A 922,746-nucleotide genomic window follows, 5' to 3' on the forward strand; every position below is an offset into this window, starting at 1 on the left:
AGCGAAGCGTTTGTAAAAGATGAACCAGAATCTCAAGGAGAAGATACTGGGCAGGAGACAGTTGACGGCGTAAATGGGGTTGGTATAGTGGCAATATCATTGTCAATAAGGTGAGCTGGAGATACATCATTTTCAGCCCATCTTTTTTCTTGTCTACCTGATTATTAGCCAAAGAAGCAAGGTGTCCACAGGGCATGTCGCCCCTCCAGGTCAGGTAATAATGTTGTTGCTGATGAATCTGTGCTCGGGTCGCTTTAGCACCCATCTTACAATCGCCTACCCACAGTAACCCTACCCGAGGAAAGCTTTTGCGGACTTGCTCAAAAATCGGGAGGTACAGTCCGTCATCCGCTTGCTCCCCCGAAACAATGTGAGTTGCCAATGGCATACCGAGTGGGTCTAAGCTCGCCAGCATGGCTTTGAGATGAGGAAGGCTCGGATCATCTTTGCTATGGCCAAACTGGAAGAGTCCGTCCTCATGGACCAGGTGGACACCCGAAACAGTGGTCGCATCTAGACGAATGCAATGACGGTCTAACTCATAAACACGCAGAGTTTGACTGTTTAGGTCGCCCTCGATTTGCTGCCAGTAATCTGGCTGGCTCAACTTACTCAAGACGATGCCTAAACGGTCGTCTGTAAAGTCTGTCTCTCTTAACGTCAGACCACAGACTTGGGCAATCATCGTGCTGCGTTGCTTGACCCAGTCTCGAACGACTACTTTGCGGTGGTCGCCTTCGGAAAGGATGTAGGAAAGCCAGATCACAATCACCCAACCCCAATCCAAGCCTTCCTGTTTCCAGTGGCGGGGAAGATGTTTGTTGAGCACTTCTGGTAAACCCATTTGCATCATCATGTGCAGCAGGAGCACTACATCATCAATACGCTCAGTCGTAACAGTAAGTTGATCCGCCATGCCGCTGTCCTAGCTTGATTGCTAGACGAGCATACGCTGAATATCTTTATGCGATCCGATTACGCGAACGTCAAGGTTTAGAGTTGGCTAATGAGGTTGGGGATTGAACCGAGTTGCATCCAACTACAATTCAACGTGTCTATCTATCAACATATGGGGAGTAACGGTACGGCTCATCTACACCTAAGAAATAAAAAATAGCCGCTGTTCCAATTCTGAATTGCTTTTATTCTTATCAGGTTATTTGCACAAGCAGGGAGACTAACGAATTCTTTGACGGAGCCTTATGCAAGCAGGATTTAAGCGATTTTGGAGTGACCAACCTGTCTGCTTTGAGTGGATCGAACGAGTTGGTGGATAAATCGTAACTTGTTGATAATAAACGGGGTAAAAACCTCAGGAATAAAGTCAATTAATCCTAGGGTTCGATTCAGTTCGTTGAGCAAAATCCCAAGCTGTCTGTACGCTGCAATCATGTCATCAAATTCAGCTGTTTGCACATAACGGGTGGCTGCGCCCCTCTGATGATGCCGGGTGGTGTGAAGAACACTCACCATATCCAAGTATGTGGCAAAGGTTTCGGCAAAGTCCTCCCACGGATGCATAGTGGCATAGGCACTAACATACTGTTGCTGCCAATCCTTGGAGGGGCCGTTCGCATAATACTGATCCATCGCCTCTGAATAGGAAGGGGAACTTGGGTCTCCGAACAGATCTTTGAAGTGGTTAAGCCAAATATTTTTAACCAAGAGCTGCCAGTAATAATGTCCGATTTCGTGGTGGAAATGTCCGATTAAGGTGCGTTGAGCCTCATTCAAATCGACCCGAAGCTGTTCTCGGACCTCATCGTCTGCTTCCCGAATATTGATGGTGATTTTACCATCTGCATGGCCGGTAAAGACCCGTTTGCCTTTGCCTAGGGTCCGCCATAGGGCATCCTTGAGAATCACATCTCCTTTGAAGTCAAAGGATAGGGGTACATCAAAGTCAGCATGACCAAAGGGCAGATTTAAAACGTCTAAGGTATAGAGTAATCGCCGCTTCGCTACTTCTAGGTCGTACCACCGTTGCTTATTCCCTGAGATAGAAAGATCGGGAATGGTGTCAGTATATTGGCAATAATCGCAGAGAGACTGAGCCGACTCCACTTCACTGGTTGGAATGCAGCGGTTGCAGACTTGATGCACTCGATAGTTATGGCATTGAGTCAACAGGGTTTGGCAATCAGTATAGCCACACTGATAGTGGTGATTGCCGAGATCTAATAGAGTGGTGATGCGATCGCACCCTGGGCACCAGCCCACAGGCCGTTGACATTGCATACAACGACTGTTCTCAAAAAACAGTGTGTTCCCACAAATACAGGTATAGGTTTTCATCTAGTTCCAAACAAACACTTGTGCTTCATACTCCGGCAGATCGATCAAAATCTGATCATCTCCCGCCTCTAGGTCGTAATTCCCCGTCCATTCATGCCAGGTGCCGTTAGCAGGGAAATGGGGAACTCGGTATCCTGCCAAAAACTGATCTGAGAAATTGGCGACGACGGCCACCCTCGATCCTTCATCATTCCAGCGGGTATAGGCTAGGACTTGAGAATCTGGATCCTCGTGGAAAAAATCAATATTTTCAGTTTTGACTGCAGGATTGTTTTTGCGCAGGGCAATCAGTCCTTTGCAGTACTCAAACAAACTTCGATTAAGATCATTGTCCAGCAGGGTCCAGTCAATTTTGGCCGACTCTATGGTTTTGGGTTTATATTCTCCAAACTCTTCCCCCATCCACAGCATCGGTACCCCAACCGCCGTCATCAGTAGGACCATCCCTAACTTGACCCGCTTAAAGGCCGCTTCATTGAGAATATTACGATCTCCCAATTCCGCCATCAAATGATTGTGGTCATGGTTCGTGCAGTAGTTAACCACATCCGTCGCACCCAAGAAACCTTGGCGTTTTCCGTCTAGGGCATCTTTGAGTTCTTCTAAATTAAAGCGATCACCACAGATATGGGCTAGGACAGTGTGATAAAAACTATCGTGCCAACAGCCATCCATGGGTCCTTCCAAACCAACTATTTCAGGCGTTTCTGGGATATGTTCTGCAATGTTGTAAAACGGCTTTGGCCCCGCAGTTTGCTTTGTTTCCTGAACAATCCAGTGCAAAAAGTCGTGATTATCAATCTGGCGGGCAGCATCATACCGCACCCCATCAATGTGGTATTCGCTAATCCAAAAGCGAACGTTATCTCCTACGAATCGCCGGGCGGGATAGGTTTCTAGATTATCGTCGAAATGCTCGTAGTCAAACTCTGGTCCCCAATTGTTATCAGGGTCCTTGGGCTCGTGGTAATACCAGTAATCATGATCGATCTGAGTCAGGGGACTAGAAGATTCTGAGTGGTTATAGATACCGTCAATAATGACCCGGATACCTCGACCGTGGCATTCATCAATGAGTCGCTTGAGATCAGCCGTGGAGCCGTAGCTGGATTCTGTGGCGAAGAAGTAGCGGGGATTGTAGCCCCAACTATGGTCACCGGGATATTCTTTTACTGGCATCAACTCAATGGCATTGATGCCCAACTCCGTTAGATAATCGAGCTTTTCAATCACATGTTGGTAAGTTCCCCGTGCATAGGGGTCATCTTCTCCTCCAGAGAAATCCCCCACATGAAGTTCGTAAATCACCAGTTCGTGATCAGCAGGTAGGGGATGAGCATCATGCTGCCAAACATAGGTATCAATAATGGGCTCCCCGTCTTTAATCCGAATAATGCCGTTCTGCGTCGAATCTTCTATATCCGTGGCGTAGGGATCGACGACCTCCACCGACTCGTCGGGTTCAAAAAACCAGCTTTTGGACTGAACTCGGAATTTATAGGTATAAGAACCATCTTCTAAGTCAATATAGGTGCGGAAAAATCCATCCTCTCCTTTTTCCATGGGGGTAGCTTGCCAGTTATTAAAGGAGCCGATTAAGGCCACTCCTTGGTTGTAGGGGGCAAATAACTTGAACTCAATCGAACTCTTCATCATAACGACCTCAGAGAATAAAAATTAAAGATAGATTGGACTGGAATAACTGCCAACAGAGCCTTGCACGTATCAGGGCTGGACTGGAATCGCCTGAGCCTCACTGGCAGGGAAAGGGGAATTTCGGAAAACGAGGGTATAAATATCCGTGGGCATTTCGACTTGTGCTTGTTGCAAAGCTTCCTTGATGGTTTGAGCTACCTTAGAGGTCATGGTCAAAAACTCGCCCCGCTGGGAGTTCACCCAAAACCGCACTTCCAAATTGACCGTGCTAGCGGCTAATTCCCGAACGAGTACCTCAGGCGGTGGGCTAGGTTCCACCAGATCGAGATGAGTTACAGCCGTTTGAATCACTTGCGTCGCTTGATTGATATCTGCGTCATAGTCAATCCCGACCATCACGGAACTGCGACGCTGGGGTGAAGCGGTATTGTTGGTGATACTGGCAGAGAACACTTCCTGGTTTGGAATATAGACAATCCGACCGTCGTAGGTTCTTAAGGTCGTCCCCCGCAATTGGACTTGGGTAATGGTGCCTTCGAAATCTTCGATGACCACCTGGTCCCCCAGGCGAAAGGGCCGTGCAGCCAACAGAATAACCCCAGAAATATAGTTACTGAGAACGTCTTTGAGGCTAAAGCCAATGGCAACGCTAGTTAAACCTAATGCCCCTAACAATGCGCCGAAGTCTAGTCCCAAGACCCCAAGGGCAATAACGGCACCAATCACCCATACCCCGCCATACCCCAACCGACCAATTAAGATCTCTGTACTGCGATCGCCCTCGGTTTGTTGGGCCCAGCGAAAGGCAATGTAGCGAACGCCAACGGCCACCAGCCAAGTCGTGACAACGACAATTAGCGCACCCACTAGGGCTGGCAGCATATCTATGGTATTCCGCCCTGCATCCCGGATCGTTGTGCTTAAACGTTGAGCAACATCAATCGCTAATGGTGGCTTATCCAAGGCTTGGTTGAGCCGATTAGCCCAGTCTGTAGCCAAGCTCTGTACGGTTTGGCCATAATCTTCGCTATCTTGCTGGGTAACGGTCATCAACACACGCTGGTTGAGCCGCAAAGTGGCGACCTGCTGGTTGATGTCTTGAACCGAAACCTCTCCTAGAGCCTCAGAGCGCGATAGTAAACTGGCAATCCGCCGGTTGATAATTTCGGCTCTGTTAGTCGCATCCATATCAGACAAGCTACCCACCTGAAAGACTGGACGTCCCCTGACGAGAATATCGGCAAAATAAACCGATTGACTCGCAGAGGTGGGAGTTGTGGATGTTGGCGGGGGGGTAAGGACGTCGCTTTCTTGAGCCAAGGTTGGTGCAACACTGCCGATCAAGAGCCCTACCAATAGCACAGCATCAATCAGCCCAGCACTCAGTTGTTTTCTACTGGCCATCTGCCGTGGGCTTGGCAAGCTAAAATCCTTCTTTTGGCTGGTAGGCCAATGAATTGGCTGCGGTATCGGAAACGCTCTGTTCATCTAGAAAAATATCTCAGGGATTTTAAATTGGATAGAAAAAGGTCCAGAAACCAACTTGGGTAAACCGGACCTTTATACCAGAAACTAAATGACTCAATAACTGATTCAGGCAACTGTTAGTCGATTGCCTTTTTGACCTTGTCTTTAGCATCCTCAGCGGTATGACGGGCTTCTGCTTCAGCTTGCTTGGCTTTACCAGCGGCTTGATCTTCAGGATCGCCCGTCACGTTTCCAAGGGCTTCTTGAGCCTTACCTTCAATATTTTTAGCTGTGGCTTTTGCTCTATTTTCGGTACTCATAAAAGTTGCGCCTCCTAGGGCTACGTCGATTTTTTGTGTATAGGCTTATCCTAGGGAAGGCTATCTTAAAACTCGTCTGTCTAAAGGAGGGTTAGTGAGTTAGGAGCGATCTCCCTTTAGATGGACTTGACATATGCTGACTGCCCAGGCACTACTCCTGTAAGAGAAGTGTTTGGAGACATACGGTCTTAACATTATTCATGCCGAAAGAATAGTTCCCATCGTGGGCTAACTCATTCTGGTAGCCATAAACTACCAATTGGCCAGAGCTTGTAGCCGCTGACAGGAAATCTGGTCCGCCTTGATTGATGTCGCATTCATTGGACTACGGATTTCCAAGACTGCACTGGGAGCAGCCTCGAAATGCAGCCTTTGTTGAGGCAAAACCGTGCGCTCAAAGCAGCGATGGGCCATGTTCTCAATCCGGATAACGAGAGGATACGTTTTGTCATTGTAAAAACTGCAAGAAATAGATTTAGGTAAAGAAAGTTTCATAGATTAATTGGAAATAAATGTCAAGGCAGTTTTAGTTGGCTGTTGACCAACGGCTACTAATCAAACAGCGTAAGTTCAGTGAGGAAACTGACATCTCCACAACTAGGTATTGGGTAAAACATTATTGAGTGCCGTTGTTTGTTTAGCCCGAGCATAAAAAATTTCCCATCTGTGGATACCACTCTGATTCAGCACTTTCTCTGCTGCTTGAATTTCAGATCTGGTGCCTTCGACAATGAGCAAATAGTATCCTTTGGCAACGTAATTGTTGTAAATAATCGCTTGCTTTTCAGGAATGCCCAAACTGGCTAAGCCACCTATCAGCACACCCGTTGTTGCGCCAATGGCCCCTCCAGTTAATGTGGTTGTCAGGGTAGATGCTGTAGTACCTGCGAGTACAATAGGACCCATTCCAGGAATGGTGAGGGTACCTAGACCAACTAGTAATCCAGCAAGTGTCCCCAGTGCCCCTCCAGTGACAGCTCCAGTGGTTGCAGCTTCTCCCGTAGGGTCTCCAGCTTGCGTTTTGACTTCCACTCCCTCCATTTCATCAGATAGTTGACTATCCTTAGCAATGATTGACAGCTTTTCCAGGGGGAAGTGATTAGCTTTTAGACTGACAACTGCTGACTCAGCGTCAGTCCGCCGGGCAAACACGCCTAATGCTCTTTGGTATTCGAGTGGTGTTTGATCGTATTCAGTAGGGGTCATTAATCCTCCTTTGGATCGAGTTGTTCGTAGAAGGCGTAAGTTTCGCCTTTAGATTGGGATAGTTTGCAGAAAAACCTCCAATCCCATGTGCAAAAAACGTTCTTGATGGTTGACCAAGAACGTTGGTTATTGCATCTAGCAGTAGCTGAATTAACGATTGCCTAACAGCTTATCTAGGCCTTTCTGCATATTGTCTACCGTCGTAGTTGCCCCCTCAGCATCTTCGGGGCGTAGCATTTTGTCTTTGTCAGCACTGCCTTGTACTGAATTAAGACCGCCAGCAGATCGCTCCTGGGTTTCCTTCATACCGGGCATTCGGTTATAGCCCGTCATAAATTCCTCGGTATTTTCTTGAATGTTTTCAAGATTGGGAAGCCCTTTATCAGGAGAACTTGGACCACTACCGCTGATAGCCGCAGCAGGCAAAGCATTAGAGAGCAACAGTAGACCACAGGCAAAAGCAACTGCTATTCCTTTAGCTGTTTGAGTAAAGAATGTTCGAATCATTTTCAAATTAACCTCTCAGAAATTGAATCTGTTGTAGTCTGTTTGATTTTGGGTAACAGAGAGACCCAGTCGGCATGGTGGGTGAATTAGTTGAATAGACCTTTTACTGTGTCTTTGGCATCTTCAGCCGCGGATTCGGCACTGTTCTCAAGGTCTCCTACAGCACTTTGGGTGCGACCAATGTCCTGTTTGGCTTTCCCTTGAGCTTCTTTCAGGGAGCTTCCAGTCTTTTGGATATCCCTCTGAGCTTTGCCTTGGGCTTGTTTCACCACCCCTTCTGCTTGTTTGCTGGTGCCACTACCGAAAGTCTTATCAATATCAGTTTTGGCCATATCATCTAATTGCTCTGCTCGGTTAGAGCCAAATAAAGCCATGAGTTGAGGCTGATTCGGAGCTGCGATCGCATCAATAGGCATCGCCCCTAGACTGCTGATCAGAATTGAGAACGAAAGTGCCAAGGTATAAAAAACTTGGCGACCCTTTATAAAAAAGCTCGGACGCATAGTCCCCTCCTTTTAAGGTTCGGGTGCAACAACACCCTAAAGTGAATTTCTACTCATATGTACCCCAGGAGAGAAGGGAGACGAATCTCCCTAGAGACCGAAAAGAAACTGATTGTTTTATCGGTAAATCTTTCTATTGGCAGAGTAATCTTGGATGAGCTTGTGCCTTCACTTTGTACCTTCTGTGTCATCTAAAAAATGTTGAGGATGTAAGCGTTTTTACGAAAAGCCACGTATGAGATTTCTGGCTTTTCTTGCTGATGCTATGACTTAGGAACGGGTGCTTTATAAAAGTTTACGTCTTTAGGATGATGTCGAGCCAGACATACTTCCTGGATACTGAAGACATTAAACGCAAACAAAATTACGGAGTTTTATTTATGAGTACCGAGAATTTGTCTTCTGTATTAAATGATGAGCTGACACCTGAAGAACGCGAGCAAGGCTACATCCAAGATGACGCTGGTTTGACCAATACTTTTGCGGTTGAACCTGAGCCCTATGCTGCTGAACCGAAATGGGGATTCAATCAATTTGCGGAAACCTTCAGTGGCCGAGTCGCCATGATCGGCTTTGATTTATTAGTGCTTACGGAACTTGTAACCGGCAAAGGGATTATCCACACCATTTGGGGATAATTTGAGCCTCGGTTTTTAGGCATTAGATACATTATATAGTCACTCACCATTTCATACAGAATGTGATGAAGTGACTCTGCCCCAAATAAGCTCTGCTTGATCCTGTCATTGTTAGATAAGCCAGTTTAAGGAACTTTTTCAGTGGAAGATTCGAAGTTCTGTTTTGATTGAGAATTGGTATTCACTGATTTTATATTCAGGCTTTGTTCACTCAGATATTGCATAGGATAGCGGAGCAACTCACCACTATTCACTGTGGAAGTCTCCATGAATTGGGCACTAGTCCATCAGATTTTCACAACCCTGTCACATACTTTAATTAGGAGCATCGTAATTATGGAACGCCAAGAAATAAAATTTGGTTTCACTCAGTTTGCTGAAACTTGGAGTGGCCGTCTCGCCATGCTAGGATTTACCTTCTCAATTATTGCCGAGTTAGTCACTGGGCACGGCCTTTATAACTATTTGCTAGCCCTATAGGCTTCCTTTGTATTCTGCTGGCCTTCATTACTAGCAAAATGAGAAAGCAATTCCATTCAGCGACTTAAGGCTACAGTTTGTAGCATATAGACCAAGTATTAGAACTTTTCCAAATACTTGGTCTATATGCATTAAGGTTTACGACGGAAATCAGTATAGCAACTGGCATCTTCCTCTCTACCTTTCGGTAGATCGGTAGATAGAAAATCTCACTCCCTTAGAGGAAGATAATTGACAGCTTAACTGGTTAACTGGTTGGTAGAAACAAAGAATGGAACAATAAATATGCAACCCTACAATATTGGTTTAACAACTGAGCAGCGCCAAGGTGTTATTCAAATTTTAAATCAAGATTTAGCCGATTTATATCTACTCGTCATCAAAACAAAGAAATATCACTGGGACGTAGTGGGTCCGCAATTTATGACCTTACATCAGCTTTGGGAAGAACATTATGAGACCCTCACTACTAACGTGGATGCCTGTGCAGAGCGGATCCGGGCTTTAGGGGGATATCCTTTAGGCACTGCCAAGGGATTTTTGGATAACTCGACCCTTAAGGAACATCCCGGTGACCTACCGACCGCAACCGATATGGTGGCTCGTTTAGTACGCGACCATGAGCAGGTGATCCGTAACTTGAGAGGACACGTTGATCAATGTACTGAGCAATTCCACGATGAGGGAACGGCAGATTTCTTAACAGGATTGATGGAAGAGCATGAAGAGATGGCTTGGATGCTGCGGTCCTTTATTGAAGGCGAGCAAGTTGATTCGAGTGGATCGCGATCTGGCCTGGATCTGCAAGCCAGTGTTCAATAGGTTTTTGCGCCGATGCTGGTTTGGGTACTCAAGCCAGCATCGGCATGAATCTGAAGATTTAAGTTGGAGTTTTAATATCAATGGATACAACTTTTTTTGACACCCTATTTCGGGATAAAAATGGTGAAATTGTCATTGCTCAGCCCCCAAATTTGACTCTGTCAGTTTGGATGGGGGCGAGTCTTTTACAATTCGTCTTTACCAGTGAGCCTATCCATCAAGGATTAGAAACAATCGCTTTTATCTCTCTATTGACGTGGGCTCTTCAAGAATTGTTTGAGGGCGTCAATTATTTCCGCAGACTATTAGGTCTGATTGTATTTCTGTTTGCGATCGCAAACCAAATCAACGCTGTCTAAGTGAGATTCAGAACGTCCTTTGTTTCGAATTAAATCGTTTGGCTGGCCTTCCGTCACATTGGTTAGACCCGATTTATTCAATTCAGGCTGTTCTGCCTGATATAGAAGCTATTACAACCATCATCTATGCAGTTTGTTTCTGATCCATCTATCTCTCTCAAAATTAGTGAAATGAAGAAAAGGGTGTGCTGGCAACACCCTTTAGTTTCGGGACAAAATATTAATCAAACCAGGTTGGTCTTGGACACTGAAGAATCAGATGCTCAAGATTTTTCTTTCCTCGTCATCGGAGACAGCGGCACTGGACAATATCGAGGAGACAGCCCCCAGCGACGGGTCATGGAATTCCTCCTAGAACAAGGAGACGGCAGCAGCTTTGCCCTGCATACGGGAGACGTTGTGTATCTCGTCGGTTCCAATGAACAGTATTCCGAAAACTTTATCGATCCCTATCGCGAGTGGCTCGTGGGGGGACATCAGCCTGACAACATTGCCTATGACCAAATGGTGTTTCAATTCCCGTTTTTCCCAGTCCCAGGGAATCACGACTATTATGACTTGCCCTGGTTCTGGGGATTATTGTCGCAAGTCACTTTACCCCTGCGCAAGCTCTTTCAACGCCAATTTGATTTGGATGTAGGCTGGCACGGTTCCCATAAAGGAGAGGTCTATGCCAAAGCTTTTTTGGATTACCTACAGGGGTTAAGTGATTCAGAGCTAGAGCGACATCTGGACACCCACTACGCCTCCTGCTCACAGTCCGAAAGATGTCTGCGATATCGTCCTGGCCAATTCACTCGGCTCCCTAATCGATACTATCAATTTCGCCAAGGCGGGATTGATTTTTTTGCCTTGGATTCCAATACGTTTAATGCGCCTCAGGCTCTGCCGGATACAGAGGCGGGGCAGTTCCTGAGACAACAACTGCTTAGAAGCCGTCGAGATCTGATGCAGCAGAAAACGGAGGCATTGAGGGCAGCGGTAGAAACCACCGACTTGGACCTTGAGGATGCCTATAGCAAGGTCGAACAAATTGAAGAACAAATTCTAGATATTGATAAGCAGTTAACCAACGATTCTGAATCGATTGTTGATATTGAACAGTTAACTTGGCTGAAGCGACAGCTTATCGCATCATGGCGAGATCCCAATGCTAGGGGCCGGATTTTGTTTTTTCACCATCCCCCCTACGTGACGGAAGCAACGAAATGGTATCAAGGACAAACCTTAGCCGTCCGGCAGAATCTACGTTGGGTCCTGAATGAAGTTCAGCATGAGGTGGGTAACCTGATCCAAGGTGGATCAATCGTCGATTTAGTGATTAATGGACATGCCCATTGCTTGGAGTACCTCAAGACTGGGGATACAGGGCATGCCGACGCACATCTCAATTGGGTAGTTTGTGGGGGCAGTGGTTTTAGTCTGCGGCGTCAGCGATCTGAAGGGCCTGAGTTAAGGGAAAAACAGGACGGAGAATCTGAGCGAACGGTGGCGCGATCGCACCTTTATATTGGGCGATACGGACATGGCTCTCAGAAACACCGACCTTATTCGGGCTTGAGAATTGATGTCAAAGCTGGATCCCCCCCCAAGATCATCCTCCGCCCCTTAGTGGTTGAACGATTCCAGCATCAGTGGCAGAACCATGTACTTGATGCAATTGAAATTTGATGCACCAGAGAACAACCCTTCCCTTAGACCAAGACTAACTGGGACTAAGGCTCACTATGGAGGGGAGATTTTATACTCTCAGGCTAATCTTCGAGGCCAGGTAAAGAAAAAAGCACTCCCACGATCGTCAGACTCAACCCAAACAGTTCCTCCCTGCTGCTCGACAATCTTTTTGATAATGGTTAATCCTAGGCCGGTTCCTTTAGCATGATCGGCAGGAGCAAGAGTTTGAAAGATACCAAAGATGCGCTGGTGATTCTCTGGAGCAATGCCAGGACCATCATCAGCAACGGTGAACTGCAACTGCTCCCCCAAGTCCTGACATCGGATTTGGATACAACCATCGGGACGATCATGGTACTTGATGGCATTACTAATCAGGTTGGCAAAGACTTGCTTTAACAAGAGGGGTTGGGTTTCAATCTGAGGAACTGCGTCAGGAAGCACAACCTGAAACTCCGCTGGAGGGGTGAGGGAGTCGACCACCTCATGCAGTAACTGCAGAATATCTACCTGGAGGATTTCGACCGTTTGCTTGCCCGCCCGTGAGTACTGGAGAACACCATTGATGAGCTCTTCCATCCGTAGAACACGGTGTTGGATCAGCCTTAACTGCTCTTGGTTTTCCTGGGGGAGCTGCTCTTGCAGATCTTCGACCAACCACTGCGATAGGTTAGAAATACCTCGTAGCGGTGCTTTAAGGTCGTGGGAGACAATGTAAGCAAACTCATCCAGCTCTTGGTTCCGTTGATTCAGCCGATGCAACGCTTGAGCCAGTTTTCGATTCGCTCGCCCCAATTCAGTGGCGCGCTCTTGTAATTGGCGATCAATCGCCTGTTGCTTTTTTAATCCAGCTCTTAGACTCGTAACCAGTTCAGCTTGCTGGATAGCAATTGCCCCCTGCACCGCCAGCTCATCCATCAAAGTCAACTCTTCTGGCTGCCAGTCATGGGCCGTCTGACAATGGTGTGCAATCAGCAGTCCCCATAATTTGGGTTCATCCGTGGTGACGCTGTGGCTAATGATCGGGACCACCAAGTTGGCCTTCACCTGAAACTGCTGCAACATCCGTAGATGGCAGTCAGATAGTCCAGCCGTGGTAATGTCAGCAACCACCATTCTATGTCCCTGAATATACTTGTGGGCCTGATAACTTTGCTCCCCCTGAAAGCAGTTGTCTTCTAAGGTGAGTCCCATCACTGAGGTCCATGTTGGTAGAACCGATTCAGCAACGACTATGCCACTCATGTTGATTTCAAACTGATAAATCAGGGTGCGATCGCACCCTAGCAACTGCCGTGTTCCTGCTGTAATCACCTGTAAAATCTGGTCCAGTTCTGATGCTCGATTGATTTGTAGAGCCACTTCTGTGAGGAGAGACCGCTGCTGCTGGTACTGCTCAAGCGCTGTCCTAAGCCGATGCTCGGTCAACACATTGCCTACGGTCTGGAGCAAGTTAGCGGGTGTCAACTGTCCTTTGATTAAATAATCCTTTGCGCCTGCCTTCATGGCTGCAACCGCAACTTCCTCGCTGCCTTGGCCCGTCAACATAATCACTGGAGGACAGATTTTTAATTGTGCCGTTAGCTCTGCCATCAACTCCAACCCATTCATATCGGGAAGGTTATAATCCAGCAGAATGAGATCAGGAACCTGGCTATGGCAAGCCACTAATGCCGCTTCTCCACAGTCATATTCTTCGATTTTTCCGACCGATCCCAAAGACCGACAATAGGTGAATCGATCGGTCTCCGAGTCGTCCACAATCAAAATTAACTGTGCTGGCAGACCAGTCGCGACAGAGTGGGCATTAGGATCTGGAACAATATTCATTACTGAGAAGTGGGTTGACATCTTATTCAAGGGATCGCTAAACTCTTGTCAAGATGAGAGATCGCCGTGTTGCTGTATAGGAACGCTGACAATCTGCCACGTATGTATTGATATGTGTTGATTAGTTAGACGAGGGAAGCACCGTCGCCTGAAACCAAAATTCTAAAAACTGGTGCATTGTGGCTCTAAACTGATTTGGGTTAAATGATTTCAGTAGGTAGCCGCTGACGCCAGCATAATAACAAGTATAGACATCCTCTGGATTGGAGGAGGTGGTGAGAACCACAACGGGAATGACCTTTAACCGATCATCTTGCTTAAGTTCTGCAAGCACTTCCCGCCCATCGGTACCAGGCAGGTTGAGATCCAGTAGCACCAAGTCTGGCAAAGGATGATCCTCGGGTGACATTAGATAGTCAAGAGCATCCTCCCCATCCACGCAGCGAGCAATCGATAGATCAAAGCGGTCAACTTCGCGAATAATGCGGCTGAAGATTTCATAGTCCTCATCACTATCTTCGACCACCAAGAGAGTGTGAGATAAAGTGGGGTCATCCATACCCTATTGCCCCAAGTAGAAGTAGAACGTGCTGCCTTCCCGGGGGACAGACTGAATCGCAATACGGCCCCCATGGCGCTCCACAATTTTCTTGACGATGGTGAGACCGGCTCCTGTGCCGCCACCATAGCGATTGGGAGCATGAAGGCGCTTGAAAATCTTAAACACGTTCTCTAATTGTCGTTCACGAATACCAATTCCATTATCCCTTACATACAGAACCATTTGATCGGTATCGAGCGTCTCAGGCAAAATTGAGCGATCTTCGTCGGGGGTAATGTAGCCAATTTCAATCCATTTATGGGGCTTGTTGTTGTACTTAATGGCATTGCTAATTAAATTGGTGAACACCTCTGTAACCCGGATGCGATCGCAGGCCAAGGTCGGCAACGATCGGGGAATCCTAAATTCCACAGATTCCGGCTGACTCATTTGAATCACGCCGAGGACCTCCGCCAGGACTGCGCTCAGATCCGTATCGTAAATCGCGAGGTCTGCGCGTCCCAACCGAGAATAGTGCAACAGCGAACTAATCAAATCCTCCATGCGCTGGGTAAGGCGCATCAGGGTTTCCAGTTTGTGCTGACCCTCTGCATCTAGTTGCTCCCCATAATCTTCAATCAAAAAGCTCGAATAGTTGTGAATGCCCCGCAGCGGTTCTTTAAGATCATGGGAAGCAATATAGGCAAAGGCGTCGAGTTCGCTGTTGCTGCGCTGCAAATCAGCATTGAGCATCGCCAGCTCATCCACCTTCTTCAGCACAATACCAATAATGGCACCACGAAGCTCTAGGACGGCTTCTTTGGCCAGATCGCTCCAGGGAAGCGATTTCCTCCGAACCGTCTCTTGCCAGCGTTCAAAGGACTGTCTCGGTGTCAAATAAGGTAAACCCTCGGCATCAACCCCTTGCTGCTGCTTGGGTTCGCCTCCCCAATTTACCGTCTGTACCACCTCCGGTTTAAACCACAGCAGATGGATATTCTGGGCAGGAGAGATTTGCAGGGCTAACAATCCACTAGCAACAACTTGATGGTCGGCCAGAGCAGGATACACTTTCCCCAGTTGATCGGTACTGTAGAGTAGAGCGGGGGGAGTAAGCTGTTGGCTCACCCAGTGGATTAAAGGGGCAATTGTCGGTTCCGGGGGAGTCTGTCCAAAAGCAATCAACTGTTCGCCTTCGCAGAACACTAAACCTGAGGCATCGGCCAGCACCATCAAGTCGATAGGATGATGACTGATGGCGGCCAACAGCGACTGGTAGCGACTACTGGATTGCACAAAATTGGCCTGAATCGACTGTAGTCTCACCCGCTCCACCAAACGTTGCTTGTCCAATTTTGTGAGCAGCTCCATGGAGACGGCCTGTCCAACAAATTCACAAACTGTGCGCAGTGGGTAGGATAGGGGCTTTGGGACATAGTGATGGCAAGCAATTAGGCCCCAAAGCTGCTGATTGCACAGCAGCGAAATCGACAGAGACGCCCGCACCCCCATATTGTTCAGATATTCTGTATGCATTGGCGAAACACTTCGCAGAACAGACAGGCTCATATCTAACGGGGCTTGGGTGACGGGGCTATGCAGCGGCTCCAGGGGAATCGGTTCATAGGTGGCATCGGGAATCAGGCGCAGGCGATTGAGCCGATATAGCTGTTTGGCCTGTTTGGGAATATCAGTAGCTGGATAGTGCAGTCCGAGAAAAGGCTCTAGATCAGATCGCCGATCCTCGGCAATCACATCGCCAGCACCGTCTGAATCAAACCGATAGACCATCACGCGGTCAAACCCCGTAATCTGACGAACTTCAGCCGCAGCCGTTTGACACAATTCCGTCAGAGTCTGAGCTTGCTGTAGGTGATTAATGGGGGCCTTGACCCATCGATAAAAATCAAAAAAATCGATGGGTTGGGGATTGTCTAGGGGTTCTAATTCCAGGACAATGACGGTCTCAGTCCGATGGGCCACTCCACCCATATCCCTGCCATTAACCCTCAGTTGGAGTGGATTAACCTGTTCAAAATCAGCTGCCAAGCATCCCCGAATCTGATCCAATTGATTGGGGGGGAGTAGCTTAGATAAAGGTTGACCCAATAGCGCCGCAGGAGGTTGTCCCAGTAGCTGAAGGGCATTCTGACTGATCTGCTGAATTACGAAATCGTCTTCAGTGCAGGTGATAAGAACCCCATGAGGCTGAATGGCGCTGGGGATATGGATGGGTTCGCGATCGCAGTTCGTCAACGACACATCCGATGGCACAAGATCAGGATCAGTGAGGATTGCGATTTCTGCTCTAACCTGCGTGTTTGGATCGGAAGATTCAGGTGAAACCGATGATGTCATTGAAAACAAATATACTTGTGAGTAATGGTAATCCTTATTATGGAACGAAAACAGGTCACCCTTTGCAACCTAAGGAGTTGTTGCAGTGCGAGGTTGGCAATCGCAGATAAAACTACTCAAAACATCCTTAGCAGCTGCTAGAGGGCCTGTCCTTGCCGCTACGTCCTCGGCACTACCCATCAAACTATCAATGGTTCCAGCCACATCCGCTAAACGGGCACCATCAACGTATAGCTGTTGAGTTGGATACCTTTGCAGAAATTCTAAAAACGAAATCTGGTTATCATCACTGAGGGAAAGCAGAATGGCTGATCGGAGTGCTTGCAGATTGGCCTTTTTTTCGGGGGTGTGAATGACCTGACCTGCTTGGAACAGAGCATATTCTCCAGGCAATAGATGGAGGATTTTATCTGCTGTCCGCAAATCTACCTTAAGATCTTTGGTCATAAACTGGCGAGCGGTTTCGGGGTCTTGACCCGATACCCTTAGAAAGAATTTAAGATTAGAAGACGCTTGACCAGTCTGAGCAAACGTTTCGAGTTCATCAACGGTCAGAGATTGTCCAAATTGATTGTAAGTAAAGACAACTTTCTCTGCAGCTCGAACGGGGGTAGGCATCAAACCTGCCACTGAGATTGAGGCAATGGCGCTGAAGGTGAGGCCGATCTGCCAACGCCTAATTTGTTGAAATAACGAATACCAAGTGGCCATTAGTGGACTCCAAAAAACACAGTAAATTTATGTCAGCAAAAGACCAGAGAAGAAAACAATCGTTTTCCTGTAAGTAGGGATAAACTCAAAAATTTCCTAACGTTCTATGGAGTCGGCGTTGGATTAGAGGGTAATGGAGTGGGGAAGACGGGGGTTAATGCACGGGTAGTGTTTTGGGGTGCCTTGTTATTTCTGGACATCGTGGTAGCCGGAGCTTTGTCCTTGCAATTCTCTGCCACATTTTGAGGTTGATAGGAGGGATTGGCCGCTACATCGGCAGAGGATTGAGCTGTATTGCAATCGCAAATAAAATCCGACAGTACATCTTTGGCGACTTCCAGAGCGGGCAAAGTTTTTTCAACAAAGCTGCTGACCTGGTTGTAGGTCCCTTCTAAACTCGTTAGGTTCACCCGAATTGTATTTTGGGGATATTTGTCGATAATTTCCATAAAGGAGATTTGATCATCCTCAATGGACTTGAGAACTGCTGTTCTCAGAGATTCCAGGCCATCTTCCGTTCTGCCAGATGCGCTAGCAATTGCCTGGTCAAGCTTGAAAAGCAAAAATTCTCCGTTGGACCCTTCAATAAAATTTTGTAAGAAGGTGGGGACTGTAATTTGCTCAGAAAGAGCAGTGCGGACTACTTCTGGTAGTTCTGCGTCTGTCTCTAGTAACTTCTGCAAAGAAGTAGGTAACTCTCCGGTGCTCGTAAAGTTGTTTAATTCGCTACGGGTCACCGTGACTTCGGTGTCTTTGTAGCGAACAAAAATACTCTCAGCTGCTTGAACTCGGCTAGATAATAGGGAAGTGAAAATTGCTGTAATGCTAAAAAATCCAAAACTAAGGAGCGATTGGAGAGCTTTATTCATGGAATACTCCTCAAATACGATACACAACTAGTAGAGAGCAGTTGCATCACTGTTAACTGCTAAACATGCCCTTCATTAGGAAATATTGTGATTTATGTTCGAAAAATTGCCATCTTCTCTAGGAGTAGGATATGGCATCCATCATTCTGTCTTTAGGAAGATGCCAGGCTAGGCATTCTATGTGTGACTAGCCATCAACAGATATATATCTTGGGGATGATGTGAATTCCGACTAAGCTTTTTACGCTAAGAACCATCCATTATTGACCTATTTGGTTTCTAGAAAACGAGTTAGAATCATGGCTTACAAAACTAGAGGAAGTGTTGCCTTAATCTCTGTTCATGGAGATCCTGCTGTTAGCATTGGCTGTGAAGAAGCAGGGGGCCAAAATGTTTATGTCCGCCAGATGGGTGAGGCACTTGCTGAGCGGGGTTGGACAGTGGACATGTTCACCCGCAAGTCTCATCCGGATCAACTAAACGTCGTTAAACATCAGCCAGGTTGTCGAACAATTCGATTGGAAGCAGGCCCTCAGACATTCGTGAGTCGAGATCGCTTATTTGAATATTTACCTAAGTTTCTATCAGCTTTTCAAACGTTTCAACATCAAAATGGCACTATTTATCCCTTGATTCATACCAACTACTGGTTGTCTGCTTGGGTTGGATTGGAGTTGAAGCAATCCCAGGCTATTAGACTTTTACACAACAACCATTCTTTGGGAGCTGTGAAATATCGAACTGTGACAACTGTTCCCATGATTGCCAAAACTCGCTTGCAAATTGAGAAGCAATGTTTGGAACAAGCCGATTGTGTAATTGCGACGAGTCCACAGGAAAGAGACTATCTGAGATCGCATGTTTCAACCAAGGGAAATATTGAAGTGATTCCTTGTGGTACAGATACTCAAAGATTCCAGCACCAAAATTCCACGGCGTTACGACAAAAATTAGGCATTCGTGATGAAACAAAGCTAATTTTGTATGTGGGTCGCTTTGATCCGAGAAAAGGGATTGAAACCTTGGTTCGTGCGGTCGGCAATCCTGAGGTGCAGCATCACCAAAATGTGAAATTAATAATTGTGGGTGGTAGCCGATCAGGCGAAAAAGATAGCCAAGAACAAAACCGTATCCGTGCCATTGTCAATGAGCTGGGTTTGCAAGATCAGGTTATCTTTGCAGGCCGAATTGACCATGAGCATCTCTCGGCTTACTACACAGCTGCCGACCTATGCGTTGTACCGAGTCTATATGAACCTTTTGGTTTAGTGCCCATTGAAGCGATGGCTTGTGGCACCCCGGTGATTGCCAGTGCGGTTGGGGGACTCAAGTTTACGGTTGTACATGGCCAGACTGGGCTGCTAGTCCCACCCAAAGCAGTAGATGAATTGGCCCATGCGATTGATTATCTTTTCAGTCATCCGAGGGAGTTACACATCATGGGAGAGGCAGGACGTCATCGGGTGACGACTCAATTCAGCTGGCCGGGGGTCGCCGATCAAATGGATCAACTCTACCTCACTCAGTTGCATCAGCTTTGCAACAAGTTTTTCCCAGGACAATTTGTAAGTTAAGCAACCTCTGGACTTTTTCCCGCGCTACCTATCTTGAGAGGATTAGTAGATTACCTGCTAATCCTTTTCCTCCGTGAAGGGTCTCCTGAAAAACTTTATGGAGGAACTGTTACGAACTTTTGCCTAGAATTAGTACGATTAAATTGATGAGCAAATATGACCAATGGTGGCAAGATAGCGTCATCTACCAAATCTATCCCTTCACCTTTGCCGATGTCAATGGCGATGGAATCGGTGATCTCCAAGGCATTATTCAACGGTTAGATTATATCAATGACGGACATCCAGAGCGTCAATCATCTTTAGGAATCGATGCGATATGGCTCTGTCCTATCTATCCTTCACCAATGGTGGATAACGGCTATGATGTCAGCCACTACACGGATATCCATCCTTCCTTAGGGACGTTGGCCGACTTTAATCGGTTACTACATGAAGCCCACCAACGGGATATAAAAGTCATCCTAGATTTGGTGATCAACCATACCTCTGATCAGCATGACTGGTTTGCTCAATCTCGCACTAGCCAGGATAACCCTAAAGCCGACTGGTATATATGGCACGATCCAACCCAAGAGGGGCAGGTTCCCAATAACTGGATGTCTTACTTGGGAGGCAGTGGCTGGACCTTTGACTCCCAGCGTCAGCAATACTACTTCCATACGTTTTCCCCACATCAGCCCGATCTAAACTGGCGTCATCCACCCATGAGGGAAGCCATCTTTGAAGTGATTCGGTTTTGGCTGGATCGAGGTGTCGATGGATTTAGACTGGATGCATCTAGTGTCTATAGCAAAGATCCAGAGTTTCGGAATAATCCCCTGAAGTTTGGAATTACAGATGCTGATGGGTATAGCAGTTATCATCATCTCTATGACAAGAATCTGCCAGATAATCACCAGATTATTGCGGATATTCGCAAGGTTTTGGATGAGTATGGCCATAAGGTTCTGATTGGAGAAACCTTTATTGATAATCAAATTTATGATTCCGTGGCCTTTTATGGGGCTGACCAGGATGAACTCGATTTAGCCTTCTCCTTTGAATTGCCGTTTAGCCCCTGGTATCCGGGGTACTTGCATCGGGCAATCGTCAAACAGGAACGATTAGTCCCTGATCCTGACTGGCCAACTTATTTTCTGGACAATCACGATTTGCCGCGTCATCTATCTCGTTGGGTTGACTGCAGCCTGTGCACGGATACAACCGCTTTAGCGAAAGCAGCCGCTACTTTATTACTCACTCTACGGGGTACTCCCGTGCTCTACTACGGACAAGAGCTCGGGATGGAAGATAACCTAGAGATTCCTCCAGAACAGCAAAAAGACAAGGCGTCTTCTCCAGACCAAAAGGATGGACAATCCTCTAGAGATGGAGCCCGCACCCCCATGCAGTGGGACTGTTCCGTACATGCTGGATTTAGTTTTGGCAAAGCGGTTGAACCCTGGCTACCCGTTCACCCGAATGCTGCTGAGGTAAATGTTGAGAGGGAGAGTGAAGATCCAAACTCGATTCTGAATTTCTATCGTCAGTTATTGCGGATTCGCAAACAGAGCAAGGCCCTACGCCGAGGGGCTTGGAAAAGCCTAATTGCCTATCCCCATGAACATTTAGCCTATACCCGAACCACAGATAGAGAAACGATTTTGATCTTGATTAACTTCTCAGGTGCAAAAGAGATCGATTTGGGTCTCTCCTGCAAGGGCGATCGCTGGCGAGTATTGCTATCAACAGAGCTTTCCATCGATGAAGTTGATGAGGTTCCAACAACCCTCAAGCCCTTTGAGGTGTCAATTCTCCGACAAGAATAGCCCCTAAGGGTGGTAGTCTCTTGAGCATAGGTTGGGTAGGGGTCACAAATCGGATGGACGTCGTCCAACAGTTACAGGACAGCTTGGAAATTGTTGTTTCTTTTCTGGAGGTGGTTTTAGAGGCGGCAGCAGCCTTTTGTATCGTGTTGGGTCTATTGGTGAGCATCAAGCTAGCGGTTGTGCTCCGCCGTCGTCGTTCCAGTATTCAATTTCCCTTGGGACGATTGCGATTAACCTTTGGACGATGGTTGGCGTTGGCCCTTGAGTTTCAACTAGGGGCAGATGTGTTAGCAACGACTGTGGCTCCCACCTTTGAATCGTTGGGAAAACTAGGAGCCATTGCGATTATTCGTACGTTTCTAAACTACTTCCTAAATAAAGAGCTGATTGAAGTCTTTGAGATGCAAAAACGATTCGATGAAGATGAGACGGATTTATCTAACTCTGATTAAGACGATACTTCAACTCTTTCTTGAGGAAGAGGTAGAGAAGTAGGGAGTTGGTTACTCTCATGATGGAAGTTTTGTGACACCCTTTTAGGATATTGGTATGCAACCCTTACAAGATCAAGTCGCTCTAGTCACTGGAGGCAGCTCAGGAATCGGTGCTGGTGTAGCCAAATGCTTGGCTCAGGCGGGGGCAAAGGTTGTGGTTAACTACTCCAGTAGTGCAGAAGGAGCTCAACAAGTCGTCAGAGAAATTGAATCAGAAGGGGGGACTGCGATCTCAGTTCAAGCTGATGTGAGTCAAGCTGATCGGGTTCAACATCTGTTTCAACAATTATTCGATGTGTTTGGCACAATCGATATTCTCGTTAATAATGCTGGCTTGCAAAAGGACGCAGCTTTTGTGGATATGACCCTTGATGACTGGAATAAGGTGATTAGCGTTAATCTCACGGGCCAGTTTCTTTGCTCCCAGCAGGCTGTAAAGGAGTTTTTGCGTCGAGGTATTGTCCCTGAACGCTCCTGTGCTGCTGGTAAAATCATCTGTATGAGTTCCGTTCATGAGGTCATCCCTTGGGCTGGCCGCTGTAACTATGCAGCTTCCAAAGGAGGCGTTATGTTGCTGATGCAAAGCATGGCTCAGGAACTTGCTCCCCAAAAAATCCGCATCAATAGCATTGGTCCGGGTGCCATTCAAACCCCAATCAATCGATCCGCTTGGGAAACACCATACGCAAAGGCCAAGTTATTGAATTTGATTCCCTATAATCGTATCGGTGTTGTCGAAGATATTGGTAAGGCAGCGGTATGGTTGGCCTCAGATGAATCGGATTATGTGACGGGCACCACCTTATATGTTGATGGGGGAATGACCCTCTATCCAGGCTTTGCTACAGGCGGATAGAAATACTATAGACATCAATTTCCTTCGCATTAGCACGCTTTTCTGATTTTTAGGAATACCTTTTTAAGTCTTGTCGAGTCCGTTGGACGCTTCCACACTTATCTGTTGCTCTACGACTCTCATGTTTAATCATCTCAGTTTTGTGATTGAAACGCTAACTGTTGGTAGTCTTGCTTACATTGGTATTATCATTTTGCTGCGAGTGTCCGGCAAGCGCACCTTATCCAAATGGAATTCCTTTGATTTCGTAGTTACAATTGCCTTCGGCTCGATTTTAGGGGGCGTATTGTTATCTAGCAAGACTTCTTTAGTCCAAGGTCTTACAGGATTTGCACTGCTTGTATTTCTTCAGGCTGGACTAACTTGGATCGCTGCTCGCGCTTCTATGATTTAAAAGTTGATTAAAGCAGAGCCTGCTTTATTGGTTTACCAAGGTAAGCTGCAAACCAAAACTCTGAAGCAAGAGCGAGTTGCTGAAGGAGAAGTTTTAGCGGCGCTGCGTTCCAAGGGGATTGCTGCATTAGAGGACGCAGGAGCAGTTATTTTAGAAACTGATGGTAGCTTTAGCGTGATCAAGGATTTGGGCAGTGGTTCTGCTTCTGCCCTCCGAGATGTGAAAGAGTATGGCCGAGTTTCAGCTATAGCAAAGTATTCAAACTAGAAAGTTTGTTCGGTTGCCAACCTAAGTTGTGTCTGATATTAGAGATGTTGTGTGTGCTGCTCAAACCTTCACTTCGCTCTATTTACTAGATATCCTGCTGAGACCCCCATTCCCGCGCCAAAAGAGTAGCCAAGAGATAGCTATCACCCAACTGATCATGAGTAGAGCTAGGAAGCGCTCATAAGCTCCGTCCCAGGCTGTTGGAACAAAGAAAAAGATGGGAGAAAGAATGGCCCAAGCGATTCCTATTCCTAAACTGAAGGTAAACCACCGAGGATGGACGTTGCGCAGCCCAAAGGCTAACAGAATCGGTATCAGCGTGAAGAGAATACCAAGGGCATATACGCAGTAAATGTGAATGGCCGCTCCACTGATATCCGCTCGACCTGCGTATTTATTGTGTTCAGAGATTAAGAGAACATCAATACCTAGGAGCATCAGCATTGCCGTTCCTACTTTCCATTTGGCTTTACCCAACCGCTAAGCGTAGAGTGCGATCGCACAAGCAATCAGACCAGCAGCAAATAGATCTAACCCTGAATCCTGGATCCAGGCTGCTTTGCCAATGGCAAGACTGCTGATCGTTTCACTAATTGGGTTATGTTTTTGAACAACAATCGTGCCAATAATGTCCGTTAGTAGTGCAGCAAAGCAGCCTACTAATCCAACAAAACCGCAAATCAGCGATAGCTTAGAGCTTTGCCGCTGACGGTACTTCAAGGTCATTTTGATACCTCACGGCTAGTCGTTGTAAAAAAAATTCAGGAGGACTTTAGCGTGAAAATGGTAACTTCTGGGGGGCAAAAGATTCGAATGGGGATATTGCTCATACCAATACCCGTATTGACATACAGATTATTGCCCAGGTTGCCATAGCCCTTGGCCCAACCGTCAGCATACACTTTGTCCTTTTGCACGAACCTAAGCCATGACCACTGAGGCAAGCCTGGAATGCGCATCTGTCCACCGTGAGTGTGGCCAGCAACGGCTAACGGCGCTGAGTTTGCAGGAAAAAACTCAAAGGTGTCTGGATTATGCATCAGAGCCACAGTTGGGCGATTAGTCGGTATTCCCTTTAGGGCTGCGTCAACATCAGCTTGGTTGGCCCACAGCGAGTTTACCGCCGCTAAAATAAGGGTATCGTTGCTATCGGGTAGCTGCATCTCGATGGACTCGTTTTCGAGGACAACAATTCCGGCAGTTTCCAACTCTGTTGCCAAACGGCTAGCCAGCTTTATTCGAGGTTCAGCCGTCTTGCTACTCATACCATAGTCGTGATTTCCCAAAACAGCGTAGGTGGGAATGCCTGCTTCGACCAGTGGTCGCACAATGCCGACAACCTCTTCAATCTCGGCAGCAGGGTCGGGGTTCGCATGATAGATAAAGTCGCCGCTTATGAGAACAGCGGCGGGTTGAATTTCAACTAACGTCTTAACGCCGCGACGGGCCGTTCCAGGATTATCGGCCCACATTCCGATCTGAAAATCAGAAAGCTGTCCAATTTTTTGTCCTTCCCATGCCTTCGGCAAATTAGGGATAATCGCTGTCTCTTCTTCGAGATTAAGGACATGGGGTTCGACCAACCCCCACGCCACCAATAACCCTAAGAGTCCCAGTCCCCCCAGCAAGAACCACTTCAATCTTTTCATGATGTTCGTCCCAAATCAGATGGGAGCCTACTCTATCACTCAGCACAACAATCTCAGCGAGTGAGGCTCCCGCATAATCGCTGAGAATATTCATGATATGCCGCCAATGCGTTTCTGACGCTTACTGAGCAGTGGGGTAGAGGGAATCAGCCACAAAAACAGGCTTATCAGAGTACTCTGCTTCTAGTTTCTGTTTGACGTCTAAATCCCAAGTTAAGTCATAGTCCCGTTCAAATTCAGTCAGGATAAACTTGCGGAGCTTGCCAGTTACCGTGACCCTTTCACCATCAAGTGCCTCAGTGACTGGCGTATTGATCACCAGCAGATCCGTTGCCCCAAAGAGCTGCTCTTCATCTAGCGTGAAAGAAGTACTGTCGATGATATCTTCAACTTCACCTTCAACTGCGATCGCAAGATCATAAAACTTTTCTGGATTTTGGGTAATCTCGCCTGGGTCAGGCGCCAGTGCCAGAGAATTTGCTAAGAGAGCAGGCTGAGTTTCGTACTCAGCATAGATTTCTGGGTCGAGATCAAGATCATAATCTCGTTCAACATCAACTAGCACAAAATTTTGGACCTTTCCAGTGGCTTGGATGCCGATATCCTCATCTGCGGGCAATACAAAGGGCTTACCTGAGGTATTAATCACTAAAATTTCTTCATCACTGTTGTCCAGCGTAAAGGAACTCTCCCCCACCTTCTTTTTGACTTCACTTCTCACCGTGACGGATTGACCTTCCACCTTTTCTGTTTGCTCAGCCACCTCTTCAGTGGTCACATTGCTGTCAGCATTAGGATTGGCTTGTTCTGATTCAGATGTACAGGCGGTCATTACGGTTGTCAACAGAAGTAGAGACATCACAATACCGCGTTTGCCTATCAGTCGCCTCCAAGCGATGTGGTGATCAGAATTATGGATAGCCATATAAGACTCCTTCTTAGTAACTAGCACATCGACCCCCTACGCCCAATCTGGAAGCAGTAATGTACAGTTTTGCTACTGAAACAGTAGGGGACAATGCAAAAACCTTAGTCAATGGGTGACCAGGGACATGCAGGTTACTCTAACGAATGAATTGCGCCATTCACCTCTACCTAAGGTCTTAAAAAAGAGTCCTAGAGTGACCTCATTAGTTATCTGTAGCGTTGGTGTCGTCGCAAAAAGATAACACTTGCTGTAGCTCAAACCGCGATCAATGCAAACTGCTTGCTGAGTGCTGAGGTTTGTGGCAACACAGCAGAATGGAACTTGTGTGTCTTCTATCTGGTGTTCTAGAAGATGGTCTGCTAGTAAGCCGTAGACTTTATCACCATCTAAGAGTCCCTGCCTGGGAAAGACAAAGTCTAGAAATGAGACAATCTTTTTCCAGTCAAGATGGTAGATATATTCTTCTAGCGCATCAAGTTCACCAACGGCATAGAAAGCACCCACTACTGCGCCAATACTGGTACCAGCTACGTAGTGAATTTCAATACTTGCTTCTTCCAAGGCTCTGAGGGCGCCAATATGTGCCCAACCTCTCGCGCCGCCACTACCCAGGGCAAGGCCAACTGTTTGTGGCATATTTAGAATCCTTTGTGTTAAAGAATGTACTTGACCTCAAATGATCAAGATAGAACGTCCCTCTAGCATAAGCAATAACGCTAAAGCCTTAGGGGACCACAGCTTCTGTGGACAAAATTGTATGCCTGAGGTTAGATGTAAAACGTCGAGTCTTTGTCTTAAGCTGCTGGCTAAGAAAATCATCTACTACTACCTTTTACCTCAAAAGCTATGACGCAAGCGACTCAGCCCGTTGCCAATCGAATTGCGATCGCCTTCGACTTTGACGAAACCCTAGTCCCCAACAGTTACGATGCCTTTCTAGAATACCTGGGCTATGATGTGAGTCAATTTCGGCAAGCGCGATACGAACCCTTAAAAGAGCAAGGCTGGGACGGTATTCCAGCTCGATTTCACACCCTAGTTCAAGCGTCGCAAGAACGTCCAGACGGTCAAAAAATCACCAGAGAGACGCTAAAAGCATTTGGTCAGCAGTTACAGCCTTTTCCGGGCGTCACCGACATGTTTGGAAGGCTGCGTCAGCAGGCCCAGGCCATTGTGCCAGACATTGACGTTGAATTTTATCTCATTACCAGTGGCTTCGTTGAAATTGCGCGTCATAGTGCGATCGCTCCCTATTTCAAGGCCATGTGGGGCTGTGAATTCCACTATTCAGATATAGGAGAGGTTCAATGTCTGAAGTGCTCGGTCACCCATGCAGAAAAGACACGCTATCTCAACTATCTTTCCAAAGGCATCGAAAATCACACCCAAGATGACCTGCTCTTTGTTTACCAAGATGTTCCTGAAGAAAAACTCCATGTCCCCTTTAGCCAAGTGATCTACGTAGGAGATGGCACCTCTGATTTGCCCTGTTTTGAACTACTGAATCGAACGGGTGGCATTGCGATCGGGGTTTTTGCGAAAGGAACTGCTGCTGACTGGAGCCAAGAGTATCAGGTCAGTCGCAGCCAACGAGTCACCAATCTCGCTCTGGCTGACTATAGCGAAGGGGCTGAGCTAATGCAGTCTCTGACGCTAGCCGTTGAGAGCATTAGCAAGAAAGTGGCGTTGTTGCAGTTCGGCCATGGCGAGTAGCTTGCAATGATGGCTTGCGGTATTCATCTTTTAGGACCGCCAGGATTGATGATTTTGATCCACTCCCACGGCTGTTAGCGAAGCTCCTCCTTTAGAGGCAGCTCGTGGGATTCGGGACTCAAGCAGCAATTGCCGTCTGAGACGGTCTAACATCGCCTACTCCCAGAGACAGAGATCCTGCCTCTTTAATATTGTTTGCTGCATTGCCATCGCGGTCATTGACCGCCTGACAACTCGGCCAGCGCCAACGCCGCACATCTAATGGCAACGACCGCAGCACATGCTTGCTCCTGTGCTGACTAGAGTTTGATTGAGGTGTGAGGGTTCGATGCTGTCTTAATTGTTCATACTCTGCGAATGTAGTTCAGTGGTAGAACGGCTAGTTTCCCAAGCTGAATGCGTCGGTTTGAGTCCAATCATCTGCTTCTAGGGACATCCAGTCAGGGTTGTTTTACGTTCCTCCTAGAAAAAATAGGATGGTTCTACTGACCAACAGTAGAGAGACCGATGAGCCATCTAATTGATACTTTGAAGCAAGTCCCGGATTTCCGCAGTGCCCATGGCCGTACTCATCCGTTATGGCTTCTGTTGCTGTTGATGGTGATGGGTATGCTTGCTGGATACCAGGGATATCGCCCCTTAGAAACCTTTACGAGCGATTATCGCCAGCCTTTAAGTGAGCTATTGGGACTTGAGAGCCTTGAAGTTCCGTCTCACTGTACCTTTCGTCGAGTGATGAAGGGGCTTGACTTCCAAGCGTTGAGCCACCAATTTGAAGCATGGATGCTCTCGAAAGCCCAGACTCACTCTCCCGATAATTATGCAGCCTCCATTGATGGCAAACGGATTCGTCAGGGGCTTACAGATGCCAAGGGGAAGCAGCGTTTTGTGGGCTTGGTGAGTTTATTTGCGGTGGAAGCAGGCATCACCCTCAAGCTCGAAGCCCTCACTCAGGAGGATAATAGCGAAATCAAAGTCGTGCAGGCACTGTTGGAAACCCTTCAACTCGATGGCTTACTGATTACCATGGATGCCTTACACGCCCAAAAAAACACTTGAGAAGATTGTGGCCTCGGGTAATGACTATCTCGTGGCGGTCAAATCCAACCAGGGAAGACTTTACGACCACCTCCAGACTTACTTTGAGTGTCTTAAACCCATGGCTGAGCACATCCACTCCGCCCAAAGTAGAGGACGAGATGAACATCGGTGTATACAGGTTTATGAGCCTGTCGGCATAGCCCTACAAGAATGGACAGCAATTCGCTCTGTGCTTTGTGTCCAACGATGGGGCACAAAGCAAAGGAAAGGAGTATCACAACACGGCCTATTACATCAGTTCAGCTGCCACCTCACCCCAGCATTGGCAATCTCTGGTCCGAGAACATTGGGGCATTGAAAATCGGTTGCATTGGCCGAAGGATGTTGTTTTTGGGGAAGATGATTATCGACTCGAAGATGAACAAGCACTACTCAATCGGTCAGTGCTTAGAACTATTGGGATTAATATCCTGCGGCTAAACGACTATCAATCCCTCAAAACCGCGATGACTAAGCTTGCTAATCGGGTCGATATTATTTTTTCGCTGCTAACTTAAAACAGCCCTGGACATCCAGTTACCCGTCAGCGGAGGACGATTCAGTGAGCGCTCTCCAAAGTTCAAGGAGCAATCGCTGATCTCGTTGTTCTCTTTTGGCTATCGCTGTTCCCAACTGGGCTAGCTTATCCTCAAAATGTTGCCAACGTTTTCTACTTTTTCAGTGAAAAAGGCAGGTTCATTTTTTGCCCGCTGATACCAGGCTTTGGCATCTTCTAGGTACTCTGTCACCTCTTGCTCATAGCGATCGCCATAGCGATCCACTAAATAGGCTTGCACCACCGCTAACTGAGACTTTAACTGAGCATATCGCTTGCGCATCAAGGTCATCTCCTCTGTATCTTGGAGCTTGTCAAGAGCGGATTGAATTGCCGATTTGATCGAAGATGACTGATCTGGCTGGGATTCTTGAATTTGGTTGAGAGAGGACCTAATTTCTGTCTGTAATTGAGCTTCTTCGGCATCAATTTGAGCCTCCAGGCGTCTAATTTTATCCTGAGACTGAGAAATATTTAATCGTTTGGACATTTCAATTGCCTCTACAGCCCCTGCGATCGCATCCTCGACTTCTGTCTGAGCAGCCTCTTTTTGCTCTGCAAACGCCGCGATAACAGCAGATAGGACTTCTCTGACCACGGGGGCAATTTCACTTGCGCCAGCTTGTAATTCGGCCTGCGATTGAGAGAGTGCAGATTGCACAATAACTTTTATACGCTCCGCTCTCAGTTCTCCTTGCGAACGAGCGTGGCTGAGATCAGCCTGAATTTGATCTTTGAGGGATTGAGACATGAGTTAGCCTCCAGATTCGATAGGGGAACGAGAGACCATCAGCTCAACCCGAAGGTGAAGGGAAGTTGTGAACCTTGAATTATCCATTCAGCGGTTTGCCTATTTGCAGGTCTTTTTGTTGATCTAGGGGGCCAGTACCTGAAAATACTGATGGCGTCTTGAATAATCCTAAACAGAGAAATGATCGTTTAACCTCTGCCATAGGGAATAACTCTTTGCTAGTGCTGTTTCAAAGGATGGTTTACGGCCAGCCTAGCAGTGGAGCCTGAATTGCACCTGGGGCCGTCGGCAGCAGCAAAATCGTGGACAACAAAATGGTACGTCCCCGATATACTTCTTCTAGTGATTGGTGCCACCTAAAAGATGCATGAATAGAGGGATTTTGGGTCTTCAGCACCAGCCTGACCGCCCGAACAATGATCGCTTTCTAAGCTTATTAAGATTGTTGAGCTAAATACAGCTTGCTCATCAACACCGTTATATTATTGCGATTAAGATACATATAGCTTTATTCACTTGCACATTTTCTCAGCATTTGCCCAGGAAGTAAGTCAACTGAGTAATACGAAGGTGAACCAAACTGTTTCAGGTGCAATTGAGTACCTCCCCTGTAAGCATATTTCGTTTCCCTCTCCATAGAGAAACCTCTACTCTTACTGGTCTGAAACTCATGATTGTCAATTCCTTAAAGCTCGCTAATTGCCAGAGTAGTAATAGGAGCAAGGGCAATTCTTCTTTCTATCCTCCCTCTATTTTGGTCATTGAAGATGATCGGGATAATCTTATTCTTCTATACCATTTCCTGAGATCCAGTCATTTCGACGTGTTTTTAGCCTCAGATGCTTTAACGGGCCTTAAGCTTGCTACCGCACATCCGCCCGATCTTATTCTCTTAGATATTATGATGCCGAAAATGAGTGGGTATGAGTTGCTCCGCCACCTTCGCCAGAATTTTAAGTTGATGTCTATTCCTGTGATTGCTGTGACTGGCATGAGCACGGAAGCAGAACACAGAGACATCCTGCAGGCGGGTTGTGCTGACTATATCTGCAAACCTTTTTTGCTGGATCAATTACAAGCTGCCATTCAGAACCAGTTGACTGGGATTGCCCCCAGAGTTGCGATTAACTGAACAGTAGGACCTGGTGGTTTTCTAGAGTCAGCGTTTCATGTACCCATCAATTGCCCCTCAACAACAGATCATTGTCCTGTATCTGTAGGCTGGCTGTGGTAACGTTTACCAGCAAACCGTGAGTTGGGAGGGCTGGCAACGTTTGATAGTGACGGTCATTTTCTTGGGCTTTTCGGCTTCTAGATCTTCAACATATCCAGGTAAAGCAGCCTGGGCCTCTTGACAGGTTAAGAATGGACCAAAGAAATAGATACAATCTGGCGTCAGAGTCTTAACTTCAATCCACCAGGCTAAGCCTGTGAGATTAACCAGTTCAGTTATATAAATCCAAAGATTCATTGGCATCATTTTTGGACCCAGGATACTGTCAAATTTGCAATGCGACGATTTCGGACACCACTAATGGAGAGGGTTCTCCACATATTTAAAGTCAGGTTCAGAATTCCAAGGTCCCCGTTGATCGCCTTCTCCTTGAGATAGGTTGTAGTAGAGATCCACCGTTTCGTCCGGTTGAATATCACCGAAGAATGGATCGGTGAGTTTGCCTAGGGAGTCGAGGGCATTCATAAACATCTTCGTGTGAGAAATTTCACGAGTTAGTAGATGGACTAGGGTTTCTTTGGTGCCTGCATCAGGAGCCATCCGAATAAGGCTTTCGTAGGTTTGCCGAGCACCTGCTTCCGCAGCAATATTGGCCCGCAAATCTCGCACGACATCTCCTCCCTCGTTGAGATAGGTCGCGGTCCAAGCTGAACCTTGAGAGTCTAGAAAGTGAGGTCCCTGTCCTCGCACGGCAAAGAGGGTGCTTTTGTAGGCTTCGGTCTGATCGACTTTTTTCGTATGGATTTCAATCAGTTTGCCGATCATTTCTAGATGGCTAAACTCTTCTACTGCGATATCTTGAAGCATATCTTTAATGCCTTGGTCTTCAACGTGAAAAGATTGTACCCAGTACTGCAAGGCAGCCGATAGCTCTCCAGTGGCCCCACCAAATTGCTCAAGTAAGAGTTGTGCAAATCGAGGATCGGGTTCATCCACTTCAACGGTTTTGTTGATTAGCTCTTTTGTGTGAAAAAACATCGTTCGTTTAAGATCTCCTGAAAGTAGATTTGTTTTACCAAAGCAACAGTTTTGCTGATGGTTAGTGGAATGCTGATGGTTAGAAATCCCTAGGAAGAAGGACAGCGCTGCGGAGTTAGGCATTCACCACGACGCCGCCGTTGGGATGCAAAACCTGGCCCGCCATAATGGCCACATCCGCCCCTTCTTTGGCGTAGTAAACAGCAACAGAGCGGCCAATCCCACTATCTCCACCCGTGATCAGCGCTACCTTATCTTTCAGCTTGTTGCCGCCTTGATAATCTGGGTCATCGTATTTAGGTCTGGGCGTCATTTCTGATTCAAGGGCCGGTTGCCTGTCTTGGGTCTGTGGTGGAATTTGATCCAGTGCAATTGCCATTGCCTAATCTCCAATGGGGCTCAAAGTGTTGCTAACATTTAGGGCCAGTTTGGGTAGAGCGACCAAACAGTCTTGTCCTACCTCAACCAACAAAGCTATGTTCTCCTTCCCCGTCAGAACGGGGCCAGGATTGGAAAGGAGCTGCGCCTGTCTCAAAAGCCTAGGGTTGGCAGGGATGCACCAGTGAGTCGCATTAATCTGGACTTGACTCAATCCAAGGAGACCACGGGTTTCAATCCAGGCGGGGCTCAGTATCGCTGCCTCACACTCAATTCCTGCCTCACAACGTTCTACTCGGTAGATTGGGTGGACTTACCCCATCCTTTATCCTGAACATTGCATTGAGCAGCGAGAAGTGAAATATCTGGTTATTGGCATCAATATCTGATAATTATTAGACCAGGCTTGCCAGGGTTGAGGCATCAACCCTTTGACTGATCCAAGAAACGCACTTTTTCTTCCCTAAGGTGCAGTTTTTGAAAACACTCGCCCGTCCTAAGTGAGAAGACGAGTAGGGACCAAATACAGTATTAATCTTTCAAGCAACTGCAAATTCGAAGACCTTGGCGTTTGAATGAAACATGGCAGTATGCAACACTACTGTCCCTGCGACTGTATGAGTTTTCTTCTCAGCCAAGTCTGCCAAGATTGCTGCAGTTCAGCGCTAGAGAAAGAGTGAAACCTGCCAACCTTCTTGAAATTCTACTGACAGGCTTTTGCTCACATCTGAGTGATTCCTAATCCTTTTTATGAGGTATATCTAATGAGTCAAAAAATCTTCAGTCCTGGAGAAATCGTTGAAGACAGCGGGCTGTATCCCGTTGTCGGCCCTGAAGGTGGAGACAAGGGATACGAGGTGACTGTTGTTAAGGGTGAACCTTTTCCGCCGTTGCCTGAAAAAGGATGGGGCTTTGGTAAGCCTCGATTGACTAAGACAACTGCCAGTAGCTCAAGTAAAGAGGTGATTGTGTATTCGCCATCCGAAGATCCAAAACATCCGTCCGTTCATGAAGGAAAGCCAGCATTAGTTCCGTCTAGCGCTCTACCTGGCGAGCGTCCTATTCTTATTGGAACTCGGCAAATCAGCAGTTTTAATCGTTTACCTCAGCATCGCCCTGTCTTTCAAAGCAACCTGAATATTGTCGCCATGTACGGTAACCGACCAGTAATTCGTTTGCCATCGACCCTCACCCCTTCCTCGTCATTGCCAGGAAACCGTCCTATTTCAGGGAAAAAAACTACATCAGACGGGAACTTGATGGGCTACCTAGATTAGAAGTTTGCGTCACAAACTTACATTGAATGAAAATTCAGGTTATGCAAGCTGCCTTATGTACTCATAGTATCTTCCTTTTTCTATAGCCAATTAATTACTAAGCCCCGCGAAGCAATTCTTGAACCAATATGGAAAGACCGCTGTCTCTGGTAACACGCAGTTAGGTGAAATCGTCTCACCTGACTACGGGTTACAAGCCATTGCAAGAGAGAACAAACGATTGGATGTCACCACTTCACTCCGACAATCGTCTCCATCATTTTGTTGTTTTGGTAAACTTCGTAGTTGTGACCTATCACGGATTACTCGTAGGCTGCGGGGATTCAGAAGACTGCTGATTCGAGGGTGGGGGCGCTTGAGTCGAAGTCTTGGGTTGGGGCTGGACATTATTGAATGACGCTTCCAGTGCTTTGATCTGAGTCGTTGTTTGTTGGAGTTGGGCCTGAAGTTGTGTCAATGTTTTTTGATTGGATTGCAAGGTATCTGTTAAGTTACCGGGAATATTCTGACTAAGATCGTTTACTTGTTTTTCGAGTTGCTCAACCTGGCTGAAAATAGCCGAATCAACACTATCGGTCTTCCGCTGCTCTTCTTTTTCTAAAGTTTGCAAACTAATTGCTAGCCAGACAAATCCGCCAGTCATTAGTAAAATAAGTCCTACTACCAACCCCACAAGGGTGGTAGTACGACCTCGCAGTTGCTGAATGTCAGAATTGAGCCTAGTATTATCAACTCTAATGTCCTGAATCGTCCGACTCAATTCCGCGTTAGTAGCAGGATTTGATGATTCTAGGGACGGCTCGTTAAAACTAGGATCAGAACTAGAAGGATACGGCAAATTGCTCATTGCTAGGACCTCTTCACTTATTTCTTAATTGAATGTAAGATGCATCACCAGCGGCATCGGAAAAAATCAATTGATCATTAATCTTCGATGGAATCATAGATAGTCATCCCATCGCTATAGTGCTGGGTAAGGGAGGTTTCACTGCATTTCCCTTGATAGCTCGATAAAGTTCGCCTACTCGCTCGACATGGTACAGGAGATTATTGCTGATTTGCTTGAATAGCTCAGTGGTCTGTGGATCGGTCAATCGAAGGTCGAGTCCGTGGGCATCCACAGCTCCTGTTTGCAGATCCCCTAGGGTCCTTCGTATCAGTGATTCATTGTCACTAGATTGAAGCCAGCTTTGCAGAGAGGCAAGCGGCTCACCACCCATTGTCTGCCAGGTAATGGCTTCACCAAAATTCCTTAATCGATTTTCCAGTAACTCGATGTGGCGGTGCTTCGTAGCGATTGCTTCTTGCAAAAGTGTTCTAAATTCAGCATTCGTTGCTTGTTCTTTGTACTTCTGGAATGCAGCTAAGGTATAGCGTTCTCCTACAATAGCTGTGTTCAGCGCATTCAAAATGTCTTGCTTGCTAGAGCCTTGCCACAACGCACCTAGTTCTCACCAGGGATAAGTGCGATCTGTGATAACTGGCAATGGCTTGTCTGGAATGGCTAGTCCCATCGCCTGCAATAACATCGTAGTAAACATCGGCAGGTCGCTTGGACAACGTGCTGTGATCAAATTGCCGTCTATCACTACTGGTTCGTCGAAATAGTGTCCCCCCGCGTTGATGAGATCTTTGCGAATGGCTTGGTAGCCCGTGAGCCGCCTATTCTGAATCAAGTCTGCTTCTATTAGAATTTGAGGACCATGGCAGACTGCAGCTACTATTTTTCCTGAATTTACTGCATCAGCAACGAAGCGAATGGTTTGGGGATTGGTGCGAATCTTGTCTGGAGCGCCGCCACCTGGAATAACAATAGCCTCAAAATCACCTGCCCTCATTTCTGCAGTTGTAGCATCTGGCTTTTTCGAGATGTCACCTTTCGCGCCTCGGTACTCGTCATTCATCCGTGTTCCTAGAACAGTCACATCGGCTCTAGCTTGCAGCAAAGCAGTGTAGGGGACTTGGAACTCTAAATCTTCGAATTGGTCTTCTAGTAAAAAGGCGACCCGAGTGATAGTAGGATCCTGCATTTGAACCATGGCGTTCCCTCCTTCAGATTTCTAGGAAATTGACTCTGTTAGACAAACCTTCTGGGAGCTGAAAATCTCAAAAGATCCTAAGCAGTTACCTGATAGATGGTTGATGGCGTTGTGAAAATCGACTTAGGGTAGGTGATGGCTGATGTTGTAAAGTCTTGATTCGCCAAATCAAGTGTAAATTTATCGGCCATAGCCTTGACGAATTAAATTTGAAGCTTCGCTGTAGTTGCACTCTGACATGTGAAGGGGGTTGATAACCCTCACTTATTTAGCGATCGCAACAGCAATACCAGACCCTCGAGAGGCTATTTGAAAAGTCCTTAAAAAATCTGACCAGGGCTGGTTTTCAATGGCTTTAGCTAAAAGACTAAAACCTATTCCAGGTCAATCTTCCTATATGACTTTCCAAGCAGCCCCTGACTACAGGCCGTACAGTCAAGTTTTTTCGGCTGAAAATACTATATCCTCTTCAACTTGTACTAAGTTCTTGACACTAGACGGTACGACGGGTCAGTAGTCCCCACAGAAATATGGCGATAATTGAACCAATTACAGCGACGATCACGCCTGGGATACTGAGAGAGGCCCCTACCAAACTCAAACTTCCCGTCTGAATGAGGCTGAAGAGACTCCCGCCAATAAAGGCACCTACGATCCCAAGAAGCATGGTGGCAAGGATGCCGCCACCTTGATGACCTGGATAAATCGCTTTACCAATTGCACCTGCAATTAAACCCAATACGATCCAAGCGATAATGTTCATAACGTAGCTTCTCCTTTTTTATTTTGAAACATCTATTTCGGCGTCCCAATAAAATCAAGTTTCAAAAGACATTAGATATTGACTATATCGGGAGTTTCTAATACCCCCTTTTGTTTAGAATAGGCGTCTAGCTAGCCGTTCTACATCGGGAGCATGTCACCTTTGCAGATTGTTTTGAAATCGTTCAGGATACAAGTGTTGCCCAGAAGTCTTCATCAATGAACTCCGAAAAAGCAGCTCAACTCAAAGTCCATCTTGATGCGATAGCCCAATTACTGTACGAAGAAAGCGATCCAGAGAACCTGAAGACGCTAGAAGGTATTGAGATGACGGTGCGTCAGCAAATTCAGACCCATGTCAGTCCCGAACTCGGTCATTTTTTATCCGCACAGCTACTGGCACAGCAGCAGGCCGCAACCGACGCCTGAAAAGCACCTTGGGCGTTCTAAGCATTACAACTCAACAGGCACAGCATCTAGCCGTTTCCCCTATCGTCAAATCAGTCCTCATTTAGAGAATTGTTGCTTGCGCATCAGTGCCAATGTCTCCTATGCTCAAACTGCTAAAGATGTGGCTTATTTAACTGGGATTCAGGTACCAGCCAAAACCCAGCAGCGATTGGTGCATCAACAACGGTTTCCTACCCCCCAGGCTCATGAAGCTTTAACCGAAGTGAGTGTAGATGGTGGCAAAGTGCGCATCCGCACCCCTTTAGGACACCCTTGTCAGTGGAAAGACTATAAAACCCTGGCAACGCATGTGGGACTCATCGCGGATTATCACAATAATGCCCGGCTCATTGACTGGACTCACCAGCAACCGTTAGCCTCTCCACTGACTTGTTTAGGGGATGGTCATGATGGCATTTGGAATATCATTCGTCAGCTGAGCATACCTGAGCAACGGCGAGAGATTCTGGACTGGTACCATCTGGTGGAAAATCTTCATAAGGTCGGTGGGTCCCTCAAACGTCTGCACCAGGCTGAGCAGCTCTTATGGCAGGGGAAGGTTGATGAAACCTTGGCTCTATTTGAGTCATTGAAGAAAAGCAGGCCCAAGTCTTTTGCAACTATGTTCGCAAACATCGGCATCGGATCGTCAATTATGACTATTACCAGAGTGAGCAAATCTGCTCTATTGGGTCTGGGGCTGTTGAATCTGCTATCAAGCAGATTAGTCGCAGAGTCAAAATTTCAGGGGCGCAGTGGAATGAAAGTAATGTCCCGCAAGTGCTGGCACATCGGTGTGCTTACCTCAATGGCTTAATTGGAATGCAAAGGTGACATGCTCCCTTCTACATCCGCTAAAAGGTATAGATTTCTAGCCAAAACCAACCTTTTTTTGGGGCTTTCCTTTACCTTTAGACTTAGAGGATTGTGAGCGGTTGACCTCAAGTAATGCCTCTTGGAACAAATTATGAAGGTGGACTGGAACGCTAGCCGTTTCAGGAAGATCAGGCTTCTCGGGATGTCCGAAATTGATGAGAATGGTTGCCAGGTCTTCCTTCAGGCTCAAGCGGGGAAGGTCCAGAGTGTTTTGGAGCATTTTTTCCAATGGCGATGGATATTTCTGAGCCAGTTGATGCCAAACGAATGGCTTGATCTCAAGATTTTTTAGACATTGCTGCACCAGTGCATCTGAATCAGGTATTGAAGTCTGATTGCCTGCCTCTAAAGCGTCAATAAGCGGTTGATAGGTCGCAACCATCACCTGTCCCCACCGAGGATGGGTCAGCACAGTCACTTGGGCTGCACTTTTAAGATGCTTTGGCAGTTCTGTGGTGGGTTGCATCATTTTTGAGACACTTTGTTTTGCTAACAGGCGAGAGGTGGTTTTCTCATCCACTCCCATCGCAGCAGCCGTCTCTACCATTTCTTCTCTCGTTACTCCGGCTTCATCTGCTAGCTCGCCGATTGATTTCTCACCATCTAAATCTAAAGCTGCAAGCTTCTGTTGAGTCATATGGGCTTGAAAGTCAGCAAGTTCTTTTTCTAGCTGATGCCCAGTCAGGGTAATTTCATGGCTACCAAAGTAATCGACGAATGCTTGATGGTAGCTTTCTACAGATTGCCAAGCTTCTTCTAAGAGATCGGGAGCATCACCATACAAATAATTCTTATGGTATTTCTTGAAATTGCCAATCGCGACAGCTAATTTGGGCTTTCCTAACTTCCCTAAGAAAATGGAGGGGCCTGAGAGCATCCAATTCTTGCCCAAGGGCAAAAGGCGAGTCAGAACAATCTCTCCTGTTTTCAGACGAGCAATGTTGCGATCCTGAGGTTCTTTAGGGATCAAAACCTTGTATTGCTTCTCCGTCAACCAGTTCATCAATACCAGATGCTCCAGTGCTCTCTCCCGAACAGCGAAAAGGCCGACAAACCCTTGAGACCATCTCGATACCAAAGCTTGATCTTCCAAAGACAAATTAGGTCGATTCTCTAGGAAATAGTCAAGGATTGATTGATCGCCAACAGTGCCCTCTGTAGCAAATGAATCAATCACCAATTCAGTTTTCTGATTGCCTTGGTAGGATGAATCAACAAGTTGAGCAAGTTGGGCAGCACTATATTCTTCCAAGGCTACAGCAATCTCGCCTTCAGCATCGAAGGTAAAGTCCAACAGATCTTGCTTTAGACGTTGTGCTTTTTCTAAAGTTAGGGTCACGATAACACGTTCTACCAGCTACCTCATCCTGGCGTTGCCTGAACCGACGTTTGCCGCATCTCCAAGTCTTCGCCATTCTGCCAGGCTGAGAATAAAATCGATCCCTAAATTAGATGAGCAAGGATGTAACTTGCATCTGCCCTAAGGATAGTTATCCAGTCGAATGACATCGGCCAAAAGGAATAGCTGCACCGCAGGGAACCCATTAAAGGATTACTCCAAGTTGGGAAAGTCAGTCTCCAGATAGATGGACCATTCAGAAGAGTTAAGCACAATGGATTTAGGAAGAAATCAGTCCTTAACCCTCAACCTACGCAAAATCATGAGTCCCATACAGCTAGCCTTGGCAATTATTTTGCCCCCTGTCAGTATCTTTTTCGACGAAGGGTTCAGCGTCACGCTAATTATCAATACCCTACTAACGCTTATAGCCTGGATCCCAGGTTCGATCCATGCAGTTTGGGTTTTATCCAAACGGGCACAGCAAGCTAGTACCTGACCCCATGTAGTAGTCCCATCAAATGATCAGACCAGTCTCTAAAAATGGATGCTTGGCCTTAAACAAGTTCTAAAAGCTCAAAATGGAATTTTGGTTGCACTAAAGAGACCTCAGATTTTTGAAAAAAGCCTAGGCTTCAGTGGTTTCTATATACTTTGTAATTCTTCAGTTCACTCGGTTAATTATCTTACTCCAGTTCTCTGTATACACAAGCCATTGAGTTTGCAAATTCTCAGAGTTAAAAACTAGTAATGGATGTAGAGAGATGCCTATCCCTACTGACTGTCCGAGATGTGGCAATCCCCGTTTAACAGAAAAGAAGCTTTTGTACTACATCAATCTTTTCTGTCAAAAATGTGGCTGGTCAGAAGATTATTCTTACCCAAATGAGTTAACAGAACAATCGACTATTGAGCATCAATTTGCGAAAACGGCCAATAGACGTTTTTAGTTCTTTCTTTCGGAAGATGTGATGTCTTTCCAAAGTGATTAAGGTATGTGGAAGGACATCTACCGTTTCAAAGATATCAGAGGTGAGTGGCACGATGAGTGAATCAACTAAGGCAAATGCTACAGACTTAAACGGTGCTTCCGCAGGTCATATAGAACCTGTGCCGGAACAGAATAGTATTGATGAAATTGCAGCTAAAGCAGGCGTTGAGGTGCCCGAGGAAGAACCTCTACATATCAAGGAGACTTTGGAACAGCGCGACCAGCAGCGCTAGCAACATGGAGTCAATCTTCGGACAAGGCAGTCAGAGCAACCAAAAAGTTGATTGTCCCCACTCCCAATTGAAATTAACTACACAGAAATTCTAGGGTCCTGATGAAGAATAGTGTTGCATCGTGGATTGTCCTCCTGGCTCGTCTGGGCTACGCAGCAAAAGGAATCGTTTACGTCACGGTCGGTCTTTTGGCCACGCTAACCGTGTTTAACATGGGTGGTGAAACAACTAGCTCGAGCGGCGCACTGCAAGCGATTGCTCAACAGCCCTTCGGGCAGATATTACTGGGTATCGTAGTGGTAGGACTGACCGGTTACGTGCTCTGGCGCTTTATCCAAGCCATTAAGGATCCCGAACATAGAAGGAGCGATGATGCGAAAGGGGTTTTTAGACGGTTAGGCTACGCCATCAATGGCCTGGTCTACGGGGGGATTGCGCTTACAGCCCTACAACTCCTGATGGGCACGGGCGGTGATCAAGGCAGCAACGATTCCACACAAGTCTGGACTGCAAAGGTCATGTCTCAACCCTTTGGACCCTGGATGGTAGGCACAGGGGGAGCGTTTATGATTGGTCTGGGTTTTTATTATTGCTATCGAGCCTTTGCCACGAAATTTCGTGAAAAGCTGAAGTTATACGAGATGAGTCGCACCGAAGAGCTATGGGCGACGCGCGTGGGCGTCCTAGGAATTTTAGCTCGGGCGGTCGTTTTTATCATCATTGGCAGCTTCCTGATTCAAGCAGCACACCAGGCGGATCCGAGTAAGGCCCGCTCTTCTGAAGGGGTGCTCCAGGTGTTGCAACAGAACCAACCCTTTGGCTCTGTCTTGTTAGCGTTCATCGCGATTGGTTTATTCGCTTATGGGCTTCATATGTTGGTTCAGGCTCGATATCGCCGTATTGAACCTACATAGATCTTGGTTCGATGGGCATGGTTCAACCAGTTACAAATATTTCAGAAGGTAGATACCCACCTATCCTCCTTATACCTACAATGAACCTGGTGTCACGCTTAGATGGTGGAGATGTCCAAACTAGCAACAAATTCAGAGCATTTCTTTATTGTTGGTATTGGTGCCTCTGCTGGAGGAGTGCAAGCTCTCGAAGAGTTCTTCGGCCATCTGCCGGACGATCCTAATGCAGCTTTTATCGTCGTTCAGCACCTTTCTCCCCATCATCGGAGCATGATGACTGAGATTTTGCAGCGGCAAACAGCGATGCCAGTTCAAGAGGCTGAAAACGGCATGATGGTAAGCCCCAGCCATGTCTACGTGCTGCCGCCACGGAAGAAACTGAGTTTAGATGGGCAGAAACTTTGTCTGCGAGATCAACCGGAGTCCATTAGTTACCCTATCAATGAGTTTTTGCGATCGCTAGCCCAAAACTGGGGTGAACGCACCATTGCCATCTTGCTTTCTGGCACAGGAAGCGACGGTACAGAAGGGATTCAGGCCATTAGCCGAGCAGGCGGTGTGGCTTTGGTTCAGTCCCCGGAAACCGCCCAATTCACAAGTATGCCCACCAGCGCGATTCCGTCAGGATTGGTGGACGAAATTTTGTCCCCCCAGGATCTGGCACAAACAGTATTTGAATTGATTCGGTTTTCGGATAACTTTCCATCCACCTCACCCGAAGAAGCCAGCCTAATTGACCCCGATCAACTCCAGCAGATACTTGACATCCTGGCAGAGCGGGAGGAAATCGACTTTTCTCACTACAAAATCAGTACCCTCAGCCGACGCATCCACCATCGCTGTGCGCTGATTCGGTGCAGTAACCTAGAAAGCTACATTCGGCTCCTTAGTAGTTCGGAAGAGGAGCAAAAACTGCTGCGGCAAGATTTGTTGATTGGTGCAACTCGATTCTTTCGTGATCCAGATGCCTGGTCTTTCCTAGAAACAGAGGTACTACCCCAGTTAATTGAGGGACTACAGCCCCAACAGCAGTTACGGGTTTGGGTTTCAGCCTGCGCTACGGGTGAAGAGGCCTACTCCATGGCCATCCTAATTGACGAAGCGATTAGCCGTGCTAATAAGCCTGTACAGGTTAAAATTTTTGCCACTGACTTAGATGCTAATGCCCTGGAGGTTGCTGCACGAGGAGCCTATCCCTATAGCATCGCTAGCGATATCTCCCCGGAACGACTGGAGCGTTATTTTTTTCGTGAGGGAGAGGCCTACCAGGTACGGCGGTCGCTTCGGGAGATGTTGATTATTGCCCCCCATGATCTCACTAAAAATGCTGGATTCTCCAAGATGAATTTGGTGAGTTGCCGAAATGTTTTGATCTATATGCAGCCCCAACTCCAGCAACAGGTACTGCATCTTCTTCATTTTGCCCTAGCACCTCAAGGCGTCTTATTTTTGGGTAGCTCAGAAAATTTGAGCGATCTGACAGAGGAGTTTGTCCCCCTCCAACCTAAGTGGAAGCTGTTTCGCAAACGGCGAGACGTACAGCTCTCGTTGATGCCGATGACCCGGCAAGTCGTTGTCTCCCCTTTATCATCTACGGGCCGAGCTAAAGCGCGCCAGCAACAGCTGGACCTCATTTTAGAAGATGCCTTCGAGTGCTGCTTGCCCGACCGTCAGCTCACCTGTTTGCTGGTCAATCGCAGCAACCAACTTCTGCGGATATTCTACAACACAGCTCATTTACTGGACTTCCCTGTGGGCGAAACGTTATTGGATGTAACCAATATTGTCCCTCCAGGGCTAAAACTACCCCTGAGTACAGCACTGCATCGAGCCAGAAGTGATCGTCAGGCTGTTCTCTACACGGGGATTAAGCTTGAGCGAGAAGGCCAAGAACAAAATGTCACTTTGCGGGTCAGGCACAATCATAATAATCCTGTGATGGAGGACTATCTCGTGGTCGTTCTAGAGGTAGAGACTCTAACAGCCGCTACCCCTGTAGCCTTGCGATTTGATGTAGATACTGAAGCCGCTCAGCAAATCACGGAACTGGAATATGAGCTCCAGCAGACCCGTGAAAATCTCCAGGTGACAATTGAGGAGCTGGAAACCACGAACGAAGAGCAGCAGGCTACGAACGAAGAACTGCTGGCCTCCAACGAAGAACTTCAGAGTACCAATGAGGAACTACAATCCGTCAACGAAGAGCTGTACACCGTCAATGCCGAGTATCAATCCAAAATCCAAGAACTGACCCAGCTCAATAGTGACATCAATAATCTGCTCCGCAGCACCAATATTGGCGTGGTTTTTCTGGACAGTCGGCTTAATATTCGCAAGTTTACCCCTGCAGCCACAGCGGCCATCAATATCAGACCCGCTGATGTAGGACGCCCCCTCGCTGATATCACAAATAACTTAAATTGTGAGGATCTCCTCACCCTATTACGGCAAGTGATGCAGGAAAGCCAAGACCTGGAGCGTGAAGTTACGCTTAAAACAACTGGCGATCACCTACTGATGCGTGTTAACCCCTACCTCCAAGATGATGGTAGCAACGATGGGGTGGTCCTTACCTTTGTCAGAATTAGTGAACTCAAGCGGTTCCAAGAGCAACTTCGGCAGACCAACAATATTCTGGAAAAGCTGTATGCCAATAGTCCAGCTGGTCTTGGCCTCCTCGATCATGAATTTCGGTATTTGCGTCTTAATCAAGCGCTAGCAGACATCAATGGCATTGCGATCGCAGATCATCTGGGTAAAACTGTCCAAGAAATCTTGCCGAACATGGCCCAACAGATTGAGCCGATCCTGCATCAAGTCCTAGAGACAGGTGAACCCGCCTGTGATGTCGAGATTAGGGGGCGGACAGCCACAGAGCCTGATCTGGAGCGATGTTGGTGTACCAACTTCTATGCCGTTGATCTAGCCAACGGAACTCAAGGAATCGGAGTCGTGATTACCGAAATTACTGAGCGCATTCAGGCGGAGGAGGCACTGCGGCAGAGCGAGGCCAAATTGATGGCTGCGCAACAACTAACCCAAGTGGGCAGTTGGGAGCTAACAGTGACCAATGACCTGGATTTGGAGGCAGCGCGAGCGGAATGGTCGCCAGAGCTCTTTCATCTATGTGGGTTTGCTCCCGACCAGGAGGTGCCCAGCTTTGCCAAAATTTTGGATTGCTGTGCTTCAGCAGACCAAGCTCAGCTTCGGCAAGCTCTAGAGATCTTAATTACTAGAGGAACAGACTATAGTCTTGATCTCCAATTTCAACGTCCAGATGGAGAGCAACGCTTTCTGCACATGCTAGGACGCGCTGTACAGGATTCAGAGGGACAGGTGACTCAAATGTACGGAGCCATGATGGACGTTACCGACCACAAACAGTATGAAGCCGACCTTATCCGTAAAAATCAAGCCCTAGAGGACGCCATTGCCGTGGCCCAAGCTGCGGATTCAGCCAACCAAGCCAAAAATCTGTTTTTGGCAAATATGAGTCACGAGATTCGGACCCCACTCAATTCCGTTTTGGGATTCGGAGAGCTTTTGCTTCAGACCCCGTTGAACCCTAAGCAGAAAACACTTCTGCAAACGCTCCGCCGCAACAGTGAAAGACTTCTCATAATTGTCAACGATATTTTGGATCTATCTAAACTAGAGGCTAGTGAACTCCGTTTAGAGAGCCGTTTATTTCACCTCCCTGAAACGATAACAGAGTTGACCCATACCTTTACTCCCCTGGCAGAAGCAAAAGGATTATCCCTGAAGGTTGAGATGGCTCCCGAGGTTCCCCAACATCTGATGGGAGATGACTTCCGACTCCAGCAAATTCTGAGCAATCTGATTAGCAATGCCATTAAGTTTACGGTAGAAGGACAGGTAACCCTGACCATTACTCAGATTTCCGCTGAGCCAACGACACCAGAACAGAGGACAACTACTCTTCACTTTGTGGTGCAAGATACCGGGATTGGCATTGCTGAGCAGGTGCAGGATCAGCTGTTTCAACCCTTTACCCAAGGAGATCTGTCCACTGTGCGACAATATGGCGGCACAGGACTAGGATTAACGATTTGCCGCCGCATTGTGCAGTTGATGGGAGGAGAGATCGGGTTCGAAAGTGCGCTAGGTCAAGGATCGACGTTCTGGGTAAGGGTTAGTTTTGAGCAGGCAGAGGCAGCGCCGACGCTTGAGCTGAGCCAAGCGAGTCCTCCTAAATCCAGGTCTAGTTCGGTATCCAATCGATCCGTAAAGCTACTCGTTGTAGAAGACAATATCGACAACCGCGACCTGCTGATTATGATGCTAGAGGGATTAGGCTATTCCTCACCCGATTGGGCAGCCAACGGTCAGCAGGCCCTCGAACGGCTGGCTGAACAGGATTACGATCTGGTTTTTATGGATTGTCAAATGCCAGTGATGGATGGTTATCAAGCCACTCAACAAATTCGCCAGCAGGAAGCCAACACGTCGAGGCAAACGCTAATAGTAGGGTTGACAGCCAGCGCTATGATGAGCGATCGCAACCAATGTTTATCCGTCGGTATGGATGACTACCTCAGTAAGCCTCTACTCCTCAACGACTTGGCCCAAATGTTGGAGCAATGGTTGCCAAAGGCTGGTTCTCCAGAACCGTAACTTTGGCAGCATCGAATTCTCTCTCAAGAGGCTCATATGGTTGCAATCATGATGGCTACCATGAACCGCTAAAAAGTTGGTTATTGTTCCTAATCCTTTGTCTAAATGGCCACCCAGTAAGGTCTTCGGAGACTTAATCAAACCATGCTATTCTTTGACTGATTAGTGGCCTGGTTCAATTGCGGAAGTACAATGCCTACAAGAATTTCGACGTGTGTTAGAGGCTTAGATGATATCCTGCAAAATGGGTTCATCTCCGGGCAAGCCTATCTACTGAGGGGTGGGACAGGGACGGGCAAGACTACACTAGGGATGCATTATCTGAGGGCAGGTGTTGCCCAACATGAGCCAACGCTACTGATTACTCTGGGAGAGCCAGAACAACGGCTGCGCCGCAATGCAGCCAACATAGGCATCGACCTAGAAGGTATCTCGGTCCTTGATCTCACTCCTTCGAAGGAATACTTTGCCGAGAACCTTACCTACGACATCTTTTCGCCAGCAGACGTGGAACGTGAACCGACAACTCAGCGAATTATGGAAGAGGTCCATCGCATCCAACCTCAGCGCGTCTTTATTGACTCGATGACTCAGTTTCGCTATCTAGCGACTGATAAATTTCAGTTTCATAAGCAAGTGCTTTCATTTATTCGCTTCTTGACCGACCAAGGTTGTACCGTCCTACTAACGTCAGAGAGTACTGCCAGCGATGCAGATGATGATCTTCAGTTCCTCTGCGATGGCGTGATTGACTTGGCATACAACCGGTCGGATGATACGCGAGCGCTTGAGATCGCTAAGTTTCGTGGCTCAGATTTTCGGGGTGGGACCCATGCTTTCCGTCTGACGAACAAAGGGATGTCCGTCTTCCCCAGATTGCGACCAGAAAGCTTTGCAAATGAGTTTGTATCCGAATCGATTTCCTCTGGAGTCCCAGAAATCGATGAGCTGCTGCACGGCGGCATTGAGCGCGGCACCATCACTGTAGTGAGTGGTTCTTCAGGCGTCGGCAAGACCACCTTTGGTCTCCAGTTTATGAAAGAAGCAGCCGGTCGTGGAGAACGTTCTGTAGTCTATTCTTTTGAAGAGAATATAGAAACAATGCTGCATCGGTGTGAGGGGGTCAATATCCCAGTAGCAGCGATGCTAAAGCAAGGTACCCTATCAGCAGTTCAAGTAGAGGCGCTGTTACTCAGTCCTGATGAATTTGCCCAACAGGTGCGCCAGGAAGTCGAACAGCACCAAGCTCGAATTGTCATGCTTGACAGTATCTCTGGCTATCAGCTTTCGATTCGAGGGGGCGAGCTGATTAAACGAATACATGCGCTGTGCCGCTATTTGCAGAATATGGGTGTGACGGTCATCCTCATCAATGAAACAGAATCGATTACGGGCGAATTTAAAGCGACTGGCATGGGAATCAGCTACCTAGCTGATAATATAATCTTTCTGAGACATCTAGAAGTGCGCGGTGAATTACATAAAGCGATTGGCGTTCTGAAAAAGCGCTTATCAGGGTATGAAAACACGCTGCGAGAATTTGAAATCACTCGCTACGGATTAAAGGTCGGCCCACCTCTAACCAAATTGCGTCGGATTCTCAGCGGTATACCGGACTGGGTTAATGAGCCACCGCAGGAATGCTAGAGATGGCTGATACTCTCTTGCTCTTAAATCATAATGCTTGTAATCAAATATTATTGACTCAATTCTTAGAAGGGCACGGATATCATACCGTGGGTGCGACCTCCTATGAAGGGTTAGAGGACGCACTTGCAAGTCCCCACTTCCTCCGCCTGGCGCTGATTGATATTTCTGGATTTGACCCTCAGATTTGGACCCACTGCCGACGCCTTCGACAGCGCCAAATCCCATTTATCATTCTTTCGGCTCGACGAAGTACCGGCTTGGAGAATGAAAGTTTTGCCCATGGTGCCCATGGCGTCCTGATTAAACCCCTGGTCCAAGAGGTTCTACTCAACCTACTACATAGCTTTTTAGAAGAGCCATGAGCCAAATTCTTCTGCTCTTTGACCAACAAGAGAACGGTCGCCTCTTAGCCCAATGGCTGAGTCAATTTTATTTAGTATTGTCTCCCCCCTGCGAACAACAGGTTCAGGCCCTAGCAGAGGAACCGTTTGACCTAGCTGTTTTCGACGGCACAGCCCTGCTGCGCCTCTTAGAACCATTACAAGTGCGACGTCAGGTGGCTGAGCCCATTTTTTTGCCCTGCCTTTTAGTGACGCCGCAACCTGATCCTGAGCGAGAAAATTTATCTCCTAGTCTTTGGAAAAATATGGATGAGGAAATAACGATCCCCTGCTCTCAGGCTATTCTGCAGCGACGTATTGAGATGCTGCTGCGAGCAAGACGACTCTCAGTGGAACTCAATGAGGCCAATATTCAGCTCCAAAAGGCCAATAAGCTTCAATCCCAATTTGTTAACCTCGTCTCTCACGAATTTCGTAACTCGCTTCACGCTATCTCTGGGTTCGTTCAGATGCTTGAACTGCAATATACTCAATCTTCTGAAACAGTTCAAAAGATTTTTAAGCGTCTGTATAATGCCATTCAAAAATCAGATAAATTGACTGCTGACTTATTAATTTTGGGACGAACCGGAGCGAATCGCTTAGAATTCAAGCCTGAACAACTTAATCTGGAACTCCTATGTCGGTCAATTACTGAGACCGCTCAAGCTAACGATTCATTCCAGCGCCAGGTTGACCTTGCCATCAACGGTGACTGCTCAGCCGTTGTCATGGACGGCGCATTAATAGAGCATGCGTTGACCAATCTGGTTTCCAATGCTCTCAAGTACTCCCTCCCTGACGGAGTCGTTCGGGTTACCTTAAAGATTCAAAATCAGAGGGTTGTCATTAATGTTCAAGATACGGGGATTGGAATTCCTGCCGAAGACCAGGCACAACTGTTTCAATCATTCCATCGCGCCAGCAATGTAGGGCAGATTCCAGGGACAGGATTGGGTTTAGCGATTGTTCAGCAATGTGTCAGCTTGCACCGAGGTCAGATATTTGTTGATAGCCAAGTTGGTAGAGGAACGACTTTTACAGTTCAACTACCGCTTACATAAGCTATAGAAAATTTGAACACCATGTTTATTGGCATGGACGACCTGAGAACCACTGTTATAGGCTTTTTAGCTTTCAATCTCGCGATGATACCATCGCATTAACGGTGTCGTACTTACCCCATGCAAGACAATGGAGACAACCACGACGGTATTGACCATCCAGGTTAGGCGTTCAGCTAGTGGTCCTTCTATCCCCTGGTTGAGGGCATAGGTGAGGTAATATAGCGAGCCCACCCCTCGAATGCCGAACCAGCCAAAGAGCCAACGGGTTGGGATGGGCAAGCGGCTCCCTATCAAGCTAATCCAAGCTCCGAGGGGACGAATCACGATCAACAAGAATCCAGCTAAAATTCCTATCTGGCCCATGTATTGCACCATTGGCTCGATTCTCAGGAGTGAGCCCAAGAGCAAAATGGTGATAATTTCAAGCAGCTTCTCGATCTGCTCGACCAGCGTCATTTGTGCCAGACGTTTTTCCGGTTCATGGTGGTAGTGACTGCGCAGTGTCAGCCCTGCGACAAAGACGGCCAAGAAGCCATAGCCATTTACAATTTCGGTGAGGGTATAAGTCAACAGAATGGTACTTAAGGCCACCAAATCTTCCATCAGGTCATCTGCAGGCTGGTGACGTTGTAGTCGTCGATCGACCCAATGAATCCCTTGAGCCACTACGATCCCCATAAGAGTACCAGCAGCGATGGCCCATAACAGATCGACGACCACCCACTGCTGGAACCAGCTCTCCAAATCGCCTTTTTGCAACCAGTGGAGTCCGAAATAGACAAAGGGGAAAGCCAGGGAATCGTTCAGGCCGCCCTCTGAAGTCAGACCAAACCGCAGTTCATCGTGATCATCAAGGTGGCCCATTTGTACCTCTGAAGCCAGAACAGGATCCGTCGGAGCTAATATGGCCCCGAGCAGGATGGCCGGCCCCCATTCCAGATCAAGTAACCCATGGCTGACAAATGCGATCGCACCAATAGACACAGGCATCAAAATACCAATCAGCCTACCCGTAATTTGCCAACTGGCCAGATTCAGAGGCCGATTCATTTTCAGCCCGCAGCCAAAGACCGACACAATCACCACAAATTCGGTGAGTCGCTCGATTAGGACTGAACTGGGTTCCCCTTGCACAATACCGATACCATAGGGTCCGAGCAATATCCCTACTATCAGATAAATCAGAGCGTAGGAGACTGGTAAGCGCGAGATCCAGCCCGACCCCAGCGTTACCGCTAAGATCAATAAACCAATAATCAGGAGAAAAGACAGGTAGGTATCAATCAAAAAGCTTTACTCTTTAGCGGTTGGTATTACAACGTTCTAAATTTAAATTCCATCGACAAGTGTCTTCTGGAGCGACATGGGATGGTCCTACATCTACTCCCATTCCACGAAAGAGCCAGGGTCAATCGTGCTACTGCACTCTTTAAACCTGGCTCCATAGATAACTCCGCCTAAACTAGGGAAATGGATCACTCTTCCGAGTATTGCTCCTCGCCTTGTGTGGGTCCGTCATTGGCTACAACGAAACCAGAACCAGGCTGAGATTCAGGCTTGGCAGTTGATCTACCATCCCCAGACATTTTGTCCATGTTTTTACGAGCAGCCGGCTCTATCGGCGTGTCTGCTCCTCCAGTATTTGGAGTGTCGGGGGCTTGTTTTTTTGTATAGGATTCGTCTGGCATGCTAGTACCTCTTTGATCTTTAAAAACTACAGAAAAAGGGAGTAGAAGACCGGGCTTTAATAAAGAAATTTATGGATTGATTTTCAAAAATCTATAAATTCAGCCTCAAGCTTATTTCTGATTCAAAAAAACAAATTTACAGTCATTGTTTTTGCTTGAAAACAAGCAAGTCTCCTACAATGCAAATCTTAGAATTTGCTCTCTTTAATAAAGATAAAATATTAGCAATTGTTCGAAATCTACCTAAAGATGCAATCTCATCTTCCTGAAGGCTAAACCTTTTTTATGGGATCAAGATCTTTAAAAAGCAACCCTTAATTAACTATAGGGTTGGTCGATTTCTTTACAGAAAGCCCCTTTGAATTGATGATATTACCATCAGCTCAAAGGGTGTAAACAAGATGATGTAGCTGGACGCTACAGCGGTTGGCTATGGTTCAGATGGTGGCGACGGACCCACCATCTACTCTGTAATTTGCCCCCACGACAAAGCTAGAAAGTTCAGAACAAAGAAAGGCAATAACAGCAGCAACTTCCTGGGGCTTTCCACGCCGTTTCAGCTCTAAATGAGGGCGTTTCTCCTTCAGAAATGAAGCAATGGCTTCGTCAAAGTTGACGTCTAGTTTTTCGGCTCGTTGCTCCATCATGGCATCGGTCATGGGGGTAGCTATAAATGCGGGAGAAACCGAATTGACCAAAATACCGTCCTGGGCATAGGCTTTCGACAGATTTTTGGCAAAGTTGAGTACTGCTGCCTTGCAAGCACAGTAGGGCATTTCATCCGTATAGGGCTGAATGGCATCTTCAGAGGTAACCAAAACAATGCGTCCCCATTGCTCTGCCTGCATCACAGGAATAAAGGCTCGACAAACACGCACTGTGGCCATCAAATCCACTGCAATCGTTTTTTCCCAATCCTCATCGCAAATGTCTAGAAAATCACCTGTAGCTCCTGTAATACCAGCCGCATGCATCAAGATGTGAACCTTGCCATAGTGCTGAAGAACTTGCTGCTTAGCTGACTCAACTTCCGCCAGGTGAGTTAAATCGGCCTGGGTTCCAAAGACATCCCCCAGGGATTTGAGGTGTTTTACAGTCTTCTCTAGCTCCTCCTGGGTTTTGTCAATCAAGGCCACCTTGGCTCCTTCTTTAAGCAAGCGTTCGGCTGTGGCCTTGCCCATGCCGGAATCTCCACCTGTGATGACAGCGACTTTATTCTTGAGACCTAAATCCACTCGTTCTATCTCCTAAAATGACTAAAATATGAATCTAAAAATGGGGTTTACCGCTGCCAACCTTTGTCTTCCCGATACAAGAACAGTGGGCTAGTCCGGGATAGACAGACAACGGCTGGAAAACCAGCTTTTCTCAAAGGCTGTGCTCCTTATTGGTCAGCTGTGCTCCTTATTGGTCAGCTGTGCTCCTTATTGGTCAGCTGTGCTCCTTATTGGTCAATTGATAGGGCCATTCAGCAAAGGGTCCCTGTGTTCCAAGAAAAAGGCATTTCTCAACTTGCCCAGCGGATCTCTTGCTGGGGATGACGGTCTTGAAATATTTTCCCCATACCTAACGCGACGCTCTTTAGAGGAGTCTTAGCCACGTGAACTGGCAAACTGGCACGGTCACGAATCAAAGTATCCAACCCTGGCAGTAAAGCGCCTCCCCCTGTGAGCATCATTCCCCGTTCCGCAATATCAGTCATGAGTTCGGTGGGGATTGTCTCTAAGAAATGGGATAAGGCGTCCGTAATTTTATCCATTGATATAGACAACGCCTCGCGCAACTCTCCATAAGCAATAGAGATTCGTTGAGGCAGGCCCGATCCGGCGTTGACCCCTACAATTTCGACGAGGGTATGATCGCGATCGTCGTTAGAGGCCATTGAGCCATACCGTATCTTGAGGTTTTCAGCCGTCAACTCCCCCAGATGTAACTGATGGATTTGTCTAAAATAGTCACAAATATTTCGATCAAACCGATTCCCAGCTACTGCGATCGCATGGCTAAATACCGCTTCTGAGGCGCAAACGACTGCCATTTCAGTCGTACCACCGCCAATATCAACAATAAGATTCCCGTGGGGTTTTTCAGCCGGAAGACCCGCTCCCAGGGCTGCGGCAACAGGTTCATCGATCAAGGCTACCTCCCGCGCCCCTGCTTCAAAGGCAGCCTCAATTAAAGCGGATCGTTCTACCTCCGTAGCCCCACAAGAGCAGCCAACGAGTAGGCGCGGACGCAAAAGACGAGTTCCCCATTGGGCTTTCCGAATGAAGTATTGAAGCATAAGCTGAGTCAAGTCGAGATCGGCAACTACCCCATTTCGCACTGGGCGGCACACCCTTATATTGGGAGATGTTCGTCCTAAGAGTTGGCCCGCCACTGCCCCCACAGCAATTGGCGATTGGGTGGAGGTGTTGATGGCAATCGTAGAAGATTCTTGGAGAAGAATGCCTTGATAGGGGCTATAAATTAACGTGTTGGAAGTTCCTAGATCAATCCCTAGGTCAAAAGGGAGATGACTGAACCGTCTAATGGATTTCCACCAGGAAAATTGGGGCTTTTTAGGACTGGATGAGGATCGACGGCCTAAGGGAGGGAGTGAATAAGTCATGGGTCATACTTGAAGTTAAGTCGTAAAGGGCTAGCAACGACGCTTTTGCAGCCAACAAACGCAAAGGATAAATAAAGGAAAAAGTAGGAAAATCGAAGTGGTACAAAACGCTATTTAGTCGCGCTTGCTTTATGCTACCCACCCTAAGAATGGGGCTGCAGCGCTACCTACGCTATTTAGAGAAGGTTCTGGAAACCTGACGATTAGAACAGATGGGAAAAACCTACGATTGACTAACATGTTTCTCTATTGAAACAAGTTAATTGGAATCTGCTCTCTACATTGAGGAGGACAGAAAGCATCTGCTTCTCTTCCTTAAGGATGAACTTTGCCTCGTCCTCGATTAGATCTTCCAGGCTTCTCTAAGATGAAAGCAGGAGACCTGCAGATCAATCCCTAGTAGAGATTGATAACGATAGTTCCAAATCGACTTGCGTTAATTCTTTATCGGAGCATTTTCTTTATGGCCCCCCTCACCCTTCAGCAAGAACAAACCCTCACTGCTTTTATAACTGCCCTAAGTCAGCAGACTGAATCCTTACCTACTGCCCTGCAAGCCCAGCTCCAATCCATTGGTCATAATTTAGAAAATCGGGTAATGGAGCTGAGGGTCATCGCCGCTAGCCTACCCAGCCTTGATCAAGCCTATAGAAAGGCTCTGGCTGAGCAACCCCAAACCGGAGATGAACCAAGGGCTACTCTTGTGTCTTCTCTGGCCCAAGACGACAGCGCTGAATACCTCGATTACGCTGTCCACATCCTCACTGGCTCAGATCCAGTCCAGGCAGCCCAGCAAGACTCGTCTAATCTGTCTGGTCAAATTGCCTCAAACCCCCTGAAACGCTTCTTTCGCAGGGGCTAAGTATCTTTACCCCCCGCTGTTCGATGAGATAGCGTGCAGGACTCTGATTTGTCATTGCCCTGCCGCTACCGCAGTTGAGAAGACTGCTTTACCAAAGGCCGCGTACAGGTTCGACTTCGGCTTGTGTTTCAACTTCGCTAGTTTCTACTTCCCCTGAAGTGGAAGCAGAAGGGGAGCTGGAAACGTCTGGATTCGAGGAGGTTGAAGTGGACGAAGCAGTAGTCTGGGCATCCAAAACAGTAATGTCTGCGACCGAGAGTTGCCATTCCGATGCTTTACCCAAAACGCGGTTAGGGGTGACCACCACTTTATCGCCTAAATCGTAGTCGCGGCCAGTCTCTGAAACAGGATAGGTAATCCGCTTCTGGTCTTCAAAGTCAACGTCAATGTTGGTCTGAGTGACGGAGGCAACGGTCCCTACCATAACGTTGTCATGATTCAGCTCAATAACTGAACCGGGCTAAAGACTCAGAGATTGAACAGTTTCTGGCAGAATAGTGAAGGTTTGCATCGCATCGCCTCCCTTCATCTTGACGGTCAGCTGTCCATCTGTAATAGACTGTACTTCCCAATCGGGTCTAGTGTCTGTCGTAGATTCTGCCATGACGACTACGCATCGGGTGATAGGAAAAGGATTCGCTTTGAGAACGTGAGCAATCCTGTTTTTGAATAGTCATATCAGACTCCATTAAGTGCAAAGTACGTCCTCCCCCAGCATTCAAACTGGATACGTCCATTCAGGCTCTTCAAAAGAATTTAAGTCCAAAGGGTCAGCCATCAAGGATTTGGTATCAGCTAGAGGGTAGAATTCTTCTCTCCACTCCTAAAGCTTAAGAAGGATGCATGAGTCCGCAGTTTTCTCTGCTCAACTGCAGACTTAAAAACCAATTTAGTCAGTTTAGTGACCCACAACCTCTATCTAAGGGACTAGTGGCAGAAATTTCATTCTGAAAATAAAATTCATTTTCTCGGCAGCATTGTGGTCAAGTCTATCTCTGGGTAGGGGACTTTCCTCAACTAAGTTTTTTACGGTGGAGCTATACATTTCAGACAAGGATTACAGATTAACCATGAGTAACAAAGACAGAGCGAAAGCTACAGCCAAGAATATTGAAGGCAAGGCGCAAGAAGCACTAGGAAACGTAACGGGTGACTCTGAAGATCAGGCTGCTGGTAAAGCGAAGCAGGCCGAAGCAGAAGCTCGCCATACCGCTGAAGATGCCAAAGACAAGGTCAAAGATGCCATCGACTAATCGTTCTTTGAGTTAGTCCTTGAGTCTCAAATATTGAGGTCCGGTCTACCCTAATTAGTTTCTGGACCTCAAGAGAATTGGCGATTATTTTCCAAGTATTTTTTGAAGGTTTTAAATCATCATGGCTATATTTGAACGAATGCGGCGGTTGATCTTGCCCTGCCTCTTGGCCTTAGTTTTGCTGGTAACCCCCGCCTGCAGTAGCGCACCACCAACAGCACAAGCTCCAGCGTTGACGGGGCGCTATTCCCAAATTGAGCAAGGCAATACCCCTGCGGGTCAAGACTTTGGCGCCTGGGTAACCCAGACAGGTCAAGGGTTGATTAAGGATGCCTATGTTCGTGATAACGACAAGCTAGGGGTAGTGATTACGTCAGAAGTGCGCCCGGAAGAGGTTCGCTCACTAACTAAGTCTTTGGTTCAGGGGTTTCATAAGAATTTCCCCAATAAAGACCTAACCGTTTTGATGTATGCACCAGATAAGCAGCTGATTTTAACGGCCCAGTTTGACAATCAAAGTCAGCAAATTAAGTACCAATCTTAGGAGAACGCTCATGTCTAGTAGTGATAAGTACAAACGCCAAGTGATGAATGATTTGGCGGGAGGGGATACAGAATCTTTGAATGATGAAAGGGCTGATATTTCTCAAAAGTATCGAAGTTTTGATGATTTCGCCCAGCGGTCTTCTCGGGAGGAGCGACGGGGATTATTTGGACGCTCATTGCACCATGACAAGATCCCACCCACTCAGATGGAACCCGAACTGAAAAAGGCGATCGCACAAATTAAACCGAATGAGCGCGATGATGTGGCTCGTGAATTTTTCAAGCATCTTAAAGAACGAGGACTGAGCGATCGCAATCTCGAATCCCAACTAGGGCTATCCACTCACAATCCCAATCGCATGAAAGCCGACGATGTTGGGAAATTAGCAAGCTTTGCCTATCATAACCACCCAGATATTTTCCAAGAGGTTATGGCAGATCAACCGGCACTGCTCAAGTTTATGAGCAATCCCCTGATTGGAGCAATTATGGGAGTGGTTGCATCCAAATGGTTGGGCAATAAGTAGGAAAGCTATAACTGACGCTTTCTGACTGATCTGGCGGCAATTAGCACTTTGTTGTTGGTGATTCTCCAGTAATTATTCAACACCTCGATCATGTCGATTCCGCCTGCCTTTCCCGTATCAAAATCTGATAATCAAGGACTGAAAATATTTTAGAGGCCAATGATGAACTTGTTATCTGCTTTATTTGATGGCTGGGAAGGGATTATCAAAATCTGCATGGCTGCCCCCATCATGTATTTGTTTGTCGTCTTAGCCATACGCGTTACCGGCAAAAGATCAACGTCGCAAATGAATAACTTTGATTGGATCGTTACTGTTGCGATCGGTTCACTCACTGCTTCCGGTATTGTTCTCGATAGCGTGACTGTTTCCGAGGCCCTGACAGCCATTACCCTGCTGTTGGGTGCCCAGTATCTACTAACGAAGGGAGTTCTTTGTTCCAACAAACTTGCAAAGCTCGTTAAGGCGAGCCCCACTTTACTGGTTCACGATGGTCAGCTTCTTCGTGGAGCAATGCGGAAGGAGCGCGTGATGAAATCTGAAATAATGGCGGCTCTCAGAGAAAATGGCCTACTTTGTCTTGAGGATGCCCAGTGGGTAATCCTCGAAACGGACGCTACTTTTAGCGTTATTCCCAAAGGAGACCATGATCTTTCTAAGGCACAATTTGAGAATGTCTCTGGCTTTCCGACTTAAGCGCAAGATTAGTCTTCAGCAAAAATTAGACCAGCTTTATCTCCATTTTAAAGGCCCCCATGGGTTGCGATTTAGGAACCCTGCTTCTCTCTATGCGTAAAGTTCGACAAGCCCTACAACAGGTTGTAAAGCAGCCTTGGATGAAGACGTTTATGCGTTTAGGGTATGCTGCCAAAGGGATTCTATACTTATTCATTGGTCTACTAGCGGGTCGTGCTGCCTTGCTTCCCCATGCAGAGGCAGGTGGGTCCGAATCAGTATTGCTGGCGTTGGTTGATCAACCCTTTGGTTGGCTCTTCTTAAGCTTCTTTGCTGCCAGCTTACTGGGATATGTTGTGCGTCGATTGTTACAGACAATCTTGAGTTCTGGACATCGTCTTACCGTTCAGACGGCGTTGAAGCGGTTTGGCTATTTCTTAAGCGGTAGTAGCTACCTGGGAATATCCTACTCAGCCTTTCTAGTGGCGGTGGGAGCGGGCAAATCTGACGATACCTTAGAAGACCTAACGGCAGAACTATTCGACCAACCATTGGGGAATTGGCTAGTTGGGGTGATTGGTTTGGGGGTGATAGGACTGGGCTTGTCCTATATTTACGGAGCGATCACAAGCTCGTATGTCACTGAACTTAGATCGTCAAAGCTAGATGATCGCGTTGGTCAATGGATCATGCGTCTAGGCCAGGTGGGGACTGCTGCCCGGGGCACCGCCTTTGTACTAATCGGTTTTTTCTTTACGGAAGCCGCTGTGCTATTTCGTGCTGAACCAGCTGGAGGATTAAGAAATGCCCTACAGCGGCTGGCAGCCCAGCCATATGGTCCACTATGGCTAGGTGTCATCGGGTTGGGGCTGATCGCCTACGCATTGTATATGGTTATGTCCGCCTGGTACCGTCCTTTGGTCTTTGCTAGGGCAAACGACTTTAAAAATCTCTAACCTTTTCTTCTAGGGTCTTTGCGGTCAGGCCCTTCCCCCTGACTTGTTCCCATCTCTGTCCGTTCATATTCTTATGAGTAAGCTACCTGCCCTCGACTTTTGGAACAGACTGCAAACCTCTCAACTCGTGCGTTGGCTGCTGCTTATCGCCCTGGGGTGGGCAATTACCCAAGTTTTAGCCTACTTTGAAGCAGTGCTCGTCATTTTTATCTTTGCTGCTATTTTTGCCTTCCTGCTGAACTATCCGGTTCAATGGGTTGCTCGATTTGTCCCCAGGGGACTAGCAGTGATTGTGGTATTTTTGCTCAGCCTGCTGTTATTAGGGGGACTGGTGGTTACTTTGGGATCCGTTATTGTTTATCAGGTCCAGCAACTTTTGACTAACTCGCCTCAGCTAATTGAGACCTTGATTGGTCTTTTTGAGCGTTTGCAAATACTCCTAGCGCGCTGGAATCTGGAGGTCGATTTTAGCGGTTGGGAGGAGCAGATTCGCGGCTGGGGACTAGAGATCTTGGAGATAAATTTTACGTTCCTCCAAGACCTGCTGTTCAACCTTATTGATGGGATTCTAATTGCCGTTATCACCTTTTTTATGCTCTTGGATGGACGCCGACTTTGGCGGTTGATACTTCGGGTATTTCCTCCCTCTAAACGCACGAAGATTACAGCAGCGATCCAAAGTAATTTCCTGGGTTTTTTCTGGGGACGGCTGTTGCTTTCTGTATTTTTCGGAATTTCGACATTTATTGTTTTCGTTATTTTAGGAGTGCCGTTTGCAATCACGTTGGCCGCTATTGCGGCTATGTTTGATCTTATTCCAGGTATTGGGGCCACCATAGGGGTCAGCCTCGTCTCCATTGTCCTTTTACCCCAAGGACTGTGGTTGAGTTTGAAAGCATTGATCATCTGTATTATTCTCCAGCAAATCGAGGAGAACCTTCTAATGCCTCGAATTATGCAGGGATCCATTGATATGAATCCGGTGGTGATGTTTTTGGCATTACTCATCGGCGCAAGGGTCGCTGGACTGGCGGGTATTTTTTTATCTATCCCAATTGCAGGGGTTCTGATTAATCTATTTGAACTTCAGGAATGTAAGGGGGAGCGGACTCAGCCGAGGTCAGCCTGAATGAGTGAGCTGATCAATCGCGGCAAACAATGCAACAACGATGAATCCAACTCCCCCCTCGGGTAGACGACAGAGTTTTGAAGATTTGCCATCCTTAATAGATAAGTCGTAAAAGAAGTATTGCCCATGTCCGACGTTTATCGCTCCCTTCCCCAATCTCCACAACAGTTGGTGGAAACAGTTGCCGAGCTTAGTGACACAATTGGGCAACTGGGTCAACGGTGGATTGAGACAACAACGCACCAAACGGGTAAAACGCTAGATGCTTTAGCACATAATTCTTTCATTCAATGGATCTCTCGCCTCCCAGGGGCAAACCAACTCCTCGCTTTTTTAGGACAGGTAGATGTCGCCCAAATGCAGAGAGAGGTTATGGTGCTGCAACAGGCACATCCGTTGGAGTCGCCTAGACAAATTGCTGATCGCGTGATTCAGCAAGGGGCAATTCAGGCGGGCACGGTCGGCTTTGTCACCAATCTGGTGCCACCGCTAGCCTTATCTTTATTAGCAGTCGATTTGGCTGCCATGACGCGATTGCAGGCCGAGATGGTATATCGCATTGCGGCAGCCTATGGCTTTCCTTTGGCCGATCCAGCCCGTCGGGGCGAAGTCTTGGGGATCTTCGCTCTATCCATGGTAGGGGGAGGTGTTTTAAAGGCGGGGGCCAGTCTTGCTGAGATCCTTCCCCTCATCGGAACGGTATCGGGTGCTGCTGTGAATGCAACACTAATGTTTGCTTTGGGGCAAACAGCCTGTGAGTTCTATGAAACGAAGCAGCCCGTTGCGGGAACCGTCGTTACCCATGAGCTTCCTTAAGGGGAAGTCGTTGAACTATCAACCCTCTTTGATTCGTTTTGAATTCCGTGTCGGACACCCTTGTTGATCCTGTTCAATCTGCTAAAGCTGCGGGTCTACGGTATACCAACGATAACCAACCTGGCATTAGACGTCAGCGAGTTGGTAAAGGGTTTAGCTATTTCGATGTAGAGGGAAGCCGCATACCATCGTCGCCAGAGCGCGATCGCATCAAAGCTCTGGCAATTCCCCCAGCATGGACTGACGTATGGATTTGCCCATACCCCCAAGGTCATCTGCAGGCGACAGGACGGGATGCGAAAGGACGGAAGCAATACCGCTACCATCCGGAATGGCGGCGGCTGCGTAACCAAGTTAAATTTGATCGGCTGTTACCTTTTGGCCATGCGTTACCGACTTTAAGGCAACAAACTGCCGCCCATTTGCAGTTATCAGGCATGCCACGGGAAAAAGTGCTGGCAACCGTTGTCCAATTATTAGAAAAAACGCTTATTCGAGTGGGCAATGATGAATATGCCCGCCGCAATCAGTCTTTTGGGCTGACAACGCTGCGGGATCGCCATGTTGACGTGGACCATTCCCAAATCACTTTTGAGTTTCGGGGTAAAAGCGGCGTTGAACATGCTATTTCCATAGAAGATCAGCGATTAGCCAATATCATTCGGAAATGCCAGGATATTCCAGGGTACGAGTTATTCCAATATATTGACGCAGATCAACAGCGACAGACCATTGACTCAGGGGATGTCAATGACTACCTCCAATGGATGACAGGGGCCGATTTTACAGCCAAGGATTTTCGGACCTGGAAAGGCACCGTCTTGGCAGCCAGCAACCTCATTGAGGTTCACGACTTTACCAGTCAAAAGCAAGCTGAACAATATGTGAGAGAGATGATCAAGGCTGTGGCTCAGCAACTTGGCAATCGTCCTGCCACCTGCCGAAAGTATTACATCCACCCTGGCATTATTGACACCTATATCGAAGAAAAACTGGCGACATTGATGCAACAGAAGTTATCTGACTTATCTCACCTTTCAGCAGCAGAGAAAGGTGTTTTGTCTGTACTTCAGCACATTGCATCGGTTTAAAAGGCCATTGCTTGCATTGATCTCAAAGGATGTTTGGAAGGAAACAGCGGTGCAGGTCTCAAACCATTGCACCGCTGCGGTAGTGTCCTATGGAGTTAATAAACTCAGTTCACATTTATTTTCGACTGAGCTCTTCCTTAGCCTGCTGTTTGGCTTTAATGGTAGAGCGGTCAGAAAGGTTGCGAGTATCGCCGACAGTTCTTTGAACGTTGTTGACTGCGGCAGCGCTCATGTTTTTTGACTCTTCTTCATCAAGTTGGGTTGATCTTTTGTTAGTTGCCCCAGAAGAGCGTTGATTGCTTGCTCCTCCTCCATAGGAACCTTTAGCATTGTCTTGCGTATCTTTAAGACTTAGCAGCCTAGCTTCTTCTTCAAAACCAAATTCGATGCCGTCGGGATTGTTTTGGGAATCTAAGGCCCGATTCTGTTTGGACTCCATCCGATCCTGGGTCTGGACAGCAGCGAGGGTTGTCTGGGGAGCTGCGATCGCATTATCCATTAATGGTATTCCCAGAGACGCTAACGTGAACATTGCCACTACCAACACTTTTGTCACAAGACGAGGTAGGACAAACTTTATGCCACGGTTATCTATTTTCATTATGTTCACCAAAATAATTTGAGACTTGCATTAACAATTCATCTCAATCATTGGTAGAAACTAGCAACTAAAGTACGTCACTGAACCTTGAGATAAATTGTTAAATTGCACTTTCTAGTACATACCTTAAATTCTTGTGCAATCTAATCTTCCTACTGGAATAACTCTATTTTTATCGATGTAGCTGTAATCCAACTTTTGGTGGATGTAAAAGCTAGGAATTTCAACATGTCTAGTGCTCTAACTTGAATTCTAGATATTCCAGCGTCCTGATTGATTTATATGCCGTTTAAGTTAAGTCTCGCGGTTTAAGATTGCCGCTAATGTAGTCTGAATAAATTGACAAGAAAATCTGAAAGCGTCCTGATTCTTTACGCTTCACCACTGCTTGAGAAATAACGTTTGACAACGCTATCGATCGATTCAAGTAGCAACCTGGATGCTAACATCAAGTTCTAGCGCTCTAGCTAATACACCACAATCCTCCTGAGCAGCCCAAAGTTCTAACTCCAAGCTGCCAGTTCCGGAGATCATAATTTCGAGAGTTTGGTCAAAAACCTGGCATGATAACGTTTCTACCAGTTGATTCTTAGTTCGATCGAGACCAACGGCAACTCTGAGCAAACCCGCTAAAATCCAGATGACTTGCTGATCAGCTTCAGAAAGTCGCTTGAATTTCTTATGTTTGGTTTGGGGATAAGCTTTGCGATGATAGCGAATGACATGACCAATTAACAGTATTTCTTCGTCGGTAAATCCGCGAGGATCAGCATGTCCCAGAATATAGCGTGAGTTTTTGTGATAGCCCCGGAAGGATAGATATTGACCAATATCATGGAGTAGAGCGGCGTATTCCAATACGTCTCGTTCTAAGTCACCGTAGTGATGGAGCTGCTGAGTCTGTTCAAATAACGTCAGGGCCAGATGTGCAATATGGCAATTACTGTCCCAATTGGCGTCATATTTGTGGACCAGTTGAGCTGCATTTCGATGCCGAAGATCAACCTGAATCGGGAAATCAGCCACATCTTGGGACCGTTGTTCCAGGTAATCTAATATCATTCCTTCTCTCAGTGATGCATCACTGAGAGTGAGTTCTTTGACCTCAGCCATCTGCAGTAATTGCACTAGCAAAATCCCGCCAAGATGAATCGCATCAGTGCGCTTGTCGCTAATGCCGCTGATTTCTGCCCGTTTGCCTGGCTTAAGATCGACTAAACGATCAGTTAAGACTTGTAGATCCTTAACCTGGACCACTTCTGCATTCACCGATCGCAGTGACTGTTGATGCTTAAGAGTGTATGCCGCTTCCCCCAGGGTGCGAATGGTGCCTGAAGTGCCAATGACTTGGCTGAAACCAATCTGCTTAGCCCGTTGCAGGGGTTGTTTGGCGAGGAAGCGAATATGAGCCTCTAGAACCCCTCGGGCTTCCTCCCCGATGGAGCCTTGATCTTCGAACATATCGAGTAATCGCTGCACGCCTAACTTCATGCTGGTGCCAAACAAGATTGCTTCACGATGACCAACCACAGCTTCAGTGCTACCCCCGCCAATATCGAAAACAAGGGCATTCCGGTCTTCTAATGCGATCGCATTTCGTACAGCCAGAAAAATCAGACGGGCTTCCTCTTTCCCCGAAATCATTCGAGGTGTGATCCTGGTTCGGCGGACAACTTCATTAAGAAAGGCTTCTCCATTTTGGGCTTCTCGAATAGCACTGGTGGCAGCGGTGATAATATCATCCACTCCGAGCTTGTCCGCCAATTGGACACAACGATGAATGGTTTCTAGGCCCGTATTAAAGGCGCGATCACTCAAGCGATTGCTAGAAAATACCCCGGCCCCCAATTTAACCATCTCTTTCTCGCGATCAATAATTTCAAAGGTACGCCTTTGCAACACTTTGACCACAATCATATGGATAGAGTTGGTGCCAATATCAATCGCAGCGAGTTTCATATTGCTCTCTTATTGAGTCAATCTTTCATATCTGTGAATAGTAGTAGCCACTTTGAGAATATCAGGATGTTGGGGTACAGACCGACGTGCCCACTCAGGTCAACGTAAAATACATCTACTCTCTTTTAGATAAAAGAAATATATCTTTGTCCAAAGTCGCCATTTTGAGGAATGGATTTGCAGATTCCAAGAATCTCGATTCAATCAGCCTCAGTCATCCTACTCACAAATGGACAAAGGCATATGCCTATTACAACACCATTGAGCTTTATTGTTGGCTATGGTTTCACCCTATATGCAATAAATGAAAATTTTAGCTGGGCTGATTATTTGGTAAACCCTATACTGGGAGAACTGTCAATCGCTATTTCAAGTTTGATGATTATTATTTTGATTGGGTATTTAATTGACTAGCTTGTCGGTAATCAGGCGTTCAGATTCTGCAGAAGGCATCTCAAAGATGAGAAGTGTTTGATCTGACTGCCTGACAGATCTTTGTATTCCATAGCTCATAAAGCTTTGCACTGTAGAGAGCGGATACGAGAGAACCAGATTTTGTTGTAGTGTTTCTTTTGAGCTTTTTTAGAGGCAAAACACGGTTGCGGATCCTTGGTGAATAAGGGGACTGGCATCAACAACTCCCGTCCTTTATGGACCACCCCCTTGAGCCACCGCAATCCAATCTTGAGATAGCTAATGCCTCTGTGCCAATGGGGATCAACCTGTTGGCGTAGCCCTTTAATATGAACAGCCATCCCCTGAGCCGTGCTGTATAGCAGTGCCACAGCAGCAATCAGGTACAGCCTCTCCAGAGCATCAGCACAGCGAATTTTCGACTCTTCAAGCTCAAACACACCAGATTTACTATCGAGGAATAATTCTTCCACCCGAAACCTCAAGGCGTATTGCCACAAGGTTTGTAACGAGGGTGATTCATCTGTAATCACTGCCCATGGTTCTTTTACGCCTCGGATATTCGCCAGTACCAAATTGCACCGATAGAGGCCATCATCCCAAAGCCCGACATTACGGTAGAGGAGAGCTTCTCCTTTGGATGGCCATAACCTACGGACTTCTCTTGGACATTGACGGGGGCCATGGAGAAGGACATCACATGGGATACGCAGACAGTAATGCCAACGGCTCTGCTGTAACCAGCTCATCAGTTGATGGTTCGCGAACCCACGATCTGCTAACAACATGACATCTGGATGCTGCCGTAATAACCAACGGGCCTGACGCAATAGCGGTTGATATTCCTCAAAAGCAACCGCCGCACTCTTGTGCTCTAATACTTTCCATAACAACGGTACTGCTCTGCCACAGCAGACAACGGATACATGAATCATGCAGTATTCATTCCATAAAACCGTGGTATCCATCGCTAGGTAAAGGCGATGGGTTCGCCAGTTCTTAAGCGCTAGAAGGACCAAAGGGACATACAGTTTGTGGACATCAATGAGCGGATTGCACAGAAAGCGTTGCCAGCGACGCTCGACACTTTGGGCTTTTTTTGCTCGGCAGGGGACATAGGATTCCCAAGCAGATAAGCATAATCGTTCACTGCAGATTAAGGCGCTCACCATCCATCCCAGGGTCATGAGATGACGCAAATCTCGATAATGGCTGTGTTGACGTAAAAAGGAGAACAGTTGACGATAAATTTGGGTGGAGCCTGACATTTGAGTAACGCTGATTTGTGCTTAAATCTAGCTTCACATGTCGCTCCACTCTTTTCTCAAAGACTATGAAAATAAAGGCTTTGAGATACTTCTGTCAGGCAGTCAGGTGTTTGATTGTTGCTTGAGGATCAAAATCGATGTTGAACGATATCGATAGGGGAGAGGAATGATGAATAACAGTATTTCATCCCTTATTCAAAGTCTTATTCATTTTGTCCCAAAGGCAGTCTCTAGCCTGCTTATCTTATTGGGGTTTTGGCTGATCAGTCTAGTCATCCAAAAGATTATCCGTCGTCTAGGAAAGCGAAGCCATCTTGATCAAGACATTGTGAATCTGATTCGTCAGGTTGCCACGGCGGTCATCATCATATTTGGTATTACCGTTGCACTCGGTACGATGGGAGTCGATGTATCGGCAATTGTCGCAGGTCTTGGCTTGACAGGCTTTGCCCTGGGCTTTGCGCTCAAAGATGTTCTCTCTAACTTGTTATCCGGCATTTTGGTTTTAACGTACCGCCCTTTTGTTCGTGGGGATTGGATATCAGTATCTGGCTTAGAAGGAACAGTTCACGAGATCGATTTGCGTTACACGACCTTAGAAACACCAGACGAAAGGATTTTGATCCCAAACTCAACACTTTTCACAAATCCAATTACTGTGAAGAAAGCATGACCATTTACTTTGAGTCAAACTTATTTCTTATAGTTTTTATTTTGCGGCTTTGGATGATCTTTTACTTATCCATAACTGGTGAATCAAAGTGTCGAAGAGTCTTATTGAGTAAAGTCGTGACTATGGCATGTTGCTCTATATGTCAGCTCAATCCATAAAAAAGGCCCCCAACTTATAAGTTGGGGGCCTTTTGCTAGTCACAGAAATCTATCTAACAAATTTCTGATCTTGATAATCCAGTTTAACTGTAACTAAACTCGGATACGTATCGATTGTTGTTTTCTTGAGGATCTTCGTAACGCCGCTCCCCTCGAATGACAACAACATCGCGAGTTGAGCTAATGTCCAAATCTTCCCGGTCGATGCCAGGAACTTCAACTTTTAGCATGAATTTATCACTGTGGTCTGACAATTCATCTAAAGGTTGAAAATGTGAGCTTGGCGATGGATTTAAGTCTGACAGTTCCCAAATAACCTATCGATTTGACGACGCATTCTTTCTATTTCTGAGAGCACTTGCCAATGAACAATTGCTATATATTGCAATTTCTCAATTTACAAATTTATTACATTCTTATACCAGCAAATTCAGTACAAGAAATCAAGATTTTTTTGAAATTTATCACTTTTTTAATAGGTCAAAAGCATGAGTTTCATGGAGATGCGAACTAAATGCAATCGCCTATATTTAAAGAGATATTGCACAGAAGCTATTTAACAAAACTAACGTTGTTTTTTATCCAAAAGAATTGGTGAGTCATATAACAACACCTAGAAAAAATAAGATTAACTTTAGCCAAGAAGATTGACTATTGGGATACCTCACTCAAACTAAATGAAATATATCTCTTAGATCTATGAGACAGAAAATCTTTATGACTTGAACTATAAGAACAATCAATTTTTTCATCTTAATTCAATTTGGCTGCATCCTAAGTACCAAGCCGCTGTTGCAACACCTCAGACATATAGGAACGGTCTCCAAGACACTGTAATAGAGGACCATGTTCGTCAAATTTGACGATGCTGATTGAGCCTGCCAAACAGTCAATGCGATCGCGGTAGCGTCCCAAATCAATCCCCAATAGCTGGCAAAGGATGATCCGAATCGTAGTTTTGTGAGATACCACCAGTACAGGTCCTTCTATACAGGTGTCTTCAATCTCCGCAATTACCGGCATGGCGCGATTGGCTACCTCAACCGCTGTTTCACCTCCGCCGGTTGGAGCATTCCAGGCGGGTTCCGTCATCCAACGGATGTAGTCTTCTAAATATTGTGATTTTACGTCATCTCTGGCCTGTTCTTCCCAGTCACCGAAACTCATCTCCCTTAAACCTTCTCGAAAGTGCGGCTTCATCCCTGACTTCTCACAAAGGGGGGTGACTGTGGCGACGGTGCGTTTCATGGGGCTGGTAAAAATAGCCTGCCAGGGTACGTGAGCATAAGCTTGGGCAAACTCAGAAGCCATGACTTTGCCTTGCTCAGTTAACTCTAAATCTAGTTCACCACAGAAACCACCACTTAAACTGAACGAGGTCTCTCCATGTCGTAAAAAATAAACTTGTAGCCCCATCTTTAAAATCACTCTCTACAATACATTGAGTTTTCTCAGGCGTAATTGATCAAAAGGGCTACTGATTTATAGCCCATTATCAGGCAAGCTGTTGTGAATTTAATTCTCCATAGATTCTTGCAGTTGATTCACCTCTTGCAGGGTAGCGACAGAATCTCGTTGGCTGGAGCGTTGAATATAATTGAGTTTGAGTTCCTCTAGTAAATCTGAGAGGAGATGCTGTAATTCTTGTTGGGTTGCAGATTGACTCAGTTCTTGCCGCAGCACTTGTTTGAAAGACTGGGCTAACTGTTCAAACAGTTGACGATTGGTGGGATCTTGATAAGAGGTGGTTAAGACTTCATAGGTGGATTGAGCTAATATGTCCGCTAACTGATCGGTGAGATCCATGGGCAATACTGAAATCCCTGGGACTTGCTCAATGGTTTTGTAGATATCGGAGCGCTTGATCGTACCTGCAAGACTTTGATGGAGCAGCATCTCCAGCTCCGGTTGCAGTTGGGGCATGACCTGCCCAAAGGTCAGTTGAATGAGACGATCCGCGATCGCATCCAAGGTATCACTGCCCCCCACATGAATGTAGTTATCGCTTTGCAGCAAGAGTCGAGCAGCTTCCCCTTGCTTGACGGCGTCCTGGGTTTGGTTCACCAGTCGCACCAGCATAAACATGGACACCCGATCCGCCAGATAGGCAATGGGTTCATGGGTAATATGGGTAATGGCCGCTTCAACATTGGCTAAGCCTGAACGATGAATATAGACCGCCGCAGGGATCATACGAAGCCATCGCCAGAAGGGGAACAGCAGTAACAGATTGTACCAGCGGCGCAGCATCGCTTGGGGCCAAGTGAGGGTCGATCGCTGGCGACTCAACAGCCAAGTTTCGCGCAGGTATTCTAGACCAAAAAATGCAGTGAAATATCGGTCGATAGGCCACAATCCCCCTTGGTATATGGGGTCGTATCGATACACCATTTTGGGAAACCATTGGACAAGCTGCAATCGCACTGATCCATAGGAGAGGTGAAACAGCACCAATCCCAAATTGACTAAGACCACTACAGTCACAACGAGCCGCCACCAGCCTGTGAACTGGTGGCGAGATTGCTGTTGATTCGAGGCGTGTGTTATGCCCATTCCTAGCTAGCTTGAGGCTGTTGAGGACCTGGACCAAATAGATCCGTACCTGCTAAGCCGGATATAACCATTGGCCATCCGTCAGAGATTAGGTTTAAGCCTACCAATAGACCTAATATCCAGGCAGAGTCAGCAGGCCAGCCTAACATAATGGAAAGACCGAACACAACGGCAAACACACCGCTCCCTAGGGTCCAATACCAGCCAGATTCTTCCTCTCGCATCCATATCGCCATAATGGCTTGCAGAATTCCTTCCATAAGAACGAACGCGCCGACTGCGAGGGTTAGGCTCAGAACACCCTGTAAGGGATAAAACAGTAGCAACAGACTGGCACCAATATAGCCTGACCCTAACAAGAGCTTAAAGGCTAAGCTTTTGATGCTAGCGCGAGGCCGATACGCATAAATCAGTTGAATAATCCCGCTGCTAAAAAAGACGCCTGCAATCACCAGTTCGGTGGCCAAAGTGCTAACAAAGGGCATAGCAATAGCCACGAATCCTAAGACGACGAGGAGTGCTCCGAGAGCGATAGACCATTTCTCCAAAAAGGGGTCATTATTTTGTATATCTTGATTACTCATGTAATAAATCCTTTTGTATTGCGAGACTTTAGACTCTTAAGTTCGCTTAACAAGCTATCTTTATCCTCGCTGAAAGGGCTGGGTTACGGATCTACCCCAAGAGGGAAAGGTAATGGGCCCAGAGTCTAACCTGGGATGTACCCTAAGCTTTAGCAAATAACTGCCGAGGTTGCTTAGCCATCGCCTGTAAGCGTTGAATCCGTTCTTCGGTGGATGGATGGGTTCGAAAGAGATTTTGCAATCCTTCTCGACTCAGGGGATTAATAATCAGCAAGGGAGACATGGCCGGGTTGCCATTGATGGGAATTTGACGACCTACGGTTTCTAGTTTGTTAAGGGCATTCGCCAAGGCAGTTGGGTTCCCCGTAATTTGGGCTGCCCCTTCATCAGCAGCAAATTCGCGGGTACGTGAAATTGCTAATTGAATAAGGGTGGCAGAGAGGGGAGCCAACACCAAGAGAAACAGCAACACAATTGGATTATTGCCACGGCGATCATCCCGATTGGCAGGGTAATAGAGGCCGCCAAAGCTAAGCATGCGCCCCACAAAAGTGACTGCACCCCCTAAGGTGCCAGCCACAGCCTGAGTAAGGGTATCGCGGTTGCGAATATGAGTGAGTTCGTGGGCAATCACCCCTTCCAGTTCTTTAGTCGAGAGTAGGTCGATAATGCCTTCGGTGACAGCGACAGCAGCATGTTGTGGGTCGCGGCCCGTGGCAAAAGCATTTGGAGATTTTGTGGGAATGATAAACAGTTTGGGCATAGGTAGCTGAGCGCGATCACACAAGCGAGCCACTGTATCGTAAAGTTTGGGGGCATCAGATCGCTGCAGGGGTTGGGCCTGATAAGCAGCCAATGCCGCCTGATCAGAGAAGTACCAGGACCCCAAGGTTGTGACCGCAGAAATCCCCAGGCCTAGATAGAGGCCCTGTTCATTGCCCACGAGGATATAGCTGACTAGAACAATTAGGCCACTCATCAAACCCAGAAGAGCAGCCGTTTTTAGTTGATTAAATGGAAACATGGAGTTTGGATCGAATCAGTTTAAAAGTATTCTTATTTTTTCAAACTCTTGGATGGCAGCACTCTATCCTGGGAGAGAATTTAGCATTTTGAGGCTTGAGGCGATTGGGGGCTGGTCAGTTGGGAGATCAGGCGAGACTGGGATGATTTGAGCGATCGCAGACTCAATGCTTTACAAGGAATTCGATCTGCAATCAGGGTAGTCACAGGTCCAGAAATGACTTCTAATTCTGCGGTAGATAAGGTTTGAAAGGTGGCACATTGGCCTGGAAGAACGACTTTCTCCCAATGCAGATTGGGGAGATTGCTAATCCTAATGATTTGGGGATGCAAGGTGTCATTCCGATACAAACATTCAATGGGATGACTTTTGGGTTTAGTATTTAGTCGAATCGGTTGGCGAGGAGAGTGATGATACCGCGGGGGTTGGGACGGTTGCATAGAGGGAGAGCTAAAACGATGGATGAATGTAGGGGGAAAGAATTCACGGCAGCGATCGCAATACCAATACGGATGATTCCCACAAATATGCAATAAAAGATCGCTTGAGCATAAAAGACAGGACGCCATGATTAGGAAGAGAACATCAATAAGCCGATTTTTTAGCCTAGAAAATCATTGCAAGATACATGATGAGTTTCCAACCATGCAAACATTTCATTTAACTGGTTGAGTGAAACAAGTCCGTACTGCCATAGAGCAATAGATAATCTACAAGGGAAAGCCCCAACCTTTTTGAGCGCGAGTTGAACTGACTCTGGCGGGATATCTAACTCATTTTGTAAATAAGCAATAAACTGATCGATCTTGAGTGATTTCATAATCTAGAAAAAACAAATAGGCTATAAAATCTACCTATTATTCAATAAGAGTTTATTTGGGAAATCATCTATCGCTAGGCAGAGAATTTAATTATTGCTTAATATCTCTTCAATAGATATTTTATTGCTTGCCAATATTAAATTTATCTATTTGAGATAAGCAGAATTTTCATTACATAACTACCTAAAACTGGCTACCTATCTAAAGAAGGATTATCAGATTTCTTGCCTCATCCTTTTGATAGTTTATAATTCGCTAATTTAAGCTTAGATTTGAGTTTAATCGTTCAGTATTTATTAGTTGCAAGTATATTAAGGAGGAAACCTTATGGACGTAATTGCCTATGTATTTATTCTGGCTTGCCTGATTGGTTTATTTTTCTTTGCCGTCTTCTTTAGAGAAAAGCCTACTGTGGATAAAATCCAAAGCCGAAGCTTTCGAGAGTCTTCTCAGGCAACTAGAAAATAGAATCGTAAAAACCAATGCACCGATATATTGTCGGTGCATTGGTTTTATTAATATGTGTTTATAATGACTTCTCAAATACCCTTGGGTACTAAGGCGCCAATTCGGTCAGGGAAGTCGTTTTTTTCGATAACTGAGCATTAATTAAGAATGTCCAGTCTCACCTGGACATTCTTAATTATTTAGGAAGCTCTCCTGGATGCCTCCATATTGGGACTGTGACTTAATACAGCAACTACAGCGGTACTACCTGTCTTTTCCATCTTAATGCTCCCAATATCCAATACATTAACATCAAGGCACTCTTGAATAATGGTCTTTAACTCAGGCAAGAATGCCTCTTCAAGATCCGAGCGGACATGGGCAGCTACAAGATTTTCATTGTTTCTTAGCAAAAATCTCTCTAGTTTAGTTGCCGATTCTTCTATGATGATTGTGAGTTGAGTATCCGTAATCTTGCATGATATTTTCTTGGGATTATGCCCTAGGGTTGCGCGATAGTGCTTGCGAATACGCTGACCTAGAAAACGTTCGAATTGGCCGATTGTGAGTGAATGATCTGACATGGTTCTCCGTTGGGTAAGACCGCTACCAACAAGCCGAACCAATCTATGAATTCGAGTTGAATCTAGTTGTGACGTATGCTAATTCGCACCGAGACAACCAAAACAGCTCAAAGACAGTACGAATTTGCGAGTTGCTGGTAACGGTGCTTAAATTGATTCCCATAAAAAGATAATAGGCAAAAAAGAACTATTTTAGCAGTTAGGAATTTTCCGTAGCTTAGTGGGGAGCGGTAAACCCCAGTATCCGTTCTAACGGGAAAGGTTGAACGTTTGCTGCGGATTTCTCCGTCAAGGAAATCAATCAAGCTTTTTATAACTACACCATTTAGAATAATATTTAGCCTCTTTCAGGCGTAACTACCTATCGAATGAGTCAAACCAACAGAATACTCCTCCTGTAGATAGAGTAGTAAAATCTTCAAAAGAAAATCGACCGCGTGATGGTGCATTATATCTCGTGACGACAGTCCCATCTTTCCGAAAGCATGGTGCGCTCAAATTAAAGAATATTTTGTAGCACTTGTGTGCGTGCAAGCGAACTTTGCCACAATCTATATCTGGAGAATGAGGTGAAATCAGTGTGTGGTTCTTAAAGTGGAAGACCAGCAGCAAATAAGTAACTCTTCCTATATTCGATAGATTGAATCTTTAATGCTGCTTTGTGATCTTTAAGTGTTGGAAGCATTTTGCCATAATGACCCCTCAATTTTTCGCACCAAAACCTTTAAGCGAGCTGATACATAAATTACCTAAAACTGATCAAGATGATCTAGAGCAGGGACAGGTGGTTATCTCGGGTTCTGCGGGAGAGTATGTTGCCAGAACCGTGCTACAAGCTTCACCACAGGCGGCCTGGGAAGTACTGACGGACTACGACAACTTTTCCAGCTTTTTACCTAATGTGACTGACACCCAGGTGTTGGACCAAACAGGACCCAAGACAGTCGTGGAGCAAACCAACACTTGTCAGATTTTGCTAGCTAACATTGAATCAACGGTTCTGACCGAAAATGTGGCAACAGATGCTGGCAGGATAAAATTTCGCTTATTAGATGGCGATTTGGATCAGTTAGACGGATATTGGCAGATCTTTCCCTTGTCGAATCCCGCCGATCATATTCTGCTTGTACAAGTTGTCACTGCTGAAGCGAACATTGGCATCCTAAACGGAGGATTCTATGACATTTTTGAAGGAACCCTGCGAAACAATCTGGAGGCCATTCATTCCGAAATTAATCGAAGAGTATCGACCGATCAGATTGCCTAGGAATTAGATTGCTCGAAGCGATAGTCAGCATTAAGCCAGCACTGGGGCAAGGATTCTCCAGAGGGAAAACTCAGTTTAGCTTTGTCAAAATTAGTGGGAGGCTGTTCTTCCTCTCCTGCCTGAAGTCGCCCCTTGACTTGGCTGCGAACAGGGTTTGCCAAATCCTCCACCTGAGTAATTTTAACCAATGCCCCTGTTTGCAAATCCTTCAAAAACATAAATTTCCTCTCCATAAACTGCATAAATACATCCTACGGAGAGACCGACTCACTCAGGATCTAACTTTGGGATGAACGTTGATCTCACCCCTTCGATAGATTTAATTTGGGTTCTGCTGGTTACTGTCTAGCGTTTCAATCGCCCAGAATAGGCTTACGCTTGGATGTGGATTTGGGAATAGACTCTGGGTTGCGGACTGCTGGTGACTGCGCTAAGACAGCAACTACCCCCGTACATTTTTCCGCCAACGTCGTATCGCAAAACAACACCAGAACCTTCGTTCCTAGAATTTTTTCTAGAAGTACAGATAATTGGGGCCGTAAAAACTTGTGAATTGCTTGCCGAGCCATCTGTGCGGTCGCTGCTTTGTCCCTTGTGACTAAGAACTGCTCTGGTAAAGTCACTGAGTCCTCAATGACGATAGCCACACTGTTGCTGAACAGCTGGCACGTGATGCGTTGCGGTCGATGGGACAGGTGCCGAAACCAGAAGGACTGGATCCCTTGGACGATAGCCCGCTCCTGTTCTCCACAGGTTAGCAAATGGGAATCAGCAGAGTTATTGGACTGACGAGTTTCCTCTATCAAAGGGGATGCAGGCTTAGCCATACTATTTTTTAAGTTTGGGATGTTATTAAAGGTTGGTAACGATGAGAGGCAATTATTCGTAGATGGTTAATAGTTAATTCTGCTAACTAAATTTTATCTTTTCGTTAAATAACGTGACAATTATTCAGACGCCATGTTCCTACATAGAAAAATCCCTCAAACTTATGACAAGAAGGGATTTCGTGTCCTTAATAAGAATAATCTGCTCGTAAATTCTTCAGCTTTTTTTTAATTTTTTAGCGCATCAATGCATCATGAGCATCGCTCCCCTGATCTCTGATCCAGACCATCAAGGGAGCTTACTTAGAATCTGCCCACTAGAGATCGTCTAAAACATTTTCGGCTTTTTCCTGCAAAGTCTCACCCAATTCCTCGGCGGAATCTTGGACTTGGCCGATATCTTTCTGGGCGCGCTTTTTGGTTCTCAAGGCAGCCTCTTCAAACTTTTGGGTATCGGTACTTGCTTTGCGCTTGGCAGTCTTAACCACCCCTGACGTGGCATCCTGGATGTCCGTCGTTACATTAGTCACGGTACGGGTGAGCTGCTTATCTAGTTGTCCTTTAGTTTTGGCAAAATCTCCAGCTTTATTCTGAGTGGCTGCCATACTCTGGCGGCTCACTGTAGCCAAGGAAGGGCGTAGGGCAGGAGCAGTTTGGAGCTGGAAGTCTGCTAGAACAGGTGCGCTCAGCATTCCTAGCTCGGCTATGATGAGGGTCAAAACTAACAGTAGATTGGCGAGTAGTTTGGCCAGTTTGATTTGAATACGAGAGCGATTCATAATGTTCTTCTCCATGTTAGGGGTGGAATTGATGGGATTGGTAGCGGGGAAAGGCGAGCTAAACGTTACTCTGCCTCGAGATGCACCGTTGCATCACCAATCACGCGTCTTTTCAGACGACGATACGCTTGAATTAATTCTTGGCGAGTTTCGGCATATCTTAGGTATCGCCAGGCAAACCATCCAGCGTATCCCAAGCCAGTTATTTCCAGTAAAGGTTTAACGAGAGGGATAGCATTAAGGACATTGAGGATACCGTTTGCGATCGCAAGTCCCAGCAACCCCGCCAAAGCCATTCCTAGCGCTATTAAAGGTTTTTGGTAAATCTCAAACACCTCCTGGGCTTGCCTCGACACCTGATCTATGTAGTAGTGAAGCTTAACGCCAAAGCCTTGCACTCCTTCAGTTACTGAGGGATCTGCTGAGGGCAGTCGCCGGGACAAGGAATCCGTGGTCACTTCTTCAGCAGATTCTACTTCTGCAACGGTGGCAGTGGTTTCTAGTTCGGTACTCATTGCACTGTTCCTCCTAATAAAAACTCGATCATTGCTGTGGTAAAGCTGGAATAGGGATACCCTGCCCCTAGAGACAGGGAAACTCACTTAAGATATAGGAGCCCCAGAGGGCTAATTAGAGCGTTAGCGATTATTCAATTCCTTCGAATCATTGATGTCTAGCTCTTCCCGTCGAACCGTTTCTTTCGCATCAACGGTGCTTCGATCGACTTCTTTCCGCACACTGACTTTTTCACGCACAAAGGCTTGCTTCTCAATGTCTGCCGTTTCCTCATGGACTGCAATTCGAGCCACTTCTCCTTCTTGAAACGTTGCTTCGCCAGGTGCGACCGCTTGAGGGTTAGTGGCGGGTGTTCGTTCAATCACGACCCGTTCTTTCTCAACAGGAACAGAGACCTCTGCCGTATCAGTGGTGACCCGCTTGCCCACGGTAACCTCGTCCGTTTGATGTCGTTCTTTGCGAGCAATCAACCTTTCCTCATAGAGTTTAATCTGCTGGTGGTCAGACTCTGAGGGGTTGTAAAGGTCGGGATCATGTTCTCCATAGCGATAGGAATGCTGATCGTATGTCTTAGCTGGCCCTATGATGCCTGCAGGCCGATAAGCTTTACGAACTCGTTCTTCGTAGTCGAAGTCGACGGTCATATCATCTTCATAGTCAGGCATATTTTCCAACTGCTCTTTGCTAGTCAAGCCAATGGCATGGATGCGTTCCAGGCTTGGACCAAATCGACATCGCCCAAACGGGACCAACACTTTTTTGCCAAAAATCCAAAAACCAGTATCAACGACGAGGTAGCGCATGCGGCCAGTTTCGTCAATTAAAACATCATGGACAGACCCTACTTTGTCCTCTGTCGCTCCTGCATAGACATCTAAACCTTTAATATCTTTTCCTCCAAAAGCACTATTTCGATAGTCTGGATCAAAATCGTAAAGTTTATAAAGTGCCATAAATTTAATCCTCCAAGCTCTGAAAAATACGTCACTTTAAAACATATTTTTTTTTAATATTTTTATCGTCCTTCTTAGGGAAGATCTTTCTTCTAGGAAGGATAGAAATTGAATCAATAAAGATGGTGTTGCATTCAATAAGAGGAATCAATTGATGCGACCCACCCATGCGAGTCATCACCAAAGAAACCGCACCCAGGCACTGATATCGATTTTTGCAGATATGGCTATCTTTCTTGCCCAAGGGAAGAGGAACTAAGCGCTTGAGTTTTTATGGGTTTGAATATCAAGCGTTTCGCGACGGACCGTATCTTGAAAATGAACGACACTCTGTTCAACTTCCTTTCTGATATTGATGTCCTGATGCACTGATGCTTGCGTATCTCCAACGGCTACTTCCTGATAAATATCCAGCCGAGCAACTTCTCCATCTTGAAGTGGTGTTTCACTGACGATGAGACGAGTGGATGCATTGCTTAAAGTGGTGATTTCAATGACGATTTTCTCCTTTGCCACCGGAACGGATACATCATCAATATCTGAAATGATTTTCTTTTGAATTGATATTTCGCCTGATTTTATCCGATGTTTTTCCCCAACTAACTTTTCTGTATAAAGTTGTAGCGAAACATAGTCATCAGAAGATTGCTCAGACAAAACATCTACATCTGTAAATTCAGATGAACATCTGGCTGTAGAAGGGGGAAGTTTGGGTAGCACAGAGGAGTCAGAGGAATTATCTTCTGACTCCTCTACTGTTGCAATGGACTCTCGCAGCAAAGCTCTGTAGGCGGCAATCACTTTCTTCTCGTAGTAGGGATCGACTATAGCACTGTTGTCATAAGTCGGGATGGAGTTTATTTGCTCTTTTTCTTCAAAGATCGAGGTGCTCACATAATGCTCGTCGAAATTGATTCGACAATAAGCAATGGGGAGCAATATTCTTTTTTTAGGAAACCAAAAGCCACTATCAATCACTAGATAGTGGATGGTTCTCGTTTCATCTAAGAGGAGAGAATGAACCCAACCAATTTTTTCGCCAGTTTGCCCAATACAAACATCGATTCCTTTTATATCTCTACCACCAAACAGTGCCTCTCGATAGTGAGGCACTAATACTTCTAGCTTATACAGAGCCACCGCCCTAATCTCCAATTTCTAACTCAGAACGTGTTTCACTGAAGTTCTTCGCTGAGGGTTGAACTTAAACAATATAATCCTGAGCTATTTTAGGTAGACTCATTGGGCAGTTCGACACAACGGTCGAGACTGACAACTGGGTTCAAACCAGCAACATTGAGATCTTATTGTTTGGGCACAACTGCATTGAGACACAACCCACAACCCCTACCCTTACTTTATGAAGGCCTGGCCCTGACGAATATAGGTTTGAACGTTGCGAATCGCTTGTGATGCATAGGAATCTCCAGGACGCTCATTGAGGGCCTTCTGGAATCGGCGCAACGCCTGCTGGTAAGCCCCTCTCTCCGTCGCATCATAACCAAGGCGCATATAGCGGTCGTAGGCTGATTCAGCAGCAGCGGTTTCCTGTTCTCGCTTCCCTCCCTTAAGAACATCTACTGCATTCCAGTAAGCGAGGGTGGCTTGTCTGTCGTTGGGGCGAAAGTTGAGCGCACTCCTAAAGTGATCGGCGGCAGTTCGGTGGTCTTGGCGCTGAGCTGCTGCGTAACCAAGGCGCATATATCGATCGTAGGGAAGTTCTCCCGGATAAAAATTTGGAATTGTGACTTGTGCTGCTGGCGCTTTCCCTTGACCTCGCTGAATATAGGTTTTAACGTTGCGGGCTGCTTGGGTGGCAAAGTAGTCATTGGGACGCTCAGCTAAAGCCCGTTCAAAATTAATCAGTGCCGTTTGGTAGTCTCCTGACTCCGTGGCATCGTAGCCAATTTCCATATAGCGATCGTAGGCACTTTCGGGTTGAGCGGTATTGTTTCCCTCTGCCCGCTTAGTAATGGCATCGCGACTGTTCCAATAGGCAATGGTGGCATCGCGATCGCGCGGCTTCTCAAACAGGGCATTGCGAAAATAGAACGCGGCTGTTTGGTAATCATCTCGTTGGGCAGCCGCGTACCCTATGCGCATGTAGTAGTCATAGGTTGATTCACCGGAGCGCAGCGTTTCGGTGGTGGATAGGGGAACAGGGGTCGGAGCCTGGGCTTGAGCAGGGGATGCGATGGGCATCAAGGTCAGGGCAAATAGGGTAGGAATAGCAGAGATAAGGGTCGTTACTTTCATAAACACCTCACTAATGTTGGGCCAGTGAAGATTTTTCTTCACCCCCAATATCTCAGAGGTTTAGGCTTGAAACCTCTATCCTACGTTTGGTCTTGGGTGGTGCTCTGGTCTGTCTGAAGGAAGATTCTCTCTCAAGAGAGAGGTTATATCCGCGTTGTTATGACTAAGTTGAATGGATATCGCTCTCAACTCAACCGTTGCAATAAGCCGTTTATGAATACAAATCTGTCGATTGCTTGGTCGAAGGTTCAGGTGATGCTGAACCGCTTTATTGCCCTGCTCCCTAACATTGCTTTGGCTTTGTTTGTATTTGCTGGCTTTCTGGTGGTCAGTCGGATCGTGAAGGATTTGCTGCAGTATGTGGTTCGCGATCGCATCCATACCCAAAACCTCAAGGTCGTCCTGGGACGCTTGGTTCAGGGTGCGGTTATTCTGGTTGGGGCATTTATAGCCTTGTCCATTGTCATGCCGTCCCTCAAGGCAGATGATCTCGTGCAGCTCTTTGGAGTAAGCGGAGTTGCCATTGGCTTTGCCTTCCGGGATATTTTGCAAAACTTTTTGTCAGGGGTGCTGATTCTGCTGACGCAGCCGTTTCAAATTGATGACCAAATCGTATATCAGGACTACGAAGGGACGGTTGAAGAGATTCAAACGCGAGCGACAACGATTCGGACCTATGACAATCGCCGTATTGTGATTCCCAACTCAGAACTTTTTACAAATTCCGTCCTGGTGAATACCGCCTTTGAAAAGCGCCGCCTCCAGTACGATATCGGGATTCACTATGATGCAGATATCGACCAAGCCAGTCAACTGATTTTGGCGGCAATGCAGGAAACAGAAGGAGTGCTTGCAGATCCAGCCCCGGAAGTACTGGTGGTGGACTTAGCCCCTAGCACTGTTAATCTACGGGCACGGTGGTGGATGGACCCGCCCCGTCGTGCAGACGTTCTAGAGATGACGAGTCAAATCCTCAAAGCGATCAAGAATAAACTGATGGCCCAGGGGATTGATTTACCTTATCCCACCCAGCAAATTCTAATGCAGGATCAGGCTAACCTCACCCATGACGGTCATGACATGACCAGCAGCCCTAGCAACTCCAAAATTATTCAAACCCCTACCTAAGACCGGACGCTCTGGCTCTCTAGGAACGCCATCGTCTCCATTCATGTTCAGCAGCCATTGCATTCGACCGACGCCTGGAGTTAAGACCCGTCGCTGAGCACCGATCTTCGAACCATCCCTTAGACTGGCAGTGAGACCCTGAAGCGCGCTGGGATCTTAGCGCTGAACGTAGTACGAACTGAATTGGACTGGGAGTAACTCGATTGATGGCACAGTGGCTAAGGGTAATGGGAGGTGAGATTGCACAGACGGCTCCCCGTAAGTTTGTCCGCGTTATTGGCGTCCCACAAACCCTAGAGGCAGGGCCGATGGTGTTTCTCAGTATTCTCACGGCAGTTACAATCCTATTGATCATTGGCATGTCCTATCTGAAGTTGCCGCAAGTGACTCGCTTGATCGTCCAGCGGTTCTCTTCGACGGAAGCCCAAAGTGTCTATCAAAACGTAATTGCCCCCCAGAAAAATTGGCTGCTGTGGACGGTTCTGTTAACCTTCGCCGATGGAATTATTCTAGTAATGACCCGGGCTTATGGACTTCAGGTTCTTGAATTTCCCCTGGGATTGCTAGTCGCCCTTAACATTATTTTTCTCGGTTTTACGCTATTTAATGAATTGTTTGACCGATATCTTCTAGAAATTGCCCTAAAGGACCAGGCCAAAATTAATACCGAGCTACTCACTTTGGCCAAGTTTGTCTCCAATGCAGCCATTGTTCTGGTGATTGTTTTTATCTTCGCTACGGCGCATCAAATAAACATCTTTGGATTAACAGCCAGTTTGGGGGTGGGTAGTATTGCGATCGCATTTGCCTCCCAAAAAGTGTTGGAGCAAATTCTATGGAGTATTGCCCTCTATATCGATCGGCCTTTTGTGGTGGATGACTATGTTCACTTGCCCGATCGGACCCTGGGACGGGTAGAATCCATCGGCTGGCGCTCCACCAAAATCAGGCTGTCCGGTAAAAATACCTTGGTGATTATTCCCAACAGCAATCTTGCCCAAACCAGTATTGAAAATTTAACCCGAGCGAGGCGCGTGATTTCTATCGTAGAACTCACCTTCTTCCGCAACATCCCGGATGAAGAACAAGCGTTGGTGGAACAGCTAGTCCTTGACAGCACCCGAGATATCCTGGGCATCGATCATCGTCTCACCCAGGTCACCTTTGAAGATATCACCCAAACCCTGAGGGAAGGGGTCGTCCAGGCCCAAATCATCTTTTTTATCTTGGGGGCGGCAGAGAACTCCATGGAGCTGCGGCGGAATCTACTAGAGATTGCTCAGGATAACATTGTGGATCGTCTCCAAGAGTACGGGATTGCCTTCAACTTAGAAGAAAAAACCCTCGATATTTCTCAACCCATGAATCTTTAACCTATGGCAGACCTTACCCGCATCCTCCTAGAAGCCTTTGAAGTGGACGGTAGCCTACGGGAATTTTTAATAGAACTGGGGCTTAGAGTAGGGTTATTTGCCGTTGGTGTTGTCCTTTCCCCCCTTGTAGGTCGCATATTGCCCTTCTTGATTTGGTGGCTACTGAGACTGATCAATCGCTTTATTCCCTTAGGCATTTCGAAAACCTATGGAGAATTTATTCGGCCCGTTCGCAACTCTCTGATTACCACGGGAACCTTTGGTTTTATTGCTTTATGCGCTAACTTGCTACGGCGGTATGAAGGGTTTTATAAGTTTTTGGGATTGTTTATTTATCTGGCTTTAGCCATCAGTATGGCCTGGTTAGCCTCTCGATTGGCCCAGCGAGTGATTCGCTTGTACGTGGTGAATTTGGTACAGCGCCTGGGAGTTGAAGTGAATGAGCTGGTGTTGATTATTGAAACCTTAGTCAATATCCTGATTGTGTTGTTCTCAGTGGTGATTTTTGCTCAGGGATTGGAGCTAAACTTGTTGGCTCTATCCGCCAGCATTGGACTAGGAGGGGTAGGGGTGGCGTTTGCTGCCAAGGAAGCCCTAGAACAACTGGTCGGTACGATTGAGCTGTACTTGGACCGCCCTTATCTGCCGGGGGAGTATATCCGCGTTAACTTCAATCCCCACAATGAAGATGTCTATGGTCGGATTGAATCCATTGGCCTCCGTTCCACCAAAATTCGCACAGTTGCTCGGAATACGGTCTATGTTGTACCAAACGCGATTATGGCCAATAAAGAAATTGAAAATATTACTCGGGGTAAAAAGGTGATGGCCATGCTGTTTCTCAACTTTCCTCAGGTTTTGAAAACCAGTGAGGAGGCTTTGGTCAAGCGCATTGTTGTGGAAAGTATCGATAATTTTGGTGGTGTGGACAAGTCCAGTACGAGAGTTCGGTTCTCCCAGACTGAGGAAAAGAATACTCGGGCGCGAGTGAATTTTTTTATTATGGGGTCTAGCGAAGATTCTCTACGACTCAGAAAGCTGTTAATCGAGTTGGCCAACGAAACGATCAGCACAGAACTGCTAGCGTATGGACTGCGCTTTACGATGCCGGAACCAATGGTTTATATTGATTCACCGATGACTATCTAACGCTTCAATCTAACTCAATGCGAGCTTGAAATCGAGGGATTTTGGAGACGGCGGGTGACCAGGGTGTAGGAGTAGCGCTGCTTGTTATCCCGGCGTGTTTTCACCAATCGAAAATCATTATCGATGTAAAGATGCTCAAATTTAGGTTGGGCTTGAAAAGCTGTTTGCAGCTTTTTTGTAGTGCTTTTGTCGATGGACCGATCAATAGTTTGCGTTTCTGGTTGATGGGATAACCTCGCCACAACCTCTGTAAACCAGTCATCGGCACGTTGAGGGGTCAGCATCTGGGTCCGACATCGCAGGGTTTGCTTGATGGCAATATTTTGGATATCCCATTGATGGTTGCGTACAGCGAACTTCTGGATAACCATCAAGTCAAGGGCAACTAGCAGGTTGGAAATCCGCTGCCAAAGCTTGGAGTGGCCGGGGGCATAGCGGGCAATGTTGGCATAGAATCCGTCGTCATGAAAGATTTGGTAAGACTGATTTTTAATTCGACCAGGCAAAGTATCTTGGTAGGGAATGGTGGTCCAGATCGGCGTCCAAGTGCCCAGCATGACGGGCACTTGATCTTCAGGTTGAAGGAGAGGATTCCGTAATCTGAGTTCTTGAAAGATGGTCGTTAACGCATGATCTGTCGAGTCGACCCTTTGCTTGAGGGAGTAACCCGCTTGAGCGGTAAGGATCTCTTGCAGGTGACACTTGAGTGCTTCGGTACTATGTTGTTTGAGATTGGTACTCAAGATAGTTGGGGATGACATGGTTAGGAAAGCCCCTGTGGGCCTTATGCGGAACCACAGGGAAAGATCAATTATTGGATGGGACCGTTGTAGTTGACGGTGACAGTGTTATTCCGAGTCACAGTAATGATGGATTGCACCGCAGGGGTTGAAGCATCAGGAGGGCTGCCAGTAAAGGTAAAGGTGACACTACCATCGGCATTCTTTGCATAGGGGGTGTTCTCAGTCCGACCAAACATAGAAGACTCGGGACGGTAGTCCTCTAAGCCCCCATTGAGTTCGACCGCAGTCTGACGTGCAAGATTCTGAGCCCGGATCAAAAACGTGTCTCCACCAATCCCAGATTCAGGAGATTTTTGCGGAACTGGCTCACCGATGTTGGCTGCTCGAATGGGACCGTTATAGTCCACTACTACGGAATTATTGGGAGCAACTGTGACCACCGTTTCTTGGGTGGGAACCGCATACCCCACAGCGCCACCCTGAATAATAAAAGTGATAGTGCCATTGTCATTTTGAATATGGGGTGACTCAATGGCAGGACCAAATGCAGCAGAGGCTGGACGATAGTTGGATAACCCACCATTCACTTTGATGGCTGCTTGGCGTGCTAAATTTTGCGCCCGCCCTAGAAAGAGTGGATCTATAATTTCATAGTTGGGTTTGATGGTCGCTGCCACTGGGGGTTGGGCACGGGCAACTACTGGAAGCAGGGGGAGGGTCGCTAAAGTTGTTACCGTTAGAAGTTTGGAAAGTTTTTTCATCAATAACCTCCGATTTGTATCAGTAAAAATTTGCATGGCAAACTGAGCCAGTCTCAGTGGGGTGAGGCTGCAGTTTGATGTTTAGATTTTGGGTTAAAACTCTTGATCTAGACTGCGTTCGATTTGGAGTTTAAGTTTTTGTCTACGCCACCGCTTTAGTCGGAAGGCTAAAACGATTAGCAGTATGCCTAATGCGATCGCATAGGCACCCACCAACCACAACATCGCAGTTGCGCCGGCCACAGGACGAAGCGCCAATAACAAGCCAAATAGGGCCGATGCAATTCCTACTGACAGAAGTAACCACTCATTATCAATGTCTCGGCGCAGTCGCAGGGCAACTCCGATTTGAAAAATTCCAGTTAAAATGGCCCAAACTGCCACCAGTAGTAGCAGAAAGAGCCCTGTTGTCTCAGGACGAAAGAGGGTTAATAGCCCTAAACCAACTCCTAGAAAGCCTTCCAAAATAATCATCCAGTTACCTTCCACCATTCGCCCCTGGAGGGCAATCAGTAAGAGTAGGCAACCGCTAAACAGAGAAAAAATACCAAATAGGGTTAGGAGAATTGCCAAGGAAATACCGGGCCAAATCATGATGGCTAGACCAAAGAGAATGGCAAGCAAGCCCCGCAGAGCCGTCATCCACCATCTGTCGGCGAGAAATAGGCTAATCGTGATAGTTTTATTGCTGTAAAACGGGGCCATTACCTTAAATTCCTATTCAGAGCTGTTCTTGAAATGAGATGAGGGAGCAATCTAGCCCGCTTGTTCCCCATACAGAACACGGCCTGAATCGAGCTGAGACGCAATTTGAGTACGGTCACTGATGAACGTATATTGCTCGTTAAAAACCTTGGTCGGACGTTCCCCCACGATGTAATGGCGAACAGGCATGTCCGGGGCATTGAGCACCACTCGGTCCGAGACACGAACAGATTTTTTTGGCGCATTGGGGTCTGTCTCATTTAACTCAGACACAACCCAGAGCTGATCATTGACAACTGCAACATTGCGAATATCTAAGGTATATCCCCCAGATGGAACTTCAACTTCCGTCGTGATCGTTCGCTCTTCTCGATCGGTACCAGGGACATCAACATCAATATAGGGAACTTTTACAGTCTCTTCTTCTTGAATGACGACTACTTTAGGAACGGTAACCGTCCGCTCTGTGACCCCAATATTAACGTCTGGACCTTTGATATCATATTCAGGAAGTTGGCCTGGATCGACATCGACATCGACATCTGGAAGCTGTGCGGCTTGCTCTTTCTCAATTTGGCAAGAAGAGAGTGGAATGAGCAGTAGTAAAAGTGCCAGCGGCATCAATTTTTTTCGGTTTTTTTGTGGGAATTTCATTGTGGAAGATCTCCAATATCGAATTAGCTTTTCTATAGAAACTTAGTTACTGGAATCTGTTATTGGGTTTGATGACCAGTCGCAGTAATTATCTGCTGGAAGGTTTCTTTAGAAGCCTCAGAGTGAATGACGACCAATTGTTGATCGACATCAATATTGATCGTGGCTGCAGGCTCTGCAGCTAATAATGTTTGTTTGAGGGCTTGGGCCTCAACAGACCGTTTGAGGGTGGGAACGTAAAATTCCATAGGAATTTTGCCTCCTTTATTTGGAAGTCAATGGGAAATAGAACTGTAAATCAGCAGGGGGAGTGGAACTTAACCCCTCAGCCCGTAAGCATCCGTCAGTAGTGAAACTCCTTACTGTTGGGCCTTGAACAAACTATCCTTGAGAGGATAAATAGCTTGGGGCGTTGGCAACCTGGAACTCGTAAAAATCTCGCTAGCACTGATGGGGCGGCCATACAATTCGCGATTGAGGCCATCGTTAAATCCGAGTTCTGCCCCTTCAAATGCAGCGCCACCAAACAGTCCCCGACTACGGGAATAGACGTAAATAGGGTCACTGCCATCTTCATCCTGGAGTACTTCAGCCGCAGTACCTTCTTCTTCAATCGCTGTTCCAGTTACGTTGCCGCCAAGTTCAATTGAGCCGTCACTTAAGACATCATCTACTGATTCTTGATTAGGGAAAACCAGCACTAAATCACTGGATTTGGCACCAAATTGCAAGCCGAAGCTCCCACCTGTGACGTTAATAAAGGCGGGATTACCCCATGTTCCATTTGCGTTGCGGGTCAGCATCACACCAGTTCCTCGGCGGGCACCGACGATAAAACCGGCTTGAGTAATATCAGGGATAATCGCGACAGCTCGGCTACGGCGCAGAACCTCTGGAGCAATCTGCGTTTCTGAACTAATCATCATCTCCTGAAAAATCTTGGTGGATTCTTGGATGATTTCAGTCGTTTCAGAGGCTGCGATAGCTGGGTGTTGCACTGAGACGACTGCTGCTGCCGCAATGGGTAAGGCGATTAAGGGTTTCCAATTCATAAGTTACCTCCAATTTAGTAATGCAAGAATAAAATTGCAATGTGTTTAAGTACGGGTTAGTCAAAGATTTTGAAAGTGTTGACTTATAGCTTCTGAAGAATTGAGAGCCCCTTATTGTGGAGTTAGGGCACTTCTTACTCCCCTTGGCTATCACATTCTCAAACTATCAGAAACCCCTAATTTCGTTCCTCTATCAAAGGGTCAGTCGTGAATATGTCTAAAGACTGAAAAATTAGATGTACATGTGAACATGTTTATTTAGTTATGGTCGAAATTCTTATGACCCAACGTTGTTAGGTATTTAGAAATAGCTATCATCTGCCATTCTGTGTCAGAAAGTCTGCATGCAAATCTATCTTTTGGTAGTTGCGAACAAGGGTAGAAATCTAAAGGATTAGAACAAGTCAAACTACTTAAAACAACTGTTTTTATACAATCAATCTTTCTTGCTGCTTCGTAGGCGTTATGAATCTAATTCTTTGGACCTTAGTACTTCTAGCCTCTGTCTGGGCTGCCCATTGGGGCGCTGATCAACTGGCTAACCCTTTACAAAAACTGAGAAAACAGTGGGGGCTGAATGAAGCAGCAGGTGCAGCCTTAGTTGCATTGGCCACGGCCAGTCCTGAAATTGGTACTAATACAGCTAGCGCCCTACAGGGTTTATCAGACATTGGCTTAGGCAATCTACTAGGTAGCAATATTATCTCGGTGCCTGTCATTGTCGGGGTGGCTTACATCGCTTCTCAAGGAAAGACCTCGTCCTTCATGAAAAACTGGTCCAATCGAAAAGTTTTACAACTTAAATCCGAGGCCTTATCTGTCCAGGCAATCCCCTACGTTGTTATCTGTCTCCTGGCAGCAATACTGCTGTTACCGGAACCTTGGCAAGGTCTACAGCCGATCGATGGCTGGATTATGCTGCTGGTGTATGGAATTTATGTAGGACAAGCCATTCTCAGAAAACGGCAAAAACGCCAGTCGGTGCGTTGGCAACGCCAAGAATTAATAGTTTCTATTTTGGGAGTCGTCGTTTTAGCAGGGGGAGCCTATCTAACCGTGACAGCTACAGAGAAGATCGTTGAGATTTTGCAGATTTCTCAAATCCTTGGGGGGCTTTTTATCACTTCGACCTTGAGTATTGCTCCGGAGGTATTTGCCACCTGGAGTGTTGCTAAGAGTGGGCAGGTAACAGCAGCAACAACTAGCGTGATAGCTGATAATACGGTAACCATGACTCTGGCACTGTTTCCCCTAGCTATGGTGTCCTTACCTATCAAAGATATCCAGTTATTTTCAGTCAACTTAGCCTTCGTTATCATTCTAGGATGCTTCTATGCAGGCTTTGTACAATGGGGGACCCCCAACTACAGCTTTAGCCTGCGAGAAGTTGCCGTCTTGATTTTGATTTATGGTATCTATCTGGCGGTGATGCTGTTTGGCGTTTTCCGAGTTCTTGGCTAGCTTTTGCCCAAAATAGTTATCAGCTAATGTTTAATGATGCTTTGTAAATCGTAGAGACTGATGCATTGGCTATCAGTGGTGTCAATATGTCGACGCTAATTTTGGTTTTGCGATCGCTGTTATGGGTCCTCCTCGGATGTACCGGGGTGATATTCGTTAGCCTGTATATTCGAGGGGCCTTTCGCGCACCTGTTAAGTATCGAGTCAAAGATGGCCCTAGCCCAGCAGAACCGAGATTTTCGACGGTGCTTGCCAGTCTTTCTACCTCCTTGATGACCTCTGGAACCATCACCCAGTTCTGGTCCCAACCCGATCAGATCCAAGCTGCTCGGTTAGCAGCCATCAGTGCTGCTCAGCGCACCATTCACTTTGAAACCTTTTTTATGACACCGGGACGCCGGGCCAATGATTTTGCAGCCGCCCTGGCCGAACGCGCCAGCGCGGGGGTTAAAGTGCAACTTGTGATTGATGCCTACGGTGCCAACACGTTACCCAAACGTTACTGGCAGCGACTACGAGCGGCAGGGGTTGGGGTCGTGTTCTTTAATCGGTTTGACTGGCGAGCCCCTTCTAATTTTGCAGGTCGCACCCACCGTAAACTGCTCCTTATTGACGGTCAGGTTGCCCTGATCGGTGGCGCTGGCATTTCTGATCATTGGGATGGGGATGATCAAACGTCCCCCTGGCTAGATATTGAGGTGCGCATAGAAGGTGAAATCGTTCCCGTTTTAGAAGGGATGTTTATTCAGCATTGGACATACAGTGGGGGAGAAGCCAATCTTAGGGCCGAGACGTTTCGGGCGGACCCCGTTCAGGATAAAGGATTGATGTTAGTGACGCCTGGCAACAATCCTACCTATCGTTTTTCTCCTATTCGGGCCTTGAAAGAAAATACCATTGTGGCTGCCAGACAGCGAATTTGGTTAGCGAGCCCATATCTAATTCCAGATCGTAATTCCCGAGAACTCTTGATTGAGGCCAAACAATCGGGCGTGGATGTACGCATCCTGACCTCGACCCTGGGCAATATAGATAAAAAATACGTTTATTATGCCGCGTATGAGCTATACGGCGATTTGCTAAAAAATGGCATTGAAATATATGAGTATCTTCCCAACATGACCCATGCCAAGATGCTGCTCGTGGACGACCAATGGGTGAATATTGGCAGTGCAAACTTTGACCCCCGCAGCTTTTTCCACAATGAAGAGCTGGATCTTTCTACGGCGGACCCCATGCTGCAACAATCCGTTGAGCAAGTATTTGAAACGGCGTTCGCCCAAAGTCAAGGCATGAGCTTGAAAGATTGGCAGCACCGTTCTTGGTGGCGGCATCGATTATTCGGGGGGTTAGTTCGGTTTATTCAGTGGCAGCTGTAGGCAAGGCGAGTTCAAGACTGAGCGTTGCAATTATTGGAACGGATGCTGTTCTAGGTCGTGAACTGCAGGGCCACAAATGATTTTGCCTGCGGTTGTAAAGCGAGCGCCATGACAGGGGCAATCCCAGCTTTTTTCAGCACTGTTCCAGTTAACAATGCACCCTAGATGGGAACAGGTGGCCGAGACAATCTCTAATTTACCTTCATGATCTCGATAGACTGCAATTTGCTTGCCATCCACCGTCAGAAGTGCGCCTTCACCTTTTTGTACGTCTGCTAGGGAGGATTTTTGCAATGCCTTCATGCGATCGCCCAGCCAATGCCGACCCACATCCAAGTTTTCTTCCATAGAGGTCCGGGTCAGAAACGGCGTCGCTCGGGTAGCGTCGTAAAGTTTAGCCCAGGGATTGGGACGCCCCAAAATCTTATCTGTTAGGACCATCGCGGCCACCATGCTATTGGTCATTCCCCACAAACTGAATCCTGTCGCCACGTAGATATGGTTACTGAGGGGAGTCAGTTTGCCCACATAGGGCAACTTATCAAAGGACACCACATCCTGACTCGACCAACGATAGTCAAAGGTATCAATGTTGAACCGCTCGCGACCATAAGCTTCGAGGGCCTGGTAGGCCGACTCCGTATCTGAGCGACTGCCAACTTTATGGCCTTCACCCCCAATGAGGAGGAGTTGACCGTCTTCGTAAGGAGTTGTGCGAATAGAGCGGTAATCATCCCCCACTCCGATAAACATACCTGCGGGAGCCCGTTCAGAACTGATCCAAGCCCCGACGATATAGGATCGTTTGGGAAAAGTTTTAGCAAAAAAGAGCCCTTGATCCAAGATGGGAAGATTTGTGGTGATCACGACATCTTGGGCCTGAATCTTTCCTCTTTCAGTTTTGACGGTGCAGAGCATCCCTTCAGATGCCGTGTGAACTCGGGTTTGCTCAAAGATATAGCTACCCTCGCCCGCAACCTGTTGAGCAAGGTGGAGTAAATACTTGCGAACGTGGAATTGGGCTTGACGCTCCAACTTGATCGCCCCGGCGATGGGAAAAGGAAGATGAGTTTGTTGGACAAAGGTAGCGGCAAGTCCCAGTTTAAGCGCTGCATCCACTTCGTCTTTAATCGCATCCAACTGATCTGCAGATTCAGCAAACGTGTAAGCATCTTGGAAACTAAAATCACAGTCAATCGACTCAGATTGGATCAGGTGGATGATTTTATCCAGGGCCGCTTGGTTGGATTCTGCATACAGCCGAGCTTTATCCTCGCCTAATTCTTGAATCAGATCCGCATAAATAAGCTGATGCAACGCCGTCACCTTAGCCGTAGTATGTCCGCTGGCCCCTTGAGCAATCCGCCCAGCTTCCAGAACGGCCACGCTTTTGCCCGCTTGTTTTAATAGCCAGGCAGTAGTGAGGCCCGCTATCCCACCCCCCACGACCACAACGTCTACCAGAGCAGCTTCGTTTAGAACAGGGAAAGTGGTCGTGTTTGATGAGTCAAGCCAGTAGGATATGGGTTTGCCGGAGAGATTCATAGCGCTATAGAAACGAACAGATTGATAAAACTATAGGCAGCGGATAAAAGGGCTGCATCTACCCTGAGGTACAGATGTATAGGGTTCAGAACCCGGAGTTTGTCTTGCTTTTTTATCAAAAAAAAGAACCCCTTGCGGAGTTCTTTGCTCTCTATCTGTTGGTGATTATCGATAGGGATAATCTGGCTGGTCTGTCTTTGGGCGCCGGTGGGAGTTTCCCATACCTTGCTTTGCCCTGACCTGATCTGAAACGGGAACAGCATGCTGATCAGGGACAATTTGCGACCCATACTTTCGGGCATAGACCTGAGTAAATTCGGCCCCAAAGAAGAGGATCTGAGCTGAGTAGTAGACCCACACCAGCAGTACAACCACAGAACCAGCTGCCCCGTAGGTTGACCCTACACTGCCATTGCCGATGTAAACCCCTAGGGCGAACTTTCCAACTGCAAACAGTAAGGCCGTAATCCCAGCACCCACCCAAACATCTTTCCATGTGATTTTGACGTCGGGTAAAACCTTATAAATCAGGGCAAATAGGAGCGTGAAAACCCCGAAGGAAATCGCCAGGTTTAGAATTTGACCGATTATGCCTAAACCCGGCACTAGGCGATTGATATAGGCACTAAAGCCAGCTAGTCCAGCACTCACCACTAGCGAGACCATCAGGATAAAACAAATTCCTAGGATCATGCCAAAGGATAAGAAGCGCTGGCGGAGAAATCCCCAGATACCTTTGCCAGGTTTAGCTTCCACTTCCCATACGGTATTCAAAGCGCCCTGAAGTTGGGTAAACACCCCGGAGGCACCGAACATTAAAGCTACAAGACTAAAAATCGATGCCACCGTACTCCCACCTTGGGACTGACTGGTATTTTCAATGGCAGTTTGAATCGTTTCAGCCCCCTGGCGGCCGACCAAAGATTGGAATTGGTCAATCACCACAGTCTTGGATTCATCACCAAAAATAAAACTGGCCACCAAAATCACAATCATCAATAGTGGTGCCAGGGCAAACACAGTGTAGTAGGCTAGGGCTGCTGCCAGGCGAGAGGATTTATCTTCTTTCCATTCTGTAAAAGTGGCCTTGAGAAGTCGCCAAGTTTGCTTCAAACTAATCATGAGAAAAATGTGATACTGAGTCGGTTGGATCAGACGATTTATTGATCTTCAGTCACATAACTCGGAAATTTTTCACTGAAATATTTGCTGAGTAATGTGTTGACGAAGGAGAGCAGGACCGGAGCCAGAAGGAAGGATAGGAGCCCACTGACCTTAAATCCAGGCACAAATAAAGCGGCTAACCATAGACAAAAGCCATTGACGATTAGCGAAAAGGCCCCCAAGCTCAAGAATGTTAGGGGTAAAGACAAGAGTGAGATGACGGGCTTAACAACAGCATTCACTACGCCGATAGCGCCTCCACCAATCAAGGCAGCGGGAAAGGATGAGAGATTAATGCCTGGGAAAATGATGTCCACCACTAATAGGCTGAGGGCGGTGGCTAGGAGCGTTAATGCGGACCCTATCAGCACATTTTTTGAATCATATCGAGCTAACATAAGCTGTTTCCTCAATGGGTAGTTGATACTGCTGGAATCAGCAGCAATCGCTATATTTAGTTATGAGCTTACGAGCATATAAATCTCATAGGAATCTACCTTAAGGACAAAGATAGTCAAGGTTGATCATCCTCAAGGCAGAGTGAATACGGTAGCCAACCAGTGAGTCAACGCCCTACATCTTGACTTCTAGTTTGCGAGGTTGATTAGAAGTCAGTCTACAGATAGATGATGTCTGCCAAGCATTGGTAGATGATAAAAATAAATAAACTATTTGTAGGATAAAAACGATGAGTTTACTCAATGTCGCTCTTGCAATTTTGTTACCCCCTGTAAGTGTTTTCCTAAATGAAGGAATAGGCATCACCTTAGTCATCAATATTGCCTTGACTATAGTGGGTTGGATTCCGGGCTCCATCCATGCGGTATGGATATTATCGAAGCGATCTGAAAAAGCCCGTATTTAGAGTAGTGCCTTGTAGATAATATGACCTCCGACTCTCCACTCATCACCCCTCCTCCCTTATCATCATCTGACTCCGTTAATAATATTCAGAAAGACTTGGAGGTCATATCTCCAGTGGTTTGGCAAGCAGGTTATCAAGGTAAAGTCAATTGGCTCGGTACTCAATGGCAAGTCCTAACAGGGCGTTTACCTGCTGATAGTTTAGGGGATGCTTTTTGGGAATCAGTAGCGGAGAGGGAGCGGGAATATAGTCGTCAACAATGGCAAAATGCTTGTGATAAGCAGCAAGCATTTTCGATGTCTACCAGTCTATGCTTGAGCAGTGGTAATCTTGGCTCTGCAATAGTTCAGGGTGAGCCTCTTTGGGATGATCAAAAACAATTGGTTGGATGGGTTGGAACGGTACAGGTTACTGACACTGCCACTCCATTACAATCTAGACTGGATTATAGTCAGCAATTTTTACAGGCCGTTCTGGATAATCTGTCTGATGGCATCGTTGCCTGTGATGCTCAAGGAGTATTGACACTCTTCAACCAAGCAACCCAAGCGCTACATGGACTCCCCCTTTGTACAATCCCCGCTGAGCAGTGGGCAGACTACTACGATCTGTATGAAGCAGATGGTAAATCTCCCCTGGCTCAGCATGATATTCCCCTTTTCAGGGCGCTGAAAGGAGAATCCGTCCTAGATGCCGAGATAATGATTAAGCCGAAACAAGGCATTCCCCGGACGATTCTGGCCAATGGTGATCCAATTTACGCCAAAGATGGTCAAAAACTCGGCGCTGTCGTGGCTATGCAGGATATCACCCAACGTAAACGCGCTGAGTTGGAGTTGCGTAAAAGCGAAGACCGGTGGCAGCTTGCCATCCAAGGTACAGGAGATGGTCTATTTGATTGGGATGTTGTCACTAACGAAGCCTTTATGTCGCCTCAGTTGAAGCAGACGCTGGGTTATGAAGATCATGAGGTAGAAAATAGCTTTGAGGGCTGGCGACAGTTGGTTCACCCCCATGACCTTGAAGACGTTGCTGCTGCCCTTGAAGCCCACCTACAGAACAATGGCTCTCTCTACCGAGCTGAGTATCGGATGCGATGTAGAGATGGTAACATCAAGTGGATTTTGGCCCGGGGCCAGACTCAATGGAATGATGATGGGAAGCCCATACGAATGATTGGGTCCCATCAAGATATTACGCGACAAAAGCAAGCGGAGCAGCAACTGGCTCAGCTTAACCAAGATTTAGAGTCACGGGTCAAGGCCCGAACTGCTCAGCTAGCAGCAGCTAATCGTCAAAAAGAACTGTTACTGACTCAAGAGCAAGCTGCTCGTCAGCAAGCTGAAGATACCAAAGCTGCCATTGAGCTCTACGAACAAATCATTCACAATATCCAACTTGGTTTTTTGGTTTGGAAGGCCCCCGATTTGATGACAATTGAAGCATTAGAACTGGTGGCAGCTAACCCAGCTGCAGAAAATCTGTTGGAAACAGAGCTACAGAGTAAAATTGGCCATCGGATGGAAGTAGTTTTTCCTGATTTCGTTGAGCATAATCCCAATGTTCTTGTATCTCTGTTAGAAGTAATTGAGGCTCAGCAATCCCAAACTTTCGACCATGTGACCTTGACACAACCTAGTGGCGAAATCAGAATTTTTTCGCTAAAAGCTTTTCCTCTCCCGGATCACTGTATTGGAGTAGCTTTTGAAAATATTACGGAAAGAAAGCGAACTGAAGCTGCTCTAAGCCAGAGTGAACAGCGATATCGTACTGTGATAGACAGTGTCGAAGAAGTGATCTTTCAAACAGATACCCATGGCTGTTGGACGTTTCTTAACTCAGCTTGGACAGAGATCACGGAATATGAGATCAGCGAAAGCTTAGGAAAGTCCCTTAAAAAGCTAATCCCTGCTCCAACGGATCAGCTAAAGTGGCAAGCCCTATTCGATGATTTAGTCCATGAAGCAGAAGGCCTTATCAACTTTAAAATTGAAATTTTGACCAAAGCCCAGGAACGACGATGGTTAGAAATTAGGGCAGTCCCTTTTCTTGATATGGATGGTTGTATTATTGGTACCAAAGGTACCATTCACGATATTACAGAACTGGAGAAATCAGCGGCGAATCTCAAAGTCCAAGCGAATCAGTTGATCCAATTAAATGCTGACTTGACGGCAACTACTGAGCAACTGGAAAAACGCAACCAAGAATTAGACCAGTTTGCCTACGTGACTTCCCATGATCTGAAAGCCCCCCTGAGAGCGATCGCTAATCTTTCTGAGTGGATCGAAGAAGATCTTGAAGATCATTTCACTGATGAAGCCCGTAACCAAATGACTTTATTGCGCAGTCGTGTGATGCGGATGGAAAATTTGATCAACGGACTATTATCTTATTCTAGAGCAGGTCGTTTACATCAACCCAGTCAAAAGGTTGACGTGAAACAGTTAGTAAACGAAATCATCAATTCTCTCAATATACCTAACAGTATGGAAGTGCAGATTGATCCAGAATTGCCATGCTTGATGACTCAGGAATTACCGTTGCTACAAGTCTTTTCTAACTTAATCAGCAATGCAGTTAAACATCATAATCAAGATCGTGGCAAGATCAAAATTATGTTTCAAGATCAAGGAAACCATTATCAATTTTCAGTAAAAGATGATGGTCCGGGGATTGATCCTCAATATCATCAGAAAGTGTTCAATATTTTCCAAACGCTAAAAGCACGGGATAGCTTTGAAAGCACTGGTATTGGCCTGGCTATCGTCAAAAAAATCGTTGAATCACAAGGGGGAACGATTACGTTGGTGTCGCAGCTAGGGGCTGGATCGACCTTTCACTTCACATGGCTAAAGTGAGTATTTCCCAAGAAACCAATGCCCAATATCAGAAGGCGTTATGCAAAACGAGATTTGGAATCTCTTCCTTTTAATAGATGTGAGTAAAAGAAATCATTGTGTAATCTAGAAGAGCCTTAGAAAAATATCTTCTTGAGCACTTAACTCATGTTGCAAGTTGGATAAAAGGGAGATGAATGATAAAACGCTCAATATTTTATTGGTAGAAGACGATGAAGTAGATGTGATGAACGTCCAGCGAGCTTTCAAAAAGGCGAGAATTACAAATCCCTTGTATGTTGCTGGTAATGGCTTGGAAGCACTGTCCATGCTTCGGGGACAAGATGGAGAATCCGCCCAAGTACCCAAATCTCGACGTTTAATCATGCTTGATCTCAACATGCCCAAAATGAATGGGTTGGAATTTTTAGAAGCGATACGCAACGATCCAGAACTTAAATCGACGCCTGTGATAGTGTTGACCACCTCAGACGAGGATCGCGATCGCATCGAAGCTTACAACCATAATGTGGCCGGTTATATTCTCAAACCCGTTACTTTCTCCAAATTTGCGGATGTGATGGCCACACTCAATAAGTACTGGACCCTTTGTGAAATGCTTTGATTTGACTGATGGACGAGACTCTAAAAATACTAGTCGTTGATGATGATGCAGTTGATCGGATGGCAGTCCGTCGGGCTTTGCTGAAAACCGATTTAGTGGTTGATCTTTCAGAAGCTGAAGATAGTGAATCTGCGCAAGCCACTTTAAAGACTAGTCAGTTTGACTGTATCCTAGTTGATTATTTTTTACCTGATCAGAACGGTTTGGAACTGGTAAAACATATACGTCACCTTGAAATTGATACACCATTAGTAGTGCTCACGGGGCAAGGAGATGAGCAGGTTGCTGTAGACGTCATGAAAGCTGGCGCAGCAGACTATTTGTCAAAAGCCCGGATTGCACCATCTACTCTAGCTAGAAGTGTTCAGGGGGCTATCCGCCTTCACCGAGCAGAACAGGCTGCTCGTATTGCCAGTGAAAGACTATGGAGGACGAATAATCAACTACGCCAGCAAAATGAAGAACTTGCTATGCAGCGGGCCCAGATTGAATCTAAGAACCAAGAACTCATTGAAGCCTATCGCCTCAAATCTGAGTTTATTGCGACCATCTCCCACGAGCTACGAACCCCTATGAATGCAATTATGGGTTTCTCTCAGTTACTCATACGTCAGTACCCCGACCCGCTAAGTGAACAACAGTTAGACATGGTTAAGCGGATTTTTGACAATAGCCGTAACCTCTTGAGCATGGTCAATGAAGTGTTGGATTTTTCTAAAATTGAGGCCAACCGTTTAGAGATTCATCCCAATGACTTCCAGCTTTCTGTGCTTGTTCTGTCTACCATTCAAGAACTTCAACCCCTTGCTTTAGATAAAGACCTTACTTTGGAAGCTAATCTTCCAGAATCTCTGCACACCTTACAGATAAACAATGATCCTGAATGTCTGCGTCGAATATTGGTTAATTTAATTTCCAATGCTATAAAATTCACCAAGACTGGCGGAATCACCATATCTGTCAGACAACCCAACACAAACCAAGTCGAACTTTCAGTTCAAGATACTGGAATGGGGATTCCTCAAGAGCATTTGGAAGCTATCTTTGAACCGTTTCGCCAAGTTGATCAATCCTTGACCCGTGGTCATCCTGGTACAGGATTGGGGCTTGCGATTACAGACTCTCTGGTCAAAGCCATGCAAGGAAAAATCTCAGTTACAAGCCAACTGGGTGAAGGGACAACATTTGTTGTTCAATTGCCGATTCACGCCAAAGAAGCTCCCAATGGGAGGGTAAAACCCCTATGATTTGAGCTGAGCCATCTTGCTGGTATCAACATGACTGACCGATCTTTTTGCAAACGTACCATTAGTCAAGCTCATGCCACCTGCTGCCTCATCTATACAATTATTGAACCGCTATATTCTGGCCGTTGACGATCTGCCAGATAATTTGATGCTGCTCAAAATGATGTTGGAGAGTGCGGGCTACCGAATAGAATTGGCGGATAGTGGTCCGGTGGCGCTGGCGCAAATCCAAAAAGCCCAGCCTGATTTAGTGATTTTGGATGTGATGATGCCGGGAATGAGTGGCTATGAAGTCACCCAAAAGATCCGCAATGACCCTCAGCTACCCTATATTCCTATTCTGCTGATTTCAGCCCATGAGCGCTCAAGCGTGGTCAAGGGACTGGATGCCGGGGCGGATGATTTTATTCGTAAACCTGTGGAGTTAGAGGAACTGCAGGCGCGGGTGCGATCGCTTCTGCGTCTCAAGCAGTCCATCGATCAGCGAGAGAACTTTATCTCTTGCCTCACCCATGATTTACGGACGCCGTTAATTGCTTGCGATCGCATGGTGGATTTGGTTCGCCAAGGGGTATTTGGAGACATCGCCCCAGCAGTAGAGGAAGCCCTAGCGGGCGTTAGCAGCAGCAACCAAAATTTGCTGCAGATGCTCAACACTTTGCTAGAGGTCTACTGCTACGAACTGGGGGAAAAGAAACTCAGTTTTATTGCCGTTGATATGCAGGAACTGATCACTGAGGTGGTCACAGAACTCAATCCCCTGGCCTTAGAAAAACAACTGAAGTTAACCTGCGACTGGCAGACCGAGGTGCGGGAACTGAGGTGCGATCGCATGGAGCTACGCCGGGTGATCACCAACCTCATCAACAATGCCATCAAGTTTACGGACACGGGTTCTATAACCGTATCCAGTACCTCCGATCCGAAACACCTTCTCATTGAAATTCAAGACACCGGCGTGGGGATTGCCGAAGCGGACCAAGCTCAGATTTTTGAGCGGTTTAAACAGACCCAGCATAATCGCGCTGGTCACGGCCTAGGACTGCATTTATGCCAGCAAGTGGTCCAGGCCCATGGCGGGGAATTGTCGGTGCGATCTCAACCCGGTCAAGGAAGTACCTTCACCCTTCAGCTCCCTCTTACGGTCATTTAGCGACCGGCGAACCAATAAGGCTCCTGCAACACAGATCTATACCGCTAGGCGTAGATCTATATATGCCTGAAGGTAGAACCCTTTCCCAGCTTGGGTTGATAGGGTAAGGATGAGCCTTCACACTTGCAACATTCATTCTGTACTCGACATTGCATCAAGATTATCTGGAGAATGGCCAAAGTGCAGAGGAGAAGGATTTGAAGATTTTGCTATAAGGAGCGTTTCCCATGCCCATGACAACCGACAGCAGACAAGCCTATATCGAAAAAGTCAAAGCACAACTGGATCAATACGATGCTCAACTCGCAGAGATGAAAGCCAGAGCCGATCAAGTAGCTGCGAGTGCTCAAGTTGAATACCATTCCATGATGGAAGAGGCTTTAGTGAAGCGAGATGCCATGCAGGCTCAACTCACCAAACTTCACCGGTCCAGCGAGAGCGCTTGGGAAGAGATCCAAAACGGTTTAGAGAAAGCTGGGCAAGAATTACAAAAATCTTTTGAAGCCGCTTTAGGGAAATTTCAGTAAAGAACTTGAGTGATCCATCCTCCGTTGCTTCTGAGAAAGTCAGCAGTGTCCCAGAATTTTGTAGGTAGAAGTCAATCACGATAATGTCCGATATTCTTAAGACGATTGAGTCAAGCTTAAATGAGCTGCTAGCAAGTGCAGTCAAAATTTTCCCAGCACTGTTAACGGCTGTCATTGTTTTATTCCTAACCCGATATATGGCGCAATTGGCGCAGCGTATTGCGGGCAAAGCGGGCAAGACAGCCTTTCGGAGTCATTCAATTCAAATCCTCCTAGAGAAAACGGCCTATGTTATGACCTGGGTGATTGGTGTTGTTTTTGCAGGGTACTGGCGTTTCCTGGCTTAGATTTAGGGGATATTATTGCCACTCTGGGTTTAGGTTCCGTCGCGATTGGTTTTGCGTTTCAAGACATTATCAAAAACCTTTTCGCAGGTATTTTATTGCTGCTACAAGAACCCTTCAGTATCAATGACCAAATCATCATCGATAGCTTTGAAGGAACCGTCGAGAAAATCAATTTCCGCACCACTCAGATTCGTACATATCAGGGAGAACGGATTCTGATTCCCAATGCCAATGTGTTTACCAGTGCAGTCCAGGTGCAAACGGCTTATCCCAGTCGGCGAACGGATCTAGGGGTTGGGGTTGACTACAATACGCCTCTAGAAGATGCTGCCAGTCTTTTGCAAGGCACGATTGAGCAGTTGGATGGGGTGCTTTCTAACCCTGCACCGGAAATTGACTTGGTTGGCTTTGGGGATAGTTCGATTGACTTTATCGTTCGCTATTGGACGGAACCCCAACAAGCGAAGGTAAGACGAGTCCAGACAAAGGCGATAATCGCCATCAAGAAAGCCTTTGATAAAGCAGATATCACTATTCCTTATCCTATTCGGACGCTGTATTACTACAACCAAGATAACTACAACGATTACATGCCCACTAGCAATAATCACCAAGATAGTCGCATGTTATCCAAAATGGCTCAATAGCTGTTTCAGGGAGGTTGCTTGATTCAAGTTGAGGAGGGTAATGTCAGGTAAATATGCCCCTTCCTTAAGGAGAACGATGCTGACGCTTTCTAAGTTAATCGATGAAGTCAAATGTTACGAGACCGTTCGTATGATGCGTTGGCCTGAGGGCGTTTGCTGCATTGAGTGTGGAGCCAAAAGCGTCACACAACGAGGCAAACATGGGCACTGGTCTGTTAGCAGGATCTAGCTATAATGCTTCCGACGCAACCTAATGTAGATCAATGGAATGCCCATATTGTCTAAGCGAGAAGATCCTAAAGCGCGGCTTTGATAGCCTGCAAGATGGGACATTAGTCCAGCGATATCAGTGTAAGGATTGCAATCGGCGTTTCAACGAACGCACGGGTACCCCAATGGCTCGCTTACGCACCGCTAGTTCAGTAGTGAGCTATGCCATCAAAGCTCGCACCGAAGGGATGGGTATTCGTGCTGCAGGTCGAACTTTCGGTAAATCTCATACCACCATTATGCGTTGGGAAAAACGCCTAGCAGACCAAGCACAGAACTGGTCACCTCCCGCACCAGCAGCCTCTGATGTGACGGTAGAAGGGGATGAAGTTTACACGCGTGTAGGCAAAAATCTTCCCCCCAGCCAATCCCAGGGCTGGACCATCCATTTCCTTGAACGCGAAAGCCGCTATTGGTTGACAGCACAAGCTGGCCTCAAGGATGCACAACTTTTTGCAAATGGCGTTTACTCAGCTTGGGAGTGGGTCAAAGCCTGTGATGGGATTCGATGGTTTACCGATGGTGAGAGGCGTTATGGACAAGAACTTTGGAAGCTCGCCAATGTCTATCTCAATGGTGAGGAGTGTCATCCTGACTATGGGCATCGCAAGGTTTGGCGAGAGGGGTTAGAAGTCGCGATGAAAGTTAAAGGGTCTCAGGGGAATCGGCGAGTAGAGTGGGTGAAAGCAGAGCATCCCTTTACCGCTATCAGTCTAGGGTCTGAGGTCCATGCCAATCATAATGAGGCTCACAATGCTGCCTTGAGGAGACGATGTAGTGCTTATCGAAGACGGCAGAATCTCTACGCTAAGAAGCGGTCGGGGTTACAGCGAGTGCTAGATGTACAACGCCTGATTCATAACTGGGTTAGACCCCATTGGGGGCTCAGTAAGCAGACCACACCAGCAATGGAGATGGGATTTTGTTCTCGTCCGTTGAGCACACTAGAACTCCTCACCAATAAAGGGTTTAGGTATGTGCCCTGTTAGTAGACCAGTGCCGAGCGTTCGCTCAGAAGTTGCCCCTTTACGACTTCATCACCAACCTTGACCTTTAAATCTTCTGGCCGATCTAAGGTCAACCGCAACTTTAATCGTCGAGGAGTGTTCTTTTGGGGAGATGCTGGTCGAGGTGTACTGGTGGGCGACACAGCTGCAATCGTCTCAGTAGTTTCATTTGAAATCTGGGGCTGAGCACACCCCACCAATAGCAACGCTATCGCAAGCCCCGTTCTCGCTTCCATTTGGCAATCAACTTTCTTGAACATCCCGTCCCCGTCACCCGTCGTACATGCTGAATCAAGGTGGAATAAGTCGCCCCTGCTTCAGCCTGATCCAAGGCTGAAATCCTGAGCCAATGGGGACCCTTAGGTTGAGAGAGTAAAGGCGTGGATAGTGCTTCCCGCAAATTCTGAAAATTTCTTCTTTAAGCCAACTGCTGAAATACCCTTGCAAGCTGGGGTGTAGCTTTAACTTGTTGCCAATGGTATTTACGAGATAAAAAAGGGACTCCTGAAACCTAGGAATCCCTGAAAGGGTATATATTTCGAGGTTTTTTCAAAAACGAGCATGGAGGGATTCGAACCCCCGACCCTCAGAACCAGAATCTGGAGAAAAGCCTTATTCTATAAAGATTTTAGCGTTTTAACGAAATGATTACCCCAATTTTACCCCAATAATAACGGATTCATGTTTCAGATCCCTCACTCTACTGCTTTAGAGCAAGTATCATTCATATCTGCACGAGAACGTTAGTGCTATCGCTTTCACTCTCCCACTAAAGCTAATGCTTGATCGATGACCCGATCGCTCAAATACATTCCGGCTTGTTTGAGGTCTGCAATCACGGGACGAGCTGCAGGAAGATGCCCCCGCTGTTTTGCTGCCAGCACTAAGCCCAAAGTGCCCCGGACAGGAATTCCCAGTCTCTTGGCACAGCGCCGACCGGCCAAGTCATCCAAAATGGCTTCGGTTCCTGGATGCTGTTTGGCCCAAGTAAGAACGGCAGATTCACCGGGGTCGAGGTTACAGTCTTGCACGGCTTTAGAAATGCTGGATATTTCAGTTTCAATTAGCCAATCCACAGCCTGTACAGCCTGGAAGGTTGGGTCTGCTTCACCGTATTGCTCAATCTCTGTGGCAACCATCTGGGGTACAAGCACTTTAGGGTAAAGCGTTTGCAAGAGATGAAGATAATTAGCGGTGGTCAAGAAAATTAGAGGCGAGGTATCTATGACAGGTGGCGGTGTCGATAACTCAGCCACGGGCTAGCTCCTGAGCCAAATCGTCAAAATCAACCTGAAACACATCCATATTTTCATGGGCCAATCTCTTGAGAAATTCTTTACGGTTCATTCCAGCTAGTTGCGCAGCTTTGCCTTGGGAGATCTCACCACGGGCATACCAGTAAATGGCAGCTGCCAGTTGTAAACGATGGGCAAAGCTTTCACCATTGTCTGCCTGATTAACCACAAGGTCATCAGGGATATTAAGGGTGACTTGGGTCATTGGGAATCCTCCGTTGGTTTAGAATCCTAGTCTTTACCTCTACAACCGCATTCCATAGTGCTAGGGCTAGGGCTTAGCATTGAAAGTCCTTATCGAGGAAAAGATGGCTTTGACTCACTTATTGGGCTGCTGCTGCCACAATGAGACGATCATACTCAGCCTGCTCATCTGCGATATCAGCCTCATTTTCTAGTATAGGCTTCGGCTTCCGCGCTGTGGAATTACGGTTCATTGGAACTCCCCCTCTCGGGTATCGCGCTTATCTTCCGAGTCAGAGAGAACGGTATTGGGGATAGCTTAACCTGAACGATCTGAGGAGGCTCGGGGGATAACCATAAGCACTCCACCCGCTTCACGCCAGAAGTTGTAAATGCCTTTTGTTCAACTCGTTTCCAGTCGGAGTAAAGCTCCTCGTAGAGTAGACAGGCATAACCGCTGACGATCGCACGTCCCTGAATGCCATGCAATATTTCCGCAAGTTGGCGATGATCCTCATCGGTCATCTCATGTCGGTACTGACGTCGGGGTGTTACTGGATTCTGGTGCCGTTTATCTTTACTGCCCCTTGCACTATGGGGATAGGGTGGGTCGCAGTAGAACAAAGTACTGGGGGAGTCATAGATTTGGATGCAGTTGAAAGCATCTAGATTGAGGAATTGGACGGTTTGGATACGGTCAGCGATCGCAACCAAGTGACTCACATCCCAAGAACTCGACGCTTGCAGTCTAGAGGAACTCAGGCCATGGCTCCAGCGACTACCGCCTCCAATGTAGGCCAGCTGACAATAGAGATAATGCCGTCTAGCCCATTCCAATGGCTGATCACAAGCTTGCAGACAGCACTGGAATTCTGCAGCTGTGCGAGAGGATTGAGCAATGGCCTCTAGGAGGGAATCAGGCTGCTGTTGAAGGACTTGAAAGAAGTTAACGCCTGCTTGATGGAGATCGTTATAGATTTCAGTGGCGACGGGTGGTTTTTGCAATCCCACACTAAAGGTTCCGCCAAAGGGCTCGACATAACAATCATGATCCGGGAAGTAAGACCGAATCCAGGGACCGAGCAACCATTTACCGCCAAAATACCGGAAAGCTGGGCGGTTAATCTGGGGAAGCGATCGCGTAGACAGAGCAGACGACATGGTTTTAGAAAACACTCTTATAGTTCTTATGCACTATTCTATGGATACAAAAAATCTTCTAACCCGAGGCAGCAAGGGCTGCCTCGGGCAGTGCAGTTAAGTCCAGCTCTGCTGCCGGAGTTGGGACAAGGGAGTAGGCTGAAAGTGCAGATCTCGCTCGATGGGTAAACCCGATGGTCCCCGTGCTTGCTGCAATTCTGCCAAGCTGAAGTAGCCCAGCTCTTCCTCCAGCCCCTGAACCAAACCAAATAAGGTATCTTGGCCATCGAACTCAGTCGCATACCAGGTCCAAGATGAATCGGGAGTAAAATACTTGACCCAGGCAACGGGATCTGAGGCGTTTTCAGTGGTATACAACGGCGGCAGCTGTCGCCTGATTTCATCAGTGATTAATTGCATTTTGATTTTTCTAATTGGTTGAATGTGGCGTTAGGCAGCCGTTTGGGCTTCCAGATGGGCAATAGTGGATCGCATTTCCAGCTTGGCGATGCTGAATTGATTGCGAAGTAGACCGAGTTCTATGGCTAGCTGTTCTCGTTTCTGTTTGGCTTCCTTGAGGGCTGTGGCTGCCTGGTAGTAATCAGGGTCATTCTGCTGACGCTCCAGCTTGACGGCTTTGCGCTGGGCCTCGTTTTTAAGGGTGGTATCAAAAGCGATCGCTTTATCAATCAGCGAGGCAAACAGCGCCACACTTTCGCTCAAGGTGATGATCTGCTGATCAAGTTCTAGGATTTGGTGCTGCAAGGAAGCGATCGCAGCAGGATAGGCTGATAGTTTCATATTTCAAATTCCTCAACAGGGGCAAGGGGAGAAGGCTCCCCAGAGCAGATTTAGGCAGCGCGTTCGACAGCTAAAGCTGTCTGGTCTTTGGCCTCCTGAGCCATTGCCGCCGCTTGCTCCCAGATATTGATGGAAGGACGTTGTTTTAACTGCGCGTCAAAGACATCCCGGTTAAAGCTGCTATGGGTGCGATCGCCCGTGACGCAGAATTCACAGGCATCTTCACAGAGGGATTCGATGGAACGCTCTAACCAGTGGGCTAGAACCTCGTTGAGATCTTGAATCTCGTACTGCTCGCCTGAATGGTCTAGCAGTGCAGATTGAATCTGACTGGCTGCTTGAGTCAGGGCGTTAAGCGCCGTATCCGTAATGGTTGGTAACATAGCGTTGATTCCTTTGCGTATTGGAGTCATCCCCTGCTGGGTCCGTCCAAAGAAACAGCAGGGGCTTGTCTATACACCTATTATAACTGGTGTACATGCAAATAAAGCCGAAAAACACCTAAAGCTTGATAGGTATTACTTATCTTTCAATACCTAGTAGCCACGCTATATTGGAGCTGTTAGTAGAGGTAGGATTATGCCCCGTCCTGGTGGTAACCCCGATTTAGTTGCCCATCAATTCAAAACAGACCGCCCTGAGCCCCTTTCGGCACGTATACAGATCCGGGTAACTGAACGAATGAAAGAGCAGGTGACAGCGGTCCCTAACTGGCAGGAATTTGTCAGAGAGGCGATCGCAGAAAAGCTATTAGAACGCAATTCCTAAAGCATGTATGCGCTCCGTAACAGAGATGCATGAATACATAGATATCGGTGCAAAACCGCAAGAGACTCCCTTGCCTGAGCCGAGCGGAGCTGCTGCCCCTTCTCGGCTATGAGCGGTTGTCAAGCCGCAAACTGGGGCAGGTCATACAATGCCCAACAACTTAAATGTGCGGGAGGCTCTTAGCGATACCTTTCGCTGTGGAGCGATGAAGTCGAGGGGCCGGACGCACCCTAAAACAAAAGGGCAAACCACCAATGGCCCCTGTTTGGCAATCGCCCCCGGCTTGACAATCAAAATGCACCCCCACCCTGGAATCTTTGCGGCGGTGTTATCTCAGTTGCCCCCCTTGCCCTCACCTCGCTTCGCCGCCGCCACACCTGCAGTCTATTGGGGTGCATTTTGAAGCGATAGCCCAACATAATCTAAGCGCCACGGGCGGGACTGTTGAAGAAAGAATGGTATCCTACCGACGGCACGGGAACAGCGGCGGTATGTCTTGCGATAAGCAAGATTGGTTTGGCTCCGCTGGGTCGGTGCCTCTTCTCGGTGCGGCAGCACGGAAACTACCGACGAACTCAGCAACTGTAGATCAAGCAAAACACCGTCATTCCAGGGAAGTAGGAGGTATAGAGGATTGGCATCACAAGGGTCCATTGATCATGACGGCTTATTCAAAGAACTGATTGAAACCTTCTTTTGGGAATTTCTGGAATTATTTTTACCTCAGGTTGTGGACTATGTGGACCCTACCTCTGTTACCTTTTTGTCCCAAGAGGTCTACAGCAGCATTGGAGCTGAAGAGAAACGACTGATCGACTTGCTGGCTCGCGTTAAGTTTCGAGAGCAGGAGAGCTATTTTCTCTTCCAAATTGAGCCGCAATCTTCTCAACAAAAAGAATTTGAGAAACGAATGTTTTTCTATTTCGGGCGATTGCATGAGAAATATGACTTGCCCATTTATCCTGTAGTGATCTTTTCCTATGACAATCCTCGACAGGCTGCAGAAAATTCTTATCAGATTGGATTTCCCGATTTTCAAGTTTTACAGTTTAATTTCCAAGCGATTCAGCTGAATCGACTAAACTGGCGAGATTACTTAAGGCAACAAAATCCCGTTGCTGCCGCATTAATGACCAAGATGCAAATTGCGGTGGAAGATCGGCCCCAGGTGAAACTGGAATGCCTACGGATGCTAGCTACACTGCAGCTTGATCCAGCAAGAACGATGTTTCTCTCACAATTTATTGATACCTACCTGAAGTTGGCAGCGGATGAGGAGCAACGCTTTCAAGCAGAAGTTGATAGATTGGAAACAGCAGAACGGGACGCCATTATGCAAACAGTAACGAGTTGGGAAGAGAGGGGCCTGATACGAGGCAGGCTGGAAGGACAAGTCCAGTTGGTACTCCGTCTACTTCACCGTAAGGTTGGAACAATTCCGGCTGAAGTAGAGACTGATATTCAAGCGCTAGAAACTAACCAGATAGAAGCTTTAGGGGAAGCGCTACTTGAATTTGACGATATCAGTGATTTAATAGCCTGGCTGCAACTGGTGGAAAGACCTAAAGATTGAGCGATTAAGAAGCAAAACCTTTACTACCCGATTTCACAGCAAGAACGGCACGGAATCGTTTGAAGTTAGGTAATTTGCTATGTCTAAGGGAGCGATAGATTGCAGAGTGTTCGATTCACAAAGCTCAGATAATCATCAATCTCTTCATATCTATCGAGTTCTTGTTCTTCCGCTGCGCTTAAAGTTGTGGTTTGTTGTTTGGCGAGTAATGACTCAATATGAGCTTGAACCGAACTAGAGGCTCGGAATACCGGAATGCCTTCTTCTAACTCAATGCAAACTGCCCCTTCTGGAAGGGTTTCGGGGAGATGGTCGAGTTTGGGGGGCAGTGCAATACTCATAACTCGCAAGAACATGCTTTGGAATCTAGCTTGATTGTAACTGAGGGATGCCAACCTCCCGGCAATGTAGGTTGTCTATCGTGTTCTAGCCTGGATTGCTTCAAACGCTGATGGCAAGGGAACTCCTCAAAACAGACTGTAGTTCAAACAAATGCTGGATTTAACCTGTGGAGAGGTGCTTGAGGCACTCCAAAAATCGTCATGAATAATGCAGGCTAGACTGCATTGGTTTCAAAGATATTGCTGCTGTTGGCTTGGAAGAAGATTGGCCTGAGAGGAGATAAGCTGGCTGAAAGCATCCTGTCTTCAAGATGATGCGCTCTACATTTCTTGTGTTCGTTACTCTTTGGATGCCAGCCAATAAAAAAGGGCCGAGGCCCAGCAGGACCCCGACCCAAGCAAACTAAGCAACCCGGCAAGCACTGGGAAATGCATTGGACAACTCCAACAACACCGACCGCTGAGCCTGGAACCGAATGACGCACAACTGAGCACCAGAAGACACCACAGAGACCCGAGACGCCCCCATGGCCTGGAGCTTGGCCACCGCCGGATCGACGGAAGCCACAGGCACACCCGCTAACTCGGCCCAGCCCGACCCGGACAACCGCAAGAAGCAGCAAGACCAAGCCCCAGAAGGCATGGCTGAAGGCAACTGGACGGAAGGCGCGGGAGAACGAAGCAAAGTCAGCATGGTAACCCCTATAAAAACGAATAGAAACAACTGAAGAAGCATGGCGAATAACCAGCAACAACGCTCTTTGGAAACCACATGTTGCCCGGCGTTGCCACCCCGGTTGGGTCGGGGGGATGGGGTGCCCCCCAAGGAAAAAGTGCGATCGCACATCGATATCAACCCCCAACCGCTTGCGAGGACACGGACTAAACGCAGCGGAGCCAGTTACCATTTTTGAGCTAAGAGATAAAAATTTAACTAAATAAATATCGATAAAGTACCAACACTAAAACTCTAATGGATGCTGAATAAATTCTCTTGAAAATAAGTTTAAAGAGTTGAATGAGTTTTTCCTGAGAGAACCATTAGAGCCCCGTTATTAGATGGTTAAGATAATTTTTTATTTATAGAATATTTAACTTTTTAATATTCAAAATTTAACCTGGCAGACATAGACTTTGAATGCTTGAAACATAGCCTCAGTCTGCTTTTTAGTACGACTTTACTTGAGTCTATATTCTTTAATTTCTTGTTTCATAGGGAGAAGTTTCTTTACATTAATGCCCTCTTTTTTTCTTTGGCTTTTGTTCGTCGTATCTAAATTTCAAGAGTTCCAGCTTTTTCCATTTAGTCCAATTAATGTTTATTGACTTAGGAATTGTTTTATGAGTTTTACGACTGCATTTCCCTCTCAGGTCATTGGGCAGAACGGTTATTCTGTCGTTCCCTTAGTCACTATCGGCGAGATTATCCCTGACACGACGGGTGCATTGAATAGCTCCACCGCGGGTGATTATCAACCCGTGGGTATCTTGGATGGTGCAGGGGCAATCCGCTTCGATGATGATACGGTTCGCGCTTTCGTCAACCATGAGTTGGTGGATCAAAGTGGCGTGCCCTACTCCCTAACAGCAGAGGATGGCAGCACCTTTGATGTCACCGGTGGACGCATTTCTTACTTTGATATCAACATCAACACGTTTGAAATTGAAGATGCCGGAATTGCTTACAACCGTGTATTTGATGCCAATGGTGATATCGCTTCCGATACCTCTATCTTTGGCCAAGTTCGTGTAGGCTCTGATGATCCGACCTTGCGACCCATCGAGGGATTTTCCCGTTTTTGTTCCGGTGGCTTGACTGAAGCTGAACAATTTGGCCTAGGTATGGGGTTGGTAGATGACATCTACTTTGCCGGAGAAGAGGTCGGTGGTAGCCGGAACCGAGTAGGGGGTGCCAATTGGGCGTTGGATATTGCTACCGGTGATATCTATCAATTACCTGCCTTTGGTAGAGGATCTTGGGAGAACACCACTGAAATTGATACGGGTACAACCAGTCATGTTGCCTTTGTCTTAGCCGATGACCAATCTCCCTTTGATTTTGATGACGATGGCGAAGTTGAAGGCGCGCCGTTCTACCTTTATGTGGGTGAAAAGAATGCCAATTCCGATAACTTCCTAGAGCGAAATGGCTTAGCTGGCGGGAACCTTTACGTTTGGGTGCCTGACGCCAACCAGGATGACGCCACGGATAATGACGTCTTAAATGCCCTCCAGTTTAATGGTGCAGGCACCACGGAAGCGGGCACCTGGGTACAGATTGATAACGCTGCGCAACCAGACCAAGCTTCATTAGACGGGGCCACCGGCTTTGATCAATTTGGGTATCCCACCCAAGGCAACCTCATTACTCAAGCTGAAGCAGCGGGTGCCTTTGTCGTCTCCCGACCCGAAGACGTTGCCACTAACCCCAATAATCCCAGTGAAATTGTCCAAGCGGTGACGGGGGTAGATACATTTGCGATTGGCCCTGATGGCAACGGGGCGGATTCCTTTGGTGCCCTCTATACCCTGGATACAGATTTTTCTAACTTCACGAATGGGGGGCCGCTCACGGCAACGGCCAAGGTTATTTACGATGGGGATGAAGATCCCAACCGGAGTCTTCGCAGCCCTGACAATTTAGACTGGAGCCCAGATGGCTTTATCTATGTGCAAGAGGATGAAGCAGAAGAGGATACCCTGGCCACGGGTGAGTTTCTATTTGGTCAGGGTGCAGCCAATCCCAATGAAGCCAGTATTGTCAGAGTTGACCCCAATACCACCCCTGAGGAAGCCGCAGTCGGTGCGAATGTGACGACCATCGGAGTTGTCGATCGCAGTCAGATTTTTGATCCGACCATTCCAGATCCCTCAACCGCTGTAGATGAAGATTTTGAGCGGACTGAAGATGGAATCTTCGGCCCAGGAGAAATACAGCTAGCGGATGGAACCATCTTGGATGCGGGTGAGTGGGAAACCTCTGGCATCGTCGATGTGTCTGATTTATTTGGAGAAGAAGCAGGCACTATTTTCCTCTTTGATGTGCAAGCTCATGGTTTAGCGGACCAAGACGATGAAAACCCTGTATTTGGAGATGTGACAGCTCTTACGGACGACAACTTATCTGAAGGGGGACAGCTTGCCCTGCTCATCCGATCCGACTCCATCGAGGTGGACAACGATGCTATCAAGCTCGGTACAGAGGGGGATGATGATTTAACGGGGAACGCGGAAGATAACTCTATTCGCGGTCTGGCTGGAGATGATGATATCACTGGCCAGGGTGGAGATGATGACCTGTTTGGCGGACTCGGCGATGATGACGTCAAAGGGGGGCGCGGTGATGATGGCGTTTGGGGAGGTGCTGGCGATGACGACCTTTCCGGAGGCCGAGGAGATGACACCGTGATTGGTGCCGATGGCGAAGATGAACTCCGAGGCGGTCGCGGCGATGATTCCCTTAATGGGGGTGCTGATAACGATACCCTTCGAGGCGGTCGAGGGGATGACACCCTCATCGGGGGGGCTGGTGATGATGAGCTGCGAGGCGGTCGCGGCGATGATTCCCTTGTCGGTGGTGGAGGTTCGGATGACCTCGATGGCGGTAGAGGAATAGATACCGCAGACTTCAGCGATTTGGAGTTTGCTGTCACTGCAAGTTTAGAGGATGGTACAGCCACCTATGAACCTGCCCCGGACGTCACGGTCACAGACACCCTAGAGAATATTGAAAATCTGACGGGAACCGCATTCGATGATTCTCTGACTGGCGACGCTGGCGCTAATGTTCTCAATGGCATCGGGGGAACTGATGAGTTAACCGGTGGCGGAGACAGTGATACGTTCATCTTGGGTGATGAAACAGGTACCTTTTACACCGAGGCAGGGACAACGGATGTCGCTAACATTACTGATTTCGTTTCGGGTGAGGATGTCCTCCAGCTTGCAGGCAGTATCAACGACTATTCCTTCTTTGGAATTGGAGAAAGCTCATCCTTTGCAATTGCCCTTGATGATGGCAATGGAACATTCGATTTTCTCAATGATGATCTGATTGCCTTTGTCGATGATGGATTTGCTGAGTCTGATTTAGTGTTTGTCTAACATGACTAAGCGGTTCATCAGCCCATAAATATGGAGAAATATCTGAAGGGTGGTTACTTTAATTCAGATATTTCTCCTTTACTCTTTCAATGTAAGGAATTTGGAAATAGATATGAAATCACTTCAAAGACTTTAAAGCATAACGATTAAGGCGATATAGCAGACGGATGACAGGGAATTTTCCCCTTCAATCAATTAAAAAACTGAATTGAACACTAGGCTGATTTTTTGATTATGACTAGACCTGAACAGCAAAATAAGTTGATCCATCCAGCTATTCCGGGACATTCTCTTTTAAACCGATGGAATAAAGGTGAACGATCTGCTTGTGAAAGACTGAATAAAGGTGTGGTGATTCCTGAATGGAATCCCTCCTTTCAAATTGCGCCAGATGCAAAAGTCTTTGCCATCGGGTCTTGCTTTGCTCGCAATATTGAAATAGAACTCCAAAAATTGGGGGTTCATGTCACCAGTGCCAATCCGTTTAGCGATGTTATGGAAGTTCGCACGAATTTGCAGCTGGGGCTACTCAATAAATACAATCCCATCTCCATTCACCAAGAATTGGCTTGGGCCGCAGGGGAGAGTTCATTCCCCAATAATGGATTTATAGACTGCAACGGGAAGTTATCTGATCCCTTTCTTCGAGAGCAAACCCCTGGCGGCGACTTAGAAAAAATGAAGGCCCGCAGGACTGCCCTGGAGGACTATTTTGCTCAAATCTATCAAGCGGATCTGGTGATCATTACCCTTGGATTGACAGAAACTTGGTTTGATCGATTAACGAAACTAGCGATTACAGAAGCGCCTTCTCCCCGATTAATGAAGCTTTATCCTCAACGGTTTGGTTTTAAACAGCTGTACCATCCTGATTGCATCAAGGTGCTCCAATCGATTTGCGCGCTTTTAAAAAAATATGGAAAACCCAATCATAAAATTATCTTGACCGTGTCACCCGTCGCTCTCAAGCGTACATTTTCTGGGCAAGATGTGGTCGTAGCCAATATGATGTCAAAATCGACATTACGCTCAGCAGCAGGAGAGATTGCTGCCCATATTGAGGAAGTAGACTATTTCCCCAGCTATGAAGCAGTAATGATGTCAGACCCGTTGCTGGTATGGCAGGAAGATCTTCGTAATGTCACAGAATTTATCGTAAATCAAATCATGAATGAATTTGTTCAAAGGTATGGATTAAAAGCTCCACAAACTAAAGAACAGATCCAGTCAAATTATCATTTTTTGCTGCAAAGAAGACTAGCACTCTCGAAAAAAAATGCAAATTTGCTAGGTAATATCTTGAGTGAACATAGTCAACAGAATCCAAACTTGGATTTCCACAAATTTGGAACTTAGTAGGCATACCATATTAAAGGAATAACTTTTCTTCAAGAAATTTGCATTTCAGTCTTCTCATATCACAATCTTGGGCTCAATAATCTCTAGTGGGTACAGAATGAAGAGAGAAATATAGTGAGTTGATCTGGTTGGAATAATTTTAATCAGCAGGTTTACTAGAATCATTCGTCCAAGAGACGGTCTGTGCCAGTGTCGCAGAAGCCTGCTTCTGTAGCTGCTTGCGCTTGTCATCATAGAACTTGAGTGTATTGAGATTGACATGCCGGAAATACGCCTGGGCATTCTCTTGGCTGTTGGGTGTACGTTTGTCAATGGAGAGTTGGTCTTAAGAGATGAAGAGATCAACGTCACTCCGAAAGGGTTAAAGCGGTTTTACACAATTTGGCAAGCACCGACGAGGACCTCAAATGATACTCGGGATAACTCTAGCTTTTCGACTCACCAGTGAGCCAGGATAGTTCTCTAGTAAGAGGTTAGCCTATCTGACCTTGACTCGAAAAAGTGGACGTTCCCATGATGTGCTTTTGGGTGATTGGCTTTGACCTGATACTTAGACCGTACAGTCACAGTCATCTCAATCTGCAACTCTCGATTGGTTTGTCCCACCCATTTGATTGATTTAATCCAGCCGTTGATGGGGGAATGTACCAGACCCATAGTGTTTAACTTCTCCTCAATCTCCTGCAATTGGGCCGTAAGCTCACCTGTTTGAGTCGAAGAATGCTGTAGAACTTTATTCCTCTGCTGAGAGTCCTGTAGCTTGGCAATTGCGATTGCAAGCTCTCCCTTGGCTTGCAGATACTGGTTCTGCAATTGCCCCAATGGAATATTCTCAGAAATTGGCAGCACGGAGCGGGCATAGTCTGTCCAGGGAGAATCGGCATAGAAAGCTGAGATTGCACTTCTCGCCTGTTCCACATTGAAGCGGGCTTGCTCCACCTCAGCTTCCTCCACTGCAGAGAGGGAAGATATGGCTGGCCTTTGAATTTGCTTAAGTTTGCGGCGCACAATATTACGCTTCCACATGAGCCTGGTTCGGATTGCAGAGCGTTCGCTCAGAAGTTGCCCCTTTACGACTTCATCACCAACCTTGACCTTTAAATCTTCTGGCCGATCTAAGGTCAACCGCAACTTTAATCGTCGAGGAGTATTCTTTTTGGGAGGTGCTGGTCGAAGTGTACTGGTGGGCGACACAGCAGCAATCGTCTCAGTAGTTTCATTTGAAATCTGGGGCTGAGCACACCCCACCAATAGCAACGCTATCGCGATCCCCGTTCTCGCTTCCATTTTGCAATCAACTTTCTTGAACATCCCGTCCCCGTCACCTGTTGAACATGCTGAATCAACGTAGAATATGTAGCCCCTGCTTCTGCCTGATCCAACGCTTTATAGACCTGAGCAATTCGTCGCCAATGGGGACCATTTGGTTTAGAGGGTGGAGGCGGAGTCAGTGCTTCCCGCAAATTCTGAACAAAGTCCCGGTTCACCTCCACATTTAGCCAAGCTGGAACATTATTTCTGATGATAGCTCTAGCTTTGGTAATCAAATTAGCCCCCCTTCTGAATCCTTTGAAAATAAGGGGTGATCTCCACCTTTTGAGCTTGAGTTCCAAATCGACATAATGCCGTCAATGGCTTTAGCTGAGCGACTTTCTGTTCCGCAAATCGAAACTTCCGAGCTACTTTCTTTGCTTCCGTCTGATCAACGGGTAAAACGATTTTGGTGGCAGAGTTGCCAATGACGTCTAAGCTCAAATGTCTTTCTGATTGAGAGGCCAGAACTAAAGCCAAACCGTATTTACGACCGTCAGCGATGATACGATCGCAAGCTGACCCAGTGACCTTGGGCATCTCTTTCGCTTCATCGATGAATAAATAGGTGTGAGGTAGCTTACCCTCAATCTCACCTCGCAACCGATGATTGTTCATCAGTTGGCGGGCCAGGGATTCAGCAGCGATGGCTGCTAACGCAGGGGGCAACTTTGATAAATCCACGCGAATCAGCTTCTCGCTCAACTCCGGTTGAGCCCGATTAAAAATGCCGTAGGTAAAGGTCGCTGCTAACTTGAGCTGTAACTTCTGGCTATCCTTGCAACCATCCTCAATTCGGTCTTCAATGACCCTTTGCACATCCGTAAAGTTGGGAGGCTCTAACGTCCAGGTCGAACTATCAGATTGGAGAATCCCCCGACGGTGATAGCACTCTCCCAAAACCTCCAACGCAAGACCCTCCTGATTAGGGCCTAACCGCAAAGTCTTCTTCAGCAGTGCTGCCACCTGGATTGCTTGTAAGTTGGGACCCCCACCCTCTGGATCCAAATTCAACACCAGCAGATTGATGCCCCAATCACTACTCATATGAAGAGGGAAGCAAGTCTCCCCCTTAATGTCTTGATCACCATGAAAGTCGATCAAGATGACTTGGATTTGAGGATAGGTCTGGCGCAGTGCATAGGCGATCGCTTTCAGGGTCTGCGTCTTGCCCGACCCACTCGCACCAATCGCCACGATATGGCCATTGGGCAACATTTCAGGATTCCAATAGGCACTACCCAACAGGATCCCATCTTCCTCGATCAAATCATTAGTCTGTGGGGTATTGGGGCTGAGTACAGCTTGGGGTAGCGGTTTCTCACGAGCGAACATTGATGGTCCTCACAATAAGTGATCCAGAGGCAAAGTAGGAGCCAAGCTGCTGAGCAACTTCCTGTGGACTGGCTGATACGAGATGTGCGATCGCATATCCCTGAGCAGGCTGTAACGTAATTGTGTTGAATTGCTGAGGGTTGGTCCGCAGTTGAAGATCTTCCGAATCCTCAATGGTCAAAGTCCCGGTAATGTAGGTGCGTTCTGGGGGTAAATTGGCAACAGCAGCGTAAACATCATCACTATCCAAATTGATGGATTGAAGCTGAACTGAAATAGGTGAACTCCGCTGCACCTGAATCTGACTCGCTAGAATTTGAGACTCTTGGCTAACCCCTGCCCGGTAGACGATTCCCTGTGAATCCCTGACCAGTAAGTCATTCTGAGTCAGGGGTTTAATCACCTCAAAGCTGGCATCAATGCGCTGCTGGGTAATGGCATTTCGGCCACGGATTTGGGCAATCATCAGATACTTGCTGCCCTCTTCACCGACAATTTCCACAGCCCCACTGGGAACACCCAGGACTTTGTTGAAAGCAGTGAGGACGCCACCGTTGCTGTTGATGTTTATGGTTGCGATCGCCACCGCCAATAGAGCTACAAACACAAAAACTTCAGCACCACTGCCAGTGGACAACCTCATTCGAGGATTGCCAGGAATTACCAACCGAGCAGAGCTGGGATAAAACGCACAGACCCCAGACTTGGTAAACACATCCCCAAACCAGCCAAAAAAATAACCTAAGATAACCGCTTGCCAAATGCTCTGTCTAAAGGACATCAGGGGCATAGAAATGAAAGCAATCAGCCCAGTGGCAATCAAGCTATGGGTAACTGACCGATGGGGAAAGCGCTTTTCTAGCCATCGGCTTACAGGGAAGAGAATTCTGCCTGGAAGAGATTTACTCGTATCCATATCTGGGAGCTGGGCTGCTAGGGCAGCCGCTCCCAGCACAACTGGATCTGCCGTTCCCATCGTTAAAGCAGTCCCCGCAATACTCAAAGCAGTATGGGTGACAATCATCATCGGCCTAACTTCCCTGACTTGCGCGGCATGGCATAGACCAAAAGACGAATTACACCGACTGCCACGGTAAGAATGCCACCGATTAAATAGAGGCTGGTGCTGTTAAGCCCCAGGCCAATAAAGCGGGTAATAACCAGAATCATCAGGCCAGCAATCAGAAACGGAGTGCCATCAATCCATTGCGTGTGGTCCGGGTTGGTCGCATCGAGACCCAGATATTCTTCACGCACAACCCGTTGAGCCAGCATTGGATTGCCACCACAGCGCTGCTGCAGCTTGGATAGTTGAGACGGCATCATATCGATACCCAGACTTTGAGCTGTGGACCGCATAATCTGACGAATCGGTTTATCAGGTAATGGCTTCAATTCGATTCGAGGAAGCCGCAAAAAGATATCTCGGGCTGGTGGGAAAGTTGCTAGCAGCAATAGAGACTGACCTTGGTCATGGAGCTGAGCCAGCCAGGTGCGAAACTGAACCGTATACCGATGGGCATCATCACAGATGACAAAGGCGGTATTGTCTTTGAGCCATTCTGAGATCGCAGTCGATAACTGGTTCGAGGTAAGAGATTTCCCTTCTATGGTTACTGTTTCAACACCTAACTGCTGAGCTATATCCAAATAGGCTTGTTTCGCTGTTAATGGATGTTCGATCGCAACCATAAAACCCAATTCCTGCAGTTCTTCAGCCACGGCTTCCCCCAGGACACTTTTGCCGATGCCCGCCTCACCGACGACTAGCAAGCTGGAGTTGGCTTGAAGGGCAGCAACAATTCGATTTTTTTCTGCCCTTCTATAGAGGGGAAGGGAAACGGAACTGGCGGGAATACTGGAAAGCGATCGCCGCTGGGAGCCATCTTTAGACACAGCATAGAGATAGACCCGCTCTTCACCGTTGGCGAGTCGCCGTTTGTGGCGTTTAATCGGCATGGTGTTGAGTTCCGATTTGGGGTTCCGGTTTTGGAGACTCCGATCTATGAGTAAGGATGACGGTGATACCGATTGCGATCGCAGCAATCAATACCGTTAACAGACGACTTCGACGACGTTCAGCTCGGAGTCGCTTGGCTTGCCATTGAGCGATTTCGGAGATTGTGTCGAACCATTCCCCCCAGCCGTGATCTGGGCTAGCGGGGTGGGGGATAAAAAATGGTCGGGGTCATAGTAAACGGCGACCCCCGCCAGCATTTGTTTGAGCTGGGTTTGGGAGTCATTGACGGCCTGCTGGAGTTTAGGATCCGTAAATTGGCGAGAAGCGCAATGCATCATGGTCAAGGCATCGAGGGAAATGAGAAGTCCTGCTGCTCGGTGCTCTGCGGCCTGTTGCACATAGCGAAGATCCTGCTGCGCTTCGGCTTCCGTCTCAGAATCGGCTGCAGTATGGGCTTTGGAGCTGACGGACTGTTTTTTACTGGCTCTGCGTTGGACCTCTTCTAGGACTTCTTCAGGGTATTCGTCCGCTTTAGGGTAGCCGAGTTCGGCTGCGATCGCTTCAATCTTGCGACGACTGCCATATTTCATCAGTTCAGTGATTGGTACCATTCGGGATTCCTCATTTTTTCAAGAAGCTCTGTTCTACTGCCGCCACACGCATAATGCTGGTTCATAGCCCTCAGTTGTGCCATCTGTTCTTCATCAAATTCCTGCAAACCCACCTCAAAGCTCAAATCAGCACACCACTTACTGATGAGGCTAGGGTCGAGAGGATGGGCAGGTGATCTTCCCCGCTCCTCCGACAGAATTTGCAAGGCATCTTTACGAGACAACAACAGAGATGAACGATTCACAAATAGCTGAATGAATTATTCACATTGATAGGTAAGTCTTTTAGAAAGGCATACAAATAACCATATTAGTTTATTTGTACTATATTGAGTGATTTTTCTACTGAGCTGTAGCAAAATAATTAGAATCGCTTCCCACCCCAAATCACTCGGCCAATAATCTGAAACTCCTCCGTCAACTGAGATAAATCCACCTCAATTGGCTGATAGATGGGATTATCACTAATAATCTTCAAAACCTTTCCCGATAACCAATGCAGACGTTTAATCTGCAAATGTCCATCCCGGCGCAACACATAAACTCCATCCGTTCCCCCTTCCGCTTGATGCTGATCCACCAGCACCACATCTCCAGGTCGCAGAGTTGGCTCCATAGAATCTCCACTGACATGAATCAAACTCAAATGAGCTGGGCTAGTACGTAATTCACTACGAATCCAGGATCGACTAAACGCGATCAGTTCCTCGATCTGCTCCTTGTCCCCAGCAATCATGCCTTCCCCAGCTCCCGCTTGAACATCGTAGAGAGGGATTTGGACATAAGTGCCATCACCAATCCCCCCATCCGACCGCCGAATAGGTCCCCGACCCAACACTAGCCATTCAATATTGACCTCAAGCTTTTCAGCCAGTAGCTCCAAATAGTTTCGAGCGGGTTCCGTGCCCGCCATCCATTTTCGGATCGTTCGGTCATTCACCCCGACCACTTTAGCGAGATGAGTTGCATTTTTGTACTCATCCACCAAGATAGCCATTCGACCTGTAAAACTCTCTGCATTAAAGACCTTACGCATGGGGTTGTCCACCACTGACTCATGCCAAGAATTATATGACTATTCTGCATCAATATCCTTTTTTGAGATAGTACATATATACTGTTTAAAGAAATCGCCTTTCTGCAGGTGTCCTATCCATGGGTCTGACCAGCAGATAGGTTTTGCGTTGGGCATTTATATGTTTGAGATTCAAGACTTTATCAACTTCAACGCTAGCGGACGAGCGTACTGTCCTAGCTGCTGTCGTAAAAAGGGGCGTCGTCCATCCCAGAAAAGCTTGGCTCTGTTAGACAGTGGAGCGTACAAATGTCATGCAGGCTGTACTCCTGAAGAAATCCGCGACAGCCTAAGTACAGAAAGGTCTGTCGCTAAGAATCAGGTGAATTCAGATCCCCCGTTAGTCTATTTTGCGAATCAACTACAGGCGACTACCGATTGGTTGCTCAATGGCAATGATGGAAAACGAGGACAGGCACAACAGTGGCTGAAAGAACGAGGGATAACCACTGAGCTAATTCAACACTATCGTTTAGGTTTGGTGACCCATCATAGTCGAGCTGGAATTGTCATTCCTGTTTCTGCAGATGATCAAGATACTCGTTACTACCGAAAGATCAGAATTGAACCTTGGGGCAATCGACCCACCTGGTCTCAGAAGGGGGTGCCTGCGATGGTCTACTTCACCCATAAGCCCAAGGCAGCTACGCAGACCTATCTATGTGAGGGGGAATGGGATGCGATCTTGTTGGGGTGGGCGATGCGAGACGATACGGAGATTGCGATCGCAACCTTCACTTGTGGCTGTAATGTCATTCCTCCCACTGAGCAACTTCAGCGTCTGCCTGGCCCAGTCACGATTTTCTATGACCTAGATCTTCCGGGGCAAAAGGGTGCAGAAAAGCTGGCTCACCAATTGGGAAATAGAGCCAGGATCGCTCAAGTGCCTTTTAATCAGACCCCCATTCCTAAGGGATGGGATATCAGCGATGCTCTGAATGCAGGTTGTAGCATCAGCCAAATCAAGGCCGCTGCACGACAGGCCACTCGGCCCAATCATAAGACTCATGATATCTGCCTCAACTATGAGCAGTGTCTGGAGAAGATTGACGAAATCCTTCAGATTGAAGATACTGCTCGCCAACTGTGGGAGCTAAACCAACTGGCAAAACGGGCCGAACTCTCGACCGCTCAGCTTCGCAAAATCCACCAGACGCGCTTGGAATGTGCTCGTCCTTTTGCCCCAATGGATGTGGTTGATTTCCTCGCCCGGGCTCCAGAAAGTCGAGAGTGGATTATTGCGGGCAAGATTCCCAAGGCCAGCACGATTGCGTTGATTGCAGATGGGGGTACGGGTAAAAGTCGGCTGAGCTATGATTTGGCCTATGCTGTGGCTTCTGGCCAATCTTGGAATGGCTTTCGGACGACTCAGGGTAAAGTTCTGATTATCCAAACTGATGAGCCGGATGTGGATTTCTCTGATTCCCTGCGGGATGCCAACTATGAGCAGTTCCAGCCGGGGATGGTGCAGGTGGAGACGGAATGGCAGTTTTCCCAACTGCCCCAGCTCACCCGCTGGATTGAGCAAGAGCGACCAACGTTAGTGATTATCGATTCCTTTACAGCTGCTAATCGGGCAAGTGAGCTAGCAGAGAAGGATACCAATTATGGGGCTTGTATCTATGACTTACGGAATATTGCGAATACCTATGGCTGCACATTTTTGATTCTCCACCATACGAACAAGCTAGGGGAGAGTCGGGGGACAACTGCGATTCCTGATAATGTCAGCGAAGTTTGGTATCTCCGTCACCCGAAGTCAGAAGACAACTTGCCTGAAGACCAGCGCATCTGGAGTATCAATAAATCTCGTAGTCGCTGTTCTGGCAAGTTTGTGATTAGCTATGACCCAGATGACTGTGTGATTGTTTACCACGGTGCCTTCAAATGCACACCACAAGGGCAAGGTGGTCTTGAAGGGAGATTATTAGACCATTTCCAACACGCTCCAGGGATTGTGTTTGAGATTGCTGAATTGGCCCTTCAGTTTAGCTGTAGTGAATCTCATATGCGCAGACTGGTGAAGCGCCTGTGGCGACAGGGCCATATTACGGAAGGGATCCGAGAGGTTGATGCCAATAATGGTCGCGGTGGCAAATCCCGCAAAAAAATATTCACGTATCCCGAATCAGATGATCAAGTGACTGAAACCCAATCTAGGCAAGGGCTAGTATCAGGTGATCGTAATTCACCCTCTTCGGATCAGGTGACTCCAACAACGGTATATCAAGGATCTTTGTCGTCTGATCACCCCATTGCTCAGACACGCGATTTAAATAGGGCTTGCTTCGAAAGTCTAAGGTTGAATATTTGCAGTGTATCCAAGTGTTGAGCGCCCTTGAGAAGTGCAAGGAAAATCGTTCAAAATACTCAAAACCTTTGCACATGCACCCCAATGTATCGTCGCCCATCCCCCGGTCAACTGTCCTTTAAGAACTTCTACTTGCCCTTCGGAGGCAAACTATCAGAAGAGAATCGCTGGGTCAAACTCGCCGAGCTGATTCCTTGGGAGAGCTTTGAGTCAGAGTATGCAGAGGAATTCAGTCAGACCATGGGGGCACCTGCCAAACCCTTTCGTGTGGCCTTAGGGACCTTAATCATCAAAGAGAAACTGGGTGTATCCGATGCAGAGACCGTAGAACAGATTCGAGAGAACCCCTACTTGCAGTACTTTCTGGGTTTTAGTGAATATCGAGAGAGTGCTCCGTTTGATGCCTCCATGCTGGTTCACTTTCGCCAACGGTTGAATCTAGAGCTGCTGACTCAAGTCAACGACGCAGTCGTGGAATCAGTGCTCGCATCTGAGGGTTCTCCTGTTGTGATGTCCCCTGAGTCATCTCCTTCTCCTGAAGATGACGAAGATGAGCCTCCTGCCCCTCCCAACCAGGGCCAATTGTTGATAGACGCGACCTGTGCGCCAGCCGATATTCGCTATCCGACAGACTTAGATCTGCTCAATGATGCCCGCAAAGCGAGTGAAGCCATCCTTGATGCTTTATATGCTCAAGTCATGCTGTCTCTCAAGGGCAAACCTCGCACCTACCGCCAAAAGGCCCGCAAAGCTTATCTGGCCATTGCCAAGAAACGTCAACCGAGTCGCAAGCTGATTCGTAAAGGGATTCGTCAGCAGTTGGGCTATGTGCGTCGGAATCTAGCCCACATTGATGGATTGATAGCTTTAGGAGCGTCTCTGTCCCGACTGTCCCGGCGACAGTACCGTCTGTTGCTGGTGATTCATGAAGTCTTTCGACAGCAAGAGTGGATGTATCAACAGCACGTGCGTCGAGTAGATGACCGTATTGTCAGCCTCACTCAGCCTCATGTCCGACCGATGGTCCGAGGCAAAGCTGGAGTACCTGTTGAGTTTGGGGCCAAGCTATCCCTCAGTTGTGTCAACGGATGTGTGTTTCTGGAACGTTTAAGCTGGGATGCGTTCAATGAATCCCAGCATCTTCAATATCAAGTGGAAGCTTTTCATCGTCGCTTTGGCCATTATCCTCTCTCAGTCCATGCCGACCAAATCTATCGAACCCGAGCTAATCGACGATGGTGTAAAGCTCGAGGTATCCGATTGAGTGGACCACCGTTAGGAAGACCTCAACAAGACCCCCAGGTGCAGGGCCAACTCAAGCAACAAGCACGGGAGGACGAAAAGGTGAGAGTCCAAATTGAGGGCAAGTTTGGGCAGGCCAAGCGAAGATTTGGCTTGAATCGAGTGATGGCGAAGTTAGCGGATACGGCTGCTAGTGCGATTGCTATCACGTTCTTGGTGATGAATCTAGAGCGGTGGCTCCGCCACCTTTTATCATTCATTTTTGGGTGGGATTGCTGGTGTTGGAAAGCGTTATGGAGCTGCCAGGGCTGCCTTGGGGCTTTTCTAGGGCCAGTGAAGGAATATGGCCCTGGCCGTCACAACTGGGTTGATTGTACGATTTGATGCCAGGAATTAGCTCAATTTACTTTTTCAGCAAACCCTAAATAATGGGCGTGAACTCGCTGTTCAAAATGATCAAGTCCTGAAAAGTCCGTCAGAGCAAGGGTCGGTGTCTCTTGATCATCACCATCAGCAAACTGGTGTGAGTCCACCTACACCAGAGCTAAAGGAAGGCGATTGGGTGGAATTATTAACGGGGTATTTTACGGGTCGCCAGGTGCAGGTAGTGGGGTTTCCTCGTAAAAAGCCTGGATGGGTGGAAGTTAAGGGTAAGGCTTGGCTGATCACCAAAGAATATGAGCGCCAGGATGTACGACTAATTCGGAGGGCAACGCCATGACAACTCCCGCCAATTCACAACCCGCTGTTTGGTGCAACAAACATGAGGCCGCTAAGATTGTCGGTCTTTCTGAATCCAGCTTGAAAAAGCTGCGGCTTTCCAATCAACTGATTGAGGGGATTCACTGGGTTCGCTATTCCAGCCGCTGTGTCCGCTATAACGTCGAGCTGATGAAAGACTGGGCCGCAACGCGGATGGATAAAGGCACCCATAACCAGGCGATTGAGAACTTTTTGGGGGCATTGCCCTCCAATCAGCCACCCCCTCGAAGGCGAAGAAAGAAAAAGCGCTCCCCTTAAAATTCAGGCACCACAAGTTCTCGCTTCGTTCCGGCATAGTGCTTGTAAATGATTTCGGGAGAGTTACCCACTAATCCAGCGACATCCTTGGCATCCAAACCATTCTCTAGGGCCAAGGTAATAAAGGTATGACGGGTTTGATAAGGCTTACGGTAGCGAATCTCCTTCAGGTTTCCCAGAATAGTTTTCCAGGCCCGATTCCGAAAATTATGGAAGTCAATTAGCTTGCCACCTGGGCTAGGAAAAACTAGAAGTTCGGGTTCACAGTCCGAGGGTTGGTGAGTGATCAGAAGGTCTCGTAAGGAAGTGTTGCAAGGGAATTGACGACGCTCTTGCGTTTTTAACCCCTTGCGCATTTTTAGGCCATATTCCGTATCTATGGCTGACTGCTCAAAAATAATCAGCTGGAAGTCAGGTGCGATATGTTTCCACTGCAAGGCGATGGCTTCGGACGGTCGGCAGCCCGTTTTAAATAGGAAGCTGACAAAGGGGCCGTAGTGGCCATAATACTGATTCGCTGTAAAAGCCTGAATGATTTGATTACGCTCCTGCTGGGTAAAGGGATCGATCTGTTGCTTTTTTCCATTTTTGGGAAGCTTGAGTTCCTTCGCCATACCGCTAAAGGGATTGACCTCAATTAGATTGCTGTTGGTGGCCCAGTCACAACAGGACGACAGCTGAGTGATCAAGCGCTTGGCTGCATTGGCAGGTTTATGGGCCACAACCCAATCTCGAATTTGGACGGAATCCTCTAGCGATCTCGTTGGTAGTTGTCTTGTGATGACCCGTTCAGCAGTCACTAGCTCTTTTGCTAGATAGTTTGGCGATACGCTAGGGCGTTTGAACTCAACATACTGTTCCCACAGCTGATCAAGGCTGGGCAGGGTGGGTGGTGTTGGGGTAATTGGGGTAATGGAGCTGCGGGTAAATTGAGGCTTGTACTTCTCAAGGGTTTCATCAAAGTTGTCCGAGACGATGTCCAACTCAATTGCTCTGGCCTTCATTTCCGCCAGTTTGCGATGGGTCTGGGAGTCCGATAAGCCCAAACTGAGGTAATGTCGCTTGCCACCGCAAGAAAAGACAAGCTGCAGTCGATCATTCGAGACCTTGATTTTAACGGAACCTTTGCTGGCTTTAGCTTTAGGCGTTTGAGTGTCCATCAAATCTTACTTGGGGTAAAAGCTCTTGTGCCCGGCTTATTTTTACCCCAATTTTACCCCAATTTTTACCCCAATCATGCCCAACGAGGCCCAATTTTAGTACATATGTTCTGTATTTTCGCGATCAAAAAGGGACTCCTGAAACTTAGGAATCCCTGAAAGGGTATATATTTCGAGGTTTTTTCAAAAACGAGCATGGAGGGATTCGAACCCCCGACCCTCAGAACCGGAATCTGATGCTCTATCCACTGAGCTACATGCCCTTATTGGTGTAGATGATTAATCTACCTCGCAAGTATAGCGTTTATGGCTTCAACCCATAAACGCCAGAATCATTTCTTAGCCAAATCCTTTGCTGCTATTGGTGGAATCGGTGGTTAAGCAGTTTTCGATTTGCGATCGCAACTTGTCATGATCCAAATCTTGCCCAATTAACACCAGTTGATTTTTGGGCTCGCCCCGCCAGTCCTCATCATCTAGAGAAAAACGCTTGCCACTTAAGTGAAACACATGACGCTTCTCACTTTCATCAAACCACAGAATCCCCTTTGCTCGGAAAACGTTGAGGGGAAGTTGTTCATCCAAGAAATGCTGGAACTTTCGCACTGAGAAGGGGCGATCGCTCTGGAACGAGAGGGATGTAAACCCATCGTTATCTAAATGATGGGAGTGATGGTCATGATCATGTTCACAATGACCATGGTCGTGATCACAATTGCTGTGGTCGTGATGATCGTGGTCGTGTCCATGATTGTGGTGGTCGTGGTGTCCATGATCGTGGTGGTCGTGATCGTGCCCATGGTCATGGCTGTGGCCATGATCGTTGTGATCATCTTCAAAGTACTTATCGGATTCAAATAGCCCGACACTCAAAATCAGCGGCAGGGAAACCTGACTTTTGGTGGTCCTGATGATCCGAGCACCTTCTCGCATTTCCCGGACGCGCACTTCTAACAGATCCAGATCTGCTTCATCCACCAGATCGGCTTTATTGAGCAAAATAATATCGCCATAGGCAATCTGGCTTTGGGCGGCTTCGCTATTAAACAAGTCCAAACTAAAGTTTTCAGAATCGACCACCGTCACGATTGAATCTAAGCGCGTCACATCCCGCAAATCGGTGCCTAGGAAGGTTAAAGCAACGGGGAGAGGATCCGCTAACCCTGTTGTTTCCACCACCAGATAATCAATCTTGTCGGACCGCTCCAGAACCTTGTAGACCGCTTCGACTAAATCATTATTAATGGTGCAGCAGATACAGCCATTGCTTAGCTCCACCATATCTTCACCAGTGGTGATCAGGAGGTCATTATCAATACCAATTTCACCGAATTCATTGACCAGAACAGCCGTTTTTAAACCTTCTTGATTAGAGAGAATGTGGTTTAACAGGGTTGTCTTTCCACTACCCAAAAAGCCCGTGATAATGGTGACGGGTAACCCGCGCTTATCAGCCGTCATGGTCTGAGTGGGTTCGGAAGTTGTTGTGGTCATAGTCTTGCTCAGAGATACCGCCGCTGAAGAACAGATAAAAGAGTGTAGTCCCTTCCTCTCATACTAAAGGATGGCCCTTTGGGAAAGTCCTAAACTTTAACTAAATCTAAGGTCGTTTGGTGACTCGGTCTGGAATCGCAGCGACTGCCTGCCAAACCGGTAGCAAGTCGTTTTGCAACACCTCTAGCCAAGTGGGCCAATGCTGATCAATATGGGCGAGAGTGGCTTGTTTCATCTGGGCGAGCTGATCCGGGTCGTGATACAGGGATGCGATCGCACCCGCCCAAGTCTCAGGCAAATCGTCTTCAATCACAATGCCATCTTCCCCAGATGCCTGTACCGACTGGTACGCTCCTCCGTGACTAGAAATAATGACCGGCAAGCCGGATGCTTTCGCTTCCACAATCACATTGCCGATGGTCTCTGTTTGGGAAGGAAACACAAACAGATCGGCACTGGCAAAGATGGGGCCCAGCTGATCATGGTCAATGGTGCCTGTTAAGGTCACATGGTTCCCAAGGATAGCCTGCACTTCTTGATCGCTACTGCCTTGACCGACAACGAGGGCATGAACGGGCAGCCCCTGATCCAACAGAATCTTCACGGCTTGGGCAAAGGTAAGGATATTTTTGCAGGCGTCTAGTCGCCCCACAAATAGCAGCAGAAATTTTCCCGGGGGTAGGTTATAGATTTGTTCCAGCCAGGGGCGATCGCGGTGGTGAGGATGAAACAAATCCTTATCAATACCTCGTCGAAGGTGGGAAATTTGGGACTTGGGCAACACGGTATTCACCACCCCAAAGTCTGAAGGCTGAGCGGTGAACACATGGGCACAGGATTGCCAATACCGTTTCTGCCGAGTCACCATCCACTGCTTATACCGTCGGGGGATTTGCAGTTGTTGGGAGAACAGTTGATTCAACCACCCCTGGCCAAAGAGTTTCCCCAGGGCTTGCTCCGTATAGATTCGGGAATATTCCGGGGTATCGGTATGGATGGAGGCGACTAGAGGTTTGCCCTGCTTATGGCAATAGCGCAGGGCTGTTTTACCAAACGTAAATTGGGGATGGGTGATATGGATGATATCAAGTTGGTCTAAATAGGGAACGAGAGCTGGATTAGAGGGGGCAATATCTGTATGGCCGGGTACATCTTTCAGGAAGGTCAGTCGTTCTGTACTAAATCGAGGCGGATGCAAGACATAGCGAACATTAGGGGCAAGTTTGATTTCCTGTGCTTGGTCGCCTAAAAAATGCAGGCTTAATTCAAGCTCTTCTGGCAATGTGGCTGCGGCTTTGGCAAAGGATTCCCAACATTTAACATGCCCACCTGCGGCTTGGTGCCATCTTAAATCTATAAACACCCCAACCGAAACCATATCTCATCCCTTAACTGATCATGATCACAGAATATCGAGCGGTGGCCCCCAACAATAGCGATTTGAAGAAATTAACTGTTTCGCTGGTTGAATCAGGCGGTTGGAAACCCATCCAGAATGCAATTTAAAACTAACGTTTGGTGCTTCAAGGAGCAGAACTGCCATAATATCTATCCCGACTGGATAAATCAACTGCAACCGATACAGAACCTGCGGCCATGCAAGGCCAGTTTTTGATACGCTATGGTTGCTTCAGTGTTCTGGACGTTTGAGGGATGGTCCTCAATTGATGTTTCTAACCTTAGAAACTTCCCTGTGACTGCATCTTTAAAAGTGAGGAGTGAAACTGTGCAGAAAACCTTATTTTTGAGTCCCCCCTCTTTTGATGGATTTGACGGGGGTGCTGGCGCTCGGTATCAAGCCAAACGCGAAATTACTTCCTTTTGGTATCCCACCTGGCTAGCCCAGCCTGCAGCCTTAGTGCCGGGGAGTAAGCTGATTGATGCCCCACCCCATGAACAAACCGTCGAGGATGTGCTTAAGGTCGCCAAAGATTATGACTTGGTGATTATGCACACCAGCACGCCTTCCCTCGCCAATGATGTCAAATGTGCGGAAGCGATTAAGGCCCAGAAGCCGGGTACTCAGGTGGGTTTTATTGGTGCCCACGTTGCCGTTTTACCCGAAGAAACCCTGCGGGATAACCCCATTATTGATTTTGTTTGTCGCAACGAATTTGACTATACCTGCAAAGATGTGGCCGAAGGCCTACCTCTATCAGAGATCAAGGGGCTTAGCTATCGCGACGCAGAGAATCAAATTCAACACAATCCCGAGCGGGACCTGATCCACGACTGGGACGCCATGCCCAGCGTCTTGCCCGTTTATGCTCGCGATTTGGATATCAAAAAGTATTTTATTGGCTATCTTCTCCATCCCTATATTTCCTTTTATACCGGGCGGGGCTGTCCCGCTAAGTGCTCCTTTTGTTTGTGGCCCCAAACCATTGGTGGTCATAATTACCGCGCTAAAAGCCCCGAGGCCGTGGGCAAAGAAATGGAGCAGGCCAAGTACCTGTTTGGGGATACGGTGCGGGAATATATGTTTGATGACGATACGTTCACGATTGATAAACCTCGTGCGATCGCAATTAGTGAACATCTCAAACGTCTCAAACTCACCTGGAGCTGCAATGCTCGGGCCAACCTGGATTACGACACCCTCAAACAGTTACGGGATAACGGACTCCGCCTATTGTTAGTGGGGTTTGAATCGGGCAACCAGCAAATTCTAGACGGCATCAATAAGGGCATCAAACTGGAAGTGGCCCGGAAGTTTATGGCTAACTGTCGCAAACTCGGTATCACCGTCCACGGCACCTTTATTATTGGCCTTCCTAACGAAAGCCAGGAAACCATTGAGGAAACGATTCGGTTTGCCTGTGAGGTGAATCCCCATACCATTCAGGTTTCGATTGCGGCCCCCTATCCCGGCACGGCCCTTTACGCCCAGGCCAAAGAGAACAACTGGTTTAGCGATACCTCTCTACTTGCAGATTCAGGGATTCAAACTTCCACCTTGGCCTATCCCAATCTTTCTAGTGCCGCCATTGAGGATGCCGTCGAGCGCATGTATCGCCGCTTCTACTTCCGGCCCCAAGCGATTATTCCGATTGTGGGTGAGATGCTGGGAGACCCACAAATGTTGGTTCGCCGTCTGCGGGAAGGTCGTGAGTTTTTTGCCTATTTGAAGGAGCGGCAAACTGAGGCGGCTGCTAAAGCTTGAGGCCATAAAGGATCGCCTAACGGTTTGAGTGGCCGATGTAAACCCACCTTACCCCTCCCAGGAGGGGATAGTCGGTGGATAGGGAGAGAGGAAATTCACTATTTTTTAGGAAATCGTTCAATAAATCTTGAGTAAATTTGGGGGGATATGCAAGTGATGATCAAACTGGGCAGCAGGGACCATAAACAACTGTTCTGTCGTAGCTTTTTAGACACCTATTTGGACTACGAGCCAGAAAACTTACCCTGGCCGGATCTCGATCCCGTTTCCTTGGAGCGCTTACGCGGGATTCCCTTTTGGCGGGAAGCCCTCCTAACGGAAAGTGAAGCCGGGGTGATGGTCAGTGCCTTTGCCGAAACCATTACGGACCCCCTGATTAAAGAAGCCGTTGCGCTTCAGGGCCGAGAAGAGCATCGCCATGCCCGCTTATTGCGGCATCTGATTAAGAGGTATGACATTGAAATGTCCCCTCTCCCCGAGATTACCGTTCCCGATCAGATTGAAACGGCCTTTACGGATTTTGGTTTTGGCGAATGCCTGGATTCTTACTTTGCCTTTGGCATGTTTGATTTAGCTCGCCAAGCCCAGTACATGCCAGAGAGCATCTTTAAGATTTTCGATCCGATTTTGGATGAAGAAGCTCGCCATATTGTCTTCTTCGTCAACTGGGTAACCTACCTACATATTCAGCAGGGCTGGAACTTGGAAGGATTGCGCAGTTTTAGAGCCTTCTGGCATTACGGCAAGGCATTAAAGACTTTAATTCAAGCCTTTGGCGGCAGTGCCGCAGACCAGGAAGGCAAGCCCTTTACGGCTTCTGAGGCAGGGCATTTTATGGATGATTTGACGGCCAATCAGTTCTTTAGGACTTGCTTGGATGCCAACCACCAACGGATGCAACGGTTTGATAAGCAGCTTTTACAGCCCCTATTAATGCCTCGGTTATCCAAATTGGCCTTGACCTGCCTGCGATTATGGCCCAGCCGTGATCCGGTTCCGTCGGTCCAGAGAGGCTAGGATGCCCAGGTGGATAAGGGGCAGACAACCATGACTGGCCGACGGTATGTAATCGTCAATGGTGATGATTTTGGGTTTTCCCACGGGGTGAATGAAGGGATTATTCAAGCCCATACCCACGGCATTCTCACCAGTACCAGTCTGATGGTGACGGGGGACGCAGTTGACGAAGCGGTTGACTTGGCTAAACACCATCCAAGTCTGGGGGTGGGTCTGCATGTGGTGTTGGGCTGCGGCAAAGCAGCACTGCCTCCTGAGCAAATTCCCCATTTGGTGGATGAGCAGGGTCGGTTCCCGGATAATCCGGCCCAGGCGGGCTGGCGATACTACTTCAATCAGGCGGCTCGCCGAGAACTGCACCAGGAAATTGAAGCCCAACTCCAGCGCTTTTTAGCAACGGGTCTGCCCCTTTCCCATGTGGATGGACATTTACACCACCATGCGAATCCTGCTGTCCTGGAGGTCTTGTTGGCTTTAGCTCCGAAATACAATATCCCCGTTATCCGGCTTCCCCATGAGGAGTTGACCTATACCTTAAAGGCAGATTTCCAGGGCTGGCTAGCGAAGGGATTGGGTTGGTCCGTGTTTAGCCTGCTGCGTCGCCATGGAGAGAAGGTGTTATCGGGTCAGGGGATACGGTATGCTGAGCGGGTCTACGGGCTTTTGCAATCTGGCGCTGTCACGGAGTCCTATTTGCTGGGATTAATTCCCCAAATTCAGGCCAATGTTGTGGAGCTGTATGCCCATCCTGCGATCGCATATCCCCATGAACCGATCAATGGCCCTGAGGGAGCGGGAGAGCGGGAATTGTCAGCCTTGCTCAGCCAGTCGGTCAAAGACCAGTTGCAAGCCAGTGGATTTCAACTCACTAATTTTCCTGAACTGATTGCTTCAGCCGCATTTTGATCAATTTTCTGCTTATCTTCCTGCTGATCTCTACTCAAGTACTCGGTGATATTTGGCTGAGTCGGGGGATGAAAGTCTTCGGTGAGATCACGTCATTTCATCCGGATGCCCTAGGGCAGTTAGTCGGCTATTTATTCACAAGCCCTTGGATTGGCTTGGGAGTCGTCACTCTTACGGTCTCCATGCTGATTTATCTCGTATCCCTGACCCGACTGGATATGAGCTTTGTGCTACCGATGCATGCCTTTAGCTATGTGCTCAATGCCTTGATGGCTTGGCTCATTTTGAAGGAGCCAGTCTCTTTAGCCCGTTGGTTGGCGGCAATTTTTATCTCCTTGGGCGTGTTTATTGTGGGTTGGAGTAAGCGAATAGACGATCGCAAGGCTCAGCTGCAGAAAGACACTGATCCGAATATGAAGTCCTCTTGGATGCTGCTGCTGCCCTTAAGTTTTTACTTGCCTAAGATGTGGTTAGGGGTATTGGTGCTAGTCTTGGCAGACTGTACGGCGGATATCTTAGTGGCCCGTGGCGTCAAGAAAATTGGCAAATTTTCAGCTCGCTCTTTGACTTCCATTTTGCAGTGGCTAAAAAGTGTATTTGTGAATCCAGGGGTACTGATCGGGGTGGCAAGCTATACGGTTTCGTTTTTGATGTTTATTTCCCTCTTGAGCTGGGCTGATATTAGCTTGGTTCGCCCGGCTACCGGCTTGGGTTACATTATCAATCTCTGTGGTGCCCACTTTATTCTGAAGGAGCATATTTCTCCGGGACGGTTAGCTGGCATTATTGTCATTGGTTGGGGTGTGGGCATTATTTCTTTAACGGGTTAGGCCCCTGTTTCCATGTTGGGTGTATGACTGCTTATCTTCCTTGGCTGATCTTTCCGTTTTGCTGCACGGCGGTACTGTACTACTGCTATGCCATTTATGCGACGGTCGATTTTTTCCATCAAGACCATCGGGTTGATCCTGACTTTCATCCTCCGGTGACCATCCTCAAACCCCTATGTGGTGTGGATGTGAATACCTATGAGAATTTGGCCTCCTTTTGCCATCAGGATTATGCCCAGTATCAAGTCATCTTTAGTGTGCGCGAGGCGACGGACCCCTGTCTCCAGGTTGTAGAGCAGCTCATCCAAGCATTTCCTGAAGTGGATATTGAATTGGTGGTGTGCGATCTCACCATTGGTACCAACCTGAAAGTCAGCAACCTAGCCAATGGGGTAAAGAAGGCCAAACATGACGTAATTGTGCTGGCCGACTGCGACATTTTGGTCCAACCTGATTATTTACAGCAAATTGTTCAGCCCCTAGCAAACCCTGAAGTGGGCGTGGTAACTTGCCTCTATAATTCTTGGGCCAAGGGGTGGTTGGCGGGGTTTGAAGCCTTGGGGATTGCCACCCGCAACCATGCCAATGTTTTAGCAGCCCATAAGCTAGAAGGGATGCATTTTGCCTTTGGCTCCACTATTGTGATTCGGCAAGCGGCCTTAGCCAAGATTGGAGGTTTTGCGGCCTTAGCCGATCACTTGGCTGATGATTTCCATATGGGCAATTTGCCCACTCAAGTGGGCTATCAGGTTGTTTTGTCCCCCTATATTGTGGAACATCAACTGGCGACCACAAATTTATCTGAGTTCTTTCATCGACAAGCTCGGTGGGCTCGGTGTGTCCGCGTAGAGCGTTTTTGGGGCTACGTGGGGTTGCTGTTCACCTTCGGCACCACAAGCGGAATCTTTTTTTTGCTGGCAACTCAAGGGTCCATGTTGGGGTGGTCTGTACTGGTCGTTATGCTAGCCAGCCGCTGGATAATGGCTTGGGTGATTGCGATTTACTATCTTCATGATCGGGTGGCTCAGAGACTATGGTGGTTGGTCCCCCTTCGGGACTTGATCAACTTTGCCATTTGGGGCTATGGAATGGTGGGAACGACGGTGGAATGGCGTGGATATCGGTATAAGCTGCGCAAAAATGGCAAGCTTACCCAAATTATCTCCACTGGGTAGTGTTTTCTGGCTTTTTTATTGCCTGGCAATTCAACGATAAAACAAACCCCTGCTAGCTATCAAAACTAGCAGGGTACTTTAATCTACGGGTGATCAATAAGCGCTTTTACGCGTACTGAGAAGCATTAATTCGGTCGAGTGACTTGAATATTTGATTGCACAGGATATTGGGCATTTTGGTTGGAATTAAAGACGTTAAAGACCAAAACAAGACAATAAGCAAAAATTAGCGTTAATTCAATGGTTACCAGTTTCCAGATTTGCATTTTCCCCCCTAAAAAAGACAAGGTTTAGACAAGATTTATCTAGGATAACGCATATAAAAAAAACAATGATTATTAAAATCTTAAAAAAGGAATAGTGTATCAGTTAATACAATTTTTATTATTCCAGAAGCAATATCTAGTAATGCTTTTATGCGTTTATCCCTGATAATAGAAAATTGCAATATTAGTCTTTTTTGGTAGAATAAAAACAATATCAACTGCTTATTTCACCTAGAAGAAAGGCGCAAATAAAAAAGATGGCTTGACCAAGTAGCGATAGTATTAGATCTTTTCTGAAATTCGTGTGTAATTGTTTTAATTTTGTTAAATATATTAATGTTTGGCCCTAATTAAGTAAAAAGAGTATTCCCATTTTTAGCTGATCTTGATCAAACACCTCCCTTGATCCAGAAGATGCACGATGAGAATTACCTAGGGATCCTCTCAGGCATTACCTTTGAGGCTTGTTAGTTCAGGAACACAAGATATTAATGGCCAAGCCAGGAGCATTTGGATTACGGAAAGGCAGATGTTTGCAGAGAAATCCAAGGTCGGAGAGGTACTCAGATATTCCTGATTGTGGTTGTTAATCACTCAAAATAGTGCGGTTATGAGCCCTCTTCTCAAGAAGACCAACCACCATAAACAATATTTGGTGCTTTTACAGGGAAAAGAGCTGAGACTAAGCAGCTATAGAATTGAAAATGTTTAGAACCGAAGATTTAAGCTAATTTGCAGCAGTCAAGGAGCCTAGTTGATGTTTCGTTAACCTAAATCTTGAAACTTGGATGATGAACTGAGATGATTTTAAAAGATTGAAGAGAAATGGGAGACAACCATAAGGGGCAGGTTAGAGACCTGAGCAGAAACGGATTCTCCACCCGTTATATATCCCATGCAACCATCCATTAGCATATAAACTGCTACGAGGCCGATTGCAGACACAGCGACGAGTACCCCCGCAAAGATGAGAGACTTCTCACTGGAGTGGTGAGCCGTCTTCATTAATTGCAAGGACCACATCACAAGTCCAATAGCACCGACAAGCAGAATAATCATAACTTTACTAATTTTAATAAAATTAAAGACTAATCCACCACAAATCTGTGATTTTACAGTTTGATTTAAGAATTAAGACAGGCGGATCGGAACTCTGTGATCCTGCAAATGAGTTTTTATTTCAGCAATAGAGAGCTGCCCGTAGTGCAGTAGGGATGCTAGCAAAGCCGCTTCAGCCTTACCGTCTGTCAAGGCTTCCCGAATATGATCACAGGTGCCCGCGCCACCAGACGCGATTACGGGGATCTCGACTTGTTCGGCAATGGTGCGAGTCAGTTCCAGGTCATACCCGGCTTGGGTGCCATCACCATCCATACTGGTGACTAAGAGTTCTCCTGCACCGCGCTCTTCCATTTCCTTCGCCCATGCAATCGCATCTAAACCTGTGTTATCGCGACCGCCACGCACAAAGACATCCCAGCCGGAATTGCCGTCCCCACGCCTACGGGCATCTATGGCCACGACAATGCATTGCCGACCAAATCGTTCGCTAGCCTGGTTTACAAAGTCGGGATTACGGACGGCGAAAGAGTTTAAGCTGACTTTATCGGCTCCAGCTCGTAACAGCTTTTTAATCGTGTCTAAGGATTGGATCCCACCGCCTACGGTCAGGGGAATAAAGACGGCTTCGGCAGTCCGGTACACCACATCAAAGATAATGTTGCGATCTTCATGGGTGGCGGTGATGTCTAGGAACACTAACTCATCGGCTCCAGCCTCGTTATATATTTGGGCGAGTTCAACCGGATCTCCAGCATCCTTTAGGTTGACGAAATTCACCCCTTTAACGACTCGTCCAGCTTTAACGTCTAAACAAGGCAAAATTCGCTTGGCTAGCATGGCTCATACTCTTGCAACGGGATAGGGCAGGAGTGTTCGGTGGACATCCTGGCCAAGTATTATCCTAAGCTACTCAGCCCTATTTTTTGATTCGGATGATTCTATCGGCCAGAGAGGCCAGTGCACTGTACCTGCTTGGGGCCAGTTTTGGAATGGACCTGGAAAACGAGGGGCATTACTGATCGGCGTCCCCCAGAAGTCTTGACTGGGAAGGGGCAAGGAGGGAATGGCTAGTTGAGGAACGACGGTTGGATCGGCGACCTCTAAATTGGGCGTATTGACCCCTAATGTAATCGCTCCCTGGACAATGGCACCATTCACAACCTCCCCCCCCTGAATTAAAGGCGCAACGCTATTCGTGTCATTCCCGGTTAGCTGCTGCCACCAAGGTAACGGTAAAGCGAGGGTCTGGCTCCACTGCTCGAAATTAGGTTGTTCTGCCTTGGGAAGTTGCCCTGTTGAAAAAGCTTTCTCTAGGGTGGCAACAATGGATTCTCGTTCCACAAATTTAGACCGGTGGTTCCAGACAAATCGGTGAGGGGCTTGGCCTTCCCACTGCCATAGGGTGCCATTAATCAGCAGATTGTAGTCAGATTTGTTATCTATTTCGGGTTCAGAAGGGAACGGCAAGCTCATATGACCGCGATAGTTATCGACAAAAACATTGCCGTAAACCCGCTGTCCTCTTGTAGCCGCTTGCTCAGAAGTCCCATCTGCTTTGGCATACCGGCGATTGGTAACCGTTCGCATATACACGCCAAAGTGAGTGTTGGCCTGTAACCAGTTGTGGGCGATGGTGACCCCGCTGGCATCGTGAGTATAGATGCCTTCTCCTAGGACTGTAAAAGCAACCACATTGTTATCCACTAAAATGGGGCCGCCTCCCAATTCGATGAAAATGCCAGCCCCTTGATTCCCCAATACAAGATTGCGGCTGACACGCGCATCTCGGTAGACGTTATCGACCCAAATGCCAAAGCACTCATTGTCGCGGAGGACATTGCCAATAATCTGGCCATCTACAAACCCATGAACTTTGATCCCCCCTGTTTCTGGCGCTTTAAAGCCTAAACGGTTATTGCGTTCAATCACGTTGTAGGCAATCAAGGATGCAGTTTGATTCCAACCCGCAATTCCCCCTGCACCGTTGTCCGTCACCCGATTATGCCGAATCACGTGATAGCCCACGCCCTCCGGGATCGGTTGCTCTAAGCCATCAATGTCATAGCGTCCTTCACTACCACTATCAATTCCCAGGCTTTTAGCAAAGCGAACGGTGTTGTTTTCAATCAGCCAATGATGTCCTGAGCGGGTACTCAAAATGCCTGCTTGAGGAGATTGACTGCGCCAAAATCCGCTGGGAAAGGGGTTGGCCCCATGCTCCATCACAAATCCACGAACATGGATATAGCCTAATCCGCGAATTTTGGGGGCAAAGACGGCTCGACGGGTGCTGACTTCTAGCAAAGGAGGCTTTGAGACGGGATAAGCCTGGTCTAGGTGAACTTTCAGCCAACGTTGTTGGGGATCGAAATACCAAGTTCCGGGTTGGGAAGTCAGGGTTTCTTGATCGAGCACTTGGCGTAGGGGCAAACTTTGGCAAAAAACTTGACCGCGTAAATACCCTTTTGGCATTCGCTCCAGCTGCTTGGTGAATGGATCTGTATCTGGAAACAGGTTCTTGGGCAAGGGTCCTTCCCAATCAGCGGATAAGGTGGATGACCCGTGTGCGGAAACGGGCGTTGCTGACCAAACCTCTGACCCTCGGAGGACGACAGTTTCTCCGGGGGCAGCTTCATAGACAATTGGCTGATCCGGGTTTCCACTCCTAGGAGGAATGACTCGCTCTCGGTAAATACCGGCATGTACCAGGATGGTCTCCCCGGGCCGAGCCTGCTGAGCAGCGGCATTAATGGTCCGAAGCGGCTTATTCTCGGTGCCAGGGTTGCGGTCTGATGCAGCGGGATGTTGCTGGGCAACAACTAGCTGATGATTGGGTTCTGCTCGAAGATTCCATGAGTTTAAGCCCCAAAGACAGACTGTCAGAAGGAGGGACAGCAAAATGAAGGGAATTTTTTTGCAGCGCATTGTTCAAGGATGATTAACAAAACCGATATGCCTAGTTAAATCCTATGCAACAAAGGATGGTGTGATTGGAGTCGCAAGGTGGCTGATGTCAGCAGTGCAACCCAGCTTTCAACAGCGGTTGGAGTCGCAAAATAATAAGATGTCAGAGATATAGAATTTTGCGATCGCCCATGCAAATCCACCGACTACCGGCCTTTTCCGATAACTACATTTTTATCCTCCATGATCCTGGGCAGAATATTGCCGCCGTGGTTGATCCAGCCGATCCTCAGCCCGTACTGAAGAAATTGGCAGAGTTGGGGGCTGAGCTGGTCGCCATCTTCAATACTCATCACCATTCGGATCATGTGGGGGGCAATCGAACCCTCCTCCAGGCTTTTCCCAACACCGTTGTTTATGGAGGAGAGCAGGATCGAGGTCGGATTCCCGGCCAGCAACACTTTCTAAAAGAAGGCGATCAAGTCTCTTTTGCCCATCGTAGGGCTGATGTTTACTTTGTCCCCGGTCATACCCGAGCCCATATTGCCTATTACTTCCCCCCTGCTGCAGGCGAAGAATGGGGGGAACTGTTTTGCGGTGATACCTTGTTCGCAGGAGGCTGTGGACGTTTGTTTGAAGGCACCCCAGCCCAAATGGTGAACTCTTTAAGTAAGCTGCGCAATTTACCGGAGACCACCCGAGTTTGGTGCGCCCACGAATATACCCTCAAAAATTTACAGTTTGCCCTGACAGTAGATTCAGACAATTCACACCTAAAAAATCGCTTTAAACAGGTGCAAGACGCTCGGAATCTATCCCAACCGACTGTTCCCTCTGACATCGGCTTGGAGAAACAGACCAATCCCTTCCTGCGGTGGGATCAGCCCCATTTAATCATCCATACCAAAAGCAATACCCCGGTCCAGTGCTTTGCACGGCTACGGGGCATGAAAGATCAGTTTTAATAGGTGTAATAAAAGAGCTAGCTCAGGGCATTAAGGCCGCAGGCTGCCACCGCTAAAACGGCAACACAGGCGTAGAACGTAGACACAACTCGGACTTCCGGCCAGCCAGATTGCTCGAAATGATGGTGAATGGGGGACATTTTGAACAGGCGTTTACCCACCCCATCTGGCCCCTTGGTGGCTTTATAGTAGGTGACTTGGGCAATCACGGATAAAGATTCCACCAAAAATAGGCCACTCAGAATCAGCAAGGCCCAGAGGGTATTCGTAATTAACCCGACTGCCGCCAAGGCGCCGCCTAACGCCAAAGATCCGGTATCCCCCATAAAGACTTGGGCCGGATTATGGTTGTGGGCCAAAAATCCTAAACAGCTTCCCGAAAAGCAGGAGCAAAAGATCATTAGTCCCGGCCAACTCGGTGCAACCACAAGGGCAAGTCCGAGGAATGCGATCGCACTGGTGCCCGCCGCTAATCCATCCATACCATCCGTTAAGTTAACGGCGTTACTTTCAGCAGCTACGACAAAGGTGGAGATAGCCAAAAACAGCACGCCGATTGGAAGGCTGAGCCCAAAGGGTAAAGCCAACCCAGTAATGTCTGAGCGGGTTAAAAAGAGCCACAATCCAAAGATCAGACCACTGCCTAATTCGATGCCCAATCTCAACTTTGCCGAGATACCCTTGTTGGATTTTTTGCGCAGGATTTGCCAGTCATCAAACCAGCCCACCAAACCTAAACAGAGGGTGAGCAGGACTGCTGCGGATACTTCGAGTAAGTTAACGCTAGTGGCGGCGACCCAAGCCCAACTCAATACCAAAGCCACCGGCATAAAGAAAATGCCGCCCATGGTGGGGGTGCCTGCTTTTTTTAGGTGACTCTGGGGACCGTCTTCTTGGATGACTTGGGATGCTTTGAGGGATCGCAACATTGGAACAGCCCAAAAGCCCAATAGCGTAACCACAAGGGTGCTAGTCCACAGAGGGGCCACAATCGTTAAAGCAGGAGTGTCAATACGGCCGGAGTAAATATCGGTGGCTAAAGCGACTCCACTGAGACACAGGAGTAATAACCAATACAAATTACGGCCAGCCCCAGATCGGGTTGACGCAGTGGTCTTATTTGCAAGGACCATGTTTTTTTACTTATTCCTCATCGTCATCCGCATCGTCATCGCCCCCCATCAGGGCATTGATTTCTTCGCTTTCATCTTCTTCTAAGACCGTTTTGGCCCGTTCCTGGGTATCTCGATCCATTAACCGCCCCGATCCTTCCAGCCATCCCAGGATGGATGCATCTTGTCGGGACTCCATGATCGGAGCTTTCTGTTCGCGAGGTTGTTCACGGAGAGATGGATTTTCCATTGTTTTTGATGACGAAAATGATTATGCTTGCGCGGATGCCGCTTCTTATCTTACTCAGATAATGGGGATTTGGCACTCTTCAAGCATAGAGCGCTATCAAGCCGAGGAAAAATTTCCTGATCGTTAAATAAAAATCCCTTAACCCTACGATTCCAATTCGGCTAACTCCATCCAGCGCTCTGTGGCAGTCTCAATCTCTGCTTCCAAGGTGGCGAGTTGATCAGAAAGCTGTTGCACCTCGGAAAAATCACTGGGAGGTGAACCGTATAGGGTTTTCTCTAGTTTGGCTTTCTTCGCTTCCAATTCCGGGATTTTATCTTCCAGACTGGCAAACTCCCGGCGCTCGTAATTAGACAGGCGACGTGACCGAGAAGATGATTGGGGCTTCCCCTTTGCTTTTTCGGGGACAGATTCAGGTGGATTTTCTTTTTCCTTGGGTTGGCTCAGCTCTGCTTCTACTTCAGACTGCTTGATATCCAAATAAATAGAATAGTTGCCGGGATAGCGACGAACTTGAGAATCCTCTAGAGCAAAGATATAGTCTACGGTCCGATCCAGAAAATAGCGGTCGTGAGATACAACAATGACGCAACCATTAAAGTCTTCGAGATACTCTTCCAAAACTGCTAATGTCTGGACATCTAAATCATTAGTAGGCTCATCCAAAATCAGCACATTGGGGGCACTCATTAGTATCCGTAGTAAAAACAGCCGCCGTTTTTCTCCCCCAGATAGCTTGTGAATAGGGGCATACTGCTGATTACCTGGGAACAAGAATCGCTCCAGCATCTGGGAGGCCGAAATCTGACTGCCATCCGCCGTTTTGACAAACTCCCCGACCTCTTTGATGTAATCAATCACTCGCTGCTCCTGATTGGCTGCAGCCACCAGTTCATCAGAATGTTGGTCAAAATAGCCGATATGAATCGTGGTGCCTATCTCGACTTGCCCGGAATCTGGCTCCACCCGCCCCGTCATAATATTCATTAAGGTGGATTTGCCAGTGCCATTGCCACCAATAATGCCAATGCGATCTTCAGGGCTAAATTCGTAGGAAAAGTCCTGAATCAACGTTCGATCACCATAGCCCTTGGAAATCTGGGCAAGCTCAATCACCTTTTTGCCAATCCGACGCCCCGGCGTGTCGATATCGACTTTGCCCTGGGCTTCCTTAAAGGTTTGATCCTGCATGGCATGGATCCGGTCAATCCGAGCCTGCTGTTTAGTGCTGCGGGCCTTTGGCCCCCGTTTCAGCCATTCCAGCTCCCGCCGCAGGACGCCCTGATGTTTCCGCTGGCTCTTAGCGGCTGCCGTCTCAGCCAAAGCCTTCTTCTCTAGGTAATAGGAATAGTTGCCCGAGTAGGTATACAAGTCCCCCCGATCAATCTCCAGAATCCGATTGGTGACCTGATCCAAAAAGTAGCGATCGTGGGTAATCAGCAGCAGTGCCCCTCGATAGCGCTTCAGGTAGCTCTGCAACCATTCCACCGATTCCGCATCTAGATGGTTGGTGGGCTCATCCATCAGCAGCAAGTCTGGTTCAGAAAGTAGGGCCGTTGCCAGGGCAATGCGCTTGCGATAGCCACCCGACAAACCCCCGACTTTGGCCTCAAAGTCCGTAATCCCCAACTTGCTCAAAATAATTTTGGCGTTGGTCTCCAGCTCCCAAGCCCCCGTCGTCTCCATCTGAGCAGATATTCCGGCCAGCTTCGCCATCAGGTTTTCGAGTTCGGCTCCCTCCACCTGAGACATTTGGTGGGACAAGTCCTCGTAGGTGCGGACGAGCTGCATCTGCTCACTACTGTCGTTAAACACCTGATCAAGCACAGTGCGTTCGTCGTCCAGATCGGGTTGTTGGGGCAGATAGACAATGGTTGCTCCAGAGTTGACCTGGCGTTTGCCCCCATCAATGGATTCCATCCCAGAAATCATTTTTAGGACCGTGGACTTGCCCGATCCATTCACACCGATCAGACCAATTTTGTCATCGGGTTCAATGCTAAAGCTGGCCTCTCGCAGAATTTCCTTGATGCCAAAATCCTTGCGAATTCCCTGCAGCGTTACAATGCTCATCTGATTTGTGGTGAGATAATAAGGAGATTTCCCTCTTGAGAAATGGGTCTCAAGGAAGCAAACACTCCAATTGTAGGGGGAAACCATGACTGCATCATTATCTGAACACCAGGGTGATTTCTATTTAGGCTGCGCTATCTGGGCCTATAAGGGTTGGCTAGGGGATTTTTACCCCCAGGGCAGTTCTGCTAGTCGGTTGTTACCGCTTTATGCTGAACGGCTAACGACGGTTGAAGTTAACGCTACGTTTTATTCCACCCCATCTCCTGAAACGGTCCATCGCTGGGCGGAGCAAACCTCAGATTCCTTCCGATTCTGCCCCAAGTTTCCCCGCACCGTTTCCCATGCTGGCCTTTTACAACCCCATCTTGATGAAGCGGTTGATTTTATCCAGCTTATGCAAGGCTTAGGCCCTCGCTTGGGGCCGCTGTTTGTTCAGCTTCCTCCCAGTTATGGTCCACAACAATTGTCGGATTTAGAAACGTTCCTGACAGAGATAAAGCCATCTGATGTGCCCCTAGCTGTGGAAGTGCGGCATCCGCAATGGTTTCAGCCGCCTTATGCAGATCAGCTCAATGATTTGTTGAGTTCACTCCAAATCGGCAGAGTATTGCTGGACTCGCGTCCCATTTATCAAGGACCGGATGATCCACAAGTGCATTCTCAACGGCGTAAACCGAAGCTACCCCTGCAGCCTGCGACCACAGCTCCCTTTACGGTGGTGCGCTATATCAGCCATCCGCAAAGGGAATTAAATGATCTGTTTCTGGACAATTGGGTCAATATTCTGCAGATGTGGCTGCGACAAGGGATTGATACTTATTTCTTTGTCCATTGTCCTTTGGAAGAACAGTCGCCTAGAACCGCTCAGTTGTTTCAACAGCTGTTGCAAGAACAGATCACGATTCCACCGTTACCGTGGGATCAACTCACACCTCCTTCCACCCAGCTCAGTTTGTTTTGAAATAATCTCACTGGCAGAACGGAAATCTATTCCCCAGTAAACGCTTGAAAATGGCGATTATTTTTTCGCGAGCTAAAATAGAAATATCATCAATTTCTGTAAAAAATGGAATTATTACTTCACCAATCTGGTGAACAAGCTGCCCAACGCTACGAGATTTTAGACGTTTTGGGACAGGGTGGAAGTGGTATTACCTATCGAGCCAAAGATCGGCTTACGGATCAACAGGTAGCCTTAAAAGTTTTACAGTTACGCCAAGCAGAAAACTGGAAAAAAATAGAACTTTTTGAGCGAGAAGCCCAAGTCTTATCCCAACTAGACCACCCAGCTATTCCCCAGTACTTCGACTATTTCCAAGTTGACCTGCTTGAAGATCGGCAGTTTTATATCGTCCAAAACCTAGCTGAAGGAACCTCCCTTGCTGATTTGGTCCACGAAGGTTGGCGAGCTAGCGAAGACGAAGCTAAACAGGTTGCCGAACAGGTTTTGGAGATTTTGACTTATCTCCATACCCTGCCCTCGCCTGTGATTCATCGAGATATCAAGCCTCGAAATTTAATTCAGCAGGATAATCAACAGATTGTCCTCGTCGATTTTGGGGCCGTTCAGGTTAGAGAGCATGGCTCAGAAACCTATGGCAGCACTGTGGTTGGCACCTATGGCTACATGGCCCCAGAACAATTTCGGGGCAAAGCAACTCCGGTGACGGATTTATATGGGTTGGCAGGGACACTGTTATTTTTGCTGACAGGACGACCTCCCACAGCCTTACCGGAGCATCACTTTAAAATCGATTTTCGCGATGAAATTGAGGTATCTACGGCCTTTGCTAATTGGATAGAGATGATGCTGGCTCCCATGCCAGAGGATCGATTTGAGTCTGCCGCAGAGGCGCTGGCCGTTCTCAAAGGTGAAAAAAGCATTGAAGACTGTAAAAGCGGTATCGCTCCTCAACCTGCAGGAAGCAAAGTCAAGCTGGAACGCAGTCGAGATCGCATGATCATCAATATCCCTACGATTAAATTGGGTCCCAATAGCCTGTTTACAGCGTTACTCAGTATCGGCATGATGGGCCTTGGTGTCAGTATTATGTGGTTGCCATTCTCTCCAGACGTGATTTCTAATGTTCCGGCAATGGTCTTCTGTTCTGGTTGTGGATTGCCTTTGATTGCCGCAGGCGCGATATTTTTGGCTGAAGTGATTACCCGGCTCACACAGTTTCAATTAGAAATCAATCGAACTCAATTTAGGCTGTGTTGGTCCTTGTTGGGGATAAAACATCAAACTTCGGGAAATACGGCTGATGTCGATCAAATTACTTTGATTACTAAACGATTACCCTGGGAAGAAAATAACACGACCAAACTCTGCCAGATACGAGCTGGCTTAGATATTTATCAGTTTGGTAGGGAGCTTGAAGACTCAGAAAATAAGTGGTTAATGACTGAGCTGCGAGACTTCTTCCAACTGAGTGATTAACAGCTCATAATTGTTCAGATCGGTTTTAGGACGAGCTTATGACATTGTTAACTGCCTTCCCAGTTCAAGTTCCTGAAGCTTTAAATGTAAAGCCGAGATGAATGATTTAAATTGCGGTAAACCTTGATATACCGCATTTAGAATGCACTAAAGTAGGCATCGATTTCGTCTGTTGTCCTAAATCTCTCAACTATATGAAGTTGATACTTAACCTGATTTACCCCTGTGGTGAGGAGTCATAAAGTCAATTTCTGGGCCATTGGGAACGATCTGGGTAGGATTAATCGTTCCATGGCTTTGATAATAATGCCGTTTAATGTGCATGAAATTGACCGTCTCCGCAACCCTCGGTGTTTGATACAGATCTCGAACATAAGGCCAAAGATGAGGATAGTCCACAAGACGACGGATATTGCATTTGAAATGACCGACATAGACAGGGTCAAAACGAACCATCGTTGTGAAAAGCCGCCAGTCGGCTTCTGTAATCTGATTACCCGTGAGATACCGCTGATTTGCGAGCCGTTCATCCAGCCAATCGAGGGTGGTAAATAATGGTTCTAAGGCTTCTTCGTATGCGTCTTGAGTGGTGGCAAATCCACATTTGTAAACACCATTGTTAACCGTATGATAGATACGATGATTGAGGCTATCAATTTCCGTTCGAAGATTGACTGGATAATAGTCTCCTGATTTTGCACCAACTTGATCAAAGGCACTATTGAGCATGCGGATGATCTCAGAAGATTCATTATTGACAATAGTTTGGGTCTGTTTGTCCCACAAGATAGGCACCGTCACTCGCCCAGTGTAGTTAGGATCGGCGTGGGTATAGATTTCATAAGCAAATTTGGCATCGAAGATTGGGTCAGCAACAACGCCCTCGCCCTCATTAAACGTCCAGCCATGATCACCCATGAACCAGTGGACGACGGAAACAGAAATGTGGGCTTCTAATCCCTTCAGTAGTCGAAAAATTAGGGTGCGATGTGCCCAAGGGCAAGCATAGGAAACATAAAGGTGGTAACGTCCTGATTCGGCTTTGAAGCCGCTGCTACCGGTGGGTCCAGGACCGCCATCAAGGGTGACCCAGTTACGGAACTGGGCGTCTTTGCGTACAAAATGTCCCCCTGTCTTAGCGGTGTCGTACCACTGGTCTTTCCAAAAACCATTGACTAAAAGTCCCATGATTATCCTCCAAAAACTAACAATGTGATCGACTCAACTATTTCTATCTGTTTGTGTTCGGTTCAAGCGAAGGGTTACTGACCTCAATGAACAAAGTTCAGAGCAACGCTTAGCAAATTATCTCCTCGAAATGCTTCGGAGTTGCCAGCCAGTCTTGCAGTGTGCTCTTATTCACAACTTCAGTCATCTTTCAACTGAGTACTTAGCCTGGATTATTCACAAGGACTTCAAACACCGATAGCATGGAAACTCCTCAAAACAGCCTGTAGTTGAAACAATTGCTGAGCTTGATTTCTGGAAAGGTGTTCGAGGCACTGCCAAAATTGTCATGAATAATGCAGGTTAGAAGCTCATGATTGTTCAGGTCGGCTTGAGAACAGTAATAATCGGTTTGTGATCAGAACCTCCTGTCTGCCCAGCCCAAGTTTTGAGAACGGTATAACCTCGCGTTTCGATGTGATCCAAGGGGATTTTGATATATCGGGTGGTCAGGGTTTGATTGAAATACCATGTTGCCCAAATCCACTGACGATGACCTGCATTTTGAAGTTGGCTGATTCGTTCAAAACGCTGAAAATACGGGGACCAAGGGGTTGCATTAAAATCCCCTAAAACGATCAGCTTTCCCTCTATCGTTTGACTGGCCTTGGCAAAGGTATCCAGTTGCCGATTCCGGATATGAAAAAATCCCGGAATGATGGGCACAGGTGGGTGAATCCCAATAATCGTTACTGGGCTACCCTCCACTTGCAGCTTCGCCATCAGGCTAAAAGTTCGGCCTTGGGTCGTAACCCCAAAATCTGTTGTTGTCGCCTCGAGGATTGGATATCGACTGAACAGGGCATTATTGCCGCCCTCCGTTCGATAGTCATGGGGATAACTCAGCCGAGCTTGCAGTTCGGTCATCATGGGTTTGCTGACTTCTGACAAAAACAAAATATCTGGATCTTCACCCTGGATTGATTGTGCGATCGCATCGGTATTGGGATTGTCAATCCAGATGTTGTAAGCCATTACCCGCATCCCGTCAGGAGCTGACCCCAGTTGGGGAGGACCGACCCAATTCAACACAGGCGCCACAATCAAAATTAGGATGAGTGTGGCAATACTCACGCGAGCTGATTGCTGGCGCAGCTTCGGGATGACGACGACCAGGATAAAACTCAAGCAAGGGATGACACACCAATAGGGCCACAGCTCAACCAAGAGGGCCAGGGGCCAACGGAATTTCAAAGGACTGTAATAAACCAGTGCTTGCACCCCGCTGATGAGCAGTATTGCACTGGATATCAACCGAAAATACATAGGGGTTTAAAGCTGGGTTTAGGTTGGATTGTAGGAAGATTTCTATTTGTGTTAGCCGTGAGTCGTGGGTTGCGATCGCATCCTTATCCCCCTTAAGTCCCCCAGAGGCTGCAAGCTACCCCAATTCCTCAAAAGCGGACATTCAATCTAACTCCCCCGTTTTTCTTAGATGGTCACAGTAGCGATTAAAGAGATTTTTGGCCGCTGGCCAGCAGGAATTGGGACTCATAAAATGGGAAAATTCAAAGGTAATTAACTTCTCCACCCCAGATTGTTCTGCCGCCTGCATTTTCCACCACAGCTTCCGCCAATCTAGAGGCGGAAAGTCAAAGGGAACGTCTCGATCAAAACTTTCCACATTGGACCAAGCCTGCATCCCGTGCTTAGAAATTAGCTCCCGGTTTGCCCGCAGGAAATCGGGCAAGTCATCATAATCCACCTGCCCATCCTGGAAAGCGACAATATCAACGGCTCCTGCCAGCACCCCTAGAATTTCATTCCAGTCTTCACAATGCTGATCCAAGGAAATCGGATCATCGACTAATTTACGGCCATGTAAATAGGGCGAAATCATATTCGGCAGATGCGGAGAGAGCCCTTTGCAGTGGGCACCCAATTGTCGCAGACATTCCACTCGATGTTTCTCCATCTTGCCCAGCTCAAAGGTGAGATACCAGCCCTTAAAGGCGGACCGATGTCCATACTTCTGCCAGACTTCATCGATAAAGTCTTTGCCCAACTGTACTTCTTGATCTAAGGTGCGCTCCCTCGACGGTCGAGTTGCCGAATCATAGGTGCCAAAGAAAAAGGCCATCTCATTCTCTTCGGCTAGGTTTAGAAACAACTCCACTAGATCTTCATAGACCGGAAAAATATCAGCCTGCTCTGACAGCACCTGGGAGGGACAAACCGCTATTCGACCGACCCCAGCTCGGATCATAATCACCGTATCAATACCGATAGATTTCATAATTCGGAAATCTTCGGCCCATTCAGCTCTTCCCCAGTTATTGGATGGAATATCGTGGGTAATCTCATCCAAAAAAGTACCGGAAATTTTCATAATATCCTGTTCGGCTGTTTGACTTCATTACTATACGCTCAATCTCTTGAGATGTAGCAAAATCAACTTCCTACCCTATCTAATTAGCTTTGATAGAATGCAGCCATAACACACCAGTTGCAAGTGAACAGTCCTTATGCAAACCTTGCCTTCTCCCAAAACACCGATGCCCGTTCAATCGACTCAGTGGATCTTTGATCCGGTGGGTTACATGAAGACCAATTTCAAACGGTACGGTGACATATTTAAGGCCTGTGTTCTTTGGGGCAACTCCGATCCTTTAATTATGGTGAATGATCCCAAAGCTGTTCAGTATATCCTTACTCACGATATGAGGAAGGAGTTGACATCCCCTGGCGATGTCAACAAACTGCTGGAACCCATGGTTGGCAAAACGAACATGATGTTGCTGAGTGGCACTCAACATCAAAACCGAAGACAATTGGTCTTGCCCCCTTTCCATGGAGATCGACTCACCGTATATGGGGCTATTATTCAGCAAATTAGTAATGACTTAATCACGCAATGGCCCTTGCATGAGTCCCGTAATACCCGTGAAATCATGCAAAAAATCACGATGCAGGTCATTCTTCAGGCTGTTTTTGGGCTACATCAAGGCGAGCGCTATCAACAGCTGGAACAATTGCTGCGGATTCGATTGGATATGACGGGGTCTCCTTTAGCGTCTGCCATCGTTTTCCTACCTTGGTTGCAAAAAGATTACGGTTCCTGGAGTCCTGGGGGCCGACTACTTAAAATTGCAGCCCAAACGGATGAACTACTGTTTGCTGAAATAGCGGAAAGAAGGGCCAATCCTGACCCGGATCGGGTCGATATTCTGTCTTTACTGTTAGCGGCTCGGGACGAAGACGGTAACGGTTTGACTGATCAAGAGCTGCGGGATGAAATGATGGGGCTACTCGTTGCCGGTCATGAAACGACGGCGACAGCCTTGACCTGGGCAATGTACTGGATCCATTCTTTGCCAGAGGTGAAGGATAAGCTGATGGCTGAACTGGATGCTGTTGCGAATCCCAATGATCCGTCTGAATTTCTCAAGCTCCCTTTTCTCACGGCAGTCTGTAACGAAACCCTCCGAATTCATCCTGTGGCCATGCTGACATTCCCTCGTCGAGTGGAGACGCCAATGGAGCTATGTGGATATCAGCTCGATCCCGGCATGCTGATCATGGGGTGTATTTATCTCATCCATCAACGAGAAGATTTATACCCCAACCCCCAACAGTTCCGCCCTGAGCGGTTTCTGGAGAAGAAGTTTTCTCCCTATGAGTTTTTGCCGTTTGGAGGAGGGGTTCGACGCTGTGTTGGGTCGGCCTTGGCTCAGTATGAGATGAAGATTGTGTTGGGAACACTGCTAACCCAGTGTGATTTTGCCCTCCTAAATAAACAGCCCGTTCGGCCTGGACGTCGAGGGGTTACTTTAGGGCAAAAACAATCTGTTCAGATTCAGAAAAAGGGACTGCGATCGCAGCAATTACTCCAAACGGCCTGATTCCCGAAGGGATTAGTGGAGAAAATGACGGGTGCCCGTAAAGGCCATCACAATTCCCAGTTCATCGGCGGCTTGAATAGAGTCCTTGTCCCGAATACTGCCTCCCGGTTGAATAATGGCTGTAATTCCGGCGGCGGCTGCCGTCCGTACCGAATCATCAAAGGGGAAGAACCCATCGCTGGCTAAGGTTCCGCCTTGGGCCTGGTCCCCAGCTTGTTGGAGGGCAATATTAACAGACCCCACCCGATTCATTTGGCCTGCGCCGACCCCTAGGGTGGTGTGATCTTTGGTCACCACAATGGCATTGGATTTGACATGCTTGACCACTTTCCAGGCAAACAGAAGTTCCGCTAACTGAGCTTCAGTAGGCTTTGCCTGGGTAACAATCTGCCAATCCGTGGTGGGTGTTAAGGTTTCATCGGCAGCTTGAGCGAGCCAACCTCCTGCGATCGCTTTCACCGTAACCGCAGGGCCACTGACTAAATCCGGCAGCACCAACACCCGTAAGTTAGACTTGGCCTGGAGGACAGCCGCTGCCTCAGGCTGGCAATCAGGGGCTACAATACACTCCAAAAAGGTTTTGGTAAGCACCTGGGCCGTATCGTTATCAATGGCACGATTCATGGCAACGATACCGCCAAAAGCAGAAACTGAATCGGCGGCGAGCGCTTTTTCATATGCCTGGAGCAGGGTTTCCCCTTGGGCGACGCCGCAAGGATTGTTGTGCTTGAGAATCGCGACCGTGGGCTGGGTTTCAGCCTGGGCAAACTCGGCAATCACCCGTCGAGCGGCTTCTAAATCGACCAGATTGTTGTAGCTAAGTTCCTTTCCTTGGAGCTGTTGAGCAGCGGCCCATCCCGAAGGCGTATTGCTTTCTTGATACCAAACGGCATTTTGGTGGGGATTTTCGCCGTAGCGAAGGGTTTGTTTGGCTGTACCCAAGATGGAGAGCTGGGTTTGGGAATCGGTAGTAGTTAGGGATTGGCGGAGGTGGGTTGCGATCGCACGGTCATAACTCGCCATTCGCTCAAACACCTTAAGGGCACAGACCTGTCGAAATGGCAGGGACGTCTCTCCTTCCCCTTGCTTCAGTTCCTGTAAATAAGACTCATACTGCTGAGGGTCACATAACACCGTCACATGGGCATGGTTTTTAGCAGCAGCCCGAATCATGGTGGGGCCACCGATATCAATCTGTTCGACTGCATCTGCCAATGCTTGGTCTGGATCTGTGATTCCCTGAGCTTTCTGGTTGGCAATGGTCTCTTCAAAGGGATAGAGGTTCACCACTACTAAATCAATCCCCTGAATATTGTTCTCCGATAAATCCTGAATATCGGACTGCAAACTTCGACGGGCTAGAATCCCACCATGAATGCGAGGATGAAGGGTCTTGACTCGTCCGCCTAAAATTTCCGGGGACCCAGTGTAGTCTGACACCTTGGTGACGGGAAATCCTGCTTGCTCCAGTGTTGCCGCAGTCCCTCCACTACTAACCAGAGTAAAACCATAACTATCAATTAGCTGCTGCGCTAATTCAATTAAACCAGTCTTATCCGAAGTACTTAAGAGGGCTAATCGTGTCATTGCTAAGAATCTAAGAAAATTACAACGCTTACAGCCAGTCAATATGACAGCTGTTAGGGCTTACGGATTGTTGCAGGCAAAAGGCTATTTCCCTGCATTCGCTTGCTGGCGATACTCTTCTACTTCTGGTGGGTACCCAATGGGTAGTACACGTTCTACATTAGGATGAGGACGAGGGATAATCACCCATGTATGTAAGACCGCCCCATAGGTGTTCTCCACCACAGCAATCCCAGCGTCCATCGCCCGCTTGACTTCGGAGACATCGCCTCGAAAACAAATCGCGAATCGAGCACTACCACCCTTGATATAGCTCACCAAAGTGACCCGACCAGCCTTGATCATTGCATCGGCGATTGAGAGATTTCCTGGCAAGCCAGATGTTTCTAATGCCCCGACGGCTTGCTGAGAGACAACCCCATTCGTCATTTGCCATTCTCCAAAACACACAAAAAAACTTCTTCACCACCTATAAACATAGAAGATGGAATTACCTTTAACTCATTGCTGCAATATCAAATCCAATCAGCCCTGCAATTGTAGTCTATCCGGGCTTAGATCAAAACAAGATAACTGTGACATCGCCTATGGGGTTGACATCCAATATTGGCTGAGGTGACAGGAGATTTGGCGACATTATGATGAGGCGTTTGCCGATCTACCGATTGAGTTGCCAGCGCCATCTGAATCGGATACACATCATAGCTACCATTTGTATACAGTTTTGATCAATGAGAAATGGGCTGGAGTTAACCGTGATGCTTTTTTAGATGGGATAACGGCGAAAAATATTAGTGTTGGGGTACATTAATTGAGTATTCCTGTACATCCTTATAATCAGCACACTTTAGGCTGAGACTTGAAAGACTATCCAAACGTTGTATGTCTGGGGTGGCAGACGGTTAGATTGCCATTATCAGCAAGATTGACTGATTAAGATGTTCAAGATGTGGTTACGGCAGTAAAAAAGATTTCATGTTGACGAGGCAAACCAAAAAAATATTAGCTATTGGCAAGAATCAGACGAGAAATCTGCAGAAGTTTCTAACTGGGCAGTCATTAACCGCTCCTTCACTTAGCTCTATGACTTTAGATGAAGATGATGTTGTACTAGCCAAAGCATTAATATCCAATCCTTCTAGCTGGGATGAAAAGAAAATCATTTCACAGTATGAGATGGAATTTTCACGTTGGAATAATTCCAAATTTGCTTTTGCTTTTATGAGCGGACGAGTATCACTCAGCGCTTGTATTTATGCATTAAATTTGCAGCCAGGTGATGAAGTGATTTTACCTGCTTACACTTGCGTTGTTGTACCTAATGCTTTTTACTTTGCTGGAATTAAACCAGTTTATTGCGATATTGAACTTGAAACTTATGGACTTGATGTGAATGAGGTAAAAGCGCACATTACACCTAGAGTGCGTGCTATTTTACTGCATCATCTTTATGGTTTAGTTTGCCGAGATTATCACGCTATACTCGATTTAGCGAAATGCTATAGCTTAAGTGTAATTGAAGACTGCTGTCATGCAACAGGAGCAAAATATAGAGGAGAAAAAGTAGGTAATTTAGGAGATGTAGCTTTTTACAGTAGTGAGCAGTCTAAGATTTTCAATACAATTCAAGGAGGATTTTCTACGACAAACAATTTAGAATTGGCTAATAAGATGAAAGAATACTATAATTGCGCAGCTTATCCAGATTCAGTTTGGATTCAAAAGCAATTGTATAACGTATTACTAAATTTCTATGAATGCAAACATCCTAAAAAATGGATTTTGAGAGATATTATTCAGCTAAGGTACGGACATAAACGTTTACTCTCAACTACCGCCGAAGAAGAAAAAGGAATTCGACCTAAACACTATGGCTGTAAGATGCCTGCTCCAATCGCAGCTATTGGCTCTAATCAAATTAAAAAATTAGATTACTACAATAGTCGCAGAAGAGAAACTGCTAAATACTGGGATATTTGGTGCGAAAACAACAACTATACTAAACCTGTTGTTATTGATAATTCAGTTCCAGTTTATCTAAGATATCCAGTTTTGGTAGAGCCGTTCAAAAAGCAAAATCGCTCCTGGGCGAATAAACAACTTGGTGTTGATTTAGGTATTTGGTTTGCTAGTAATATTCATCCTTCAAAAAATATTAAAGGTTTTCCAAAGGCAGACAAAGCAGTTGAATGCTGCATAAATTTACCATGCTTAATGCAATAAAACAGAGTGAAAAGATTTTTATCTACTTTTTGGATTTTTTCTGTAGCTACTTTGAAAATATAATGAGAGGGAATCGATCTATTTTAGCTGCTCTCCTAAGAAAAAAAATATATAGAACTGAATGCTTTATAGATACAGACGTTATCATTACAAACAAATATAACTTCAATGCAGGTAGTCAGAGTAGCATTTATCACTCTTGCTATATTTTAAACGAAAAAGGTTTTTTTAGTATTGGTAACAATTCTCATTTAGCTGCATTTTGTTATGTTAATGTCCTTCAAGGAAGTGTCTCATTAGGGGATGATGTTGCTATTGGTCCAGGGACAAAAATTATCGCTTACTCAAACCATTATAACTTTGGAAAAAAAGTAACTGCAGAAAAGAAGACTAAAGATATAGTAATTAAAAATAATGTATTTATTGGTGCAAACTGCACTATTCTTCCAGGCACTATTATTAACGAGAATGTGATTATTGGTGCAGGTGCGGTTGTGAAGGGTGAACTTGAAGAAAATTCTATATATGTAGGTATACCCTGCAAAAAGATTAGAAGCGGTTGGTATGAGTAGACATAATTTCTTGATTCACAACATTAATGAAAAGATTGCTAGATCCTTACCATACGAAGGAATAGTTGTTGATCTTGGTTGTGGTGGATCACCCTACAAACAACATATTCTTGATTCTGCAGAGCAGTATATTGGAGTCGACTGGGAAAATAGTCAGCATGATCAAAGCAATGTAGATATTTTTGCTAACCTTTGCGAGAGACTACCTTTTTCTTCTGATTATGCTGATACTGTTACTTCTTTTCAGGTTTTAGAACACTTACCAGAACCTGACTTTTTTATATCTGAATGCTTTAGAATCCTCAAGAATAGGGGGAGTATATTCATAACCGTACCTTTTATGTGGCATATCCATGAAGAACCTCACGATTACTTTCGTTATACAAAATATGGTTTAGAATATCTCTTTAGGAAAAATGGGTTTGTTGATATAGAAATCAGAGAAAATATGGGTTTCTGGCAAATGTGGATTCTAAAATTCAATTACCACACAATGCGTTTTTCATTTGGCTTTCTGAAGTTTCTTTGGATTCCGATTTGGTGGATTGGGCAAACTGCCGCACCAATCATGGATAAATATGATAGACATCCACAAGAGACAGGAAGCTATACTGTTTTAGGTAAAAAGCCTTGATATAAAATGTCTTTAAAGGACCAAGCGACATCTAGTATTAAGTGGTCTACTATTTCACAAGTAGGAAGGCAAGTCATACAGCTTTTCACAACAGCTATCCTTGCTCGATTGCTTTCACCTAATGACTTTGGATCCCTAGGTATGGCCACTATCGTTGTCGGTTTTGTAGGGGTTTTTAAGGATCTAGGGACATCAGCTGCAGTGATTCAGAGAAAGGGATTTTCTGAGGCTCTTTTACACAGCCTTTTTTGGGTTAATGTAGCTTTTGGTCTCTTGAGCACAATGCTTTTTTTTCTAATTGCTCCCCTGATTGCTGGCTTTTACAGAGAGCCAATAATTGCTCCATTGTTGAGAGTTCTATCACTTACTTTTTTTATTTCTGGTATTAGCATTTTACAGCAAGCCCTTTTAGAGAAAGAGCTTGCTTTCAATACCTTGGCCAAGATAGAAGTTAGTTCAGTTGCATTTGGCTCATTTATTGGTATTGGATCGGCAATGGGAGGATTGGGGGTATGGAGCTTAATCTATCAAACTATAGCAGTAACAACGTTAACTACCTTTCTGCTATGGAAAACCACTAACTGGCAACCAAAACTTATTTTCTCATTTCAAGAGTTAAAAGCTATTAGTAGCTATAGTTCAAATTTAACTGGATTTAATGTTTTTAATTACCTTATTCGTAATTTTGATTATTTATTAATTGGGAAATTTATAGGCGCCGAAGCTTTAGGTTTTTATACGTTAGCCTACCGAACAATTTTATATCCATTGCAAAGCATATCTGGAGTAATTAGTCGAGTTGGTTTTCCAGTATTTTCCCAACTTCAAGATGATAATGTTCGGCTGCGTTCTGCTTATTTACGAGTAGTTGCGATGATAGCCATAGTCACTTTTCCTTTGATGCTTGGAATATGGGTACTCGCAGAACCTTTCATCCTGATTGTTCTTGGGGAAAAATGGAAAGCTTCAATACCAATTATTTTAGTATTGGCTCCAGTAGGCTTAGTCCAGTCTGTTGTTACAACTGTCGGGACAATTTATCAGAGTAAGGGCCGCACTGATTGGATGTTTTGTTGGAGCCTCTTTGCTGGTGTATTGGTTATTTGTGGGTTTGTACTGGGCTTACGCTGGAATATTATTGGCGTAGCTGCTGGGTATGCTATTGCGAGCTTAATTTTAGTCTATCCTAGCTTTGCTATCCCTTTTAGATTGATCAATCTCAGTATGGCGCGTTTTGCTGCTGTTCTATGGCGTCCACTTATGTGCAGTGCAATAATGTCTTGCCTTATCTTGGGAATACAGGCAGTTTTGCCTATGAGTTTTTCTCCAGCATTAAACTTAGGCATTTCAATATTGCTAGGGGGTGCCACATATGTAGTTGTTAGCCAATGGATTAATCATGACCAGATGCGACAACTGTTCAACCTACTAGGTTTAATAGAATGACGCTAGATCAAGCAACTAAGCCTTATTCTATCGTTGTTATTCAGGATTCATTAGGTTGGCTACCTATCACACAAACTTGGCTTTACAACCAAATTTCTTTTCTCCCAACCTATATTGATAACCATATAGTTTGTGAAAATACAAAAAATCTAGAACAGTTTTATATTCCTAATATCCATAGCCTTTCAGACACATCGTGTTGGCAATATAACTGGCAAAAAGGAATTCGCAAACTTGGATTGTGCAATCATTTGCCTTTCCTGTTAGAACAAGCTAAGAGCACAAAAGCTAATCTACTCCATTCCCATTTTGGTCATCGAGGATGGAGCAATTACAAGGTTGCAAAAGTACTTTTGCTAAAACACATTGTGACCTTTTATGGGCTTGACGTTAATCAACTTCCTCAGCAAGATCAACGGTGGAAACTCAGATATAACGAGCTATTTGAACATGTAGACTGTGTTCTATGTGAAGGTCTACATATGGCCCAATCTTTAATTGCACTGGGCTGTCCCACTCACAAAGCAAAGATACATCACCTTGGTATCAGGTTAGATCAGTTTACCTATCAGCCCAGGAAGTGGCATCCTAGTGAACCTTTAAAGGTATTAATTGCAGCTGCATTTCGCGAGAAAAAGGGAATACCAGATGCGATCGCAGCCTTAGGTTATCTTCAGCAGAGTACGCCTCTAGAAATCACCATCATTGGTGATGCGGGGGATGATAAAGCCAGCCAAAGAGAGAAACGTCGTATTTTAGATGCCGTCCACCAATATGGGCTAACTCCCACTTTCATGGGGTATCAACCCCATTCTGTATTCTTAGAGCAAGCCTACCGCCATCATCTATTTATTTCACCCAGTGTCAAAGCTAGTGATGGGGATACGGAAGGCGGTGCTCCAGTCTCTATTATTGAAGCCGCAGCGACAGGGATGCCTGTCATTGCCACCCGACATTGCGATATTCCTGAAGTGTTGAACCGATATCCTGCTGATTTGCTAGCACCAGAACATGATGTAGAGCAACTTGTACGCATTCTCAATTGGTGGGTTGGGTATCCTCAAGAATGGGCAGGTATTTTACTTCCTCAACGTGCATATATCGAAGCAGAATATGACGCGAAGGTTCAGGGTCTTCGCTTAGCTGCAATTTATACCGAAGTCATGGCCGAACATCAGTAACAGAGGTCTCTTAATGTTGAGAAATGCAGGACGCACAGTTGTGAAAACAGCTAGGGCTTATGTATTACGGGGTGATGGCTATTACTGTCCGGTGTGCAATCGTCACTTTCGTAGATTTCTCTCAGGGGGAACGGAACGCCGACCTCATGTTCGTTGTCCAAACTGCGACTCTCTTGAGCGACATCGTTTACTGTGGCTAGCTTTACAACCCATGATTGTTAAATCTAGATCCCTAAACCATAAACTCTTACATGTTGCACCAGAACCATGCATAGCTTCTGCCCTCAAGCAGCAATACGATTACTTATCTGTTGATATGGATCCTGCAAAAGCTATGCAACAAATGGATATTTGCCAAATTCCATTCCCTGATGCCACTTTTGATGCCATAGTTTGTAATCATGTTTTGGAACATATCCCCACGGATATGAAAGCATTGCAAGAACTATACCGAGTCCTTAAGTCCTCAGGATGGGCTAGCATTCAAGTGCCGATGGTTGGTGAACATACTCAAGAAGACTTGTCTATTACCGATCCGCAACTACGGACAAAGTTATATGGTCAGCCTGATCATGTCCGTCAGTATGGTCGTGATTTCCAACAACGGCTGGAATCTACGGGGTTTCAAGTCACGATTATTGCCAAAAGTGAATTGACTGCCCCCAAAACTTTGCACACATTATCTTTAGATTGTGAGTCCGAGGTCTGGCTTTGCCGTAAGTGACAAGCATCTCAAAATATTTGCCTGATCAATAAAAAGTAAGACAGTGCCATAAAGAAATGATTTGAAATTATGTTTAATAACTGGATTAATCCACAAGAAATAATATATTTATTCAATAGAATTCGTAATAATCCAGGAAAAATTCTGAAATATGCTGCCAAGATGCATGCAAGTGACTCTGAAAAGGTAAAAAATACTTGGTCAAATACAGACACTTCTCCAACTAACTGGTGGGATATTCCTACGGTGCAATCTAGATGGAATTATCTTATCTCTGGTAATAAGGATATTGATTACAACGAGTATATCGCAGAGAAATACTTCAAAGAAAAACATGCTTTGCAAGCCTTATCTCTTGGTTGTGGTGGCGGTGAAAGAGAATTGAGATGGGCAAAAACAAATTGTTTCAGCCAGATTGAAGCCTATGATTTGTCGCCAGTACGTATTGAGCATGCGATAAAAGCAGCCAAACAAAGCATGTATGGAGAATGTTTAGATTATAGAGTTGGTAATATTTACGAAATTGAGACAAAAAAGAATCTCTATGATGTGGTATTTGCAGAGCAATCTCTACATCACTTCTCTCCGCTTAAAGAGCTATTGCTGAAAATTGAGGACATGCTCAAGCCAGAGGGTTGTTTCATTCTCAATGAATTTGTGGGGCCTACACGTTTCCAATGGACAAATAGGCAACTTGAACTTGTGAATTCCATTTTAAGTATTTTCCCTGAAAGATTTAAAACGCTTTGGCATAGTAACTTGCTTAAACCAAAAGTCATTAAGCATAGTCAATTAAGCATGGTTTTAAGAGATCCTTCAGAAGCTATTGAGTCAGCAAATATCTTGCCACTTCTTAAAGAGATATTTGAAGTGGTAGAACTGAAAGGTTATGGTGGCTCTATCTTACATCTACTTTTGGGGGGGATCGCTCATCATTTTCTCAATCCAGATGATGAAGCGAAAGAACTACTAAGGCTTTGCTTTGAATTGGAAGATTTTTTGATCAGAACTGGAGAAATTGATCATGACTTTATGGTTGCTGTTTGTTACAAGCGAGTCTAAATGAATGAGAGATTGTAAGTTTGTGAAGCACACTCTTTAAAAGCTATGGTGTCTGTCAGTGTCATTATTCCCACTCGCAACCGCGCGTCCCTCGTCAGCGTTGCAGTGGAAAGTGTTTTGCAACAGACTTGGACCAGCCTAGAAGTGATTGTTGTCATTGATGGTCCAGATTCAGATACCGAAGCAGTTCTAGAGCTCATCTCTGACTCAAGACTACAGGTGATCACCTTGCCCTCCAGTGGTGGCGCGTCTAGGGCCAGAAACAGGGGTGTTCAAGCCGCCCGGGGGGAGTGGGTCGCATTCTTAGATGATGATGATGAGTGGTATCCACGTAAGTTAGAAACCCAACTTCTATTAGTTCAAACACTAACTTGCCGATACCCTATTGCAGCCTGTCGGATGACCATAAAAACCCCCCGTGGCGAGTTTGTCGTGCCAAGACGCTTCCCTAAGCTAGGAGAACCGATTAGCAACTATCTTTTCTTGCGACCGGACTTTATTCAGGGAGATGGTTTTTTTCTGACTTCTATGTTGCTTACCCGTCGGCAACTGATGCTAGATGTGCCTTTCCAAGAAGGACTAAAAATGTGTCAGGACCTGGATTGGTTGCTTAGAGCAACGCAGGTGCAAGGTGCTGAATTACATTTTGCCGAAGCCGCTTTGGGCACCTGGAACTTGGATGAGCATCGCTCCCGAATTGGTACAAGTGGTTGCTGGACAACACTCTTTGAGTGGATTCAGTCTTGTCGGCAGCGTAATCTAGTAACACCGGAAGCCTATGGTGCTTTTCTGATGACTCAGGTCAATTCATTAGCCTCAGCTAGTAAGGATTGGCAGGGACTCAAGACTATCCTGATGTCTGCCTGGACTTACGGAAATGCCTCTTTCAAAAGCTATGCACTGCTGATTAGCATGTGGGTAATTCCGCCCACTCCCCGTCGCATTCTCCGTGATGCAATCCTACAGAATCCCTTTAGCCGCTTAAGGATTCGCCATGAGCGTTGATATTGTCTTGGCGACCTATAATGGTGATCGATTCCTAGACGCTCAATTGCAGTCAATTCTCGCGCAAGATTACCCTCATTGGCATCTGTTGATTCGAGATGATGAATCTTGCGATCTCACCCCCAAAATCATTCAAACCTATCTACAAAAAGAACCCCAGCGACTACAATGGATTAAATCAGGGGAGTCCACAAACCTAGGTATTCTCCGCAACTTTAATCACTTGCTTGAGCACTCCTCAGCCAGCTATACCTTTTTCTGTGATCAAGATGATATTTGGTTACCCCATAAAGTCACGGCTAGCTTGGCCGAGATCGGGCAACTCGAAGCTCAATGGGGTAAAGACCTGCCAATGCTGGTACATAGCGATCTGAGGGTGGTCAGCGAACAGCTTGAACTCATCCATCCATCTTTTTGGCGATCGCATCATCTTGACCCTACTCGTGACGCTTTACGTCACTTACTGATTCGCAATCACATCACAGGCTGCACCATCGTCATCAATAAAGCCTTGAAAGAGCTAGCCCTACCGCTTCCAGATTCAGCCTTTATGCATGATTGGTGGCTAGGCTTAGTTGCATCGGCCTTTGGCAAAATTGCTCACTTAAAGCAACCCACTATCCTCTACAGACAGCACCAACACAATCAAGTTGGAGCGCAAAGTCAAAAACTGCGATACCTTGTCACAAGACTGCAACAACCCCAGAAAATTCGGGAATACTACCGCAAAACCCCAAAACAGGCTCAGGAATTTCTCAATCGCTATGGTGCTCAGCTCTCAGAGCATGATAGAGAGATGGTCTCTGCTTACTGTGGGTGTGAGAAATTAGCTTTTTGCGCTAAAAGAAAACTACTTATTCGATACGAACTCTTTGATGTGGGTTTAGCTCGAAATTTAGCACTGCTGAGTTTGATTTAATATTTTGTCCCAAATTCCACTATCCGTAATTTCCGTAACACACAATCACTCCACCTATATTGGCAGATGTCTGGATGCTCTTGTCCCGGAAGTAAGTCGAATCGGTGGAGAAGTCATTGTTGTTGATAACTGCTCAGATGATAAAAGTGCCAAGATAGCCAAAAAATACCCTAACATAGCTGTCTATATTAATTCTGAACGACGGGGATTTTCAGCTAACAATAATTTTGGTATGGCCAAGGCTAATGGTCGTTACTTGTTACTCCTCAATCCTGATACAGAAGTACAGCCTGGTGCTCTCGACCAAATGATTGACTTTATGGAAAGTCATCCTCAAGTGGGCATGTGTGGCGCACAACTTCGATTCCCTGATGGACAAATTCAGCCCTCTCCTCGCCGTTTCCCAACCCTTGGTTCGACCATTGCCCGGCGTTCACCACTGCGAGTATTCTTGCGCAATTCTCACCTCAACCAGAATCATTTAATGCAAGACTTAGATCACTCTCAAGTGCAACCAGTTGATTGGTTGTTGGGAGCCTGCATGTTTATCCGCAGAGAAATCCTAGAGACCGTTGGCCCCCTTGACGAAGGCTATTTTTTATACGTGGAGGATATAGATTGGGCGCGCCGAATGCATGCAGCAAATTGGGATGTTTACTATGTCCCTACAGCCCAAATAATCCACCATCACATTGCAGTAAGTGATAAAAAACTCCTGAGCCGCTACATGTGGATGCACTTCATCAGTATGTGGCGCTATACGCGAAAATACTTCCTACCTCCAGTCCCTTTCTTGTCCATTCAGTCTAACTGCGATCAGGTTTGGCAATCTACCCTAAGAACCATCAATTAATCTGGCTGCCTTATGTATTGCGCTGCTTGGCAACCCCTTGAGAAGAATTGAGATTAAAAAGCATATTAAGGGATTGCATGGCCTTGCGACGAACTTCAATATCTTGCTGAGCCCGCAGTTGAACCATTGGGTCATGCAAAATCTTGTTAACGATGCCTCGGGTTAACGCTTCAATCACTTCTTGATGTTTTTCGGCAAACTCAGTCCCTAGACGAGAAAGCGCTTTTTCTAATTCCTGTTCTCGAATGGATTCGACCTTCGTTCTTAAGCTACTGATGGTGGGGACCGTCTCTAGGGATCGCCACCAGACATCAAAACTGGCAACTTCTTCTTCTAACAGGGACTCAGCTTCTAGTGCCATTTGTCGTCGGCTCTCTTGGTTCTGAGCCACCACTGCCTTCAAGTCATCCACATTAAAGGCGTGCACCTGGGATAACTCATTCACATTGCTGTGAACATTTCGAGGTACAGAGATATCAAAGATCATGCAAGATTGGCGATCGCAGACGATGGGTTCTAGAATGTCGCGATCCAACAGAGGCTCCGTTGAAGCCGTACTCGTAAAAATTAAATCAGATTCGGTTAGGACTGCCTGCATATCGGCTAAAGTATGCAGTTTCAGATCAGCCCCTTGGAATTGGTCGGCCAATTGCTCAGCTCGCTTCAACGACCGATTTAAAATGGCAATTTGATTAGCGCCTTTACTAAGCAGATGTTTGACCAACAAGCGAGACATTTTGCCCGCTCCAATAATGGCGACCCGATGGACTGATAAATCTTCAGTCTTCATCTGGGCAAGTTCGACGGCTGCTGAACTGATCGATACTGCACCTGTACCAATACTGGTCTCCGTTCGAACTCGCTTACCCGCAGAGATGGCCTGCTTAAATAAGCGATTGAGAATGGGGCCAGCGCCGCTGTATTTTTGGCTCAACTTGTGAGTCTGTTTGACTTGGGCCAGGATTTGTCCCTCTCCCAACACCAAGCTGTCTAATCCAGCAGACACCCGCATCAAATGCATGACAGCATCTTGATGCAGAAGGATGAACAAATGCTGACGGAGTTCTAACAGAGGGATTTGACTCCACTCGGATAGGAACTGCGTCAGCTCACGAATACCGTCATCGGTTTCTTGCGCAACCACATAGACTTCCATGCGGTTACAGGTACTCAAAATAGCCACTTCTTCTAAATGAGGATAACTCCTTAATTGAGAGGTAGCCTTTTCTTTCACATCATCGGGAATGCTGAGTTTTTCTCGCACATCCACTGGCGCTGTTTTATGACTTAAACCGACAACCGCAATATTCATGTGTCCTCCTTCTCTGTTTATCTAGCCGCGTCGTTTGAGGGATTCAAACTTCAGAATTAAGAGGCTATCGCCTAATGTAACTGAAGTGCCTTAGGACGTTTAGGCGTTTCAAACATGTGAACGGTATCGACAAATCGGGCGGTTTTGGACTGGGTGGAAATAACCAGGGACTGAGTTCTAGCACCCCCACCAAAGAAGCGAACGCCTTTCATTAGGGTGCCTGGAGTAATTCCACAAGCAGCAAACAGAACAGTTTCACCACAGGCCAATTCTTCAGCGGTATAAACCTTATCAGGATCGCTAATGCCCATTTCCTTGAGTCGAGCTAGGTTGCTTTCCTTGCTCTCGCCAATTAGTCCAGTTTTGACGATATCGGGATCATAGATGAGTTGCCCCTGGAAATGACCCCCTAGTGCGCGCATGGCAGCCGCAGAAATCACGCCTTCCGGTGCTGCACCAATCCCCATCAGGGCATGAATGTTTGTTCCTGAGAAGGCACAGGAGAGGGCTGCAGAGACGTCTCCATCTGTAATTAGAGCAACTCTTGCTCCAGCGTCGCGGATTTCTTTAATGAGATCATTATGGCGTTCCCGCTTCATGACCACGACCACTAATTCTTCGATGGAGCGATCCAAACATTGAGCCAAAATTTGTAGGTTTTCGGTAGCGGACTTATTAATATCCACTTTGCCTTTGGCTGCAGGAGGAGCAGCCAATTTCTTCATGTAAAAATCGGGAGCTGCGAACAATCCACCCTTCTCAGAGATGGCGAGGACAGCCATAGATCCGTTCTGGCCGTAAGCAACCAGGTTGGTTCCTTCGCAGGGGTCCACTGCAATATCGATCTCTAGCAACTCATCGGGGTTGCAAACTTGAGCAGCATCGGGCTGAGTGCAAATGCCCAGTTCCTCGCCGATATAAAGCATAGGGGCATCATCTCTTTCCCCTTCTCCAATAACGATGCGGCCCCGCATATGGATTTTGTTCATGCGATCGCGCATGGCTTCTACTGCAACATGATCTGCAGTATCTTTTTCACCTTTTCCCATCCATCGAGCTGAGGCAATGGCTGCTTGTTCAACCACCTCAATGATCTCTAGGCCGATAACGTTATCCACGCAAAGATTCCTCCTAAATGCCTGACTGTGTCTTGCGTCTGTATCTTAAAGTAACTGCGACTGTATTTGTTTTGTATCTTTAAGTACTAGTTTACAAGTCTATCAGACCGCTGTTACACGCTTATAGAGGTTTTCTAAAGGAATTTGCATTTAATTTTTCCTTACTCTGTTTTAAGGCAATTTAACAGGGCTACGCCCAGCCGATTCAAACTAGGATAAATTCTGCCAAACTCGCTTTGAATGATTCGTTAAGGCCTTCTCTATGGGGCAAGAGAAACGGCAAAGTCTTGAATCAACCCTAATGCCTCGGGGTTGATTTCATGGGCCATGGGTAGTTCATGGTATTGAACGGCAACTCCTGCTTGGCGCAGTGTTTGTTCTGAGGTCTGGGCGGCACTCAGAGGAACCACGGGATCCTGCTGACCATGAATTAAGAGGACGGGCGCTGTATTCTGACCAAATAAAGGCTTAATCGAAGGGTGTAGATAACCACTGAGACAAATTAATCCGGCCAGGGGTAATCGAGCACCAATGTCTAGGGTCATGGCTCCCCCTTGGGAGAATCCAGCGAGAATCATTCGTTCCAAAGGAACCTGGGTTTCTACGGCTAGTGCTTGTAGCCAATCCAAGAGAAGTTGACGACTTTCGGGCAAGCCAGCTTGAGTATTGAGGTCGTACCACATAAATCCACCAGGGGCATGAGGGTGGGGTAGTGGGGCGTTGGGAAAACAAAATTGGTAGGTTGGAAAACTGAGATAGGGGGCGAGTGATGCTAAATCTTCAGCGTTAGATCCCCATCCATGTAAAGCCACGAAAAGACCAGCGGGCGGTTGGCCTGTGGTTGGTGCTAGAGTGATTACCGAGAGTGACACAGTTCGTGTTCTGTAAAGAAACACCCTTCATTGTTTCACATCGTTGTTAGACGCTGAGATCCATCCTATGTTAGGACGCAAACTGGCAGGACGCTATTCCGTTGTTAAACCATTAGCAGAAGGTGGCTTTGGCGAAACGTTCTTAGCTGAAGATACCCATTTACCTGACTCTCCTCAGTGTGTGGTCAAAAAGCTTAAAACAGGTTCCCATGAGCCGGCTTTGCTGCATACTGTGCGACGATTGTTTGATTCGGAAGCGAAGGTACTGCACCAGCTCGGAGACCATCCTCAAATTCCTCGGTTGCTGGCTCACTTTGAAGATGGAGAAGAGTTCTACCTAGCGGAAGAATATGTAGAAGGGGAAAGTCTGGCGGATGAGCTGGTTCCAGGCCAGCAGCTAGATGAAGAGACGGTGATTGAACTGCTCCATGACATCCTAGAGGTGTTGTCCTTTGTGCACGATAAGCAGGTTATTCATCGGGATATTAAGCCCTCTAATTTAATTCGGCGTCAGAGCGATCGCAAACTGGTATTGATTGATTTTGGGGCGGTAAAACAAGTCACCACCCAAATTGCAGAATCGGCAACCCAAATGCCTCGTACTGTCCTCATCGGTACATCGGGATATATGCCGAGTGAACAATTCCGGGGACAACCCCGCCTGTGTAGTGATGTCTATGCGGTGGGAATCATTGCCTTGCAGGCGTTGACGGGGTTGCGTCCTTCTTTTGGTGAGTTGCCCGAAGATGAGAATACAGGGGAAATTGCTTGGCGCGATCGCGTTTCCGTATCGCCTGCCTTTGCCACCTTATTAGAAAAGATGGTGCTTTACGATTACCGGCAGCGGTATCGGTCTGCAAATGATGCGTTATTGGCCGTTCAAAGTTTAATAGCAGCGCGAGAAGCAGAAGCATCGCCACCCCCTCCCATAGATAATTTACCGGAAACAGTCGTCAATCTTCGTCAGAGTACGGACAGTCCTGCACAACCCTTACCTGTTGTTGAAAATACGGTTCAACAGTTAGAAACGACAGCTCAAACAGACAATACGGTTCAGCAGTTAGAAACAACGGCTCAACAATCTACCAATGTTCCTAATTTAGATACTTCTAACGGGTTGTCACAAATAGGAGACACCGCTCAACAAGCTGATCCCATCCACACGACTCCACAGGCATCTGCGGCAAATCTTCCTGGGGCTATGCCTCCAGAAACGGTTGCAGTCTCTCCCAGATCTCCCCAAAAAACGAATGGATTGAGTCGAACTAAAGTGTTGACTGGAGGATTGGTAGCCCTGTTAATGGGTGGGACGGCGTTGGCCTTTACCTCCCCCCACCTTCAATCTGTTTGCACTGTCCTAAATAACTGTTCTCAAGACATTCAATTTCAAGCGACCTTCGACGAAGCCGTTGAGGATGCCAAGTCTGCAGAAACTCGCGAGCAACAGGCTAAAACCATCGATGATCTCCAATCGGCTCAAAAAGAAATGGATGATGCTATTGCAGAGCTTAAAAAAATTCCTAAAAATGTCAAGGTTTACGATGATGCCAAAAAGGCCATAGCCGAGTACCAAGCTGAGAGCAAAGCCATCGCGACTCGAATTCAGACAGAGAACAAAGCAGACGAGACCTTCAAGCAGGCAACGACCATTGCCCAAGCGGTGCAAAAAAAGGCTAAAAGTGATGACTCTGTTGCAACCCTCGATCAACACAAAGCGGAATGGGAGAAAGCTATCAAGCTGCTTAAAGAGGTTCCGAAAGACACCTTGGTTGCCTCTCAAGTTGAAGCGAAGCAAAAAGATTTTGATAAGCAACTTAAGGCTTTAAATGGACAGAGGCAAAAGAAAATAGCGGCTGCAGCAGAGGCCCAGCGAAAATTAGAGGCCGCCCAAGCTGCTCAAGCTGCATCAGTACCGGCTCGATCTACCCCAGCTTATGTGCCTCCCCAACGGTCGACTTATGTGCCCCCGCGCCCAGCGCCCGCTCCTGCACCGGTAAGACAGGCACCTAGACCTGCACCGCGCCCCGCTCCAGCTCCCGCGCCGCGACGGCAAGAGCCTCTTTGGGGACCCGGCTCAGGGCAATCCAATAACAATGAACCGTTATGGTAATTTAGGTTGCCAAAAACTGGCAAAGGTATATAAAGGTTGTAATCTTAACTCACTGCGCAGAATACAAGATTCTGACACAGTGAGTTTGGGAGCAGTAGGTCTGGGATAAACTGTTAGGCTTATCCCAGAACCTTCCGGTTCTAGAATGCCCATCAAAAGCTGTGTAACGACAATAAAATTTAAAGGTCTCCTTAAAACCAGGACTTAGTTCAAGGGGAAAGTGGGTGAGCGATAAAAATCTCCTATCCTGTGCTGTTCTTAAGGTGTGAGGCCAAAATCCGATTCAAGGTTTGACTTGGACGCATGGCTTGGCAAGTTTTTTCCGTATCTGGCAAGTAATACCCACCAATCTCTGTTGGATGACCCTGGAGAGCATTAAGTTCGGCCAAAATAGTCTCTTTGTGCTCGCTGAGCTGTTGGAATAAGTCCGTAAACAGAGTTTTGAAGGCAGGATTTTGATCTTGCTCTGCCAAAGCTTGAGCCCAGTAGAGGGCTAAATAGAAATGGCTCCCCCGGTTGTCTAACTCGTGGACAGCACGGGAAGGGGATTTAGCTTGTTCTAGATATTGGCTATTCGCCTGATTGAGTGCTGTCGCTAAGGCTAGAGCATTTTTATTACTGGTCTTATGTCCTACATCTTCCAGAGTTGCAGCCAAAGCCAGAAATTCTCCTAAAGAATCCCATCGTAAATGCCCTTCTTTCAGAAACTGTTGAACATGCTTGGGAGCAGAGCCCCCTGCGCCAGTTTCAAATAATCCGCCTCCAGCGAGTAGAGGAACAATGGATAACATTTTGGCGCTTGTTCCTAATTCTAGAATGGGAAATAAATCCGTAAGGTAGTCCCGTAAGACATTCCCGGTAGCCGAAATGACGTCTTGGCCACCTTTAATCTGTTCACAGGTAAAGCACATGGCATCAACGGGAGACATGATTCGAATATCTAGATCCGTCATGTCATATTGAGCCAGATATTGCTGCACCTTCTGGATAAGGTTTGCATCATGAGCCCGATCCGGATCTAACCAGAAAATAGTTGGAGAACCTGTAGCTTTGGCTCGATTAACCGCCAATTTTACCCAGTCTTGGATGGGAATATCTTTAGTTTGGCACAGGCGCCAAATGTCCCCTTTCTGGACCGAGTGCTCCATTAAAATTTGCCCCGTCTGATCTATGACCTGGACAGTCCCGTCAGCAGGAATTTCAAAGGTCTTATCATGGGAACCATATTCTTCAGCCTTCTGAGCCATTAACCCTACATTGGCAACATTTCCCATGGTTTGGACATCAAAAGCGCCATGTTCTTGGCAGAATTTGATGCACTCTTGATACATGGTTGCGTAACTGCGATCGGGGATCATCGCTTTCGTATCATAGAGCTGACCATCGGGTCCCCACATTTTGCCAGAGTTCCTGATGGCAGCCGCCATAGAGGCATCAATGATGACATCACTAGGGACATGGAAATTTGATATGCCCTGAGCAGAATTGACCATGGCTAGGGGAGGACCAGATTGTTCTGCCGCTTTAAAGGCTGTTGTGATGGCTGAGCGCTCTGAATCTGGCAAGGTTTGAATCTTGGAAAAAAGATCGCCTAATCCATTATTGGCGTTAACTCCAAGCGCCTGAAACGTATCAGCATATTCAGTAAAGACACCCTGGTAGTAAGTAGTTAAAGCATGGCCAAATAAGATCGGGTCAGAGACTTTCATCATGGTGGCCTTGACATGTAAAGACAAGAGGATGCCTTCAGCCTTTGCTGTATTGATCTCCTGTTCATAAAAGGCTCTTAACGCCTGTACCTGCATCACTGCTGCGTCAATGACTTCGCCTTCAAGAACAGGGATATTCTCTTTCAAAACTTGCAGAGAATGGTCTTCTTTTACTAACTGAATTTTGACCTGTCCTGATTGGCTGATCACAACAGATTGCTCAGTGCCATAAAAGTCACCAGTATCCATGTGAGCCACATGAGATTTCGAATCGGATGTCCAAGAACCGACAGGGTGAGGGTTTTTCTGGGCATATTGTTTGACGGCTGCAGCCACTCGCCGATCTGAATTCCCCTCTCTTAAAACTGGATTAACTGCGCTTCCCAGAACCTTGGCATACCGGTTTTTGATCGTGATTTCCTGCTCATTTTGAGGACTGGCTGGGTAATCAGGAATGTTATACCCTTTGGCCTGTAACTCCTGGATCGCGGCAGTTAATTGGGGGATAGAGGCACTGATATTGGGGAGTTTGATGATAATCGCTTCAGGCGTTTTTGCCAGATCTCCTAAGTAAGCCAGATTATCGAGTTGCTGTTGGTCAGCAGTTAGCTTCTCGGGGAAACTCGCAATAATGCGTCCAGCTAGGGAGATGTCCCTCGTTTCCACCTCAATACCGGCTACTTGGGTAAAAACTTCGACAATAGGCAGGAAAGAATAGGTGGCTAAGGCGGGGGCTTCGTCCGTATGGGTATAGATGATTTTTGTGGCTTTTTTTGGGGACATGTATCTTCTCTAAAGGTTGCAGCACCTTGACCAGCTGTATGGGTAACCTAATAGTAAGGTGACCAAGCGTTTCCTGGTGGAGTATATCAGTGTATCCCCCTCAAAGAAGTATTTTGGGGTGAGGTTACGAGGACAGGAATAGGGTGCCTGTGCAAGTGTTAACTAGATTCGGATGATGAACGATCGCGGCTAAAGTCCTAAATTGAGGGGGATAAGTAAATGGGATATCCGGTGGTCTTGATTCAGGAGGGGGAACTAGGGGCGCGGGTAACGAATGCCTTGCAGATGGCTATTGCTGCAACAGGGGTCGACATTAATTGGCAGATTGTCGATATCGGTGGAGAGGATCAGCAGAGTCTATTACCGAACTATATCTTTGATATTATCCGAACGACTAAAACTGCTGTCATTGGGCCATTGATGACGCCGGATAATTATCGTCAGATGGAAGCAGACATCCGGGAAAAGCTAGATCTTTATGTCAACTTGCGACCCGCAAAAACGATGGTGGGGATTCCCAGCAATTATCAGAATGTTGACATAATGATTGTGCGAGAAACGACAGAGGGGATCTATGCTGGCATCGAATTTGAGCGCACTTCAGTAGAAGCTGCAGATGCTCGTTCTTTTCTGTCAAAACTGTCTGGCAAACGGATACGAGAAGATGCTGCGGTAGGCATTAAACCGATTTCCGTTAAAGGCTGTGGTCAAATCATTGAATTTGCCTTTAATTATGCTCGAAAGACCAAACGGCACCAAGTGATTGCGGTTCATCAAGCGCATGTTATGGCCCATACAGACGGTCTTTTTCTTGAGATTGCCCGTGATATTGCCCAAGAGTTTCCAGACATAGCGTTTGCGGATCGCTCCATAGAGGTGATATGCCAGGAATTAATGCAGAAACCCGAAAGATTTGATGTGCTGGTGATGCCAAATTTATATGGTGATTTGCTTGCCCATCTCTGTGCTGGCATGGTGGGTGGATCGAGTGTACCGATTGCAAATGTCGGCGATAAATATGCAGTGTTTGGTGCCCAATCAACGGGCACAGACGTGGGGGATGATCCGACCTCACTTATCCTAGCCGGTGCGCTAATGTTGCGCCATTTAGGAGAACAGGAGGCGGCCCACAGATTACAGACCGCAGTGGAGGCTGTGGTTGCAAACCAAGTTGATACGACTGCTGATTTAAATCCCGTTGGTTTTGAAGGGGTTGATTCCCAAGCGATGGCTCAAGCTATTACTCAAGCCATAGCTGCTTGAGACCCTAAGCTCCCATTCCTGAGTAATGTTTGATGCCTCGACGCCACAGCCAACGATTCATTACTAGGCCCAACACACACCAGGCCAGCATGATACCAAAGCCCTTGGCAATAGGCGTTGGCAGGCCGATTAAGAGGCTGACAGGGAAATAGATGAGATAAGGGAAGGGGGTCCACACCACAACCACCTGAACCGCTGGCGGGAATAAATCGAGGGGAGCAATCATTCCCGATAGGAACAAATAAAATAAAAACCATAGTTGTTCAATCGCTGTGGCCCGTTCAACCCAAAATGCAAATATGGCAAAGGTGTATTGGATAATAAACCGCAGAATAAAAGCCAAGGCCGTAGCCAAGCACCCCCAAACCAAGCCCAGGGGGCTAGGCCACCAGAAGGCTTGAGGATAAAGAGCAAAAAATAGGATGACTAATCCGGCGGAAAAGGGAAGGCGGGCCAATCGCTCAGATACATGGCCAGCGACATGATGCCAGACGGGATCAATGGGTTGGAGGAGTCGGGGAGAGAGTTTGCCTTCGACGATTTCTCGCTCAAAGTCCCAAATCACCCAGACAATAGTGAATTGTCGAACGATAAAAACAGAGATAAAGTAGCGAGCAAAGTCTAGGGCAGTAAGGGAAAATTGCCCCTCTGTGGCGGCTTGAGACCAAATTCCCATCATAATCAGCGGGAGTGAGTTGGCTAATACCCATAGCAGCAATTCTGCCCGGTATTCCAACATATAAGCGTAATAGACGGTCAAGAAGGTCGTGATTTTTCGAAAGATAGAACTCATGTGACCTTTCCCGATTGAAAAACTCGTCGAATAATTTCTTCGATGGGTGGGTCTGTGATGGTTAAGTCCAGTACCTGGAGATTGGCCAAAATTTGGGAGACGGTGTGGGTTAGAGTTTCCCGACGAACGAGTAAGCGAATTTCTCGTCCAGTGATCTCTTCAATTTCGCCATACTGCTCCAAGGTTATGGGGTCAGGCGTTTGCATGAGTTCTAGCTTGACTTCCCGATAGGGAGCAAAGCGATTCATTAACTGATTGAGGCCCCCATCATAAATGAGTTGACCTTGATGGATTAAGAGAACGCGATCGCAGAGGGCTGTAATATCTGCCATATAATGACTGGTCAGCAAAATCGTCGCATCGTAACGGTGGTTGTACTCCCGGAGAAACTCACGAACGCTGACTTGAGCATTGACATCTAGACCCAGGGTCGGCTCATCGAGAAAGAGCACCTGAGGACGATGCAAGAGGGCAGCCAGTAGCTCTGCCTTCATCCGCTCTCCCAAGGAAAGCTTGCGCACGGGTTGAGTGAGCTTGCCGCCTAAAGACAGCATCTCAGATAGTTCATCGACTCGATACTGAAATTCACGGGGGCTGATTTTATAAACAGCTGCATTGATCCGCAAGGAATCTAACGCCGGCAAGTCCCATAGCAGCTGTTGCTTTTGCCCCATGACCAAGGTGATCTTTTCCAGGAAGGCTGAGCTGCGTCGGAAGGGAATTTGGCCAGCGACGTTTACCTGTCCTCCCGATGGATGGATCAAACCGGTCAACATTTTTAAGGTTGTGGTTTTGCCTGCGCCATTCGGACCTAAAAAACCAACCACCTCTCCGGGTTCGATCTTAAAGGTAACGGATTGTACTGCTTTGACAAGGCGATGTTGTCGTTGAAAAAAATGAGATAGAGTGCCTTTAAATCCGGGTTCCTTAATAGCAACTGGATAGACTTTTTCAAGGTGGTCGCAAGTGATGATGGTCATACCCTTACTGTAGACAAGAAATGCCAGGGTAGCTTGCGGTTATGTAGGGTGAGCCTCCAGTTTTGATGCAGGATCAGCAAGAATTTGTAAGATCGTTTGCTGCACTAGGGGATTATTCAACATTTGGATATGGTTGACGGGAAGTATGATGGAGCGACTGCAATCCTCTAACTGCATTTCCTTTAAGGTGAGGATGCCATCATTCACCTCATTGCCAAAAAAGCTCCAAGTCCCCCGAGGACCATTCGTCCCAGCGATAATAATATGAGGAATGGCTAGATTAGGGAGCTGTTGATAAAAACTGGGGTCCGCCAAGTTCTGCAAACATTCTCCTGTAAATGGCGATAAGGGACTCAATCGCTGAGCCAACTGAGCGATACGGGGAGACTGGTTAGGCGGTCCCAGTAAAATCACTGGGTTGGGCTTGAAGGAAGAATGAGGTGTAATGGCAGATCGTACTAACACGGCCCCCAAGGAATGGGCAATGATGCCATAACGGCCCGGTTCTAGCTCTCCTAAACGGCTCTGTAAACGCTCAATAATTTGAGCGTAGGATTCGATTTGGGATGAATAGCCAAATAACTCAGTACGATATCCGGCTTGCTGTAAGTATTGAGACAATCCAAATACGGATAGGGGTGAGCGTCCCAGGCCATGTATTAGCAGTACTTTCATTACCAAATAATGTTCACTGGGAATCACCCCTATCCATAGGCTTAGAATTTAGCCTAAAACGCAAATTTATTCATGGACAAGGGGAACAGGATAGCCGTGATCCTCAATAATCTTATCCCGCTTAGCGGCTTTCAAATCTTCTGCCATCATTTCCTGGACTAGCTCTGGAAAGCTAACTTTGGGAACCCATTTGAGTTTTTCCTTCGCTTTGTCGGGACTCCCTAATAAGGTGTCTACTTCTGTGGGGCGATAGTAACGGGGATCGACTGCGACGATACAATTCCCCTCCTGGTCATAGCCTTTTTCGTCGAGACCTTCCCCTTCCCAGCGAATGTCAATGCCGACTTCTTTACAGGCAATCGTGACAAAATGGCGGACGCTATATTGTTGTCCCGTGGCAATCACAAAATCTTCAGGCTGGTCTTGCTGAAGCATTAACCACTGCATTTCCACATAGTCCCGAGCATGGCCCCAATCCCTTAAGGAGTCCATATTTCCTAAAAATAGGCACTTTTGCTTTTTCAGGTAAATTCGTGCGATCGCACGGGTGATCTTCCGGGTAACAAAGGTTTCACCTCGGAGGGGAGATTCATGGTTAAACAAAATGCCATTACAGGCATACATGCCATAGGCTTCTCGGTAATTCACCGTAATCCAGTAGGCATAGAGTTTAGCAACAGCGTAAGGAGAGCGAGGGTAAAAGGGGGTTTTCTCCGTTTGAGGCACTTCTTGCACTAAACCATACAATTCAGAGGTAGAGGCCTGATAAAACTTCGTTTTTTTCTCCAAGCCTAGGATGCGAATGGCTTCCAAGAATCTTAAGGTACCAAGGCCGTCAACATTGGCGGTATATTCTGGCGTCTCAAAGGAAACCGCCACATGGCTTTGAGCCGCTAAGTTATAAATTTCGTCAGGCTGGACTTGCTGCACAATCCGAATGAGATTAGTTGAATCGGTCAAGTCACCGTAGTGAAGGAAAAAGCGTCGATCCTTCTCATGGGGATCTTGGTATAAGTGATCAATCCGATCCGTATTGAAGAGTGAAGCGCGTCGTTTAATCCCATGAACGTGATAGCCTTTGGCCAATAATAGCTCTGCCAGATAGGCTCCATCTTGACCCGTAATGCCAGTAATGAGAGCGACTTTTGCCATGAAATTTATCCTATGTGTGATTCAACGGTGCTGCTAATACAAATGAATGGCGCGGATCCTATTGCCAAATGGATTCAAGGATTGAGTTCCTACTGTCAATAGGAGGTTTGGAGAACAGTGTTTTTGTAATAATGCTGCAAAATCTGCTGGTAGGTATTTCCTCGCTGGGCAAGGGCTAAAGCGCCCCACTGGCTCATCCCTAACCCATGGCCATGGCCACGACCGTTAATGGTGAAGCCGGAGGGCTTACTGGGCACAGCTTGAGCTTGACTCGCCACTAAATCAGATTGGGGAACAACTTGAAATAAGGTACTTTTTAACTTCAGGGCTCGGCGAAATTCACGCCCCTTCATTATTTTTGTCCCTTGCTCTCCGACAACTTTGATGCTTTTGACACGACCATGGGCTGTAGTCCCTTGAGGAGTCATTGCAAGAATATTACCCAGTCCCGATAGTTTTTGCTGCAGTTGTGCTTGAGAAAAGTTCACAGACCATTGAAAATTAGGCGCTTCTTGGTCAAAATCGGGAACGCCTCTCAAGTAGGGAATAACGCCACTAAATACTTGCTCAGAATTTTCCGTATGGCCACCAGAATTCGCATGAAACAAGGCTTCCACGATATTGCCTTGATAGGTCAACACTTGACCCGCTGTAGCTCGGACTGCAGCTCGTGTACTCTCGGCTTCGCCATCAATGCCCCCATAAACCTGATCTTTGGTGGTATTAACTAAATCGTAGAGGGGGTTTTTCTGTTTACCTTTTCGGTATAGAGCAAAGGATCGGGCTGCTACAGATTGAGCCTTTAAGGCTTCTTGGGGCCACGTTCTCGGCATCTCTTTGCCAATAACACCTGCCAGATAGTCCTCTAAATCCACTTCATTAATCACTGATATACCTTGGGCTGTTGTGATTAATCGGACCTGACCTCGATACCATCGATCTTTGATGTAAACAAAACCACCTTCAGAAGGCTCAATGGAAAGTTGCCATCCCTTTTTGCCAAAAAAAGTGACAGCCCCGGGAGTGGATTTGGCAAAGAAACCTTCCAAGGGGGGTAATGCTCCTACCGTTGTCCCTTGACCATTGACGATGTTGGCAGAGGTGGAACTCCCGATCACGACATCCCCTTGCCCTTGTAATAGGGCGATGCGTAACTCTAATGCGATCGCAGGACTTGCAACCAAAGACAGCAGCAGGGATAAGCATCCCGTACAGAACGGCAGATAGCGATGAAGTTTGAATTGAGATGCCGATAACATAAGCCAATGATGAACTGAGAAATTGAGCAACATAACCAGGAATGGCACTGAAAACCGAGGGTCTAGTCCCCCTTGCCCTAAAAGGAGTTTGACATCATACGGGCCATAACCTGCATGATTTTATGACAGGCTGACGGGTAGGTAAAGTCAAAATATTTAGCTGCGAGGAGGAAAATACCTTCATTCATGACTGCCTACAGCAGGGAAAGTTGCCCATTCAGCCACAATCCTCAAATTTTCGTTCGAATTATAGTTGCTAATGGATAATACCTAAATTCTTTGTCTTGGGCGTTGACTGCTCATAAAGGTTTAGCTTTTCCCCCTAGGTGACTTCCTGATCTGTCTCGTCGCTCTCAACAGTGGGAAAGGCATAGATGGCCAAGCCGCCTTTGGGTTATTAGATACCGTGGGTAGCATGGAAATCATTTTGTACCTTTTTCGTCAGCCGTTGGGAGATTTGTCGAACAATTTGCTGTAGCAACTTATCACCTGCTCCTTGAATCATTTTGCGAGGGAGACGAAGAATAAATTGAGGAAACACAATCGCAACGTCTAAAGCTAAGTCCCATTCCACCGAAGTTTGGGGGGGAGATGAATGATCGTCCGGATCAGAAGTCTCGTTCAAATACATAGCAGCTTGAAAGTCGACTTGATAGCAGTGATCAAACTTATTCTGGACAGGAATGGTCGTAATCCGGTAAACCCCTTCCTCTTGAGGGAGCAGCTCTAGGCCAATTTGGGGTTCCACTTCAAACCCAAAGGAGCCATACCGCCCCAAGGAGAGAATATATCCATTACTCCCCACTGGCTCTACCTTCATGGGATGCGCACATCGACAGAACCAGCCTTGATGAGCATCCAAATAGGCCATTACCGTGTCCTTATCAGCCTTAAGGTCCATTTGGCCTTTGAACTGATGTTTGAAATGGAGGGCTTGGGGCAAACTAGCTTCAAGTTCGGGATGGGTGACAGAGATAAACTGAACAAACCTAGATGAAGAATCTGATTGACTTATACATCCTGCTTCAGGACATGGAACGAGCTGCTTCTCTATATCTTGCTGCGTCTTGGATGAATGCATCTGCCTACCTATGACTCCGTCTTTAAAACCCTCATTCCTTAGGATCGACCAATTCCACTTAAATTTCGACAGTCGTCGAAAAATTAATATTTTGGAACCTTAGTGCAGTTTCTGAAGAAGAAACATTCGAACCGAAAAGAGAGTCTAAATGCTTACTGGTTATCTTTTATTCTAAGAATCATTAAAGATTATGGTTCATACTCTAATCAGTGAGTTTGATCACCTTTCAGCCCTGGGTTTCCAAAAAGTTGCAAGTCAGAATATCCGTGACAGGTATGACCTTAATTTTGCATAGGGGTAGATATGGGTAATATCGTATATAGCTTATGTTCATCAATTAATCGTTTATTTTGCTTCTGAGCTGAGGAAAACCATGAATATCCGTCTGATTCGTTCCCAAGTCTCGACTTTAACAGTCCTGGGTGTTCTCACCTGTGTTACTCCACTTCCTGCTTTGGCTCAGTCTTCACCCACCAATGATCCTTTACAGGATTTCCAGCTAGAAGATTCAAATAGTGCAGAGGAGGTCTTTACGGATCGGGGAGGCCCAGGATCCTTACTGAACCTTTTGAATCGCTTGCAGCAGGTGAATAGTCGCTCTGGTAGTGAGTTCGCAGAAGATCAATCTGCTAATTTCGACTCAGCCGTTGATGCATTTCGCAAGAAACAGCAGGAACAGTTAGGTTCTCCGACTCCGTCTACTCCTGATTCCAGCGGTACTGGCATCGAAACACCTTAAGGACTATTTCGAATCGAAATCTTTGTTCTGTTTGCTGGGTATCTTGGGTAAATAGTTTTTAATTTTTGTCCTTTATCCCCCCTTTCTAGCTTTTGGCTTACCTATCCTCTTTCTTGATGCTGGGCCCAGGTGTGCTGGCTGTAACTCCTGCTGCCCAGGTTGCGGTTAATCAACCGATTGTCCAGGTCGCTAATGCCAGTACTCATCAGGGCAATCAGATCCAACTCAATGGCCGTACCTATCCAGTGGCTTGGACACAATGGCAAGATCCGGGCCAATCCATGCCGTCCATAGGGATTAGCGATAGTGGTTTAAATCGCCGATTTGGAGTAGATTTAACCAGTTCAAATGATTTTCGGCAGCAGCCCGTTCAATGGTTCACCCCTAAACCCATCGCCTTAACAACTCGGTTTAGTGAAAACGGCGCGTCTCGGTATCTCGATGTTTCCCCTTTGGCGCGATCCGTTAACTGGCAGATTCATCCCCAGGGCAATGTGCTCAAGATCCAGTCTCCTGCCGCCAAGATTGGCAAGATTAGGTCTGGTCGACAACAATGGGGGCATCGTTTGGTCATTGATTTAGATCAGGCTACCCCGTGGCAAATGGAGCGGTTGACTAATAGCCGAAGTGGGGAAAAAGACCGCGAGTTTGTCTTGGCTATTGATGCAACTGCTGATGCTGGACTAGGTAAAGCTTGGAAATTCCCTCCAAAATCTGCTTTAAAATCCCTAAAAATCACCCGAGAACAGGGAAGAACTCTCTTAAGTGGTGTGATTAGAGGAACAATGCGTCCTCGAGTGTGGATGCTGACGAATCCTAATCGACTGGTCATAGATATCAAAGGTGGTGTCCCTGAACAACGCAGCATCTTGTGGGCTCCGGGCATTCTTCGACAAGAGCGAGTCATCAGCTTAGGCAACAAACAATACCCCGTCACCTGGTTAGCATTGAACCCTCAGACACCAGGGCTAAAGCTTCAGCCCATCTGGGGGAATCGGAATGCTCTTCTGGGTATTCATCCCCTCTTATCAATGGCTCAAGGAAATCAAGTGGCAGCAGCGATTAACGCTGGCTACTTTAATCGCAATAATAAAACGCCCCTGGGAGCCATTCGTCAAAATGGTCAGTGGATTTCCAGCCCTATTTTAAATCGAGGCGTGGTGGCTTGGAATCCCCAAGGTCAGTTCCAAATGGGACGACTCAACCTGCAGCAAGTTCTGAGTACATCGGGGGGCAAGCGGTTATCCATTGTGTCCCTGGATAGTGGCTATCCCCAAAAAGGGATTGCTCGATATACACCAACCTGGGGGCCAGCATATACCCCCATTTTGAAAACCGAAAAAATTATTACGGTCATTAACAATCAGGTCGTTTCTGAGAAGGTCAGTACGAGTGCTAAGTCTTTTGCGATTCCTAAGAATGGCTATTTGCTGGTGCTTAGATCCTTTGATGTCGGTGGGGCCTTGGCTTCTGGTACTCAACTCCAAATCCAGACTGCGACAACACCTGCCAGCTTCAATGGGTTTCCCAATATTGTGGGGGCTGGACCTTTGTTAGTGAGCAATGGTCAAGTGGTATTGAACGCTAAAGCTGAAGAATTCCGCCCTCCGTTCGATACTCAATCTGCACCTCGGAGTGGGATTGGGCAAACGGCAGATGGCACGATTTTGTTGGCGGCAGTTCATAACCGAGTGGGTGGTCCAGGCCCAACATTGAAAGAATGGGCACTCATCATGCAGCGGTTGGGATCTGTCAATGCCTTAAATCTAGATGGAGGAAGTTCGACGAGTTTGTATCTAGGCGGTCAACTACTGGATCGGCATCCGGTGACGGCAGCACGGGTTCAAAATGGCATTGGGGTGTTTTGGCAGCCCAATGCTAGATAATTTGTCTCCGCAGGAAATTTGCTGAGCCCAATTTCTTAGGTTAAATTGTTCAAGGTTGACAATTTGTCAATTCGAATGTTCTTAATCTAGATTGCATTAAAGACAAAACCTTAAGCAAATTTATTTATCGCTTAATCTTTTTTGCGTTAATTGTGAATAAATATTTGCTTTTATAAATTGACCTTTGCGAGTGACAAAGATCACCTAAAAAAAATCCTCTGGTTGCTTAAATCATAATGTTATGCATTGAACGCTCCAGTGCATTCAAACAACTTAATCCGAATCAGCCCTAGACGATTGGGGATTATGGCATGGCCCTGTCGTGATTAAGCAATTGTCAACTCATGCCAATGCAAAACCCTATTGAGGTAAGTCGGAACCGTGGTCCAAACTCAACCATCCAACCTTTTAGCAGCACCAGTACCTGCTCACCAAGGTGTCGCTGCAACGGAGCTGCGTCCTTGGGGATCCTTTACGATTTTGGAAGAAGGCCAAGGCTATAAGATCAAGCGGATTGAGGTGAAGCCTGGACACCGCTTGAGCTTGCAAATGCATCATCATCGGAGTGAGCATTGGATTGTGATTGCCGGTATCGCTAAAGTGGTGCGAGGCGAGGAAGACTTGATGCTGAGTGCAAATGAGTCTACCTATGTGCCTCGGTTTACCCAACATCGGCTGGAGAATCCTGGTATGGTGCCTTTGGTTTTGATTGAGGTTCAAAACGGTGAGTATTTAGGCGAAGATGATATTGTGCGCTTTGATGACGATTACGCACGCTAGTCTTTTGCGATTGGAATACTCAACCCAATATGATTCAACTCAGCCCGACTGCAATAGGTGAATTAAAACGCCTCCAAAAGAAGCATTTACCAGGTGGCCAGCTCCGTATTGTGGTTGATGCCAGCGGCTGCAAAGGGTTGGCCTATCAAATGCAATTTGCTGAATCCCCCCAACCCGACGATCAAGTTTTTGATTGTGAGGACATTCAGGTGGTTGTCGAAAAAGCAAGCATGAAATACCTCTCTGGTTTAACCCTGGACTATACCGAAGATCTGATGGGGGGAGGATTCCGCTTCTACAACCCAAATGCGATTGAGACCTGTAGCTGCGGACATTCCTTTGCTATTACGGGGTAAATACAGCTGAATATTAATATTGCATTTTCCCTAGTAACGCTCTGTTGCTAGGGAAATTTTTAGGTCTATTCAGGGGTCCCTGGTGTTGAACTGGGAGAGGGTTGGGGACTGGCGCTAGGAGACTGGGAACTGGAAGAAGTTTCAGGTGTTGCATTCGGCTTTTGGGCCGCAGCTTTTATTTGATCTTTATATTGGCCAGGGGCTAATTTTTCGGCTGAGTTAAAGAGGATATCAGCTTCTTTGGTTTTCCCTTGTTCCCTTAAAAGGATTGCTTTGGCAAAAACTGGGCGAAAATCGTTAGGATCTTTAGCAATAAGTTTGTCGTAGACGCCAACGGCTTGATCGAATTGCCTTTGGGTGGCATAGACTTGCCCGAGTAGGAGTTGGACTGCACTTTCATTAATACTGTTGGGCTTTACCTGATTGGCTTGAGGAGCATTTTTAAGGGTTGTCTGTAGGAGTTCGGTGGCAGCGGAGGGTCTTTGCTGTTCGACCAATAGATTGACAAATCCTTGGAGGGCATCCATATTGCCAGGTTCAGTGGCTAGAATACTTCGATAGGTTTGAGCCGCGCTTTCCCGTTTACCCGTTTTTTGCAGGGTTTGGGCGAGAAGAACTTGGTATTGAGTCTGTTCTGGATTCAGCTCAACCAGTTTTTCTAAAGGGTCCAGCAGATCTTTTTCGGTTTTTAAACCGATTTTAATCATTTGACTCCGGGCTTCGGCTAGACCGCGCAAAGCATCTGGATTGTCTGGTTCTTTCTCTAAGATTTGCAAATAACCGTTTTCAAGGTCTTGCAGGTTTTTCTTCTCAATATCTGATACTACCGGTGGAGTTGGAGTCGTACCTGGGGTTGGAACAGTGGGAGAAGGAGAAGGGCGGGAGCTAAGGAGGCTATCGAAGATCGAGCCGAAGGAAAATCCAACTAAGGCGACAACGGCAACAACAACAAAAACCCAAATGAACCAGCGGTTAGATTTTTTTTGCACGGGAAGGGGTTGAACTCTCTAGTTATTATCAGGGATAGTGCCCGTAATGCAGCTTATCTCAAAGTACGAAGTTTCGGAGCAGAAAGGCCGACTCTAAAGATTTTGCGTAGATTTTTGAGAATGTGTTGATGTGTTATGTAAACAAATGCTGGAAAGGCTATGGATAATCGGCATTTAGTTTTAGTGACAGGACCAGCCCGCTCCGGTAAGAGCGAATGGGCGGAAAACTTGGCCGATCAGTCTAATAGGTCGGTGATATATGTGGCCACGGCAGCAGACTATCCTGAAGATGAGGAATGGCAAACGCGGATCCAATCCCATCAGCAGCGCCGTCCTACAAATTGGCAAACCATACATGCCCCGATGGATTTGGCCAAGACGATTCAAGCCCAGCCAAAATCGGTTTGTTTGCTGATTGACTCCTTAGGGACTTGGCTGACTAATATTTTGGACCAGGATGCTGCTCTGTGGGCAGATACTTTAAAGACGTTGTTGAAAGCCCTGACCCAGGCGGAGTGCCAAATTATTGTTGTGGGTGAAGAGACGGGCTGGGGGGTGGTGCCAGGGTATCCCTTGGGGAGACGATTTCGCGATCGCATGGGGGAATTGCTGCGTCAGATTGGGGCGATCTCGGATCAAGTTTACTTAGTGTCAGCGGGTTATGCCCTAAATCTTAAAGCTTTAGGGACTTATGTTACTCCGATGGTCTCCTCTGACGGTCCCGAAAGAGTCTGATTATAAGGTGTTGAAGTGTTTTAAACAGCGCCTGGAGATTGATGTCATTATCCTAAAATTTAGGTTAGAGTCACCCTATCAGCGTGTGACCCTAAGGGTGTTTAAGCATTATGGCTTCCCAACAGCAAGTTAAAGACTATCTAGCCTCTTGGTTACAACTGGGTAAATCAATCCAGGTAGGTCTGCAACAAAAACCCTACTCTGTTCCGCGCGTCATTCAGGGCGAGCACTATAGTCCTGAGTTTGAATCTTTGTGGCAATATATCCAAAGTTCGGAATCTGGAGAATGCTGTTTGGAGGGTGTCGTCCCCACGATAGAAGAGCTATTGACAGATCAATGGGAAATTACGGATTGTTCTCGCTGTCAGATGCCGGTAAGTTTGCCAGTGGCAGGAATCGCCTCCCCTGAATGTCCTTGCCATGACTTATCGAACTGGCCGAATAATGAACTGCCCCAGCCTCGGACCCCCGTTGATAGTACTGGGCATTTACGATCTATTTACCATCGATTAACCCATACCTCTTCGAATTAGGGCTGCCAACTCAGGCTTGGGCCTGTCGGGTTTCGATAACATCTCTTGGCGTTATGGAACGTCAATAGGAATTATCTTCAGTAAATTCAGAGTCTTCAAACTCGGCATATCGCCGTCGGCGAGATTGTCGCTTGGTCCAGAGTGGGGTTGCGATCGCACCGCCCAATACGCCCAACCCCGTTGCGAACCCCAACACAATCCCCACGGGAATGGGAACAGAGCGCCAGACTAAAAAATGAACCGAAACCGCTGTAGCATTTTGAACAGACAAAATCGCTGCAATAGCGATACCAAAACTAAAGAGCAAAGACAACAGCAGATGCATAATGGTGTGGTTAGAAAGGGCTAATGGGTTCAGGGGACGGGATAACCCAGACAGATTAAGAAATTGCGTTTTATGGACAGAGTTGAGAAAAATGGGGTTTCCATAGTACAAGTGCATTGTAGCCTGATGCCTTTTCGCGAGGGTTGGGCAGAATTGGATTGTCCCCTTCCAGTACCCCATTGATTTCGCCAGATCTGAAGGAATCTCACTCATGTCCAAGCAACTTAATCTTCTCTCATCCGGCAAAGTCATCGCCACCGCTTTGCATACCGAGATGGAGCAGTCCTACTTGGAATATGCCATGAGCGTGATCGTCGGGCGCGCATTACCCGATGTCCGGGATGGATTAAAGCCGGTGCATCGGCGCATTCTCTATGCCATGCATGAGTTAGGACTAACGCCAGATCGTCCCTACCGTAAATGCGCCAGAGTGGTGGGGGATGTGCTGGGTAAATATCATCCCCACGGCGATCAGGCGGTTTATGATGCCTTGGTCAGGCTGGTTCAAGATTTTTCGAGTCGATATCCCCTATTGGCGGGACATGGCAACTTTGGCTCCGTGGATAACGATCCACCAGCTGCCATGCGATACACGGAAACCCGCTTGTCTCCCATTGGCAATCAGTCCCTTTTAGAAGAAATTGGCGAATCCACTGTTGAATTTGCCGCCAACTTTGATAATTCCCAGCAAGAACCCACCGTTTTACCGGCCCAACTTCCCACCCTTCTCCTCAACGGCTGTTCAGGCATTGCAGTGGGCATGGCCACCAATATCCCTCCCCATAATTTGGGAGAGATTGTTGATGCACTGGTAGCACTAATCGATTCCCCAGACATGACCTTAGAAAAATTAATGGCCTTGGTCCCTGGGCCGGACTTTCCCACTGGGGGGGAAATTGTAGGTAAGCAGGGAATTATCGACGCCTATACCAATGGTCGAGGCAGCATCACCGTTCGAGCTGTGACCTCCATTGAGGAAATCCAGCCGGGCCGAGGCCGACATCGCCGTCCCGTGATTATCGTGACGGAACTGCCCTATCAGGTAAATAAGGCAGGCTGTATTGAAAAAATCGCTAGCTTAATTAATCAGGGCCGGATTGAAGGCATTGCAGACCTGCGCGATGAAAGCGATCGCGAAGGAATGAGAATTGTGATTGAGCTGAAGCGGGAAGCGCAACCCCCAGCTGTGCTAGAGCAGCTTTATCGGCTTACTCCTCTGCAATCAAACTTTGGGGTAATTATGTTGGCCCTGGTCAATGGCGTGCCCTTGCAGCTGTCTTTGAAGGAGGTTTTGCAAGAATTCCTCGATTTCCGAGAACAGACCTTAACCCGCCGATATCAAAATCAGTTGGAGCAAGCTCAAAGCCGCCAACATTTAGTTGAAGGACTCATTAAAGCCCTCGACCATTTAGATGACCTAATCGAAATTCTTCGCCATGCCCCCGATGGGACGACGGCAAAAGTTCAGCTCCAATCTCATTTCCAATTGAGTGACAGTCAGGCCGATGCCATCTTAGCGATGCCGATGCGGCGATTGACGGGGTTAGAGCAACAAAATCTCCGACAAGAATTTGATGATTTGGCCCAGGAAATTGGCGAGTTGGAGCGATTATTGGGAAATCGCCATGAACTTTTGAAGGCATTAAAGAAAGATCTGCGAGCCCTGAAAAAGCAATATAGCGATCCGCGACGAACCGTTATCCTGGGGGCCGCAGCTAAAACCGAGATATTAGCAGCTCCGATCAGTGACGAACCCATCGTTGTGGAGCTGAACCAGCGGGGGTATGCTCGCTGCATGCGCGTGTCTAAGCGTAAAAATAGTGCACCTGACTTGTCTGGGGATCTAGCAGAAACTTCAACAGATTTAACCATTTTTCGGCAAACTGCAGAGTTGACAACCGATCTACTGTTGTTTACAGGCAGTGGTAAGGCCTATGGCGTCGGGTTGCAGTCTATCCCGTTTACCTCCAGCAAAGGCAAGGGGAAACCCTTAGTCACCCTGCTGCCCGATTCGGGACGCGATGACGAAATTATTGCCCGCTTTCTCAGCACTGAAATTTCGGATACGAGTCAGCTTATTCTTTTGTCTCAACAGGGCAAAATTAAGCGCCTGCCCATGAGCGAGTTTGCCGAGATGACGAGTCGGGGATTGGGGGCTGCCAAGATTAAATCGGGGGACCAGTTGGGCTGGGTGGTTAAAGCTGAGCAGGAAACCAATGTTGCGATCGCAACCTCTTCTGGACGCCTGTTAAATATTCCCATAACCGAGATTCCTGAAATGGGCCGCACTGCCCAGGGCAATCAAGTGTTTCGGTTAAGAAAGCAAGAATCGATTGTCGGATTAGCAGCAGTTCGAGACGATGCAGATTTGCTGCTGATATCTAGTAAGGGCTATTGCAAACGATTACCCATTGATTTGTTGCGGTTAGGGAAAGTGGGGGATCTAGGCACTCAAGCAATGCAGTTTATGATCAAATCGGATGGATTGATCGCGTTGTTACCAGCCAGTCCCAACCAAGATGTGATTGTCCTTAGTAATCAGGAGCGAGCCGCTCGGTTAAATATTGAAACTTTGCCCATGTGGGGGCAGGATGGCCCTGGAACTCAATTACTCAAAACCAAGCGGGGAGAGGTTTTAGAAAGCACAGTAGTCATACCGAAGGCTGATCCTGAGAAGGAGACTTAAATCTTTTTGCCGACCCAGGGTGATGTACAAAGCAGTATCTTCCCTTCGTCCAAGCTCTATGAGGGTATAGACGACCCAGAAGCCAATTAGATCTTTATTAATTTCAAATGAGGTAAAACTCAAGCATCTTTGAACTTAAGCTCTGACTAGGAGATTTTTTATGGTGTATAGCTCTCTGAATTCTTTGATTTTTCTTTCTGCTAATACCGTTGAGTTTTGGCAATTTAGTCCGTTTAGTTTATTTGCGTTAATGTCTCTACTGGTATTACTTGCTTTTTTAGTCGTGCTTGGGCGTTAGTGGAATCGATGCCCACTTTCAAGGCATCACATCTTTGTCCTCTAGGGAGGTTGCGGTGTCGATGCTTGGGTTTGGCTCAGCCTGGATGCTATCGTCAGACTTTGAGACCTCAATCCCCCTAGTTGAGTGGGTATACCAGCGTGAATCAAACCAACCCATCTCTGAAAACCCAGACTATTCTTGACCAAGCCGACCGCATTAAATTTCTCGTCTTTGATTTAGATGGGGTGATAACCAGCGAACAAAAATATTGGAACACCGCGCGGTTAACCGTCTGGGAATTAATCACCCAGCCCGAATACTTGGGGTTAACCGATTATTTTGGCCCTACCCAACCCCAACAGGTTCTCACCAACGGTCAACAGACCATCAACAACGACTTTATCTATGAACTTAAACGAAGGGCCATCAATTCCAACTGGGATTTGACCTACTTTGTGTTCTGCCTCCATTTGGCTGGAATTCTGCAACAACTTCAGCACCAAGCCCCTGAAAAATGGTCTAGCCTCAATGCTCAACTTGATCTGGCTAATTCTGAACAGTGGCAGCTATTAAGCCAATGCTTGCAGGATTTCAAGTTTGATCCAAACGTCAGTGAGTCTACCATTGCCCAGTTTTGGCAGGAGACTACTGATCTAAAAGGTTCAGCCGTGACTGATTTTGTTCGACCTTTTTATCAAAAACATTTGGGCATTTCTTTGCCTGAGACCCACAGCGACTTGTGGAATCTCTGTTATCAGAACTTCCAAGCCTGGTATGAAGGTCGTAAAGGGTTTACCCTGCCCGATGATGAAACCGTTTTGGATGTAGACCAGATTAAGACTATTCTGCAAACCCTTAAGGACGCTGATCGATTTACCCTTGCGATCGCAACCGGTCGCCCCCGCAACGAAGTGATTGAACCCTTGACAGCTCTGGGGTTACTCCCCTTTTTCGACCCAAAGCGTATCGTTACCTACGATGAAGTCTTGGCTGCCGAAGAACAGTTGAAAGCCACCTCAGGCCCCGTCAAGTTAGGCAAACCCCATCCTTTTGTCATCCTCAAAGCGCTCCATGTAGACGAAGACCCTCAACGCTTTTGTACCGAAGCCTTTCAGAAACAAGAGCGCACCTATGCGGTCTATATTGGCGATGCTGCTAGCGATGTGGTGGCAGCCCAGCGATCTGGCTGTATTTCCGTTGGCGTCCTCACGGGATTTACGGCAAGTCGGGCCAAGGCAGAACAGGTGCAGATGTTCACGAATCTTGGCTGTGACCGAGTGATTGAGAGTATCCAAGCTTTGCCTCAAGTATTAGGAATTAAGCCGACATGCCCCTAAATCTAGATACCCTCGAACAGTGGGTAAGCCCCTCTATTCGCAGCCTCGCCTCCAAAACGGTAGGTCCCTATAAAGATGACCAAGCGATTCGTCTGGACAAAGGCGAGCTACCCTATCCCCCTTCCCCCAAAGTGGTGGAGGCCATTGCCCAAGCGGCCACCACTTGTAATCGGTATCCCGCTGTCCTAGGCGGGGTTTTACGAGAGAAACTCGCTGCCTACACCGGGGCCTCCCCTGAGCAGCTCATTATCAGCAATGGATCCGATGATTTGATTGAGCTGATTATCAAGGTCTTTGTTCAACCTGGGCAACAAGTGCTTTTACCCGTGCCCACCTTTTTTGTCTATTGGCATGCAACCCAAGTGATGGGAGGTGTACCGGTCTTTGTCCAACGGACCCCTGATTTTGGCCTGGATGTAAATGCTTTGGTGGCCAAGGTCACCCCGGATACCAAAGTGTTGTATATTGCCAATCCCAATAACCCCACTGCGAATTTAGTGGCCCGTGAAACCTTGGTGGAGGTGCTGAATCGAGTCAACTGCATGGTCGTGGTGGATGAATGTTACTTTGAGCTGTGCAAAACCACGATTGCGGATCTCGTGGATACCTATCCCCATCTGATTGTGCTGCGTAGCCTTTCTAAGAGTTTTGGGCTGGCAGGATTGCGCATTGGCTATGGGATTGCAAACCCTCAAGTCGTCGATTATCTGTACCGAGCCGCCCAGTTGTTTCCTGTGAATAAAGTTGCGATCGCAGCTGGTATTGCCGCCCTCGAAGATCAGGCGTATGTTGAGGCTAATATCCAGAAGATTCTGGCAGAGACACCTCGATTACAGCAGGCATTAACGGATCTAGGATTGCAGGTCCATCCCAGCGAAACCAATTTCCTCTTGGTGGATACCCAGCCATTAAACCTACAGTCAAAAGTTTTAGTTAAAGCGCTCCAAGACCAAAATATCTGGGTAGCAGATTTTGGTTCTAAGCCTGGATTAGGAAATCATTATTTCCGCACAGCCGTGGGGACACCTGCTGAGAATCAAGCCTTGCTCAAGGGATTAGAAGTCGCGATCTCTCAATCCATCTCTGTGTAATGCTTTCTGTGATCAAGATCACTGGGAACTTCCGTCATCATCACCGCGACAATTGAATAAACCGGGCATACTCGGAAGTGTGATGGGTGATGAGGTCAGTAATCGCTATGAATACCGTACAAAAACAATTCATTTTGATTTCCCATGCAGCAGCAATTACTTTGGCGTTGCCCTTCTTTGGCTATTCGATCCAATGGCTCAATAACGCTAATACAATGCCTGCATCAGTGATTCATCCCAGCCATCAAATTGAAGCTCAAACAACAGCCTGGATAAGCTAAGTCGGCCTAATAATTCAAAGGGTTTTAATGCCCAACCCCTTCAAGAAGGGCCAGCCGCTTCAGCTTGTTGCTCAGCTCGCAAAACGTCTTTGGCAGAATACCCTTCGCCAGCAACTCCAATAAACCACAGTGTAGCGGCAGCTTCAGCTCGCGTCACAGATTTTTTGGGTTGCAGCAGTAGGGCTGACCCCAACAGCCGACGAATATTGGCCAGTTCACCATTATTATGGTCAGTAAAAATGGCTGAGAGAGTGGGGGTAGAAATCTGCTTAGTATCTTTGAATCCCCACACCTCTTGCACTTTTGCGGTTGTCGCCGAAGGCAAGATTTTGCGAAAATCAATCGGCACTTTCCAGCTCAAAAGCACCTCGCGGGTGAGGGGTTGATTGGGCTGAAACGTAGCTTGGTCGGCATCCCCTGAGAGAGGACTCGGAATAAAGCCTGCTTCCGCTAAACCTTGAATATAAGGAAAATTGGGATTGGAACTAGGAACATCCTTAAATATAGGGGTTTGATTCGTAGCGGCCAAGCGAATTTGTTGAGTAGGGCGATCCTGGTACAGCCGATTATTGGTTTTGACTAACCAGCGGGCAAAAGTCCCTCGCTGGATAGGTTGGTTGGGGTTGCCTAGATCAATCACTTCTAGCCTTTGGACATCGCTGACATAGGCTTGCAGTGTTGCGGGTACCTCAGCTGAACTTTGGCTAGCGTCGGTGTTCGATGACTCAGGGGTCTGATTTGCGACTGGCCCAATAAAATCTAAGTCCCCAGGTTTAGGCAAAGACTGGGTCGGTGATTCAACCTTCGACAACGCCTTCTCCTGGGAATAATCGATGAAGAAGACCGTCATAGGGATTCGACGTCCACTATTATTTCCCGTTCGTACTGGAACTAAGGTCCCAGTAGCAGGGATAGTCACTCTAACCTGAAGCTGATCTCGCTTTGCCAGCAAAATAAGCTGCTGCTGACTTAATTTTCGCCCTGAAAGCTGCCAGCTCCTTTTTTGCAATAACTGACTATAGTATTGCTGCACCTTCTGGCTATTATCTGGTGTCGCCCATCGTGTTTGTTGGGGCGGGCGTTGGCTATTTGGGCTGGAAGGCAAGTTGGTCTGGCTTTGTTGCACCCCTTGTAAGTTGGCATTGGGATAGCTTAAGTCCGCAGGAAACCCCTTGGGCAACGTTGACAAATTACTCCACTGACTGGCCTGTGGATCTGCAGAAAAAGCTTGCTGAACCGCATCTCCACTACAACCTGCGATGGGTAAGAAGAGTGCGAAGGCCAATCCTACTCCGAATCCGATTTTAGGAGATTCCATGAATTCATCTATATGCCTAAACGCCCAACTTTACTCTAGCGTTCTTGGTCACGAGCTATATCAGTCTCCGACTGACCTTTAGGATGAAGGTTTAGGGCAAGTCGTATTTTTTTTCCCATTAGGCATGGTTGCTTGGCAGAAATTTACATTATTGAGTCCTGCCTTGGGTAATGTCGCCCCTCTTAAGTCTGCACCGCTGAAGTTCGCACCATCAATGCGAGTGTCAGATAAGTTTGCATTGATGAGTTTGGCTTGACTGAAGTTCGCATCCCGGAGTTTAGCTTGTGTTAACACTGCTTGAGTTAGATTAGCTCTGGTAAAATCAGTTTCTCTTAAATCTGCTTTTGTTAGATCTGCCCCTACCAAATTTGCCCGGGCAAAGTTTGCTGATTTGACAAAGGCCTGCTGTAAATTCACCCGCCTTAAATCCGCATCTTGGAAACGGGCATTTTCTAGCAGCGCTGATTCAAGATTTGCCGACCGAAGATTGGCTTGTCTCAGGATAGCTTGAGTCAATATGGCCTCTTTCAATACAGCTTCTTCTAAGACAGCACTATGCAAAAAAGCTCTAGAAAGGTTGGCTTTACTAAGTTGAGCATTGCTGAAATTAACTTTTTCCAAGTTTACGCCGATCGCAGAAGCTTGTTCCGCTTGGAATAGCTCCTCTTTTTGAGGCTGTAGAAATAAGACGAGCTCGGCCCCTTCCAAATTAATGCCCCGTAAATTGCAGTTAGCACAACTCCCTGTCCATCGAATTCGTTCAATAATTTCATCAGAATTGGGCGCAATAATCGATAGGCCCGCTGATTCGTCAACGGGAACAGTCGGTAGATTCGTAGAAGACTCAGGCAGGGGAGGAGAAATTGTTGTGGGTGAAAGGCTTTGTGGAGATGGTTTAGAGCTATTGCCTAGCCAAGTTAATAGTCCAACAAAGACCACTGCTGCAATAATTCCCGTTCTCATGGTGTCAGAATAATTTGGCGCTGCCTCTCACTCTAGCTTTTTGGAGGGGCATTGGCGTCAGGAAATGGACGTCAAATGCGACTCAAATTTCAACATCGTGATTTACCAATACTAGGAGGATATCAAAATCCAAGGTAGTAAAGCATAGCTAGATTAAGGATTTATAAGGTAAATGACCTATTAGAAGGGTAAATATCATGACTTGATCTTATTTTAATCCTATGATGACAGCAAAAAAAAGATTATTTTACTGCCACTAAATATCGGTTCTGAATACACATCCTAATTTAGGAACGTTATTTTTTATTTTTATAATGTAACCTAGGTTACCCGCAAGATGAAAGACTATGTGTAATATGACAACGTCAGGACAAAATATTACTAAGAAAGCTAAAAGTGTAAGTGTGTAGTGTGTTTTACAAAAACGGATTTTCTCTAGGAAACTAGATTTATTGGTATGTCATTACACAGTTTTTATTGAACTATTGAATTAGTTTACTGATGTAAATTCAGATGCTTCTTAGTAATCCACTAAAAACCTTGTTGGTTGAGGATTGCTCGGAATTTCATAGATAGAATAATTGCTTATCTCAGACGTTCTTTTTTCTATCTAAGGCTGTGCGAAGTCGTTAGCAATCTGCTGAATGTTAAATCCATCTTTGACTATTTTTTATCAAATTGATCCACTGGATGTCAGTATTGGTGGCATTCAGACAACCGTTCTGAACTTTATTAAATATGCACCTCAGGATTTTGATATTCGACTGGTAGGGATCACATCTAGAAAGGAGTGCAGTATTGGTAGCTGGCAAACTATTTTAGTTCTTAACAAGCAGATACAGTATCTCCCTATACTTTATATTGAAGATGACAACATCAGAGGACTAATACCCACTACCTTAAAATTCCTTCTAGCATTGTTTGGAAAGGATTTAAATTCTGACTTTCTCCATTTTCATAGAATTGAGCCTTCTTTAGCTTCATTTAGTTGGCATGGCGAAAAAACGCTATTTATTCATGCAGATATAAAAAAGCAAGTCAATGGTCAAGGCGGCAATAAAACCTTTTTATGGAGATATTTACCTTCTGCATATTTCCTGCTTGAAAATATGTTGATTAAGCAATTCTCCTATGTGTTGTCCTGCAATTCCGAATCCCTGAAGTATTTACAGAAAACTTACTTCTCCACTAAGGGCTGTTATCAGCTGATCCGAAATACCGTGGATGATGAAATCTTTTTCCCACTATCTGCTCAACTAAAGGACCAAAAGCGTCTCCAACTGATCTCAGAAATGGAGCTGTCTCTGAAGACACGCTTCATTACCTATGTGGGGCGATTGCACCCTCAAAAAGATCCTTTGTTATTGGTTAGATCAGTAGCAGAACTTGATGATGCCAATATCCATCTACTTATGATTGGAGTAGGCGAACTAAAAGAAGATATTCAATTAGAAATCAAGAATTTAGGGTTAAACAGCCAGGTAACTTTGTTGGGCTCCATGAATTCGCGAGAAATTGCAGATATTCTCAGAGTGAGTGACCTTTTAGCCTTAACAAGCGTTTATGAAGGGCTTCCGATGGTTGTATTGGAGGCCCTAACTTGCGGGATTCCAATCGTTTCGACTGATTCGGGTGAAACCTCTAAATTGCTTACGAAAAAAACAGGAGTCATCATTCCTACGAGAACCCCTAAATCCACCGCTGATTCTCTCAGGACTGTATTGGAAAACCCTCAATGTTATCCCAGTCAAGCCTGCACTCAATTATCCAGTCCCTATTGGGCAAGGTTGGTTGTTTCAGAAATTTATAACGATATGCGAGAACGATGGAAAGACAGACAGCAATTGTCAGAGAAAACTTTCTCGACAGCATAATTGATGATGACTTTATCCCAAATGAGTCTATGGGACATCATTACTTCGAAGCTGCAAGAGCAGCCCCCGACGCCAATCTGAGACTGCTCTCTTAACTCCCAAGTACTGATGTAGGAGCCTAATCCCATGCTAGCAGCAATTTTTAGAGATATTAACCAAACAAATCCAACCCGTTAGAGTATTTGAGTTAAAAACTATGTTGAATTAGAGATTAATCCCATGAAAAACGATCTTCCTAAGTTTGCAATGTTGCTTAAACTTGCACATTGTTTAACGTTATCAAACTAACTATTTTAATCTGCGGTTCCCGACGCCAATCTGAGACCGCTAAACCCAAGTACTTGATGTCAAAAATAAGGTTGCCAAATGAAAGTTGCCGTTATTGGACCAAAGGGTCTACCAGCAAAACAAGGTGGAATCGAGCATCACTGTTCAGAGGTTTATCCTCGAATGGTTGCCCAAGGAAATTCTGTGGTCTTGTTTGCCCGTTCCTCTTATACTAATTTATCGTGGTTTAAGAGAACCTCCTATGAGGGGGTAGAGGTTGTCAATCTTCCTAGTATTTGGCTACGTGGGATTGATGCTTTTCTATCTTCTTTGATTGCAGCTATATCGGCCTCTTTAGGACAATATAATATTGTTCATTTTCATGCATTAGGACCTTCTTTATTCTGTTGGTTACCTAAGTTAAATCCTTTCCAGAAGCCTCCTAAGATTGTAGTCACTTGCCAAGGGTTAGACTGGCAAAGAGCAAAATGGGGCACTTTCTCTAGCACTATCATCCGGTTAGGTGAACGAGCAGCTGCTCTGTTCGCTGATGAAATAACCGTTGTTTCAAGGGAACTTGAAGCCTATTTTTGGCATACCTATCAGCGAAAGACAGTATATATTCCCAATGCACCTGCCACATATAAAAATTCAGATCCAGACTTTAAATTCGGAAAATCTCTCGGTTTAGAATCTGGTAAATATTTTATTTTTTTGGGCAGGCTTGTTCCTGAAAAAAGACCTGAGCTATTAATTGAAGCTTTTAAGAGGATAGAAACCTGTGGCTGGAAATTAGTGCTCGTGGGTGGAGTTAGCGATACAACAGTCTATCAGAGAGAACTCTTGAAGAGAGCTGAGGATAGAGATGATGTAGTGTTTGCAGGTGAGCTGAAAGGTGAACAATTGGCAGAGCTGGTTAGAGGTGCAGGGTTATTTACCCTACCTTCAGATTTAGAGGGTTTGCCATTGGCCATGTTGGAGGCAATGCGTGAAGGTATTCCTATTCTGGCTAGTGATATCTTGGCACATCGCCAATTACTAGGTACTGACCGAGGCATTATGTTCCAAGCAGGAAATCTACAATCTTGTATTGATAGCATTGATGCTGCTTTGAGGGATTTAGAAAAGCTATCCCAAATGGCTAAGAGGGCTAAAAAGCACGTTTCTGAGAACTATACTTGGCAAAAAATAACTGCCGATAATTTGGACCTTTATTCAGCACTTTTGAGTTCGGATTTTCCTCTTAATCCTGAGAAAAGTGAACCGTTAGATGTGAAGTAATTGGGAGGCTAGTGTCTTCGAAATTACCACACTTTTTTGACTTCATCTTTTTTAGATGGGTGGAGTTGAATGGTATGGGTATTGGCTTGGACTAATTAAGTAAAAAAGCTACTTAGTTTAGCTAAGCGTTCTAAATAAGCAAAGTAAGTCATTAGCTTTTTTACCTGTTATGAACGAATCTGTTTCAAAAGTAATCAAAATAATTTATAGGAATCGTTGGACTACCGTAGGAACTTTTCTATCTGTTTTTACTGGGATAGTCGTGTATCTGCTGATTACTCCTCGTCTATATTCCGCAAAAGTCCGGTTAATTTTAGATCAAAGGCCAGCCACAAGTATTTCCCCCCTGGGTCGTGATATAGCTCAAACGCCAGGAGATAACAACAAGGGGCTAGCAACCCAAGAAGAGCTTGTTCGTTCTAAAAGTGTTCTCACAAAAGCTATTGTGTTGTTTAACCAAAGCAATCAAGATAGTGCCATTGAGAAAGTTACCCTAGGCGAAGTTAAGCCAGAAGTCGCCACAGCGGTTATTCCCGGTACTCAGATCATTGAAATTACATTTCGCCATACAGACCCAGGAGTAACTTCATCGCTATTGAATTTGATCGCCTCAAGCGTCATTCAAGAGAATGCTGAGACTATTCGCTCTGAAGCAAGGGCAACACGACAATTTCTAGAGAATCAAATCCCTCGCAGGCAACAGGAACTCATTAAAATTGAATCTTCCATCAGTCAGTTTAAGCAGCAATACGACATTGTTTCACTAGAGGAAACAGATAATAAGCGCTTAACTCAGAGTATTTCTGAAGCTGAAAAAGTGGCTGAGGAGATATCAGCTAATTTAAGACAAGTACAAGCCCGAGGCTTGGCACTTAGTAAAGTCATCGACCAAAGTTCTGATAAAGAATCATACTTATCAGCGAAGGCTGGACAGAATCCTGAGCTAATTAGCTTGAGAGATCAACTGTCTAATCTTGAGTCGCAGCTAAAAATCAAGCAAGAAACCTTGACAGATGATCATCCAGAAATTCAAAAACTCATCACTGAGAAGGATGCTGCCCAAGCTCTGTATCAACAGAAGCTTGCAACAATATCCCCAGGGAGTCGCTTAAACTCGGATGGTACGGTTAAGGTTGCGAATGAAAAAGTTACCCAAGAACTATCAGAAAAATTAGTCCTTAGTGTTGTTGAGAGGGATGAACTGAGGGACAAATTAGCCAATACAAGGGCCTACATATCTAAGCTAGATGCTAGGCGTAAGCAATACCCTGTCTTGGAAAAGACATTAGCCTCATTACAAAGAAAAAAGGAAGGGGCAACAAAATCAGTTAATCTTCTTCGTCAGAAGCTTGATGAGGCCCGTATTGCAGAAGCTCAACTGGTTAGTAATCTCAGAATCATTGAGGAAGCGAATAAACCAACTTTACCCTCATATCCGAATATTCCTAGTTTTCTTGTGCTAGGAATGATGGCTGCAGTTGCACTGTCAGCAGGGGTCACTTTAAGCGTGGAAGGGATGGATGGACGACTCAGAGACTTAGAGAGCATAGCGGAAAACACAAACGTTCCTGTGTTAGGCATAATTCCCAAACAAAAGAATAGCCGTTTGTTCCCTTCATTACCTTTTGCTGAACTTTATAATAACTTGCCATTATTGGAATCAGTAAGAGCATTATCTAAAAATATTGAATATAAAAATTCAACTGAAAGCAAGGTTTTAGTCATAACCAGTGCAATTTCTGGTGAGGGTAAATCATTTGTCGCCACGAACTTGGCTGTTTTATCGGCAATGTTGTCAAAAAGAACTTTACTGATTGATGCTGATATGCGGCGTCCTTCTATCCATAAGATTTTTCAGTTGCCTCAGGATCCAGGATTGCAAGATTACCTCAGAGATTCAGTAAAGGAAGATTTACCCGCTGCTATCCACAGAACATCCGTAAAAAACTTATCGGTGATGACTTCAGGGAAGTTTTCATATGATAATGTCTTCTCTTTTGAAACCCAAAGAGCAAAGGAACTATTTACTGAGGTGCAACAACATTACGATGTGATTGTGATTGATACTCCACCAGTAATGGCTTGCTCTGACGCTTTAGTATTGAGCCAAGAAGGGCGTCAAACAATTGTGGTTGCAAGGCTTGACGTTACTCCTAAGCAAGTTCTAAATAGGTCCATAGACATCTTAAATTCTAATAATGTCAATGTTGTCGGTCTGGCAATAAATGGAGTAACGGCCTCAACGGATAAATATTATCGCTACTTAAAAGAAGATTATGCCTTGGCTGCATGAACTCGGATGGATAAATCTTTTTCTTAAGCATATATGACTATATTTGAACTTAATAAGAAAAGTATTAGTTTTGGCTTGCTCTCTTTGTCAGTTGCTTTGGGTACTGCCATGTTGGGAGAAGTCATCCTTAAAGCAAGCATACTATTAGCAATAACAGCTATTATATTGTCTTTTTTTCTAAAGGAGTTTGAAGTCAGCATCCTTTTTTTACTTGTGCTTAGAAGCTCACTTGATTTCTTTTCTCAAGTTAAAATTCCTGCTGCTTATGGAATCGGAATTGAGATGTTAGCCGTATTTTATATGGTGTTTTGTTTTATTAGTAATAAATCAATTCAAACAGACTCATTTTGGTGGTTATTATTCGGCTGGACAATCTCCCAAGGATTATGGTTGTTGTTAATGCCTCTCGATGCATTAGGCTCTGATGCTTCTTACTTAACTGAAAGTGTTAGAGAGTGGCTAAGAATACTGATATGGCCAACAGCATATTTTTTAGTTCTGCAGTTAAAAGGGAAGGTCTCACCTCAAAAGATTCTCTCTGTCCTATTGCTGGCTTTACCTATCCCAATTTTGATGGCCTTATTTCAGTTACAAAATGGAATAGAACGAATTAACTCGACTTTTGCTCATTCAAATGCATTTGCTTCATTTCTCCTATTATTTATGGGAATAGTGTGGTGGCAATATAAGAATGCATTTAGATTCAAGGGACTATGGATAACGCTGTTAGGTGGACTATCCTTTTTGTTGATTAGTACTAAAGCATTGTTTGTTCTAGTGATGTTGTTAGTATCTTTACTGGTAATCATTCTTCCTAAATTAAGTTTGAAGACCTTGATTTTTGGAATATTAAGTTTTTCCCTGGTAATTAGTTTATTTGCTAGTACGGACTATGGTCGGTCAAGACTTGAGTCAACGATTAATACGCCTTTATTAAACCCAGAGATTAGTATTAATCGAGGGATTCTTTTGTCTGAGTCAGATCATAATAGCTTTAATTGGCGCTTATCTCATTGGCATACTGTTTTAAAGGCATGGGAAAAACATCCCTTTCTTGGTTATGGTTTGGGGCTAAGCAAGCAATCCATTGATAGTAAATATTTACCTCATAATGACTATTTAAGGGCATTGATTGAGGGGGGAATATTAGGGCTCTTCTCTTATTTAGTATTGTGGGGGATATATCTTACTCAGTCGATTAAATTAGTACGATCTTCTACTTTAGACTCTCACAAAGATTTAAGCCTGATTATTACTGCTTTAATTATTGCAGTTTTAGTGGGAATGCTCACAGAAAATATATGGAGCCATACGGTATTCTTCTTCTATTTTTCTATTTTATTAGCAATATCAAGCTGGGATTGGAATTCCCCAGAAATAGTGAGTCTTACAAACTAGATATCTAATTACAGTTTCTAGATTATCTCGGGAAAATACTTATGTATAGAATAAAAAAACGATTAAATATCGAGCATGTCACCTTTGACCTATATCTTATTTATGCCTTGAAATTTCTATATCAAAAACTATTTCATCTAACATGTCCTCAACAACAAATTCTGATGATAGTTGGCTGCCAACGCTCAGGTACAAGCTTAATTAACCGAATCTTCGCTAGGGATTTCAATATTAATGTATATAGAGAATCTAGCTGTCTGTCCTCGAATGATCCAACTCAAACTGGGCACTTTAAGCTTCGGCTCAACTCATTTCAGGATTTGGAATCAGATTTATTAAAGGATAAGTCTCCTACTATTGTTTTGAAGCCATTAGTAGAAACGCAAAATATTTTGCATTTACTCGATCATTTTCCTCAATCTAAAGCCTTATGGATGTATAGGGGGTATAAAGACGTTGTAAATTCATTTCTAAATAAATTCAGTCTAAATGTAGGAATACGAAACATCAAAGCCATTATTGATGGAAATACAGATTTTTGGTATTCGGAATCCATCCCATCTTCTGTCCGATCAACCTTAGTTGAATTTTATAGGGATGATATCCAGCCTGCTGATGCAGTTGTTTTGTTTTGGTATGTCAGAAATTCATTCTTTTTTGAGTTAGAGCTTAATCTGAACTCAAGAGTAATGATGTGTAAATATGAGCATATGGTGTGCTATCCGAATCAATTTATAAACGATATCTATTCTTTTTTGGGAAAAAGATTTAGAGCTATAAATACGTGGGAGATTAATTCATATTCTGTAGACAAAGGGAGGTCTTTAGATCTTTCAGCGGATATCCAGGAACTCTGTGATGGCTTACTCAGTAGGCTTGATCAAGCATTCGATAAACAAATGACAGCTGGTCAAGCTAGGCCTGCACTTAGAGTTGCTAATCAACGAGTTTGATCCGGGTTATTCAGGTGAGATTTATGATAAAAAACCAGCTGCTCGAATATATTTTTCAAGACTGGGAAGTCAATAAGCAGACCAGTTTAAAATCGCGAGTTGTGCTTTCTTCTTTTAGGACTTCTCAATTACTATTAAATCTCCCCTATCCATTTAGATTAATAACTTATCTATATCAAATATTTACGGAGATACTGTTTTCAATAGAATTACCTGCCAACACTAAAATAGGCAAAAACTTGCAGCTTCAGCATGGCTTTTCACTAGTTATCAATCGCCATGTAACTATCGGCAAGGATTGTATCATTCGTCACTCCACTACGATTGGAAATAAGATTCTATCGGATGGGTCTGTTTCCTCATCACCAATCATTGGAGACCATGTGGAAATTGGTTGTAATGTTGTTATTCTTGGGCCAATCGAGATTGGAGACAATGCTGTAATTGGAGCTGGAGCTGTCGTGGTATCTGATGTTCCTGCCCATGCTGTAGTTGCTGGTAATCCTGCTAAAGTTATTCGCTTAAATCGTTTTCAATCCAGCTTATCCTGCGTTGGTAGATAGTTATTTTCAAGAAATAATTGATTCCCATTTCATTGAATCCATAAATAGTATGAGTACAGAACTTATCTTATGGCTAAAGTTTCAGTTATTATTACAACTTTTAATTCGATGCATTTCTTTCCCGAAACCTTAGAAAGTGTTTTGAAACAGACTTTTTCTGATATTGAAGTCATCGTTGTTGATGACGGTAGTTCTGATGGTATTTCTGATTGGATTACTTCTGTTGTAGATTCGCGGGTCGTTTTCCACTCCCAATCCAATCAAGGTGTGTCCTCAGCCCGAAATACTGGCATCAGCTTGGCACGAGGAGAGTATATCGCTTTTTTAGATGGTGATGATTTTTGGACTCCTTCTAAGTTAGAGCGGCAAGTTGAGGTGTTAGACCTTGAAGATGAGGTGGGGTTGGTTCATACCTGGCTGGCCTTAATGGATGAAGAAAGTCGGCTCACGGGTAGAGTCATGAAACCCAAGAGTGAAGGTGAAATTTGGGAGGAAATTGTCGAATCTAATATGATTGCCTGTTCTTCTGTGATGGTAAGGCGGTCTTGTTTAGATGTTGCAGGTATTTTCGATTCAGCCTTGATAGTTGCTGAAGATTGGGATCTATGGATTCGAGTTGCAGCAGTTTACCGGATTTCTGTGATTAAAGATCCGTTGGTTCAATACAGAATCCACCCTACGAGTAAATCGAAGCGGTATCCAGAAATGGTGGAGGATTTTAGAACGATTATTGAGCGGGCTTTTCAATCTGTCCCTTATGATTATTTACCGATTAGAAACCGGAGTTATGGACGCGTAAATTTGTGTATTGCTTGGAAATGTATTCAGGCTAAAGAACCAGATTTTGAGAAAGCAGCCTTTTTCTGTCAGCAGGCAATAAGCCACTATCCAAACTTACGATTTTCTAAAGAGTTTATTTCATTCTCTATTGCAAATACCCTGATGCAAATGGTGGGTATGAAGAGTTACGTTTGGTGTCTGAGCCTATTCAATACTGTTCGGAAAATTTTCTCTCGAAATCATACGCTTAGCCCCGTCGGTCATTCTAGTTAATTGTTTGATATGTTTTCAGATTTACGTATTGCTATTCGGAATCTCTTAAAAGCAACGGCATTTTGGCAGGACAATCGATTGATCCTGAGAGAATTTAAATTTTTCCCTGGCGTTACTGTAGCTGCGATCTCATTCTCGTTAGTCGCTGCTTTTATGTCCGGCTCTTCAATTGCTCTAATTGGAGTTTTTCTACAGGGACTTACAAATCCTCATGAATCGCCTATTCACACTGGCATTAATTGGCTAGATTCTTGGGTTCTCGGAACATATTCTCCATCTTCTGAAAGAATTGTGCGTTTGTCTGGACTCATCCTTATCGTCATTTGGCTACAGGCTACTTTTATTTATCTGGGTCAACTATATTCGAGATTAGTCGCTATTAACCTAACTGAACGTTTACGTAGAAGCCTATTCGAACAACTGCAAAGGTTGAGCTTAAAGTTTTATTCATCAACTAAAGCAGGTGAATTAATTAATAGTATTCGAGGAGAGACAAATCAACTTCAACAAGCTTTTGGAGTTATATCAGTATTTATAACCCAAGGAGCAACACTTCTAATTTATGTTGGGTTAATGTTTATACTGTCTTGGAAGCTTTTACTAGCAGCCTTCTTAGTTTTTTGTTTACTTTCTGTTGTAATTTCTAATATTTCTGCAAGAGTTAGAGAGGCCAGCTTTGATGTCCCAAAAGCAAATGGACAGTTTTCAACAAATACACTTGAGTTTATTCATGGAATTCGGACAGTCCATGCTTCAGCAACTCACGATTTTGAACGAAAACGCTTCTACAAGTCGACACGGCAGGTTGCTAAGTCAATGGTTAAAGTTGCCAAGCTCTCTGCAATAGTAGGACCATTGACTCAAGCTATATCTGGTACTTTGCTAATTCTTATAGTTGCATTTGCCTATAATTCATTGGTAGAAAGTGGTCAGATGAGAACAGTTACATTACTGACTTTTCTGCTTACCTTATCTCGAACAATGCCAGTAGTAACTAAATTAAATGGAGCTTGGACTAATTTAAATGCTTTTCAAGGCGCTTTTCATAATATTAAAGAGCTTTTAAGATGTGATAATAAACCATACTTAAAAAATGGTAAAACAAAATTTTCACACTTAAAATGTTCTATTGACTTTATATCTGTTAATTTTGGCTATACCATTGATGAGCCCATACTTCAGGACATCACACTTTCGATATTTAAAGGACAAACAACTGCATTAGTAGGAGCATCAGGGGCAGGCAAATCAACATTAGCAGATCTTATTCCTAGATTTTATGATCCTTTGCAAGGGAAAATTCTAATTGATGGAATTGAACTAAGCGACTATGATGTCCATACTTTTCGCCATAAGCTTGCAATAGTTAGCCAAGATACTTTTATTTTTAATGCATCTGTTCTGTACAACATTACATATGGCTTGGATGGGGTATCTGAAGAGGCTGTTTGGGAATCTACACGTCAAGCTAATGCGATTGATTTTATTCAAGAACTACCTGAAGGATTACATACTCAATTAGGCGATCGTGGCATTCGCTTATCCGGCGGGCAGCGACAACGAATTGCGATTGCACGAGCATTACTCAGAAATCCAGAGATCCTTATCTTGGATGAAGCCACTAGTGCTTTAGATTCTGTAACTGAACGGCTGATCCAAGAATCCTTAGAAAAACTATCTAAAGGCCGAACAGTGATTTCGATTGCTCATCGATTATCTACAGTGGTTCGTGCGGACAAGGTAGTAGTCCTAGAGCAAGGTCGGGTTGTTGAGCAAGGTGGGTATCAGGAGTTATTAAAACGACGAGGAAAGCTATGGAAGTATCACCAGATACAACATGAACTTGGTCAAGTAAGTTAAATCTAATTCTCAGTTTTTTTAATTAATTAGATTTTTCTTAGCATAAAATCTTAAGCTACAAGAATTTGAAAATAATATTTTATATGAAAGAATGTGACACAAAAAACCAGGATGTCCAACACTTAGATACTCATAAAGTCGCTTCATATTTCTGTAGCCTTTGGGATAGTAGAACAGGTGGTTTCCGATTTACACCTGATCAGCCAGTAACATTAATGGCAACATCTTATGCCATCCTTGGTTTAGAGATTACTAAAAGTTTGGAGAGGTTGAGTTGGTCCCAAAAAGAGGCAGTCATCGACTATTTGAAAGAAAACGTCAAACAGGATGGTTCTTTTGTTGATCCTCTGTTCAATCTCAAAGACTCATTAAGTGAATATCATGATTTAAACTATTTTCAAGAAGAAACTACAACCCTTTGTCAGCAAGCCCTTGATGCGTTGTCAGCTAAACCTCCTCCTCCTCGCAATTGGGAGTCTGATCACCGTGTCAAGAGAGGTATAAGCCACTATTTTGAGGAACTCGATTGGCATGATGCATGGATGGATTCAAACCCCGTTATGTTTGTTCTCAGTCAACTTTGCCATGATGCTGAACGTCATCAACAACCAGAGTTGTTGAACTATGTTGATAATGCTTTGGATTGGCTTGATAATCACCAAAGTCCGAACACAGGTTTATGGAGAGGGCCGCATGAAGTTTCGTTAGTCAATGCAATGGCTGCAACATTTCATTTCACATTTTTCTACCTCTATCGTGGTCGACCCATCAAATATTTGGAGAAAATAATTGATTCATGCCTTAGTTTACAGCGACCCCATGGATTATTCAGTGGAGGAAGTGTGGTTGGTCAAACTTGTTTAGACTTTGATGCGATTGATCTATTAGCTAAAGCGTCGACTATGACTGATTATCGTGAAAAAGATGTTAAGCATTCAATGAATCTTGCGTACAAGTCTCTCTTACGGCTACATAACAGTTTAGATGGTGGTTTTGCAGACAGTAAAGAGAAACTACAACACCGACAAAGTTATAAATACAAGCTGATAAAAAAATTAGGCGCATCGCGATGGATATCTCCCACTATAAGAGTACCTGTAAAAGGAACTTATCATGTCTGCTGGAAATTACTTTCTTGTAATAAGTCAGACAGCAATGCTTTTTCGACATGGCTACGTTTTATGAGCCTAAATTTGATAAATCATAAAAATACGACAGAGTATCCCAAAAAAAGTTTTGTTTTTAGGCGGCTACCATTTCTCGGATATCATATATAACGCCAATTTACGATAATCAATCCTGGGTAAGGTAAAAGCAATGAACTCTCTGATCCAAAATCTCTCATTACTAAGTCAATCAAAGAAAAATATTACAAATAAAAATACTGGAGAAAAAATCATTGATATAGCTCCCTTAAAAGCACTCTATATCCCAATACCTAAAGTTGCTTGTTCTAGCATCAAGAGAGCAATAGCAAATTTTCTAGAAATCGAGATACCTAACAATGGGATGAACATTCATAAAGCACATTTTTCATTTGTAAACAAAGAAAAACTTGATCAGTATGAAAGCTATTGGAAGTTTTGCTTTGTCAGAAACCCCTGGGATAGATTAGTGTCTTGCTATTCAGAGAAGATAAAATCTGACAAAAACTTTTTTGGCGAAACAGGTAGTTTTGTGAACGGTGTTCATAAAGGGTTTTTAAAATATAAAATCTTTGAAGCAAATATGCCCTTTAGCGAATTCCTGAAGGCGGTTGCAAGCATACCTGATCAGGAGGCGGAGCAACATTTTCGTTCTCAATATACATTTTTAACTGATAGCTCTGAGAATATTATTGCTGACTTTATAGGGAGATTTGAGAGATTAGAAAAGGATTTTATTTATATCCTTGATACTTTGAATGCTTCTTCGGCGTTAGAGCTACCTCAGTCAAATAAAACATATCACAAGCATTATAGAAAATATTATACAGATGAATCGCTCGCCTTATTTCAGGCAAGATACTCAAAAGATATATCGTTATTTGGTTATGAATTCTAAATCAATAAGAGAATGCTGGCTATGCTTGATTTTATGAACTATGTTTCGAACTTATGAGTGAACGAACCCCTAAAATTAGTGTTTTGATGTCAGCTTACAATGGCTCTCCTAAGTATTTGCGGGAATCCGTTGATAGTATATTAAGTCAAAGTTTCACCGACTTTGAATTTATTATCATTGATGATTGCTCATCGGACGATAGCTGGTCTATCTTATGTGACTATGCAACTCGCGATTGCAGAATTCGATTGCTCCGTAATCCACAAAATATGGGCCTCACAAAATCTTTAAATAAAGGTTTAAATCTTGCTCAAGGTCAGTATATTGCTCGTCAAGATGCTGATGATATTTCAATGCTAAACCGTTTTGAGAAACAATTCACCTGGCTAACTCAACATACCGAGACAACCTTAGTCTCTTCTGAAATTCAAAGAATTAAACCCGATGGCACCTTTGGTAATGTAAGCAACAGAGCCTGTTTGTCCGAATTGTTACCCTGGAATTTGCTTTTTCACAATCATCTAGGTGGCCATAGTCAAGTAATGTTTAGGCGTCAGCCTGTACTTGACCTGGGTGGTTACAACGAAGCTTATCGGTATAGCCAAGATTATGAACTTTGGTGTCGATTAGCTAAAACTGGTGAGATTGTCATACTGCCAGAAGTCTTACTCCATCAGCGATTTCACAGTACTAGCATTTCTAGTATTAAACGAGCTGAGCAGAATAAGTTGGTATTTAGCCAGGTAACACGAAATATCGAGCAGTTGACTGGGAAAGTACTTTTACAAAAAGAAGCTGAAAATCTGCATCGTCTGTGGTCGACTAATCAAAAGACCCAGATCAATCGATTCCCTCCAACTGAAATGGCTAAGCTTCTTAATCAACAACTCAGTTTTATCTATCTCGCCTATGTGACTAATCAGGCTGACTCCATTAGGCAGCCTCTGCGTACTTTGATCGGACAAAAATTTTTAGATTGGGCCAATAGGCTAAGTTTACGCAAACAGCTATTAGTCAAATTCAAAATTTATGGGTTTGCGCTTTTCTGGTCTCCCAACTTAGTGGTTACACAATGGATAGAAAAGCTTAGAAATAAGGCAGAACTACTGACAAATCGGATACCAATTTACACTATTCGAAATAATATTGCGGAGATTTGTAAGAGTGCAAAAGTTCTCTAATGTATGACTTCAGAAAGATTAAACAACTTATTACCTGAGATGCCCCCAATGGTTAGTTCTACCCCTGTCATTTCTGTAATCATGCCTGTTTATAACTCTATAAAATATCTAGATAAAGCGGTCAACAGTATCCTATCCCAGAGCTTCAGGGACTTTGAGTTTTTAATTTTTGATGATGGATCTACTGATGGTTCCTTGAAGAAACTACAGCAATATGCAAACCAAGATAAGAGAATTCAATTGTTTACCCAGGAGCATAGGGGTTTAACGATATTACTTAACGAAGGGCTGAAAAAGGCCACAGGCAAGTATATTGCCCGAATGGATTCAGACGATATTGCCTTGTTAAATCGATTTGAAACCCAACTCACTTTTTTAGCTGAGAATCCAGAGTGTGTGGCAGTAGGTTCAGAAATCCTGAGAATTGATCCAGAGGGTTTACCCATCGGTATTAAAGGACAACCAACCAAGCATGAAGAAATCCTCCAAGCTTTATTGAATGGTAGAGGAGGAATAATTAACCACCCTAGTGCGATGTTCCCTCGTTCTGCGCTTGAAGCAATTGGTGGATACCGTTGCGACTTAGAACCGGCAGAAGACTTTGACTTATTTGTTCGTCTTTCTGAGATTGGAACACTGGCGAATCTTCCTCAAGTGTTGATTAAGTATCGCCTGCATTCTCAGAGAACAACTTCTCTTAGGAGAAAAATTCAGCTGGAAAAGGTTCGTGAGATTGTGTGTCAAGCGTGGTGTAAACGGGGAATGGGTGAACCTCCCAGAGATTTACTAAAAAGCCAGCCGGTTTTATCTCCCAGGGAAAGTAGAAAACAATGGGCTCAAACAGCCATATCTCAAGGATATTTTATTACTGGTTTAAAGCATTTCATTATTCTCTTAATCAATAGGCCTTATTCCCTAACCACTTGGAAGATGGTGTTAAGGAGCTTAAAAAGCTCAATTAAGCAAAGAAACTTAGTCAATTTTGTTAATTCTGCTTCGAGGTAAATATGAGATGAACCTAGGCGTCAGTATTATTATTTGCTGTTTTAACAGTGCTCAGGAGCTGCCCCAGACACTTCAGAAGCTAGCATTGCAGCAATTCTCCTCAGTTGTGCCCTGGGAAGTGATAGTTATTGATAATGCTTCAACGGATGCAACAGCAGAAGTTGCCCAATCCCTCTGGCCGAAATCTACTTCAGCACCGTTAAGGATTATCTATGAGCCAAATTTAGGTCTAATCAATGCCAGATATAGAGCGTTAGCAGAAGCTAAATATGAAATTCTTAGTTTTGTCGATGACGATAACTGGGTTTGTTCAAATTGGGTACAGACCGTTTCAGAGGTAATGTCTCAACATCCTGAGATTGGTGCCTGTGGTAGCCATAATATTCCGGTATTTGATGGAGAAAAACCTTGGTGGTTTGACCTAAGTTCGAGGAGTTATGCAGTGGGCAAACAAGGACCTGAACAAGGAGGCGATATTACTGAGTCAAGAGGGAGGTTAATTGGAGCAGGACTAACGATTCGAAAGTGCGCATGGCAACAACTTGTTGATAAAGGATTCAACTCTTTACTAGTTGGTTGCCAGGGAAAAGCTTTGAATCGAGGAGAAGATACAGAACTAACATTTGCACTTACGCTAGCTGGTTGGCGGTTATGGTATGAGCCCCGACTAACTCTTCAGCATCACCTACAAGCAGAACGTCTGCAGTGGTCATACTTACGCCGTTTGCGTAGAAATGGAGGAAAAGCAACTATTGGCTTTGATCCTTACCGATTTGCGTTTGAAGAACGGGGGAGTGAACATCATATTTCTTTCTGGTGGAATGTCACTCAGAAATCTGAACACAAGGTTGAGCGGCAAATCTGGTATTTTCAGGCCGTTTCAGTCCTGAAAGAGTTACTTCGGACACCAATAAAATTGTTTACCTCTTTTTTATGTCCAATGGAAGGAAACTTAGATGCCTTAAAAATTGAGACAAAGATTGGCCGATTAATAGAGCTATTAAATAGTCGAACGGCATACGATATGAATATTCAATCTGTCAAAAATGCTTCATGGAGGAGGAAGCAGCCGGAGCAACATATGCTATTAAAGCAATGATTTCATGCAGTAAAAAAATGTCTTGCAATAAATAGTTGATCTAACTTTTTTAAGTAAGAAAAGATGAATTTATCAGATTTTTTAATAAAAAATACAATAATTAGAAAAGATAAAGGAGCATTTGTTTTTGTAATTCCAGTTCGAAATCCTCGGGATCAAAAGGTTGTCGATTACAGCTGTATTGAAGCAGTATTACATGAGACAGTAAAATCACTTGTTCAACAAACTTATCTTCACACCCATATTGTTATTGTCTGCCATAAGATCCCTCCATGGTCGAAGTCAATAGGAAGTAAAGTGACTTTTTTAAACGTCTCAAATATCCCAACATTTCCTCCAGATGAAAATCCTGTGAGAGTAGATAAGGGATTGAAATATATTATTGGTATTTTGTATGCAAAACATAATCTAAATCCATTTTTGATTATGCCAATCGATGCAGATGACTATGTAAATATAAGGCTTGCTAGAAAGTTGGTGAATAAAGGTCAATTCAATAAAAATTTAGATGGATATATTCTAAAAAAGGGATTACATGTAAACCTCGAAATTGCCCCTGACTACTCAGTTGATTATGAAGCGGCTTATGTGGTTAGAGAATTTGATCGAACCTGTGGATCCTGTAGAGTTTTTAAGACAGATGCTCTAATCAAATCAATAGAAACAATTGATAGTGACATAGCTAGTAAATTTAGCTGTTGGCCATTGCGATCGCAAAACGCATCTGTAACAGTTCCTGCAGAGCCGGTAGTGTGGCTTAGTAATATTTCTCAACCCCATTATTTAAGTGAAAATAACATTGTCAATATTTTAGGTCGGCATATCAATCAAAGCGCTTACTTTAAATTGGTACCTCTTAACTTCATAGGTGCAGCCAAAGGATGTGGTCACGGTAATCATGATGGTCCCAAGCAAGGTAAGATTCATATGGATAAAAGTATTGGCACTATTTCTGTTCAAAAATTTTGTAGTGACTTTGGAATACTCAATCAAAAGGATAGTCAACCAGTCCACAAAAAAGTAAATTTGAGATTTTTCACTAATGGATTCCCATAGTTATAGCTTTGTGTATACAAACTAGTTTAATTTTTAACCTCAGAGCATGAGAGTATTTCCGGCTTTTTCTAGTCTACATTTTATTTTTGCAGATTATATATTCTTTCGGAATCATAAAAAGTTTCAGAAAATTCACCTATTGAAAATTTGGTGAGTAGAGCAGTAGTTATGAATGAAAATATCTTAAGTTCTCAAAGAAACACAACTGTCAAACCGATCCAATGGTCTAACGTCTTGAGCTGGGCGACTGAAACTGCGAAACAAGATCGGCACTCGTATAAAGCTCACCCAAGATCCCTCTCTATCCAACGATTAAAGGCGATGTGGACGCCTAACTTGCACCAACCCCTATTTATTATTGGTTCTCCTCGTTCAGGCACAACGTTTTTGGGAGCTTGTATTGCTGAACTACCAGAGATTTCATATCATTTCGAGCCGGTAGCATCCAAAGCTGCAGCTCGGTATGTCCATGCCGGAGAGTGGGAATTAAGCAAAGCTAAGAGCTTTTATCGAGCGGTGTATGCCTGGTTGATGCGACTTCATTTTGATGCAGATTTACGTTTCGCGGAGAAAACCCCCCGCAATTGCTTTCTAATCAACTTCTTATATCAGATTTTCCCTGATGCTCAATTTATCCATATTATTCGAGATGGGAGAGATGCGGCCCTCTCCCATAGTCAGAAACCCTGGTTACAGGCCGCTTCTGCCCAGTCCGGCAAGAGAGAGTCAAGCGGCTATCGCCACGGACCCTATGCCCGTTTCTGGGTTGAACCTGAAAGAAAAGATGAATTTGAATCTACCAGTGACATACACCGCTGCATTTGGGCCTGGAGACGCCATACTGAAAGCATTTTGGCACAAGCCCAGCACTTACCCAAAAGTCAATATTATGAACTTCGTTATGAAGCTTTCGTCACTCGTCCCCATGAAGAGGCTGATCGTTTGCTGAACTATCTGAATATTGTTCAGCTTAGCTCCCGAGAACGTCTACAAAAGGCTTTTGCTCGTGTTAATTCTCAGTCAGTGGGGAGATGGAAAGATGCATTGACTCCCGAACAGGTTAAACAGATAGAACAGGAGGCAGGTCAAATGCTTCAAACATTGGGGTATCTGTAGGGATCATGAAAGACATACAAAAAGTATCTGAAACCATTCAGGATCCAATTTTCTTAGTGGGCTGTCCCCGATCAGGTACAACCCTCCTTCAGCAAATGTTGGATGCCCATCCCGATGTTGCGATCGCACCCGAAACATTTTTTATCCGAAACTTTTGGCTGCAGCAAGAAAAATACGGCGACTTAGCAGAAGACCATCATTACCATCAGCTCGTAGAAGACATTGTTTCGTTGCCAGAATTTCAGGAAATGGCATTAGATCCAGAGGTATACCGAGCAGCTGCCTGGTATTCTTCGCGAAGTTACCCTTTGCTTTTACGCCTCCTCTTGGAGCAATTTGCCCAGAAAAGGGACGTAACTATCGTTGGGGAAAAGACCCCCAACCATTTGCTGTATATATCCATACTCCAGCAATTTTTCCCTAGTGCCCGCTTTGTCCATATTGTTCGGGACCCCCGAGCTGTTGTTGCATCCTGGCAAACTGTTCCATGGACAACAGGAACCCTAGCAGGTGATGCAGCAGTATGGCGACGTTATATGTCAGCGGCAAGAGAATACCCGGCTGCGTTAAAGCCCTCATTATATTCACTGCATTACGAAGCCCTCATTGAGAATCCGGAAACTACCTTAAAAGCCCTTTGTCAATTTCTCCAGATTCAGTTCGAACCTGCCATGCTGGCATTTCACCTACGACCGACTCATACGGTTAATGCGAAGCGTGAACCTTGGAAAATCAATGCGAAAAAGCAACTCTGCCAAACCTCCTTGAGACGCTGGCAATCTACATTATCCAACTCGATGATTGCTGAAATTGAGGCGGTGGTTTGGCCAGAAATGATGCATTTTGGTTATAGCCCGATCACAAACCGTGTAGTCCTCGCCACTACAAAAGTTTCTCAGATCGTGCAAAGTAAGTTTCAAAGGGCGATATCACGCTTAAAATCTCCAACCCTTGGGCTATTGAGATGAAACTTGGATATTTGCATATTGGTTCTCCGGAACATGGGGTATGTCGCTATGGACGTTTACTAGCGGCAGAGGCGCGTAGATGGCCGACTCTTTCTGTTATAGAAGCTGAAATAGAGCTAACGTTAGACCCTCAGCAAAACCGAGCAGCAATTATCAAAGCTGCAAGTCGTCTCTTATCAGTGGATATTGTTCATCTGCAGTACAGCATAAAAAACAACAAAGGCTTGTGGGGACGAGGTTGGAGCCAGCTGACTCATCTTCGACTTTTTAGACAGTACTGTACTCAACCCCTCGTCGTCACGCTTCATGATGTGTATGACATCCCCCCTAGCCCAAGCAAAATGCTTGCTTATGTCTCCCGTGTTCTGCGCCGGTGCTCACCCAAGCTTATGGCTAAGAGCACTCCCCATCAATCTCACCCTCAGGCAAAGGGACTTTCCTTCGGGAGTTTGATTGACTTCATTCGACAATACCGCTGGCTTGTACAGGGAGAGATACTTAGAATCCCCGATGACATCTCTTTGTATTGGCTATTGCGCCAGGTCAGATTAGTCTTTGTCTCCTCTGAGGAAGAGAGAAGGCGATTGAGCCACGATGAGATAGGTTCAATTACAGTGATTCCCCACTTTGTTGAACAACGATCGCCGACTCATTCCAAGACAGAAACTCAGCAGGCATTAAACCTACATGGCTTTCAGGTGATTACCCTTCTCGGGTTTATTCATGAACGTAAAGGGCATCAGTTATTGGTTAAAGCACTTTCCCATCTCCCAGAACAAGTCATCGTGGTTTTTGCTGGAGGCGCGAGTCCTGGTAATGAACATTTTGTCCAAAACCTCCTAGCCCTAGCAGAAGCAGATGGCGTTGCCCATCGCTTACGCATCACAGGTTTTTTATCTGAAGTTAATTTAGAACGCTATCTGGTGGCTACAGATTTAGCTGTTTGCCCCTTTCAATCCTTTGCTGCTTCCGGATCACTCTCAACTTGGATCTCTGTTGCTCGACCGCTATTAGCGTTTGATCTTCCACAAATTGCGGAATATAACCGAATTGCACCAGACGCGTTTAAAACATTTCAACCCTACACCCCAGAAGCGTTAGCTAGCGAGATTAAGCACTTATTATCCACAGGGATAACAGCAACAGATGTAGCTGTCGATCGCCTCAGGCAAAGACTGTTATTGCCAGTCACGTTTAATCAACATTTCGTTCATTATCAACAAGCTGTAGCTGCCCCTAACAAGACGATGATTCGTCCTGCCCAGGGCATTACAGCTAGTTATTAAGTTTGGAAGAGACAAATCATACATGCATTTCCCTACATCTATAGAGAACGAATCGAAGCAGTGTCAGGTTGCCAATGGAGCCATTGGCGAGAGATCTGATCTGAAAATGACTATTTACTTTGCCCCCCAGTATCTATCCATTAATCCCTATCAAAAACAGTTGGCTAGCTCCCTAGAAGATCTGGGGGCTCGAGTTGAGGGGGTAAATGGGATGACGGTATTTTTGCCCAAGGCAATCAAATCTAAGAACCTTAACGTTGTCCATTTGCATTGGTTACATCAATACTATCGAGCCCCAGAGTTCAAGAAATTTCCTATCTTCAAGGTTTTAAGATTCCCGTTTGCAGTATTGACCCTTATAAAATTTCTGTCAGGCTTAATTTTTTTGAAGGCTGTGGGCATCAAAATTGTCTGGACTGCCCATAATCTTAAGAGCCATGAGGCTTTATTTCCTCTTCTAGACTACGTTTGCAGACTGATTGTTGTGTATTTATCGGATGCTGTAATTGCTCACGGCCCTGCTGCTAAGGCTGCGATTGCCAGACGATATCAACTCAAGAAATTAGAGAAAATACGAATAGTCCCCCATGGAAATTACATTCAGTCCTACGACAACTCAGTCGCTCAGCCTGAAGCCCGTCAAGTTTTAGGCATCGAAAATACAAGCCTTGTCTTTCTCTTTTTGGGCTTAGTCAGACCCTACAAAGGAGTAGGGGAATTAATTGAAGTTTTTAATCAGATAGAGCACCCTGATAAAACCCTCATCATTGCTGGAAAAACCTTAAACGATTCTTTCTCTCAAGAGATCAAAGCCAAAGCAGAAACCCAAACTAACATCAAGTTTATTCCTGGCTTTGTCCCAGATGAGGAAATTCAAACGTATATGAATGCCAGTGATGCGGTCGTTTTTCCTTATCGTGATGTCTTAACATCAGGGGCAATGATCTTGGCGATGTCTTTTGGTAAGCCTTGTATTGCTCCAAGCATTGGTTGTGTCCAAGAGATCTTAGATCCTGCTGGCGCTTTCTTATACGATCCTGGTCAAACGAATGGTTTGTTGAAGGCAATGGAGCAAACCACTTGCAAAAAAAACGACTTGCGATCTATGGGAGCGCATAATCGCTGCTTGGCAAAACACTGGGACTGGACGGCTATTGCGCAACAAACCCTGGAAATATATTTACAGATATCAGGTGCTTAAAAGGCTACAGGCTGAATATTTGATGTTTATGAATATGCATCGCCATGTCTAACACTGTTACCCGTCCAGCTATCAATATCGCAACACCAGAAACCCTTCCATTTGTTTCAGTCATTATCCCTGTGTTCAATGATTCAGAGCGGCTGTTTCACTGTTTGCAAGCATTAGAAAATCAGACTTATTCTGGCAATACCTATGAAGTAATCGTGGTTGACAATGCTTCCGATGATGAAGTCAGTGGAGTGGTAGACCCGTTTCCCCATGCTTCAATGATCTTGGAGCCCCAGCGGGGATCCTATGCCGCCCGCAATACGGGGATTGCGATCGCAAAAGGAAACATCCTAGCATTCACAGATGCAGACTGTATCCCTGCCCCTGACTGGATTGAAAAAGGGGTTCAGAGCTTACACAATACTCCCAACTGTGGTCTAGTGGCTGGCAGAATTGAATTCAGCTATCAAAATCCACAACAGCCAAACGCCATTGAACTCTGTGATAGCGTGCTGTATTTACAGCAAGATTTGTATTTAAAGCATGCCAAGTTTGGTGCTACTGCCAATGTTTTTACTTATAAAGCCGTTTTTGACAACGTCGGTTTGTTTGATCAAACCCTGAAATCGGGTGGGGACTATGAATGGGGACAACGGGTTTTTAAGGCAGGGTATCCCCAAGTTTATTCAGCAGAGGCTTATGTCCATCACCCAGCTCGACATTCCTTTGCACAGCTTTACAAGAAAATCCTCCGAACAACCCGAGGTCCCTATGACTTGAGCCAGTCTAGTACCTACACCTTAAAAAAATTCATCAAAGATATTGCCAGAGATGTCTTCCCCCCTTTCAAGACCTTTGCTCGGGCGCGGGTAGATACCGTCCACCAGAAACTGCAGTTATGGTTTGTTTTGACCTTTATCAAGCATTTAACGGCGTTAGAAAGGGTGAAGGCACAACTCAAATTTGGCTAGTGGTTTCTGAGAAAGGTGCCAGTCCGGGTGAACAAAAACGTGAAGCTACAGATAGCCCATGTTGAATAGAAATCGCTATAAACGGTATTTCATTTTATTGTGCATTCTGATAGGCATATTCGGACTCTTAGCCTGTCAGCAGGTTAGCAACGGCTCTTCTTCGACGCCCGAGCCACGCATCTTGTCTTATCCAGTGGACTATAGCCACAATGCCCCCACCTCTCGAAATAAATTCCTCTGGCCGTTTTCCGCCGACTCCATCTGGAATATGCCCATTGGCTCCAATGCTCAATATCAGCCTGCCCACATTAAATCAGCTCCCCGATTGCGATCTGATGAAGAGTATTTCTTTGAATTAAAGGGCGATGATCCTCGCCAACCGGTCTATGCACCTGGTTCTTGGAAAAAGCGCTGTCAAGGCAAAAAGAAGTCCATGAAGATTTCCCTGCCTGTGCCGGATGATCTGATCGTTCCCGATGCAGGGAAAGGAAAGACCCCCAATAATGCCTCTGCATTTCTAATGCCAGACGGCAGGACATTGGTTCAGCTGGAACCTTTAGCACGTTGTGAGCCCGGAGGTCCCATCTACGGCTGGCGATATTTTCCCAATGTCGATATCTACGATGCCGGTATTGGCGGTGCTCACTTTGGCTCAGGATTGTCTTCTATCGGTGGCTCCATCCGAGAAGGGGAATTGGTGGGGGACAGCCCTATTCGGCATGTGTTAAAGATTAACTTGTGGGGTAAAAAATATCTTTATTATTCTAAGGGCATTCCTGGATATCGTTGGCCAGCAGATCGCGCGGATAAGTATGCAGCTCAGCAATATGGTGGTAAGAATCCCGAGCTGGTTCAAGGTTCACTATTGGCCATTCCCCCTGATATCACCGCGTCCAGCCTAGGACTCAAAACACAACCTGCTATAAAGCTATTCCATGCATTGCAAGATTATGGCGCTTACGTGGTGGATGATACGGCCTGGAATGCCCATGCCATCCCCTTGGAGCATAGTGTCCTAAAAGAGTTTCGACAGACCTATGGCTATGGGTTTAATCGCTCAGACGGTCCTTTTTTCGAGGATGTGATGAAGCTGTTTACCAGACTTTCAGTCGTATCTAACAATACCCCTGAGTCAGTGGGCGGAGGGGGCGACCCTAGAGCACCCTGGGCACCGCCCATTCGCGATTAACGGCTCAATCAACGTATTTAACAAACGACCTGTCTAGGTTAAATGAATTTGCACCCTTGATGATCGCGACGATTTCATCCGCTTGATTGGTGATGCCATCACCATTGGTATCCAAGTATATTTCTGCCCCTTGATTACTGATACCTACAACATACTGTTGGGCAGATCCTAGAAGGACAAGGGTGTCTTTATCTTTGCTGAAATCATTAATAAGGGCAAATTCACCTGTCTTCAAAGGGGTACTGCGATTACTTTGGAGAAACTCAACCCGACCTACAACATCAAATGTATCGGCACCTGCCCCTCCAGTCAGGCTGTCATTCCCAGAACTGCTGACCAAGATATCGCCCTGTTGCCCACCGATTAACTGATCATGGCCCTCACCACCATTTAAATGGACCGTGCCTTGAAATTGGGATGCATCTAGTTTGTTATTGCTATCCCCACCACTGAGAATGACGTGCTCTATACTGTCGAGGGTATCGGTCCAGGTGCCAATCAGTTTGTTCTTAGTCAGCTCAAAGTCAATATCATCAGACTCGATCACAGTGTCAAATCCAGCTCCACCCATAAAGCGATCTTTACCAGTTCCCCCCGTCAGATGATCGTCTCCATCTCCTCCTTCCAGGGTGTCACCATAGGCTCCTCCATCTAAATAGTCATTCCCATCTCCCCCTAGCAAATGATCAGAGCTGTTATCACCAATGAGGTGATCATTGCCCTTACCCCCATCGAGGGTATCTCTACCCGACCCACCGGTGATGAAATCATGTCCACCACGACCTAGGATCAGATCGTTTCCTGCTTTGCCATCCATTCGGTTGGCTTGGTCATCTCCCTCTAGGTTGTTCGAGTCGGCGTTACCGATAAAAGCTGGCGGAGGAGCAACGTCATAATCTGGGGCTAGGGGAGCACGGGGTGTTCCACCCCCGCCAATATTATCTAGGGCATTGTTATCGACGACATGAAGAGCCGAAAATAACTGCATATAGTCTTCATAAAAAGGACCGCTGTTGTCCGTAAAACTAAAGCCATAGTAGTTAGAGAATTCTTGGGTGACCCCTTTCTCAACCGCAATAGCATGGGCATCCCATCCAGTATCATCAGCAAGATAGGCCCCGTAGTTCTGAAGGGCATAGAAAAGTTTTTTACCAACTTCTGTCTGTATCCCTAATTTATCCGGTGTCATATCCGGTGGGATAGCCAGCAAGCTGCCGTTGAGCAGTTCAGGTACCGAACCCGCGTAGGTTCCTGGGCTAGCATGGGTATCCGCTTTGACCGCGGGCCACCGATATCCCAATCCCCCGCCTGGACCTTTCGTATAGGAAAAATACTTTTGAGTCCAAAGATTCACTTTCAGGGCATGGCGGATGGGATCAGAGCCAATCAATTCGCCCTTTCGAATGGTGCCGCCGATGGAGGATAACCCAGACCCCGCATGGGCTCCCTCTATACCTGTTCCATAAATATCCTCATACCGAGCAACATTCAGGGTAAAGGGTAATCGTTGGCCATAGACGAAATCGTTGTTGCGATCGCGGGTCAATGCATTTACCTGAACCAAGGTCCGACCATCAGGCATCAAGAAAGCCGCTGAATTATTGGGTGTCTGGCTATTGGTCGAATCCGCGATCCGTAAATCATTCGGTAGGGGCAGGGAAATTCCTTGATAGGCACTGCCCGTCGTTCGACCAGGTCCCCAGGTCCCATGTTTATAAAGTGGTTGTAGCGGATCATCACCCTTGAGGATATAAAAATGATCGACATCCACTGTTGCATTTTTAGCCCATTCAATCTTGGCATCGACATATTCAGCGTTAGATCCAATGGGGGTATTCCAGATCGAGTTGGCAGCAAAAGGCCGCTGGGTTACATCCCGTGTCGCCACAGTTCCTCCAGTATCGGTTGTAGAGTTCGTAGTTTTAGAACCTTGAAGTAACCCACTGCCCTGAATGGCTAAAAAACTAACAACTTCGCTCGTATGGGAAGTCTCCGCATCCGCAGTGGTGTCTTCTTCTACCTTGACTTCTACAGAAGTATTGTGAAGATTACGATAACGAACCCCAGCCGAATCGGATCCGTCATAAGAAGCAAGAGACGCTAAAAAATTGGGGGTGGATGTAAAGCCGGACAGATCAATGGAAGCCCAATCATGGGTCACCGTATCTCCGGTTTGCCCAACTTGATAAGCTAGCCCTCCCCAAGTTCCCGATCCAGGCTCAATGGCTAACCACCCTACCGACTCTGATACACGACCCGAGTATTTTTTCTTCTCCTCCTCTTCCATGCCGACCTGAAAGCCAATAGCTGATGTCTTTTGTTGTCGTGTACGGACAAAATCCGAACCGTCAGCGGTTTGAACCTGGCTAAAAACGATGGGAGAATCTGAAAATTTTTGGCTAAAATCAACGGTTTCAAATCCGCTGGTGACCAGACGATTGGTTTCCAAAGTACCAACTTCTAACTGGGTTCCATCTTCTAGAACCCAGGAACCAGCCTCCAAGACGATGAAACTAATGTTTTCGGGTACATGTTGACCATCATGATTACTGGGCTCCTGGATATAGAGTTCAAACCGATTACTTTGAATGTTGTCAATGCGAACCGTTGCCGGTTGTCCTCCATTAAAACTCAGGGTTTGGGCAAAGATAACGGGATTAACATAGTTATGCTGAAGTTCAATCGTCTGTTTGAGATGGGTCAGTCCTGAAATTTGCCCAACTTCACCAATTGTGGCCATCGATGTGGCTGGCATCGACGCTGGAAGCTGGGATGCAAATGTAGGCGTCCCAGAAGCACTCTGCGTCGACAAGGGAGCTTGTTCAAACACCCTCACATTTCGAAAAAAGCTATTGGCATTGGGTTGAGGGGTATCTTGATCGTTACCAAAGGTTAAATAGGTGAACTGCCCCGTAAAAAATTCTCCGACTGGAATACGATATGAGAGCCAATCTCCAGTAGCCGGATAATCATTGAACTGAGATATTCCCCAAGGTTGGCTACCATAGAGTTGAAAACTTTGGTTTGAACTCAGAACATTGTCGTTATCAAAACCAATACTGTGAATCTCTCCTTGGATATTGCTTTTGAAGTCGAATTCTAGAACTGTATTTTTAGTAATCTGATAAGGTAGTTTGACTTTTCTCCAGCCATTGCCAGACAACTGTAATATATTGCCATTCGACAGTGTGGAAAAGCTTAGGCCCTGACCTTGAGAGCTACCATAAGATTCAATCAGATAATTATCAAAATTCAGCATTTTATTTTTTATTCCCAATAAGTGATCTATTTTTAACCAGCAAATATTCCATCCTTTTTTCAGAAAAAGGATGCCTTTCTAATTAGTAGAAAACAACTTTATATATCAGTGGAAATTTTTAATTCAACCCACTAAATTTGTTTTTATTTAGTGGTGACCAAGTGAAATTAGAGTAGTGACACCACAGGTCATAGACGACCACAACCTAAATGGTTTTGGATTCGTAATAGCTACTCAGCCTGATTTCTGTGATAGTAGTAGCAAAGATATTTGTTGTAGAGATACTATCTTGTATGACCTAACGCTCTCGACATCGGGCATGAGTCCAGTCGGCTACATTTTATTGATGCTGATCTGACTAAGATTATTGACATTTCGAATTCCCCCAACATTTATCACTCGCACTCACAAATATTCTCAGCTAATAAACACTCTCTTCTTATAACTTGCTAGAGAGCATTATAGAATCCGTTTAGAGCTTGCAAATATTTTGCACCCTTTGAACTAAAACAACACAATTTTTATCCAATAAAAATTTATTGCATTTAGTAAATAGATTCTGATATTTTAGCTTTAGAACAATCGCTAATTCTTATTTATATGATTCCCAGCCTAATTGCCGTACTGACAGAGATATCTGAAATGTCAGCATTTGATAAAAATCTAATAAAGAGATATAAAATCAATCATTCAACATCTCACTTAATGTTTTTTTCATTGATGTAGCCCAAATTTGATAGCCTTGCCTGGATAAATGCAAATAGTCTGGCATAACGTCTTTAGAAATTGAACCATCAGGTTCCAGGAAGTTTGAACCCATATCTAAAAATCGGATAGCCGAGCCATTATCAAGCTGTTTAATTTTGCTATTAATGGCCTGAATTTTTTCTCTTTTTGGAGATTTTAATTGCTTACCTGTCGGTAAAATGCCAAGCAGCAGAATTTTCGTTGTCGGGCTTTTAGTGTGGATAGCAGCAACAATCTTCTCAATTCCTGCAGCAATCTGTTCTGAACCATAACCATCTTGCCAGAGATTATTGACACCAATATTGAGAACAACCAACTGGGGCTGGATCTGATCAAATAAGCCATGGTCTATTCGCCAGAGAACTTGTTGGGTACGATCGCCACCAATACCAAAATTGACCGCATCAAGTTTGCCATAGTGTTTCTGCCAGAGCTTTTTATGTTTTAGCCATCCCCGAGTAATCGAATCACCCAGAAAGACAACATTGATTTCGCGTTTCTGTGTTTGTTGAAGATGTTGTTGGTGAAGCTTTTGCCAGGCTTGGGGAAACTTTGGGTAGTGACCCGGCGTCGGAACCGTAGGATTTGGCTGTTTCTTAGCAACAGTGGAATCTTGCTGGTTTGGAGCAGACGATTTTTCAAGCTTCCCGGCAATATTTTTCACATTAGTGCCAGTCAACTTAACTTCATCCAACCAAGCTTCTCCTTGGCCCTCTAATAGGAGCACAATGCCAAACTTATGGGTCTTGGGCGGTAAGGTCACCTCCTGAGAGAAGGAACTCCAGTCTTGGGTATTGTGGAGATACTGGACTTGCCGGAATTGGAGGGGACGCGATTTTTTAGAAAAGGACTGAATCGCAACATTGACCTTGACCCTTCCAGTTGATTTGGCAAAACCACTGATAGTGAAAGATTGATTGGGTGAACCTTGGATGAGTTGAAAGGCTTGTCCTTTTGCCGGGCCAGAAGTACTGGCTACTTTTAAGGCCGCAGGCCCCTGTTTAAAGATTTGAGTATCCCGTGTAACAGATATCTTGCCTTTGCCCACCCACTGCTGATGCCAATAGTTTGGGACAGTCGTTCCCTGGGTCATGGCACCATTCCGTAGTGTGATGGATTGCCTGTCCTTATTTTTTTGAGAGGGAGACTTTTGTGCCTGAGAAGATTGCAGCGATATGCAGCCTGCTAGGGAAATAAATGCAAGGATCAGCGTGGCTCCGATTGCTCTTTGTCGATCCATGATGGGCTGCCCATTGTTTTGCTGTTAGATTTTCACATCTCTGAGGGTTGAATTGGCGTAACCCAGATTACTCAAGCATCCGTAAGCTAGGTTAGGCTCGGTAGTGGGAATGCGATCGCAACTCCAAAAAACAGCGCACACAATTCTCGTAGTTCAGGCAATGAACTTGCCCTGGATACAATGCAATTATTCTAAACGTGCTTATTATTCAGGTCCTGCATTTTTTTCGTTAAAGTCCACCTAAATAAGAGACCTGCTTTCGTATTCGGGATGTGGGCAGCGAGGGCTGCAATGAGTTGCTCAGAACTCAGTTCAGCCGAATTATTTAATGTTTGTTCCGTAATATAGTCGGCCATGGGGCCAATATGGATCGCTAGCTCTGCTTTACACTGTTTGATCAACACATCATCAATTCCAGCACCACCTAATTTTGGAGTTTTGATTCTTCCTATATCTCGATCTGATTGAGAAAACTGTTTATTTGGGAAAGTGGGCTTTGTAAAAGCGGGTGGCCATTGATAGGTTGTAGGTCTCACTTGTTGTGGATTTACCGTGAATTTCAAAGACTTGCTCGATTGGGCTTGAGTCTCTTGATTGGGACGAAAACGACGCCAAGCCATAAAGTACAAGGGAAATTCAATCAGTATGTATTGTCGTCCCTGAGAAAGTGACTCTTCACAAAACTCAATTGCTATTTGACGCAATGATTGGGCAAATGCAGGGCCAGGTCTAAACCATCTCCCTCGAATCATCAGTGAAGCAGATTGATCCGTCAATATGCCCCGCGCCATTAAATTCGCTGACTGGATAATATACATCTTATCCCCCCTGAATTATCCCTAGCCCTACAAATACGGGGTCTGTAGTTCTTTTGACAATTTAGCCCTTAGCGCTCATTGAATAAAAAAACCTAAGAACCTTATCTTAAGCATCCCATAATTTCCCAATAGATATTGAGAATTTACTAATCTTGAGTTCAAGTGAAGCTGTCTTAAAAAGCCTTCTTCAAGAGATTTTAAAGACAGGGAGGTATTGAGCTATATCAATATAAGCAGCAAGGGCGAGATTCCTAACTAGTTGCTAGACCTAGTAATCAGAATGAAGCTTAAACTATTAAATGGTCTATTCGAGAGAAAAATAGATCAATAATTTCCCATTCTCTAAACCGTAAAAATATTGTGGTGGACTGTTTTTAAACTGGGATAATCTTTAGCTATCTTCTAACTAGATATCACGAAAAGCTAAGACAAAAAAACAGGGTTTCAATCTTATCTTTAGATATAGATCTTTAAACTTATACTAAAAAAACGATGTTGATGCTATCGAAAAGACGAGTGTTACTGCTGATACCGTGAGAAGATCTGTGGCAAAGAAAATACTAGAGCCCCAAACACAGCGCTTAGGCACTGGCCTGTTACCAGGATCTAGCTATAATACCTTCGACGCAACTTAATGTAGAACAATGGTATACGCATACTGTCAGAGTCAGAAGAACCATAAGTGAGGCTTTGATAGCCTGCAAGATGGGACATGAGTCCAACGAAATCAGTGTAAGGATTGCAATCGGCGTTTCAATGAACGCACAGGTACCCCAATGGCTCGCACCGAAGGAGTGGGAATTCGTGCTGCAGGTCGTACTTTTGGTAAATCTCATACCACCACTATGCGTTGGGGAAAACGCCTAGCAGACTAGACACAGAACGGGGCACCACCAGCACCAGCAGGCTCTGATGTGACGGTAGAAGGAGATGAAGCATACACTCATGTAGACAAAAATCTTCCCCCCAGCCAGTCCCAGAGTTGGACCATCCATTTCCTTGAACGCGAGAGCAGTTATTGGTTGACAGCCCAGGCTGACTTCAAGGATCAGCATCTCTTTGCGAATGGTGTTCAATCAGCTTGGGAGTGGGTGAAAGCCCATGATGGGATTCGATGGTTTACTGTTCGTGTAGCGTGCCGAAGGCTTAGGAGAAAGACGCTATGGAAATGATACGCACTATTAATAGGCAAGTGCTGAGAAGAGCCAAAATTATTTTTAATTATTATGCGATGAAATTAGCTTTGCTTCTGAAAGCGATTGGTGCCAGCAAAAGCACCAGAAAGCCACATCATGAAGAACATTATTAGGGTGATGGCTGAAGCGTGGCCCAAAATTTTGAGAGTGTCGAGAAGAACCATAACATTGTCCTCTGCTGGGTTGATAGGGTTTAGTATGCTGGGTCAGCCCATCGACAGCAGTGATCGATTTCTGGGGTGAGAGTGATAGTCATCACCCAGGCAAAAGGTGTCCTTGATCCAGCGTTTTAGGAAGAAGAGATGCACCGATTAAGGGCTGGATTAAGAGGATTCTCGGTATAGCTCAGTAAGGGTGACAACTCGATATCCTTTCTGTTCAAGCTGGGGCAAAACCTGGTTGAGGGTTTGGACAGTTCGGGTTCCCCAGGCTCCATCGGGGCCATGATCATGGAGGACAATAATGCTGCCGGGTTGGACATTGGCCAAAATTTGCTGAGCAGCAAACCCCGAAGAAGGCAGGGACGTGTCATAGGGCCAGGGTGCTCCCAGGGCAATTTTGTAGCCTTGTTGCTGGGCTATCTGAGCCATATCTGAATTACATCGACCACTACCTGGACGCATCCATGCCAGAGATGTTTGATTCTCTGAGGCGGTGAGGATCTCCTGTTCGGCCAATTGCAAAGCTGCTTTAAAGTCTGTCAGGGAAAGGTTAATGCTGGGCTCATCCACGGTGAGATGATTTCCCAACTCGTGGCCCTCGCTAACCATGTGGGAAATTAAGGCTCGGTTTTGCGGGGTAATCCGACTACTAATCAGGAAAAAGGTGGCTTTGGCGTCGTGCTCGGCCAAAGTTCGCAAGATGTTTTGGGTGGTATTGACATCTCCATTTTCCTGGTCATCCGGGCCGTCGTCAATAGTGAGGGCAACGAGCGGTTGATCCGTAGGCAGATAGAATTTAGCCCCTGGACAAATAAAGGGTGTCAAACGATCCAGCGCCCAGCGGGGCTGTACCCAAAGGATAAGCAGAACGGCAACGAATAGACCTGTGGTTAGGGCTGCGATTTGTAGTCGGTATCGAACAAAGAAGCGAAAGTTAGCCATTTAAAACAACGGATGAAGGCGGGATGAATCCTATGGTTCAGAACGAGTTCCAGCGGAATCTAACGCAAGAATCGTGACAGGAATTCCAAAAGCTGGAAAGATAAAGATTACGGAAAGTAAACATATCATTAACAAAATATTCATTCTATGAAGATGAAACAACAATATGTGATGGCAGGCATCTGTTTAGGTGCTTTAGCGTTTGCTGCTCCCGCTCAAGCGGCTGGTCGAGTGGCTGGCTATCAATATGCTGTATTTAAAGATAGTGAAGCCCCCCTCGAAGATAATATCATTCACTATATTCCTTGCTATCCCCAGAACGATTGCAATGCGTTAGCAACCAAGTTAACGACTGAACTCCGGCAAGCGCAGGTGAATCTGACTCGGGCACGGTTAACCCTAGAAAAGCCAGTTGAAGCATGGACTTTATTTACTCAACTCGATCAGCAGTTCTTGCCTCAGATTACGGATAAGAAGGGTTATAAAACGACCACTACGCAAAAGAGAGGCGTTTTCTCCTTTTATTGTCCAACCAAAACCTGCTTGGTCTATTCCTTTGGGACGGTTCGCGATCGCTTTAATTATTGGGTCACCGTAGCCAAGAGTCGCAAGCGTTGGGACTTAGGGCCTGGAAGAGGCTTTATCGAAGACAAACCTGAAAAGCTAGAGAATTAAGGTAGCGGAACTATGAACTATAAATCTTTAGCCCTGGCGTTGGGTTTGGCTGCGATCGCACTTCCAGTACAGGCAGAATTACCCGAGCATATTCAAGAATTGCTCAATACCCGTCGCTGTATCCGTTGTGATTTGTCCCGCGCCAATTTTGGCGGCATGGATCTGAGCGTCACCAACCTCCAAGGGGCAAACTTGATTTTCTCCAACTTGGAGAATGTCAACCTCAATGCCTCCAACCTGACGGGAGCCAAGCTGATTCAGGCTCGGATGTCCGATGCGAATTTGCAAACCACCAACTTAAGCGTTACGGACTTAAGTAAAGCGGATTTGCGAGGCGCTAACTTGGTGGGGGCAGATTTGCGCAGTAGTCGCATGACCTCTGCCAACCTGAAAGGGGCAAAACTGCAGCAAGCCAAGCTTCAAGGGGTTAACCTAGGGGCCGCCAATCTGAAAGGGGCGAAGCTAAATGGAGCCAATTTGTTCTCGGCTGATTTGCGCGGGGCCAACCTCCAAAATGCGGACCTATCAGGAGCCAATCTCAAGGAAGCCGATTTAAGTGGTGCAAATGTGAAGGGAATAAAACTCACGGACGCCGACCTAACGGGGGCCACCCTTCCGGATGGCATCCCCCAGTAGGTCTTACTTACAGGTTGCCAAGGCTTGAAGGGAAGCGGGGATATCCATCTGACAGAGTTTAGCCCCGCTTAAGTCTGCATTGCTAAGGTTGGCACCTCGGAGGTTGACATCTTTCATGGCAATCTTGCCCAGGTGAGCGCTGCTGAGGTCGGCTTCACTAAGATTGACGCTTTCTAAAGACGCTTTTCGTAGATCTGCGTTATTCAGCTTGGCCCCATTGAGGTTGGTGTACTTCAGTTGGGCCTGCTTGAGTTTTGCCCCTTTTAAGTTGGCTTCGCTCAGGTTGGCATTGGCTAAATAGACTTGATTAAGGGTGGCATTCTTAAGATTGCTTTTATTGAAATTAGCCTCTCTCAAATCGCTGAAATAGACACGACGAATGCCTTGGGTCGTTTCCACTACCGCGACACTAAAGTCCGCATCTTCGAGGGTTGCTTCAAATAAGTTGGCACGACGCAAATCGGCACCTTTGAGCTTGGTTTTGACTAAGGTTGCCTGGGTAAGATTGGCGTCTTGCAAGTTGGTGGCTTGCTTGAGGGTTGTGGTTAAGCTGGCTCGTCGGAGAGTGGCTTTGCTGAGATTGGCAGACTTTAAATTAGCGCTTTCTAAATTGGCATCGTCCAAATTAACGCCCTGCAAATTGGCGCCTTGCAGGTTTGCCCCTTGCAAGCTGGCACCTTTTAGATTTTGATCTTGCAAATTGGCTCCCCTAAGGTCACATCCATCACAACGGTTGGTGGCCTGTAGCTGCTGGAGATGCTCCGGGTTGGGAGTCTGAGCGCTATTGCTGGCAGCACTCAGGGGCAAAAATGCGATAGAGAAGGAAGCCAGGGCTGTTCCTATGACAAGACTGCCTTTATTCAACTGTTTCATGTAATCCACCCAAATTAAAACGGTCTGCAATAGGTATTTATTCTCTAATCACTGTACTGTGATCAGGGCAAGGTTACAAAATGCTAAGGAACCAGAAAACTGCTAAACACCTGCCTGAAAGGATTCTCATTACAGCACGCGCCAAATTAAGGTCCAAAGGGTCAAAAGACTGGTGGTTAAAACCGCTTTTTGCGGGGCCAGGGACTTAACGCCCCAGTACAGTAACCATAAGGACCAAAGGCTACCGACCAAGACCAACCAAAATAGCACCTGTATAAAGGGTCGTGCATAAAAAAAGTGTGGGTTTGCTAAACCTATAAGGAGTTGAGTTTTTCTATTCCCTGATGCAATGTCCTCTATGTGGTCATCCCAAGACCCACAAACACGGTACAACTAGTAAAGGCAGCCAACGTTACCGTTGCCCCCACTGCCACCAAACCTTCAGTGAAACCTTTGATACCCTCTATTATCGCCGTCAGATTTCTCCTCAAACGATTCAGACCATCCTTCAATCTCATGCTGAAGGCATTAGCCTGAGGGGCCTATCCCGCATCACAGGTGTGGCCTATAACACTTGTGTAAGTGTGATTCGTTCAGCGAGCCATAAAGCCCAACTGATTCACAATCAAGACGTTCAAGCTGTTTCGACTAACGTCATCAATGCAGATGAGTTGTGGTCCTTTGTCAAAAAAAGCAAAAGCACTGTGAACCAGAAGAATTGAACGTAGGGAACTGCTGGGTGGCATTAAGCCTAGCCAAAGACAGTGGCTTGGTGCTCAGTAGCCGTATTGGCAAACATACCGACGAACTCGCTCAAGAATTAATTGAGAATACTGAAGGCAAAACTGCCTGTCACCATTGGCAAACCGATGGCTGGGAAGGGTATTCACGACAATTACCCGATGAGGTGAGCCATCAAGTGAGTAAAGCCCTGACCCAACGGTTAGAGCGGACCAATGGAATAGTACGTCAACAGACTGGGCGATGGCATCGACGACAGAACAAATTTGGCAAAGTCTGGCAACAGAGTGCAGTGACCTTAAGACTGGTGCTGACCTATTTCAACTGGATCTGGTGCCACTCTCGATTCAAGAATACGGCTGCCCAACGAGCTGGACTGACGGAGCATTCCTGGGAATGGCAAGACTTAGTCACCTATCCCACACTTTGTTGAGGCACAATCGTATAAAGACTTGACTGCTCAGGGTTTGACTGTATAGGCTCAGCCAAGCCAGGCATAGCCCTACGAAACCATGTTAGTACTATTGATATAGAAGATATCCCTAAATTAATATGCCAGCACCCTAGAGTTATGACCTTCGTCGTAAAGCCGTTGATGCCTTCAAGAATGGTGAACGGAAAGTCGATATCTGTCGAATGTTGAACATCAGCGGTAATACCTTGCATCTATGGATAGTCCGCGAAGAAGCTACGGGTGACTGCCAGGCGATTACCAACTACCAACAAGGGGCTCGCCACAAGATCACAGATTGGGACCGCTTTCGTGAATTTGCTCAAGAACATGGGGGGAAAACCCAGGCCCAAATGGCCAAGCTATGGGGCGATAATGTCACCCAGCAAAATATCAGTGATGCCCTGAGGAAGCTGAGATTGAGTCGCAAAAAAAAACTTATGGCTATCGAGAACGGGATGAAACCCAACGTCAAGCCTTTATAGAGCGGTTGCAGACCAAACATCCCCATCAGATCGTCTATGTGGATGAAGCGGGCATTGATAATCGGGCAGACTATCCTTATGGATACTGTCCTGTGGGCCAACGATTTTATGACCTTAAATCCGGCAAGCGGACAGAGCGAGTCAGTTTCATTGCTGCGCTCAAAGAAAGCAAGTTATTTTCTCCTATGACCTTTGAAGGATCATGCAATCGTTTGCTATTCGAAGCATGGTTGCAGCAGAGTCTCTTACCCCAGTTACAACCTGGCGATATCATCGTGATTGATAATGCCAGTTTTCATCATGGTCAGGGTATCGAAGAAATTGTAGCTGAGGCAGGCTGTGAGATTTGGTATCTACCGAGTTATTCTCCAGATCTCAACAAAATTGAGCGATGGTGGTTTGTGCTCAAAAACTGGATGAAGCAGCGGTGGGATGAATTTGACACCTTTCGTGGTTGTGTGGACGCTGCTTTCAAAGAGTGTACTAACGTATATGCGTATTGCTATACACCAGGAAAAGTGTTATCGCATGGGAGTGGTTTTGACTTAAACCAACATGGATCACAGGTGTAGGACATATCTCACCCGATGGAAACATGATGCTTTGGGTTGGATGCTGTTCGATCTACTGTGCTGATGAGCCACCTGGAAGGGCTGCCACAATCGCGTCGGCAACTCGGGCGACGGGAATCACCTCTATATCCAAACTGGGAAAGGATTGGCCTTTGGGGATAATGGCCCGTTTAAATCCCAATTTAAGGGCTTCTTTGAGACGTAGTTCGGTTTGCGATACGGAGCGAACTTGACCCCCCAATCCCACTTCACCAATCACAACGGTGGTCGGGTCCACTAGGCGATCACGGAAGCTGGCTGCGAGTGCGATCGCAACCCCCAAATCTGCTGCAGGTTCAGCCACACTCAATCCCCCGGAAGAGGCCACATAGGCATCTAGTTTCGAGAGGGGAATGCCAAGCCGTTTCTCCAACACAGCCAGAATTTGCAGCAACCGATTATATTCAATGCCCGTGGTTGAGCGGCGAGGTGAACTGTAGCTGGTGGGGCTAACCAGGGCCTGCAGTTCCACCACAATGGGGCGGGTGCCTTCACAAGCTACAATGGTGGCCGTTCCGGGCGATACCTCTTCGCGATCGCCCAAAAATAACTCCGATGGATTCAAGACTTCCCGCAAGCCTCGATCAATCATTTCAAATACCCCGACTTCGTGAGTCGCGCCAAACCGATTTTTCACTGACCGGAGTAATCGGTGATTGGCAAACCGATCCCCTTCAAAATAGAGCACCGTATCAACTAAATGTTCTAAAACCTTGGGACCGGCGATGGCACCTTCCTTCGTCACATGGCCAACGATAAACAGCGTAATGTGGTTCCGTTTCGCCAAGCGCATCAGAGCGGACGTACATTCCCTCACCTGGGCAACGGAACCAGGGGCCGACGTTAAAGTGGAGAAAAATAGGGCTTGAATACTATCAATAATGGCCACTTGGGGTTGCAGGGAATCTAGTTCTTGCAACACCATTTCTAAATCTGTTTCCGGCAACAGGTATAAATCGGCATTCGTTGATTTGTCTTTTGATTTGGGAGGCGGATCCGTGATTTCTTTATTTAAATTTAAGGTTCCAATTCCCAATCGCTGGGCACGCAATTTAACCTGCTGGCCAGATTCTTCTGCACAAACATAGAGAACCGTTTGTCGGGCACTTAAAAAATTGACAATTTGCAACAAAAGAGTCGATTTACCAATTCCTGGATCACCGCCCACCAACACCAAGGAACCAGGGACAATACCGCCCCCCAACACCCGATCAAGTTCACTATAACCGGAGCTAAACCGCTGAATTGGCTGCTCAGAGATCTGGGTCAAAGTCAGGGAAGAAAGGGCCTTGGGTGAAGTGTTTTGACGTTGGCGATGTCGTTGTGCCAAGCGGGTTCCGTCGGTTGCTGCCGGAGTATTTGGCACCACTTGTTCGACCAAAGAATTCCAAGTGTGACAGGAGGGACATTTACCAAAAAACTGAGGAGAAGCTGCACCACATTCTTGGCAAATGTAATGAGTTCGTATTTTTGCCATATAATTCTTAAATAAAATTGAACTGTAAATATTCTTAAAGTCTTTAGTCTGAAAGCATTTCAGCGTTTTTTCCTGTTACTAACTTCATGCTAACTTAATAACAGAGGACTAAAATTTAACTTTTAGAAATGACTCGCAATTAAGGAGCATTACGGAAATTGGAAAATCATAAAGAGAAAATTCTGGTGGTCGACGATGAAGCGAGTATTCGTCGCATTCTAGAAACACGCCTCTCCATGATTGGCTACGATGTCGTCACCGCCGCAGATGGAGAAGAAGCCATCGACACATTCCATCACGCCATTCCTGACTTAGTTGTCCTTGATGTCATGATGCCAAAACTAGACGGCTATGGTGTCTGCCAAGAACTCCGCAAAGAATCCGACGTTCCCATTATTATGTTGACCGCACTAGGGGATGTCGCTGATCGAATTACCGGTTTGGAACTCGGTGCGGATGACTATGTGGTTAAACCGTTTTCACCGAAAGAATTAGAAGCTCGCATCCGCTCCGTGCTAAGGCGCGTAAGCAAAAATGGTAACTCTGGTATTCCCAGCTCCGGGGTGATCAGTGTCCATACCTTGAAGATTGATACCAATAAGCGCCAAGTCTATAAGGGAGATGAGCGCATTCGGCTCACCGGCATGGAGTTTAGCTTGCTGGAACTGTTGGTGAGTCGGTCTGGCGAAGCCTTCTCTCGTTCCGATATTTTGCAAGAAGTTTGGGGCTATACCCCAGAACGCCATGTGGATACTCGGGTGGTTGATGTTCATATTTCCCGATTGAGAGCCAAACTGGAAGAGGATCCCAGTAATCCTGAGCTGATTTTGACCGCTAGAGGCACAGGATATCTGTTTCAGCGAATTGTTGAGCCTGGGGAAATGCCTTAAGGGTTAGCTGCGCCACATTCAATTTAGTAAAGCGATGCCCTATAGATTGATATCTATAGGCGTTTTGCTATGGGAACTTATCTCTCATTTTTCAACATCACTGACTCCACAAACTGTTTCCGACAATCCTTGCAGACATAGCATTGTTGGTTTCGGCGTTTCCCATTTTTCGATAGTCGATCCGATTGGCAATGGGGGCATGTCATTACTTTCATTACATTTTGACTACGAGGAACCCCAACATGGGGTTCTAAATATGACGTGAGTAGGCTCTCGATTTGCTCCGTTAGGCGTTGACGATGGGCGACGTCGCTTGTTCGCAAGGCGGATAAGATGACGGCATTACTGCTATGGACACTGACTTCAGCTAGCAGATGACATTGGTCCGCTGGTAGAGATGGATTTCGCTCTCGCAGGATATTTGCTAAAAAGTTGATGGCCTCTTGGGTCATGCTTTCATCAATGGATTGGAACATGTCCTGTGAGGTATAAAACTGAATAAAGATGATCCGCGATACGGGATGCTCAAACAGTTCAACGGCTGCAGTGATCAGCTGATGCATCATCTGCTGTAAGGGTAACTGCACCACCTCTGGGGTATTGAGTTTACTCCAAAAAGTTTTGACCCGCTCAATGTGGCGCAGCTCCATGGCGTTAAAGATGGCGGCTTTATTGGGGAAAAACTGGTAGAGGGAGCCGACAGCAGTTCCGGCTTGGGCGGCAATTTGATGGGTAGTAGCCGCTTCATAACCGACTTGGTCAAAGACTTCTGCTGCCGCATTTAAAATTTTATCGACCCGGTCTTTGCCTCGTTGTTGTTTAGGCTGTCGACGAAGATGACTTGACGAATATGAATTATCTGTCATATTTTTAAAACACGACGAATCTTTCACAATTTTATAGCGAGCAAAGAAGATGATGCGATCTATGCTTCCGGGTGCGCCTTGGCTATTGGCGCACAAGTCGATGCTGCCCGTCAATCAACCCCTGAAGGTAACCCTGTACGGAGAAGACTATGTGCTTTGGCAAGATGGCTCAGGGACAGTGCAAGCCTTACCCAATCGCTGTCCGCATATGGGAGCGATGCTGTCGGAAGGTTGGTGTGAACCCTTGATAGACGATGGCCAATCGGGAATTGTTTGTCCCTTTCATGCGCTGCAGTTTGATGGGGCGGGCTGTACGGTTTTACCAGGATCAAACCAGAAAACATTACCTCAATTACAGCCTCCGGAGCTAATCATTCAAGGCGATTTTATCTGGTCCTATGGAGGCCATGAGCCGAAGCTTCCGATTCCCAAGATTATGAATGAAATTGCTCAAACCTATGACTTTATCGGACCTGCCGCTGACTATAGTGTGCAGACCGATTTACTGAGCATGCTGCTGGTCATGCATGACTACAATCATCAAAATGGCACTCACCGAGATTTATTTCAGATCACCGAGGTTGAATTTCATCAGTTTATCGACAATGGGCATCAATCCCATGCCTTTTACGATATGCCCACAGAAACCTATTCTTGGACGGAAAAACTGCGAAAGCCCGACTTAATGCTATTGCCCAAAACCATCAAGGCGCATTTAGAGAACTACTTTCCCAGCCTAGTGATTTTGCATGCCCAAACCCCCATGGGCAAAATTGCTCAGTGTCATTTTTTTGTGCCTGAAACGGAAAACCAGACTCGCACCTATATTTTGCTGTTTGGTCGAGTGAAGCATCCTATTTTAAAAGGGGCAGGAGGGACGTTTTTGAAATTTGGACAAGTTGCTGTTGAGCAGGATGTAGATATTTTGGGCAAGCTGTATTCGGATTCTCCCCAACAAATTAAGCTCAACAACGAAGTGGGAATGGATTGGGTGCGACGAAATTTTGAGAATTTTCCAGAAGTTGTGGCGCCAAATCTATCCAAGTGAATTGGGCAGTAGGATGGTTCTATCCCTAATCTTGAGCGGCGGTTTGAGATTAGAACCACTGGTTTGAAGGGAATGAAAATACAGCCTTTCTGACCACACCTACATTGAGGAGAAAAATTCCCATGGCATCCTCAGAGGACAAAAAGGCTTGGTTACAGGAGCATACTGATTTAAATATCTTTCCTGAAAAGATCCTGGATCGGCTGGCGAGAAAGGTAAAAGTACAGACCTTGGAAGCCAATCGGCGGTTAATTTTAGAGGATACGTTGCCGGATGCTGTATATATTTTGCGTCAAGGCCATCTTGAAAGTTATCACACCAGTTTGGTGGATACGGCCCAGGTCTGTAGCTTGTTACCGGGGGCGGTGCTACATCTATTCGATATCTTGCTTGAACAGCCGACGCTTCAAACCATCATTACTTTAACGGATTGCGAATTTTGGGTCATTTCTAAACAAGACCTGCTCAAGATCGCGGGTGAATATCAAGACGTGACCCGAATTGTGTCGCAAAAGCTATCTAAGGATTTAGCCCATGTTTCACGGGAATTGGTGGCTGAACAGGAACGACAAGCCATCCTCAGACCCTATTTGGTCCCTAGAGTAAATAGGGGAATCGTCGGTTCTAGCCGCTATGCAAAGCGGTTGCGAGAACAGCTAAAAGAGGCAGCACGCACCCGCCATTCAGCGATTATCTTTGGTGAACCCGGTCTAGAGAAGGATAATGCTGCTGCTTTGATTCACTTTGGCTCAAACCAACGACGGGAGCCGATGGTGAAGATCAACTGTAATACGCTTCAAATCAGTGGGGCCGATTTGTTCGGTCGCGTGGGGGGTAAGCCTGGGCTGCTAGAAGCGGTAGGTGAGGGTACTGTTCTTCTCAATAATATTCAAGATCTGCCGCCTTCATTATGTCCAAAGCTACGACAGCTGTTAGAAACCCAAACTTACTTACCGGTTCAAAGAGACGGGGCTGCTGTTAAGCCCCGAACCAGCAACGCTCGTTTAATCTTTACGGCTGAGAAAATTCAGCCGGAACTGGATGGGGAGATTTTTCATCGAATTAAGATACCGCCGTTGCGAGTCAGTAAGGCGGATGTGGGTGCCCAAGTTCAGTACTATATCAGTCTGCTTTCTAAAGAACAGGGTTTTGCTAAGCGCCAGCTGACCCCTGAAGCTTTACGACGACTCCAAAGCTACAATTATCCGGGCAATATTGTCGAGTTACATAGCTTGGTGGAGCGTGCGATCGCACAATCGTCTCCCAACGAAGATCTCACCGCAGAAATCTTTTGGGCGGCCCAAGATCGCCAGCAGCGCTTCCGCCTTAACCTGCTGAATGCTAACCCTTGGTTGCGCCGCTTTCTCCGTAGTCCCTGGTGGCCCACCCGCATTAACTATGGATTAGTCTTACCCCTGTTTATTTTTGTGGTGATCATTTTATTTGTGGGGCCTCAGCAGCGAAGCCAGAACTTTGCCTTGAACTTATTTTGGGCTTGGTGGTGGCCGTTGATATTAATCGGTTTTCCCTTTGTGGGCCGCCTCTGGTGCTCTGTTTGTCCCTTTATGATTTGTGGTGAACTGCTGCAAAAACTGTCTTTGTGGCTGGTGCCTAGGCAGCTGCAGCGCTGGCCCCGGCAGCAGGCCGAGCAGTGGGGGGGCTGGTTCTTGTTTAGTCTGTTTGCTTTGATTTTTCTCTGGGAAGAGCTGTGGAATTTAGAAGATACGGCCTATCTGTCGAGTTGTCTGCTGCTGTTGATTACGGCGGGGGCAGTGATTTGTTCTCAGATTTTTGAACGGCGGTTTTGGTGTCGATATCTCTGTCCCATCGGGGGAATGAACGGGCTATTTGCCAAACTGTCCATGACTGAGCTGAGGGCGCAACAAGGCACCTGTTCTGCTGAGTGCAGTACCTATCAATGCTATAAAGGTGGACCTGAAAAAGGAGAAGGACAGGAAACTGACGGTTGCCCTCTCTATTCCCATCCCGCCCAGTTGGAAGACAACCGAGACTGTGTGCTCTGTATGACCTGTTTACAGGCTTGCCCTCACCGCTCCGTTGAGTTCAATTTGCGTCCACCAGGCATTGAACTGTGGACGACCCATACCCCTCGGATCTATGAGGCCGCTCTGCTCCTACTGTTGCTAGGGGGGATATTCCTGCATCGATTACCCGAGCTGCAGACCTGGCTGGGGTTAGATTTGCAATTACAGCAATTCTCAGCTCATTTACTGGTGTCGGTGTTGGTGTTGGGAATCGCTGCTTTAATTCCTTTGCTCACCCATACAGTTCTATGTCGCATCAGTACTAAATTGAAACCTCGACCCTTTATCGAATTGGTCTATGGATATTTGCCTTTAGTTCTGGGTGGTACCTTAGCCCACTATTTAAGGTTGGGACTCACAGAAGCAGGCCAAATCCTTCCGGTCACCTGGGCCACGTTTGGTTTTTCTGGTGTCGGTCTACCCGTGTGGGTAGCTCATCCTGCGGTGGTTAGTTTTCTTCAGGGTTCTACGATATTGACGGCAGTTTTTTTGACATGGGTGCTAACTCAAAAAATTGCCCGGCAACCCATTACTGTTCTGCTGCCCCAGCATATGACCAGCCTAGGACTAGGATTCTGTTTATGGTCTGTGATTGTGGGGATTTGATTGTTGCTGGAAGAGACAAATGGATTTTATGTAGCGCTTAAGATTATCTCTAACAATTTCCCATGTCATCAACTGAAACTCACTTTTTGAACTGCCCAAATTAGATTGACGAATTAGAGATGTGGAATCAACGTTACGCTAACGACGACTATATTTACGGAACGGAACCGAATTCCTTCCTGGCTGAACATGTAGACATGCTCAGTAACCCAGTCTTATCCTTAGCGGAAGGAGAAGGACGGAATGCTGTATTTCTAGCCTCATTAGGATTTTCGGTCCTTGGCATTGATGGCTCAGAAGTGGGCCTTGCCAAAGCCCTCAAGCTGGCGCATGCCAAAGGCGTAGACATCCAAACAGAAGTGGCTGATCTTAGCCTGTTTGAACCACCAGCACATCATTACGGATCGGTTATTTCAATCTCAGCCCATCTTCCCAGCACAGTTCGCAACAGGCTTTACCCATTAGTGGAGCAATGCCTAAAACCCAACGGTATCATCCTGTTAGAGGCCTACTCAGAAAACCAAATTACTCGCGACACAGGCGGTCCAAAAGACCTTGATATGTTGATGACCTGTGCCAAAGTTGAACGTGAATTCCCCAACTGCGACCCCATACTCATGAGGGAACTGGAACGCGAAGTCCTTGAAGGGGAATATCACACTGGTATGGCCTCCGTCGTTCAGTTCATTGCCAGGAAGAGCGCTTAAATTGCCAATACCAACTTCAGACTTGATAACTGAGTTAGCTCTCTCAGGCTTTTTGTAGAACAATTCGGGTCCAAGTCACATTTCTCTTGCCTTTGACCAAGCTGGGCTGGTTTTCCAATACCTGTAGCGGCTCCAAATTCACTCTTTCTGCATCTCGCACTGTTTCCTGTCCATCTGTAGGAAATATATGTGTGCCCACTCCAGCAGGACCATGACGCAGAGAAAGAGCAAAAATCCCTGTGGGTCTCAGCAAATCAGCAATGCGCGATAAGGCAATCCTGCGTTCATGCTGATCGAGATGATGCCACACGGCTGAGGCTAGAACAAAGTCAAACCCTTCATTTCGATCTCCAAGGCTGGGCAAGAACGGGAACGAGTCATTGATCCACTCAATGCTTGTGCCATAGAGTCTTTGTGCAACCGACAGAAATTCACTAGTGGGTTCTACTGCAACTACGGTATGTCCCATATCGGCAAGCGCAGCAGCATCCCGGCCAATCCCTGAACCAACATCCAGTACATCGGATGAATCTGTGGGGATGAACTTAAGGATAGATTGATGCAGCTCTTGAAATGCGATTTTATGAGTCGCTGTCATAAATCCTTCGGTCGCTGCCGAATATCCCTTAGTTCCTTTGACCTGCAACATACTCGTTACGATCGCATTTCTACTCACTTCAATACCAAAGAGCTTTCACTGCAGATTCCGTTCCTTTCAAGCTGCTTGGTTCTGAGACGTCTTCTGGGGAATAGCCTGAATGGCTCTGACTAGCTGTTCGACTTGAATGGGTTTACTAATATAAGCATTCATTCCAGCATCAAAGCATCTTTGTCGGTCCCCTTGCATTGCATTAGCTGTCAACGCAATAATATAGGGTCTTTCAGCCTCCGAATACTCCTCACAAATCTGACGAGCAGCGGTCAACCCATCCATTTCGGGCATCTGCATATCCATCAGAATTAAATCATAAGGTTGTCGATGTAGGGCATCTAAAGCTTCCAATCCATTTTGGACAACATCAGCCCGGTATCCCATTTTCTGTAACAGCAGCAGTACTAATTTTTGGTTCACAACCACATCTTCAGCCACTAATATCTTTAAGGGGAATTGCTGAGCTAACTCTTCATCAATCTTAGGGGCAGTGGATTGAGGCACTTTTGTAGAGAGTTCTGGTGCTGCAAATACGTCCAGTAATGATTGTCGTAATAGTTTTGGCTTAATTGGTTTATGGCATCGAGCTTGAAAGAGCAATTTATCTTCAGCTTTCAGTTTTGAATCAATCACCGTGGACAATACAATCAAAGGCATTGTGGCTAAGGCCGATCGATTCCGAATTTCTTGGGCTAAAACGCCTCCATCCTTTTGAGGCATCTGCCAATCAATAATGGCAACATCAAAAGGCTCCGGCACATTCTGCAACATTTTAAGGGCATCTTCAACCGAGTTTGCCGATTTTGGTTTCATTCCCCAGTCAATGGTTTGTTGGGCCAGCAGTCTTCGACTAGTCGCATTGTCATCAACAATTAAGACTCGTTTGTTGGCGAGTGCCGGAGTCCAGGTTTCGGCTGCCAATCCTGCTGACTCTGGTTTGACCTGTAGTTGCACCGTAAAGGCAAAGCTAGAGCCCTTGCCGACCTCACTTCTAACCCACATTCGTCCCCCCATCAGTTCACATAAGTGTTTACTGATCGTGAGCCCCAAGCCTGTCCCCCCGTACTGCCGAGTAATGGATGAGTCAACTTGGCTAAAAGAGTCAAACAAACGACTCATTTTGTCCGGTGGTATCCCAATCCCCGTATCATTCACCGCAATTTCTACTTCAAAGTGCTGAACATCTTCGGTAATTTTTTGAGGATCTAAAGCACAAACATGTTGTATTTCACGGGCACCAACAGCTACCGTCACCTCCCCCACATTGGTAAACTTAATGGCATTCCCTATCAAGTTGACCAGAATTTGACGTAACCGAGTTGGGTCCCCCTCTACCTGTTCTGTGATGTCGGCATGCCAAAGGTAATTGAGTTCCAACTGCTTTTGCGCTGCCTTCACTGCCAATAAATCTAAGGCTTCTTCAATGCAGGTTCGTAAGTTGAAGGAACATTCCTCTAAATCAAGCTTTCCTGCTTCAATTTTGGAGAAATCGAGAATATCGTTGATAATCACCATCAACGAATCCCCACAGTTCTGGATCGTTTCCACAAAGTTGCGTTGCTCAGACTGTAGTTCTGTATCTAATAACAACCCCGCCATCCCCAAAACCCCATTCATAGGGGTTCTAATTTCGTGGCTCATATTGGCGAGGAACTCACTCTTGGCTTGTACAGCCTCTTCTGCAGCTTTCCGAGCGTCTTTCAAAAGTCGGTTATTTTCTCGTTCTTGCTTCAATAAATAGGCCTGATTAATGGCAATTTCTTCTCCCTGCATTAGCAGAGACTGGGTTGTCTCTAACTCTTGCAATGCCTGCTGTAAATCGGCAGCCTGTTGTTGAGTCTGCTTTAAGAGTTCTGCTTGTTGGAGAGCCACTCCCAATTGATTTCCAACTTGGGCCAATAAGGATGCTTCATCCTCCTGCCAGTAACGGGGTCTTGCGCTTTGGTAGGCAATTAATAATCCCCAAAACTTATCTCCCAACACAATGGGGACAAAGGTTTCATGACGGGGATAAGTCCCTTCTTTGTCTAACTTTGCCAATACGGTTTCTACAGGAGCTTGAGGATTCAGGTTAGGCGCCCATCCATCCACAATGGAATCCGCCACAAAGGAGCCACTCCAATCTGAGTTGAACCGATAAATAGCCACCCGGTCCACTCCTAGCAATTGACGAACTTCAACCGTTGTCGTCTGAAAAATATCATCAATATTCAGAGATTGCCTGATTTTATCAATCGTTTTAGCTAAAGACTTTTGCCGTTCAGCTGCTTGATTAAGTTGAGCTGTTTTTTCTTTGAGTTCTTGGAGGTAATTTCCCTGTTGTAAGGCCACGCCAAGTTGGGCTGCGACCTGCGTCAATAAACTAATCTCATCCTGGGACCAATGTCGAGACTTAGAATTTTGAAATGCACCAAACAACCCCCATAGCTGTTCGCCTAAAAAGATGGGGGCCAAAGCACAAGCTTTGACATCTAAGGTTTCCCATAGTTTGAGTTGATACTTTGCCAGGTCAGCTGCATAAATATCATCAATAATATCAATTTCATTATTGACGAAATTCCCCCCCTGGGAGGCTTGCAAATATGCATCCTCGACGGGCGGGATATTCCCAACTAAAGGAGAACAACCATACTTAAAGGATTCGGCAATAAACGAATAGCCCCAACTAGAATTGAACTGGGCAATGGCAATTCGATCCACGTCTATCAGCTTTAAGACTTCTTCTGTAGCCGTCTGAAAAACAACATCCGTATCTAGAGATTGGCGCACCTTATCAATGGTGTCTACTAATACTTTTTGATGCTCTGTCGTTTTTTTAAGTTCAATACTCTGTTGGTAGACTTGATCAACTGAGGCAGCCTGGGTAAGAGCAGCACTCAGTTGTTCACTAATTTGCTGGCTATATCTCAGATCATCCTCTAACCATTCTCGAATATTTGAACATTGATGAATAACTAGACATCCCCAGAGAGAATTCTCTTGGAACAATGGTAATAACAAGAGAGTTTTGACGTCGAAATGTTGTAGGTGAGCTTTGAGGCTTCCTTCTGCTAGGGTGGCATCGATATTTGAAATGACTTGCGGGGTCTGTTTTCGAATGAGGTTTGTGAGTTGCTGGCAATAGTTGCGATCGCAAGTGGGTTCTGTCAATATTGACGTCCTGCCTTCCCTGACTTGTTCAGCAATATATTCCCCTTGCTTCAATTGATTTGATTTAAATTGAAAGACTGCCACCCGATCCACATCCAGTAGATGCTGTAATTCCACCGTTGCCGAGCGAATCAGGGCATCAATTCCCAAGGATTGATGGATCTTACCAAAGGTTTCCGTTAAACGTTTCTCTCGCTCTAATGCAGCAGAAAGTTGATGAGTTCTAACTTTTTCTTCTTGAATCAACTCTGCTTGAGAAACGGCAACTCCAAAATGCTCTGCTAAATTCTGAACAAACTGAATGTCCTCTTGCTGCCATTCACGGGGGGTATGACATTGATGGACACATAACAACCCCCAAAGATATTTTTCTTGCAAGACAGGAACCACTAAATTGGCCCTAATCTGCAATTTTCTTAAAACATCAGCATGACACTCGCTAATTTCACCTGACTCAACATCCGCTAGAGCTTGGTATCTTCCTTGTCGATAGGCAGCCACAAAACGATCACCAAAACAGTGGTCACAAGCTGGTTGCCCCAGTATGGATGAACAATTACTTGCAACAGATTGAGCCACAAATGCCCCGCGAGATTGATTGTCTCGCTCCAACTGAAACACTGCTACGCGATCTGCATTTAGAACGGTTCGTGCCTCTTCAGCCGTCGCCTCCAAAATAGCCGTTAAGTCTAGTAATTTCCGAATCCGGCTGATACTGCTCGAAAGGGTTTGCAAGCGTCGAGCATAATGAACAGCATCCTGACCATCATCCAATTTTGAGGAGGCAGAAATATTATGCAATGCCGGTCCAAATACCTGCTCATTACTCTCTGGTGCCAGATCTAGGGAAATCCCTTTAGGGTCTTTCATGTGCAGTGTCTATCCAAGGATGCCGGAATGGAGAAAACTTCAATTCCTACCTATTAAAAATAGTAGAAAAAGCAAATAAAATCTCGTTTAATACACCTTAGTTTTCCCAGCAGCAAAAGAGTTCGATCAATAATAATTGGATCACCCAAAACTCCCAGTTTTTCGTCAAAAAAAACACTGCCCATAGATCAATCTATCAGTAGAAATATTTATCCTATACAAGCAGACTATCACCACATCAATAAAGCAGATAGAATTCATTAAGATCGCAATTAAATTTCCCAATAACCTACTAAAATACCAAGATCAATAATCCTATTTAATTATCAGAATTCCAGCTTTATCTACTATTTGAAAATCGGCATTTAGTTGCACCAGCGCAGCATAAAAGTCCTCAGCCAGATACTGTTATTCACCGAACAAACTAGAAGATATCAATTGATATATAAAGACCAGACTAAAAACATTTAAACTGAGGTCTAATTGCCAAAGGATTTGCCTGTTCCATGGCCACTATTCACTGCCTAGACCATTCATTTACCAATATTGAAGCCATCGTTTTTGACAAAGACGGTACTTTAGCTAACGTAGAATCCTATTTAATGAGCTTGGGACAGATCCGGTCTCGCTTGATAGAGGCAAAAGTTCCAGCCGTTCAGGCACCGATATTACTCGCTTTTGGCCTAGAAGAGACCTATATCAACCCTGCTGGCTTACTCGCCGTGGGGAGTCGTTATGAGAATCAAATTGCTGCTGCAGCTTCTGTCGCATCAACTGGATACAACTGGTTAGAGGCACTAGAAGTGGTTGAATCCGCTTTTGACGAGGCCGATACCTATTTAATACCGAAAGCAGAGCATACTCCTTTACTCGCCCACACCTTAGAAACCTTAACGACCTTATCTAAGGCAGGGGTGAAGCAGGGAATTTTATCTGCGGACAGCAGCAAAAATGTCCAAGCGTTCCTAGATACCTATCACCTGCAGGAGCTATTTCAAGCCGCCCAAGGGGTTGACGGGTCAATTTCAAAACCCGATCCTTCCCTCTTCATTAACATTTGTGCTCAAATGCAGACCTCCCCCAACCGAACCCTGATGATTGGGGATGCTCCTGTGGATATGAAAATGGCAAAATCTGCCCATGCGGCAGGTTGCATATACGTCAATTGGGGATGGCATCATCCAGTCCCCACGGATCTCGCTGATGTTTCTTTAGACAGCTGGCAACAACTCACCTGCAGTTTATAAAAACTCCCTCTCATCGTGAATGTAGGGTTCTAGCAATCCCCTCAAAGTCTTTTCAGGAGAGAATGCTATAATTCTCTGGACTCACAGGAATTTTTGCTCATTATTGTTCTCTCGCTTTGCTCCACAGGAGGATCAAGATCTTGCCTAAGCGTTATCTCTTCACTTCAGAATCTGTGACTGAAGGCCATCCCGATAAGGTTTGTGATCAAATTTCTGACACGATTCTTGATGCTCTACTTTCTCAAGACCCCGCTAGCCGGGTTGCGGCTGAAGTAGTGGTTAACACTGGCCTCGTTCTTTTAACTGGAGAAATCACCACGAAAGCCCAAGTCAACTTTGTTGATTTGGTTCGTCAGAAAATTACTGAAATTGGCTATACCGATTCCGATAATGGCTTTGCCGCCAATAGCTGTTCTGTCCTGGTCGCCCTCGATGAGCAATCTCCAGATATTGCCCAAGGGGTTGACTCCGCCCAAGAGACCCGCGAAGAAAAAAGCGATCAAGAATTAGATGCCATTGGGGCCGGTGACCAAGGCTTAATGTTTGGGTTTGCCTGCAACGAGACCCCTGAACTGATGCCGTTGCCGATTAGCCTCGCCCATCGAGTCACTCGCCGCTTGGCTGCCGTGCGTAAAACTCAACTAGGCTATTTAAGACCCGATGGCAAATCTCAGGTTACAGTCATCTACGAAGAAGGACGTCCCGTCGGTATCGATACGATTCTGGTTTCGACCCAGCATGACGCCACCATTGGTGACATTACTGACCCTACCGCAGTACAGGCCAAGATTAAGGAAGATCTGTGGAATGCGGTTGTACTCCCTGTCTTTGCTGATATTGACATCAAACCCGACGAGAATACTCGGTTTCTTGTCAATCCCACTGGCCAATTTGTTGTAGGGGGTCCCCAAGGCGATGCCGGACTCACGGGACGGAAGATTATTGTAGATACCTACGGAGGGTATTCCCGTCATGGCGGTGGTGCCTTCTCCGGTAAAGATCCCACAAAAGTAGACCGTAGCGCTGCCTATGCCTGCCGATATGTGGCTAAGAATATTGTCGCTGCCGGGCTGGCCGAGAAGTGTGAAGTCCAACTCAGCTACGCCATTGGTGTTGCTCGCCCCGTTAGCATTTTGCTCGAGACATTCGGCACTGGCAAGGTGGATGAAGATCGTCTGCTGCAGGTTGTTCAAGAAAATTTCGAACTTCGTCCAGCAGGATTGATTCAAACCTTCGGCTTAACCAAACTCCCAGGTGAGCGAGGCGGTCGGTTCTATCAAGATGTGGCGGCCTATGGCCATTTTGGTCGTACCGATTTAGATCTGCCTTGGGAAGCCACCGATAAAGCAGATCTGCTTAAGCAGGCCCTCAGCCCTGCATTATCTGGTAACGCCTAACGAATCTCTTCGTAAAAGCGCTTTAAAAATTCGGCGGGTAAACCCATAAACCACAGCCAACCTATCGAGTGATAGATGAACGTGGCTTTCCAAGCCCCCCATTGCTGCAATCTGCGATCGGAGGTTTGGACAATGCGGTTGACCAGCCGAATTTTGCCATATTGGACAATTCTGGTACAGAAGTCTGCATCTTCCATAATGGGCAGGTCCGGATCAAAGCCGCCACAGTCCCAAAAGGCTTGTTTGCCACAGAAGATAACCTGATCACCAAATAAAACCCTAAATCCTTTGCATAGATAGAGATAGGGATGAGTAATCGCAGCAGCAAGATAGGTTTTTAGATAGTTCTGCAACGTGATACCCCAGCAGGTACTTTGATCGCCACACATCAAAGCGATAAAGCCCCCACAGACGGTATTGGGATGGGCTAGCGTTTGGGTCATTAAGCCTACGAGATCATCAGGAACAAGGGTATCCGCATGGAGAAAACACAGAATGTCTCCGGTTGCGATCGCAGCACCGTAATTCATCTGCGAGGCCCGACCTCGCTCCGTTGCAGTCACCACCGCAAGGTTCGTTTCTCCCCAGGTCTCAGCATACTGTTGGGCAATGGCAATCGTCCTATCAGTACTGCCCCCATCCACCAAGATAATTTCATGGGCGGGAGGCTCCAAGGCCATCAAATGCTTGAGGGTCCGACTGAGCACCGTTGCTTCATTGAGCAGGGGCAGGATGATAGACACTTGAGACATGAAAACTCAGTTCAGCAGCAGAATATAAACAAAGCCCCATTGATGATACGTGACCACCACTCCCATCACGCAGGAACTGAGATCATTGTGTGCCAGAATCAGGAGTGTTGCACAGGGGACCTTTATGCTGGGTACTTTGCTCGATCAGCGCTATAGGGTAACGGCAGTCTTAGGGGCCGGTGGATTTGGCCAAACCTATATTGCCGAAGATACTCGCCGACCGGGTAATCCCCAATGCGTGGTGAAGCATCTGAAGCCAGCCAGCTCTGATACCCAATTTATTGATGTGGCCCGGCGCTTGTTTCGAACCGAAGCGGAAATGCTGGAGAAGCTAGGACGCCATGATCAGATTCCCCAGCTACTCGCCTACTTTGAAGATCAAAAGGAATTTTATCTCGTTCAAGAATTCATTCAAGGTCAGCCTCTGAGCGATGAAATGCCCCTGGGCAACCCTCTACCCGAAGCCCAAGTGTTGGGCATTGTTCAAGAAATTCTCAACGTCTTGCATTTCGTTCACTATCACCAAGTAATTCACCGAGATATCAAGCCGGACAACCTGATTCGCCGCCGAGCCGATGGTCATTTGGTTTTAATTGATTTCGGAGCCGTCAAAGAAATCCGCACTCAAATTGCCCCCGCAGGCCAATCCGTCGGCTATACCGTGGGCATCGGCACCCAGGGCTATATGCCAGGGGAACAGCTATCGGGCCGCCCTCGCCTCAACAGCGACATTTATGCCGTTGGCATGATTGGCATTAAAGCCCTGACGGGGGTAGAACCCCTACAGCTCCCCTTTAATGAGCAAACGGCAGAGATTCAGTGGCGTTCCCTAGCCCCCCAGGTATCTCCCCGATTTGCCGAAATTTTGGAACGGATGGTGCGATCGCAATTTAATACTCGCTACCCATCGGTTGCAGACGTTCTTCAAGATTTGCAGCTCCTTTCCCAACCCACCCCTGCCGCCATTCCTCCCACGGAACCCGTTATTCACAGTGGATCCATCCCCCCTACCACCCCCATTCCCAACCCAGCCCCAACCGACTTACCTGCTACCAATGTTGTGAGTCCAAAACCCGTTTCTCCCCAACCGTCTCGGGGATCTTGGTGGATTGCTGCTGGAATCGTTGGTTTATCGGGTTTAGGAGGCGCTTACGCCCTCGGTTTGATGCCTAATTTTTCAGGACTCAATGGACGATCCTCAGATCCGACCGTCAGTCCTTCTGCTTCTGTTGAACCCTCTGCTGAGCCCTTCCCCACCCCTTCATTCAGTCCTCCCCCCACCAGAAACGTTACGCCGCTTCCCTCCAACTGCAAGGTCACGGTCAATGACCCAAACCCTCCCCTAAATATTCGGTCCAGTCCAGAAGTCACCCCCGGCAATATCGTTGCCACCGTTGACAATGGCACCTCCTTGTCAGTGCTCGGTTCCCAAGGGAAATGGCTGCAAATTCAATCTCCTGACGGTTGGGTTTCCAAAAATCTTACCCGGCAAGTATGCTCATTAGGCGCGAATCGGGTTCGGTTTGTGCCAGGAGCAACAGAAGCGGTATTGGCTCAAACCTTGAATCAGCATGAACGGCAACCGTTCCTCCTCCAAGCTCAAGCCCAACAAACCATGACAGTGCGCTTAACCAACGGCGATGTGGAAGTCCAAGTCCTCGATCCTCAAGGTCGTATGATTGCCCAAGCTGATCGCCAAAACCCTGTGGATGAAACAAACTTACCCACCAATGGCGACTACACTATCGCGGTAGAAAATCAGCAGCCTGGGGCTGAACGATTTTCCGTAGACGTTGAAGTGGTCACTCCCAGACCAATATCTCCAAAAGACACCACCTCAAGGGTGCAGTTCGCCCCTGGTTCAACGGGGACTCAACTCAACAACACGATTCAACCCGGCCAACAACAGCGATATTTACTCAATGCCGGAGCACAGCAGTTTATGGGAGTCAAGATCAGCCAAGGGGATATTCAGTTAACAATCTTCAGTCCCAGTGGCCAACTCATCGGTCAACTCGACTCTCAGGCAGCCAATTGGCAAGGACAACTGCCTCAATCTGGAGATTATCGCTTCGAAGTATCGACCAATCAAACCAGCCCCTACAGCATCAATATTGAGATTGAATAAAACGGGACAATTGAGGTGATCTTTATCATTCAAACAGGACCTAAACTGAGCTAGGTTATGATGTGAACGCAGGAAGTCTCAGACATCCTATTAATCCTCATACTGAAATTTTCAATGGCTACACGCCAGTATGGGAAAGGGATAAACCATTTCTGCGTTTCGTTTGGTTTGGACAATGCTGCATTAATTGAAATGCTAATTCTATGACTCAGATTACGTGTAGTTCCTGTGGGCGAGAAAATTCATCAGATTCTCGATTCTGCCAATATTGTGGGACTTCATTGTTGAAACCGCCGACAACAGGCTCAAACAGCCCTGCAGTCGTTCCTCAAACCAGCAATCAATCTGACACTTCCCCTACCCAAGCGACTGCAAACATAGACCCCACAGAAAATATCCATACCTCGCTACCTCCTGGAACGCGACTCCGCGATCGCTATGTGATTCAACAACAGTTGGGACAAGGTGGATTTGGCAGAACCTACCGAGCAGAGGATACCGGGCGCTTTAACGAAATTATTGTTCTCAAGGAATTGACCCCATCCGTTCAAGGCACCTACGCCCTAAAGAAAGCAGAAGAACTCTTCCAAAGAGAAGCGGCCACCCTCCATCGCCTTGAGCATCCTCAAATCCCCAGATTCTGGGAGCTTTTTACCGCCCAAAAACGGCTATTCCTGGTCCAAGATTTTGCCGAAGGCTCCACATACCAGCAATTATTAGAAGGACGCCAACAGCAAGGGCAAACCTTTAGCGAAACCGAAGTCACGCAACTGTTCCGAGATCTGCTGCCTGTCCTCAGTTATCTCCATGGCCAGGGAGTGATTCATCGAGATATTTCCCCCGATAACATTATCCGGCGGAACAAAGATGGTTTACCTATCCTGATTGACATGGGTGGGGTAAAGCAAGTGGCTCTGGACGTTGCAACAGAAGTGGCCACTCAAGGGAGTTCTCCTGGAGCATCCACAGGCGGGACTCGGTTAGGGAAAATTGGCTATGCGCCCGATGAGCAGATGCGCCTTGGCTTAGTCGCCCCCCATAGTGACTTATATGCCCTAGCAGTGACGGCTTTAGTGCTGATGACGGGACATCCACCCCAACAGCTCCAAGATCCCCAATCTCTAGAGTGGCTATGGCAAAAACAACTCAGCTTAAGCCCTAACTTGGCTGATATCCTCAACAAAATGTTAGCGCCCCGTCCGGTGGATCGTTACCAGTCCGCGGCAGAAATCATTCAAGCCCTCAATACTCAGATAGAGCCGCCCCCCACCAAAATCATGCAGCCGCCCCCTGCTGCTGGGGTACCACCAACGATGCCGCCCACCATGCCCGCGGCCCCGCCTCCGACACAGCCTTCCCCTCAACCCACCCAGTCATCCAATCCTTTTGCTGCTAACTATTCTGCTCCTGTACAACAAGTTGCGGCAGTGGATGAGCCCAGCAATAATAACGTTAAGTTATGGGGCATTGCCGGTGGATTGACCTTTCTCATCCTGGGTGGCCTTGTCTACGCTGGCTTTAATAACAGCGGCAATCGAGTCGATCCGGTTGTAACGACGGAAGAATCCAGTTCACCGATTGCGTCTAGCTCTCCTTCTCCTCGGGTAAGACCATCACCTAGCCCATCCCCGTCCAGTCGGCGGCGATTTAAGTCCGTTGAAATTGATAAGTTATCCACCTACACCCATAAAACGAATGCCTTTTCCTTGCTGGTTCCTGATGGATGGAAAAGCAAAGATAATAGCAAGCCGGGTGAAGTGATTGTGTTATGGACCGATCCGACCCGTAACGGTGGACTCGTCGCCGATATTTTCGATGTTGACTACAATCCCACCCAGGATGACTTAACCAAATTACTCCAAGATTTCCTCAAGAACTCTTTTGAGAAGGAACCGGACTTCTTCCTCCGGGATGCAAAGCCCCAAAAAGATGGCAGTGTTTTGCTTATCTGGGGGTATACCGCCAAAGCAACTGGCAATATTAAAGTTAAACTGCTGGGCAATAGCTTTATTGAGCGAAAGGGCAAACGAGTAGCCATTCTCAGCTTTATCGTCCCCAATGATCAATTCAAGGAACTGGAAAAACCCCTCAATCGAATTATCAATAACTACAAGATCAATACAGAAGCCAAAATACCTTAATCCAGGCATAGTCTGCCGTAACTTTCCACAACATATGAATCCAAGAAATGCTGCTTAATGGCTTTTAATATGTTTCTGATTAAGCTCTTGGTAGGTTAAATCCTCAAAGGTAAGGTCACGACGAATCACTCTTCCATTAGGCCCAACCAGTTGTCTCGGAACTTGCGCCAGAGCGATCGTTTCCCTGGCCCCTAGATCATAAGTCGTATACTGAGTTGTCTGAGAGGCAAGATTGACATCCACAATCGTAAGGGTATTAATGGGAGCCTTTGCAGATTCCAACCAAGATCTTGGACCACTTCCCAATGCTCCACAATGAAGCATCTCAAGTTTCCCAACTTTACCCGGGTAATAAACATGATGGTGTCCACAAATATAGGTATGGACAGAATTCTGCTCTAACAAACTTCTGAGTTCATCAGCCTTGGATAAAATTTCACCGGGGCGATCTCTTCCTTGAGAAACAGCATATAAAGGAAGGTGCCCCATTACTATTCTCATCTTGGCTGATTGGGCCTCTGCACTGGCTAAGTTTCGAGCAGCCCAAATCCAATCATCACTGGAGACCTTAGCAGAAGACGCATCCCAAATTAAATAGTAGATTTCTTTATGGGTAAAGCTGTATGAGAAGGGGAATTTATATCGATCTACAAAATCTAGTCCCGGATTCTTGTCTGACCAATACTTATTTGTTTCACGTCGATCTGTTTCATACACATATTTCCCATCCAACCCTTTGAAGCTAGAAGCGTCATGGTTCCCTATGGTGAAAGCGTAGGGTAGTCCAAAGTTACGGATAGGATTAAATATCTTTTGATCAAATCCTTTCCACATTGCAGCGACTTGAGAGGAGGAAAGTTTTAAGCTTTGTCCAGCAACCATATCCCCAGCACAAAGGACGATATCTGGATTCCAGTCAGGAATTAGCTGGATGGCCTGTTCAACCCCTGAACGATACGTTACAGAACCATATTGACTATTTAGATCGCTAATTACAAAAAGGCGAACATCACCTTTTTTGGGTGCATAAAATCCAGGTGGAGCAGTTGAAGTATTTAACTCTAAACTATCGCTAGAGGCACTATGCGTTTTTTCGACACGAGTCTTATCTACTATTGCCTGCGGATTAACAGCTTTGTTGGAGCAGCTAAGCCCCAGTCCAACTGAAAGCCCTCCAAGATATAGAAACCTTCTTCGCTTCATACAGCAATCTCTATTGAGTATTAGGAGCTAACCCAGGTTCAACCGATGGGAGTAATTCTTCATTAATCAAGGATTGAACCAGAATTATTCTAGACTGAACTCACCAGAAGAGGTTCCGGCATTAGGGGCGATATTAGCAATACATTTCTTCAGTTCACCATTTACGGCCAAAAAATCCAGAGAACCAAGGATAATACTGGTCTCTCAGTAGGATCAGTTCTATACACTTCAAAGTCCATGGAGACAGAAAGTCCTATATGCATATTAAAAACGAGGAAATCTAGATTCTCACAGGAGACCAATTCCCAATTACAACCCATCAAACTCCATAACTTTCAAACAGACAGTCTCTGTATCATGGGAAGCTGTTGCCACCCTGGAAAAAAGACTCATGGAGTCAACTCTGATTTATCCTCATCAGTTGTATGAAAGACATCCCGCTGTCACGCCCAATCGAATCCTCTTTTTAATCGAAGAACCCCTCTTCTTTCTTCAATATCTATTTCACCAGAAAAAGATTATCCTGCATCGAGCATCGATGAAAAGCTATGCCGAACGCTTGAAAGATCAAGGGTTCACAGTCCAATACATAGCAAGCCATAAGCTTGAGTCATCATCCACCGTTTTCGCCATTCTCAAGAGCCAGGGCATCCGCTATGCCCATATCTGCGAAGTAACGGATGACTGGTTAGAGCAACGGATTACTAAAGCAGCACAAACCTTCGACATTCAGCTGTATTGGTATCCAACCCCTAACTTCCTCACCCAAACTTCAGAATTAGAATCCCTATTGCCTGCCCACAAATCCTTACGGATGAATTCCTTCTATATCAAACAGCGCCAGCGATTAGGGATTCTCCTAGACGGGGAAGGACCAGTCGGGGGCAAATGGAGCTTCGATGCGGACAATCGTAAGCGCTTACCTAAAAAAATTGAGCTTCCTCGTATTCAGTGGCCTGCAGCTAACACCTTTGTCAAAGAAGCGGTTACCTATACCCAGCAACACTTTGCCAGTAATCCAGGCAGTAGCCACGGTTTTGTCTATCCCATTGACCACGACAGTGCTCGGCAATTCCTGTATCAATTTCTAGAAACCCGCATTGACCAATATGGTGCCTACCAAGATGCCATCGATGCAGACCAATCCTACTTATTCCACTCCGTGTTGACGCCTGCCCTGAACATTGGTTTATTGCATCCAGAAGAAATCGTCCAAGCCACCTTAGACCGGCATGCAGATCGCCCCATTCCTCTCAACTCCTTGGAGGGGTTTATTCGTCAGGTGATTGGTTGGCGGGAATATGTCCGAGGCGTCTACCTACTAAAAGGACGAACCCAAAGAACCACTAATTTTTTCCAGCACCATCGGCCTATCCCTGAACAATTTTGGAGCGCCAATACAGGTATTCTTCCTTTTGATACGGCCATGGCACGGGCGCTGGACAGTAGCTACGCCAACCATATTGAACGACTCATGGTGTTTAGTAACCTATTCTTGCTCTGCGAATTCGATCCAGATCAGGTTTATCGGTGGTTTTCATCGTTGTTTATCGATGCCTTTGACTGGGTGATGGTCCCTAATGTGTATGGCATGGGCCAGTATGCCGACGGGGGCCTAATGATTACTAAACCCTATGTCAGTTCTTCCAATTACCTGCGCAAGATGAGTTATTTCAAGTCCGGGGACTGGAGTGCCCTTTGGGATGGTCTATATTGGCGGTTTATGCACAAGCATCGATCGTTATTTGAACGTAATCCTCGCACGCGGATGACCGTCAGCCATCTTGATCGCATGGGTGACAAGCTCGACCAGCATTTGCAGGTATCCGCAGCCTTTCTTGATAGCTTTTAGGTCCCATGAGCCAACAGCAGCTTAGCAGTGGGCTGCAATTTGGTTGGCTTCGCGAGGTGGATAGGTCAAGGCGGCGAATATCAGCACGATGAGGTCAAACGCCAGTTTCAAGCTCTGGACTACCACGTTTTTCACCACTACTAAGCAGCCCATCAGCAAGAGTTTCAACAGCGTTCGGCCAGACTGAGCGACTGCAGGGGTGGTCGAGGTGACGAGGTGACCAGGTAAATACAAAAAGCAGGACAAAGCCAACAAGTTGACGATCAGAATGCCGATTAGCAGATAGCTACCAATACCTGCCAAAAATGACCCTTTTTGCATGGAAGGGAGAAGCTTATCTAAAGCGGACAATACCCCCACCATGCCGAAGGGAGCTAACCACCGAGGTAAGCATATTCCCTGGGTAAATTGCTTCAGTAGGTGAAATCCATTATTGACGACCACCGATAACCATTCGCCACTCTGATCAGCCATGAACTAGCCCTACCCATAGACGTTGAAGATATCTTACACATAATCCAGGGATTGTCAACCTTTTTCCTCCAAATAAAGGGATTTAGCAAAATCTTTTGCTCTTATTCACAGAAATGCGGCGAAAAAATTTTTTCAGAGTTATTTTAGTGGAGATGTTAGGGGATTTTGGAGTCGAGCATGGCGAGTCGAGAGCATCTAAACATACTGAATCAGGGCGTTAAAGCCTGGAATCAGTGGAGAGATGCCAACCCTAATATTCGTCCTAATCTGCAATTGGCAAACCTGAATGGCAAAAACCTCAGCAAGATCAATTTCAGTCGAGCGGATCTGAGCGGTGCGGATCTGAGTGGAACAGAACTCAGGCATGCTCACCTAATTGGCGCTAATCTCAGCCGGGCCTTTATGCGTTGGTCGGATTTGAGTCGAGCCACCTTGAGAGGGGCCTATTTATGGGGAGCCGATTTAAGTGGCACCACCCTGGAACAGGTGGACCTAAGCTATGCCAAACTGCGTGGGGCAACCATGCGTTGGGCTGACCTTAGCTTTGCCAGACTCACCCAGGCTAACCTCCGAGGGGCCACCCTGAGTGGGGCCACCCTTTGCCGTTCGATTCTGAGAAAGGCAGATTGCAGTTGGACAGAACTTCGCTGGGCCGATATGCGGGGAGCCAACCTATATGAAACGGATTTACGATGGACGGATCTGCGCGGGGCCGATTTGCGGTATTCGTCGTTAGATTATGCGATCGCACTTTCGTCTGACTTTACTGGAGCCACCTTTACTGGGGCCAGTATCGAAAACTGGAAAATCAGTAACGACACTAAATTTGATGAAGTGGACTGTGCTTATATTTACCTCAAATCTTCCCAACGCGATCGCCATCCCCTAGCAGGTGACTTTATCTCCGGTGAGTTTATCAACCTGGTGCAAAAACCCGTTGGAACCATTGACTTACTCTTCTTGCACGGTATCGATTGGTTGGCCTTTGTCGCCGCTTATCAAGCACTTACCAATGAATTTGTCCAGTGTGATATCGATATTCAGGCCATTGAGAAGAAAAGTGGAGGCGCTTTTACCGTCCGATTAGAAGTTCCTGTTGATGCCAATTATGAGGCGATTGAAGCTCAGGCAAAACAGCATTACACTGCTCAGCTTAAAGCGATTGAGAGACGATATAAATCTCAGCTCAATGCCACTGACGTGGAATTAAAAATTTACCGCCAGAAAAATGCTGATATCAAGGAGATTACCAAACTGCTAGCAGTTAGACCGTTAAAAGCGAGGAATAAAGCGGCTCTTCAACATCAGCCTAATTTGCGAGTGCCCTCTTAAAAGCTGCTTCCAAAATACCTGCCGATCCAGGTCGTTCACTTAAATCGGTAAATTTGCTCGCGGTTTATAGGTTTCAATTTGGCGGATTTGTTCGTATAGTTCCCGCTCTCTTGGGCTAATATTTTTAGGCGATTCGATGCGAATCTCAACTAATTGATCGCCTCGTTTCCCATTAGACGTGGGATATCCTTTTCCCCCCAGCCGCAGCCGCTGACCGGAACGAACCCCGCTAGGAATAGTCACCTTCACCCATCCATCTAAGGTGGGGGCTTCGATTTGTCCCCCCAGGATGGCTTCTGCACAGGTAATTGGTAGTTCGCAAATAATATCGTTCCCTTCTAAGCGATAGAAGGCATGAGGAGAAACATCAATTTTGAGATAAAGGTCACCGCCAGAAGTTCCCTGTCCTTTCAGACGAATACGCTGGCCTGACACCATCCCCATGGGCATCGACACTTCTAAAGACCGTCCATCTTCCAAGCGAATGCGCTCTCTGCCCCCGGCATAAGCCTTTTCCAAGGGCAGAGTCAGGCGAGCTTCGGCATCTCTCTGGCCCGCAGCAGACGATTTCGGCTTGCTTCTCGTTTGCTTACGAGCATTGCTTTTCTTGCCATAGGGCCGTTCTAAGAGCTGATCTAAAAATTCTTGAAAATCTGCAAATTCACTAAAATCCACCTTGTCCGAGACAAAGGGATTGGTCTGTCGTCCCCATTTCTTCGTCGATTGGGGACTGCTCGATTTTTGAAATCCCTGCTGTTGCCAATATTGGCCGAACTGATCATACTTAGAACGCTTTTCGACATCCGACAAGACATCGTAGGCTTCACTGATGGTTTTGAACTGCTCTTCCGCCGCCTTATCGCCCGGGTTCAAATCAGGATGATATTGTCGGGCTAATTTTCGATAGGAACGCTTAATCTCTTCCGTGGATGCCTCTTTAGACACCTTAAGAATGTCGTAGTAATTGCGGAAGTTCTGCATCTACCTCTTGTTAGCCTAGTTCGCCAATTTTGCAACGATACCGTTGAGTTTACCAATCATCATCATCCCAGTCTTCCCAGAAGTCACCATCCATTCGACTCGAAGATCGACGAGGGGGTGGATCATCTGACGACGGTCGCCCGGTCACCAATTCCACACCTTTATTCACCCCTTTGGAGACCGCCTCACTAATCGAAGACATGGAAGGCAAGGGGAACAGCTCTTCTTCGTCATCGTAGTACTCTTGATTGACACGAGCTACCTCTTGATTCAGTTCGTATAGGGCATCCTGGAGGTTAGCATAGTCCAAATCAATTTGGCGATCCTGATCCTGGTTAATGCTGTCTTGTAAATCTCGGGAGAGGGTTTCGACTCGTCTTCTCAAGTTGCTGGCAAATTGGGGACCAAAATCGAGGGTGATTTCTCGTAACTTGCGATCGCATTGGCTAATCAGATCTTGCCCCCGGTTTCGCTTATCAATTCGCTCCCGACGCAGGCGATCCTTGTCGGCAAACTGCTCCGCTTCCTGGAGCATGCGGTTGACTTCAGAATCCGACAGATTGGCCGCCCCTTGGACCGTAATGGTTTGTTCTCGGCCCGTATATTTATCCATCGCCGTCACTTGCAGAATGCCATTGGCATCGATATCAAAAGACACCTGCACCTGGGGCACCCCTCGGGGGGCCGGGGGGATACCCCGCAGCTGAAATCGTCCCAAGGATTTATTGTTATTGGCTAGCTGTCGTTCCCCTTGAAGCACATGGACTTCCACCTGATTCTGATTGTCCTGGGCCGTCGAGAAGACATCAGATCGCCGCACCGGAATCGTCGTATTGCGCGGAATTAGGGTCTTCATCACCCCACCAATGGTTTCTAAACCAAAAGACAGGGGGGTCACATCCAGCAAGAAAATATCTTGCAAATCCCCTGCCGTAATCCCAGCCTGGATCGCCGCGCCCACGGCCACCACTTCATCCGGGTTGACATTCTGATTGGGACGCTTGTTGATCATCTGACCGATCAGGGTCTGGACCATGGGGATGCGGGTGGAGCCGCCCACTAACACCACTTCATCAATATCGATGGAGCGCAGATTACTATCCCGCAAAGCCCGCTCCACCGGAGCCTGTAGTCGCTCTGCTAGATCGGCACATAAATTTTCAAACTGGCCCCGACTCAACACCATATCCATATGTTTGGGGCCTTCTTCCGTCGCCGTGATAAAGGGCAGACTCACATTGGTCTCCGGTAAGCCCGATAGCTCGATTTTGGCCTTTTCTGCTGCTTCCGTTAGGCGCTGTAGAGACTGGGGTTCCCGGCGCAGATCAATATTTTCTTTCTCTAGAAACTGTTCCGCCAGCCAATCGACAATAACCCGGTCGAAGTCCGTGCCGCCTAACTGCGTGTCTCCAGCCGTCGCTCGCACTTCAAAGACCGAATCTCCCACATCTAGGATCGAGACATCAAAGGTACCACCGCCTAGGTCAACCACCATCACCGTTTGGTTATACTGATTGTCCAATCCATAGGCTAGGGCTGCCGCCGTCGGCTCATTAATAATCCGCTTGACCTCTAACCCGGCAATTCGCCCCGCATCTCGCGTGGCCTGTCGCTGAGCATCATTAAAGTAGGCAGGCACGGTAATCACTGCCCCAGTAATGGGTTCTCCCAGAAAGCGACTCGCCTCATCCGCAAGCTTCCGCAGAATCATGGCCGATACTTCTTCCGGGGCGAATTCTCGTTCCAAGGCTGGGCATTTTATTTTGACATTGTCCGCCTGATCCCGCCGGATGGTGTAGGGTACTCGTTTGGAAAAAGCGGATAATTCACTATACCGACGCCCCACATATCGCTTAAAGGCATAGAAGGTATTTTGAGGATTGAGGACAGATTGTCTGCGGGCCAATTGACCAATCAGCCGTTCTCCCTCTTTACCAAACGCCACCACAGAAGGAGTTGTACGGCTGCCTTCGGTATTGGCAATCACAACTGGCTTGCCCCCCTCCATCACTGCCACCACTGAATTAGTAGTACCTAGGTCAATGCCGACAATTCTGCCCATGAACTCTATTTCTCCTATCGCCAGCCTGGTGCGATCTGTATCGTGAACCGTTGAATTTAATATTTTATCCTGCTAAACGGATTCTGTTCTGTGCTTAAGATCTGTTCCGTGCTCAAGAAGGGTCTCTCCCAAAGAACGAATGCTTCTGCTGACCATAAACATCTTTAAGAGTCACCCCGATTGGGGAGAAACCTCCCTGTTGTTAACCCCCCATCGGTTCTATGCCTCTCTTTAAGTCTACAGAATACCTCAGCCGTCTTCTCTCCGGGGCAGCCATCAACCCTCCTGGGCCACCTGAGCCTTCTCCTGACATTGGCAAAGCACCAGTCCAAACCATTGGTTGGCATCCGTCCAAGTTCGCAAAGGGGTTAATTCCTTTGATGTAGGGGTTTCCCTGCCCCCCGAAGACTGCACCCAGGTCTGAGAGACGGAGCGCAACTGTTGCTTTAAAGTCTCTAAATCAAATTTACGGGAGATTTCCGTACGGATGGTTTCTGCCGGTTCAAACTCAACCGTCAAATCCAGAGCAGCTAGGTTCACCTGCTGAGCTTTTTGGCTCACGAGATGCATTTCGATCTGATGCTCCTCTCGATTGTAAAAAGATTGGTGGTGGAAATGTTCCACCTGAAAATCCCCTTGAAATCGCTGATTGAGATGATGCAGCATATTCAAATTAAACGCAGCCGTGACCCCTTGGCTATCGTTATAGGCGGCTTCCAATTGCTGTACTGATTTCTGCAAATCTACCCCCAACAGTAGATACTCGCCGGGCTGCAGGGCTTGGGTTAACTCAGCAAAGAAGCGTTCACATTCTTGAGGGTTGAGATTTCCTAGAGTACTGCCCAGGAAGCAAATCATACGGGTCGGCAGTTGAGAGGGGGATAAGGCAGCAAGCGCTGCTTCATAGGTGCCCACATAGCCATGAATATTGAGGGTGGGATAGTCCTTTAGCAAATGGATGGCGCTCTGTTTGAGGATGCCGCCGCTGACATCAATCGGGCAGTACCAGGAGGCCAACCCCATACCCACATAGGCATCTAACAACAATCGTGTCTTGGTAGAGCTGCCACTGCCCAGTTCCACTAACTCACTCGGGCCAGTGATGGTGGCGATTTCGGCTGCATAGGCCTGCAGAATAGCGGTCTCAGTTCGGGTTGGGTAATATTCCGGCAGCTCACAGATTTGTTCAAACAGCTGGGAGCCTTGATCATCGTAAAAATACTTGGCCGGGAGCGTTTTGGGGGTTTTCGATAGCCCTTGAATCACATCTAATCCGGGCTGGGTAGTGGTCGAAGACGAATCCGAGGTTAATTGGGTAATCTGTAAACGAGATTGAAGGTCAGTGGGGGATGGTGCCGACAGGGGTTGAGTTTCTGTATGCACAGACTCAAGCATGGGTGAGGGGTCTCCAACAGGGAGGCAACACAACGGTCACCTTAGGTTCCCAACCACTGTAAACCATCCCCAACAAACCCGCACAATCACCCATAGGCACAGCGAAACCCTGCAAAATGAATTCGAATCCGAGGCTCATACCAATTACGGAAGGCCCCCCGAAGGACAGGGGCCTGGGTAGCCCAACTCCCCCCTTTTAAGATGCGATGCTGGTGATCAAAATAAGCCATGGAATAGCCTTTATAGGGATAGGGGTCAAAATCAGGAAAGGGATGAAACCAAGTATTCGTCCATTCCCAAACATTGCCTAGTAAATCAAAACAACCATAGGCACTTTGCCCTTTTGCATACTGATGGACGGGGGTCGTCCCCCAATGCAAGCCCCCATGATTACAGTGGTGGTTTTCCGGGGTCTGGTTGCCCCAAGGATAGATTCGCTTGGTGGGTAGATCCTGGGGGTTAGGCTGCCAACAGGCTGCCTTCTCCCATTCCGCCTCAGTTGGCAGGCGTTTGCCCACAAACCGAGCATAGGCATCTGCTTCATACCAGCTCACCCCACAGACGGGATGATCGGCTCCCCCCTCGGCAATCCAATGGGTGGGATGGTTAACGGGATTCTCTTGTAACCATTGCCATCCCTCATCCGACCAAAATTGGGACTGACGATATCCCCCCGCTTCGATGAACTGTTGATACTGGCCTTGGGTCACGGGAAATCGATCGATCCAAAATGCATCCACCTGAACCCAATGGGCTTTTCTTTCGTTATCGAGGGCTTCCACACCGTCATTGCCTAAGAGAAACGGTCCCCCTTCAATGGGAACCATGTCTTGATCTGGCAGGGTGGGCTTCTCTTCAGAGGTACTGGCAGCAGGCCATGGCTTATTCTTGGGTACAAACGAAACGGGCTGTAATTGTCGGTGATGCAGTTGGAGCACCCAAGTGATCGTCTCGCAATGCTGGCTTTCGTGCTGGACTAACCAATGCCATAGCCAAGCCCGAGTGTCTAGAGGGGCTTCTAGCAAATAGTCCCAAACTTGACTCCGGATTTGCTCTAGATAGGCACATATTTCCGCAAAGGAGGGCAGGTTTTGGCGCTCAGCCTTCGGTAAGCCATCCGCCGCAAATAACCGCCGATACTCAGGAAACAGGGGGGCATATCCAGCTTCATGTTCTAAAAGCCACAGTCCTTCCGTAAAGCCAATATGTCCCAAATGCCACCCCACCGGGCTAAAGTCAGGATTGGCTTGTAGGCGAAACGTCTCTTCGCTGATGCCTTCAAAAAGCTGAAGGGTGCGGGTGCGGGATTGGGTCAGGGTTTCCTTAATCGCTAATTGCAGTGGTTCGGTTCCAGAAAATAGTTTCTTAGAGGGCATGGGTGGCGATTTCTCCCCTGGGATTGATGGTTAATAAGCGATTGGCTGGAATGGATTGCCAACGCTCCCCAAACTGCGATCGCATCTCTACATCGGCATCCAAAGGCTCCGATGCCACCAGCACTCCTTTCACTGGGTGGGTCACCTCTAACCAGTACAAAGATGGAGGCGGATCGGGATAGGCATAGCGAGACACGGTCATAGATTCACCATCACTGAGCACAATATTCAGGCTCACCCGCACCTCATAGGATTTTGCCCAAGCTTGGATCTGGTGCAAGGATTGGGTCAAAGCCTGGGCCAGGGTCTGGGTCGGATTTTGGGCCAGGGTTTCATAAATTAAAGCCAGAATATGTTCTGAGTCCGTCGTTCCTTCAATACTTTGGTAGCGTTCGTCACTGAGGCATTCTCGCATCGGTCGATAGAGGGTTTGACGGAACTGATCAATAAAGCCATTGTGAATCCCCAGCAATTGGCGATCGCCGAAGGGCTGGCAATTACTGAGCTGCAGGCTTTGTCCCAGGGTGGCGCTGCGAATATAGGCGAGAAAACTCCCGGACAAAATATAGCGACAGAGTTCCTCAAAATTGGGATCATTCCAAATGGGTAAACTATTGCGATACCGATAGGGGGGGTGTTGGGAGGCTGGCTTATACCAGCCCATACCAAATCCATCGGCATTAATTAAACCCGCCGTCATTTCTTTGGGCTGGTAGCTCTGGGCCACGAGGGAATGGCGGGGGGCAATGAGAAAGGTATCTAACGAAACCGGTTCACCTAAATAGCCCAACAAACGGCACATAGAGAGGAACGTCCTTATCCATCAGTGAACACTGTAACAAGGTCAATGCAGGTCTTTGAAGGAGCATGCCATAATTACGTCAGCCTTATCCCTCTTTGTTTGATCAGTTGAGGGAATCAACGGTTATGCCCATGTCCCACCAGCCCGCTGATCCATTCGACATTGCGTCCCCTTTGTCCTTGGCCAATCCCTTCGCGGCCTTTATCGACCAAACGGTTGATATTTTTGTGGCCTACGACCAGGATCTGCGAATTATCACCATCAACCGCATCGGGGCACAGCGGTTGCAGCGACCCTATGAACAAATCCTGGGACAAACCAATCAGCAACTCTTTGGACCTCAGGCAGAACTGATCGATCCGTTTCTGATATCGGCCTTAGAATCTGGGGAACGAGTGTTTGCTGAACAAGAACTTGTGTTTAATCAGCAGCGCTACTATTACGACACGATTTATACTCCAACCACAGATGCCCGAACAGGCGAACGGCAGGTGTGGGGAATTTGCCGAGATATCACCATCAAAAAGGATCTACAAAAGAAACGGGAAGCTCTCCTCAAACAGCAAACCATCCAGATCGAGGAGCGATTTCGGACATCGTTTAATAATGCGGCCATCGCCAAGGCATTAATTGCCCTGGATGGGTCATGGCTTCAAGTCAATCCAGCCCTCAGCCAACTCCTCGGCTATGACCCAGCTGAATTGCTGAAGTTACGCATTGAAGACCTCACTCACCCGGAGGATCAAGACATTGATCGGCATCAAGTCCGCCAGCTACTAATCGGCCAAACGTCTAGCTACCAAATTGAAAAACGGTTCCTCCATCGTTTAGGCCACACTCTGTCCGTCCTTTTAAGCGTCGCCCTCATCCGCAATTCCCAAGGCAACCCCTCCTATTTCATTGCTGAAATGCAGGATGTTACCCAACGCAAACAAGCCGAAGCCGCCCTGTATCTTCAGCTCCAGAAAACCCTGCAATTGCAGACTGCCCTCCAAACCAAAAACCAAGCGCTACAAGAAAGTAGCCAAGCAGCCCAAGCGGCGAACCTAGCTAAAAGTGAGTTTCTAGCCATGATTAGTCATGAAATCCGCACGCCCATGAATGCTGTCATTGGCATGACGGATCTACTGAAAGATACTCACCTCGATCCCCATCAGCAAGATTTTGTGGAAACGATTCGAACCAGCGGTGAGTCACTCCTCAATATCATTAATGACATTCTCGATTTCTCCAAGATCGAGTCGGGGAAACTAGAACTAGAGCTTCACCCTTTCCCTCTTTCCACTTGTATTGAAGAAGCCTTAGATATCGTTAATTCCAAAGCGACGGCCAAAGGGCTGGAACTGGCATATTTGATTGAACCTGGAACCCCCAATCATATCCAGGGAGATGCCAATCGTCTCCGGCAAATCCTCGTTAACTTGCTGGGGAATGCGGTGAAGTTCACGGCTGATGGCGAAGTGATTGTGACCATCTCTGCCCGAGATGTTGCCACTGCTGAAATGACCCCGGAAGTTCCTTTATTCCTCCATGAACTCCTCTTTGAAGTCAAAGATACCGGTATTGGTATTGCGCCAGAACATCAGCAGAAGTTGTTTCAGTCCTTTTGCCAACTGGACTCTTCCATTACCCGGGAGTATGGTGGAACGGGCTTAGGATTGGCCATTAGCAAGCAACTCTGCGAGCTGATGGGTGGAACCATTTGGGTGGAAAGTCAGGTGGGAATAGGCTCAAGATTTTTCTTTACCATTGCCGCTTCTGCCTTACCCGGCCTGGAGGATCACCGAGCCACGGAGTCCCAATTTCAAAACAAGCGGGTTTTAATCGTCGAGGACAACGCCAGTACGGGGCAGATTCTTTGCCAACAAGTCCAGGCATGGGGTTTAGTTCCTACCCTGGCTTCTTCTGGCTTGGAGGCGTTGGCATGGGTCAAGAAGGAACGTTTTGATGTTGCGATCGCAGATCTGCAACTCCCCACCATGACCTGGTCCCGACTCCTATCTGAACTAACCCAAAATCATATCCAAGCCCCGCTTCCAATTATTGGCTTATGTGCCATCGGGGAAAGTGCTGCCGTCTGGCAATATCAGCCCCTGCTATCCGCCTCCCTCAGCAAACCGGTTAAGCAATTTAGGCTCTACCAAACCCTTCTTAAGGCGCTCTCCACCCACCAATCTGATCTTACCCAGCCTTCCATATCCCAACCCCCTCCCAAACCAGCGCCCTCCTCCGTCAGAATTTTGGTAGCAGAAGATAATGTTATTAACCAAAAGGTCATTCTTAAACTGTTAGACCGCTTAGGTTACCAGGCGGATTTAGTCACCAATGGCTTGGAGGTACTCACTGCCCTGCAAGAGCAATCCTATGACGTGGTGCTAATGGATGTACAAATGCCGGAGATGGACGGCATCACCACGGCCCAGAGCATTTGTGAACAGTGGGATAAAACGACTCGGCCTCACATTGTGGCCATGACAGCCAATACAATGCAAGGCGATCGCGAGTCCTATTTAGCTGCAGGCATGGATGACTACATTGCCAAACCCATTCGTCTTAAAGGACTCGAACAAATATTGTCAGAATTCACAGAGGCAAAGTGCACCTAAACAAACCAGATTTCATACCAAAATTTAGAAATTTATCTTATCAGTTGAGGGGATTGTAGCGAATCTCAATACCTCGGAATACCTCCAAAGAAATAACCGCAAGGTTTCTCTATATACAAGCTAAATTCTCTAGTGCTCTGTGGCGCTCTATCGCAACTTTGACTAGATCGGTGGCTTTAGCAACTAAATCAATATCTCTCGAACCAGGTGCTCTAGGTTCTCGATAATACATAGCAAAGGTGGCTACAACTTCATCATTGATGATGATTGGAGTAGACCAACATGCTCTGAGTCCATACTGTAAAACTACATCCTTGACTGATTGACAACGAGGATCAGTAGCAATATCCGTGATTGTAACGGTTTGTTTTGAATAGGCAGCCGTCCCACAGGAACCAACCATGGGTCCAATTTTTAAACCATCAATGGCTTGATTGTAAGCTTCAGGTAGGCTTGGAGCAGCCCCATGATGTAGCTTGCCAGTAAAATTATCTAACAAGAGAATAGAACATAAAGATTGATCTGAAAGATCCTCAATCATCTTAGCCAGAAGATTTAAGGTTTCCAAAAGAGCTGCTCCCTTGGCAATCAAGTTTAATACCTTATTCTGTCCATCCACGAAGTCTTGAATCCATTTACGTTCAGAGATTTCCTGATGGAGTTGATGATTCTGTCGATCCAATTGGAGCATTTGCTCCTTTCCTTTTTCAATGAGCTTAGCTTGTGCAAGAGCAATTCCTACTCTCAATGCTACAGATTCAGACAATTCAATTTCTTCTTGAGTCCAATGCCTAAATCGATCACATTGTTGGATCAGGATCAATCCATTGGGTTCGCCGTGACAGGACGTTCGAATGGCAATCATTGACTTCAAGCCAGTAATATTAACCCCATCTGGCAGAGGTTCCATCAGAGAATTTGTATGTACATCTGGAAGAGAAATGGCTTTATCGTTCGCTAAACTCTCTCGTACAAAAGGGATATCAATGATGGAACGACTCCAATCCAGCGAAGAAGTGAAACCTGTTTCACAGTATTCCGCAGCCCATGGTAGTTGAGCAGTTGGATTGGGTAAGTAAGTATAAATTAAACAGCGATTGGCTTGGAAGACTTTGCCAATTTGATTTGCCGTGGTTTGCAATATCTGTGTTGTGTCAAGACTCTGTCGGATTTTCTGAGTAATATGCTCCAAGAGCAATACTTGCTCTAAATGCTTTGCTAACGCTGCCTCAGTTTTCTTCCTCGTTAGTTCTGCTCCCGCACGAGCAGCAAAAATTTTTAGAATAACAATCTCATCTGAAATATTTTCTTTAGACGGCTTTGTATCCATCACAGCCAAATGGCCTAAATAGTCTCCCTGGCTATCTAAGATAGGTATGCCGAGATAGCTATGAGCATTTAAAGGGATTAAATAGGGATCGTTAGGGAATAGGGTTTGGAGAGAGTGAGGATAATGGCAGATTTCAAGCCTTTGAATAACCTGCTCACAGGGAGTTCCAGCAATCTCATACTCCCAGCAATTGCCCAACTCATCATCACCACTGTAAGCCAAAGTCATGGCATGGGTGTGGTTTTTATCATCCAAGACAGCAATGAGAGCGTACTCAACATCTAAAATTTCAGCAAGGCAGCGCACACAGGAGTAGAAGAATTCATCTCCAATTTTGGCAGCGGTACCTTCCATAATTAAACGCAAGGCGTCTTCTCGTCGTTTTTGCTCTATGTTCTTAGCGCTTTCTAAGGCTAAACGTTCTTCAACAAGTTGCTTATCTAAGGCTTGGCTCGCGGCAAGGAATTGATAGTCTTGATTGGTTAAACTTCTTCCTAAAGACCAAGCTTGAGCATCAGCTAATGCCTGACCTCGAAGCAACCGAGATTCATCCTGAGCACCAGAATTCATCCAAGCAGTCAATGCCTCAGAGTACGGCCTTAATTCTTCCAGTTGGTCTTGAACCCACATCTGATCAAAAACGAACTTGTAAATGCGGTTTGAAACTTTCAATAAACCATTTCGCTTAACAACTAAGCCTGAAAGTAATAATTCCACTTGAGTATCGCTATTCGTTTCAGCTAAAACTCCATCCTGGAGAATATGCTGATACATTCCTAATAGTCGGGTGGCTTTATGTTCGTTTCTTAGCAGTCGAGTATGAATAGTACGAAGATGTTCGGGGTTATCTTGAGATTTCCAATTTTGAATGATATGGGACTGAACAATATGCTCAATAAAATCCTTAATAGAATATTGAGAGTCAGATAAAAGAGCAGGTGGACAGTTGCATTTTTCTTCAACTTCAACATGCTGGACAACAATTTGACAGAGCTTTTGAGTTAAGAAAGGCTGTCCATTTGTCCAAGATAAAATTTCTTCCAAAAATCTATCGGGGTGATCGTACTTATCTACCATTCCTTGTACAAGAGAATGGCATTCTTCTAAATGGAACCCATTTAATTCAATGGCTTGGCCAGTGTTAAAGGGGGTGCGATTTCGATCTTGGATTAAGTCTGAGGGTGTGGAAACCCCAAACAGGGCAAAGGCCAGGCGATTATATTGAGGATTATCTGCTCGTTGGTTATAACATGACCGGATGAGTGCAAAAAAATCATCCATGGGGAAATCGAGACTGAGGATACTATCAATTTCATCGATGAAGATGAAGATCTTCTCACCTGCAATATGGGTCAACAGTACATTTTCAATAAAAAGACTCAGCTTTTGAACAGGAGTCAACCCATATTGTTGTTTCCACCAATGATTGAAGTGAAGTGTTTCCTGTAAATTGAATCCGTAAAATATTTCATTGGCAACTCCTTTATACCACTGTTCAGGTGAAGTCCTTTCGCTGCCAATGCTCGTGATATCGATCGATACCGAATTATAACCAGCTTCTCGAAGTCTGTGTCTAACACGAACTCGTAAACTAGATTTACCCATTTGACGTGAATTAAAAACGTAGCAGAAATCACCTCTCACAAGGGCGTCAAATAATAAAGAATCGGCTTCACGTTCAACATAACTTGGAGAATCAATGCTGAGGCTACCCCCGACTTGGTACTCATAGTTCTTGTGGTTGTTGGATAGCATAAACCTAAACCAAATTTCCTAAAATTGACTTGTGCAATTGCGAAAATATCGTCTATATAACTCGCACATTGGTACCACTTGATCTTTTTCAAATCGAATCAAGCCCAGGCTTTCGAGCTTATAAGCTGAAACATATGGTATTGATATGGGCTGTTCCACAGACACAATCTCTTTAAAGTGACGAGCTAATTCAGGATGCTGTTGAAGCGTAAACAACTGGTTACTTAGATGGCTGCTAAAGAGTCCAGTCGGTATCGGGGCATCATCAATAAGCTCCTGAAGAGAGAGATCTTTATGAAAAAGGTGATAAAAAGCCAGGTTCAATAAATAGGGGTGACCTCCACATAAGTCACATAGGCAGGATATTTTTGTTCGACCAGATTTACCTTTTGTCCAAGTACAACCATATCTATCTGCTAATTCTTGGACCTGATCGACAGTTAACGCTTGTAACTGAATGGGAAGGCCTACATTAAAAGGGGACTGATTGAGATTGAGGGGGATATAGGCTTCCGTACTATGGGCAACAATGAGTCGGAGTTTTTTCCATACCTCAAAATTATTCGCTTCTTCATGCCAATACCTCAGCATGGGCAGAAAGTCTTGAGCTGTTTGAGAATACTCAAACAATCGATCTAAATCATCCAATGCAATCACGAGGGGATCACTCAGTTGGTTTAGGATGTATCTTCTAAAATAATTCGTGCAACTTACTTTGCTGCCTAGGTCTCTATCCCAAAATTCATCAACTTTCGATTGTATTTGGAGTTGATTAGTCAAGTTCAAACATATCCACCTCAACAGCTTGTCTAAACTCATGAGAATAGATTGATCTGCCTGATTAAAATTTAATCTAACTGTATTAAAATTTTGTGACTCGGCATAAACTAATATCCTGAGCAGTAAAGAGGTTTTTCCCCACTTTTTTGGTGCTTTTATCCGAATGAGGGATCCAGGTCGGACAACCGTTTCATAGGACCGTTTCTCGGCTAGGTTCCTCTTGATGTAAAAAGGTGATTCCAAGGGAACTGAACCGCTGGGGAAATCAGGTATAGGATGAGATTTCTGGCAATATTCTGTATCAGGGGTATTCTGGGTGTCAGAATTATGGCTTTGTTGCCTGAGGACGGAACGAAAGTTACTTTTTGTGACTTTTTCTAAAAATAAATCCGTTAATTCAAGCCAAAGCTGCGATCCGACTCGCCGAATATAGTCATTGTCATATCCAGCTAACGCCGCAATATCTTGATACGTAAGTCCCTTCCAGCATTGCTTAAAGATTAACTCCTGGAGAGCATTAAGACGTTGGGGTGCAAGCGCAACATCAATAATTTCTAGTGCTTCATCAACTGTCATTAGATGTGATTCACAGGTCTATATCCATCAAAGAAGTCGTCACACCAATCCTAATGTACAGAACCGATTGGTGTGAATAGTATCTCTTAAAATCAAAAGTAATGACTATAACCATGAAATCCTCAACATCAAGCACACAATTAGATAGCTTCTCATAAGAAAAATAGTAACAATATCACACAGACTTTTTTAATATTCAGGTACAAGCTAGTAACGAGGAGCAATCTTGCAATTCACTAAGTAAATAAAATCACTTGGCTCAATATCATAAATTCATCTACCTTATTGGGACTCTCACTGAAATAATCTATATTGAATCAATCCCAAATCAAGGTTGGACTATTTTATGAGCAGCCTTTTCATTTCGATTACTTTTCCTGGTTAATTTAGTAGGTGATACTGCCTTCCATGAAGAACATAGAGTATATAAAACAACTCACCATATTGCCAACATAAATACTGATTAGTTTTTGAGAGATTGAAAGTGATAGCAGACGATATCATAGAATACTATTTACAGAATTATCAATCTAAAATAAGCAAGATTTCATTGTCTTCGCTATGCTCTTCTATCATAGAATCTTGGCTTTGTGTTGACGTTGATAAAAAGGTAATCATCTTTGGTCAAATTCACAATCACCCAAATCATCCATCATGTAAAAGGCTAAAAACCTCACCGATCCAGGGTTATTTTTCGAAAAATGGTCGTATTTATGTGAATACCAAGAATTCCATGTACGAGCTTGGTTTACCACATCAAGATTTTGCTGGAGATTCAAAGTTGTTTTTAGAGGATGATCAGGAGCTGAAATGGGAAAAACTAACCTATTGGACAGAATAAATTATTCTCTTGAATAGCTAAGTAACTTTGTGCTTAATTAGTATGTATTTCGTATAAATTATTTAAGCTTACTTCCCATAAAGTCAGTTGAACTGGTAAATAGTCTTGAACATTTTTGCTCAATTATCAAAGGTTGATTATATTGAATTTCCAGGATATCTTTAGTTACTTCCAAAGCCCACCCCCCATTTATTTAAATAGAGAAGTTGCTGTTTGCTGTATTCTCACAATTTTAATTAAAAATGGTGAATCCTATGGCTCTGCTCTCATGCAATATGTAGAAACCGAGTATCCACCCTACCGTTTATCCGATACGGTTCTATATAACTCATTGAATTTTCTTACCCATGAAGGTATTGTTACTTCTTATTGGAAGAATTTTCCCGGAAGAGGTCGGCCTAGGCGTATGCTGATCATCCCATCAAGTCGACAGAATGAAGCCAATCAGTTGTCAAAGCTTTGGCTCGACTTTCTGGAACTGAATAGCCGAAAATATGCATTGGCAACCATCTAATTTACTGATGCTAATTTCGTTGATTTTTAATGCCTAAAAATTATTGAGAATGCTTAGCTCATTGAAGGCTCTTTATTTTGAGATCGGCCCTAGTAGGGATAGGCAATGGTGTTTTAGCGGAGGAATTTGTCTTTAAGGTTTTCAAAGATACTGCATTCTCAATCAGCTTATTTCAAAGACTTCCAATCTTTTCCTTCATATCTCTAAGCTTCAAAAACGAAGAATATTTTTATTTGATTTTGGACAGTTCTCATGGGTATATAGGCGCAAAGATCCCATAAAAAAATGGAGAATGTCTCTAATGAGTGTTGTTATTGAACCATGAATAATCTGATACCCATTCATGACCTTGCTTGTGAAATAGTTTTGTCTTATCCAAATACCTTTGCTGAAGCGGCGATCGATGCACAAGCCTTAAAAAAGGGACAGCTATTGCTCGTCAGCTTAGGCAATTTACCCTATGAATCTGCTCAACGGATTACTGACTTTCTAGCAGGTAGTACCCACTCCCTTATGGGTCAGGTTAGAGAGATTGGCAATGGTGTTTATCTGTTCGCCCCGCCTAGCATCTCTATTCTGACCTTTACTCGAAAAAGTGGACATTCCCGAAGAGTCGATAACCTAGGAGAATGTTTACATGACACAAAGACCCCGTCGAACCTTTACTACAGAACAGAAGGCTGAGGCCGTCAAAATTGTTCAACAGTCTGGTAAATCTGTTAATCAAATGGCGAGAGAACTGGACTTAACCCCGAGTGCCTTACGCAAATGGATCAAACAAGCCCAAATTGACCAACACCCTATCCCCGGTGGCCCCTTGACATCTGCTGAGCGTCAAGAACTCAACCAATTGCGTCGAGACCTCAAACGCGTTCAGATGGAACGAGATTTCCTAAAAAAAGCAGCAACCTTCTTTGCTCAGGAAAGCTCAACCCCTATGAGTTAATCAAAGCAGAGAAGGTGAACTTCCCCATTGTCTTGATGTGTAAAGTCCTCAAGTTATCGAGAAGTGGCTACTATGCCTGGGTAAAGCGAAAGCCCTCCCCTAGACACCAGGAGAATGAAATCTTGTCAGAGCAGATTCAACAGATTCATGATGAGAGTCGTCAAACTTACGGCTCACCCCGAATTCATGCATCGTTGGTTGAAAAAGGATTTCCAGTCAGTCGCCAACGGGTGGTCCGACTCATGGCAAAGCTAGGGATTTGTGCTCAAGCGAAGCGTCCATTCAAAGTCACTACTCATTCTGAGCATGATGGGCCGATGGCCCCGAATATCCTAGACAGGACGTTTACGAGCGAGAAACCTGACCAAGCTTGGGTTGCAGATATCACCTATATCTCGACCCATGAAGGATGGTTATATTTGGCCGTCATTATTGACTTGTTCTCTCGACGAGTCGTAGGTTGGTCCATGGCTGAGCATATGCGGACACAATTAGTTCTCAATGCCCTAAAGGCTGCCTTAGGACAACGGATACCAGCACAGACTGGATTAATCTTTCATTCTGACCGAGGCAGTCAATATGCCAGTGGGGACTATCAACAGGCTTTAGGGATCTACAAATAAATAAGGTACCCATCAATTGGGCACAATCTTGATATCCCATTTGGGTAACGCTTCAGAACATAGCCATTGTTGTTTGTAGGCTTCTAGTGCTTCACCACAGTGATTATGACAGGGTAGTTTGGGGATAGAGTCGGCTGAGTTTAGTTCGTGCATCATCCACTGTAAATAACCAATTAACCGTCGTTTTATCTCGGTTACGCCTTTGTTCCCATGCGGTGACCTCATGCCGGAGTTTTTCAATATCAGGAATTCGTCGATTTAAGCACTGCCTAGAAAGAGCCGAAAACTCAAACTCAACCATATTGAGCCAACTGCCATGTTTTGGAGTGTAGTGAAACTGGATGCGACTGAGAATCCTCAAAGCTTCATCAGGTTTGAAGGTTTTGTAGAGTGCAGCGGGAGTATGGGTGTTGAGATTGTCTAAGACAACGTGCACTTGTTGAGCATCAGGAAACAGACCATCTACTAGATACTGCATGCACACCCCAAAGTCCTCACTTTTTCGATGCTCAGTCACCTTCAAATGTCGCCAACTTTTAAGCGGTTGAAAAAAGCCAAATATATTACAAGTTATTGGATGTCAACCCCATAGGCGATGTCGCGACAACCAAAAGTCGGATCAGCCCCTAAAATTGAACCGTATTATTTGGCGCACACCTCCTTTGCGCTAGCTCTTTTTCAGACCTAACACGACACTTTCAGATCAAAACGACAACCCGTGATCGAAATGACAACCTGTGATCGCTCGATTATTTGGACTGAGATTTTTGAGGTTGAGACTGAGTTTGAGTAGTCCTCTGAGTCGCTGATTTACGTCGATAACTATCGGCTTGAATTTCGATAATCAAACCGTGATGAATTAAGCGATCAATGGCAGCCACCGCCATCATCGAATCAGTAAAGATGTCGTCCCACTGGCTAAAGGGTTGGTTGGCTGTAATCAACAAACTCTTACGTTCATAGCGATGCGCAATTAATTCAAACAGAACGGATGTTTCCGCTTCCGACTTTTTGCAATAGCCCAAGTCATCCAAGACCAATAGATCATAGCGGTCCAGTTTTTTGAGCACCGGATGCAGCTGCAGTTGGAGCTTAGCCTGTTGCAATTGTTGGACCAATGCATTGGCTGCAAAGAACTTCACCCGTTTACCAAACTCCAGCATCTTTTGGGAGACCCCAGTAGCCAAATGTGTTTTTCCAACGCCCGAAGGCCCCAGAAGGAGGCAGTTCTCGGCCCGCTCCAACCACCCTGGATCTGCGGCTAATTGCATTAAGGGAGCTGGATTGAGCTGGGGGCAATGGCTAAAGTCAAAGTTGGTAAAACTTTTTGCGTTTGGGAGTCTGGCTTCGGTGAGAGCTCGCTTTAGACGAGCTTGTTCTCTTCGTTGAGTTTCCGTTTCGCACAAGGCCAGTAAGAATTCCGCATAGGACCAGCTTTCCTGCATAGCTTGGGATTCGATAGATTCCCAATGGGTCAGCATGTGGGAGAGCCTGAGCTTTTTTAAATAGAGGCTCAGGTGTTGGTAGGGGCTTAGCGGGGACTGAGTAGGAGGGGAGGAGTTTGTCATAAAGGTCGAGGGAATGTTGTTCAATGCTGAGGTCAGGAACCTGCTTCATCTGAGGAGGCTCAAACTGCTTTTTCAGGCGATTGAGGGTGAGACTGGACGCCTGGAGTTGCTGCTGTAAGTATGCTGCTACGGCCTGCTCTTTATCTTGAACTGCAGCAATATAGAGACCTTCAACGATGATTTTGGCAGCCTGCTCCAGGTCAAATTGAGCTTTGAGCTGTTTCCAAATTTGGCGGTATTCAGGATTGGGAAGTAGGTCTGATTGCCAGGTGCAATAGATAAAAGCACGAGGCTTCAATCGCATTGAACCAATCACATGGCGATAGTTGATGCAACGGTCTCGACGTTTGCCTTTGCCACTGACGCGTTTTCTTGGCAGTTCCACAACCGGGTGTCGTTCCAGATAGCCGACAATCCGGTCGTGGTATAGATGCAGTTCCAATTGACGGCCAATTAGCCGAGAAGGAACGGTGTATAGAATGCAGCGGACATCAATGGTGCTGCGTTTGCTGACTTTGGCCGTGAGCACTTCATAGTCAGGGGTTCGATATTTAGGTAAGGGTTGCAGATGCTCTTTTTCCTGCTCATACTTGGTTTGGCACTGCTGATTTAACTTGGCGACCTGTGCATCAATCAAGGCTTGATATTCAGCAACGCTCGTAAAATCTGCACTGCCGCGCAGATAGATCGCCTGCTTAATTCGGTTCTTCAAATGACCATGGGGAGACTCGATTGAACCGTTTTCATGGGCTATACCTTTGTTGTTACGAGTGGGTTCTAGCCGATAGTGGTCACACAGTTCGTCGTACAAACGCGTGAGATTTTGGACCGACGGCCGCCCATGTTGCGATAGGCTGCACTCAAACTATCGGTACGATGCTGTTTAGGAACACCTCCACAGGCTTCAAAGGCATTTTGTAATCCTTCTGAAAGGGCGACAAAGCTTTCGCCTCCTTGGATAATCTGGGCATATCGCCAGCCGCTATATCCCAGACGGTAATGGTATATCAGATGCTCAAACGGTTTACCGGCAATGGTAATCGTGATGCCCTTGAGTTCTGTAAAATCGGAGAACCCTTGTACCCCTGGTTCATGACGTAGTTCAAACATCACTTCAGGGCTCGGACCATGCAAGGCTTTCCACGTTCTTACCCGACGTTGCAGGGTCCGCAGGACTTGGGGATACTGGCCTGGATATTTATCCTGCAGATACTCGTACAGGGTCATGGGTTTGAGGCGCGGATCTCGACGCAGCATTGGCTCTAGCTCGTCTTCCCACACATCCGCCAAGGGGTCAGGGACGGTGCGTTGGTCCTGCATGCGGCCGCGATTAGGTTGATGGGTACCGGCCTCAATTCGTTGGCCGGTTCGGGGGGATATTTCGGCAATGTAAGCTGCATCAGCTTGTTTCAAGCCGAGGTCTCTTCCGTTCATATAAACACGAGTATGATAGGAATCAATTGTTTGTTAGGCACTTGTACAGCCCTCTATCGAATGGGGATGTTAAAAGTGTCTTTTTTCTTGAGATTAAATTCTAGAAACGCGATCTCACACATCGTTTCTAGAGAATTGAGATTTTGTTTTATCCCTCTCAGGGGATGGCTGGTTTCTTCATAGCTATAGCCGACACGACATCGTCATTAATCCGTCAGCTCGATTGTCGTCTAATAACAAGTGCCCTTGCGCTCATATTCATGGTCGTAGCGTTGGGGACGACCGGGCTTTGGTGGACGGGGCACCCGGGTTTCGCCAATCAGTTGGCAAGGCCGTTCATCAAAACAAACAACAGGCTCCTCAGGATGGTAGGGTTGGGCATACAAATCTAGAACGTTCTCCATCCGCCAAACAAAGTCTGCGCCTACAGTAGAAAAACACCACTGCTCTTTAGCCACGGCTTAAGCTGTTTTTTTCGAGCGTGCGTCGCACCGTTTCATCCGATAGGCTTTCGACGACGTTGAGTTCAACTAGCCGTTCTGCCAATAGCTGCATGGTCCACCGGCAACAACCGGTAGGTGGGTCGCTACAAGCTGTCGCAATGAGCAAGGCCTCTGCTTTGCTATCGAGCTTCTTTTGCCCCCCTGGTCTGGGCCGCTCATTGAGGGCGAACTCCACACCACCTTCCACAAATTTCTGGCGAGTACGATGCACGGTAGAGATGCCTGCATTGAGCATTTGAGTAATGGTGTCGTCTTTGTGTCCCTTATCTGCCAACATCGTTACTGCCCAGGCTGAAGCACTGGTCTAACAGGATTGTCAGCAAAAATACTTTTGAGTGCATCCAGTACAGGGATATCTTGCTTTCTCAAAGTTGAAATATAACCGCGAATGCGGCAGAACTGCTGGGCACCTGCCAAGGAGCGAAAACATCCCGATATCTTCTGCTTCAACTTCATCATGCGGATATCGCGCTCAGCCTGATTGTTATCAAAAGGCACCTGAAAATCATACCTAAACGCCAAGACAGCAGCTTGGTGCTTTCGAAGTCGGTCGAGCAAGTTTTGGGTGTACTCTGCTTCTGCTTGCCTCGTTTCTTGGGTGCATTTTCATCGACGGTTGGCATTGGATTATGCTTGAATCCATCGGCTAACACTTGGCGATACCGCTGCTCAAACGCCTCGACTTGTCTCGCATCGAGAACGCTTAAGTGTTCAGCTTTTGCCCGCTCTACCTCAGCTTTGATATCTAGCAGCAGTGAGATCATCTCCTCAGCCCAAGGTTGTTTGTAGCGTTCAACAATAAATCGGAGTTCGCGCAAATGATGGGCATTGCATAAGCTATGCGTACAACCATAGCGGGCATAGCTCTTCCAACCATCATGAATACTCGTGCCCGTAAAGTTTGGCAGAATATCCATTTCGTCCATCGCTGCTGTGCCGCGTTTGGCATGGACAAAGTAGTAGGTTAATCCACTCGTACAAGCGACATGCAGCCACCACAACTTGCTGTTGACTCGCAACCCCGTCTCGTCAAAATGTCCCACAGCTGCTTGCTCAATAGCGTCTTTGATCTGGGCTTCAATCGGTTCTAATTGCTGGGCACAGGTTGTACGGGTGTTGCACAGGGTTCCTTCAGAAACCTGACAACCCAAGAGGTCTTTAAGCAGTTCACGGGTGCGCTCAAACGGCAACAGTTGAGCCTCCATCAAATACACCATCAAGCCTTTGAGATTACTGCCATACTGAACCACATTGGTGACATCGCTGGGGAATTTACCCCGGTTCAAGGTTTGACAGTGCTCACAATATTTGACTTCTGCTTGATGCTCGATGACCTGTAATGACAAGGAGGGCAGCTCATGAACCTGGCGCAGTTCATACTCAAGGACGGCGACCTCTGTTAACGAGGCACCACAGCCTTGACATTGAGTGACTGGATGTAACACTACGGCATCGACGGTTTCACGCCATTCCAAGGTACTACCGGGATGGCCTTTTGACCCCCACTTTTACGCTTACTCTTACCCCGTAGACTTTTGGTCCGCTTCCCAAAGCCATCGCTTGAGGGTGGTTTACTACTGTTCCGACTATCTTTGCCAAGATGCTCTTCTAGTCGCTCTATCCGTTTAATAAGAAGGGTGACCAGCTCAACAACTGCATCCTCTCCTTGATGGTAGATTGCTCGAATATCAGATTCACTAATTTTCTGGTCAGAGACTTTCTTGTTCAACGAATGAGTACGGATTGACTGCTGGTGTGCTTAAAACATAGTCTCAGATAGAGTTATACCTTCATTCTCAACACAATGATTTAAGCCTGGGCAGTAACCCAACATCAAAATCTGGGCTCGTTTCATTTTTCGCGCTGACAAGGTTCCACGTCGGGTGAGTTGCATCAGCTCACTGCGTTCTTCAGGCGTTAGCGTCACAATATATTTATCAGGCATGATTGGTTGGCTAAAAACAGCTAGATTGTTTCTAGCTTACCTATCTAATTCAGTGTGGTCGAGCACTAGCTCATCTGAGGGCACAGTAATGTTCTTTTCATAGGTGCCCTCAATCAAATGAACCAAAGGCTTCAATCCATTCCAGGTCATATTCGATGCCCACTGGACAGCCGTATCAATGGAGTTGAGGATAGTGCCATTCCAATATTGTTCCAAGGCTGCCCAACATCGCTCAATCGGATTGTATTTGCTGTGATAGGGCGGATAGTAAATCAGATGAACCGATAATCGTGTCATTTGGACAAACTCAACCATACGCTTGATAAATTGTGTGCGGTTACTGCGCACTGCAGAGCCGCCATCAAGGTTAATTTCTAATCCCTCTATCTGAGGATAGTTATCGTGATGTTCGCGCCACCAAGCCTCTAAACAATCAACAATAAAATCAGTAGTTTCAGCAGACTGACCAAAGTAAATTGACAGTTGCCCTGCGAGCACATCGAGAATCCCGAAGGGTACCAAAATAGCGTCCCAATGGTCATCATGGTCATTGGCTTTTGTCGCGTCTAGGGTACGAGCTTTGCCGCCACGAGAGAGGTTGCCAATTTTAACTTTGGCTTTGCTATCAATCGAGATGCGCAATAGGTTGGGGGCCGCATCGGCAGCATAATTGGCTTGAGCGACATTTGCGAAAATCGCATCGGTTTGCGGCAGTTTTTTCAGGGGTTTAACTTTTGGGTTTTTAAGCGATAACCCATTCGATTCAATAGATTGCCGATGGTTTGACGGGTTGGTAATGCCTCATCGCTGTAGCCTTTCTCCTCAATCAATGCCTCACGCACGGCCCTGGCACTGATACGGGTGTAGTACAACGTTGATTTGAACTTCAGATCAGCTTGGGCTTCACCATCAACTAAATCCGAATGTCAGTTGCTAAATGGGGTAGTTTCGTTTCGCTAAGCTGACGACCTCGGGCTTGATAGTTGTCAACGCATCTAATGCCAGTCCGTCGTTCATCAAGGCCCAGTTGAACACTGGTACGTCTCCAACCTAAATGACGCTCAGCTTTGCGGGCAGAGCCGTCCAGGTAGTCTTCAGCCACTTTTGCCATGAATGCTCGCTTGTGTGGGCCTGTCAGTTTCTTGGCGGCATCTCGAAACGTCTCTTTTATAGGGGCATCTAGCATCAGATATCCTCAAAACAATCGGTCAATCATGTATTGACTTGTTTCTTAGATTCGCAGGTACTTTATTTCTTAGCAAGTCCCTTAATCAAGAAGGGAATCACTTGTAGTATGAGTCGTCGAGCCAATTGCTGGGATAATGCGGTGGCTGAAAGCTTTTTGGGGACCCTCAAAACTGAGTTAATTTATCCCACAACGTTCCCTAATCGAGCGATGGCTAAGACGGCTATTGCAGAATGGATTGAGGTTTTCTACAACCGACAACGACTTCATTCAACCCTTGGATATTGCGCCCCTGTCCAATTTGAAGAAAATTACTGGAGGACACGAAATCAAACACTCGCAGCTTAAATGAACTGTCCACTTTTTCGAGTAAAGGTCAAGCAACGTTTCAGCGTGAAGGACGCAAACGAGCTTACGGTGGCGGCAGAACCGCTCATTTGAGAAGCCTTGAGGATAAGTTGCTATTCATCTTGGTCTATTTCCGCCTATATCCGACCCAAGAAGTCCAAGGATATCTATTTGGGGTTTGCTGAAAAAGTAAATTGAGCTAATTCCTGGCATCAAATCGTACAATCAACCCAGTTGTGACGGCCAGGGCCATATTCCTTCACTGGCCCTAGAAAAGCCCCAAGGCAGCCCTGGCAGCTCCATAACGCTTTCCAACACCAGCAATCCCACCCAAAATGAATGATAAAAGGTGGCGGAGCCACCGCTCTAGATTCATCACCAAGAACGTGATAGCAATCGCACTAGCAGCCGTATCCGCTAACTTCGCCATCACTCGATTCAAGCCAATCTTCGCTTGGCCTGCCCAAACTTGCCCTCAATTTGGACTCTCACCTTTTCGTCCTCCCGTGCTTGTTGCTTGAGTTGGCCCTGCACCTGGGGGTCTTGTTGAGGTCTTCCTAACGGTGGTCCACTCAATCGGATACCTCGAGCTTTACACCATCGTCGATTAGCTCGGGTTCGATAGATTTGGTCGGCATGGACTGAGAGAGGATAATGGCCAAAGCGACGATGAAAAGCTTCCACTTGATATTGAAGATGCTGGGATTCATTGAACGCATCCCAGCTTAAACGTTCCAGAAACACACATCCGTTGACACAACTGAGGGATAGCTTGGCCCCAAACTCAACAGGTACTCCAGCTTTGCCTCGGACCATCGGTCGGACATGAGGCTGAGTGAGGCTGACAATACGGTCATCTACTCGACGCACGTGCTGTTGATACATCCACTCTTGCTGTCGAAAGACTTCATGAATCACCAGCAACAGACGGTACTGTCGCCGGGACAGTCGGGACAGAGACGCTCCTAAAGCTATCAATCCATCAATGTGGGCTAGATTCCGACGCACATAGCCCAACTGCTGACGAATCCCTTTACGAATCAGCTTGCGACTCGGTTGACGTTTCTTGGCAATGGCCAGATAAGCTTTGCGGGCCTTTGGCGGTAGGTGCGAGGTTTGCCCTTGAGAGACAGCATGACTTGAGCATATAAAGCATCAAGGATGGCTTCACTCGCTTTGCGGGCATCATTGAGCAGATCTAAGTCTGTCGGATAGCGAATATCGGCTGGCGCACAGGTCGCGTCTATCAACAATTGGCCCTGGTTGGGAGGGCAGGAGGCTCATCTTCGTCATCTTCAGGAGAAGGAGATGACTCAGGGGACATCACAACAGGAGAACCCTCAGATGCGAGCACTGATTCCACGACTGCGTCGTTGACTTGAGTCAGTAGCTCTAGATTCAACCGTTGGCGAAAGTGAACCAGCATGGAGGCATCAAACGGAGCACTCTCTCGATATTCACTAAACCCCAGAAAGTACTGCAAGTAGGGGTTCTCTCGAATCTGTTCTACGGTCTCTGCATCGGATACACCCAGTTTCTCTTTGATGATTAAGGTCCCTAAGGCCACACGAAAGGGTTTGGCAGGTGCCCCATGGTCTGACTGAATTGCTCTGCATACTCTGACTCAAAGCTCTCCCAAGGAATCAGCTCGGCGAGTTTGACCCAGCGATTCTCTTCTGATAGTTTGCCTCCGAAGGGCAAGTAGAAGTTCTTAAAGGACAGTTGACCGGGGGATGGACGACGATACATTGGGGTGCATGTGCAAAGGTTTTGAGTATTTTGAACGATTTTCCTTGCACTTCTCAAGGGCGCTCAACACTTGGATACACTGCAAATATTCAACCTTAGACTTTCGAAGCAAGCCCTATTTGGGATGAGTCAAGCTCAAGCGAATGAATGGATCCATCGACTCAGTGGTGTGCTCAATCAAGCCTTAGGTTATGAGAAGCAACTGCCAGAGTGGGAACCAGCGAACCTAGAAGCAGTGCTTGACGGCTGCCCAAGCTTAGAATTCATGATTGATGGAACAGAACGTCCCATCAATCGACCGAAGGATAAGAAGGACCGCAAGACCTATTACAGTGGCAAGAAAAAAGCCCACACGGTCAAAAACAATATCATCAGCGAACGAGGAGGCAAGGTATTGTTTTTGAGTGATACCTATGAAGGCAAAAAGCATGATAAGAAGATTGCTGATGAAGAAGGGTATCGGTTCCCAGAAGGGAGTAAGCTTTGGCAAGATACTGGGTTCCAAGGATTTGCCCCAGGTGGGGTGAGCATCAAGCAACCGAAGAAGAAACCTCAAAAAGCAGAATTGACAGATCCACAGAAAGAGGAAAATCGACAAATTTCAAAGGTCCGAGTTGAGGTGGAGCATCAAATTGGGGGGATTAAACGCTGTCAGATAGTGGTTCAGAAATTTAGAAATTGGGTTGACCATTATGTTGATGATGTGATGGAAACGGCTTGTGGGCTTCATAATTTCCGGTTGACTCACCGGCGCGGGAAAATTACCGGGCAATTTGGAACTGCCTAATCACAAACGTGAAAGTAAAAAGCGCTTCTGCAAGGTGTCTATGCTATTTCCGATAAGGTCTAATGGCCGAGCACTTACAAGTTGAGTTCATCCAAGCCACACCATCTCAAAATCTTTTACCCTCCTCAGCTGAGGCGTCTGACAGTACCATGATCTTGCAGGATCTTAAACACCTATCAACAGCATGGCAAATTCAGCTTCTCAAAGCATCCCAATCCCTAGACACCTTAAAAATCGAGCAGCTTCTCACTCAAGTCCCTGCCCAGTATGCCCCTTTGACCCAGATCCTCGCTGAGTTTGTCAAAGGTTACAGATTTGATCTGAATCATTGATGCCCTCGAACGTCTCAACTTACTCTCCCATTCTTAACATTCAGTCTTCCTTTTGCCCTATCGCCTATTACTAATTCACTGATACAATCCCAAGGTGAACTGAGCAAACCTTGACATGGCAAATCCTTCCAACACAACGGGTGCAGAGGCTGTTGATGCTGCTATCTCAAATGGTCTCGATCTCGATGGCTCTCCTATCCCCGCTGCCAAACTCAATCTCTACAAACAGGTGATGGGCCTAGAGTCTAATCGGCAGCGCAGTGGCGTATCGAATACGATGCGATCGCGGATTGTCCGCATTGGAGCCAAGCATATTGCTCAAGCCGAACTCAATCAAATGCTCTTGGATGCCGACTTCGCTCCCTTAAAAGATAAGGAAATCGCTTTTTATTACGGTGGCAAATAACCTGACTGCGGAAGCTGTTCATGAACAGCTCCTATCCCTAGCCAATCCAGAGATTGCCGAGCATTCTCAGCGATTCTTTAAAACTGGGGCAGGTGAATATGGCGAGGGTGATCAGTTCTTAGGAATCCGGGTGCCTGTGCTTCGGCAGCAGGTCACTCGATATCAAAAACTTCCCAATGATGAATTGATTCGTCTTCTGCAATCCCCTTTTCATGAAGAGCGCTTGTTTGCTCTTCTCATCTGGGTGAAGCAATTTCAGACAGGCTCTGAAAAAGAACAAGCCCATCTATACGATCTCTATCTCCGCCATACCCAGTTCATCAACAACTGGGATTTGGTGGACAGTTCTGCCTATCAAATCGTGGGAGCGTTTCTAGAAAGGAAAGATCGTCAACCCATCTACCCCCTTGCCCAATCTCAAAGCCTATGGGAGCGACGGATTGCGATGATGGCGACCTTTCAATGGATTCGCAACCATGATTTCGAGGATGCATTAGCGATTGCCAAACTACTACTACACGACAAAGAAGATCTCATCCATAAAGCCGTAGGCTGGATGCTGCGGGAAATTGGCAAACGGGATTTAGAAACGGAGAAAGCCTTTCTCAAAGCCCATTACCAGGAGATGCCCCGGACAATGTTACGGTATGCCATTGAGAAATTTCCCCAATCTGAACGACAAAGATATTTGAAAGGGTTAGTTTAGCTGGCCAGGAGATCAACTTCATCTCCTGGCCAGCATCGACACAAATAAGAATACACTGGGGGCTAAATCAGCTTTTCTACCCAACAAACCGCCTTGCAGCTCTATATTGAACACCTTGATCAGCAACCCTTTATTCATATGGTTGAGATACCAGGAGGGGAATTTATCATGGGGGCATCTGAAGAAGAGGACGGAAGTTGGGATAGGGAACGGCCTCAACATCATGTGAGCATCACCCCATTTTTGATGAGTCGATTTACTGTGACTCAAGCCCAGTGGGAAGCCATCATGGAGTCAAACCCTTCCCAATTCAAAGGAGCAAATCGGCCCGTCGAAAATATTACTTGTAATGAAGCGGTGGACTTTTGCCAAAAACTGTCCCAGAAAAGTGGCAAGAACTATCGCCTTCCGAGTGAAGCAGAGTGGGAGTATGCCTGCCGAGGCGGAACGTCGACCCCCTTTCATTTTGGAGAGACGATTACCCCCGCCCTTGCCAACTATACTGACGCTTACGGTTCCGAGGGAGAGAATCGGCAACAGACAACAGAGGTCGGATATTTTCCTCCCAATGGGTTTGGTTTATACGACCTGCATGGGAATGTTTGGGAATTATGTCTGGATACTTGGCATGAGAACTATAAAGGTGCACCAACAGATGGGAGTGCCTGGATGGATCAGAATCCCAAATATCATGTAGTCCGTGGTGGTTCTTGGATCAGCGGTCCGAGGCTCTGTCGCTGTGCGAATCGCGGTCGCAGTCCTATTGCTGGCCTGATTCAGGGGTTTCGGATTGTCTGCTCTATCCCCAAGTCTGTTGAGTAGCCCGCAAGTTGCGATCGCATCTCGGTATTGAATGTGCTATCGCACATTCAAAAACTCCCCCGCATAATGACAGACAGGGGAGTTACAAAACAAACGTAAAGCGCTTTATAAATTTACGCCTATGCTACGCAGGGCAAAGCTTCTGGCACTTCTGAAGAACCCCAGTCTTTTAAAGGTTCCATAGAGGCAAACAAACTCTCGCTTTCCTTCTGATAAGCCTCTATCAGTTCTTTTTCTTCCTGGCTCAGGTCAGGATCACTGTTGAGCGCGATCTCTTGCAGGGTTTCTTCAACTAGCTCCATCTGCTGTTCCGCCTCTACCAGCATGGTTTGAGGCTCAGACTCTAATAGGGATTCAAAACCAGCCACAACTTCGTACTTCGTCTGAAAGTCCTGGAGGGCCGTTTGTAAATCAGTATTTTCCTTCGTCAGGGTATTGACTGCCATCGACAGCTCAATCTCTTTCGCTTGCAGGGTGAGCTGATTGTCCTCCAAATGCTGCTGTCGCTCTGTGAGCGTCTGAACCGTACGTTCAAGTTCGGCTTTATCCAGCTGAAGCTGTTGGATTAAGGAACGATAGCTGTTGATGGCTTTAACGGCAGGCAACAGTTTTTCCTTGAGGTTCATATGAGCCACGTCAAGCTGATGAAATTTGTCAGAGAGTTTGACATAAGCTCCGGCGAGACTTTTATAGCGTTCAGCGATAGATTTCATGGAAGTTTGTAAAGGGTATTATTCATCTTCTCTATTATCATCAATCTTGGCCAATCTGGCTGTACCTGGGTATACGTTTGAGAGCAATTAAAACGCAGAGAGAGCTAAGTTCAACTCAACGACCCAAAAGCTAGAGGGTTAATACCAGCATGTTAAAGGGTGAATCACCAAGGGTCAGTTTTTTTCTAATCTCACAATCCTTTAGCGGCAACCTCACCATAAGTATCGGTAACTAATGACAAGTTGACTAATAATTAAAATCACTAAATTCAAATAAACAACAGACAAATCAATACTAAAAAATCTTGGTTCAGTTCTTCTTCAACGAAATAGGTTGTTACTAGGGATGAATCACACCATTTTCCTTAACTGCAGTAGTTCATAAACGATAAAAAAAGAGAGGAGGTTTCCCCCCTCTCTTAGATGACCTCATAAGTCGTTGGTTCTAGACAGCCCAAGCTTGCTTCAGGGTTGAATCTAACTGAGTCTTAGCCGCTAGAGTAGCCCCTGCGTTCTCATACGCATCCCAAGCTTCCACCATGTCATTGACTTGAGAGCTCTGGATAGAAGCTCCGTTGCCAATTTGGATGGTGTCAACCTGCTGGGATAGAGGCGTTGCATACCAATCCTTGAGGATAACCACCTCATTGGTGTCTAAGACATTAAGCTGGACATCATTGCCGCTTCTGGAGAAGTCTATATTGCGGTAATCAACATTGGCCCCTAGCAATAGCTTGTCAGTGGTGCTGGCGTCGCCTTGGTTATCGATAGTGGTGGTGCGCATTCCACCAGGATTGGCCCCCAGAGAAGCGCCAAACGCATCTTTGCTACCGATTTGGTAAGTGTCGTTGCCAGCCCCACCCGTCAAGGTGATGTTGTTACCGATAGAAATCAGGGTGTCATCTCCAGCACCAGCATCGTAAGTATTGGACTCACCGCCTGCATGGATTGTGTCCTTATCTTGTCCACCCTGGATAGTGTTGTTCTTACCGGCACCGTAGATGCGGTTCAAACCACCCAGGCTCATAAAGCTATTCTTGGCCCCCTTGACCAGGACGATATCGTTACCGGAACCGGACTTGATTTTGGTTTCCTGACCGAGGCCAAGGATAATATCATCGCCTTTGCCACCGTCAAAGGTGTTTTTTTGACCGATAGCCAGGATAAAGTCATTTCCCTTGCCACCGATAAGCTTATTTTCCTTACCGCCACCGATGAGGATGTCATCCCCAGCACCACCTTTGAGGGTGTTCTTCTTACCGCCCCCGATGAGGATGTCGTTACCTTTGCCACCAGTGAAGCTATTGGTTTGACCACCGCCGAGGATGATGTCATTGCCTTCACCACCCTTGAGGACATTCTTCTTACCGGCACCGAGGATGATATCGTCACCCTTGCCACCTTTGAAGATGTTGGTCTTACCAGCACCTAGAATCAGGTCATTGCCAGCGCCACCGAAGAGGCGGTTCATTTTGCCGCCGCCGACGATGATGTCATCCCCAGCACCGCCTTTCATGGTGTTGGTCTTTCCACCACCCAGGAGGATGTCATTGCCTTCGCCCCCCAGCATGGTGTTGAACTTACCGCCGCCAACCACCAGGTCATCCCCAGTTCCGGCAAGCATTTTGTTGAATTTACCGCCGCCAACCATAATGTCATTGCCAGCTCCGCCCATCATGGTGTTGAGCTTACCGCCACCAATCATGATGTCGTTGCCATCCTGACCCAGCATTTTGTTGAGGGAGCCACCCGCCAGCATCAGGTCATTCCCTTGTCCGCCTTTGAGAAGGTTGAACTTACCGATGGAAGCTTGGATATCGTTACCCAGTCCACCATCCACGACATTGACCTTACCGCCAGCCACTTGGATGTCGTCACCATTGCCACCCGATAAGATGTTTACGGCACCCAGAGCCGCTTGGACATCAGCACCGTCGCCACCCCAGAGGACATTGGCTTTTCCGAGAGAGACTTGAATATCGCTGCCTTGACCACCGAGGAGGAAGTTGGCTTTACCGGCTGCAACCATAATGTCGCTGTTGGCACCGTGGCTATAGAGATTGAAGTTAGGCAGGGTCAGATTGGGAAGCTTGATGGACTGAGCAACGTTGTTGGCTTTGTCTTTGAGCGTTTGTAAGGGATCTGGAAGGTTAACCGAAGGGATAGAAGGCAAGTCAGGTAAGGAAGGTAAGCCTAAAGCTGGAATATTGAGGGTCGGGAGTGTGACCTGAGGAACGGGGATAGAAGGTAGGTTGACCTTAGGAATATCGATGGTAGGGAGACTCAAGCTAGGAATCGTTAGGGAAGGCAAACCAATGCTGGAGGTAGGCAGTTTCAAGCTAGGAATTAAGGAGCCAGGCAGGTTGATAGAGGGCATCTGAATCGAAGGCAGTTGCACATTCTTAAAGCCCGTGACCTTAAAGTCAAATCCAGGGAAGTTCAAACCAATATCAGGCGTATCGAGGGACAAGTCGCGAACATCCGGTAGTTCAGGTAACTTGATTTCTGGACCGTTTAAGCTGAACTTCAGGCTGCCAGGATTGGGGAGTTGCCCCAGAAAGAAGCTAGGTGCCTGGAAGGCAGGAATAACGTCACCCAAGTCGCTAAAGTCAACCTCAAACTCTTTGAAGTTGGGAAGGCTGAAGTCGGAGAAGTCTAATTTCGGGAGGCTGGCATCAGAAAGCTTCAGAGAACCCAAGTCTAAATCTTTAGCCATGTTCTTTAGGGTATCTTTGCCAACGGTATCGCCCGCCATGGCATTGGCTGCACCAAGGGCCACCATCACATCTTGGCCTTCGCCACCGACTTGAACGTTGGCTGCGGCTGCACTGATCAGAATGTCATTTCCAGCGCCGCCGTTTAAGTAGTTGGCTGCCCCTAGGCCAATGATCAGGTCGTTACCACCAGCGGAGGTGAGCCAGTTACCAGCGGCAACACCGACCATGATGTCGTTACCATTGCCGCTATGGAGTTTGTTGAGTCCGCCAAATCCGATAACGGTGTTATTGCCATCCCCCGCATTGACCACATTGGCACCCCCAACACCGATGATGGTGTCGTTGCCATAACCTGAGTTGATAATGTTAGCGCCACCTAAGCCGATAACGGTGTTGCGACCGTGGCCTGCATTTATTTTGTTGGCTCCACCAAACCCAAACATAAAGTCATTTCCGTGGCCAGCGTTCATGGTGTTAAAACCACCGACACCCACTGAGGTGTTGTTGCCGTGGCCTGCATCCATATTGTTGTAACCACCGACCGCAATCAGGGTGTCATTACCCCAGCCTGCAGTCAGGCGGTTGTATCCACCCGCCGCAATTAGAGTGTTGTTGCCTCCATTGCCATGAACGGTGTTCTTTCCACCGAGGGCTATGACTTTGTCATTCCCAGAACCTGCATGGATGGTGTTGGAAACAGCAGCAGTTGTAATCGTGTCATGTCCATCCCCTGCATAGACTGTGTTTGATGCAGCAAATGTCTTAATGCTGTCATCACCAGAACCACCGTAAATTGTATTCTGAGCACCGTAAGCTTCAATCCAATCGCTGCCAGAGCCACCTTGAATGGTGTTTTTGATGCCATAGACTTGTAGCCAATCGCGTCCAGAACCGCCATCAATATGGTTCCAGCCTCCTTTGGCAATCACATGATCGTCGCCCCATTCAGCGTAGACTTTATTACCCCAGGCTGTAGTCTCAATCTTGTCATTGCCCCAGCCACCGTAGACGGTGTTTTTTACAGCAAATGTCTTGATGCTGTCATCACCAGAACCGCCGTAGATTGTATTTTCAGCACCGTAGGCTTCAATCCAGTCACTTCCAGAGCCACCGTTGATATGGTTTTTGATGCCATAGACTTGCAGCCAATCCCGTCCAGAACCGCCATCAATATGGTTCCAGCCTCCTTTGGCAATCACATGATCATCACCCTGTTCACCATAAACTTTGTTGCCCCAGGCTGTAGTTTCAACCTTGTCATTGCCCCAGCCACCGTAGATTGTGTTTTTAATTGCACCTGTTTTAATGCTGTCATCACCCGAGCCTCCATAAATCCTATTTTCAGCACCATAGGCTTCAATCCAATCGCTGCCGGAGCCACCGTCGATATGGTTTTTGATGCCATAGACTTGCAGCCAGTCTCGTCCAGAACCACCACCAATATGATTCCAGCCGCCCTTGGCAATCACATGGTCATCACCCCACTCACCGTAAACTTTGTTGCCCCAGGATGTAGTTTCAACTCTGTCATTACCCGAACCCCCGTAAACTGTATTTTTAAGGCCATAAACATAGATTTTGTCATTGCCTGATCCACCACTCGCGTGATTCGAGCCACCATAGCCGTAAATGCGATCATCTCCGGAGCCGCCTCGAAGGGTATTGCGACCGCCCCATGCTTCCACATGGTCATTGCCGCTGCCACCGTCAACTGTATTTTTCCAACCGTAGGCTTTTAATGTGTCGTTGCCGCCATGACCATAGAGATAATTGACGGGCATATATCCGATAAGGGTGTCATTGCCCCAACCCCCGTGCTTGGTGGGGGAAGGTGCAATTTTCTTAACTTCTTTTACTACTGCTTTAACAACGCGTCCCATGGGTTTTCTCCTTGTGTTTTTTACTAATCGATTGACTAAATGCACTATCGCCAAATCGCCCAGTAGAAAAAATCCCGATTTATTCAGCTAAATTCAGGTAAATGTTCAGGACCTCAATTCAGGTGAAAAGACGAATGACCATCAAAAAAAGGCCCCTGCATGGCAAAGGCCCCTGACTGAGAGATAGAATGATTGGTGCCAAATCAACTTAGAGGGTGTACTTGGCGATGGAACGCAGATTGCCAGCAGCATCCACCCGAAGCGCTTTAGCGGGGGTGCCCTTGGTGAAGATGTTTTTACGAATATCCTTGACGATGTGGCGGGCATGACCAAAGGGGGCGATAAATTCGGGGTACCAAAGGCGTTCACCACTTTTCCATTCAGGAAATAACAGTTGATATTCTCCGGTTTGATAAGTCGCTTCCACCTCTTCCGAAAGCCAGGCCCAATTGAGAAATCCTACAGGCTGTCCGCCCACTTGGTAATAGCGAAATTGATCATGCATCAAGCTCGGTAAGATGCGGGCTTCTAGTTCTGCAAGGGTGTAAGACCGATGGAGAGGAGACTGCATCATCAACCAAGTGATTGATCCCAGCAATTGCAGCCGTTGTTGCACGTCTTCTGGAGTAACTTGAGGCAGATCATCTGCACTGGCTGTCGCTGATAGGGGTGTTTCAGGAGCATCAATCTGATCTGAAGGGGTATCTACTGTTGTTGGCATATCTTGAGTCATCATGATCATTACCTCTGGTGATGGGGTGGAAAAGCAAGGCTAGACGAGAGACTGGACTTGAAAAGTTGTCTATCAGTCTATGGGTCTACTATCGCCAAATCCTTGGGAAGATAAAATCCCGATTTATTCAGGTAAGTTCAGGTGTTTCTTAATCTCTCAAACCCAAAAGAAAGTCCTGCAGAATAGGCTTTGAGTGCAAGTCAAACCATTCCACAGGAGTGAGGTGATCATTCAATTTTCAAAATTTGGGTGGTCTGAAGCGCATCTATTACAACTTCAGCTTGGGTGATATCTCTTATTTATCTGCTCCCAGTTGATATTCAACGATGGAACGAGAGCCATCTTCTTGGGTGCGGATCATTTTTGCCGTTGTGCCCTGGGGAAAAATTGTCTGGCGCAAGTCCTCAAATATACTTGGGTCATGTTCGAAAGGTGAAATAAAATTGGTACACCAAAGCCGTTCACCACTCCGCCACTCTTGGGGAAGCAGTTTGTATTCTCCAGTTTGATACTTCTCTTCAACCTCATCGGACAAGTAAGCCCAACTTACAAATCCGATAGGCTGACCACCGACTTCGTAAAAGCGAAACTGGTTGAGGGTGAGACTGGGTAAAATTCTCGCTTCTAATTCTTTGATAGTGCAATGCCAATGTTGGGGAGATTGCAACATTAACCAAGTAATACCACCTAAAAGTTGTAATCTCTGCCGCATTACCTCGGGTGAGATTTGAGCTTGAGCCTCTTCCCTTTGGTCAGGAGCAGGGGCTTGTTCTTCAATTGAACCTGAAGCAATAGCATCTTGTTCTGGGTGGCCATCTGTCGCTTCAGTCGGTTCAGGAATAGTTGCGTTATCAACGGGTATCACGAGGTCTGCTTCAGGTGCTTCTTGAATTTGCTCTAGATCGAATTCAGTTGTTGCGGGGGTAGTGGTCATGATGGATTCCTGTATTGATTGGGTTAAAAGGTTTAGAAGCCGTCCTGTGTGGTCGTTGCTTCGTTGATGTCCCTACTATCGCCAAATCAAACGGTAGATAAAATCCCGATTTATTCAGGTAAGTTCAGGTGTTTTCTGCTTGTCTGCTCCCGTGACTAAAGCAAAAGGATGTGGAGTAAGCTAGCGACTAGATTTTATGATTGAGAGATGCAAAAACTCACCCTCACTCGGCCCGACGATTGGCACCTCCATTTACGGGATGGAGATGCCTTAAAGGCAGTTCTCCCCCACTCGGCACGCCAGTTCGCTCGCGCTATTGTCATGCCCAATCTGAAGCCTCCAGTCCGCACAGTCGCTGATGCTGCAGCCTATCGGGACCGAATTTTGGCAGCCCTTCCAGTGGGTCAAACCTTTGAACCCTTGATGACCCTCTATCTGACCGACAATACTAGCCCTGAAGAAATCAGTGCTGCCAAAGAATCTAAGTTTGTCAAAGCGGTGAAGTACTATCCGGCAGGGGCCACCACCAATTCTGACTTGGGAGTAACGGATATTCGGAAATGCGATCGCATCTTCGCAGCCATGGAGCAGGTCGATATCCCCCTGTTACTCCATGGAGAAGTAACCGACACCGATATTGATGTGTTTGATCGCGAAAAAGTGTTTATCGAAACCCACCTGATTCCCCTCGTATCGCGATTTCCTCAACTGCGAGTGGTGCTTGAGCATATCACCACCTCCGAAGCAGTGACGTTTGTCCTCAATACCAACGAAAATATTGGCGCAACGATCACGCCTCAACACCTTCTATTCAGTCGTAATGCCATATTTAAAGGTGGAATTCGTCCCCATTATTATTGCCTGCCTATTCTGAAACGAGAGAAACATCGGCAGGCACTGTTGCAAGCAGCGACATCCGGCAACCCCAAGTTTTTTCTCGGTACCGATAGCGCTCCCCATGCTCGCAATTCGAAAGAGCAATCCTGTGGCTGTGCCGGTTGCTATTCGGCCCTCCATGCCATGGAATTATATGCAGAAGCGTTTGAAAGTGCTGATGCCCTCAACAAACTGGAAGCTTTTGCCAGCTTCTATGGCCCAGACTTTTACCGACTTCCCCGCAATACCGAAACAATCACCTTAGGGAAACAGACTTGGCAAATCCCCGATGAAGTCCCCTTCCCAGGAACTGGCCTTGTCCCCCTCAGGGCAGGAGAAGAAATCACCTGGAAATTAATGGACGGATAGTATTGCCCATCGGCAGACCCAATCATAGCCAGTTGCCTACCAGCACAAATGGACTCCAAAAATAGGGGGCTTTAAATTGTGGATCTTTCATTAAAGCCAGCTGGGCCTGACGAAACGCTGCGGCCTTCGTGGTATTGGGTTGAGCCAACGCTTTATAAAAATGGCCCATAAACGCCGCAGCCGCCTGATCGTCTAACGCCCATAAGCCAGCCAAGGTACTGCGCACACCGGAGCGAATCGCCATCCCAGCAATGCCAAGCACGGCTCGACTATTTCCCGTAGCTGTTTCACAAGCACTCAACACTAGCAAATCGATGGGAACCTCAGACGTGCGAATACGATTTCGGAGTATTGAGGCCATCGCCTGGATCGAGAGTCTCCCTTCCCAAGTGAGAATAAACGTATCTTCCGGACTAGCACCAAACTCAGCATGGGTGGCCAAATGCACTACTTCAGAAGATACTTCTGTCAGATAATCCTTCAAATTCTGTTGGGTTAAATCTTGGTTAAACAGAACAGCATGTTCTTGAATCTGTGACGTAATCTGCTCTACTTCTTTGGCCACATAGGGCAAAGCCGGGAAACCAGACCGAGCCTCACTTACGCCCCCCACAAGCAGCTTTACCTTTTCTCTCGCCTGGGGACGAGGCGCTAATAAATCTAAACCGGGGGAAAGTGCGACATTATATTTTTCAATTAAATATTGCTCGCCATCGTAGAGCATGGTCAAGGGTAAGGTACGCAAGGCGCCATCGGCGACAAACACCAACGTTTCCACATCCTGTTGGGCTAGATCTGCAGCAGCTGGCTCTACCACCCAGTCATAAATTTGCTTAAGTTTGGTTAGGTTTTTCTTCTGAACGGACCCCAAGGGCGTGGTTAGGGAACGCAACAGTTGTTTCACCGTATCATCCACTTGTCCAGGCTCAATCGGCGTACTGTAGTGGCGCAGGGGGTGATCACCGATACTGATAATTACATCGACCCGATCCTCTAAAACGATGGGATAAATGACCGCTGCTTTGGGATCGACTTGATCCACTTCTCGCGGTTCGGCTTGCACACAAGCATCCTGAAAGTAGTCTCGAATTTCATTGAGCTGCAAATTTTCGATAAGCTTGCGGGCACGCTTTAGATTACTCGAAGAATCTGCCTGGGTCATATCCCCCTCTAACAGCAGCCCCACCAACTCACGATAAACAGGTTCTACCCCATCTCTGAAGGTAAAGCGAACATCATCACTGGCTGTTTTAAGATCTCCTCGTAAAGCGTCCAGGGCTGCCACAGCATCAAGATAGGCGGAAATTGCCCCTTGGCGATTGCCGAGCTGGCGACGATAGCGGCCTAGCTGCCAAGCCAGCTGATATAGCACTTCTGGAGATTGCTGCCGATGGACATGTTGTAAGGCTTGCTCCGTCAAAGACACCGCCTGGGACCATTGTTGAGCTTCACCATAAATCCGCCCCTGATACCCCAGAATGTAAGACTGAGCATTTAGATCATCTAACCCTTGGGCTTGCCTTTGTACTCGATTCAGTAAGTCCAATAGAGTCGAGGACTTATCCTTCTTAGTCGTAGTCAGAACCGTTTCGATCAAGTGGAGTTGTGCATAAATCCCCTCCCGGCTGCTGGGAAGCGATCCTGTTTGCTCCTGTAGCTCTCGTAAAAGCTGTGATGCTGCAGGGTCGTTTTGAGCAACTAACAGATCAAACCGACTCACTTGTACCTGAAATTGAATCAGGGGGGTCGGCGCAATCCCAAGGGCCTGCTGATAGTAATCCAAGGCTTTCTGAATATTCCCCTGCCCCCGAAAGGTATGGCCTAAATTCAGAAGAATGGTACTGGTTAGGGCTGGCTGATTAAGGGGTTGAGCGGTATTGAGTGCAGCTTCGATTTGGCGTTGTGATCGCAACATGTTTCCTTCAGCCCGCGACACTTTCCCTAGATTCAACTGCGTCATCGCCTTTACGGGTGACGGCGGCTGTTGCTCTAGAATCTGCATCAGTTGCACGAGCTGCTGTTGCGCTTGGCGCAAATAGCCCAGATCCTGGAGAACCTGAATCTGATTCAACTGCACCTGCAGGTTACCCGAATCATCCCCCGCCCGTTGATAGGCATTCGCCGCTGCCTGCCAATCCTCCAGAGCGCTACGAGTATCACCCCGAGCAAGGAATAAACTCGCCCTTGCACTTAGCACCTGAGCCTGAAGAGCAGGTTGCTCAGCTATGAGGTCAGGGGTCAATGCCCTTTGGCTAGACTCTATCGCGCTTCTCGCCTGCTCCCAATCTCCCAAGTAATGGTAGGCCAAGGCTAAATGACTCTGAACTGAAGTATATGCGTCGGGGTGTTTGGATAATTGATTTGCAGCTTTCGTCCAGTGGACAACTGCGTCGGCATAGTTAGCCTGTTGATAGGCTTGACGACCCTCTTCTAGCAGCTTTGCGGGGGTACGAGACGATTCTCCCTGCAGGTAATAATCTCCCCTAGCGGTAACCACTAGCTGCTTCGCTTCTTGCAAAGCAGGTGTAACCTCTGAAAGTGCTTGAGTACCTAAATCCGCTAACAGATAACTCCCGGCAGGTCGGCTGGAGGGCATCAGAGGTAACCCGCCTCGGCCCGTCACCACAAATTGCGATTGCCCGGTACGCGGAACGGCGCAAGCATCTGCAATTTGCGTACTGGTATCCAACACATTTTCGGGGAGTTGACTGAGGGCACTCGCCGGATCCGTGGCAATGGTTTCAATGTTAATCTCGCCATTCAACCCCAATTGCGATGATGCAGAAATTTCGAGAAACTGTGGACCAAAAATTGCATTCGTAAAGATATCAATATCGCCCCCATCCCCCTCAAAGGCATTGGCAATAATGCGATTCAGTTCACTGGGGAAAGCAATAATAAACTGAGCAGCAATATCAATACTTCCGCCATTACCAAATCCACCGGAATTTTCTGCAGAAATAATTGAACCACCTTGGAGTGTTAAAAATCGCAGTAACTGTGTATCAGTCCCGCCAATAAAGATATTGCCTCCATCCGCATCACCACTAGCAACGGTTGAGATCCGACTTCCGTTCAGAAGCTGCAATGAATCTCGGACCGACAGCTCGATATTGGCAAGATTCCCTTCCACTGCCTCAGCCAGGAGTCCAGCATTATCCAAGACAACGGTATTGGCCTCAATAAATAAACGTCCCGCAGCCCCCATCGCACTGCTCACAGAAATTTGAGCACCATTACTGACCATTAAAGCGGGGGTAACAATCTCCACATCGCCTGCATCTCCCTCTCCCAGAGCGCTAGCAAAAATCCCACTGGAAACTGGCGATGAACCAGTAATCAAAATACCTTGATTGGCATTCACTTGAACAACACCACCATTTCCCACTGAATCAGCAGTAGTCGATGCCAAAATCTGGCTCCCATATCGTATCGTCAGATGTCCCGTTGTTAATTCAATATTGCCGCCATCAGCATTCCCTCCAGCCACCGTTGAAATTCGACTCCCATTCAGAAGTCGCAACGAATCCCTTACGATCAACCCAATGTCCGCCTGATTCCCTTCCACAGCCTCGGCTAACAAGTCCGCATCATCCAAGACAAACCTGTTGGATCGCACAAATATATTCCCTGCCGAGCCATCATTCGTACTGGTCACCGACAATTGAGCACCATTCCTCAAGGTAATATTGGGAGAAAAAACGTCGATCCCACCGGCATTCCCATCACCGGGTGCAGTGGCAAAAATACCGCTCGGGAATAGGGTATTCGTTGAATCCAGAACAAAAGGGGAATCTGCATCGGCAGCAGGCAATGTCACCCGAGGTGATGATCCAGTGATTAGAACGCTTTGATTGGCAACGACTGAGATATCTCCCCCATTCCCAATCGAGTTAGTCGTAGTCGAGGTCGAAATTTGTCCACCATCTTGTATGGTTAACCGTCCAGTTACCAGATCGATATTGCCGCCTTCAAACAGACCAGGGTTTTGCAATTGGGTCAGAATCCGACTGGGCTGTCCATTCAAGGTACCTTGCAGGGTCACGGACTCCGTTGTGTTGATAAAGATATCGCCACTATTGCCGAACCCCTCAGCCCCAGCATCAATAATGGAGCCATCTCTCAAAATCAAATGGCGAGCATTGATGCGAATATCGCCACTAAATCCCTCCGTTGTCGAATCCCGAATGGCAGTGGACAACTCGGCCACCCCAGTAAAGTCCGTTCGAGCTGCGGCAGGATCCCCCATTAACTGGACTGTATCTCCAGCTCGAATCGTCAGATCTCCCCCTTGGGCATTCCCAAAGACAACGGGAGCAATCAGTCCACCAATTAGGGTCAGATTCTGGGTATCAATCTCGATGTTTCCTCCTGTTCCACCTAGGGTTTCAGGGGGTAGCCCTAAATCTTCAGGGAAGAAGGTCACACTGGTTGTAATCCCAATCGGCGGTCGATCTAGAGTGGGTCCTCCTCGATCATCCACCAAAATAGTATTGGCCTGAATTCGAATATCTCCCTCCGAAGTATTCGGTCCCAGTTTTCTCGTGCTAATACCACTTTCCTCTCGAACCCAAAGAGAATTCGTCGTAATACGAATATCTCCCCCCGATCCAGCACTCTCAGAGCTAATGCCAGAGCTGAAACTAAGACGAATATCAGGTGCGTTGATTAAGATAGATCCTGCATCACTCATAAACCCATCCGCTGAGGATTGGCTTACAATTTCTGCCCCTCTCTCTAGGCGAAGATGGTTGGTTAGATCAATACGGATATCGCCACTAGAGCTATCTCCTAACGTACTCGTCAAAATCTGAGAATTGTCCTGCAAAGTCAGATTCTGGCCGCTAATCCTGATAGTTTCACCTTGCCCCAGATCTTCTACCAAGCTTCGAACAGTACTGTCAATGAGTTGAATATCCCCAGTTCCATTCAGAAGAACAGATCCACCTTGGGCATTAACATCAGTAACATCCGCATTCAGCCCCACGAATAGATTCGTTTGATTGAGAGAGATATTCCCAGCCTCAAAGACAATATCTCCCCCACCCTCCTCCACCGTATCGATGGTTGAATTAGTGAGGGTCAGATTAGACCGTCCCCCCACTGGAACGGTCAGGAAAGTATCAGGTGTTGCTGCTTCTAAATCAAAGAGAAGAGTGCCAGGTTGGGACAGACCACTGAGGCCCACCCGGCCTCCAGGAGCCAAAATTTCAGCACCATTGAGATTGGCCTGTCCTCCCAACAAGGCGAAGGGTTCTCCTACAGCCGTTTCTAGTGTGGAACCATTGACCAAGATGGGTTGGGGGGTAGCGCCAAACTGCACCCCCAAGGGTACCGAAACCGTCAGCAGCGGGGGCGCATTTGGATTCACCGCATTAAAGGAATTACCATTGGGCAGCAAAAATCGATCCGCCGTGGTGGCTACAAATGCACCTGCCACATCCAACTGAGCATTGGGGCCAAACAAAATCCCACTGGGATTGACGAAAAATAGGTTGGCAGGACCATCCACCCCTAACAAACCGTTAATATTGGAAGCCGTTCCCCCAGTCACTCGCGCAAAGATATTCTCGACAATAGCCGGGTTACTGAAAAAAACCGTTTGATTGGGATTGATGCCAAATCGTTCAAAGCTATGGAACAGGGCAGTATTTCGCTGAGCCCCACCATCGATAAAAAATTCGTCAGCCGTCGCGCCCGGGGCAACTACAGACTGTTCTGGTCCCAAGGTATTGTCGGGGACAATTAGTTGAGCCAGCACCATTTTCGAGAATACTAGTGGGCTCAAAATCACTCCTATCAAGGGAGCAACGGCTGGCCTCGCCCATTTTCGTATCAGGATGAGATCGCACCCAATCCTATTCATAATCTTATGGCTGATGAAAGTGTACTGAAAGACGGGAACACACAACTTTCAATTCAAGGGGTGGCGGGGGATGGGTTTATATCCAAAGGCCGCACAACAGACTTTAGATTTGCATCCTCTAGCTGATCAGCAATATTGACTAATGCCTGGCTATGCTTTTCCCCTTCACTAGACTGAGCTTGTTCCTTCAGAAAGGCCCGAAGTTTTTGGTATGACTGGGACTCATTGGCTTCCAACAACAGTTCTCTAACTGCATCAAACCAATAACCGGATTTTGCAAACAACGCTGCTTTCTGGCCAGGCGTATCAGCTTTCGATAATGCCTGTTGTAAAGCAGTATCCGGCAAGTCAACATCTACTTCAGCCACAAAGGGGGGACTAAATCGATCGTCATCTGGTTTACAGGCAATACTCAACTCCACAAAAAACCGTTGACCATCCTCAAGGGTAGTCTGATCCATTGGCACTGTATAGTGAACCAGTCCAGAAGACGTTTCGATATATTCCAACTCATGGATCAATTCAGAACTTTGATCCGCATCCAGAATAAACAAGGAAATTCTGACACGATAGGGATCCGTTGCCGTTACAAACCAAGCCAGCGTAGGCGTCACTACACTGGTTTTCCCCACATGAGTGCTAGGAGCAAGCAGGGTAACGGGGATGCTGCTGGGCTGAGCCGCTGCCGTCTGGGCATGAGATTGCTCTAACACTATTGAACGATTCAACTCTGGCAATTGGGATGGAACAGAACTACAACCCCGAGAACCATTGGACCCAAACTTACCTTTCGGCGGATCACCCTTGGGCGGTTGATATCGTCTTGCCCAAGCGGGGAAAGGCAATATCGACAGGGACATGAGTAACAGACCTAGCCCAAAACAATAGCTGAAGCCTTTCTGTCTTCTTCCCTTGAGCAGGTGCCTTTTCAGCAGATGAGCTGGATTGAGATGAGCCTTAACCATAGGTGCATACCTCACTTAGCACTGACGGTACAAAATGCGATCGCAATCTGTTCTGTTCGCCCCTGAGTAGAACAATCATCTCGATCAGCAATGATCTTTAAGTTCTGATCGATCCATTCCAAAGCAGCCTCCTGCCAAGGTCCTAATGACACTCGTATTCGTTGGGGAGCGGAACGGAAATAGTGGTGGGTTTTCTCTAAAAACATAGTAATACCTCCTTTATTTATCTATTCTCAATTCTTCTAGAAAATTGATTCATTCTCCTTCGTCGTCATAGGGGTCAAAATCAATAATTTCTCGACGGACCCATTCCTGAAATTGCTCCTTTATCACTGCCATCATTGACGACAATGATGGCAGTGTAATGTGTATCGGTTCTCCATACCTAAAGTCAGAAGGCATATCAGATCTCCCCGTAATTCGGTTATTGAAATTACCTTAATTGAGCTTGTTAGCAGAAAAAATCCCGTTATCATCAGGAAACTTCAGTAAAAGTTCAGGTTGATCTTAAAAGTAAAAGGCAACCGAAATTTTTTAGATTGCAGGGGGCAAGGGTTCACATCAAATGATTCACGGGTTAAAGGGATAGGGATTGAAATCTGAGATTTGGCATAAACTCCGCCAGCAACTAACCCCACTGAAACTTGTGGCGCTCCCCAGCTTACTAATACTGGGCCTAATCCTCGGTGGACGATGGGCAGGAGCCTTCCAATCCTGGGAACTGCAAGTTTTAGATTTCTTTCTGAAATATCAACCAACAGAACCCCAAGACAAGCGCATTCTACTGGTCACGATTGATGAGGACAGCATTCGCTCGATTGGCCGCTATCCCATTCCCGATCAGTATCTCGCCCAATCCCTCAACATTCTTCAAGAGCATGAACCTAGAGCAATTGGTCTGGATTTATTCCGAGATATCCCCGTAGATCCGGGTTCAGCAGACTTGGCCACCGCCTTTCAGGAGATGGAAAATCTATTTGGTATCGATAAGATCCTGGATGAGAATAAAAAAGAACTGGATGAGAACCAATCGGAACGAGTGAATCCTCCCCCCGGCTTACCCCTAGACCGAGTTGGATTTGCTGATGCCCCTGTCGATCTGGACGGTAGCCAACGTCGGGTCATGCTGGGAACTCAAACGAAAAAACAAGTCTTCCGATACTCCCTAGCATTACTCCTAGCCGAGAAATTTCTAATTGCCCAAAATATCCATCTAGATAATGGCATCAATGATCCCGTAGCCATGAGATTTAAGTCTGCGGAGATTCCTCGAATTCGACCTAATTTTGGGGGCTATATTCGCACCAATACTGGGAATGCAGATGTCCAAATGCTGCTCAATTTTCGCAACCATCCCAAAGCATTTGAGACTGTCTCATTTCATAAATTACTATCAGGCAATGTTTCACCGGATTCAGTCAGAAATCGTATCGTCCTGATTGGCATCACCACCCCTAGCTTCCAGGACTATTCTCCCGCTGCCATTCCCTCCATCATCTCTCCGAAAGCAAACTGGGTCTATGGCATTGAGATACATGCTCATGCCATTAGTCAAATTCTGAGTGCAACTTTAGATCAACGACCGCTGATCAGTACTTGGCCAGATTGGATAGAGTACCTCTGTATTTTGGGCGGCGGTCTAGTTGGCATCATTGTTGCCGCCTATATTCACTCACCTCGGTATACGATACTTGCGATCGCACTCTCCGCATTACTGGTATCCGGCATCAGCTATCTAGCACTACTTTGGGGATGGTGGCTCCCCGTAGTCCCAACCCTAGCCAGCTTTCTGCTAATCAGCCTCAGTCTAGATGCCTTCTATCAGTACGATCGCTTCATCCAAACCAAGGTCAAAGCCCAACAACAGACCCTTCGTATCCTGGAACAGGCCAAAACCGATCTGGAAATTCAGGTAGCCCAACGAACCTCCGAACTTCAACAATCAAATCTAGAGCTCAGCCAAGCCAAAGAAGCGGCCGAAATGGCCAGTCGGGCCAAGGGAAAATTCCTCGCAAAAATGAGCCACGAATTACGCACGCCCCTCAATGCCATTCTGGGGTTTAGCCAAATGATGGCCCAAGACACCACTCTCTCTGAAGCCAATCACAAACGCAATCGCTTAATTAACCAAAGTGGCGAGCACCTATTAGGACTGATCAACGACATTTTATCCCTAGCCAAACTAGAGTCAGGCAAACAAGAACTACGGGAAAGCCCCTTCAAACTCAGTACCTTACTGGAGACCGTAGAAGGCATCTTTCGACTTCGAATCGAACAAAAAGGATTAGTCTTTCGGGTTGAGTCTGCCCCCGAATTACCTCCTTCTCTCATCGGGGATGCCCAGAAACTCCGACAAGTCCTCATCAACTTGTTGAGCAATGCTCTTAAATTCACCCCGACCGGACACATCTCTCTCCGCATAGGGAGCATACCCACACCAGCAGGTTTGACATTACGGTTTGAAATTGAAGACACAGGCGAAGGGATTGCCGCTTCTGAACTGCATAAATTGTTTGTTCCTTTTGAACAAACTGAAAGTGGAGAGAAATCGAAAGCTGGCACAGGGCTTGGTTTACCCATTAGTCAACAATTCGCTCAGTTAATGGGTGGGGATATCAAGGTATCCAGCCAAGTCGGGCAAGGGACAACCTTCACCTTTACGGCCCAAGTCACCATCGCAGAGTCCGACAGTGACGCCAGTTTACAAAATATTGCAGACGAACTAACTCCCCCCAAACGACCGAATGATAGGGTTGAATCAGAAGCACTCCCCTCCGCAATCATTAGCCCCGAGATGATTGCTCAAGCCTTAGGCTCCATGTCTGCCAACTGGTTAGATGAGCTCCACCATGCCACCCTCCGACTCAAAGGCAAACAAGTGATCCAGCTTTTATCCGAAATGCCAGCGGAGTACGAATCAGTCTCCCACTATTTAATTGAGCTGGCAGAGAACTACGAATATGCTCACATTACCGAAGTTACGACCAAATTAACGCAAGACAAACCTTAAGGTCCGTTTCTATGAGCGACATCAATCATTCCAGTGAACCCATCCTAGAATTTGCAGAAAACTTAATCCTGCAAAAAACGGACACCTACTGCAGTGAACTTCAACGGCGTATCCTCAGTACGGCCTTGCAAGGAGAACGCAAAACCTACGATCAGCTCGCAGATGAATGTGGCTATTCCCCTAAATATGTCAAACAGGATGTTGCTCCTAAACTCTGGCATTTGCTGTCCCAAGCCCTAGATAAAAAAGTTTCAAAATCTAATGTGCGAATCATCCTCACTCAGGAGATGCGCAACACGACTCAAACCAGCAGTGCGCATAATCCATCCTCTAACGCCTCTATCGAGGCACCTCCACCCCCTGAACCCACTGTCCCCACTGGAAAAGTCAAAATCTTACTGGTGGATGACCAACCCCAAAATCTACGGTTGCTCACAGACGTATTAGAAGAACAGGGCTATGAAGTTCTCCAAGCTCTCAACGGCAATGTTGCTCTCCAGGCCGTGTCTCTCGATCGACCTCAGTTGATTCTCTTAGATATTCAAATGCCAGAAATGGATGGTTACACTGTTTGTCAAAAGCTTAAAGCTGATCCATCCACCCAAGACATTCCCGTAGTCTTCGTTAGCGCTCTGGATGAATCTTGGGACAAGGTCAAAGCCTTTTCTGTGGGAGGAGTAGATTACATCACCAAACCCTTCAAGGTCGTAGAGGTCTTAGCCCGAGTACAAAATCAACTAAAAATTCAACAACTCCAGCAAACGCTTAAGACTCAAAACGCACAACTCCACCAAGCAAATTTAGAACTGCAGCGTCTAGCTGCCCTGGATGATGTCACCCAGGTCGCCAACCGCCGCCGCTTTGACGCCTACCTTTTAACATCCTGGCAAGAAGCCATTCAAGACCAACACTCTTTGACGTTAATGCTCTGCCAACTGGATCATTTCAATTTCTATGGTTCAGGTGGAAATTCCCAAAAAGGAGACCAATATTTGTATCGCATTGCTCAAACTATCAAGCAAACTGTACATGGTCCGAATGATCTAGTGTGTCGATATGGCACCTTCACCTTTGCCATCGTTTTACCCCAACAGACTTCTGCCCAAGCTGAGGCAATTGCTCAAGAGTTAACCAAGCAAGTCAAGGAAGGAGAGGAGACCTTTTCTTTAAGTATCGGCCTCGCCTCCATCCAGCCCACATCAGATATAGGCATTGAGGCATTCATAGAAGCGGGTGATCGCAACCTACAGCAAGCAAGGAACAATGGCGGCAGTTGCGTATTCGCTTAAGTCTTGCTTGCAATATCAACGGCGCTGCAGTTTTAAGACATCTATAATTAATTCTTGGGCACGAATCTTAGAATTTGAATTGGATTTTCTCCGATATCTAGGGGGTAAGGTGGCCCCTTTTAGATCTGCATCATCCAAATTAACATCATGCAAAATTGCCCCAGTGAAATCGGCATTTTTAAGATTAGCTTTTTTGAAGTTCACCTTTCTCAGAACAGCAAACCGCAAATCAGCTCCTTCAAGATTAGCCTCTTGCAGATTGGTCTCTCTCAGAAAAGCGCCCTTTAAAGAGATGTTAGCTAAGTCTGCCTTCTTGAGATCACAGTTAAAGCAGGTTCGAGTTTGTTTAATCCTTTGCAAATGTTCAGGTTTCTCAGCTCTGACTGATGGTGCTAGGAATGTAGCAAGACTCCCCATCAAGAAAGAAATCGCAACTTTGCGACCTATTTTTTTGAGCCGACGGTTGCCCATGTTCTATAACTCCAACAGATGTAACAGCGGAGGAATCCCCCCTCAACAAAAGCGTATCAACCCTGAGTATGCCCCGAAGAGAGAACAGATTTGCATTTTCCTACCAGCCCAACTTAGAAATTATGAGGATGTCGAATCAGATTTAAGAACTCTTCTCGGGTTTTATGATCGTCCTGAAAGACCCCGACCATGGAGCTCGTTACCGTCCAGGAGCCCGGCTTTTGTACACCCCGCATCACCATACACATATGGCTAGCTTCCATAACTACCGCCACACCCTTGGGTTCTAAAGCCGTTTGTACCGCTTCTGCGATTTGGCGAGTCAATCTTTCTTGCACCTGCAGACGGCGAGAATACATTTCGACGATACGGGCCAGCTTACTCAGACCAATCACCTTCTGATTCGGGATATATGCCACGTGAGCCTTGCCGATAAAGGGCAACATATGATGCTCACACAAGCTAAAGGCATCAATATCTCGAACGAGGACCATTTCATCATGGCCTTCATCAAAAATGGCATTGTTCACCAAATCTTCTAAAGACTGCTGATAGCCACTCGTGAGAAACCGCATGGCTTCAGCCACCCGCTTCGGGGTTTTCAGTAAACCTTCCCGCTCTGGGTCTTCACCAACCCCTAGCAGCATCGTTTCTACGGCTCCCATCATCTCTTCTTTGCTAGCTTGACGATGGGTCTCTTTCTCCTTGGTCCGTTGAGATAAGCTGCGATCGGGGCGAAGCTGAGCGTTATTAGAAGTTGAGTTCATAGAAGAATTAGCTTGATCAGAAGGTTTAGGAGAAAAAGTAGTCATTGTTTCAGTTAATTGTAGGAAATTTGACAGAAGAGTTGGGGGTTGATAACGAAAAGGAGATTTAGAATGTCCCCGCGTTCGGCATCAAGACAAGCTCCTCAATCACCGCATTTTGAGGCATCTGGACAATATGTAAAATCGACTGAGCCACATTCTCAGGTTTGAGCATAGCGCTACGGTCAAAATCGGCATCTACGGTGTCTGTGTCCCACAAAGGCGTATTCACAGCCCCTGGGCAAACGGCTGTCACCCGAATCCCGTGGGGACGCTCTTCCTGGGCGAGGGACTTGGTCAACCCCATTAAGGCAAACTTACTGGCACAATAGGCCCCCCACTGGGGAAACGCCTGTTGCCCTGCAATGGAAACGATATTAATGATGGTGCCTTGCTGTTGCGATCGCATCCCAGGCAACACCGCTTGCACACATTCAAATACACTGGTCACGTTCAGACCCAGCACCCTTTGCCAATCAGCCAAAGGCATATCAATCAGCTCACCGGTATACCCCATCCCAGCATTATTAATCAAAATATCAATGGAGCCGACCTGATCTAAAAGTTGACTGATCTGAGACTTTACCTGGCCAACTTCAGACAAGTTAATCGCAACCCCACGGACTTCGACCCCTTGTTCTTGAAGAGTCTGCGCTAATTCATCCAGCTGAGCTTGAGAGCGGCTGACTAAAACCAAATCAATATTGGACGCAGCAAATGCTTCGGCCGTGGCCCGACCAATACCCCTGCTCGCTCCTGTAATCAGAGCTCGCAGTTTCCGTTGAGCAGTCATGCAAAATTCCTAAAATCAATACTCGGTAAAAACTTGCCCAACAACAAACGCTTCTGCGAGATGAACGAGCAAATCATTGAGGGACTTAAAAGACGGGTGTAGACTCCTTGAAGCTATCAGCGCAGATGAGAGGCAGTCAAAGCGCGTGAGCTTACGCTAATTGTAAACAAATGTTGCGCCCCTGTAATCATACCACTGGTTCAAGATGGAGCGCATACTCAAGGAAGCTGGGAAAAAATCCCCATATTCCGAAACTTATGATAGCGCTGTTGGCGACGCTCTTGGGGGCTAAGACGCCATAATTCTTCTAAATTACTTAAAATCGCAGTTTTAATAATATTTGCAGCCTTAATAGGATTAACATGCGCTCCTCCAGGGGGCTCAGGCAAAATTTGGTCGATTATCCCCAGTTCTTGCAAATCCGTCGCCGTAATTTTGAGGGCTTCCGCAGCTTGAGGGCCTTCTTGGGCATCCCGCCAAAGGATCGCCGCACAGGCCTCCGGTGGCGCAACGCTATAGATCGAATGTTCAAACATCAATAGCCGATCACCGACACCGATTCCCAAGGCCCCCCCAGATCCCCCTTCTCCAATCACAGTACAGATAATAGGTACATCGAGTCGGAACATTTCTCGGAGGTTGAGGGCAATCGCTTCGCCTTGGCCAAACTGTTCAGCTTCTAACCCGGCCCAAGCCGCAGGAGTATCAATAAAAGAGATAATCGGTAAGCCAAACCGATCCGCATGATCCATTAATCGCATGGCTTTCCGATACCCACTCGGAAAAGGCATACCAAAGTTGCGGGCTACATTATCCTTCGTGTCGCGCCCTTTTTGATGGCCCAACATCAACACAGGCTGGCCACCAATCCGACCCACACCGCCGACAATAGCTGGATCATCATGGCCCCGTCGATCGCCATGCAATTCCATCCATTCATCACTAATGGCATGGATATAGTCCAAGGTGCTGGGTCGCCGAGGGTGTCTGGCCAGTTGCAGCTCTTGCATTGGGGTTAAGCTGCTAAAAATCTCTTGCCGAAGCTGATCGGCTCGATCTTCGAGCTGAGTAATTTGATCGGTCACATCCACACCATTCTGCTCCGAAAGGTTGCGGATCTGCTCAATTCGATCCTCTAATTCAGCTAAGGGTTTTTCAAAATCAAGCAGTTGGAGTTTGCGATCGGAAACAGCCATTCGCAGATACCTAGTCAGAAGATAAACAATTCAGCCTTGTTGTCCTGATTAATAGTGCCAAAGACAATTAATCGATCCTATCAAGGGTGCCCTGGGCAACAAATACCCTCAAGCTGGCTTGATAACAAACTCAACTTCATTAAGAACACTTTAAAATACTACACAATAAAGGGGGACGCCACAGCGATCCTATCTCTAGAAATAGGGAAATCGCCTAAGCCATCACCATGCCACCATCCACATTAAAGACCTGGCCCGTAATATAGGCACTGGCAGGGTCAGCCGCTAAAAACCGAATCATACCGGCCACTTCCTCAGGTTGGCCATATCGACCCAGGGGGATAAATTTGATAATCTCTTCGGACCCTAACCCCTCCGTCATATCCGTGGCGATAAATCCAGGGGCCACTGCATTCACCGTCACTCCCCGAGACGCCATCTCCTTGGCCACCGTCTTGGTAAAACCAATGACCCCTGCCTTAGCAGCACTGTAGTTGGCCTGTCCTGGGTTCCCCATTTGTCCTGCGACCGAAGCAATATTGATAATTCGACCGGAGCGCTGTTTGAGCATCACCTTACTAACAGCCCGAGTACAGAGATAGACTCCAGTGAGATTGAGATTAATCACGGCTTGCCAATCTTCCGGCTTCATCCGTAACAACAAAGTATCTCGGGTAATGCCTGCATTATTAACCAATACATCGGCCCGCCCCCATTTATCGAGCACGGTCTTAAATAGGGTATCCACCTGATCAGCTTCTGCCACATTGGCCTGAAAGGCTAATACTTCTCCTCCTTGACCCGTAATTTCGGCGACGACAGCATCCGCTGCACCGCTAGAGTTGGCATAGTTAATGACGACTTTGGCCCCTTCACCTGCTAGGGCCAAAGCGGTAGCCCGTCCAATCCCTCGAGAGGCACCCGTAACGATTGCGACCTTATCTTGCAATGAATTCATGAACGGTTCTGAGCCAAAAAATCTGCTCAACTATCTTATGACATTGCGGGGGCGGAATCGATGTATCAGTGGGCTATGCCGCAGCCCCACTAAACTTAATTTTGAGGTAATCTTCTTCCATCTTGGCCCCGGCAGGCTGCATTGCAGCAAGAGCTTGGGGCAGAACCAAATTACGGCGGTGATTACCAATTCTGATATTCAGCTCATCGGCTGTTTTACTCAACTCCACTTGGCTTTTGGGGATTCCGGGGAGATACACTTCTAAGCTGTACTGTCCCTGCTCCTGAATCACTCTTAAAGTGGTCTCCTTGTGATAGACCTGAGTCGGATCTTCTTGGTCATATAAGGTCTCTTTCAAGCGCTCCAGTGCTTCTAACCCACACATCTCTTCTTGAAAGAGGGGCACTTCTTTGACGGGCAAGGGCTGGAAGTTATCGTGAATTTCCTGGCGATATTGGTTCTGGTTCTGTTTCCAATGCATAAAGAACGGATCAGAGACATGGTCAGGAATAATTCGGTTGGCCACCACCATATCCGTGGAGACGTTATACAGGCTCAAATAGGCATGGGCTCTCAAAGATTCCTTGATCACCATTTTTTCTGGATTGGTGACTAGGCGAACGGAGGTTTGGGTATTGTCTGTCAGTACTTTCTCTAGGGCTTCAATCTGCTCATAGAACTCATAGGGGGCATCCATCACTTCTTCGTCAGGCAGTGAGAATCCGACAATAGGCTTAAAGAAGGGCTCTACCAGAGGCCTGAGGGTCACAGACATGCGCTGGAAGGGCTTATAAAACCGACGCATATACCAGCCGCCCACTTCCGGCAAGCTTAGGAGACGAAGGGCCGTCCCGGTCGGTGCTGAGTCAATCACGAGGACATCATAGGTGCCCTCATCGTAGTGACGCTTCATCCGCACCAAGCTGAATATCTCATCCATACCGGGGAGAATGGCCAGCTCTTCCGCCTGTACCCCTTCAAGTCCTCTGGCCTGCAGCACCTGGGTAATGTAGCGTTTAACCGCACCCCAATTTCCTTCTAATTCGAGCAGGGCATCTAACTCAGCCCCCCACAAATTAGGTTTAACCTCCAGGGCTTCATGGCCCAGCTCCATATCAAAGCTATCGGCTAAAGAATGGGCTGGATCAGTACTGAGAACAAGGGTCTTGTAACCCAGCTCGGCACAGCGGAGTCCAGTAGCAGCAGCAACGGAGGTCTTACCAACCCCACCTTTGCCAGTCATTAAGATTACGCGCATGGGTTACTTACAATCGCCTTGGGCATTAACACACTAAGTTGGGCTAAATAGCTTAACCTCTCTTTACATTACTCTAATCTATTTAACTCAATAGGTGGGGCCAACTGAGGAGAATAGGAAACATCTTGCTGATGGAGTCAGGAATGTTTAAACTTAGCGACCGTCTTAGGCTAGTTTGTCTTGCCTGCTGGAAAAAAGAACGTCTTCTATCCTTCACAGCCGATTCAAAGCTAGAGGTGAAGAGATAGCTGGAATTTCGTAACATAGAAGATGTACTAAGTTCCCTAAAGTAACAATGTTTTTAACCTGGATGGATTCGAACAGTTGGCTTATCGAAATGGCCGGACAACGAATCCTTTTAGATCCTTGGTTGGTTGGGCCGTTGGTGTTTGGGAATCAGCCTTGGTTCTTTAAGGGTGAGCGGGCCAAAACAATTGATATTCCTGAATCGATTGATCTAATTCTGCTCTCCCAGGGGCTTCCCGACCACGCTCATGTCCCCACGTTGAAGCAGTTGGACCGATCAATCCCGGTCGTGGCCTCCGAGAATGCCACTAAGGTCGTGGAAGAATTGGGCTATACCGATGTCACTCCCCTGGCCCATGGCGAAACCTTTGCTTGGGCAGACCGACTCCAAGTCCAGGCATTGCCCGGTTCACCGATTGGACCATTCCTAGTCGAGAATGCCTTAGTGCTCACGGACCAAGCCTCCCAAAGTCGTATCTACTATGAACCCCATGGTTTTCATTCTGCAGCCATTGACCAGCTGGAAGCGGTAGATGTAATTATTGCTCCCATCCAGGACTTAGTACTACCCCTCTTGGGCCCCTTTATTCAGGGAGGAGACTTTGCCCTAGAGGTGGTGAAAAAGCTCCAGCCTCAATTTATTCTGCCCACTGCCTCTGGAGGCGAAGTTGAATATAGCGGCATGTTAGATAAATTGTTGAGTATGGAAGGAACCATTGATGGATTTCGTCAACGCCTGCAAGAGAACGGCTGTGATACCCAAGTTCTGAATCCTTCTCCTGGCGACCGAATCGAAGTCCCTCTTTCTTCTTCAGTGCTGAGCTAAACATGCTAAAACAGCTTGACGACAGAGACCTCGTGGTTGACAATCACCTGGAAGGTTGGCTTAGATTATTCTTCCCTCGCTGTAAGTGTTCCTCTGAGCAGGAGAGTAGGCATGGATAAACCCAATTACTTTCATTGGTGGCAGAAGTTATCTGTTCCCTCTCGCCTACTGATGATCGGCTTAGCCGCACCTATTGTAGCCCTCAATTTTTGGACCTTAGCTTCTATCTCCAATTACTTTGGGGTGTTGATCGGGATTATTGTGGTGGCGTCACTGCTAGCATTTCTCCTTAACTACCCAGTGAGTTGGTGCGTTCAGCGGGGACTACGGCGAGAACCGGCATCGATTATCGTGGCGTTATTAGCCATTTCCATCCTATTTGGTATTGGCATTGTCCTGATTCCGATCGCATTTAATCAGGCCCAACAATTGGCTAATCGCTTACCTGATTGGCTAGAATCAGGCCGGCAGCAGCTAATCCTACTCAGTCAGCAGGTAGAGGAACGAGGGGTCTCCCTCAATCTGGATGTCTTGGCGGTTCAAGCCTTTGATCGACTCCAGGGTCAACTCCAAGCTCTAACCAAAAGTCTGCTCAATATCGCGTTAGGAACGGTCAGCAGTGTTTTAGATATTCTGATCGATGTCCTTGTAACGGTAATTCTGACCTTTTATCTCCTCCAACATGGTGATGAACTCTGGGACAGTTTGATTGATTGGCTACCGGAAGAAAGTCAACAGCCTGTGTCCGAAACCCTTCGCTCTAGCTTTCAGAATTACTTTATTGGTCAGCTGCTGTTTGGTATCTGCATGACTTCGGTTCTCGTGCCCACTTTTTTAATCCTGAAAGTACCTTTTGGCCTACTGTTCGGCCTCACTATTGGTACGATGGCGCTTATCCCGTTTGGCGGGACTGTCGGTATTATTCTGGTAACGTGCTTGGTCACCCTGCAAAATATTTGGCTGGGCCTCAAGCTCTTAGCTGCAGCAGTAGTGGTTCAGCAGATTTTAGACAACTTAGTTGCCCCCAGAATTCTAGGCACCATGACGGGGCTCAATCCGGCTTGGGTGTTTATTTCAATTCTAATCGGGGCTAAGGCGGGTGGATTGATTGGGGTTGTGATTGCCGTGCCCACGGCTGTGGTGATTAAAACAGCATTGATCAGTTTGCGATCGCGGATGGTATCACCCGATTCAGCAGCCACTCCAGATATTCCTGTGGTCTCTGTAGAATCAGAAACCAAAGCCCAGCCAGTATCCCGTATCTCTTAAACCTCAGATCTTTTTTTTCGAACCGTTCTGACCTCTCTCTACAAAAACGGTATCCAGTCCCATACCCATTGGAAAGATTTCAGGAACGGCATCTTATGGCTAATCAACCAGTTACTTTGATTGCTCTGGGGCTTGAGTTCATTGGGAACTGATTGGCTGGGAACCACAGGAATAGAAGGCTGCTGCCAAAATACAATGCTTTTATTCAAGGGTTGAACTGTTGTCCCAGGATAATAAAAATTGAGGATTTTAGTCGCCGACCAGCCTAAATTACTGAGGTGATACGATCCCGTCTGACTTAGACCAACACCATGGCCAAAGCCTCCACCAATAAAGGCATATCCTTTAAGAATTTTCTGAGGTTTAGCAACCGACGTTGCGCTAGTCAACTGCACCGATGCCGTTGATTCCGGGTTGGATTGAGTCGTGTTTGCTGGTTTAGGTTTTACGGTTTGATACCTAGGCTCAACGTAAAAGAGCAAGCTATTGGGAGCTTCAAATCCCCGTAGAATATCATCCTTGGCTAAGGCCAAAGTGCCTATATCCGTGGTGACCTGCAATTTCTGGACTCTGCCACCGTGGGACCTCTCCACCACTTCCAGCTTTTGAATAGTTTTGAAATTAGCCAAGGGATGCTTAGTCTGACGCAGAAATTTCCGCAAAAACCCATTTAGTTCAGCAATAGGGGTTTCTGTCTGCCAACGAAAAGTCTTCCAAGACGCTTCATTAAACCCTTGTTTCAGGTTAATAAAGGCTTTCAAATTCGACTCTTCAGCTAAGCTGCGGGTGGTCAAATCCCACGTGCCCCTGGGTAGGGCATCAATTTTTGCCGTTAGATAAGGGCGAGGGGTTCCTTCCCAAACCTCCTGAAAAGCAGCCGTCACTCCACCCGTGGTGGAAGAATAAAGGGCATCCACTAGCTCATCGTTATGGGTTAGCACCTGTCCCGTTGTCGCTTTAATGGCGCGATCCACAATGGGATCGGTTTTAGCAATTCCCTTATAAACTTGGCATTGGGTATCTGCACATAGCTCATAACCATCTATCTGAAAACGTCTCAGGTTACGCAAAGCATAGGTGCGGGCAATAATAGTTTGCGCCTCAATGGCTGTCGTAGGCGCATTAAAGCCAATTTCATAGGGAACAACCCCTCGAAGATAGGTTTCCGTTGGCACCCTATTTACCAAGGTATAAGTCCCATAGGTATTGGGCTGAAATCTTAAACTGCCATAATGCAGCTCGTCGCCCACCTGAAACTGCTGTTTCTTACTGGTGATACTGACAATACTGCGTTTGAATTGATTACCATTGGTGACAAAACTGAGCTGCGGCTTGTCACGCAGCCGTCGCCGATGGAGGAACACATTGTCATAGCCTTGTTGCTTCAGGGTATCGATTAAGAGAATCCGATCGGCTGCAGTGGGATATTGATCGCGCTTTGCCCACACCTGCCACTGTTTGGGCTGGGCAATTTCCACCGGAATCCCCAAGGCCTTCAATTCATTGGCTTTTGTTTCGGCTGTTTCAAAACTCCGATGAACACTCAAAACCACCCGTTCTTCCCATCTAGGCTGCTCTAAGGGAATGGGCGTAATCGCAAACTCAACTTTATTTGTAGTTAGGGTCTGTAGCCGTTTACCCGTCGTAAATTGAAGGGTCAGTTGGTCCCCTGGAAGCGCTTCAACCATCAGTTTATCCGTAGTTTTGCGACCAAAACGCTGCTTAATACTGACTTTGATGCGAGGATTAAGGGGTTGTGTATTAACGGCTTGAGCCCATACCTGACCCGAGCTATTCCAATCAGTAGAGGTCGCAAATGGCTCTAACACGGCTCCATCGAAAACCAAACACACACTGGCACTTGCCAATATGGGCACCCACCAACGACGTCTAAAGCTTCCGAGTAGAGAGGGGAACGGCTGAGCCAAATTTCCAGTCATATTTACGATAGTTCGCGCCATAGAGTTCACAAGGGATTTGCCAGCAGGTCGGTCCAGTCAGTCCTGAATTCTGAGTTTGACCTCACTAACGCTTAACAACATTCATTTCAATATCGATTGAGCCTACGCCACACCTTTAGTAGTCCATAAAAACTTTTGTTTTTTGCGTTAAATTATTAAGTCAGATAAAGTTTTTTGTAGTTCAGACAAGATAAAAGACAAAGTATAATTCTAGAGAACCATCTCTCTAGATATAGTTTTTTAGTTCCAAAAATGAGTGCAGGATTCTGAATTCATCTAAAATTTCCACTCAATATCACTGAAATTGAAACACCACGATTATCCTTTCACTCCAAGACGCAAACTGACCTCAGTGGGTTTCACACTAACTGAAACGATTGTCCTAGTCGTCATTATTGGTATCTTCGCGACCCTATCTACTCCCAGCTTTTTGGGTTGGCTCAATCAGAAAAAAGTGGATGATGCCCTCGCCAAAATAGAGGGGGCCATTAAAGAAACCCAAAGGGAAGCTATCAAACGAAGCCAGGATTGTACGATAAATATTCCTAAGGGGATTAATCAGACGATTACTGGAAGTTGCCTTTCGACCGGTAATCGAGAAATAGACGAAGTGACCATTGATCATTCTGCCAGTGCTGACCCTTGGACCATCTCTTTTGACTTTAAGGGCAGAAACCGAACGCCAAGTACAGATCCAGGTACGTTATGGCTAACTATCCCTAATAGTTCAGTGCAGCCTAAATGTATGACGATTTCAGTAGGTATCGGTTTAATGAGAGCAGGTGACTATAACGACACAACTTCCCCTAAATGCCAAGCACCATGATACCTTCAGTTATCTCCTCCAAACAGTTCTCACGTCAATTCAAACGTCACCAATTAGCAGGGTTTACCCTTCCAGAGTTATTGGTCGCGTCCCTGATTACCAGCTTAGTGCTGACTGCAGCAGGGTTTGGTCTAGTTCGCATTCTCCAAGCCAGTCAAAAATCAACCGCAGAACAGGAACGGCAATCAGAGCTGAACCGAGCCCTCAATTTTATGGCGGATGACATCAAGGAAGCGACATCTGTTGAAGTTGCTTCAGATCCGTCCTACCTCTTAAAACTTATTAAAGCGGATAGTTCTGAAATCGTTTACTATACCGGCACTAGCTCCAGTTGGCGTGGTCGGGTGGTGTATCGCAAGGAAATTGCACCAACTACGATGAAAGCTTATGCATTGGTTGATGCGATCGCAAATGTAAATCCGACCTGCACAGGCAATGGGGGAGACACTGACGGGAATCAAGGACTCAAAGTTTTTGTCCAAGATAATGCCTACGTCAAACTCTGCTTAGTTGGCGAACTCAGCGATTCCAGAACCTTACTCCTTGAAACGCAGGCTTTCACCAGAGGTTCTTAGGTATACCAACAGGTAATTCTTGCCCTCTTTTGATGATGAAAGTCATACCTTGGATGAAAGAGGGTATCAAGGAAGTCTAGCGGTAAAAAAAATTTTACCTATCACTGTAGTGATAGCTTAAAGTCCAAGCTCGTGTTTCCGGCTTGGTGTCTTTGTCATAACCCAAATTCTTCAGTCGGCTCTGTAAACAGCTCAAACTCATCAACTAAACCAATACCATTACCACCCGTTAAATATCGGACACCAATAAATACACCACTGTCAGTCTGTTCAATTTGAATAGCTATACAAGGCGTTCTTTCACCTGTTTTTAGATCTTTATATATCGCACATAAAGGCAGTTCAACATCGTAGGCTTCACTGCCAGAGGGTATAAAAAATACAGCTTTGCCATTTTCAACATCGTCTTCAGTTGCGACTTTACCTGAAAGGCATGGTACATCCTTCCAATCTTTTATATCTATTGCTTCCCACATAAACTCTCTACAGTGGCCCTCAACAGAGAGATTTGCTTAAGTTCTCCAACTAACGAAATGGGGGAGAATACATCAATCCACCATTACTCCACAGTTGGTTTTGGCCCCTGGGTAAATTCAGTTTAGTGTTTGGCCCCAAATTGCGATCGTAAATTTCGCCATAGTTGCCCACATGCTTGACGATTCTGGCAGCGAAGTCTGGGCTGAGGCCTAAGCTTTTCCCCAATTCTTCTTCCGTGCCCAAGAAGCGCTTGACGACGGGATCCTCACTTTTAGCAAAAGACGCTAAATTATCTTGTTGAATTCCCAGCTCTTCCGCTTCAACCGTGGCATTGACCACCCAACGGACGACATCGGCCCATTCCACATCCCCATCTGCAACCGCAGGGGCTAGGGGTTCTTTGGATAGAACCTCATCCAGAATGGTATGACTTTCAGGCTTGGGCAGAGCCGTTCGACGGGAGATCAGTTGAGATCGATCAGAGGTCACCCCATCACAGCGGCCTTCTGCATAGGCAGCATAGGCAGAGTTAATATCTTCGTATACAACAAGCTTATAGTCCACCTTACGCTTGCGCATTTGATCCTTTAAATTCTTCTCGTTGGTGGTACCAGTCTGAGTACAAACCGTCCGATTTTTGAAATCCTTGAGGGTCTTGATACCGCTATCTGCTTTGACCATTACCCCCTGACCGTCATAAAACACCACAGGTGCAAACGCCATCCGCACCGAACTGTCTCGATCAAGAGTCCAAGTTGTATTCCGGCTGAGAACATCCACCTCCCCAGTCTGAACCGCAGCAAATCGCTCTTTGGCATTTAAGGGGCGATACTCCACCGCATCAGGATCATCAAATAACGCAGCTGCAATCGCACGACAAATATCCACATCTAAGCCCGAATAGTTGCCTTTTTCATCCACAAAGCTAAAGCCCGGCAACTCGCCGCTGATACCACAGCGCACCTTCTTCTGAGCTAGCACCTGCTGCAACCGGCCTCCAGCAGATTCAGAACTACTACAGCTCCCCAGGGCCAATGCGACCAGAAGAGCTGCACAGAGAGAAGAAAATTTTCTGATCATAAATTGATGTCGTTCGTACGTTCGATAGACTTTCCGTTCAGGACAACCATCCCTATAGGTCCCCCCTTAGCCTACAACCTTAAATCCCAGAAAATCTTAGAAATCGGGTTCGAGACTCAAGAGCTAAAGGGAAGCTATCGAACAAGTCTGAACAATACGCTCGGCTTTAGCGAGATCGGCGAGTCGCTGACACTACGTCGAGTAAAGGCTTGGCGCGATCATAGTAATGCCCTTGAGCATAATCAATACCCACATTTGCGATCGCATCTAGAACAACATCCGACTCCACATGCTCAGCAATCGTCTGCATACCCATCACCTTGGCCACATTATGAATCGACTCCACAATGCCCCGAGAAATTTGATCTTGGGCAATATCCCGGACCAACAACCCATCGATTTTCACAAAATCAACGGGCAGATGTTTCAAATTCATAAAGGCAGACATATCACTACCAAAATTATCTAGCGCGATCTGGCATCCCATGGATTTGAGAAAACGGCTCAATTCCACTGTAGACGTCAAATGACTCAGAGCCACATTTTCAGTCACCTCAAAGCAGAATCGCTGCACATGACGATTGGAATGAGAAAATTGTTTATCCAAAAACTCAAACAGTTCTCCATTGCGGCAGGTCGCGCTAGACAAGTGAATAAAGAACCGGGCATCCAGTTCATCCAAAGCAGGCATAGTTTCCAAATTAGCCAGCAAGTTATTAATCACCCACCGATCAATTCGAGTCATAAAGTCATACTGTTCCACCATGGGTAAAAACAAACTGGGGGAACAAACAATACCAGGCTGATCCTGTAACCGCAATAGAATCTCATAACTGCAGGACTTTTGCCCCCGGCTTAAGGGATAAATGGGCTGAGCATAAAGCTTAAATTGGTCCTTATCTAAAGCCTTTAATAGTCGACTTACCCAATGCAGGGTCTGGTTTGAGTGGAGGTCTGGGTCTGCACACCCCGTATGATGGATCTGGACTCGATCTTTCCCTTGTTCTCGCGCGAAATGGAGGGCTTGATGCACCGCTTCAATCAGCAAAGACGGTGCAACTTTTGCCCGAGGAATTTGACAAGCCACCCCTAAACTCAGGGTGATCGGGGAATTCGTTACCCCTAAACTTTCAGGGGGGAACGGCACCGACCTGACCCCCGTGCGAATCGCTTCTGCAAGATAAGTGGCACCGGCCAAATCGGTATTGGGCAACAGAATCATAAAGGTTCGCCCACTATAACGAGCCACGCAATCAGCAGGGCGTCTGGCAACTTTTACGATCTCTTCAGCAACCCGCTGCAAACAGTAATCGCAGACTTCAGCCCCATATTTCTCTTGATAGGCTGGTAGATTATCAATTTCACACAAGACTAAAGATAAATGGGAGCCTTCTCGCGTCAAGCGATTCCATTCCGACAGGTACACTTCATCAAACCGACAGCGGTTAAAGACGCGGGTAACCTTGTCCACCTCCGCTAATCGTTCTAGCTCCTGTTGAGCAATTTTAAGTTGCCGGGTGAGGGCATCAAGGGTGAGATCTCGATATCCAATTTCAACCGATTGATGCTGCTGTTTCAGGGCATATTGAATCGAACGGCAAAGGGAAGTGCTATCAAACTGCCCTTTCACTAGAAAATCCAATGCTCCTTTTTGGAGAGCCTCTTCCACCAAAGATTGATCAGTATTGCCGCTTAAAATAATTAATGGCTTGGCAGGAAAAGCTTGGTGGACTTGATAAAACGTCTCTAATCCTTGAGCATCTGATAAACATAGATCCAACAGGATTAAGTCAATTCCCTCTCTGTGATTGAGAAGATTAATGCCATCAGACAAGGTTTTGCTATGCTCAATTTGAATCGGGAAAGCCTGCTTGACTGCCAAGTATCTGCGTACAAGCTCCGCATCTTGATCGTCATCCTCTATCATCAAGATTTGCGCACTAGCCTGCATACCAACCCCCCCGATGTTGCCATCACATTTCACAACTGAATATCAATCGACAAGCCAATCCAAACAAGATAACCCTGTGGTCGATCTAAAAATTTCAAATAAACCTTAGCTAAAATTTTGTCTTTTTGCCTCTGTACCTCTAGATTTTTCCCAATAACCAGCTCATACTCTAGTTTATTAAGAAATTGTTACGCTTAATAGTAAATTGTGAGGCCGGATTTTGAAGAGAATTTAGCGTTATACCTCCTTGATTAGGTGGAATCCTAACTCAACCAAATTTCTCTTCAAAAGGGCTACATCCAAGGTCCGTTTGAATCCACCCAATCATATTGCCCCTTTTGCGACCCTAAACTAAAACTCCCAAATTTATTCATGATAAAAAGGGAATTTTATGGGACTACACAGTCCTGTAGGCAAGCTCGGATAACATCTTCAGCCCCCCCTTGAATAAGGTCGATCGGAACATTCAATTCATCAGATAGCTCCGCGACAGTCATATCATCCAGGAATTGAGTGGTTCCATACTTCAGCATTAAGGTCGGCAAGAGTAAACCATCCCCTAAAGGTTGATGGCGTAAACCCGATAAAATATCTTGTCCGGTTAGAAGTCCCGTCACGGTCATCGTTTGCCCCCAATAATCACTTCGAAGTGGGGCCAGAGTGATCGTCAGGCCTTTGACTTGATTTAAACGCTGCACAATGGGCTGAAAAGCGTTTTCCACCGTATTTCCCACCACCCAAGTCAAGCGCTTCGCAACAGGAATATGGGAGGGCAAAGCGTTAGCCGCTCGATCAAACTGCGACAGAAATTGCCGAATTGACCCCACGCCATTATCAATTTGCGGATAGTCTTCGTAGTGGCTCTCAGGCGGCAGATCTTGTCCAGCAATTAAAAACCACTCGTCTGCTAACCAAGCAAAGGTTGTCCCAAACTGATTTTGAAACTGGGTCTGAAGCTGCTGGACTCGCTGAATCACGGCGATGGCATCAGTCGGCTCGACTGGATTCAGTTCATCCTCGGGCGGGCGAAATCGGGTTAATCCAACGGGGACAACCGCAACAGACGCCACTGCAGGCACCTCAGACTGATGAAATTGAGCCAGATCCAGAATGGTTTGTTGCAAAATCTCACCATCATTGATGCCAGGGCAAACCACAACCTGAGCATGAATCTGGAGTCGTCGCTGCTGAAACCACTGTAATTGGTCCAGAATTTGGCCAGCTCGAAGATTTTTCAGCAGCCGTATGCGCACGTCTGGATGGGTCGCATGGACAGACACATAGAGGGGAGATAAGCGCATTGCCTCAATACGGTCCCATTCATGGGGGGGGATATTGGTTAGGGTTAAATAACTGCCATACAAAAAGCTGAGGCGATAATCGTCGTCTTTGAGATAAAGGCTGGATCGCAGCCCTGGCGGCTTTTGATCGATAAAACAAAAGGGACAGTGATTATTACACTGAATCAATCCATCAAACAGGGCCGTCTCAAACTCCAGTCCCAGTTCAGAATCAAAATCTTTTTCGATTTCCACCTGATGGGGTCGGCCTGCCGCATCCAAAACCTCAAGGGTCAGAACCTCATCTGCACAGAGAAACCGATAATCAATCAGATCTCGGGGCACTTCGCCATTGATCGATACCAAGCGATCGCCCGGTTCAAATCCGACTTCTGCTGCGATCGAATCGGGGACCACTCCTGAAATCAAAGCTGGCTGAATCGAAGACTTACTCATTCACGAATTGATAGGGCTTAATCGCCGAACGCTCAGTCGATCTTAGCGCCTAACACGCTAGCTAACAGGGCCTGCTGGGTGTGTAAGCGATTCTCGGCCTGATCCCACACGCGGGACTGTGCCCCTTCCATCACGTCTGCTGTAATTTCTTCTCCGCGATGGGCAGGCAAGCAATGGAGGACAATGGCATTAGGATCCGCTTTCGTCAAAAGAGATTCGTTCACTTGATAGGGCTGAAAGATAGGAATCCGATTGCTGGCCAACTCTTCTTGGCCCATACTGGCCCAGACATCGGTATAGAGGGCATGAGCCCCATCGACGGCTTCTTGAGGGTCGGTGGTGATCAGTACGGAACTGCGATCGCCCGCCAGTATCTTCGCTTTCTCAACAAAATCAGGAAGAGGCTGATAGTCCGGGGGAGTCGCGACTCGGATATTTACCCCGACTAGGGCACATCCCAACAGCAGGGAGTGGGCGACATTGTTGCCATCCCCTAAATAGCTGAGAGTCAAGCCTTCTAGCTGTCCAAACGCTTCTCGTAGGGTCAACAAATCCGCAAAGATCTGACAGGGATGTTCTAAATCTGTCAGGGCATTAATCACAGGAATTGAAGCATAGTTCGCAAAGATGTTTAAATCCTGCTGTTCATAGGTGCGAATGGCCAAAACATCCAAGTAGCGATCTAAGACCCTAGCCGTATCCTCTAATGGCTCTCCTCGACCCACTTGGGTGGCATCCGGTCTCAAATCAATCACCTGTCCCCCTAAACGGTACATGCCCACAGAGAAACTAACCCTTGTGCGGGTAGAAGCCTTGGTAAATAGCAACCCCAGGACCTTGGGACAATGGGGTTTGACCTGTCCCGCCTTGATTTGAGCCGCCAGTTCCAACAAACCATCAATTTCTGGGCTTGTTAAGTCTGCTAAACCTAGCAGATCTCTTCCTTTAAGACTTGCAGTATCGGTAGACATAGACTCTAGATCAGGCTTGGGGAACTACAACAGCTAAGGCACCAAAATAGTGGAAAGATCCAGAATACCTTATTCAAGCCAGCCCTGTCTTTCCAGTTATTCCCTTGGCGTCTCTTCGACCGGAACAGAAGTAACCTCTGGTGGGAATGAAGGTTCAGGCTGCGCAGTCTGCTCGGGGACGGGGGCAGGTTTAGGGGGCGCTGGCGAAGACCCCGGCGAAGAAAGTTGAGCCCCTGATGGCTGGGGAGGCGGAGCTTTGGGGGAGGGCTGGACTTTTGGAGAAGACTGGGCAGAGGGCTTTTCCTGGGAAACGGGGGGCTTGGGCTTAGTGGGGGTTTCTTTCGGGTATAGCGCGGCTGATCTAGACGTTTCACCAGTGTCTTGATGGTCTCAAGTGAAGCCTTATTTTTTCCCGTCTGCTGCTGAGCCCAAACCAGGGCTGTCTTCGGATCATCCTGTACATGGCGGATAAGAGTCCCCCATGTGATCGCATCTTGATTCTTGGGATTGACCTTTAATGAAGCTTCTATTCGTGCAAATAAGCGCCCTGGATCGGTAGCCAGCATGGCCCTCACTTCTACTGGATCCGTTTGGGGGGCTTGAAAGAGCTTCAGGGCCGCACTCCATTCTCCATTCACCAGCCGAGCCACAATCGTTTGCACTCGACTCGCCGAAATTTGCTGGGCTTGAGACTGGGCGACAGCCGCATGGAGATTGATATAGTCCAATTGGGCTTGAGCCTTAGGCGACCAGCGACGCGACTGCCTTTTTTTGACTGCCAACAACAGCTTTTGAGCTGGAGACCATAAACCACTTCGAGCCAGCAACAAACTTTGGGTATAGCCTGAATCAACGAAGGCGGGCTTGGCTAGGGAAATATGTTCTACCTGCAAATCCCCTGTTGGCGCAGGGTGCAGCCAATAGACTGCATATTGTGGTTCTAGACCCACCGTTTGTTTGACGACCAACTCTGGCTGCTGATCTCCCGTTACTTGACGCCATTGAGGATATTCCCCCGAGGGGCTAGCCCAATTCAACATCAAGACCAGCCGAGCTTCATCAGGATGGAAATACAACACTTGGCCATAGGTAGCCGTTGCACTCCCTTCCGTTCTCAGCCCCGTCAATCGTAACCAAGTCCCTGGCTTAGGAGCAGGATTATAAACCTCGACCCGAGATAAATTGAGAGGCCGGGTGGATCCTGTCACCAAACGTGGGTTACGAGCTAAGCTCACTAGCTGTTCTTCTGTAGGGCCACGTACTGGCATCCGATCCAGCAAACGGTAATAGCGTTTGCCCTGGAACAGTCTCAGGAGAGAGGGCAGTTTTAATGAACGGTACACCTGCAAAGATTGGATGTTCTGGCAAGGAGGCTGAGAACAGTTCTTGCCATAGATAGGGATCAAAATATCTTTAGTGACGGGTCGGGAAAGGTTGGTATTGCCATTAGCCGCTAACACAATTGGCTTTCCTGGCGACTGTTTCTGATCCTGGAGACGCTTTAAAATTTGCTGCAAGGTACGGGGTTGATGGGCAGCGGTTTGTTTCCCTTTTGTGGTTGGCAAATACTGATTCAACCAAAACGCCACATCTGGATCCGTAATGACTTGGTAGCTTAACCAAGCCAAGCCCACGACCGTGGTAGCGATACCCGCCAATAGCAGCAAATTCAGACTAGACCGGAGTTTATGTAACGGTCGAGAGGTCTGAGAACGAGCAGATGGTGTAGGAGTACGCGGAGTTGCAGGTACGTAAACGATTTTGCCGTTTCGCACCTGGCGAGAAAATTTTTGATTAGTGCTCACTTCAGACGCTAAAAACTATATCCAGACTCTTCAAGACGATGACGGAAGTTTGTCAGAATATCCATCAGATCTTGTTGACCGGCAGCAGGCACCAGATCAATTAATGGTAGTTTCCGTTTACCACCCCCCAGGGGCACAGAAATATCTGATAACACTTGCAGGATCTGAGGTTCCTCCAATAATCCGTTTTCCAAAAGGTTACAAAATTGCTCTGCCAACGACTGATGCAGATGGGCATCACTCAAAAAGAGGTGCCATTTGGCCACATCTATGTAGATTTTTTCACCAATATCTGCGGCGAGGGCTTCTACGTCTACAGTTGCAATTTGGTCTGCCATAGCTTAGGGTACCCCCAGTTTTAGGGGTGGATAGCGTGAACTTCAGAATTCACTTGGATTATCCTCTCTAGGATAGCCTTTGATTTTAAAGACCCTCGGTTTCTTTATGAATAGGACGCAACTTGCAAAAAATACCCGGCAGAACAGAGTAAAACTATTGCTTCCCTGACAATTTCCTGTTGCGGATGGCTATCCATTCACTAATCGTTCAATCTCAATTTGGATGTCGGCAAAAGCCAAAGGAGAAATCATACCGGCGGTTAGCACCCATTCAGTGGTGTAACCACCCTGAACCAAATCTCGGTACACGATGAGCTGGCTTTGTCTCAGGTTAACCACCCAATATTCGGGAATACCGGCTTCAGCATAGGCCATTTTTTTCTGGCCCAAGTCTTTGTCCAGGGTGGTTTGAGAGAATTCAATCAGCCAAAAAATATCTTCAGGATAGGGATGGTGGTCTAGATAAATTCGTCCTAATGATTTGACAATCGCAAGATCTGGAGCGGGTTCCGAGGCGTTCGGTAACGTGATCGGTTTAGCATCTCGAACTTTAACTCGGTTGCCTAGCAAATCCCGCAGATAATCCCCTACTTCAGTGTTGTAATAAGCATGGGACTCACCCTCGGGTGGCATAACAACAATATCCCCTTGCAATAACTCCACTGGCTGATCGTCTAAAATCCCAGCGTCAATCGCCTGGTGATAGCGTTCCACCGTCCATTTGTAGGTTGTTGCAGTCATAGCTGCCTCAAGTACCTTGCTACCAGTATGGCATAGGGAAATCTACAGCCAGCCACTAAGGCCGCTCAAAGGGTTTGAGTTTCTGGTCCAACAGTCGTTGAATCCGATCGGCTTTATTTTCTAGGGATTCGACCTGGTTATCTAAAAGCTGCTTTGATTTCAGTTGATCCTGCTTGGCTTGATTTTCGTTCCCGATGAGCTTGTGAGCAAGCCCTCGATTAAAATAGGCTTCGGCATAGTCCGGGTTAAGGGCGATGGCTTGGTCGTACTGGGCGATCGCATCTTGGTATTGCCGTAATTCGTAGTAAGCATTGCCACGACTGTTGTAGGCAAAGGCATTTTGAGGGTTGAGGTCGATGGATTGGTTGAGATCTGCGATCGCACCTTGGTAGTTCCCCCGCTGGAATTTATCGGTCCCCTGTACATACAGATCATCCGGGGTCAATTCAGCACCACCCGTTGCCACTTTTCCAGAAAATCCTAACCCAGGATTAACCGAACCCACAGAACTCAAAAAAGTGTTGATGGGAATACCCAAATTAAAACCGGTCTTCACGTACACGGTTTCCGTTCGTTTGACCTGCCGTTCCCCATCTGCCCGACCATGAATCCCAATCAGTTGGCCTTGGCGATCTAAAACAGATCCACCACTCATCCCCGGTAAGGTGTTATTGCTATAAACCAATCCATAGCCATCGGCCAAAGGGCGTTTGGCATTCGCCGTCACTTTCCCCTCAGAAAAATTCCAAATAGGCTCAGTGATCGCAGCCGTGGGCATTGGAAACCCCGAGACATAAATGGGTTCCCCCGCCCTTACATTCGACGAGTCGCCCAGTTTCGCCACCTGATAGGTCTTGGAACTGGTAAATTCAACCAACGCCAAATCAATACCAGGAAATTTTTTGACAGTACTGTAGGCCAATGGATATCGCACATCATCCCCAGTGACCACTTCATATTCATCCGCCGTAGCCACCACATGAGCCGCAGTCAGCACGGTGTAAACATCATCCTGACGCTTTATGATTACCCCCGATCCAGCGTTTTGACCATCGATGCGCACGGTGATGGCTTCTGCGATCGCACTCACTTCTGCTGAACTCAATGCCTGGGCACCCTGAAAGGGAGCAGCAATAATTGCAGTAACAACAATTGGAGCGAGTGAATGGATCAATTTCATGGCTGGCAATTCTGGAAAAACTAGAAACTTATCCTATTCCCTAGCACATTTGTATTGAAGATCACACTTTTAATTAAGTAAGAGTGGGGAAAAACGCGTAGTTTCAGATAAGAACGCATCGAAGGACTACACCTGATGAACCTAGAATCTATGTTGCATGAGCAATTAAGCAAGCTAAAGCTCTTTTCCCTTGAACCGCAACGGGTCATAGAGAATGTCAATGAATTTGTTGAAGTCTCAGGGTGACATTCTGAGAAATTTTTATGCCCCAAGCTGGAGGGGTTGAGATTGAATCGAGTTCCTTATCTGGTTTTGGTTGCGATAATGGCTATTTCCGCAACCATACACGTAAATTCGTGGATTTGACCAATTATTAGGACTCTAGCGAAACGCTAGAAAACAGTTGATATACTCTAGAAGAGTATTCTTTAATAGTATCAATATTGATACTATTAATCACATGGCCAGTATCGACAAAATTGTTGCCAAAATGGAGAATAACCCGGCTGGGATTAAGTTCTCTAATTTGTGCAAAGTCTGTGACTACTATTTCGGGGAAGCTCGCCAAACTTCTGGAAGCCATCGAGTCTACAAGACACCTTGGCAAGGTGATCCCTTCGTCAATATCCAACCCAAAAAGGGCATGGGCAAACCCTATCAAGTTAAACAACTGTTAGCCGCGATCCAAAAGCTGGAGTCAATGTGATGGATGCCAAATTTTATACCTACCGAGTCATCTGGTCTGAAGAAGATGAGGAGTTCGTAGGCTTATGTGCAGAATTCCCAAGTTTGAGCTGGCTAGATGAAGATCAACACTCTGCTTTTGCTGGCATTGTGGAATTAGTCAAAGATTGTATTGAAGATTTAGCAGCACAAGATGAGCCTATCCCCACTCCTCTATCAAAAAAGCAATACAGTGGGAAATTTATGGTGAGAATTCCCCCAGAACAACATCGACAATTGGTGATCCAAGCGGCAGAGCAGGGAATTAGCCTCAATCGGTTAGCGAGTAGCAAATTGGTATCAGGGGGATGACAGGAAGGAACACATTTACCCTTCAGAAGACTCACCGGATTCTTCAGCAAGCTTATCCTTATCTTTTTTGAAAATAGGTTTGGTATCGTCTGCATCGCTATAGTCCGCAATCGCTAACACATAGATAGCCTGCAAAACAATCACCCCTAACCAGCCAAGCGTTAAATTCTTGAGCCAGGGCCAATCTTGATACATCAGCAACTTAAAGAACCACAAAGACGAGGCGGCAGTGGCATAAATGGCAATATTAAACGCCAAATTAACGCGATCGCCAAAGCGTCGATAAGCGGTATCGTTTTTGCGATCGGGTTCTCGGGGCCAAAATGGCGGCATAGGAATGCTCTACTCTGGTTGCATCAATCCTGGGGTTGTCTTCAGATTCTATTACAGGGGCATATTCTGTCAACATCAATCCTCACTGTTGACGCTGCCACCAGGCTCTGACCAGCCTAATTTCCTCATAGGAATAGTTGTTTCCCAGGTTCTCTCGAATTTTTGTAAGGGAAATGGGGCCAATACGATCAATAACTTCGGTGATGCATTGTTTGCGATCGCACTCTACTAACATGCCAATCTCCTCTATTTGTCCCGCCTCTATCAACTCTTCCAAATGGATAGAGATTGTGCTGGCCTTCAGCTCCCGCTCTGCCACAATTTCTTCTAACGTTTTTCCTTGCTGATAGAGCTGAAAGGTTGCCAATATCGTATTGGACAACTTAAGGGTTGTTGGCCCCGAAGGCTCCTCCAGCTCAGCTGCATCAGCTTCACTCACCACAGGCAAGCCCTGCTCCTGCCGATGGGTCCGAATGCAAGCCGTAAATTGCTGACCATACTGCTCCAACTTGCGCTTACCCACCCCCGAAATCTTGGCAAACTCCACCATAGTCTGGGGCTGCTGCTGAGCCATCAGTTTCAAACTAGAATCCGCAAAGATCACATAAGGGGGAACGGATTGCTGATCTGCCAACTCCTTTCGCAACTCTCGTAACCGTTGAAACAGAGCTTCAGCCTCTTCCCGGCGAGCGTTACTGGGCCTGTCCTGAGTCGGGGCAACCGGCACGGGAACAAATACAGACCGCTGATGCCGCAACACTTCCCAGCTCAGGTCATTCAACTTCAGCACTGGATAACCATCGGTGGTTTCTGCCACCAAACCTTGATGTAGTAAAGTCCGTCCTAGCAACCGCCATTGATCCACCGTTTTGTCTTTGCCAATTCCGTAGGTAGAAAGCTGGTCATGCCGCCGCTGCAGAACCTTTTGATTTCGTGAACCTCGCAACACATCAATGACATAGCTCATCCCATATCGTTCCTGACAACGCGCCACACAGGACAACAGTTTTTGGGCCGGAATGGTCCAATCTTCCACGGGTTTAGGATGGCAGCAGTTATCACAGCCCCCACAATCTCCCCCAAAGGTTTCACCAAAATATCCCAGCTGCACCGTTCGCCGACAAACCGTACTTTCGGCATAGTCAATCACCTGGCGGAGCTGTTGGCGGGCAATCCGCTGCTCATTTTCTAAAGGGTTGCCCGTCTCTGGATCAACTTTCCGTTCAATCAGCCATTCCAGGGTGTGAATATCTTTTGTACTAAAGAACAGCAGACATTTAGACGGTTCACCATCCCGGCCTGCTCGCCCCGCCTCCTGGTAATACCCCTCAATATTGCGGGGCAAATTGTAGTGAATCACAAACCGCACATCCGGCTTATCAATCCCCATGCCAAAGGCCACGGTGGCCACCATCACCTGAACATCATCTCGAATAAACCGTTCCTGGTTGAGGGTACGGGCACTATCGCTCATGCCCGCATGGTAAGGCAAGGCACGAATGCCATCCCCCTGCAGACGGGCTGAAATTTCATTCACTTCCCGTCGACTCAGACAATAGACAATACCTGAATCCTGGCCGTGCTGACGAATCTCGCGATATAGATCGGCATAGGCCTGCCGGGACTTGGGGCGGACCTCGTAATAGAGATTGGGACGATTAAAGCTGGCAACGTGAACGAAGGGCTGTCGCAACTGCAATTGCTGAATAATATCTTGACGGACCCGCTCCGTTGCCGTCGCCGTTAAGGTATACACGGGGACTTGAGCATACCGTTGCCGTACCTCGGCCAAACGGCGATACTCAGGCCGAAAATCATGTCCCCACTCGGAAACACAATGGGCCTCATCCACCGCAAATGCGGCTAAACCCACTTGGGCCTGCACCTGATCCAATAAATTGAGGAAAGATTCATGCAGCAACCGTTCTGGCGCAACATACAGCAGCTTGATTTTTCCTGAGTAAATCTCCGAAATTCGTTGTCGTGCTGTAGCGGCATCAATACTGCTATTTAAAAAAGTTGCAGGAATATCATTGACCTGTAATGTCGTCACCTGGTCCTGCATCAGGGCAATTAAAGGGGATATCACCACCGTCAACCCAGGCAAGAGTAAACCTGGGAGCTGAAAGCAGAGGGATTTTCCACCCCCGGTCGGCATTACCACCATCAGATCTTGTTGCTGAAGGGCTGCTTCGATGACGGGGCGCTGCCCAACCCGGAACTGGTCATACCCAAAATAGTGTTTGAGGGCTTCTTCTAGGGACTTAAAGTCGGAACCAGGTGCAATAGAACTCAAGGTCATGGGCAGTATAGGGATGAAATGTGATCGAAATATTCCTCTTCACCCCAGCAATGGGTCACAATGGGGAGGGGTCCACCATCACGCTTAAGTGGGGGATATGGTTAATGCTAAGCCAAGACACCCCGATTTGAGCTAGCTTTAATCTTCACCTAAGTGGTCTTCTCTTTTTCGTCCTGGATATAACGATCTTCCATGCCCAAACGATTCTCCTGGATCATACCGAATCAACTCGCCGTGGGTTCCTTTCCCCACCAAACCACCTCTGCATCACAACTTCGACGTGAAGGGATTACTGCCGTTCTCTGCCTCAATGAAGAAGGTGAACAGCCCGTTCCCGATGATATTCAACATGGGTTTCTATGGCAGCGGGTCCCTATCCCCGATGGATTTACGGGAGGCGTTCCCTCGGAAGAGCAATTTGATAAAGCCCTCAATATCCTCAATCGTTGGCAACGCAAAGGCCATGTGGTGTATGTGCATTGCCTAGCAGGTGTAGGACGGTCTGCTTCTGTCTGTTGCCTTTACGTAGCCCAAAAGCAAGGGTTGGCCTTGGAAGATGCGATCTCATTTGTCAAAGAACAGCATCACTATGCATCCCCAGACAAAAATCAAGTCCAGGTCATGCAGTCCTATCTTGCTTCCACAGACGAGTAATGGCTTCTTTCGATCCACCATTAATCTAGATCGCCAGATTAGCCTGAAGTAAAGGGCACTTCCATGTCTATCCCCAAAGCTGATCCCCATCGGCAACGCCTGTTAGCAGAAGCTTTACAACTGGCTCGTCAAGAGGACACAAGTACTGTTTCCCAAAGATTGGCCGCCATTCAAACAGACTTACAACGCTTTACCCATCGGGTTCATCGGCAACCCATCCCCGCCCATGAAATCCCAGTCGCTGTCCGGGAAGCATTTGTAGAGGCAGCCATCAGACTCGTTCCCTACCAGGACATTGGCGGCAGCAATTGGCAAGGAACCCTCAACTCCCCCACCCTAGAGCATTATCGCCCTGATCCACTGCCAATAGTTTTGCAAGAACCCACCATAGGTTCTCAGCTATGCGAACTCTTTCAACTCTCTGATGACTTTGTGTCCCAGCTACAAGCCAGTCAGCAGCAGGTCACTGAGCGTCTAGCTCAGCAGAAACGGATCATGGCAGCAGCCATGACCTTTTTTCAGGATTCGAGCCAAGGAAGACTCAAGCTATTCCAGGCCCTATTTGGCCCCCTGGCAATCCCTGCAGAAATTATCGATTGTATCCACACTCCCCTCCAGTTCTACTTCTGTCTTCCCTATAAGGACGGCAAATTCTATAGTTCAAATCCTGATATTTCCCTTCCAGATCAACTTTCTGAGTCATTACAATCTTTCCTGCACCAACTGGATGAATTCCACTACCAGAAGTTTGATCGCTTCCCCACCTTTGGCCCTTGTCATCCTGCCCATATCGATCCTGATTGGTGCCAAGCCCTCGCCAAAGCAACCGGCGATTCCCCAACGTATATTGCCCGCGTCCTTAGTCGCGCCGTGGGCATCATCCCGACTCACAAAATGGAAGCCTTTTTAATCCATGATGTTTGGGGTCATCACTGGCAATATCTTTGCACCCAATTTGCCAGCGACTACGCCATTCTCAAGGACTGTGGTCAGCCCCTCCATGCCGGAGAAACCGCCTATACCTCTGATGGCCCTATCAATTGCCGCATGCTTTTTCAGGTCCAAGGGGATCAAGTTGAACTCGATCACCCCAAAGCCCATCTATTTTTCCATGGAGAAGTCCAGCAACGATTAGGACTTCTCTTTACCCATCTGATCGCAGAAATGATTGCAGATGCAGCTGAGTTTAAGTTCGTTTGGGATAATCCTCACCAGGCCGATCAGCTCCTCAGCAGCTCTGTTTTTAAGGACCTCCCCACCAAGTTAGATCTCACCCTAGCGGATATTGATTTCCTATTCCTACAGGTACTTCGTCCTCTTGTAGAGATTCATCTATCTGCCCTTGAAGAAACCCCTCTGGAAACCGATCTCCTCCGCGAATGGGGCCAGGTAGGTATTGATGTAAGTTCCTTAGGACTAAAAACGAGTTTGAAAGCTGCGATCGCAGCCCTCTACCAAATCTTCTTCCAGGAATACAACACCACTTACCTCCCCACATTGACGGGAGAATCTAGTCTATTCACCGATATCGTCAGCAATCTGCTCTATTTGCAGAATGTCCTCAACGAGCTCTATACCGAACCCATCAATAAAAACGCCGTTCCGTTCCAAGACTTATTATTACTATTTGTCGGCTGCTATTGTTCCAGCGACAGTTATGCTGAATTCTGGAGTTTAGACGATGCCCTCGCTGCTTACTACTGGCCCTGCTGGCACCTTCTCAACACCCTCCTGAATATCCAGTACTAACTTCAGCCTGAATTTTTAGGTGTAAAGTGAATTTTTAGGTATGAAATAAGGCATGAACTTCACCACCATTTGGCTGAGCATCAGTTTGCTCTCAGCTCTAGTTTGGGTCGGCCTCCTCCTTTTCCGAGGCCAGTTCTGGCGGGCCAATCAAGTGCTAGACCCCACACCGCCGACCTTAGACCTGCAAGAATGGCCGAGCGTTTGTGCCATCGTCCCCGCCCGGAACGAAGCCAAAGTACTACCCGTGAGTTTGCGATCGCTCCTCCAACAAACCTATCCTGGCCCCTTCAAAATTCTACTCATAGACGATCAAAGTACCGATCAAACTGGGGAGATCGCCCAGGAAATCGCCACTGACCTAGATAAGAACCACCAGCTACAGGTCATCCAAACCTCCCCACTCCCCCCAGGATGGTCCGGCAAATTATGGGCCATGCATCAAGGGATAGAAACGATTCTAGCCGAGTCAGCTCCACCCACCTACTTCTTACTAACAGATGCTGACATCCAGCATGAGGCTAATTCTCTCCTCAGCTTAGTCACCAAAGCCGAACAAGAAGACCAAGACATGGTCTCCTTAATGGTTCGACTCCGGTGCCAAAGTATTTGGGAACAGCTACTAATTCCCGCCTTCGTCTTTTTCTTTCAAAAACTATATCCCTTCCTTTGGGTCAATCAGCCCCAGAAGCAAATGGCAGCAGCAGCAGGAGGTTGTATTTTAGTTCGTCGTCAAACCCTTAGCGCCATAGGAGGAATCCAAGTCATTCGAGACGCTTTGATTGATGATTGCGCCCTTGCCGCTGCCATCAAACAAACGCCCAACGCTCAACCCAACCGCAATATCTGGCTCGGATTAACTTCCGCAACCCAGAGCTTGCGGTCTTACGACACCCTCGATAGCATCTGGTCAATGGTCGCCCGCACAGCCTTCACACAGCTAAATTACTCTACATTGCTGCTTATAGGAACTGTAGTAGGGATGTTCTTAATTTATATGGTCCCCCCCATCAGTATTATGCTGGGTCTCTATCTTGAAAGTATCAGCATTACCGTTACAGGATTCATCACTTGGGTCCTAATGACCCTAGCCTATCTACCCACTATTCGGCTTTATCAACTCTCCCCAATCTGGGCCGTTTCACTCCCTTTAATTGCACTACTCTACAACCTAATGACCCTTGATTCTGCCCGTCAGCATTGGCAAGGCAAAGGGGGCGCTTGGAAAGGTCGTGTTTATCCCGCACGTTAGCTTTATTTGTCTAAATAACCGTTTTAAAAACTAGTGAGCAGCTCAACAATCTATCAGTAATTTTCTTGTCCCTATCACCCGCCATCATCTTTAACTCAATCCCAAATTCACCATAGCCAGGTATTCATAAAGACCTATGCCTTACCCACAAGTGGATTAAACGCATATGCAGAAGCATTTTTGGTGCTAAGACAAATGTTTCAATATCCCGTAGATTGGCCTTTTCCACAGCATCGTCAACGACAGAATAGGGGTTCAACCTCCTCGCCGTGCCCACTAGGCATTCTCTGGGGCAAAGAATAAGGGGGGTTAGCTCACCTCAAGTCTTTTGCTGGTAAGTACTTCAGGACTTGTGGGTAAGGCATAGTCATAAAGACCAACCCCCCCAAGGTTAAGTGTAAGGGTTCAATAATCGCTATCCGCAACACATATTCCCTGACATTTAATTCCATTCGTTGCCGTACGTCGACAATGGGGACAGAGGATTTTTTCTATTTCTGGTTGGTGTCTATCCTTTAGGCTATCTTCCTGCTTACTGACATCAGGATTGGAATTTAGGGACATCAGAATGCAAACTTTTGAAAACAGATTATCCCTCACATTGTACAAACTTTAAGAGAATAACGAATGCTAGTCAGCCTGAAAGGTTTTATAGGAGTAAATTCAAGGTTCTTAGCAGCCTGCCTTCATCCTTCTTGAGAAATCCCCATGCAAAGAGTCATGTAATGAAACGCATATATTTAATTCATCGCAAACGTGCATAAACACATTCTTTATAAGAAAGTAGGAATATAACTTGATATCAGAAATAGCTTATGTCAGCTTTTCAGCCTACAAATCCAAGTTCCTCCACCTCCCAAGATTCTTTATTTGTTGAATGTGTTGAAAAACTAATCCCTCTCGCAGGGCAGAGAATGCAAGCTATTGACCTAAATTGGTGGGATGTTGATCGATTTCTAGGCTTAGCCTTTCATATCCTTCTCACAGAAGAGGATCTAACCGCCCGTCAACAAGTTGCCCAACTACTACCCAAATTTGGTGCAAAAGCGGTACCCACTCTATTCGTCATCTTCCAGCATCAGAATAGTGATTCGACCTTGCGACACCTATCAGGTCAAGCACTCACCTCACTCGATCCATCGATTCTAGTAACTGGCTTAATTGATACCCTAAAAGCCTCAGAAGACGATCGGTTTGATCATCAAATCAGCCAAATGTTAACTACCGTTGCCCCTGAAGCCATTGCAGCCCTGACAAACCTTATTGAGATTGAGACAGAGGAATGGCGTAACCTTGCTCTGCGAACCCTCCACCTAATGCAGTTACCTCAAACCTACCTCTTATTAGATCAACTCATCTGCCATCCCAATCCAGATATCCGTCATGCAACCATCGACGTCCTTAGTGAATTAAAAGACTACCAGCTCTTATGCCGCCTCGAAAATGCATATAGAGCAGGCTCTACCTATCACGTTCACCACCTCTCCAAGCAAAAACCATTCTCACCCAGCTCTCAACGCTCGAAACAGCAGGATGGCAAAGACTTTAAACTCTTGATGAAGCAAGCTGCAGCTCAAACCGAAAAACAGGACTATTGGGGCGCTATTCATTCCTATTCCCAAGTTATTTCCCTCAACCCTGAGAATGCCAATGCATATGGTAATCGCGGTCTACTCAAACTTAACGTAGGAGATCAAGAAGGTGCTATTACTGACTTCCAGTATGCTGCTCAGCTTTTCTGGCATACCGGTAAAACTGCTAATTTTGAGATGACACTCAACTATCTTCGTAAACTAACTCCAGACTTAGAGTGTATTTTTCCCTCTAAATAACCCATTAGTGAACATCTGCCTTGCTCCCTCCCGAACAGAGTTCATCTTTCGAATTTAGGAAAATTTCATTCATTTTAATCGTCTAAGTTGTTTTATTCTGCTTGTTTCGCTTATTGAGCCAAGCTGCAAAAACAAAAAGAACTGCCAACATTAGGTAACTAATCGCCCAATCCCTTCCAGTTCCCCACCCCAAATCCACCACTGTATCCGTCGGGGTCCAAGCAAAACTATGAATTAACCCAAACCAAGCTAGAATGGCAGCTGCAATGGCCCAAAGAGCCGCTAGTCCAAATTTTTGTTCAATAATATAGACCGTAATAGCAGCTAAAATCATTGCCAATAATATGACCCCTTGTTCCAGAGCAAACGCCCCCTCAATGAAGGTATCGCTCATCTTAAAATTTTCTACTAAGACTTCTGATTGAAAGGGTGTTTCAGGTGTGCCGACTCCTGCAACACGCATACTATTTTTAGCAATCAAAGCGCCCCATGCAGCAATTCCTGGCATCAATCCAACTACCACAGCTGGTGCATGAGCTTTTGGCGCTGCGGTAAAGCCTTGAGCCACAATCACAATGCCAATCCAAAGCACAATAGCCATACCCGCATCAATGGGCACCAAATAAGTGATCACCCCCAAAGTGCCACTCAAACACAAAATCCCCATGACCAAACCATTCAGCCATGAATACCCAACTCGGGCTCCCATATCTTTCCAACCCGGATGACCAATATAAATCGTTGTGGGAAAACAAGAACCACATACCGCTGCCACTAACGTTCCAATACCATTAGCAGCCAAGCAAGGAGCCGTTGGATATCGATCTCCCGCAGCCTCAGCACTCTCCAGATTTTGTAAGCTTCCCACCAAATTAAATAATCCCATTGGCAAAATGATACTGAAATATTTACTCAGCACCCCACTTTGCTCCCAAATTGCACCTATCCAAAACTTAGGAAGATAAAAACCTAGAGGTTGCAATGCCTGTTCAAATACAGCTGGATCCCATTGAACCAATCCAGTGGCCCAAGCAAGCAACATCCCCACTAAAACTGACAACAACCCGCCTGGAAGACCAAAATCAACCTGACCAAAGTACGTCAGTAAGATCACCCCCAACGGCAACAAACCAACAATAGGATTTGCAAATGTGCGCAGCAAAAACCCAATCGCAATAAACGTTAACGCAATCCCTCCCAAGGTTGAAAGCATTGCGGCTCGAGGCGCTATTTGTCTCAACCGGTTACCGATCCATGCACCTGCTAATTCAATCAATCCAGATCCTAAACAAGCTACTAATCCCGCTCGCCAAGCAATTTCAGCTGCTTGCGGAGGTGCTATCCCCGAGGCCATAGCATCTAACTTAACGGGCAACATGACCAAAAATATATAGGCAAACAGACTGACTGTATTGATGCCATAGGGGAGTGCGGTTAAGTCATTTCGTCCCTCTCTAAGTCCTTGCCGATAGGCCAGCCAACTGTAGTAGACATTTCCTAAAATCAAACTCAAGGCAACGCCTGGTAGGATTCGGCCATAGACTAAATCCGTATTGAACCCCAGCACGCCTTGGCATAACCCCACAATCAACAGGATTTGAACAATATTATCAATCGCTAAACCAAAAAAGCCATCAATATCTTTACGGACAAACCAACTCGGTCTTGCATTGGCTGGCTCCGCCATTTACCCACTCTCCCGACTCAACATTGCCTTCATCATGGCACTCTGACTGACTCTTTGATAAATCGTTCGCAAACAATCACTAACCAGAGGATCGCTACCCACCTTACCTTCAGTTGACAATGGTAAGGGACCTAACACATCCAAAACTGTTTCACTTGTAGGAGGTGGTGTAATTACAACCAAAGATGGATCCAGCTGCTGTTCATATCGCCAAAAATCGGCCTTAACCTTAATGGCTGAGGATTGAGGAACATCTAAGCCTTTTGATTCACCTCCTTCAAGGTCTGATCCTGCACTCCGCATTTGTCTTAAGTCTTCTACGATGCTCTGCTTAGTCCGTCCTCGAAGCTGTAATAGAATAAAGGGATCTTGACTAAAATAATCTCCCAGTAAGTAGTACACAGCACCAATATGCTTGCAAGGGTTAACGGGATCAGGACAGGAACAACGGCTGTGGATATCAAACTTACTAAATGGGAATAAACTAAGACCACTCGCAGTAAAGGCTTCTTCAATATTTTGAGGCATCTCACCAGCCAAAAGTTTCGCCGCAAAGATAGCCCGCTGAGACATCTCCTCAATCACAAAGCCCCACTGTTCATCTGTAAATGAGTCAAGAGCCAAAGAGACTTTATAAGGATCTTCCGCAGTTCCTTGAACCCTTGCAATTACCTTAGGGCCATTGAACTCTAACTTTAGTACCCGTCCTTCACGAACATAGTTACGAGCTCGTTCTAGTCTGCGACGCCAACCAAAAGATTCCAACACATCAACCCAACGTTGTGCCCACCATTCTCTTTTTCCAGGAGCATCACCCGACTGACTATCAGTAGATTTTGCCTTTAAAGAAACCAACTGAGGTTTGGCAGAAGACTCTCTTTTGGTTCCATTAGAATTATTTTGAGAGAACTGTTCAGGCATGGAGTATATCTCCTTTAAAGTCATGCATCCTCAGGGTTCTGTTTAATATCAATAGAAACTAGGTGAAGTAAGTATCAGATAATATCAAACAAAAAAGAAGACCCTCTCATTGGAGAAGGTCTGCTTGAAATATTAACCTGGCACCGAGCTATTTTTCCAGGGAGCTACCCCCCAAGTATCTTCGCCGCTACAGCGTTTCACAACCGAGTTCGGGATGGGTCGGAGTGGGTCCACCGTGCAATAAGCACCAGGAAGACTGTTAGGGTCAAAACCCTCAAGACTGCATAGCTAAATTCTGTCATCAACACCAGTTAAATGAGGTCAAGCCCTCGGTCTATTAGTACGGCTCGACTGCACATGTTACCACGCTTCCATCTACCGCCTATTAACGGGTCGTCTTCCCGTGACCTTACTGGCTTACACCATGAGAGCACTCATCTTGAGGTGGGCTTCCCACTTAGATGCTTTCAGCGGTTATCCACTCCGCACTTGGCTACCCTGCGTTTACCGTTGGCACGATAACAGGTACACCAGCGGTGCGTTCCTCCCGGTCCTCTCGTACTAAGGAGGAATCCTCTCAATGCTCTTGCGCCTACACCGGATATGGACCGAACTGTCTCACGACGTTCTGAACCCAGCTCACGTACCGCTTTAATGGGCGAACAGCCCAACCCTTGGGACGTACTACCGCCCCAGGTTGCGATGAGCCGACATCGAGGTGCCAAACCTCCCCGTCGATGTGAACTCTTGGGGGAGATCAGCCTGTTATCCCTAGAGTAACTTTTATCCGTTGAGCGACGGCCATTCCACGCTGTGCCGTCGGATCACTAAGGCCGACTTTCGTCCCTGCTCGACTTGTAGGTCTTGCAGTCAAGCTCCCTTATACCTTTACACTCTGCGGCTGATTTCCGTCCAGCCTGAGGGAACCTTTGCGCGCCTCCGTTACCGTTTAGGAGGCGACCGCCCCAGTCAAACTACCCACCTGAAACTGTTCCTCTCCCGGATAACGGGTAAAGGTTAGAATTCTAGCCTTGATAGAGTGGTATCTCACCAGTGACTCCACAATGCCCACAAGCACTGTCTCAACATCTCCCACCTATCCTGCGCAATCAAAGCCCGAACCCAATTCCAAGCTATAGTAAAGCTTCATAGGGTCTTTCTGTCCGGGTGCAGGTAGTCCGTATCTTCACAGACAATCCTATTTCGCCGAGCCTCTCTCCGAGACAGTATCCAGATCGTTACGCCTTTCGTGCGGGTCGGAACTTACCCGACAAGGAATTTCGCTACCTTAGGACCGTTATAGTTACGGCCGCCGTTCACCGGGGCTTCGGTCGCTAGCTTCGCCGAAGCTAACCAACTTCCTTAACCTTCCGGCACTGGGCAGGCGTCAGCCCCCATACATCGTCTTGCGACTTAGCGGAGACCTGTGTTTTGGTAAACAGTCGCCTGGATCTATTCACTGCGACCACCTCGCGGTGGCACCCCTTCTCCCGAAGTTACGGGGCAATTTTGCCGAGTTCCTTAGAGAGAGTTACCTCGCGCCCCTTGGTATTCTCTACCTCCCTACCTGTGTCGGTTTCGGGTACAGGTAATCTTGGATTAACGTGTTTAGAGCTTTTCTTGGAAGCTTGACATCAGCCACTTCGGAGACGTATCTCCTCGTACTCGCGCCTCAGCTCAGGACGTTTTCGCCGTCCCTCAACACCTTGAACGCTTCAACCGGTAACCAACTTCCGGCTGGCTTAGCCTACTCCGTCCCTCTGCACAATCCAAAATCAGTACGGGAATATTAACCCGTTGTCCATCGACTACGCTTTCAGCCTCGCCTTAGGTCCTGACTAACCCTCCGCGGACGAGCCTTCCGGAGGAACCCTTAGGGTTTCGGGGCATTGGATTCTCACCAATGTTTTCGCTACTCAAGCCGACATTCTCACTTCTACTTCGTCCACACCTGCTCACGCTAATGCTTCAACCTAACGTAGAACGCTCCCCTACCACTTGATAAATCAAGTTCACAGCTTCGGCATGTTACTTAGTCCCGTTCATTTTCGGCGCAGGAGCGCTTGACCAGTGAGCTATTACGCACTCTTTCAAGGATGGCTGCTTCTAGGCAAACCTCCTGGTTGTCTCTGCACTCCCACCTCCTTTGCCACTTAGTAACAATTTAGGGGCCTTAGCTGGTGATCTGGGCTGTTTCCCTTTCGACGATGAAGCTTATCCCCCACCGTCTTACTAGTTGAGTGTACACGGGGTATTCGGAGTTTGATTCGATTTGGTACCGCTCTCGCAGCCCGCACCGATTCAGTGCTCTACCCCCCCGCTATAATCTCAACCGCTGCGCCTAAACACATTTCGGGGAGAACCAGCTAGCTCTGGGTTCGATTGGCATTTCACCCCTAACCACAGCTCATCCGCTCCTTTTTCAACAGAAGTCGGTTCGGACCTCCACTTGGTGTTACCCAAGCTTCATCCTGGCCATGGTTAGATCACCCAGGTTCGGGTCTATAAATACTGACTAACGCCCTTATCAGACTCGGTTTCCCTTTGGCTTCGACATTTCCGTCTTAACCTGCCAGTACTTATAAGTCGCCGGCTCATTCTTCAACAGGCACACGGTCAGCCGTTAAATCGGCCTCCCATTGCTTGTAAGCTAACGGTTTCATATTCTATTTCACTCCCCTCCCGGGGTTCTTTTCACCTTTCCCTCGCGGTACTGGTTCACTATCGGTCACACAGGAGTATTTAGCCTTACGAAGTGGTCTTCGCAGATTCACACGGGATTTCACGTGCCCCATGCTACTCGGGATACAGCTAGTATCTTTAAGTTTTTGACTACAGGACTTTCACCTTCTCTGGTGCAGTATTCAGCTGCTTCGTCTAACCGCTAGAGTCCATGTCGCTGTCCCACAACCCCAAGAGTAAAAACCCTTGGTTTAGGCTGTTCCCGCTTCGCTCGCCGCTACTAAGGGAATCGCGTTTGCTTTCTCTTCCTCCAGTTACTAAGATGTTTCAGTTCACTGGGTTCGCTCGTGCTGACCTATGGATTCAGTCAGCCGTTTTAAGGGTTGCCCCATTCGGAAACCTCCGGATCAATGCTTGTTTCCAGCTCCCCGAAGCGTATCGTCGGTAACCACGTCCTTCATCGCCTCTGTGTGCCTAGGTATCCACCGTTAGCCCTTTGTAGCTTGACCACAAAAAGTTTTCATTGGTGTCTGTAAATGTCAGTCCATTGCACAAGGCAATCAACTGACCTACCTGACAGAATTTATAATGCTATGCAGTTTTCAAGGTTCTGGCTGGACTTGCATCCAGCAGGATGTCATGTCAATAAAAAATTAGACAAAACAGCTTGCAAGAGGCAATGATCCGTATCGAGTTAGAAAAATTAGAAAATTTATTTGGTGGAGGTAAGCGGACTCGAACCGCTGACATCCTGCTTGCAAAGCAGGCGCTCTACCAACTGAGCTATACCCCCAAATAAATAATGAGTGGGCCATCCTGGACTCGAACCAGGGACCTCACCCTTATCAGGGGTGCGCTCTAACCACCTGAGCTAATAGCCCGTGGTGTTTAACTCTAAAACAGATTCAAAAGTGCAAGACTCCTGAATCTGATCCTAGAGTTTTCACCAACCTAGAATAGTTTGAAAGCTAAGACTCCTCGACCGACCTTGGGATGACTTGTCTAACGCCTATATACGTGAGTTCGGCTGTTACCAAGTAGGTCTCCCTAAAAGGAGGTGATCCAGCCACACCTTCCGGTACGGCTACCTTGTTACGACTTCACCCCAGTCACCAGCCCTACCTTCGGCGTCCCCTCCACAAGGGTTGGGGTAACGACTTCGGGCGTGGCCAGCTTCCATGGTGTGACGGGCGGTGTGTACAAGGCCCGGGAACGTATTCACCGCAGTATGCTGACCTGCGATTACTAGCGATTCCTCCTTCATGCAGGCGAGTTGCAGCCTGCAATCTGAACTGAGGCTAGGTTTATGAGATTAGCGCACTCTCGCGAGTTGGCAGCTCTTTGTCCTAACCATTGTAGTACGTGTGTAGCCCAGAGCGTAAGGGGCATGCTGACTTGACGTCATCCACACCTTCCTCCGGTTTGTCACCGGCAGTCTCTCTAGAGTGCCCAACTAAATGATGGCAACTAAAGACGTGGGTTGCGCTCGTTGCGGGACTTAACCCAACATCTCACGACACGAGCTGACGACAGCCATGCACCACCTGTGTTCGCGTTCCCGAAGGCACTCCTTGGTTTCCCAAGGATTCGCGACATGTCAAGCCCTGGTAAGGTTCTTCGCGTTGCATCGAATTAAACCACATACTCCACCGCTTGTGCGGGCCCCCGTCAATTCCTTTGAGTTTCACACTTGCGTGCGTACTCCCCAGGCGGAACACTTAACGCGTTGGCTACGGCACTGACCGGGTCGATACGGCCAACACCTAGTGTTCATCGTTTACAGCTAGGACTACAGGGGTATCTAATCCCTTTCGCTCCCCTAGCTTTCGTCCATGAGTGTCAGTTACGGCCCAGCAGAGCGCCTTCGCCACTGGTGTTCTTCCCAATATCTACGCATTTCACCGCTACACTGGGAATTCCCTCTACCCCTACCGTACTCTAGCCTTTCAGTTTCCATTGCTGATCCAGAGTTGAGCCCTGGGCTTTAACAACAGACTTGATAGGCCACCTGCGGACGCTTTACGCCCAATAATTCCGGATAACGCTTGCCTCCTCCGTCTTACCGCGGCTGCTGGCACGGAGTTAGCCGAGGCTTATTCAACAGGTACCGTCAGATCTTCTTCCCTGTTAAAAGCGGTTTACGACCCAAAGGCCTTCCTCCCGCACGCGGTATTGCTCCGTCAGGCTTTCGCCCATTGCGGAAAATTCCCCACTGCTGCCTCCCGTAGGAGTCTGGGCCGTGTCTCAGTCCCAGTGTGGCTGATCGTCCTCTCAGACCAGCTACTGATCGATGTCTTGGTAAGCCGTTACCCCACCAACTAACTAATCAGACGCGAGCTCATCTTCAGGCGAAAAAACTTTCACCCTAAGGCACATCCGGTATTAGCAGTCGTTTCCAACTGTTGTCCCAGACCTGAAGGTAGATTCTCACGCGTTACTCACCCGTCCGCCACTCGCCACCAAGGAGCAAGCTCCTCGTGCTGCCGTTCGACTTGCATGTGTTAAGCATACCGCCAGCGTTCATCCTGAGCCAGGATCAAACTCTCCATGTGAGAATTTGTTCTGTAATTATCTTAATGTTGAAGTTGATAGACTATTGGGAAGCAAGCTTCCCTTCGTCTAAAAACTCCGACGAGGATGATTGTCTTAAATCTTTCAAACTATTGATTTGTCTAGGTTCGGGGCGCCTTCGACAGGCAAGCCTGTTTTCGAGCGCTTGACCAATATAACAACCCTGTATTGACGTGTCAAGCATTTTTCAAAAAAAGGTTTTGGGTGCATGCATATCCAGTTGGATCAGTGATCTCTCCTGCTTGGCGAACCAACTATTAGGATTACAAAACTTTCAGAGCATGACCTACTCCTCGTCTGTAGACTTTCCCACTAAACAATTGGCTGGCAAATTTGACGATAACATCCTCGAACGAAAGCTTTAATTTATTAATAGATGATCAAAAGTGGACCTTAACCTGTGGGAGAAGCGTCATCTACCAGTAAGATTTTCTTGTTTGTGGTACCTCTATTTGGTTCTTGCCTATGTTGTCCCTGATTTCTGCTCTACTTGTTGCTCAATCTTCTGCACCTGCTTCACCTGAGATTGTTGTACAACCGCAGGAAGTTAGAGCGCTACCAGGCCAACTTGATTCTGTGATGGTATTTAACAGCAATAGTCCTGAAGTCGTCCAAACAGAAGGCATCTTGTTATCGACCTTCCCAGGGACAGATAAAGCAGTTCCAACCGCCCACCTTAACCAGCACTTACAAGGCCGGTTCGATGTATTTGCCCACCATATCGCAAAAGCCACGGCCCCCGATGACTTAAAGACCCTATACATGGGGGTGCTCTTACACAATCCAGGCAAAACTCCCGTCACAGTGAATATACTTCAAGCAGCGAGTTACTTAAGTCAGCCTGACGCTCCATTTATCCCTTTAGATAACTATTTACCTAATCCCAACGGAATGGTTTATGCGGGACCCGGGGGGCGAGCCACAGATGATGTCTTGAGGGGCAAGAGGCAAGACAACTGGCCTGCTCAAATCATCATTCCAGCAGGGGAAAGTCGAATGCTGTTAAATGTCCCTATCCCAGTTAAGGAATTAGCCCCACCCATCAATGGTCGATCTACCCTAGCGAGGTTACGAAGTACGGGGAAAGTCTATGCAGCCAGTCTAGCGATGTTTGCCCCAACCAATTCAGAAGGAGAGGAGCGTGAACCCACTCTGGCCGAATGGGAGAAGCTGCTTCAAGAAGGCAAGTTGTCTGGTCCTAGAGACAAAACTCCTACCCCTCCCGGACAACCTGGACAATTAATCTATAGCCGAGTTGCAGGAGTTGCAAAAGGTTCTAGCTGGAAGGCTCAAATCACTGATCCAGATTCTAAAGGTTATACCCTAAAGATTCCAGAAGTAGGCAAAGCTTTCTCTTATGTTTTGAGTAGTGTTGATCGAGGAACTTTTGGGACTAAACAGATCCAAAGTGCACCGATGATTGTTCGCTATCCAGATACGGCTTACGCTGCCCATGGCAATTATGGGATTCAATATAGTCTGAATCTACCGCTCCACAATTCCAGCGACGTAGCGAAGAAAGTTGCTATTACGTTTCAAACTCCAATCAAGAATGATCAAAGCGAGGGAAATCTTCAGTTTTTTGAGCCTCCTGCCAAACAGGTCTTCTTTCGGGGGACCGTTAGAGCCCGTTATCAGGATGACAAGGGGCGTCCCCAGACTCGCTATGTGCATTTTGTGCAGCATCGAGGGGAACCCGCCCAAGCCTTAGTGAATCTGGAAATTGCACCCCAGGATATTCGCCTGGTTCAGGTTGATTTTCTCTATCCACCGGATTCCACGCCCCCGCAGGTATTAACAGTACAGACCCAAGAATAGCTGTCTAAGCGTGCCGCTTTTGATGCCATTGCCAGGCATGGCTGATAATCTTTTCTAAATCAGCATATTGGGGTTGCCAGTTCAAAATTTTGCGGGCCTTGGCGGCACTGCCAATGAGTAGGGCAGGGTCGCCAGCTCGTCGATAGCCTTCTACCACGGGGATGGGCAGCCCGGTAACCTTTTTGGCCATATCTATGACTTCTCGCACGGAGAAACCATCACCATTCCCTAGGTTAAAGACGCTGGTTTCACCACCGGATAAGAGATATTCCAATCCCAATACATGGGCTTGGGCTAGATCGGTGACATGGATATAGTCTCGTACACAGGTTCCATCTGAAGTTTTGTAGTCGGTGCCAAAGATGGTGATGTTTTCCCGTTTTCCCAGAGCTGTCATTAGGACTAGGGGAATTAAATGGGTTTCTGGATTGTGATCTTCTCCTAGGCGACCGTCTGGATCGGCCCCTGCAGCGTTGAAATACCGGAACCGCACTGATCTCAGACCGTAGGCTTGATCAAAGTCCGTGAGGATCTTCTCCACCATAAACTTTGTCATCCCATAGGGATTAATGGGATCCTGGGGGTGTTCTTCGGGAATGGGAATTTGATTAGGATGGCCGTAGGAAGCACAGGTAGAAGAAAAGACAAAGTTAGTCACCTTAGCTGCATGCATCGATTCTAACAACGTCAAAGTTCCCACGACGTTATTGCGGTAATACTTGGCCGGATCTTCGACGGATTCTCCAACGTAGGCATAGGCGGCAAAATGAATGACTGCCGCAATGTCATGTTGGGAAAAGATCTGGTCTAGGAGGGTGCGATCGCAAATATCGCCACAAATAAACCCAACTTGCAAAACGGACTCAACAATATCGCGATGACCATAGACTAAATTATCTAACACGACTACAGAGTAGCCTGCTTGTTGCAGTGCCAGAACAGTGTGAGAACCGATGTAACCGGCGCCACCCGTTACCAATACAGTGGGTTTGTTCATTTATGCAGACTAATGTAAGAGACCTTGTTTAGCAGTAACCAACCAATGCATCACCTTTTCGCCTAGAGAGGTATTATCTAAGCGATCAATTTCCCGAATCCCCGTCGGACTCGTTACATTCACTTCTGTTAAGTAGCCACCAATAATATCAATCCCAACAAACATCAAACCGTCCCGTTTTAGAACCGGGCCGAGCTGGCTGCAAATCGATTTTTCCCGATCGGTGATTTGAGCTTGAACCACTCGTCCTCCGGTTGCCATATTGCCCCTAAACTCTTGTCCCCTGGGAACACGGTTAACCGCACCAATGGGTTCTCCATCCAGCAGAATAATCCGCTTATCTCCCTGTTGAGCTTCTGGTAAATAGACTTGAACCATGACTGGCTCCTGTCCTCGGCGCGTACTGATCTCAATCAGAGAATTGAGATTGCGATCTTCCGCTTGCAGCAATAGGATCCCTTCTCCAGCCTTACCTCCCAGCGGCTTCAGAACCGCCATGCCCTTATCCTGCACAAACTGCAGGATCACGCGCTTATCTTGGCTCACGATTGTTTCAGGAATCGCCCCCTGAAACTGTAGAGCATACATCTTTTCGTTGGCAGCCCTTAGCCCCCGTGGATGATTAATCAAGAGGGTTTGTTGAGGATCGACATAGTCTAGAAGATAGGTGGCATATAGATACGAGACAGTAACCGGGGGATCTTTTCGCATCCACACGGCATCCATATGGGTCAAGGGTTGAAACTGGGGATCTCCCAATACAAACCAATCTTTGACCGACACCCATACCCCATCGACCAGCTTTACAGGTTTTAAAGTCACAGGCGTTAGGGTTGCCCATGCCTGTCCCTCAAGTACACTGAGCTGGTCAAATTGAGTCATCCACACTTCATAGCCAGCGGCTTGTGCAGACTCCATCAAAGCAACACTGGTGTCGTGTCCTGGATCTAATGCAGAGATGGGATCAATGATAAATGCTAGCTTCACGCTGCACCTTAAGCTTGCAACAGCGAATCCAGTTTACCTTGTCCCTCTAGCTCATAAAGATCATCACACCCCCCAATATGCTCATCATTGATAAAGATTTGTGGTAGGGAGCGCCGTCCAAAGGCTCGTTCAGCCATTTCAGAGCGAGCCATTTCATCTCCATCAATGCCATATTCAGTAAAGTTGATGTTTTTGCTATCCAGTAGCTGCTTGGCTTGAATACAAAACGGGCAGGCGGCCCAAGTATAAATTTCTACTTTTGCAGTCATAGTTTCAGTAATTTATCCAAACAAACCCGCAACAGCTCGACCCATATTATTGGGTTGAAGCGCATCTACAGCAGCAGTGGGCTCAAACCCACAATGCACCATGCAATCTTGACATTTGGGATTACCGCTGGCTCGGCCATACTGATCCCAGTCCGTGTTGTCCAATAACTCTTGGAATGACTTGTAATGCCCTTCATTCAACAGATAACAGGGTTTTTGCCAACCGAGAACACTATAGCTGGGACTACCCCAAGGCGTGCATTCATAATCCTTTTCTCCCGTCAGAAAGTCTAGGAATAAGGGGTTGTGATTAAAGTTCCACTTTTTCTGGCCGGAGCGAAAGGGAGCCAGAACTTGACGAAATAATGCTCTAGTTTGCTCACGCTTTAAGAAGTGATCCTGATCTGGGGCCCATTCATAGCTGTAGCCCGGCGAAATCATCATCCCATCTACACCTAGGGAACTGACAAAATCAAAGAATTGATGCATGTCATTGGGATTTGCACCATCAAAAACAGTTGTATTAGTTGTAACCCGAAACCCTTTGGCCTTAGCTGCTTTGATCGCAGCGACCGCCACATCAAAGACTCCATCTCGATCCACACAGTGGTCATGTTGTTCCTTTAACCCATCCAAGTGAATGCTGAATGTCAAGTAGGGGGAGGGCTTGAACTTATGGAGATTTTTCTCCAGCAAAATGGCGTTGCTGCAAAGATACACAAATTTCCGGCGAGCAACTAATCCCGCCACAATTTCTTCAATTTGGGGGTGGAGTAGGGGTTCACCACCTGGGATTGAAACCACTGGAACACCACATTCTTCTACAGCGGCGAAACATTCCTCTGGGGAAAGGTGTTGGCGAAGAATCTCGGGTGGATGTTGAATTTTGCCACAACCCGAACAGGCTAGATTACAGCGAAATAAGGGCTCTAGCATTAGAACCAATGGGAACCGTTTCCGGCCTTTCATACGCTGGGTAACGATATAGGTTCCAACCTCAATGGCCTCTTTCAGACTAATCGACATAGATTCACTTCCTCAAAACCACATTCCTGCAAGAGATCCTTGGCAGAAACTATAACATTTCGTAAAGTCAACGGTATGACTTTGTTCTAGCAGATTTGACGCAAGAGGAGCAGCGAAGTTGCTGTGATTTCAGCATAATTCTCAGATTCCAAAGTCATCCATTGTTGTGTTCAAAGCTGTAAATGCAGAGTCTCAGACTGGTTGACCTATCTAGGGTAAGTCAGACTTTTCATCTCTATTCATCTATTAAATGCAAGGCATTACAAACTTTTATGGATTAGGATTCCGCTGCATTCTGCTCAGAATAACTTACAGCAGCTCTCAACTGAGGCAAAAAGTCTTATTTAATCCTTCAGATCGAAAGTCCAGGCCAGGTCGAGTAAATTAAAACTTTATCAATGAAATGTTTATTTCTACCAACCCCTAGGGCAAGATAGAGAGCGTTATGTGTTCCCACAATAGTTAAGAGTAAGCTTTTTATTGTAACTAGCCCGTTGGCTGGGAAAATTTCGTTCACAATTGCCCCTGGCTACTGCTCTCACATTGTTTTTTTATATCGGTTGAATTTACCTTCAACCAGTTCGCCCATCTGTAAACCTCACATAGTTTGTCTATGATGAGCTATAAACCTAAGACCAATCCTGATATGTCAAACGAAGTAGAAACCTTAAACTATACGGACATCATCGAAACGGTTATTTCTAGTCTGGATCAGCACAATAATGTTTTGGTGAATTCTTCTGAAGACGGACACATTTGGAAGTTCAAGTATGGATCAGTGGATGTATTTATCCAGTTAACAGGCAGTTCAGAAGATGACTCATTTACAGTTTGGTCTCCGGTATTGCAACTCCCCGTACAAAATGAGACTCACCTCATGCGGAAATTACTGGAACTGAACTGGTTAAGCACTTTTGAGGCCCACTTTAGTATGTTTAATCAACAGGTTGTTGCCGTTACCAGTCGCTCAGTGGCTGATTTGTCACCTGGGGAAATTTCTCATCTCATTACCTTGGTAGCCACCATTGCCGATGACCATGATGACGAATTGCAGGCCGAATTCCCCGCCGCTACTGTCTAATCTTGGATTGGCGATTAATCCCTTACCTCAAGACCGATGGCATAACCCAGATGGCCATTGATCAATGGTTATTTGATCAATGCTATCACGGTAACCATCCACCCACCTTGCGGTTTTATACTTGGACGCCAGTGGCGATCTCCTTGGGTCGTAATCAGTTAACTTGGCCTTCGCATTGGCAAGATTTAACTTGGCAAGGTAATCCCATTGAGTTAGTAAGACGCCCAACAGGTGGTCGGGCAGTTCTACATGAAGGGGATCTGACCTATGCGATCTCACTTCCGCATCCCCATCGCAATCGCCGTCAAGCTTATGAAGATCTCTGTCAATTTTTAATTCAAGGTTGGCAAGAACTAGGATACAGCCTGCGCTTTGGCGAACCCCGCCGAAACTATACTCACAAAGCCAACTGCTTCGCAACCGCCACGAATGCCGATCTAGTTCTAGGCAATGGCTACAAACTCATTGGAAGTGCCCAGGCATGGCAAGGCCAAACCGTCTTGCAACATGGTTCCATGAGAATCAATCCCAGTCCAGAGCTAACTGAGCAGGTATTCGGACAAACTATTCCTGAAAAAGACAACACTCTTCACCAGATCCCAGAAGCAGTGATTATCTCTTCATTGATCGCAGCAGCAAAGACTTGTTTTGAAGCCACAATTACTTGTGAATCCCTCTCCCCGAAAGAGCTGGAAGCTATTGAACAAGTAAAGTTAATGCAAGTTGTGGACAACAAGCTTACCAGGAATTAATGTGAACTGGTTTCGGGTGTGGGTTCGGTAGCCATTACATCCGCCATCACAGATCGGGCAATAGCTGGAAGCTGGAGGGTAGAAGGATAACTACCCTCATCTTTAATCCGGCGAATATCTTCATCAGAGATGGGCAAGTTGAGCTTTTTAGCCAGCGCCTTGACAGTATCTCCTCGATCGATAACACCCGCAACCGCATCTGCAGGAGATAAGACAGTAATCAGAGGCAGCTGTTTCTCTTCTAGGAGTTCGATCACTTCTGTAATCGGCGTATCCTGGCGTACTGTCGGAATTTGTTGTAAGGATCGGACCACGGATTGAATGGGTTGTACCTCCCATTGGCTACGCTCGATAGTATTCAGGCCATCAATATCGACTATTCCGCGATACCGACCTTCTGATGCTGCAAAATAAGCAGAGCGGCGCATGGTGTCGAGCAGATAGCGATCGGCAAACTGACTCAAGGATTTCTCAGCATCTACCACCCGAAAGTCCCGAGTCATCGCATCTTGAGCTTGGAGCTGGATCAATGCCTCTTGGAGTTGCGTGAACTGCTCATAGTTGTAAGCATTACGGAGACCAAACCATCCCAGCATGGTCACCCATATGCCGCTCACCTGTCCCAGTAAGAAGGTAAACGCAAGACCCACAATTACAGCAAGCCAGCCAAACGCCTGACCGACACGAGCAGCCCATCGGACGCCCTGCAGTCGATTGCCAGTCACTTTCCAAACCAGTGCCTTGAGAATTTGGCCGCCATCTAAAGGCAGTCCAGGAATCAAGTTAAATAGGGCCAGGACTAGATTAATTTCTCCCAAGCTTTGCAATAAAACACGAGCCGGACTTTCGGCTGCGGCAAACTCTCCACAGAGGCTGAGGATTAGGAAAATACTGATGCTAACAGCAGGACCTGCGATCGCAACTTGAAACGCATGTTCTGGGGTCTTGGCTTCTTCATCAATAGAGGCAATGCCGCCAAATAAAAATAGAGTGATGGAGTTCACCTTTATCCCTTGGGATCTTGCCACTAAACTATGGCCAAGCTCATGGAGCAACACTGAGACAAACAGCAGTAAAGCCATGACAAAGCCCACAATCCAGGCCGTACCCGTTAGCCAATTGGGGTAGAGCTGTTGCCAGGACACGCCATTGGCAAACGTGACTAAAGCCAGAATCAAAAACCAGGATGGGTCTACATAGAGGGGAATACCAAAAATCGCTCCCACCTGCCTGTTTGCATTTGAACCTTGCTGCATAACGGTTGTCTCAATGAAACCTTATTTCTATGGTAATGTCCGCATTCCTGTGATGAGTGTAGAGCCGATGGTGTAAATTCCCTACACTCTTCAAGATTGTTTAGCAAAAGCAGGCGGGGGAAAGAGCGGGATCTGTCTTCTAGCTGCTCCAAATCCAGGTCGGTATGGGAACACTAAACAAGAAGTGAGACCAATCTTTGGGTCCAGGTAAATCACATTTTTGCGATCCTCCGACTCAACAGAGCATCGATCATTCCTATGCTGCACTCCCCCAATTCCCCTGAAGAGGAATACACCATTGCGTTTAGTCGCAAGGATAAGAAAGCTGCATCAACGGCCAGGAATGTTGAAGCTCTAATTCATCCAAACCGGCAAACGTATCATATTCTCGCAATTGAGATCGATCAGAAGAAACAGCTGATCTCTTTAGAAGATGCAACCTATACGATTGGACGTCACCAAGCGAATGCCATCGTGCTAGATGACCAAACCGTATCTCGCAATCACGCTTTTTTGTTGAGAATCTGTGATGTCAATACGAAACAACATTCTTTTCGCATCATTGATGGTGATCTAAACGGGAAACGTAGCCAAAATGGATTGTGGGTTAATGGTAAACGATGCTTTATTCATGACTTACAAGATCATGACGTCATCTCCTTTGGCGAACATATCCATGCCACTTATGTTTCGACCTCAAACCTTAACGATCCCAGAATTGGTATAGGGAAAAACAACGTTCAATCCTTACCGATTCCTTTACCGAAACCGAATCTTGCCCTTGGTTCCACCCTTTTTCATAAGGCGACCGTGGGTAACCCCCAAGGGATTCAAGACAGTCTCGTCCAACAACAGTCTGGTGACGCTGCTTTTGTGCGGCTGTCTTCCTTTCCAGAACTGACCCCTTTGCCCATCATTGAGACAGATTTGGACGGCAATATTACCTATATCAATCCTGCTGCTTCAAATAAATTTCCTGAGTTACGAACCATCAAACGCCACCCACTAACCGATGGCTTATACGAGAAGTTGGTCCAGGAACAATCTGAATATGTTATCCGGGAGATGGAAATCGGCAGTTCCATCTATGAACAAGCGATTTATTGCATTCTCCAAAATGGTCTGATCCGTAGTTATCTCATCGACATTACTCAACATCGCCGGACAGAGCAGCAACTGAGGCTGAGCGAAGCGCGTTATGCAGCTGCAGCCAAGGGAGCCAATGACGGTCTATGGGACTGGGACCTGCATAGCAACACGATCTATTTCTCTGATCGGTGGAAAGCCATGCTGGGCTTCTCAGAAGAAGACATTGGGGCCAGTCCTGACGAATGGTTTAGTCGCATTCATCCTCAGGATCAGGATCGAGTGACGGAGGACTTATCTGCTCACTTTAGAGGGGATACCCCCCAATTTGAAAGTGAATATCGCATTCTCCACAGTAATGGGGAGTATTTGTGGTTCAGGGGCCGTGGTCTTGCCCTCCGCAATGATCAAAATCAGGCCTTTCGGATCGCGGGTTCACAAACTGACGTCACAGCTTACTACTCCACACGGGCTCAGCTAGAATTCAAAGCTCAGCATGATGAAATGACCCAGTTACCCAATCGGGTCCTGTTTATGGAGCGATTGACTCATGCCTTTCGCATGGCCGAACATCAACAATCTCGGCTGTTTGCCGTTCTCTTTCTCGACTTAGATCGATTCAAAATTATTAACGATAGCCTGGGCCATGGGGTTGGAGACCAGTTGCTCATCGAAGTGTCAAAACGGCTGCAGCAGTGTTTGCGCAAGCAAGACACGATTGCCCGCTTTGGTGGAGATGAGTTTGCTATTCTTCTGGATACGGTCGAAGATGCTGATGAAGCAATTCACGTTGCTCAAAGAATCCTTCAAGCTCTTAAAACAAAAATTTCATTAGAAGAGCATGAAGTTTATACCAGCGCTAGCATTGGCATAACGGTTTCCAATCCAGACTATCAAGCACCAGAAGAGCTTTTGCAAGATGCCGATACTGCTATGTATCGTGCCAAGAAACAGGGCAAAAACTGTTTTGAGGTTTTTTCTTCTGGCATGAGAGCCCAAGTCAATAGCCAACTGCAATTGGAGACCGACTTGCAACGGGCCATTAACAATAACGAGTTGCACTTGGTCTATCAGCCTATTGTTGATCTCAATTCTGAACACATCGTTGGTTTTGAAGCTTTATTGAGATGGGATCATCCTGAGCGAGGGTTAGTCCCCCCCTCAGAATTTATTCCTGTGGCAGAGGATGCAGGGCTGATGGTCTCCATTGATTGGTGGGTGCTAACTGAGGCCTGTCAGCAGATGGCCCATTGGTTAAGAACTTATCCTAGTTCTGCTGAACTCACTGTCAACGTCAATATTTCGGCCCATCAGTTTTTGCAATCTACTTTTTGCAAAAAAGTCACTGCCATCATTCAGGAAACGGGGATGAAACCCCATCATCTGAAGCTGGAGATTACCGAAGGGGTCATTTTGAGTAATGCACCTAATATTTCCGAGCAATTAAATAATCTGAAAAAGCTGGGCATTCATCTGGCTATTGACGACTTTGGAACAGGATACTCATCTCTGAGTTACCTGTATGCCTTTCCTCTGGATGTCTTGAAAGTGGACTATTCTTTTGTTTCTCGCATGGATCAAGATAATGGACTCGCTATTGTCAAAACGATTGTGAATCTAGGCCAGAACCTCAATATGAAAGTGGTAGCTGAAGGGGTCGAGACTAAAACCCAGCAAAAATATTTACAAGAAATGGGTTGTGAATTTGCCCAAGGATACTTATTTTCTAGGCCGCTTAAAAAAGAAGCAGTGGAAACAATCCTGACCAATAAAAACCTACCTCATATCCCGGCTATTCCTGTTACAACAGTCTAAACTTCCAAAAATATTCTTCCTGAACATCATTTTATTCATTCTTGGACCTAGCTATTTACCAACCAAAACATTCGCTGTTTTACTAGCTTTAAAGCTTGAAAAAGGCTGAAGAAGAGGGCAAAAGGTAGAATTGAATAACGATTACTTTGTGCAAAAACTGCAGGGATCCATAAATAACTTGGGAAAGGATTTCCCTGGACTAATAGATATAAAAAATCCTTCGCGCTCAATTTGGGAGCTAAATAGAATAATTGCGCTTCTACCATATCCTGTGAATGTTGAAGCTTTCCAAAGACCTCAGACTCCAAGCGGCTAGGAGACTTTACAAATAGGTTTAAAAGCGAATCACTTATAGTAAGAGAGTCATAGATACTAAACAAGTTTTCTTCAACATTCAACAAGAAGATATTGGAAAATGACAAAATTGATTTTTGGTAGGCATGTATTCCCCAGTCCAATATTTCTTTATTCTCAGAGTTGCGAAGTATAGGTATATATCGATCATTTTGTCTTTCATATTTAACTGTACTTCCATGGTCGGCAGCCACTAAGGCTTCAAATAGTTCTGATGACTGGCATACTTGAAGTCTTTTGAATTTAGGGTTTAAATTGTCATAATAATACGCAGCTAGGCTCTCCGAAGGTAAATCCACTCGCTGTTTCAATGCAAAATAAAAACCTTGTATGTCTTTATTTGGTTTTAATTTCTCATCTTTCAACAAATCACCAAGTGCTTTTAAAACACTGCCTGTCCATCCTAAATCCACGAAGCCATAAGAAATTTCATCCAACATTCCTTCTTGGGAAAAATAACCTATAGCTGATTCGCGGTAGCTTTGAACAGTTGCTAAAATCAAACTGCTAATTTCCTGCTCATCCTGAAAGACTTTTCTAAGTTTATCTCTTTCCGAAATTGTGAGTTCCATTTTCCAAATATCTTGTGAAAATCCATTCCGTACTAACACATCTCTTATTTTTAATGGACTTATATTCACTCTTTCACAAACACTATCGACTGATAAAGATCCTTCTTTGAATTGAAAAATCCAGTCTAATTCATATGAATCTAATTTCTTGATACTAGGAAACTTAATTGCTTGGCGTGAACCATATAAATATCGACAATCAATCTTATATCCCCAGACCTTGCAAATTAAAATTGCAATTTTATGGAGAATTTGACCGTCTCTAGCTATAAAGTATAAACGTTCAATATTTCGCTTTTTTGCTTCAAAAAGACACCAATAAACGAAACTGAACAACACTGGACCCATCACATCGCTAGCTGTTTGCCAAATAACTAATTGATGAGGGTCTGTATATGGTGAATTTAAGCGATTAAGGCGACAAGAGCCTGACAGCAATGAACGCAATTTTAGTGGAAGAGAAGTATGCTCTGCAATTCTCTTTTCATATCTTGTTAATTGGGTATCAGTATATTGGCATGCATTTATCCCAGACCGCTTGGGGACTAAAACATCACTAATGGCATTTTCGCCCATATGATTTAACTGCTGAGGGCTAAGACCTTGTTTTTTTAAGCAAAAATCAAATAGGCTTCCAGTCTTTTTTGTTAATCCTGTGGACGAAGAGACATATAAAATATCTCCTTCTCTCCATAATTTTTTTTCATCCAAAAATGAACGAATAATGATCTCAGGCAGATACATATCTGCAATATAAATAACATTATTTCCAGACCGGTGTATCTCTTGAATATACTTCTTTATTGAAGGAACTAAATGCCATCCTTTTTTTTCTATCTCAGTCTCAATCTGAAGAGCTAATTCACGTTCAGTGGATGACCAACTATACCTTAGTGCTAGGGCATTATAAATCGAGTCGATGTGAACCTCTTTAGTACGATTTTTAGATCGTAATTCCTTTTCAATATTAGTTCTTATATTTGGCCATTGCTCTTGGGTTGTCGTAATCAGACCTGCCTTAGTAAGCTCATCAGCAACTTGGACAAATAAATCGGTTGGCCTAGCCCATACTCTCACTATAACTGTGTCAAATACATCAAAGGAAAACACTTTTTGGAGCATAGTTAAGAATATGAGTTAAATATATTATTAATAGAAACACTTATTAGTTACAATGGTTATTGGCAAAACCATTGTAACCTTATCAATAATTTTTAAATGATGGAAATCTAAAAATAGTTTTTTTTGATCTAAAAATGTTAGTTATACAACTTAGAATCCAGGTAATTGAACAGCCAAGCAATTCAATAATTATTTTTTATGCATGGGAATAAAAAATACATGAAATTCCAGTTGATAATAATATTATTCTTACTGGGACTCAATGACTTAGATCACTGCCAAGTCATTTATACTATCCTTTTTACACAATTTATTTTAAGAACTGTCACTTTTTCACTTTTACCTCAGAATGTTTTACAAGTCAAAACCCTTTTGTTCTGGGGGCTTCAAGGTAAATCAAGACCTACGGCTCATTTGACTGTTAACGAAGGACAAAACAAATCTAAACTCGCCTGGGAGGCCAATTCCACCACTTTTATTTGCAACAATAGTGATATGGCAACTACTCATTATTTAGAGATATATCGTTAAAGATAGTCATTTTCTTGCAAAGATTAGACAAATTAGTGATTTACAATATCTATATGGATCTCTCAGCCCTTTATCCAGCCATAGCATTAATTTCAACAAGAAAGCAAGAAGGTTAGTATTTTAATCACTACCCTAATGGATTATTGATCTGTTTATTGCACAATTTTCCGTGTATACCAACCAATTATTGTTCCTAAAGACAAATCATTAATGAGCACTTGTTCCTCTAATGCGATCGCATTCAACGGTTTGAGCGAAGAGGTGACCAGGTGACTGAACCAATCCACAAAGTGATCATCTACTTGTGGTCCTGCCAGTAACTCTATATCGGTGCCAATGCACTCTTTTATTTGTATCGCCGAAAGCGACTCAATCGGGGTTTGAATCTGTTCACTGATTTTCTGAAGGTATCGCCAACAATAGACAGTGAGGCGAATGGAGAATCGTTCTCTCGTGGGCAATAAAGTTTGATCAATCTGAGTATTTTCTGCATGAGTTAGGAGAGAACTCAGCGCTTGGGGGAATTCAGCCATTGTAAGAAATACATTAGTTATTTTTTAGAGCAAGTGAAAAAAGAGCACAAGCTAAGCAAGAGTAATTCAATAAACGATGTCTCTCTCCGAAAAGAGCGAAAGACAGGCTGAAAAATTAGAATTCTTACTGTTCATCTTGATTGAGCGTGCACTTTATCAATCTAGTAGCCTGTTTACAGGACATGTAAAACCCTTATGAATAAAACCATTAAGCACTGAATTCAGAGTGAGCAGAAATCGGTCTTTATATTTCAGTTTAGAACTCAAATCCAGAAATCTAAAGCTTCAAAAAAGCACCCTGCTTAGAGTAGGGCGCTTTTTCTTTAAGATTGATAGTTTAAACGGCTATTCAACACCTTCAATCTTATCTTCAACTTCTTGATAGAGATCTCGGAGCATTTGTAGGTTCTCTTCACTGGTTTCCCAGTATCCACGGCCATTCACCTCAAGCAATGTACTTACTACTTTGCGGAAAGAGTGAGGATTAAGATTCTTAAGACGATTCCGCATCTCCTCATCTTCGATAAAGGTTGTGTTCACGTCTTCATAAACCCAATTATCCACTGCACCTGCCGTTGCCGACCAACCCATGGTATTGACTAGGCGTTTTGATAGCTCACGCACACCTTCATAGCCGTGACTGAGCATCCCCTCATACCACTTCGGGTTGAGGAGTTTGGTGCGAGCATCCAAACGGACTGTTTCCGAGAGGGTGCGAACCTGAGCATTAGCTGTTGTGGTATCGGCAACATAGGCATTCGGCTTTTTCTTGTCATCCCGAAGGCTGGAAACTACCTTAGTTGGATCAGAGTCAAAATAGTGACTCACGTCCGTGAGGCTAATTTCGGAAGAGTCGAGGTTTTGGAAGGTCGCATCTACTGTTTTGAGGGAGGCTTCCAAAATTTCTCTGGACTGCTCCATATCGCCAGGAGAATCAGCAGAGAAGGCAAAGGACTTCCGTTTGAGGTACATCTCTTGCAGTTCAGCTTCTTCATCCCAGGTGCTGTTCTCCACCGCCAAGTTGACGTTAGCGGCATAGGAACCGGAGGCATTGGAGAAGATTCGAGTGGCAGCTTGTCTCAAATTGATGCCCATATCTTCGGCTTGCTTGAGTGCATGCTTGCGGACAAAGTTCATCTCTAATGGCTCATCCGCTTCGGCAGCCATCTTAACGGCTTGGTCTAACAGAGCCATCTGGTTGATAAACAGATCGCGAAACACACCGGAACAGTTAACGACCACATCAACGCGAGGTCGACCCAATTCCTCCAAAGGAATGAGTTCTAGCTTGTTCACTCGACCTAAGGAGTCTGGTAATGGCTTTACCCCCACAAACCACATGACTTGAGCCAAAGATTCGCCATAAGTCTTGATGTTGTCTGTGCCCCACAGGACTAGAGCAATAGATTCAGGCCACTCGCCATTATTCTCTTGCTTTTGCCGGGCTAAAAGCCGATCAACGACAACTTTAGCGGATTGGACCGCTGCTTCTGTTGGAATGGATTGAGGATCCAGAGCATGGATATTTTTGCCCGTGGGTAGTACATCTGGGTTGCGAATCGGGTCACCACCTGGGCCAGGCAGCACATATTCACCTTCTAGGGCCTGGAGTAAGGCACCTAGCTCGTTATCCGCCACCACTTGATTAAGGCAAAACTCAAGATATTCCACTAAGGGGGTTAGCGCTTCTTGATCCACATCGGGGAAGCCTGCTTCCTTGAGGGCCTTTACCCAGGGCTCTTCTTGGCGACCGAAGTTAAACAGGTTCAAAGGCGAAACCTTAGAAACTCGTCCTTCTTCATCAATTTGAGTATGGACAATAGCCGCAACGGCTGCTCGGGTGGTTTCGTTGATAGTGTTGAGCAGATCCACGTCTTCGAGGACGCCGCGATCGCTATTGTGGAATATTTCGTCTAAGTCTCGATTGATGCTGTTGGCAATCAGGCGGGGTAGACCCAAAATATTATCTTCACCCCGATCGAGGCTGGCGATATTGACGAGGGTGGCAATGGCTTCCTCTGCTGTAGGAGGCTTACCAATCACATGCAAACCGCAGGGTAAAAGCCGGGACTCAATTTCCATCAGTTTGATATAAACGCGACCGACAATAGTGTCGCGTTCTTCTTGAGTCATATCTTTGGCATCTTGCTCAGGTAGGTCAATATCCTGATCCAAGTTTACCAAGCGGGCCTTATCCATAATCGTATCGACGATGGGAACACCTCGACCACTTTCTTTCAGAGTCTGGTAAGAGCCAATTAGCTCACTGAGTTCTTTGAGTCCTTTATAAAGACCCGCATTCTCAGCTGGAGGAGTCAGGTAGCTAATGGTATTGGCATAGCTGCGCCGCTTGGCAATGGTGGCTTCAGAGGGGTTGTTGGCGGCGTAGTAATAGAGGTTGGGAATGCTGCCGATGAGCGTATCGGGATAGCAGTCGTTGGACATGCCGATCTGCTTGCCGGGCATAAATTCTAAGGAGCCGTGGGTGCCGAAGTGAAGGACAGCGTCCGCCTTAAAAATCTTTTCTAAATAGCTATAGTAGGCGGCAAATCCATGGTGAGGACTGGCGGAGCGAGAGAATAGCAACCGCATGGGGTCGCCTTCATAGCCAAAGGTGGGCTGTACCCCAATAAACAGATTGCCATAGGTTTTGCCGAAGACTAACAGGTTCTGGCCATCGCTGTTGAGGTTGCCAGGAGGGGGACCCCAGGATTCTTCTAACCGTTTTGAGTAGGGCGTTAGGGATTCGTATTCCTGCACCGACATCCGGTGGGCAATATTAAGTTCTGGGCTATTGTACTGGGCCTGGGCATCGTGGAGAATCTCCAGCATCAAGGCTTCTGCATCTTCCGGCATATCCTCGATGGTGTAGCCATCCTTTTTCAAAGATTCCATCACTTTATAGATGGAGCCAAATACATCCAAGTAGGCGGCGGTGCCCACATTACCCTTATCAGGGGGGAAACTAAAGACCGTAATCGCCAGCTTTTTTTCGATCTTGGTCTTGCGGCGTAGAGAAGCCCACTTCATGGCTCTTTGGGCCACCATCTCGATCCGGTCTTGGAGTGCGATCGCACGTCCAGTAACGCCATCACGACCCGACAAAATAATCGGCTCAATCGCCCCATCCAATTCAGGAATAGCAATCTGTAGAGCAGCTTGAATCGGGTGCAAACCTAAATCACTTTCTTCCCACTCTTCCGTGGTTTGGAAAACTAGGGGCAAGGCCACCATATAAGGACGGTTTAGCTTTTTCAGGGATTCCACCGCCTTGGGGTGATCTTGGCGAGCAGGCCCTCCCACCAGGGCAAATCCAGTTAGAGAAACAACGGCATCGACTAAGGCTTTATCTCCACCAGGAGTTTCATAGAAAAATTCTTCAACGGGCTTAGAAAAGTCCAAGCCACTAGCAAACACCGGAATCACCCGAGCCCCTAGCGATTCCAATTCCTGAACTGTCGCCACATAGTGGGCGTCATCGCCCGTGACTAAGTGAGTTCTCTGGAGAATCAGGCCGACGGTAGGTGCAGTGCCATTCTTGAGCGCATCAGGGATATCACGCCGAGAGCTAAACCAGTTGAGATATTCTTTGACATCCGCAAACATCTCCATGGCCAAGGGATGCCAAATCCCCATCTCCAAATACGTCACCGGATCGGCAAACTGGACTTTGTCCTCTAGCTCCGGTACATACTTGTTGGCCAGCATCAGCAGGAAGTTTTCCAAGTTATCCTGGGAGCCGCCCAACCAATATTGGAAGCTGAGCATAAAGTTGCGAGCATCCTGGGCTTTATCAACGGGTAAGTATTTAAGGACTTTAGGTAAGGTGCGCAGCAGTTTCAGCATGCCGTCCTGAAACGAGGCACCAGACTGCTCTTTACGCTTGCGCATAAATTGTGCGATCGCACTTTGAGATTGCCCCAAATTAGCCATTGTGAAGCTGCCCATCTTATTAAGACGCATCACTTGAGGCATAGAGGGGAAAACCACTGCTACATCTAACCGATCGCGATGAGGTTCCACCGCAGCAACGACTTTATCGGCTAAATCTTCGATAAAAATCAAGGAGCCAATAAAAATATTCGCTTCAGCCATATCGGCCTCAAAGGCCTCATAATTTTCGGGTGAGCGTAATTCTTCTAAGAGGTAGCCACTGAGTTCGACGGCCACACTGTCGTGACTATCGTTAATAGCATTGGCAGCTGCCGTAAGGGCACTCTGATACTGAGGCTCCAACACGACATAGACCACCTTCATTAAGGAACGTCCCCGCAGCTCCTTGGGGACAATATGTCTAATGGTGGACTTGACGTGAGTGAACATGCGATCGCGCTCCTTTAACGTGAACAATCTTGTGCACGACTATTAGGTTCTATAAAGATTTGTACCAAATAATTTGCTGTGAAACGGTACGGTGGTCAGGAACTGACACAATTTGCAAGGAAATTTGTAATGGACTTCAAATCATGCTTGCAAGCCTAGATTGCTCCTAGCTCCTCCATCAAGCATAGCCGAAGTCCATAGGCAAAAACATACGCATAGATCTGATGCGCCCCCCTTTAAGCATCTAAACAGAATATTTACTGACCGATTTGGATCTTGATCTTTTATGTAGATGCATTAAATTACTTCACTGAATTGTTCGACCATTACTTTCCCCGATCAGTCCGATAAGAGCAGACAATCCTAGGCAGTGTAAAAGCTAAAGCCATTCTTAAGACTGGCCTATTCTCTAATCCAGGATTGTAAATTCATATTAAGCATTAGGTATAAATGCTCAGCTCAACTCACCCAATGAGGATATGCGTCGTTCGAAATCTATATGCAAAAGATTAGTGCTGAAGACTTACTCGCCAAGTATGACTCAGGAATTAGAGACTTCAGCCATACTGATCTGAGTCAAATTAATTTGTTTGAGGCATATTTGCCAGAGATCAATCTTCAAGGGAGCGACTTAACCGGCTCTAATCTAGCTTATGCAACCTTGAGTCGGTCTAATTTAACTGGAACCAACTTTAACCAAGCACAGCTAGAAAAAACTTGGTTGGACTCTACTCTGTTAGCCGATTCCAAACTAAAAGAGGCTTCGCTAATCGGGGCAGAATTAGCATTTGCACAGCTTATCAGAGCAGATCTAACCCATGCCGATTTGCAAAACGCCAATTTACAGCAAGCCAATCTCTCCGCTGCTTATCTGATTGGAACCAATCTCAGTGGAGCCAATATGGAGCAGTGCAACTTATCACAATCCATTTTAATTCGCAGCAATTTTTTTCGCGCCAGTTTTGTTGACTTCAATGGTACTGAGATTCATCCCACCACCATTTTGCCCAATGGATATCCCGGCAGTTCTCAGTAAACTGGGGAATCATCTGATATTCTCTGGCTGCTAAGGAAATTAATCTAAATGTGTTCCCTGCAATCACGGCTCAAATATATAAGAGAATCGTCATATAGGTAAAAAACACATCTTTGGAGAAAGACAAATTATGTCTGTTGGCCATCCTCCACATCCTTCAGAAACCGTGAAGTTGGAATATAACCAGTTACAGTCTATTTCTGAAATATGGCCGATTGCTGCCCAGCGATTTGGGGAAATTGTGGCCCTTCGAGATCCCCATGTCAAACCAGAAGTCAATCTCACCTACGTGGAATTGAATCGCCAAGTCCAACGGTTCGCAGCTAGTTTACAGGCATTAGGGGTTAAGCCTGGCGACCGCGTAGCATTATTTGCCGATAATAGCTCTCGTTGGTTTATCGCCGATCAAGGCAGCATTATGGCAGGGGCCGTCAATGTGGTCCGCAGTTCCCAGGCCAGCCCAGAGGAGCTTGTCTACATTCTGGAAAACAGTGGGGCGACCTTTTTACTGGTTGAAGATGCAGCAACATTAAGTAAGTTACAACCCTTCCTAACAAAACTCCCCTTAAAGTTAGTGGCCTTGCTTTCCGATGAAGACGTGGCCAACAACGGTCAATCTCAGGTATTGAACTTCCCCCAAATCTTCCAAGAAGGAACTCACGGTGCCGTTCGTGCGGTTCCGTTGGGTCGAGAACATTTAGCAACACTGATCTATACCTCTGGTACCAGTGGTAAACCCAAAGGCGTCATGCTGAGTCATGGCAACCTACTCCATATCATTACAGCCATGCCAGCGGCGGTTCAGCCAGAAGTGGGGGACCGCATTCTCAGTATCCTCCCCACCTGGCATTCTTTCGGTCGATTGGTAGATTACTACTTTCTGTCCCAAGGGTGCACGCAAATCTATACCAGTATTCGAAATCTCAAAGGAGATTTGCAAACCTATAAACCTCACTATATGGGCAGTGTGCCACGCTTATGGGAGTCCCTTTACGAAGGGATGCAGAAAAAGTTTCGGGGCGAACCTGCCACTCGTCAAAAACTAATCAATACGTTTTTTGGGATCAGCCAGAAATACATTCTGGCCCGCCGGACTCAGCAAAGGCTGGACATTAATAATCTCAATCCGTCAGGGCTACAACGGTTCCTGGCTCAACTGCAGATGCTTTTCCTAGGTCCGTTGCATCAATTGGGCGATCGCATCGTTTATACCAAGATCAGACAAGCCATGGGCGGGCAATTCAAGCAGTCGTTTAGCGGCGGTGGCTCCTTAGCCATGCACCTAGAAACCTTTTTTGAAACCGTCGGTATTGAACTGATTGTGGGCTATGGATTAACGGAGACCTCACCGGTCTTGACTGCTCGTCGCGCGGAACACAATTTGCGCCGCTCAGCAGGCAAGCCCATTCCCAAGACCGAAATTCGAATTGTTGATCCTCAAACTCGTCAAACCTTACCGACCGGTCAACAAGGTCTCGTTATCGTCCGAGGACCTCAAGTCATGCAGGGGTACTACCAAAATCCTGAAGCGACCGCTAAAGTGATCGATCAAGAAGGCTGGTTTGACACCGGTGATTTAGGTTGGTTGACGCCTACACAAGATTTGGTTCTAACCGGAAGAGCCAAAGATACCATTGTGCTCTCCAACGGTGAAAATATTGAGCCGCAACCCCTGGAAGACGCCTGTGCCCGCAGCGCCTTCATTGACCAAATTATGGTGGTTGGTCAAGATCAACGAAGCCTAGGGGCCTTAATTGTTCCTAATCTCGATGCATTGCAGCAGTGGGCATCAGAGCAAAATGCCTCCATTCAACTCCCCGGTAATACTCCCCCGCCAGGGAGTAAAGTACTTACCTTTACCGATCAGCCCATCCAGGATCTCTATCGCCAGGAACTCACACGAGAAGTCAAAAATCGTCCAAACTACCGCCCAGATGAGCGCATTGGTCCCTTTGCCTTTGCCTTAGAACCATTTTCCATCGAAAATGGAATGCTTACACAAACCCTAAAAGTTCGTCGTCGTGTTGTCATGGAGCATTACCGCGATATGATCAACGGAATGTTTAAATAGATTCAAATTCGCTGCAAAAGACCTATGGAAATTCCTGCTGATCAGCTTCTGTTGAAACGCCCCATTACCGTGAAAGCAGTTGTTACCCCTCTATGGAAAGATGAAGCTCAACAACAGCTCCAAGCCCAAATCAATCAATTTGATGGTCAGCTTCAGCAACTTGATACCCAAGTTCAACAAATGATCGGTGAGTTAAAAAAGCAAACGGTTCAAATTATTGGGGCTGAAGGTAGCACTTCAGAAGAGACCCAAGCTCAAATTCAAAATATCCAGATGCAAGCGAATAATCGCAAAAGTGAGCTCTTAGATCAAAAAAACCAGGTCTTGCAGCAACTGAACCAAGTCCAATCCCTTGAGATGGAACAAGAAGTTGAGCAAGGGCAAATCGATAGCTTCTTTTACATCAAAAAAGGAGATCACCTCATTCGCAGAATGCAGGTTGAAATCCTCCTGCGAGATGGTGTGGTTGAAGATATTCGCGGTGATCTCTAGCCCCATCTCCCCATAGATTCAGTATTGACTAGCTATTGTTTACATCAAATGAAAGTTAGTCCACCTTTACCAAGTATTTGCCAAGCTCAATATGGCAAGTACTTGGTTAGTTTTGCATTACAACTCATCCAGTGAATTGCTGCTCGTGCAGTGCGAATCTAGCTTGCTCTGTTTATTTATCAAAAAATTGTGAGATTCATCACTGCAGCTTTTTGACACAGCGCTTTAAAGTGAGGGAAATCGAATGCTAATGTTAAGAAATTAATAAAACTTAATTCAAAGCATTTTAAATTTCGATTTAACTCAAACCACCATATCCCTATGCATAGTCTTTCTGCATCTCCCCAACTCAAACAACCAACGCCTAAATTCCCAATCCCCCTGAAACTTGTGGCGTTGGGGGATAGCCTGGTCTACGGTTATGGCGATCCTGAAGGAGGAGGATGGGTCGAGCGGCTCCGACGGCAGTGGATGTATCCCGATAATGCAGGCCACATTCTCTACAACTTAGGGGTGCGCGGAGATACTATTAAGCATGTCGCGCGACGGCTAGAAAGCGAATTTCGTTATCGAGGGGAACTGCGACATCAGGTCCCGGATCGAATTATTTTATCGGTTGGGGTGAATGATTCTGCACGCCTAGGTCGTCTCGACGGTCGGTGTTTTACTCCATTCTCAGATTTTCAAAATCAATTAGCAGAACTGCTCGATCGCGCTGTTGAGCTTTGCCCGGTGTTGTTTGTCGGTATGGTGCCGGTGAATGAACAGGCAATGCCATTTTTGGACGCCTTTTATTACAACCACGCCGATCAGCATCTCTATAATGAAGCGACTCGCTTGGCCTGCCATGAACGACAAATTCCATTCTTGGATCTGTTTGATATCTGGCAACAAAGAGGATCAGACTGGCGGGATCTACAGCTTGGAGCAGATGGTTTACATCCAAATCCCCAAGGCTATCAATCCTTATTAATGGACATCTGCAATTGGCAGCCGATGCAAGCGTTAATGCAGTCGGGTACAGCAGTTTAACGCACAAACGTCAAAATCAAGAGAACGCCTCAATAATGCCTCCACCCAACAGGATTTCCTGGTCATACCAAACTGCAGCTTGACCTGGAGCGATACCAAATTGGGGGTCCTCAAACACCAACTTCACTCGCCCACCTGGTGCTTCAGCATCCAGGGGGATAATAGTAACGCTTGTTGGTTTTGACCGGTAGCGAACCTGAACTTCAGCATGAATCGGATTTTGGGGAGGGGCAATTGAAACCCAATTCACCCGTTTCACCATACATTCAGTTTTAAGGGCTGTTTCTCGATCTCCCACAATGACTCGATTCTTTCCTGGATCTAAATCCACCACATACAACGGATGAGGCGCAGCTACACCAATCCCTCTCCGTTGACCAATTGTGAAATGATGCACCCCTTGGTGATGCCCAAGAATGTTGCCCCCTTGGTCAACAATTTCCCCTGGATGGGTCTCAATATACTGATCCAAAAACGTTTGCATTGAACCATGGGCCTCAATTAGACATAAGTCCTGGCTTTCAGGTTTCTCGGCTGTGTGAAGGTCAAGTTGGGTCGCCATACGGCGGGTTTCGGTTTTTGTATGGTCTCCCAACGGAAAAACGGTGCCACTCAATAGATCTTGATCTAAATCGTAGAGAAAATAGGATTGATCTTTATTTCGATCCACAGCCCGCAGGAGCTGATAGCGTTTTTCCTGCTCACTGTAAGCAATCCGGGCGTAATGACCTGTGGCAATCGTATCTGTATCAAGTTCATGGCGAGCATAGTTTAGCATGGGGCCAAACTTAACCGTTTTATTGCATTGTGAGCAGGGTAAAGGGGTAATACCCTGCTGATATCCCTCAACTAGGTAGTCAATAATGTTGTCAGAAAATAGGTCGCGGCTATCCACCACATGATGAGGAATATCTAGATCTGCGCAAAGTTGAGCAGCATCCACTAGACCATCAGAACAGCATTGCCCCTTGCCTTGCATTAACCACAAGGTAAGACCAATGACTTCATACCCTTTTTCTTTAAGGCTCGCTGCGGCAACGGAGCTATCCACTCCTCCAGAGAGGCCAACAACAACTTTCTTCATGTTCAAAATAGTGAGTGGGTAAGCATTAGGAAAAATGCGGTAAAGGCGATAGAGTTAGATCAACATTATCTAATTCCATTGTTCCATGCTAACTTTTCCGATCAATCCTTGGGGCAAGATCATGTCCAATTACTGCAGATATTTATTGCTATAGCATTTTGACCTACATCATGCCGCAACGCGCCCTTTAGGTCTAGATGCCCGCAACCTCTGCTGTGTTGGCTGTGACTGTAAAGCTACACCTTTAGTTCAACAATAGACAGGATATTTCCTGTTTACCCTTACTTTACCCGCCCTTTGGAGATACACTGATGTCGATTTATGTTGGGAATTTATCCTACGAAGCGAGCCAAGACGACGTGACTGCCGTATTTGCAGAGTATGGCAAAGTAGTGAAAGTTCACCTTCCCGTTGATCGGGAAACAGGCCGCAAACGCGGTTTTGGATTTGTGGATATGGAGAATGATTCAGAAGAAGAGGCTGCGATCGCAGACCTAGATGGTGCTGAGTGGATGGGGCGCCAATTAAAAGTCAACAAAGCTCGCCCTCGTACTCCCAAACCTTCCTGGTAGAGATATTGCAGAGGTCACAATATCTGGGGCTTCTGCAAAAATGGTCTTCAAAATCTGATCTATTTCACTTCTGTTTTGGATAGGCAACAAATCATAGGAATGTGACGCCATTCTTGTTGTGAGGGTATGCTTACAATGGATAGGAATGGCTGGTTTTCTCCAAAAAACAGTAGAATAGATAGCAATTCCCTAGGGTGAAATATCGCCTACAAGGGAAAGTCAATATTGAAAATGAAACAACATCAAGGAGAAGTCAAGTAGTGGTTCAGGTGGTTTTAGGTGAAGACGAAGGCATTGAATCTGCATTGCGACGATTTAAGCGTCAAGTCTCAAAGGCCGGAATTTTGGCAGATGTAAAACGTCGACGCCATTTTGAGACCCCCTTAGAGAAGAAGAAGCGTAAGCGCATCGCTACTCGTCGTAAGCGTCGTTTTCGCTAGGGCATGCATTTCTAGTAGTCTGTCCAGTTTTTTTGACTGCAGCAGCCAAGCTAACAAGCAAATAGTTTTTAAGCCACTGCCTCCCTTAGAAGAGGCAGTGGCTATTGTGGTGGACAACGCACTTTTTTTGAGCAACAGCATCAGAAATTTGTTGCTCTTTGTTGGCGTGTTCGTAGTATGATTCACCAGCGATTAATTGTAGAATTAGAAGCCAGCAGATAGCCCCTGGCTGTTAAGGAGAGAGCAAAATATTATGGCCCGCATGTATTACGATGCCGATGCCAATTTAGATTTATTGGCAAATAAAACCGTTGCCATTATTGGCTATGGTTCCCAGGGGCATGCCCATGCCTTAAACCTTAAGGATAGCGGTGTTCAGGTCATTGTAGGCTTATATGAAGGGAGCAAATCTGCAGCAAAGGCCCAAGAAGCAGGACTAACGGTGAAGTCAGTTGCAGACGCTGCAAAAGCTGCTGACTTAATTATGATTTTGCTGCCAGATGAAGTTCAGAGAACCGTCTACACCCAGGATATTCAACCCCATTTGAGTGCAGATAAGGTATTGGCATTTGCCCACGGCTTTAACATCCATTTTGCCCAAGTGGTCCCCCCTAGCAACGTTGATGTCGTCATGGTGGCTCCGAAAGGTCCTGGGCATCTGGTGCGTCGGACTTATACCCAAGGGCAAGGCGTTCCCTGCTTATTTGCTGTGTACCAAGACGCCTCAGGCCAAGCACGGGATCGAGCAATGGCCTATGCCAAAGGGATAGGGGGAACCCGAGCAGGTATCCTCGAGACCACTTTTCGGGAAGAAACAGAGACGGATTTATTTGGAGAACAAGCTGTTCTATGTGGTGGGTTGACTGCCCTCATTAAGGCAGGTTTTGAAACCCTAGTAGAAGCTGGATATCAGCCTGAGCTGGCCTATTTCGAATGTATGCATGAAGTGAAGCTAATTGTGGATCTCATTGTGGAAGGCGGGCTGGCCAAAATGCGAGATAGCATCTCCAATACAGCAGAGTATGGAGACTACACCCGTGGACCTCGCATTGTTGATGACAGAACAAAGGCTGAAATGCGCCGAGTTCTGCATGAAATTCAAACGGGGCAGTTTGCCAAGGAGTTTGTGCTAGAGAATATGTCCGGCAAAGCAGGATTTACAGCAACTCGTCGGCGTGAGTCTGAACATGCGATTGAAGAGGTCGGCAAAGATTTACGAGCGATGTTCAGCTGGACAGACAAGGCATAATTGGTCCTTAGTTTGAGTTCCACTGAAACCTTTATACAATTTGGCTCCGGCATTTTTTTGCCGGAGCGACAAATTCGAGTTGAAGTTTTTAGTCCACTTCAAACCTTTAATTGCTGTCGCAAGGGATCCGGGTTTTAATTATGCGTTCTAATAGGCCCAACTCGGGTTTTGAATTCTGGTACACCAGTTTTGGAGTGCATTTTGTTGAAAGGTTGAGGTTTGAGCCTTTTGCTGGCGCTGGTAGAGGCTGGCAACCAGCTCGGCCTTGCTTTCGGCATGCTTTTGCAATGCAGCTTGTAGTTTAGATTGATGTAGAACCAAACATTTGCTGGCTTCAATTGTAGTGATAGTTGCAGAGGCTGGCTGACTATCAAAGAGATTGATATCCCCAAAATGGGCTCCCCGTGAAAGCTCAGCCATTTTGATATCATCTACATGAATTTTGACTTTTCCTTCAACTATGAAAAAGATTAATCTTTTTCGATCTCCTTTGTGGAGGATAGCTTGATTCTCCTTAAACGTTCGCTCTTCCATATCTGCTGCTAAACATTCTAAGAAAGCTTCATTCTCAATACGTTGTAGAAAATCAGTTGTTCTGAGAAATGCTAAGCGATTCACCACTGTTGAGCTGGTTTGGGAAAACATACTTAAGAAAGTGAGATTTGAAAAATTTCTATGTTTCCTAGTATCTTCTTTCCCAGAAGGCTCATCGACCGTATAACCACTGATTCTTGTTTTTTTAATTTTGACTAGAGGTTAGATGAAAAATCTCGCGCAAGAGCCACAAGCCAGAAGCTATAACAGCTAGCACATGTTTAGAGTGAATGATGCTGAGCGGTTTCTAGGTGACTCGACAACAGTAGGCGTTTCTCTTAATTAACCCATCCGATGACCGTGAAATCACTGAGAATTGGTGTAGTAATCGCGGATGAATATGACTTAAGCGGCCTTTTTGAGAATGATCCAATACAATGGCGGTAAGTCTAGCGACAATCTGCAGATACTCAACTCCTATATGGCACCAAGACGACGAGCAAGGCGTAAGCGACTCTTTCAACAATCTCGACTAACCCGCTCCAATAAGCCTCGATGTGTAGTTTGTGAGGAAGAATTTGATTCCCCAACCCTTAGTGTCCAGTTTGGTAAGGGGCGGGCTCATCTTCTCTGTGCAGGCCTGGCTAGGATAGGATTAAAAGGTCTAGCACGCTCTTCGGGCCGCTGGTAAGTCTGCTCTAGATGTACTTGCTGGTTCTGAGTTTATGAAATTTTTTGTGGGTGTGATGGTTTCTAGCTCTTTCTGTCCATCCTAATGACAAATGCTGCGGGGTAAAAAATCTTCAATTCAATAGCGTTAGCTGTTCAGTGAGTGTACCCACTTTCTTGCCTTGGCAAAGATGGCAGGTTTCTTTGAACGCTTGGCCTCGGTAACCATTCTTTCTTCTTCGGTATATGAATCAATCATTCAAGCTCCGTTCGACGACTCGTAGCCATGGGATTTTGAAAAGTGTCGTCTTAGTTCCAGCAACGACCTTTACCTTGTTACAGCCTTGTTTAACGAGTGAAGCCCAGGCTGCTCTTGAAGATAGTCCGAAGGTTGTTCTGGATGAAGCTTGGCAGTTAGTCAACCGCTACTATGTTGACGGTACCTTTAATCAAAAGGATTGGCAGGCAACTCGTCAGACTTTGTTAGGTGAGCAGTATGTTTCCAAACAGCATGCTTATTCTGCCCTCCGTAAAGCCTTAGCGGAACTGGATGATCCCTACACACGGTTCATGTCGCCTCAAGAGTTTAAGGCTCTGACCACTCAAACTTCAGGTCAGTTGTCTGGTATTGGTATTCGGTTAGAACAGAATAAAACGACGAATGCAATTACAGTCATTAAGCTGTTGCCTAATGCCCCTGCATTAAAGGCTGGCTTACAGGTTGGAGATCGTATCCTAGCCATCGATGGCAACAAAACTGATGCCATGGATCTCGAAGATGCCTCCAGTTTAATTCGAGGGGAGATTGATACTGCAGTCAAGTTACGGATCAGTCGAGCTGGGCAAGATCCGTTTGACCTGAATATTACCCGAGACGTCATTGAACTCCCTACAGTTCATACCAAAATCAAACAGGAAGGGAATAATCGTGTTGGCTACATTCGGTTGCTGGAGTTTAGCGCTCATGCCTCCGAGCAGATGAAAACGGCGATCAAAGAACTGGAAGCTCAAAATGTTGACGGCTTTGTGCTCGATTTAAGGGGGAATCCAGGAGGACTTCTAAATGCCAGTATCGAAATTGCTGAAATGTGGCTAAACCGAGGATTTATCGTTCACACGGTTGATCGCAAAGGCAAACAAGATGATATTCGGGCACATCCCACTGCACTAACTAAGCGCCCTTTGGTGGTCTTGGTTGATGGAGATTCTGCAAGTTCTAGCGAAATTCTGACAGGCGCTTTACAGGATAACCATCGAGCAAAAGTGATCGGAACATCGACGTTTGGGAAGGCCTTAGTACAGTCTGTCCACAAACTATCGGATGGCTCAGGGGTTGCGATTACTGTATCTCAGTACTTCACTCCAAACGGGACTGATATTAGCCACAAAGGAATTACACCTGATATTCCTGTGAAGCTGACGCCGGAGCAATTACAAACCCTCTACTCGGATCCCAGCCAACTGGCTACTTTTAATGATCCTCAATACATGCAGGCAATCCGAAGTCTACAGCAATCCATTCATTCACATAATGGGAAACCTCAAAATTCCGTAGCAATCCCTAAGCAAAACAGAAAGGCTGAAACGGTGAATCGTGCTCAAGCAGATTCTATGAAGTGAGTTTCCATAAGGCTAATCTGCAATCTTTGGTCCGAACAACCCAACGAGTAGAAAATCCCCACAGTCGCTGTGCAAGGTCCAAATTCAAATAATCGGCTGATGATTACTCTTTTGCACAGCGAAGTGACTGGAAGGGAAGGTGGTTCTTAAATTGATGGCCGCAACCTAAGATTTCGAAAACCCAAGCCCGTGGGATTCTGCATACCGATTCATAAACCTCATGAATCGATCCCACTCTTCTTCAGATTTCATATCATAATTAGCTTCAATAGCATGAGGCTTGCCATTGACGAATTTGGCACTCACGTCTAGAGTCGTTAACTCCCCTTCTTCATCTTGCAGATACATCCCCATCACTTCCAATTTCCCTTCTTGGATCAGATTTGGATTTTCGAAGTAAAAAATAGCCCGGCCTGAACTACCATCTTTAGCCCGTGTTAACCGTACGTCAGGGATGACCTCTTCATCAACGCCCCGGATAAACTGAATTGCTGCTGACATAATGTGAGTTGAATATTTTAAGAACAGTTAAGTTGTCTTTAACTATACTCACATACTCGACCTTAATGTTCCATAGAAGCCGCCAATAAGCATTGAATTCTTTGTCAATATTGGCCTGTCGGGAATTAGCCCCTAGAGGATAATCATAGACAAACGTATTCACCTCAATTTGGACGTCTGCCGGTCTATCGGTCCAGCTTCATGCTGTTGCATAACCCAGTTTTTTGGGAAAGCTACAGGATTTTCTCCAATCCATAAATCAGAGTTTGTAACTGGGTAACTTTTCGAATAGAAAGAAGAACACCCGGCATATAGCAGGCCCGATCGCTCGTGTCATGGCGCAAGGTATAGAGTTGACCAGGGGCACCAAATAAAACTTCTTGGTGAGCAATTAATCCTGGTAGCCGAATACTATGAATTCGAATATTTTCGCTACCTAGACTGCCCCTAGCACCGGTTAAATGCTCTTTCTCTTCGACCAGGGCAGGGTTATAGGTTTTGCCTAAATCACCGAGTAATTGAGCCGTTTTAACGGCAGTTCCACTGGGTGCATCTGCTTTCTGATTGTGGTGTAATTCAATAATTTCGACATGGTCAAAATATTGGGAGGCTTGAACGGCAGCCTGTTGTAACAGCACCATACCAATGGAGAAGTTGGGAATGACCAAACAACCCATACTGGCTTTTTCAGTAAATCCGGTCAGATCATTCATTTGCTCATCGCTAAGGCCAGTGGTGCCGATGACCGGAAATACCCCATATGCGATCGCAGATCTGATATTGCTGTAAACGGAGCTGGGATGGGTAAAGTCCACCATGACACAAGGCTGTTTCTCTTGGGCCGCTGCTGCTAAAACCGGTTCGAGTTCATTGGTCAATTCAATATTTAAAGTCTCAAGACCAACAAGTTCCCCTGCATCTAGACTAAACACGTCAGGATTGCGGTCAACCGCAGCATAGAGTCTCAAGTCATCGGCCTGGACTACAGCTTTGATCACTTCCCGCCCCATTTTGCCAGCGGCTCCAGTGACGATAACGGGAGTTGGCGTTGCATTTGTCATGATTGAACTGCTCGATTGACCTACTGATCTGACTTTATCAATATAGAGGCCATCTTGAATTGCCCTGCGTATAAATATGACGGTGGATCTCTGACGCGAGTGGTCCCTCGTTATAGTAGATTTGAACGGTTAACGTTGAAGTTTGAGATTGCCCGTGCCTGTAGCTGTTGAATCGCTGATTACGCCTGACATTATGAAGCCGGCTCGTTACCTCGGTAATGAGCTAGGTGCTGTGCATAAAGCCTGGGATTCAGCTTCAGTACGATGGGTGTTGACCTACCCTGAAGTTTACGAGGTCGGGGCATCTAATCTGGGGCATATTATTCTCTACAACATTCTCAATGCCCAGCCGAGACAGTTGTGCGATCGCGCCTATCTTCCATCTGCAGATTTAGCCACCAAACTCCGGGAAACGGAAACGCCCCTCTTTGCAGTTGAAACCAAAAGAGCCCTAACTGACTACGATATTTTAGGTTTTAGCCTCAGTTACGAGCTGGGCGCTACCAATATTCTAGAGATGTTGGATCTAGCTAGGATTCCTTTAACTTGGCAAGAACGCAATCAGGCCGGTTGGGGTAAGACCAGTGGTGCCACCTATCCGTTGATTTTCGCTGGCGGACAGACCGCCACATCCAATCCCGAACCCTATGCGGATTTCTTTGATTTCGTGGCCTTGGGGGATGGCGAAGAACTCTTACCGGAAATCGGCTTAATTTTAGAAGAAGGCAAAGCCCAAAGTTTGAGCCGCCAGGCCATCTTACTTGACTTAGCCCAAATTCCCGGCGTATACATACCTCAGTTCTACGATATGGCTGACGATGGAGCCGTCCATCCGAACCGTCCCGATGTCCCAAAACGAGTCTTGCGACGAGTGGCCGATCCCATGCCCGCTTATTCCATTGGCTTGGTCCCCTACGTTCAGACCGTCCATGATCGCCTCACCATCGAAGTGCGGCGGGGCTGTACCCGAGGCTGCCGATTCTGTCAGCCCGGCATGCTCACCCGCCCGGCTCGGGATGTTGAGCCGGAACAGGTCGTAGATGCCATTGAGACGGGCATGCGGGAGACGGGGTATAACGAGTTTTCCCTCTTGTCCCTCAGCTGTTCTGATTATCTGGCACTCCCTGCTGTGGGCATGGAAATCAAGAATCGGCTCAAGGATGAGAATGTCTCCCTATCTTTGCCCAGTCAGCGGGTCGATCGGTTTGATCAAGATATTGCCAATATTATTGGCGGCACTCGTAAAACAGGCTTGACCTTTGCTCCCGAGGCGGGTACTCAGCGGATGCGGGACATCATTAATAAGGGCTTGACTAATGAGGAGCTGTTGCGAGGGATTAAAACGGCCCATGAGCAGGGCTGGAGCAAAGTCAAACTCTATTTCATGATTGGCTTACCCGGAGAGACGGATGCCGATGTCTTGGGCATTGCGGAGACGATTCGGTGGCTGCGCCGAGAATGTCAGGGTCAAGGCAAGCGCCGTCTCAACTTCAACATCACCATTTCTAACTTCACCCCTAAACCCCATACCCCCTTTCAGTGGCATTCTGTCTCCACCCAGGAATTCCAGCGCAAGCAAGATCTCCTACGGGCCGAATTTAGACGATTAAAAGGGGTGAAGGTGAACTTCACGGATGTGCGGATTTCGGCCATGGAAGATTTTGTCGGCCGAGGCGATCGCCGCTTGGCCCCTGTGGTTAAACGAGCCTGGGAACTGGGGGCTGGTATGGATTCCTGGTGGGAAAGTTTAGACAAAGCCTATGGCGCCTGGACCGATGCGATCGCAGAAGCGAATCTCACCTGGAAATACCGCCAAGTCGAGCAAGGGGAATGGAATCTGTTTGATGGCTCCTCTCCAGACCAGGACACATCTCTCCAGCCAAGCCATCACCCTCTCCAAAGTTTAAATGTGCCCTTACCCTGGGACCATCTGGACACTGGCATCGATAAACAATGGCTGCAGGACGATCTGAAGCGGGCCCTGGAAGCGGCGACTGTCCCGGATTGCTCCTTCGAGGGCTGCTCCCACTGTGGAGTCTGTAGCGTTGATTTTGGTCATAACGTCGTTGTTCCCCCTCAACCAATTCCTACATTTGACGGCAACTTCGTTCCCAATCAAGAGCGTGTGCAACGTATTCGGGTCTGGTTCGGGAAACAGGGGGATATGGCGTTGGTCAGCCATCTGGATTTATTGCGATTGTTTGATCGTATTGTGCGGCGATCGCACATTCCTATTGCCTACACTGGAGGCTTTCACCCCAGTCCTCGCATCGCCCCGGCTAACGCCCTGATGTTAGGAGCAACCAGTTCAGGCGAGATCGTCGACTTTGAACTAACGGAATGCGTTAGTCTTGAAACTTTTCGGCAAACCCTAGACACTTTTTTGCCGTCTGATATCCCCATCTACAATGCTGAAGTCATTGATCTCAAAGCCCCCTCCGCCACTCAAGCCGTGGGCCAGGCTGAATATTCACTAACCGTCACAGCCAGCAACAACTCATCCTTAGAAGCTGAGCAATGGCAAATCTGGCTCGATCAAATCTTGGAGACAAAAGAAATTCTATTTGAGCAAACCACCAAATCTGGGAAACAGAAAGTGGTCAATTTGCGTGATCGACTGTTCTCTTTAAATTTGGGGACAGATAACCCAACTCAAATAAACTATATTGGCAGTTGCCGGAATGATGGGACTATCCTACGCCCAGAACATCTTATGTTTATGTTGGAACATATCAGCGGAAAGCCAATAATATTGACACAAATTCATCGCCGCCAGTTAATTCTGGTAAATATGTCATAACTCAAACTTGCCAAAGTCCATTCTGCATTTGGGGGTAATCTGAAAAAGCAAGAGCCATGATTGAACTAAATGAATAATACGGAGCCAGAATAAACCTCATATTCGCCTTACTAGTTGATGTTTTGAGTTTGGAACTGCTCTACCCCCATACATGAAATGAAAAATCTTCGTATTGCTTGGCTTTTAACTTCAGCAGCTGACTACTGGCATCCGATGCTCAAAAGCCTCTCAGATATTAACCCTTACACTCAGGCATTTGTGGCAAATTGGAGAGGATTTGCACCAGGCTATGAAGATGCCTTCAAAGTTGATATTGTCGGTGAACGGAAAGTCGTTTCCTTGCGAAAATCAGCGGCGAGTTACGGTGACAATTTCACCGTCATGCCCCTAAATATCGTCAACCGCTTACTGAAATTCAAGCCTGATGTGATCTTCTGCAACTCCTTTGGGGTTTGGACGATTCTGGCACTCTTGTCTAAACCCATCGGCAAATGGCGGGTCGTGATTGCCTATGAAGGTAGTTCGCCCGGTGTAGATTATCGAAATTCAACCCTGAGATTGTCGATTCGAAAGGCAATGGTCCAGGCGGCTGACGCCTGCATTACCAATAGCCATGCTGGCAAGCAGTACTTAGAAGAATGCCTCGCAGCGCCTGCCGAGCTTGTTCATTTACATCCTTATGAGGTTCCGTCCGGCAACGCGCTCCAAGCCTCTTCAGCAGGGGAGAATTTAAGTCATCTTGAGTTTAAAAGACCCATTTTTATATTTGTTGGAAGTGTGAGTGTCCGCAAAGGGATTTCTTTACTCCTGAAGGCATGCGCCTCTTTAGTCCAAGATGGGTGTCAGCCCTTCACGGTGATGATTGTAGGAGATGGTGATCAACGCCAAGGATTAGAGGAATATTGTCGCACCCATAACTTGGAAGACTACGTCAAATGGATAGGGAAAGTCGATTATCAGAAATTAGGGGCGTATTTTGGTTATGCAGATATATTCGTATTACCAACATTAGAAGACACTTGGGGGATGGTTGTCTTAGAATCCATGGCTGTGGGTAAGGCCATTCTTTGCTCTCAGTTTGCTGGAGCCTCGGAATTGGTAGCAAATGACGATAATGGCTATATATTCGATCCTAATGATACAAATGCATTTGCATCTGTAATGAAGAAGTTTGTAGATGACCCCTCTTTAAGTCAGCGTATGGGAGAACGGTCATCACAAATCATGGCTCAATATACTCCTGAAGCCGCAGCAGAATTCCTTGCTAGCGTTGCTAAAGGCACATTGCAATAAAGGTGATTTCTGCTAATGTCTCAACGCTTGAATGTGTTGATTTCTGCTTATGCCTGCCGACCCCATGAAGGGTCTGAGCCTGGAGTAGGTTGGAATTTGGTGCTCGAATTATCCAAATATCATCGTATTTGGGTGTTAACTCGAGGGAACAATCAAATACCCATAGAAACTGAGCTCAGTCAACATCCTGTTCCCGATCTCAATTTTATCTATTGTGAACCATCTCAAATTCTAGCCAAGCTCAATCAAAATCTGAGAATTGTTCACCTACACTATTATCTCTGGCAGTTAAAAGCATACTGGGTTGCCAAAAAATTACATAACGAAATAAATTTCGACATTGTCCACCATGTAACTTATGTTCGCTATTCAACCCCAAGTTTTCTGTCGTTCTTACCCCCGCCTTTTATTTGGGGACCGGTAGGCGGCGGAGAAACCACCCCCAATCAGTTTTGGCAAAGCTTCAGTCTCCGGGGAAAGATCTATGAAATCCTGCGTGAGTCTGCTCGTCGATTAGGAGAAGTCGATCCGTTTGTCCATCAAACCGCTGCAAGAAGTTCTCTCGCGCGAGGGACCACCCAAGATACTGTTGATCGGCTCAAAGCTCTCGGTGCATCTGAGGTGGAAGTTTATTCGCAATTAGGATTGTCCACCAGCGAAATTGCCACGTTAAATCTTAAATCGAATAATCACGAGCGGGCAACGCGTTTTGTCAGTATTGGGCGTTTGCTGCATTGGAAAGGGTTTCATTTAGGGTTGCAGGCCTTTGCTCAAGCGAATTTACCTGAGGATACCGAATATTGGATTATTGGTGATGGCCCTGAACGTCAACACTTACAGCAACTAGCCGCTACGCTGCAAATCGATCACCAAGTTAGATTTTGGTCTCAACTCTCTCGAGAAGAAACCCTCAATAAATTAGGGGAATGCTTGGCACTCATTCATCCCAGTTTGCATGAGTCGGGTGGTCTGGTCTGTCTTGAAGCTATGGCTGCAGGTTGCCCAGTCATATGCCTAAACATAGGAGGTCCAGCGATTCATGTAACCGAAGAAACGGGCTTTAAAATTTCTGTACAAACCCCGCAACAGGTCATTGATGATTTAGCATCTGCCCTGAGGCAGATTGCTAGAGATCCAGATCTTTGGCAACGCTGTAGTCAAGCAGGGCAGGAGCGCGCTCAGACCCAATTTAGCTGGGAAAGTAAAGGCTTAGCTCAAGCTAAGCTTTACCAAAAGCTTTTGCAAGTCAATTCCCCATAAGCTAATGATTCCCCTCACAGATTGATGCATTTTGCCCTCCTATAGGTAGAGAGTCGCTTTTTCTGATGAATATCATTGTTTTCAATAGTTTATTATTGCCTCCATCTCAAACTTTTATCCGAGATCCAGCAGAAAAACTAGAGCGGTTTACAGCCTACTACGTAGGATCCCGCAGAGTTGAAGGGCTCGAACTACCCCTCGAAAGAACATTAGTGGTTAATCAAGGTAATCTTCTCGGCAAAGTTGAAGAACAAGTCTTTAAACTCACTGGTTTTGCCCCTCAGCTTTATCAGCAAATCAAGGCGTTGAATCCAGCACTCATCCATGCACAATTTGGCTTAAGTGGTGTACTGATGCTGCCTTGGGTCAAAGATCTTGAGATTCCTCTGATTGTTCACTACAGAGGAGCAGATGCCACCATATCTGAAGCAGATTCGAAATACACTTCACTGAATCATTGGCTCTATTTTCAGAAAAAAGAGACGCTTAAGCATAAAGCACAACTCTTCCTCACGGTTTCTCAGTTTATACGCCAGAAACTCATCGCCCAGGGATTTCCTGAAGACAAGATTCTCAATCATTATCATGGTGTCGATATTCAGAAGTTTTGGGCAGATCCTAAAATTGCTCGTGAACCTATTGTCTTATTCGTCGGGCGTCTTACCGAAAAGAAAGGGTGTAAGTATCTGCTGGAGGCCATGACTGTGGTCCAGAGAGAGTGCCCTGATGTTGAGCTAGTCATCATTGGAGATGGTCCCCTCAGATCTGAGCTAGAAACCATTGCTCTAAGAAGTCTTAAAAAATATCAATTCCTAGGGGTTCAGCCACCAGAAAAAGTTAAATCCTGGATGAATCGAGCGCATTTATTAGCAGCACCTAGCGTGACGTCGTCACAAGGCGATGCAGAAGGGTTGCCGAATGTTGTCCTGGAAGCACAAGCCATGTCACTACCAGTTGTGAGTACAGTGCATGCTGGCATCCCAGAAGCAGTGATTGATAGTGAGACTGGCTATTTATCCCCCGAGGCAGATTCACAAGGTTTAGCTGCTTCGATGGTGCGTCTCTTTCAAGATCACACCCTTTGGCAAACCATGAGTTATAAAGGGCGAGAACATGTTGAAACCCAATTTGATCGAGCAAAACAAACTAAGGTGTTAGAAGGAATCTATGAATCTGTGCTGAGTGGTAGAATCTAGGGCTTTTATGCCATTTCTGAAACTCTCTATTATTCATCTAGGTCAAGGAATAGGTCGTCATAATGGAGGTAGATTTGCCCTAATTCAGTCACCAAATTGGGGTGAGACCATAATGTTTGGCTCTAGATATCTATCGGCTTGCGATTAATTTTCCTGGATTTTGAGATAGGCCACTGTATGCGTATTCTTAGTGTTCATAACTATTACAAAATTCGAGGAGGTGAAGACGAGTCTTGTAAATCTGAGAAATCCCTATTGAGGGAGATGGGACATCTCGTCGATGAATATGAAAAAGACAACATATCGATTCCGTCCTATCGAAGCTGGCAACTCGCCGCCCAAACGATTTGGTCGCAAGAGTCCTACCAAGCAGTGAGACAGAAATTACAACACCAGTCTTATGATGTTGTTCATGTCCAAAACTCTTTTCCTTTAATTTCACCTTCTGTCTATTACGCTGCTCAAGCAGAAGGTGTCCCAGTTATCCAAACAATCCGAAATTATCGATTGTTATGTCCCAATGCTCTATTTTTCCGGCAAGGGAAGGTCTGTGAGGACTGTTTGAATAAGGCAATTCCATGGCCTGGAATCATCCACAGCTGCTATCGCAATAATCGTTTAGCAAGTGGCATTACCGCCAGCATGATCAGCATTCATCGTTTGCTAAAAACCTGGGACCGAAAGGTAGATAAGTATATTGCCCTGACTCACTTTGCTAGGAATAAACTCATCCAAGGGGGGTTACCGGCAAATAAGATTATTGTAAAACCCAATTTTGTTAACCCAGATCCGGGTGTTGGTCACGGCAAAGGCCAATTTGCGTTGTATGTGGGGCGATTATCGGTTGAGAAAGGTTTAGATACCCTGTTATCGGCTTGGGATAAGTTGCAATCTCCTTTTCCGCTTCGCATAGTTGGCGATGGACCTTTATCCGAATTAGTTCTTGACAAGATAAAAGAGTCTCCCCATATTTCTTGGTTAGGCCGTAAATCAATCGATGAAGTGCATCAACTAATGGGGGAAGCCTCCTTTTTGATTTTTCCTTCGAAATGGTATGAGACCTTTGGCAGAGTGGCAATAGAAGCATTTGCGAAAGGAACACCAGTAATTGCTTCCCAGATCGGTGCGATTGCTGAATTGATAGAACATAAGAGAACAGGCTTACAGTTTCAACCAGGTGATTCCCTGGATTTAGCAGAGCAAGTTGAATGGGCTCTGTCTCATCCTGATGAATTACAACAGATGCGCTTAGAAGTCCGCCAAGAATTTGAAGCTAAATACACCGCAAGGGCTAATTATCAACAACTCATAGAAATTTATCGAATGGCTGCAAATAATTGAGATTTTTTAGATTTTATTTTATTAAAAAACAATGAGAGCTAATCAATTTACGAGTGCTAAGCGCCGAAATTATTATAGGACGTCTACACTGATTCTCGTGGCTTTTGCTACAGCATTTCTACCGCGTATTATTACCAGTGTGGGCGTCCCCAAACCACTCAATTTTCTTCATTTTATCGCTGTTCCTTTTGCTTGTATTCTGGCCATTTCACAAAGTAAGTCCAAGGATCCTAAACAGATCAATATTTCGTGGTTGGTGATTGGGGGGCTACTTGTATATCTAACCATCATGACCGCTAGCGCTCTGATTAACCAGGCTGGAATCATTAATTTAGTAGTTGATTACCTACTAAAAGTGGAACCCTTTCTTTTACTTTTAGCGATAACCAGTATTCCTCTCTCTATTCAGAGTTATGAATTTATTCGAAAATGGCTGATCCGTTTTTGCTTCACTCATATTTTTCTGATATACAGCCAGTATTTTTTATTCATCGTGCTTGGACGCCATCCTAAAGCCGGCAATCCAGATTATGTGCAAGGAATATTTTATGAATCTGGTTCAGGACATGTTGTTGGCGCTTCAGTTGGATTAACCTTTGGGTTATATTATTTTTTCTTTGCCAAGGCAGCTCCGACTTGGATGAGGATATCCGTGCTGTTTGCAACTTTTTGGGGGATGCTCCTTGCAGATGCTAAACAGGTATTATTTACCTTTATCATCGCGGGTGGAATTTTATTTCTTTCGAAGACGAAAGATATTATTGAAACCCTCAAGTATTTGATCCCTGGCCTTATCTTGGGTGTTGTTTTCTTATGGTGTGTTCAAAATGTCCCTGCTTTTGGTGCATTTAATACTTGGATGAGACCTGAAATATATGGTTCTGACGGTGAAGCCACGTTACTAAAAATGGCTTCCTTGCGAATCATCCCTACGTTTTATGAGTCTCCATTGAATATGTTCTTGGGGCTTGGTCCAGGCCATACGGTTGGTAGACTTGGGGGATGGATGTTGCGCGAGTATGAAGATTTACTAGCTCCACTCGGTTCTAGTATTCATCCGGCGAGTGGTGCCGTGTGGGGGGCTGTTGGAGAAAGCTGGCTGGGAGATCAATCCAGTATGTTTTCACCCTTGTTTGGTTGGGCAGGAATCTGGGGAGATACAGGACTATTTGGCCTATTATCCTATTTATTCTTGTATATGTTGGTCTTCTTTTACTTATGTCGCGATGATTTCTCCAAGTTTTGCTGGCTAACGGTTTTTGCCCATGGCTTGATTTTCTCTCAAATGGAAGAACCAGGTTTTATGCTCTTCATCATCATGATCATCGGTCTACAGTGGCAGCATAAACGGATTAGTGAACTTCATCTAAAGGATCTTCAATATTCTACTTATTCTCAAAACTATTAGATTCTGAATCAATTCCTTTCTTGACTTCCTTACGTTTGGGTTCCGTTTTGTAATGGTGAACCATTGCTTAAAACGTGGTAAGGTGCATCCTTCAAGCTAGGGATTGTCGATATTCTGCTAACAGTTTTGGTAAATACTCATAACCATCAACTCCAATAACCATGAGCAGTTTCTTCTGAAGCTGATTCAGGTATTCTTGAAAGGTTTTGGGACCAATTTGCCCATACAGAATACTCAGTAAGCCAGCGGGTTGGCGCCAAGTTAATGATTCAATTTGGAACATCAGATACATGGCTAGGCTGCCGGTGTAGATAGCCTTTTCAATATTCCCGAGTTCGCGGTACGCCTCTGCTAAATAGCAATAATTGAGGCTAACCAGCCATTGATCGCCAATGACTTCAGCGATACGGGTTCCTTGCTCAAGGATTGGAATGGCCGCTTGATATTTACTCATGATTACGAGGACAGTACCCAAGCTATTCGTACACAGCGCCTGGCTGGGTCGATCCCCTAGCTGTTCAGAAAGTTGTAAGCCTTGCTCCAGATAAGGGAGGACTTGTTCATATCGCTGGGAATCTAGGGGGTCTACGGCCTGAATCTGTAGAACTTCACTGTAACCAAAGTTGGCAAGAGCATTCGCTTCCCCCAATCGATCTCCACTTTGACGGGCAAGAATTAAGGCTCTCTGGCTGGAGGCAATCGCTTCAGAAAATTCCTGTTGCGTGAGATAGGTTCGACTCAAGTGGTTATAACTGGCAACTTCACAACGACGATCTTGGGCAATACGGGCAATCTCTAGAGCCTGCTCATGGAATTTGAGGGCTAGGTCATCGTGGCCAAGGGCTTGTTGTGTATACCCCAAAAGAATGAGAATACGAGCTTTTATGCCAGTGTTAGGGGTTTGTTTCAAGGGACTATCAAGATAGTCTAGGAGGGTTTGTAGTGATTCACCGGATAGGGCTGTAAATAATCCACCGTATAGGGGGAAGTAGGATTGCTGAGCAAATTGGACTAGCCCTTGCAATGCCATTTGAAAACAGGCTTCAGTCAGAATGGATTGTCCTAATTGCTGAAATCGTTGTGAAAGTTGTCCCCAGACGATGGTGAAGGTTAAGTAGGTCGCGATGGAAAGACGTTTTCCTGCTTTGGCGTCATAGGGTTGCTGATCAAACCAACGGACAAGGTTTGTTTGCAGTTTCTGCAGAACTAGCGATAATTCTAGCCAATCGCTAATTTGAACTGGTTGTTCGATTCCTGCTTCTGTAATTGCCTGATGCTGGGCCAAATCCATAAAGACTTGCTGGAGGGATTGACTATTGACAGCCTTGGCCCAATGACTCCAGGGTCCTTGTCGTTCAGTCCCATTGCCAAACCCAAGAGTGCTTTGACTCTGGTTATAGATCCAGTTCACGACTTGGGACTCAATTTGTTGCCATGAGTTCAGCCCTTGTTGAAGCCCCCTCGCAATCTCTAACAGAGCGGTTGATACAGAAGGTTCTAGATCGTTAGGGGAATGGCTCACTTTCTCAAGTAATTTTTGTAGCTGACGCAGTTGTTCTACAGTCAAGATTTCTTTTTGGTTAGGATCAAACACCTTGAGTAGGGGCTGTAACCTCTGTTCAGCAGGAGCTGTGGTCAAAGCCTGCACCAGGCTAGTCAATACAGTATTACCCTGGTTTTGCTTTTGCCATCGTTCCCATTCACCTTGGATGGTCTTGAGGGCTCTTTGCTTACGGATGGCTTTGGCTTGCTTAAGTTCATCGTCATCGTCTAGCAATACTTGGATTGCATCTATGCGTGTTTGTAAGCATCTTTCAAAGAGTTCTCCAGTCCCGGAGGCAATCTCAGCTTCTAAGGTATGGTAAATCTGCTCTTTGGAGCGAATATTGCCTTTCAACGTATCTGCAACAATCTGATCCAGGAGTTCAAGGTAGTGATCGCGCATAGGTTCATGAGTGTGAATTGGTTTCAGCCTAGCAAATACTATTGGCGAGACAATAGTGGCTCGGTTGCCGGGGTGTCACAATAATCGGGGAAAATAGACTAAACGGTAAATCAGGTATAAGGATAGTCGGGTTTTGCAAATTACCTTTTTAGGTACAAGTTCAGGAGTGCCTACAAGATCGCGCAATGTCTCTAGTGTTGCCCTTCGGTTGTCTCAAAGGGCCGAGATATGGTTGTTTGATTGTGGGGAGGGAACTCAACATCAACTGTTGAGGAGTGAGTTGAAGAGCAGCCAACTTAGACGCATATTTATCACCCATATGCATGGGGACCATATTTTTGGCTTGATGGGGTTGTTAGCTAGCTGTGGTCTAGCCGGAAATACTGAACGGATTGATATCTACGGCCCTTCAGGTTTAGAGGAATATTTGCAAGCGTGTCGACGCTATTCTCAAACGCATTTCTCCTACCCGATACAAGTTCATACGGTTCAACCGGGAGAAGTGTTTTCGGATCAAGATTACTCAGTTGCCTGTGCTCCTCTGAAACACAGGGTTCCAGCTTTTGGCTATCGGATACAAGAATGCGATCGCCCTGGCCGTTTCGATACCGATAAAGCCATCAGTATGGGAATACCAGCAGGCCCTCTCTATGGACGCTTAAAACGGGGAGAACGCATTACTTTGTCCGATGGACGTACTTTTTTAGGCCAAGATTTTTGTGGCCCTAAAGAAATTGGACGAAAAATTTCCTATTGTACTGACACAATTTATTGTCCAGAGGCAGTTGAGTTGTCTAGGGATGCCGATGTAGTCATTCATGAATCCACCTTTTCCCATCAAGAAGCTGAATTAGCTTATCAACGCTTGCATTCGACCTCTACTATGGCTGCGCAAGTGGCCCAGGCCGCTGGAGCGAAAAAACTCTTCCTCACTCACTTTAGTCCTCGATATGCCCCAAACAGTGCAACTGGTTTGCAAGAGCTTTTAACAGAAGCAAGTGCTATCTTCCCCCATACCGAATTGGCCTATGATTTTCTAAATTATCAAGTTCCTCGTCGTACTCTTACAACAGCGTAAAAGGCTTTCGACAGCTGTTTTATCGGAGAAAAAAATAGATAAACGCGACTAGTTGCACATGAGTTTTGGAGAAGAAAGTACATCTATTTCCCAATTTCTTCACACTTTAAATTTATCCTCAGTATCTGAAAGAGTTCTAAAGAAGCTCTGTTTTATCACTTTGGTGGAGGTATTTGAAGTGAAACTTAAACTCATCCCAGCATTACTAACTTTAGGACTAGCCACATTCCTTGGCGCTTGCGAAACAGTTAGCGAAAATGCTCCAACTCAGCCTGGGAGCGAAGCTGAAGTTCCTCAGGGTGGCGCAGAATTAGACGATACAGAAACTCCCAAGTATCCCCCAGCACCTGATGCAGTTCCTGACGATAGCCCAGACGAAGCATCTGGAATTCCTGCTGTACCTGACGCTGAAGCCCCAGCAATTCCAGATGCGCCTGATGCAACAGATTCAACTGAACCTCAAGCCCCTTAGGTTTAGAAGCAAGATTTTTCCATTCAACTGTTTCTGTACAAAGAAACAGTTGAATCCTTTATTAGGAATAGGATTGCTTAACTATTTTTCACAATCAGCAAATGCTTTTTGAGCCTTCCGACTGTTGTGTGCATTCAAATTTCCTGAACAGAGTAATTGTCAAGTCGACAATCATTGCAATAGATAGCTTTGTTTCAGGACATAAGCATTCAGACCACTAATGAGCTGAGTTTTACAGATCACTCCAGACCATTCGTTACCTATTTTGATTAGGAGTACCTATGAATACTCAAAAGTATGTCTCAACTTTGAAAATCTTCCCTACGCTGCTCGGTCTAGCAAGCATGAGTGTTTTGACCAGCTTACCTAGCGTTGCCAGCCAATCTTCCTTTCTTTCATCTACCCAGTTAATAGCTGAAGCAGAAGCGCCTAAAGAGCTATCTCCTGCTGCTTTGAAAATTCTATGCAAGAATTTTCCTCTCAACTCTCAATGCACTGGAGCCGCAACTGAAAGTACCGAAGATGCTTCAGCATCAAATAGCGCACCTGCAGATGCGACTGTATCAGAAGAAACCACTGATTCTCCCGCTATGAGCGATGCTCCAAGTGGTGAAGTTGATGCTGCTACTGAACCAACAGGTACGGCAGAGGGTGGTGCAGAACAGCCCACCGAAACACCTACTACCAGTGATGCCCCTGCTGAAGACACCGTGGAAGCGACTGATGAGACAGACACTGCTGCAGAAGGTGGTGCAGAGCAACCTGCGGGTGATCCATCTGCTAGTGATGCTCCTACCGACGACGCCATGAAGGCCACTGATGAGACGGACGCTGCTGCAGAAGGTGGTGCAGAGCAACCCGCTGATGATCCATCTGCCAGTGATGCTCCTGCCGATGCCACTACTCCAGCAATGTCAACTCCCACCGTTACGCCTCCTACAGTTACCCCTCCAACCGTAACTCCCCCCGTTTCAGGTCCTGAAGGCGGTGAAGGGGGAGCTGCGCAACCTGCAGATGATACGGGTGCCACTCCTGCAGCCCCTACAGAGGAAGCGAGCCCTGAAGGAGCAATGCCTTCTGAAACCGAACCCTCCAGCAGTACTCCTGAAACTACACCCAGCGCTGATGCTTTGAAGCCAGAAGCAGAATCTGCTTCTGGAGAACAATCCTCCATCTCTGAGAGTGAGCTCAAGCAATTTGCAACCGCTATACCTCAGTTAAGTTCCCTTGAGAAAACAACTAAAGGTGAAATTTCTCAAGTGATCGGACAGTCAGGACTTAGCCAAGATAAGTTCAATGCTCTATACAATGGACAGCAAGCCAGCAGCCCAACCGTAGACGCAACTGACGCAGAGAAGCAATCTTTTGAGCAAGCGATGACCAAAATTCAGGCCATTGAAAAAAAAGGACAAGCTGAGCAAGAGAAGGTAATTCGCTCTCAGGGACTAGAGCCTCAGAGATTTAGTCAAATCCTAGCGGCTGTTCGCCAAGACCAATCCTTGCGAACTAAAGTTCAGCAGATGTTGCAAACAAACTAGAGCGGTTCACCCATTTAGTGAATCTGCTTTTTTGATAAGAAAACATTACGGCACACCCAGTTTGCCGTAATGTTTTCTGTATGGGACATCTGATGAGTAGCTAGATCTTCCCCATTTGGTATTGAGACAAAGAGAGAAAAATCAGAATGAAGCTTCTACTAGTAGAAGATGACGAGCGAATTGCAGAAGCATTGGCAGAAGATCTGACGGATCAGCATTATGCAGTAGATATTGCCCATGACGGGGAAATGGGCTGGGAACTACTAGAGGCATTTACCTATGACTTGGTTTTGCTCGATGTGATGTTGCCTAAAATGGATGGTTTGGCCTTTTGTCGACAGATGAGAGCACAAGGTTTGGATATTCCTGTATTGATGCTGACGGCTCGAGATACCACGGCCAATAAAGTCGATGGTCTAGACGCAGGTGCCGATGATTATGTCGTCAAACCTTGTGAGTTAGAGGAAATATCTGCTAGGATTCGAGCCCTTTTGCGTCGGGGTCCCATGACCTCGCCACCTATCCTGGAATGGGAGGATCTAAAGTTAAATCCCAATACCTGTGAGGTCTTTTTTCAAGAAGAGATAATTGCTTTGACACCCAAAGAATATAGTCTATTGGAGCTTTTTTTAAGAAACAAGCGTCGAGTATTCAGTCGAGCCCAAATCCTGGAACATCTTTGGGCTTATGAAGTTTTACCAGAAGAAGATACGGTGAAAGCCCATATCAAAGGGTTACGGCATAAATTGAAAGGGGCAGGAGCCCCCAATGATTTAATTCAAACGGTCTATGGTTTTGGCTATCGTCTTAAACAGGTTTCGTAATCCTCTCTTTCAAGGATTACGGTGGCGTTTACTGCTGTCTTACCTCTTGGTTATGGCAGCAATATTGGCCGTTTTTAGCGTACAAGTCTATGTTTTCGTTAGTCGACGACTTTACGCTCAAATTGATGCAGAATTACAAACTTTAGCCCAATCTGCAGCCCTTTCTCTCTCTGATATTAAGCAGGAAGGTAAACCCTATCTCGATAAAGTAGATAAAGTGCCATGGCGCGATATCTTTAATCGAGACCGCCATAGTTTGGAATGGTTTACAGCAGATGGCCGATTATTGGCTCGGAAAGGGGCGATTACCCTTCATTTGCCACCAAAACTGAGAGAACAAAATATAGTCGTCCGAGTCATAAGAGAAGAGAAGTCTTTTCAGGTTCGTGCCTTTACTATTTCAGTTCATAGCGATGCCGATGCGTTAAAACGTCCCTTACTAGAAGGGTATATCCGGGCAAGTCAGTCCATTGCACCTGTTGAAAAAGCTCAGCTTAGACTGCTGTGGGGATTAGGTGTAGGAGGAACAATTGCGCTAGGTTTAGTTGGGATAGGAGGGCTGTGGCTAACGGAATATTCACTCAAGCCGGTTGAGCAAAGCTTTTTGAGGCTGAAGCAGTTTACCGCTGATGCTTCCCATGAATTACGCACTCCTCTAACCGTAATCAAAACATCTGTTGAGGTGATGATGAATCATCCAGAAAGGGTTCATCCTAAAGATGCCAAAAAACTTGCAGCTATTTCCAGTGCAACTGCACAAATGAACCGCTTAGTTGAAGATCTACTCTTTTTGGCGAGAACAGATACATCTGTACCCACTGCCCGACGCGAATGGACTAGGGTGGCTTTAGATGAAGTCCTCAAAGACCTAGTCGACTTTTTAGATCCTTCCGCCCAAACGCAAGGGGTTACATTAGTAACCCAAGGCATAGTTCCAATGACATTAGTTGGAGATGCCATGCAATTGGCTCGATTATTCTCAAACTTGTTAAGGAATGCTGTAGCATACACCCCTTCTGGAGGGACAGTTACTCTATCCGTAGCTCGGACTAACCAGGTCACTATTATCAGTGTGGAAGATACTGGAATAGGCATCTCTAAAGAGCAAATTCCATATATCTTTAACCGCTTTTATCGTGTGGATAAACACCGAGCCCGCAGGCAAGGAGGCTTAGGCCTTGGGTTGGCTATCGCTCAATCCATTGCTCAACTCCATAAAGGCAAAATTACTATTCAGAGTCAAGTTGGAGTAGGTAGTTGTTTCCGAGTCCATTTGCCAACGGTACAAATGGGTGTTGTGACTGAAGTATCTAATAACTCTATTCAACTAGCTTCGAGGAGCACTCAATTAGTATCTCCGGAGGTTAAATAAAGTATTACAAATTCTCGAAACGGATTTTTTCCCCAAAGCGCAGTTTAGTCTTGTTGATGGGAGAACTGGTGAGCTCCAATTATGGCAAGGATCAAGGCCATACTGAGTAAGATGGGTAGAGTAAACCAAGGGAATTGCTGTAATGGTAAATAGGCAGCAGCCCTTAACCCTAGGCTAGTGTAGGTTAAAGGTAGAGCGTAAAGAAGTGCCTTAAAGTATATTGGCAAACTACTCGGGTCAAAGAAAGTTCCCCCTAAAAATGACATTGGTACGATCAGAAAATTGTTATAGAGCCCAACGCTTTCGATTGAGGATACGTTTAGACCTGCAATAACACCTAGTCCAGCAAACACCGAGCAGTTTAAGATCAGCAAGAGCAAGAACAGCGGATTCAAAAAGCCGAATATCTTACCTGTACTAAGAATCGCGATTACGATCACGGCCGATGATGTTAGCAATCCTCGTGCAACACCAGCCATGACTTTCCCAAGATAGAGGGCTAATGGATGTATGGGCAGCAACAAAAGCTCTTCAAAGGTTTTGCTATACAACCTATCGCCACAAATAGAGAAAGTAGTACCAGCAAAACAAATCGTCATCGACGAAAGGGCAATCATACCTGGCAGGATAAACTCCAGATAGGTGTCCCCCACAGTTGGTTTGCCTAAAGAATTCCCTAAGCCCAACCCGAAAGCCAAAATGTAGATGATCGGAGAAACCATACCAGAGGCAATGATTTGCTTGACCCTTACACGCAAATCTAGCCATTCCCCCCAAAAAATGGTTAAGCTGTCAAACCATATCTCTTGGACAAGGGGAAACGAACGATTATGGCTTAGAGATAAATCTAGTTTTTGGGGCATTATGTAACAACTATTCTTAAACTTTAATAATTGTTACAGATTTTCTGTTGTGAAGGAGAATATTCTCGCTCTTTGAATAAATTTTTGATTTTACCAGCTCGGTACTAGTGCTCGACCACACTGAATTAGATAGGTAAGCTAGAAACAATCTAGCTGTTTTTAGCCAACCAATCATGCCTGATAAATATATTGTGACGCTAACGCCTGAAGAACGCAGTGAGCTGATGCAACTCACCCGACGTGGAACCTTGTCAGCGCGAAAAATGAAACGAGCCCAGATTTTGATGTTGGCAGATAAGGGACACAAAGACGACACCATTACTCAAATGCTCAATGCAGGCATCTCTACCGTGCATCGTACTCGCCAGAAATTTGTGGAAGGTGGTGTGGAGTTCGCCCTCAATGAGCGTCCCAGGCCAGGGGGGCAAAAGAAGCTCGATAGCAAAGCAGAGGCCTTGCTCATTGCGACAGCTTGTAGCGACCCACCTACCGGTTGTTGCCGGTGGACCATGCAGCTATTGGCAGAACGGCTAGTTGAACTCAACGTCGTCGAAAGCCTATCGGATGAAACGGTGCGACGCACGCTCGAAAAAACAGCTTAAGCCGTGGCTAAAAGAGCAGTGGTGTTTTTCTACTGTAGGCGCAGACTTTGTTTGGCGGATGGAGAACGTTCTAGATTTGTATGCCCAACCCTACCATCCTGAGGAGCCTGTTGTTTGTTTGATGAACGGCCTTGCCAACTGATTGGCGAAACCCGGGTGCCCCGTCCACCAAAGCCCGGTCGTCCCCAACGCTACGACCATGAATATGAGCGCAAGGGCACTTGTAATATATTTGGCTTTTTCAACCGCTTAAAAGTTGGCGACATTTGAAGGTGACTGAGCATCGAAAAAGTGAGGACTTTGGGGTGTGCATGCAGTATCTAGTAGATGGTCTGTTTCCTGATGCTCAACAAGTGCACGTTGTCTTAGACAATCTCAACACCCATACTCCCGCTGCACTCTACAAAACCTTCAAACCTGATGAAGCTTTGAGGATTCTCAGTCGCATCCAGTTTCACTACACTCCAAAACATGGCAGTTGGCTCAATATGGTTGAGTTTGAGTTTTCGGCTCTTTCTAGGCAGTGCTTAAATCGACGAATTCCTGATATTGAAAAACTCCGGCATGAGGTCACCGCATGGGAACAAAGGCGTAACCGAGATAAAACGACGGTTAATTGGTTATTTAGGGTTTGCTGAAAAAGTAAATTGAGCTAATTCCTGGCATCAAATCGTACAATCAACCCAGTTGTGACGGCCAGGGCCATATTCCTTCACTGGCCCTAGAAAAGCCCCAAGGCAGCCCTGGCAGCTCCATAACGCTTTCCAACACCAGCAATCCCACCCAAAAATGAATGATAAAAGGTGGCGGAGCCACCGCTCTAGATTCATCACCAAGAACGTGATAGCAATCGCACTAGCAGCCGTATCCGCTAACTTCGCCATCACTCGATTCAAGCCAAATCTTCGCTTGGCCTGCCCAAACTTGCCCTCAATTTGGACTCTCACCTTTTCGTCCTCCCGTGCTTGTTGCTTGAGTCGGCCCTGCACCTGGGGGTCTTGTTGAGGTCTTCCTAACGGTGGTCCACTCAATCGGATACCTCGAGCTTTACACCATCGTCGATTAGCTCGGGTTCGATAGATTTGGTCGGCATGGACTGAGAGAGGATAATGGCCAAAGCGACGATGAAAAGCTTCCACTTGATATTGAAGATGCTGGGATTCATTGAACGCATCCCAGCTTAAACGTTCCAGAAACACACATCCGTTGACACAACTGAGGGATAGCTTGGCCCCAAACTCAACAGGTACTCCAGCTTTGCCTCGGACCATCGGTCGGACATGAGGCTGAGTGAGGCTGACAATACGGTCATCTACTCGACGCACGTGCTGTTGATACATCCACTCTTGCTGTCGAAAGACTTCATGAATCACCAGCAACAGACGGTACTGTCGCCGGGACAGTCGGGACAGAGACGCTCCTAAAGCTATCAATCCATCAATGTGGGCTAGATTCCGACGCACATAGCCCAACTGCTGACGAATCCCTTTACGAATCAGCTTGCGACTCGGTTGACGTTTCTTGGCAATGGCCAGATAAGCTTTGCGGGCCTTTTGGCGGTAGGTGCGAGGTTTGCCCTTGAGAGACAGCATGACTTGAGCATATAAAGCATCAAGGATGGCTTCACTCGCTTTGCGGGCATCATTGAGCAGATCTAAGTCTGTCGGATAGCGAATATCGGCTGGCGCACAGGTCGCGTCTATCAACAATTGGCCCTGGTTGGGAGGGGCAGGAGGCTCATCTTCGTCATCTTCAGGAGAAGGAGATGACTCAGGGGACATCACAACAGGAGAACCCTCAGATGCGAGCACTGATTCCACGACTGCGTCGTTGACTTGAGTCAGCAGCTCTAGATTCAACCGTTGGCGAAAGTGAACCAGCATGGAGGCATCAAACGGAGCACTCTCTCGATATTCACTAAACCCCAGAAAGTACTGCAAGTAGGGGTTCTCTCGAATCTGTTCTACGGTCTCTGCGTCGGATACACCCAATTTCTCTTGATGATTAAGGTCCCTAAGGCCACACGAAAGGGTTTGGCAGGTGCCCCATGGTCTGACTGAATTGCTCTGCATACTCTGACTCAAAGCTCTCCCAAGGAATCAGCTCGGCGAGTTTGACCCAGCGATTCTCTTCTGATAGTTTGCCTCCGAAGGGCAAGTAGAAGTTCTTAAAGGACAGTTGACCGGGGGATGGACGACGATACATTGGGGTGCATGTGCAAAGGTTTTGAGTATTTTGAACGATTTTCCTTGCACTTCTCAAGGGCGCTCAACACTTGGATACACTGCAAATATTCAACCTTAGACTTTCGAAGCAAGCCCTATTTACAGTGGATGATGCACGAACTAAACTCAGCCGACTCTATCCCCAAACTACCCTGTCATAATCACTGTGGTGAAGCACTAGTGCTCGACCACACTGAATTAGATAGGTAAGCTAGAAACAATCTAGCTGTTTTTAGCCAACCAATCATGCCTGATAAATATATTGTGACGCTAACGCCTGAAGAACGCAGTGAGCTGATGCAACTCACCCGACGTGGAACCTTGTCAGCGCGAAAAATGAAACGAGCCCAGATTTTGATGTTGGCAGATAAGGGACACAAAGACGACACCATTACTCAAATGCTCAATGCAGGCATCTCTACCGTGCATCGTACTCGCCAGAAATTTGTGGAAGGTGGTGTGGAGTTCGCCCTCAATGAGCGTCCCAGGCCAGGGGGGCAAAAGAAGCTCGATAGCAAAGCAGAGGCCTTGCTCATTGCGACAGCTTGTAGCGACCCACCTACCGGTTGTTGCCGGTGGACCATGCAGCTATTGGCAGAACGGCTAGTTGAACTCAACGTCGTCGAAAGCCTATCGGATGAAACGGTGCGACGCACGCTCGAAAAAAACAGCTTAAGCCGTGGCTAAAAGAGCAGTGGTGTTTTTCTACTGTAGGCGCAGACTTTGTTTGGCGGATGGAGAACGTTCTAGATTTGTATGCCCAACCCTACCATCCTGAGGAGCCTGTTGTTTGTTTTGATGAACGGCCTTGCCAACTGATTGGCGAAACCCGGGTGCCCCGTCCACCAAAGCCCGGTCGTCCCCAACGCTACGACCATGAATATGAGCGCAAGGGCACTTGTAATATATTTGGCTTTTTTCAACCGCTTAAAAGTTGGCGACATTTGAAGGTGACTGAGCATCGAAAAAGTGAGGACTTTGGGGTGTGCATGCAGTATCTAGTAGATGGTCTGTTTCCTGATGCTCAACAAGTGCACGTTGTCTTAGACAATCTCAACACCCATACTCCCGCTGCACTCTACAAAACCTTCAAACCTGATGAAGCTTTGAGGATTCTCAGTCGCATCCAGTTTCACTACACTCCAAAACATGGCAGTTGGCTCAATATGGTTGAGTTTGAGTTTTCGGCTCTTTCTAGGCAGTGCTTAAATCGACGAATTCCTGATATTGAAAAACTCCGGCATGAGGTCACTGCATGGGAACAAAGGCGTAACCGAGATAAAACGACGGTTAATTGGTTATTTACAGTGGATGATGCACGAACTAAACTCAGCCGACTCTATCCCCAAACTACCCTGTCATAATCACTGTGGTGAAGCACTAGTGAAAACGGCTGAAGTCGAGTATCTTCAATAACTTGGCCTTATATTGAACCTTCGATGCAATACCTTGTTAAGGCTCTGGCCAAGCTTCGATCAAACTCACCCTTAATTTTTTATCCAAGTTATTAGAGGAGTTTGCGAATTTCGAGGAAGATCAACGAATCTACTACTCATTTGATTCTTCAACCTACTAACACGAGGTGTTATTAATAGTCGCAAAATAGCTCAGATTGCTTGATTAACTGTTGTAGTTCATCACATTCCATTCCTTGAATAGCCATTGCAAGGCCAGTATGAACCAGCGCTAATCTCTGCCGTGCTTCTGGACTTAAATCTTCTGCAGCTTCTTCTGCACAATCTAGGATTGTAGCTGTCATGGTCAAGTTATCAAAGGTAACTGCTAATGCTTCGGCTAACAGGCTGGTTAACATGATCTCCCCGCTTTTTTCCTGAGTTCTCTTTTATCATCTGCCAAAGTAATTGGGAGCGAAACAGAGTTATCACGGATTTGTTATGCAAGGTGGCCCAAAACTCTAGTGGTTTACCCGGATAGCGATCATACTTAGTCCAAGCCCGAATCACTGATAGGTTCTAGTGGTTTACTCGGAGGAGGAACAACACAAAGGATATTTCTGCCTAGTTTTTTTATGTGATACTCCATAGTGAATAGTTTAGGAGATAGGGAAGCCATTCGATACTATATTCAAGGCACCAAACCACACTAGCTAGGGTTTTGAGGGGTAAGTGAATTTATTATCTTTCCAATAACCATAATTCCAAGTCTGCTTTGGGTTAGGAATTATGGTTATTGGGGTAGTGCTTGTGGCACTATTCCCCTTGAGCGCTTCCTGGTCTATGATGTCGACGACCATGGCGGCGCCCCCAACGGCCTTTTCTTTGCTTCTTGAACTCTGCCATTTTAGTTCGTTGCTCAGGTGTGAGAACTTGTCGAATCTTTAGTTTGGTTTCAAATCGGGCTTCACCCATGTCACGGCGCAAGTCTTGTAAAACTCGATGTTGGGCTCTCAATTCATCATCAGTTGCATCACTACCCATCAAGGTCTGCATTTTGTCTCTAGCAGCTCGCAAGGCTTCTCGTTTTGCTTGCTTATCCTGTTTATTCTGCTCTCGAATCTGATCAATTTCTGCGGCTTGCTCTGGGCTGAGATTCAGTTGCTGACGGAACTGCTCTCGTCGACGTTTTTTGAACTCTTCCTTATTTGGTTTTTCAGTTGTCTCTTGTGCAATTGCGTAGCTAGGAAACAAGGATTCGGTCGCAATATTCAAACCATTCCCTATGGGGATTAATAGTGGTAAAGCAGCCAGTAAATAAACAGCACGGAATTTCATACTAGAAAACCTCTTGTTTGAAGATGTTGGGTAGATGTGTGTGCATTAGTGCTCCCAACACTCTCATCATAAGAAAAGCACCTCTATGACCGATAGGATCGCATTTCCCAAATTGTTATGGATCTAAAGAACCGGATGGGAGTAGTACCAAAGTTCTAGGTCCCAGGTAAAAAGTGAAGGTAGATCGACTGAACTTTAGTCTGGCTCAGAAGATGTATATTTTTTCATACCAAACAAAGACCTTAGCATAAGTATTCATTAAAAATATTCTCAAGTGTTATTTTAATGTATTTTGCATATACTCACTTTAAAAACCAACTTTAAAAAAACTTTTTTAATCAACTCATTAATCTCCTTGTTCAATATCAATATTTATATCAAAAAATTCAAATAAGAATAAAATTCAAATGAGATAAACTTCAAAAAAAAACATCCCTTTCTTAATAATTTCATAGTCCAGATGGCCATCAATATATCCAATAGGCCATCCAGATCCTTAATAAGCTATGCCTTACCCACAAGTGGATTAAACGCATATGCAGAAGCATTTTTGGTGCTAAGACAAATGTTTCAATATCCCGTAGATTGGCCTTTTCCACAGCATCGTCAACGACAGAATAGGGGTTCAACCTCCTCGCCGTGCCCACTAGGCATTCTCTGGGGCAAAGAATAAGGGGGGTTAGCTCACCTCAAGTCTTTTGCTGGTAAGTACTTCAGGACTTGTGGGTAAGGCATAGCCTTAATAAGGAATAAAGGCAATAGCCTTAAGAGAAGAATTAAAAATATGAACATCACAAGTAAAACTTGCTAACCAACATCTCTAAGCCCTTATAGAAAATCACTCTAGAGATGCATAACACTAAAAAACAATATCCCATTTAAAGATCACGCTAGAACATAGAAAAATTACATTTTTAATGTGATCCAGATTGGGTAAATTTTTTGTCTTGGTCGATATATTACAAAAATATAAATAATCAAATTAAAAGCAATCTTTTAACTCTTATATTAATAAAAAAAAGAGAATTTATTACGGCTTATTTTGATATATCTAGCACTTCAGTCAACGTTCTCATTAGATTTTTCTGTTGGAGGAATCCACAATGCTAAAGCCCATTAAAGTTACGATACTAGGTCTGATAGCAGGGTTGTTTTACGTTCCTCCTAGAAAAAATAGGATGGTTCTACTGACCAACAGTAGAGAGACCGATGAGCCATCTAATCGATACTTTGAAGCAAGTCCCGGATTTCCGCAGTGCCCATGGCCGTATTCATCCGTTATGGCTGCTGTTGCTATTGATGGTGATGGGCATGCTTGCTGGATATCAAGGGTACCGTCCGTTAGAAACCTTTGTGAGCGATTATCGCCAGCCTTTAAGTGAGCTATTGGGTATTAGACGACAATCGAGCTGACGGATTAATGACGATGTCGTGTCGGCTATAGCTATGAAGAAACCAGCCATCCCCTGAGAGGGATAAAACAAAATCTCAATTCTCTAGAAACGATGTGTGAGATCGCGTTTCTAGAATTTAATCTCAAGAAAAAGACACTTTTAACATCCCCATTCGATAGAGGGCTGTACAAGTGCCTAACAAAACAATTGATTCCTATCATACTCGTGTTTATATGAACGGAAGAGACCTCGGCTTGAAACAAGCTGATGCAGCTTACATTGCCGAAATATCCCCCCGAACCGGCCAACGAATTGAGGCCGGTACCCATCAACCTAATCGCGGCCGCATGCAGGACCAACGCACCGTCCCTGACCCTTGGCGGATGTGTGGGAAGACGAGCTAGAGCCAATGCTGCGTCGAGATCCGCGCCTCAAACCCATGACCCTGTACGAGTATCTGCAGGATAAATATCCAGGCCAGTATCCCCAAGTCCTGCGGACCCTGCAACGTCGGGTAAGAACGTGGAAAGCCTTGCATGGTCCGAGCCCTGAAGTGATGTTTGAACTACGTCATGAACCAGGGGTACAAGGGTTCTCCGATTTTACAGAACTCAAGGGCATCACGATTACCATTGCCGGTAAACCGTTTGAGCATCTGATATACCATTACCGTCTGGGATATAGCGGCTGGCGATATGCCCAGATTATCCAAGGAGGCGAAAGCTTTGTCGCCCTTTCAGAAGGATTACAAAATGCCTTTGAAGCCTGTGGAGGTGTTCCTAAACAGCATCGTACCGATAGTTTGAGTGCAGCCTATCGCAACATGGGCGGCCGTCGGTCCAAAATCTCACGCGTTTGTACGACGAACTGTGTGACCACTATCGGCTAGAACCCACTCGTAACAACAAAGGTATAGCCCATGAAAACGGTTCAATCGAGTCTCCCCATGGTCATTTGAAGAACCGAATTAAGCAGGCGATCTATCTGCGCGGCAGTGCAGATTTTACGAGCGTTGCTGAATATCAAGCCTTGATTGATGCACAGGTCGCCAAGTTAAATCAGCAGTGCCAAACCAAGTATGAGCAGGAAAAAGAGCATCTGCAACCCTTACCTAAATATCGAACCCCTGACTATGAAGTGCTCACGGCCAAAGTCAGCAAACGCAGCACCATTGATGTCCGCTGCATTCTATACACCGTTCCTTCTCGGCTAATTGGCCGTCAATTGGAACTGCATCTATACCACGACCGGATTGTCGGCTATCTGGAACGACACCCGGTTGTGGAACTGCCAAGAAAACGCGTCAGTGGCAAAGGCAAACGTCGAGACCGTTGCATCAACTATCGCCATGTGATTGGTTCAATGCGATTGAAGCCTCGTGCTTTTATCTATTGCACCTGGCAATCAGACCTACTTCCCAATCCTGAATACCGCCAAATTTGGAAACAGCTCAAAGCTCAATTTGACCTGGAGCAGGCTGCCAAATCATCGTTGAAGGTCTCTATATTGCTGCAGTTCAAGATAAAGAGCAGGCCGTAGCAGCATACTTACAGCAGCAACTCCAGGCGTCCAGTCTCACCCTCAATCGCCTGAAAAAGCAGTTTGAGCCTCCTCAGATGAAGCAGGTTCCTGACCTCAGCATTGAACAACATTCCCTCGACCTTTATGACAAACTCCTCCCCTCCTACTCAGTCCCCGCTAAGCCCCTACCAACACCTGAGCCTCTATTTAAAAAAGCTCAGGCTCTCCCACATGCTGACCCATTGGGAATCTATCGAATCCCAAGCTATGCAGGAAAGCTGGTCCTATGCGGAATTCTTACTGGCCTTGTGCGAAACGGAAACTCAACGAAGAGAACAAGCTCGTCTAAAGCGAGCTCTCACCGAAGCCAGACTCCCAAACGCAAAAAGTTTTACCAACTTTGACTTTAGCCATTGCCCCCAGCTCAATCCAGCTCCCTTAATGCAATTAGCCGCAGATCCAGGGTGGTTGGAGCGGGCCGAGAACTGCCTCCTTCTGGGGCCTTCGGGCGTTGGAAAAACACATTTGGCTACTGGGGTCTCCCAAAAGATGCTGGAGTTTGGTAAACGGGTGAAGTTCTTTGCAGCCAATGCATTGGTCCAACAATTGCAACAGGCTAAGCTCCAACTGCAGCTGCATCCGGTGCTCAAAAAACTGGACCGCTATGATCTATTGGTCTTGGATGACTTGGGCTATTGCAAAAAGTCGGAAGCGGAAACATCCGTTCTGTTTGAATTAATTGCGCATCGCTATGAACGTAAGAGTTTGTTGATTACAGCCAACCAACCCTTTAGCCAGTGGGACGACATCTTTACTGATTCGATGATGGCGGTGGCTGCCATTGATCGCTTAATTCATCACGGTTTGATTATCGAAATTCAAGCCGATAGTTATCGACGTAAATCAGCGACTCAGAGGACTACTCAAACTCAGTCTCAACCTCAAAAATCTCAGTCCAAATAATCGAGCGATCACAGGTTGTCATTTCGATCACGGGTTGTCGTTTTGATCTGAAAGTGTCGTGTTAGGTCTGAAAAAGAGCTAGCGCAAAGGAGGTGTGCGCCAAATAATACGGTTCAATTTTAGGGGCTGATCCGACTTTTGGTTGTCGCGACATCGCCTATGGGGTTGACATCCAATAATTGGGGCTTGAGAGCCTCGAAGTTCCGTCTCACTGTACCTTTCGTCGAGTGATGAAGGGGCTTGACTTCCAAGCGTTGAACCACCAATTTGAAGCATGGATGCTCTCGAAAGCCCAGACTCACTCTCCCGATAATTATGCAGCCTCCATTGATGGCAAACGGATTCGTCAGGGGCTGACAGATGCCAAGGGGAAGCAGCGTTTTGTAGGGTTGGTGAGTTTATTTGCGGTGGAAGCAGGCATCACCCTCAAGCTCGAAGCCCTCACTCAGGAGGATAATAGCGAAATCAAAGTCGTCCAGGCTTTGTTGGAAACCCTTCAACTCGATGGCTTGCGGGCGTAAGCACAGAATCGGGGATGTATGGCTCAAAGAAAAACGGGTCAAGGACAATAGATCCTGTACCCGAATCAAAAACTTGTCATGAGCCTAACATCGCAATTGCCAACCGTACTAGAGCATCACGAATTTCTAGAACAGGTCGAAGCACTCAAAGAAGCACCCAGCCTGAGTCAGATGGTTTATATCGTTCTGCAAATGGGTTTGTTTTGGCTCGCTGGCTTCTGGAGGATGAACTCTCACGGCGAGCAAAAACAGTATTGGAATGGCCGAGGTGTCCCACTTGCGGAACCCGCTTGCACTCGAAGGGATGGGAATCTCGTCAGATGCAGACACTGGTGGGAAATATTGCCTGAAAGCGACGGGTGGGTCGTTGTCCCCACAGGTGTCCAGGTAGTCTATCCGCTCCTTTGGATCAATCCATTGGGATTACCTCCTATCAGCACAGCAGTGAAGAATTGGTTCGTCTAGGCTGCTTGTTAAGTCTATTTATGCCCTATGAACTGGCCAGTTGGATGCTGAGTCAGTGGAGTGGTTTATCCGTCAGCTCATCAAGCTTGTGGAGTTGGGTGCAAGTCATGGGCAACAAAGCTTATCAGGAGCTAGAGACTCAACTCAAAGCTCAAGCCTCAGGTGACCAGACTCCTTGTGAAGCGATTTCAGAGGTGTTGTCTGCTCTACCTTTGGCCATTGCTGCTGACGGTGTGATGGTGCCCTTTCGCCCCACCCCGAAAACCCCCAAGGGAAAAATCCAGTGGCGAGAAGTCAAAGTTGCTATCTTAGCCCGCCTAGGAACACGGGGCACCCGAGCACAAAAGCGTGTCCCCAACTACTACGTCGAAGACTGGTGGCAGTATTGGGCGATATCGACCAGTTCATCCCCTTACTGCACCTCGAAGCCCGCAAACAAGACTTTGAATCGGCCCCAAGCGTCATCTGGTTGAGTGATGGGGGGCGAGGCTTCTGGCGAGTCTACCGCACCTTGTTCTCTCACTGTGCTGTGGCAGTTCTCGATTTCTTTCATGCAGCAGGCCATCTTGCACGAGCAACAAAAGCGATGTTTGGGGATGCTCGCTCTGCTCAAGCCCAAGCCTGGTTTCGGCGCTGGCGACACCAATTGCGACATGGGCAACACCTATTAGTATTGCGGTCCTTGACGATGTTGATTCACTCACAATTGTTTACGGGCAAATCTTTTACGACGTTGCTCCAGGTACAGGCTTATTTCCAGCGCCATCTGCGACACATCCAATATCGCCACTTTGAACAACTACAGATACCGCTGGGGTCAGGAATGGTCGAAAGTGCTTGTAAGTGGCTGATTCAACAGCGCTTTAAGGGGGTTGGTATGCGCTGGAGTGAGGATGGTTTCAATCATCTACTCATGCTGCGGCTTGCCTGGGTCAATCAACGGTTTGACTCCCTATTCCCAGGGGTAACCATTCCGAAGTCTAAGGCATCCCCGATCCATTAGCTACGCCCATGGCTTGCTGATTACCATGGATGCCTTACACGCCCAAAAAAACACTTGAGAAGATTGTGGCCTCGGGTAACGACTATCTTGTGGCGGTCAAATCCAATCAGGGAAGACTTTACGACCACCTCCAGACTTACTTTGAGTGTCTTAAACCCATGGCTGAGCACATCCACTCCGCCCAAAGTAGAGGACGAGATGAACATCGGTGTATACAGGTTTATGAGCCTGTCGGCATAGCCCTACAAGAATGGGAGGCAATTCGCTCTGTGCTTTGTGTCCAACGATGGGGCACTCGCAAAGGAAAGGAGTATCACAATACGGCCTATTACATCAGTTCAGCTGCCACCTCACCCCAGCATTGGCAATCTCTGGTCCGAGAACATTGGGGCATTGAAAATCGGTTGCATTGGCCGAAGGATGTTGTTTTTGGCGAAGATGATTATCGACTCGAAGATGAACAAGCACTGCTCAATTGGTCAGTGCTTAGAACTATTGGGATTAATATCCTGCGGCTAAACGACTATCAATCCCTCAAAACCGCGATGACTAAGCTGGCTAATCGGGTCGATATTATTTTTTCGCTGCTAACTTAAAACAGCCCTGGGTCTGATAGCAGCAAATACAACCACACTCGCGATCCCTTACTCCCCTGAGCTTGGGCAACAATCCGAAGCTCTTGAACAGAATGACAGTTCATTAGTAGCACATGGTCACAGGCGAAGAAGCTGACTGCCTGACAGAAGTATCTCAAAGCCTTTATTTTCATAGTCTTTGAGAAAAGAGTGGAGCGACATGTGAAGCTAGATTTAAGCACAAATCAGCGTTACTCAAATGTCAGGCTCCACCCAAATTTATCGTCAACTGTTCTCCTTTTTACGTCAACACAGCCATTATCGAGATTTGCGTCATCTCATGACCCTGGGATGGATGGTGAGCGCCTTAATCTGCAGTGAACGATTATGCTTATCTGCTTGGGAATCCTATGTCCCCTGCCGAGCAAAAAAAGCCCAAAGTGTCGAGCGTCGCTGGCAACGCTTTCTGTGCAATCCGCTCATTGATGTCCACAAACTGTATGTCCCTTTGGTCCTTCTAGCGCTTAAGAACTGGCGAACCCATCGCCTTTACCTAGCGATGGATACCACGGTTTTATGGAATGAATACTGCATGATTCATGTATCCGTTGTCTGCTGTGGCAGAGCAGTACCGTTGTTATGGAAAGTATTAGAGCACAAGAGTGCGGCGGTTGCTTTGAGGAATATCAACCGCTATTGCGTCAGGCCCGTTGGTTATTACGGCAGCATCCAGATGTCATGTTGTTAGCAGATCGTGGGTTCGCGAACCATCAACTGATGAGCTGGTTACAGCAGAGCCGTTGGCATTACTGTCTGCGTATCCCATGTGATGTCCTTCTCCATGGCCCCGTCAATGTCCAAGAGAAGTCCGTAGGTTATGGCCATCCAAAGGAGAAGCTCTCCTCTACCGTAATGTCGGGCTTTGGGATGATGGCCTCTATCGGTGCAATTTGGTACTGGCGAATATCCGAGGCGTAAAAGAACCATGGGCAGTGATTACAGATGAATCACCCTCGTTACAAACCTTGTGGCAATACGCCTTGAGGTTTCGGGTGGAAGAATTATTCCTCGATAGTAAATCTGGTGTGTTTGAGCTTGAAGAGTCGAAAATTCGCTGTGCTGATGCTCTGGAGAGGCTGTACCTGATTGCTGCTGTGGCACTGCTATACAGCACGACTCAGGGGATGGCTGTTCATATTAAAGGGCTACGCCAACAGGTTGATCCCCATTGGCACAGAGGCATTAGCTATCTCAAGATTGGAGCTATCTCAAGATTGGATTGCGGTGGCTCAAGGGGGTGGTCCATAAAGGACGGGAGTTGTTGATGCCAGTCCCCTTATTCACCAAGGATCCGCAACCGTATTTTGCCTCTAAAAAAGCTCAAAAGAAACACTACAACAAAATCTGGTTCTCTCGTATCCGCTCTCTACAGTGCAAAGCTTTATGAGCTATGGAATACAAAGATCTGTCAGGCAGTCAGGGCGAAGAAGACAAGAATTTCGTCGGGTTCGTTGGCGTTGGCATAAAAAATGGGTATGTTTTCGACGCCCAATTGTTACCTACCGCCATGGACGTAAGATAGTGAAGTTTAAGCGTCATTGTCGCTGGAAAAGATATCGAGTAAGGCATTTCGAAATTGATGCTAATTGATAATAACCCAACTCGTAGGCCAGAAAAGCATCAATAATGTCATCGTTTAAATATACCTAAACGGCTCAAGGAAAATGAAATTTCCTTGAGCCGTCAATAAGGCTTAGCACTGCACTATCCTTTGATAGTGTTTCAACAGCGCTAGGTGCTGGTTAAAGCGCTTTTAGGAATTTCAAGACAGTTTCGACTAGTACTGAATCGCCCAGCCGAAACCCCATCGGTGTCAAATGCTCGCCAGGTAATTCAGCCATCTGGGCAGGCTTGTGGGGTAAATTCTGTTTCAACCAATCTACAGTATCTTCAGCAATTTTATCTTTCGTAAATGAGATTAAACCCATCAGTCCAAATAACTGACTTCCCTTAATAAGGCAATGAGTCTCTTCCACACTAGGTTTAACATCTAACCCCAGTCGTTTCACAAAATCTGCGACTGCCTTAACAGGTATCGCACTTTCAATGCCTGTAATAGCTGGAGCCATCAATATAGAAGGCTGATTCAAGAGAGAAATATCTTTGAAATCAACTCCTTTTAGGCGATCTTCAAGTTCCTGATACTGATCGAGACCAACACAGTTTCCTAAAATCTCTTTTTCAGACTTGGTTTCTAGATCCGTTAGTAATTCAAGTAAAGCTATATATTTATTTCCTAAACTATGTCCTAACCAGAAATAATTCTTAGTTGCTGATTTGGGATTCTCTTCATAGATTTTATAATCATAGTTCCGCCGTTTTGCCTCTTCTAGAATAGCTAGACGGAGGGCTCTTTGCTCACGAACTAGTCCAATGGCGACAGACCAGTGGCGAAATGTAAATCGATAGGGCAAAGCAATAATCGTATATCCCTGGTCATAGATCTTTTGTAGGAGAAATCGGTAGAAGATGGTGGGGAATGAGCCAAAAAAAGCGCCTCCAATAAATTGAACAACCCCAACAGGCCTTGGATGGATCGCAACCCAACTAAATTGCAATGGTAAAAATTTAAATGTTGATTGCATGAAAACCCTCATCAAATTTGATTTTCAGGACAGCCAACAGGTAATCAAACCTATTAGCTCAAACCTCAAGCCCCACCTTCCCCACAACGGCAAAAAGAATTCCCTCTCCTTAGAATTTAAATTTATTGTTAAGCCATGGAACTACTACCAGTAGTATGGATGAAGTTTTTGGCTATTTTGACCAGAATGTGGATTAGATAATGGGTGGTTTCATAAGCTACATCAGCAATGAATCTAATTTTTATGCAAAAAATTAGTTTAAGAATAAAGCTTGAAATTATTTTCTAATATCAAATATCGTTGTATTCATAATTTTAATTACATATTATCTAGAGAATAGTTGCAATTAAGAAGTACCATTAAATATTTGAACGCTAGCATCACCTTAATGCTATATATCGCAACAATTTCCCAATCCTATACTCCACTTAGAAGCAAAATCACCCAATATCGATGAGGAGTCAGATCCTGGTGTAGGAATTCATTCGATTCAGAATCCTGACAATAATTTGTAGAATTTATCAGAGCTTAAACATATTTCCTGAAAGAGTGATCTATCATCTGACAGGAAAATCTTCCAGATTGACCCAAATCCTCACTATTGCAAGGATTAAGCCTTTATGATTGCAACTGCACCATTGCCCCATTCACAACAAGATAATCTTCAGTCTCTGTTACCCAATCTTGCGGGACGGGAATCAGAACTAGCAGCCCTAGTCAACCATTCTGATCCAATTTACTTACCCACAACCGATTTACGGTTTGAGAACATCTACTCCAGTTTTGCTTGTGCCCTCCATATGCATCAGCCCACTATCCCAGCGGGCTCACAAGGAGCGCTCATCAGCAATCTGCAGCATATGTTTGAGAACCCTGGTGATGGCGATAACCATAACGCTGAAGTGTTTGCCTGGTGTTACAGCCGCATGGGTGATTTCATCCCTGAATTGGTGAGTGCGGGTTGTTCCCCACGAATCATGCTGGATTACTCCGGCAACCTCCTGTGGGGACTCCAACAGATGGGACGAGACGATATTCTGGATAACCTGAAAAAGCTGACTTGCAATCCGCAGTATCAACCCTATGTTGAATGGTTGGGAACCATGTGGAGTCATGCTGTCGCTCCTTCCACGCCAATCCCCGATTTGAAATTGCAAATTCAAGCCTGGCAGCAGTATTTTGCCAGCCTATTTGGAGATGAGGCCCTCAAACGGGTCAAGGGATTTTCTCCCCCGGAGATGCATCTTCCCAACCATCCTGATACCCTTTTTGAATACATTAAAGCCCTAAAGGAATGTGGCTATCGTTGGTTGATGGTGCAAGAGCATTCCGTTGAGCGATTAGACGGATCCGGCTTATGGCATGACGATAAGTACATCCCTAATCAGCTCGTGGCTCGCAATTCAAAAGGCGAGACCATCAGCATCACTGCTTTGATCAAAACTCAAGGATCTGATACGAAGTTGGTTGCCCAAATGCAGCCTTACCACGAGGCTAAAGGTCGGGGACGCCAAGAGATTGGAGGCATCTCAGTGCCCTCCTGCGTAACCCAAATCGCCGATGGTGAGAATGGGGGCGTGATGATGAATGAATTCGCCCGGGACTACCAACCCGTTTGGCATGAGCTGAAAGATCAAGGGGCTGGGGTCGCTGGCATCCATGGTACGGAGTATTTAGAGCTATTGGATGCCGCGGGTGTGAATCCAGACGATTACCCCACTTGCCAGGCTGTAGGCCAACATAAAATCTGGAATAAGATTGGAACCGATGCGGTTAGCCCGGAGAAGGTTGAAACTGCGATTAAAGAGCTACAAGCTACCGATCATCAATTCCATATGGATGGGGCCTCTTGGACGGATGACTTGAGCTGGGTGAAGGGGTATGAGAATGTTCTCGAACCCATGAACCAGTTGAGCGCCCTGTTTCACCAGAAATATGATCCCCTCGTTCAAGCAGATCCAAGTACGACTCAACGGGCCGATTATCAGGAAGCTTTACTCTATGTTCTCCTAGTAGAGACGAGTTGTTTCCGATATTGGGGGCAAGGGACTTGGACAGACTATGCCCGTGAACTATTTCGACGAGGAGAAAATTTACTGAAGTAGGAATTTTTCCCTTTCGACCATTAAGGCCGGACTAGCTCTATTAAGCACCAGTCCGGCCTTGATTTTTATGTTGAGAAGGCTCGGGTTAGTACATGTTGTCAATCAATGCGCTGGAAAGGGTATTTGCGCCTCTTCCATAGCCGCTGACCATCACAGTGACACGCTTATTGGCACGATATCGTTTGGCAAACTGAGAGCAATCGATAATGGCAGAATAATCTTCATTGTCAGCAAAGATAAACGGGGTATTGTTGATATTCACTTCTGGCCTCCGGACATTGAGACCTTCTCGTCTCAGGGAAACAGAAGCCCTGCGCATACAATCCCGCTGATTGAGTCGGACCGTACCGTAGCGATAAAAGAGGGCAGGGCCAGCAAATGCACCAAAGGTGCTGATCGCTTGAATACCTACGGCTACAGATGCCATTACCAGTGCTTTTGCAGAAATCTTATTGAACTTAGACATGATGTAATACTCCTTTCTGTGACTCAAGCAGAAAGCGTGAATCCTCTATGTAGGGGCTGTTTTACCTGCTTTGATATGAGTCCTTGGTTATTTATAATTTAGGCGGAGGAAATGGGACTGAACGTGACAGTTGTCACGGGGGGGTATTGTTCTATATCATGCTGCTGCCGTAGTTCGAAAAATTCGGCATTATAAAGAGGCAGTCACCTCTTCGCCCCAATGACAGCTTTTGACCTCCATGCTCCTTTTGTCCCTAAAGGTGATCAACCCCAAGCTATTGAGAAACTGACAACGCACCTTCAGTCCGGCCATTCCAGGCAAACGTTGCTGGGTGCGACGGGGACGGGTAAAACCTTCACCATGGCAAAAGTGATTGAAGAGATTGGTAAACCCACGCTAATCTTGGCCCATAACAAAACCCTAGCTGCACAGCTATGCAACGAAATTCGTTCGTTTTTCCCCAACAATGCCGTTGAGTATTTCATCAGCTATTACGACTATTACCAGCCTGAAGCCTATATTCCAGTTACAGATACCTTTATTGAAAAGACGGCTTCTATCAATGAAGAAATTGATATGCTGCGGCATTCGGCAACAAGATCACTCTTTGAACGCCAGGATGTCATTGTCGTGGCATCGATCAGCTGTATTTACGGATTGGGGATTCCTGCTGAGTATCTTAAGGCCTCAATCCCCCTTAAGGTTGGAGCAGAAGTTGATCAGCGACAGTTATTGCGAAGTCTGGCAGCCGTGCAATATACCCGCAATGATGTGGACTTAGGGCGAGGGCGATTTCGTGTCAAAGGAGATGTTCTGGAAATTGGTCCAGCCTATGAAGACCGGATTATTCGGGTAGAGTTTTTTGGGGATGAGATCGATGCCATTCGCTATGTCGATCCCGTTACGGGGTCAACGTTACAGAGTTTGGAAGGACTAAATGTCTATCCTGCACGCCACTTTGTAACACCGACAGAGCGATTGGAGATGGCCGTTGAAGCCATTGACGCGGAGAGAACAGCCCAAGTTGAGCACCTAGAAGAAACGGGGAAACTGTTGGAAGCTCAGCGATTGAATCAGCGCACTCGATACGATTTGGAAATGTTACGAGAGGTGGGCTATTGCAACGGCGTAGAGAATTATTCCCGTCATCTGGCGGGTCGGCAGGCAGGAGAACCGCCAGAATGCCTGGTAGATTATTTCCCCAAGGACTGGTTATTAATTGTGGATGAGTCCCATGTGACTGTACCGCAAATTCGGGGTATGTATAACGGTGATCAAGCCCGTAAAAAGGTTTTGATTGATCACGGTTTTCGGCTCCCCAGTGCAGCAGATAATCGTCCCCTCAAGTCTGAGGAATTTTGGCAGAAAGTGGGGCAGTGTGTATTTGTATCGGCGACTCCCGGCCTTTGGGAAATCGAGTTATCAGAGAATCGCGTGGTTGAACAAGTGATTCGACCCACTGGCGTTGTCGATCCAGAAATTTTTGTGCGCCCAACAACAGGCCAAGTGGACGATTTATTGGCTGAAATTCAGGAGCGGGTGGGGCGACAAGAACGGACGTTAATTACGACTCTAACGAAACGGATGGCGGAGGACCTGACGGAGTACTTTGAAGAGCGGGGGGTACGCGTTCGCTATTTGCACTCAGAAATTAATGCCATTCAACGCATTGAAATTTTAAGGGATCTACGGGAGGGCGTGTTTGATGTCCTCATTGGGGTCAATTTATTGCGAGAGGGATTAGACCTACCTGAAGTTTCTCTAGTGGCGATCTTGGATGCAGACAAGGAAGGGTTTCTCAGAGCTGAACGCTCATTGATTCAAACCATTGGCCGGGCTGCACGACATGTCCGGGGCCAAGCTATTCTCTATGCCGATAATCTAACGGATAGTATGGAGAAGGCGATTTCCGAAACTGAACGGCGACGTAAGATTCAGCTCGCCTACAATAAAAAACATGGCATCACTCCTCAACCGGTCAAAAAAGGATCTGACAATGCGATTTTGGCCTTTCTGGAAGTCTCCCGCCGTCTCAATACCCAGGAACTCGAAGATGCCTATGAACAAGTGGATGATTTACCCTTGGAAAGCGTGCCAGAGTTGATCACCCAGTTGGAAGCACAGATGAAAGAAGCTGCGAAAAATCTGGAGTTTGAGGAGGCCGCAAAATATCGCGATCGCATCAAGAATCTAAGATCTAAACTCCTCGGTCAACAGTCCCCTTGATCAGATTGCCACTTCTTTGGGAAAGATCGCCTTAGGTCTAAGTCCATCTTCTTTTATCCAGTTCCGATCTGCAAGGAACGCTGGCAATTCATGAAATAATACAAGCAGCCAGAGTAGGTCAAGATTCTTATTTAATTTCGCCATACCTCGTTTTTAGTATCCTTTTCTGCCCTAAAATCTGCGAATTTCAACCAAGTTCCTTCTTTATATCTCTTTATCAGTATCGATATTGGCCAAATTTCCAAGCCGATCATGAATTAAGACGATTACTGTGTTATTCGAACAAACCACTGTTGGTGAGTTTTTGCAGCAGACCTTAGTATGTCAAGCGGAAACTCCTATTCAAGACATATTAGATAGACTTCAGCACCAAGGTTCTGTATCTCCCAATGCTCTGTCTGAGGATGAGGCTAGTGATGGGGGCAATCTATCCCAATTAGTGGTGGTTAATGCACAGCAGCAACCTATTAGCCTTGTGCCTTTATCGCAATTTATCCATTTGTTTATTGCTGAACAACAGTCTGCCGAAGCGGTTTTGCCTCAGCAACCCATTGGAGAATGGGGCGATTTGCATAATCACCCCTTACAGCAGGTGGCAGCTACAAGCTCTCTCAAGCAATTTTGGCAGTATTTACAAACCTTTTCCCAAGATCTCAGCTTGTCTTGGGCAATTGTTGAGGATGGAACCGGCAAATATTTGGGGTTATTGGATACCCCTAAGCTCGTGCAGTTCTTGGCCCATCATGCTCCCTTGAGCGTTGCAATTAAGTTTTCCTCGGATCTGAAAAGTTCAGTTTCGCCAGCTTTAGCGTTATCCGATACACCACCGGCATCACCAGAGTCATCAGCCTCTCAAGATCCAATATCCACTGCTGCTCCCTTGAGTGCGGAACTATTGGCTGAAATTAGCCATGAACTTAAATCTCCTTTGACGGCAATTCTGAGTTTGTCTAATGTTCTCAGTCATCAGGGCATTCAAAATTTATCGGAGCGGCAATTGCAATATGTGCAGTTGATTCATCAGAAAAGTCAGCATCTGATGGGCATCCTCAATACGCTGTTGGACTTAACTCAACTGCCAGGCCAAGTCCAACCTGAAGCCCAGACTGATGTTCGCCTTGATTTGCTCTGTGATGATGCGATCTCACAAGCGAAACGATACTATCAACTGGAAGAAGGCACAGCTAATCAGGCTTCTCTCATCATTCATCGGCATCCCCAGGGCGTCCTTGGCTCAATCACCAGTGATGAGCTGAAATTACGTCAAATCCTGATACATCTTTTGCACAATGCTTTAGGGGCAACTCAGGGGCAGTCCCCCATCGCTTTGAGAGTTGAGCAGTGGCAAGGGTGGACTATTTTTACCATTTCTGATCAGGGCGTTTCGATTCCCCACCGACAGCAACCCCTCATTTTTCAACTCCCCCAAACTTGGACGATTCCTGACCAGGATTTTCTGGGTAAAACAGGACTAGGGTTGGTGCTGGCCCAACGTATAGCAGAAAAGATGTCAGGGGATATTTCCTTTATCTCTGGACCGACGCTGGGAAACGCTTTCTCACTGTATGTGTCTCCAGAACCCCTGCGAAGACGGCAAACTAAAATTACTCAAAGCTTAGTTCTTCTGGTTGCCACAAACCCTAGTTTGATTGAACAAGTCAATCAGTATTTATCGAAGCAATCTCTAAAGGTTGTCGTGGCCCGTTCAGAGTTAGAAGTCGCTCAGAAAATCATCCTATTCAAACCTCAAGCCGTTATTCTACAAACGCTGCTTACCACTGGCTCAGGATGGGATATCCTTTCAATTCTCCAACAGCGAGACAGAGATTGCCCCATCCTATTAATTGGAAGCACCGCAGACTGTCAACAAATTACTGAATTTGGAGTAGATGGTTGCTTAACCTTACACGAGCTGCAACCCGGTCTAGCACAATGGTTAGAGAAGTGCTTAAAATCCAAGATTCCTACCCATGGATCGGCCCCTAAGCCGAAAAACCTCAAACCATCCAACTCCCCAATAGCGCAAAAATTAACCGTTCTCCATTTAGACAGCAATCAAGATCAATCCGGCAACGCATTACCCATTAATATCAGCCAATCCCTATATAACCATCAGTGGCGAGTAATATCGACCACAACGTTGGATGAAGCTGAGTTATTAGTAGATATTTGGAAACCTGATGTTATTCTCTATACCGATGATGATTCTGCTCTGTTCTTGGATATGACAGCAGACTCTCCCTTAATCTCCTTCCCTTTTGTTATTCTTCACCCTCAGGTCCAGGAGATCGCCCTTGAGCGGGGAGATCTAGAAGTCTTTTCCCACGCTAGCCAAACCAAACTGACTTCCAGTACTGAACTTTCAGAAGTCTCATCACTGTTACACATACTCAACAACTCCACTGCAGCAGAATAGGGGACATACGATACTTTGAGGCCAGCCCCTGGGATTACTGGAAGCTTTCTGGAGATTCAGAGGGAGGCGGTGTGGAAAAATCAGGCTGAGCAAAGGGGTCGAAAGGGGATGGCTCTGGGCTGGGAGCCAGGCTATCAGGATAGGATTCTATTGGCGTTTGTAGGGCAGGATCCGGGTCTAAGGGATCGGCGGGGACAGGGCTAAGAGGGACAGGTTTCTGGAGGGTAGGATCTGGCCCAATATCACCCTGCTCAAACCGAGGATCAACCGTCGGTTCTTCTAGGGGCGAGGGGACGGGAGACTCAAGGGGTGTTTCCGTCGGAGTCGGCAGCGTTTCTAATTGCCTTCTGGTTGTTCCTGGCTTTGGTAAAAAATCTTCATTCTGGACTGGGGGGGCCTTTGCAGGCACTTGTGGGTTCGTAAACTGATTCTGGTAATGAAACCGGAGCAACAGACCAAAGGCAATTCCTACAACCCCTGAAAGCACGGAACAAATGATTAGTACTCGGTAGGGAAATCTAGGAGGCACGGAATAGGGCTGAAGGCGAGTGGTTGACACAGTCTGACTGGGCTCCTGGCGAGGGACTGTTGATGCTGTAGGAAGATCCTCAGCCTCGGGAGCTAAAGATAATTCCTCTGAAGGGGAAGAAATTTCTGGGTCTGAAGGGTCTGAATCGGGGAGAGAAGAGATCTCTGGGGTAACGAATTTTGCTGAGGATTGAGGCTCTGCCTCATTCGAGGAAAGGGAAGCTGCGCCTATGTTACCCGATTTTATTGGGAATGATACAGGAGGAGAAGGGGCTTTGGGTAGGAGTTTCAACCACTCCGAGATAGATTGGGGACGGTGCTGAGGTTGCATGGCCATGCCCCGGAGTAGGGCAACAATCGTTGCCTGGCTTAAGTCTGGGTGACGGATCTCCAAGCGAATATGCTGCCGCTGGGAGGCTGCTATCGGAATTTTTCCCGTCACCAAGGTGTATAAAGTTGCCGCTAATCCGTAGATATCGGTTGTAACAGTTTGTTGACCTTGAGCGACTTCAGGGGCTGTATAGGCATGAAGAAGGGAAGAAGAGCCCCCCGGAGGACTGGGTTGCCAAACCCAATTTCCTAGAACTGGATGATTCGTTTGAGGATGGATAACGATATTTTTGGGTTGAATATCCCTATGGAGAAGCTGCTGATGATGGGCCTGGTTCAAGCCATCGGCAATTTGGGTGATTTGAGCAATCGCCTCCGCCTCTGGTAGGGGTTGTGTTTTTGCTTTTGTGGCCCAAGTTTGTCCTGATAGCTTTTCCCTGACCAAAAAGGGGAGAACGGCATCTACAAAAATGTCTCGGATGGGTTCAAGGGAAGGGTGTTTTAAGTTCTGCCAGGCTTGGGCCTCTTGGATAAAAGCATCGCGATGTAGAACAATTTTTTTAGGGTTTTGACGAGATGGATTAAGGGTATTGATCAGAACAGTCTGCTGACTGGGTAAATGCGTACCCTCATAAGTTAACTGCAAGCCCTGATGCCGGACCAGCTGCTCTAAGCGATAGGTTCCTTTTTGTAAGAGTGTTCCAAGGGGCAGCAAAACCATTGTTGGCAGAGGGGGGCGCATGGGAGCTAACGACAGAGGGAAGGGTTAGATCATGAAGATGCTGGGAAAATTCCTTAGGTTCCTGGCTAATTCCCGTTTCCTTAAACCCTAAACCTAATCCTTCGGGTTTCTTCAGGCTGTAATGTGTCTCACTTTTGGGAACGGGAGCAAGTCAGAACAGAGGTTGAGACCTAACTGCAGACAGATTTTGAGCCTGTTAAGTTAGGCCTAATTTCTCCAGTATGGGTTTGGTAGAGACCACATGCTTTTCTAGCCCTAATTTCTGGGGCTCAATTCCTAAAGCTAACCCGACTAATTGAGGTAAATGCAAAACAGGCAACCCTAGCTTGGTATCAATGGACTTTTCAACTTCAGGTTGACGAGAATCCAAATTCAAATGGCAAAGGGGACAAGGGGTCACTAAGCAATCTGCTCCGGCTGCAATAGCATCCTGAAGTCTGCTACCAGCCATGGCAAAAGACTGAGGGGTAGCATAACTGGCTAAGGGCCAACCACAACATTGGGTGCGACCTGAGTAATAGATCGGGGTGGCATCGAGGGCTAAAAACACGTTTTCCATGGAAGAGGGATGAATGGGATCGTCGAAGGGGAGGCTCTGTTGGGCTCTAAGAAGATAGCAACCATAAAAGGCCGCACATTTTAATCCGCTGAGTTTACGCTTGACCTGAAGGGACAGAGCTTCCAAACCAAAGTCTCCAACCAAGACCCAGAGAAGATGCTTGACTTCAGTACTGCCTTGATAGGGAGAACAATGCTGCTCAGATAAGAGGTGATTGATCTGATCAAAATAGTCAGGGTCGTTATCCTTGGCGTCTTTGAGTCGCTCATCAACATGGCCGATCACTCCTTGGCAGGTACTGCAATGGGTGAGTAGAGGTAAATTGAGCTGTTCCGCTAGGGCAATATTGCGGGCATTAACGGTATCTTCTAGTAGCTGAGAATCTTCTTTGAATGTGCCGGACCCACAACAGGCCGCTTTCTTCAGTTCAATGAGTTTAATCCCTAAGGCCTGGGTTATTTCCTGGGTTGACATGTACAATTCTCGGCAAGCGCCTTGAGCGACACATCCTGGGAAGTAAGCATATTGAAGTGTTGGGACCGACATCTGAATTACTCGCTGTAACTGAGCCTTTGCTAGAGCAACGCTAGCATGTTGGCCTGAGAATTCGGGTTACCTGTGATTGAACATTACAAAACGGTGAAATCAGAGGTCTTGAGCGGTGAGACCATTTATCTTGAAGAGCAAGAGATAGCCGTTGAATTCCAAAATGCGTGACCTTTACCCAGTTATCACTCCTTATACAACGGGAAAACTTCAGGTTTCTGAGCTGCATACCCTTTATTACGAAGAAGTGGGAAATCCCCAGGGGAAACCGGCTGTATTTCTACATGGCGGGCCAGGGGGCGGCATCGATCCGGTCTATCGGCAATATTTTGATCCGCAGCAATGGCGATTGGTGCTGTTCGATCAGCGGGGTTGTGGGCAAAGTACCCCCCATGCAGAGTTAAGAGAAAACACCACCTGGGATTTAGTTAGGGATATTGAAGCCCTGCGTCAGCATTTAAGTATCGATCAATGGGTGGTCTTTGGTGGGAGTTGGGGTAGTACTTTGGCACTGGCCTATAGCCAGACCCATCCCGAAGCCTGCAAAGGATTAATCTTGCGGGGCATATTTATGTTGCGTCGTCAGGAACTGCAGTGGTTTTACCAAGAAGGGACCAGCAATATTTTCCCAGATGCTTGGGAAGCTTATCTCCAGCCCATTCCTCCAGAAGAGCGTCATGATTTAATCAACGCCTATTACCGTCGCCTCACCAGTGTTGATCCAAACATTCAACTTGAAGCCGCCAAAGCCTGGTCCGTTTGGGAAGCGACAACCAGCAAGCTAATCCCCGATCCTGAATTACAAGAAAAATGTGGTGAAGACTCCTTTGCCACGGCCTTTGCACGCATTGAATGTCACTATTTTGTCAACAAGGGATTTTTAGACACTGAGGATCAGCTGTTACGGGGGTGCGATCGCATCCAGCATCTCCCCATTGTCATTGTCCAAGGTCGATACGATGTGGTGTGTCCCGTGATCTCCGCCTGGGAACTTCATCAACAACTACCCCAATCAGAATTAAAAATCATCCCTGATGCGGGCCACTCCATTACAGAACCTGGCATTCGCAGTGCTTTGATTGAAGCAACCGACCGCTTTGCTCAAATTCCATAACATGTCTTGGCTAAGACTTAATTTATGCTCTAGCAAGAAAACAAGATCGATGCTTTCAGAGGGGCGGTTTCAGATTACTATGGAAGGAATGGCTGAAACCCTGAAAGACTGGATCAGACATTCCCTGGCCTTGATCTTTGAGCAAGGACATTGAAATATGCTCAGGGAAGGAAGTAAAGCATTTGGCCTCATTTGAAGCCGCATTCAACCTTCTGCTAGAGTCCGTAGTTTTAGAGAAAAGAGAACCCATGAGTGAGTCGGAAATTTTTGGCAAAGTAAAAGATATTGTTGCTGAACAATTGAGTGTCGACGCAGACAAAGTAACGCCAGAAGCGAGCTTCCAGAACGATCTAGATGCTGACTCCCTGGATGTTGTGGAAATGGTTATGGCTCTAGAAGAAGAGTTTGACATCGAAATTCCAGACGAAGCCGCCGAAGAAATCCTTACGGTTCAAGCCGCCGTTGACTTTATCGCTGGCAAAGTGAAGGCTTAGCAATCTGGATAGACCGTGTTGTGTGCTCTAGCATGCAGCACGATTGCTAACCCCTCAATATTTTCATCCTATGCTGATCACATGTGACCACCATGACTAACCTAGAGCCTAAGCGCGTTGTAATTACAGGGCTGGGGGCCATCACTCCATTGGGGAATACCCTTTCTGAATATTGGGATGGGTTGCTTGCAGGTCGCAGTGGAATAGGCCCCGTCACCCGATTTGATGCAGCGAAGCATGCCTGCCGCATCGCTGGAGAAGTCAAAGGCTTCGATCCCCAAGACTATATGGATCGCAAAGATGCCAAGCGCATGGATCGCTTTGCCCAATTTGCCGTATCTGCCAGTAAACAAGCCCTAGCGGATGCCAACTTCACCATTGACGATAGCAATGCGAATGATATCGGCATTATCATCGGTACCGGCATTGGAGGCCTGAAAGTCTTAGAAGATCAGCAGGAAATCTACCTGACCAAAGGGCCAGATCGCTGTAGTCCCTTTATGATTCCGATGATGATTGCCAACATGGCAGCGGGATTAACGGCCATTCATGTCGGTGCTAAAGGTCCCAACTCCTGTTCCGTGACGGCCTGTGCGGCTGGCTCTAATGCTATTGGTGATGCTTTTCGATTTGTCCAGCGTGGCTATACCAAAGCCATGATCTGTGGCGGTACGGAAGCTGCGGTCACTCCTTTGTCTATGGCTGGATTTGCGGCCTGTCGAGCCCTGTCCTCCCGCAATGATGAGCCCACGAAAGCGAGCCGTCCCTTTGATAAAGATCGAGATGGTTTTGTCCTTGGTGAAGGCGTGGGAATTCTTGTGATCGAGGAACTAGAGCATGCCCTAGCCCGAGGTGCCAAAATTTATGCGGAACTGATTGGCTATGGGGTCACTTGCGATGCCCACCATATGACTTCGCCTTCCCCGGGTGGTGTAGGTGCAGCCCGAGCCATTGAGCTATGCCTTAAAGACGCGAACCTCACCCCGGATCAAATCAGCTATATCAACGCCCACGGTACCAGCACTAACGCCAACGATACAACGGAAACCGCTGCAATCAAGCATGCAATAGGTGATAATGCTTATCGAGTAGCCATTAGTTCCACCAAATCGATGACGGGGCATCTACTCGGCGGATCTGGCGGAATTGAAGCGGTAGCGACTGCCATGGCCATTGCCAATGATCAAGTTCCACCGACCATTAACCTGGACAATCCTGACGAAGGATGCGATCTAGACTATATCCCCCATACCAGCCGCCAATTAACGGTGGATGTTGCCCTTTCCAATTCCTTTGGTTTTGGCGGTCACAATGTTACCCTCGCCTTCCGAAAGTATGTCGATTAATGTTGGACTCCCTTGCCGATATGGCATCTGTATTTGAGGCTTGTCTGTACCAAGCCTCTTTTTGACGCCCATAGAGAATAAAGACAACACCGTTCTCTTGCCGCTTATCCCTTCTTGCAGTTCAGTAAATACTTAAATTCAAGCTTATGGTTGTTGCGACCCAATCCCTAGACGAACTTTGTATTAATGCAATTCGTTTTTTGGCTATTGATGCCGTCGAAAAAGCCAAATCTGGACACCCAGGTTTACCTATGGGTGCTGCCCCAATGGCTTATGTCCTGTGGGACCGCATCATGCGGTTTAACCCAAAAAATCCCTATTGGTTTAACCGTGATCGATTTGTTCTATCTGCAGGGCATGGCTGCATGCTGCAATATGCCCTTCTCCATCTGACTGGGTTTAACAGCGTTTCCCTTGAAGAAATTAAGAATTTCCGCCAGTGGGGCTCAAAAACTCCGGGACACCCTGAGAACTTTGAAACCCCTGGGGTTGAAGTAACGACTGGACCTTTGGGCCAGGGGATTTGCAATGCCGTCGGTTTGGCCATGGCCGAAGCCCATTTGGCAGCCAAGTTCAACAAGCCAGAGCATACCCTGGTGGATCATTACTCCTATGTCATCTTGGGTGATGGTTGCAATATGGAAGGGGTTTCGGGAGAAGCCTGTTCTTTAGCCGGACACCTCGGGTTGGGTAAGCTGATTGCCCTTTACGATGACAACCATATTTCCATTGATGGTTCTACAGATATTTCCTTCACAGAAGATGTGGGCAAGCGGTTTGAGGCCTACGGCTGGCATGTCCAGCATGTTGAGAATGGCAACACCGATCTAGACGGAATTCAAAAAGCGATCGAAGCAGCGAAAGCCGTAACTGACAAGCCGTCCTTAATTAAAGTGACCACGACCATTGGTTACGGGTCCCCCAATCGAGCCGATACTGCGGGTATTCATGGGGCCGCCCTTGGGGATGCAGAGATTAAAGCCACCCGAGAAAATCTGGGCTGGAGCCATGAACCCTTTGATATTCCCGACGATGTCCTATCTCATTTCCGCCAAGCCGTCGATCGGGGTGCTACGGCTGAATCCGAGTGGGATGCAGTCCTGACCTCCTATCGGTCTCAATATCCTGCTGAAGCGGCTGAATTTGAGCGGATGTTGAAAGGAGAACTCCCCGCTGATTGGGATAAGTCTCTCCCGAGTTACACGCCAGCAGATAAAGGTCTAGCCACCCGGAAGCACTCCGAAATCACCATTAATGCCTTGGCAGGTGCCATTCCTGAAATGATTGGTGGCTCTGCTGACCTGACCCACTCCAACCTGACTGAAATCAAAGGCTCAGGGAATTTCCAAAAGGGAGATTACAATAATCGCAACCTCCGCTTTGGGGTCCGTGAACATGGTATGGGGGCTATCTGTAATGGTATTGCCCTTCATAATTCCGGTTTAATTCCCTACTGCGCTACCTTCTTGGTATTTGCCGACTATATGAGAGCAGCCATCCGTCTGTCTGCCTTGGCTGAAGCGGGTGTTATTTACGTGATGACCCATGACTCCATCGGTTTGGGCGAAGATGGTCCAACTCACCAACCCGTAGAAACAATTGCTTCCTTGCGAGCCATTCCCAACCTGACGGTGATTCGCCCTGCGGATGGGAATGAGGTTTCTGGGGCGTATAAAGTTGCGATCGCAGATCGGAAATACCCCACACTGATTGCTTTCACTCGTCAAGCCCTTCCCAACTTAGCTGGTAGCTCCATTGATGCCGTGGCCAAGGGCGCTTACATTATGTCCGACAGCGATGGCACGCCCGACATGATTATGATTGCGACAGGCAGTGAAGTGCACCTTTGTGAGCAAGCTGCTGAGCAGTTACGGTCTGAAGGCAAGAAGGTTCGGGTGGTCTCCATGCCCTCCTGGGAGTTATTTGAAGCTCAAACGCCGGAGTATAAAGAGTCTGTTTTACCCAAGGCTATTACTAAGCGTTTAGCTGTCGAAGCTGCAGCCGATTTCGGTTGGCATCGGTATATTGGCTTTGAAGGTCAATCTATCAGCATCAATCGTTTTGGTGCCTCCGCTCCTGGAAATACCTGTCTAGAGCAGTTTGGCTTTACCGTTGAGAACGTTCTCGCCAAAGCTAAGGATCTACTGAGCTAAGGCATTTCAATTATTTGGTTCGCAGTCCTCCTATGGTTAGGGGGACTGCTTTTTTGTATGTAGTTCGGCCTGTTCGGTGAATGTAGGGGCAGGCTCAGATTACATCGTTTTCTAAATTGCCCCAGTATAATCAGAACCAATCTTTGTCGATACCCAGCCTCTAAACCGTTGGCATGACTCTGAAACAAGGCATTGCCCAAACCACCTTACTACTAAGCTTCTGTCTTTATATTTTCTATCTATGCCCCTTCGTTAATCGCTCTTTCCCATTGGCTTTGGGAATGGAGTTTTGGCCTTATGTTTGTGTGATTCCTGGTTTAGGTCTTGGATTTAGATTGTTTCACCTAGACCTGCGCGGGCAGCGACTAGGACTTGGATTGGCGTCGTTGTTACTGGTTATCAGTCTTGCCCCTTGGATGCAATGGCTAGGATTACCCTCCCTAGGGGCGAAACCGTCAGGGTTACGGGTGATGTCTTACAACATCTGGACCCAAAATCAAGATTATGGTGCCATTCAACAGTCTATTCAGCGGGAAGACCCCGATATTCTTTTTCTAACAGAGATTACGAAGTCGGCCATGCGTGATTTGGAAAATCGCTTGGATTATCCCTATCGTCAACGCTCCAATCGGGGGTCTAATGCTATTTTTAGTCGCTACCCCATCCTCTCGGCGACTCCGGAATATCCTAATGTGACGGAGCATGGTCTTACGTTTAGCTTGGTTGCCCAGATTCAAACACCCCAGGAGGTGCTGACGGTCGTGGGGATTCATCCTCCTATTCCGCTAACCCGATCCTCATTTGCCGTTCGCAACCAACAGTTTGAGCGTTTAGCTCCATTTATTCGACAGGTTCCCAATCGCGTCATCGTTCTGGGTGATTTCAATACCGCTCCCTGGTCGCCTTACTTCGATCAGTTCTTACAGGAGGCAGATTTGTCTAGTGCAACCCGAGGACAAGGCATCTGGGCAACCTGGAGTTATGAACCCTCTCTGCTTCATTGGTTTGCCAAGATACCTATCGACCATATTACGAGCCGTGGGTTTGACTGTATTGATGCTTGGTCAGGTCGTGCCAATGGTTCTGATCACCAACCTGTTATTGCGGAATTAAAGCCCGTTTGAAGCAGTAGAAAAGAGAAACCTACGTCGTTTCTAACGTACGTTGAACATGATGTACGTTATGGCTCAATGCAAGTTATCCACCAATTTGAGACATGGTGCGACTATAGTCCGCTCCCATCGTGCCGGATTGTCGCTCCTTATAGTTAATCTCTGGCTTGAGTTCCAATAATTCCCGGACACGATCTCTTAATGCGTCTGTAGACACCCCATCCCTCAAGGCCGTCTTCAAATCTAACTGTCCCGTTTCATTTAACAAACAAGGCCGAAGCCAACCATCCGCCGACAAGCGCATCCGATTACAGCGATCGCAAAAGCATTCCGACATCTGGCTGATAAACCCTAAAGTGCCCTGGGCTCCTGGGATTTGGAATACATCGGCGGGACCATTGCCCTGAACCTGTCCGTCTGTGAGGCCCCATCGATCTCGAATTTGGGTTCGGAGTTCTTTTGACGGTATCCAGCCGCGATCACAAAACAAATCCGCATTCCCAATCGGCATAAACTCAATAAACCGGACATGCCATTGGCGGTCAATCGTCAAAGCTGCCAGATCTAACACCTCATGATCATTCACCCCAGGAATAATCACCACATTGAGTTTAAGAGGGTTAAACCCGACTTGATAAGCTTTTTGGATGCCCGCCCAGACCTTATTCCAGCGTTGGTGGCTTTGGGAGTCTCTACCCACGATAGTGGCAAAGGTCTCTGGCACGAGGGAATCTAGGCTGATATTGATGCGGTGCAGCCCAGCCCCAAATAAATCCTGAGCTAGAGGCTCAAGCAAAAACGCATTTGTCGTCATCGCCAAATCTTTAACCTGAGGCAATGCGATAACTCCGCGCACAATATCTAAAATATCGGGCCTCAGTAGCGGTTCCCCACCTGTAAGGCGGAAGCGAGCAAATCCCAACGGGATAAAAACGTCCTGAATTAAAGTCAATAGTTCTGTCGCTGTCAGAACGGCTGTGGGCTGCAAAAATTGCAAGCCTTGGGTGTCGGGCATGCAATATTGGCAGCGGAAATTGCAGCGATCGATCAAACTAATCCGAAGATAATCAACTGCATTCATTACATCAGCCTTTTATAGGGCTAGGAACAACTAACCGCGATGTCTTCTACTTTAACGTTATCGACAAAAAAAATTGGGGCGCTCAACAACGCCCCAAACCATTAGCCACAAGCCACAACCTGTGGCGTTGGATTTAGTAGAGATCTTCTTCTTTATGAGTTTCGATGGTGCAATCAGAAGTTGCGTAAGCGACGCAAGTTAGCACAAAGCCAGCTTCGATTTGATCATCATCCAAGAAGGATTGATCAGACTGATCAACAGTACCAGCAGTGATTTTTCCAGCACAGGTGGAGCAAGCGCCAGCACGGCAGGAGAAAGGAAGGTCAATACCTTGCTCTTCAGCTACGTCCAAAATATATTCGTCATCAGGGCATTCGATAGTAGTGTCTAGCCCTTCAGATGCACTTTTCAGTGTGACCTTATATGTAGCCATGATGTACTCCTCAATAAAATTCGTGGAAACGGCAGTTCAGAAAGCTCAGCCATGGGTTTTCAAGACTTAAGGAAAACTCAAGGTTGAACCTTCTTCTCTGATACTACGCAAAAAATTAAGGTTTATAAAGCTGAAATAGGGTTTGGGCCAATGGGATTTGTAATGAATGAACGCATTTAGACCATGATTTACTTATCTAATGTCAAATAGATACATTATGATTTTGGCAAGCACAGTAAAGACAAATACCTTAAAAGCAATACAGAAAGAGGGTTATAGCGCCTAAAAAAAGTCATCATTGGTTCTTAGAAAAAAGAGTAAAAAACGGCAGAAGAACCCTTGAACTCCTTACGCAGAAAGACTCATAGGTCATTGTCATCTAGAAATAGATTAGAATTTCCTATCGATAGGCTCAACTTATATAATCTCGCCTCAGGATTATTGAGTTTATTCAGAACTAGATATGGAAACTGTGCGCCCATTGAAAAGAGTCATGGATTGCTCAATCCCTTTCTTGAGTGCCATCTCCACCGCATCTACACCGAGATCAAGAACCGCTGGAAGCAGTTGGTTCTCTGGCGGGGCAAAACGTCCCAACACAAAAGAGATAGTATCTTTGCCTCTTTCTGGGGGTGGACTGCCAATACCAATTCGTAGCCTGGGTACTTCAGGTGTACCCAAATGGGAAATGATGGAGCGCATCCCATTGTGTCCCCCGGCAGATCCCTTCAGCCGCAGTCGCAACTTACCAACGGGCAAAGCCATTTCATCATAGATGACTAAAACAGAGGTGGGCTCTAGCTTGAACCAATCAATCACCGCGCGAATGGATTGGCCAGAGTTATTCATATAAGTATGGGGTTTAAGCAAGCGCACCCGGCGACTCTGGCCACCCAAGCCTTCCCCGTATTCACCTTGGAAACGCCGTTCTGAAGTTAAGGAAATTTGCCAGTGCTGAGCCAATCGATCGATAAATGCAAAACCAATATTATGGCGAGTGCGATCATATTTGGAACCAGGGTTTCCTAAACCGACAATCAGTTCAGGAATAATCAGTGGAGCGGTCATTTAGGAGTTCGTTACTTCAGGAGATTCAGCCATTACGTCGTCGGTTGGGGCTTCAGCCATCTCTTGGCCTTCCAGCTGAGGCTGTTCTTGAGGCTTGGGGGTCTCTAAGGTTGCTTCCATGGGCGTTTCATTTAGAGTCTCATTAATCCGATCCGCCTCTTTTTTAAATTCGTTTTCAAATTCTTTCGAGGCTTCTTGGAAACTTTTGAGGGCCTTGCCCATACTCCGACCAATTTCTGGGAGTTTTTTCGGACCAAATACCAACAAAGCAATGACCATAATCAAGGCCATCTCTGGCAAGCCAATACCAAATACGTTCATGGGGTCCTCCTCAAGATTCCGATCGCAGCGGGTCTAGTCTTCGATTGTAATGGATCTCTAGAGTCTCCCCTAAATCTAACCTCACGACAATAAAAAGCCCCGGAAGACCGGGGCAGATGGGATATCAACTTCAAGAGAAATTGGTATCACCTACAGGAAAAACGTCATGCTAAAAGATGTTCTTATTGGCCGAAACCACCGAGGCTGGTCCAGCCTGCATCAACACCATCAAGGACGATAGTGTGGTTATAAACTTGAAGCATAATGAGCAACAACAACGTAATCATGACTACAAAACCAGCCATTACTGGAGTCGTCCCCCAACCAGGCACGAATTTGCCGGCTTCGGAATTATTGTTACCTTTGAGAACATCTCCCCACCAGGTCTGTTTTGGCATAGCTTATCGGCTCACAACAAACAACACTATTTTTTAACTTATCGTAATATTATAGAGGAAAGATACTCATAAAAAAATGCAATTTTCTGACCCTGCAACAGTTCTTATCATAACCATCTTGGCTGTAACCATTGCCTTTACTGCGGTTTCCCTATATACAGCTTTCGGTCCTCCCTCCAAACAATTGGCAGATCCCTTCGAAGAGCATGAGGATTAATTCCCCATTCAGGCATGTTTTTAGTTAAATAAGATGCCTTTTGGGGCACGCTTGCTAGGATGGCTAGTTGTGGCACGTCTAGAGTGAGTCAATGCCTCAAAATAAAAATATCGCCCTCCTTGCGTCTTTGGGTTTAACTTTAGGACTGAGTGCAGGCGGGCTTTTGCTGTTGCAAAATACAGCCCCGGACCTGTTGCCGAGCCTACTAGGGCAATCAGGAGACAATGGTGGTTCTAGACGATCGAAAGGAACCTTCAAGGTCTTAGGGGATACGTTTAGCGGCTACAGTACCTTTCGTAATGACGCCTTTCAAGAGGCGTTGGGAGAACCAGGAATCCGCCTTGACTATGCGGATGAGTTTGATCAGTTCCAACGGGCTCAGGCATTAGGGCAAGGTAAAGCAGATTTTATCGTTACGACCCTCGATCAGTTTCTGAAGCAAAAGCCTAAAGGAAAAATTGTTGGCCTGATCGACCGAACGGTGGGGGCTGATGCAGTGGTATTGAATACACGCCAGTTTCCTCAACTCAAATCCTTAATTAATCTCAGCCAACTTGTTAAACAAGGGAAGTCGAAACAATATTCCATCGTTTACGCTGGCGATACGCCGAGCGAATATTTAGCCCTGGTCCTCGATACCAAGTTTGATGCCTTTAACCTCTCCGATTTCCGGGTAATCAAGGTGGAGGACGCTTCCCAGGCCTGGAAGCTGATGCAAGATACGAAGGAAAATGTTGCGATCGCAGTTTTGTGGGAACCCTTTGTTTCCCAAGCGCGCAAGCAAGGCCATACCGTCGTTCTTTCTAGCAAAGATGCCCCCAATACCATCGTGGATGTCTTGGTGGCCTCGGATAAGGTGATTCAGTCTCAGCCAGAACAAATTTCGGCCTTTCTAGCCGCCTACTATCGACGCATCGAGTCCGGCATTAGCAATACATCCCAATTGCAAGACCAGATTGCCAATGATGGCGATCTCGCTGCCTCGGATGCCGACACGGTCTTAAAAGGGATTAATTTCTTTACAGCCTTAGAAACTCAAGGCTGGATGCAACAAGAAACTTTAAACGAGCGAATCAGAGCGACGGCTGCGGTACTAGTCCTTTCGGGCAATTTAACCCAAGTGCCAGATGACCCTGCCCAACTCTACGATCCTCAATTTGTTAGTCAAGCGGCTGAGAATACCAAAAAATTAATTGATATCGTTCGGGCCGACAATCCAGAACTAGCGCAAAAGTTAGAAGGGAAGACAACCGCTCCAACGGCAGCCAAACCGACCGCTGATATCAAATCTGCTCCCAGCATTGGCAATCTCAAAGTACGTGGGGAAGTAAAGTTTGCCGTCGGTGCTGCTGATTTAACCACCACGGGGCGTCAAACCCTAGATAAGCTATCCAAGGAAATCGCAGAATTTAACCCCGATACCGTAGCGGTCCGGGTGATTGGACATACCTCTAAAACCGGGTCTGCCAGTTTGAATCAAACCCTAAGCCAGCAACGAGCTCAAGTTGTGGTCCAGTACCTGAAGCAACTCGGTATTAAGCAAACGATTCAAGCCGAGGGGAAAGGATTCAGTACTCCCCTACCAGGAATTTCACCTGCCGATGCACGCAATCAACGCACCGAAATTCGGTTAGTGCGCATTAGCTAACTCTGCTGTTTGAGCCTGATGGTCAGGTATTATGGCAAAGATTTGAGGGAAGTCTCAGCAAAGGGGGTTCTACCTAGAATCTTGATAATACCTTAGCCAATATTGGTACTGAGTTGACGATAGGGGGAGGGCCGCCAGTAGGGTCTTGAGATCGACAGGTGTTTCGGGGTCGCTAAGGGTAAGTGGAACACCTTCAGGGTCTAGTGCCCGCTGGAAAAGGGCGATGAATAAGGCTGCAGCTTCCACGATTGGTTGGCTATCCAGCCATACCGGTAAGATTCGCACTTCAATTGTATTTTTGTGGGGATGATTGTGAATACAATTGACCAGATTAAAGTCACAGTATTTGGTTAACTCCACTTGCCGTAATTTGCGCTGAGCTTCAGGCCAGGGAAGAACATGAAAACTGGGGTTAGAAACCTCTGCGAGTAAAGTGGCGGGCCATCTTCCTAATCGACGACAGTGGGGGTTAGTCCCCATAAGCTGTTTAAGGATGGGACCATAATGCCACAGGAGTTGCACAAGGTTAGCGATCGCCTGGGTAGACTGAAAGTCTGTTGCATCAAAATGCAGATGGATTGCACCTTCTAAGGGGACGCTAAAGTCTAAGGCCCGAACAGCACTCAGCAAACAGTCTAACTCCGCTTGATGTTGACTCACCAATGGGGCCGTAATTAATTCGCAGGGCCGCTCTCGCTCCCCCGGTAACGGCGCGGCAATGGCAATGGATGCCCCTGTTTCGTCATTGACCCCAACCATGCCCTCTGGTCCTGGCTGGAGGGTTGTCCCAAATAAGCGACCAATAGGTTCCAGAACATGGGTTAAGGGTTGCGCAGGGTCGGCTTGTCGCTGAATGAGGCGCAATAACCGCTCATCATCACTAATAATTCGATACCAACCCGCTTGGGATGGGACATCACGACTTAAATCCGCCTGGAGGGTGAGATCATCCACACATCGAGCAATGATTTGCTGATGTGCGTTAAGAATCTCAAACCCCAGGGTTAAGTTATGAAAGACAGGTGTGCCAGGTACTAAGCTGGGTTCCGATTGTGGGTGGAAGCATCGATGGACAGAACCTCCGTACATCTGGGCAATCTCAACTGCCAGATCGAACCGACTTTTCCCCCTTGGAGCTAATACCTCAATTTCAACGCCTATCCGCCAGTTTAGAGTCGTCATTGTCGGTCCAATGCAATATCTGCTCTGTCCTGAGGGACAGTGGCTGCTGTCTCCTCAGAATGTCTGCAATCCCCCTGCCCAACAGCAGTGACTTAAGGCCCCTGAGCAATCCGTAATGCTTTGCGAACGTTAGCCTCGGTGCCCAGAATCAGATTGCGTTCGATACGAAGTTTGGCCTCATAGGGTGTAGAGTCACCCCAAAAATGAGCTAAAGTTTGCGCATCTCTGTAGCTATAGTTTGATTGGCTATAGAGTTCTAAACGATTGACAGAGGCCAGGGCTTGAACACGGGCATCAATGAGATTCTTTTCTAGAAAGGCTTGTGGCGTTCCTCCCAAAAGTAATTTTCTACCGATATAAGCCTTAGCTTCTCCAACATTTTGATTCCAAAACTGGGCTAGCACCAAAGCATCCCAATAGGTGTATTGGCTACGGAAAAAGGCATCCCATTCGCTCTGTCGAGCATTTTGTGCAATTAGGCTAGGAAACGCGTGCTGCCTTTGCTGAAATATGCCTGTAGAGGCTGGCGAATCAGGCTGAGCATAGACACCCGGCTGAAAGGGAAGAACGGGGGCTATGACGAACAGAGAAAGGCCCATCGCCTTAAGGGTAAGCTTCATGTGGTTAACCTAAAAATAATGATGATTTGCTTTTCTCGTAAGACGTAAGAACGCCTAGTCTGTTCGCATCGGATAAAGCCGTCTGGAATTCGTAGAGTGGGGTAACGAGATTGGCAAACACTAGTTTAGCTAATCTGTAGGGTGATTGAGGGAAAATTCTCTAGGACTGTTGTAATTGCTGAAGCAAATCATAAAAGGGCTGCCAATCATCCTCGGCCACAATTGGCTCCCAAATGGCTTCAATTTGAGGGCGTGTAATCACCGTCAGGGGATTCTGCTGCAGTCGCTGTCGAATCGCGTCCATTTCTGTATCAGGGTATTGCTGAAGCAAGTTGTGATAGAGCCGTCGCCATTGTTCCAACTGGGCCTGCCATTGCGGCGGACTCAATAGCTCTGATTCACTGAATATATGGCCCGAATCAACTCGCCAAGTATCTTGAAACTGTAGTCGCAATTCGGCAAAGAAGTCATGGTATCCGACTTGCGATCGCTGCAAAAAATCCAAGGTCTGTACCAACAAATCTTCCGCTTCTGTCGTTTCTGTTGGCTCAAACCCCAACTTCCTCAGCATCCGCTGCCGATAGGCCGAATAGTAGTGCGGTTTAAACGTTTCAAGCCCTGCATCTAAATCCGCCTGAGGAATCACAGCCACCAAGGGACGCTGCAACATCTCCAAATTCCAATGACACATACCGGGCTGGTTGCCATAGCTGTAGCGCCGAAAATGATCGAAATAGGCAGCGGTAAAGTCAGGATCTAGGGTTTGAATAAAGGCATAGGGACCATAGTCAAAGCTTTCCCCTGTAATTGACATATTGTCCGTGTTTAAGACCGCATGGCAAAACCCCACAGACATCCATTGGCCAACTAACTCCGCGGTTCGTTGGACTAACTCTGCATAAAAGCGAGCATAGGCATCGGGTTGTTGCCACAGGTGAGGATAGTAATACTGAATCACATGATCGAGTAATTGCTGGATCATGTCGGGTCGCTGCAGGGCCAATAACCGCTCAAAGGTGCCAAAGCGGATATGGGATCGACTAAACCGCACCATTACTGAAGAACGGGTCGGTGAAGGTTCATCTCCCCGCCATAAGGATTCTCCCGTCTCAATTAAACTCAAGCAACGAGAGGACCGCACCCCCAAATGGTGCAAGGCTTCTGCTGCCAATACTTCCCGCACGCCCCCTTTTAGGGTTAAGCGACCGTCTGCACTGCGGGAATAGGGCGTCGTTCCAGATCCCTTAGTGCCTAAATCGTAAAGTTCTCCATCGGTTCCCCGGACCTGGCCATACAGAAAGCCCCGCCCATCCCCTAAGCGGGGATTATAGTCTCCAAACTGATAGCCGTGATAGCACAGGGCCAGCAAGGGTTCTCGACTTTGGAATTGCCCATAGGCTTCTATAAAATCGACATCACTTACCTGGTTCGCATCCAGACCCATGTGACCCAGAACATCATCATTGCGAAATCGTAAAAGGTGATGGGGAAACTCAGCTGCCATGACTGGATCGTAAAATCCTTCACCCAGCGCTTCTAAGGCCGGTTCAAACGCTAAATTAAGCAGCAGGTTTGTTGTGGATGGGGTCGACATAAATTGCGCACATGATGGCCGTAAAAGCTAAGGGAAGGAGCGTCTATCTCAGTTGACGCCAGGTATCATCCCTTTACTTAGGCGTTGGATGGCGTTATTGGCGACATCTCGGTATCCGACTTCACCCGAGAGTAGCTGACCCATTCTGCGGGTGGCACTCGGTCGCTTAACCCCAATCTGATAGCCAATTTTGGGGACCCGATAAAACACGCTGGCTAATCGTTGGGCCCACTTCATTTCCCCTCCCCACTCTGTTGCCATCACCTCAGAATATTTGTCGAGGGCGTCGTTTTGGCCGGATAGAGCATGATCAATGGCCTCAGAGGCTTTTAATCCGCTAAACATAGATGGGCGAATCCCTTCCGCCGTAAAGGGATCAACGACACAGGCCGCCTCACCTGCTAAGATCGCCTGCTGGGTATGGAGGGTTTGGTCACCATTCCAAAGACAGAGAGGATGGCCATGCTGGCGAATCGAGGTAAAATCAACCCCAAACATTTTCGAATATTCGGTGACGATGGCTCGCAGGTCTTGGCGTTCACCCCCACGAAAAGCGCCAATGCCAATGGAATAGCCATCTACCTTAGGAAAGTTCCAGATATAGCCGTTTTTAACCAAACCAAATTCAAAATGAACCGTATCAGGGTTCTCAATTTCCGTCATGGCCTCGGCTTCTAGGGCTCCACCCAGCTGGCGCTTGCGTTCTTTAAAGCCTAACCACCGGGCCATGGGGCCTTTGGCTCCATCCGCTGCGATTAAATATTTCCCAGAAACGGGACCATTTGCCGTATTCACCTGCCAATGATCGGATTGAAATTCTATTCCAGTTACGGTTGTGTTATCCCGTAGTTCTGCCCCTTGTTTTTGAGCCTGTTGAATCAGGAAATGATCAAAAATATCTCGGCGAACCATCCAGATGGGTTCTGGGGTCTGTAAATCCGCCAGCACGACATCTTCCATATTCCAGGTGTAGCGAACCGTTTTCACCTTCAGGGATATGGCAGGAGAAAAATCAAAATCAAACCAGTCTGCGACGACTGGCGACACACCGCCACCGCATGGTTTGTAGCGCGGTAAAGTTTCCTTTTCTAAAACGAGGACCGATCGGCCTTTCTTGGCAAGGTGATAGGCTGCGGTACCCCCTGCTGGCCCCGCCCCGACAATAATGCAATCAAACATATTAAACCGTGGTGATTTCTGTTTCCTTTTCAGCCAAAATCTTGTCGATTTGGCCCGTATACTTATCGGTTAAACCTTGGATCTTGTCTTGAAGATCCTTGGATTCGTCTTCTGAGATATCGCCACTTTTGCCCTGTTTGCGGGCTGTATCGATAGCATCGCGTCGGATGTTTCGGATGGCAACTTTCCCTTCTTCGGCGATCTTGCCAGCCATTTTGACGAAGTCCTTACGGCGTTCTTCCGTCAACGGCGGAATATTGAGGCGAATGGCGGAGCCATCATTGTTAGGCACCAAGCCCACATCAGAGAGAGAAATAGATCGCTCGATATCCGTCAAGCTGCTGGGGTCGAAGGGCTGAATGGTAATGGTGCTAGCATCTGGAGTACTGATGGTAGCCAAAGAGCGTAAGGGAGTCTCTGTGCCGTAGTATTCCACCGTAATTCGGTCCAATAAAGAAGCATTGGCTCGTCCCGTCCGAATGGTGTTGAGGGACCGCTTCATGGCCTCAATGGACTTTTGCATTAAAGTCTCGGCCTCAGCTAACTTCACAAGAACCTCCCACAATAGTGCCAATAGATTCGCCCAATAGGGCCCGTCGAATATTTCCAGCAACGGATAGGTCAAAAACCAAAATAGGAATATCGTTGTCTTTGCACAATGCGATCGCAGTGCTGTCCATCACTTTCAGATCGTGGGTGAGGACATGTCCATAGGTCAAACTTTGAAATCGCTTGGCATCGGGATTGATTTTAGGATCTGAGTCGTACACCCCATCTACCTTGGTGGCCTTCATGATGATGTCTGCATCGATTTCAGCCGCCCGCAACGCTGCCGTGGTGTCTGTCGTAAAGAAAGGATTGCCAGACCCTGCACCAAAAATAACTACCCGACCTTTTTCGAGATGGCGCATGGCCCGACGACGAATGTAGGGTTCTGCTAATTCCTGCATGGAAATAGCGGTTTGTACCCGAGTCGGTACATTCATTTGCTCAAGGGCATCCTGCAGGGTCATAGCATTCATCACCGTTGCAATCATGCCAATATAGTCGGCAGTTGCTCGATCCATGCCTGCGGCTGCACCTTTCACCCCGCGAAAGATATTGCCCCCTCCGACCACAATAGCGACCTGAATGCCTCGACTGGCGACATCAGAGATTTCTTCGGCAATTCCCTGAACAATGGTGGGGTCGATACCATAGGGCAAAGTTCCCATTAGGGCTTCGCCACTAAGCTTTAATAGGACCCGTTGATAGGTATTCCCCATGCAATGATAACTGCTACGAAAATTGCTCCCCAATTAAGATAGCAGGATTAGGGATCAGGAGGTTGGCTAAAATGATTTAATTCAGATTTTTGATGACTGCTTGACAATATTAATGGTTGACGAGAGAGGCAATATAGTTGCCCAGGCTTAATCACTACTCTGTTGCCCCTAACCACAAAATTCAGCGAAATCGTTACGGTAATAAAAGGAATTTTAAGTGTCAAGGACTATTTTGCAAGCCATGAGGCATCCCTTCCGTTGGATTCTAGGAAGACTATTCCTACTACTGTGCCTACTCAGTATTGTAATGACGTTTGATGGACACCTGGCGTTCGCTGCTCCAGAGCAATCTACCCCACCTGCTTATACTGCTGAGATCGAGACTCAAGTAGAGAATCTATTCAATGCAGCCATGGAAGCCACCAACAAAGGTAACTTCGCCAAGGCAGAGCAATATTGGACCGAAGCCCTTGATTTTCTGCCTAACAATCCTGCCATCTGGAGTAATCGCGGTAACTCTAAGATCAGCCAAGGGAAATTTGAGGCTGCTTTGGTCGACTATGACCGTTCCGTTGAACTTGCCCCCGAACAACCCGATGCTTATCTGAATCGGGGTGCAGTCCAGGAAGGGCTAGCGAATTGGGAAGCTGCGATCGCAGATTACAACAAAGTAATTGAACTAGATCCCAAGGAGGCTGCTGCTTACAACAATCGTGGCAATGCCAAGGCAGGGCAAGGGGATTGGAATGCCGCTCTAACAGACTTTGAAACGGCCATGGAGCTATCTCCCCAGTTTGCATTTGCCAGAGGCAATTATGCCCTCGCGTTGTATCAAGTGGGTGAGCGGGATGAGTCTATCAAAACCATGCGAAATTTGATCCGCAAATATCCTCAGTTTGCCGATATGCGTGCGGCAATGACGGCGGCTTTATGGGACAAAGGCCAAATTGGAGAAGCAGAAAGTAATTGGGTGGCTGCGATTGGACTAGATTCGCGCTATAAAGATACAGCCTGGTTAACAGAAATTCGCCGTTGGCCCCCTGCTTTAGTTGAAAATATGGAGGGTTTTCTCACCTTGTCTGGTGATAAAGGGGCCAAGAGCTGAATCAAACCTTTACTTGAGTTCAGGCGGTATTTGTCTTCTCTGTTGTTGTAATCGGTTATGTCTCTACACCCCGTCCAACAAGTTTTATCAACCTTAAAACAAACCCATTGGCAGCATGAACAGGAATTTGTGCAGTTGTTAGATACCTGGACTCAGATTGTAGGACCTGTCGTTGCGGCCCAAACTCAACCCATCCAAATTACACCCCGAAAAATTTTGCTTGTGGCCACGGCTAGTTCTGCCTGGGCTCAAAATTTGGCGTTCGAACGGAGCCGCATTCTTCATAAACTAAATATCCAGCTCTCCTACGAATTTACAGATATTCGTTTTTCCACAAGTCAATGGCCAAGACGATCGAACAATACCCATCGCCGATCTTCAGTCCCGCCGTCGATTACCCCTGCTAGTTTGCTCCCTGCTTTACCCGTTGATCGACTGGAACCTAGCCCTGATCCGAATGAGGCATTTGAACGGTGGACGAATGCTATTCACAAACGGTCTCATGGGTATCCGACTTGCCCAATCTGCCAATGTCCAACACCTAAGACTGAACTACAACGCTGGTCTGTCTGTAGTTTATGTGCAGTTCGAGAACCTGAAGTTTAGGATAAGTCCCAATAAAAAAACTATCGCATCCACTTATGGGCTCATGGGACATACTGACTGGTCGTGCAACAAAAAAGTGTGGGATTGCTAAACCGATAGGGAGTTGAGTTATGCAATGCCCTCTATGTGGTCATCCAACGACCCACAAACACGGTAAAACCAGTAAAGGCAGCCAACGTTACCGTTGCCTCCACTGCCAGCGAACTTTCAGTGAAACCTTTGATACCCTCTATTATCGCCGTCAGATTTCTCCTCAAAACCTTCAGACCATCCTTCAATCTCATGCTGAAGGCATTAGTCTGAGGGGCCTATCTCGGATCACAGGTGTAGCCTATAACACCTGTGTAAGCGTGGTTCGTTCAGCGAGTCATAAAGCCCAAATGATTCACAATCAAGACGTTCAATCCGTTGCGACCAACGTCATCAATGCAGATGAGTTGTGGTCCTTTGTCAAAAAAAGCAAAAGCCCTGTGACCCGGAAGAGTTGAGCGTCGGTGATTGCTGGATAGCGTTGAGTCTCTCTAAAGACAGTGGCTTGGTGCTCAGTGGCCGTATTGGCAAACATACCGACGAACTCGCTCAAGAGTTGATTGAGAATACTGAGGGCAAAATCGTCTGTCACAATTGGCAAACTGATGGCTGGGAAGGGTATTCACGACAACTACCCGATAAGGTGATCCATCATGTGAGTAAAGTCTTGACCCAATGGTTAGAGCGGACCAATGGAATACTACGTCAACAGACTGGGCGCTGGCATCGACGACAGAACAAATTTGGTAAAGTCTGGCAACAACATGCAGTGGCCTTAAGACTGGTGCTGACCTATTTTAACTGGATCTGGTGCCACTCTCGATTCAAGAATACGGCTGCACAACGTGCTGAACTGATGGATAATCCTTGAAAATGGCAAGATTTAGCTACCTATCCCACACTTTGTTGATGCACAATCGATTTATTATCGAGCCTGTTTCTGATAGGTAACCAGAAATAGAGTAATGAAAACTAAAACAAAGATGCTATAGCAAAATATTTGGCCATCTAAAACACTTCGTTCTCTCCAATAATTCCATATTTTATAGGAATTGCGGGCGGGAATCGAAAAGAGAATCACATGGCAATACGCCCCATCAACCCATGCCAATATAGATATTCCGTAAAATATTGCTCTGAGCCCAATGGGACACAAAGTATTGATTTTTTCCCAAGGATCCTGCTTATGGCTGTACATGGAGATTAAATGGCAGGCAACAGCGCATAATGGGAACAGGAAGAATAGTAAAGCTGTACGATGCCAGTTATTTAACTCTTCTGCCTGTAAAATATTCTCTGACAATGGCGCGATTATTTCGATATAAATTTGTATATGATGCCATAAGAAAAATAATGTCGTAGAGGATATAAATAATCCTATAAATCTGATTATCTTTATCGTCCTCCTATCTGTAAGCATTGACTTAAAATACAGAATTTTCTGTGTGAACTCGCAGCAGTTTTTTGAACAGACTGCTGCAAGCTTTATACCTACTATTGCTGGGCTTCCATATCTCCTAAATTAAACAGAAATGGAACGCTGTTGTTGCCTTTACTATCCATTACCAACACCTTGGGCATTTGAGCACCGCCTTCACGCCAGGCTGCGATCGCTTCTTTTTGCAGTACTAGCTTGCCCCCTTGGCTCTTCAAGGTTTCAGCCAAAAGGCGCTGGGCTTCAGCTTTACCTTTGGCGCGGTTGATTTCTGCTTGCGCTTGAGCTTCAGCTTTTTTGGCGTCAAAAATAGCTTGCTTAGCTTGCTGTTCGGCAATTTGCTTGGCTTCAACAGCTTCATTAAATTTAGGACTAAAGCTGAGGTTTTCGATGGCACTGCCTTCGAAGTTGATGCCAAAGCTAGAGAGACGTTTGGTCATCCCTTCGTCAAAAGCCTTGCGGAGCTGTTCACGCTTAGTAATCGCTTCTTCAGCCGTATATTGAGCACTGGATGCCTTAAATGCTTCTTGGGTGAGGGATCTGACCTTACCTGTAACTTGAGACATGGTGCCGATACGGGTTCTAGTATCTGCTAGTGGACCTGGATCGATGGTGTAAAAAACCGTTAGCTCTGCGGTGAGGTCTTGTAAATCCTTGGTCGCGGCTGCTGCTGGGAACTGCTCTTCTTGGATATTGGCATCGTAAACATCAATCCCGCAGAGTAATGGGCACTTAAAGTTCAGACCACTTTGGGCCATTGACCCTTTTTGTACTTTGCCTAAGAACTTATAAACACCAATCTGAGTGGGGCCAAGAGACTGAAAAGTATTCACACCAATCAGAGCAATAAACAGTCCTAGTCCCGTTTTCCAGTTCAACCAACCAACATAGTTTTTAACGTTGTTCATATCATTTGTCTCCAATAAACCTTCCAGGTTCAAAAAGTGGAATTCATCCAATTGACGCTTACGAAGTGGCGTCCTTATGGGTTAATAAGCTGAGAAAAGCACCCTGAATCATTTGGGCCTATGTGCCCTGGCCCAACGTTAATCTGCTTTTAGAAAAGGCTTTGATTCAAATCCTGAAAGCTCGGTAATGACTGCATTAGGGAATCCTTGCAGTTGCTGTTGGAAGCTTTGTACGGCCTGGTTATATCGCATTCGTTCTACGGCCAGCCGGTTTTCCGTGCCAGTGATTTCATACTTGAGGTTGATATAAAGCTGGCTAGATTTTAGAGCCGAATGGTTCAGGGCATAGGTTTGAAACTGATCAATGGCCTGATCTATTTTTGTAATTGCATCCTGCTGCTGTTCAAGACTGCGAGCCTCTAAGTAGGCTTGCTGCGCCTCGATGAGCGTTGTGACCAGGTTGCTTTCATGGGTGGTGTAAGCTTGAGTAACTTTGACCAACTGCGGAATTAAATCTGCCCGCCGCTGGCGTTGGTTCTCGACTTGTGCCCAAGCCGCTTCTACCTGAATTTGTCGCTTGGTAATCGCGTTATATGTGGCAATACTCCACCCTATGCTCCCTATTATAGCAATAGAGCTTATAAGTAGCCACTTCCTCGTCCATCGTCCTGTATTCTGTCTTTTTGCTATTTTTTTGACGTTTTGAGCCTGAATTTCGGCAATGGCTTGAGGAATATACTCGACTGGAATACCTGCTTCTGCTGCGGCCATTTCCAGCTCTGCTCTAGAGTAATTGTCTAGGTCTGCAGAGGCGTATTGAGAGGCTAGTTCAAAAATTGCAGGAGCATCACTGGCTGGTATCGTTCGCTTTTTAGGATTCATTGTCTTCACTTCTCAAACAATTGTGAGTTACCAACTCCCCCCGGCTCCCCCACCGCCACTGCTACCGCCGCCAAATCCTCCCCCGCCGCTACCGCCGCCGCCAAATCCCCCACCACCGTAGCCACCGTACGTGTCAGAGCTGCTCGCCCCACTGGCGCTACTAGAACGGGATGGGACAGGTTTTAGACGAGGCGTTTTTGTCTGATATTCCTTGTAGAGTCCACAACAGGCACACATTTGGGTAATAAATTGCTTCCCACAGTCTTGTTCTGTTGCTTTTACCAAGGTTTCAGCAGAGTGGCGAATCGTATATTCTTTGCAGTCAGAACATTCTTGGAAAGAGATTGGATTCCAAATATAAGCGCGAATATGAATAGAATCTGCGGCTTTGCCACAAGATTGAGCACATTGCCAACCGACAAACTTTACACTCCCCATTTTTTGTGCAGTTTGTTCAATGGTGGTGAGGTGGGACGAGAGGATGTCAGAATTTATCTTTCTGAGACTTTTTCGGCAATACATACAGCGGGGAGGTAATAATCCCAAGTCGTCACTATATTTTTCTCGGGAGACGCGAGATCGTTTCCCAGGTTTCAAGAGCGTTCCTTTTTTCCTTTTAATTAGAAAGGCCATAGTGCCTGCTAGCCCTCCACAGCCTAATACCCACAATAACCAAGACAAATCAGAGCTGTTTGGCGAAGGGGTGGAAACTAGTGGTTGAGTGTTGGTTGGATTTAAGGCAACAGGGCTAGATGGATCAGCGCCAAGATGGCTGACTAAAAGTTTTGTTCCGCTTAAAGTCCCTTGATCAAAATTGCCTGTCTTGAATTTGGGCAGGATTTGCTGGTCAATCATTTGCCCCACTTTGGCATCGGGCAAAATGGCTTCAACCCCATAGCCCGTTTCAATTTCAACGCGGCGATCGCCTTTGGAAATTAAGAATAAAACACCGTTATTTTCTGCTTGCTTACCGATGCCCCAGTGGTTGAATAGGCTGGTCGCAAAGGCTTTAGGTGAAGCTGAGGGGGCCGTATTGGCAACGGTAACAACGGCGATTTCACTGCCATTCTTGGCCTCTAAATCAGTAATAAGCTGATTGAGTTGGGTTTCAGTTTGCGGGCTGAGAACATTGGCCATATCGGTCACCCAGCCTCCGTTTTGTTGACGAGGATTGGGAACTTGCTTGTAGGGCACGGCCCAGGCATGGAGCGGTAGCGCTGTAACTGTAATCCCCAACCCAATTCCGATACCTTTATAAAGACTGAAATAGGTCGTTTTCATTCTGGACGCTCCTGAACTAGACAAAGAGTTAAAGATCCCCCAAAAAGTCTTAAAACGATTTAAAAATCTCCGCTATCACCCCTATGACTGCCTTCGCTCAAATCACCTGCATCATCGAAGTTATTAGAACTGCTATGGCTCTCTAAACCTTGGTGAAACCTGCCGTAACTGTAGCGACTTCTGCCTGTGAGACTCATCGCCACCCGTCTGATGATGCCAATGGCAAACCCCAAGAAAAAGACGGATGGAATCCAATCCCAAGGGTGTCTTGCGGACGATTGGGGGGCGCGGCGTTCAGAAGGTGAGGATTGGGCAATGGCAGATTTACGATGAGAGATTTGCTTTGCCTTGGAAGGGATGTGAGTTGTGAAAACACTAGACGCCAAATATTCTGATGGTGCTGATGTCGAATTTAAGCTGATTGTCCTTGGCCAGGTTTTTGTCTGACTCCGCTGATGTGGTTTGGGGATTGCCTCAATGGCTAAAGAGGGGTGGGGAAGACCGACGGGGAGCCGATGGCCATTGTAATGCCAGTGCCAACGCCGATTACCTGGCCAGTTCTAAAACCGATTGTTTTCATATCGAATACTCGTGAAATAAAGTGAGGGCAAGGTTCCCTCAGTAGCGGCACAGCGGTGGGTGAACCCAGGGCTGGAGGAATGGGCTCAATTTCCCAATTGTGCTCCCCTGTGGAGGAAAGCCAGCTTGGAAACAGGCTTACCAATCTCCGCCGTCGCCACCTCCATCACTGCTACCCCCGCCAAAATCGCTACTATCGCTATAGTTCCCATAATCGCTATGGGTGTTGGAATCGCTACTACTGTCATGGTTAAACAAATCAAACCAGCTACTATCGTTACTCCTTCGATTGTCACTGGATGTATGGGTTAGAAATCGCCAAACAATAAAGCCGCTAAAGCTCACAAAAATAATCATCCATACCCAATCAAAAGAACGGTTAGTTGATGAGCGGGGTTGGCGACGGGGCGAGTTTGATGCCACTGCCACTGATTGATCAAAGGGCAGGTAGGACAAGGGTGGTGTGGGTGTTCTGGGGATAACCGTGCGTTGGGCCAACCCCTTAGCTGAGATTTTGGACGTTGGGGTAAGGGCTGAGTCATAAACCATTGCGCTATCCGCCATATGAACCGCTTCTGTGACTGGATGCAGTTGAAGTGGAGAGGGAACTCCCTGGTGGATGGTTGCTACAGCAGTTAGGGGGGTGACTGTAATGGCAGTGACGATTCCAGTACCAACAAGTGTATGGATTGTAGATTTCATAAAGAAATTCTCTGGTAACGGCAACAAGCAGAACTGTTGTTAAGACCGTTGTCGCTGAAAAGTAAGCAAATTATTTTGACTGGTTTGACCCCTATTCTGACGATAGGCTTGCTCGTATTGGGCCACCCTGTCTGTGGGGTGAAATATGGTTTCTACATGGTGGCGGCAGTCTTCCCGACTGAGTTGAAGGGCCGCTGGAATTTTCTTTACAAATTCATTAATCGTGGAGCAGATAAACCCAGATTTTCCATCCGCAATTACTTCGGGGACTAACCCACAGTTCATACCAATAACGGGGGTGCCGCAGGCCATCGATTCCAGCATCATTAGGCCAAAAGGCTCATCCCAAATAATGGGAAAAACAGTGACGGCTGCTTTGGCGAGGAGATCTGCTTTTTGGGCATGGTTGACTTCTCCCAGATACTGGATGCGTTGACCGTCAATGTGAGGTTTGATTTGATGTTCGAAAAAGTCTTGCTCGGAAGGGTCAATTTTGCCTGCCATTTTTAGAGGAAACCCGGCATGTTGGGCAATTGCGATCGCAAACTGTGGACCAGTCTCTGGAGCCATCCGTCCGACAAAGGCAATGTAAGGCGGAGTCTGGTATTCAGCTGCGAAGGGATATCGAGATAAGTCAATGGTGTTGTGAATCGTATCACTGTAATTGAGGTGGAGCATCGTTTGTTTCTGGGCCTCGCTAATGTTGATCACAGGAAGTTGAGGACAGGGTGCAAAAAGTGAGGGGTTACTGACCTGATGTCCTTGCCGGACTAGACCGTCTGTCAGCACGTGGATGACACGTTCAAGACCGCCATGCCTGGTCAATATGGAGGGGTCTTGTTTTGAAGTGAGGGTGCATAAATCGCTCCTCTTGATGCGATAGAGAAGGGACTGAAAGGTGGGTGTATAACGTTATGGAACGCTGTTTCAATCCCGTTCTCACATAAGATATCTCTTTTATGTGAGATTTGTCAATGATTTTTCTCACATGAGGTTACTCAAGTTGATCATGAATAGAGCCTTTATCTGTCCAAGTGTAGAGATAAATAGCTTGGTAAGCTTGAGTTTAGGAGCATAGACTTACTCCGTCTCCCTTAAAGACCTAAACATAAAGGAGATAAAGGGATGCTCACATAGTTGAGATCGACCTCATATAAAAGTTGTGAATTAGAGATAGAATGAGGAAGATCATTATTTATGTGAGTTTATTGGAGTGATTCCTCCAGAGTTCTTGAGTGACTTAGCCACTCAACAGGGTGTATCCAAGTCTGAATTAGCAGCCCTTAAACTTGGACTAGCCGGGTATTCCACCGCTGATATTGGCGAACAGCTTGGAATTAGTGGGGATGCAGCCCGCAAACGCCTCAGTGAGGTCTATCAGAAATTTGGGATTGCTGGCCGAGGTCCCGTTAAACTCACAAAGCTGCAGCAACTTCTGGTGACGCGTTACCAAGAAGCCCTCGAAAAGGGAACGGCTGTAAAAGCTGCCGAGCCAGAGCAGGTGGATTGGGGCAATGCCCCCGATGTATCGGTGTTTTATGGTCGTACTGCAGAGTTAGAACAACTAGAGCGATGGATTATCCAAGATCAGTATCGCTTGCTGGCACTCTATGGGATTTCTGGGATTGGCAAAACAACCTTGTCCGTTAAATTAACGCAACGATTGCAGCCTCACTTTGAGAAAATTTTTTGGCGTTCCCTGTACTATGCCCCTTTACTACAAGATTTACTCACTGAACTAACGACGTTTCTCCACGGTTCACCATTAGACCCTGCTCTGGCGACGGTATCTGAGCAAATGGATTGGGTCCTAGATTATCTTCAGCACCATCGATGTCTCGTCGTCCTGAATGGTTTAGAATCCTTTAGCCGTAAGGGCGACTTGGCGGGGAGTTACCAACCAAATTATGAAAACTACAGTCAATTGATTCATCTGGTGGGAACGGTGCCTCATCAAAGCTGCATTGTGACGACGAGTCAGGAGAAACTCAGTGAGGTCGCCTATCTCGAAGGCCAAACCTTGCCAGTGGGGTCCTTTAAGTTGCGCGGGTTGGAATTGGAGCAAGCGAAAGCGATTCTTCAGAACAAGGGACTGACGGGAGAAGATAAATGGCAATATCTAGTGAATGGGTATCGGGGTAATCCGATGATGCTTAAGCTGGTCGCTGAAACCATCAAGGAAGTTTTTGGTGGCAATGTCAGTGACTTCTTAGAGACCAGCTTATTCACCAGAGATATTCACAATTTTATCGAGCGAATTTTTGACCGGGTTTCAGATTTAGAACGACGAATTTTGTATATCCTCGCGGAGCAAAGTGATGGGTTAGGTTTTAAGCAACTGCAAGCCCAATTCTCCAGTATCAATGCCCAAGACCTTATGAGTGCCCTCTCGTCCCTTCGCCAGCGGTCCCTGATTGAACATGTGGATCAGGGGTTTATTCTGCCGCCGGTGATCAAAGAGGTCACCCAACAAATTATGGTGTCTGAAGCCTAATCAATCGATGGTGTATTGTCCCAATCCTAAGTGTAAACAGCGACAAAATCCTGCAAAAGCAGAGGTTTGTCAAAGTTGCGAAACACCATTAATTCTTAACCAGAACTATCGTCTGATTCGGCCCTTAGTGAACCTTGAGCGATCGGGCAATACTGAAGTGTTTGAAATTGAAGATCTGCGCTGTACTCATCAATCAGAGCCAACGCCGAAAGTGCTGAAGCTCCTCAAGTACAATGGCGGCGATTTAGAACGGTTGTTTATACAAGAGGCAATCTATTTACAAAGCCTGGATCATCCTGCTATTCCAAAAATTGATCCTCAAGATCGTGCGGACAATGGCTATTTTTCAGTTGTGGAGCCAGCCACGCGTCGAGAAATCCATTATTTCGTGATGGAAAAGGTTGAAGGGAAAAATCTACGGGACTGGCTACAGGAGCAACCGCCAATTGATAGTGCCACTCTTTTGAAGTGGCTTCGGGAATTGCTGACTATTTTGGACTATCTGCATACTCAAAATATTTGGCATCGAGATATTAAACCCTCCAATATCATGTTGCGACCGGACGGACAGCTGGTTTTGATTGACTTTGGCGCGGTTAAACAAGTTCGACCTCACCCGGAAGAAGCTGGTGACATTCCCCCTCGACCCGAAATAACGGTTACCGATACCTGTGTGTTTGCGGCGGGATATACACCTCCAGAACAGATGGATGGGAGAACGGTACAGCAGTCCGATTTTTTCGCTTTGGGGCGTAGTTGGGTGCATTTGATCACCCAAATTCCACCCTACAATCTGCGGGTTGATGATGGTGGACAATTAGTTTGGCGAGAGAAGGCCCCTGATGTTTCGGTGGTGCTTGCCGATTGGATTGATCAATTAATGTCTCCGTTGGTTCGAGACCGTCCTCAATCCGCGGCTGAGGTCTTGAAAAATATTCAACCAGAAAACCTTATTTCTCCTCCCCAGACCCAAAATTTATCTGAAGGAGAGACTTCGCCGGGGTCTTTCCCTTGGGGATCGTTGCTGAACCTGATTCTGTTCTCCATCCTGCTCATTAGTGGCCTGTTGTGGTGGCAAGCTCATGAAAATAGCCAACCGGCTGAGGGGACAAATCAGCAAGTGCAGCGCCATCTTCCATCCTTGGGATTATGAAGGGGGATTCAATAGTTGGTCGGTTTCTGCAGTGGCTTTTTTCATGATTTCCTCGACGGCCTGATCAGAGGTGTCGGGATTAAGAGCTTGGCTGAGAGCAGCTTGCAAGATGTCTGAGGCTTGATCATATTCTGGAATGCGAGGTCGATAAATGACCTTGGTGATCGCTTGCTGGATCTCAGGTGATTCTTGTTTTAATACCTCTTTATGACTGGGGATAAATTGAGTGGCTTGGGTAAATTGGCGCTGGGCTTTCTCACTAGTGAAAAACCGAATGGCTCGCCAAGCTTGATCAGAATGCTGTGTTTTTTTGGCAATGCCTAGGCCCCAACTGCCATTGCAAGGACCGCCTGAATGGCCCTGGGTCTGTAGTTGCATCGGCACTGATTTAACCAACTTGTCTTCAGCCAGTAAGAGCTGCGCTCTGGGCCAGTGCCGCAAAAACATGCTTTTGCCCCTCTTAAATTGAGCGAGGGATTCTGCTTCGCTATAGGTCAGGACACTGGTGGGGGACACCTTACTGGTTAAGGTGTTGCGTAGAAACTGTACGGCCTGAATAGCCTCGGGTTGATCGAGTCCGACCTGGCGGGTTTGATCATCAACCCAGTAGCCTCCATGTCCTGCCAGTATTTCGACAAAGGTGGCAATTTTCCCTTCGTACTGATCGCCTTGCCAGAGAAAGCCCCATTCCACTAGCTGCTTTTGTTTGAGGGTTTGGGAGATTTTAATTAAGTCTGTGAAGGTCTGGGGCGGTTGCGGGTAGCCAGCCTGTGCAAGTAAATCAGAGCGGTAGTAGAGCATGCCCATATCGGACCGTAGGGGAATGCGATAGGACTTGCCGAAGTATTCTCCATCTTTGACGGCTTGGGATGTGAATTGCGATCGCATCTCCGCATCAAACCGCCCGGAAAGATCCTGCAGACAGCCTCGAACCGCGAATTCAGGTACCCAAATCACATCGATATATACCAAGTCAGGAGACCCTTGGGGTAAGCAGGAGCCTTCCTTAAGCTGCTTGGATAAAAAGCCGCCTAAATTTTTTGTGGTGATCAGGCTAATTTTGGTTTTGGGATGTTTGGCTTCAAATTTTTGGATTAAGGGTTTCCACGCTTGCGCTTCATCCTCTGGCACCAGCAAGGTCAGGACCACTGGGGGCCAGGTGAAATAGAGCAGCCCGAGTGCCAGCACTTGTACTGCTGCAATTCCCAACCAAAAACGCTTTGCCATTTACCGTACTGCTCAGTGATGGAAACCAGGTGAAAAGATAGGATTTCTGCCTATAGTCAGGATCTCATGATTTAGACTCCCCCCTAGCCTGGTTGACGCTGTGGACTTAGGACAAGGTTAACCGAGGAATTATCTACTGTTTACCTTCTAAATTTAGGCTTTGGAAACGAATGCCAAAATAGGAGTGTAACCATCAATGAGTACCCTGGCAGACCAAAGACCAGAGGTTGATCAACCGAGCCAAAAGGGAAATCCAATTTGGCAATGGATAGGGGTTGTCTTACTGGTTTATTTATTAATTGCCGCTGTCGGCATGATCGGATCTGGCTTTAAGTCAGCCACGGGGGACCAAGCGAAAGAACTGTTTGCCTTTGCCACTAACCCTTTTATGGGGTTGATTGTGGGAACAGTGGCTACGGCTTTAATCCAGTCTTCGAGTACCGTAACTTCTATTATTGTCGGCTTAGTGGCTGGGGGCTTACCCGTGGCCACGGCAGTACCGATGGTCATGGGGGCGAATATTGGCACCACAATTACCAATACCCTGGTGAGTTTGGGCCATGTGGGCAACAAAGATGAATTTAAGCGAGCCTTTGCAGCGGCCACGGTTCATGACTTTTTCAATCTTCTGAGTGTCGTTATTTTTCTGCCTCTAGAAATCTTTTTCCATCCCTTAGAAAGAATGGGGCTATTCTTTGCCAACCTAATGGTGGGGAGCAATTCGGTCAGTATGAAGGATATGAATGTGGTGAAAGCAGCCACAAAGCCGATTGTAGAAGTTGCTAAAGGTGGAACGAAAATCCTACCTGCTCCTTTTGACGGCGTTGCCCTAATTATTGTGGGGATTGTACTGATTTTCTTGACCATTGGTTTCGTGGGCAAGCTGCTCAAAGTGCTGATGGTGGGGCGGGCCAAAGACATCTTGCATGTGGCCATTGGCCGAGGACCAATTGCTGGGATTGCGGCGGGTACACTGATTACGATTTTGGTGCAGTCTTCTTCCACGACAACGAGCTTAATGGTTCCTCTAGCCGGATCCGGAGTGTTTGGGCTTTCGCAGATATATCCCTTCACCTTGGGAGCGAATATCGGCACCTGCATTACCGCCCTATTGGCAGCCACGTCTGTATCAGGAGCTGAAGCAGTACCAGCTTTGGAAATTGCCATGGTGCATATGCTCTACAACTTTTTAGGCGTGGTTGTCATCTATGGCATTCCCTTCCTCTGCCGCTTACCCATTCAAGGAGCCGAAACCCTTGCAGTTGTGGCCAGTGACAAAAAGTCCATTGCGTTTGCCTATATCGTCGGCGTGTTTTTTGTCGTCCCGGCGGTTTGTTTAGGCGTCACCTCAGTGGTTGGCTAGGACCACCCACAGCCTGTTGTTAGGAGAAGTAAAAAAATGAGTGACAAATTGGCCTATATCCAACGAATTGAGACCCAAATCAGTGATGTCAAAGCGACTTTAGCGCAGTTGAAATCGGATCGCGATCGCATCTTAGAACAGGCCCAACATGAAGAGATTGAACAGTTAGAGCAACACCTCGCCGATGCCCAGCTAAAGCTCACTGATATTGCCAATGCGGCAGATGAAGCTTGGCAAGAAATTACCCAGGCCATCGATGAAGCGATTAAGGGCTTGCAAACCAGAGTGCAAAATCTGCTGAATCGCTAGCGTAAGTTCCAGGCCCAGTAAACACTGGTCACCTTTAATCCGCGAGCAGTTTCTAGGGCTATGACCCGCAAACCTCTAAGCTTGTCGACAAACCTTTGGTAGGGGGTGTTTCTCAGGGTTTTATCTAAGATCGTGTAGGTTTTTGCGTGGCTGTGATATTCCTGCTTACCGTATAGGAGCGCTAGTTCGATCATATCGGTGGAAATGGCCCGCTGCTGCATGCGCCGCTTTGTATGGCTAGGGTCGCTAACGGAACCGGATAGGAAAAACTCAGGCAATGTTTCGAGGCGAGAATCGTCTGTTAACAGTTGATGCAGTTCATGGGCGAGCTTCATAACCTTGACCTAAGTGCAGCTAAATGTAGCTTAAATCTAGGCCCATGAGAGAAAAACGATTAAATTACGGAACTATTGGGACTGCCGTTCTATCCACTTACGCAATAGTACTGATTTAAGAAGGTACACAAAATACTGGGGGAACAGCGAAGTAACTGAGCCTGGATTCATTCCTATGGTGCCATGGCTAACCTTTGCTAGGTCAAAGTTGTTCATAGAACTCTATGATTTTAAATGGGTTGTCGCCTCGGTTTATAAGCAAGTTCGGCAACGCACCGGATAGGGAATAATACCAAATCCGACTCATTAACCCCCGAAATATCTTATCTGTCAAGCTGGCCACCAATGGTAGTGAGTGAGAGCTTGAATGTCTGATTGCATTGTCATTAAAGTTCGACAGCGCTGCTCGAGCACATCTTCCAACTCATCCAGGGTCTCAAAGCATCGATTGGCCAGTGGTTCATCCGCTAGCCGCCACAACCGTTCAGCGGGCTGTAGCTCTGGAGAATAGGGGGGTAAAACCTTCAGATGAATGCCTTTAGGTACCACCAGATTTTACAGGTATGCCATCCGGCTCCATCGAGAACGAGAAGAATCTGTTTGTGCTTTCCCGCTCCAACTTGCTGAGCAAAGCTTTGTAGGGCTTGATTAAACCATTCTCCATTGACCCGAGGCAGAATGAACCATTCGGTATTGCCAGTTGCGGGATGAACGAATCCATACAGATAGGTCCATTCATAGCGATGGTCCACCTCAGCAATTGGACGCTGACCCACAGGCGCCCAAATCTTTCGAATAATGGGTTTAAGGCCTAAACGATGTTCATCCAAGGACCAAACTTCGACCTGAGCATTAGGGTAGCGTCGCTCCAATTCTGCTTTGTACTTAGGCAGTTTTTTAAAAGCGGCTTGGGCCTCTGGTTCACCTTTACGGTGGTGAGGACGTGGGCATTGCAGGGACTGCTCCAATCGCTTGAGATAGTCCCAACCGCGTTGGGGCCAAACCTTATCGACTCCTGTCATCTGAGCGATGACCTGGGCTACTTTGGGGCCGTTCCATAGACCACCGTCGGCGGGTGGGGTTTGTAGACGAGTCAACAATTGTGCACATTGGTCTTGAGTCAGAAGACTGCGAGATTGATGAGGTCGCTTATCTTTGCGTCGGTTGCGTAACCCATGGGCGCCATTGTGGTTATACTCCCTGACGATTTCTCGAGCGTAATCGTAGTTGAGACCGACCACTTGGGCTGCTTGAGTTAGCGTTGTTTGCTCACTGACGAGCCACAGCAGATGCCAGCGGCGCGATTCTACTGGGTCTTGGCTGGCTCGATAATGAGACTTCAGCTCGTCAGGCGAAAAATGGGGTTCGAGATATAGTTTTCTTGGCATTCTCTAATTATGCATTATATCGGAGTTATATAAATCGGATTTGGTATAAGATCTGAAACAAAGCCTATGACTTTTATCGGCCCCTAAGCTGAGCTAGCTTCTAACTCAGCACTGGTGATTGAGACAGTAAATAACGTTCTAAAGCTGCTTTCAGTTCTTCACTCCGAATGGGCTTACTCACATAATCTTGCATGCCAGCCTCAAGGCACTTCTCTCGATCCCCCTGCATGGCATTAGCGGTCAAAGCAATGATGTAAGGCCGAGCTTCAGGGGACCAAGTTTCTTGAATAGCTCGGGATGCTGTCAGGCCATCCATTTCAGGCATTTGTAAATCCATTAGCACCACATCGTAGGGTTGGCGATGTAGAGCTTCTAAAACTTCCTTGCCGTTGTTGGCCACATCTGCCTCATATCCCAACTGTTTCAGAATAAGCAATGCAACTTTTTGGTTAACCACTACATCTTCAGCTAACAAAAGGTGCAACGTCTTTGAGTTAGTACTGGGTTGGGGGCGATCAAGCTCAGAATTTTGTGTATTTTCGGACTGTCTGGTTACTGCTCGGACTAATATGGCACTTAGCTGTGCTTCTTGAATGGGTTTATTTAAGATGGCATAAAAAAGACTTTTATCCATCGGAGTTGAAATAGCCTCAACACCCAGAGAACTGAGCATTACGAGTGGCAAGTCTTTATATTTTTGTAGGCCATGGATCCTTCTGGCTAAGGTTAAGCCATCCATCTCTGGCATTTGCATATCGACCACGGCTAGATCAAAGCTAGATCTTCCTCGCAGAAGTTCAAGGGCTGCCGGTCCACTGGGGGCTGATTGGGAATGCATTCCCCAAATATCTGCAAATATGGTTAGAATTTTTCGATTCGTCAGATTGTCGTCAACGATCAGGAGTCGTTGGCCTTTCAACGGTGCCAAATCATGAATCGGGGCACAATCGAAAGTGTCAACTATGGGAGCTGCAATCGTAAATGAGAAGGTGGAACCTATTCCAATTTCACTATCCACCCAGATCTTTCCACCCATCAATTCACACAGCCGCTTACTAATAGCTAAGCCCAACCCCGTACCGCCATATTTGCGGGTCGTGGAGGAATCGACTTGGCTAAAGGATTGAAACAATCGATTCAAGCGATCTTCGGGAATACCAATCCCTGTATCTTTCACCGCAAATTGGAATAATCGGCGCGGAGACTGGCCCTCGCTACCAAGCCCCTCCCTATCCTGCATCTCTGCAGTTACGTCTTTGACATAGACGATGACTTCACCATTGTCCGTAAACTTCACCCCATTCGTAAGTAAATTAACGAGTACCTGGCGTAGACGGGTGACGTCTCCTACGATGCCGCAGGGTAAATCTGGATCAGCCAGATAAGCAATTTCTAAGCCTTTTTTGAAGGCTCTTGGGGCGACTAATTTCAAGGCTTCTTCAATACAGGATTTGAGGTTAAACGGTTGTTCTTCAACTTCGAGTTTTCCAGCTTCGATTTTAGAGAAATCCAGAATATCGTTAATCAGACATAGAAGTGCATCCCCACTACTGCGGATGGTATCAACAAAATCCTGTTGTTGAGCATCGAGGGAGGTATGGGTCAGTAACCCAGTCATTCCGATCACCGCATTCATTGGAGTTCTCAGTTCATGGCTCATATTGGCGAGGAATTCGCTTTTCACCTGACTGGCTGCATCGGCACGGTCTTTAGCTGTTTGTAATTCTGCATTGACGTTACGCAGTTTTGCATCAGCCTGTTGGCGTGCCGTTACGTCCTGATAAACCCCAAGGATGCCCATAATCGTTCCATCCGCCTGATGAAGGGGAACTTTAATCGTTTCCAGCCAAGTATCCGGGTTATGGCGCTTTAATAATGCAGTTTCAATCTCTCCAGTCGTGAGAATTCGCTGCTCGCTGGCCTGGAATGCTGCTAATTCTGGTGGAGCCCATGGGAGATCAGTATCCTTTTTACCGACGACTTGTTCAGGTTGGCTTAAGCCAACATAGGTTGCAAATTGCAGGTTGCAATCCAGATAAATCCCCTCACGATCCTTCCAGAATAGAAGTTGTGGAATCGTATCAATCACCCGTCTTAATAACTGCTGGGAAGTTTGTAGATCTTCATTCATCTGCACAAGATGGGCTTCAGCTAGTTTGCGAGAAGTAATATCCTGTAAAAATAGGGACAGCCCATCCACACTGGGGAAAATGCGGACTTCCAACCAAATCTGGCGATTGGCGTAAAAGGCTTCAAAGGACTGGCTGATCTGGTCTTGTAGGGCAGTCTGATAGTTGTCCTGATGATCAAGTCCTAGCTCCTGGGGGTAAGTTTGCCAGAAATTTTGGTGGATGCCATCTTGTGGGCCTTGTCCAAAGAGTTCAGCGGCCTTCTCATTGATATAGACGACTTGCCACTCTGGATTCAGGGTAATAAACGCATCCGTGATGCTGCTCAAAATGCCTGATATGCGTTGTTGGGATTGCTGCTGCTCTTGGATAAGCGCCCATTGGCGTCGAATGACGAGATAGGCAGTGCCTCCCAAAATTATCAGTAGACAGCCAAAACTAATCAATCGAAAGATATTCGCTGTCTGACTGGCACTCTGATGCTGTTTTGTATAGAGAGCTTCTAGTTGGTTAATGGCTTCTGAAGTGGGTTGTTGAAGGATTGTTTGGGTTAGCTGATCAACCCTCGGTTTGTACTCCAGAATAATTCGGGTATGGGCAATGGCTAATAACAGACCCTCTTTATTAGCTTCAGTTTGGCTCATTGCTTCTAGCTGGGTCATTTGCTGGTTGATTTGTGGCACCAGCGCTTCGTTGGCAGACAGACTATACAGCAGTACGTTATCCAACATATCTTGGAGTCTTGCTGTACTATTTTTCGTTAACCCCTGGGACCGATCGCCTTGACGGACTTCTCTAACGAGTTCAGGTAAGTAGTTTAAGGAATTTTTGACCACCGCATTAGTGGATTTAAACGATTCAACCCATTCTTCTTTCTGGTGAAAAAGTTTATTGTTAGTTTTCAATTGTTGATTGAGGGTTGACGGGTTACCAATAAAGCCAGGAACCTGCTCTAACTGTTTTTGTATGGCCCCTTGCTCAGAAATAGCCTGCACAAGTGGATCATAGGAAGTGAGCAAGGCATAACGGGATTTGAGAACACCTTGATTTAATGCAGCGTCTTTAACTAACTGTTGAGTAATTAAGGCATGATAACGCTGATGAACTTCGGGATCGACGGATGTGCTTTTGTAAACTGATCCAGTGAAAAGCAAGAGAAGGGTAGATGCCCCCAAGTATTTGAAAAACTTTCTCTGTTTCATCAGCTAGACTCCTTCCACTTAGGGCAGGTTAGAAAAGAATGAATATTGCGATCGCTGTTGTTCGAATTGGTTTGATCACCCAGTGGAGCATTGACCAAGGTTGTAATGGTTTGGCTTAAGATAGCCCGCTTATAGAAATGGGGAACGGTTGATTGGATGATTGGAGAGCACCATTGCTGAACAATTTTCTTAAATTGAGTCACATGCCATAGCGTTCGAATCAAGAGAGAAAATAAGACAATCCATAATAAATGGAAGCTTTTTGTGATTTTTCCCCACTTCTATCCCCCTAGTCTCAAAAATAAACTGATAGCTAGAGGATCCTTTTTAGCTCTCTCAAATTAAATATCAGCCAATCTTTATAGGTTTGAATGCTTAACTATTAGTTTGCCCAAACGCCTATTCTCACTAGCAAATAAAGGGGATTAATATCTAAAGAAATCAACTAAAAAATACATCTAGAATCACTAATATAGGGATAAATATTGCTGATTTTATAGTTATGGGGTCAATATAAATATTTTGTGTAAGCTATTAAATCAGTCTTGAGTGATTATCTTTTGAGTACAAAATTTCGCAAGTTGATTTTTGGCACATTTCTATTCCTTTGGCTTCTGCTTCGCCAAAACAGGCCAGTTCAAAGCATGCCTAGCTGAGATCTTTCATTATTGATATGACAAAGTGGATGCAACTATCAAAATGGGTTTGTGGATAGGGGAACCAGCAACAGGATGTCACGGAAATTGGAAAGATTATCAACCTACTACGGACCTTACAACCTCATAACTGTTGTCTTTAGCTGAGAATTATGAGAATTAACTTAAGAAGCGTAAATAATAGATCGATCACGATTCATCTGGTGGGATCAATGGATCATTAGCCGAGCACCTAAAAAAATGAACGTCGATGTCTCAAAATGATCTATAGAGACAAGCAACTGACCTTCTCCAGAAATCTAATGGTGGTTTGAATAAATGAAATATAAAAACATCATGAAGGTTTTTGTTAAGAAAATATAGATAAGTTAATGTAATAGTTATAATAAGCACGACAAATTCCTGTTTGGGAAAAGTGTATCGACGGAAAGGTTATCCTTTCTGATAAAAATCGCTGGCCAGCTTATAAATTCCTGTTTCAATTCTTTCATTTAGCCAGCTCTTGGATCCAGGATCTTAAGAGCTGGCTAGACATTTTCTATGACTAAAACGCTTGAGTCTCAGCCAACACAATTAACTTTCTGTAGCTACTACAATCCGTCACCTAGGGTTCAAGTCGTTCGGATCACTAATATCAAGAACTGGTATTTTGAGCGGGTGGTCTTTCCCCAACAGACTTTGGTATTCGATGCGCCACGAACGGCCCATCTTGAGATCCATAGCAGCGAAATTGCTACGGCCATTCAAGTAGACTGTATTCCCTGTCGGCGGTTAGCTGTCAAAACCGCCTAGAGTGCCTGGGCAAAATTTATGAGCTGTAATGGAGTACTTTTGGGCCAATTGTGCTGTCAATTTTTTGGGGAAGGATAGCCAGTCGAGCCTGTAAAAAAAAAGCAGACTATAGTTTGCTTCAAGCAACCACAGGTTCCAGAGAATCTATTGTCAGTCGCGAAAAATCAGTATAGGCAAAAAAAAGCCAAAGAATAGGATCAGATCAAGGGCAATCAAACAGGACAGTTGTCATATAACGGTCTGCCCATTTATCACCAAATGCCTTCTCCAAGATTCGTCGAGTTTTGTCATTCTGTTGTTGTTGCTGGCAGTACCGTTGTTGTCCAGCCATAACTTGTTCAATCTCTGATTCGGACACAGGCTGAGTTGTTATGGCTTGCTGGCAATGCCATTCTAAATAGGCCGAGACTCGCTCTAAAAATTGAGTTTCTTCCTGGGATGTTTGGGGTCGGATAAATAGACAGAACTCAGAAAAGATCGTTCCCCACTCGGGGATCTGTCGTGGCTCGGAAAACTTCAAATCGGGTAAATTCTGGAGATGCTCATGGTATGACGGTGATAGCTTTCCATTAGCGGTAGGGGACAGATCGGCTATGGCAGCACTAATGCCACCTCGTCCACCGACCAAATCGGTACCAAACATGGGTAAGGCGTACTGCGGTTCAGGAAACATGACGCAGTGCAAGATATCTAAGCCTGTTCCTACTCGAGCCAACTCCAAATGAAGTTTGCGAAACGGTGGAGCCTGGTAACAAATATTTTCTATGACGAGGAACTCGCCTTCGAGACGTCCTTCAACATGCCCGAATTCTGGGGGAAGAGGATAGTCTGATAGTTCTAAATAATGGGTCCAAATTGCTTCAATCCGATTGGCCCATTCTCGAATGAGTGGGTGCTGCTGCTGACGTAAAGACATAGATACAAAATTCACTACCAGTTGGTAGTAGAGTAAAAAAAACGGGCTGAAAATAAGGGTTTATCATGCCACTCAAGCCGTCTGAAATCCTACAAGCTTTAGACCAAAAACAGACTGAGTTCCAAGATTTTCACCAAACAACCCTCAAAGTATTAGAGAAATATCGTAAGGCATTAAGTAAGGTTGCCCAACAGCCTGATGCTGAAATCACGAAAGCATTGACTGAACACCCTAATCCAGGGGGGCGTCCATTGGAGGCTTTAGGGGATAGCCCAAACTGGATTATCCCTTCTAAGCTTAAGTGGTCAAGTCGAGAGCAAAGCCTGGAATGGGTGCGGGAACGATTGATGGGGATTACGACCTTTGCGGTGGATGGTTCTCAAGTCTATCCCAGCAAAGACATATCCATTCCGATTGGCATGGTGCAAGTGGGCTGGTTTGAGAATCCCCATTTACCCTTGGGTAGCTATGACAAGGATGTGCGCTTAGAGGTTTTGTCTCCTGAAGATCTAAAGCCACAAGATCGGAGTACGCCGATGGATCGGCTGGTTAACATGCATCGATTTCGCATGGAAATCCAGCGTATGATCGAATTTATGGAGGGCCATACTAATCGTTCAGATTGCTTGGTATTTCTGGATGGCTCTCTAGTAGCCACGTTTGCGGAAAAATTTGATGCTGAATGTCGGAAATTCTACGTTCAGCAATTAGTGGAACTGTTGCAAGCCAGTGAAAACTTCCGAGTGCCTTTAGTGGCCTATATTGATACGTCTCGGGCACGAGATTTAGTCCAGTTACTCCATTGCTTGAAGAGATTACCGGAAGCGCCATCTCTTAATGATGCGGCCTTGTTGGGAGTGAATATGGATTGGGGTGATCGCACGCCGATATTTAAATGCGATCGCAAAGGTGAAAACAGCCATCAAGGTATTCTCCAAGACTACGGAGACCAAGCAGAATCCATCGCCTTTACCTACCTCAAAACCCATGAAGGCCCACCTGCGCGCATTGAAATGCCCATCTGGATTTATGAGGCCGGATTACATTCGACGGTCTTAGATTTTGTCCGAGGGGAGGTGATCATCGGCGGAGGATATCCCTACGTGATTGAAACAGCCGATCGCGTGGCTGTTCTCCAAGCGGAGGATCGCCAAATCTTCTTTCGTCTGCTACAAGAATGGGCTGAGAAAGAGGAGATTAACCTGCAGTTTTCTCGGAAAATGATTAGTAAAGTTCTGCGTCGAGGGAATTAGGAAAAAACTGACTTGTAGAATTTGGCATGAAAAACCCTACTTATATCCGCCGATAAGAAAATCTTCCTCTGATATTGGCGTGAAAAAATCTGCCGTGAGATGACGCACTTATAAGACCTGTATATACAGATGCAGGAACTCCAGAATATTGATAGACACCACCTGAATGGGGAGCATGTCACCTTTGCAAGCTAGTATTTATACTCATCTCAGAAATCCTTGCTAGCCTTGCTTTCAGACACCAAATTTTTTAATTCTAAATTTTGTGCATCTGCAAAGGTGACATGCTCCCACCTGAATGAAATCTTATTTCGAGGATTTGATTGCTTGAATCGTACCCGACACTTTCCAGATTACTTGAGATTACATGTTTTCGATGCATAGTGAAAAGACTCCATTTTTACGAGTTCGAAAGCTTTTGAGTTATTGCCAGTAAGTTCACTGGCAATAACTCAAAAATTTGGATTTAACCTTTGGGTGGAAAAGGATCGTTTCCGTAAGAATTTCTCTCACGGATTTGACCATTTTTACCGTGGATCAATAACTCGGAAGCTTGATTTTGTGCTATTTCTCGCCCAATATTAATTGCCTCCTGCTGAGTGGAGGTTACTTTCGTTGCACGAGACGCACCTTCGGACTTCACAGCCCAACCTTCAGAATGAGGGACAATATGCTGATTGTTACCTGTTGCCATGGGTTTACTCCCAATGTAAAATATAGTTAACATCTGTATTATAAACAAGCAAAAAATAAGATGACAATTGTTAACTCTATTCGTGTTTATCGTGAGCAAGCTGGACTATCTCAAGATCAGCTTGGAGAGCGCCTTGGAGTTACGAGACAAACAATATCGACTTGGGAAAAAGGAGGAAGAACCCCCCCCGTCGCTCAACTCACAAATATCGCTAGAGCATTAGACATACCGATCGATCTCCTGCTACACACAAATACATCCGAAGCAAACACAGCAGCTTCAACAGGACTGATGTTCCGTGCTGACCAACCCTCTGTTCTTAAATCCCACTTAAAAGAACATCTCACGCAAAAAGCCTCTGATTATGCACTTATCGAAGAATTAGCAGGAGAGTTACCTAATCTTCCCGAAATGCGACCTCTGTCAGGGTATAACGATCACATCGTTGAAGAAGTCGCTAAAGATGTTCGAGATTGGCTAGGAGTAGGTGAGATTACTCCTCTAGGAGATGTTTTGGCTCATCTTGAAGCCAAAGGGTTGAAGGTCATTTTGCATTCCTTACCTAATGAGATTTCAGGTTTTTCAGCTTATACAGAAACTTTCGGTGCAAGCATCATCATTAATGAAACACACCCCACCGAAAGAATTTTCTTCACTGCCCTACATGAGTTAGGTCATTTAATTTTTCATCGACAGGAGTATAAAGAAGCCCAGCCACCAACTCGAAAAAATGATCCAAGAGAAAAAGCCGCCAATCATTTAGCAGGAGCCGTTCTCCTCTCTAGAGACATTCTGTCCAGGGAACTTTATCCTTACCGTGATCGATGGATTCCTGAACCGTTACTAGCTGACATAAAGCTTCGGTATGGAGTTAGCCTGCGAACCACGATTTATCGGGCGGCTCAGATAGGTATAATCAGCAAAAAACAATGTGGTCAACAAATCGGAGTCCTCAACAAAAAGTATGGAGCTGATCGTGAGGAACCCACGCTCGCAAAGCCTGAAGGGTTGACTCGTCTAGAAAGACTGATATACAGGCTTCTAGTTAATGATGAATTAACAGCTTCAAGAGCTGCGGAGGTTTTAGGAACACCCTTGCCAGAAATCCGAGACATCCTAGCTAAATGGATGGAGGAAGATAGCGATTGATACTGCTTTCTGACGCCAATGTCCTTATTGACTTAGGTTACGTAAATGGGCTGGATGTTCTATGCAAACTAGGGAAAATCGAAGTACTCGATGTTGTCTTGCAAGAATGCGATCACCCTAAACAACCTGATTTAGTAACAAGCATTTTGGAATGTGGTGTTCAGGAAATCCAAACTGAATACGAATGGATCCAGCCTGCCCAAAAATACCGAACAGGAAGATTGAGTCTTCCTGATTCACTCAACTTTTACTATGCCAAATCTTTCAATCGTCACCTTTTAACCAATGAGAAACCTTTAAGGGAACTCTGCAAACAAGAAAGCGTCTTAGTCAACGGGACATTATGGATCATTGAGGAAAGCTGGAAAAATCAGCTTCGCTCCCAGACTGATTTATGTGAGTGGCTGAGAGTATTACCAACATTAGAGCGTCGGCTTCCTAAAAAAGAAATTCAGCTCCTTAAACAAAAACTTGGATGCTAAATGATCCTCGTCATAAGGACACGGATCTATTACGATTCATAGCCGAATAGCAATGCAGTATTTTGACCCTCAATCATACTCTGCCCGTTTTGAAACCCTGTCTTGATGAATAAGGTCTTGAATATTGACAGGGCCTCTGGATTACGGTTGATTAAAGTGGATGTGAAGGGTAGAGTCCATGAAGCGAATTTTGGGATTAGCGATTCTTGCTGGGAGTTTGAGTTTGGTCTATCCCCATGCTGCTGTTGCCGGAGACGCCTTAGGCGTGGTCTACCCTGCCGATGGACATAAAACCACTGCAGCTCAAATTTTTCTGATTGGCACAGCTCCTGCTTCAGGAAAGGTGACCGTGAATGGCCAGGTGATAGACCGCAGCCCCACCGGAAACTTTGCCCCCAGTTTTCCCCTGGAGATTGGCGAAAATACCTTTACACTTCAGTACGGTGACCAGACCCTCACCCTCAACATCACTCGCACTCTAACCTCTCCCCAACCCACTACAGGCTTATCAGAAGACACATTAGAACCCAAAACCGATATTGCCAAGCTTCCGAATGAGCCTGTTTGTTTTACCACGATTGCCAAACCAAACGCTCAGCTCTCGGTTCAAATCGGGCAACAAACCGTTCCGTTGCAACCCCAAGGGCAATCTGTCAATCTACCCCCCAACTCATCTGCTTTAACCCAGCAGAATCAACCCCAAACCACGGATCAACCGGGGGTATATCAGGGCTGTACCGCCTTCTCCCAACCCGGTGTTTTGGGCAAGCCCGTGTTTCAGCTAACCAAAGATGGGCAAACCCTCCAGCGAACGGGAGCGAGTACCATTGAAATTCTCTCGCCCCAGGACTTCTCTGTGATCGAAGTGACCAGTGATCAGGGGGTGGCGCGCACAGGACCGAGTACAAACTACTCTCGGTTAACGCCTTTACCCAAAGGATCGCAAGCTCGCATCACTGGACGGGAAGGGGAGTGGTTGCGGTTGGACTATGGCGCTTGGATCAAAGAGAAAGAAACCCGGCCCCTATCCCAGAATATTCTGCCCCATTCTATTATTCGCAGTCTTCGCAGTCGCCAAGTGCCGGGTTGGACTGAGGTGGTCTTTCCGCTGCAAAATCCGGTGCCCATCAGCGTCAACCAGGGGGATCAAAGCTTTACCTTGACCCTACATAACACTACCGCTCAAACGGATGTCATTTTTATGAATGATGATCCGGTGATTCGACGGCTAGATTGGCAACAGCCGGGTCCAGGGCGGGTGGAGTATAAATTCAATCTCAAGCCCAAACAACAGTGGGGTTATAAGCTGCGCTATGAAGGCACCAGCTTGATACTCTCCCTCCGGCATCCCCCTAAAGGCAAGGGACTCTCCAATGTGAAAGTGCTGCTAGATCCAGGACATGGCAGCGAAAATGATCTAGGTGCCCGTGGACCCACGGGTTTACCCGAAAAAGAAGTCACTATTGTCGTCAGTAAACTGCTCCAGGAAGAATTAAAGAAACGAGGAGCAACCGTTGTGATGACTCGCGAAGGGGATGATGACCTCTATCCCCAGGATCGGGTGGATGTTATCAACCAAACGGAACCGACCATTGCCATCAGCGTTCACTACAATGCATTACCCGATAGTGGTGATGCGGTGAACACGGCAGGGATAGGAGCCTTTTGGTACCATGCCCAAAGCCATGATTTAGCAGTCTTTTTACATCATTACCTAGTCAATGATTTGAAGCGGCCTGACTACGGTATTTTTTGGGATAATTTGGCGTTAACTCGACCAACAGTGGCACCGACTGTGTTGATGGAGTTGGGATTTATGATTAATCCGACGGAGTTCGAGTGGATTACGGATCCAAAGGCTCAGAAGCAGTTGGCGGTTAGTATGGCGGATGCGATCGCAGCCTGGTTCTCAAAACAATAAAGCTCATCTCTGGAGCTACTCTTCAGCTCACCCAATCTGAAGAGTGCAACGAATTCCCTAACTAGCTGTCCGTTTCAACTTTAGTGAGGTGGATATGCTTGCGCCCCAAAGTCACCTCGAACATGTCACCCGGTGACAGTTCCATTTGTTTGGTGTAGGCCGCGCCAACTAGCAAATTGCCATTGGTTTGGACTGACACCATATAGCTGGGTTGACGTCCTGACGTGCCAGTTCCATTACTGGTTGGCTGAGCATCAAGGTCTACTCCTTCAGCGTCGAGGACAGCATTCATAAAAGCCATCACATTCAGACGCTCTGACCCATCTGGATCAAAGGAGAAGTAGCCACAAGCTTTGGCTTTCGCTTCTCGGCTTAAATCACCGAGTTCTTTGATTTTTGCCAGTAGTTTTTCTCCGGTCAATGGCTTAACCGTTTTCTTCTTTAGTTTAGGCATAAGTCTCTAATGCAGTAATAAACACAACAGAAAGGAATCAGGGTATCGCTTATTTTTGGGTAAGCTTTTTTACTATAACAAAAGAAAAAATGAATAGGTTCAACAATAACAATTGATTCATTTTTTTACCCTGATGATAGGATTTAGTTTTGGATAAGTATCCTGGGGCACATAGAAAAAGATATCCAGTAAAGTATATATCAAGTTGCCAAGGATTGAGGGTTAGGACGAAGGCAGGAACGATGGATGTCCAGATATCTCCTTTCACTCGACAACTGATTCTTATTTGAGTCAACTCTGATTGTGTTTATATTCAAAATCTGACTTTCCCCATGGAAATAATTTGATTGGACTAGGAATACTTTGCAGATAGATGAGCTAAAACCAAGTCTGGGTGAGTGTTGACTCAACTCGACTCATCTATAAAGGCGTTAGTTATAGACTAAAAAAAGTGGGTTATTTCAATACCCAAAATGTACAAGTTCATAGTCTAGTAGAAGTTTTCTGATAGTCAATGCTTTTGTTCTAAGTCTCTTAAGATTGACTACAACAACCCCTCATTCAAGTACTTGAGATTAAGAAAATATAAATGTCTGCTACACCATCCGTATGAACTCGATAGGCTGATTGACTGATACCCATTTCTATCTATATCCGTCAGATTATTTCCAGTAATAGTTTGGGAGTCAGCCTCCTAAAATTGGATGCCATCGTTCTGCGATATTCATGCTTAAAAGGGGACCAATAATTCTAGTCTGTACAGATGGCTTCAAGGATGAGATCGATATAGCCATAACTGCTGCTGAGGGACGGGGATGGAAATATTGGCTTCGTCGAAGGCTAGCTTTAACCGACGACGCAATTCTCTAGACACGGCCCATTGTTGGAGCGGCTGTGTTTTGATCCAGACCTTCACCACAGGACCCCGATGATCAAAATCATCGACGCCCATTAGTTGCGGTGGTTCTAGAATCTGTTTTTGCCAGTCTGGCTCATCTGCCATGGCCTGGGCAGTAGACTGTATCAAATCCAGCATTTGGTCAATATCGGTATGGTAGGGAATAGGAATGTTGAGATCGACCCGTGACCATTCACTGGAGAGGTTGGCCACAATGCGAATTTCACTATTGGGAATGGTGATCAGTTGTCCTTCGGCATTGCGAATTTGGGTCATGCGCAAGTTTAAAGTTTCAACTACGCCGGTATACCGATCGACTGTGATCACATCACCTACCCCAAACTGATCTTCCACAATCACTAAGAACCCATTGAGGGCATCTTTGATAATGCTTTGAGAGGCAAGGGAAAGGGCGACCCCCACCAAACCGACCCCCGCTAATAAGGGGCCAACATCTACTTTCAGCAGGATTAAGGCCACAATGATGCCTAAGCTAATCCAAATCGGTACAGCAATGCCTTTGATCACATTGGCAATAGTGGAAATCCTCAGCAGCATCCGCCGGGATGCCATGGGGGAGAGAAAGGGGGTGACGGTTAAGGCTAAGGCGAAACGATTGACTAAGGCCCAACTCAGTCGGATCAGCAGATAGGTGACCAACCCAACCCCAGTTAAAGTGAGGGGAATGGGTAGGCTCTTGAGCAACCAGATATTGATGGGACGGGTGTAGGGAAATCGGTCCAAACAGATGAGCAGGCAGATTATCCCAATTGAGATTTGCAGAATACTGAGAACTTGCCGGAGCACCCCGAGGAATCCTACCCAAAATTGGACCGGCGGCAGCTCCAGCGATCCATCTGTTTTAGGGGCGGCGACTGCTTTGGCGGGTCGTCTTAACCGACGTTGCCAAAAATGGACGAGGCGATTTAAAAGTACGGCACACCCAATCACGGCGGCAGTCAGGATACCCTGCTGTCGCAAGAACTGGGGCTGGCGCTCGGTCCTAGCGCGACGCAGGGCTGTTTCTAAAATGGATTTGATTTGATCATCTAAGGTGGTGACGTCCAGCCCTCGCAGTTCCGCATCCAGGGAGGTGATGGTCATCAAATGCTGATCATCAACATAAATGACGGGTAAGTTATTGCTGATCCGAATGTCTACCTTGGGGTCGGCTGAATCTGAGCGGAGATACTTGCGTTTACTGGTCTCCAGACTGTCCTGGACGGCTTGAATGCGTTCAGCTAGATTGCCTTTAGTGGCCGTGATTTTGAAGAGACGGCGGCCATCCAACCAAATCCAATCCGAAACCAGAGGGTTCGACAAGTTCGGAATAATTAGTGGCTGCTGGGTTGAGGGGTTGGCAACGGGACTGGGGGCTTGAGCCCAGACCGGGATATGCAAAAGGAGCGTTAAGATAACGCTAACTAAAGCGAGAATTAGTCGACGGCGGATGGCAGGCATTCACGGTTTGGATGGTGTCTCAATGTTCTACGCTGGCTGCCAATGCCACCTTTTCTAGGATTGGAATTAGGTGGCAACCGTCGCTCGATTTGGCTTTATGGCAGCAGGAGCCCAGTTTAGAACATCATTCAGAATAGCAGCTGGACCTTGATTTAGGGGCCAAGCAAAGGCATGGCGGAAGGCATTTTCTTGGCAAGCTCTCAGTTGATCGAAGCTAATCACGTCTTGAGTGAGGAGAGTTTCGTACTCAAAGGGTAGGCGAACATTGTGGAGACCAGCATTATCGGTGCAAATGGCCACATCAACGCCAGCATCAAAACAGCGATCAAACACCACTTGCAGTTGCTGAATACTCTGTAAGGTCCCAGTTTTGAGATAGGTGGTGGGGCAAATTTCTAAGCATTGCCGACGTTGGGCAACGGCAGGGAGAAGTTCTGGATGCTGCAAGGGGATTTGGATACCATGACCAATCCGCATCAGGTAGGGCAGTAATTCGGGGTGGGCACCGCCTTCCGTTTCATAGAGATGGCAGGTGGTTTTAAGGTTTAGAGAGCGGGCATAGGCATAGAGATCGACAAATTCATCCATGCGATCGCAATACAAATCATCCCCACCAGCTAGGTCAATCCCGCAGACATACTCCGGCATTTGGGCCGCAATCTCGACAATGGCTCGGTTGACCTCATAGGGCAAGCGCGCATGCATACAGAGAATTTGGCTGGTGACGATGGGATATTCTTTGACCTGGCTCGCCTGACCGACAATTTCGACAATCTCCGCCGTTTGATCAATCCGTTCCGTTTGACTGAGCTGGTCTGAGGTGCGCAGATAAGGGGTATACCGCATCTCCATATAGGCCAGATTCTCGAACACGTAAGCGCCGCGAATCAGGCGATAGATAAAGTAAGGCAGGGTTTCGCGAGTTTGAACGCTTTCCACTAGAGTATGCAGTTCTAGATACTCGGCCAGGGATTCCCGAGGACGACAGTAGAATTCTTCAAACTGGGGATAGTCCGTAAAGGGTTTGGCCAAATCGGGGCGGTTGCGTTTGAAATATCGCCACAAAATCCGTGGCACTACCGATCCACCTAAATGTCGATGCAACTCAGCGTATAAAGACACAATGACCCCTTGCTATGCCAGCCGGAAACTTCTCTTCAATATAAGAAATATTTTTAGAGTTGTGTGGTTAAGAATTCATCCCAAATTGGACATATCCAGTAACGCAAAATTCATTCTATTTTTCCGTATCTTGCATAACGAATTGCGCCCATCCCTAGAAGAAGGTGGAGACCGCTCAACGGTGGCTATCGTTGCTTCAGTCTCAGCTCAATTATTAGGAGAGAATTCATTATGAAAAGAATCATGATCGGTGGAGTAGCTATCGTTACGACAGCTTTGGCCCTTTCTGCCTTGACCACCCCGGCCCAAGCCAAAACCAAAGGGTTCAATGTCAAAGCCAATGGGTATTGGGCCAAAGGGCATTGCTATTTCGGCAGCATTAATGCTAAATGCGTGGTCAAAAATCGTAAGGGAAAACGGAATCCCAAACGACGTAAAGCAACGACCGAAATCATCTCTTTCTATGTGTTTAACCAAGGCCATTCTGCACCTATCAAAACTCGCTGTACCAGCAGCAAGCGCTGCACCCAGAAACTCGACTCACTGGGTTATCTCAAAAAGCCGATTGGCATGTGGTCTTGTATTCGCGCTAAGAATCTCAATAACAACAGATATCGGACGTTTTGGGTGGGTCTTAGCAAGTTCAATCGGCCCCTGGGGAGAAGAACCCAAGCCATGGCCAATGCCTGCCAGTCCTAGATCTGGGCCATCGGGATTAAACAGCTAGCCTCTTGGGGGGACTGAAATTGAAGCCTTTCTAAAGGACGATTCGTTGAATGTCTATTCATGCCAATTAAATGGTTTAATGATCTCTGGAACCTTTGATGTGTGGACTCCGATGGCTCTGTTAACCGTAGATAAAATCGAACAGCTTCGTAATCAACTGGAAGCCTGTACGAATCATCAAACTGCGTCAGCATTGAAAGTTGCGATCGCAAGACTGGAATCCCAACTCCAACCTCCAACCCCCACGGAGCCTGAAACTCAGCTAACGGACGAAATTCTCCAACCCCTGATCGCTCAAGGCAGTATCAAGGTGTATCATCCAAGCCGTTAGTGCTCCGTCCTACCGATTGATTTCAGCTTTATTTAGGTGCATTCTCCAGCACCATCAAAACTGACTTTACAGGGCGAAGCAGTGGCTCTCCTTGCAGGCTTTTACCCGTAATCACTTGGTCTTGATAGATCAGCGAAGACGAACTGCCCCCATCTAGATTTAAGGCGGACACTGCACCCTGCTGTTCCATAAAATCGGCTAGCTCAGGGAGTGAAAGTCCAGGCTTGGTAGCAGATTGTTGCTCCACCATTACCCAGATAACATCCCCCTTACCCGTAATCCCAACCGCACTTCTAGCATTGGGCTGACGGCTGCCAATGGCATCTCGAATCACCTGGCCATCAACTGAGTCGGTGAATCCTTCTGCTTGTGAGGTCAATTGAGGAAGAAGCTGAGGTCCCGCTCCCAGGGCGTAGTTAAGGGTGCAGTCTGGAGGAATAGGCTGGCTATATAAGCTAATGGCATAGGTAGTCTTAGCACCACATTGATATTGCCGAAACTCCGAGCGATTAAGGATCTTTGGTAAATAGACTTTCAGATCAGGATTATCCACCAATCTTGAATTCTGAGTCGGGTCAGCCAGGGTTTGTCCTCCTCGCCGAATATAGGAGGTGGTTAGCTGATTCGCAGGGTCAAAATATCCCCCATTGATTACGGCAACTGGCTTGGGAGTGCCCTGAGCAAAATCAACCACGGTTTGGAGTCCGTCCACGACATCAAGACGAACGGTATAGCGAGGATGGTTTGGGATCCGCAGGACATGCACCGTTGCCTGCGATAGTTCCTGCTTTTGATATTGCATAGTGGGGGGTGGTTGCTGCGGCTGTGGCGAGAGTTGAGACGGAGCAGAACACAATCCCAAGCCCATAACCAAAGACATGCTGATAGACCATCCAATCAATCTCATATCTATCTCCTACTCAAAGACCTGATCCCCTTGCTGGAGGCGGTGGGCAATCCGATAAGTTTGGCCTTGGGCTCTGGCCGTGGGGGCATGGGCCGCTAAGTAACGGGAGGCGGCTACTAACCAATAGGGACGGGTAGGGCTGTCTGACCATTGTTCATACTGGCGAACCGCAGCCTCTATTTCCTGAATGGTGTGAAAATTGCGATCTTCCCGGAGCAAGAGTTTCCCCAGCTCAGCCAGTAGGTGGGGTACTTCTCCCTCGTTAAATTGAAACTGAGCCACCACTTCGCCTACTGCCTTGACCTGCTGTTGGCGATCGAGCAAGTCAGGAAGTTCGGCCAAAGAGGGGGCTTGGGATTCAGGCCGAGGCAACGGCACCGGAGGAATATTCAAAAACCGATTGAGATAAATCCGCATCGCTGCATCAAACACCCCCCGCAAGAGGGTGACAGAAGGAACTCGCCGCAATCCCTGACACACCGCATTGGCAAAGGTAAAGGTGTGATGGGCAATATCCCAATCTCGAAAATCATTATTGATGCTGAACTGAGCCACCCGCCTAGCGGCAGCATAGGTGACCACCTGGGCCAATTCCACATCGCTGCATCCGTTCTGAATCGCTCGAAGCAACTCGTTAATAATCAGGGCTGGATCATCGCCCAAGAGGATCGGGATTAAGGCCCCTTGATCCACTGGTGTCTGCTGAGATGCTTGATAAATTTGCGGCAGCGTCGCAAAAGCTTGCTCCAAGAGAGCCACCAAATCAACGGGACTCCGCCAGGCACTAGACTCTTCCATCCGTTCAGCATCGGTATACCCCCTGACCAAGCTGGGCAAAATGGTCTCGGCCTGATGCCAACCCACTACATCCAGTGCTTCAAGGGCTTTATTGGTAAAGTCCAGGGTATGCCCGCCATCCAGAAACCGGTGATCCGTGGCAGCAGCAAACAGCATCTCGGCAATCTGCGCTGGAGGCGCATCACTACGGATAGCGGAAACGAGACAGCGTTCGGCTCCCTGCTGATCTCGAACCTCTACAAATTCCCGAAACCAACCCTTAAGAGTGGCAAACTCAGCGGTAGATTGCGGTAAGGGTTGAATATCAAAGCGGGGCGGTGAACCTGCACAATCTCGGGCGACAGCGCTTAACCCGTGATAGAGGGCTAAAGGTCGATCTTCTTGGTCGAGATGAGGCAAGAGATTGGCCATACAGGTCAAGATCGTTAAACCTGCTCCCCAACCGGCCCGACGATAGCGGCTGCCAAAGGCTAACCCAATTTCAATCAGTTCTGCCGGATCGACGCCCAAGGCCAGTAATGCCAATATCGATTTAGCAATCACCAGGGAGATGCTTTGCTCCAAGCCATCCGTAAGGCGCTGCCGATAATAGGCTTTTCGATCCTGAGGCGTGGACAGATCCACCCAAATCTGGCCCTCCCGGATCTCCACGGGAAATGCCTGGACATCATCGGCCCACAGATCAAAGGTGCCTCCACTGGCTAAGTCAAAGCGGGCATGGTGCCAGTGGCAAATCAGAATACCATCCTGGGCAGTACCTTTATGAAGCGGGAAGCCCATATGGGGACAGCGATTGTCGATGGCAAAAATCTGCTCTTTTTGCCGGAAGAGGGCAATGGCTTTACCGTCCACATAGACGACATGACAACCCGATTCCGAGAGATCGGCCAGATCAGCCACGTAACTGAATGTGCGATCGCAAGTCTCCATGCCTACCTCGTCCTCAAGGGAACCTTCTTGCTGGGGTATCTTCAGAATAATGCTCTAGCGTTGATGGGATTTAGGATAACTCACTTAGTGCTAGGGTGTGGAACGGTCCTCGAATTGAAAATCCCTCTGCTCCGAATTGTCTCCTACTCAAGCCCATGCAAACCACGATTGACACTCAGATTACAGCGGTTACCGTCTATAGCCGCCAGGCCCAAATTACTCGCCAAGGCACAGTTGAACTGACAGGCAGTGAGCAGGAGATTATCATTCCTGATTTACCCATGACCTTACAAACCGATTCGGTGCGGGTTTCCGGTTCTAGTACCCAGACGGTGCAGTTACTGGGGGTAAGGACAGAGTCCGTGGCAACCCTTGAATCAACTGAGCCAGAAGTGGCCCGAATCGAAGCTCAAATTAAAAAGCTGCAGCGCCAGCAACGACGCTACCAGGATCAATTAGCGGCAGTGAAGCTAAAGTTGCAGGCCGTAGAAGCGCTCAGTACCAAAGCCATTCCAACCCTGTCGAAGCAAATTGTCAAACAGCAAACCCTGACTGAGGCCCACGCCCTCTTCGAGTTTTGGGGTGAGCAATATGAAAACTATAGCGATGCAGTGACCCGTATTGAAGGTCAACAGGAAAATCTCCAGCAGCAAATTCAATTACTGGAAGACCAACTCCTAAAACTACAAACCCGTCGTCCCCATGAGCGCTATCACCTTGTTGTCAAAATTGCTGCCATAGCAGGCAGCCTGGATTTAGAGGTCATCTACCGAGTCAATCAGGCTCAGTGGCGTCCCCTGTATGATTTACAGTTCAATACCGAAACGGGTGTTCTGGGCCTGGCCTATCTAGCAGAAGTGGAGCAGACCACAGGAGAGAGCTGGGAGGCCATTGATTTAACCTTATCCACTGCCAAACCTGGACTCGGTTCTTTACCCCCCAAGCTAGAACCTTGGTATATCAACTTACCCCAGCAGGTAGAAATGCTAAAACGGCGAAAGTCCGCTGCACCAATGGCTGCGGCGTTAGAAGTTGGAGCCGACCTAATAAGCAGCTTCGCCTCCCCCCCCCAGCCCAGCCTCAAGGAAAATGGCTCGGGTGGCAACGGCAGACATCTCCAAATCTGGGACGGTGGTCTCTTTTAGTATTGGAGGCAATAGTGATATCCCCAGTGATGGCAACCCCCATACCGTCACTTTGGCCAATCAGGACTATCCGGTGGACTGTCAGCATATTGCCATGCCCAGCCGAGTGAGTTTTGCCTATCTCCAAGCCACCGTGAAAAACCCGACGGACGGTGTTACCCTCTTGCCAGGGAAAGCAAATATTTTTCGCGATCGCATGTTTGTCGGCTCTGCTCAACTCAACCATACAGCCCCAGGGCAGGAATTCAAGACCGATCTCGGCATTGACGAGGGATTGGGACTTGAGCGAGAACTCACCGAACGCCAGGTCGATAAAAAACTGATTGGCGGTCAGCGCCGCATTACGTTTGCCTATCGCTTAGTGGTAACCAATTTCCTGGAGCAAGCCGCCAAGCTCAAGCTAACAGAACAACTACCCGTTAGCCGAGATGAGCGCCTTAAGATCCGACTGACCCAGAGCCAACCCAGAATTGAGGCAGGTGAGCTGGGACAGTTGGATTGGGAACTAGTCCTATCACCTCAACAACACCAAGTCATTGAGTACCAGTTCACTGTTGAACATCCCCCGACTGAGTCTGTGCAAGGCTTAGGTATCTAGCCCTTATCTTGTAATCAATGAGGTCTACAGAGCCGCAAGCTGGTTTAACTGCACAAACTCAGACTCCATCAGCTCTTTCCACGCCTGATTTACGGCAGGACTAGTGGGATTGGCTTGTTTCTGCTGGGCTAGTTCTTGGACGGCGTCATACCAGTAGCCTGCTTCAGCATACACATCAGCCTTATTTCCTACCGCCAACTGATTCGCAAGCTGAGGACTGGGTGGTGTATAGGTGATCCACCCCATGGCAGAAAGTCCGCGGCGGTCATTCCCAGAACAGAGGAGCCGGACCATCCAGCGATAACTCTTGCCTGCTTCTAAAGACTGAGTTGTGCCTTCCTTCGGTATAGAAACACTAGCCAGGCCCCCCTCTCCAGAAATGCGCGAGGTCGAAGCATAAATTAAATCCGTGGGGTTATCCTCAGCATCCACGCTGTACAGAGAAAAGTTGACGTATTGATAGGTGTTTTGAGGAATAAACCAGTAGAACGTCGGCGTTGCCGATGCCGTCAAACCGACATTACTTTTAGGAACGAGGGTCGTTAATGTGGGGTTGCCACTAGCTTTACATCCCCCGCCTCGGGTGGCTAATCCTCGGCGATTCCCTGGTTTGCCAACAGTGCCCCCCGGATTAAACCGGGCATCGCTCGGTAACGCTTGTAAGCAAATTCCAGCGATAGATGCGATCGCAATACTCTTAGCTAACAAGGGCATACTACGGGACAATATCTTAGACATACCGTCGCTTGAGACCTCTACAGAACAAGAAAAATTTTGAGTAGTAACTCTGGGAAAGGAATTGTAGCCTGTCTCAGTCGTAATGCTCAAGACAAAGCTATAGATCTAGATTATGAGCGCATTAGTACTAGTGAATACCCCATATACTCAGGGATTATCAAAGCCGTCCTATACATTAAGCCAGCTAACTACCTAATTTACTGTTCCCCACCAGTTAAACCGCTCTATCATTTTATCTGACTGGATTTTGAGGCTTTGTGTTCCAGCTCACTGGCCTTTTTAGGCCAGTGAGGGCAACATACCATTTGCCGAGCCCAGGTCAATGGAAAGCCGTTGTTGCAGCAATCGGCCACACTCTTACGGTGGCATCACTCCCTGAACTCACTAAGGTTTGACTATCAGGACTAAATTGGATGGATTGCACTGACTTGGTATGTCCAACCAAATTCTTGAGGGGCTGACCGGATACGGGATGCCAGACTTTAATGGTGCGATCGTAACTCCCACTGGCTAATTTACGGCCATCTGGACTGAAGGCAACGGATAAGACAGGTGCATCATGCCCCTGTAGGGTATGCAGGAGTTTTCCTTGGGAAAGGTGCCATACTTTCATGCTCTGGTCTTCACTGCCACTTGCCAGTAAAGCACCATCGGGACTAAAGGAGACCGATTGCACCGCTCCCTGATGCCCCTCTAGAGCAACACTCGGGGACAGACTATCCCGTTGCCAGAACCTGACGACACCATCCCGACTTCCTCCAGCTAAAACCTGACCATCGGGACTAAAGGCGAGGGATAAGACGACCGTAGAAGCTTTCTTAACTTGCAATTGACGGCCCGATTTCAGATCCCAGAGCCTGATGGTTTTATCGGCAGCACTGGCAGCCAAGGATTTGCCGTCTATACTAAGAGCAATCGCAGTAACGTCATCTGCGGCATCTTCTAAAGTATGTAAATGTTTACCCGTTTGTAGGTCCCATAAACTAATCCGGTTATCCCAGCTACCGCTGACGAGTGTTTGGCCATCAGCACTGATCGTTAAGGATGAGATAGCATCTTCATGGGCTTGCAGGGTTTGGCGCAAGTTACCAATACGCAAATTCCATAGCTCAACCTTGCCATCATAGCGGCCACTGGCCAAGGTTTCACCATCGGGACTGAGTGCGATCGCATAGATCCATACACTCTGATTTTTCAATGTTTGAAGCGTCTTGTGAATGGTTGACATGGATTCAGACGGCACAGCTGGATAAGCAACCGTTCGACCCAGTTGTTCATGGGCTTTTAGGGCATATAAAGTGGCTGCAGTAGAGAGCAAAAGAAACATAACCCAGTTGCGTTTTTGAGTAGATTTAGCCATCTTGCCTTTCCTAGTGAGTACTTGAGGGTGATTGAGCGATGGTGAAGAACCATCAGCTAGTCTTTTTTGGAGGCTGTTGCCTCTGGTGCTTTCGATTGAGACGATTGCGCTTTCGATTTATCAAGGACATAGTTTTCGCGAATAACTCGAATCACAAATAAAGCCGTAATTATTCCAGTTATCAATAGAGAAGGAGGAGTAACCCAAGTCCAATGCCCCCACATTTTGTCGATCACATGCCACAGCAACAAGAACATTGCTAAATAAGTTAACTTGTGAAGTTTTTTCCAGCTTTTTTTGAGCTTTTTTACACTCCAGTCATTAGAGGTAATCGCTAATAGAGTAAATATGAGAAAAGTAAAAATACCTTGACAGTAAATCCAGTAAGTTTGGATATCTAGAAAGTCAAGTTCTCTCTTAGAGACCATCCAGTAGCCATGGATAACAGACAGTAAAAAGGCAATAATTCCGAGCAGTCGACGCTGAATTAGTAATTTTTTAGGAATACCTGTTGTTTTCGTAGATGGAAATACAACCCTTAAGATGGTGGGTAATAGAGTGACGACATACAGCAGAGCAGCACTAAACCCAGCCCAGTTAGCAAGAGGGGGATAATCAAGCCTAAACATAGAACTCATTGCGTGAAGAGGTCAGTAAAATTGATGCTTTTCACCTTCTAGTTACATAATTGAAGGTTATAAAAGAGGATAAATTGATTTAAAACAATAAAAAAGAAAAGTAATCAACAAAGATAAAATCAATATCATTTACCTGATTGATTGTTTAGTTTTCGATGAAAATAGTTTGAAGACAATTAAATAAGACTGTTAAAAATAAATTTAAATCAGTTCCTAAAATGTATCGGCCATACCATAAGATCGAATTGATTAGTCTTCTTATCTATCTGAATTGAATAAGTAAAATACGCAAATTCTTTAAAACTTCTTGTGATAATTTTTTTAGTAGATCATTTATCTGTATTTCTCTACCAAAGATTACCGTCTTAATAAAAATTTTATGTTTTCTGCAATTTAGTCAGTTGATGTTTGAGAATTTGAGGCTTCCAAAAAAAACTTGGTTAATAGGTTATTATCGTCAAACAATAATCTCAAAGAGAGATTTATCAGTCCTGAATCTAGGAGAATGCGTGAAAAGTGAACAGCGTCTCAGAGTTCAGGCCACCCGCCTGACCATGAGTTGAATCATGCAGATATAAATCATCGCCTCTGACGAATTGGTTAATCGCTCGTAATCTTTTATAGGTGGGCCACTACTAGAGAGCCATACTGACTCGTGAGTAGGAGGATTGCGATTATCTTAGTCCCAAGCGTTTCGATGCTTATAGAAATGAGTGAGGCCACTGTCTACGCTGTGATGACTCGCGTAATGCTAAGGCGATTGACTGCCTAGAGATTCATTGTATAAATGACCTCCTAGCCCCAGCGCCCCACTAGCTGATAAATCAACTCTCTTAAAGCCAAGAGATCAGCCATTAGGAAACCAAAGTCTCTAATTTTGCCAGAACCTCGTCAATAACATCATCGGGGGATCGTTCAACAAAAATAGCACCCCGAGAGATGCAATCGATTGATTTAATTTGATTCACAAGCACAACTCCCCGAATTTTCATTGGAGGGGTTAATTCAACTTCAAAAGGCCAACCCTTCTGGCGACTCGTGATTGGGCAAACCAAGATTAAGGTAGAAACTTTATTGTAAGCCGCAGGAGAAATGATGAAAGCAGGGCGGTAAACCTGTTCTCGTCCAGATTGAGGTTTAAATTGGAGATTAAAGATGTCTCCTCTGTCTGGAATAGTGCCACCAATTTTACCAAACCTTATCTCCTTCAGGTTCACACCAGTCTACTTCCTGGTGCTGTAAATCAGGAGATACACCTTGGAGAAGTTCCTGTAGAGAATAAGTAGGTCTCACTGGAGACAAGACAATCTTATTGCCTTCTGTGGAAATGGAAATGGTTTTCCCTGCTTTTGATCAGTTTTTCAGCTAGGTCATTGTTGGGTAAATTCCATAAAAAAGAACTGAGCCCTGCTAGTGCAAGGCTCAGAACAGTCAACAACCAATGAAACTTAGATATTAACGACTTCGCCAGAGGCTTGCAGTCGAGCACGGGCGCGTTTGAAGTCACGTTGGGCTTCATAACGCTCTTGCTTATCTCCGCTTTGCTCGGATTGATCTAATCGAGCTTGGGCGGCCGATAGAGTGGAACGGGCTTCTTCTCGATCAATGGTGTCACCGCGCTCAGCACCGTTCACCAAGATCACCACTTCATCGTTTTCAACTTCAACAAAGCCACCCATCAGAGCGATGGAAACCCAGTCTTTCCCAGGGCGAACCCGCATGACCCCGACATCAAGGGCCGAGAGTAAGGGTGCGTGACCGGATAGGATACCGAGTTGCCCCGTGGTGCTGGGCAGAATGACTTCTTCAGCCGCAGAGTCCCAAACCGTTTTGTCGGCAGCAATGACTCGTACTGTTAGTGACATAATGCCTCCTTACTTGCCTTCGGCTTTCATTTTTTCAGCTTTGGCAATGGCTTCATCAATATCACCCACCAGGTAGAACGCTTGCTCTGGTAAATCATCTAGCTCACCACCGAGGATCTTTTGGAAACCAGCGATGGTCTTTTCGAGAGAGACATACTTACCAGGGGAACCCGTGAAGACCTCAGCCACGAAGAAGGGCTGAGAAAGGAAACGCTCAATCTTACGGGCACGGGCCACCACTAAGCGATCATCTTCAGACAATTCATCCAAACCGAGAATGGCGATGATGTCTTGGAGTTCCTTGTAGCGCTGCAGAGTAGACTGTACTGCTCGAGCGGTAGCATAGTGCTCGTCAGAGACGATGCCGGGCTGCAACATCGTAGAGGCAGAATCCAAGGGATCCACAGCGGGGTAAATCCCTTTAGACGCCAAACCACGAGACAACACGGTGGTTCCATCTAGGTGAGCAAATGTGGTGGCTGGAGCGGGGTCAGTCAAGTCGTCCGCAGGCACATACACCGCTTGAATAGAGGTAATCGATCCTTCGGTAGTGGAGGTAATACGCTCTTGCAGGTCACCCACGTCCGTACCTAGGGTCGGCTGATATCCCACCGCAGAAGGCATCCGTCCGAGTAGCGCCGATACTTCAGAACCGGCTTGCACAAAGCGGAAAATGTTATCGATAAACAACAGCACGTCTTGCTTGTTGACATCACGGAAATACTCAGCCATGGTCAACGCAGACAGACCCACGCGCATTCTGGCTCCGGGGGGTTCGTTCATCTGACCGTAACACAAGGCAATCTTAGAATCGTTGAGGTTGTCCTTGTTAATCACGCCGGATTCGATCATTTCATTGTAGAGGTCGTTCCCTTCACGGGTTCGTTCACCCACACCACCGAACACAGACACACCACCGTGGTTGGTAGCAATGTTGTTGATCAATTCCATCATGATCACGGTTTTGCCCACACCCGCACCACCGAAGAGGCCAATCTTGCCGCCTCGACGATAGGGAGTGAGAAGGTCAATCACCTTGATGCCCGTTTCAAACACAGAAGGCTTGGTTTCCAAGTCTGTGAGTTTAGGCGCTGGGCGGTGAATGGGGAAGGTTTCGTCGGTACCGACATCTCCTTTGTTGTCTACGGGCTCGCCCAAGACGTTAAAGATACGACCCAGGGTGGCTTTACCTACAGGCACGTTAATGGGGGCACCCGTATCGGTAACTTCCATGCCCCGAACGAGACCGTCCGTAGAACTCATGGACACAGCGCGAACTTGGTTGTCGCCTAATAGCTGCTGGACTTCGCAAGTTACGGAAACATCGTCTCCGGCAGCATTCTTACCTGTTGCCTTCAAGGCGTTATAAATCTTGGGCAGCTTCCCACTGGGGAATTCAACGTCCAAAACAGGACCAATAATTTGAGAAATGTAACCAGTATTCTTATTCGTGGTGGTGACCATGCTCACGCCTACTCTAGTTGTGATGACTGTTATAACTGCTTTTACGCGCAGCTCAGACGTATGATTTCGCCATTTCTAAACCTATCATTTAAGGGACTCAACGTAAACTTTCTTTTCGGAATCCTAAATTTATCGTTGAGTATTTATCCTCATCTTCTATCTGGGTCGGATTTGAAGGTCAAAACGTTACTGCCCAGGCTGAAGCACTGGTCTAACAGGATTGTCAGCAAAAATACTTTTGAGTGCATCCAGTACAGGGATATCTTGCTTTCTCAAAGTTGAAATATAACCGCGAATGCGGCAGAACTGCTGGGCACCTGCCAAGGAGCGAAAACATCCCGATATCTTCTGCTTCAACTTCATCATGCGGATATCGCGCTCAGCCTGATTGTTATCAAAAGGCACCTGAAAATCATACATAAACGCCAAGACAGCAGCTTGGTGCTTTCGAAGTCGGTCGAGCAAGTTTTTGGGTGTACTCTGCTTCTGCTTGCCTCGTTTCTTGGGTGCATTTTCATCGACGGTTGGCATTGGATTATGCTTGAATCCATCGGCTAACACTTGGCGATACCGCTGCTCAAACGCCTCGACTTGTCTCGCATCGAGAACGCTTAAGTGTTCAGCTTTTGCCCGCTCTACCTCAGCTTTGATATCTAGCAGCAGTGAGATCATCTCCTCAGCCCAAGGTTGTTTGTAGCGTTCAACAATAAATCGGAGTTCGCGCAAATGATGGGCATTGCATAAGCTATGCGTACAACCATAGCGGGCATAGCTCTTCCAACCATCATGAATACTCGTGCCCGTAAAGTTTGGCAGAATATCCATTTCGTCCATCGCTGCTGTGCCGCGTTTGGCATGGACAAAGTAGTAGGTTAATCCACTCGTACAAGCGACATGCAGCCACCACAACTTGCTGTTGACTCGCAACCCCGTCTCGTCAAAATGTCCCACAGCTGCTTGCTCAATAGCGTCTTTGATCTGGGCTTCAATCGGTTCTAATTGCTGGGCACAGGTTGTACGGGTGTTGCACAGGGTTCCTTCAGAAACCTGACAACCCAAGAGGTCTTTAAGCAGTTCACGGGTGCGCTCAAACGGCAACAGTTGAGCCTCCATCAAATACACCATCAAGCCTTTGAGATTACTGCCATACTGAACCACATTGGTGACATCGCTGGGGAATTTACCCCGGTTCAAGGTTTGACAGTGCTCACAATATTTGACTTCTGCTTGATGCTCGATGACCTGTAATGACAAGGAGGGCAGCTCATGAACCTGGCGCAGTTCATACTCAAGGACGGCGACCTCTGTTAACGAGGCACCACAGCCTTGACATTGAGTGACTGGATGTAACACTACGGCATCGACGGTTTCACGCCATTCCAAGGTACTACCGGGATGGCCTTTTTGACCCCCACTTTTACGCTTACTCTTACCCCGTAGACTTTTGGTCCGCTTCCCAAAGCCATCGCTTGAGGGTGGTTTACTACTGTTCCGACTATCTTTGCCAAGATGCTCTTCTAGTCGCTCTATCCGTTTAATAAGAAGGGTGACCAGCTCAACAACTGCATCCTCTCCTTGATGGTAGATTGCTCGAATATCAGATTCACTAATTTTCTGGTCAGAGACTTTCTTGTTCAACGAATGAGTACGGATTGACTGCTGGTGTGCTTAAAACATAGTCTCAGATAGAGTTATACCTTCATTCTCAACACAATGATTTAAGCCTGGGCAGTAACGTCAAAACTTAACCTACCAAACCGGATAGAGCTACACCCTTTCAGTTCGGATGGGCTCCGGTGTCCCTTGATTCCATAAAGTCTCAAAAGCAATGTTAAGCATTTCCCCTAACCCTGGATGAGTAATGCTTAGTGCCGTAAAGCTGGGCGTTCCCGATAAAGGATCTTGCAAAGATAGCAACGTAATCCGCTGGTCGAACAGCTGCATTTTGAAGGGCACCTTTTCCACGAAGCGGACATGCTGTCCCCAGTCTTGACACTGACGAATAAAGTCCTGGCTACTAGGATCTTGCCAGATGTTGTGTTCATAGATGGTGCGGTAGCAAACGCCGCGCTGTAGTGGATCTTTGACAAGGTTGAGGCCATCTTCATGACTCAGTAAAGACGGATAGGTGAAGAAGACGCTGATCGACGATTGAGTGGATTGGGAAAGTTTGGCCCCACAATCTACAATGCGGTTGGGTTCGGATAAGACATCAATATAGGCCAACGGATCTTGAGTGTTGTGGCCTTTGGTATAGAGCGGGGAAAGGGCGGCAACCGCACGGTGAGTTTGCTGTTCTTGGCGCTGAAGTTCAGCAGAGAATTGCTTTTGTTTTTCTTGCAGCAGGGTGGGTAAGGCCTGGGACGGCTCCACGGCCTGGAAGATCCGCTGTCGGCCGGAATGACGTTCAAGACAGAGACCGCGATCGCACAATGATGCCAAGACATCATAAATCCGCTGCCGAGGCACTTGAGCACGGGTCGCAATCTGCGCAGGGGTAAAGTCCTGCCGATCCATCAGGGCTAGATAGACTGCGGCCTGATAGCGAGTTAACCCCAAATCTACGAGGTTTTCCAAGAACTGGGCATCGCTCATTAGATGACACCACTAAAGAGTGGTGCTATTTTAAAGTTCATCCTGAACCTTTTGCAAGTGCTGTACCATGACACTCCTCACTCAACTGGATTCATCGACCACGGTTTCTGCTCCAGCATTTCTGCCCATCGCCTTTTTTGAAGGCGAGTTCTGCCCTTTCCCTGAAGCTCAACTTTCAATTGCGACTCACGCGCTTCACTATGGCACTTCAGTTTTGGGTGGGATTCGCGGAATCCCTTCTCCTAGTGACTCCAACCAGATTTTGATGTTTCGCCTAGCGGATCACTGTCGGCGATTGAGCCAAAGTGCTAAATATCTGAATACCAATATTGACCCCATCGAACTTGAAGCAACCTTTATTGAGTTTGTGCGATGTAACCAGCCCCAAACAACCTTCTATATCCGACCGTTGATCTATACCTCCAGCCTGGGCATTGCACCTCGACTCCATGATGTCAGTAAAGACCTATTGATCTATGGCCTAGAAATGGGAGATTACTTGCACCAAGGCGGTGTGCGGTGTCGAATCAGCTCTTGGCTGCGACAAGAAGATCGCAGTCAGCCCCTACGAGGCAAGTCGAGTGCTGCGTATATTGCTTCAGCCCTAGCAAAAACGGAAGCAGTTGCTTCAGGGTTTGATGAAGCGATTTTGATGAATGCTCGGGGCAAAGTCAGCGAGGCATCAGCCATGAATCTGTTTCTAGTCAGAAATGGCCAATTGATCACCCCCAGCGTCGATCAAGACATTTTAGAAGGGATTACTCGAGCCAGTGTGATGGCGCTAGCCACCGATTTAGATATTCCAATTATTGAACGTCCTGTTGATAAGTCTGAACTCTTTATTGCAGATGAAGTGTTCCTTTGTGGCACAGCAGCCCAGATTTCACCAGTGTTGGAAATTGAGACCTACCTTCTCCCGGAACACCGTCCGGTGACTGAGCAGTTACGTGAATTACTGAAAAAGGTAATGTTGGGCTCAGAACAGCACTATTCAGAATGGCTGACCAGGGTTCATATCGGCTCTGCTTAGTATTTAGCCAGAGTCAGTGTACGGCCTTAACTGTCTACAGCTTGAAACTTTCATTGGCAGGTGTCAGAAGGGCTTGGTGTTGTGGGGCATATTGAAAGCCAATCATCCGATTCAACCTCAGCTCTTTTAACTCCTGAGCAATCGGATGATCACCCAAATCTAGTTGGGCATCTCTTGACCTTTGGCTCTGACATTGAAGTCGTTCACTGATGATCAGTTCACTCGATAGCATATATCCACCCCTGACTGTAATCGGCTGGATACGAGAACGCTGGGCATCCTGAAGTTCTCCTGCTCGCCCCCTCAACGTAAGGATATGTTGCTCACCTTCCTGAAGATGACACGAAGTCCAGCTCCCATCCTTCTCAAACACGATCTTTGCCAAAAATTTGGGATAGCCGGCAAATTCAATCCCAGCTTTAAGGGCAATATCGGTAGTAACGGGCAGATGGCGGATATAAACCTGTGGAATGGTAGGAACTGGGTTGAGCGTTCCAGTAAAAAGAGGTGAAGGGTGATCCAAGGTCATTGGAATCCCAAGAGACACCTCATTGTACGGACCAATATCACAATCTCGATATTCTAAAGCCGAAATAGTAAGCACAGAGTGCCAGGGAGTGACCCTTAGGGGTTGAATTCTGGGTGACGGTAACAACTTCCTCAGCCTATTCACTGCAACCAGGAACTGAATAGAAAGCGTCGAAGCATCGTAATAAAAGACTGGCAGGTTAATCGTACCGCCTGCCCATGGAGCCTTCGCTTGGCGAATTTCGCTAAAAAAGTCTGAGCTGGATAGTCCACTCATTTCGGCATCTCAAGATCAATTGTGTTTGCCCACACTCATCCCCCCCTTAATGAGGCTCCAAATTCACCCAGTCACCCTTTACGAAAGAATACCTGCTCAGATCAGACATTAGCTATCAGTGATGAGAATGCCAGTAATCGCAGTATTGCCCATTGCCGTATTGTTGGCATCAGGGTCCATCAGGTACACTCCATCTATCTGAGCCTGATTGAGGTTAATCTCGATCAGGTCAGTCTGCAACATGCGAGTCCCCTCAAAATGGGTGCCTTGGAGTTTGGCATTCCTAAGCATGGCATTTCGAAGATCTCCATGACTGAAGTTCACTCGCATCAGGTTGGCACTGTCTAAAATGGTGCCTCTTAAATTTGCACCCCCCAGATTGGCACAATACAGCATGGCATTACTGAGGTTAGCCCCACTCAGATTTGCTCCACTTAGATTGGCACCAAATAAGTTTGCACCTTTGAGATTTGCACCTCTAAGATCAGCTCGATATAGGCAGGCTGCGCGCAAATCTGCTCGAAACAGTTTGGCCTTGCGAAGATCTGCACTAGCGAAATTTGCACCGCGAAGCAGTGCATTACTGAGATTGGCTTTAAACAAATTAATCGGAGTGGTTGGATTTTGAAGCCGCCAATCATTCCAAGTATCCGATCCCCTCAACAGCATCTTTAATAGGTTTTCGGTCCCCGAGATGGAACCTCCCTTATTATTTGTCATCGTCTGCAAACCCTAGGAATTATTTAGTATCGAGATAAATACTTCTTTCAATATACCCTGCACTTTTAAAAGTCTTTCTCCAGCGCTAAGGGCTAGAAGCCTTGCTGGGCAAAGGCAAACACATCTTTTGGCGAAAAAGAATGAATAAAGTTGAGGTCTAGCGGATAGGACAATCTTTCTTAAACGAATAAAGTCTGCCCCAGGAATATGCCGTCTTCTGCGCTAAAGCGACCTCAAAATGGACGTTTATTTATTCCCTAAAACATTGAACAAAGGTAACGATATGCTAATAAATTCCATGTATTTCCCAGATAAGGTTTGAACCATGAAACTGGTCATGTTCGATATTGACGGCACTCTAACCGCGTCCAATGACCTTGATGACCTGGCCTTTGTTCAAACGGTGCAAGATATTTTTGGAATTAGGGATATCTCTGAAGATTGGGCCACCTATACCCATGTCACGGATGCCTGTATTCTCCGGGAAATCTGTGAACGACAGATAGGACGTATACCTAATTCTGAGGAAATCGCGCTCTTTCAAAAACAATTGCTGCAGCGACTTGCCCAAGGTGCCGTTCGGGAGGGAGGTGTTTTCCCCATTGCTGGAGCTGATGCCCTATTGGAGCAGTTGCAAGCGTCCCCAGACTATCAATTCTGCTATGCAGGCGGCGCTTGGACTGCATCGGTTCAGTTTAAGCTGCAGTCGGCAGAGTTACCCTTTGCAGACATTCCCCATGCCTTTGCGGACGATCACGATTCACGAGAAGGCATTTGTCAGATTGCCCTAGACCGTGCCCAAGCGACTTACCAACAGATTTTTACCCATGTGATCTATGTGGGGGATGGCATTTGGGATGTGAGAGCCTCGAAAAACTTAGGATATCCCTTTATTGGCATTGCGACTGGTGAAGATGCCCAACGGCTTAAAGCCGAAGGGGCACCAGTGGTACTCCCCCATTATGAAGATCTGCAGGCATTTTGGGATGCGTTGGTTGCGATCGCACCTTAGTTTCACCCCGCCATCGACTCCCAATTATGGCTCGTGGCAAATCGACAAAACTGTTCAACCACCTCAGAACACTGAAGCCGCCACTTAATACCAACTCGCCGCTGAAAGTCAATATCGACCACTGGCAGATAAACAATGTCCGTCAGCCCCCGCCAAAAGGGCATCACACTCAGCCCCAGCCCAGCTTTGACCAAGGAAATCACCCACTCCTCGTGACTAGCTCGATACACGACTTGGGGACAGATTTTTTGAGCCTCTAGCAGTTGACACTCTTGCTTAAAAAATTCACAGTTCACTCGATCGATATAGGGTTGACCATCGAGTTCAGCCAACCGCACCGAAGTTCGCTGTGCCAAGGGATGACGGACCGGAACGGCGAGCAGCAAAGGTTGAGTAAATAAAAGGGTTGAGGTTTGGGCATCATCCTGTGGTCCCAACACCGTAATTGCCACATCAATTTCGCCCTGGGTAAGTTTGTCTTGTAACGCATCAGCAGGATGGTCATACAGTTCCAAGGTCACATGAGGGTACTGTTGCTGAAAACTATGGACCAACTCGGCTAGCTCACTCACCCGCAAGGTACTCAGCACCCCTACCTTCAGCGTCGGTCGATCATTAAAGCCCTTGAGTTCATGGAGAGCCGCTTGGTACTGAGCCATAATCACCGTGGCCCGCTCCTTAAAGGCTTGTCCCGCTGCGGTTAGAACCGTCCGCCGTCCACCCCGCTCGAACAAAGCCACCCCTAGCTCCTGCTCTAGCTTTTTAATTCCTGCTGATAGAGACGGCTGAGAAAGATAAAGTCGCTCTGCCGCCCGCGAAAAGGTACCCGTTTCAGCAATGGTTAGAAAATATCGAACTTGGTAGAGATCCATATATAGAAAATATCTATAGATTCAATACTAAAAATAGTCTTGCTCTATACTTTAACCTACTCCAGGATAGAGACAGCTAATCGAAACTGCTATTCACACCCTCTACCCAGGACTAATCCGATGATGACTTTCGCTCAATCCACTTCCCCCAAATTACTGATGGGCCATACAGCCCCACCCTTAGTGGTTCAGACCTTGGATCACGGGCTGTGGCGGTTGGCCGATCAAACCCCTGAGCACTATACGATGGTGGTTTTCTATCGCGGGCTCCATTGCCCCGTCTGTGAGCAATACCTGACGGAACTCGACCAAAAGCTGTCAGCCTTTGCCCAACTCGGCGTCCAGGTGATTGCCTTGAGTGGTGATGGCATAGACAAAACCCAGCAACTCAAAGCCCAGGCAAACCTCCAACAGCTATCCCTCGGTTATGGCTTAACTCCCGAGCAAATGCGGGATTGGGGCCTATACCTGAGTCAAGGCCATTTTGAACAGGAGCCAGCGCTGTTTAGTGAACCCGCTGTGTTTCTGATTCAGCCAGATGGTCGGTTGTACTTCGCCAATATTGGCACCCATCCCTTCTCTCGCATCGATTTCGATTCTCTGTTGGCTGGCTTAGCCTACGTCATTCCCAATAACTATCCTTTACGAGGTACAGCGTAAAGCAATCTGTCCCTTATCTATCTGCAAACGTTTAATCATCTTAAGGAGCGCATTATGAACTCTGCCCTTTTCTATCTGGCTGCCAGCGGTATGCTCTGTGTACTGCTGTGGGTTCCCTATATTCTCAATCGCGCTTTTGTCTGGGGCATTCCGGCCTTTGCCAGTAACTATCCCACCCGAAAATTCCCCGCAGAATCCCCCGATATTCCAGTCTGGGCCCAACGAGCCCAACGCACTCATCTGAATATGGTGGAGACCCTACCCGCATTTGCCGCCGTTGTGATTGCAGCCCATTTAACCGAGGCCAATCCTGGTGTGATTACAGCTTGGGCTGCCACGTTCTTCTGGGCACGAGTGATGCATGCCAGCGTATATATCCTAGGGGTTCCTTACTTGCGAACTCCCACCTACTTAGTTTCTTGGGCAGCTGTGCTGATGATTGGGGCTCAGGTCGTTTTCTAACCGTCTTTCAATAGATGCACATCAAAATGTGTAGCCCCCACGGATTGAGGGCTACACATTCAAAACAATAAGACACTGATGCTGGCAAGTTTCAGTTCAGCATAAAAGTGAATCGAATTAATTTAAGACGTCAGATCTACTGACCGACATCCTGCCAGAGAGTCCCTTCATGGGGGACAACGCCTTCGTGAACCACTGCGTTAGCATTCGCAGTATTTTCTTGAAGAGAAGAGCGCGTTAAGGTGTAACCCACAACAAAGGCAGAAAAGCCAACAGCCAGAATCGAGAAAGCGGCAAGGGAAGCGCCAAGGATTCGATCAGACGAGGAAGACTGGGTATGCGAATACATCTCTTTAAAGCCCAAGATTGAATATTTCAATCTTTATTTTCTCAGCTTATTCCGTATAAATCGATACCCTTTATAAAAGTTTTACTCTTCTGGGACTTGGCTAATTTGAAAAGGCTGAATGAACTGATCTGTTAAGGACAAAGGCAAATCGGTATTATGTGATACAAAACCATGCCCAATTCCGGCAAAAAATCCGATCAAAGTAGCATAAATTAAAGGTGATCTGCTGTTCATACGGGATGTCGAGAAGTGGAAGAAACAAATAGAAAGCCTATAAAGGCCAGCCATCACCACTGCTAAATCTTGGGCTTTTGAAATGCATTGGATAGAAGCTCAAACTTACTGATCACAGCAGGTTTGTTCGTTATGTTACTTAATTTAGCAATTCTTAGTAGAGGGATTCTGTAACGGTTCTTACGGTTTGATAGTTTCAATGGCAATACTATGCGGAAAATGCAATTTAATAATTCAAAAATTGCATTTTCTAGAAATTGAAATTATTTTCAAGTTAATTATTCTGATCCATTTAAGAATCTAGATTGACTGAAATTTTTAAGATTCCAGCACTACCATCTTTGCCATTTTTATCCTGAATTTTTTGCGTTTCTGTTCGCGACCTCGCCTGGGCCAGCAGCTTGTACGTCCCTGGTTGAGTTGGCTTCCAGAGATATCGCCAGAGGGTCCATTCATGGGGAGAGCTGGGCTGGTTGATTTCAGCTTCCGTCCAAGTCTGCCCATTATCCGTACTAATTCTGACCCATTCCATGGGCTGGGCCTGGTCAATCGCCACCCCCGCAATGGTAACTCCTCTCTGCCATCCGTCCTCTCCTGTACGAGGTAGATCGACATGGTAGTTTTTATTCCAGACTTTCTCCTCTTGGACCTGCTGAGTGATGGCATGGGTGGCAATTTTGGCAGTATTCGACCAGCCCTGACGTTCCCAATATCCTTTTTTGGGGGTAGCAATCGCCTCAATCTCCGTTAGCCATTTCGGTTGCTTTTGGCCATACCGGCCCGGAATGATAATCCGCAGAGGAAAGCCATGGGCTTTCGTTAGGGGTTTCCCATTCATCCGATGCACGAGCTGTACATCTGGTCTCATCAAATCGGCAATGGGCAAAGTCGTCTCATAGGAGTCAGCCGCATGAAGCATAAACTCAACAGCCTTATCCTGTATCCTCACTTGTTTAAGAAAGGGCAATAATGGCGTCCCCGTCCATAGGGCATTGCCGATTTGCTTTCCTCCAGTACGATTGCCAATGCACTCCATCGTTAAATAGAACTCCGTTTGGGGAGCCGCTAGAATATCGGCAAATTTTAGGGTCAGCGGTTGTTCCACCAGCCCTGTCAACTGCAGCTGCCATGTGTCCAGATTGACGTCTGGAGGGGATGCATAGGATTGCACATAAAACTCACCAACTGGAGTTATTCGATGATCCGGTAAGGGCCGCTCAAATTGACGTAGATCAGCAGAGAACAAAAGGTGCAAGTGCTGATGGTTTACACATCCTGGTAGGAATGTTGCACATATCCCACCGGATGCTTGCAAAAGTCGCTTTAATACCTGACGTCGTTTCATACGCTGCTGCCCCCTTCAATCCCTGATGATTCTATGCAATTGCCTGGCTCTAGCTTAAAGGAACAATCTAAGGACAACCTGAGAAAGTATAGTTGGCAAACCAAGGAATCAGGCTAGGGCGGGTAGTGGTTTGCATGGGAGCTTTCGCACTGACTTCATCTTTAATTTTGGCATGTTCAGATTTAGTCCGTTGCTGCGATCGCACATTCCACTACAGGATAAGATGACAAACGATCAGTAGCTTGACAGGGTTCATTAATCCCTAAGCTCAAACGATTACAACCTATACATTCAAGCCCTATTCAATAGATCTTATTGGAGAGGACGCACCGCCAGGCGTTACCACGTCGGTTAGCCCCTTCGACAAAATACATTGGTACCTCTCGCTCAACATCGATCAGAAGCACTGGTGCATGTAAGACTTGTCTGTGGAGTAAGTCTTTTTGGGCAATTTATTAACAGATCATCTGCAATTCGGCGTTCTAAATACTTATTCGCTGCTCTATCACCATGAGCAAAGCGACCCGTAACACGTGACTCAGGTTGAGGTGCCGCTTGCTGAATATGAGCTGTTTTTTATCGAGAAGATATCAATGACAAGGTTCCGTTTTTCAGCCTTTGTACTCGTCATCCTCAGTGCCTCTTTAGGGGGCTGTTCATTTTTGAACCAAACTTCAGCAGGGGATAACAGTCGTGCAAACCTGGAATCATTTTGTGAGGAAGCAATTAACAAAGGCGAAAGGACCAATCGCCCCCAACCAGAAGCACCGATTATTCTAGGTACACGTCCTGAACAAGCCTGGGTCCGTCCAAGCTTCAAAGGTCCTGATGGGCGATTTGGTGCGGGAACGGCTTTCGTTGTGAGTCAAGATAATGCCGTTTTCTTACTAACGGCACACCATCTGTTTGGCCCAGCAGGAGGGTTAGACCGCGAATATGGATGGTCAGAAATGCCAAAACTCGTCTCTGGTGCTTCAGGAGAGAACCCTCTCGGCAAGGTTTCAGTCATCACAGGGAAAGCACTCCCGGTCAAGGGGGCTCGCGGCATGAAGGGAACTCAAGTAAATGCAGACCTCGCGATCTTTCCAGTCCAATCGGAAAGCCAAGTGCACGCTATGCCCCTTGCACAAACCCTGCCTCAAGTGGGTGATGACGTATGGCTAGTGGGTGAAGTCATCGGTAGCTCTGAATATCGGCATAAAGCTGTCGTGGATCAAGTTTCGAAGGAAGGCATATACTACCGTTTTGATAACAAGATTGAACTCCGGGCAACGAGTGGTGCCCCCATCGTGGATGCGAAGGGACAGGTCGTAGCGATGAATCTTGGCGGCGGAGAATATCAGGGGGCCATTATGGGGATTGGCAACCCAGCACCTGTTATGAACTGCCATTTACAGGCCGCTTGGCGCTGATAGATTGAACTATTGCCTAGGCAGAAACTGACCTAAATTGAACTTGGCGGATTACTTCGCAACTGTGGGGATCTGCTACAGGGACACTTCACTGCATGCTCTCGGTACATTAACGGTTTAAAGCCATGTCTTCATTAATTGGACATAGTCTAGCGGGGTTAACGGTGGGGGTTACCCATAAGCAATTCCACTTTCTAATAACCACCTGGACAAAGCTGCTGTGGATAGTCTGGTTAGTGGTTGTTGCGATCGCACCTGACTTTGATTACGTCGTCCCTTTCCTACATCCCAGTGCCCATGCAGGCTTGCGGATTACTCATTCCCTTTGTTATGCCCTGCTGTTACCCTCGCTCACGGTTATTGGTTTGAGGGTTTTGGGATGCGATCGCAAATCTCTCCTCAAGGGGGCGTAAGCACAGAATCGGGGATGTATGGCTCAAAGAAAAACGGGTCAAGGACAATAGATCCTGTACCCGAATCAAAAACTTGTCATGAGCCTAACATCGCAATTGCCAACCGTACTAGAGCATCACGAATTTCTAGAACAGGTCGAAGCACTCAAAGAATCACCCAGCCTGAGTCAGATGGTTTATATCGTTCTGCAAATGGGTTTGTATTTGGCTCGATGGCTTCTGGAGGATGAACTCTCACGGCGAGCAAAACAGTATTTGAATGGCCTAGGTGTAGCACCTGCGGAACCCGCTTGCACTCGAAGGGATGGGAATCTCGTCAGATGCAGACACTGGTGGGAAATATTTACTGAAAGCGACGGGTGGGTCGTTGTCCAAAAGGGTGTCCAGGTAGTCTATCAGCTCCTCTGGACCAATCCATTGGGATTACCTCTTACCAGCACAGCAGTAAAGAACTGGTGCGTCTAGGCTGCTTGTTAAGTCTATTTATGCCCTATGAACTGGCCAGTTGGATGCTGAGTCAGTGGAGTGGTTTATCCGTCAGTTCATCAAGCTTGTGGAATTGGGTGCAAGTCATGGGCAACAAAGCTTATCAGGAGCTAGAGGCTCAACTCAAAGCTCAAGCATCAGGTGAACAGGCTCCTAGTGAAGCGATTTCAGAGGTGTTGTCTGCTCTGCCTTTGGCCATTGCTGCTGACGGTGTGATGGTGCCCTTTCGCCCCACTCCGAAAACCCCCAAGGGAAAAATCCAGTGGCGAGAAGTTAAAGTCGCTATCTTAGCCCGCCTGGGAACACGGCTCACCCGAGCTAAAAAGAGTGTCCCCCAACTACTGCGTCGAAGACTGGTAGCAGTATTGGGCGATATCGACCAGTTCATCCCCTTACTGCAACTCGAAGCCCGCAAACAAGACTTTGAATCGGCCCCAAGCGTCATCTGGTTGAGTGATGGGGGGCGAGGCTTCTGGCGAGTCTACCGCACCTTGTTCTCTCACTGTGCTGTGGCAGTTCTCGATTTTTTCATGCAGCAGGCCATCTTGCACGAGCAACAAAAGTGATGTTTGGGGATGTTCGCTCTGCTCAAGCCCAAGCCTGGTTTCGGCGCTGGCGACACCAATTGCGACATGGGCAACACCTATTAGTATTGCGGTCCTTGACGATGTTGATTCACTCACAATTGTTTACGGGCAAATCTTTTACGACGTTGCTCCAGGTACAGGCTTATTTCCAGCGCCATCTGCGACACATCCAATATCGCCACTTTGAACAACTACAGATACCGCTGGGGTCAGGAATGGTCGAAAGTGCTTGTAAGTGGCTGATTCAACAGCGCTTTAAGGGGGTTGGTATGCGCTGGAGTGAGGATGGTTTCAATCATCTACTCATGCTGCGGCTTGCCTGGGTCAATCAACGGTTTGACTCCCTATTCCCAGGGGTAACCATTCCGAAGTCTAAGGCATCCCCGATCCATTAGCTACGCCCTCTCCTCAAGGCTACGGCACAATTGGCATTGGCAAGTTTATCCCATATGGGCTTAGACCTTTTGGTTGGCGTCACTGGTCTGCCCATCCTGTGGCCTTTCAGCAGCCATGTATTCAAGCTCCCTTTCGGTCTACTTCCGAGTGCGGGTAAACCCAGTCTGTCCAACTACTATTTCTACTACAACTTAGGTATTGAAATGGGCGTTCTGATTCCCTTAAGTTGCGGTTTACTTATCAGCCAATATAAAAGACTTTCTCTGTGTAGATGGGTCATCATTGGTCTACTGCTGACCGTATCCGCCTATTTCATGCATTGGGCCTATGGGTTAAGTCGCTAGCTGCCTTCTTTGAGTGCTGGCGATTTCACTCCCCCAATCAGCCACTACAATGCAAAGTTCCAATTCAGGTCAAGAATTTTCTGCTCCCTTTCCTCATGGAACTCCATCTTGTTGATCAGAATCCAGCTGTAGTCAAAGCTTGGCAAACCTCATTTGCCAATGTTGAGGGGGTATTTATTCACCCAGGAGATATCCTCTCGATCGCGGAGGATACGATTGTTTCCCCAGCCAATAGTTACGGATATATGGATGGCGGAATTGATCATTTATATATCAAGTTCTTCGGATTAAAAATACAGACAACACTGCAAAAGGCTATCGATAAAAGATCAGAAGGATATTTACCCATTGGTTGTGCTGAAATCATACAAACGGATCATCCTCGCATACCGTATATGATTGCTGCACCAACCATGGTGACGCCAGAAGCAATCCCATCGAAAAATTGTTTTTATTCAATGATGGCCATCTTGAATTTGGCTTCACAATATCCACAGATTTCGAAACTCTTCTGTCCAGGTCTGGGAACAGGCATCGGTTGTGTTAAACCCAAGCTTGCTGCCCAGGAGATGGTCATGGCTTACCGAAAGTGGCTACATCCTTCTTAAACTTGACAACCTTTAGTTCCATCGGAAGCGCTGCAAGGGATAAGATACTTGAGTGCTTCTTAAGCATTAAGAATATGACACAACTATTGCCTGTCAAAAAGATAATTTTCCTGACTCTTGGCCTTATCAGCATAAGTCAAGCTACCGGACAAAATCCCGCACCAGCGATAGCACAAAACGCTTCATTAATCCCTTCGGGGTCTACCCAAAAACAGGCTGATTTATTGCTTTATGGGGGGCCTCGAACCAGATCTCCATTAGTCCAATGGTATCTCGAAGAACTAGCCGTCTCCTATCAGTATATTTCTCTAGATATCCGGGGCCAGGAACAGCGGCAACCTGAATTTTTAGCCATCAATCCTATGGGAAAAGTTCCAGCAATGGTAGATGGAACTTTTAAATTATGGGAGTCTGGTGCCATTCTCCTGTATTTAACTGACAAATACGGAAAAGAGCCTCAATCTATCGAAGAAAGAGCCCTCTTAAACCAGTGGGTGATCTTCGCCAATGCCACCTTAGGACCAGGACTCTTTCGCGAAGATCGACGAGAACGGGAAATGCCCAGATTACTGGCACCTTTAAATGACATCGTTGAACAACAGCCCTTTATCCTTGGCTCTGAACTCAGTGCCGCAGATGTAGCGGTAGGTTCATACTTGTACTATGCCAAACTCGGGCTATCTCTAGATTTTAGCGACTATCCAGCAGTCGAGACCTATCTCAATCGCCTCTCAAAACGACCGGCATTTATCAAGACCATGGGGCAGCGATGAAATCGCACTAATCGGCACTGGCCATGAATCCCTCAGTGGTGGCTCACCTAATTTATTAGTGATTTAAGAGCTGGATCCGTAAAGTCATGGATACAGTATTCAGCTCCCGCCTGTTTCAGTTCCACTTCAGAGTGGGTGGTGAGGACACCCCAGCATCGCATTCCCGCATTTCGTGCTGCTTGCGTACCTGCGATCGCATCTTCAAATACCAAACATTGATCCGGTGAAACCCCCAATCGTTCTGCCACCAAAAGATAGCACTGTGGATCGGGTTTACCGCGTTCTACATCCGTTTCAATCACCTGGGCCGCAAAGAAGTCTCCAAGCTGGTCTTGAGTCATCAACAAATCCACATTTTCCCGACAAGCCGAAGTTCCCAAGCCTAACTTTAAACCTGAATTCTGAGCCTGTTGCAAGAATGGAATTAATCCTGGCATCCACTGAATCTCATCCTTAATCAGAGAGCGATAAACGGCTTCCTTCTCAGCCCCCCAACGCTGGATATCAGCGGCGGCAACCGGGCGTCCTAGTAATTCCGGCAATAGATCTTCATTCCGTTTGCCTCCCATTTGCTCTAAACGGTCTCGGCTAGCCACGGCTAATTCTGGAATCGTCGCACTATACTGCAGCCAAGCATCCAGATGGTAGGGCATCGTATCGCAAAGAACCCCATCCATATCGAAGATCAGAGCTTGCAAGGGCAATGCAGAATTTGCAACGGCTTGATTTTGAGTAGAAACAGACGCTTGTTCATTCATCGAGCAAAGGATCCAAAACTGAACACACCGTAGAAAACATGCTAACTTTTATAAAGTTTATTTAAGCATTCTGCCTGCCCCCTGCCCTATGACTTTGTCAAAACTCTTGTACTGGATCTATACCTTTATCCATCCAGTCCTGATGTGGACACTGTTTGGTATCTGTATCTATGCCATGACCTTAGGGCTGAAGGTTCGCACCACCCGCACCACCCCCGACAAAGATCTGCGCAAATCTCTGATTAAACAGCGCTTCAATGTCAAGCATCATCAAATTGGGGCAATCCTGTTATCAATTATGGTCCTCGGCTCCATTGGCGGAATGGGGGTTACCTATGTCAATAACGGCAAGCTGTTTGTAGGAGCCCACCTATTGGCAGGGCTGGGAATGACTGGGCTTGTAGCCATCTTGGCAAGTCTCACGCCTCTGATGCAGCGAGGCAATCAAACCGCTCGTGACGTCCATTTATGGCTGAGTGTATTGATTTTGGGCCTCTTCGGTTGGGAAGCGGTTACCGGCATGCAGATTGTGCAACGGATTATCGAACAGGGCTAGAAACCCTTACCGCAACGTAATATTGTTAACATAAGTTCACCTATCCACCATAGATATGACCTCTACAGCAAGTTCTAATCGTTGGCTCACGCTTTTATTCCAGTCCACCTCGGACACAACCGTTTGGTTCCAAGTAGCCTTGACGATTTTGCGGGTCGTCGTCAGCTTTTTCATGATTCACAATGGTGTGGATAAACTAGGCGATGTGGAGGGGTTTGCCACCAACGTGGTTGCCAATGGCATGGGCCTGCCTTTCCCTGTATTTCTCACCTACTGTTCTGCCTATGCCGAAATTATCGGGTCCATCCTGCTGATTTTAGGTCTATTGAGTCGCCCCGCAGCTTTGTCTTTGGTCTTCACCATGGTGATGGCGATTTACTTTCACATCAAAGTTGATGGCCTCCAAATTGGATCCTTTGAAACTGCCACCCTCTATGCCTGTTCCTTTCTCTTTTTCCTGGTCAATGGTGGCGGTCAATATTCTCTCGATGCTTTGATTAGCAATCAACTAGGCGGCTCTAAAGAGTAGTCCCAACTCTACCCAGTAAAGATTCAAAAAGCCCTCAGTTATCGACTACTGGGGGCTTTTTACCGCATTAACCCATACCTTCGGGTTTAGCCAAATTGAAGAAGCGGGTCAGTTTCGGCTCAAACAACAGTTTGACTGTCCCTACCGGGCCATTCCGGTGCTTGGCAATATTCAGTTCGCAGATACCTCGCTCAGGGCTATCAGGATCATAGTAGTCATCCCGATAGAGCAGCATAATCAAATCCGCATCCTGCTCAATAGAACCTGATTCCCGCAGATCCGACATTAACGGTCGCTTATTAGTCCGAGACTCCACACCCCGGCTCAACTGAGAGAGAGCAACCACGGGCACATTTAGTTCCCGAGCCAGTCCTTTCAGTGCCCGAGTAATCTTAGAAATTTCTTGCACCCGGCCATCTGAGGCATCACCTCCACCCATCAGCTGGAGATAATCTAAAAGAATCATACCTAAGCCTTCAGGATGTTCTGACTGCAGCCGCCGCGCATTCGACCGCAGTTCGGTAATGCTGGGGTTCGGGGCATCGTCAATATAAATTGAGAGCTGAGAGAGTTTACCAATCGCTCGGCTTAGGGGTTCCCACTGGGTCTGATTGATGCGTCCGGCCCGCAGGTAATTACTGTCGATGCCCGCTTCTCCGGCTAGCATCCGCTGGACGAGCTGCTCTTTGGACATCTCTAAACTGAAGATGGCAACGCCCAGATTATGAATTTCACAAATTTGTCGGGCAATTTGTAGGGCTAACGCTGTCTTACCCATGGCAGGACGACCGGCCACAATAATTAAATCCGACCGCTGGAAGCCCTGGGTCATGGCATCCAAATCGTAGAAGTTGCAGGATAAACCGGGTAAAACCTGCCCTAAAGATCGCTGTTCTAAATCAGCGAAGGTACTCGCCAAAATATCTTCTGTGGCGACTAGGCCTTGCCGCACCCGATCTTGCGTGACGTTAAAAATTTGCTGTTCTGCTTCGTCCAGGACCGTTTCTAAGGTCTTGGAGGTGTCGTAGGCCAATTGCATGACCTCCGTCGCCCCTTTGATCAATTGTCGCCGCAGAAACTTGTCTTTAATCAGAGCGGCATATTGATCGATATTAATAGCACTGACCGTACGGTCCACTAGCTGGGCTAGCTTACCTTGCCCACCGACTTTATCGAGGAGTTCATGATCCTGTAGCCAAGCGGTGACACACATCAAGTCAGTGGGACTGCCTTGACCATGCAGATTCAGTGCGGCGCGGTAAATTTCTTGATGAGCGCTGAGATAAAAGGTCTCAGGCCGAAGCAAATCTGCAACTCGGCCAATTGCTTCTGGGTCCAGCAGAATACCCCCCAGAATGGATTCCTCGGCTTCAACATTCTGAGGGGGTAAGCGATCGCTAGCGGGTTGGAAATCTAGCTCGTAAACCATAGGTATGCCAACAGGTAAATCCCTTTAGTTAGAGGATAATCTTACTCGGGAGGTGCCAGCACCCTAGCATTTATTCAGGAACAACTTCCACTTTGACGGTAGCAATGACTTCTGGGTGGAGCTTAATATCAACGGAGTAGGTTCCCAGCTTGCGGATATCAGGGATATCAATGCCCCGTTTGTCGATTTCGAAACCGCTGATATTGGCGATAAGTTCGGCAACGTCAGGAGAGGTTACCCGACCGAACAGCATATCTTCTTCGCCGGCCTTTTGTTCAATGCGGAAGGTGCCAATAGTTTGAAGGGCGACCTTTTGTTTTGCGGCCTCGTCCTTAATGCCTTCTAGACGCTTGAGTTCTTCGGCTTTGCGATGCTCAATCTGCTTGAGCACACCAGGAGTAGCTCGGTAAGCGATTCCTTTCGGAATTAAATAGTTGCGGGCATATCCAGGCGCAACTTCAACTAGGTCTCCTGAATAACCCAGTTTTCTAACATCTTCATTTAAAACGAGCTGAACGCGTTTTCCCATAGCCCTAAGTGCGTCGATACATAAATTTCAGTGAAAGCACTTGATCATACCTAACTTAGAGGTGCTTTGGCAATGTCAATTTTCGAGTGCCTAAGAACCCCTGATAGGTAGGGTTCGATAATCAGGTGATTTTAAAAATGGTTGCGTAGGTGCAATGTAGATGTGCTAGAATCCAAAACTGTTGACAAAGTAGGGGTCGGTGCCCGAGTGGTTAATGGGGGCGGACTGTAAATCCGCTGGCTACGCCTACGCTGGTTCAAATCCAGCCCGGCCCATTGTCTTCGATTTGCCCATGTGGCTCAGTGGTAGAGCACACCCTTGGTAAGGGTGAGGTCACCGGTTCAATCCCGGTCATGGGCTTTAACTAGAAAATTGGCAGCATTTCTCTAGAACGTTTCAATCTCGTGCGTTGAGGTGAGAATCATCACAATGCAGGACGCTGCTCTAATGAGAGATAATTTCCATCTCTTTAATTTTCTGACATCTATTGATAACAAAGCTAGCATGGCGATATTTAGAATCGTCTTGTTACCGAGTACACTCCACACCCTAATGGCATAATTCCTTACCAAAGAATACTCAAAGGCTGGTGAAGTCTACAACCTGGCTTGGATGAAGGCGATTAAGGCGGGCAGGTTAGCTCTGGCTACCAATGGCATCTCCTCAGTCATAAACAGTGCTGTCAATCTTTTCATACAGATCTAATCAATACATTTTTAATTTTGGCAATCGAGAGGTGGTTTTATGAAGCTTAATCAGCTTATCGCTGTCATGCAGTCCGTGAAAAAAAGAGCTGCAGACGAAAAGACAAAGATCTACAAACAGATTCAAAAACCTGAGCTATTTCAAGGTTTGTCACGGACCTACTCACCGAAGGATGAAGAAGGCCACGTCTATCCCCCCGAGTCTCAAAAGGTCACATATAAGGCGGGAGACTCGCTAGAAGCCTTTTCAAGGGCCTGCCAAGATTTATTTGACAGTGCTTTAACCCAAGATGAAGCCAATACCTCAGCAAGGGCCAACATCACCTTGGATGACGGTACAGTGATTGCGCCTGATGTCCCCGTTACATACTTGATGTTCCTAGACAAACAGTTGACTGATATCAGGACATTTATCAGCCATATCCCGATCTTGCCCATTGATGAAGACTGGGAATATGACTCTAACCGAGGGTTTTATGTCACTCGCCCTCGCGAAACCACTAAGACCAAGAAGGTACAAGAATTTGTGATCGCTGCTGAGGCAACCGAACATCACCCAGCCCAAGTCAAAGAGGTCACCAACGATGTAGTTGAAGGGACTTGGGCTTTGGTTAAGTTCTCTGGTGCTTTACCACAGTCAGAACTAGATGAAATGCGACTTCGACTGGATGCACTTCAAAAAGCTGTTATCAAAGCTAGAGAGGAAGCCAATAGCATCGAAATAACCCGAAGAACTATATCGAATAACATTTTTGACTATTTATTTGGGCAGCGTTAGATTGAACAAGAGCATAGATTTAGATTCAGTATCAAAAAAAGTGATTGGATGGTTCAAATCCTCCCTCTCGCATCCTTAAGCGAGAGTATGCTAATGGGTAAAGCAGCTTTTGATACATTAAGGCTAAAAAATTAAACTCAGTTTATTGCTCTAGTCTTAATCTAAAATCCACTCTTGTGAATCAACCAAAGCTCAACAACACATGGGATATACGAGTTCAACTCTCGTCCCGCTCCCCAAATCTTGAGCGGGTAGTTTAATGGCAAAACACCCTTGTATTAAGCTGATTGAGCTTTAATCGGACATAAACTAGTCACAAGTTAATGGCTCTAATGCATTGAACCCCGGCAGGCGGTATTTGCCGGGGTTTGTCTTTAGCCATACTCACATTCAGCGGTGGCATGATGACATGCCATCCCAATCTGGGTTAAGAGCATCTTCGAAACGCGTCCACGAATGCATAATCAAGGGTTAACGATAGTTTCGAACTTAGGTGCAATAAACTCCAAAGTATGCCCCCAATTTCAGTGGCAGCAGCCCAGGGCTGTTTTAAGTTAGCAGCGAAAAAATAATATCGACCCGATTAGCCAGCTTAGTCATCGCGGTTTTGAGGGATTGATAGTCGTTTAGCCGCAGGATATTAATCCCAATAGTTCTAAGCACTGACCAATTGAGCAGTGCTTGTTCATCTTCGAGTCGATAATCATCTTCGCCAAAAACAACATCCTTCGGCCAATGCAACCGATTTTCAATGCCCCAATGTTCTCGGACCAGAGATTGCCAATGCTGGGGTGAGGTGGCAGCTGAACTGATGTAATAGGCGGTATTGTGATACTCCTTTCCTTTGCGAGTACCCCATCGTTGGACACAAAGTACAGAGCGAATTGCTGTCCATTCTTGTAGGGCTATGCCGACAGGCTCATAAACCTGTATACACCGATGTTCATCTCGTCCTCTACTTTGGGCGGAGTGGATGTGCTCAGCCATGGGTTTAAGACACTCAAAGTAAGTCTGGAGGTGGTCGTAAAGTCTTCCCTGGTTGGATTTGACCGCCACGAGATAGTCATTACCCGAGGCCACAATCTTCTCAAGTGTTTTTTTGGGCGTGTAAGGCATCCATGGTAATCAGCAAGCCATCGAGTTGAAGGGTTTCCAACAGTGCCTGCACGACTTTGATTTCGCTATTATCCTCCTGAGTGAGGGCTTCGAGCTTGAGGGTGATGCCTGCTTCCACCGCAAATAAACTCACCAACCCTACAAAACGCTGCTTCCCCTTGGCATCTGTCAGCCCCTGACGAATCCGTTTGCCATCAATGGAGGCTGCATAATTATCGGGAGAGTGAGTCTGGGCTTTCGAGAGCATCCATGCTTCAAATTGGTGGCTCAACGCTTGGAAGTCAAGCCCCTTCATCACTCGACGAAAGGTACAGTGAGACGGGACTTCGAGGCTCTCAAGCCCCAATAGCTCACTTAAAGGCTGGCGATAATCGCTCACAAAGGTTTCTAACGGACGGTACCCTTGATATCCAGCAAGCATGCCCATCACCATCAATAGCAACAGCAGCCATAACGGATGAATACGGCCATGGGCACTGCGGAAATCCGGGACTTGCTTCAAAGTATCGATTAGATGGCTCATCGGTCTCTCTACTGTTGGTCAGTAGAACCATCCTATTTTTTCTAGGAGTAACGTAAAACAACCCTGGGCAGCAGCCTAATCAGAACCCTGAAATTCTTAGGAATTGATTACATCGCAAGATACTTATTTTTTACTAAAATTTCTCTTTAAAATATCGACAACCAGACTTTCCAGTTTACACAGCTAAACATAAATAGCGCCACTCTGTACTGCTATTATCAGTCAAAATTAGTTGATATAGATATTTTCACGAAGTGATAAATTAGCAAAAAAAGCTAGCCACACTTAGAACTAAGCAAACGAGTATTTATTTAGCTACACTCAAAGACAATTGCCATAAAATAGATAATTTTATCTAACTCTGGAAATCCAAGCTAGAGTATTTCTATCTGCTGATTACAACATAATCGTCGTCGCTTCATTCTCATCTAATAGAGATGAGCAACCATATTGAGTAATCTGCGAAAAATCAGCCAAGGAATCCTCTTTAGTTATGATCTGACTAGATGAATAAAAAACCGCCTTGACCACCCCTCCAAACAAAATTCGATCGCCATTCACTAGAGTATGTCTTTGAACACGGCTGCCATTGACAAAAACACCATTAAAGCTCGATTTGCCTTCAACCACCCCATCAATCAGTTCATATTGATAAGTTCCTTGACTTAAATCAGATATCTTCTCCACAGTGGCATGGATACGGGAAATCATATCATTGGCTACAACAATATCACTGGATGAATCTCGACCAATGGTGTACTTCCAGTTCATTAATGTGACTATTTTTTTAGGCTTTGTGTTAATAACAAGATAATGATGCTGCTTGAAGTGATGTGTTTGTTGATACATACTATTTCTGTATATGCATATCAAATACCTAAGATCTTTCTTGAGATACTTAATATAATTGTTGTTCTATTACAATAATTTCTAGGGATATTGAACGTGATTTATATCACATTTCCCCGCAAAAACTCTTAAGCCACCAAATATAGTCAGACCTCGCTTAAAAATAATTAATTTTATATTCGTTGTTAGAACTTAAAAAATTACTTAGACTAAAATCGTCAATTCAATATCTACAGAAATCCACCCAATTCTGGCCAAATCATAGTCAGAATTGAGCATGGTAACACTTAAGATAAACTGGCTTAAAAAATAACCCTGCATAGCTGCATTAACCTTGGCAGTTCATAAAGGAATCAATGTAACCCACAAATGCCAATCAAGAGACATGTCTGTCAATTATGGGCAGATTATCGTTGGGATTCTGACACCATACGTAAAATTTAGCTTTGGTCACTGGCTGTTGGAGGATCAGGCACTTCAGGAGGCGGTACCTTTTGCAGATAAGGTTCAATGGGCACCACAGTTGTCATTTTGTTGAGAATGGCCTCAATTTCGCTCAGATATTCACATTGAAATCGATCCTGGGTAGATAGAACCCGCCGCAGAGCATCCACCACAATCTTCTCGCAAGCTTCTGCAGTTAACCCCATATCACTCTGATGCCCAACTATAAAGTGATGTAAGAAATATGCGTATCCTCCCGTCATTAATCCCTGTAGCAGCGTATTTTCTTGCCTGAGGGCTTCTAGTTCTTGTTCAAGATTTTCCATAGTACTTGGTGAGGGAAGGAGACAATTGACATCATGGTCCAATCCAAATTCTTTCATGAAAGCTGCTATGGATACCAGTATTAGTCCTTAGACATGCTGGTGATTGAGGATCTCAGGCCAAAATTGTGTTGCTTGTGTCAGTTCTGATTACGATAGATAAGGCATGACGAATGGAATAAAAGATGATCAAACGTTGGTTTGCGATCGCACTATTATCTCTAATCACTTGGCTAGGCCCCATCAGCATGGCCGCTCAAGCTCAAGACCTGGCCAAGGCCACCTTTGCGGGTGGTTGTTTCTGGTGTATGGAGAAGCCTTTCGATGTGATCGATGGCGTTGTTTCCACCACATCAGGGTATACCGGGGGCAAAAAAATGAATCCTACCTATAAAGAGGTATCGTCCGGGAAAACGGGTCATGCGGAATCCGTACAGGTGGAATATGACCCCAGCAAAGTCAGCTATGAAACCCTGCTAGAGACATTTTGGACCAATGTTGATCCCTTGGATGCCGGGGGACAATTTTGCGATCGCGGCGACCAATACCGCACCAATATCTTCTACCATTCAGACGAGCAAAAAGCTCTCGCCGAAAAATCTAAGGCTGAAATAGATAGCTCTGGTAAATTTGCGACGCCCATCGTCACGGAAATTGTCGGTGCAGAAACCTTTTATCCTGCAGAAGACTATCACCAAAACTATTATCAAACCAATTCCAACTGGTACCGCTTTTATCGATACAGCTGTGGCCGAGATCAGCGGCTCACTAAACTCTGGGGAGAAGATAACAGCTAATCCAAATTCCCCTATCGAGGCAAGCTAGACATCGGCAGTCAGCCCGAGAAATTCAGATAATCGTGCATAGGTTGTATCGATCACTCTATCGATCTCACTCCGTCTTTCCACGAAAGTGAAGGAAGCTGTTTCACTCGACTTCTGGATAATACTCACTCGAATATGCGAGTAAATATTTTTACCAATCGGAAACCAACCAGATTTTTCTACCTGAATCACTTCGCACCTAGCAATATCCTGCAATCTGCCTTCTACTTTTTGGCGACGGAGGTAGCTGTTTTGTTCAATGACATATTGATCTTGAACTTTATCAAAATGGCATCGCAGAACCTTTCCCTGCAGAAGCCAAAGCCAGAATCCCAACACTGCAATTAGGCATCGAACCGGGATAAACGCCTGATGATTGAAAAAGTCATATCCACTGGAATCGGCCCAGAACAAATTGGAGAAGAAAGGCAACAGCGAGAGCATTAGAATCCACAGTCCAATCCCACGCCCGGGGAAAGAGACATCTGCATCCAACATCAGGACTTGATCGTCTTTTTCAGTGACCCATAAGCCCACACGGGTACTCACTTGACGCATAAATGCCGCTTGGAACATACCCATTTGGTCTGAAAACATGAATGACTTTAATTTTTATCCTCGCCATTCCAAGGATGCCCGATCATCAGAAAAGGACAGACAGGCGGCAAAATCGAGTTCAGCTCTATCAGATTTCTGAGCTATCCTCTTCGTCAAAAATAAACGGAGCAATCTGCTCTGGATTGTCTTGGAGCAACGTCGCCAACAGAAAACTAGCAATGGTCCAAGTTTGATATTTCCGCGAAGATTTACCAACCAAACGTCCATTTTTACCGTCATAGTATTCAGGCCATTCGTCTTCTTCAAATCGGTAGGAAGCAGTCATCCAAGCCTGTTCACCTAATTTTTGGCGTTTAGTTTTAATGGCAGCCGCCATCAGCATCCACAGCAAAACAGGCCAGCTACCGCCATTGTGATAGGACCAGGGGGTATTTTTAGGATCCGAGCCCGTGGTAATCCGCCACTCTAACCCATCCACCGCCGGAAAACAGATTTTCATGGGCATCCGCCCGACTAAATCGTCCCACTGTAGCTCAATTAAATCCATAATTTGTTGGCTCTGAGTCGAATCAGCCAGAGAAGTGATGATCGCCATTAAATTTCCCAAGGCAAAGAAGCGAAAATCCATTCGACTAGGGCCAAGGTTTCCAGCCAAACACCCTGCCCAGTCTGGCATCCATTCTGTTAGCCAGTAAGGGATGGAATCAGGATAAATATTGAACTTATTCATCACTGACTCCCCAAATTGATCCCCCTTATAGCGGTGAATTTCATTGAGCTTGTCTAGATCCAGCCAATAGTAGTGGCGCACCCGAAATCTTAGTGCCTTCAAGCGTTCATCAATTTTTCGAATCCAGGCCGATCCTTCTGAAGTGGGGGTCAACAACTCCCTTGCAGATCGCAATGCCCCGTAAAACAACGCTTGGATTTCCAACGGATGGCCATCAATCCCCATGCGGCGATCAATCATACAGGCCGCATCAGGCACCAACAAAGTGGGGGACATCTCAAATTGTGGACTGAGACAAAGCTTGAAAATCAGATGCAACCCTTCCTGAAAATCAGATCGCTCCGCTAAAGCAGTATCTCCAGACGCTTTCACATAAGCCCGCAGGACGATAATCCACCACAAGCAAGAATCAATCGGTGTCACCCGACCAATCGCATGGTCGCCAAAGTCAGCCGTGAGATATTGACGATCTGCTTCCGATTGAACCTTAAAGCTGGCAGGCATCAGTCCTAAAGGAACCTCAAAGCCATCCACACGCCGAACCTGCTTTTGTAACCCTAAGGTCTCCACCAAAAAATTTTGAACAATATCATGTCGTTTTTGCAGCAAAAAGACGAAGGCGGAAGGGACAAAATCCCGCACAAAGCACTGATCGTAATTCAGGGCATCCGCTTCTGGATCCTGAGCAGCAATCGTGCCCACGGGCCGTTCCTGGTAGTAGATAATGGCAGACTCATGCAGCTTTTCTGCCATTTGGAGAATCGGTAATTCATACCAAATCCGACTCATTAACCCCCGAAATATCTCATCTGTCAAGCTGGCCACCAATGGTACTGCGTTAGAGCTTTAATGTCCGATTGCATGGTCATTAAAGTTCGACAGCGCTGCTCGAGAACATCTTCGAGGTCATCCAGGGTCTCAAAACACCGATTGGCCAGTGGTTCGTCCGCTAGCCGCCACAACCGTTCAGCGGGCTGTAGCTCTGGAGAATAGGGGGGTAAAACCTTCAGATGAATGCCAGGTGGCACCACCCGATTCTTACAGGTATGCCATCCGGCTCCATCGAGAACGAGAAGAATCTGTTTGTGCTTTCCCGCTCCAACTTGCTGAGCAAAGCTTTGTAGGGCTTGATTAAACCATTCTCCATTGACCCGAGGCAGAATGAACCATTCGGTATTGCCAGTTGCGGGATGAACGAATCCATACAGATAGGTCCATTCATAGCGATGGTCCACCTCAGCAATTGGACGCTGACCCACAGGCGCCCAAATCTTTCGAATAATGGGTTTAAGGCCTAAACGATGTTCATCAAAAGACCAAACTTCGACCTGAGCATTAGGGTAGCGTCGCTCCAATTCTGCTTTGTACTCAGGCAGTTTTTTTAAAAGCGGCTTGGGCCTCTGGTTCACCTTTACGGTGGTGAGGACGTGGGCATTGCAGGGACTGCTCCAATCGCTTGAGATAGTCCCAACCTCGTTGGGGCCAAACCTTATCGACTCCTGTCATCTGAGCAATGACCTGGGCTACTTTAGGTCCGTTCCATAGACCACCGTCGGCGGGTGGGTTTGTAGACGAGTCAACAATTGTGCACATTGGTCTTGAGTCAGAAGACTGCGAGATTGATGAGGTCGCTTATCTTTGCGTCGGTTGCGTAACCCATGGGCGCCATTGTGGTTATACTCCCTGACGATTTCTCGAGCGTAATCGTAGTTGAGACCGACCACTTGGGCTGCTTGAGTTAGCGTTGTTTGCTCACTGACGAGCCATAGTAGATGCCAGCGGCGCGATTCTACTGGGTCTTGGCTGGCTCGGTAATGAGACTTCAGCTCGTCAGGCGAAAAATGGGGTTTGAGATATAGTTTTCTTGGCATTCTCTAATTATGCATTATATCGGAGTTATATAAATCGGATTTGGTATCAGACATCATGCCCCCTCAGCTAAAGCTGACCTTGATGGGAACAGGATTCCAAAACAGATGCTCCCGTTGGATAGTACTCAGGATACCCATCGAGCCGGAAGGATTATAATAACCGCGCAATCAGCAGCTAAAGACAGTTTTTCAGGGCTTGCTGCAGTTCTTTGGCACTTTGGAACCGATGATCCGGATGGGGATGGGTCACTTTTTCAATAATGGCTTTGATCTGAGTGGGAATGCTCAGGATATTGGCCAGTTCAATCCGATAGCCATGGCCCAGATTTTTGTAGAATTGCAGCGGACTTTGGCCTGTAATCAAAAACAAAAGGGTCGCACCGATACCGTAAAGATCCGATTGAATAGTAGGACGCCCTAATCCTTGTTCTGGAGCACTGTAGCCCTCAACAGCAATCCGGGTTCCAGGGACCAGACTTGCTTCTTTAACCGCACCAAAATCAATAATAAAAACTTGACTATCTCGATTTCGAACCAGAATATTACCGGGTTTCAGATCTCGATGAATAATCGGTGGATTATGACGATGAATATAGTCCAAAATGTCACAGGCTTGAATCATCCATGGCAGCACTTGATGGGGTGGCAACGGGCCATGTTGGTTCACCCACCGATCTAAATCTTGGCCATGAATCAGCTCCATCACCAGATACTGTTTTTCGTTCTCGGTAAAAAAATCGTACAAGCGGGGAATACCAGCATGTTGCAAGGATCTCAACATCCGCGCTTCCCGTTTGAATAATTCCTGTGCTTTAGGAATTTTTTCCATATCGGCATTCATTTCCTTGAGCACCTGAAGCTGAGGTTTTCTACTCTGATCATCTAGGCGCCGCACCAAGAATGTAGTTCCCATGCCCCCCATACCAATGACCTTCAACACTTCGTAAGGACCAATTGTCTGGAGAACATTCAGAGATTGACCACAATGCACGCAAAAAAGGTTGCCAGGTAAATTCCCAAAATGGGAGCAGGAAGAACTCTGAGAGCGAGTGGTTGCGGATTGACGTTTGGCTTCAATCTCGTGGGGAAGTTGCTGCTGAAATCTCAAAATCGGGCCTGTCAATCCTAGCTGAATAATCGTGTCATTTTTAATTTCTGCCTGGTTCGTCAGCTTCCCGTTTACGAACGTTCCATTGCTGCCCAGACTCTTGATTTGCCAGGTAAAGGAGGACTCTATGCGTTTGATCAGGTGCAGTTCAAGATGATAACGAGACACCAGTATGTCTCTGAGAACAATGTGATTATCGGAAGAACGGCCAATATTAATTTGCTTAGACGTGGTGAATAGCCATTGTCTGATAGGAGCCTTATTAGTGGGATCAAGAAGGGTTAATGTAACCACATTGCAAAATTAATCAGTCAAGGATTATGAGTAGGGTCCCGTTAATAGGTCTGAGCAGATCGCTGAGGTTGGACTCTCATCAGGATGGCAATGACCGTTATATTGTCGTGACCATTATGTTCATTAGCCAGCGTTACTAGCTCATTGACCCCTTGTTGCAAGGGAACTTGAGAGTTAAGCATGGGCAATAAGTATTGGTCACAGTGGACTTCCAGTAGGTGATTATCGGTTAATCCATCGGAACAAATCAACAATAAAGTATCTTCGGATGCCGTTAAGAGCTGGATATCTGGCTCTAATGCCTCATTCTCCCTAGGCCCTAAAGCTTGAGTGAGTTGATAGGCATCTGGCCGGGCATAAGCCACTGCAGGATCGGTGCCTCGTTGAATCTCTCGTTGCCCCACCTCATGGTCCACGGTGATTTGCTCTAATCCAGATTGATGGGTCAAGCGATATAAACGACTATCACCGACGTGAGCAATTTGAATATGCGTATCTTGCACCAGCGCCATCACTAAGGTGGTGCCCATCCGATTATTCCCCGCCTTCTCCTCATTCAGCTGAAAAAGAGCATGGTTCGCTGCATAAATGGCGTCCTTCACCATCGCAGTATCAGGGAATTCAGTCTGCCAATGGGCTTGAAAATATTGCGTTAGGGTCTCCGTGGCCAAAGAACTCGCAATCTCTCCCCCCGCATGTCCACCCATACCATCACAGAGGATATAGAGGCCTTGACCAGACACTTGATTCTGATGGGGATTACAAATTTGTTGCAGTCGCTGATCAATCGCAAAATAATCTTCATTATGATGTCGATCTCGACCATCATCGGTTTGGCCCGCCGCCGCCAAATGAACCAACTGATTGGGTAAGATCAGGGTTGGCGCAGCACCCGTTTCAGCTCCTGAAGACTGGTGAACCTGGGTGGGAGTCGTAGAAGGCTGGAGGCTAGGCAGACGCTGACTTAATTCATTTAAGTATTCCAGCAGCTCTGCTTGGGTAACATTTTCAGCCGATTGCAAATTATCCAACAAGGGCTGAAATTGCTCTAAAAGGGAGGCTCCTAATCCTTGCAATAAATCTAACCAGACATATCTTAAATCGTCCCAGGTCGGGGATTGGATGGAGGTACTCCCCTTTTCGGACTTGCCGGGCCAAAACTGACCAGGTTCAAATAGGAGTTGCTGAAGGCACAGGATTTGTCCCTGATCGACTTTCAAATTTTCTTTGTTGAGAACACTAGGCAAGCATTGCCAGGGTGCACAAACGACTGCAAAGTTCAGGGTTTGCTCTAACCAGTACAGAATTTGAGTGGGACTCGCCTGCCCCTCGGCAATGACTTCCTTTAATGAGGGTAAGTCAGCGCGGTTCTCTAATAAAATGACCGCCTGTTGTTCTGACTGCCAAGCATCATGAACATGAGGAAGTAGGAGAGGAAACTGTTGCCTCAAGGCTAAGTAGGGCTCTAGAACGATCGGGAAAGGTAAAGGCTGCGCTTCCAAAAAACCTTTAATCGTTTCTGGTTGCCCCATGTCAGCGGGGTTGATGGCTCCCTCTAGCTGGTTCAGCATGATCGCCAGAGGAGAAACCTGCAGTGGCTGCGTATCTAGAATCGTGAGTTCGAGATTGCCATTCTCTGCCAGTTTCGGGTCTTGAGGCACCATTGATGCCAATAGCTGATATCGAGGATTCTGATCCAAAAAACTCTGGATAGCAGGAGACAGAGATGGAATCTTTGAGTCACTCGACTGCTCTAACACCGCTGTCGAGGAACCAGAGAAACTGAGTTCCACAGTATCTATCTCTCCATCGGACTGATCACCCACTAAGCGTTCAATGGAGTCTAATAGCTCTTCTGTTGAAGGCTCCTCATCCAAAAGGGCAACAGATTCTCCCATAGGAATCGTCTCGACTGCAGACAGCTCTGCCAGGGTGGGGGATGGGTCGAGGTTAGGAAGTGGGGTAATTAGCGTCCACCAGATTGTGCCGGTTAAATGATCACATTGGGGACAGTGAGTCACCTCAAAATCTACTAAATGTCCACAATTTGCACAGTGTTTTTGAGTCAGGGAAGTGCCACATTGTTGACAGAAACGATGATCGTCAATGTTGTGATAATTACACTGGGGACATTTAATCATCCGTAAAAAATTAGTTTGCCTAGAATGGCGGACAGTAACTATGGCAATGGTAACTAGTAATTAGAGGCTTGCACTCCGCTAAATTACGGAAGTTATTGTTACATTTGCTGTGACAAAATATAGCCTGTTATTGAGTGATCCCACTATACAACTCACAATTATCTTCAACTGTAGATTGAAATTTGAAATGTTTTTGAGTATGCCAACGAATCAGGTTTGGTCCCTTGAGCTAGAGATGAGATAAATGGGTCAGGAATTGGAGTTGTTCAATTTCTGCGGGAGAAAGGTGGCGCCATTGGCCTGGCTGAAGATCCTGGAGTTGCAAATGTGCGATCGCAACCCGTACCAAACGTAAGGTTGGGAACCCCACAGCAGCCGTCATCCGACGAACCTGTCGATTTCGGCCCTCATAGAGCGTCATCGTCATCCATGCCGTGGGGATATGCTTGCGAAAACGGACTGGTGGAGTCCGAGGGGGTAATAGAGGTGGCTCAGATAACAGTGAGGCTTGAGTCGGCCGCGTTCGATAGTTTCGGATCGTGACCCCCTGCTTAAGCTTTTGTAACGCAAGCTGATCGGGAATGTTCTCCACCTGAACCCAATAAGTCCGGGGATGTCGAAATTTAGGATTACATAACTGATGCTGAAGACCACCATGATTGGACAACAAGAGTAACCCTTCACTATCCCTATCCAATCGCCCAACCGGATAAATATCTGGGATTGAAATAAACTCTTTTAACGTTGGATGCGACGTTTCTTGTCGATCCGTAAACTGGCTAAGGACCCCGTAGGGCTTATAGAACAAGATATGTTGCCAAGCCATTGCTGTCCGTTAGATTCCAATTTCACTGAATACATCTGACATTCCCTATAGGTATAGAACATCAGCGCTCGTTTCCAAACATCTCAAGTTATGGCATGAGCCCAGACCATTTCTAGGCTCATTTAGTAAAGCTTAGTGACAGGTATAGTCTTAAGACCACCATTTATATCGTGCAAATACATCTCCTCACCCTAGAAATCACTTAGGATAGGCTGGTGATTAACGCGTCTCAAAGGCCATAGATGGATCTGCTTCGCTCTCTTCCCCTGGGGCTCTACCTGGAACAACCCCGAACTTGGTTACATCGGCTTGACCCTAGAGTAAAACTAGCTTGGCTGATGATGTTCCTGCTCACCCCATTGCTGGCAGATTTACCCTGGCGGTTTGGCTTAGTCTTGGGACTGATTCTCCTAACCATTTCGGCAACCATTCCATTACGGGTCTGGCGCAAGCAAATTGGCTGGTTATTGTTGTTATGTCTATTAGTTTGCAGTATTACCACCCTAATGCCTGATGGCTTAGCAGTGTCCTATCAACCCAGACTCCCGAAGCAAGAACTAGCATTTACACAAGCCCCCACTACTCCCCCAGAAGACTCCCAACCCTGGTATCAACCCCTGATCTTCTGGCAGGGTTCAGAAGACAATCTTCCTCCCACCCTCCCTCAGCCCACAACCTATCAATATGTCCTCTTTCATCGTGGCCCCGTTAGAATCACTCGTCGATCCTTAGAATTGGGGTTACGGTTGGGGACTTGGCTATTCACCTTAATCTACGGAACAACCCTATATCTCTTGACAACGGCCCCGGAAGAAATAACCGTTGCCATTGAAGTTCTATTGCAACCCTTAAAGCGGTGGCGTATTCCTATCACTGAAGTCACCCTAACCTTAACCCTAGCGCTTCGCTTTATGCCCCTAGTTCTAGAAGAAATTCAAAATTTGATTCGAGCCATTCGGACTCGCGCCATTAATTGGAAAAAACTAGGGGTTCGGGGCGCCTTTCAACTCTGGCTGATGTTAGCGGATCGCCTCATTGAAAATTTGTTTTTACGAGCAGAGCAAGTGGCTAGTGCCATGACCGTACGGGGGTTTACCAGCCCAAACCACCACCAAGTCAGATGGCATCAACTCCGAATTCGGCTAATGGATCAGTTGGCGTTAGTTTTAGTCGTCTTGGTTTGTGGCTTACGGATCTGGGTCGGAACGCTTCCCTAAATCAATACCGTTAATATCCGACATGGACGAATTAAAGCCTTGGTATTGGCGATCGCAGCCACTACTCGAACGTAGCGGTACAGATATTTTTGCAGCCTTATTTGGAGAACAAGGGATCGCAACCCTGCTCGAAAGCCCTTATCCCCATCCCCTCGGTCAATACTCCATTTGCGCAGGTGGCCCTCGAAGTGAGGCTGGCGATTTACGCTTATGGACACCAGAATTAGGGCGAATCTTACCGTTCTTGGAACACCAGCTACAACTTAAAAAGCCTTTAGCCCCAGATGGAATCCCTGATGACTTGCCCTTTCAAGGTGGGTGGTTAGGGTGGCTGGGGTATGACCTCGCTTGGGAAATCGAACGTTTACCCCACCTTAAACCTGATCCCCTGCCATTCCCTGTAGCCTTTTGGTATGAGCCTGAAAACTTTGCAATTTTGGATCATCAACAGCAAATCCTCTGGCTTGCAGCCAGCGATCCCCACCATTTAGATCACCTAGAACACCAGCTAGCATCCTACACTCCACATCCAATCATTCCATCATTTAAGGCAATAGACTTTCAGTTTGTGACAAATCAAGTTGAGTATGAAGCGATGGTACGACAGGCCTTAGCCCATATTCAGGCTGGAGACATTTTCCAGGCCAATCTCTCCACTCGTTTTTCGGTCAAGGCCGACGCCGATCCCTGGCAGCTCTACCAGCAACTGCAAACGATCAATCCCTCACCCTTTGCCAGCTACTGGCAAACTCCATGGGGATCGGTCGTCAGTTGTTCACCAGAACGGCTTGTTCGACTCAAAGGGACACAAGCCGAGACCCGCCCAATTGCCGGGACTCGCGCCCGGGGAATCACCCTCGAAGAGGATCAACAATTAGCTCATGCCTTAAAGAAGAACTTAAAAGAAAGAGCTGAGCATACCATGCTGGTGGATCTTGAACGTAATGACCTCGGTCGAGTCTGTAACTGGGGATCAGTTGCCGTAAATGAATTTCTAGTCCTTGAATACTACAGTCATGTAATTCATCTAGTTAGCAATATTGTTGGTACCCTACAACCCAATCGTTCTGCAGTTGAGCTGATTCGATCGGTCTTCCCAGGAGGAACCATTACTGGCTGCCCTAAGGTTCGTTGTATGGAAATTATTGAAACGTTAGAACCTTACCGCCGGAGCTTATTTTATGGTTCCTGTGGGTATTTAGACTATCGGGGGCAGCTAGATCTGAATATTTTGATTCGAACCTTATTGATTACCCCTATACATCCTCCTGGCAGCTCCCCTAACCGGTCTATCCCGTCTTCTATGATTTGGGGACAAGTGGGGGCTGGGATTGTGGCCGATAGTCACCCTGAACAGGAATGGTTAGAATCCTTGCAAAAAGCCAAAGCGCAGGTGGAAGCCATTCAAGCAATGGACTCGCAAATCTAAAGTGATTATGTATATGTCGTTTCTTGGGAATGTGCTGTGTAACGGGTTTAGTGAAAGGACAAGCAAATCTATTCAAAAAACAGTCGACATTTCGCAAAGGACGTCCAGTATAATAGACGACAATTTCAGAGTTACTAGACTTGGCGAAATTCACTAAGAAAGGACAATCATCCTTGAAAAGTGAGCGATCTTTTTTTACTTTGACAAAATAACCTCAGCTATTTCAATTCACTCCATTCTCAAGATCTATACCCAAGGGAAAAACTGACATTGCTTAAAACTGCCCTATTCTTTAGAAACAAAGCTATTTAGACAGGACCCACAGCATTGTTCTAGGGAGTAGTTATCGTTCTATAAATCACTCCTACTGCTTTGGCCTCTCCCTTACATGCGAATGATCACTGAAACGTATCTAAATCATCCAACTTTTGGTCTACTCTACAGTCTTTGTGTGATTGATGCTAAGAGTGCGTTGTACACCACGCTTTATGCCCAACGGTTATTTTTTTTAGTTTCAACATCTGCAGAGCAGTTAGAGTTTTCTCCCATTACTCGACAAGAGGCTAAAGTCGCCGTAGAAAGTCGTCTCAGACTCCTTAGGCGATCGGGTACTCGCCAAGACTACGACCAACTTCAGCTTGTTCACCAACAAACTTTTCAATAATGCCTTCTCCGCAGCCATTGACCCTCACGGATCGAGTCATCTCCATTCAACGATCCTTGCCGGGATCCGTTCGCCTGATTGCTGTATCCAAATATATGCCGACTGCATTGATCCGAGAGGCCTATGATGCAGGTTTACGCGACTTTGGCGAAAGCCGGGTACAGGAAGCGATTCAGAAACAAGCAGAGCTACAGGATCTCTCAGAGCTCACTTGGCATCTCATTGGCCACCTTCAAAGCAATAAAGCCAAACTAGCGGTTCGTCACTTCGACTGGATTCACTCGGTAGATAGCTTAGCTTTAGCCCAACGCCTCAATCGGCTGGTTGCATCAGAGCAGAATTCACCTCAGTTATGTCTTCAAGTCAAACCTCTCCCAGATCCTGGCAAATTTGGTTGGACGTTTGCTGGTCTTAAAGCCGATCTACCTGCGTTAAAAGCCTGTGCCCATCTTCACTGGCGGGGATTAATGACGATATTACCGATGGGGTTATCGAGCCAGGAAATCTTAAATGCTTTTCATGAAACTCAACAGTTAGCTCAAGACATTACCCAGCAGTCCCCAGAGGATTTCACCTTACATGAGCTGTCCATGGGGATGTCCAATGATTATCAGTTGGCTGTTCAGGCTGGCGCCACAATGGTTCGAGTAGGCCGTCGTCTTTTCGGGGATCGGCCTCGGCCCTAAGCCATCCTTCTATATGGTGAGGCTGATGGCTTAACTCTGAACGCCATAGACAAGAAGGTCTTCACAAGTTTTTCCTGGGCGAATCACTATTCTATTCAAAGAGACCGTATCTATCTGAATGACAATGCGAATAGGAAGCCTCTGTAAAAGATGACAATTTCATAGGTTATGTAAAGGAAATGATTTCTTAATTTAAACTTTAGTTTCAACACTCGAATTGCTGATTTGCAATTAGATCATTGATGTATAATTCAATCTAAATTTTCCATACCATGGGATTTGTCGCAAAGAGCTGATTTTTTCTATAAAGATCAATCTTGGTAATTAAGGCGACAGTGGTATTGACAAATCAAACAAATCCAAGTTTGATGAGAAGATCTAAATTTAATAGAGATCTTTACGAATAAAATTCCTTGATGACCTTAGATCGAACTATTGCTCGGTCTTCTTGAAATCAGGTTCTTCATACCCTCAAAACCTTCATAGATGGAGCCCAACTCGTGAGCAGTTTATTTGGCAGATTAAAGGATTTCGTCGGCATCCCAGAGTCGGATGACGATTATGATTACGTTGATGAATATGACGAAATTCAAAACGATGGGTATTCGGATCATTCTTATTCAGCAGAGTACTCCGAAGAACCCGTTGAAGTGGGTGAAGCGTTGAACAGTCAATCTGAGAAAGAACAGGGGTCTCAAGTGAATTCTAATACTAGCAATGTTGTAGGTATGCCCGGTGCCAGCCGCTTATGGGGATCTACCACTGAGGTTTTAGTGATGGAACCACGAGCATTCGAAGAAATGCCCCAAGTGATCCAAGCTTTACGTGAACGTAAGTCTGTGGTTCTCAATCTAACGATGATGGAACCTATTCAGGCTCAGCGAGCCGTGGATTTTGTAGCAGGTGCAACTTATACCATTGACGGCCACCAAGAGCGTGTTGGAGATAGCATCTTCCTCTTCACCCCCAATTGTGTTCAGGTCAGCACCCATCTGGGTGTCGTTCATGAAGCACCTACTACACCTCATTTTTCACGTCCTACAACCACTGCATCTTGGAAAAATGATATGCAGATGAACCAGGCTATTGCCCAGTAAATAGCCATCTCTGGCTACTTTGGGGTTTTCTCAAAACTCAATACAGCAAGGAATCTCGACTAAGCTTTGGTAGACTGGTGCATTGTTTCTGCCATCTTCAGCTTAGGGGTATTCTAGTGAGTCAGTTTCGCGATCAGCTTGGCATCATTGGTGGTGGCGTTATGGCTGAAGCCATTTTGTCACGACTGCTTTCCCAAAAAATCTGTTCGCCAGAGCAGATTCAAGTAAGTGATATTTCCAAAGAGCGATTAGAGGTTCTAATCGGTCGCTATCAGATTCAGGGATCTACCCTTAATGATGCGGTTGCCTCCAACGCTCAGGTCTTGGTGTTGGCCATCAAACCTCAAATATTTCCAAAGGTCGCTGATCCCCTCGCATCGTCCATACCCGCTGGATGTTTAGTCCTTTCTATTTTGGCGGGGGTAACTTTGGGGACGTTAGAAGCAGCTTTTCCAGGATCCCCTGTGATTCGAGTTATGCCAAACACACCGGCTACAGTTGGGGCTGGAATAGCTGCGATCGCAGCAGGTAACCATGCGAATCAAACGCACCTAGATCTTGCTCATCAGCTTTTTAGCGCCGTTGGCCAGGCGGTTACCGTACCTGAATCATTAATGGATGCAGTCACCGGGCTATCGGGATCAGGGCCAGCTTATGTTGCCTTGGTGTTGGAAGCTCTTACGGATGGAGGCGTTTCGGTCGGTTTGCCTCGCCCCATTGCCAATCAATTAGCCCTGCAAACCCTTTTGGGCACGGCCAAATTAGTGGATGAAACGGGACTACATCCTGCCCAACTCAAGGATCAGGTTACGAGTCCAGGTGGTACGACGATTGCTGGGGTTGCGGCTCTAGAGCAAGCGGGACTTCGATCAGCCCTGATCAAAGCTGTTCAGGCTGCTTATCATCGCTCCTGTGAGCTCGGCCGAGGCTAAATCAAAATTGCCAGCTTCAACATTATGGGGATTGTAAGGCCGGCGCTGTTAACTCGAAGGCCAAAAAATCAGCCAGCCAATTTTTGATTTGATAGGTGGCTTGGCAATCATCCTCGTTGTATTCAACAATCGTATCGAGGAAATCGCGATCGCCCGTAGAAAGCCACTCACTATACCAGTAGATGGACTGGGCTCCATTCGCTTCGCTATTGCGCCATTGAAACCCTAGCCATCGCGCGATCAATTTCAAGGTATAACTTTCTACAGGCAGCACAACCGTGTGGGTCACATGAGCGTGCAAATCAATAAATCGCTCCAATAAAGGCTGAATGATCGTATCGGGGTTACCATACAAGGCTGCTAAGCGTTCAACGGTTTGAACTTCGTAGGCACAAAAATGGTAAATCGGTGCTTGGGGATAGGCCAACACTAAATCCAAGAACTGCTGCCATGCCTGCTCTTCCTGGTGAGGTTGATCGGCTAAGAGGGGATAAAAGATCTCGGTTTGGTTTTCTCGATCGACGACTAATACCCCATGCAGATAGGCCAAATTGAGACTGGGTTCTGCTTCGATATCGAAGTAGAGTTCGATGGGAGCAGGGGAAATTTGGGTGGCTATTGCGCTAACTTCACTGGCCGCAAACACTACAGGAGCCTGCTTAGCAAATGCCTGGGCCTGACAAATGAGTTTGTTAGCAACCTCTCGACCAAATCCCGTCACCTCAGCCAATTGGGTGGGATTCGCAATCGCTAAATCTTCTACGGTCGCTAAATTATGAGCTTGGAGGATGGGATAGCGGCTGGGGGTAACCCCTGGTAATAAGGATAAATGTTGATCTTGTTGAGCAATTTGATAGCAGTGGGATAGCCATCCACACAAGCTGCAGCGATTACTGACAATAAAGACCTCGGGCTCATGTTGGGTTTGGATTATCTCGACAAGTTCCAGAAGTAATTGATCTAGCTTCGGCTGATTAATGGGCAGGTTAACGGCATAGAGCCCTCGTTCCCGCAGGTACAGATAGGACTCCTCTGGCCAAACCCCTTGTATGGTCGCCAGCAGATAAGCATGAAAGGTTGCCAAGATTTGATATTCCAGCTTGGGACGTTTACTCAGGCGAATATCCGTCGGCACATATTGCCAATCTCCAAAATCTGAGGTTCCCTCGGTTTTAGTGAGGAGATCGGGAATACTTTGATAGGCAACGCCATTGCCTTGATCCATCCAGAGAACGCCCCGCCGAATATAGGGAGCGCCAGCCTGCATCAGGGCTAACGTTGCATGGGCCCCTGCTTGCCAGTCATATTTGGGATAGTCTGGTTGAACCCAGGATTGACGCGCGAAAAAGGTCTGTTGATGCTCAAGGCGATCCTGCCGAAGTTTGTTGAGAAAATCGCTAGGCGCAGACTTATGAGTTTTGTCTTCATAGACATCCAGATACGCTTGTCGATGACAACGCTGGTAACTCAGTAATAATTGGGCGGTCAGCAGCATGCAGACACAATAATGGATTTCCCTGAAGGAATCTTAACAAATCCTTCTGGTCAGCCGATAAATTCCCTTGACTGATATCGAGCAGCACAATAGGCTGAGAGCGATGTAATGGATACCGATGTTGTCGTGGCTCAGGTTATCTTTGAGGATGTCTATAAAAGTTTTCCGGCTCGTAAAGGTGATCGCACAGCCAATCCCACGTCCGTTGACCCCAATTTAAGTTCAACAACCTCCACTCAGCCTAAATCTAAGGACGATACCAAAAACGATACCGTTACCGTATTGCGCCGCATCAATTTTTCTGTTGAAGATGGGGAGTTTATGGTGCTGGTGGGTCCCTCAGGATGTGGGAAAAGCACGCTCTTACGCCTGATTGCAGGATTAGAGGACTTAACTGGGGGCAGTATCAGGATTGGCGATCGCAAAATCAATCACCTCCCCCCAAAAGCACGAGACATCGCCATGGTGTTTCAAAGTTACGCCCTTTATCCCCACATGAGCGTCTATAACAATTTAGCCTTTGGTCTCCGTCGTACCCAATCCCAGCGAGACCCTAAACGGCGCTCTATTTCTGCATCCCTACGCAGAAAACTAGAGTCTGGCTTAGTATCCGCGACCCGAATATTACCCAAGCCCTTCAGATATCGTTCCAAACGAGAAAAATTAATTGAGCAGACCGTCCATCAAGTTGCCGAAATCTTACAAATTGAGACTTTACTGGACCGCCTGCCCAAGCAACTCTCCGGGGGACAGAAGCAGCGAGTGGCTCTGGGGCGTGCCATGGCCCGTGATCCCCAAGTTTTTTTAATGGATGAACCCCTATCTAACCTGGACGCCAAGCTGCGAACTCAAACCCGAGCCCAAATCGTCAAACTCCAGCGACAACTCGGAACAACAACGGTCTATGTCACTCATGACCAAACGGAAGCCATGACCATGGGGGATCGAATTGCCGTTATGAATGCTGGGCAAATTCAGCAAATTGCTAGCCCTTTAGAGCTGTATAACCAGCCGATCAACCGATTTGTAGCCCAGTTCATTGGTTCTCCCCCTATGAACTTTATCTCCGTCCAGGTTCAATCGTCTCGAAACTTACAACATCCACAATTCACCCTCACCCTGCCAGAAGTGTGGGAAACGGTCCTCCAGAATTATCAAGGCCAAACCCTAACCTTAGGGATCCGCCCAGAACATCTGGATCTGGCATCCTCCCATTCCAGCAATATTCCCACCCAGGTCGAATTGGTTGAAGCCTTAGGCCATGAGACCTATCTGTCTTTACAGTTGACCCAGAACCATCAAATGCCCCAATCACCGGTCCCATTAATTGCCCGAATCAATCCTTATCAGCAAGTCAGCCTTGGCGAGCAGTTATGGTTCTCAGTTCAACTAGATAAGATTCATCTGTTTGATCAACAGACTGAAGCGGCAATCCGCCCTAGCCAATTACCAGCCCCAACCCATTAGTTTTAGCTCCTTTCCCATCGGTACTTTCTTTGACTCTGTGTTGTTGAATACGGAACTTGAAACGGGGTTCGATTAAGTTACCTCCCAGCATGGCCATACCTTACTTTTGGATGATGTGAAGCAAGTCGTTTGCTCGATAGGGCAGCTAACGCACCTGGGAACAATAGTAAGGAGAAGTTTAGTCGAGGGGGAAACAGAGCATGTCAATAACCATTAACCAAGCTAGAATGTGTACTCACTCAGAAGGGTAATCCTGTGTTTGTCCGGTTAGCCAATCAACACCGTGAATTTGTTCGAGACTTAGTCATGAACCTCCAAGCCCTAGCTATTGTGCTAGAACGTCGAGGATACGTGGCGTCTTGCTATACCTGCGGTGGCCAAATGAACAGTGCCTCCTTCATGGTGAGTTTAGGAGAAAATCATCTGATTCGGTTTTTAGTGTCCGACTATGGGATCACCTGGACCGAAATGCGAGATGACCGTGAACTCATGAAGTTGGAAGGGGCTGAAGCCATTAGCCAATTGCAAGAATTAGCCAACTTAATCAAATATGAGCAACCCGCCCAGAGCCCATCGTCTGTGCTGGCCGAGTCATAATCCTTAATTTATTCACCTCATTTGTCAAATTTGTCCCCATCTTGGACTTGTTCAGTCGATGATTTAGTCCAAATTCGTTGGTGAAATGTTACGCTGTATACCTAGTTAGCAGGGGGTAAATTGTGTAGTCATCTTGATCATTCAAGATTGACTCAATGGCAAACTGTCATGTTTCAATTACCACCCATCGAGGTTGCACTGTAACGTATGACCACTGCGAGTTCTGGCTGGCAACACCAGTTTATTCAAACTAATAAGATTCGGCTCCACTATGTCACCCAAGGTGAAGGCGATTTAGTTATTCTTCTCCATGGATTTCCTGAGTTTTGGTACTCTTGGCGGTATCAGCTTCCGGTTTTAGCCCGTCATTTCAAGGTTGTGGTTCCTGATCTACGGGGGTACAACGATTCAGACAAGCCGTCGAGTGGCTATGATATCGACACCCTCAGCGAGGATATTGTTGGTTTAATCCAGAACTTAGGTTATCGCTGTGCCCATATCGTTGGTCATGACACGGGCGGAATGATTGCCTGGAACTTGGCTCAAAAATTTCCCCAATATTTGCAGAACTTAGTTCTCTTGAATGCGCCTCATCCCCAGCGATTATTTCGAGAGTTTTCTAGCAACCTTGATCAGCTTCGCCGGAGCTGGTATCTGTTGGCTTTCCAGATCCCTGGGCTACCGGAATGGTTGATTCAATCCAATCTGCGCCAATTTCTCCAGGATTGGTTCCAGAAACAAGCCATTCGCAAAGCGGCCTTCTCTTCTGAGACCTTAGGGATTTATCAGGCTGCCCTAGAAAAACGCGGGGTCCTGTCTGCCGCGATTAACTATTATCGGCAGTTGCTGTCTCCCCAAGACTGGTTATCCAATTCGGATCGCAAACTATTGCCCATCCAAGTCCCTACTTTGGTGTTGTGGGGAGAAGATGACACGGTTTTAAGCCCCAACTTAGCACTGGGCTTTGAGCGGTTTGTACAGGCCCCATTTCGCCTCAAGTTTGTTCCTGAATGCGGCCATTGGATTCAGCAGGAAGTCCCCAAAATTGTGAATCGAGAGCTACTAGATTTTCTGCGTCAGAGTAAGCCCGCTTTTAGTTAGATTAAAACCTTTTTAGCTAATTGATTGGACTCAAGAAGCTATTTCAAAACAATGGATCGACAAGAAGCCTTACTTGCGTTGACTCAAGCAGGTCTTAAAGCAAATTACGCTGAAGGTCCTACCGGTTGTTTCCTAGGTGGAGAAAGTATACAAAGTAAGGGAGAGTTTTCCATTTACACTAATAGCTTTATGATCTGGAAAAACTCTGAATCTTGGGTTGCTGCGCTTCCTGGTTTAGGAAACACGGATATTGAAATTGAATGCTCTACCCTGAAAGAAGCGGTTGAAGCTGGGCGTAAGCACAGAATCGGGGATGTATGGCTCAAAGAAAAACGGGTCAAGGACAATAGATCCTGTACCCGAATCAAAAACTTGTCATGAGCCTAACATCGCAATTGCCAACCGTACTAGAGCATCACGAATTTCTAGAACAGGTCGAAGCACTCAAAGAAGCACCCAGCCTGAGTCAGATGGTTTATATCGTTCTGCAAATGGGTTTGTTTTTGGCTCGCTGGCTTCTGGAGGATGAACTCTCACGGCGAGCAAAAACAGTATTGGAATGGCCGAGGTGTCCCACTTGCGGAACCCGCTTGCACTCGAAGGGATGGGAATCTCGTCAGATGCAGACACTGGTGGGAAATATTGCCTGAAAGCGACGGGTGGGTCGTTGTCCCCACAGGTGTCCAGGTAGTCTATCCGCTCCTTTGGATCAATCCATTGGGATTACCTCCTATCAGCACAGCAGTGAAGAATTGGTTCGTCTAGGCTGCTTGTTAAGTCTATTTATGCCCTATGAACTGGCCAGTTGGATGCTGAGTCAGTGGAGTGGTTTATCCGTCAGCTCATCAAGCTTGTGGAGTTGGGTGCAAGTCATGGGCAACAAAGCTTATCAGGAGCTAGAGACTCAACTCAAAGCTCAAGCCTCAGGTGACCAGACTCCTTGTGAAGCGATTTCAGAGGTGTTGTCTGCTCTACCTTTGGCCATTGCTGCTGACGGTGTGATGGTGCCCTTTCGCCCCACCCCGAAAACCCCCAAGGGAAAAATCCAGTGGCGAGAAGTCAAAGTTGCTATCTTAGCCCGCCTAGGAACACGGGGCACCCGAGCACAAAAGCGTGTCCCCCAACTACTACGTCGAAGACTGGTGGCAGTATTGGGCGATATCGACCAGTTCATCCCCTTACTGCACCTCGAAGCCCGCAAACAAGACTTTGAATCGGCCCCAAGCGTCATCTGGTTGAGTGATGGGGGCGAGGCTTCTGGCGAGTCTACCGCACCTTGTTCTCTCACTGTGCTGTGGCAGTTCTCGATTTCTTTCATGCAGCAGGCCATCTTGCACGAGCAACAAAAGCGATGTTTGGGGATGCTCGCTCTGCTCAAGCCCAAGCCTGGTTTCGGCGCTGGCGACACCAATTGCGACATGGGCAACACCTATTAGTATTGCGGTCCTTGACGATGTTGATTCACTCACAATTGTTTACGGGCAAATCTTTTACGACGTTGCTCCAGGTACAGGCTTATTTCCAGCGCCATCTGCGACACATCCAATATCGCCACTTTGAACAACTACAGATACCGCTGGGGTCAGGAATGGTCGAAAGTGCTTGTAAGTGGCTGATTCAACAGCGCTTTAAGGGGGTTGGTATGCGCTGGAGTGAGGATGGTTTCAATCATCTACTCATGCTGCGGCTTGCCTGGGTCAATCAACGGTTTGACTCCCTATTCCCAGGGGTAACCATTCCGAAGTCTAAGGCATCCCCGATCCATTAGCTACGCCCGTTGAAGCTACATGCAATTTTTATGCTAAAGAACAACAAACAGATAATTAACTTATACTGCCAACGGCTGAGGGCTTAACATTTCAGATTGAGCTATAACTCTCTCTACCAAGGAATTTGAAGCTCATCTAAAAAGTAAACTTTCAACTCGTTCGGAGTATAATCACTAGTACAGCGACTAAACTCCACCTATAAGCGTTATCCAGGGATGTTTACTCTATGTTCTTCATCGCTAACTAGAGTTGCTGTCATTGAGTTCTCTCTTATCTAAATTAGACCTTATCGGAAACAGCTGAAAGCCTTACTGGGAAAGCGTTTTATTTTTGGAGAAAAATCGACCTCAAAGACTTACGACATAGACGTTTGAAGTTATTCTCACCCATTTTATTTCCGATAAGGTCTATTATTGCTCTTTCATTCCTTTTAGAGCACTTACGATCACCTGCCCCGGCACCTGATCAGTGATGTCAACCTCACCCAGTTGAGTGGGCAAGATAAACCGGACTTTGCCATCTTTAACTTTTTTATCCGTCAGCAGCACCTCTGCTACCGCTTCAATGGCAAAGTCAGTAGGGAGTTCAGTGGGCAATCCGGTTTTCTGAATCAGTTGGTGCTGACGTTGCGCGTCTTCAGCAGACCACCAATCTAGTTGGACGGCGATATCGGCAGCCGCCACCATGCCTAAAGCAACGGCCTCGCCATGATTAAACAAACGGTACCCCGTTAAACTTTCAATGGCATGGCCAATGGTATGACCGTAGTTAAGGATGGCCCGAAGCCCCGCTTCTTTTTCGTCCTGAGTGACGACATCTGCTTTGGCTTGAGCGGAGCGGGTGAGAATTTCCGTGAGGATGTCTGGTGGCATGTAGCGGTACTGATTGGTGCGATCGCAACCCTCCAACACCTCAAACAGCTCTAGATCCCAAATCACACCATATTTAATCACCTCAGCCATTCCCGCCCTAAATTCTCGACTGGCCAGGGTTTTTAAGGTATCGGGATCGATCAAAACCAACCGAGGCTGATAGAACGCCCCAATCAAATTTTTCCCTTTCGGGTGATTGACACCTGTTTTACCGCCAATGGAGGCATCCACCATAGCCAACAAACTGGTGGGGACTTGAACAAAGTTTATGCCACGCAACCAGGTTGCTGCAGCAAACCCCGTCATATCACCAATCACGCCGCCCCCAAGGGCAACGAGGGTGGACGAGCGCTCTAGTTTTAGGTCCAGGGCATAATCGTAAATCTTCTGAATGGAGCGGGGGGTTTTGTAGCGTTCCCCCGCTGGCAAGAGAAAATGTTCAACCTGGAACCCCACCTGGGCTAAAGCCCCTTGGACTATCTCCCCGTAGTGCTTCCAAATCTGAGGATTAGAAACGATCAGGACTTTTTGCCCCAACTTTACCGACTGCAGGGATCGATCCTGGAGCCAGGATCCCAGTTGGGCGAGACCACCGGATGCGATCGCAATTTGATACGGCTGTTGTGGTAAAGGGACGGGGATAAATGTCTGCTGCATGCCACTCCTGGAACTCCCTTGCCAGTGTGCCTTACAGGAACCCCTTCTGTCACTAGCAACTTTTTGGGGTGAGTTTTATTCCGCATTTAAACGATGGTTAATTTGACAAGTCAACCGACGGTGCAACTAAGTATGAGATTGTTGAAGAGAATCTCCATCTATTAAATACTTGTCAGAGAGTAGGGTACCTTAACCAAGAATAGGTATTGCCAAGGAGCAATATCTTGGCTAATTCCACCGATTAACCATATTGCATTCCAAGTCTGAGAGATTTTGCTAAAACTCCTCCACCAAAAACTAATGCCTCGGCGATCTTCTCTCCACGCTCGCTCCAAAAAGGGAAATCTCTCAACGGCAAGAGATTTAACCAGAATAGTGGGCGTAATCGTTGGACTATGCCTAGCTGTATTTCTCTTCACCCTCAGCGAGCACCCAAGCTTCGCTCAAAATTCGTCGGATCTGAATGAACTACAGGAGCGTCGGATACAAGTTGAGGAACAGCGTTCCAAAGTCACAAAACAACGGCAGCAAATTGAGAATCTTGAAGGGGCAGCCAAAAAACGCCTAGGCGGACTAGAGCGCAATATTCAGTTTACGGAAGGCCAAATCAAAGAGAACGAAGCCAAGCTGAAGCAGGCCAACGAAACACTGCAGAAAATAGAAGCAGACTTGACCAAAGCCGAGACGGCCTATAAGGAGAAGCAGGGCAATACCGTAGCCCGTCTCCGGGTCTTACAACGACAACGAGATTCCAGTACCTGGGTGGCTCTCTTACAGAGCAAATCCATCGAAGAACTGCTAGATCGCCGATATCAACTGCAACTCGTTTATAAATCCGATCGCACGTCCCTACTGGCCCTCAAAGATGAGAAAGAGAAGATTAACGACAAAAAGCTGTTAGCAGAGATCCAGAAAAACCAAATTTCCCTGTTATCAGAACAACTCCTCTATCAAAAAGCCAATTTCAAAGCTCAAGCCTCTGTTCAAAGTCAATTGGTCACCCGGTTAAAAAGCGATCGACGCGCTTTACAGGCGGCAGAACAACAACTCTCCCGAGATGTGAACAATATTTCTCAGGTGATTGCCCAGCGCATCGCTGAACAACAAGTAGCGTTCCGCTCCAATGCACCTGGCGTTCAGCAAGTTTTTGGGACGGGGCAAATGGTCAGACCTGTTGTTGGCCCCATTACCAGCAATTTTGGCTATCGCTCCCATCCCATTTTTGGAACAGGTCGGTTTCATGCGGGGACTGATTTTGGTGCCCCCACTGGCGCACCCATTTTTGCAGCAGATAGCGGCACGGTGATTGTGGCTGAATGGTACGGCGGCTACGGGAATGCCGTTATTATCGACCATGGCAATGGGTTAACGACCCTCTACGGGCACTGTAATGAACTTTATGTCACCGTCGGCCAGGGCGTCCAGCGAGGGCAAACCATTGCTGCAGTCGGTTCAACGGGCTTATCCACTGGCCCTCACCTCCATTTTGAAGTTCGAGTACAAGGCGAACCCACTGAGCCGTTGGCCTACTTGTAAGCGCTATTCTGTAGAATTCAAACGCTGCTGCCATTCAGCATCAATGGCGTCTGCACGCTCATATTCCTGTTCTAGTAGGTCTTTTTCAGTGGTGTAGGCCAGATTCTCTGACGAAACCACTGACTGAGCCGCAAAAGTCTGGGCATAGTCAATTTTTTGTTGCAACGCTGCATCCGGTCGGGACAGGGTCACGGCACTAGCTTGGCGTTGCTGATTGCGCGCATTGATCTTGCTATTTCGTCCTTGAATCCAAAAGTAGCGGATCAGAGGAATTCCCAAGAAACCGATACCGTAGGCCACTAAGACCCCAAAAATAGAATAGACGAACCCCACTAATCCACCAAGCTGAATCGCAATGGTGCCATCCCGTAGCAAAGACCATAGCACTGCGGCTCCAACTAAATTTAAACCTCCTAGACCAATGGCTAAGAGGATTTGACCTGAACCAGCTTGGCTAAATTTCCAAGGATATTCTTGGAGATAGGTGGAACTCGCTCGTTGTTGACGGGCCTTCGCCGTCGTTTGCAGGGTCGGGAAATGATAGATGATTTCTCCCTGGGGACTGACTTCGGGACGGCCATCGAAATGCGTCAATACCGGAATCACATAGTCTTCGTTCTCATGCTGACGATCAGACACCTCCAGATAGGGCGTGAGCTGTTCTCCTGTCACGGCCCCTCCATTGGTACGAATGACTGTCCCAATTTCCTGCCAGCGGCGATCCTCTAAATTGGCATTGGGATTACCATCCCCAAATAGGAACGAAAAGATGGCTTCCAAGAAGTTCATCTGATCCGGGTCTTTCGGTTGACGACGAGCATGCTGTCGATGGTAGCGAGGATTGGGGTTAAAGAACCAGAACAAATCCGGAGTAATCCAGAACCGGGGGATAAAACCACCGGAACGACGATTATCGGACCGATCGTCTTGGCTGTTTATAGCAATTAAGATGATTGCGATCGCAACAAAGATCAGCACAATCGACAACACCAGAAAAATCCCGAAGGAGATGCGAATCAGGTAGAAAATAGCAGGCCAAATCTTGTCCCAAAGGGCCTGAAGACGCAGACGCCAGTATTTATTACGAAGAACTGAACGGAAATTTTTGGGGAACAGATAGGCAATATCTCCAGCTTCAGAGACTTGAAGATTGCCAGAAACTTCGGAAGCCAGAGCAAGCAACCCTCGCTCTGTTTGATCAATATCTAGACCCGCCTGAGTCGCAACGTCGCCAACGGTCACTCTGTAGTTGAGTTGCTCAACGGCAGTCATTATCTTGGAATTCAGGGGCATGACCTACCTCATAAAGGAGCTGCCAAATGATGCAGCACGGATGGTTTTCTTCTCGACACCCTTCTTTCAGTATAAGAAACCCCTTCTAGCCAAAAGGTACGGTTTGAGGTTCGGCTTCCCTGTATCGCAGTAGACAGTCACACCAGACTTATTGATAATAGTCTTGAACTTTGACACCAGCCCCAACAGACCTGACTTGTGTGTGCCCTCCCCCGAACAACTGCCCATGTCCGTATTACCCACCAGTCCTGGCAACAGGGACAGATCGAAGGCGAAGTTGCTGCCAATGAATACATCTGGCAGTTTCAGTGGTGTTTTCGACAAGGTGAGTTAAAAGTGTCGCCTTCTTTAGGTCGAGCCTTGATTAAGGAACCCCTGGGGCGATTCCTTGAGCAACAAGATTATCGATTAGAACCTGGTGGTGATTATTCCTTTACCCTACGCTGCAAAATCTAGGCGTAATCTCAAACAAATGAGATATTCCTCACACCAAAGAGAAGCATGGTCGCATTTTCAGCCAACATCAAGACCTCGGTATTCTCCTAATCCACCTTTACAGGCTGATAGTTACCTCAGCCTGTAAGGGAACAAGAAGTCGATTAGGCATTCGCCTGTCGAATCCGAGATTTTGTAAAGCGATTCATCCAGCCCTCTAAATATTTGCGATTGGCTTTTTGTTCTTCCAAATCATCAGTGGTCAACGGATGAGGCGCTAGCCCCTGAAGGGCAGCAGTAGTCACGCAAAACATTGATTTTTGGAATGTTTCGCAAATTTGAATTCTCAAATCTTCTTCCTTCCGCAGACTTTTTTGATAAACCTCCGTTAAGTAATCCGGCAGATAGTGGCGCATATCTTGCATTAACAATGTCGGCGGAATCCCTGAACAGCCAATGGGCAGCGGATCCGCATAAAGCGCTCCATAGGCAAAGTCACCTTGGAACATAGGAATTTGGTATGCCTGGGCATTGTAAGAAACCGTTCCCAGGAATGGCGTTCCCCTAAAGAAAACTGCCTCAACATAGGGAACAGCCGTATCCATCAAGAAGGTTAAGTTAGCAGACTTGGGAAGAATGTCATAATCTGTACCACCGATATTGACGGTATAGGTAATGGGCCGACTTGCATCTGCGACTAGCCCTTGCAAAATATGGTCCACCACTTCCGGGATGGTTTTGATTTCACCAGCATCATACCGATCAGAGAGATCGATAAAGATATCACTCATCACCCGCCAAAACTGTCCCAAGCCGCTGTAATAAGCCGACTGTCGGATTTGCTCAGGCAGGAAGTCAGGAAAAACCTTATCTAAGCCCAACATCAACGGATTAAGTTTGAACTTAGCTTTAATGACTGGCTTAATCGCCTCTAAAAACTCTGGCGAGTCTAAATAACTATCTAACCCGCCCCCTCCATGCCAGAACATGCTTTTCATGCAATATTCAGCATATTCATAGTTAATCCGGTCATGCCAGAGAAACTTCAAAATCTTGCCCGGATTGATCTCACCATTAAAGTACTTAAATAGGGGGAAAAAAACTAAAAATTGGTGATCGGCAATATAGATGAGGTTGTTGGAATAGGCATCCAAAATAATGCCATAGCTTTTGAGAATCCCCACCACTTCCAGGACATGTTCTGGGGAGTCTCTCAGCAGCGCTTCTCCCGCTTCTAGGCGATGAATGAACTCTGCCAATTGGTGTTTAGAGGGTTCTATTTGAGGCGTGCTTACCATAGCTGATGAGGGGTATAAGGAGGAACAAGTTGCAGAAACTAATTCAAAGCTACTCAGTAATTTCTATCTGTGGGCTAGAGGCCACGATAGAGCTAGAAGCATTCGCCATCGATTGATCGGGGATATTGGTGATCATAATTTGAGGCGGTCTAGGATTGTATGGAATCAAAGCAGCGATCTGAGTTTCGCTCCAACGCACAATAAAGTTGGGTTGAATCCCTAGCAGAAAGATGAGGGCCACTAAAATCGCTGCAGGAAGTCGATCAGACCATGTAACGGTTGGGATGCGATCTAACTCATCCGGTAAACGGCCAAAAAAGACCCGATTAATCATTAATAGGAAGTAAACTGCCGTCAATCCAGTAGCTATCATGCAAACTAGCGTTTGCACAGGAAAAATAGGGTAGCTTCCTCTAAAAGTGAGAAATTCAGAGATAAAACCTACCATGCCGGGAATTCCAGCACTTGCCATGACGCCTAGGATCATCATGCTACCAATCAGGGGTAAACCTCGCTCAGGATTGAGTAAGCCCCTGAGGAAAAACATATCTCGGCTGCCTGTCTTTTTATAAACGACCCCAACGAGCAAGAACAGTAAAGCAGAAATCAAACCGTGACTGACCATCTGGCAGACAGCGGCAATCATACTCAGTTCAGTGGAAGCTGCTGCCGCCAGCAAGATAAATGCCATGTGGGCAATGGAGGCATAGGCCACCACCTTTTTCATATCCTGTTGAGAGATGGCGCAAGAGGTCCCGTAAAGAGCACTCACCGCAGCCCAGATGGCCAACCAGGGGCCTAAATATACCCAGGCATCAGGCAAAAGACCCACACCATAACGAAGTAGGCCATAAGTACCTAACTTCAGCAGCACGCCAGCCAAAAGGACGGAAACAGGCGTTGAAGCTTCTACGTGGGCGTCAGGCAACCAAGTATGTAACGGGAAGAAAGGAATCTTAATGCCAAATCCTAGTAGAATCCCCACCATCAAGATCAGTTGGAGTTTTAAGGTCAAGCCACTCGGGGTATCTGAGGCCCCCACAATAATGGCTCTTAACGGTTCATAGGCAAAGCTAGAGGCCCCTGACAACCAGACAATCCCTAGGAATGTGGCAAGCAGAACAATACCAGAGAAGGCTGTGTAGAGCAGAAATTTAGTGGCGGCGTAGGATCGACGGGCTCCTCCCCAAATGGCAATTAAGAAGTAAAGAGGAATAATTTCTAACTCGTAGAACAAGAAAAAGAGGAGAACATCTTGCGCTAGGAATGCCCCTGCCACACTGGAGTTAAGCAAAAGCATCAGGGCGTAATAGAATCTGGGCCGTTCGACCTCTGGATCGGTACTCCAAATAGCGATAAAGGTCAGGAGACTATTGAGACCCAGCAAGGGCAGAGATAACCCATCTACTGCTAAGTGATAGTTAAGACCAATGGCTTTAATCCAGGGAACAAATTCCCCAAATTGCATGGTCACTTGCTTGGGATTGAACAGAATCGCAATATAGACTGTCCAAACAAATACAAGACCTGCCACCACTAAGGCTACAGATCGAGCATATTTATTGGCATCAATGCTTTTGGGCAAAAGTGCCAATAGCAGAACTCCAAATAGGGGGAACCATACGAGGACACTGAGCATTGGGTTAAGACAAACTCCTAACTAAAGCGAAGAAATTAGATGGTGGGGCTATTGACTAAGGAGTTCAGACCAATAACCAACAATGGCAGACCAATCATCCCTGAGCAGTAGCCATAAAATGGCACTGATGCCGATCATGATCGTGAGCAAATAGGATTGAGATTGGCCGGAAACCCCGTATTTAAGGCCTTGTCCACTCAGCAAGGTGGCTTTACCTACGAAATTAACGATTCCATCAACAACATATTTATCCAGATAAGTTGTGAATTCAGAGGACAGGCGAACAATGGCCACTACGGTGTATTCGTACACCCGCTCGATATAGAAGTCATAGGCCAAAAGATCCTGAAAAAAGCGGAGGTAAAACGTGGTCGGTCGAGATAGAGAACGTCTCAGTTCAAACACAGAACCCAATATCACACCGATCACGCCTGATGCCACCAAAATAGGGAGGCCGTAAGGGATGGAATATTCACTAAAGACGACATCAGATGGAAGAGGATGGAGCCACAGGGACCATTTCAATGGCATAAGCGGGAAAGCCAACACAGCCACAGTCATGGTCACCATCGGCAATGCCATCAGCCAGGGCACTTCAGGTACCCGTCGAGTCTTAGGTTGGCGTTGCCCCAGAAAGATTAACCGAAAAATCCGAGTGAGACTGATGGCGCTGGTGGTATTCACAAAGACAAGTAAAACAAACAGCCAAACGGGCATATTCCACCCCCCAGTTAGCCATTGCTGCATCATTCGGAAAAAGCCCATCGGCAGAATCACCACTAGACTGGCAGCACCCACGACAAAGGCAGTGGTTGTCGCCGGTAGCCGTGACCACAGCCCTCCCATTTCCGTCATGTCCTGACTATTCGTGCCCAGAATGACGGAACTGATGCTGAAGAAGAGAAGCGCTTTTGCGATCGCATGGGTGAGCAGCAATGATAGAGCAATGTTTACTTGCCCTAAGCCCACGGCAATAAATACCAAACCCAAATAGGCACTGGTAGAATGGGACAATGCTCGCTTGATATCCACCTGAGCGATGGAAATCAAGGAAGCGCCGACCGCTGTGACGCCACCAATAATCAGTAAGGTATCGGAAGCAATCAAAGACAGGCTAAAAATAGGCTGAAGCTTAATCAGAAAGTAAGCGCCAATGGAGACAACTGCAGTGTTCCGCATGACCCCTGCAGGATTCGGCCCTTCCATTGCCTCATCCAGCCAGAGATTCAAAGGGAATTGCGCACAATTCCCTGTTGGACCCGCAATTAGAGCCAGTCCGAGCAAAGCATCCGTTAGGGGAGGTAAAGCAGTGGCTTCACTCCAGGCCCTCAGGTCTGAAAAGGTTAGTCCAGCACCATAGCTGGTCAAGGCCACTAAACCCATTAAGAGGATAATGTCACCGACTCGCTTGGTTAGAAAAGCATCCCGAGCTGCCGTGACCACCAGCGGCTGTGCATACCAAAAGCCCACCAACAGGTAGCTAGAAAACGTCAACATTTCCAGCAAAGCATAGCTAAGAATCAGCGAGTCGCTAATGGCGATGCCAGCAAGTGCTCCTTCGAAAAAGCCCATCAATCCAAAAAAGCGAGCAACGGACCAGTCCTTGTCCATATAGCCAATCGCAAAGACTTGGGTGAGTAAGCTCAAAAAAGTGACTAATTCTAAGGCACCAACACTAACAGGAGAAATTTCAATTGCAAAGGTTAAATTCAAGTCCGCAACTTGAAGCCATTCATAGACCAGTTCCTGAGACGGTTGGCCTAGAACCTGTTTGAATACAATCGTGCCATGCAAGCAACTTAACAACGTCATCAAAATGTTGAAATAAGCGACTGGGCGGGGCCCACTTCGCCGGATTAACCCCAAGGACCAGGGGAGCGAGAAAAGAGCTCCTAGTAATCCAAAAAAGGGAATCCACCAGATATGTTCGAGAAGAAATTGCGACAGCACGACTTAGTCAATTAGGGTTTGCAATGGTTGTTGATAGACTCTCAACTTCTTAAAACTGTAAATCTTTATCTGCTCAATACAGTCAGAAATTTCAGATAAAAATAGTCTCGAAACTCATAACTTTTTTTTCTGAAGTGGAAGTAGAGAAATAAGTAGGAAAAACTCTTTATAAAAATTGTTTCTAATTTATGACTATTATTGATTTATTTTTCATATATGTTTCATCGTATCAAAATATGGTAAATATCAATAAATATATTTTATTCAATAGTCTAAATAGATATGAATAAATCAATATCTTCTCTTTGCAGCAATAAACGGACCGCTTTTTCGGAAAAGAACCCTCCTCATTTGTACCTTTTTTACATCGCAGGGATAGTGCAGTCTATGTCCTCTCGATTTAGCTGCTATGGGCTTTTTCAGGGTTGCTGGCCATCCATTGATTTTCTTCAATACCCTACAGACAGATATCTTATACTTCAGTATTTCGAATGAAATATCTCGAGCGCATTCATAGCTAAAGTTCAATTGACTATCAGTTTTATTTATTGATTCAATTTGAATAAATAATCCACGTTTATATTGACAAAGCTGATCCCGGGTCTATATGCTGAGTTCTGCAAGCTTGAAAGTGCTTCCAAATAAAGCTGTTTACTGGCTTTCATGTAAGAATTTTTGGGTAGCAAAATTACCTACTAATATTTAGTGTTCAATAACAGGAGATGTGGCAATGCCAATTGCGGTTGGGATGATTGAGACGAAAGGTTTTCCTGCTGTGGTAGAAGCTGCAGATGCGATGGTGAAGGCAGCTCGTGTAACGCTGGTGGGCTACGAGAAGATTGGTAGCGGCCGCGTCACAGTGATTGTAAGAGGAGATGTTTCTGAGGTTCAGGCTTCGGTTGCCGCCGGAACAGAATCAGTCAGAAGAGTAAATGGGGGAGAGGTTCTTTCAACTCACATCATTGCTCGTCCTCATGAGAACCTTGAGTATGTACTACCGATGAGTTACACGGAAGAAGTAGAGCAATTCCGAACGTAACTGCGACCAATCATTAGGTGTGAATATTTACCCAGATTGAGTTCATAGAAGTCTTGCCTTTTTTGGGCAAGACATCATTCGTAAAGCGAGAGAATGGAGTTATAAACTATGTCGATAGCAGTTGGGATGGTGGAAACCCTCGGCTTCCCAGCAGTGGTCGAAGCTGCTGATGCCATGGTCAAAGCGGCTCGTGTCACCTTAGTTGGTTACGAGAAGATTGGGAGTGGTCGGGTTACGGTTATTGTTCGGGGCGACGTTTCAGAAGTTCAGGCGTCGGTTGCCGCTGGAACTGAGTCTGTCAAACGTGTGAATGGTGGACAGGTTTTATCTACCCACATCATTGCTCGTCCTCATGAAAACCTGGAGTACGTGTTGCCTATGCGATACACCGAGGAAGTTGAGCAATTCCGCGAGAGTGTTAGTGGGCCCCGTGCACTCCCTATTCGTAAATCCTAGTCACAAATCTGAGTGAGAATCGCAAAAGTTCTAGGTACCGTAGTTAGTACCCAAAAAGCTCACAGCCTCCAGGGCACCAAGTTCTTGTTGGTACAGCGAGTCGATCATGAAGGTCAATTACTTCCTGAATATGATGTAGCTGCTGACTGTGTAGGCGCAGGGGTTGATGAGTGGGTATTAATTACTCAAGGTAGTGCAGCCAGGCAAATGCCTGAATATGAACGACGGCCATTAGATGCCCTAGTTATTGCCATCATTGATACGGTCTCGGTCTCAGGGGGACGTATTTACAGTAAGTGATTCAGTCATAAATTCCGATGTTTGGATATTTTTTCCAACCTTCTAGGAGGTGTGATTGCTTGAAACCTTACGTAAGATTGTCGGCATCCTAGCTGACTCCTTAGGCTATTTGGACCATTAAGTTCCTGAGGTGTTGAACTTGATTTCTAAACCTAATTAGCCTTCACTTCTTTTGTCACTACTCACTCGCGATCGCGTTTTGTGTAGGGGAGTTTGTCATTATGGTAATCCATAGCCCATCAACATCAGCATTCATGCAGGCAGGGAATTTACCCGAGCCACGGTTAAGTTCTTCTGCCTATGTTCACTCATTTGCAAAAATAATGGGTGATGTTCACGTGGGTGCAAATGCACTGATTGCGCCTGGAAGTACGATTCAGGCCGATCAAGGACTTCCCTTTCACATCGGCGACAATGTCAATATCCAGGATGGAGCAGTCATCCACGCCATCGAGCCAGGGCAAGTTCGCGGTAAGGATGGCCAGAATTATGCCGTTTGGATTGGTAATAACAGTTGTGTCACCCATATGGCCCTTATACATGGGCCTGCCTTTATCGGTGACAACTGTTTTATTGGCTTTCGCTCGACAGTCTTTAACGCCAAGGTGGGTGATAACTGCGTGATCATGATGCACGCGTTAATTCAGGGAGTAGAAATTCCACCTGGCAAGTATGTGCCTTCTGGTGCCGTAATTACAAAACAAGAGCAGGCCAATCTTCTACCTGATGTATTGGAAAGCGATCGCAAATTCACTCAGCAAATCATTCATGTAAATGAAGCCCTAAAAAGTGAAGTTTCTGGGGCTAGCACTCAAACCTCTATTCGTCCGGCCCGAGCCAACATCGGCCATTCTCAATCACACCGTTTTACTACTGATACCAAGCCAATGAACCATACCACCCTAGATGCTGCAATTGTGAGTCAAGTTCGGTCACTCCTGGCACAAGGATATCGAATTGGCAGTGAACATGCCGACAAACGCCGCTTCCAAACCAGCTCTTGGCAAAGCTGTCCATCCATTACTGGCACCAATGAATCGCAAGTATTGGCTGGGATAGAATCTTGCATGTCGGAACATCAAGGGGAATATGTCCGGTTAATTGGGATTGATACCCAAGCCAAACAGCGGGTGCTGGAAACCATTATTCAACGTCCAGATGGTCCGGTGAAATCGGCCTCTATCAGTTCTGTGACAAAGACGATTAAAAATTACACCACTAGCCATATCAGCAGCAGCGGCAACATTGATGCAGAAACCATTGCCCATGTGCGCTCCCTCCTAGGTCAAGGCTACCGGATTGGCACTGAACATGCCGATGCTCGTCGTTTTCAAACGAGCTCTTGGCAAAGCTGCTCCCCCATTGCCTCGCAGCAGGAATCCCAAGTGGTTGCAGCATTGGAAGCTTGTATCGTTGAGCATCAAGGGGAATATGTCCGCATGCTGGGCATTGATACCCAAGCCAAGCAGAGGGTGTTTGAAGCAATTATTCAACGTCCCAGCGACAAGCCTAAAGCAGCCCCTCCAGCGTCCCGGCCTGCTTCTACTTCATCCTCAAGCAGCAGTTATGCCAGTCCAAGTTATGCCAGCAGCAGTCCTAATAGTGGGGCTAGCGCAGGTTTAGGGGCGGATGCCATTGCCCAAGTCCGCTCTCTTCTTGCCCAAGGCTACCAAGTCGGTTCCGAGTATGCAGACAAGCGCCGCTTCCAAACCAGTTCCTGGCAAAGCTGCACACCCATCAATTCCCAGCAAGAATCTCAAGTCATTGCCGCTTTAGAAAGCTGTATTGCAGAACATCCTGGAAACTATGTTCGCCTAATCGGGATTGACCCGAAAGCCAAACGCCGAGTCCTAGAAGTCATCATTCAGCGTCCAGATAGCAATAGTAAAGCCAGTCCATCAGCCCCTAAAGCGAGACCGGCAAGCTCCAGCTCTAGCTATTCCAGCAAAGTCGAAAGTAATAGTTCAAGCTACCGTCCTGCCCCTTCGGCTGGCCTGGATGGAACAGTTGTGAATCAGATTCGCTCTCTTTTAGCCCAAGGCTACCGAATTGGCACTGAATATGCGGACAAACGCCGATTCCAAACCAGCTCTTGGCAAAGCTGCACACCCATTGCCTCGCAACAAGAATCTCAGGTGATTGCTGGCGTCGAAGCCTGTTTGGCCGAACATCCCAATGACTATGTTCGTCTGATTGGCATCGACAAGCGGGCCAAGAAGCGGATGTCTGAAACGATTATTCAACGTCCTGGTGGTTCAACTGCGACTTCATCTTCAGTGAAGACATCAAGTTCTCGCTCTTTTCAAGCGCCAGCGACCAAAAGCTCTCGAGGACGTGGATTTAGCCCCCGCAATGGTGGTGGCTTAGATGCTAATACCGTAGCGCAAGTGCGATCGCTTCTAGCCCAAGGCTACCGAATTAGCACAGAATATGCGGACAAACGTCGGTTCCAAACCAGTTCTTGGCAAAGCTGTCCTCCTATTAAAACCCAGCAAGAATCCCAGGTGATTGCGGCACTAGAATCCTGCATGGCCGACCACCAAAAAGAATATGTCCGCTTAATTGGTATTGATACCAATGCCAAGCGACGCGTCTTAGAATCTGTGATTCAAAAGCCCGTGGCAGCGCACTAGATGTCATGTCACAAGGGTCTTAGTCTGAACGATCTTGTCACTCTTAGCCTAAGAGCCTAAGGTTCATTGCTGATGCAACTTTCCCCCCCGCAACCGGTTAGCACCTCGCAATTTTGTGTGATTGGGGATGTTACGATCCATCCCCACGCCAAAATCGCTCCTGGTGTGATCTTGCAGGCTGCCCCCCAAAGCAAAATTGTGATTGGCGCCAGCGCTTGTATCGGCATCGGAGCTGTTATTCAAGCCTTTGAAGGAACAATTACCGTTGAGAGTAATGCTGTCCTAGGGGCGGGGGTTTTGGTTCTTGGCAAGGCAACCATTGGTGTAAATGCCTGTATTGGCGATTGCACCACCATCATCAATACCGATATTGTGACCCAACAGGTTATTCCGGAGGGTTCACTTATGGGGGATGCCAGCCGATCGACCATTGACGAGTCTGAAGAGGGTTCACATTTGAATGACGCTCTACCCTCTAATCCAGTCAATCCAGCTTGGCCCAGTCCTCCACCCATGCCGACTCCTGCGCCTGCGAGTAGTCCTCAGAGGCAATCCCAAGTCATTGGACGAGCCTATGTGACCCAGATGCTTCAGGTCTTGTTTGCTCGTAATTCACCGCCATAATGCTTAAGCCAATCAACCATTGCGGTTATTGCTAAACTGAACGAGACTCACTTGAGGATGTCTGGGTCCATTGTCTCCGTCTAGGTATTGCCCGCCGATATGATTCCTGCCTCAAAGTTAAAACGGAAACGCAGACCTGATAGTGCTTTGGGTCTGTTATCGACTCCCAGTTTCCCTGCGATTGTAGGAACCGCAGATGCGATGCTCAAGGCCGCCGAAGTGACCTTAGTTGGCTACGAGAAAATTGGGAGCGGATTATGCACAGTTATTGTGCGGGGCAATATTGCGGATGTGCGTCTAGCCGTAGAAGAAGGCAGTCGCTTAGCGGAGAAGCTGGGGCAAACCGTCTCCAAACTGGTGATTGCTAGACCCATGCCCAACTTGGAAGCCGTCTTTCCCATTGGCAGTCATCTAGTCGAAATCGCCCAGCAGCAACGGGGCTATTCCCGATTAAGCAACCAATCCATTGGCCTATTAGAAACTCGCGGTTTTCCAGCCATGGTGGGAGCCGCAGATGCCATGCTTAAATCCGCTAATGTTCAACTCTCGGCTTATGAAACTATCGGGGCGGGATTATGTACCGCCATGGTTCGGGGATCCGTTGCCAATGTTGCGGTCGCCATTGAAGCAGGCATGTTTGAAGCAGAACGAATCGGCGAGTTGAATTCGGTGATGGTCATCCCTCGGGTTTTGGATGATTTAGAAGCCATGTTACCTGTTGCCAGCTGCTGGATCGAGAAACCCTTGCCGCTACTCTTCTCCAATAAGGTGAAAGAGAAAGAGAAAGAATTGGTCCCGTTAGAGAACCTAGAACAACTCTCCCGCTCTATTGAGCAAGAACCGGATGCTTAAACTTAGGTTTTGAAGCTTCAATCTCTCTAGGTTTTGGGCAACATAAGCTCGGTTTTACATGCATTTTTAACATCGAGTTAGTGGGAAGAATACCGATTACAAGATTGACAGAAGTCTCCACCACTACCGATAATTGTTGTTTGTGAAATAGTCGTTTTTAAAAATAATCCCTTGGCTAACGTAGTTGTAATTGGTGCTCAGTGGGGCGATGAAGGAAAGGGCAAAATAACCGATTTGCTGAGTCGCTCAGCAGATGTGGTGGTTCGGTATCAGGGCGGAGTAAACGCTGGCCATACCGTCGTTGTCGATGACCAGACCTTTAAGTTGCATTTGATTCCTTCCGGCATTCTCTACCCCAACACCGATTGCATCATCGGCTCTGGAACCGTTATCGATCCCAAAGTACTGATCGAAGAACTGGATATGTTAGACAAGCTGGGGGTCAGCACCAGCCATCTGTTTATCTCCGAGTCAGCCCATGTCACCATGCCTTATCATCGGATGATTGATCAGGCCTCTGAAGAGCGTCGGGGTGACCATAAGATCGGCACTACAGGCAGGGGAATTGGCCCCACCTATGCCGATAAGTCCGAGCGAACCGGCATCCGCATCCTGGATCTGATGGATCCAGAGGGCATGAAGAAGCAGCTACGGTGGACCGTTAACTATAAAAACGTCATTCTCGAAAAACTCTATAATCTGCCTCACTTAGATCCAGAAGAGGTGATTGCTGAGTATCAAGTCTATGCGGATCGTCTGCGCCCCTTCGTTGCTGACTGTTCCTTAAAAATCTACGATGCCTATCAGCAGCACCGAAACATTTTGTTTGAAGGTGCCCAGGGTACTTTGCTGGATTTAGATCATGGCACCTATCCCTACGTCACGTCTTCCAATCCAGTCGCTGGCGGGGCCTGTGTGGGGACGGGAGTAGGCCCCACGATGATTGATCGGGTTATCGGTGTCGCCAAAGCCTATACCACTCGGGTGGGGGAAGGCCCCTTCCCTACCGAACTTCATGATGAGATGGGGGTAGCCCTCTGTGAGCGAGGTGCTGAATTTGGCACAACTACTGGACGGCGGCGGCGCTGCGGCTGGTTTGACGCTGTGATTGGTCGCTATGCTGTCCGCATTAACGGTCTGGACTGTCTAGCGGTGACTAAGCTCGATATTCTCGACGAGGTGGATGAAATTAAAGTTTGCGTGGCCTATGAAATTGATGGCCATGAGTCGAAGGACTTTCCCACCAATGCTCGCCAGTTTTCCCGCTGCAAACCCGTGTATAAAACCCTGCCTGGCTGGAAGCAATCCACGATTCATTGCCGCACGTTAGAAGACTTACCTCCCAAAGCCCTGGACTACCTTAAGTTCTTAGCTGGCATCGTTGAAGTCCCGATTGCGATTGTGTCCCTAGGGGCTGAGCGGGACGAAACCATTATCGTTGAAGATCCCATTCATGGACCGAAGCGAGCCTTGCTCTATTCCAATGGGGAAACCCAAGCCATGTCTGCTTAGGTCGTTCTCTAAAACTGGCCTGAGTCATATCGCTTTATTTCCCCTGGATTTTCTAGCTTGCGATCGCAACCCTGATTCTGCCAAGCTCTGATTCTAAGGAGTGAGATACCTAAGGTGAATCACAAAGGAGATTGGTATAAAACTGACCTGGCCTATATTCACGATATTGGGTTTGGTGGATTTGCGGATCAAGCGGCGGTCGAGATCTTAGCCTGCTTTCAAAGGCATCAAATTGAATCCGGTTTAGTGGTCGATTTAGGCTGTGGTAGCGGCATCTGGGCAGATCACCTCGTCCAGGCGGGGTATCAAGTCTTAGGGATTGATATTTCAGAGGCCATGATTGATCTGGCTCGCAGTCGGGTTCCTGCTGCAGACTTTCGGGTGGAGTCCTTATTTACGGCCCATCTTCCAACCTGTCAGGCAGTAACGGTTCTGGGAGAAGGTCTAAATTATTTATTCGATGCGGAGCACAATTCGTCTCGGCTAGGTCCAATCTTCCAGCGAGTCTTTGATGCCCTAGAACCTGGAGGACTGTTTATCTTTGATCTGGTTGAACCGGGTCAGGTTGAAGCGGGACAAACGAGTCAAGGCTTTCGAGAAGGCGAGGACTGGATGGTCTTAGTAGAAAAGCAGGAAGATTTGGAATCAATGATCCTGACCCGACGAATCATCACGTTTCGCCAAGACGGCACCCTCTATCGACGAGACGAAGAAATCCATCGACAGCAGCTCTACAATGCCGATGAGATAGCGGCACAACTGCAACAGATTGGGTTTCAGGTGCAAATTTCCAATACGTATGGTGAATACGAACTTGCGATCGCACGCAAAGCGATCACAGCCCGCAAACCCTAACCGCCTATTGGGAAGGCTCAATTTGCTTCTTCACCCGCTCTTGATTCAGCAAAGCCAGAGAATGGTTGGGATTCAGACTAAGGGCTTGTTCTAAGCTGGCAAGGGCTTCAGGGAAGTTCCCCAAAGCCTTCAGGGCAATGCCTTTCCCGGTCCAATAATCGGCGTTTTTTTCATTAAAGGCAAGGGCTTTGTTATAGGCCGTCACCGCCCGACTATAGGAGCGTAATCCCATCAGAGCCAAGGCTTTGTTATACCAAGCGCGATCGGATTTGGCATCCAGGGCCACGGCCTGATCCGCAGCCGATAGGGCCTGACCATAGTCTTCCAGCCGCCAGTAGGCTGCACTTTGATTGATCCAAATTTCTACCAGCGTCGGCTGCTTCCCTGCATTGGCATCTCCTTTTAATGCCTGGTCGTAGGCCGCAACGGCTTCCTCTAACTTACCCAGAGTCGTCAGAATCCGGCCCTGGTTAAACCAAGCTAAGGAAGATTGCGGATCAACTTCTACCCCCTGAGCAGCAGCATCCAGGGCTTCATCGAATCGGCCTAGACGCCAGAGAGACAAGGCCCGTGCACTCCAGGAATGGGCATCTTTGGGCGTTAAGGCTAACGCTCGATCAATGGAGGTCAGCGCTTCTTCAAACCGCCCTAGACCAATCAGGGCCGTTCCCCGCTGGCTCCAGGCAAACTCTAAACCCGCCTCTCCCCAGTCTCCATCCCCTTCCTGAAATGCTTTTTCGCAACTGGCTAGGGCCGTCTCAAACTGATGAAGTTGGTTGGCGTTCGCACATTGCTGAATCAGGGCCGCAGAAGAGGTCGGGGCCAGGGTCACGGCAAACCCGTGAGACGCTTGAGCCTGCTGATGTTCTCCCAATTGATCCAGCAAAATCCCTTGCTGAGACCACAGTTGGGAATCCTTAGGTGCGAAGGCAAGCGCCTTGTCATAGCCTTTGAGGGCCTGGTTGTAATCCCCCAATTGTCGGTGTAGTTGAGCAAGTTGGGACCACCCTATTGCCGGAGAACTATCTCCCCAATCACTGTCGCCTCGGAGGGCGCGATCGCAGGATTCAAACGCCTGAGAATATTGCTTTAGGGCAGCCAAGACCTGACAGCGCTCGGCCCAAGCCCGGCCATCTCGGCTATGAATATGGGTCGCCCAGTCATAGGCAGCCAAGGCTTCTTCTAACCGTTCCAGCTTAAACAGAGCTGCACTCCGGTAATACCAGGCTTGATCTGGCAGCGATTGCCCCCGTTGATCCGCCACTTGGAGGGCCAACTCACAATCCTTAAGAGCAGGCTCATAGTTTTGCAATTTAAAGAGACTGATACACCGTTTAGCCAAAATCTGAGGCTCATCCGGCTTTAGTTTGAGGACCTGGTTAAAGGCGGCAACGGCATCTGAATGTTTGGCTAGGGCAAACACAATTGTGCTGCGATCGGTCCAGGTCTGCGGATCGTTGGTATTTAAGGCAATCGCCTGGTCACAGGCTTTCAGAGCATCTTCATATTGCTTCTGCTGAGTTAGGCTCTGACATAATCCCGCCCAATGATCATAGTCCTGCAGTCCTTCCTGAGCTTTGAGCGGTAGGGGAAGCAGGGCGAAGGCCAACCCCCACCCCCACAGCAACGGTCCCACAGACCATCTGTACCGTCGCAATCGGCAATTCCGGTTTTCAGTAACTACTAAGACTCTTTCCCTAGGGACAGGAGTGGGTTGTTCCATCAGGCATTATGGCTCCACACAGATAAGCATCATCAAGGTTTGTGCCCTCAATATTGGCATTCTCCAAATTGGCTTCTGCTAAGTTGGCATTCTTTAAGGTTGCAGCCTTCAAACTGGCTCCTGTCAGATCGGCCCGAAACAGATTGGCTTCCGTCAAATTTGCCCCATCCAAAATACTTTGGGTAAGATTCGCTTGGGGAAGCTGCACCCGGAAAAAGTCCACTTGGCTTAGATCCGCTTGGGCTAAGTCAGCGGTTTTGAGGTCTAGCTCTCTGCCCCCCTGGTTGACTAGCTCCCATACTTGCCGCCATTTATCCGCCAGAACCGTTTTGATATTGATTTTGCTCTTGTGCAGCTTGGCTAGGTTGAGATCGGCACCTTCTAAATTGGCATAGCGCAGATCGGCACCTTCTAAATTGCTATTGGTCAAATTGGCTCGGCGAAAATCGGTATAGCGGAGGCGAGCATTACTAAAATCAGTCGCTCTCAGGTTACTATCCTGCAAATTGACAATAAACAAATAGGCCTGAGACAGATCCGCTTCTTCTAGATCTTCTCCCTTTAAATTAATGCCTACCCAATGCACACCACTCAGATTTTTGCCCTGCGTTGGAGGGCCTTCTGTAGCAGAAGGTTCTGGAGCCAGTGATTCCGAGGTCTCTTCGGCAACAGGGCTTTCAATTTGCTTTTGGTTGAGGATGGCCCAAGCATTCCGCCATTTCGGATCGATAACTGTGGTGTCATCTAGTTTGGCCTCCCTCAGATCAGCATTCACTAGGTTGGCACCTGTTAAATCCGCCCCAATCAGGTTGGCCCCTTTTAGAGATGCACCTTCTAAATTGGCGTTAATCAACTGGGTTCCCACTAGAGATGCATTCTGTAATCGAGCCTGGGATAAATTGGCGGTGGTTAAATTAGCCTGATTCAACTGAGCTTTACCTAAGTTGGCCCTCGCTAAATTGGCTTCGGTTAAATTAGCTTGGCTCAAGTTGGCATCGCGGAGTTGAGCATTCTCCAAATCGCTCAGGGTGAGCTGAGCTTGGGATAAGTTAGCCCGAAATAAGATGGCTGCCCCCAGTTGGCTTTTTTCTAAATTGCTGAGGGTGAGTTGGGCACTGGAAAGGTTTGCCTCCCGCAAATCAGCTTGTTTGAGATCCGCCCGAAGGAGATCTGCCCCATCTAGCTTTGCACCACGCAGATTCGCTTCTTTGAGATTGGCCCCTTTGAGGTTGGCATTCCGAAGATCCGCTCCCCCTAATTTAGCTTTATCAAGCTGGCAGTCGGCACATTCACGCGTTTCTTTCAGTTGATCAACATGATCGCCTTTGGCTGCCTGCACAGGTTGGCTCAACAGGGTGAGTGCAACCATTCCACTAACCAACCCAGATGAGACTTTGAAAGTCTGGCTTATCCGCAAAATCCGAACCTCAGATTTTAGGAAAGATCAACTACAGATCATGGCATGTTCGCTGGCCACAAAGGATTAGACGAAGGTCTAATAGCATCACAAAAACTAATAAATAGAATTATCATGAGCAAAAGCCTCACCATTAAACGCAGACATTTGTTCATTACTGATAAACTTACAAAGTTCTTACCCAACCTAATGATAGTAACAGGTTTTTATTTAAAGAATATAGACTCTAACCAGAAGAGAGAATATCTTGCAGGTGCAATAATAATTATATAAATTCAAAAATCAATCAATAAATTTATTTTATGAGTAAATGAATAGTGGCATGAGGTCTATTTCTAGAGGAAGCATGAGAAAAAAGCGAGAAGAAGATGCAAGATAAAACCCCTGAAGCGATATCTCTAGCCTTGATTAATGCAATAAAAAATACAACTATATTCTTTTTTTTATTAGGAATATTTTTAATTGCATTTTTAATTGTATTTTTATTTGTAGCCAAGGAAAGTGAACTTGCTTTATTTATATTATTTGCTTGTATTTTTCTTGCAGGAATTTGTGCAATTATATTTGCACTATATTCAACATTACAGAGAAAGGAGAATCGCTCACGAGACACTGCAACCTCTTTACAGGCTGTTCTTGTGCCTGTATGGATTGGAATTTTATTAGTATTCATTTTCTCTTCATCTACTTTCTTCAATAAGGATTTAAGCAATCAGGCCAGTCAAAAAGCCATAAATAATTCATCAAGTGAAACAGTCCTAAGTAGCCAAAACAATCTAACAAAAAGGGATAGCAAACAAAATCCACTAAAAACTCTTAGTATTACACTTTCTATTGGTGGATCTTCATTAGTATTTGGCTCTTTTTTTGGCATTCTTTTTGGGATCCCAAGATCGGCTCAAAGAAGATCTGAACGCAATGAATTTGTATTATTAAGCGATAAAAATACAAATGAAGATAAAAAGCAGAAAAATGGCTTAGATACATCCAAAACTTCAAGCACAAATAGATATTCAGATAACACTAATATTGAGGAAATATCTGACTGGCTGACTAAGATTATAATTGGTATCGGCCTAGTTCAGCTAAGAACTATTCCCGACATATTGAGAAGTCTAACAAATTCTCTAAATAAAGTGTTAGGAGATGGAAATGGTATTTTTGGCATATCCATAATCCTTCTGTTATCAATCTCTGGTTTCTTTATTGGCTACCTTTGTTCAAGACTATTTCTTCCAGGCGCATTTACTCGAACATTGCTCCATCAGTTAGACCAAAAGCAATCAGAATTAGATCAAAAGCAGTCAGACATAAGTGAAATTATTAATGAGCGAGATAGCTATGATTATTTGGTTCAAACTCTACTTGCCAAATTCGAGGAAGAAAATTTAAGTGATAAGGTTTTCAAAAGCATAGATATTTTGTTAAAAAATGACGATGGTACCAATAAAAAGCTTGATCATATTTGTGGCGGACAACGAAGCCTAAAAGGTTTTCTAAGGGGAAGTGATGAGCATAGACAACTCCGTAAACTACGCTCCAACAACTTAATTAGGCCTAAAGAAGGCCATAGCTGGCAAGCAAACAAGGAGATACAACTGACTTCTCTCGGGAAGGCATACTGTGAATATAAAAAAGCAAATAAGAGTTAATTTTTAAATAGAATCTAAAGCTGTCAATCATAATAGAACAACGTATGATCAACAAAAGGAAAAGGCTTTTTAGGATGAGGCAATTGCATGGCAGCCACGATCGCATTGATCGCCCACGATCGCAAAAAAGATCAAATCGTTGAATTTGCCAAGCAATACCAACCCGTTCTCTGTCGATATCGCATTATCGCCACCGGCACGACCGGACAGCGGATCAAAGACGCCACCAGCCTAGAGATCGAGAGAATGCTGTCGGGACCGATGGGAGGAGATGCCCAAATTTCTACCCAGGTGGCAGAAGGTAAAGTCACCGCCGTGATTTTCCTAGTCGATCCCCTCTATGCCCAACCCCATGAACCCGATATTCAAGCCCTTCAACGGATTTGCGCTGTTTATGATGTGCCCCTTGCCATTAATGTCGCCACTGCATCGGCCATTTTGGAGCAACTTCGCCGTACCCGAGTCGCCCACCTAATTTTTAATCCTGTATCAGGACAAGGCAATGCCGACCATGATTTAACCTTAATCGAAGAACTCCTTAGTCCAGCCATGGAATTGGTTGTGCATTTGACCACTCCAGATACCCATCCCAGCGAGTTGGTAGATGATGCGATTTCAGCTCAAGCCGATCTGATTCTGGCTTCTGGGGGTGATGGCACGATCTCCGCTGTGGCAGGGGCATTGATCGGCACCGATATTCCTCTTGGGGTGATTCCCCGAGGCACAGCCAACGCTTTCGCCGCTGCTCTCAATATTTCTCAGGGATTTATGCCGATTCGAAGTGCCTGCAACATTATTGTCCAAGGTAAGACTTGGGTCGTCGACGTGGCTAAGTGTAACGATCAGCCGATGATTCTGTTGGCGGGGATTGGTCTAGAAGCGGAAGTGATTGAACGAGCGGACCGAGAAGCCAAAAACCGCTGGGGGGCCTTCGCCTACATTATGGAAGGGATTAAGCAGTTCAATCAGCAGGAGCTTTTTGAAACGGAGATTGAAGTCGAGGGTGTGATCAAAACCTTTCAGGCTGGTGCTGTTACGATTGCCAATGCCGCACCCCCGACTTCGGTGATGGCCCAAGGAGCAGGGATCGTCGATGCCAGTGATGGACTGTTAGATATCACCATTGGTGCCCCCCAAACAGACTTGGAAGCGGTCGGGGCGATGGTGAACTTAGTGGGGGCTGCCTTGATGCGCCACCCCACCAATCGGGAAGACATCATCAATCTACAAACCCGTCGAGTCAAAGTGAAAACCCACCCACCCCAAAAGGTTGTCGTAGATGGGGAAATGGTGGGAACCACCCCCATTGAAGTGGAATGTATTCCTCGGGGGTTGATTGTGTTTGCACCTGAGTCAGCAGATTTACACCAGGAAGCCCCTGAATCTGAGGCTTAATTGAATTAAAAGGCATACAGGCTAACGGAAAAACCCTTTATCGTCATGATGGAACTTATGCTCGTGATGGTCATGGTGCTTATCGTGGTGCTTTTTCTGCAATACTTTGAACTTCTTGAAGCCAAAATTAGGGGAGCGACGGAAGCGGCGAAAACGACGACGGCCATGATGACGACGGAAACGACGACGACCGTGAAATCCGTGGCGACGGTGACCGAATTTTCTAAATTTTACAGAAACCACTTCCGGCTCCTGTTGATCGGTGAATAAACCAATCTCCGCAGCTGTTGCTTCGCTGATACCAACCGTGAGAACGGATAAGCTGAGTAATGCGGTGGATAGTATACGTTTCGGAGTCATCTTTCGTGCCTCGCTTTTCATTAATCTCAATCTAAAGCGGGAATCTGAGAAGAAGCTGATGAGTCTCTGAGGTGAGGTGATCAGATTGCTGAGGGCGTAAGCACAGAATCGGGGATGTATGGCTCAAAGAAAAACGGGTCAAGGACAATAGATCCTGTACCCGAATCAAAAACTTGTCATGAGCCTAACATCGCAATTGCCAACCGTACTAGAGCATCACGAATTTCTAGAACAGGTCGAAGCACTTAAAGAAGCACCCAGCCTGAGTCAGATGGTTTATATCGTTCTGCAAATGGGTTTGTTTTTGGCTCGCTGGCTTCTGGAGGATGAACTCTCACGGCGAGCAAAACAGTATTGGAATGGCCGAGGTGTCCCACTTGCGGAACCCGCTTGCACTCGAAGGGATGGGAATCTCGTCAGATGCAGACACTGGTGGGAAATATTGCCTGAAAGCGACGGGTGGGTCGTTGTCCCCACAGGTGTCCAGGTAGTCTATCCGCTCCTTTGGATCAATCCATTGGGATTACCTCCTATCAGCACAGCAGTGAAGAATTGGTTCGTCTAGGCTGCTTGTTAAGTCTATTTATGCCCTATGAACTGGCCAGTTGGATGCTGAGTCAGTGGAGTGGTTTATCCGTCAGCTCATCAAGCTTGTGGAGTTGGGTGCAAGTCATGGGCAACAAAGCTTATCAGGAGCTAGAGACTCAACTCAAAGCTCAAGCCTCAGGTGACCAGACTCCTTGTGAAGCGATTTCAGAGGTGTTGTCTGCTCTACCTTTGGCCATTGCTGCTGACGGTGTGATGGTGCCCTTTCGCCCCACCCCGAAAACCCCCAAGGGAAAATCCAGTGGCGAGAAGTCAAAGTTGCTATCTTAGCCCGCCTAGGAACACGGGGCACCCGAGCACAAAAGCGTGTCCCCCAACTACTACGTCGAAGACTGGTGGCAGTATTGGGCGATATCGACCAGTTCATCCCCTTACTGCACCTCGAAGCCCGCAAACAAGACTTTGAATCGGCCCCAAGCGTCATCTGGTTGAGTGATGGGGGCGAGGCTTCTGGCGAGTCTACCGCACCTTGTTCTCTCACTGTGCTGTGGCAGTTCTCGATTTCTTTCATGCAGCAGGCCATCTTGCACGAGCAACAAAAGCGATGTTTGGGGATGCTCGCTCTGCTCAAGCCCAAGCCTGGTTTCGGCGCTGGCGACACCAATTGCGACATGGGCAACACCTATTAGTATTGCGGTCCTTGACGATGTTGATTCACTCACAATTGTTTACGGGCAAATCTTTTACGACGTTGCTCCAGGTACAGGCTTATTTCCAGCGCCATCTGCGACACATCCAATATCGCCACTTTGAACAACTACAGATACCGCTGGGGTCAGGAATGGTCGAAAGTGCTTGTAAGTGGCTGATTCAACAGCGCTTTAAGGGGGTTGGTATGCGCTGGAGTGAGGATGGTTTCAATCATCTACTCATGCTGCGGCTTGCCTGGGTCAATCAACGGTTTGACTCCCTATTCCCAGGGGTAACCATTCCGAAGTCTAAGGCATCCCCGATCCATTAGCTACGCCCGATTGCTGAAGATTATCAGCATTTCAAAGCGGAATCAGTATGAATGGTGGGGGAGTCTTGAATATTGGATGGTGGATTCGGTGTTGATGCAGGGAATAGTGTTGTTTTTATACAGCAGCGGGTTACCCATAAATCGTTTTTTGGAGAATAAGCAGGTATCCTCTCCCAGGTCTGCAGATTGTGAAGTTAATGGTCGCTGAAATATTGGCGGTGTAAAGCCAGCATCAACTGCAGAGGGTGAGGGCATGGGTACTACCGCAGATTGTGAAGATGATGGTTGCTGAAATATTGGCGGTGTAAAGCCAGCATCAACTACAGAGGGTGAGGGCATGGGAACTACCGAAGTTATTGGGACAGCTATACTAGAGGCACCTCTAACAGCAACTTCCCTATGGTTACGCTTCAGCTTCGCCAATTGGTGGTAAATCCAGGTCAACGAATTGAGCTGCAAGGGATCAATTGGAATGAGTTTGAAGCAATTCTGGCAGAACTTGGGGATCGGCGCGCATCTCGAATTGCCTATAGTAATGGAGTTTTAGAACTAAGGATGCCTTCCCCTGAGCATGAGGTTGATAAAGAGCTCATCGGAGATATGATCAAAATTCTCCTGGAAGAACTCGATATCAATAATGAATGTTTTGGTTCAACGACGTTCAAGCGTCAGGATATCGCTAAGGGGGTTGAGCCTGATCAGTGTTTTTATATTGAGAATTACGCTGTGATGATCGGAAAACGTCGACTTGATTTGAGTGCTGATCCGCCACCTGATTTGGCAATAGAAGTGGATGTTACCTCTAAAACTGGATTGGAGGCTTACCAATCCTTAGGAGTCCCTGAGCTGTGGCGCATGGAGGAGGGGAAATTACGGATTAGTGTACTGCGGGATGGGCAGTATCAGGAGGCAAGCTTTAGTCCTCACTTCCCTAAATTTCCCATTGTTGATGGAATATCTGAGTTTTTGCGTCGAAGTCAAACGGAAGGGCGCAGTCAAACACTGAAGGCATTTCGACAATGGGTTCAAGAATGGAGCTAGAAAGCTACTCCATAAGGGATTAGAGGGTGCTAATTCGTTAAGCTGAAGACTCTGCCCCCATTGTCTCCCTAGGTTTTGCATGAGATTGCGAACTCAATTTTTTAAGCAACGAACTAATCAAAATCCGCCACAGATCCATCCGCTTCTTCGCCCCCACTGGCCCTTTGACCCCGGTAAGCTGCCTTTCTTTTATGGCTGGGCGATTTTAGCGGCCTGCACCATCGGCATCATCATGAGTATCCCAGGTCAAACCATGGGGGTAAGTGTCTTTACGGATTACTTAATTCAGGCAACGGGGGTATCGCGGCTGCAGCTCAGCAATGCCTATCTGATTGGCACAGTAACCAGCGGCTTGCTGCTGCCCTTTGGGGGCGTCTTTCTCGATCGGTTTGGAACGCGCCTGTCAGTGGTGTTGGCTTCGGTGTGGCTGGGACTGACATTGGGATATATGAGCGTGTGCGATCGCATCGCCGTATCCCTCAGTCAAACATTGAACTTACCCACCTCCAGCTATGTGGCCTTCGGCTTGCTAGTACTGGGCTTCACCAGCCTGCGATTCAGCGGTCAAGGCATGCTCACCATGTCCAGTCGCAACACACTGGGAAAATGGTTTGATAAACGACGGGGACTGGCTTCTGGCATTGCCGGGGTGTTTATCTCTTTTGGGTTCGCCGCGACCCCCTCTATCGTCAACGCTTGGATTGAAGCCACCACCTGGCGGTGGGCCTGGGTCAGTATGGGGCTCATCGTAAGCATAGGCATGGGCAGCTTAGGCTGGATCTTCTATCGCGATAACCCTGAAGAATGTGGCCTGCAGATGGATGGCAAAACTCCATCTGCAGTCTCAAATCAATCCCCGACCGATCCAGGCGCTGATTTCACTCGGGGTGAGGCCCTTCGTACGCCAGCTTTCTGGGCCGTCACCTTAGCACTGTCCTGCCAAGCATTAGCAATCACAGGGATTACCTTTCATATCGTTGATCTGGGGGCAGAAGTCGGGTTAACCAAGGCCGAAGCAGTGGCCTTATTTATACCAATGGCATTGGTCTCGACCATTATGGGGTCTTTGATGGGGTTTGCCGCCGATCGAATTCGGCTGCAATTTTTGTTTATGGGCATGATGACGGCCCTGGGTATTGGAATTGCCAGTATGGCCAATTTAGATATTGTGGCTTTACGCGGACTGGCAATTGCTGGGTTAGGCAGTAGCGGAGGGTGTTTCGGCACCTTATCTGCTGTGGCATTACCCCGTTTCTTTGGCCGAACTCATTTGGGTGCCATTTCAGGGGTACAGATGATGAGTATCGTCTTTGCTAGTGCAATTGGTCCTTCTTGGATGGCATTATTCAAGGACATTGCGGGGTCCTATCAAATGGGCCTCTATTGCTTCTGCATTTTTCCACCCATTATTCTGCTGCTGAATTGGGTCGCCCCCAATCCACAATTACGGCTGCACTCATAACCGCCTATTCAGGTTTGAATCCGCCACTATGGAGTCTGAAGAATTAAAGTTTGCCATCAAACGACGTCTATACAAGCGAAAACGTGACGTAGGTCATACCATCCCTCCGTCTTTAGCGGCTTTTTTCAAAGACTGCCCCATTTGCTCTGGACGAGGAAAAGTATGTACAGAATGGGAAGATGATGGCATCCCAGTTGCCTCATTAGAGACCTGCTCGTTTTGTGATGGCGATGGTTTCATCCACACATCACCTTCATAATTTGCAGAATGCTCAATCGTATTTACCCTTTTTCTGTAGCCAAACCTCAATTACCGAAGTCTAAAAAAATCCCTGAACAGACTTCGGCAACAGCTAATTTCCTAAATTTGTGGGTAACGCAAATGTTCCTGCTGCATCCGGCTTAAAGGGAAACACCGTTTGGACTGCAGCAAGAGGTATGCTGCCATAAACATGAGGATACTGCTCTTCTCCCCCCTCACAATTTTCATATCGCAATTCTGCCTCTAATCGTTGAGGATTGATGGCTAGTAGAACAAGATCCTGGCGGTTCTGAAACAGGCGATGGGCAACTTCTAAAACTTGATGCTGATCAGAGCAATGTATAAAGCCTTCCATTGCAAGGGATGAGGCTTTGTAAGCCCCCGAGGATTGGGCAGCCGTCCAATCAGTTTCTTGAGCAATATGAAAAATCATAATTTTGAGCCTAACATCCGTTCTAAAAGGGTTTATCACATCCAATGTCAGGATGGAGTCGCTATCCCACCCAGTTAATCGATATCCATTTCAGAATGAATCTTTCAATATTCCTACCTTAAAGCCCTAGATTCACTCTGTTCAAAAGATCTGATTAGTCTTTGGAAAAATGATAGATTTTCCGCAATCAAACCGGATTGACCCAGTTCAGACAACAGTCCATGATAGTAGTGGCATTTGGTTTCTTGGAGCGGAGATATCTTTGATGAGTAAAAACCCATTTAAAGAACAATTTGACAAATGGTGGAGCTTAGTCACAGCTAAAGAGACTTGGGACCAATTCAAGCAGTTCTTCCTTCTTCTATGGGAGATCGGCAAAGAGACCTTTTTAATGATTGGCTACGTCCTTTTCTTAGTTGTAGCTGCAATAGGCTGGCTTGGAGATCGTGTAGACGATATATCCGACAGTGTGAAATCTTTTCAAAACAAAGCTAGCGAGACCGAAGACGGCAATCTTGTAGCTGAAGCTGGGAAATCCTTGTTGTTAGCGACAAAGAAAGGGGCAGATAAAACCCTAGAGACAGCCAGAACCACCCTAGATATAAAAGTACCGGAAAAAAAAACTAAAGAGCCAGTAGCAGCCAAACCTGCAAGTAAGCCTGCTGCTGCACCGGCCCCAGCATCGGCTCCCAAAGCAGAAACCCCTGCTCCAGCGCCAGCCTCTACCCCGGCTCCAGCCCCAGCTAGCGAACCCAGTGCAGCTGAAGCTAGCAAGCCTGAAGGTTCAGGAGAAGAGGAAACTGTGCGAGTCGACGATCCTCAATAGTTTTTAAAAATCCTTTTTACATATCTAGATAAAACAAATAATCCTCTACTGACTGACCAGTGGAGGATTATTTTTGAGATTCATGCTGATTATTTTGGAATGCCATAAAGTCCAGCAAAATTTTCTGATGGGGATAGGCTAAAGGAAATATACCTTGGGCTTTTTGTGAATATCGCTTGCTATCTTGAATTTGTTGAGGAGAAAAGAATCCCCAATCCCACCCTTCCATAAGTTCCAAGTCAGAGAGGGAAACTGTAAGCGGCGCATAGTATACATGACGGACGACACCTGGATCGGGGTAGAGATTAAATAGCTGAATATTAGAAGTCTGAAAACCTAGTTCTTCCATTAACTCTCGATGAATGGCATCGTCGGGATGTTCACCCGGATCGCAATGCCCACCAAAAAATCCCCAATGCCCTGGATAGGCAATCCCTGGGATATCATCCCGAAGCTGCATTAAGTACTGATTTTGCTGATACAGGATTGCGATCGCAACAGCATGGGCATTGTCTTCAGAACTCATGGGCACAGACTTCTCCTGCATAATCCCTGAAATCCTAGTGCTTCACCACAGTGATTATGACAGGGTAGTTTGGGGATAGAGTCGGCTGAGTTTAGTTCGTGCATCATCCACTGTAAATAACCAATTAACCGTCGTTTTATCTCGGTTACGCCTTTGTTCCCATGCGGTGACCTCATGCCGGAGTTTTTCAATATCAGGAATTCGTCGATTTAAGCACTGCCTAGAAAGAGCCGAAAACTCAAACTCAACCATATTGAGCCAACTGCCATGTTTTGGAGTGTAGTGAAACTGGATGCGACTGAGAATCCTCAAAGCTTCATCAGGTTTGAAGGTTTGTAGAGTGCAGCGGGAGTATGGGTGTTGAGATTGTCTAAGACAACGTGCACTTGTTGAGCATCAGGAAACAGACCATCTACTAGATACTGCATGCACACCCCAAAGTCCTCACTTTTTCGATGCTCAGTCACCTTCAAATGTCGCCAACTTTTAAGCGGTTGAAAAAGCCAAATATATTACAAGTGCCCTTGCGCTCATATTCATGGTCGTAGCGTTGGGGACGACCGGGCTTTGGTGGACGGGGCACCCGGGTTTCGCCAATCAGTTGGCAAGGCCGTTCATCAAAACAAACAACAGGCTCCTCAGGATGGTAGGGTTGGGCATACAAATCTAGAACGTTCTCCATCCGCCAAACAAAGTCTGCGCCTACAGTAGAAAAACACCACTGCTCTTTTAGCCACGGCTTAAGCTGTTTTTTCGAGCGTGCGTCGCACCGTTTCATCCGATAGGCTTTCGACGACGTTGAGTTCAACTAGCCGTTCTGCCAATAGCTGCATGGTCCACCGGCAACAACCGGTAGGTGGGTCGCTACAAGCTGTCGCAATGAGCAAGGCCTCTGCTTTGCTATCGAGCTTCTTTTGCCCCCCTGGCCTGGGACGCTCATTGAGGGCGAACTCCACACCACCTTCCACAAATTTCTGGCGAGTACGATGCACGGTAGAGATGCCTGCATTGAGCATTTGAGTAATGGTGTCGTCTTTGTGTCCCTTATCTGCCAACATCAAATCTGGGCTCGTTTCATTTTTCGCGCTGACAAGGTTCCACGTCGGGTGAGTTGCATCAGCTCACTGCGTTCTTCAGGCGTTAGCGTCACAATATATTTATCAGGCATGATTGGTTGGCTAAAAACAGCTAGATTGTTTCTAGCTTACCTATCTAATTCAGTGTGGTCGAGCACTAGCTTAAAGCGGCAAACAACACAGGCATCCAGCCATACCAATCTCTAAATCTTCATCGTCAATTTTCAAACAGAACCTGGAACCAATCTGCCGTGGCCTTCGAAGGCTGTTGTTAGGTGTCCCATCCATTTCCCAATGCCCTGGATAGCAGCCCCCTGAGCAAGCTGGGTTGCAGCCCATTTCTTACCGGAAAAAATCTATGCGACACCCCGCTAACCCTCACCCGCATCGGAAGTTTTGGTACAGACTCCACAAAATCTTCCTCTTTATCCTGGCTAGCGTCACTACTTTCATACTGGTGCTTGCCCTTTATCTATTTTGGCCTCGGCCCCTCTCGCCTTATGCTGAATCCTTTACCCTGATTGCTCATCGAGGAGTGAGTCAAACTTTTCCTTTGGACAATCTGGAGAATGATACTTGTACAGCAGAAATCATTTATCCGCCTACGCATCCTTATCTAGAAAACACCATTCTTTCGATTCAGGCAGCCTTTGATTATGGCGCAGACATAGTCGAAATTGACGTTCACCCCACCACAGACAATCAGTTAGCCGTTTTTCATGACTGGACAGTTGACTGTCGCACCAATAATCAAGGCATTACCCATGAACAAAATATGGCCACCCTCAAACAGCTCGATATTGGCTACGGTTATACTGCTGACGGGGGCCAAACCTTCCCATTTCGGGGAAAGGGAATTGGCTTAATGCCCACCTTTAATGAAGTGATGGAGGCATTTCCCGATCGCCGATTTTTAGTAGACCAAAAAGATACCTTTGAGAAAACGGTCAAGCTTTTGGCTGAGTCCTTGCTAAAACATTCACCTCAACAGCGTCGCAATATTCATCTTTTTTCGACTGAAAACAGATATGCGATCGCAAAAGCAACCGTCCCAGAACTGCAGAAGTTATTCCCCACCCGCAAGGAAGCCAAAGCCTGCATACCTCAATATCTATCCATGGTATTTTCAGGTGAAATCTCCAAAGTCTGTGGACAGTATGCCTTAGGAATCCCTAGCAAATTGCTGCCCTATGTTCCGGGTTGGCCGGGGCTATTGTTAACCAGGGCTCAAGAAGCCAACTTGAAGGTCTATGTAGGGTTTGCTGAAAAAGTAAATTGAGCTAATTCCTGGCATCAAATCGTACAATCAACCCAGTTGTGACGGCCAGGGCCATATTCCTTCACTGGCCCTAGAAAAGCCCCAAGGCAGCCCTGGCAGCTCCATAACGCTTTCCAACACCAGCAATCCCACCCAAAAATGAATGATAAAAGGTGGCGGAGCCACCGCTCTAGATTCATCACCAAGAACGTGATAGCAATCGCACTAGCAGCCGTATCCGCTAACTTCGCCATCACTCGATTCAAGCCAAATCTTCGCTTGGCCTGCCCAAACTTGCCCTCAATTTGGACTCTCACCTTTTCGTCCTCCCGTGCTTGTTGCTTGAGTTGGCCCTGCACCTGGGGGTCTTGTTGAGGTCTTCCTAACGGTGGTCCACTCAATCGGATACCTCGAGCTTTACACCATCGTCGATTAGCTCGGGTTCGATAGATTTGGTCGGCATGGACTGAGAGAGGATAATGGCCAAAGCGACGATGAAAAGCTTCCACTTGATATTGAAGATGCTGGGATTCATTGAACGCATCCCAGCTTAAACGTTCCAGAAACACACATCCGTTGACACAACTGAGGGATAGCTTGGCCCCAAACTCAACAGGTACTCCAGCTTTGCCTCGGACCATCGGTCGGACATGAGGCTGAGTGAGGCTGACAATACGGTCATCTACTCGACGCACGTGCTGTTGATACATCCACTCTTGCTGTCGAAAGACTTCATGAATCACCAGCAACAGACGGTACTGTCGCCGGGACAGTCGGGACAGAGACGCTCCTAAAGCTATCAATCCATCAATGTGGGCTAGATTCCGACGCACATAGCCCAACTGCTGACGAATCCCTTTACGAATCAGCTTGCGACTCGGTTGACGTTTCTTGGCAATGGCCAGATAAGCTTTGCGGGCCTTTTGGCGGTAGGTGCGAGGTTTGCCCTTGAGAGACAGCATGACTTGAGCATATAAAGCATCAAGGATGGCTTCACTCGCTTTGCGGGCATCATTGAGCAGATCTAAGTCTGTCGGATAGCGAATATCGGCTGGCGCACAGGTCGCGTCTATCAACAATTGGCCCTGGTTGGGAGGGGCAGGAGGCTCATCTTCGTCATCTTCAGGAGAAGGAGATGACTCAGGGACATCACAACAGGAGAACCCTCAGATGCGAGCACTGATTCCACGACTGCGTCGTTGACTTGAGTCAGCAGCTCTAGATTCAACCGTTGGCGAAAGTGAACCAGCATGGAGGCATCAAACGGAGCACTCTCTCGATATTCACTAAACCCCAGAAAGTACTGCAAGTAGGGGTTCTCTCGAATCTGTTCTACGGTCTCTGCGTCGGATACACCCAATTTCTCTTTGATGATTAAGGTCCCTAAGGCCACACGAAAGGGTTTGGCAGGTGCCCCCATGGTCTGACTGAATTGGTCTGCATATTCTGATTCAAAGCTTTCCCAGGGAATCAGCTCGGCGAGTTTGACCCAGCGATTCTCTTCTGATAGTTTGCCTCCGAAGGGCAAGTAGAAGTTTTCAAAGGACAGTTGACCGGGGGATGGACGACGATACATTGGGGTGCATGTGCAAGGGTTTTGAGTATTTTGAACGATTTTTCTTGCACTTCTCAAGGGCGCTCAACACTTGGATACACTGCAAATATTCAACCTTAGACTTTCGAAGCAAGCCCTATGTAATTGAGGTTGATACACCTGAAGCGTTTGCCCAAATCAAAGGGCTACCTTTGGATGGAATCGTGACCAACCGCATTGAGGTTATTGGCCCTATGCTAAAGCGATGAATCGAATTAATCATTTCACCGTCCTCCTCAGTTTAAATGGGGTAACTCTAGTAATCCTCCGTCAGCACTAGGCTGCCATGATTAGCTCCCTTCGGCTTGAAGATCAACTCACCATCATGACCCACAAAACGAATGTGGAGGTCTACGACTTTGACTTCGAGCTATTTTTTCAGTGCAGTCACCCCTACTACTGGCAGGATCAACATCTATGCGTACTTCGTACAGGTGCCATTTCGGATTATCAAAATAGATACGACGAATACCTATCGAAGGGGCTTCGCTTAATCAACTCACCTGAACAGCATGTTTTAGCGAGTGAACTTCCTGCCTGGTATTCCTATGTTCAAGAGTTCACACCCAGAAGTGTCTGCTTTGAGTCCTTCCCACCCTTAGAAGAAATCAGCGATATCTTTTCATTTCCCATCTTTATCAAAGGAGCCCGACAAACTAGCCAGCACAATCCTGAGCTTTCAATCATCCGCACCCCAGCAGACTATGCAAATATTTCACAGCACTACCAAAATGATCCGATTCTCCACTGGCAAAAAATCGTTTTGCGAGAATTTATAGACCTTGCTCCTGCACCAGAAAACGTCCCTGGGAAAATCCAACCCTCTCTGGAATTTCGCTCATTTTGGTGGAACGGTCACTGCGTCGGCTGGGGACAATATTGGTATCAACTCCCACCATATTCCACCCAAGGAATTGATAAGGGGCTGTCTATAGCCCAAGAAGCAGCCTCACGCCTGAAAGTTCCTTTTCTTGTGATCGATATTGCAAAAACGATAGACGGGCAATGGATCATCATCGAATGCAATGATGCTCAAGAATCTGGCTACTCCAGTATTTCGCCTCAAGTGCTTTGGAAAAATATTCTTGACCTAGTTTAAGCGTAAATCCATAGGCTAATTCACATATGTCCCTCGAATCTCAGCGACTTATCTATGAACGGGTCACCCGAAATCATGCGAAAGAATTAGAGCCTATTTTGTGCGATCCAAAAGTCTATGAACATATGGATGATGGTATTGGACCAACGAGTGATGAGTTGCTAAAAGCCTTTACACTAAGAGAGCAGGGGCCTTCTGCTCATCGGCACAATGAAACCTGGGTTGACTATATTGTTCGCGATAAAGCTTCCCAAATCGCCATTGGCAGAGTGGAAGCTACGGTAATCGAACACCGTGCCGAAGTCGCCTATATTCTAGGCACTGCATACTGGAGGCAAGGCTATGGCAGTGAAGCCTTAGTCTGGCTACAGGATTTCGTTCAGGAACAATATAGCGTGAGGGAATTTTGGGCAACCGTTACCCCTGGGAACGAAGCTTCTAAACACCTGCTGCTAAAGCATAGCTATGTTGAAATCTCTAATAAACCTTTACCCAAGCTGACCAGCTACGAAGATGGTGACTGGGTATTCTTCCGAAGGGCCTTTTGGTAGCAATGCCCAGCTACTTCCTACAGCGAGCAGAGCATTGCACTTCACAAATCGCACTCTGCCCGCTGAACTCTATTTATTATCCTGGTCTACCCTCACCCAAAGAATCAGCTTTATGAAGACGGTACAAGCTGGACAATCAACGCTCGTCGATCAAAAATTTGAACCTCACCCACCTTACTTAAATCATCGATCACTCTCTGCAGTAAATCGGTGGCGCGATCGCGATGTTGATGCTCTCGGCCTCGCAAACGGACTTGGAACTTAACGCTGTCCCCTTTCTCTAGCCATTGCAACGCCCTGCTAATGCGGACCCCATAATCAGCCTCACCCACATTAGGGCGGAGTTTGACTTCTTTGAGGGAAGGTTTAGCAGAAGATTGTTTCTGCTTTTTTTTCTGCTCGTATCGATACTTTCCAAAGTCCATAATCTTGGCAACTGGCGCATCTTCCCGCTCAGAGACGATGACCAAGTCCAGTTTAGCTTGTTGAGCAAGGGATAGAGCTTCTTGCGTATCAACAACACCTTGTTTCGTTCCGGTTTGATCAATCAGTAGGACTTTTCTTGCACGGATTTTGCCGTTAATGTTGGGTTTTTTCAGAATAATGTTGACCTCAAATTAAAAACTAACAGTGTTATACGTACTGAGATCATAACTGCTCTTACCCTCATTTGGTTCTATCTACAGGATGACTTAGGGTTAGTCATACCGTCGCTTTGTTTGATTTACCTAAGCCAGCAGGCATTGAAGTGGCCCCCACTGATTGGAAAATTTTGATGAATTAAGCAGATGGACAAAATTAATTACATAGAATTTCCAGGTTGTAAACTACCTGAGTCCTCTTTTTTACATCCATTGATTTGATGTCATTAGTCCGTCCTATCTCCACCGAAAGCTTACGCTTATTGCATCGGATTTATCACTGTAGTCGCCATCATCAGGTCAGACAACGCGCCCATTGCCTCATTTTGTCTGCCCAGGGTTGGAGTCCCTACACCTTAGCCTCCCTTTTTAGTGTGAGTCCTAAAACCGTGTACAACTGGCTTAAGGCTTGGAATAACCGTGGTTTTGCAGGACTCTATAATCGCCCAGGCCGAGGTCGAAAACCGATGTTTAATCCCGACCAACAACAGCAGATTTATGAGTGGACTCAGGCATCTCCCATCCAACTCAATCGGGTGCTAGCTCAGATTGAACAGCAGTGGTCAGTACGCGTGTCAAAGGCCACCGTTAAACGCGTCTTGAAGCAGATGGACATGAGCTGGCATCGCTTTCGCCAAGGGACATCAGGCCAGCCTTTATATGCCGACTACCTCGAAAAAACAGCAGTTAGAACATCTCAAGAAACAAGAAGAGAAGGGAGACATCCACCTATTCTTTATGGATGAGAGTGGTTTTTCGTTAGTCCCCTGTATTCCCTATGGATGGCAACCCATAGGGACTTATCTGGAAATCCCGACTCGTTCAAGTAAACGCTTGAATGTTCTGGGGTTTTGAGTCGACGACAAGGGCTATATGCTTATACATCAGAACAGACCATCACCAGTGAGGTTGTCAGTCATTGCATTGATACCTTCTTTGCTGACGTGGAGGTGCCCACCGTCATTGTGATGGATCAAGCCCCTATCCATACGAGCCAAGCAATCTATGAGATGAAGGCAGAGTGGGCCGAACGGGGAATTACCTTGTTTGAGTTGCCAAGCTATTCTCCCCATCTAAATTTGATTGAGCGTCTGTGGCAATTCATGAAATATCAGTGGATTGAAATGAGTGCCTACTGGGGGTGGTCATCTTTGGTCGAATATGTGGAAAGAGTTTTGAAAACCTACAGCGATGATTATGTAATTAATTTTAGCTAAGTGCTTATATAGTCAGTATCTGCAGAACACCCTAACTTCGGGGTTATCACCCCCTGTGCACATAGATAACAGCTATATGACCAGAGCTACGGGGTTAGGTTCTCTGTGAGTTTTATCCATTGATGTTGGACGTTAAGATAGCGTGTTGCATTTGGATTTCAGCTGATCGATTGGTTTGATTAGTCGGCACCCCAATCGTCAACTCACCCACCAAGGAGTAGTAAGCTAAACGAGCACGAACCAATGCTTCGGCTTCAGAAAATCCAATTTTTAGAAATAATGCTTTGGTGTAGTTGAGCCTTTTTTGGTCAACTTGGGCAATGAGTTCCGCCACTTTTTGATCAGTCTTGGCCCAAGCACGAATCGCATTCTCAATTCTGCCATCAGCCAAACCGGGCATAAATTCGTTATCTGCGTAGGCGAGTTCCAATAGGTACAGTAACGTCGTTTTCGGATCCGCGTCGATTTGATCGACTTGTTCAATAATGCCGTTGGTATCAAGCTCGACCCATTCAGCCAAGATGGCATCCAATAAATCATTTCGATTTTTAAAGTGCCAATAGAAGCTGCCTTTGGTCATATTCATCCGCTTTGCCAACGGCTCAATTCGGACAGCTTCCACCCCCCCTTCTGCCAGAACTATCAACCCTGCATTAATCCAGTCTTGCCGCCCAAGCTTCGCGTCGGGGCTTTTCTTTTTTTTAATTTTTTCCATACGCTGCCGTATTGACAACTTCGAAATCATAGCTTAAGTTAATCACATACGGTAGCGTATGGAGCATTTTATGCATACGACGTGGCAAAGGCGAGCGATCCAGTTTCTAGGCTGGAAAGGCTCGTTCGTCTTTGGTTTGGTTACTTGTTTTTTGTTAATGCTTAGTTTGGAGACTCTATCAATGGCTCAACCAGTAAATTCATCAACCATCAATCAAAGCTTAAGCCAAGTCAACAAGGACATTGCCCTTCAGTTAGCGAAAGAAGGCTGGGGAACACAACCCAATTGGCAACACGTTTGGGATGAGTTGATGGCTCCCAATATCGTTTATCACTTCAATAGTTCGCCGGATAAAATTGTTGGCTTAGAAGCGAATAAACAGTTCAACAAAGACCTATTTATTGGATTTCCTAAAATCAAACAAACTATCGAAAATATTGTGGCTGAAGATGACGTGGTCATTTATCGATCGACCTTAGAAGGTCAGCAGTCTGGCCCCTTTTTAGGCATGCCTGCAACCCATAACACAGTCAAGGTAAATGATTTTACAATGCTCAAAATCAAAGATGGCAAGATCACTGAGTGGTGGTATGAAACCAACTTGCTATCTGCGATGCAGCAATTGGGACTTATGCCTGCTGCTTAGTCATTGCTGCAATAAATAGACCGACAACATGCTTGGGCGATGTATTTAGGAAATTCATTGCCCAATTAACTTTCCCTCCATCTTCAGGTCAGTCAATCATGAATTCCTTGGATGTGCTCCAGTTAAAACCGTCACAGATTGTCGATGCCAGTGAAATTGCCGCAAAGGCATTTGAATCTGATCCGGTTTTTAGTTATCTAACACCCGACGATCTACACCTGCGGTTTCAGGCTTTAACTTGGTTAACGAAACGAGTAATGGCCTATTGCTCCCAGTATGAACAGATCTATACAACATCTGACTTGCAAGGGGTTGCTGCTTGGTTACCTCCTGGTGAATTCTCTAGTGAACTGCTCCAGCAATTAAAGATGGTATTGCAACTTCAGTTGTATCGATTGCCAGTGAAAGTAGGTTGGAACCGATTGGGGCGATGGCTCACTGTTCTATACCAAACTGAAATAGCTCATCAACAAGACATGGAGAATGCCCCCTGCTGGTATTTGGGGATGATGGTGGTGCATCCAGCCAAACAAGGACAAGGAGTAGGGAGTCAGCTACTGCAACCAATTTTGCGACGGGCGAGTGATGAGGGCTTACCCTGTTATGTTGTCACTTTTACAGAACAGGCAGTGCGGTTCTACCAGAAGAATGGCTTTGAAATCGCTCGCACACAAAAGTTTTCACCTAGTGCACCATCATTTTGGACACTCAAACGTCATCCGTAATCAATGATCTAGGGCCTCAATAAAAACATTACTTTTTAATAATGCAAAACAATTGTATTGCAGCCGAAAAACCCAACCGCCTACATCAGAATTACAAGATTCACGACAATCGATGTCCAGAAATATTGTGTGGCTATTTTTCAGCGATACAACAGGTCAATCACCTCAATCAAAATACGAAGTGATGTTCTGCTGAATAACTGAAACCCTGCATAGACTGGATCGGCAGCGAATATAGCAGAGACGTGTGGGCAGTTTGGGTATTCTAAGTTACTCCTCAAAGATTTATTTAACTGGCGTTTGACACAGTAGAGATGAGCCTATTTCTCAGATATATTTTGGCTTTTATTATCGTTGTAGGCATTGCCATCAATTTCACTGTCTATTTCTCAGTCAAAATGCTTTGCCAGGCAGAACTCCTTTTCGAGCCAGTCCCGAACATCAACGATAGAAAATTCAAGACGGCTTTCCATAAACTTAATAAATTGGGTGAGTCCCTTTATTTTTCACACGAAGCCTTTTTTCTATTTCATGGCGTGATTTTCGGACCACCTTTACTTTGCGCGTCATGGATAAATACCCAGGAAAAAACAAGGATGTTGGTCTATATGGGGGGTGGAATTAGGAACGTTGACTTTGTCACAAAATATAGTGATATTCGTAGTCTGACCACAGCCTCGACCAGTGATGCACTGCTACTCCCATATCCACCGTCCTATCATGTCCAAGCCTTTACGGGGATTGGCATACATGCTCAATACTATCAACATCAAGAAGCAAGACAATTAATTGAGGCGACGTTAAAGGTTGACCCCATTTATCAAAACCAGGATGTGGTGATTGAAGCTTCGGTAGCCTTAAGGAAGCAGGCCCATCATATTATGCGTTTGCCCTATTGGTATTTAAGGGGTATCTACTGGTTTATTCGCAAGAATAATATAGTCAATCGGAAAATTATTGTATAAGTTCTACCAAAAATGCTTCAAGCCCCCTAACCTCAACAGGGAACCGAAAAAATCACTGCATTTCATCCATCGTTTCTGATTGCAGCGAACGTAAGGCTCCTGCCCTCGCCCCCGCAATCGTCGTAATCAAATGGGTCGACCTTCCTGTCATTTCGGCCTCAAACCCTTCGACCTCACCCAATAACCATCGATTAGACATAGTTGTTGTAGGGACTGATTACAGAATTTAAGCCTTGATAATTGGGCGTAGCTAATGGATCGGGGATGCCTTAGACTTCGGAATGGTTACCCCTGGGAATAGGGAGTCAAACCGTTGATTGACCCAGGCAAGCCGCAGCATGAGTAGATGATTGAAACCATCCTCACTCCAGCGCATACCAACCCCCTTAAAGCGCTGTTGAATCAGCCACTTACAAGCACTTTCGACCATTCCTGACCCCAGCGGTATCTGTAGTTGTTCAAAGTGGCGATATTGGATGTGTCGCAGATGGCGCTGGAAATAAGCCTGTACCTGGAGCAACGTCGTAAAAGATTTGCCCGTAAACAATTGTGAGTGAATCAACATCGTCAAGGACCGCAATACTAATAGGTGTTGCCCATGTCGCAATTGGTGTCGCCAGCGCCGAAACCAGGCTTGGGCTTGAGCAGAGCGAGCATCCCCAAACATCGCTTTTGTTGCTCGTGCAAGATGGCCTGCTGCATGAAAGAAATCGAGAACTGCCACAGCACAGTGAGAGAACAAGGTGCGGTAGACTCGCCAGAAGCCTCGCCCCCCATCACTCAACCAGATGACGCTTGGGGCCGATTCAAAGTCTTGTTTGCGGGCTTCGAGGTGCAGTAAGGGGATGAACTGGTCGATATCGCCCAATACTGCCACCAGTCTTCGACGTAGTAGTTGGGGGACACGCTTTTGTGCTCGGGTGCCCCGTGTTCCTAGGCGGGCTAAGATAGCAACTTTGACTTCTCGCCACTGGATTTTTCCCTTGGGGGTTTTCGGGGTGGGGCGAAAGGGCACCATCACACCGTCAGCAGCAATGGCCAAAGGTAGAACAGACAACACCTCTGAAATCGCTTCACAAGGAGTCTGGTCACCTGAGGCTTGAGCTTTGAGTTGAGTCTCTAGCTCCTGATAAGCTTTGTTGCCCATGACTTGCACCCAACTCCACAAGCTTGATGAGCTGACGGATAAACCACTCCACTGACTCAGCATCCAACTGGCCAGTTCATAGGGCATAAATAGACTTAACAAGCAGCCTAGACGAACCAATTCTTCACTGCTGTGCTGATAGGAGGTAATCCCAATGGATTGATCCAAAGGAGCGGATAGACTACCTGGACACCTGTGGGGACAACGACCCACCCGTCGCTTTCAGGCAATATTTCCCACCAGTGTCTGCATCTGACGAGATTCCCATCCCTTCGAGTGCAAGCGGGTTCCGCAAGTGGGACACCTCGGCCATTCCAATACTGTTTTTGCTCGCCGTGAGAGTTCATCCTCCAGAAGCCAGCGAGCCAAAAACAAACCCATTTGCAGAACGATATAAACCATCTGACTCAGGCTGGGTGCTTCTTTGAGTGCTTCGACCTGTTCTAGAAATTCGTGATGCTCTAGTACGGTTGGCAATTGCGATGTTAGGCTCATGACAAGTTTTTGATTCGGGTACAGGATCTATTGTCCTTGACCCGTTTTTCTTTGAGCCATACATCCCCGATTCTGTGCTTACGCCCTTGATAATTGACCTGGGACGTGGACCATAAAGCCACCCCATATTCCACAAAACAGGATATTGGTATATGGCTTAGAATATCCAACAAACCTGAGACTCGCGCCCATTAGATTAAGCAGACAACTGAACATATCGTCAGCAGAAAACGCACCTCAGGATCTCCACCTACAAGTGAACAGGGGCAAACATGAGAGGAAAACGCTGGTATAGGGCTCTAACAAATAATCTTTCTCACAGGCTTCGGCGCTGGCAGTTACTGATATTAGCCGCAGGTTTAGCTTTTAGCATGGTGCTGTTGGGGTCCAGTGCAATGGCCTTTGGCCGGTCGGTGACCATCGCACAAATGGATCTTCCTCAAACTAAAGCTGAAACAGGACCAACCAATGCTGCCGTCTATCACTTTAAAGTGGGTGACTTTAAGGCCATGGTGGTGAGTGACGGTACCCTATCCTTTCCGCCAACCTTCTTCGTGCCCAAAGCCGACCCCAAAGCAGTATCAGCGGTACTGAAGGAACATTTTCTCGAAACCAAAGATGTTTTAGCCCATATCAATGCCCTGTACCTGGAAACCGATGAATATAAAGTTCTGATCGATACAGGTGCAGGGAGTGCCTTTGGTCCCACCGCTGGTCATCTGCTGGAAAACCTGGAAGCAGCAGGTATTACTGCCCCAGAGATTGACAAAGTCATTTTGACCCATGCTCACCCAGACCATATCGGCGGTATTGTAGACGATAAGGGCCAGCTGCGGTTACCCAATGCCCAGTTCTATATCTCCCAGGCAGAATCTGACTTTTGGCTGGCGGATACTGTGGAGCTGCCCAAATCCCTATTCGATGAGGAAACAAAGGCTAGGACGATTAAGGGGGCAAGGGAGAGACTCAGCGCTATTCAAGATCGGACAACCCTATTTGCCCTGGGCAGTGAAGTCATTCCCCATATTCAAGCGATTGATTCTAGTGGTCATACCCCTGGACAAGCTTCCTTCCTCATTACGTCTGGCGAAGACAGTCTACTCACCACCGGAGATGTTTTCTTTAGCGATCCCCTTAACTTGGAAAACCCAGACTGGGAAGTGGCCTTTGATGGTGACCCTGAACAGGGGGTAATCGCTCGTCGTCAGTTACTGGAAACGGTTACCACCCAGCGTCGCCTGCTGTTGGTGCCCCATATGCCTTTCCCAGGGCTGGGTCACGTCAGAACTCAAGGGGATGCCTATGGTTGGGAACCGATCATCTGGCAGTTTGCCGTTTAGCTGAGCCATTCAAAATCACTGCATTTGCAGGTGATAGTCCTGAATCGCTTTCACATCCATCGTTTCTGATTGTAGCGATCGCAAAGCTGCTGCCGTCGCTTTTGCCCCCGCAATCGTCGTAATCAGCGGAATCTTATAGGCCAAAGCCGACCGCCGAATCAAGCGACCATCCGCATGGGCATCGCTACCAGAAGGGGTATTGAGAATCAGCTGTACCTGACGATTTTTAATTAAATCCAAAACATTAGGACGGCCTTCATGGAGTTTGAGCACGGGAGCCACCTCAAACCCTTCGGCCTCCAACACCTTCTGGGTGCCAGCGGTCGCCACTAGCTTGAACCCTAGATCAATTAAATCCCTGACAATGGGAATTACCGCCTGCTTATCTCGATCGGTCATAGAGACAAAGACAGAGCCGGACTGAGGTAAATCCTGATGGGCTGAGAACTGAGACTTGGCAAAGGCTTTGCCAAAATCCGTATCAATCCCCATCGCCTCTCCCGTGGAGCGCATTTCAGGACCGAGAATGGTGTCAGTGCCAGGGAATTTAGCGAAGGGCAACACTGCCTCTTTAACCGAAATATGCTTGGGAATACGCTCCTCTTTAATGCCCAGATCAGCGAGGGTTTGACCCGACATTAAACGGGCCGCCACCTGGGCCAAGGGCAAGCCAATCGCTTTAGATACAAAAGGCACCGTGCGGGAGGCTCTGGGGTTGGCTTCCAAGATATACACCTGCTCACCCTGAACCGCAAACTGCAGGTTCATTAACCCAATCACATTCAGTTGCTGAGCCAGTTGCTTACTCCATTCTCGGATAGTTGCTAGAGTTTCTTCCCCCAGAGACAAAGTAGGAATAGCACAAGCTGAATCGCCTGAGTGCACGCCTGCTTGCTCAATATGCTCCATAATGCCGCCGATGACGACTTCACCAGTACGGTCTGAGATCGCATCCACGTCCACCTCAATGGCATCTTCCAAAAACTTGTCAATCAGGATAGGATGATCTGGTTCCACCTGGACCGCAAAGGTCATATAGCGTTCAAGCTCTGCATCGGAGTAGACAATCTCCATTGCCCGTCCCCCCAGCACATAGCTAGGCCGAACTACCACGGGGTACTGAATGCGCTGTGCCACTTCCGTCGCTTCCTGACTACTGCGGGCAATTCCATTGGGTGGCTGTGTGATATTGAGGGTATGGAGAATCTGCTCAAATCGCTCCCGGTCCTCTGCAATATCAATGGAGTCCGGTGACGTGCCCCAGATCTTGGGACCATCGGGCTTACCTTGTAAGTAGGTTTGTAGGGGTACCGCTAACTTCAGCGGCGTTTGCCCACCAAACTGGATAATAATCCCTTCCGGGTTTTCTGCTTCTAGAATATTGAGCACATCTTCTTTGGTCAGGGGCTCAAAATAGAGGCGATCGCTGGTGTCATAGTCTGTGGAGACCGTTTCTGGGTTGGAGTTGACCATAATCGTCTCAAAATCATCCGCCTGCAAGGCATAAGACGCATGGCAACAGCAGTAGTCAAACTCAATACCCTGACCAATCCGGTTGGGTCCCGACCCCAAAATCATCACCTTGCGACGATCGGAGGGCAACACCTCCGATTCCTGCTCATAGGTGGAATAGTAATAGGGCGTCAATGCTTCAAATTCCGCCGCACAGGTATCCACGGTTTTATAGGCTGGCACTACCCCCAATTGCTTGCGATAGTTGCGAACTTCATCCTCGTTAGCTTGGGTAGCAAAGGCAATCTGCGGATCACTAAAGCCTTGCTGCTTAATCTGCCACATCAGATCAGCAGTCAGATCGTACAGATTGGTTTGCTTAAGATACGCTTCCGTCGTCAACAGATCCTGAAAATGCCAGAGGAACCAGGGGTCAATCCCAGTAATGTCGTAAATTTCTTCGACGCTCAGTCCTGCCTGCAACGCATGGCGAACAGTGTAAATGCGTTCAGGATTAGGATTGCGCAGACTCGCCCGAATCTGCTCCAAGCTCGGTAGGTTTTCAGCCTGGTCACAACCCCAGCCAAATCGCCCCGTCTCCAAAGACCGCAACGCCTTTTGGAAAGATTCCTGGAAGGTGCGACCAATGGCCATCGCCTCACCCACGGACTTCATTTGCGTGGTTAAGGTGGGTTCAGAGCCGGGGAACTTCTCAAAGGCAAACCGAGGAATCTTGGTAACCACATAGTCAATACTCGGCTCAAAGCTTGCCGGGGTCTTACGGGTGATGTCATTGGGGATTTCGCTCAGGGCATAACCCACCGCTAACTTAGCTGCAAACTTGGCAATGGGAAATCCGGTGGCTTTGGACGCCAGGGCCGAGGAGCGGGACACCCGAGGATTCATCTCAATCACGATCACTTCGCCATCGTCAGGATTGACCGCAAACTGAATATTCGATCCACCCGTTTCCACTCCAATTTCGCGGATAATCTTAATCGAAGCATCCCGCAACCGCTGGTATTCCTTATCCGTCAAGGTTTGGGCTGGGGCAACAGTAATCGAGTCCCCCGTATGCACCCCCATTGGGTCAATGTTCTCGATGGAGCAAATAATCACTACGTTATCGACCAGATCCCGCATAACCTCCAGTTCATACTCTTTCCAGCCAATCAAGGATTTCTCAATCAAAATCTGAGAAACGGGGCTGGCATCTAGACCGCTCTGGGCAATGACTTCAAATTCTTCTTGGTTGTAGGCAATGCCTCCACCTGTACCTCCCAAAGTAAAGGCAGGACGGACAATTAAGGGATAAGTACCAATTTCTTGGGCAATTTGCTGGGATTCTGCCATGGTCTCGGCCAAGCCCGACGGACAAACCCCTAGGCCAATCCGCTCCATGGCTTCCTTAAACAGCTTGCGGTCTTCCGCCATTTCGATGGCCGGAAGCTTGGCTCCAATCAGCTCTACATTATATTTGTCTAAAACCCCAGCCTTTGCTAGGGTCACCGCCAAGTTCAAAGCGGTTTGGCCTCCCATGGTTGGCAGTAAGGCATCCGGTCGCTCTTTGGCGATCACCTTTTCCACCAATTCCGGGGTCAGGGGCTCAATATAGATCCGCTCTGCTGTTTCTGGATCCGTCATAATCGTGGCGGGATTAGAGTTAATCAGCACCACTTCATACCCTTCATCCCGCAGAGCCTTACAAGCTTGGGTGCCAGAATAGTCAAATTCACAGGCTTGCCCAATCACAATTGGCCCAGAACCAATCAGTAGGATTTTGTGTAGATCATCACGACGAGGCATAAGCTAGGGACTTCTTAGAGATAGGCAGGCTAGGAATTAAACCTGAGTCAGATCAGATCCTTCTCAGGCGTAGTCAGGGACTTCAATTTCCACTCCTAAGGATTGTGACATCCTCTGGTTTTAACCGCTAGTCAATCTTGAGGATTCGGCACCTTGAACAGATTATTCGGATAGGGACCATAGAGAGCGGCAAGGTAGCATCTTCATGCTAAGCACTCAAACAAGCTTGCTAAAACTATTCAACTGAAATCAACAACATTATCTTTTTAGATAACATCCTGACAGCTTTTGCCTTACTCCAAACAATAGAGTTTTGATAATTTTCTTGTGATCTTCGATACAGTTTCCAAGATTTTATTGAGCGATTCAACTGACATCTATGGCATTAGCTTCTTACTAAAAGATCCTGACAGCTTTAGTCTTGCCAAAGACAATACAGTTTTGATGATTTTTTGTGACTTGCAATACAGTTTTCTAGATTTTTCCAACGATTCATCTAGAATCAAAAACATTATCTTATCTGACAATATCCTGACAACTTTAACCTCACCTAAGGCAATAGAATTTTGGTATTTTTTTGTAATCTTCAATACAGTTAACAAGGTTTTCTATATTCTGATAATCTTCACCTCTATGGAAAAAGGCAGATCGGTTATGAGATAACGTTCTGGACAATCAGGTTCATCGGTTCTTCATGCTTGATACATAGAGGCAGCCCTTCCAAATCAACGCCTAGCCTGCTGGATAAGCCATCTCTATCACAAAATTTTTTTGGACTTTACTACTCACAATATGTGGATGAAGTTTAAGCAGCTGATCCCTCGATGTCCTAAGAAGTAATCAACACATGTCCAAAATTCCCTTGCCAAAGGGATACACACTAAGTAACCGAATCAATCCAAAAGGTTTATCAGAATTCACTGAACTTTAAATAGCTTATTTTTTTTTAGTGTGTTACTATCTCTTTCAAGGAAAGTTAATCGTTCTTATACAAAACTGAATACGATACTTCTATTTTCTTGAAAGCTAGATAGAAACTTATTTCTCTATGTGTTCTGTCAACAGATTCGAGTTTCTTGAGCAGATGAAGTGGGGCTAGGTTAAAGGGTTTGTCTCATCACTTTTAATTTCCTAACCTGCAGAAATCTTCCCAATGGAATTTCACATTATGACAGAGAACACGTTGGGTCAAATTCTCATACATAACCAATTAATCGACCAAGATACGCTCACTCGAGCACTACAACAACAGAGGATTTTTTTTGATCAATCTGATTGGAAACTCCTGGGAGAAATCTTAGTCGAATCAGGAGATATCTGTCGCAAAGACTTGTGGGCTGCTTTAGATTGGCAATCTAAAGTATTTGATATCGAATTATTTACCCTCCACCCTCATCCTTCGGTGCGGAGTCGACTGAAACGATTGTTAGATGTGTTGGGGGCCATCATCGGCATAGCTATGATGCTGGTTTTGCTGCCCTTAATTGCATTCGCTATTGTGCTTGATTCGCCAGGGGCAATTTTCTTCACTCAATATCGGGTGGGCTTACGAGGAAAACAGTTTAGAATTCTAAAGTTTCGGACTATGGTGCGAAATGCAGAGCGAACTAAGCTGAAAACGACAGGAAATCAGCAGTACAAATTCTTTACTGTTCGGAATGATCCTAGGGTCACCAGAGTCGGTAAATTTCTGCGTAAAACTCACTTAGACGAACTCCCTCAATTTATCAATGTTTTGAGAGGTGAAATGAGCTTAGTGGGCACTCGTCCTCCCACGCTGGATGAAGTGAAAGTTTACTCAAGAGAAGATTGGCAACGGCTCTGTATCAAACCAGGAATGACGGGGCTATGGCAAACCAGTCGACAGAAATATCGGGCTGATTTTAAAAGAGTAGTCGAGCTGGATATGAACTATGTCAGTCAATGGCAATTAGGGCTGGATCTTAAGGTCATTATTTACACAATATTACAGGTGCTATTGGGTCGCCGATGGGGTCGATATCTAACCATAAGCACCAGCAATCATCAAGATAAAGTGACGATTTTAAATCTACCGATTGACAATCTCACTAAAGGACAATTTCTCCAAAAACTGAACCGAGGTGTTGTGTTCACGGCTAACGTCGATCATCTAATGAAGCTGCAGTACGACCAGGAATTTTGTCAGGCTTATAGTCAGGCTGATTTCAGAACTTGTGACAGTCAAATCCTTGTATATGCCTCTCAGTTTTTGGGTCAGCCTATTCAAGAAAGGTTATCGGGATCTGACTTATTCCCTGAGTTCTGTCGTTTCCATCGAGACAATGAAAATATTAGAGTTTTTCTCCTAGGTGGATCTAAAAATGTCGCCCAAAGAGCTCAGGCTAAAATCAATCGACGATTGGGGCGAAATATTATTGTTGGAGCCCATTCTCCTTCCTTCGGCATAGTGGAAAAACCCCAAGAATGTTTAGAAATTGTTGACCAAATCAATCAATACCAACCGACTGTCTTAGCGGTTTGCCTCGGTGCTCCCAACCAAGAGAAATGGATTTGTCGATATAAAGATCGATTACCCTCAGTAAAAATATTTTTAGCCATTGGCGCCACGATAGATTTTGAGTCCGGTAGCCAACAGCGATCTCCTCAATGGGTTAGCAATTTAGGGTTCGAATGGCTGCACCGACTAATATCTGAGCCAGAACGTCTGTGGAAACGATATTTGATCGATGATATTCCTTTTTTCTGGTTACTACTAAAGCAAAAAATGGGGCTCTATTCTCCACCCTTCTCAATTCACGAGCAACGGGACTATCCATTTGCCTCAACTACTTTAGAAAAGCGGATGTAACACCTGATGGAATCAAGAGAAGCAATCGACATCAATCTGAATCAATATTTAGAAAAGATTAGACAACATTGGCAACCGGTCGTCACTGTTTTCGGTGTAACGGTCGCACTATCCTGCCTCACGTCTGTCTTTGTCAAACCCTCTTATGTGGCAGAGGGCAAACTTAGGTTCAAAGTAAATCCGCCTCCCCTTTCCACAGAAATTGATGAAAAGTCAGGAGAGTTACGGCCTCTCGTTGCTACCCAAAATCCATTAAGTACAGAAATTGAAGTTATCTACGCTAAGCCTTTATTGCAAAATATGATTGACGTGCTGAGCTTAGAGAATTCTCAAGGAGACACACTCCGCCCAAAAGAAGTCTTGCAAAAACTCAGTGTTGACATCATTGCTGGGACAGATGTCCTGAAGCTCTCCTACGAGAGCGATCAACCTCAGGAAGCTGCCAGGGTAGTGAACACCCTGATGCGTCTCTATATCTATGGCAATATTCAAAATCAGCGTTCACGAGCACTTTCTGCCCGAAAGTTTATTGCCGCCCAGCTGCCCCAACGCGAGTCGGTGGTGCGAGAAGCGGAAGAGAACTTAAGCCGATTTAAAGAGAAGCACAACATTGTCGATTTAAAGGAGGAAGAAGAAGCTACAGTTAGTGCCATTTCAAAACTCGACAGCGAAATTACGTTAGCGCAAAGTGAGTTTGATGCAGCAGTGGCTCGCTCAACAACCCTTAGGAATCAGGTCGGCTTAAGTTCCCTGAATGCGATCGCAGCGAATAAGCTAAGTCAATCATCAGAAATCAAGGAAATATTACGGGAACTCCAAAGCGTTGAACGTCAGTTGGCCACAGCTCAGAAAGACTTTCAAGAAGGATTCCCCACCGTCGTTAGTCTCAAGGATAGACGGTCAGCGCTTCGGGCTTTACTTCGCCAAAAGACCCAGAAAACCATCCAAGGGGATTCATTATCAGCAGCTGTGCGTGCCGATATCGATGATCCTGAACAAAATACAATTAATGATTTTCTCTCAGCAGAGGTTCAACGGCAAGCAGTTGCTAAGCGTTTAGCCTCTTTAAGGCGGGGTCGTTCTACCTACAATCGTCGGACCCAAACGCTACCGAAGCTGAGACAAGTTCTACGTGAACTTGAGCGAAAGTCAGAAGCAGCCCAGTCAACCTACGAAACGCTGTTAAAAAACTTGCAAGAACTCCAGGTTGCTGAAAATACCAACACGAGTAGTGCTCAGATAATTGAGCAAGCACTTACCCCAACAGAAGGGACGACCCTCAAGAAGAAAGCAACCGTGATTGCTTTTGGAATTTTGTTGGGAGCTTTTCTGGCTTCAGCATCCGTTCCCATATTAGGAATGCGACAAGAGTACTTCTTAAAGTCAAAGATGAAATCCCTTGAAGATTCGATTGATTCCCTTCAAGGTCTCCTGGATTACCCGATATGGTCCGTCATCCCACACATTGAGTTAAAACATCAAATGAGCGATCACACCCCCAGTTCCCTCATCTCCATGCTGGGGGAGATGCATCGCATGATCAGAGCGAATCCCCAGCTCTTAAGCGATGATCATTCACTCAAATCACTGGTTGTCACCAGTATTGATGTTCAAGAAGGGAAATCAACGGTTGCAGCTAATTTGGCCATAGCAATGGCTCAGCTAGAACAGCGAGTTCTACTTATTGACGCCAATTTGCAAAGCCCTAAACAGCATCACCTCTTCAATCTTCCCAATGAGCTAGGACTGTCAACTGCCATTAAAGACACTTCAATTCGACCTGCTGAAGTCAAGATGATTATTCATCGGGTACCAGGCAATCTAGATGTCCTCACATCAGGCTCGAAACCAGCTAGTCCCATGAGCCTGCTCAGTAGTGAACGAATGCATTTGTTAATGCAGTATTTTGCCTGGAACTATGACTTCGTCATCTTCGATACATCTCCGTTATTGGATGTGGTTGGGACCTCAGCACTAGCCAATATGGCAGATGGTGTTCTTTTTGTGACCAATCCAACCATGACTCAATCCAAGGAACTAGAAATAGCAACAGAAATCATCAATCAATTCGAACCCAACATCATTGGCACAGTGGTCAACAACGGAAAAACACAGGACCACTCTAAGGGCCATTTACCTAGTTTCAGAATCGACTTAGCTAGACAAAGCACCTAGTAATAGGTCGCACATGTAAATATCCATTTATTCAAACCAATAAAATCAGTGATCATTTTATAGCGGATTGCATAACTATCGAAACTACATAATCAGCATAAAGCCTTGTTAGGAAGGTGCTTGATGTTTCTATAATTCTGAAAACCGCTATAACGATGAAGCAAAAAGATAAAACCTCAAGGAAAAGTTAATGGCAGAAAAAAAGTTAGTCGCAAATTCCTTGGCTTTGATTAGCAATCGAATCGTACAAAGTGCAACCTCCTTTATCGTCCTTGCACTCATTGCCCGAAGCCTTGGGTCATTTGCATTAGGTCAGTATACCCTGGCATTCAGCTATTACTTTGTATTCATGACGCTTGTTTCATCAGGCTTTAAAACCTTATTTACTAGAGAATTATCTCAAAAGTCTTCAGAAATATCTTCTTATTTAATTAGCGGAACCTCCCTACAACTTCTCTTTAGCATAATTGGCTACATATTACTTTTTCTAGTAGTTCACTTCATGCCATACACAAGTACTACTGAAAATATTTGCTATGTTATTGGGTTGGCAATCATCCCTTTTTCTCTTTCAAACATCGTTGAAGCGATCTTTCAAGCTCAAGAGAAAATGCATTGGATTGCAATCTGTACAATCCCTGTCTATATCGTCCGAACAATCATCATTTACCTCGGACTAATATCTGGGTATGGAATCATCCTAACGTCAGGAATTTTTGTTATTTCTGAATCTATAATTTTTCTTTTTGAATGGTATCTAATCCAAAAATTCAATCAGTTTAGATGGACTATAGATAAAGGCTTTATTCAAAAGACTATAAAACTAGCTAGGACCTTTTTAGCAATAGATGGAATCTCAGTATTTAGAGAAAGGATGGAGATTTTTATCATCTCTCTGTTCAGTAACGAAAGTACCATCGGACTTTATGGCTCAGTTATGCAGCTAATGCAACCTTTCTCTATCGTGTCAGATAGTATCGTTTTAGCTGCCTTTCCAAAAATGTCAAAAATGTCCTCCTCTAGTTCTAAGTCCAAAAAAGAGCTAGCGGAAAGAGCCATCGAATTATTGTTACTCTTAGCTATACCAATGTTCTTTGGCACGTTATTTTTTAGTCGCCATCTTTTACTTTTTATCTATCAAGATCTTGACTTTGCCGATGCATCAATTGCGCTCTGCATTATATCATTTGGCATGGTAACCAGAGCATTTAACAAGCCTCTGAGCTATACGTTAGTTGCAAATCACCTGGAACAGATCAACTTAAAAGAAGTTCTCTATGGAACTGCCTTTGGTGGATTGATTAGTGTGATATTCGTTAGTCAATTTCAACTAGAAGGTGCAGCAGTCTCTACCATCTTTGTGAAATTATTTGGAATTTGGGTTTATACCTACGCGACTTTCAAACGACTGTTTCATCTAAATTTTTGGCGGGTTGTTAAACGTCCTCTTTTGGTTGGGGGTTTAATGGCACTTCTGTTTACAGCGCTAAATACAGCTAAAGTAGACTTCTTTTCAACTTTAACGATATCAATCTTAGTCTATAGTCTTGTCATATTTCTCATGGCTTTTCAGTCTCTTGAACTATCAAATCAGCTGTTCTCAAAATTACTCCGTAAGTAATCCAATTTCATGAAAGTAGTATTAATCCATTTTTGTTTCGAAGACTATTCAATTGAGCTCATCAATAGCTTAAGTAAGCATGTCGATTTAACGGTTATCCAACCTAAGAATGTTTATTTAAAATGCCGACAACATATTAATTCAATCGTAAAAGTTAAATATTTTAAGAAATATCGTATTCGTGATCCACGCAACCTTTTTTCCATGAGATCAATGGTGCAAATGGTAAAAAGGGTCAACCCTGATATTCTTCATGTTCAAGAAACGAATGATCCTTGGTATGATTTGACCCTTTTCACTAATCATTCTTTTCCATTAGTCACCACTATCCATGATGTTTATCGTCATCCCGGCGATCGCGACCTTATTCCTGGTTCAGACTTTACTCGTCGAATCGCTATTTTTCGGTCCAAACAACTTATTGTCCATGGCTGCAAACAAAAACAACAATTACATGAACGATTTCCAGAATTATTAGGCAGAGTCAACGTCATTCCTCATGGCGAACTTGGAACCTTATACAAGCAATTTATAGATCAGCATCACTCCCCCCCAAGAGAGCAAAATAGCCTCTTATTCTTTGGGCGTATTTGGCCTTACAAAGGTTTGAGCTACTTACTCAAAGCGATGTCGCTTGTTATTAAAGAGATTCCAGACGTCAAGTTAACTATAGCGGGCCGAGGAGAAAACTTAGACCAATATTCCCATATCTTGTCTGACAAGAAACACTATACCGTTCTTAATCGCTTTATTCCATCTGCTGAGGTAACCAAACTTTTTTTACAAAGTACAGCAGTAGTTCTGCCCTATGTTGAAGCATCACAAAGTGGAGTAGCCTCTCTAGCGTTTGGTTTAGGTACTCCTATCATCGCTTCCAATGTAGGGGGACTCAGTGAGGTGATCCACCATAGTAAAGATGGTCTGCTAGTACCTCCGCGTGACGTTAATCAGCTCGCCAAATCAATTATTTATTTACTCAAAAATCGCCAGATTCAGCACCAAATGCAAGCTGCGACATCTGCTCGTTGTAAGACAGATTTGAAATGGTCAAATATCGCTAACCAAACTATCGATGTTTATCAAAAGGTAGGCAGTTCATGCACATAAAGCACCTAAATCTCAAAGAGTGATTATAGCAATAAACACTCTTTAAATTTCAAGGACACTAAAATTCATCAGTCCACAGAATGAATCATTTCTATTTCATGTCGTTGCATTATTCGCTCAATAATCTTCAATATAAAAACCAGAAAACTCTCTAGAGATGAAAGATTATTTTATTCTATTTGAAAAATTTTTTACTATTTTTTCTATCACAATCTTTTCTGATGGGCTTTTTAGATTAGTTCTTTCAGGGGGTGCGAATGAAGGTGACTTAGGAGTCATCAAACATACTGATTACTCCATATTACTGCTAATTTACAAGCTAATTTATATCACTACACTCATATTATTGATTCTCAGATGGAAAAAAATATTACATATTCTAAGCAAAGATAAAATTATTAGTCTAGCCATCATTTTTGCTGCCACATCTGTGTTTTGGTCTTTTGACCCACAAATAACTTTTACGCGCAGCATCGCTTTAGTTGGTACATCGTTATTTGGTCTATACTTTGGTTCCCGATACAGTTTAGAAGAGCAATTACACAACTTATCTATAGCATTTGGAATAGCTATTGCTTTGAGTTTTATCACTTCCATATTGCTGCCTAAATATGGAATTATGTCTGGAATCCATGCAGGATCATGGCGAGGAATATATATCCACAAAAATATACTTGGAAAAATGATGGCACTCAGTTCATCAATCTTTCTAGTTAGACTTCATTCCAATAAAAGCACGATATTAAACCGTCTAGGATTAAGCCTGTCAGTCGTTTTACTAGTACTCTCTAAATCATCTTCAGCGATTGGTACGTTTATTGTCCTTTTTACTATCTTTCTTGTCTTAGGAGTTTTTCGGTGGAAATATGAATTAATGATTCCCGCTTTACTTTCTATTCTCTTAATTGGAATAAGTGGGCTATTTTTTCTCACTGAACATATGGATACGCTTCTTATATCCGCGGGCAAAGATCCAACTTTAACCGGCCGAACTGAATTATGGCTTTGGGCTCTTAGTGATATTTGGGAACGCCCTTGGTTGGGATATGGTTATGGTGCTTTTTGGGAGGATTTTAGTAGCAAGTCTGCCCTAATTCGATATGCTGCTGGTTGGCACATACCCCATGCTCACAATGGTTTATTGGATCTTCTACTAGACTTGGGCTTTTTAGGTCTTTTTATTTTAATTCTAAGTATTATTAGAACCGCAATTAAATCCTTCTTTCTACTACGAAATACTACATCATCTATTTATATTTGGCCTCTATTATTTATCAGCAATATGATTTTAGCTAATACCACTGAATCAACCTTAATGGTTAGAAATGATCTATTTTGGATAATTTTTTTGGCAATTTCTTTCTCTATGATTTCTCATCCTAAAACAATACAAGCTGCATCTACATAAACATTCTTTAGCTTAAATATTCATCAAAATCCGATTAATCTTTATCCTCATAATGCTTTCAATACAGATTTACAAACCCTAAAGGCTTAAATATTGATTGTGATTTTTAATTCTCAATCCAATTACCTATGAAGAATTTGTATTCACATCAACTATATTCCATTCAAATACAACAAAAAATTCACCGATTGCCATCCATTTATCACTAGTAATTCTAGTGTTGATTAGCAAAGTATAAACAGGGGGAAATAAATGGGGGAGCTGTAGTATTGAAATCCTGAATAGCTATGACAACAACATTTAATAGATTTCAAAAAAAGACTTCTCTCAAATCCTGCCACCGAGCATTAATCCTTGGCCCAAGCCTAGAACAGAACGGCGGCATGGCTACTGTTCAAAATTTAATTTTGGCCCATGCTCCTTCTCGATATATTCTTCGACATATTTGTACTCATGATGAAGGCTCAGCTTTACATCGTGGAATTATTTTCATTAGGGCTATAGCTACTTTTTTGAGAACTCTATTATCTAGAAAAGTCGATATAGTCCACATCCACGTATCCGAACGAGGCAGCGTATTGCGAACAGTTCTGCTTACAATCCTTTCGTTTATTTTTCATCGACCTGTCATTCTTCATGCCCATGGGGCTGAGTTCAAGCCCTTTTTCTTGAAAATGCCAGGATGGACCCAAAGCATTATCAGTGGTATTTTCGGTCAATGTGATGGATTTATTGTTTTATCTGATTTCTGGCAAAACTTTTATATTTCCCAACTAGGTTTACTCCCAGAGAGAGTTTTTACTTTACCTAATTCAATTGAACTCCCTTCAGAAATCCCCTATCGACAGAGTTCTCATCCTGTTAATTTAGTTTTTTGTGGGCGAGTTGGACATCGAAAGGGAGCCTTTGACCTGCTTCAAGCTTTCGCTGAGCTGCCCCCTCATCTCCAAGCCTATACCCGCTTGACAATTGCAGGGGATGGCGAGATTGGGCAAGGGCAGCTTCTAGCAGACCGTTTGGGATTGTCTGACCATGTTACTTTTCTGGGTTGGATTAATCCTGAACAACGCGACCAAATGCTAGCAAATGCAAATATTTTTATTTTGCCTTCCTATAATGAGGGACTTCCTTTAGCAATATTGGAAGCTATGGCCTGGGGAATCCCTCCGATTACAACCCCTGTAGGAGGAATTCCTGAAGTCGTTGTGCCTAATCAGAATGGTTTACTGGTTTCACCGGGTAATGTGCAACAACTCTCCCAAGCAATACAGTATTTACTCGAGGATGCAGAACTAAGACTCAAATTAGGCAAATCAGCAAGATCAACTGCCGAATCATTAGATATCAAAACCTACGCCCATCGTTTAGGTCGCATTTACGATAGAGTCCTACAACGCTCTTAAGCTATTACATGGCTTATGTTTTATTGAGGCAAATGAAATGTTCGCGTTGAGTTCTGTCGTTTCAAAATCAGTTTGAATCTCATAACGTAATTCGAGTTACATACTATTTAGAACCAGCAATGATTCCCTATTTAAATCGAAGGCGTCTTCTTAGATTAGGTTTAGGTGCCTTTACTAGCCTAGGAACTCTTTTAGGAAGTCGATCAATATTTCACAATCACAAGCTATCTGCTTTGGATAATCCTAGTCGTGATTTTTCAATAACGGAGTGGCTCCCCTTAAGAGAACTAGCTGCTGACAAAGACATCATTTTTGGGGCATCGGCTCGCTACAATCAGGTCATTTCTGATGAACAGTTTGCGGCCCTGTTTGCCCAAGAATGTAGCGTGCTAGTTCCTGAATGGGAGCTGAAATGGAGCGCAGGAGATTATCAGCTTCGCCCTAGTCCCAATGAGTTTGACTTTTCCGCTGCCGATACAATGCTCGACTTTGCACAAACGCATAATTTACAGTTTCGTGGTCATGCTTTAGTTTGGCATGAGTCATTGCCCCAATGGTTCCAGCAGGTGGTGAACCATCAAAACGCTGAAAAAGTTATGAAGCACCACATAGAAACGGTGATGGGGCACTATCGAGGCCGCATGCATTCTTGGGATGTTGTCAATGAAGCAATTGATTACGACCCAATAGCAAGTCAACGGGCAGACCGTTTAAGACAGACTCCATGGCTTCAGTTCCTAGGTCCTGACTATATCGATCTTGCTTTTCGGATCGCAGCAAGGGCTGATCCCGATGCCTTATTGGTGTACAACGACTTTGGTGTGGACTACAACACAGCAATGGATAAAGCCAAACGCCGTGCTGTTTTAGGACTTCTCAAACGCTTAAAAACGAAGGGTACTCCGGTCCATGCCTTGGGAATACAAGCTCATTTGCACGGGGACTCCCTTGACTTCGATCCTAAATCGCTACGCCAGTTCTTGAAAGATGTGGCTGCTTTAGATCTGAAAATTTTAATTACTGAGATGGATGTTAATGACTCCCAGTTACCTAGGGATATCCAAAGACGCGATCGCATTGTTGCTGGGGTCTATGAGGACTACCTTTCAGTGGTTTTGGATGAGCCAGCGGTTATTGCTGTCATTACATGGGGACTCAGCGATCGCTACACCTATTTGTCTGAGTTCCATCCTCGATCTGATCATCAGCCTGTCCGCCCTTTGCCAATGGACACTAATCTACAGCCTAAGTTGGCCTGGAATGCATTGGCCCGTGCCTTCCAACAGACTCGCAAGCGGTAGATCAACTCTAATCATTTGGAAGCTTATTGCCTCAAATTAATTGAGCCATAAAGGTTTGAGAGCTTACTTCAGACTCTCTAGCCTGCTTATTTCAGTAATTTGCCAACACAACACAAGTGCAAAAGATATTTAATAGTTATAGCAATTAAAATCATTTATATACGCTTTAGACATTATTTTTGTATTCAATAGCTATAGCGCTTAAAATAACACCTATACGCTTTAGCTACTATTTTGGAATGAATATTTCTTCGCCCACAGTACTGGCTGAATATGCCAGAGATCGCCGAAAAAGGATGGGACTCAACCAATCTGAAGTAGGAGATCGAACCGGGGTCAGACAAGTAACCGTCTCGGCCTTTGAGAACCGTCCAGCCAGTACCAAACTGGAGACCCTATTCAAACTGTTATCGGCATTAGAGCTTGAGCTGCAAGTCGTGCCAAAAGAGCAGGCTAGCAATGCTAATCAAGGATGGGATGAAGAGTGGTAAAGGCCAAGGGGAGTGGAACTCTAAATGTCTTGATGAATGGTCGCTTGGTTGGTTTTTGGCATCAGAGCACAACGGGAGCGAACACGTTCCAGTATGCAGAAGAATGGCTCGCAACCCCTGGTGCCCGCCCCTTATCCTTATCAATGCCTTTACGCAGCAAAGCGTACGGAGGGCAGCAGGTCTATAACTTTTTCGAAAACTTGTTGCCGGATAGTAAAGACATTCGGAATAAGATACAGACGAGGTTTCAGACATCCACAAATCAACCCTTTGATTTGTTAAGTGCAGTAGGGAGTGATTGTGTAGGAGCTGTACAACTTTGCCATCAATTGCCCGGACCAAACGTTAAAACAGTCACCAAGCAGGTTCTCACAGAAGCTGAAATTGCTGAACGTCTGCAAAACCATAAGATGGGACCTCTGGGCATGACTAGAGAGGTAGACGACTTTCGAATTTCAATTGCGGGTGCTCAAGAAAAAACTGGGCTGCTGTGGCACAACCAGAAATGGTGCTTACCCACTGGAACAACACCTACAAGCCACATTTTTAAGTTACCGATAGGGGTAATTACTAGCCACAATATCGATCTGAGCGAGAGCTGTGAAAATGAATGGCTCTGTTTGAAAATTGCTGAAGCTTTTGGGCTGCCTGTAGCAAAGGTTGATATCCAGACTTTTGAAGATGTCAAGGTCCTAGTTGTAGAACGATTTGACAGAAAGTGGTCAAGGGATGGGAGTTGGTTGATGAGACTCCCCCAAGAAGATATGTGCCAAGTATTTGGGGTAGCTTCTATCAAAAAGTATCAAGCAGACGGAGGACCAGGCATCGTCGAGATTATGAAGATCCTGATCGGCTCCAATCAACCCCAAGTCGATAGGGAGCAATTCTTTAAAGCACAAATTTTATTTTGGCTCTTGGCAGCAATAGACGGCCATGGCAAAAATTTCAGTGTTTACTTAGACCCCAATGCCAGCTATCGGTTAACCCCCTTATATGATGTGCTATCAGCCTACCCATCAATGCAGACAAAAGAAATTCCTAAGCAAAAAGCAAAGATGGCGATGGCACTGAAGGGTAAAAGGAACCGCTATGAGTGGTCACAAATTCAGCTTAGGCATTTTCTATCCACGGCGAAGGCTGCAGAGTTTTCAGAGAAACAAACAGTCTCTCTATTGCTAGAGATGCTGGAGAAGGCTGAATTTTTTGCCCAACAAGTTCAAGAGCAACTACCGAAAGATTTTCCCACCCATATTAGTCAGCCGATTTTAGAGGGGATGACATCTCTTGCAAAGCAGAATTTGCCAACCCTATACCAATTAATCGGAAATCACGCTGAAAAGGGAGAGTATGAAAATGCGCTCACGTTCTATACAAAAGCCCTCAACCTGAAAGCTGAAATTCAGGATCAATCCGGTACAGCTTCTCAAGTAGATATATCTCAAGTAGATATTTGGCATGGAATTGCCAATATCTATGTCCATCAAAGACAGGGGAAAAAAGCACTTTCAGTTTACGAAAAGATCCTGAAACTCAATAAACAGATTGGGAGCCGAAAGGATCAATCGGTTACCTTACACCAAATTGCAAATGTCTATGTCAATGAAGGGATGGAGGAAACAGCACTCTTAATTTACGAAAAATCCCTAAAGTTTGAAGAACAAGGCAAAAATCTGCAGGGCAAAGCAGTTACCTTGCACTGCATAGCAGTTATCTACGCTAGACAAGAAAAATTAGATAAAGCGTTGTCCTACTTTGAAGAGTCTTTAGATATTAAAGAACAGATAGGGGATTGGAAGGGGCAAATAGATACCTTGCATCAAATTGCAAATGTCTACGATCAGAATCAAGATATAGAACAAGCTCTTTCATTTGATTCCAAAGCCTTCGAGATTGCGACAGAAAATAAGGATGTGCACAAGCAAGCTGACATCCTGCACAGCATGGCTAGCCTTTATGCTCAACAAAGACAAATAAAACAAGCCTTGTCTTATTTTGAACAGTCTTTAACTCTTCGTGAGGAACTCCAAGATTTGCAAGGCAAAGCAATTACTCTTGCCAGGATGGGACAAATGTTGGCTAGAGACCAAGGTGATTTTGACAAAGCAATAATCCATATCCAAAAATCACTAGAGATATTGCGAGCACTAGAATCTCCTGATGTAACCAACGTTGGAAATATCCTCACACATATTCGAGAGACCAGGCGAGATTCAAATCGTGCCTCTAAATAATCCTTGAGGGCGAACGAGGAGGACTAACACCATGGCTAGGAGGGCGATCGCAAGTTTGTATTCCGTGGGAAGCCAATAGGTGCTGACTTCTTGGGCGATACCGATCACCATTGCACCTGCGATCGCACCGTAAGGATTGCCAATACCACCCAGGACTACCGAAGCAAACATGGGCAAAATCAGAAACCAGCCCATATTCGGTCGCACCGCTGTAATCAGGCCATACATGCCCCCGCTCAAGGCCGTTAAGCCTCCAGCCAACACCCAGGTCCACAGCACCACCCGGTTAACATCAATTCCTGAGACGCTGGCAAGATCAATATCATCGGCCACGGCTCGCATGGCCTTACCAATTTTGGTGTATTGCAAGAGGCAGTGCAGACCGACGACCGCCAAAATCGCCAGACCAATCACAATTAAACGATAGTAGGGGATTTTGACCACGCCCAAGATTTCAGCCGCCTTGGCCACCGGCAAGTCATAGCTTTTGTTGCCGCCGCCCCAGATAAAAATAATGCCGTTGCGAATAAACAGGGCAAGGCCAATTGAAATAATAATTAGCGTTGTGGATGTGGCTCTGCGATCGCGCATCTTGGCCCAGATCAAAAACTCGCAGATCAAGAATCCGCCAATCGTAACGATCGTAGCGAGAATAATTGAGATCCAAACATTGGCTTGGGCAAACAAACTATCTAACCAGTCCACTCCAAATACCACATGGTTTAGAACTTGGGTATTAAACAGAAAGGTCAGAAATGCCCCCGTAGTCATAAAGTCCCCGTGGGCAAAATTCGGCAAACGGAGAATGCCATAGGTGAGGGTGAGGCCAACTGCCGCTAGAGCAATAATACTGCCCACAGCAATTCCATTAATAAATAGCTGTGCCAGATCTAGGACTAGATCCATTCCTACTGTTCCTGTTATGGGTCAATGCTTAGCGCTAAGCAAGAAAATCATACAGCTTCAGGTCCCAGAACGCATGGGGATCGGGTTTTCGCAATATCAATCGCTAGATGTTTAGAATCTTGCTTAATGATGTTCTTTGCAATCCTAGCCGCCAATGTCCTCAACGCCTGAAGATAGTCCTATCTCCCAAAAGCTAGGCTGCCATAAGTACTCAATAGATAACTGTATTCTCATCAAGGCCAATGTTGAAGCAGTGACGTCTGTGATCAGGGAATATTTTGAGCTTGAAGTGCTTTCCCACTGTACGTTGTCAGATTATATTGATGTTGAAAAAAATTCCCGACGAGAAGTAGAGCATCAGCATCAAGTTAGTCAATCTAGACCCAACAAATCATTTCCTCCAATACGGTGGGCAATTCCAGCCTGGCAATTTAAGGGGCATCAATGGACTATTTTGCCGCTATCTGGAACAGAAGAGGCGCTCGCTTTTGCACTATCGCTATTGTTAAAAACTATTGTCATCACTTTTCATGACAGTGATCATGCAAGTTATAAAGAGTTCAAAGTATTTGGAGACGAATGTCTACTTGAGCACTATTTGTATGGAGCTGAGTGCGGAGAAATCCTAACCAACTATTGGGACATCATTTTTGAAGATTATGATTCAGATACTTTTTGGTACCGTGATCACCACTTCAAAAGTGTGGTTAGAACTGTAAATGAAACTGAATTAAGAAAGGCCGCAATTTCAAGAAAATGGGATTGGGACGATCGGGGCTTTTTAGATACTTGCCTCAGATATTTTGAGGCTTACATTCCCTTGTTAAAAGAAACGCCATATCATCACCACAGCGAAGCTAAAACAACCTTTCATCGGTGGGATAACAATGTTATGCGGCTCGATCTCATCCTTATGCCCTCTAACTGGAAATATCTAGATTGGACAATCCCCAAACAGGTCATATAAGAACAGTCCCAATCATTAGGTCTATGAGATTTCGGTAAGTCCGCTTTTGTTGAAGAGTGTCAACAAACTGGCAGACTACAAAAAATAATGCTGGAAACCTATCATTTTGACTCCACTCAGAGTACAGCTCAAACAGATCGGCTTGTTACACCCTTGTCAGCAATACCATGGCTTATGAACATCGATAGCGAACTAAAGCGTTATTGCCATCGATCGCAGTTAGAGTATTTTGATCCTCCGAAAGCTGAAATTCTCTTTCGGTCAGCCACGTTTCGCCTTCACCCGATAACTCAACCTTCACTTTCAGGGTTGTCTTTCCGTCACTTACAACCTCTTTAATCGGCCCCTGACTTTCATAAAACTGAATCTGTTGTGATCCTATCTCTAGCCTAGTCTCGCTAGCCTGGGAACTACATTGTTCTAAATCAGCCTGCCATACCCCTTGAAATACTTGAGGAACGTCCTCATACTGCTTTACTTCAGCCAAAGTACGGTTGGTTGTATTCGTCGATGTTTCAGGCTGTTTTGGTTCTACAGCATTGTCAGGGCTTGGCAAATCAGAGCTTGGTGCTTCGGGGCTTGGTGATGATGAATCAGGGGTTTGACTTGTAGAGCACCCTCCAATTGACACCAGTAGGGAAGTAATACAGACAACCGTAACTACACCAAAGTATCGGGAAAAGCGTTGAGAGTTCAGCATGGATCACAGATATAACTTGTCCACCATACCAATATTAAGATGAGTGATTGCAACGGTTATGGCCATGATTCTCAAAGAACGGATCTAGGCCGTGATGGCATCCCGATACACAAGACAGAGATCACAGCATTCAATAACTTAGGTATGAGAAATAAATTTTAGGTGCAATATATTAGGTGTAAACCACTGAAAATCAGGTGTAAATACCCCTAATTTCTGTGAATTTAGATCAAGACATGGACGATGCGAAGGGCAGTTCCTGATTGAGTTTGCCACTGACAAAGCCTTCTAGATCGAGAGTAACGTAAGTAAAGCCATAACCCTTGAAGGCTTCTACGAGTTCAGTCAGATCGGTATCTTGGACAAAAGCTGGAATCTCTACGGCAGGAAGTTCTATGCGAGCGGTATCGGCTTGCGATCGCACCCTTAAGGTCGACCACCCCAAATTACGCAGATAGCGTTCCGCCTGTCCCACCCGTCGCAATTTCTCAACCGTGATTTCTTCACCATAGGGAAAGCGAGAACTCAAACAAGGTTGAGCCGGTTTATCCCACCAGGGTAAGCCCAACCACTTTGAGATTTCTCGCACTTCAAGCTTCGTGATCCCCACTTCTGCCAGGGGTGATCTCGTGCCTCGCTCCTTCGCCGCTTGAATGCCTGGGCGATAATCCTGGAGATCATCTGCATTCACCCCATCCACCACATAGGCATAGCCTAATTCTGCTGCCAGGGGCTTTAAGGTATCGTAGAGTTCACTTTTACAGAAATAGCAGCGATTCACCGGATTCGTTGTGTAATTGGGATTATCCATTTCGTGGGTAGCAACCACTTGATGGGAAATACCAATATCAGCTGCCTGTACTTGAGCATCTTCAAAATCTTCTGGCAGCAGGGAGGGGGAATTAGCAGTAATCGCTAAAGCTTTATCCCTCAGCACATCAAACGCCACTTTTGCCACTAAAGTGCTATCAATGCCTCCTGAATAAGCAATCAGCGCACGTTCCATTTGGGCAAAGAGGGTTTGCAGTTGTTGCAGCTTATCCTGAACCGTCATCAGCCCTTAGTTATGACTCCTATTCCTACAGTCTAATGTTCCTCAGGGAAAAAGGTTGGCTCGTAAAAAATGGGTGGGATAACCAAGAGTGATTATGATAGAATTAGCGTTTTGAGAAATCACGGATCGCGTATGGCTTTGTTGCAAGAAAAGAAACACGAAATTATTAATGCCTATCAAGTCCACGAGACCGATACAGGCTCAGCAGACGTCCAGGTTGCCATGCTAACTGAGCGGATCAGCAAGCTTAGTGAACATCTCAAGGCCAACAAAAAAGACCATTCTTCTCGTCGGGGTCTTTTGAAAATGATTGGTCAGCGTAAGCGCCTGTTGACCTATATCATGAAAAAAGATCAAGCCCATTACCGTGAGCTAATTAAACGCTTGGGTATTCGGGGTTAACGGTACTTTTTTTATCCCATGGCTCCTAAAACTGAAGGTAATAACACGAATAACAAGGCTGGCTTCGGTTTAGACTTAGCCGATGCTTCGGCTACTGATAACAAGAAGAAAGCTAAATCTGCCCCTAAGCTATCTCCTAAAGCTTCTAAATCCAAGAAAAAGCAGAAAAAAGCAAAGGGGAAAAAGCGAGACGCTCCTTCTTCTGTTATTCCTAAAGTTGTTAGCAATCGGATGCTTAGGCGGGTTGGGATCTTTTCCGGCATTCCCACACTATTGGCTTTTCTGACTATCCCAGCGAGCTACTTCATTACGGAGCAAGGATGGGTAGAGTTTCCCAGTACCGTCGTGCTATTTATTAGCGTTACCTGTCTTGGACTCGGTCTAGTCGGCGTCAGTTATGGGATCATTTCTGCCTCCTGGGATGAAGAACTCAAGGGATCGGCCCTTGGTATTAGCGAATTCAAACTGAACTTAGGCCGGATTCAAGAGCGTCGCCGCGTTCAAAAGGAAGAGCGAAAACGCCTCAAAGAAGAAAAAGCGAAAGAAGAAGCTAAGGCAGAGAAGGCATCGGCTAAAGCAGAATCGACTTCAACAGACACTAAAGCCGAAACCTCTGAAGAGGAGTCAGCTAGCTCGTAAGGAGTCCCTCCCATGATCATCGTCTTCAAAAGCGGTGCACCTGACGCAGAAATTCAGTCCCTCGATCAAGAAATGCGGGATTGGGGGCTGACGCCAGAGAAAATTGTGGGGCAACATAAGGTTGTGATTGGCCTCGTCGGTGAGACGGCTGAACTTGATCCCGATCAAATCAAGGATCTAAACCCTTGGATTGAATCTGTCCTGCGGGTAGAAAAACCCTATAAGCGGGTTAGCCGAGAATATCGCCATGGTGAAGCTAGCCGCGTAGAGGTGCCGACGCCTAGAGGGTCTGTATTCTTTGGTGAGCCAGATCCGATTGTTCTAGTTGCCGGTCCCTGCTCTGTTGAGAACGAAGAAATGATTGTGGAGACGGCCCAGCGGGTTGCTGCGGCAGGAGCGTCTTTTTTGCGAGGGGGTGCCTATAAACCTCGCACCTCCCCCTATGCCTTTCAAGGTCATGGTGAGAGTGCCCTCGGTTTACTTGCCGCCGCCCGCGAGGAATCTGGGTTGGGGATCATTACTGAAGTCATGGACACAGCCGATGTGGAGAAAGTGGCCGAGGTTGCTGATGTGCTCCAGATTGGGGCTCGCAATATGCAGAACTTCCCTCTCCTCAAAGCAGCAGGGGCACAACCTAAGCCCGTTCTGCTAAAGCGGGGGTTATCTGCAACCATTGATGAATGGCTAATGGCAGCAGAGTATATCCTGGCCGCTGGAAATTCCAATGTCATTCTTTGTGAACGAGGCATTCGTACCTTCGATCGGCAGCATCTGCGGAATACCTTAGATCTCGCTGCAGTAGCCGTATTGAGAACTTTGACCCACTTACCCATCATGATTGACCCCAGTCATGGAACAGGCTGGGCGAAGTTTGTCCCGGCACTGGCGAAAGCTGCGATCGCAGTTGGTACTGACTCCCTAATGATTGAAGTCCATCCCAACCCCGCCAAAGCCCTTTCTGACGGCCCTCAATCTCTAACCCCCGATCAGTTCGATGCCTTAACCCAAGACCTAGCAGTAATTGGGAATGCAGTAGGTCGCTGGCCTCAAGCCGTTGCGGCGGCTGCCTAAGCAGATTCAAAAACGAACGAAATGGAATCTCCTGAAACCATCTGCGAGTTTTGGTTTGGCTCTAGCCAGGATGATTTGGAAATCGTCCAACAACACTCCAAGCTTTGGTGGTCGAAGAATCCTGACGTTGATATAGAAATTAAAGCCCGCTTCTCTAGCTATTTACCCAAGGTTGCTAACGGTGAACTAGAGGCATGGCAACAGACACCCCTCGGCACTTTAGCGCTAATTCTGCTGACCGATCAGTTCTCCCGCAATATGTTTCGGGGCACGGCTCAGGCTTTTGCCTATGATGCGATCGCAAGAACGCTCTGTAAACAAGGTCTAAAAGATGGAACCGATCAATCCCTACGTCCCATACAGCGAGTGTTTTTTTACCTGCCGTTAGAGCATTCTGAATCTTTAGCAGACCAAGAACATTGCATTCAACTCTTCCAACGTCTGACTGCTGAATCAGAACCCCGCTTAAAGGATACGTTTGAGCGCTATGTTGACTTTGCTATGCGGCATCGAGATATCATTGACCGCTTTGGCCGATTCCCCCACCGCAACGCCATACTCAATCGAGACTCCACCCCAGCCGAAATAGACTTCCTAAAAATGCCTGGATCATCTTTTTAGGATTGATGGAACGAGAATATTAGCTGAACGAGTCAGGTTTATGAGCAATAAAATATTTACTCATAAAATGCACTTCTTGGGCCACATCTACAAATCCAGCAGTCTGAAGACGCTCAACAATATTGTCGGTAGAGTAATGGGGATAGAAGGGTTCATGCATCATGACCGGGAAACTATCGATTGCCGCTTTGAGTTCTGGTGAATCCTCAAGCTGAATCGAATCACAAATGACAAATACCCCACCCGGTTTGAGCACCCGGAAGCATTCATTAATCACATTCTGACGAGCTGGAGCAGGCAGTTCATGAAACAAGAACACACTGCTGATGCCATGAAAATATTGGTCAACGTAAGGTAAGGCTTCAGCATTGGCCTGTAACAACTGAGGTAAATCGCCCCGGTCTTGAGACAGTAACCGATTCGTCTTTTGGAGATACGTCTTAGACAAATCGACGCCATGTAGAGCGGCCTTAGGAAAGGCCCCCCGTAACTGCTTCAATGTCCGCCCAGCACCACAGGGAACATCCAGAATGCGCATTTGACTAGCAGGAATATTAGAGAAAACAGCCAGCCCTCTCTTTAAGGGAGCTAATACTCGACGGCGCATGGGATCCCCAGTCCCACCAAATAAAAGCTCTACTTGTAAATCGTAGATTTCGGCAGATTGTTCTCCTAAATACCCATCGGTTTGATGGTGGAAGTTGCGGACGTAGTACTGGGGATAACCTTCAACATCAATTTCTGGAGCAAACTCCTGATAATTCTTCTGTGATGCTCGTTGCCAAGTCTTGGGGGCATCCAACCAAACTTGAGGATAGAGCCGAAAGAACTCATCCCAAGGATTATCAAACAATAAACTGGTGGGATATACCCCTTCTTGAGCATCCTGCCAGTCCGTTTCCATCAGTTGACTTTGGCGTTCCTGAACTTTTTGCAGGGTTGCCTCATCCCAAGCTTGTACAGTGCTTAGATTGGGATAAAAAGTGTTTTTGAGATTTGCCAGAACTTGGCGATGGGCAACACCAAAAGCATTCTTACCTTTTTGAATCGTCTCATACGCGAGTTTAGTAGCAGATTCGGCTATCGGAAGCTCAAAAAGATTGGGGAAGGCTTGCATGGATCTTAACGAAACTTTATATTTCTATTTATCATAATTCATTTTACAAAAGCGAAATAACAAAGTGTGCCAAGGATCAAAATTAGCTTATGGTGTGGTTAGCTGCGCTGTTTTTTAAGCCTAGCGTCGATATTTCGTGGTCATAATCATTCACCCATCAGTAAACGAACAACCCATGTCCTTGTTCTCAATCATCAATCCACAGCGCAGTTGCACATAAGGTTTATCGCCAATAAACCGTTTCTCTCCGATACAACAGGGTATGCAAGAACTTTCCTATTTAGAAATCCCCACGCCGAATACTGACGCTGTTAGACATTGGTTGCAATCTTCATATATTTCCCCTTCAGGCCAAAAGGTATCGACAACCTCCGGTTGCCGATTGCAATTTTCAGGACAGTCTAGCGAACTGGCTATTTTTGTATGGTCTTTGCAGCGCACCACTTATCTAAAAGTTTTTCGGTGGGGCTCTGCTCCGGTCCCCCAGGAAAAGAAGCTGGTTAACCACTTAGAGCAGGCCTTAAGAACTCACTTCCCCTATTACTATCCCAAACCTCCCAAGATCGACTTAGAGAAAGAGTCGATCTTTAATGCTTTGGCCAAGGACTATCCTCGCACCGTTCAATATTTTCAGCGCTTTCCGAATGGTGAATATGATCTCACCCGAGCTTACTGGTGGGAGCAACGCTGGCGTGAAGGGGTTCGTCACCCCCAGCAACCCCGACAAGTGGTGTTTGCCCAAACCGTATCAAGTACGCCTGAATATGATTTGGTCTATTTGGGGGGTGCCCTTGGGGTGATTCATGCAGCGGTAATGGCTCGGCTGGGCTATCGAGTTCTGCTGATCGAGCGGTTGCCCTTTGGCCGGATGAACCGGGAATGGAATATCTCCCGCAGCGAGTTTGCCAATCTGATTGATTTGGGTTTATTCACCCCGGCCGAATTTGAAAGCTTAATTGCCTCTGAATATGTGGATGGGTTTCACAAATTCTTCGACGCCAACAACCCATCCCAATGTAAAGCTCCCGTTTTAAAGACACCGACCGTTCTCAATATCGCCATCGACTCTGAACGATTGCTGCGGTTGTGTGGTGAAAAGCTCAGACAGGCCGGAGGCGAAATCTGGGACCAAACTGAATTTCAGCGAGTGGACATTGGCGAGGCTGCCTGTGTGCAGGTGATTCATCTTCCTAGTGGTGCAGAGAAAACGGTCACAGGACGCTTGCTCGTAGATGCTATGGGAACGGCGTCTCCAATTGCCTGGCAACTGAATGGTGGGCGTTCTTTTGATAGTGTCTGTCCTACAGTTGGAGCAGTCATTTCTGGTTTAGATCGCGAGGTTTGGGACGCCCGATACGGAGATGTTCTCAATAGCCACGGCGATATCTCGAGGGGACGGCAGCTCATTTGGGAGCTGTTCCCTGGCCAAGGGGATGAGCTAACGTTTTATCTATTCCACTACCATCAGGTCCATCCCGACAATCCCGGTTCTCTGCTGGAGATGTACGAGGACTTTTTTACAATTCTGCCGGAGTATCGTCGCTGCGATTTAGATAATTTGATTTGGATCAAGCCGACGTTTGGCTATATTCCAGGGCATTTTAGTTTGGATAGTTGCGATCGCACTATCGCATTTGATCGACTGATTGCGATCGGAGACTCAGCCTCCTTACAATCGCCCCTTATTTTCACGGGTTTTGGCTCCTTAGTTCGCAACCTACCGCGATTAACGGACTTACTAGATACCGCCCTTAAACATGATTTGCTGCAGGCTCAACACCTCAACCAAATTCGGGCTTATCAAAGTAATGTGGCCGTCACCTGGCTATTCTCGCGAGGGATGATGGTGCCCACGGGTCAACATCTGCCTCCCGAACGCGTAAATGCCATGCTCAACACCTTCTTTGGCATCTTGGAGGAAGAAGATCCAGCGGTGACAGAAGCCTTTATTAAAGATCGATTTGGCTGGTTACCCCTCAATCGTATGGCCCTCAAAGCGGCCATTACAAACCCTGCCCTACTCCTATGGATTTGGGTCATGGTCAGTTCTAAAGACTTATTCCGTTGGCTGGCTAGCTATTGGAGCTTTACCGTAGACGCCTTTGTTAACGCCCTGCTGCGGTCTTGGTTTCCACAAACTGTCCGATGGCTCCAACCTCACCTTGAGAACCGATTTCCTCAGCTCTGGTTAAGCCTATTAGCCCGAAGCTATGCAGTCACCTATTCTTTAGGACAGGCTCGGGTAGAACAAGTGCTCAAACCCCAACCGAAATCTGAACCTGCGATTGCAAAGTAGGGGTTTACCGAGCCAATTTTAGATAGTTGGAACTGCCGTTCTTTTTACCAATCAGAAGCAGCAAAACTTGCTAATTCGCAGGAGTAAAGAGGCGATTGATTAAATGTCTAATTTCTTTTCTTTACAGGTAAAGATGCTAACCATAGGGTTGCAGAAATAGCAAAGAACATCAGTGTTAGATCAATCACTTTACACATTTCAGGGGGCCAAAAGCCCTTCATCATTGCGGTTAACAAAGCAAATTTGAAACCAAGATACTCTAAAACGACAATTGTGAATCCAATAACGGGAAGATCAGCTTTCATTTATATATTTCCAATAAAGGTTCTGTATACGGTTATCCTGAATAACAGTAGCCGAGGCCAAGGCCGACTAATTTGTACAAGAATGGCACCAGAACTAAGAAGCTGATGTATCAATTGCTGCAATTCAGATATGAAGAATAGTCTGTACTAATCTATGTCCTGAAAGGCAACGTATTGAAAACTAATAACGCTGTTCATAAGACCGTTGACAGCGTTATTGTGCCATTTGATACTTAAAACAGCAGTAGAGAAAGATCTGCTGCCATTTGTATTTTCCTGAAATTCAGTTACCGGTATTGTGCCCTCAGTTTTTGGAATTATTACCTTTACAGATAAACTTTTAAAGGTAGAAATAAGAAAGAAATAACCATAGGGTTCTTAATAACTCCACAACCCAAACCAGAACGGAAGTTCGGGAATAATTAAATTTTCCTTCAATACACCAGCTAAGTTTTCTGGAACCTAACTTAATTAGTAGGAGTCATCAATTCACTCGTTTTTATTCAGGCAATCTAAACTCGAAAAGTTACATTTTTTGCAAAAACTGATAGATTCATCAACTCTAAAAACACAGCTATCCACCACGGGATATAAGGCCAAAGTCATTCAATCTACTAAACTAAATTATTAAAGATTCTTATCTCGTCATAAAAACAGACTTGCATGATAATACACCTAAACTTTCCTAGAGATCCAAAGGTGAAATAAATTGGGCTAAATGAATAGAACAGGTCGCTTTCCTCTGCCAAACCTGACGATTCAAGTGCAATGCACCTTACCTTAAATCTTTGGAAATCACGATGGTCTTGATGAGATCGCTATCTCGTATTGGATCTCCATACTTCTTATCAATTTCAAAGGAAATACCCTTTTTAGGATAAGACCACTTCCAGGTGTTTTCGGCTGATCGTTTGGGATTACCATGGGCTTCTTTTAATTGTTTTCGAGTATCCCCTAACCCGATCCCTTGCTCTGTCTTACCTTTAAAAGGACAACTGTCCTTGATACAAGTCACACGGATCTCCTTTAAGGGCAAAGCGCCTTCCCGTTGAACGTTCTCAATATGCTGTTCAAACCTAAATTTAATGCCTAAAGACTTATAGTCTAGAGTGATCGTTACTGCCCAGGCTTAAATCATTGTGTTGAGAATGAAGGTATAACTCTATCTGAGACTATGTTTTAAGCACACCAGCAGTCAATCCGTACTCATTCGTTGAACAAGAAAGTCTCTGGGAGCATGTCACCTTTGCAAGCTAGTATTTATACTCATCTCAGAAATCCTTGCTAGCCTTGCTTTCAGACATCAAATTTTTAATTCTAAATTTTGTGCATCTGCAAAGGTGACATGCTCCCAAGTCTCTGACCAGAAAATTAGTGAATCTGATATTCGAGCAATCTACCATCAAGGAGAGGATGCAGTTGTTGAGCTGGTCACCCTTCTTATTAAACGGATAGAGCGACTAGAAGAGCATCTTGGCAAAGATAGTCGGAACAGTAGTAAACCACCCTCAAGCGATGGCTTTGGGAAGCGGACCAAAAGTCTACGGGGTAAGAGTAAGCGTAAAAGTGGGGGTCAAAAAGGCCATCCCGGTAGTACCTTGGAATGGCGTGAAACCGTCGATGCCGTAGTGTTACATCCAGTCACTCAATGTCAAGGCTGTGGTGCCTCGTTAACAGAGGTCGCCGTCCTTGAGTATGAACTGCGCCAGGTTCATGAGCTGCCCTCCTTGTCATTACAGGTCATCGAGCATCAAGCAGAAGTCAAATATTGTGAGCACTGTCAAACCTTGAACCGGGGTAAATTCCCCAGCGATGTCACCAATGTGGTTCAGTATGGCAGTAATCTCAAAGGCTTGATGGTGTATTTGATGGAGGCTCAACTGTTGCCGTTTGAGCGCACCCGTGAACTGCTTAAAGACCTCTTGGGTTGTCAGGTTTCTGAAGGAACCCTGTGCAACACCCGTACAACCTGTGCCCAGCAATTAGAACCGATTGAAGCCCAGATCAAAGACGCTATTGAGCAAGCAGCTGTGGGACATTTTGACGAGACGGGGTTGCGAGTCAACAGCAAGTTGTGGTGGCTGCATGTCGCTTGTACGAGTGGATTAACCTACTACTTTGTCCATGCCAAACGCGGCACAGCAGCGATGGACGAAATGGATATTCTGCCAAACTTTACGGGCACGAGTATTCATGATGGTTGGAAGAGCTATGCCCGCTATGGTTGTACGCATAGCTTATGCAATGCCCATCATTTGCGCGAACTCCGATTTATTGTTGAACGCTACAAACAACCTTGGGCTGAGGAGATGATCTCACTGCTGCTAGATATCAAAGCTGAGGTAGAGCGGGCAAAAGCTGAACACTTAAGCGTTCTCGATGCGAGACAAGTCGAGGCGTTTGAGCAGCGGTATCGCCAAGTGTTAGCCGATGGATTCAAGCATAATCCAATGCCAACCGTCGATGAAAATGCACCCAAGAAACGAGGCAAGCAGAAGCAGAGTACACCCAAAACTTGCTCGACCGACTTCGAAAGCACCAAGCTGCTGTCTTGGCGTTTATGTATGATTTTCAGGTGCCTTTTGATAACAATCAGGCTGAGCGCGATATCCGCATGATGAAGTTGAAGCAGAAGATATCGGGATGTTTTCGCTCCTTGGCAGGTGCCCAGCAGTTCTGCCGCATTCGCGGTTATATTTCAACTTTGAGAAAGCAAGATATCCCTGTACTGGATGCACTCAAAAGTATTTTTGCTGACAATCCTGTTAGACCAGTGCTTCAGCCTGGGCAGTAACGAGTGATCGTTTCTTTGCGCCCTGTTGAACATACCCCAAATTCACATTGCTGCCCGATAACACCACGGACTTCCCGTTTATAGTTCCGTCCTAATTGAGCAGTGATTTCTCTCAGTGAGGTGGAGCGAAGGCTAATATCACCAAGGCCAACTCCCGGGTTAATGGTGGCATTAAGATACTTATTTTGAGTCTGAATTTTGGTGATTTCACTGCACCCGCACAATAACGAGGTACCCATTAACGCGACAAGGGATAGTAAAGATTTAGAGCATTGCATCTTAACACGGACTGCTAACGCAGCTTAATCATTCAATAGAGTTAGGATGCCCATAATTTTGCGGGGATAGGGAATGGAAAGCAGCGCAAGAAATTCGACAGATTAGTTTTGCTACCACAAACCCATACAGGATCAGATTCCACAATAGACTTCACCCCGTTCAAACTTATGAATAAGAATGGCTGCCCAATCACTTTAAACAGACATCAATTGTGGAGCATACAGACTGAGCTAAAGCAGGTAAATCATATCCGCCCTCTAAACCAAATAGAATCTTGGCGGTCAGTTTTAGACAGTACTGAGTGAAAACGCCATAATCTTGGGGCGTTAGATTAATCCCAGCTAAGGGATCGGCTGCATTCGCATCGTAGCCAGCACTGACCAACAGTAAATCAGGCTTGAACTCCCTGAAGAAAGGCATGATCTGATCTCTAAACTGCGGATCATAATCCGCTAGGGTACTGCCTGCCGACATTGGCAGATTCAAAACATTACCGTGTAAGCCAGTTTCACTCGCCGTTCCAGTACCGGGATAGCAAGGGGATTGATGCAGAGAGCAGTAGGCAATCTGGGCATGGGACTCCACAATCGCTTGGGTGCCATTGCCATGGTGAACATCCCAATCGAGAATGGCGACTCGCTCAATACCAGGGCGGGTGAGGGCGTAGTGGGCTGCGATCGCAGCATTAGAAAACAGGCAAAACCCCATTCCTGTCTCTTGTACTGCATGGTGCCCCGGGGGTCTGGCCAACACAAAGGCAGGAGATTCTTGGGCCAGCACCTGATCGACGCCATCCATCCAAGCATTCACGGCCAGCAAAGCTACTTCATAACTGTGAGAAGACACCACCGTATCTGGATCGAGGTAGCTGCCCCCCGATTCAGCCAAAGATTGAACTTGCTGGATATAGTCAGCAGTATGAACACGGTTAATCCATTCCAAGGGATCACGTTGCGTGATGGGAGTAGGCAATAACCACTGCAATTGATCGGCCCAGGAGGCTTGTTCTAGAGCGGTTTTAATCGCCGTTAACCGTTCCGGTTTTTCGGGATGGTAAGGACCTGTTAAATGTTCAAGAAAGCGATCCGAATAAACAATGGGTAGCATGCAGCTCATCCTTTGATCATAAAGAAGGACCGAGTTTAGTGGTTTAAGAATACTGGTACTCAAGACCTCATTCAACTCCTGCAGTTGAGCGATTAAGTTTGTACTTGTCAAACAACATGTTGAACTCTAGAACACGAGCCCATTCGGAAACGTCAGTCTGCCTCAAAATAGACCTGAAGGGTCTCTCCCCTAAGCTGGCGCAAGAGTAAACTGAGCTGGGAATGACTGATCTCAGAATTATTTCTGGAGCATGGACCGCCCTCTCTGAGACTTTCTGAGTACCGAAACGATCTCGTTATTAGAGAAACTATGTTTAGTCTAAAAGACATCTTCTTCGCCTTCGTGATTTTATCGCTACTGTTACTTGCAGGGCGATACCTCAAACAGAAGATTCGCTGGCTCCAACAACTGCATCTACCAGAATCCATTGTGGCTGGATTTTTGGCGTTAATTTTAGGCCCACAAGTCTTGGGGGGGCTAAGCCAACAATTTCTGGGAACAGACACTTTCCTAGCGGAGGGGATATTCTCAGAACCGATTCGTGCGGTTTGGTCCCAGTCCCCTGGCCTGTTTATTAACATTGTCTTTGCTGCCCTCTTCTTGGGAGAACAACTTCCCAGTCCCAAAGAAATTTGGAGAAAGGCAGCTCCACAGGTTATTTTCGGCCAGAGTCTGGCTTGGGGGCAATATGTAGTCGGGCTATTCGTAACCCTCGTGCTGTTAAGGCCCGTGTTTGGCGCCCATCCTATCTCTGGTGCCTTGATTGAGATCGGTTTTGAGGGAGGACATGGCACGGCTGGGGGGATGGCTAAAACCATGGAAACATTGGGGTTTCAAGATGGGGGTGACTTAGCTCTGGGGTTAGCGACGGTCGGCATTGTCTCAGGCATCATTGCCGGAACCGCTTTAGCGGGTTGGGGACGTCGACAGGGGCATATTCAATCCATCACTCGAAGGGTGGGAGACGTTGAAGACGTTATCCCGGAGTTATCTTCTACGGAAACACCTGAAATCAAGCAACGTCGGGCCAAGCTATTGCAAGGATTATTAATTGATCCGCTTTCGATTAACTTTGGCATTGTCGGGATTGCCATTGTCTTCGGTTGGCTGATTTTGAATGGATTGACTGGGCTGGAGGCTGCCACATGGGGACGATCCGGTGTTGCAGTAATGACCTATGTCCCGTTGTTCCCCATGGCTTTAATCGGGGGCATTTTAGTTCAGATCATTTTGAATCAGTTGAACTTAGGCCCTCTCGTTATTGAGCCACTTATGAAAAATATTGCAGGCTTGGCTCTAGACGTGGTGGTCGTCACTGCCTTAGCCTCCATCTCATTGCAAGTCCTAGGCAGTAACTTGGGCGTCTTTGTCATTCTCAGCCTAGTCGGTATTGCATGGAATATTGTCTTTTTCCTCTATTACGCCCCCAAAATTTTTCCAGATCATTGGTTTGAACGGGGAATTGGTGACTTGGGCCAATCCATGGGCGTCACTGCAACGGGAATTCTGCTACTGCGCATGGTGGACCGTGACAATCGTTCCGGTGCCTTTGAAAGTTTCGCCTATAAGCAATTATTTTTTGAGCCCATTGTCGGCGGTGGCCTATTTACGGCTGCTGCCCCAGCCTTAATCGCTCGCTTTGGTCTAGTCGCGATCTTGTTACTCACGACTGGACTGCTTTTATTTTGGGTCGGGATTGGCTTTCTTTTGATTCGCCGTCGAAGGTTGGAGTAAATTTTGGACGTCCCTATTTCAATAGAAAAAAGCGCCAAGAGCTTGACGCTTTTTTTGATATCAAACCGTTTTTTCTACAGTGGCATCACCACGAAATCTTACAAACCTAAGTCAGCCAAAATATCAGTGGCATGGGTATCCGTATTAACGGAGGTATAGACTTTATCAATTTGTCCTTGACCGTTAATCACATAGGTGACGCGCTGGGCATACCCACCGCCATCAACGTCGTAGGCCTTCATTAGGCTATGGTCCACGTCGGCGAGTAGGGGAAACGGCAGATTGAACTTACTGGTGAAGTCTTGGTGAGATCCTTCATCATCACCACTCACCCCAAAGACCACAATATCTTTGCCTTGGTAAGCGGTGTAGTTATCACGAAAGCTACAGGCTTCTTTGGTGCAGCCCGGCGTATCGTCTTTGGGATAGAAATATAAGACAACCGTTTTCCCGGCATAATCGGCAAGGGAAACCGTGTTGCCATTGGTGTCTTTAGTCGTAAACGCAGGAGCAGCAGTACCAGCGGTTAAAGCCATAGGGTTTCCTCACAAAAACAGGATAAAAATCTGGATGGTTCACTCATCCCTGGCTAAAAACCAGAGATACCCAAAGTAGTGTTACATATTTTTTCTTACTTGGGGGGGATGGTTGCGGTGGGGTAAGGAATACGTTTGTGATGAAACTGCATCCATACTTCCACAAACACCTCTGCTAATACATTTAACTCATCTCGGGTGAGCTGAGAATCCACGAGCTGGTTATCCTGCCAGCGGGCTTTGAAAATTTTGTTGATGGTTTTTAGGGCTAAGTCTGGGGTCGCATCTTTGAGGGATCGCAACGCCGCTTCGCAGGAATCCGCCAACATCACAATCCCCGTCTCTCGGGATTGGGGAACGGGTCCAGGATAGCGAAAATCAGACTCTTGAACCGGATCGAGATCGGGATTGGCCGCCGTTTGCTGCTGAGCCTGATGATGGAAAAAGGCAATCACCATCGTCCCCTGGTGCTCAGGGATAAAAGCCTGCACTGCCGCAGGCAAACGGCATTTACGAGCCATCACCAACCCTTCAGATACATGCTTCTTGATAATCTCGGCACTCTGCCAAGGGTCGTTGAGCAGATCGTGTTTATTGGTGGTGTCCCGCTGGTTCTCAATAAAGAATTGGGGGTCATGCATTTTGCCAATGTCGTGGTAAAGGGTTCCCGTCCTCACCAACTCGACATTACAGTCTAATGCACTCGCCCCCGCTTCCGCCAAAGTGGCCACAAACATCGTGTGTTGAAAGGTTCCAGGGGCTTCTCGGGACAACCGCTTGAGCAAGGGTCGATTGGGATTCGCCAATTCCGCCAGCCGAATGGGGGTCACTAGGTCAAACACATGTTCGATATAGGGGCTGATCCCCAAGGCCACAATGGTCCAGCCTAACCCCACTAACCCTTGAATCAGAGACAAACCCAAAATACTATAGACCGGGGCTCCGGCTAAAGTCATGAGGATAAACAAAGCCACCCCTTGGGTAATGGCGACAATTACCCCTAGCAGGGCAATCTCTTCCCGAGAACGTCGTTGGCGCGCCACGAGACTGGCGACTAAACTCCCCACAGCAATCGCTCCTAGCTCGATAAACCCACTACTCAGCCCCAAGGAAATCAGGCTCGAGAGAATAACGACGACTGTTGCCCCCAGCACCGGTCCATAAAAACTACCCACCAGCAGGCCGACCGCAGGCAAACTGGTATACCGCAGAGCGGTTGTCCAAATCAGCAGGGATGCACTAGCTGACAACATTAACACCAACACATAGTCTCGCCGATCAAATTCAAGGCGACAGCGTCGTTGGACGACTAAAAATACGGCAATCCCCCCACTGACGGCTGCCATCGTCCCAAATAAGCCCAGCAAGTTGATGCCCCGCCGACTCAGGCCAAAATGTTCGAGCAAGGCAAAGTCAGCTTGGGAAATTCGCTCACCGGATTTAACAATGATCTCGTCCTTATTAATGGGAATCAGAATGGGGGGAATCTGCTCCGCAATAATTTCTCGCTGACGTAAGGTACCGGTGGGGTCAATACTCAGGTTGGGCTTGAGGACGTTGGGCAATAACTTGATGCCCAGGGCTTGAACTTTGGCAGGATAGTCCTGGAGTTGGACCTTAATGGTACTTCGCATCACGGTCCCGGGTAATCCTGGCGGGATCCCTTGGGTAAGAATCCGTTTTAACGCCGTCCGTAGCCTTTTCTGGGCCATCGCCCACTCGGGTTCTGTAAATTCTAAAAGGGTCCGGCTGGAAAATCCTTGTAGACGGGGAGGAACCTTACCTAAAGCAGCCTGATAGTCTTGCTGGGCTTGGGTGATACTCTGCATCAAGGCAGACCATTTAACCCCATCTTTTTCTTTGGCTCGATAGGTCCGCAAAGCTTTAATTGCCGCCTGGGCATCCTTGGTCTTCAGCCAGGCGGTAGAGGTAGGGGTCGTGGCATTGATCTGCTTCAGAAGGGTTTGAAAGTCTCCGGTATTCTGTTGCCGTAGAAAATGCTGCACCCCAGGGGACAAAGTCTTAATCGATGTATAGGGAAAGTCTCCAGTGGACTCTCGGAATTTTTGGATATCTGCCAAGTAAGAATCCAAATCCGCTTGAATAGCAGCGGTTTGAGATGGATTAACCATGTACACGCTCACCGCATTCCGAAAGGCGGCTTCACGGGCAGCCGCTGTGGCAATGGGATCGGCGGCTTGGGCAGACTCTGGGGCCTTAATCGTTTCTGGGGCAACGGTACCAATCGTTAGTTGCGGCTCATTATAGAATCGATGGCCGATCACGCTGGTTAGAGCAGCGACAGATACCACAAACAATAGAGGCGATTGCTGCTTGAGAGACCGACGAGCAGAACGGTTCGAAGGAATACGTGACGCGGCGGAGGAAGATAACCAACGGCTCAGACGTACCTGCTGAGAACGGAATAATTTCTTCATTGGATGGTTAGGCGACTAAGGCATATAGGCCATTCAATTGCGAAATATCCTGAAGGCAGAAGTCAGTAGTGCTGGCATAACGATGTTCCTTGATTTGTCCACAACTGTTGTTCAAGTCCTTCAATTATAGTCAAATCACTCATTGATACTACTGCCTATGGTTTTTGTACCCCTAAACTGGAGCTGAGGTCGGCTTTTACATCTGGGAGTGAAAGCGGCAGGACTACCCACGAGGCCGCAGGACGCCTGGTGCAGAAATGGCTGTTTGCTCCAAGGGGAGGGCAATGATGTCATCGCTCAAATACCCTGCCCAAGCCGCCAAGAGCTGATCCGCTTGGGCGAGGATAGAGGTACGAGCCCCTGATTGGGCAGAGAATGCTCCTTGCCAAGCCCATGGAATGGCATGAACACCGTTAAATACGCCAGATAAAGCGCCAGCAATCAAGGTCGTAAGCAAAGAGAACTGGGGTAAGGTCAAAGGCCGGGTCACCGTCAAGGCAAAGGTATCCGCTGTACTCGACCAGCAATAGCAGGCCATGGCTAAGGCAGTTCCCAACGGTGAAGTCTCTGAAGATCGTTTCGCATTAACTTCGCTCCACACCCTAAAAAGGCTAGATCGGGTCTGAAGGAGCGTCTGCACTTGTTGTAGCTGAGTATGCAAGGTCGTTCCAGAGAGGCAATCCTGGGCCAGCAGTTGAGAAATCAGGGTTTGAGGGTTGGCCTGTTCCTGGCAGAGAAGTGCGATCGCAACCTCAATACCCAACACTTCTACTTGCAGATCTGGACGGGCTTCTCTGAGGCGATGGCCACAAATATAGTCTTGGAGACGAGATACATTTTCATGGTAAAACAGAGCGGCTGGTAGCATCTGGGCAATTAGAACGGCTAATTGAATGTCGTCCTCAGGAGCGGGAATAGCTATAGCAGGAACTTGAGACTCATTTGACCCTTGCCTTGAATAGGCAATCACCTCAGATTGGCCTAGGGCAAGGGCTTCACACCATTTCCCTGATTCTCTAGGCAACGGAACGTCTTGCCCTGAAGCCAAGATGCTGTTGCGGTGTGAGTCGTCCTGCCCATAACCATGGGCGTCTAAGACGGCGACTCCCAAAAACAATCCTCGGAAACGGTCAATCAATAACTGCTGCATGATTATTGGGGCAACGAAACGCTGCCATTGCTTAATCTTTGCTCAGCATAAGATAGATCTATTGCCAGTAGATTTTGGAAGGTTCCATGAAATATTTAGGCAGTTGCCATTGTGGCGCGATTCAGTTCGAAGTTGAGGCTCCCAAAGATCTCAAGGTCGATGAATGCAACTGCTCGATCTGCTCAAAAGCAGGATTCTTGCATCTGATCGTACCTCAATCCAAATTCAATTTACTGCAGGGGCAAGATACCCTAACGACCTATCGATTTAATACAGGCGTTGCACAACATACCTTCTGTCGGATCTGTGGCATCAAGCCGTTTTACATTCCTCGCTCCAACCCCGATGGCTACGATATCAATGTTCGTTGTTTAGATACTCAGCCCGACTCTATGGAAGTGGTGCCTTTTGATGGGGTGAATTGGGAGCAAAATGCCCATAAAGTCGCCCATAAATCCCAGGAGAATCAAAGCCTGCTCCAGGATTGACTAGCTTACTTCAGCATCTCGATGACGCCAATAGGATGCTTTTTCCGTCTCTAGCTGTTGAATCGTTTGTTGCAAAGTTTCAATAATGCCGTACATCTCCAATGGGTCAAACACCTTTAACAAACTGGTTTGCGTGACAATGCCTAAATCTTGTCCCCAATTCCAGGACACCACTAATCGTCGGACTCGTCTGCGCTGCATTTCCTGATGGGCAGACCATAGGGAATCTCCAGGATTCAGTAAAAATAGTGGAGAACTCATCACCTCTGCCGCCATAATTCTGCCAATATCAAACTGCATTGCCTGAAATTGGACAATATCCCGCTCTGTGACGATACCAATGGGTTTAAGGCCATCATCCGGTGCAGGTTCTACAATCACAACGCAACTCACTCGATGTTGAGCCATCAACTGGGCCAGACTGAGCACCGAACAATGGGGAGGGGCATGAATAACGGAGGTGGACATCACCTCAGACACCCGGCGCAGCTTTAACAGATTGGCAGGTCGCAACACCCGGCGCAGACTACTGGGTTCCGTAATGCCCACTAGCTTGTTTTGGTCATCCAGGATCGGCAAATGGCGAATTCGATACCGCCGAAACAAAAACATGACCGCAAAAATATCCTTAAAATCAGCCAAGGGCAGAGTTTTGACGGGATGGGCCATGACATCGGCAGCAGTGATGCGATCGCAATCCATCCCAGCGGCAGCAAATCGGACAATATCTCGCTCCGTCAAGATGCCCAAAATCTCCTGGTCCTGCATAATCAAAGCACAGGTGGGTCGCGGCATCTCCGGTTCTGCCCCCGAAGAAGACTGGGAAGATGCCCCTAACTCACAACAACTAAAGGGAGTTTGGCTCATACGAGCGATCACATCCAATAACGCCGTCTCTGGTGCCAAGATTAGGGGCTGGTAATTGATGGCCTCCGCCAAATTGGGAGTGCCCACCATCGGATCATTTTGCTGCATCAGAACACACACCCAACTGGACAAATCCAGGTAACGATAGGAGTTAAGAAATCACATCAATCTGGCTTATGTTGCTTAGCCTCTCCTGAGATCCGAGCCGTTTTGCCATACAACCGATCTAACACTCGCTTAACAGAAATACGCTTCCACGAACGCCCTCGCTTGGTCTGATAGCCATGTTGATTTAGCCAATCAGCAATCTGCTGTAGAGATTTACCAGATTTGTGGTGACGGCGAATCAGATCAATAATCTCCGTTTCCCGAGGATTATCCACCAACTCCCCATTATGGGAGAGCTGACCAAACGGAGGAGAACCATATCCTGCATATCCCCCCTGAGCCGCCTTCGCTTGGCGACCTTCATTGAGCCGGCGGCTAACTTCATTTACATTCCATTTTTCAGCAGACATAGGGGATTTGATAGTTCCAAAGGGAATGTTACGAGGAAACAGATTTAAATTATATAAGACAATGAATACACGACCTGAAGGTGTATACTATGAGGAATGTTACAAATCTTTCGCCAGAAAGCTTGTTGGCCATAGCCTTTAGGAGAGAAAGGTCTTATTTTTTTGACTGAACACCTAAAGCAAAATACCAACGTCCCTGGTGACATCTTAATTCAAGTTGAGTAACATCACTCCTCCTTTCGCCGTATAGACGCAGTTAGAGCTTTTTGTTCGATCAAAACCTAGGTTAAGCCTTATAGGCACTACAGCAGAAATAGCTGAGATTTCTATCCACAGCTCATGATGCAACAGCAACCCTCTTGATCGTTGTTCACCTTACCCATCAAACTTACAAGGATTTCATTTAATGGCAACCTACAACGTCAGACTGATCAATGAAGCAGAAGGTATCGACACAACAATAGCTGTCGAAGACGATCAGTATATTTTTGACGCAGCAGAAGAGAATGATTTGGATTTGCCTGTATCTTGCCGCTCCGGCGCTTGCTCCAGTTGTGCAGGTAAGGTCGTCTCGGGAGAAGTAGACCAATCCGACCAGTCTTTCCTAGATGATGATCAAATGGCGGCTGGATTCGTGCTAACCTGCGTTGCTTACCCCGCTTCAGACTGCACAATTCAAACCCACCAAGAAGACGCTCTACTTTAGGTTTTGAAAGATTATGAGTACCGTAACTTACATACAAGATAACGAGTTCGAGCAGTTGCTCAAGGATGAGTCCATTGTTGTGGTCGACTTTACAGCTACTTGGTGCGGTCCTTGCAAACAAGTCAGTCCCATGATGGACCAATTGGCCACTGACTATGACGGTCGGGCAAAAGTCACCAAAGTTGACGTTGACAAGAATAAGGGAATTGCCAAGCAATTTGGGATTCGCAGTATTCCAGCCGTGTTGGTCTTTAAATCGGGCGAACTCGTCGAAACCCTGGTAGGCATGAGTCCCTACGAGAAATTCACCAGCGCCGTGGATAAACACCTTTAAACCGTCGATCCATTTCTTTCGACCAGGACATAAGTATGAGTCAAATTGGCACGAATACAACCCAAACCATTTGCTGTCCTCATTGCGGCTCCCCTGCACGGCGGCTGTATTTTACGAGCTCATATCCGACTCACCTCAAATGTCCAGGTGGACTAGTAAACCAGGTTGAGTGTCCGAGTTGTGATTATTTAATGGTGTCCTGCGCTGTTGATGGTCAAGTCGTCGAGGCCTATGCAGAAGGAATATCCACCTATCACCACTCCACTCAGCCTAGGTCTTCAGAAAAGCCTCCCTTACCCATGGCCTAGAGGTTAGCACTAGTTCGATCATCCTTTCTACAACTTAATTCAATCACAATTCCTCAGGAGTCTAATGCCATGATGCGAGCAGAAGAAATTATGACCCGAGACGTTGTTGCCATTAGTGGCTCAGCGACCGTTGCCGATGCCGTGAGTATGATGAAAGATAAGGGTATCCGAGCTTTAATTGTGGAACCCCGCTATGCTGGCGACCCCTATGGCATGGTGACCCAAACCGACATTGTTTACAAGGTGGCTGCCTTTGGGTATGACCCCAAAAAGATGAAGGTCTACGAAGTCATGACCAAGCCTTGTATTGTTGTAAATCCTGATTTAGGAGTTGAGTACGTCGCCCGTTTATTTGCTAATTCAGGCATTCGCCGAGCGCCAGTTGTCAAGGATCATCTCCTCGGAATTATTTCAATTGGAGACATTCTCAAGAAAAGTGATTTTGTCGAGAAACCCAAAAGCAATTTTGAACAATATTGCGAAGAGTTTCCTAATGCCCCTGAAGCTCGAATTTACGAAGACTAGTCGAGGAATAACCCTCAAGACTTATCGCCGAGACAGCTTCAAAATCATGGCACGGATAATGTCATTCAACTGATTATCCCCCTCTCGTTGAGCCTTAAACCCAGCAGTTTGTAATTGGCGAAGGCCTGTTTGCTGATCGCCTTTCAAGCTGCTGAGGAGTCCCTTATGAATATCAGTGATGGCTGAGTTAAATGGAAGTTGAAGCTGTCTGATTTTCTCCAGCTCTGCAATCGTTTTGGCATAGGTGGTCGGATTGTTGCCGTTAGACTTATCCTGCAAAACCTGAACAACACCTTTCATCACCTTCGCTTCTGCTAATCGGGGATTGAATGCGATCGCACGGTCCAGGGCAAACATCGCCCCCTGGTATCGCCACAGCTGCAATTCTGATAAGGCCTGCCGATAGAGAATTGTGGCATCCAAAGGACTGAGAACGAGAGCCTGCCGATAATCACTGAGAGACCCCGGTGTATCTCTAGAATTCGCTTTCACCACACCCCGCTGTACATAGGCTTGGGTATACTCTGGATTAAGCTTGATCGCCTGCGTCAGATCCTCAATCGCTTTGAATGAATCTCGTTGCCGATAATGACCAAGACTGCGGCCATAGTAGGCTTCTACATATTCCGGATCTAGTTCAATGGCTTGAGAAAAATCAGCAATCGCCCCGGCATAATCCTTACGCTTGAGTTTATCTCCCCCTTGCAAATAGAAATCTGCAGCAGTGGGTTCATTTGCATCTGGTCGCGGTTCAATCGTCCCTAAATTCAAGGATGTGAGGGTTGAGGGCAATGAATTGAGAAAGGTGTTAATCGGAATCCCTAGATTAAATCCAGTTTTAATATAGATATCGGGATTGGTGGATTCATCTTGAGGTTGAATCGATGCGGTGTCAGCGCGGCCATGAATGGCCACCAATCGACCCTGCTCATCCAATACCGGCCCCCCACTCATGCCAGGTAAGGTGCTATTGGAATAAACCAATGCATAGCCATCTGCTAGGGGCTTCGTGGCATTGGCCGTCACTTTCCCTTCCGTGAAGTTATAGATCGACTCCGTCAAAGCCAGGGTTTGGGCTGGAAAACCTGCCACGTAAATGGGAGTCCCTTCTGGGGCATCATTCACATTTCCCATCTTGGCGACTGCATAGGTTTGGGAACTGGAAAATTGAACAACTGCCAGATCTACCCCTTGAAATTTTTGAATACTGGAAGACGTGATCTGATGAGTTTGCTGATCAGGGGTTTGAATATCGTAGGTATTGGGGAGGTCGACCACATGGGCCGCAGTAGCAACGGTGTAGTTATCTCCCTCTTTCTTGACAATCACCCCCGATCCTAAACCGCCCGGACTGCTAATTCGAACCGTGACATTTTTTGCGAGTTTACTGACTTCCGCTGCACTCAATGCTTGGGCTTGGGGCTGGATCCAGACCAATGCGGCTGTTGTACCTAAGAGGACGGTGGAGAGGTGAAGAGATTTATGCATGGATCAAATAGACGAAAACAATAGACAAAAGGTTCAGATAGAAGCACCATCAAGAAAGCCGATCTCACCGATATTCAAAAGCTATCTCGCACTCATAAATCGATCTTGAGCAAGGTTGCGGAGCTGCTTTAAATGTTCCTGTCGTGAAATAGATAGGGGAATCATGCCTTGAATTTCTTGGACCAGTAACTCTGTGTCCAAAGGCTTCTCTACATAAAGCGCTCGATACAGCGCTGCCACGACTGCTTGCTCTATTTCAGCACCACTATAGCCTTCCGATGCCTGCAATAGGGTGGGCATATCAAAATGGCTAGGATCCTGCTTACGCAACATCAGATGGATGCGAAAAATCGCGCCTCGTTCTTGCAAATCCGGTAAATCCACATAAAAAATCTCATCAAAACGGCCTTTTCGCAGCAGTTCTGGTGGAATTTGGGAAATATCATTGGCAGTGGCCACCACAAACACCTCTTGGGACTTTTCCTGCATCCAGGTCAGGAAGAATCCAAACATTCGTCGACTCAAACCGCCATCTGAATCAGACCCAGTAGCTCCTAAGCTTTTTTCGATTTCATCAATCCAGAGAACAGCAGGAGCCATCGATTCGGCTAAGGAGATAGCTTTGCGAAAGTTCTTCTCTGATTCCCCCACAAATTTATCGTAGAGACGACCTGCATCTAGCTTCAGTAAGGGCATTTTCCATTCTCTAGCGATCGCTTTCGCCGCTAGAGATTTGCCACATCCTTGAATCCCTACAATCAAAATGCCCTTCGGCGGAGTTAGATTCAAGGCTTTAGCAGCAGGACTAAATCCGACCTTGGCTCGTCCCAGCCAATTTTTGAGATTCGCAAACCCGCCCCATTCCACACGATTCCCCTCGACCGGCAGGTAATCCAGCACCCCACCGGCTCGGATCAGTTGGGCTTTACGATGGAGAATACGTTCCACATCGTCTGTGGTCAATTTGCCATCATCCAAAGCCGCATAGGCCAACACTTGTCGGGCTTGTTTCAAGGTCATACCCGTCATGGCTTGAACAAGGGCCTGCATATCCTGATCTTCTAATTCCACGATGGTGCGGTGTTTGTGTCTCATGGTCCGCACTACCTCTTTCACCGTCCTAGACAGCTCATCGCGATCGGGCAGCTTCAGGTCATAGACCACAGCATCATGTTCAATTTCCCTGGGCAGCTCGATATTGTCCCCGGTTAGCACAAAGGCAGACCGTTTTTGAGAAAAAAGCTGAGCCGCTTCCCGAAAATGGCGGGCCGTTTCTGGATCTTCAAAATGTTTGCCAAAATCCTTGAGCCAGAACAATGCCTTAATCGACATATCTTGGACATGTTTAAGGACGGCTAAGGGTTCCGCAGTATTACCAATCGCGGCAGGTTTGAGAGTGCCAGGTGGTGCATATTCATTTACCCAAGGCGCATCAAAGGTACCAGGAGACCGAATTAGGCCCTGAGCAATGCTCCATTCAAACATCGGAATAGACATTTCCTCCGTCGCTTTCTTGAGAAGAGTTTGAACCCGATCTTCCTCTAAGGTTTCAATCACAATGACGGGGTGATAGGACAGAATTAAGGTCTGAATGTCTCGTACACTTACGGATAAGGGCATAGCCAGAGCGCCAACCAGGAAAGGATATTATTCTCAAGATTCCCGAATACAAAGATTTTGCTAAAGGCAAGCCCATGTAGCCTCCTTCTAATACAAAATTTTTAGCCTAATAGACCACCAGCCAGAATCTAGATTTGGTAGAGTACTAGACGGAGACAGCAGGTCTGGGAGCCATTATGCAACATCTATCGTGGATAAAATGGGGCAAAACAAGTTGCCTCACCGCAGCACTGATGATGAGTGGAGCATTGATTGTGCCAGCTCAGGCTCAAGGAGATAATCCTGGTGCAAGTGAACTCCTGCCGACGGAAATTGATGAGCAACCCTTGCGTCTACCCACGACAGATCCCAAAATTCTGAATCCTGATCCGAAAATACTGGACGTACCCACTGCACCGGAAGATGTCACTATTGACCCAGACCTCGATCAGGCCATTACATTAGAGCAAGCCTTAGAGCTGGCTAAGCGCAATAATCGGGATTTGCAGGTAGTGGAATTGCAGGTGCGCCAGTCAAAAGCAGCATTAGCAGAAGCCAAAGCCGCAGAACTCCCAACCATCAGTGCCCAAGCGAGTCTCAACCGCACAGATTCTGCAACATCGCGGATCATCAACGAGCAGCAAGTAGAAGCCCAAGTCGAAGGTATTGAAGATCAAATTCAGCAGCTACAAGCCCAATTACCTGGGGCAAATGCAGCTCAAACAGCGATTTTAAATCAGACGATTCAAGGATTGCAGACTCAAATTCAAACCATTCGAGATCAGCCTCCTCTTTTTCCTTCAGTCAGCAATCTATTCAACACTAGCGTTCAGCTAAACTACGATGTCTTCACTTCTGGACAACGCTCAGCTAGCATTCGCGCTGCTGAGTCTGCCCTTAAGGCCGCTGAAAAGTCTCTAGAAACCCAGTTACAGCAGCTGCGCCTAGACGTTTCCAATGACTATTACGATATGCAGCAGGCCGATGAGTTGGTCCAGATTGCCAAGGCAGCGGTAAAAAATGCCGAAGAAACGTTGGATAATACTCGAGCCTTGGAACAGGCAGGTTTAGGCACTCGGTTTGATGTTCTACGTTCAGAAGTCCAGCTGGCAAACCAACAGCAACAGCTCTCCCAAGCCCAAAGTCAACAGCTCACCGCTCGACGCCAATTGGCTCAGCGTTTAAGTCTTAATCCCAGAGCAACTTTATCGGCTGCTGATCCTGTCAAAATTGCCGGATTATGGCCCATGTCTCTGACCAATACGATTGCCAAAGCCCAACAGAATCGCTCCGAACTGGGAGAAATTTTAGATCAGCGCCAAATTGCCCAGCAGAATGAGCGATTGGTTAAAGGAAGTTTTGGTCCCCAGGTCAGTGTGGCCGCTAGTGGTAACTTTGCGGTTGATTTAGATGACTTGACTGATGCCTTTGGCTATTCCCTGGGTGGACAGGTTACCAAGTTATTGTTTGATGGAGGCGCGACCAAAGCCAACGCCCGACAGCAAGCCCTAGGGGCAAAAATTGCGGAGACTCAATTTGCCAATTTTAAAAATCTGGTTCGGTTCCAGGTAGAGCAGAACTACTTTACCTTACAGTCCAGCTTTAAAAATATTGCGACCAATGAATGTGCGGTGATCCAAGCGGAGCAAAGTTTAGAGTTAGCTCGATTACGTTCCAAAGCAGGGATTGGGACTCAACTTGAAGTCAGTAACGCTGAAACAGAACTCACGCGAACCCGCAGTAATCGCTTGCAGGCAATCATTGACTACAATCGCGCCTTAATTGCTCTGGAGCGTTTTGTCGGCCATCGACAACAGCAGGCCAGAGTGGGTGAAGTTCCCTCCCCTGGGGAAAAGCTTTGCAATCAGGCTTAATGCAAGCCCCCATGAGCTTACGTTATCTCCTAATCTCTAAGTGCTGCTGCCATAGGGGGACTGTTGATGTCCCCCCTACCCAACGGCTTATCCCTCATCTTCATATTTCTCGGGTTTTAAGAGGGGAAAAGCAATCACATCCCGAATACTGGCTGCATCACTCAACAGCATCGCCAGACGGTCTATACCGATGCCTAATCCGCCTGTGGGCGGCATACCGTATTCCAACGCGGTGATGAAATCTTCATCTACGCCATGGGCCTCCAAATCCCCCGCTTCTTTTCGAGCGGCCTGGGCTTCTAAACGCTGACGCTGATCCACTGGATCGGTCAATTCAGAGAAGCTATTGGCTGTCTCTCGGCCAACGATAAACAGTTCAAATCGTTCGACCAGTCCCGGCTGGGAACGGTGAGGTTTCGCTAAGGGCGAAATCTCGACAGGATAGTCAAGGATAAAGGTGGGTTGCATCAGGGTCGCTTCTACCTTTTGTTCAAAGGCTTCATTGAGGACATGGCCCACACTCTCGCAATCTGCCACCCCCGTGATGCCTACCTTCGTGGCTGCTTTTTGAGCTGCCTCTACCGTCTTAAAAGTGGAAAAATCTAGCCCTGTTTTTTCTTGTACAGCGTCATGCATGGTCACTCGTCGCCATGGAGAGGTGAGATCGATTGTTTCGCCTTGGTAAGGCACTTTCAAACTACCCACAGAACGTTCTGCTGCAGTACAGATCAACGCTTCCGCTAAATCCATCATGTCGTTGTAGTCGGCATAGGCTTGGTAAACTTCGATGGTCGTGAACTCTGGATTGTGGCGGGTAGAAATCCCTTCATTACGGAATACTCGACCCAGCTCAAAGACTTTTTCAAAGCCACCCACAATTAATCGCTTCAAATGCAGTTCCGTGGCAATCCGCAGATAGAGATCCATCTCCATCGTGTTGTGATAGGTGATGAATGGGCGGGCCTCAGCTCCTCCTGCTTCGGAGTTCAAAACGGGGGTTTCAATTTCAATAAACCCCTGTTCGTCAAGATAGCGGCGAATGCTAGCGGTAATTTGAGCCCGTCGTCGAAAGGTCTCCCGCACAGTGGGATTGACAATCAAATCTACGTAGCGTTGGCGATACCGCTTGGCAATATCCGTGAGGCCATGCCATTTATCGGGCAGGGGCAATAAAGACTTGGTGAGAACGGTGTATTCCCTAACATAAACAGAGAGTTCACCTTTGTCGGTGCGCTTAATGGTGCCTTGAACCCCGATGAAGTCCCCTACGTCAGTGAGCTGTTTGAGATGGTTAAAGGCTTGCTCATCTTGCTCCCCCATCTGTTCTTGAATCCGCTTTTTTTCCAAGTAGAGCTGGATGGTTCCTGTTTCGTCCTGGAGGTTGAAGAAGGCTAGCTTACCGAATACGCGACGAGCGAGGATACGACCTGCGATCGCAACCTCAAAATCCTCCTCTTCACCATTCGCCAGATCCACAAATTTCTCTTGTAGAGCCTGGGCAGTATGGGTAGACTGCCACCGATAGGCATAGGGGGTTAAGCCTGCTTGTTTGAGCTGCTCAACCTTTTGCAAACGAGTAGCTCTCACTTCTTCTAAAGTAGAGCCCTGGTTGGGTGACTCAGACGCCCGATCAGCAGCCATAGATAATCCTTAAATGAAAAACTTCAAACCAAGTTCTAGATCAAATCACAACTCATCCCACAGGAATGATTGCAATACCAGAGTCTCGATTATAGAGGAAGGATGACCTGCAACTTTACCAAATCAGGAGCAGACATTTTCCTCATGAGACTGCCGTCCCACGCTCAAATTATGGGGATGCTGGTTTCTAAATTTTAGATAAAGCTGGCGACGTAATTGCGGATGTCTTCATCAGAACTCAGCTTCATCTGGTCTGAGTGATCAAAGAAGTCAATCTGAACAGTTGAGCCATCCGGACGCCGAACCGTGAATCCGAAGTCCTCCAGAATGACGTCACGATGCTGCCATTGGTCAACAATGGTTAATTCAGGGGTATCTCGAATAATTCGCTGAACCTGATGAAATTTACCGTAATATCCAAACTCAACCCATGGTGCAGTAATCGGCGCAAATGCGTATAGCCATATACCAAAGATAGAGAGTATGGTGAACCCACACATCAATCTGAGTAAAGTTCGTACCGTTTTCATGGTTGAAAAACTAAATTTTTTCCCCACATACTATTTAAGATAGCTTTTCTTGAATTAGAAATTTGTTAATTTATAGCGATGCAGCACATACTGCCATTGCTATCACAACACAAGCAGAGGCAAACATCAAAACATAGAGTTTCAGCGAATTTACGTCACCATTCTTAGACTCGTCAGCAGATTAATAAAAAGCGATTCAAAAGGCTTAGAAACCACAACACTGACAGTTCCACTTCAAAGTCTTAGTAACAGCTTGCTAGACTTCTTCAGCAAGATCTGCCAGCATCTATCTTAACGTTGCTGACAAACTTTTATTTACCGTTGATTCTCATTATCAGGAATGGGGAAGTCTTCTGCAGAATAGTTCTCATTCGCATAGTTAATTGCTGATCGGACCGTATCTTGATGCCAAGGTACAAAGACAGCCAAAATATCCTCTGTCTCAGCCTTAACCCGCTTTAAAACACGAGTGTCATTAACCCCCACACCTTTTAATTTGAGGAGGGTATACTCTTGCAAAGTATCCACCTCGATTAAAGGGAGTTCTTGGCAAACCCGAATTGCCCCAAGGGATTGAACTAACATCTCTTGTAGTGCCTGATTCCGTTCCTCAAAAACCCACTGGGCTTGCCATTCCTGAGGATGAACAGTGCCATATTTTTCCGGTATAGGAGTTCCGTGATGGGCATAGGCGGCAAACCCATCCGCAAACTGCACAGCAGGCTCTCCCTCACCGTGCAATTGATAGTCATCATCGATCAGGATTTGGGTGGGACGATCACAAATAATACATAAATTCTCGGCTGCAAAAACCCAACCGCAATATTTAACTAACCCTTGTAAAGCCGCCCATTTCTTAGCGTCATGGGGATAATTGAGTTCTGAAATAGCAAAATCTAGCCAACTACACTGATATACAACTTCAGAAATAACAACAACAGCATTCTCTACCAAATATTTCTGCTCAGCAAGCGATAGCGGCATTGCCAGGGTCTCTCGAAAGCGAGGGGGTTCCATACCGTTGATTTCTGCAATTAATATCCCCTGCAGAATTTTCTTTAACCAGGCCCGAAAGAGAAATTCTTTTCCTGGAATCCAACCCAGTTGCATTTCTAAAGCAGCAGATGCCATGTCACTAAAGGATTCCCGCCCATCCTCTGGGGACTTGTCCAGTATCATCTTTATCATCTTTGAAAATCCTGGATCTCCTCGACGAGCTTGATGTTTGCCCATCAAATCGATCATTGGCGCAGCATTCAGGACGGTTTGCTCAATCATGTCTTGAATACTCAGACCTTTAGGAAGGCAGCGTTCAATATGCGTTTCAATCGAGTTGGCCGATTCTACTGAAACTTCCATCAATAAATCAAGAATGGGTTTCGTACCTGCATTCTGTTGTTTATTGCTTTGCTTGATTGTCTCCCAAGCTGCTTCTGCAAAAAACTGAATGAAATTATTCTGGATATCTTCTTTCGTTCGACTACGGGGATTTTGTGGAATATCTACTTGCGAGACTTGGGCTTGCAGATGATCTAACGCCGCCCGCGGGCTGGAGCAAAAAACAACATTTGGTTCGGGTTTGCCCATAACGGCATAAACACCTTTAATTGCAGCCGCTGCTCGGACTTTTTCAATCGGTTGTGTGGTTAAACTAATTCGCTTCCATTTCTCCTGATACTCGGGAATTAGTGCTTCTTGTTCAGGGGTCAAAAAACGAATCTCAGGCATTTTTAACTCTTCACAACCTTATGTTCATATTTATTATTCCCTGAAATTTAATACGAACAGATAGAGTACAGTTCAAATAAAATTTGAGCGCATAAATTATCCACTTCACAATATTATCAATGGCAATATTTGATTCTGGCTCACATTAATAGCAATACCTCCCCATCTGATAAAAGATCGCGATGTATTAAACCTTTCCCTACATAATCCATACCCAGTGAGGCAACACTGAAGATCGGCTGATGTGGTTAAACGTAGCGATACCAGACCTAACCTTTTCCTGTTTTGGTATGGAGCGATTTCTCAAAAACCTCATCATTTCTGCAACTTATGAAGATTTGCTACTGAATCCAGGCTGCAGAGGAACCCGTTTTAGTAGCCTGGGAGGGTTGGATGTTCAGTAGAGTGCAAGTGATGACAAGGATATGGCGATGGTTTGGATGGCTGATAGTCGTAGTAATGCTCATACCAGCGGCTTGGGCCAATCTGGGACCACCGTCCTATGGCGGACAAGTCACCGCTGAACCGATTGGTATTGAAGATATCGAAATCACCCGTGAGACCCTAACCCTCGACCTCCGGCCTATTGCCCAAAAAGACCTCGCTCAGGTGGAAGCGGTTTATCATCTCCAGAATGAAGGGGACGAGAAACAGCTGGACTTACTGTTTGCCCTAGGCACATTAGGCACAGAGAACTTTCAGGTCTGGCTAAACGATCAAGTGATCACCAGCCAACCTGCCCCGAATGCTCCATTCCCCCCAAATTGGGAGGTGCCAGAGTACACACCAGGGATTGACAACCAACCCTTGGATTACCTCCGCCATTCTCCTCCGGTCACCCCCATGGCCCTAACTGTCACGATTCCACCGAGGAAACAGGATCTCAAGGTTCGGTATGCGGCTCAAACCGCTACTCATCTCTTGGGTAAACCCACAATTTATCACCAGTTTGCTTACGTCCTTGCCCCTGCAAAAGCTTGGTCAGCCTTTGGTGGATTAGACGTCACGATTTATCTACCTCCCAAGTGGCAAGTTGCCACAACTCCCGAGTTCACGAGAAAAGGGGATGTCCTGACAGGTCAGTTTACGGAGCTGCCGGGTGATGCGATCGCACTCACAATGCAGGCCCCCATAGGATGGGCCTATTATCCCGTCAAATACGGTTCTCAAGGATTACTGGGCCTAGCTTGGTTGGCAGGCTTAGTTTTCGGCTGGCGTTTGGGTCGCAAAAAAGGAAAGCAACTGGCCACCCAAAAACCGACTCGTCTACAAGTATGGTCCTGGTCTTTAGGATTTGGCCTTGCTTGGGGAATGGCACTCTTAGGCATCGGTTGGTTAGCCATTTACAGCCCCAATTGGATGCTCCCGGCAGGCCAAGTGAGCCGATATGGCTATGGTCAAGGCTTCGCCATCATCGGTGTGATGGCAGGGCAACCGCACATAGTTCTTCATGAAGAAGGTATAACCTTGTCAGTAGCGCTGAGGAGTTTGAGCAAGTATTCGTCATCCCAACCCGCCTTGAGCCGTTTTGCCTTAACCCCACATTTCGCAGTTGACTCTTGCTGCAGCAAATTAGCAGCAATATGACGAATGACAGACAGGTTTTGAGCACTGTATCCCTGACAAGCCCGAAGCTTATCTTCACGAAAGCCCACATCCAAAATCCAGTGCAACTGATTTTCAATCCCCCAATGAGAGCGCACAGCATCGGCAAACCGTTGTGCATCACTCTCAATGCTCAAAAGGTAATAGCGCCGCTGAAGTGTTCCTGGGTGTCCTGGCTGACGACGACACGATTCAACACACCCAATCGACTTCAATTGAGCCCAACGCTCAGCCCCCAGTAAGTAATCGGTTTGCCCCATTGTCCAATAGGTACGATGTTCAATTCGCCCATGCCCTTTCTCGACGGTTTGATAGCTATCATGCTCAATCCCCTGAAATTGAGTCTGACAAGCATGCTCAAACAGTTGCACTACATCGGTATATAAATCCCCTTGATTGCCTTTGAGGGCCAACACATAATCACCTTCGCCCTCAATAATCGTCTCAGCAATCGCTGTTTGACAGCCCATTGCATCAATACTGACCAATGCTCCTTCTAGATCTAAAACTTTCAGTAATTCAGGGATAGCCGTAATCTCATTGGATTTCTCATCAACGGTTCGTTGACCTAAAACAAGATGATTGTGGCTCGCCCATGCACTGACCATGTGAATCAAGCTGCGCTGCTCACCTGGCGCAATTGCTCCGCGCAGCGTCTTACCATCAATGGCAACAAGTGCCCCTTCGCTCAATTTATAGATCGCTTGAGTCCAATTGAGAAAGCATTGCTGCAATTGTTGAGGTTTCAATCTGGCAAAGACCCATTCGAAGGTGTCATGGGAGGGAATGCCGTTTGGCAATGCTAGCCATTGCTTTAACCACTGGGCTTTGGAACGACCATAATTGGACACCTCCACCCAATTATCCGCTCCACAAAGGACGGCACATAGGGTGATGATGACGATGTCTTCTAGCTGATACTCTATGCGATGGGCTGCTCGTGGGTCGTCTAGGTCGCTGAAGTGTTCAATAATTGAGGCAAAGGGGGAGGATGTCATGGCTTGCTGAGTGTTGCTTTTGAGGCATTATCCTCCGACCTCTTCCTATTCGACTACTTTGTTAACTTCTATGTGCGGTCGCCCTGGGTGTGATGGGATTAAGCCTATTCTCTGGTGTACTGGGCAGTATCATTGTCTGGGTTGCGACTAACCGCTCTCGGCAGTTGAAGGCGTCGAACTAACTAGGGTTTGGGCCAATGTCAACGCCTCTTCTGAGGTGGTGATACTGCCTTCCGCTTGGGCTAGGGTCAATTGTGAAAGCAGGCGACCCACTTCTGGCCCAGGGGATAAGTGAAGGGACTTCATTAAGGCTGAACCTGATAAGAGGGGTTGAGGATGGGCTAAAGCGCTGAGCGGGTTGAGATATTCTGCAATCCAAGGCTTTAGGGCTTGCAGGTAAGACAACATCTCAGCCCCTGGCGCGGATTGCTGCATCAGCTCCACCGCCAATGTCACCATCACAACAGCAGGGAATGTCGTATCCGCGTCTTGAAAGAGATAAAACTGATCCGCTCGGCGGCAGTGTTCCTGCTGCAAGAGCTGTTTTAACCGAGGCCAACCATTCAACACCCGAGTAATCACATGGATTTCGCCCCGACTGAACTTCATCTGTTTTAGGGTTATTTCTGCCTGAGTGGGGCTGTCCGACAGGAGGGAGACCCACTTAGTGGTGGACAGGAGGGTGCGCTGGGCAGCCTCTTTCCCTTGGGCTCGTTCATTCAGTTCCTGATGAAACGCGGTTGCTAAGTCCGGAACCTCTTTCTGGAGCAGACTAGCCGCTTGATCGATGGCGGGTAAAAAAGCAAGGCTCGTTGATGATGCATGGGGAAACGATGTGCTTAATAAACCATCCTGCCAAAGTTGATAAACCCAAGGTGTGGCCTTGGAATCGCTCAACAGATAGCTTAGCTCAACTTTGATCCGCTCTGCGGCAATACCCTTTAACTGAGGGGTGAGTTGACGAATATTAGCTTGGGTCTGGGGTTCAATGGTGAACCCCAATTGGGCAGCTTGCCGATACGCCCTCAGCAGTCGCAAGGGATCCTCTTCTAGGTTTTTGGCGGCGATCATGCGTAGCACACCTGCGTCGAGATCTTGCCGCCCCTTCAACGGATCAATCACCATATCGGAAAAGGGATGATATGCGATCGCATTAATCGTATAGTCCCGGCGCTGCAGGTCCTCTTCCAAGGAATCCCCCACTTGTAAAGCGAAATCTGCCGTTGCGTCTGGGAAAACCACCCGCGCAATATCCCTTTCGGCATCCAGAAGCACAAACCCAGCATTACAACTTTCGGAAACCCTACGAGCTGTTTCCACCGCAGCTTCAGGCAAAACAAAATCTAGATCTAAATAAGCCGTATGGCGATTCAGTAAGGCATCCCGAACACATCCCCCCACTAAACAGGCCGATTGGGGCAAATCACTAGCAGGGAAAGGCCAAGTTTGAGGAGCAAGAACGGTTTGGATAGACATGCAAAATCAAGAAAAAAGCCTGAAAAGGCCCTACCAAAGCTAAAAGCTCAGGCAAGCTACTAACAAACAGACAATAAAGTTGGAATGGGCAGGGAGAGACTCGAACTCTCATGACCGAAGTCGCCACATTTTGAGTGTGGTGCGTCTACCATTTCGCCACCCGCCCTGGGCCTTGAAGGCAAAGTTCCACCATTATACAAGAACCCATCGGCAATGCAACGGTTTTATTCGTTTTTACCCTAACGCCCATAAAAGGAAGGTGCAGTACTCCTAGCTTATTGAACGTGTTAATGTGATACCTTCTTTGACTTCAGACAAAAATCAGTCCTCTATGATGGAACAGTAGATCTTCAGGTGTATTGAAGCAATGCAAACTCAGCTACCTGTTGCCCAAACGATAACGACTGAGACCACTGCTGAAAATCGTCTGATCTTGGATCACGTTTCTTGGGAGACCTATGAACAATTGTTGGTTGCTTTCGGTGAACATCGTGCGGTTCGCTTCCACTATGACAATGGGGTCATAGAGTTCATGGTTCCCCTGGAAGCCCATGAAAATCCCAGCGATCTCCTAGGATTATTAATTTGCACCCTCGTGGTGGAGAGTGGCCTAAATCTAAAATGCATGGCATCCACTACCCTGAAACGAAAGCATCTGCAAAAAGGGGCTGAACCAGATAAGTGCTATTACATTCAAAATGAGCCCTTAGTTAGAGGGCGAACGGTCGATCTAGAGAAGGATCCACCTCCAGATTTAGTGGTCGAGATTGACATTACCCATACCGATATAGATAAGAATGCCTTATATGCCAGTATGGGGGTTCCTGAATTCTGGCGTTTTAATGGTTCAGTACTCAGCATCTATCAGCTCGAGCAAGACCAATATCACTTAGTCGACGTTAGCCCTGCCCTGCCCTGGGTATCAAAAGATGTCATTTACCGCTTTCTCAGACAAAGCAAAACAGTCGGTGAGGCGCAAGCCCTACGAGATTTAAAGGGGTGGATTAAGCAGCAATTGGATTCTTTGGATACATAGCATTTTTCTCTGTTCTTGAACCTAAGTCAGAAGAATCAGTGTTTTCAGCCCCCCGTAAATAGCGAACTAGGTAGTAGTGGGCTTTAAGGATTTTTAGACTGGACGACAAGCTTATAGATATACTGCCAACGACTGAGAGCTTAACATTTTAGATTGAACTATAACTCTCTCTGCAAAAGGATTTAAAGCTCATTAAAAAAGTAATCTTTCGACTCGTTCGGAGTATAAATCATTCATCCTTTAAAATCATTGCCAAGCCTTTATAAACTTCAAAGCCTTCATCATCATCCTTAAAATCCAGGGCTGCATAGCAACTGAAAAATAACCGCTCTGAAGTTACCTTATTGGTTAATCGATGTCGTTCTAAAACAACACCATTTCGGATTGGTATCTTTTCTGCCTCAAACGATCTTTTAATAAAATTAGGATAGTCTTGTACTACCCTTGCACCTTCAATGATCTTGTGATTTTCAGTGTCATAGCTTAGTTGTTCACGATAAGTTTTCATCTGATCGGCACAGTATCGATGTCCTTCAGCAACAAAGTTAGGGTTTCCACTGTTCAAGTCAGCGCCTGAAGTCAAAGAAGTAAAGTAATGACAAGAACTGGCAGAGAAGGCGAGCACAGATAGTAAGCCAAATTTTGCAGTCACAGATATATATCGATAATCCATAGTGAAATACATTGCAATGGAATTAAGATAACAGCAACTTTGGATTTATACCTCATTCGTCAGAACCTACAACAGCTTTCGCTTGCTCACCTGCCATCAAATGGTGCAGTAAAGAGGATCTTGTCCTCTTTTGGTGAAACGAAACAATGTGGTGTAATTCTGCTTGCAGATAAAAACTAAACAAGGCTGAAGTCCCTGATCTACCGTTATGATCCTCAGTCAATTTTGGTAGTAATGAGACCCAATATTGCATTTCTTATTCGGTTCACTAAAAGAGGACAAGATCCAGTAAAGATTTCAAGAAAATGCACCAGAATAGATGGATTAGCTGATCGACGGAATGGTGGAGACCTACGAAGCCAGCTATAAAGCCCAGTGGCACAGCTTGTCTGAGCAATTTCGTACTGGCATGATGAAAGGCATCGTCGGCTTTGAGATGGCAGTGACTCGCCTAGAAGGCAAGTATAAGCTCAGCCAAAACCGCAGCCTCATCGAACAGCACAATGTTTCAGATGCTCTGCTGCAAAGCTCTGATCCCAGTGCTCAGGCCATGGGGCAGGAAATGCAGCAGAACCTTGAGTAGGGGCAATCCCTCAAAGCCAAGACTCTGAGTGGGCAAATCGCTCCAATACCACTAATTGTCATTGGAGCGATGGAGGTATTTAGGTGATCACAGTGGGTTCGTCACGGCCCGTCAGTGTGCGGATTTGAGCCACTTCATCTGCCAAGGTAATTAGCGGTGCTAGAGCATCTTGCGGATCAAGCCCCTGCTTACTAACGTCGGGTTCATAACTTTCTAAATACACCCGCAAGGTAGCCCCTTGAGTGCCTGTCCCTGACAGTCGAAAGACGATACGAGAGCCATCAGTGAAGCCAATGCGAACCCCTTGTTTTTGGCTGACACTACCATCCACCGGATCCGTGTAGCTAAAGTCATCCGCATAGTCCACTTCGTATTGCCCTAGTTTTTGGCCCTTCAGTGTTGCCAGCTTACCTCGCAGATTCGCCATTAGGGTATTGGCTTTTTCAGAGTCAACGGCTTCATAGTCATGGCGGGAGTAGTAGTTGCGGCCATATTCCTGCCAATGCTCTTTAACGATGGATTCTACGGACTGCTGGCGAACAGCCAGGATATTCAGCCAGAACAGTACCGCCCAGAGACCATCCTTCTCCCGCACATGGTTGGAGCCAGTACCAAAGCTCTCCTCGCCACAGAGGGTGGCTTTATCCGCATCTAGGAGGTTGCCGAAAAACTTCCAGCCCGTGGGGGTTTCATAGCAATCAAAGCCTAACTTGGCCGCCACTCGATCCACCGCCTGACTCGTAGGCATCGACCGAGCCACGCCCGCTAATCCGTTCTGATAACCCGGCACAAGCTTCGCGTTTGCCGTCAGAATCGCCAGACTATCACTGGGAGTCACAAAGAAGCGTTGACCCAGTATCATGTTGCGATCGCCATCGCCATCCGACGCCGCACCAAAATTAGGTGCATTCTCCCCAAACAGCTGTTCCACCAATTCATGGGCATAAACCAAATTCGGATCGGGGTGACCGCCACCAAAATCTTCTAGGGGCTTGCCATTCATAACACTATCGGCCCCCGCTCCTAAACGATCGGCAAAGAGGGCATGGGCATAGGGACCCGTGACTGCATGCATGGAATCGACGATCAGACTAAATCCCCCTGACGTCAGCATCTGGCGAATGCGGTCAAAATCAAACAGAGACTCCATCAACTGGGCATAGTCTTGAACCGAATCAATCACCTCAACCGTCATCTCTCCCAATTGAGACGTCCCCAATTGATCGAGGTTGACATCATCCGCCTCAGTGATCCGATAGACATCGATTTCCTTACTGCGGGCATAAATCGCCTCGGTCACCTTTTCAGGAGCGGGACCACCATTGCCGATGTTGTATTTAATGCCAAAGTCACCGTCCGGGCCACCGGGATTGTGGCTTGCAGAGAGGACAATCCCTCCATAGGCCTTGTTTTGACGAATCACGCAGGAGACGGCAGGAGTCGATAAAATACCGTTCTGGCCCACCAATACCTTGCCAAAGCCATTGGCTGCTGCCATTTTCAGAATGACTTGAATCGCATGGCGGTTATAGAAACGACCATCACCGCCCACCACTAAGGTTTGGCCTTGGTAGTTCTCAAGGCTATCGAAAATAGATTGGATAAAATTTTCTAGATAATGGAACTGCTGAAAAACCGTTACCTGCTTCCGCAGTCCTGAAGTTCCTGGTTTTTGGTCCGAAAAGGGTTGGGTATAGACGGTGTTGATACTCATGAATATTGGCACTAATGAGAGTGAATGAAATCTAGATAGCGCTAGTTGATAGCCACTGAAATATAGAAGTAACCGTTGATTAGGATACCCCGGTCTAGGTCATTTTGACTTGATTAATGCAAGGACGCCCTGCAGCAAAATCGCCAATATTGCTCAAGGTAGTGCTGGCAATATTCTCCAGGGCATTGCGAGTGAAAAATGCCTGATGGGCCGTGATCAAAACATTGGGAAAGGATTGCAGGAGTTGAAAGTGATCGTCCTGAATCACCGTATCGGACAGATCTTCGAAAAATAGGTTTTCCTCTTGTTCGTAGACATCAATGCCTAAATATCCCACTTGCCCCGACTTAATCGCATCAATCACAGCAGGGGTATCAATCAGCCCACCACGACTGGTATTAATCAACATCGTGCCAGGTTGCAATACCTTTAAGGTCGAGGCATTAATGATGTGATGGGTTTGGGGCATCAACGGGCAATGCAAAGAAACAATCTTGGATTGAGCTAGCAAATCTTCCATCGCCATATAAGTCACACCCAGCTCAATACAGGCGGGGTTAGGATAGGGATCATAGGCCAATAGCTGGCAGCCAAACCCTTTCATAATTTGGGCAAAACATTGACCTATTTTGCCTGTTCCCACTATCCCCACCGAACAGTTATGGAGATCAAACCCAAGTAGCCCTTCCAGGGAGAAATTATCATCCCGAACTCGGTTATAGGCTCTATATAGCTTGCGATTGAGCATCAAAATCATGCCTACAGCATGCTCTGCCACGGAATAGGGCGAATAGGCAGGCACCCGAACAACCGTGATGCCCAGTTCAGTGGCCTTAGCTACATCCACATTATTAAAGCCTGCCGATCGCAGGGCCACCAATTGGGTCCCCTGATCTGCCAAAATCTCCAGGGTTTCCGCATCCAACTGATCGTTAATAAAGACACAAACAATAGGAAAATCCTTGGCAAGCGGTGCTGTAGCAGCCGTTAGACGTGGTTCATAAAAAACCAGCTCGTGGCTTTCCGTATTAGCAGCCCGCAGAAATTCTTGGTCGTACCGTTTACTACTAAAAATGGCAACTTTCATTTTTTTCTTCCTCAGAGACACTACCCTGCTCCAATCGTTGTCTCTGCTTGTAACTTAGCAACTAAAAAGCCCTACCAGGTTAAGGCCAGCTCGGATCGTTTGGAAGACCGCTAGGATTGTGCAACTTCGTAACATTGCGCCCTACACTGTGACGTATGACCTCTTCCTCAGATTCCCCCTCTTCCTCTGGATCTAAGCGCCGTTCTCAAGGCGATTGGCGATTGATTCTTAGGGTCGTTCCCTATGCTCGACGGTATCGCCGGGAACTTTTGACGGTATTTAGTCTCTTGATTCCCTTATCCGTAGCGGGTGCACTCCAGCCGATTCTAGTCGGACAAGCCATTTCAGCCATCCGTAGTGAATCCCAGCTCTATGATGCCGTGGCCTGGTTGTTCAATGGGATAGGTAGTCTCTCCTTACCGTCCTTGATCAATAGTTGGGTTGAGGGATTTGCGGCCTTGCTCCAAGGATTAACTCTACCCGAAACCATTAACCTACTAACCGTTTTACTCCTGATCACAGTGGTTATCCGGTTTGGACTGCAGTCCGTGCAAGGATATTTAGTCCAAAAGGTGGGGCAAGAGATAACAGCGGATATTCGCAATGATTTATTTGCCCATGTCTTGTCTTTAGCGGTTCGCTTCTTTGACCGCACTCCCGTAGGTCAGCTGATTACCCGCTTAACCAATGATGTTGAAGCCCTGGGAGATGTGTTTTCAACTGGTGCGGTGGGGATTGTCAGCGACTTATTCTCAATCCTCGTCATTGTGCTTTTTATGTTTCTCCAGCAATGGCAATTAGCATTGATGCTGGTGTTATTGCTAATTCCGGTTACGGGACTCATTATCTTTTTTCAACATCGCTATCGGAGCGCCAATTACAAAGCGAGAGAAGAATTATCAGCCCTTAATTCCAATCTGCAAGAGAACATTATGGGCATTAGCATTGTCCAATTGTTCCGACGCGAATCCTACAACGCTGATCTATTTCGCCAAATTAATCAGCGCTATGTCACCGCAATTGATCACACCATTTTCTACGATTCTGCGGTTTCCGCAACCCTAGAATGGATTGCCTTTATTGCCGTAGCAGGGGTGCTTTGGATTGGTGGTGTTCAGGTGGTGGGAGAAGCCCTCACCCTGGGCACCTTATCCACCTTTATTTTGTATTCTCAGCGGTTATTTTTTCCGTTGCAGCAGTTGGCCGAGAAGTTTACAGCCATCCAAGCGGGTCTGACGGCGGTGGAGCGGATCAATGATTTGATGAACCAGCCCGTCGAAATCCGAGACCCGGAACATCCCCAGATTTTGCCCGTTCATTCCAACCATCAGCCGTTGGGGGAGGTGAAATTTTCGGATGTGTCCTTTGCCTATAAAGAAGAAGACTGGGTGCTCAAAGACTTAGATTTTTGTATCCATCCCGGCGAGAAAGTCGCGATTGTGGGGCCGACAGGGGCGGGAAAAAGCTCCATCATTCGTTTGTTATGTCGGTTATATGAAATCTCTAAAGGTCAAATCCTCGTGGATGGGGTGGATGTGCGAGATTTACCCCAGGCAGAGTTGCGACGCCATGTGGGGGTCATTCTTCAAGACGGATTTATTTTTGCTGGGGACGTGAAAAGCAATATCTCCCTGGGCGAGGAGTATTCCCTAGAAGCAGTCAAGGCAGCAGCTGAGCAAATGAATGTGGCCCAGTTTATTGAAGCCTTGCCGGATGGTTACGATACGATTCTGAGAGAACGGGGGACAAATCTATCGGGGGGCCAAAAACAGCTTTTGGCCTTTGCTAGGGCTGCGATTCGGAATCCACGAATCTTAGTATTAGACGAAGCGACAGCTAGCTTAGATGTAGGTACAGAGGCAGTGATTCAAGAGGCATTGGAACGTTTGCTTGAGGGGCGAACTGCCATTATCATCGCCCACCGCTTATCGACCATTCGCAATGTTGATCGCATTCTGGTTCTGAATCGAGGGCATTTGGCGGAGTCCGGTAGCCATGATCAACTGATGGAGCAGGATGGCCTCTACGCGAGCTTGTATCGGCTACAACTCCTGGGTCAGCAGGTATAAGAGGCTAGGACTTTTTCTACTACGGCTTGGGTGACGTCCGGGGATGCGGACGATAACAACACGGAGGGGAACACGGCATTGCCCCAATGGGGATGCTCGACGATCCAACATCCTCCCGTTTCGGTTAGAGGATATCCCAAACTCGTTTGCACAACAGCAACGTCATCTAGCCGTAATGGTCCTGGCTGGGAAAGAATGGGATAGCCGGTACGGGGATCAAATATCTCAGCTCGATATCCCAGGTGTTGCAACGACAACACAATCAACCTCCCCATTTGAACAAATTGGGCTCGAAGTTGTTGTTTATGAAATTCTGTTTCTGCTGTTTTCTCTACTAGGAGGACCGGGCAGTGTTGAAACACAATTAAGACAGATAGAACAGGAACTAGCCAGTCAGGGAGAAGCTGGCAGACATTTGAGCTAATAAATTCACTAGGGATATGGACGGAGTATTCGATGCCCATAGGAAGAACGTGTTTGCACCATTTCTATTAGCATACTTCCAAATCTATTCTGATCAACTCAATCATTCATAAACAGTCTATTTCATCAATTAATAATGGTGATCAGACCAAATCCCAAACCCATGGATGCAATTTTTCAAATTTCTTCAAGGTCTAAATAAAACCTCACGTTGGAGCTGAATGATGCTGGTGAAGCTGGCTCTCTGGGCTGAAATGCCTACATTATTTTTGATAAAAGATTATTTTAACGATTGGATAAAACATCCACGAATTAACGTGGGCATAATGGCTTGTAATGAACTCTCTCTTGCGGGGGCATCCTTTAGACTGTTGCTTTTAGGCACTTATCTCTGTTTACAGACTTTTCAATTCAGTGGTAGTTTCAACGCAGAATACTGACATGAGATATTTCTTTCGACACAATGGAGTTGGGTAGCATTGCTGCAATAAAAGTTTGAGTAATTCCCATCAGCCACATCTCCACACGATTCAAACCGCTCTCCAACGAGATGTGGATCGGAGATTGGTGAGTGAACGGTGGCGCATTGTTCAAGGCTCGTTGGCCATGATGATGGCCTTTACGGTTGCTGTCTGGCCTCAAGTCGACTCAAATCTATTCATCGCTTGGATGAGTGGCTATGCAGTCTGGATCGGCATCACATTTTTGGCCCATTCTGGTCGGCTTCTGAGTAACTGGCGAGATCGTTACGAAACCCCAATTTTAGTCAATATGATTAGCGCCAGTCGAGGCATTTGGATCTGTGGAATTGCCTTAACCAATTGGCCAGCCTTTATTCAAGGCGGAGAGTTTTTTTGGACATTGACGACCTTATGGGCCATTGCCTTATCAGCACAGACCATTATGGTGACCGTTGGCAATGACTATTTTATTCAAGCAATTCTGGCAACGGCGATTGTGATGATGGCTGCCACGCGTCAATGGCAAATTAGCATCGGTACCATTTTCTTTCTGATCCCAGCGATCAAAGCGTTAGACTCAGCTCGACAAGTTCGGATGAATGAGGTGAAGTTACGCACCACTCTCACCTACCAAGCTCGCTACGATGGCCTCACGGGATTGCTCAATCGTGTGGGGATTGAGGAACAGTTCTCTGAGCTTCCTCCTGGACCTTTAGCAGCGATGTTTGTGGATCTCGATCGATTTAAGGAGGTCAATGATCGCCTGGGTCATACGATGGGGGACGAGCTGCTCGAACAAGTGGGTCAACGGGTTCTGGATGTTATCCAGCATCGGTCCCATTTATTAGCTCGGTTGGGGGGAGATGAATTTTTTCTGGTATTGCCGGGATGTCCGTTGCGAGACTTACTTGCGATCGCAGATACGATCCTGCACACCCTAGAGCAACCCTTTACATTAACCTCAGGCCAAGCCTATATTTCAGCCAGTATTGGTACTGCTACAACCAGCGGAGATATCGCCAATCTAGAACAGCTGATCAGAGACGCTGACCAAGCCATGTATCGTGCCAAAGAGGCGGGGCGGCGGCGGGTCATTTACTATGACCAATCGTTACGCCAAGATGCTCAAGAACGCCTGGGTTTAGAAAGCAGCCTCAGACAGGCCGTTGCAGAGAACAAGATCGTAGCTTGGGGACAACCGATCATTAACTATCAGACCGGCACCATCGCCAAGGTTGAGCTATTGGCCCGCTGGAAGCTAGATCAAAAAAATATTCCTCCTGATTTGTTTATTAGCATTGCAGCCAATATTGGCCTCACTAGCGATATTGCCAGACTCATGGTCAACCAAGCCCAGAAATCTCTAGAAAAGTGGAAAAAGATTCCAGCACTAAAAGAGACTTGTATCACAGTTAATGTCGAATCACAGGATTTAGTAGAAGGTCTGGTTGTTGATTATCTGGAGAACCTCGTTTTTACAGAACAAATTGATCCAGCCAAACTGATTCTAGAAATTACTGAACGGGGGCTGATTGAAGCTGAATCTAAAGCCAGGTTCCAAATTGATCGACTCCATACCCTGGGGGTTCGGGTCGCGATTGACGATTTTGGCGCGGGGTATTCCTCTTTGCGTTCCGTAATGACGCTTCCAGTCGATCTCCTCAAGTTTGATCGATCCCTAGTCGCGGGTGCAACTCAAGACCAGCGCATGCAAAATGTTCTATCCGCCATGGTGGAAATGGCCAGTAGTTTCAAGATTACGGTGATTGGTGAAGGGATTGAGAAGCCTGAGGATATCGAAGTCATGAAACAACTCAAGGTTCACCTCTTACAAGGTTTTTACTGTGCTAACCCCATGCCGCTAAAAGAGGTTTCCAACTTTGCCAAAGAGTTTTTACCCCGTGATTGATGGTTGGTTAGAAACTCAAGATGTGGCAATAGAGCGAAGCTCAAAAAGCATCCACAAGGTTTAACTGCAGTACTCAGCCCTATCTCCAAATAGCAGATAGGTCTAAGGTAAACCCAGGTAGGACTTCCTCTTCAGATAAAGTTTGAGGCGAATCTAATCGACTAACGGGTTGATGAGGACGATAGACTTCTACAAAGCTTTGTTGACGATTGATTAGCCAGCCTAAACGCACACCATTATCGATATACTCATGCATTTTGGCTTGGGTAACCGTCAAAGTATCTGAAGGAGACATCAGCTCTAGAACAAAGTCAGGTGAAATGGGAGGAAACTGTTCTCGCGCTTCTGGAGAAAGGGCATTCCATCGCTCTTGACACACCCAGGCGACATCGGGAGAGCGATTTGCACCGTTGGGTAGTTTGAAGCAAGTAGAAGAGTCAAATACTTCTCCCAAGTTAGCGCTCTCGTTCCATATGACAAACCGACTGGTCAATGTAGCGTTCCGCTTTCCCGTTTCCCCTCCTGTGGGCGGCATAAAGATGAGTTCTCCCTGGGCAGTTCGTTCAATTTTTAGATCAGGATTCGCTAGACACAAGTCATAGAACTGCCGATCGGTCAGTTGGGTAGAAGGTGGCACTGAAACAATAAGAGTATCCATACTCATGAATTTAACATGCTGACCGCTAGTGCCAGAGAGTATCAATTGGGGGCTATATTTGATTGTTTTTCACCAGCAAACACAAACTGAGCAACCAAAATAGCTGAAATAACAGTTTTATTTTATCTAAATGCTCATACAGCGCTCAACAGAAAAGCTCATCACTTACACCAGCACTATTGCAAACTCAACTTCTGAAGCTACCAAGTAGAATTGGAGATAATACTTCCAGTTTGTTGCCAGCATGCAACCTAGTTATAGGCCTGATTTCTCAAGTTATCTACAATCTCTTGTTGATGACTATGAAGACTGGTGGAAACTTTACACAATCACCGACACAGCAATCTTACCCAAAGCGAAGAAAGGTTCCATCGGCTCTCCGTTCGAGTTCGGATTAATGGTACATACGCTGAAACCAGATCCCTCAGTGAACTTGAACGATACCAAACATAATACTGAGCAATTAAACGTTCTAGAAGGCTTAGAGAAATACACTTTAGGCCTTGTCATACTTCAGGGAAAACCAGGCTCTGGAAAATCAACAGCATTAAAGAGACTACTTTTAGAAAAAGCCGAGATAGCACTTTCGACTTTAGGAACATCATCACAGCTTCTACAAGAGGAACCACAAAAATTAATTTTTCAGGGAGAGGGGGAAAAGGCCCAACCTATCATTCCAGTTTTGGTAGAACTGCGTTATTACCAAACATCTATCTTTGATCTCATTCGTGACTTCTTCAAAAGTCATAGCCTCTCACTTGACCCCACCCAATTAGAAAAACTGCTATTTGAACGAAAATTCTTGCTATTGATAGATGGATTGAATGAACTTCCATCTGAATCATCCTGGAATAACCTTTGTAAGTTTTGTCAAGATTACCCCCGGCTTCCCATAGTCGTAACCACGAGAGAGATAGGGAGTAGAGGAGACCTTCCTGGTGTGGTTACAAAATTAAGGATGCTACCTCTTTCAAAATCACAGATGCGGCAATTTATTAGAGCCTATTTACCCGAACAAGGTGAACAGTTAATTAAACAATTGGACAATAGGCTACAGGACTTCGGTCAGACACCACTCTTGTTATGGATGTTGTGCGAATTGTTTCGACAAACAGAAACCATCCCTTCTAACTTGGGCTTGATTTTCCGCCACTTTACTCAAATTTATGAGAACAATCTCAAGCAAGATGTTCAAACTGATTCGGAGCGGCGATTATGGTCATCAACTCTTCAGTATCTAGCCTTCATCATGATGCAGGGCAGTGACCCAATAAATAAACCAACAGAGTTTTACATCACAATACCCAGAACTAAGGCACAATCAGCGCTCACTAGTTTTTTCAAAGGAAAAACTCCTTATCCAGAACAATCTGCTCTGTATCATTTAGATGATTTACTCAAGTACCACTTACTACAAACAAATGGGGATCGAATTGAGTTCAAGCATCAATTGCTACAAGAATATTATGCTGCCGAGTATCTTTTTAATCAGCTTCATCATCTCAGTAAAGAACACCTGCAGAGCCACTATCTAAACTATCTAAAGTGGACAGAGCCAATCTTGTTAATGATGAGTTTTTTAGAAACTCATAAGCAATCAATAAGGCTTGTAAAACTAGCATTCAATGTAGATTTGGCATTAGCAGCAAGATTAGCTGGAGCCTCTCCCAAGCAAGTTCAACCAAGAATTTTAGAATGGATGACTAGCAGAGAGCTATCACCGTGCCTAACTATATATCTATTAGGCCTAACTAGTTCAGAATTAGCTATTCAATATTTGCGTCCGTGGTTTCAGAGTGATGATTTCTACGTTCGAGATGCAATTGTAGCTGCCCTATATGAAATTCAGAGTGAAGCTACAATGGGAGCATGTCACCTTTGCAGATTGTTTTGAAATCGTTCAGGATACAAGTGTTGCCCAGAAGTCTTCATCAATGAACTCCGAAAAAGCAGCTCAACTCAAAGTCCATCTTGATGCGATAGCCCAATTACTGTACGAAGAAAGCGATCCAGAGAACCTGAAGACGCTAGAAGGTATTGAGATGACGGTGCGTCAGCAAATTCAGACCCATGTCAGTCCCGAACTCGGTCATTTTTATCCGCACAGCTACTGGCACAGCAGCAGGCCGCAACCGACGCCTGAAAAGCACCTTGGGCGTTCTAAGCATTACAACTCAACAGGCACAGCATCTAGCCGTTTCCCCTATCGTCAAATCAGTCCTCATTTAGAGAATTGTTGCTTGCGCATCAGTGCCAATGTCTCCTATGCTCAAACTGCTAAAGATGTGGCTTATTTAACTGGGATTCAGGTACCAGCCAAACCCAGCAGCGATTGGTGCATCAACAACGGTTTCCTACCCCCAGGCTCATGAAGCTTTAACCGAAGTGAGTGTAGATGGTGGCAAAGTGCGCATCCGCACCCCTTTAGGACACCCTTGTCAGTGGAAAGACTATAAAACCCTGGCAACGCATGTGGGACTCATCGCGGATTATCACAATAATGCCCGGCTCATTGACTGGACTCACCAGCAACCGTTAGCCTCTCCACTGACTTGTTTAGGGGATGGTCATGATGGCATTTGGAATATCATTCGTCAGCTGAGCATACCTGAGCAACGGCGAGAGATTCTGGACTGGTACCATCTGGTGGAAAATCTTCATAAGGTCGGTGGGTCCCTCAAACGTCTGCACCAGGCTGAGCAGCTCTTATGGCAGGGGAAGGTTGATGAAACCTTGGCTCTATTTGAGTCATTGAAGAAAAAGCAGGCCCAAGTCTTTTGCAACTATGTTCGCAAACATCGGCATCGGATCGTCAATTATGACTATTACCAGAGTGAGCAAATCTGCTCTATTGGGTCTGGGGCTGTTGAATCTGCTATCAAGCAGATTAGTCGCAGAGTCAAAATTTCAGGGGCGCAGTGGAATGAAAGTAATGTCCCGCAAGTGCTGGCACATCGGTGTGCTTACCTCAATGGCTTAATTGGAATGCAAAGGTGACATGCTCCCAGCTACAATTCCAATACTAGTGCATTTTCTTGATGATCCTGAAGGAGACATAGCTGGTAGGGCTGCGACCATTTTGGGTGAGATAGCTCGAGAACTGAATAGTACGGCAGCTATTTCAGCTTTAGGTGCAGCCATAACTCATCAGTCTGCTTATGTTCGCAACAATATCATTGATGCTTTGGGAAGCTCATATTCCAAAACGGCCATCCCTTTTCTAGAGGCAGCCTACTCAGATCCTGAATGGGAGAACCGACGGCGGGTGATGGATGCAATGGCCCAAATACCTAGCGAAGAAGTAATACCAACAATCGTTGAAGCTTTTCAGGATTACCATGTCAAGGTTCGTTATGCGGCAATGGAGGCACTAAGATATATCAGTGGAACAAATACTGGATATAAAGTTGCGATTTCCCACTCAAACAATGTATTGCTTCACAATAGCGATCCAGTCATGCGCACAATTGCAGTTGAAGCATTGCAACACTCAGGGGATAAATCAGTACTGCCACTCCTAGAAGCATCATTAACTACTGAAGATAATCCTTTTATTCGTTCTAAAATTAAAAATGCAATAGATAGATTTGAAGAACTACCTGCTAACATTCGGTCTCTACCACCTTGGGACAGAATTCGCTGGCGGATAAAGAGAACAACAGGTAAACATAACGATAAAACATATCAAAAGTCACTGTCTCTAGACAGCCAGATAGACGAAGACATCTTAATTCAAAAATTGCAGACAAAGGGACATGCCGCTCGGTGTGAAGCCATTCGATTATTGAAGGAATGTAATAATAGTGAATTTATGTACTCAACAGCTATAAAAATTATTAGAAATCACTTATTTCAAGTTAAAGATTCAGAAGAAATATATAACATAGTGGAAGAGCTTCAATCCATTCAGAAGCAGTGTAATTTTTATCACAATAATTTCTACCAGCTCGCTAAAGAATTCCCTTTAGAAATATTTTCTACTTGTTGGGGAATAAGCGCTATCAACATTAATGTTAAAAATGCTTATGGTATAGCTGGCCATGTTAGTGGGAATCAAGTTATTCACTCATCCTTAAGCAAGGAAGATACAGTATGACAAAAACACTAACAATTGAAATCCCTGACGAGCTAGAGCAGCAGTTATCAATCCAAGCTCAAGTGTTGCAAACCTCCCTTGAGAATGTGGTTTTGCGTTCACTATCTCAGTCTCTAAATTTCGCTCTTCCTTCTGCGACGCAAGCACAAAGTAGCCAGATTGAAGTGATTGAAATGCTGTTACGGTTACAAACAGCAGCAGACGCTGGAAATCCCACAGTTGAAGTTCATGCTACCCCAGCCACAATCTATGTAGCGGATGTTATGCAACAACAGCAATTGATCGCAGATGTGCAGCAAATACAAGATAAGGCACAGCACTGCTTATTAATTCAGATTCCATCAGATCAACAGTTATCTAAAATCTGTACTGAGTTGCTAGAACGATTTCGTTCTACAAAAGAGAACGCAGTCAGTGAACCAGCCTTAGCAGCAATATTTTCTCCTATTGTTGAGGATTTACAATCAGCGGATGCCTCGATTCGTCTCAAAGCCGTAGAGAAGCTGAAAGATTTAGGACGCCAGTCAGCCTAAATCTAAAATGACTGTTCAAGATACGGCTATAGAAATCTTGTGTGAGGTTTTACTGACTGATACTTCACCGTTGATTCGTTGCTACGCTGCCCAAGCATTAGGTGAGATTGATCAAGATAATGCAGCAGCCATAACAGCGTTAGGAATAGCGGCTCGTCAAGATCCAGAAGCAATTGTTCGAACAATGGCCGTGTTAGCAATCTCAAATCTCTGTCGTTCAACCCAACCTCAAAAAAAGATGCCCGAGAACAATACTCCTAAAGTGCAAATGACCTTCAATGCTCCGGTTAATTATCCAGTCGGTAATGTCGAAGGTGATATGGTGGTGAACGCTAATTCCTCTGAGCAGACGCAAGCTGTGTCAGATATGGCGCAGTTGTTGCAAGATCTCTATCAGCAGCATCCCCATGTATCCCAAGCCGGAGTAACCGACCTCCTCCAAACAGAAATCAAACAGATCCAGCAAGATCAGCCTCAACGTTGGCAAGCAATTTGGCGAGGTTTACTCAATCCTAAACGCTGGCGGAGTGGTGGCAAAGCGGCGCTGATTAAAGCGGGAGAGCATTTTACCGAAGAGAGTCTATGGGGTAAGGCTGCGATCGCATTTTTAGAACAGTTCAGTGAAGAAACGGATTCAGAATAAATGCCACCTGTTCCTATTTGGGGAGTTAGATGAGGTTATCTCAGCCCCTAATTCTCATGATCGGCAATCCCATGGCCGATCACAAAATCAGCTGCTCCATAGCGCTCGTGATTGTTATTATTTAAACACCACTTGGATCCAACGAATCTATGACGGCAAAAGAGCGACTCCTTCGTGAAGTTGAGCAGGCACCCGAGGAACTCTTGGAAGAGGTCTTAAATTTCTTACTCTTCACAAAGTCGAAACAAGCAACTGAGCAGCCTCTACCTCATAACAGTGCAGTGCAAACTGCCCATGAAGCAAAAGAGACCAATAGTACATCCCTTATTTGGGATAGCTTTTCCAGCTTTACTGAGAACATCCCTGAGGACGTCCTAGATCAGCTGCCGACAGATGGCGCTGAGCAACACGACCACTACATCTATGGAACGCCTAAACGGCCCTGATGCAGCTTATTTTCGCGGATACGTTTTACTGGACAGCTTTAATCAACCCTCGCGATCAGTGGCATCAGCAGGTTAAAGCTTTAAGCCCTAAGTTATTTCAACAACATTTGGTCACAACGGATGAGGTCTTGATTGAGTTTCTCAACTTTTTCTCTACCTCTAATGCCTATATGCGTAATGGCGTGGCCGAATCAAGTGCAGAATATTTTGAATAGTCGTCAGGTTCAGGTTATGGCTCAAACTCGTGATTCTTTCTTAGATGGGTTGAGTCTGTATGCCCAACGGCTAGACAAAGGTTACAGTCTGACAGATTGCATCTCTATGCAGACAATGAAGCGACAAGGAATCATGCAAATACTCACTCATGATAAGCACTTTGCACAAGAGGGCTTTGAAATTCTCTTGAAATAACTGCCTAAAACAGAAAATACCGCTGAGCCATCGGCAAAACCGTTGCAGGCTCACAGGTTAGAAGCTCACCATCGGCTCTGACTTCATAGGTTTCTGAATCCACCTCAATTTTCGGCAATGCATCATTTAACTTCATATCCGCCTTACTGAGATTGCGGGTATTGGAGATGGCAACGACATGTTTCTGCAAGCCAATCTGGTCAGGCACACCTTTTTCCATTGCCGCTTGGGAGACAAAGGTGAGTGATGTGGCTGCGATCGCACCCCCGAATCCACCAAACATGGGTCGCATATGCACTGGTTGCGGTGTGGGAATACTGGCATTAGCATCCCCCATTTGGGACCAGGCAATAAAGCCGCCCTTAATCACCATTTCCGGTTTAACACCGAACATGGCAGGCTTCCACAAACAGAGATCAGCCAGTTTACCCACCTCCACCGAACCGACATGGTCGGCAATGCCGTGGGTGATGGCAGGATTAATCGTGTACTTAGCGACATAGCGCTTCGCTCGATGATTATCATTGCGATCGCAATCTTCCGAAAGTGGCCCCCGCTGTACTTTCATTTTGTGACCCGTCTGCCAGGTACGAATAATCACCTCACCTACCCGGCCCATGGCCTGGGAATCCGAGGCAATCATACTAAACGCCCCCAGGTCATGGAGGATATCTTCAGCAGCGATGGTTTCTCGACGAATTCTAGATTCAGCAAACGCCACATCCTCAGGAATACCTGCATCGAGGTGGTGGCACACCATCAGCATATCCAAGTGCTCATCTAGGGTATTGACGGTGTAGGGCCGGGTCGGATTCGTGGAGGACGGAAGGACATTGGCTTCTCCACAGACTTTGATAATATCCGGGGCATGGCCACCCCCAGCCCCTTCCGTGTGATAGGTGTGAATCACACGGTTTTTAAAAGCTGCAATGGTATTCTCGACGAAGCCTGCTTCATTTAAGGTGTCCGTGTGAATCGCCACCTGGACATCAAATTCGTCGGCAACGCTCAAGCAGGTATCTATAGCAGCAGGGGTGGTACCCCAGTCTTCATGCAGCTTCAGGCCCATGGCTCCTGCTTTGACCTGCTCCACTAAAGCAGCAGGCTGGCTGGAGTTGCCTTTGCCTAAAAAGCCTAAGTTCATAGGAAAGGCGTCGGCAGATTGCAGCATCCGATAGATATTCCAGGGGCCAGGGGTGCAGGTGGTGGCGTTGGTGCCTGCCGCAGGTCCTGTGCCACCACCGAGCATGGTCGTAACACCGGATGCGATCGCAACTTCAATTTGTTGGGGACAAATAAAGTGAATGTGGGAGTCAATCCCTCCCGCCGTCAAAATCATCCCCTCCCCGGCGATTGCCTCTGTACCTGGACCGATCACAATATCAATCTTGTCTTGGATATAGGGGTTACCCGCCTTGCCAATGGCCACAATCTTGCCGTCTTTAATGCCGATATCCGCCTTGACGATACCCCACCAGTCCAAAATCAGGGCGTTGGTAATCACCGTATCCACCGCACCATCGGCATTGGTAATTGGTGATTGGCCCATGCCATCGCGAATCACTTTACCGCCACCAAACTTGACCTCATCCCCATAGGTGGTATGGTCTTGCTCGACTTCAATAATCAGCTCAGTATCAGCCAGGCGAATGCGATCGCCCACCGTAGGGCCATAGGTTTCCGCATAGGCGCGGCGGTCCATTCGATATGCCATAGCTGCCCTTTATGAAGACTGATCCAGTAAATTCTAAATCGAACGGTAACGTTTGATCGCTGTAACCTTTACAAAACTCGATATTGGACCACAGCCATAAAGAGGTTGCCTCAGATTTAGCCCTTTAACCATTGGGGTGAGTCAATCTAGGACGCGTAGGGAAGCGCAACTGTAAAGGTTGTTCCTTGTCCAAGCTGACTATCAATCTTAATGGTGCCTTTTAGAGATTGAGTGACAATGTTATAGACAATATTGAGTCCTAATCCCGTACCTCCCCGATTGCGGGCAGTCGTAAAAAAGGGTTCATAAACCTTGGACAAATTTTCAGTAGAAATCCCGCAGCCATCATCACGATAGGTCAACAGGACCTGATCGTTCTGCTGTTCCAAATGAATCTGGAGTTGTCCAACCTCTCCAGGCTGATATGCATGTTTGATGGAATTCGTGACTAGATTTGTAATTACTTGAGCAAACACCCCTGGATCATGAGTGAGGACAATGGAATCATCCCCTGCCAAGTCTAAGGTGAGTCCTGACCGTCTTGCCTGGGGTTCTAAGCTGGTTACCACTTCTCCCACATAGTCTTTCAGATTAAACGTCCGCAGTTCACGATGGGACTGATCCACTGCAACTTGTTTGAAGCTTTGAATCAAGTCTCCGGCTCGGCCCAGATTGCTATTAATTAACTTTGTGCATCGACTGACCACATCAAGGTAATGGTTGAGGGTTGACCGCTTGAGTTGTCCTGTTTCTGCTGCGTTCACAAAGACTGCACTTTCATCGGCAAGGGTGGACGCTACCGTGATGGTATTGCCAATCGGCGTGTTTATTTCATGGGCGACCCCGGCCACAAGCGCCCCTAAAGCAGCCATTTTTTCGGATTCAACTAGACTCGCTTGAGCCGATTTCAGGGTTTCTAGGGTGTGCGAGAGTTCTTGAGTACGGTCTTGAACCCGTTGGTCTAGTTCAGTATTGAGTTGTCGCAGCTTTGCTTCTGCTGCTTTGCGATCGCGAATATCGCGACAATGCACCACATAATATTCACGACTAGAGAATTGAAGATAATTAAGGGCAATCTCCACAGGCAGCTCTTGCCCTTCCTTAGTGAGTAACTGAGCTTCAAACCTTAAACGTTGTTGTTCTCTAACCTTTTGTTGAAAGTCGTTCCATTCAGAATCATGGCCCGTAGCGTTTAGGTCTGTACTAGATAGTTGCAATAACTCTTCTAAGGCGTATCCTAGCAATTCACAGATTGCCCCATTGGCATAGGCGATACTCGAATCTGGATTGAACCAGAGAATGCCATCTACAGAATGATCCACCGAGAATTGGGTAAGGGACAGTTGCTGATTGAGCTGCTGAAGTTGCTCTGCTTTTTCGCGCTCCACATCATAGAGTTGACTGACATGGCAAAGCTGCAAATGCGTTCTAACGCGAGCTAAGAGTTCAGCTTCTTGAAACGGTTTGCTGATGTAATCAACGGCACCCATCTCAAAGCCATGGAGAATGCTTTGGGTATCTGAGCGAGCCGTAATAAAGATGATGGGAATGTTGGCCGTTGCTGCATTGGCTTTGATTTGTTGACAGACTTCAAACCCATCCATCACTGGCATTTGGATATCCAAAAGGATAAGGGCAGGAGGATGAGTATGGAGGCGTTTGAGGGCCCGTTCCCCACTAATAGCAGCGGCAACTCGATAACCTGCAGAAGACAAGGTTTCAGAAATAACCTCTAAATTGGCGGGGGTATCATCCACCACCATAATTTCAGTACTACTCTCCATCTGTTTGCTCCTGGGTCAAATACTCCTGGAGTAAGGTTTCTATTTCTTCCGTACGATACTGTTTAGCTAACTTCAGCAGAGGTTCAGCGAAAGGGAGATACTGAATATCTGTTTCAACCAAATGTTCCAAGTGTTCCCTGAGATCACCGACATTATCCATTTGGGCAAAGGTCAGCAAGGTTTTCAGAATGTGTGATGCGGGCATCACCATTTGAGACTCAGAGATGACCTGGGTTTCAAGTTCTCCAGATTGATCCTCATACACCCAGGCCAAATTCAATTGCTCAGCTAACACTCGAAATAATGCCTGGGCATCAACCGGTTTAGTCAGGAAGGTATCCCCCCCGCGCTCTACCGCCAGTTGCTGATCGGTTGGTCCAACAGATGCCGAAGAAACTATCACTGGAATCCCTTTAAAAGAGGTGAAAGCAGCATCATGGCGCAGGTGCTGTAGAAATTCAAAGCCATCCATCACCGGCATCGCTAAATCTAGAATCACCGCATCGGGTTGACAAACCTGAAGTTTTTCCAACCCCTCTTCTCCATTCGTGGCTTCTACAATTTCAAACTCAAGCTGGGCTAGCAGGTTTTGAATGACGGCTCGATTTTCCCAGCGATCATCCACCACTAATAGGGTGCGACGATCTCCTAAATAGCCCACGACTGGCTGGGAAGGAGATTCAGTCACTGTCATAGCCCCCTCTTGGGCCAGTGGAACCGTCACACAAAAGGAGAATTCACTACCCGCCCCCAGCTGGCTCGATACTTGTATGTCTCCCCCCATGAGTTGCACAATCCGTTGGCTAATCGCTAATCCTAACCCGGTACCTTCGGTATGATTGCGTGGATCGCCAACCTGCTCAAACGCCTTAAAGAGTCGAGACAATTGTTCGGTGGCAATACCAACCCCTGTATCAATAATTGCAAATCTGAGGGTTGCTTGACCTGCATTAGCCTCAAGCTGCAATATCTGGAAGATCACACTACCTGTTTCAGTAAACTTGAGGGCATTGCCCATCAAATTAATCAACACCTGCCGGAATCGCTTCTCGTCTATCTCTACCCCTTTGGGAAGATCATTATCCAGTTGAAACAGGAGTTCAATGCCTTTCTGGGTCGCTTTAAGGTGGAACATATCCAACACTGAGGATAGCAATGTCAGTAAATCGGTTGGATGGGGCTTGAGTTCTAACTTGCGGGCTTCAATTTTGGATAAGTCAAGGATGTCGTTAATGAGGGTTAATAAATGCGACCCACATTGATGAATGACTTCAAGTCCCCGCTTATCTTTTGACGAGATTTGGTTGGAGCGGTTGAGGATTTGGGCATACCCAAGGATGCCGTTTAGGGGAGTTCTGAGTTCATGGCTCATATTGGCCAAAAATTCACTTTTGGCCTGGTTGGCACTATCTGCTATTTCTTTAGCCTCTGCTAGGGCAGAAATCATTTGCTCTAGGGCTGCTGTCCGTTCAGATACCCGCGCTTCCAGTTCTTCATTGATATTTTTGAGGGTTTGTTCCGCTTCTTTGAGCTGGGTAATATCCTGAATAGTGCCCAGGATACCAATCACGTAGCCTTCTGCATCCTTAAGAGGAGATTTATTCGTTTCTATCCAAGTTTCTTCATTGTCTGCTGTCAACTGGGATTCAATGATGCCCAGCTCTGCTTGGCCTGTTGCCATCACCCGGCGATCGCACTCTAAATAGAACGCTGTTTCTTCGGGTTTCCAGGGCAAATCTACATCCCTCATCCCTGAAATTTCATTGGGGTGAATCAATCCTGCCACCTTAGCAAACGCCTGGTTACATCCCAAATAAACCGATTGTCGGTTCTTCCAAAACACCATTTGTGGAATCGTATCAAGCACCAATTGCAAGAGCTGCTTAGACTCATAGAGTTCTTGTTCTGCAGCCTTGCGCTCGGTGATATCTGCGGCAATACCAACCGTCCCTGCCATTCTCCCTTGCTCATCTTGAAAGGGCGTTTTAGTCGTCTCTAGCCAGCCTACTGTCCCATCAGCTTGGGAAAACGGTTCTTCAACCCTTTTGCGGTGCCCAGAAGCCATCACTTTGAAATCATCCTCTCGATAGCTTTGGGCCATATCCTGTGGCCAAATATCATAATCCGTCAGACCCATAATTTCACCGACCGACAACCCGCAAGCCTGAGCAAACGGCTCGTTGACCGCAATAAAGTGGCTGTTTGCATCCTTGAGCCAAGCCATCTGGGGAATGTTATTCAGGAGCGCCTTGAGTTGAGTTTGCTGTTCTATCAGAGCCTGCTCAGCTAATTTACGATCGCTAATATCCACTGCAATTCCGACCGTGCCAGCAAACTGTCCTTGGGGATCACGGAATGGTGTCTTTGCCGTTTCTAACCATCCCCAGCTTCCGTCTCCTCGCAGCGTCTTTTCCTCAACCACTTTGCGGGTTCCGGAATGGAGGACCTGTAGGTCATCATGCTGGTAACCTTGGGCAATGTCGGCAGGCGAAAAGTCAAAGTCGGTTTTGCCCACCATGCTGGCTGGCGAGGTATTGAGCATTTGGGCCAAGGGCTCATTCACGGCAATAAATCGACTCTCTGCATCCTTAATCCAGGCAATATGAGGAATATTATTGAGGAGGGCTTCAAGGTGATTTTGTTTGAGGATTAATTCCTGTTCAGCCGCCTTGCGATCGCTAATATCTCGCACCCGAACAAAGTTATATTCTTCTCCTTCAAACTCTAAGTAATTCACCACCACTTCCACGGGGAAAAGCTGTCCATCCCTATTTTGATGGTAGGACTCGAGGCTGAAACTCCCTTGTGCCTTCACAGCTTGCCAATGGGGTTGCCAAAACTCTGACGAGATCGTGGGATTCACATCAAAGACGGACATTAACATAAGGTCATCAATGGAATACCCATGCATCCGAGACGCCGCATGATTGGCATAGGCAAAACCGCCATCGGGTTTGATCCAAAAGATACAGTCGGCAGCGTTATCAACGGAATATTGGGTAAATTGCAATACTTTTTCAGCCGCTTTGCGATCGCTAATATCTTGCACTTCTGCGAATATGTACCCCTCCCCTTCATATTCCAGATAGTTACCCATTATTTCTACGGGGAACGTCGAGCCATCTTTCGCTTTAAAAAGGGATTCAAATCGTTCGTATCCATTGAGACTGAGTTTTTCCCAATAGTTTGACCAGATCTCGGTTGGGAAAAGGGGGTCGATATCCCAAATAAACATCTGCTTCAGCTCATCCGGGGGATAGCTTAAGGCTGCACAGGCCGAACGATTGACATTGATCAGACTGCCTGTCCGGTTAATCCAAAAAATACTAGTCGCCGTATTCTCAGATGCAAATTGAGTGAGGATACGCTCTTTTTCAGCTGCTTTTCGTTCACTAATATCTTGAACTTGGGCAAATAAATAACCAATCCCCTGATCAGGGGCAGCGCAAGAAAATCAAGCCTCTGAAAGGCTAGACTGTAAAGGAATAGAAGCACCTAGAACTTTGAGCATATACGCTTCATCCATGCTCGCCCGTTTTAGTTTTTGACGGGTACTTTTCTTAAAGGACGTTTCTTGATTCAGGAGGTTGATGCTCCAGCGCTTCAGGATGGCCATGTTTTCCGGCGCATGTCCTGTGCGGATACGGCTGGCATCTTCGCCAAAGGTCACATCTAAGACCCAGTGGAGTTGGTTCTCAATCGACCAATGCTGGCGGATGGCTTTGCCCAACTGCTGAGCAATGGGCGGTAGAGAACTGATGTAAAACATCACCTCATAGGTGGTTTTGTTCCACAAGTGGCGGGTCCGAGCGACCTTGACGATGCTTTGCAAGCCCTTCCACTGCGCCTGCTTGTACAGAGGACCCATTTTTTGAAGGGACACCGCCCAAACTTGTCGTTTCTCGCGACGATGGTGTCCGGCTTCCACCCGCACATCATAGCTGTACTCAATGCCCTTAAACTCATTCGCTTCAGCCGTTTCAAACCATTGCTCAACCTGCTCAAACAGCGTGGGATGATTCTCTTTGAGGGCCAGTACATAGTCTGCGCCTTTGGCCTGAATGCGACAGGCAATCTCGTGCTGAGTCCCCATCGCATCAATGGTGATAATGCACCCGGCAATGTCTAACAGCTCTAAAAGGGCTGGGATCGCCGTAATTTCATTGCTCTTGTCCTCGACTTTGACCTGTCCCAGAAACAATCGATACTCACTGGCCCAAGCACTGACCAGATGCAAGGCAGATTGGTCTTGATTGCGGTCATAAGAGCCTCTGAGTTGTTTGCCATCAATCGGGATCACTTGAGCGCCGAGGGCCGTCACCACATGATCCAGCCAGTTCTGGAAACTCCGCTCAAAGGCAGCGGGGCTAATACGCTCAAACACTCGTCGATAGGTGTCTGCTGTCGGTATCCCGGACGGTAAGCTCAGAAAACTCGACAACCAACTCTGATGACTCATACCATAGGTTTCAATGTCTTCCCATCCCTGTGCGCCACCTAAACTGGCCAATAGTCCGATCACGACGATACTGACAAACGGATGCTGCACACCTTGGCCTCCCCGTGGATCAGTTAACTCTTCAAAGCACTCGGTCAGTTGCTCATAAGCCTGATCGCAATCCGTAGCAGGCAGGAGTGGCGAGGATGAATCAGTGGAAGCTGGTGAGGAAGGGGTCTTGCTGAAACCTGTAGCCATGGGAAACCCTTTTAACACAATGGAGTTCCATAGCATATTAACGCCTCATTTTTCTTGCGCTTACCCTGATCCCCTGATACTCAATGTAGTTACTCATGATTTCCACAGGGAAAATCGTTTTATCTTTTGCTTGATGAAAAACCTCAAATCTTGAGTAGCCTTTTTTGCTAATTTCAGTCCAGTGATCTGACCAATCTTCCGCAAAAAAACCAGGCGTAATATCCCAAACGCAAAGATTACACAGCTCATCTGGATCATAGCCTAAGCGAATACAGGCGGACTCATTGACACTAATAAACTGGCCATCTGAGTTGATCCAAAAAATTCCAATTTCTGTATTTTCAAGGGCAAACTTTGTGAGAATAAGCTCCTGCTCTCTTACTTTGCGTTCGCGAATATCTCGCACAATTTTAGAGGCACCGATCACTTCACCTTGACGGTCAATTAAAGGAGAAATAGTTACTGAGATATCAATGGGATACCCCATTTTGTGGAGCCGAATCGTTTCAAAGTGCTCAATACACTCCTTATTCTTAAGACGAGCAATAATCTTGACCTCCTCCTTATACCGATCTGGAGGGAACAGCATCAGAATAGGCTGGCCCATTGCTTCAGCCTCGGTATAGCCAAATAGGTTAGTGGCCGATTGGTTCCAACTAGTGATGGTGCCATCAAGGGTCTTGGTAATAATGGCATCATCCGTAGATTCAACGACGGAGGCCAGTAGGCGAGAGTTGGCCTCCGCCTGCTCGTGCTCAGCTTCTAATCGCTTTTTCTCGCTGATATCCTGCACTAAACCAACGCTATAAATGGCTTCACCATCTTGCAAATCCACCAAAAAGACCGTTGTTTCAGACCAAAAATAGGTGCCATCTTTGTGCAGATAGCGTTTTTCCAAAGTGAAATCCTCAATCTCCTGGGCATAAAGCTGTTTGAGCTTTGCTTTAGACTCAGGGATATCGTCAGGATGAGTAAACTCAATCACCGACATCCCCAGAAGTTCAGCGCGGGAATAACCGATGAGCTGGCAAAAATGGTCGTTCACGCGGACACATTGCTGGGTGCTAATATCAACCTCTAAGAACCCCACGGCTGCTTGCTCAAACGTTGCTTTTGCACGGGCTTCACTCAAATGGAGGGCTGTCTCCATTTGTTTGCGATCACTAATGTCAAAAATCACTCCTTCAAAATATAGGCATTGATTTGATTCATTAAAAATGCCTTTTCCCTTTTCAGTGACCCAGCGGATCGAACCATCTCGATGAAGGATGCGATACTCCATTGAGAACGACTGTCGAGCAGCAACGGCTTTGGCTGCAATCTGATCCACCCGTTCAACATCATCAGGGTGAATAATGCTGGCGTAGCTACGATGTCGGTTATAAATAAAGTCAGCCGCAGGATAACCAGATAAGTCAGCAATGGCATCACTGACAAACTCTAGGGTCCAATCAGCATCATACTGACTACGGTAGACCGCACCGTCAAGATTGGAGAGCAGGTTACGGAATTTCGCCTCACTTTCTCGCAAAGAGATTTCAGCGGCCTTGCGATCGCTAATATCTCGGACAATACTGTGGAAGATCATTTCTTCCTGATATTGAATCGGCGTCAAGGTCACTTCTGCCCAAAAGGGTTCTCCATTGGCGCGTTGATGAAGCCACTCAAAGCGGGAACTCCCCCTTTGTAATGCTTCTTGCATCATTGACTGTGACTTCTCCAAGGAGCGTTGACTGTCAGCTTGTCGCTCCGGTGAAATTTCGGAAGGCTGCAGCCCGATGATTTCAGCTTTGTGGGCATATCCGAACAGATCAATAGCGGCTTGATTGCAATCAATAACCCCTCCTTCTGCCAACAAAAGGACGGCATCGGCGGCTTGATTAAATAAGGTTTGCAAACGCTGTTCTGATGCAGCTAATTGGGCGGTGCGATCGCGGACCCGTTCTTCCAAGTCCTGGTTAAGCTGTTCTAATGCCTGTTGCGCTTGCTGACGCTCTAGCTCTGCTGCTGCGCGCTCTCCAAAGACTTGCAGCACCATGCGAGCAAATTCTATATTCTCAATGGTCTCATAGTCTAATATGCAAATCACCCCAATCACTTGCCCTGTACGATCTTTCAAGGCAGTACCCAGATAACTATCGACCCCCATCTCGACTAAATCAGGGTCAAGGGGAAAGGCTTCCTGTACCCCACAAGGACAGTGATAATTGCCCTGCTGAATTGATGTTTCACAAGGGGTATGGGCCCTTGGATAGGTCAATTTTGCCTGTAACTGGTTATTGGTATACCAAGCTAAGGTTTCTAAGGTTTCTCCCCGAATTTGGGATATCAAAACATGGGCGCATTGCAAAGCGTTTGCCATTTGCTCTGCCAGAGTGGGAAACACGGCTTCTCCCGTCACTGACCCAGTGCTGAACAGGAGGTTTTCCAAGATATGTTTATTGTTCTGGAGTGCTTTCGTCCGCTCATCCACATGTTGCTCTAGTGTCTGAAATAGTCGGGCATTGGCTAATGCGATCGCAGCTTGAGTACAGAGAAAATTAAGAACAGTGATGCGATCGTGCGTAAATACCCCCGCCGCAGATTGATTTTGCAAATAAAGTAAACCGTTGAGGTGGCCTTGATGCAGAATCGGTAAGCACAGAACGCTCCGAGGCTGATGTTTCTGAAGATAATCGTCTATGATCGGCAAGTCAGTCCTTAGATCATCAACGGCCAGCGCTTCGTGGGTATTTTTGACATATTGAATCAGTTGAGCCGGTAAATCGGAAGCATTAGCAAACGGGATAGAAGATAAATCAGTATTCTCAGGGGTAGCAATGGCTCGAATCTGCCAGCTCCCCTCTGGTTCAGGCAGCAAAAGTGCCAGCCGATCGGCACCAGAGTTTTGCAGCATCATTGGTGCTAGTCGCTCTAGCAGTTCATCCAGATTTAGACCTTCAGAAAGCGCTTGGCTACTTTTGAGAAGGGTAGTTAAGTCAAAAGCTGTATTAATACGGGAGTTGGAATGAACAGAAGCAGAAGAATGAATCGAAAGATTAATCCCAGTAAAACTCGCGATGGAGTCCAAAGGATTAATGGGCTGAAGACTAGGTTGAAGAATCGGTTGGAGTAATTCGGGGTAACCCTGCTCAAGTGCATCCGTTTTCGCTTTAGCACCCCAACGGGTATAGCAACCATAAGCGTCTTGCATATAGACTGCAGCAATCTTGTCTTTGCCCCAGTTGAGAAAAAACTTAGCCGCTAGCTCATTGGCAAGGGCTTCGTCCTGGAGATATTGATTCTCTTTCGCCCCCTGAATCGCCGCTTCGTAGCAGGTAATCGCCTCAGCATAATTCTGCGCCAAACGATGCTGCTCAGCCAACACCAGTTGATATTTATGCTGAAAGTTTTCGGAAGCACACTGGGCTAATACAGCCAAAAAGTTCTTGGCTGTGTTTATGCAGGTGTGGGTAGACTCAGAATCGAGATTGGCAGCCGTTATTGCCTGATAAAAGGGCAGCAACTTTGCCTGATAGCCAGCAATGGATGATTGATAGGTCGCAGCTTTCTGAAAAGCGCTATCAGCTTTTTCCCATAAGCTCAAATAGGCAAATAAAATACCTTTCGCTAGATAATAAGCATATAATCCTGTCCCTGCTTGGACAGCTTCCAGTTGAGCAATGACCACAGATTCATCAAAGTCTTCAGACTTAAACTCCGTGACGATACTGGAGTGTCCTGAGAGATTAAGAGACAACAGATGCCAAAACTGGACATAGGCCCAGGAAAAATACAGTTTTTTAGATTGGAGCCAATTAACGTAGGTTTTTTGAAGGTCTAGGATCTGATCGAGAGGTTTGCCACTCATCCAGAGGTAGGTGCAATAGTTATTGGCACAATATCCTGCAAATTCTAAGTCACCAATATCTAAACCGTTTTGATAGCCTTCGATCAGAGGCTGCAAACAGTCTCGTAAAGGGGTTTGAATGGACGCCACATAGGAAAAGTGAACCATATCAACCTTGGTACGAAAAAGCTTGCTATTAAAGTGTTTCAGCAATACTTGAGAGACTTGACCAGCTTTATAGGCCGTCGCATAATCCTCCATATTGCCTAACAGCATGCCGTAATTCGCAAACCCAAAGGCCGACTGCTCCGAATAACCAAATTGCTGGGAAAGATCCACCAATGTCAGGATAATTTGGAAGAATAGAGGGGGATTGGTGAAGATAGCAGAACTACACATCTCTAGCAAAAGTCCCATCTTCAGAATGATGCCACGATCCATCAATGGAATCTTCTCAAGTTGAATCGTGAGCAGCTGGGCTTTAATGCGATCATTCTCGGCTGGGCTAACGAGGTGTACGCCTTGACTGGCTAGAACAGACACGCCCCTATCCAGTGCTTCCCCAAACCGCTGTTGAGCAACCCACACCCGAATCGTGAGGGCCGAGATCTGAAGCTGTTGATGCTCACTGAGCTGAGATAAAGGAAGCGTCTCTAATAGCTCTGTCGCTTTGTCCCACCGACTATTGAGGTATTCAGCCTCAATCGAGGCTCTATACAGCTGGAACTTTAAGTCCCTATTCGTGATGGCGTAGTCGTCATAAAGAGCCCTCGCTTTGGTGAAATAGAGGCTTGCAGCGTCATAGGCAAGGGTAAACAGCGCTTGGTGACCGGCCTGGAGATTCAGCGAAAAAAGGAGCTTTTGCTCCTCAGGGGTTGTAAGAATGGATGAACCACAGTTATAGTTCTCAACAATCAGAAACAGCCGCCGTTGGTCCGCTTCAAAGCAATGTTTTTGCAAGAGTTTGCGGGCAATCTTAAGTCTGAGGGATTGCCCATCTTGCTCGTTACAGGCCAACTCATAGGCTGCTTGCTGAACGCGATCATGCAGAAATTCATAGGCAACACAAACCGTTGACGAGGACTGATTCTGCAACGTGCCTTGAAAGAATTTGTACGTATTATTTTTCGGGATGACTAACCCCATCTGCAAGCTCGGCCACAGACTATCGGCCAGACTTGTTTGGGTTTGCTGAGTAATAATCGCTAAGGTAGATAAATCAAATGCATCCCCTAAACAAGCAGCAAGATTGAGTATTTTTTGGGTCGTATCGGGTAACTGCCTTAATCTTTCGATCAAGAAGTCCACAACATCATCTGTTAGAGCCAGCTGTTGAACCTTGGTAATGTCACAGAGCCAATGGCCCGCATCGCTATCAAAAGAAATACTGTGCTGATCGTATAGCTCAAGTAAAAATTGAATTGTGAAAAACGGATTTCCGCCCGTTTTTTGATATATCAGTTGGGATAGCGGTGTGGCAATATCAGCTCCACATAACAACGTATCTGCCACAAACTGATTGACATCAAATTCGGCCAATGGTCCTAGGGGCAATGTATCCAGGATACTCCCTCGTTCTTGTAGCCCCTGCAACGTCAGCATGAGGGGATGGGCTGGAAACACTTCGTTTTCTCGATAAGCTCCCAGCACTAATAGATGGCTTGACTCTGACCCATCAAACAACAGCGTTAGCAAGCTCAAAGATGCTGAATCAGCCCACTGCAAATCATCCAAAAAAATCACTAGGGGATGCTCTGCCCTGGCAAAAAGTTGAATAAATTTGCCAAGCAGTAAATTAAAACGATTCTGCGCAGCCAAACCTGAAAGTTCAGGCACCGCAGGTTGTGCTCCTATGATTTGTTCTAAGTTAGGAATGACGTCGATCAAAACCTGAGCGTTCTCTCTTAAAACGCTTAAAATTTTGACTTTCCAATCTGCCAAAGCCGTATCCGATTCACCCAGTAGCTGGTCAATCAAACTTTGAAACGCTTGCCCAAAGGCCGAGAAAGGAATATTACGATTAAACTGATCAAACTTGCCCTGAATAAAGTAACCATTTTGGCAAGTAATGGGTTTGTGAACTTCGCTGATAACCGCCGTTTTCCCAATCCCCGAGGAACCAGCAACCATCAGGAGTTCTGAAGCACCCTGAGCCACTCGCTCAAAGGCATCCAGCAAGGTTTGGACTTCAGCTTCACGCCCATAGAGTTTTTCGGGTATCAAGATGCGATCGCACCGATCTCGCATGCCCAGTTCAAACGGTTCAACGACGCCCTGTTCATTCAACTGAATCAGGCAACGGTCCAAATCATGCTTTAAGCCCAACGCACTTTGATAGCGATCTTCGGCATTTTTCGCCAATAGCTTCAGGACGATATCTGAAACCTGAACGGGAACCTGAGGATTAATCTCATGAAGCGGTTTGGGAGCTTTAGCAATATGGCAATGTACCAGTTCCATCACGTCTGTAGAAGGAAACGGTAGCTGCCCCGTCAGCAACTCATATAGGGTGACGCCTAGGCCATAGAAATCGGCCCGATAATCCACCCCTCGATTCATACGCCCCGTCTGTTCAGGGGCCAGATAAGCCAACGTGCCTTCTAAGGTATTGAGATTTTTGATGCCCTGGATTTCCTTTGGCAACAAGGAAGCCATGCCAAAATCCGTTAGCTTAACCTGCTTACTTTCAGGGTGAATAATAATGTTTGCAGGCTTAATATCCTTGTGAATCACCCGTTGCTGACACAAATAATGGAGGGCATCTGCTAACTGCAGAGCAATGCGTAATCCATCGGCAATGGAAATCTTCAACTCAAGGAATTTTATCAAAGAAACTCCTTGCATATCCTCCATAATCAAGGCATAAGTGCTGTCAAAATATTCCAAGCTGAGCATCTGAATAATGCTAGGGTGCTTGAGATTTTGACCAATCGTATACTGATTGCGAAACGCAACATGTTCTGAGAAGTGTAAAGGCTGAGTCGTGGTTTTGATGACCACAGACAACTGATCTGCTACTCTTATCCCTTGGTAGACTCGCGTTCGCTGACTCTCGTACAAAACATGCAAAATTTTGTACTGGGGTAAGTTTTGGGAGATAGCAGGCTCCATTTGGAACAGGCTCCTTAACAATGCACCTTTCTAATCAGGATGCCCCATACATCACAATCATGAAAGCATCTGCTCCAGAGAATGACGAATCATTCCCCAATCTTATTTTTCTCTATCAACAAACTGTTTAACTCGAAAATTTTACGGTTTTTAGATTTAGAAATTCTCCCCAAAAAATCTATCAAGATATAATTCCAGAGAAAGAATTCACTAAATAAAAACGCTAGTCCAAAAACAGGTATTTCGCCCAAAAGAATTATAAAGCACCTTGGATTTTTCCATTAAAGCCAAACACTTGTCGCTGCCCGACTAAGGGAACCAAAGTGACCTCTCGCTGGTCCCCCGGCTCAAAACGTACGGCCGTTCCGGCAGGAATATCTAATCGCATTCCCTTAACTTGCGCTCGATCAAACTCTAAAGCTGGATTCACTTCATAAAAGTGAAAATGAGACCCCACCTGCACGGGACGATCTCCGGTGTTCGCAACGGCCACCTTCACCGTTGCCCGCCCTGCATTCAGTTCAATATCGCCTGTTTCAGGAAAGAGTTCGCCAGGTATCATGATGGGTCTGACCGGAGTACACTTGCTAGCCACTGTACGGTACTTTTTCCCATAGGTCTAGAACTTCAATTCAAAATCATTTTCGGCGTTGTTGGCGACGCTGCTTTTCTAACCGCTGCCGGATCGCCGCAATCCCAAACACTCCTGAAAAACTGATCACCAGCAAGAGACCAAATAGCTGCCAAGGGTTCGGCCTAGTACTAGAGAGGTTAACAGAACTCACGGTTTGGCAGAGGGGGTAGAGGAAATTCCGACCGCCCAAATCATCAGGACTGAGCTGCGGTAGCGGCTTAGCAGCATCCCCCAAACTGCTATTCATGATGGCCACCGTATCAATTTGGGAGACCAACTTTAGGGTCTTTGTCGGCTGCTGACAATCAATGGCCATCACATTGCCGGGAATTGGGTCCGTATCAAAGTTACGTTGGGGAAATTCATTGGGGTGATCTAGCGCCAAGGCATGCCCCACCTCATGAATCAACAAAGACTCAAAGTGATTACAGCCAGCAATCGGGGCTTGGGTATCCCAAAAGTAGCAGCTGCGATTATTGAAAACAATATCAGCACTGGTAATCGTTTTGCCTGGAACCGGCTGTCCTTGCAGACCAATGGGGTTTTCATTGGTGAACCAAAAGCTAGTGTAAGCCCCAAAGTTAGCGACGAGGGGATAGTCTTCTGGACTCCGGACAAACAGATCAATCTCTGCCCCAAATCCTCGCCACGGTTCCCGAGCACCATCCGGGGGGATTTGGGCGGCTAGGCTGGCGGTCACTGGCGTAAAGTTAAGGACGGTATGATTCTCTCCCCAGTGATCTAAAGCGCTCTGAATCTCCCCTTCGATTTGGGCACAGGTGGGCGGTTGGCGATCTTGAAAGAGGGGAATGATTTGGGGGCAAAAGTCGGATGCGATCGCATATTCCAATCCCTCCCCCAGTCCCCGCACATTAGACAATACGGAACCTGGCACATTACTCCACCGAGCCGCATCTTGGAGATCATCTGCAAAATTGTTAGGTGTATTGTTCGTTAGGGCATTGTCCGTAACAAACCCAAAGGCTGGCCCACTCAGAAGCAGCCACCAGCAAACCATGACGCTGATCCAACGTTTCCATCCCCCTTGATTGGGCATTATCCCCCTCGTTCTCAGTCTCGTGCCAATTTAAGTAATGGGATGGTGAACCGTTACTAGTTTGGTTCCATCCGGAAACGTCGCTTCCACCTGGACCTCAGGAATCATCTCCGGAATGCCATCCATCACGTCTGTACGACTCAGCAAGGTCGTGCCAAAGCTCATCAATTCAGCAACGGTGCGTCCCTCCCGAGCCCCTTCCAAAATACCCGCCGTAATATAGGCCACTGCCTCAGGGTAATTGAGCTTTATGCCTCGGTCCTTCCGCCGTTCTGCTAACAGTGCCGCGGTAAACACGAGCAATTTATCTTTTTCCTGGGGAGTGAGCTGCATGGGTTACCTCGTTTTAGAGTGGCCAAACACGGGGAGGACAGGCTGGGCGTCCCAAATGGGTGGATCGCAACAGATTCCACACCTGTATAAACCATTGACGGGCCGCTTGACTAGAGGGACCACGATATCGGCAAACCAACCCAAGGGGTAAGTGCGTTACCCCCATCTCGGCCCCATCGGTAGTGGGCTGCCAAAGGTCACGAGCCGTCTGGACCAGATCGGGTTCAACCCCTTGTCCGACCCAAAGAAAACTGCCAACAACCGGCTGACCAGCCAAGCCATGTAGGCTTTCCCAAATGTCCGGTTGTCCCGGCAACCACTGTCGATCAATCCAGAGGGGAGCGCCCTGTTGCCAAATCTCAGTATGAGATCGCCAGTCCCCCTGCGTAAACCGTTCCCCTCGGGCACTGCGACCAAATCGAGTCAGATCCCATCCGCAAAAAATAGCCCCAGGGCCAAGCTCAACCTGTAAGGTTTGGCGAAACTGAGCCTGGTCAAAGACGATTGTTCCCAAGGGCAGCCATTCTAGAATCGCGTTAGCATCCAGCTGACACTGGACCGTCTGTTGGGCTCCATGGCCATTAGACCGATAGACTTTGCCCGCAGATGTTGTGGTCAGCAGTACATGGGCCTGGGGCTGCAGCGTCACATTAATGGAGAGACGATCGCCGCCCACCATGCCCCCAGCAGTATGCATCATGACGCTATGGCAAACTGGCCCTTCAGGGTAAAAAGGGCGTTGTAGATTGAGAGGGGCTTGATGATAGCTCTGCTGAACCTGAGTTTGGTGAGCTTTTTTCTCGTAGGTTAAGCTTAGACGACCATGCCAGCTTGCCGAGTCTGACTGTTTTTCAAGTTGCTGCATGGGCCGATAACAGAGATATTCAGCTAAAGGGGTTGAGGCGTCTCAATAATTTATCATTTATTCTCTAGAAGCCAGGCAAATTATACATTTGATGTGCTTTTTACCCTATTTTTCCTTTAGTTCTTTAACGGAGTTATTACGTTTTCTAAAACCTCCCCTCTCTTGGTTTTAACTCCTATCAATAACTGTCATAATGCAGGCGCTTACGTTGTCTCATCATTCATCTGTTTATGTCGGATCAAGATAAATACACTGTTGTGCCCTCAAGAAACACTGAGGTGATTCGCAAAAACTATAATGACGATGCCTTAAAAATGCGAGCCAAAGCGGCCAAAGCGCGTATTAAAGCCAAGCAGAAGGCTGAAAAAGATGCCCGGCAAAGGGCTGCCATTGAAAAAATTCCTCCAGAACATCGCATTTTGGAAGATTCCCTTTAATTGAATGGTCGCACCGGGGGATAGGGGCTAGATTGATGTCCCCTATTCCTGGGTAGCTTCGATCCGTAGCTCTTTAAAGCTGGACTATCCGATAGTCAGCAGACAGGCTATAGGCTGTCCCCGGCTGCATCTCAATCACCTCATTCGCCGCATTTGCGGTCTCTACACAGACAAATTTTTGATAATCATCATCCTCTAAGTCAGCCATTTTGGCAGAATTATCGACCCAAGGATTCCAGACCACAGCCGTTTGACTCCCCGATGCCGTAATTTCAATCCGGCGGTTAAGCGTTGGATCTTCAACGACTAATGCTGGGGACACCCCTAAATAAATTCGATCCACCTCTTCGGCAATAGCAATCTCACCGGACTGCTGTTTTTGCACTCCCCCATCCACTTTATCGATGTAAACAGCATCCGCCAGACCTTTGACCCGGAGGGGCGCAATATCCCCCACTTGAAAATAGGTGTGCAGGGCCTGGGTAATGGAGAAAGGCTGCTTCCCCGTATTGTGGGTTATTAGCTCAATTTTGAGGGTCGAACCAATTGTAAATTCAATGGATAGGTCGAAGGAATGGGGCCAAATGCCTTGGGTTTCAGATGTATCCGCTAAACCCAGTTTGACGGTGGTCTCTTGATTGGGAGTGGTAGACGTGGATTGCACTGTCCACAACCGATTGCGCACAAACCCATGGCTAGCCCGTCCTAAGCCCTCGGGGTCCGGTCCAAACCAGGGCCAGCATATAGGCGTTCCCCCTTTAATGGCTTTTCCAGTTTGGTAATAGGCCTGCTCGCTCATAAACATCAAGTCTTCTGGAGCAGAGGTGGGGCGGTAGGACAAGACTTGTCCCCCATAGACAGAAATCATCGCTTGGGCATGGGCGTTATTAATCTTGATGATGGGGAAATCGCCCTTACCTAGGCTGAACTGAAGTTGATCGGCAATACCATAGTCCGCGTTAAGCTGCTCAATATTCATAGGGGAAATCTGTCGAAGTTGCTAGGGAGTTAATGCCGGGATCTACCGGTTCACCAGTCGACTCAGTGATATCTTGGTCCTGGCACTAAGACTGTACCGAACTTTCACCCCATTAACCGTAATTTAAGCTGCCCCTTGTACAAGTGAAGATGGCTCACTGTAAGCAAAATATTTGAGTATTTCTCTTCGTTGTGGGATTGCCAGATGATTCAATCAGAGATCAAGCCAGCTCCTGGGCAATCCCTAACCCAACGCCTCGCTGAGTTAGCAAAGGTCTTCTTAAAACTGGGAACCATCGGCTTTGGCGGTCCCCAAGCCCATATCGCTATGGCCAATGATGAAGCTGTGGCTCGTCGTCAATGGCTGACCCCAGAGCAGTTCACAGAAGGGCTGGCTGTGTGTGAAATGCTGCCGGGTCCCGCCTCAACCCAAATGGGCATTTATATTGGCTATGTTCGGGCGGGACAGTTGGGGGCCTTAGTCTCCGGCTTTTGCTTTATTGCACCTGCATTTTTAATTGTGGTGGCCTTAGCCTGGGGCTATTTTCGCTTCCAAGGATTGCCTCAGATTAATGATATTTTTCTGGGGGTTTCCCCCGTCGTAATCGCTATTATTCTGGCCTTTTGTTGGAAACTGGCCAGGAAAACCCTCAAGGATATTGTGGGGATTGGTATTGCGATCGCAATCTTTATCCTCACCCTCACCACTACCATTAACATCCTGATTCAGTTTATTTTGGCTGGCCTGGTCGGACTCTTATGGTTCCGTCCCCGAGGAACCGATTCTCCAATACGGAGCTGGTGGATACCGCCAATGCCTTTATTACTGGCCCATCTACCAGCAGATGCCCTGACCCTCTCTAGCTTCTGGGGACTGGAACGGATCGGAGAGTTTCTCCTGCCTCTAACGACCTTTTTTCTGAAAGTGGGTAGTTTTATCTTTGGGGGTGGGTTAGTGATTATCCCATTGCTGGAATTTGAAGTAGTTGAGCAGTTGCACTGGTTAACCCAAACGGAGTTTATTAATGGCGTTGCTATCGGTCAGTTATCCCCAGGTCCTGTGGTATTAACGGCAGCCTTTGTCGGCTTTAAGGTGGCAGGGGTTTTGGGGGCGTTGGTATCAACCATTGCCATTTTCGCACCCTCCTTTGCCTTTATTATGCTGGCAGCCCCATTGCTACTCCGTGCCCGCAAGAATCTCTGGATTCAGGCGTTTCTAAAGGGCGTTACGCCTGCTGTACTGGGTGCGATCGCAGCTGCCACCATTCCCCTTCTTAGAACTACTTTGGCCCAACCGACCCTGTTCTATTCCATCATTTCTGGGGTGATTGGACTTCTCGCCTTAGTGGCTTTGATCCGCTACAAAACCCCAACCTGGCTTTTAGTCCCGCTCGGTGCAGTTTTGGGATTAATGGTTGGATTACTCTCAACCTAAAAATGTGAGTCTTGAACCCTGCGCATTGCCTTTACACCCCCACTTCGCTAGCTGCTAACGGTAAAGGCTGGAACCAACAGGATGATTAATCCACCTAAAACACCTGCAAAAATCAAATAGTACAGCGTCGGCATCAAGACTTTTCGAATCAGCAGCCCTTCACAGCCCGCCAGACCAACCGTCGCTTCCGCCGTGACAATATTGGACACACAGATCATATTGCCTGCAGAAGCTCCCACACATTGCAGCCCTAAAATCACTGCTGTCGGCACATCGATTTGGGAGGCAACCCCAAATTGAAAGAGCGCAAACATCATATTGCTAACGGTGACACTCCCCGCCACAAAGGACCCCACCATCCCCACCATGGGAGCAAAAAACGGCCAGGATTGCCCCGCAAGGGTGGCCATCCCCTCCGCTAACGCCAGGGGCATACTCGCTAGATCGGCTGAATTGATACCTGTGTTGATAAATACCCTGGCCATCAGAACTGCCGACCCCAACGCCAGCGCTGTCTTTTGCAAGATCGGCAGGGTCCGCATGACCGCTCGCTGCATCAATTGAATCGACATCCGATGCAGATAGAACGTGATTATGACCACCAGGAGAAAAACCGTCGGTGGTAGGTAGAGAGGCCGTGTTGCAGCACTAACTTCTGTCCCCAAGATATTAGTCCAAGTTAGCGATAAAGACTGCAGTCCCCTGCGAAAGGGCAAAAACTCCAGACGCGACAATAGTAAAAACACCCCCAGTAACCCATAGGGCAACCATGCTTGCCGAGCAGTCAGAACACTTTTGGGTGGGTTGCTGACTAAGGGGGCGAGATTGACCTCTGATTCAGGCGGAAATTCCCAAAGGGCTTGCGGGGTAAACAGCCCCTTCCGAGCAGCGGGAATTACCAGCCCCAACCCCACTAAACCCCCAATCAAAGTGGGAAATTCTGGTCCCAGAAAGTAAGCGGTTAGGGTATAGGGAATCGTAAACGCAAGTCCGGCAAACAAGGCAAACTTCCATGCTCCTAGCCCATCCCTAAGGGATCGACGTGCCCCAAACCCAGCCGTGAGTACCATCACGAGAACCAGGGGCAGAAAAGTCCCCACGACACCATGAATCAGACCGGCCCATCGCCCAATCAGGGTCAGATACTCAGGTTGAGTTAACCCTAATTCAACCAGCTGTTGCTTGACTGCAGGCACACCGTCTAAGCCCGCTTCAATACCGATAATGATCGGCGTCCCCACTGCCCCAAAGGTCGAAGGCGTACTCTGAATAATTAATGCAGACACCACGGCGGCCATGGCCGGAAAGCCAATGGCGACCAACAACGGCACAGTAATCACAGCAGGGGTGCCAAACCCAGAAGCCCCTTCAATAAAACTGCCAAACAACCAGGCAATAACAATCACCTGCACCCTAGGATCCGGGGAGATCCCTAATAAACTTTGGCGAATGGTTGCGATCGCACCGGATTCTTGTAGGGTATTGAGCAGCAAAATTGCGCCGAAAACGATATACAGAATCTCAGCCGCGGCCACCAAGCCCTGAAGACTAGAGGCGGCCACTTCTACCCCAGGAACCCGCCAAACCCCCAAAGCAATACCAACCGTCACTAGATAACTGGAGTCTGGCAAATTTCATCAAAGTTCAGCCTCCTTTCATTACCGCCAGAACAGGCGGTAACCTACTCTGAAGTGTGTGCCTCAGAGCAGTAACTCGAATTCAGCTAATGTTTCTCAAGCCATTAGGCTGCAATCCGAGTTGGTAGAATGAAGCGCTTCACGACTCCTTGCGTATTGCCATCCGTGATGGCCTGCTCACAAGCAGCCATTAAGACCGCTTGAGCCTGTTGCTGTCGGTGATGTTCAATCACTTGGGCAATTGAAATGAATGGATCATCCCTCTGTTGAGAACAGCGCAGTTGAGCATACAAAAATGCAACGCTAAATGCACCAAAGAGTACCACTTGTGAATCGCTTCATAGTGTTGGACGCGAAACTCCCCCAATCCCAAACATTGCTTGAGATACCAATAATCTGTTTCAATGGACCAGCGCTTTGAGTAGCGTTTCAGTATTTTGGCCGCAGACAATGAGGTGTCTGTGCACAGGTAATACTTCGGGTGAGAATCCCGAGGGTGCCGCTTGGAGATGACCACACAGACGTCAAAAGGCACCTCATTTAATCGGCCCGTAATCGAGCGCGTTAGGTAGGTGTGCTTTGAGCCTGTCACTGTTTTAACTCAACTGAGTCGTAGTGTTTGTGCTTGAGGTCTTTGTTCCATTGACTCAGACGCTTGCCATCAAGAATGCGATTGGATTTGATAGCGCCCAAACAAACCATCGCTTGCCTTGCCGCCGAACAAACTTGAGTAGTTTGGCGGAGGCATACCAGCTATCGAATAAAACGTACACCCGCCATTCTTTGGGTAATAGAGGCTGGAGCTGCTGAAGCATCTCCCGGACCAGTTGATACTTGGTTTGGAAGCGCAATCGCTCCTCCTTGGCACGTCCCCGGTTCAAGTTGCGAACCGTTTTTGCCCGTAAATAGAGCCGATAGGCGAAGGGAACACTGTGGTTGCCAATTTGAACCCGACAACTCACATGCACCATCCCTTTCTTGTACTTGGGAGTATTGCGACCACTGGCATTGTGGTCATGCTGCCAATCCACCCCTTCCAAGGCATGGGTATCCTTATCTTTGCTACTGGTCGAGTCATCAATACTCACATACACCACAGGAGAACTTCCTCCTCGCTGCACGCGCTCTATGACATCGGCCAGGTTGATTTCCCCAAGGCGTTTGTCGAGAGATTGCTCAGACCAGGTACTCACTCGTAAAAAGTCAGCCACTGCACTGGCATCTGGAGCATCAACCCACTGAGCATACAAGTGGCTAAGGGTTTTGCGGCCATTGCCCACAATCAATCCTTCAACAATACGCAGCACATGCTGCTGTTGAGGTTTAGATAACGGGATGCTCAAGTGTGAGAGGTACTGTTTTAGAGCCTGGTCTGGATGGATGATGCTTTTTAGAATGACTACACCTTTGGGCAAACACGATGGTTAATGGCCTGAATTTACTACGGTGTGGTCTTTGATGGCCAATCAAGCAGTTTTGCCAGACTCCAGTAGATAAGACAAAGGCATGGCTTGACTCGCAGGCCGCCGAGCCACTACTAACAACAAGAACACTGTTGCAATAGGGATCAATGCGACCAACGAGTAGAGGAAGATCATTTAGGTTTATCCAACCCGGCCTGGGTGAATGACATAAGGGGCTGAGCACCTAATCCAGCAGAGGGATACATCTACTCACCCTCTTCAATCAATAGGTATGAAGCAATTAATAGGTATGAAATGGAGCCAACCTAATTATGAGCGTAATTACCAAGAATCTCGGCTAAGCCAGGCACCGCTGCTTCCACATCGCCTTTCACGGACTTTCGGACTTTTTTATAGGTGGCAATCACGATCTTATTCTTCGCGACACTCAACTTATTATCCGTCACCCCTAATAAAACATCTGCGGTCTCCGCAGAGTTTTGGCTCAGATGCTCTACTGGGTTTCCGGCTTGTACTCCTGCGGTCCACATGGGATCTAAGGCGTCTAAAGCTTGAGGTACTAAACTTTTGAGAGCCCGTGGAATGTATCCTGGACCGATTCCCTTTAGCGCTTTATAAGCGGTCTTCAAGGCTAGACCCGAAATTCCTGTTTTTGCTGCGACTTGCTGATCCATAAGTTGAGCACAATCTGCAGCAATACTAGCTTGAGTTTCTTCGTCTTTGACTTGATCTCTCAGCGCCATAATTGCAATTCCTTAACTCCGAAATTTTTAATGAATTTTGCCTAGGATAACAAACCTTTGTTCGTTCTTAGAAGCCTTTGCCGATCAACTCAAGGGTTTCGAGCCCGTTCAAAATCAGCTCTCCTTGTTTCAAGCTAGTTTATCCAGTATAGCCAAGCCCATTAAGGCCTTCAAGATAATTCCTAGGGGCAGAAATGCGCTGAAAGATTCATCCCCAAAACAGAGCTGTCCATTTTAAAAACTGTTTTTAGGTATTCAAAGAAAAGTCCATCACACCCTACTCGGTACGACAGAAAAACAGGATATCAAATCCTTCTAACACATCACTTGTTCAGGAGATTTTTTTCTCATTTTTTGGAAAAAATAGCCAATCCCCCAGTCCGTATGAATGTACTCGGGTTGTTTAGAGCTATCACCAATCTTGGAGCGCAGCCGGGAGACATTCACATCGACCACTCGCAAATCGGCATAGTGGTTAGCAGAGTATCCCCACACTTGCTGCAAAATATCGGAGCGGGAGACGGTCTGACCCGCCTTGGAGACTAATAGCTTGAGAACATCAAATTCGATGCCAGTCAGTTGAATTCTTTGGCCATGCAAGTAAACTTGTCGCTTATGGGTTTCAATCCGCAACGGCCCTATTTCCATAATTACCTGCTCTGCGGCATGGCCAGCTCCTGCTTTGCCTTTACCGGGAACAGTTCGCCGTAAAATAGCCTGAATTCTGCTTTCTAACTCCTTAGGGGAAAAAGGCTTGGGTAAATAGTCGTCTGCCCCTAATTCCAATCCCTTGATGCGATCGCTCACTTCTCCTAGAGCCGTCAGCATAATAATGGGAACGCCCGTTGATTCTCGTAAGGTCTGGCAAACCTGCAGCCCATTCATGCGGGGCATCATCACATCTAACACAATCAAATCAGGTTTTTCAGCTTCAAATTGCTCAAGTGCCTCTATCCCATCAGCAGCAACCACAATTTCATATCCCACCATCGATAGACGGGTTGCCAAAATCCGACGAATCGTTGCTTCGTCGTCAACAATCAAAATTTTATGTTGCCTACCCAAGGGACCTAAATCTCCAGACTATTTTAAAAAGAAGTTGATAAGCGCAAAAACGAACGACACCTTAACAACATCCATAGGAGTTGCTTCAGCCCATGCTGACAAGGTGAACAAGGTGAGAAATCGGTTATAAATAATTATAATTTATAATATAAGTTAACATTCTGCAAGATTGAATGTCCCTTACATTACTGCTCGCCAATAGCCTTAAACCCTTTTCCCAAAAAGAATACAGGGCTTATCTGCATTATTTGCGATGCAGATAAGCCCTGACAAAGCCAATCCTCAATTATGAAAATCTTGACAAGGTAGCTGCCCAACCCCCTACAGGGCTTGCCCCTGATTGAGGCAACCTGGGCAGCCCATTACTTCTAGTTATTGAAATTATTTAAGCTCAAAGGAGCGCGAAACTCCATCTGTACCGATGTGGGGTTAAATAAAATCACCTTTTTACCGGACCCGCTTCCACCAATCAGACTGCTCAGGCCTAATAGGCCACCTGACTGCTGCTCGCCCGTTGAACTGACACCGCGAAGAGATTGGCTCGCTTCTGGAGAAGCAATCACATTCCCTTGAAAATCAGCTGGGCTTAAAGACTGCAAGGAAGAGGGAGAAATTACTGCTGAAGCAGCAGTAATAGGATACGTTTGGGTGCCAATCATAATTTCATTAGCCACAAATTGGGCTCCTTCTTTGCCATTCACCGTCATCGGTACGATCTGGCCACGAATCAGACTCCCTTCTGGCACAAGAACTTCATTTTGGCGGTTATAGATAGAACGCCCCGTTTTTAGCGCCACGGGAACCGTTTCACCGGGAACCATAACGTATCTGGCATTGTCTGTTTGAGCCACCAGATCGACCTTTGTCCCTGAATCCACCTGATATAGATTGGCAGAATTAGGATCCACAAAGGCTGTGGTTGACCCCGGTAAAAACTCAAAATCAGCATTGAGCTTTAATCCCATCAGATCGGGTTCCACAAGAATGACCTCATCACTGGTATCGGATTTGCCGATCACCTGTTTGCCTATGGTTTGCCCAGTCTGGATAATCCCAGGCACTAAGGAACCAAATCGCACATTCCCACTAATAGCGGAATCCAAAGCGGCTGAAGCTGCCAGAGTGGTGATACTTCCAGTTAAGTCCGCAATGCTCAGGGAACTCTTTTTGCGGGCGGCAATGGGGACAGAAGACGCATTAACGGTATAGGGTGTATTGCCAATCATTAATTTACTGGCCGTGAACTGAGTCACTAAGGTCTTGTTTACTTCAAAGGGCTGGAAACGACCGACAATCTTACTGCCTTCGGGGATAACAACCTGTTGGTTGGTATTGACCACATCTTCTGCGACGACAAACGTGGTTTCCACATTTTCGCCCACAGTCATCACGAGATTGGCACCGGGTTCTGCTCCTTCTAACTGAACGGGAAGCTTAGTCCCTACCGCTAAAGTTCCAGTACCGGCTTCTGAGGGTGTCGCCGGGAGAGAACCGCCCTGAACAATATATTGTGAGGCGGGGAAATTACTGCCAATGGGAGCCAAACGTCCCTGACTCACTAATGCTTGATAAATATAGGCAGCAATATCGGCCCGAGTGGCTTGTTGATTCGGATTTAAGGTAGCCGCATTCGGATAATTCACAGGAATATTACGTTGCGTTGCCGCAGCAACCCCCGGTTTAGCATAGTTGGGAATTTGGGCTGCATCGTAGAAGCGGAGCAAGGTGCTATCCACTGACCCCACGGGTTGAATCTTTAATCCACTGGCAATGGCTACCAACGCTTGTACCTTAGGGATCTCTTGATCTGGCTGGAAGGAGCCGTTGGTATAGCCTGATAAGAACCCTGTAGTGTAAGCATAGTCAATGGCTGGAGAAGCCCAGTAACCATAGCTCACATCCTTAAAAGGGCGTGAAGGGCGAGTAGCAGGAGACTTAAAAGCTTGGCGGACAATGGCAGCAAACTGAGCCCGAGTCACGGGTTGGTCAGGTCGGAAGGAGCCATCGGGAAAACCACTAATTATATTTTTTTGAGCAAGGGTATCAATAAAAGGTTGAGCCCAATTGCTACTGACGTCCGTAAATTGGGACTGAGCAAAGGCAGAGCGCATAGGAACAGGGGCAACGGCGATTACTGAAGTTAGACAAGCGACAGCCACTGCACGCTGAGGAGCACTAAACATGTTTCTAACACCTTTTTTAGGATTGGATTGAACAGGTTGAACTGTGTATTCCCCGTGTCAATAAAATCCCATTCCCGTTTTGACGAAAGGTGATGCAGGGGGTTCCTGCAATGTTATGAAAACGACACCTAAGTTTGGGTGTTATTCAGGACAAAACCCCACATTTAAGATCGCTGTCTTCTAGGAACCAGTCTTAAAAGCCCGCCGCAGCTGAATCGCAGCTTGAAGCTGCTGCTGATACTCTTGCTCAGAAATGGTGTAAGCCCCAAATCGCTCCAAATGGGGATTGATAATCTGAACATCGAACAAGGTAAATTGTTGCGATCGCAAATGATTCACCAACATCACCATCGCAACTTTAGAACCCTCGGAGATGTGGAAAAACATCGATTCACCAATAAATACCCCACCAATCACTAATCCGAGAATGCCGCCTGCCAGCTGATCATCTTGCCAAGTTTCAAAGCTAAATGCCCACCCGGCCTTATACAACAATAAATAGATCATCTTCAGTTCATCAGAAATCCAGGTCGAGTCACGATTGGCACAGCCTTCAACTACCCCAAAAAAATCGCGATTGATGGCTGAGGTAAATCGGTTTTGGTTCAGACTCCGACGGAGGGATTTTGGGTAGCGAAACCGTTCATCCAAAGGCATAATCGTTCGGGTCTGACTGGAATACCATCCCAACCCATCACCGTTATCCATCAGAAAATAGCCTTGACGGTACCCCGCAATGATCTCGGCAGGATCAATCTGCATCATTTTTGGCATCGAATCAAACTAAAATCACCTGCAACGGACGTTCTATAGTCAATATTTTAAGGAAATTGCCGAAGAGCATCGACGGATTCAGGATTTTTTGCAGACTTTTGATATGAGCGTCAGCAATGGAGGACAGAACTTATACAACTTAAACGCAGAATCAGACAAGAACAAAAAACTGACCCTGCAATACTCAGAACATCACAAAAGTCCCCATCACGATCAGAACGCACCAGTAGCCTGTCTCAGGCTCCATCTCGTCTTCATCCATCTCTACAGGACTGATTAGCATGATGCCTCAACACCAACTTTTAGCCACCACAGGTTATTACATTCGTCAGTTGATCAAACAACATGGCCAGGAACTCCAATCCGCCGTTGCACAAGCTACTCAGCTGATAGCTAATACCACCGCCGATATCAATCGAGTTATTGCCAGTCTCTACCCAAATGAGTCAGAGACCACTCGGATGATGAGTGAACTAGAACTGCTGGTCAAAGTCCACCAGCATCTCCGCAGCCAAAACAGCCTCTACGCCAGCACCTTTGAACAGCTCCAAGACATTGAATCCAGGATCTTTAGCATTCTAGGACTCAGCCGAGTCTGTTACGCCTCCTAACTTTCTCAATACATAAAAAAACCTTGCGTTAAGACGATGACTTACGATTTCTGCGACATTTCTCAGAACAGTAAATAACATCGTCCCAACAATTGCGCCATTTCTTGCGCCAGGTAAATGGCAATCCACAAACGGGGCAAATCTTAGTGGGTAAGTCACGTTTTCGAGGGGCCATGTTGAATTCATTACGACATTAAATAGGAGTTCAATCCCTTACAGGTTGCGGACAGATCACGCCCCTCATTGAATCTGGAGCAGTAGATCACATCCAAATCAGCGAAAAATGCAGAGTAGGTGTCTTTGTGCTGCCTAGCCGAAGGGTAAAGAGAGGCTGTCACAAACTCACACACCGACAATCTACGCTAGCTTATACCGAAGGCTGTCTCCTTTGTGAGCCTTCAGATACTCCAAATTCGATAAATGGCTCAGGCGAGATTTGAACTTGCGACCTTGGGCTTATGAGTCCCCTGCTCTAACCACTGAGCTACTGAGCCAATTGGTCGGTTAGTGAAAGTAGCTGATACGTTAGCTTTCATCAAGCGCCGACGGTTTATTAGCGTAACATACACAGCAGACCCTTTGCACCATCAGTTTGGGGAATTTCTCAATTTTGGGAAACCCTGGGACAGCAGAGCCATACCCCTTGGTCACAGCCGGACATGTCGTGGGAAGATAGGCAAATATGTAAATCTTTTCCGCGACCATGGACATTAAACACGGCTTTGTCGGCGCAGTTGGCAACACTCCCCTCATTCGCCTCAATAGTTTCAGTGAGCAAACCGGCTGCGAAATTTTGGGCAAAGCTGAGTTCTTAAATCCGGGGGGGTCCGTTAAGGATCGGGCCGCTTTGTTTATGATCAATGACGCCGAAAAAAGAGGGGTGCTCAAACCCGGCGGCACAGTGGTGGAAGGAACGGCAGGCAATACCGGGATTGGCCTGGCCCATATCTGCAATGCCAAGGGCTACAAATGTTTAATCGTGATTCCCGAAACCCAGTCCCAAGAGAAGATGGACGCGTTACGGCTATTGGGAGCAGAAGTGCGAGCCGTACCAGCGGTACCTTATCGAGATCCCAATAACTATGTCAAACTCTCGGGCCGCATCGCTGATGAACTAGACAATGCGGTTTGGGCCAACCAATTCGACAATTTGGCCAATCGTCTCGCCCACTATGAGGGCACCGGCCCCGAAATCTGGCAGCAGACCGATGGCAAGATCGATGTCTGGGTCACCTCCACGGGGACCGGCGGCACCTATGCCGGAGTAGCCCTCTATCTCAAAGAGCAAAACCCCAATCTCAAAACGATTTTGGCAGACCCCATGGGGAGCGGTCTCTATAGCTATGTCAAAACCGGAGAAATTAAGCCGGAAGGCAATTCGGTTACCGAGGGCATTGGCAATAGCCGGGTCACCGCTAATTTGGAAGGGGCTCCCATCGATGATGCCATTCAAGTGGATGACCCCGAAGCGCTACGGGTCATTTATCAGCTGTTAAGACAAGATGGTCTGTTCCTAGGGGGATCAGTCGGCATCAATGTGGGCGCAGCGGTCGCCCTCGCCAAAGAGATGGGACCTGGGCACACCATTGTCACGGTGCTTTGTGATAGCGGCACTCGCTATCAGTCTAAATTGTTTAATCCAGACTGGCTGAAAGCCAAAGGACTCAGTCCTGAGTAATTAAAGACTAGCGGTCTATACCCAAGTTAGAGCATATTGTTATGGAGCAGCGATGGAGCTGGGTGAAGCAGCTATGGGCGAGCTATAAATCCGTTTTTTTCGCTGGCTTGCTAATGGCGGTTTTGGCCTTTTTAGGGAAAGCCTTATTTGAGCATTGGCAGGCGATTGCAGCCATTCAGATTACCCTATCGGCTTGGGCTAGCGTTGCGATCGCAACCGGTCTCACCCTATTTGCCTTTACCTGGACTGGGTGGGTTTGGGGCTGGATTTTAGAGGATTTAGGACATCCCGTCAGCAATATTTGGGCAACCCAGATTTACCTGACCACTAATATTGCCAAATACTTACCCAGCAATCTCCTCCACCTTTATGGTCGAACCCTTGCTGCCCAAAACGTAGGGATTCCTCTCACCGCTGCCTCCCTCAGTGTCATTCTCGACACTCTTCTAATGATTTCAGCAGGGTTGATTCTGGGGTTATTAAGCGTACCGCAGGGGGGGCTATGGACGGCAGGCTTGGGACTACTAGCCGCATTGGTTATTGTCCATCCTAAAATTTTGCGATTTCTGATTCGACGGCTGTCTCAACTCGGAGCCGTTATTTCTAAATCCAAATCGAAAAGAAGACCTAAACCCTTCCTGCCCAAGCACTATCCCTGGCGTCCTTTACTGGGTGAAATTAGCATTATTGTCCTGAGGGGTCTGGGATTTGCTCTCACCGTCCAAGCCCTTACGCCTGTCGAGATTGAAGCGATTCCCCGTTTGATTAGCATCTTTAGCATTGGTTGGCTGCTGGGATTTGTCACCCCTGGGGTTCCAGGGGGAGTCGGCGTGTTTGAACTTACCGTCTGTCAGCTGATGATTCGCCCCGGCGTCCTGACCGAGGCCTCCACCCTTTCCTACGGGGTAGCGTTGGGCAGTGTCGCTTTGTATCGATTGATGAACACCCTTGCCGAAGCCTTGGGGGCAGGTCTAGCGTGGTTAGACACAAAGCAATCTCAAACTGCAACAACTCCTATTCTCCGGTCAAAGGTTGACAAGCCATAGCGCTACAAGGCTTTGAAGAATTACAGCTCTCATGAAAAGAGCCCGTCAATAGGACCAATTACTAGTCCTAGAGATCGAGCTTAATAATACGAAATATTCTGTTTAAACATGTCCGTATATTTGCGGAGGACAACCGCCTAAATCACCTCGTACCCTTTGAGGGAAGCAGGTTTATTCAGCCAGTATTCAGAAATATACGTGAATTTACGCCATTTCAATTGGTGAAAGTCATGTTTTACCTGTGCTTGGAGTAATTTTGGTGTGACGTTCCCTCCGCTGTCCGAAATCGTGAAAAGCGACCAACAGTCCAACTTAGATCATCTGTCTGCTGCTTGCCCTGCGGTCATGTATAGCAGCTGTCCAGGTGCCTATGAATTAACGGCTGTTTCTAAGAGCGTTACCTCCCTATTTGGCTATACCGATCAGGATTTGTTAGCAGAGCCAACCCGCTGGCTCTCCCTGATCCATCCTGACGATCGGTCCCTGGCCTTAGAAACCCTTAGCCAAGGCACATTAGATGTTTGGCAGGAGTGCGAGTACCGTTTTTTTCATAAACAGTTAGGGTATCGCTGGGTTCAGAATATCTTTCAGCTCGTGTCTAAACCCAACGGACCCGGACTAGAACTGATCGGTTGTTGGCTGGATCGCACGGAACATCTCCAGCATCGACTGGCTCAGCAGCAGCGGGATGCCCTACTGACCGCCGTGGCAGAAGCCAGTCAATATCTGCTCACGGGTTCCCATTTCAATACAGCCGTCACCAAGGCCCTGGCAGTGGTCGGCAATGCCGCCCAGATCGATCGCCTCTATGTTTGTGAACTCCATACATCGACCGCTGGCGTGCTCACCCCCCAGCTGCGCTATGCCTGGGTAAAAAAGACCGAGTCGGCGTCCAGTTTACAGTTGCCTTGGACCGTTCCCTCCGATGTGATTGGTCAACGACGGTGGTACCAGTCCTTAGTTCGTCGTCTACCGTTTTCCCAGCTAACCCGAGATTTTCATGAGATTGAGCGCTCGCATCTAAAACGAGCTGACATTTGCTCGGTGTTCCTACTCCCCATCATTATCGGGGACCAGCTCTGGGGATTTATGAGCTTTGAAAATCGCCATATTGAGCGCCAATGGTCTACGCCCGATATTTCCCTATTGCAAACCTTGGTGGCAAGCCTTAGTGGGGCCTTAAAGCATCACCAAAAAGAGACAGAACTGCTCCATCATGCCTTCCACGATCCCCTAACGGACCTACCCAATCGCGCCCTATTTATTAATCGACTCGAACAATCCCTCAAACAGCTGCAACGTTACCCCGACTATTTATTCGCAGTACTGTTTTTGGATTTAGATCGGTTCAAAATCATTAACGACAGCATGGGGCATGGAGTGGGCGATCAGTTGCTAATGGGCATTGCTGAGCGACTGCTCTCTTCTTTGCGTCCCGGTGATACGGCCTCTCGCTTAGGTGGAGATGAATTTGTTATTTTGCTCAATGGCCTCCAAAACCAAGAAGATGCGACCTCCACAGCAGAGCGCCTGCGACAACAATTGACCCTACCCTTTAATTTAGGGGTACATGAAATTTTCATTGATGTCAGCATTGGCATTACCCTCAGCAACTTTGGCTACCACGATGCTGAGCAGGTGCTGCAAGACGCAGATGTGGCCATGTACCAGGCTAAGTCCGCCGGCAAGGGCTGCCATAAGGTCTTTAATACGGGCATGCAGTCCCAGACGATGGCGCGATCGCAGTTGGAAACGGAAATGCGGCGAGCCATTGAACGCCAAGCCTTTGAAATTTACTACCAGCCTATTGTTTGTCTGAAGACTGGAGCCATTGATGCCTTCGAGGCGTTGATCCGCTGGTATGACAGCAACCATCAACCCATCGCTGCCTCGGATCTGATTGGCATTGCTGAGGAGTCCGGCATGATCCAGGACTTAGGGTTATCGGTCTTGCAGCAGGCCTGCAATCAACTCCGTCAATGGCAGCGTCTTCCGGACTATGAGACCCTGCGCATTAGCGTCAATTTATCGGCTAAACAGCTGTTTCATAGCGATTTGGTCACTAAGGTGGCGGATATCATAGCGGCCTCTCGCATTGACCCCACCCATCTGAAACTAGAGCTAACGGAAAGCACAATTATTCGCAATGATCAGACGACGATAAATTTACTGAAACAATTGCGGGAGCTGGGGCTAGAACTCTATCTGGATGATTTTGGAGCGGGCTATTCTTCTCTCAGCTACCTGTATAGCCTACCGATTAATGCCCTAAAAATTGATCAAACCTTTGTCCAACGAATCGATATGGGAGCAGAGGGACAAGCCATTATCCGTTCGATTCTCTTACTAGCCAATAATTTGGATCTACAGGTAGTAGCAGAAGGGGTTGAGAATAAGATCCAGCTTAATTACCTCAATTCTCTCAACTGTACCCACGGTCAAGGCTTTTTGTTTGCCCCACCTCTAACGGCGAGGGGCGCGACATCCTTGTTGCGATCGCAAGATCGATTCGAGTACCAGTCTGCTTAACATCCATTCTCGTCTTACCCCTGAGTCTCAATATATGGCGATTTTCAGGACTGTTACCCTGCCATAGCACACAAATATTCCATTGCTCAGTACCATTAGGGCTATTGGTATTTAGCTTAGATTAACCGGCTATGACAACAGTATTATTTTGTGCCCTGGCACTAGCCATGTGGTCTCTTCCCCTCAATTACATCCCCACCCTGGCGCGATTTGCAGAAGGGGGAATGGAATGGGCCACCAGCAACCGGGACACTATGCCAGAGATCCCCCCCTGGGCTCAACGGGCAGAGCGGGCTCAGCGCAACCATTATGAAAATTTACCGATGCTGGTGGTGACCCTGCTCGTCGTTCAGTTGTCGGGAGCTGCCAACCCGCTGATTAATTTGGCCGCAATGATTATGGTGGCCTGCAGGGTCTTTCATGCCTTTGCCTACATTATTGGCGTGCCAGCATTGCGGTCGTTGGGATTTGTCGGGTCTATCTTGTCACTGTTTGTGATTCTGTGGCAGCTTCTGGTTTAGGGGCCACGAACCTAAAAAGAGCTTAAGTCAGCGATCGCTTCTTACGCAGTAACAACGGCATCGCCGACAGCACCGCTAAGCAGGTACAGGCAATCACCAAGGGCCAAGGACCTTTACCATGCATGACATCATTCCCGGCAACCCCGATCCAGGTATAGGCAATCACCCCAGGAATAATTCCAATCAGCGTTCCTAAACTGTAGGGCAACCAATGAATCGTGGTCATGCCAAACAGGAAATTCACTAAATTAAAGGGAGAAATAGGCGCAAAGCGAACAATCAGGACAAAGCTAAATGGATGCTGGAGCACGGCTTGGTTAAACGTACAGAGCAGCTTGCGATCGCGCACACGTCTCTGGGCCCAATCTAACAATAGGTAACGGGCCATCCAGAAGGCTCCCATGGCTCCCAAGGTGGCTCCTGCTAGGGATAAAAAGCTCCCCCACAGCAGGCCAAACAGGACACCACCCACGATGGTCAAAATGACTCCTGGGACCCCCAGCACTGTGGCGACAATATGCAGCAGGATAAAGATGATCGCCCCCCATAAACCGTGGGATTGAACAAACTCCACCAAATGCATCTGGTCAAACAGCAAGGGAACATACCGGATGACGAAGGGAAGCAACAACACCCCTACCAATCCTGCTAGTAATCGTCTGCGACCTTTCACTTGCTGACGGCTGAGTCCTTCTTGCAGCATTAACTTAGCTCTTGCTCAACCGCGGTGCCAGTTTCAGGGACGGCTTCTGCCAAGGCTTTGCGGGCCACTTTCGTCACATAGACGGTCACTAGAACTGTGGCAATTAGACCGACAACTTTAATAGTTAAATCAATGACCGGATCAGTAGGTTGATTACTAGTGCCAACGGTCGCTAGATCAGTAGCTAAAGATCCTATGTATACATACATAATCGTGCCTGGAATCATACCAACAGAACCAAGGAAGTAATCCCTTAAAGAGACTCCGGTTACCCCCATCCCATAGTTGAGTAAATTAAAGGGGAAGATTGGTGACAGCCGAGTTAGAAAAACAATCTTTAATCCTTGCTTACCCACGGCCCGATCAATCGCTGCAAATTTATCATTGCCCTCAATTTTTTTGGAGATCCATCCTCGAGCTACATACCGACCAACGAGGAAAGCGATAGTAGCACCAATGGTGGCACCAATAAAGACCAAAATAGATCCTTGAATAACCCCAAAGACAACCCCTGCTCCCAGAGTCAAAATAGAACCTGGTAAAAAGGCAACGGTGGCGACGATATAGATACCGATATAGGCAATTGCACCGACTGGCCCTAAAGCCTTAACCCACTCAAGGGCATCTAGTAGGAGTTGTTGTAGATACTGTTGGAGCTGCTGCAGAAGTTGTAGAGGATTAAACCCGCCCCCATCTGCGGCCCAAGCAGGCGAGGCCGTAATCACTAAGAAGGCCACGGCTGCCAGTAAAACAGGTTGAATTTTTTTCCAGCGACGAAGATTCATAGATTTACCTTTAAAAATGTGTGTGATGTCATAACAAAGAACCACCGCAGCTTGATCCACTCCCTGCGGTGCAGCCATAGCAATAGGGCGCTGTTTTAACGTCTTCAATCAGATCAAGACTGCCAGCCGCTAACAGTTTGGCCACTGTCAATCGCTCCCCCTGCGGGGTGGTGGCCGGAATCTCTTCCATTTGGTTAAAATCGCAGTCATAGATATTGCCCAGATAGTCCACGGATAGCTCATTGCGGCACATTAAATGCTCAACGGTCGAGTCATTATAGTGACCTTCCAAAAACTGCAGATAGGGCTGATGAAGTTGCCGATGTTCTAGATGAAACTTGGTGCGGCCGATGGGGAGATTGGTAATTGCAAACAGATGGTTAAACGTAATCCCAAACTGCTCCCCTAAATGTTGTTTATAGGCCAGTTCTAAGGGCTGCTGATCCGGCGCTAGGGCAAAGTCCAGAGTCGTTGGCACTTGCGGGTTATACACCAAGTCCAACACCAGATTAGGATCAGAGCCATAGCCCAACTGATTCAGCCGCTGGAGCGCTTTGATCGAGCTGTCAAAAACGCCATCACCCCGCATTTTGTCTACATTTTGCTCCAGGTAACAGGGCAAGGAAGCCACCACTCGTAGTTGATGCCGAGCAAAATAGTCCGGTAAATCTTCAAACCCCAGTTCAAAGTAGATCGTTAGATTTGAGCGAACAATCACTTCCTTGTTGTGTGATCGAGCTGCCTCGACTAAGGGACGAAAGCCATAATTCATCTCCGGGGCACCCCCCGTTAAGTCTACGGTTTCAATCTGAGGGAATCGATGAATCAATTCAACCAACTGCTCACAGATTTCTGGGGATAGCTCTTCGGTGCGCTTAGGGCTAGCCTCAACATGGCAGTGGCTACAGGCTAAGTTGCACCGTCGCCCTAAATTAATTTGCAGCACCGTAATCTTATGCTTTGTCAGGGGGGCAGCCAGCTTTTGGGCAAACGGAGTGAGGGTTGAGTTAGTTGATACAGTCATAACAGCTCGATCCACAACAACAAACGGCGTCGTTTAGCAACAGCCTCCACCGTCGTAATACCAAGTCGAGTCGGTGATCATAATTGCTTGGGGATGGGCTTTGGCGAGTTTGGCTGCCGTCTTGTCACACACGGCGAGGGGAATGCCTAAACTCAAAATGTGACCGGCCTTGTCATCAAAATACTCTTCAGGTCCGGTATAAACCGCCATCTTGCCCGTAAACACACAAGCCCCATCCTCGGCAATATCTACCTTAAAGGAAACGGAGTCTAAGCTCTCTAATAGCAAATGCTGATCTAGCTTGTAGTTTTCCTGATCGAGCAGGCGATAAGGGCGACGGGCTCGAATTTCAACTTGTCCAAAGCCAGCATGGATAATGCGCTGAACATATTGTTCGTAGGTTAGAGCGCCCGACAAACACATGGCTCGTAACCGATCATCTTGCTGTAAGTGTTCTGGAATGGGGCGAGTGGAAATGGGGTCACTCATCACCAAGCGACCACCGGGTTTCAGCACTCGATAGGTTTCTTGCAGGGCGCGAGACAGATCTTCGGGCTCAAAGATATTGAAGAGGCAGTTTTGAGCGACAACATCCACGGAGTTATCAGGAACCGGCAGGGCAAAGGCGTCGCCTTCTTTAATCGTGACAAAGCTGGTGTCGAACCACTCATTTTCTTCGGCGGCAATTTCCAGGTTGCGGGCAGCCGCTTTGCGCATTTCATCCACTGGATCTACGGCAACCACAGCGCCGGGGCGACGGGAGAAGTAGGAAAATTGCAGGGCTTCCAAGCCACCGCCCACGCCAACATACAGAACCGTAGGGTTACCCGATAATTCCGTCGGATGAACGGTTGTACCACATCCATAGTTCATTTCCTGCATTTGCGGAGGCACCACCAGGCCCGGCAGTTGCAAAGGAGTACTTTGGACACAACATAAGCCCACTTCTGGGGTTTCAGCGACTTGACTGTAAAACTCTGCTGCGGATTCTAAATACGTCATATTGGTCAACGATGGATTTGTAATGAATGGTCATTCATGGGCACTATGCCATGTTTGTTTATTTTTTGCAGCTTCAAGACATCAATCGAGAGGATTTGAGTATGGGTCGAAAGCGCGTATTGCTCATTAAACAAAGGGATTAAGGGGCTAGTCCCCTTAACTTACAGACTCATTAAAACGAAGCGGTATGAGTTTTCCCTGAGAGTTTCCCGATCTATAGATAAAATTCTGAGCCTTCTGCAAGAGACTGCCGAGCCTAATAAGCCATGAATAAAAACCGTATTAATTTATACAAAATTAAATATTTTAGTTACGTTTGATACAAAAACAATGATGATTTTAAGGATTTTTCTTTCAAACAGAACTTAATTTTTTAGTGTCTGAATTTATTTTCTTGGGCATTATTTCTTTCCCAAATCCTCCTGCAATAATCTGCCTTTTAAATGGGCAAACTAATATAAAAGTGCAAAGTGTCAACTAATAATAGTGAATTTAAAAATATCCATCCATTCTAGATTCAACTCTTTTTAAGAGTGGGCTTTATCTAGATGTTTTACTAGCAGGCTAAGTAATCAACTACGCCGCTGAAAGCAGACGGGGTATGAGAGATGTTTCACGCCCAATCCGTAGGCTTGGTTTGTGATCTTTACTTTTCGTCGCAAGCAACGGGGAATGTACCCCGACTAGATTCAAAAGTCGCCCTTTACTGAATTTTAGGGTTGGCACTTTTCTCATGGGGAAGGAATGAAATGTTTAAGTTCGGAGCAGGAAAATTACAGAAAACGCTAGACCAACTGCACCAGGAAGAGTTCTCAGGTGTCGTCTATATCAATGCAGCCCTTGGTCAACAGGACAAGGTCAGATCACGGGTAATTGCCTTTCATAAGGGGGCGATCACCTACGCGGGCAGAACCTTGCCTACTCCCCTTGAGTTTTCCCAATTGGTGGGTGAGAAGCTGAAGCTTAAGGTCATGAAGGCGGCAATGACGTTAGCTGAAAAAAGGACAAAAGATTCCACCTCAATTCTGGCGTACTTAGCGATTTACTTCCGACTCGATCTTTTTGGCTGGGACGACGTGGAAAAGGTGATGAGATCGCAAGTCGTGTCTTGTCTCGATCAACTATGGGCCTATGCCGGTACCTTGAGAACCGAAGAGGCCGTTGACTTTGATTTGGCCTATGGCGAAGACGGCCACGGTTATAATTGGCAGCAGCTCTGTTTGTCATTGACCCAGCGACAACAGGGCTGGGCCTCCTTGGCACCGGCGATTCCTTCCATGGATGCCATCCCTCAGTCCATTCTGCAGGGTAATTATGAGACAGTTGATGACGAGTACGCTCAACAGCATCTGAGAATATGGATTGATGGCAACCGATCCTTGCTGGATATTGCCGAGCAGTTGCAACGCGATCCACTGGAATTAGGCCATCTCTACTTACACTGGCAAAAGATGAGTTGGGTCATCTTCGCTGGCGATCAGCTTCAATATGTAGGTGGAAACCCAATTTCAACGGCTCAACAGAGCTTACCCTTAATTTTGAGCGTGGATGACAGTGTCGTTGTGCAAACCATGCTCAAACGAACGTTATGTGATCACTATCGAGTTTTGACCGCAAGTAACGCCGTTAAAGCCCTCAACCTTCTAAATAGCCATCCCATAGAGTTGATGTTGTTGGATGTCACCATGCCGGATATCGACGGCATTGAATTTTGTAAAACGGTTCGGGGCATTTCGAAGTTCAGAGATCTACCGGTCATTATGCTGACAGCTAAGGATGGCTTAATCAACAAGGTTAAAGGCCAAATGGCCGGATCAACCCACTATCTGACCAAGCCTGTCAAAAAAGAAAAGTTACTCAGTGTGATTGAAAAGAACCTTCCTGCCCCCACAGTGAATCGTTAGCGGGTTCGAGTATTTCCCAAAGGATATAGGGTTATGGACAACCAAGCTTATCTAGTCTTCCAACTCCAAGAGTTGCGGTATGGAATTGATGCTGAACTCGTACAAGAAATTTTTCCGTTACCGGAACTAACGCCCCTTGCGGAAGCGCCGCCAGATATTATCGGTATGCTGAATCTGCGAGGAAAAATTGTCCTGGTCATGCATTTGGCCTGTCGGTTGGGCCAATCTCAGCCCACCTGCACCCTCAAAGACGCCGTTATCCTTATGGACTGGCAAGGTATTCAAGTCGGGATAGTCGTTAATCAGGTCCAAGATGTACTCACCTTTGATACCGCAGCTATCGACACCTCGATAGATTATGGCCGACCTCAAGGGTCTCCTTATATAAAAGGGGTCACCAAGGAATTAGAGGTTCCTGTTGTATTGCTCAACCCAGATTCCCTGATCCGTCAGCCAGATCAGGTCGCTAGCTTAGTCTGGAAATCTGAACTGGATACAGTGGAGCCTGAACTCCCTGAAATTTCCCTCAACTTAGACACAGATACATCTGCAGAGGCGCTGGAGGAGGTGGACGATCCAGATGAGATCGCAGCTCTGCATCAACAGTGGGAAGCGCTACTGAATGACTCTGATTCAGAGCCAATGTTAATGGCTGATCTAGAAGTAGCTAACTCTGGATCAGATCACCGATTAGAGGCTGATCTGGAAGAGGCAGTTGCCCCTGCCCCTCCCCCCTCTCAGCCTCCTAAACTGGGTACTTTTTTCGAGCGCTATTGCCCCGACGCGTCTGAGGTTGATCAAGACGTTTTTCGGCAGCGGGCAGCCAATTTAAGGGAGGCACTCACCGACACCGATCCTGCTGATTTGCGATCTCTAGCGGTTGTGGGCCTAGGCAACCAGTATTTTGGTTTGGACTTAAGTTGGGTTCGAGAATTTATCAATATTCGGTCCGTGACCCCCATTCCCTGTTGTCCCCAACATATTGTGGGCAACATCAATTTAAGGGGGGAAGTGATGACCTTGGTGAATATCCAAACAGTCTTAAATCTGTCCGGCGAATTGAGTGAGTCTCCGCAAAAAGCGGTCGTATTTGAAGTAAACGATGTCGTGGCAGGTCTCACCGTTGATGAGGTGGTCAATGTAACCGCATTATCATCAGCCCAAATTGCCCCCATCCCAGCCGCTGTCTCCGCTGCTTACCGTGAGTTTTTGCAAGGAACGATTCTCTACGACAATCAATACCTCAATATTCTGGATTTACCGAAAATGATTAGCCAAGGAGTCTTGAATGTGGCTTAGCTAATCGTACCTGGGACTAGGGATGGTTCATTCAGCTTTTTGTAACCGCTATCTGCAGACTTCTTCCCCACCCTTTATCAATCAGAGGACACAGGCAATTCAATGAAAATTACAAACCAACTCCGATGGACCGTTGCAGGCTTGACGGCTTTTGCAGTAGGAACCACTGTATATACAGTAAGCAATATCAGTCGCAATACCCTAGACGGTTCCGTGGTGAACAAAGCTGGTATTGTTCGGGGGGCAACCCAACGATTGGTCAAGCTAGAGACCAATGGCACACAAGATAACCCTCTGCGCCAGAAAATTGATGGTTTGATCAACGGTTTGATCAACGGAGATCCCGAACTCGATTTACCCAAAGCTACAGATCCAGCTTTCCTCGAAAAAATTCAGGCGGTAGAAACTGATTGGCAGGCTCTAAAGGGAACGATTGATCAATATCGGCAAAATCCTAGCTTAAAAGCCAAATTAGTGGCTGAAAGCGAAGACTTCTTTGGATTAACCAATGAGGCTGTGTTTGCAGCAGAAAACGCAGCAACCAATAATGTTACGGGGCTGAGCAATACGCAGTTTGGTGTGATGGCTCTGAACTTGGCTATTCTTGGATTTATTTTCTGGACAATTCAGCAAGCCTCAAAGGTGTTAACGAGTTCAGTGGGATCTGTAGCCACCAGTTCCTATGCGATTGCTGAAACCGTTGGCAAACAAGAAAAAATTATTTCCGAACAAACTCAATCCGTGAAAGACACCACGATCACGATTGAAGGATTGGGGACTGCCTCTATGCAAGCGGCTCAGCAAGCGAGTCTGTCAGCCAAAGGAGCCCAAGACGCCCTGGAACTCTCCAATACTGGAACCCAATCTGTGACTGAGACTGTAGAAGGGATTAACAAGCTGCGGATGAAAGTAGGAGAAATTGCTGAGCAAATTATGCAGTTGAGTGAACAGACTGGGCAAATTTCCTCCGTATCCCAATTGGTGGCAGGGATTGCGGATCAAACCAACATGCTGGCCCTAAACGCAGCGGTGGAAGCGGCCCGAGCCGGGGAGGAAGGAAAAGGTTTTGCGGTGGTTGCCGGTGAAATTCGAAAGCTAGCGGACCAAAGCCGAAGTTCTGCCGACAAGATTAATACCCTGGTTGCAGACATTCAAGCCTCCATTAATAGAACCGTTATGGTAACGGATGAAGGCACCAAAACGGCGACGAAGGGAATTCAACTGGCTGAAGCAACCAATGAAGTGATTCTGAAAATGGCCCAGTCTATTCAGGAGGTGTTTGAAAGTAGTCAAAATATTGCGCAGAATTCCAAGAAGCAGGCGGTTGTGGTCCAGCAAGCTGTTTCCGCGATTAATACCATTAACCTGGGTGCCCAAGAAACTGCGTCTGCAGTGAATGACGTACACTCATCCACTGAACAGTTGACGGATGTTGCTCAACAATTGGCGGTTTCGGTTTAAGACTGACTCCCGATCGAGAAAGAAAAACTCACCTGGAGTTCGGGGGATGCCATGGCGAAAACTTGGACTCTCCTTGCTCACCTCTACTTTGTATCGAAGTAAATATAACAACCATGTTCATCGAAGATGACGAACTGCGTGGACTTTACCAAGCTGCCAGTACCGAACATATCGAAGCCATAGAAGCGGGCTTGATTTATCTGGAAAAACATCCTGGGGATCGACAGCAGTTGCAAGCACTCCTGAGAGCCGCCCATTCCCTCAAGGGGGATTCGCGAATGCTGGGGGTTGAAGATGCCGAGACCGTTACTCATCAGATGGAAGATCTCTTGTCTGAAGTTGAGCAGGGGGAACGAGTTTTAACATCCGGATTATGCGATCGCCTCTATACCGGACTGGATGCAGTTCGCAAAATTGCCCATACAGCCGTCACCGGGGAACAAACGGATGTGAGTGTTTTTCATGTCCTGGCCCAGTTGATGGCTGCAGAGGATAGCAACACTCCAGCAACAACTGCCGACCTTCGCTCACCTGAGCTGGATGAGGCTGTCCCCATAGACCCGAAGCCAACTTTGATCCAAGTTGCAGAAGACAACGATCCTGATCTAGCGGCAGAACTCCATCAATTATTAAAGCAGTCTCCTCCAGACGATGATCAACCTAAACCAACTAAAGGACTCATAGCTTCTCCAGTTTCGTCCTATCAAGTTGATACCGTCCGGGTAGAGGCAGCCAAGCTGGATCAGTTGATGACCCAGGCAAGTGAGTTGGCCGTTACGAAACTTCGAATTGCCCAGAGAATTGGGGAAGTGGAACAGTTAGCCACCCTTCGAGAACAGTGGACCGCTGATCTGCTCGCTCAACAATTAAGCTTAGCGACGCTGAAGCAGCAACTTTCTACCACCGATGCTGGGTTGGTGGATCAAGTTTTTCAAGTTCATCAGCAACGTCTGTCTGCTTTAGGGTTCCAGATTGAGCATCTCAAGGCCCAGGTGGGAGAAGATTCGACCCGCTTGGATATTACGGCGAACCAATTAGAAAGTGGTATTCGCAACTTGCGGATGTTACCTGTTGCGGGCCTATTTCAACTGTTTCCTCGTATGGTGCGGGATTTGGCTAAACAACAGCAAAAACAGATTGAGCTGGTTTTAGAAGGTACAGATACCCTGGCGGATAAAAACATCTTGGAGCAAATGCAGGCCCCCTTAACTCACTTGGTTCGCAATGCCATCGACCATGGCATCGAGTCTGCCGCCGAACGGATGGCGATGGGTAAGCCTGAAACAGCCACCCTCCGTTTAAGGGCGTTTCAATTAGGCAGCAGTATTGCCATTGAACTGACAGATGATGGCCGAGGTTTGGAGTTGGCCAAGATCCAAGAGACTGCTTTGAGGCGAGGTCTACATACTAAGGCCGAGTTAGACCGCATGACGACCAGCCAAGTCCAATCCTTGATCTTTGCACCGGGGTTTTCGACTCGGACCCAAGTAACGGAAATTTCAGGCCGTGGGGTCGGCTTGGATGTGGTGCGGGCCAATGTGGAACGACTACAAGGCACCATACAAGTTCGTTCGATTCCCAGCCAAGGCTGCACCTTTCAACTCACCCTCAGTTCTAGCTTAACCACCACCGCGGTCCTCATTGTTGAGGTAAATCAGCACCCTTACGCGATTCCCCTGGAATTTGTAGACAAGATGATTAGTGTCACCCCTGGCCAAATCTTTACAATGGAAGGGCATCCTACCATTACGGAGCAAGACCAACCTTTGTCTGTCCTGTGGCTGAGGGATGTACTTGAATTACCAGCAGAACAGGATAGACGAAAAACTGAACGCACAAATATTCCTTGTGTGATTCTCCAAATTGGTTCAGAACGCTTGGGGCTATTTATCGATCAACTCGTAGATCAGCAGGATATTGTACTAAAACCCCAGAGTAAATTGCTGAAACGCATTCGGAACATCACCGGGGCCACTATTTTGGGGAATGGTGAGATCTGTATGGTGCTCAATCCCCAAGATTTCTTGCAATCCACTCAAGGTGTTGCCGATCTAACCTTCTTTGAGCATCTCAGTGGGACCGTGACGTCGAAGGTGTTATTGGTCGAAGACTCTATTCCAATCCGAACCCAAATGAAGCGGATTTTACAAGGGGCTGGCTATGAGGTCACTGCAGCAGTAGACGGTCAAGAGGGACTGGAGAAGCTGCAGGTCGAGCACTTTGATGCAGTGGTCTCTGATGTGGAGATGCCGAATTTGAGTGGGCTGGAAATGACATCGCAGATTCGGCAGCGTCAAGAATACCAACAACTTCCCATTGTGTTGGTGACTACGCTAGCGAAGGAAGAAGACAAGCGTCGCGGGTCGGAAGCGGGGGCAAACGCTTACCTGACCAAAGGAAATTTTGATCAAACAATACTTATCGACACCTTAAGGAGGTTAATTGCATCATGACTGATCCAATCAAAGTAGTTCTAGTAGAAGATTCTGCAGTAGCCCTCCAGATTCTGCATCGATTGTTGGATTCTGCCCCAGAAGTGAATGTTGTGGGGACAGCCCAGGATGGCAGTGAAGGTTTAAAAGTGATTTCTCAAACAATGCCAGATGTCATTTGCACCGACTTGCAGATGCCCAATATGGACGGTTTAGAATTTACCGAAAAGGTGATGCAGGACTTTCCCTGCCCCATACTGGTCATCAGCAATAGTGTGCATCCATCGGATATAGACAATATTTTTAATCTGATGCAGGCGGGGGCCTTAGACTTTTTCCCTAAACCCAATTCTGGGTCGGCGACGGATTACGAAATCCTGAAAAAAACTCTGGTGACTAAAATTAAGGTCCTGGCGTCTAAAAAAGTGGGTTAGCCCTTAGCGAGTTAGCCAGTCTAGGTGCTGGGGCAACAGCTTCGCCAAGTCATAGGTTTTCTGAATAGTCTGACGAGCATTGGCTCGGAGTTTTGCCATGTCATCGGGGTGATCGAGGGCTTCTTGGATGCGATCGCACACCTGTTGCGGCGAGAAAAAGTCCACTAGCAGCCCATTTTGCCCGTCTTTAATCACCTCTGTCACTGGGGCCGTATCGGAAGCCACCAGTAAACAGCCTGTGGACATGGATTCCAACATGGACCAAGACAGAACAAAGGGGCGAGTGAGATAAACATGCACGGAAGAAGCTTGTAACACCTGCAAATACTGGTTGTAGGGCAACCGCCCCGTAAAATGCAGCCGCGACATATCTAGGGATAAGGTCTCCAGCATATGTTGCTTGTAAGTTTTACCATTCGGCAGCTTCTTGCCATAAGCCACCCGATCCGCCCCGACCACGACTGTGTGACAATTAGGTCGTTGTTTCTGCAATAAGGCAATGGCTTCCATAAACTGAGGAAACCCCCGATAGGGCTCCATGCCTCGCGCTACATAGGTGACAATTTCATCCACCGCCGACAAATCCAAATTCACGTCGGGCAGTACTAGCTTGGCCCCCGGTTTAGGCTGAAAATATTCCGTATCAATGCCATCGTGCAAAACCTTAATCTTGCTGTGAAATTCTGGCGGAAATTGTTGACGTTGCCATTGAGTCGGAGACAGACCATAATCACAACTCGCCAAATCCAATAAAATTGGGGCATTTTTAATCCGAATACGGGCCTCTGCATCGGCATCAAGGGGATCGGCAGGATCAAAATCAGCATCCGTACCGTGGGCATGGTAGTACCACTCAAAAAAGCAGCAGAACTTTGCCTTCGGGAAAATATCTTTTACAAATAACCCCGGCCCCCAACCAGAATGGGCATAAACCACATCCGGCACAAATCCCCGCTCGCTCAGCTGCTGGGCAATTCGATACACCGCCTGCCCTTCCAACACCGCACTTTCGAGGGGGCGGACATAATGATGGGTTTCGGGGCGGACTTCCCGTGACGGTTTGTACAAAATTTTTTGGACTCCTTGAATCTGTCCCTCCTCCCTAGCCGTCCCATACACCACTTGATGCTTGGGACTCTTCGCCAACACCATCGCCAAATGCCGAAACTGGGCCGGAAAATTAGGGTGGAGGAACAGAATTCGTTGCAGCGCCATTAGGTCAAGATCTGTTTAAGGGCCGAGTCAATGGTCTCATATTTATATTGAAATCCATCGGCCTGAGTTTTCTCTGGTCGTACGTTTTGTCCTTCTAGAACTAACTGAGCCGCTTCCCCTAACAACAGCTCTAGAGCAATGTCTGGCACCGGCAGCCAAGAAGGGCGATTGAGCACTTTGCCCAGGGACTCACACAGTCCATTCATCCTTACCGGATTGGGGGCCGTGGCATTGTAAACGCCGGATTTACTAGTATCCGTCAAAGCAGTTAGGATAAAGTTCACCAAGTCATCTAAATGCACCCAAGAAAACCACTGTTTGCCACTGCCAATGGGACCACCGGCAAACATTTGAAATGGGGGCAGCATTTTGGCTAAGGCTCCACCATCCCCCAAAACAATACCAATCCGAAAAATCACTAATCGTGTACCAGCGTCAGTGGCCGATTGCGCTGATTTCTCCCAGGATTGACACACTTCTGCTAGGAAATCATCGCCAGGATTACTTGATTCATCAAAGGTAGCGGTTTCACTAGTACCATAAAACCCAATGGCAGATGCATTTACGAGAACTGATGGCTGGTCATCCGCAGCAGCAATGGCCTCAACTAGCTTTTGGGTACCCACTGCGCGACTATTAATGATTTCTTGTTTACGGCTGGTCGTCCAGCGATCGCCCACGAGGGGTTCTCCAGCCAGATTGACTACCCCATCCCAACCAGAGAGGGATTTTTGCCAATCCCCTGAAGCTTGAGGCTCATAACCTTGAATGTTGACATTCGAAAATTTTTGGGAGGGAAAAAGCTTAGCCGCTTTATCGGGACTCCTCACCAATGCTAAGACCTGATGGCCTTCTTCTTGCAACCGTTCAATAAGGCGTTGGCCTACAAATCCGGTTGCTCCTGTTACGACTACTTTCATGGGGATGCCAGCTGCTTGTTCCCTCTGATCATACAGAAGGCCAGCCCTGAGTTCACACAGAAGGCAAACCTCAAGTTTTCAACAATCGGCGCTCTGTTGCCGCGATTAATGTCCTAATCGGTTCTGCTCAATCCACTGCATAGCAACACCTAATGATTCGGCATTAAAGGTTTTACCAGAGCGGGGATCTGCCACACGCCACCATTCTTCCCCTTTAGGGGTGATTCGACGCTCTAAGCTGAGTTTCCTTCGTGAGATGAATGTCTGGGTTATGTGTTGCCAAAGCCGGATAGCGTTTGGCGGTCGATGAGGGGGAGGTGAAATATCACGCCAATGGTATTCCAGCTGGAACCGTTCATGGGTCAGGAGTTCAAGCAAATGCTGATCGTGGTTGGCTGCCGCAACATCCATACGATTTTGTAAACTTGCCATTATGTTGGCTTGTCGCTGGGCAAATGCCGACGATAAACCATTTTTCTTAGGGATTTCAGTATTCATGAGCTAAATCCATCACAAGCCGCTTCCTTATAGGCTAATCAGCTTTTTTGTATAGCCCAATACATTTAAATAAAAACTTAAATTAATTTACCTCTGCTTAATTTAACTAGCCGAAGAATTTTTACACCTGAACTCTATTGAGGTTAAAGATATAGAACGTTACGCTTTGGAGCAATCGTTGTTAATTATTGCTCTAAGGTAGATGACTATGTTAGATTGATTGACCCAAGGGCGATTAGCACAGGGGTAGCGCGCTTCCTTCACACGGAAGAGGTCACTGGTTCAAATCCAGTATCGCCCATTCCATCAATTTCACCTTTGGTATAGGTCTATATAAGTAAAACACTCCACACTAAATTGTGGAGTGTTTCTGTGTAGCCGAACTTATGGGCGTTAGGACTCATACCTTAGATAAGGAGCGATGACTACTGTTATTGTTACTGGGTAGGTAATCGTTGTAGTTATCTTGGTTGTAGTAATACAGCGTCCGAATAGGATAAGGAATAGTGATATCTGCTTTATCAAAGGCTTTCTTGATGGCGATTATCGCCTTTGTCTGGACTCGTCTTACCTTCGCTTGTTGGGGTTCCGTCCAATAGCGAACGATAAAGTCAATCGAACTATCCCCAAAGCCAACCAAGTCAATTTCCGGTGCAGGGTTAGAAAGCACCCCATCCAACTGCTCAATCGTGCCTTGCAAAAGACTGGCAGCATCTTCTAGAGGCGTATTGTAGTCAACCCCAACCCCTAGATCCGTTCGCCGACTGGGATAAGCCGTTTGCACCTGGACTGCACTGGTAAACACATTGGCATTGGGAATCAGAATCCGTTCTCCCTGATATGTACGAATCTGAGTGGTGCGGAAATTGATTTTCTCGACGGTTCCTTCAAAGCTATCGATGATGATTGGTCATTGATACTGAAGGGTTCTTGTAGCAGCAATAAAATACCTGCGAAAAAGGTTTTGATAATGTCTTGAAACGCAAAACCAATCGCGACGGAACCTAAACCCAGAGTGGCAATAATATCCCCTAAATCTAAGCCAGGAAACGCCAGTACCCCTGCAAAAACAACACCAATCACCCAGGTCATAACATAGGCCGTTTTCTCTAGGAGGATTTGAATTGAATGACTCCGAAAGGCTGTCTTGCCCGCTTTGCCCGCAATACGCTGCGCCAATTGCGCCATATATCGGGTTAGGAATAAAACAATGACAGCCGTTAACAGTGCTGGGAAAATTTTGACTGCACTTGCTAGCAGCTCATTTAAGCTTGACTCAATCGTCTTAAGAATATCGGACATTATCGTGATTGACTTCTACCTACAAATTCTGGGACACTGCTGACTTTCTCAGAAGCAACGGAGGATGGATCACTCAAATTCTTTACTGAAATTTCCCTAAAGCGGCTTCAAAGATTTTTGTAATTCTTGCCCAGCTTTCTCTAAACCGTTTTGGATCTCTTCCCAAGCGCTCTCGCTGGACCGGTGAAGTTTGGTGAGTTGAGCCTGCATGGCATCTCGCTTCACTAAAGCCTCTTCCATCATGGAATGGTATTCAACTTGAGCACTCGCAGCTACTTGATCGGCTCTGGCTTTCATCTCTGCGAGTTGAGCATCGTATTGATCCAGTTGTGCTTTGACTTTTCGATATAGGCTTGTCTGCTGTCGGTTGTCATGGGCATGGGAAACGCTCCTTATAGCAAAATCTTCAAATCCTTCTCCTCTGCACTTTGGCCATTCTCCAGATAATCTTGATGCAATGTCGAGTACAGAATGAATGTTGCAAGTGTGAAGGCTCATCCTTACCCTATCAACCCAAGCTGGGAAAGGGTTCTACCTTCAGGCATATATAGATCTACGCCTAGCGGTATAGATCTGTGTTGCAGGAGCCTTATTGGTTCGCCGGTCGCTAAATGACCGTAAGAGGGAGCTGAAGGGTGAAGGTACTTCCTTGACCGGGTTGAGATCGCACCGACAATTCCCCGCCATGGGCCTGGACCACTTGCTGGCATAAATGCAGTCCTAGGCCGTGACCAGCGCGATTATGCTGGGTCTGTTTAAACCGCTCAAAAATCTGAGCTTGGTCCGCTTCGGCAATCCCCACGCCGGTGTCTTGAATTTCAATGAGAAGGTGTTTCGGATCGGAGGTACTGGATACGGTTATAGAACCCGTGTCCGTAAACTTGATGGCATTGTTGATGAGGTTGGTGATCACCCGGCGTAGCTCCATGCGATCGCACCTCAGTTCCCGCACTTCGGTCTGCCAGTCGCAGGTTAACTTCAGTTGTTTTTCTAAGGCCAGGGGATTGAGTTCTGTGACCACCTCAGTGATCAGTTCCTGCATATCAACGGAGATAAAACTGAGTTTCTTTTCTCCCAGTTCATAGCAGTAGACCTCTAGCAAAGTGTTGAGCATCTGTAGCAGATTTTGGTTGCTGTTGCTAACGCCCGCTAGGGCTTCCTCTACTGCTGGAGCGATATCTCCAAATACCCCTTGGCGGACCAAATCCACCATGCGATCGCAAGCAATTAACGGCGTCCGTAAATCATGGGTGAGGCAAGAGATAAAGTTCTCCCGCTGATCGATGGACTGCTTGAGACGCAGAAGCGATCGCACCCGCGCTTGCAGTTCGTCTAGTTCCACAGGCTTACGGATAAAATCATCGGCCCCGGCATCCAAACCCTTGACCACACTGGATCGCTCATGGGCAGAAATCAACAGAATGGGAATGTAGGGCAATTGAGGGTCATTGCGAATGGTTTGGGTGACTTCGTAGCCACTCATCCCCGGCATCATCACATCCAAAATCACTAAATCCGGTTGGGCTTTCTGGATTTGTGCCAACGCCGCCGGGCCACTGTCTGCCAGCACAATCCGATAGCCAGCACTTTCCAGCATCATTTTGAGCAGCATCAAATTATCTGGCATATCATCGACAGCCAGAATATAGCGAGAAGGTTGTATAGGTGAGGCAGCTGGTGGCATGAGCTTGACTAACAGTACGTTTGCAAAAAGATCGGTCAGTCTTGTTGATGCCAGCAAGATGGCTCAGTTCTAAATCATAGGAGATTTTACCCTTCCATTGGAAACGGATTGAACCTGAATAGGCAAGTGAACAACAAATGTTGTTCACTTTTCCGGTTGACTCGTAACTGAGATGGTTCCTTGCATGGCCTTGACCAAGGAGTGGGTGATTGCCAGTCCCAACCCTGTGCCAGGATGGCTACGGGTCAGGGATTGATCTACCTGGCGAAAGGGTTCAAATATGGTTTCTAAATACTCTGGCGGAATCCCAATGCCAGTATCTTGAACCGACAGTTCAATCTGATCCCCATCGAGGGGGTTGGCACAGATAGTGACTCCCCCGGACTCTGTAAATTTGATGGCATTGGAAATGAGGTTGACTAAGATGCGACGCAGAAACTCTGGATCAGTCATCATCTGCAACGGGTTCAGAGGGTCTGGGAGGTGGGTCTCTAGGGTGAGATTTTTATCTAAGGCGAGGGGTTGCAGTTCTTGAACCGTTGCCAGCATAAGCGTTGACAGTTGAAAGTCCTGGGGATGAATCTCTAGACGATTCGCCTCAATCTTAGAGAAATCCAACACTTCATTGACCATGCCCAAGAGGTTACGGCTGTTGTCAAAAATCCGTTTGACCATATCCAATTGTTGCTCACTCAAGGGATCGGGATACTGGCGTAGGAGCAACTGGGAGAAACCCATAATGGCATTCATGGGGGTGCGTAGCTCGTGGGAGATGGTGGCGATAAACTCGGATTTAAGACGATAGGCTTTCATGAGTTCTTGGTTCTGAGTTTCAATCTGAGCCCGCCGTTCAGCTAGTTCGTCATTTTGCTGGCGCAGTTGATCGTTCGACTGTTTTAATCGCTGATTGGCAACGTGGGCCGCCTGTTCTGCCCGATGCAGGCGGATGGCACCCTGGACACTTCGGGCGAGGGTAGCTGGTGCAATCCGGGCTTTAGATAAATAGTCTGCTGCCCCCGCTTTCATCACCTCAACCGCTACCTGCTCATCTCCCTGTCCGGTGAGCACCACTAAGGGGGTATCAATCTCCAGGCGTCGGAGATGTTTAACCAGTTCTAAACCGTTCTGGTCCGGTAAAAAGTAATCAATTAGGATACAGTCAAACTGACTAGACTTCACAGCGGACTGGGCGGTTGCACCATCATTAGCTTCGATCAGATCAATATCTAAAGCGGTTTTGAGCAAAGCCCGACGAACTGCCATCCGATCGACTTCATCGTCATCAACGACTAGGATTTTTAAGGTTTCGTCCATCAGCCTAGAGCATTTCGCAAAGGGTCCAGTATTTGTTGAGGGTGGCCATTACTTCCGCAAACTTGGAAAAGGTCACGGGTTTAAGGATGTAACCCGCCACATTATGGTTGTATGCCTCGATGCGATCTCGATCTTCATCTGAGGTGGTCAACACCACCACAGGAGTCGATTTTAATGCTGGATCATTCCGAATCACTTCCAAAAATTCCAGCCCATTCATCTTGGGCATGTTGAGATCAAGCATAACTAGGCGTCGAGATGCTGGAACTGTTGGAGCTTCTCCCTCCCGTCCTCGCAACATAGACAAGGCTTCTAAGCCATTATTCGCAATATACAAGGGATTCGTGATCATCGCCTTCTTGAAGGCTCGCTGGACGTTCATCACGTCCACTTCATCATCCTCTACGAGTAAAATATTGATCGCTTTATCGGTCATCTCCCTTCAATCCAATTCACAACATAAACTCACCCTAAAAAAATACGTTATGGAGGCTCCACTAAACTATAGAATTTCAACTATGATTCACCTCTACAAAAAGACAGAGATGTCAATTCTCGTTTTGCCATCATTTCTGCTCATTCTTCAAGATTCTTTTTTAAGCAAAAGCTCATTTTGGCCAGGTAAAGAAGAAAGTCGAACCGTCACCCACCTGAGATTGCAGCGTAATCGTTCCACCCTGAGCTTCAACCAGTTTTTTGACGATAGACAGACCAATCCCCGTACTTTCAAAACTATCGCGAGCTTTTAGCGTTTGGAAAATATTGAATACTTTCTCGTGATATTGAGGATCAATCCCCGGCCCATCATCTGTCACTACGAATTGGTAGTAGCTACCTCGATCTTGGGCCATAATTTCGATCCGACCGTGATCTTGATCATGATGTTTGATGGCATTGCTAATCAGATTCGCAAAAACCTGTTGCAAGGGTAATTCCTGAGTCGCGAAACATGGCAATGTAGGATCAATCTGCACCACTATACTGTCAGGAACATCAATAGAGTGAACCACTTCAGTAACCAATTGCCGGACATCGACTACTTGACTGGCCTCCCGCAAGCGACCTGCTCGGGAATAGGATAACAGACCATTGATCAAATTTTCCATCCGCAGCACCCGACTGCGGAGCAAGGTCATATAATTACGAGTCTCTTCCGTCAATCGATCTTCTAGATCTTCTTCCACCCACTCAGATAGATTAGCAATGGCCCGCAGGGGAGCTTTCAGATCGTGGGAGGTCACATAGGAGAACTGGTCGAGTTCTTGATTGCGCTTTTCCAATTGGACAGTCGTCGCCCTCAATTCAGCATTTAACTGAATCAATTGATCTGCTTGGGATTTTAGATTCAGTTCTGATTGTTGAAGTTCGGTAATATCGTTTAGGGTACCGAAAGTACCCATCGTAAAACCATCCACATCAGGAGAGGGAACAACCCGAATCTCCAACCACCGTCGTTCCTGGGTTTTGGTTAAAATCTCAATTTTATAATTGAGAACGTTTTCTTCTCCTTGCATCAAACGGTTGAATAGGTCTTGCCACTTCTGGTGCTTAGTTTGGGAAGACACAAATCTTGTGATTGATTTTCCTAAACTTTCACCAATGGTATATCCCGTAATTTCAGTCCAGGCCGAGTTCAGGAATGTCCAACAGCCGTGGGTATCCGTTTGAAAGATGACTTCCTTCACACTATCCACAACGGTTCGATACCGTTGCTCACTCCGGCTTAACGCAGCTTCGGCCCGTTTTCTGGCCGTAATATTCTCAAAGGCGACCCCAACACAGTGATCGGGGAGGGGAAAAGCCTTGAGGGAGAAAATTCTGGTTTCGCCGTTTGGCAGGGTAAAGGCTGTATGAGCTAAATTTCGAGATTGCTGAGCCTTAATCACTTGTAGAAGGGATAGGGGGACATTGGGATTATGCTCAACAAACTGAGGAAAAAGGGCTCCCATCCGATCGCCCGTTTTGCTCTGTAGGTCCATTTCTAGCAGATCTTCAGCGGCTGGGTTGGCAGCCACAAGCTGCAACGCCTCGATTGATTCTAAATCTGGCGCGCTCCAAACCAAAAAACCAAGCTGGATATGATTAATGATCTGTTCATACAGTTCAATGGCCGCTTTGGCGGCTTCAGCCTGTTGACGAGCGGCCTGCTCTTGGACGAGTAACAGTTCTTTCTGGTGATTCGCCGCTGCTAGCTGAGCGGTACGAGCCTTTACTCGGGATTCCAAATCTCGGTTGAGCCTTGCCAGTTCTTGTTCCGCCTGTTTCTGAAGGGTGATGTCTTGATGGGACCCAATCATGCGCAGGGGCTTACCCTCGTCACTCCATTGTGTCTGACCTCGGGCCAGAATCCACTTATAGCTGCCATCCTTACACCGCATCCGATATTCGGCTCGGTAGTGAGATCCGTTGTTCTGTAGGTGGGATTCAAGGGCAGCAGCAATATCTTCCCGATCACTGGGATGAACCAACCGTCGCCATCCTTCAAAACTATTCTCAACTTCATGGTCGTCAAAGCCTAGGGCCTGTTTAAGTCGGGGAGACATAAAGGCTTTATTGGTGACAATATCCCAATCAAAGAGGCCATCTCCAGTCCCTTGGAGGGCTAGTTGCCAGCGGTCCTCGCTGGCGCGTAGCTCGATCTCAGCCTGTTTCCACTGTGTGATATCCTGCATGGCTACCACCGCGCCCAGTTTTTGACCATCTTGAGCGTAAATTGGATCACCACTGGCCAAAATTGTCCGGGCGGGGCCTTGCTTAGACTTGATCACCATCTCAGCATTTTGGACGGACTCTCCTTGCAAGGCTCGGTATAAGGGAATGTGATCCTGAGGGAGGGGGGTTTTACCATCCGCTTCATACAAATCGTAGAAGTCAGCCCACTGCTCTGGGGGAACTGCATGCAGGGGAAGTCCATGGAGTTCTTGAGTCGCCCGGTTAAAGAGGGTCAATATCCCTTGGGCATCACAAGCAACGATGCCATTGGACAGGTTATCTAAAACAGCCTGCAAGAATTTTTGACTATAGTCCAACTCAGATCGCAAGGGAATAGCGGTGTTAGCTATTTGTAAAGTTCCCATCCAACTGCTCTGCTGATTCTGATCGTCCCAACGCGGCTCACCTTGAACGATGACAGAGTGTAGGTTGCCATCAATTAAGTAGAGATTAAGCAGCATCTCAAACGCTTGCTGTTTATGAAAAGCCACTTGCCATTGATGACGACTGGATTCACGATCCGCTTCAGCTATCGAATCCCAAAAAGTCTCTCCTAGACTATCTGCGGGGAACCGCCCCGTTAGCCCTTGCCATCGGGTACTGAGCCAATTGACGTGACCTTGCTGGTCAGCTTCCCACACCACAACGGGTAGAGCATTAGATTCTTGCTGACTATCATAGGTAGGCGAAGGCAGGGGAAGAGAGGGAAGAAATCGAGAATTGGAGGTCATATTATCAACAAGGCACTGATCTAAATTCTCCACTAAATGCTCTCAATCCATCACCCCGTACAGAATAATTCTTTATGCTCAGAATATCCTCTGATACTCTGGACCCTCTCATGCAAACGCAGTTATTGGTGAGGACGTAATCGAATCGCTATGGCAGTAATGTTGTCATGACCATTTTTCTGGTTGGCCAATGCCATTAGTTGATCCATCCCAGTCGCAAGATCGGTACGAAAATCCAACATTCCCATTAGATGACTATTGGCATGGTTTTCCAATAAATCGTGATCGCTGAGGCCATCAGAGCAGAGGAGAAAGACCGTATCTTCTTCTACCGCTAAGGTTTGAGACTGAGGGCGGAGCGATTCTCCAGACCAAGGTCCTAAGGCTTTGGTCAGTTGTGGCCCAAAGGCTTGCGCTTCTTCTGGGGAATAGCCTTGCTGCAAAGCCCGCTGATAGGCATTGTGATCGGTGGTTAATTGCTGCAAACCATATTGCCGTGTCAACCGATACAGGCGACTGTCACCAACATGGACATATCTAATGTGGGTATTATTTACCATCACCACAACGGCCGTGGTCCCCATGCGGCCCGAGCCAGCACGCTGCTCTCTCTGGTTGCGTTCATAGACTGCTTTATTGGCCGTATTAATAGCCAGTTCTAAGCCAATTTCAGTAGGTAAATGGCGTTGCCAGCGGCTATTCAGATAACTCCGTAGGGTTTTAGTCGCCAGTTCACTTGCCACTTCTCCTCTAGCCATGCCTCCCATGCCATCACAAAGGATATAGAGACCTCGATAGCCACCATCAGGAAGATCAGGAGTGCAAAAGTGCTGCTGATCTATCGAAAAGTAATCTTCATTATGGGTGCGATCACGCCCTACATCAGTCCGTCCAACAGACTCTAAGCTTAACAAGGACTGGGATGGGGATAAGAGCTGAGTAGGTCGTTCTGACAACTTTTTGAGGGCCTCCTGGTAAGTAATTCCACCCGTTTTAGGGTCATATGTCTGAGGATCGGTCAAGAGCTGATGGTTATATTTCATGAGTTAAGGCAAAATCTGACAGTTCCATTAAATTGGATTTGACGGAGAATCTCCTCTACCTCTAGCCGTAACTTATAGTTCTGTCCATCCTCCCTAAGGTAGAGATCTTGAACCATTAATGACTTAAATTTTTATCCATTTCTATCTTTGGAGAGGGGCATAATCCTATCTTTTAGAAGAAGTATGACGCTCCTGAATTTTCTAAGGTGGAAAATAGTAATGACACGATCTATTTATGCCTTTGAGATTTGTACCAACCTTATGTTTAGTAATTGTCTGTAATAGCGTTCTACCTGGAATAGCAACGGCAACACCTGAAGAGCCGGGCCGCAGCTTTGAACGCCCCACCACCGTTCGTCAGCCTTTACCTGACACGCTACAAACGGCTCAGGACTGGCAAACGGTGGGAAGGAATGCTTTGATTGTCGAGGATTATATCAATAGCCTCCAAGCCTTCAATAAAGCGGTGGATCTCTCCGCTGGACAAAACCCACAAATTCTGGAGCAGCGAGGTTGGGTTCATTATTTGCAGAAACGATACGAACGCGCGATCGCAGATTTAAACCAAGCGGCAGCCCTTTACCAAGCGCAATCCCAGACCGCCAACTATCGCAACGTTCGTCGCATGCGGCTGTTTATTGAAACCCAAGCCGACGAACTCAATCTTTCCAGCTAAACGACACTATGGATACTCCAACTAAAGCGAATTGGCTAGCAACCACTTTCAGACTCGACGGCTCCGTTGCGGGCATTATCCTGCCTCGAATTTTAGCCTTTACCGGGTTTACCTTGGCCATCTGTGGTCTTGACTATTTTGACTACCCCACCTACCTCCAAGAAATCGGTGACTTAACCACCAATGTGGTCTACAACCTGGTCTTGGGCTTACTGCTCGTATTTCGTACCAACACGGCCTACGATCGCTTTTGGGATGGCCGCAAAGCCTGGGGAACACTGGTCGTTAACAGCCGCAACTTTGCTCGTCAGGTTGCCTTACTGTGGCCTTCCACCAAAGCCACCCCCTCTATGGATAGAGACACCCTACTCAATCTACTGGTCGCCTTTGCCCTAGCCACAAAACTGCACCTGCGATCAGAACCCATCGGTGACACCCTGCAAGACCTGATTACACCTGAGCAAGCCGAAATTTTGGCAGACGCCCAGCATCCTCCCTTACAAATTACGTTTTGGATTGGGATGCACCTGCAACAGGCTCTGCAACAAGGCCATATCGACAGCAACCAAGCCTCTAATCTTGACCAAGCTCTGGGCCAAATGATTGAAGGGTTGAGTAGCTGTGAACGTATTCGTTCCACTCCCCTTCCCATTGCCTATCGAATTTATTTGAAACGGTTGATTCTGATTTACTGTGTGGGCTTACCCTTCCGCTGGGTGCCTGAAATTCATGGATGGGCATTGCCCATGGTGGCAGTGGTGAGCTTTATCCTGCTGGGCCTGGAAGAAGTAGGACGAGAATTAGATAACCCCTTTGGTCAAGGTGCTAATGATTTACCCATTGATGACATTTGCCAAACGATTGCCGACAATGTTGATCAAGCCAAAGCAATCAGTGCCACGATCGGTATATCTTCATTGAAGTCAAACGAACATCCCAGTCCGACCTACCATTAACGGTCTCCTAGTCCGTTGTCTGCTCCTCTCAATCTTCCGTTAAAAAAGGCGAATCCATGACTAAAATTCAGGTTGTTGTTATCGAAGACCATGATCTCAGCCGTGTGGGCCTAACCGCCGCGCTCCAGCACAGTGGGACCGTGGACGTTCTCGGATCAGCGGCCAATGGTCGCCAAGGTCTGGAGATGATTCAGCAATATAAGCCCGATGTTGCCATTTTGGATATTGGCTTGCCAGATATTGATGGCATTGAAGTAACCCTACAGCTCAAACAAGTCCAGGAAGCGGATGAGACCTTGCACACCAAGGTGCTGATGCTGACAGCCAATACCAGTGAAGATGCTGTACTGGCGGCCTTTGCCGCTGGCGCAGATTCCTACAGCCTCAAGGAAGTCAGTGTCGAGGATTTACTCAGCGCCATTCAGCTGACCCATGAAGGTAATGCGTGGATTGATCCCAACATTGCTCGGATAGTCTTGCAGCAAGCTAAAGCGTCAAAAGAGACTCCCCAAGACGCTGAAGCTGACACCACAGTGATTAAATCCACCGATCCGGAATACCAAGCCATCTTAGAAACAGAACCATTAACAGATCGCGAATTAGAAGTTTTAGAACTGATTGTGGCAGGATGCAGCAACGCCGTTATCGCAGACAAGCTATATATTTCCGTCGGCACCGTCAAAACTCACGTTCGCAGTATTTTGAACAAACTATGCGCCGATGACCGCACCCAAGCTGCCGTCAGAGCCCTCCGGTCAGGCTTAGTCACTTAATAAGTTTCCAGGGAGACTGAATCGAACATTGCAACACTATGGGACAAGCCGAGCAAACCTCTAAAGCCAAAAACCCCGCCAAGGGAAAATCCATCCTACATTTTTGGACGAACCTATCCCTGACGCGCCAAGGAACCGTTATTTTAGCCATCCCTTTAACCTGTCTACTGATCACGATGTCGGCCTGGGTCGGCACGCGCAAGAATGAAAATTTTACCCATCGGCAAATCGTCCATACCCAGAAGGTCCTGCGTACCAGCGATCAACTCTTAAACGCTTTGATCAATGCAGAAACAGGCATTCGCGGCTATGGACTTACCGAGGATCCTAAATTTTTGGCTCCTTATCGAGAAGCATTACCCGAAATTGAGCCAACGCTAAGGGCATTATCTCAACAGGTTCAAGAAAACCCAGAACAAAGCCAACAGATTACCGAGCTAAAACTTTTAATCCAGCAAGAACTGGATATTCTGACTAAAACCCTGAAACAAATTGAAAACGATTTCCGATTTGCCCCCCAGGCCCCTCGCCTCGGGGCTTTAGTGGAGCAAGGGAAAGCCCGAATGGATGCGGTCCGGCAATCTCTGCAAGACTTTAAAGATACTGAGCAGGAAATATTGGTAAAACGTCGCACCCGTCTTAGCCAAGCTAGGTTTGTCAATGATGCCCTATTGGGGGTGTCTGGTGTAATTAGCCTGCTGGGGTTTGCCGCCGCATTGTCTTTGTATCGGCAAACGGAAAAGCAAATGCTGCGCCGAGGGGATGAATTAGCTGCCACGAACCGTATTTTGGCAACGGCAAATCTCACCTTAGCCGATCGCAATAAGGAGCTAGACCAGTTTACCTATGTGGTTTCCCATGACCTGAAAGCCCCTTTGCGAGCGATTGCCAATCTTTCTGAGTGGATTGAAGAAGATCTCGACGAAAAACTAGACGAAGAAAATCGCTACCAGATGAACTTGCTGCGAAAACGGGTTCATCGTATGGAGGCATTGATTAATGGGCTGCTGCAATTTTCTCGGGTAGGACGCCGCCAATCCACAATAGAAACCGTTAGGGTCGGCGACCTACTGGCCGACATCATCGATTCGTTGGCTCCCCCTGCCGAATTTAAGGTTGAGATTGTGGGGCCAATGCCCACTCTACAAACGGATACCCTCCAATTACAGCAAGTCTTTAGTAATCTGCTGAGCAATGCGATTAAACATCATCACCAATCTGAGGGGCATATTCGTGTTTCAGGTAATACGCAGCTCGATTTCTATGAGTTTGTGGTGAGCGATGACGGTCCCGGTATCGCTGCAGATTATTACGACAAGATCTTCCAAATCTTTCAGGTTTTAGATAGTCGAGACGCCACAGAAAATACAGGAATTGGCCTATCGATTGTCAAAAAGATCATCGAATCTAAAGGGGGAAGTATCCAGGTCGAATCTGAGATCAATCATGGTACAACGTTCAGGTTCACTTGGCCTCAAGAAGAGTAATTTATATCAAGGAATAAATATTCCCTACCAGAAACTTCAAAACCATACTTTAATTACCTAAAATCCCAAAACACCGATTATTTGAATCAGATTTTTGGACCAACCAAAATTAGTCATATCATCTTTTTATTTCTATCTTATTGCGCGCCATCCTATTCTTGGATGGCGCGCAATATACTATTTTATCTTCTAGTAGACTGAGAAGATTCACGAAAACTTCGGCTTTGAATTTTATCAAGGGTGGGTTTCTCGCGGAAGAAAACAGCAAAAAAGAATAAGCCGATAATACAGGCTAAGATAAAAACGTAGGCTATGACGTCCATTAAGAATTCTCAAAAAACTGCGTTTTTGCTCAATAAATATCGAGCAACTAGATAAATAATATAAGCAAGAAAGGTTGTCACAGAACTACCTTTAGACAGAGATTTTGGCCTCATCTAATTCATCTAATCTTTCTTGAGAAGGTGGATCTATTATGCATAGCACCTGCAATCACTTAGAGATATCAACTGTATTTTCAACCAAGAATATCAACATCAATAGTTCCCGTAGAAATGCTAGCTATACCTGAGGGCAGGTGAAGTTTTCATAGCTTTCTCTCTCAAGGTAGATTCAATTCAACACTATTTCACAGATGATAACTACAGATTAATTCGCGGAATTAAAATTTCAATATTTCGCAACCAGAAAGGATACATATATGAGTAACCAAGATATTCAAAAAAGCCAGCCGACCTTTGGGAAATGGTCTATCGCCCTGGGGGCTCTGCTTGTTGTACTAGGCTTTGTCGCCATTGCCATGCCCTTCGTCAGCACGTTAGCCACTGAACTCGTAATTGCAGGCGTCTTTTTTAGCAGCGGTATTATTCAATTGATTTATGCCTATCAATCTCGCGCTAATGTAAAAAGCTTAGCCTTTAAGATTCTCTTAGGTGCAGGCTACATTGGCTCTAGTGTATTGCTGCTGTTCTATCCTCTTCAAGGGGTCCTGAGCCTAACCCTTGCTGTGGGTACTTTCATTCTTGTAGAAGGTATTGTGCAAGCCATAATGGCTATTCGTATGCGAGAGGATGAGTCTAGCTGGTATTGGACCCTAGGGAGTGGTGTATTTGCCGTTGTATTTGGTCTTTCGATTATGTTGGGCTGGCCTGCTGACTCTGCCTGGATTTTAGGTCTTCTGATTGGCTTAAATCTAATCTCTGATGGATGGCCAATGGTAGTCTTTGGCTTGACAGATACCGATCTGTTTGGCTCCGGTCCCCAGCAACCCCAAGCCAGTTAGGATAAGGTTGATGTCATGCATCAGTTAGACCTTTCTCTATTGTCTGCCACCAGCCATTAAGGTTGGTGGCAGCTGACTATCGCACTGGAAAATCCTACTGAATCACCTTTAAACTTCCAAAGGCTACAATTAGCCGGACACATCCACAACCATTTCTTCTCCCTGAATCACCAAAACGGAACAAGGGGCATGGTGAACGACGTGATTGCTGACACTTCCCAATATGAGTTCTGTGATGCCAGTGCGGCCATGTCGCCCCACAACGATTAAGTCAGCTTGCCAATCCCGAGCGCGATCGCAAACTTGATACCCTGGATTTCCCAGCTCCGCTTCAAAGGTTGCCTGAACCCCCTGTTGTTTAGCCGCTTGGCAAAAGTCTTGTAACCATTGTTTTGCTTCTGCAAGTTGCACCTCCCATGCTTGCTGAGCCATCTGCAGATCCACCACAGATGGAGAGAGGTAACCGGTATCGAGAGGATTTCCCGATGAGGGACTGATATCCGCTTCAATCGCATGCAGAAGCAATAATTCAGCTTGGTGGAGTTGCGCCGTTTCCAAGGCCTGCTCATACACAATCGATCGCAAGGATGAAGCATCTACTGCTGCCAGAATGCGACTGTATCCCATCAGGATTCCTCCCTTATAGCAATACCAACAGTCTACGAAGTTTTTTGGAGGCAATCGATAAAATTCAGCAGTCTAAGGTTGAAGCGCAGTTTTCCCAACTGAATGCAGCCAAACTGCAAGCTTGCCCCCTAGAACCTGAGTCATGCGTAAGGGAAAGTCTTCCATCGAGATCAATGTATAGCGAGTGATTGACCACATCAGGTCTGGCAATCCTAGTGAGGGCTTTGGATTGGATAAGGGCTGGGCGACTACCCCACAGGAGAACCGAACGATTCAGGGCGGTTACTACGGAAAAGCATAAATTTACACTTCGTTACAATTCTAATAAGGAGCAATTCCTACCGTTAACCTTTCGAGGAGGGTTGCTCATCCATCGATTAGGAGTCTTTTCATGAACGGTAACTTTAGGTTAGGCAGCCTCTTTGGCATCCCTTTTTATCTCAATGCATCATGGTTTCTGGTGTTGCTATTTTTTTCTTGGACCTATGGCAATGGCCTCGCCGCACAGTTTCCAAATCTAATGGGAATTGCACCTTGGCTCCTGGGCCTTGGCACGGCGATTTTGCTGTTTAGTTCAGTACTTGCCCATGAACTCGGTCATAGCTTAGTGGCGATGCAGCAAGGGATTGAGGTGAAGTCCATCACGCTGTTTCTATTTGGTGGCCTTGCCAGTCTGGAAGAGGAATCAAAAACGCCCTTTGGAGCGTTTGCCATTGCGATCGCAGGTCCTGCTGTTAGCGTTCTCCTGTGGGCGCTCCTCTCCTACGGAAGCATGAGTCTATCGAGCGGTCCAATTGCTGCCATCGTTGGGTTCCTCGCCACAATTAACCTATTTTTAGCCTTGTTCAATATGATTCCAGGGCTACCGTTAGATGGTGGTAATGTCCTCAAAGCAGCCGTCTGGAAAATTACGGGCAATCGCTATCGAGGTATCAGAATCGCAGCCCGTGCTGGCCAGGTTGTGGGTGGGGTTGCGATCGCATCCGGTATCCTGTCCCTTAGTGTCTGGAATGCATTGATTGGCTGGTTCTTATACCAAAATGCAGGCCGAGCCATCCAATCTTCCCAACTTCAGGAAGAGCTGAGCCGATACACTGCAGCAGATGTAGTGACCGAAGGTGAATTTGTGATTGGCCTTCATGATTCCCTCCGCCAGCTTGCCAATCAGGCGATTCCTTATCAGGGTAAAGTGTCTAGATTTCTGGTTGTGGATGAGCAAGGGCAGCTCGTCGGGTCCGTCAACTTAGAGGATCTAAATTCTGTGGCTACGATGCAATGGCCCCAAGTGTCCGTCAAAGAACTCTTGCAGAAAACCGTATTGCCTCCGGTGGTGCAGTCCACCCAATCACTCCTCGATATTGTGGCATTGCTTGACAGAGAAAAGCTTCAGACCCTAGCAGTCGTTAAAGAAAGTGGTGCCCTCGTCGGTTTACTCGAAAAAGCAGCCATCCGCCGTCTTCTTCAGCAAAGGGTAGCAACCGCGTAAGGGGAATTTGTCTCCATCACTATTTATCCGGTGCGAACCCCCAAGGTGTAAGCCTTCGTTATTCATATAGCCCAGCTAAAAAACCCCAGGCAGGTCATTACAAAAGATCTACCTGGGGATTTGTTTGAGCGAGTCATTGGAGCTTGACAGTCTAATCAAGCAGTTTCTAACTTTGATCGGGAATCTTCCACATTCCCTATGCACAAGGGCGACAGGCGATACGCCAAATATCAAAATAGGTTCCCGTCGTTTCACAAGAACAAGAGGACGCTGAATAAGCGAGGATGGTAATGAGGATAGAGACTAAAAGAAGCCAAAAAACGACGATACTCACCACTGTAAAAACAGAAGAGTAACTATTATCACCGCTATAAATGATAGAAAAGTTCGATTGTTGATTATTCATGATTAAAGTTATGAGTTATGGATAGAAAATAAATTTTGATGTAATCAATTCAGATCTTGGTAATGGAAAAACGTTTTAAGCCAAAGGCATCGGACTCTTTTGCACTAGAATCCAATCCAGATAGCGTAAGGTGAAGCCATTGGGTGGAGAAATATCAACCACCCGGGCGGAATGCAGATGATCGCCATGACGCAATTGAGCTAATACATCTTGTCCCGCAACCACATAGCCAAAAACGGCATATTGGCCATCCAGCAAATTTAGTCCTGCAGAGGTCAATTCAGGCTCAAATAAGTGAAAGAAAAATTCAGAGGAACCCCCATTAGGGTCGCCAGCAGGATGGCCCATGGCGACGGTCCCATAGGCAGAAAAGGGAAGAACAGGATCAGACAAGCCTAACTCTTCTAAAGTGGCTCCGTACACCGGTTCAGAATCTCCCTTGACCCTAACCTCCAAAGGAATAGAACGATATTGGCTGGTCTCTGGATCCACAAATCCTGCTTGGGCTCCCCCTGGATTCCCTGTTTGCACCACATAGGCCCCATCTTCTCGGGTAAATGTTAGATCGTCATAGAACTCTCGCTGAACGAGATCCAGAAAGTTACCAGCAGTAATAGGCGCGTTATAGCCATCCACCATCATGGTGATTGGCCCCTTACTGGTGTCAAGGACCACAACTGCTCGTCCCTTCAGCTGAGGCAGCGTTTGGTAGTCATTCGGTATGTTGACAGGAATTTGTGGCTCCATAGACGCTGCCAGCAAATCCACTGAATTCCAGGCTTGGGTGCGTCTTGCCACAAATTTTTCTTTGTTTTGCTGGTCAGACAGGATCTTGAGATCCGCGAGAGCTGCATTAATTTGATTCATGCGGACCAAAGCCTGGGGCCGAAAGGAAGGTGGAATGGCAGCAAGAAGATCGGATGCGTCTTTATTAAAGGTTTGAATGATCTGTGTGACCTTATTCCCAATTTCAAACCATTGTTTGGGTTGTAATCGCGCAGCTGGATCCTCAAGTTGAGGAGGCATCTCTTCCAAGTATTGATGAAGAGTTTGAATGGCTTCGTTATCCACGGGCAATGCCAGCCTCAAAATACTCATGGGATTAACGGCATCCCCAACCGGTAAAGCAGCCCAACATACTTTGGACGTAGGGTTCAGCCAGCCTACAGAAATAACGTTCCAGATAAAAATAATGCCGATTAAAAGTCTTATCAATCGCTGGTAAATAACTCGCCAGCCTTGCCTAGAACATACTTGCATGGTGGATTGCCTCCAATATTGGAAACAAGCGGGCAATAATGGTTTACCCGTGATCAACCGTCATAAGAGTGACTTTCATGATGGAATGCACGGATGGAATTCCCCCATATCCCACCCGTGCCTTGGTGATTATGAGCGACGAACAGGATAATAAGCCCCTGGGTTATAGCGATCTTGCCCCCCAACTAAGGCTGGATCTGGGTCTGTAATCGTAAAGTCACCCAGATGCTGTTGCAGCATTTTCTTTTGAACATCCGTTAAGCCATCAATATTTAGGACTTCTTCGACATTACTGTAGGGAGCGTTCTGAACCACTTTACCGGCGATGGTAGGGTATAGCCCCTTATATTGGCTAAATGCAATAACATTGGTGTTATTTAAGTCAATTTTTTGACCAAAATCTGTTTCTAGCTTGGCATCTACAGGATTTCGGTACGTCGTAGCTAAATTAATATCCAGTGCATTGGCAGGTTGCAACCACCCCGTCAAACCCAAGCAGCTGGCTAAAACTAAAGTCAATACAGCAAAACGGCGCATGAATAGTCGCATAAGAATGAATTCCTTCCTAATAAACAGATGTAAACGAGCGAGCAAAACTGAACAACTCAAAATCTAGATATTCGGAAACAAGAACATTTAAACTATCTTGTTACTAAATAAGTTCAGTAGAAGGTTGGCAGCGCTTTTTTGAAGCAAGAGTTTGACTTACTTCTAGTGATTCCAGACGGATTTCTTTCGATATTAAAGAATCGAAAAAATCGTCAAGTTACGAAGAGGGGATGCTGCATTTATATGCAGTATCCCCGAGCGCTTACTTAAGGAAAGTAAAATATGTCCAGCACTAACTGATTGCTATATAAGGTAATCTTATTTAGCAATGGCAGGCAGAAATCCTATTAGTAGTGATGATTGACCAAGACTAAAAGGGTTAAGTCTCAGGAATCATGCCAAAATAGCCATTAAAGCTAAATTCAGCAGAATCGATAATTGAGAAATATCGCCATCTATAAGGATAGAAATAAACACTAGCTAGTGCAGCCTATTCCCAAGAAGATAGAGCGCATTACCCCAGTCATAAGCAAGGTTGTACTATAGTTGTTTTCTCTTAAGTGCTGTAAAAAAAGGGGATCTATAAACTTTTTAAGAATAGTACCAAAACCATGGCTATTATTTTTCATAAATTATCAAAAGTAAAAACTATAAATAGTTTTCGCTCATATAAAAATTTACATAATAAGCATAGCAGACTGACTGCCAGATATTGGTTAGAGGTCACTTCCATTCTGGAAAGCTTAATATATTCTAACTAGGCATTATTATAGAGAACTCAATACCTCTGATAAACCTCAATATTAGTGCTATCAGCTAATCCTTTCAGAATGTGATTGGAAGCTAAGAAAATCTCGATATTCCTCCCATAATGATCAAAACTCAAGGATTCTATGCTCCAATCAAATATCTATCGCATCTAGGACATGGGTTTGCCATTGATGCTGAAATCGCTCAGCCACTAAGGGCTGGAGAATAATTTTTGGCGGTGTTCCAGCTTTGATATCGATACGTAAGCCAGAATAGGACCGATGCTTCTGGGAGCCTTGCCCGGAGCGACCGATATAAAGATGTGATCGGGCCACGATACGCTCAGTTTCCCCTTCTTGCTTTTCCGTTAACTCCGGTCCTTCAAGCCGCTGACGCCGGAGACTGAAACCACTACCACCGCAAATCACCCAATTAAGATTGGCATCGGCATGCCCTGTATCTCCTGTCTTCAAATACTCCAAACAGTGAGCATGTCCATTGATAACTAAATCTACGATGGATCGACCTTGGCTTATGTCACCCACCTCACCTTGAACGCCATTGAGAACCCAACGTAGATTTTGCCGAACGACTAAAGTTTGGCCCTGATACCACTTGGTTGCTTCTGTCACATAGGGCGGATAGTGGAGAAATAAGATTCGCCCCCGAGCATCAGGATCTCGCCAGGATTGGATGAGCTGTTGCTTCAGCCAGGTGAGTTGTTCTATATCAACAACTGCCTCTGTCTCGTGGGCTAACTGTTTATCAATATCCAGAATTTGCTCTTCAATTTGTTCGACCTGGCGATAAGCATCCTCAATCTCTAAATCGGCGGTTTCCACTGCTGCTCTTAAGGCTTCTGTCTTCTGCTCCATCAGGGATTGGCGAGTTTTAAGCAGGTGTTGCCTGAGGCGCTGTCCAGTTTCTGTATCGGGCAGAGCTTGGGGAGCATTAAACGTATTGGAATCCAGAGCAAAAAAATCAATCCCGCCGTGGCGAAACTGATAGTAGCGGTTTGGAAGCCGAGTAAATTGGCCCGGTTGGTATCGTAGACATCGCTCTAACGTTGAGCAAGAAGTGTAGTGGGTGTCTAGGTGTTGCCTAAGTTCTGAGTCACTTAAGCCCTGTAAGTAATCCAAAAAAGCTTTGGCATAGACCTCTCCTTTATGGGAACCGTGCCAGCCTACATCTAATATCAAATTGGCGTTGGAATAACTGACGCAAAGGCAACGTCACTTGCGACAACAGTCCCCATATCCAGGGCAAGTCGTAATAATCATGATTCCCAGGGACTGGAAAGAACGGAAATTGAAACACCATCTGGTCGTAGGCAATATCCCTGGGCTGATGTCCTCCCACAAGCCATTCGCGATAGGGATCGATAAAATTCTCGGAATACTGCTCATTGGAACCGACGAGATAAACCACATCTCCCGTATGTAGGGCAAAGCTACTTCCTTCTCCATGCTTTAATAGCAGCTCCATCACTCGTCGCTGGGGGCTATCCCCTCGGTATTGTCCAGTGCCACTGTCTCCGATTACTAGGAAGGAGAAATCTTGACTCTCTGATTCCCCATTTTCTAAGACCAATTTCGTTTGGCTGATATTTTGGCTCGCAATAAAAGGGTGTTGCCAGCACACCCTTTTATTCATTTCATTGATTTTGAGGGAGATGGATGGATCAGAAACAAACTGCATAGGTTAGTGTTGAACGCTTGCATGCAGATCCAATCCTGACCGCGATCCACTGGCATCAACACGTTCCCCTTCAATAAAGGATCGCAGCATCCAAGCCATCTCTTCATGCTCTTCCATTAAACCTGTCAAGAAATCTGCCGTTCCTTCATCATGGAATTGCTCAGAACAGTGATCGATATGCTCTCTCAAGTTACGAATCACCTGTTCGTGATCGTTTACCAAACGAGCCACCATATCCGTTGCGGTGGGCAAGTCACCTGGATGTTCGCTAATTGTTGAGTGATCCAGAAAGCCCTTTGCTGTGCCCAGCGGATATCCACCTAAGGATCGGATGCGCTCTGCACAAGCATCAACGTTGGAGGTCAGGGTTTCATATTGTTCTTCCCAAAGTTGATGGAGGGTCATAAATTGGGGACCCACGACATCCCAGTGATATTTTTTGGTTTTAATAACGAGTAAATATAAATCAGCCAAATCTTGATTTAAAAGTTGAATAACCCCTTGGCGTTGTTCAGTTGTTAAACCAATATTGTAAGGTTGCATAAATATTTCTTCCTTTATTGCATCTACACGTTAGTTAATCAGTTATGCTCTCAAAAATCTTCTCCCAAGAGGGTGAGATTTCATATCTGTTGATCTACCAAAAGGAATAGAGTCTCTCTTTGGTAATCCAAAGGTTGACCGCAGAGTAAACTTGCCAGAAAATACACAGACAGCTCAATTATTAGCGGGAATTCTAATAATTGAGCTGTCTGTAAAAATTGCTCTATTTATTAGCTGTTAGATTGGGATATCTAATAATCCTAAAAATCTATGAAACAAGAGCATTCAGGCTGAAATAGCATCTTATAGATTGTTTCTATAAAGCTAGTAGATGGTTATACAGGCCATGTCCAGTGATTAACTCAGCAATAATGGAGAGAGTAAATCCCATCATAGCGAGACGGCCACTCCAAGTTTCAGCAAACTGAGTAAAACCAAATTTTGCTTGTTGGCGTTCCATAATAACGATGCTCCTATGAATGTGTACGATGTAATCGTCGAAACCTTAAAAAATTCATAAAGGCTTCTTAGACGAGCAGTCTTAAGGTGCTCAGCTTCTCAAGACAATGTTTGAGTGGATCAAACCAGTAGGCGAAATGAGTAAAAACCAAATTTCAATTACACAGAACTTCAACTCTTCCATATAAAGAAGTTCTTAACTAGTGCTCGACCACACTGAATTAGATAGGTAAGCTAGAAACAATCTAGCTGTTTTTAGCCAACCAATCATGCCTGATAAATATATTGTGACGCTAACGCCTGAAGAACGCAGTGAGCTGATGCAACTCACCCGACGTGGAACCTTGTCAGCGCGAAAAATGAAACGAGCCCAGATTTTGATGTTGGCAGATAAGGGACACAAAGACGACACCATTACTCAAATGCTCAATGCAGGCATCTCTACCGTGCATCGTACTCGCCAGAAATTTGTGGAAGGTGGTGTGGAGTTCGCCCTCAATGAGCGTCCCAGGCCAGGGGGGCAAAAGAAGCTCGATAGCAAAGCAGAGGCCTTGCTCATTGCGACAGCTTGTAGCGACCCACCTACCGGTTGTTGCCGGTGGACCATGCAGCTATTGGCAGAACGGCTAGTTGAACTCAACGTCGTCGAAAGCCTATCGGATGAAACGGTGCGACGCACGCTCGAAAAAACAGCTTAAGCCGTGGCTAAAAGAGCAGTGGTGTTTTTCTACTGTAGGCGCAGACTTTGTTTGGCGGATGGAGAACGTTCTAGATTTGTATGCCCAACCCTACCATCCTGAGGAGCCTGTTGTTTGTTTTGATGAACGGCCTTGCCAACTGATTGGCGAAACCCGGGTGCCCCGTCCACCAAAGCCCGGTCGTCCCCAACGCTACGACCATGAATATGAGCGCAAGGGCACTTGTAATATATTTGGCTTTTTCAACCGCTTAAAAGTTGGCGACATTTGAAGGTGACTGAGCATCGAAAAAGTGAGGACTTTGGGGTGTGCATGCAGTATCTAGTAGATGGTCTGTTTCCTGATGCTCAACAAGTGCACGTTGTCTTAGACAATCTCAACACCCATACTCCCGCTGCACTCTACAAAACCTTCAAACCTGATGAAGCTTGAGGATTCTCAGTCGCATCCAGTTTCACTACACTCCAAAACATGGCAGTTGGCTCAATATGGTTGAGTTTGAGTTTTCGGCTCTTTCTAGGCAGTGCTTAAATCGACGAATTCCTGATATTGAAAAACTCCGGCATGAGGTCACTGCATGGGAACAAAGGCGTAACCGAGATAAAACGACGGTTAATTGGTTATTTACAGTGGATGATGCACGAACTAAACTCAGCCGACTCTATCCCCAAACTACCCTGTCATAATCACTGTGGTGAAGCACTAGCTTGTCCAAAGGTGACAGAATTACGCAGAGCTGATCTGTATTTTCGTCACTTTGTCCCTTTTCAGGATGCACTCATAAATGACGGTTAATGGGTCTAAGTCTTTTAATGTATCGACTCAAATTATCCTAACAGGATATGGGCAATTCCTTTGCCCGTTAAAAGCTCCGTGAGAACTAATAAGTCAAAACCAATCATCGCGATTCGCCCACTGAACTTTTCGGCAAAGGGGGTAAATCCTAGTTTTGATTCCGCTGCATAAGGTTCAGGCTCAACGGCAAAATTGTTAGTTAAACCGGCATCATCTTTGACATAACCTTGTTCTCTGTCTTCAGATGTCAGTTCATCGTTTAGTACAGAAGATAAGTTCTCGGTACTCATAAATTAAACTCCGTAATTTTTCTTGCGTTTGATGTCCTCAGTATCTAGTAAATCAACCTTATCGAACATCAACCTTAAGACATAAAACGGATGTGAACCCTTATATCTAGAGGATTACCATTTGCACTGATCAATAGCCAAAAGCTTCAAGAATACCCTTTTGTCTGAGTGCTCAAATTATCTCTACTTTAGAAATATAAAGTTCCATCAGTTCTCATGATATCTAGTGCTGTCCTTTACCCACAGTAGATAGGCAAAGATAGCTGCCAGCTCTATCTTCCGAGAGATAAATTTTTACTTGACTTAGATCCTAGGGGAGATTCAGTTGCTCAATTTCTCAAGGTAAATATGAGTATAAATCTACTCAAGATTTTGCATGACCTAAACGATTAAGGAGGAAAATATGCGTCCTAATTTTATTCGTATTTGCCGCCGTATTACCTATACATTGGCATTGTCTTTTTCGATCTTGATCAGCAGTCTAGGGGCACTTCCTATGGATGCGATCGCAGCATCGCATCAGCCTCAACTGATGGCTTTGTTTGGCTCCAGTCGGGCCGAACAATTAGATAATATGGCCAAAACAGATATCGATAAGACCTTCGGCAGCGGCACCAGCACCAAAGCAGAAGGTGCCGTTAAAGAAGCTCAAGGCAAAGCACAACAAGATATTCAGGCCACTCAAAGCGCGCTCAAGCAAGTCCCAGGGAAAGCCAAACAGGATATGGGACGAACTCAAAACGCCATTGGCAATCTGAAACAAAATATTGAATCTGCGGCGGAAGATGCCCAAGATGCAGAGAAGGAATTGTTTGACTAACCATCGCGTTGGGGCTGACGTCTGATTGGCCCATTTCGATTGGTCTAATTCAAGTACAGACAGGTTATTGCCCTCATGATCAGAACACTCTTTACGCAAACCGCCAGAGACATTGTCGTTGCCTTTACCTGCGGTCTGCTTTTACTTTTCTATGGATTACCTAGTGCTTTCGGCAGCTAGAAGCTACTCTCCGCCACGATCAATAGAGGCCAGGATTTGCACAGGGTTTGTGATCATTTGGGCGACCATTTATATCTATATCTGAGAAGTTGAAGCTAATGGCATTATCTACATTTAAATTGAACGGACTTCAATTCCATAAATCGTTGACTGGGTGACGTACAAGGCGTTGATTAGCAGAAAAATAATCCATAAATAATAGGACTATAGGACATAACAGATTAGTACCTTAGATCCTTGTACCCCCATCTGCATGACATCTATGATTCAGGTGTGATGAGACATTAACGAAAAGGCATTGAAGGAAAAGTCTCATTTTTAGAAAGTATAGATTCACCCTATCAAAATTATTTTTGGGTCAATAATACTTGCTATTTAGCTATAGCCACCTTCAGAAGAAAATAATCCTTGGTTGATGAGTATCTAAAACATTTGGAGGACATTTCAATGAAAAAATTGATGCTTACAGCGCTCACCATACTGCCACTGGTGACAACTCCGATGGTGGCACAACCTGCTTCGGCAGATGTGACCATTAAGGTGCCCATCTTTAGTGGACAGAGCCGTTCAACGGTACAGGAGCGAAGAAACTCCCGTCGTATCTATCGTCGGACAAACTCTCGCCAAGCTCGTCGCATTCGCCGCCAGCGCCGACAATGGGTCGAGGGGCGATGGACCACTCGACGGGGAAGACGGGTTTGGGTGCCCGGATATTACGTCTTTAGATGATATCGGAGCCTAGGGTGTAGCAACTTTATTGAGTCTACTTGTTCCGAGGAGACGCCCTAAACCATTTACCTCACACCTTGATGGAGAAAAGAACGCTGTGGGCTTTTCTCCATTTTTTTGATTTAACTAGAACGGGGGGTACCCTTACTGAGATCGCTCTGAGGCGGACGTTTTTTTGGCGAGCCAGTAGTCCACGGAAACCGTATTGAAACTGCGACACGCTAAGAGGATAAATAAGATTAGACCATAGACCAGCTGGTCCCCTGCTGCCTGCCAATTCTGGACTGCAGTCACCCCGAGCATTAGGATCACCATCAGGCTTGAGGTGACTATCAGAGCAATACGCGTTTGCCAGCCAAGGATGAGCAGTCCACCGACAATCAGTTCAACAATGGGAACTAAAAAGGCGTTGATGCGCACCAAGGGTTCCGGAAAGTACGAAGCCTCCATCGCTTTCACCATACTTTCGACAAAACCAGGGATATTGCCGATCCGTGTGAGGCCGTGGTTGAGGAAGTTGACGCCGATCAGAAGGCGCAGGAGTACGTATGCGATCGCAACATCGGTTCGGTTCAACTTGAACGTTCTAGGAGAGTGAGTCATAGGTCTCAGTTAAAGCAGTACAGGGGGACATCATCAGAAGTGGGGAGCAATCAATCGCTAGCCCAATCTCCAACGCTGATTCATCTTTTTTTAGGAGTCGATCATGGACAGATCCTCACTAAACTTCAGAACTGCAGGCATAGAGAGACTATCAATCAAGATTGCAGCCGTTGCAAAAGACGATGGAACGGTAATGTCTTGATCTTGCTTGAAGGGCCTTTTTGGGAGTGCCCGGCATTATGGAGAATCACATAGAAGCAAGGGATGATAAACAGGGTCAGCAAGGTGGCTAAGGAAAGTCCAGCAAACACCACAATGCCCAAGGGTTGCAAAAACTCTGACCCTTGACCAATACCGAGAGCGAGGGGAAGCATCCCCAGCACAGTGGTCATGGTCGTCATCAAAATGGGCTTTAGGCGTTGAGGCGCTGCCTGCAAAATGGCAGCTTGACGATCTTGCCCGGACTGAACATAAATTTGGTTGGCTAACTCCACCATGATGATGGCGTTATTGACGACAATCCCCACCAATAGAACTACGCCCACAATCACCGTGGCACCGATAGCCGTCTGGGTCATGTAGAGACCCAAAATACCGCCTGACAAGGCCAGGGGAACCGTAAACAAAATAACCAGGGGATCGATCAGAGAGTTATATTGCACGGCCATTACCACGAAGACCAGAAATGCCGCTAGTCCCCCCAAGGTTTGCAGGGCCTGCTGTAACGCTCGATTACTCTGCGCCGCCGTGCTAGGTAGTAGAGACACACCCTCTGGAAGGGTGAGGGTTGCTAACGCCGACTCCACCTCCGCTAGAGCGTCACTTAACCGCGCCCCTTCCGCTAAGTTTCCCCCCACTAAGTAGACGGGTTGCTGATTAATCCGCTGGATTTCAATCGGGGCTGCTCCCAGATCAATCTTGGCTACATCTGCGAGCTGCACAAACTGTTTGCCCTCGGTAAACAGGGGGAGTTGAGCCAACTGCTCTTCCGTTTGCAGGGATTTTGGATCCAGCTGAACGCGAATATCGATCAGGCGATTCCCTTGCTGGAGTTGGGTAGGGACGGAACCCTCTACAGCCGTCTGAATCGTTTCGCCCATCTGTTGGGCCGATAGACCCAGGGCTGCCACTCTTTCCCAGTCGGGGGAGATCTGCAGCTCGGGTTGGTCCGGATCATTGTCCGGACGGAACCGCGCCCCAGTCACTCGCTCACTCAGAGCGCCTAACACCTGTCGTCCTGCCTGGCTGAGCTGCTGTGGATCTTCTCCCTGCAGCAGCACATCAACATCAGCCCCTCGAATGGGCGAGTTACTGGTAATCAATCCGCGCACTTGCCCTGGAGAAACGCGGATGCGGGTATCGACCAAATTTAGCTGGTCAATCGCTTGGCTGACCTGCTGGGTATAGGCCTCCACATCCGCATTGGGCTTGAGGGTAATCGACCCCGACCCCCGCAACGGATTTTCTCTCAGATTCGTCCCTCGGATAGACCCTCCAGCCGTTATAAACGCATAGGCAGTCTCCGGCTGCTCCGCCAAGATATCTTCCACCTTCGCCATCACGAGACGGTTCTGCTCTAGGGTTGTCCCCACGGGGAACTGAGCCACCAATGAGGCCTGCCCGGTATTGATCGGCGGTAAAATCTCTTGCGGAATTTGCCCTAGCATCATGAGACTACTGCTGCCTAGGATCAAAATCGCGCCTACCACCACTGGCCATCGCCATTTCAAAATCCATCCCAACCCCCGACGATAGCTCAGGGTCGCGCGCTCAAACCGGTCTCGGAACTGCACGAGCAGCCAGGTTTGACCAATTCGGCTTGATCTGCGAATCATCAATAGCCGCGAGGCCAGCACCGGTACGACTGTCAGGGCAATGAGAATTGAGGCGCTAATGGCAAAACTGATGGTGAGCAGGAGTTCATTAAAGAGGAGGGCAATAAATCCGCCAATCATTAAAAACGGTAAGACCGCCACCAAGTTGGTACTTGTAGATGCCACCAGCGCTGATTCCACTTGACGGCTGCTCTGTTCCGCCTGTCTGAGGATCTGGCCCTGGCGGGAATATCCATTCTGCGAGGCTTGGGTCTGGGTGCCCTGGACAATGGTCTCCAGCATAACGATGGCGTTGTCCACGACAATGCCAACGCCCAAGGCTAGGCCGCCTAAGCTAAATACATTCATGGAGAGACCAAACAGCCGCATCAAAATAATGGCGGTGAGGGTCGCTAGGGGAATGGCCAGTACAATAATCAGGGTCTGTCGTAGAGACCCCAAAAATAGCAGGACCGCCAAGGCGGCTAGCACCATTCCACTCAGACCGGAGATGGCAACATTCCGAATCGCATTGCGAATAAAGATGGACTCGTCCAGGGTGGAAATCATCACCATCTCGGCGGGAATAATCCCTCGTTGAGTCAGCTCTGCCAGCTTGGCCTTGACCCCATCCACGACCACGACTGTATTGGCATCGGGCTGTTTTTGCAGGCTAATTTTAACCGCAGGGGTCTGATTGAGATTGACGAACACCCGCTGTTCAGCCGCTCCATCCACGACCTTGGCAATATCTCGGAGGTAAACTTGTTGGTCTCCCTGCAGCACCTGCTGAGTGATGGAGAGGGGAGCGCCAGCTGTTTCATTGGCAGAGGCAGGCGCAGCTACATTCAGAATCAGGGATTCAATCTCATCGACGGACTGAAATTGTCCCATCGTGCGCGTCAGTGGTTCGGTCAGCCGTCCCAGGATCCGCCCACCTGAAATATCCTGATTGCGGGCGCTCAGGGCGTCGAGCACCTCCGTTATGCTCACGCCAACGGCCTGCATCCGGTTAAGGTCCAGATTGATCTGAATTTCTTCCTCTGCGGCCCCAGAGACTTCAGCAGATGAAACACCGGGTACAAGTCCCAATTCGCGGCTCAGGGTTTCCTCTGCAAACACTCGGAGCTCTGAATCGTCTAGACCGGGCGATGTCAGGGCCATTTCATAGACAGGTAATTGCGAAGGGTCAAATTTAAACAGACGCGGCTGCTCAATCGTGTCGGGAAGATCATTCAGAGCGCGGTTAAGGGCCGCCGTGGCGTCGTTGAGGGCTTGGTCAATATTGCCACCGGGTTCAAAATAAAGATCAACGTTGACTGACCCTTCTTGGGTCCGGGAGAAAATTTGCACCACCCCTTCTGTCGCTAGCAATGCTTCTTCTAGGGGGTCGGTGATTTCATCCACCGCGACATCGGGGGAAATACCGGGTGCTTCTAACCGCACTCCAATCCGGGGATAGGTAATGGAGGGCAGTAAATCGACTTGCAGGGTCGAGAGAAAAAACAGGCCCAACACCACGATGGTCAGGGTCAACATGAATACGCCAATATGTCGTCGAATGGAGAGGGTACTCAGGCTCAAGGTCGACCGTTCCATTAGGGGTTCACCGAGGATGAAGATTCTGAGATGGCGCTTAGACGGACAGTGGCGCCGTCTTTGAGGGGCTGACTACTACGGCTGACGAAGGATTCGCCGGGGGTTAACCCCTGAAGAATTTCCACTTGACCATTGCGTTGCGCCCCCAACCGGACTGGACGGGCGGTGACACGGGGCTGGGGATGGGCTTTATCGAGCACAAACAGGGTGGCTGAGTTGGGAGTGGGTGCTTGGTTGCGGTCGGATGGCTGCGGGCGTTGATGGGCTGAGGCGCGATTAGCAGAAGGCCGTTTGGGTTTGGAGGATGGTCCCCGCCGAGATTGACTGGTTTTTAGGGCCGCCTCAGGTACCCAAACCCGATTTTGTCGCGGTTGAACAAAGCTGACACGAGCCAGGAGCCCACTGCTCACTTTGCCGGGGTTATCCATCACAATTTCGATGGGTAACAACCGCGATGTGGTGTTGGCGAGGGGGGAAATGCGAGTGATTTTCCCAGACCACTTTTGTTGGGGAAAGGCATCTAGGGCGATCTTTGCCTGCTGTCCCTGGCGAAGTTGAGACAGCAGCCTAGCAGGAACTTGAACCGTAATTTTAATCTGTTTGAAATCCCCAAGACGCAGGATCGAATCCCCGGTCTGTAAGAGATTGCCTGCTTCGCTGAAGCGCTCCATAACGACGCCCGTTAAGGGGGCTGTGAGCACGGTAAAGGATCGCTGCTCTAGGGCTTGGTTGAGCACAGATTGCTGGGCATAGACCCGTCGTTGGGTAGCATTCACGGTGCCTTGCTCAATATCCACTTGGGCGATGGCAGCCTGTAAGGCTTGTTCGGCAGTTTTGACGGCGGTTTGGGCCTGGGTGATCTCCTGAACACTGTTGGCTTGAGTATTCACCAAGGTTTGCTGGGTTCGCTGGGCTAAGGTGCGGGCCTGTTCTACCTCTTGCTGGGATGTCGCACCTGCTTTGGCCAGTTGCGTTAATCGGTCTGCATCCTGGCGGTTTTGTTGGGCTTCCAGCCGAGCCGATTCAATATTGGCCTGGGCGGCATTTTGCAACTGCAGAACATTCCCTTGCGCTTGAACGAGTGCAAGACGGGCTTGTTCAACGTTGGCCTTGGCTGCACCCACTTGGCTTCGGGCTTTGGCGACATCGACCACTTGGGCTTCTCGTTCAGCGCGAGCAGTGTTGACCGTGCCCGTGAGGACCCCATCATCTTGTTGCCCCAGGATCTGTCCTTTCTCGATCCGATCACCGACCTCTACCGCTAGTTTTTGCAACTGTCCATCCACTTGCGATCGCACCATCACTTCTTGGATCGGTGCCGTCGTCCCCGTAAAGAATTCTAGGATTTGATCCGGATTCATACCAAATCCGACTCATTAACCCCCGAAATATCTTATCTGTCAAGCTGGCCACCAATGGTAGTGAGTGAGAGCTTGAATGTCTGATTGCATTGTCATTAAAGTTCGACAGCGCTGCTCGAGCACATCTTCCAACTCATCCAGGGTCTCAAAGCATCGATTGGCCAGTGGTTCATCCGCTAGCCGCCACAACCGTTCAGCGGGCTGTAGCTCTGGAGAATAGGGGGGTAAAACCTTCAGATGAATGCCTTTAGGTACCACCAGATTTTTACAGGTATGCCATCCGGCTCCATCGAGAACGAGAAGAATCTGTTTGTGCTTTCCCGCTCCAACTTGCTGAGCAAAGCTTTGTAGGGCTTGATTAAACCATTCTCCATTGACCCGAGGCAGAATGAACCATTCGGTATTGCCAGTTGCGGGATGAACGAATCCATACAGATAGGTCCATTCATAGCGATGGTCCACCTCAGCAATTGGACGCTGACCCACAGGCGCCCAAATCTTTCGAATAATGGGTTTAAGGCCTAAACGATGTTCATCCAAGGACCAAACTTCGACCTGAGCATTAGGGTAGCGTCGCTCCAATTCTGCTTTGTACTTAGGCAGTTTTTTAAAAGCGGCTTGGGCCTCTGGTTCACCTTTACGGTGGTGAGGACGTGGGCATTGCAGGGACTGCTCCAATCGCTTGAGATAGTCCCAACCGCGTTGGGGCCAAACCTTATCGACTCCTGTCATCTGAGCGATGACCTGGGCTACTTTGGGGCCGTTCCATAGACCACCGTCGGCGGGTGGGGTTTGTAGACGAGTCAACAATTGTGCACATTGGTCTTGAGTCAGAAGACTGCGAGATTGATGAGGTCGCTTATCTTTGCGTCGGTTGCGTAACCCATGGGCGCCATTGTGGTTATACTCCCTGACGATTTCTCGAGCGTAATCGTAGTTGAGACCGACCACTTGGGCTGCTTGAGTTAGCGTTGTTTGCTCACTGACGAGCCACAGCAGATGCCAGCGGCGCGATTCTACTGGGTCTTGGCTGGCTCGATAATGAGACTTCAGCTCGTCAGGCGAAAAATGGGGTTCGAGATATAGTTTTCTTGGCATTCTCTAATTATGCATTATATCGGAGTTATATAAATCGGATTTGGTATCAGTTTTGCGATCGCAACATCCACTGCAGCGGTTTTGGGGCGAGCCTTGGACGTCTTGGCGTCATCCGCCGCTTGAACGGTACAGGCCGATAGCAATACCATGATTGCCAACACTACCCCGTGCGATCGCAGATTCAAATACATACTTCACCTCGCACTGACACGCCTCGGATTTGCTGCATGGCTTGAGTGGCAACAGGTCCCAGAGTGTTTATCAGCCCACCCGCTGATGGATAGCAAACGTATAGCCCCAAAGAAGAAGTGGTGTAATTGCAACACCACAATAAAGTAAGTTTTCTGAGCATGGATGATTGATAGATTGTCTCAAAACAATAGACCTTATCGGAAATAGCTGAAAACCTTACTGGGAAAGCGTTTTATTTTTGGAGGAAAATCGACCTAAAAGACTTACGACATAGACGTTTGAAGTTATTCTCACCCATTTTATTTCCGATAAGGTCTAATAAACAATCAGCATTTCAAAGCGTCTACCTAGACTGTATGAGATTTCCATCAAGCATGGCTAGGGCCTATCGACACAACTCATCTAGCTCTTTTGACCTATTGCCATCTGGGTAAAAAGTACCATTAGATTGAGATTTAGCGGCACTCAATAGATGATGGGGACGATAATGCAACCGATTCTCAACTTAAGCCATGCTCAACTGCATAGACGGCTGCTTGGGTTCAGTCTCTCAGTTCAAGCCTCATTAAAATATGGGAAACGTGGTTGTTGACGGTTCCCTCACTCAAACTAAACGCTTTGGCAATTTCTTTATTCGTGTTGCCTTTTGCGAGTAGCTTTAGCACTTCAATTCAATGCGCCCCATCCGCCTGCAGATAGACCGACCATAACCCAAGAACCGTCCCTTGGGCAGACGAGTTTTAGGATGGCCTTCCCTAGGATAAAACTGTACAGACGAAACGCGACGTAGTTTTTAGGAAAGAAACTTTTATGAGTACTGAAGATAGAGCAAAAGCCACAGCCAAAAATATCGAAGGTAAGGCTCAAGAAGCCTTAGGAAATGTGACAGGCGATCCGGAAGATCAAGCCGCTGGCAAAGCCAAGCAGGCAGAAGCAGGAGTTCGTCATGCAACTGAAGATGCAAAAGACAAAGTCAAAGAAGCGATCGACTAATCGTTGCTTAGGCACTGAGTTTCTGGTGGTCAGGTCCAGTTTGCCTTCATAGGTCTCTGGACCTTTTTTAATCCTTGAATTTAGCAAGCGAACAGTCGAGGATTGCGGGGAGCATGTCACTTTTGCAAGCTAGTATTTATACTCATCTCAGAAATCCTTGCTAGCCTTGCTTTCAGACACCAAATTTTTAATTCTAAATTTTGTGCATCTGCAAAGGTGACATGCTCCCAGGATTGCGCAGCAAGGGTTTTAATCCCCCAATCTCTCTATGATGAACAGCAACTAAGCTCAATTTCAGCTATTTCGTTCAGGTTCAAGTGATCGATCCTTTGCCCTGAGTCGAGGAAGCTTTGAACCCTCCCAAGATTGATGAGGCATTTTGTTGATCAACGAAAAGCCCAGACAGACAAAGCACTCGCTTCAATTTGTAGGGAGATGCAATCGCAGCTCGGATCTCGCTTTTCTCACCAACCTCTTTCAACCATTTACATCAATACAAGGGAGACGTTTTTATGCTCAATTTAACTCTGACATTTCTGGTAGTTGCCTTAATCGCCGCCTTTCTTGGGTTTAGTGGTATTGCTGCCAGTGCCGCTGCGATCGCAAAAATCCTGTTCTACATTTTTATCGTCTGTTTTATTCTTTCGTTCTTGTTTGGTCTGACCAAACGGGTTTAGTCCCTATCCAGGCCCAGCCAGAGCGGACTTATCTCTACCTATAGAGGGAGAACAATCATATCTCCAGGTCCGACTTTGGGAAGATGATGCCCCCTTATCGGTCCCCCTACACTGAAACCGAACGTTAAGGAAACCCTATGAGTCAATTAGAAAAAGAACAAGCTCGCTACGAGCAGGGCTATGCAGCCGGAAGTCGGGCAAATCAAAGCAATCCAGCAACCGGACTATTTGTGGGCATTTTTGCCGTCGCGGTATTGGGAATTGGCGGATGGCTTGTATTTGCCCAAACCAATCAGCCATCAGCGGGAGACACAGATGTGATTAATGTTCCCAAGCCGGAAGCGCCCCAGCCAGACATCAATATCAATGTCCCCAAACCGGAGATTAATCTACCTAAACCTGACATTGATATCCCAAACCCCAGTAATGAGAACACTGAATCCAGCTCTGACAGTTAGGCACTCTATCCTATGTCCCCCATTGAGAGATGCACTGTCCTTTAGTTATCGGGAGAAAACCTTATGACACATTCTACAAACCGTCCACATCCCCAACCGTCATCCGATGAAAAAATCATCATCGATCAAGAAGTGCGCTACTCTGATGGGTCTGTACGTAAACACCGCGAAACCGTAAGCAGTGATGATCCAGCGATGGAAGCACGATTGGAACGAGCCCGGCTCGAAATGGATCGCCAACTCAAAATTCGAGATAACGATAATGCCGCGCGGGGCCTCTTGGTTGGGGTGATCGCGACCACTTTCTTCGGACTGGGAATTTTAGCCTGGTACATCTTGACGAACCGTCAGAATACAGAAGTGACGCCTACAGTGGTCCCTGCTCAGCCCTCTGAACCCTCAACACCGCCTGATATCAACATCACCTTGCCCAATCCACCTGCAGCCGAACGCACCGAAACACCCGCCGCTCCACCTACCATTATCCAAACCCAACCCGCTTCTCCTCAACCCACGAATCCTTCTAGTCAAGAGGCGGTACCTCCCACAAATCCTGAGGTCTCTGCCCCTGAAGCCACTGATTCTTCAACCCCTGCCGCCTCAACCAGTGAAGAACCTACTGAGTCCTCGGCACCCACCCCTTAAGTCTGGCAGCTTAATCCGACGATATCGAGCCTGAAGTCCCATGTGGACTCCGTAAGCCATCAACCCTACGGCCACCAGTGCCAACAAGCCTGGTCCGTAGGGTTGTTGTTGAAGCGAATCCAGCTTTCAAGCCATTGTCGGGTTGTGCGATTCATGGTGTGGGCTTACCAGACCTAAAATTTTCCACGGCACTGATCAACATCCTATTCAAACGGCTTGTCTCTTCTTCCTAATTCAAACCAGCCTCCTCACCTTTGCTGATTGCTTCTGAGAAATTGAGCCTCCTATTGCCTATACATACGCTTAATAATTTATGATGAATCCATACTATTCTTTAAGAAAGCGGTCGATTTGCTTGCTTGAACTACTCTTTCCTTATTCAACTTAGACAAAGTCTGAGCAAAGAGTCCTCACCCAGCAAAACGTCAGGCGAACCAATCCACCTCAAGTGCCCCTTTGCCACTGATGGAATGCTTCGTTCTCCTATCTCAGGAGATCGTCATTTTCGGTACTTGTCCTGGTGGAGCCGATGGAATCCTCTTCGTTACCCCATAACCAAAATATTGTCCTATCGAATAGCGGCTTAACTCCCCAGAAGCGACGCCCTTTAGTCTTAGTGATTGAAGATGATCCAGATAATCTTCTGTTGCTATATCACTTAGTCACAAGCCTGGGATGTGATGTCTTGCTAGCAAAGGGGGGGAAAGTGGGTCTAACCATGGTCAAAGAATCCTTGCCAGATCTAATCTTGCTCGATATCGTCATGCCTCATTTGAGTGGGTTTGACGTTCTCCAGCACCTGAGGAAACTGCCCCAAGCTGAATCTGTACCTGTTGTTGCAGTTACGGGCTTGGCAACTTCGGAAGAGAAACAACAGTTGTTACAGGCAGGCTGTTGTGGCTATCTGTGTAAGCCCTATCTGATTGAATCGTTAGAAAATCTCATTTGCCAGCATGCCTCCCTTCACCCCCCATTGACTAAACCCTTGAATTTTCCGATTGGAGCATAATTTTCAGAGTTGGCGCATTTATGACGTGCTCCGCACCATTGGCGTCTTCTCTAGCATGGCAATAATGCCAGTGAGTCCAGACTCCAAAGTGACATCGCTGAGCAAATCAGTCACATTAACGCCTGAGACTTCTTCCACGAGGCTTTTTAGCTTCGGTTTCATAAAATCATCTAGATTCGTCCGAACTTCTTCAGCTAAGTCCTCTTGCCCCCCCTGAGCCAAAATTTGTTCGGGCGGGGTTAAGGAATCTTCCAAGATGATGATCCATTTCTCGTCACAGAGCTGGCAGCTCACTTTGCTCGGTTGTTGACCTAATTGATTGCGATATAACGCCAGTACTTTCTGAGAAAGAGAACGTTCTAGCTGCCCTTTGGTGGGAGTGTCTGATGCCATTGCCAATATACCTCTAGAGCAGGTTGAGATTCAGACTATATCTAGTCCCGACCACACAGTCTTGTATAGATTGTAGAGATAACAGGAGCATTTGTATTCAGCTCTGGTTGAGGAGAAGATGGTTTTGGATGCTCGATTCTTGCAAGATCGTTATCGACAGTTAAGAATACCCCTCTAACTCTCTACCGATAGTGTTTGAGTCAGTGGACGGGTTGATCAATGCAGTACATCACCAAAATAACTGGAAATAAAAGAGTTCAGCCACAAGTATCGACGATAGACTTAACGCCACGGCTAAAATCCGGGAGGATCAATGATATTGAGCTACGGACTAATCTTTTGGGCTAATGAGCTTTTGCTTTGTTATTGTTTAGCGTCTAGGTAGCGCTTAGTTTATGGGCTTTTACCGTCGCAGTAGGTGGGATAAGCTGATGCTAAAGACCCCATTCAGTCAGCTTGAAAGCTGAGATCCCTTGGCGTTAGAGAATTCCCATCCTCAGCAGATTATTTGGGCTGGAACAGCACTACCCAACCCGCATGTTCCGGCTCAATCCAATTTTGGTGTTTGTGTTGAGGGGAATCGAATTGTCGCTGCTGGGTTACATCAGGAACTAACGGACCGTTATCCTGATACTCCACAAACGGGTGGTGATCACCTCCTGCTGATGCCAGCACTGGTGAATAGTCATGACCATGGTCGTGCCATTGGCACAGGATCCTTTGGAATCGCCGATGACTTACTCGAAATTTGGTTGCTCCAGTTAGGGGCTCAGCCCGCCCTTGATCCCTATCTTGCAGCAGCCTTTGATGGGCTACAGCTATTGAAATCTGGAGTAGGGACTGTCTCCCACAGCCACAATCCCCGTAACTGGCAAACCCTAGAAACTGAGGCAAATCAGACGATTCAAGGCTATCGAGATGTGGGCATTCGAGTTGCCTTCCATCCCCCTATTGTCGATCAAAACCCTATTGCCTATGACTCAGAAGCTTTTCACCGACATTTACCGGCAAACCTACGATCTTTGATCGAGCCAACCGATGCTTCCTCGGTTTTATCTACTCAAGATTATTTTTGTTTATGCCACAACCTCTACAATCGTTTTCACGATGATCAGCAGCATACTGTTCAAATCCATGTCAGCCCTGCAGGTGGGCAATGGTGTAGCGATCCATTACTTCTGGAAGCAGTTGAATTTGCCCAACAGCACCAAACTCGGGTGCAAATGCATCGGGCGTAGCTAATGGATCGGGGATGCCTTAGACTTCGGAATGGTTACCCCTGGGAATAGGGAGTCAAACCGTTGATTGACCCAGGCAAGCCGCAGCATGAGTAGATGATTGAAACCATCCTCACTCCAGCGCATACCAACCCCCTTAAAGCGCTGTTGAATCAGCCACTTACAAGCACTTTCGACCATTCCTGACCCCAGCGGTATCTGTAGTTGTTCAAAGTGGCGATATTGGATGTGTCGCAGATGGCGCTGGAAATAAGCCTGTACCTGGAGCAACGTCGTAAAAGATTTGCCCGTAAACAATTGTGAGTGAATCAACATCGTCAAGGACCGCAATACTAATAGGTGTTGCCCATGTCGCAATTGGTGTCGCCAGCGCCGAAACCAGGCTTGGGCTTGAGCAGAGCGAGCATCCCCAAACATCGCTTTGTTGCTCGTGCAAGATGGCCTGCTGCATGAAAGAAATCGAGAACTGCCACAGCACAGTGAGAGAACAAGGTGCGGTAGACTCGCCAGAAGCCTCGCCCCCCATCACTCAACCAGATGACGCTTGGGGCCGATTCAAAGTCTTGTTTGCGGGCTTCGAGGTGCAGTAAGGGGATGAACTGGTCGATATCGCCCAATACTGCCACCAGTCTTCGACGTAGTAGTTGGGGGACACGCTTTTGTGCTCGGGTGCCCCGTGTTCCTAGGCGGGCTAAGATAGCAACTTTGACTTCTCGCCACTGGATTTTTCCCTTGGGGGTTTTCGGGGTGGGGCGAAAGGGCACCATCACACCGTCAGCAGCAATGGCCAAAGGTAGAGCAGACAACACCTCTGAAATCGCTTCACAAGGAGTCTGGTCACCTGAGGCTTGAGCTTTGAGTTGAGTCTCTAGCTCCTGATAAGCTTTGTTGCCCATGACTTGCACCCAACTCCACAAGCTTGATGAGCTGACGGATAAACCACTCCACTGACTCAGCATCCAACTGGCCAGTTCATAGGGCATAAATAGACTTAACAAGCAGCCTAGACGCACCAGTTCTTTACTGCTGTGCTGGTAAGAGGTAATCCCAATGGATTGGTCCAGAGGAGCTGATAGACTACCTGGACACCCTTTTGGACAACGACCCACCCGTCGCTTTCAGTAAATATTTCCCACCAGTGTCTGCATCTGACGAGATTCCCATCCCTTCGAGTGCAAGCGGGTTCCGCAGGTGCTACACCTAGGCCATTCAAATACTGTTTTTGCTCGCCGTGAGAGTTCATCCTCCAGAAGCCATCGAGCCAAATACAAACCCATTTGCAGAACGATATAAACCATCTGACTCAGGCTGGGTGATTCTTTGAGTGCTTCGACCTGTTCTAGAAATTCGTGATGCTCTAGTACGGTTGGCAATTGCGATGTTAGGCTCATGACAAGTTTTTGATTCGGGTACAGGATCTATTGTCCTTGACCCGTTTTTCTTTGAGCCATACATCCCCGATTCTGTGCTTACGCCCAATGCATCTCTTGGAGACTTGCTATCAACGACAATATGCCTACCGTCGTTGGGGGAAAAGTTTTGTCCAACATCTAGATGAAATAGGTGTGCTCGGTCCCTGGTTGACTTGTGCCCATATGGTTTGGGTAGACGAAGCGGATTTAGCCCTCTTAGCAGAACGAGGAGTTGGCATCGCCCATAACCCCAGCAGTAATTTGCGACTCAGGAGCGGCATCGCCCCCATCGCAGCGATGAGCCAGGCCGGGATTACCCTAGGGATTGGTTTAGATGGCCATGGCTTAGATGATGATCAAGATTATCTGCGGGAAATGAGATTGGCTTGGACCCTGGGCAATCAACCCAGAGCGTCCTCGCCCAGCCTAGAAGCACAGACCATTTGGCAGATGGGCACCGTAGGCGGCAGACGGATTACGTTAGGGGAGGATATTCCCCTTGGCTGCTTGGCCAAGAACGAAATGGCAGATCTCGTGCTCGTTGATTGGGGAGCCATTCAAGGCATGTGGCTCTTGCCAGCCCCTGATGGACTGCTTCGTAGAGCAACCCGTCAACATGTTAAGCATGTCATGGTGAATGGAGACTGGGTGATTTGGGATGGGCAATCCAGTCAAATAAACGAAGGAGAAATCATTGCTCGCTTGCAGGAACAGCTTGGGCAGCAGAATATCGCTGAATTAGAGGGGCAAGCCAAGGATAGCCGTTCTCTAGCTCACTATCTGCGGAGTTTCTATGCTGAGTGGGATAACCAATAAAAATTTAATTCTAAGGGTGTATTTGCTCAGTCCCTATCTCCTATTCAAATCCAATAAAAGTGAATCGAGTTTTACTCTGGACTCCCGTCAGAGTCAGGTAAGAAGTGGCCTATAGCTGTATTCATCACTGAGCAACAAGGCTCAACCGTTGATCGAGCAAGGTATATCGCTGCTTATCCTTCACCTGCCGAATCGCCATGCTTATTGCATTTTTGGGACCCACTAGAATCGCCAGTTTCTTAGCCCTTGTCAAACCCGTATAAAGTAGATTGCGGCTCAGCATAATGTAATGCTGCATATACATAGGCAAGATTACAACGGGATATTCCGACCCTTGGCTCTTATGAATCGTGACGGCCCAGGCTAACCCGATTTCATTTAAGTCAGTCAAATCATAGGAAACAGACCGCTCTGCATACCGAACCGTCACGGCGACCTCTTCCAGATTGATCGCCTCAATCACCCCCATATCGCCATTGAAAACCTCGCGGTTGTAATCATTGACCTGCTGAAGTACGCGGTCACCCACCCTAAGAATGAGTCCCCCTCGGGTTAACTCAGCCTTATTCGGACTAGGGGGATTAATCAACGCTTGCAGGATTTGGTTCAGCTTGCGAGTTCCCACCTCCCCTCTCGTCATAGGACAAAGGACCTGCACATCTCGTGCCGCCACATATCCCAATTGCGGAATCAGATCGTTGATGAGTTCTTGGATGGCCTGCTGCCCCTGCTCCGGCTCAGGTGCCCCCAGCCAGAGACAATCCGTCTTGGGCGCAGGGCTGACAGATTCTAGATGAGGGAACTTACCTTGGTTAATCTGATGGGCATTTTGAATAATTTGACTGGCTTGAGCTTGGCGAAAAACCTCCGTTAGTTCCATGACGGGAATCCGCTGGGCGGTAATCAGATCCAGCAGCACATTCCCAGGACCGACACTGGGTAGCTGATCCGTATCCCCCACAAGCAACAGTTGGGCGTTGGTATCAATGGCTTTAATCAAAGAATTAGCGAGGAACAGATCCAACATGGATGCCTCATCAATCACCACTGCATCAGCAGGAATGGGGTAGTCTACATCCCGCTGAAACTTCATGGTTTTAGGATCAAACTCTAAGAGGCGATGGATGGTTTTGGCTTCGTGGCCCGTGACTTCGCTCAGTCGCTGCGCGGCTCGTCCGGTGGGAGAGGCCAGTACGATTTCTTTCCCCATTGCTTTCCAGAGGGCGACAATGGTTCGGGTGGTGAAGGTTTTGCCTGTTCCAGGTCCACCCGTGAGGATCACGACTCGCTGGCTAGCGGCCAACTCTACGGCCTGCTGCTGTTGTTCCGAGAGATTAACCCCCGTTTGGGCCATAAACCGATCGAGCCAACGGCGGACTCGCCCCTGATCGACTTCCAGGGGATTAGCGAGTAATTGGAGTAATCGGCGGGAGAGATGAAACTCTGCTCGAAAGAAGGGAGGGGCATAACACAGCAGTTCCGTTGCATCCTCCCGTTCAACCTGTTCAACAATCAGCTGAGCGTCCGCAACCATGGCATGAATCAGATATTCCACTTGATCGGGCTTGGGTTGATACTCCGGGAGGGCCAATCGCTTGACGGCCCGTTCGATCAGCTCCGGTTGAGGTAGATAGCAATGCCCTTCATCGGCGGACTCGCTGAGGACATGTAAGAGGCCACTGCGATAGCGATACTCCGAGTGGGGAGGGATGCCCAAACTACGGGCAATTTGATCGGCAGTGATAAAGCCAATGCCATAGACATCCGTTGCCAGTCGATAGGGGTTCTGGGTGACGATGTCGATGGCTTCGTCACCATACTGCTTAAAAATTTTGACGGCATAAGTAGTGGAGACGCCATGGCCCTGGAGAAAGACCATCACCTCTTTGATGGTTTTCTGGCTATCCCAAGCGGTCTGAATTAATTTGACTCGCTTTTTAGCGATGCCAGGAACTTCAGCTAGGCGCTCAATCTGGTTCTCAATAATATCCAGGGTCTCTAGGCCAAAATGAGCGACGATGCGCTTGGCGGTGACCGGACCAACGCCCTTGATTAAGCCACTCCCGAGGTATTTTTCAATCCCCGTCAGGGTAGCGGGTTTCGTTTCTTGATATTGTTTGACTTGAAATTGAGCGCCGTATTTAGGATGGTCCCGCCAAATCCCTTGGACTTGCAGGGTTTGGCCCGCTTGGATATTGGCAAAGCTACCCACAATCGTGATTAACTCACGGGTTCTAGGAGCTTTGAAGCGGGCCACGGTATATCCCGATTCGTCGGAATGATAGGTTAGCCGCTCTACGACCCCTTGTAACTGTTCGGTCGGGGGATGAGTAGGATGGGCGGCCTCGTAGGACATAATTCAAACATGCTGACGTGCTAAGAGTTTAACGGGCCAGCTCAAATAAGTAGGAATGGGCACCGGTTGGATCTTCCATACAGGCGAAAAATCCCGTACCCGGTATTTCCGTTTTGGGCACCACAATCTTTCCACCTAAGGATTGGACCTTATTTGACCACTGATCCACTGAGTTGACGGAAAAGTAGTTCATCCAAACGGGGGGCATCTGGGGCACATCTGGTGGTCGTTTCATAATCCCACCCACATCCTCACCATTCACCTTGGCGATGTAATAGTCTCCACCGTTCATAGGCATAGGAGCGGAAAACTGCCAACCAAAGAGTTCGGAGTAGAAGGGCAAAGCGGGAGTCGGATCATCGACTAGAAGTTCCATCCAGCAAACCTCTCCAGGACCATTGCCGATCATATTCAGATCGTCACTGTCCTGCTCTGGGGTGAAGACATGAAAAGCGGAGCCAACCGGATCATTGATCACCGCAGTGTGGCCCACGGATGGAATCTCAAAGGTAGGAACACTGACCTTACCCCCCAACTTTTCCGCCTGCTGACAGGCTTGCTCGACATTGGCAACGGTGATGTAGGCAATCCAGTGGCTAGGAAACGGAAAGTCGTTCTCGATGGGGACCGGATTAGCAAATCCACCTTTCCCCGCAGCGTAAATCGTGGCATTGTCATGGCCGGGAATTTCCATTTCACTCAACTGCCAATCAAAGAGCTGATGATAAAACTCATTTGCTTTTGGCACATCCTTTGTCATTAAACTCCACCAGCAAAAACTGCCGATTTGATCCTGTAAACCCATGGCTGTCTCCTTTTGCTTTTAAGCAGTAGTCAGTCGTATGCGGAATTACTGTGGTTTAGTTGTGCGATTGCGGATAATAGCTGCCGCAGATTAAGCCGAAATGATGCTGCCTCTGCGACCAGCCGCAGTTAATTGATAATGCCTTCAACCTTTTATGGAGAAGGCATATGAAAAACATTGAGTTTGTTGCCATCTAGATCCCGGAAGTAGCCCGCATAGAATCCTTCTATGTCGTCTCTTGGCCCGGCTGGACCTTCATCTTGGGCACCCAGCTCAATGGCCTTTTTGTAGACCTCATCTACTTTGTCATTGCTATCTACCATGAGGGCAATCATGACGCCATTGCCAACGGTGGCAGGCTCGCCATTGAAGGGTTTGGTTACACAGACGCTGGGCTGATCGGGTCCCGTACTCCAGGCAATAAAACTTTCGAACTCCATAAACCTGCTGCCGCCAAGCACCTCGAAAAGAGAATCATAAAACTGGGCTGCTTTAGCAATATCGTTTGTACCTAAAGTCACATATCCAATCATTGAATATTCCTCAATGTTAAGAACCAGGTCGGATAAATTAAGCAGTCGAAATGATAGTGGATGGAGATTAAGCCGGTATTATGCGGCCTCTTCTTCCTCGACTTCCACCGCCGTGATTGAATTGGCAGAGACTTCAGCCCCTAGCTCCAATTTCTGGCGGACTTGTTGCTCGATACTTTCAGCGAATTCAGGATTATCGATAAAGTACTGAATCGTGTTTTCTCGGCCCTGGCCAATATTGTTGCCGTCGTAGCTATACCAAGCCCCTTTGCGGACGATCACATCTGTTTCCTCGGCCATATCGACCAGGCACCCAACTGTAGAAATGCCTTGGCCGAACAGAATGTCAAACTCGGCAATCCGAAACGGAGGAGCCACTTTGTTCTTGGCGACTTTGACTTTGGCCCGAATCCCAAACATATCCGTGCCTTTTTTCAGAGTTTGAATGCGACGGATATCGAGGCGAACGGAAGCATAGAATTTGAGGGCGTTTCCGCCTGTGGTGACTTCAGGGCTACCGTAGGTCACGCCAATCTTCTGGCGAAGCTGGTTGAGGAAGATTACGGTACTACCAGACTTAGAAATATTGCTGGTGATTTTTCTCAGGGCTTGGCTCATTAACCGGGCTTGGAGGCCCATGTGGGAATCGCCCATATCCCCTTCGATTTCAGCACGGGGGGTGAGGGCAGCCACGGAATCCACCACCACGAGATCAACGGCACTGGAACGCACCAGTTGATCGACGACTTCCAGGGCCATCTCCCCAGAATCTGGTTGGCAAACCAGGAGTTCGGATACATCTACACCTAAAGCAGCGGCATAGACGGGATCGAGGGCATGTTCAGCATCGACAAAGGCGGCGACTCCCCCTGTTTTTTGAATCTCTGCGATCGCATGCAACGCTACAGTGGTTTTTCCAGAACTTTCAGGACCATAGATCTCAATCACTCGCCCTCTAGGTAATCCGCCCCCCAAGGCTAGATCCAGGGTCAAAGCCCCCGTCGAAATCGTTTCAATCTGCATCCGAGTGGCATCCCCAAGACGCATAATCGACCCTTTGCCAAAGGTGCGTTCCACATTTTTCATCACCAAGTCCAGGGCTTTTTGCTTTTCGGAAGCGTCAGTATGGGTGGCCATGATCGGGATCTCCAAAAGGATAATTTGAGGTTGTTCGACTAGTATAGTATACTTGTACTATCCTTGTGTCAACAGGGCAAAAAAAGTTTCTTTTTTCCTCCTCGTAGGGAGGGTTAAATGGCAATAGATTCTCTAACAGATTTAGTTGGATTTCCCGGTGGATGGCTGGTAGGTGTCTCCTATGCCTTGGAATGGGGATATCAATGTTGGGTGATCACCCCTGAACAGCAGGTCCATACCGATGGTGAGTTCTATGAGAGTAATTTAGGGGCATTATCAGTAGGGCGCTTCTTGGTTGAACATTCCCTAGAAGTAGATTGAGCCCCACCCACAACAGTCTATTTTTCACTGATGACAATTTAATTTTTATTGGCTATAGTACATTTGTTTTGCTCCTCCTAATCACCATGACCTCCTGTATCACCGTTGAGGGAAAAGTTATTGGGAAACGGCGACCCATCTTTTCAGACTGGTCCATTCCCATCCCCCCTTCTCTACAAAATTCGCCCCTCACGCTCCGTGACCTGATTACCTGTGTAGTGAGGGCTGAAGTCCAGGCTTTTCAAACGCGGCAAACGGAGCAGAAGCTACAGCAGTTCCTAAGTAAAGACGCGATCCATCAGGGTTTGGCTGAGGGCAAAGTAACGATGGGCGATCGCGACTTTGAGCAAGTCGTGGATGAGGAGGGCGCTATCGAAGTCGCCATTATGGGCTTTATAGACGGGCTGTACTACGTGTTCCTCGATGATGTACAGCAGGAAGAGTTAGATGCCACCGTGCACCTCAAACTCGATAGCCGCTTAACCTTTATTCGACTCGTTGCACTGGTCGGGGGATAACATGCTGAATCGTGAACTTGCGCAGGAATCCCTGAAGAAATTTCGGGTTGAAGAATGGACGGATCGCCGAGCAACTGAACTGGCCGCATTGCCGGAGAAATTGAATCATATTGGCCGGAGGATGTTGCGCCTGGAAATCTCCCCCAACAAATCGAGCCGTTCCTATCATCGAGAACCGTATTGGCAACCGTTTCAGGACGCGATTGAGCTAACAGAGGCCGAACGCAAGCAACTTTTTGAGGTGTTATTTCCTCAAATTAGTGACTATGTACTGCTGGCTTGCGACCTGATTCTCTATCAGGTGGGTTACACTTACAGCGGCTTTCGGTCGGACCATCCTGAACACTATTCATTTGCCCATCGGAATTTTATTCAGTCGTTACTGGGAATTGTCCGAGGGTATGAGCAACCCCTGGACTGGTATGCAGCTTGGGCACCTTATCTAGGCTATGGTACTGATTGCCTCGGATACCTGTTTGCAGCAGCTATCAACCAAGGCGATACATTAGGCGATCAGATTTTCGAGATTCTCTTTGACTCTGCTCGGGGTGACCATGAAATTGGTGCCATGGGTCGGCATGTAACTTGCGCCCTATTAGTGGCCAACCGACCTGAGGGATGGGAGCTGATTGAAAATCTGCTAGTGGCCGCCCAACGCCAAGAAGGGCTGCGGCAAACAATTTTAGAAACCATTGATGAAGCCCATCCTCAAGCCTTTAAGCGTATCGTCCGCGTCATTTTAGACCATAATCTTGTGCGCTTTAGTGCCACCATTCGGGCTGTGGATGTGTGGTTTGGCCTAGGTTGGGAGGTGGAGCACCAGCGTCGGGTCCAAGAGAGTTTAGAACGCCTTCTCCAACTGTTGGAGCATCCCAATCAACGGACTGAGTTGCTCCAAAGTGATGACCCTAACCAGGTTTACATCGCCCTCTGGTCTCTAGCCTTTGAAAATGTTGATCTGGCGATTCCACCTGCCGTTGAACTTTTAAAGAATGGGACTGTCGAACAGCGATTTGTATCGGTTTACTTACTTAATCAATTGCATATCAGTCAAGCTCAAGATGCTATCATGCCCAGTCTTGCCGATTCGGATATTCGAGTGGCGGTTCAAGCCTATCGCTCGTTGGGATGCAAAGCTGACTTTGACGCGTTGGAAGCGTTTCTTAACCGCTTTTCCGCCCAGGAAACACATATTGAACCGTTGGTGTGGCCATGGATGAGTAACACCATTACCCTCCAGGGTGTGACTGCTGACCTAGTTCGTAGTTTAGGCGATCATCCTGTCGAGCGTCTAATTCCTTATCGGACAATAATGGGGAATTGGGGGCGTCTTCAAATTGGCAAAAAGTTGATTGCCAAACAGACTTGGGACGATCAGGCCCGAGACGTTATTTTTGAGCTAATTCGAGATCGTAGTAGCTTTGTTCGAGAGCAAATGATGAGTGCTCTTAACGCTCATCACTACTGTCCGACTGCCCCTGAAGCCCAAGCCCTGGAGTCGATGTTATATCGCAAAGCGGCAGACTTGAGGAGAGGTGTTCTGTCCCTATTATTGAAACAAGACGATAAAGCCGCCATTGAGAGTGCCCAACGTCTTCTCAATCAGTCTAAAGCGCCTCAGCGAGCAGCAGGCTTAGAACTGCTTGTCCAGCTTCAGCAAACAGAGCGGGGCCAGGTCAAACCCATTGCTGAAGCTTATGCTAGCCAGCGCCCCAAGCGAACGGCGAGTGAGCAAGAACTGCTTGATCAGCTTTTGGCGGAGCAACAGGAGATTCCGACCTTGGAGGATGCCTTGGGTTTAGCGCCTTGGGAGTTGCGATCGCATCCCCAATGCCCCACAAAACCCAAACATCCCATTCCCTTAATTTCTGAGGCAGCCCAAGAAATACTGGCCTCCTTACATGCACTAATTGACGAGCACCGAACTGAGGAGGTTGTACTTGATAGCGACTATCCCCAGGAACAGTTATTGGGGAATCTTTACTGGTTGCCAACACCGGATTTCAAGCTATCCCAAGAAGAAAATCTGAAAAGACTTCCTTTGGCAGAAGTTTGGCAGGCTTGGTTAACGAATCGCCCAAAGTCTTTACGAGATCCAGATGGGTTGGAGATCATTCGTGCCATTGCGGCTTGTCATGGTGCAAATAGCCAGCCATTTCACTATGAGTTTGGAATGGATCGTGGACGCAACCAACCTCCCAAGTGGCAACTTCAACTGTTTGAACAGTGGTTTACCCCAGTTGAACTAACCTCCCCTTTGATACCCGGCCTTCTATCTTGGTTGATTTATTTGGAGCCACCCCAAAATTTAATTAATGCCTTGTTAAATGCAGCTCAATATACCCTAGCCATCATCCATCAACAGACTGCAGGTAAGCGGAAGGAATGGCGCAATTATAGACTGTTAGTATGGCTTAATTTAGCCAGATCTCATTTCCAAGATTATCGTGATCAATGGACCGAGGAACAGATTCGACACCTATGGCAGCTCCTGCGCTGGATTGATGAACCTAGCGATGAGAGTGTTCCCCATTGGCAGGTTAAATCAGGAGAAACTCGCTATAGCTACGACCGATTTGAAACCACTCAAGAAGAAGGATTTATTCAACGCCATCGACCTGAGTTGTGGGAAATTACCCTAGCCTATGGTGCTGAAGCTGCCACCGATGCAGATTTCTGCGATTACTTAATCGGGGCACGCCCCATGTCTTCGCGGTTTAACGAACTGCGAGAGTTGACCCAACGGAAGCCGCATCCCTACATTCAGGCTAATCCAAAGATCGGTCAGATCGTGAATCAATGTTGCGATCGCATCCTGGAAGTTGAACTCACCCGAGGCGAACTGCCTACAGCAGCCACTGAAGTTGCTAAAAATCTGAGTTCCATTGAGGGGATTGCAACGGTAGTGAACCTTCTGCAAAAGCTGGAGAATGAAAAATTTATTCGGGGTTGGGTGTCGGATAGTAAAAGTCGGACTGCGGTATTGAGCCATCTGTGCCGGATCTCTTTTCCAGGAGAAGACGAAACGCCCCAGGACTTTGCCAAGGCCGTTAAAGCTGCCTCTATCCCCACTCAACAGCTCGTGGAGCTGGCCATGTATGCACCCCAATGGGTGAATTACATTGAACAGGCCCTGCGGTGGAAAGGGTTTGCTGAAGCCGTTTGGTGGTTTCATGCCCACACCAAAGACGAGGCTTGGCAGGTGGATGCTGATATTCGCAACCTGTGGGCCGCTCAGATTGCCGAACGGACGCCACTCTCTAGCCAGGATTTGCTGGATGGCGCTGTGGATGTGGCCTGGTTTCAGCGGATTCGCAAAGGCATGAAGTCGGATCGGTGGACGACCCTAAATGAAGCCGCCAAGTACACCTCTGGTGGTGGAGGCCATAAGCGGGCACAACTCTTTGCCGAGGCCATGACCGGAGCAACCGATCGAGCTGGCCTGATTAAACGGCTGCAAACCAAGCGCCATCAAGATAGTGTGCGGGCCTTGGGCCTACTGCCTTTAGCCAGGGGGAAAAAGCGAGACGCAGACCTCCTGGAACGCTATCAAATCATCCAAGAATTTCTGCGGGAGAGCCGTAAGTTTGGCTCCCAGCGCCAAGCCAGTGAAAAGCTAGCCGCTCGCATTAGTATGGATAACTTGGCACGCACCGCTGGGCATCCCGATCCGCAGCGACTGGAATGGGCCATGGAAGGGATGGCGATTCAGGATTTGGCCGCTGGTGCTGTATCCGTAGAGATTGATCCAGTCACCGTCAGCTTAAGTATCACCCCCGATGGCAAGCCCCAGATTTCGGTGCTTAAAAATGGGAAATCCTTAAAATCGGTCCCGGCCAAACTTCGTAAGAATCCAGAGATCAAAGCCCTGCAACAGCGCAAAAAAGAGATTACCCAGCAGGCCAGTCGCATCACTCAATCTTTAGAACAATCCATGTGCCGGGGCGATCAGTTCACTGGCACTGAGTTAAAGCAACTTCTAACCCATCCTCTGTTAAAACCCGTCTTGCAGCGCCTGGTGTTTATTGAGAGTGACACGGGGGTAGCTGGATTACCCCAGGCAGATGGATTACTCAACCCTGACGGTCAAACCGTCGCCATCAAAGCATCCATGCAGCTACGCATTGCTCACCCCGTTGATTTAGCCGAACGGGATGATTGGCATCTCTGGCAGCAATACTGTTTTCAGACGGAGCTGGTCCAACCCTTTAAGCAGATTTTCCGGGAACTCTATGTTTTGACTACGGCAGAACAACAAGGCCGGGGGTCTGGTTCTTGTCGGTATGCAGGGCATCAAGTCAACCCTCGACAGTCCTTGGCCCTCCTGGGCAAGCGAGGCTGGGTTGCCCAGGAGGGCCAAGGGATACGGCGCACCTTTCATGATGAGCAAATTGTGGTTTGGCTTGAATTTGAAGAGGGCTGGTATACGCCTACAGAAGTGGAAGGGTTTACCCTAGATCAGATTTGCTTTTGCGATCGCACCACCTATAAGCCCCTGGAATTATCCGCCGTGCCCTCCCGTCTTTTTAGTGAAGTGATGCGGGATCTGGATCTAGTCGTCAGCGTGGCCCACCAGGGCGGTGTCGATCCAGAAGCCAGTGCCTCAACGGTAGAAATGAGAGCCTCCCTACTCCAAGAAACCAGCCGCCTGCTCCAGCTTAAAAATATTCAACTGCAAAAGTCTCACGCCTTAATCGAAGGGAAGATGGGTAGCTATAGCGTCCATCTGGGCAGTGCGATGGTTCATCGTCAACCCGGCGGAGCAATTTGTGTGGTGCCTGTTCACAGCCAGCATCGGGGGCGACTCTTTTTGCCCTTTGCCGATAATGATCCAAAAACGGCAGAAGTGATCTCCAAGGCCATTATGCTGGCTAAAGATCATGAGATTAAAGACCCAACGATTTTAGAGCAGATCCTCTAATGAGGTATCCCTCTCGATCTCAAAAAGGCGAAGATCCGTTCACGATCCTCTCATTTGAGTTTTTAAGTCTCTGGTTTTTCCATTACGATTCTATGGAGTTCAGCTTCATGCTGCTGAAAGAACAGCCATGCGATTGGGAAAAAGGTCATATAGCGATTGAATATTTCCAGCCCCACTAGCTCAATCGCTTGATTTTGGTTTTTAGCCAGTCGTTCATACCATGCTTTCAAAGTGGGTTTGTAGTCATGAATTGAGTCATGGGTAATACGGAACCCGATCTCCTGAGCGATTTGGAGATGAGTCTCATGCATAGACAATAGAGACCCTGGGAAAAAAAGTTGCATCAAAACCATTGATGTTGGATAGGGCTCGCGTTCCAGTGAGAAGAACTGATGCACCGCTTTGCCACCAGGAACGAGTGCATCGTAAATTTTTTGGTACAGATCGGTAAGTTCATGGGGGCGAACATGCTCTAAAGCACCAATCGAAAAGATGCAATCATAGGGGGCTTCTACAAACTGATCCGTAATAAAATTAGTGAGAGAGACGTTTAGCCCTAACCGTTGTTGGGCATAGGTTAACTGCTCCTTTGATAAGGTGTATCCTGCTAATTGCCCCTGATGGCCTGAATCTTGGAGAAACTTCAACATGGCTCCCCAACCACACCCGAGATCTAGAACTTTCTCGTTCCCCTGCAATTGCATCAACGATAAAAGATATTTAGCTTTATGGGTTTGCGCCTCTTCTAAAGAATCTTGTTCTGACTGAAATTCAGCACAGGTATAAAACCGATATCTTTCATCTAGGAACAAAGCATAGAACTCATTGGAAACATCGTAATGAGTTTCAATGCCGCTGGCATGATCTTGAGTAAGCATCCGATTTAGAAAAGAGATGCGTTGTGCCTTAAGCGGATAAAATCTTGCCAACCCTTCCATCCATGGTGATCTAGGTTGAGTCCAATAGCCCCAACTTTCAGACTGGGTTAAAGGGTGTGGAGAATGAATTTTATATTCTGCCACCGCGTACATTAATCCATAGTTGAATAGATCAGAAATACACTTTGGATATTGCTTAAAAGTAATCGTCATCATTGCTTACCTAAAAACTTCAGACGGTAAACGAACCACTGAGAAGCCAAGCAATCTTTTAAGAGAGAAGGAAAACTCCAGAAAAATATTTAATTTTGTGGTCTGGATGACTCTGATGCCAGAGACTTTCTCTCCGAAATACGATCTAGCTGTTCATCTTTGCTGGTTTCTCAAATCAAAAGTAGGCTAGGCTTCTTCAATGCCGAGGTCATGGTTTGATCATTTCTCAGACACGCCAGCGACAGCAATTGCCATAATTAAATTGAGGATTCACCCTGTCTGAACGACTGACCTAGTGCAGATTTGGAGCCCCCGCAATAAGTGCAATTGTCGTCATCGTTATAGAGGCAATCATGCCCGCTTCGATCCCCTCTATCAATTCATCATCTTCCCATTGAAGAATTATGCAATTAACGAATCAAGCAGATATAGAATCCATTTCCATCCCAGCGTCGTAATATGAAAATTTCTGTAATCGGCATCGGCAAAGTAGGTTCAACCATCAGCTTTGTCCTGGCGAAAGAAGGGTTAGCCTCCGAATTAGTTCTCTATAACCGCACTAGGACTATCGCCCATGCCGAGGCCATTGATATTCAGCAAGCCGTCGCGCTGACCCCCTATCGGCTAATGGTTCGGGATGGCGATCTTGAGGACACCGCTGGGTCGGACATTATCGTCATTGCTGCGAGTGCTCCTATGCCCAAGCAGATGCAGGCCCGCAGTGCCTTGCTGGCAAAGAACATTCAGATTATGCACACTCTAATCCCACCGCTTCTCAATCACAGTCCGAATGCCATCTTTATCAATATCAGCAATCCCGTTGACGCCCTAACCTATGAGATTTTGCAAATTATCCGGCAGCATACCCATCACAACCCTTGGCAACGCGTCATCGGCACTGGCACTTTGATAGACTCTGCCCGGTTTCGGGACCTGTTATCCGCTCAGTTGGGCATCCATTCTTCTGATATCAACGCCTATATCCTGGGGGAGCATGGAGACAGCCAGTTTGCCGCCCTCAGTTCCGCCATGATTGGGGGGGAATTAATTGATGCCAACCCATTACGCCAACAGATGGTCGAAGACGCCAAACGATCTGCCTGGACCATCTTCCAAGCCAAAGGCTATACCAACTACACCGTCGCGTTGGCTGTAGAAATGATTGTGTCCAGCATCGTCGAGGATTTGCGACATACCCTACCTGTTAGTGTTTTGATTGATGGGTATTGTGATGTTTCCGATTGCTGCCTTAGTGTTCCTTGTATCGTGGGTCGAGACGGGGTGCATCGCCGGATAAAAACCCAACTGAATGCCGAAGAAGTACGGGCTTTTCAAAAGTGTGCCCATCAAGTTAAACAGCAGATCCAAGCGTGTTACCAACCTTCAGCAGAAGATTGATGGACCTCCATCCAGAACGCTTATTGGGGAGAAACGACCCTGGAAATTACTAGTTTTCTCCCCCAGCCGGATCAGCGGCAGTTAACCTACGCTAAGTATGGTGAACCCGGGAGTATTCCGTGTGAAATGATGAGCTTATTTCTAAAATTCGAGTCTCATGCTTTGCATCTCCAACCCCTACCTGACAAGGTTTATAGTCATTTGACAACAGCAGCCGTTACGATTGGAAAGTTTGCGAGGGCTTCTGATTCTCTGAATTGTCTCTAAAGCTTTGCCGATACGCTCAGAGTCTTAAATTTTGGCCCCCAAAGCTTTGAGTGTTTCTATCTGAGTGATGTTTAGACCCTTCGCATCCATAATATTTAAGTCTTCATAGAGTCTTGGAGGCTGCAAAATCTGACTGCATTGTCCCGTTTCACAATTCCAGATGCGGGTTGTGCCATCTTGTGAACCACTGCAGAGTGTCTTGCTGTCTGGACTAAAGGCAAGTGACCAAATACATCCTGTATGTCCAAGTAAAGGCCTCTCCCAATGCTGCTGGGCCTGATTCCAGAGATGGATTTGTCCGTTGTTACTCCCCATCGCCAATAGAGTACCGTTGGGGTTCCAAGCCAGGCTCCAATTCATTTGACTGGGGACAGCAATTGTTGTCTGACAGAGGAGGGTTTTCAAATCCCAAAGGTTACAGGTTCCATCACCACTCACAGACGCTAAGAGGGGGAGATAGGGATGGAAGACTACTGATGGGATAAGACTTTGGTGCCCTGCCAAAGTGGCATCACAGACACCCGTTTTAGAGTTCCAAAGTTTCACCGTGCGATCGCTACTACCACTAGCAACTTGCTGACCATCAGGGCTAAAGGCAACGGACCAGATCCGGCCATGATGCCCATCCAATGTATGTTGGCAAGTCCCTGAGTTTGCATCCCATAGCTTCAGCCTGCGATCGCCCCCTCCGCTAGCTATCACCATGCCATCCGGGCTCCAGGCAACGCTCCAAACCCGACTCTGATGCCCCTTTATGCGCAGCTGACATTGACCGGAGTCAAGATTCCAACATCGTAAGACACCCTCATCATCGCCGCTGATCACATGAGTTCCCGCAGGGTTGGCAGCTAAAGTCCAAACAGAACACTGATGGCCCTGAAGTATGCGATCGCATGCGCCAGTTTCTATATTCCAGAGGTACAAATTACCATCTTTGCTGGCGCTAATGGCTGAAGAAATCGCTCCCGGATTGAGAGAGACAAAACCGACTTCACAGGCCCAGTTAGAGCAGCTGCTAATACTCAGCAGCGACTGTTTTTTCTGGAGATCCCAAAGACGCACAGTCTGGTCTTCGCTAGCAGTAATCACCATGTCCCTAACCCCGCAGTCGATGGCTGAAATTCGACCGTCATAGCCCCCAAAGGTTTGATCTATCTCACCAGAATCCAGATTCCAGCACGTCAACTGAGCGCTGTCACCCCCCGCGATTAGATAACGATCATCCACACTCAAGGCTAAAGCCCAAAGACGACGACCCGGCTGTCCTAACGTTGCGACTGGCTCTGCACAGCCCCGCTGCCAGGCTTCGATAACGCCGCCATCTCCTGCAGAGTAGAGGGTTTGTGTTAATTGACAATAGGTGAGTGCCCAGATGCCCCCTTGAGAGGAAGACCAACGATCCAGCAGCTCCCCTGTATCGCTATCCCAACAGTACAGTTGACCGTCAGTACCACCGCTAAAAATTAAAGACTCAGCCTCACTGACCGCTAGGGCGAGGGCATCCGTCTCCAGGGTGATCAGGCACTGAGCCTCGATAAAGTTCCAGATCTTGAGGGTTTGATCGCTACTGATGGTGATGGCAATTTCAGGGTTGAAGCAGGCGACCTGCCAGATGCGATCGCAATGCCCTTCTAAAACGTGTAGGCAATTCCCCGTTTGGACCTCCCAAACCCGCACCGTTCGATCTTCGCAAGCGCTGAGGAGATACTTTCCATCAGGCGATGGGGCAAGACTCCAGATCCAGTTTTGATGGCCATTCAACCCTTGGATCTGTCGTCCCGTTTTGGTCTCCCACATAAAAATACGACCATTCTCATGGCCCGTCATAAAGCAATCACCCGCTCGACTTAGGCAAGCGCTGGTGACACCGCCGAAGGCATGGGAGAAGACTGTTCGCGATAAATCAGCTTGGGATAGGTTGACACGATGGAGGGGCGTTGTTGTGAAATCCACTTCCCATAGCGGTAATCTGGACAAATCTTGTCCGACGAGGGAATATCCTGACTGGATCCAGAGATTCACAAGATTCCCGGCAGCATAGCTGGGTGAGTGGTTGGGAAGCGACGTGAGAAGCTGAGCAAAATGATGGTCTAAATCGACCGAACACTGTTCTCTAAACCGCCCCAGAATGGGCTGTAACACTTGCTGACGCTGCACCTGTTGCAGATAGTTTAGATGCCCAATTTTCAGCAGCGGCAACTGGTGCAGCAGATGAAGCTGGGATTGGGCCAGTTCAGCCGCCAACTCCTCAACCAATTGCACGGTGGTGTATTCCATCACGGATGACTGAAGGCCAAAAACCACGCGGTCGTGGTCGGCCTTACGTTCTAGTAAGTTGCGGCGCTGGAGTGCTGAGAGGGTATCGGATAATCGCCGCTGTAAAGAAGTATCGAGGAGATCGGCTTTAATTTCTTTAAATGACGCCGAGCCTCGATGCATGGCGAGATAGTACAGCACCCGCTGTTCATGGGTGCTGAGTTGTTGCCATTGTTGCTTGAGGAACGCCGCCAGTCCCTCATACATAACCTGTCCCTCAGCCAGGAACTCTGAGAGATTGCCTTGGAACAAATCGAGAATGGTCGTGCTGACAATTTTTAAGGCGAGGGGGTTACCGTTGTACTGTTGAGTGAGCAGCTCCCAATGCTGGGGTTGCCCGACAAAGGTTCCCTTCGTTTTGAAAAGTGCCTGAGTTTCTGCGACGGATAACGAGGGTAATACATGAGATCGCACCGCCTTGCCTTCTGAAAACACCTGAGCCGGGAACTGTTCACAGCAGATGACTAGAACACAACTTTTATGGTTTGTGGAACTGAGTTTTTGGAATAGGGTGCGGTAATCCTCGTATCCCGTGCGGCAGTCACCCGTTGCACTACCGGATTGGATCAGGGTTTCTGCATGGTCCAGCACCAACAGGCAACGGTGTTCTCTCAACGTTTGCAGCAATGTCTGGATTTGGATCTCAAGGGATGTCTCTTCAGGCAGGATGATGCGGAACGATTTCAGCAAGTCCTGCAGGAGCTGAGGCAAGGGCAGTGGGTTCTTCAGCGATCGCCACACGCCCCCTGCAAAAATGTCCGCATTCTTTGCCACGAGTCGAGCTGCCAAGGTGGTTTTCCCCATCCCAGCCATCCCCACTAGCGACACCAAGCGGCAGCTCGGATCCTGGAGCCAGCCAGAAAGAAGGGCCAACGACGATTGGCGCCCGATCAAAGCTGAGGTATCAATCTGTTCACCCCAGTCCCAAAATGATTGCCAAACCGGGCTTTTTTGCCTGACCGTTTTTGGAGGTCTTTCAAATATGGTGTTGCTCTGACGGCGATGCAGAACTGATTTCACATTGGATTTGGTGACTTTTTCGCCTAAGCCTCGGGACAGTTGTTTCCAGATTTTGCCGCCTAAATCCTTGATATAGTTGGCATCGTAGCCCAGAGACGCCGCAATATCAGCATATTTTTTGCCTGCCCAAACTTGCTGAAAGATATTGACTTCAAGATCGTTGAGTCTCTCTGCACCCAGGATAGTATCGATCATTGAGATCGCGTCTTCAATATCCATACGGCTTGATACTATACCCCTCATTCATCACAGGACAATCCCGGCGTTTTTTTTCCAGCCAACGCTAGTACGCTTCTTTGGGATCAACTATCCATGCTAAATCATGACAGGAGTAGCCATCGGACAAAAATATTCAGAACTCTAGGTGCTGTGGATGCCCTGGTTAATTTCTACTATCTTACTGCTGAGGGTGGAGTACCTTTGATGGAGCTTGGCTGCTGACTTAAATAGAATTAGGATCCATCCCAAGCGCCTTCAACTTTGCGGCTAATTGCTCAGCCCGAGCCTTTCCCTGCTCAGCCCGAGCCTTTCCCTGCTCCACCTGAGACTCAGCTTGCTCCACTCTCTCTTCTGGTGTGAGTAAGCGATCGCCATCCTGATTAAACCAGTAAAACCATTCCTGTTCCCGCCTCAGTTAGGTTCCGTTTTGACCATTGCTATTTTAGCGACCACTTCAGTCACCCTCCTATGACATGCGATCGCCTGTGGGCTGATCAACCGTTTGATATGGGCCTGAATTCGGTGCGTTTGCGATGGTCTCCGACTGGCCTGCCTCCAGAGGAGCTTTGCTAACGTCTATCACACCACACTGCTTTAGATGTGCTGAAACACCGATTGAGACTGGGTTCAAGCAAGGTGTGATCAATATCATACTTAGGTGCCATGCTTTTTCATGCTTTTTCATGCCAGTTGACTTTGGCTTTACCTCTAAGTTGAATCTTGTATGCGCTAGGAACATTTTCCCAGCAACCTTCATAAGAAATGACCAACATGGCTACTTCTAATCAGTTAATCGATGACAACAATCCCTTTGATGACATTGATGTAAGTGACGGCTCTAATTTTACTCTTGTTGATATTGATGGAGATGGAGATCTTGATCTGGTAGGCACACTCAATTTCTTTGAGAACATAGGCGATGACAAGAATCCTCGTTTTATGGAGCAAGTGGGTAGCGATAATCCCTTTGATAGCTTAGATATTAGAGTTAACGATAATCTAAGCTTTGCCGATATTGATGGAGACGGAGATCTCGATGCCATCGCAGGAAATGTTTTTGGCACCCTCACATTTTTTGAGAATACGGGTAGTGTCAACAATCCAGTTTTTACCCAGCAAACTGGAGCAAATGATCCTTTTAATGGCGTAAGTTTTTTTGAGGCTATTGACAATGGTATTGTTCCTGTTGGTTTAGTGGGCCAAACTGCTCCGAGTTTGATCGATATTGATGGCGATCGGGATCTTGATCTGGTTTTAGGAGCAGGGAATGGCACGCTCATATTTTTTGAGAATGCAGGCGATGAAAGCAACCCAGTTTTTACCCGGCAAAATGGAGCAGATAACCCCTTCGGCAACATAAAGGTAAGAGATAACGCCAATCCGGCCTTTAGCGATATTGATGGTGATGGCGATCTTGATGCCATCGTGGGAAGCAGTGATGGGACTCTCCACTTCTTCGAGAACACAGGTGATGTCAATAATCCCGTATTTGTCGAACAAACCGGCCTTGATAATCCCTTTAATGGCATTGATGTAGGGACAGGCTCTCAACCAACCCTCGCAGATATTGATGGTGATGGCGACCTTGATTTCCTGGTCGGCGCGGACAACGGCAACCCAAACTTCTTTGAAAATACTGGTCCGAGTGAAACAGAAATCAATTTCGTGGATTCGAGCTTAACCATCACCGACGTCAATGGCGGCAACTCTGCCGATACGCTCACCCTGACTGAAACAGAAAGCACACTCCAAATCGAAGATCCGAATCAAGCCTTTCAAGTGAGCGATGGTGTCGCTCTCAATAGCTTCAATAGCGCCGAAATCCCTCTGGCTCCCATTCAAGAACCGATTGAGATTAATACCTTAGCCGGGGATGACTCGATTATTGCTGATATAACTCTAGCCATATCTGTGAATGCTGGAAACGGTGAGGATACAGTCCGCGGCGGTAGGGGTGATGACTCTATTAACGGAGGCGGTGGAGATGACCTCCTCCTGGGTAGGAATGGGAATGACCGCCTAGTCGGCAATGGTGGAAATGACACCCTCCTGGGTGGAAGTGGAGATGACCTTCTCCTGGGTGGGAATGGGAATGACCGCTTAGTCGGTAGTAGTGGACATGACACCCTCAATGGTGGCATTGGCAGTGATACCCTCTTTGGTTCCAGTGGGAATGACCACTTAATTGGTAATGGTGGAGATGATGTTCTCAATGGTGGGGGTGGAAACGACCTCCTCGTTGGCAGCACAGGTTCAAATGTGTTGAATGGAACCGATGCCACTCACAGAGGCGTGAATGAGCAGGATATCTTAGTGGGGGCTCGAGGCAGAGCGGATCAGTTTGTGTTGGGCGACCGTTCCGGAGCCTATTATCTAGATCGAAGATTTATTAATGGGGCCAACAGTCTTGCCCAAATCCGTGATTTTGAGAGCTTAGACACCATTGTTCTCAGCGGCTCTAGCGGTGACTATCGAATCGCAACCAGGGGTGGCAACTCAATTATCTTTAGGCGTGAAGCGGGGCCAGATGATGCGATCGCAGTTATCGAAAATATCGTCGGTCTCAATCTCAATGGCGATCAGTTTAGCTTTGTCTAAAGATCTATATCACTGATTCGATATCGATAGGGATAAATAGGGGGCTCACCTCGTCTATCCCTCTATTTGCATATCAAAAGTGAGTTAATTGAAGCCGAAAACACCGTCAATCTGGTTAATCACCCCACGATAAAAATAATCAAATCCGTATGTTGACTGTTGTCTTAAATAGAATTAGGGTCCACACCAAGTGCCTTTAACTTTTCAGCTAATCGCTCAGCCCGAGCCTTTTCCTGCTCAGCGCGATCTTTCTCTTGCTCCACTCTCTCTTCTGGTATGAGTAAACGATCGCCATCCTGATTAAACCAGTAAAGCCATTCTCGTTCCCGCCCCAGATAGGTTCCGCGCTCTCGCCCAAGCCCTAAGCCAATTTCAGGTAGCCAAACTGGATTTCCATCTAATTGTTGGTAAGTGCCATTCTCCAAGGCATACACTTCCAGGGGCTGTCGCTTCCGACGAGACCGTTGATTCGGAAGGTAAACAGCGTAATAGCGAATCCCTAAATTTGCGTAGATTGTCTTTTTCCGTTCGTATTCGCCGCCATAGGTCTTGGATACAACCTCTAGGGCTAAAACCGGAGGAATATTATCCTCCTCCCAAAACACATAGCTTAAACGGCCATCTTCACCAATAAACCGTTCAACCCCAAGGCTAAGAAAGCCATCTGGCACGATGGCTGGCTGGTCGGGGTCGTAGTAGATGCCCATATCGACGCCAAAGAACCAATCGACTCGTTGGGGCCATGCCATTGCCAAAATGCTGTCGAGCAAATTGGGGATGAGATTTTGCAGTTCATTATCCACGGGCGTATCGTCTGAGTCCGGTAACTCAGCTGAGGAGGGGAGGCATTGTCTGGGGTCGTATTGAAGAACCATGGGTATTCTCAGTTATGGCCTTGACTATTGCTATTTTAGCGGCCATTTCAGTCGTTCTCTTACGACAAGCTGCGATCGCATGTCTGTTACTCAAACGTTTGATATGGATCTGAATTCGGTGCTTCTGGGCGATACAAACACGTAAAAAATAGCGATAATTCAACCTTTTCACAAGGCTATAATAGTCCTAGTCAATACGCCCTCACTGATATGAAAACGGTTGCGATTTTGCCTATTGCCAATGACGCTGGGGGGTAATCCTATCGTGCGATCGCAGGGGATAAACTTTCTGAAGGAAAAACCGCAGGTCAGGCTTTAGACGCATTGACAGAAAGACTTGGCGAACAGCACTTTAGCGCCTTGCTGGTCGTTCAAAAATTTGAGCCTGATGCTTTATTTAATGCCGATCAACAGGCACGATTATCTGAACTGATGGAAATGTGGCGAACGGCAAGAGACCAAGGACAACCGTTGTCGCAAGAACTACAGCTTGAGCTAGACAGCTTAGTTGAAGCAGAATTATTGGCAGCAACGGCTCGTACACGGGCAATAGTGCAGCCTTAAATTGCATGCATCCGTTTTATTCGACTGTTGCCGAACGTGCGCATCATCGCTGTGAATACTGTCAAGCACCAGAGCTAGTTTTTAATTTTCCGTTTGAGGTTGAGCACATCGTTCCTTTGTCTCGCAATGGAACAAATGACCTTGAAAATTTGGCCTTAGCCTGTCGTTCTTGTAATCTCGACAAGGGAAATAGAGTTAGTGGAAAATTACAAGATTCACATGACGTTTTTAGATTTTTTCATCCAAAGATAGATAAGCACTTAGCTAAAATTAATTACATAATCATCGCTGTAGGTTTTCAAAACTCTTTCCACATATTCGACCAAAGATGACCACCCCCAGTAGGCACTCATTTCAATCCACTGATATTTCATGAATTGCCACAGACGCTCAATCAAATTTAGATGGGGAGAATAGCTTGGCAACTCAAACAAGGTAATTCCCCGTTCGGCCCACTCTGCCTTCATCTCATAGATTGCTTGGCTCGTATGGATAGGGGCTTGATCCATCACAATGACGGTGGGCAACTCCACGTCAGCAAAGAAGGTATCAATGCAATGACTGACAACCTCACTGGTGATGGTCTGTTCTGATGTATAAGCATATAGCCCTTGTCGTCGACTCAAAACCCCAGAACATTCAAGCGTTTACTTGAACGAGTCGGGATTTCCAGATAAGTCCCTATGGGTTGCCATCCATAGGGAATACAGGGGACTAACGAAAACCACTCTCATCCATAAAGAATAGGTGGATGTCTCCCTTCTCTTCTTGTTTCTTGAGATGTTCTAACTGCTGTTTTTTTCGAGGTAGTCGGCATATAAAGGCTGGCCTGATGTCCCTTGGCGAAAGCGATGCCAGCTCATGTCCATCTGCTTCAAGACGCGTTTAACGGTGGCCTTTGACACGCGTACTGACCACTGCTGTTCAATCTGAGCTAGCACCCGATTGAGTTGGATGGGAGATGCCTGAGTCCACTCATAAATCTGCTGTTGTTGGTCGGGATTAAACATCGGTTTTCGACCTCGGCCTGGGCGATTATAGAGTCCTGCAAAACCACGGTTATTCCAAGCCTTAAGCCAGTTGTACACGGTTTTAGGACTCACACTAAAAAGGGAGGCTAAGGTGTAGGGACTCCAACCCTGGGCAGACAAAATGAGGCAATGGGCGCGTTGTCTGACCTGATGATGGCGACTACAGTGATAAATCCGATGCAATAAGCGTAAGCTTTCGGTGGAGATAGGACGGACTAATGACATCAAATCAATGGATGTAAAAAAGAGGACTCAGGTAGTTTACAACCTGGAAATTCTATGTAATTAATTTTGTCCATCTGCTTATCTTGCCGTTACTTCGCTTGCAATGCCCGATCTAAAATCGCTCTTGCCGATTCAGCTTGCATCCGGGTTTCGCGATATTGAATATTGGCTTGAGCAAATTTTTTCAGCACCTTAAACCCTTCTTTTAGCTGCAATACGTCTTCTTCGGAGATGGGTTCATCGGAGAACAGTAAATCGACAATTGCCCGAGTTTTCAATGCCTGTTGTTGCAACTCCTGCATCTTCAACTTGAGAGTGGCAAGGAGATTTAAGATTTGCACCGCTTGGGCAACTTCATCTTCTTGGGGAGAGGGCTGAGTCGGAATCGTCGCTTGCACTTCGATAAAATCATTGGGGCTAAAGCCTTGATTGAGGGAGGTTTTAAGTTTTCCACTATCCATCAAATCCATCAGTTGATTCATGGCTTTTTCACGAGCCTTTTTGGAATCTTTGCCTGGAATCTTGATCACTGCTTCTGGGTCTTCTTTCAGGGTGTATTGGACCATGCCGATTCAACTCCTTTAATGGTATATATGTACTATTTTACTAGAAAAAGTATAAATTGGGGAAAGAAATACGGTCTCCAAGCAGGAATATGGCAATGCAGCCAATTCAGTGATAAAGCAGCATAGCAAGCGAGCAGCATGTCCGAATCTAAATCCCTAAATTCCACATCACAGCCAATGGCAGATAAGATCCAGCGGCTTCATCGTCTAGCCTTTTTGCTAGACAACTCCATCTCTATTCCGGGTACCAAACTCCGTTTTGGACTAGACCCGATCTTGGGCCTCCTAGGAATTGCAGGGGGGAGTGGTGATGTCGTTGGCGGTGCGGTTGGAGCCTATATTGTCTACCAAGCCGCTCAGATGGGACTCCCCAAGGATGTAGTTTGGCAAATGGTGGTGAATATTCTGCTCGACTCTTTGGTGGGGATTGTGCCGGGGATAGGTGACTTCCTTGACTTTACCTGGAAAGCCAATACCCGAAATATGGCTTTAGTGGATCATCACCTAACGGTATCATCCACTCCTAAGAAAGGTAATCCTCTCTTTGTCGTTGGAATTACCCTGCTGACTGTGCTTATCGTTCTCGGATGCGCGTTCTTGACATTGCTGTTGATCAAAACTATTTTTCAGCTTTAGAACAAAAGATTGAGGTGGGACATTGAATGCCTCTAGCAATCCCCGGTTAATAATCTCCACCCCCACTGCCACTACCATAATCGCTACCGCTACTACCGTAGTCACTACCACTAAAGCTACTAAAATCCGATCCACTACTTGAGTTCCAAGAGCTATCGTCAGACCAGAGAGAGCTGCTTGAAGATGATTCACGCTGTTGTTCGTCCTCTGCTCGTGAGACAGAATATTCAAGTGCGTCGATTCTGCTCTCCAGACTGTCCAGAGATGATGAATTCCAAGCTAGGGAGCCAAGCTCTACCTGATGCCGACTTTGCAATACTTGGTTCCGACGCTGAATGCTTTCTAGCTGTCTCTCCAGCATTCGTTTCTTTTCCTGAAGCCTCACCGGATAGTCAACAATTCGGGTAAGGGTCATCATCCAATCTTTTTCTAGAGTTCGTGTCTGCTCTAGTCGCTTGAGGGCATCACCAAAATGCTTCTGTTGATAAGCCTGAATAAATTGAGCGTGGTTGTGGGGAAACTGCTCGTTCTTCACGGCTAAGGCTTTTTCCACATTTGTTTCATATCGCAGGTATGGCTCGTGGGGGAAGTGGGTCTTTACTTGCTCAAGGGCTGTCGAAGCTTGTGCAATTTTGTCTGCCAGTTTCTTGCCGGAAAAACGCTGGGGGGTCACCTTCTCGCATTTTCTCTTATCCATGACGGCTTGTTGAATCCGTGATGCCAGCCGGTCTAGCATTTCAGTTGCTTTTTTTTGGGTCTCTACTGAATTCACGATTTGCGAGGATGTGAATTCTAGTTCAGTCTGTTGAATCAGTTGTTCATATTCGCTTACCCAGTTCTCAAACCCATGAGATGAATTTACAAAGGCCCCTTGATGGAGTCCATAACGATTAAATTCTGGAATATGCTCGTTTAAAATTTTCCCCGGACACTTCAGTAAGGCTGTGAATATATCTTTCTGGGATAGTTCTAAGTAGCTTTGTTGAATAGAGAGCAGTTCGCTCAAAGCCGATTGTATGGATTGCCATTGATCGTTTAGGCCACTTTTAAGCTCATCAGCCATCAACGTTTGGGAGACATCGATCCCTTCACGCAAACTGGCGAGAACCACTGGGACTTTGTTGTTTTCAACGATCACACTGTCTTTCGTTAGAGTGTAGATCGCTTGACGAGACTTCCCTTTGTTTAACAAGGCTTGAGCTTGGGTGACTAATTCGCTGGCAACAGATGACCAGGCCATAAATTCTGCCAAGCGATTCACGATTAGGTCAAACTTGATCTTGAGCTTCTCATCAATGTCTAAGGGGAGTGCCTGGAGTTTTGGTAGCTCATTATTTTCTACCTCCAAGTAAAGATTTGAGGTATTTTGGCAGAGGGTTGACCATTCATTAATTAGCTTTTGAGCCTTGGCTTTCCGCCGCCGTCCAGTCATCAGGATGAAGCCAATTCCACCCATACCTCCCACAAATGGAAGCGCATTGACGAATGCTTGCCACCAGGACTGAAGATTTTGGTTATACTGCTCCCGTTCTTGGGCAGCAACTCGCTCCTGCTCTTGCCGGGCTTTAGCAGCTTTTTGTCGCCGGACCTGTGTTTCTCGGTAGGACGTAACTTGATTTTCAATATTGGTGACGATATCTATCATTGCCCCTTCAGGATCGGCAGGCATATTGGCTTTTAAGGCCGGAATGACCAGTCCAGTGGGACTGGAGAGCAATGCTGGTAGCACACCTGCTTCTCGGCCCACTTTACCTGCGTTGACTCCTACTGAGCCTTTATAGACACTCACACGCTTACGTACCCAGAAGATGACAACATAGTTCTCTCGAGGAAAGCCTGGGCGATTGGTCCAGATTGACAACAGCTCATCGACTTTTGCCACTCCCAAAGGCTTACCTGAAGGGATAAGCTCATTACCTTGTTGGGCTGCCACCACAAAATAGCGCAGACCTTCTTTGGATTCCTGGGCAAGCTGAGTCTCCAATTTGGGAGAGAACTGGAAGGGGGCAATAGGATGATCCGACAATGCTGGATCGACATAGACTGATTTGCCCGGATCAAATTCCGGCATCCAGGTCGACGTTGCGATCGCAGGGGTGTATTGAGACAGCAAAATCAATGTAGCCGACGTTAGCGGAAGAACTTTGATGCCGATACTCAACATGGATGTCTTCTTAATTGCTAGGGAGTAGGTTGTGAATACCTGAGATTGGATCTTGAGCTAGCCCCCCGCATCTCTAGTGATACCACCTCGAATAAGACGTTACTTCCAGAGAGGTGCATCACTCCAGAACTATCTCCAAAATTCGTTATCTCTGCTAAAGTCCATTAGGTATGAATTGAATACCCCCAGGTCCTTTGGATTTATTCCCCCAACTCATCATACGAAATGGGCTCAACACTTTACCATATTGGTTTTAGCCGGGATGACCTTGGTAGCAATCCCCCAACATTGGCTTTATTATCGGGCGATCCTGAACGCGCCTATCAGATTGCCAACCAATATTTAGAAAATGTGCAGCGACTATCAGAAAATCGTGGTCTGCATAGCTATTGGGGAGTCTTACCCAACGGATGTCCCATATTATCTGCAACGAGCGGAATGGGTGCCCCTTCCTTGAGTATTGTCGTTAATGAATTAGTCCAAATTGGCATCAAGAAAATTATTCGCATCGGCACCTGTGGTTCCATCCAAGACCATGTCAAAATAGGCAGTATCGTTATTTCTCAGGCCGCACTCTGTCGCCAAGGAGCTGCCAACGATATTGCACCCATCGAATATCCAGCATCCGCTGATCCATTTCTGACTGTTGCCTTAGTTCAAGCTGCCAAAGAACTAGGACTCACCCATCATCTGGGGATTACGGCATCAGTGGATACGTTTTATGAAGGCCAAGAACGAACCGATTCTGCCAATCCAACCTTGCTGCGCTCCCTGAAAAACATCACCGAGGAATACCGAGCATTAAACATTCTCAACTACGAAATGGAAGCAGGTACCTTATTCAAAATGGCAGGGGTCTATCAATTCGCGGCGGCTTGTATCTGCGGTGTCTTAGCTCAGAGAACACGGCATGAACAGATAGATCTCCACCTTAAGGACTTAGCAATTGAGAGTGCGATTAGAGTCGCGATTTTAGCTGCCCAGAACTGTGAATAAAGTGGGGAATAACTAACGACCCTACCCCAGCCTTCAACTTCTCTTGAACATTCCAGCCAGCATCGCCCAATGAACATATCACCTCTAACTCATCTGAGCCGTACCGATGTACATGACTCCAGTGTTGTTATCAAATTGAACCCGAAACTCCCCCGTCTTTAGAAAGTGAATCAAGTTGGATATCTGGGCTAGAGGCGTTCGGCCAAATAGATCAAATCCCTGGAGGGTGACTTGCGAAAATCCAACCTGCTCCAATTGTTGCTGTAGTTCTTCTGGGGGGACAAACTGATGCCAATCATGAATCCCCCGAGGAATTTGTCGCAGCACATCTTCCAGCAGCCAAATCATCAGCCAGCGAGATTGCCAAGTACGGTTGATGGTATCAAAGCAGAATAGCCCGCCTGGACCGATTAATCGGCTAATCTCCGCCACGGTATCGGCAACACTCTGGACATGTTCCAACACATCCACACAAACGACAACGTCAAAGCAATCATTTCCGAATGGCAGGTTTTCTCCCATGCCAACGTGGTAGTCAATGGTCAGCCCCATCTCCTCTGCATGGCTTTTCGCCGCTTCAATACAGGCGGCAGACGGATCTATTCCGGTTACCGTTGCTTCTCGCTGAGCCAAAAATTCACAGGTATATCCACCTCCGCAGCCCACATCTAAGACTTTAAGTCCCGGCCAATGGGGGATAAAGCGATCGAAATACTGAAACCGCAAGGGATTCAGCTTACTCAGGGGGAAGATGGTTGCGGTCTCGTTCCACCACTCGTCAGCCTGTTGGTCGTAAAAGGCGAGGTTGTTGCGCTCCATACTCTCTGTCGCTCAGGTCCTTCATCGTATTCGATCTTGAACCCAGCCGGATACCGTTACGAAGACAGGCATTGATTGAGATCCCAACTATAGGGTAAATAAACTATGGTCACATCAGGGGGAAGCGGGTCTTTGAAATAGCGGCCAACATAAGTTGGAATAGAGTCCGCCACGGTAAGGAAATCCGTTTTGTACCATTTGAAAATCTTGCTACAGTGAAGGGTTTGACTGGCGGCATCGTAGCGAACTTTGTCTGGGTTGTTGATAAACCGTTCACAGTCGTCTTCCAGTTGAGCGGTCAGTCTGTCTGGAATATAGGCTTCTGCTCGTAACAACGGACAGCCAACCGAGGCACAAACTAAGGCAAAGTGTATGCGTGGCTCGGGATATTGCTGGCGGAGAATCTTGTGCTCAATGGTATTGAGGCTCAGGGACTGACCGTTTAGGGTATAGATTGTTCGGGTGAAGAATCGCAGAAAGGTAAGCCAGTTGGGAATCCCTAAAACCTGAGGCCGAATGGAGTCGATAGGGTACTGGTGGAGCACCTGCCGGATGGTTAGGGCGTTGTATAAATTTAGGAGAAAGGCGATGGCCTGTTGTCTATCTAACCTCTGCAGATCTACGTCACTCACATTCGTTAGCCACTGTTCGAGTTCTGCGAGGGAGTCCCTTTGCCAGGAGCCATAGGCGACCTGGCCTTGGTCATTGACATACTTCTGCAGCAGGCTATCCCAGGTGGCCAAATTCAGTTGGGTCATAGGTTATGAGTGTCCTAGTCAGGCGGGGCAGTCAGCAGCGACGGATCCAACAGGTTTACGGCAACGTTGTTGTGAGGACATTATTGGTGCTCCCATATGATTTAGGGTGTGGATGATGCGATCGCACCCACAATACAAGCACAGTTACAAAAAAAAGACCCCAGCTCAAAACCGGGGTCCTATAACAAGGAAGAAGAAATTAAGGACTATTAACGACCGTTTGCCGCCAATAAAATTAATTAACGAAGAACCAAGCAGAAAGCTGGCCTAGGATTCCTTTTCCGGTTAAAACTTCAGTGACTAAGGCAATGAAAAATCCATACATTGCTAGGCGACCGCTGAAAGTCTCTGCGTAGCTGGTAAAACCCCAAACTGGATTCTTAGTACTCATGTGTTTGACTCCGTAAAAAATGCTTGTATAAATTAATGTAACATAATGTAAAGTTTTGTCAACCCTTCTCGCACTTTTCTTTAGCTCAACCATTTCTTAATGGCTTTGATCACAGTGGTATCAAGCCTCAAACCCTTTGAAAATGGGCTACTCACTCCAACTACAAAATTTTCTCAATGGCCTGAAACCAACCAGAGCTTTTGGGCAACAAGGGGAACCAATGTCACTACATCAAGCGTTAATCCGAACCCCCATCGCCTAGCGATCAAACAGGAGCTTTAAGCCATACGTGATGGATCTCTATCTTTTGATAGACCCATCAAACTATCTTGCGGTAGAGCCTGGACCAGTGGACCGATTGATAGATTATAGATGTCTCCAAAACCACTGACAATAAAGGAGTTTAGCCATGAGTATTGAAGATAGAATTGACGCCACGGTCAAAAACCTTGAGGGCAAAGGTCAGGAAATGATGGGAGAACTCACGGGCAACCCTCAAGATCGCGAAGAAGGTCGAGCCAAGCAGGCTGAAGCCGAGACCCAGCATGCCGTTGAAAATATCAAGGATGATATTAAACAAGCCATTGACTAGTCCCATTGACTGGTTTTATACAACAGTTTTCACGTCTGTGTCTCTGTATCCTAGGTAGCCTGGTGTTACCTAGTTTTTTTATATCAGCATTTTAATGAACAAAGTGCTGATTGGATTAGATGATCGAGTTACAGATCTCCCCTGTTTATCTCAGTTTTTTGGACATGAACTTTCGCTTGCTGGAAATTGATACCTCGTCTACGCAGGAGGATGCTGTTTTAACCTTGCTCAAAGCAATTCCTGGTGTAGATGTTTGGCAACAGTCGGGAGAAGGACCAGCCTGCCTTCGAGTGACCGTGCCCCTCTCCCAAGTCGAACAGGTTTTGTCTCGATTACAAACGGACCTAGCCATGGTAGACCATCCCAAAGTCCTTATTCTGCCTATGGAAGCCATTTGGCCCGTGCCTGATCTAGATTCTTCCTACAACCCAGCTTCTGCCCGACTCAGTCGAGAGGAAATCTATACCAAAGTGGCCCAACAGGTTCAATGGACTTGGACCCAGATCAGCATGGTGGTGTTGTCTACACTGATTGTGGCCATTGGCTTGCTCAAAGGGAGTGAAGCCATTTTGATTGGAGCGATGGTTTTAGCGCCGTTACTCCAACCCATCCTAGGATTAGCAGTGGCGGCAGTCTTAGGGGATACTGCTTTGGCCCAACGGTCTGTCAAAATGGGGACCATCAATATGGGGCTGGCACTAGGGCTCTCGATTTTGCTGGGGATAGGGTTGCCGATTTCTACAGACTTGCCCGCACTGATGGCGAGGGTGGACGTTGAGCCGATGGATATCGGGCTAGCGATCGCAGCCGGTATTGCCAGTGCCCTGTCACTCACGAGCGATAATCAAAATGCGATTGTCGGTGTGATGGTTGCGGTTGCCTTACTACCACCGCTGGTGGTTCTGGGGTTGTTGTTAGGGGCTGGTGAATGGGCCTTCGCCCAGGGGGCATTGCTGTTAGTGGTGACCAATATCATCGGTCTAAACCTGGCAGCGACGGCCACCCTTCTGGTTCAAAATCTTGAACCGCCACTACAGGGGCAGCAATGGCAGGCTCAGCATTATACCCAGTGGGTTATGGGTATTGGAGTAATCTTGGTTTTGGGCATTATGGGTGTGGTCACTTGGCGGCATTCTGATCTCTGGCGTACTTTTGCCCAGGCTATCTAGATCAGGTATTGCGTAAGGTTCACTAGCGCCATTGCTCCTAAATATTGCCCCCACCCATCCATCCGGCTGGAAATTTGAATCGTAGGAAATTAATCATGTCCATTGATAGCGTATTTTGGTTGCTCAAGGTGACCGGGCTAGAGTGGCAACGAGATAAAGCATCCCGGTTAGCAGCGGCGTTGGCCTACTATACGGCTTTTTCCCTCGCCCCTGTTTTAGTAATTGTGATTGCGATCGCAAGTTTAGCCTTCGGCCAACGGACTGTCCAAGGAGAAGTCATGGAACAGTTCCAGGACTGGCTGGGGGCAGATGGGGCTGCCATTATTCGAGTGATGGTTCGCGGCACTCAGTTATCAGGCTCGGGGATACGCGCAACCTTGACTAGCCTAGTATTGCTGTTTGTCGGGGCAACAGGATTGTTTACCAACCTCAAAGACGCACTCAATACAATCTGGAAAATTCAGCCTAAACCAGATCGGGGATGGCAGGGATTTGTGCGCGATCGCATCTTGGCATTTGTAATGGTATTGGGGGTCGGCTTGGTCTTGATCCTGACCTTGGGGATTAGCACGGGGTTGACGGCAGTTGGCAATAGCGCCAGCACTTATATTAGCCATTGGATCTACGTGGGACGCATCCTAGATGCTGTATTTTCCTTGAGCGTCATCACCTTAATCGTGGCCTTAATCTACAAGATCTTGCCTGATGTCAATATCCAATGGAGCGATGTCTGGATTGGTGCGTTCCTGACCTCTTTGTTATTTGCCTTAGGCAAATTCTTCATCAGCCTGTATCTGAGTAAAAATAGCCTTAGCTCTACCTACGGAGCGGCAGGCTCCTTAGCGGTTATCCTGTTGTGGGTTAATTACACCGCTCAAATTTTCTTTTTCGGTGCAGAGTTGACCAAAGTGTATACCAACCGCTTTGGTTCCCAGATTCGTCCTGCCCGTTATGCCACCGCTCTCCAAGATCCGATGGAACTCGAACAGCCAGCCCCGAGTAACTTAGCCGCCCCCCCCTTCTCTTCCCCCACTTCAAACCATCGGTGGTCTAAAGTGGGGAAGCATTGGTTGAGCAAAGTATTTCGCCGTAATGCCCCCCGTTCATGATGCTTGCAAGCGGGTAGAGTCATGCTCAACATTAAGCCTCTAATGGCTCCTCGATCCATGATCAAATTCATGTCTAAGCTGCAAAGTTATCTCAGTAAAAGCCGCCGAAGCTTGCACTCAGCGCAAAAAGAAGTCTCTGAGTTTTGGAATCAAAATAGTGGCGATTGGAGTTGGGCTGCTGAGAAACCTAGACCCATTGCAGCGGTAAATCGAAGTTTATGGAAAAGCTCCGTCCCTTCCCTTAGCTTCTATGCCATGTTGGGTTTGTCCAGCGTCATTGCCACCCTAGGACTCCTTGCAGGTAGCACCGCCGTCATTATTGGGGCCATGATTATTGCCCCTTTGATGGGCTCCATTATTGGTATGGCCTATGCCATTGTGGTGGGCAACCGTCGTCTCCTCAAGCGGTCTGCCCTAACAACCTTTAAAGGGATTATCCTTGCCATCCTAGCGGCAACGCTGATTACGCTACTATTTGGCTTGACCCAGACCAATATGGAAATTTTGGCTCGGGTGCGGCCCACCCTGATTGATTTAGGCGTCGCCCTAGCGGCTGGAGCGGCAGGCGCTTTCGCGATTTCTCGCCGTCAAGTCGAAAATGCCTTATCAGGCGTGGCTATTTCTGTGGCTCTGGTTCCCCCCTTAAGCGTGATTGGGATTGGCATTGCTTGGTGGAATGTTCGCGTAGCATTAGGGGCCAGTATTCTGTTTGCTACCAACTTAACGGGCATTATCTTCAGTGGGGCACTGGTCTTTCTCTGGCAGCAGTACGGTTCCCTTGAACGAGCAAAGAAGGGCTTATTTGCCGGGTTTCTAGCCCTGTTTCTACTCGGCATACCGTTGGGTTTGTCGCTCCGCAATATCCTGGTGGAAGAGCATGTACACCGACAGGTAGCTGCCCTTCTGCGTCGACAGACCCTGACCTTTGCCGATACGGAAATCAAAAATATTGATGTGCAGCCTCAGCTAAATGGTTTGCGGGTGGAATTAGAAGTAGCAGCTAAGGCAGACTCCATTTCCCAATACCAAGTCCGACTGGTGAGACAATTTTTGACAGAACAGTTAGGACAGCCCATTCAATTAAAAGTACGGGTCGTTCCTACCGAAATTTTTGAAGAATTATCTCTACACTGAATCTATATGCTGAGAAGCAGCCGCGAAGGAGGCTTAAGTCATCAGTCTAGCTAGCTAAGTATTCCTGAAAATCTTCGCTGTGATGTTGACGAATATGATCTAAGGCTTGATTGATGAGCCGTCTAATCCGCTCACGACTTAAATTGAGTCGATCGCCAATTTTTGCAAAAGATAATGGCTCCCCATCCCCTAGACCAAAGCGCAACGTTAGCACATCCTGCTGCAACGGAGACAACTCTGCAAAGACAGCTTGAATATCCTGAATTAAAGCATTCTGAGTGACGTAATCATCAGGTGAAATCGATGTTTCATCCTCCAGCAGATCCATAAGCGCTGTGTCCTGCTGATCACCCATCCGTATGTCCAAAGACAGGGTTCGGCGAGAAAGCTTGAGATATCTTTTGACTTTCTCAGTTTCCATCTTTAACTGAACCGCAAGTTCATGGGGAGTGGCTTGCCGTCCCAACTGTTGGGCAAGAATCCGTTGATGTTTTTTGATCTTGTTGAGCTGTTCAACAATATGAACAGGAAGACGAATGGTACGAGACTGCTGTGCGATCGCACGAGTCATGGCTTGACGGATCCACCAATACGCATAGGTAGAAAATCGATAGCCTTTAGACGGGTCAAACTTATCCACGCCGCGTTCTAATCCCAAGCTGCCCTCTTGAATTAAATCGAGCAGTTCCATATTGCGTCGCAGGTATTGTTTAGCAACGGAAACAACCAGCCGTAAATTTGCCTGAATCATCTTGTTCTTAGCGCGTTGACCTTGGACCAAAGCCTGCTCCAATTCAGATTCGGTTAGCTCAACGGCCTGCGCCCAATCTGCTTGAGAGATGGACGTTGGGTTAATTTCTTCCAGCTCAACTTTACGAGCCAACAGCATCTTCATCTGCTGCACCTGCTTACCATACAGCACCTCTTGCTCATGGGTGAGCAGCGGAATTCGACCGATTTCATGAAGATAGTTACGAACCAAGTCCGTTGTTGCCCGGTCGGCCTGGTATTTTCGAGTACTTTGCATCAATCTCAATCCTTTATCTGTGATCACCCGTCTGCACCTAGTTCTGCAGTTGCCTCGACCAACCTACTATGGGCCAGTCGGCCAGACATCTATCCGAAGAAGGATTGATACCAAATCCGATTTATATAACTCCGATATAATGCATAATTAGAGAATGCCAAGAAAACTATATCTCGAACCCCATTTTTCGCCTGACGAGCTGAAGTCTCATTATCGAGCCAGCCAAGACCCAGTAGAATCGCGCCGCTGGCATCTGCTGTGGCTCGTCAGTGAGCAAACAACGCTAACTCAAGCAGCCCAAGTGGTCGGTCTCAACTACGATTACGCTCGAGAAATCGTCAGGGAGTATAACCACAATGGCGCCCATGGGTTACGCAACCGACGCAAAGATAAGCGACCTCATCAATCTCGCAGTCTTCTGACTCAAGACCAATGTGCACAATTGTTGACTCGTCTACAAACCCCACCCGCCGACGGTGGTCTATGGAACGGCCCCAAAGTAGCCCAGGTCATCGCTCAGATGACAGGAGTCGATAAGGTTTGGCCCCAACGCGGTTGGGACTATCTCAAGCGATTGGAGCAGTCCCTGCAATGCCCACGTCCTCACCACCGTAAAGGTGAACCAGAGGCCCAAGCCGCTTTTAAAAAACTGCCTAAGTACAAAGCAGAATTGGAGCGACGCTACCCTAATGCTCAGGTCGAAGTTTGGTCCTTGGATGAACATCGTTTAGGCCTTAAACCCATTATTCGAAAGATTTGGGCGCCTGTGGGTCAGCGTCCAATTGCTGAGGTGGACCATCGCTATGAATGGACCTATCTGTATGGATTCGTTCATCCCGCAACTGGCAATACCGAATGGTTCATTCTGCCTCGGGTCAATGGAGAATGGTTTAATCAAGCCCTACAAAGCTTTGCTCAGCAAGTTGGAGCGGGAAAGCACAAACAGATTCTTCTCGTTCTCGATGGAGCCGGATGGCATACCTGTAAAAATCTGGTGGTACCTAAAGGCATTCATCTGAAGGTTTTACCCCCCTATTCTCCAGAGCTACAGCCCGCTGAACGGTTGTGGCGGCTAGCGGATGAACCACTGGCCAATCGATGCTTTGAGACCCTGGATGAGTTGGAAGATGTGCTCGAGCAGCGCTGTCGAACTTTAATGACAATGCAATCAGACATTCAAGCTCTCACTCACTACCATTGGTGGCCAGCTTGACAGATAAGATATTTCGGGGGTTAATGAGTCGGATTTGGTATGACTCTCCTCAAACAGCCTCAATTGGGCGCCAAGTAGACGATCTCTGAATCCAGATATCCCTATCAAGAAACACTCTTTCTGCCCAAGGACAGATGACAAGCCATTGCCTCCTTGCCGAAGATGCTAGAAGCCCATCTGAATCTCTCTAACAACCGGAGGTTTGGTTGTTGGGATGTAGGCTTCTTACGCACTGAATGAATGAAACTTAAGACCAAGATCTTGTTGGGATATGGTGCGGTGCTCACCTTAGTGATATTTGTCGGCACCTGGGGCATCATTAACCTCCGTCGTTTGGGTCTAGCCAGTGATGCGATCTTGCAAGAAAACTACCGCAGCATTGTAGCAGCGGGGGAGATGATCGCTGCATTAGAACGACAAGACAGCGCCAGCCTATTAGTCATCCTCCGCAATGAAAAGGCAGGACAGCAGCAATTTCGTCAATATGAAATCCAATTTTTACAGTGGCTGGGGCGGGCCAAAGATAACATTACGATTTCTAGTGAACAGCAACTTCTGACGGCCATTGAAACGGAATATCAAAACTATTTAGTGGCTTTTGCCAACCTGCCAGACGCCTCTGAACCCTCTCCCGCAGACAACACCCGCTACTATTACCAGACGTTACTCCCCCAGTTTCGTAGAGTCTATACCAAGAGTAATGACCTCAAAAGTTTAAACCAAAACACCATGGTGGCAGCGTCTCAGCAAGCGCAATCCATTGCCACCCAAGCCACTGGGTCGATGATCCTTGTGGGAACTATCGCGGCTGCTTTAGGACTAGGCTTCAGTCTTATTCTCTCCGATCGCATTACCCATCCCTTGCGACTGATGATAGGAGCCACCCACCAGATTGCAGAGGGAGACTATGACATTACCATTCCGGTTCAAACCCGAGATGAAGTGGGCCAACTGGCTCAAGAAATCACAGTTATGGGTCGCAAGCTCAAAGCCTTTCACCGACTGAACGTTGGCAAGGTGATTGCTGAACGGCGACGCAATGACGCCATTATTCACAGTATTGCCGATGGACTAGTGGTTATAGACGACGCATTTCAGGTGATTGCGATTAATCCCATCGCGGCTCGTATCCTGAACGTTGTGCCAGAACAAGCGCGGGGAAGCTCTTTCCGCGCCCTTGTCCAAAATGAGGACCTATGCGAATACATGCAGACGACATTATCGACCGGTCATCCGCCCGAATTAGATCCATCTCAAGCGATTTTGGAGCGCCATCAAAATCAACAAGACCAGTATTATCAATTTGCGATTACCCCGGTCACCACAGAGGGTAACGAAAAGTTGGGGGTCATTTTACTGCTACAGGATATTACTCGACTGAAAGAAGTGGATCGCCTGAAAAGCGAGTTTGTGGCGACCGCCTCCCACGAATTACGAACACCCCTGACAGGCATGAGTATGAGTATGGGGTTATTGTTGGAAACCGCTCAAGAGAAACTATCTGAGTCAGAACTAGAACTGCTGCAGACCGCTGAAAGTGATGTTCAGCGACTCCGAGCCCTAGTCAATGACCTCTTGGATTTATCGAAAATTGAGTCTGGCAAAATCAGGTTAGACATTGCACCAGTCGAAGTATCTCTATTGATTGAGAAAGCCCTCTCAGCCTTCAAAATCCAAGCCCAAAAGCAAGGGGTGGAGCTGATGCCTATCCTGCCTGATGGCCTTCCCCTCGTTAGAGCTGATGCCAATAAAATCACTTGGGTGCTTACCAATCTGATTGCCAATGCTCTCCGCTATACCGAAAGAGGGGGAAAGATTGAGGTCATAGTCTCTCCTCGGATAGATGTCCTCCATCTCTCTGTTCGAGATGATGGAGCTGGCATCCCCTTAGGGTATCAAGCCAAAATTTTCGACAAATTTGTCCAAGTAGAAACCGAAAAAGATATAGGAGGCAGCGGCTTGGGACTTGCCATTTGCAAAGAGATCGTTAAAGCCAATGACGGATCGATTTGGGTGGAGTCAACGCCAGGACAAGGCAGCACATTCACCTTTACCTTACCCATCGCCCATCGTTCTTCATCTTCAATAGGAGTGTAACTGGATGTCTAAACCCAAAATATTGGTGGTGGATGACGAGAAGAGTATCCGGCTAACCATTGCTCAGTCCCTAGAACCCCAAGGATATAGCGTTGACACAGCAGTCAATGGCCATGATGCCCTAGATCAACTGCAAAAAGAGACCTTTGATTTGCTCCTCACGGATTTAAAGATGCCAGGAATGGAGGGCACAACGTTAATCGAAGAGGCTATCCAGCTCCAGGCCGACCTGCAAATTATCGTCATCTCCGCCCATGGCACGGTGGACAATGCTGTAGAGGTGATGAAGCTCGGTGCAGTTGACTTTATTCAAAAACCCTTCACCCCTAATGAAATTCGCGAACTCGTAAAGCAGGTGCTAGACCGTAAAACCAGAGCGGAAGATGCTTCTAGCTTCGACAGCCTGATGGAGTCTGCTAAATACCAAGCCAGTCAACGCCAATTAGAGGATGCGATCGCAACCGTAAAAGAAGCCATCGGGGTTGACCCATCTCAGCCCTCCGCCTTTGTCTTACTCGGACAACTCCAGGAATCCCTCGGCGATCGCTTAGAAGGCATCAAAAACTACCGAGTTGCCTTGGACCTCGATCCCACCCACCAGGACGCGCAAAAAAATCTGGATCGGGCTACCACATCCACCTTCAGACCTTCCCTCAGTTAAACCCTAGATCTTTCATTTCTGTTGATTCAATCTCCCCATGACAAATTCTCAATACATTGTCATCGTTGGCTGTGGCCGTCTTGGCTCTATCCTTGCCAATCGCTTAAGTAGTGACGGAAATAGCATCGTAGTGATCGACCAAGACGAACAGCATTTTTCCAAACTATCCACGGCTTTTAGTGGCTTTCGGGTGGTCGGTGATGCGGTGGAGTCAGCGATCCTAAAGCGCGCCAAAACCGACCAAGCCGACTGTTTTTTTGCCGTCACCGACCAAGATAATATCAACTTAATGGTGGCTCAAATCGCTAAAGAGATTTTTCAAGTTCCGACAGTGCTGGCTCGGGTGTATGACCCCGCTCGGGAGCAAAGTTACCGGGACCTGGGCATCACAACGATTAGCCCTACCCAACTATCCGCCCAGGCATTTTTGGACAACCTCAAGCAAGGGGTGCAGGTATGAAGCTAATCCTAATCGGTAGCGGCAAACTCGCCTACTTTTTAACCCGACAATTTGCCAGTAAAGGCTACGAACTTACTTTAATTTGCTCGGATAGAGAGGATGCCCTCAACCTTTCCCGCCAGTTTAAAGCCACCGTCATTCTCGGAGATGGAAGCGATCCAGCCGTTCTCCAGGATGCAGAAGCTTACAGGGCTGATATTTTGCTGGCTTTGACCTCTCAAGACCAGGATAATTTGGTGGCTTGCCAAATCGCCCAACAGCAATTCGGCATCACCGAAACGCTAGCCATTGTCAACGATCCAGACAACCTGGATATCTTTGAAAAGCTAGGGGTCACCATTGCCTTCTCCGCCACCGAGATCATTGCCCATCTGCTAGAACAGCATTTGGAATTTGAAAATATTAAAAATATTACGCCTGTCGCGGCAGGAGACATCAACGTTATGGAAGTGACCCTTACGAACGATAGCCCTGCGGTGGGCAAAACTCTGCAAGAGCTGGAAGTTTCCAGCCAAGCCCAGATTACCTGTATTGTCCGTAACCAATACATCACTATGCCCAAGCGATGGACGCGATTACAAACCGCGGATCACCTGATTGTGGTGAGTCGCCCCGAATATGCTGGGCAGTTTCTGAGAGTGTTAACGGGTAAAGAAGCCTAATCCAAAATGCAAAAATACCTTGTTCAGCGTTATCGAGCTATTCTCGGCTATACCGGGCTGATTTGTTTGATCTCCGGTCTGACGATTTTGGCCCCCCTATTGGTCCTGCCCGTATACCCTGAAGAGATGCTCTTTGCCTGGGGCTATCTATTACCTGGCCTAACTTTAACCCTCGTGGGGGCTTTGGGGTGGAGGAGCTTAGCACCAAAATCTGCCTTCAGTTTAACCCTGCCAGAAGGTGCGGTGATTGTGGTTTTAGCTTGGGTGATTTCCATCCTCACCAGTACTTTTCCTCTGATGGCCACGGCAGGACTGACCTTTACCCAAGCGGTGTTTGAGGCTACTAGTGGATGGACGACCACGGGCTTATCCGTGGTGGATGTGGAACAAGCTACCCACCTCACCTTGCTGTTTCGCAGTGTGATTGAACTAGTGGGAGGAGCGGGCCTAGCCATTGTCACCCTCAGTGCCCTTGCCGGACCCGTAGGTGCCAGCCTCCCCGCTGCCGAAGGTCGGACCGAGCAACTGGCCCCCAATGTGCGTCGCTCTGCCAAATTGGTATTAACGATTTACTCCGGCTATGTCGCGGTTGGCGTTGTAGCTCTACGTCTAGCGGGGATGGGCTGGTTTGATGCAGTGAATCATTCTTTTGCCGCCTTATCTACTGGGGGCTTTTCGACTCGGGCGGATTCAATTGGCTATTGGAATAGCCCTGCTATTGAAGCGGTAACCATTGTGCTGATGCTAGGGGGCACCTTGAATTTCGTCACCAGTTACCTCCTATTGACAGGGCGGTTCCAGGCCGTCCGCAAGAACGGTGAAATTCGATTACAGGCCCTCCTGATTCCGGCTTCAACGGCCCTGCTCTTTTTCGGCGTCACGACTCCCTTGTATCCTGCTGCAAGCAAAGCGTTTCGGGTGGCCCTATTTGAGATGGTATCGGCCTTATCCACCACAGGATTTTCTACGGTAGGGTATGCCGATTGGAGCAGCCTAGGCTGGCTGTTGATGATCGCTTTAATGCTCATTGGGGGTGGGGCAGGGTCCACGGCAGGGGGAATTAAGCAATATCGCATCTATATCCTCTATCGCGCGCTGCTGTGGGAGGTTAAACGGATGATGCTTCCCCAACGGGCAGTCACCGAACCCCGAGCTTGGCAGGGCGAAAACCAACACTTTCTCAGTGATGCCTTAATCCGCCAAGTTAGCGTCCTGGTATTTTTCTATTTGCTGATATTTGGGGTAGGCAGTTGCGTGACCGTTGCCTACGGCTATCCGTTGCCCGATAGTTTATTTGAGTTTGCCAGTACCCTCAGCACCGTCGGCCTATCCGTGGGCGTCACCGCTGCCGATGCTCCTACAGGCTTACTGTGGACCCAAACAGCGGGGATGTTTCTAGGACGGTTAGAATTTTTCACTATCTTTATCGGCTGTATACGGCTCTTCCGAGATATGCCAGCGCTATTGCGTTTTTAGCGACCGTCATCATTTCGGAATGGTTCGAGAGGCTAAGCTAAAGATCTCGCCAACCGTTTGGATTGATCCAGAAAAGCACAACCAAGATTGGGACAGGTTTTGATGTTCAAAGGCAATATCGTTCCATCTACCCCTCCTCTAGAAACGGCCACTTCCCTTTCCGGAGGACAAATTATCGTTGTCGTTTTAGCGGGGCTTTTATTCGGACTCGCCTTCCAGCTATTGCTGGCTAATTTTGGTATTGCCATTGGGCTATCGGTATTTAACCTAAAACCCAACCCCCAAAATTCGGATGAGCAGTCCGAAAACGGAGACCCTGGCTTTGACCCTATCGCTTTAATCGGCGTTGCGGCGGGCTTGGCAATTATGGTCTCCATTGATGGGGTTTTGTTTGTGGCTTGCTTCTTAGCCGTCAAGCTCAGTCAGGTCAACGGCCCGGGGCTTGGGGCAATTTTAGGCGGCTTAATTTGGGCTGTTTATCTAATTTTGCTGACTTGGCTCAGTACATCGGCGGTGGGCACGGTCGCCGATACGGTTTTGGGGTTTACTCGGACCGGATTGCGTCAGCTATTTGGGGCTGTAGGACAATTATTTAGTTCCGATTCCTCGGAAGCGAACCCCATTGAGGAAGATTCTCGCTCAACCGAAATAACAAAGCAGCAGTTACTGCAAATGGTGGAGGAAATAGATTTTACCCCTGTGCTTGAGCACGCCCAAGCTAGGTTGAAACCTAAACCGAGTGGCCAAAGCGATTTCTCACAAATTGCAGAGCAGGTGATTGCCAATGCTAAACAGAGTGAATTGGATTTAGGTCAAGTGATCGATGAGTTACAAGACCAACTTCAGCTCCCTCAACCCCTACTGGAGCAGATTCAGCAGCAGATTCAAGCGTTTGAACCGGAGGGGAGTGATAGCCTAAAGTCAGTTGCAGAACCTCAAACCTTACAATCGGACCAAACCTCAGACCTGAAAAACTTCCTGAAAACGGCTGATCCCGCTGATTTACAGCCCGAATCCTTATCGGCCAAACTTGCCCCATTCGAAACCTCACAGTCTTCCCAGACCTGGCCTATCGTCGAAAATCTAGACTTTAAGGGGCTACTCCGCACGGCTCTTCGGCGAGTCGATTTGTCGGACTGGGATGTTCAACGCATCTGGCAACTGCTGCAATCCACCCAAAAGAAACTGTCGGGGTCTTCGCAGCCAGAACAGCCCGTCAATGTCATCCGATTAGACGTTGAGGATTATCTATTAAATACGCCAGCATGGGATCTGAAGTCAGAAATGATTGACGTTGATTTTAAAGAAATTATTTATGACCCTGAAGCCGACCCCGCCCTTGTTCACCAGCAACTAACGCTCCTGACGCCTGAACAAATGCGGACCCTCCTCCAGGAACGAGGAGATATGTCTTTGGACCACCAGGCCGACATTGCGGATGCCCTCGATCGGGTGCGCCTGAATGTCTTGGAGCAAGTACAGCCAACTTCCGCACTGGATGGCACCCAACAGGAGCAACTCAATCAGCTCCAGCAAAAACTGGAGTCCTACTGTCGCTATACAACCCTGAGTCGGCTGAGTCCAGAGGGGATTGAGCAGAAATTGCAAACCCTACTTGAGGAGACCCAGATCCCATTTTCAGAGGGTGAGCAGAGCCTAGACTTGGACCTTAAACCTTTGCAAGAAATTTTGAAACGGCGCAAAGGTTTAAAACCCAAGCAGCAAAAAGCCCTCTTAACCGCAGTTACTGAATCCTGGCAAGGCCGCTTGCCCAAACCAATACAGCTGCTGCCCGCAGCGCCTGCTATTCAGAAACGGCTTAAGGCTATCCTTGCCGAACAAGTGCGGGGGAAGGACGGTGACTTGGTCACCTTAGAAGACCTTAAACCTCATCTAATTCAACTGATTGAACAACCTGCATCGGGTTTAACCGTCCTGAATCAATATTTTGGACAACTGGACTGGCTGTCGCTGGCCCAAGAGTTGCAGGGGGAGCCTGATCTCAATCCCCAGCATCTGGAATCAGTCTTGACTAAGCTGCGTGAAGAGTGGCAGCAAGTTGCCAAAGTTCCTCGTCGTTGGGCTCGCCGAACTCGACGAACTGCCCAAGATTGGCAACATCAACTGCAACGCTACCTCAAATATCAAGACCGATCAGCTTTAATCGGCATTAAGTCCTTGGAAAAAGACTTGCGCCATCTCCTAGCTGAGGCTAGAGATGGACTTCCTATTCCTCAGGGAGAACATAAACAGTCTGGGTCTCTCAACCTGCCAAAACAGCCCGAGATCATAGCCTTACTCCAGGAACGGAAGGATTTAGCGGCCCATGAAATCGAACAGGTATCGTCGCAACTGGTTGCCACATGGGACAAGCTAGTCGATGAAACTCAGGCGTTGCCGGGGCGAACTCAATCTTCTCTAGACAAATTAGCGTCAAAGGTTCGAGAAGTATTGAACTCACTTTCCAACTCTGCCCCTGATCCTGCTGAACTCCAAGAAACCCTAAGTGACGCTCTACCCGATGTCGAGTTAGCACAGATTCTGCAGTCCTTGGCTCAAAAAGCACCGACTGAGCTACTGAAGGAATCCTCTTGGCAACAGATTCGCGATCGCATCTCCGTACTGACCCAATCCACCTACCAACAGCTAATCCACACCCGCGATGACCTAGAAGATACCGTCAAACACCAGCTGTCTCAACAGGCTGAAGCGCTCCAGCAGCAACTCTTAGACCAAGTCGATCAACTACAAACCGAGCTGCAACAGCAGGCCCAAGAACTGAAACAAGACACCCAACGTCAGGCCGATAAAGTTCGTCAGTCTGCTGCGATCGCAGCTTGGTGGCTGTTTGCCATTACCCTAACCTCTGGCATGACCTCCGCCCTATCCGGCTACTTGGCCGTCAGGGGATTGCGATAGCCTTACTGCAACCATGCCGCAGGAATCGGCTGCCATTGATCAGGGAGTTGCTCTTGCCGCTTGATCGCGGTTTGCTTGCAGGCCGTCAGCATGCGCTGATCATTTTGACTAAGCTGCTCAAGGGGATATAAGGGAGATAAGTCAATGTTGATAGGAGCCTGTTCCATCCGCATTGAAGCCAACATCACCCCAGTTACCCTCTCTGATTGGGAATTGAGGTTACCGATAAAACATCGAAATTCTGAACGAGGATAGTAGGAGGCTCCGACAACAGTGCTCCCAAACTGCTCGAACACCACGTACCCCTGTTGCACCTGATTTGGCTTCCGGGATTGTCCGTACAGATAGGTCTCCTCTTGCCCTGTTTGATTGGGTTGTACAGCCAGACCGGGCATAGCTTGCAGACTAAGGCCCAAACCTAAGGCGAGTAACATGGCTGAGCGTTTCTGGTGTAAGGATTGTATAAAATTCATAAAAATGGGTTGGAAAAATGGATGTAAAACACGATGCCGTTATCAAACGGCTTTCTGAAACGAAAACTGGGTAAAACAAGCGACTACAGCTTAGTTGGCGTTTCTGGGGCAATCTCAATGCCACGGGGCACTGTAGGCCGATGGGGGTCAGAAATTAAGTCTTGCAATTCTTCGACATCAACCCCAATGCTTTGGCAAGCCGCTTGCACAGCGTTGAGAAATTTATCGGTCTGACTGCCATATCCACATTGTTGCGCTGCAAATTCAGCGCCTTTCTTGGCGTTGGCCTTGGCACAGTCAATCAATTCAATACCTGTTAAGGGGGATGAGGCTGACATAAAAGTTCTCCTAATAGATGACAGTGGGTTCTTCTCCCAAATTTATGGGAGTAGTCAAATCAATTTAGTGGGTGGGATACAAAATTAAGCGGCAATCTGGGCTCCTATCATGGCTTCCACTTCTGATTCAGAAAGATAGGTCCATCGTTGCTCAGGATTTTCTAGCACCATCCCCTCTGGCTTGATTTGAATGGGGATTTTGCGGTATTCTCCCAGAAGATTTAACGGTTCAGGGGTCTGAATCAACCAACAGGTGCGATCCGGGTCAAGGTGATAATCTCGGGTAACGCCGGTTGCGATCGCATCCAATCGCTTAATCGCTAACGTCTCGTCTTCCTGGGTCGAATTCTGAATCATCACAACATCAAAATTGGGCCGACGATAAATCGTCAAAATACAGGTTGAAGGCTGTTGTTCAATGCCGATAAATGGATAAGTTACCTGTTCAAAATGCATGAAACGCTATATCTCTAATCCGTTACAACTGCAGATAGTGGGAATAACGAGGCTAGGAGTGGGGAATGCTTGGGCGGCGGGCGCAATCTCAACGGCAATGTTTCGATGCTTATAGATGTATTCACCACAATCTGCTAAGTCATCTAACCCCAGCCAAGTCAATCCAACCTCTGAAATCACCCAAATGATGATGGAGAGCAATAGTCTCTTCCACCGAATATCAGTCATTCCAAAAATAGGTTGGATTCCTGCCAACACCTAGATTTAACTCCCTTTATACTGCTGCCCTTCCAGGCTAGGGAATTCTGCCTAGCATTCCATCCGGCCAGAGAAGGAGTTTGCTTCTGCACGGCATCTACCGAAAGAAGTAGACATTGCAGGCTACCCTCTCACCCTTCAATCCGAAGCATCAGCCGTGGGTTCAAATGCAATACCAACACACGCATCTGGTAAAGGAAAAGCCCGCAAGCACAAGACTCGTGTTGCTCCGGTTGGTAGCAAAATACTGGCATTGCCCATGGTGCGGGGGTGCTGACTCCGAATCACTTGCAAGAGTGCCAACAAGTTATTGGGATGATTTTTGACATACTCGGGGAAAACAGCATCAATCCGATCCCCTATTTTGTCCTGCAGTTCCATGTCTAATAACCGTTCTGCTGCTGGGTTAGCCACGAGCAGCTCAAAGGCCTCAATCGAGGTTAAATCGGTCGAATGCCAAACCAGGAAACCCACTTGAATATTTTTGACAATTTTTTCGTAGAGTTGCGTTTCTGCTTTGGCAACTTTGGCCTGTTGGCGAGCCGTCTGTTCTTGGGCCGCCAATGCTTCATTTTGGTGATTGGCCTCCGCTAACTGGGAGTCTTGGGTGTTGACGCGAGACTCTAACGCCCGGTTCATCTCGGCCAGCTTTTGTTCGGCCAATTTCTGAGGGGTAATGTCCTGGTGCAATCCCAACATGCGGATCGGTTGTCCATTCTCATCTTTTTGAGTCTGAGCCCGGGCGAGAATCCACTTATAGCTGCCATCCTTGCACCGCATCCGAAACTCTGCTTGGTACAGAGGCTCTTCGTGTTTAAAGTGCGCATCCAACGCAGCCGCAGCATCCTCTAAGTCATCTGGATGCACGAGTGATCGCCAACCTTCAAAGCTATTCTCGACCTCATATTCTTCATACCCTAAGGTCTGCTTCCAAGGCAGGGACAGGAACGCCTTATTGGTCATAAGATTCCAATCAAAGATGCCGTCTCCAGCCCCTTCCAATGCTAATTGCCAGCGTTGTTCACTTTCTTGCAATTCTTGTTCAGCTTGTTTGCGTTCGGTAATATCTTGCAGAACCACCACGGCTCCTAAAGTCTGACCATCTGGCGCAACAATCGGATCGCCACTCGCCAGCACTGTATGGGGTGGTCCCTGATCAGGCTTAATCACCACCTCAGCATTTTGCACCGACTCCCCTAACAGCGCTTGATACAAAGGGTTTTCATCCCGATCCAAAGGAGTGAGGCCATCCGATCGGTACAGATTGTAGTAATTCGCCCATTGTTCCGCCGGAATTTGACGAAAGGGTTTTTGGTGGATTTCCTGGGTGGCCCGATTAGTAAGAGTCAAGACGCCTTGGGAATCACAAGCCACAATGCCATTGGAGAGGTTATCTAAAACGGCCGCCAAGAAATGTTGACCATAATCCAACTCAGGTGGCACTGGTCCCCCCTCATCGACTGACTGCATTGTCCCCACCCAACCCATCGGCTGTGCTTGTTCATCGCGCAGGGGTTCCCCCATGACGAGAACCCGACTAAATGTCCCCCCTGTTTGAACCACATTCAGATAAAGGGTAAAAGGCTGCTGTTGTTGGCAGAATGTATGCCACTGTTGCCGACTTGACGCCCCTTCTTGTTCTGCCAACCTGTCCCAAAATGCCTCTCCCAGGGAGAGTTGGGGGGAGTATCCGGTCAAAGTCTGCCACCGAGCACTCAAGGAAATAATGCTTCCTTGGCTATCTGCTTGCCAGACCACAACCGGCAAAGCATCTAGGATTTTCTGGGGCTGGACGGGCTGAGTTTGAGCGCTATTCTGGCCGGGATGTGATCGGCCTGGGGACGGAGAGGGAGGGACTTGAGAATCGGAGTTCATGGTATTGGCGAAGCGCTAGTTAAAATTCTCCATCCAAACCCTTCAGTCTCTGAGAAAGTACCTGATAATTCTTTATCTTCTAGGACCAATTGGTAACATTGAGTAACACAATAAAGACTCCATCCCTAGGGGCATAAAGCTGAAGTGATATTGTCAGAGTGACGATATAATTTTTCCCAATTCATAACACTAAGGAAATGGAAATTTTTCCACAAAATTTCATATTCATTCCGATTGATCGAGTCTTTACCCATTAAAGCCAGCCTCAAGAGACCCTCAAACGCAACGGAAAAAGATGATATGAAGGCGATTTGGTACGAGGAACCGGGAGAAGCAGCCGCTGTTTTGCAATATGGCGACCTGGAACAGCCCTCACCCGGCCCTGGGGAAGTCCTGGTTCGCGTCCATGGGTCTGGGGTTAATCCTTCAGATACTAAATTTCGTAGCGGTTGGATGGGGTTAAAGCAACCCTATCCTCGAACCATTCCCCATAATGATGGGGCAGGCATGATTGAGGCAGTGGGAGAGGGGGTTCCAACCTCACGGGTGGGAGAACGGGTCTGGATTTATGAAGCCCAGCGGGGCTCCGCCTGGGGAACGGCGGCGGACTATGTGGTTATACCAGCTTATAAAGCAGTGCCACTACCTGAGTCGTTCGATTTTGCAGCAGGGGCCAGCTTGGGTGTTCCAGCGATGACGGCCCACTTTTCGGTCTTTAGTGACGGTCCCGTCGAGGACAAAACCATTCTGGTTCATGGTGGTGCGGGGGCAGTGGGGATGTATGCCATTCAGCTGGCCAAATGGGGCGGTGCCCGAGCAATCGCCACGGTGAGTAATGAAGAAAAGGCTGAGATAGCAGCCCACTACGGGGCCGATCTTGTCCTCAACTATCGCCAGGAGGATATCGTCGCCAGGGTGCGGGAATTCGTGGGTAAACGGGGTTGCGATCGCATTGTCGATGTGGCTCTGGCGGCCAATATGGCGATCAACGCCAAGCTTGTGGCTCGCAATGGGGTGATTGCAACCTACGAATCGGGAAATGCACCGCAGGTTACGATTCCGTTCTACGATCTGCTTTACAAGAATGCAGCTCTGCGAACGGTGTTGGTGTATGCCATGAGTGAGGAAGCCCATGCCACAGCGGCCAGGGATATTAACCGGGCGATTGCTGATGGTGCCCTGCAGGCAAAGATTGCCGCCCACTATCCCTTAACTGAAACGGCTCAAGCCCATGATGCGTTAGATAGCGGCCAACTTATCGGCAAGGTTGTGGTTGATGTGGCCTAAATTGAGGCGCTGTTCCCCTAGTCCATGCTCTTGAGGGCCTTACGAAACACGATCTTGTCATCCCCCGCGTCATAGAATTCACGAATTCTGGCTTCTTCCTCGTAACCGCAGTGGCGATAAAACTGGCGGGTGGGTTCAAAATCAGGGACACCGGAGGTTTCGACTAGGAGCAAACGCACACCTTGGGCGGTCAGAGTTTGCTCGACATGGTGAATTAGGGCGGTGCCTCGTCCTTGTCCCTGCCGCTCTGGGTGAATGGCGATAAACAACAGATTCCAGGTTCCGGTGGTCATGCGTTCGGGGGCACAGTAGGCGACCCCGACGGGACCCTGCTCATCGTCCGTAAACCACAGTTCACCGTTGCCATTGAAATAGTCGGCCAGCATTTCCCCCAGGGTCTCCAGTTCCTCTGGCTGAAACCCGATGGCTTCAGCAATAGCTAGGATGGCCGTTTTATCTTCTGGTTGGGTCGGTCGAATCATGGCATGGTCCTAAACTCTACGATCGGCCCACTATTGTGGCTTTTCGCCCAGCTCGATCACTTCAAAGGATACAAGGTCTTCCCAATGGGCGATCCACTGATCAAATAAGGCAGCATTTGAAGTCTCCATCAGTTGGAAGCAGCGATTGCCGTTTGCTTCCAACCAGCTATCTAAATAGTGGAGACCGGGCGGCAACAGACGTCCCTGCTGATGGAATCTCTCGTAGGCGAGGTCCCGGCAATTGGGTTTGAAGGTTTCGATCACCATAAATTTTGGCATGATCAGCGCTGCTCTCTAGGTCAAGATTTTGCGGAGTTACCCCTGGATTTGGCTGGCTTCCCAACCCAGCATGACTGCTTTTCGCTCGCATCCCCAACGATAGCCTCCCAGTTCTCCTGTTCCTCGAATCACTCGATGGCAGGGAATCAGGTAGGCGATGGGATTACGACCTACGGCATTGCCAATGGCGCGAGCGGCGGTGGGTTTGCCAATGGCGGTGGCTAAGCTTTGATAGGTGGTCAGTTCCCCTAGGGGAATTCTTAGTAGGGCTTGCCAAACTTGAATTTGAAAGTTGGTGCCTTTGAGATGGAGGGTTAACGGTGAGGAAGGAGAGGCGCTGAAGATTTGATTACACACCTTACTCGTTGTGGTTTGATCACGGGTGATTTTGGCTTGGGGCCAGTCTGTTTGGAGCTGCTGTTGGCTCGCTTGTTCGTCGGCATTGGGCAAAAAATGAATGTTGCAAATGCCACGGGGGGTAAGGGCAATTAGGCAATATCCAAAGGGGGTTTCGTGGATACCGTAGCGGATATTTAGCCCAGCCCCTCCTGCTCGATATTCGCCGGGGGACATGGCTTCTAGGGTGACGAATAAGTCGTGGAGTCGTCCTGGGCTGGATAGTCCTGTTTCGACGGTTAGGTCCAGTAGGTTCTGGGATGTGGTGATTTTTGATTTTGCATAGTCTAGGGTCAGATATTGGAGAAAGCGTTTGGGACTAATCCCTGCCCATTGGGTGAATAATCGCTGAAAGTGATAGTCGCTGAGGTTTACGTGCTGGGCGATGGTTGAGAGGTTGGGTTGCTCTAGGTGATGTTGGCGGATAAAAGTTATGGCATCGGAGATGCGATCGTAGGTTTCTACTTCGCTAGCCGTTGTTTCTGGAGGAGACATGTTATTGCTGAACTGTATGGCACTCTCCCCTAAGGTATCGATCGCGAGCAGTATAAACCACCCGTTTCTTGCTCCAATTGCATCGCCTGCTCTTGGCATCGAACATAGCTATTCGGCTGGTCTTAACCAGTCCCTCTCCCAATATTGGGAGAGGGATTGAGGGTGAGGGCCATCAGACTTAGTTTGCAATGCAGAATAGCAATGGCTATATTTCGCTAGCCCTGATGATTGCCAATCTGCCCCAACATCCACTGAATGCTGCTCTCTAGCCATTGATTGAAGTGAACAGCCTGTGGTCCTCTCCAGGATAGAGAATATCGCTGACAAACCTGTTGAGACCGTTGGGCCGCTTCAACAATTGATGGGGCAGAGGTGATGTCTTCAGGGTGGTGGAGCAAGGGATGATACCGAAATTTGTGACATGCGAATTGGGTCAGCGATTGGGGACCAATTTCCCAAAGGTGCACGGTCGTATCCCTACTCCCACTAGCGATCCGCTTGCCATCCGGACTCAAGACCACCGAATAGACCTCAGACTGGTGGCCTTGCAGCGGCTCTCCTAGCGGTTGCCCTGTCTCGGTATCCCAAAGACGCACGGTCTTGTCCCTACTCCCACTGACGATCCGCTTACCATCCGGGCCAGAGGCCACCGAAGAGACAGAAGACTGGTGGCCTTGCAGCGGCTCTCCTAGCGGTTGCCCTGTCTCGGCATCCCAAAGGCGCACGGTCGTATCCAAACTCCCACTGACAATCCGCTTGCCATCCGGGCTAAAGGCCACCGAATAGACCTCAGACTGGTGGCCTTGCAGCGGCTCTCCCAGAGGTTTCCCCGTCTCGGCATCCCAAAGACGCACGGTCTTGTCCCAACTCCCACTGACGATCCACTTGCCATCTGGGCTAAAGGCCACCGAAGAGACATAAGACTGGTGGCCTTGCAGCGGCTCTCCCAGAGGTTTCCCCGTCTCGGCATCCCAAAGACGCACAGTCTTGTCCAAACTCCCACTGACGATCCATTTGCCATCTGGGCTAAAGGCCACCGACCAGACATAAGACTGGTGGCCTTGCAGCGGCTCTCCCAGCGATTGCCCCGTCTCAGCATCCCAAAGGCGCACGGTCTTGTCCCCACTCCCGCTGACGATCCGCTTACCATCAGGGCTAAAGGCTACCGAATAGACTGAAGACTGGTGGCCTTGCAGCGGCTCTCCCAGCGATTGCCCCGTCTCAGCATCCCAAAGGCGCACGGTCGTGTCCCTACTCCCACTGACGATCTGCTTGCTATCCGGGCTAAAGGCTACCGAATAGACCGAAGACTGGTGGCCTTGCAGCGACTTCCCCGGCGGTTGCCCCGTCTCGGTATCCCAAAGGCGAATGGTTGTGTCCAAACTCCCACTGACGATCTGCTTACCATCCGGGCTAAAGGCAACTGAAGAGGCAGAAGACTGGTGGCCTTGCAGCAGCCCTCCCAGCGGTTGCCCCGTCTCAGCATCCCAAAGGCGCACGGTCTTATCCCTACTCCCACTGACGATCTGCTTACCATCCGGGCTAAAGGCTACCGAATAGACCGAAGACTGGTGGCCTTGTAGCGGATCCCCTAGCGGTTGCCCCGTCTCAACATCCCAAAGGCGCACGGTATTGTCCCAACTCCCACTGACAATCCGCTTGCCATCCGGGCTAAAGGCTACCGAATATACATAAGACTGGTGGCCTTGCAGCGGCTCTCCTAGCGGTTGACCCGTCTCAACATCCCAAAGGCGCACGGTCGTGTCCCAACTCCCACTGACAATCCGCTTGCCATCCGGGCTAAAGGCTACCGAATAGACCGAAGACTGGTGGCCCTGCAGTGGCTCCCCTAGCGGTTGACCCGTCTCAGCATCCCAAAGGCGCACGGTCGTGTCCCAACTCCCACTGACAATCCGCTTGCCATCTGGACTAAAGGCTACCGAATAGACCTCAGACTGGTGGCCTTGCAGCGGCTCCCCTAGCGGTTGACCCGTCTCAGCATCCCAAAGGCGCACGGTCGTGTCCCAACTCCCACTGACAATCCGCTTGCCATCCGGGCTAAAGGCCACTGAAGAGACAGGAGACTGGTGGCCTTGCAGCGGCTCTCCCAGCGGTTGCCCCGTTTCGGCATCCCAAAGGCGAATGGTCGTGTCCCTACTCCCACTGACGATCCGCTTGCCATCCGGGCTAAAGGCCACCGAATAGACATAAGACTGGTGGCCTTGAAGAAGATTTACTTCCTGAACCCGTTGGATCGATTTCAGTAGCGCGGCTTGGGTAACCACCTCAACATCAGGATTTGCTTTGCCCTGGTCCATAGTGTCAATAGCCAGGGCAAAGCCAAATGTCGGACTTGCCGCCGCCAGCCAATACAAAGCGGAAGCAGTCTGTTCTCGCAAACCAGCCATTATGGCTTGTTTTTCTGCCAGTTGTGTTGCTTGTTGAGCAATTGACGTTTGTTCTTTTTCCCTCGCAGTTGCGATTTCAGCATCTTCCCTGCGCTGTTCTGCTAATGTCTGCTGTTTAACTGCAATACTTTTTTGGGTTTCTGCTTCAGTTTGTCGGCGTTCTGCCAGGGTTTGGGCCGCTTGCGCTTTTTGCCTCTCTACGACTTCAGCCTTACGGGCCTGATTAACCTCCTGCAATCGACGTCTTGCTAGCAATGCTGATTTTTGGGCTAGTTTCTTTTGCCGTTGTGCTTCTCGTGCCGCAGCTTCTGCAACATTTTCGTTCTGACGGGATTTTTGTAGAGCAAACTCAGTCTGTTCCTTAGCCTTAGCCTCGTCATTAGCTTTCTTCTCAGCAATCTTCTCCGCTTGGAAAGCTCTACCACTCTGGTCAACTGCATAAACTGCCAAACCCGTGACCGCCATCGAAAAAAACGATAGGGTGACGATAATGGGCATTGCAGGCTTTAGCCGTTGCCAAAGACTCTCCGGTAGCTGTTGTCGTATCCATTTCCCATCAAAAACCGTCTGATACAGCAGATTTCGGTTTTTCAGGGCCTGCCCTTCCCTTCTCACCACCCCCGCTAACTTCAGGTGGGATTTCACCAGAGACTGCTCTTCATCCTTGACAACCTGATATCGCCGCACCTGCCGGTAAGTCTTCAAGACTTCATCTTTTTCGCCATTGGGAGCACGCTTCGTCAACATATCTCGTACAAACTGTAAGTTGTTGTCTTTCTTGCTCTCTTCTCCCAAAAACGTGCGGTGAACCATCCAATCCACATCCGGTTCTCGCCAGTTCAGCTTCCCCTCATCCACAAGTGCCTTGCAAAGTCGTTGGGTGAGATAGGGATGTCCCCCCGTCCACTTCAACACCCACCCCAACACTTGCTCTGCCTGCGGACTGTCTAACCCCAAACCCGTCGCCATCGGCAACGCTTCAGACTGGGTAAAATCCGAAAGTTCCACCCGTTCCCCCACATTAAAAGGCGTCCGCTTGGCATCCTGAATCAAATCGCTTGGCGTTGCCACCCCAATCAACACAAAGGACAACCGCCGCAACTCCGACTGTCTAGCCCTGGCTACAGACAAACCCCGAATTGCCGCATAAAAGTCATCGGCAAATCCTAAAGTCAGAGTTGTATCAATCTCATCAATGAAGATCACCACTGGATCAGCCATTTCTGCGATCAATACTTGCTCAAAGAACTGACTCAACCGCTGGGTCACCCCCAAATAGTGGCGTTCTTGCCACCATTGGTAGATATTCACCGACAGCATCAACTGATCAACAATCGTCGTCAGCAACCCCAAATACCATTGTTCCGCTGACAAGTTAGTGCCAATCTGGGTCAAATCGATAACAACCGCTTGAGTCCCCTCTTCATACAGGGTCTCAGCCGTCCGCATCATCAGACTGGACTTCCCCATCTGCCGAGGCGTCAACACATAGGCAAAGGTCGAGTCCCGGCAAAGCTGTAACAGGTCTTGGTCCGCCTGCCGAGGGATATACAGCCCCTGAGCATTCGCCTGCACGGTACCGCCAACGGTGTAAATCTCAGTCCCCATACCTTACCTATTCCAGATGTGCCTTAAAGTAGTCCCCATACAGCTGACAGCGGGGCAACTCTGCTTTCCCCTCCTGGCGGATCAGGCCAGTGGCACAGAGGAGCCGCACAATCCGCTCATCCTCGCATCGATTCTTCTGAACTGCCCCCAGCATCCCCTGCACTAGTTCAGGCCGGTCATAAATCCGAAACAAGTGATAGCGCAGATGATCACCAAAGGGACCCTCATCCCGATCAGCTTTCGCCAACACCTGATCAATCGACTTTTGACCACTGGCTACCAGATACAGTGCCTTGCGAACGAGGTAGGGATGGCCATTCAACAAGGCAAATAACGCTCGCTCCTGTTCGGTAGTTAAAGGCAAACCATGCCGTTGATTTAAATCCGCCACCTGCTCCGCCGAAAAGTCTTTCAGAGAGACCACTTCCCCCACATTAAACGGCGACTGGTGTAAATCCGCGATTAGATGATAGGGTTCCGTTGCCGTTACCAACACCAGATCAAACTGTTTCCACACCTTCATTGCGGGCAAAGGCAAGCCCCGATTATTGTGCCAGTTTCGCAACATAGCAAAGAAATCCGACCGAAACTTGCGGTCAAAGATCCGATCAACCTCATCCATCGCCAGCACAAACGGGTGCTTTAGTTCCCGCAGCACATAGGTCTGCATATACCGGGTACAGCGCTGGTTATTCCCCAACTCGTCCTGCCAAAAGTCCTCAATTCGGTTGGGCAGCTCCAACTGCTCCGTAATTGTCAAGCAAAACTGCTGATAAAACTGATCCGCATCCCCTAGAGCTGCATCATCAAACAACTGAAAATCAATATAGGCTACCCGCTTATCAGCCCGAATTGCCTGATCCACAGTCTTTAGTAGCAGAGAACTCTTGCCCATCTGGCGCGGTCCCTTAATCGTCACCGTCACCCCTCGCCGTTGAATCGCTCCCAGAGCAATCTCGTCGCCCTGGCGCTCCACATAAAACTGCGACTCTGGGTCCATCGACCCTTCCGGCATTTCCAGAGTTGGGGGTTGGGCCGAGGGTAAAGGTTGCGGAATCTCAGACTTATCTGCCGTCGGTAGTTGAAGCAGATCTTGCTTGGCCCTATCCGAATCAATTGACAAGGATTCACCCGCTATGGCCCTCTCCAGTTCTGCCAATAGTTGAGGCGTATCTTCCTGCTGTTCCCAAAACGCCCAGTTAATTGGATTGAGGTAGGCACTCAAAGGATAGGTAAATAGTTCTCGATAGTTTACCCGGACAGGCAGAATGGCAGGTTGACCAAATTCACTCGCCAGTCGACTAGCCGTTTCCACTTCCCCCTGAACCATCTCACTTCCCACGGATTGAGCCGACAGCAACGTAATAAAAAAATCCGACTGTCGGAGTTCCTGCTCAATCTTTTCTGCCCACTTTGTTCCCACCGCCATACTTTGATCGATAAATACCTCATGGCTTTGGCTCAAATGGTGATAAATGGACAACGCCAATTGGTCATCAGGTTCAGCATTTCGTTTGTAGCTAATAAAGATCCGGGCTTTTTTCCCTTGAGATAGAGATGTGTGGGCAGTCTTGCCCTGAAGGTTAGGTTTCTTCGTCGATGACGGGATAGACTGTTGGGCAGTGTCTGAAGATAAGCCTGATCCTGGCTTTTTCAACTTTGGTGTTGTTGTTTCATCAATCCCTTCCAAGGCAATTGCCGACAAACCAAATTCAAAGGCATCTTCATAGGAACGATCTGCTCCCAAGCCATCGTAAAATCCCACTGCGAACTCAATGGCCGTCCGGTCACCTATGGCATCATTCATGCCAATCACATAGTCAATGTATTTGTGAATTGCTTCGGCTTGAACCTCTGAATAACAAGCATTCAGCAAAACACAGTCGACATTTTTCTGCACCAGCTTGAACAAACCAGCCAATGCCTTTCCACTTACCAACTTTACCTGCCCGGTATTATTCTCTAGGGCTAACCCCTCAGCTCCAACCCCATGACCACTGAAATGAACAATTTGAGGCTCATGGTCCAACAAGGCTCGTTGCAAATCTCTTGGCCGAACTGCCCACTGGGAAACAATTTCAAACTGGTCTCGACTGCGCGATCGCTGCAATCCTTCCTGAATTTCCCGCACCTCTTCATCCAATCTGAGTTGATTGGTGTTCTTAGGATTGGCCGCCAAAATCAGGATTTTTCGCACCGAGTCCCCACAATCTCCAGTTCCGTCACATCACCAAGGACTTATCAGTCTTTTTCCCAGAATATATGCAAATCTAGACCGTTTAAAGTCTTCAGCGAATCAGCGTCACAGCACTCATTCATTTGCATGGATATTGATAGCAAACTCCCAGTAGAATTCAGCCCTCAATCCCCATCGAATCCCAAAACTTATTCATCCCGACACCACACATTCATTTACCCAATCAACCTACTCACAAGGGATAGCAGCCAGCATTTAAGTTAGCGTCTTCTATACTTCACGACGAACTGCAAGACTTAATATTCAAAAGACATTTCTCAATCGCAAAGGACATAAAAAATAAATCTAGCTATTCTCAAGGCACAAAAAAATAAATCTAGCTATTCTCAAGGCACAAAAAAATAAATCTAGCTATTCTAAGAAAGCTAGAAAGATCAGCAACAACGATTCGCTCCTTAATAAATCCATTTTCATCCTCTCTTAGCAATATAATTTATGGCGATCAAGCCCGTGCATAAAAGGCACATCGACCTTCCATCGATAGCAGGATTTACCCTAACGGAATTGCTGGTGGGGGGTGTCATCAGCCAGGGTTGTTTTACGTTCCTCCTAGAAAAAATAGGATGGTTCTACTGACCAACAGTAGAGAGACCGATGAGCCATCTAATCGATACTTTGAAGCAAGTCCCGGATTTCCGCAGTGCCCATGGCCGTATTCATCCGTTATGGCTGCTGTTGCTATTGATGGTGATGGGCATGCTTGCTGGATATCAAGGGTACCGTCCGTTAGAAACCTTTGTGAGCGATTATCGCCAGCCTTTAAGTGAGCTATTGGGGCTTGAGAGCCTCGAAGTTCCGTCTCACTGTACCTTTCGTCGAGTGATGAAGGGCTTGACTTCCAAGCGTTGAGCCACCAATTTGAAGCATGGATGCTCTCGAAAGCCCAGACTCACTCTCCCGATAATTATGCAGCCTCCATTGATGGCAAACGGATTCGTCAGGGGCTTACAGATGCCAAGGGGAAGCAGCGTTTTGTGGGCTTGGTGAGTTTATTTGCGGTGGAAGCAGGCATCACCCTCAAGCTCGAAGCCCTCACTCAGGAGGATAATAGCGAAATCAAAGTCGTGCAGGCACTGTTGGAAACCCTTCAACTCGATGGCTTACTGATTACCATGGATGCCTTACACGCCCAAAAAAACACTTGAGAAGATTGTGGCCTCGGGTAATGACTATCTCGTGGCGGTCAATCCAACCAGGGAAGACTTTACGACCACCTCCAGACTTACTTTGAGTGTCTTAAACCCATGGCTGAGCACATCCACTCCGCCCAAAGTAGAGGACGAGATGAACATCGGTGTATACAGGTTTATGAGCCTGTCGGCATAGCCCTACAAGAATGGACAGCAATTCGCTCTGTACTTTGTGTCCAACGATGGGGTACTCGCAAAGGAAAGGAGTATCACAATACCGCCTATTACATCAGTTCAGCTGCCACCTCACCCCAGCATTGGCAATCTCTGGTCCGAGAACATTGGGGCATTGAAATCGGTTGCATTGGCCGAAGGATGTTGTTTTTGGCGAAGATGATTATCGACTCGAAGATGAACAAGCACTGCTCAATTGGTCAGTGCTTAGAACTATTGGGATTAATATCCTGCGGCTAAACGACTATCAATCCCTCAAAACCGCGATGACTAAGCTGGCTAATCGGGTCGATATTATTTTTTCGCTGCTAACTTAAAACAGCCCTGTGTCATCAGCTTTTTTCTCGTCACCTTGAGTGGCTATGGTTTGGTTTCCATCATCACCACCAGTACCACCACCAACGCTCAAAACGAACGTCGCGTAGAACTGAATCGAGCTGGAGACTTTATTGCCCAGGAAATCAGAACAGCCGCCAAAATTGTCCAGGATGCCTCAGTTCGCTCTGAACAGCCCATCGAATTCTTGTCAGGTATCAGTCCAGACATATCTCAAATTCAGCCCGTCCTGATGCTAAGAATGGCTCAGACCAACCTCGTCCCCATCGTCTACTATCTCGCTACACCCCCCAACGGCATTTGGCAGGGACCCAAAGCAATCTATCGGTGGGGGCCTGCCTATGACGATCAGGGGGCCTATATCAATCCTGATACCCCAACCCAATGGACCCATGAGCCCCTCATTGATCTGATTGAAAGTGAAGGCTCCCTGCCCACCTGCGAAACCAACTGGGTAGGTTCGGGCACCCCTGGATTCTATGCCTGCGTTAATGCCACGGGCGAAATCGCCAAAGTCTATCAAACGGGCAGAATTAACAAAGTCTTGGCGCAAACGGATACTTACCGATATAGCTCCACAACCGCTATCCGTACTCTAGAACTGGCCCAAACTTCCGGAACTCCATCGAGGACAACCAATTCAACGGCATGTCTTCTAGTTATGGATGAAGACAGCATAGACAGCGATATTCCTGCCATTCAAGATGCCGCCCTAAGCAAAGGCATTAGCGTTAATGCCTTGATTAATAAAAATAATCCGACCCAGCTAGGGAATCCTACTTTTCTTTGGAATACCAGCTATGCCGGAGACATCGTAACTATCCCCACTGGGCAAACAGGCGATGAAGGAGTCTTTTCTCTTCCCCAGACCTTGAATGGGAAAAACGGCCCCTTATCCCTCAATGATTTTTTAGCTGGGAATTTACCCCAAGCCGATCTCGATGAAGTCCTGGATGTTCAGCCCTTAGGCAATGCCCAACTCAATGATTTAGTGGGACAATCCTGTACCGCAATTGTCTATGACAGCGATATTTCCATTAACGTTGCTCCACTACAAGCAAATTTACAGGGCGCCCGCCTTGGACGGTTTAATTTCACAGTTCAGTCCATTGTCTCCAGTTCTGAGCTGAGTAATCTCAGGATTCGTGTTGACTAAGCCCTCTCGAAGATGGGAACTCAAGAAAGGACTAAAAGCACCTCAATCTGGGCCGTTTAGCTAGAAGAATTTTTTCTGCCTCCTGCAGCCCCTGTCTTGCTGGGTGATCTACTTCTTCAAAAACTTCTGCAAAATCTTTTGCAACGGATCGACAGGCGAATCATTCAATATCAGCACAAATGGCTCCAAGGATTGGTGATCGGGTTGGGTAGATATTTTCCAGTACAGAATGCCCTGTAACAAATTGGGATAGTGCTTTTTGACGGTTTGATAGAGGGCTTGCACCGCCAACACCCGTTCCTGATCATTCGTGGGCTGCATCGTCCATAAAATCACCTCTTGTTGTCCTGGCTTCCCGACAAAGGAAAAGCCACGATAGCTCCAGGGGGCCAGAGTATTTTGGTCCCAGCGAGTATAGCCTAACTCCGTAAAGATCACAGGCTTATTTCGAATCGACTGGTCCCGGCGAAAGGCATCCATATCCCCCAGAATTTTCCGCCATCCTGACAAGAGCTGCTGCTTCAACTGGTGTTGATTTCGGAATTGAGGTTGCGATCGCAACGGGAAATACGCATTCACCCCAATCACATCCAAAGCATCCCAAAACCCCACCGACTGATATTGATCAAAATTCGCCGCATAGGTGAGTTTGCCAGAATAGATCTGGCGAGTGTGCTGAATCAGTTGCCGCCAGTGCCGATCCAGGCGTTGCCGACGATGGTTAATCGCAGCAATCTGATCCGCTTCCCCTGGATAACTCACCTGTTTCGCCCAGACCTGCCAAGCCTTCAGTCGCTCCTCCAAAAACGCTTCTAAAGTGGGAAATTGATATCCCCCTTTCAGCTGCAGTTCGGCAAAGGGAATTCGATCCTTATACTTCAGCAGATTATGAATCAGCGCCCGCTGCTCAATCGGGTCGAGGTAGTAGCGCTCTAAATCCGGCACATCCTTTACCGGCAACGTGGAAGTCAAGGCATTCATTTCACTGCCAATTCCCACCATATCCACCCCTTCTGCTTCTGCAATTTCAGCCCATTGGGCGACAAACTTGGTGTAGGTCTCAAACCAATCGGCCAGTTGGGCATCCGTCTCCGGCATCGTTAGTCCATGCCAGATGAAATTATTTTGGGGATAGGCATGATCCAAAGCCAACCGCAAAATCAATACGACATTCAGTCCCGCCGCTTTAGCCGCCCGCATCTCTTGCAGCACCCCCTCATCTTCAGCGTCATATCTGAGGTTAGGTGAATCCCATTCGGCTTGGGTGGCGTAGACCGTCACCTCCACCGTATTCATATCCGCTGATTTCAGTTCCTTGACCCAAACGGATGCATCGGGTTCATTCACCTGAGTTCCCCCTAAATAAAACGGCCATGCCGGATTAGCCTGACTCAAAACAATCACAATGGGCCATAAAATAGCCAGGATTAACCAGCGAAACCTAAACTTCATTAAAAATTTTTTTTCCTTGCATTTCCTTTATTCTATCCAAATAAAATTATTTACCGATCCTTCAACACCAGTTCTCACAGGCTTTTCAGGAACTTCTTATTTTCAGCTCATGATTCATATTCATGCAAAGCTCCGTAGAAATGCGGAAAAATCACAACCCAAAAAGTTTGATATTCCCGTGTTTTAACGATGGTTTTCCGAGTTCGGGATCTTCATAATGATTTTCAGATACAGGAAAACAGGACTTTAAAAAACGATGGCTTATCAAACTTCTCTTCAATCGCAAACCATGGAACTTCTGGTCGCTTATCGCCAAAAGCCTTCCGTTCAGCTCAGAAATCGCCTCGTACGATTGAATATGGGTCTCGTTCGCAAGGTTGCTCACCGTCTGACCCACCAGTGCGCTGAGCCCTACGAAGATCTAGAGCAATGCGGATTTCTAGGTTTGATTACTGCCATCGAGCGCTTTGACCCCTCCCAAGGATATGCCTTCAGTTCCTTCGCAGTGCCTTACATTCGCGGCGAAATCCTCCACTTCCTTCGCGACCGCGCTAACACCGTTCGCATCCCCCGCCGCTGGCAACAGCTCAGCCGGGATGCGGCCAAAGCCAGACAAGCCCTCACCATGGAATTGGGTCGTCAGCCCAACGATCAGGAAATTGCTGATGCCCTGAGCCTCTCCATGCAAGAATGGCGTTCGGTCAAACTCGCCACCACCAATCGAGTTCCCCTTAGCCTCAACGCTCGGGTCTCCTCCGGTCACTCTCAGTCTGACTCTGCTATGACCCTAGGTGACACCTTGATGGATGTTCATAGCCAAATCCTGCAGGCCAACCAAGAAGATCGCATCGAACTCCAGCAAGCCTTAAACCAGCTCGAAGATCGGACCCGAATCATGATTGAGTCCGTCTTTTTCCAACAGCTCTCTCGCCAAGAAGTGGCCAAGCGCATCGGCGTCAGCTCCGTCACCGTTACTCGCAACATGAAGAAGGGCATCGACAAGCTAATCGATTTACTCCAACAGCAACAGCCTAACGCTCTGCAAACGGAACACTAAACACTTCCTCTCTAAACATAGGACATGCATCTTCCCTGTAGGCTTAAAGCCTACAGGGAATTTCTTTTGTTCCTCATCTACAAACGTTCATCCTTCACGACGTCATTTGGGATCGTCTAACCATGCCTTTACCCTTAAACTGAGAAGTAAGACTTTAGACGGGGTTTAGATATGCCGAGCCAGAATCCGACCCTTAATCAAGCCAGACGAAGGGAGATGCGATCTCACCAACGATTCCTCCAATTTCAAGTTCATCTCCCCCGCCTTATTGGCCTGATTAGCCTCTGCAGTCTCTGGACCTATGCTCTGCCAAGTTCAGCTGAATATAACCGCCCAGTTATCCCTCCCAAAGTCACCCAAAATTTCTTGGCCATGGAGCGGAGCTTCGAAAAAGAATTTGAAACTTACTTTGGCGAAGATCTCGCAGATGTTACCCAAGATCCGACAGAAGTTGCCCAAACCCTGAGCCGTATCAGTCAAACCACTGGAACCCATCCAGGGGTCTTGTGGATCATGCCTCGTGAAGATCATTTACATCTAGTCTTGCTATTACCCGGCGGCCAGCCCATTATTCGAGATCTCTACGATGTCCCACGCGCAAAACTCCTTAAAACCGTCGCGACCTTCCGAGAACAAGCCAAAGATCCTGGTCAGTGGGACCTAGCACCTGCTCAACAGCTTCATGAGTGGCTGATTGCCCCCTTTGAAAAAGAGCATCTTCAAGCAGCCAATATTGATACCTTATTGTTTTGCTTAGGCAGTGGACTCCGAGGCATCCCCTTAGCTGCCTTACATGACGGCGAGCAATACCTCGTCGAACGGTATAGCCTCACCAATATTCCGGCATTCAACTTAATTCAGACCGAATATACCCCTCGCAACCAGGGAAAAATCTTAGCCGGTGGAGCCTCAGAATTTTTGCAACTAGAGTCTTTACCATCCGTTCCCACAGAAATTGCAGCTATTTTGACCTTTCTCCAGGCCCGTCTTCCAAACCAATCCCAGTGGCAGGGCCAGGCCTTACTCAATCGCAATTTCACCCTCAAGAACCTCAAAACTCAGTTAAGCAAGCAAACCTACAATATTATTCACCTCGCCACCCATGCCGAATTTAACCCTGGCCAACCCCACCAGTCATTTATCCAGTTCCGAGATACCCAACTCCGATTAGACCAAATGAATACCCTAGACTGGTCCAAACCCAGTCTCGATCTCTTGGTTCTAAGTGCGTGTAAAACAGCCCTGGGGGATCAAACTGCTGAGTTAGGGTTTGCTGGTATCGCCCTCAAAGCAGGGGTTAAAACAGCTTTAGGGAGTCTCTGGTACGTCAGTGATGTCGGCACCCTAGCCATTATGAGCGAGTTTTATCAACAGTTGCCCCGCCACAAGACCAAATCAGAAGCTCTGCGTCAAGCCCAATTACGGATGCTTCGAGGTCAAATCCAAGCCCAAAACGGACAACTCACCCTTTCCAATACGCCTTTATCTTTACCCAGTGAAGTTTCAGATATTTCCAATATCGATTTCACCCACCCCTTCTATTGGTCAGGCTTTACGATGATCAGTAGTCCTTGGTAAATCGGGTGACGGTCTATGGGCAGTCCCTTACAAAAACGCCTCTTACAACATTTATCTCACCTAGCGCGAGAACGCGATCCCTATCTGGCAACAGCTGGACATTTTTTTGTCAAAGAGTACATCTACCAAGAACTCAGTCAATGGGGAACCGTGCGTCGCCATTCCTTTAGAACCCTCAAAAAAGTTGCCAAAAGTGTTCATGAAAATCTGATCTTGTCCTTACCGGGCCGCCAGTCTCTGCCCCCCATACTGATTGGTGCTCATTTTGATGGCGTCCCCGGATCGCCTGGAGCAGATGATAATGCCACCGGAGTCGCTGTCCTCCTAGAACTCGCTCAGCACTTCCATCACCATCCCGCTCGTCATCCCATCCAAATAATTGGTTTTGATCTAGAAGAATATGGACGATTAGGAAGCCAAGCCTATGCCCAAGAACTAAGGCAAACCCAAACCCACATCACCACCATGATTAGCCTAGAGATGCTGGGCTACATTGACGCAAGAAAGCATACTCAACGATATCCTGCGGGACTTAAGTATTTATATCCTTCCACTGGCAATTTTATTGCCCTACTCGGCAATCTTCGCTCCATTCCCACCCTGTTCAAAATGTCCACTCACTTCAAGCGTAATGGTGCACCTTGCGAGTGGCTTCCTGTGCCCTTACGCGGCACTCTCATTCCCGATACCCGCCGTAGCGATCATGCCTCATTCTGGGATTATGGATATTCTGCAGTGATGGTGACGGATACAGCCGACTCCAGGAATCCCCATTACCACAAACCCAGTGATACCATTGCCACCCTCAACCTAGAGTTCCTAGAGTCCATCTACATTGGCTTGGTGCAGGCCATCCAAAGTGGAATGTAGTCAAGTCATTCTCGGACAGAAAATCAAGCTTGATTCGTAAAGCAGCAGGTGATTTCGATGAGCTTTATCAAACCTATTTTATAGAGAAAACCTAAGACCAACAGCATACAATAAAGGTTCAATACATGGCGCAAATTTAAGTCATTTTATTTTTTAATAAAATGCCAATATACTCTTTTCTGATCGACTAAATATTACATCTTCACACAGCAAAAAAATCTCAAGATAATATTTTCATTTCAGAGATTAAAAGAATAAAATTCACGCAATATAAACTATAAAACTTACTATTTTTTCTTTATTCATCAGTAATTAAAATTCTCTATCCATAAGAATTTAATAACAAATGGAGCTTAGCTAATAGATATTTTTCCGCCATTGAAATTGATTCATGCTCTGACTACTGTTTTTTCAATAAATCAGGCTAAAAAATAAGTACTATCACTGAGGTCAGTCAACTATTTATATGAGATCAAGAATCTGGAATAGTTGATTTTACGGAGGAGATAGAGGGGGAAGCATCAACAGAGTTGCGTACTCCTGCGGTTATTTTCCTCATGATATTGCGTTATACCTTAAGACATTATTACGAAATTCAGGTTTATTCCAATGCATGCAGGTGGAACTCAAATTTTGATGATTGAGGATGATGATCAAGATGTAGAAATTGTTAGAGAATTGCTGAGTTTCAACAAAAGCTCAATTACGCTCAAACACCGCCGGACACTCTCCACAGGAATTACCTTTCTGCATGAAACTAAGTCCATTGACTTAGTCTTATTGGATCTTTGTCTATCAGATACCCAGGGTCTAGAAACCTTTCATAAGATTCACGAAATGTTCCCCAGCCTGCCACTGGTTATCCTTTCTGGAAATACAGACGAAACGATAGCTATAGAAGCGATGCAGGATGGGGCTCAAGACTTTTTAGTCAAAGGACGCTTCAACAGCACCCTTCTATCTCGTACCATTCAATATGCATTAGAGAGACAAAAACAGCAATTAGAGCTGCAGTATAAAAACACAACATTATTAGCCCTTTCAGAACAACTAGAAATTGCCAATCGTGAACTAGAACGGTTGGCTACCATGGATGGGTTAACACGAGTTTATAATCGACGTCAGTTCGATTCTGTCTTTCAACGAGAGTGGCATCGCTTATGTCGTGAAGAGCAACCGCTATCAGTAATTCTGGGCGATGTCGATCATTTCAAAGCCTATAACGATACTTACGGCCATCAAGCAGGAGACCAATGTTTACAGCAAGTTGCTCAAGCCATTGCTAGAATTGCCCAACGTCCCGCAGACTGTGTAGCCCGCTACGGGGGCGAAGAATTTGTGGTGTTGCTCCCTAACACGGATCTTTCCGGAGCATTACACGTTGCAGAAGCAATTCGGGAAGAAGTTGAGGAACTCAACATTCCCCACCGCAATTCATCCGCGAGTAAGCACATCAGCCTTAGTTTGGGAGTTGCCAGTCTCATACCAAACGAAGATATCCCCGCTTCAAGTCTGATTCAATCTGCAGATCAAGCCTTGTATACAGCTAAGGATCTTGGTCGAAACCAGGTCACTGCAGACACATCTGATTCTACAAATCCCAGACAACTAGCCAACCAAACATTATTGTGGACCCAGAGGATAGAGCAAGCCTTGGAAAAAGATTATTTCCAGCTCTATGCTCAACCTATCCACCCCCTCAGCCAAGATCGAGAGAAACAATGTTTTGAGATTTTACTGCGCCTATGTGATCAACCCCACACAGTCATAAGCCCAGGTTTTTTCTTACCCATCGCAGAACAAAAGGGCTATATGAATCGCATCGATTATTGGGTTATTGAGCATCTATTTGCAGATCTCCAGGAAATTAAAGCCACCATGGAGCAAAATACTCAATTTTTCATTAATTTATCGGCCAGAAGCTGTAATAATGGCCAACTTATAGAATTTTTGCAACAACAGCTCACTCGTTTCAACTTATATCCAGAAGAATTTTGTTTTGAAATTAGTGAAAGTGTTGCCCTGAAGAACATATCCAATGCAGCCAAACTCAGTAAAGAGTTAACCGCACTCGGCTGTCAAGTTGCCCTAGATGATTTTGGTAATGGCTTATCTTCTTTCATGCATCTTAAGTCTATTCCTGCGGACTATCTCAAAATTGATGGCTCCTTTGTCAAAGATATAGGCTCTGATCCAGTAGCTACAGAAATTGTCGGAGCCATCCATCGACTTGCTAAAAGTATGGGTATGCAAACAATAGCGGAATATGTGGAATCTGAGCTTATCCTCGACACAATATCCAGTTTTGGGATCGATTTTGCTCAAGGTCATTATTATGCCCAAGCCCAACCCCTCATTGAAACCTTAGTGACTTATCAATCTATTCCATTTCGTCAAGGAGCAGAAAGTTAATCGTTCCATCCGAAACGAGAAGTACCTTACTTCCAAATGCATCAAAAACTGAATAAAAAAGAAAAGAGAATCTAGGTCTTTTTAACTTGAATATAGATTTGCATTTAAGGGGGAGCAAATGCGATCAAGAAAAACACATGTATTAATCATTGAAGATGACGAACAGGATGCCAATATCGTTCGCCGTTATTTAGATAATATGCCTCAACTACCGTTAACACTCCAACATAAGCACACTTTACGGGAAGGCATCCATGTTTTACAAAACAATGAATCTATTGCTCTAATCCTACTAGATCTCACTTTATCTGATGCTAAAGGTTTAGATACATTTCATCAGGTTCATCAGGCTTTTCCACAGAAACCTCTTATTATTCTGAGTGGCAATTCAAACCCGGAAATCATTCAAAAAACCCTGCATGAGGGAGCAGTAGACTTCTTAATTAAAGGAACTTTCGATAGCCCCTCTTTGTGTTACTCCATTCAACATGCTTTAGAGCTACAGCAACAAAAACTAGAGCTAGAACTTCAGAATAGTACTCTTCAATCATTATCAAAGCAACTAGAAATAGCTCAAGCTGAAATCAAAAAACTTAAAACAATTGACTCTCTTACTAAGTTTTATAATCGAACTCAGTTTGACGACGTTTTCCTATCTGAATGGAAAAGGCTACAGAGAGAAGAACAACCCTTAGCTCTCATTCTTTGTGAGCTAGACCCGATAGCGACTGAGATTGATCCAGTTTCTACAACCTGGGAAGATCATACGTTGCATCAAATCGCTGAGATCATGTTCCACACCATTAAGCGTCCAGCAGATTGTGTCGCTCGATATAGTGAAAATCAATTTGTGATCTTGTTACCCAATACCGATATGTTGGGAGCAACCTTCATTGCAGAAGCCATCCGCATTCAAGTTCAAAAACTTGGCATAGATTATCTTTCTAGCCCATACCATCAACCCATCACTCTCAGTTTTGGGATCACAGGCCATATCCCAAGGCCTCTAGAAGCCCCCTCTTTATTGATTGAAGCTGCACACCAAGCATTGATAGGCGCTAAAGCGCGTGGAAGGCATCAGGTCAATTGGCAAACCATTCGGGACATCAAATCGGAGTTATACACTCGCCAAACATTACATTGGGTGGGCAAGTTGCATCAGGCATTACAAAACGATCTGTTTCAGCTCTATGTTCAACCCATTCACCCATTAAATAGAACATGTAGCATAGAGCGTCTCGATATCTTACTCCGACTCTGTGATCAATCAGGCAGAGCTTGTGCGCCCGAAATGTTTCTGCCCATGATTGAACAGTACGATTTTATGGCTCAGATTGACCAGTGGGTGATTGAGAACTTGTTAGGACACACACAAGTGCATCTACATAAGAAGTTTGAAGCCACCTATTTTATCAAGCTGTCTGCAGCAACCTGCAAAGCCGGTAATTTCTCAGCGCTGGTACAACAACAGCTCAATTTATATAATTTCCCAGCGAATCACCTCTGCTTTGCAATCTCAGAATCAGTCGCCTTGAAGAATTTATCCTCAGCAGTGCAGCTGGCACAATCCCTTAAAGCACTAGGCTGTCAGATTGCCATAGATGATTTTGGTGTAGATTTCAAAACGCTTAGACGGCTTAGACCGATGAAAGCAGATTACGTAAAAATCAACGGAGAATTGGTTGAAAGCATTACTACAGATCCCATATTGCATGGAATTGTAGGGTCAATAAAGCGTGTGGCTGATGTTATGAATTCAAAAATTATTGCCAAGCAAGTTAAATCAGAAGTGACCCTTAACTCGCTAGATAACTTAGGAATTAACTATGCCCAAGGGAATCATTTTGAACAGTCCCTTCCCCTTAAGCAGTACATCAGTATGCAACCCTCACCGATGGCTTACTAATTTAAATTAATGCTTTTTACCCTAGAAGTATGAATACAGCAGCCAGCAATAGCCTCCTATAATCCTGAATCGAAGTCAAAAATCACGTTTGAATCAGTTCCATAGTGTGAGTGCGATTGCGACCTTGCTTTTTAGCCATATATAGAGCTTGGTCTGTCAGCTCAATCAACTGAGATGGAGCTATTGCTTTGCTGGGAACGATACTGGCTACCCCTAAGCTAAGGCTGACATAATGACTTACAGCGGAAGAACAATGGGGAATACTGAGCGCTTCAATTTCCGTTCTAATGGCTTCGGCAACATGAACTGCTCCGGATTGATCGGTGTTCGGTAACACAACGACAAATTCTTCGCCTCCATAACGAGCCACACAATCCGCAGAGCGCTTGGCAACAGTAGAGATGGCTCGAGCGACCTGCTGTAGACATTTATCTCCCGAAGGGTGTCCATAGGTATCGTTATAGGCCTTAAAGTGATCGACATCGCAGAGGATCAGAGACAGGGGCTGCCTTTCTCGCATCATTCGAATCCATTCTGCTAGAAATATCGAATCAAATCGACGTCGATTATTAATGTGGGTCAAGCTATCTATAGCTGAAATTTTTTCGAGTTTATGGTTAGCCACTTTGAGCTCTTTAGAAAGTTTCTCTAAAGTTTTATTCTTCTCTCTTAACTCCAACCAAAGATTCTGTCTTTCTAGTGCAAATTGAATCGAGCAGCGTAAGATAGTAGCATCAAAATGCCCTTTAAATAGACAATCCTGTGCACCTTTCTGCAATAGATATAATGCTCTAGATGGATCTAAATTGCCACTCAAAATAATGAGGGGCATTTCTGGGAACACAAGTTGAATGTGTTGAAACGCTTCTAGATTACTAGCATCCGTTAAAGATAGATCAAGAAGCACAAGGTCAATGGCAGGTTCGTGATGGAGTCGGGTTATACCTTCTGCGAGTGAACTTCGATGCTCAAAAGCTGCAGGGAAACTCTGACGGCCCACTAGTAATTCTCTAATGATTTCTACGTCCTGTTCATCATCTTCAATCATCAAAATCCGGATATCACTAATCTGCACCATCTTCCCCCCTTTAATAAAAATGACACATATATAGCTAGGTGATTTCCCAACAGGAACTATCTACTCACCATTCCTTTCACTTTAAGACTCAAACAGTGCTGGCGCAATGATCGTTCTAGCTATTTATCAAAATCCAGACTAAAATTTTTGATTCAGGACCACTTTGGATTAGACAACTAATCATATGATTAAAAAATCAAAATCATCTAGTATTACTAATACTAATTTCGGGAGTGCGTCACCTTTTTGAGAGGATATTTAGGCTATGCTCAAACCCATTGATTTGGTAGTGGTTTAAACATATAAAACTCTAGCGAATTTAATTTCATTCCTAAAAAATGAAACGCTCCTGTTACCATGTGGGTTACTGAAAAACTAGAATCCAGCCCAGCAAATTATTCAGCGATTTCTACCCAAATATCCCCCTCTTCCACACGGGTTGGATATACCTGTAATGGCCTTTCCTTTGAGATCGCCCCTAGGAGCTTACCAAGCCCTGGTGGCCAGGGAATCCAAGATTTGGGTACCCCTGTAGCGAGGTCAAAAGCACTTCGATGCAAAGGGCAGACAATTGCCCCATCTGTCGTAATTTTTCCTTTGCTGAGTGGTGCTTTTAAATGTGGGCAAGCATTCTTGACTGCACAAATGTTTCCACCATGATTAACCAGAAGAATCTTTTCTTTCTCGACCTTAACGATTTGACGATCCCCTTGGTCGAGTTCACTTTCTGATAAAACCTTAACCCAACTCATAGCAGCCTCCAGAGATTAAATAACACATGTCTAGGGAGTAATTTGGCCTTGAATCCGCGCGAGTAATAACTCTGACCTGATTATCCCAGTCAGATCGAGAAGGACGTCTTCACCGCCATAAAAATCAATAGAAACTTGCAGATCCCTCTCCCAAGCATGTCAAAGATGGCAAACCTTTGTTTACCACAGATAAGGGAATGAATCGGTATGAAGTCAGGAACGGGCCACTCTCAGACTAAACAGCCGATTGATACCGTAAACAATCCATCGCCAATATCGATGCATTCCCCACACCACGAAGGGAGTCAACAATGTTGCCAACAACATTACACTTGCCACTAAGCTCAAATCAACATTCCATACATCCTGAGCAATTCGAACAAGATCGTGATCAATCCCCGCTTTACCTTGGTTATAGATAGCACGGGTGGTTTGGTCAAAAATGAGTCGCCAGCTGAATTGAATGTCATAGGAGATAACATAAGCTGCCAACATGGCATACAGCGGGCGCTCCACTGAATAGCGGCAGGCATATCCACTCATTGCCCGTGCTAAGAAAATTCCGCCAAAAACCAGTTCAAATCCATGACCCATAGCGATTACAAAGAACTCATGGATACCTGTAAAAGCACAAAATGTATATGAGATCGCAACCCCCAACAACACTCGCGCCGTCAAATAATTCTGCCAATACACATAAAACAGATACCCAAATCCGCAGTACATCAAACCCATTAAAAAGGGCATCCGCTCAACATTGAACGTAAAACCACCCCCATGCATAAAATCGAAAGCAGGAATCGCCGGATATCCAAAGATCCAGTTGGTTAAGGTATGGCCCAACTCATGGACGAGGGTGATGACCGGGCTCAGAAGGAAAGTCACTTGTTGAGATGCCAAAATCAGCAGGGCTAAAGCGATACCCACTGCGATCGCTTTCCATCCTTCTGGCTCAATAGATTGTGGCTCCCAGAGATCATCTGGTGGGCTGTTGGGTTCCCAACTTGTTTTCTCCAACTTAGGCCGTCGCCAAAGCTCTCCATTCGCAGCTTGATGCAGTGTTGGCATTTGACCATCACTTTCTAAAAAGCTTAACTGCCAACACCAGGATGATTCTCTAGCTCCCTTCTCTTGACCAGATATCAACAGAAACCGTGCACCTGGTAAATGCCACTGAGTCATCTCACGACAGCACAGCATCACTGAACTCTTTTCATCCGGTGCTCGTTCCCCCTGGAGATAAACATGTAGTTCATCTTCTTCCGACCAAACTTCAGTTTCAATCTGCTTGTGAGCCAAAGTTTGATTTAAAAGCTGGGTCATTGCTTCTACAGACCCACTGGCAGCCGATTCTCTTAAATTTGCGAGGGACTCGGAAGACTGAAAACTATCAGTAGAGGACATAGTTGCCTGAATAAATGCTGGCGTTAGTATTCCCCAACCAAGCTATACCTGTGCTACCGATCACAGCTTTGCAGTCTGGTGGCTCACCGTTATGTCCAACTAATGTCACAGCAAAACTGAACAAATGGCTAGAGGATGAAACTTAATTCAAGCAGAAATAGTGCAAATTATTCTTTGCGTAAAAGTATTACTAGCTACCGATAGATCTATGACTGTCTTGATGCTTAAATCTAGCAAAAATTAATTATTTCTCACTAATTAGAGAAAATTATTTCTTTTTTTCGTGTGTTGCCTCAAACCCATCGTTACCTGAATTAACGGAGCATTCAACTATGAATACTAGGCGACAACAAGCCCAATATATTCGCAATAATGCCGCTGAATTAGCTGCTAATCGACCCCATCCTCAGCATATTAATAATAAAGAGGAATACGAGTATCGCCGTCCTAAAAAAGATGGCAACGAGCCTAGCCACATTGCTAATTTCACCAAGGGGTTGCCTCACGACGAACATACAGGCTTATTACTCAATTCCGCCGACTATGACCAGTTCGTCTTAGGCATTCAATCTGGAGACACAACTGATTTTGCCCGAACACCTTTAGGTCCTGCCGAATTACCCAAAGTCCATGGTTGTTTGAGTAAACAAAAGATTGATTGTGATGATGACCACCGCTCTGGATTCTGGAAGTCTCAAATTGCTCAAGGAGCTGCGGGTGGTGATGGAGCCAAGCTTAGGGCTTGGGAAAGTGCGGGTGCTGGTTTAGTTTTTGACTTAGAAGGTCCCGATGCCCAGGCAGTAACAATGCCCCCTGCTCCGAGATTAGAAAGTTCAGAGCTTACTTCAGAAATCGCAGAAGTTTATTCACAAGCATTGCTTCGTGATATTCATTTCTCTCAATTACGAGATCCTGGCTTGGGAGATCAAGTGAATGCCTGTGATTCTTGTCCAACCCAACTTTCTATTTATGAAGCAATAGATATTCTAAATACTGTCCAGATTGAAGGCCAAAATTGGTTCTCTGCCAATTGTTGCGACCTCACAGATGATGAGCAGGCTCGTCAGCGACCACTCGTAACTCGACAAAATATCTTTCGTGGCACCGCACCTGGAGATGATGTCGGTCCCTATCTATCCCAGTTTCTGCTGATTGGTAATAATGCGCTGGGAGGTGGGGTATTTGGGCAAGAAGCCGGCCATATCGGATATGGTGCAATACGAATTGATCAGCGAGTCAGAAAGGCTACCCCCTGCAAAGACTTCATGACTAACTTCGAAACTTGGTTAGATGTGCAAAATGGTGCAGATTTGCGAGGTCTAGAAACCTACGTTGACGCTGATCCGGGAAAATGTCGTGAATTCCCAGCCTATCGAGTCATCACTACACCTCGAGACTTAGCAACCTATGTTCATTACGATGCACTATATGAAGCTTATTTAAACGCTTGTTTGATTTTGCTGGGTATGGGAGCTCCTTTCGACCCCGGTATTCCGTTCCAAAAACCTGATGTGGAAGATAAACAGCAGGGGTTTGCTCACTTTGGCGGACCGCAAATCTTAACCCTAGTCTGTGAAGCCGCAACCAGAGGGCTAAAAGCAGTTCGTTTCCAAAAGTTCAATGTTCATCGTCGTTTACGCCCTGAAGCTCTAGGTGGTTTAGTTGATCGCTATAAGCATGGTAAAGGTGCGGGTGATGAACTTAAACCCGTTGCAGCCCTAGTTGAAGCACTAGAGAATGTTGGTCTCCTCAGCAAAGTTGTAGCCCATAATCAACTCCAAAATCAGAATCTTGACCGCAGTGGCGATCCTTCCAGCGCAGGGGATAATTACTTCCTACCGATGGCCTTCCCAGAAGGATCTCCTATGCACCCCAGTTATGGTGCTGGTCACGCAACCGTGGCTGGTGCTTGCGTCACCATGATCAAAGCTTTCTTTGATCATGGTTGGCAACTGAACTTGGGTATGGCGAATGGGAAATACGTATCCTACGAACCTAATCAAGATGGGAGTGGTCTTCAACAAGTTCTTTTAGATTGCCCTCTCACGGTAGAAGGTGAGTTAAATAAGATTGCAGCTAACATCTCCATCGGACGGGATTGGGCTGGCGTGCATTACTTCACCGATTACATCGAATCCTTACGATTAGGCGAAAAGATTGCGATTGGCATTTTAGAAGAGCAAAAGCTGACCTACGGAGAGAACTTTACAATGACCGTTCCCCTCTATGATGGGGGCAGCATTCAAATCTAGAGAATAGAGACGGGATTCTACTCTGTCTCTAGCTTGAAATAAGACAGGGGTCTAGTTCTAGACCCCTGCTTCAGTTTTTAAATCATCAATCAGTTTTCCTAGCTGATCGCTGGTAACCTGATAGACCTCACCACAAAAATCACAAGTTGCTTCAGCCCCATCATCCTTTTCAATCATGTCTAGCAGTTCATCTTGCCCCAGCATTTTCAAGGCCCCGAGCACTCGCTCAATTGAGCAGCGGCACTGGAATTGCACCATTTGAGTTTGGGGAAAGATCTTAAGTCCCATATCCCCTAGCAAGTCCGTAAAGATATCGGGAAGCGTTTTGCCTGCTTGCAGTAAGGGAGTAAAGCCTTGTAAATGGGCAAGGCGAGACTCTAGTAATTCCACCAGGGCCGGATCTTCAGCCGCTTTTGGTAAAACTTGAATCAACAGTCCCCCAGCCGCAGTGACGCCTTGAGCCCCGACAAAAACCCCCAAAGCAAGAGCAGATGGGGTTTGCTCTGAAGTGACTAGGTAGTGAGTAACATCTTCGCCTATCTCACCGGAGACTAATTCCACCGTACTGGAATAGGGGTATCCATATCCCATATCCCGCACCACATAGAGAAAACCTTTACCGACAGCCCCTCCCACATCTAACTTACCCTTCGCATTGGGGGGGAGTTCCACTCCAGGATTGGTGACATATCCGCGGACCGTACCGTCCAAGCCAGCATCCACTAAGATGCCTTGCAATGGCCCATCCCCACGAATACGGAGATTAATCCTTGCTTCTGCTTGTTTCATGCTGGACGCCAACAATAAACCCGCAGACATAGTCCGGCCTAAGGCAGCAGTTGCGACATAGGAGAGACCATGACGTTGTCTTGCATCTTCGGTTAAACGGGTGGTGATCACACCAACTGCTCGGATGCCATCATCAGCGGCTGTGGCTCGAATAAGTTGGTCGGCCATAGAATCCCTACAGGTTCTTAATAAATCTTTTTAATTGTACTGCAATGAACTCCAAGTGAAGCCTTGGAAAGTAGATGCATTAGAGCGTTATGTTGCCAAGATCACCCTAGATTATGTTTACATTGGTTAACATGGGAGAACTAATTACAGGGTTAAGGAAGAATCAACTTCTTTTTTTCCTCACCAGGGCACATTATTAATTAGTGAATTCATCAGCGAGGTTCATTTGGACATCCTCCTTAACAAAGTTGTAGGATCACTGGGTGATCTGTGTTGTTGGGTATTGCAGACCTTAGTCTTGTAAATCCAGGATGACGACTGATTCTAAAGCCAATCTTATTGCCTCTTCTATCAGCTCTGAAGCTGTGCCCCATCGAGGTGCCAGCCGATTTAAGTTTTTAAAATATTGGCCTATTTGGGGCATGGTGGCGATCGCACTATCCGGTGGGGTTAGCTTTGGCTCCTACCGACTGCTTTTACACCAACCTGCAAAGCCCAACTGTGCTCAAGTCTTTTGGCCCTTTGCCTCCGGTTCGCTACGAGTTTATTGCGCCCAGGAAAAAGCGAGTAAGCAGACCCTAGAAGATTTGTTTGCTGCGATCGCATTAGTGGATGCCCTCGATGCCAACCATCCCCTGCGTCCAGCCATCAATCCTCTCATTGAGCAATGGTCCACTCAAGCGTTGGATTTGGCCGAAAAAGCCTTTCATGCGGGTAAGTTAGACCGCGCCATTGAATATGCCCAGCGTATCCCTGCCCAAACGACTGCCTATAAAGTGGTTAAAGAGCGGGTAGAAGAATGGCAGCAGATTTGGGCAGAGGGAGAAGACATCTATAACAGAGCTGAGGCTGCCCTTAATAATGAGGAATGGCGCAAAGCCTACGGCATTATGATCAAGCTGGTGCAGGTGGATAATCGCTACTGGTCTGGCACCCAGTTTGATTCTATGACTGAGAAAATCATCGTCGCCCAGAAAGATGAGCGTAAATTGGTCAAAGCCAAGCGCTTAATGCGACGAGGGGGACTGGAGAATCTATCGGAATCCCTAGGACTCGTACAGGAGCTGATCTCAGATAGCGTCTATCGTCGCTCTGCTCGCAAGACCCAAAACACCATAGCCCGCAAGCTAATAACCATTGCGGAATATTCCCTAGAGCGCCGCAACTACCATGCCAGCATGGATGCCTTGCAGTTGATTCCACAGGATACGACGGTCTGGACGCAAGCCCAAGACTTTATGAAGATTGCCCAGGCCAGCGCCTCTGCCTGGAATGGCACCATTGTGAATCTAGAAGAAGCCATTAACCAGGCGAGTAAGCTAGATATCAACAGTCCTCTTTATGGCAAGGCCCAAACCTTAATCGCTCATTGGCAGCAAGAAATTACCAATATCCAGCTTTTACAAACGGCTCAGATGCAAGCCCAAACGGGAGACATCGGTGATTTAACCTCCGCAGTTGCTCAAGCCCAGCAAATCTCATCCCAGAGTGATCGTTGGCAAGAAGCCCAACAAGAGATTGATCAGTGGCAATCGCAAATTCAGTTCCGGGAAGATCAACCCATCCTTGACCGAGCCGATCAATTGGCTCTACAAGGCGGACCGACAGCTCTGCAAGCCGCTATTGCGGAAGCCCAAAGGATACGACCTGGGCGAGTGTTATACGATGAAGCTCAACTTCGGATTTCGGACTGGCAATATCAGCTGCAACCCCCAGAAAGTACGCCTTTAAATAAGCCTCTACAGACGGTGCCCACAACCGGTCCCGATCAATTGCTGAAGAGCGCAGAAACCATTGCCAGCCAAGGGACCCCCAAAGCCTTAGCCGCCGCGATTGAACAAGCCAATCAGATTGCCCCGGAGTCCCCCGCCCAATTTCAGGCCAAAGTTTCCATTGATAGCTGGTCTGAGCAATTGCTAGATATGGCTCGGGGACAGGCGTTAGCGGATCGGGATGCAGCGATTGCGATCGCACAAAAAATCCCGAGTAATAGTCGTGTCTATGAATCTGCCCAACTCCAAATTCAGACCTGGCAACAGCAAGAATAAGTGGCATCATCCAAAACTCATTTCAAACTCATGTAGCCTTCTAGATGCTTGTGCTAGAGTGGGCGTACCTCACTGTCTCTTTGTTGTATTAAAAAGAGGGATAGTGCCTCACGAAACCAATTGGGTTAGGCTTATGGCGAATTCAAAAGACGGATTAGTATTAGGAACAACAGCCCTTGTTGGAGCTGGCGTTGTAGTCATTGGTGCAAACCTTTGGCAGTCCAGCTGGGCAGTGTTCAAAGAAAGTCCGAAAGAAGTGGTGGACGAGGTTTGGCAAGTCATCAATCATGACTATGTTGACGCCACTTTTAATGGCAATGACTGGCGTGATATTCGCAATCAGTATTTAAACCGCAACTACACCTCTCGAGACGAAGCCTATAAAGCCGTCCGGGAAATGCTAGACAAGCTGGAAGATCCTTACACTCGCTTCATGGATCCAGAGCAATTTAAGAGTATGCAAATTGATACCTCCGGTGAGCTAACGGGGGTCGGAATTCAAATCACTCAGGACGAAGAGACCAAAGAGATCACCGTTATTTCACCCATTGAAGGGAGTCCAGCCGCTGACGCTGGACTTTTATCTAAGGATGTCATCATCAAAGTTGACAACAAAAGCACCAAAGGCATGGATATTAATGGTGTTGTCAGTTTAATTCGAGGTCCTGTCAACAGCGACGTTACCCTCACCGTTCTGCGGGATAAAGAGCAGCTCAGTTTCAAGATTAAGCGAGCCCGGATTGAAATACACCCCGTTCGCTTTTCTAACAAAAAGAACTCAGCTGGTAATGTGGGCTATATTCGCCTCAATCAGTTCAGCAACAACGCCTCCTCGGAAATGCGGGAAGCGATTCAAGAGTTGAAGAAACAAAAGGTGGCAGGCTTTATCCTTGACCTACGTTCTAATCCAGGGGGGCTGCTCTACTCCAGTGCAGAAATCGCCCGCATGTGGATGGGGAAAGGTACCATTGTTTCCACTGTTGACCGGAAAGGTGGTGAAGACAAGCTTACCTCTGGTAAAAACACTCTCACCGATAAACCCCTCGTCATTCTCGTAGATGGTGGATCAGCCAGCGCCAGCGAAATTTTAGCGGGTGCCCTGCAGGACAACAAACGTGCCGTTCTGATTGGCACGAAGACCTTTGGGAAAGGGTTGGTGCAATCCGTACATCCTCTAGAAGATGGTTCAGGTCTAGCGGTGACCGTTGCCAAATACTTTACCCCTAATGGTCGAGATATCAACAAGAAAGGGATTGAACCGGATATCGAGGTTAAACTCACGGATGATCAGCGGGAAGCCCTCTCTCAGGATCGAGACAAAATTGGCACCCTAGCCGATCCTCAATATGCCAAGGCCCTGTCTGTGCTCAACGAGAAAATCCTGGCCAATAGTAACGGCAATCTGCAATCATCCTCTTCCCAATAACCTTATTGCGGGCATTCCTTCGCTATCCCCCATAAGAGGTACTGAATCTCTCCTATGGGGGTGTTTTGGTGCTAATGAGGCCAGTCAAATGAAAGGTCAGGGGCAACCCATACTGGGAACTGACTGGACCGAATTCAAAGTTAAGAGAAGTTTGTGGTTGCCAAGTGGTAACAAGTTCGCTACGATGACAAAGGTCAAAAGTTACTAACCGCGCCGGGATAGCTCAGTCGGTAGAGCAGAGGACTGAAAATCCTCGTGTCGCCAGTTCAATTCTGGCTCCTGGCATTTTTATTTATGAAGGCTAAACTACAGCCAGTTCCCCACCAGCACAAATGCTGACCAGTGGGCTGGATGACGGAAGTCAGGATCCTGGATCATAGCGACCTGAGCTTTTTGCAGCGCTTTTGCCTTCGATGTATCAGCTTTGACAAGCTGATCGTAAAATTCTCCAATAATCGAGGCTGTGGATTGATCATCTAGGCTCCAAAGGGATGCCAGGGTGCTCCGGGCTCCAGCCTGAACAGAAACCCCCGCAAGACCTAAAGCAGCTCGGTCATCGCCTGCTGCCGTTTCACAGGCACTGAGAACCAGGAGTTCAATCGGTTCTGGTCGGACTTGTTCACTGCTACGTAGTAGCTCATTAAGCTGATTGACATTGATTTCTTTGTCCCACGCCAGCAAAAAGGGTTTCTCTGCTTCTGAGCTAAATTTACCATGGGTGGCAAGATGCACAATGGGATAGGGCAAGGACTGAATCTGTTCTCGCAGTGCAGTACTGGTAAAATCACGGTTCAGCAGCACTTCACTAGTAACCAATCGGCTAATCTTGTCTAATTCTGTTTTGACAAACTTCAGGGCTGGATAAGGAAATCGTTCATCACTTATCCCCGCTGCAATCACCTGGATTTCTCGCCCTTGCAGAGGTTCAGTATTGATCAACTGCATACCTGGAGCCAAGGCAAGGGCATATTTCTCGATTAAATAATTCTCGCCATCGTATAAGGCAGCAAGGGGAAGGTTACGGAGGGCCCCATCCAGCACAAACACTAAAGTATCGGCTTGGCTTTCCTCTATTCCGGCTTGAAGGGGTTGAATCAGCCAGTTATAGACAACTTGGCCTAACTCCTTGCTTTCAATAAAGGTGTAGGGTTTTTCGATTTCCTCACGGAATAGCTGGATGGTCTTTTCTACCTCAGCTTGGGGAATGGGTATTGATTGATGCTGCAAGTCTTCCTGCTGAGGCAAACTGGTAATCAGCTCAATGCGATCCTTGAGCAGAATCGGGTAAACCACGGCTGCTGACTGTTGGTCAATATCTTCAATACTGATAATTTGACCATCCAAACAGGCAGACCGAAAGAAGTTGTCTAATTCTGTTAATTGCAGGGACTCCATCACCGCACGAGCCTGTTTGATGTTGTCCTGACTCGGGTCCTTGTCTCGGAGGAGTAGATCCACTAGTTCCCGATAGACAGGCTCAACACTTTCACGGAAGGAGAATTGGGCTTCTGGATTAGTAGCAACTAGGTCTTTGCGGAGATATTCTAAGGTCTGATAAGCCCCTTGATACGCTGAGGTGGCTTGGTCAATTTCCATTTGGGCATCCATAATTCGCCCTAATTGCCATTGCCACTGATAGCTGATCTCGCTGGCATTGTTCGCCTGGGCAATAAATAAAGCTTGCTCGGTTAGCTTGCGGGCTTCTGACCACTGTTCATCTAGTTCGTAGAGATGCCCCAAATTACCTAACGCATAGGCTTGTGCCCGCGGATCATCAATGTCATAGGATTGCTGAACTGCCTTTGCCGTAATTTCAGCAATATCAGGAATAGTCGGTGTCTGGCTGGGGGAGTCTTGATTGAGGTTGACCAGACTTTTAACAAGGTTCACCTTGCTATAAATATTGCGACGACTGGGGGGTTGTCCACTCAATTCCGTTTCAATCTGTGGCCAGAGTTGCTGAGCCTGAGACCAATCCTTTTTCTCAATTAAAACGCTGAGTAGATTGAGTCGAGCCTGTTGTTGAGTCGATGGAATGGGAGACTGGGCTGCTTTTTGGTAATAGTCAATGGCAAGGTCATAGGATTTCTGGGCGCGAGCGGTATTTCCTAAACTGAGTTGGGTCATGCCCACTTCTTGAGGCGCATCGGTTGCTTCGGCGTTCTGTAAGCTCAGGAGTAAAGATTTCTCGGCTTCTTCTAGATCACCAACTAAGCGTAAAACATTCCCTAAACTGCGGTAGCCAGTGGCCCGAATTGCTGGATCAGTCTGTTGATCCAATTCAGCGGTGACTTTTTCCAGATTCTTACGAGACTGAAGGTAGAGTCCCATAACCTGCTGGGCCTGGGCCTGGTTAATCAGGCTACCAATACGACCAATTTCATCCCCAAGTTGAGCATAAATTTCTGCTGTTTTACCCCAGGTATCCAAGGCGCTTTTGGGGTCGCCTTGGAACAGATTTAAACTGCCTTGGGTATTTAGTGCTTGAGCATAGATGGACAGATTCTGAGGGGCTGGTGGATCGCCAACAATCTCTAGACTTTGGCGAATACTATCTTGGGCTTTCAGCCATTGGCCGAGTTCTTGCTGGGCAAGGCTCAGCTGATTGAGGACGATGGCTTGATTAAGGGGCTGGTCTTTATAACTTTGGGCAGCTTGAGACCAGGCATCTGCGGCTGCAGCATACTGTCCTCCTTGGTAAAAGGCTTTCCCTTGTTCCACTAGTTGGGCGGGGTTGTTGGCAAGGCGCTGGCGAGGGGCTGTGGGAGCGTTGATAGTAAGTTGGTTTGCGGGCGGGAGGGTTGAGTGGGCGGGACGTTGTCCAAGACTTAGGCCTAGGACTAGGCAGGCACTGCAAAGGGCTACTCCAAATAAGCGTAATCGTCTACGGCTAAGGGGTAGCAGTCTTCGAGTCTTTCTTCGAACCATTAATGTTCCCTTCCTCTCGGATGTTGATGGTGTGATGCTTTTCCAGATCTTTTTGCCCATGCTCACAAACGAATGAAAAATGCCCAGTTTCTCGATGTAGACATTTATTTTCGGTCAATCTGGGGTGTCTAGCAAGTTGCGATGGGTTGGGGACTCTGGGTTGGTTGGGGAACGTTGGCGGTTAGGTAAATACGGCCTTGAGAGTCTTTGGTCCAGCCTTGGGCTTCGGTGATGCTGGGGGGTGGGGTGGGGATGAGGGATCTGGGCGAAGGATCTGTGGTGCTGATGGAGGTGGGTTGAAGGTTGTGGGAACGTAGGTCTTGCCAGACGGTGGTGGGGGTTTGAGTTTGGTGTGGACTGAGGGGTAAACCACCTCGACCCACATGGGTAAAAGTGCTACTACCGAGGGATTGCCCAGCTCGACAGCCTTTTACAATTTCTTGCGGGGATTCTACTGTTTCAGGTTGTTCTGACAGATTCTCACTTGGATCTACTTCTGGATTACTAATTTCGACTTCACCGTCAATACCAAATTCTGAACTTGCGGTAATGTCACTATCAAGTGATCGGTATTCACCAAGAGTTCTGATACTAATATTTCCGCCATCTCCTGTGAAAGCAGTAGCAGTGATATCACTATTCTGACGAGCAACTAATAGATCGGTATCTATAGTAATATTCCCCCCATTACCACCAGCTTTTAATTTACCGGCAGAAGCGGAGATACTACTATTATTTTTTAGGAGTAACAAATTATCAATGTCCAGAACAATATTGCCACCTTTATCACTAGTTGATGTAGCAGAAATATTACCTTGATCAAGCGTCAAGTTACCCGATTGAAGAAAAATATTTCCAGCTGAACCAGAGCCTTCACTACTAACAGAAATCTCAGCACCATTCAGTACTGAGACTATTCTTGGATCGATACTCACACTACCTCCAGAACCTGTGGATGTTGATAAGGTATTAGCAAAAATACCTGTATTTCTTCCATCAAGTTCAATAGAATCAACAACTTCGATGGTAATGTCACCAGATGCTTTACTACCACCAGTTGTTGATAAAATTTTACCTCCATTTCTGGCACTTAAAGTATTTGATTTAATTAAAATTACTCCTCCTACTCCATTGGAGGTTGTACGAACATCAATCACTGCTCCATTAGATAGTTCGATATTTTTCGCCTTTAAATTAATACTTCCACCTTTTCCACTACCACTAGATCCAGCAAAAAGGCCACTATTAGCTCCAATTAAATTTAAGAAAGGAATATCATTAGGATTATTTTTAGCTCTCAGCCGAAGGCGCTTAGAAAAGTTTGGGTCACTTCCCATGAGCACTATACTATCCCTTGAAAATATTTTTATATTTCCCGCATCACCTTCACTAAAAGCATTATTTAGAATTTGACCACCATTTAATGCTCGAAAACTCAAAGTATTTATATTGATTTCCCCTGCTGATGCAGCACTAAAAGAACGAGCACTTACTAGACCACCATCACCAACCTGAAAGATGCCCGTATTGACAGTAATATTACCTGCAGAACCTTTTGTATTCTCTTGAGTTGATGATACTAAACCACTTGAGAAACCGTCAGTACCAAAGCCTGAAATAAATACTGCTGAAGGTGCTACTAATTTGATGTCACCTCCTATACCTGTACCTTCAAAAAGTTGAGTATTGATTTGGGCTCCCTCCGACAAAAATATATATGGTGAGACTATCTCAATATTCCCAAGTTCACCTGAACCACCTGCAGCTATTTGACTACCTACTAAAGAATTACTTTGAAGATCAATTTTTTTTATCGCATTAATTCGGATGCCACCAGTAATACCAGTTGAACCAATATTATTAGTCTCAATTCCGCTAGTTTCTTCAATTCCATCAAAATTATTTAAGTACAGTTCACCGGTTTGAATATCTATTAATCCAGATTTGCCATTAGCAAAAACTAAATTATTAAATATAAAACTATTTTGATTAAGTAAGATTTTATCAGATGCAAAAATAGAAATATTTCCTGTTTGACCATTTCCAAATAAATTACTTGAATCTATTCTAGTTCGTTTAGATTTACTACCCAATAAACTAAGAGATTTTGTATTTATGATAATATTTCCTGAATTGCCAATACCCTTTTCCCATATACGATTAAATATTTCACTTTCACGCACATCAATTCCTTCTAGTGCACTTAATTGAATATCACCAGCTTGATTGCCAGGCATTCCTAAACCGCTTTCAATTCCAGCACGAAGAACACTATTATTAAAAATATTAATATTATTCCCATGCAAAGATATATCTCCATTTTTATCTAATGAAACATCAATAACTGAATTATTTATATATATATTTGAGCGTTTTGTTTGCTCAGGAAAGATAAGTGAAGGATTTCCTTTACTAAAGTCTAAACTAACAACTCCCTTTTCAGATAAGCCGCCAAGTTCTATTCTTCCTCCAAAAGCATTTAGACCACTCTTGTCTAATTTAATATCACCACCAACTAATAGTATATTTTTTCCTGTAGGAACTTGTAAGCCTGATGATGCAATATTTGATGATTTATTTACTGTTGTTTGAGAGAGGTTGGTTATCCTCCCTGTTGGAGATTCAAAAGCTAGAGCTGTTGGATCTACTGTCAAAATTGGAATTTCAGTGGGAGTAGTCTTTAGATTCTCTCCATTTTTAAACTCAACCAAATCAGCAGTTGTTACTACCAACGAGCCACCAATATCTAAGCTTGAGTTAGGTCCAAATATAAATCCATTCGGATTAATTAGGAATAAATTCGAGTCTCCACTTAAGGAAGAATTTACCTTGTTTACGCCAATTTCACCAAATATTCTTGACTGCTTATTACCAGTAATTCGATTAATTATATTTTTAACTCCCGGATCTATAAATGTAACGACAGCTCCAGAATTGACATTAAACTCTCTGAAGCTATGAAACAAGTTAATGCCTTGTCTCAGACCTCCACCAACAATACAGCTTCCATTACAGTTCTCAAGGGTAGTTTGGGTTGTCCCATCAACTATAAGTTGTTGACAATAAGCTTTAGAGCATAAAGTAAGTACAAGAAAAGTTATTTCTATAAAAGTACTTAATGACTTAGATGCTTTTTTCGTAATTCTCATAAGAACATCCTTTATCTAAGCAAGCAGACTATTAAACATGCAAATAATGAAAAAATTAAAGCTAATAAAAATTACTGTTGAGTCCAGCTCTGAATATTTCAAGTAGAATTAAAGCTATATTAAGCAAGCATAGATATTTATCTATGCTTAAAAAGCACTAACAAGCCATAAGAAAGATCAAAAGAAATTAAGTATTATGATATAAATCACATAAATTTTCTTTGAAGAAAATATTGTTCACTACAAGAATTATTAGATATGACTACTTTAGAATCTCCAGAAATAATTCACAATGACTAGCGATTTTAAACTTCTCAACCCTTCCTAAAAAATGATGATTCTTTAAGATATCTAACCATAAATCATGGGAAAATTACTTCAAGTTTAAATTAGTTTTTTGGAAAAAATTTAGCTTTTTTAAAGCTCACACCTTGAAGCGGATCCCTATAATAATTTTTAAACTGAAATTATTATAGGGACTCTCAATCTAAAATTATTGGATAATAGTAATCACCAATTTGGTGGTCGCCCATCACCATGAAAGATAACGTTAGTATTTGACCCAGGAATCTTGTCTTTAGATATGACCCTAACAAGGGTTATATCACCTGTAATTCGATCATAAATACATGCTATTTGCTGTCTGAATTGAGAAGCCATCTTAAACGTATCTTTAAAATCATCTAGATTTTTGGTCCATTCTTCTCTAGGAGTGTTAATTAGATCAGCAACATTAAGTATATCGAAGATATTGAATTCACATTTTTCTGGTGGTTCAGAACCATCTAAAAAAATAAATTTCCTTCGCAATAAAGATACAGATTCCTCGATAGTCAAAGTAAAGAATTCACCACTATCTGTTGCTATTTTAACTTGTTCAAGGGAATCCTGATCTTGAGAATAGTTCAACTCAACAACATATCCTAATAGTAGATTTTTGATTCCTCTATTGATATCTTCAACTAACTGCACCTGAATCTTTCTACCTTCAAAGAGTTTAGCTAGCTCAATAAACTTTGAAGTAATTGTAATTTCTGTCATCATTCAAATATCCTTAACTAATCAACAAAGACATGCTAGTAAAAAAAGAAATTTCATAAAACTAATGGCTGTAAAAATCATAATTTAATCCGACATTTCTTACAGCGACATAGATTATAATGCAATCTATTGGAATTAACTTTTTCTTGATTATCTAGATTAGGCAAAGTGAATGGATCAGCTAGGGCATAGTTAACTGAGTAGCCTAAATCTTCAAATGCAGCTATGGTAACTCGGCTTATAGGATTTGGATAGTCACTAATAAAGCCCGACATGATTTCATTCCCAAATACAGAATCCTTCCAGTGGCCATCTTGAATACCAATACCTCCTTCATTTTCAACTGGTACTGGGATGTCATGATTGAGGTTAAGTAAACTAGCATACTCTCTCATTGCATTGCCCCCTGTATATATTGGATAAGCTGTACCAGCACCTTGAATTAGATGCTTCAGTGACCAAAGACTACCGAAGCCTAATACATGACCAATCTCATGGATTATAAGATTTATAAGATGCCCACTCTGCTCATATATTTCCAAATCATGTAAATCAAATTCCATCAAACCAGTTAATGGTAATAATGAATTTCTTCGTAAGCGTAATGGAACTGATTGAGCGAGCTGTTTTCCTTTGCCATCTAGGATGGATCCTACTGCATAAATTACAATTCCATTTATATCTTCACCATCTAAACGCTCTGTAGATAAATCACCTTTAATAATTTCACTCCATCTCAATGCGGCAGATTGAAATGCTGCTTTTTGATTTTCAGAAAATCGCCCTAAAAATCGAATATCTATAGATAGCGGTATATGTTGAGACTTATTTTGCGATTTTCTTCTATGTTCTAGTGAATTATATCTATTCCTCTTGGAAGGATGCTTACATAATAATTTTAAGTACTTAATTTTTCCGATTTTCCGATTATATATACAATATATATATTGACGACATAGAGCTGACTCAAGGAAAAATCTATTAAAATCTCTAAAATTTTCAATCCATATCTCATGAGTTCTATTCAACAAGTAAGTATTATCAATAACACTATAAGTTATTGCATTTAGTGCAACATCTTTATTTGTAGTTAGACGGTATAACTTATCAGGTGAATTGAGAATATATATTTCTTGTACAATATTGTTTTTATCGATATTTGTGGCTTCAACTATTCCACTAACTAAATCAATAACGCCAGAATTAATCTCATCAATTTCGTTTAGAGGAATCTTAGAGCCAATAAGATTCTCAATAACCTTAATTAATTTTTTTGTTATAAGAAATTCTGGCTCCTCGATTATTCTTTCTGACAGCTTCAGCATATTATTTTATATTTAAATACATAAGTTGGCAAAGAGAAATTAAAACTAATTAGTGTCAATCAAGATAAAAGCTGCCACAATAGACCTGTTGCAATATTGATTCCATGATGTGCTATTGACTCAATAAATACCGCAATCCGACTTGATTTTTTAGTTCTCTACCATATCGTTAGCTGAATTCTGAAAGGATTCTATTTACATAGATGCATAATTACTCATCAGAATAAGTTTGAATAATTATTCAGAGATTTACATAAGTTTGTAATTCAGATCACAGCGGCTTGTGATTTTCCCTTACAGAGCACTACAACCTTTCACTGGCAAAGAGCATAAACTAGCAAGAGGGTGCAGGATGCACCATGTTTTGACTGATTGAATTGCCCACAAGCTTCACTTTCCCATTAGGTAACCTTTGCCAAGTTTTAGCTTCCACCCATTGGGATGGATCAGAAACAGATGCCTGTGATGTTGATTTGGGCGTAGTTTGACTGACGGGTTGCTCAGTGGGCTGGATTTCCTGAACACGTAGATCTTGCCAGATAGCCTCGCTACTCAAGGCAGTTGCTGGATTTTGGGGCAAACCACCTCGCCCCTTACTAATAAAACTACTGCTAGCCGTTTGGGTTTTACACCCCCTAGCAATCTCAGTCAGTTTTTCAACAGTTTCGGGTTGTTCAGACAGATTTTCGCTAGGGTCCACCTCAGGAGTGATAATTTCAACTATGCCGTTGAGTTGGGGGTTAGTTTGAGAAAACGCCGTAATATCACTGGAATTCGTAAGGGCGTCTCGGACCTCAAGGCCAAAAACACCTTGAGTCGTAATGGTGATATTGCCACCGGGACCATTAAGAGCATTCGCTGTAATATCACTATTCTCTGATGGAAAAGCAGTAACGAGTTGAGCATTGATATCGATATTGCCCCCCGTAGCATCCCCTCCAGCAGTCGTCGAAATCAAACTGCCATTTCGTAACAGTAAAAAATTGTCAATATTCAACTGAATATCCCCTGCTGGGGCCACTGCCGCTTCAGCCGTAATCTGTCCCTGGTCTAGGGTTAAATTGCGCGCCCGCAATTGAATATCTCCCCCTTCTCCCGTTCCCAGGCTATTCGCTGATACCACTGCACCATCAGCGATCAACACTTGTATCGGATCGATAACAATATTGCCCGCAGCCCCAGTCGAATCTGGTGTAGTACTAGCAAACAAACCACTATTGGACCCAGTTAAGGTGATGTTGTCGCGCACTTGTAAAGTGATGTCTCCTGCTGGCCCCTGACCAGATGCAGTAGATAGAAGCTGGCCACCTTGACGAGCCGTGAAACGATTGGCTTGGGCAAAAATGCTACCCCCTCGACCATTTCCAGAAGTACTGGCATTGACGACAGCCCCCTTCTCAATCAGAAAATTTGGGGTAAAAAATGAAATTGTTCCCCCTTGTCCGGTAGCAGTCGTGTTTGCAAACACCCCACTTCCAGGATGAGCTAAGCTAACACCTTGTAATGCCCTAATATCGATCTTGCCAGCAACTCCTGGACCCGCAGTAGAGGTTGAAACTTGGCCACCTTTTTCAATGCTTAATTGGCCTGTATGTAAGAGAAGTTGACCACCTGAACCAAATGCTCCCACCTCAACTATGGAGAAGATGCCACTAGGTTGGTCTGCATTTGGAGTATTTCCTGAAATATTAATCTGATCAGAGACGAAAGCAGAAATGTCCCCTCCCTTTCCCGAACCGAATGTTGAAGCCTCAAGTCTGCCTCCATTTACCAAAAGAAGCTCTGGTGTATTGATTGTTATATCTCCAGCATCTCCAAGACCAGCAGTAACAGTAAAAACAGAGCTATTGTCTATTTGAATAAACTGAGTTGCAAACAGGTTAATATCACCTGCATCGCCCTCACTACCAATATCTGCTACAGAGTTTATTGCAGGAAATAATGAAGACTCACTGGCAATCAGCCTGCCTGTATTAATAGTGATTAGACCAGCGTCACCAGGAGTATTCGTTGTTGTTGAGATTTGACTATTATTGATAATTTCAACTGATTCTGGTGCATTAATATAAATATTACCGCTATTCCCATTAGCTCGTATTTGAAAAAAACCAAGATTAATTAAAGTAGAATCTGTAGCAATAGCTGCATCATTCTGTAAAGACACTTTGTCAGCCTTGATCAAAATATCTCCTGCATCACCATCTGCCAAAGTAGAGGTAAAAATACCGCTTCCATTGCTAATCTTTAAAATTTTGGCAGCATCAATTTCTATGCTGCTCCCTGGTTCTGATCCAAAATTTACCGTCGCAAAAATCCTTGAATTATCGTCAATAACAATATTTCTACCCTGCAAACGAACCTCGCCACCTCCAACTCCATTAGCAGCCACTATTGATTGCGTGTCTACAAAGATATCTCTATAGTTTTGGATTTGAGAGTAGTCCAGCTTCCATCCTCTGAAGTCAGGTTGTAAACCCACCTCTCCATTCAACACACCACCCAGTTCAATGCGACCTTCTGGTGCTCCTACACTCCCTCCTTGAATAAGGATATCGCCACCAACCAATGCCAACGTCTTTCCAGGCATGACATTTAATCCAAAGGTTGGCAAGGGGAAGATATTGAAAGTAGCTTGACTAGAAATAGTAGATTTAGGGGAAAAAATCTGTAACCCCGTCGGTAAATTGATTGTCAATAAAGGAGGAGCAGTAGGATTAACTGTACTGAATTGATAGTCATCTCCAAAATTTATTGATGTTGCAGTAGAAGCGAGGAATGAACCGTTGAGATCTATAGCTGCTTTGGGACCAAATGAAATTCCACGAGAGTTGATGAAAAACAGATCAGCATTACCCAAAGTTCTCGCTATACTATTCCACAGCCCTAACGTTCCATTGATATCAGATGGACTATTACCAGTAACTCTACTGACAATAGTCTTGATCGTTGAGGGATTGTCAAAATATATGGATTGGTTCTCAGATATACTAAATTTTTCAAAGCTATGAAAAACCGTAGCAGCATTGCGAACTGCACCGCCTTGGATCAAGTTTGCTGGTCGGCCATTTATATTCTGATTAGGTATAACAATCGAAGCTTCTATGCCTAAGGAACGATCTGGAATAGCTTCGGCCTTGGTTTCTTTGATATTAGTTGTAAAAATAACCCCGCTAAGGATAAGTAGAGTACTGCTCAGTTGGAAATATTGCTTACAAATATTGTTTACCATGCCAGAGTACTAGACTCCCCCAATAAAATGACGCAATGAATAACAAGATTCATTACGTCAAGATAATAGTTTATTAGGGCTTAAACAGATATGAACTTTTCTTAGACAGTTCTGAGTAAGCCTTGGCAACAAGCCTTTAGCTATCTACAGTCCCAACACAAACCCCAAGGAGAACAAGGATCTAAAGGATTTGGGGGTGGATTTTGGCAAGCCCAACACCCCCATCTACAAAACAAACTTGTTTTCGTTGTTCTAGAAAGTTTCTCATCTGGATCTGCTTTAGTTGAAACATCAACAACTAATGCTTTTGTTGATATCGATTTATCCTTAAAAAATTTACCAAGTAGGGCAGAGAGTTCTTTCTTCTCGCCATCAGTTAATTCAGTTACTGGTCTGTCAGCCATATTTCATCCTTAATTCAGTGTTTATACAATTAATCAGCATTTCTTTCAGGGGTTGGATTAGTAAAGTGAGGGCAGATGTTAGTTGTTTCAAGTTATTTCTTGATTCTAGAAACCATTGAAACAGCCAACACCAGCTTATCCCAGCTTTAACCCCCTATTTGAAGTGCTACTCTTTCTTCAGAGTCAATAGAAAGAATTACGCAATATTGACAAAAGAATAATGATCTAATTTTGATTAACCGTTTCTCTAGGGGGAACGATCAACTCCCTAGTTGCCCAGGGTAAGCGCAAGAAAATTATGTCTCTGAAAGGCTAGACTGTAAAGGAATAGAAGCGCCTAGAACTTTGAGCATATACGCTTCATCCATGCTCGCCCGTTTTAGTTTTGACGGGTACTTTTCTTAAAGGACGTTTCTTGATTCAGGAGGTTGATGCTCCAGCGCTTCAGGATGGCCATGTTTTCCGGCGCATGTCCTGTGCGGATACGGCTGGCATCTTCGCCAAAGGTCACATCTAAGACCCAGTGGAGTTGGTTCTCAATCGACCAATGCTGGCGGATGGCTTTGCCCAACTGCTGAGCAATGGGCGGTAGAGAACTGATGTAAAACATCACCTCATAGGTGGTTTTGTTCCACAAGTGGCGGGTCCGAGCGACCTTGACGATGCTTTGCAAGCCCTTCCACTGCGCCTGCTTGTACAGAGGACCCATTTGTTGAAGGGACACCGCCCAAACTTGTCGTTTCTCGCGACGATGGTGTCCGGCTTCCACCCGCACATCATAGCTGTACTCAATGCCCTTAAACTCATTCGCTTCCGCCGTTTCAAACCATTGCTCAACCTGCTCAAACAGCGTGGGATGATTCTCTTTGAGGGCCAGTACATAGTCTGCGCCTTTGGCCTGAATGCGACAGGCAATCTCGTGCTGAGTCCCCATCGCATCAATGGTGATAATGCACCCGGCAATGTCTAACAGCTCTAAGAGGGCTGGGATCGCCGTAATTTCATTGCTCTTGTCCTCGACTTTGACTTGTCCCAGAAATAACCGATATTCACTGGCCCAAGCACTGACCAGATGCAAGGCGGATTGGTCTTGATTGCGGTCATAGGAGCCCCTGAGTTGTTTGCCATCAATCGGGATCACTTGAGCACCGAGGGTCGTCACGACCTGATCCAACCAGTGATTGAAACTCTGCTCAAAGGCGGTGGGGCAAATACGCTCAAACACCCGTCGATAGGTGTCTGCTGTCGGTATTCCGGACGGTAGGCTCAGAAAACTCGACAACCAATCCTGATGGCTCAGACCATAGGTTTCAATATCTTCCCACCCCTGTGCGCCACCTAAACTTGCCAATAGTCCAATCACGACGATGCTGACAAACGGATGCTGGACACCTTGGCCTCCCCGTGGATCAGTCAACTCCTCAAAACACTCGGTCAGTTGTTGATAAGCCTGATCGCAATCCGTGGTTGGCAGTAGTGACGAGGATGAGTCAGTGGAAGCTGGTGAGGAAGGAGGCTTGCTGAATCCTGTAGCCATGGGGAAACCCTTTTAACAGAATGGAGTTCCATAGCATATTACAGCTTTATTTTTCTTGCGCTGCCCCTGCCTAGTTGCCGTCTTACAGAAAATCAGATTAGATGCAAAGGTTTGTACTTCATTAGTTAATTGCTAATCAGCCATCGATGAGAGGAACGACCGTACACTCTCGTATTCAATCGTTTCTTTACAAAGCTATTAACCTTCCTCATCCAACAAATCCAATAGGTTCTCTTCTGCCAATAATGTGTTCAATTGGCCATCTAATTTAATCTTTTGAAATAATTTTATAGCTAGAACTTATTCCATAGACTAGAGTCATAGTATCAAGCACCCTGAGACAGCCCCTACGCTGATCATCACTATGCCTTCAGCTCTTCCCACTCAGCCTCTTGGAACCTTACTCCAACAAGCTGGATTAGTCTCAGCCGCTCAAGTCAATCTTGCCCTCCAAGAACAAACCATTAATCAACATCGTCTCGGCGACCTCCTCTGCGAACATGGCTGGCTCCACAAACCAACAGCCCACTTCTTCGCCGAACAATGGCCCACCCTCTATCAGGATCCTGATCCGCTACCCCTCGGGCAATATCTCCGCCAAGCCCACCTCCTTACCGACCCCCACATTGACTACCTTCTAGAACAACAAAACCTAACCCAGCTTAAGTTTGGTGTCTTAGCCATAGCCAATGGTTGGATCAAACTCAAAACCCTTAACTTCTTCCTAACCCATCTCTATCACCAGGACACCCCCCAACCCCTACAATCCGAAAGCGATCAGGCCATCAACTTCGATACCCCAGAGTATTGGCAGCATTTGCGGGAGTATCTATTAGAAAATGAACTTGCCAACCCCTACTCCCTCCTCCAGATTTACGAACAAATTCTTAACCATTACGACATTCCCTTCACCGGAGACCTAGAACAAACAGCACTGCTTAACCTGGGCCTGGTCACCCTTCGCAATAACCGCCTTATCATTGCCCATCCCCTGTTTCGGTCTGTTTTTAACGCCGAGTGGATTCAGAGAGAACGCAACAGACTCCATCCCTACGACAAAATTAGACTGCAATTTCTCAATCTCAGTAAAGCAGGGGCCTATCCCTATCGATTGTTAGAAGCCATCCTCACCTGGACCAACAATCACTCTGTCCTCAACCAAAAAGTCGCCCACCTCGTCCGCACCGGTTCCTTTGTTGAGGCTGGTGAGGAATCCGCTGTTGTAGAACAGCTTGTCCAAAATCAAATTATTCATAATTGGCGATCTGGATTTGCCACCAAACATCTCAGCAGCCTCGAAGAACAAATTCTCCAGAATCCCAACTGTGATTCCATTGACCTATTGACCTACTATCAAGTCGTTTGGCATCAGTTACAAGCCCAATCGACCCAAGCAGAAGAAGAAACCGAATTGTTACGTTTAGGGTTACTCACCCAGGACGGCCAACACATTAAAGTGGCCAACCAAATCTATCGATTGGTATTTAACCAGACTTGGCTAGAGCAACAGATCTCCCACATCCTTAATCCCCTAGACAACGAGAATTCTGTCTCAACAATCCCTGAAGAGGAACCTCTGCGTTCTGAAGCTCCTTCAGTCGTTCAACACTCTGCAGGATCAACCAGTCGATCTTGGAAACTCATCGGTATCCTTCTCCTCGGTGGATTAGGCATCAGTAGCGCTATCTGGGTACTTTCCAGGTATCGCCAACCCCAAACTGAGCTAGCTCCATCGCCAGAACAAGACGTACAGATCCCAGTTAGCCAACCCTCCACATCCCCTCAATCTCCTGCACCCTCAGCCCAGACTGAGGAGCAACCATCTGCCTCGCCTAAAGCAACCTCGGCTCCAACCAACACAACACCCCAAAATGCGGCTGGTAGCGTTGTGTTGGTTGCTGAGAATAGCCGCGTACCGGTTTTTAGCGTCGGGGTAACTGATTCAGATATCCAGACTGCCTTAGGTCCTCCAACTTTGAAAAGTCCAGGTTACTGGCCGAATAGTTATGGACTGTTGTACAAAAACCTCCAGCCTTATCAAACGGACTTTGGTTTCATATTGGATGCAGATACCCAACGATTACGACAAACGGAAGCCGCCTTTGCCCAATCAGCCGGACTCAACACTCTCCGATTGGCCTTACAAGGCATGCTCAAAGACCGTCCCCCATCAGAAGTGATGGAGCAACTAACTTTGATCTACCAAAGACAGGTCCAGGAATACGAGTTTCAAGTTAATGGGCTAAAGGGAATTATTCAGCGCAATGATAAAGATCGGATCTATATCGGGGTGTGGGAAGCCGATTTTCATTAGAAGTTTAGCCCCGATGCCGCTCAAGCAAAATCATCATTAGCAAGCTTAAGACGGCCATTTGCTGCTCATCTTCCGTCATCTGATCCACCTGCTTGATCGTAAAAATTCGAGACAAGAAAGCGGGGACTTTACTAAAGCGCATGACTACGGTGCCATCAGAGCGGGTCACCAAATAAGTGGGATTAAAAAGATAGCCCGTAAACATACCCAAAATCGGAATTTCCGCAAATAGGGCATCCATGATTTTCACCCAAGGGTTCTCCTCATGAATCGACATAACAGGGGCTTCCGACTGTCCTGCAGCAATATCGTAATGGGCTTTCCAGAGAGATTTCATGCCTTTGCGCTTGACGGAGCCCAGTTCTTGGCCCGAGCGATCGCGAAAATGATACCGAGCCGAAAAGTCGATAATGCGATCAGCACTAATACTATAGAGCTGTTGGGTTTGAGCCTCATCAGCACAGACAGTAATCTGCTCTTTGAGCTTAAACAGTTTCTGTTTGACATAAAGTACTAGACTGCCGGTACTATCTGTCACAAAAATCTGAGGGGCGAGGGCCCAAAGCTTGAATTTAAGGGTTAATGGGTATTGCATGGGTTGATAAGGATTTCGTCAGCAGAAACAATCCAACAAACTGAAAACTGGGATAGGCAAAAAAGCAGCCACTATCTCACCCGCTTTTTAAAGAGAATTTGGCTCTATTAGTACCATCAATAGGGACAAAAAAGCGGACCTTTAGAGTATGCCCCCAATCACAGCATGACTAAGCATTCGGGTAAATTGAAAATTCATCTCAGCACTCAGCCCTAAAGCCTGGATCGTTAATGTTGCGGGAAGCACATACCAGGTCTTGCCTGGAATTGTACGAGCTTAGGCCATCACCATCAGACGATAGGCAGGACAAGCTCATTTTCCACGACTCAATAGACCTCTTGCATATTGGATTGGCGATATGGTGTTGAGCCTGATGTTCTTCTTATTCAGCGCCATATCCGATGAATGGCGAAACAGCTCAAAGGCTTATCATAAAAAACTTTAGGCGACGAACTAGAGTCAAAAAGCAAACCTTAAAACTTACACATGGGACACCTATCACCTGGGTCACTCAAAGGCAAAGAGACCCTCAAAATTGTACCGCCCTAATCAACGGTTGGTCGTCCTTCAATATTGGCGAGACTATTGGACCTATTTCTACATTGCTGGAGATGGGGATGCTTCCGAATCAACCATTTGAGACCTATTCACCTAAAAAATTGATGATATTTTCGAGCTACTGTGGATAGCTGAATGGGAATGCTAAATAGCTAACTCAGCAATAGTATTGTTTGGCAATTCTGGCTATATCTCGACCAAAGGCATAGGTTTTGCCATTGACAGTGATATCAACAACCTCACCATGCATCCAATGGGAGAAGGAATAACTGGCATAGTCTAGCGGGATCAAGATTTCCCCACCGCCAAAAAACTTGATCAACCTCAAGTGGATATGGTTTTTAAACAGCGTCACATTCACAGTGCGGCCCCAGCGAGATGATGGTCCAATCCGCACACTTCCCCAACGGTAAGCCGCAAGTACTGGCCCCAGACGTTTTAGATCATGCTTGATTGGCCTAAAACCATCTCTCCTGGCTATTAGGCGAACAACCCCTTGGTGAATGGCAAAGAAAGCCAGTAGCAAACCAACATTTAGAGCAATGGCAACAAATGGCATAAATCGTTATTTGAAGCTTGGAGCGTTAAACCTTGAGGCTTATACAAGAGGATGCCCATTTCTCTGGATATGCAATGAGTACAGTCCTGCATACAAGGCTAATAGCCATCAAAGAGACATAAAATTGCTCTGCCAAAGAAGACATCACCGCTCCTCCATTAGTCTTTTGATGACCTTGTAAAGATGTATGTCTTTATACTGTCGACATTAAATGCCAGAGTTAGGATCAGGTCAGCATAAATCTAAAGAAAAAATTAAGCTATTATCCAATGAACGAATTTATGCAGACGTAGATCATCCGGTGTTTTATTGTGTTGTCTCCTTCCCTGCTCCATGACCTTTGGCAATTGATTGAAGAACTGCCGACCTATTCCCTGCTTGGATGGGATGATACTCGGTTAGTGTCATGGTTGCTAGAGCAGTTCGAGCATCGGTCCTGTTTAAAAGAAGAAGACCGCGCCAGCCTTGAGCAATACCTCGACTCCCATCTATTGCTGATTCGAGAGATGGCTGAAGCCAACCAATATTGCGCTCTTGCTGTATGACAAAGGTGGCCCTTGGCGAGATGTTGCCCCGTTCAAACTCTGTAGAGTCGACCGTGTAATGAGTTGATAAGGGGATGGCTTCCCCATGGGATGAAATTTCGTTGGCATAGAGGTATGGGGGGAAGCTTGTTTGGGCGTTATCTATCTTGACAACTTGTGTTGCATTTATGAGAAGAGGACGTTAACCCTTCCTTCCTGAATCGATTGAATTGAGTTTGCTTAACTGCATGTACACCAAGAGTTTTGGGTATCGTTTAATTTTGCTAACGAGGGTCCCCCTATCTAGAAATATTAAATATGGCTGTTGTGTTTGGGAATAAATATGACAACTGCTTGAGTGCGATCGCAAACCCATTAGGCTGGATAAAGAGGGTTGGCTAGTATCCCGTGATGGGGTGATAGCTTCATTGCAGAAGAGAACACCAGCCTTTAATCAATGTACATAACAGTTTTCAATTCATTCTTTAACACCCCAAGATTAAGAGCAATGCCCCCAGTTCTTCTAAATCAAGTCTGGAAGTTGGTTGATACGATTCCCCACCATCAGCTTCTAGGAGCCAGTGATCATGCTCTGGTTGATTCGCTCAGCCAGCGATTGGCAGAACGACAAGAGCTAACGGATGATGAATTAGAAACGGTTAAAGCTTATATTCAGAGCCGTCTAACTTTGATTCGTGATATGGCTCTAGTCAGCTAATCGCCTTTTCGCGTTGAGCGGTTATACCCCTTATGTTCTCCCCATTGCGAACGGTATTGCCTGGGTGGTCAACAGGGGATCAATACGGTCCATTTAGGCAACTCTAGAGATTCTCGATGTAAACTATCTCTCCTTTAATCCAATGCTGATGGAGGAAGGAATATAGACCATGAACAGAGTCCATCAGGTCTGATGCTAGGGGATAGTCGCCTGCAAAAACTTCTGCTCGCAGACTGGCCAGTCCTTCAATGAGTCTTTCGGTATCGTGGGGTGCGATCGCACAATCCCCCTCTGACTCCCACCATCCAGCCATATCTGCCCAGTCTTGAATCACAGCAACCCACTTGACGACTAGTAAATGCCGATACCGGTCATGCAAAGCACCCATGATCGAATCTGCATGGGAGATGGATAAGACAAAAACCTGACGCTGCCCCCGGTGCGGCCCCAAAAACCTAACCCCTTGATCAGAAGAACCCATTTCTGAGATAAACACGGTTTTTAGTTTTCATTAAGGTCAGCAACCATGAGGACAGTCATGATGTCCTTTCTAAAGCCATGTCCTGGTTTGCCTTAGTTGATTTGAAGAGCCTATCCCGTTTCACGGCAAAATAGGTGTGATGGAAATCACCTCAAGGGGGTGTAACGCTCACCAATCCTTGGTTTCTGGGTCATCATGTTGGTGATTGACCCTTGATACAGTACTGACAGCCTTGCGAAGGGTCCTAAATAGTCCCCCCACTGGATAGGACACGTCCATCGCAAGGCTATCTGCTGAAGCTATGGCCGTTAAGGAAGCTGATATGACCGCTACGAAGCCACACCTCCCCGATCTGCCCAAAAGTCTGCAGAAATCTGCACTATCACCCAATTTATTTATTCGACGAATTCGGCTCACCCTATTCTCCATGGTGGGAATTTTTCTAGCCACTGGACTGGGGGTGGGCCTATGGTTTATCCGAGAAAATCGAGTCACGGCCATTTTTAAGCAGGTGGAACTGCTGTTTGCCAATCCACCTCTCTGGCTAGCGGTCCCCGTCGCCGCAGGAAATTATTTGGCTGTGCCATCGGTTCTCTTGCTGGTGGCTGTCCTGATTGTTATGCAGGTATCGTCTTCGCCGCGACCGTGGTCTCGTTTGATCGTGGGAACATCCCTGCTGCTGCTGATTGTGCAGTATGTGGTGTGGCGGTTGTTCTGGACCCTCAATCTCTCAGATACCTTCAACAGCATTTTTAGTATTGGTCTACTGACCTTAGAGATCATTACCATCGTCACCAATGTTATTCAGCTTATTCTGGTGTCTCGTTCGACCAATCGGCTGGGGGAAGCGGACATCAATGAAATGGCTGTCCTCGATGGAGACTATCTGCCCACGGTCGATGTGATGATTCCGACCTATGACGAGCCCAGCTTTATTTTGAAGCGCACCATTATTGGCTGTCAGGCGATGGATTATCCTCGTAAAACCGTTTACCTGCTGGATGATACGCGGCGACCTGAAATCAAAGCTTTAGCGACCGAACTAGGGTGTGAGTATATTATCCGTCCCGATAATCTCCATGCCAAAGCTGGTAATTTGAATCATGCCCTGAATTTCACGTCCGGGGAATTGCTCACGGTCTTTGATGCAGACTTTGTACCGACCAAAAACTTTCTCCGACGCACCGTGGGTTTCTTTCAGAACGACAGTATTGCCCTACTGCAAACCCACCAAAGCTTTTTTAATCCCGATCCCGTTGCCCGCAATATTGGCTTAGAGAATATTTTGCCCCAAGAAGTTGAGATTTTCTCTCGCTATTACCAGCCCCTACGGGATGGGGTGGAAACTGCCCTATGCTATGGCAGCTCCTTTGTGGCTCGCCGTAGCGCTTTAGCCGAGGCGGGCGGCTTTGCCACAGGGACCCTGAGTGAAGACTACTTTACGGGGGTTCGTCTCTCCGCGAAAGGCAAGCGAGTGATCTTCTTAGGGGAAAGTCTGAGCGCAGGATTATCCGCAGAGAATATGTCGGCCCATATTACTCAACGACTTCGCTGGGCGAGGGGCACCTTACAAGCCTTCTTTATCGAAGCCAACCCCCTCAGAATTAGGGGGCTGAAGTTGATTCAGCGCCTTGCCCATTTAGACGGCTTACTGCAGTGGTTTACCAGTGTGTCTAGGGTGGGGTTTCTGCTGATGCCCCTGGCCTATGCCTTCTTTGGCGTTATTCCTTGGCGGGCGACCACTCAAGAAATGCTGTATTTCTTTATGCCCTACTATTTGGTGCAGCTGTTCACCTTCTCTTGGCTAAATCAGCGCAGTCGCTCTGCCCTCATCTCCGATATTTATGCGGTATCCCAATGCTTTCCGGTGGCGCTCACGGTTTTACAGACTCTATTTAATCCCTTTTCCAAAGGCTTTAAGGTGACTCCCAAAGGAGTCTCTAGTGATCGCTACACCTTCAACTGGAAATTGGCCTCTCCGTTAGTGGTGCTGTTTATCTTCACGGCGGTTAGCCTCTGGCGTAATCTCGGCATGTGCATGGTGAAGGGAGCCTGGTCAACCACCGTTGAACCAGAAGTGGCCCTACAAATTAAAGGGATCGAACTGGGCTGGCTCTGGAGTTCTTACAATCTGATTGTGTTAGGGGTGGCCCTACTAATTTTGCTGGATGCTCCTAAGCCCGATCTTTACGAGTGGTTCGATTTACGACGTACGGTTCGACTCACTTTGGGAGACCTGAAGTTATGGGGAATCACCACCATGATTTCGGAAGGCGGTGCCGAAATTGCCCTGACCCAAGCTGGATTACCCAGACATTATTTTGGAGAATCCGTCCAGGTTGAGATTCAAGAAGAGAACTTATGTCTCCAGGCGGTTATTACTCAGATTCAGCAGCGGGAAGATGATTACCCGATTGTCCAGCTGAAATTTGCCGAGGTAACGACGCCCCAATACCGCAGGTTAGTCGAAATGCTGTTCTGTCGACCTGGTCAGTGGAAAAGCCCTCAGGCCCCTGGGGAGTTACAGTCCCTCTACTTACTCGTCAAGAGCTTCTTCACTCCCCGGATCCTATTTGATCGACAAAGGAAGATCAACCCGGTGGAAGTTGCCAAAACCTAACGCCCTCAAACCTTATGTTGACCATCGGTCTGATCCCAGGCCGAGCGCATTGGAGCAAATCATGACCCTCAATGATGTCATTCTATTACTGCACCCTGTTTTTGCCGTGGTTGTGGTCTTCCCACTGATTGGTATGGTATTAAACCGTTCGATTTTGACTCGTCGCCGACGGCTCCAGACATCTCCGGGAAAAAGTAAAATTCCTCCTCAGGTAGGCCCCGAACATGTGCAGATGGGGCGTTGGCTAACCGGATCGGTGGTGGGCTTGGCCCTGTTGGGCTTGGCTGCTCCCATTAGCCGCAAGATTATGGAAACACAGCTGTGGACCACGAACCCGTTTCAGGTGGTATTTATCGTCTGCATGTTCCTGGCGACGATTGGTTCCCTCGTCCTGCTCTATCGGGCTAAGCCCTGGTATTGGCGAGCAACCTTCGCTGGATTAACCAGTCTGGGGGTGATTGTCCTGGGGTTGCAAGATGGAGTATTCCGCCGGGATGATGAGTGGTTTGTGTCTCATTTTTACTATGGCATGATTGCCACGGTACTGATGATTCTGTCTTTGGCCATGGTGCAAGACATTTATCGCGATCGCACCCAAGTATGGCGACGGATCCATATTCTCCTCAACTGTGTGGCCACTCTACTCTTTCTGGGACAAGGTATCACCGGCACCCGCGATCTCTTGGAAATTCCGTTAAGCTGGCAAAAGCCCCATCTCTATCGCTGTGATTTTGCCAATCAAACCTGTCCCGATGTTAGTAGCCAGCTTCCTATGGTTAGTCCACCGTTGGTATGAGTGAGTCCAATGCCCTGGTGATTGGGGCCAGTCAAGGCATTGGCTTAGGGTTTGTTCAGCATCTGCTCCAACGGCCCCACATTCAAACCATTTATGCCACCTACCGCTCCCAAGACTCAGCTGTAGGATTGCTCACGCTGGCGGCCCAATATCCAGAACGGGTGTCCTGCATTGCCGTAGATATTACTGAAGAAGCACAAATAGCAGCTTGCTGTGACCAGATTCAATCTGAGGGTGTTCTGCTCCACTGGGTGATTAACTGCGTGGGCATTCTCCATGAAGGGGATCTACAGCCTGAGAAAGGATTGCGGCAGCTCAATGCTGAACAGTTAACGCGATATTTCCAAGTCAATAGTATTGGGGCAGCTCTATGGGCTAAACATCTATTGCCGTTGTTGAAACATGATCATCCCAGTCTCTTTGCGACTATCTCGGCCAAGATTGGCAGTATTGGCGATAACCATTTAGGGGGATGGTATGGGTATCGAGCCTCCAAAGCCGCCTTGAATATGCTGATGCGAACTGCTTCGATTGAGTATCGTCGTCGCAGTCCTCAAACCATTGTGGTCACACTACACCCAGGCACGACGGATACCAAACTCTCCAAACCTTTTCAGCGAAATGTCCCACCGGAAAAGCTGTTTTCGATTGATCGGACCGTCACTCAGCTCTTGGCTGTTCTGGACGGACTGGGAAAAGAAGACAGTGGCCAGTTCTTTTCCTGGGATGGTAGTCTGTTGCCTTGGTAGGGTATGGCCTGCTGGCTTGCATCAACTGGGTGAAGTGTTTATTCCTTTTTTTCGGATAATGCTGCCTGAAATTCGGTGTAGTTGCCCCCTAACGCTTCCACAATTGTGCGAGTATTCACCTGAAGCATCTTGATATAAGTATCGGCTTCAGTTCCCGGGGCACCAATGGAATCTGAGTACAGCTCTTGCTCCGCTAGCTTTACCTTGGCTTCCGCCGCCACGGTTTTGATCAAGGCTGGGTTAATGGTGGTTTCCGCAAAAATAGCCGGTACCTTGGCTTCTTTAATATCATCCGAAAGCCGTTTGACGGTTTGAGCACTGGGCTGCTCTTCCGTACTCATGCCAATCAGGGTCCCAGCGACCGTGAGGTCATAGGCTTTGGCATAGTATTGAAAGGCATCATGGGTCGTGACTAACTGTCGTTGTTGCGGGGGAATAGTTTGCATCTGTTGGCCAATCCATTGATCCACCGCTGCCAGTTCTTTCGTGAATTCAGCTGCATTTTGAGTAAATTCTTCTTTATCCTCCGGGGATAGCTCAATTAGCTGGTCGCGAATGGCGTTCACCATTTTGATGGCATTTTTGGCATCGCCCCAAACATGAGGATCGGGCTCTCGCTTACCCTCATAATCGAAATCCAGGGGCGTCACCACTTCCCCCACAGCAAACACTTTAGATTTCTGGGTCGATTCAATTAGCTTAATCAAGCCTGGTTCCAAGTTGTAGCCATTGTAGAAAATCAGATCGGCTTGTTCAATTCTTAAATTATCCGCCGGGACGGGCTCATAAACGTGGGGGTCTGCCCCTGGCTGTAGGATACCCACCAATTCAACTTCATCCCCGGCGACTTCTGCCGTCCAGTCTTGCAAAATCGTGTTGGTCGCGACAACCTTGGGCTTCCCTGATTGGTCAGTGTCCTGATTTCCGGTACATCCAACCAAACTCAACCCCAGAAATAATCCGCCGATCACCCATGCCCAGGAGTCAAATTGGCGCTTTAGGAAGGAAGTTGTCATGGCGTTTCCATCAATTTTTCATAATGCTTTCACTTTTTGATGCTACAGTATTTTCATAATCGTTTCATCTTTAATTGCATTCCTTTCATTTCTCAGGTGTTTACACCTAAAAATTCAACGCAATTTATAGGTGCAAACGCTTTGTCCTTCCTTAAAAACGATGAGAATTTGTGCATGAACAGTGCTAGCAGTCTGGCTGTGGACCATTTAGGTGTGCAATACCGTATGGTAAAAGCCCTCACCAACGTGACTTGCTCCGTCAGCTCGGGACGATTAACCGGTATTATTGGCCCGAATGGAGCTGGGAAAAGTACGCTGCTGAAAGCAATGCTGGGTTTGGTTTTGCCCACGAGTGGACAGGTGATGTGGGGGGATAAGCCCCTCAAGCAGCAGTTGGATAGAGTCGCGTATATCCCGCAGCGATCGCAAATTGATTGGACCTACCCCGCCACGGTTTGGGATGTCGTCCTTATGGGTCGGATTCGCAAGACCGGCTGGCTAAAGCGCTACTCCACTGTGTCTCGGCGTTTGGCTGCAGACGCATTAGAGCGAGTAGGGATTGCCAACTTAAAGCATCGCCCCATTGGTCAGCTTTCGGGAGGACAGCAACAGCGCGTCTTTTTAGCAAAGGCGTTAACCGAAGAAGCCGACATTTTTTGTCTAGACGAACCCCTCGCTGGCATTGATAAAAAAACCGAAGCCATCGTGTTTAATATCCTGCATGAATTAGCTCACACAGGACATACTGTGCTGGTGGTTCACCATGACCTAGGACAGGCCATTACCAACTTTGATGATTTAATTTTGCTTAACCGTGAACTGATTGCTAGCGGTTCTCGCGAAGATGTATTGACCAAGAACAATATTCAACGGGCGTTTGGCGGACATGTGCCTTTCTTTGAATCTAACGCGGCCTAACCCCATTCACGACAAATCAGAATGTATGACCTCTTAATTGAGCCACTGCAAGCAGAATTTATGCAGCGTTCTTTACTCACAGCAGTTCTAGTGGGAATCGTTTGCGCCACTGTTGGCTGCTACCTGATGGTGCAGCGTTTGGCCCTATTAGGAGATGCCATTAGTCACTCCGTATTACCTGGCCTTGTTATTGCCTACATCATTGGCATAGATATTTTCCTAGGGGCATTTATTGCGGGGGTATTTAGTACCGTTGTGATTGCCTGGATTCATACCCAATCACAAATTAAAGAAGACGCCGCCATGGGAATTGTGTTCTCGGCCTTCTTTGCCCTAGGCATTACCCTGATCACTGTTGTTCAGAAAGAAAACAAAATCGATCTCAATCACTTTCTATTTGGCAATATCCTCAGCGTTACCCAATCTGAAGTGATTAATACCTTGGTGATTACGCTGATTGTCCTAGTGGTGATCGTACTGCTTTTTAAAGAGTTGATGCTTTACACCTTCGACCCCGTTGGTGCTCAGGCCGCAGGATTACCCACTAATCTGCTCAATTTCGGGCTGATGGTGTTGATTGCCCTCACCATTGTGGCGAGTCTCAAGTCCGTGGGGGTGATTTTGGTGTTAGCGATGTTGATTACCCCAGGAGCAACGGCTTACCTCCTGGTCTATCGGCTGCATATGATGATGATCGTTGGGGCTACCATCGGGGTGATCTCCAGTATCACCGGCATGTATCTAAGCTTTCACTTCAACTTACCCTCAGGCCCTGCCATTGTTTTAGTGGCCTTCAGCTTCTTTTTATTGGCGTTTCTATTTAGCCCCACTCAAGGATTACTCACCCAATCCCTAGCAAAAACGGAATGAGATATTCAGTCCGTTCCCCTAGGCCAACCGTGTATAGGTGATCTGTTCCCAGTATGATGAAAGAGTTGCCCTTGTTGCAGCAAGATTGAATTGGCCTCTTTCAGTGTCTTAAAAGTTCTTTTAGGGACTCATCTGAAGGGCGTTTCCCCCTAGATGCAGGAATATATTCATGGATACAAAAGCCTTTAAGCGGTCGCTGCATAAATCAGAGCAGTATCATCGGAAGGGATTTGGTCACGAAGAAGAAGTGACCAACTTGCTGCAGTCTGAGTACAATAGCAAGCTCATCCAACAAATTCGCAATAATGGGTATCGCCTTCAACAGGGAGATGTCACCATTCACTTAGCAGAAGCTTTTGGCTTTTGCTGGGGGGTTGAGCGGGCCATTGCCTTGGCCTATGAAACGCGTCGTCAGTTTCCCCAAGAGCGCATTTGGATAACCAACGAAATTATTCACAATCCTTCAGTCAACAAGAACCTGCGGGATATGAAAGTAGAGTTTATTCCGGTGCAACCCGATGGTCAGAAAGATTTCACCGTGGTGGGCCAAAATGATGTCGTCATCCTGCCAGCCTTTGGTGCCAGTGTTCAGGAAATGCAGTTACTCCACGACAAAGGCTGCACCATTATGGATACCACCTGTCCCTGGGTGTCCAAGGTTTGGACCTCCGTCGAAAAACATAAGAAAGGGGCCTATACGTCGATTATTCATGGCAAGTACAAGCATGAAGAGACTATTGCCACAAGTTCCTTTGCGGGGACTTATCTCATCTTACTCAACCTGGAAGAAGCAGAATATGTCGCAGACTATATTCTGAATCCAGGAGACACCCCCTCAGAACGGGAGCAGCGTCGAGCCGATTTTATGGCTAAGTTTGCCAATGCCCACTCCCCTGGATTTGACCCTGAAACAGATTTAGAGCGAGTTGGAATTGCCAACCAAACGACGATGCTTAAAGGTGAAACCGAGCAAATAGGTAAACTTTTTGAACGCACCGTTATGCGTAAGTATGGCCCTGCCCAGGTCAACGAGCATTTCCTCAGTTTCAACACCATTTGCGATGCCACCCAAGAGCGGCAGGATGCGATTTTTCAATTGGTCGATGAACCCCTGGATTTAATGGTCGTGATTGGTGGCTTTAATTCATCCAATACGACCCATCTTCAAGAGATCTCAATTGATAAAAATATTCCTTCCTATCACATTGATAGTGTCGATCGCATTGGTCCAGGCAATCGAGTTGAGCATAAGCCTCTTAACGCAGATCTGACAGTTACAGACAATTGGCTGCCGAAGGGGCCCCTTGCCATTGGGGTGACGTCAGGGGCCTCAACTCCAGATAAAGTAGTGTCTGATATCGTGGAAAAGATCTTCTCGATTAAGAGTGCTTCTGCCGAAGTGGTGGGGGTTAGATAATCCTTCGATAACACCCAGACTAGCGAGTCACCACCATAATAATCGTCATCACAAAAAAGCCACTTGCACCCACAATCGTGATGATGTCGGTGACTCGTTTGACGTGGTTGAGGCGTCGATCCAAATGTTGCAAAGCAGAGCGGTCGGCATAAATTAGGTTGCTCAAGTCCTGCATGGAATTTTCTAGCCAGTCCAACTTGTTGGTATCTGCACCAGGAGCGGGAGATGCTGTTTGTTCTAGCTGTTTGAGTTGATTGCGATCGTGGTGAAGCTGCTCTTGGAGATCATAGGTTGTAGCTTCAAAACTATGCCTTAAATCTAAAATATCCGATTGTAATTGGGCATATTTAGCTTCGAATTGTGACTCAAGCTCCGTATATTGCTCTTGTAGTTCTGAGGGGGCCGAAGCGTCCTCTAATGAGTTTTTAGCTTGGCTTAGAGATTGTTCTAGCTCTTGCTGGGTTTGGGTGAGTTGCTCAAAATGAGTCTGCAGTTGAGAAAAGCCATCCAACACCTGAAAAGCTTGACTAAACCGACTTCGCAGATCTTCTAATTCTTTCTCCAGTTGATCAATTGCACTCAAAACCCATCTCCTCAAAGGCTATAAACTTGTTTTTTTATTCCAGGCATTGCAAACCTAATATTTAAGTCGTCAAGCTTAGACTTTAAGGGGTAATGTTCATCAAGTAAAGTGTTCATCTGTCTAATTTGCCATGCAATGGTTAGAACTTGAGTACACTCAGATTCAGGGCCAAACACTCGTTCTGCCATTGCTCCCAGTGTGGACGCAGGAACAAGCTTTCCATGGGTGTCTAGAACTTGCTTGATGCCGATATAAGCTTCATCAGGACTGATTAAAGAAATGGACTGACAAAAGAGAAATAAGCCTTCTAGAGATATCCCTTGTGACAGAGCTTGTTTAAATCCTTTGCGCCAACAGTTTAAAGCGACTTTGGCCTGATGTTGATACTCGAATAATAAAATGCCCAGAATATAATAAGCCAGAACATGATCTGGTTGTCGCTCCAGTTTTTGCTTCAAGTGCGGCAACAGTTTCTTCGCTTCAGATGGAGAAGAGATCAAGCCTGTAAAAGCGTCGATGCTGGAACTGTCTAATGTGTCCGAGTCCTTAAGGATGAGCAGCAACCGCTTTTCCAGGGCGGTAAGGTCCGCAGAAGAAGTCTCTGCCTCTGTGGTGGGAGGGTTGCGATTCATTACTTTCTTTAAGAGGCCCGGACTCAGTTGGGTATACCCCTTATAAACAGAGCGAATTGCATTGGCAACTTCTTCGGAAGATGCGTTCTTAAGAAGATATCCCATTGCCCCTGCTCGTAAAGCATCCGCAATGCATTTGTCATCATCTGCACTGCTCAATAGTAAGACTTTGGTATCGGGACAGCGCTGGCAAATAATCTCTGTGGCTGCAGCGCCATCCATGATGGGCATATACATATCAACCAAAACAACATCAGGCTGAAGTTGTTCTGCCATTGACACACCCATTTTGCCGTTTTCGGCCAGTCCTACAATCTGCAAGTCAGATTCCGATTCCAACAAGGCTTTGAGTCCTTGGCGAATCACTTTCTGATCATCAACTAGAAGAATGCGGATCATTGTTGGGGACTATCTAATAAAAAGAGTAGGCTACTTTCACTGGCCTGGTCCACATATTATGGACCACCAGATTAAATGATCATCATCTTAATCAAAATTAGGCCGAATGCGTTGATGAAGATGTTGATGATTTAAATCCCCCTCTAGAAAATACTATCTATAAAGTCTTATTTGTTCCAATAAACTCGCCAAGTTTTTTATATCCTCCACTCTTAATTTGCTAGAAACCGTAAAAAACACTCCAGAATGTAACTCCTGGAGTGTCATAAGTTCAGTGCAATTTTTAAATCGTTAAGGGGATACCCGTTCAACAGCAAAGGATAAGAGAAGGCACATCTCCAATGACATTATTCTGGGGGTCGACAATTGCGAAAGCTTAAGGTCCCATCAGGCATGACCGTATTACAGAGGTTTGCTCCCTCAAGATTCGCTCCCTCAAGGTTGGCGCCATTCAAATTTGCAGCTCGTAGCATTGCACCTCGTAGATCTGCATTGGCAAAATTGGTCTTGTTCAAGGTTGCAGCACGGAGAATTGCGCCTTGTAGGTTGACACCACTAAAGTCACAACCGTTTAAGTTAGACACAGATAAATCGGCTTTAGAGAAATTTGCTCCCGTTACAATCGTGTCTTCGATACGAGAACTGGAGAGATTTGCCCCCTCTAAAGTGGCATTCGTTAGATCGCTAAATTGGATCGTGGAATTTGTTAAGTCCGCATTCTTCAAATTGCCATTTTGTAACTCGAAACTCCGTAAGTTTGCTCCGGCTAAATCACAGCCTTCACAGATTTTGGTTTGACGGAGAGCCGGCACATTTTTAATGGCTTCCTTGGATAGGGGCCCCATTCTCATTTGGGCATGGGCAAGATCAGGGGGAATGGCCCCAAACCACAATACAGCCACTAAGACTGCAAGTTTTACAACAGCTTTTAACATTTATAGACCTCTATAATCCGGGGGAGTATGCCAAACCTCAGCAGATTGACCGCCGTCAATTATAGAACTCTGTCGAGTGCTTAATCTCTAATTGGAGACAATTTGTAGGGTTTGGCCCTATACCCTGAGCCAAAATATAGATTAGCTATTGATAACAAAAAGCCTCAAATTTTGCTTTGACTAAATTTAATAGAACGTTGAATTTGGCCTCCCTCGCAAAAAAGAGGGGACAACTGGGGAACACTAGGGAAAACCTGAATAGAGTATCTTTAAAACCTATGGAAAATGAAACTGTTTTCCAGTCTGATTTCCAACCTGATGTTCCTGATGAAGTGTCAGTCTTGCGTAAACAACTGGCAATCAGCCTTAAATTTCACCATAGCAGTACCTTAGAAAGGCTTCCTATTGAGGTTGCCGTCCAGGTCATGGCAGAAGTATGGGATGCCTGTAATCGTAATAGTGCTTCCAGGCAGAATGGTGCCAGAAGACATGCGGATAGTTGAACGATGTCAAAGGCTGCTTTAGCACAGGTATTATCGGCTCTAGAAATTTTAGTTTTGGAATACCAAGATGACCAATCTTTTCAGGTGATGGGTCATCTACCGCCCTGGTATCAGTCTTTAATGGGGGCGGATCAAGAACCCTCACCTGTGATTGATCTTGCAGAGTCGTTTCCTTTTCTGACCTATTTCTTGGAAGATGCGTTGCAGTTTTGGCAAACGAAGCAAGAACAAGTCCTCAAGTCTGGTTTGTGGGTTGAAGTGAATCAAGATGGATCTGAAATCCCTCTGGAAGCATCAGCCCTAAGCCTGGATGACCAAAGAATCATACTGATTGCTCTATCCCAGACGACCTATACAGAAAAGTCTGTTTTGATTCAGCAAGGTCGAGAAAATGCCCTGGCCCAGAGTGCTGAACGAAAACGAGCCGCTGAGCAGCTACGCCACAGTATTTTTTATGATTGGCTAACGGAGTTACCCAACCAGTCCTTTATTCGACTGCGGTTGGTGGATGCTCTGTCCCAGACCAAAACTGGGCCAGATGGCTCTTTTGCCCTTCTCTACATCGATATTAAGCACTTTAAGGCCATTAACACCCGCTTAGGATTATGGGCGGGTGACCAACTGTTGATGATGGTTGCCCAGCGATTATCTGAGCTTTTAAGGCCCGATGATATCGCAGCTCGTTTCGGTGGAGATGATTTTGTTGTTCTCCTTCGGCCTGTTGATGGTGAACAAGAGACTCGAAAAATTACCGAAAAAATTCAGCGCCATCTCTTGGTCCCTTACGCGATCCACTCCCAAGATATTCATATCCAGTTTGATATGGGGATTGCCATGGGCTCGGCTCTGTATCAACAACCGGAAGATTTGATCCGTGATGCTTGTACGGCACTGGAATATGCCAAAAGTCATGGGGCAGAGAATTATGCGATTTTTCACCAGATGATGCATTTGCAATCCCTGACTCGCATGCAGTTGGAACATGATTTGTCCCGGGCGGTTTGGCAAAATGAGTTACGGGTTTGCTATCAACCCATCATCTCCTTAGCAGATGGTTCTCTGCAGGCCTTTGAAGCGTTAGTGCGATGGCAACATCCCACATTAGGGTTGTTGTCACCGGATCAGTTTATTGCGATCGCAGAGGATAGCGGCCTAATTATTCCCATTGGTGCCTGGATCTTGAGAGAAGCCTGTGAGCAGATCCACAAATGGCGTAATCAAACCCATTTGCCGTTGAGTATGCATGTCAACTTATCGGCTCGGCAGCTTGATCAGCTGGATTTGCTGGATTCAATCCGAGGCATCTTAGCCGAAACGGAGCTTGACCCGAGGGGATTAAAGCTCGAAATCACCGAGACGATGGTGTTCAACAATTTGGAATATGCGGCGGCAATGCTGCGGCAAATTAAAGGCTTGGGGATTCAACTCAGTATGGATGACTTTGGAACGGGGTATGCCTCTTTAAGCTATCTCCATCAACTCCCCGTCGATAATCTTAAGATCGATCGATCCTTTGTGGAAACCATTGATACTTCTGGAACTGAGTCAGAGATTATTCAAGCTGTAGTTCAGCTTGCCCATAGTTTGAACATCGATGTGGTAGCTGAAGGGGTAGAGACTTTAGAGCAGGCCAACCGGCTGAAAAACTTGGGATGTGAATATGCGCAAGGCTACTTATTTGCTAAACCGATGGAGCCGGTAGATGTGGAAAAAGTGCTCTATCAAAATTTTGCTTCTCTATTCGACGCTGTTCAAGTTTAACTGGAGATTATTAAAAGGTTTTAGCCCAAGGTCCAACCGAAAGATCTGGTAGTCTTGGCCGATTACTGTTCTGGCTGATATTGATGGGCTGGTTGTTGCCAGAAACAAAATATTGATGGTTTTGTCATTGAACCTAATTCGGACACCGGCTGTCTAAGAATTAGGCTACACCACAGAATATGGCAAAATTTTCAGACAAAATTCTTAAAGTTTCCCTGTGTCTCATGTTGGCATTGGGAATTTGGACGGGGAGTGCCAACGGAGACCCCGTACTGGCTGCCTCGATGGAGGCGGATGCGGTTCATGTCATCAATCGCCTGAGCTTTGGCCCCAGTCCAGGGGATCTGCAGCATGTCAAGGCGGTAGGAATTGATGATTATATTCAAGAACAGCTTTCACCTAGTCAAGATTCACCCAGACTGAAGCGTCAACTGCGGCAGTATAAAACCTTGCCCCTCACACCGATGCAGCTAGAGCGGCAATATGGATTTAGGCGACCCGGCAAGGGGAAGCCCAAGCTCAGCCCCCAAGAACGCAAACAACGCCGACGTCGATCTCGTATCCCTTTTCGCGAGGCATCTGAAGCTCGGTTGATTCGGGCGATTTCTAGTCCGAACCAACTGGAAGAAGTGATGGTGAACTTCTGGTTCAACCACTTCAATGTATCCGCCAAAAAAGGGAGAACCCGGTTATGGGTCGGTGCCTATGAGCAAGAGGCGATTCGCCCCTATGTCTTCGGTTCTTTTCGAGATTTATTGGGGGCAACAGCCAAACATCCGGCCATGTTGTTTTATCTGGATAATTGGCAAAATACAGCCCCCAATAGCCCTGGAGCCCGCGGTCGGTTTAAGGGATTAAACGAAAATTATGCTCGGGAGTTGCTGGAACTCCACACCATGGGGGTTAAGGGTGGCTATTCTCAGGCTGATGTGGTGTCAGCCGCGAAAGTTTTAACCGGGTGGGGGTTACCCCGAGGCCGCCAGCGATTACAAGCTAAACAGGCCTTTGTCTTTGATGCTAGACGCCATGACAATAGCCGTAAAACATTCTTAGGGCAGCCCATTCAGGGTCAAGGAATGGCAGAAGGGGAAGAACTGCTAGATATATTGGCAACCCATCCAGCCACTGCCCAACATATTAGCTATAAGTTAGCCCAGTATTTTGTGGCGGATACGCCTCCCCCAGCTTTAGTGGATCGCCTGACTCAACGATTCCTCGCGACGGATGGCAATATTCGAGGGGTATTAGAAACTTTATTTGACAGTCCTGAATTTAGAGAGCCTCAGTATTATGGACAGAAATTTAAAACCCCCTATGAATATGTAATTTCAATGGCGAGAGCCACGGGATATCTCACGGTGAAACCTCGCTTGGTGGCTGGAGCACTACGGCAGTTCAGTATGCCGCTGTATGAATGCCAAACCCCTAATGGGTATGCCAATACTGAATCGGCTTGGCTCAGTCCGGATACCACGATTCGCCGAATCAGTTTAGCGACCGCGTTTGCCCGGGGCTATGGCCGACAAAAGACACCTGTACCACCAGATCAATTAGAGCAGACACTAGGGGACCGTTTTTCTACCCAAACGAAATCTGTGATTGATAACAGTCCACGAAATTTACGGGCGGCATTGATGCTGGGCAGCCCTGAAATGATGTATCGCTAAATCGATTCCTGAACGAATTGACAACTCTGAGAATAGGAATAATGATGAGACGCCGACAATTTTTACAGTATGCAGCTGCCTCAGGTGTGACCGCGATGGGGTTGAGTTGGTTAGGGAAGCAACCCGTTTATTCCCAAGGCTTCTCTGGGCGACAACCTAAACTGATTGTGATTCTCTTGCGGGGGGCTGTAGATGGTCTGAATGTGGTCGTTCCCTACCGAGAGTTGGGCTATTACGATGCCCGACCAACCTTAGCCATCGCCAAACCCGATGAAGCGAAAGGGGCCATTGATTTAGATGGACAGTTTGGCTTGCATCCAGCTTTAGCAGATCTGATGCCTTTGTGGAAGTCGAAGCAGTTGGCCTTTGTCCATGCTTGTGGATCGCCGGATCCAACCCGTTCCCACTTTGATGCTCAGGATTATATGGAGCTGGGAACCCCTGGGAATAAAAAACAGGGTGATGGCTGGTTAAATCGAGTATTAGCCCATCTACCCGCAGGCCGACCTACCCAAGCCCTGAATCTGGGCAATCAGACGCCCTTGATTTTGTCGGGGTCTAAGTCGGTGGCGAACCTAGCCTTTGGACGGCAGGCCATCCGACCTCTGCCTTTGGATCGACTGCCGATTCAATCTGCGTTTGATCGCCTGTATGAAGGCGATACCAATCTGGGGCGTGCCTATCAGGAAGGCTTAGAAGCGAGGGAGATCCTCAAAGCTGAACTCAATACAGAAATGATGAAAGCGTCCAGGGGAGCACCGGGTCCTTCTAGTCTGAAGACGAATGGTCGCCGGATTGCTCAACTGTTGAGTGGGAATGCTGAGACCCAAATCGCCTTTGTCTCTCTGGGGGGCTGGGATACCCATGTCAATCAAGGGTCCACCCAAGGTCGTCTCGCACAGTTGCTAAAGCCCTTGGGAGAAGGATTGAATCAAATCAAAGCAGATCTGGGCAAAACCTTTGATGACACGACAATTGTGGTGATGTCTGAGTTTGGCCGTACGGTGGCTGAAAATGGCAACGGCGGGACGGATCATGGCCATGGCAATGTTCTGTGGGTGCTGGGAGGGCAGATTCAAGGGGGCAAGGTCTATGGGGAGTGGCCAGGGTTAGCTGAATCCCAGCGATATCAAAGTCGAGACTTGGAAATTACGACGGATTTTAGAGATGCGATCGCACCGTTGCTCACCAAAGGCATGGGCATTGAATCGAAGCATCTCAAGCAAATTTTCCCTGGATATTCTCCCCAGACTACGCTTGGGTTGATTTAGGGAAGGGACTAGCCTATCTGACTAAATCAGAATGCTAAGCTGCTCTAGTGAGAAGTTTAAAGGGAATTCCAAATGAATACGGAGCAACAGACTCAAATTCAGGTCGAACATCAGCCTAGTGTGGATCGCCTACAAGAGTTGCGGGTCCTAAACTGGCCGATTTGGTCCAAAGAAGAATCAGAATTTCCTTGGACCTATGATGAGTCTGAAACCTGCTATTTCTTGCAAGGCGAAGTGGTAGTCACCCCTGATGGTGGAGAACCCGCGACCATGGGCAAAGGGGACTTGGTGACGTTTCCGGCTGGCATGTCTTGTACCTGGACCATTCAAAGTGCCGTGCGCAAGCATTATCGGTTTGGCTAATTTCTCTAGTAGCGAATCACCCATTGGGCTCAGCCTTCTGCACTGCTGTGTAGAGGGCTGAATAATCTGCCTCTGCGAATTGAACCATTGCTCTTTGGATAATGGTTTGGATTGCTTCGGTGTTTTCGGTAGGCAGTCCTTCGGCTTGGGCTGCCTGTTGAAATAAGGTCATGTCTTTGAGCAGGTGTTTGGTGGGGAAATTAGGATTCTCAAAGTTTTGATCTAGCATTCGAGTCAGTTTTTTATCGAAGGTGGGAGCATAGAGGGCGCTGTTTCTAAGGATCTGCATAAAGGTCTCAACTTCGACGCCATAGGTTTGGCAGAAGGATAGGCTAGTGGCAAAAGCCGTGGTCAGTCCACCAATCAGCTGGTTAAGAGCAAGTTTAAGAGCAGCGGCGGTGCCCACCGGACCGACCAATAAAGGATCGGGTCCAAAGACTTTGAGGAGGGGAAGCTGGGTCTCAAAATCTTGAGGGGCAGCTCCCGCCATCACCAGCAACGTTCCGGCCTTAGATTCAGGGATGCTGCCTAATACCGGGGCTTCTAAATAGGTGCCACTGGCTGTTTGGACCTGTCCGTGAATGGCTTTGCTTTCAGCAGGGGCAATAGTGCCCATTTGAATCAGGGTTCGTCCTGATAGAGCGGATGCCGTGGGCGTTAGCAGTTCCTGAATGGCAGCAGCATTGGTGAGCATCAGAATGATGACATCAGCAGCTTGAATGACTTGGGTGGGGGAGGATGCGATCTCAACGCCTAATTCTCTTAGTGGCTCTAATTTAGAAGCCGTGCGATTGTAGGCCGTAACGGAATGCCCCACTTCCACTAGCCGGGCTGCCATCGGAGCCCCCATCAATCCTGTACCGATAAATCCAACCTGCATGGCCCTGCCTCTTTCTCAATAGGTTTTGTCTGATGGTCTGTAGTGATTGTCGCTCGGTTGATGCGCCGGGGTTGGGGAAAAGACAGACCCCAAGATGATGATCAAGGCCGATAGGGCCACGATGGGGACAACGGGTAAAAAGCCCAGCATCCAGCTAGAGGGAATCACTTTGATCTGCACTCCTAATACCGCCAATTCACCCACGACAATGGAGACGAGACAACTCGAAGCCCTGACATTGCGGCCATACAACGCTGCGATCACGGTGGGGAACAACACCGATAATCCAGTAAAGGCTTGGGTGGCAAAGGCCAAAATGGTCTCTGGGGGGTTGGCCGCAATTCCTAAGCCGATACCAGCTAAAACAATCACCCAAATTCGACCGACAAGCGTCTGTTCAGTTAAAGAGGCATCTTTGCGGAAGTAGGCGGTATAGACATCACGGGTCAGCATGGAACTTAAGGCCAGAAGCTGGGAGTCCATGGTGGACATAAAGGCTGCCAATGCTCCTACCATCACCAGGGAAGATAGCCCAGTAGAAGTATATTTCGTCAGCATCATCGGAAAAATCTGATCTGCAGCTTTGCCCACTAAATCCGGGAAAGCAATATGTCCCCAAACCCCAATCAGTACCGGGCAAATAAACAGCACCCCAGCCACTATCGGATAGAGCAAGACCGAGATCTTTAAGGGCTGAGGGCTTTTGGCACTGTAAAACCGCATAAACATCTGGGGAAACATGGGCAAGGTAAAAGACCACAGGCACATGTAGCTAAACCAAGTCTTGGGGGTAAAGGACTGATCTAAACCGCTCCGGGAAAATAGCGCGGGTTTGAGGTCGTAGACGGTTTGGTTGGCGACCGAGAAGCCCCCTAACCCTTGAGCAATAGCAAACACGGCCACTAGCATCAGCACGCACATCAGCACCCCTTGCAGTACATCCGTCAGGGCCACACTTTTCATCCCGCCCAAAAACACGTAGAAGACAATGGCCACAGTCAATAGGGACGCTCCCCACAGATAGGGAATCGCTCCGCCCGTTAAGCTTTCGAGGAGATATCCGGCTCCAATGGGCTGAAGGGTGAGATAGGGCAAGGTAAAAATGACCATTACGGCCATAAACAGGAGCTTGAGAGGCTGGCTAGGCAGGCGATCTTGGATTAGTTCCGAGGGGGTAATCAAGCCTTTCTGCTTGCCGAGCAACCAGGCTTTGTAGCCAATGTAATAGAAGCTGAGGGCGGCAAACCCTGTGCCAAAGGCCATCATTGGATAGTAGCTAATGCCAATGCGATAGCCTGCTCCAGCAAATCCCAGGAAAAAGAAGGCGCTGAAGTTGGTGGAGGCCAGGGTAAAAAAGAGGAGGATAGGGCCGATGTTGCGGTTGGCCAAAAAGAAATCTTCGACGGTATTCTTTTGTTGGCGATACCCGATCAGGCCGATGCCTAGGGTAACGAGTAAGTAGGTTGCAATGGCAATATAGGGAATCAGTGTTTCCATGGCCTACTGGTCCCTCTCCGTCTTTTGCCAAAGGGTGGAAGAGGCCCCTGCGACGGCCAGAACTAGTCCCCCTTGCAAAATCACAAAGTAAAACAGCCAGCTCGGTAACTGGAACAAAGAAAGGGATATCCCCTGATCCCATCGCCAAAAATCGAGGGACAACAAAAACAGAATCGTAAACGAGAAAAACCAAAAATAGGGACGGTGCAGCAGGCTCATCAATCCATCATATTCATACCCAATCAGATTAACCTGTAGTGGGATTATCTTTTGGGTTGGTTAATCATTGAGCCTTAACAGCATACTCCACAGGGGAGATATCATAATTGCTGTTGAGGGTGGCAATCGCACTGATATCTCAGGAGACTGCGATAGTGATTAAGCTTAAATTCACAAAACTACCTGATAGGTCTGCTAATTGAACTTCTACTTCAGCTATCTATAGAATCACTTACACCCAAAAACTGGTTGATAGTTTGGACAATTTCACTATCATCTTTTACTGAACGGAAAGAGATGATTTCATCTGATTTGAACATGATTTCTGTATGGTAATAATCCTTGCCCTCATCACCAGTTGATTCCTTGAAGTTGATCTTATGGATGTCATTCAGACTTTCTTCTCGGACAGCAGATTGAAACAGACTATTCTGGTATTCCAAATGCAATTGACCAGAGCTTTTGTCAAAGGTACAGGATTTTAATGATTTATAAAAAGCAATATAGACACCCAAAATAGTAGTCGCAAATCCTACTAGATAATAAAGCCAGCGATGTTCCTCACAGATATTGAGAGTTGCTTCTCCAGGATTATTGATAAACGCTTTAATCTCAGCAACTTGTTGAGAGACCACTGACTTTCTATAAATATAATCTGGAGTGAGAGGTATTTTTTCGCGATTAGCGACAAGGACAACTCTAAATACTCCACCGCTGTCACAAAATCTGCAATAGTCCAATTTAGCGTTCTTCACATGCTCAATCTGCGTGATTTTCTCATGCAGTATGTTTGATGTGGTAAGACTACAAACAACTTGAGTATGCTTAGAAAAAAGAGAATCAATGGTTGCATGATTACAACTTAGATGTATCCTTGGGGAGAAAATATTTCCGCAAAGGATAATTAACACACCAATAACAGGAAAAGCTCTGATTATCAATATGCCCCGAAAACGGTCATACCATTCCTGTAAATCGACCTGTAAAATTTGATTAGTGTGTTTCGTAATCAGCATGCGTTTTGATACTCTAGTCTCCATCCATTCTGGTTCATAGAAGTCATGAATGCCACTGAGTGATGCGTACTTTATGACAATACGGATATTGTAGAAAGAACATTAATTTCTGGCGATTAACTTATGAAGAGATTGTCAATCAGTTTAGATAACCCTTAGCTCGACCTAGAAGTACGCTCAAAAGACAGTTTTTAATATTTTTTAGATATCAGAATCACGATCAGAGGTCACACTATCACCAATTTATAAACAATCAAAAATAGCGATCACTCTTAAACCAAAAAAACACCAGTTAGGTCTAAGTATTAAATTTTGAATCAGCTATCTACGGAATTACCTATTCCCAAAAACTGGTTGATAGTTTGGGTAATTTCACAGTCATCTTTGACTGAGCTACAAGAGATAAGTTCACCTGAACTGAGCACAATATTTGTATGGTAAACCTCCCTGCCCTCACCATCAGTGGATTCCGTAAAGCTGATCTTTTTGATGTCATCCAGACTTTCTTCGCGAACAGCTGTTTGGAGCAGACTATTCTGGTATTCCAGATATAATCGATCGGAGTTTTTGTCAAAAGTACAGGATTTTAATGATTTATAAAAAACAAAGTAAATCCCTAAAATAATAGTAGCAAATCCTGCTAGGTAATAACCCCAGCGATGTTCCTCATAAATATTGAGAGTGGCATCTCCAGGATTATTGATAAATTCTTTAATCTCAGCAACCTGTTGAGAAACTACTGATTTCCTGTAATAATCTGGAGTGAGAGGTATTTTTTTGCGATTAGTAATAAGAACAACACGACGAATTCCATAATTATCACGATATCTGTGATGGCCAGGGGCGTAGCTAATGGATCGGGGATGCCTTAGACTTCGGAATGGTTACCCCTGGGAATAGGGAGTCAAACCGTTGATTGACCCAGGCAAGCCGCAGCATGAGTAGATGATTGAAACCATCCTCACTCCAGCGCATACCAACCCCCTTAAAGCGCTGTTGAATCAGCCACTTACAAGCACTTTCGACCATTCCTGACCCCAGCGGTATCTGTAGTTGTTCAAAGTGGCGATATTGGATGTGTCGCAGATGGCGCTGGAAATAAGCCTGTACCTGGAGCAACGTCGTAAAAGATTTGCCCGTAAACAATTGTGAGTGAATCAACATCGTCAAGGACCGCAATACTAATAGGTGTTGCCCATGTCGCAATTGGTGTCGCCAGCGCCGAAACCAGGCTTGGGCTTGAGCAGAGCGAGCATCCCCAAACATCGCTTTTGTTGCTCGTGCAAGATGGCCTGCTGCATGAAAGAAATCGAGAACTGCCACAGCACAGTGAGAGAACAAGGTGCGGTAGACTCGCCAGAAGCCTCGCCCCCCATCACTCAACCAGATGACGCTTGGGGCCGATTCAAAGTCTTGTTTGCGGGCTTCGAGGTGCAGTAAGGGGATGAACTGGTCGATATCGCCCAATACTGCCACCAGTCTTCGACGTAGTAGTTGGGGGACACGCTTTTGTGCTCGGGTGCCCGTGTTCCTAGGCGGGCTAAGATAGCAACTTTGACTTCTCGCCACTGGATTTTTCCCTTGGGGGTTTTCGGGGTGGGGCGAAAGGGCACCATCACACCGTCAGCAGCAATGGCCAAAGGTAGAACAGACAACACCTCTGAAATCGCTTCACAAGGAGTCTGGTCACCTGAGGCTTGAGCTTTGAGTTGAGTCTCTAGCTCCTGATAAGCTTTGTTGCCCATGACTTGCACCCAACTCCACAAGCTTGATGAGCTGACGGATAAACCACTCCACTGACTCAGCATCCAACTGGCCAGTTCATAGGGCATAAATAGACTTAACAAGCAGCCTAGACGAACCAATTCTTCACTGCTGTGCTGATAGGAGGTAATCCCAATGGATTGATCCAAAGGAGCGGATAGACTACCTGGACACCTGTGGGGACAACGACCCACCCGTCGCTTTCAGGCAATATTTCCCACCAGTGTCTGCATCTGACGAGATTCCCATCCCTTCGAGTGCAAGCGGGTTCCGCAAGTGGGACACCTCGGCCATTCCAATACTGTTTTTGCTCGCCGTGAGAGTTCATCCTCCAGAAGCCAGCGAGCCAAAAACAAACCCATTTGCAGAACGATATAAACCATCTGACTCAGGCTGGGTGCTTCTTTGAGTGCTTCGACCTGTTCTAGAAATTCGTGATGCTCTAGTACGGTTGGCAATTGCGATGTTAGGCTCATGACAAGTTTTTGATTCGGGTACAGGATCTATTGTCCTTGACCCGTTTTTCTTTGAGCCATACATCCCCGATTCTGTGCTTACGCCCGTGATGGCCAGCTTTAGCTCTCTGAAGATGCTCAATCTGTGTGATTTTCTCGTTCAGTATGTTTGATTCGGTAAGTCTACAAACGACTTGAGTACGCTCAGAAAAAAATGAATCAACGGGTGTATGATTACAACTTAAATGTACCCTGGGAGAGAAGATATTTCCGCAAAGGATAATTAACACACCAATAACAGGAAAAGCTCTGATTACAAATATGCCCCGACAATGGTCATACCATTCCTGTAAATCGACCTTTAAAATTTTATTAGTGTGTTTCGTAATCAGCATTCGTTTTGATACTCTGTCTCCATCCATTCTGATTCATATAAGTCATGAATGCCGCTTTTTGAGATAGCTGGCAATAGCTTGCTTGCGAACCGATCGTTCTGATAAATCAGGTGGCGCATCTTGCAACAGATACTTGGGATGCCCTCCTCGACGTTCGACAAAAGGACGGTCTAAATAAAGCGTGAGCCAGCGCTCTTTGAGCAATCGCTTAATTAACTCACTCCGATTGCTATCAGGTGCATGGGCAAGGAGATCCGCTAGTTGCTGCTCTGTTTCAGGATCTAATCTGACAGTTAACATGGCTGCTTGTACGACATGTAAGACAACTATAGATGCTCGAATTATTTTGACTAGCTTACAGTTGTCTGCAATATCCAGCTGACAGGGATCCAAGAATCTTCTACGCTGGAAAGTGAGCCACAAAATATTTGCTATTCACTCCCCATGGCCAACCTTAAAATCATTGATAACTTTGATGGCAGTTTCACCCTTGATCCTGAGATCAAAGCAGCTTTGTTCAATCTGCTCAACAATGAAGGATTCCTCCAGCAAGTCGCCCGTGAATCTCAGTCAGAAGCCGTTGAGTTTACCGAATTAATTTTTCAGCCCGTTCCCTACAGCGAAAATACCCCCAAAGGGATGCCCCAGCTGTTTGAGCAGTATCACGAGTCAGAAGATTACGTGATCATCAACGTGCCCCCCAACTTTATGTTCCAGGCCAAAGTATTTTCTCCCAGTCGCCTTTGTGCGATCTATCGCCGGATCTCGTAAAATTAGTTAACGTGGCTTTAAGGCTTACATGGACTTGGATTGACAAAGTTAGAGTCCACAAGCCAAGATTGAGAAACGTAACATTGTTAACAGTTTGTATAAAGGTCTATGGACTGGATTTCGTTAGACACTTTGCAAACATTAGCCCACCAGTATGGCTATTGGGTTGTCTGCTTCGGAATAATGCTCGAAAATTTGGGAATTCCTTTACCAGGTGAAGCAATTGTTCTGGTAGGCGGCTTTCTTGCAGGTGAAGGGGATCTGAATTACTTTGGCGTATTGGGCAGTGCGATCGCAGGTTCAACCATCGGCGGCACCTGTGGCTATTGGGTGGGACATTTTGGCGGTTGGTCTTTGTTATCGAGGGCGGGTCGCCTCGTCAATATGTCTGAAGAGCGTCTTTTAGAAATTAAAGACGGGTTCAGCACGAATGCCGCTCGGACCGTCTTAATCGGGCGATTTGTGGCGCTACTGCGGATTTTTGCCAGCCCTCTCGCGGGTATTGCTGAGATGCCCTTTCCCCGCTTTGCGTTTTTCAATACCTTAGGGGCCTGCTTGTGGGCCTTGGTGATGGTAACCCTGGCTTACTTTGCCGGTGAAATCATTCCCCTATCCCGCTTGGTTAGCAGCGTGTCTCAGTTTGGACTATTTGTATTGCTGGCAATTGCGGCCTGGCTACTCTGGCCTCGTCTCCACAACCTGATTCGTCGCACAGCCTTACAAGAAGCGAGTGAGTCTGACACGCCCTAGTACCCCTACCCAAACGGTTCATCATCCCCGTGGAACAACCCCCTTTTACGCCGCAAGAACGGGTTGAGTCCCTCAAAGCTGGGGGATTGTGCGCCAGTGGGGCAATATTGGTTTTTACGATTTTGCTAGTCATGAATAAGGGGCTGGCAAAATGGCCCATCGCAGTCTCAATATTGCCAGAAAGCTGGATTACCCTGAGTGGCTCTCTTGCGAGTGTAGCGATTTCTGGGCTGCTATTTGGGGTGACGTATCGCTATGCCATTCGCCAAGATAAGAACCCCCAACTTAAATCTGGTGTTGTCTTGGCTTTTAGTCTGGTTCGAGGGCTGGCTCAGATTGATACGGGATTTGGTATCACTGATGCGGTATTGCCGTTTGTGCTGATGGCTGTAGAGAGTTGGGTGGTGTTTAGTTGCGATCGCATCATCCTCGATCAAGCTCTAAATCGAGGATGGCTGAAGCCTTTTTCTACAAATTCACTTAACCCATAGCACATTCTTGCAGAGCAGGGTAGGTATATTAACGTTAATACCTACAGATATATCGTTTTACTATTTGTGAGGGGAACATCATCACAAATAACAGGCTCAGACGGAGTGTAGGTCGTTTTGGGGTTAAGAGTCGCTTGTTCTGCCTCTGGATGACAAGATGCCCAAACCTCTCCCATCACTTGCATTGCAACCTCTTTGGGCAATTTCTCGATGGTCTTGCTGTGATGGAATTTGAGAGCAATGGCTAGCTGCTTTTTCAGCACAGCGATTTCCTTAGTTAGATCTTGATGAGGAAAGACTGCTTGCTCAGACATATGGAGTGAATGGGTGTAACAACACAATTACATTCTAAACAGAGAATAGTTGATAACTCAATCATTTCTATTCTTTTCTGTTCAGCATCAATGAAAAGAGCCAAAATCGATTTGTTTTGATTATCTTGTAAAACTTGATACAACCCATAGCCCAAACCTTAATAACTCTAGACGTTGGTATAGCATCGTCTGCAAGCTACTTGAGATTACGGGATCGTGTCAAGGAAATATCTAGCAGTTGATCTAATCTCCATTCTAAACTACAGAGAAATAACGGATATAAACGCCCTCAAAATAAATTTTTATCTAAGACCTGATCCGAGTAAGCTGGGATAATTTTTGCTGGCATAAATGAACAAAAATGGCAAAAACAGGCTAATTTTCTATTGATATCTGGCTGGACGAGGTATAGGTTTAAATTCTGGAGATCACACATAGTGCAGAAGAGGATTGTGCCACTAGCAAAGTCCGAAAGCTGACTGCCTGACAGATCTTTGTATTCCATAGCTCATAAAGCTTTGCACTGTAGAGAGCGGATACGAGAGAACCAGATTTTGTTGTAGTGTTTCTTTTGAGCTTTTTTAGAGGCAAAACACGGTTGCGGATCCTTGGTGAATAAGGGGACTGGCATCAACAACTCCCGTCCTTTATGGACCACCCCCTTGAGCCACCGCAATCCAATCTTGAGATAGCTAATGCCTCTGTGCCAATGGGGATCAACCTGTTGGCGTAGCCCTTTAATATGAACAGCCATCCCCTGAGCCGTGCTGTATAGCAGTGCCACAGCAGCAATCAGGTACAGCCTCTCCAGAGCATCAGCACAGCGAATTTTCGACTCTTCAAGCTCAAACACACCAGATTTACTATCGAGGAATAATTCTTCCACCCGAAACCTCAAGGCGTATTGCCACAAGGTTTGTAACGAGGGTGATTCATCTGTAATCACTGCCCATGGTTCTTTTACGCCTCGGATATTCGCCAGTACCAAATTGCACCGATAGAGGCCATCATCCCAAAGCCCGACATTACGGTAGAGGAGAGCTTCTCCTTTGGATGGCCATAACCTACGGACTTCTCTTGGACATTGACGGGGGCCATGGAGAAGGACATCACATGGGATACGCAGACAGTAATGCCAACGGCTCTGCTGTAACCAGCTCATCAGTTGATGGTTCGCGAACCCACGATCTGCTAACAACATGACATCTGGATGCTGCCGTAATAACCAACGGGCCTGACGCAATAGCGGTTGATATTCCTCAAAAGCAACCGCCGCACTCTTGTGCTCTAATACTTTCCATAACAACGGTACTGCTCTGCCACAGCAGACAACGGATACATGAATCATGCAGTATTCATTCCATAAAACCGTGGTATCCATCGCTAGGTAAAGGCGATGGGTTCGCCAGTTCTTAAGCGCTAGAAGGACCAAAGGGACATACAGTTTGTGGACATCAATGAGCGGATTGCACAGAAAGCGTTGCCAGCGACGCTCGACACTTTGGGCTTTTTTTGCTCGGCAGGGGACATAGGATTCCCAAGCAGATAAGCATAATCGTTCACTGCAGATTAAGGCGCTCACCATCCATCCCAGGGTCATGAGATGACGCAAATCTCGATAATGGCTGTGTTGACGTAAAAAGGAGAACAGTTGACGATAAATTTGGGTGGAGCCTGACATTTGAGTAACGCTGATTTGTGCTTAAATCTAGCTTCACATGTCGCTCCACTCTTTTCTCAAAGACTATGAAAATAAAGGCTTTGAGATACTTCTGTCAGGCAGTCAGGTCCGAAAGATATGGCGAAGACCAGTCCTCTCCGAATGGTGGTTTGAAGACACGCACTCTTGTTTAGCGTACTGATATGGCCTTGTACCGGGCTAAAAATTCTGGATAGAAAACGATTAGTCCTATCCCACCAATGCCATAGTGAGGAAATTGTCATTCATACCAAATCTATTGAAGAAGCATCACTTTGGCTATTGGGAAAGGTTTTTCTGAGCATCTACAGCAATCTCTAAAAATGTTTGCGGCGAAGGACCACTGCCTTCTTGCTGTAGCCATAACAAGAACTCGATGTTGCCCTTCGGGCCAGGTAAGGGGGACCAGGTTACACCTGCATAGTGCCAGCCCAACGCTGATGCAGCTTGGTAGACTTGTGCGATCGCATCTCGATGCGCGTGTGAATCTCGCACAACACCATGTTTTCCCACTCGGTCCTTCCCCACTTCAAATTGGGGTTTCACGAGCAAAACCATTTCCCGTGGTGGTTGTAAAAGCTGCCAGAGGGCAGGCAACACTTTCGTTAGAGAGATAAACGAGACATCAATCACGCCTAAATCAGGTATAGAGGCTTCTTCTGGATATAAATCAGCAGGCTGAAGATAGCGGAGATTGGTGCGCTCCTTGAGGATGACCCGAGGATCATTGCGGAGCTTCCAGGCCACCTGCCCATAGCCCACATCAATGCCATAGACCTGTTTGGCTCCGGCCTGCAGCAGACAGTCCGTAAACCCCCCAGTGGAGATGCCGCCATCCAAACAAATCCGATCCTGTATCTGAATGGCAAACTCAGCCAAAGCCTTTTCTAGCTTATGGCCACCGCGAGAGACAAAGGGAGATTTTTGTTTAACCTGAATCTCTGCCGTTAGTTGAACTTCTGTGCCTGGCTTATCAATAATTTGGTCATTGACCTTCACTTCTCCAGCCCGGATGACCCGTTGGGCTTGCTGCCGAGAGGTGCATAACTCTAATGAAACCAGTAAGGTATCCAGTCGCTGTTTAGCCAAGGCAGGGAGGATTTGTGAATACTACTTTTCCAATTCTAAGAGCCTGCATACCCCAAAGTACGAGTATCAATCCACTAGGGTTATCCTAGGCAAGCTTTCTAGCAATATAAAAGCCGTAGCTAAAGTATGCTTTGAACGTTTCGAACACTTTGATTTCCTGCTTTTCAGCCTCTACTAGGGCTTGCGCGTCATCGCTATCGGCATGGCAACTGAGAAACTCATCAAATCTGCTTTGCAGCGGATGGTAGTAATTGTCTAACCAACAGTGTTCTGGCAGCATAAAGTAACCCAATGGAGCGTAGCCCGCTTTTTCCAGAAGTTTCATTTTCGCCGAAGCAGTATCTATCTCAGGGTACTGAGTGTCCCAATAAGATTGAATTTCATCGGGTCGGTGGTCTGTCAGCCAAGTAATTTCCGATACGGCTAGTACCCCTTTGGGTTTCAGGAATTTTCGCCAATAGTGAATCCCTTTTTCAAAACCAATATTGTAGATAGCCCCTTCAGACCAGATAACGTCTAGCTCATTGTCTGCAAATGTCAGATCATCTATGGAGCCGACTTTGGGGTGAATATGCTGGCTCAGATTGTTAGCTTCCGCGTTCCGTCGCAATATCTCAATAAACTCAGGTATAAAGTCCACTGCAGTGATGTCTGCATCTAGCTTGTTTGCTAAACACAATGTAGATGCCCCAGTCCCACAACCCAAATCCGCAATTTTCAGATGCTGTGACTTGTCGAGAGCTGCCAGAGTGATGGCACGTTCTGTTTCGGGCCTGCCACCCGGCCCTTGACGGTCATTATGCTGATGCAGATCGATTAAAAGTTCTAGATTCTCCAACGGATATTCCTGAGTGCTGTAATAACCCTAACGCTTGAATTTAGAGGCATGTTCGGAGTTGCAGCCTATCCGAAATTTAATCATACGCCACTTCTCATTATCAACGAACAACCAGCGGCAAATTGGGTGTCAGGCATGTTGTTGTCTTTCCTTTCCTTCATTGAACGTAAGCACTATGTTGTGAGATTCAATTAGTCGCAACGAAGCCCCTTCACATTTTTCAACTGCCTCTAAGCTACCGGAATTCCCATTTGCGCTTCTGTAACAGAAATATGCTGATTCGTTCTTTGCCTCAGATGCATCACACACGTACAGCAGCTCCAACACTGAATTTTTGACAAAGAATCTACGGTTTTCCTGCCCTGTCCGACATGAATTTTTGGATTCTCCTCAACTGGTCCAACTCAGGGCAAGCTCCCAGCACCAGAAGCGTCTGGGAAAGAAGTGGTGGAGCTCAATAGTCATAGCAAGTCTGTGTTGCAAGAACCGACAAGCAATACATCAGATGCAATACATGAGGTATTGTCTGGCAAAATAAGTCATATGATACGGTGCTGCTTAACATATCGTGCGTTAAGGGCGGCACGAGTTTGCCACGAGTGCAAACGAGGTGGCAGTTAGCACATTAGTTCCAACGAGGCGTCAGGCACCAGCATCGGGATTCTCAACAGTTAAATAAATTTCTGCTGTTGCGGGCTGCGCTTGCGCTGCTATGTTTAAGCCGACGAGGCGTCTAAATTCTCCCGAGGATTCGGCTTGTTTGATTAAGATGCGTATTAGTTTTATCTTTGTATCGTCGAATTTATATCTCTCTAGCTTAGCTTTGTAGTTATTCCTCAAAAGGCTGAGAATATATTCATCGCGTGCATTCTCGGACAAACTCTCCAAGTCGGACTGAAAGAAACAATATAGACCAGAGTCAGCAGCTGATTCTTCAACGTAGAGAAATAAGACAAATCCTGCGGTAACATAAGACTTCGGAAGTTTCACATTGGAATTAGAATTTGCAAGCGATCGCCCTTTACATTGAATTCGGCAAAATTTGACGTTATCACCCATGTCTAAGAAAGCGAGAAGATCAGTTCCTTCCCGGTCGAATTTGGGCTTGGCTACCAGAATTCCAGACTGCTGCAATTTATGGGAGATCAGGTCCTCCGCTGTGTACTCAAGACGGGAGGTATCCATTACTGGGTGCCTAACAATCCTAAATAAGTAGAAGAAAAATTTCCTTCCAACATGAAATAAGCAAATAGCTTGTCTACTTCTTGAAGCCTTGCTGTCACTACACTAGTACCTCTAGCTTTATCCTAATCTTGGGCAAGTTACAGAGTCCACAATGGCATAACAGTAACATCGACTGGCCAGAGCAGAGCTTCCAAAGGATACATAGAGTTAACCTATATTGAGAAGACTAATTACTTTGTAGTCTATCGTTTGTCCTTTCTTTATCCATAATTCAAGTTAGATCAACCCACCGTATCTATTTTTGACATAACCCTATGTTTGGCAGTTTTCAAACCAGTAAGCTCAGAATTGAAATAAATGCTTCTGAAGCAGCCTTGCAAGATGCCTTAACCAAAGGATCACAAATTAAACAGTGGCTATGGCCCCAGACCTTTTCAGATGATTTGCCCACAACCTTAAAACCAGGAGCCGTCTTTACCAGTTGGCTGGGTCCCGTCGAAATTCAGCACCATATTGATGTGGTGGATAGCAACACCCTACGTTTCATCTTGAGCAAAGGGGTGGATGGCTTTCAAGAATGGTCTTGGGGCGAAAGATGGGTGCAGTCTCGTCTAGAGGGTGTTTCCTTGCTACCCCTCAATGCTGGTCAGAGTTTGACGCTTTTGCGGCTAAAAGCTTTCTTAGAATGGCGGCAATCTAACCTCTAACGCACCACCATTACTGAGCAGGAGGCATCACTGACGACTTGGCTACTGACAGAACGTTGGAGAATTCGCGTGACTCCCGTAAGCCCTCGACTACCAATGAGGATTAAATCAGCGTCATAGATATTGGCGACCCGGATAATTTCTTCGGCTGGATCACCCGTTACGATTTCTAAGCTACTGTCACAGGGTAGCGATGCTTTATAGGTTTGTAGTTCTTCTTCGATATGCCGAAATACGCCTTGTGGATCGGAGTAAGGACGATCTGCAGGCTGCTCTTCTCCTGTTTCGTTAGTAGAAATGACGTGAGTAAGAATCACTTTCCCCACAGTATCCAATTGAAAACTTTTGAGAGCCAGCATGACCCGTTCAGAAATTTCAGGGCTATCTAAGGCGACCAGGATGGTATTGAACACTCAACGTCACTCCTGTTGAACCAACGACTCTTACTCTGAGATTAGTTATCCCACCCAATAGACTTGCACTGTCTCGACATCTTCAGGTTCTATTAACTACAATTCTTAATTTTGGCAAGAGAAGTAGACTGTTAGGTATGCTTTCTCCAGACTCCAAGCCCCGTTGCTTACTTCATATGGATGTCAGTGCCCGCGTCCAAGGCTCTTACTCCCGCCAGCTTACCCAAAAATTTGTCTCTCAATGGCAACAGGCCAACCCCCATCACCAGATCATTTATCGCGATATTGGCCGTTTCCCCATTCCCCATATTGATGAGACTTGGGTTGCAGCTTATGAATCTGAACCAGAGGACCGTACAGCTGAGATGCAGGCTGCGATCGCACTTTCCGATACCCTGATCGATGAGCTGTTTGCAGCCGACTGCTATGTGATGGGGATGCCCATGTACAACCTAACGGTGCCGTCTACGTTTAAGGCGTATCTGGATCAGGTATTTAGACGCGATCGCACCTTGCAAATCGTCAATGGCATCCCCAAAGGACAACTAACCGACAAAAAGCTATTGGTAATCACCACTCGAAAATATAATTACCGGGTAGGTTCAGGACGAGAAGATCGAGATTTTCTAGAACCGTATCTCAGTGCCATTTTTAAGGTCATGGGGCTGACTGATATTTCGTATATTCATGCTGACCAATTAGCATCAGCCCTGAATAAAGATCAATCTCTGGCTCATGCGACCCAAGCAATTCATCAACGAGCCTTACGCTTTTAATCGCTTCTAACATGAAGGCTGGAAAGCATCTACTTTCCAGCCCCATGGATTGCTTGAATTCCAATAAGTTGTACCCGTCACCCTGCCAGCACAATTGCGAAACAAGACTGAAATGGGTATTTTGATCAATCGTCTTGTTGCTCAAGAATACCTGCAAATTGCTCTTTCACACCTTCCAATAGATTGGGCTGGTCGCCTTCAACCTGTGGCAAAAGGCCAGCCATCTGTTTCGACTCTTCCAAGGCCATAAACATAACGACCAGTTTTTCTTGGGTTTTTTGCACTGCCTCCGCGAGTTGTTCTCGATTTTCCGTCATATTGTCAATCTGATTGGTTAATGACGAAATTTGATCTTGGGTTTCTTCTAGTTCTTTCTCCGTAACTTGCTGTTTAACAATTGAACGAGATTGTAAAAAAATGATGAGAATAATAGCCCCTATGAAAGCGAGGAACAGAAAATCTGGAGCCATGGTTTCGTTCGCAGTCATATTAACCTTCCTTGTTTATAAGTAATGCACGCGCCTATTTATGGGTTACCACTTTGTGGAATCAACTGTAAAGCGTTCATCTAGATCTACCTAATTGTCCGCAAATACTGACAACAGAAAAAGTTTTCTGAATCACATCTCGATCGAAAAAGGCCCCATGCTTAACATGGGGCCACCCAAAGGAATATTTTTTCTATATCAACCTAGACCGCTACAGGCTCTTCTGTCTGCTGGACATGGGATTCAGGATGAACCTTAGCCAGCATCTGTCGCAGACCCTCGCCTTCAATCACCTCTGACTCCAGTAGCTGCTCCGAAATCGTCTCCAGCAATTCCTTATTCTCCTTGAGAATACTCAGAGCTTCCTGATGAGCCGTTTCGACAATGCCCTTGACTTCCTTATCAATGGCCTTGGCTGTTTCATCACTGACCATTCGTCTCGCATTCATGCCGCCACCGAGGAAGTTGTTCTGCTGACCCTTGTCATAAGCCAGGGGTCCTAATACTTCACTCATGCCATAGGAGGTGACCATTTGCTCGGCTAGGTCCGTGGCTCGCTGTAAGTCGTTGGAGGCTCCCGTGGTAATGCTGCCAAAGATGACTTCTTCTGCAGCTCGTCCACCGAGTAGAGTAGCAATCTGACCTCTGAGTTCAGCTTCGTTTAACAAGAAGCGGTCTTCTGTGGGGACCTGGAGGGTGTAGCCTAAGGCTGCCATACCTCTAGGAACAATGGATATCTTCTCCACTTGATCCGTGCCGGACATCTTGGCACCAACGAGGGCATGACCGACTTCGTGATAGGCGACAATCTTCTTCTCTTTGTCGTTGAGGACTCGGCTCTTTTTCTCTAGTCCGGCGACGACGCGCTCAATGGCTTCGGCAAAGTCTTGGGTTTCAACCACCTTGCTGCCTCGACGGGCGGCTAATAGGGCGGCTTCATTGACCAAGTTGGCGAGGTCTGCGCCAGCAAAGCCTGGGGTACGGGTGGCCATGGCTTTGAGGTCAACGTTTTCACCGAGCTTGACTTTCTTGGCGTAGATTTCCAAGATGGCTAGACGACCGGTGAGGTCAGGACGGTCGACGAGGACTTGGCGATCAAATCGACCGGGACGCAGGAGGGCGGGGTCTAGGGTTTCAGGGCGGTTGGTAGCAGCCAGGACGATAACGGTAGCATCTCCAGCCCCAAAGCCATCCATTTCTGTTAAGAGCTGGTTGAGGGTTTGCTCTCGTTCATCGTTACCGCCGACAAAACCATTTCCACCTGCTCGAGATTTACCGATGGCATCGAGTTCGTCAATAAAGATGATGCAAGGAGCTTTCTTTTTGGCTTGTTCGAACAGGTCACGGACTCGGGCTGCACCGGTACCGACAAACAGTTCAACAAATTCTGAACCAGAGATACTGAAGAAGGGGACGCCTGCTTCACCAGCGACGGCTTTGGCCATGAGGGTTTTACCGGTTCCGGGAGGACCTACGAGAAGGACGCCTTTGGGAATCTTGGCTCCAATTTCGGTGAAGCGTTGAGGGGATTTGAGGAATTCGACGATTTCTTCGAGTTCGGTTTTAGATTCTTCGACGCCTGCAACGTCATCAAAGGTGACTTTGTTGTCGTCGCCTTCGACGTAGACTTTGGCTTTGTTTTTGGTGACGGAGAGGGCACCTTGGGGACCACCGCCACCGATGCCGCCTCGGCTAAAGAATTGGAAGATGGCCACGAAGATGACGGGGGGGATGACCCAGCTGAGGAGGGTGGTAAACCAGCGGTTGCTGGGTGGAGGGGTGGCGGCGAATTCGACGCCTTTGGATTCGAGAAGCTTGGGCAGTTCTAGGTCGAAGATCGGGGTGGTTTCTAAGAGTTGCCCTGCTTGATCATCCGCATTTTTGATTTGATACCGAATAATGTCCTGGCCAACCGAAACTCTGGCGACTTCTTCATCTTGAACTTGCTCAAGGAAGAAGCTGTAGGGCACTTTGGGAATGCGTGGTCCTGTAATAAAAGGAACAACTAGGTTCACTATCAGCAGAATTGCAGGGACAAACAGCAAAATACTGGTGATGGGATTCGGTCGTGGACGTTGAGGCTTTTCATTGACTGGCATTGTGGCTTTCCTTTGGGGATAGAGTTTTGAAATGTTTCTACTAAAAGATGAGGTTACTAATAGTGCTTAGATGGGGCTTGACTCAAACTTGGCTAGCATTGCGGCTTATTCAATGGCAGAAACACTAGAGGCAGAGTGTAAAGACGCCTTTTCTAAAGTTGAATAGTGGGTGAACATCAATACTGACCACAACGAAATGACTTTTGTAACGTTATGTAAACTATATTAACGTTTTTGTTACAAACCGTCAATCGAATTCCTGTTTATATGGATTAGGACAGGGGTTGACAGTTCATATATTGGGATCACAATCGTCGATTTATGGGCAATACACCCTAAACATGAAGACGATTAGGGCGTTAACCGTTTCTATCTAGAGTCGAAGTTCCGATCTCTAAGTAATGATGCTGGTGTTGAATATGGGCCGAGGATTGCCCCCCATGTCTGGATAATCGCTGGCAAAAAAAATATCCTTACTCAAAGCGAGCAAAGATATTGGAAATTTGATAGAAATTGGCTAATCAGCTAGAGAATGGCAGCAATGCTGCTTCTCAATGAGAAGAGTCACACAGTTGTGCTACTAAACTTTAGTAACTAAATAGGGAAAGAATTTGTGCAAGCATTCCTTCGCCAGAAATGACTTCAGTAACAAAGCCTAGGAAAAAACCAAGCATTGCAAGGCGACCGCTGAAGTTTTCAGCAAAATCAGTGAAGCCCCACATTGGTTCTGGATCTGATGGGTTCATAGGATCAAGGCTCCGTAAGTACCTTAATGTAACTTTATATTAAGTATATGATATTACGTGTGATTTTTGTGGGTTGAGTACATACGTCTTTGAACATTTGCACTCGTAGCCAATAGTATCAATTTCTTCAAGGTAAAGATAGCTCGCCACCCTTAGATTTGAGGTGCCTCTTCTAGAAAAATGAACAGGGTGAAAAGTTTTATTCAAGACCGGTTTCGCGTTATTTCGATGGTGATACGACCCGAAAAGTCAGGAATAGGAGCAGCAACTTTCGTCAGTTTGACGCTGACCTTTTCAAGGCTGGAGTGGTGCAGTAGCTGTTCAGCGATGGCAGTTGCTAGGCGCTCGATTAACGCATATTTGGACTGGTGAATCAGCTGTTTTACCTGCTCAATAGTTTGGCGATAATCCACCGTATCTTCAATGCGATCGCTCCGACCCGCCGCGGCTAAATCTACCCACAAGACTAAATCAACTTCAAACCACTGCCCCAAAACTTGTTCTTCTGGTAAAAACCCTGTGTATCCGTAGCTGCGGATGCCGTTCAAGTGTATACAATCCATCCGGATACCTCTAAAGTTGTGGATTATAGTCCCTCATAGACATAAAGTTGATAGATGAATAATCAACTTAAGAAATAACTACTCGAATTAACCTCAAATCAGTCATACTTGTGAGTAGTGGTAACTGTAGTTTTAGCGATTTTGTCTTTAGATTTTAGTCTTTTCAACGTATAGCATGGCTATTGTTACTCCTTGACCTTGCATAGCATTTGTGGATGAGTGCACAACAACTGCGTCGATTTGTCATCGGGGATATTCATGGTCACTATCAAGGGTTACTTGATCTAGTATCCCTACTTGAGATTGGCGAATCTGATCAAATCTACTTTTTAGGTGACCTTATTGATCGAGGCCCTGATAGCTCTAAAGTCGTCGATTTTGTCCGAGAACAGTCTTACACCTGTTTGTTAGGAAATCATGAGCAGCTGATGGTAGCGGCTTTGGCGAATCTTTCCCCAAATTCATCCGTGTTGCAAATGTGGTTACAGGCAGGGGGGCGAGAAACCCTGCAAAGCTACAGCTCCAAACAGCATCTTTGGGAGCATTTGAGTTGGATTAAAACCCTGCCAAATCATCTCGATTTAGGAGATTATTGGCTCGTCCATGCTGGGATTAACCCAGATCTGCCGTTAGAACGTCAGACGGCCCAGGAATTCTGCTGGATTCGACGGGAATTCCACAATATGCCACAGCCCTATTTCCCAGACAGAATGATTATTACCGGCCATACCATGACCTTCACATTCTCAGGGGTTGAACCTGGCCAGATCGTTCAAGGAGCAGGCTGGCTCGGGATTGATACAGGCGCTTACCATCCAGGCAGTGGTTGGTTAACAGCCCTGGAACTTTCCTCGTCCACCGTGTATCAGATCAATGTCCATAGCAATGTCTCTCGGGTCAAGCCCCTGGCAGATGTGTTGGTGTCTTTGCCCCATGGTCAGGACACACTATCAATGCCAATGCCCAGTTAACCCAAAAAAATCAGGCGTTGAGAGCAGCCCCAACACCTGAATCTAGAAGTCTATAGATAGGAATGGGCTACACGCCAACTGTTTCCGACGTCTTGGTTGCAGTCAATTTCTCATAGGTCGCCCGCATCTTTAATCCAGCAATAACCTGGAACAAGCCAGAACCATTGTTAGATCCGGGATAATCCCGATGCTTGAGCAGCAGCTCCGTCATCTCACCTTCAAACTTGGTTGAAGTGTTGCTGAGATGGCCTTCAATGTAGATGACCTCATCCAGCTTCTCGAATTGACCGTCTACTTCTAGAACAGATACAGCGTTACCGTAGTAATCATCGGGACCATAGGCCATCCGAATACCAGGATAAGAACAGGTTAACTTACGGCCACAAGGCACCCAGTTGATCGTAGATCCTTCATCAAAGAGATAGACCGGGGCAAAATCAGGCACACCGTCTTTTTGAATCAGTCGGACCCGCAGAATGCTGCCAGGCTTCTCTTCCTTCAGAAGTTGAGTTGGCAAGATCTGAATCACAACATCGGCATGTTGTTTTTGTGGGTCAATATAAGCCTCAAAGTCAGGGCGACGAGCATTGATAGAGGCCAGAACATCTTCGTAGGTATGACCCCGCTCTGCCATGTCTCGCTGAATCTTCCAGGCAATTTTGACTTCATCGCTGATGTCTAAATAAACGCTGAAATCAATCAATTCCCGAACCCGCTCATCATAGAGAGGGTGCAGACCTTCAATCACGATTACGTGGTTGGGGTCGATGCGTTCAGGGGGATCAATGAGACCTGTTTCGTGGTTGTAAATGGGCTTATCGATTGATTGACCACCTTTGAGGGTTTTGATTTGTTCGTACATCAAATCAAAGTTATTCGCTCTAGGGTCTAGAGCAGTAATCCCCGTTTCCTTCCGTTGATAACGATCCAAGCTGTGGTAATCATCAAGGCAAATAACCGTGATGAATTGCTCCCCAAACAGATCCTCCAGTCGACGCAGGAAAGTAGATTTACCGCATCCAGAGTCACCGGCAACGCCGATTAGAACAACACGGTCTGGTTTAGTGGTCATAACTACGATTTCCTTTATAAATCCTATCTCAACAGCAACTAACCCCAGGCACCAACCCGTATGAGAGGGGGTTTGCACAGATAGAGCATTAAATTGCTCCTTTCTGATATTACTAGGCGTTTGTACCCTCTGGATAGCCAAACCTAGAAGAGACCCCAATCGTATGGCCGTCCATTCAGAGACTGGGGATAGCGCAAATATTTTTAGTAATTCCTATGCTACCAAGATTAGAGCGGTTAACTCACGATGATTGTTCAGACTGATCGACGGGGTCAGGTTCAGAAGGTGTAGGGGACGATGTGAGATTTTGCCAGAAGATCTGGATGGATAGAGCGCCTAAGCCCAGGGCTGCCATGCAGAAAATTCCGGTGGCTAAGGTGCTTAACCCCACCACTAAGGTCTTAAGGGCGATGGCGATTTTGACGGCTGTTTGATTATCTGAGGTGAAGGGATGTTCCGCAAAAGACTGGGCAATCTTAGAAGACAGCTTGGCCAGAGGAAACGCAATGGTGCCAGCTACAACAGCGCCAGACAGGGTTCGCCAAATGCTGGGAGGAGTAGGTTTATTTGTAGAGGGGGACTCAGACATGGGCAAACTTTTTAAGCGGATGATGGCAGCGGAATAATTTCACTATAGTAAAGCGTTGGAGATTTTTTGAGTCAAAGGCTTTAGAACAATTGCAAAACGGCTCAAAAAGCCAATGCTCCATCCGCAGCCGTTACCTTACTGTTCTTATGAGTGAAGCGATTGAAAACTTGGTGGTCATTGGATCAGGGCCCGCTGGCTATACGGCGGCTATTTACGCTGCCCGAGCAAACTTAAAGCCCTTTATGTTTGCCGGATATCAGGCTGGGGGACTACCGGGTGGGCAACTAATGACGACCACAGAAGTGGAAAATTTCCCAGGTTTCCCGGATGGGATTACCGGACCACAATTGATGGATCAGATGAAGCTACAAGCCTTACGTTGGGGAAGCGAGATTGTCACAGAAGATGTCATATCCGTTGACTTCCAACAGTTCCCGTTTGTAATCCAGTCTGAAGAAAGAACGGTGAAGGCCCATAGTGTAGTTATTGCGACCGGGGCAACGGCCAAACGATTGGGCTTGCCGTCAGAAAAAGAGTTTTGGAGTCGAGGAATTTCGGCCTGCGCCATTTGTGATGGGGCAACACCTATTTTCAAGAATGAGGAGCTTGCCGTAGTTGGGGGAGGAGATTCTGCGGCTGAAGAAGCGGTTTATCTGACGAAATATGGTTCCCATGTGCATCTACTGGTTCGCTCAGAGCAGATGCGAGCGAGCAAAGCCATGCAAGACCGGGTGATGCGAAATCCTAAAGTTACTGTCCATTGGCAAACCGAGGTGGTGGATGTCTTTGGCGATACACAGCTGCAAGGACTCAAAATCAGGAATCGCCAGACTTCAGAGATCCAAGAGCTGCAGGTGCGGGGGCTATTCTATGCCATCGGCCACCAGCCCAATACCCAACTCTTTACCCAGCAGCTGGATTTGGATGGGATGGGCTACATCCTGACTCAGCCCGATTCGGTCAGCACCAATATTCCCGGTGTGTTTGCGGCTGGAGATGTTCAAGATCATGAGTTTAGACAAGCCATTACTGCTGCTGGAACGGGGTGTATGGCGGCTTTATTAGCAGAGCGCTGGTTATCGTCTCAGGATTTGATAAACGAGTTTCACCAATCGGAAGCCTCTGAACAAACGGAAGATGGGACCCATCCGCCGGAGTACAAGCTGTCGGCAGCGTTTGATCCCAACACCACTCGCCATCAAGGGGCATTTGCCTTGCGGAAGCTGTTTCATGAGAGCGATCGCATCATCGTAGTCAAATATGCCTCTCCCACCTGTGGCCCCTGCCATATCCTCCAGCCGATCTTGAGTCGCGTCATTGATGAATTTGAAGGACAGGTGCACTACGTGGAGATTGACATTGCCGAAGATCCAGATATTGCCGAATCTGCCTCCATAACAGGAACCCCAACAGTGCAGGTATTCCAGGATAAATCCTTATTACAGGAGTTCAAAGGGATTAAAGCAAAGCAAGCGTACAGGGACGCGATCAACGAACTGCTGGCGGCAACTTCATAGAGATTTGAATTCCTGATGGGTTATAAACCCTCTTGTAAACGAAGAGAGTTACAATGTGATAAGCATATGTAAAATTTTGTAATCTTTATTTCATAACCGTCTGAGATAAGCAAATCAATGACCTCAGTAACATCCCTTTTTGATCCAGTTGAAGCCGATTTAGCCATATTGGTGGATAACCTCAAAGACCTGGTACGCGCCCAACATCCAGTTCTTTTCGCTGCGGCTGAACATCTGTTTCAAGCTGGAGGGAAGCGGATGCGCCCAGCCATTGTGCTCCTCCTCTCTAGAGCGTTACTCCCGGATCAAGACCTCACCCCTCGACATCGACGGTTGGCAGAGATCACCGAGATGATTCATACTGCCAGCCTTCTCCATGATGATGTGGTAGACGATTCAGGGGTTCGTCGTGGAGTACCGTCGGTCCACAGCCTGTTTGGCAACCGCATAGCTATTCAAGCAGGGGATTTTCTGTTTGCCCAAGCATCTTGGTATTTGGCGAACTTAGATAACCTAGAGGTGGTCAAGCTCCTGTCTGAAGTGATTAAAGATTTCGCGGAAGGAGAAATCCAGCAGGGTATCAACTGCTTTGACACATCCTTGACCCTAGAAGCCTATCTGGAGAAGTCCTACTATAAGACCGCTTCCTTAATGGCAAACAGCGCCAAGGCTGCGGGAGTCTTGAGCGGCACCTCCTTGCAGGTCAACCAAGATTTATATGCCTATGGTCGCTGTGTCGGCTTAGCCTTCCAAATTGTCGATGATATTTTGGACTTTACCGGGTCGACAAATGCCCTGGGCAAACCCGCTTGTTCGGATCTACGCAGCGGGAATCTAACAGCCCCGGTCCTGTTTGCAATTGCAGAAAAGCCCTATCTCAAAGTCTTGATTGATAGGCATTTGGAAGAGGAAGAAGACCTAGACGAAGCCATTGCCCTTGTGAATGATAGTCAAGGAATTCCTAAATCTCGGGCCCTGGCTGAACAATTTGCCCATCAGGCCGTTCATCATTTGGACTTCCTTCCCGCTTCTGATTCCCGACAAGCTCTAATTGATTTAACGGAATATATCCTCAAACGACTCTACTGAGGAGTACCCTAGTGATCTAGAAGATTGTCCATTTTACGAGAGAACCCCTATGACCTCAGAGGATCGGCCCACACCTGAGGCAGCCCCCATTCCCCCGTGGCGTAAACTGTGGCAATCCCAGAAAGACAATATCCTCACCCTTGCGATCGCACTAATCCTCGCCCTACTGATTCGGGGATTTGTGGCGGAGTCTCGCTACATTCCTTCCGTCTCCATGGAGCCCACCTTAACGCCTGGTGATCGAATCGTGGTTGAAAAGCTTTCCTATCGACTCCGCCAACCTGAAGCCGGTGATATTGTCGTCTTCCATACGCCATTACCCTTGCAAGCCGTGGGTTATGCACCTGAACAGGCATTTATTAAACGAGTGATTGGTCTAGGGGGGCAAACTGTTGCTGTTCAAAATGGCCAAGTCTATGTGGATGGTCAACCCCTCTCTGAAAATTACATTGCAGAAGCCCCTCAGTATGAATTAGCCCCCGTTCGAGTACCTGAAGGCCACCTTTTTGTGATGGGGGACAACCGCAACAATAGCAATGACTCCCATATTTGGGGGTTTTTACCCTTATCGAATTTAATTGGTCGGGCCAATCTGCGATTTTGGCCTCTGGAGCATATCAACTGGCTTCGTAGTCCATTGCCTTGAACGGATTAACGCCCCTGAACAACCATATGGCACAATGGAAAACACTGGATATATAAGCTACTAAATCAGGTATTTCTGTGAGTTCTACTGCGACCAAAGCGCCTACACGCGCTGTTTTCCCATTCACGGCGATCGTCGGCCAAGAAGAAATGAAGCTGGCGCTGATCCTCAACACCATTGATCCTCGAATTGGTGGCGTGATGATTATGGGTGATCGTGGTACCGGCAAAACCACAACCATTCGAGCTTTGGCCAACTTGCTGCCCGAGATTAATGTGGTGGCGGATGATCCCTTCAACAGTGATCCCACAGATCCAGAACTGATGAGCGATGAGGTTAAAGCCTTAACTGCCAGTGGCCAAACCCCAGTCATCGCTCAAATGCAGGTGCCCATGGTGGATTTGCCTTTAGGGGCGACGGAAGATCGGGTTTGCGGCACCATTGATATTGAAAAGGCCCTGGCAGAAGGGGTTAAAGCCTTTGAACCCGGATTATTGGCAAAGGCCAACCGTGGCATCCTTTACGTGGATGAGGTCAATCTTCTGGACGATCACTTGGTTGACGTATTGCTCGATTCAGCTGCCTCTGGGTGGAATACCGTTGAACGAGAAGGGATTTCGATTCGCCATCCAGCTCGCTTTGTGTTGGTGGGGTCTGGTAACCCCGAGGAAGGAGAGTTGCGTCCCCAGCTTCTTGACCGCTTTGGAATGCATGCCGAAATTCATACGGTGAAAGATCCAACTCTGCGAGTGCAAATTGTGGAAGAGCGCTCTCAGTTTGATCAAGAGCCCAACGCTTATTTGGACAATCATACGGATAACCAAAAGGCACTCCAGGAGAAGATTGTTAATGCTCAAAACAATCTTGCGAACGTCAATATTGATCATGAGCTACGGGTAAATATTTCGCAGGTATGTTCCGAACTAGACGTCGATGGTCTGCGAGGTGATATTGTTTCTAACCGTGCAGCTAAGGCTATTGCGGCCTTTGAAGGACGGACAGAAGTCACGGTTGATGATATTCGTCGAGTGATCACCCTTTGCCTACGTCACCGCCTCAGAAAAGATCCCCTCGAGTCGATCGACTCTGGTTACAAAGTCAGCAAGGTCTTCCGTCAAGTCTTTGGTTTACCCGATGAAGAAGACGCTGACATTGCGGCTTAAACCGTAGCCCCCATCAATCCCATCAATGTTTGGCTACCCCTTCTCGGTAAGAAGGGGGGCAGTATATGCTAGTCTCCTGATTTACTCAGGTTGGACAGTCGATCCCCTATTTGCATGGGCCGAAGAGCCATTCCGCAGTGATGGTGGTTAAAGAACGGATACGTAAGAATAATCAAACTTACCGAAAATACCACACCAAGCTAAATTCAACTTCTCAAAACAGTGCACTAACCATTGTACAGAAGCTTGTTTCTGGGATTCATAGTGATTAAACAGCAGTGCAAACCGTTTTTCTAAGTAGGGCTTAATTTTCTTACAAATTAAGACCACCTTGAGCACTAAGCTAACGGTAGAAGTAGACCCGACATTGTTAATCAAATCCATGAAAATCCAATGCTTGGGTTTTTGACGACTCTCAATAACTAGGAAATTTAAGACCTGCTGGCAGGTTCTCACCATCAAAAAGTCGTTCATGGTGCGATCGTTGCTTTCAGGGAACATGTTCTGCAAGGATTGATACAGCTGGTTATTAAACCGACATTGGCCAAACTTGGTATCGATGGATGAGACTAGATACTCATAAAAGTCATTTTTAAAATGTTTATAGGTTGAAGTAGCGGCATGCTGCTGCATCAGAAACTGTTTGGCTAAGTCCTGATGAGTATTGCGTGCATCCACTTTGCCGACAAAATGTTTGAGGGAGCCGCGTAGATCTGAATCACTTAACAGAGTGGGGTTATGAACGGGCTGAATAATTTTTCCCTGCTGTGGATGGGGTTGTCCAACTGTTTGAATTAACGGTTGAGGATCTCGGGTTTGTCGCTTTAAGAGATCCGTCATGTACAGAGATAGATCCACCTCAAATTTTTGCTGGGCTTGAACCTGAGCTTGATGAATCACTTGCTGATGTTCTTGGGTATCCCCTTGTGAAACCAAGCAATGCTTGTACAGGTAAGGATATCGCTGTAATAGAGTGACTAGGGGTTGCTGCCCAGATGCGGCTCCCCCTGGATTCATAAAATCTGCAAATCGACGTAATCTCTGAAAGTGCTGGCTTTTAGTAAAGTGCTTGACGAGCAACCGTAGCCGAGTCTTTGTCTGAGTTCGACCTAAGCTAGCTGGCATACCGCTTGCCTGGCCTAGAAGATCAATCAGTTGTGAAATGGCATAACGACAATCAAATTGGGTTTGCCAACGGTTGACTAAAATATAGCAACATCGATTGAGAAATAAACAAAACTCATCTTGTTTGGTCGTAGATTTGACAATGGCATTGATTGCTTGCCTAATCTCAGGTTCTTGGTATCCTGATGTGCCTAGAAATAGAGACTGAAATCGGTGTAAAACATCTTGTGGAGATTCAGAGCGGACACAAGCAAGAAGATGATCATAAACTCTCTGCTCATTAGAAACAGACCGGGAATGATGATGATAAGGCAACTGGGTGTTCACTGGATTTCTGGAGAATAGGGCTTACAGTTAAGTGATCAGGACAACAAACACGGGTGCTTGAGTTAACTGCTTCCTAATTCAAGGTGCTCCCCAACTTCCTGAATTATGTAGCGTGTGATTAGTATGCCCAAACTTGTAATCAAATTACAAAATATATTTCTAATTTAGGTGTGATCAAACGCACGTTAATAAGTGATCCAGGTCACTGAAACGCTCTGGGGATGACAAGCCTAGAAAGACTAATCTGCTAATCATAATTAGCGATTAATTTATCTGTATAAGAAAGAGGCATTTTGACTATCAAAAAAGACTAAAAAACTAGATCTTATATATAAGATGTACGTAAGTTAGACATTTCCTAAAATGGGCTTAACACTTACAAAAGTGATGACTTTCTTGATTTTTAGCTGATCAAAATTCAAAAAAAGTCAAAAAGACTTATTTTTTTTCTCTTAATGGTGGTGTAAGATTGCGTTTCTTTAACTTATGAGCTGGTGAATGGCATCCTGTAAGACCTGAGGAGGGGTCCGCAGAATCCGTCCATTTTCAGAATTAACAGGTACAAGGGTAACGCGCCCCAACACACAAGGTTTTTCAGTATTGATGCAGAAAATATCTTGATCCCAGAAAAGTCTAACCTTGTCCAATTTGCTAATTCTAGTTTTAACGATGACCTCATTTCCCATCTGGATGGCTTTTTGATATCGAAGGGATAAGTCAATGACGGGGAGATCACAGCCTAATTGGACTAATGCTGAATATTCCAGCCCCACGGAGCGAAAAGCAGCAATGCGAGCAGCTTCCATCCATTCTAGATAGGAGCCATGCCAGACCACTCCGGCATAATCCGTATGACAAGGCTGAACCCAAACGGGATATTCAAACCATGGACTGGAACCTTGAGGGGAAGCATTCATGAAAAATCGCGGCAAATAACGGCTTGCCCCACCTAAGATACATCAGTCCTGAATGGGCACTGCATCAACATCAACGGTTTCTTGGCTATCGGCCTCATTGCTCTTCGGCTGTGTGTTTACTTGGCGCTTTTTATAGTCTTCAATAAACAACTGAGAGAGTTCAGAGATAAAGAGCGTTAGTAAGGCAAGATCATCAATTTGACCGATGAGGGGAAAGACATCCGGAGAAATATCGAAGGGACTTAAGAGGTATGCCAAGGTACCGGCAATAATCCATCCCCGATACTTCGGATTACGCAGACTGTTTCGATACCAGTTATAAAGTGCTTTGATCGAAAAATTCATTAGCTTATATCTCCTTTGCCCTACTATCTTGTCAGAAATTAGATAACAGATCTGGTGTGGATTCCCGTCAGAGTGCTCTCTACATGTGATGGGACAAAATTGGCTTAATATGGTTCTTTAAATCGGTAATACTTATATTTGTTCTTCTAATAGAGCAATATCGGGGAATTGATGGCCGACTAGATTTATTTCATAAATGAATAAGTCATGCTATATCTTATACTTCATGATGAGACAGAACTAGACAGAAAACGTCGAACATCATTGATCTCATCGTCGGATTGGGCAAAGGAAGTATCGTGAATATTATCGAGCTATTTGAGAAGGGAGGGCCCACAATATGGCCATTGCTTGGACTCTCTATATTAGCGATTGGAACTGTTTTTGAGCGGTTATGGTTCTGGAGCAATCTTCTCAAAGGAGAACGAAAAACAGCGAAGCAAATTCTGGATGCTGCCCGCCGAGATTGGGATGAAGCGACTCACCTAGCTCGACAATTTAGCAATCAACCTATCGGTCGATTTCTGTTTACTCCGTTACGGTTAGCGAATCAAGAACCGGAAATTTTTCGATTAGCTCTAGAAGCCTCTGCTGATGAAGAGCTGACAGCTATGCGCAAGGGCAGCAAAGTTCTAGAAGCTGTGATTGCTTTATCTCCATTACTGGGACTATTTGGTACTATTTTAGGCTTGCAAAATTCCCTAGGTAAATTAAATTTTGAGGAATTTGGTCAAATTGTTGGTAATCCAGCTTTAGGAATTGACCAGGCTTTAACCAGTACATTGGTAGGATTGGCCATTGCGATTGTTTCCCTGACCTTTTATCGGCTATTTCAAGGATTGGTCTTTAATCAGGCGCGCATTTTTCGACGGACGGGGAATGAACTAGAGCTGGTCTATCGACAGTTTTGGCTGCAGCCCTCCGAAACACGGCCTGCCCTGCCCCCTCAAAACGATTCTCAAGAATAATACGTTGCCTGTTGAGTGCCAGTTTGAATTCCTATGAAAACATTTTTAGACAATGAAGATGCAGATATTCAAGTTGAGCTAATTCCGCTGTTGGATGTTGTTTTTTGTCTCCTGGCGGTGTTTATTTTGGGGACGGTAGGTTTGAGTCGCCCCGAAGGGATTAACCTTAATCTTCCCAAGGCAGAAACAGGAACGCCCCAATTTAGCAGTAAGTTTAGGGTGCAAGTTGGCATCCTCGGGGAGCTGTTGGCTAATAATCAACCGGTGAATCAAACTCAGTTGAAGCAGTTGGTGAGCCGCTATTTGCAAACGACCCCTCAAGGGGTTGTGATTTTGAAGGCGGATGGGGGTGCTACTTACGACCAGGTGATTACGGTTTTGGATATGCTGCGGTCTGTGGGCGGAGAGCGGGTTGCCTTAGAGACAGTGAAAAGTGATCCAGTCACCCCTCCCGGTCAGATCCCTGGTCAACCACCCGGTCAAAATGATGTGTTACCCGTGCCGTCTGTGGATGGTCCGAATCCAGGATCATTTCCTACGGTGCCCAATCAGCCATCTACGACGACGCCTTTGCCAGGACAACCCCTTGCTCCTTTGCCGGGGTCTCAACCCCAACCTAGTCCAGCTGCACCCTAAGAGATTGCCGTTAGCTCTGAGGCGATAAGGCTTGGTTGAGGGCTTGCAGTTGCTGGGTAGTTCCCATGCAAATCAATAGATCTTGGCTGCGAAATTCGGTTTGCGCTGATGGCGCCCCTATCAGTTCACCGTTAGCTCGACGGATGGCGAGGATGGAGGCACCGGTTTGCGATCGCACATCCGCAACGCCCAAAGTCTGGCCCACATAAGGGCAGTTATCTGCATCAATCAGCAGTTCTTCAATATAAAAGCCGGGTTCACTGCCCGTTAACGCCACATCCATAAAATTGACGACTTGGGGCCGTAAAGCCGCGGCAACCATCCGTTTGCCAACGGTCATATAAGGAGAAACAACCGCATCTGCTCCCACTTGCTGCATTTTGGCGAGGGCATCTTCGCTATTTGCCCGGACAATGGCTCTGATGGAGGGATTGATGTTCTTTGCAGACAACACCGCATATAGATTGTCGGCATCAGATGCAAGGGTGGTGACGATACCGCTAGCTCGTTTGATACCGGCTTGTAATAGGGTTGGATCTTGGGTCGCACCACCTTGAACAGTGACATAGCCCAAGTTCTGGGCCATTTCAACCCCTTCTTCATCCTGATCAATAATCACAAAGGGAATATTCTCTGAGGCGAACTCCTGGGCAATCTGTTGGCCGGTGCGGCCAAACCCACAGAGCACAAAGTGTTCGGAGACATCTTCTAGGAGCCTTCGCTGTTGCTGTAAACGGACGCCGTCTCGGAAATACCCTTGAATGACTGCTTCCGTAAAGCGATTGGCAATGTAGCCGAGCCAGATCACCCCCACGATAATCAGGACAATTGTGAAGACCCGACCGCGATCACTAAGAGGATTCACCTCCATAAAGCCCACGGTGGAGAGGGTAATCACCGTCATATAGAGAGCATCGATGAGCGGCCAATGTTCGACGACCCAGTACCAAAGGGTTCCTAGGACAATGACGCCCCCGAATGCCCCGATTCCTAAAAATAACTCTCGTTGAATCTGCTGATATTTTTTCTCCAAAATCGAGTACACGGCAATCGTCCGTCGACAATAGTGACTTGAACATCTTGAAACCAAGATATTCGCCTCTAAATAGTATGTCTAGATTGGTGTATTTTAGAGTGCCATTGGGATAAGTTGAGTTACTCAACGATACGCTTCCAGCTCAAGCGTATGAATAAGTATTTCCTTTTTTATAAACAAATCTAAATATTCTGGGGTTTAGTAGCAAATAATACGGTAGGAGTATTAGGAATCTGAATCAAAAACGGTAGTCACTAAGTGTGGAGTAATCCACGGGGGGACTTATTACGAGTGACTCTACTCTGTTAGTCATCAACCAATACTCTACCCGAGGAGGATAGACAAGTGATTCCATTAGCATGGGGCGTCAACACAATCCTAGGACTCATCCTGAAGCTGATTGTGACCGCCATTAGTCTCTTCATTATTTCCAAATTGCCATTTGTGGGGGTTGAGATTGATAGCCCCGGTAAGGCTGTCTTTTCTGCCTTTATCTTCGGTATCCTGAATGCTTTGGTCGTACCGTTATTCGCTTTATTGGAGTTAGGACCGAAGTTGACCGATATTGTGATTGCTGGCCCCATTCACTTTGTCTTGAATATCATTATTTTTGCGCTGGCCGCCGCACTGGTCCCTGGATTTAGCCTGAAAAATAAGATTTTAGATCCCATTGTGGGCTCCATCCTACTCACCATACTGAATACAGTGATTAACCACCTCCTCCCTTTTGGTGGAACGGCAAAAGCCGCATTGGTGGTGGCTGGAATCGGTTAATCGTTCCACTGGCTAGCCATTAGGTCTCAACGGATACAGGCTGAGCTGCTGTAGGTGGCCAAGTGGTTCGAGCCGCAATGGGCATACGCCAACCTGTGCCAAACGCTCGGTCCGTAATCTTGAGTCCAGGAGGGGCTTGGCGGCGTTTGAACTCAGCCCTTTTGACCATTTGAATAATTCGGTCCACGATCGCGGCGGGGTGACCTGCCGCGATTATTTGTTGGCCCGATTGGTGGTGATCGACATAGCGATAGAGAATATCATCAAGAACGTCATAATCAGGCAAAGAGTCTTGATCCACCTGGCCGGGCTTAAGTTCAGCGCTAGGGGGTTTGGTGATCACAGAGTCAGGAATGATGATACCCTTTTCTCCCAGTTCAGGTGGCGTGTGGGTATTCAGCCAACGGCATAGCTCGTAAACCCGGGTTTTAGGCACATCTGCAATGGCTGCTAAGCCCCCGTTCATATCCCCATAGAGGGTGCAGTAACCAACCGCCATCTCCGATTTATTACCAGTGGAGATCAGCAAACGGCCAAATTTATTAGCAATGGCCATCAGCAAATTGCCCCGAATTCGGGCTTGAATATTCTCTTCTGCTACACCGGGCTCGGTCCCGGCAAAAACGGGATCTAGGATCTGGTCATAGGTTTGCATTGCTGGTGCGATCGCTAACTGTGTCGTCGGCATTCCCAAGTTCTGAGCCAGATCTTCCGCATCCTTGATGGAATGATCAGAGCTATAGGGGGAAGGCATCAGCACACCCAATACATTCTCTTGACCCAGAGCGGCAGTGGCAATGGCAGCCACTAGGGAAGAGTCAATACCGCCACTCAATCCCAGAACGGCTTGGCTAAATCCACATTTTTGGGCATAGTCTCGCAATCCCAATACCAAGGCTGACCAAATTTCAGCATTGATATCCGATACCGCAGACTCGATTCGACTGGGCAGCAGATCATGAGCCTCGTAATCGAAGAGCAACAAGTCAGGTGCAAAGCCCTTGGCCCGTCCCACCACATCTCCCTGGCGGTTGACGGCGACACTGCGGCCATCAAAAATCAAGTCGTCATTGCCACCCACCTGATTGGCATAGATCAGGGGACAGTGGTACTGCTGAGCATGGTGCCGTAACATCGCTTCTCGCAGTTCTTGTTTGCCGACGCAGAAGGGAGAGGCAGATAAGTTGATGATCAAATCCACGTTGTAGCTCATCAGTTCAGCAACTGGATCCACGGCGTAGGCTTGTTTCTCCCAGAACTCTGAATTATTCCACAGATCTTCACAGATAGTGACCCCAATTTTGCCTTCTTTCAAGTCCAGGACATTGGGCTGGTGGCCGGGTTCAAAATAGCGATCTTCATCAAACACATCGTAGGTGGGTAGCAAATGCTTATGAAAGCACTGCTGAATCTCGCCGTTATGCAAATGAACAATGCTATTGAATAGGGGTTTGCCCCCCTGAGCCGCGTTCTCCTGCACGCTGCCCACCAGCACATGGAGCTTGGCTGGTAACTGAGTGGCCAGCTGTTCTAAGGCAGTTTGAGCCGCTGCCACAAAACTGGGGTCGAGCAACAAGTCTCTAGGGGGATAGCCACATAGGGACAGCTCTGGGGTCAAGAGTAAGGTAGTCCCCTGCTGTTCGGCTGCCGTGGCCGCCGCTGCAATAGCTTCAGCATTTCCCACCAGATCACCAATAGTGGGATTCAATTGTGCGATCGCAATCTTCATGTTTCGTTCCTACACAAACACTAGCGGTTTATCTCGAAAAGGGGCAAAGGCTTCCACATCAAAGCGATATAACGTGGCCGGACGGCCTGCTCCCCGGCAGATTTTCTCCCCCGTATCGGCCAAAAATCCTAATTTCAACAGTCGCGATCGGAAATTAGAGTAATCCGTAAAGTTCTCCCCCAAAACCGTGCTGTATAGCTGATAGAGATCCGCTAGGGTAAAGCGATCGGGCAATACTTCAAAGGCCACGGGGCTGTACTCCAATTTGTTACAGAGCCGCCGATGGCCATAGGCAAGGATGTCGGGGTGATCAAAGGCGAGAGTGGGTAAAGTCTCCACCGGATGCCAATCGATTTCACAGCCTTCATCCACGATCAGCATGGCATCTTCAAAGCGGACAAGGGCAAAATAGCTAACGGATAGATAGCGGACCCCATAACTGTCTGGTGCTTCTCGGGGATCTCGGTGGGGACCACCAAAACTATAGAGCTGTTCTAAATACAGGTTTTCTACCCGTAGCTTTTCCGCCAGAATCCGATAGGCGGCAGCCTCCAGGGATTCGCCCTCCTGCACTAAGGTTCCGGGTAAGGCCCAATCCCCAGCATAGGGATCGCTATTGCGCTTGACGAGGAGAGCCAGCAGGCGATTTTGAGCCGTGTCCACAGAAAAGATGACATTATCGACGCCAACCTTAAACTCCGCTAGGGCAGGGGTGGGGTAGTCAAGAGTAGAGGTTGTGGACTCTCGTCGAGATGAGGATGGGGCACGTTCCATGAGTACAGATGATGTTGTTGAATATAGGCGGCAATAGCAGGCGGGACATCGTTAATATCCCCCGTATGGCGGTAATGGCTGGAGGAGACGGGTGGGCCTTGGAAATTTGCGATTGCAAACCGAGCCCCCAACCGTTGCAAGGCTGTTAAGGCATTCGGATCGAGCTGTGCATCGGGACGGTGCAAAATCAGGAGCTGGACCTGCTGGAATAAAGTTTCAACCCCGTACCAATGGGGCAAGGTTGTCACCACATCTGAACCGACTACCAGGGTAAGCTCAGCCTGGGGCCAAAGCTGTTGGGCCTGCTGCACCGTGAACAGGGTCTTGGAATGACTTAACTCTGGCCGTAAGCCTACCTGTTGATGTCGCTGCTGTGAATCCTGAACGAGCAGCGACAACATGCGTTGGCGTTCAGACAAAAGAGACTGATGCTGTTTAAAGGGGTTATCTGAGGCCCAGACGGCCACATAATCGTAGAGCCCAGCTAACCATTCAATAATGGATTGATGTCCCACGGTGGGCGGATCAGCACTGGTGCCAAAAAGTGCAATTTTTGTCATAGATCGAATCATCTGAGCGAACTGGGCAAGAAGTTAAGGGCTAAGCAGTCTTTGATGTCCGGCGAGTCGCCGCCGTTAGGGCTTGTAAATCGGTCGATAACTGCATGGGTAAAGAAACTGGATTAACCACAGAACGGACGTCTGCTGGCAAGCTCTGCACAGAGTCTAAGGTGCGCTGGGCAATGGTTTCTAGAGATTCTGGGGTTTTGAGTCGTTGTCCTGCTTTCATCATCAGCTGCAAGAGAGGTTGACCCTCTGGAGCCGAATCGTTGACTAATCCCAGGTGATCTTGACTAACCTGCCCCTGATGAAACTGGCGAAAAATTTGTTTGCGCCCCGGATAAGTGATTTTGCCATTGGCCTCCTTCATCACGGGATTGCCATCGATATCGACGAGCTTATATACCCCGTTGACAGGACTGCCCGTCACCAGCTTCGTCCCGACGCCATAGCCGTGGATATGGGCTCCCGCTTGGCGAAGTCGAAGAATTTCTGGTTCATCCAAATCTCCACTCACCACAATTTTGGCTTCCGGCAAGAGCTGATGAATCTGTTGGGATAATTCCACTAAATCCCCTGAATCTAGGCGAATCGCCGGTACCTCCAGTTCCCCCGCATTAACCTTCTCCGCCAGAGTTTGGGCTGCTGCGAGGGTGTCATAGGTATCAATCAACAGCGCCGCCTGAGGAAAGGTGCGGTGAAAAGCGGTAAAAGCCTGAAGTTCAGTCCCTTGAGTGGCCGTCATGGCCATGACTAACGCATGGGCCATCGTTCCACTGGGCTGTCGGCCCAAAAGTTGGGCCGCTAAGACATTCGAGGTGGCATTTAATCCGGCAGCCAAGGCAGCTCGGGCCGCCCATACAGACGCCTGCGGTCCAAATGCTCGGCGGGTTCCAAATTCTAAAACTGTGGCATCAGGACCGGCCACATCTCGCAACCGAGCCGCACGAGTGGCGATTAAGGTTTGATAGTTGATGGTATTGAGGATAAACGTTTCTACCCACTGGGCTTGCCACAAGGGCGCTTCAATCCTCAAAAAGGGTTCGTTGGCAAAGATGGTTGTTCCTTCCGGGACCGCCCACACGTCACCAGTAAATTTTCCTTCTTCTAACATGCGCCAAAACTGAGTAGGGGCATGACTAAATAAATCGGTTCCTTGAAGATACTGAATTTGCCGAGCCGTAAATTTTAGGTTTTGTAGGTAATCTAAAACCTGTGCTAAACCCATGGCGACTAAATAGCCGAACTTGTCAGGTAAGCGCCGAACCGTTAACTCGAAGCTTGCCGGTATTTCCGCCAGATTCTCATTTAAATAGCAAGCAGACATGGTGGCTTGATATAAATCAGTCAAGAGATTATAGTCACTGGCAGAGAGGTTTAAAGATTGATCAGCTACCTCAGGGGGCTTAACCAGTTCTAACATCACTGGACTCCTCGTAAATATCCATGAAATTCCTGTACAGCCAGGAATCAGCGCTGATCAAAAAAACAATTTTTAATTGATTAAGCAGCGCTTGTCTTAATTATAGTAAAAACTACCATAAATGCAAAGAGCCTTGAATATTAGTCAGATAATCTCTATAGCCTGATTTACCCTAACGGAACAATTTTAGGGACCTGGATCGTCAAGCAGATTGTTCAAGTGCAGGGTCAAGGATTCAAGGGATCTTTGCTATGACAGCAAATGATAAGATGACCAAAACCTGAACTGATTACGTCAGCGTCCTTACAGAGTTTATCGAACAGTGTTTATGCAACCTTCCCGTTCATTCATCCCCGGTAACCGATATTTAGCCCTATTGGTTGCGTCTGTCTCTTTTGTCTCCTTCTTGCCTGTATCAGTTCAAGCCCAACGTGCAGGAGATCTAGATGGATCTGGTGCGCCCCCATCCTCTGATTTAGATAATGTTGAAGTATTGAGTCCCAGGATTACAGGGGGGTTGTTCAGTATTCCAGCGGGAAAACGCTTGATGACGGAGGCCGAAGGGGCCTACGATTCTCAGAATTTCGATTTGGCGGCAAACAAGCTTCAAGATGCTCGTCAAATCATGAACCAGCTTTCTAATTTCTACTCAACCCTGACCTCCAGTTTTTTAGGCGTTGACCGCCGTGTTTCCGAAAGCCATCGGAAAAAAGCACTAGAAACGGCACAGCTTAGAGACAAATCCACCTATCAGCTGGCTTTGGTCTATCGCGCCCAGAATAAGCCCGAGAAAGCGATTCCCCTATTAATTGAGATTATCCGTAGCCAAAACCCGTCTCGTGATTTGGGTAAAAAATCTTATCAGCAGTTGGTGGAACTCGGCTTTTCTGACATTCCCTATCCTCGGACTCCAGGTGCCAAAACCTCTACTTCCCCTGAAACATCTTCTGAAACACCTGAACAACCCAAGTAAATCCTCTTCTCATCCGCTTCTTGGCCTATTGAGGCTGCATAATGGACTCATAGTTTAAAGCTAGACTAGTGACGTTCTTATTTTCCTCAAGCATCTAGATGATTAACCCGGATGACCTTACTGCAATGATTCAAGCTGGTTTGCCTGGGGCTGAAGTGTTCGTTCAGGATCTAACGGGGGGGGTGATCATTATCAAGCGACGATCATTTCTGCCGAATTTGAAGGCAAAACCCTAGTCCAACAACATCAGTTGGTCTATCGCTCAGTCAACCAAGTGATGGCCAGTGAGCAGCTGCATGCCCTAGCGCTGAAAACATTCACGCCTGAAAAGTGGCAGGCCCAACAAGCCGATGTGGTGCAGCCTTCCTAAAGGTGCCCCACCCCAATGATTAACCTCCTGATTAGACGTATTATTTGGATCCTGTTATGACACCTGAATTGAAAGAACGCCTGGATAGCTTAGTTCAAACCAACAAAATCCTTGTGTTTATGAAAGGCTCTAAGCTGATGCCTCAATGTGGATTTTCCAATAACGCGGTTCAGATCCTCAATAGCCTTGGCGTTCCTTACGAAACAGTAGATGTTTTAGAAGACTACGATATTCGTCAAGGGATTAAAGAGTATTCCAACTGGCCGACTATTCCCCAAGTCTATATCAATGGGGAATTTGTAGGAGGTTCCGATGTCTTGATCGAACTGTACCAGCAGGGTGAGTTGCAGCAGTTGGTCGAGGTTGCCCTAGCTTCGTAACTCATGTCCTCATGATGTTCCAGTTACGGGCTTTTCAGCCATTAAAATGACTTAGCTCATGGATGGGAAATCATCCAGATAGTCACTGACATCTGCATCTGGTAGCACTAAAGTCGCCCGTTCACTGGCAATGGGTGCTTTGGGCTTATCAGGGGTAGGTGTGGAGGGCGTGTCTGGTTCTGGATCGTCGCTAGAAGTAGGTCCTGCTTGGCTCATCAACGTTTTTAAGAGCTTCCGACTGAGTTCCATGTAGGACGTCGATTGGTCTTGGGAGGAGGTTCTTTCAGGTAAGATGACCTTCTGCATCAGGTACTCAATGGTCTCTTCTTTGACCCAGCCTCTACGGACCAGTACTTCTCCCAAGCGCATACCAGTGATTTGCTGATCGGCCAGGGCTACTTCGATCTGTGCTGAGGTTAATAACCCAGCTTCCATTAGATAATTGCCGAGTTTCTTGCTATCGGCAAAGTTCTTTTGGTTGGTATTATCTGAATTCGTTTGCGGGACGAGCTGGCTTAAATTATCTTCCCAACCACATTCTTGACAATCCCAATAAACGGGCGGTGGATCTTGTTGAATGTAAGGGCTACCACACCGAGGACACTTACCTGTAAAGAATGGATGATCCTTGAGAACTTTAAGATCCTCCAAACTACTCATGTGGAGCAGGACTTCAGCGACAGACGATCGCTGAGGGGTTGGTGCAGCCTGACGGTGGGAAGAAACAGGTTGAGGCGGACTAGGGGTAGGTGCAGCCTGGCGGGCGGAAGCTGCCGTATTGAGTCCAAACTCGTGAATAAGGCTGGCTGTCTTTTTCCCAGGGTGCGGGTTATAGATCTTGACTGCACTAAACCCAGCAGGGTGGAGCATCAAAAGCTGATCCCGGAGCATTTGAATCAATGTAGATTGCTGCGCTTTTTGAGGGGTATGCAGAAGAATCTGTAAGCAATCGTCTTTATGCTTCACTTTGATATGAGCACCTTTGGGCATCAGGTGACGATTGAGTACCACAGCAATAGCTTGTTGATTTCCTTGTTGAGCGAGTTTCAGAATTTTTGTTTGATCAACGTCCACTACAAATTTCTACCCTAGATTTGCTGTTCTCACCTATAGTTATCCTACCCATTACAGGGTGTGAAATATCCTAGTTCTTGAAATATCATCAATATGGTGGGTTATGGTGACTGAATTTAGCCTTGGATTAGTTTCCCTTGAGAGGTTAAACATTCAATCGCAAGTATCTGTTAACCTAACAGACGATAGCCAACAACAATAAATGGACGTTTAGTCCTCTGTCTGTCCAGATTCTAAAACCAATCTAGGTTATTGACCACACTGATGTAGAAAGACTGAAGTTTTATTATTCTAAGACCTCATGGTTTTCTTCTCACCTAGTGACCCACCGATTTCGCTGAGTTAATATTTGTAGTTTTTCTTTTTTCCCTTATTGTGAATAACCTGCGTACTGTTTCTGACACAAAACGAGCTTTTTACTCTATTCATACCCGTCCCGTAAATTCAGTGTATCGAAGGGTGGTAGAGGAGCTCATGGTAGAGATGCATCTACTGCGGGTGAATGAAGATTTTCGCTACGATCCTATTTTTGCATTGGGCGTGACGACATCCTTTGACCGGTTTATGGATGGGTATCAGCCTGAGAATGATAAAGATGCAATCTTTAGCGCCATCTGTAAGGCCCAGGAAGCCGATCCCGTCCAAATGCAGAAGGACGGCCAGCGCTTAACTGAATTGGCCCAGTCGAAATCTGCCCAGGAAATGCTGGATTGGATTACCCAAGCGGCAAACTCCGGGGGCGATGAGCTGCAATGGCAGCTACGAAATATTGCTCAAAACCCTAAGTTTAAATACAGTCGTCTATTTGCGATTGGGTTGTTTACCCTTTTAGAACTCAGTGAGGGGAACATCACCCAAGACGAAGAATCTTTGGCAGAGTTTTTACCTAATATTTGTACAGTGCTCAATATCTCTGAGAGTAAGCTGCAAAAGGATCTAGAAATCTATCGAGGTAACTTGGATAAAATTGCCCAAGTTCGTCAGGCCATGGATGATATTTTGGAAGCCCAGAAGAAGCGTAGAGAAGCAGACCAGGCTAAAAAAGAGGGCTCTGATGATACGCCTACTACCGAGGCGAGTACCCCAGATTCTGAACCCACCTCTGAAGTCTCTAGTTAGTTTGCTGTGTAAAGGAGTCATGCCATGACCTCATCTGTCAGCCTTACTCCGGCTCATAGCTATGAGCAACCTTCCCTAAAGGAATCCCTGGAATCGGTGCTGGCACCGTTGGGAGGGATGGCAAAATTTGTTACCCCAGGGGATCGGGTTTTGCTCAAACCCAATTTATTGACAGGGGGGCGTCCCCAGAACGAATGTACGACTCGATCGGAAGTGGTTGCGAGGGTGGCAGAGATGGTCATCGCAGCCGGGGGGCATCCTTTTATTGGGGATAGTCCGGCTTTTGGGAGTGCTCGGGGGGTAGCAGAGGCCAATGGTTATGAGCCGATGTTAACGGCCCTCAGTATTCCTATTGTGGAATTACATGGGAGCCGTTATCCCACGGAAAGTCAGACGTTTGATCATCTGAGGCTGTCGAAGGAAGCGATGGAAGCCGATGTGATCATTAACCTACCGAAGGTAAAATCCCATGTTCAGCTAACGATGACGTTGGGGGTTAAAAATTTATTCGGTTGCGTCCCCGGCAAAATGAAGGCCTGGTGGCATATGGAAGCCGGTAAGGATGTGGATCGGTTTGGAGAAATGTTGGTGGAAACCGCCCGAACCCTCTCTCCTCATCTGACCATTGTGGATGGCATCATCGCCCATGAGGGGAATGGTCCTAGTAACGGTGATCCGAGACCTCTAGGAATATTGGCAGCTTCTGCTGATGTTTTTGCATTAGACCGAGCGATTCTAGAAATGTTGCAGGTGGCACCTGAACAGGTACCCACAATGGCGGCAGCGCTTCGCCTGGAATATTGTCCAGACTGGCAAGATATTCAGTTTCCTTTGTGTCATCCCCATGATTTGCAGGTCAAAGATTGGCGATTACCGGATAATTTAATGCCCATTGATTTTGGTGCACCACGAGTGTTGCGGTCGACCTTTAAACATCTCTACATCCGCTGGATTAAAGAACCGATGGCAGCCTATGCTCAGCGGTAGGTGACGATAGCTTTTTCACTTTGACGCAAAATCTTTGGTTAAAGACGGTGAGACATCATCGTGCAATTGGTGTAGTTCGGGCTCCCGAGTTAACCCTGGGTGTTCGCATGGCGGAGGCGATTGCCCAAGCCGGGATGACGCTAATCGAAATTGCCTGGAATAGCGATCAAGCCGCGACCCTGGTGACTCAGCTCCGGGAAGCTCTACCCAACTGTCATATTGGTGTGGGCACGATTCTGACGGTTGATCAGCTACGGGTTGCGATCGCAGCGGGCGCACAGTTTTGTTTCTGCCCCCATGTCAACCTGGACATTATTCAGGCAGCAGTGGCTCAAGATATCCCCATTATCCCTGGAGCCTTATCTCCCACTGAGATCGTTACGGCCTGGCAAGCAGGGGCCAGTAGTGTCAAGATTTTTCCGGTGGAAATGATGGGAGGCAGCCAATATATCCAGAGTTTGCAGGGGCCTTTGGGACATATCCCTGTGATTCCCACGGGGGGCGTAACCCTAGAGAACGCGGTGGCCCTGATTAAAGCAGGAGCGGTGGGTGTGGGGCTTTCGAGTTACTTATTTCCCAAAGCAGCGCTCCAAGCTGAGGATTGGCCAGCGATCATCCGTAGGACAAACCAGCTATTGCAACAATTACAGGACTGCTGCTGCGATTAATGGAGCGGCACAACTGGTCAAACAGCGCTCTCGTGAGGTTGGTTACAATGACGGGGAGCGATATGTTGGGAATGGATGATTATCGTGTTGATACTGGGGAGCTGAGACATGATTGCCAAGGCAGAGTTACTGGCTGCGATCTCAGGAACAAATCGAGGCGTGATCACCACCGAAGCCAATCGTAGCCTAGTGCTGGATAAAGTCGTTCAGCTCGAAGTTCAAAATCCCACCCCCCAGCCCTTAAATGAACGAGAACGCCTCAGTGGGGTTTGGCGATTAATTTATACCACGAGCCCTGACCTTTTGGGCTTGGCGCGTTTGCCCGTGGTGCCTGCCGGACCCATTCATCAATGCATCCGAGGACAAGAGCTGAAGCTCTATAACGTTTTGGAGCTACAGGGCATCCCATTCTTAGAAGGAGTTCTGTGTGTGGCAGCTCGGCTGACCCCCGTATCGGAGCGACGAGTCCAGGTCAATTTTGAGCGGACGATTGTGGGGGTGAAGGGGCTTATGAATTATCCGTCCCTGGATACTCTGATCTCTCGCTTGGAAACCCAGAGTCCAGTTGCAGCCCTCTCCGTTCCCTTGGATACCGATCGTTCGGCGGGTTGGTTAGAAACCACCTATCTAGATGAGGACTTACGCATTGGTCGAGGCAATAATGATAGCCTCTTTGTGTTGACAAGAGTCTAAAGGTTGAGGATGGCCCGACCCACGTTATATGCAGCGATCACTAACCATGGCTTCGGTCATGCCACTCGTACTGCAGCGGTCTTAGCAGAAATTCAGCGGTTGGTCCCCGATGTGCTGTTGATTGTGGTGACGAGTGCCCCTCGCTGGCTGATTGAGTCCTACCTGCCTGGAGATTTTATTTACCGTTCTCGGGTCTTCGATGTTGGCGTGATTCAGAAGGATGGCCTGAATATGAATATTCCGGCTACCCTAACGCAACTGCAGGAGATTCGAACCTATCAACAACGGTTGGTCGATGCGGAGGTGGACTATATCAAGCAGACGGGGGCTCAGCTCGTTTTAGCAGATATTCCCCCCTTAGCGAGCGTGATTGCTGAAAAAGCAGGAATACCCTGCTGGATGGCCAGCAACTTTGGCTGGGATTTGATCTATGAACAGTGGGAAGAGGATTTTGCAGAGATTGTGGACTGGGTGCGGGAGTGTTTCAGCAAATGCGATCGCTTATTTCGTCTCCCCTTTCACGAACCCATGTCAGCTTTTTCAAACGTGACTGATATTGGCCTGACGGGCGCTTCACCCCGCTATACAACCCTCGAATTACGCCGCGTGTTTGGGATTACGGCGGATCCCGAGAAAACCGTACTGCTAAGCTTTGGTGGTTTGGGGCTGGCAAAGATTCCCTACCGCAACCTCCAGCAATTTCCCGATTGGCAATTTATTACCTTTGATCGCCTTGCCCCAGATATCTATAACAACCTGATCAAGGTGACAGATAGCAAATATCGACCCGTAGATATGATGCCTTTGTGTGGTCGTATCATTAGCAAACCGGGATATGGCACCTTTGCCGAAGCCTGTCTTCTGGATATTCCCATTATTTCCATCCCTAGGGATGATTTTGCCGAAGCGAAATTTCTACTCACCGGGCTACAAGACTATAACCATCATTATTTGCTGGCAGAAAACGAATTTACCGAAAGCCAGTGGGAATTCCTCTTTCAGCCTTTACTGCCCCCACGAAAAGACACCTCCTTGCCCAAAGATGGCACCCATACCCTAGCAACAGCGGTGATTAATTATCTGTATCAGGATTAACTCAGGAAGGGGAGTTAGATCAAATGCTTCAGTCGACGAAGTCGATCGGAGTAACTTCGCATCACTTCAATGGCAAACATTGGGGTGTTTTGGATCGCAAATAAAAATCGCTCCTGATTCAAGTACACCAAGCTACAGTCACTCCGGGCAATGGCTGTTGAGGCTCGCGTCCCAGAGGGTTGAACTAAAGCCCCTTCTCCAAAGACATCTCCTGATTGAATGGTTTCGACGACTTTGCCCTTGACGACTAAATCGACCTTTCCCGTTAATAGCCCGTACATGACTTCGCCGGCTTCACCTTCTGCAAAAATAGTTTCTCCTGCTTTCTTAAACAGGGGAGCATCGGCTTTATGAAAGATACTGACGGTTCTTGCAGGTTCTGACATAGGAACGATAAATCTCTTTAGATTATTTCAAGGGTACGCCATAATCTTCAGATCTGCTTTGAACCCATCAGGTTAATTTCATAAATTATATTTCAATGGATTTTATCGCTCACTATGGTTCTGATGACGATTAGAATTCTTGCATAATTCAGCTAAGGACAGGGTAGAGGACTAAAAATTCAAGTCAGATCGCGGCATAGGTTGAGTGAATAGCCCATCGTGAAATGAAGATTGCCAAAGGTCTACTCAAAAACCCAGTTCGACCTTGTAGATCCTGTTCATAAACTAGTGCCGGACAATGCGATTTTACAAGGTGTGGCACCAATCAAGCCTAGTACCAATCCCCTAATTCAAGCTAAAACATGCCTGACAAAAGCAAGCCGATCGCTGGCTTCTTCTATCTGTTTTTGAGTTGGCTTGCCAGCACCATGCCCTGCTTTCGTTTCAATTCGAATTAAAGTTGGAGCCATCCCTGAATGCGCGGCTTGGAGCGCAGCCGCAAACTTGAAACTATGCGCTGGTACAACGCGATCATCGTGGTCTGCGGTAGTAATCAAAGTGGCTGGGTAAGAGGTGTCCGCTTGGAGATTATGTAAGGGGGAATAGGCATATAGAACAGGGAAATCCTCGGCATTTTCGGAGCTACCATACTCAGCACACCAAGCCCAGCCAATCGTAAACTGATGGAATCGCAACATATCCATAACGCCAACCGCTGGCAAAGCGGCACCAAATAAATCGGGCCGTTGTGTCATACAGGCTCCAACCAACAATCCTCCATTGCTTCCCCCTGCGATCGCTAATTTGTCTGTACAGGTATATCCTGCTGTGATCAGATACTCGGCAGCCGCAATAAAATCATCAAAAACCGTTTGTTTATGGTGCTTCATCCCAGCTTGATGCCACGCTTCACCGTATTCGCCTCCACCCCGTAAAGTGGGTAGGGCAAAGATACCGCCCATTTCCATCCAGGCGAGCTGAACCGGGGAGAAGGACGGCGTCAGGGACACGTTAAACCCCCCATATCCATAGAGATAGACAGGAGTTTTCCCATCTTTGATCAAGCCTTTCTTATGGCTGAGAAATAAGGGAATTTGAGTACCATCTTTACTGGTAAAGAAGACCTGCTGAGTTTCATACTCCGTGGGATTAAAGTCAACCTGAGGTTGCCAGTAGAGGGTTGATTCACCGGACTCTAGATCAACAGGACTTACGCATTGACACGGGTTTTATTTTGTGGGTTGAAAGATAAAGGCCGTTAATGTTCTCCCTCTGTTGCGAATACCCAGCAAGCCTTCAACTGCTCAGTGCACCCAAGACCTTTATGTCCGCTATCTCCTAGCTCAACCCCAAGGAGATGGATGCAGCCATATGGCAGAAATCCTCAAAGATGTTTCTCACGACAGCATCAACCGCTTTTTGCTTCGAGAACGCTATGAGCCCAAAGATCTATTTGATTTACTTGCAGACAATGAATGGATTGAGCTGACCGGAGGCGTTTTGAGTGCTGATGATACTGTTCTTGAGAAACTCTACAGCAACCCCAAGAAAATGGACCTGTTGGGATATTACTGGAGTAGCAAACATAGCAAACCGATTTTGGGAATCCCCTTAATCACCCTGTACTACACCAGTCCCAATGGCTTGAGAGTCCCCATTAACTATCGTATTTATGACAAACAGGAGGGCAAAACCAAGAATCAATATCTCCAGGAAATGCTCCAAGAGGTTTTAGCTTGGGGGCTTCGACCGACGACCTTCACCAGCGATGCTTGGTATGCATCCAAGGCCAATCTCAATTTACTCAAAGACGTGCAATTGGGATTCCTGGTTGGTGTTGCCAAAAATCGACAGGTGCGATTGGGCCAGAGCCAGTATCAACGCGTGGATACCCTTGTCATCCCTGAACAAGGATTACATGTTTACCTCAAAGGGGTGGGCATCGTGAAGGTTTTTTGCCAGCGATTCAAAAACGAATCGTGTCGCTATTACCTTCTGTATGCGCCAGACCCGAAGGAGCTTGCTATTGCAGGTAAAGCTGAGTTTGAGCATTTACACACACTCCATTGGGGCATTGAATGCTTTCATCGTGCAGGCAAACAATTGTGTGGACTTCAGCGGTTTCGTGTGCGTTTAACTGAGGCTGTTCATACCCATGTGTTTTGTGCTCTTAGGGCTTTTGTGGAGCTGGAATTACAAGTTTGGCACCAACAGATAGACAACTGGTATGCCCTACAACGCAAGTTATATCAAGAGGTTGCTCGACAATTCATTCTTGAACAACCACTGCTGGGATGGCTCTCTTGAACATTGGGGGTAATTTCTGTCAATGCGTTAGTCCTGATCAAAACGATAGATCGAGGTCGGTGTCGTAAAGCTCGTGAAACTGTAGAAGGTTTCCGTTTCGGTTGTCTTGCCATAGAACCCGCTGACACTACCGATCCCAGGCAGTGAAATCTCTCCCAGCTCTTGCCCATCTAAAGCAAAGCATTTGACTTGCGATCGTGCATCCTTGAGGTAAGTTGCGACAAATTGATGATTAAGAACATCAATCCCTTCCAGGGTATCGGTGGATTCAGGGATGATCGTTTGCCAGTGCTCTTGGTCAGGGTGATGAAGATCGATGGCAATCACCCGCCCCCGAGGTGCATTTAAATCCGTTTTGACCCAGAACAGGGACTTTTGATTGCCAATAAAACTGTAGTTCGCTTCAAAGGTGGAAATTAACTCAGTAACGGGAGCTTCAGGCGATTTAAGATCTTTGTAAAACAACAAATTACGGGCATCTGTCCCCAGCCACACATGGATCAGGAGGTAATCTCCATCTTCTGATACGACGGCTTGGAATCCCCATTCTTTTTGGTCAGGCCGTTCATAAATCAGCAGATCTGCCGACTGGGGCGTTCCTAAACGATGGTAAAAAAGCTTTTGATAATAGTTAACGCCTTCAAGTTTATTATTTTCATCCGGTTCATCGTATCGCCCATAGAAGAACCCCTGATGATCCGGGGTCCACGCTGCCCCTGAGAACTTAATCCATTGCAGTTGCTCCGAAAAATCTTCGCCTGTGGATAAATCTCGAATGTGCCAGGTTTGCCAATCGGAACCGGATTCCGATAAACCATAGGCTAAATATTGGGCATTATCGCTCAGGGCTAATCCCGATAGGGCAACCGTGCCATCATCAGAAAGGAGATTCGGGTCGAGAATCATTTCGAGCTCTGAAGTCAAACTCTTTTGGGAATAGAGGACGCTTTGATTCTGGAGGCCATTGTTTTTGGAGAAAAAATAGCGATCGCCTTTTTTAAAGGGAACACTCAGCTTTTCATAGTTCCACAACTGGGTAAGACGGGATTGGATTTGCGATCGCTCCGGTATGGATTCTAAGAACTCAAACGTCAAAGCATTTTGGGCCTGAATCCAAGCGTGAGTGTCAGCACTTTGAGGATCTTCAAGCCATCGATAGGGATCAGAAACGATTTCTCCATGATAGTTATCGACTTGTTGACCACGGGGAGAGGGCGGATACTGTATTTTCCCCATTCACTTCTGCCTTTAAGCTGAACCTCAGTTATGACCTAATTAACCTGAGTTTGGGATAAGCTAAAACCCCAATTTTTGCATAGACTCAGATTTACATTCTTCAATAGAAGTACCTTAAAAAAATGGGCTTAGGAACACTTGGAGATTACTCTACTTCAGTAGATAAGCTCTCATGTTTTTGAAAGGGTAATTTAATCTGTTCATCCAGAAAACAATTATTGTCCAGCTTAATATATATCAATATTCAGTAGCTGAAAACTATATTCCAAAAAAATTAGTGAAATTAAATTATTTTAATTTCCGGTGTAATTATCTGGCGGTTAAATTAAGTTTCAAATTGATTAAAATCCGATAATTCACCACCATGAGAAAATAGTTTTTATAGAGCTTGGCACGATTTAAGATATGAAGCTATATTTTATGCCGACTACACGGGCAGTCCGTCCCCGCTGGCTGCTTGAAGAACTTAATATTTCCTATGAATTAATTCGTGTGACGATGGACATGTCTCGTTCTAAAGAATATGGCCATCTCCACCCTCACGGCAAAGTGCCGGTATTGATTGATGAGACTGTCACTATTTTCGAGTCAGCAGCAATATGTGCTTATCTGGCCGATAAATATATCGATCATGGTTTTGCACCAAAACTAGATGCACCCGCACGAGCCTATTACTATCAATGGTTGTTTTATGCTTCTCTAACCTTAGAAGCACCCGTGGAACAGTATATGTTCCATGTATTACCGGGCTTGCCAGACAAGATACTCCCTAAGCAAGCGCGACAAACCGTTTCCCCTGAAGAAGCTAAGCAATGGTTTGCTAAAGTATGTGAGCCTCTAAATGAGCAATTAACAACGAATGATTATTTAGCAGGAGACGATTTTACGGCTGCAGATATTGTGACTGGTGGTGTGTTGTTATGGGCATTAAAACTAGGAATGCTCAAGCAAGAAAGTCCAGTTAAAAGCTACCTCGCTAGACTAATGGAACGCCCTGCTTTGCAGAAGGCTGATGAAGATGTTTATGCCAAGGTAGATTAGTACTTAAGGCTTTTTCAAATTTCTGACAGAGAATTTAGTACACATATACTTGTGTATATTGATCCTCGTAGGTACTTTATAGCAATCTGAAGTGAGTTGTGAGAATCGCATTCAACCTGGATTAGCACTGGCAAGGATTTTAGTCTCACGAACTCTCATAAATGATTTTAGATTGCTATATACTTTATATAATAAGAAAGTTTTCAGCACTTTTAAATTTAAGAGATAGTCGTTTTTGGAATTCTACACTCGTAAAAAGCATCATAAATTCGTTTTAAATCATTAAATCTAATATAAAAAGGTATACATATACGAATACAGTAACCTAGTGAAGGTGATAGAACTTTTTTAACGATAATATTTTTACTTTCAAGATCAGTAACTAAACTGCTTAGGGCAGTATCTTGGTCTCTACAGGTTTTATATTGTAGGATAAATATCCCAGGAGAGCTAGGGAAATACACATTTTCATATACTATGTATTCAGGGATTTCAGATATCTTTCTACATAAATATTCGTTGATACTACGCATATTATTTCTTATATGTTCACGGCTTATATCTGTATGAAATTCATCTAAAGTAATAGTAAGAGAGATTAGTGGGGAAAGACAAATGGTTGATTTAAAGTTCTTAAAGTAGCTTATTTCCCTAGAGCCTATAGAGTGACACTTCATAGCTGAATCAAGGAATTGAGGACTTAACGCTAGAAACTCATGAACTTCTTCAGCAATAATTAAGTTCTTCTTAAAATTTTTATTATTAAAAACCAATATACCCAAACTAGGTGATCCAAAAAGCCACTTATGGCCGCAAAAAATATAATAATCGCATGCTAGATTAGATATATTAACTTCAATATTTCCAACTGCATGAGCACCATCAATGACAATTGTAATATTTGGATTATGATCCTTTATCTTACGGCAGATATCTTCGACGGGCAAAACCCATCCAGTTGATGAACAAACGTGACTAAGAAATACAACAAATACTTCTTTTTCAAGTCTTCCTGAATAATCTTCTATAACTTCTTGGATGAATCTTCTAGTAAAAGATTCTTTAGATTCATTGATATCATCTTTCCATTTTTCTTTTACAACTTCGACTGGCATTATCTGTGTATTATGGCGATTTTTAATTATAGAGAAAAATTGTTTTTGTGATTCATGCTCATGATCAGTAGTAACAACATACGTAGGTCGTATTGCTTCAAGTACAATTTCAATGGCTCTTGAAGTATTGGTAAGAAATACTATATTTTCAGGCTTTTGTATCCCAATATAGTTCGATATACTATTTCTTAAGTATTCGGATCCTTCCCAAGTATCATTTTGAATTTTCCTTACAATACTTCCATATAACTGATTTTCACAAGGTTGTATAACTGAGGAAATAACTTCAGAAGTTGGAGTATATTTTTCTACATACTTATTCCAAATATTCAGAGTATCAAAAACTATGGCTAGTCTTGGAGCTAAAGAGCCAACATTTAGATAGATAACTTTAGTTCTCTGAGAAAAAATCTCAGGGAAATCAACTAACTCAGGGTATGAATGATCCTGATTAAAAAATAGATTTGTCTGTGGCAATGCAGAATAAATACTACAGAAAGAAGCAAAGACGCTAAACAAAATGCTAATTAGAGATGTATTTTTTGTGTCTATTCCCCAATAAGCAAAAAGCGTAAAGATGTCTAAGAATATGAAATAGAATGAAAGGCACAATAGAACATTGGTTAAAATAATTATAAGGTTCTCTCTAAAGAGGGAACCTCTCTTTCGAATAATGTAAGCACTTCTATATTTGTAGCTTTTACTAAAATGTAATACATATAATGGAACGCACAACCATATTGTTATCAATAGAATAATTACAAAGCTAGTTACAGGAACTGTATAACTCTCTATGGACATTGCAAGTAAATGTAGAGAAATATAATCAGCAGTTGACAAGCCACTGTGCAAATAATATCGAAAAAAAAAGGTAAGAACTACTAAAATCGCTAAAAAAACTAGCAAAATATTTCTAAATATATTTCTGTTTTCGAAAATAAATCCTCTATACTTCCCTAAGGTAAATGTATTATAAGTTGACATTTTCTGAATCAGATCCTACCTATTGTTTGGACTTAAAAGCATCAATGTATGTCAATTAATATTAAATGAGGTTTAATCCACATTTCAGGGAGTTATTAGCCTGCTCCTGAAAAACTTCAAATCCTTGCGGGCAATATTTTTTTCTTCAGAAATATGAACTTTGGTCAAACAGAAACTCTGTAAGCTTTGAGGCTTCTTTCACCCATCCACCTCACTAACAGAGATAGAAAAGTTAAATATTTTCACCAATTAGTCTACTCCTCAAAAATCCACTCATTAAAATTATTAGTATTGAGCTTATATATATAGTTTCTACCCATTATATTATCTCCATCTAAATTAAAGTTGTAAGGTCCAATCATCATGTTTTTATCGAAATTTCTATTCTTTTCATTATTCATACACTTCAAAAGCTCTTTCCTTGTTATGCTTGACTTCTCAGAAAGTATTTTTTTTGACAACTCATGAATGATACGAATACTATCTGCTCCAAATGGAGCATACGCAAGATCACTAAATTTTGCATCAGGCTCAGAAAGTCGAATCTTCGAAATCAAGGGAGTTACTTTTTCAATTTTACTAATGTCAGGGGCCAAGAAGGAAATATATAACTCACCAGAATCAGGACCTAAGTAATCAAAAATTTTTGAAACAAAGCAACCATCTGTCAAGATGATAGGCTTTTTGATTTCCCGTTTGCGAATATCTGATACAAGCTTCCCTCCTTCTTCATAATAACCTGCAAAAATAATAACATCAGAATCTATTTCTTCTAGGCTCTTGTTGATTTGAGAATAATCACTGTTACTTATACTGCTAAAAACAACCTCTTGATTAGAGAGAGCTTTCTCTAAAGATTCACCAAGATTAATGCCATAGGTTGTTTCATCATGAATGATTAACGCTGACTTTTTAGATTGTTTATTTTGATTAGATATTTTTTTCTTAGTAAATTCAGCAATTTTTGCTGCTTGAAAATTGTCTATAGGGACTAACCTGTATATATTATCCCACTTCTTCTCACTTGAAACTTGAGTTATTTGTGGGTTAGTTGCAACTGGAAGGAAAAGTGGAACTTTAAAAGTACCATAAATATCAAGAGTGGATAACGTATTTCCTGATGAAGAGTGGCCAATAACTGCAATAACTGATGATTGGAGAGAAAATTTCAAGGCAATTTTTCTTGCCTTTATGTCATCTCCTTTATCATCTTCTCTGTGAATAATTAGTTCTTTTCCTCTACCTAGCTTTATCTTATCAGCTACAAAATCAGCTCCTAGAGCAACCGAGTTCCCAATACCTGAATAGTTGCCACTGTAATCACCAACGACAAGTATCGTATATTTATTAGCAGGGCTGTTTTAAGTTAGCAGCGAAAAAATAATATCGACCCGATTAGCCAGCTTAGTCATCGCGGTTTTGAGGGATTGATAGTCGTTTAGCCGCAGGATATTAATCCCAATAGTTCTAAGCACTGACCAATTGAGCAGTGCTTGTTCATCTTCGAGTCGATAATCATCTTCGCCAAAAACAACATCCTTCGGCCAATGCAACCGATTTTCAATGCCCCAATGTTCTCGGACCAGAGATTGCCAATGCTGGGGTGAGGTGGCAGCTGAACTGATGTAATAGGCGGTATTGTGATACTCCTTTCCTTTGCGAGTACCCCATCGTTGGACACAAAGTACAGAGCGAATTGCTGTCCATTCTTGTAGGGCTATGCCGACAGGCTCATAAACCTGTATACACCGATGTTCATCTCGTCCTCTACTTTGGGCGGAGTGGATGTGCTCAGCCATGGGTTTAAGACACTCAAAGTAAGTCTGGAGGTGGTCGTAAAGTCTTCCCTGGTTGGATTTGACCGCCACGAGATAGTCATTACCCGAGGCCACAATCTTCTCAAGTGTTTTTTGGGCGTGTAAGGCATCCATGGTAATCAGTAAGCCATCGAGTTGAAGGGTTTCCAACAGTGCCTGCACGACTTTGATTTCGCTATTATCCTCCTGAGTGAGGGCTTCGAGCTTGAGGGTGATGCCTGCTTCCACCGCAAATAAACTCACCAAGCCCACAAAACGCTGCTTCCCCTTGGCATCTGTAAGCCCCTGACGAATCCGTTTGCCATCAATGGAGGCTGCATAATTATCGGGAGAGTGAGTCTGGGCTTTCGAGAGCATCCATGCTTCAAATTGGTGGCTCAACGCTTGGAAGTCAAGCCCCTTCATCACTCGACGAAAGGTACAGTGAGACGGAACTTCGAGGCTCTCAAGCCCCAATAGCTCACTTAAAGGCTGGCGATAATCGCTCACAAAGGTTTCTAACGGACGGTACCCTTGATATCCAGCAAGCATGCCCATCACCATCAATAGCAACAGCAGCCATAACGGATGAATACGGCCATGGGCACTGCGGAAATCCGGGACTTGCTTCAAAGTATCGATTAGATGGCTCATCGGTCTCTCTACTGTTGGTCAGTAGAACCATCCTATTTTTTCTAGGAGTAACGTAAAACAACCCTGTATTTATTAGGGCCTTTATAAGTTAACAACAGAAATGTTGTGACTACAAGAATAGAAGCAATTGCTGCTAGTATTAAAGATTTTCTATTCATTTCAAGTAACAGCTCAAATGTGCTAAGTACATTTTGTACGGGAAAAATTTAATATTGAATATATTTTAATACCTATATTAGTCATCGGCAGAAAATTTACTGAAATTTAAATTCAGTAATCGAATGCTATTTAGAACTTACTAGAAAAATCTGCAAAGGCTCCCTCCCCTATATAAAAGTTAGAGAAACAAGTAGGTGCAAGGGTAAATCGATTAAAACGTCGAGAAATTGTTAATTGACCATACCCCTCTTTTGTCACATCAGATAAATGAAATTTGAAGCGACGCAATTACGTTTGGAGTGAATAGCTCAGGTCCTCAGAACATCCGTTTATATGGCTTCTAAAGAATATGGGGCTGAGATAAACTCACCTCACTACTCCCCACGCTCCAAATCGATTAATGTCATCAGAAATATTTTGATACTGTTCTATCGATATCAGCATTGAAAATCGACTATCGAGAAATTTGTTGATATAAAGACTTAAAGAATACTTGCTAAACGTTCGACTGAAGATTTTCTCTATATGTTATCCATGTGTCAAATAGGCTCATTGAAGCAATAGCAGAGTCCATCTGGTGCTACGACAAAGAAGACTTGGAATCTTCTTCCATCCCGCTCGTCCACTCGCCAATTCCCGATCTCCACCCCCTTTGCTTCCAATTCTGATTTGATGCCCTGAATATTGGAGACCCGTATGGCAGCACCGTCTTGAGACGCATCTCTGCCATTGATGGCGAAACCGATTTTCACATCATCTCTTGCTAAAACAACGGTGGGATGGGGCTGCTCCTTGCGCTCTACTTCAGCCATGCCGAAGGCTTGGGCATACCAGCTAGACGTGGCATCCAGATCGACGACTGGTAGGGCTAACACATCCTCTTGAAAGGGGAACGCTGCTTCAAATTTGGGTGGATTAGTCACTTAGAATCACCTTCCTTTGCTTTTTGTGGGGGTTGCCCAAACGGTTTTAGACAAACCCAATCGATAACTGTTTGGGACTATGGTCTTTGTCTACAAGATTGGCGAGGGTTAGTCCCAAAAGCCGCACCGCCTGCTGTGCATCGATATGGACTTGTAATAACTCCTTCCCTAATGCCAAAATTTCATCCACTTCAAACAAGGGATGATCGACCGTGCGACTGCGGGTGATTTGTTGATAGTTGGCATACTTTACTTTCAGGGTCAGGGTATAGCCAGACCGTTGATTTTCGGCCAACCGCAGGTGAACTTGGGTTGCGATCGCATCCAGTTCTTCCATCAAAACAGGCAATCCCGAAATATCCGGAAAAAAGCTCCGCTCTGCACCAATGGACTTGCGAATGCGATTGGCCACCACTGGACGCTGATCGATTCCCCTAGCAATGCCGTAGTAGTAGTGGCCTACCTTGCCAAACTGGCGCACTAATGAAGGTTCAGACCACTGACGCAACTCTGTGCCCGTTTGAATCCCGAGCTGATGCATTTTGGCGGCGGTGACCTTACCGATGCCGTGAAACTTCTCAATGGGGAGCTGCTGGACGAAGGTTTCAGCTTGATCGGGAGCCACCAGGGAGAGGCCGTTAGGTTTTTCCAATCCTGAGGCCATTTTGGCCAAGAATTTATTGATCGATACCCCTGCTGATGCCGTTAAGTGAGTCTCTTGAACAATCAGACGTTTTATCTCTCGGGCAATCGCCATTGCTGAGTCTACTTGCGCCTTGTTTTCCGTCACATCTAAATAAGCTTCATCTAGAGAGACTGGTTCCACCCGATCCGTAAATTGGTGAAAAATAGCTCGAATCTGCTGAGAGACCTGGCGATAGACCTCAAACCGAGGCGCGACAAAGATCAAGTCCTTGCATTTAGTGGCGGCTACCCGCGATGGTGTGGCGGAGAAAATCCCATATTTGCGGGCTTCATAACTGGCGGCGGCGACTGCCCCTCGCTGCTCTGGACGTCCACCCACCACAACGGGCTTGCCTCGTAGGCGAGGATTATCTCGCTGCTCCACGGAAGCGAAGAAGGCATCCATATCGATATGCAGGATCTTACGCATCGTTTTTTGACAGGGGCTACAGCATCGGCTCAATACATTCAGGCCGATCCACTGTCGGACTGTTGACTAAAGTGGTCACCGGCAAAGCCGATAAATCTTGGACTAAATCCGGGTCAAACAGATGAAATAGGTGACTCGGGGTTTGTGTATCAAAGTTGAGCCATACCTTATAGTTTTCAGGAGAGATGATCACGGGCATCCGTTGGTGAACGGGGGCCACCACATCATTGGGCTGGGTGGTGAGGATAATGCAGGTTTCAATATCGTTCCAAGACTCCCACAGCCCTGCCAGGGCAAAAGGCTGAGGCTTGTGGAAATAATAGGGTTGCTTCGTGCTTTTATCGACCTTTTGCCATTCATAAAAACCGCTCGCCGGAATCAGACAGCGACGATATTTGATTGCTGAGCGAAAGGAAGGCTTTTCATGGGCCGTTTCACAGCGAGCATTAATTAGCTTGTTACCAATACTGGGATCTTTAGCCCAACTGGGAATCAGCCCCCATTGCATCAACCGAAATTCTCGGGGCTGATGCTGTAGCTGCCGAATCACGGCCACGGGTTGGCTGGGGGCAATATTGTAGCGGGGTGGAAACGGCGGGACATTCTGGAGACCAAAGGCAGTGGCAATCTCATCTGGGGTTGCCGTCAGGGCAAAGCGACCACACATAATTACTCCACCTCCAGGGACTGTTCAACCAAGTAACGACCGGCAGCCAATGCCATCAGATGACTTTCATAATACTCACCATCTGTATAAACTTGCCGTTCCGGGGTAATCACCCAACATTGATATCCCTGATCCAAGGTAAAGGACACCCCCACTAGCCAATTACCTGTAAATCCGATCAGTTCAGCAAGGGTATCCATCTCAACCATCCACACTGGCGGTAAATTTATATCTTTGTGCCGGGTTGACACATTAGTAGTACAAGTATACTATATAAATTCAATCACCTACCTTTCTTTGGAGAGATGTATGGCCGCTATCACTGAAGCATCAGAAAAGCAAAAAGCCCTAGACTTAGTTTTGAAAAATGTGGAGCGCTCCTTTGGTAAAGGGTCGATTATGCGCTTGGGTGATGCTGCTCGCATGCAGGTCGAAACCATCTCTAGTGGTGCCTTAACCTTGGATCTGGCTTTGGGAGGCGGACTACCCCGCGGGCGTGTGATTGAAATCTACGGCCCAGAAAGTTCGGGTAAAACCACCGTAGCGTTACATGCGATCGCACAAATCCAAAAAAACGGGGGCGTCGCTGCCTTCGTGGATGCCGAACATGCCCTTGACCCAGTTTATGCTGCTGCCTTAGGGGTGGATGTTTCTGAACTCCTGGTCAGTCAGCCCGACTCCGGTGAAATGGCTCTAGAAATTGTCGATCAGCTGGTCCGCTCCAGTGCCGTCGATCTCGTCGTCGTAGATTCCGTTGCTGCTCTCACCCCTCGCGCTGAAATCGAAGGAGATATGGGTGACTCCCATATGGGGCTGCAGGCTCGACTGATGAGCCAAGCTCTGCGCAAAATCACCAGCAATATCTGCAAATCTGGCAGCACCGTGATCTTTTTGAATCAGCTTCGGCAGAAAATAGGCGTCACCTACGGTAGCCCCGAAGTTACCACGGGCGGCAATGCCCTCAAGTTCTATGCCTCCGTTCGTTTGGATATCCGCCGCATTCAAACCCTGAAAAAAGGGACAGATATGTATGGCATCCGCGCCAAGGTCAAAGTAGCCAAGAATAAAGTTGCGCCCCCATTTCGGATTGCCGAGTTCGATATTCTGTTTGGCCAGGGTATCTCCACCTTGGGCTGCTTAGTGGATATGGCCGAGGAAACCAATATCATTGTCCGCAAAGGGGCCTGGTATAGCTTTGACGGCAATAATATTGGTCAAGGTCGAGACAATACGATTCAATATTTTGCTGATAATCCTGAGTTTACCGATAGCGTGGAGCAACAGGTCCGTCAGCGATTAGAGTTGGGAGCTGAAGTTTCTGCCAATTCCGTTACGGCAGTAGAGGTAGACGCAGAAGTCTAATTTTCACAACAGAGACCAATCAGGGTATGGGGCTTCCATGCCCTTTTTTTCATCTAAGCCGATAATGCACATTTCTCTAGGGTTTGCATCGCCTTTTTGATAATCTGCCGGACCCGTTCACGGCTAATCCCCAACTTTTGGCCGATTTTCTCCATAGACTTGGGTTTGCCATCTTCCAACCCATATCGCTCAGAAATCACAAATCGCTGGCGATCATCCAGCAACGCCAAGTACCCAGACAATTCCTCATCCTGCAGCAGCAGATCGAGGTAGGACTGAGTGGAGTCGTTCCCCTCAATCAGATCCCCTAGGGTTGTATCCTGCTCACTGCCCACAAACTTGTCTAAAGACACCGTCTCTTGCAAGCTATGGAGGTACTTTTTCAAGCGGGTTAGATCCATCTCCATGGCGTCAGCTATTTCAACGACAGTGGGTTCTCGGCCCAGCTCTTGGCTCAACTGATGGCGAGTGCGTTTGATCTGATTACCCACTTGCCAATGTTTCACAGGCAACCGGACGACGCGACCTTTGTTTTGCAAGGAACGGGTCACCCCCTGCAAAATCCACCAGTAAGCATAGGTACTAAACCGATTCCCTTGCTCCGGCTCAAATTTATCAACGGCAATACTTAAGCCCAAGTTACCCTCTTGAATCAAATCGAGTAGCGGCAAACCTCGGTTCTGATGTTTCTTAGCAATCGAGACCACCAATCGGAGATTCGCCTCGATCATTTTTCTTTTTGCGCGAGGGTTACCTGCCTGGACTTGCCGAGCCAGGGTAATCTCCTCCTCATGGGTAAGCAGCGGAAACCGCCCTATCTCCTTAAGATAGTAATGAAGACTGTCATGTTGAGTCGCCAATTTCTTTTCCCCACGAATAGCTGTTGTAGTGGTAGTACCCCAAAACTGAATCGATAGGAAGTTTTCTTCGTATTTCTTAAAAAAAACTGCTGTTTTTAGCAACTTTACTCCCTCTGATGGCAGAGCGACACCTAAAGAATGGGGGGCAACAGTGGGATTGGAAAATTCTGTTATTCTGCTCATGTCCTTGCAGGTCAGCCAGTTATGAGAATACGGGGATTAGTAAAAGCCTCTAATCGCGTCAGAGACCAACTCAAAGTTGGCATCCCCAGTCAGGAAGTTTCTGCTTTCCAGCAATATGTGACAGGGACGATTCAAGCCACTGAACAAATTTGTGCCCAGGCCCAGATCAAACCCAGTCAACTCCCCGTACCATCCCGCAATGCCTACCAGTTTTTGAAAGGGGTCAATCTCAACCGTCTCCCCATTGTTGAAGCCCCTGCGGCTCCCGGCTCGCCAATGGGGCAAAAAGAAATTTCCATTCAAGGGATTCGGCGTCAATATCAATATTTTCAGGAGCGAATTGCGGAGCTGCCTCCCTCCGATGCCAAGGCTGAAAATAGGTTGATTCAAAAACTTAGCCAAAGAACAGCTCAAATTGAACAACTCTGTGCAGAGCAGGGGGCAACCCCTGGAAATTTGACCCCGCAATCTCAACAGCTTTACGGCTGGATGAAATTTCTACAGAGTGATGACCATCTCCATTTGCATGCTGCTGCCGTTCGTCAAGCCACAACGATTGTTCAGCAGACCCTGGCTACTCCGAAGTCTTCTTCTAATGCAAAAACTCGTCCATTCAAAGATCTGAAACATCTTAGTCTAGAATTTACGCCGATGAGTGCGTTATATCGCTGTCAATTTAAGCATTCTCACCTCAAAATCAAGATTAATGAAGGATTTATTTTGGCGGATCAAGATATTATCCAAGCGGTGATCCACTCCATGCTGCTGGACAAGACACCTGAAACATCGACCTTGATGACGGAATACTCCCTATCGGAAACATTTACGGAGCTGCTGTTAGCCCTAGAACTGATGGTGGATGATCTACGAGAAACCTCTCAAGGCAATGTCTACGATCTGGCGGCAGTGTTTGCCAGCGTCAATCAAACTTACTTTAACCAGGAAGTAACCCAGCCTCGCCTGTGCTGGAGCAAAGTCTACAGCCATCGGAAGTTTGGTCATTATGAGCCCAGTCGGGATCGAGTGGTGATCAGCCTTAGCTTAGACTCGGCCAAGCTCCCCCGCTATGTCATTGAGTTTGTGATGTATCATGAGCTGTTACATAAAGTTCATGGCGGGCGAACTCAGAATGGCCGTCGCTGGGTCCATACGCCAGAATTTCACCGGGATGAGCGGCAATTTAAATATTTCAGCCAAGCTCAACAGCATTTAGAGCGATTAGCCCGGACTCTTTAGCTAAAGGCTAACCTTTCTTTAACCCCAGTCTGCTGCTGGGAGGTGGATAGATTGTTGGCATAGAATAGTGGAGCCAAAGGCCGTCGAAGGCAGTGCTAGCAAGCTTATCGTCAATCACCATTACACATTCAGGGATATGGGAATCAAAAGAAGGGAATTTTTGCTGTTTGGTGGCACTTTATTGTCTGTTGGATTTTGGCAACGATCCCTAGCTCAGGATCGTCGCACCCTGAAAACCCTGGCGAAGAAAGTCACCGTACGGATTGTTACCCAAGGCACGGCTGGATCTGGGGTATTGGTTAGTAAGAATGGAAATACCTACTACGTCCTAACGGCAGGCCATGTTCTCCAAGACACGAATCCTGGGGAAGAAGCCTATATTGAAACCTTTGATGGTCAGCAGCATCCCATCGACACCTCAGCCATCCAGTCGGGAGGATCCGTGGATCTAGCCCTGTTCACAATCAAAAGCAACATCAATTATGCAGTGGCAACGTTAGCAGGAAAGGATGACCTCAGTGAGCTAGATGAAGTCTTTGTGGCTGGCTTTCCGTTGCCGGGGCTGGCGATTACTCAGCCCAAGTATACGATTTCCCCCGGACAAGTGACCTCACTTGGTAAGCAGGATGGAGGCTATGGCATTACCTATACTGCCGTTACCCAACCGGGTATGAGTGGCGGTCCCGTTCTCAACCGCTCAGGCCAAGTCGCAGGCATTCATGGTCGCGCAGAAGGCCAAACTGTGGGAAATGTTGCCGTCAAGTCAGGCTTTAATTTAGCCGTTCCCATTGACACAGCCGTGTCTCTATTTTCTCTAGAGCAACTGTCAACGGACCAGACGGCAGCCGTCTCCGCTTTGGATAGCGCCTTTGCCTATGTACAAGTCAATCCCCAAGGCAAAATTGTCAAACGGACGGAGGGGAAAGTCCCGGTATTTCAAGAGAATTTGAGCGATAGCGTCACCCTAGAAATGGTTAGCATCCCGGGTGGGACCTTCACTATGGGTTCTCCTGATCAAGAGTCTGATCGGGAGAGTCACGAAGGCCCCCAACGTCAGGTGACGGTTCCGGCTTTTTCGATGGGGAAATTTGAAGTGACTCAGGCCCAATGGCGGGCCATTATGGGTTCCAACCCTTCAAAGGCAAAAGCCTTAAGTCGCCCCGTGGATAATGTGTCCTGGGAAGACGCCGTTGCTTTTTGCAAAAGACTATCTCAGAAAACAGGGCAGGATTATCGCTTACCCAGCGAGGCCGAGTGGGAATATGCCTGTCGAGCAGGCACCACCACCCCCTTTCATATGGGACAAACCATTACACCGGAGTTGGCCAATTATTGGGGAGTCCATGCCTATGGCGACGGTCCCAGGGGACAATACCGTAAAAAGACCGTAGGGGTAGGCAGTTTCCCCGCCAATGCCTTTGGCCTCCACGATATGCATGGCAATGTGAGCGAGTGGTGCCAAGACACTTGGCATGAGACCTATCAGGGCGCACCAACTAATGGTCAGGCCTGGGAGCAAGAAGGGACCGCCCATCGAGTCATGCGGGGTGGCTCCATGTCGTCCAACCCCACACTTTGTCGATCTGCGTCTCGTACCTACAACACCTCTGGATTTCTCACCTATGATGTGGGATTTCGAGTGGTTTGCTCTGCTCTATAGGGTCAGCTCCAGGGTGATGCCCGCTAAGGCCGGATTGGGATAGGCATTAAGATAAACCTGACTCATTTGCTGCAGGGCTTCGGAATAGCTAAAGGCATAGACTAACTTATCCCAAGTGGGAGTCGTCGAGAATTTAATGCCGTTGGCTTTCGCAACCTTGCGACACTCGTTATAGGAGCCATATCGACGCAAGAGTTCTTGCTTATCCAGGCGTTGGGGGGCCGAAGCTAGAGGGGGGGATGCCGGAGAAGGTTCTTTCTCCTTGGCGGCAGTGCCTTTCCCCTCAGTAATGGGGGATTTCTCTACCGATACCTCTTGTTCAGGGATTGCGGGTTTGTCGGCAATGGGTGAATGACCAGAGAACGGTGAGGGAGGCTTGCGGTTGGGGAGTTCCTGGCTAAAGGCCGGATAAGCCATGCCAGTCCCCAACAAGCCCATGACGCTTAAGCCTGCGGCTTGCAGTAGACGACGCCGACTCGGAGCTGGGATTTCACCCAGTTGACTGACTGCTTTTAGAGCTTCCTGAGCCGAGGGGTAACGATGCCGATGATCCTGGCGGACCATGGTGTTGAGAACTTGGGCCAGTTCAGGGCTGATATCGGTTTTATGTTGCCAAAGCAACTCACCTGTATCTGGGTCTGTCGGAAAAGCAGTTTTGGCCGGATTGATGCCTGTGAGACCTCGGAGGGCAATCATACCGACAGCATAAACATCACTATTGAGGCGAGGTTTGCCCAAAAGTTGCTCAAGGGGCATGTAACCTTTGGTCCCCACAATGGCAGTATGCTCTGACTGCTGACGTTTCTTGACGGACCCAAAATCAATCAAGACAATCCGCTGGTCGTGATCACGTCTGATTAAATTTTCAGGTTTAATATCCCGATGGATCACCTGCTTGCGATGGACAAACGCCAGGGTTTCCAGAATGTCCTGCAAAAAAGCCACTGTTTTGGCTTCGGTCCAGTGCCACCAGGTCAGCTCGCGACTGAGACTCTGGCCTGTTATATATTGCTCAACTAAATAAAACTGCCGATCTTCTTCAAAGGAGAGAAAAAGTTGGGGGATACGGTCATGGTTACCCAGCTTTTGGAGGACATTGACCTCCGTTTTGAAGAGGCGTCTAGAGGTCCTGACCGTGAAGGGATCATCGGACTTGGGCTGCAGCTTTTTGATCACACATCGGCGGTGATCATCCCGCTGTAAATCCTTTGCCAAATAGACTTGGCTAAATCCTCCTGCGCCGAGGTTCTTGATAATTTTGTAGCGATTGGCTAACGTGCTCATCACTCTGCCTATTGGATGGGTGCTTACGAAACCGGACTGGGCAGTTAACGGTCACTGGCCCGATACACTCTATCTCAAATATTGCTTTACGATAAAGCCTTTGAGTCGAGGGCATTTTTGGGTGCAAGCTTAACGCAGGTGCCTGTCTGCCGGGACGTTTTTCAGAAAAACTTAACAGAGCTAGTAAGCGTTTTGGTGGTTAAAAAACACGAGGGCGGTGCGCAAAATAATTTTGATATCGAGCCACAAGGACCAGTGATTCAAATAGTGAATATCGTATTCCACCCGCTTTTCCATTTTGTCTAGGGTTTCGGTTTCGCCTCGATAGCCATTTACCTGAGCCCAACCCGTTATCCCAGGCTTGACCTTATGGCGAAGCATATAGCCCTGAATCAGTTTGCGGTAGTGCTCATTGTGGGCAACGGCATGGGGACGAGGACCCACTAGGCTCATGCGGCCCTGCAAGACGTTAATAAATTGGGGCAGTTCATCTAAGGAGGTGCGACGCAGAAAAGCCCCTACTTTGGTAATGCGCGGATCGCCTTGGGTGGCTTGGGTGACTTTTGCTCCGTCTTCCATCACCCGCATGGAGCGGAACTTATAGACGACGATATTGCCGCCATTGAGACCATAGCGCTGCTGTTTGAAGAGGACCGGACCAGGAGAAGACAGCTTGATTGCGATCGCAATCAGGATCATCAGGGGGGAAATGGCAGTGGAGATGAGGGCTGCGATCGCAAAATCAATACAGCGCTTGATCCAGGCCTGCACCTTAGAGAAAGGCACTTCCATTACCGCGATCATAGGCAGTCCATTGAGGTCGTGAACCCGAGCCTGCATCAAATTCAGCATCATCAAATTGGGGACAAAATACACACAGGCCGTCGTATCTTGTAAAGCTAAAATCAGATCGGAGATGGCTGCTTCTTCACTTAGGGGCAGGGTGATGTAAACCACATCAATACGAGAGCGTCGGACAAAATCAGGCAGTTCGTCCAGGTAGCCAATCATCGGTCGGCAGCTTTCGGCTTCGAGTTTAGTACCTTTATCAGCAAAGTAACCACAGAACTTGATACCTGACTTTGTGCTTTGGCAAAGCTGATCGGCCACTTGCTGGCCCATCTCTCCCGTGCCCGCGATGATGGCGGTACGGTTGTAGTCTCCTGATACACGCTGCTGTAAAGGGCCACGGATGATGGGGTTTAGAAGAGACAGCCCCAAAGGGGTTAGGAACAGCCAAAGGTGAGTCCCTAGGCTGGAAAGATAAGCGGTGTGGCTCATATATTCCAAGAACAGCAAGGCGGCTATGACAACTCCCCATCCCAGCCAAATTCTTGAGTAGTCTAGCTTAGGAGGATTGGCAGGCTGAAAGGTATAGCGCCCAACGCTCTGAAAGATAGTGGGCACGATCAACATCAGAAGCGCACTCAGGGCCATTAGCTCATCGGAGCTAGCTGGGCCAAACGCAAAAGTCATCATCCAAAGAAGACCGAGGATGACGCATAAATCTAATCCACACACCAGCCCACTTAGTAGGCGTTGATTGCGGGGCAAAACATTCAGCGGGCTGAACCGGATCAAATTTTCGGCATCCATGGTCAAAAGCGTATGCGAGCAGATAAATTGCGGGAAAAATTGTGCCGGTTATCAATATTTAATTTTTTTAGAGGATAAAACGACAAATATCGAAGTCGAATGGTTGATCGCAAGATAATGAGAGGGGGAACACAGAAGGAAAAACTGGGGAGTGATTCAGATATGTGCTTATTGTCGCAAGTCTTTGCTGGAGAGAACAATCGTGAATTTACGGAGTGATTTTATGGAGAACTTCGAAAAGGGATTGTTGAGGGAATAAATAAAAAAATCAGTATTATCACGACCGTAATAATACTGACTATTGAGGGTTGGTGTGAGAAGAATGGGATGAAAAACTGAAGAACGATTTAGGTTGAAAATAAGGTTTATAGAGCCATTAAGATACGTCTGAAATGTGACAAAAGAGTAGCGTTTTTTAGACAGAAGCTAACCAATCGTAAATCTGGCCCAATTGATCGATGTTGACGAGACCATACTGCCACAGGATGATCGGAATTTGGGTAGCCGTGCGATCTTGAAACCGAGTGGCTAAAGAGAGCGCATCCTGGGGGAGGGCTAGTTCATCTTGTAGGTATTGGATAAGTCGCGTTTGCCGATTCATGACAGAATATCGGGTTTGGATCAGGATTGAAATGGATGCTATCTATGCTGATTTAGATAAAGGGAAATAGCCGTGATCCGATGCCAATCAGGTGGTGATATCTATAGGTTGACCGGGTGATGGGCATCACAAGGGTTAGGCGAGTAACCCCAGCTTTTTGCCGTTGTGATGGGCAACTTTGATCAGATGTTGGCGACAAGGCCGCTCTAGTCCAACTGAATCGCAAAACTGATTGATGATTTGGGTATGAGTCGCAATGGCTTTTCCCCGTATTCGAATAAAGCGCTGATGGCCAAGGGCATGGTCTAATCTGACAACAAGCGGTGCAAACATGATCGATTCCTTCCATGGATTTCATACCTGCACTATCGCGATTCTAAGGCGGTTCCTCCAGGGAAGATTGGAAGCCTAATCTGGAACTTAAGGAACCTAGGTGATCCGGATCAAACTAGGGAAATGAATGATGGATTCTGAACGGTCCTCTTCTGCAATACCAACCCATCGTCACTGAAATCGATACCGTCTGTCAGAAGTTGGGGGGATTTAGAATAGAAACAGCAGCGAATCGCTGTCGGTTGCAACGATCTTCCATCAATCAAAGGAGAACGGGTATGGGCCAATCTACGAAGTTTTGGGACAAAATTGCTGACCGATATTTGAAACAACCCATTGCCGATGTAGCCGCCTACGAGAAAAAGTTACAAGTGACCCAAGAATACTTTCAGCCAGACATGGAAGTCTTGGAGATTGGTTGTGGCACTGGATCAACAGCAATCGTGCATGCACCTTATGTCAAACATATTCGAGCCATTGATTTCTCTGCCAATATGATTGACATCGCTCAAACTAGAGCCGCTGCTCAAAATATCTCTAACCTCACCTTTGAACAATCCAGCATTGATGAGTTGGATATCCCCGATCAGAGCCTTGATGCCATTTTAGGTCTCAGTATTCTGCATTTATTGGAAGATAAGGAAGCAGCCATTGCTAAGGTGTTTGACATGCTCAAACCCGGTGGCATTTTCGTTACCAGTACAGTCTGCTTAGGAGATCAGATGGCCTGGTTTAAATGGATTGCCCCCATCGGCAAATTTTTGGGATTTTTTCCATTGGTGAAGGTCTTTACGGTAAATGAACTTACAACCAGTTTGACGAATGCTCGTTTTAAGATTGACCACCAATGGCAGCCCAACAAAGGCAAAGCTGTATTTATTGTGGCCAAAAAGCCCTCCTAAATCCTAGAAATAATCCAGTCCTCAGGAGCTTATGCAGCCTTTCTCCCTTGGATTGTGTAAATCAGGGGAACGTCTTGTCCTAAATGAGGTAGGTAAAATTTGCCGGGTCCACGCTCTTCAACCCCCTCGAAACAGGGATAGGGGCTAAAAGGATACTCATTGATGCAACGAATTTCAATTCCGGCATTGGTGAGAGCATTGAACACTGAGCTGAGGGGGTGTGCCCAAGTGATAAGCGTTGATTTTAAGTTGCCGCTATTTTCTGTATAGGTGCCTTCTTCTTCAATATCTGGGTCAGGTTGTTCAAAGTAGGAGTAACCCGCGATGAGATCGTAAACAGGATGAAATTCCGCCATATAAAAAGTGCCTCCCAGGGCCAAGTTAGCTGAAATAACTTCAGCCCATTGACTCAGGTCAGGAAGCCAGCAAACCACCCCATAAGACGTAAATACAATGTCATAGAGCGGTTCTGCTCCTCGATCAAAGTGATAAATATCCGAGCAGATAAAGGTTGCATCCAGATTAGCTTTTCGCTTAAGTTCCAATGCTTTATCGATGGCAACTGGAGAGAGATCGACTCCTGTGCAGAAGGCCCCCATTCTGGCCAAGGAGAGTGTATCTAACCCAAAGTGACACTGTAGGTGCAATAGTCTTTGTCCAGCTAAGTTGGGGAGTTCGGCTAGCTCAATTTCTGTCAGGGATGACTTGCCAGCCAAGAACCCATCAACGTCATAAAACTGAGAGACAAAATGCACCTCCGCCCGCCGATTCCAAGATTCCCGGTTAACACTGAGGTAATCCATTTCTGCCTCCACAATATCCTGAAGCTGTCCAACACTTCAGGCCATAAAACGTTGCCTAACTCGGACAAACAGTTAGCTCACCAGATGAGATAAAACAAACATATATGGACGGAGTGGCTTAGGCACTTGAGTCTTTGAGAAACGCACGAAACCACATCGAGTGTAGAAAGGGATCAAACCTTTTGCACAACGAACATAAATTTTCTGTTGAACATCTTGAGCTGCCTGTTGAATCAGAGCACGTCCCAAACCCTGGCGACGATGTTGAGGATCAATAAAAATAATGGTTAAGACGTATGCTCTCACTTTTGGTCTGAGTTGTAGGTATCCAACACTTTGATCGCGCCAATCGATTACCCAGACTTTATTTCTCAAGTCATTTTTTACTGTCCAAAACATGCTGGCGAACAATATTACACAAGTGCCACTAACGGAGAGAACCCCAATACTTTGCGTCTGAGACGCCCATGATGATAATTCCAAAGAGCGCAATATCAGCCATACTTCTCGCACAAAGAATAGTCCTGAAATGATCAGAAATATACCAATTCTTTTTTTGGCTTTGCAATAATCTGCCTGATATTCCTCTTGCTTATAGGGCCGAATGACATAACCTGATGGGATAGATTTCCTTTTCATATGCTGTCGACTTCAGACTCTATAATCATGCGATCAAAAGAGGTTCCACGAATTACCCAATACTCCAAGCTCGCTAAAGCTAAATGACTTGGGCAGACAGTTAGCCTATCGGGAGCATGTCACCTTTGCAGATTGTTTTGAAATCGTTCAGGATACAAGTGTTGCCCAGAAGTCTTCATCAATGAACTCCGAAAAAGCAGCTCAACTCAAAGTCCATCTTGATGCGATAGCCCAATTACTGTACGAAGAAAGCGATCCAGAGAACCTGAAGACGCTAGAAGGTATTGAGATGACGGTGCGTCAGCAATTCAGACCCATGTCAGTCCCGAACTCGGTCATTTTTATCCGCACAGCTACTGGCACAGCAGCAGGCCGCAACCGACGCCTGAAAAGCACCTTGGGCGTTCTAAGCATTACAACTCAACAGGCACAGCATCTAGCCGTTTCCCCCTATCGTCAAATCAGTCCTCATTTAGAGAATTGTTGCTTGCGCATCAGTGCCAATGTCTCCTATGCTCAACTGCTAAAGATGTGGCTTATTTAACTGGGATTCAGGTACCAGCCAAAACCCAGCAGCGATTGGTGCATCAACAACGGTTTCCTACCCCCCAGGCTCATGAAGCTTTAACCGAAGTGAGTGTAGATGGTGGCAAAGTGCGCATCCGCACCCCTTTAGGACACCCTTGTCAGTGGAAAGACTATAAAACCCTGGCAACGCATGTGGGACTCATCGCGGATTATCACAATAATGCCCGGCTCATTGACTGGACTCACCAGCAACCGTTAGCCTCTCCACTGACTTGTTTAGGGGATGGTCATGATGGCATTTGGAATATCATTCGTCAGCTGAGCATACCTGAGCAACGGCGAGAGATTCTGGACTGGTACCATCTGGTGGAAAATCTTCATAAGGTCGGTGGGTCCCTCAAACGTCTGCACCAGGCTGAGCAGCTCTTATGGCAGGGGAAGGTTGATGAAACCTTGGCTCTATTTGAGTCATTGAAGAAAAGCAGGCCCAAGTCTTTTGCAACTATGTTCGCAAACATCGGCATCGGATCGTCAATTATGACTATTACCAGAGTGAGCAAATCTGCTCTATTGGGTCTGGGGCTGTTGAATCTGCTATCAAGCAGATTAGTCGCAGAGTCAAAATTTCAGGGGCGCAGTGGAATGAAAGTAATGTCCCGCAAGTGCTGGCACATCGGTGTGCTTACCTCAATGGCTTAATTGGAATGCAAAGGTGACATGCTCCCTAGCCTATCGGATAGGATAAAACAAACATAAGTCGATGAAGTGGTCCAGAAACTTGAGCTTTTGGGAAATGCACGAAACCACATTGAGTGTAGAAAGGGATTTAGCTTTTTACCTGCTTTAATAAAACTGCTACTCGACATCTATTATCGACCTATTCAAAGAGCTGGTCTGGAATAATTTAAGCGATTGCAGATGAATGCCCACGCATAAGTATATTGATGCATATAATAGTGACAACTCCATCAATCCATTCATACTGCAACACCGCTAACAAAATCTAAAGTTAAGTCAGATAATACCTGACAACATTTCGTGGGGAGTTGATGATCTGCACCTGGAATAACATGCAATGTTGCGTTAGAAATGTTCGCTTCAAGGTGTTTCCCAAATTCAACTGGAATTGTTTCGTCTGACTCGCCGCAAATAATGAACGTTGGAGAATGAATGTTTTTTGCAACCTCATGAATCAGTTCATCGCTAATTTCTAGGCGAAATGCTCTTTGTATCCAGGCTTGAAAGACAGGATCATGCAAAAACCTCTCTCTAATAAACTTGATCTCCTGTACTAGATTTCCAGCCCCTGTCAATTTCAACACAGGGGAGACTAAGCTAATTAACCAATCAACAACTGGTGTTTCCCAAGAGAAAGGGACGAGTATACGATACGGTTCCAGATATTCTCCAACGCCTGCAGGAGCTAACAGAACAAGACCTAACACTGACTCAGAGGCAGCAAGTTCTAAACGGGATGCGGTCCAACTCCCTAAAGAATGGCCAACAACAAAGAAACGCTCAATCCCCAGCGTTTCCATAAATTTCTTAGCAAAAGCGACCTGTGAATCAACTTTATATTCAATCTCTAACTTAGAAGAACGGCCAAAACCTAACAGATCCAGGCTGATACAGCGATATTTATCTTTAAGGTTCGTGATGATACCTTCCCAGACCATTGCATCTGAGAAAAAACCATGAAGGAATAAAATGGCTGGGCCATTCCCGATGTCAATATATGCTGCACTGACGTTACTTTTAGGTTTTCCTTCAACACTGAGTTCGAATGAGATATGAGATTTTTTCAGGTCAACCATTACCTACCGTAATTCGACTATTTTGTGATGCGAGACCATTTCTGCCAACTGTCAAGGGGCCACCGCTAGGGACAATGGACTTTAACATTTCAGATGCTGCCTGATTAAACCACCTTTCCCCTTCCATTTAAGGGATTTCTTAGAAGCATTCAACTTCTGTGGGTACTTTCTATAATTTGCCTGCGAATGCAGTCCAGCAAATTTACCAGCATTCGCCCCTCTTCCAAACCATGGTTCAGCCGCTGAATTCATAGGTATAGGTAGTAGAGCTGCTTATGAAATGGGCAATCCGGTTGACTTGGAAATAGTGGAAGCCACGCCCCAGTGAATGGGTATACCCTGGTGTTTGAAGGGAATTGTTGTGCGATCGCAAATGCCGCAATCACCACAAAGGCGAAGACGAGGCGTTGTTCTAACCAGCATTGGCTTAGAGCGGTTACAAGCCGCCATCCAGGACAGCGAAGCCCAGGACAATCAGGAAGTTCGCTATACCCTGCAAGACCTCAGCGACCGCACCCAGCTCGATGCCAAAACCGTTGCCAAAGTCCTCGACGGAGAAGTGGGGCTAGATAAACGCACCCTGTCGTTATTCTTTACTGCTTTTGAGTTACCCCTACAAGACGAAGACTTTCGCCGTCCTGGAGCAAAGCCTAGGCCAGACAAAGCCCTGGCAAATTCAGTATCCACTGATCACCGACTAGATTTAGGGGAAGCGGTCGATATTTCCAACTTCTATGGCCGCATTCAAGAACTCGCCACTCTTAGTCAGTGGCTGAGCAATGAACGTTGTCAGCTCGTGGCTCTGCTAGGCATCGGCGGCATCGGCAAAACCTCCCTGTCAGTAAAGCTGGTTAAACATCTGCACCCTGAGTTTGAAGCAGTCGTATGGCGCTCGGTGCGCCATGGCCCCAAAACCGAAGACTTGCTGGTGGATATTTTGCAATCCCTCGATCCAGAGCTGACCCGCATTAGCCCACCCCAAACCCTGCTTTCGCAATTAATGGCCTACCTGCGGCAGCATCGCTGTTTATTGGTGTTGGATAACTGGGAGACGCTACTGGAGAGTGGCGCTGACAATACTCACCCCCAAGCGGGCCAACATAAACCGAACTATCAAGGCTATGAAACGTTGTTGCGATCGCTCGGGGAAACCCCTCATCAAAGTTGCCTGGTGATCACCAGCCGCGAGAAGCCCGCCACCCTCGCTGAATTAGAAGGCCCCACCGTGCGGGCCTTAGCCATGGCCGGACTGGAACCGGAAAAGGCCTTGCCCTTGCTCACCCAAAAAGGGCTAACGGGGGATATAGATGCCTTTCAACAATTGATCCAGTTTTACGAAGGCCACCCTTTGGGCCTCAAGATTGTCGCCACCGCCATTCAAGATATTTTTGCTGGAGACGTTCAAGCTTTTTTAGCAGAAGGCATCACCATCTTTAACGGCCTACGCATCCTCCTCGATCAGCAGTTTCAGCGCCTGTCTCCTCTAGAGCAGGACGTCATGTATTGGCTAGCGATTAATCGCGCCCCCTTGACCTTGGCGGACCTGCGCCATGACCTGGTGTTTCCTGTAGCGATGCCCAAATTACTGGAAGCCATGGAGGCTCTACGGCGGCGATCATTATGCGTGGTGATTAAGTCTGGCACGGAGTTGCCTCAATTCACCCTGCAGCCCGTGTTGATGGAATATGTGACCCAGCGACTGATTGAAGATATTGGCCAGAGTTTTTTGCAGCCGCAGGGGGCAGAGCCCTCCCGTTTACAGAGTCATGCTCTGCTGAAAGCCCAGGCCAAAGATAGTATCCGCCACAGCCAGCGCCAGGTGATCCTGCAACCTGTGATCGATATGCTCTTATCGGAGCTACACTCTACAGCAGCCATCGCAGCCCAATTACGAGATCGATTACAGGAGCTTGCCCATTGCAAAGACTATGCCGCTGGAAATTGCCTGAATCTACTGGTGCGGCTACAGGTGGACTTAACGGGCATTGATTTGTCACACCTCTCTCTCTGGCAAGCCGATCTCCGGGACACGGCCCTGATGAAAGTAAATATGGCCGGAGCCGACCTCAAAGATACGGTCTTTGCTACCGCCTTTCCCCATGTTGCCGCCACCGCCTTTGATCCGCAGGGCAAACGATTGGCAACGGGCCATTTTGCCAACGTGATTATGCTGTGGGATGTACAGAATCCCAAGCAAGGCAGCCAAGCCATCGGCATCTTTAAAGGTCATCAGAATAATGTATGGTCCGTGGCCTTTAGTGTCGATGGCTCCATTCTGGCCAGCGCCAGCGAGGATCAAACGATTCGGCTCTGGCAGGTGGACACAGGACAATGCTTAAGCATCTTCACTGGCCATACCGACTGCGTCCGTTCGGTAGTCATGCATCCCGATGGCCAGCGGTTAATCAGCGCTGGGGAAGATCGGACCTGGCGTATTTGGGATTTGCAAACGGGAGACTGTTTACAATCCACCCCAGGTCACGAGCAAGGAATCTGGGAAATCGCCCTTAGCCCCGATGGCCATACCCTCGCCAGTGCTAGTCATGATGCCACGGTCAAACTCTGGGACTTAGAAACAGGGCGCTGTCTGCGCACCCTAAAGGGTCATACGGATTGGCTGCGGACGGTGGCCTTTAGTGACGATGGTCAGTGGTTGGTGAGTGGAGGATGCGATCGCACCCTCCGTATCTGGAAAGTTAGCTCTGGTCAATGCGTCCAAATCCTTACTCCCCATACCCAGGCTATCTTTTCCGCATCGTTTTTGCCTCATCGCTCTGTTGTCGCGAGTGCGGGACTCGACAGCACCATTTGCATCACTGATCTAGAAACGGGCATTTGCCAGCGCCGCCTGCTCGGACACCATAGCTGTATCAATAGTGTCACCTGCCACCCCCAGGGCAACCTGTTAGCCAGTGGGGGCGATGAACCCATGATTCGGTTATATGACTTAACCACAGGACAAGCCCTGCAATCCTGGCGGGCACAAGTCAATAGCACCTTGAGCATTCGCCATAGCCCGGATGGCCAGACGATAGTAAGTGGGAGTACAGATGGGGCGATTCGCTTCTGGCAGGTGGCAACCGGCACCTATCAAACCTACTGGCAACATCAGGGCTGGGTCTATGGACTCACCTTCCATCCCCAGGGGCATCTACTGGCGAGCGCAGGCAATGATCAGCAAATTCGGCTTTGGGATGTCGCCACCAAAGAAGTCCTACAGGTCTTGCCCGGCCATGGAGCCACCATCGCTTCCCTCGCCTTTAGCCCCGATGGTCAGTGGCTAGCGAGTGGCAGTTGGGATGGCACCTGGCGACTCTGGGACGTTGCCAAGGGGCAGATGGTTCAGGCCATCCCCGGACACTTTGTCAGCGGCTTAAGCTGGAGCCCCAATAGTCAACAGATCGCTATTGGTTCCTTTGATGCCCATGTGCAAATTTATGATGTGCCGTCTGCCACCTTATCCCAAACCTTGGTTGGGCACCCGTTTTGGGCTTGGTATGTGACCTGGAGTCCCCTGGGCGATCGCATAGCCACAGGTGGAGCCGATCAGACCCTCCGCATCTGGGATGTAGACTCTGGAGAATGTCTCCATGTCCTCACAGACCATACGGACTGGGTGATGGGGGTCGCCTTTAGTCCCGATGGCCAAACCGTGGCCAGCTGTAGCAAAGATGAAACGGCCCGATTATGGTCGGTGGAAACGGGGCAATGTCTGGCTAAGCTATCTGGACATCCGAGTTGGGTCACGGCGGTTGAGTATAGTCCCGACGGTCAAACTTTAGTGACGGGGAGTAGCGATTTGGAACTCAGATTTTGGGATGTGCAGACTGGAACTTGCCGGGAGACTTGGCGGGCCGCTCGCCTCTGTGAAGGCTTAAACCTTACTAACTGCCAAAACTTAACGCCTCCCCAACAAGAAATGCTCGCATTCCTCGGCGCAATTAGTCAGTCTTGATCCTGCTCCACGACGTTAGCGATGCCATGTCTTCTTCACCTGATACACTTCAACGCACCCTTAATGCACCTATATTTGCCAGCCCTGGTTTAGGGTTTGTCTTTGAGCATTGTCAACAGCCCCGAACCCAATTACCAGAATGTGCCAATGCCGATCATGCCCTCTGTATCGTTCAATCTCATCCTGGCCAAACGCGAATTACCGTTAATCACCAGCAGCAACGCCAGGTGGCCCGACCGGGAGAAGTTTGGCTGTTACCCGCCCAGCAGATCACCCAAAGTCAATGGGATGGAAATTTAGACTATTTTCGCTTGTTGATTTGTCCCCAGTGGTTAAGGGAGTTGGCCCATGATGAGACGGGGGTTCAGCAATACGCACTAGATTTACAGCTACAAGTCCTCGATCCACTGCTGTTTCAAATTGCCTTGGCCCTGAAGACTGAACTGACTGGCTCTACCCAACCTGATTTTTTGTATGTGGAGAGTTTAAGTCATACCTTGGGACGGCATCTGTTACGGCGTTATGCGTCCTGCTCACCCGATCTGCCCTTGCAATATTCCAAGGGAGAGTTTCAGGATGCGATCGCATATATTCACGACCATCTCCAAGACCCAATTCGCTTAGCGGATCTGGCGAAGGTGGTACATATGAGTCCCAACTATTTTGCGGAACAGTTCAAGCAGGCAATGGGGATTTCTCCCTACCGATACGTGACCCAATGCCGTATTCAAACAGCCCAAAGACTTCTACGTAATCAACACTTAGCTATCTCAGAAGTTGCTCATCAAGTCGGCATTGCCAATCCCAGCCAATTTTCTCGCCTATTTCGACAGTGGACAGGAATAAGCCCCAGAACCTATAGAGCCAACCTTTGAAGTTCTTGCTTGATCACTCTTGATTCAAGGGAATCAGCAGGGCGCTCTCAAAGATTGTGACCAGATGATCAGGCTCAATCCAAAGAATGTCGAAGCCTATGATCGTCGTGCCCATGTGCGCCGCTACAGTGGGAACCCCCAAGGGGCGCTACAGGACTATCGGATGATCACGAAGATCAATCCTCGCAATTCCCGCGCCTATGAGCAAATTGCGTCCCTGAGTGAAGATCAGAATGATATTGAGGGGGCGATTGCGGCCTATGGTCAGCTTCAATCTCTTAAACCGAATGATACGTCGGTCTATCTCAGTCGGGGACAACTGTATGAAAAACAAGAACGCTACGATGAGGCGATTGCGGACTATACCAAGTTGATTGAGTTACAGCCCTTTCAAACATCTTGGTTTATTATGCGCGGTAGCGCCAGAGAAAAGGCAGGGCAGCGTGCAGGAGCAAAGGCTGATTATCGTCAGGTGGCGAAGCTTTACCAACAGCAGGGCGATTCGTCCAGTGCCCAAGACTGGCTAGAGCGGGCGAATAAGTTGTAGTTTGCAGAGCAAAAGAATTTGTGAAAGAGCATCAAGAGGGAGACGGCCTACCCCACCTGCCACAATAAAGGTTAGGCAAGCGTATCCATGGAATTGAACTCAAAACCAGTTGTGAGAAAAGCCCCTATTTCTGAGATCGCAACACGCCCCTCTTCCAGCACAGGTGCAAAGAGGTGGAAGCAGTGAATCATATCTGACCAAACCTTGAGCGTGACCGGGATATCGGCTAATCCAGCCTGACGCGCCAACCGCAACGCATCATCAAGCAGTACCTCAACGGCTCCAACATGTATCAAGAGTGGCGGTAACCCTGACAAGTCAGCATACAGAGGTGAGAGAAGAGGAGATCGTAAGTCTTTCCCTGGAGCGTACCAATCCGCAATGGTATCTAACAGCGGGGCCGTGACCATCAGATCTTTCTTAGCATGGCTAACCATCGTTGCACCAGTTCTCATTTGATCGCAGTAGGGTGAAATCAAAGACACGCAGGCAGGTTGTAACTCTCCCAGATCTTTGAGCGATAGCAGCAAGCCTAGGACAAGATTGCCTCCTGCCGAATCTCCAGTAACGGCGATCTGACCAGGCTGGAATCCACGGGTGTGAATTAACCAATGGTAAGCAGTTAGGGCATCCTCTAATCCTGCTGGATAAGGGTGTTCAGGAGCCAGACGATAGTCAATAACTAAAATACTTACGCCTGCCGCTTCTGCTAGATCGCTGGCTAGACGACGATAGGCAGGCAAAGACCCCATGATAAATCCGCCACCATGGAGATACAAAACGATGCGATCTGATCGGCTATTTGGGTGGGTGATGAGTTCAGCCGCCATGCCATCGACATCCACCCTCTCAACCTGGGCAGTAGGATGAGGTGGCATCGACAACCCCATGGTAAAGTTAGCCCTCATCTCAGTGGGAGTGTTTCCCCAAGAAAGACCTTGAAGCTGAGTGATAATTTGGTTCAGTTCTTGTTGACTCATAGTGTTTCCTGTTTGAGATGGTCTGTGACCGACCTGAGGCCGTTACCCGACGCCCACCTAAGCTTTCCCTTCAGTGTCAATACTGTTATGGGTGGAATAGTTGGGGACTGGCTCTCCTTGTCCAGAGGGCTGAGCGGTCAAAATACCCGGTGTCGAATTCCGACGATGATCGATAACAACCAAGGTTGAAAACTGACTTGTATCTAGTAGCAAGGTAGGGGGGCGAGATTTTAGTTGGTGCTGTCCCAAGCGACAAATTTGGCACATGATCTAGTACTTCCTGACAATGTAGAAGTTGTTTTGGAAGTCATGCTCAAGCTGCTTGATCTCCACGCGCTTAAATCCAGCTTCTTCAAGCATCTGTAGCGCTTTTTCTTCACCCCAGACCGCACCGAGACCCATTCCTCCAGCCGCTAACGAAACAGTCATGCAGTGCAGACAGGAGATGGTGTAAAGCAGCGGTCCAATCGGATGCTCAAGATTTCCACCCACGTCACTAGAGGCGCGGATGTCTTGCATTAGATAGATGCCATCAGCACGCAAGGCACGGTAGATGTTTTGCAGAACGACATCAGGTTTCGCCTGGTCATGCACAGCGTCGAAGGTGGTAATGAAATCGTATTCCTCACACAAATCGAGAACTGCTGCATCCTGAATTTTGAACTGAACGTTCTCTAGTCCCAAAGACTGAGCCTCGATATTGGCAGTTGCAATCGCATCTTCCGATAGGTCATAGCCTACAAACTGACTCTGGGGAAACAGCGTCGCCATCTTGTTGATAGCCCGACCACTACCGCAGCCCATATCCATCACCTGAATTCCACGCTTTAGATTGGGAATTAGATCAGGGACCAATGGTAGGATATGCTCGGTTAATGCCGCCACTACAGTTTGACCACTGTCTTCGGCCATTACCTGATGGAAGCGTTTGTACTCGGAGTAAGGTACCCCGCCACCATGACGAAAGCAGTCTACGATCTGATCTTCAACATTACCTAGCACAGGGATGAACTGAGCAATCACTGCGATATTATCGGGGGAGGCATCTCGGGTCAGAAAGGCTGCATGTTCTGGGGGTAAATGATAGGTCTTGTGGGTCGCATCGTAGTCTACATATCGGGCCGTGGCCATAGAACCCAACCATTCCCGCACATAACGCTCTTGTAAGCCAGCAGTATCAGCAATCCGTTGACTGGTTGCTGGCGGTAGGTTTTTAAGGGTATCGAATAAGCCAGTTCGGTGACCGACCGAGATCATAAGTGTGAGCGCGCCACTATTAAGTGTATCTAAAAGCCGATTTGCAAAGACTTCGGCTTTAGTCTCATCAAAAGGTTGGGGAGTTGCGGTAAGCGTTGTCATGGTGTCCTCCTGATGAGCTAAAGGTTAGATTGAGTATAAGTGGTCAACACTAAGGCCAAAAATCGGCATGATGCTCTAGGAAGCATCATGTTTGGCTTCCTCCCTGTTATTCGTCTTGGCTTAAGTTTCCAAGACACTTAACCAAAATGCAGTGATCCCGAAAGGTTAAATCTGTGATTCCTGTCAGACTTGCCAACATACAGCCATTGACCCATCTCCAAAATAGGATTCATTGAATCATGTTAAGAGGGTGACCGTGGGCTATTCCACTCCCTACCCCGACAACACCCCCATGACCTCTCCCTGGAAATCCTTGCGATTATCGTCGTACTGCATCATCATTTCTGGATTCGCATGGCGAGAGAGATGCTGCCCTGCCCGGACATTCCCATTCGTAGTATTTAGCGCCGCCGTAATCGAGGAAGCGGGTCTCGATAAGGAGACATCACCTTATTGAGACCCGCTTCCTTGGCAATTTTCCTCATTCACCTCCTCAATATCAAATACTTTTGGGCCAAAATCGCTACCAATCCATTCCTTCCTCCCTTCGTACTCGGGATGTAGGGATTCTTCATCACTTTCAGCAAATGGGAAGACTCCACAGACCTCCGGTAGACAGGCCCACTTTCATGATCAACCGAGTGGCTAAAGTATGCCGTTCCCAGTACAACGCCTTGATATCTCTCACCACTACCAGCTTGAACTCAGAGATGCAATGCAACTACCGTATCTATGAAAGCTCTTTGCTGTCCTTACCCTTGCAAAAGTTGTAGTGCTGGCTTGTTTACTGGAGATGATTGGATGTTGTTTTTGACGCGCTGGCTAAGCTGCATATTAGTCTCTGCACTACTACTGAACTTATACAGCTTGCCAGGACGAACTCAGTCACAACGTCCTACATCAACTCCAACAAAACCACGAGAACCACCAGGTTGGGTGAAGTTGCTAGACCAAGCTCGTCAATACGAGGCATCCCATGACTATCGCAGTGCAGAAAAGATCTACCGTCAACTGCTTGGTCAACCACAACCCAGCTCCATGAACAACTATATGCATCAATACATTTGGTTGAACCTGGGGTTAAACCTTTCTGAGCAGGGGCAGCTCACAGAGGCGATTAAAGTGTTACAACAGCTTGTATCCCTGGATGATGTTAATTCTCACCATGTTGCGAGTGCTAACCATCTCCTAGAACATGTGCAGAAGCAGTTACAGGAGGCGCAAACCAATGTTCAAGATGGATTGCGAGACATTAAGGCTGATCCCAATTCAATAAAGGGTTATAAGGACTTAATGACAGGTCTAGCAGCTCAGGGGCAAGCGCTCCAATCTATCTCATTTCTAGAGCAGCAGCTTGGCTATCCGCTTTCCCCCAATCAACTCTTAGAGCTGGCTAGGGCTGCTAAGTCTTTGCATTGGAAATACGTGTCAAATCACATTCACAACCAGCGGTTTGACTTATCGATGGAGCTTTATCAAGAGCTTGTGCAGCGTTTTCCAGATAGCCAAGCCGCCCAATCGGAATATCTCGATTTCTTGGCTTTATATGGAGCACCCGCAGAGGTGATCTCAGCTTACCAGAACAGAATTCGGCGTAACCCAGAGTTGATTTGGAACTATTGGCAGGCACTCACTCATAATCTGGAAGCGGCGGGACGCTTGGAAGAAGCGCGCCAAATTTTTGACCAATTGCTACAGCAAAAACAAACCGAACCCTACGTTTATTTGGCGTTAGGAAGCTTCTTGGAGCGAACAAAACGGCCTGATGAGGCTGTTCAAGTCTACTTTAAAGCTATTCAAGCCTTTCCTGGCCATAGTCCCAGTGATCGGCGTTGTCATGTTGTGAAAGCAACAGCCTATGACCGCTTGGTAACGTTGCTAGACCATCAGCATCGCCTTGATCAAGTGCTGAGTCTGTTTCAACATAATTTGCCCAACCTCACAGCTTCTATGTATTACAACTTAGGCTTAGCCTTAAGATATGAAGGTTTCCAAGATTTAGAAGCTCAAGTCTCCGATCAAATGCAGACTTCTTTTCCTCAAGCCCGCGTAGAGAAATCAAGCTTATGTTGAGCAAAAGCGTGCCTCAAGATCCGGTCTGCTGCACTTGCTCGCAAATCCAAACAGATCGACCGGAAAGAAAATAGGTCAGTTGCCCAATTTTGGGACGATTGCAGAGGAGATTTGTAACCAGAATCATGTTTTTCGTCATCAAGCCAGTGCAGTCTATTTTTTAGGTTATTCAGTTGACACAATTAGTTCTTCTCGGCGGTCCTCCAGGGGTAGGAAAATCTACGGTCCTAAAAACCCCACCTTTAAACGATTTTAGATGTTTGGAAGCAGATGATATCTGGGCGCCCAATAAAATAGGTCCGAGACGGGCGTAAGCACAGAATCGGGGATGTATGGCTCAAAGAAAAACGGGTCAAGGACAATAGATCCTGTACCCGAATCAAAAACTTGTCATGAGCCTAACATCGCAATTGCCAACCGTACTAGAGCATCACGAATTTCTAGAACAGGTCGAAGCACTCAAAGAATCACCCAGCCTGAGTCAGATGGTTTATATCGTTCTGCAAATGGGTTTGTATTTGGCTCGATGGCTTCTGGAGGATGAACTCTCACGGCGAGCAAAAACAGTATTTGAATGGCCTAGGTGTAGCACCTGCGGAACCCGCTTGCACTCGAAGGGATGGGAATCTCGTCAGATGCAGACACTGGTGGGAAATATTTACTGAAAGCGACGGGTGGGTCGTTGTCCAAAAGGGTGTCCAGGTAGTCTATCAGCTCCTCTGGACCAATCCATTGGGATTACCTCTTACCAGCACAGCAGTAAAGAACTGGTGCGTCTAGGCTGCTTGTTAAGTCTATTTATGCCCTATGAACTGGCCAGTTGGATGCTGAGTCAGTGGAGTGGTTTATCCGTCAGTTCATCAAGCTTGTGGAATTGGGTGCAAGTCATGGGCAACAAAGCTTATCAGGAGCTAGAGGCTCAACTCAAAGCTCAAGCATCAGGTGAACAGGCTCCTAGTGAAGCGATTTCAGAGGTGTTGTCTGCTCTGCCTTTGGCCATTGCTGCTGACGGTGTGATGGTGCCCTTTCGCCCCACTCCGAAAACCCCCAAGGGAAAAATCCAGTGGCGAGAAGTTAAAGTCGCTATCTTAGCCCGCCTGGGAACACGGCTCACCCGAGCTAAAAAGAGTGTCCCCCAACTACTGCGTCGAAGACTGGTAGCAGTATTGGGCGATATCGACCAGTTCATCCCCTTACTGCAACTCGAAGCCCGCAAACAAGACTTTGAATCGGCCCCAAGCGTCATCTGGTTGAGTGATGGGGGGCGAGGCTTCTGGCGAGTCTACCGCACCTTGTTCTCTCACTGTGCTGTGGCAGTTCTCGATTTTTTCATGCAGCAGGCCATCTTGCACGAGCAACAAAAGTGATGTTTGGGGATGTTCGCTCTGCTCAAGCCCAAGCCTGGTTTCGGCGCTGGCGACACCAATTGCGACATGGGCAACACCTATTAGTATTGCGGTCCTTGACGATGTTGATTCACTCACAATTGTTTACGGGCAAATCTTTTACGACGTTGCTCCAGGTACAGGCTTATTTCCAGCGCCATCTGCGACACATCCAATATCGCCACTTTGAACAACTACAGATACCGCTGGGGTCAGGAATGGTCGAAAGTGCTTGTAAGTGGCTGATTCAACAGCGCTTTAAGGGGGTTGGTATGCGCTGGAGTGAGGATGGTTTCAATCATCTACTCATGCTGCGGCTTGCCTGGGTCAATCAACGGTTTGACTCCCTATTCCCAGGGGTAACCATTCCGAAGTCTAAGGCATCCCCGATCCATTAGCTACGCCCGTCCGAGACAGGAAGCAATCCGTGAAGTCATTAGGGCCGTCAAAATAGATCTCAGCTCATCCCAAACAGTCATCTTATCTTGGGCCTTCGCTAGATCAGAACTTTACACTCCTTTCTACGACTATTTTACGGACCTAACCTCACTTCAATCGATTTACTTAGTGTGTGATTCAAAAACTTTGGTTTCGCGTCTCAAAAATCGAGGTACTGCAACTCAAGAACACTATGCTCTAGAAAAACTCAGGCTAATTCATGCATTACCATTCAAGAAAATAGATACTACCGATAAGGCACCTGAAGTTGTCGCAAAAATACTCATTAAAACCATCAAATCTTCTACCTAAAAACTTCTCGTCGAAATATAAATACAGGCTTTCTTTAGTTGTCAAGATCTAACTAATCTCAGCGTATATATGCTATGAAGGCACAGAAAAAACAAGCTCAGATCTGACTAAACAAATGGATGATGATAAGGAATACAAGCTCTCAATTCGGAGCGCTGGCAACACGCAGGTTCCATGCTTACAAGTAATCTACTCTAAAGGATATATTCTCTCGCACTACTACCTGAACAATACACCTGGTGAATGGAAAGCTCCACAATGGGATGCAGAAAAGAATGGTCGAAGATTCAGTGCAACGTCCCTTGAAGAACTTCTAGGTCTCATTGCTATGTGGGAGATCCGTGGTGATGACTGGCGGCATAAAAATGGGGAACAAGAACTTTATGATCAGCTTATAGAGTCTGCCCCCATGTATGACAGTGAAGGTAACATCATTGACAATTAAACAATTTGGCAAACCATATCTGAAGTTCTGCACAGTTTTCCAGAAAAATTGCACATTCACCACAATATGTCCCTTCTAAACTGAAAGCCAGTTTCAGTCAGGAAAAGGATTATGCGCGTACTAGTGATTGGTGGCACCCATTTTATTGGGCCTTATGTGATTCGATATTTGGTCTCTACGGGACACACCGTTAAAGTGTTTCATCGAGGTCAAACCAAGGCGGATTTGCCTTCGAGTGTCACCTACCTTCAAGGCAATCGCCAAGACTTATACCAGTATCAGTCCCAGATCCAAACCTTTGCTCCAGATGTCGTCCTGGACATGATTCCCTACACAATAGTAGATGCCCACACCCTGCTCAACACCATCACCGGAATTTGTCCGCGCATCGTTGCCATCAGCAGTCAAGATGTCTACCGGGCGAGGGATATTATTTGGGGATTAGAAACAGGCATGGTGGACGCAACACCCCTAACTGAATCTTCGCCCCTCCGGTCACAGCTCTATCCCTACCAAAATGCGCCTCAGCGACCACTGGGCATCCCTTCCAATTACGACAAAATTTTGGTAGAGCGGACCTACTTGAATACAGCTGATATGGCAGTAACCCTCCTCAGATTGCCTATGGTCTATGGTCCTGGCGATCCCCTTCATCGCTTTTACGCTTATCTTCACCGCATGGACTCAAAACGTCCTGTAATTGTGCTCGATGCTCGACTGGCTCAGTGGCAGAGCAGCTATGGCTATGTTGAGAACATCGCCTGGGGCATTGCCTTAGCAGTTATACAGAACCCTGAGTCAGAATCAACGGCTAGTCATCGTATCTATAATCTGTCTGAACTGCATCCACTGAATGAGAAGGAGCGACTGAACTTGCTTGCCCAAGCAGCAAACTGGCCAGGTCAGATCCTAGCTACAACGCCTGATCAGCTCCCTGCCGATCGGTTTATTCCCTTCAATTTTCACCAAGATTGGACAACTGACTCTTCCCTTATTCGCCAGGAATTGGGATATCAAGAGCCAGTCTCCATTACGACCGCACTAGCGAGAACCCTCGATTGGGAACGCCAAAACCCACCCGCAGATGTTCAACAATCTGCCAGTGCAATGGTCCTGCTAGATCCAGACATAGAAGATCGAATTGTTGCGGCTTTAAGCCAGTAGCTTATGCACTCGCGATTTCTAGCGCTTGTTGGAGGCGCTTGAGATCTTCTCCCCGCTGATGGAGCAGTAACCAAGACTCCATCAAATCGGGACCCTTCATATCGCCAGTGAGTGCAGCACGAAGCGATCGCATCACCAATCCCTTCTTCAGCTTGTTGGCCTTCACCGTCGAATTAATAAAGGATTTCGCGGTCTCTGCCGACAACTCAAATCCTGCCGCCGCCAGTGGGTCAATCACCCCTTGTAAAGCCACAGCAACCCCATCTTGACTCAACTGCTTCTGGGCATCCTCACTCCAGGTCAATTCACGAGTAAAGAGGAATTGCGTCATCTCCGCCGCATCCTTGAGTCTGACCAAACTCGGCTGAATCAAGGCCGTCACTTGGTCGAGCCAAGGCCGATCGGCCACCGGGTCAAAGTCATATTTCGCAGCTTGCCAATAGGGCATCAACGCCTCAGCTAACTCCGCCAAAGGCAGCTCATGCAGATATTGACTACTGATCCAATCCAATTTATCCCAATCAAACTTAGCCCCCGCCTTATTCACCCGTTCAAAATCAAACTGAGCCGCCGCATCACTGAGACTAAAAATCTCTTGGGTCGCATCAGGCGGAGACCAGCCCAATAAGGTCATATAGTTCGCCAAGGCCGGGGCCGTAAATCCCATCTCCTGAAAATCAGAAATAGACGTCACGCCATCCCGTTTCGACAGCTTCCGTCCCTCCTTATTCAGGATTAAGGGAGTATGAGCAAATTCAGGCACCGTACCGCCAAAGGCTTGATAAAGCAGAATTTGTTTGGCCGTATTAGCAATATGGTCTTCCCCTCGGATCACATGGGAGATGTTTAAATCCATATCGTCTACCACCACTGCCAAATTGTAGAGGGGTTGGCCCACTTCCCCAGAGGCCGTGGCTCTGGCAACCACCATATCGCCGCCCAAATCCCTTCCTTGCCAGTGCATAGGGCCACGAACCAAGTCCTTCCAGGTAATGGTCTGGTCATCTTCAATCTTGAAGCGGATCACCGGCTGACGACCCTCAGCTTGGAAGGCTGCTTCTTGCTCTGCCGTTAAATTGCGATGGCGATTGTCGTAGCGAGGGGCTTCATTCCGTTCTTTTTGAGCCGTTCGCATCTCATCCAGCTCTTCAGGTGTGCAGTAGCAGCGATAGGCAAGTCCTTGATCGAGCAGCTTTTGAATCGCATCCCGATATAAGTCCAAGCGTTCGGACTGGAAATAAGGACCCTCATCCCACTCCATTCCTAGCCAGCGCAACCCTTCCAGAATATTCTCGGTGTATTCCGGTTGCGATCGCTCCTCATCCGTATCTTCAACCCGCAGGATGAAGGTGCCCTGGTGATGGCGAGCATATAGCCAATTAAAGACTGCAGTTCTAGCAGTGCCAATATGGAGGTTCCCCGTTGGACTAGGGGCGATACGAACTCGAACGGTCACTAAATCTCTCGGTTACATTACAGATTCCATCCTACCGATAAAGCCACCCGAATAGAGATCCGAAAATCTCCCAGGTGGCTTCATACAGAAATATGGGACGAGAACGGGACTGACGGGATTCGAACCCGCAACTTCCGCCGTGACAGGGCGGTGCTCTAACCAGTTGAACTACAGTCCCTTGCGTTGAGCAATCTTTATTGTGCTTACAGAAACGGCATTTGTCAAACAAATCGTATGAAATGCCAGAAAGTTATCCTGCTGAGAGGATCAAATTAGTGAACACGTTGAGCAATAAGCTGCTCCTCTAACGCTGCAATACGGTTGTAAGCAGCGGTCAGTTGAGCCGTCAATCGCTGAATCTGAATTTCAGGCGTGATGGGTCTCTCACCATGCTGCTCTCTCGAATCAAAGGAGTTATCTTCTGCCAGCACATCCTTATGGCTCAAACTTGGGCTGGTATGTAGCGAAGATTCATTAATGATGGCCCCAGGGAGCGGACGTTGGTGCGATTCTTGCTGAGAAAGGGTTGACGTCAGTTTATGATCAAGCTGCTCGATCACCTGGTGCAGGGCATCAACCTTATTACTCACCAGGGTGAGTTGTTCTTGCATTGGATCCATGGTCTTTCCCTACTGATTTGACTTTATTCCATGTTAAGGATTTTTGGAGGTAAAAGGAGTCTTTATGAAGGCACAAAACGGAATTAAATCTAAAGTCTCGTCGCCATAAATTGGGTATTAGATCCGCATTTTTACCTATTCGACATCACTAAATCCTTAGAACATCTACTGGGATTGAAAGTTGAGTACTTCTATTTTCAAAAAACTTACAGAAAACATCATTCCATGTTTGTTGAACCGGGACTCGAATAGTCATAATTCGTTAGAAAATAAGAGCCACTTCCCTGATGGCATGCATTATCGACCGTTTGAGTCCTCTAATATAGGTTTCTAATCCAGCAGCGTTATCCTAATAGAGGTGATGAATAAAAAGTGATGGATCGACGTTCTTTTTTACAGACCTTAGGTGCAGTAACCTTGAGTCAATTATTAGGGGCCTGTCAACAGAACAACCGCACCGGATTACAAGTAAATTTGTTGCAGAAGACCCTACCCCCTCAATTGGTAGATAAATTCCGCTCAAACTCAAATATTCCTTTACAAATTTCCCTTAAATCCTCTACCCAGGAAATTTTTACTCAGCTTCAAAAATGGCACAAAGAAGAGCATAAACAAGAGGCTGAGAAATTGCCTCCAGAGGATAAGCCCAAACTCCCATCCCGATTAGCCAGCCTCGGAGATTATTGGTTACCCCAAGCGATCCAGCAAAACCTAATCCAACCCCTATCCGTCGATGATCTGAATCGATGGTCTGCCTTAGCACCTCAATGGCAGCAGCTCGTTCGTCGCGATCTCCAGGGCAATCCCAGCACCGAAGGCAAAATTTGGGGGGCTCCCTATCGGTGGGGGGCCACCATGATTGCCTTTCGAAAGGACAAATTCAGAGATTTAGGATGGCAACCTCAAGATTGGTCAGACTTATGGCGCTCTGAACTGAAGGGGCACATTAGCCTCCCCGATCAACCCCGAGAGGTCATTGGTCTTACCCTCAAAAAACTGGGCCAGTCCTACAACTTAGAGGATTTAGACACCATTTCAGAACTCCCCCAAACCCTTAAGGAACTGAATGAGCAAACCCTCTTTTATGCCTCTAGCCAATATTTAGAGCCCCTAATCTTGGGAGATACCTGGGCTGCAGTGGGATGGTCATCTGACATATTACCCGCTCTAGCCCGAGAACCTGATTTGGACGCAGTCTTACCTGCATCTGGCTCAGCCTTGTGGGCGGATCTATGGGTCCAGGTCCAACCAAGTGAAACGATTAATCAATGGATTAATTACTGGTGGGAAGACACCGTTGCCAATAATTTATCCAAATTTACAGATACCATCTCCCCGCTGTTATCCACCACACTTCCGGTCAAGTCGCAAAGCCATCGACTCATTGCCGCTCCTAAGCAGTTCGAAAGGAGTGAGTTCTTGTTACCCCTCTCGCCCTCCACCCTGCAACAATACGAACGTCTGTGGCAAGCTATGCGAATACTAGTCTAAAACACACTTCGAGGATAATTTGGATTTAACCAAAGCTGACAAGGTAAAGCCTGGGTGGACTTAGGATCTGCATAGTCCGGAATCGGTTGAGATCGTTCATCCAGCATGTTGGGAATGAAATGTGGATCGCTTTGAGCAAAGTCACAGGTATAGGCCCCTAAGACAAAATCTTGGGAATCTAGCACCATCAGCTGATAGCCAAAATTGCTAGCATCGGCCCCAAACTTGAGCACAAATGCATACCGTTCAAAGTAAGTATATCGAGTCCATAATTCGGGTCGAACCCTCACATTAATTTGTTGGTTGCCCACCTGCCCAACCCCATAGGCTTTCCAGTCCGAGACTAACTTTTCTCCGAATTGCTCATTGGTCCACCAAAGACTGGGCACTGTAAACCCTTTTTGGGATGGGGTATCTGCAGAAATAATCGGCCCATCCGGACGATTTTCGATCAAGGTTTGTAATTCCATTGGTAGGGCATCCGAGACCGGTTGGCGACGGGGTTGAGCTATGGCAATGTCGCTGATCAAGTGAGTCAAACAGACCATCCCTCCCCAGCAGCATCCCATCA

790 protein-coding genes, 11 tRNA genes, 3 rRNA genes and 49 pseudogenes (2 of these 853 only partly in view) are annotated in these 922,746 nt (G+C 46.8%); 412 read left to right on the forward strand and 441 right to left on the reverse strand.

Features of this window, described 5'->3' with window-relative positions; all coding sequences use genetic code 11:
- From ON05_RS01880 to ON05_RS01915, 9 genes are all read right to left on the reverse strand, one after another.
- On the reverse strand, positions 1–916 hold the 5' portion of the coding sequence (locus ON05_RS01880) for a hypothetical protein (RefSeq protein WP_262561063.1). Its footprint begins 98 nt before the window's first position; 916 of the gene's 1,014 nt are visible here — the first part of the coding sequence; it begins with the start codon at positions 914–916; the stop codon falls past the left edge of the window.
- Between the two features lie 299 nt (positions 917–1,215).
- Positions 1,216–2,295: a putative zinc-binding metallopeptidase gene (locus ON05_RS01885; protein WP_010479098.1), complete on the reverse strand. Its 1,080-nt coding sequence runs from the start codon at positions 2,293–2,295 to the stop codon at positions 1,216–1,218.
- Entirely contained in the window at positions 2,296–3,948 is a 1,653-nt protein-coding gene (locus ON05_RS01890; protein ID WP_010479101.1) for an alpha-amylase family glycosyl hydrolase, read from the reverse strand. It lies immediately after the preceding gene.
- Positions 3,949–4,020: 72 nt separating this feature from the next.
- Positions 4,021–5,355 (reverse strand): mechanosensitive ion channel family protein, encoded by a 1,335-nt coding sequence (locus ON05_RS01895; RefSeq protein WP_010479102.1) that lies wholly within the window; start codon positions 5,353–5,355, stop codon positions 4,021–4,023.
- Positions 5,356–5,555: 200 nt separating this feature from the next.
- A complete protein-coding gene (locus tag ON05_RS01900; RefSeq protein ID WP_010479104.1) occupies positions 5,556–5,738 on the reverse strand; it encodes a CsbD family protein in 183 nt (60 codons plus the stop codon).
- A gap of 252 nt (positions 5,739–5,990) precedes the next feature.
- Positions 5,991–6,233, reverse strand: coding sequence for a DUF1830 domain-containing protein (locus tag ON05_RS38330; RefSeq protein WP_029315567.1), 243 nt, complete (start codon positions 6,231–6,233; stop codon positions 5,991–5,993).
- Positions 6,234–6,335: 102 nt separating this feature from the next.
- Positions 6,336–6,944 carry a general stress protein gene (locus tag ON05_RS01905; RefSeq protein WP_010479109.1) on the reverse strand — a complete coding sequence of 203 codons (609 nt, stop codon included), beginning with the start codon at positions 6,942–6,944 and terminating at the stop codon, positions 6,336–6,338.
- Positions 6,945–7,094: 150 nt separating this feature from the next.
- Positions 7,095–7,451, reverse strand: coding sequence for a hypothetical protein (locus ON05_RS01910; protein ID WP_010479111.1), 357 nt, complete (start codon positions 7,449–7,451; stop codon positions 7,095–7,097).
- A gap of 86 nt (positions 7,452–7,537) precedes the next feature.
- Complete coding sequence (locus tag ON05_RS01915; RefSeq protein WP_050857532.1) at positions 7,538–7,954, reverse strand: CsbD family protein; 417 nt, start codon at positions 7,952–7,954, stop codon at positions 7,538–7,540.
- 380 nt (positions 7,955–8,334) lie between these two features.
- Between ON05_RS01915 and ON05_RS01920 the strand changes: the two genes are divergently transcribed.
- The 5 genes from ON05_RS01920 to ON05_RS01940 all read left to right on the forward strand — a co-directional run bounded on the left by ON05_RS01920 (position 8,335) and on the right by ON05_RS01940 (position 11,924).
- Positions 8,335–8,592, forward strand: a complete 258-nt coding sequence (locus ON05_RS01920) for a hypothetical protein (RefSeq protein ID WP_010479113.1) — start codon at positions 8,335–8,337, stop codon at positions 8,590–8,592.
- 336 nt (positions 8,593–8,928) lie between these two features.
- The gene (locus tag ON05_RS01925; RefSeq protein ID WP_010479116.1) at positions 8,929–9,072 is read left to right on the forward strand and encodes a high light inducible protein; all 144 of its coding nucleotides are present in this window, start codon (positions 8,929–8,931) and stop codon (positions 9,070–9,072) included.
- A gap of 285 nt (positions 9,073–9,357) precedes the next feature.
- The gene (locus tag ON05_RS01930; protein ID WP_010479118.1) at positions 9,358–9,894 is read left to right on the forward strand and encodes a Dps family protein; all 537 of its coding nucleotides are present in this window, start codon (positions 9,358–9,360) and stop codon (positions 9,892–9,894) included.
- Positions 9,895–9,974: 80 nt separating this feature from the next.
- Positions 9,975–10,253 carry a hypothetical protein gene (locus tag ON05_RS01935; RefSeq protein WP_010479120.1) on the forward strand — a complete coding sequence of 93 codons (279 nt, stop codon included), beginning with the start codon at positions 9,975–9,977 and terminating at the stop codon, positions 10,251–10,253.
- A 126-nt stretch (positions 10,254–10,379) separates the two neighbouring features.
- The gene (locus ON05_RS01940) at positions 10,380–11,924 is read left to right on the forward strand and encodes a metallophosphoesterase (RefSeq protein WP_010479122.1); all 1,545 of its coding nucleotides are present in this window, start codon (positions 10,380–10,382) and stop codon (positions 11,922–11,924) included.
- Between the two features lie 78 nt (positions 11,925–12,002).
- Here ON05_RS01940 and ON05_RS01945 read toward each other — a convergent pair whose 3' ends face one another.
- The 5 genes from ON05_RS01945 to ON05_RS01965 form a co-directional block, all read right to left on the reverse strand.
- Entirely contained in the window at positions 12,003–13,778 is a 1,776-nt protein-coding gene (locus ON05_RS01945) for an ATP-binding protein (protein ID WP_262561071.1), read from the reverse strand.
- A gap of 100 nt (positions 13,779–13,878) precedes the next feature.
- Complete coding sequence (locus tag ON05_RS01950) at positions 13,879–14,316, reverse strand: response regulator (RefSeq protein ID WP_010479126.1); 438 nt, start codon at positions 14,314–14,316, stop codon at positions 13,879–13,881.
- Positions 14,317–14,319: 3 nt separating this feature from the next.
- On the reverse strand, positions 14,320–16,656 hold the full coding sequence (locus tag ON05_RS01955; protein ID WP_010479127.1) for an ATP-binding protein: 2,337 nt from the start codon (positions 16,654–16,656) through the stop codon (positions 14,320–14,322).
- A gap of 69 nt (positions 16,657–16,725) precedes the next feature.
- Positions 16,726–17,367 carry an alpha/beta hydrolase gene (locus tag ON05_RS01960; RefSeq protein WP_010479129.1) on the reverse strand — a complete coding sequence of 214 codons (642 nt, stop codon included), beginning with the start codon at positions 17,365–17,367 and terminating at the stop codon, positions 16,726–16,728.
- A gap of 104 nt (positions 17,368–17,471) precedes the next feature.
- Positions 17,472–18,236: an alpha/beta hydrolase gene (locus ON05_RS01965; RefSeq protein ID WP_010479131.1), complete on the reverse strand. Its 765-nt coding sequence runs from the start codon at positions 18,234–18,236 to the stop codon at positions 17,472–17,474.
- A 299-nt stretch (positions 18,237–18,535) separates the two neighbouring features.
- On the opposite strand from ON05_RS01965, the gene ON05_RS01970 reads away from it, so the two are divergent.
- The 5 genes and pseudogenes from ON05_RS01970 (at position 18,536) to ON05_RS38335 (ending at position 23,632) form a co-directional block, all read left to right on the forward strand.
- Positions 18,536–19,810 (forward strand): glycosyltransferase, encoded by a 1,275-nt coding sequence (locus ON05_RS01970; RefSeq protein ID WP_010479132.1) that lies wholly within the window; start codon positions 18,536–18,538, stop codon positions 19,808–19,810.
- A 146-nt stretch (positions 19,811–19,956) separates the two neighbouring features.
- On the forward strand, positions 19,957–21,621 hold the full coding sequence (locus ON05_RS01975; RefSeq protein WP_010479134.1) for an alpha-glucosidase: 1,665 nt from the start codon (positions 19,957–19,959) through the stop codon (positions 21,619–21,621).
- 53 nt (positions 21,622–21,674) lie between these two features.
- Entirely contained in the window at positions 21,675–22,073 is a 399-nt protein-coding gene (locus tag ON05_RS01980; protein ID WP_010479136.1) for a DUF1622 domain-containing protein, read from the forward strand.
- A 97-nt stretch (positions 22,074–22,170) separates the two neighbouring features.
- Positions 22,171–22,971, forward strand: coding sequence for an SDR family oxidoreductase (locus tag ON05_RS01985; RefSeq protein ID WP_010479138.1), 801 nt, complete (start codon positions 22,171–22,173; stop codon positions 22,969–22,971).
- Between the two features lie 121 nt (positions 22,972–23,092).
- Positions 23,093–23,632 (forward strand): annotated as a pseudogene (locus ON05_RS38335) (DUF421 domain-containing protein).
- Between the two features lie 78 nt (positions 23,633–23,710).
- On the opposite strand, the gene ON05_RS02000 reads toward ON05_RS38335, so the two are convergent.
- From ON05_RS02000 to ON05_RS02020, 5 genes are all read right to left on the reverse strand, one after another.
- The gene (locus ON05_RS02000; RefSeq protein ID WP_262561073.1) at positions 23,711–24,070 is read right to left on the reverse strand and encodes a hypothetical protein; all 360 of its coding nucleotides are present in this window, start codon (positions 24,068–24,070) and stop codon (positions 23,711–23,713) included.
- A gap of 42 nt (positions 24,071–24,112) precedes the next feature.
- Positions 24,113–24,358, reverse strand: coding sequence for a hypothetical protein (locus ON05_RS02005; RefSeq protein WP_010479142.1), 246 nt, complete (start codon positions 24,356–24,358; stop codon positions 24,113–24,115).
- 35 nt (positions 24,359–24,393) lie between these two features.
- Positions 24,394–25,281, reverse strand: coding sequence for a metallophosphoesterase (locus ON05_RS02010; protein WP_010479143.1), 888 nt, complete (start codon positions 25,279–25,281; stop codon positions 24,394–24,396).
- Positions 25,282–25,402: 121 nt separating this feature from the next.
- Complete coding sequence (locus ON05_RS02015; RefSeq protein WP_010479146.1) at positions 25,403–26,206, reverse strand: hypothetical protein; 804 nt, start codon at positions 26,204–26,206, stop codon at positions 25,403–25,405.
- A gap of 108 nt (positions 26,207–26,314) precedes the next feature.
- Complete coding sequence (locus tag ON05_RS02020) at positions 26,315–26,845, reverse strand: patatin-like phospholipase family protein (protein WP_010479149.1); 531 nt, start codon at positions 26,843–26,845, stop codon at positions 26,315–26,317.
- Positions 26,846–27,055: 210 nt separating this feature from the next.
- Between ON05_RS02020 and ON05_RS02025 the strand changes: the two genes are divergently transcribed.
- Entirely contained in the window at positions 27,056–27,922 is an 867-nt protein-coding gene (locus ON05_RS02025) for an HAD family hydrolase (protein WP_010479151.1), read from the forward strand.
- Positions 27,923–28,040: 118 nt separating this feature from the next.
- Here ON05_RS02025 and ON05_RS02030 read toward each other — a convergent pair whose 3' ends face one another.
- Entirely contained in the window at positions 28,041–28,202 is a 162-nt protein-coding gene (locus ON05_RS02030; protein WP_010479153.1) for a hypothetical protein, read from the reverse strand.
- A 227-nt stretch (positions 28,203–28,429) separates the two neighbouring features.
- On the opposite strand from ON05_RS02030, the pseudogene ON05_RS02035 reads away from it, so the two are divergent.
- A pseudogene (locus tag ON05_RS02035) lies at positions 28,430–29,520 on the forward strand (ISAs1 family transposase).
- Between the two features lie 120 nt (positions 29,521–29,640).
- On the opposite strand, the gene ON05_RS02040 reads toward ON05_RS02035, so the two are convergent.
- Positions 29,641–30,309: a hypothetical protein gene (locus ON05_RS02040; protein WP_262561074.1), complete on the reverse strand. Its 669-nt coding sequence runs from the start codon at positions 30,307–30,309 to the stop codon at positions 29,641–29,643.
- A gap of 670 nt (positions 30,310–30,979) precedes the next feature.
- Between ON05_RS02040 and ON05_RS02045 the strand changes: the two genes are divergently transcribed.
- Positions 30,980–31,441, forward strand: a complete 462-nt coding sequence (locus ON05_RS02045) for a PleD family two-component system response regulator (RefSeq protein ID WP_010481747.1) — start codon at positions 30,980–30,982, stop codon at positions 31,439–31,441.
- Between the two features lie 105 nt (positions 31,442–31,546).
- Here ON05_RS02045 and ON05_RS02050 read toward each other — a convergent pair whose 3' ends face one another.
- The 3 genes and pseudogenes from ON05_RS02050 to ON05_RS02060 form a co-directional block, all read right to left on the reverse strand.
- Positions 31,547–31,789: a DUF1816 domain-containing protein gene (locus tag ON05_RS02050; protein ID WP_236619193.1), complete on the reverse strand. Its 243-nt coding sequence runs from the start codon at positions 31,787–31,789 to the stop codon at positions 31,547–31,549.
- Between the two features lie 51 nt (positions 31,790–31,840).
- Complete coding sequence (locus ON05_RS02055) at positions 31,841–32,521, reverse strand: manganese catalase family protein (protein ID WP_010481751.1); 681 nt, start codon at positions 32,519–32,521, stop codon at positions 31,841–31,843.
- A 166-nt stretch (positions 32,522–32,687) separates the two neighbouring features.
- Positions 32,688–32,900 (reverse strand): annotated as a pseudogene (locus ON05_RS02060) (short-chain dehydrogenase); the annotation flags it as partial.
- A gap of 763 nt (positions 32,901–33,663) precedes the next feature.
- Here ON05_RS02060 and ON05_RS02065 point away from each other — a divergent pair.
- Entirely contained in the window at positions 33,664–34,176 is a 513-nt protein-coding gene (locus tag ON05_RS02065; RefSeq protein WP_010481756.1) for a hypothetical protein, read from the forward strand.
- Between the two features lie 295 nt (positions 34,177–34,471).
- Here ON05_RS02065 and ON05_RS02070 read toward each other — a convergent pair whose 3' ends face one another.
- The 4 genes from ON05_RS02070 to ON05_RS02085 form a co-directional block, all read right to left on the reverse strand.
- Complete coding sequence (locus ON05_RS02070) at positions 34,472–35,023, reverse strand: hypothetical protein (protein WP_010481759.1); 552 nt, start codon at positions 35,021–35,023, stop codon at positions 34,472–34,474.
- A 103-nt stretch (positions 35,024–35,126) separates the two neighbouring features.
- Positions 35,127–35,585 (reverse strand): hypothetical protein, encoded by a 459-nt coding sequence (locus ON05_RS02075; protein WP_236619194.1) that lies wholly within the window; start codon positions 35,583–35,585, stop codon positions 35,127–35,129.
- A 42-nt stretch (positions 35,586–35,627) separates the two neighbouring features.
- Entirely contained in the window at positions 35,628–36,215 is a 588-nt protein-coding gene (locus ON05_RS02080) for a type 1 glutamine amidotransferase domain-containing protein (protein WP_236619195.1), read from the reverse strand.
- Positions 36,216–36,708: 493 nt separating this feature from the next.
- A complete protein-coding gene (locus ON05_RS02085; RefSeq protein WP_010481761.1) occupies positions 36,709–36,978 on the reverse strand; it encodes a GlsB/YeaQ/YmgE family stress response membrane protein in 270 nt (89 codons plus the stop codon).
- A 218-nt stretch (positions 36,979–37,196) separates the two neighbouring features.
- Between ON05_RS02085 and ON05_RS02090 the strand changes: the two are divergent.
- A pseudogene (locus tag ON05_RS02090) lies at positions 37,197–38,261 on the forward strand (ISKra4 family transposase).
- A 37-nt stretch (positions 38,262–38,298) separates the two neighbouring features.
- On the opposite strand, the gene ON05_RS02095 reads toward ON05_RS02090, so the two are convergent.
- The gene (locus ON05_RS02095) at positions 38,299–39,642 is read right to left on the reverse strand and encodes a hypothetical protein (protein WP_010479319.1); all 1,344 of its coding nucleotides are present in this window, start codon (positions 39,640–39,642) and stop codon (positions 38,299–38,301) included.
- A 274-nt stretch (positions 39,643–39,916) separates the two neighbouring features.
- Between ON05_RS02095 and ON05_RS02100 the strand changes: the two genes are divergently transcribed.
- The 7 genes from ON05_RS02100 to ON05_RS02130 all read left to right on the forward strand — a co-directional run bounded on the left by ON05_RS02100 (position 39,917) and on the right by ON05_RS02130 (position 49,509).
- Positions 39,917–40,141: a YqaE/Pmp3 family membrane protein gene (locus ON05_RS02100; RefSeq protein WP_010479321.1), complete on the forward strand. Its 225-nt coding sequence runs from the start codon at positions 39,917–39,919 to the stop codon at positions 40,139–40,141.
- Between the two features lie 545 nt (positions 40,142–40,686).
- Positions 40,687–40,866, forward strand: coding sequence for a DUF6335 family protein (locus ON05_RS02105; RefSeq protein WP_029315583.1), 180 nt, complete (start codon positions 40,687–40,689; stop codon positions 40,864–40,866).
- A 101-nt stretch (positions 40,867–40,967) separates the two neighbouring features.
- A complete protein-coding gene (locus ON05_RS02110) occupies positions 40,968–41,780 on the forward strand; it encodes a DUF1206 domain-containing protein (protein WP_010479322.1) in 813 nt (270 codons plus the stop codon).
- Between the two features lie 111 nt (positions 41,781–41,891).
- Positions 41,892–46,415 carry a chemotaxis protein CheB gene (locus ON05_RS02115; protein WP_029315585.1) on the forward strand — a complete coding sequence of 1,508 codons (4,524 nt, stop codon included), beginning with the start codon at positions 41,892–41,894 and terminating at the stop codon, positions 46,413–46,415.
- Between the two features lie 192 nt (positions 46,416–46,607).
- Complete coding sequence (locus tag ON05_RS02120; RefSeq protein WP_029315586.1) at positions 46,608–48,062, forward strand: ATPase domain-containing protein; 1,455 nt, start codon at positions 46,608–46,610, stop codon at positions 48,060–48,062.
- 2 nt (positions 48,063–48,064) lie between these two features.
- Positions 48,065–48,427, forward strand: a complete 363-nt coding sequence (locus ON05_RS02125; RefSeq protein WP_010479328.1) for a response regulator — start codon at positions 48,065–48,067, stop codon at positions 48,425–48,427.
- Positions 48,424–49,509 carry a sensor histidine kinase KdpD gene (locus ON05_RS02130; protein ID WP_010479330.1) on the forward strand — a complete coding sequence of 362 codons (1,086 nt, stop codon included), beginning with the start codon at positions 48,424–48,426 and terminating at the stop codon, positions 49,507–49,509. The genes ON05_RS02125 and ON05_RS02130 overlap by 4 nt, the downstream gene beginning before the upstream one ends.
- 66 nt (positions 49,510–49,575) lie before the next feature.
- Here the strand turns inward: ON05_RS02130 and ON05_RS02135 are convergent, their stop codons facing one another.
- The 4 genes from ON05_RS02135 to ON05_RS02150 all read right to left on the reverse strand — a co-directional run bounded on the left by ON05_RS02135 (position 49,576) and on the right by ON05_RS02150 (position 53,811).
- Entirely contained in the window at positions 49,576–50,799 is a 1,224-nt protein-coding gene (locus tag ON05_RS02135; protein ID WP_010479333.1) for a sodium:proton antiporter, read from the reverse strand.
- Between the two features lie 188 nt (positions 50,800–50,987).
- Positions 50,988–51,200, reverse strand: a complete 213-nt coding sequence (locus ON05_RS02140) for a hypothetical protein (protein WP_010479337.1) — start codon at positions 51,198–51,200, stop codon at positions 50,988–50,990.
- Between the two features lie 437 nt (positions 51,201–51,637).
- The gene (locus ON05_RS02145) at positions 51,638–52,435 is read right to left on the reverse strand and encodes an SDR family NAD(P)-dependent oxidoreductase (protein WP_010479339.1); all 798 of its coding nucleotides are present in this window, start codon (positions 52,433–52,435) and stop codon (positions 51,638–51,640) included.
- Positions 52,436–52,707: 272 nt separating this feature from the next.
- On the reverse strand, positions 52,708–53,811 hold the full coding sequence (locus ON05_RS02150; RefSeq protein ID WP_010479341.1) for a rod shape-determining protein: 1,104 nt from the start codon (positions 53,809–53,811) through the stop codon (positions 52,708–52,710).
- Between the two features lie 463 nt (positions 53,812–54,274).
- On the opposite strand from ON05_RS02150, the gene ON05_RS02155 reads away from it, so the two are divergent.
- Positions 54,275–54,673, forward strand: a complete 399-nt coding sequence (locus ON05_RS02155) for a hypothetical protein (RefSeq protein WP_010479342.1) — start codon at positions 54,275–54,277, stop codon at positions 54,671–54,673.
- A gap of 88 nt (positions 54,674–54,761) precedes the next feature.
- Here the strand turns inward: ON05_RS02155 and ON05_RS02160 are convergent, their stop codons facing one another.
- Together ON05_RS02160 and ON05_RS02165 are read right to left on the reverse strand one after the other, a co-directional pair.
- On the reverse strand, positions 54,762–55,097 hold the full coding sequence (locus tag ON05_RS02160; RefSeq protein WP_010479344.1) for a hypothetical protein: 336 nt from the start codon (positions 55,095–55,097) through the stop codon (positions 54,762–54,764).
- 36 nt (positions 55,098–55,133) lie between these two features.
- On the reverse strand, positions 55,134–55,277 hold the full coding sequence (locus ON05_RS02165; RefSeq protein WP_175307280.1) for a hypothetical protein: 144 nt from the start codon (positions 55,275–55,277) through the stop codon (positions 55,134–55,136).
- Between the two features lie 466 nt (positions 55,278–55,743).
- Between ON05_RS02165 and ON05_RS02170 the strand changes: the two genes are divergently transcribed.
- The 8 genes from ON05_RS02170 (at position 55,744) to ON05_RS02205 (ending at position 61,666) form a co-directional block, all read left to right on the forward strand.
- Positions 55,744–55,926 carry a CsbD family protein gene (locus ON05_RS02170; RefSeq protein ID WP_010479346.1) on the forward strand — a complete coding sequence of 61 codons (183 nt, stop codon included), beginning with the start codon at positions 55,744–55,746 and terminating at the stop codon, positions 55,924–55,926.
- Positions 55,927–56,047: 121 nt separating this feature from the next.
- Complete coding sequence (locus ON05_RS02175; RefSeq protein ID WP_010479348.1) at positions 56,048–56,470, forward strand: hypothetical protein; 423 nt, start codon at positions 56,048–56,050, stop codon at positions 56,468–56,470.
- 10 nt (positions 56,471–56,480) lie between these two features.
- Positions 56,481–56,999, forward strand: coding sequence for a hypothetical protein (locus ON05_RS02180; protein WP_010479350.1), 519 nt, complete (start codon positions 56,481–56,483; stop codon positions 56,997–56,999).
- Positions 57,000–57,158: 159 nt separating this feature from the next.
- Entirely contained in the window at positions 57,159–57,695 is a 537-nt protein-coding gene (locus ON05_RS02185; protein ID WP_010479352.1) for a DUF421 domain-containing protein, read from the forward strand.
- A 92-nt stretch (positions 57,696–57,787) separates the two neighbouring features.
- Entirely contained in the window at positions 57,788–58,630 is an 843-nt protein-coding gene (locus ON05_RS02190; protein ID WP_063825652.1) for a DUF1206 domain-containing protein, read from the forward strand.
- Positions 58,631–58,703: 73 nt separating this feature from the next.
- Positions 58,704–59,759 carry an AI-2E family transporter gene (locus ON05_RS02195; protein ID WP_010479355.1) on the forward strand — a complete coding sequence of 352 codons (1,056 nt, stop codon included), beginning with the start codon at positions 58,704–58,706 and terminating at the stop codon, positions 59,757–59,759.
- A gap of 126 nt (positions 59,760–59,885) precedes the next feature.
- Positions 59,886–60,575, forward strand: a complete 690-nt coding sequence (locus tag ON05_RS02200) for an EcsC family protein (protein ID WP_010479358.1) — start codon at positions 59,886–59,888, stop codon at positions 60,573–60,575.
- A gap of 47 nt (positions 60,576–60,622) precedes the next feature.
- A complete protein-coding gene (locus tag ON05_RS02205; RefSeq protein ID WP_010479359.1) occupies positions 60,623–61,666 on the forward strand; it encodes a DNA topoisomerase IB in 1,044 nt (347 codons plus the stop codon).
- Positions 61,667–61,781: 115 nt separating this feature from the next.
- On the opposite strand, the gene ON05_RS02210 is transcribed toward ON05_RS02205, so the two are convergent.
- Positions 61,782–62,267: a hypothetical protein gene (locus tag ON05_RS02210; protein WP_262561082.1), complete on the reverse strand. Its 486-nt coding sequence runs from the start codon at positions 62,265–62,267 to the stop codon at positions 61,782–61,784.
- A gap of 423 nt (positions 62,268–62,690) precedes the next feature.
- Positions 62,691–64,226, reverse strand: a complete 1,536-nt coding sequence (locus tag ON05_RS02215) for a Ppx/GppA phosphatase family protein (protein ID WP_010479362.1) — start codon at positions 64,224–64,226, stop codon at positions 62,691–62,693.
- A gap of 243 nt (positions 64,227–64,469) precedes the next feature.
- On the opposite strand from ON05_RS02215, the gene ON05_RS02220 reads away from it, so the two are divergent.
- Positions 64,470–64,640, forward strand: a complete 171-nt coding sequence (locus ON05_RS02220) for a hypothetical protein (RefSeq protein WP_175307282.1) — start codon at positions 64,470–64,472, stop codon at positions 64,638–64,640.
- Positions 64,641–64,735: 95 nt separating this feature from the next.
- Here ON05_RS02220 and ON05_RS02225 read toward each other — a convergent pair whose 3' ends face one another.
- Positions 64,736–65,908 (reverse strand): transposase, encoded by a 1,173-nt coding sequence (locus ON05_RS02225; RefSeq protein ID WP_010474356.1) that lies wholly within the window; start codon positions 65,906–65,908, stop codon positions 64,736–64,738.
- 166 nt (positions 65,909–66,074) lie between these two features.
- On the opposite strand from ON05_RS02225, the gene ON05_RS02230 reads away from it, so the two are divergent.
- Complete coding sequence (locus ON05_RS02230) at positions 66,075–66,581, forward strand: mechanosensitive ion channel family protein (RefSeq protein WP_262561084.1); 507 nt, start codon at positions 66,075–66,077, stop codon at positions 66,579–66,581.
- Between the two features lie 241 nt (positions 66,582–66,822).
- Here the strand turns inward: ON05_RS02230 and ON05_RS02235 are convergent, their stop codons facing one another.
- The 7 genes from ON05_RS02235 to ON05_RS38340 form a co-directional block, all read right to left on the reverse strand.
- Positions 66,823–66,993 (reverse strand): Hsp20/alpha crystallin family protein, encoded by a 171-nt coding sequence (locus ON05_RS02235; protein ID WP_255345112.1) that lies wholly within the window; start codon positions 66,991–66,993, stop codon positions 66,823–66,825.
- Positions 66,994–67,513: 520 nt separating this feature from the next.
- Positions 67,514–68,155 (reverse strand): histidine phosphatase family protein, encoded by a 642-nt coding sequence (locus tag ON05_RS02240; RefSeq protein ID WP_010478344.1) that lies wholly within the window; start codon positions 68,153–68,155, stop codon positions 67,514–67,516.
- 99 nt (positions 68,156–68,254) lie between these two features.
- Entirely contained in the window at positions 68,255–69,292 is a 1,038-nt protein-coding gene (locus ON05_RS02245; RefSeq protein ID WP_010478346.1) for a hypothetical protein, read from the reverse strand.
- Between the two features lie 2 nt (positions 69,293–69,294).
- Complete coding sequence (locus ON05_RS02250) at positions 69,295–69,876, reverse strand: HdeD family acid-resistance protein (protein ID WP_010478348.1); 582 nt, start codon at positions 69,874–69,876, stop codon at positions 69,295–69,297.
- 142 nt (positions 69,877–70,018) lie between these two features.
- Complete coding sequence (locus ON05_RS02255; protein WP_010478350.1) at positions 70,019–70,900, reverse strand: M48 family metalloprotease; 882 nt, start codon at positions 70,898–70,900, stop codon at positions 70,019–70,021.
- 80 nt (positions 70,901–70,980) lie between these two features.
- A complete protein-coding gene (locus tag ON05_RS02260) occupies positions 70,981–71,340 on the reverse strand; it encodes a DUF1830 domain-containing protein (RefSeq protein ID WP_010478352.1) in 360 nt (119 codons plus the stop codon).
- Between the two features lie 161 nt (positions 71,341–71,501).
- Positions 71,502–71,720 (reverse strand): DUF2949 domain-containing protein, encoded by a 219-nt coding sequence (locus ON05_RS38340; RefSeq protein WP_010478354.1) that lies wholly within the window; start codon positions 71,718–71,720, stop codon positions 71,502–71,504.
- 328 nt (positions 71,721–72,048) lie between these two features.
- Here ON05_RS38340 and ON05_RS02265 point away from each other — a divergent pair, with 328 nt between their 5' ends.
- Positions 72,049–72,189 (forward strand): photosystem II reaction center protein T, encoded by a 141-nt coding sequence (locus ON05_RS02265; RefSeq protein WP_010478356.1) that lies wholly within the window; start codon positions 72,049–72,051, stop codon positions 72,187–72,189.
- Positions 72,190–72,368: 179 nt separating this feature from the next.
- Here the strand turns inward: ON05_RS02265 and ON05_RS02270 are convergent, their stop codons facing one another.
- Complete coding sequence (locus ON05_RS02270) at positions 72,369–72,752, reverse strand: Na-translocating system protein MpsC family protein (protein ID WP_010478358.1); 384 nt, start codon at positions 72,750–72,752, stop codon at positions 72,369–72,371.
- A gap of 694 nt (positions 72,753–73,446) precedes the next feature.
- On the opposite strand from ON05_RS02270, the gene ON05_RS02275 reads away from it, so the two are divergent.
- On the forward strand, positions 73,447–74,019 hold the full coding sequence (locus ON05_RS02275; RefSeq protein ID WP_010478360.1) for an SRPBCC family protein: 573 nt from the start codon (positions 73,447–73,449) through the stop codon (positions 74,017–74,019).
- On the opposite strand, the gene ON05_RS02280 is transcribed toward ON05_RS02275, so the two are convergent.
- From ON05_RS02280 to ON05_RS02310, 7 genes are all read right to left on the reverse strand, one after another.
- Positions 74,016–74,237 carry a hypothetical protein gene (locus ON05_RS02280; RefSeq protein WP_010478361.1) on the reverse strand — a complete coding sequence of 74 codons (222 nt, stop codon included), beginning with the start codon at positions 74,235–74,237 and terminating at the stop codon, positions 74,016–74,018. The two genes, ON05_RS02275 and ON05_RS02280, sit on opposite strands and share 4 nt — an antisense overlap.
- A gap of 135 nt (positions 74,238–74,372) precedes the next feature.
- Entirely contained in the window at positions 74,373–74,846 is a 474-nt protein-coding gene (locus tag ON05_RS02285; protein ID WP_010478363.1) for a DUF2294 domain-containing protein, read from the reverse strand.
- A gap of 317 nt (positions 74,847–75,163) precedes the next feature.
- Entirely contained in the window at positions 75,164–75,625 is a 462-nt protein-coding gene (locus tag ON05_RS02290) for a hypothetical protein (protein ID WP_010478366.1), read from the reverse strand.
- 65 nt (positions 75,626–75,690) lie between these two features.
- Entirely contained in the window at positions 75,691–76,140 is a 450-nt protein-coding gene (locus ON05_RS02295; RefSeq protein WP_010478367.1) for a CAAD domain-containing protein, read from the reverse strand.
- Positions 76,141–76,263: 123 nt separating this feature from the next.
- Positions 76,264–77,094 carry a DUF2382 domain-containing protein gene (locus tag ON05_RS02300; protein WP_010478369.1) on the reverse strand — a complete coding sequence of 277 codons (831 nt, stop codon included), beginning with the start codon at positions 77,092–77,094 and terminating at the stop codon, positions 76,264–76,266.
- A gap of 255 nt (positions 77,095–77,349) precedes the next feature.
- Complete coding sequence (locus ON05_RS02305) at positions 77,350–78,234, reverse strand: PRC and DUF2382 domain-containing protein (protein ID WP_010478371.1); 885 nt, start codon at positions 78,232–78,234, stop codon at positions 77,350–77,352.
- 213 nt (positions 78,235–78,447) lie between these two features.
- Entirely contained in the window at positions 78,448–79,350 is a 903-nt protein-coding gene (locus tag ON05_RS02310; RefSeq protein WP_010478373.1) for a hypothetical protein, read from the reverse strand.
- A gap of 213 nt (positions 79,351–79,563) precedes the next feature.
- Between ON05_RS02310 and ON05_RS02315 the strand changes: the two genes are divergently transcribed.
- The 3 genes from ON05_RS02315 to ON05_RS02325 all read left to right on the forward strand — a co-directional run bounded on the left by ON05_RS02315 (position 79,564) and on the right by ON05_RS02325 (position 83,000).
- The gene (locus ON05_RS02315) at positions 79,564–80,478 is read left to right on the forward strand and encodes a mechanosensitive ion channel family protein (protein WP_010478375.1); all 915 of its coding nucleotides are present in this window, start codon (positions 79,564–79,566) and stop codon (positions 80,476–80,478) included.
- 206 nt (positions 80,479–80,684) lie between these two features.
- Positions 80,685–81,851 carry a mechanosensitive ion channel family protein gene (locus tag ON05_RS02320; protein ID WP_236619099.1) on the forward strand — a complete coding sequence of 389 codons (1,167 nt, stop codon included), beginning with the start codon at positions 80,685–80,687 and terminating at the stop codon, positions 81,849–81,851.
- Positions 81,852–81,854: 3 nt separating this feature from the next.
- Entirely contained in the window at positions 81,855–83,000 is a 1,146-nt protein-coding gene (locus tag ON05_RS02325) for a mechanosensitive ion channel family protein (RefSeq protein WP_010478379.1), read from the forward strand.
- A gap of 14 nt (positions 83,001–83,014) precedes the next feature.
- Here ON05_RS02325 and ON05_RS02330 read toward each other — a convergent pair whose 3' ends face one another.
- The 6 genes from ON05_RS02330 to ON05_RS02355 all read right to left on the reverse strand — a co-directional run bounded on the left by ON05_RS02330 (position 83,015) and on the right by ON05_RS02355 (position 86,915).
- Entirely contained in the window at positions 83,015–83,761 is a 747-nt protein-coding gene (locus tag ON05_RS02330; RefSeq protein WP_010478382.1) for a hypothetical protein, read from the reverse strand.
- A gap of 50 nt (positions 83,762–83,811) precedes the next feature.
- The gene (locus ON05_RS02335; RefSeq protein ID WP_010478384.1) at positions 83,812–84,504 is read right to left on the reverse strand and encodes a hypothetical protein; all 693 of its coding nucleotides are present in this window, start codon (positions 84,502–84,504) and stop codon (positions 83,812–83,814) included.
- Between the two features lie 93 nt (positions 84,505–84,597).
- The gene (locus ON05_RS02340; RefSeq protein WP_010478386.1) at positions 84,598–85,209 is read right to left on the reverse strand and encodes an HdeD family acid-resistance protein; all 612 of its coding nucleotides are present in this window, start codon (positions 85,207–85,209) and stop codon (positions 84,598–84,600) included.
- Positions 85,210–85,260: 51 nt separating this feature from the next.
- Positions 85,261–85,863, reverse strand: coding sequence for a hypothetical protein (locus ON05_RS02345; RefSeq protein ID WP_262561091.1), 603 nt, complete (start codon positions 85,861–85,863; stop codon positions 85,261–85,263).
- A gap of 59 nt (positions 85,864–85,922) precedes the next feature.
- Positions 85,923–86,111 carry a hypothetical protein gene (locus ON05_RS02350; protein WP_010478389.1) on the reverse strand — a complete coding sequence of 63 codons (189 nt, stop codon included), beginning with the start codon at positions 86,109–86,111 and terminating at the stop codon, positions 85,923–85,925.
- A gap of 111 nt (positions 86,112–86,222) precedes the next feature.
- Entirely contained in the window at positions 86,223–86,915 is a 693-nt protein-coding gene (locus tag ON05_RS02355; RefSeq protein WP_010478391.1) for a lipid-binding SYLF domain-containing protein, read from the reverse strand.
- 465 nt (positions 86,916–87,380) lie between these two features.
- On the opposite strand from ON05_RS02355, the gene ON05_RS02360 reads away from it, so the two are divergent.
- Positions 87,381–88,376, forward strand: coding sequence for a sodium:calcium antiporter (locus ON05_RS02360; protein ID WP_010478392.1), 996 nt, complete (start codon positions 87,381–87,383; stop codon positions 88,374–88,376).
- An 86-nt stretch (positions 88,377–88,462) separates the two neighbouring features.
- A complete protein-coding gene (locus ON05_RS02365) occupies positions 88,463–89,755 on the forward strand; it encodes a phosphatidylserine/phosphatidylglycerophosphate/cardiolipin synthase family protein (RefSeq protein WP_010478394.1) in 1,293 nt (430 codons plus the stop codon).
- A 30-nt stretch (positions 89,756–89,785) separates the two neighbouring features.
- Here the strand turns inward: ON05_RS02365 and ON05_RS02370 are convergent, their stop codons facing one another.
- The 3 genes from ON05_RS02370 to ON05_RS02380 all read right to left on the reverse strand — a co-directional run bounded on the left by ON05_RS02370 (position 89,786) and on the right by ON05_RS02380 (position 92,862).
- Positions 89,786–91,300, reverse strand: a complete 1,515-nt coding sequence (locus tag ON05_RS02370; protein ID WP_010478395.1) for an FAD-dependent oxidoreductase — start codon at positions 91,298–91,300, stop codon at positions 89,786–89,788.
- A 165-nt stretch (positions 91,301–91,465) separates the two neighbouring features.
- Positions 91,466–92,422, reverse strand: coding sequence for a YihY/virulence factor BrkB family protein (locus tag ON05_RS02375; protein ID WP_010478397.1), 957 nt, complete (start codon positions 92,420–92,422; stop codon positions 91,466–91,468).
- A 38-nt stretch (positions 92,423–92,460) separates the two neighbouring features.
- Positions 92,461–92,862 carry a phage holin family protein gene (locus ON05_RS02380; RefSeq protein ID WP_010478401.1) on the reverse strand — a complete coding sequence of 134 codons (402 nt, stop codon included), beginning with the start codon at positions 92,860–92,862 and terminating at the stop codon, positions 92,461–92,463.
- A 290-nt stretch (positions 92,863–93,152) separates the two neighbouring features.
- Here ON05_RS02380 and ON05_RS02385 point away from each other — a divergent pair, with 290 nt between their 5' ends.
- The 8 genes and pseudogenes from ON05_RS02385 (at position 93,153) to ON05_RS02425 (ending at position 101,974) form a co-directional block, all read left to right on the forward strand.
- Positions 93,153–93,329 carry a YqaE/Pmp3 family membrane protein gene (locus ON05_RS02385; RefSeq protein ID WP_010478402.1) on the forward strand — a complete coding sequence of 59 codons (177 nt, stop codon included), beginning with the start codon at positions 93,153–93,155 and terminating at the stop codon, positions 93,327–93,329.
- 20 nt (positions 93,330–93,349) lie between these two features.
- Positions 93,350–96,190, forward strand: a complete 2,841-nt coding sequence (locus tag ON05_RS02390; protein ID WP_010478404.1) for a PAS domain S-box protein — start codon at positions 93,350–93,352, stop codon at positions 96,188–96,190.
- 172 nt (positions 96,191–96,362) lie between these two features.
- Positions 96,363–96,794: a response regulator gene (locus tag ON05_RS02395; RefSeq protein WP_010478405.1), complete on the forward strand. Its 432-nt coding sequence runs from the start codon at positions 96,363–96,365 to the stop codon at positions 96,792–96,794.
- Positions 96,795–96,802: 8 nt separating this feature from the next.
- The gene (locus ON05_RS02400) at positions 96,803–98,041 is read left to right on the forward strand and encodes a hybrid sensor histidine kinase/response regulator (protein ID WP_010478407.1); all 1,239 of its coding nucleotides are present in this window, start codon (positions 96,803–96,805) and stop codon (positions 98,039–98,041) included.
- Between the two features lie 73 nt (positions 98,042–98,114).
- Positions 98,115–99,194 carry a hybrid sensor histidine kinase/response regulator gene (locus tag ON05_RS02405; RefSeq protein WP_010478409.1) on the forward strand — a complete coding sequence of 360 codons (1,080 nt, stop codon included), beginning with the start codon at positions 98,115–98,117 and terminating at the stop codon, positions 99,192–99,194.
- Positions 99,195–99,421: 227 nt separating this feature from the next.
- A complete protein-coding gene (locus ON05_RS02410) occupies positions 99,422–99,721 on the forward strand; it encodes a hypothetical protein (protein WP_010474211.1) in 300 nt (99 codons plus the stop codon).
- An 83-nt stretch (positions 99,722–99,804) separates the two neighbouring features.
- Positions 99,805–100,715: pseudogene (locus ON05_RS02420) on the forward strand (mechanosensitive ion channel family protein).
- A 263-nt stretch (positions 100,716–100,978) separates the two neighbouring features.
- A complete protein-coding gene (locus ON05_RS02425) occupies positions 100,979–101,974 on the forward strand; it encodes an IS1 family transposase (protein WP_262561004.1) in 996 nt (331 codons plus the stop codon).
- On the opposite strand, the gene ON05_RS02430 is transcribed toward ON05_RS02425, so the two are convergent.
- The 9 genes from ON05_RS02430 to ON05_RS02470 form a co-directional block, all read right to left on the reverse strand.
- Complete coding sequence (locus ON05_RS02430; RefSeq protein WP_262561095.1) at positions 101,971–102,228, reverse strand: hypothetical protein; 258 nt, start codon at positions 102,226–102,228, stop codon at positions 101,971–101,973. The two genes, ON05_RS02425 and ON05_RS02430, sit on opposite strands and share 4 nt — an antisense overlap.
- Positions 102,201–102,392 carry a hypothetical protein gene (locus ON05_RS02435; protein ID WP_039782144.1) on the reverse strand — a complete coding sequence of 64 codons (192 nt, stop codon included), beginning with the start codon at positions 102,390–102,392 and terminating at the stop codon, positions 102,201–102,203. Before ON05_RS02435 ends, ON05_RS02430 begins: the two co-directional genes overlap by 28 nt.
- A 156-nt stretch (positions 102,393–102,548) precedes the next feature.
- Positions 102,549–102,658: transfer RNA gene (locus tag ON05_RS02440), tRNA-Ser, on the reverse strand.
- A gap of 92 nt (positions 102,659–102,750) precedes the next feature.
- Positions 102,751–103,248 (reverse strand): DUF3368 domain-containing protein, encoded by a 498-nt coding sequence (locus ON05_RS02445; RefSeq protein WP_010481255.1) that lies wholly within the window; start codon positions 103,246–103,248, stop codon positions 102,751–102,753.
- Positions 103,241–103,492 carry a UPF0175 family protein gene (locus ON05_RS02450; RefSeq protein ID WP_010481253.1) on the reverse strand — a complete coding sequence of 84 codons (252 nt, stop codon included), beginning with the start codon at positions 103,490–103,492 and terminating at the stop codon, positions 103,241–103,243. The genes ON05_RS02445 and ON05_RS02450 overlap by 8 nt, the downstream gene beginning before the upstream one ends.
- A 221-nt stretch (positions 103,493–103,713) precedes the next feature.
- Entirely contained in the window at positions 103,714–104,631 is a 918-nt protein-coding gene (locus ON05_RS02455) for a DNA adenine methylase (protein WP_010481251.1), read from the reverse strand.
- Between the two features lie 96 nt (positions 104,632–104,727).
- Positions 104,728–105,030: a DUF2958 domain-containing protein gene (locus ON05_RS02460; protein WP_010481247.1), complete on the reverse strand. Its 303-nt coding sequence runs from the start codon at positions 105,028–105,030 to the stop codon at positions 104,728–104,730.
- Between the two features lie 30 nt (positions 105,031–105,060).
- Positions 105,061–105,411, reverse strand: coding sequence for a hypothetical protein (locus ON05_RS02465; protein WP_010481246.1), 351 nt, complete (start codon positions 105,409–105,411; stop codon positions 105,061–105,063).
- A gap of 50 nt (positions 105,412–105,461) precedes the next feature.
- Positions 105,462–105,794, reverse strand: coding sequence for a hypothetical protein (locus ON05_RS02470; RefSeq protein ID WP_010481244.1), 333 nt, complete (start codon positions 105,792–105,794; stop codon positions 105,462–105,464).
- A 196-nt stretch (positions 105,795–105,990) separates the two neighbouring features.
- Here ON05_RS02470 and ON05_RS02475 point away from each other — a divergent pair, with 196 nt between their 5' ends.
- From ON05_RS02475 to ON05_RS02485, 3 genes are all read left to right on the forward strand, one after another.
- Complete coding sequence (locus tag ON05_RS02475) at positions 105,991–106,179, forward strand: hypothetical protein (protein WP_010481242.1); 189 nt, start codon at positions 105,991–105,993, stop codon at positions 106,177–106,179.
- A gap of 148 nt (positions 106,180–106,327) precedes the next feature.
- Positions 106,328–106,582 carry a hypothetical protein gene (locus ON05_RS02480; protein ID WP_010481240.1) on the forward strand — a complete coding sequence of 85 codons (255 nt, stop codon included), beginning with the start codon at positions 106,328–106,330 and terminating at the stop codon, positions 106,580–106,582.
- A gap of 231 nt (positions 106,583–106,813) precedes the next feature.
- Positions 106,814–107,752 (forward strand): DUF4351 domain-containing protein, encoded by a 939-nt coding sequence (locus ON05_RS02485; RefSeq protein WP_010481238.1) that lies wholly within the window; start codon positions 106,814–106,816, stop codon positions 107,750–107,752.
- An 83-nt stretch (positions 107,753–107,835) separates the two neighbouring features.
- Here ON05_RS02485 and ON05_RS02490 read toward each other — a convergent pair whose 3' ends face one another.
- Together ON05_RS02490 and ON05_RS02495 are read right to left on the reverse strand one after the other, a co-directional pair.
- The gene (locus ON05_RS02490; RefSeq protein ID WP_010481236.1) at positions 107,836–108,093 is read right to left on the reverse strand and encodes a hypothetical protein; all 258 of its coding nucleotides are present in this window, start codon (positions 108,091–108,093) and stop codon (positions 107,836–107,838) included.
- A 403-nt stretch (positions 108,094–108,496) separates the two neighbouring features.
- Positions 108,497–108,787 carry a hypothetical protein gene (locus ON05_RS02495; RefSeq protein WP_085945264.1) on the reverse strand — a complete coding sequence of 97 codons (291 nt, stop codon included), beginning with the start codon at positions 108,785–108,787 and terminating at the stop codon, positions 108,497–108,499.
- A gap of 647 nt (positions 108,788–109,434) precedes the next feature.
- Between ON05_RS02495 and ON05_RS02500 the strand changes: the two genes are divergently transcribed.
- The 3 genes from ON05_RS02500 (at position 109,435) to ON05_RS02510 (ending at position 114,004) form a co-directional block, all read left to right on the forward strand.
- On the forward strand, positions 109,435–112,197 hold the full coding sequence (locus ON05_RS02500; RefSeq protein WP_010481233.1) for an alkaline phosphatase PhoX: 2,763 nt from the start codon (positions 109,435–109,437) through the stop codon (positions 112,195–112,197).
- A gap of 234 nt (positions 112,198–112,431) precedes the next feature.
- Positions 112,432–113,553: a GSCFA domain-containing protein gene (locus ON05_RS02505; RefSeq protein WP_010481231.1), complete on the forward strand. Its 1,122-nt coding sequence runs from the start codon at positions 112,432–112,434 to the stop codon at positions 113,551–113,553.
- A 262-nt stretch (positions 113,554–113,815) separates the two neighbouring features.
- The gene (locus ON05_RS02510) at positions 113,816–114,004 is read left to right on the forward strand and encodes a hypothetical protein (protein WP_085945263.1); all 189 of its coding nucleotides are present in this window, start codon (positions 113,816–113,818) and stop codon (positions 114,002–114,004) included.
- 14 nt (positions 114,005–114,018) lie between these two features.
- Here ON05_RS02510 and ON05_RS02515 read toward each other — a convergent pair whose 3' ends face one another.
- The 8 genes from ON05_RS02515 to ON05_RS02550 all read right to left on the reverse strand — a co-directional run bounded on the left by ON05_RS02515 (position 114,019) and on the right by ON05_RS02550 (position 119,809).
- The gene (locus tag ON05_RS02515) at positions 114,019–114,867 is read right to left on the reverse strand and encodes an efflux RND transporter periplasmic adaptor subunit (protein ID WP_236619181.1); all 849 of its coding nucleotides are present in this window, start codon (positions 114,865–114,867) and stop codon (positions 114,019–114,021) included.
- Entirely contained in the window at positions 114,816–115,103 is a 288-nt protein-coding gene (locus ON05_RS02520; RefSeq protein ID WP_010467569.1) for a hypothetical protein, read from the reverse strand. Before ON05_RS02520 ends, ON05_RS02515 begins: the two co-directional genes overlap by 52 nt.
- Before the next feature lies 1 nt (position 115,104).
- Positions 115,105–116,202, reverse strand: coding sequence for an ATP-binding protein (locus ON05_RS02525; protein ID WP_010467570.1), 1,098 nt, complete (start codon positions 116,200–116,202; stop codon positions 115,105–115,107).
- The gene (locus ON05_RS02530; protein ID WP_010467571.1) at positions 116,189–117,229 is read right to left on the reverse strand and encodes a metal-dependent hydrolase; all 1,041 of its coding nucleotides are present in this window, start codon (positions 117,227–117,229) and stop codon (positions 116,189–116,191) included. Before ON05_RS02530 ends, ON05_RS02525 begins: the two co-directional genes overlap by 14 nt.
- The gene (locus tag ON05_RS02535) at positions 117,226–118,161 is read right to left on the reverse strand and encodes an ATP-binding protein (RefSeq protein ID WP_010467573.1); all 936 of its coding nucleotides are present in this window, start codon (positions 118,159–118,161) and stop codon (positions 117,226–117,228) included. The genes ON05_RS02530 and ON05_RS02535 overlap by 4 nt, the downstream gene beginning before the upstream one ends.
- A gap of 96 nt (positions 118,162–118,257) precedes the next feature.
- Positions 118,258–118,773 (reverse strand): hypothetical protein, encoded by a 516-nt coding sequence (locus tag ON05_RS02540; RefSeq protein ID WP_010467574.1) that lies wholly within the window; start codon positions 118,771–118,773, stop codon positions 118,258–118,260.
- Entirely contained in the window at positions 118,752–119,018 is a 267-nt protein-coding gene (locus tag ON05_RS02545) for a hypothetical protein (RefSeq protein ID WP_029314908.1), read from the reverse strand. Before ON05_RS02545 ends, ON05_RS02540 begins: the two co-directional genes overlap by 22 nt.
- 119 nt (positions 119,019–119,137) lie before the next feature.
- Positions 119,138–119,809: a helix-turn-helix transcriptional regulator gene (locus ON05_RS02550; protein WP_010467578.1), complete on the reverse strand. Its 672-nt coding sequence runs from the start codon at positions 119,807–119,809 to the stop codon at positions 119,138–119,140.
- Positions 119,810–119,969: 160 nt separating this feature from the next.
- On the opposite strand from ON05_RS02550, the gene ON05_RS02555 reads away from it, so the two are divergent.
- From ON05_RS02555 to ON05_RS02570, 4 genes and pseudogenes are all read left to right on the forward strand, one after another.
- Complete coding sequence (locus ON05_RS02555; protein WP_262561097.1) at positions 119,970–122,180, forward strand: AAA family ATPase; 2,211 nt, start codon at positions 119,970–119,972, stop codon at positions 122,178–122,180.
- A gap of 63 nt (positions 122,181–122,243) precedes the next feature.
- Positions 122,244–123,772, forward strand: a pseudogene (locus ON05_RS02560) (IS5 family transposase).
- 119 nt (positions 123,773–123,891) lie between these two features.
- Positions 123,892–124,122, forward strand: coding sequence for a hypothetical protein (locus tag ON05_RS02565; protein WP_139025855.1), 231 nt, complete (start codon positions 123,892–123,894; stop codon positions 124,120–124,122).
- Positions 124,119–124,421 carry a hypothetical protein gene (locus ON05_RS02570; RefSeq protein WP_010475125.1) on the forward strand — a complete coding sequence of 101 codons (303 nt, stop codon included), beginning with the start codon at positions 124,119–124,121 and terminating at the stop codon, positions 124,419–124,421. Before ON05_RS02565 ends, ON05_RS02570 begins: the two co-directional genes overlap by 4 nt.
- Here ON05_RS02570 and ON05_RS02575 read toward each other — a convergent pair.
- The 4 genes from ON05_RS02575 to ON05_RS02590 form a co-directional block, all read right to left on the reverse strand.
- Positions 124,418–125,581 carry a site-specific integrase gene (locus ON05_RS02575; RefSeq protein ID WP_010475127.1) on the reverse strand — a complete coding sequence of 388 codons (1,164 nt, stop codon included), beginning with the start codon at positions 125,579–125,581 and terminating at the stop codon, positions 124,418–124,420. The two genes, ON05_RS02570 and ON05_RS02575, sit on opposite strands and share 4 nt — an antisense overlap.
- Positions 125,582–125,771: 190 nt before the next feature.
- Positions 125,772–125,844, reverse strand: a tRNA-Arg gene (locus tag ON05_RS02580).
- A gap of 76 nt (positions 125,845–125,920) precedes the next feature.
- Entirely contained in the window at positions 125,921–127,075 is a 1,155-nt protein-coding gene (locus tag ON05_RS02585) for a GTP-binding protein (RefSeq protein WP_010475129.1), read from the reverse strand.
- Positions 127,076–127,181: 106 nt separating this feature from the next.
- Positions 127,182–128,453: a glycosyltransferase gene (locus tag ON05_RS02590; protein ID WP_010475131.1), complete on the reverse strand. Its 1,272-nt coding sequence runs from the start codon at positions 128,451–128,453 to the stop codon at positions 127,182–127,184.
- A gap of 348 nt (positions 128,454–128,801) precedes the next feature.
- Here ON05_RS02590 and hpnJ point away from each other — a divergent pair, with 348 nt between their 5' ends.
- The 5 genes from hpnJ (at position 128,802) to hpnI (ending at position 134,166) form a co-directional block, all read left to right on the forward strand.
- Entirely contained in the window at positions 128,802–130,238 is a 1,437-nt protein-coding gene (gene hpnJ / locus ON05_RS02595; RefSeq protein WP_010475133.1) for a hopanoid biosynthesis associated radical SAM protein HpnJ, read from the forward strand.
- 147 nt (positions 130,239–130,385) lie between these two features.
- On the forward strand, positions 130,386–131,255 hold the full coding sequence (locus tag ON05_RS02600; protein ID WP_010475136.1) for a ferritin-like domain-containing protein: 870 nt from the start codon (positions 130,386–130,388) through the stop codon (positions 131,253–131,255).
- A gap of 30 nt (positions 131,256–131,285) precedes the next feature.
- Positions 131,286–132,161, forward strand: coding sequence for a hopanoid biosynthesis-associated protein HpnK (gene hpnK / locus ON05_RS02605; RefSeq protein WP_010475138.1), 876 nt, complete (start codon positions 131,286–131,288; stop codon positions 132,159–132,161).
- Positions 132,158–132,991 carry an EamA family transporter gene (locus tag ON05_RS02610; RefSeq protein ID WP_010475140.1) on the forward strand — a complete coding sequence of 278 codons (834 nt, stop codon included), beginning with the start codon at positions 132,158–132,160 and terminating at the stop codon, positions 132,989–132,991. The genes hpnK and ON05_RS02610 overlap by 4 nt, the downstream gene beginning before the upstream one ends.
- 23 nt (positions 132,992–133,014) lie before the next feature.
- A complete protein-coding gene (gene hpnI, locus ON05_RS02615; protein WP_010475141.1) occupies positions 133,015–134,166 on the forward strand; it encodes a bacteriohopanetetrol glucosamine biosynthesis glycosyltransferase HpnI in 1,152 nt (383 codons plus the stop codon).
- Between the two features lie 1,397 nt (positions 134,167–135,563).
- On the opposite strand, the gene hisF is transcribed toward hpnI, so the two are convergent.
- Positions 135,564–136,331, reverse strand: coding sequence for an imidazole glycerol phosphate synthase subunit HisF (gene hisF, locus ON05_RS02620; protein WP_010475144.1), 768 nt, complete (start codon positions 136,329–136,331; stop codon positions 135,564–135,566).
- Positions 136,332–136,400: 69 nt separating this feature from the next.
- Positions 136,401–138,419 carry a right-handed parallel beta-helix repeat-containing protein gene (locus ON05_RS02625; protein ID WP_010475145.1) on the reverse strand — a complete coding sequence of 673 codons (2,019 nt, stop codon included), beginning with the start codon at positions 138,417–138,419 and terminating at the stop codon, positions 136,401–136,403.
- A gap of 170 nt (positions 138,420–138,589) precedes the next feature.
- Between ON05_RS02625 and gloB the strand changes: the two genes are divergently transcribed.
- Positions 138,590–139,363 carry a hydroxyacylglutathione hydrolase gene (gene gloB, locus ON05_RS02630; RefSeq protein ID WP_010475146.1) on the forward strand — a complete coding sequence of 258 codons (774 nt, stop codon included), beginning with the start codon at positions 138,590–138,592 and terminating at the stop codon, positions 139,361–139,363.
- Between the two features lie 17 nt (positions 139,364–139,380).
- On the opposite strand, the gene mraY is transcribed toward gloB, so the two are convergent.
- The 3 genes from mraY to ON05_RS02645 all read right to left on the reverse strand — a co-directional run bounded on the left by mraY (position 139,381) and on the right by ON05_RS02645 (position 142,798).
- Complete coding sequence (gene mraY, locus ON05_RS02635) at positions 139,381–140,496, reverse strand: phospho-N-acetylmuramoyl-pentapeptide-transferase (protein ID WP_010475148.1); 1,116 nt, start codon at positions 140,494–140,496, stop codon at positions 139,381–139,383.
- A 10-nt stretch (positions 140,497–140,506) separates the two neighbouring features.
- A complete protein-coding gene (locus tag ON05_RS02640; protein WP_010475150.1) occupies positions 140,507–140,725 on the reverse strand; it encodes a DUF3134 domain-containing protein in 219 nt (72 codons plus the stop codon).
- A 144-nt stretch (positions 140,726–140,869) separates the two neighbouring features.
- Entirely contained in the window at positions 140,870–142,798 is a 1,929-nt protein-coding gene (locus ON05_RS02645) for an ABC-F family ATP-binding cassette domain-containing protein (protein ID WP_010475152.1), read from the reverse strand.
- Between the two features lie 85 nt (positions 142,799–142,883).
- Here ON05_RS02645 and ON05_RS02650 point away from each other — a divergent pair, with 85 nt between their 5' ends.
- Both ON05_RS02650 and ON05_RS02655 read left to right on the forward strand, forming a co-directional pair.
- Positions 142,884–143,762: a DUF72 domain-containing protein gene (locus ON05_RS02650; protein ID WP_010475154.1), complete on the forward strand. Its 879-nt coding sequence runs from the start codon at positions 142,884–142,886 to the stop codon at positions 143,760–143,762.
- 105 nt (positions 143,763–143,867) lie between these two features.
- Positions 143,868–145,241 (forward strand): serine/threonine-protein kinase, encoded by a 1,374-nt coding sequence (locus ON05_RS02655; protein WP_010475156.1) that lies wholly within the window; start codon positions 143,868–143,870, stop codon positions 145,239–145,241.
- A 207-nt stretch (positions 145,242–145,448) separates the two neighbouring features.
- Here ON05_RS02655 and ON05_RS02660 read toward each other — a convergent pair whose 3' ends face one another.
- The 3 genes from ON05_RS02660 to ON05_RS02670 all read right to left on the reverse strand — a co-directional run bounded on the left by ON05_RS02660 (position 145,449) and on the right by ON05_RS02670 (position 148,797).
- Entirely contained in the window at positions 145,449–146,429 is a 981-nt protein-coding gene (locus tag ON05_RS02660) for a glutathione S-transferase family protein (RefSeq protein WP_010475157.1), read from the reverse strand.
- Positions 146,430–146,789: 360 nt separating this feature from the next.
- Positions 146,790–147,689 carry an endonuclease/exonuclease/phosphatase family protein gene (locus tag ON05_RS02665; RefSeq protein ID WP_262561099.1) on the reverse strand — a complete coding sequence of 300 codons (900 nt, stop codon included), beginning with the start codon at positions 147,687–147,689 and terminating at the stop codon, positions 146,790–146,792.
- Between the two features lie 187 nt (positions 147,690–147,876).
- Positions 147,877–148,797 carry a DUF4434 domain-containing protein gene (locus tag ON05_RS02670; RefSeq protein WP_010475161.1) on the reverse strand — a complete coding sequence of 307 codons (921 nt, stop codon included), beginning with the start codon at positions 148,795–148,797 and terminating at the stop codon, positions 147,877–147,879.
- Positions 148,798–148,933: 136 nt separating this feature from the next.
- Between ON05_RS02670 and ON05_RS02675 the strand changes: the two genes are divergently transcribed.
- Positions 148,934–150,310, forward strand: coding sequence for a cytochrome P450 (locus ON05_RS02675; RefSeq protein WP_010475163.1), 1,377 nt, complete (start codon positions 148,934–148,936; stop codon positions 150,308–150,310).
- A 12-nt stretch (positions 150,311–150,322) separates the two neighbouring features.
- Here ON05_RS02675 and purH read toward each other — a convergent pair whose 3' ends face one another.
- Together purH and ON05_RS02685 are read right to left on the reverse strand one after the other, a co-directional pair.
- On the reverse strand, positions 150,323–151,897 hold the full coding sequence (gene purH / locus ON05_RS02680; protein WP_010475165.1) for a bifunctional phosphoribosylaminoimidazolecarboxamide formyltransferase/IMP cyclohydrolase: 1,575 nt from the start codon (positions 151,895–151,897) through the stop codon (positions 150,323–150,325).
- A gap of 84 nt (positions 151,898–151,981) precedes the next feature.
- A complete protein-coding gene (locus ON05_RS02685) occupies positions 151,982–152,326 on the reverse strand; it encodes a carbon dioxide-concentrating mechanism protein CcmK (RefSeq protein ID WP_010475167.1) in 345 nt (114 codons plus the stop codon).
- Between the two features lie 196 nt (positions 152,327–152,522).
- Here ON05_RS02685 and ON05_RS38345 point away from each other — a divergent pair, with 196 nt between their 5' ends.
- The 11 genes from ON05_RS38345 (at position 152,523) to ON05_RS02735 (ending at position 162,516) form a co-directional block, all read left to right on the forward strand.
- A complete protein-coding gene (locus tag ON05_RS38345) occupies positions 152,523–152,708 on the forward strand; it encodes a DegT/DnrJ/EryC1/StrS family aminotransferase (RefSeq protein ID WP_139025861.1) in 186 nt (61 codons plus the stop codon).
- A 272-nt stretch (positions 152,709–152,980) separates the two neighbouring features.
- A complete protein-coding gene (locus tag ON05_RS02690) occupies positions 152,981–154,120 on the forward strand; it encodes a DegT/DnrJ/EryC1/StrS aminotransferase family protein (protein WP_175307232.1) in 1,140 nt (379 codons plus the stop codon).
- Positions 154,087–154,692 (forward strand): DapH/DapD/GlmU-related protein, encoded by a 606-nt coding sequence (locus tag ON05_RS02695; protein WP_085945200.1) that lies wholly within the window; start codon positions 154,087–154,089, stop codon positions 154,690–154,692. The genes ON05_RS02690 and ON05_RS02695 overlap by 34 nt, the downstream gene beginning before the upstream one ends.
- A complete protein-coding gene (locus ON05_RS02700; protein WP_010475172.1) occupies positions 154,685–155,326 on the forward strand; it encodes a class I SAM-dependent methyltransferase in 642 nt (213 codons plus the stop codon). The genes ON05_RS02695 and ON05_RS02700 overlap by 8 nt, the downstream gene beginning before the upstream one ends.
- 6 nt (positions 155,327–155,332) lie before the next feature.
- Positions 155,333–156,772, forward strand: a complete 1,440-nt coding sequence (locus tag ON05_RS02705; protein ID WP_010475173.1) for an MOP flippase family protein — start codon at positions 155,333–155,335, stop codon at positions 156,770–156,772.
- A 353-nt stretch (positions 156,773–157,125) separates the two neighbouring features.
- Positions 157,126–157,953, forward strand: coding sequence for a glycosyltransferase (locus ON05_RS02710; protein ID WP_262561101.1), 828 nt, complete (start codon positions 157,126–157,128; stop codon positions 157,951–157,953).
- A 40-nt stretch (positions 157,954–157,993) separates the two neighbouring features.
- The gene (locus ON05_RS02715; protein WP_201767966.1) at positions 157,994–158,677 is read left to right on the forward strand and encodes a class I SAM-dependent methyltransferase; all 684 of its coding nucleotides are present in this window, start codon (positions 157,994–157,996) and stop codon (positions 158,675–158,677) included.
- 69 nt (positions 158,678–158,746) lie between these two features.
- Entirely contained in the window at positions 158,747–159,739 is a 993-nt protein-coding gene (locus ON05_RS02720; protein WP_010475177.1) for a class I SAM-dependent methyltransferase, read from the forward strand.
- A gap of 45 nt (positions 159,740–159,784) precedes the next feature.
- Complete coding sequence (locus ON05_RS02725) at positions 159,785–160,744, forward strand: glycosyltransferase family A protein (RefSeq protein WP_010475178.1); 960 nt, start codon at positions 159,785–159,787, stop codon at positions 160,742–160,744.
- Entirely contained in the window at positions 160,734–161,663 is a 930-nt protein-coding gene (locus ON05_RS02730; RefSeq protein ID WP_262561105.1) for a glycosyltransferase family 2 protein, read from the forward strand. Before ON05_RS02725 ends, ON05_RS02730 begins: the two co-directional genes overlap by 11 nt.
- A gap of 4 nt (positions 161,664–161,667) precedes the next feature.
- A complete protein-coding gene (locus ON05_RS02735) occupies positions 161,668–162,516 on the forward strand; it encodes a glycosyltransferase family 2 protein (protein ID WP_010475180.1) in 849 nt (282 codons plus the stop codon).
- Positions 162,517–162,526: 10 nt separating this feature from the next.
- On the opposite strand, the gene ON05_RS02740 is transcribed toward ON05_RS02735, so the two are convergent.
- The 3 genes from ON05_RS02740 to ON05_RS02750 all read right to left on the reverse strand — a co-directional run bounded on the left by ON05_RS02740 (position 162,527) and on the right by ON05_RS02750 (position 165,818).
- On the reverse strand, positions 162,527–163,828 hold the full coding sequence (locus ON05_RS02740) for a glutamyl-tRNA reductase (RefSeq protein ID WP_010475181.1): 1,302 nt from the start codon (positions 163,826–163,828) through the stop codon (positions 162,527–162,529).
- A gap of 71 nt (positions 163,829–163,899) precedes the next feature.
- Positions 163,900–164,946 (reverse strand): class II fructose-bisphosphatase, encoded by a 1,047-nt coding sequence (gene glpX / locus ON05_RS02745; RefSeq protein ID WP_010475183.1) that lies wholly within the window; start codon positions 164,944–164,946, stop codon positions 163,900–163,902.
- A 260-nt stretch (positions 164,947–165,206) separates the two neighbouring features.
- A complete protein-coding gene (locus ON05_RS02750) occupies positions 165,207–165,818 on the reverse strand; it encodes an alpha/beta hydrolase (protein ID WP_029315289.1) in 612 nt (203 codons plus the stop codon).
- Positions 165,819–165,885: 67 nt separating this feature from the next.
- Here ON05_RS02750 and ON05_RS02755 point away from each other — a divergent pair, with 67 nt between their 5' ends.
- Positions 165,886–167,928 carry a serine/threonine-protein kinase gene (locus tag ON05_RS02755; RefSeq protein ID WP_010475187.1) on the forward strand — a complete coding sequence of 681 codons (2,043 nt, stop codon included), beginning with the start codon at positions 165,886–165,888 and terminating at the stop codon, positions 167,926–167,928.
- Between the two features lie 242 nt (positions 167,929–168,170).
- Here the strand turns inward: ON05_RS02755 and ON05_RS02760 are convergent, their stop codons facing one another.
- Positions 168,171–170,420 (reverse strand): NADP-dependent isocitrate dehydrogenase, encoded by a 2,250-nt coding sequence (locus ON05_RS02760; protein WP_010475189.1) that lies wholly within the window; start codon positions 170,418–170,420, stop codon positions 168,171–168,173.
- Positions 170,421–170,639: 219 nt separating this feature from the next.
- On the opposite strand from ON05_RS02760, the gene ON05_RS02765 reads away from it, so the two are divergent.
- Positions 170,640–171,683: an isocitrate/isopropylmalate family dehydrogenase gene (locus ON05_RS02765; protein ID WP_010475192.1), complete on the forward strand. Its 1,044-nt coding sequence runs from the start codon at positions 170,640–170,642 to the stop codon at positions 171,681–171,683.
- Between the two features lie 4 nt (positions 171,684–171,687).
- On the opposite strand, the gene ON05_RS02770 is transcribed toward ON05_RS02765, so the two are convergent.
- The 6 genes from ON05_RS02770 to ON05_RS02795 all read right to left on the reverse strand — a co-directional run bounded on the left by ON05_RS02770 (position 171,688) and on the right by ON05_RS02795 (position 177,623).
- Positions 171,688–172,476: an ABC-2 family transporter protein gene (locus ON05_RS02770; RefSeq protein WP_010475194.1), complete on the reverse strand. Its 789-nt coding sequence runs from the start codon at positions 172,474–172,476 to the stop codon at positions 171,688–171,690.
- Positions 172,473–173,456, reverse strand: a complete 984-nt coding sequence (locus ON05_RS02775) for an ATP-binding cassette domain-containing protein (RefSeq protein WP_010475196.1) — start codon at positions 173,454–173,456, stop codon at positions 172,473–172,475. Before ON05_RS02775 ends, ON05_RS02770 begins: the two co-directional genes overlap by 4 nt.
- A gap of 39 nt (positions 173,457–173,495) precedes the next feature.
- Positions 173,496–174,131, reverse strand: a complete 636-nt coding sequence (locus tag ON05_RS02780; RefSeq protein ID WP_039780665.1) for an alpha/beta hydrolase — start codon at positions 174,129–174,131, stop codon at positions 173,496–173,498.
- 66 nt (positions 174,132–174,197) lie between these two features.
- On the reverse strand, positions 174,198–175,283 hold the full coding sequence (gene gmd, locus ON05_RS02785) for a GDP-mannose 4,6-dehydratase (protein ID WP_010475200.1): 1,086 nt from the start codon (positions 175,281–175,283) through the stop codon (positions 174,198–174,200).
- 95 nt (positions 175,284–175,378) lie between these two features.
- Positions 175,379–176,542, reverse strand: coding sequence for a SpoIID/LytB domain-containing protein (locus ON05_RS02790; RefSeq protein WP_039780679.1), 1,164 nt, complete (start codon positions 176,540–176,542; stop codon positions 175,379–175,381).
- Between the two features lie 397 nt (positions 176,543–176,939).
- Positions 176,940–177,623: a DUF1997 domain-containing protein gene (locus ON05_RS02795; protein ID WP_010475204.1), complete on the reverse strand. Its 684-nt coding sequence runs from the start codon at positions 177,621–177,623 to the stop codon at positions 176,940–176,942.
- A gap of 373 nt (positions 177,624–177,996) precedes the next feature.
- Between ON05_RS02795 and ON05_RS02800 the strand changes: the two genes are divergently transcribed.
- The 4 genes from ON05_RS02800 (at position 177,997) to ON05_RS02815 (ending at position 181,384) form a co-directional block, all read left to right on the forward strand.
- Positions 177,997–178,362, forward strand: coding sequence for a hypothetical protein (locus ON05_RS02800; protein ID WP_010475206.1), 366 nt, complete (start codon positions 177,997–177,999; stop codon positions 178,360–178,362).
- Positions 178,363–178,493: 131 nt separating this feature from the next.
- A complete protein-coding gene (locus tag ON05_RS02805; RefSeq protein ID WP_139025865.1) occupies positions 178,494–180,248 on the forward strand; it encodes a phosphodiester glycosidase family protein in 1,755 nt (584 codons plus the stop codon).
- A 381-nt stretch (positions 180,249–180,629) separates the two neighbouring features.
- On the forward strand, positions 180,630–181,028 hold the full coding sequence (locus tag ON05_RS02810) for a cupin domain-containing protein (protein ID WP_010475209.1): 399 nt from the start codon (positions 180,630–180,632) through the stop codon (positions 181,026–181,028).
- Positions 181,029–181,057: 29 nt separating this feature from the next.
- A complete protein-coding gene (locus ON05_RS02815) occupies positions 181,058–181,384 on the forward strand; it encodes an iron-sulfur cluster assembly accessory protein (protein WP_010475211.1) in 327 nt (108 codons plus the stop codon).
- Between the two features lie 65 nt (positions 181,385–181,449).
- Here the strand turns inward: ON05_RS02815 and ON05_RS02820 are convergent, their stop codons facing one another.
- Positions 181,450–182,373, reverse strand: a complete 924-nt coding sequence (locus tag ON05_RS02820) for a lipopolysaccharide assembly protein LapB (protein ID WP_010475212.1) — start codon at positions 182,371–182,373, stop codon at positions 181,450–181,452.
- 159 nt (positions 182,374–182,532) lie between these two features.
- Between ON05_RS02820 and cobU the strand changes: the two genes are divergently transcribed.
- Together cobU and ON05_RS02830 are read left to right on the forward strand one after the other, a co-directional pair.
- A complete protein-coding gene (gene cobU / locus ON05_RS02825; RefSeq protein WP_010475213.1) occupies positions 182,533–183,108 on the forward strand; it encodes a bifunctional adenosylcobinamide kinase/adenosylcobinamide-phosphate guanylyltransferase in 576 nt (191 codons plus the stop codon).
- Between the two features lie 110 nt (positions 183,109–183,218).
- Complete coding sequence (locus tag ON05_RS02830) at positions 183,219–183,641, forward strand: hypothetical protein (RefSeq protein WP_010475214.1); 423 nt, start codon at positions 183,219–183,221, stop codon at positions 183,639–183,641.
- A gap of 61 nt (positions 183,642–183,702) precedes the next feature.
- Here the strand turns inward: ON05_RS02830 and ON05_RS02835 are convergent, their stop codons facing one another.
- On the reverse strand, positions 183,703–184,083 hold the full coding sequence (locus ON05_RS02835) for a lipopolysaccharide assembly protein LapA domain-containing protein (RefSeq protein ID WP_139025857.1): 381 nt from the start codon (positions 184,081–184,083) through the stop codon (positions 183,703–183,705).
- Positions 184,084–184,177: 94 nt separating this feature from the next.
- Here ON05_RS02835 and gyrA point away from each other — a divergent pair, with 94 nt between their 5' ends.
- The 4 genes from gyrA to ON05_RS02855 all read left to right on the forward strand — a co-directional run bounded on the left by gyrA (position 184,178) and on the right by ON05_RS02855 (position 189,641).
- Positions 184,178–186,652, forward strand: coding sequence for a DNA gyrase subunit A (gene gyrA / locus ON05_RS02840; RefSeq protein ID WP_010475216.1), 2,475 nt, complete (start codon positions 184,178–184,180; stop codon positions 186,650–186,652).
- Between the two features lie 438 nt (positions 186,653–187,090).
- Positions 187,091–188,269 carry an HAD family hydrolase gene (locus ON05_RS02845; RefSeq protein ID WP_010475217.1) on the forward strand — a complete coding sequence of 393 codons (1,179 nt, stop codon included), beginning with the start codon at positions 187,091–187,093 and terminating at the stop codon, positions 188,267–188,269.
- Entirely contained in the window at positions 188,260–189,360 is a 1,101-nt protein-coding gene (hisC, locus tag ON05_RS02850; RefSeq protein ID WP_010475218.1) for a histidinol-phosphate transaminase, read from the forward strand. The genes ON05_RS02845 and hisC overlap by 10 nt, the downstream gene beginning before the upstream one ends.
- Before the next feature lie 107 nt (positions 189,361–189,467).
- Entirely contained in the window at positions 189,468–189,641 is a 174-nt protein-coding gene (locus tag ON05_RS02855) for a hypothetical protein (RefSeq protein WP_010475219.1), read from the forward strand.
- A 40-nt stretch (positions 189,642–189,681) separates the two neighbouring features.
- Here the strand turns inward: ON05_RS02855 and ON05_RS02860 are convergent, their stop codons facing one another.
- Positions 189,682–190,959: an S-layer homology domain-containing protein gene (locus ON05_RS02860; RefSeq protein WP_010475221.1), complete on the reverse strand. Its 1,278-nt coding sequence runs from the start codon at positions 190,957–190,959 to the stop codon at positions 189,682–189,684.
- 78 nt (positions 190,960–191,037) lie between these two features.
- Positions 191,038–191,922 carry a pentapeptide repeat-containing protein gene (locus tag ON05_RS02865; RefSeq protein WP_010475223.1) on the reverse strand — a complete coding sequence of 295 codons (885 nt, stop codon included), beginning with the start codon at positions 191,920–191,922 and terminating at the stop codon, positions 191,038–191,040.
- Between the two features lie 644 nt (positions 191,923–192,566).
- Here ON05_RS02865 and ON05_RS02870 point away from each other — a divergent pair.
- The 20 genes from ON05_RS02870 to ON05_RS02965 all read left to right on the forward strand — a co-directional run bounded on the left by ON05_RS02870 (position 192,567) and on the right by ON05_RS02965 (position 216,570).
- Positions 192,567–193,796, forward strand: coding sequence for a glycosyltransferase (locus ON05_RS02870; RefSeq protein WP_010475225.1), 1,230 nt, complete (start codon positions 192,567–192,569; stop codon positions 193,794–193,796).
- A 366-nt stretch (positions 193,797–194,162) separates the two neighbouring features.
- Positions 194,163–195,344: a glycosyltransferase family 4 protein gene (locus ON05_RS02875; protein WP_010475228.1), complete on the forward strand. Its 1,182-nt coding sequence runs from the start codon at positions 194,163–194,165 to the stop codon at positions 195,342–195,344.
- 169 nt (positions 195,345–195,513) lie between these two features.
- On the forward strand, positions 195,514–197,637 hold the full coding sequence (locus ON05_RS02880) for a tyrosine-protein kinase family protein (protein ID WP_063825633.1): 2,124 nt from the start codon (positions 195,514–195,516) through the stop codon (positions 197,635–197,637).
- A gap of 33 nt (positions 197,638–197,670) precedes the next feature.
- A complete protein-coding gene (locus ON05_RS02885; protein WP_010475233.1) occupies positions 197,671–199,035 on the forward strand; it encodes an O-antigen ligase in 1,365 nt (454 codons plus the stop codon).
- 41 nt (positions 199,036–199,076) lie between these two features.
- Positions 199,077–199,988: a sulfotransferase domain-containing protein gene (locus ON05_RS02890; protein WP_010475234.1), complete on the forward strand. Its 912-nt coding sequence runs from the start codon at positions 199,077–199,079 to the stop codon at positions 199,986–199,988.
- Positions 199,989–200,011: 23 nt separating this feature from the next.
- A complete protein-coding gene (locus tag ON05_RS02895; RefSeq protein ID WP_010475236.1) occupies positions 200,012–200,551 on the forward strand; it encodes a serine acetyltransferase in 540 nt (179 codons plus the stop codon).
- Between the two features lie 69 nt (positions 200,552–200,620).
- Positions 200,621–201,604 carry a glycosyltransferase gene (locus ON05_RS02900; RefSeq protein WP_010475238.1) on the forward strand — a complete coding sequence of 328 codons (984 nt, stop codon included), beginning with the start codon at positions 200,621–200,623 and terminating at the stop codon, positions 201,602–201,604.
- A gap of 9 nt (positions 201,605–201,613) precedes the next feature.
- A complete protein-coding gene (gene hepA, locus ON05_RS02905; protein ID WP_010475240.1) occupies positions 201,614–203,464 on the forward strand; it encodes a heterocyst formation ABC transporter subunit HepA in 1,851 nt (616 codons plus the stop codon).
- Between the two features lie 83 nt (positions 203,465–203,547).
- Positions 203,548–204,741 (forward strand): hypothetical protein, encoded by a 1,194-nt coding sequence (locus tag ON05_RS02910; RefSeq protein ID WP_029315291.1) that lies wholly within the window; start codon positions 203,548–203,550, stop codon positions 204,739–204,741.
- A gap of 40 nt (positions 204,742–204,781) precedes the next feature.
- The gene (locus ON05_RS02915; RefSeq protein ID WP_010475244.1) at positions 204,782–205,507 is read left to right on the forward strand and encodes a sulfotransferase family protein; all 726 of its coding nucleotides are present in this window, start codon (positions 204,782–204,784) and stop codon (positions 205,505–205,507) included.
- A 53-nt stretch (positions 205,508–205,560) separates the two neighbouring features.
- Positions 205,561–206,688 (forward strand): glycosyltransferase, encoded by a 1,128-nt coding sequence (locus ON05_RS02920; RefSeq protein ID WP_010475245.1) that lies wholly within the window; start codon positions 205,561–205,563, stop codon positions 206,686–206,688.
- 48 nt (positions 206,689–206,736) lie between these two features.
- Positions 206,737–207,693: a glycosyltransferase gene (locus tag ON05_RS02925; protein WP_175307233.1), complete on the forward strand. Its 957-nt coding sequence runs from the start codon at positions 206,737–206,739 to the stop codon at positions 207,691–207,693.
- 7 nt (positions 207,694–207,700) lie between these two features.
- On the forward strand, positions 207,701–208,792 hold the full coding sequence (locus ON05_RS02930; RefSeq protein ID WP_010475247.1) for a glycosyltransferase: 1,092 nt from the start codon (positions 207,701–207,703) through the stop codon (positions 208,790–208,792).
- 63 nt (positions 208,793–208,855) lie between these two features.
- On the forward strand, positions 208,856–209,848 hold the full coding sequence (locus tag ON05_RS02935; protein ID WP_010475248.1) for a hypothetical protein: 993 nt from the start codon (positions 208,856–208,858) through the stop codon (positions 209,846–209,848).
- A 168-nt stretch (positions 209,849–210,016) separates the two neighbouring features.
- Entirely contained in the window at positions 210,017–210,964 is a 948-nt protein-coding gene (locus ON05_RS02940; RefSeq protein WP_010475249.1) for a sulfotransferase, read from the forward strand.
- A gap of 5 nt (positions 210,965–210,969) precedes the next feature.
- Positions 210,970–211,932: a sulfotransferase gene (locus tag ON05_RS02945; protein ID WP_010475250.1), complete on the forward strand. Its 963-nt coding sequence runs from the start codon at positions 210,970–210,972 to the stop codon at positions 211,930–211,932.
- Positions 211,929–213,218: a glycosyltransferase gene (locus ON05_RS02950; protein ID WP_010475252.1), complete on the forward strand. Its 1,290-nt coding sequence runs from the start codon at positions 211,929–211,931 to the stop codon at positions 213,216–213,218. The genes ON05_RS02945 and ON05_RS02950 overlap by 4 nt, the downstream gene beginning before the upstream one ends.
- 22 nt (positions 213,219–213,240) lie before the next feature.
- The gene (locus ON05_RS02955; protein WP_010475254.1) at positions 213,241–214,419 is read left to right on the forward strand and encodes a glycosyltransferase family 4 protein; all 1,179 of its coding nucleotides are present in this window, start codon (positions 213,241–213,243) and stop codon (positions 214,417–214,419) included.
- Positions 214,420–214,463: 44 nt separating this feature from the next.
- Positions 214,464–215,381, forward strand: coding sequence for a glycosyltransferase family 2 protein (locus ON05_RS02960; protein WP_010475257.1), 918 nt, complete (start codon positions 214,464–214,466; stop codon positions 215,379–215,381).
- A gap of 58 nt (positions 215,382–215,439) precedes the next feature.
- A complete protein-coding gene (locus ON05_RS02965) occupies positions 215,440–216,570 on the forward strand; it encodes a hypothetical protein (protein ID WP_010475259.1) in 1,131 nt (376 codons plus the stop codon).
- Between the two features lie 4 nt (positions 216,571–216,574).
- Here the strand turns inward: ON05_RS02965 and ON05_RS02970 are convergent, their stop codons facing one another.
- The 3 genes from ON05_RS02970 to ON05_RS02980 all read right to left on the reverse strand — a co-directional run bounded on the left by ON05_RS02970 (position 216,575) and on the right by ON05_RS02980 (position 222,634).
- The gene (locus ON05_RS02970) at positions 216,575–219,829 is read right to left on the reverse strand and encodes a calcium-binding protein (RefSeq protein WP_010475262.1); all 3,255 of its coding nucleotides are present in this window, start codon (positions 219,827–219,829) and stop codon (positions 216,575–216,577) included.
- A gap of 682 nt (positions 219,830–220,511) precedes the next feature.
- Positions 220,512–221,816 carry a GDSL-type esterase/lipase family protein gene (locus ON05_RS02975; RefSeq protein WP_010475264.1) on the reverse strand — a complete coding sequence of 435 codons (1,305 nt, stop codon included), beginning with the start codon at positions 221,814–221,816 and terminating at the stop codon, positions 220,512–220,514.
- Positions 221,817–222,007: 191 nt separating this feature from the next.
- On the reverse strand, positions 222,008–222,634 hold the full coding sequence (locus ON05_RS02980) for a hypothetical protein (protein ID WP_010475265.1): 627 nt from the start codon (positions 222,632–222,634) through the stop codon (positions 222,008–222,010).
- Between the two features lie 698 nt (positions 222,635–223,332).
- Between ON05_RS02980 and ON05_RS02985 the strand changes: the two are divergent.
- Positions 223,333–223,758 (forward strand): annotated as a pseudogene (locus ON05_RS02985) (IS1 family transposase); the annotation flags it as partial.
- A gap of 395 nt (positions 223,759–224,153) precedes the next feature.
- Here the strand turns inward: ON05_RS02985 and ON05_RS02990 are convergent.
- A complete protein-coding gene (locus tag ON05_RS02990; RefSeq protein ID WP_010475268.1) occupies positions 224,154–224,933 on the reverse strand; it encodes a polysaccharide deacetylase family protein in 780 nt (259 codons plus the stop codon).
- Between the two features lie 153 nt (positions 224,934–225,086).
- Between ON05_RS02990 and ON05_RS02995 the strand changes: the two genes are divergently transcribed.
- Both ON05_RS02995 and ON05_RS03000 read left to right on the forward strand, forming a co-directional pair.
- Positions 225,087–225,608, forward strand: a complete 522-nt coding sequence (locus ON05_RS02995; protein ID WP_236619000.1) for a hypothetical protein — start codon at positions 225,087–225,089, stop codon at positions 225,606–225,608.
- A gap of 12 nt (positions 225,609–225,620) precedes the next feature.
- Positions 225,621–226,244 (forward strand): pentapeptide repeat-containing protein, encoded by a 624-nt coding sequence (locus tag ON05_RS03000; RefSeq protein ID WP_010475270.1) that lies wholly within the window; start codon positions 225,621–225,623, stop codon positions 226,242–226,244.
- 3 nt (positions 226,245–226,247) lie between these two features.
- Here ON05_RS03000 and ON05_RS03005 read toward each other — a convergent pair whose 3' ends face one another.
- On the reverse strand, positions 226,248–227,117 hold the full coding sequence (locus ON05_RS03005) for a pentapeptide repeat-containing protein (RefSeq protein WP_236619001.1): 870 nt from the start codon (positions 227,115–227,117) through the stop codon (positions 226,248–226,250).
- A 344-nt stretch (positions 227,118–227,461) separates the two neighbouring features.
- Here ON05_RS03005 and ON05_RS03010 point away from each other — a divergent pair.
- A protein-coding gene (locus ON05_RS03010; protein WP_262561121.1) for an IS1 family transposase occupies positions 227,462–228,291 on the forward strand; the annotation gives its coding sequence in 2 pieces (ribosomal slippage) (positions 227,462–227,803 and positions 227,806–228,291; 828 coding nt in all).
- Between the two features lie 119 nt (positions 228,292–228,410).
- Positions 228,411–229,291, forward strand: a pseudogene (locus ON05_RS03015) (IS630 family transposase); the annotation flags it as partial.
- Positions 229,292–229,418: 127 nt separating this feature from the next.
- On the opposite strand, the gene radA reads toward ON05_RS03015, so the two are convergent.
- Entirely contained in the window at positions 229,419–230,882 is a 1,464-nt protein-coding gene (radA, locus tag ON05_RS03020) for a DNA repair protein RadA (RefSeq protein WP_010477473.1), read from the reverse strand.
- Positions 230,883–231,040: 158 nt separating this feature from the next.
- On the opposite strand from radA, the gene rpaB (ON05_RS03025) reads away from it, so the two are divergent.
- Positions 231,041–231,772, forward strand: a complete 732-nt coding sequence (gene rpaB, locus ON05_RS03025) for a response regulator transcription factor RpaB (RefSeq protein ID WP_010477475.1) — start codon at positions 231,041–231,043, stop codon at positions 231,770–231,772.
- A 77-nt stretch (positions 231,773–231,849) separates the two neighbouring features.
- Here the strand turns inward: rpaB (ON05_RS03025) and ON05_RS03030 are convergent, their stop codons facing one another.
- A complete protein-coding gene (locus ON05_RS03030) occupies positions 231,850–232,638 on the reverse strand; it encodes a TetR/AcrR family transcriptional regulator (RefSeq protein WP_039781328.1) in 789 nt (262 codons plus the stop codon).
- Between the two features lie 49 nt (positions 232,639–232,687).
- Here ON05_RS03030 and ON05_RS03035 point away from each other — a divergent pair, with 49 nt between their 5' ends.
- The 3 genes from ON05_RS03035 to ON05_RS03045 all read left to right on the forward strand — a co-directional run bounded on the left by ON05_RS03035 (position 232,688) and on the right by ON05_RS03045 (position 237,044).
- Positions 232,688–233,686 (forward strand): Rieske 2Fe-2S domain-containing protein, encoded by a 999-nt coding sequence (locus ON05_RS03035; RefSeq protein WP_029315475.1) that lies wholly within the window; start codon positions 232,688–232,690, stop codon positions 233,684–233,686.
- 122 nt (positions 233,687–233,808) lie between these two features.
- Positions 233,809–236,337: a sigma 54-interacting transcriptional regulator gene (locus ON05_RS03040; protein WP_010477481.1), complete on the forward strand. Its 2,529-nt coding sequence runs from the start codon at positions 233,809–233,811 to the stop codon at positions 236,335–236,337.
- A 119-nt stretch (positions 236,338–236,456) separates the two neighbouring features.
- Complete coding sequence (locus tag ON05_RS03045; protein ID WP_029315476.1) at positions 236,457–237,044, forward strand: bifunctional 2-polyprenyl-6-hydroxyphenol methylase/3-demethylubiquinol 3-O-methyltransferase UbiG; 588 nt, start codon at positions 236,457–236,459, stop codon at positions 237,042–237,044.
- A gap of 43 nt (positions 237,045–237,087) precedes the next feature.
- Here ON05_RS03045 and ON05_RS03050 read toward each other — a convergent pair whose 3' ends face one another.
- Complete coding sequence (locus ON05_RS03050; protein ID WP_236619081.1) at positions 237,088–237,720, reverse strand: bifunctional 2-polyprenyl-6-hydroxyphenol methylase/3-demethylubiquinol 3-O-methyltransferase UbiG; 633 nt, start codon at positions 237,718–237,720, stop codon at positions 237,088–237,090.
- Between the two features lie 39 nt (positions 237,721–237,759).
- Positions 237,760–241,716 carry a GAF domain-containing protein gene (locus tag ON05_RS03055; protein ID WP_010477486.1) on the reverse strand — a complete coding sequence of 1,319 codons (3,957 nt, stop codon included), beginning with the start codon at positions 241,714–241,716 and terminating at the stop codon, positions 237,760–237,762.
- Positions 241,717–242,222: 506 nt separating this feature from the next.
- Here ON05_RS03055 and ON05_RS03060 point away from each other — a divergent pair.
- Both ON05_RS03060 and metK read left to right on the forward strand, forming a co-directional pair.
- Positions 242,223–242,963, forward strand: a complete 741-nt coding sequence (locus tag ON05_RS03060) for an HAD family hydrolase (RefSeq protein WP_010477488.1) — start codon at positions 242,223–242,225, stop codon at positions 242,961–242,963.
- 140 nt (positions 242,964–243,103) lie between these two features.
- Positions 243,104–244,360: a methionine adenosyltransferase gene (gene metK / locus ON05_RS03065; protein WP_010477490.1), complete on the forward strand. Its 1,257-nt coding sequence runs from the start codon at positions 243,104–243,106 to the stop codon at positions 244,358–244,360.
- On the opposite strand, the gene ON05_RS03070 is transcribed toward metK, so the two are convergent.
- Positions 244,357–245,112, reverse strand: coding sequence for a TIGR04283 family arsenosugar biosynthesis glycosyltransferase (locus ON05_RS03070; RefSeq protein WP_010477494.1), 756 nt, complete (start codon positions 245,110–245,112; stop codon positions 244,357–244,359). The two genes, metK and ON05_RS03070, sit on opposite strands and share 4 nt — an antisense overlap.
- A 124-nt stretch (positions 245,113–245,236) precedes the next feature.
- Between ON05_RS03070 and ON05_RS03075 the strand changes: the two genes are divergently transcribed.
- The 3 genes and pseudogenes from ON05_RS03075 (at position 245,237) to ON05_RS03080 (ending at position 249,381) form a co-directional block, all read left to right on the forward strand.
- Positions 245,237–247,240, forward strand: coding sequence for a serine/threonine protein kinase (locus tag ON05_RS03075; protein WP_010477496.1), 2,004 nt, complete (start codon positions 245,237–245,239; stop codon positions 247,238–247,240).
- A gap of 203 nt (positions 247,241–247,443) precedes the next feature.
- Positions 247,444–247,518 (forward strand): annotated as a pseudogene (locus ON05_RS38350) (zinc-ribbon domain-containing protein); the annotation flags it as partial.
- A 6-nt stretch (positions 247,519–247,524) separates the two neighbouring features.
- Positions 247,525–249,381, forward strand: coding sequence for a serine/threonine-protein kinase (locus tag ON05_RS03080; RefSeq protein ID WP_262561125.1), 1,857 nt, complete (start codon positions 247,525–247,527; stop codon positions 249,379–249,381).
- 54 nt (positions 249,382–249,435) lie between these two features.
- On the opposite strand, the gene ON05_RS03085 is transcribed toward ON05_RS03080, so the two are convergent.
- Positions 249,436–250,584, reverse strand: coding sequence for a metallophosphoesterase (locus ON05_RS03085; RefSeq protein ID WP_010477502.1), 1,149 nt, complete (start codon positions 250,582–250,584; stop codon positions 249,436–249,438).
- Positions 250,585–250,975: 391 nt separating this feature from the next.
- On the opposite strand from ON05_RS03085, the gene ON05_RS03090 reads away from it, so the two are divergent.
- Positions 250,976–252,436: a cryptochrome/photolyase family protein gene (locus ON05_RS03090; RefSeq protein ID WP_010477503.1), complete on the forward strand. Its 1,461-nt coding sequence runs from the start codon at positions 250,976–250,978 to the stop codon at positions 252,434–252,436.
- A gap of 21 nt (positions 252,437–252,457) precedes the next feature.
- Here ON05_RS03090 and ON05_RS03095 read toward each other — a convergent pair whose 3' ends face one another.
- Positions 252,458–252,910 carry a hypothetical protein gene (locus ON05_RS03095; protein WP_010477505.1) on the reverse strand — a complete coding sequence of 151 codons (453 nt, stop codon included), beginning with the start codon at positions 252,908–252,910 and terminating at the stop codon, positions 252,458–252,460.
- A gap of 177 nt (positions 252,911–253,087) precedes the next feature.
- Here ON05_RS03095 and ON05_RS03100 point away from each other — a divergent pair, with 177 nt between their 5' ends.
- Complete coding sequence (locus ON05_RS03100) at positions 253,088–254,242, forward strand: pentapeptide repeat-containing protein (RefSeq protein ID WP_010477507.1); 1,155 nt, start codon at positions 253,088–253,090, stop codon at positions 254,240–254,242.
- A gap of 39 nt (positions 254,243–254,281) precedes the next feature.
- On the opposite strand, the gene ON05_RS03105 is transcribed toward ON05_RS03100, so the two are convergent.
- From ON05_RS03105 to egtC, 5 genes are all read right to left on the reverse strand, one after another.
- Positions 254,282–255,223, reverse strand: a complete 942-nt coding sequence (locus ON05_RS03105) for a DnaJ C-terminal domain-containing protein (RefSeq protein ID WP_010477508.1) — start codon at positions 255,221–255,223, stop codon at positions 254,282–254,284.
- Positions 255,224–255,272: 49 nt separating this feature from the next.
- Entirely contained in the window at positions 255,273–257,285 is a 2,013-nt protein-coding gene (gene dnaK / locus ON05_RS03110) for a molecular chaperone DnaK (RefSeq protein ID WP_010477510.1), read from the reverse strand.
- A 276-nt stretch (positions 257,286–257,561) separates the two neighbouring features.
- Positions 257,562–258,680 carry an L-histidine N(alpha)-methyltransferase gene (gene egtD, locus ON05_RS03115; RefSeq protein ID WP_010477512.1) on the reverse strand — a complete coding sequence of 373 codons (1,119 nt, stop codon included), beginning with the start codon at positions 258,678–258,680 and terminating at the stop codon, positions 257,562–257,564.
- An 86-nt stretch (positions 258,681–258,766) separates the two neighbouring features.
- Positions 258,767–260,056, reverse strand: coding sequence for an SUMF1/EgtB/PvdO family nonheme iron enzyme (locus tag ON05_RS03120; protein WP_010477514.1), 1,290 nt, complete (start codon positions 260,054–260,056; stop codon positions 258,767–258,769).
- Entirely contained in the window at positions 260,046–260,858 is an 813-nt protein-coding gene (gene egtC / locus ON05_RS03125) for an ergothioneine biosynthesis protein EgtC (protein WP_010477516.1), read from the reverse strand. Before egtC ends, ON05_RS03120 begins: the two co-directional genes overlap by 11 nt.
- A gap of 125 nt (positions 260,859–260,983) precedes the next feature.
- On the opposite strand from egtC, the gene ON05_RS03130 reads away from it, so the two are divergent.
- Positions 260,984–263,464 (forward strand): response regulator, encoded by a 2,481-nt coding sequence (locus tag ON05_RS03130; RefSeq protein WP_010477518.1) that lies wholly within the window; start codon positions 260,984–260,986, stop codon positions 263,462–263,464.
- Between the two features lie 109 nt (positions 263,465–263,573).
- On the opposite strand, the gene ON05_RS03135 is transcribed toward ON05_RS03130, so the two are convergent.
- Both ON05_RS03135 and ON05_RS03140 read right to left on the reverse strand, forming a co-directional pair.
- Entirely contained in the window at positions 263,574–266,549 is a 2,976-nt protein-coding gene (locus ON05_RS03135; RefSeq protein WP_010477520.1) for a GAF domain-containing protein, read from the reverse strand.
- Positions 266,550–266,567: 18 nt separating this feature from the next.
- A complete protein-coding gene (locus ON05_RS03140) occupies positions 266,568–267,905 on the reverse strand; it encodes an AAA-like domain-containing protein (RefSeq protein WP_010477521.1) in 1,338 nt (445 codons plus the stop codon).
- Between the two features lie 484 nt (positions 267,906–268,389).
- Here ON05_RS03140 and ON05_RS03145 point away from each other — a divergent pair, with 484 nt between their 5' ends.
- From ON05_RS03145 to ON05_RS03165, 5 genes are all read left to right on the forward strand, one after another.
- The gene (locus tag ON05_RS03145) at positions 268,390–268,746 is read left to right on the forward strand and encodes a hypothetical protein (RefSeq protein WP_029315478.1); all 357 of its coding nucleotides are present in this window, start codon (positions 268,390–268,392) and stop codon (positions 268,744–268,746) included.
- Between the two features lie 142 nt (positions 268,747–268,888).
- Positions 268,889–269,260 (forward strand): PadR family transcriptional regulator, encoded by a 372-nt coding sequence (locus ON05_RS03150; protein ID WP_010477524.1) that lies wholly within the window; start codon positions 268,889–268,891, stop codon positions 269,258–269,260.
- Positions 269,261–269,581: 321 nt separating this feature from the next.
- A complete protein-coding gene (locus tag ON05_RS03155) occupies positions 269,582–269,944 on the forward strand; it encodes a cell division protein SepF (RefSeq protein ID WP_050857520.1) in 363 nt (120 codons plus the stop codon).
- On the forward strand, positions 269,898–270,206 hold the full coding sequence (locus ON05_RS03160) for a transposase (RefSeq protein WP_010477526.1): 309 nt from the start codon (positions 269,898–269,900) through the stop codon (positions 270,204–270,206). Before ON05_RS03155 ends, ON05_RS03160 begins: the two co-directional genes overlap by 47 nt.
- Complete coding sequence (locus tag ON05_RS03165; protein WP_262562135.1) at positions 270,206–270,829, forward strand: IS3 family transposase; 624 nt, start codon at positions 270,206–270,208, stop codon at positions 270,827–270,829. Before ON05_RS03160 ends, ON05_RS03165 begins: the two co-directional genes overlap by 1 nt.
- A 103-nt stretch (positions 270,830–270,932) precedes the next feature.
- On the opposite strand, the pseudogene ON05_RS03170 reads toward ON05_RS03165, so the two are convergent.
- The 9 genes and pseudogenes from ON05_RS03170 to ON05_RS03210 form a co-directional block, all read right to left on the reverse strand.
- Positions 270,933–271,400 (reverse strand): annotated as a pseudogene (locus ON05_RS03170) (IS630-like element ISAcma35 family transposase); the annotation flags it as partial.
- Between the two features lie 178 nt (positions 271,401–271,578).
- Entirely contained in the window at positions 271,579–272,397 is an 819-nt protein-coding gene (istB, locus tag ON05_RS03175; RefSeq protein WP_085945281.1) for an IS21-like element ISAcma26 family helper ATPase IstB, read from the reverse strand.
- Between the two features lie 430 nt (positions 272,398–272,827).
- Positions 272,828–272,926: pseudogene (locus ON05_RS38355) on the reverse strand (hypothetical protein); the annotation flags it as partial.
- A gap of 248 nt (positions 272,927–273,174) precedes the next feature.
- The gene (locus ON05_RS38360; RefSeq protein WP_396148587.1) at positions 273,175–273,810 is read right to left on the reverse strand and encodes a hypothetical protein; all 636 of its coding nucleotides are present in this window, start codon (positions 273,808–273,810) and stop codon (positions 273,175–273,177) included.
- A 257-nt stretch (positions 273,811–274,067) separates the two neighbouring features.
- Positions 274,068–274,617: pseudogene (locus tag ON05_RS03185) on the reverse strand (IS630 family transposase); the annotation flags it as partial.
- Positions 274,614–276,036 (reverse strand): annotated as a pseudogene (tnpC, locus tag ON05_RS03190) (IS66 family transposase). The pseudogenes tnpC (ON05_RS03190) and ON05_RS03185, both read right to left, overlap by 4 nt.
- Positions 276,037–276,162: 126 nt before the next feature.
- Positions 276,163–276,279: pseudogene (locus tag ON05_RS03195) on the reverse strand (IS630 family transposase); the annotation flags it as partial.
- A gap of 36 nt (positions 276,280–276,315) precedes the next feature.
- A pseudogene (locus tag ON05_RS03200) lies at positions 276,316–277,151 on the reverse strand (transposase).
- 41 nt (positions 277,152–277,192) lie between these two features.
- Positions 277,193–277,465, reverse strand: a complete 273-nt coding sequence (locus tag ON05_RS03210; protein ID WP_262561128.1) for a hypothetical protein — start codon at positions 277,463–277,465, stop codon at positions 277,193–277,195.
- 81 nt (positions 277,466–277,546) lie between these two features.
- Here ON05_RS03210 and ON05_RS03215 point away from each other — a divergent pair.
- Together ON05_RS03215 and ON05_RS03220 are read left to right on the forward strand one after the other, a co-directional pair.
- Positions 277,547–277,813 (forward strand): annotated as a pseudogene (locus tag ON05_RS03215) (transposase); the annotation flags it as partial.
- A gap of 122 nt (positions 277,814–277,935) precedes the next feature.
- Complete coding sequence (locus ON05_RS03220) at positions 277,936–277,998, forward strand: transposase family protein (protein WP_262562137.1); 63 nt, start codon at positions 277,936–277,938, stop codon at positions 277,996–277,998.
- Between the two features lie 40 nt (positions 277,999–278,038).
- Here the strand turns inward: ON05_RS03220 and ON05_RS03225 are convergent.
- Positions 278,039–279,562, reverse strand: a pseudogene (locus ON05_RS03225) (IS5 family transposase).
- A gap of 124 nt (positions 279,563–279,686) precedes the next feature.
- Here ON05_RS03225 and ON05_RS03230 point away from each other — a divergent pair.
- The 5 genes from ON05_RS03230 (at position 279,687) to ON05_RS03250 (ending at position 282,615) form a co-directional block, all read left to right on the forward strand.
- Positions 279,687–280,349 carry a transposase family protein gene (locus ON05_RS03230; RefSeq protein WP_262561129.1) on the forward strand — a complete coding sequence of 221 codons (663 nt, stop codon included), beginning with the start codon at positions 279,687–279,689 and terminating at the stop codon, positions 280,347–280,349.
- Between the two features lie 62 nt (positions 280,350–280,411).
- Positions 280,412–280,681: a hypothetical protein gene (locus ON05_RS03235; RefSeq protein WP_010470716.1), complete on the forward strand. Its 270-nt coding sequence runs from the start codon at positions 280,412–280,414 to the stop codon at positions 280,679–280,681.
- Positions 280,682–280,796: 115 nt separating this feature from the next.
- Positions 280,797–281,087: a DUF4090 family protein gene (locus ON05_RS03240; protein WP_010470713.1), complete on the forward strand. Its 291-nt coding sequence runs from the start codon at positions 280,797–280,799 to the stop codon at positions 281,085–281,087.
- Positions 281,077–281,793: a DNA alkylation repair protein gene (locus ON05_RS03245; protein WP_010470711.1), complete on the forward strand. Its 717-nt coding sequence runs from the start codon at positions 281,077–281,079 to the stop codon at positions 281,791–281,793. Before ON05_RS03240 ends, ON05_RS03245 begins: the two co-directional genes overlap by 11 nt.
- A 138-nt stretch (positions 281,794–281,931) precedes the next feature.
- Positions 281,932–282,615, forward strand: a complete 684-nt coding sequence (locus ON05_RS03250) for a formylglycine-generating enzyme family protein (protein ID WP_255345078.1) — start codon at positions 281,932–281,934, stop codon at positions 282,613–282,615.
- A 119-nt stretch (positions 282,616–282,734) separates the two neighbouring features.
- Here the strand turns inward: ON05_RS03250 and ON05_RS03255 are convergent, their stop codons facing one another.
- The 4 genes from ON05_RS03255 to ON05_RS03270 form a co-directional block, all read right to left on the reverse strand.
- Positions 282,735–283,328 (reverse strand): hypothetical protein, encoded by a 594-nt coding sequence (locus ON05_RS03255; protein WP_010470708.1) that lies wholly within the window; start codon positions 283,326–283,328, stop codon positions 282,735–282,737.
- 445 nt (positions 283,329–283,773) lie between these two features.
- Positions 283,774–287,925, reverse strand: a complete 4,152-nt coding sequence (locus tag ON05_RS03260; RefSeq protein WP_262561130.1) for a calcium-binding protein — start codon at positions 287,923–287,925, stop codon at positions 283,774–283,776.
- A 208-nt stretch (positions 287,926–288,133) separates the two neighbouring features.
- Positions 288,134–288,661, reverse strand: coding sequence for a toxin-activating lysine-acyltransferase (locus ON05_RS03265; protein ID WP_029315052.1), 528 nt, complete (start codon positions 288,659–288,661; stop codon positions 288,134–288,136).
- A gap of 292 nt (positions 288,662–288,953) precedes the next feature.
- Positions 288,954–289,592, reverse strand: coding sequence for a toxin-activating lysine-acyltransferase (locus ON05_RS03270; RefSeq protein WP_010470701.1), 639 nt, complete (start codon positions 289,590–289,592; stop codon positions 288,954–288,956).
- A gap of 207 nt (positions 289,593–289,799) precedes the next feature.
- On the opposite strand from ON05_RS03270, the gene pyrC reads away from it, so the two are divergent.
- Positions 289,800–290,837, forward strand: coding sequence for a dihydroorotase (pyrC, locus tag ON05_RS03275; protein WP_010470699.1), 1,038 nt, complete (start codon positions 289,800–289,802; stop codon positions 290,835–290,837).
- 22 nt (positions 290,838–290,859) lie between these two features.
- On the opposite strand, the gene ON05_RS03280 is transcribed toward pyrC, so the two are convergent.
- The 4 genes from ON05_RS03280 to ON05_RS03295 all read right to left on the reverse strand — a co-directional run bounded on the left by ON05_RS03280 (position 290,860) and on the right by ON05_RS03295 (position 298,070).
- Positions 290,860–296,631 carry a CHAT domain-containing protein gene (locus ON05_RS03280; protein WP_236618877.1) on the reverse strand — a complete coding sequence of 1,924 codons (5,772 nt, stop codon included), beginning with the start codon at positions 296,629–296,631 and terminating at the stop codon, positions 290,860–290,862.
- Positions 296,632–296,756: 125 nt separating this feature from the next.
- Entirely contained in the window at positions 296,757–297,563 is an 807-nt protein-coding gene (locus ON05_RS03285) for a DUF928 domain-containing protein (protein WP_236618875.1), read from the reverse strand.
- 116 nt (positions 297,564–297,679) lie between these two features.
- Positions 297,680–297,874, reverse strand: coding sequence for a hypothetical protein (locus tag ON05_RS03290; RefSeq protein WP_010470693.1), 195 nt, complete (start codon positions 297,872–297,874; stop codon positions 297,680–297,682).
- 49 nt (positions 297,875–297,923) lie between these two features.
- Positions 297,924–298,070, reverse strand: a complete 147-nt coding sequence (locus ON05_RS03295) for a hypothetical protein (protein WP_236618874.1) — start codon at positions 298,068–298,070, stop codon at positions 297,924–297,926.
- A gap of 190 nt (positions 298,071–298,260) precedes the next feature.
- On the opposite strand from ON05_RS03295, the gene ON05_RS03300 reads away from it, so the two are divergent.
- Positions 298,261–300,678: a CHASE2 domain-containing protein gene (locus tag ON05_RS03300; protein ID WP_010470691.1), complete on the forward strand. Its 2,418-nt coding sequence runs from the start codon at positions 298,261–298,263 to the stop codon at positions 300,676–300,678.
- 11 nt (positions 300,679–300,689) lie between these two features.
- A complete protein-coding gene (locus tag ON05_RS03305; protein WP_010470689.1) occupies positions 300,690–301,967 on the forward strand; it encodes a response regulator in 1,278 nt (425 codons plus the stop codon).
- 15 nt (positions 301,968–301,982) lie between these two features.
- Here ON05_RS03305 and ON05_RS03310 read toward each other — a convergent pair whose 3' ends face one another.
- The 6 genes from ON05_RS03310 to ON05_RS03335 all read right to left on the reverse strand — a co-directional run bounded on the left by ON05_RS03310 (position 301,983) and on the right by ON05_RS03335 (position 307,449).
- Positions 301,983–302,438: a pentapeptide repeat-containing protein gene (locus ON05_RS03310; RefSeq protein ID WP_010470688.1), complete on the reverse strand. Its 456-nt coding sequence runs from the start codon at positions 302,436–302,438 to the stop codon at positions 301,983–301,985.
- Positions 302,439–302,551: 113 nt separating this feature from the next.
- Positions 302,552–303,205 (reverse strand): GTP cyclohydrolase I FolE, encoded by a 654-nt coding sequence (folE, locus tag ON05_RS03315; RefSeq protein WP_010470686.1) that lies wholly within the window; start codon positions 303,203–303,205, stop codon positions 302,552–302,554.
- A 106-nt stretch (positions 303,206–303,311) separates the two neighbouring features.
- A complete protein-coding gene (locus tag ON05_RS03320; RefSeq protein ID WP_010470684.1) occupies positions 303,312–304,037 on the reverse strand; it encodes an SDR family oxidoreductase in 726 nt (241 codons plus the stop codon).
- A gap of 218 nt (positions 304,038–304,255) precedes the next feature.
- Positions 304,256–305,233, reverse strand: coding sequence for an acetyl-CoA carboxylase carboxyltransferase subunit alpha (locus ON05_RS03325; protein ID WP_010470682.1), 978 nt, complete (start codon positions 305,231–305,233; stop codon positions 304,256–304,258).
- Between the two features lie 214 nt (positions 305,234–305,447).
- Complete coding sequence (fabG, locus tag ON05_RS03330) at positions 305,448–306,191, reverse strand: 3-oxoacyl-[acyl-carrier-protein] reductase (RefSeq protein WP_010470680.1); 744 nt, start codon at positions 306,189–306,191, stop codon at positions 305,448–305,450.
- Between the two features lie 73 nt (positions 306,192–306,264).
- Entirely contained in the window at positions 306,265–307,449 is a 1,185-nt protein-coding gene (locus tag ON05_RS03335; RefSeq protein WP_010470678.1) for a TRC40/GET3/ArsA family transport-energizing ATPase, read from the reverse strand.
- 295 nt (positions 307,450–307,744) lie between these two features.
- Between ON05_RS03335 and ON05_RS03340 the strand changes: the two genes are divergently transcribed.
- Together ON05_RS03340 and ON05_RS03345 are read left to right on the forward strand one after the other, a co-directional pair.
- Positions 307,745–308,521 (forward strand): MBL fold metallo-hydrolase, encoded by a 777-nt coding sequence (locus ON05_RS03340; RefSeq protein ID WP_010470676.1) that lies wholly within the window; start codon positions 307,745–307,747, stop codon positions 308,519–308,521.
- A gap of 111 nt (positions 308,522–308,632) precedes the next feature.
- Positions 308,633–309,790, forward strand: a complete 1,158-nt coding sequence (locus ON05_RS03345; RefSeq protein WP_010470675.1) for an AI-2E family transporter — start codon at positions 308,633–308,635, stop codon at positions 309,788–309,790.
- Between the two features lie 38 nt (positions 309,791–309,828).
- Here ON05_RS03345 and ON05_RS03350 read toward each other — a convergent pair whose 3' ends face one another.
- The gene (locus ON05_RS03350; RefSeq protein ID WP_236618872.1) at positions 309,829–311,751 is read right to left on the reverse strand and encodes a SpoIID/LytB domain-containing protein; all 1,923 of its coding nucleotides are present in this window, start codon (positions 311,749–311,751) and stop codon (positions 309,829–309,831) included.
- Positions 311,752–312,103: 352 nt separating this feature from the next.
- Here ON05_RS03350 and ON05_RS03355 point away from each other — a divergent pair, with 352 nt between their 5' ends.
- Together ON05_RS03355 and ON05_RS03360 are read left to right on the forward strand one after the other, a co-directional pair.
- Positions 312,104–312,577 (forward strand): type II secretion system protein, encoded by a 474-nt coding sequence (locus ON05_RS03355; protein ID WP_010470670.1) that lies wholly within the window; start codon positions 312,104–312,106, stop codon positions 312,575–312,577.
- Positions 312,574–313,152 (forward strand): type II secretion system protein J, encoded by a 579-nt coding sequence (locus tag ON05_RS03360; protein ID WP_010470668.1) that lies wholly within the window; start codon positions 312,574–312,576, stop codon positions 313,150–313,152. Before ON05_RS03355 ends, ON05_RS03360 begins: the two co-directional genes overlap by 4 nt.
- Positions 313,153–313,307: 155 nt before the next feature.
- Here the strand turns inward: ON05_RS03360 and ON05_RS03365 are convergent, their stop codons facing one another.
- From ON05_RS03365 to ON05_RS03405, 9 genes are all read right to left on the reverse strand, one after another.
- Complete coding sequence (locus ON05_RS03365) at positions 313,308–313,628, reverse strand: hypothetical protein (RefSeq protein WP_010470666.1); 321 nt, start codon at positions 313,626–313,628, stop codon at positions 313,308–313,310.
- 49 nt (positions 313,629–313,677) lie between these two features.
- Positions 313,678–314,709 carry an amino acid ABC transporter substrate-binding protein gene (locus tag ON05_RS03370; protein ID WP_010470664.1) on the reverse strand — a complete coding sequence of 344 codons (1,032 nt, stop codon included), beginning with the start codon at positions 314,707–314,709 and terminating at the stop codon, positions 313,678–313,680.
- 166 nt (positions 314,710–314,875) lie between these two features.
- Positions 314,876–316,660 carry an EAL domain-containing protein gene (locus ON05_RS03375; protein ID WP_010470662.1) on the reverse strand — a complete coding sequence of 595 codons (1,785 nt, stop codon included), beginning with the start codon at positions 316,658–316,660 and terminating at the stop codon, positions 314,876–314,878.
- Between the two features lie 389 nt (positions 316,661–317,049).
- Complete coding sequence (locus tag ON05_RS03380; protein ID WP_010470660.1) at positions 317,050–318,396, reverse strand: TIGR03279 family radical SAM protein; 1,347 nt, start codon at positions 318,394–318,396, stop codon at positions 317,050–317,052.
- Positions 318,397–318,428: 32 nt separating this feature from the next.
- A complete protein-coding gene (argF, locus tag ON05_RS03385; protein WP_010470658.1) occupies positions 318,429–319,367 on the reverse strand; it encodes an ornithine carbamoyltransferase in 939 nt (312 codons plus the stop codon).
- A gap of 5 nt (positions 319,368–319,372) precedes the next feature.
- Positions 319,373–321,172, reverse strand: coding sequence for a hypothetical protein (locus ON05_RS03390; protein ID WP_262561133.1), 1,800 nt, complete (start codon positions 321,170–321,172; stop codon positions 319,373–319,375).
- Between the two features lie 8 nt (positions 321,173–321,180).
- The gene (locus tag ON05_RS03395; RefSeq protein WP_010470655.1) at positions 321,181–321,510 is read right to left on the reverse strand and encodes a DUF3181 family protein; all 330 of its coding nucleotides are present in this window, start codon (positions 321,508–321,510) and stop codon (positions 321,181–321,183) included.
- A gap of 189 nt (positions 321,511–321,699) precedes the next feature.
- Positions 321,700–322,251 carry a Uma2 family endonuclease gene (locus ON05_RS03400; RefSeq protein WP_010470653.1) on the reverse strand — a complete coding sequence of 184 codons (552 nt, stop codon included), beginning with the start codon at positions 322,249–322,251 and terminating at the stop codon, positions 321,700–321,702.
- 55 nt (positions 322,252–322,306) lie between these two features.
- Entirely contained in the window at positions 322,307–323,431 is a 1,125-nt protein-coding gene (locus tag ON05_RS03405) for a trypsin-like peptidase domain-containing protein (RefSeq protein ID WP_010470651.1), read from the reverse strand.
- A 460-nt stretch (positions 323,432–323,891) separates the two neighbouring features.
- Between ON05_RS03405 and ON05_RS03410 the strand changes: the two genes are divergently transcribed.
- Together ON05_RS03410 and ON05_RS03415 are read left to right on the forward strand one after the other, a co-directional pair.
- Positions 323,892–324,137 (forward strand): toxin HicA, encoded by a 246-nt coding sequence (locus ON05_RS03410; protein WP_010470648.1) that lies wholly within the window; start codon positions 323,892–323,894, stop codon positions 324,135–324,137.
- Positions 324,137–324,466, forward strand: coding sequence for a type II toxin-antitoxin system HicB family antitoxin (locus ON05_RS03415; RefSeq protein ID WP_010470645.1), 330 nt, complete (start codon positions 324,137–324,139; stop codon positions 324,464–324,466). Before ON05_RS03410 ends, ON05_RS03415 begins: the two co-directional genes overlap by 1 nt.
- A gap of 15 nt (positions 324,467–324,481) precedes the next feature.
- Here ON05_RS03415 and ON05_RS03420 read toward each other — a convergent pair whose 3' ends face one another.
- The gene (locus ON05_RS03420; protein ID WP_010470644.1) at positions 324,482–324,799 is read right to left on the reverse strand and encodes a hypothetical protein; all 318 of its coding nucleotides are present in this window, start codon (positions 324,797–324,799) and stop codon (positions 324,482–324,484) included.
- Positions 324,800–324,881: 82 nt separating this feature from the next.
- Entirely contained in the window at positions 324,882–327,101 is a 2,220-nt protein-coding gene (recQ, locus tag ON05_RS03425) for a DNA helicase RecQ (protein WP_010470643.1), read from the reverse strand.
- A 192-nt stretch (positions 327,102–327,293) separates the two neighbouring features.
- On the opposite strand from recQ, the gene ON05_RS03430 reads away from it, so the two are divergent.
- From ON05_RS03430 to ON05_RS03445, 4 genes are all read left to right on the forward strand, one after another.
- Positions 327,294–327,755, forward strand: a complete 462-nt coding sequence (locus ON05_RS03430; protein ID WP_010470642.1) for a dual specificity protein phosphatase family protein — start codon at positions 327,294–327,296, stop codon at positions 327,753–327,755.
- A 63-nt stretch (positions 327,756–327,818) separates the two neighbouring features.
- Positions 327,819–329,504, forward strand: a complete 1,686-nt coding sequence (locus tag ON05_RS03435; RefSeq protein ID WP_010470641.1) for a hypothetical protein — start codon at positions 327,819–327,821, stop codon at positions 329,502–329,504.
- A gap of 52 nt (positions 329,505–329,556) precedes the next feature.
- Entirely contained in the window at positions 329,557–330,753 is a 1,197-nt protein-coding gene (locus tag ON05_RS03440; RefSeq protein WP_010470640.1) for a glycosyltransferase, read from the forward strand.
- 914 nt (positions 330,754–331,667) lie between these two features.
- Entirely contained in the window at positions 331,668–332,585 is a 918-nt protein-coding gene (locus tag ON05_RS03445) for a tetratricopeptide repeat protein (RefSeq protein WP_236618871.1), read from the forward strand.
- An 82-nt stretch (positions 332,586–332,667) separates the two neighbouring features.
- Here the strand turns inward: ON05_RS03445 and ON05_RS03450 are convergent, their stop codons facing one another.
- The 7 genes from ON05_RS03450 to ON05_RS03480 form a co-directional block, all read right to left on the reverse strand.
- Complete coding sequence (locus tag ON05_RS03450) at positions 332,668–334,272, reverse strand: permease (protein WP_010470636.1); 1,605 nt, start codon at positions 334,270–334,272, stop codon at positions 332,668–332,670.
- Positions 334,273–335,193 carry an SWIM zinc finger domain-containing protein gene (locus ON05_RS03455; protein WP_010470633.1) on the reverse strand — a complete coding sequence of 307 codons (921 nt, stop codon included), beginning with the start codon at positions 335,191–335,193 and terminating at the stop codon, positions 334,273–334,275.
- Between the two features lie 135 nt (positions 335,194–335,328).
- Positions 335,329–335,445 (reverse strand): 5S ribosomal RNA (rrf, locus tag ON05_RS03460).
- A 65-nt stretch (positions 335,446–335,510) separates the two neighbouring features.
- Positions 335,511–338,384: ribosomal RNA gene (locus ON05_RS03465) — 23S ribosomal RNA — on the reverse strand.
- 208 nt (positions 338,385–338,592) lie between these two features.
- Positions 338,593–338,668, reverse strand: a tRNA-Ala gene (locus ON05_RS03470).
- A 14-nt stretch (positions 338,669–338,682) separates the two neighbouring features.
- Positions 338,683–338,756 (reverse strand) — tRNA-Ile (locus ON05_RS03475).
- 169 nt (positions 338,757–338,925) lie between these two features.
- Positions 338,926–340,427 (reverse strand): 16S ribosomal RNA (locus ON05_RS03480).
- The 16S, 23S and 5S rRNA genes sit together here with 2 tRNA genes alongside, the layout of an rRNA operon.
- Positions 340,428–340,911: 484 nt before the next feature.
- Here ON05_RS03480 and ON05_RS03485 point away from each other — a divergent pair.
- Complete coding sequence (locus ON05_RS03485) at positions 340,912–342,264, forward strand: DUF3370 domain-containing protein (protein ID WP_010476886.1); 1,353 nt, start codon at positions 340,912–340,914, stop codon at positions 342,262–342,264.
- Between the two features lie 4 nt (positions 342,265–342,268).
- Here the strand turns inward: ON05_RS03485 and galE are convergent, their stop codons facing one another.
- From galE to hpnH, 4 genes are read right to left on the reverse strand one after another with little or no spacing between them, the layout of a single operon-like run.
- Positions 342,269–343,261, reverse strand: a complete 993-nt coding sequence (gene galE / locus ON05_RS03490; protein ID WP_010476885.1) for a UDP-glucose 4-epimerase GalE — start codon at positions 343,259–343,261, stop codon at positions 342,269–342,271.
- A 9-nt stretch (positions 343,262–343,270) separates the two neighbouring features.
- Positions 343,271–344,248 carry a glutathione synthase gene (gene gshB / locus ON05_RS03495; RefSeq protein ID WP_010476884.1) on the reverse strand — a complete coding sequence of 326 codons (978 nt, stop codon included), beginning with the start codon at positions 344,246–344,248 and terminating at the stop codon, positions 343,271–343,273.
- Positions 344,249–344,256: 8 nt separating this feature from the next.
- On the reverse strand, positions 344,257–344,517 hold the full coding sequence (grxC, locus tag ON05_RS03500; RefSeq protein ID WP_010476883.1) for a glutaredoxin 3: 261 nt from the start codon (positions 344,515–344,517) through the stop codon (positions 344,257–344,259).
- Between the two features lie 12 nt (positions 344,518–344,529).
- Entirely contained in the window at positions 344,530–345,543 is a 1,014-nt protein-coding gene (hpnH, locus tag ON05_RS03505; protein ID WP_010476882.1) for an adenosyl-hopene transferase HpnH, read from the reverse strand.
- Between the two features lie 613 nt (positions 345,544–346,156).
- Between hpnH and ON05_RS03510 the strand changes: the two genes are divergently transcribed.
- Positions 346,157–346,624, forward strand: a complete 468-nt coding sequence (locus ON05_RS03510; RefSeq protein WP_029315439.1) for a YbjN domain-containing protein — start codon at positions 346,157–346,159, stop codon at positions 346,622–346,624.
- Positions 346,625–346,674: 50 nt separating this feature from the next.
- Positions 346,675–347,376: a lipoate--protein ligase family protein gene (locus ON05_RS03515; RefSeq protein ID WP_010476880.1), complete on the forward strand. Its 702-nt coding sequence runs from the start codon at positions 346,675–346,677 to the stop codon at positions 347,374–347,376.
- On the opposite strand, the gene ON05_RS03520 is transcribed toward ON05_RS03515, so the two are convergent.
- The gene (locus tag ON05_RS03520) at positions 347,373–348,632 is read right to left on the reverse strand and encodes a site-2 protease family protein (protein ID WP_010476879.1); all 1,260 of its coding nucleotides are present in this window, start codon (positions 348,630–348,632) and stop codon (positions 347,373–347,375) included. The genes ON05_RS03515 and ON05_RS03520 overlap by 4 nt on opposite strands.
- Positions 348,633–348,890: 258 nt before the next feature.
- Between ON05_RS03520 and ON05_RS03525 the strand changes: the two genes are divergently transcribed.
- Positions 348,891–351,533, forward strand: a complete 2,643-nt coding sequence (locus tag ON05_RS03525) for an EAL domain-containing protein (protein ID WP_010476878.1) — start codon at positions 348,891–348,893, stop codon at positions 351,531–351,533.
- A 47-nt stretch (positions 351,534–351,580) separates the two neighbouring features.
- Here the strand turns inward: ON05_RS03525 and ON05_RS03530 are convergent, their stop codons facing one another.
- From ON05_RS03530 to ON05_RS03540, 3 genes are all read right to left on the reverse strand, one after another.
- Positions 351,581–353,581 (reverse strand): hypothetical protein, encoded by a 2,001-nt coding sequence (locus ON05_RS03530; RefSeq protein ID WP_010476877.1) that lies wholly within the window; start codon positions 353,579–353,581, stop codon positions 351,581–351,583.
- 683 nt (positions 353,582–354,264) lie between these two features.
- Positions 354,265–354,645: a hypothetical protein gene (locus tag ON05_RS03535; RefSeq protein WP_010476875.1), complete on the reverse strand. Its 381-nt coding sequence runs from the start codon at positions 354,643–354,645 to the stop codon at positions 354,265–354,267.
- A 345-nt stretch (positions 354,646–354,990) separates the two neighbouring features.
- The gene (locus tag ON05_RS03540; RefSeq protein WP_010476874.1) at positions 354,991–358,968 is read right to left on the reverse strand and encodes a magnesium chelatase subunit H; all 3,978 of its coding nucleotides are present in this window, start codon (positions 358,966–358,968) and stop codon (positions 354,991–354,993) included.
- A 499-nt stretch (positions 358,969–359,467) separates the two neighbouring features.
- On the opposite strand from ON05_RS03540, the gene ON05_RS03545 reads away from it, so the two are divergent.
- From ON05_RS03545 to ON05_RS03560, 4 genes are all read left to right on the forward strand, one after another.
- Complete coding sequence (locus tag ON05_RS03545; RefSeq protein ID WP_010476873.1) at positions 359,468–360,004, forward strand: pentapeptide repeat-containing protein; 537 nt, start codon at positions 359,468–359,470, stop codon at positions 360,002–360,004.
- Positions 360,005–360,134: 130 nt separating this feature from the next.
- On the forward strand, positions 360,135–362,075 hold the full coding sequence (locus ON05_RS03550; RefSeq protein WP_010476871.1) for a long-chain fatty acid--CoA ligase: 1,941 nt from the start codon (positions 360,135–360,137) through the stop codon (positions 362,073–362,075).
- 24 nt (positions 362,076–362,099) lie between these two features.
- Positions 362,100–362,567, forward strand: a complete 468-nt coding sequence (locus ON05_RS03555; RefSeq protein WP_010476870.1) for a YlqD family protein — start codon at positions 362,100–362,102, stop codon at positions 362,565–362,567.
- Positions 362,568–362,888: 321 nt separating this feature from the next.
- The gene (locus ON05_RS03560) at positions 362,889–363,599 is read left to right on the forward strand and encodes a GDSL-type esterase/lipase family protein (protein ID WP_010476869.1); all 711 of its coding nucleotides are present in this window, start codon (positions 362,889–362,891) and stop codon (positions 363,597–363,599) included.
- Between the two features lie 16 nt (positions 363,600–363,615).
- Here ON05_RS03560 and mnmA read toward each other — a convergent pair whose 3' ends face one another.
- Positions 363,616–364,683 carry a tRNA 2-thiouridine(34) synthase MnmA gene (gene mnmA, locus ON05_RS03565; RefSeq protein ID WP_010476868.1) on the reverse strand — a complete coding sequence of 356 codons (1,068 nt, stop codon included), beginning with the start codon at positions 364,681–364,683 and terminating at the stop codon, positions 363,616–363,618.
- A gap of 311 nt (positions 364,684–364,994) precedes the next feature.
- Here mnmA and ON05_RS03570 point away from each other — a divergent pair, with 311 nt between their 5' ends.
- From ON05_RS03570 to ilvC, 3 genes are all read left to right on the forward strand, one after another.
- A complete protein-coding gene (locus tag ON05_RS03570; RefSeq protein ID WP_010476867.1) occupies positions 364,995–365,255 on the forward strand; it encodes an RNA-binding protein in 261 nt (86 codons plus the stop codon).
- 260 nt (positions 365,256–365,515) lie between these two features.
- Positions 365,516–365,695, forward strand: coding sequence for a 30S ribosomal protein S21 (gene rpsU / locus ON05_RS03575; RefSeq protein ID WP_010476866.1), 180 nt, complete (start codon positions 365,516–365,518; stop codon positions 365,693–365,695).
- Between the two features lie 253 nt (positions 365,696–365,948).
- Positions 365,949–366,944, forward strand: a complete 996-nt coding sequence (gene ilvC / locus ON05_RS03580; protein ID WP_010476865.1) for a ketol-acid reductoisomerase — start codon at positions 365,949–365,951, stop codon at positions 366,942–366,944.
- A gap of 147 nt (positions 366,945–367,091) precedes the next feature.
- On the opposite strand, the gene ON05_RS03585 is transcribed toward ilvC, so the two are convergent.
- Positions 367,092–367,478, reverse strand: coding sequence for a cyclic nucleotide-binding domain-containing protein (locus ON05_RS03585; protein WP_262561138.1), 387 nt, complete (start codon positions 367,476–367,478; stop codon positions 367,092–367,094).
- Positions 367,479–368,393: 915 nt separating this feature from the next.
- On the opposite strand from ON05_RS03585, the gene ctpB reads away from it, so the two are divergent.
- Positions 368,394–369,767, forward strand: a complete 1,374-nt coding sequence (ctpB, locus tag ON05_RS03590) for a carboxyl-terminal processing protease CtpB (RefSeq protein ID WP_029315437.1) — start codon at positions 368,394–368,396, stop codon at positions 369,765–369,767.
- Positions 369,768–369,932: 165 nt separating this feature from the next.
- On the opposite strand, the gene psb28 is transcribed toward ctpB, so the two are convergent.
- Together psb28 and dapB are read right to left on the reverse strand one after the other, a co-directional pair.
- Complete coding sequence (gene psb28 / locus ON05_RS03595; RefSeq protein ID WP_010476862.1) at positions 369,933–370,268, reverse strand: photosystem II reaction center protein Psb28; 336 nt, start codon at positions 370,266–370,268, stop codon at positions 369,933–369,935.
- Positions 370,269–370,501: 233 nt separating this feature from the next.
- A complete protein-coding gene (gene dapB, locus ON05_RS03600) occupies positions 370,502–371,329 on the reverse strand; it encodes a 4-hydroxy-tetrahydrodipicolinate reductase (RefSeq protein ID WP_010476861.1) in 828 nt (275 codons plus the stop codon).
- Positions 371,330–371,483: 154 nt separating this feature from the next.
- Between dapB and ON05_RS03605 the strand changes: the two genes are divergently transcribed.
- The 6 genes from ON05_RS03605 to ON05_RS03630 all read left to right on the forward strand — a co-directional run bounded on the left by ON05_RS03605 (position 371,484) and on the right by ON05_RS03630 (position 380,627).
- Positions 371,484–374,129: a TIGR03960 family B12-binding radical SAM protein gene (locus ON05_RS03605; RefSeq protein WP_029315436.1), complete on the forward strand. Its 2,646-nt coding sequence runs from the start codon at positions 371,484–371,486 to the stop codon at positions 374,127–374,129.
- Between the two features lie 156 nt (positions 374,130–374,285).
- Positions 374,286–375,422, forward strand: coding sequence for a glycosyltransferase family 4 protein (locus ON05_RS03610; RefSeq protein WP_010476858.1), 1,137 nt, complete (start codon positions 374,286–374,288; stop codon positions 375,420–375,422).
- A 15-nt stretch (positions 375,423–375,437) separates the two neighbouring features.
- Complete coding sequence (locus tag ON05_RS03615; protein ID WP_010476857.1) at positions 375,438–376,682, forward strand: glycosyltransferase family 4 protein; 1,245 nt, start codon at positions 375,438–375,440, stop codon at positions 376,680–376,682.
- A 65-nt stretch (positions 376,683–376,747) separates the two neighbouring features.
- Positions 376,748–377,878 (forward strand): glycosyltransferase, encoded by a 1,131-nt coding sequence (locus tag ON05_RS03620; protein ID WP_010476856.1) that lies wholly within the window; start codon positions 376,748–376,750, stop codon positions 377,876–377,878.
- Between the two features lie 177 nt (positions 377,879–378,055).
- On the forward strand, positions 378,056–379,219 hold the full coding sequence (locus ON05_RS03625; RefSeq protein WP_029315435.1) for a glycosyltransferase family 4 protein: 1,164 nt from the start codon (positions 378,056–378,058) through the stop codon (positions 379,217–379,219).
- Positions 379,220–379,316: 97 nt separating this feature from the next.
- On the forward strand, positions 379,317–380,627 hold the full coding sequence (locus tag ON05_RS03630) for a hypothetical protein (RefSeq protein WP_010476854.1): 1,311 nt from the start codon (positions 379,317–379,319) through the stop codon (positions 380,625–380,627).
- A 91-nt stretch (positions 380,628–380,718) separates the two neighbouring features.
- On the opposite strand, the gene ON05_RS03635 is transcribed toward ON05_RS03630, so the two are convergent.
- Complete coding sequence (locus tag ON05_RS03635) at positions 380,719–382,572, reverse strand: tetratricopeptide repeat protein (protein ID WP_010476853.1); 1,854 nt, start codon at positions 382,570–382,572, stop codon at positions 380,719–380,721.
- Positions 382,573–382,705: 133 nt separating this feature from the next.
- Between ON05_RS03635 and ON05_RS03640 the strand changes: the two genes are divergently transcribed.
- The 5 genes from ON05_RS03640 to ON05_RS03660 all read left to right on the forward strand — a co-directional run bounded on the left by ON05_RS03640 (position 382,706) and on the right by ON05_RS03660 (position 387,856).
- Positions 382,706–383,650 (forward strand): ribonuclease Z, encoded by a 945-nt coding sequence (locus ON05_RS03640; protein ID WP_029315434.1) that lies wholly within the window; start codon positions 382,706–382,708, stop codon positions 383,648–383,650.
- Between the two features lie 178 nt (positions 383,651–383,828).
- Entirely contained in the window at positions 383,829–384,122 is a 294-nt protein-coding gene (locus tag ON05_RS03645; RefSeq protein WP_236619064.1) for a hypothetical protein, read from the forward strand.
- A 281-nt stretch (positions 384,123–384,403) separates the two neighbouring features.
- The gene (locus ON05_RS03650) at positions 384,404–385,660 is read left to right on the forward strand and encodes a DUF4168 domain-containing protein (RefSeq protein ID WP_262561144.1); all 1,257 of its coding nucleotides are present in this window, start codon (positions 384,404–384,406) and stop codon (positions 385,658–385,660) included.
- A gap of 146 nt (positions 385,661–385,806) precedes the next feature.
- The gene (locus ON05_RS03655; protein WP_010476848.1) at positions 385,807–386,484 is read left to right on the forward strand and encodes a response regulator transcription factor; all 678 of its coding nucleotides are present in this window, start codon (positions 385,807–385,809) and stop codon (positions 386,482–386,484) included.
- Complete coding sequence (locus tag ON05_RS03660) at positions 386,450–387,856, forward strand: cell wall metabolism sensor histidine kinase WalK (RefSeq protein WP_012165719.1); 1,407 nt, start codon at positions 386,450–386,452, stop codon at positions 387,854–387,856. The genes ON05_RS03655 and ON05_RS03660 overlap by 35 nt, the downstream gene beginning before the upstream one ends.
- Before the next feature lie 44 nt (positions 387,857–387,900).
- Here ON05_RS03660 and ON05_RS03665 read toward each other — a convergent pair whose 3' ends face one another.
- Positions 387,901–388,719: an ABC transporter permease gene (locus ON05_RS03665; protein WP_010476846.1), complete on the reverse strand. Its 819-nt coding sequence runs from the start codon at positions 388,717–388,719 to the stop codon at positions 387,901–387,903.
- A gap of 173 nt (positions 388,720–388,892) precedes the next feature.
- On the opposite strand from ON05_RS03665, the pseudogene ON05_RS03670 reads away from it, so the two are divergent.
- Positions 388,893–389,959: pseudogene (locus ON05_RS03670) on the forward strand (IS630 family transposase).
- 40 nt (positions 389,960–389,999) lie between these two features.
- Here the strand turns inward: ON05_RS03670 and ON05_RS03675 are convergent.
- Positions 390,000–391,526 (reverse strand): annotated as a pseudogene (locus ON05_RS03675) (IS5 family transposase).
- 266 nt (positions 391,527–391,792) lie between these two features.
- Between ON05_RS03675 and ON05_RS03680 the strand changes: the two are divergent.
- Positions 391,793–392,910, forward strand: a protein-coding gene (locus tag ON05_RS03680; protein WP_262561145.1) for an IS630 family transposase whose coding sequence is annotated in 2 segments (ribosomal slippage) — positions 391,793–392,207 and positions 392,207–392,910 — 1,119 coding nt in all. Because the reading frame shifts where the segments join, the coding sequence is not laid out codon by codon here.
- A gap of 224 nt (positions 392,911–393,134) precedes the next feature.
- On the opposite strand, the gene ON05_RS03685 is transcribed toward ON05_RS03680, so the two are convergent.
- Both ON05_RS03685 and ON05_RS03690 read right to left on the reverse strand, forming a co-directional pair.
- Entirely contained in the window at positions 393,135–393,359 is a 225-nt protein-coding gene (locus ON05_RS03685) for a hypothetical protein (protein ID WP_010472706.1), read from the reverse strand.
- 397 nt (positions 393,360–393,756) lie between these two features.
- Positions 393,757–394,278 carry a Spy/CpxP family protein refolding chaperone gene (locus tag ON05_RS03690; RefSeq protein ID WP_010472705.1) on the reverse strand — a complete coding sequence of 174 codons (522 nt, stop codon included), beginning with the start codon at positions 394,276–394,278 and terminating at the stop codon, positions 393,757–393,759.
- A gap of 1,209 nt (positions 394,279–395,487) precedes the next feature.
- Between ON05_RS03690 and ON05_RS03695 the strand changes: the two are divergent.
- The 11 genes and pseudogenes from ON05_RS03695 to ON05_RS03735 form a co-directional block, all read left to right on the forward strand.
- Positions 395,488–395,673 (forward strand): annotated as a pseudogene (locus ON05_RS03695) (transposase family protein); the annotation flags it as partial.
- Between the two features lie 190 nt (positions 395,674–395,863).
- Entirely contained in the window at positions 395,864–396,076 is a 213-nt protein-coding gene (locus ON05_RS38365; RefSeq protein ID WP_396148616.1) for a hypothetical protein, read from the forward strand.
- Positions 396,077–396,081: 5 nt separating this feature from the next.
- Entirely contained in the window at positions 396,082–396,561 is a 480-nt protein-coding gene (locus tag ON05_RS38370; protein WP_396148619.1) for a hypothetical protein, read from the forward strand.
- Complete coding sequence (locus tag ON05_RS38375; RefSeq protein WP_396148622.1) at positions 396,528–397,211, forward strand: Mu transposase domain-containing protein; 684 nt, start codon at positions 396,528–396,530, stop codon at positions 397,209–397,211. Before ON05_RS38370 ends, ON05_RS38375 begins: the two co-directional genes overlap by 34 nt.
- Positions 397,212–397,337: 126 nt before the next feature.
- Positions 397,338–398,156, forward strand: a complete 819-nt coding sequence (gene istB, locus ON05_RS03705) for an IS21-like element ISAcma26 family helper ATPase IstB (protein WP_085945281.1) — start codon at positions 397,338–397,340, stop codon at positions 398,154–398,156.
- A gap of 179 nt (positions 398,157–398,335) precedes the next feature.
- Positions 398,336–398,668, forward strand: a pseudogene (locus ON05_RS03710) (ISAs1 family transposase); the annotation flags it as partial.
- Between the two features lie 87 nt (positions 398,669–398,755).
- Positions 398,756–400,145: pseudogene (locus ON05_RS03715) on the forward strand (ISKra4 family transposase).
- 10 nt (positions 400,146–400,155) lie between these two features.
- Positions 400,156–400,741, forward strand: a pseudogene (locus ON05_RS03720) (ISAs1 family transposase); the annotation flags it as partial.
- Between the two features lie 238 nt (positions 400,742–400,979).
- Positions 400,980–401,468, forward strand: coding sequence for a hypothetical protein (locus tag ON05_RS03725; RefSeq protein WP_262561148.1), 489 nt, complete (start codon positions 400,980–400,982; stop codon positions 401,466–401,468).
- Positions 401,459–401,698 (forward strand): hypothetical protein, encoded by a 240-nt coding sequence (locus ON05_RS03730; protein ID WP_262561149.1) that lies wholly within the window; start codon positions 401,459–401,461, stop codon positions 401,696–401,698. Before ON05_RS03725 ends, ON05_RS03730 begins: the two co-directional genes overlap by 10 nt.
- Positions 401,699–401,712: 14 nt before the next feature.
- Positions 401,713–402,045 carry a hypothetical protein gene (locus ON05_RS03735; protein WP_262561151.1) on the forward strand — a complete coding sequence of 111 codons (333 nt, stop codon included), beginning with the start codon at positions 401,713–401,715 and terminating at the stop codon, positions 402,043–402,045.
- A gap of 477 nt (positions 402,046–402,522) precedes the next feature.
- On the opposite strand, the gene ON05_RS03740 is transcribed toward ON05_RS03735, so the two are convergent.
- Entirely contained in the window at positions 402,523–403,365 is an 843-nt protein-coding gene (locus tag ON05_RS03740; protein WP_010477286.1) for a DUF1350 family protein, read from the reverse strand.
- A 620-nt stretch (positions 403,366–403,985) separates the two neighbouring features.
- Between ON05_RS03740 and ON05_RS03745 the strand changes: the two genes are divergently transcribed.
- Positions 403,986–405,470 carry a hypothetical protein gene (locus ON05_RS03745; RefSeq protein WP_010477290.1) on the forward strand — a complete coding sequence of 495 codons (1,485 nt, stop codon included), beginning with the start codon at positions 403,986–403,988 and terminating at the stop codon, positions 405,468–405,470.
- 85 nt (positions 405,471–405,555) lie between these two features.
- Here the strand turns inward: ON05_RS03745 and ON05_RS03750 are convergent, their stop codons facing one another.
- Positions 405,556–405,936 (reverse strand): hypothetical protein, encoded by a 381-nt coding sequence (locus ON05_RS03750; RefSeq protein WP_010477292.1) that lies wholly within the window; start codon positions 405,934–405,936, stop codon positions 405,556–405,558.
- Positions 405,937–406,155: 219 nt separating this feature from the next.
- Between ON05_RS03750 and uvrB the strand changes: the two genes are divergently transcribed.
- Positions 406,156–408,162, forward strand: coding sequence for an excinuclease ABC subunit UvrB (uvrB, locus tag ON05_RS03755; protein ID WP_010477294.1), 2,007 nt, complete (start codon positions 406,156–406,158; stop codon positions 408,160–408,162).
- Positions 408,163–408,433: 271 nt separating this feature from the next.
- Positions 408,434–410,578 carry a hybrid sensor histidine kinase/response regulator gene (locus tag ON05_RS03760; protein WP_010477296.1) on the forward strand — a complete coding sequence of 715 codons (2,145 nt, stop codon included), beginning with the start codon at positions 408,434–408,436 and terminating at the stop codon, positions 410,576–410,578.
- A 34-nt stretch (positions 410,579–410,612) separates the two neighbouring features.
- Here ON05_RS03760 and ON05_RS03765 read toward each other — a convergent pair whose 3' ends face one another.
- Both ON05_RS03765 and ON05_RS03770 read right to left on the reverse strand, forming a co-directional pair.
- Complete coding sequence (locus ON05_RS03765) at positions 410,613–412,178, reverse strand: serine/threonine-protein kinase (protein ID WP_010477298.1); 1,566 nt, start codon at positions 412,176–412,178, stop codon at positions 410,613–410,615.
- A 196-nt stretch (positions 412,179–412,374) separates the two neighbouring features.
- Positions 412,375–413,283, reverse strand: coding sequence for a CoB--CoM heterodisulfide reductase iron-sulfur subunit B family protein (locus ON05_RS03770; protein ID WP_029315465.1), 909 nt, complete (start codon positions 413,281–413,283; stop codon positions 412,375–412,377).
- A gap of 163 nt (positions 413,284–413,446) precedes the next feature.
- Between ON05_RS03770 and pip the strand changes: the two genes are divergently transcribed.
- The 5 genes from pip to ON05_RS03795 all read left to right on the forward strand — a co-directional run bounded on the left by pip (position 413,447) and on the right by ON05_RS03795 (position 419,514).
- Positions 413,447–414,397, forward strand: coding sequence for a prolyl aminopeptidase (gene pip / locus ON05_RS03775; RefSeq protein ID WP_010477303.1), 951 nt, complete (start codon positions 413,447–413,449; stop codon positions 414,395–414,397).
- 248 nt (positions 414,398–414,645) lie between these two features.
- The gene (acpP, locus tag ON05_RS03780; protein ID WP_010477306.1) at positions 414,646–414,891 is read left to right on the forward strand and encodes an acyl carrier protein; all 246 of its coding nucleotides are present in this window, start codon (positions 414,646–414,648) and stop codon (positions 414,889–414,891) included.
- Positions 414,892–414,983: 92 nt separating this feature from the next.
- Positions 414,984–416,237, forward strand: a complete 1,254-nt coding sequence (fabF, locus tag ON05_RS03785; protein WP_010477308.1) for a beta-ketoacyl-ACP synthase II — start codon at positions 414,984–414,986, stop codon at positions 416,235–416,237.
- A gap of 146 nt (positions 416,238–416,383) precedes the next feature.
- Positions 416,384–418,390 carry a transketolase gene (gene tkt, locus ON05_RS03790; RefSeq protein WP_010477310.1) on the forward strand — a complete coding sequence of 669 codons (2,007 nt, stop codon included), beginning with the start codon at positions 416,384–416,386 and terminating at the stop codon, positions 418,388–418,390.
- Positions 418,391–418,563: 173 nt separating this feature from the next.
- A complete protein-coding gene (locus tag ON05_RS03795; RefSeq protein WP_010477312.1) occupies positions 418,564–419,514 on the forward strand; it encodes an endonuclease/exonuclease/phosphatase family protein in 951 nt (316 codons plus the stop codon).
- A gap of 73 nt (positions 419,515–419,587) precedes the next feature.
- Here the strand turns inward: ON05_RS03795 and moaA are convergent, their stop codons facing one another.
- The 5 genes from moaA to psbH form a co-directional block, all read right to left on the reverse strand.
- Positions 419,588–420,583 (reverse strand): GTP 3',8-cyclase MoaA, encoded by a 996-nt coding sequence (gene moaA, locus ON05_RS03800; RefSeq protein ID WP_010477313.1) that lies wholly within the window; start codon positions 420,581–420,583, stop codon positions 419,588–419,590.
- 133 nt (positions 420,584–420,716) lie between these two features.
- Positions 420,717–421,016 carry a ferredoxin gene (locus tag ON05_RS03805; RefSeq protein WP_010477315.1) on the reverse strand — a complete coding sequence of 100 codons (300 nt, stop codon included), beginning with the start codon at positions 421,014–421,016 and terminating at the stop codon, positions 420,717–420,719.
- 447 nt (positions 421,017–421,463) lie between these two features.
- Positions 421,464–422,084 (reverse strand): aminoacyl-tRNA hydrolase, encoded by a 621-nt coding sequence (gene pth, locus ON05_RS03810; protein ID WP_010477318.1) that lies wholly within the window; start codon positions 422,082–422,084, stop codon positions 421,464–421,466.
- Positions 422,085–422,405, reverse strand: coding sequence for a TatA/E family twin arginine-targeting protein translocase (locus tag ON05_RS03815; protein WP_010477319.1), 321 nt, complete (start codon positions 422,403–422,405; stop codon positions 422,085–422,087). It abuts the gene before it with no gap.
- A 182-nt stretch (positions 422,406–422,587) separates the two neighbouring features.
- On the reverse strand, positions 422,588–422,803 hold the full coding sequence (gene psbH, locus ON05_RS03820; RefSeq protein ID WP_010477322.1) for a photosystem II reaction center phosphoprotein PsbH: 216 nt from the start codon (positions 422,801–422,803) through the stop codon (positions 422,588–422,590).
- A gap of 76 nt (positions 422,804–422,879) precedes the next feature.
- Between psbH and psbN the strand changes: the two genes are divergently transcribed.
- Complete coding sequence (gene psbN / locus ON05_RS03825) at positions 422,880–423,020, forward strand: photosystem II reaction center protein PsbN (protein ID WP_010477325.1); 141 nt, start codon at positions 422,880–422,882, stop codon at positions 423,018–423,020.
- A gap of 91 nt (positions 423,021–423,111) precedes the next feature.
- Positions 423,112–424,668, forward strand: a complete 1,557-nt coding sequence (locus ON05_RS03830; protein WP_010477327.1) for a phosphate ABC transporter substrate-binding/OmpA family protein — start codon at positions 423,112–423,114, stop codon at positions 424,666–424,668.
- Between the two features lie 69 nt (positions 424,669–424,737).
- On the opposite strand, the gene ON05_RS03835 is transcribed toward ON05_RS03830, so the two are convergent.
- The 6 genes from ON05_RS03835 to pyrH all read right to left on the reverse strand — a co-directional run bounded on the left by ON05_RS03835 (position 424,738) and on the right by pyrH (position 430,508).
- Positions 424,738–425,850, reverse strand: coding sequence for an amidoligase family protein (locus tag ON05_RS03835; RefSeq protein WP_010477328.1), 1,113 nt, complete (start codon positions 425,848–425,850; stop codon positions 424,738–424,740).
- 92 nt (positions 425,851–425,942) lie between these two features.
- Positions 425,943–426,470, reverse strand: a complete 528-nt coding sequence (locus tag ON05_RS03840) for a hypothetical protein (RefSeq protein ID WP_010477330.1) — start codon at positions 426,468–426,470, stop codon at positions 425,943–425,945.
- A 160-nt stretch (positions 426,471–426,630) separates the two neighbouring features.
- Positions 426,631–428,064 carry a YdiU family protein gene (locus tag ON05_RS03845; protein WP_010477332.1) on the reverse strand — a complete coding sequence of 478 codons (1,434 nt, stop codon included), beginning with the start codon at positions 428,062–428,064 and terminating at the stop codon, positions 426,631–426,633.
- A gap of 48 nt (positions 428,065–428,112) precedes the next feature.
- Positions 428,113–429,243, reverse strand: coding sequence for a geranylgeranyl reductase family protein (locus ON05_RS03850; protein ID WP_010477334.1), 1,131 nt, complete (start codon positions 429,241–429,243; stop codon positions 428,113–428,115).
- Between the two features lies 1 nt (position 429,244).
- Positions 429,245–429,793: a ribosome recycling factor gene (gene frr, locus ON05_RS03855; protein WP_010477336.1), complete on the reverse strand. Its 549-nt coding sequence runs from the start codon at positions 429,791–429,793 to the stop codon at positions 429,245–429,247.
- Positions 429,780–430,508 carry a UMP kinase gene (gene pyrH, locus ON05_RS03860; RefSeq protein WP_010477337.1) on the reverse strand — a complete coding sequence of 243 codons (729 nt, stop codon included), beginning with the start codon at positions 430,506–430,508 and terminating at the stop codon, positions 429,780–429,782. The genes frr and pyrH overlap by 14 nt, the downstream gene beginning before the upstream one ends.
- A 241-nt stretch (positions 430,509–430,749) precedes the next feature.
- Here pyrH and ON05_RS03865 point away from each other — a divergent pair, with 241 nt between their 5' ends.
- The 3 genes from ON05_RS03865 (at position 430,750) to ON05_RS03875 (ending at position 433,120) form a co-directional block, all read left to right on the forward strand.
- On the forward strand, positions 430,750–431,613 hold the full coding sequence (locus ON05_RS03865; protein ID WP_029315466.1) for a tetratricopeptide repeat protein: 864 nt from the start codon (positions 430,750–430,752) through the stop codon (positions 431,611–431,613).
- Positions 431,614–431,670: 57 nt separating this feature from the next.
- Positions 431,671–432,219, forward strand: a complete 549-nt coding sequence (locus ON05_RS03870; protein WP_010477342.1) for a DUF721 domain-containing protein — start codon at positions 431,671–431,673, stop codon at positions 432,217–432,219.
- Between the two features lie 110 nt (positions 432,220–432,329).
- Positions 432,330–433,120 (forward strand): IS1 family transposase gene (locus tag ON05_RS03875; protein WP_085945232.1). Its coding sequence is split into 2 segments (ribosomal slippage): positions 432,330–432,672 and positions 432,672–433,120, totalling 792 coding nucleotides; the frame shifts between segments, so codons are not numbered across the junction.
- Between the two features lie 623 nt (positions 433,121–433,743).
- Here ON05_RS03875 and ON05_RS03880 read toward each other — a convergent pair.
- From ON05_RS03880 to ON05_RS03895, 4 genes are all read right to left on the reverse strand, one after another.
- The gene (locus ON05_RS03880) at positions 433,744–434,592 is read right to left on the reverse strand and encodes a prohibitin family protein (RefSeq protein ID WP_010477350.1); all 849 of its coding nucleotides are present in this window, start codon (positions 434,590–434,592) and stop codon (positions 433,744–433,746) included.
- A 138-nt stretch (positions 434,593–434,730) separates the two neighbouring features.
- A complete protein-coding gene (locus ON05_RS03885) occupies positions 434,731–435,474 on the reverse strand; it encodes a LemA family protein (RefSeq protein WP_010477351.1) in 744 nt (247 codons plus the stop codon).
- 27 nt (positions 435,475–435,501) lie between these two features.
- Complete coding sequence (locus ON05_RS03890; RefSeq protein ID WP_262561161.1) at positions 435,502–436,755, reverse strand: YgcG family protein; 1,254 nt, start codon at positions 436,753–436,755, stop codon at positions 435,502–435,504.
- A 59-nt stretch (positions 436,756–436,814) separates the two neighbouring features.
- Positions 436,815–437,141: a hypothetical protein gene (locus ON05_RS03895; protein ID WP_262561163.1), complete on the reverse strand. Its 327-nt coding sequence runs from the start codon at positions 437,139–437,141 to the stop codon at positions 436,815–436,817.
- A gap of 53 nt (positions 437,142–437,194) precedes the next feature.
- Between ON05_RS03895 and ON05_RS03900 the strand changes: the two genes are divergently transcribed.
- Complete coding sequence (locus ON05_RS03900) at positions 437,195–437,350, forward strand: hypothetical protein (protein ID WP_262561164.1); 156 nt, start codon at positions 437,195–437,197, stop codon at positions 437,348–437,350.
- A 122-nt stretch (positions 437,351–437,472) separates the two neighbouring features.
- Here ON05_RS03900 and ON05_RS03905 read toward each other — a convergent pair whose 3' ends face one another.
- Positions 437,473–438,036 carry a hypothetical protein gene (locus tag ON05_RS03905; RefSeq protein ID WP_010477357.1) on the reverse strand — a complete coding sequence of 188 codons (564 nt, stop codon included), beginning with the start codon at positions 438,034–438,036 and terminating at the stop codon, positions 437,473–437,475.
- A gap of 39 nt (positions 438,037–438,075) precedes the next feature.
- Positions 438,076–438,825, reverse strand: a complete 750-nt coding sequence (locus tag ON05_RS03910; protein ID WP_010477358.1) for a glycosyltransferase — start codon at positions 438,823–438,825, stop codon at positions 438,076–438,078.
- Between the two features lie 424 nt (positions 438,826–439,249).
- Here ON05_RS03910 and ON05_RS03915 point away from each other — a divergent pair, with 424 nt between their 5' ends.
- Positions 439,250–440,530 carry an NB-ARC domain-containing protein gene (locus ON05_RS03915; RefSeq protein ID WP_029315468.1) on the forward strand — a complete coding sequence of 427 codons (1,281 nt, stop codon included), beginning with the start codon at positions 439,250–439,252 and terminating at the stop codon, positions 440,528–440,530.
- 7 nt (positions 440,531–440,537) lie between these two features.
- The gene (locus tag ON05_RS03920; protein WP_010477363.1) at positions 440,538–441,683 is read left to right on the forward strand and encodes a serine/threonine-protein kinase; all 1,146 of its coding nucleotides are present in this window, start codon (positions 440,538–440,540) and stop codon (positions 441,681–441,683) included.
- Here ON05_RS03920 and ON05_RS03925 read toward each other — a convergent pair.
- Entirely contained in the window at positions 441,678–442,910 is a 1,233-nt protein-coding gene (locus ON05_RS03925; RefSeq protein ID WP_010477365.1) for an extracellular solute-binding protein, read from the reverse strand. The genes ON05_RS03920 and ON05_RS03925 overlap by 6 nt on opposite strands.
- 196 nt (positions 442,911–443,106) lie before the next feature.
- Between ON05_RS03925 and ON05_RS03930 the strand changes: the two genes are divergently transcribed.
- Positions 443,107–444,273: a Na/Pi symporter gene (locus tag ON05_RS03930; RefSeq protein WP_010477367.1), complete on the forward strand. Its 1,167-nt coding sequence runs from the start codon at positions 443,107–443,109 to the stop codon at positions 444,271–444,273.
- Positions 444,274–444,309: 36 nt separating this feature from the next.
- Positions 444,310–444,582 carry a hypothetical protein gene (locus ON05_RS03935; RefSeq protein ID WP_010477369.1) on the forward strand — a complete coding sequence of 91 codons (273 nt, stop codon included), beginning with the start codon at positions 444,310–444,312 and terminating at the stop codon, positions 444,580–444,582.
- On the opposite strand, the gene ON05_RS03940 is transcribed toward ON05_RS03935, so the two are convergent.
- The 4 genes from ON05_RS03940 to ON05_RS03955 all read right to left on the reverse strand — a co-directional run bounded on the left by ON05_RS03940 (position 444,579) and on the right by ON05_RS03955 (position 449,636).
- Positions 444,579–444,917 carry a DUF4258 domain-containing protein gene (locus tag ON05_RS03940; protein WP_010477371.1) on the reverse strand — a complete coding sequence of 113 codons (339 nt, stop codon included), beginning with the start codon at positions 444,915–444,917 and terminating at the stop codon, positions 444,579–444,581. The two genes, ON05_RS03935 and ON05_RS03940, sit on opposite strands and share 4 nt — an antisense overlap.
- Before the next feature lie 330 nt (positions 444,918–445,247).
- Positions 445,248–445,466, reverse strand: a complete 219-nt coding sequence (locus tag ON05_RS03945; protein WP_085945171.1) for a transposase — start codon at positions 445,464–445,466, stop codon at positions 445,248–445,250.
- Positions 445,442–446,305: an IS630 family transposase gene (locus ON05_RS03950; protein ID WP_262561167.1), complete on the reverse strand. Its 864-nt coding sequence runs from the start codon at positions 446,303–446,305 to the stop codon at positions 445,442–445,444. Before ON05_RS03950 ends, ON05_RS03945 begins: the two co-directional genes overlap by 25 nt.
- A gap of 100 nt (positions 446,306–446,405) precedes the next feature.
- On the reverse strand, positions 446,406–449,636 hold the full coding sequence (locus ON05_RS03955; RefSeq protein ID WP_010479306.1) for a DAHL domain-containing protein: 3,231 nt from the start codon (positions 449,634–449,636) through the stop codon (positions 446,406–446,408).
- 1,196 nt (positions 449,637–450,832) lie between these two features.
- On the opposite strand from ON05_RS03955, the gene ON05_RS03960 reads away from it, so the two are divergent.
- Complete coding sequence (locus ON05_RS03960) at positions 450,833–451,084, forward strand: DUF1830 domain-containing protein (protein ID WP_010479302.1); 252 nt, start codon at positions 450,833–450,835, stop codon at positions 451,082–451,084.
- A 202-nt stretch (positions 451,085–451,286) separates the two neighbouring features.
- On the opposite strand, the gene ON05_RS03965 is transcribed toward ON05_RS03960, so the two are convergent.
- Positions 451,287–452,000 (reverse strand): phycocyanobilin:ferredoxin oxidoreductase, encoded by a 714-nt coding sequence (locus ON05_RS03965; RefSeq protein WP_010479299.1) that lies wholly within the window; start codon positions 451,998–452,000, stop codon positions 451,287–451,289.
- A gap of 65 nt (positions 452,001–452,065) precedes the next feature.
- On the opposite strand from ON05_RS03965, the gene ON05_RS03970 reads away from it, so the two are divergent.
- Positions 452,066–453,253 carry a DNA double-strand break repair nuclease NurA gene (locus tag ON05_RS03970; RefSeq protein WP_010479298.1) on the forward strand — a complete coding sequence of 396 codons (1,188 nt, stop codon included), beginning with the start codon at positions 452,066–452,068 and terminating at the stop codon, positions 453,251–453,253.
- A gap of 40 nt (positions 453,254–453,293) precedes the next feature.
- Here ON05_RS03970 and ON05_RS38380 read toward each other — a convergent pair.
- The 3 genes and pseudogenes from ON05_RS38380 to ON05_RS03975 form a co-directional block, all read right to left on the reverse strand.
- A pseudogene (locus tag ON05_RS38380) lies at positions 453,294–453,410 on the reverse strand (KTSC domain-containing protein); the annotation flags it as partial.
- A gap of 99 nt (positions 453,411–453,509) precedes the next feature.
- Positions 453,510–453,635, reverse strand: coding sequence for a KTSC domain-containing protein (locus tag ON05_RS38385; RefSeq protein ID WP_085945246.1), 126 nt, complete (start codon positions 453,633–453,635; stop codon positions 453,510–453,512).
- A gap of 84 nt (positions 453,636–453,719) precedes the next feature.
- Positions 453,720–453,947, reverse strand: a complete 228-nt coding sequence (locus ON05_RS03975) for a DUF2188 domain-containing protein (RefSeq protein ID WP_010479296.1) — start codon at positions 453,945–453,947, stop codon at positions 453,720–453,722.
- Positions 453,948–454,007: 60 nt separating this feature from the next.
- Here ON05_RS03975 and ON05_RS03980 point away from each other — a divergent pair, with 60 nt between their 5' ends.
- The 3 genes from ON05_RS03980 to ON05_RS03990 all read left to right on the forward strand — a co-directional run bounded on the left by ON05_RS03980 (position 454,008) and on the right by ON05_RS03990 (position 457,499).
- The gene (locus tag ON05_RS03980; protein ID WP_010479294.1) at positions 454,008–455,096 is read left to right on the forward strand and encodes an XRE family transcriptional regulator; all 1,089 of its coding nucleotides are present in this window, start codon (positions 454,008–454,010) and stop codon (positions 455,094–455,096) included.
- Complete coding sequence (locus tag ON05_RS03985) at positions 455,093–455,578, forward strand: hypothetical protein (RefSeq protein ID WP_010479293.1); 486 nt, start codon at positions 455,093–455,095, stop codon at positions 455,576–455,578. Before ON05_RS03980 ends, ON05_RS03985 begins: the two co-directional genes overlap by 4 nt.
- Positions 455,579–455,756: 178 nt before the next feature.
- Complete coding sequence (locus tag ON05_RS03990; RefSeq protein WP_010479291.1) at positions 455,757–457,499, forward strand: N-acetylmuramoyl-L-alanine amidase; 1,743 nt, start codon at positions 455,757–455,759, stop codon at positions 457,497–457,499.
- Between the two features lie 61 nt (positions 457,500–457,560).
- Here ON05_RS03990 and ON05_RS03995 read toward each other — a convergent pair whose 3' ends face one another.
- From ON05_RS03995 to ON05_RS04005, 3 genes are all read right to left on the reverse strand, one after another.
- Positions 457,561–457,953 (reverse strand): AbrB family transcriptional regulator, encoded by a 393-nt coding sequence (locus ON05_RS03995; RefSeq protein ID WP_010479290.1) that lies wholly within the window; start codon positions 457,951–457,953, stop codon positions 457,561–457,563.
- 769 nt (positions 457,954–458,722) lie between these two features.
- Positions 458,723–460,312, reverse strand: a complete 1,590-nt coding sequence (locus ON05_RS04000; protein ID WP_010479288.1) for a mechanosensitive ion channel family protein — start codon at positions 460,310–460,312, stop codon at positions 458,723–458,725.
- A 66-nt stretch (positions 460,313–460,378) separates the two neighbouring features.
- Positions 460,379–461,434 (reverse strand): adenosine deaminase, encoded by a 1,056-nt coding sequence (locus ON05_RS04005; protein WP_010479285.1) that lies wholly within the window; start codon positions 461,432–461,434, stop codon positions 460,379–460,381.
- A gap of 231 nt (positions 461,435–461,665) precedes the next feature.
- On the opposite strand from ON05_RS04005, the gene ON05_RS04010 reads away from it, so the two are divergent.
- Together ON05_RS04010 and ON05_RS04015 are read left to right on the forward strand one after the other, a co-directional pair.
- Entirely contained in the window at positions 461,666–462,133 is a 468-nt protein-coding gene (locus ON05_RS04010; protein ID WP_010479283.1) for a hypothetical protein, read from the forward strand.
- A gap of 73 nt (positions 462,134–462,206) precedes the next feature.
- Positions 462,207–462,491, forward strand: a complete 285-nt coding sequence (locus ON05_RS04015) for a hypothetical protein (protein ID WP_139026092.1) — start codon at positions 462,207–462,209, stop codon at positions 462,489–462,491.
- A 28-nt stretch (positions 462,492–462,519) separates the two neighbouring features.
- Here the strand turns inward: ON05_RS04015 and ON05_RS04020 are convergent, their stop codons facing one another.
- Together ON05_RS04020 and ON05_RS04025 are read right to left on the reverse strand one after the other, a co-directional pair.
- On the reverse strand, positions 462,520–463,398 hold the full coding sequence (locus ON05_RS04020) for a phosphodiester glycosidase family protein (protein ID WP_262561170.1): 879 nt from the start codon (positions 463,396–463,398) through the stop codon (positions 462,520–462,522).
- 9 nt (positions 463,399–463,407) lie between these two features.
- Positions 463,408–465,126 carry a Rieske (2Fe-2S) protein gene (locus tag ON05_RS04025; RefSeq protein WP_010479276.1) on the reverse strand — a complete coding sequence of 573 codons (1,719 nt, stop codon included), beginning with the start codon at positions 465,124–465,126 and terminating at the stop codon, positions 463,408–463,410.
- Between the two features lie 155 nt (positions 465,127–465,281).
- Here ON05_RS04025 and ON05_RS04030 point away from each other — a divergent pair, with 155 nt between their 5' ends.
- Both ON05_RS04030 and ON05_RS04035 read left to right on the forward strand, forming a co-directional pair.
- Complete coding sequence (locus ON05_RS04030) at positions 465,282–466,271, forward strand: mucoidy inhibitor MuiA family protein (RefSeq protein WP_201768002.1); 990 nt, start codon at positions 465,282–465,284, stop codon at positions 466,269–466,271.
- A complete protein-coding gene (locus ON05_RS04035; RefSeq protein ID WP_201768001.1) occupies positions 466,225–466,869 on the forward strand; it encodes a DUF4139 domain-containing protein in 645 nt (214 codons plus the stop codon). Before ON05_RS04030 ends, ON05_RS04035 begins: the two co-directional genes overlap by 47 nt.
- A 24-nt stretch (positions 466,870–466,893) precedes the next feature.
- On the opposite strand, the gene ON05_RS04040 is transcribed toward ON05_RS04035, so the two are convergent.
- From ON05_RS04040 to ON05_RS04080, 9 genes and pseudogenes are all read right to left on the reverse strand, one after another.
- Positions 466,894–467,607, reverse strand: coding sequence for a DUF928 domain-containing protein (locus ON05_RS04040; RefSeq protein WP_236619127.1), 714 nt, complete (start codon positions 467,605–467,607; stop codon positions 466,894–466,896).
- Positions 467,608–467,926: 319 nt separating this feature from the next.
- Positions 467,927–468,967, reverse strand: coding sequence for a WD40 repeat domain-containing protein (locus tag ON05_RS04045; RefSeq protein ID WP_010479272.1), 1,041 nt, complete (start codon positions 468,965–468,967; stop codon positions 467,927–467,929).
- A gap of 56 nt (positions 468,968–469,023) precedes the next feature.
- A complete protein-coding gene (locus tag ON05_RS04050; protein WP_010479270.1) occupies positions 469,024–469,596 on the reverse strand; it encodes a ferric reductase-like transmembrane domain-containing protein in 573 nt (190 codons plus the stop codon).
- A gap of 544 nt (positions 469,597–470,140) precedes the next feature.
- Positions 470,141–470,224, reverse strand: a pseudogene (locus tag ON05_RS04055) (IS5/IS1182 family transposase); the annotation flags it as partial.
- Between the two features lie 235 nt (positions 470,225–470,459).
- The gene (locus ON05_RS04060; protein WP_010479268.1) at positions 470,460–470,822 is read right to left on the reverse strand and encodes a type II toxin-antitoxin system PemK/MazF family toxin; all 363 of its coding nucleotides are present in this window, start codon (positions 470,820–470,822) and stop codon (positions 470,460–470,462) included.
- A gap of 231 nt (positions 470,823–471,053) precedes the next feature.
- On the reverse strand, positions 471,054–471,470 hold the full coding sequence (gene atpC, locus ON05_RS04065) for an ATP synthase F1 subunit epsilon (protein WP_010479266.1): 417 nt from the start codon (positions 471,468–471,470) through the stop codon (positions 471,054–471,056).
- A gap of 9 nt (positions 471,471–471,479) precedes the next feature.
- Positions 471,480–472,934 (reverse strand): F0F1 ATP synthase subunit beta, encoded by a 1,455-nt coding sequence (gene atpD / locus ON05_RS04070; protein ID WP_010479265.1) that lies wholly within the window; start codon positions 472,932–472,934, stop codon positions 471,480–471,482.
- A 186-nt stretch (positions 472,935–473,120) separates the two neighbouring features.
- Positions 473,121–474,545 carry an IS66 family transposase gene (gene tnpC, locus ON05_RS04075; RefSeq protein WP_262562131.1) on the reverse strand — a complete coding sequence of 475 codons (1,425 nt, stop codon included), beginning with the start codon at positions 474,543–474,545 and terminating at the stop codon, positions 473,121–473,123.
- A 156-nt stretch (positions 474,546–474,701) separates the two neighbouring features.
- On the reverse strand, positions 474,702–475,529 hold the full coding sequence (locus ON05_RS04080) for a TrmB family transcriptional regulator (protein WP_010471089.1): 828 nt from the start codon (positions 475,527–475,529) through the stop codon (positions 474,702–474,704).
- A gap of 67 nt (positions 475,530–475,596) precedes the next feature.
- Here ON05_RS04080 and ON05_RS04085 point away from each other — a divergent pair, with 67 nt between their 5' ends.
- On the forward strand, positions 475,597–476,559 hold the full coding sequence (locus ON05_RS04085) for a branched-chain amino acid transaminase (protein WP_010471087.1): 963 nt from the start codon (positions 475,597–475,599) through the stop codon (positions 476,557–476,559).
- A 34-nt stretch (positions 476,560–476,593) separates the two neighbouring features.
- On the opposite strand, the gene ON05_RS04090 is transcribed toward ON05_RS04085, so the two are convergent.
- Entirely contained in the window at positions 476,594–477,364 is a 771-nt protein-coding gene (locus ON05_RS04090) for an acetoacetate decarboxylase family protein (protein WP_010471086.1), read from the reverse strand.
- Between the two features lie 108 nt (positions 477,365–477,472).
- Positions 477,473–478,084, reverse strand: coding sequence for a pentapeptide repeat-containing protein (locus ON05_RS04095; protein WP_010471084.1), 612 nt, complete (start codon positions 478,082–478,084; stop codon positions 477,473–477,475).
- A gap of 325 nt (positions 478,085–478,409) precedes the next feature.
- On the opposite strand from ON05_RS04095, the gene ON05_RS04100 reads away from it, so the two are divergent.
- Complete coding sequence (locus tag ON05_RS04100) at positions 478,410–479,096, forward strand: HAD family hydrolase (RefSeq protein WP_010471082.1); 687 nt, start codon at positions 478,410–478,412, stop codon at positions 479,094–479,096.
- Positions 479,097–479,098: 2 nt separating this feature from the next.
- Here the strand turns inward: ON05_RS04100 and ON05_RS04105 are convergent, their stop codons facing one another.
- Positions 479,099–479,968 carry a LysR family transcriptional regulator gene (locus tag ON05_RS04105; RefSeq protein WP_010471079.1) on the reverse strand — a complete coding sequence of 290 codons (870 nt, stop codon included), beginning with the start codon at positions 479,966–479,968 and terminating at the stop codon, positions 479,099–479,101.
- 120 nt (positions 479,969–480,088) lie between these two features.
- Between ON05_RS04105 and ON05_RS04110 the strand changes: the two genes are divergently transcribed.
- Positions 480,089–480,628 (forward strand): peroxiredoxin-like family protein, encoded by a 540-nt coding sequence (locus ON05_RS04110; protein WP_029315069.1) that lies wholly within the window; start codon positions 480,089–480,091, stop codon positions 480,626–480,628.
- A gap of 54 nt (positions 480,629–480,682) precedes the next feature.
- Positions 480,683–481,090, forward strand: a complete 408-nt coding sequence (locus ON05_RS04115) for an MAPEG family protein (RefSeq protein ID WP_010471077.1) — start codon at positions 480,683–480,685, stop codon at positions 481,088–481,090.
- A gap of 136 nt (positions 481,091–481,226) precedes the next feature.
- On the opposite strand, the gene ON05_RS04120 is transcribed toward ON05_RS04115, so the two are convergent.
- Entirely contained in the window at positions 481,227–481,439 is a 213-nt protein-coding gene (locus tag ON05_RS04120) for a hypothetical protein (RefSeq protein WP_039779398.1), read from the reverse strand.
- A 526-nt stretch (positions 481,440–481,965) separates the two neighbouring features.
- The gene (locus ON05_RS04125; RefSeq protein ID WP_236618884.1) at positions 481,966–483,018 is read right to left on the reverse strand and encodes a molybdopterin-dependent oxidoreductase; all 1,053 of its coding nucleotides are present in this window, start codon (positions 483,016–483,018) and stop codon (positions 481,966–481,968) included.
- A gap of 593 nt (positions 483,019–483,611) precedes the next feature.
- Here ON05_RS04125 and ON05_RS04130 point away from each other — a divergent pair.
- The 6 genes and pseudogenes from ON05_RS04130 (at position 483,612) to ON05_RS04165 (ending at position 488,037) form a co-directional block, all read left to right on the forward strand.
- Positions 483,612–484,430: a serine protease gene (locus ON05_RS04130; RefSeq protein WP_010471074.1), complete on the forward strand. Its 819-nt coding sequence runs from the start codon at positions 483,612–483,614 to the stop codon at positions 484,428–484,430.
- Between the two features lie 125 nt (positions 484,431–484,555).
- Positions 484,556–484,843, forward strand: coding sequence for a hypothetical protein (locus ON05_RS04135; protein ID WP_010471073.1), 288 nt, complete (start codon positions 484,556–484,558; stop codon positions 484,841–484,843).
- A gap of 78 nt (positions 484,844–484,921) precedes the next feature.
- A pseudogene (locus tag ON05_RS38390) lies at positions 484,922–486,311 on the forward strand (ISKra4 family transposase).
- Positions 486,312–486,347: 36 nt separating this feature from the next.
- Complete coding sequence (locus ON05_RS04155) at positions 486,348–486,656, forward strand: hypothetical protein (protein WP_175307210.1); 309 nt, start codon at positions 486,348–486,350, stop codon at positions 486,654–486,656.
- Positions 486,657–486,751: 95 nt separating this feature from the next.
- A complete protein-coding gene (locus ON05_RS04160) occupies positions 486,752–487,264 on the forward strand; it encodes a macro domain-containing protein (protein ID WP_029315173.1) in 513 nt (170 codons plus the stop codon).
- A gap of 74 nt (positions 487,265–487,338) precedes the next feature.
- Positions 487,339–488,037, forward strand: coding sequence for a glutathione S-transferase family protein (locus ON05_RS04165; RefSeq protein ID WP_010473001.1), 699 nt, complete (start codon positions 487,339–487,341; stop codon positions 488,035–488,037).
- 47 nt (positions 488,038–488,084) lie between these two features.
- Here ON05_RS04165 and ON05_RS04170 read toward each other — a convergent pair whose 3' ends face one another.
- Positions 488,085–488,795 (reverse strand): HAD family phosphatase, encoded by a 711-nt coding sequence (locus tag ON05_RS04170; RefSeq protein WP_010473002.1) that lies wholly within the window; start codon positions 488,793–488,795, stop codon positions 488,085–488,087.
- A gap of 88 nt (positions 488,796–488,883) precedes the next feature.
- Between ON05_RS04170 and ON05_RS04175 the strand changes: the two genes are divergently transcribed.
- The gene (locus tag ON05_RS04175) at positions 488,884–489,351 is read left to right on the forward strand and encodes a DUF4079 domain-containing protein (protein WP_010473003.1); all 468 of its coding nucleotides are present in this window, start codon (positions 488,884–488,886) and stop codon (positions 489,349–489,351) included.
- A gap of 55 nt (positions 489,352–489,406) precedes the next feature.
- Positions 489,407–489,880 (forward strand): DoxX family protein, encoded by a 474-nt coding sequence (locus ON05_RS04180; protein ID WP_010473004.1) that lies wholly within the window; start codon positions 489,407–489,409, stop codon positions 489,878–489,880.
- 67 nt (positions 489,881–489,947) lie between these two features.
- Here ON05_RS04180 and dnaB read toward each other — a convergent pair whose 3' ends face one another.
- On the reverse strand, positions 489,948–491,309 hold the full coding sequence (dnaB, locus tag ON05_RS04185) for a replicative DNA helicase (RefSeq protein ID WP_010473005.1): 1,362 nt from the start codon (positions 491,307–491,309) through the stop codon (positions 489,948–489,950).
- 70 nt (positions 491,310–491,379) lie between these two features.
- Positions 491,380–491,838 (reverse strand): 50S ribosomal protein L9, encoded by a 459-nt coding sequence (gene rplI / locus ON05_RS04190; RefSeq protein WP_010473006.1) that lies wholly within the window; start codon positions 491,836–491,838, stop codon positions 491,380–491,382.
- 193 nt (positions 491,839–492,031) lie between these two features.
- Here rplI and ON05_RS04195 point away from each other — a divergent pair.
- From ON05_RS04195 to ON05_RS04205, 3 genes are all read left to right on the forward strand, one after another.
- Positions 492,032–492,113 (forward strand) — tRNA-Tyr (locus ON05_RS04195).
- Between the two features lie 13 nt (positions 492,114–492,126).
- Positions 492,127–492,198 (forward strand) — tRNA-Thr (locus ON05_RS04200).
- Between the two features lie 384 nt (positions 492,199–492,582).
- Positions 492,583–493,320 (forward strand): hypothetical protein, encoded by a 738-nt coding sequence (locus ON05_RS04205; protein WP_010473007.1) that lies wholly within the window; start codon positions 492,583–492,585, stop codon positions 493,318–493,320.
- A gap of 549 nt (positions 493,321–493,869) precedes the next feature.
- Here ON05_RS04205 and ON05_RS04210 read toward each other — a convergent pair.
- The 3 genes from ON05_RS04210 to ON05_RS04220 all read right to left on the reverse strand — a co-directional run bounded on the left by ON05_RS04210 (position 493,870) and on the right by ON05_RS04220 (position 496,578).
- Positions 493,870–494,959, reverse strand: a protein-coding gene (locus ON05_RS04210) for an ISAs1 family transposase (RefSeq protein ID WP_262561180.1) whose coding sequence is annotated in 2 segments (ribosomal slippage) — positions 493,870–494,418 and positions 494,420–494,959 — 1,089 coding nt in all. Because the reading frame shifts where the segments join, the coding sequence is not laid out codon by codon here.
- A gap of 396 nt (positions 494,960–495,355) precedes the next feature.
- Positions 495,356–495,808, reverse strand: coding sequence for an FHA domain-containing protein (locus ON05_RS04215; RefSeq protein WP_029315110.1), 453 nt, complete (start codon positions 495,806–495,808; stop codon positions 495,356–495,358).
- Between the two features lie 440 nt (positions 495,809–496,248).
- Positions 496,249–496,578: a hypothetical protein gene (locus ON05_RS04220; RefSeq protein WP_236618901.1), complete on the reverse strand. Its 330-nt coding sequence runs from the start codon at positions 496,576–496,578 to the stop codon at positions 496,249–496,251.
- Between the two features lie 182 nt (positions 496,579–496,760).
- Between ON05_RS04220 and msrA the strand changes: the two genes are divergently transcribed.
- Positions 496,761–497,372, forward strand: coding sequence for a peptide-methionine (S)-S-oxide reductase MsrA (gene msrA, locus ON05_RS04225; RefSeq protein WP_010471819.1), 612 nt, complete (start codon positions 496,761–496,763; stop codon positions 497,370–497,372).
- A 24-nt stretch (positions 497,373–497,396) separates the two neighbouring features.
- Here msrA and ON05_RS04230 read toward each other — a convergent pair whose 3' ends face one another.
- The 8 genes from ON05_RS04230 to ON05_RS04265 form a co-directional block, all read right to left on the reverse strand.
- Positions 497,397–497,996: a hypothetical protein gene (locus tag ON05_RS04230; RefSeq protein WP_010471818.1), complete on the reverse strand. Its 600-nt coding sequence runs from the start codon at positions 497,994–497,996 to the stop codon at positions 497,397–497,399.
- 88 nt (positions 497,997–498,084) lie between these two features.
- Positions 498,085–499,476 (reverse strand): glycoside hydrolase 100 family protein, encoded by a 1,392-nt coding sequence (locus ON05_RS04235; RefSeq protein ID WP_396149728.1) that lies wholly within the window; start codon positions 499,474–499,476, stop codon positions 498,085–498,087.
- Between the two features lie 23 nt (positions 499,477–499,499).
- Positions 499,500–500,042, reverse strand: a complete 543-nt coding sequence (locus tag ON05_RS04240; protein ID WP_029315635.1) for an IS630 family transposase — start codon at positions 500,040–500,042, stop codon at positions 499,500–499,502.
- 13 nt (positions 500,043–500,055) lie between these two features.
- Complete coding sequence (locus ON05_RS04245; protein ID WP_262561185.1) at positions 500,056–500,193, reverse strand: winged helix-turn-helix domain-containing protein; 138 nt, start codon at positions 500,191–500,193, stop codon at positions 500,056–500,058.
- 17 nt (positions 500,194–500,210) lie between these two features.
- Positions 500,211–500,558 carry a helix-turn-helix domain-containing protein gene (locus ON05_RS04250; RefSeq protein WP_262561186.1) on the reverse strand — a complete coding sequence of 116 codons (348 nt, stop codon included), beginning with the start codon at positions 500,556–500,558 and terminating at the stop codon, positions 500,211–500,213.
- Between the two features lie 175 nt (positions 500,559–500,733).
- Positions 500,734–501,960 (reverse strand): FHA domain-containing serine/threonine-protein kinase, encoded by a 1,227-nt coding sequence (locus ON05_RS04255; protein WP_029315112.1) that lies wholly within the window; start codon positions 501,958–501,960, stop codon positions 500,734–500,736.
- Between the two features lie 41 nt (positions 501,961–502,001).
- The gene (locus tag ON05_RS04260; RefSeq protein ID WP_010471879.1) at positions 502,002–504,101 is read right to left on the reverse strand and encodes a serine/threonine phosphatase; all 2,100 of its coding nucleotides are present in this window, start codon (positions 504,099–504,101) and stop codon (positions 502,002–502,004) included.
- 229 nt (positions 504,102–504,330) lie between these two features.
- Positions 504,331–504,927 carry a pseudouridine synthase gene (locus tag ON05_RS04265; protein ID WP_010471877.1) on the reverse strand — a complete coding sequence of 199 codons (597 nt, stop codon included), beginning with the start codon at positions 504,925–504,927 and terminating at the stop codon, positions 504,331–504,333.
- Between the two features lie 242 nt (positions 504,928–505,169).
- Between ON05_RS04265 and ON05_RS04270 the strand changes: the two genes are divergently transcribed.
- The 6 genes from ON05_RS04270 (at position 505,170) to proC (ending at position 510,952) form a co-directional block, all read left to right on the forward strand.
- Positions 505,170–506,144: an energy-coupling factor transporter transmembrane protein EcfT gene (locus ON05_RS04270; RefSeq protein ID WP_010471876.1), complete on the forward strand. Its 975-nt coding sequence runs from the start codon at positions 505,170–505,172 to the stop codon at positions 506,142–506,144.
- Positions 506,145–506,166: 22 nt separating this feature from the next.
- The gene (locus ON05_RS04275; RefSeq protein WP_010471874.1) at positions 506,167–507,573 is read left to right on the forward strand and encodes an anthranilate synthase component I; all 1,407 of its coding nucleotides are present in this window, start codon (positions 506,167–506,169) and stop codon (positions 507,571–507,573) included.
- 394 nt (positions 507,574–507,967) lie between these two features.
- Complete coding sequence (gene pipX / locus ON05_RS04280) at positions 507,968–508,237, forward strand: transcriptional coactivator PipX (RefSeq protein ID WP_012165567.1); 270 nt, start codon at positions 507,968–507,970, stop codon at positions 508,235–508,237.
- A complete protein-coding gene (locus ON05_RS04285; RefSeq protein ID WP_010471870.1) occupies positions 508,237–508,923 on the forward strand; it encodes a YggS family pyridoxal phosphate-dependent enzyme in 687 nt (228 codons plus the stop codon). The genes pipX and ON05_RS04285 overlap by 1 nt, the downstream gene beginning before the upstream one ends.
- 500 nt (positions 508,924–509,423) lie before the next feature.
- Positions 509,424–510,020 (forward strand): cell division protein SepF, encoded by a 597-nt coding sequence (locus tag ON05_RS04290; RefSeq protein WP_010471869.1) that lies wholly within the window; start codon positions 509,424–509,426, stop codon positions 510,018–510,020.
- A 116-nt stretch (positions 510,021–510,136) separates the two neighbouring features.
- Positions 510,137–510,952: a pyrroline-5-carboxylate reductase gene (gene proC, locus ON05_RS04295; protein WP_010471868.1), complete on the forward strand. Its 816-nt coding sequence runs from the start codon at positions 510,137–510,139 to the stop codon at positions 510,950–510,952.
- A gap of 22 nt (positions 510,953–510,974) precedes the next feature.
- Here the strand turns inward: proC and ON05_RS04300 are convergent, their stop codons facing one another.
- Positions 510,975–512,447, reverse strand: a complete 1,473-nt coding sequence (locus ON05_RS04300; RefSeq protein ID WP_010471867.1) for a TM0106 family RecB-like putative nuclease — start codon at positions 512,445–512,447, stop codon at positions 510,975–510,977.
- Positions 512,448–512,555: 108 nt separating this feature from the next.
- On the opposite strand from ON05_RS04300, the gene ON05_RS04305 reads away from it, so the two are divergent.
- The 5 genes and pseudogenes from ON05_RS04305 to ON05_RS04325 all read left to right on the forward strand — a co-directional run bounded on the left by ON05_RS04305 (position 512,556) and on the right by ON05_RS04325 (position 517,380).
- Entirely contained in the window at positions 512,556–513,914 is a 1,359-nt protein-coding gene (locus tag ON05_RS04305; RefSeq protein WP_010471866.1) for an ABC transporter ATP-binding protein, read from the forward strand.
- A 255-nt stretch (positions 513,915–514,169) separates the two neighbouring features.
- Positions 514,170–514,511, forward strand: coding sequence for a DUF1815 family protein (locus tag ON05_RS04310; RefSeq protein ID WP_010471865.1), 342 nt, complete (start codon positions 514,170–514,172; stop codon positions 514,509–514,511).
- 207 nt (positions 514,512–514,718) lie between these two features.
- Positions 514,719–515,612 carry an alpha/beta fold hydrolase gene (locus ON05_RS04315; RefSeq protein WP_010471864.1) on the forward strand — a complete coding sequence of 298 codons (894 nt, stop codon included), beginning with the start codon at positions 514,719–514,721 and terminating at the stop codon, positions 515,610–515,612.
- A 51-nt stretch (positions 515,613–515,663) separates the two neighbouring features.
- Positions 515,664–515,993, forward strand: coding sequence for a hypothetical protein (locus ON05_RS04320; protein ID WP_262561192.1), 330 nt, complete (start codon positions 515,664–515,666; stop codon positions 515,991–515,993).
- Positions 515,990–517,380: pseudogene (locus tag ON05_RS04325) on the forward strand (ISKra4 family transposase). The gene ON05_RS04320 and the pseudogene ON05_RS04325 overlap by 4 nt, the downstream one beginning before the upstream one ends.
- A gap of 411 nt (positions 517,381–517,791) precedes the next feature.
- On the opposite strand, the gene aroB reads toward ON05_RS04325, so the two are convergent.
- Positions 517,792–518,910 (reverse strand): 3-dehydroquinate synthase, encoded by a 1,119-nt coding sequence (aroB, locus tag ON05_RS04330; protein WP_010469390.1) that lies wholly within the window; start codon positions 518,908–518,910, stop codon positions 517,792–517,794.
- A gap of 300 nt (positions 518,911–519,210) precedes the next feature.
- On the opposite strand from aroB, the gene ON05_RS04335 reads away from it, so the two are divergent.
- Positions 519,211–520,446 carry a murein hydrolase activator EnvC gene (locus ON05_RS04335; protein WP_139025605.1) on the forward strand — a complete coding sequence of 412 codons (1,236 nt, stop codon included), beginning with the start codon at positions 519,211–519,213 and terminating at the stop codon, positions 520,444–520,446.
- A gap of 3 nt (positions 520,447–520,449) precedes the next feature.
- Here the strand turns inward: ON05_RS04335 and ON05_RS04340 are convergent, their stop codons facing one another.
- A complete protein-coding gene (locus ON05_RS04340; RefSeq protein WP_029314989.1) occupies positions 520,450–521,739 on the reverse strand; it encodes a hypothetical protein in 1,290 nt (429 codons plus the stop codon).
- Between the two features lie 198 nt (positions 521,740–521,937).
- On the opposite strand from ON05_RS04340, the gene ON05_RS04345 reads away from it, so the two are divergent.
- Complete coding sequence (locus ON05_RS04345; protein WP_010469386.1) at positions 521,938–522,195, forward strand: DUF3146 family protein; 258 nt, start codon at positions 521,938–521,940, stop codon at positions 522,193–522,195.
- 143 nt (positions 522,196–522,338) lie between these two features.
- Here ON05_RS04345 and ON05_RS04350 read toward each other — a convergent pair whose 3' ends face one another.
- Genes ON05_RS04350 through ON05_RS04360 form a run of 3 tightly spaced genes read right to left on the reverse strand, consistent with a single transcriptional unit; the run spans position 522,339 to position 527,058 of the window.
- Positions 522,339–523,472 (reverse strand): CO2 hydration protein, encoded by a 1,134-nt coding sequence (locus tag ON05_RS04350; RefSeq protein WP_010469385.1) that lies wholly within the window; start codon positions 523,470–523,472, stop codon positions 522,339–522,341.
- Positions 523,473–523,521: 49 nt separating this feature from the next.
- Positions 523,522–525,111, reverse strand: coding sequence for an NADH-quinone oxidoreductase subunit M (locus ON05_RS04355; protein WP_010469384.1), 1,590 nt, complete (start codon positions 525,109–525,111; stop codon positions 523,522–523,524).
- Between the two features lie 48 nt (positions 525,112–525,159).
- Positions 525,160–527,058: an NAD(P)H-quinone oxidoreductase subunit F gene (locus ON05_RS04360; protein WP_029314988.1), complete on the reverse strand. Its 1,899-nt coding sequence runs from the start codon at positions 527,056–527,058 to the stop codon at positions 525,160–525,162.
- Between the two features lie 733 nt (positions 527,059–527,791).
- On the opposite strand from ON05_RS04360, the gene ON05_RS04365 reads away from it, so the two are divergent.
- The 8 genes from ON05_RS04365 (at position 527,792) to ON05_RS04400 (ending at position 535,332) form a co-directional block, all read left to right on the forward strand.
- On the forward strand, positions 527,792–528,100 hold the full coding sequence (locus ON05_RS04365) for a carbon dioxide-concentrating mechanism protein CcmK (RefSeq protein WP_010469380.1): 309 nt from the start codon (positions 527,792–527,794) through the stop codon (positions 528,098–528,100).
- A 108-nt stretch (positions 528,101–528,208) separates the two neighbouring features.
- Complete coding sequence (locus ON05_RS04370; RefSeq protein ID WP_010469378.1) at positions 528,209–528,556, forward strand: carbon dioxide-concentrating mechanism protein CcmK; 348 nt, start codon at positions 528,209–528,211, stop codon at positions 528,554–528,556.
- 12 nt (positions 528,557–528,568) lie between these two features.
- A complete protein-coding gene (locus ON05_RS04375) occupies positions 528,569–528,856 on the forward strand; it encodes a EutN/CcmL family microcompartment protein (RefSeq protein WP_010469376.1) in 288 nt (95 codons plus the stop codon).
- Positions 528,857–529,077: 221 nt separating this feature from the next.
- On the forward strand, positions 529,078–531,489 hold the full coding sequence (locus ON05_RS04380; RefSeq protein ID WP_029314987.1) for a ribulose bisphosphate carboxylase small subunit: 2,412 nt from the start codon (positions 529,078–529,080) through the stop codon (positions 531,487–531,489).
- Positions 531,490–531,561: 72 nt separating this feature from the next.
- Positions 531,562–532,113 (forward strand): hypothetical protein, encoded by a 552-nt coding sequence (locus tag ON05_RS04385; RefSeq protein WP_010469373.1) that lies wholly within the window; start codon positions 531,562–531,564, stop codon positions 532,111–532,113.
- 99 nt (positions 532,114–532,212) lie between these two features.
- Positions 532,213–532,965, forward strand: a complete 753-nt coding sequence (locus ON05_RS38395) for a BMC domain-containing protein (RefSeq protein ID WP_010469371.1) — start codon at positions 532,213–532,215, stop codon at positions 532,963–532,965.
- A gap of 171 nt (positions 532,966–533,136) precedes the next feature.
- Positions 533,137–534,477 (forward strand): adenylosuccinate synthase, encoded by a 1,341-nt coding sequence (locus ON05_RS04395; RefSeq protein ID WP_010469369.1) that lies wholly within the window; start codon positions 533,137–533,139, stop codon positions 534,475–534,477.
- A gap of 114 nt (positions 534,478–534,591) precedes the next feature.
- A complete protein-coding gene (locus ON05_RS04400; RefSeq protein WP_010469366.1) occupies positions 534,592–535,332 on the forward strand; it encodes a class I SAM-dependent methyltransferase in 741 nt (246 codons plus the stop codon).
- A 4-nt stretch (positions 535,333–535,336) separates the two neighbouring features.
- Here ON05_RS04400 and ON05_RS04405 read toward each other — a convergent pair whose 3' ends face one another.
- Together ON05_RS04405 and ON05_RS04410 are read right to left on the reverse strand one after the other, a co-directional pair.
- Positions 535,337–537,055: a tetratricopeptide repeat protein gene (locus ON05_RS04405; protein WP_236618833.1), complete on the reverse strand. Its 1,719-nt coding sequence runs from the start codon at positions 537,053–537,055 to the stop codon at positions 535,337–535,339.
- Positions 537,030–538,424, reverse strand: a complete 1,395-nt coding sequence (locus ON05_RS04410; RefSeq protein WP_010469364.1) for a pentapeptide repeat-containing protein — start codon at positions 538,422–538,424, stop codon at positions 537,030–537,032. Before ON05_RS04410 ends, ON05_RS04405 begins: the two co-directional genes overlap by 26 nt.
- A gap of 416 nt (positions 538,425–538,840) precedes the next feature.
- On the opposite strand from ON05_RS04410, the gene ON05_RS04415 reads away from it, so the two are divergent.
- Both ON05_RS04415 and mgsA read left to right on the forward strand, forming a co-directional pair.
- Positions 538,841–540,124 carry an MFS transporter gene (locus ON05_RS04415; RefSeq protein ID WP_010469362.1) on the forward strand — a complete coding sequence of 428 codons (1,284 nt, stop codon included), beginning with the start codon at positions 538,841–538,843 and terminating at the stop codon, positions 540,122–540,124.
- Between the two features lie 87 nt (positions 540,125–540,211).
- A complete protein-coding gene (gene mgsA, locus ON05_RS04420; protein WP_010469354.1) occupies positions 540,212–541,519 on the forward strand; it encodes a methylglyoxal synthase in 1,308 nt (435 codons plus the stop codon).
- A 21-nt stretch (positions 541,520–541,540) separates the two neighbouring features.
- Here the strand turns inward: mgsA and ON05_RS04425 are convergent, their stop codons facing one another.
- Positions 541,541–541,879, reverse strand: coding sequence for a hypothetical protein (locus ON05_RS04425; protein WP_139025604.1), 339 nt, complete (start codon positions 541,877–541,879; stop codon positions 541,541–541,543).
- A gap of 178 nt (positions 541,880–542,057) precedes the next feature.
- On the opposite strand from ON05_RS04425, the pseudogene ON05_RS38400 reads away from it, so the two are divergent.
- The 3 genes and pseudogenes from ON05_RS38400 (at position 542,058) to ON05_RS04455 (ending at position 545,949) form a co-directional block, all read left to right on the forward strand.
- Positions 542,058–543,446, forward strand: a pseudogene (locus ON05_RS38400) (ISKra4 family transposase).
- A 399-nt stretch (positions 543,447–543,845) separates the two neighbouring features.
- Positions 543,846–544,487, forward strand: a complete 642-nt coding sequence (locus ON05_RS04450; protein ID WP_010470300.1) for a Uma2 family endonuclease — start codon at positions 543,846–543,848, stop codon at positions 544,485–544,487.
- A 79-nt stretch (positions 544,488–544,566) separates the two neighbouring features.
- Positions 544,567–545,949 carry an MFS transporter gene (locus ON05_RS04455; RefSeq protein WP_010470303.1) on the forward strand — a complete coding sequence of 461 codons (1,383 nt, stop codon included), beginning with the start codon at positions 544,567–544,569 and terminating at the stop codon, positions 545,947–545,949.
- 93 nt (positions 545,950–546,042) lie between these two features.
- On the opposite strand, the gene ON05_RS04460 is transcribed toward ON05_RS04455, so the two are convergent.
- Positions 546,043–546,189 (reverse strand): hypothetical protein, encoded by a 147-nt coding sequence (locus tag ON05_RS04460; protein WP_262561203.1) that lies wholly within the window; start codon positions 546,187–546,189, stop codon positions 546,043–546,045.
- A gap of 112 nt (positions 546,190–546,301) precedes the next feature.
- Positions 546,302–546,643, reverse strand: coding sequence for a DUF952 domain-containing protein (locus ON05_RS04465; protein ID WP_010470306.1), 342 nt, complete (start codon positions 546,641–546,643; stop codon positions 546,302–546,304).
- A gap of 265 nt (positions 546,644–546,908) precedes the next feature.
- On the opposite strand from ON05_RS04465, the gene ON05_RS04470 reads away from it, so the two are divergent.
- The gene (locus tag ON05_RS04470; protein ID WP_236618863.1) at positions 546,909–547,469 is read left to right on the forward strand and encodes a hypothetical protein; all 561 of its coding nucleotides are present in this window, start codon (positions 546,909–546,911) and stop codon (positions 547,467–547,469) included.
- Positions 547,470–547,536: 67 nt separating this feature from the next.
- Here ON05_RS04470 and ON05_RS04475 read toward each other — a convergent pair whose 3' ends face one another.
- Both ON05_RS04475 and ON05_RS04480 read right to left on the reverse strand, forming a co-directional pair.
- Positions 547,537–547,995: an NUDIX hydrolase gene (locus ON05_RS04475; RefSeq protein ID WP_039779159.1), complete on the reverse strand. Its 459-nt coding sequence runs from the start codon at positions 547,993–547,995 to the stop codon at positions 547,537–547,539.
- A gap of 54 nt (positions 547,996–548,049) precedes the next feature.
- Positions 548,050–549,163 (reverse strand): annotated as a pseudogene (locus tag ON05_RS04480) (IS630 family transposase).
- Between the two features lie 266 nt (positions 549,164–549,429).
- On the opposite strand from ON05_RS04480, the gene ON05_RS04485 reads away from it, so the two are divergent.
- Positions 549,430–550,350: a glycerophosphodiester phosphodiesterase family protein gene (locus ON05_RS04485; protein ID WP_262561204.1), complete on the forward strand. Its 921-nt coding sequence runs from the start codon at positions 549,430–549,432 to the stop codon at positions 550,348–550,350.
- Positions 550,351–550,377: 27 nt separating this feature from the next.
- Here the strand turns inward: ON05_RS04485 and ON05_RS04490 are convergent.
- Positions 550,378–551,905 (reverse strand): annotated as a pseudogene (locus tag ON05_RS04490) (IS5 family transposase).
- 304 nt (positions 551,906–552,209) lie between these two features.
- Between ON05_RS04490 and ON05_RS04495 the strand changes: the two are divergent.
- Together ON05_RS04495 and ON05_RS04500 are read left to right on the forward strand one after the other, a co-directional pair.
- On the forward strand, positions 552,210–553,022 hold the full coding sequence (locus ON05_RS04495; RefSeq protein ID WP_010482399.1) for an ATP-grasp domain-containing protein: 813 nt from the start codon (positions 552,210–552,212) through the stop codon (positions 553,020–553,022).
- A 26-nt stretch (positions 553,023–553,048) separates the two neighbouring features.
- Positions 553,049–553,573 carry a GNAT family N-acetyltransferase gene (locus ON05_RS04500; protein WP_010482401.1) on the forward strand — a complete coding sequence of 175 codons (525 nt, stop codon included), beginning with the start codon at positions 553,049–553,051 and terminating at the stop codon, positions 553,571–553,573.
- A gap of 110 nt (positions 553,574–553,683) precedes the next feature.
- Here ON05_RS04500 and infC read toward each other — a convergent pair whose 3' ends face one another.
- Entirely contained in the window at positions 553,684–554,178 is a 495-nt protein-coding gene (gene infC, locus ON05_RS04505) for a translation initiation factor IF-3 (protein ID WP_085945279.1), read from the reverse strand.
- Positions 554,179–554,435: 257 nt separating this feature from the next.
- Here infC and ON05_RS04510 point away from each other — a divergent pair.
- Positions 554,436–555,431: pseudogene (locus ON05_RS04510) on the forward strand (IS630 family transposase).
- Between the two features lie 112 nt (positions 555,432–555,543).
- Here ON05_RS04510 and ON05_RS04515 read toward each other — a convergent pair.
- Positions 555,544–556,146, reverse strand: a complete 603-nt coding sequence (locus ON05_RS04515; RefSeq protein ID WP_262561205.1) for a TetR/AcrR family transcriptional regulator — start codon at positions 556,144–556,146, stop codon at positions 555,544–555,546.
- 181 nt (positions 556,147–556,327) lie between these two features.
- Here ON05_RS04515 and ON05_RS04520 point away from each other — a divergent pair, with 181 nt between their 5' ends.
- The 3 genes from ON05_RS04520 to ON05_RS04530 all read left to right on the forward strand — a co-directional run bounded on the left by ON05_RS04520 (position 556,328) and on the right by ON05_RS04530 (position 558,482).
- A complete protein-coding gene (locus tag ON05_RS04520; protein ID WP_010474588.1) occupies positions 556,328–556,792 on the forward strand; it encodes an ester cyclase in 465 nt (154 codons plus the stop codon).
- A gap of 98 nt (positions 556,793–556,890) precedes the next feature.
- Positions 556,891–557,517, forward strand: a complete 627-nt coding sequence (locus ON05_RS04525) for a GNAT family N-acetyltransferase (RefSeq protein WP_010474587.1) — start codon at positions 556,891–556,893, stop codon at positions 557,515–557,517.
- A 314-nt stretch (positions 557,518–557,831) separates the two neighbouring features.
- Complete coding sequence (locus ON05_RS04530; protein ID WP_010474586.1) at positions 557,832–558,482, forward strand: hypothetical protein; 651 nt, start codon at positions 557,832–557,834, stop codon at positions 558,480–558,482.
- A 52-nt stretch (positions 558,483–558,534) separates the two neighbouring features.
- On the opposite strand, the gene ON05_RS04535 is transcribed toward ON05_RS04530, so the two are convergent.
- Positions 558,535–558,681 carry a hypothetical protein gene (locus tag ON05_RS04535; RefSeq protein ID WP_175307226.1) on the reverse strand — a complete coding sequence of 49 codons (147 nt, stop codon included), beginning with the start codon at positions 558,679–558,681 and terminating at the stop codon, positions 558,535–558,537.
- 51 nt (positions 558,682–558,732) lie between these two features.
- A pseudogene (locus ON05_RS04540) lies at positions 558,733–560,124 on the reverse strand (ISKra4 family transposase).
- A 272-nt stretch (positions 560,125–560,396) separates the two neighbouring features.
- Here ON05_RS04540 and ON05_RS04545 point away from each other — a divergent pair.
- A complete protein-coding gene (locus ON05_RS04545; RefSeq protein ID WP_029315543.1) occupies positions 560,397–561,464 on the forward strand; it encodes an MBL fold metallo-hydrolase in 1,068 nt (355 codons plus the stop codon).
- Positions 561,465–561,479: 15 nt separating this feature from the next.
- Here ON05_RS04545 and carB read toward each other — a convergent pair whose 3' ends face one another.
- The gene (gene carB, locus ON05_RS04550; RefSeq protein ID WP_010478722.1) at positions 561,480–564,722 is read right to left on the reverse strand and encodes a carbamoyl-phosphate synthase large subunit; all 3,243 of its coding nucleotides are present in this window, start codon (positions 564,720–564,722) and stop codon (positions 561,480–561,482) included.
- A gap of 1,168 nt (positions 564,723–565,890) precedes the next feature.
- Between carB and ON05_RS04555 the strand changes: the two genes are divergently transcribed.
- From ON05_RS04555 to ON05_RS04595, 9 genes are all read left to right on the forward strand, one after another.
- The gene (locus ON05_RS04555; RefSeq protein WP_139026057.1) at positions 565,891–567,552 is read left to right on the forward strand and encodes a WecB/TagA/CpsF family glycosyltransferase; all 1,662 of its coding nucleotides are present in this window, start codon (positions 565,891–565,893) and stop codon (positions 567,550–567,552) included.
- Positions 567,553–567,558: 6 nt separating this feature from the next.
- Complete coding sequence (locus tag ON05_RS04560) at positions 567,559–569,727, forward strand: polysaccharide biosynthesis tyrosine autokinase (RefSeq protein ID WP_010478718.1); 2,169 nt, start codon at positions 567,559–567,561, stop codon at positions 569,725–569,727.
- A 190-nt stretch (positions 569,728–569,917) separates the two neighbouring features.
- Positions 569,918–571,348 carry an oligosaccharide flippase family protein gene (locus tag ON05_RS04565; protein ID WP_010478716.1) on the forward strand — a complete coding sequence of 477 codons (1,431 nt, stop codon included), beginning with the start codon at positions 569,918–569,920 and terminating at the stop codon, positions 571,346–571,348.
- A gap of 9 nt (positions 571,349–571,357) precedes the next feature.
- The gene (locus ON05_RS04570) at positions 571,358–572,455 is read left to right on the forward strand and encodes a glycosyltransferase family 4 protein (protein WP_010478714.1); all 1,098 of its coding nucleotides are present in this window, start codon (positions 571,358–571,360) and stop codon (positions 572,453–572,455) included.
- Positions 572,456–572,612: 157 nt separating this feature from the next.
- Positions 572,613–573,863: an O-antigen ligase gene (locus ON05_RS04575; RefSeq protein ID WP_010478712.1), complete on the forward strand. Its 1,251-nt coding sequence runs from the start codon at positions 572,613–572,615 to the stop codon at positions 573,861–573,863.
- Between the two features lie 383 nt (positions 573,864–574,246).
- Positions 574,247–575,266 (forward strand): glycosyltransferase family 4 protein, encoded by a 1,020-nt coding sequence (locus ON05_RS04580; RefSeq protein ID WP_010478711.1) that lies wholly within the window; start codon positions 574,247–574,249, stop codon positions 575,264–575,266.
- Positions 575,267–575,499: 233 nt separating this feature from the next.
- Positions 575,500–576,567 (forward strand): endo-1,4-beta-xylanase, encoded by a 1,068-nt coding sequence (locus ON05_RS04585; protein ID WP_010478709.1) that lies wholly within the window; start codon positions 575,500–575,502, stop codon positions 576,565–576,567.
- 239 nt (positions 576,568–576,806) lie between these two features.
- Positions 576,807–577,058 carry a helix-turn-helix domain-containing protein gene (locus ON05_RS04590; RefSeq protein WP_010478707.1) on the forward strand — a complete coding sequence of 84 codons (252 nt, stop codon included), beginning with the start codon at positions 576,807–576,809 and terminating at the stop codon, positions 577,056–577,058.
- A 32-nt stretch (positions 577,059–577,090) separates the two neighbouring features.
- A complete protein-coding gene (locus ON05_RS04595) occupies positions 577,091–579,289 on the forward strand; it encodes a HipA domain-containing protein (RefSeq protein ID WP_010478705.1) in 2,199 nt (732 codons plus the stop codon).
- Here ON05_RS04595 and ON05_RS04600 read toward each other — a convergent pair.
- The gene (locus ON05_RS04600; RefSeq protein ID WP_010478703.1) at positions 579,269–580,195 is read right to left on the reverse strand and encodes a branched-chain amino acid ABC transporter permease; all 927 of its coding nucleotides are present in this window, start codon (positions 580,193–580,195) and stop codon (positions 579,269–579,271) included. The genes ON05_RS04595 and ON05_RS04600 overlap by 21 nt on opposite strands.
- A gap of 154 nt (positions 580,196–580,349) precedes the next feature.
- On the opposite strand from ON05_RS04600, the gene ON05_RS04605 reads away from it, so the two are divergent.
- Entirely contained in the window at positions 580,350–581,162 is an 813-nt protein-coding gene (locus tag ON05_RS04605) for a hypothetical protein (protein ID WP_010478701.1), read from the forward strand.
- A 172-nt stretch (positions 581,163–581,334) separates the two neighbouring features.
- On the opposite strand, the gene ON05_RS04610 is transcribed toward ON05_RS04605, so the two are convergent.
- Positions 581,335–581,862, reverse strand: a complete 528-nt coding sequence (locus ON05_RS04610) for a hypothetical protein (protein WP_010478699.1) — start codon at positions 581,860–581,862, stop codon at positions 581,335–581,337.
- A 229-nt stretch (positions 581,863–582,091) separates the two neighbouring features.
- A complete protein-coding gene (gene larE / locus ON05_RS04615) occupies positions 582,092–582,916 on the reverse strand; it encodes an ATP-dependent sacrificial sulfur transferase LarE (RefSeq protein WP_010478697.1) in 825 nt (274 codons plus the stop codon).
- A 132-nt stretch (positions 582,917–583,048) separates the two neighbouring features.
- On the opposite strand from larE, the gene rpsO reads away from it, so the two are divergent.
- The 4 genes from rpsO to ON05_RS04635 are packed head-to-tail and all read left to right on the forward strand — an operon-like array spanning position 583,049 to position 585,649.
- A complete protein-coding gene (rpsO, locus tag ON05_RS04620) occupies positions 583,049–583,318 on the forward strand; it encodes a 30S ribosomal protein S15 (protein ID WP_010478696.1) in 270 nt (89 codons plus the stop codon).
- 18 nt (positions 583,319–583,336) lie between these two features.
- The gene (locus tag ON05_RS04625; protein WP_010478694.1) at positions 583,337–583,957 is read left to right on the forward strand and encodes a PAM68 family protein; all 621 of its coding nucleotides are present in this window, start codon (positions 583,337–583,339) and stop codon (positions 583,955–583,957) included.
- Positions 583,958–583,969: 12 nt separating this feature from the next.
- Positions 583,970–585,028 carry a 3-deoxy-7-phosphoheptulonate synthase gene (gene aroF / locus ON05_RS04630; protein ID WP_010478692.1) on the forward strand — a complete coding sequence of 353 codons (1,059 nt, stop codon included), beginning with the start codon at positions 583,970–583,972 and terminating at the stop codon, positions 585,026–585,028.
- Between the two features lie 21 nt (positions 585,029–585,049).
- Complete coding sequence (locus ON05_RS04635; protein ID WP_010478690.1) at positions 585,050–585,649, forward strand: DUF924 family protein; 600 nt, start codon at positions 585,050–585,052, stop codon at positions 585,647–585,649.
- 19 nt (positions 585,650–585,668) lie between these two features.
- Here ON05_RS04635 and ON05_RS04640 read toward each other — a convergent pair whose 3' ends face one another.
- The gene (locus tag ON05_RS04640; protein WP_010478689.1) at positions 585,669–586,766 is read right to left on the reverse strand and encodes a class I SAM-dependent methyltransferase; all 1,098 of its coding nucleotides are present in this window, start codon (positions 586,764–586,766) and stop codon (positions 585,669–585,671) included.
- A 262-nt stretch (positions 586,767–587,028) separates the two neighbouring features.
- Here ON05_RS04640 and ON05_RS04645 point away from each other — a divergent pair, with 262 nt between their 5' ends.
- A complete protein-coding gene (locus tag ON05_RS04645) occupies positions 587,029–589,062 on the forward strand; it encodes an NAD(P)/FAD-dependent oxidoreductase (protein WP_029315539.1) in 2,034 nt (677 codons plus the stop codon).
- A gap of 107 nt (positions 589,063–589,169) precedes the next feature.
- Here the strand turns inward: ON05_RS04645 and ON05_RS04650 are convergent, their stop codons facing one another.
- On the reverse strand, positions 589,170–589,367 hold the full coding sequence (locus ON05_RS04650) for a hypothetical protein (RefSeq protein WP_010478685.1): 198 nt from the start codon (positions 589,365–589,367) through the stop codon (positions 589,170–589,172).
- Between the two features lie 775 nt (positions 589,368–590,142).
- Entirely contained in the window at positions 590,143–590,382 is a 240-nt protein-coding gene (locus ON05_RS04655; protein WP_010478683.1) for a hypothetical protein, read from the reverse strand.
- Between the two features lie 355 nt (positions 590,383–590,737).
- Between ON05_RS04655 and tnpC (ON05_RS04660) the strand changes: the two are divergent.
- Positions 590,738–592,161, forward strand: a pseudogene (tnpC, locus tag ON05_RS04660) (IS66 family transposase).
- A gap of 468 nt (positions 592,162–592,629) precedes the next feature.
- Here the strand turns inward: tnpC (ON05_RS04660) and ON05_RS04665 are convergent.
- The gene (locus tag ON05_RS04665; RefSeq protein WP_010481054.1) at positions 592,630–593,547 is read right to left on the reverse strand and encodes a histone deacetylase; all 918 of its coding nucleotides are present in this window, start codon (positions 593,545–593,547) and stop codon (positions 592,630–592,632) included.
- 309 nt (positions 593,548–593,856) lie between these two features.
- Between ON05_RS04665 and ON05_RS04670 the strand changes: the two genes are divergently transcribed.
- Entirely contained in the window at positions 593,857–595,281 is a 1,425-nt protein-coding gene (locus ON05_RS04670) for a sodium/glutamate symporter (protein ID WP_010481056.1), read from the forward strand.
- Between the two features lie 98 nt (positions 595,282–595,379).
- Here ON05_RS04670 and ON05_RS04675 read toward each other — a convergent pair whose 3' ends face one another.
- The 3 genes from ON05_RS04675 to ON05_RS04685 all read right to left on the reverse strand — a co-directional run bounded on the left by ON05_RS04675 (position 595,380) and on the right by ON05_RS04685 (position 599,405).
- Positions 595,380–595,817 (reverse strand): peroxiredoxin, encoded by a 438-nt coding sequence (locus ON05_RS04675; protein ID WP_010481058.1) that lies wholly within the window; start codon positions 595,815–595,817, stop codon positions 595,380–595,382.
- A 95-nt stretch (positions 595,818–595,912) separates the two neighbouring features.
- Complete coding sequence (locus ON05_RS04680; RefSeq protein ID WP_236619176.1) at positions 595,913–598,255, reverse strand: HD family phosphohydrolase; 2,343 nt, start codon at positions 598,253–598,255, stop codon at positions 595,913–595,915.
- 223 nt (positions 598,256–598,478) lie between these two features.
- On the reverse strand, positions 598,479–599,405 hold the full coding sequence (locus ON05_RS04685; RefSeq protein ID WP_010481061.1) for a hypothetical protein: 927 nt from the start codon (positions 599,403–599,405) through the stop codon (positions 598,479–598,481).
- 86 nt (positions 599,406–599,491) lie between these two features.
- Here ON05_RS04685 and ON05_RS04690 point away from each other — a divergent pair, with 86 nt between their 5' ends.
- Positions 599,492–599,893: a GFA family protein gene (locus ON05_RS04690; protein ID WP_010481063.1), complete on the forward strand. Its 402-nt coding sequence runs from the start codon at positions 599,492–599,494 to the stop codon at positions 599,891–599,893.
- Here ON05_RS04690 and ON05_RS04695 read toward each other — a convergent pair whose 3' ends face one another.
- Complete coding sequence (locus ON05_RS04695) at positions 599,894–600,868, reverse strand: CBS domain-containing protein (protein WP_010481065.1); 975 nt, start codon at positions 600,866–600,868, stop codon at positions 599,894–599,896.
- Between the two features lie 56 nt (positions 600,869–600,924).
- The gene (locus ON05_RS04700) at positions 600,925–601,278 is read right to left on the reverse strand and encodes a recombinase family protein (RefSeq protein WP_010481066.1); all 354 of its coding nucleotides are present in this window, start codon (positions 601,276–601,278) and stop codon (positions 600,925–600,927) included.
- Positions 601,279–601,684: 406 nt separating this feature from the next.
- Between ON05_RS04700 and ON05_RS04705 the strand changes: the two genes are divergently transcribed.
- The 4 genes from ON05_RS04705 to ON05_RS04720 all read left to right on the forward strand — a co-directional run bounded on the left by ON05_RS04705 (position 601,685) and on the right by ON05_RS04720 (position 603,151).
- Entirely contained in the window at positions 601,685–601,984 is a 300-nt protein-coding gene (locus tag ON05_RS04705) for a ferredoxin (protein WP_010481068.1), read from the forward strand.
- 13 nt (positions 601,985–601,997) lie between these two features.
- Positions 601,998–602,318: a thioredoxin gene (gene trxA / locus ON05_RS04710; protein WP_010481070.1), complete on the forward strand. Its 321-nt coding sequence runs from the start codon at positions 601,998–602,000 to the stop codon at positions 602,316–602,318.
- A 35-nt stretch (positions 602,319–602,353) separates the two neighbouring features.
- Complete coding sequence (locus ON05_RS04715; protein ID WP_010481071.1) at positions 602,354–602,626, forward strand: hypothetical protein; 273 nt, start codon at positions 602,354–602,356, stop codon at positions 602,624–602,626.
- Positions 602,627–602,695: 69 nt separating this feature from the next.
- Complete coding sequence (locus ON05_RS04720) at positions 602,696–603,151, forward strand: CBS domain-containing protein (protein ID WP_010481073.1); 456 nt, start codon at positions 602,696–602,698, stop codon at positions 603,149–603,151.
- A 21-nt stretch (positions 603,152–603,172) separates the two neighbouring features.
- Here the strand turns inward: ON05_RS04720 and ON05_RS04725 are convergent, their stop codons facing one another.
- Both ON05_RS04725 and ON05_RS04730 read right to left on the reverse strand, forming a co-directional pair.
- Positions 603,173–604,639 carry a tetratricopeptide repeat-containing serine protease family protein gene (locus tag ON05_RS04725; protein ID WP_010481074.1) on the reverse strand — a complete coding sequence of 489 codons (1,467 nt, stop codon included), beginning with the start codon at positions 604,637–604,639 and terminating at the stop codon, positions 603,173–603,175.
- A gap of 81 nt (positions 604,640–604,720) precedes the next feature.
- Positions 604,721–606,259 (reverse strand): AAA family ATPase, encoded by a 1,539-nt coding sequence (locus ON05_RS04730; protein ID WP_010481076.1) that lies wholly within the window; start codon positions 606,257–606,259, stop codon positions 604,721–604,723.
- Positions 606,260–606,435: 176 nt separating this feature from the next.
- Between ON05_RS04730 and ON05_RS04735 the strand changes: the two genes are divergently transcribed.
- Positions 606,436–608,112 (forward strand): TolC family protein, encoded by a 1,677-nt coding sequence (locus ON05_RS04735; protein ID WP_029315857.1) that lies wholly within the window; start codon positions 606,436–606,438, stop codon positions 608,110–608,112.
- A gap of 87 nt (positions 608,113–608,199) precedes the next feature.
- Here ON05_RS04735 and lysS read toward each other — a convergent pair whose 3' ends face one another.
- The 6 genes from lysS to ON05_RS04765 all read right to left on the reverse strand — a co-directional run bounded on the left by lysS (position 608,200) and on the right by ON05_RS04765 (position 616,256).
- Complete coding sequence (gene lysS, locus ON05_RS04740) at positions 608,200–609,753, reverse strand: lysine--tRNA ligase (protein WP_010481776.1); 1,554 nt, start codon at positions 609,751–609,753, stop codon at positions 608,200–608,202.
- Between the two features lie 194 nt (positions 609,754–609,947).
- Positions 609,948–610,283: a hypothetical protein gene (locus ON05_RS04745; protein WP_010481774.1), complete on the reverse strand. Its 336-nt coding sequence runs from the start codon at positions 610,281–610,283 to the stop codon at positions 609,948–609,950.
- Positions 610,284–610,598: 315 nt separating this feature from the next.
- Positions 610,599–612,011, reverse strand: a complete 1,413-nt coding sequence (locus tag ON05_RS04750) for a DUF6745 domain-containing protein (RefSeq protein WP_010481772.1) — start codon at positions 612,009–612,011, stop codon at positions 610,599–610,601.
- 1,448 nt (positions 612,012–613,459) lie between these two features.
- Positions 613,460–614,614: an ISAs1 family transposase gene (locus ON05_RS04755; RefSeq protein WP_262561210.1), complete on the reverse strand. Its 1,155-nt coding sequence runs from the start codon at positions 614,612–614,614 to the stop codon at positions 613,460–613,462.
- 147 nt (positions 614,615–614,761) lie between these two features.
- Positions 614,762–616,090 (reverse strand): CCA tRNA nucleotidyltransferase, encoded by a 1,329-nt coding sequence (locus tag ON05_RS04760; protein WP_010481020.1) that lies wholly within the window; start codon positions 616,088–616,090, stop codon positions 614,762–614,764.
- An 85-nt stretch (positions 616,091–616,175) separates the two neighbouring features.
- Positions 616,176–616,256 (reverse strand) — tRNA-Leu (locus tag ON05_RS04765).
- Positions 616,257–616,457: 201 nt separating this feature from the next.
- Here ON05_RS04765 and ON05_RS04770 point away from each other — a divergent pair.
- Positions 616,458–617,126, forward strand: coding sequence for a Uma2 family endonuclease (locus ON05_RS04770; RefSeq protein WP_010481018.1), 669 nt, complete (start codon positions 616,458–616,460; stop codon positions 617,124–617,126).
- 229 nt (positions 617,127–617,355) lie between these two features.
- Here ON05_RS04770 and ON05_RS04775 read toward each other — a convergent pair whose 3' ends face one another.
- A complete protein-coding gene (locus ON05_RS04775) occupies positions 617,356–617,799 on the reverse strand; it encodes a hypothetical protein (protein WP_010481015.1) in 444 nt (147 codons plus the stop codon).
- 340 nt (positions 617,800–618,139) lie between these two features.
- On the opposite strand from ON05_RS04775, the gene ON05_RS04780 reads away from it, so the two are divergent.
- Complete coding sequence (locus ON05_RS04780; RefSeq protein WP_010481013.1) at positions 618,140–618,382, forward strand: FMN-binding negative transcriptional regulator; 243 nt, start codon at positions 618,140–618,142, stop codon at positions 618,380–618,382.
- Between the two features lie 79 nt (positions 618,383–618,461).
- Here ON05_RS04780 and ON05_RS04785 read toward each other — a convergent pair whose 3' ends face one another.
- Positions 618,462–620,096: an alpha-D-glucose phosphate-specific phosphoglucomutase gene (locus tag ON05_RS04785; RefSeq protein ID WP_010481011.1), complete on the reverse strand. Its 1,635-nt coding sequence runs from the start codon at positions 620,094–620,096 to the stop codon at positions 618,462–618,464.
- Positions 620,097–620,190: 94 nt separating this feature from the next.
- Positions 620,191–621,183, reverse strand: coding sequence for a 2-hydroxyacid dehydrogenase (locus ON05_RS04790; protein WP_010481010.1), 993 nt, complete (start codon positions 621,181–621,183; stop codon positions 620,191–620,193).
- Between the two features lie 155 nt (positions 621,184–621,338).
- Here ON05_RS04790 and ON05_RS04795 point away from each other — a divergent pair, with 155 nt between their 5' ends.
- Positions 621,339–623,252 (forward strand): ABC transporter ATP-binding protein, encoded by a 1,914-nt coding sequence (locus ON05_RS04795; protein ID WP_010481008.1) that lies wholly within the window; start codon positions 621,339–621,341, stop codon positions 623,250–623,252.
- On the opposite strand, the gene ON05_RS04800 is transcribed toward ON05_RS04795, so the two are convergent.
- The gene (locus tag ON05_RS04800) at positions 623,240–623,716 is read right to left on the reverse strand and encodes a methylmalonic aciduria and homocystinuria type D protein (RefSeq protein WP_010481006.1); all 477 of its coding nucleotides are present in this window, start codon (positions 623,714–623,716) and stop codon (positions 623,240–623,242) included. The genes ON05_RS04795 and ON05_RS04800 overlap by 13 nt on opposite strands.
- Before the next feature lie 454 nt (positions 623,717–624,170).
- Here ON05_RS04800 and ON05_RS04805 point away from each other — a divergent pair, with 454 nt between their 5' ends.
- Positions 624,171–626,045, forward strand: a complete 1,875-nt coding sequence (locus ON05_RS04805; RefSeq protein ID WP_010481004.1) for a bifunctional diguanylate cyclase/phosphodiesterase — start codon at positions 624,171–624,173, stop codon at positions 626,043–626,045.
- Between the two features lie 79 nt (positions 626,046–626,124).
- Here the strand turns inward: ON05_RS04805 and ON05_RS04810 are convergent, their stop codons facing one another.
- Positions 626,125–626,703, reverse strand: coding sequence for a Uma2 family endonuclease (locus ON05_RS04810; RefSeq protein ID WP_010481003.1), 579 nt, complete (start codon positions 626,701–626,703; stop codon positions 626,125–626,127).
- Positions 626,704–626,947: 244 nt separating this feature from the next.
- On the opposite strand from ON05_RS04810, the gene ON05_RS04815 reads away from it, so the two are divergent.
- The 7 genes and pseudogenes from ON05_RS04815 to ON05_RS38405 all read left to right on the forward strand — a co-directional run bounded on the left by ON05_RS04815 (position 626,948) and on the right by ON05_RS38405 (position 632,832).
- The gene (locus ON05_RS04815; RefSeq protein WP_010481002.1) at positions 626,948–628,597 is read left to right on the forward strand and encodes an NACHT domain-containing NTPase; all 1,650 of its coding nucleotides are present in this window, start codon (positions 626,948–626,950) and stop codon (positions 628,595–628,597) included.
- Between the two features lie 40 nt (positions 628,598–628,637).
- Positions 628,638–629,700: pseudogene (locus ON05_RS04820) on the forward strand (ISKra4 family transposase).
- A gap of 1 nt (position 629,701) precedes the next feature.
- The gene (locus ON05_RS04825; protein ID WP_010481471.1) at positions 629,702–630,799 is read left to right on the forward strand and encodes a HEAT repeat domain-containing protein; all 1,098 of its coding nucleotides are present in this window, start codon (positions 629,702–629,704) and stop codon (positions 630,797–630,799) included.
- On the forward strand, positions 630,796–631,332 hold the full coding sequence (locus tag ON05_RS04830; RefSeq protein WP_010481469.1) for a hypothetical protein: 537 nt from the start codon (positions 630,796–630,798) through the stop codon (positions 631,330–631,332). Before ON05_RS04825 ends, ON05_RS04830 begins: the two co-directional genes overlap by 4 nt.
- Positions 631,333–631,339: 7 nt before the next feature.
- Complete coding sequence (locus tag ON05_RS04835) at positions 631,340–631,975, forward strand: HEAT repeat domain-containing protein (protein ID WP_010481467.1); 636 nt, start codon at positions 631,340–631,342, stop codon at positions 631,973–631,975.
- A 149-nt stretch (positions 631,976–632,124) separates the two neighbouring features.
- A complete protein-coding gene (locus ON05_RS04840; protein WP_010481465.1) occupies positions 632,125–632,421 on the forward strand; it encodes a hypothetical protein in 297 nt (98 codons plus the stop codon).
- A pseudogene (locus tag ON05_RS38405) lies at positions 632,421–632,832 on the forward strand (type II toxin-antitoxin system VapC family toxin). Before ON05_RS04840 ends, ON05_RS38405 begins: the two are co-directional and overlap by 1 nt.
- Positions 632,833–632,836: 4 nt before the next feature.
- Here ON05_RS38405 and ureC read toward each other — a convergent pair.
- From ureC to ON05_RS04890, 9 genes are all read right to left on the reverse strand, one after another.
- On the reverse strand, positions 632,837–634,546 hold the full coding sequence (ureC, locus tag ON05_RS04850) for an urease subunit alpha (protein WP_010481463.1): 1,710 nt from the start codon (positions 634,544–634,546) through the stop codon (positions 632,837–632,839).
- 146 nt (positions 634,547–634,692) lie between these two features.
- Positions 634,693–636,330, reverse strand: coding sequence for a response regulator (locus ON05_RS04855; RefSeq protein ID WP_010481461.1), 1,638 nt, complete (start codon positions 636,328–636,330; stop codon positions 634,693–634,695).
- Positions 636,320–639,757, reverse strand: coding sequence for a PAS domain S-box protein (locus ON05_RS04860; protein ID WP_316964586.1), 3,438 nt, complete (start codon positions 639,755–639,757; stop codon positions 636,320–636,322). The genes ON05_RS04855 and ON05_RS04860 overlap by 11 nt, the downstream gene beginning before the upstream one ends.
- 27 nt (positions 639,758–639,784) lie before the next feature.
- Positions 639,785–641,026 (reverse strand): ISAs1 family transposase, encoded by a 1,242-nt coding sequence (locus tag ON05_RS04865; RefSeq protein WP_039778929.1) that lies wholly within the window; start codon positions 641,024–641,026, stop codon positions 639,785–639,787.
- Between the two features lie 37 nt (positions 641,027–641,063).
- Positions 641,064–647,966 carry a PAS domain S-box protein gene (locus ON05_RS04870; RefSeq protein WP_010477606.1) on the reverse strand — a complete coding sequence of 2,301 codons (6,903 nt, stop codon included), beginning with the start codon at positions 647,964–647,966 and terminating at the stop codon, positions 641,064–641,066.
- Positions 647,967–648,222: 256 nt separating this feature from the next.
- On the reverse strand, positions 648,223–648,528 hold the full coding sequence (locus ON05_RS04875; protein ID WP_010477609.1) for an urease subunit beta: 306 nt from the start codon (positions 648,526–648,528) through the stop codon (positions 648,223–648,225).
- Between the two features lie 76 nt (positions 648,529–648,604).
- Entirely contained in the window at positions 648,605–649,657 is a 1,053-nt protein-coding gene (locus ON05_RS04880; RefSeq protein WP_010477610.1) for a hypothetical protein, read from the reverse strand.
- Between the two features lie 30 nt (positions 649,658–649,687).
- The gene (ureA, locus tag ON05_RS04885; protein ID WP_010477611.1) at positions 649,688–649,990 is read right to left on the reverse strand and encodes an urease subunit gamma; all 303 of its coding nucleotides are present in this window, start codon (positions 649,988–649,990) and stop codon (positions 649,688–649,690) included.
- A 13-nt stretch (positions 649,991–650,003) separates the two neighbouring features.
- A complete protein-coding gene (locus ON05_RS04890) occupies positions 650,004–650,855 on the reverse strand; it encodes an urease accessory protein UreD (protein WP_010477612.1) in 852 nt (283 codons plus the stop codon).
- Between the two features lie 230 nt (positions 650,856–651,085).
- Between ON05_RS04890 and ON05_RS04895 the strand changes: the two genes are divergently transcribed.
- Positions 651,086–651,292 (forward strand): hypothetical protein, encoded by a 207-nt coding sequence (locus tag ON05_RS04895; RefSeq protein ID WP_010477613.1) that lies wholly within the window; start codon positions 651,086–651,088, stop codon positions 651,290–651,292.
- 73 nt (positions 651,293–651,365) lie between these two features.
- Here ON05_RS04895 and ON05_RS04900 read toward each other — a convergent pair whose 3' ends face one another.
- Positions 651,366–652,271, reverse strand: a complete 906-nt coding sequence (locus tag ON05_RS04900) for a D-hexose-6-phosphate mutarotase (protein ID WP_010477614.1) — start codon at positions 652,269–652,271, stop codon at positions 651,366–651,368.
- Positions 652,272–652,475: 204 nt separating this feature from the next.
- Between ON05_RS04900 and chrA the strand changes: the two genes are divergently transcribed.
- Positions 652,476–653,705, forward strand: a complete 1,230-nt coding sequence (gene chrA / locus ON05_RS04905) for a chromate efflux transporter (RefSeq protein ID WP_010477616.1) — start codon at positions 652,476–652,478, stop codon at positions 653,703–653,705.
- Between the two features lie 47 nt (positions 653,706–653,752).
- On the opposite strand, the gene ON05_RS04910 is transcribed toward chrA, so the two are convergent.
- The 8 genes from ON05_RS04910 to aat form a co-directional block, all read right to left on the reverse strand.
- A complete protein-coding gene (locus ON05_RS04910) occupies positions 653,753–655,336 on the reverse strand; it encodes an L-lactate permease (protein WP_262561212.1) in 1,584 nt (527 codons plus the stop codon).
- A gap of 110 nt (positions 655,337–655,446) precedes the next feature.
- Entirely contained in the window at positions 655,447–655,575 is a 129-nt protein-coding gene (locus ON05_RS04915) for a hypothetical protein (protein WP_262561213.1), read from the reverse strand.
- On the reverse strand, positions 655,572–655,934 hold the full coding sequence (locus ON05_RS04920; RefSeq protein ID WP_262561214.1) for a hypothetical protein: 363 nt from the start codon (positions 655,932–655,934) through the stop codon (positions 655,572–655,574). Before ON05_RS04920 ends, ON05_RS04915 begins: the two co-directional genes overlap by 4 nt.
- Positions 655,935–655,989: 55 nt before the next feature.
- Entirely contained in the window at positions 655,990–656,757 is a 768-nt protein-coding gene (locus tag ON05_RS04925) for a transposase (protein ID WP_262561215.1), read from the reverse strand.
- Positions 656,758–657,071: 314 nt separating this feature from the next.
- Positions 657,072–657,509 (reverse strand): DUF6918 family protein, encoded by a 438-nt coding sequence (locus ON05_RS04930; RefSeq protein WP_010477618.1) that lies wholly within the window; start codon positions 657,507–657,509, stop codon positions 657,072–657,074.
- A gap of 315 nt (positions 657,510–657,824) precedes the next feature.
- The gene (rpaB, locus tag ON05_RS04935) at positions 657,825–658,574 is read right to left on the reverse strand and encodes a response regulator transcription factor RpaB (RefSeq protein WP_029315482.1); all 750 of its coding nucleotides are present in this window, start codon (positions 658,572–658,574) and stop codon (positions 657,825–657,827) included.
- Positions 658,575–658,942: 368 nt separating this feature from the next.
- Complete coding sequence (locus ON05_RS04940) at positions 658,943–660,757, reverse strand: S-layer homology domain-containing protein (RefSeq protein WP_010477620.1); 1,815 nt, start codon at positions 660,755–660,757, stop codon at positions 658,943–658,945.
- 180 nt (positions 660,758–660,937) lie between these two features.
- On the reverse strand, positions 660,938–661,519 hold the full coding sequence (gene aat, locus ON05_RS04945) for a leucyl/phenylalanyl-tRNA--protein transferase (RefSeq protein ID WP_029315483.1): 582 nt from the start codon (positions 661,517–661,519) through the stop codon (positions 660,938–660,940).
- A gap of 293 nt (positions 661,520–661,812) precedes the next feature.
- On the opposite strand from aat, the gene ON05_RS04950 reads away from it, so the two are divergent.
- On the forward strand, positions 661,813–662,142 hold the full coding sequence (locus ON05_RS04950) for a hypothetical protein (protein WP_010477623.1): 330 nt from the start codon (positions 661,813–661,815) through the stop codon (positions 662,140–662,142).
- A 28-nt stretch (positions 662,143–662,170) separates the two neighbouring features.
- Here ON05_RS04950 and ON05_RS04955 read toward each other — a convergent pair whose 3' ends face one another.
- Both ON05_RS04955 and ON05_RS04960 read right to left on the reverse strand, forming a co-directional pair.
- Entirely contained in the window at positions 662,171–662,317 is a 147-nt protein-coding gene (locus ON05_RS04955; RefSeq protein WP_010477625.1) for a DUF2256 domain-containing protein, read from the reverse strand.
- A 246-nt stretch (positions 662,318–662,563) separates the two neighbouring features.
- Positions 662,564–662,636, reverse strand: a tRNA-Met gene (locus ON05_RS04960).
- A gap of 209 nt (positions 662,637–662,845) precedes the next feature.
- On the opposite strand from ON05_RS04960, the gene ON05_RS04965 reads away from it, so the two are divergent.
- From ON05_RS04965 to ON05_RS04980, 4 genes are all read left to right on the forward strand, one after another.
- Positions 662,846–663,820, forward strand: coding sequence for a cysteine synthase A (locus tag ON05_RS04965; protein WP_010477627.1), 975 nt, complete (start codon positions 662,846–662,848; stop codon positions 663,818–663,820).
- A gap of 41 nt (positions 663,821–663,861) precedes the next feature.
- Positions 663,862–664,866, forward strand: coding sequence for a lysylphosphatidylglycerol synthase domain-containing protein (locus ON05_RS04970; protein WP_010477629.1), 1,005 nt, complete (start codon positions 663,862–663,864; stop codon positions 664,864–664,866).
- Positions 664,867–665,127: 261 nt separating this feature from the next.
- On the forward strand, positions 665,128–667,395 hold the full coding sequence (locus ON05_RS04975) for an EAL domain-containing protein (protein WP_010477636.1): 2,268 nt from the start codon (positions 665,128–665,130) through the stop codon (positions 667,393–667,395).
- Positions 667,396–667,526: 131 nt separating this feature from the next.
- Positions 667,527–667,916 (forward strand): MAPEG family protein, encoded by a 390-nt coding sequence (locus ON05_RS04980; protein WP_010477637.1) that lies wholly within the window; start codon positions 667,527–667,529, stop codon positions 667,914–667,916.
- 22 nt (positions 667,917–667,938) lie between these two features.
- Here the strand turns inward: ON05_RS04980 and ON05_RS04985 are convergent, their stop codons facing one another.
- From ON05_RS04985 to arsM, 4 genes are read right to left on the reverse strand one after another with little or no spacing between them, the layout of a single operon-like run.
- Complete coding sequence (locus tag ON05_RS04985; protein WP_010477638.1) at positions 667,939–668,619, reverse strand: TVP38/TMEM64 family protein; 681 nt, start codon at positions 668,617–668,619, stop codon at positions 667,939–667,941.
- Complete coding sequence (locus ON05_RS04990) at positions 668,619–669,404, reverse strand: TVP38/TMEM64 family protein (protein ID WP_010477640.1); 786 nt, start codon at positions 669,402–669,404, stop codon at positions 668,619–668,621. Before ON05_RS04990 ends, ON05_RS04985 begins: the two co-directional genes overlap by 1 nt.
- A gap of 28 nt (positions 669,405–669,432) precedes the next feature.
- Positions 669,433–670,428: an arsenosugar biosynthesis radical SAM (seleno)protein ArsS gene (arsS, locus tag ON05_RS04995; protein WP_010477642.1), complete on the reverse strand. Its 996-nt coding sequence runs from the start codon at positions 670,426–670,428 to the stop codon at positions 669,433–669,435.
- A 33-nt stretch (positions 670,429–670,461) separates the two neighbouring features.
- Entirely contained in the window at positions 670,462–671,430 is a 969-nt protein-coding gene (gene arsM, locus ON05_RS05000) for an arsenosugar biosynthesis arsenite methyltransferase ArsM (protein ID WP_010477644.1), read from the reverse strand.
- Between the two features lie 749 nt (positions 671,431–672,179).
- Between arsM and ON05_RS05005 the strand changes: the two genes are divergently transcribed.
- From ON05_RS05005 to ON05_RS05025, 5 genes are all read left to right on the forward strand, one after another.
- Complete coding sequence (locus ON05_RS05005; protein ID WP_010477646.1) at positions 672,180–673,334, forward strand: PleD family two-component system response regulator; 1,155 nt, start codon at positions 672,180–672,182, stop codon at positions 673,332–673,334.
- A 33-nt stretch (positions 673,335–673,367) separates the two neighbouring features.
- Positions 673,368–674,633: a chemotaxis protein CheW gene (locus tag ON05_RS05010; protein ID WP_010477648.1), complete on the forward strand. Its 1,266-nt coding sequence runs from the start codon at positions 673,368–673,370 to the stop codon at positions 674,631–674,633.
- 102 nt (positions 674,634–674,735) lie between these two features.
- On the forward strand, positions 674,736–676,094 hold the full coding sequence (locus ON05_RS05015; protein WP_010477650.1) for a methyl-accepting chemotaxis protein: 1,359 nt from the start codon (positions 674,736–674,738) through the stop codon (positions 676,092–676,094).
- Between the two features lie 113 nt (positions 676,095–676,207).
- Entirely contained in the window at positions 676,208–678,547 is a 2,340-nt protein-coding gene (locus ON05_RS05020) for a hybrid sensor histidine kinase/response regulator (protein ID WP_010477652.1), read from the forward strand.
- Positions 678,544–678,960: a response regulator gene (locus ON05_RS05025; protein ID WP_010477654.1), complete on the forward strand. Its 417-nt coding sequence runs from the start codon at positions 678,544–678,546 to the stop codon at positions 678,958–678,960. The genes ON05_RS05020 and ON05_RS05025 overlap by 4 nt, the downstream gene beginning before the upstream one ends.
- Before the next feature lie 3 nt (positions 678,961–678,963).
- Here the strand turns inward: ON05_RS05025 and ON05_RS05030 are convergent, their stop codons facing one another.
- The 3 genes from ON05_RS05030 to ON05_RS05040 form a co-directional block, all read right to left on the reverse strand.
- Positions 678,964–680,175, reverse strand: a complete 1,212-nt coding sequence (locus ON05_RS05030) for a glycosyltransferase family 4 protein (protein WP_010477665.1) — start codon at positions 680,173–680,175, stop codon at positions 678,964–678,966.
- Positions 680,175–681,095: a TIGR01777 family oxidoreductase gene (locus ON05_RS05035; RefSeq protein ID WP_010477666.1), complete on the reverse strand. Its 921-nt coding sequence runs from the start codon at positions 681,093–681,095 to the stop codon at positions 680,175–680,177. Before ON05_RS05035 ends, ON05_RS05030 begins: the two co-directional genes overlap by 1 nt.
- A gap of 105 nt (positions 681,096–681,200) precedes the next feature.
- Positions 681,201–681,593: a hypothetical protein gene (locus ON05_RS05040; RefSeq protein ID WP_010477667.1), complete on the reverse strand. Its 393-nt coding sequence runs from the start codon at positions 681,591–681,593 to the stop codon at positions 681,201–681,203.
- 229 nt (positions 681,594–681,822) lie between these two features.
- Between ON05_RS05040 and ON05_RS05045 the strand changes: the two genes are divergently transcribed.
- Positions 681,823–681,894, forward strand: a tRNA-Val gene (locus tag ON05_RS05045).
- 99 nt (positions 681,895–681,993) lie between these two features.
- Here ON05_RS05045 and ON05_RS38410 read toward each other — a convergent pair.
- The 7 genes and pseudogenes from ON05_RS38410 to ON05_RS05080 all read right to left on the reverse strand — a co-directional run bounded on the left by ON05_RS38410 (position 681,994) and on the right by ON05_RS05080 (position 690,379).
- Positions 681,994–682,895, reverse strand: a pseudogene (locus ON05_RS38410) (mechanosensitive ion channel family protein).
- Positions 682,896–682,991: 96 nt separating this feature from the next.
- Positions 682,992–683,393: a hypothetical protein gene (locus ON05_RS05055; RefSeq protein WP_262561222.1), complete on the reverse strand. Its 402-nt coding sequence runs from the start codon at positions 683,391–683,393 to the stop codon at positions 682,992–682,994.
- Positions 683,394–683,502: 109 nt separating this feature from the next.
- The gene (locus tag ON05_RS05060) at positions 683,503–684,579 is read right to left on the reverse strand and encodes a hybrid sensor histidine kinase/response regulator (RefSeq protein WP_010480176.1); all 1,077 of its coding nucleotides are present in this window, start codon (positions 684,577–684,579) and stop codon (positions 683,503–683,505) included.
- Positions 684,580–684,723: 144 nt separating this feature from the next.
- Positions 684,724–685,893, reverse strand: a complete 1,170-nt coding sequence (locus ON05_RS05065) for a hybrid sensor histidine kinase/response regulator (RefSeq protein ID WP_010480172.1) — start codon at positions 685,891–685,893, stop codon at positions 684,724–684,726.
- Positions 685,894–685,897: 4 nt separating this feature from the next.
- Positions 685,898–686,329, reverse strand: coding sequence for a response regulator (locus tag ON05_RS05070; RefSeq protein ID WP_010480170.1), 432 nt, complete (start codon positions 686,327–686,329; stop codon positions 685,898–685,900).
- Positions 686,330–686,501: 172 nt separating this feature from the next.
- Positions 686,502–689,336: a PAS domain S-box protein gene (locus ON05_RS05075; RefSeq protein ID WP_139026126.1), complete on the reverse strand. Its 2,835-nt coding sequence runs from the start codon at positions 689,334–689,336 to the stop codon at positions 686,502–686,504.
- Between the two features lie 122 nt (positions 689,337–689,458).
- A complete protein-coding gene (locus tag ON05_RS05080; protein ID WP_010480167.1) occupies positions 689,459–690,379 on the reverse strand; it encodes a protein phosphatase 2C domain-containing protein in 921 nt (306 codons plus the stop codon).
- Positions 690,380–690,614: 235 nt separating this feature from the next.
- Between ON05_RS05080 and ON05_RS05085 the strand changes: the two genes are divergently transcribed.
- From ON05_RS05085 to ON05_RS05100, 4 genes are read left to right on the forward strand one after another with little or no spacing between them, the layout of a single operon-like run.
- Positions 690,615–691,055: a tetratricopeptide repeat protein gene (locus ON05_RS05085; RefSeq protein WP_010480165.1), complete on the forward strand. Its 441-nt coding sequence runs from the start codon at positions 690,615–690,617 to the stop codon at positions 691,053–691,055.
- 8 nt (positions 691,056–691,063) lie between these two features.
- Positions 691,064–692,011 (forward strand): bestrophin family protein, encoded by a 948-nt coding sequence (locus ON05_RS05090; protein ID WP_010480163.1) that lies wholly within the window; start codon positions 691,064–691,066, stop codon positions 692,009–692,011.
- A gap of 56 nt (positions 692,012–692,067) precedes the next feature.
- On the forward strand, positions 692,068–692,784 hold the full coding sequence (locus tag ON05_RS05095; protein ID WP_010480160.1) for a response regulator transcription factor: 717 nt from the start codon (positions 692,068–692,070) through the stop codon (positions 692,782–692,784).
- 38 nt (positions 692,785–692,822) lie between these two features.
- Entirely contained in the window at positions 692,823–694,271 is a 1,449-nt protein-coding gene (locus ON05_RS05100) for a CHASE3 domain-containing protein (RefSeq protein ID WP_010480158.1), read from the forward strand.
- Positions 694,272–694,453: 182 nt separating this feature from the next.
- Here the strand turns inward: ON05_RS05100 and ON05_RS05105 are convergent, their stop codons facing one another.
- Positions 694,454–694,594 (reverse strand): photosystem II reaction center protein T, encoded by a 141-nt coding sequence (locus ON05_RS05105; RefSeq protein WP_010480156.1) that lies wholly within the window; start codon positions 694,592–694,594, stop codon positions 694,454–694,456.
- A 377-nt stretch (positions 694,595–694,971) separates the two neighbouring features.
- Here ON05_RS05105 and ON05_RS05110 point away from each other — a divergent pair, with 377 nt between their 5' ends.
- Positions 694,972–695,553: an HdeD family acid-resistance protein gene (locus ON05_RS05110; protein WP_010480154.1), complete on the forward strand. Its 582-nt coding sequence runs from the start codon at positions 694,972–694,974 to the stop codon at positions 695,551–695,553.
- A 129-nt stretch (positions 695,554–695,682) separates the two neighbouring features.
- Here ON05_RS05110 and ON05_RS05115 read toward each other — a convergent pair whose 3' ends face one another.
- Positions 695,683–696,180 carry a universal stress protein gene (locus ON05_RS05115; RefSeq protein ID WP_010480152.1) on the reverse strand — a complete coding sequence of 166 codons (498 nt, stop codon included), beginning with the start codon at positions 696,178–696,180 and terminating at the stop codon, positions 695,683–695,685.
- Positions 696,181–696,571: 391 nt separating this feature from the next.
- Between ON05_RS05115 and ON05_RS05120 the strand changes: the two genes are divergently transcribed.
- Positions 696,572–697,666, forward strand: coding sequence for a site-2 protease family protein (locus ON05_RS05120; RefSeq protein ID WP_010480150.1), 1,095 nt, complete (start codon positions 696,572–696,574; stop codon positions 697,664–697,666).
- 481 nt (positions 697,667–698,147) lie between these two features.
- Here the strand turns inward: ON05_RS05120 and ON05_RS05125 are convergent, their stop codons facing one another.
- The 5 genes and pseudogenes from ON05_RS05125 to ON05_RS05145 form a co-directional block, all read right to left on the reverse strand.
- Positions 698,148–699,332, reverse strand: a complete 1,185-nt coding sequence (locus ON05_RS05125; protein ID WP_010480148.1) for a peptidylprolyl isomerase — start codon at positions 699,330–699,332, stop codon at positions 698,148–698,150.
- 129 nt (positions 699,333–699,461) lie between these two features.
- On the reverse strand, positions 699,462–699,881 hold the full coding sequence (gene psbU, locus ON05_RS05130; protein WP_010480145.1) for a photosystem II complex extrinsic protein PsbU: 420 nt from the start codon (positions 699,879–699,881) through the stop codon (positions 699,462–699,464).
- A 902-nt stretch (positions 699,882–700,783) separates the two neighbouring features.
- Positions 700,784–702,329, reverse strand: a pseudogene (locus ON05_RS05135) (metallophosphoesterase).
- A gap of 3 nt (positions 702,330–702,332) precedes the next feature.
- On the reverse strand, positions 702,333–702,872 hold the full coding sequence (locus ON05_RS05140) for a Dps family protein (RefSeq protein WP_010480143.1): 540 nt from the start codon (positions 702,870–702,872) through the stop codon (positions 702,333–702,335).
- A 316-nt stretch (positions 702,873–703,188) separates the two neighbouring features.
- Entirely contained in the window at positions 703,189–703,332 is a 144-nt protein-coding gene (locus tag ON05_RS05145) for a high light inducible protein (RefSeq protein ID WP_010480141.1), read from the reverse strand.
- A 268-nt stretch (positions 703,333–703,600) separates the two neighbouring features.
- Here ON05_RS05145 and ON05_RS05150 point away from each other — a divergent pair.
- Positions 703,601–704,715 (forward strand): annotated as a pseudogene (locus ON05_RS05150) (IS630 family transposase).
- A 141-nt stretch (positions 704,716–704,856) separates the two neighbouring features.
- Here ON05_RS05150 and ON05_RS05155 read toward each other — a convergent pair.
- Positions 704,857–705,114, reverse strand: coding sequence for a high light inducible protein (locus ON05_RS05155; RefSeq protein ID WP_010481814.1), 258 nt, complete (start codon positions 705,112–705,114; stop codon positions 704,857–704,859).
- 403 nt (positions 705,115–705,517) lie between these two features.
- Between ON05_RS05155 and ON05_RS05160 the strand changes: the two genes are divergently transcribed.
- Together ON05_RS05160 and ON05_RS05165 are read left to right on the forward strand one after the other, a co-directional pair.
- Positions 705,518–705,934: a CsbD family protein gene (locus ON05_RS05160; protein WP_010481816.1), complete on the forward strand. Its 417-nt coding sequence runs from the start codon at positions 705,518–705,520 to the stop codon at positions 705,932–705,934.
- 627 nt (positions 705,935–706,561) lie between these two features.
- Entirely contained in the window at positions 706,562–706,843 is a 282-nt protein-coding gene (locus tag ON05_RS05165; protein WP_139026210.1) for a hypothetical protein, read from the forward strand.
- A 144-nt stretch (positions 706,844–706,987) separates the two neighbouring features.
- On the opposite strand, the gene ON05_RS05170 is transcribed toward ON05_RS05165, so the two are convergent.
- The 6 genes and pseudogenes from ON05_RS05170 to ON05_RS05195 all read right to left on the reverse strand — a co-directional run.
- Positions 706,988–707,446, reverse strand: coding sequence for a DoxX family protein (locus tag ON05_RS05170; protein WP_029315865.1), 459 nt, complete (start codon positions 707,444–707,446; stop codon positions 706,988–706,990).
- Positions 707,447–707,601: 155 nt separating this feature from the next.
- Entirely contained in the window at positions 707,602–710,859 is a 3,258-nt protein-coding gene (locus tag ON05_RS05175; protein WP_010481824.1) for an efflux RND transporter permease subunit, read from the reverse strand.
- Positions 710,859–712,220 (reverse strand): efflux RND transporter periplasmic adaptor subunit, encoded by a 1,362-nt coding sequence (locus ON05_RS05180; protein WP_010481826.1) that lies wholly within the window; start codon positions 712,218–712,220, stop codon positions 710,859–710,861. The genes ON05_RS05175 and ON05_RS05180 overlap by 1 nt, the downstream gene beginning before the upstream one ends.
- A gap of 39 nt (positions 712,221–712,259) precedes the next feature.
- Positions 712,260–713,318, reverse strand: a complete 1,059-nt coding sequence (locus ON05_RS05185; protein ID WP_262561225.1) for an IS630 family transposase — start codon at positions 713,316–713,318, stop codon at positions 712,260–712,262.
- Between the two features lie 14 nt (positions 713,319–713,332).
- A complete protein-coding gene (locus ON05_RS05190) occupies positions 713,333–713,509 on the reverse strand; it encodes a hypothetical protein (RefSeq protein WP_010470480.1) in 177 nt (58 codons plus the stop codon).
- A gap of 543 nt (positions 713,510–714,052) precedes the next feature.
- Positions 714,053–714,178 (reverse strand): annotated as a pseudogene (locus ON05_RS05195) (response regulator transcription factor); the annotation flags it as partial.
- A 142-nt stretch (positions 714,179–714,320) separates the two neighbouring features.
- Between ON05_RS05195 and ON05_RS05200 the strand changes: the two are divergent.
- From ON05_RS05200 to ON05_RS05215, 4 genes are all read left to right on the forward strand, one after another.
- Positions 714,321–714,503 (forward strand): CsbD family protein, encoded by a 183-nt coding sequence (locus ON05_RS05200; protein WP_010470481.1) that lies wholly within the window; start codon positions 714,321–714,323, stop codon positions 714,501–714,503.
- Between the two features lie 512 nt (positions 714,504–715,015).
- Complete coding sequence (locus ON05_RS05205) at positions 715,016–715,180, forward strand: DUF1328 domain-containing protein (RefSeq protein ID WP_010470482.1); 165 nt, start codon at positions 715,016–715,018, stop codon at positions 715,178–715,180.
- A gap of 137 nt (positions 715,181–715,317) precedes the next feature.
- A complete protein-coding gene (locus tag ON05_RS05210) occupies positions 715,318–715,638 on the forward strand; it encodes a hypothetical protein (protein WP_010470484.1) in 321 nt (106 codons plus the stop codon).
- Between the two features lie 63 nt (positions 715,639–715,701).
- A complete protein-coding gene (locus ON05_RS05215) occupies positions 715,702–716,283 on the forward strand; it encodes a hypothetical protein (RefSeq protein WP_010470486.1) in 582 nt (193 codons plus the stop codon).
- Here the strand turns inward: ON05_RS05215 and ON05_RS05220 are convergent.
- A complete protein-coding gene (locus ON05_RS05220; RefSeq protein ID WP_085945149.1) occupies positions 716,239–716,406 on the reverse strand; it encodes a DUF1206 domain-containing protein in 168 nt (55 codons plus the stop codon). The genes ON05_RS05215 and ON05_RS05220 overlap by 45 nt on opposite strands.
- Before the next feature lie 406 nt (positions 716,407–716,812).
- Between ON05_RS05220 and ON05_RS05225 the strand changes: the two genes are divergently transcribed.
- Positions 716,813–717,292 carry a response regulator gene (locus ON05_RS05225; protein WP_010470488.1) on the forward strand — a complete coding sequence of 160 codons (480 nt, stop codon included), beginning with the start codon at positions 716,813–716,815 and terminating at the stop codon, positions 717,290–717,292.
- An 18-nt stretch (positions 717,293–717,310) separates the two neighbouring features.
- Here the strand turns inward: ON05_RS05225 and ON05_RS05230 are convergent, their stop codons facing one another.
- On the reverse strand, positions 717,311–717,685 hold the full coding sequence (locus ON05_RS05230; RefSeq protein WP_010470490.1) for a DUF2294 domain-containing protein: 375 nt from the start codon (positions 717,683–717,685) through the stop codon (positions 717,311–717,313).
- Positions 717,686–718,158: 473 nt separating this feature from the next.
- Between ON05_RS05230 and ON05_RS05235 the strand changes: the two genes are divergently transcribed.
- Complete coding sequence (locus ON05_RS05235; protein WP_262561229.1) at positions 718,159–718,923, forward strand: amidohydrolase family protein; 765 nt, start codon at positions 718,159–718,161, stop codon at positions 718,921–718,923.
- Here ON05_RS05235 and ON05_RS05240 read toward each other — a convergent pair.
- Positions 718,924–720,314: pseudogene (locus ON05_RS05240) on the reverse strand (ISKra4 family transposase).
- Positions 720,315–720,350: 36 nt separating this feature from the next.
- On the opposite strand from ON05_RS05240, the gene ON05_RS05245 reads away from it, so the two are divergent.
- Positions 720,351–721,151: an amidohydrolase family protein gene (locus ON05_RS05245; protein WP_262561231.1), complete on the forward strand. Its 801-nt coding sequence runs from the start codon at positions 720,351–720,353 to the stop codon at positions 721,149–721,151.
- 124 nt (positions 721,152–721,275) lie between these two features.
- Here the strand turns inward: ON05_RS05245 and ON05_RS05250 are convergent, their stop codons facing one another.
- From ON05_RS05250 to recA (ON05_RS05265), 4 genes are all read right to left on the reverse strand, one after another.
- Positions 721,276–723,507: an ATP-dependent RecD-like DNA helicase gene (locus tag ON05_RS05250; RefSeq protein ID WP_010469616.1), complete on the reverse strand. Its 2,232-nt coding sequence runs from the start codon at positions 723,505–723,507 to the stop codon at positions 721,276–721,278.
- A gap of 28 nt (positions 723,508–723,535) precedes the next feature.
- Positions 723,536–724,312, reverse strand: a complete 777-nt coding sequence (locus tag ON05_RS05255) for a VOC family protein (RefSeq protein WP_010469617.1) — start codon at positions 724,310–724,312, stop codon at positions 723,536–723,538.
- Between the two features lie 152 nt (positions 724,313–724,464).
- The gene (locus tag ON05_RS05260) at positions 724,465–724,845 is read right to left on the reverse strand and encodes a VOC family protein (protein ID WP_010469620.1); all 381 of its coding nucleotides are present in this window, start codon (positions 724,843–724,845) and stop codon (positions 724,465–724,467) included.
- Between the two features lie 78 nt (positions 724,846–724,923).
- The gene (recA, locus tag ON05_RS05265; protein ID WP_010469622.1) at positions 724,924–725,982 is read right to left on the reverse strand and encodes a recombinase RecA; all 1,059 of its coding nucleotides are present in this window, start codon (positions 725,980–725,982) and stop codon (positions 724,924–724,926) included.
- 117 nt (positions 725,983–726,099) lie between these two features.
- Here recA (ON05_RS05265) and ON05_RS05270 point away from each other — a divergent pair, with 117 nt between their 5' ends.
- From ON05_RS05270 to ON05_RS05280, 3 genes are read left to right on the forward strand one after another with little or no spacing between them, the layout of a single operon-like run.
- Entirely contained in the window at positions 726,100–726,303 is a 204-nt protein-coding gene (locus ON05_RS05270) for a hypothetical protein (RefSeq protein WP_010469624.1), read from the forward strand.
- Entirely contained in the window at positions 726,300–726,821 is a 522-nt protein-coding gene (locus ON05_RS05275) for a hypothetical protein (protein ID WP_010469625.1), read from the forward strand. The genes ON05_RS05270 and ON05_RS05275 overlap by 4 nt, the downstream gene beginning before the upstream one ends.
- A 1-nt stretch (position 726,822) precedes the next feature.
- Positions 726,823–731,742: a DUF5724 domain-containing protein gene (locus ON05_RS05280; protein WP_010469626.1), complete on the forward strand. Its 4,920-nt coding sequence runs from the start codon at positions 726,823–726,825 to the stop codon at positions 731,740–731,742.
- 62 nt (positions 731,743–731,804) lie between these two features.
- Here ON05_RS05280 and ON05_RS05285 read toward each other — a convergent pair whose 3' ends face one another.
- Positions 731,805–732,773: a class I SAM-dependent methyltransferase gene (locus tag ON05_RS05285; protein ID WP_175307185.1), complete on the reverse strand. Its 969-nt coding sequence runs from the start codon at positions 732,771–732,773 to the stop codon at positions 731,805–731,807.
- A 519-nt stretch (positions 732,774–733,292) separates the two neighbouring features.
- On the opposite strand from ON05_RS05285, the gene ON05_RS05290 reads away from it, so the two are divergent.
- Positions 733,293–734,231 (forward strand): malate dehydrogenase, encoded by a 939-nt coding sequence (locus ON05_RS05290; RefSeq protein ID WP_010469628.1) that lies wholly within the window; start codon positions 733,293–733,295, stop codon positions 734,229–734,231.
- Between the two features lie 291 nt (positions 734,232–734,522).
- On the opposite strand, the gene ON05_RS05295 is transcribed toward ON05_RS05290, so the two are convergent.
- Positions 734,523–738,029, reverse strand: coding sequence for an NB-ARC domain-containing protein (locus ON05_RS05295; RefSeq protein WP_175307184.1), 3,507 nt, complete (start codon positions 738,027–738,029; stop codon positions 734,523–734,525).
- Positions 738,030–738,824: 795 nt separating this feature from the next.
- Between ON05_RS05295 and ON05_RS05300 the strand changes: the two genes are divergently transcribed.
- Positions 738,825–740,651 (forward strand): FG-GAP-like repeat-containing protein, encoded by a 1,827-nt coding sequence (locus tag ON05_RS05300; protein ID WP_010469631.1) that lies wholly within the window; start codon positions 738,825–738,827, stop codon positions 740,649–740,651.
- A gap of 164 nt (positions 740,652–740,815) precedes the next feature.
- Here ON05_RS05300 and ON05_RS05305 read toward each other — a convergent pair whose 3' ends face one another.
- Positions 740,816–741,526, reverse strand: coding sequence for a Uma2 family endonuclease (locus ON05_RS05305; RefSeq protein ID WP_010469632.1), 711 nt, complete (start codon positions 741,524–741,526; stop codon positions 740,816–740,818).
- A 324-nt stretch (positions 741,527–741,850) separates the two neighbouring features.
- Between ON05_RS05305 and ON05_RS05310 the strand changes: the two genes are divergently transcribed.
- Both ON05_RS05310 and ON05_RS38415 read left to right on the forward strand, forming a co-directional pair.
- A complete protein-coding gene (locus ON05_RS05310; RefSeq protein WP_010469633.1) occupies positions 741,851–742,090 on the forward strand; it encodes a hypothetical protein in 240 nt (79 codons plus the stop codon).
- 5 nt (positions 742,091–742,095) lie between these two features.
- Entirely contained in the window at positions 742,096–742,422 is a 327-nt protein-coding gene (locus ON05_RS38415) for an HNH endonuclease (protein WP_071826334.1), read from the forward strand.
- Here the strand turns inward: ON05_RS38415 and ON05_RS05320 are convergent.
- Positions 742,351–743,346: pseudogene (locus ON05_RS05320) on the reverse strand (IS630 family transposase). The gene ON05_RS38415 and the pseudogene ON05_RS05320 sit on opposite strands and share 72 nt — an antisense overlap.
- Positions 743,347–743,435: 89 nt before the next feature.
- A complete protein-coding gene (locus ON05_RS05325; protein ID WP_010481340.1) occupies positions 743,436–743,912 on the reverse strand; it encodes a hypothetical protein in 477 nt (158 codons plus the stop codon).
- A gap of 138 nt (positions 743,913–744,050) precedes the next feature.
- Between ON05_RS05325 and ON05_RS05330 the strand changes: the two genes are divergently transcribed.
- Positions 744,051–744,548, forward strand: coding sequence for a DUF4112 domain-containing protein (locus ON05_RS05330; RefSeq protein WP_029315803.1), 498 nt, complete (start codon positions 744,051–744,053; stop codon positions 744,546–744,548).
- Positions 744,549–744,594: 46 nt separating this feature from the next.
- Here the strand turns inward: ON05_RS05330 and ON05_RS05335 are convergent, their stop codons facing one another.
- On the reverse strand, positions 744,595–746,712 hold the full coding sequence (locus ON05_RS05335) for a hypothetical protein (RefSeq protein ID WP_010481346.1): 2,118 nt from the start codon (positions 746,710–746,712) through the stop codon (positions 744,595–744,597).
- A gap of 225 nt (positions 746,713–746,937) precedes the next feature.
- Between ON05_RS05335 and ON05_RS05340 the strand changes: the two genes are divergently transcribed.
- Positions 746,938–747,708: a nucleoside phosphorylase gene (locus ON05_RS05340; protein WP_029315805.1), complete on the forward strand. Its 771-nt coding sequence runs from the start codon at positions 746,938–746,940 to the stop codon at positions 747,706–747,708.
- 84 nt (positions 747,709–747,792) lie between these two features.
- Here the strand turns inward: ON05_RS05340 and ubiG are convergent, their stop codons facing one another.
- The 3 genes from ubiG to ON05_RS05355 all read right to left on the reverse strand — a co-directional run bounded on the left by ubiG (position 747,793) and on the right by ON05_RS05355 (position 749,676).
- Positions 747,793–748,527, reverse strand: a complete 735-nt coding sequence (gene ubiG / locus ON05_RS05345; RefSeq protein ID WP_010481350.1) for a bifunctional 2-polyprenyl-6-hydroxyphenol methylase/3-demethylubiquinol 3-O-methyltransferase UbiG — start codon at positions 748,525–748,527, stop codon at positions 747,793–747,795.
- 56 nt (positions 748,528–748,583) lie between these two features.
- Positions 748,584–749,285 (reverse strand): DUF547 domain-containing protein, encoded by a 702-nt coding sequence (locus ON05_RS05350; RefSeq protein ID WP_010481351.1) that lies wholly within the window; start codon positions 749,283–749,285, stop codon positions 748,584–748,586.
- Positions 749,286–749,520: 235 nt separating this feature from the next.
- Positions 749,521–749,676 carry a high light inducible protein gene (locus ON05_RS05355; RefSeq protein WP_012165247.1) on the reverse strand — a complete coding sequence of 52 codons (156 nt, stop codon included), beginning with the start codon at positions 749,674–749,676 and terminating at the stop codon, positions 749,521–749,523.
- Between the two features lie 409 nt (positions 749,677–750,085).
- Between ON05_RS05355 and ON05_RS05360 the strand changes: the two genes are divergently transcribed.
- The 4 genes from ON05_RS05360 (at position 750,086) to ON05_RS05375 (ending at position 753,680) form a co-directional block, all read left to right on the forward strand.
- Complete coding sequence (locus ON05_RS05360; RefSeq protein ID WP_010481357.1) at positions 750,086–750,268, forward strand: CsbD family protein; 183 nt, start codon at positions 750,086–750,088, stop codon at positions 750,266–750,268.
- 119 nt (positions 750,269–750,387) lie between these two features.
- Positions 750,388–751,437 carry a TIGR00341 family protein gene (locus ON05_RS05365; protein WP_010481359.1) on the forward strand — a complete coding sequence of 350 codons (1,050 nt, stop codon included), beginning with the start codon at positions 750,388–750,390 and terminating at the stop codon, positions 751,435–751,437.
- A gap of 95 nt (positions 751,438–751,532) precedes the next feature.
- Positions 751,533–752,546: a YihY/virulence factor BrkB family protein gene (locus ON05_RS05370; RefSeq protein WP_010481361.1), complete on the forward strand. Its 1,014-nt coding sequence runs from the start codon at positions 751,533–751,535 to the stop codon at positions 752,544–752,546.
- Between the two features lie 69 nt (positions 752,547–752,615).
- Positions 752,616–753,680 carry a TIGR00341 family protein gene (locus ON05_RS05375; RefSeq protein WP_029315807.1) on the forward strand — a complete coding sequence of 355 codons (1,065 nt, stop codon included), beginning with the start codon at positions 752,616–752,618 and terminating at the stop codon, positions 753,678–753,680.
- 46 nt (positions 753,681–753,726) lie between these two features.
- Here ON05_RS05375 and ON05_RS05380 read toward each other — a convergent pair whose 3' ends face one another.
- Positions 753,727–754,707, reverse strand: a complete 981-nt coding sequence (locus tag ON05_RS05380; protein ID WP_010481365.1) for an RNA polymerase sigma factor, RpoD/SigA family — start codon at positions 754,705–754,707, stop codon at positions 753,727–753,729.
- Positions 754,708–754,861: 154 nt separating this feature from the next.
- Between ON05_RS05380 and ON05_RS05385 the strand changes: the two genes are divergently transcribed.
- From ON05_RS05385 to ON05_RS05415, 7 genes are all read left to right on the forward strand, one after another.
- Complete coding sequence (locus ON05_RS05385; protein ID WP_262561225.1) at positions 754,862–755,920, forward strand: IS630 family transposase; 1,059 nt, start codon at positions 754,862–754,864, stop codon at positions 755,918–755,920.
- 240 nt (positions 755,921–756,160) lie between these two features.
- On the forward strand, positions 756,161–758,017 hold the full coding sequence (locus ON05_RS05390) for an ATP-binding protein (protein WP_010480779.1): 1,857 nt from the start codon (positions 756,161–756,163) through the stop codon (positions 758,015–758,017).
- Positions 758,018–758,021: 4 nt separating this feature from the next.
- Entirely contained in the window at positions 758,022–758,678 is a 657-nt protein-coding gene (locus ON05_RS05395) for a sigma-54 dependent transcriptional regulator (RefSeq protein WP_010480781.1), read from the forward strand.
- 37 nt (positions 758,679–758,715) lie between these two features.
- Positions 758,716–759,138, forward strand: a complete 423-nt coding sequence (locus ON05_RS05400) for a TrkA family potassium uptake protein (protein ID WP_010480782.1) — start codon at positions 758,716–758,718, stop codon at positions 759,136–759,138.
- On the forward strand, positions 759,135–759,800 hold the full coding sequence (locus ON05_RS05405; RefSeq protein ID WP_010480784.1) for a TrkA family potassium uptake protein: 666 nt from the start codon (positions 759,135–759,137) through the stop codon (positions 759,798–759,800). The genes ON05_RS05400 and ON05_RS05405 overlap by 4 nt, the downstream gene beginning before the upstream one ends.
- Positions 759,801–759,806: 6 nt before the next feature.
- On the forward strand, positions 759,807–761,276 hold the full coding sequence (locus tag ON05_RS05410) for a TrkH family potassium uptake protein (protein WP_010480786.1): 1,470 nt from the start codon (positions 759,807–759,809) through the stop codon (positions 761,274–761,276).
- A 102-nt stretch (positions 761,277–761,378) separates the two neighbouring features.
- Positions 761,379–764,195, forward strand: coding sequence for an MFS transporter (locus ON05_RS05415; RefSeq protein WP_139026183.1), 2,817 nt, complete (start codon positions 761,379–761,381; stop codon positions 764,193–764,195).
- Between the two features lie 2 nt (positions 764,196–764,197).
- On the opposite strand, the gene ON05_RS05420 is transcribed toward ON05_RS05415, so the two are convergent.
- The 5 genes from ON05_RS05420 to ON05_RS05440 all read right to left on the reverse strand — a co-directional run bounded on the left by ON05_RS05420 (position 764,198) and on the right by ON05_RS05440 (position 767,595).
- Entirely contained in the window at positions 764,198–764,668 is a 471-nt protein-coding gene (locus ON05_RS05420) for a hypothetical protein (RefSeq protein ID WP_039782020.1), read from the reverse strand.
- A gap of 83 nt (positions 764,669–764,751) precedes the next feature.
- Positions 764,752–765,006 carry a hypothetical protein gene (locus ON05_RS05425; RefSeq protein ID WP_010480793.1) on the reverse strand — a complete coding sequence of 85 codons (255 nt, stop codon included), beginning with the start codon at positions 765,004–765,006 and terminating at the stop codon, positions 764,752–764,754.
- Positions 765,007–765,090: 84 nt separating this feature from the next.
- Positions 765,091–765,462 (reverse strand): hypothetical protein, encoded by a 372-nt coding sequence (locus ON05_RS05430; protein WP_010480794.1) that lies wholly within the window; start codon positions 765,460–765,462, stop codon positions 765,091–765,093.
- Between the two features lie 6 nt (positions 765,463–765,468).
- Positions 765,469–765,720 (reverse strand): hypothetical protein, encoded by a 252-nt coding sequence (locus ON05_RS05435; RefSeq protein ID WP_010480796.1) that lies wholly within the window; start codon positions 765,718–765,720, stop codon positions 765,469–765,471.
- 138 nt (positions 765,721–765,858) lie between these two features.
- Entirely contained in the window at positions 765,859–767,595 is a 1,737-nt protein-coding gene (locus ON05_RS05440) for a PAS domain S-box protein (RefSeq protein ID WP_010480799.1), read from the reverse strand.
- A gap of 300 nt (positions 767,596–767,895) precedes the next feature.
- Here ON05_RS05440 and ON05_RS05445 point away from each other — a divergent pair, with 300 nt between their 5' ends.
- Positions 767,896–768,882: an NADPH:quinone reductase gene (locus ON05_RS05445; protein WP_010480800.1), complete on the forward strand. Its 987-nt coding sequence runs from the start codon at positions 767,896–767,898 to the stop codon at positions 768,880–768,882.
- A gap of 17 nt (positions 768,883–768,899) precedes the next feature.
- On the opposite strand, the gene ON05_RS05450 is transcribed toward ON05_RS05445, so the two are convergent.
- The 5 genes from ON05_RS05450 to ON05_RS05470 all read right to left on the reverse strand — a co-directional run bounded on the left by ON05_RS05450 (position 768,900) and on the right by ON05_RS05470 (position 776,747).
- Positions 768,900–769,364, reverse strand: a complete 465-nt coding sequence (locus ON05_RS05450) for a GNAT family N-acetyltransferase (RefSeq protein ID WP_010480802.1) — start codon at positions 769,362–769,364, stop codon at positions 768,900–768,902.
- Between the two features lie 30 nt (positions 769,365–769,394).
- Entirely contained in the window at positions 769,395–769,643 is a 249-nt protein-coding gene (locus tag ON05_RS05455; protein WP_010480803.1) for a DUF3303 domain-containing protein, read from the reverse strand.
- 36 nt (positions 769,644–769,679) lie between these two features.
- Complete coding sequence (locus ON05_RS05460; protein ID WP_010480804.1) at positions 769,680–770,534, reverse strand: methylated-DNA--[protein]-cysteine S-methyltransferase; 855 nt, start codon at positions 770,532–770,534, stop codon at positions 769,680–769,682.
- Between the two features lie 215 nt (positions 770,535–770,749).
- A complete protein-coding gene (locus ON05_RS05465) occupies positions 770,750–774,550 on the reverse strand; it encodes an AAA-like domain-containing protein (protein WP_262561241.1) in 3,801 nt (1,266 codons plus the stop codon).
- A 7-nt stretch (positions 774,551–774,557) separates the two neighbouring features.
- A complete protein-coding gene (locus ON05_RS05470) occupies positions 774,558–776,747 on the reverse strand; it encodes an AAA-like domain-containing protein (RefSeq protein ID WP_010472297.1) in 2,190 nt (729 codons plus the stop codon).
- Between the two features lie 654 nt (positions 776,748–777,401).
- Between ON05_RS05470 and ON05_RS05475 the strand changes: the two genes are divergently transcribed.
- From ON05_RS05475 to ON05_RS05485, 3 genes and pseudogenes are all read left to right on the forward strand, one after another.
- A complete protein-coding gene (locus ON05_RS05475) occupies positions 777,402–777,656 on the forward strand; it encodes a transposase family protein (protein ID WP_262561243.1) in 255 nt (84 codons plus the stop codon).
- 20 nt (positions 777,657–777,676) lie between these two features.
- A pseudogene (locus ON05_RS05480) lies at positions 777,677–778,411 on the forward strand (ISAs1 family transposase).
- Positions 778,412–778,538: 127 nt separating this feature from the next.
- Positions 778,539–779,663 (forward strand): hypothetical protein, encoded by a 1,125-nt coding sequence (locus tag ON05_RS05485; protein ID WP_262561245.1) that lies wholly within the window; start codon positions 778,539–778,541, stop codon positions 779,661–779,663.
- Positions 779,664–779,771: 108 nt separating this feature from the next.
- Here ON05_RS05485 and ON05_RS05490 read toward each other — a convergent pair whose 3' ends face one another.
- A complete protein-coding gene (locus ON05_RS05490; RefSeq protein ID WP_010468861.1) occupies positions 779,772–781,115 on the reverse strand; it encodes a glycoside hydrolase family 113 in 1,344 nt (447 codons plus the stop codon).
- 256 nt (positions 781,116–781,371) lie between these two features.
- Here ON05_RS05490 and ON05_RS05495 point away from each other — a divergent pair, with 256 nt between their 5' ends.
- From ON05_RS05495 to ON05_RS05515, 5 genes are all read left to right on the forward strand, one after another.
- On the forward strand, positions 781,372–782,172 hold the full coding sequence (locus tag ON05_RS05495) for an RNA polymerase sigma factor SigF (RefSeq protein WP_010468858.1): 801 nt from the start codon (positions 781,372–781,374) through the stop codon (positions 782,170–782,172).
- A gap of 171 nt (positions 782,173–782,343) precedes the next feature.
- Positions 782,344–783,750: a CHAT domain-containing protein gene (locus ON05_RS05500; protein ID WP_050857421.1), complete on the forward strand. Its 1,407-nt coding sequence runs from the start codon at positions 782,344–782,346 to the stop codon at positions 783,748–783,750.
- 15 nt (positions 783,751–783,765) lie between these two features.
- Positions 783,766–784,620 carry a M28 family peptidase gene (locus ON05_RS05505; RefSeq protein WP_010468854.1) on the forward strand — a complete coding sequence of 285 codons (855 nt, stop codon included), beginning with the start codon at positions 783,766–783,768 and terminating at the stop codon, positions 784,618–784,620.
- Positions 784,621–785,229: 609 nt separating this feature from the next.
- The gene (locus ON05_RS05510; RefSeq protein ID WP_010468853.1) at positions 785,230–787,032 is read left to right on the forward strand and encodes a bifunctional diguanylate cyclase/phosphodiesterase; all 1,803 of its coding nucleotides are present in this window, start codon (positions 785,230–785,232) and stop codon (positions 787,030–787,032) included.
- Between the two features lie 118 nt (positions 787,033–787,150).
- Positions 787,151–788,938: an EAL domain-containing response regulator gene (locus tag ON05_RS05515; RefSeq protein ID WP_010468850.1), complete on the forward strand. Its 1,788-nt coding sequence runs from the start codon at positions 787,151–787,153 to the stop codon at positions 788,936–788,938.
- An 82-nt stretch (positions 788,939–789,020) separates the two neighbouring features.
- Here the strand turns inward: ON05_RS05515 and ON05_RS05520 are convergent, their stop codons facing one another.
- From ON05_RS05520 to ON05_RS05530, 3 genes are all read right to left on the reverse strand, one after another.
- Positions 789,021–790,016, reverse strand: a complete 996-nt coding sequence (locus tag ON05_RS05520; protein WP_010468848.1) for a diguanylate cyclase domain-containing protein — start codon at positions 790,014–790,016, stop codon at positions 789,021–789,023.
- A gap of 395 nt (positions 790,017–790,411) precedes the next feature.
- Complete coding sequence (locus tag ON05_RS05525) at positions 790,412–790,768, reverse strand: Rieske (2Fe-2S) protein (protein WP_010468846.1); 357 nt, start codon at positions 790,766–790,768, stop codon at positions 790,412–790,414.
- A gap of 213 nt (positions 790,769–790,981) precedes the next feature.
- A complete protein-coding gene (locus ON05_RS05530; protein ID WP_010468844.1) occupies positions 790,982–792,172 on the reverse strand; it encodes a hypothetical protein in 1,191 nt (396 codons plus the stop codon).
- A gap of 332 nt (positions 792,173–792,504) precedes the next feature.
- On the opposite strand from ON05_RS05530, the gene ON05_RS05535 reads away from it, so the two are divergent.
- Positions 792,505–794,424, forward strand: a complete 1,920-nt coding sequence (locus tag ON05_RS05535) for a vanadium-dependent haloperoxidase (protein ID WP_010468842.1) — start codon at positions 792,505–792,507, stop codon at positions 794,422–794,424.
- A 57-nt stretch (positions 794,425–794,481) separates the two neighbouring features.
- Here the strand turns inward: ON05_RS05535 and hslO are convergent, their stop codons facing one another.
- A complete protein-coding gene (hslO, locus tag ON05_RS05540) occupies positions 794,482–795,381 on the reverse strand; it encodes an Hsp33 family molecular chaperone HslO (protein ID WP_010468841.1) in 900 nt (299 codons plus the stop codon).
- A gap of 311 nt (positions 795,382–795,692) precedes the next feature.
- Between hslO and ON05_RS05545 the strand changes: the two genes are divergently transcribed.
- The 3 genes from ON05_RS05545 (at position 795,693) to ON05_RS05555 (ending at position 799,140) form a co-directional block, all read left to right on the forward strand.
- On the forward strand, positions 795,693–797,429 hold the full coding sequence (locus tag ON05_RS05545) for a hypothetical protein (protein ID WP_010468840.1): 1,737 nt from the start codon (positions 795,693–795,695) through the stop codon (positions 797,427–797,429).
- A 133-nt stretch (positions 797,430–797,562) separates the two neighbouring features.
- Positions 797,563–798,855 carry a carboxyl-terminal processing protease CtpC gene (ctpC, locus tag ON05_RS05550; RefSeq protein ID WP_010468839.1) on the forward strand — a complete coding sequence of 431 codons (1,293 nt, stop codon included), beginning with the start codon at positions 797,563–797,565 and terminating at the stop codon, positions 798,853–798,855.
- A 212-nt stretch (positions 798,856–799,067) separates the two neighbouring features.
- Positions 799,068–799,140, forward strand: a tRNA-Phe gene (locus tag ON05_RS05555).
- Between the two features lie 21 nt (positions 799,141–799,161).
- On the opposite strand, the gene ON05_RS05560 is transcribed toward ON05_RS05555, so the two are convergent.
- From ON05_RS05560 to ON05_RS05590, 7 genes and pseudogenes are all read right to left on the reverse strand, one after another.
- Positions 799,162–801,783, reverse strand: coding sequence for a CHAT domain-containing protein (locus tag ON05_RS05560; RefSeq protein WP_262561248.1), 2,622 nt, complete (start codon positions 801,781–801,783; stop codon positions 799,162–799,164).
- A 128-nt stretch (positions 801,784–801,911) separates the two neighbouring features.
- Complete coding sequence (locus ON05_RS05565) at positions 801,912–804,932, reverse strand: filamentous hemagglutinin N-terminal domain-containing protein (protein WP_071826330.1); 3,021 nt, start codon at positions 804,930–804,932, stop codon at positions 801,912–801,914.
- A 510-nt stretch (positions 804,933–805,442) separates the two neighbouring features.
- Positions 805,443–805,976, reverse strand: a complete 534-nt coding sequence (locus ON05_RS05570; protein WP_010468836.1) for a hypothetical protein — start codon at positions 805,974–805,976, stop codon at positions 805,443–805,445.
- Between the two features lie 74 nt (positions 805,977–806,050).
- Positions 806,051–807,298, reverse strand: a complete 1,248-nt coding sequence (locus tag ON05_RS05575) for a leishmanolysin-related zinc metalloendopeptidase (RefSeq protein WP_010468835.1) — start codon at positions 807,296–807,298, stop codon at positions 806,051–806,053.
- A gap of 334 nt (positions 807,299–807,632) precedes the next feature.
- Positions 807,633–810,527: an S-layer family protein gene (locus tag ON05_RS05580; RefSeq protein WP_010468834.1), complete on the reverse strand. Its 2,895-nt coding sequence runs from the start codon at positions 810,525–810,527 to the stop codon at positions 807,633–807,635.
- A gap of 140 nt (positions 810,528–810,667) precedes the next feature.
- Positions 810,668–810,931, reverse strand: coding sequence for a hypothetical protein (locus tag ON05_RS05585; protein WP_139025590.1), 264 nt, complete (start codon positions 810,929–810,931; stop codon positions 810,668–810,670).
- A gap of 296 nt (positions 810,932–811,227) precedes the next feature.
- Positions 811,228–812,468, reverse strand: a pseudogene (locus tag ON05_RS05590) (ISAs1 family transposase).
- 364 nt (positions 812,469–812,832) lie between these two features.
- Between ON05_RS05590 and ON05_RS05595 the strand changes: the two are divergent.
- On the forward strand, positions 812,833–814,782 hold the full coding sequence (locus tag ON05_RS05595) for an SPOR domain-containing protein (RefSeq protein ID WP_010471187.1): 1,950 nt from the start codon (positions 812,833–812,835) through the stop codon (positions 814,780–814,782).
- Positions 814,783–814,786: 4 nt separating this feature from the next.
- On the opposite strand, the gene ON05_RS05600 is transcribed toward ON05_RS05595, so the two are convergent.
- Positions 814,787–815,377, reverse strand: coding sequence for a hypothetical protein (locus tag ON05_RS05600; RefSeq protein ID WP_010471186.1), 591 nt, complete (start codon positions 815,375–815,377; stop codon positions 814,787–814,789).
- Between the two features lie 715 nt (positions 815,378–816,092).
- A complete protein-coding gene (locus tag ON05_RS05605; RefSeq protein WP_010471185.1) occupies positions 816,093–816,494 on the reverse strand; it encodes a hypothetical protein in 402 nt (133 codons plus the stop codon).
- Between the two features lie 311 nt (positions 816,495–816,805).
- On the opposite strand from ON05_RS05605, the gene ON05_RS05610 reads away from it, so the two are divergent.
- On the forward strand, positions 816,806–817,039 hold the full coding sequence (locus ON05_RS05610) for a hypothetical protein (RefSeq protein ID WP_010471184.1): 234 nt from the start codon (positions 816,806–816,808) through the stop codon (positions 817,037–817,039).
- Between the two features lie 487 nt (positions 817,040–817,526).
- A complete protein-coding gene (locus ON05_RS05615; protein ID WP_010471183.1) occupies positions 817,527–817,736 on the forward strand; it encodes a hypothetical protein in 210 nt (69 codons plus the stop codon).
- A gap of 103 nt (positions 817,737–817,839) precedes the next feature.
- On the opposite strand, the gene ON05_RS05620 is transcribed toward ON05_RS05615, so the two are convergent.
- Positions 817,840–818,187, reverse strand: coding sequence for a hypothetical protein (locus tag ON05_RS05620; RefSeq protein ID WP_262561251.1), 348 nt, complete (start codon positions 818,185–818,187; stop codon positions 817,840–817,842).
- A gap of 352 nt (positions 818,188–818,539) precedes the next feature.
- Here ON05_RS05620 and ON05_RS05625 point away from each other — a divergent pair, with 352 nt between their 5' ends.
- The 3 genes from ON05_RS05625 (at position 818,540) to ON05_RS05635 (ending at position 822,382) form a co-directional block, all read left to right on the forward strand.
- Positions 818,540–820,837 carry a glycosyltransferase family 2 protein gene (locus tag ON05_RS05625; protein ID WP_236618885.1) on the forward strand — a complete coding sequence of 766 codons (2,298 nt, stop codon included), beginning with the start codon at positions 818,540–818,542 and terminating at the stop codon, positions 820,835–820,837.
- Positions 820,838–820,898: 61 nt separating this feature from the next.
- Positions 820,899–821,633 carry a DUF4079 domain-containing protein gene (locus ON05_RS05630; RefSeq protein WP_010471180.1) on the forward strand — a complete coding sequence of 245 codons (735 nt, stop codon included), beginning with the start codon at positions 820,899–820,901 and terminating at the stop codon, positions 821,631–821,633.
- Complete coding sequence (locus ON05_RS05635) at positions 821,630–822,382, forward strand: SDR family NAD(P)-dependent oxidoreductase (RefSeq protein ID WP_010471179.1); 753 nt, start codon at positions 821,630–821,632, stop codon at positions 822,380–822,382. The genes ON05_RS05630 and ON05_RS05635 overlap by 4 nt, the downstream gene beginning before the upstream one ends.
- A 38-nt stretch (positions 822,383–822,420) precedes the next feature.
- Here ON05_RS05635 and ON05_RS05640 read toward each other — a convergent pair whose 3' ends face one another.
- Complete coding sequence (locus tag ON05_RS05640; protein WP_010471174.1) at positions 822,421–823,398, reverse strand: metal ABC transporter solute-binding protein, Zn/Mn family; 978 nt, start codon at positions 823,396–823,398, stop codon at positions 822,421–822,423.
- Between the two features lie 174 nt (positions 823,399–823,572).
- Here ON05_RS05640 and ON05_RS05645 point away from each other — a divergent pair, with 174 nt between their 5' ends.
- The 3 genes from ON05_RS05645 (at position 823,573) to ON05_RS05655 (ending at position 826,603) form a co-directional block, all read left to right on the forward strand.
- Positions 823,573–824,316 carry a metal ABC transporter ATP-binding protein gene (locus tag ON05_RS05645; RefSeq protein WP_010471172.1) on the forward strand — a complete coding sequence of 248 codons (744 nt, stop codon included), beginning with the start codon at positions 823,573–823,575 and terminating at the stop codon, positions 824,314–824,316.
- 21 nt (positions 824,317–824,337) lie between these two features.
- Positions 824,338–825,186, forward strand: coding sequence for a metal ABC transporter permease (locus tag ON05_RS05650; protein ID WP_010471171.1), 849 nt, complete (start codon positions 824,338–824,340; stop codon positions 825,184–825,186).
- A 169-nt stretch (positions 825,187–825,355) separates the two neighbouring features.
- The gene (locus ON05_RS05655; RefSeq protein ID WP_010471169.1) at positions 825,356–826,603 is read left to right on the forward strand and encodes a 4-hydroxy-3-methylbut-2-enyl diphosphate reductase; all 1,248 of its coding nucleotides are present in this window, start codon (positions 825,356–825,358) and stop codon (positions 826,601–826,603) included.
- Positions 826,604–826,622: 19 nt separating this feature from the next.
- On the opposite strand, the gene ON05_RS05660 is transcribed toward ON05_RS05655, so the two are convergent.
- The 3 genes from ON05_RS05660 to ON05_RS05670 form a co-directional block, all read right to left on the reverse strand.
- Positions 826,623–827,186 carry a hypothetical protein gene (locus tag ON05_RS05660; RefSeq protein WP_010471168.1) on the reverse strand — a complete coding sequence of 188 codons (564 nt, stop codon included), beginning with the start codon at positions 827,184–827,186 and terminating at the stop codon, positions 826,623–826,625.
- 11 nt (positions 827,187–827,197) lie between these two features.
- Entirely contained in the window at positions 827,198–828,217 is a 1,020-nt protein-coding gene (locus ON05_RS05665; protein WP_262561253.1) for a response regulator transcription factor, read from the reverse strand.
- 347 nt (positions 828,218–828,564) lie between these two features.
- The gene (locus ON05_RS05670; protein WP_010471163.1) at positions 828,565–829,152 is read right to left on the reverse strand and encodes a pentapeptide repeat-containing protein; all 588 of its coding nucleotides are present in this window, start codon (positions 829,150–829,152) and stop codon (positions 828,565–828,567) included.
- A gap of 278 nt (positions 829,153–829,430) precedes the next feature.
- Here ON05_RS05670 and ON05_RS05675 point away from each other — a divergent pair, with 278 nt between their 5' ends.
- From ON05_RS05675 to ON05_RS05695, 5 genes are all read left to right on the forward strand, one after another.
- Complete coding sequence (locus ON05_RS05675) at positions 829,431–829,655, forward strand: hypothetical protein (RefSeq protein WP_010471162.1); 225 nt, start codon at positions 829,431–829,433, stop codon at positions 829,653–829,655.
- Between the two features lie 3 nt (positions 829,656–829,658).
- On the forward strand, positions 829,659–831,416 hold the full coding sequence (locus tag ON05_RS05680) for a bifunctional diguanylate cyclase/phosphodiesterase (protein ID WP_010471161.1): 1,758 nt from the start codon (positions 829,659–829,661) through the stop codon (positions 831,414–831,416).
- A 179-nt stretch (positions 831,417–831,595) separates the two neighbouring features.
- Positions 831,596–833,083, forward strand: a complete 1,488-nt coding sequence (locus tag ON05_RS05685) for a DUF1800 domain-containing protein (protein WP_010471160.1) — start codon at positions 831,596–831,598, stop codon at positions 833,081–833,083.
- Positions 833,084–833,127: 44 nt separating this feature from the next.
- Complete coding sequence (locus ON05_RS05690; RefSeq protein ID WP_010471159.1) at positions 833,128–834,354, forward strand: DUF1501 domain-containing protein; 1,227 nt, start codon at positions 833,128–833,130, stop codon at positions 834,352–834,354.
- 72 nt (positions 834,355–834,426) lie between these two features.
- Positions 834,427–834,717 (forward strand): cupin domain-containing protein, encoded by a 291-nt coding sequence (locus ON05_RS05695; protein ID WP_010471158.1) that lies wholly within the window; start codon positions 834,427–834,429, stop codon positions 834,715–834,717.
- Between the two features lie 16 nt (positions 834,718–834,733).
- Here ON05_RS05695 and ON05_RS05700 read toward each other — a convergent pair whose 3' ends face one another.
- The 6 genes and pseudogenes from ON05_RS05700 to ON05_RS05725 all read right to left on the reverse strand — a co-directional run bounded on the left by ON05_RS05700 (position 834,734) and on the right by ON05_RS05725 (position 841,243).
- Positions 834,734–835,597, reverse strand: coding sequence for an NAD(P)-dependent oxidoreductase (locus tag ON05_RS05700; RefSeq protein WP_010471156.1), 864 nt, complete (start codon positions 835,595–835,597; stop codon positions 834,734–834,736).
- Between the two features lie 15 nt (positions 835,598–835,612).
- Complete coding sequence (locus tag ON05_RS05705) at positions 835,613–837,094, reverse strand: sodium:solute symporter family protein (RefSeq protein WP_010471154.1); 1,482 nt, start codon at positions 837,092–837,094, stop codon at positions 835,613–835,615.
- A gap of 3 nt (positions 837,095–837,097) precedes the next feature.
- Positions 837,098–837,313 carry a hypothetical protein gene (locus tag ON05_RS05710; protein WP_010471152.1) on the reverse strand — a complete coding sequence of 72 codons (216 nt, stop codon included), beginning with the start codon at positions 837,311–837,313 and terminating at the stop codon, positions 837,098–837,100.
- Between the two features lie 212 nt (positions 837,314–837,525).
- A complete protein-coding gene (locus tag ON05_RS05715) occupies positions 837,526–838,353 on the reverse strand; it encodes a hypothetical protein (protein WP_029315076.1) in 828 nt (275 codons plus the stop codon).
- Positions 838,354–839,178: 825 nt separating this feature from the next.
- A pseudogene (locus ON05_RS05720) lies at positions 839,179–840,569 on the reverse strand (ISKra4 family transposase).
- A gap of 416 nt (positions 840,570–840,985) precedes the next feature.
- A complete protein-coding gene (locus tag ON05_RS05725; protein ID WP_029314952.1) occupies positions 840,986–841,243 on the reverse strand; it encodes a hypothetical protein in 258 nt (85 codons plus the stop codon).
- A 144-nt stretch (positions 841,244–841,387) separates the two neighbouring features.
- Between ON05_RS05725 and ON05_RS05730 the strand changes: the two genes are divergently transcribed.
- From ON05_RS05730 to ON05_RS05740, 3 genes are all read left to right on the forward strand, one after another.
- The gene (locus ON05_RS05730; RefSeq protein ID WP_010468527.1) at positions 841,388–841,714 is read left to right on the forward strand and encodes a hypothetical protein; all 327 of its coding nucleotides are present in this window, start codon (positions 841,388–841,390) and stop codon (positions 841,712–841,714) included.
- A gap of 108 nt (positions 841,715–841,822) precedes the next feature.
- Complete coding sequence (locus ON05_RS05735) at positions 841,823–842,464, forward strand: DedA family protein (protein WP_010468525.1); 642 nt, start codon at positions 841,823–841,825, stop codon at positions 842,462–842,464.
- Between the two features lie 29 nt (positions 842,465–842,493).
- Positions 842,494–842,955 (forward strand): hypothetical protein, encoded by a 462-nt coding sequence (locus tag ON05_RS05740; protein WP_010468523.1) that lies wholly within the window; start codon positions 842,494–842,496, stop codon positions 842,953–842,955.
- A gap of 41 nt (positions 842,956–842,996) precedes the next feature.
- Here the strand turns inward: ON05_RS05740 and ON05_RS05745 are convergent, their stop codons facing one another.
- The 5 genes from ON05_RS05745 to ON05_RS05765 form a co-directional block, all read right to left on the reverse strand.
- Entirely contained in the window at positions 842,997–843,269 is a 273-nt protein-coding gene (locus ON05_RS05745; protein WP_010468521.1) for a hypothetical protein, read from the reverse strand.
- 508 nt (positions 843,270–843,777) lie between these two features.
- Positions 843,778–844,950 (reverse strand): transposase, encoded by a 1,173-nt coding sequence (locus ON05_RS05750; RefSeq protein ID WP_010474356.1) that lies wholly within the window; start codon positions 844,948–844,950, stop codon positions 843,778–843,780.
- A gap of 297 nt (positions 844,951–845,247) precedes the next feature.
- The gene (locus ON05_RS05755) at positions 845,248–846,057 is read right to left on the reverse strand and encodes a TlyA family RNA methyltransferase (RefSeq protein WP_010477977.1); all 810 of its coding nucleotides are present in this window, start codon (positions 846,055–846,057) and stop codon (positions 845,248–845,250) included.
- Positions 846,058–846,142: 85 nt separating this feature from the next.
- Entirely contained in the window at positions 846,143–846,895 is a 753-nt protein-coding gene (locus tag ON05_RS05760; protein ID WP_010477979.1) for a class I SAM-dependent methyltransferase, read from the reverse strand.
- A gap of 642 nt (positions 846,896–847,537) precedes the next feature.
- Positions 847,538–848,080 carry a hypothetical protein gene (locus tag ON05_RS05765; RefSeq protein ID WP_010477981.1) on the reverse strand — a complete coding sequence of 181 codons (543 nt, stop codon included), beginning with the start codon at positions 848,078–848,080 and terminating at the stop codon, positions 847,538–847,540.
- A 314-nt stretch (positions 848,081–848,394) separates the two neighbouring features.
- Here ON05_RS05765 and ON05_RS05770 point away from each other — a divergent pair, with 314 nt between their 5' ends.
- On the forward strand, positions 848,395–848,787 hold the full coding sequence (locus tag ON05_RS05770; protein ID WP_010477982.1) for a hypothetical protein: 393 nt from the start codon (positions 848,395–848,397) through the stop codon (positions 848,785–848,787).
- Here ON05_RS05770 and ON05_RS05775 read toward each other — a convergent pair.
- Complete coding sequence (locus tag ON05_RS05775; protein ID WP_010477983.1) at positions 848,784–849,200, reverse strand: universal stress protein; 417 nt, start codon at positions 849,198–849,200, stop codon at positions 848,784–848,786. The genes ON05_RS05770 and ON05_RS05775 overlap by 4 nt on opposite strands.
- A gap of 137 nt (positions 849,201–849,337) precedes the next feature.
- Here ON05_RS05775 and ON05_RS05780 point away from each other — a divergent pair, with 137 nt between their 5' ends.
- Entirely contained in the window at positions 849,338–849,976 is a 639-nt protein-coding gene (locus ON05_RS05780) for an FMN-dependent NADH-azoreductase (RefSeq protein ID WP_010477984.1), read from the forward strand.
- A gap of 125 nt (positions 849,977–850,101) precedes the next feature.
- On the opposite strand, the gene ON05_RS05785 is transcribed toward ON05_RS05780, so the two are convergent.
- The 4 genes from ON05_RS05785 to folB all read right to left on the reverse strand — a co-directional run bounded on the left by ON05_RS05785 (position 850,102) and on the right by folB (position 853,872).
- Positions 850,102–850,464: a hypothetical protein gene (locus ON05_RS05785; RefSeq protein WP_010477985.1), complete on the reverse strand. Its 363-nt coding sequence runs from the start codon at positions 850,462–850,464 to the stop codon at positions 850,102–850,104.
- Between the two features lie 203 nt (positions 850,465–850,667).
- Positions 850,668–852,563 (reverse strand): ATP-dependent zinc metalloprotease FtsH, encoded by a 1,896-nt coding sequence (ftsH4, locus tag ON05_RS05790; protein WP_010477986.1) that lies wholly within the window; start codon positions 852,561–852,563, stop codon positions 850,668–850,670.
- Positions 852,564–853,150: 587 nt separating this feature from the next.
- Positions 853,151–853,309 carry a high light inducible protein gene (locus ON05_RS05795; RefSeq protein WP_010477987.1) on the reverse strand — a complete coding sequence of 53 codons (159 nt, stop codon included), beginning with the start codon at positions 853,307–853,309 and terminating at the stop codon, positions 853,151–853,153.
- Positions 853,310–853,512: 203 nt separating this feature from the next.
- Positions 853,513–853,872: a dihydroneopterin aldolase gene (gene folB, locus ON05_RS05800; protein ID WP_010477988.1), complete on the reverse strand. Its 360-nt coding sequence runs from the start codon at positions 853,870–853,872 to the stop codon at positions 853,513–853,515.
- Between the two features lie 215 nt (positions 853,873–854,087).
- Here folB and ON05_RS05805 point away from each other — a divergent pair, with 215 nt between their 5' ends.
- Complete coding sequence (locus tag ON05_RS05805; RefSeq protein ID WP_010477989.1) at positions 854,088–854,843, forward strand: metallophosphoesterase family protein; 756 nt, start codon at positions 854,088–854,090, stop codon at positions 854,841–854,843.
- Positions 854,844–854,910: 67 nt separating this feature from the next.
- On the opposite strand, the gene ON05_RS05810 is transcribed toward ON05_RS05805, so the two are convergent.
- Positions 854,911–855,915 (reverse strand): phosphoribulokinase, encoded by a 1,005-nt coding sequence (locus tag ON05_RS05810; RefSeq protein ID WP_010477991.1) that lies wholly within the window; start codon positions 855,913–855,915, stop codon positions 854,911–854,913.
- A gap of 241 nt (positions 855,916–856,156) precedes the next feature.
- Positions 856,157–856,504: a DUF3082 domain-containing protein gene (locus tag ON05_RS05815; protein ID WP_010477992.1), complete on the reverse strand. Its 348-nt coding sequence runs from the start codon at positions 856,502–856,504 to the stop codon at positions 856,157–856,159.
- Between the two features lie 146 nt (positions 856,505–856,650).
- Here ON05_RS05815 and trxB point away from each other — a divergent pair, with 146 nt between their 5' ends.
- The 4 genes from trxB (at position 856,651) to bchI (ending at position 860,919) form a co-directional block, all read left to right on the forward strand.
- Complete coding sequence (gene trxB, locus ON05_RS05820) at positions 856,651–858,021, forward strand: thioredoxin-disulfide reductase (protein ID WP_010477994.1); 1,371 nt, start codon at positions 856,651–856,653, stop codon at positions 858,019–858,021.
- A gap of 117 nt (positions 858,022–858,138) precedes the next feature.
- Entirely contained in the window at positions 858,139–859,110 is a 972-nt protein-coding gene (gene sds / locus ON05_RS05825) for a solanesyl diphosphate synthase (protein WP_010477996.1), read from the forward strand.
- A 49-nt stretch (positions 859,111–859,159) separates the two neighbouring features.
- A complete protein-coding gene (gene lepB / locus ON05_RS05830; RefSeq protein WP_010477999.1) occupies positions 859,160–859,756 on the forward strand; it encodes a signal peptidase I in 597 nt (198 codons plus the stop codon).
- A gap of 77 nt (positions 859,757–859,833) precedes the next feature.
- Positions 859,834–860,919: a magnesium chelatase ATPase subunit I gene (gene bchI / locus ON05_RS05835; protein WP_139026017.1), complete on the forward strand. Its 1,086-nt coding sequence runs from the start codon at positions 859,834–859,836 to the stop codon at positions 860,917–860,919.
- 147 nt (positions 860,920–861,066) lie between these two features.
- Here bchI and ON05_RS05840 read toward each other — a convergent pair whose 3' ends face one another.
- The 3 genes from ON05_RS05840 to ON05_RS05850 form a co-directional block, all read right to left on the reverse strand.
- Positions 861,067–862,359 (reverse strand): hypothetical protein, encoded by a 1,293-nt coding sequence (locus ON05_RS05840; RefSeq protein ID WP_262561264.1) that lies wholly within the window; start codon positions 862,357–862,359, stop codon positions 861,067–861,069.
- Positions 862,360–862,850: 491 nt separating this feature from the next.
- Positions 862,851–863,288, reverse strand: a complete 438-nt coding sequence (locus ON05_RS05845; protein ID WP_010478005.1) for a thioesterase family protein — start codon at positions 863,286–863,288, stop codon at positions 862,851–862,853.
- A gap of 42 nt (positions 863,289–863,330) precedes the next feature.
- Positions 863,331–863,633: a YkvA family protein gene (locus ON05_RS05850; RefSeq protein ID WP_010478007.1), complete on the reverse strand. Its 303-nt coding sequence runs from the start codon at positions 863,631–863,633 to the stop codon at positions 863,331–863,333.
- 299 nt (positions 863,634–863,932) lie between these two features.
- Between ON05_RS05850 and ON05_RS05855 the strand changes: the two genes are divergently transcribed.
- Both ON05_RS05855 and ON05_RS05860 read left to right on the forward strand, forming a co-directional pair.
- On the forward strand, positions 863,933–864,601 hold the full coding sequence (locus ON05_RS05855; RefSeq protein WP_010478008.1) for a MotA/TolQ/ExbB proton channel family protein: 669 nt from the start codon (positions 863,933–863,935) through the stop codon (positions 864,599–864,601).
- Positions 864,602–864,634: 33 nt separating this feature from the next.
- Entirely contained in the window at positions 864,635–865,237 is a 603-nt protein-coding gene (locus ON05_RS05860) for a biopolymer transporter ExbD (RefSeq protein WP_010478010.1), read from the forward strand.
- A gap of 10 nt (positions 865,238–865,247) precedes the next feature.
- Here the strand turns inward: ON05_RS05860 and ON05_RS05865 are convergent, their stop codons facing one another.
- Positions 865,248–866,282 carry a TrkA family potassium uptake protein gene (locus ON05_RS05865; protein WP_029315499.1) on the reverse strand — a complete coding sequence of 345 codons (1,035 nt, stop codon included), beginning with the start codon at positions 866,280–866,282 and terminating at the stop codon, positions 865,248–865,250.
- 336 nt (positions 866,283–866,618) lie between these two features.
- Here ON05_RS05865 and ON05_RS05870 point away from each other — a divergent pair, with 336 nt between their 5' ends.
- Positions 866,619–867,047 (forward strand): phage holin family protein, encoded by a 429-nt coding sequence (locus ON05_RS05870; RefSeq protein ID WP_010478014.1) that lies wholly within the window; start codon positions 866,619–866,621, stop codon positions 867,045–867,047.
- 19 nt (positions 867,048–867,066) lie between these two features.
- Here ON05_RS05870 and ON05_RS05875 read toward each other — a convergent pair whose 3' ends face one another.
- The 4 genes from ON05_RS05875 to ON05_RS05890 are packed head-to-tail and all read right to left on the reverse strand — an operon-like array spanning position 867,067 to position 871,533.
- Positions 867,067–868,776: an NAD+ synthase gene (locus ON05_RS05875; RefSeq protein WP_010478016.1), complete on the reverse strand. Its 1,710-nt coding sequence runs from the start codon at positions 868,774–868,776 to the stop codon at positions 867,067–867,069.
- 9 nt (positions 868,777–868,785) lie between these two features.
- A complete protein-coding gene (locus tag ON05_RS05880; RefSeq protein WP_010478018.1) occupies positions 868,786–869,439 on the reverse strand; it encodes an NrtR DNA-binding winged helix domain-containing protein in 654 nt (217 codons plus the stop codon).
- A 38-nt stretch (positions 869,440–869,477) separates the two neighbouring features.
- Positions 869,478–870,110 (reverse strand): nicotinate-nucleotide adenylyltransferase, encoded by a 633-nt coding sequence (locus ON05_RS05885; protein ID WP_010478020.1) that lies wholly within the window; start codon positions 870,108–870,110, stop codon positions 869,478–869,480.
- A 40-nt stretch (positions 870,111–870,150) separates the two neighbouring features.
- Positions 870,151–871,533: a nicotinate phosphoribosyltransferase gene (locus ON05_RS05890; protein ID WP_010478022.1), complete on the reverse strand. Its 1,383-nt coding sequence runs from the start codon at positions 871,531–871,533 to the stop codon at positions 870,151–870,153.
- A 328-nt stretch (positions 871,534–871,861) separates the two neighbouring features.
- On the opposite strand from ON05_RS05890, the gene ON05_RS05895 reads away from it, so the two are divergent.
- The 3 genes and pseudogenes from ON05_RS05895 to grxD all read left to right on the forward strand — a co-directional run bounded on the left by ON05_RS05895 (position 871,862) and on the right by grxD (position 873,256).
- Positions 871,862–872,506, forward strand: coding sequence for a hypothetical protein (locus ON05_RS05895; RefSeq protein ID WP_010478024.1), 645 nt, complete (start codon positions 871,862–871,864; stop codon positions 872,504–872,506).
- Between the two features lie 98 nt (positions 872,507–872,604).
- Positions 872,605–872,876 (forward strand): annotated as a pseudogene (locus ON05_RS38420) (BolA family protein).
- A gap of 56 nt (positions 872,877–872,932) precedes the next feature.
- On the forward strand, positions 872,933–873,256 hold the full coding sequence (gene grxD, locus ON05_RS05905; protein WP_010478029.1) for a Grx4 family monothiol glutaredoxin: 324 nt from the start codon (positions 872,933–872,935) through the stop codon (positions 873,254–873,256).
- Between the two features lie 51 nt (positions 873,257–873,307).
- Here the strand turns inward: grxD and ON05_RS05910 are convergent, their stop codons facing one another.
- On the reverse strand, positions 873,308–874,330 hold the full coding sequence (locus ON05_RS05910) for a hypothetical protein (RefSeq protein ID WP_010478030.1): 1,023 nt from the start codon (positions 874,328–874,330) through the stop codon (positions 873,308–873,310).
- A 375-nt stretch (positions 874,331–874,705) separates the two neighbouring features.
- Here ON05_RS05910 and psb29 point away from each other — a divergent pair, with 375 nt between their 5' ends.
- The 5 genes from psb29 to ON05_RS05935 all read left to right on the forward strand — a co-directional run bounded on the left by psb29 (position 874,706) and on the right by ON05_RS05935 (position 878,892).
- Positions 874,706–875,449 carry a photosystem II biogenesis protein Psp29 gene (gene psb29 / locus ON05_RS05915; RefSeq protein ID WP_029315500.1) on the forward strand — a complete coding sequence of 248 codons (744 nt, stop codon included), beginning with the start codon at positions 874,706–874,708 and terminating at the stop codon, positions 875,447–875,449.
- Between the two features lie 24 nt (positions 875,450–875,473).
- Positions 875,474–876,436, forward strand: coding sequence for a DUF362 domain-containing protein (locus tag ON05_RS05920; protein ID WP_010478034.1), 963 nt, complete (start codon positions 875,474–875,476; stop codon positions 876,434–876,436).
- A 20-nt stretch (positions 876,437–876,456) separates the two neighbouring features.
- Entirely contained in the window at positions 876,457–877,104 is a 648-nt protein-coding gene (locus tag ON05_RS05925; protein ID WP_010478036.1) for a bifunctional 4-hydroxy-2-oxoglutarate aldolase/2-dehydro-3-deoxy-phosphogluconate aldolase, read from the forward strand.
- A 108-nt stretch (positions 877,105–877,212) separates the two neighbouring features.
- The gene (locus ON05_RS05930; RefSeq protein ID WP_010478039.1) at positions 877,213–877,797 is read left to right on the forward strand and encodes a PAP/fibrillin family protein; all 585 of its coding nucleotides are present in this window, start codon (positions 877,213–877,215) and stop codon (positions 877,795–877,797) included.
- Between the two features lie 9 nt (positions 877,798–877,806).
- The gene (locus ON05_RS05935) at positions 877,807–878,892 is read left to right on the forward strand and encodes a hypothetical protein (RefSeq protein ID WP_010478040.1); all 1,086 of its coding nucleotides are present in this window, start codon (positions 877,807–877,809) and stop codon (positions 878,890–878,892) included.
- A gap of 14 nt (positions 878,893–878,906) precedes the next feature.
- Here ON05_RS05935 and ON05_RS05940 read toward each other — a convergent pair whose 3' ends face one another.
- Together ON05_RS05940 and ON05_RS05945 are read right to left on the reverse strand one after the other, a co-directional pair.
- Complete coding sequence (locus ON05_RS05940; RefSeq protein ID WP_010478042.1) at positions 878,907–879,278, reverse strand: cyclic nucleotide-binding domain-containing protein; 372 nt, start codon at positions 879,276–879,278, stop codon at positions 878,907–878,909.
- A 350-nt stretch (positions 879,279–879,628) separates the two neighbouring features.
- Positions 879,629–880,480 (reverse strand): annotated as a pseudogene (locus ON05_RS05945) (prolyl oligopeptidase family serine peptidase); the annotation flags it as partial.
- 73 nt (positions 880,481–880,553) lie between these two features.
- Here ON05_RS05945 and ON05_RS05950 point away from each other — a divergent pair.
- Positions 880,554–881,585, forward strand: coding sequence for a transposase (locus tag ON05_RS05950; protein WP_029315224.1), 1,032 nt, complete (start codon positions 880,554–880,556; stop codon positions 881,583–881,585).
- Positions 881,586–881,621: 36 nt separating this feature from the next.
- Here the strand turns inward: ON05_RS05950 and ON05_RS05955 are convergent.
- Positions 881,622–882,821: pseudogene (locus ON05_RS05955) on the reverse strand (S9 family peptidase); the annotation flags it as partial.
- A 405-nt stretch (positions 882,822–883,226) separates the two neighbouring features.
- On the opposite strand from ON05_RS05955, the gene ON05_RS05960 reads away from it, so the two are divergent.
- Entirely contained in the window at positions 883,227–883,862 is a 636-nt protein-coding gene (locus tag ON05_RS05960) for a glutathione S-transferase family protein (RefSeq protein ID WP_029315177.1), read from the forward strand.
- Positions 883,863–884,080: 218 nt separating this feature from the next.
- Here ON05_RS05960 and ON05_RS05965 read toward each other — a convergent pair whose 3' ends face one another.
- From ON05_RS05965 to ON05_RS05995, 7 genes are all read right to left on the reverse strand, one after another.
- Entirely contained in the window at positions 884,081–885,454 is a 1,374-nt protein-coding gene (locus tag ON05_RS05965; RefSeq protein WP_175307211.1) for an aminotransferase class V-fold PLP-dependent enzyme, read from the reverse strand.
- 761 nt (positions 885,455–886,215) lie between these two features.
- Positions 886,216–887,298 (reverse strand): branched-chain amino acid ABC transporter substrate-binding protein, encoded by a 1,083-nt coding sequence (locus ON05_RS05970; protein ID WP_262562140.1) that lies wholly within the window; start codon positions 887,296–887,298, stop codon positions 886,216–886,218.
- A 24-nt stretch (positions 887,299–887,322) separates the two neighbouring features.
- A complete protein-coding gene (locus tag ON05_RS05975; protein WP_262561180.1) occupies positions 887,323–888,411 on the reverse strand; it encodes an ISAs1 family transposase in 1,089 nt (362 codons plus the stop codon).
- A gap of 698 nt (positions 888,412–889,109) precedes the next feature.
- Complete coding sequence (locus tag ON05_RS05980; RefSeq protein WP_010472551.1) at positions 889,110–889,493, reverse strand: VOC family protein; 384 nt, start codon at positions 889,491–889,493, stop codon at positions 889,110–889,112.
- Between the two features lie 46 nt (positions 889,494–889,539).
- A complete protein-coding gene (gene dinB, locus ON05_RS05985) occupies positions 889,540–890,607 on the reverse strand; it encodes a DNA polymerase IV (protein ID WP_010472549.1) in 1,068 nt (355 codons plus the stop codon).
- A 16-nt stretch (positions 890,608–890,623) separates the two neighbouring features.
- A complete protein-coding gene (locus tag ON05_RS05990; protein WP_010472547.1) occupies positions 890,624–891,274 on the reverse strand; it encodes an SOS response-associated peptidase in 651 nt (216 codons plus the stop codon).
- A gap of 2 nt (positions 891,275–891,276) precedes the next feature.
- Entirely contained in the window at positions 891,277–891,474 is a 198-nt protein-coding gene (locus ON05_RS05995) for a hypothetical protein (protein ID WP_029315144.1), read from the reverse strand.
- A 109-nt stretch (positions 891,475–891,583) separates the two neighbouring features.
- Here ON05_RS05995 and recA (ON05_RS06000) point away from each other — a divergent pair, with 109 nt between their 5' ends.
- Complete coding sequence (recA, locus tag ON05_RS06000) at positions 891,584–892,636, forward strand: recombinase RecA (protein ID WP_010472542.1); 1,053 nt, start codon at positions 891,584–891,586, stop codon at positions 892,634–892,636.
- A 53-nt stretch (positions 892,637–892,689) separates the two neighbouring features.
- On the opposite strand, the gene ON05_RS06005 is transcribed toward recA (ON05_RS06000), so the two are convergent.
- Positions 892,690–893,496: an RNA polymerase sigma factor RpoD/SigA gene (locus tag ON05_RS06005; protein ID WP_012165673.1), complete on the reverse strand. Its 807-nt coding sequence runs from the start codon at positions 893,494–893,496 to the stop codon at positions 892,690–892,692.
- Positions 893,497–893,700: 204 nt separating this feature from the next.
- Between ON05_RS06005 and ON05_RS06010 the strand changes: the two genes are divergently transcribed.
- Positions 893,701–894,915 carry a M48 family metallopeptidase gene (locus ON05_RS06010; protein ID WP_010472540.1) on the forward strand — a complete coding sequence of 405 codons (1,215 nt, stop codon included), beginning with the start codon at positions 893,701–893,703 and terminating at the stop codon, positions 894,913–894,915.
- Between the two features lie 181 nt (positions 894,916–895,096).
- Positions 895,097–896,575, forward strand: coding sequence for an SUMF1/EgtB/PvdO family nonheme iron enzyme (locus ON05_RS06015; protein WP_262561272.1), 1,479 nt, complete (start codon positions 895,097–895,099; stop codon positions 896,573–896,575).
- On the opposite strand, the gene ON05_RS06020 is transcribed toward ON05_RS06015, so the two are convergent.
- The 4 genes from ON05_RS06020 to ON05_RS06035 form a co-directional block, all read right to left on the reverse strand.
- Entirely contained in the window at positions 896,570–897,859 is a 1,290-nt protein-coding gene (locus tag ON05_RS06020; protein WP_010472538.1) for a serine/threonine-protein kinase, read from the reverse strand. The genes ON05_RS06015 and ON05_RS06020 overlap by 6 nt on opposite strands.
- 180 nt (positions 897,860–898,039) lie before the next feature.
- The gene (locus ON05_RS06025; RefSeq protein ID WP_010472537.1) at positions 898,040–899,455 is read right to left on the reverse strand and encodes an undecaprenyl-phosphate glucose phosphotransferase; all 1,416 of its coding nucleotides are present in this window, start codon (positions 899,453–899,455) and stop codon (positions 898,040–898,042) included.
- A 415-nt stretch (positions 899,456–899,870) separates the two neighbouring features.
- Positions 899,871–900,056 (reverse strand): DUF2949 domain-containing protein, encoded by a 186-nt coding sequence (locus tag ON05_RS06030; protein ID WP_010472536.1) that lies wholly within the window; start codon positions 900,054–900,056, stop codon positions 899,871–899,873.
- Positions 900,057–900,191: 135 nt separating this feature from the next.
- Positions 900,192–900,389: a hypothetical protein gene (locus ON05_RS06035; protein ID WP_010472535.1), complete on the reverse strand. Its 198-nt coding sequence runs from the start codon at positions 900,387–900,389 to the stop codon at positions 900,192–900,194.
- A gap of 278 nt (positions 900,390–900,667) precedes the next feature.
- Here ON05_RS06035 and ON05_RS06040 point away from each other — a divergent pair, with 278 nt between their 5' ends.
- Positions 900,668–901,291, forward strand: a complete 624-nt coding sequence (locus ON05_RS06040; RefSeq protein WP_010472534.1) for a class I SAM-dependent methyltransferase — start codon at positions 900,668–900,670, stop codon at positions 901,289–901,291.
- Positions 901,292–901,320: 29 nt separating this feature from the next.
- Here the strand turns inward: ON05_RS06040 and ON05_RS06045 are convergent, their stop codons facing one another.
- Together ON05_RS06045 and ON05_RS06050 are read right to left on the reverse strand one after the other, a co-directional pair.
- Positions 901,321–902,094: a bifunctional 2-polyprenyl-6-hydroxyphenol methylase/3-demethylubiquinol 3-O-methyltransferase UbiG gene (locus ON05_RS06045; protein WP_010472533.1), complete on the reverse strand. Its 774-nt coding sequence runs from the start codon at positions 902,092–902,094 to the stop codon at positions 901,321–901,323.
- A 72-nt stretch (positions 902,095–902,166) separates the two neighbouring features.
- Complete coding sequence (locus ON05_RS06050; RefSeq protein WP_010472532.1) at positions 902,167–902,733, reverse strand: GNAT family N-acetyltransferase; 567 nt, start codon at positions 902,731–902,733, stop codon at positions 902,167–902,169.
- Between the two features lie 181 nt (positions 902,734–902,914).
- Between ON05_RS06050 and ON05_RS06055 the strand changes: the two are divergent.
- Positions 902,915–903,977: pseudogene (locus tag ON05_RS06055) on the forward strand (ISKra4 family transposase).
- Positions 903,978–904,238: 261 nt separating this feature from the next.
- Here ON05_RS06055 and ON05_RS06060 read toward each other — a convergent pair.
- Complete coding sequence (locus tag ON05_RS06060) at positions 904,239–905,075, reverse strand: alpha/beta fold hydrolase (protein ID WP_010469637.1); 837 nt, start codon at positions 905,073–905,075, stop codon at positions 904,239–904,241.
- 328 nt (positions 905,076–905,403) lie between these two features.
- Between ON05_RS06060 and ON05_RS06065 the strand changes: the two genes are divergently transcribed.
- The 3 genes from ON05_RS06065 to ON05_RS06075 all read left to right on the forward strand — a co-directional run bounded on the left by ON05_RS06065 (position 905,404) and on the right by ON05_RS06075 (position 910,452).
- Entirely contained in the window at positions 905,404–909,030 is a 3,627-nt protein-coding gene (locus tag ON05_RS06065; protein WP_050857428.1) for an eIF2A-related protein, read from the forward strand.
- A gap of 26 nt (positions 909,031–909,056) precedes the next feature.
- Complete coding sequence (locus ON05_RS06070; protein WP_010469641.1) at positions 909,057–909,905, forward strand: AraC family transcriptional regulator; 849 nt, start codon at positions 909,057–909,059, stop codon at positions 909,903–909,905.
- 64 nt (positions 909,906–909,969) lie between these two features.
- Positions 909,970–910,452: a tetratricopeptide repeat protein gene (locus tag ON05_RS06075; protein WP_236618843.1), complete on the forward strand. Its 483-nt coding sequence runs from the start codon at positions 909,970–909,972 to the stop codon at positions 910,450–910,452.
- A gap of 71 nt (positions 910,453–910,523) precedes the next feature.
- On the opposite strand, the gene ON05_RS06080 is transcribed toward ON05_RS06075, so the two are convergent.
- Genes ON05_RS06080 through ON05_RS06090 form a run of 3 tightly spaced genes read right to left on the reverse strand, consistent with a single transcriptional unit; the run spans position 910,524 to position 912,791 of the window.
- Entirely contained in the window at positions 910,524–911,432 is a 909-nt protein-coding gene (locus ON05_RS06080; protein WP_010469647.1) for an alpha/beta hydrolase, read from the reverse strand.
- A 57-nt stretch (positions 911,433–911,489) separates the two neighbouring features.
- A complete protein-coding gene (locus ON05_RS06085; RefSeq protein WP_010469649.1) occupies positions 911,490–911,699 on the reverse strand; it encodes a hypothetical protein in 210 nt (69 codons plus the stop codon).
- Between the two features lie 3 nt (positions 911,700–911,702).
- Positions 911,703–912,791 carry a class I SAM-dependent methyltransferase gene (locus tag ON05_RS06090; protein ID WP_010469651.1) on the reverse strand — a complete coding sequence of 363 codons (1,089 nt, stop codon included), beginning with the start codon at positions 912,789–912,791 and terminating at the stop codon, positions 911,703–911,705.
- A gap of 801 nt (positions 912,792–913,592) precedes the next feature.
- On the opposite strand from ON05_RS06090, the gene ON05_RS06095 reads away from it, so the two are divergent.
- From ON05_RS06095 to ON05_RS06110, 4 genes and pseudogenes are all read left to right on the forward strand, one after another.
- Positions 913,593–914,864 (forward strand): lipopolysaccharide assembly protein LapB, encoded by a 1,272-nt coding sequence (locus ON05_RS06095; protein ID WP_010469653.1) that lies wholly within the window; start codon positions 913,593–913,595, stop codon positions 914,862–914,864.
- 392 nt (positions 914,865–915,256) lie between these two features.
- Positions 915,257–916,647, forward strand: a pseudogene (locus tag ON05_RS06100) (ISKra4 family transposase).
- Between the two features lie 467 nt (positions 916,648–917,114).
- Positions 917,115–917,444 carry a hypothetical protein gene (locus ON05_RS06105; protein ID WP_010468157.1) on the forward strand — a complete coding sequence of 110 codons (330 nt, stop codon included), beginning with the start codon at positions 917,115–917,117 and terminating at the stop codon, positions 917,442–917,444.
- A 111-nt stretch (positions 917,445–917,555) separates the two neighbouring features.
- Positions 917,556–918,608, forward strand: a complete 1,053-nt coding sequence (locus ON05_RS06110) for an NAD-dependent epimerase/dehydratase family protein (protein ID WP_010468159.1) — start codon at positions 917,556–917,558, stop codon at positions 918,606–918,608.
- A gap of 1 nt (position 918,609) precedes the next feature.
- On the opposite strand, the gene gltX is transcribed toward ON05_RS06110, so the two are convergent.
- From gltX to ON05_RS06125, 3 genes are all read right to left on the reverse strand, one after another.
- The gene (gene gltX, locus ON05_RS06115) at positions 918,610–920,064 is read right to left on the reverse strand and encodes a glutamate--tRNA ligase (RefSeq protein ID WP_010468162.1); all 1,455 of its coding nucleotides are present in this window, start codon (positions 920,062–920,064) and stop codon (positions 918,610–918,612) included.
- 104 nt (positions 920,065–920,168) lie between these two features.
- A tRNA-Asp gene (locus ON05_RS06120) sits at positions 920,169–920,242 on the reverse strand.
- Positions 920,243–920,336: 94 nt separating this feature from the next.
- Complete coding sequence (locus ON05_RS06125; protein ID WP_010468166.1) at positions 920,337–920,684, reverse strand: hypothetical protein; 348 nt, start codon at positions 920,682–920,684, stop codon at positions 920,337–920,339.
- Positions 920,685–921,059: 375 nt separating this feature from the next.
- Here ON05_RS06125 and ON05_RS06130 point away from each other — a divergent pair, with 375 nt between their 5' ends.
- Entirely contained in the window at positions 921,060–922,175 is a 1,116-nt protein-coding gene (locus ON05_RS06130; RefSeq protein WP_010468168.1) for an extracellular solute-binding protein, read from the forward strand.
- Here ON05_RS06130 and ON05_RS06135 read toward each other — a convergent pair.
- A protein-coding gene (locus tag ON05_RS06135; RefSeq protein WP_010468170.1) for a hypothetical protein crosses the window boundary here: on the reverse strand, positions 922,172–922,746 show its 3' portion. The gene runs 103 nt beyond the window's last position; the window shows 575 of its 678 coding nt (coding positions 104–678); its start codon lies beyond the right edge, outside the window — the gene reads right to left on this strand; its stop codon occupies positions 922,172–922,174. The two genes, ON05_RS06130 and ON05_RS06135, sit on opposite strands and share 4 nt — an antisense overlap.

The sequence above is a fragment of the Acaryochloris sp. CCMEE 5410 genome, from assembly GCF_000238775.2.
GTDB lineage: Bacteria > Cyanobacteriota > Cyanobacteriia > Thermosynechococcales > Thermosynechococcaceae > Acaryochloris.

What these genes read in the sequence shown, in the direction of transcription:
- ON05_RS01885 (WP_010479098.1), bottom strand. Translation starts at nt 2,295, where the DNA reads ATGAAAACCTATACCTGTATTTGTGGGAACACACTGTTTTTTGAGAAC.
- ON05_RS01890 (WP_010479101.1), bottom strand. Translation starts at nt 3,948, where the DNA reads ATGAAGAGTTCGATTGAGTTCAAGTTATTTGCCCCCTACAACCAAGGA.
- ON05_RS01895 (WP_010479102.1), bottom strand. Translation starts at nt 5,355, where the DNA reads ATGGCCAGTAGAAAACAACTGAGTGCTGGGCTGATTGATGCTGTGCTA.
- ON05_RS01900 (WP_010479104.1), bottom strand. Translation starts at nt 5,738, where the DNA reads ATGAGTACCGAAAATAGAGCAAAAGCCACAGCTAAAAATATTGAAGGT.
- ON05_RS38330 (WP_029315567.1), bottom strand. Translation starts at nt 6,233, where the DNA reads ATGAAACTTTCTTTACCTAAATCTATTTCTTGCAGTTTTTACAATGAC.
- ON05_RS01905 (WP_010479109.1), bottom strand. Translation starts at nt 6,944, where the DNA reads ATGACCCCTACTGAATACGATCAAACACCACTCGAATACCAAAGAGCA.
- ON05_RS01910 (WP_010479111.1), bottom strand. Translation starts at nt 7,451, where the DNA reads ATGATTCGAACATTCTTTACTCAAACAGCTAAAGGAATAGCAGTTGCT.
- ON05_RS01915 (WP_050857532.1), bottom strand. Translation starts at nt 7,954, where the DNA reads ATGCGTCCGAGCTTTTTTATAAAGGGTCGCCAAGTTTTTTATACCTTG.
- ON05_RS01920 (WP_010479113.1), top strand. Translation starts at nt 8,335, where the DNA reads ATGAGTACCGAGAATTTGTCTTCTGTATTAAATGATGAGCTGACACCT.
- ON05_RS01925 (WP_010479116.1), top strand. Translation starts at nt 8,929, where the DNA reads ATGGAACGCCAAGAAATAAAATTTGGTTTCACTCAGTTTGCTGAAACT.
- ON05_RS01930 (WP_010479118.1), top strand. Translation starts at nt 9,358, where the DNA reads ATGCAACCCTACAATATTGGTTTAACAACTGAGCAGCGCCAAGGTGTT.
- ON05_RS01935 (WP_010479120.1), top strand. Translation starts at nt 9,975, where the DNA reads ATGGATACAACTTTTTTTGACACCCTATTTCGGGATAAAAATGGTGAA.
- ON05_RS01940 (WP_010479122.1), top strand. Translation starts at nt 10,380, where the DNA reads ATGCAGTTTGTTTCTGATCCATCTATCTCTCTCAAAATTAGTGAAATG.
- ON05_RS01945 (WP_262561071.1), bottom strand. Translation starts at nt 13,778, where the DNA reads ATGTCAACCCACTTCTCAGTAATGAATATTGTTCCAGATCCTAATGCC.
- ON05_RS01950 (WP_010479126.1), bottom strand. Translation starts at nt 14,316, where the DNA reads ATGGATGACCCCACTTTATCTCACACTCTCTTGGTGGTCGAAGATAGT.
- ON05_RS01955 (WP_010479127.1), bottom strand. Translation starts at nt 16,656, where the DNA reads ATGACATCATCGGTTTCACCTGAATCTTCCGATCCAAACACGCAGGTT.
- ON05_RS01960 (WP_010479129.1), bottom strand. Translation starts at nt 17,367, where the DNA reads ATGGCCACTTGGTATTCGTTATTTCAACAAATTAGGCGTTGGCAGATC.
- ON05_RS01965 (WP_010479131.1), bottom strand. Translation starts at nt 18,236, where the DNA reads ATGAATAAAGCTCTCCAATCGCTCCTTAGTTTTGGATTTTTTAGCATT.
- ON05_RS01970 (WP_010479132.1), top strand. Translation starts at nt 18,536, where the DNA reads ATGGCTTACAAAACTAGAGGAAGTGTTGCCTTAATCTCTGTTCATGGA.
- ON05_RS01975 (WP_010479134.1), top strand. Translation starts at nt 19,957, where the DNA reads ATGAGCAAATATGACCAATGGTGGCAAGATAGCGTCATCTACCAAATC.
- ON05_RS01980 (WP_010479136.1), top strand. Translation starts at nt 21,675, where the DNA reads ATGGACGTCGTCCAACAGTTACAGGACAGCTTGGAAATTGTTGTTTCT.
- ON05_RS01985 (WP_010479138.1), top strand. Translation starts at nt 22,171, where the DNA reads ATGCAACCCTTACAAGATCAAGTCGCTCTAGTCACTGGAGGCAGCTCA.
- ON05_RS02000 (WP_262561073.1), bottom strand. Translation starts at nt 24,070, where the DNA reads ATGCTCCTAGGTATTGATGTTCTCTTAATCTCTGAACACAATAAATAC.
- ON05_RS02005 (WP_010479142.1), bottom strand. Translation starts at nt 24,358, where the DNA reads ATGACCTTGAAGTACCGTCAGCGGCAAAGCTCTAAGCTATCGCTGATT.
- ON05_RS02010 (WP_010479143.1), bottom strand. Translation starts at nt 25,281, where the DNA reads ATGAAAAGATTGAAGTGGTTCTTGCTGGGGGGACTGGGACTCTTAGGG.
- ON05_RS02015 (WP_010479146.1), bottom strand. Translation starts at nt 26,206, where the DNA reads ATGGCTATCCATAATTCTGATCACCACATCGCTTGGAGGCGACTGATA.
- ON05_RS02020 (WP_010479149.1), bottom strand. Translation starts at nt 26,845, where the DNA reads ATGCCACAAACAGTTGGCCTTGCCCTGGGTAGTGGCGGCGCGAGAGGT.
- ON05_RS02025 (WP_010479151.1), top strand. Translation starts at nt 27,056, where the DNA reads ATGACGCAAGCGACTCAGCCCGTTGCCAATCGAATTGCGATCGCCTTC.
- ON05_RS02040 (WP_262561074.1), bottom strand. Translation starts at nt 30,309, where the DNA reads ATGTCTCAATCCCTCAAAGATCAAATTCAGGCTGATCTCAGCCACGCT.
- ON05_RS02045 (WP_010481747.1), top strand. Translation starts at nt 30,980, where the DNA reads ATGATTGTCAATTCCTTAAAGCTCGCTAATTGCCAGAGTAGTAATAGG.
- ON05_RS02050 (WP_236619193.1), bottom strand. Translation starts at nt 31,789, where the DNA reads ATGATGCCAATGAATCTTTGGATTTATATAACTGAACTGGTTAATCTC.
- ON05_RS02055 (WP_010481751.1), bottom strand. Translation starts at nt 32,521, where the DNA reads ATGTTTTTTCACACAAAAGAGCTAATCAACAAAACCGTTGAAGTGGAT.
- ON05_RS02065 (WP_010481756.1), top strand. Translation starts at nt 33,664, where the DNA reads ATGAGTCAAAAAATCTTCAGTCCTGGAGAAATCGTTGAAGACAGCGGG.
- ON05_RS02070 (WP_010481759.1), bottom strand. Translation starts at nt 35,023, where the DNA reads ATGAGCAATTTGCCGTATCCTTCTAGTTCTGATCCTAGTTTTAACGAG.
- ON05_RS02080 (WP_236619195.1), bottom strand. Translation starts at nt 36,215, where the DNA reads ATGGTTCAAATGCAGGATCCTACTATCACTCGGGTCGCCTTTTTACTA.
- ON05_RS02085 (WP_010481761.1), bottom strand. Translation starts at nt 36,978, where the DNA reads ATGAACATTATCGCTTGGATCGTATTGGGTTTAATTGCAGGTGCAATT.
- ON05_RS02100 (WP_010479321.1), top strand. Translation starts at nt 39,917, where the DNA reads ATGGATTTAGGAAGAAATCAGTCCTTAACCCTCAACCTACGCAAAATC.
- ON05_RS02105 (WP_029315583.1), top strand. Translation starts at nt 40,687, where the DNA reads ATGAGTGAATCAACTAAGGCAAATGCTACAGACTTAAACGGTGCTTCC.
- ON05_RS02110 (WP_010479322.1), top strand. Translation starts at nt 40,968, where the DNA reads ATGAAGAATAGTGTTGCATCGTGGATTGTCCTCCTGGCTCGTCTGGGC.
- ON05_RS02115 (WP_029315585.1), top strand. Translation starts at nt 41,892, where the DNA reads ATGTCCAAACTAGCAACAAATTCAGAGCATTTCTTTATTGTTGGTATT.
- ON05_RS02120 (WP_029315586.1), top strand. Translation starts at nt 46,608, where the DNA reads ATGCCTACAAGAATTTCGACGTGTGTTAGAGGCTTAGATGATATCCTG.
- ON05_RS02125 (WP_010479328.1), top strand. Translation starts at nt 48,065, where the DNA reads ATGGCTGATACTCTCTTGCTCTTAAATCATAATGCTTGTAATCAAATA.
- ON05_RS02130 (WP_010479330.1), top strand. Translation starts at nt 48,424, where the DNA reads ATGAGCCAAATTCTTCTGCTCTTTGACCAACAAGAGAACGGTCGCCTC.
- ON05_RS02140 (WP_010479337.1), bottom strand. Translation starts at nt 51,200, where the DNA reads ATGCCAGACGAATCCTATACAAAAAAACAAGCCCCCGACACTCCAAAT.
- ON05_RS02150 (WP_010479341.1), bottom strand. Translation starts at nt 53,811, where the DNA reads ATGACTTATTCACTCCCTCCCTTAGGCCGTCGATCCTCATCCAGTCCT.
- ON05_RS02155 (WP_010479342.1), top strand. Translation starts at nt 54,275, where the DNA reads ATGGCCCCCCTCACCCTTCAGCAAGAACAAACCCTCACTGCTTTTATA.
- ON05_RS02160 (WP_010479344.1), bottom strand. Translation starts at nt 55,097, where the DNA reads ATGGTAGGGACCGTTGCCTCCGTCACTCAGACCAACATTGACGTTGAC.
- ON05_RS02165 (WP_175307280.1), bottom strand. Translation starts at nt 55,277, where the DNA reads ATGGCAGAATCTACGACAGACACTAGACCCGATTGGGAAGTACAGTCT.
- ON05_RS02170 (WP_010479346.1), top strand. Translation starts at nt 55,744, where the DNA reads ATGAGTAACAAAGACAGAGCGAAAGCTACAGCCAAGAATATTGAAGGC.
- ON05_RS02175 (WP_010479348.1), top strand. Translation starts at nt 56,048, where the DNA reads ATGGCTATATTTGAACGAATGCGGCGGTTGATCTTGCCCTGCCTCTTG.
- ON05_RS02180 (WP_010479350.1), top strand. Translation starts at nt 56,481, where the DNA reads ATGTCTAGTAGTGATAAGTACAAACGCCAAGTGATGAATGATTTGGCG.
- ON05_RS02185 (WP_010479352.1), top strand. Translation starts at nt 57,159, where the DNA reads ATGATGAACTTGTTATCTGCTTTATTTGATGGCTGGGAAGGGATTATC.
- ON05_RS02190 (WP_063825652.1), top strand. Translation starts at nt 57,788, where the DNA reads ATGCGTAAAGTTCGACAAGCCCTACAACAGGTTGTAAAGCAGCCTTGG.
- ON05_RS02195 (WP_010479355.1), top strand. Translation starts at nt 58,704, where the DNA reads ATGAGTAAGCTACCTGCCCTCGACTTTTGGAACAGACTGCAAACCTCT.
- ON05_RS02200 (WP_010479358.1), top strand. Translation starts at nt 59,886, where the DNA reads ATGTCCGACGTTTATCGCTCCCTTCCCCAATCTCCACAACAGTTGGTG.
- ON05_RS02210 (WP_262561082.1), bottom strand. Translation starts at nt 62,267, where the DNA reads ATGAAAATAGATAACCGTGGCATAAAGTTTGTCCTACCTCGTCTTGTG.
- ON05_RS02215 (WP_010479362.1), bottom strand. Translation starts at nt 64,226, where the DNA reads ATGAAACTCGCTGCGATTGATATTGGCACCAACTCTATCCATATGATT.
- ON05_RS02220 (WP_175307282.1), top strand. Translation starts at nt 64,470, where the DNA reads ATGCCTATTACAACACCATTGAGCTTTATTGTTGGCTATGGTTTCACC.
- ON05_RS02225 (WP_010474356.1), bottom strand. Translation starts at nt 65,908, where the DNA reads ATGTCAGGCTCCACCCAAATTTATCGTCAACTGTTCTCCTTTTTACGT.
- ON05_RS02230 (WP_262561084.1), top strand. Translation starts at nt 66,075, where the DNA reads ATGATGAATAACAGTATTTCATCCCTTATTCAAAGTCTTATTCATTTT.
- ON05_RS02240 (WP_010478344.1), bottom strand. Translation starts at nt 68,155, where the DNA reads ATGGGGCTACAAGTTTATTTTTTACGACATGGAGAGACCTCGTTCAGT.
- ON05_RS02245 (WP_010478346.1), bottom strand. Translation starts at nt 69,292, where the DNA reads ATGGGCATAACACACGCCTCGAATCAACAGCAATCTCGCCACCAGTTC.
- ON05_RS02250 (WP_010478348.1), bottom strand. Translation starts at nt 69,876, where the DNA reads ATGAGTAATCAAGATATACAAAATAATGACCCCTTTTTGGAGAAATGG.
- ON05_RS02255 (WP_010478350.1), bottom strand. Translation starts at nt 70,900, where the DNA reads ATGTTTCCATTTAATCAACTAAAAACGGCTGCTCTTCTGGGTTTGATG.
- ON05_RS02260 (WP_010478352.1), bottom strand. Translation starts at nt 71,340, where the DNA reads ATGCAACCGTCCCAACCCCCGCGGTATCATCACTCTCCTCGCCAACCG.
- ON05_RS38340 (WP_010478354.1), bottom strand. Translation starts at nt 71,720, where the DNA reads ATGAAATCACTCAAGATCGATCAGTTTATTGCTTATTTACAAAATGAG.
- ON05_RS02265 (WP_010478356.1), top strand. Translation starts at nt 72,049, where the DNA reads ATGGACGTAATTGCCTATGTATTTATTCTGGCTTGCCTGATTGGTTTA.
- ON05_RS02270 (WP_010478358.1), bottom strand. Translation starts at nt 72,752, where the DNA reads ATGTCAGATCATTCACTCACAATCGGCCAATTCGAACGTTTTCTAGGT.
- ON05_RS02275 (WP_010478360.1), top strand. Translation starts at nt 73,447, where the DNA reads ATGACCCCTCAATTTTTCGCACCAAAACCTTTAAGCGAGCTGATACAT.
- ON05_RS02280 (WP_010478361.1), bottom strand. Translation starts at nt 74,237, where the DNA reads ATGTTTTTGAAGGATTTGCAAACAGGGGCATTGGTTAAAATTACTCAG.
- ON05_RS02285 (WP_010478363.1), bottom strand. Translation starts at nt 74,846, where the DNA reads ATGGCTAAGCCTGCATCCCCTTTGATAGAGGAAACTCGTCAGTCCAAT.
- ON05_RS02290 (WP_010478366.1), bottom strand. Translation starts at nt 75,625, where the DNA reads ATGAATCGCTCTCGTATTCAAATCAAACTGGCCAAACTACTCGCCAAT.
- ON05_RS02295 (WP_010478367.1), bottom strand. Translation starts at nt 76,140, where the DNA reads ATGAGTACCGAACTAGAAACCACTGCCACCGTTGCAGAAGTAGAATCT.
- ON05_RS02300 (WP_010478369.1), bottom strand. Translation starts at nt 77,094, where the DNA reads ATGGCACTTTATAAACTTTACGATTTTGATCCAGACTATCGAAATAGT.
- ON05_RS02310 (WP_010478373.1), bottom strand. Translation starts at nt 79,350, where the DNA reads ATGAAAGTAACGACCCTTATCTCTGCTATTCCTACCCTATTTGCCCTG.
- ON05_RS02315 (WP_010478375.1), top strand. Translation starts at nt 79,564, where the DNA reads ATGAATACAAATCTGTCGATTGCTTGGTCGAAGGTTCAGGTGATGCTG.
- ON05_RS02320 (WP_236619099.1), top strand. Translation starts at nt 80,685, where the DNA reads ATGGCACAGTGGCTAAGGGTAATGGGAGGTGAGATTGCACAGACGGCT.
- ON05_RS02325 (WP_010478379.1), top strand. Translation starts at nt 81,855, where the DNA reads ATGGCAGACCTTACCCGCATCCTCCTAGAAGCCTTTGAAGTGGACGGT.
- ON05_RS02330 (WP_010478382.1), bottom strand. Translation starts at nt 83,761, where the DNA reads ATGTCATCCCCAACTATCTTGAGTACCAATCTCAAACAACATAGTACC.
- ON05_RS02335 (WP_010478384.1), bottom strand. Translation starts at nt 84,504, where the DNA reads ATGAAAAAACTTTCCAAACTTCTAACGGTAACAACTTTAGCGACCCTC.
- ON05_RS02340 (WP_010478386.1), bottom strand. Translation starts at nt 85,209, where the DNA reads ATGGCCCCGTTTTACAGCAATAAAACTATCACGATTAGCCTATTTCTC.
- ON05_RS02345 (WP_262561091.1), bottom strand. Translation starts at nt 85,863, where the DNA reads ATGAAATTCCCACAAAAAAACCGAAAAAAATTGATGCCGCTGGCACTT.
- ON05_RS02350 (WP_010478389.1), bottom strand. Translation starts at nt 86,111, where the DNA reads ATGGAATTTTACGTTCCCACCCTCAAACGGTCTGTTGAGGCCCAAGCC.
- ON05_RS02355 (WP_010478391.1), bottom strand. Translation starts at nt 86,915, where the DNA reads ATGAATTGGAAACCCTTAATCGCCTTACCCATTGCGGCAGCAGCAGTC.
- ON05_RS02360 (WP_010478392.1), top strand. Translation starts at nt 87,381, where the DNA reads ATGAATCTAATTCTTTGGACCTTAGTACTTCTAGCCTCTGTCTGGGCT.
- ON05_RS02365 (WP_010478394.1), top strand. Translation starts at nt 88,463, where the DNA reads ATGTCGACGCTAATTTTGGTTTTGCGATCGCTGTTATGGGTCCTCCTC.
- ON05_RS02370 (WP_010478395.1), bottom strand. Translation starts at nt 91,300, where the DNA reads ATGAATCTCTCCGGCAAACCCATATCCTACTGGCTTGACTCATCAAAC.
- ON05_RS02375 (WP_010478397.1), bottom strand. Translation starts at nt 92,422, where the DNA reads ATGATTAGTTTGAAGCAAACTTGGCGACTTCTCAAGGCCACTTTTACA.
- ON05_RS02380 (WP_010478401.1), bottom strand. Translation starts at nt 92,862, where the DNA reads ATGTTAGCTCGATATGATTCAAAAAATGTGCTGATAGGGTCCGCATTA.
- ON05_RS02385 (WP_010478402.1), top strand. Translation starts at nt 93,153, where the DNA reads ATGAGTTTACTCAATGTCGCTCTTGCAATTTTGTTACCCCCTGTAAGT.
- ON05_RS02390 (WP_010478404.1), top strand. Translation starts at nt 93,350, where the DNA reads ATGACCTCCGACTCTCCACTCATCACCCCTCCTCCCTTATCATCATCT.
- ON05_RS02395 (WP_010478405.1), top strand. Translation starts at nt 96,363, where the DNA reads ATGAATGATAAAACGCTCAATATTTTATTGGTAGAAGACGATGAAGTA.
- ON05_RS02400 (WP_010478407.1), top strand. Translation starts at nt 96,803, where the DNA reads ATGGACGAGACTCTAAAAATACTAGTCGTTGATGATGATGCAGTTGAT.
- ON05_RS02405 (WP_010478409.1), top strand. Translation starts at nt 98,115, where the DNA reads ATGCCACCTGCTGCCTCATCTATACAATTATTGAACCGCTATATTCTG.
- ON05_RS02410 (WP_010474211.1), top strand. Translation starts at nt 99,422, where the DNA reads ATGCCCATGACAACCGACAGCAGACAAGCCTATATCGAAAAAGTCAAA.
- ON05_RS02425 (WP_262561004.1), top strand. Translation starts at nt 100,979, where the DNA reads ATGGAATGCCCATATTGTCTAAGCGAGAAGATCCTAAAGCGCGGCTTT.
- ON05_RS02430 (WP_262561095.1), bottom strand. Translation starts at nt 102,228, where the DNA reads ATGGAAGCGAGAACGGGGCTTGCGATAGCGTTGCTATTGGTGGGGTGT.
- ON05_RS02450 (WP_010481253.1), bottom strand. Translation starts at nt 103,492, where the DNA reads ATGACCCAAGTCACCCTTAATATCCCTGATGACCTTGTGGTTAATCAG.
- ON05_RS02455 (WP_010481251.1), bottom strand. Translation starts at nt 104,631, where the DNA reads ATGTCGTCTGCTCTGTCTACGCGATCGCTTCCCCAGATTAACCGCCCA.
- ON05_RS02460 (WP_010481247.1), bottom strand. Translation starts at nt 105,030, where the DNA reads ATGCAATTAATCACTGATGAAATCAGGCGACAGCTGCCGCCGTTGTAT.
- ON05_RS02465 (WP_010481246.1), bottom strand. Translation starts at nt 105,411, where the DNA reads ATGAAACTATCAGCCTATCCTGCTGCGATCGCTTCCTTGCAGCACCAA.
- ON05_RS02470 (WP_010481244.1), bottom strand. Translation starts at nt 105,794, where the DNA reads ATGTTACCAACCATTACGGATACGGCGCTTAACGCCCTGACTCAAGCA.
- ON05_RS02475 (WP_010481242.1), top strand. Translation starts at nt 105,991, where the DNA reads ATGCCCCGTCCTGGTGGTAACCCCGATTTAGTTGCCCATCAATTCAAA.
- ON05_RS02480 (WP_010481240.1), top strand. Translation starts at nt 106,328, where the DNA reads ATGCCCAACAACTTAAATGTGCGGGAGGCTCTTAGCGATACCTTTCGC.
- ON05_RS02490 (WP_010481236.1), bottom strand. Translation starts at nt 108,093, where the DNA reads ATGAGTATTGCACTGCCCCCCAAACTCGACCATCTCCCCGAAACCCTT.
- ON05_RS02495 (WP_085945264.1), bottom strand. Translation starts at nt 108,787, where the DNA reads ATGCTGACTTTGCTTCGTTCTCCCGCGCCTTCCGTCCAGTTGCCTTCA.
- ON05_RS02500 (WP_010481233.1), top strand. Translation starts at nt 109,435, where the DNA reads ATGAGTTTTACGACTGCATTTCCCTCTCAGGTCATTGGGCAGAACGGT.
- ON05_RS02505 (WP_010481231.1), top strand. Translation starts at nt 112,432, where the DNA reads ATGACTAGACCTGAACAGCAAAATAAGTTGATCCATCCAGCTATTCCG.
- ON05_RS02510 (WP_085945263.1), top strand. Translation starts at nt 113,816, where the DNA reads ATGCCGGAAATACGCCTGGGCATTCTCTTGGCTGTTGGGTGTACGTTT.
- ON05_RS02515 (WP_236619181.1), bottom strand. Translation starts at nt 114,867, where the DNA reads ATGTTCAAGAAAGTTGATTGCAAAATGGAAGCGAGAACGGGGATCGCG.
- ON05_RS02525 (WP_010467570.1), bottom strand. Translation starts at nt 116,202, where the DNA reads ATGTTCGCTCGTGAGAAACCGCTACCCCAAGCTGTACTCAGCCCCAAT.
- ON05_RS02530 (WP_010467571.1), bottom strand. Translation starts at nt 117,229, where the DNA reads ATGATGATTGTCACCCATACTGCTTTGAGTATTGCGGGGACTGCTTTA.
- ON05_RS02535 (WP_010467573.1), bottom strand. Translation starts at nt 118,161, where the DNA reads ATGCCGATTAAACGCCACAAACGGCGACTCGCCAACGGTGAAGAGCGG.
- ON05_RS02540 (WP_010467574.1), bottom strand. Translation starts at nt 118,773, where the DNA reads ATGGTACCAATCACTGAACTGATGAAATATGGCAGTCGTCGCAAGATT.
- ON05_RS02550 (WP_010467578.1), bottom strand. Translation starts at nt 119,809, where the DNA reads ATGCGTAAGGTCTTTAATGCAGAGAGTTTTACAGGTCGAATGGCTATC.
- ON05_RS02555 (WP_262561097.1), top strand. Translation starts at nt 119,970, where the DNA reads ATGTTTGAGATTCAAGACTTTATCAACTTCAACGCTAGCGGACGAGCG.
- ON05_RS02570 (WP_010475125.1), top strand. Translation starts at nt 124,119, where the DNA reads ATGACAACTCCCGCCAATTCACAACCCGCTGTTTGGTGCAACAAACAT.
- ON05_RS02575 (WP_010475127.1), bottom strand. Translation starts at nt 125,581, where the DNA reads ATGGACACTCAAACGCCTAAAGCTAAAGCCAGCAAAGGTTCCGTTAAA.
- ON05_RS02585 (WP_010475129.1), bottom strand. Translation starts at nt 127,075, where the DNA reads ATGACCACAACAACTTCCGAACCCACTCAGACCATGACGGCTGATAAG.
- ON05_RS02590 (WP_010475131.1), bottom strand. Translation starts at nt 128,453, where the DNA reads ATGGTTTCGGTTGGGGTGTTTATAGATTTAAGATGGCACCAAGCCGCA.
- ON05_RS02600 (WP_010475136.1), top strand. Translation starts at nt 130,386, where the DNA reads ATGCAAGTGATGATCAAACTGGGCAGCAGGGACCATAAACAACTGTTC.
- hpnK (WP_010475138.1), top strand. Translation starts at nt 131,286, where the DNA reads ATGACTGGCCGACGGTATGTAATCGTCAATGGTGATGATTTTGGGTTT.
- hpnI (WP_010475141.1), top strand. Translation starts at nt 133,015, where the DNA reads ATGACTGCTTATCTTCCTTGGCTGATCTTTCCGTTTTGCTGCACGGCG.
- hisF (WP_010475144.1), bottom strand. Translation starts at nt 136,331, where the DNA reads ATGCTAGCCAAGCGAATTTTGCCTTGTTTAGACGTTAAAGCTGGACGA.
- ON05_RS02625 (WP_010475145.1), bottom strand. Translation starts at nt 138,419, where the DNA reads ATGCGCTGCAAAAAAATTCCCTTCATTTTGCTGTCCCTCCTTCTGACA.
- gloB (WP_010475146.1), top strand. Translation starts at nt 138,590, where the DNA reads ATGCAAATCCACCGACTACCGGCCTTTTCCGATAACTACATTTTTATC.
- mraY (WP_010475148.1), bottom strand. Translation starts at nt 140,496, where the DNA reads ATGGTCCTTGCAAATAAGACCACTGCGTCAACCCGATCTGGGGCTGGC.
- ON05_RS02640 (WP_010475150.1), bottom strand. Translation starts at nt 140,725, where the DNA reads ATGGAAAATCCATCTCTCCGTGAACAACCTCGCGAACAGAAAGCTCCG.
- ON05_RS02645 (WP_010475152.1), bottom strand. Translation starts at nt 142,798, where the DNA reads ATGAGCATTGTAACGCTGCAGGGAATTCGCAAGGATTTTGGCATCAAG.
- ON05_RS02650 (WP_010475154.1), top strand. Translation starts at nt 142,884, where the DNA reads ATGACTGCATCATTATCTGAACACCAGGGTGATTTCTATTTAGGCTGC.
- ON05_RS02655 (WP_010475156.1), top strand. Translation starts at nt 143,868, where the DNA reads ATGGAATTATTACTTCACCAATCTGGTGAACAAGCTGCCCAACGCTAC.
- ON05_RS02660 (WP_010475157.1), bottom strand. Translation starts at nt 146,429, where the DNA reads ATGGGACTTTTAGTCAATGGTTTTTGGAAAGACCAGTGGTACGACACC.
- ON05_RS02670 (WP_010475161.1), bottom strand. Translation starts at nt 148,797, where the DNA reads ATGAAAATTTCCGGTACTTTTTTGGATGAGATTACCCACGATATTCCA.
- ON05_RS02675 (WP_010475163.1), top strand. Translation starts at nt 148,934, where the DNA reads ATGCAAACCTTGCCTTCTCCCAAAACACCGATGCCCGTTCAATCGACT.
- purH (WP_010475165.1), bottom strand. Translation starts at nt 151,897, where the DNA reads ATGACACGATTAGCCCTCTTAAGTACTTCGGATAAGACTGGTTTAATT.
- ON05_RS02685 (WP_010475167.1), bottom strand. Translation starts at nt 152,326, where the DNA reads ATGACGAATGGGGTTGTCTCTCAGCAAGCCGTCGGGGCATTAGAAACA.
- ON05_RS02690 (WP_175307232.1), top strand. Translation starts at nt 152,981, where the DNA reads ATGACTTTAGATGAAGATGATGTTGTACTAGCCAAAGCATTAATATCC.
- ON05_RS02695 (WP_085945200.1), top strand. Translation starts at nt 154,087, where the DNA reads ATGCTGCATAAATTTACCATGCTTAATGCAATAAAACAGAGTGAAAAG.
- ON05_RS02700 (WP_010475172.1), top strand. Translation starts at nt 154,685, where the DNA reads ATGAGTAGACATAATTTCTTGATTCACAACATTAATGAAAAGATTGCT.
- ON05_RS02705 (WP_010475173.1), top strand. Translation starts at nt 155,333, where the DNA reads ATGTCTTTAAAGGACCAAGCGACATCTAGTATTAAGTGGTCTACTATT.
- ON05_RS02720 (WP_010475177.1), top strand. Translation starts at nt 158,747, where the DNA reads ATGTTTAATAACTGGATTAATCCACAAGAAATAATATATTTATTCAAT.
- ON05_RS02725 (WP_010475178.1), top strand. Translation starts at nt 159,785, where the DNA reads ATGGTGTCTGTCAGTGTCATTATTCCCACTCGCAACCGCGCGTCCCTC.
- ON05_RS02730 (WP_262561105.1), top strand. Translation starts at nt 160,734, where the DNA reads ATGAGCGTTGATATTGTCTTGGCGACCTATAATGGTGATCGATTCCTA.
- ON05_RS02740 (WP_010475181.1), bottom strand. Translation starts at nt 163,828, where the DNA reads ATGAATATTGCGGTTGTCGGTTTAAGTCATAAAACAGCGCCAGTGGAT.
- ON05_RS02755 (WP_010475187.1), top strand. Translation starts at nt 165,886, where the DNA reads ATGTTAGGACGCAAACTGGCAGGACGCTATTCCGTTGTTAAACCATTA.
- ON05_RS02760 (WP_010475189.1), bottom strand. Translation starts at nt 170,420, where the DNA reads ATGTCCCCAAAAAAAGCCACAAAAATCATCTATACCCATACGGACGAA.
- ON05_RS02765 (WP_010475192.1), top strand. Translation starts at nt 170,640, where the DNA reads ATGGGATATCCGGTGGTCTTGATTCAGGAGGGGGAACTAGGGGCGCGG.
- ON05_RS02770 (WP_010475194.1), bottom strand. Translation starts at nt 172,476, where the DNA reads ATGAGTTCTATCTTTCGAAAAATCACGACCTTCTTGACCGTCTATTAC.
- ON05_RS02775 (WP_010475196.1), bottom strand. Translation starts at nt 173,456, where the DNA reads ATGACCATCATCACTTGCGACCACCTTGAAAAAGTCTATCCAGTTGCT.
- ON05_RS02780 (WP_039780665.1), bottom strand. Translation starts at nt 174,131, where the DNA reads ATGAAAGTACTGCTAATACATGGCCTGGGACGCTCACCCCTATCCGTA.
- gmd (WP_010475200.1), bottom strand. Translation starts at nt 175,283, where the DNA reads ATGGCAAAAGTCGCTCTCATTACTGGCATTACGGGTCAAGATGGAGCC.
- ON05_RS02790 (WP_039780679.1), bottom strand. Translation starts at nt 176,542, where the DNA reads ATGTTATCGGCATCTCAATTCAAACTTCATCGCTATCTGCCGTTCTGT.
- ON05_RS02795 (WP_010475204.1), bottom strand. Translation starts at nt 177,623, where the DNA reads ATGCATTCATCCAAGACGCAGCAAGATATAGAGAAGCAGCTCGTTCCA.
- ON05_RS02800 (WP_010475206.1), top strand. Translation starts at nt 177,997, where the DNA reads ATGAATATCCGTCTGATTCGTTCCCAAGTCTCGACTTTAACAGTCCTG.
- ON05_RS02815 (WP_010475211.1), top strand. Translation starts at nt 181,058, where the DNA reads ATGATTCAACTCAGCCCGACTGCAATAGGTGAATTAAAACGCCTCCAA.
- cobU (WP_010475213.1), top strand. Translation starts at nt 182,533, where the DNA reads ATGGATAATCGGCATTTAGTTTTAGTGACAGGACCAGCCCGCTCCGGT.
- ON05_RS02830 (WP_010475214.1), top strand. Translation starts at nt 183,219, where the DNA reads ATGGCTTCCCAACAGCAAGTTAAAGACTATCTAGCCTCTTGGTTACAA.
- ON05_RS02835 (WP_139025857.1), bottom strand. Translation starts at nt 184,083, where the DNA reads ATGCACTTGTACTATGGAAACCCCATTTTTCTCAACTCTGTCCATAAA.
- gyrA (WP_010475216.1), top strand. Translation starts at nt 184,178, where the DNA reads ATGTCCAAGCAACTTAATCTTCTCTCATCCGGCAAAGTCATCGCCACC.
- hisC (WP_010475218.1), top strand. Translation starts at nt 188,260, where the DNA reads ATGCCCCTAAATCTAGATACCCTCGAACAGTGGGTAAGCCCCTCTATT.
- ON05_RS02855 (WP_010475219.1), top strand. Translation starts at nt 189,468, where the DNA reads ATGAATACCGTACAAAAACAATTCATTTTGATTTCCCATGCAGCAGCA.
- ON05_RS02860 (WP_010475221.1), bottom strand. Translation starts at nt 190,959, where the DNA reads ATGGAATCTCCTAAAATCGGATTCGGAGTAGGATTGGCCTTCGCACTC.
- ON05_RS02865 (WP_010475223.1), bottom strand. Translation starts at nt 191,922, where the DNA reads ATGAGAACGGGAATTATTGCAGCAGTGGTCTTTGTTGGACTATTAACT.
- ON05_RS02870 (WP_010475225.1), top strand. Translation starts at nt 192,567, where the DNA reads ATGTTAAATCCATCTTTGACTATTTTTTATCAAATTGATCCACTGGAT.
- ON05_RS02875 (WP_010475228.1), top strand. Translation starts at nt 194,163, where the DNA reads ATGAAAGTTGCCGTTATTGGACCAAAGGGTCTACCAGCAAAACAAGGT.
- ON05_RS02880 (WP_063825633.1), top strand. Translation starts at nt 195,514, where the DNA reads ATGAACGAATCTGTTTCAAAAGTAATCAAAATAATTTATAGGAATCGT.
- ON05_RS02885 (WP_010475233.1), top strand. Translation starts at nt 197,671, where the DNA reads ATGACTATATTTGAACTTAATAAGAAAAGTATTAGTTTTGGCTTGCTC.
- ON05_RS02890 (WP_010475234.1), top strand. Translation starts at nt 199,077, where the DNA reads ATGTATAGAATAAAAAAACGATTAAATATCGAGCATGTCACCTTTGAC.
- ON05_RS02895 (WP_010475236.1), top strand. Translation starts at nt 200,012, where the DNA reads ATGATAAAAAACCAGCTGCTCGAATATATTTTTCAAGACTGGGAAGTC.
- ON05_RS02900 (WP_010475238.1), top strand. Translation starts at nt 200,621, where the DNA reads ATGGCTAAAGTTTCAGTTATTATTACAACTTTTAATTCGATGCATTTC.
- hepA (WP_010475240.1), top strand. Translation starts at nt 201,614, where the DNA reads ATGTTTTCAGATTTACGTATTGCTATTCGGAATCTCTTAAAAGCAACG.
- ON05_RS02910 (WP_029315291.1), top strand. Translation starts at nt 203,548, where the DNA reads ATGAAAGAATGTGACACAAAAAACCAGGATGTCCAACACTTAGATACT.
- ON05_RS02915 (WP_010475244.1), top strand. Translation starts at nt 204,782, where the DNA reads ATGAACTCTCTGATCCAAAATCTCTCATTACTAAGTCAATCAAAGAAA.
- ON05_RS02920 (WP_010475245.1), top strand. Translation starts at nt 205,561, where the DNA reads ATGAGTGAACGAACCCCTAAAATTAGTGTTTTGATGTCAGCTTACAAT.
- ON05_RS02925 (WP_175307233.1), top strand. Translation starts at nt 206,737, where the DNA reads ATGGTTAGTTCTACCCCTGTCATTTCTGTAATCATGCCTGTTTATAAC.
- ON05_RS02930 (WP_010475247.1), top strand. Translation starts at nt 207,701, where the DNA reads ATGAACCTAGGCGTCAGTATTATTATTTGCTGTTTTAACAGTGCTCAG.
- ON05_RS02935 (WP_010475248.1), top strand. Translation starts at nt 208,856, where the DNA reads ATGAATTTATCAGATTTTTTAATAAAAAATACAATAATTAGAAAAGAT.
- ON05_RS02940 (WP_010475249.1), top strand. Translation starts at nt 210,017, where the DNA reads ATGAATGAAAATATCTTAAGTTCTCAAAGAAACACAACTGTCAAACCG.
- ON05_RS02945 (WP_010475250.1), top strand. Translation starts at nt 210,970, where the DNA reads ATGAAAGACATACAAAAAGTATCTGAAACCATTCAGGATCCAATTTTC.
- ON05_RS02950 (WP_010475252.1), top strand. Translation starts at nt 211,929, where the DNA reads ATGAAACTTGGATATTTGCATATTGGTTCTCCGGAACATGGGGTATGT.
- ON05_RS02955 (WP_010475254.1), top strand. Translation starts at nt 213,241, where the DNA reads ATGCATTTCCCTACATCTATAGAGAACGAATCGAAGCAGTGTCAGGTT.
- ON05_RS02960 (WP_010475257.1), top strand. Translation starts at nt 214,464, where the DNA reads ATGTCTAACACTGTTACCCGTCCAGCTATCAATATCGCAACACCAGAA.
- ON05_RS02965 (WP_010475259.1), top strand. Translation starts at nt 215,440, where the DNA reads ATGTTGAATAGAAATCGCTATAAACGGTATTTCATTTTATTGTGCATT.
- ON05_RS02970 (WP_010475262.1), bottom strand. Translation starts at nt 219,829, where the DNA reads ATGCTGAATTTTGATAATTATCTGATTGAATCTTATGGTAGCTCTCAA.
- ON05_RS02975 (WP_010475264.1), bottom strand. Translation starts at nt 221,816, where the DNA reads ATGGATCGACAAAGAGCAATCGGAGCCACGCTGATCCTTGCATTTATT.
- ON05_RS02980 (WP_010475265.1), bottom strand. Translation starts at nt 222,634, where the DNA reads ATGTATATTATCCAGTCAGCGAATTTAATGGCGCGGGGCATATTGACG.
- ON05_RS02990 (WP_010475268.1), bottom strand. Translation starts at nt 224,933, where the DNA reads ATGGCTAACTTTCGCTTCTTTGTTCGATACCGACTACAAATCGCAGCC.
- ON05_RS02995 (WP_236619000.1), top strand. Translation starts at nt 225,087, where the DNA reads ATGAAACAACAATATGTGATGGCAGGCATCTGTTTAGGTGCTTTAGCG.
- ON05_RS03000 (WP_010475270.1), top strand. Translation starts at nt 225,621, where the DNA reads ATGAACTATAAATCTTTAGCCCTGGCGTTGGGTTTGGCTGCGATCGCA.
- ON05_RS03005 (WP_236619001.1), bottom strand. Translation starts at nt 227,117, where the DNA reads ATGAAACAGTTGAATAAAGGCAGTCTTGTCATAGGAACAGCCCTGGCT.
- radA (WP_010477473.1), bottom strand. Translation starts at nt 230,882, where the DNA reads ATGGCAAAAATACGAACTCATTACATTTGCCAAGAATGTGGTGCAGCT.
- ON05_RS03030 (WP_039781328.1), bottom strand. Translation starts at nt 232,638, where the DNA reads ATGACAGATAATTCATATTCGTCAAGTCATCTTCGTCGACAGCCTAAA.
- ON05_RS03035 (WP_029315475.1), top strand. Translation starts at nt 232,688, where the DNA reads ATGATGCGATCTATGCTTCCGGGTGCGCCTTGGCTATTGGCGCACAAG.
- ON05_RS03040 (WP_010477481.1), top strand. Translation starts at nt 233,809, where the DNA reads ATGGCATCCTCAGAGGACAAAAAGGCTTGGTTACAGGAGCATACTGAT.
- ON05_RS03045 (WP_029315476.1), top strand. Translation starts at nt 236,457, where the DNA reads ATGTGGAATCAACGTTACGCTAACGACGACTATATTTACGGAACGGAA.
- ON05_RS03055 (WP_010477486.1), bottom strand. Translation starts at nt 241,716, where the DNA reads ATGAAAGACCCTAAAGGGATTTCCCTAGATCTGGCACCAGAGAGTAAT.
- ON05_RS03060 (WP_010477488.1), top strand. Translation starts at nt 242,223, where the DNA reads ATGGCCACTATTCACTGCCTAGACCATTCATTTACCAATATTGAAGCC.
- ON05_RS03070 (WP_010477494.1), bottom strand. Translation starts at nt 245,112, where the DNA reads ATGTCTCAAGTGTCTATCATCCTGCCCCTGCTCAATGAAGCAACGGTG.
- ON05_RS03075 (WP_010477496.1), top strand. Translation starts at nt 245,237, where the DNA reads ATGCTGGGTACTTTGCTCGATCAGCGCTATAGGGTAACGGCAGTCTTA.
- ON05_RS03085 (WP_010477502.1), bottom strand. Translation starts at nt 250,584, where the DNA reads ATGAAGCGAAGAAGGTTTCTATATCTTGGAGGGCTTTCAGTTGGACTG.
- ON05_RS03090 (WP_010477503.1), top strand. Translation starts at nt 250,976, where the DNA reads ATGGAGTCAACTCTGATTTATCCTCATCAGTTGTATGAAAGACATCCC.
- ON05_RS03095 (WP_010477505.1), bottom strand. Translation starts at nt 252,910, where the DNA reads ATGGCTGATCAGAGTGGCGAATGGTTATCGGTGGTCGTCAATAATGGA.
- ON05_RS03100 (WP_010477507.1), top strand. Translation starts at nt 253,088, where the DNA reads ATGGCGAGTCGAGAGCATCTAAACATACTGAATCAGGGCGTTAAAGCC.
- ON05_RS03105 (WP_010477508.1), bottom strand. Translation starts at nt 255,223, where the DNA reads ATGCAGAACTTCCGCAATTACTACGACATTCTTAAGGTGTCTAAAGAG.
- dnaK (WP_010477510.1), bottom strand. Translation starts at nt 257,285, where the DNA reads ATGGGCAGAATTGTCGGCATTGACCTAGGTACTACTAATTCAGTGGTG.
- egtD (WP_010477512.1), bottom strand. Translation starts at nt 258,680, where the DNA reads ATGCTTGAGTCTGTGCATACAGAAACTCAACCCCTGTCGGCACCATCC.
- ON05_RS03120 (WP_010477514.1), bottom strand. Translation starts at nt 260,056, where the DNA reads ATGCCCTCTAAGAAACTATTTTCTGGAACCGAACCACTGCAATTAGCG.
- egtC (WP_010477516.1), bottom strand. Translation starts at nt 260,858, where the DNA reads ATGTGCCGTTTGTTGGGCTATTTAGGTGAACCGGTTTCGTTAGATACC.
- ON05_RS03130 (WP_010477518.1), top strand. Translation starts at nt 260,984, where the DNA reads ATGCCCATGTCCCACCAGCCCGCTGATCCATTCGACATTGCGTCCCCT.
- ON05_RS03135 (WP_010477520.1), bottom strand. Translation starts at nt 266,549, where the DNA reads ATGCTATCCAACAACCACAAGAACTATGAGTACCAAGTCGGGGGTAGC.
- ON05_RS03140 (WP_010477521.1), bottom strand. Translation starts at nt 267,905, where the DNA reads ATGACAGTTGATGAAGCACTAGAAATTATTGATGTTGCGCTTGCACCC.
- ON05_RS03155 (WP_050857520.1), top strand. Translation starts at nt 269,582, where the DNA reads ATGAATAATCTGATACCCATTCATGACCTTGCTTGTGAAATAGTTTTG.
- ON05_RS03160 (WP_010477526.1), top strand. Translation starts at nt 269,898, where the DNA reads ATGACACAAAGACCCCGTCGAACCTTTACTACAGAACAGAAGGCTGAG.
- istB (WP_085945281.1), bottom strand. Translation starts at nt 272,397, where the DNA reads ATGACAAACTCCTCCCCTCCTACTCAGTCCCCGCTAAGCCCCTACCAA.
- ON05_RS03210 (WP_262561128.1), bottom strand. Translation starts at nt 277,465, where the DNA reads ATGCTAGATGCCCCTATAAAAGAGACGTTTCGAGATGCCGCCAAGAAA.
- ON05_RS03230 (WP_262561129.1), top strand. Translation starts at nt 279,687, where the DNA reads ATGAGTCAAGCTCAAGCGAATGAATGGATCCATCGACTCAGTGGTGTG.
- ON05_RS03235 (WP_010470716.1), top strand. Translation starts at nt 280,412, where the DNA reads ATGGCCGAGCACTTACAAGTTGAGTTCATCCAAGCCACACCATCTCAA.
- ON05_RS03240 (WP_010470713.1), top strand. Translation starts at nt 280,797, where the DNA reads ATGGCAAATCCTTCCAACACAACGGGTGCAGAGGCTGTTGATGCTGCT.
- ON05_RS03250 (WP_255345078.1), top strand. Translation starts at nt 281,932, where the DNA reads ATGGTTGAGATACCAGGAGGGGAATTTATCATGGGGGCATCTGAAGAA.
- ON05_RS03255 (WP_010470708.1), bottom strand. Translation starts at nt 283,328, where the DNA reads ATGAAATCTATCGCTGAACGCTATAAAAGTCTCGCCGGAGCTTATGTC.
- ON05_RS03260 (WP_262561130.1), bottom strand. Translation starts at nt 287,925, where the DNA reads ATGGGACGCGTTGTTAAAGCAGTAGTAAAAGAAGTTAAGAAAATTGCA.
- ON05_RS03265 (WP_029315052.1), bottom strand. Translation starts at nt 288,661, where the DNA reads ATGATGACTCAAGATATGCCAACAACAGTAGATACCCCTTCAGATCAG.
- ON05_RS03270 (WP_010470701.1), bottom strand. Translation starts at nt 289,592, where the DNA reads ATGACCACTACCCCCGCAACAACTGAATTCGATCTAGAGCAAATTCAA.
- pyrC (WP_010470699.1), top strand. Translation starts at nt 289,800, where the DNA reads ATGCAAAAACTCACCCTCACTCGGCCCGACGATTGGCACCTCCATTTA.
- ON05_RS03285 (WP_236618875.1), bottom strand. Translation starts at nt 297,563, where the DNA reads ATGTCCCTGTCGATATTGCCTTTCCCCGCTTGGGCAAGACGATATCAA.
- ON05_RS03290 (WP_010470693.1), bottom strand. Translation starts at nt 297,874, where the DNA reads ATGTTTTTAGAGAAAACCCACCACTATTTCCGTTCCGCTCCCCAACGA.
- ON05_RS03295 (WP_236618874.1), bottom strand. Translation starts at nt 298,070, where the DNA reads ATGCCTTCTGACTTTAGGTATGGAGAACCGATACACATTACACTGCCA.
- ON05_RS03305 (WP_010470689.1), top strand. Translation starts at nt 300,690, where the DNA reads ATGAGCGACATCAATCATTCCAGTGAACCCATCCTAGAATTTGCAGAA.
- ON05_RS03310 (WP_010470688.1), bottom strand. Translation starts at nt 302,438, where the DNA reads ATGGGCAACCGTCGGCTCAAAAAAATAGGTCGCAAAGTTGCGATTTCT.
- folE (WP_010470686.1), bottom strand. Translation starts at nt 303,205, where the DNA reads ATGAACTCAACTTCTAATAACGCTCAGCTTCGCCCCGATCGCAGCTTA.
- ON05_RS03320 (WP_010470684.1), bottom strand. Translation starts at nt 304,037, where the DNA reads ATGACTGCTCAACGGAAACTGCGAGCTCTGATTACAGGAGCGAGCAGG.
- ON05_RS03325 (WP_010470682.1), bottom strand. Translation starts at nt 305,233, where the DNA reads ATGGCTGTTTCCGATCGCAAACTCCAACTGCTTGATTTTGAAAAACCC.
- fabG (WP_010470680.1), bottom strand. Translation starts at nt 306,191, where the DNA reads ATGAATTCATTGCAAGATAAGGTCGCAATCGTTACGGGTGCCTCTCGA.
- ON05_RS03335 (WP_010470678.1), bottom strand. Translation starts at nt 307,449, where the DNA reads ATGCGCGTAATCTTAATGACTGGCAAAGGTGGGGTTGGTAAGACCTCC.
- ON05_RS03340 (WP_010470676.1), top strand. Translation starts at nt 307,745, where the DNA reads ATGTTTTTAACCTGGATGGATTCGAACAGTTGGCTTATCGAAATGGCC.
- ON05_RS03345 (WP_010470675.1), top strand. Translation starts at nt 308,633, where the DNA reads ATGGATAAACCCAATTACTTTCATTGGTGGCAGAAGTTATCTGTTCCC.
- ON05_RS03350 (WP_236618872.1), bottom strand. Translation starts at nt 311,751, where the DNA reads ATGGCGCGAACTATCGTAAATATGACTGGAAATTTGGCTCAGCCGTTC.
- ON05_RS03360 (WP_010470668.1), top strand. Translation starts at nt 312,574, where the DNA reads ATGATACCTTCAGTTATCTCCTCCAAACAGTTCTCACGTCAATTCAAA.
- ON05_RS03365 (WP_010470666.1), bottom strand. Translation starts at nt 313,628, where the DNA reads ATGTGGGAAGCAATAGATATAAAAGATTGGAAGGATGTACCATGCCTT.
- ON05_RS03370 (WP_010470664.1), bottom strand. Translation starts at nt 314,709, where the DNA reads ATGATCAGAAAATTTTCTTCTCTCTGTGCAGCTCTTCTGGTCGCATTG.
- ON05_RS03375 (WP_010470662.1), bottom strand. Translation starts at nt 316,660, where the DNA reads ATGCAGGCTAGTGCGCAAATCTTGATGATAGAGGATGACGATCAAGAT.
- ON05_RS03380 (WP_010470660.1), bottom strand. Translation starts at nt 318,396, where the DNA reads ATGAGTAAGTCTTCGATTCAGCCAGCTTTGATTTCAGGAGTGGTCCCC.
- argF (WP_010470658.1), bottom strand. Translation starts at nt 319,367, where the DNA reads ATGTCTACCGATACTGCAAGTCTTAAAGGAAGAGATCTGCTAGGTTTA.
- ON05_RS03395 (WP_010470655.1), bottom strand. Translation starts at nt 321,510, where the DNA reads ATGGCAGACCAAATTGCAACTGTAGACGTAGAAGCCCTCGCCGCAGAT.
- ON05_RS03400 (WP_010470653.1), bottom strand. Translation starts at nt 322,251, where the DNA reads ATGACTGCAACAACCTACAAATGGACGGTGGAACGCTATCACCAGGCG.
- ON05_RS03405 (WP_010470651.1), bottom strand. Translation starts at nt 323,431, where the DNA reads ATGAAATTGATCCATTCACTCGCTCCAATTGTTGTTACTGCAATTATT.
- ON05_RS03410 (WP_010470648.1), top strand. Translation starts at nt 323,892, where the DNA reads ATGGCCAGTATCGACAAAATTGTTGCCAAAATGGAGAATAACCCGGCT.
- ON05_RS03415 (WP_010470645.1), top strand. Translation starts at nt 324,137, where the DNA reads ATGGATGCCAAATTTTATACCTACCGAGTCATCTGGTCTGAAGAAGAT.
- ON05_RS03420 (WP_010470644.1), bottom strand. Translation starts at nt 324,799, where the DNA reads ATGCCGCCATTTTGGCCCCGAGAACCCGATCGCAAAAACGATACCGCT.
- recQ (WP_010470643.1), bottom strand. Translation starts at nt 327,101, where the DNA reads ATGACCTTGAGTTCTATTGCACCTGGTTCCGACTTTAAGTCCCTAGAA.
- ON05_RS03430 (WP_010470642.1), top strand. Translation starts at nt 327,294, where the DNA reads ATGCCCAAACGATTCTCCTGGATCATACCGAATCAACTCGCCGTGGGT.
- ON05_RS03435 (WP_010470641.1), top strand. Translation starts at nt 327,819, where the DNA reads ATGTCTATCCCCAAAGCTGATCCCCATCGGCAACGCCTGTTAGCAGAA.
- ON05_RS03440 (WP_010470640.1), top strand. Translation starts at nt 329,557, where the DNA reads ATGAACTTCACCACCATTTGGCTGAGCATCAGTTTGCTCTCAGCTCTA.
- ON05_RS03445 (WP_236618871.1), top strand. Translation starts at nt 331,668, where the DNA reads ATGCAAGCTATTGACCTAAATTGGTGGGATGTTGATCGATTTCTAGGC.
- ON05_RS03450 (WP_010470636.1), bottom strand. Translation starts at nt 334,272, where the DNA reads ATGGCGGAGCCAGCCAATGCAAGACCGAGTTGGTTTGTCCGTAAAGAT.
- ON05_RS03455 (WP_010470633.1), bottom strand. Translation starts at nt 335,193, where the DNA reads ATGCCTGAACAGTTCTCTCAAAATAATTCTAATGGAACCAAAAGAGAG.
- ON05_RS03485 (WP_010476886.1), top strand. Translation starts at nt 340,912, where the DNA reads ATGTTGTCCCTGATTTCTGCTCTACTTGTTGCTCAATCTTCTGCACCT.
- galE (WP_010476885.1), bottom strand. Translation starts at nt 343,261, where the DNA reads ATGAACAAACCCACTGTATTGGTAACGGGTGGCGCCGGTTACATCGGT.
- grxC (WP_010476883.1), bottom strand. Translation starts at nt 344,517, where the DNA reads ATGACTGCAAAAGTAGAAATTTATACTTGGGCCGCCTGCCCGTTTTGT.
- hpnH (WP_010476882.1), bottom strand. Translation starts at nt 345,543, where the DNA reads ATGTCGATTAGTCTGAAAGAGGCCATTGAGGTTGGAACCTATATCGTT.
- ON05_RS03510 (WP_029315439.1), top strand. Translation starts at nt 346,157, where the DNA reads ATGATGAGCTATAAACCTAAGACCAATCCTGATATGTCAAACGAAGTA.
- ON05_RS03515 (WP_010476880.1), top strand. Translation starts at nt 346,675, where the DNA reads ATGGCCATTGATCAATGGTTATTTGATCAATGCTATCACGGTAACCAT.
- ON05_RS03520 (WP_010476879.1), bottom strand. Translation starts at nt 348,632, where the DNA reads ATGCAGCAAGGTTCAAATGCAAACAGGCAGGTGGGAGCGATTTTTGGT.
- ON05_RS03525 (WP_010476878.1), top strand. Translation starts at nt 348,891, where the DNA reads ATGCTGCACTCCCCCAATTCCCCTGAAGAGGAATACACCATTGCGTTT.
- ON05_RS03530 (WP_010476877.1), bottom strand. Translation starts at nt 353,581, where the DNA reads ATGCTCCAAAAAGTGTTTTCCTTTGATGTATTTGACACAGTTATAGTG.
- ON05_RS03535 (WP_010476875.1), bottom strand. Translation starts at nt 354,645, where the DNA reads ATGGCTGAATTCCCCCAAGCGCTGAGTTCTCTCCTAACTCATGCAGAA.
- ON05_RS03540 (WP_010476874.1), bottom strand. Translation starts at nt 358,968, where the DNA reads ATGTTCACTCACGTCAAGTCCACCATTAGACATATTGTCCCCAAGGAG.
- ON05_RS03545 (WP_010476873.1), top strand. Translation starts at nt 359,468, where the DNA reads ATGCAAAAGATTAGTGCTGAAGACTTACTCGCCAAGTATGACTCAGGA.
- ON05_RS03550 (WP_010476871.1), top strand. Translation starts at nt 360,135, where the DNA reads ATGTCTGTTGGCCATCCTCCACATCCTTCAGAAACCGTGAAGTTGGAA.
- ON05_RS03555 (WP_010476870.1), top strand. Translation starts at nt 362,100, where the DNA reads ATGGAAATTCCTGCTGATCAGCTTCTGTTGAAACGCCCCATTACCGTG.
- ON05_RS03560 (WP_010476869.1), top strand. Translation starts at nt 362,889, where the DNA reads ATGCATAGTCTTTCTGCATCTCCCCAACTCAAACAACCAACGCCTAAA.
- mnmA (WP_010476868.1), bottom strand. Translation starts at nt 364,683, where the DNA reads ATGAAGAAAGTTGTTGTTGGCCTCTCTGGAGGAGTGGATAGCTCCGTT.
- ON05_RS03570 (WP_010476867.1), top strand. Translation starts at nt 364,995, where the DNA reads ATGTCGATTTATGTTGGGAATTTATCCTACGAAGCGAGCCAAGACGAC.
- ilvC (WP_010476865.1), top strand. Translation starts at nt 365,949, where the DNA reads ATGGCCCGCATGTATTACGATGCCGATGCCAATTTAGATTTATTGGCA.
- ON05_RS03585 (WP_262561138.1), bottom strand. Translation starts at nt 367,478, where the DNA reads ATGGAAGAGCGAACGTTTAAGGAGAATCAAGCTATCCTCCACAAAGGA.
- ctpB (WP_029315437.1), top strand. Translation starts at nt 368,394, where the DNA reads ATGAATCAATCATTCAAGCTCCGTTCGACGACTCGTAGCCATGGGATT.
- psb28 (WP_010476862.1), bottom strand. Translation starts at nt 370,268, where the DNA reads ATGTCAGCAGCAATTCAGTTTATCCGGGGCGTTGATGAAGAGGTCATC.
- dapB (WP_010476861.1), bottom strand. Translation starts at nt 371,329, where the DNA reads ATGACAAATGCAACGCCAACTCCCGTTATCGTCACTGGAGCCGCTGGC.
- ON05_RS03610 (WP_010476858.1), top strand. Translation starts at nt 374,286, where the DNA reads ATGAAAAATCTTCGTATTGCTTGGCTTTTAACTTCAGCAGCTGACTAC.
- ON05_RS03615 (WP_010476857.1), top strand. Translation starts at nt 375,438, where the DNA reads ATGTCTCAACGCTTGAATGTGTTGATTTCTGCTTATGCCTGCCGACCC.
- ON05_RS03620 (WP_010476856.1), top strand. Translation starts at nt 376,748, where the DNA reads ATGAATATCATTGTTTTCAATAGTTTATTATTGCCTCCATCTCAAACT.
- ON05_RS03625 (WP_029315435.1), top strand. Translation starts at nt 378,056, where the DNA reads ATGCGTATTCTTAGTGTTCATAACTATTACAAAATTCGAGGAGGTGAA.
- ON05_RS03635 (WP_010476853.1), bottom strand. Translation starts at nt 382,572, where the DNA reads ATGCGCGATCACTACCTTGAACTCCTGGATCAGATTGTTGCAGATACG.
- ON05_RS03650 (WP_262561144.1), top strand. Translation starts at nt 384,404, where the DNA reads ATGAATACTCAAAAGTATGTCTCAACTTTGAAAATCTTCCCTACGCTG.
- ON05_RS03655 (WP_010476848.1), top strand. Translation starts at nt 385,807, where the DNA reads ATGAAGCTTCTACTAGTAGAAGATGACGAGCGAATTGCAGAAGCATTG.
- ON05_RS03660 (WP_012165719.1), top strand. Translation starts at nt 386,450, where the DNA reads ATGGTTTTGGCTATCGTCTTAAACAGGTTTCGTAATCCTCTCTTTCAA.
- ON05_RS03665 (WP_010476846.1), bottom strand. Translation starts at nt 388,719, where the DNA reads ATGCCCCAAAAACTAGATTTATCTCTAAGCCATAATCGTTCGTTTCCC.
- ON05_RS03685 (WP_010472706.1), bottom strand. Translation starts at nt 393,359, where the DNA reads ATGTTAACCAGCCTGTTAGCCGAAGCATTAGCAGTTACCTTTGATAAC.
- ON05_RS03690 (WP_010472705.1), bottom strand. Translation starts at nt 394,278, where the DNA reads ATGAAATTCCGTGCTGTTTATTTACTGGCTGCTTTACCACTATTAATC.
- ON05_RS38370 (WP_396148619.1), top strand. Translation starts at nt 396,082, where the DNA reads ATGCTGCGTCGAGATCCGCGCCTCAAACCCATGACCCTGTACGAGTAT.
- istB (WP_085945281.1), top strand. Translation starts at nt 397,338, where the DNA reads ATGACAAACTCCTCCCCTCCTACTCAGTCCCCGCTAAGCCCCTACCAA.
- ON05_RS03725 (WP_262561148.1), top strand. Translation starts at nt 400,980, where the DNA reads ATGTCAGGCTCCACCCAAATTTATCGTCAACTGTTCTCCTTTTTACGT.
- ON05_RS03730 (WP_262561149.1), top strand. Translation starts at nt 401,459, where the DNA reads ATGTTGTTAGCAGATCGTGGGTTCGCGAACCATCAACTGATGAGCTGG.
- ON05_RS03740 (WP_010477286.1), bottom strand. Translation starts at nt 403,365, where the DNA reads ATGCAATCAACATTTAAATTTTTACCATTGCAATTTAGTTGGGTTGCG.
- ON05_RS03745 (WP_010477290.1), top strand. Translation starts at nt 403,986, where the DNA reads ATGATTGCAACTGCACCATTGCCCCATTCACAACAAGATAATCTTCAG.
- ON05_RS03750 (WP_010477292.1), bottom strand. Translation starts at nt 405,936, where the DNA reads ATGTCTAAGTTCAATAAGATTTCTGCAAAAGCACTGGTAATGGCATCT.
- uvrB (WP_010477294.1), top strand. Translation starts at nt 406,156, where the DNA reads ATGACAGCTTTTGACCTCCATGCTCCTTTTGTCCCTAAAGGTGATCAA.
- ON05_RS03765 (WP_010477298.1), bottom strand. Translation starts at nt 412,178, where the DNA reads ATGCGCCCCCCTCTGCCAACAATGGTTTTGCTGCCCCTTGGAACACTC.
- ON05_RS03770 (WP_029315465.1), bottom strand. Translation starts at nt 413,283, where the DNA reads ATGTCGGTCCCAACACTTCAATATGCTTACTTCCCAGGATGTGTCGCT.
- pip (WP_010477303.1), top strand. Translation starts at nt 413,447, where the DNA reads ATGCGTGACCTTTACCCAGTTATCACTCCTTATACAACGGGAAAACTT.
- acpP (WP_010477306.1), top strand. Translation starts at nt 414,646, where the DNA reads ATGAGTGAGTCGGAAATTTTTGGCAAAGTAAAAGATATTGTTGCTGAA.
- fabF (WP_010477308.1), top strand. Translation starts at nt 414,984, where the DNA reads ATGACTAACCTAGAGCCTAAGCGCGTTGTAATTACAGGGCTGGGGGCC.
- tkt (WP_010477310.1), top strand. Translation starts at nt 416,384, where the DNA reads ATGGTTGTTGCGACCCAATCCCTAGACGAACTTTGTATTAATGCAATT.
- ON05_RS03795 (WP_010477312.1), top strand. Translation starts at nt 418,564, where the DNA reads ATGACTCTGAAACAAGGCATTGCCCAAACCACCTTACTACTAAGCTTC.
- moaA (WP_010477313.1), bottom strand. Translation starts at nt 420,583, where the DNA reads ATGAATGCAGTTGATTATCTTCGGATTAGTTTGATCGATCGCTGCAAT.
- ON05_RS03805 (WP_010477315.1), bottom strand. Translation starts at nt 421,016, where the DNA reads ATGGCTACATATAAGGTCACACTGAAAAGTGCATCTGAAGGGCTAGAC.
- pth (WP_010477318.1), bottom strand. Translation starts at nt 422,084, where the DNA reads ATGACCGCTCCACTGATTATTCCTGAACTGATTGTCGGTTTAGGAAAC.
- ON05_RS03815 (WP_010477319.1), bottom strand. Translation starts at nt 422,405, where the DNA reads ATGAACGTATTTGGTATTGGCTTGCCAGAGATGGCCTTGATTATGGTC.
- psbH (WP_010477322.1), bottom strand. Translation starts at nt 422,803, where the DNA reads ATGCCAAAACAGACCTGGTGGGGAGATGTTCTCAAAGGTAACAATAAT.
- psbN (WP_010477325.1), top strand. Translation starts at nt 422,880, where the DNA reads ATGCAATTTTCTGACCCTGCAACAGTTCTTATCATAACCATCTTGGCT.
- ON05_RS03830 (WP_010477327.1), top strand. Translation starts at nt 423,112, where the DNA reads ATGCCTCAAAATAAAAATATCGCCCTCCTTGCGTCTTTGGGTTTAACT.
- ON05_RS03835 (WP_010477328.1), bottom strand. Translation starts at nt 425,850, where the DNA reads ATGACGACTCTAAACTGGCGGATAGGCGTTGAAATTGAGGTATTAGCT.
- ON05_RS03840 (WP_010477330.1), bottom strand. Translation starts at nt 426,470, where the DNA reads ATGAAGCTTACCCTTAAGGCGATGGGCCTTTCTCTGTTCGTCATAGCC.
- ON05_RS03845 (WP_010477332.1), bottom strand. Translation starts at nt 428,064, where the DNA reads ATGTCGACCCCATCCACAACAAACCTGCTGCTTAATTTAGCGTTTGAA.
- ON05_RS03850 (WP_010477334.1), bottom strand. Translation starts at nt 429,243, where the DNA reads ATGTTTGATTGCATTATTGTCGGGGCGGGGCCAGCAGGGGGTACCGCA.
- pyrH (WP_010477337.1), bottom strand. Translation starts at nt 430,508, where the DNA reads ATGGGGAATACCTATCAACGGGTCCTATTAAAGCTTAGTGGCGAAGCC.
- ON05_RS03865 (WP_029315466.1), top strand. Translation starts at nt 430,750, where the DNA reads ATGAGGCATCCCTTCCGTTGGATTCTAGGAAGACTATTCCTACTACTG.
- ON05_RS03870 (WP_010477342.1), top strand. Translation starts at nt 431,671, where the DNA reads ATGTCTCTACACCCCGTCCAACAAGTTTTATCAACCTTAAAACAAACC.
- ON05_RS03880 (WP_010477350.1), bottom strand. Translation starts at nt 434,592, where the DNA reads ATGAACAACGTTAAAAACTATGTTGGTTGGTTGAACTGGAAAACGGGA.
- ON05_RS03885 (WP_010477351.1), bottom strand. Translation starts at nt 435,474, where the DNA reads ATGAATCCTAAAAAGCGAACGATACCAGCCAGTGATGCTCCTGCAATT.
- ON05_RS03890 (WP_262561161.1), bottom strand. Translation starts at nt 436,755, where the DNA reads ATGAAAACGACCTATTTCAGTCTTTATAAAGGTATCGGAATTGGGTTG.
- ON05_RS03905 (WP_010477357.1), bottom strand. Translation starts at nt 438,036, where the DNA reads ATGAAATCTACAATCCATACACTTGTTGGTACTGGAATCGTCACTGCC.
- ON05_RS03920 (WP_010477363.1), top strand. Translation starts at nt 440,538, where the DNA reads ATGGTGTATTGTCCCAATCCTAAGTGTAAACAGCGACAAAATCCTGCA.
- ON05_RS03925 (WP_010477365.1), bottom strand. Translation starts at nt 442,910, where the DNA reads ATGGCAAAGCGTTTTTGGTTGGGAATTGCAGCAGTACAAGTGCTGGCA.
- ON05_RS03930 (WP_010477367.1), top strand. Translation starts at nt 443,107, where the DNA reads ATGAGTACCCTGGCAGACCAAAGACCAGAGGTTGATCAACCGAGCCAA.
- ON05_RS03935 (WP_010477369.1), top strand. Translation starts at nt 444,310, where the DNA reads ATGAGTGACAAATTGGCCTATATCCAACGAATTGAGACCCAAATCAGT.
- ON05_RS03940 (WP_010477371.1), bottom strand. Translation starts at nt 444,917, where the DNA reads ATGAAGCTCGCCCATGAACTGCATCAACTGTTAACAGACGATTCTCGC.
- ON05_RS03950 (WP_262561167.1), bottom strand. Translation starts at nt 446,305, where the DNA reads ATGCCAAGAAAACTATATCTCGAACCCCATTTTTCGCCTGACGAGCTG.
- ON05_RS03955 (WP_010479306.1), bottom strand. Translation starts at nt 449,636, where the DNA reads ATGAAACAGAGAAAGTTTTTCAAATACTTGGGGGCATCTACCCTTCTC.
- ON05_RS03960 (WP_010479302.1), top strand. Translation starts at nt 450,833, where the DNA reads ATGACTAAAACGCTTGAGTCTCAGCCAACACAATTAACTTTCTGTAGC.
- ON05_RS03965 (WP_010479299.1), bottom strand. Translation starts at nt 452,000, where the DNA reads ATGTCTTTACGTCAGCAGCAGCACCCACTCATTCGAGAATGGGCCAAT.
- ON05_RS03970 (WP_010479298.1), top strand. Translation starts at nt 452,066, where the DNA reads ATGCCACTCAAGCCGTCTGAAATCCTACAAGCTTTAGACCAAAAACAG.
- ON05_RS38385 (WP_085945246.1), bottom strand. Translation starts at nt 453,635, where the DNA reads ATGCATCGAAAACATGTAATCTCAAGTAATCTGGAAAGTGTCGGGTAC.
- ON05_RS03975 (WP_010479296.1), bottom strand. Translation starts at nt 453,947, where the DNA reads ATGGCAACAGGTAACAATCAGCATATTGTCCCTCATTCTGAAGGTTGG.
- ON05_RS03980 (WP_010479294.1), top strand. Translation starts at nt 454,008, where the DNA reads ATGACAATTGTTAACTCTATTCGTGTTTATCGTGAGCAAGCTGGACTA.
- ON05_RS03990 (WP_010479291.1), top strand. Translation starts at nt 455,757, where the DNA reads ATGAAGCGAATTTTGGGATTAGCGATTCTTGCTGGGAGTTTGAGTTTG.
- ON05_RS03995 (WP_010479290.1), bottom strand. Translation starts at nt 457,953, where the DNA reads ATGCCTAAACTAAAGAAGAAAACGGTTAAGCCATTGACCGGAGAAAAA.
- ON05_RS04000 (WP_010479288.1), bottom strand. Translation starts at nt 460,312, where the DNA reads ATGCCTGCCATCCGCCGTCGACTAATTCTCGCTTTAGTTAGCGTTATC.
- ON05_RS04010 (WP_010479283.1), top strand. Translation starts at nt 461,666, where the DNA reads ATGAAAAGAATCATGATCGGTGGAGTAGCTATCGTTACGACAGCTTTG.
- ON05_RS04020 (WP_262561170.1), bottom strand. Translation starts at nt 463,398, where the DNA reads ATGAGATTGATTGGATGGTCTATCAGCATGTCTTTGGTTATGGGCTTG.
- ON05_RS04025 (WP_010479276.1), bottom strand. Translation starts at nt 465,126, where the DNA reads ATGGAGACTTGCGATCGCACATTCAGTTACGTGGCTGATCTGGCCGAT.
- ON05_RS04030 (WP_201768002.1), top strand. Translation starts at nt 465,282, where the DNA reads ATGCAAACCACGATTGACACTCAGATTACAGCGGTTACCGTCTATAGC.
- ON05_RS04040 (WP_236619127.1), bottom strand. Translation starts at nt 467,607, where the DNA reads ATGTCTAAGATATTGTCCCGTAGTATGCCCTTGTTAGCTAAGAGTATT.
- ON05_RS04045 (WP_010479272.1), bottom strand. Translation starts at nt 468,967, where the DNA reads ATGGCTAAATCTACTCAAAAACGCAACTGGGTTATGTTTCTTTTGCTC.
- ON05_RS04050 (WP_010479270.1), bottom strand. Translation starts at nt 469,596, where the DNA reads ATGTTTAGGCTTGATTATCCCCCTCTTGCTAACTGGGCTGGGTTTAGT.
- atpC (WP_010479266.1), bottom strand. Translation starts at nt 471,470, where the DNA reads ATGTCACTAACAGTACGAGTCATTGCTGCCGACAAAACGGTTTGGGAC.
- atpD (WP_010479265.1), bottom strand. Translation starts at nt 472,934, where the DNA reads ATGGTCACCACCACGAATAAGAATACTGGTTACATTTCTCAAATTATT.
- ON05_RS04080 (WP_010471089.1), bottom strand. Translation starts at nt 475,529, where the DNA reads ATGAGCGATGCCCAGTTCTTGGAAAACCTCGTAGATTTGGGGTTAACT.
- ON05_RS04085 (WP_010471087.1), top strand. Translation starts at nt 475,597, where the DNA reads ATGACACTCCTCACTCAACTGGATTCATCGACCACGGTTTCTGCTCCA.
- ON05_RS04090 (WP_010471086.1), bottom strand. Translation starts at nt 477,364, where the DNA reads ATGAGTGGACTATCCAGCTCAGACTTTTTTAGCGAAATTCGCCAAGCG.
- ON05_RS04095 (WP_010471084.1), bottom strand. Translation starts at nt 478,084, where the DNA reads ATGACAAATAATAAGGGAGGTTCCATCTCGGGGACCGAAAACCTATTA.
- ON05_RS04100 (WP_010471082.1), top strand. Translation starts at nt 478,410, where the DNA reads ATGAAACTGGTCATGTTCGATATTGACGGCACTCTAACCGCGTCCAAT.
- ON05_RS04105 (WP_010471079.1), bottom strand. Translation starts at nt 479,968, where the DNA reads ATGGATCTCTACCAAGTTCGATATTTTCTAACCATTGCTGAAACGGGT.
- ON05_RS04110 (WP_029315069.1), top strand. Translation starts at nt 480,089, where the DNA reads ATGATGACTTTCGCTCAATCCACTTCCCCCAAATTACTGATGGGCCAT.
- ON05_RS04115 (WP_010471077.1), top strand. Translation starts at nt 480,683, where the DNA reads ATGAACTCTGCCCTTTTCTATCTGGCTGCCAGCGGTATGCTCTGTGTA.
- ON05_RS04120 (WP_039779398.1), bottom strand. Translation starts at nt 481,439, where the DNA reads ATGTATTCGCATACCCAGTCTTCCTCGTCTGATCGAATCCTTGGCGCT.
- ON05_RS04125 (WP_236618884.1), bottom strand. Translation starts at nt 483,018, where the DNA reads ATGAAACGACGTCAGGTATTAAAGCGACTTTTGCAAGCATCCGGTGGG.
- ON05_RS04130 (WP_010471074.1), top strand. Translation starts at nt 483,612, where the DNA reads ATGACAAGGTTCCGTTTTTCAGCCTTTGTACTCGTCATCCTCAGTGCC.
- ON05_RS04135 (WP_010471073.1), top strand. Translation starts at nt 484,556, where the DNA reads ATGTCTTCATTAATTGGACATAGTCTAGCGGGGTTAACGGTGGGGGTT.
- ON05_RS04160 (WP_029315173.1), top strand. Translation starts at nt 486,752, where the DNA reads ATGGAACTCCATCTTGTTGATCAGAATCCAGCTGTAGTCAAAGCTTGG.
- ON05_RS04165 (WP_010473001.1), top strand. Translation starts at nt 487,339, where the DNA reads ATGACACAACTATTGCCTGTCAAAAAGATAATTTTCCTGACTCTTGGC.
- ON05_RS04170 (WP_010473002.1), bottom strand. Translation starts at nt 488,795, where the DNA reads ATGAATGAACAAGCGTCTGTTTCTACTCAAAATCAAGCCGTTGCAAAT.
- ON05_RS04175 (WP_010473003.1), top strand. Translation starts at nt 488,884, where the DNA reads ATGACTTTGTCAAAACTCTTGTACTGGATCTATACCTTTATCCATCCA.
- ON05_RS04180 (WP_010473004.1), top strand. Translation starts at nt 489,407, where the DNA reads ATGACCTCTACAGCAAGTTCTAATCGTTGGCTCACGCTTTTATTCCAG.
- dnaB (WP_010473005.1), bottom strand. Translation starts at nt 491,309, where the DNA reads ATGGTTTACGAGCTAGATTTCCAACCCGCTAGCGATCGCTTACCCCCT.
- rplI (WP_010473006.1), bottom strand. Translation starts at nt 491,838, where the DNA reads ATGGGAAAACGCGTTCAGCTCGTTTTAAATGAAGATGTTAGAAAACTG.
- ON05_RS04205 (WP_010473007.1), top strand. Translation starts at nt 492,583, where the DNA reads ATGAAGCTTAATCAGCTTATCGCTGTCATGCAGTCCGTGAAAAAAAGA.
- ON05_RS04215 (WP_029315110.1), bottom strand. Translation starts at nt 495,808, where the DNA reads ATGTATCAACAAACACATCACTTCAAGCAGCATCATTATCTTGTTATT.
- ON05_RS04220 (WP_236618901.1), bottom strand. Translation starts at nt 496,578, where the DNA reads ATGGAAAATCTTGAACAAGAACTAGAAGCCCTCAGGCAAGAAAATACG.
- msrA (WP_010471819.1), top strand. Translation starts at nt 496,761, where the DNA reads ATGATCAAACGTTGGTTTGCGATCGCACTATTATCTCTAATCACTTGG.
- ON05_RS04230 (WP_010471818.1), bottom strand. Translation starts at nt 497,996, where the DNA reads ATGTTTTCAGACCAAATGGGTATGTTCCAAGCGGCATTTATGCGTCAA.
- ON05_RS04235 (WP_396149728.1), bottom strand. Translation starts at nt 499,476, where the DNA reads ATGAGTCGGATTTGGTATGAATTACCGATTCTCCAAATGGCAGAAAAG.
- ON05_RS04245 (WP_262561185.1), bottom strand. Translation starts at nt 500,193, where the DNA reads ATGACAGGAGTCGATAAGGTTTGGCCCCAACGAGGTTGGGACTATCTC.
- ON05_RS04250 (WP_262561186.1), bottom strand. Translation starts at nt 500,558, where the DNA reads ATGCCAAGAAAACTATATCTCAAACCCCATTTTTCGCCTGACGAGCTG.
- ON05_RS04260 (WP_010471879.1), bottom strand. Translation starts at nt 504,101, where the DNA reads ATGATTAAATGTCCCCAGTGTAATTATCACAACATTGACGATCATCGT.
- ON05_RS04265 (WP_010471877.1), bottom strand. Translation starts at nt 504,927, where the DNA reads ATGGCTTGGCAACATATCTTGTTCTATAAGCCCTACGGGGTCCTTAGC.
- ON05_RS04270 (WP_010471876.1), top strand. Translation starts at nt 505,170, where the DNA reads ATGGATCTGCTTCGCTCTCTTCCCCTGGGGCTCTACCTGGAACAACCC.
- ON05_RS04275 (WP_010471874.1), top strand. Translation starts at nt 506,167, where the DNA reads ATGGACGAATTAAAGCCTTGGTATTGGCGATCGCAGCCACTACTCGAA.
- pipX (WP_012165567.1), top strand. Translation starts at nt 507,968, where the DNA reads ATGATCACTGAAACGTATCTAAATCATCCAACTTTTGGTCTACTCTAC.
- ON05_RS04285 (WP_010471870.1), top strand. Translation starts at nt 508,237, where the DNA reads ATGCCTTCTCCGCAGCCATTGACCCTCACGGATCGAGTCATCTCCATT.
- ON05_RS04300 (WP_010471867.1), bottom strand. Translation starts at nt 512,447, where the DNA reads ATGCTGCTGACCGCCCAATTATTACTGAGTTACCAGCGTTGTCATCGA.
- ON05_RS04305 (WP_010471866.1), top strand. Translation starts at nt 512,556, where the DNA reads ATGGATACCGATGTTGTCGTGGCTCAGGTTATCTTTGAGGATGTCTAT.
- ON05_RS04315 (WP_010471864.1), top strand. Translation starts at nt 514,719, where the DNA reads ATGACCACTGCGAGTTCTGGCTGGCAACACCAGTTTATTCAAACTAAT.
- ON05_RS04320 (WP_262561192.1), top strand. Translation starts at nt 515,664, where the DNA reads ATGGATCGACAAGAAGCCTTACTTGCGTTGACTCAAGCAGGTCTTAAA.
- aroB (WP_010469390.1), bottom strand. Translation starts at nt 518,910, where the DNA reads ATGCAGCAGACATTTATCCCCGTCCCTTTACCACAACAGCCGTATCAA.
- ON05_RS04335 (WP_139025605.1), top strand. Translation starts at nt 519,211, where the DNA reads ATGCCTCGGCGATCTTCTCTCCACGCTCGCTCCAAAAAGGGAAATCTC.
- ON05_RS04340 (WP_029314989.1), bottom strand. Translation starts at nt 521,739, where the DNA reads ATGCCCCTGAATTCCAAGATAATGACTGCCGTTGAGCAACTCAACTAC.
- ON05_RS04350 (WP_010469385.1), bottom strand. Translation starts at nt 523,472, where the DNA reads ATGGTAAGCACGCCTCAAATAGAACCCTCTAAACACCAATTGGCAGAG.
- ON05_RS04355 (WP_010469384.1), bottom strand. Translation starts at nt 525,111, where the DNA reads ATGCTCAGTGTCCTCGTATGGTTCCCCCTATTTGGAGTTCTGCTATTG.
- ON05_RS04365 (WP_010469380.1), top strand. Translation starts at nt 527,792, where the DNA reads ATGCCAATTGCGGTTGGGATGATTGAGACGAAAGGTTTTCCTGCTGTG.
- ON05_RS04370 (WP_010469378.1), top strand. Translation starts at nt 528,209, where the DNA reads ATGTCGATAGCAGTTGGGATGGTGGAAACCCTCGGCTTCCCAGCAGTG.
- ON05_RS04380 (WP_029314987.1), top strand. Translation starts at nt 529,078, where the DNA reads ATGGTAATCCATAGCCCATCAACATCAGCATTCATGCAGGCAGGGAAT.
- ON05_RS04385 (WP_010469373.1), top strand. Translation starts at nt 531,562, where the DNA reads ATGCAACTTTCCCCCCCGCAACCGGTTAGCACCTCGCAATTTTGTGTG.
- ON05_RS38395 (WP_010469371.1), top strand. Translation starts at nt 532,213, where the DNA reads ATGATTCCTGCCTCAAAGTTAAAACGGAAACGCAGACCTGATAGTGCT.
- ON05_RS04405 (WP_236618833.1), bottom strand. Translation starts at nt 537,055, where the DNA reads ATGGAACAACCCACTCCTGTCCCTAGGGAAAGAGTCTTAGTAGTTACT.
- ON05_RS04410 (WP_010469364.1), bottom strand. Translation starts at nt 538,424, where the DNA reads ATGGTTGCACTCACCCTGTTGAGCCAACCTGTGCAGGCAGCCAAAGGC.
- ON05_RS04415 (WP_010469362.1), top strand. Translation starts at nt 538,841, where the DNA reads ATGCAAGATAAAACCCCTGAAGCGATATCTCTAGCCTTGATTAATGCA.
- mgsA (WP_010469354.1), top strand. Translation starts at nt 540,212, where the DNA reads ATGGCAGCCACGATCGCATTGATCGCCCACGATCGCAAAAAAGATCAA.
- ON05_RS04425 (WP_139025604.1), bottom strand. Translation starts at nt 541,879, where the DNA reads ATGACTCCGAAACGTATACTATCCACCGCATTACTCAGCTTATCCGTT.
- ON05_RS04450 (WP_010470300.1), top strand. Translation starts at nt 543,846, where the DNA reads ATGGTTACGCTTCAGCTTCGCCAATTGGTGGTAAATCCAGGTCAACGA.
- ON05_RS04455 (WP_010470303.1), top strand. Translation starts at nt 544,567, where the DNA reads ATGAGATTGCGAACTCAATTTTTTAAGCAACGAACTAATCAAAATCCG.
- ON05_RS04460 (WP_262561203.1), bottom strand. Translation starts at nt 546,189, where the DNA reads ATGAAACCATCGCCATCACAAAACGAGCAGGTCTCTAATGAGGCAACT.
- ON05_RS04465 (WP_010470306.1), bottom strand. Translation starts at nt 546,643, where the DNA reads ATGATTTTTCATATTGCTCAAGAAACTGATTGGACGGCTGCCCAATCC.
- ON05_RS04470 (WP_236618863.1), top strand. Translation starts at nt 546,909, where the DNA reads ATGAGTAAAAACCCATTTAAAGAACAATTTGACAAATGGTGGAGCTTA.
- ON05_RS04475 (WP_039779159.1), bottom strand. Translation starts at nt 547,995, where the DNA reads ATGAGTTCTGAAGACAATGCCCATGCTGTTGCGATCGCAATCCTGTAT.
- ON05_RS04485 (WP_262561204.1), top strand. Translation starts at nt 549,430, where the DNA reads ATGCGACACCCCGCTAACCCTCACCCGCATCGGAAGTTTTGGTACAGA.
- ON05_RS04495 (WP_010482399.1), top strand. Translation starts at nt 552,210, where the DNA reads ATGATTAGCTCCCTTCGGCTTGAAGATCAACTCACCATCATGACCCAC.
- ON05_RS04500 (WP_010482401.1), top strand. Translation starts at nt 553,049, where the DNA reads ATGTCCCTCGAATCTCAGCGACTTATCTATGAACGGGTCACCCGAAAT.
- ON05_RS04515 (WP_262561205.1), bottom strand. Translation starts at nt 556,146, where the DNA reads ATGGAAAAAATTAAAAAAAAGAAAAGCCCCGACGCGAAGCTTGGGCGG.
- ON05_RS04520 (WP_010474588.1), top strand. Translation starts at nt 556,328, where the DNA reads ATGGCTCAACCAGTAAATTCATCAACCATCAATCAAAGCTTAAGCCAA.
- ON05_RS04525 (WP_010474587.1), top strand. Translation starts at nt 556,891, where the DNA reads ATGAATTCCTTGGATGTGCTCCAGTTAAAACCGTCACAGATTGTCGAT.
- ON05_RS04530 (WP_010474586.1), top strand. Translation starts at nt 557,832, where the DNA reads ATGAGCCTATTTCTCAGATATATTTTGGCTTTTATTATCGTTGTAGGC.
- ON05_RS04535 (WP_175307226.1), bottom strand. Translation starts at nt 558,681, where the DNA reads ATGTCTAATCGATGGTTATTGGGTGAGGTCGAAGGGTTTGAGGCCGAA.
- ON05_RS04545 (WP_029315543.1), top strand. Translation starts at nt 560,397, where the DNA reads ATGAGAGGAAAACGCTGGTATAGGGCTCTAACAAATAATCTTTCTCAC.
- carB (WP_010478722.1), bottom strand. Translation starts at nt 564,722, where the DNA reads ATGCCTCGTCGTGATGATCTACACAAAATCCTACTGATTGGTTCTGGG.
- ON05_RS04555 (WP_139026057.1), top strand. Translation starts at nt 565,891, where the DNA reads ATGACAGAGAACACGTTGGGTCAAATTCTCATACATAACCAATTAATC.
- ON05_RS04560 (WP_010478718.1), top strand. Translation starts at nt 567,559, where the DNA reads ATGGAATCAAGAGAAGCAATCGACATCAATCTGAATCAATATTTAGAA.
- ON05_RS04565 (WP_010478716.1), top strand. Translation starts at nt 569,918, where the DNA reads ATGGCAGAAAAAAAGTTAGTCGCAAATTCCTTGGCTTTGATTAGCAAT.
- ON05_RS04570 (WP_010478714.1), top strand. Translation starts at nt 571,358, where the DNA reads ATGAAAGTAGTATTAATCCATTTTTGTTTCGAAGACTATTCAATTGAG.
- ON05_RS04575 (WP_010478712.1), top strand. Translation starts at nt 572,613, where the DNA reads ATGAAAGATTATTTTATTCTATTTGAAAAATTTTTTACTATTTTTTCT.
- ON05_RS04580 (WP_010478711.1), top strand. Translation starts at nt 574,247, where the DNA reads ATGGCTACTGTTCAAAATTTAATTTTGGCCCATGCTCCTTCTCGATAT.
- ON05_RS04590 (WP_010478707.1), top strand. Translation starts at nt 576,807, where the DNA reads ATGAATATTTCTTCGCCCACAGTACTGGCTGAATATGCCAGAGATCGC.
- ON05_RS04595 (WP_010478705.1), top strand. Translation starts at nt 577,091, where the DNA reads ATGAATGGTCGCTTGGTTGGTTTTTGGCATCAGAGCACAACGGGAGCG.
- ON05_RS04600 (WP_010478703.1), bottom strand. Translation starts at nt 580,195, where the DNA reads ATGGATCTAGTCCTAGATCTGGCACAGCTATTTATTAATGGAATTGCT.
- ON05_RS04605 (WP_010478701.1), top strand. Translation starts at nt 580,350, where the DNA reads ATGTCCTCAACGCCTGAAGATAGTCCTATCTCCCAAAAGCTAGGCTGC.
- ON05_RS04610 (WP_010478699.1), bottom strand. Translation starts at nt 581,862, where the DNA reads ATGCTGAACTCTCAACGCTTTTCCCGATACTTTGGTGTAGTTACGGTT.
- larE (WP_010478697.1), bottom strand. Translation starts at nt 582,916, where the DNA reads ATGACGGTTCAGGATAAGCTGCAACAACTGCAAACCCTCTTTGCCCAA.
- rpsO (WP_010478696.1), top strand. Translation starts at nt 583,049, where the DNA reads ATGGCTTTGTTGCAAGAAAAGAAACACGAAATTATTAATGCCTATCAA.
- ON05_RS04625 (WP_010478694.1), top strand. Translation starts at nt 583,337, where the DNA reads ATGGCTCCTAAAACTGAAGGTAATAACACGAATAACAAGGCTGGCTTC.
- aroF (WP_010478692.1), top strand. Translation starts at nt 583,970, where the DNA reads ATGATCATCGTCTTCAAAAGCGGTGCACCTGACGCAGAAATTCAGTCC.
- ON05_RS04635 (WP_010478690.1), top strand. Translation starts at nt 585,050, where the DNA reads ATGGAATCTCCTGAAACCATCTGCGAGTTTTGGTTTGGCTCTAGCCAG.
- ON05_RS04640 (WP_010478689.1), bottom strand. Translation starts at nt 586,766, where the DNA reads ATGCAAGCCTTCCCCAATCTTTTTGAGCTTCCGATAGCCGAATCTGCT.
- ON05_RS04645 (WP_029315539.1), top strand. Translation starts at nt 587,029, where the DNA reads ATGCAAGAACTTTCCTATTTAGAAATCCCCACGCCGAATACTGACGCT.
- ON05_RS04650 (WP_010478685.1), bottom strand. Translation starts at nt 589,367, where the DNA reads ATGAAAGCTGATCTTCCCGTTATTGGATTCACAATTGTCGTTTTAGAG.
- ON05_RS04665 (WP_010481054.1), bottom strand. Translation starts at nt 593,547, where the DNA reads ATGCTACCCATTGTTTATTCGGATCGCTTTCTTGAACATTTAACAGGT.
- ON05_RS04670 (WP_010481056.1), top strand. Translation starts at nt 593,857, where the DNA reads ATGTTTAGTCTAAAAGACATCTTCTTCGCCTTCGTGATTTTATCGCTA.
- ON05_RS04675 (WP_010481058.1), bottom strand. Translation starts at nt 595,817, where the DNA reads ATGGCTTTAACCGCTGGTACTGCTGCTCCTGCGTTTACGACTAAAGAC.
- ON05_RS04680 (WP_236619176.1), bottom strand. Translation starts at nt 598,255, where the DNA reads ATGAAGAAATTATTCCGTTCTCAGCAGGTACGTCTGAGCCGTTGGTTA.
- ON05_RS04685 (WP_010481061.1), bottom strand. Translation starts at nt 599,405, where the DNA reads ATGCAGCAGTTATTGATTGACCGTTTCCGAGGATTGTTTTTGGGAGTC.
- ON05_RS04690 (WP_010481063.1), top strand. Translation starts at nt 599,492, where the DNA reads ATGAAATATTTAGGCAGTTGCCATTGTGGCGCGATTCAGTTCGAAGTT.
- ON05_RS04695 (WP_010481065.1), bottom strand. Translation starts at nt 600,868, where the DNA reads ATGCAGCAAAATGATCCGATGGTGGGCACTCCCAATTTGGCGGAGGCC.
- ON05_RS04700 (WP_010481066.1), bottom strand. Translation starts at nt 601,278, where the DNA reads ATGTCTGCTGAAAAATGGAATGTAAATGAAGTTAGCCGCCGGCTCAAT.
- ON05_RS04705 (WP_010481068.1), top strand. Translation starts at nt 601,685, where the DNA reads ATGGCAACCTACAACGTCAGACTGATCAATGAAGCAGAAGGTATCGAC.
- trxA (WP_010481070.1), top strand. Translation starts at nt 601,998, where the DNA reads ATGAGTACCGTAACTTACATACAAGATAACGAGTTCGAGCAGTTGCTC.
- ON05_RS04715 (WP_010481071.1), top strand. Translation starts at nt 602,354, where the DNA reads ATGAGTCAAATTGGCACGAATACAACCCAAACCATTTGCTGTCCTCAT.
- ON05_RS04720 (WP_010481073.1), top strand. Translation starts at nt 602,696, where the DNA reads ATGATGCGAGCAGAAGAAATTATGACCCGAGACGTTGTTGCCATTAGT.
- ON05_RS04725 (WP_010481074.1), bottom strand. Translation starts at nt 604,639, where the DNA reads ATGCATAAATCTCTTCACCTCTCCACCGTCCTCTTAGGTACAACAGCC.
- ON05_RS04730 (WP_010481076.1), bottom strand. Translation starts at nt 606,259, where the DNA reads ATGCCCTTATCCGTAAGTGTACGAGACATTCAGACCTTAATTCTGTCC.
- ON05_RS04735 (WP_029315857.1), top strand. Translation starts at nt 606,436, where the DNA reads ATGCAACATCTATCGTGGATAAAATGGGGCAAAACAAGTTGCCTCACC.
- lysS (WP_010481776.1), bottom strand. Translation starts at nt 609,753, where the DNA reads ATGGCTGCTGATCGGGCGTCTGAGTCACCCAACCAGGGCTCTACTTTA.
- ON05_RS04745 (WP_010481774.1), bottom strand. Translation starts at nt 610,283, where the DNA reads ATGAAAACGGTACGAACTTTACTCAGATTGATGTGTGGGTTCACCATA.
- ON05_RS04750 (WP_010481772.1), bottom strand. Translation starts at nt 612,011, where the DNA reads ATGCCTGAGATTCGTTTTTTGACCCCTGAACAAGAAGCACTAATTCCC.
- ON05_RS04755 (WP_262561210.1), bottom strand. Translation starts at nt 614,614, where the DNA reads ATGACATCCTCCCCCTTTGCCTCAATTATTGAACACTTCAGCGACCTA.
- ON05_RS04760 (WP_010481020.1), bottom strand. Translation starts at nt 616,090, where the DNA reads ATGTCTATCCAAACCGTTCTTGCTCCTCAAACTTGGCCTTTCCCTGCT.
- ON05_RS04770 (WP_010481018.1), top strand. Translation starts at nt 616,458, where the DNA reads ATGCAAACTCAGCTACCTGTTGCCCAAACGATAACGACTGAGACCACT.
- ON05_RS04775 (WP_010481015.1), bottom strand. Translation starts at nt 617,799, where the DNA reads ATGGATTATCGATATATATCTGTGACTGCAAAATTTGGCTTACTATCT.
- ON05_RS04780 (WP_010481013.1), top strand. Translation starts at nt 618,140, where the DNA reads ATGGTGGAGACCTACGAAGCCAGCTATAAAGCCCAGTGGCACAGCTTG.
- ON05_RS04785 (WP_010481011.1), bottom strand. Translation starts at nt 620,096, where the DNA reads ATGAGTATCAACACCGTCTATACCCAACCCTTTTCGGACCAAAAACCA.
- ON05_RS04790 (WP_010481010.1), bottom strand. Translation starts at nt 621,183, where the DNA reads ATGAAAGTTGCCATTTTTAGTAGTAAACGGTACGACCAAGAATTTCTG.
- ON05_RS04795 (WP_010481008.1), top strand. Translation starts at nt 621,339, where the DNA reads ATGACCTCTTCCTCAGATTCCCCCTCTTCCTCTGGATCTAAGCGCCGT.
- ON05_RS04800 (WP_010481006.1), bottom strand. Translation starts at nt 623,716, where the DNA reads ATGGGCATCGAATACTCCGTCCATATCCCTAGTGAATTTATTAGCTCA.
- ON05_RS04810 (WP_010481003.1), bottom strand. Translation starts at nt 626,703, where the DNA reads ATGGATACTCTTATTGTTTCAGTGCCACCTTCTACCCAACTGACCGAT.
- ON05_RS04815 (WP_010481002.1), top strand. Translation starts at nt 626,948, where the DNA reads ATGCAACCTAGTTATAGGCCTGATTTCTCAAGTTATCTACAATCTCTT.
- ON05_RS04825 (WP_010481471.1), top strand. Translation starts at nt 629,702, where the DNA reads ATGCTCCCAGCTACAATTCCAATACTAGTGCATTTTCTTGATGATCCT.
- ON05_RS04830 (WP_010481469.1), top strand. Translation starts at nt 630,796, where the DNA reads ATGACAAAAACACTAACAATTGAAATCCCTGACGAGCTAGAGCAGCAG.
- ON05_RS04835 (WP_010481467.1), top strand. Translation starts at nt 631,340, where the DNA reads ATGACTGTTCAAGATACGGCTATAGAAATCTTGTGTGAGGTTTTACTG.
- ON05_RS04840 (WP_010481465.1), top strand. Translation starts at nt 632,125, where the DNA reads ATGACGGCAAAAGAGCGACTCCTTCGTGAAGTTGAGCAGGCACCCGAG.
- ureC (WP_010481463.1), bottom strand. Translation starts at nt 634,546, where the DNA reads ATGGCATATCGAATGGACCGCCGCGCCTATGCGGAAACCTATGGCCCT.
- ON05_RS04855 (WP_010481461.1), bottom strand. Translation starts at nt 636,330, where the DNA reads ATGGAGAGTAGTACTGAAATTATGGTGGTGGATGATACCCCCGCCAAT.
- ON05_RS04865 (WP_039778929.1), bottom strand. Translation starts at nt 641,026, where the DNA reads ATGGCTACAGGTTTCAGCAAGACCCCTTCCTCACCAGCTTCCACTGAT.
- ON05_RS04870 (WP_010477606.1), bottom strand. Translation starts at nt 647,966, where the DNA reads ATGGAGCCTGCTATCTCCCAAAACTTACCCCAGTACAAAATTTTGCAT.
- ON05_RS04875 (WP_010477609.1), bottom strand. Translation starts at nt 648,528, where the DNA reads ATGATACCTGGCGAACTCTTTCCTGAAACAGGCGATATTGAACTGAAT.
- ON05_RS04880 (WP_010477610.1), bottom strand. Translation starts at nt 649,657, where the DNA reads ATGCCCAATCAAGGGGGATGGAAACGTTGGATCAGCGTCATGGTTTGC.
- ureA (WP_010477611.1), bottom strand. Translation starts at nt 649,990, where the DNA reads ATGCAGCTCACTCCCCAGGAAAAAGATAAATTGCTCGTGTTTACCGCG.
- ON05_RS04890 (WP_010477612.1), bottom strand. Translation starts at nt 650,855, where the DNA reads ATGCAGCAACTTGAAAAACAGTCAGACTCGGCAAGCTGGCATGGTCGT.
- ON05_RS04895 (WP_010477613.1), top strand. Translation starts at nt 651,086, where the DNA reads ATGTCGGATCAAGATAAATACACTGTTGTGCCCTCAAGAAACACTGAG.
- ON05_RS04900 (WP_010477614.1), bottom strand. Translation starts at nt 652,271, where the DNA reads ATGAATATTGAGCAGCTTAACGCGGACTATGGTATTGCCGATCAACTT.
- chrA (WP_010477616.1), top strand. Translation starts at nt 652,476, where the DNA reads ATGATTCAATCAGAGATCAAGCCAGCTCCTGGGCAATCCCTAACCCAA.
- ON05_RS04930 (WP_010477618.1), bottom strand. Translation starts at nt 657,509, where the DNA reads ATGGCGCTGAGAGATCAAGTCAAAGACGAAGAAACTCAAGCTAGTATT.
- ON05_RS04940 (WP_010477620.1), bottom strand. Translation starts at nt 660,757, where the DNA reads ATGTTTAGTGCTCCTCAGCGTGCAGTGGCTGTCGCTTGTCTAACTTCA.
- aat (WP_029315483.1), bottom strand. Translation starts at nt 661,519, where the DNA reads ATGCAGATTGATCCTGCCGAGATCATTGCGGGGTACCGTCAAGGCTAT.
- ON05_RS04950 (WP_010477623.1), top strand. Translation starts at nt 661,813, where the DNA reads ATGATGCCTCAACACCAACTTTTAGCCACCACAGGTTATTACATTCGT.
- ON05_RS04955 (WP_010477625.1), bottom strand. Translation starts at nt 662,317, where the DNA reads ATGGCCCCTCGAAAACGTGACTTACCCACTAAGATTTGCCCCGTTTGT.
- ON05_RS04965 (WP_010477627.1), top strand. Translation starts at nt 662,846, where the DNA reads ATGGACATTAAACACGGCTTTGTCGGCGCAGTTGGCAACACTCCCCTC.
- ON05_RS04970 (WP_010477629.1), top strand. Translation starts at nt 663,862, where the DNA reads ATGGAGCAGCGATGGAGCTGGGTGAAGCAGCTATGGGCGAGCTATAAA.
- ON05_RS04980 (WP_010477637.1), top strand. Translation starts at nt 667,527, where the DNA reads ATGACAACAGTATTATTTTGTGCCCTGGCACTAGCCATGTGGTCTCTT.
- ON05_RS04985 (WP_010477638.1), bottom strand. Translation starts at nt 668,619, where the DNA reads ATGCTGCAAGAAGGACTCAGCCGTCAGCAAGTGAAAGGTCGCAGACGA.
- ON05_RS04990 (WP_010477640.1), bottom strand. Translation starts at nt 669,404, where the DNA reads ATGAATCTTCGTCGCTGGAAAAAAATTCAACCTGTTTTACTGGCAGCC.
- arsS (WP_010477642.1), bottom strand. Translation starts at nt 670,428, where the DNA reads ATGACTGTATCAACTAACTCAACCCTCACTCCGTTTGCCCAAAAGCTG.
- arsM (WP_010477644.1), bottom strand. Translation starts at nt 671,430, where the DNA reads ATGACGTATTTAGAATCCGCAGCAGAGTTTTACAGTCAAGTCGCTGAA.
- ON05_RS05005 (WP_010477646.1), top strand. Translation starts at nt 672,180, where the DNA reads ATGTTTAAGTTCGGAGCAGGAAAATTACAGAAAACGCTAGACCAACTG.
- ON05_RS05010 (WP_010477648.1), top strand. Translation starts at nt 673,368, where the DNA reads ATGGACAACCAAGCTTATCTAGTCTTCCAACTCCAAGAGTTGCGGTAT.
- ON05_RS05015 (WP_010477650.1), top strand. Translation starts at nt 674,736, where the DNA reads ATGAAAATTACAAACCAACTCCGATGGACCGTTGCAGGCTTGACGGCT.
- ON05_RS05020 (WP_010477652.1), top strand. Translation starts at nt 676,208, where the DNA reads ATGTTCATCGAAGATGACGAACTGCGTGGACTTTACCAAGCTGCCAGT.
- ON05_RS05025 (WP_010477654.1), top strand. Translation starts at nt 678,544, where the DNA reads ATGACTGATCCAATCAAAGTAGTTCTAGTAGAAGATTCTGCAGTAGCC.
- ON05_RS05030 (WP_010477665.1), bottom strand. Translation starts at nt 680,175, where the DNA reads ATGGCGCTGCAACGAATTCTGTTCCTCCACCCTAATTTTCCGGCCCAG.
- ON05_RS05035 (WP_010477666.1), bottom strand. Translation starts at nt 681,095, where the DNA reads ATGAAAGTAGTCGTAACAGGAGCAACCGGATTTGTAGGCCAACGCCTT.
- ON05_RS05040 (WP_010477667.1), bottom strand. Translation starts at nt 681,593, where the DNA reads ATGAATACTGAAATCCCTAAGAAAAATGGTTTATCGTCGGCATTTGCC.
- ON05_RS05055 (WP_262561222.1), bottom strand. Translation starts at nt 683,393, where the DNA reads ATGAGCCTTCACACTTGCAACATTCATTCTGTACTCGACATTGCATCA.
- ON05_RS05060 (WP_010480176.1), bottom strand. Translation starts at nt 684,579, where the DNA reads ATGCCACCAGCTGCCTCACCTATACAACCTTCTCGCTATATTCTGGCT.
- ON05_RS05065 (WP_010480172.1), bottom strand. Translation starts at nt 685,893, where the DNA reads ATGGACGAAACCTTAAAAATCCTAGTCGTTGATGACGATGAAGTCGAT.
- ON05_RS05070 (WP_010480170.1), bottom strand. Translation starts at nt 686,329, where the DNA reads ATGACCGATAAAGCGATCAATATTTTACTCGTAGAGGATGATGAAGTG.
- ON05_RS05075 (WP_139026126.1), bottom strand. Translation starts at nt 689,336, where the DNA reads ATGACCTCCAATTCTCGATTTCTTCCCTCTCTTCCCCTGCCTTCGCCT.
- ON05_RS05080 (WP_010480167.1), bottom strand. Translation starts at nt 690,379, where the DNA reads ATGAAATATAACCATCAGCTCTTGACCGATCCTCAGACATATGACCCT.
- ON05_RS05085 (WP_010480165.1), top strand. Translation starts at nt 690,615, where the DNA reads ATGCCTTTGAGATTTGTACCAACCTTATGTTTAGTAATTGTCTGTAAT.
- ON05_RS05090 (WP_010480163.1), top strand. Translation starts at nt 691,064, where the DNA reads ATGGATACTCCAACTAAAGCGAATTGGCTAGCAACCACTTTCAGACTC.
- ON05_RS05095 (WP_010480160.1), top strand. Translation starts at nt 692,068, where the DNA reads ATGACTAAAATTCAGGTTGTTGTTATCGAAGACCATGATCTCAGCCGT.
- ON05_RS05100 (WP_010480158.1), top strand. Translation starts at nt 692,823, where the DNA reads ATGGGACAAGCCGAGCAAACCTCTAAAGCCAAAAACCCCGCCAAGGGA.
- ON05_RS05105 (WP_010480156.1), bottom strand. Translation starts at nt 694,594, where the DNA reads ATGGACGTCATAGCCTACGTTTTTATCTTAGCCTGTATTATCGGCTTA.
- ON05_RS05110 (WP_010480154.1), top strand. Translation starts at nt 694,972, where the DNA reads ATGAGTAACCAAGATATTCAAAAAAGCCAGCCGACCTTTGGGAAATGG.
- ON05_RS05115 (WP_010480152.1), bottom strand. Translation starts at nt 696,180, where the DNA reads ATGGGATACAGTCGCATTCTGGCAGCAGTAGATGCTTCATCCTTGCGA.
- ON05_RS05120 (WP_010480150.1), top strand. Translation starts at nt 696,572, where the DNA reads ATGAACGGTAACTTTAGGTTAGGCAGCCTCTTTGGCATCCCTTTTTAT.
- ON05_RS05125 (WP_010480148.1), bottom strand. Translation starts at nt 699,332, where the DNA reads ATGCAAGTATGTTCTAGGCAAGGCTGGCGAGTTATTTACCAGCGATTG.
- psbU (WP_010480145.1), bottom strand. Translation starts at nt 699,881, where the DNA reads ATGCGACTATTCATGCGCCGTTTTGCTGTATTGACTTTAGTTTTAGCC.
- ON05_RS05140 (WP_010480143.1), bottom strand. Translation starts at nt 702,872, where the DNA reads ATGCAACCTTACAATATTGGTTTAACAACTGAACAACGCCAAGGGGTT.
- ON05_RS05145 (WP_010480141.1), bottom strand. Translation starts at nt 703,332, where the DNA reads ATGGAACGCCAACAAGCAAAATTTGGTTTTACTCAGTTTGCTGAAACT.
- ON05_RS05155 (WP_010481814.1), bottom strand. Translation starts at nt 705,114, where the DNA reads ATGAGTACCGAGAACTTATCTTCTGTACTAAACGATGAACTGACATCT.
- ON05_RS05160 (WP_010481816.1), top strand. Translation starts at nt 705,518, where the DNA reads ATGCGTCCTAATTTTATTCGTATTTGCCGCCGTATTACCTATACATTG.
- ON05_RS05165 (WP_139026210.1), top strand. Translation starts at nt 706,562, where the DNA reads ATGAAAAAATTGATGCTTACAGCGCTCACCATACTGCCACTGGTGACA.
- ON05_RS05170 (WP_029315865.1), bottom strand. Translation starts at nt 707,446, where the DNA reads ATGACTCACTCTCCTAGAACGTTCAAGTTGAACCGAACCGATGTTGCG.
- ON05_RS05175 (WP_010481824.1), bottom strand. Translation starts at nt 710,859, where the DNA reads ATGGAACGGTCGACCTTGAGCCTGAGTACCCTCTCCATTCGACGACAT.
- ON05_RS05180 (WP_010481826.1), bottom strand. Translation starts at nt 712,220, where the DNA reads ATGAATCCGGATCAAATCCTAGAATTCTTTACGGGGACGACGGCACCG.
- ON05_RS05185 (WP_262561225.1), bottom strand. Translation starts at nt 713,318, where the DNA reads ATGCCAAGAAAACTATATCTCGAACCCCATTTTTCGCCTGACGAGCTG.
- ON05_RS05190 (WP_010470480.1), bottom strand. Translation starts at nt 713,509, where the DNA reads ATGTATTTGAATCTGCGATCGCACGGGGTAGTGTTGGCAATCATGGTA.
- ON05_RS05200 (WP_010470481.1), top strand. Translation starts at nt 714,321, where the DNA reads ATGAGTACTGAAGATAGAGCAAAAGCCACAGCCAAAAATATCGAAGGT.
- ON05_RS05205 (WP_010470482.1), top strand. Translation starts at nt 715,016, where the DNA reads ATGCTCAATTTAACTCTGACATTTCTGGTAGTTGCCTTAATCGCCGCC.
- ON05_RS05210 (WP_010470484.1), top strand. Translation starts at nt 715,318, where the DNA reads ATGAGTCAATTAGAAAAAGAACAAGCTCGCTACGAGCAGGGCTATGCA.
- ON05_RS05215 (WP_010470486.1), top strand. Translation starts at nt 715,702, where the DNA reads ATGACACATTCTACAAACCGTCCACATCCCCAACCGTCATCCGATGAA.
- ON05_RS05225 (WP_010470488.1), top strand. Translation starts at nt 716,813, where the DNA reads ATGGAATCCTCTTCGTTACCCCATAACCAAAATATTGTCCTATCGAAT.
- ON05_RS05230 (WP_010470490.1), bottom strand. Translation starts at nt 717,685, where the DNA reads ATGGCATCAGACACTCCCACCAAAGGGCAGCTAGAACGTTCTCTTTCT.
- ON05_RS05250 (WP_010469616.1), bottom strand. Translation starts at nt 723,507, where the DNA reads ATGTCCTACGAGGCCGCCCATCCTACTCATCCCCCGACCGAACAGTTA.
- ON05_RS05255 (WP_010469617.1), bottom strand. Translation starts at nt 724,312, where the DNA reads ATGGGTTTACAGGATCAAATCGGCAGTTTTTGCTGGTGGAGTTTAATG.
- ON05_RS05260 (WP_010469620.1), bottom strand. Translation starts at nt 724,845, where the DNA reads ATGATTGGATATGTGACTTTAGGTACAAACGATATTGCTAAAGCAGCC.
- recA (WP_010469622.1), bottom strand. Translation starts at nt 725,982, where the DNA reads ATGGCCACCCATACTGACGCTTCCGAAAAGCAAAAAGCCCTGGACTTG.
- ON05_RS05270 (WP_010469624.1), top strand. Translation starts at nt 726,100, where the DNA reads ATGGCAATAGATTCTCTAACAGATTTAGTTGGATTTCCCGGTGGATGG.
- ON05_RS05280 (WP_010469626.1), top strand. Translation starts at nt 726,823, where the DNA reads ATGCTGAATCGTGAACTTGCGCAGGAATCCCTGAAGAAATTTCGGGTT.
- ON05_RS05285 (WP_175307185.1), bottom strand. Translation starts at nt 732,773, where the DNA reads ATGTACGCGGTGGCAGAATATAAAATTCATTCTCCACACCCTTTAACC.
- ON05_RS05290 (WP_010469628.1), top strand. Translation starts at nt 733,293, where the DNA reads ATGAAAATTTCTGTAATCGGCATCGGCAAAGTAGGTTCAACCATCAGC.
- ON05_RS05295 (WP_175307184.1), bottom strand. Translation starts at nt 738,029, where the DNA reads ATGATCGATACTATCCTGGGTGCAGAGAGACTCAACGATCTTGAAGTC.
- ON05_RS05300 (WP_010469631.1), top strand. Translation starts at nt 738,825, where the DNA reads ATGGCTACTTCTAATCAGTTAATCGATGACAACAATCCCTTTGATGAC.
- ON05_RS05305 (WP_010469632.1), bottom strand. Translation starts at nt 741,526, where the DNA reads ATGGTTCTTCAATACGACCCCAGACAATGCCTCCCCTCCTCAGCTGAG.
- ON05_RS38415 (WP_071826334.1), top strand. Translation starts at nt 742,096, where the DNA reads ATGCATCCGTTTTATTCGACTGTTGCCGAACGTGCGCATCATCGCTGT.
- ON05_RS05325 (WP_010481340.1), bottom strand. Translation starts at nt 743,912, where the DNA reads ATGGTCCAATACACCCTGAAAGAAGACCCAGAAGCAGTGATCAAGATT.
- ON05_RS05330 (WP_029315803.1), top strand. Translation starts at nt 744,051, where the DNA reads ATGTCCGAATCTAAATCCCTAAATTCCACATCACAGCCAATGGCAGAT.
- ON05_RS05335 (WP_010481346.1), bottom strand. Translation starts at nt 746,712, where the DNA reads ATGTTGAGTATCGGCATCAAAGTTCTTCCGCTAACGTCGGCTACATTG.
- ON05_RS05340 (WP_029315805.1), top strand. Translation starts at nt 746,938, where the DNA reads ATGGGCTCAACACTTTACCATATTGGTTTTAGCCGGGATGACCTTGGT.
- ubiG (WP_010481350.1), bottom strand. Translation starts at nt 748,527, where the DNA reads ATGGAGCGCAACAACCTCGCCTTTTACGACCAACAGGCTGACGAGTGG.
- ON05_RS05350 (WP_010481351.1), bottom strand. Translation starts at nt 749,285, where the DNA reads ATGACCCAACTGAATTTGGCCACCTGGGATAGCCTGCTGCAGAAGTAT.
- ON05_RS05355 (WP_012165247.1), bottom strand. Translation starts at nt 749,676, where the DNA reads ATGAGTACTAAGAATCCAGTTTGGGGTTTTACCAGCTACGCAGAGACT.
- ON05_RS05360 (WP_010481357.1), top strand. Translation starts at nt 750,086, where the DNA reads ATGAGTATTGAAGATAGAATTGACGCCACGGTCAAAAACCTTGAGGGC.
- ON05_RS05365 (WP_010481359.1), top strand. Translation starts at nt 750,388, where the DNA reads ATGATCGAGTTACAGATCTCCCCTGTTTATCTCAGTTTTTTGGACATG.
- ON05_RS05370 (WP_010481361.1), top strand. Translation starts at nt 751,533, where the DNA reads ATGTCCATTGATAGCGTATTTTGGTTGCTCAAGGTGACCGGGCTAGAG.
- ON05_RS05375 (WP_029315807.1), top strand. Translation starts at nt 752,616, where the DNA reads ATGTCTAAGCTGCAAAGTTATCTCAGTAAAAGCCGCCGAAGCTTGCAC.
- ON05_RS05380 (WP_010481365.1), bottom strand. Translation starts at nt 754,707, where the DNA reads ATGCAAAGTACTCGAAAATACCAGGCCGACCGGGCAACAACGGACTTG.
- ON05_RS05385 (WP_262561225.1), top strand. Translation starts at nt 754,862, where the DNA reads ATGCCAAGAAAACTATATCTCGAACCCCATTTTTCGCCTGACGAGCTG.
- ON05_RS05390 (WP_010480779.1), top strand. Translation starts at nt 756,161, where the DNA reads ATGAAACTTAAGACCAAGATCTTGTTGGGATATGGTGCGGTGCTCACC.
- ON05_RS05395 (WP_010480781.1), top strand. Translation starts at nt 758,022, where the DNA reads ATGTCTAAACCCAAAATATTGGTGGTGGATGACGAGAAGAGTATCCGG.
- ON05_RS05400 (WP_010480782.1), top strand. Translation starts at nt 758,716, where the DNA reads ATGACAAATTCTCAATACATTGTCATCGTTGGCTGTGGCCGTCTTGGC.
- ON05_RS05405 (WP_010480784.1), top strand. Translation starts at nt 759,135, where the DNA reads ATGAAGCTAATCCTAATCGGTAGCGGCAAACTCGCCTACTTTTTAACC.
- ON05_RS05410 (WP_010480786.1), top strand. Translation starts at nt 759,807, where the DNA reads ATGCAAAAATACCTTGTTCAGCGTTATCGAGCTATTCTCGGCTATACC.
- ON05_RS05415 (WP_139026183.1), top strand. Translation starts at nt 761,379, where the DNA reads ATGTTCAAAGGCAATATCGTTCCATCTACCCCTCCTCTAGAAACGGCC.
- ON05_RS05420 (WP_039782020.1), bottom strand. Translation starts at nt 764,668, where the DNA reads ATGAATTTTATACAATCCTTACACCAGAAACGCTCAGCCATGTTACTC.
- ON05_RS05425 (WP_010480793.1), bottom strand. Translation starts at nt 765,006, where the DNA reads ATGTCAGCCTCATCCCCCTTAACAGGTATTGAATTGATTGACTGTGCC.
- ON05_RS05430 (WP_010480794.1), bottom strand. Translation starts at nt 765,462, where the DNA reads ATGCATTTTGAACAGGTAACTTATCCATTTATCGGCATTGAACAACAG.
- ON05_RS05440 (WP_010480799.1), bottom strand. Translation starts at nt 767,595, where the DNA reads ATGAACTCCGATTCTCAAGTCCCTCCCTCTCCGTCCCCAGGCCGATCA.
- ON05_RS05445 (WP_010480800.1), top strand. Translation starts at nt 767,896, where the DNA reads ATGAAGGCGATTTGGTACGAGGAACCGGGAGAAGCAGCCGCTGTTTTG.
- ON05_RS05450 (WP_010480802.1), bottom strand. Translation starts at nt 769,364, where the DNA reads ATGATTCGACCGACCCAACCAGAAGATAAAACGGCCATCCTAGCTATT.
- ON05_RS05455 (WP_010480803.1), bottom strand. Translation starts at nt 769,643, where the DNA reads ATGCCAAAATTTATGGTGATCGAAACCTTCAAACCCAATTGCCGGGAC.
- ON05_RS05460 (WP_010480804.1), bottom strand. Translation starts at nt 770,534, where the DNA reads ATGTCTCCTCCAGAAACAACGGCTAGCGAAGTAGAAACCTACGATCGC.
- ON05_RS05465 (WP_262561241.1), bottom strand. Translation starts at nt 774,550, where the DNA reads ATGGGGACTGAGATTTACACCGTTGGCGGTACCGTGCAGGCGAATGCT.
- ON05_RS05475 (WP_262561243.1), top strand. Translation starts at nt 777,402, where the DNA reads ATGAGCCATCTAATCGATACTTTGAAGCAAGTCCCGGATTTCCGCAGT.
- ON05_RS05490 (WP_010468861.1), bottom strand. Translation starts at nt 781,115, where the DNA reads ATGAAGTTTAGGTTTCGCTGGTTAATCCTGGCTATTTTATGGCCCATT.
- ON05_RS05495 (WP_010468858.1), top strand. Translation starts at nt 781,372, where the DNA reads ATGGCTTATCAAACTTCTCTTCAATCGCAAACCATGGAACTTCTGGTC.
- ON05_RS05500 (WP_050857421.1), top strand. Translation starts at nt 782,344, where the DNA reads ATGCCGAGCCAGAATCCGACCCTTAATCAAGCCAGACGAAGGGAGATG.
- ON05_RS05505 (WP_010468854.1), top strand. Translation starts at nt 783,766, where the DNA reads ATGGGCAGTCCCTTACAAAAACGCCTCTTACAACATTTATCTCACCTA.
- ON05_RS05510 (WP_010468853.1), top strand. Translation starts at nt 785,230, where the DNA reads ATGCATGCAGGTGGAACTCAAATTTTGATGATTGAGGATGATGATCAA.
- ON05_RS05515 (WP_010468850.1), top strand. Translation starts at nt 787,151, where the DNA reads ATGCGATCAAGAAAAACACATGTATTAATCATTGAAGATGACGAACAG.
- ON05_RS05520 (WP_010468848.1), bottom strand. Translation starts at nt 790,016, where the DNA reads ATGGTGCAGATTAGTGATATCCGGATTTTGATGATTGAAGATGATGAA.
- ON05_RS05525 (WP_010468846.1), bottom strand. Translation starts at nt 790,768, where the DNA reads ATGAGTTGGGTTAAGGTTTTATCAGAAAGTGAACTCGACCAAGGGGAT.
- ON05_RS05530 (WP_010468844.1), bottom strand. Translation starts at nt 792,172, where the DNA reads ATGTCCTCTACTGATAGTTTTCAGTCTTCCGAGTCCCTCGCAAATTTA.
- ON05_RS05535 (WP_010468842.1), top strand. Translation starts at nt 792,505, where the DNA reads ATGAATACTAGGCGACAACAAGCCCAATATATTCGCAATAATGCCGCT.
- hslO (WP_010468841.1), bottom strand. Translation starts at nt 795,381, where the DNA reads ATGGCCGACCAACTTATTCGAGCCACAGCCGCTGATGATGGCATCCGA.
- ON05_RS05545 (WP_010468840.1), top strand. Translation starts at nt 795,693, where the DNA reads ATGACGACTGATTCTAAAGCCAATCTTATTGCCTCTTCTATCAGCTCT.
- ctpC (WP_010468839.1), top strand. Translation starts at nt 797,563, where the DNA reads ATGGCGAATTCAAAAGACGGATTAGTATTAGGAACAACAGCCCTTGTT.
- ON05_RS05560 (WP_262561248.1), bottom strand. Translation starts at nt 801,783, where the DNA reads ATGGTTCGAAGAAAGACTCGAAGACTGCTACCCCTTAGCCGTAGACGA.
- ON05_RS05565 (WP_071826330.1), bottom strand. Translation starts at nt 804,932, where the DNA reads ATGAGAATTACGAAAAAAGCATCTAAGTCATTAAGTACTTTTATAGAA.
- ON05_RS05570 (WP_010468836.1), bottom strand. Translation starts at nt 805,976, where the DNA reads ATGATGACAGAAATTACAATTACTTCAAAGTTTATTGAGCTAGCTAAA.
- ON05_RS05575 (WP_010468835.1), bottom strand. Translation starts at nt 807,298, where the DNA reads ATGCTGAAGCTGTCAGAAAGAATAATCGAGGAGCCAGAATTTCTTATA.
- ON05_RS05580 (WP_010468834.1), bottom strand. Translation starts at nt 810,527, where the DNA reads ATGGTAAACAATATTTGTAAGCAATATTTCCAACTGAGCAGTACTCTA.
- ON05_RS05585 (WP_139025590.1), bottom strand. Translation starts at nt 810,931, where the DNA reads ATGGCTGACAGACCAGTAACTGAATTAACTGATGGCGAGAAGAAAGAA.
- ON05_RS05595 (WP_010471187.1), top strand. Translation starts at nt 812,833, where the DNA reads ATGCCTTCAGCTCTTCCCACTCAGCCTCTTGGAACCTTACTCCAACAA.
- ON05_RS05600 (WP_010471186.1), bottom strand. Translation starts at nt 815,377, where the DNA reads ATGCAATACCCATTAACCCTTAAATTCAAGCTTTGGGCCCTCGCCCCT.
- ON05_RS05605 (WP_010471185.1), bottom strand. Translation starts at nt 816,494, where the DNA reads ATGCCATTTGTTGCCATTGCTCTAAATGTTGGTTTGCTACTGGCTTTC.
- ON05_RS05615 (WP_010471183.1), top strand. Translation starts at nt 817,527, where the DNA reads ATGCCCCCAGTTCTTCTAAATCAAGTCTGGAAGTTGGTTGATACGATT.
- ON05_RS05625 (WP_236618885.1), top strand. Translation starts at nt 818,540, where the DNA reads ATGACCGCTACGAAGCCACACCTCCCCGATCTGCCCAAAAGTCTGCAG.
- ON05_RS05630 (WP_010471180.1), top strand. Translation starts at nt 820,899, where the DNA reads ATGACCCTCAATGATGTCATTCTATTACTGCACCCTGTTTTTGCCGTG.
- ON05_RS05635 (WP_010471179.1), top strand. Translation starts at nt 821,630, where the DNA reads ATGAGTGAGTCCAATGCCCTGGTGATTGGGGCCAGTCAAGGCATTGGC.
- ON05_RS05640 (WP_010471174.1), bottom strand. Translation starts at nt 823,398, where the DNA reads ATGACAACTTCCTTCCTAAAGCGCCAATTTGACTCCTGGGCATGGGTG.
- ON05_RS05645 (WP_010471172.1), top strand. Translation starts at nt 823,573, where the DNA reads ATGAACAGTGCTAGCAGTCTGGCTGTGGACCATTTAGGTGTGCAATAC.
- ON05_RS05650 (WP_010471171.1), top strand. Translation starts at nt 824,338, where the DNA reads ATGTATGACCTCTTAATTGAGCCACTGCAAGCAGAATTTATGCAGCGT.
- ON05_RS05655 (WP_010471169.1), top strand. Translation starts at nt 825,356, where the DNA reads ATGGATACAAAAGCCTTTAAGCGGTCGCTGCATAAATCAGAGCAGTAT.
- ON05_RS05665 (WP_262561253.1), bottom strand. Translation starts at nt 828,217, where the DNA reads ATGATCCGCATTCTTCTAGTTGATGATCAGAAAGTGATTCGCCAAGGA.
- ON05_RS05670 (WP_010471163.1), bottom strand. Translation starts at nt 829,152, where the DNA reads ATGTTAAAAGCTGTTGTAAAACTTGCAGTCTTAGTGGCTGTATTGTGG.
- ON05_RS05675 (WP_010471162.1), top strand. Translation starts at nt 829,431, where the DNA reads ATGGAAAATGAAACTGTTTTCCAGTCTGATTTCCAACCTGATGTTCCT.
- ON05_RS05680 (WP_010471161.1), top strand. Translation starts at nt 829,659, where the DNA reads ATGTCAAAGGCTGCTTTAGCACAGGTATTATCGGCTCTAGAAATTTTA.
- ON05_RS05685 (WP_010471160.1), top strand. Translation starts at nt 831,596, where the DNA reads ATGGCAAAATTTTCAGACAAAATTCTTAAAGTTTCCCTGTGTCTCATG.
- ON05_RS05690 (WP_010471159.1), top strand. Translation starts at nt 833,128, where the DNA reads ATGAGACGCCGACAATTTTTACAGTATGCAGCTGCCTCAGGTGTGACC.
- ON05_RS05695 (WP_010471158.1), top strand. Translation starts at nt 834,427, where the DNA reads ATGAATACGGAGCAACAGACTCAAATTCAGGTCGAACATCAGCCTAGT.
- ON05_RS05700 (WP_010471156.1), bottom strand. Translation starts at nt 835,597, where the DNA reads ATGCAGGTTGGATTTATCGGTACAGGATTGATGGGGGCTCCGATGGCA.
- ON05_RS05705 (WP_010471154.1), bottom strand. Translation starts at nt 837,094, where the DNA reads ATGGAAACACTGATTCCCTATATTGCCATTGCAACCTACTTACTCGTT.
- ON05_RS05710 (WP_010471152.1), bottom strand. Translation starts at nt 837,313, where the DNA reads ATGAGCCTGCTGCACCGTCCCTATTTTTGGTTTTTCTCGTTTACGATT.
- ON05_RS05715 (WP_029315076.1), bottom strand. Translation starts at nt 838,353, where the DNA reads ATGGAGACTAGAGTATCAAAACGCATGCTGATTACGAAACACACTAAT.
- ON05_RS05725 (WP_029314952.1), bottom strand. Translation starts at nt 841,243, where the DNA reads ATGTTAACTGTCAGATTAGATCCTGAAACAGAGCAGCAACTAGCGGAT.
- ON05_RS05730 (WP_010468527.1), top strand. Translation starts at nt 841,388, where the DNA reads ATGGCCAACCTTAAAATCATTGATAACTTTGATGGCAGTTTCACCCTT.
- ON05_RS05735 (WP_010468525.1), top strand. Translation starts at nt 841,823, where the DNA reads ATGGACTGGATTTCGTTAGACACTTTGCAAACATTAGCCCACCAGTAT.
- ON05_RS05745 (WP_010468521.1), bottom strand. Translation starts at nt 843,269, where the DNA reads ATGTCTGAGCAAGCAGTCTTTCCTCATCAAGATCTAACTAAGGAAATC.
- ON05_RS05750 (WP_010474356.1), bottom strand. Translation starts at nt 844,950, where the DNA reads ATGTCAGGCTCCACCCAAATTTATCGTCAACTGTTCTCCTTTTTACGT.
- ON05_RS05765 (WP_010477981.1), bottom strand. Translation starts at nt 848,080, where the DNA reads ATGGATACCTCCCGTCTTGAGTACACAGCGGAGGACCTGATCTCCCAT.
- ON05_RS05770 (WP_010477982.1), top strand. Translation starts at nt 848,395, where the DNA reads ATGTTTGGCAGTTTTCAAACCAGTAAGCTCAGAATTGAAATAAATGCT.
- ON05_RS05780 (WP_010477984.1), top strand. Translation starts at nt 849,338, where the DNA reads ATGCTTTCTCCAGACTCCAAGCCCCGTTGCTTACTTCATATGGATGTC.
- ON05_RS05785 (WP_010477985.1), bottom strand. Translation starts at nt 850,464, where the DNA reads ATGACTGCGAACGAAACCATGGCTCCAGATTTTCTGTTCCTCGCTTTC.
- ftsH4 (WP_010477986.1), bottom strand. Translation starts at nt 852,563, where the DNA reads ATGCCAGTCAATGAAAAGCCTCAACGTCCACGACCGAATCCCATCACC.
- ON05_RS05795 (WP_010477987.1), bottom strand. Translation starts at nt 853,309, where the DNA reads ATGAACCCATCAGATCCAGAACCAATGTGGGGCTTCACTGATTTTGCT.
- folB (WP_010477988.1), bottom strand. Translation starts at nt 853,872, where the DNA reads ATGGATTGTATACACTTGAACGGCATCCGCAGCTACGGATACACAGGG.
- ON05_RS05805 (WP_010477989.1), top strand. Translation starts at nt 854,088, where the DNA reads ATGAGTGCACAACAACTGCGTCGATTTGTCATCGGGGATATTCATGGT.
- ON05_RS05810 (WP_010477991.1), bottom strand. Translation starts at nt 855,915, where the DNA reads ATGACCACTAAACCAGACCGTGTTGTTCTAATCGGCGTTGCCGGTGAC.
- ON05_RS05815 (WP_010477992.1), bottom strand. Translation starts at nt 856,504, where the DNA reads ATGTCTGAGTCCCCCTCTACAAATAAACCTACTCCTCCCAGCATTTGG.
- trxB (WP_010477994.1), top strand. Translation starts at nt 856,651, where the DNA reads ATGAGTGAAGCGATTGAAAACTTGGTGGTCATTGGATCAGGGCCCGCT.
- sds (WP_010477996.1), top strand. Translation starts at nt 858,139, where the DNA reads ATGACCTCAGTAACATCCCTTTTTGATCCAGTTGAAGCCGATTTAGCC.
- lepB (WP_010477999.1), top strand. Translation starts at nt 859,160, where the DNA reads ATGACCTCAGAGGATCGGCCCACACCTGAGGCAGCCCCCATTCCCCCG.
- ON05_RS05845 (WP_010478005.1), bottom strand. Translation starts at nt 863,288, where the DNA reads ATGAATGCTTCCCCTCAAGGTTCCAGTCCATGGTTTGAATATCCCGTT.
- ON05_RS05850 (WP_010478007.1), bottom strand. Translation starts at nt 863,633, where the DNA reads ATGAATTTTTCGATCAAAGCACTTTATAACTGGTATCGAAACAGTCTG.
- ON05_RS05860 (WP_010478010.1), top strand. Translation starts at nt 864,635, where the DNA reads ATGAAAACATTTTTAGACAATGAAGATGCAGATATTCAAGTTGAGCTA.
- ON05_RS05875 (WP_010478016.1), bottom strand. Translation starts at nt 868,776, where the DNA reads ATGAAGATTGCGATCGCACAATTGAATCCCACTATTGGTGATCTGGTG.
- ON05_RS05885 (WP_010478020.1), bottom strand. Translation starts at nt 870,110, where the DNA reads ATGACAAAAATTGCACTTTTTGGCACCAGTGCTGATCCGCCCACCGTG.
- ON05_RS05890 (WP_010478022.1), bottom strand. Translation starts at nt 871,533, where the DNA reads ATGTTAGAACTGGTTAAGCCCCCTGAGGTAGCTGATCAATCTTTAAAC.
- ON05_RS05895 (WP_010478024.1), top strand. Translation starts at nt 871,862, where the DNA reads ATGCAACCTTCCCGTTCATTCATCCCCGGTAACCGATATTTAGCCCTA.
- grxD (WP_010478029.1), top strand. Translation starts at nt 872,933, where the DNA reads ATGACACCTGAATTGAAAGAACGCCTGGATAGCTTAGTTCAAACCAAC.
- ON05_RS05920 (WP_010478034.1), top strand. Translation starts at nt 875,474, where the DNA reads ATGACCTCATCTGTCAGCCTTACTCCGGCTCATAGCTATGAGCAACCT.
- ON05_RS05930 (WP_010478039.1), top strand. Translation starts at nt 877,213, where the DNA reads ATGATTGCCAAGGCAGAGTTACTGGCTGCGATCTCAGGAACAAATCGA.
- ON05_RS05935 (WP_010478040.1), top strand. Translation starts at nt 877,807, where the DNA reads ATGGCCCGACCCACGTTATATGCAGCGATCACTAACCATGGCTTCGGT.
- ON05_RS05940 (WP_010478042.1), bottom strand. Translation starts at nt 879,278, where the DNA reads ATGTCAGAACCTGCAAGAACCGTCAGTATCTTTCATAAAGCCGATGCT.
- ON05_RS05960 (WP_029315177.1), top strand. Translation starts at nt 883,227, where the DNA reads ATGAAGCTATATTTTATGCCGACTACACGGGCAGTCCGTCCCCGCTGG.
- ON05_RS05975 (WP_262561180.1), bottom strand. Translation starts at nt 888,411, where the DNA reads ATGAGCCATCTAATCGATACTTTGAAGCAAGTCCCGGATTTCCGCAGT.
- dinB (WP_010472549.1), bottom strand. Translation starts at nt 890,607, where the DNA reads ATGCGTAAGATCCTGCATATCGATATGGATGCCTTCTTCGCTTCCGTG.
- ON05_RS05990 (WP_010472547.1), bottom strand. Translation starts at nt 891,274, where the DNA reads ATGTGTGGTCGCTTTGCCCTGACGGCAACCCCAGATGAGATTGCCACT.
- ON05_RS05995 (WP_029315144.1), bottom strand. Translation starts at nt 891,474, where the DNA reads ATGGATACCCTTGCTGAACTGATCGGATTTACAGGTAATTGGCTAGTG.
- recA (WP_010472542.1), top strand. Translation starts at nt 891,584, where the DNA reads ATGGCCGCTATCACTGAAGCATCAGAAAAGCAAAAAGCCCTAGACTTA.
- ON05_RS06010 (WP_010472540.1), top strand. Translation starts at nt 893,701, where the DNA reads ATGAGAATACGGGGATTAGTAAAAGCCTCTAATCGCGTCAGAGACCAA.
- ON05_RS06020 (WP_010472538.1), bottom strand. Translation starts at nt 897,859, where the DNA reads ATGAGCACGTTAGCCAATCGCTACAAAATTATCAAGAACCTCGGCGCA.
- ON05_RS06025 (WP_010472537.1), bottom strand. Translation starts at nt 899,455, where the DNA reads ATGGATGCCGAAAATTTGATCCGGTTCAGCCCGCTGAATGTTTTGCCC.
- ON05_RS06030 (WP_010472536.1), bottom strand. Translation starts at nt 900,056, where the DNA reads ATGAATCGGCAAACGCGACTTATCCAATACCTACAAGATGAACTAGCC.
- ON05_RS06035 (WP_010472535.1), bottom strand. Translation starts at nt 900,389, where the DNA reads ATGTTTGCACCGCTTGTTGTCAGATTAGACCATGCCCTTGGCCATCAG.
- ON05_RS06040 (WP_010472534.1), top strand. Translation starts at nt 900,668, where the DNA reads ATGGGCCAATCTACGAAGTTTTGGGACAAAATTGCTGACCGATATTTG.
- ON05_RS06045 (WP_010472533.1), bottom strand. Translation starts at nt 902,094, where the DNA reads ATGGATTACCTCAGTGTTAACCGGGAATCTTGGAATCGGCGGGCGGAG.
- ON05_RS06050 (WP_010472532.1), bottom strand. Translation starts at nt 902,733, where the DNA reads ATGAAAAGGAAATCTATCCCATCAGGTTATGTCATTCGGCCCTATAAG.
- ON05_RS06060 (WP_010469637.1), bottom strand. Translation starts at nt 905,075, where the DNA reads ATGGTTGACCTGAAAAAATCTCATATCTCATTCGAACTCAGTGTTGAA.
- ON05_RS06065 (WP_050857428.1), top strand. Translation starts at nt 905,404, where the DNA reads ATGGGTATACCCTGGTGTTTGAAGGGAATTGTTGTGCGATCGCAAATG.
- ON05_RS06070 (WP_010469641.1), top strand. Translation starts at nt 909,057, where the DNA reads ATGTCTTCTTCACCTGATACACTTCAACGCACCCTTAATGCACCTATA.
- ON05_RS06075 (WP_236618843.1), top strand. Translation starts at nt 909,970, where the DNA reads ATGATCAGGCTCAATCCAAAGAATGTCGAAGCCTATGATCGTCGTGCC.
- ON05_RS06080 (WP_010469647.1), bottom strand. Translation starts at nt 911,432, where the DNA reads ATGAGTCAACAAGAACTGAACCAAATTATCACTCAGCTTCAAGGTCTT.
- ON05_RS06085 (WP_010469649.1), bottom strand. Translation starts at nt 911,699, where the DNA reads ATGTGCCAAATTTGTCGCTTGGGACAGCACCAACTAAAATCTCGCCCC.
- ON05_RS06090 (WP_010469651.1), bottom strand. Translation starts at nt 912,791, where the DNA reads ATGACAACGCTTACCGCAACTCCCCAACCTTTTGATGAGACTAAAGCC.
- ON05_RS06095 (WP_010469653.1), top strand. Translation starts at nt 913,593, where the DNA reads ATGTTGTTTTTGACGCGCTGGCTAAGCTGCATATTAGTCTCTGCACTA.
- ON05_RS06105 (WP_010468157.1), top strand. Translation starts at nt 917,115, where the DNA reads ATGGATGATGATAAGGAATACAAGCTCTCAATTCGGAGCGCTGGCAAC.
- ON05_RS06110 (WP_010468159.1), top strand. Translation starts at nt 917,556, where the DNA reads ATGCGCGTACTAGTGATTGGTGGCACCCATTTTATTGGGCCTTATGTG.
- ON05_RS06125 (WP_010468166.1), bottom strand. Translation starts at nt 920,684, where the DNA reads ATGGATCCAATGCAAGAACAACTCACCCTGGTGAGTAATAAGGTTGAT.
- ON05_RS06130 (WP_010468168.1), top strand. Translation starts at nt 921,060, where the DNA reads ATGGATCGACGTTCTTTTTTACAGACCTTAGGTGCAGTAACCTTGAGT.